This window comes from Herbaspirillum sp. Her3, from assembly GCF_057961275.1.
This window is the reverse complement of record NZ_CM176328.1, coordinates 3,243,180-4,147,137: the sequence shown is the minus strand read 5'-3', so window position 1 is coordinate 4,147,137 and position 903,958 is coordinate 3,243,180. Positions and strand designations below refer to the sequence as shown.

Annotated in this window: 831 protein-coding genes, 18 tRNA genes, 2 pseudogenes and 1 riboswitch (2 of these 852 only partly in view); of the genes and pseudogenes, 500 read left to right on the top strand and 351 right to left on the bottom strand. The window is 62.6% G+C overall.

Annotation, left to right across the window (positions count from 1 at the left end):
- Positions 1-1,583: the 5' portion of a sensor domain-containing diguanylate cyclase gene (locus ACVC5H_RS18960; RefSeq protein ID WP_489619314.1), read on the bottom strand. Its footprint begins 16 nt before the window's first position; 1,583 of the gene's 1,599 nt are visible here — the first part of the coding sequence; the start codon lies at positions 1,581-1,583; the stop codon falls past the left edge of the window.
- A 430-nt stretch (positions 1,584-2,013) separates the two neighbouring features.
- Between ACVC5H_RS18960 and ACVC5H_RS18955 the strand changes: the two genes are divergently transcribed.
- Positions 2,014-3,753, top strand: a complete 1,740-nt coding sequence (locus ACVC5H_RS18955) for a methyl-accepting chemotaxis protein (RefSeq protein WP_489619313.1) — start codon at positions 2,014-2,016, stop codon at positions 3,751-3,753.
- Between the two features lie 93 nt (positions 3,754-3,846).
- Here the strand turns inward: ACVC5H_RS18955 and ACVC5H_RS18950 are convergent, their stop codons facing one another.
- Positions 3,847-4,866, bottom strand: coding sequence for a MerR family transcriptional regulator (locus tag ACVC5H_RS18950; RefSeq protein ID WP_489619312.1), 1,020 nt, complete (start codon positions 4,864-4,866; stop codon positions 3,847-3,849).
- Between the two features lie 252 nt (positions 4,867-5,118).
- On the opposite strand from ACVC5H_RS18950, the gene ACVC5H_RS18945 reads away from it, so the two are divergent.
- Together ACVC5H_RS18945 and ACVC5H_RS18940 are read left to right on the top strand one after the other, a co-directional pair.
- A complete protein-coding gene (locus ACVC5H_RS18945; protein ID WP_489619311.1) occupies positions 5,119-6,855 on the top strand; it encodes a methyl-accepting chemotaxis protein in 1,737 nt (578 codons plus the stop codon).
- A 13-nt stretch (positions 6,856-6,868) separates the two neighbouring features.
- Positions 6,869-8,662 carry a putative bifunctional diguanylate cyclase/phosphodiesterase gene (locus ACVC5H_RS18940; RefSeq protein WP_489619310.1) on the top strand — a complete coding sequence of 598 codons (1,794 nt, stop codon included), beginning with the start codon at positions 6,869-6,871 and terminating at the stop codon, positions 8,660-8,662.
- 10 nt (positions 8,663-8,672) lie between these two features.
- Here ACVC5H_RS18940 and ACVC5H_RS18935 read toward each other — a convergent pair whose 3' ends face one another.
- Complete coding sequence (locus ACVC5H_RS18935) at positions 8,673-9,575, bottom strand: LysR family transcriptional regulator (RefSeq protein ID WP_489619309.1); 903 nt, start codon at positions 9,573-9,575, stop codon at positions 8,673-8,675.
- Positions 9,576-9,701: 126 nt separating this feature from the next.
- Between ACVC5H_RS18935 and ACVC5H_RS18930 the strand changes: the two genes are divergently transcribed.
- Together ACVC5H_RS18930 and ACVC5H_RS18925 are read left to right on the top strand one after the other, a co-directional pair.
- The gene (locus ACVC5H_RS18930; protein ID WP_489619308.1) at positions 9,702-10,106 is read left to right on the top strand and encodes a DUF4260 domain-containing protein; all 405 of its coding nucleotides are present in this window, start codon (positions 9,702-9,704) and stop codon (positions 10,104-10,106) included.
- Positions 10,107-10,192: 86 nt separating this feature from the next.
- Positions 10,193-10,420: a hypothetical protein gene (locus tag ACVC5H_RS18925; protein WP_489619307.1), complete on the top strand. Its 228-nt coding sequence runs from the start codon at positions 10,193-10,195 to the stop codon at positions 10,418-10,420.
- 18 nt (positions 10,421-10,438) lie between these two features.
- Here ACVC5H_RS18925 and ACVC5H_RS18920 read toward each other — a convergent pair whose 3' ends face one another.
- The 4 genes from ACVC5H_RS18920 to ACVC5H_RS18905 all read right to left on the bottom strand — a co-directional run bounded on the left by ACVC5H_RS18920 (position 10,439) and on the right by ACVC5H_RS18905 (position 14,618).
- Positions 10,439-10,756 carry a type II toxin-antitoxin system HicB family antitoxin gene (locus ACVC5H_RS18920; RefSeq protein WP_489619306.1) on the bottom strand — a complete coding sequence of 106 codons (318 nt, stop codon included), beginning with the start codon at positions 10,754-10,756 and terminating at the stop codon, positions 10,439-10,441.
- Positions 10,753-11,034: a type II toxin-antitoxin system HicA family toxin gene (locus ACVC5H_RS18915; protein WP_489619305.1), complete on the bottom strand. Its 282-nt coding sequence runs from the start codon at positions 11,032-11,034 to the stop codon at positions 10,753-10,755. Before ACVC5H_RS18915 ends, ACVC5H_RS18920 begins: the two co-directional genes overlap by 4 nt.
- Before the next feature lie 83 nt (positions 11,035-11,117).
- Entirely contained in the window at positions 11,118-13,823 is a 2,706-nt protein-coding gene (locus tag ACVC5H_RS18910; protein ID WP_489619304.1) for a hybrid sensor histidine kinase/response regulator, read from the bottom strand.
- A 9-nt stretch (positions 13,824-13,832) separates the two neighbouring features.
- Positions 13,833-14,618, bottom strand: coding sequence for a response regulator transcription factor (locus tag ACVC5H_RS18905; RefSeq protein ID WP_489619303.1), 786 nt, complete (start codon positions 14,616-14,618; stop codon positions 13,833-13,835).
- 703 nt (positions 14,619-15,321) lie between these two features.
- Between ACVC5H_RS18905 and ACVC5H_RS18900 the strand changes: the two genes are divergently transcribed.
- Positions 15,322-15,966 carry a response regulator transcription factor gene (locus tag ACVC5H_RS18900; protein WP_489619302.1) on the top strand — a complete coding sequence of 215 codons (645 nt, stop codon included), beginning with the start codon at positions 15,322-15,324 and terminating at the stop codon, positions 15,964-15,966.
- Between the two features lie 29 nt (positions 15,967-15,995).
- Here ACVC5H_RS18900 and ACVC5H_RS18895 read toward each other — a convergent pair whose 3' ends face one another.
- Positions 15,996-16,580 carry a flavin reductase family protein gene (locus ACVC5H_RS18895; RefSeq protein ID WP_489619301.1) on the bottom strand — a complete coding sequence of 195 codons (585 nt, stop codon included), beginning with the start codon at positions 16,578-16,580 and terminating at the stop codon, positions 15,996-15,998.
- 115 nt (positions 16,581-16,695) lie between these two features.
- Positions 16,696-17,616 (bottom strand): dihydrodipicolinate synthase family protein, encoded by a 921-nt coding sequence (locus tag ACVC5H_RS18890; protein WP_489619300.1) that lies wholly within the window; start codon positions 17,614-17,616, stop codon positions 16,696-16,698.
- A gap of 129 nt (positions 17,617-17,745) precedes the next feature.
- Here ACVC5H_RS18890 and ACVC5H_RS18885 point away from each other — a divergent pair, with 129 nt between their 5' ends.
- Both ACVC5H_RS18885 and ACVC5H_RS18880 read left to right on the top strand, forming a co-directional pair.
- Positions 17,746-18,696 (top strand): LysR family transcriptional regulator, encoded by a 951-nt coding sequence (locus ACVC5H_RS18885; RefSeq protein ID WP_489619299.1) that lies wholly within the window; start codon positions 17,746-17,748, stop codon positions 18,694-18,696.
- A 154-nt stretch (positions 18,697-18,850) separates the two neighbouring features.
- Complete coding sequence (locus ACVC5H_RS18880) at positions 18,851-19,558, top strand: transcriptional regulator NanR (RefSeq protein ID WP_489619298.1); 708 nt, start codon at positions 18,851-18,853, stop codon at positions 19,556-19,558.
- A 21-nt stretch (positions 19,559-19,579) separates the two neighbouring features.
- Here ACVC5H_RS18880 and ACVC5H_RS18875 read toward each other — a convergent pair whose 3' ends face one another.
- Positions 19,580-20,437: a hypothetical protein gene (locus tag ACVC5H_RS18875; RefSeq protein WP_489619297.1), complete on the bottom strand. Its 858-nt coding sequence runs from the start codon at positions 20,435-20,437 to the stop codon at positions 19,580-19,582.
- Positions 20,438-20,541: 104 nt separating this feature from the next.
- Positions 20,542-21,210, bottom strand: coding sequence for a helix-turn-helix transcriptional regulator (locus tag ACVC5H_RS18870; protein WP_489619296.1), 669 nt, complete (start codon positions 21,208-21,210; stop codon positions 20,542-20,544).
- Positions 21,211-21,366: 156 nt separating this feature from the next.
- On the opposite strand from ACVC5H_RS18870, the gene ACVC5H_RS18865 reads away from it, so the two are divergent.
- Complete coding sequence (locus ACVC5H_RS18865) at positions 21,367-22,815, top strand: MFS transporter (RefSeq protein WP_489619295.1); 1,449 nt, start codon at positions 21,367-21,369, stop codon at positions 22,813-22,815.
- A gap of 114 nt (positions 22,816-22,929) precedes the next feature.
- Here ACVC5H_RS18865 and ACVC5H_RS18860 read toward each other — a convergent pair whose 3' ends face one another.
- The gene (locus ACVC5H_RS18860) at positions 22,930-23,520 is read right to left on the bottom strand and encodes an IMPACT family protein (RefSeq protein WP_489619294.1); all 591 of its coding nucleotides are present in this window, start codon (positions 23,518-23,520) and stop codon (positions 22,930-22,932) included.
- Between the two features lie 13 nt (positions 23,521-23,533).
- Positions 23,534-24,433: a hypothetical protein gene (locus tag ACVC5H_RS18855; protein WP_489619293.1), complete on the bottom strand. Its 900-nt coding sequence runs from the start codon at positions 24,431-24,433 to the stop codon at positions 23,534-23,536.
- Between the two features lie 135 nt (positions 24,434-24,568).
- On the opposite strand from ACVC5H_RS18855, the gene ACVC5H_RS18850 reads away from it, so the two are divergent.
- On the top strand, positions 24,569-25,546 hold the full coding sequence (locus ACVC5H_RS18850) for a patatin-like phospholipase family protein (RefSeq protein WP_489619292.1): 978 nt from the start codon (positions 24,569-24,571) through the stop codon (positions 25,544-25,546).
- A gap of 91 nt (positions 25,547-25,637) precedes the next feature.
- On the opposite strand, the gene ACVC5H_RS18845 is transcribed toward ACVC5H_RS18850, so the two are convergent.
- A complete protein-coding gene (locus ACVC5H_RS18845; protein ID WP_489619291.1) occupies positions 25,638-26,243 on the bottom strand; it encodes a C40 family peptidase in 606 nt (201 codons plus the stop codon).
- Positions 26,244-26,594: 351 nt separating this feature from the next.
- Here ACVC5H_RS18845 and ACVC5H_RS18840 point away from each other — a divergent pair, with 351 nt between their 5' ends.
- From ACVC5H_RS18840 to greA, 4 genes are all read left to right on the top strand, one after another.
- Positions 26,595-27,002: a GlcG/HbpS family heme-binding protein gene (locus ACVC5H_RS18840; protein ID WP_008326828.1), complete on the top strand. Its 408-nt coding sequence runs from the start codon at positions 26,595-26,597 to the stop codon at positions 27,000-27,002.
- 299 nt (positions 27,003-27,301) lie between these two features.
- Entirely contained in the window at positions 27,302-28,465 is a 1,164-nt protein-coding gene (carA, locus tag ACVC5H_RS18835; protein ID WP_489619290.1) for a glutamine-hydrolyzing carbamoyl-phosphate synthase small subunit, read from the top strand.
- Positions 28,458-31,691: a carbamoyl-phosphate synthase large subunit gene (carB, locus tag ACVC5H_RS18830; RefSeq protein ID WP_489619289.1), complete on the top strand. Its 3,234-nt coding sequence runs from the start codon at positions 28,458-28,460 to the stop codon at positions 31,689-31,691. The genes carA and carB overlap by 8 nt, the downstream gene beginning before the upstream one ends.
- Positions 31,692-32,092: 401 nt before the next feature.
- On the top strand, positions 32,093-32,569 hold the full coding sequence (gene greA / locus ACVC5H_RS18825; protein ID WP_013233401.1) for a transcription elongation factor GreA: 477 nt from the start codon (positions 32,093-32,095) through the stop codon (positions 32,567-32,569).
- A gap of 142 nt (positions 32,570-32,711) precedes the next feature.
- Here the strand turns inward: greA and yhbY are convergent, their stop codons facing one another.
- Positions 32,712-33,170 carry a ribosome assembly RNA-binding protein YhbY gene (yhbY, locus tag ACVC5H_RS18820; RefSeq protein WP_489619288.1) on the bottom strand — a complete coding sequence of 153 codons (459 nt, stop codon included), beginning with the start codon at positions 33,168-33,170 and terminating at the stop codon, positions 32,712-32,714.
- Positions 33,171-33,246: 76 nt separating this feature from the next.
- Here yhbY and ACVC5H_RS18815 point away from each other — a divergent pair, with 76 nt between their 5' ends.
- Positions 33,247-33,894: an RlmE family RNA methyltransferase gene (locus ACVC5H_RS18815; protein WP_013233403.1), complete on the top strand. Its 648-nt coding sequence runs from the start codon at positions 33,247-33,249 to the stop codon at positions 33,892-33,894.
- Between the two features lie 5 nt (positions 33,895-33,899).
- On the opposite strand, the gene ACVC5H_RS18810 is transcribed toward ACVC5H_RS18815, so the two are convergent.
- On the bottom strand, positions 33,900-34,100 hold the full coding sequence (locus ACVC5H_RS18810; RefSeq protein WP_489619287.1) for a hypothetical protein: 201 nt from the start codon (positions 34,098-34,100) through the stop codon (positions 33,900-33,902).
- A gap of 163 nt (positions 34,101-34,263) precedes the next feature.
- Here ACVC5H_RS18810 and ftsH point away from each other — a divergent pair, with 163 nt between their 5' ends.
- The 4 genes from ftsH (at position 34,264) to ACVC5H_RS18790 (ending at position 39,432) form a co-directional block, all read left to right on the top strand.
- The gene (gene ftsH / locus ACVC5H_RS18805) at positions 34,264-36,153 is read left to right on the top strand and encodes an ATP-dependent zinc metalloprotease FtsH (protein ID WP_489619286.1); all 1,890 of its coding nucleotides are present in this window, start codon (positions 34,264-34,266) and stop codon (positions 36,151-36,153) included.
- 253 nt (positions 36,154-36,406) lie between these two features.
- Entirely contained in the window at positions 36,407-37,255 is an 849-nt protein-coding gene (folP, locus tag ACVC5H_RS18800) for a dihydropteroate synthase (RefSeq protein WP_489619285.1), read from the top strand.
- 122 nt (positions 37,256-37,377) lie between these two features.
- Positions 37,378-38,712: a phosphoglucosamine mutase gene (glmM, locus tag ACVC5H_RS18795; RefSeq protein WP_489619284.1), complete on the top strand. Its 1,335-nt coding sequence runs from the start codon at positions 37,378-37,380 to the stop codon at positions 38,710-38,712.
- A 27-nt stretch (positions 38,713-38,739) separates the two neighbouring features.
- Complete coding sequence (locus ACVC5H_RS18790; protein WP_338718603.1) at positions 38,740-39,432, top strand: response regulator; 693 nt, start codon at positions 38,740-38,742, stop codon at positions 39,430-39,432.
- A 75-nt stretch (positions 39,433-39,507) separates the two neighbouring features.
- Here ACVC5H_RS18790 and ACVC5H_RS18785 read toward each other — a convergent pair whose 3' ends face one another.
- The 3 genes from ACVC5H_RS18785 to ACVC5H_RS18775 form a co-directional block, all read right to left on the bottom strand.
- Positions 39,508-40,809, bottom strand: a complete 1,302-nt coding sequence (locus tag ACVC5H_RS18785; protein ID WP_489619283.1) for a c-type cytochrome — start codon at positions 40,807-40,809, stop codon at positions 39,508-39,510.
- A complete protein-coding gene (locus ACVC5H_RS18780; protein WP_489619282.1) occupies positions 40,806-41,510 on the bottom strand; it encodes a c-type cytochrome in 705 nt (234 codons plus the stop codon). The genes ACVC5H_RS18785 and ACVC5H_RS18780 overlap by 4 nt, the downstream gene beginning before the upstream one ends.
- A gap of 527 nt (positions 41,511-42,037) precedes the next feature.
- Positions 42,038-44,503: a penicillin-binding protein 1A gene (locus tag ACVC5H_RS18775; RefSeq protein ID WP_489619281.1), complete on the bottom strand. Its 2,466-nt coding sequence runs from the start codon at positions 44,501-44,503 to the stop codon at positions 42,038-42,040.
- 326 nt (positions 44,504-44,829) lie between these two features.
- Here ACVC5H_RS18775 and ACVC5H_RS18770 point away from each other — a divergent pair, with 326 nt between their 5' ends.
- Entirely contained in the window at positions 44,830-46,758 is a 1,929-nt protein-coding gene (locus ACVC5H_RS18770) for an ATP-binding cassette domain-containing protein (protein ID WP_489619280.1), read from the top strand.
- A gap of 15 nt (positions 46,759-46,773) precedes the next feature.
- Here ACVC5H_RS18770 and ACVC5H_RS18765 read toward each other — a convergent pair whose 3' ends face one another.
- Entirely contained in the window at positions 46,774-47,622 is an 849-nt protein-coding gene (locus ACVC5H_RS18765; protein ID WP_489619279.1) for a SirB1 family protein, read from the bottom strand.
- 122 nt (positions 47,623-47,744) lie between these two features.
- On the bottom strand, positions 47,745-49,298 hold the full coding sequence (gene murJ, locus ACVC5H_RS18760; RefSeq protein ID WP_489619278.1) for a murein biosynthesis integral membrane protein MurJ: 1,554 nt from the start codon (positions 49,296-49,298) through the stop codon (positions 47,745-47,747).
- Between the two features lie 364 nt (positions 49,299-49,662).
- Between murJ and rpsT the strand changes: the two genes are divergently transcribed.
- On the top strand, positions 49,663-49,929 hold the full coding sequence (rpsT, locus tag ACVC5H_RS18755) for a 30S ribosomal protein S20 (protein ID WP_006463174.1): 267 nt from the start codon (positions 49,663-49,665) through the stop codon (positions 49,927-49,929).
- 158 nt (positions 49,930-50,087) lie between these two features.
- Here rpsT and ACVC5H_RS18750 read toward each other — a convergent pair whose 3' ends face one another.
- The 3 genes from ACVC5H_RS18750 to ACVC5H_RS18740 all read right to left on the bottom strand — a co-directional run bounded on the left by ACVC5H_RS18750 (position 50,088) and on the right by ACVC5H_RS18740 (position 51,645).
- A complete protein-coding gene (locus ACVC5H_RS18750) occupies positions 50,088-50,570 on the bottom strand; it encodes a DUF192 domain-containing protein (protein ID WP_489622724.1) in 483 nt (160 codons plus the stop codon).
- A gap of 158 nt (positions 50,571-50,728) precedes the next feature.
- Positions 50,729-50,899, bottom strand: a complete 171-nt coding sequence (locus ACVC5H_RS18745) for a hypothetical protein (protein WP_006463172.1) — start codon at positions 50,897-50,899, stop codon at positions 50,729-50,731.
- A gap of 185 nt (positions 50,900-51,084) precedes the next feature.
- Entirely contained in the window at positions 51,085-51,645 is a 561-nt protein-coding gene (locus ACVC5H_RS18740; protein ID WP_489619277.1) for a pseudouridine synthase, read from the bottom strand.
- Between the two features lie 238 nt (positions 51,646-51,883).
- Between ACVC5H_RS18740 and icd the strand changes: the two genes are divergently transcribed.
- A complete protein-coding gene (gene icd, locus ACVC5H_RS18735; RefSeq protein WP_489619276.1) occupies positions 51,884-53,140 on the top strand; it encodes an NADP-dependent isocitrate dehydrogenase in 1,257 nt (418 codons plus the stop codon).
- 176 nt (positions 53,141-53,316) lie between these two features.
- Here icd and cspE read toward each other — a convergent pair whose 3' ends face one another.
- Entirely contained in the window at positions 53,317-53,523 is a 207-nt protein-coding gene (gene cspE, locus ACVC5H_RS18730; protein ID WP_006463169.1) for a transcription antiterminator/RNA stability regulator CspE, read from the bottom strand.
- Positions 53,524-53,862: 339 nt separating this feature from the next.
- Between cspE and clpS the strand changes: the two genes are divergently transcribed.
- Together clpS and clpA are read left to right on the top strand one after the other, a co-directional pair.
- Complete coding sequence (gene clpS / locus ACVC5H_RS18725; protein ID WP_034330154.1) at positions 53,863-54,177, top strand: ATP-dependent Clp protease adapter ClpS; 315 nt, start codon at positions 53,863-53,865, stop codon at positions 54,175-54,177.
- On the top strand, positions 54,174-56,477 hold the full coding sequence (gene clpA, locus ACVC5H_RS18720) for an ATP-dependent Clp protease ATP-binding subunit ClpA (protein ID WP_017453644.1): 2,304 nt from the start codon (positions 54,174-54,176) through the stop codon (positions 56,475-56,477). Before clpS ends, clpA begins: the two co-directional genes overlap by 4 nt.
- Positions 56,478-56,629: 152 nt before the next feature.
- On the opposite strand, the gene ACVC5H_RS18715 is transcribed toward clpA, so the two are convergent.
- The 19 genes from ACVC5H_RS18715 to ACVC5H_RS18625 form a co-directional block, all read right to left on the bottom strand.
- Entirely contained in the window at positions 56,630-57,721 is a 1,092-nt protein-coding gene (locus ACVC5H_RS18715; RefSeq protein WP_489619275.1) for a M48 family metallopeptidase, read from the bottom strand.
- An 11-nt stretch (positions 57,722-57,732) separates the two neighbouring features.
- Positions 57,733-58,182 carry a dUTP diphosphatase gene (dut, locus tag ACVC5H_RS18710; protein ID WP_034330145.1) on the bottom strand — a complete coding sequence of 150 codons (450 nt, stop codon included), beginning with the start codon at positions 58,180-58,182 and terminating at the stop codon, positions 57,733-57,735.
- Positions 58,183-58,262: 80 nt separating this feature from the next.
- A complete protein-coding gene (gene coaBC, locus ACVC5H_RS18705) occupies positions 58,263-59,459 on the bottom strand; it encodes a bifunctional phosphopantothenoylcysteine decarboxylase/phosphopantothenate--cysteine ligase CoaBC (protein WP_489619274.1) in 1,197 nt (398 codons plus the stop codon).
- A gap of 47 nt (positions 59,460-59,506) precedes the next feature.
- The gene (lspA, locus tag ACVC5H_RS18700) at positions 59,507-60,022 is read right to left on the bottom strand and encodes a signal peptidase II (RefSeq protein WP_489619273.1); all 516 of its coding nucleotides are present in this window, start codon (positions 60,020-60,022) and stop codon (positions 59,507-59,509) included.
- A gap of 74 nt (positions 60,023-60,096) precedes the next feature.
- Positions 60,097-62,991: an isoleucine--tRNA ligase gene (gene ileS, locus ACVC5H_RS18695; RefSeq protein WP_489619272.1), complete on the bottom strand. Its 2,895-nt coding sequence runs from the start codon at positions 62,989-62,991 to the stop codon at positions 60,097-60,099.
- A gap of 120 nt (positions 62,992-63,111) precedes the next feature.
- The gene (locus tag ACVC5H_RS18690; protein ID WP_489619271.1) at positions 63,112-64,089 is read right to left on the bottom strand and encodes a bifunctional riboflavin kinase/FAD synthetase; all 978 of its coding nucleotides are present in this window, start codon (positions 64,087-64,089) and stop codon (positions 63,112-63,114) included.
- A gap of 184 nt (positions 64,090-64,273) precedes the next feature.
- A complete protein-coding gene (locus tag ACVC5H_RS18685) occupies positions 64,274-64,975 on the bottom strand; it encodes a GntR family transcriptional regulator (protein ID WP_489619270.1) in 702 nt (233 codons plus the stop codon).
- A gap of 35 nt (positions 64,976-65,010) precedes the next feature.
- Entirely contained in the window at positions 65,011-65,388 is a 378-nt protein-coding gene (gene hpxZ / locus ACVC5H_RS18680) for an oxalurate catabolism protein HpxZ (protein ID WP_489619269.1), read from the bottom strand.
- Positions 65,385-66,068 (bottom strand): cysteine hydrolase family protein, encoded by a 684-nt coding sequence (locus ACVC5H_RS18675; RefSeq protein ID WP_489619268.1) that lies wholly within the window; start codon positions 66,066-66,068, stop codon positions 65,385-65,387. Before ACVC5H_RS18675 ends, hpxZ begins: the two co-directional genes overlap by 4 nt.
- A complete protein-coding gene (locus ACVC5H_RS18670) occupies positions 66,065-67,633 on the bottom strand; it encodes an ABC transporter ATP-binding protein (protein WP_489619267.1) in 1,569 nt (522 codons plus the stop codon). Before ACVC5H_RS18670 ends, ACVC5H_RS18675 begins: the two co-directional genes overlap by 4 nt.
- A 2-nt stretch (positions 67,634-67,635) precedes the next feature.
- Positions 67,636-68,331: a biuret amidohydrolase gene (gene biuH / locus ACVC5H_RS18665; RefSeq protein ID WP_489619266.1), complete on the bottom strand. Its 696-nt coding sequence runs from the start codon at positions 68,329-68,331 to the stop codon at positions 67,636-67,638.
- A 25-nt stretch (positions 68,332-68,356) separates the two neighbouring features.
- Entirely contained in the window at positions 68,357-69,277 is a 921-nt protein-coding gene (locus ACVC5H_RS18660; protein WP_489619265.1) for an ABC transporter permease, read from the bottom strand.
- Entirely contained in the window at positions 69,270-70,418 is a 1,149-nt protein-coding gene (locus ACVC5H_RS18655) for an ABC transporter permease (protein ID WP_489619264.1), read from the bottom strand. The genes ACVC5H_RS18660 and ACVC5H_RS18655 overlap by 8 nt, the downstream gene beginning before the upstream one ends.
- A gap of 21 nt (positions 70,419-70,439) precedes the next feature.
- Positions 70,440-71,537, bottom strand: a complete 1,098-nt coding sequence (locus tag ACVC5H_RS18650) for a BMP family ABC transporter substrate-binding protein (RefSeq protein ID WP_489619263.1) — start codon at positions 71,535-71,537, stop codon at positions 70,440-70,442.
- 62 nt (positions 71,538-71,599) lie between these two features.
- Complete coding sequence (locus tag ACVC5H_RS18645) at positions 71,600-72,457, bottom strand: ABC transporter ATP-binding protein (protein WP_489619262.1); 858 nt, start codon at positions 72,455-72,457, stop codon at positions 71,600-71,602.
- On the bottom strand, positions 72,454-73,296 hold the full coding sequence (locus ACVC5H_RS18640; protein ID WP_489619261.1) for an ABC transporter permease: 843 nt from the start codon (positions 73,294-73,296) through the stop codon (positions 72,454-72,456). The genes ACVC5H_RS18645 and ACVC5H_RS18640 overlap by 4 nt, the downstream gene beginning before the upstream one ends.
- A 7-nt stretch (positions 73,297-73,303) precedes the next feature.
- The gene (locus ACVC5H_RS18635; RefSeq protein WP_489619260.1) at positions 73,304-74,323 is read right to left on the bottom strand and encodes an ABC transporter substrate-binding protein; all 1,020 of its coding nucleotides are present in this window, start codon (positions 74,321-74,323) and stop codon (positions 73,304-73,306) included.
- 22 nt (positions 74,324-74,345) lie between these two features.
- Entirely contained in the window at positions 74,346-76,175 is a 1,830-nt protein-coding gene (atzF, locus tag ACVC5H_RS18630) for an allophanate hydrolase (RefSeq protein ID WP_489619259.1), read from the bottom strand.
- 266 nt (positions 76,176-76,441) lie between these two features.
- Positions 76,442-77,167 (bottom strand): 16S rRNA (uracil(1498)-N(3))-methyltransferase, encoded by a 726-nt coding sequence (locus ACVC5H_RS18625; protein WP_489619258.1) that lies wholly within the window; start codon positions 77,165-77,167, stop codon positions 76,442-76,444.
- A 207-nt stretch (positions 77,168-77,374) separates the two neighbouring features.
- On the opposite strand from ACVC5H_RS18625, the gene tkt reads away from it, so the two are divergent.
- From tkt to ACVC5H_RS18600, 5 genes are all read left to right on the top strand, one after another.
- Positions 77,375-79,369 (top strand): transketolase, encoded by a 1,995-nt coding sequence (gene tkt / locus ACVC5H_RS18620; protein ID WP_489619257.1) that lies wholly within the window; start codon positions 77,375-77,377, stop codon positions 79,367-79,369.
- 14 nt (positions 79,370-79,383) lie between these two features.
- A complete protein-coding gene (locus ACVC5H_RS18615) occupies positions 79,384-79,911 on the top strand; it encodes a GNAT family N-acetyltransferase (protein ID WP_489619256.1) in 528 nt (175 codons plus the stop codon).
- A gap of 192 nt (positions 79,912-80,103) precedes the next feature.
- Positions 80,104-81,117, top strand: a complete 1,014-nt coding sequence (gap, locus tag ACVC5H_RS18610) for a type I glyceraldehyde-3-phosphate dehydrogenase (RefSeq protein WP_489619255.1) — start codon at positions 80,104-80,106, stop codon at positions 81,115-81,117.
- Positions 81,118-81,342: 225 nt separating this feature from the next.
- Positions 81,343-81,852, top strand: coding sequence for a hypothetical protein (locus tag ACVC5H_RS18605; protein ID WP_489619254.1), 510 nt, complete (start codon positions 81,343-81,345; stop codon positions 81,850-81,852).
- Between the two features lie 165 nt (positions 81,853-82,017).
- Positions 82,018-82,746, top strand: a complete 729-nt coding sequence (locus ACVC5H_RS18600) for a class I SAM-dependent methyltransferase (protein WP_489619253.1) — start codon at positions 82,018-82,020, stop codon at positions 82,744-82,746.
- Positions 82,747-82,847: 101 nt separating this feature from the next.
- Here ACVC5H_RS18600 and glnE read toward each other — a convergent pair whose 3' ends face one another.
- Positions 82,848-85,562 (bottom strand): bifunctional [glutamate--ammonia ligase]-adenylyl-L-tyrosine phosphorylase/[glutamate--ammonia-ligase] adenylyltransferase, encoded by a 2,715-nt coding sequence (gene glnE / locus ACVC5H_RS18595; RefSeq protein ID WP_489619252.1) that lies wholly within the window; start codon positions 85,560-85,562, stop codon positions 82,848-82,850.
- A gap of 290 nt (positions 85,563-85,852) precedes the next feature.
- Here glnE and ACVC5H_RS18590 point away from each other — a divergent pair, with 290 nt between their 5' ends.
- The 4 genes from ACVC5H_RS18590 (at position 85,853) to aroG (ending at position 94,160) form a co-directional block, all read left to right on the top strand.
- A complete protein-coding gene (locus tag ACVC5H_RS18590) occupies positions 85,853-90,160 on the top strand; it encodes a YhdP family protein (protein WP_489619251.1) in 4,308 nt (1,435 codons plus the stop codon).
- A gap of 79 nt (positions 90,161-90,239) precedes the next feature.
- Positions 90,240-91,046 carry a carbon-nitrogen hydrolase family protein gene (locus ACVC5H_RS18585; RefSeq protein ID WP_489619250.1) on the top strand — a complete coding sequence of 269 codons (807 nt, stop codon included), beginning with the start codon at positions 90,240-90,242 and terminating at the stop codon, positions 91,044-91,046.
- 25 nt (positions 91,047-91,071) lie between these two features.
- Entirely contained in the window at positions 91,072-92,532 is a 1,461-nt protein-coding gene (gene tldD / locus ACVC5H_RS18580; RefSeq protein WP_338718641.1) for a metalloprotease TldD, read from the top strand.
- 554 nt (positions 92,533-93,086) lie between these two features.
- Positions 93,087-94,160 (top strand): 3-deoxy-7-phosphoheptulonate synthase AroG, encoded by a 1,074-nt coding sequence (gene aroG, locus ACVC5H_RS18575; protein WP_013233443.1) that lies wholly within the window; start codon positions 93,087-93,089, stop codon positions 94,158-94,160.
- A 184-nt stretch (positions 94,161-94,344) separates the two neighbouring features.
- Here the strand turns inward: aroG and ACVC5H_RS18570 are convergent, their stop codons facing one another.
- The 4 genes from ACVC5H_RS18570 to ACVC5H_RS18555 form a co-directional block, all read right to left on the bottom strand.
- Positions 94,345-94,680 (bottom strand): hypothetical protein, encoded by a 336-nt coding sequence (locus ACVC5H_RS18570; RefSeq protein ID WP_489619249.1) that lies wholly within the window; start codon positions 94,678-94,680, stop codon positions 94,345-94,347.
- Positions 94,677-95,324, bottom strand: a complete 648-nt coding sequence (locus ACVC5H_RS18565) for a type VI secretion system amidase effector protein Tae4 (RefSeq protein ID WP_489619248.1) — start codon at positions 95,322-95,324, stop codon at positions 94,677-94,679. Before ACVC5H_RS18565 ends, ACVC5H_RS18570 begins: the two co-directional genes overlap by 4 nt.
- Positions 95,321-95,872: a PAAR domain-containing protein gene (locus tag ACVC5H_RS18560; protein ID WP_489619247.1), complete on the bottom strand. Its 552-nt coding sequence runs from the start codon at positions 95,870-95,872 to the stop codon at positions 95,321-95,323. The genes ACVC5H_RS18565 and ACVC5H_RS18560 overlap by 4 nt, the downstream gene beginning before the upstream one ends.
- Positions 95,873-96,254: 382 nt before the next feature.
- Positions 96,255-96,740 (bottom strand): YajQ family cyclic di-GMP-binding protein, encoded by a 486-nt coding sequence (locus ACVC5H_RS18555; protein WP_489619246.1) that lies wholly within the window; start codon positions 96,738-96,740, stop codon positions 96,255-96,257.
- Between the two features lie 135 nt (positions 96,741-96,875).
- Between ACVC5H_RS18555 and murB the strand changes: the two genes are divergently transcribed.
- Positions 96,876-97,907 (top strand): UDP-N-acetylmuramate dehydrogenase, encoded by a 1,032-nt coding sequence (murB, locus tag ACVC5H_RS18550; protein ID WP_489619245.1) that lies wholly within the window; start codon positions 96,876-96,878, stop codon positions 97,905-97,907.
- 78 nt (positions 97,908-97,985) lie between these two features.
- Here murB and ppnP read toward each other — a convergent pair whose 3' ends face one another.
- The 3 genes from ppnP to argF form a co-directional block, all read right to left on the bottom strand.
- Entirely contained in the window at positions 97,986-98,300 is a 315-nt protein-coding gene (gene ppnP, locus ACVC5H_RS18545; protein WP_489619244.1) for a pyrimidine/purine nucleoside phosphorylase, read from the bottom strand.
- Between the two features lie 42 nt (positions 98,301-98,342).
- A complete protein-coding gene (argG, locus tag ACVC5H_RS18540) occupies positions 98,343-99,677 on the bottom strand; it encodes an argininosuccinate synthase (RefSeq protein WP_489619243.1) in 1,335 nt (444 codons plus the stop codon).
- 70 nt (positions 99,678-99,747) lie between these two features.
- Positions 99,748-100,662 carry an ornithine carbamoyltransferase gene (gene argF, locus ACVC5H_RS18535; RefSeq protein ID WP_489619242.1) on the bottom strand — a complete coding sequence of 305 codons (915 nt, stop codon included), beginning with the start codon at positions 100,660-100,662 and terminating at the stop codon, positions 99,748-99,750.
- Between the two features lie 341 nt (positions 100,663-101,003).
- On the opposite strand from argF, the gene ACVC5H_RS18530 reads away from it, so the two are divergent.
- Positions 101,004-103,208, top strand: a complete 2,205-nt coding sequence (locus ACVC5H_RS18530; RefSeq protein ID WP_489619241.1) for a TonB-dependent receptor — start codon at positions 101,004-101,006, stop codon at positions 103,206-103,208.
- Between the two features lie 12 nt (positions 103,209-103,220).
- On the opposite strand, the gene rsgA is transcribed toward ACVC5H_RS18530, so the two are convergent.
- Genes rsgA through ACVC5H_RS18515 form a run of 3 tightly spaced genes read right to left on the bottom strand, consistent with a single transcriptional unit; the run spans position 103,221 to position 105,876 of the window.
- Complete coding sequence (rsgA, locus tag ACVC5H_RS18525) at positions 103,221-104,168, bottom strand: ribosome small subunit-dependent GTPase A (RefSeq protein WP_489619240.1); 948 nt, start codon at positions 104,166-104,168, stop codon at positions 103,221-103,223.
- Positions 104,168-104,524 (bottom strand): 4a-hydroxytetrahydrobiopterin dehydratase, encoded by a 357-nt coding sequence (locus tag ACVC5H_RS18520; RefSeq protein ID WP_489619239.1) that lies wholly within the window; start codon positions 104,522-104,524, stop codon positions 104,168-104,170. The genes rsgA and ACVC5H_RS18520 overlap by 1 nt, the downstream gene beginning before the upstream one ends.
- Before the next feature lie 59 nt (positions 104,525-104,583).
- Positions 104,584-105,876: a M48 family metallopeptidase gene (locus ACVC5H_RS18515; RefSeq protein ID WP_489619238.1), complete on the bottom strand. Its 1,293-nt coding sequence runs from the start codon at positions 105,874-105,876 to the stop codon at positions 104,584-104,586.
- Positions 105,877-106,049: 173 nt separating this feature from the next.
- On the opposite strand from ACVC5H_RS18515, the gene orn reads away from it, so the two are divergent.
- Positions 106,050-106,619 (top strand): oligoribonuclease, encoded by a 570-nt coding sequence (gene orn / locus ACVC5H_RS18510; RefSeq protein WP_489619237.1) that lies wholly within the window; start codon positions 106,050-106,052, stop codon positions 106,617-106,619.
- Positions 106,620-106,716: 97 nt separating this feature from the next.
- On the opposite strand, the gene ACVC5H_RS18505 is transcribed toward orn, so the two are convergent.
- Positions 106,717-107,412, bottom strand: a complete 696-nt coding sequence (locus ACVC5H_RS18505; protein WP_489619236.1) for a UPF0149 family protein — start codon at positions 107,410-107,412, stop codon at positions 106,717-106,719.
- A gap of 125 nt (positions 107,413-107,537) precedes the next feature.
- Between ACVC5H_RS18505 and ACVC5H_RS18500 the strand changes: the two genes are divergently transcribed.
- The 3 genes from ACVC5H_RS18500 to ACVC5H_RS18490 all read left to right on the top strand — a co-directional run bounded on the left by ACVC5H_RS18500 (position 107,538) and on the right by ACVC5H_RS18490 (position 112,247).
- Positions 107,538-108,551, top strand: a complete 1,014-nt coding sequence (locus ACVC5H_RS18500) for a serine/threonine protein kinase (RefSeq protein WP_489619235.1) — start codon at positions 107,538-107,540, stop codon at positions 108,549-108,551.
- Between the two features lie 30 nt (positions 108,552-108,581).
- On the top strand, positions 108,582-109,151 hold the full coding sequence (locus ACVC5H_RS18495; RefSeq protein ID WP_489619234.1) for a DNA-3-methyladenine glycosylase I: 570 nt from the start codon (positions 108,582-108,584) through the stop codon (positions 109,149-109,151).
- A 156-nt stretch (positions 109,152-109,307) separates the two neighbouring features.
- Complete coding sequence (locus ACVC5H_RS18490; protein WP_489619233.1) at positions 109,308-112,247, top strand: DNA translocase FtsK; 2,940 nt, start codon at positions 109,308-109,310, stop codon at positions 112,245-112,247.
- 227 nt (positions 112,248-112,474) lie between these two features.
- Here the strand turns inward: ACVC5H_RS18490 and ACVC5H_RS18485 are convergent, their stop codons facing one another.
- On the bottom strand, positions 112,475-113,908 hold the full coding sequence (locus ACVC5H_RS18485) for an NAD-dependent succinate-semialdehyde dehydrogenase (protein ID WP_489619232.1): 1,434 nt from the start codon (positions 113,906-113,908) through the stop codon (positions 112,475-112,477).
- 315 nt (positions 113,909-114,223) lie between these two features.
- Here ACVC5H_RS18485 and ACVC5H_RS18480 point away from each other — a divergent pair, with 315 nt between their 5' ends.
- Positions 114,224-115,615, top strand: a complete 1,392-nt coding sequence (locus ACVC5H_RS18480; protein ID WP_489619231.1) for a YihY/virulence factor BrkB family protein — start codon at positions 114,224-114,226, stop codon at positions 115,613-115,615.
- Here the strand turns inward: ACVC5H_RS18480 and ACVC5H_RS18475 are convergent.
- Genes ACVC5H_RS18475 through ACVC5H_RS18460 form a run of 4 tightly spaced genes read right to left on the bottom strand, consistent with a single transcriptional unit; the run spans position 115,579 to position 118,744 of the window.
- Positions 115,579-116,289, bottom strand: coding sequence for a glycosyltransferase family 2 protein (locus tag ACVC5H_RS18475; RefSeq protein WP_489619230.1), 711 nt, complete (start codon positions 116,287-116,289; stop codon positions 115,579-115,581). The genes ACVC5H_RS18480 and ACVC5H_RS18475 overlap by 37 nt on opposite strands.
- 33 nt (positions 116,290-116,322) lie before the next feature.
- Positions 116,323-116,916 (bottom strand): SAM-dependent methyltransferase, encoded by a 594-nt coding sequence (locus ACVC5H_RS18470; protein ID WP_489619229.1) that lies wholly within the window; start codon positions 116,914-116,916, stop codon positions 116,323-116,325.
- Positions 116,913-117,698 (bottom strand): PIG-L deacetylase family protein, encoded by a 786-nt coding sequence (locus ACVC5H_RS18465; protein WP_489619228.1) that lies wholly within the window; start codon positions 117,696-117,698, stop codon positions 116,913-116,915. The genes ACVC5H_RS18470 and ACVC5H_RS18465 overlap by 4 nt, the downstream gene beginning before the upstream one ends.
- On the bottom strand, positions 117,686-118,744 hold the full coding sequence (locus ACVC5H_RS18460; protein ID WP_489619227.1) for an acyl-CoA dehydrogenase family protein: 1,059 nt from the start codon (positions 118,742-118,744) through the stop codon (positions 117,686-117,688). Before ACVC5H_RS18460 ends, ACVC5H_RS18465 begins: the two co-directional genes overlap by 13 nt.
- Positions 118,745-119,135: 391 nt before the next feature.
- Between ACVC5H_RS18460 and ACVC5H_RS18455 the strand changes: the two genes are divergently transcribed.
- Positions 119,136-121,457 carry an FdhF/YdeP family oxidoreductase gene (locus ACVC5H_RS18455; protein ID WP_489619226.1) on the top strand — a complete coding sequence of 774 codons (2,322 nt, stop codon included), beginning with the start codon at positions 119,136-119,138 and terminating at the stop codon, positions 121,455-121,457.
- Positions 121,458-121,569: 112 nt separating this feature from the next.
- Positions 121,570-121,818 carry a helix-turn-helix domain-containing protein gene (locus ACVC5H_RS18450; protein ID WP_489619225.1) on the top strand — a complete coding sequence of 83 codons (249 nt, stop codon included), beginning with the start codon at positions 121,570-121,572 and terminating at the stop codon, positions 121,816-121,818.
- A gap of 256 nt (positions 121,819-122,074) precedes the next feature.
- On the opposite strand, the gene ACVC5H_RS18445 is transcribed toward ACVC5H_RS18450, so the two are convergent.
- The 5 genes from ACVC5H_RS18445 to ACVC5H_RS18425 all read right to left on the bottom strand — a co-directional run bounded on the left by ACVC5H_RS18445 (position 122,075) and on the right by ACVC5H_RS18425 (position 127,317).
- Positions 122,075-123,142: a GGDEF domain-containing protein gene (locus tag ACVC5H_RS18445; RefSeq protein ID WP_489619224.1), complete on the bottom strand. Its 1,068-nt coding sequence runs from the start codon at positions 123,140-123,142 to the stop codon at positions 122,075-122,077.
- 558 nt (positions 123,143-123,700) lie between these two features.
- On the bottom strand, positions 123,701-124,600 hold the full coding sequence (gene lpxO, locus ACVC5H_RS18440; RefSeq protein ID WP_489619223.1) for a lipid A hydroxylase LpxO: 900 nt from the start codon (positions 124,598-124,600) through the stop codon (positions 123,701-123,703).
- A gap of 352 nt (positions 124,601-124,952) precedes the next feature.
- Positions 124,953-126,263, bottom strand: coding sequence for a D-amino acid dehydrogenase (locus ACVC5H_RS18435; protein ID WP_489619222.1), 1,311 nt, complete (start codon positions 126,261-126,263; stop codon positions 124,953-124,955).
- Positions 126,264-126,455: 192 nt separating this feature from the next.
- Entirely contained in the window at positions 126,456-126,875 is a 420-nt protein-coding gene (locus tag ACVC5H_RS18430) for a hypothetical protein (protein WP_489619221.1), read from the bottom strand.
- Positions 126,876-126,897: 22 nt separating this feature from the next.
- The gene (locus tag ACVC5H_RS18425) at positions 126,898-127,317 is read right to left on the bottom strand and encodes a DNA polymerase III subunit chi (protein WP_489619220.1); all 420 of its coding nucleotides are present in this window, start codon (positions 127,315-127,317) and stop codon (positions 126,898-126,900) included.
- Between the two features lie 565 nt (positions 127,318-127,882).
- Here ACVC5H_RS18425 and ACVC5H_RS18420 point away from each other — a divergent pair.
- The 5 genes from ACVC5H_RS18420 to ACVC5H_RS18400 all read left to right on the top strand — a co-directional run bounded on the left by ACVC5H_RS18420 (position 127,883) and on the right by ACVC5H_RS18400 (position 134,979).
- Entirely contained in the window at positions 127,883-130,480 is a 2,598-nt protein-coding gene (locus ACVC5H_RS18420; RefSeq protein WP_489619219.1) for a two-partner secretion domain-containing protein, read from the top strand.
- A complete protein-coding gene (locus ACVC5H_RS18415) occupies positions 130,474-132,261 on the top strand; it encodes a ShlB/FhaC/HecB family hemolysin secretion/activation protein (RefSeq protein WP_489619218.1) in 1,788 nt (595 codons plus the stop codon). The genes ACVC5H_RS18420 and ACVC5H_RS18415 overlap by 7 nt, the downstream gene beginning before the upstream one ends.
- 50 nt (positions 132,262-132,311) lie before the next feature.
- Positions 132,312-133,160, top strand: coding sequence for a peptidyl-prolyl cis-trans isomerase (locus ACVC5H_RS18410; protein ID WP_489619217.1), 849 nt, complete (start codon positions 132,312-132,314; stop codon positions 133,158-133,160).
- Between the two features lie 233 nt (positions 133,161-133,393).
- A complete protein-coding gene (locus tag ACVC5H_RS18405; protein ID WP_489619216.1) occupies positions 133,394-133,756 on the top strand; it encodes a hypothetical protein in 363 nt (120 codons plus the stop codon).
- Entirely contained in the window at positions 133,753-134,979 is a 1,227-nt protein-coding gene (locus ACVC5H_RS18400; RefSeq protein WP_209585377.1) for an IS256 family transposase, read from the top strand. The genes ACVC5H_RS18405 and ACVC5H_RS18400 overlap by 4 nt, the downstream gene beginning before the upstream one ends.
- Positions 134,980-135,664: 685 nt before the next feature.
- On the opposite strand, the gene ACVC5H_RS18395 is transcribed toward ACVC5H_RS18400, so the two are convergent.
- Positions 135,665-137,740, bottom strand: a complete 2,076-nt coding sequence (locus ACVC5H_RS18395; RefSeq protein WP_489619215.1) for a M3 family metallopeptidase — start codon at positions 137,738-137,740, stop codon at positions 135,665-135,667.
- 69 nt (positions 137,741-137,809) lie between these two features.
- Complete coding sequence (gene folD / locus ACVC5H_RS18390; RefSeq protein WP_489619214.1) at positions 137,810-138,655, bottom strand: bifunctional methylenetetrahydrofolate dehydrogenase/methenyltetrahydrofolate cyclohydrolase FolD; 846 nt, start codon at positions 138,653-138,655, stop codon at positions 137,810-137,812.
- A gap of 284 nt (positions 138,656-138,939) precedes the next feature.
- Here folD and gshA point away from each other — a divergent pair, with 284 nt between their 5' ends.
- From gshA to lpdA, 4 genes are all read left to right on the top strand, one after another.
- Positions 138,940-140,535 (top strand): glutamate--cysteine ligase, encoded by a 1,596-nt coding sequence (gene gshA / locus ACVC5H_RS18385; RefSeq protein ID WP_489619213.1) that lies wholly within the window; start codon positions 138,940-138,942, stop codon positions 140,533-140,535.
- Positions 140,536-141,071: 536 nt separating this feature from the next.
- The gene (gene aceE, locus ACVC5H_RS18380; protein WP_489619212.1) at positions 141,072-143,768 is read left to right on the top strand and encodes a pyruvate dehydrogenase (acetyl-transferring), homodimeric type; all 2,697 of its coding nucleotides are present in this window, start codon (positions 141,072-141,074) and stop codon (positions 143,766-143,768) included.
- 53 nt (positions 143,769-143,821) lie between these two features.
- Entirely contained in the window at positions 143,822-145,591 is a 1,770-nt protein-coding gene (aceF, locus tag ACVC5H_RS18375) for a dihydrolipoyllysine-residue acetyltransferase (RefSeq protein WP_489619211.1), read from the top strand.
- A gap of 30 nt (positions 145,592-145,621) precedes the next feature.
- Positions 145,622-147,394 (top strand): dihydrolipoyl dehydrogenase, encoded by a 1,773-nt coding sequence (gene lpdA / locus ACVC5H_RS18370; protein WP_489619210.1) that lies wholly within the window; start codon positions 145,622-145,624, stop codon positions 147,392-147,394.
- A gap of 81 nt (positions 147,395-147,475) precedes the next feature.
- On the opposite strand, the gene ACVC5H_RS18365 is transcribed toward lpdA, so the two are convergent.
- Positions 147,476-148,891 (bottom strand): FAD-binding oxidoreductase, encoded by a 1,416-nt coding sequence (locus tag ACVC5H_RS18365; protein WP_241821013.1) that lies wholly within the window; start codon positions 148,889-148,891, stop codon positions 147,476-147,478.
- 8 nt (positions 148,892-148,899) lie between these two features.
- Positions 148,900-149,586 carry an aspartate/glutamate racemase family protein gene (locus ACVC5H_RS18360; RefSeq protein ID WP_489619209.1) on the bottom strand — a complete coding sequence of 229 codons (687 nt, stop codon included), beginning with the start codon at positions 149,584-149,586 and terminating at the stop codon, positions 148,900-148,902.
- Between the two features lie 118 nt (positions 149,587-149,704).
- On the opposite strand from ACVC5H_RS18360, the gene ACVC5H_RS18355 reads away from it, so the two are divergent.
- The 9 genes from ACVC5H_RS18355 (at position 149,705) to ACVC5H_RS18315 (ending at position 158,039) form a co-directional block, all read left to right on the top strand.
- Positions 149,705-150,649 (top strand): LysR substrate-binding domain-containing protein, encoded by a 945-nt coding sequence (locus ACVC5H_RS18355; protein WP_489619208.1) that lies wholly within the window; start codon positions 149,705-149,707, stop codon positions 150,647-150,649.
- 131 nt (positions 150,650-150,780) lie between these two features.
- Positions 150,781-151,722: a dihydrodipicolinate synthase family protein gene (locus ACVC5H_RS18350; RefSeq protein WP_488926826.1), complete on the top strand. Its 942-nt coding sequence runs from the start codon at positions 150,781-150,783 to the stop codon at positions 151,720-151,722.
- A gap of 10 nt (positions 151,723-151,732) precedes the next feature.
- Positions 151,733-152,512: an SDR family oxidoreductase gene (locus ACVC5H_RS18345; protein ID WP_489619207.1), complete on the top strand. Its 780-nt coding sequence runs from the start codon at positions 151,733-151,735 to the stop codon at positions 152,510-152,512.
- A 15-nt stretch (positions 152,513-152,527) separates the two neighbouring features.
- Positions 152,528-154,000: a dihydropyrimidinase gene (hydA, locus tag ACVC5H_RS18340; RefSeq protein ID WP_489619206.1), complete on the top strand. Its 1,473-nt coding sequence runs from the start codon at positions 152,528-152,530 to the stop codon at positions 153,998-154,000.
- Positions 153,997-154,956 (top strand): N-carbamoyl-D-amino-acid hydrolase, encoded by a 960-nt coding sequence (locus tag ACVC5H_RS18335; RefSeq protein ID WP_489619205.1) that lies wholly within the window; start codon positions 153,997-153,999, stop codon positions 154,954-154,956. The genes hydA and ACVC5H_RS18335 overlap by 4 nt, the downstream gene beginning before the upstream one ends.
- Before the next feature lie 38 nt (positions 154,957-154,994).
- A complete protein-coding gene (locus tag ACVC5H_RS18330) occupies positions 154,995-155,867 on the top strand; it encodes a transporter substrate-binding domain-containing protein (protein ID WP_489619204.1) in 873 nt (290 codons plus the stop codon).
- 60 nt (positions 155,868-155,927) lie between these two features.
- On the top strand, positions 155,928-156,677 hold the full coding sequence (locus tag ACVC5H_RS18325; protein ID WP_241821008.1) for an amino acid ABC transporter ATP-binding protein: 750 nt from the start codon (positions 155,928-155,930) through the stop codon (positions 156,675-156,677).
- A 3-nt stretch (positions 156,678-156,680) separates the two neighbouring features.
- A complete protein-coding gene (locus ACVC5H_RS18320; protein WP_489619203.1) occupies positions 156,681-157,352 on the top strand; it encodes an amino acid ABC transporter permease in 672 nt (223 codons plus the stop codon).
- A 12-nt stretch (positions 157,353-157,364) separates the two neighbouring features.
- Positions 157,365-158,039 carry an amino acid ABC transporter permease gene (locus ACVC5H_RS18315; protein ID WP_489619202.1) on the top strand — a complete coding sequence of 225 codons (675 nt, stop codon included), beginning with the start codon at positions 157,365-157,367 and terminating at the stop codon, positions 158,037-158,039.
- Between the two features lie 23 nt (positions 158,040-158,062).
- Here the strand turns inward: ACVC5H_RS18315 and ACVC5H_RS18310 are convergent, their stop codons facing one another.
- Positions 158,063-159,691, bottom strand: a complete 1,629-nt coding sequence (locus ACVC5H_RS18310; RefSeq protein WP_489619201.1) for a methyl-accepting chemotaxis protein — start codon at positions 159,689-159,691, stop codon at positions 158,063-158,065.
- 711 nt (positions 159,692-160,402) lie between these two features.
- Here ACVC5H_RS18310 and ACVC5H_RS18305 point away from each other — a divergent pair.
- From ACVC5H_RS18305 to ACVC5H_RS18220, 18 genes are all read left to right on the top strand, one after another.
- Complete coding sequence (locus tag ACVC5H_RS18305) at positions 160,403-161,188, top strand: ABC transporter ATP-binding protein (protein WP_489619200.1); 786 nt, start codon at positions 160,403-160,405, stop codon at positions 161,186-161,188.
- Positions 161,189-161,254: 66 nt separating this feature from the next.
- Positions 161,255-162,250, top strand: coding sequence for an ABC transporter substrate-binding protein (locus ACVC5H_RS18300; protein WP_489619199.1), 996 nt, complete (start codon positions 161,255-161,257; stop codon positions 162,248-162,250).
- A gap of 2 nt (positions 162,251-162,252) precedes the next feature.
- Complete coding sequence (locus tag ACVC5H_RS18295; RefSeq protein ID WP_489619198.1) at positions 162,253-163,116, top strand: ABC transporter permease; 864 nt, start codon at positions 162,253-162,255, stop codon at positions 163,114-163,116.
- Positions 163,117-163,156: 40 nt separating this feature from the next.
- Positions 163,157-163,927, top strand: coding sequence for an SDR family oxidoreductase (locus ACVC5H_RS18290; protein ID WP_489619197.1), 771 nt, complete (start codon positions 163,157-163,159; stop codon positions 163,925-163,927).
- Positions 163,928-163,988: 61 nt separating this feature from the next.
- A complete protein-coding gene (locus ACVC5H_RS18285; protein ID WP_489619196.1) occupies positions 163,989-164,525 on the top strand; it encodes a cupin domain-containing protein in 537 nt (178 codons plus the stop codon).
- Positions 164,526-164,542: 17 nt separating this feature from the next.
- Complete coding sequence (locus ACVC5H_RS18280; RefSeq protein WP_489619195.1) at positions 164,543-165,415, top strand: alpha/beta fold hydrolase; 873 nt, start codon at positions 164,543-164,545, stop codon at positions 165,413-165,415.
- 14 nt (positions 165,416-165,429) lie between these two features.
- Positions 165,430-166,263 carry an IclR family transcriptional regulator gene (locus tag ACVC5H_RS18275; protein WP_489619194.1) on the top strand — a complete coding sequence of 278 codons (834 nt, stop codon included), beginning with the start codon at positions 165,430-165,432 and terminating at the stop codon, positions 166,261-166,263.
- Between the two features lies 1 nt (position 166,264).
- Positions 166,265-167,089: an SDR family oxidoreductase gene (locus ACVC5H_RS18270; RefSeq protein WP_489619193.1), complete on the top strand. Its 825-nt coding sequence runs from the start codon at positions 166,265-166,267 to the stop codon at positions 167,087-167,089.
- Positions 167,082-168,800, top strand: a complete 1,719-nt coding sequence (locus ACVC5H_RS18265; protein ID WP_489619192.1) for a thiamine pyrophosphate-binding protein — start codon at positions 167,082-167,084, stop codon at positions 168,798-168,800. Before ACVC5H_RS18270 ends, ACVC5H_RS18265 begins: the two co-directional genes overlap by 8 nt.
- Before the next feature lie 10 nt (positions 168,801-168,810).
- On the top strand, positions 168,811-169,611 hold the full coding sequence (locus ACVC5H_RS18260; protein ID WP_489619191.1) for an aspartate dehydrogenase: 801 nt from the start codon (positions 168,811-168,813) through the stop codon (positions 169,609-169,611).
- Between the two features lie 25 nt (positions 169,612-169,636).
- Positions 169,637-171,112, top strand: coding sequence for an aldehyde dehydrogenase (locus ACVC5H_RS18255; protein WP_489622723.1), 1,476 nt, complete (start codon positions 169,637-169,639; stop codon positions 171,110-171,112).
- A gap of 20 nt (positions 171,113-171,132) precedes the next feature.
- Positions 171,133-172,104: a VOC family protein gene (locus ACVC5H_RS18250; RefSeq protein ID WP_489619190.1), complete on the top strand. Its 972-nt coding sequence runs from the start codon at positions 171,133-171,135 to the stop codon at positions 172,102-172,104.
- A gap of 82 nt (positions 172,105-172,186) precedes the next feature.
- Positions 172,187-172,519, top strand: coding sequence for a hypothetical protein (locus ACVC5H_RS18245; RefSeq protein WP_489619189.1), 333 nt, complete (start codon positions 172,187-172,189; stop codon positions 172,517-172,519).
- Entirely contained in the window at positions 172,519-172,752 is a 234-nt protein-coding gene (locus tag ACVC5H_RS18240) for a recombinase-like helix-turn-helix domain-containing protein (RefSeq protein ID WP_034338512.1), read from the top strand. The genes ACVC5H_RS18245 and ACVC5H_RS18240 overlap by 1 nt, the downstream gene beginning before the upstream one ends.
- A 38-nt stretch (positions 172,753-172,790) precedes the next feature.
- Positions 172,791-173,840: a Rieske 2Fe-2S domain-containing protein gene (locus tag ACVC5H_RS18235; RefSeq protein WP_489619188.1), complete on the top strand. Its 1,050-nt coding sequence runs from the start codon at positions 172,791-172,793 to the stop codon at positions 173,838-173,840.
- Positions 173,837-174,280 (top strand): RidA family protein, encoded by a 444-nt coding sequence (locus tag ACVC5H_RS18230; RefSeq protein ID WP_489619187.1) that lies wholly within the window; start codon positions 173,837-173,839, stop codon positions 174,278-174,280. The genes ACVC5H_RS18235 and ACVC5H_RS18230 overlap by 4 nt, the downstream gene beginning before the upstream one ends.
- A 38-nt stretch (positions 174,281-174,318) precedes the next feature.
- Positions 174,319-175,266 (top strand): PDR/VanB family oxidoreductase, encoded by a 948-nt coding sequence (locus ACVC5H_RS18225; RefSeq protein ID WP_489619186.1) that lies wholly within the window; start codon positions 174,319-174,321, stop codon positions 175,264-175,266.
- A 258-nt stretch (positions 175,267-175,524) separates the two neighbouring features.
- On the top strand, positions 175,525-176,610 hold the full coding sequence (locus tag ACVC5H_RS18220; RefSeq protein WP_489619185.1) for a porin: 1,086 nt from the start codon (positions 175,525-175,527) through the stop codon (positions 176,608-176,610).
- A 37-nt stretch (positions 176,611-176,647) separates the two neighbouring features.
- Here the strand turns inward: ACVC5H_RS18220 and ACVC5H_RS18215 are convergent, their stop codons facing one another.
- Positions 176,648-176,824 (bottom strand): hypothetical protein, encoded by a 177-nt coding sequence (locus tag ACVC5H_RS18215; protein WP_489619184.1) that lies wholly within the window; start codon positions 176,822-176,824, stop codon positions 176,648-176,650.
- Here ACVC5H_RS18215 and ACVC5H_RS18210 point away from each other — a divergent pair.
- Positions 176,823-178,454 carry a methyl-accepting chemotaxis protein gene (locus ACVC5H_RS18210; protein WP_489619183.1) on the top strand — a complete coding sequence of 544 codons (1,632 nt, stop codon included), beginning with the start codon at positions 176,823-176,825 and terminating at the stop codon, positions 178,452-178,454. The two genes, ACVC5H_RS18215 and ACVC5H_RS18210, sit on opposite strands and share 2 nt — an antisense overlap.
- Before the next feature lie 99 nt (positions 178,455-178,553).
- Here the strand turns inward: ACVC5H_RS18210 and ACVC5H_RS18205 are convergent, their stop codons facing one another.
- Positions 178,554-179,360, bottom strand: a complete 807-nt coding sequence (locus ACVC5H_RS18205) for a substrate-binding domain-containing protein (protein WP_489619182.1) — start codon at positions 179,358-179,360, stop codon at positions 178,554-178,556.
- A gap of 108 nt (positions 179,361-179,468) precedes the next feature.
- Here ACVC5H_RS18205 and ACVC5H_RS18200 point away from each other — a divergent pair, with 108 nt between their 5' ends.
- Entirely contained in the window at positions 179,469-180,377 is a 909-nt protein-coding gene (locus ACVC5H_RS18200; RefSeq protein ID WP_489619181.1) for a LysR family transcriptional regulator, read from the top strand.
- A 535-nt stretch (positions 180,378-180,912) separates the two neighbouring features.
- On the opposite strand, the gene ACVC5H_RS18195 is transcribed toward ACVC5H_RS18200, so the two are convergent.
- Complete coding sequence (locus ACVC5H_RS18195; RefSeq protein ID WP_489619180.1) at positions 180,913-182,070, bottom strand: porin; 1,158 nt, start codon at positions 182,068-182,070, stop codon at positions 180,913-180,915.
- 274 nt (positions 182,071-182,344) lie between these two features.
- Complete coding sequence (locus tag ACVC5H_RS18190) at positions 182,345-183,289, bottom strand: LysR substrate-binding domain-containing protein (protein WP_489619179.1); 945 nt, start codon at positions 183,287-183,289, stop codon at positions 182,345-182,347.
- Positions 183,290-183,538: 249 nt separating this feature from the next.
- Between ACVC5H_RS18190 and ACVC5H_RS18185 the strand changes: the two genes are divergently transcribed.
- The 6 genes from ACVC5H_RS18185 (at position 183,539) to ACVC5H_RS18160 (ending at position 189,794) form a co-directional block, all read left to right on the top strand.
- Positions 183,539-184,303 (top strand): ABC transporter permease, encoded by a 765-nt coding sequence (locus tag ACVC5H_RS18185; protein ID WP_489619178.1) that lies wholly within the window; start codon positions 183,539-183,541, stop codon positions 184,301-184,303.
- A complete protein-coding gene (locus tag ACVC5H_RS18180; protein ID WP_489619177.1) occupies positions 184,303-185,331 on the top strand; it encodes an ABC transporter ATP-binding protein in 1,029 nt (342 codons plus the stop codon). The genes ACVC5H_RS18185 and ACVC5H_RS18180 overlap by 1 nt, the downstream gene beginning before the upstream one ends.
- Positions 185,332-185,365: 34 nt before the next feature.
- Complete coding sequence (locus ACVC5H_RS18175) at positions 185,366-186,433, top strand: extracellular solute-binding protein (protein WP_489619176.1); 1,068 nt, start codon at positions 185,366-185,368, stop codon at positions 186,431-186,433.
- A 60-nt stretch (positions 186,434-186,493) separates the two neighbouring features.
- A complete protein-coding gene (locus ACVC5H_RS18170) occupies positions 186,494-187,297 on the top strand; it encodes an ABC transporter permease (protein WP_489619175.1) in 804 nt (267 codons plus the stop codon).
- Positions 187,266-187,811, top strand: coding sequence for a TIGR00725 family protein (locus ACVC5H_RS18165; RefSeq protein WP_489619174.1), 546 nt, complete (start codon positions 187,266-187,268; stop codon positions 187,809-187,811). The genes ACVC5H_RS18170 and ACVC5H_RS18165 overlap by 32 nt, the downstream gene beginning before the upstream one ends.
- A gap of 756 nt (positions 187,812-188,567) precedes the next feature.
- The gene (locus ACVC5H_RS18160) at positions 188,568-189,794 is read left to right on the top strand and encodes an IS256 family transposase (protein ID WP_209585377.1); all 1,227 of its coding nucleotides are present in this window, start codon (positions 188,568-188,570) and stop codon (positions 189,792-189,794) included.
- 509 nt (positions 189,795-190,303) lie between these two features.
- Here ACVC5H_RS18160 and ACVC5H_RS18155 read toward each other — a convergent pair.
- The 5 genes from ACVC5H_RS18155 to ACVC5H_RS18135 all read right to left on the bottom strand — a co-directional run bounded on the left by ACVC5H_RS18155 (position 190,304) and on the right by ACVC5H_RS18135 (position 193,763).
- Entirely contained in the window at positions 190,304-190,627 is a 324-nt protein-coding gene (locus tag ACVC5H_RS18155; RefSeq protein WP_489619173.1) for an Arm DNA-binding domain-containing protein, read from the bottom strand.
- Positions 190,628-190,668: 41 nt separating this feature from the next.
- Positions 190,669-190,753, bottom strand: a tRNA-Leu gene (locus ACVC5H_RS18150).
- A gap of 77 nt (positions 190,754-190,830) precedes the next feature.
- Complete coding sequence (locus ACVC5H_RS18145) at positions 190,831-191,271, bottom strand: surface-adhesin E family protein (RefSeq protein ID WP_489619172.1); 441 nt, start codon at positions 191,269-191,271, stop codon at positions 190,831-190,833.
- Positions 191,272-191,544: 273 nt separating this feature from the next.
- Complete coding sequence (locus ACVC5H_RS18140; RefSeq protein WP_489619171.1) at positions 191,545-192,624, bottom strand: tartrate dehydrogenase; 1,080 nt, start codon at positions 192,622-192,624, stop codon at positions 191,545-191,547.
- A 200-nt stretch (positions 192,625-192,824) separates the two neighbouring features.
- Complete coding sequence (locus ACVC5H_RS18135; protein ID WP_489619170.1) at positions 192,825-193,763, bottom strand: D-hexose-6-phosphate mutarotase; 939 nt, start codon at positions 193,761-193,763, stop codon at positions 192,825-192,827.
- On the opposite strand from ACVC5H_RS18135, the gene ACVC5H_RS18130 reads away from it, so the two are divergent.
- Together ACVC5H_RS18130 and ACVC5H_RS18125 are read left to right on the top strand one after the other, a co-directional pair.
- Complete coding sequence (locus ACVC5H_RS18130) at positions 193,762-193,941, top strand: hypothetical protein (RefSeq protein WP_489619169.1); 180 nt, start codon at positions 193,762-193,764, stop codon at positions 193,939-193,941. The genes ACVC5H_RS18135 and ACVC5H_RS18130 overlap by 2 nt on opposite strands.
- Positions 193,938-194,852: a LysR family transcriptional regulator gene (locus ACVC5H_RS18125; protein ID WP_489619168.1), complete on the top strand. Its 915-nt coding sequence runs from the start codon at positions 193,938-193,940 to the stop codon at positions 194,850-194,852. The genes ACVC5H_RS18130 and ACVC5H_RS18125 overlap by 4 nt, the downstream gene beginning before the upstream one ends.
- 161 nt (positions 194,853-195,013) lie before the next feature.
- On the opposite strand, the gene ACVC5H_RS18120 is transcribed toward ACVC5H_RS18125, so the two are convergent.
- Both ACVC5H_RS18120 and ACVC5H_RS18115 read right to left on the bottom strand, forming a co-directional pair.
- On the bottom strand, positions 195,014-195,982 hold the full coding sequence (locus ACVC5H_RS18120) for a LysR family transcriptional regulator (RefSeq protein WP_489619167.1): 969 nt from the start codon (positions 195,980-195,982) through the stop codon (positions 195,014-195,016).
- Between the two features lie 137 nt (positions 195,983-196,119).
- The gene (locus tag ACVC5H_RS18115; RefSeq protein WP_489619166.1) at positions 196,120-197,187 is read right to left on the bottom strand and encodes a substrate-binding domain-containing protein; all 1,068 of its coding nucleotides are present in this window, start codon (positions 197,185-197,187) and stop codon (positions 196,120-196,122) included.
- Between the two features lie 219 nt (positions 197,188-197,406).
- Between ACVC5H_RS18115 and ACVC5H_RS18110 the strand changes: the two genes are divergently transcribed.
- From ACVC5H_RS18110 to ACVC5H_RS18085, 6 genes are all read left to right on the top strand, one after another.
- Complete coding sequence (locus tag ACVC5H_RS18110) at positions 197,407-199,053, top strand: OFA family MFS transporter (protein ID WP_489619165.1); 1,647 nt, start codon at positions 197,407-197,409, stop codon at positions 199,051-199,053.
- A gap of 410 nt (positions 199,054-199,463) precedes the next feature.
- Positions 199,464-199,940, top strand: coding sequence for a formate dehydrogenase subunit gamma (locus ACVC5H_RS18105; protein ID WP_489619164.1), 477 nt, complete (start codon positions 199,464-199,466; stop codon positions 199,938-199,940).
- The gene (locus tag ACVC5H_RS18100; RefSeq protein ID WP_489619163.1) at positions 199,940-201,502 is read left to right on the top strand and encodes a formate dehydrogenase beta subunit; all 1,563 of its coding nucleotides are present in this window, start codon (positions 199,940-199,942) and stop codon (positions 201,500-201,502) included. The genes ACVC5H_RS18105 and ACVC5H_RS18100 overlap by 1 nt, the downstream gene beginning before the upstream one ends.
- A gap of 53 nt (positions 201,503-201,555) precedes the next feature.
- Positions 201,556-204,429, top strand: coding sequence for a formate dehydrogenase subunit alpha (gene fdhF / locus ACVC5H_RS18095; protein WP_489619162.1), 2,874 nt, complete (start codon positions 201,556-201,558; stop codon positions 204,427-204,429).
- 73 nt (positions 204,430-204,502) lie between these two features.
- The gene (gene fdhD, locus ACVC5H_RS18090; protein ID WP_489619161.1) at positions 204,503-205,345 is read left to right on the top strand and encodes a formate dehydrogenase accessory sulfurtransferase FdhD; all 843 of its coding nucleotides are present in this window, start codon (positions 204,503-204,505) and stop codon (positions 205,343-205,345) included.
- A gap of 51 nt (positions 205,346-205,396) precedes the next feature.
- Positions 205,397-205,624, top strand: coding sequence for a formate dehydrogenase subunit delta (locus ACVC5H_RS18085; RefSeq protein ID WP_489619160.1), 228 nt, complete (start codon positions 205,397-205,399; stop codon positions 205,622-205,624).
- A gap of 85 nt (positions 205,625-205,709) precedes the next feature.
- On the opposite strand, the gene ACVC5H_RS18080 is transcribed toward ACVC5H_RS18085, so the two are convergent.
- Entirely contained in the window at positions 205,710-206,210 is a 501-nt protein-coding gene (locus ACVC5H_RS18080; RefSeq protein WP_489619159.1) for a flavin reductase, read from the bottom strand.
- A 204-nt stretch (positions 206,211-206,414) separates the two neighbouring features.
- On the opposite strand from ACVC5H_RS18080, the gene ACVC5H_RS18075 reads away from it, so the two are divergent.
- Entirely contained in the window at positions 206,415-207,341 is a 927-nt protein-coding gene (locus ACVC5H_RS18075) for a LysR family transcriptional regulator (protein WP_489619158.1), read from the top strand.
- A gap of 44 nt (positions 207,342-207,385) precedes the next feature.
- A complete protein-coding gene (locus ACVC5H_RS18070; protein ID WP_489619157.1) occupies positions 207,386-207,709 on the top strand; it encodes an antibiotic biosynthesis monooxygenase family protein in 324 nt (107 codons plus the stop codon).
- 33 nt (positions 207,710-207,742) lie between these two features.
- On the opposite strand, the gene ACVC5H_RS18065 is transcribed toward ACVC5H_RS18070, so the two are convergent.
- The 8 genes from ACVC5H_RS18065 to ACVC5H_RS18030 all read right to left on the bottom strand — a co-directional run bounded on the left by ACVC5H_RS18065 (position 207,743) and on the right by ACVC5H_RS18030 (position 216,332).
- Positions 207,743-208,555 (bottom strand): alpha/beta fold hydrolase, encoded by an 813-nt coding sequence (locus tag ACVC5H_RS18065; protein ID WP_489619156.1) that lies wholly within the window; start codon positions 208,553-208,555, stop codon positions 207,743-207,745.
- Between the two features lie 51 nt (positions 208,556-208,606).
- Positions 208,607-209,170, bottom strand: coding sequence for a nuclear transport factor 2 family protein (locus tag ACVC5H_RS18060; protein ID WP_489619155.1), 564 nt, complete (start codon positions 209,168-209,170; stop codon positions 208,607-208,609).
- An 83-nt stretch (positions 209,171-209,253) separates the two neighbouring features.
- Positions 209,254-210,072: an ABC transporter permease gene (locus ACVC5H_RS18055; RefSeq protein ID WP_489619154.1), complete on the bottom strand. Its 819-nt coding sequence runs from the start codon at positions 210,070-210,072 to the stop codon at positions 209,254-209,256.
- Positions 210,069-210,866 carry an ABC transporter ATP-binding protein gene (locus tag ACVC5H_RS18050; protein WP_489619153.1) on the bottom strand — a complete coding sequence of 266 codons (798 nt, stop codon included), beginning with the start codon at positions 210,864-210,866 and terminating at the stop codon, positions 210,069-210,071. The genes ACVC5H_RS18055 and ACVC5H_RS18050 overlap by 4 nt, the downstream gene beginning before the upstream one ends.
- A gap of 3 nt (positions 210,867-210,869) precedes the next feature.
- Entirely contained in the window at positions 210,870-211,829 is a 960-nt protein-coding gene (locus ACVC5H_RS18045; RefSeq protein ID WP_489619152.1) for an ABC transporter substrate-binding protein, read from the bottom strand.
- 130 nt (positions 211,830-211,959) lie between these two features.
- On the bottom strand, positions 211,960-213,147 hold the full coding sequence (locus ACVC5H_RS18040; RefSeq protein ID WP_489619151.1) for an acyl-CoA dehydrogenase family protein: 1,188 nt from the start codon (positions 213,145-213,147) through the stop codon (positions 211,960-211,962).
- A 452-nt stretch (positions 213,148-213,599) separates the two neighbouring features.
- Positions 213,600-214,046, bottom strand: coding sequence for an MchS3 family protein (gene mchS3, locus ACVC5H_RS18035; RefSeq protein ID WP_489619150.1), 447 nt, complete (start codon positions 214,044-214,046; stop codon positions 213,600-213,602).
- Between the two features lie 174 nt (positions 214,047-214,220).
- The gene (locus ACVC5H_RS18030) at positions 214,221-216,332 is read right to left on the bottom strand and encodes a TonB-dependent siderophore receptor (RefSeq protein WP_489619149.1); all 2,112 of its coding nucleotides are present in this window, start codon (positions 216,330-216,332) and stop codon (positions 214,221-214,223) included.
- 392 nt (positions 216,333-216,724) lie between these two features.
- Here ACVC5H_RS18030 and ACVC5H_RS18025 point away from each other — a divergent pair, with 392 nt between their 5' ends.
- From ACVC5H_RS18025 to ACVC5H_RS17975, 11 genes are all read left to right on the top strand, one after another.
- Positions 216,725-217,852, top strand: coding sequence for a LacI family DNA-binding transcriptional regulator (locus tag ACVC5H_RS18025; protein ID WP_489619148.1), 1,128 nt, complete (start codon positions 216,725-216,727; stop codon positions 217,850-217,852).
- 256 nt (positions 217,853-218,108) lie between these two features.
- Positions 218,109-218,912 (top strand): transporter substrate-binding domain-containing protein, encoded by an 804-nt coding sequence (locus ACVC5H_RS18020; protein ID WP_489619147.1) that lies wholly within the window; start codon positions 218,109-218,111, stop codon positions 218,910-218,912.
- Positions 218,913-219,041: 129 nt separating this feature from the next.
- Positions 219,042-219,737 carry an amino acid ABC transporter permease gene (locus ACVC5H_RS18015; RefSeq protein WP_489619146.1) on the top strand — a complete coding sequence of 232 codons (696 nt, stop codon included), beginning with the start codon at positions 219,042-219,044 and terminating at the stop codon, positions 219,735-219,737.
- The gene (locus tag ACVC5H_RS18010) at positions 219,737-220,387 is read left to right on the top strand and encodes an amino acid ABC transporter permease (RefSeq protein ID WP_489619145.1); all 651 of its coding nucleotides are present in this window, start codon (positions 219,737-219,739) and stop codon (positions 220,385-220,387) included. Before ACVC5H_RS18015 ends, ACVC5H_RS18010 begins: the two co-directional genes overlap by 1 nt.
- Positions 220,374-221,108: an amino acid ABC transporter ATP-binding protein gene (locus ACVC5H_RS18005; protein WP_489619144.1), complete on the top strand. Its 735-nt coding sequence runs from the start codon at positions 220,374-220,376 to the stop codon at positions 221,106-221,108. The genes ACVC5H_RS18010 and ACVC5H_RS18005 overlap by 14 nt, the downstream gene beginning before the upstream one ends.
- Entirely contained in the window at positions 221,105-221,848 is a 744-nt protein-coding gene (locus ACVC5H_RS18000; protein WP_489619143.1) for a sugar phosphate isomerase/epimerase family protein, read from the top strand. Before ACVC5H_RS18005 ends, ACVC5H_RS18000 begins: the two co-directional genes overlap by 4 nt.
- A gap of 11 nt (positions 221,849-221,859) precedes the next feature.
- Complete coding sequence (locus ACVC5H_RS17995; RefSeq protein ID WP_489619142.1) at positions 221,860-222,804, top strand: sugar kinase; 945 nt, start codon at positions 221,860-221,862, stop codon at positions 222,802-222,804.
- A gap of 22 nt (positions 222,805-222,826) precedes the next feature.
- The gene (locus ACVC5H_RS17990) at positions 222,827-223,786 is read left to right on the top strand and encodes a 2-hydroxyacid dehydrogenase (RefSeq protein WP_489619141.1); all 960 of its coding nucleotides are present in this window, start codon (positions 222,827-222,829) and stop codon (positions 223,784-223,786) included.
- A 217-nt stretch (positions 223,787-224,003) separates the two neighbouring features.
- On the top strand, positions 224,004-224,759 hold the full coding sequence (locus ACVC5H_RS17985; protein WP_338718729.1) for an electron transfer flavoprotein subunit beta/FixA family protein: 756 nt from the start codon (positions 224,004-224,006) through the stop codon (positions 224,757-224,759).
- A 2-nt stretch (positions 224,760-224,761) separates the two neighbouring features.
- On the top strand, positions 224,762-225,691 hold the full coding sequence (locus ACVC5H_RS17980) for an electron transfer flavoprotein subunit alpha/FixB family protein (protein ID WP_008327189.1): 930 nt from the start codon (positions 224,762-224,764) through the stop codon (positions 225,689-225,691).
- Positions 225,692-225,785: 94 nt separating this feature from the next.
- Positions 225,786-227,570 carry an acyl-CoA dehydrogenase gene (locus tag ACVC5H_RS17975; RefSeq protein WP_489619140.1) on the top strand — a complete coding sequence of 595 codons (1,785 nt, stop codon included), beginning with the start codon at positions 225,786-225,788 and terminating at the stop codon, positions 227,568-227,570.
- Between the two features lie 72 nt (positions 227,571-227,642).
- Here the strand turns inward: ACVC5H_RS17975 and ACVC5H_RS17970 are convergent, their stop codons facing one another.
- Complete coding sequence (locus ACVC5H_RS17970) at positions 227,643-228,065, bottom strand: TM2 domain-containing protein (RefSeq protein WP_489619139.1); 423 nt, start codon at positions 228,063-228,065, stop codon at positions 227,643-227,645.
- Positions 228,066-228,378: 313 nt separating this feature from the next.
- Here ACVC5H_RS17970 and rpsP point away from each other — a divergent pair, with 313 nt between their 5' ends.
- The 11 genes from rpsP (at position 228,379) to trpS (ending at position 237,603) form a co-directional block, all read left to right on the top strand.
- On the top strand, positions 228,379-228,633 hold the full coding sequence (rpsP, locus tag ACVC5H_RS17965; RefSeq protein WP_008327198.1) for a 30S ribosomal protein S16: 255 nt from the start codon (positions 228,379-228,381) through the stop codon (positions 228,631-228,633).
- A gap of 70 nt (positions 228,634-228,703) precedes the next feature.
- On the top strand, positions 228,704-229,318 hold the full coding sequence (gene rimM / locus ACVC5H_RS17960; protein ID WP_489619138.1) for a ribosome maturation factor RimM: 615 nt from the start codon (positions 228,704-228,706) through the stop codon (positions 229,316-229,318).
- A gap of 75 nt (positions 229,319-229,393) precedes the next feature.
- Positions 229,394-230,167, top strand: a complete 774-nt coding sequence (gene trmD, locus ACVC5H_RS17955; protein ID WP_489619137.1) for a tRNA (guanosine(37)-N1)-methyltransferase TrmD — start codon at positions 229,394-229,396, stop codon at positions 230,165-230,167.
- A 154-nt stretch (positions 230,168-230,321) separates the two neighbouring features.
- On the top strand, positions 230,322-230,705 hold the full coding sequence (rplS, locus tag ACVC5H_RS17950; protein WP_008327243.1) for a 50S ribosomal protein L19: 384 nt from the start codon (positions 230,322-230,324) through the stop codon (positions 230,703-230,705).
- A 113-nt stretch (positions 230,706-230,818) separates the two neighbouring features.
- On the top strand, positions 230,819-231,490 hold the full coding sequence (locus ACVC5H_RS17945; RefSeq protein ID WP_489619136.1) for a CoA pyrophosphatase: 672 nt from the start codon (positions 230,819-230,821) through the stop codon (positions 231,488-231,490).
- Positions 231,491-231,653: 163 nt separating this feature from the next.
- Positions 231,654-232,613: a CobD/CbiB family protein gene (locus ACVC5H_RS17940; RefSeq protein WP_489619135.1), complete on the top strand. Its 960-nt coding sequence runs from the start codon at positions 231,654-231,656 to the stop codon at positions 232,611-232,613.
- Between the two features lie 336 nt (positions 232,614-232,949).
- Complete coding sequence (locus tag ACVC5H_RS17935; protein WP_489619134.1) at positions 232,950-233,297, top strand: DUF3579 domain-containing protein; 348 nt, start codon at positions 232,950-232,952, stop codon at positions 233,295-233,297.
- A 242-nt stretch (positions 233,298-233,539) separates the two neighbouring features.
- Positions 233,540-234,928 (top strand): class II fumarate hydratase, encoded by a 1,389-nt coding sequence (fumC, locus tag ACVC5H_RS17930; RefSeq protein WP_489619133.1) that lies wholly within the window; start codon positions 233,540-233,542, stop codon positions 234,926-234,928.
- A gap of 369 nt (positions 234,929-235,297) precedes the next feature.
- Positions 235,298-235,642 carry a hypothetical protein gene (locus tag ACVC5H_RS17925; protein ID WP_489619132.1) on the top strand — a complete coding sequence of 115 codons (345 nt, stop codon included), beginning with the start codon at positions 235,298-235,300 and terminating at the stop codon, positions 235,640-235,642.
- A 106-nt stretch (positions 235,643-235,748) separates the two neighbouring features.
- The gene (locus ACVC5H_RS17920; protein WP_489619131.1) at positions 235,749-236,309 is read left to right on the top strand and encodes a glycine zipper family protein; all 561 of its coding nucleotides are present in this window, start codon (positions 235,749-235,751) and stop codon (positions 236,307-236,309) included.
- A 259-nt stretch (positions 236,310-236,568) separates the two neighbouring features.
- Positions 236,569-237,603 carry a tryptophan--tRNA ligase gene (gene trpS / locus ACVC5H_RS17915; protein WP_489619130.1) on the top strand — a complete coding sequence of 345 codons (1,035 nt, stop codon included), beginning with the start codon at positions 236,569-236,571 and terminating at the stop codon, positions 237,601-237,603.
- Positions 237,604-237,682: 79 nt separating this feature from the next.
- Here trpS and ACVC5H_RS17910 read toward each other — a convergent pair whose 3' ends face one another.
- Both ACVC5H_RS17910 and ACVC5H_RS17905 read right to left on the bottom strand, forming a co-directional pair.
- On the bottom strand, positions 237,683-239,071 hold the full coding sequence (locus ACVC5H_RS17910; protein WP_489619129.1) for an ATP-binding protein: 1,389 nt from the start codon (positions 239,069-239,071) through the stop codon (positions 237,683-237,685).
- A complete protein-coding gene (locus ACVC5H_RS17905) occupies positions 239,068-239,805 on the bottom strand; it encodes a response regulator (RefSeq protein ID WP_489619128.1) in 738 nt (245 codons plus the stop codon). The genes ACVC5H_RS17910 and ACVC5H_RS17905 overlap by 4 nt, the downstream gene beginning before the upstream one ends.
- Positions 239,806-240,044: 239 nt before the next feature.
- Between ACVC5H_RS17905 and ACVC5H_RS17900 the strand changes: the two genes are divergently transcribed.
- The 5 genes from ACVC5H_RS17900 to ACVC5H_RS17880 all read left to right on the top strand — a co-directional run bounded on the left by ACVC5H_RS17900 (position 240,045) and on the right by ACVC5H_RS17880 (position 250,476).
- Positions 240,045-240,584, top strand: coding sequence for a Spy/CpxP family protein refolding chaperone (locus tag ACVC5H_RS17900; protein ID WP_489619127.1), 540 nt, complete (start codon positions 240,045-240,047; stop codon positions 240,582-240,584).
- Positions 240,585-240,962: 378 nt separating this feature from the next.
- A complete protein-coding gene (locus ACVC5H_RS17895; RefSeq protein WP_489619126.1) occupies positions 240,963-242,498 on the top strand; it encodes an MdtA/MuxA family multidrug efflux RND transporter periplasmic adaptor subunit in 1,536 nt (511 codons plus the stop codon).
- A 24-nt stretch (positions 242,499-242,522) separates the two neighbouring features.
- Positions 242,523-245,675 carry an MdtB/MuxB family multidrug efflux RND transporter permease subunit gene (locus ACVC5H_RS17890; RefSeq protein ID WP_489619125.1) on the top strand — a complete coding sequence of 1,051 codons (3,153 nt, stop codon included), beginning with the start codon at positions 242,523-242,525 and terminating at the stop codon, positions 245,673-245,675.
- 12 nt (positions 245,676-245,687) lie between these two features.
- Positions 245,688-248,924 (top strand): efflux RND transporter permease subunit, encoded by a 3,237-nt coding sequence (locus ACVC5H_RS17885; RefSeq protein ID WP_489619124.1) that lies wholly within the window; start codon positions 245,688-245,690, stop codon positions 248,922-248,924.
- Between the two features lie 22 nt (positions 248,925-248,946).
- Positions 248,947-250,476 (top strand): efflux transporter outer membrane subunit, encoded by a 1,530-nt coding sequence (locus ACVC5H_RS17880; protein WP_489619123.1) that lies wholly within the window; start codon positions 248,947-248,949, stop codon positions 250,474-250,476.
- 29 nt (positions 250,477-250,505) lie between these two features.
- Here the strand turns inward: ACVC5H_RS17880 and ACVC5H_RS17875 are convergent, their stop codons facing one another.
- Both ACVC5H_RS17875 and ACVC5H_RS17870 read right to left on the bottom strand, forming a co-directional pair.
- A complete protein-coding gene (locus ACVC5H_RS17875) occupies positions 250,506-251,537 on the bottom strand; it encodes a nuclease-related domain-containing protein (protein ID WP_489619122.1) in 1,032 nt (343 codons plus the stop codon).
- A gap of 174 nt (positions 251,538-251,711) precedes the next feature.
- Complete coding sequence (locus ACVC5H_RS17870) at positions 251,712-253,541, bottom strand: chorismate-binding protein (RefSeq protein ID WP_489619121.1); 1,830 nt, start codon at positions 253,539-253,541, stop codon at positions 251,712-251,714.
- Between the two features lie 181 nt (positions 253,542-253,722).
- On the opposite strand from ACVC5H_RS17870, the gene ACVC5H_RS17865 reads away from it, so the two are divergent.
- The 8 genes from ACVC5H_RS17865 (at position 253,723) to ACVC5H_RS17830 (ending at position 264,342) form a co-directional block, all read left to right on the top strand.
- Complete coding sequence (locus ACVC5H_RS17865) at positions 253,723-255,126, top strand: MFS transporter (RefSeq protein ID WP_489619120.1); 1,404 nt, start codon at positions 253,723-253,725, stop codon at positions 255,124-255,126.
- A gap of 46 nt (positions 255,127-255,172) precedes the next feature.
- Positions 255,173-256,069 (top strand): DMT family transporter, encoded by an 897-nt coding sequence (locus ACVC5H_RS17860; RefSeq protein ID WP_489622722.1) that lies wholly within the window; start codon positions 255,173-255,175, stop codon positions 256,067-256,069.
- A 32-nt stretch (positions 256,070-256,101) separates the two neighbouring features.
- Positions 256,102-257,088 (top strand): magnesium and cobalt transport protein CorA, encoded by a 987-nt coding sequence (locus ACVC5H_RS17855; RefSeq protein WP_489619119.1) that lies wholly within the window; start codon positions 256,102-256,104, stop codon positions 257,086-257,088.
- A 277-nt stretch (positions 257,089-257,365) separates the two neighbouring features.
- A complete protein-coding gene (locus ACVC5H_RS17850; protein WP_489619118.1) occupies positions 257,366-259,483 on the top strand; it encodes a TonB-dependent siderophore receptor in 2,118 nt (705 codons plus the stop codon).
- 11 nt (positions 259,484-259,494) lie between these two features.
- Positions 259,495-261,081 (top strand): ABC transporter substrate-binding protein, encoded by a 1,587-nt coding sequence (locus tag ACVC5H_RS17845; RefSeq protein WP_489619117.1) that lies wholly within the window; start codon positions 259,495-259,497, stop codon positions 261,079-261,081.
- Positions 261,072-262,052, top strand: a complete 981-nt coding sequence (locus ACVC5H_RS17840) for an ABC transporter permease (protein ID WP_489619116.1) — start codon at positions 261,072-261,074, stop codon at positions 262,050-262,052. The genes ACVC5H_RS17845 and ACVC5H_RS17840 overlap by 10 nt, the downstream gene beginning before the upstream one ends.
- Positions 262,049-262,879 (top strand): ABC transporter permease, encoded by an 831-nt coding sequence (locus ACVC5H_RS17835; protein WP_489619115.1) that lies wholly within the window; start codon positions 262,049-262,051, stop codon positions 262,877-262,879. The genes ACVC5H_RS17840 and ACVC5H_RS17835 overlap by 4 nt, the downstream gene beginning before the upstream one ends.
- Positions 262,876-264,342, top strand: coding sequence for an ABC transporter ATP-binding protein (locus ACVC5H_RS17830; protein WP_489619114.1), 1,467 nt, complete (start codon positions 262,876-262,878; stop codon positions 264,340-264,342). The genes ACVC5H_RS17835 and ACVC5H_RS17830 overlap by 4 nt, the downstream gene beginning before the upstream one ends.
- 30 nt (positions 264,343-264,372) lie before the next feature.
- Here the strand turns inward: ACVC5H_RS17830 and ACVC5H_RS17825 are convergent, their stop codons facing one another.
- The 4 genes from ACVC5H_RS17825 to ACVC5H_RS17810 all read right to left on the bottom strand — a co-directional run bounded on the left by ACVC5H_RS17825 (position 264,373) and on the right by ACVC5H_RS17810 (position 272,310).
- Positions 264,373-264,741 (bottom strand): hypothetical protein, encoded by a 369-nt coding sequence (locus tag ACVC5H_RS17825; protein WP_489619113.1) that lies wholly within the window; start codon positions 264,739-264,741, stop codon positions 264,373-264,375.
- A 3-nt stretch (positions 264,742-264,744) separates the two neighbouring features.
- On the bottom strand, positions 264,745-266,304 hold the full coding sequence (locus ACVC5H_RS17820) for a sensor domain-containing diguanylate cyclase (RefSeq protein ID WP_489619112.1): 1,560 nt from the start codon (positions 266,302-266,304) through the stop codon (positions 264,745-264,747).
- A gap of 160 nt (positions 266,305-266,464) precedes the next feature.
- Positions 266,465-270,478 carry a translocation/assembly module TamB domain-containing protein gene (locus ACVC5H_RS17815; protein WP_489619111.1) on the bottom strand — a complete coding sequence of 1,338 codons (4,014 nt, stop codon included), beginning with the start codon at positions 270,476-270,478 and terminating at the stop codon, positions 266,465-266,467.
- Between the two features lie 56 nt (positions 270,479-270,534).
- A complete protein-coding gene (locus ACVC5H_RS17810; protein WP_489619110.1) occupies positions 270,535-272,310 on the bottom strand; it encodes an autotransporter assembly complex protein TamA in 1,776 nt (591 codons plus the stop codon).
- 316 nt (positions 272,311-272,626) lie between these two features.
- Between ACVC5H_RS17810 and ACVC5H_RS17805 the strand changes: the two genes are divergently transcribed.
- The gene (locus ACVC5H_RS17805; RefSeq protein ID WP_489619109.1) at positions 272,627-273,436 is read left to right on the top strand and encodes a ferredoxin--NADP reductase; all 810 of its coding nucleotides are present in this window, start codon (positions 272,627-272,629) and stop codon (positions 273,434-273,436) included.
- Positions 273,437-273,814: 378 nt separating this feature from the next.
- Positions 273,815-274,480 carry a response regulator gene (locus tag ACVC5H_RS17800; RefSeq protein WP_338718765.1) on the top strand — a complete coding sequence of 222 codons (666 nt, stop codon included), beginning with the start codon at positions 273,815-273,817 and terminating at the stop codon, positions 274,478-274,480.
- Between the two features lie 138 nt (positions 274,481-274,618).
- Here ACVC5H_RS17800 and ACVC5H_RS17795 read toward each other — a convergent pair.
- From ACVC5H_RS17795 to ACVC5H_RS17780, 4 genes are all read right to left on the bottom strand, one after another.
- Positions 274,619-274,694: transfer RNA gene (locus tag ACVC5H_RS17795), tRNA-His, on the bottom strand.
- A gap of 138 nt (positions 274,695-274,832) precedes the next feature.
- The gene (murI, locus tag ACVC5H_RS17790; RefSeq protein WP_489619108.1) at positions 274,833-275,726 is read right to left on the bottom strand and encodes a glutamate racemase; all 894 of its coding nucleotides are present in this window, start codon (positions 275,724-275,726) and stop codon (positions 274,833-274,835) included.
- Between the two features lie 42 nt (positions 275,727-275,768).
- Positions 275,769-277,310: a fumarate hydratase gene (locus ACVC5H_RS17785; RefSeq protein WP_489619107.1), complete on the bottom strand. Its 1,542-nt coding sequence runs from the start codon at positions 277,308-277,310 to the stop codon at positions 275,769-275,771.
- Between the two features lie 31 nt (positions 277,311-277,341).
- Positions 277,342-277,953, bottom strand: coding sequence for a YqhA family protein (locus ACVC5H_RS17780; RefSeq protein ID WP_489619106.1), 612 nt, complete (start codon positions 277,951-277,953; stop codon positions 277,342-277,344).
- A gap of 408 nt (positions 277,954-278,361) precedes the next feature.
- Between ACVC5H_RS17780 and acs the strand changes: the two genes are divergently transcribed.
- The 3 genes from acs (at position 278,362) to ACVC5H_RS17765 (ending at position 281,759) form a co-directional block, all read left to right on the top strand.
- Positions 278,362-280,344, top strand: coding sequence for an acetate--CoA ligase (gene acs / locus ACVC5H_RS17775; protein ID WP_489619105.1), 1,983 nt, complete (start codon positions 278,362-278,364; stop codon positions 280,342-280,344).
- Positions 280,345-280,504: 160 nt separating this feature from the next.
- Positions 280,505-280,595: transfer RNA gene (locus tag ACVC5H_RS17770), tRNA-Ser, on the top strand.
- Positions 280,596-281,132: 537 nt separating this feature from the next.
- Positions 281,133-281,759, top strand: coding sequence for a LysE family translocator (locus ACVC5H_RS17765; protein WP_489619104.1), 627 nt, complete (start codon positions 281,133-281,135; stop codon positions 281,757-281,759).
- Positions 281,760-282,050: 291 nt separating this feature from the next.
- Here ACVC5H_RS17765 and ACVC5H_RS17760 read toward each other — a convergent pair whose 3' ends face one another.
- From ACVC5H_RS17760 to ACVC5H_RS17690, 15 genes are all read right to left on the bottom strand, one after another.
- A complete protein-coding gene (locus ACVC5H_RS17760; protein ID WP_489619103.1) occupies positions 282,051-283,124 on the bottom strand; it encodes a threonine aldolase family protein in 1,074 nt (357 codons plus the stop codon).
- Complete coding sequence (locus ACVC5H_RS17755) at positions 283,121-284,398, bottom strand: dicarboxylate/amino acid:cation symporter (protein WP_489619102.1); 1,278 nt, start codon at positions 284,396-284,398, stop codon at positions 283,121-283,123. Before ACVC5H_RS17755 ends, ACVC5H_RS17760 begins: the two co-directional genes overlap by 4 nt.
- A gap of 34 nt (positions 284,399-284,432) precedes the next feature.
- Positions 284,433-284,864 (bottom strand): GntR family transcriptional regulator, encoded by a 432-nt coding sequence (locus tag ACVC5H_RS17750; protein ID WP_489619101.1) that lies wholly within the window; start codon positions 284,862-284,864, stop codon positions 284,433-284,435.
- Positions 284,865-284,871: 7 nt separating this feature from the next.
- The gene (locus tag ACVC5H_RS17745) at positions 284,872-285,030 is read right to left on the bottom strand and encodes a GntR family transcriptional regulator (protein WP_489619100.1); all 159 of its coding nucleotides are present in this window, start codon (positions 285,028-285,030) and stop codon (positions 284,872-284,874) included.
- A gap of 185 nt (positions 285,031-285,215) precedes the next feature.
- Positions 285,216-286,460, bottom strand: coding sequence for an aspartate aminotransferase family protein (locus tag ACVC5H_RS17740; RefSeq protein WP_489619099.1), 1,245 nt, complete (start codon positions 286,458-286,460; stop codon positions 285,216-285,218).
- Entirely contained in the window at positions 286,453-287,553 is a 1,101-nt protein-coding gene (locus tag ACVC5H_RS17735) for a phosphotransferase (protein WP_489619098.1), read from the bottom strand. The genes ACVC5H_RS17740 and ACVC5H_RS17735 overlap by 8 nt, the downstream gene beginning before the upstream one ends.
- Before the next feature lie 2 nt (positions 287,554-287,555).
- Entirely contained in the window at positions 287,556-288,584 is a 1,029-nt protein-coding gene (locus ACVC5H_RS17730) for a histone deacetylase family protein (protein ID WP_489619097.1), read from the bottom strand.
- A 120-nt stretch (positions 288,585-288,704) separates the two neighbouring features.
- Positions 288,705-289,394 carry a GntR family transcriptional regulator gene (locus ACVC5H_RS17725; protein WP_489619096.1) on the bottom strand — a complete coding sequence of 230 codons (690 nt, stop codon included), beginning with the start codon at positions 289,392-289,394 and terminating at the stop codon, positions 288,705-288,707.
- A 75-nt stretch (positions 289,395-289,469) separates the two neighbouring features.
- Entirely contained in the window at positions 289,470-290,849 is a 1,380-nt protein-coding gene (locus ACVC5H_RS17720) for an aspartate aminotransferase family protein (RefSeq protein WP_489619095.1), read from the bottom strand.
- On the bottom strand, positions 290,846-291,787 hold the full coding sequence (locus ACVC5H_RS17715) for a 2-hydroxyacid dehydrogenase (protein ID WP_489619094.1): 942 nt from the start codon (positions 291,785-291,787) through the stop codon (positions 290,846-290,848). The genes ACVC5H_RS17720 and ACVC5H_RS17715 overlap by 4 nt, the downstream gene beginning before the upstream one ends.
- Positions 291,784-293,412: an ABC transporter ATP-binding protein gene (locus tag ACVC5H_RS17710; protein ID WP_489622721.1), complete on the bottom strand. Its 1,629-nt coding sequence runs from the start codon at positions 293,410-293,412 to the stop codon at positions 291,784-291,786. Before ACVC5H_RS17710 ends, ACVC5H_RS17715 begins: the two co-directional genes overlap by 4 nt.
- Positions 293,413-293,414: 2 nt before the next feature.
- The gene (locus ACVC5H_RS17705) at positions 293,415-294,257 is read right to left on the bottom strand and encodes an ABC transporter permease (RefSeq protein WP_489619093.1); all 843 of its coding nucleotides are present in this window, start codon (positions 294,255-294,257) and stop codon (positions 293,415-293,417) included.
- A gap of 14 nt (positions 294,258-294,271) precedes the next feature.
- The gene (locus ACVC5H_RS17700; protein WP_489619092.1) at positions 294,272-295,246 is read right to left on the bottom strand and encodes an ABC transporter permease; all 975 of its coding nucleotides are present in this window, start codon (positions 295,244-295,246) and stop codon (positions 294,272-294,274) included.
- A gap of 101 nt (positions 295,247-295,347) precedes the next feature.
- Entirely contained in the window at positions 295,348-296,910 is a 1,563-nt protein-coding gene (locus ACVC5H_RS17695) for an ABC transporter substrate-binding protein (protein WP_489619091.1), read from the bottom strand.
- Between the two features lie 37 nt (positions 296,911-296,947).
- The gene (locus ACVC5H_RS17690) at positions 296,948-297,757 is read right to left on the bottom strand and encodes a class II aldolase/adducin family protein (protein WP_489619090.1); all 810 of its coding nucleotides are present in this window, start codon (positions 297,755-297,757) and stop codon (positions 296,948-296,950) included.
- A gap of 566 nt (positions 297,758-298,323) precedes the next feature.
- Between ACVC5H_RS17690 and ACVC5H_RS17685 the strand changes: the two genes are divergently transcribed.
- A complete protein-coding gene (locus ACVC5H_RS17685; protein ID WP_489619089.1) occupies positions 298,324-299,673 on the top strand; it encodes a glycoside hydrolase family 28 protein in 1,350 nt (449 codons plus the stop codon).
- Between the two features lie 878 nt (positions 299,674-300,551).
- Positions 300,552-302,285 carry a methyl-accepting chemotaxis protein gene (locus ACVC5H_RS17680; RefSeq protein ID WP_489619088.1) on the top strand — a complete coding sequence of 578 codons (1,734 nt, stop codon included), beginning with the start codon at positions 300,552-300,554 and terminating at the stop codon, positions 302,283-302,285.
- 67 nt (positions 302,286-302,352) lie between these two features.
- On the opposite strand, the gene ACVC5H_RS17675 is transcribed toward ACVC5H_RS17680, so the two are convergent.
- Positions 302,353-302,700, bottom strand: coding sequence for a hypothetical protein (locus ACVC5H_RS17675; RefSeq protein WP_489619087.1), 348 nt, complete (start codon positions 302,698-302,700; stop codon positions 302,353-302,355).
- Between the two features lie 178 nt (positions 302,701-302,878).
- Between ACVC5H_RS17675 and ACVC5H_RS17670 the strand changes: the two genes are divergently transcribed.
- Positions 302,879-304,438, top strand: a complete 1,560-nt coding sequence (locus ACVC5H_RS17670) for a sensor domain-containing diguanylate cyclase (protein WP_489619086.1) — start codon at positions 302,879-302,881, stop codon at positions 304,436-304,438.
- Positions 304,439-304,524: 86 nt separating this feature from the next.
- Here the strand turns inward: ACVC5H_RS17670 and ACVC5H_RS17665 are convergent, their stop codons facing one another.
- Together ACVC5H_RS17665 and ACVC5H_RS17660 are read right to left on the bottom strand one after the other, a co-directional pair.
- Complete coding sequence (locus ACVC5H_RS17665; RefSeq protein ID WP_489619085.1) at positions 304,525-304,770, bottom strand: hypothetical protein; 246 nt, start codon at positions 304,768-304,770, stop codon at positions 304,525-304,527.
- Between the two features lie 107 nt (positions 304,771-304,877).
- On the bottom strand, positions 304,878-305,321 hold the full coding sequence (locus tag ACVC5H_RS17660; RefSeq protein WP_489619084.1) for a MarR family winged helix-turn-helix transcriptional regulator: 444 nt from the start codon (positions 305,319-305,321) through the stop codon (positions 304,878-304,880).
- 175 nt (positions 305,322-305,496) lie between these two features.
- Here ACVC5H_RS17660 and ACVC5H_RS17655 point away from each other — a divergent pair, with 175 nt between their 5' ends.
- A complete protein-coding gene (locus tag ACVC5H_RS17655) occupies positions 305,497-306,042 on the top strand; it encodes a VOC family protein (RefSeq protein WP_489619083.1) in 546 nt (181 codons plus the stop codon).
- 22 nt (positions 306,043-306,064) lie between these two features.
- Here the strand turns inward: ACVC5H_RS17655 and ACVC5H_RS17650 are convergent, their stop codons facing one another.
- From ACVC5H_RS17650 to ACVC5H_RS17630, 5 genes are all read right to left on the bottom strand, one after another.
- Complete coding sequence (locus tag ACVC5H_RS17650) at positions 306,065-306,718, bottom strand: diguanylate cyclase domain-containing protein (protein WP_489619082.1); 654 nt, start codon at positions 306,716-306,718, stop codon at positions 306,065-306,067.
- A gap of 25 nt (positions 306,719-306,743) precedes the next feature.
- Positions 306,744-307,244 (bottom strand): response regulator transcription factor, encoded by a 501-nt coding sequence (locus ACVC5H_RS17645; protein ID WP_489619081.1) that lies wholly within the window; start codon positions 307,242-307,244, stop codon positions 306,744-306,746.
- Positions 307,245-307,734: 490 nt separating this feature from the next.
- Positions 307,735-307,965, bottom strand: coding sequence for a hypothetical protein (locus ACVC5H_RS17640; protein ID WP_489619080.1), 231 nt, complete (start codon positions 307,963-307,965; stop codon positions 307,735-307,737).
- A gap of 8 nt (positions 307,966-307,973) precedes the next feature.
- Entirely contained in the window at positions 307,974-308,375 is a 402-nt protein-coding gene (locus ACVC5H_RS17635; RefSeq protein WP_338718786.1) for a response regulator, read from the bottom strand.
- A 186-nt stretch (positions 308,376-308,561) separates the two neighbouring features.
- Positions 308,562-308,696: a hypothetical protein gene (locus tag ACVC5H_RS17630; RefSeq protein WP_489619079.1), complete on the bottom strand. Its 135-nt coding sequence runs from the start codon at positions 308,694-308,696 to the stop codon at positions 308,562-308,564.
- A gap of 379 nt (positions 308,697-309,075) precedes the next feature.
- Here ACVC5H_RS17630 and ACVC5H_RS17625 point away from each other — a divergent pair, with 379 nt between their 5' ends.
- On the top strand, positions 309,076-310,644 hold the full coding sequence (locus tag ACVC5H_RS17625; RefSeq protein WP_489619078.1) for a methyl-accepting chemotaxis protein: 1,569 nt from the start codon (positions 309,076-309,078) through the stop codon (positions 310,642-310,644).
- Positions 310,645-310,781: 137 nt separating this feature from the next.
- On the opposite strand, the gene ACVC5H_RS17620 is transcribed toward ACVC5H_RS17625, so the two are convergent.
- The gene (locus ACVC5H_RS17620; RefSeq protein ID WP_338718788.1) at positions 310,782-311,009 is read right to left on the bottom strand and encodes a hypothetical protein; all 228 of its coding nucleotides are present in this window, start codon (positions 311,007-311,009) and stop codon (positions 310,782-310,784) included.
- 640 nt (positions 311,010-311,649) lie between these two features.
- Between ACVC5H_RS17620 and ACVC5H_RS17615 the strand changes: the two genes are divergently transcribed.
- Entirely contained in the window at positions 311,650-312,456 is an 807-nt protein-coding gene (locus tag ACVC5H_RS17615) for a transporter substrate-binding domain-containing protein (RefSeq protein WP_489619077.1), read from the top strand.
- 64 nt (positions 312,457-312,520) lie between these two features.
- On the opposite strand, the gene ACVC5H_RS17610 is transcribed toward ACVC5H_RS17615, so the two are convergent.
- Positions 312,521-313,318: a transporter substrate-binding domain-containing protein gene (locus ACVC5H_RS17610; protein ID WP_489619076.1), complete on the bottom strand. Its 798-nt coding sequence runs from the start codon at positions 313,316-313,318 to the stop codon at positions 312,521-312,523.
- A gap of 422 nt (positions 313,319-313,740) precedes the next feature.
- Here ACVC5H_RS17610 and ACVC5H_RS17605 point away from each other — a divergent pair, with 422 nt between their 5' ends.
- Positions 313,741-314,046: a HigA family addiction module antitoxin gene (locus tag ACVC5H_RS17605; RefSeq protein WP_489619075.1), complete on the top strand. Its 306-nt coding sequence runs from the start codon at positions 313,741-313,743 to the stop codon at positions 314,044-314,046.
- 124 nt (positions 314,047-314,170) lie between these two features.
- Here the strand turns inward: ACVC5H_RS17605 and ACVC5H_RS17600 are convergent, their stop codons facing one another.
- Positions 314,171-315,376, bottom strand: coding sequence for an aminotransferase class V-fold PLP-dependent enzyme (locus ACVC5H_RS17600; RefSeq protein WP_489619074.1), 1,206 nt, complete (start codon positions 315,374-315,376; stop codon positions 314,171-314,173).
- A 303-nt stretch (positions 315,377-315,679) separates the two neighbouring features.
- Here ACVC5H_RS17600 and ACVC5H_RS17595 point away from each other — a divergent pair, with 303 nt between their 5' ends.
- The 11 genes from ACVC5H_RS17595 to gcvH all read left to right on the top strand — a co-directional run bounded on the left by ACVC5H_RS17595 (position 315,680) and on the right by gcvH (position 326,825).
- Positions 315,680-316,618, top strand: a complete 939-nt coding sequence (locus tag ACVC5H_RS17595; RefSeq protein WP_489619073.1) for a LysR family transcriptional regulator — start codon at positions 315,680-315,682, stop codon at positions 316,616-316,618.
- A gap of 144 nt (positions 316,619-316,762) precedes the next feature.
- On the top strand, positions 316,763-318,244 hold the full coding sequence (locus ACVC5H_RS17590; RefSeq protein WP_489619072.1) for an NAD(P)-binding domain-containing protein: 1,482 nt from the start codon (positions 316,763-316,765) through the stop codon (positions 318,242-318,244).
- Positions 318,241-319,215: an ABC transporter permease gene (locus tag ACVC5H_RS17585; protein WP_489619071.1), complete on the top strand. Its 975-nt coding sequence runs from the start codon at positions 318,241-318,243 to the stop codon at positions 319,213-319,215. The genes ACVC5H_RS17590 and ACVC5H_RS17585 overlap by 4 nt, the downstream gene beginning before the upstream one ends.
- Entirely contained in the window at positions 319,212-320,174 is a 963-nt protein-coding gene (locus ACVC5H_RS17580; RefSeq protein WP_489619070.1) for an ABC transporter permease, read from the top strand. The genes ACVC5H_RS17585 and ACVC5H_RS17580 overlap by 4 nt, the downstream gene beginning before the upstream one ends.
- Complete coding sequence (locus tag ACVC5H_RS17575) at positions 320,171-321,163, top strand: ABC transporter ATP-binding protein (RefSeq protein ID WP_489619069.1); 993 nt, start codon at positions 320,171-320,173, stop codon at positions 321,161-321,163. The genes ACVC5H_RS17580 and ACVC5H_RS17575 overlap by 4 nt, the downstream gene beginning before the upstream one ends.
- Entirely contained in the window at positions 321,156-322,163 is a 1,008-nt protein-coding gene (locus ACVC5H_RS17570; protein ID WP_489619068.1) for an ABC transporter ATP-binding protein, read from the top strand. Before ACVC5H_RS17575 ends, ACVC5H_RS17570 begins: the two co-directional genes overlap by 8 nt.
- Before the next feature lie 204 nt (positions 322,164-322,367).
- On the top strand, positions 322,368-323,954 hold the full coding sequence (locus tag ACVC5H_RS17565) for an ABC transporter substrate-binding protein (protein ID WP_489619067.1): 1,587 nt from the start codon (positions 322,368-322,370) through the stop codon (positions 323,952-323,954).
- Between the two features lie 4 nt (positions 323,955-323,958).
- Positions 323,959-325,290: an acyl-CoA thioesterase/bile acid-CoA:amino acid N-acyltransferase family protein gene (locus tag ACVC5H_RS17560; protein ID WP_489619066.1), complete on the top strand. Its 1,332-nt coding sequence runs from the start codon at positions 323,959-323,961 to the stop codon at positions 325,288-325,290.
- Positions 325,287-325,808 carry a CMD domain protein gene (locus ACVC5H_RS17555; protein WP_489619065.1) on the top strand — a complete coding sequence of 174 codons (522 nt, stop codon included), beginning with the start codon at positions 325,287-325,289 and terminating at the stop codon, positions 325,806-325,808. Before ACVC5H_RS17560 ends, ACVC5H_RS17555 begins: the two co-directional genes overlap by 4 nt.
- A gap of 11 nt (positions 325,809-325,819) precedes the next feature.
- Positions 325,820-326,425 carry a peroxidase-related enzyme gene (locus tag ACVC5H_RS17550; RefSeq protein ID WP_489619064.1) on the top strand — a complete coding sequence of 202 codons (606 nt, stop codon included), beginning with the start codon at positions 325,820-325,822 and terminating at the stop codon, positions 326,423-326,425.
- 22 nt (positions 326,426-326,447) lie between these two features.
- Positions 326,448-326,825 carry a glycine cleavage system protein GcvH gene (gcvH, locus tag ACVC5H_RS17545; protein WP_489619063.1) on the top strand — a complete coding sequence of 126 codons (378 nt, stop codon included), beginning with the start codon at positions 326,448-326,450 and terminating at the stop codon, positions 326,823-326,825.
- Positions 326,826-326,838: 13 nt separating this feature from the next.
- Here the strand turns inward: gcvH and ssuD (ACVC5H_RS17540) are convergent, their stop codons facing one another.
- A complete protein-coding gene (gene ssuD, locus ACVC5H_RS17540; RefSeq protein WP_489619062.1) occupies positions 326,839-327,966 on the bottom strand; it encodes an FMNH2-dependent alkanesulfonate monooxygenase in 1,128 nt (375 codons plus the stop codon).
- A 986-nt stretch (positions 327,967-328,952) separates the two neighbouring features.
- The gene (gene gcvA, locus ACVC5H_RS17535; protein WP_489619061.1) at positions 328,953-329,849 is read right to left on the bottom strand and encodes a transcriptional regulator GcvA; all 897 of its coding nucleotides are present in this window, start codon (positions 329,847-329,849) and stop codon (positions 328,953-328,955) included.
- A 76-nt stretch (positions 329,850-329,925) separates the two neighbouring features.
- Between gcvA and ACVC5H_RS17530 the strand changes: the two genes are divergently transcribed.
- Positions 329,926-331,056 carry an MFS transporter gene (locus ACVC5H_RS17530; protein ID WP_489619060.1) on the top strand — a complete coding sequence of 377 codons (1,131 nt, stop codon included), beginning with the start codon at positions 329,926-329,928 and terminating at the stop codon, positions 331,054-331,056.
- Between the two features lie 3 nt (positions 331,057-331,059).
- Here the strand turns inward: ACVC5H_RS17530 and epsC are convergent, their stop codons facing one another.
- A complete protein-coding gene (gene epsC, locus ACVC5H_RS17525; RefSeq protein WP_489619059.1) occupies positions 331,060-332,004 on the bottom strand; it encodes a serine O-acetyltransferase EpsC in 945 nt (314 codons plus the stop codon).
- Between the two features lie 586 nt (positions 332,005-332,590).
- On the opposite strand from epsC, the gene ACVC5H_RS17520 reads away from it, so the two are divergent.
- Both ACVC5H_RS17520 and ACVC5H_RS17515 read left to right on the top strand, forming a co-directional pair.
- A complete protein-coding gene (locus ACVC5H_RS17520; protein WP_489619058.1) occupies positions 332,591-332,932 on the top strand; it encodes a hypothetical protein in 342 nt (113 codons plus the stop codon).
- Positions 332,933-333,366: 434 nt separating this feature from the next.
- A pseudogene (locus ACVC5H_RS17515) lies at positions 333,367-334,371 on the top strand (aliphatic sulfonate ABC transporter substrate-binding protein).
- 90 nt (positions 334,372-334,461) lie between these two features.
- Here the strand turns inward: ACVC5H_RS17515 and ACVC5H_RS17510 are convergent.
- Both ACVC5H_RS17510 and ACVC5H_RS17505 read right to left on the bottom strand, forming a co-directional pair.
- Positions 334,462-336,174, bottom strand: a complete 1,713-nt coding sequence (locus tag ACVC5H_RS17510; protein WP_489619057.1) for an acid phosphatase — start codon at positions 336,172-336,174, stop codon at positions 334,462-334,464.
- Positions 336,175-336,641: 467 nt separating this feature from the next.
- Positions 336,642-337,358: a Pr6Pr family membrane protein gene (locus tag ACVC5H_RS17505; protein ID WP_489619056.1), complete on the bottom strand. Its 717-nt coding sequence runs from the start codon at positions 337,356-337,358 to the stop codon at positions 336,642-336,644.
- A 684-nt stretch (positions 337,359-338,042) separates the two neighbouring features.
- Between ACVC5H_RS17505 and ACVC5H_RS17500 the strand changes: the two genes are divergently transcribed.
- Complete coding sequence (locus ACVC5H_RS17500) at positions 338,043-338,573, top strand: bactofilin family protein (protein WP_489619055.1); 531 nt, start codon at positions 338,043-338,045, stop codon at positions 338,571-338,573.
- A 353-nt stretch (positions 338,574-338,926) separates the two neighbouring features.
- A complete protein-coding gene (purU, locus tag ACVC5H_RS17495) occupies positions 338,927-339,796 on the top strand; it encodes a formyltetrahydrofolate deformylase (RefSeq protein WP_489619054.1) in 870 nt (289 codons plus the stop codon).
- Positions 339,797-340,756: 960 nt separating this feature from the next.
- Here the strand turns inward: purU and ACVC5H_RS17490 are convergent.
- From ACVC5H_RS17490 to ACVC5H_RS17465, 6 genes are all read right to left on the bottom strand, one after another.
- Positions 340,757-342,397 carry a fatty acid--CoA ligase gene (locus ACVC5H_RS17490; protein WP_489619053.1) on the bottom strand — a complete coding sequence of 547 codons (1,641 nt, stop codon included), beginning with the start codon at positions 342,395-342,397 and terminating at the stop codon, positions 340,757-340,759.
- Between the two features lie 138 nt (positions 342,398-342,535).
- Positions 342,536-342,826 carry a copper-binding protein gene (locus tag ACVC5H_RS17485; protein WP_489619052.1) on the bottom strand — a complete coding sequence of 97 codons (291 nt, stop codon included), beginning with the start codon at positions 342,824-342,826 and terminating at the stop codon, positions 342,536-342,538.
- Positions 342,827-342,925: 99 nt separating this feature from the next.
- Positions 342,926-344,311, bottom strand: coding sequence for a multicopper oxidase family protein (locus tag ACVC5H_RS17480; protein ID WP_489619051.1), 1,386 nt, complete (start codon positions 344,309-344,311; stop codon positions 342,926-342,928).
- Positions 344,308-345,693 (bottom strand): TolC family protein, encoded by a 1,386-nt coding sequence (locus ACVC5H_RS17475; RefSeq protein ID WP_489619050.1) that lies wholly within the window; start codon positions 345,691-345,693, stop codon positions 344,308-344,310. The genes ACVC5H_RS17480 and ACVC5H_RS17475 overlap by 4 nt, the downstream gene beginning before the upstream one ends.
- A 91-nt stretch (positions 345,694-345,784) precedes the next feature.
- Positions 345,785-346,204 carry a hypothetical protein gene (locus ACVC5H_RS17470; protein WP_489619049.1) on the bottom strand — a complete coding sequence of 140 codons (420 nt, stop codon included), beginning with the start codon at positions 346,202-346,204 and terminating at the stop codon, positions 345,785-345,787.
- Positions 346,205-346,256: 52 nt separating this feature from the next.
- Complete coding sequence (locus ACVC5H_RS17465) at positions 346,257-348,575, bottom strand: heavy metal translocating P-type ATPase (RefSeq protein WP_489619048.1); 2,319 nt, start codon at positions 348,573-348,575, stop codon at positions 346,257-346,259.
- A gap of 81 nt (positions 348,576-348,656) precedes the next feature.
- On the opposite strand from ACVC5H_RS17465, the gene cadR reads away from it, so the two are divergent.
- Positions 348,657-349,109 (top strand): Cd(II)/Pb(II)-responsive transcriptional regulator, encoded by a 453-nt coding sequence (gene cadR, locus ACVC5H_RS17460; protein WP_489619047.1) that lies wholly within the window; start codon positions 348,657-348,659, stop codon positions 349,107-349,109.
- Positions 349,110-349,119: 10 nt separating this feature from the next.
- On the opposite strand, the gene ACVC5H_RS17455 is transcribed toward cadR, so the two are convergent.
- The 4 genes from ACVC5H_RS17455 to ACVC5H_RS17440 all read right to left on the bottom strand — a co-directional run bounded on the left by ACVC5H_RS17455 (position 349,120) and on the right by ACVC5H_RS17440 (position 353,804).
- Entirely contained in the window at positions 349,120-350,022 is a 903-nt protein-coding gene (locus ACVC5H_RS17455) for an alpha/beta fold hydrolase (protein WP_489619046.1), read from the bottom strand.
- Positions 350,023-350,161: 139 nt separating this feature from the next.
- On the bottom strand, positions 350,162-351,133 hold the full coding sequence (locus ACVC5H_RS17450; protein ID WP_489619045.1) for a Gfo/Idh/MocA family protein: 972 nt from the start codon (positions 351,131-351,133) through the stop codon (positions 350,162-350,164).
- On the bottom strand, positions 351,130-351,552 hold the full coding sequence (gene cueR, locus ACVC5H_RS17445) for a Cu(I)-responsive transcriptional regulator (RefSeq protein ID WP_489619044.1): 423 nt from the start codon (positions 351,550-351,552) through the stop codon (positions 351,130-351,132). The genes ACVC5H_RS17450 and cueR overlap by 4 nt, the downstream gene beginning before the upstream one ends.
- A gap of 2 nt (positions 351,553-351,554) precedes the next feature.
- Positions 351,555-353,804: a heavy metal translocating P-type ATPase gene (locus ACVC5H_RS17440; RefSeq protein WP_489619043.1), complete on the bottom strand. Its 2,250-nt coding sequence runs from the start codon at positions 353,802-353,804 to the stop codon at positions 351,555-351,557.
- A 164-nt stretch (positions 353,805-353,968) separates the two neighbouring features.
- Here ACVC5H_RS17440 and ACVC5H_RS17435 point away from each other — a divergent pair, with 164 nt between their 5' ends.
- Positions 353,969-354,169: a heavy-metal-associated domain-containing protein gene (locus tag ACVC5H_RS17435; protein ID WP_008327390.1), complete on the top strand. Its 201-nt coding sequence runs from the start codon at positions 353,969-353,971 to the stop codon at positions 354,167-354,169.
- A gap of 16 nt (positions 354,170-354,185) precedes the next feature.
- On the opposite strand, the gene ACVC5H_RS17430 is transcribed toward ACVC5H_RS17435, so the two are convergent.
- Genes ACVC5H_RS17430 through ACVC5H_RS17420 form a run of 3 tightly spaced genes read right to left on the bottom strand, consistent with a single transcriptional unit; the run spans position 354,186 to position 356,866 of the window.
- Positions 354,186-355,355, bottom strand: coding sequence for a vWA domain-containing protein (locus ACVC5H_RS17430; protein WP_489619042.1), 1,170 nt, complete (start codon positions 355,353-355,355; stop codon positions 354,186-354,188).
- 21 nt (positions 355,356-355,376) lie between these two features.
- Positions 355,377-355,964: a GNAT family N-acetyltransferase gene (locus tag ACVC5H_RS17425; protein ID WP_338718830.1), complete on the bottom strand. Its 588-nt coding sequence runs from the start codon at positions 355,962-355,964 to the stop codon at positions 355,377-355,379.
- A gap of 26 nt (positions 355,965-355,990) precedes the next feature.
- Positions 355,991-356,866, bottom strand: a complete 876-nt coding sequence (locus ACVC5H_RS17420; RefSeq protein ID WP_489619041.1) for an AAA family ATPase — start codon at positions 356,864-356,866, stop codon at positions 355,991-355,993.
- Between the two features lie 193 nt (positions 356,867-357,059).
- Between ACVC5H_RS17420 and ACVC5H_RS17415 the strand changes: the two genes are divergently transcribed.
- The 3 genes from ACVC5H_RS17415 (at position 357,060) to ACVC5H_RS17405 (ending at position 360,360) form a co-directional block, all read left to right on the top strand.
- A complete protein-coding gene (locus ACVC5H_RS17415; RefSeq protein ID WP_489619040.1) occupies positions 357,060-359,309 on the top strand; it encodes a preprotein translocase subunit TatB in 2,250 nt (749 codons plus the stop codon).
- Positions 359,310-359,671: 362 nt separating this feature from the next.
- Positions 359,672-359,992: a c-type cytochrome gene (locus tag ACVC5H_RS17410; protein WP_338718833.1), complete on the top strand. Its 321-nt coding sequence runs from the start codon at positions 359,672-359,674 to the stop codon at positions 359,990-359,992.
- Between the two features lie 14 nt (positions 359,993-360,006).
- Positions 360,007-360,360 (top strand): c-type cytochrome, encoded by a 354-nt coding sequence (locus ACVC5H_RS17405; protein ID WP_489619039.1) that lies wholly within the window; start codon positions 360,007-360,009, stop codon positions 360,358-360,360.
- A 69-nt stretch (positions 360,361-360,429) separates the two neighbouring features.
- Here the strand turns inward: ACVC5H_RS17405 and ACVC5H_RS17400 are convergent, their stop codons facing one another.
- Positions 360,430-360,861 (bottom strand): DUF1841 family protein, encoded by a 432-nt coding sequence (locus tag ACVC5H_RS17400; RefSeq protein WP_338718837.1) that lies wholly within the window; start codon positions 360,859-360,861, stop codon positions 360,430-360,432.
- Between the two features lie 272 nt (positions 360,862-361,133).
- Between ACVC5H_RS17400 and ACVC5H_RS17395 the strand changes: the two genes are divergently transcribed.
- On the top strand, positions 361,134-362,291 hold the full coding sequence (locus ACVC5H_RS17395) for a branched-chain amino acid ABC transporter substrate-binding protein (RefSeq protein ID WP_489619038.1): 1,158 nt from the start codon (positions 361,134-361,136) through the stop codon (positions 362,289-362,291).
- A 6-nt stretch (positions 362,292-362,297) separates the two neighbouring features.
- Here the strand turns inward: ACVC5H_RS17395 and nth are convergent, their stop codons facing one another.
- From nth to fdxA (ACVC5H_RS17370), 5 genes are all read right to left on the bottom strand, one after another.
- On the bottom strand, positions 362,298-362,948 hold the full coding sequence (nth, locus tag ACVC5H_RS17390) for an endonuclease III (protein WP_489619037.1): 651 nt from the start codon (positions 362,946-362,948) through the stop codon (positions 362,298-362,300).
- Positions 362,945-363,661, bottom strand: a complete 717-nt coding sequence (gene rsxB / locus ACVC5H_RS17385) for an electron transport complex subunit RsxB (RefSeq protein WP_489619036.1) — start codon at positions 363,659-363,661, stop codon at positions 362,945-362,947. The genes nth and rsxB overlap by 4 nt, the downstream gene beginning before the upstream one ends.
- A gap of 130 nt (positions 363,662-363,791) precedes the next feature.
- Positions 363,792-365,027: a polyhydroxyalkanoate depolymerase gene (locus ACVC5H_RS17380; protein ID WP_489619035.1), complete on the bottom strand. Its 1,236-nt coding sequence runs from the start codon at positions 365,025-365,027 to the stop codon at positions 363,792-363,794.
- Positions 365,028-365,342: 315 nt separating this feature from the next.
- The gene (locus ACVC5H_RS17375) at positions 365,343-366,416 is read right to left on the bottom strand and encodes an NAD(P)/FAD-dependent oxidoreductase (protein ID WP_489619034.1); all 1,074 of its coding nucleotides are present in this window, start codon (positions 366,414-366,416) and stop codon (positions 365,343-365,345) included.
- 291 nt (positions 366,417-366,707) lie between these two features.
- Positions 366,708-367,031 carry a ferredoxin FdxA gene (fdxA, locus tag ACVC5H_RS17370; protein WP_013233640.1) on the bottom strand — a complete coding sequence of 108 codons (324 nt, stop codon included), beginning with the start codon at positions 367,029-367,031 and terminating at the stop codon, positions 366,708-366,710.
- A 384-nt stretch (positions 367,032-367,415) separates the two neighbouring features.
- Between fdxA (ACVC5H_RS17370) and ACVC5H_RS17365 the strand changes: the two genes are divergently transcribed.
- The 4 genes from ACVC5H_RS17365 (at position 367,416) to ACVC5H_RS17350 (ending at position 372,628) form a co-directional block, all read left to right on the top strand.
- Positions 367,416-368,669, top strand: coding sequence for an ABC transporter substrate-binding protein (locus ACVC5H_RS17365; RefSeq protein WP_489619033.1), 1,254 nt, complete (start codon positions 367,416-367,418; stop codon positions 368,667-368,669).
- A 195-nt stretch (positions 368,670-368,864) separates the two neighbouring features.
- Positions 368,865-370,040 (top strand): nicotinate phosphoribosyltransferase, encoded by a 1,176-nt coding sequence (gene pncB / locus ACVC5H_RS17360; RefSeq protein WP_489619032.1) that lies wholly within the window; start codon positions 368,865-368,867, stop codon positions 370,038-370,040.
- Between the two features lie 149 nt (positions 370,041-370,189).
- The gene (locus ACVC5H_RS17355) at positions 370,190-371,602 is read left to right on the top strand and encodes a sodium:proton antiporter (protein WP_489619031.1); all 1,413 of its coding nucleotides are present in this window, start codon (positions 370,190-370,192) and stop codon (positions 371,600-371,602) included.
- Between the two features lie 45 nt (positions 371,603-371,647).
- Positions 371,648-372,628, top strand: coding sequence for a 2-hydroxyacid dehydrogenase (locus ACVC5H_RS17350; RefSeq protein WP_489619030.1), 981 nt, complete (start codon positions 371,648-371,650; stop codon positions 372,626-372,628).
- Positions 372,629-372,736: 108 nt separating this feature from the next.
- Here ACVC5H_RS17350 and ACVC5H_RS17345 read toward each other — a convergent pair whose 3' ends face one another.
- Both ACVC5H_RS17345 and ACVC5H_RS17340 read right to left on the bottom strand, forming a co-directional pair.
- Positions 372,737-372,994: an acyl-CoA-binding protein gene (locus ACVC5H_RS17345; RefSeq protein ID WP_489619029.1), complete on the bottom strand. Its 258-nt coding sequence runs from the start codon at positions 372,992-372,994 to the stop codon at positions 372,737-372,739.
- An 18-nt stretch (positions 372,995-373,012) separates the two neighbouring features.
- Positions 373,013-373,369, bottom strand: coding sequence for an FKBP-type peptidyl-prolyl cis-trans isomerase (locus tag ACVC5H_RS17340; RefSeq protein ID WP_489619028.1), 357 nt, complete (start codon positions 373,367-373,369; stop codon positions 373,013-373,015).
- A gap of 311 nt (positions 373,370-373,680) precedes the next feature.
- Here ACVC5H_RS17340 and ACVC5H_RS17335 point away from each other — a divergent pair, with 311 nt between their 5' ends.
- The 5 genes from ACVC5H_RS17335 (at position 373,681) to ACVC5H_RS17315 (ending at position 378,346) form a co-directional block, all read left to right on the top strand.
- On the top strand, positions 373,681-374,673 hold the full coding sequence (locus ACVC5H_RS17335) for a YVTN family beta-propeller repeat protein (RefSeq protein WP_489619027.1): 993 nt from the start codon (positions 373,681-373,683) through the stop codon (positions 374,671-374,673).
- Positions 374,674-374,703: 30 nt separating this feature from the next.
- Positions 374,704-375,522, top strand: a complete 819-nt coding sequence (locus tag ACVC5H_RS17330) for a polysaccharide deacetylase family protein (protein ID WP_489619026.1) — start codon at positions 374,704-374,706, stop codon at positions 375,520-375,522.
- Between the two features lie 81 nt (positions 375,523-375,603).
- Positions 375,604-376,590 (top strand): sterol desaturase family protein, encoded by a 987-nt coding sequence (locus ACVC5H_RS17325; RefSeq protein ID WP_489619025.1) that lies wholly within the window; start codon positions 375,604-375,606, stop codon positions 376,588-376,590.
- A complete protein-coding gene (locus ACVC5H_RS17320; RefSeq protein ID WP_489619024.1) occupies positions 376,590-377,435 on the top strand; it encodes an EI24 domain-containing protein in 846 nt (281 codons plus the stop codon). The genes ACVC5H_RS17325 and ACVC5H_RS17320 overlap by 1 nt, the downstream gene beginning before the upstream one ends.
- A 104-nt stretch (positions 377,436-377,539) precedes the next feature.
- Positions 377,540-378,346, top strand: coding sequence for a competence/damage-inducible protein A (locus tag ACVC5H_RS17315; protein ID WP_489619023.1), 807 nt, complete (start codon positions 377,540-377,542; stop codon positions 378,344-378,346).
- A gap of 77 nt (positions 378,347-378,423) precedes the next feature.
- On the opposite strand, the gene ACVC5H_RS17310 is transcribed toward ACVC5H_RS17315, so the two are convergent.
- Entirely contained in the window at positions 378,424-378,987 is a 564-nt protein-coding gene (locus tag ACVC5H_RS17310; protein WP_489619022.1) for a phasin family protein, read from the bottom strand.
- Positions 378,988-379,432: 445 nt separating this feature from the next.
- Here ACVC5H_RS17310 and ACVC5H_RS17305 point away from each other — a divergent pair, with 445 nt between their 5' ends.
- Both ACVC5H_RS17305 and ACVC5H_RS17300 read left to right on the top strand, forming a co-directional pair.
- Positions 379,433-380,278, top strand: a complete 846-nt coding sequence (locus tag ACVC5H_RS17305) for a histone deacetylase family protein (RefSeq protein WP_489622720.1) — start codon at positions 379,433-379,435, stop codon at positions 380,276-380,278.
- A gap of 44 nt (positions 380,279-380,322) precedes the next feature.
- Positions 380,323-381,222, top strand: a complete 900-nt coding sequence (locus ACVC5H_RS17300; RefSeq protein ID WP_489619021.1) for a DMT family transporter — start codon at positions 380,323-380,325, stop codon at positions 381,220-381,222.
- Positions 381,223-381,237: 15 nt separating this feature from the next.
- On the opposite strand, the gene ACVC5H_RS17295 is transcribed toward ACVC5H_RS17300, so the two are convergent.
- A complete protein-coding gene (locus tag ACVC5H_RS17295) occupies positions 381,238-382,044 on the bottom strand; it encodes a helix-turn-helix transcriptional regulator (protein ID WP_489622719.1) in 807 nt (268 codons plus the stop codon).
- Positions 382,045-382,173: 129 nt separating this feature from the next.
- On the opposite strand from ACVC5H_RS17295, the gene ACVC5H_RS17290 reads away from it, so the two are divergent.
- Both ACVC5H_RS17290 and pbpG read left to right on the top strand, forming a co-directional pair.
- Positions 382,174-382,935: a class I SAM-dependent methyltransferase gene (locus tag ACVC5H_RS17290; RefSeq protein WP_489619020.1), complete on the top strand. Its 762-nt coding sequence runs from the start codon at positions 382,174-382,176 to the stop codon at positions 382,933-382,935.
- Positions 382,936-383,357: 422 nt separating this feature from the next.
- Positions 383,358-384,458, top strand: a complete 1,101-nt coding sequence (pbpG, locus tag ACVC5H_RS17285; protein ID WP_489619019.1) for a D-alanyl-D-alanine endopeptidase — start codon at positions 383,358-383,360, stop codon at positions 384,456-384,458.
- An 82-nt stretch (positions 384,459-384,540) separates the two neighbouring features.
- On the opposite strand, the gene ACVC5H_RS17280 is transcribed toward pbpG, so the two are convergent.
- Complete coding sequence (locus tag ACVC5H_RS17280) at positions 384,541-385,326, bottom strand: IclR family transcriptional regulator (protein WP_489619018.1); 786 nt, start codon at positions 385,324-385,326, stop codon at positions 384,541-384,543.
- 337 nt (positions 385,327-385,663) lie between these two features.
- On the opposite strand from ACVC5H_RS17280, the gene ACVC5H_RS17275 reads away from it, so the two are divergent.
- From ACVC5H_RS17275 to ACVC5H_RS17215, 13 genes are all read left to right on the top strand, one after another.
- Positions 385,664-386,677 (top strand): sulfate ABC transporter substrate-binding protein, encoded by a 1,014-nt coding sequence (locus ACVC5H_RS17275; RefSeq protein ID WP_489619017.1) that lies wholly within the window; start codon positions 385,664-385,666, stop codon positions 386,675-386,677.
- A 63-nt stretch (positions 386,678-386,740) separates the two neighbouring features.
- Entirely contained in the window at positions 386,741-387,337 is a 597-nt protein-coding gene (gene ssuE, locus ACVC5H_RS17270) for an NADPH-dependent FMN reductase (protein WP_489619016.1), read from the top strand.
- 106 nt (positions 387,338-387,443) lie between these two features.
- Entirely contained in the window at positions 387,444-388,427 is a 984-nt protein-coding gene (locus ACVC5H_RS17265) for a sulfonate ABC transporter substrate-binding protein (RefSeq protein ID WP_489619015.1), read from the top strand.
- Positions 388,428-388,470: 43 nt separating this feature from the next.
- The gene (gene ssuD / locus ACVC5H_RS17260; protein ID WP_489619014.1) at positions 388,471-389,637 is read left to right on the top strand and encodes an FMNH2-dependent alkanesulfonate monooxygenase; all 1,167 of its coding nucleotides are present in this window, start codon (positions 388,471-388,473) and stop codon (positions 389,635-389,637) included.
- 7 nt (positions 389,638-389,644) lie between these two features.
- A complete protein-coding gene (ssuC, locus tag ACVC5H_RS17255) occupies positions 389,645-390,490 on the top strand; it encodes an aliphatic sulfonate ABC transporter permease SsuC (RefSeq protein WP_489619013.1) in 846 nt (281 codons plus the stop codon).
- 29 nt (positions 390,491-390,519) lie between these two features.
- Positions 390,520-391,353, top strand: coding sequence for an ATP-binding cassette domain-containing protein (locus ACVC5H_RS17250; RefSeq protein WP_489619012.1), 834 nt, complete (start codon positions 390,520-390,522; stop codon positions 391,351-391,353).
- A 106-nt stretch (positions 391,354-391,459) separates the two neighbouring features.
- A complete protein-coding gene (locus ACVC5H_RS17245; RefSeq protein ID WP_006464491.1) occupies positions 391,460-391,675 on the top strand; it encodes a TOBE domain-containing protein in 216 nt (71 codons plus the stop codon).
- Between the two features lie 63 nt (positions 391,676-391,738).
- Positions 391,739-392,575 carry an EAL domain-containing protein gene (locus ACVC5H_RS17240; RefSeq protein WP_489619011.1) on the top strand — a complete coding sequence of 279 codons (837 nt, stop codon included), beginning with the start codon at positions 391,739-391,741 and terminating at the stop codon, positions 392,573-392,575.
- Positions 392,576-392,614: 39 nt separating this feature from the next.
- Complete coding sequence (locus ACVC5H_RS17235) at positions 392,615-393,199, top strand: RBBP9/YdeN family alpha/beta hydrolase (protein ID WP_489619010.1); 585 nt, start codon at positions 392,615-392,617, stop codon at positions 393,197-393,199.
- 170 nt (positions 393,200-393,369) lie between these two features.
- Positions 393,370-394,260, top strand: coding sequence for a sulfate ABC transporter permease subunit CysT (gene cysT, locus ACVC5H_RS17230; RefSeq protein ID WP_489619009.1), 891 nt, complete (start codon positions 393,370-393,372; stop codon positions 394,258-394,260).
- 1 nt (position 394,261) lies between these two features.
- Positions 394,262-395,161 (top strand): sulfate ABC transporter permease subunit CysW, encoded by a 900-nt coding sequence (cysW, locus tag ACVC5H_RS17225; protein ID WP_489619008.1) that lies wholly within the window; start codon positions 394,262-394,264, stop codon positions 395,159-395,161.
- Between the two features lie 9 nt (positions 395,162-395,170).
- Complete coding sequence (locus ACVC5H_RS17220) at positions 395,171-396,250, top strand: sulfate/molybdate ABC transporter ATP-binding protein (protein ID WP_489619007.1); 1,080 nt, start codon at positions 395,171-395,173, stop codon at positions 396,248-396,250.
- Entirely contained in the window at positions 396,247-397,182 is a 936-nt protein-coding gene (locus tag ACVC5H_RS17215) for a CysB family HTH-type transcriptional regulator (RefSeq protein WP_489619006.1), read from the top strand. Before ACVC5H_RS17220 ends, ACVC5H_RS17215 begins: the two co-directional genes overlap by 4 nt.
- Positions 397,183-397,194: 12 nt before the next feature.
- Here ACVC5H_RS17215 and ACVC5H_RS17210 read toward each other — a convergent pair whose 3' ends face one another.
- From ACVC5H_RS17210 to ACVC5H_RS17200, 3 genes are all read right to left on the bottom strand, one after another.
- Positions 397,195-397,671: a GNAT family N-acetyltransferase gene (locus ACVC5H_RS17210; protein ID WP_489619005.1), complete on the bottom strand. Its 477-nt coding sequence runs from the start codon at positions 397,669-397,671 to the stop codon at positions 397,195-397,197.
- 126 nt (positions 397,672-397,797) lie between these two features.
- Positions 397,798-398,004: a hypothetical protein gene (locus ACVC5H_RS17205; protein ID WP_489619004.1), complete on the bottom strand. Its 207-nt coding sequence runs from the start codon at positions 398,002-398,004 to the stop codon at positions 397,798-397,800.
- 160 nt (positions 398,005-398,164) lie between these two features.
- Complete coding sequence (locus tag ACVC5H_RS17200; RefSeq protein WP_489619003.1) at positions 398,165-399,004, bottom strand: M15 family metallopeptidase; 840 nt, start codon at positions 399,002-399,004, stop codon at positions 398,165-398,167.
- Between the two features lie 219 nt (positions 399,005-399,223).
- Here ACVC5H_RS17200 and ACVC5H_RS17195 point away from each other — a divergent pair, with 219 nt between their 5' ends.
- Entirely contained in the window at positions 399,224-399,514 is a 291-nt protein-coding gene (locus ACVC5H_RS17195) for a hypothetical protein (protein WP_489619002.1), read from the top strand.
- 340 nt (positions 399,515-399,854) lie between these two features.
- On the opposite strand, the gene ACVC5H_RS17190 is transcribed toward ACVC5H_RS17195, so the two are convergent.
- Positions 399,855-400,661 carry a phosphodiester glycosidase family protein gene (locus ACVC5H_RS17190; protein WP_489619001.1) on the bottom strand — a complete coding sequence of 269 codons (807 nt, stop codon included), beginning with the start codon at positions 400,659-400,661 and terminating at the stop codon, positions 399,855-399,857.
- A gap of 422 nt (positions 400,662-401,083) precedes the next feature.
- On the opposite strand from ACVC5H_RS17190, the gene ACVC5H_RS17185 reads away from it, so the two are divergent.
- The 9 genes from ACVC5H_RS17185 to ACVC5H_RS17145 all read left to right on the top strand — a co-directional run bounded on the left by ACVC5H_RS17185 (position 401,084) and on the right by ACVC5H_RS17145 (position 410,688).
- On the top strand, positions 401,084-402,205 hold the full coding sequence (locus ACVC5H_RS17185; RefSeq protein ID WP_489619000.1) for a branched-chain amino acid ABC transporter substrate-binding protein: 1,122 nt from the start codon (positions 401,084-401,086) through the stop codon (positions 402,203-402,205).
- A 99-nt stretch (positions 402,206-402,304) separates the two neighbouring features.
- On the top strand, positions 402,305-403,231 hold the full coding sequence (gene livH / locus ACVC5H_RS17180) for a high-affinity branched-chain amino acid ABC transporter permease LivH (protein ID WP_034350126.1): 927 nt from the start codon (positions 402,305-402,307) through the stop codon (positions 403,229-403,231).
- Between the two features lie 43 nt (positions 403,232-403,274).
- A complete protein-coding gene (locus tag ACVC5H_RS17175; RefSeq protein WP_489618999.1) occupies positions 403,275-404,501 on the top strand; it encodes a high-affinity branched-chain amino acid ABC transporter permease LivM in 1,227 nt (408 codons plus the stop codon).
- The gene (gene livG, locus ACVC5H_RS17170; protein ID WP_489618998.1) at positions 404,498-405,274 is read left to right on the top strand and encodes a high-affinity branched-chain amino acid ABC transporter ATP-binding protein LivG; all 777 of its coding nucleotides are present in this window, start codon (positions 404,498-404,500) and stop codon (positions 405,272-405,274) included. Before ACVC5H_RS17175 ends, livG begins: the two co-directional genes overlap by 4 nt.
- Entirely contained in the window at positions 405,274-405,978 is a 705-nt protein-coding gene (locus ACVC5H_RS17165) for an ABC transporter ATP-binding protein (RefSeq protein WP_489622718.1), read from the top strand. The genes livG and ACVC5H_RS17165 overlap by 1 nt, the downstream gene beginning before the upstream one ends.
- A gap of 204 nt (positions 405,979-406,182) precedes the next feature.
- Complete coding sequence (locus ACVC5H_RS17160; protein WP_489618997.1) at positions 406,183-406,686, top strand: sugar dehydrogenase complex small subunit; 504 nt, start codon at positions 406,183-406,185, stop codon at positions 406,684-406,686.
- A gap of 23 nt (positions 406,687-406,709) precedes the next feature.
- Positions 406,710-408,314 (top strand): GMC family oxidoreductase, encoded by a 1,605-nt coding sequence (locus ACVC5H_RS17155; RefSeq protein ID WP_489618996.1) that lies wholly within the window; start codon positions 406,710-406,712, stop codon positions 408,312-408,314.
- The gene (locus ACVC5H_RS17150; RefSeq protein ID WP_489618995.1) at positions 408,307-409,671 is read left to right on the top strand and encodes a cytochrome c; all 1,365 of its coding nucleotides are present in this window, start codon (positions 408,307-408,309) and stop codon (positions 409,669-409,671) included. Before ACVC5H_RS17155 ends, ACVC5H_RS17150 begins: the two co-directional genes overlap by 8 nt.
- 177 nt (positions 409,672-409,848) lie before the next feature.
- The gene (locus tag ACVC5H_RS17145; protein WP_489618994.1) at positions 409,849-410,688 is read left to right on the top strand and encodes an ABC transporter substrate-binding protein; all 840 of its coding nucleotides are present in this window, start codon (positions 409,849-409,851) and stop codon (positions 410,686-410,688) included.
- Positions 410,689-410,782: 94 nt separating this feature from the next.
- On the opposite strand, the gene ACVC5H_RS17140 is transcribed toward ACVC5H_RS17145, so the two are convergent.
- Entirely contained in the window at positions 410,783-411,568 is a 786-nt protein-coding gene (locus ACVC5H_RS17140) for an IclR family transcriptional regulator (RefSeq protein WP_489618993.1), read from the bottom strand.
- A gap of 290 nt (positions 411,569-411,858) precedes the next feature.
- On the opposite strand from ACVC5H_RS17140, the gene ACVC5H_RS17135 reads away from it, so the two are divergent.
- The 8 genes from ACVC5H_RS17135 to ACVC5H_RS17100 all read left to right on the top strand — a co-directional run bounded on the left by ACVC5H_RS17135 (position 411,859) and on the right by ACVC5H_RS17100 (position 419,349).
- Positions 411,859-412,662: an ABC transporter substrate-binding protein gene (locus ACVC5H_RS17135; protein WP_489618992.1), complete on the top strand. Its 804-nt coding sequence runs from the start codon at positions 411,859-411,861 to the stop codon at positions 412,660-412,662.
- Between the two features lie 118 nt (positions 412,663-412,780).
- Positions 412,781-413,479: an amino acid ABC transporter permease gene (locus ACVC5H_RS17130; protein ID WP_489618991.1), complete on the top strand. Its 699-nt coding sequence runs from the start codon at positions 412,781-412,783 to the stop codon at positions 413,477-413,479.
- A 10-nt stretch (positions 413,480-413,489) separates the two neighbouring features.
- Positions 413,490-414,185 carry an amino acid ABC transporter permease gene (locus tag ACVC5H_RS17125; RefSeq protein WP_489622717.1) on the top strand — a complete coding sequence of 232 codons (696 nt, stop codon included), beginning with the start codon at positions 413,490-413,492 and terminating at the stop codon, positions 414,183-414,185.
- Positions 414,185-414,913, top strand: coding sequence for an amino acid ABC transporter ATP-binding protein (locus ACVC5H_RS17120; RefSeq protein WP_489618990.1), 729 nt, complete (start codon positions 414,185-414,187; stop codon positions 414,911-414,913). Before ACVC5H_RS17125 ends, ACVC5H_RS17120 begins: the two co-directional genes overlap by 1 nt.
- 38 nt (positions 414,914-414,951) lie before the next feature.
- Positions 414,952-416,154 (top strand): pyridoxal phosphate-dependent aminotransferase, encoded by a 1,203-nt coding sequence (locus ACVC5H_RS17115; RefSeq protein ID WP_489618989.1) that lies wholly within the window; start codon positions 414,952-414,954, stop codon positions 416,152-416,154.
- Between the two features lie 26 nt (positions 416,155-416,180).
- A complete protein-coding gene (locus tag ACVC5H_RS17110; protein ID WP_489618988.1) occupies positions 416,181-416,879 on the top strand; it encodes an RraA family protein in 699 nt (232 codons plus the stop codon).
- Entirely contained in the window at positions 416,872-417,915 is a 1,044-nt protein-coding gene (locus tag ACVC5H_RS17105; protein ID WP_489618987.1) for an amidohydrolase family protein, read from the top strand. Before ACVC5H_RS17110 ends, ACVC5H_RS17105 begins: the two co-directional genes overlap by 8 nt.
- Positions 417,916-417,981: 66 nt before the next feature.
- Positions 417,982-419,349 (top strand): MFS transporter, encoded by a 1,368-nt coding sequence (locus ACVC5H_RS17100; protein ID WP_489618986.1) that lies wholly within the window; start codon positions 417,982-417,984, stop codon positions 419,347-419,349.
- A gap of 36 nt (positions 419,350-419,385) precedes the next feature.
- On the opposite strand, the gene ACVC5H_RS17095 is transcribed toward ACVC5H_RS17100, so the two are convergent.
- Together ACVC5H_RS17095 and hppD are read right to left on the bottom strand one after the other, a co-directional pair.
- Positions 419,386-419,733 (bottom strand): hypothetical protein, encoded by a 348-nt coding sequence (locus ACVC5H_RS17095; RefSeq protein WP_489618985.1) that lies wholly within the window; start codon positions 419,731-419,733, stop codon positions 419,386-419,388.
- A gap of 182 nt (positions 419,734-419,915) precedes the next feature.
- On the bottom strand, positions 419,916-421,022 hold the full coding sequence (gene hppD, locus ACVC5H_RS17090) for a 4-hydroxyphenylpyruvate dioxygenase (protein WP_489618984.1): 1,107 nt from the start codon (positions 421,020-421,022) through the stop codon (positions 419,916-419,918).
- A gap of 147 nt (positions 421,023-421,169) precedes the next feature.
- Here hppD and ACVC5H_RS17085 point away from each other — a divergent pair, with 147 nt between their 5' ends.
- The 4 genes from ACVC5H_RS17085 to alkB all read left to right on the top strand — a co-directional run bounded on the left by ACVC5H_RS17085 (position 421,170) and on the right by alkB (position 424,579).
- Entirely contained in the window at positions 421,170-421,688 is a 519-nt protein-coding gene (locus ACVC5H_RS17085; protein WP_017454267.1) for an Lrp/AsnC family transcriptional regulator, read from the top strand.
- A 166-nt stretch (positions 421,689-421,854) separates the two neighbouring features.
- On the top strand, positions 421,855-422,967 hold the full coding sequence (gene ada, locus ACVC5H_RS17080) for a bifunctional DNA-binding transcriptional regulator/O6-methylguanine-DNA methyltransferase Ada (protein ID WP_489618983.1): 1,113 nt from the start codon (positions 421,855-421,857) through the stop codon (positions 422,965-422,967).
- Positions 422,968-423,020: 53 nt separating this feature from the next.
- Positions 423,021-423,929 carry an alpha/beta hydrolase gene (locus ACVC5H_RS17075; protein ID WP_489618982.1) on the top strand — a complete coding sequence of 303 codons (909 nt, stop codon included), beginning with the start codon at positions 423,021-423,023 and terminating at the stop codon, positions 423,927-423,929.
- The gene (gene alkB, locus ACVC5H_RS17070) at positions 423,926-424,579 is read left to right on the top strand and encodes a DNA oxidative demethylase AlkB (protein WP_489618981.1); all 654 of its coding nucleotides are present in this window, start codon (positions 423,926-423,928) and stop codon (positions 424,577-424,579) included. The genes ACVC5H_RS17075 and alkB overlap by 4 nt, the downstream gene beginning before the upstream one ends.
- A gap of 13 nt (positions 424,580-424,592) precedes the next feature.
- Here the strand turns inward: alkB and ACVC5H_RS17065 are convergent, their stop codons facing one another.
- A complete protein-coding gene (locus ACVC5H_RS17065; protein ID WP_489618980.1) occupies positions 424,593-425,873 on the bottom strand; it encodes a DNA topoisomerase IB in 1,281 nt (426 codons plus the stop codon).
- A 90-nt stretch (positions 425,874-425,963) separates the two neighbouring features.
- Positions 425,964-427,616, bottom strand: coding sequence for a ShlB/FhaC/HecB family hemolysin secretion/activation protein (locus tag ACVC5H_RS17060; protein WP_489618979.1), 1,653 nt, complete (start codon positions 427,614-427,616; stop codon positions 425,964-425,966).
- 280 nt (positions 427,617-427,896) lie between these two features.
- Between ACVC5H_RS17060 and ACVC5H_RS17055 the strand changes: the two genes are divergently transcribed.
- From ACVC5H_RS17055 to ACVC5H_RS17045, 3 genes and pseudogenes are all read left to right on the top strand, one after another.
- Complete coding sequence (locus ACVC5H_RS17055; RefSeq protein WP_489618978.1) at positions 427,897-429,933, top strand: two-partner secretion domain-containing protein; 2,037 nt, start codon at positions 427,897-427,899, stop codon at positions 429,931-429,933.
- The gene (locus ACVC5H_RS17050) at positions 429,906-429,995 is read left to right on the top strand and encodes a hemagglutinin repeat-containing protein (RefSeq protein ID WP_489622716.1); all 90 of its coding nucleotides are present in this window, start codon (positions 429,906-429,908) and stop codon (positions 429,993-429,995) included. The genes ACVC5H_RS17055 and ACVC5H_RS17050 overlap by 28 nt, the downstream gene beginning before the upstream one ends.
- A pseudogene (locus ACVC5H_RS17045) lies at positions 429,968-430,621 on the top strand (SMP-30/gluconolactonase/LRE family protein); the annotation flags it as partial. The gene ACVC5H_RS17050 and the pseudogene ACVC5H_RS17045, both read left to right, overlap by 28 nt.
- A gap of 25 nt (positions 430,622-430,646) precedes the next feature.
- Here ACVC5H_RS17045 and ACVC5H_RS17040 read toward each other — a convergent pair.
- Complete coding sequence (locus ACVC5H_RS17040; RefSeq protein ID WP_489618977.1) at positions 430,647-431,537, bottom strand: DMT family transporter; 891 nt, start codon at positions 431,535-431,537, stop codon at positions 430,647-430,649.
- A gap of 172 nt (positions 431,538-431,709) precedes the next feature.
- On the opposite strand from ACVC5H_RS17040, the gene ACVC5H_RS17035 reads away from it, so the two are divergent.
- Positions 431,710-432,528 carry an AraC family transcriptional regulator gene (locus tag ACVC5H_RS17035; protein WP_489618976.1) on the top strand — a complete coding sequence of 273 codons (819 nt, stop codon included), beginning with the start codon at positions 431,710-431,712 and terminating at the stop codon, positions 432,526-432,528.
- 174 nt (positions 432,529-432,702) lie between these two features.
- Entirely contained in the window at positions 432,703-434,340 is a 1,638-nt protein-coding gene (locus tag ACVC5H_RS17030; protein WP_489618975.1) for a methyl-accepting chemotaxis protein, read from the top strand.
- Between the two features lie 78 nt (positions 434,341-434,418).
- Here ACVC5H_RS17030 and ACVC5H_RS17025 read toward each other — a convergent pair whose 3' ends face one another.
- On the bottom strand, positions 434,419-435,720 hold the full coding sequence (locus tag ACVC5H_RS17025) for a D-amino acid dehydrogenase (RefSeq protein ID WP_489618974.1): 1,302 nt from the start codon (positions 435,718-435,720) through the stop codon (positions 434,419-434,421).
- Positions 435,721-435,870: 150 nt separating this feature from the next.
- Here ACVC5H_RS17025 and ACVC5H_RS17020 point away from each other — a divergent pair, with 150 nt between their 5' ends.
- The 3 genes from ACVC5H_RS17020 to ACVC5H_RS17010 all read left to right on the top strand — a co-directional run bounded on the left by ACVC5H_RS17020 (position 435,871) and on the right by ACVC5H_RS17010 (position 439,163).
- Positions 435,871-436,359 (top strand): Lrp/AsnC ligand binding domain-containing protein, encoded by a 489-nt coding sequence (locus tag ACVC5H_RS17020; protein ID WP_026051927.1) that lies wholly within the window; start codon positions 435,871-435,873, stop codon positions 436,357-436,359.
- Between the two features lie 180 nt (positions 436,360-436,539).
- Positions 436,540-438,867 (top strand): FdhF/YdeP family oxidoreductase, encoded by a 2,328-nt coding sequence (locus ACVC5H_RS17015; RefSeq protein ID WP_489618973.1) that lies wholly within the window; start codon positions 436,540-436,542, stop codon positions 438,865-438,867.
- Between the two features lie 11 nt (positions 438,868-438,878).
- Positions 438,879-439,163 carry a helix-turn-helix domain-containing protein gene (locus ACVC5H_RS17010; protein ID WP_489618972.1) on the top strand — a complete coding sequence of 95 codons (285 nt, stop codon included), beginning with the start codon at positions 438,879-438,881 and terminating at the stop codon, positions 439,161-439,163.
- A 161-nt stretch (positions 439,164-439,324) separates the two neighbouring features.
- Here the strand turns inward: ACVC5H_RS17010 and ACVC5H_RS17005 are convergent, their stop codons facing one another.
- Positions 439,325-440,767 (bottom strand): aminotransferase-like domain-containing protein, encoded by a 1,443-nt coding sequence (locus ACVC5H_RS17005; protein ID WP_489618971.1) that lies wholly within the window; start codon positions 440,765-440,767, stop codon positions 439,325-439,327.
- A 58-nt stretch (positions 440,768-440,825) separates the two neighbouring features.
- On the opposite strand from ACVC5H_RS17005, the gene ACVC5H_RS17000 reads away from it, so the two are divergent.
- The 8 genes from ACVC5H_RS17000 (at position 440,826) to ACVC5H_RS16965 (ending at position 448,442) form a co-directional block, all read left to right on the top strand.
- The gene (locus tag ACVC5H_RS17000; protein ID WP_489618970.1) at positions 440,826-441,497 is read left to right on the top strand and encodes a glutathione S-transferase family protein; all 672 of its coding nucleotides are present in this window, start codon (positions 440,826-440,828) and stop codon (positions 441,495-441,497) included.
- A 197-nt stretch (positions 441,498-441,694) separates the two neighbouring features.
- A complete protein-coding gene (locus ACVC5H_RS16995) occupies positions 441,695-442,363 on the top strand; it encodes a PepSY-associated TM helix domain-containing protein (RefSeq protein WP_489618969.1) in 669 nt (222 codons plus the stop codon).
- A gap of 72 nt (positions 442,364-442,435) precedes the next feature.
- Complete coding sequence (locus ACVC5H_RS16990; RefSeq protein ID WP_489618968.1) at positions 442,436-442,981, top strand: DUF2271 domain-containing protein; 546 nt, start codon at positions 442,436-442,438, stop codon at positions 442,979-442,981.
- A 47-nt stretch (positions 442,982-443,028) separates the two neighbouring features.
- Entirely contained in the window at positions 443,029-443,859 is an 831-nt protein-coding gene (locus ACVC5H_RS16985; protein WP_489618967.1) for a DUF4198 domain-containing protein, read from the top strand.
- A gap of 84 nt (positions 443,860-443,943) precedes the next feature.
- Positions 443,944-444,951, top strand: coding sequence for an FAD:protein FMN transferase (locus tag ACVC5H_RS16980; protein ID WP_489618966.1), 1,008 nt, complete (start codon positions 443,944-443,946; stop codon positions 444,949-444,951).
- 5 nt (positions 444,952-444,956) lie between these two features.
- A complete protein-coding gene (locus ACVC5H_RS16975) occupies positions 444,957-446,465 on the top strand; it encodes a sulfite reductase subunit alpha (protein ID WP_489618965.1) in 1,509 nt (502 codons plus the stop codon).
- A 140-nt stretch (positions 446,466-446,605) separates the two neighbouring features.
- Positions 446,606-447,952: a polyamine export protein PaeA gene (gene paeA, locus ACVC5H_RS16970; RefSeq protein ID WP_489618964.1), complete on the top strand. Its 1,347-nt coding sequence runs from the start codon at positions 446,606-446,608 to the stop codon at positions 447,950-447,952.
- Between the two features lie 298 nt (positions 447,953-448,250).
- Positions 448,251-448,442 (top strand): DUF1289 domain-containing protein, encoded by a 192-nt coding sequence (locus ACVC5H_RS16965; protein WP_338718905.1) that lies wholly within the window; start codon positions 448,251-448,253, stop codon positions 448,440-448,442.
- Between the two features lie 9 nt (positions 448,443-448,451).
- Here the strand turns inward: ACVC5H_RS16965 and ACVC5H_RS16960 are convergent, their stop codons facing one another.
- Complete coding sequence (locus ACVC5H_RS16960; protein ID WP_489618963.1) at positions 448,452-448,850, bottom strand: NINE protein; 399 nt, start codon at positions 448,848-448,850, stop codon at positions 448,452-448,454.
- 340 nt (positions 448,851-449,190) lie between these two features.
- Between ACVC5H_RS16960 and ACVC5H_RS16955 the strand changes: the two genes are divergently transcribed.
- The 6 genes from ACVC5H_RS16955 (at position 449,191) to ACVC5H_RS16930 (ending at position 455,346) form a co-directional block, all read left to right on the top strand.
- Entirely contained in the window at positions 449,191-450,516 is a 1,326-nt protein-coding gene (locus tag ACVC5H_RS16955) for an MFS transporter (RefSeq protein WP_489622715.1), read from the top strand.
- A gap of 57 nt (positions 450,517-450,573) precedes the next feature.
- The gene (locus tag ACVC5H_RS16950) at positions 450,574-451,275 is read left to right on the top strand and encodes a DUF4197 domain-containing protein (protein WP_489618962.1); all 702 of its coding nucleotides are present in this window, start codon (positions 450,574-450,576) and stop codon (positions 451,273-451,275) included.
- Between the two features lie 588 nt (positions 451,276-451,863).
- Positions 451,864-452,577, top strand: coding sequence for an ABC transporter permease (locus ACVC5H_RS16945; protein WP_489618961.1), 714 nt, complete (start codon positions 451,864-451,866; stop codon positions 452,575-452,577).
- A 69-nt stretch (positions 452,578-452,646) separates the two neighbouring features.
- Complete coding sequence (locus ACVC5H_RS16940; protein ID WP_489618960.1) at positions 452,647-453,555, top strand: glycine betaine ABC transporter substrate-binding protein; 909 nt, start codon at positions 452,647-452,649, stop codon at positions 453,553-453,555.
- 10 nt (positions 453,556-453,565) lie between these two features.
- Positions 453,566-454,216: an ABC transporter permease gene (locus ACVC5H_RS16935; protein ID WP_489618959.1), complete on the top strand. Its 651-nt coding sequence runs from the start codon at positions 453,566-453,568 to the stop codon at positions 454,214-454,216.
- Positions 454,213-455,346: an ABC transporter ATP-binding protein gene (locus ACVC5H_RS16930; RefSeq protein WP_489618958.1), complete on the top strand. Its 1,134-nt coding sequence runs from the start codon at positions 454,213-454,215 to the stop codon at positions 455,344-455,346. The genes ACVC5H_RS16935 and ACVC5H_RS16930 overlap by 4 nt, the downstream gene beginning before the upstream one ends.
- Before the next feature lie 194 nt (positions 455,347-455,540).
- On the opposite strand, the gene ACVC5H_RS16925 is transcribed toward ACVC5H_RS16930, so the two are convergent.
- From ACVC5H_RS16925 to ACVC5H_RS16905, 5 genes are all read right to left on the bottom strand, one after another.
- Positions 455,541-456,026, bottom strand: a complete 486-nt coding sequence (locus ACVC5H_RS16925) for a GNAT family N-acetyltransferase (RefSeq protein ID WP_489618957.1) — start codon at positions 456,024-456,026, stop codon at positions 455,541-455,543.
- A 39-nt stretch (positions 456,027-456,065) separates the two neighbouring features.
- Positions 456,066-457,598 carry a DEAD/DEAH box helicase gene (locus tag ACVC5H_RS16920; RefSeq protein ID WP_489618956.1) on the bottom strand — a complete coding sequence of 511 codons (1,533 nt, stop codon included), beginning with the start codon at positions 457,596-457,598 and terminating at the stop codon, positions 456,066-456,068.
- 172 nt (positions 457,599-457,770) lie between these two features.
- Positions 457,771-458,526 (bottom strand): alpha/beta fold hydrolase, encoded by a 756-nt coding sequence (locus ACVC5H_RS16915; RefSeq protein ID WP_489618955.1) that lies wholly within the window; start codon positions 458,524-458,526, stop codon positions 457,771-457,773.
- Between the two features lie 32 nt (positions 458,527-458,558).
- Positions 458,559-459,083 carry a VOC family protein gene (locus tag ACVC5H_RS16910; protein ID WP_489618954.1) on the bottom strand — a complete coding sequence of 175 codons (525 nt, stop codon included), beginning with the start codon at positions 459,081-459,083 and terminating at the stop codon, positions 458,559-458,561.
- An 86-nt stretch (positions 459,084-459,169) separates the two neighbouring features.
- Positions 459,170-459,967, bottom strand: a complete 798-nt coding sequence (locus tag ACVC5H_RS16905) for an inositol monophosphatase family protein (RefSeq protein ID WP_489618953.1) — start codon at positions 459,965-459,967, stop codon at positions 459,170-459,172.
- A gap of 300 nt (positions 459,968-460,267) precedes the next feature.
- On the opposite strand from ACVC5H_RS16905, the gene ACVC5H_RS16900 reads away from it, so the two are divergent.
- Together ACVC5H_RS16900 and ACVC5H_RS16895 are read left to right on the top strand one after the other, a co-directional pair.
- A complete protein-coding gene (locus ACVC5H_RS16900; protein WP_489618952.1) occupies positions 460,268-461,095 on the top strand; it encodes an RNA methyltransferase in 828 nt (275 codons plus the stop codon).
- A gap of 1 nt (position 461,096) precedes the next feature.
- Positions 461,097-461,819 carry a pseudouridine synthase gene (locus ACVC5H_RS16895; RefSeq protein ID WP_489618951.1) on the top strand — a complete coding sequence of 241 codons (723 nt, stop codon included), beginning with the start codon at positions 461,097-461,099 and terminating at the stop codon, positions 461,817-461,819.
- Between the two features lie 8 nt (positions 461,820-461,827).
- Here the strand turns inward: ACVC5H_RS16895 and ACVC5H_RS16890 are convergent, their stop codons facing one another.
- The 4 genes from ACVC5H_RS16890 to ACVC5H_RS16875 are packed head-to-tail and all read right to left on the bottom strand — an operon-like array spanning position 461,828 to position 463,931.
- Positions 461,828-462,136: a type II toxin-antitoxin system RelE/ParE family toxin gene (locus ACVC5H_RS16890; RefSeq protein ID WP_489618950.1), complete on the bottom strand. Its 309-nt coding sequence runs from the start codon at positions 462,134-462,136 to the stop codon at positions 461,828-461,830.
- Positions 462,137-462,145: 9 nt separating this feature from the next.
- Entirely contained in the window at positions 462,146-462,442 is a 297-nt protein-coding gene (locus ACVC5H_RS16885; RefSeq protein WP_489618949.1) for a hypothetical protein, read from the bottom strand.
- 14 nt (positions 462,443-462,456) lie between these two features.
- Positions 462,457-463,386: an Hsp33 family molecular chaperone HslO gene (gene hslO, locus ACVC5H_RS16880; protein WP_489618948.1), complete on the bottom strand. Its 930-nt coding sequence runs from the start codon at positions 463,384-463,386 to the stop codon at positions 462,457-462,459.
- Between the two features lie 20 nt (positions 463,387-463,406).
- Positions 463,407-463,931 (bottom strand): gamma carbonic anhydrase family protein, encoded by a 525-nt coding sequence (locus ACVC5H_RS16875; protein ID WP_489618947.1) that lies wholly within the window; start codon positions 463,929-463,931, stop codon positions 463,407-463,409.
- A gap of 126 nt (positions 463,932-464,057) precedes the next feature.
- Here ACVC5H_RS16875 and ACVC5H_RS16870 point away from each other — a divergent pair, with 126 nt between their 5' ends.
- Complete coding sequence (locus tag ACVC5H_RS16870) at positions 464,058-464,903, top strand: ferritin-like domain-containing protein (protein ID WP_489618946.1); 846 nt, start codon at positions 464,058-464,060, stop codon at positions 464,901-464,903.
- 124 nt (positions 464,904-465,027) lie between these two features.
- Positions 465,028-465,375, top strand: coding sequence for a hypothetical protein (locus tag ACVC5H_RS16865; protein WP_489618945.1), 348 nt, complete (start codon positions 465,028-465,030; stop codon positions 465,373-465,375).
- 100 nt (positions 465,376-465,475) lie between these two features.
- Here ACVC5H_RS16865 and ACVC5H_RS16860 read toward each other — a convergent pair whose 3' ends face one another.
- From ACVC5H_RS16860 to ACVC5H_RS16840, 5 genes are all read right to left on the bottom strand, one after another.
- On the bottom strand, positions 465,476-466,405 hold the full coding sequence (locus ACVC5H_RS16860) for an esterase/lipase family protein (RefSeq protein WP_489618944.1): 930 nt from the start codon (positions 466,403-466,405) through the stop codon (positions 465,476-465,478).
- 95 nt (positions 466,406-466,500) lie between these two features.
- Entirely contained in the window at positions 466,501-467,022 is a 522-nt protein-coding gene (locus tag ACVC5H_RS16855) for an RDD family protein (protein ID WP_489618943.1), read from the bottom strand.
- 248 nt (positions 467,023-467,270) lie between these two features.
- Positions 467,271-468,164: a DUF3106 domain-containing protein gene (locus tag ACVC5H_RS16850; protein ID WP_489618942.1), complete on the bottom strand. Its 894-nt coding sequence runs from the start codon at positions 468,162-468,164 to the stop codon at positions 467,271-467,273.
- A gap of 4 nt (positions 468,165-468,168) precedes the next feature.
- Entirely contained in the window at positions 468,169-468,576 is a 408-nt protein-coding gene (locus ACVC5H_RS16845; RefSeq protein WP_489618941.1) for a DUF3619 family protein, read from the bottom strand.
- Complete coding sequence (locus tag ACVC5H_RS16840) at positions 468,573-469,151, bottom strand: RNA polymerase sigma factor (protein WP_013233746.1); 579 nt, start codon at positions 469,149-469,151, stop codon at positions 468,573-468,575. The genes ACVC5H_RS16845 and ACVC5H_RS16840 overlap by 4 nt, the downstream gene beginning before the upstream one ends.
- Positions 469,152-469,698: 547 nt before the next feature.
- Between ACVC5H_RS16840 and ACVC5H_RS16835 the strand changes: the two genes are divergently transcribed.
- From ACVC5H_RS16835 to ACVC5H_RS16800, 8 genes are all read left to right on the top strand, one after another.
- Positions 469,699-471,417 (top strand): acetolactate synthase 3 catalytic subunit, encoded by a 1,719-nt coding sequence (locus tag ACVC5H_RS16835; protein WP_489618940.1) that lies wholly within the window; start codon positions 469,699-469,701, stop codon positions 471,415-471,417.
- Between the two features lies 1 nt (position 471,418).
- The gene (ilvN, locus tag ACVC5H_RS16830; RefSeq protein ID WP_008327594.1) at positions 471,419-471,910 is read left to right on the top strand and encodes an acetolactate synthase small subunit; all 492 of its coding nucleotides are present in this window, start codon (positions 471,419-471,421) and stop codon (positions 471,908-471,910) included.
- 80 nt (positions 471,911-471,990) lie between these two features.
- Positions 471,991-473,007 (top strand): ketol-acid reductoisomerase, encoded by a 1,017-nt coding sequence (gene ilvC / locus ACVC5H_RS16825; protein ID WP_489618939.1) that lies wholly within the window; start codon positions 471,991-471,993, stop codon positions 473,005-473,007.
- Positions 473,008-473,210: 203 nt separating this feature from the next.
- Positions 473,211-474,008 (top strand): SIMPL domain-containing protein, encoded by a 798-nt coding sequence (locus ACVC5H_RS16820; RefSeq protein ID WP_489618938.1) that lies wholly within the window; start codon positions 473,211-473,213, stop codon positions 474,006-474,008.
- Between the two features lie 110 nt (positions 474,009-474,118).
- Positions 474,119-474,649, top strand: a complete 531-nt coding sequence (locus ACVC5H_RS16815; RefSeq protein WP_489618937.1) for a vesicle formation protein — start codon at positions 474,119-474,121, stop codon at positions 474,647-474,649.
- 199 nt (positions 474,650-474,848) lie between these two features.
- Positions 474,849-475,493, top strand: a complete 645-nt coding sequence (locus tag ACVC5H_RS16810) for a phosphatidylserine decarboxylase (protein ID WP_013233751.1) — start codon at positions 474,849-474,851, stop codon at positions 475,491-475,493.
- 92 nt (positions 475,494-475,585) lie between these two features.
- Positions 475,586-476,446: a CDP-diacylglycerol--serine O-phosphatidyltransferase gene (gene pssA, locus ACVC5H_RS16805; RefSeq protein ID WP_489618936.1), complete on the top strand. Its 861-nt coding sequence runs from the start codon at positions 475,586-475,588 to the stop codon at positions 476,444-476,446.
- 160 nt (positions 476,447-476,606) lie between these two features.
- Positions 476,607-477,101 (top strand): hypothetical protein, encoded by a 495-nt coding sequence (locus ACVC5H_RS16800; RefSeq protein WP_489618935.1) that lies wholly within the window; start codon positions 476,607-476,609, stop codon positions 477,099-477,101.
- 27 nt (positions 477,102-477,128) lie between these two features.
- Here the strand turns inward: ACVC5H_RS16800 and ACVC5H_RS16795 are convergent, their stop codons facing one another.
- The 3 genes from ACVC5H_RS16795 to ACVC5H_RS16785 all read right to left on the bottom strand — a co-directional run bounded on the left by ACVC5H_RS16795 (position 477,129) and on the right by ACVC5H_RS16785 (position 479,876).
- On the bottom strand, positions 477,129-477,839 hold the full coding sequence (locus ACVC5H_RS16795; protein WP_489618934.1) for an alpha/beta fold hydrolase: 711 nt from the start codon (positions 477,837-477,839) through the stop codon (positions 477,129-477,131).
- Between the two features lie 4 nt (positions 477,840-477,843).
- Positions 477,844-479,343 (bottom strand): sensor domain-containing diguanylate cyclase, encoded by a 1,500-nt coding sequence (locus ACVC5H_RS16790; protein WP_489618933.1) that lies wholly within the window; start codon positions 479,341-479,343, stop codon positions 477,844-477,846.
- Positions 479,344-479,522: 179 nt separating this feature from the next.
- Positions 479,523-479,876: a hypothetical protein gene (locus ACVC5H_RS16785; protein WP_489618932.1), complete on the bottom strand. Its 354-nt coding sequence runs from the start codon at positions 479,874-479,876 to the stop codon at positions 479,523-479,525.
- Positions 479,877-480,054: 178 nt separating this feature from the next.
- Here ACVC5H_RS16785 and ACVC5H_RS16780 point away from each other — a divergent pair, with 178 nt between their 5' ends.
- Together ACVC5H_RS16780 and ACVC5H_RS16775 are read left to right on the top strand one after the other, a co-directional pair.
- A complete protein-coding gene (locus ACVC5H_RS16780; protein ID WP_489618931.1) occupies positions 480,055-481,563 on the top strand; it encodes an aminotransferase-like domain-containing protein in 1,509 nt (502 codons plus the stop codon).
- 128 nt (positions 481,564-481,691) lie between these two features.
- Complete coding sequence (locus ACVC5H_RS16775) at positions 481,692-483,029, top strand: tetratricopeptide repeat protein (protein WP_489618930.1); 1,338 nt, start codon at positions 481,692-481,694, stop codon at positions 483,027-483,029.
- A 27-nt stretch (positions 483,030-483,056) separates the two neighbouring features.
- Here the strand turns inward: ACVC5H_RS16775 and ACVC5H_RS16770 are convergent, their stop codons facing one another.
- Both ACVC5H_RS16770 and ACVC5H_RS16765 read right to left on the bottom strand, forming a co-directional pair.
- Positions 483,057-483,980: a sugar kinase gene (locus ACVC5H_RS16770; protein ID WP_489618929.1), complete on the bottom strand. Its 924-nt coding sequence runs from the start codon at positions 483,978-483,980 to the stop codon at positions 483,057-483,059.
- Between the two features lie 22 nt (positions 483,981-484,002).
- On the bottom strand, positions 484,003-485,295 hold the full coding sequence (locus tag ACVC5H_RS16765; protein ID WP_489618928.1) for an amino acid deaminase: 1,293 nt from the start codon (positions 485,293-485,295) through the stop codon (positions 484,003-484,005).
- 159 nt (positions 485,296-485,454) lie between these two features.
- On the opposite strand from ACVC5H_RS16765, the gene ACVC5H_RS16760 reads away from it, so the two are divergent.
- From ACVC5H_RS16760 to ACVC5H_RS16745, 4 genes are all read left to right on the top strand, one after another.
- Positions 485,455-486,339, top strand: a complete 885-nt coding sequence (locus ACVC5H_RS16760; RefSeq protein WP_489618927.1) for a MurR/RpiR family transcriptional regulator — start codon at positions 485,455-485,457, stop codon at positions 486,337-486,339.
- Position 486,340: 1 nt separating this feature from the next.
- A complete protein-coding gene (locus ACVC5H_RS16755) occupies positions 486,341-487,831 on the top strand; it encodes an N-acyl-D-amino-acid deacylase family protein (protein WP_489618926.1) in 1,491 nt (496 codons plus the stop codon).
- Between the two features lie 82 nt (positions 487,832-487,913).
- Positions 487,914-488,297, top strand: a complete 384-nt coding sequence (locus ACVC5H_RS16750; protein WP_017450656.1) for a RidA family protein — start codon at positions 487,914-487,916, stop codon at positions 488,295-488,297.
- Positions 488,298-488,479: 182 nt separating this feature from the next.
- Complete coding sequence (locus tag ACVC5H_RS16745) at positions 488,480-489,832, top strand: GntP family permease (protein ID WP_489618925.1); 1,353 nt, start codon at positions 488,480-488,482, stop codon at positions 489,830-489,832.
- Positions 489,833-489,928: 96 nt separating this feature from the next.
- On the opposite strand, the gene ACVC5H_RS16740 is transcribed toward ACVC5H_RS16745, so the two are convergent.
- Entirely contained in the window at positions 489,929-490,453 is a 525-nt protein-coding gene (locus tag ACVC5H_RS16740; protein ID WP_489618924.1) for a hypothetical protein, read from the bottom strand.
- 219 nt (positions 490,454-490,672) lie between these two features.
- Here ACVC5H_RS16740 and rpsO point away from each other — a divergent pair, with 219 nt between their 5' ends.
- The 3 genes from rpsO (at position 490,673) to ACVC5H_RS16725 (ending at position 494,999) form a co-directional block, all read left to right on the top strand.
- Positions 490,673-490,942 carry a 30S ribosomal protein S15 gene (gene rpsO / locus ACVC5H_RS16735; protein WP_006712917.1) on the top strand — a complete coding sequence of 90 codons (270 nt, stop codon included), beginning with the start codon at positions 490,673-490,675 and terminating at the stop codon, positions 490,940-490,942.
- 320 nt (positions 490,943-491,262) lie between these two features.
- Positions 491,263-493,398, top strand: a complete 2,136-nt coding sequence (gene pnp, locus ACVC5H_RS16730; protein ID WP_489618923.1) for a polyribonucleotide nucleotidyltransferase — start codon at positions 491,263-491,265, stop codon at positions 493,396-493,398.
- A gap of 308 nt (positions 493,399-493,706) precedes the next feature.
- A complete protein-coding gene (locus ACVC5H_RS16725; protein ID WP_489618922.1) occupies positions 493,707-494,999 on the top strand; it encodes an NAD(P)/FAD-dependent oxidoreductase in 1,293 nt (430 codons plus the stop codon).
- 85 nt (positions 495,000-495,084) lie between these two features.
- On the opposite strand, the gene ACVC5H_RS16720 is transcribed toward ACVC5H_RS16725, so the two are convergent.
- From ACVC5H_RS16720 to pxpB, 6 genes are all read right to left on the bottom strand, one after another.
- A complete protein-coding gene (locus tag ACVC5H_RS16720; protein ID WP_489618921.1) occupies positions 495,085-496,089 on the bottom strand; it encodes a DUF2891 domain-containing protein in 1,005 nt (334 codons plus the stop codon).
- Between the two features lie 73 nt (positions 496,090-496,162).
- Entirely contained in the window at positions 496,163-497,149 is a 987-nt protein-coding gene (locus ACVC5H_RS16715; protein ID WP_489618920.1) for a DUF979 domain-containing protein, read from the bottom strand.
- Positions 497,146-497,871, bottom strand: a complete 726-nt coding sequence (locus ACVC5H_RS16710; RefSeq protein WP_489618919.1) for a DUF969 domain-containing protein — start codon at positions 497,869-497,871, stop codon at positions 497,146-497,148. The genes ACVC5H_RS16715 and ACVC5H_RS16710 overlap by 4 nt, the downstream gene beginning before the upstream one ends.
- 260 nt (positions 497,872-498,131) lie before the next feature.
- Positions 498,132-498,872: a 5-oxoprolinase subunit PxpA gene (gene pxpA / locus ACVC5H_RS16705; RefSeq protein WP_489618918.1), complete on the bottom strand. Its 741-nt coding sequence runs from the start codon at positions 498,870-498,872 to the stop codon at positions 498,132-498,134.
- Between the two features lie 9 nt (positions 498,873-498,881).
- Positions 498,882-499,916, bottom strand: coding sequence for a 5-oxoprolinase subunit C family protein (locus tag ACVC5H_RS16700; protein ID WP_489618917.1), 1,035 nt, complete (start codon positions 499,914-499,916; stop codon positions 498,882-498,884).
- Positions 499,913-500,566 (bottom strand): 5-oxoprolinase subunit PxpB, encoded by a 654-nt coding sequence (gene pxpB / locus ACVC5H_RS16695; RefSeq protein WP_489618916.1) that lies wholly within the window; start codon positions 500,564-500,566, stop codon positions 499,913-499,915. The genes ACVC5H_RS16700 and pxpB overlap by 4 nt, the downstream gene beginning before the upstream one ends.
- A gap of 198 nt (positions 500,567-500,764) precedes the next feature.
- Here pxpB and ACVC5H_RS16690 point away from each other — a divergent pair, with 198 nt between their 5' ends.
- The 21 genes from ACVC5H_RS16690 (at position 500,765) to ACVC5H_RS16590 (ending at position 520,072) form a co-directional block, all read left to right on the top strand.
- Complete coding sequence (locus ACVC5H_RS16690) at positions 500,765-501,337, top strand: winged helix DNA-binding protein (RefSeq protein ID WP_489618915.1); 573 nt, start codon at positions 500,765-500,767, stop codon at positions 501,335-501,337.
- Positions 501,338-501,374: 37 nt separating this feature from the next.
- A complete protein-coding gene (locus ACVC5H_RS16685; RefSeq protein WP_489618914.1) occupies positions 501,375-502,352 on the top strand; it encodes an NAD(P)H-quinone oxidoreductase in 978 nt (325 codons plus the stop codon).
- 110 nt (positions 502,353-502,462) lie between these two features.
- On the top strand, positions 502,463-503,209 hold the full coding sequence (gene tpiA / locus ACVC5H_RS16680; protein WP_489618913.1) for a triose-phosphate isomerase: 747 nt from the start codon (positions 502,463-502,465) through the stop codon (positions 503,207-503,209).
- Positions 503,210-503,297: 88 nt separating this feature from the next.
- Positions 503,298-503,672: a preprotein translocase subunit SecG gene (gene secG / locus ACVC5H_RS16675; RefSeq protein WP_489618912.1), complete on the top strand. Its 375-nt coding sequence runs from the start codon at positions 503,298-503,300 to the stop codon at positions 503,670-503,672.
- A 109-nt stretch (positions 503,673-503,781) separates the two neighbouring features.
- Positions 503,782-503,866, top strand: a tRNA-Leu gene (locus tag ACVC5H_RS16670).
- A gap of 119 nt (positions 503,867-503,985) precedes the next feature.
- Complete coding sequence (locus tag ACVC5H_RS16665) at positions 503,986-504,345, top strand: NADH-quinone oxidoreductase subunit A (protein WP_006712939.1); 360 nt, start codon at positions 503,986-503,988, stop codon at positions 504,343-504,345.
- Positions 504,346-504,348: 3 nt separating this feature from the next.
- A complete protein-coding gene (locus ACVC5H_RS16660; protein WP_006712940.1) occupies positions 504,349-504,825 on the top strand; it encodes a NuoB/complex I 20 kDa subunit family protein in 477 nt (158 codons plus the stop codon).
- A gap of 9 nt (positions 504,826-504,834) precedes the next feature.
- Entirely contained in the window at positions 504,835-505,431 is a 597-nt protein-coding gene (locus ACVC5H_RS16655) for an NADH-quinone oxidoreductase subunit C (protein ID WP_008327656.1), read from the top strand.
- Positions 505,431-506,684, top strand: a complete 1,254-nt coding sequence (locus ACVC5H_RS16650) for an NADH-quinone oxidoreductase subunit D (RefSeq protein WP_338718955.1) — start codon at positions 505,431-505,433, stop codon at positions 506,682-506,684. The genes ACVC5H_RS16655 and ACVC5H_RS16650 overlap by 1 nt, the downstream gene beginning before the upstream one ends.
- An 88-nt stretch (positions 506,685-506,772) precedes the next feature.
- Entirely contained in the window at positions 506,773-507,264 is a 492-nt protein-coding gene (nuoE, locus tag ACVC5H_RS16645; RefSeq protein ID WP_006712943.1) for an NADH-quinone oxidoreductase subunit NuoE, read from the top strand.
- Positions 507,261-508,556, top strand: coding sequence for an NADH-quinone oxidoreductase subunit NuoF (nuoF, locus tag ACVC5H_RS16640; RefSeq protein ID WP_489618911.1), 1,296 nt, complete (start codon positions 507,261-507,263; stop codon positions 508,554-508,556). The genes nuoE and nuoF overlap by 4 nt, the downstream gene beginning before the upstream one ends.
- Positions 508,557-508,639: 83 nt before the next feature.
- A complete protein-coding gene (nuoG, locus tag ACVC5H_RS16635; protein WP_489618910.1) occupies positions 508,640-510,967 on the top strand; it encodes an NADH-quinone oxidoreductase subunit NuoG in 2,328 nt (775 codons plus the stop codon).
- 2 nt (positions 510,968-510,969) lie between these two features.
- Positions 510,970-512,040, top strand: coding sequence for an NADH-quinone oxidoreductase subunit NuoH (gene nuoH, locus ACVC5H_RS16630; RefSeq protein WP_489618909.1), 1,071 nt, complete (start codon positions 510,970-510,972; stop codon positions 512,038-512,040).
- A gap of 21 nt (positions 512,041-512,061) precedes the next feature.
- Positions 512,062-512,550 (top strand): NADH-quinone oxidoreductase subunit NuoI, encoded by a 489-nt coding sequence (gene nuoI, locus ACVC5H_RS16625; protein WP_006712947.1) that lies wholly within the window; start codon positions 512,062-512,064, stop codon positions 512,548-512,550.
- A gap of 140 nt (positions 512,551-512,690) precedes the next feature.
- Complete coding sequence (locus tag ACVC5H_RS16620; RefSeq protein WP_489618908.1) at positions 512,691-513,347, top strand: NADH-quinone oxidoreductase subunit J; 657 nt, start codon at positions 512,691-512,693, stop codon at positions 513,345-513,347.
- A gap of 18 nt (positions 513,348-513,365) precedes the next feature.
- Complete coding sequence (nuoK, locus tag ACVC5H_RS16615) at positions 513,366-513,674, top strand: NADH-quinone oxidoreductase subunit NuoK (protein ID WP_013233782.1); 309 nt, start codon at positions 513,366-513,368, stop codon at positions 513,672-513,674.
- 115 nt (positions 513,675-513,789) lie between these two features.
- Positions 513,790-515,880, top strand: a complete 2,091-nt coding sequence (gene nuoL, locus ACVC5H_RS16610) for an NADH-quinone oxidoreductase subunit L (protein ID WP_489618907.1) — start codon at positions 513,790-513,792, stop codon at positions 515,878-515,880.
- 22 nt (positions 515,881-515,902) lie between these two features.
- Positions 515,903-517,393 carry an NADH-quinone oxidoreductase subunit M gene (locus ACVC5H_RS16605; RefSeq protein ID WP_489618906.1) on the top strand — a complete coding sequence of 497 codons (1,491 nt, stop codon included), beginning with the start codon at positions 515,903-515,905 and terminating at the stop codon, positions 517,391-517,393.
- Positions 517,394-517,552: 159 nt separating this feature from the next.
- Entirely contained in the window at positions 517,553-519,061 is a 1,509-nt protein-coding gene (gene nuoN, locus ACVC5H_RS16600; RefSeq protein ID WP_489618905.1) for an NADH-quinone oxidoreductase subunit NuoN, read from the top strand.
- Between the two features lie 12 nt (positions 519,062-519,073).
- Entirely contained in the window at positions 519,074-519,388 is a 315-nt protein-coding gene (locus tag ACVC5H_RS16595) for a DUF2818 family protein (RefSeq protein ID WP_489618904.1), read from the top strand.
- Positions 519,389-519,496: 108 nt separating this feature from the next.
- Positions 519,497-520,072 carry an NUDIX domain-containing protein gene (locus tag ACVC5H_RS16590; RefSeq protein ID WP_489618903.1) on the top strand — a complete coding sequence of 192 codons (576 nt, stop codon included), beginning with the start codon at positions 519,497-519,499 and terminating at the stop codon, positions 520,070-520,072.
- A gap of 69 nt (positions 520,073-520,141) precedes the next feature.
- On the opposite strand, the gene ACVC5H_RS16585 is transcribed toward ACVC5H_RS16590, so the two are convergent.
- Positions 520,142-521,818 carry an electron transfer flavoprotein-ubiquinone oxidoreductase gene (locus ACVC5H_RS16585; protein WP_489618902.1) on the bottom strand — a complete coding sequence of 559 codons (1,677 nt, stop codon included), beginning with the start codon at positions 521,816-521,818 and terminating at the stop codon, positions 520,142-520,144.
- A gap of 432 nt (positions 521,819-522,250) precedes the next feature.
- Here ACVC5H_RS16585 and ACVC5H_RS16580 point away from each other — a divergent pair, with 432 nt between their 5' ends.
- The 6 genes from ACVC5H_RS16580 to ACVC5H_RS16555 all read left to right on the top strand — a co-directional run bounded on the left by ACVC5H_RS16580 (position 522,251) and on the right by ACVC5H_RS16555 (position 528,768).
- On the top strand, positions 522,251-522,676 hold the full coding sequence (locus tag ACVC5H_RS16580; RefSeq protein WP_489618901.1) for an acyl-CoA thioesterase: 426 nt from the start codon (positions 522,251-522,253) through the stop codon (positions 522,674-522,676).
- A gap of 157 nt (positions 522,677-522,833) precedes the next feature.
- Entirely contained in the window at positions 522,834-523,985 is a 1,152-nt protein-coding gene (locus tag ACVC5H_RS16575; protein WP_489618900.1) for an ABC transporter substrate-binding protein, read from the top strand.
- Positions 523,986-524,156: 171 nt separating this feature from the next.
- Entirely contained in the window at positions 524,157-525,047 is an 891-nt protein-coding gene (locus tag ACVC5H_RS16570) for a branched-chain amino acid ABC transporter permease (protein ID WP_489618899.1), read from the top strand.
- A 4-nt stretch (positions 525,048-525,051) separates the two neighbouring features.
- Complete coding sequence (locus tag ACVC5H_RS16565; RefSeq protein WP_489618898.1) at positions 525,052-527,019, top strand: branched-chain amino acid ABC transporter ATP-binding protein/permease; 1,968 nt, start codon at positions 525,052-525,054, stop codon at positions 527,017-527,019.
- Positions 527,020-527,021: 2 nt separating this feature from the next.
- Complete coding sequence (locus ACVC5H_RS16560) at positions 527,022-527,750, top strand: ABC transporter ATP-binding protein (protein WP_489618897.1); 729 nt, start codon at positions 527,022-527,024, stop codon at positions 527,748-527,750.
- Between the two features lie 208 nt (positions 527,751-527,958).
- A complete protein-coding gene (locus ACVC5H_RS16555) occupies positions 527,959-528,768 on the top strand; it encodes an alpha/beta fold hydrolase (RefSeq protein WP_489618896.1) in 810 nt (269 codons plus the stop codon).
- A 56-nt stretch (positions 528,769-528,824) separates the two neighbouring features.
- Here the strand turns inward: ACVC5H_RS16555 and ACVC5H_RS16550 are convergent, their stop codons facing one another.
- Entirely contained in the window at positions 528,825-529,019 is a 195-nt protein-coding gene (locus ACVC5H_RS16550; protein WP_489618895.1) for a hypothetical protein, read from the bottom strand.
- An 80-nt stretch (positions 529,020-529,099) separates the two neighbouring features.
- Between ACVC5H_RS16550 and ACVC5H_RS16545 the strand changes: the two genes are divergently transcribed.
- On the top strand, positions 529,100-529,555 hold the full coding sequence (locus tag ACVC5H_RS16545; protein WP_489618894.1) for a helix-turn-helix domain-containing protein: 456 nt from the start codon (positions 529,100-529,102) through the stop codon (positions 529,553-529,555).
- A 172-nt stretch (positions 529,556-529,727) separates the two neighbouring features.
- Here the strand turns inward: ACVC5H_RS16545 and ACVC5H_RS16540 are convergent.
- From ACVC5H_RS16540 to ACVC5H_RS16530, 3 genes are all read right to left on the bottom strand, one after another.
- Positions 529,728-529,803, bottom strand: a tRNA-Lys gene (locus tag ACVC5H_RS16540).
- A 71-nt stretch (positions 529,804-529,874) separates the two neighbouring features.
- Positions 529,875-529,950: transfer RNA gene (locus ACVC5H_RS16535), tRNA-Lys, on the bottom strand.
- A 146-nt stretch (positions 529,951-530,096) separates the two neighbouring features.
- On the bottom strand, positions 530,097-530,930 hold the full coding sequence (locus tag ACVC5H_RS16530; RefSeq protein WP_489618893.1) for a methyltransferase domain-containing protein: 834 nt from the start codon (positions 530,928-530,930) through the stop codon (positions 530,097-530,099).
- A 181-nt stretch (positions 530,931-531,111) separates the two neighbouring features.
- On the opposite strand from ACVC5H_RS16530, the gene ACVC5H_RS16525 reads away from it, so the two are divergent.
- The 3 genes from ACVC5H_RS16525 (at position 531,112) to ACVC5H_RS16515 (ending at position 532,842) form a co-directional block, all read left to right on the top strand.
- A complete protein-coding gene (locus ACVC5H_RS16525) occupies positions 531,112-531,927 on the top strand; it encodes a MetQ/NlpA family ABC transporter substrate-binding protein (protein WP_489618892.1) in 816 nt (271 codons plus the stop codon).
- Between the two features lie 331 nt (positions 531,928-532,258).
- A complete protein-coding gene (locus ACVC5H_RS16520; protein ID WP_489618891.1) occupies positions 532,259-532,462 on the top strand; it encodes a type II toxin-antitoxin system VapB family antitoxin in 204 nt (67 codons plus the stop codon).
- Positions 532,459-532,842: a type II toxin-antitoxin system VapC family toxin gene (locus ACVC5H_RS16515; protein ID WP_489618890.1), complete on the top strand. Its 384-nt coding sequence runs from the start codon at positions 532,459-532,461 to the stop codon at positions 532,840-532,842. The genes ACVC5H_RS16520 and ACVC5H_RS16515 overlap by 4 nt, the downstream gene beginning before the upstream one ends.
- Here the strand turns inward: ACVC5H_RS16515 and ACVC5H_RS16510 are convergent.
- Positions 532,839-533,378 (bottom strand): DNA-deoxyinosine glycosylase, encoded by a 540-nt coding sequence (locus tag ACVC5H_RS16510; RefSeq protein WP_489622714.1) that lies wholly within the window; start codon positions 533,376-533,378, stop codon positions 532,839-532,841. The genes ACVC5H_RS16515 and ACVC5H_RS16510 overlap by 4 nt on opposite strands.
- A 174-nt stretch (positions 533,379-533,552) precedes the next feature.
- On the opposite strand from ACVC5H_RS16510, the gene ACVC5H_RS16505 reads away from it, so the two are divergent.
- From ACVC5H_RS16505 to ACVC5H_RS16495, 3 genes are all read left to right on the top strand, one after another.
- Positions 533,553-534,302, top strand: coding sequence for an SDR family oxidoreductase (locus ACVC5H_RS16505; RefSeq protein ID WP_489618889.1), 750 nt, complete (start codon positions 533,553-533,555; stop codon positions 534,300-534,302).
- 44 nt (positions 534,303-534,346) lie between these two features.
- Complete coding sequence (locus tag ACVC5H_RS16500) at positions 534,347-534,793, top strand: Mpo1 family 2-hydroxy fatty acid dioxygenase (protein ID WP_489618888.1); 447 nt, start codon at positions 534,347-534,349, stop codon at positions 534,791-534,793.
- A 165-nt stretch (positions 534,794-534,958) separates the two neighbouring features.
- Complete coding sequence (locus ACVC5H_RS16495) at positions 534,959-535,411, top strand: outer membrane lipoprotein (RefSeq protein ID WP_489618887.1); 453 nt, start codon at positions 534,959-534,961, stop codon at positions 535,409-535,411.
- Positions 535,412-535,510: 99 nt separating this feature from the next.
- Here the strand turns inward: ACVC5H_RS16495 and ACVC5H_RS16490 are convergent, their stop codons facing one another.
- The 3 genes from ACVC5H_RS16490 to ACVC5H_RS16480 all read right to left on the bottom strand — a co-directional run bounded on the left by ACVC5H_RS16490 (position 535,511) and on the right by ACVC5H_RS16480 (position 539,742).
- On the bottom strand, positions 535,511-536,038 hold the full coding sequence (locus ACVC5H_RS16490; protein ID WP_489618886.1) for an FUSC family protein: 528 nt from the start codon (positions 536,036-536,038) through the stop codon (positions 535,511-535,513).
- A 136-nt stretch (positions 536,039-536,174) separates the two neighbouring features.
- Positions 536,175-538,085, bottom strand: a complete 1,911-nt coding sequence (gene htpG, locus ACVC5H_RS16485; protein WP_489618885.1) for a molecular chaperone HtpG — start codon at positions 538,083-538,085, stop codon at positions 536,175-536,177.
- A 160-nt stretch (positions 538,086-538,245) separates the two neighbouring features.
- Positions 538,246-539,742: an aminotransferase-like domain-containing protein gene (locus ACVC5H_RS16480; RefSeq protein WP_489618884.1), complete on the bottom strand. Its 1,497-nt coding sequence runs from the start codon at positions 539,740-539,742 to the stop codon at positions 538,246-538,248.
- Between the two features lie 166 nt (positions 539,743-539,908).
- Here ACVC5H_RS16480 and ACVC5H_RS16475 point away from each other — a divergent pair, with 166 nt between their 5' ends.
- The 5 genes from ACVC5H_RS16475 (at position 539,909) to ACVC5H_RS16455 (ending at position 544,539) form a co-directional block, all read left to right on the top strand.
- Positions 539,909-541,003, top strand: coding sequence for a threonine dehydratase (locus tag ACVC5H_RS16475; RefSeq protein WP_489618883.1), 1,095 nt, complete (start codon positions 539,909-539,911; stop codon positions 541,001-541,003).
- On the top strand, positions 541,000-541,599 hold the full coding sequence (locus tag ACVC5H_RS16470; RefSeq protein WP_489618882.1) for a LysE family translocator: 600 nt from the start codon (positions 541,000-541,002) through the stop codon (positions 541,597-541,599). The genes ACVC5H_RS16475 and ACVC5H_RS16470 overlap by 4 nt, the downstream gene beginning before the upstream one ends.
- 79 nt (positions 541,600-541,678) lie before the next feature.
- Complete coding sequence (locus ACVC5H_RS16465; RefSeq protein ID WP_489618881.1) at positions 541,679-542,605, top strand: DMT family transporter; 927 nt, start codon at positions 541,679-541,681, stop codon at positions 542,603-542,605.
- A gap of 195 nt (positions 542,606-542,800) precedes the next feature.
- Entirely contained in the window at positions 542,801-543,259 is a 459-nt protein-coding gene (locus ACVC5H_RS16460) for a RidA family protein (RefSeq protein WP_013233815.1), read from the top strand.
- 83 nt (positions 543,260-543,342) lie between these two features.
- Positions 543,343-544,539, top strand: coding sequence for an aminotransferase-like domain-containing protein (locus ACVC5H_RS16455; RefSeq protein ID WP_489618880.1), 1,197 nt, complete (start codon positions 543,343-543,345; stop codon positions 544,537-544,539).
- A 91-nt stretch (positions 544,540-544,630) separates the two neighbouring features.
- On the opposite strand, the gene ACVC5H_RS16450 is transcribed toward ACVC5H_RS16455, so the two are convergent.
- The 4 genes from ACVC5H_RS16450 to ACVC5H_RS16435 form a co-directional block, all read right to left on the bottom strand.
- Positions 544,631-545,128, bottom strand: coding sequence for a GNAT family N-acetyltransferase (locus ACVC5H_RS16450; protein ID WP_489618879.1), 498 nt, complete (start codon positions 545,126-545,128; stop codon positions 544,631-544,633).
- Positions 545,079-545,399, bottom strand: coding sequence for a type II toxin-antitoxin system TacA family antitoxin (locus ACVC5H_RS16445; protein WP_489618878.1), 321 nt, complete (start codon positions 545,397-545,399; stop codon positions 545,079-545,081). Before ACVC5H_RS16445 ends, ACVC5H_RS16450 begins: the two co-directional genes overlap by 50 nt.
- A 217-nt stretch (positions 545,400-545,616) precedes the next feature.
- Positions 545,617-546,747 carry an MBL fold metallo-hydrolase gene (locus ACVC5H_RS16440; protein WP_489618877.1) on the bottom strand — a complete coding sequence of 377 codons (1,131 nt, stop codon included), beginning with the start codon at positions 546,745-546,747 and terminating at the stop codon, positions 545,617-545,619.
- A 96-nt stretch (positions 546,748-546,843) separates the two neighbouring features.
- Complete coding sequence (locus ACVC5H_RS16435) at positions 546,844-547,227, bottom strand: tautomerase family protein (RefSeq protein WP_489618876.1); 384 nt, start codon at positions 547,225-547,227, stop codon at positions 546,844-546,846.
- Positions 547,228-547,389: 162 nt separating this feature from the next.
- Between ACVC5H_RS16435 and ACVC5H_RS16430 the strand changes: the two genes are divergently transcribed.
- Positions 547,390-548,235: a LysR family transcriptional regulator gene (locus ACVC5H_RS16430; protein WP_489618875.1), complete on the top strand. Its 846-nt coding sequence runs from the start codon at positions 547,390-547,392 to the stop codon at positions 548,233-548,235.
- A 10-nt stretch (positions 548,236-548,245) separates the two neighbouring features.
- Here the strand turns inward: ACVC5H_RS16430 and ACVC5H_RS16425 are convergent, their stop codons facing one another.
- Positions 548,246-548,698: a carboxymuconolactone decarboxylase family protein gene (locus tag ACVC5H_RS16425; RefSeq protein ID WP_489618874.1), complete on the bottom strand. Its 453-nt coding sequence runs from the start codon at positions 548,696-548,698 to the stop codon at positions 548,246-548,248.
- 99 nt (positions 548,699-548,797) lie between these two features.
- A complete protein-coding gene (gene pdxR / locus ACVC5H_RS16420) occupies positions 548,798-550,270 on the bottom strand; it encodes a MocR-like pyridoxine biosynthesis transcription factor PdxR (RefSeq protein WP_489618873.1) in 1,473 nt (490 codons plus the stop codon).
- A gap of 96 nt (positions 550,271-550,366) precedes the next feature.
- On the opposite strand from pdxR, the gene ACVC5H_RS16415 reads away from it, so the two are divergent.
- The 8 genes from ACVC5H_RS16415 to ACVC5H_RS16380 all read left to right on the top strand — a co-directional run bounded on the left by ACVC5H_RS16415 (position 550,367) and on the right by ACVC5H_RS16380 (position 559,051).
- Complete coding sequence (locus ACVC5H_RS16415) at positions 550,367-550,852, top strand: GNAT family N-acetyltransferase (protein WP_489618872.1); 486 nt, start codon at positions 550,367-550,369, stop codon at positions 550,850-550,852.
- Between the two features lie 218 nt (positions 550,853-551,070).
- Positions 551,071-551,526 (top strand): Hsp20 family protein, encoded by a 456-nt coding sequence (locus tag ACVC5H_RS16410; RefSeq protein ID WP_489618871.1) that lies wholly within the window; start codon positions 551,071-551,073, stop codon positions 551,524-551,526.
- A 257-nt stretch (positions 551,527-551,783) separates the two neighbouring features.
- Positions 551,784-552,152, top strand: coding sequence for an Hpt domain-containing protein (locus ACVC5H_RS16405; protein ID WP_489618870.1), 369 nt, complete (start codon positions 551,784-551,786; stop codon positions 552,150-552,152).
- Between the two features lie 238 nt (positions 552,153-552,390).
- Positions 552,391-553,842, top strand: coding sequence for an efflux transporter outer membrane subunit (locus ACVC5H_RS16400; protein WP_489618869.1), 1,452 nt, complete (start codon positions 552,391-552,393; stop codon positions 553,840-553,842).
- Positions 553,839-554,915: an HlyD family secretion protein gene (locus tag ACVC5H_RS16395; protein ID WP_489618868.1), complete on the top strand. Its 1,077-nt coding sequence runs from the start codon at positions 553,839-553,841 to the stop codon at positions 554,913-554,915. The genes ACVC5H_RS16400 and ACVC5H_RS16395 overlap by 4 nt, the downstream gene beginning before the upstream one ends.
- Positions 554,912-557,671, top strand: a complete 2,760-nt coding sequence (rbbA, locus tag ACVC5H_RS16390) for a ribosome-associated ATPase/putative transporter RbbA (protein ID WP_489618867.1) — start codon at positions 554,912-554,914, stop codon at positions 557,669-557,671. The genes ACVC5H_RS16395 and rbbA overlap by 4 nt, the downstream gene beginning before the upstream one ends.
- On the top strand, positions 557,671-558,807 hold the full coding sequence (locus ACVC5H_RS16385; RefSeq protein WP_489618866.1) for an ABC transporter permease: 1,137 nt from the start codon (positions 557,671-557,673) through the stop codon (positions 558,805-558,807). Before rbbA ends, ACVC5H_RS16385 begins: the two co-directional genes overlap by 1 nt.
- 79 nt (positions 558,808-558,886) lie before the next feature.
- On the top strand, positions 558,887-559,051 hold the full coding sequence (locus ACVC5H_RS16380; protein ID WP_489618865.1) for a hypothetical protein: 165 nt from the start codon (positions 558,887-558,889) through the stop codon (positions 559,049-559,051).
- Positions 559,052-559,059: 8 nt separating this feature from the next.
- On the opposite strand, the gene ACVC5H_RS16375 is transcribed toward ACVC5H_RS16380, so the two are convergent.
- The 12 genes from ACVC5H_RS16375 to ACVC5H_RS16320 form a co-directional block, all read right to left on the bottom strand.
- Complete coding sequence (locus tag ACVC5H_RS16375; protein WP_489618864.1) at positions 559,060-559,245, bottom strand: hypothetical protein; 186 nt, start codon at positions 559,243-559,245, stop codon at positions 559,060-559,062.
- Between the two features lie 20 nt (positions 559,246-559,265).
- Complete coding sequence (locus tag ACVC5H_RS16370; protein ID WP_489618863.1) at positions 559,266-559,847, bottom strand: hypothetical protein; 582 nt, start codon at positions 559,845-559,847, stop codon at positions 559,266-559,268.
- A gap of 2 nt (positions 559,848-559,849) precedes the next feature.
- Positions 559,850-560,377 carry a hypothetical protein gene (locus ACVC5H_RS16365; RefSeq protein WP_489618862.1) on the bottom strand — a complete coding sequence of 176 codons (528 nt, stop codon included), beginning with the start codon at positions 560,375-560,377 and terminating at the stop codon, positions 559,850-559,852.
- Positions 560,377-561,399: a DUF6402 family protein gene (locus ACVC5H_RS16360; RefSeq protein WP_489618861.1), complete on the bottom strand. Its 1,023-nt coding sequence runs from the start codon at positions 561,397-561,399 to the stop codon at positions 560,377-560,379. The genes ACVC5H_RS16365 and ACVC5H_RS16360 overlap by 1 nt, the downstream gene beginning before the upstream one ends.
- Positions 561,389-561,940, bottom strand: coding sequence for a PAAR domain-containing protein (locus tag ACVC5H_RS16355; RefSeq protein ID WP_489618860.1), 552 nt, complete (start codon positions 561,938-561,940; stop codon positions 561,389-561,391). The genes ACVC5H_RS16360 and ACVC5H_RS16355 overlap by 11 nt, the downstream gene beginning before the upstream one ends.
- A gap of 206 nt (positions 561,941-562,146) precedes the next feature.
- Positions 562,147-564,462 carry a DNA topoisomerase IV subunit A gene (gene parC / locus ACVC5H_RS16350; protein ID WP_489618859.1) on the bottom strand — a complete coding sequence of 772 codons (2,316 nt, stop codon included), beginning with the start codon at positions 564,460-564,462 and terminating at the stop codon, positions 562,147-562,149.
- Between the two features lie 33 nt (positions 564,463-564,495).
- Entirely contained in the window at positions 564,496-565,398 is a 903-nt protein-coding gene (locus tag ACVC5H_RS16345) for a lytic transglycosylase domain-containing protein (protein ID WP_489618858.1), read from the bottom strand.
- A 1-nt stretch (position 565,399) separates the two neighbouring features.
- Positions 565,400-567,388, bottom strand: coding sequence for a DNA topoisomerase IV subunit B (locus ACVC5H_RS16340; RefSeq protein ID WP_489618857.1), 1,989 nt, complete (start codon positions 567,386-567,388; stop codon positions 565,400-565,402).
- A gap of 247 nt (positions 567,389-567,635) precedes the next feature.
- A complete protein-coding gene (locus tag ACVC5H_RS16335) occupies positions 567,636-568,988 on the bottom strand; it encodes an amidase (protein WP_489618856.1) in 1,353 nt (450 codons plus the stop codon).
- Positions 568,989-569,106: 118 nt separating this feature from the next.
- Positions 569,107-569,784: a DUF2848 domain-containing protein gene (locus tag ACVC5H_RS16330; RefSeq protein WP_489618855.1), complete on the bottom strand. Its 678-nt coding sequence runs from the start codon at positions 569,782-569,784 to the stop codon at positions 569,107-569,109.
- Between the two features lie 66 nt (positions 569,785-569,850).
- Positions 569,851-571,164 (bottom strand): MFS transporter, encoded by a 1,314-nt coding sequence (locus ACVC5H_RS16325; RefSeq protein ID WP_489618854.1) that lies wholly within the window; start codon positions 571,162-571,164, stop codon positions 569,851-569,853.
- A gap of 309 nt (positions 571,165-571,473) precedes the next feature.
- Positions 571,474-572,409, bottom strand: coding sequence for a LysR family transcriptional regulator (locus ACVC5H_RS16320; protein WP_489618853.1), 936 nt, complete (start codon positions 572,407-572,409; stop codon positions 571,474-571,476).
- A 361-nt stretch (positions 572,410-572,770) separates the two neighbouring features.
- On the opposite strand from ACVC5H_RS16320, the gene ACVC5H_RS16315 reads away from it, so the two are divergent.
- The 10 genes from ACVC5H_RS16315 (at position 572,771) to ACVC5H_RS16270 (ending at position 583,205) form a co-directional block, all read left to right on the top strand.
- Entirely contained in the window at positions 572,771-573,748 is a 978-nt protein-coding gene (locus ACVC5H_RS16315) for a MurR/RpiR family transcriptional regulator (RefSeq protein WP_489618852.1), read from the top strand.
- Positions 573,745-574,731 carry an isoaspartyl peptidase/L-asparaginase family protein gene (locus ACVC5H_RS16310; protein ID WP_489618851.1) on the top strand — a complete coding sequence of 329 codons (987 nt, stop codon included), beginning with the start codon at positions 573,745-573,747 and terminating at the stop codon, positions 574,729-574,731. The genes ACVC5H_RS16315 and ACVC5H_RS16310 overlap by 4 nt, the downstream gene beginning before the upstream one ends.
- Before the next feature lie 25 nt (positions 574,732-574,756).
- Complete coding sequence (locus ACVC5H_RS16305) at positions 574,757-576,610, top strand: dipeptide ABC transporter ATP-binding protein (RefSeq protein ID WP_489618850.1); 1,854 nt, start codon at positions 574,757-574,759, stop codon at positions 576,608-576,610.
- 96 nt (positions 576,611-576,706) lie between these two features.
- Positions 576,707-578,278, top strand: coding sequence for a glutathione ABC transporter substrate-binding protein GsiB (gene gsiB, locus ACVC5H_RS16300; RefSeq protein WP_489618849.1), 1,572 nt, complete (start codon positions 576,707-576,709; stop codon positions 578,276-578,278).
- A gap of 130 nt (positions 578,279-578,408) precedes the next feature.
- The gene (gsiC, locus tag ACVC5H_RS16295; protein ID WP_489618848.1) at positions 578,409-579,329 is read left to right on the top strand and encodes a glutathione ABC transporter permease GsiC; all 921 of its coding nucleotides are present in this window, start codon (positions 578,409-578,411) and stop codon (positions 579,327-579,329) included.
- A gap of 8 nt (positions 579,330-579,337) precedes the next feature.
- Positions 579,338-580,282, top strand: coding sequence for a glutathione ABC transporter permease GsiD (gsiD, locus tag ACVC5H_RS16290; RefSeq protein WP_489618847.1), 945 nt, complete (start codon positions 579,338-579,340; stop codon positions 580,280-580,282).
- A complete protein-coding gene (locus ACVC5H_RS16285) occupies positions 580,282-581,340 on the top strand; it encodes a DmpA family aminopeptidase (RefSeq protein ID WP_489618846.1) in 1,059 nt (352 codons plus the stop codon). Before gsiD ends, ACVC5H_RS16285 begins: the two co-directional genes overlap by 1 nt.
- Positions 581,337-582,179, top strand: coding sequence for a M55 family metallopeptidase (locus ACVC5H_RS16280; protein ID WP_489618845.1), 843 nt, complete (start codon positions 581,337-581,339; stop codon positions 582,177-582,179). Before ACVC5H_RS16285 ends, ACVC5H_RS16280 begins: the two co-directional genes overlap by 4 nt.
- A gap of 91 nt (positions 582,180-582,270) precedes the next feature.
- Positions 582,271-582,738, top strand: a complete 468-nt coding sequence (locus ACVC5H_RS16275; protein WP_489618844.1) for an Xre family toxin-antitoxin system antitoxin — start codon at positions 582,271-582,273, stop codon at positions 582,736-582,738.
- Entirely contained in the window at positions 582,735-583,205 is a 471-nt protein-coding gene (locus tag ACVC5H_RS16270) for an RES family NAD+ phosphorylase (RefSeq protein WP_489618843.1), read from the top strand. Before ACVC5H_RS16275 ends, ACVC5H_RS16270 begins: the two co-directional genes overlap by 4 nt.
- Before the next feature lie 21 nt (positions 583,206-583,226).
- Here the strand turns inward: ACVC5H_RS16270 and ACVC5H_RS16265 are convergent, their stop codons facing one another.
- Complete coding sequence (locus ACVC5H_RS16265) at positions 583,227-584,120, bottom strand: ketopantoate reductase family protein (RefSeq protein WP_489618842.1); 894 nt, start codon at positions 584,118-584,120, stop codon at positions 583,227-583,229.
- Between the two features lie 867 nt (positions 584,121-584,987).
- Between ACVC5H_RS16265 and ACVC5H_RS16260 the strand changes: the two genes are divergently transcribed.
- Positions 584,988-585,584, top strand: a complete 597-nt coding sequence (locus ACVC5H_RS16260) for a hypothetical protein (protein WP_489618841.1) — start codon at positions 584,988-584,990, stop codon at positions 585,582-585,584.
- A gap of 28 nt (positions 585,585-585,612) precedes the next feature.
- On the opposite strand, the gene ACVC5H_RS16255 is transcribed toward ACVC5H_RS16260, so the two are convergent.
- The 8 genes from ACVC5H_RS16255 to ACVC5H_RS16220 all read right to left on the bottom strand — a co-directional run bounded on the left by ACVC5H_RS16255 (position 585,613) and on the right by ACVC5H_RS16220 (position 594,695).
- Positions 585,613-586,587 carry a DUF2971 domain-containing protein gene (locus ACVC5H_RS16255; protein ID WP_489618840.1) on the bottom strand — a complete coding sequence of 325 codons (975 nt, stop codon included), beginning with the start codon at positions 586,585-586,587 and terminating at the stop codon, positions 585,613-585,615.
- Positions 586,588-586,932: 345 nt separating this feature from the next.
- On the bottom strand, positions 586,933-587,721 hold the full coding sequence (locus tag ACVC5H_RS16250; protein ID WP_489618839.1) for a GntR family transcriptional regulator: 789 nt from the start codon (positions 587,719-587,721) through the stop codon (positions 586,933-586,935).
- A 12-nt stretch (positions 587,722-587,733) separates the two neighbouring features.
- Positions 587,734-589,353: a gamma-glutamyltransferase family protein gene (locus ACVC5H_RS16245; RefSeq protein ID WP_489618838.1), complete on the bottom strand. Its 1,620-nt coding sequence runs from the start codon at positions 589,351-589,353 to the stop codon at positions 587,734-587,736.
- Between the two features lie 33 nt (positions 589,354-589,386).
- Positions 589,387-590,367 carry an ABC transporter ATP-binding protein gene (locus tag ACVC5H_RS16240; protein WP_489618837.1) on the bottom strand — a complete coding sequence of 327 codons (981 nt, stop codon included), beginning with the start codon at positions 590,365-590,367 and terminating at the stop codon, positions 589,387-589,389.
- Positions 590,368-590,377: 10 nt separating this feature from the next.
- Entirely contained in the window at positions 590,378-591,337 is a 960-nt protein-coding gene (locus ACVC5H_RS16235; protein WP_489618836.1) for an ABC transporter ATP-binding protein, read from the bottom strand.
- A gap of 9 nt (positions 591,338-591,346) precedes the next feature.
- Positions 591,347-592,222 carry an ABC transporter permease gene (locus ACVC5H_RS16230; RefSeq protein WP_489618835.1) on the bottom strand — a complete coding sequence of 292 codons (876 nt, stop codon included), beginning with the start codon at positions 592,220-592,222 and terminating at the stop codon, positions 591,347-591,349.
- Between the two features lie 30 nt (positions 592,223-592,252).
- A complete protein-coding gene (locus ACVC5H_RS16225) occupies positions 592,253-593,191 on the bottom strand; it encodes an ABC transporter permease (protein ID WP_058895078.1) in 939 nt (312 codons plus the stop codon).
- Between the two features lie 4 nt (positions 593,192-593,195).
- Entirely contained in the window at positions 593,196-594,695 is a 1,500-nt protein-coding gene (locus tag ACVC5H_RS16220; protein ID WP_489618834.1) for an ABC transporter substrate-binding protein, read from the bottom strand.
- Between the two features lie 438 nt (positions 594,696-595,133).
- Here ACVC5H_RS16220 and ACVC5H_RS16215 point away from each other — a divergent pair, with 438 nt between their 5' ends.
- Both ACVC5H_RS16215 and ACVC5H_RS16210 read left to right on the top strand, forming a co-directional pair.
- Complete coding sequence (locus ACVC5H_RS16215; protein ID WP_489618833.1) at positions 595,134-595,595, top strand: MarR family winged helix-turn-helix transcriptional regulator; 462 nt, start codon at positions 595,134-595,136, stop codon at positions 595,593-595,595.
- Between the two features lie 358 nt (positions 595,596-595,953).
- Positions 595,954-596,973 carry an alpha/beta hydrolase gene (locus ACVC5H_RS16210; protein WP_489618832.1) on the top strand — a complete coding sequence of 340 codons (1,020 nt, stop codon included), beginning with the start codon at positions 595,954-595,956 and terminating at the stop codon, positions 596,971-596,973.
- Positions 596,974-597,225: 252 nt separating this feature from the next.
- On the opposite strand, the gene ACVC5H_RS16205 is transcribed toward ACVC5H_RS16210, so the two are convergent.
- Positions 597,226-597,894 carry an alpha/beta hydrolase gene (locus tag ACVC5H_RS16205; RefSeq protein ID WP_489618831.1) on the bottom strand — a complete coding sequence of 223 codons (669 nt, stop codon included), beginning with the start codon at positions 597,892-597,894 and terminating at the stop codon, positions 597,226-597,228.
- Between the two features lie 177 nt (positions 597,895-598,071).
- On the opposite strand from ACVC5H_RS16205, the gene ACVC5H_RS16200 reads away from it, so the two are divergent.
- Positions 598,072-598,746, top strand: a complete 675-nt coding sequence (locus ACVC5H_RS16200) for a hypothetical protein (RefSeq protein ID WP_489618830.1) — start codon at positions 598,072-598,074, stop codon at positions 598,744-598,746.
- Between the two features lie 42 nt (positions 598,747-598,788).
- Here the strand turns inward: ACVC5H_RS16200 and mog are convergent, their stop codons facing one another.
- Both mog and yjgA read right to left on the bottom strand, forming a co-directional pair.
- Complete coding sequence (gene mog, locus ACVC5H_RS16195) at positions 598,789-599,418, bottom strand: molybdopterin adenylyltransferase (RefSeq protein ID WP_489618829.1); 630 nt, start codon at positions 599,416-599,418, stop codon at positions 598,789-598,791.
- Positions 599,408-600,013, bottom strand: a complete 606-nt coding sequence (gene yjgA, locus ACVC5H_RS16190; RefSeq protein WP_489618828.1) for a ribosome biogenesis factor YjgA — start codon at positions 600,011-600,013, stop codon at positions 599,408-599,410. Before yjgA ends, mog begins: the two co-directional genes overlap by 11 nt.
- A gap of 75 nt (positions 600,014-600,088) precedes the next feature.
- Here yjgA and pmbA point away from each other — a divergent pair, with 75 nt between their 5' ends.
- The 3 genes from pmbA to ACVC5H_RS16175 all read left to right on the top strand — a co-directional run bounded on the left by pmbA (position 600,089) and on the right by ACVC5H_RS16175 (position 603,705).
- Positions 600,089-601,453: a metalloprotease PmbA gene (pmbA, locus tag ACVC5H_RS16185; RefSeq protein WP_489618827.1), complete on the top strand. Its 1,365-nt coding sequence runs from the start codon at positions 600,089-600,091 to the stop codon at positions 601,451-601,453.
- Positions 601,454-601,532: 79 nt separating this feature from the next.
- Positions 601,533-602,024, top strand: a complete 492-nt coding sequence (locus tag ACVC5H_RS16180) for a GNAT family N-acetyltransferase (protein ID WP_489618826.1) — start codon at positions 601,533-601,535, stop codon at positions 602,022-602,024.
- An 82-nt stretch (positions 602,025-602,106) separates the two neighbouring features.
- Positions 602,107-603,705, top strand: a complete 1,599-nt coding sequence (locus tag ACVC5H_RS16175; RefSeq protein ID WP_489618825.1) for an MDR family MFS transporter — start codon at positions 602,107-602,109, stop codon at positions 603,703-603,705.
- Positions 603,706-603,760: 55 nt separating this feature from the next.
- On the opposite strand, the gene ACVC5H_RS16170 is transcribed toward ACVC5H_RS16175, so the two are convergent.
- Together ACVC5H_RS16170 and ACVC5H_RS16165 are read right to left on the bottom strand one after the other, a co-directional pair.
- A complete protein-coding gene (locus tag ACVC5H_RS16170; protein WP_489618824.1) occupies positions 603,761-605,254 on the bottom strand; it encodes a cryptochrome/photolyase family protein in 1,494 nt (497 codons plus the stop codon).
- A 192-nt stretch (positions 605,255-605,446) separates the two neighbouring features.
- Positions 605,447-605,531 (bottom strand) — tRNA-Leu (locus tag ACVC5H_RS16165).
- 221 nt (positions 605,532-605,752) lie between these two features.
- Between ACVC5H_RS16165 and rnr the strand changes: the two genes are divergently transcribed.
- The 3 genes from rnr (at position 605,753) to cysE (ending at position 609,956) form a co-directional block, all read left to right on the top strand.
- Positions 605,753-608,257, top strand: a complete 2,505-nt coding sequence (gene rnr, locus ACVC5H_RS16160; RefSeq protein WP_489618823.1) for a ribonuclease R — start codon at positions 605,753-605,755, stop codon at positions 608,255-608,257.
- A 92-nt stretch (positions 608,258-608,349) separates the two neighbouring features.
- On the top strand, positions 608,350-609,087 hold the full coding sequence (gene rlmB, locus ACVC5H_RS16155; RefSeq protein WP_121039396.1) for a 23S rRNA (guanosine(2251)-2'-O)-methyltransferase RlmB: 738 nt from the start codon (positions 608,350-608,352) through the stop codon (positions 609,085-609,087).
- 116 nt (positions 609,088-609,203) lie between these two features.
- Entirely contained in the window at positions 609,204-609,956 is a 753-nt protein-coding gene (gene cysE, locus ACVC5H_RS16150; protein WP_489618822.1) for a serine O-acetyltransferase, read from the top strand.
- Positions 609,957-610,007: 51 nt separating this feature from the next.
- On the opposite strand, the gene ACVC5H_RS16145 is transcribed toward cysE, so the two are convergent.
- From ACVC5H_RS16145 to ACVC5H_RS16125, 5 genes are all read right to left on the bottom strand, one after another.
- Entirely contained in the window at positions 610,008-610,790 is a 783-nt protein-coding gene (locus tag ACVC5H_RS16145) for a UDP-2,3-diacylglucosamine diphosphatase (protein ID WP_489618821.1), read from the bottom strand.
- A gap of 30 nt (positions 610,791-610,820) precedes the next feature.
- Positions 610,821-611,309, bottom strand: coding sequence for a peptidylprolyl isomerase (locus ACVC5H_RS16140; RefSeq protein ID WP_489618820.1), 489 nt, complete (start codon positions 611,307-611,309; stop codon positions 610,821-610,823).
- Positions 611,310-611,391: 82 nt separating this feature from the next.
- On the bottom strand, positions 611,392-611,961 hold the full coding sequence (locus tag ACVC5H_RS16135) for a peptidylprolyl isomerase (protein ID WP_338719037.1): 570 nt from the start codon (positions 611,959-611,961) through the stop codon (positions 611,392-611,394).
- Complete coding sequence (locus tag ACVC5H_RS16130) at positions 611,958-613,175, bottom strand: L,D-transpeptidase family protein (protein WP_489618819.1); 1,218 nt, start codon at positions 613,173-613,175, stop codon at positions 611,958-611,960. Before ACVC5H_RS16130 ends, ACVC5H_RS16135 begins: the two co-directional genes overlap by 4 nt.
- A gap of 36 nt (positions 613,176-613,211) precedes the next feature.
- Positions 613,212-614,756: a YybH family protein gene (locus ACVC5H_RS16125; RefSeq protein WP_489618818.1), complete on the bottom strand. Its 1,545-nt coding sequence runs from the start codon at positions 614,754-614,756 to the stop codon at positions 613,212-613,214.
- Between the two features lie 232 nt (positions 614,757-614,988).
- Between ACVC5H_RS16125 and cysS the strand changes: the two genes are divergently transcribed.
- The 4 genes from cysS to tilS all read left to right on the top strand — a co-directional run bounded on the left by cysS (position 614,989) and on the right by tilS (position 619,676).
- Positions 614,989-616,380, top strand: a complete 1,392-nt coding sequence (gene cysS / locus ACVC5H_RS16120; protein WP_489618817.1) for a cysteine--tRNA ligase — start codon at positions 614,989-614,991, stop codon at positions 616,378-616,380.
- 1 nt (position 616,381) lies between these two features.
- Positions 616,382-617,041, top strand: a complete 660-nt coding sequence (locus ACVC5H_RS16115) for a DNA-3-methyladenine glycosylase family protein (RefSeq protein WP_338719041.1) — start codon at positions 616,382-616,384, stop codon at positions 617,039-617,041.
- Positions 617,042-617,203: 162 nt separating this feature from the next.
- Positions 617,204-618,184, top strand: a complete 981-nt coding sequence (locus ACVC5H_RS16110; RefSeq protein ID WP_008327848.1) for an acetyl-CoA carboxylase carboxyltransferase subunit alpha — start codon at positions 617,204-617,206, stop codon at positions 618,182-618,184.
- 79 nt (positions 618,185-618,263) lie between these two features.
- Positions 618,264-619,676: a tRNA lysidine(34) synthetase TilS gene (gene tilS / locus ACVC5H_RS16105; protein ID WP_489618816.1), complete on the top strand. Its 1,413-nt coding sequence runs from the start codon at positions 618,264-618,266 to the stop codon at positions 619,674-619,676.
- 154 nt (positions 619,677-619,830) lie between these two features.
- On the opposite strand, the gene ACVC5H_RS16100 is transcribed toward tilS, so the two are convergent.
- The 3 genes from ACVC5H_RS16100 to ACVC5H_RS16090 all read right to left on the bottom strand — a co-directional run bounded on the left by ACVC5H_RS16100 (position 619,831) and on the right by ACVC5H_RS16090 (position 620,836).
- Complete coding sequence (locus ACVC5H_RS16100) at positions 619,831-620,094, bottom strand: hypothetical protein (protein WP_489618815.1); 264 nt, start codon at positions 620,092-620,094, stop codon at positions 619,831-619,833.
- A gap of 106 nt (positions 620,095-620,200) precedes the next feature.
- Positions 620,201-620,446: a hypothetical protein gene (locus ACVC5H_RS16095; protein ID WP_489618814.1), complete on the bottom strand. Its 246-nt coding sequence runs from the start codon at positions 620,444-620,446 to the stop codon at positions 620,201-620,203.
- Positions 620,447-620,551: 105 nt separating this feature from the next.
- Positions 620,552-620,836: a hypothetical protein gene (locus tag ACVC5H_RS16090; protein ID WP_489618813.1), complete on the bottom strand. Its 285-nt coding sequence runs from the start codon at positions 620,834-620,836 to the stop codon at positions 620,552-620,554.
- 213 nt (positions 620,837-621,049) lie between these two features.
- On the opposite strand from ACVC5H_RS16090, the gene ACVC5H_RS16085 reads away from it, so the two are divergent.
- Entirely contained in the window at positions 621,050-621,709 is a 660-nt protein-coding gene (locus tag ACVC5H_RS16085) for a LysE family transporter (protein ID WP_489618812.1), read from the top strand.
- A gap of 114 nt (positions 621,710-621,823) precedes the next feature.
- Here the strand turns inward: ACVC5H_RS16085 and ACVC5H_RS16080 are convergent, their stop codons facing one another.
- Both ACVC5H_RS16080 and ACVC5H_RS16075 read right to left on the bottom strand, forming a co-directional pair.
- Positions 621,824-622,117 carry a PsiF family protein gene (locus tag ACVC5H_RS16080; RefSeq protein WP_489618811.1) on the bottom strand — a complete coding sequence of 98 codons (294 nt, stop codon included), beginning with the start codon at positions 622,115-622,117 and terminating at the stop codon, positions 621,824-621,826.
- 90 nt (positions 622,118-622,207) lie between these two features.
- Positions 622,208-622,597 carry a lysozyme inhibitor LprI family protein gene (locus ACVC5H_RS16075; protein WP_489618810.1) on the bottom strand — a complete coding sequence of 130 codons (390 nt, stop codon included), beginning with the start codon at positions 622,595-622,597 and terminating at the stop codon, positions 622,208-622,210.
- A gap of 191 nt (positions 622,598-622,788) precedes the next feature.
- Here ACVC5H_RS16075 and ACVC5H_RS16070 point away from each other — a divergent pair, with 191 nt between their 5' ends.
- From ACVC5H_RS16070 to ACVC5H_RS16050, 5 genes are all read left to right on the top strand, one after another.
- Positions 622,789-623,139 carry a hypothetical protein gene (locus ACVC5H_RS16070; RefSeq protein WP_489618809.1) on the top strand — a complete coding sequence of 117 codons (351 nt, stop codon included), beginning with the start codon at positions 622,789-622,791 and terminating at the stop codon, positions 623,137-623,139.
- A 44-nt stretch (positions 623,140-623,183) separates the two neighbouring features.
- A complete protein-coding gene (locus ACVC5H_RS16065; protein WP_489618808.1) occupies positions 623,184-625,682 on the top strand; it encodes an ABC transporter permease in 2,499 nt (832 codons plus the stop codon).
- An 81-nt stretch (positions 625,683-625,763) separates the two neighbouring features.
- Entirely contained in the window at positions 625,764-626,165 is a 402-nt protein-coding gene (locus ACVC5H_RS16060) for a group II truncated hemoglobin (protein ID WP_034339751.1), read from the top strand.
- A gap of 34 nt (positions 626,166-626,199) precedes the next feature.
- The gene (locus ACVC5H_RS16055; protein ID WP_489622713.1) at positions 626,200-627,672 is read left to right on the top strand and encodes a DNA recombination protein RmuC; all 1,473 of its coding nucleotides are present in this window, start codon (positions 626,200-626,202) and stop codon (positions 627,670-627,672) included.
- Between the two features lie 119 nt (positions 627,673-627,791).
- On the top strand, positions 627,792-627,974 hold the full coding sequence (locus ACVC5H_RS16050) for a hypothetical protein (RefSeq protein WP_489618807.1): 183 nt from the start codon (positions 627,792-627,794) through the stop codon (positions 627,972-627,974).
- Between the two features lie 331 nt (positions 627,975-628,305).
- Here ACVC5H_RS16050 and moeA read toward each other — a convergent pair whose 3' ends face one another.
- The 4 genes from moeA to ACVC5H_RS16030 form a co-directional block, all read right to left on the bottom strand.
- The gene (gene moeA / locus ACVC5H_RS16045) at positions 628,306-629,607 is read right to left on the bottom strand and encodes a molybdopterin molybdotransferase MoeA (protein WP_489618806.1); all 1,302 of its coding nucleotides are present in this window, start codon (positions 629,605-629,607) and stop codon (positions 628,306-628,308) included.
- A complete protein-coding gene (gene mobA / locus ACVC5H_RS16040; RefSeq protein WP_489618805.1) occupies positions 629,604-630,221 on the bottom strand; it encodes a molybdenum cofactor guanylyltransferase MobA in 618 nt (205 codons plus the stop codon). Before mobA ends, moeA begins: the two co-directional genes overlap by 4 nt.
- A gap of 30 nt (positions 630,222-630,251) precedes the next feature.
- Positions 630,252-631,370 carry a GTP 3',8-cyclase MoaA gene (gene moaA / locus ACVC5H_RS16035; RefSeq protein ID WP_489618804.1) on the bottom strand — a complete coding sequence of 373 codons (1,119 nt, stop codon included), beginning with the start codon at positions 631,368-631,370 and terminating at the stop codon, positions 630,252-630,254.
- 349 nt (positions 631,371-631,719) lie between these two features.
- Entirely contained in the window at positions 631,720-634,908 is a 3,189-nt protein-coding gene (locus tag ACVC5H_RS16030; RefSeq protein ID WP_489618803.1) for an Rne/Rng family ribonuclease, read from the bottom strand.
- 809 nt (positions 634,909-635,717) lie between these two features.
- On the opposite strand from ACVC5H_RS16030, the gene rluC reads away from it, so the two are divergent.
- The 4 genes from rluC (at position 635,718) to ACVC5H_RS16010 (ending at position 639,051) form a co-directional block, all read left to right on the top strand.
- A complete protein-coding gene (rluC, locus tag ACVC5H_RS16025; RefSeq protein ID WP_489618802.1) occupies positions 635,718-636,785 on the top strand; it encodes a 23S rRNA pseudouridine(955/2504/2580) synthase RluC in 1,068 nt (355 codons plus the stop codon).
- A 123-nt stretch (positions 636,786-636,908) separates the two neighbouring features.
- The gene (locus tag ACVC5H_RS16020) at positions 636,909-637,568 is read left to right on the top strand and encodes an HAD-IIIA family hydrolase (protein ID WP_489618801.1); all 660 of its coding nucleotides are present in this window, start codon (positions 636,909-636,911) and stop codon (positions 637,566-637,568) included.
- 11 nt (positions 637,569-637,579) lie between these two features.
- Positions 637,580-637,954 (top strand): Rieske (2Fe-2S) protein, encoded by a 375-nt coding sequence (locus ACVC5H_RS16015; protein ID WP_489618800.1) that lies wholly within the window; start codon positions 637,580-637,582, stop codon positions 637,952-637,954.
- 50 nt (positions 637,955-638,004) lie between these two features.
- Positions 638,005-639,051, top strand: a complete 1,047-nt coding sequence (locus tag ACVC5H_RS16010; protein ID WP_489618799.1) for a S49 family peptidase — start codon at positions 638,005-638,007, stop codon at positions 639,049-639,051.
- Between the two features lie 75 nt (positions 639,052-639,126).
- On the opposite strand, the gene ACVC5H_RS16005 is transcribed toward ACVC5H_RS16010, so the two are convergent.
- On the bottom strand, positions 639,127-639,891 hold the full coding sequence (locus ACVC5H_RS16005; protein ID WP_489618798.1) for an SAM-dependent methyltransferase: 765 nt from the start codon (positions 639,889-639,891) through the stop codon (positions 639,127-639,129).
- 200 nt (positions 639,892-640,091) lie between these two features.
- On the opposite strand from ACVC5H_RS16005, the gene ACVC5H_RS16000 reads away from it, so the two are divergent.
- Together ACVC5H_RS16000 and ACVC5H_RS15995 are read left to right on the top strand one after the other, a co-directional pair.
- A complete protein-coding gene (locus ACVC5H_RS16000) occupies positions 640,092-641,549 on the top strand; it encodes a Ppx/GppA phosphatase family protein (RefSeq protein WP_489618797.1) in 1,458 nt (485 codons plus the stop codon).
- A gap of 288 nt (positions 641,550-641,837) precedes the next feature.
- On the top strand, positions 641,838-642,872 hold the full coding sequence (locus tag ACVC5H_RS15995) for an extracellular solute-binding protein (RefSeq protein WP_489618796.1): 1,035 nt from the start codon (positions 641,838-641,840) through the stop codon (positions 642,870-642,872).
- 83 nt (positions 642,873-642,955) lie between these two features.
- Here the strand turns inward: ACVC5H_RS15995 and ACVC5H_RS15990 are convergent, their stop codons facing one another.
- Entirely contained in the window at positions 642,956-644,110 is a 1,155-nt protein-coding gene (locus ACVC5H_RS15990) for a GNAT family N-acetyltransferase (protein WP_489618795.1), read from the bottom strand.
- Positions 644,111-644,229: 119 nt separating this feature from the next.
- Between ACVC5H_RS15990 and ACVC5H_RS15985 the strand changes: the two genes are divergently transcribed.
- The 4 genes from ACVC5H_RS15985 to ACVC5H_RS15970 all read left to right on the top strand — a co-directional run bounded on the left by ACVC5H_RS15985 (position 644,230) and on the right by ACVC5H_RS15970 (position 649,064).
- Positions 644,230-646,287, top strand: coding sequence for an NAD(+) synthase (locus ACVC5H_RS15985; RefSeq protein WP_489618794.1), 2,058 nt, complete (start codon positions 644,230-644,232; stop codon positions 646,285-646,287).
- 170 nt (positions 646,288-646,457) lie between these two features.
- Entirely contained in the window at positions 646,458-646,796 is a 339-nt protein-coding gene (locus ACVC5H_RS15980) for a P-II family nitrogen regulator (protein ID WP_145602603.1), read from the top strand.
- Between the two features lie 263 nt (positions 646,797-647,059).
- The gene (adh, locus tag ACVC5H_RS15975) at positions 647,060-648,580 is read left to right on the top strand and encodes an aldehyde dehydrogenase (protein WP_489618793.1); all 1,521 of its coding nucleotides are present in this window, start codon (positions 647,060-647,062) and stop codon (positions 648,578-648,580) included.
- A 103-nt stretch (positions 648,581-648,683) separates the two neighbouring features.
- On the top strand, positions 648,684-649,064 hold the full coding sequence (locus tag ACVC5H_RS15970) for a DUF779 domain-containing protein (RefSeq protein WP_489618792.1): 381 nt from the start codon (positions 648,684-648,686) through the stop codon (positions 649,062-649,064).
- Here ACVC5H_RS15970 and ACVC5H_RS15965 read toward each other — a convergent pair.
- Positions 649,045-651,060 (bottom strand): sigma-54-dependent Fis family transcriptional regulator, encoded by a 2,016-nt coding sequence (locus ACVC5H_RS15965; RefSeq protein WP_489618791.1) that lies wholly within the window; start codon positions 651,058-651,060, stop codon positions 649,045-649,047. The two genes, ACVC5H_RS15970 and ACVC5H_RS15965, sit on opposite strands and share 20 nt — an antisense overlap.
- Before the next feature lie 189 nt (positions 651,061-651,249).
- On the opposite strand from ACVC5H_RS15965, the gene ACVC5H_RS15960 reads away from it, so the two are divergent.
- Positions 651,250-652,497 carry a PA0069 family radical SAM protein gene (locus ACVC5H_RS15960; RefSeq protein WP_489622712.1) on the top strand — a complete coding sequence of 416 codons (1,248 nt, stop codon included), beginning with the start codon at positions 651,250-651,252 and terminating at the stop codon, positions 652,495-652,497.
- Positions 652,498-652,555: 58 nt separating this feature from the next.
- The gene (locus ACVC5H_RS15955; protein WP_489618790.1) at positions 652,556-653,881 is read left to right on the top strand and encodes a leucine-rich repeat-containing protein kinase family protein; all 1,326 of its coding nucleotides are present in this window, start codon (positions 652,556-652,558) and stop codon (positions 653,879-653,881) included.
- Positions 653,882-653,893: 12 nt separating this feature from the next.
- Here ACVC5H_RS15955 and ACVC5H_RS15950 read toward each other — a convergent pair whose 3' ends face one another.
- The 3 genes from ACVC5H_RS15950 to trxB form a co-directional block, all read right to left on the bottom strand.
- A complete protein-coding gene (locus ACVC5H_RS15950; RefSeq protein WP_489618789.1) occupies positions 653,894-654,547 on the bottom strand; it encodes a Smr/MutS family protein in 654 nt (217 codons plus the stop codon).
- 68 nt (positions 654,548-654,615) lie between these two features.
- Positions 654,616-654,957, bottom strand: coding sequence for an I78 family peptidase inhibitor (locus tag ACVC5H_RS15945; protein ID WP_489618788.1), 342 nt, complete (start codon positions 654,955-654,957; stop codon positions 654,616-654,618).
- 142 nt (positions 654,958-655,099) lie between these two features.
- Positions 655,100-656,053, bottom strand: coding sequence for a thioredoxin-disulfide reductase (gene trxB, locus ACVC5H_RS15940; RefSeq protein WP_489618787.1), 954 nt, complete (start codon positions 656,051-656,053; stop codon positions 655,100-655,102).
- Positions 656,054-656,445: 392 nt separating this feature from the next.
- Here trxB and ACVC5H_RS15935 point away from each other — a divergent pair, with 392 nt between their 5' ends.
- Positions 656,446-658,788 carry a DNA translocase FtsK gene (locus tag ACVC5H_RS15935; protein WP_489618786.1) on the top strand — a complete coding sequence of 781 codons (2,343 nt, stop codon included), beginning with the start codon at positions 656,446-656,448 and terminating at the stop codon, positions 658,786-658,788.
- 98 nt (positions 658,789-658,886) lie between these two features.
- Entirely contained in the window at positions 658,887-659,600 is a 714-nt protein-coding gene (gene lolA / locus ACVC5H_RS15930) for an outer membrane lipoprotein chaperone LolA (protein WP_489618785.1), read from the top strand.
- A 66-nt stretch (positions 659,601-659,666) separates the two neighbouring features.
- On the opposite strand, the gene fdxA (ACVC5H_RS15925) is transcribed toward lolA, so the two are convergent.
- Entirely contained in the window at positions 659,667-660,005 is a 339-nt protein-coding gene (fdxA, locus tag ACVC5H_RS15925) for a ferredoxin FdxA (RefSeq protein WP_489618784.1), read from the bottom strand.
- 247 nt (positions 660,006-660,252) lie between these two features.
- On the opposite strand from fdxA (ACVC5H_RS15925), the gene ACVC5H_RS15920 reads away from it, so the two are divergent.
- Positions 660,253-661,557, top strand: a complete 1,305-nt coding sequence (locus ACVC5H_RS15920) for a replication-associated recombination protein A (RefSeq protein WP_489618783.1) — start codon at positions 660,253-660,255, stop codon at positions 661,555-661,557.
- An 83-nt stretch (positions 661,558-661,640) separates the two neighbouring features.
- Here the strand turns inward: ACVC5H_RS15920 and ACVC5H_RS15915 are convergent, their stop codons facing one another.
- The 5 genes from ACVC5H_RS15915 to ACVC5H_RS15895 form a co-directional block, all read right to left on the bottom strand.
- Positions 661,641-661,970, bottom strand: coding sequence for an H-NS histone family protein (locus tag ACVC5H_RS15915; protein WP_489618782.1), 330 nt, complete (start codon positions 661,968-661,970; stop codon positions 661,641-661,643).
- A gap of 85 nt (positions 661,971-662,055) precedes the next feature.
- Positions 662,056-662,745, bottom strand: a complete 690-nt coding sequence (locus tag ACVC5H_RS15910; RefSeq protein ID WP_489618781.1) for a hypothetical protein — start codon at positions 662,743-662,745, stop codon at positions 662,056-662,058.
- 57 nt (positions 662,746-662,802) lie between these two features.
- A complete protein-coding gene (locus tag ACVC5H_RS15905; protein ID WP_209585377.1) occupies positions 662,803-664,029 on the bottom strand; it encodes an IS256 family transposase in 1,227 nt (408 codons plus the stop codon).
- A gap of 144 nt (positions 664,030-664,173) precedes the next feature.
- Entirely contained in the window at positions 664,174-664,821 is a 648-nt protein-coding gene (locus ACVC5H_RS15900; protein WP_489618780.1) for a hypothetical protein, read from the bottom strand.
- Between the two features lie 132 nt (positions 664,822-664,953).
- A complete protein-coding gene (locus ACVC5H_RS15895) occupies positions 664,954-665,595 on the bottom strand; it encodes an alanyl-tRNA editing protein (protein ID WP_489618779.1) in 642 nt (213 codons plus the stop codon).
- 97 nt (positions 665,596-665,692) lie between these two features.
- Here ACVC5H_RS15895 and ACVC5H_RS15890 point away from each other — a divergent pair, with 97 nt between their 5' ends.
- Entirely contained in the window at positions 665,693-666,640 is a 948-nt protein-coding gene (locus ACVC5H_RS15890; RefSeq protein WP_489618778.1) for a LysR family transcriptional regulator, read from the top strand.
- A gap of 8 nt (positions 666,641-666,648) precedes the next feature.
- Here ACVC5H_RS15890 and ACVC5H_RS15885 read toward each other — a convergent pair whose 3' ends face one another.
- Positions 666,649-667,272: an anaphase-promoting protein gene (locus ACVC5H_RS15885; protein ID WP_489618777.1), complete on the bottom strand. Its 624-nt coding sequence runs from the start codon at positions 667,270-667,272 to the stop codon at positions 666,649-666,651.
- Between the two features lie 173 nt (positions 667,273-667,445).
- Between ACVC5H_RS15885 and serS the strand changes: the two genes are divergently transcribed.
- The gene (serS, locus tag ACVC5H_RS15880; protein WP_489618776.1) at positions 667,446-668,747 is read left to right on the top strand and encodes a serine--tRNA ligase; all 1,302 of its coding nucleotides are present in this window, start codon (positions 667,446-667,448) and stop codon (positions 668,745-668,747) included.
- A 111-nt stretch (positions 668,748-668,858) separates the two neighbouring features.
- On the opposite strand, the gene ACVC5H_RS15875 is transcribed toward serS, so the two are convergent.
- On the bottom strand, positions 668,859-670,739 hold the full coding sequence (locus tag ACVC5H_RS15875) for a GGDEF domain-containing protein (protein ID WP_489618775.1): 1,881 nt from the start codon (positions 670,737-670,739) through the stop codon (positions 668,859-668,861).
- Positions 670,740-671,014: 275 nt separating this feature from the next.
- Here ACVC5H_RS15875 and ACVC5H_RS15870 point away from each other — a divergent pair.
- Positions 671,015-671,104, top strand: a tRNA-Ser gene (locus ACVC5H_RS15870).
- A gap of 329 nt (positions 671,105-671,433) precedes the next feature.
- Positions 671,434-673,179, top strand: a complete 1,746-nt coding sequence (locus tag ACVC5H_RS15865; RefSeq protein WP_489618774.1) for a diguanylate cyclase — start codon at positions 671,434-671,436, stop codon at positions 673,177-673,179.
- Between the two features lie 15 nt (positions 673,180-673,194).
- Here ACVC5H_RS15865 and ACVC5H_RS15860 read toward each other — a convergent pair whose 3' ends face one another.
- Both ACVC5H_RS15860 and ACVC5H_RS15855 read right to left on the bottom strand, forming a co-directional pair.
- Positions 673,195-674,217 (bottom strand): LacI family DNA-binding transcriptional regulator, encoded by a 1,023-nt coding sequence (locus ACVC5H_RS15860; RefSeq protein WP_489618773.1) that lies wholly within the window; start codon positions 674,215-674,217, stop codon positions 673,195-673,197.
- 100 nt (positions 674,218-674,317) lie between these two features.
- Positions 674,318-674,743, bottom strand: a complete 426-nt coding sequence (locus tag ACVC5H_RS15855) for a MarR family winged helix-turn-helix transcriptional regulator (RefSeq protein ID WP_489618772.1) — start codon at positions 674,741-674,743, stop codon at positions 674,318-674,320.
- 108 nt (positions 674,744-674,851) lie between these two features.
- Between ACVC5H_RS15855 and ACVC5H_RS15850 the strand changes: the two genes are divergently transcribed.
- The 3 genes from ACVC5H_RS15850 to ACVC5H_RS15840 all read left to right on the top strand — a co-directional run bounded on the left by ACVC5H_RS15850 (position 674,852) and on the right by ACVC5H_RS15840 (position 676,856).
- Positions 674,852-676,066 (top strand): HPP family protein, encoded by a 1,215-nt coding sequence (locus tag ACVC5H_RS15850; RefSeq protein ID WP_489618771.1) that lies wholly within the window; start codon positions 674,852-674,854, stop codon positions 676,064-676,066.
- Between the two features lie 42 nt (positions 676,067-676,108).
- Positions 676,109-676,264, top strand: a complete 156-nt coding sequence (locus tag ACVC5H_RS15845) for a hypothetical protein (RefSeq protein ID WP_489618770.1) — start codon at positions 676,109-676,111, stop codon at positions 676,262-676,264.
- Positions 676,265-676,637: 373 nt separating this feature from the next.
- On the top strand, positions 676,638-676,856 hold the full coding sequence (locus ACVC5H_RS15840; RefSeq protein WP_489618769.1) for a DUF1289 domain-containing protein: 219 nt from the start codon (positions 676,638-676,640) through the stop codon (positions 676,854-676,856).
- On the opposite strand, the gene ACVC5H_RS15835 is transcribed toward ACVC5H_RS15840, so the two are convergent.
- The gene (locus tag ACVC5H_RS15835; RefSeq protein WP_489618768.1) at positions 676,850-677,488 is read right to left on the bottom strand and encodes a Maf family nucleotide pyrophosphatase; all 639 of its coding nucleotides are present in this window, start codon (positions 677,486-677,488) and stop codon (positions 676,850-676,852) included. The genes ACVC5H_RS15840 and ACVC5H_RS15835 overlap by 7 nt on opposite strands.
- 157 nt (positions 677,489-677,645) lie before the next feature.
- On the opposite strand from ACVC5H_RS15835, the gene ACVC5H_RS15830 reads away from it, so the two are divergent.
- Positions 677,646-678,176, top strand: a complete 531-nt coding sequence (locus ACVC5H_RS15830; protein ID WP_489618767.1) for a YceD family protein — start codon at positions 677,646-677,648, stop codon at positions 678,174-678,176.
- A 114-nt stretch (positions 678,177-678,290) separates the two neighbouring features.
- Positions 678,291-678,473, top strand: a complete 183-nt coding sequence (rpmF, locus tag ACVC5H_RS15825; protein WP_006463510.1) for a 50S ribosomal protein L32 — start codon at positions 678,291-678,293, stop codon at positions 678,471-678,473.
- Between the two features lie 2 nt (positions 678,474-678,475).
- On the opposite strand, the gene ACVC5H_RS15820 is transcribed toward rpmF, so the two are convergent.
- Positions 678,476-678,610: a hypothetical protein gene (locus ACVC5H_RS15820; RefSeq protein WP_489618766.1), complete on the bottom strand. Its 135-nt coding sequence runs from the start codon at positions 678,608-678,610 to the stop codon at positions 678,476-678,478.
- Between the two features lie 83 nt (positions 678,611-678,693).
- Here ACVC5H_RS15820 and plsX point away from each other — a divergent pair, with 83 nt between their 5' ends.
- The 31 genes from plsX to ACVC5H_RS15665 all read left to right on the top strand — a co-directional run bounded on the left by plsX (position 678,694) and on the right by ACVC5H_RS15665 (position 704,696).
- Entirely contained in the window at positions 678,694-679,791 is a 1,098-nt protein-coding gene (gene plsX, locus ACVC5H_RS15815) for a phosphate acyltransferase PlsX (RefSeq protein ID WP_489618765.1), read from the top strand.
- 17 nt (positions 679,792-679,808) lie between these two features.
- Positions 679,809-680,795 carry a beta-ketoacyl-ACP synthase III gene (locus ACVC5H_RS15810; RefSeq protein ID WP_489618764.1) on the top strand — a complete coding sequence of 329 codons (987 nt, stop codon included), beginning with the start codon at positions 679,809-679,811 and terminating at the stop codon, positions 680,793-680,795.
- Positions 680,796-680,882: 87 nt separating this feature from the next.
- Positions 680,883-681,815, top strand: a complete 933-nt coding sequence (gene fabD / locus ACVC5H_RS15805; protein ID WP_489618763.1) for an ACP S-malonyltransferase — start codon at positions 680,883-680,885, stop codon at positions 681,813-681,815.
- On the top strand, positions 681,812-682,567 hold the full coding sequence (gene fabG, locus ACVC5H_RS15800; RefSeq protein WP_489618762.1) for a 3-oxoacyl-ACP reductase FabG: 756 nt from the start codon (positions 681,812-681,814) through the stop codon (positions 682,565-682,567). The genes fabD and fabG overlap by 4 nt, the downstream gene beginning before the upstream one ends.
- Before the next feature lie 163 nt (positions 682,568-682,730).
- The gene (gene acpP / locus ACVC5H_RS15795) at positions 682,731-682,970 is read left to right on the top strand and encodes an acyl carrier protein (RefSeq protein ID WP_006463505.1); all 240 of its coding nucleotides are present in this window, start codon (positions 682,731-682,733) and stop codon (positions 682,968-682,970) included.
- Between the two features lie 33 nt (positions 682,971-683,003).
- On the top strand, positions 683,004-684,245 hold the full coding sequence (gene fabF / locus ACVC5H_RS15790) for a beta-ketoacyl-ACP synthase II (protein WP_489618761.1): 1,242 nt from the start codon (positions 683,004-683,006) through the stop codon (positions 684,243-684,245).
- Between the two features lie 81 nt (positions 684,246-684,326).
- Positions 684,327-684,824 (top strand): protein YgfX, encoded by a 498-nt coding sequence (locus ACVC5H_RS15785; RefSeq protein WP_489618760.1) that lies wholly within the window; start codon positions 684,327-684,329, stop codon positions 684,822-684,824.
- Between the two features lie 91 nt (positions 684,825-684,915).
- Positions 684,916-685,518 carry an RNA polymerase sigma factor RpoE gene (rpoE, locus tag ACVC5H_RS15780; RefSeq protein WP_006463502.1) on the top strand — a complete coding sequence of 201 codons (603 nt, stop codon included), beginning with the start codon at positions 684,916-684,918 and terminating at the stop codon, positions 685,516-685,518.
- Between the two features lie 76 nt (positions 685,519-685,594).
- Positions 685,595-686,287 (top strand): sigma-E factor negative regulatory protein, encoded by a 693-nt coding sequence (locus ACVC5H_RS15775; protein ID WP_489618759.1) that lies wholly within the window; start codon positions 685,595-685,597, stop codon positions 686,285-686,287.
- 1 nt (position 686,288) lies between these two features.
- Positions 686,289-687,335, top strand: coding sequence for a MucB/RseB C-terminal domain-containing protein (locus ACVC5H_RS15770; RefSeq protein ID WP_489618758.1), 1,047 nt, complete (start codon positions 686,289-686,291; stop codon positions 687,333-687,335).
- A gap of 14 nt (positions 687,336-687,349) precedes the next feature.
- Positions 687,350-688,825: a DegQ family serine endoprotease gene (locus ACVC5H_RS15765; RefSeq protein ID WP_489618757.1), complete on the top strand. Its 1,476-nt coding sequence runs from the start codon at positions 687,350-687,352 to the stop codon at positions 688,823-688,825.
- A gap of 121 nt (positions 688,826-688,946) precedes the next feature.
- Positions 688,947-689,240 carry a glutaredoxin family protein gene (locus tag ACVC5H_RS15760; RefSeq protein ID WP_489618756.1) on the top strand — a complete coding sequence of 98 codons (294 nt, stop codon included), beginning with the start codon at positions 688,947-688,949 and terminating at the stop codon, positions 689,238-689,240.
- A gap of 164 nt (positions 689,241-689,404) precedes the next feature.
- A complete protein-coding gene (lepA, locus tag ACVC5H_RS15755) occupies positions 689,405-691,198 on the top strand; it encodes a translation elongation factor 4 (RefSeq protein ID WP_489618755.1) in 1,794 nt (597 codons plus the stop codon).
- A gap of 1 nt (position 691,199) precedes the next feature.
- Positions 691,200-692,114 (top strand): signal peptidase I, encoded by a 915-nt coding sequence (gene lepB / locus ACVC5H_RS15750; RefSeq protein WP_489618754.1) that lies wholly within the window; start codon positions 691,200-691,202, stop codon positions 692,112-692,114.
- 195 nt (positions 692,115-692,309) lie between these two features.
- Complete coding sequence (gene rnc, locus ACVC5H_RS15745; RefSeq protein WP_489618753.1) at positions 692,310-693,278, top strand: ribonuclease III; 969 nt, start codon at positions 692,310-692,312, stop codon at positions 693,276-693,278.
- Positions 693,275-694,204, top strand: a complete 930-nt coding sequence (gene era, locus ACVC5H_RS15740) for a GTPase Era (protein WP_489618752.1) — start codon at positions 693,275-693,277, stop codon at positions 694,202-694,204. Before rnc ends, era begins: the two co-directional genes overlap by 4 nt.
- A gap of 101 nt (positions 694,205-694,305) precedes the next feature.
- The gene (recO, locus tag ACVC5H_RS15735; protein WP_489618751.1) at positions 694,306-695,157 is read left to right on the top strand and encodes a DNA repair protein RecO; all 852 of its coding nucleotides are present in this window, start codon (positions 694,306-694,308) and stop codon (positions 695,155-695,157) included.
- 142 nt (positions 695,158-695,299) lie between these two features.
- Entirely contained in the window at positions 695,300-696,073 is a 774-nt protein-coding gene (gene pdxJ / locus ACVC5H_RS15730; RefSeq protein WP_489618750.1) for a pyridoxine 5'-phosphate synthase, read from the top strand.
- Positions 696,074-696,083: 10 nt separating this feature from the next.
- Complete coding sequence (gene acpS, locus ACVC5H_RS15725) at positions 696,084-696,476, top strand: holo-ACP synthase (RefSeq protein WP_489618749.1); 393 nt, start codon at positions 696,084-696,086, stop codon at positions 696,474-696,476.
- Positions 696,473-697,501, top strand: a complete 1,029-nt coding sequence (nagZ, locus tag ACVC5H_RS15720; RefSeq protein WP_489618748.1) for a beta-N-acetylhexosaminidase — start codon at positions 696,473-696,475, stop codon at positions 697,499-697,501. The genes acpS and nagZ overlap by 4 nt, the downstream gene beginning before the upstream one ends.
- A gap of 18 nt (positions 697,502-697,519) precedes the next feature.
- On the top strand, positions 697,520-699,385 hold the full coding sequence (gene uvrC, locus ACVC5H_RS15715) for an excinuclease ABC subunit UvrC (RefSeq protein WP_489618747.1): 1,866 nt from the start codon (positions 697,520-697,522) through the stop codon (positions 699,383-699,385).
- Positions 699,386-699,507: 122 nt separating this feature from the next.
- The gene (gene pgsA / locus ACVC5H_RS15710; RefSeq protein ID WP_489618746.1) at positions 699,508-700,110 is read left to right on the top strand and encodes a CDP-diacylglycerol--glycerol-3-phosphate 3-phosphatidyltransferase; all 603 of its coding nucleotides are present in this window, start codon (positions 699,508-699,510) and stop codon (positions 700,108-700,110) included.
- 66 nt (positions 700,111-700,176) lie between these two features.
- Positions 700,177-700,252: transfer RNA gene (locus tag ACVC5H_RS15705), tRNA-Gly, on the top strand.
- 152 nt (positions 700,253-700,404) lie between these two features.
- Positions 700,405-700,478, top strand: a tRNA-Cys gene (locus tag ACVC5H_RS15700).
- Between the two features lie 11 nt (positions 700,479-700,489).
- A tRNA-Gly gene (locus ACVC5H_RS15695) sits at positions 700,490-700,565 on the top strand.
- A 52-nt stretch (positions 700,566-700,617) separates the two neighbouring features.
- Positions 700,618-700,693: transfer RNA gene (locus tag ACVC5H_RS15690), tRNA-Gly, on the top strand.
- A 51-nt stretch (positions 700,694-700,744) separates the two neighbouring features.
- A tRNA-Gly gene (locus ACVC5H_RS15685) sits at positions 700,745-700,820 on the top strand.
- A gap of 284 nt (positions 700,821-701,104) precedes the next feature.
- Positions 701,105-702,079: a chemotaxis protein gene (locus tag ACVC5H_RS15680; RefSeq protein WP_489618745.1), complete on the top strand. Its 975-nt coding sequence runs from the start codon at positions 701,105-701,107 to the stop codon at positions 702,077-702,079.
- 150 nt (positions 702,080-702,229) lie between these two features.
- Positions 702,230-703,264 carry a nicotinate-nucleotide--dimethylbenzimidazole phosphoribosyltransferase gene (gene cobT, locus ACVC5H_RS15675; RefSeq protein ID WP_489618744.1) on the top strand — a complete coding sequence of 345 codons (1,035 nt, stop codon included), beginning with the start codon at positions 702,230-702,232 and terminating at the stop codon, positions 703,262-703,264.
- Positions 703,257-704,084, top strand: coding sequence for an adenosylcobinamide-GDP ribazoletransferase (locus ACVC5H_RS15670; protein ID WP_489618743.1), 828 nt, complete (start codon positions 703,257-703,259; stop codon positions 704,082-704,084). Before cobT ends, ACVC5H_RS15670 begins: the two co-directional genes overlap by 8 nt.
- 3 nt (positions 704,085-704,087) lie before the next feature.
- Positions 704,088-704,696, top strand: a complete 609-nt coding sequence (locus tag ACVC5H_RS15665; protein WP_489618742.1) for a histidine phosphatase family protein — start codon at positions 704,088-704,090, stop codon at positions 704,694-704,696.
- On the opposite strand, the gene ACVC5H_RS15660 is transcribed toward ACVC5H_RS15665, so the two are convergent.
- Positions 704,693-705,328 (bottom strand): response regulator, encoded by a 636-nt coding sequence (locus ACVC5H_RS15660; RefSeq protein ID WP_489618741.1) that lies wholly within the window; start codon positions 705,326-705,328, stop codon positions 704,693-704,695. The genes ACVC5H_RS15665 and ACVC5H_RS15660 overlap by 4 nt on opposite strands.
- The gene (locus ACVC5H_RS15655; RefSeq protein ID WP_489618740.1) at positions 705,321-706,712 is read right to left on the bottom strand and encodes a cache domain-containing protein; all 1,392 of its coding nucleotides are present in this window, start codon (positions 706,710-706,712) and stop codon (positions 705,321-705,323) included. Before ACVC5H_RS15655 ends, ACVC5H_RS15660 begins: the two co-directional genes overlap by 8 nt.
- A 226-nt stretch (positions 706,713-706,938) precedes the next feature.
- Between ACVC5H_RS15655 and ACVC5H_RS15650 the strand changes: the two genes are divergently transcribed.
- From ACVC5H_RS15650 to ACVC5H_RS15620, 7 genes are all read left to right on the top strand, one after another.
- Complete coding sequence (locus ACVC5H_RS15650) at positions 706,939-709,008, top strand: carbon starvation CstA family protein (RefSeq protein WP_489618739.1); 2,070 nt, start codon at positions 706,939-706,941, stop codon at positions 709,006-709,008.
- 55 nt (positions 709,009-709,063) lie between these two features.
- Entirely contained in the window at positions 709,064-709,249 is a 186-nt protein-coding gene (locus ACVC5H_RS15645; protein ID WP_489622711.1) for a YbdD/YjiX family protein, read from the top strand.
- Positions 709,250-709,634: 385 nt separating this feature from the next.
- Entirely contained in the window at positions 709,635-710,036 is a 402-nt protein-coding gene (locus ACVC5H_RS15640) for a hypothetical protein (RefSeq protein WP_489618738.1), read from the top strand.
- Positions 710,037-710,185: 149 nt separating this feature from the next.
- Positions 710,186-711,064 (top strand): protease HtpX, encoded by an 879-nt coding sequence (gene htpX, locus ACVC5H_RS15635; RefSeq protein ID WP_489618737.1) that lies wholly within the window; start codon positions 710,186-710,188, stop codon positions 711,062-711,064.
- A gap of 190 nt (positions 711,065-711,254) precedes the next feature.
- On the top strand, positions 711,255-712,895 hold the full coding sequence (gene ybaL / locus ACVC5H_RS15630) for a YbaL family putative K(+) efflux transporter (RefSeq protein WP_489618736.1): 1,641 nt from the start codon (positions 711,255-711,257) through the stop codon (positions 712,893-712,895).
- A gap of 90 nt (positions 712,896-712,985) precedes the next feature.
- Positions 712,986-713,153, top strand: a riboswitch (FMN riboswitch).
- Between the two features lie 86 nt (positions 713,154-713,239).
- Positions 713,240-713,755: a 6,7-dimethyl-8-ribityllumazine synthase gene (locus ACVC5H_RS15625; RefSeq protein ID WP_489618735.1), complete on the top strand. Its 516-nt coding sequence runs from the start codon at positions 713,240-713,242 to the stop codon at positions 713,753-713,755.
- A 193-nt stretch (positions 713,756-713,948) separates the two neighbouring features.
- Entirely contained in the window at positions 713,949-714,263 is a 315-nt protein-coding gene (locus ACVC5H_RS15620) for a hypothetical protein (protein WP_489618734.1), read from the top strand.
- A gap of 92 nt (positions 714,264-714,355) precedes the next feature.
- Here ACVC5H_RS15620 and ACVC5H_RS15615 read toward each other — a convergent pair whose 3' ends face one another.
- Positions 714,356-714,916 carry a DUF2242 domain-containing protein gene (locus tag ACVC5H_RS15615; protein WP_489618733.1) on the bottom strand — a complete coding sequence of 187 codons (561 nt, stop codon included), beginning with the start codon at positions 714,914-714,916 and terminating at the stop codon, positions 714,356-714,358.
- A gap of 337 nt (positions 714,917-715,253) precedes the next feature.
- On the opposite strand from ACVC5H_RS15615, the gene ACVC5H_RS15610 reads away from it, so the two are divergent.
- Positions 715,254-715,427, top strand: a complete 174-nt coding sequence (locus ACVC5H_RS15610; protein WP_227022621.1) for a hypothetical protein — start codon at positions 715,254-715,256, stop codon at positions 715,425-715,427.
- A gap of 121 nt (positions 715,428-715,548) precedes the next feature.
- On the opposite strand, the gene ACVC5H_RS15605 is transcribed toward ACVC5H_RS15610, so the two are convergent.
- Positions 715,549-715,635 (bottom strand) — tRNA-Leu (locus ACVC5H_RS15605).
- Positions 715,636-715,939: 304 nt separating this feature from the next.
- On the opposite strand from ACVC5H_RS15605, the gene ACVC5H_RS15600 reads away from it, so the two are divergent.
- From ACVC5H_RS15600 to ACVC5H_RS15530, 15 genes are all read left to right on the top strand, one after another.
- Positions 715,940-716,806 carry an alpha/beta fold hydrolase gene (locus ACVC5H_RS15600; protein WP_489618732.1) on the top strand — a complete coding sequence of 289 codons (867 nt, stop codon included), beginning with the start codon at positions 715,940-715,942 and terminating at the stop codon, positions 716,804-716,806.
- A 74-nt stretch (positions 716,807-716,880) separates the two neighbouring features.
- On the top strand, positions 716,881-717,231 hold the full coding sequence (locus ACVC5H_RS15595) for a RidA family protein (RefSeq protein WP_338719132.1): 351 nt from the start codon (positions 716,881-716,883) through the stop codon (positions 717,229-717,231).
- 5 nt (positions 717,232-717,236) lie between these two features.
- Complete coding sequence (locus tag ACVC5H_RS15590; RefSeq protein ID WP_489618731.1) at positions 717,237-719,489, top strand: RelA/SpoT family protein; 2,253 nt, start codon at positions 717,237-717,239, stop codon at positions 719,487-719,489.
- 123 nt (positions 719,490-719,612) lie between these two features.
- Positions 719,613-719,689 (top strand) — tRNA-Val (locus ACVC5H_RS15585).
- A 102-nt stretch (positions 719,690-719,791) separates the two neighbouring features.
- Positions 719,792-719,868: transfer RNA gene (locus ACVC5H_RS15580), tRNA-Val, on the top strand.
- Positions 719,869-720,210: 342 nt separating this feature from the next.
- Positions 720,211-720,618, top strand: a complete 408-nt coding sequence (locus ACVC5H_RS15575; RefSeq protein WP_338719135.1) for a response regulator — start codon at positions 720,211-720,213, stop codon at positions 720,616-720,618.
- Positions 720,619-721,092: 474 nt separating this feature from the next.
- Positions 721,093-723,000, top strand: a complete 1,908-nt coding sequence (gene thrS, locus ACVC5H_RS15570) for a threonine--tRNA ligase (RefSeq protein ID WP_489618730.1) — start codon at positions 721,093-721,095, stop codon at positions 722,998-723,000.
- Positions 723,001-723,073: 73 nt separating this feature from the next.
- Complete coding sequence (infC, locus tag ACVC5H_RS15565; RefSeq protein ID WP_088753697.1) at positions 723,074-723,595, top strand: translation initiation factor IF-3; 522 nt, start codon at positions 723,074-723,076, stop codon at positions 723,593-723,595.
- 257 nt (positions 723,596-723,852) lie between these two features.
- Positions 723,853-724,050, top strand: coding sequence for a 50S ribosomal protein L35 (gene rpmI, locus ACVC5H_RS15560; protein WP_006712688.1), 198 nt, complete (start codon positions 723,853-723,855; stop codon positions 724,048-724,050).
- A 25-nt stretch (positions 724,051-724,075) separates the two neighbouring features.
- Positions 724,076-724,438 carry a 50S ribosomal protein L20 gene (gene rplT, locus ACVC5H_RS15555; RefSeq protein ID WP_006712690.1) on the top strand — a complete coding sequence of 121 codons (363 nt, stop codon included), beginning with the start codon at positions 724,076-724,078 and terminating at the stop codon, positions 724,436-724,438.
- Between the two features lie 209 nt (positions 724,439-724,647).
- Positions 724,648-725,676 carry a phenylalanine--tRNA ligase subunit alpha gene (gene pheS / locus ACVC5H_RS15550; RefSeq protein ID WP_008328031.1) on the top strand — a complete coding sequence of 343 codons (1,029 nt, stop codon included), beginning with the start codon at positions 724,648-724,650 and terminating at the stop codon, positions 725,674-725,676.
- A 71-nt stretch (positions 725,677-725,747) separates the two neighbouring features.
- Positions 725,748-728,174, top strand: a complete 2,427-nt coding sequence (pheT, locus tag ACVC5H_RS15545; RefSeq protein ID WP_489618729.1) for a phenylalanine--tRNA ligase subunit beta — start codon at positions 725,748-725,750, stop codon at positions 728,172-728,174.
- A gap of 64 nt (positions 728,175-728,238) precedes the next feature.
- Entirely contained in the window at positions 728,239-728,652 is a 414-nt protein-coding gene (locus ACVC5H_RS15540; protein WP_026051953.1) for an integration host factor subunit alpha, read from the top strand.
- A 3-nt stretch (positions 728,653-728,655) separates the two neighbouring features.
- Complete coding sequence (locus tag ACVC5H_RS15535; RefSeq protein ID WP_489618728.1) at positions 728,656-729,060, top strand: MerR family transcriptional regulator; 405 nt, start codon at positions 728,656-728,658, stop codon at positions 729,058-729,060.
- A 175-nt stretch (positions 729,061-729,235) separates the two neighbouring features.
- Entirely contained in the window at positions 729,236-729,760 is a 525-nt protein-coding gene (locus ACVC5H_RS15530) for a GNAT family N-acetyltransferase (RefSeq protein ID WP_489618727.1), read from the top strand.
- Positions 729,761-729,992: 232 nt separating this feature from the next.
- Here the strand turns inward: ACVC5H_RS15530 and ACVC5H_RS15525 are convergent, their stop codons facing one another.
- Positions 729,993-730,595: a phosphatase PAP2 family protein gene (locus tag ACVC5H_RS15525; RefSeq protein WP_489618726.1), complete on the bottom strand. Its 603-nt coding sequence runs from the start codon at positions 730,593-730,595 to the stop codon at positions 729,993-729,995.
- A gap of 468 nt (positions 730,596-731,063) precedes the next feature.
- Here ACVC5H_RS15525 and epsL point away from each other — a divergent pair, with 468 nt between their 5' ends.
- From epsL to ACVC5H_RS15485, 8 genes are all read left to right on the top strand, one after another.
- Positions 731,064-732,242 carry an XrtB/PEP-CTERM-associated polysaccharide biosynthesis outer membrane protein EpsL gene (gene epsL / locus ACVC5H_RS15520; protein WP_489618725.1) on the top strand — a complete coding sequence of 393 codons (1,179 nt, stop codon included), beginning with the start codon at positions 731,064-731,066 and terminating at the stop codon, positions 732,240-732,242.
- A 10-nt stretch (positions 732,243-732,252) separates the two neighbouring features.
- Positions 732,253-733,662, top strand: coding sequence for an undecaprenyl-phosphate glucose phosphotransferase (locus ACVC5H_RS15515; protein WP_489618724.1), 1,410 nt, complete (start codon positions 732,253-732,255; stop codon positions 733,660-733,662).
- A gap of 92 nt (positions 733,663-733,754) precedes the next feature.
- Positions 733,755-734,711, top strand: coding sequence for an EpsD family peptidyl-prolyl cis-trans isomerase (locus ACVC5H_RS15510; protein ID WP_489618723.1), 957 nt, complete (start codon positions 733,755-733,757; stop codon positions 734,709-734,711).
- Between the two features lie 70 nt (positions 734,712-734,781).
- Entirely contained in the window at positions 734,782-735,573 is a 792-nt protein-coding gene (gene epsE, locus ACVC5H_RS15505; protein ID WP_489618722.1) for a polysaccharide export protein EpsE, read from the top strand.
- A 75-nt stretch (positions 735,574-735,648) separates the two neighbouring features.
- A complete protein-coding gene (epsF, locus tag ACVC5H_RS15500; RefSeq protein ID WP_489618721.1) occupies positions 735,649-737,046 on the top strand; it encodes a chain length determinant protein EpsF in 1,398 nt (465 codons plus the stop codon).
- 48 nt (positions 737,047-737,094) lie between these two features.
- Positions 737,095-737,973: a chain length determinant protein tyrosine kinase EpsG gene (gene epsG, locus ACVC5H_RS15495; protein WP_489618720.1), complete on the top strand. Its 879-nt coding sequence runs from the start codon at positions 737,095-737,097 to the stop codon at positions 737,971-737,973.
- A 26-nt stretch (positions 737,974-737,999) separates the two neighbouring features.
- The gene (gene xrtB / locus ACVC5H_RS15490; RefSeq protein WP_489618719.1) at positions 738,000-739,649 is read left to right on the top strand and encodes an exosortase B; all 1,650 of its coding nucleotides are present in this window, start codon (positions 738,000-738,002) and stop codon (positions 739,647-739,649) included.
- Positions 739,650-739,732: 83 nt separating this feature from the next.
- Entirely contained in the window at positions 739,733-741,127 is a 1,395-nt protein-coding gene (locus ACVC5H_RS15485) for an O-antigen ligase family protein (protein WP_489618718.1), read from the top strand.
- Between the two features lie 89 nt (positions 741,128-741,216).
- On the opposite strand, the gene ACVC5H_RS15480 is transcribed toward ACVC5H_RS15485, so the two are convergent.
- Positions 741,217-742,620 carry an Atrophin-1 multi-domain protein gene (locus ACVC5H_RS15480; RefSeq protein ID WP_489618717.1) on the bottom strand — a complete coding sequence of 468 codons (1,404 nt, stop codon included), beginning with the start codon at positions 742,618-742,620 and terminating at the stop codon, positions 741,217-741,219.
- A 499-nt stretch (positions 742,621-743,119) separates the two neighbouring features.
- On the opposite strand from ACVC5H_RS15480, the gene ACVC5H_RS15475 reads away from it, so the two are divergent.
- The 4 genes from ACVC5H_RS15475 to ACVC5H_RS15460 all read left to right on the top strand — a co-directional run bounded on the left by ACVC5H_RS15475 (position 743,120) and on the right by ACVC5H_RS15460 (position 748,166).
- Positions 743,120-744,310, top strand: coding sequence for a glycosyltransferase family 2 protein (locus ACVC5H_RS15475; RefSeq protein ID WP_489622710.1), 1,191 nt, complete (start codon positions 743,120-743,122; stop codon positions 744,308-744,310).
- A 46-nt stretch (positions 744,311-744,356) separates the two neighbouring features.
- The gene (locus tag ACVC5H_RS15470; RefSeq protein ID WP_489618716.1) at positions 744,357-745,481 is read left to right on the top strand and encodes a WecB/TagA/CpsF family glycosyltransferase; all 1,125 of its coding nucleotides are present in this window, start codon (positions 744,357-744,359) and stop codon (positions 745,479-745,481) included.
- Positions 745,482-745,602: 121 nt separating this feature from the next.
- Entirely contained in the window at positions 745,603-746,739 is a 1,137-nt protein-coding gene (locus ACVC5H_RS15465; protein WP_489622709.1) for a nucleotidyltransferase family protein, read from the top strand.
- Positions 746,739-748,166 (top strand): mannose-1-phosphate guanylyltransferase/mannose-6-phosphate isomerase, encoded by a 1,428-nt coding sequence (locus ACVC5H_RS15460; protein WP_489618715.1) that lies wholly within the window; start codon positions 746,739-746,741, stop codon positions 748,164-748,166. The genes ACVC5H_RS15465 and ACVC5H_RS15460 overlap by 1 nt, the downstream gene beginning before the upstream one ends.
- 71 nt (positions 748,167-748,237) lie before the next feature.
- Here the strand turns inward: ACVC5H_RS15460 and ACVC5H_RS15455 are convergent, their stop codons facing one another.
- From ACVC5H_RS15455 to kdsB, 5 genes are all read right to left on the bottom strand, one after another.
- The gene (locus tag ACVC5H_RS15455; protein WP_489618714.1) at positions 748,238-749,587 is read right to left on the bottom strand and encodes a capsular polysaccharide export protein, LipB/KpsS family; all 1,350 of its coding nucleotides are present in this window, start codon (positions 749,585-749,587) and stop codon (positions 748,238-748,240) included.
- 25 nt (positions 749,588-749,612) lie between these two features.
- Entirely contained in the window at positions 749,613-751,043 is a 1,431-nt protein-coding gene (locus ACVC5H_RS15450; RefSeq protein ID WP_489618713.1) for a lipopolysaccharide biosynthesis protein, read from the bottom strand.
- 121 nt (positions 751,044-751,164) lie between these two features.
- A complete protein-coding gene (gene kdsA / locus ACVC5H_RS15445) occupies positions 751,165-752,004 on the bottom strand; it encodes a 3-deoxy-8-phosphooctulonate synthase (RefSeq protein WP_489618712.1) in 840 nt (279 codons plus the stop codon).
- Between the two features lie 91 nt (positions 752,005-752,095).
- The gene (locus ACVC5H_RS15440; RefSeq protein WP_489618711.1) at positions 752,096-753,043 is read right to left on the bottom strand and encodes a KpsF/GutQ family sugar-phosphate isomerase; all 948 of its coding nucleotides are present in this window, start codon (positions 753,041-753,043) and stop codon (positions 752,096-752,098) included.
- Positions 753,044-753,081: 38 nt separating this feature from the next.
- A complete protein-coding gene (gene kdsB / locus ACVC5H_RS15435; RefSeq protein ID WP_489618710.1) occupies positions 753,082-754,362 on the bottom strand; it encodes a 3-deoxy-manno-octulosonate cytidylyltransferase in 1,281 nt (426 codons plus the stop codon).
- Positions 754,363-754,398: 36 nt separating this feature from the next.
- Here kdsB and ACVC5H_RS15430 point away from each other — a divergent pair, with 36 nt between their 5' ends.
- Positions 754,399-754,761: a hypothetical protein gene (locus ACVC5H_RS15430; RefSeq protein WP_489618709.1), complete on the top strand. Its 363-nt coding sequence runs from the start codon at positions 754,399-754,401 to the stop codon at positions 754,759-754,761.
- 298 nt (positions 754,762-755,059) lie between these two features.
- A complete protein-coding gene (locus tag ACVC5H_RS15425) occupies positions 755,060-755,587 on the top strand; it encodes a serine acetyltransferase (RefSeq protein ID WP_489618708.1) in 528 nt (175 codons plus the stop codon).
- A gap of 131 nt (positions 755,588-755,718) precedes the next feature.
- Here the strand turns inward: ACVC5H_RS15425 and ACVC5H_RS15420 are convergent, their stop codons facing one another.
- Positions 755,719-756,264: an FxDxF family PEP-CTERM protein gene (locus ACVC5H_RS15420; protein WP_489618707.1), complete on the bottom strand. Its 546-nt coding sequence runs from the start codon at positions 756,262-756,264 to the stop codon at positions 755,719-755,721.
- Positions 756,265-757,461: 1,197 nt separating this feature from the next.
- Between ACVC5H_RS15420 and ACVC5H_RS15415 the strand changes: the two genes are divergently transcribed.
- Positions 757,462-758,508, top strand: coding sequence for an acyltransferase family protein (locus tag ACVC5H_RS15415; RefSeq protein WP_489618706.1), 1,047 nt, complete (start codon positions 757,462-757,464; stop codon positions 758,506-758,508).
- A gap of 99 nt (positions 758,509-758,607) precedes the next feature.
- On the opposite strand, the gene ACVC5H_RS15410 is transcribed toward ACVC5H_RS15415, so the two are convergent.
- Positions 758,608-759,768, bottom strand: a complete 1,161-nt coding sequence (locus ACVC5H_RS15410; protein WP_489618705.1) for a glycerate kinase — start codon at positions 759,766-759,768, stop codon at positions 758,608-758,610.
- Between the two features lie 295 nt (positions 759,769-760,063).
- Between ACVC5H_RS15410 and ACVC5H_RS15405 the strand changes: the two genes are divergently transcribed.
- From ACVC5H_RS15405 to ACVC5H_RS15395, 3 genes are all read left to right on the top strand, one after another.
- Complete coding sequence (locus ACVC5H_RS15405; RefSeq protein ID WP_489618704.1) at positions 760,064-760,306, top strand: hypothetical protein; 243 nt, start codon at positions 760,064-760,066, stop codon at positions 760,304-760,306.
- 591 nt (positions 760,307-760,897) lie between these two features.
- Positions 760,898-761,347, top strand: coding sequence for a hypothetical protein (locus ACVC5H_RS15400; RefSeq protein WP_489618703.1), 450 nt, complete (start codon positions 760,898-760,900; stop codon positions 761,345-761,347).
- Between the two features lie 115 nt (positions 761,348-761,462).
- Positions 761,463-761,539: transfer RNA gene (locus ACVC5H_RS15395), tRNA-Pro, on the top strand.
- 199 nt (positions 761,540-761,738) lie between these two features.
- Here the strand turns inward: ACVC5H_RS15395 and ACVC5H_RS15390 are convergent.
- The 3 genes from ACVC5H_RS15390 to ACVC5H_RS15380 form a co-directional block, all read right to left on the bottom strand.
- The gene (locus ACVC5H_RS15390) at positions 761,739-762,824 is read right to left on the bottom strand and encodes an acyltransferase family protein (RefSeq protein WP_489618702.1); all 1,086 of its coding nucleotides are present in this window, start codon (positions 762,822-762,824) and stop codon (positions 761,739-761,741) included.
- 293 nt (positions 762,825-763,117) lie between these two features.
- On the bottom strand, positions 763,118-763,717 hold the full coding sequence (locus ACVC5H_RS15385; RefSeq protein ID WP_489618701.1) for a sialate O-acetylesterase: 600 nt from the start codon (positions 763,715-763,717) through the stop codon (positions 763,118-763,120).
- A 3-nt stretch (positions 763,718-763,720) separates the two neighbouring features.
- Positions 763,721-764,068 carry a hypothetical protein gene (locus ACVC5H_RS15380; RefSeq protein WP_489618700.1) on the bottom strand — a complete coding sequence of 116 codons (348 nt, stop codon included), beginning with the start codon at positions 764,066-764,068 and terminating at the stop codon, positions 763,721-763,723.
- Positions 764,069-764,720: 652 nt separating this feature from the next.
- On the opposite strand from ACVC5H_RS15380, the gene ACVC5H_RS15375 reads away from it, so the two are divergent.
- The 5 genes from ACVC5H_RS15375 to ACVC5H_RS15355 all read left to right on the top strand — a co-directional run bounded on the left by ACVC5H_RS15375 (position 764,721) and on the right by ACVC5H_RS15355 (position 770,288).
- Entirely contained in the window at positions 764,721-765,734 is a 1,014-nt protein-coding gene (locus tag ACVC5H_RS15375) for an NAD-dependent epimerase/dehydratase family protein (protein WP_489618699.1), read from the top strand.
- 64 nt (positions 765,735-765,798) lie between these two features.
- Positions 765,799-767,016 (top strand): glycosyltransferase, encoded by a 1,218-nt coding sequence (locus ACVC5H_RS15370; RefSeq protein WP_489618698.1) that lies wholly within the window; start codon positions 765,799-765,801, stop codon positions 767,014-767,016.
- Positions 767,017-767,033: 17 nt separating this feature from the next.
- Positions 767,034-768,668: a GMC oxidoreductase gene (locus ACVC5H_RS15365; RefSeq protein WP_489618697.1), complete on the top strand. Its 1,635-nt coding sequence runs from the start codon at positions 767,034-767,036 to the stop codon at positions 768,666-768,668.
- A 103-nt stretch (positions 768,669-768,771) separates the two neighbouring features.
- Positions 768,772-769,893, top strand: a complete 1,122-nt coding sequence (locus tag ACVC5H_RS15360) for an acyltransferase family protein (protein WP_489618696.1) — start codon at positions 768,772-768,774, stop codon at positions 769,891-769,893.
- 152 nt (positions 769,894-770,045) lie between these two features.
- Positions 770,046-770,288, top strand: coding sequence for a hypothetical protein (locus ACVC5H_RS15355; protein WP_338719238.1), 243 nt, complete (start codon positions 770,046-770,048; stop codon positions 770,286-770,288).
- An 81-nt stretch (positions 770,289-770,369) separates the two neighbouring features.
- On the opposite strand, the gene dmeF is transcribed toward ACVC5H_RS15355, so the two are convergent.
- Both dmeF and ACVC5H_RS15345 read right to left on the bottom strand, forming a co-directional pair.
- Entirely contained in the window at positions 770,370-771,341 is a 972-nt protein-coding gene (dmeF, locus tag ACVC5H_RS15350) for a CDF family Co(II)/Ni(II) efflux transporter DmeF (protein WP_489618695.1), read from the bottom strand.
- 16 nt (positions 771,342-771,357) lie between these two features.
- Positions 771,358-771,633: a metal/formaldehyde-sensitive transcriptional repressor gene (locus ACVC5H_RS15345; protein ID WP_489618694.1), complete on the bottom strand. Its 276-nt coding sequence runs from the start codon at positions 771,631-771,633 to the stop codon at positions 771,358-771,360.
- A 245-nt stretch (positions 771,634-771,878) separates the two neighbouring features.
- On the opposite strand from ACVC5H_RS15345, the gene ACVC5H_RS15340 reads away from it, so the two are divergent.
- From ACVC5H_RS15340 to ACVC5H_RS15290, 11 genes are all read left to right on the top strand, one after another.
- Positions 771,879-773,573 (top strand): methyl-accepting chemotaxis protein, encoded by a 1,695-nt coding sequence (locus ACVC5H_RS15340; protein ID WP_489618693.1) that lies wholly within the window; start codon positions 771,879-771,881, stop codon positions 773,571-773,573.
- 193 nt (positions 773,574-773,766) lie between these two features.
- The gene (locus tag ACVC5H_RS15335; RefSeq protein ID WP_489618692.1) at positions 773,767-774,639 is read left to right on the top strand and encodes a CheR family methyltransferase; all 873 of its coding nucleotides are present in this window, start codon (positions 773,767-773,769) and stop codon (positions 774,637-774,639) included.
- A complete protein-coding gene (gene cheD / locus ACVC5H_RS15330) occupies positions 774,636-775,241 on the top strand; it encodes a chemoreceptor glutamine deamidase CheD (protein ID WP_489618691.1) in 606 nt (201 codons plus the stop codon). Before ACVC5H_RS15335 ends, cheD begins: the two co-directional genes overlap by 4 nt.
- 70 nt (positions 775,242-775,311) lie before the next feature.
- Positions 775,312-776,388 (top strand): protein-glutamate methylesterase/protein-glutamine glutaminase, encoded by a 1,077-nt coding sequence (locus tag ACVC5H_RS15325; protein WP_489618690.1) that lies wholly within the window; start codon positions 775,312-775,314, stop codon positions 776,386-776,388.
- Positions 776,389-776,565: 177 nt separating this feature from the next.
- Complete coding sequence (cheY, locus tag ACVC5H_RS15320; protein WP_489618689.1) at positions 776,566-776,961, top strand: chemotaxis response regulator CheY; 396 nt, start codon at positions 776,566-776,568, stop codon at positions 776,959-776,961.
- A complete protein-coding gene (gene cheZ, locus ACVC5H_RS15315; RefSeq protein ID WP_489618688.1) occupies positions 776,954-777,613 on the top strand; it encodes a protein phosphatase CheZ in 660 nt (219 codons plus the stop codon). The genes cheY and cheZ overlap by 8 nt, the downstream gene beginning before the upstream one ends.
- Positions 777,614-777,977: 364 nt before the next feature.
- Positions 777,978-779,153 (top strand): flagellar biosynthesis protein FlhB, encoded by a 1,176-nt coding sequence (flhB, locus tag ACVC5H_RS15310; protein WP_489618687.1) that lies wholly within the window; start codon positions 777,978-777,980, stop codon positions 779,151-779,153.
- 2 nt (positions 779,154-779,155) lie between these two features.
- On the top strand, positions 779,156-781,264 hold the full coding sequence (gene flhA, locus ACVC5H_RS15305) for a flagellar biosynthesis protein FlhA (protein WP_489618686.1): 2,109 nt from the start codon (positions 779,156-779,158) through the stop codon (positions 781,262-781,264).
- A complete protein-coding gene (gene flhF / locus ACVC5H_RS15300) occupies positions 781,261-782,739 on the top strand; it encodes a flagellar biosynthesis GTPase FlhF (RefSeq protein WP_489618685.1) in 1,479 nt (492 codons plus the stop codon). The genes flhA and flhF overlap by 4 nt, the downstream gene beginning before the upstream one ends.
- A 34-nt stretch (positions 782,740-782,773) precedes the next feature.
- Positions 782,774-783,577 (top strand): MinD/ParA family ATP-binding protein, encoded by an 804-nt coding sequence (locus ACVC5H_RS15295; RefSeq protein ID WP_489622708.1) that lies wholly within the window; start codon positions 782,774-782,776, stop codon positions 783,575-783,577.
- 5 nt (positions 783,578-783,582) lie between these two features.
- Positions 783,583-784,320 carry an RNA polymerase sigma factor FliA gene (locus ACVC5H_RS15290; RefSeq protein WP_489618684.1) on the top strand — a complete coding sequence of 246 codons (738 nt, stop codon included), beginning with the start codon at positions 783,583-783,585 and terminating at the stop codon, positions 784,318-784,320.
- A gap of 100 nt (positions 784,321-784,420) precedes the next feature.
- Here the strand turns inward: ACVC5H_RS15290 and ACVC5H_RS15285 are convergent, their stop codons facing one another.
- From ACVC5H_RS15285 to flgA, 3 genes are all read right to left on the bottom strand, one after another.
- Positions 784,421-784,879 (bottom strand): flagella synthesis protein FlgN, encoded by a 459-nt coding sequence (locus ACVC5H_RS15285; protein ID WP_489618683.1) that lies wholly within the window; start codon positions 784,877-784,879, stop codon positions 784,421-784,423.
- A gap of 28 nt (positions 784,880-784,907) precedes the next feature.
- Positions 784,908-785,219 (bottom strand): flagellar biosynthesis anti-sigma factor FlgM, encoded by a 312-nt coding sequence (gene flgM, locus ACVC5H_RS15280; protein ID WP_489618682.1) that lies wholly within the window; start codon positions 785,217-785,219, stop codon positions 784,908-784,910.
- Between the two features lie 229 nt (positions 785,220-785,448).
- Positions 785,449-786,186: a flagellar basal body P-ring formation chaperone FlgA gene (gene flgA, locus ACVC5H_RS15275; RefSeq protein ID WP_489618681.1), complete on the bottom strand. Its 738-nt coding sequence runs from the start codon at positions 786,184-786,186 to the stop codon at positions 785,449-785,451.
- Positions 786,187-786,415: 229 nt separating this feature from the next.
- On the opposite strand from flgA, the gene flgB reads away from it, so the two are divergent.
- The 11 genes from flgB (at position 786,416) to flgL (ending at position 797,582) form a co-directional block, all read left to right on the top strand.
- Positions 786,416-786,844, top strand: a complete 429-nt coding sequence (gene flgB, locus ACVC5H_RS15270) for a flagellar basal body rod protein FlgB (RefSeq protein WP_489618680.1) — start codon at positions 786,416-786,418, stop codon at positions 786,842-786,844.
- 6 nt (positions 786,845-786,850) lie between these two features.
- Positions 786,851-787,255 carry a flagellar basal body rod protein FlgC gene (gene flgC / locus ACVC5H_RS15265; RefSeq protein ID WP_489618679.1) on the top strand — a complete coding sequence of 135 codons (405 nt, stop codon included), beginning with the start codon at positions 786,851-786,853 and terminating at the stop codon, positions 787,253-787,255.
- Between the two features lie 14 nt (positions 787,256-787,269).
- The gene (locus tag ACVC5H_RS15260; RefSeq protein ID WP_489618678.1) at positions 787,270-787,998 is read left to right on the top strand and encodes a flagellar hook assembly protein FlgD; all 729 of its coding nucleotides are present in this window, start codon (positions 787,270-787,272) and stop codon (positions 787,996-787,998) included.
- A gap of 39 nt (positions 787,999-788,037) precedes the next feature.
- On the top strand, positions 788,038-789,318 hold the full coding sequence (gene flgE, locus ACVC5H_RS15255) for a flagellar hook protein FlgE (RefSeq protein WP_489618677.1): 1,281 nt from the start codon (positions 788,038-788,040) through the stop codon (positions 789,316-789,318).
- Between the two features lie 111 nt (positions 789,319-789,429).
- The gene (gene flgF, locus ACVC5H_RS15250; RefSeq protein WP_489618676.1) at positions 789,430-790,167 is read left to right on the top strand and encodes a flagellar basal-body rod protein FlgF; all 738 of its coding nucleotides are present in this window, start codon (positions 789,430-789,432) and stop codon (positions 790,165-790,167) included.
- Positions 790,168-790,231: 64 nt separating this feature from the next.
- The gene (gene flgG, locus ACVC5H_RS15245; RefSeq protein ID WP_489618675.1) at positions 790,232-791,014 is read left to right on the top strand and encodes a flagellar basal-body rod protein FlgG; all 783 of its coding nucleotides are present in this window, start codon (positions 790,232-790,234) and stop codon (positions 791,012-791,014) included.
- Between the two features lie 59 nt (positions 791,015-791,073).
- Entirely contained in the window at positions 791,074-791,733 is a 660-nt protein-coding gene (locus ACVC5H_RS15240) for a flagellar basal body L-ring protein FlgH (RefSeq protein ID WP_489618674.1), read from the top strand.
- A 38-nt stretch (positions 791,734-791,771) separates the two neighbouring features.
- Positions 791,772-792,902, top strand: a complete 1,131-nt coding sequence (locus ACVC5H_RS15235) for a flagellar basal body P-ring protein FlgI (RefSeq protein WP_489618673.1) — start codon at positions 791,772-791,774, stop codon at positions 792,900-792,902.
- Positions 792,903-792,978: 76 nt separating this feature from the next.
- Positions 792,979-793,953, top strand: a complete 975-nt coding sequence (flgJ, locus tag ACVC5H_RS15230) for a flagellar assembly peptidoglycan hydrolase FlgJ (RefSeq protein WP_489618672.1) — start codon at positions 792,979-792,981, stop codon at positions 793,951-793,953.
- A 144-nt stretch (positions 793,954-794,097) separates the two neighbouring features.
- Positions 794,098-796,428 (top strand): flagellar hook-associated protein FlgK, encoded by a 2,331-nt coding sequence (gene flgK, locus ACVC5H_RS15225; RefSeq protein WP_489618671.1) that lies wholly within the window; start codon positions 794,098-794,100, stop codon positions 796,426-796,428.
- 20 nt (positions 796,429-796,448) lie between these two features.
- Positions 796,449-797,582 carry a flagellar hook-associated protein FlgL gene (gene flgL / locus ACVC5H_RS15220; protein ID WP_489618670.1) on the top strand — a complete coding sequence of 378 codons (1,134 nt, stop codon included), beginning with the start codon at positions 796,449-796,451 and terminating at the stop codon, positions 797,580-797,582.
- 113 nt (positions 797,583-797,695) lie between these two features.
- Here the strand turns inward: flgL and ACVC5H_RS15215 are convergent, their stop codons facing one another.
- From ACVC5H_RS15215 to fliF, 16 genes are all read right to left on the bottom strand, one after another.
- Positions 797,696-799,105 (bottom strand): efflux transporter outer membrane subunit, encoded by a 1,410-nt coding sequence (locus ACVC5H_RS15215; protein WP_489618669.1) that lies wholly within the window; start codon positions 799,103-799,105, stop codon positions 797,696-797,698.
- 11 nt (positions 799,106-799,116) lie between these two features.
- On the bottom strand, positions 799,117-801,081 hold the full coding sequence (locus tag ACVC5H_RS15210) for a MacB family efflux pump subunit (RefSeq protein ID WP_489618668.1): 1,965 nt from the start codon (positions 801,079-801,081) through the stop codon (positions 799,117-799,119).
- 8 nt (positions 801,082-801,089) lie between these two features.
- Positions 801,090-802,304, bottom strand: coding sequence for an efflux RND transporter periplasmic adaptor subunit (locus ACVC5H_RS15205; protein WP_489618667.1), 1,215 nt, complete (start codon positions 802,302-802,304; stop codon positions 801,090-801,092).
- Positions 802,305-802,437: 133 nt separating this feature from the next.
- Positions 802,438-803,241 (bottom strand): flagellar biosynthetic protein FliR, encoded by an 804-nt coding sequence (gene fliR, locus ACVC5H_RS15200; RefSeq protein WP_489618666.1) that lies wholly within the window; start codon positions 803,239-803,241, stop codon positions 802,438-802,440.
- A 45-nt stretch (positions 803,242-803,286) separates the two neighbouring features.
- Positions 803,287-803,556, bottom strand: coding sequence for a flagellar biosynthesis protein FliQ (gene fliQ, locus ACVC5H_RS15195; RefSeq protein WP_017450940.1), 270 nt, complete (start codon positions 803,554-803,556; stop codon positions 803,287-803,289).
- Between the two features lie 19 nt (positions 803,557-803,575).
- Positions 803,576-804,373, bottom strand: a complete 798-nt coding sequence (gene fliP / locus ACVC5H_RS15190) for a flagellar type III secretion system pore protein FliP (RefSeq protein WP_445236613.1) — start codon at positions 804,371-804,373, stop codon at positions 803,576-803,578.
- A complete protein-coding gene (gene fliO, locus ACVC5H_RS15185; RefSeq protein WP_489618665.1) occupies positions 804,357-804,953 on the bottom strand; it encodes a flagellar biosynthetic protein FliO in 597 nt (198 codons plus the stop codon). Before fliO ends, fliP begins: the two co-directional genes overlap by 17 nt.
- Before the next feature lie 19 nt (positions 804,954-804,972).
- Entirely contained in the window at positions 804,973-805,428 is a 456-nt protein-coding gene (gene fliN, locus ACVC5H_RS15180) for a flagellar motor switch protein FliN (protein ID WP_489618664.1), read from the bottom strand.
- 2 nt (positions 805,429-805,430) lie between these two features.
- Complete coding sequence (gene fliM, locus ACVC5H_RS15175; protein ID WP_489618663.1) at positions 805,431-806,435, bottom strand: flagellar motor switch protein FliM; 1,005 nt, start codon at positions 806,433-806,435, stop codon at positions 805,431-805,433.
- A 29-nt stretch (positions 806,436-806,464) separates the two neighbouring features.
- Entirely contained in the window at positions 806,465-806,980 is a 516-nt protein-coding gene (fliL, locus tag ACVC5H_RS15170) for a flagellar basal body-associated protein FliL (protein WP_338719281.1), read from the bottom strand.
- 124 nt (positions 806,981-807,104) lie between these two features.
- A complete protein-coding gene (locus ACVC5H_RS15165; protein ID WP_489618662.1) occupies positions 807,105-808,460 on the bottom strand; it encodes a flagellar hook-length control protein FliK in 1,356 nt (451 codons plus the stop codon).
- Between the two features lie 101 nt (positions 808,461-808,561).
- Positions 808,562-809,002 carry a flagellar export protein FliJ gene (fliJ, locus tag ACVC5H_RS15160; RefSeq protein WP_489618661.1) on the bottom strand — a complete coding sequence of 147 codons (441 nt, stop codon included), beginning with the start codon at positions 809,000-809,002 and terminating at the stop codon, positions 808,562-808,564.
- A 37-nt stretch (positions 809,003-809,039) separates the two neighbouring features.
- A complete protein-coding gene (gene fliI, locus ACVC5H_RS15155; protein ID WP_489618660.1) occupies positions 809,040-810,446 on the bottom strand; it encodes a flagellar protein export ATPase FliI in 1,407 nt (468 codons plus the stop codon).
- 38 nt (positions 810,447-810,484) lie between these two features.
- Positions 810,485-811,186: a flagellar assembly protein FliH gene (fliH, locus tag ACVC5H_RS15150; protein ID WP_489618659.1), complete on the bottom strand. Its 702-nt coding sequence runs from the start codon at positions 811,184-811,186 to the stop codon at positions 810,485-810,487.
- Positions 811,187-811,248: 62 nt separating this feature from the next.
- Positions 811,249-812,244, bottom strand: coding sequence for a flagellar motor switch protein FliG (fliG, locus tag ACVC5H_RS15145; protein WP_006462657.1), 996 nt, complete (start codon positions 812,242-812,244; stop codon positions 811,249-811,251).
- A complete protein-coding gene (gene fliF / locus ACVC5H_RS15140; RefSeq protein WP_489618658.1) occupies positions 812,237-814,018 on the bottom strand; it encodes a flagellar basal-body MS-ring/collar protein FliF in 1,782 nt (593 codons plus the stop codon). The genes fliG and fliF overlap by 8 nt, the downstream gene beginning before the upstream one ends.
- Before the next feature lie 249 nt (positions 814,019-814,267).
- Here fliF and fliE point away from each other — a divergent pair, with 249 nt between their 5' ends.
- Positions 814,268-814,624 (top strand): flagellar hook-basal body complex protein FliE, encoded by a 357-nt coding sequence (gene fliE, locus ACVC5H_RS15135; protein ID WP_008328197.1) that lies wholly within the window; start codon positions 814,268-814,270, stop codon positions 814,622-814,624.
- Positions 814,625-814,747: 123 nt separating this feature from the next.
- On the opposite strand, the gene ACVC5H_RS15130 is transcribed toward fliE, so the two are convergent.
- The 10 genes from ACVC5H_RS15130 to lexA all read right to left on the bottom strand — a co-directional run bounded on the left by ACVC5H_RS15130 (position 814,748) and on the right by lexA (position 824,849).
- Positions 814,748-815,503, bottom strand: coding sequence for a flagellar brake protein (locus ACVC5H_RS15130; RefSeq protein ID WP_489618657.1), 756 nt, complete (start codon positions 815,501-815,503; stop codon positions 814,748-814,750).
- Between the two features lie 27 nt (positions 815,504-815,530).
- Positions 815,531-815,875 (bottom strand): EscU/YscU/HrcU family type III secretion system export apparatus switch protein, encoded by a 345-nt coding sequence (locus ACVC5H_RS15125; protein WP_489618656.1) that lies wholly within the window; start codon positions 815,873-815,875, stop codon positions 815,531-815,533.
- Positions 815,862-817,049: a flagellar hook-length control protein FliK gene (gene fliK, locus ACVC5H_RS15120; protein ID WP_489622707.1), complete on the bottom strand. Its 1,188-nt coding sequence runs from the start codon at positions 817,047-817,049 to the stop codon at positions 815,862-815,864. The genes ACVC5H_RS15125 and fliK overlap by 14 nt, the downstream gene beginning before the upstream one ends.
- 2 nt (positions 817,050-817,051) lie before the next feature.
- Positions 817,052-817,381 (bottom strand): flagellar protein FliT, encoded by a 330-nt coding sequence (locus ACVC5H_RS15115; RefSeq protein ID WP_489618655.1) that lies wholly within the window; start codon positions 817,379-817,381, stop codon positions 817,052-817,054.
- Between the two features lie 5 nt (positions 817,382-817,386).
- The gene (fliS, locus tag ACVC5H_RS15110) at positions 817,387-817,845 is read right to left on the bottom strand and encodes a flagellar export chaperone FliS (RefSeq protein ID WP_489618654.1); all 459 of its coding nucleotides are present in this window, start codon (positions 817,843-817,845) and stop codon (positions 817,387-817,389) included.
- 28 nt (positions 817,846-817,873) lie between these two features.
- Positions 817,874-819,943, bottom strand: coding sequence for a flagellar filament capping protein FliD (gene fliD, locus ACVC5H_RS15105; RefSeq protein ID WP_489618653.1), 2,070 nt, complete (start codon positions 819,941-819,943; stop codon positions 817,874-817,876).
- A 229-nt stretch (positions 819,944-820,172) separates the two neighbouring features.
- Positions 820,173-820,532, bottom strand: a complete 360-nt coding sequence (locus ACVC5H_RS15100; protein WP_338719299.1) for a flagellar protein FlaG — start codon at positions 820,530-820,532, stop codon at positions 820,173-820,175.
- 78 nt (positions 820,533-820,610) lie between these two features.
- The gene (locus ACVC5H_RS15095; RefSeq protein ID WP_489618652.1) at positions 820,611-821,699 is read right to left on the bottom strand and encodes a flagellin N-terminal helical domain-containing protein; all 1,089 of its coding nucleotides are present in this window, start codon (positions 821,697-821,699) and stop codon (positions 820,611-820,613) included.
- 322 nt (positions 821,700-822,021) lie between these two features.
- Positions 822,022-824,004, bottom strand: a complete 1,983-nt coding sequence (locus ACVC5H_RS15090; protein ID WP_489618651.1) for a tetratricopeptide repeat protein — start codon at positions 824,002-824,004, stop codon at positions 822,022-822,024.
- Between the two features lie 185 nt (positions 824,005-824,189).
- A complete protein-coding gene (gene lexA, locus ACVC5H_RS15085) occupies positions 824,190-824,849 on the bottom strand; it encodes a transcriptional repressor LexA (RefSeq protein WP_489618650.1) in 660 nt (219 codons plus the stop codon).
- Positions 824,850-825,177: 328 nt separating this feature from the next.
- Here lexA and rpsF point away from each other — a divergent pair, with 328 nt between their 5' ends.
- The 7 genes from rpsF to ACVC5H_RS15050 all read left to right on the top strand — a co-directional run bounded on the left by rpsF (position 825,178) and on the right by ACVC5H_RS15050 (position 830,261).
- The gene (gene rpsF / locus ACVC5H_RS15080) at positions 825,178-825,543 is read left to right on the top strand and encodes a 30S ribosomal protein S6 (RefSeq protein ID WP_006462645.1); all 366 of its coding nucleotides are present in this window, start codon (positions 825,178-825,180) and stop codon (positions 825,541-825,543) included.
- 21 nt (positions 825,544-825,564) lie between these two features.
- Positions 825,565-825,864, top strand: a complete 300-nt coding sequence (priB, locus tag ACVC5H_RS15075) for a primosomal replication protein N (protein ID WP_489618649.1) — start codon at positions 825,565-825,567, stop codon at positions 825,862-825,864.
- A 55-nt stretch (positions 825,865-825,919) separates the two neighbouring features.
- Positions 825,920-826,204, top strand: coding sequence for a 30S ribosomal protein S18 (gene rpsR / locus ACVC5H_RS15070; protein ID WP_006462643.1), 285 nt, complete (start codon positions 825,920-825,922; stop codon positions 826,202-826,204).
- Between the two features lie 26 nt (positions 826,205-826,230).
- Positions 826,231-826,683 carry a 50S ribosomal protein L9 gene (gene rplI, locus ACVC5H_RS15065; RefSeq protein ID WP_489618648.1) on the top strand — a complete coding sequence of 151 codons (453 nt, stop codon included), beginning with the start codon at positions 826,231-826,233 and terminating at the stop codon, positions 826,681-826,683.
- A gap of 224 nt (positions 826,684-826,907) precedes the next feature.
- On the top strand, positions 826,908-828,353 hold the full coding sequence (locus ACVC5H_RS15060) for a replicative DNA helicase (RefSeq protein WP_489618647.1): 1,446 nt from the start codon (positions 826,908-826,910) through the stop codon (positions 828,351-828,353).
- A 203-nt stretch (positions 828,354-828,556) separates the two neighbouring features.
- Positions 828,557-829,183 (top strand): DUF47 domain-containing protein, encoded by a 627-nt coding sequence (locus ACVC5H_RS15055; RefSeq protein WP_017450965.1) that lies wholly within the window; start codon positions 828,557-828,559, stop codon positions 829,181-829,183.
- 70 nt (positions 829,184-829,253) lie between these two features.
- Positions 829,254-830,261 (top strand): inorganic phosphate transporter, encoded by a 1,008-nt coding sequence (locus ACVC5H_RS15050; protein ID WP_489618646.1) that lies wholly within the window; start codon positions 829,254-829,256, stop codon positions 830,259-830,261.
- A 105-nt stretch (positions 830,262-830,366) separates the two neighbouring features.
- On the opposite strand, the gene ACVC5H_RS15045 is transcribed toward ACVC5H_RS15050, so the two are convergent.
- The 10 genes from ACVC5H_RS15045 to ACVC5H_RS15000 form a co-directional block, all read right to left on the bottom strand.
- A complete protein-coding gene (locus ACVC5H_RS15045; protein WP_489618645.1) occupies positions 830,367-832,034 on the bottom strand; it encodes a PhoH family protein in 1,668 nt (555 codons plus the stop codon).
- Positions 832,035-832,552: 518 nt separating this feature from the next.
- Positions 832,553-832,975 (bottom strand): peroxiredoxin, encoded by a 423-nt coding sequence (locus ACVC5H_RS15040; protein WP_489622706.1) that lies wholly within the window; start codon positions 832,973-832,975, stop codon positions 832,553-832,555.
- Between the two features lie 104 nt (positions 832,976-833,079).
- The gene (locus tag ACVC5H_RS15035) at positions 833,080-834,021 is read right to left on the bottom strand and encodes a polysaccharide deacetylase family protein (RefSeq protein ID WP_489618644.1); all 942 of its coding nucleotides are present in this window, start codon (positions 834,019-834,021) and stop codon (positions 833,080-833,082) included.
- Between the two features lie 264 nt (positions 834,022-834,285).
- The gene (locus ACVC5H_RS15030) at positions 834,286-835,341 is read right to left on the bottom strand and encodes a bifunctional UDP-4-keto-pentose/UDP-xylose synthase (RefSeq protein ID WP_489618643.1); all 1,056 of its coding nucleotides are present in this window, start codon (positions 835,339-835,341) and stop codon (positions 834,286-834,288) included.
- Between the two features lie 29 nt (positions 835,342-835,370).
- Positions 835,371-836,288, bottom strand: coding sequence for a formyltransferase (locus ACVC5H_RS15025; protein WP_489618642.1), 918 nt, complete (start codon positions 836,286-836,288; stop codon positions 835,371-835,373).
- Entirely contained in the window at positions 836,285-837,241 is a 957-nt protein-coding gene (locus ACVC5H_RS15020; protein WP_489618641.1) for a glycosyltransferase, read from the bottom strand. Before ACVC5H_RS15020 ends, ACVC5H_RS15025 begins: the two co-directional genes overlap by 4 nt.
- 191 nt (positions 837,242-837,432) lie before the next feature.
- Positions 837,433-838,554, bottom strand: a complete 1,122-nt coding sequence (locus ACVC5H_RS15015; RefSeq protein WP_489618640.1) for a DegT/DnrJ/EryC1/StrS family aminotransferase — start codon at positions 838,552-838,554, stop codon at positions 837,433-837,435.
- 97 nt (positions 838,555-838,651) lie between these two features.
- Positions 838,652-839,023 carry a DMT family transporter gene (locus tag ACVC5H_RS15010; RefSeq protein WP_489618639.1) on the bottom strand — a complete coding sequence of 124 codons (372 nt, stop codon included), beginning with the start codon at positions 839,021-839,023 and terminating at the stop codon, positions 838,652-838,654.
- Positions 839,020-840,747 carry a glycosyltransferase family 39 protein gene (locus ACVC5H_RS15005; RefSeq protein WP_489618638.1) on the bottom strand — a complete coding sequence of 576 codons (1,728 nt, stop codon included), beginning with the start codon at positions 840,745-840,747 and terminating at the stop codon, positions 839,020-839,022. The genes ACVC5H_RS15010 and ACVC5H_RS15005 overlap by 4 nt, the downstream gene beginning before the upstream one ends.
- 56 nt (positions 840,748-840,803) lie before the next feature.
- Complete coding sequence (locus tag ACVC5H_RS15000; RefSeq protein ID WP_489618637.1) at positions 840,804-841,184, bottom strand: Mth938-like domain-containing protein; 381 nt, start codon at positions 841,182-841,184, stop codon at positions 840,804-840,806.
- Positions 841,185-841,576: 392 nt separating this feature from the next.
- On the opposite strand from ACVC5H_RS15000, the gene ACVC5H_RS14995 reads away from it, so the two are divergent.
- Both ACVC5H_RS14995 and ACVC5H_RS14990 read left to right on the top strand, forming a co-directional pair.
- The gene (locus ACVC5H_RS14995; protein WP_489618636.1) at positions 841,577-842,806 is read left to right on the top strand and encodes a pyridoxal phosphate-dependent aminotransferase; all 1,230 of its coding nucleotides are present in this window, start codon (positions 841,577-841,579) and stop codon (positions 842,804-842,806) included.
- Positions 842,807-842,878: 72 nt separating this feature from the next.
- On the top strand, positions 842,879-844,189 hold the full coding sequence (locus ACVC5H_RS14990; protein WP_489618635.1) for a homoserine dehydrogenase: 1,311 nt from the start codon (positions 842,879-842,881) through the stop codon (positions 844,187-844,189).
- A gap of 89 nt (positions 844,190-844,278) precedes the next feature.
- Here the strand turns inward: ACVC5H_RS14990 and ACVC5H_RS14985 are convergent, their stop codons facing one another.
- Positions 844,279-844,716 (bottom strand): surface-adhesin E family protein, encoded by a 438-nt coding sequence (locus ACVC5H_RS14985; RefSeq protein ID WP_489618634.1) that lies wholly within the window; start codon positions 844,714-844,716, stop codon positions 844,279-844,281.
- A gap of 310 nt (positions 844,717-845,026) precedes the next feature.
- Here ACVC5H_RS14985 and thrC point away from each other — a divergent pair, with 310 nt between their 5' ends.
- From thrC to ACVC5H_RS14940, 9 genes are all read left to right on the top strand, one after another.
- Positions 845,027-846,487, top strand: a complete 1,461-nt coding sequence (gene thrC, locus ACVC5H_RS14980; protein ID WP_489618633.1) for a threonine synthase — start codon at positions 845,027-845,029, stop codon at positions 846,485-846,487.
- Between the two features lie 217 nt (positions 846,488-846,704).
- Positions 846,705-847,934 (top strand): molybdopterin molybdotransferase MoeA, encoded by a 1,230-nt coding sequence (locus tag ACVC5H_RS14975; protein ID WP_489622705.1) that lies wholly within the window; start codon positions 846,705-846,707, stop codon positions 847,932-847,934.
- A gap of 18 nt (positions 847,935-847,952) precedes the next feature.
- Entirely contained in the window at positions 847,953-848,210 is a 258-nt protein-coding gene (gene moaD, locus ACVC5H_RS14970) for a molybdopterin converting factor subunit 1 (RefSeq protein ID WP_489618632.1), read from the top strand.
- Position 848,211: 1 nt separating this feature from the next.
- Entirely contained in the window at positions 848,212-848,856 is a 645-nt protein-coding gene (locus ACVC5H_RS14965; RefSeq protein WP_489618631.1) for a class I SAM-dependent methyltransferase, read from the top strand.
- A 143-nt stretch (positions 848,857-848,999) separates the two neighbouring features.
- Positions 849,000-850,370 (top strand): GntT/GntP/DsdX family permease, encoded by a 1,371-nt coding sequence (locus ACVC5H_RS14960; RefSeq protein WP_489618630.1) that lies wholly within the window; start codon positions 849,000-849,002, stop codon positions 850,368-850,370.
- Between the two features lie 68 nt (positions 850,371-850,438).
- Positions 850,439-850,891: a molybdopterin synthase catalytic subunit MoaE gene (gene moaE / locus ACVC5H_RS14955; protein WP_489618629.1), complete on the top strand. Its 453-nt coding sequence runs from the start codon at positions 850,439-850,441 to the stop codon at positions 850,889-850,891.
- A gap of 64 nt (positions 850,892-850,955) precedes the next feature.
- Positions 850,956-852,302 carry an Nramp family divalent metal transporter gene (locus ACVC5H_RS14950; RefSeq protein ID WP_489618628.1) on the top strand — a complete coding sequence of 449 codons (1,347 nt, stop codon included), beginning with the start codon at positions 850,956-850,958 and terminating at the stop codon, positions 852,300-852,302.
- 75 nt (positions 852,303-852,377) lie between these two features.
- On the top strand, positions 852,378-853,667 hold the full coding sequence (locus ACVC5H_RS14945) for a type II toxin-antitoxin system HipA family toxin (protein ID WP_489618627.1): 1,290 nt from the start codon (positions 852,378-852,380) through the stop codon (positions 853,665-853,667).
- Complete coding sequence (locus ACVC5H_RS14940) at positions 853,668-853,955, top strand: helix-turn-helix transcriptional regulator (RefSeq protein ID WP_489618626.1); 288 nt, start codon at positions 853,668-853,670, stop codon at positions 853,953-853,955.
- A 55-nt stretch (positions 853,956-854,010) separates the two neighbouring features.
- Here the strand turns inward: ACVC5H_RS14940 and ACVC5H_RS14935 are convergent, their stop codons facing one another.
- The 4 genes from ACVC5H_RS14935 to ACVC5H_RS14920 form a co-directional block, all read right to left on the bottom strand.
- Complete coding sequence (locus ACVC5H_RS14935; RefSeq protein WP_489618625.1) at positions 854,011-854,985, bottom strand: HlyD family secretion protein; 975 nt, start codon at positions 854,983-854,985, stop codon at positions 854,011-854,013.
- A 65-nt stretch (positions 854,986-855,050) separates the two neighbouring features.
- Positions 855,051-855,251, bottom strand: coding sequence for a DUF1656 domain-containing protein (locus tag ACVC5H_RS14930; protein WP_489618624.1), 201 nt, complete (start codon positions 855,249-855,251; stop codon positions 855,051-855,053).
- The gene (locus ACVC5H_RS14925; protein ID WP_489618623.1) at positions 855,241-857,445 is read right to left on the bottom strand and encodes an FUSC family protein; all 2,205 of its coding nucleotides are present in this window, start codon (positions 857,443-857,445) and stop codon (positions 855,241-855,243) included. Before ACVC5H_RS14925 ends, ACVC5H_RS14930 begins: the two co-directional genes overlap by 11 nt.
- A complete protein-coding gene (locus ACVC5H_RS14920; RefSeq protein WP_489618622.1) occupies positions 857,442-858,911 on the bottom strand; it encodes an efflux transporter outer membrane subunit in 1,470 nt (489 codons plus the stop codon). Before ACVC5H_RS14920 ends, ACVC5H_RS14925 begins: the two co-directional genes overlap by 4 nt.
- A gap of 211 nt (positions 858,912-859,122) precedes the next feature.
- Here ACVC5H_RS14920 and ACVC5H_RS14915 point away from each other — a divergent pair, with 211 nt between their 5' ends.
- The 5 genes from ACVC5H_RS14915 to rraA all read left to right on the top strand — a co-directional run bounded on the left by ACVC5H_RS14915 (position 859,123) and on the right by rraA (position 865,929).
- The gene (locus tag ACVC5H_RS14915) at positions 859,123-860,103 is read left to right on the top strand and encodes a LysR family transcriptional regulator (protein ID WP_489618621.1); all 981 of its coding nucleotides are present in this window, start codon (positions 859,123-859,125) and stop codon (positions 860,101-860,103) included.
- Between the two features lie 18 nt (positions 860,104-860,121).
- Entirely contained in the window at positions 860,122-860,496 is a 375-nt protein-coding gene (gene crcB, locus ACVC5H_RS14910) for a fluoride efflux transporter CrcB (protein ID WP_489618620.1), read from the top strand.
- Between the two features lie 105 nt (positions 860,497-860,601).
- On the top strand, positions 860,602-863,190 hold the full coding sequence (clpB, locus tag ACVC5H_RS14905) for an ATP-dependent chaperone ClpB (RefSeq protein ID WP_489618619.1): 2,589 nt from the start codon (positions 860,602-860,604) through the stop codon (positions 863,188-863,190).
- Between the two features lie 442 nt (positions 863,191-863,632).
- Entirely contained in the window at positions 863,633-865,390 is a 1,758-nt protein-coding gene (locus ACVC5H_RS14900) for a diguanylate cyclase (protein WP_489618618.1), read from the top strand.
- 38 nt (positions 865,391-865,428) lie between these two features.
- Positions 865,429-865,929 carry a ribonuclease E activity regulator RraA gene (gene rraA / locus ACVC5H_RS14895; RefSeq protein WP_489618617.1) on the top strand — a complete coding sequence of 167 codons (501 nt, stop codon included), beginning with the start codon at positions 865,429-865,431 and terminating at the stop codon, positions 865,927-865,929.
- A gap of 75 nt (positions 865,930-866,004) precedes the next feature.
- Here rraA and ACVC5H_RS14890 read toward each other — a convergent pair whose 3' ends face one another.
- Entirely contained in the window at positions 866,005-868,236 is a 2,232-nt protein-coding gene (locus tag ACVC5H_RS14890; protein WP_489622704.1) for an FUSC family membrane protein, read from the bottom strand.
- Between the two features lie 472 nt (positions 868,237-868,708).
- Here ACVC5H_RS14890 and aceA point away from each other — a divergent pair, with 472 nt between their 5' ends.
- The gene (gene aceA / locus ACVC5H_RS14885) at positions 868,709-870,013 is read left to right on the top strand and encodes an isocitrate lyase (RefSeq protein WP_489618616.1); all 1,305 of its coding nucleotides are present in this window, start codon (positions 868,709-868,711) and stop codon (positions 870,011-870,013) included.
- 124 nt (positions 870,014-870,137) lie between these two features.
- On the opposite strand, the gene ACVC5H_RS14880 is transcribed toward aceA, so the two are convergent.
- The 3 genes from ACVC5H_RS14880 to modA are packed head-to-tail and all read right to left on the bottom strand — an operon-like array spanning position 870,138 to position 872,291.
- The gene (locus ACVC5H_RS14880; RefSeq protein ID WP_489618615.1) at positions 870,138-870,806 is read right to left on the bottom strand and encodes a sulfate/molybdate ABC transporter ATP-binding protein; all 669 of its coding nucleotides are present in this window, start codon (positions 870,804-870,806) and stop codon (positions 870,138-870,140) included.
- A 40-nt stretch (positions 870,807-870,846) separates the two neighbouring features.
- Positions 870,847-871,521, bottom strand: coding sequence for a molybdate ABC transporter permease subunit (gene modB / locus ACVC5H_RS14875; RefSeq protein ID WP_489618614.1), 675 nt, complete (start codon positions 871,519-871,521; stop codon positions 870,847-870,849).
- Positions 871,521-872,291 carry a molybdate ABC transporter substrate-binding protein gene (modA, locus tag ACVC5H_RS14870; protein WP_489618613.1) on the bottom strand — a complete coding sequence of 257 codons (771 nt, stop codon included), beginning with the start codon at positions 872,289-872,291 and terminating at the stop codon, positions 871,521-871,523. The genes modB and modA overlap by 1 nt, the downstream gene beginning before the upstream one ends.
- Positions 872,292-872,405: 114 nt before the next feature.
- Here modA and ACVC5H_RS14865 point away from each other — a divergent pair, with 114 nt between their 5' ends.
- The 4 genes from ACVC5H_RS14865 to ACVC5H_RS14850 all read left to right on the top strand — a co-directional run bounded on the left by ACVC5H_RS14865 (position 872,406) and on the right by ACVC5H_RS14850 (position 877,110).
- The gene (locus ACVC5H_RS14865; protein WP_489618612.1) at positions 872,406-872,783 is read left to right on the top strand and encodes a winged helix-turn-helix domain-containing protein; all 378 of its coding nucleotides are present in this window, start codon (positions 872,406-872,408) and stop codon (positions 872,781-872,783) included.
- Positions 872,776-874,512: a ClcB-like voltage-gated chloride channel protein gene (locus ACVC5H_RS14860; RefSeq protein WP_489618611.1), complete on the top strand. Its 1,737-nt coding sequence runs from the start codon at positions 872,776-872,778 to the stop codon at positions 874,510-874,512. The genes ACVC5H_RS14865 and ACVC5H_RS14860 overlap by 8 nt, the downstream gene beginning before the upstream one ends.
- Positions 874,513-874,710: 198 nt before the next feature.
- Entirely contained in the window at positions 874,711-875,598 is an 888-nt protein-coding gene (locus ACVC5H_RS14855) for a 23S rRNA (adenine(2030)-N(6))-methyltransferase RlmJ (protein WP_489618610.1), read from the top strand.
- 150 nt (positions 875,599-875,748) lie between these two features.
- Complete coding sequence (locus tag ACVC5H_RS14850; RefSeq protein ID WP_489618609.1) at positions 875,749-877,110, top strand: EAL and HDOD domain-containing protein; 1,362 nt, start codon at positions 875,749-875,751, stop codon at positions 877,108-877,110.
- A gap of 89 nt (positions 877,111-877,199) precedes the next feature.
- Here ACVC5H_RS14850 and ACVC5H_RS14845 read toward each other — a convergent pair whose 3' ends face one another.
- The gene (locus ACVC5H_RS14845) at positions 877,200-877,817 is read right to left on the bottom strand and encodes a hypothetical protein (RefSeq protein ID WP_489618608.1); all 618 of its coding nucleotides are present in this window, start codon (positions 877,815-877,817) and stop codon (positions 877,200-877,202) included.
- A gap of 7 nt (positions 877,818-877,824) precedes the next feature.
- Positions 877,825-878,712, bottom strand: coding sequence for a methylglyoxal synthase (locus tag ACVC5H_RS14840; protein WP_489618607.1), 888 nt, complete (start codon positions 878,710-878,712; stop codon positions 877,825-877,827).
- A gap of 201 nt (positions 878,713-878,913) precedes the next feature.
- Here ACVC5H_RS14840 and greB point away from each other — a divergent pair, with 201 nt between their 5' ends.
- Both greB and ACVC5H_RS14830 read left to right on the top strand, forming a co-directional pair.
- Complete coding sequence (gene greB, locus ACVC5H_RS14835; RefSeq protein WP_489618606.1) at positions 878,914-879,471, top strand: transcription elongation factor GreB; 558 nt, start codon at positions 878,914-878,916, stop codon at positions 879,469-879,471.
- A 102-nt stretch (positions 879,472-879,573) separates the two neighbouring features.
- Positions 879,574-880,914 (top strand): DUF3422 family protein, encoded by a 1,341-nt coding sequence (locus ACVC5H_RS14830; RefSeq protein ID WP_489618605.1) that lies wholly within the window; start codon positions 879,574-879,576, stop codon positions 880,912-880,914.
- A 79-nt stretch (positions 880,915-880,993) separates the two neighbouring features.
- Here the strand turns inward: ACVC5H_RS14830 and ACVC5H_RS14825 are convergent, their stop codons facing one another.
- Positions 880,994-881,602, bottom strand: a complete 609-nt coding sequence (locus tag ACVC5H_RS14825; RefSeq protein WP_489618604.1) for an FMN-dependent NADH-azoreductase — start codon at positions 881,600-881,602, stop codon at positions 880,994-880,996.
- 143 nt (positions 881,603-881,745) lie between these two features.
- Here ACVC5H_RS14825 and ACVC5H_RS14820 point away from each other — a divergent pair, with 143 nt between their 5' ends.
- On the top strand, positions 881,746-882,717 hold the full coding sequence (locus ACVC5H_RS14820) for a LysR family transcriptional regulator (RefSeq protein ID WP_489618603.1): 972 nt from the start codon (positions 881,746-881,748) through the stop codon (positions 882,715-882,717).
- Between the two features lie 81 nt (positions 882,718-882,798).
- Here the strand turns inward: ACVC5H_RS14820 and ACVC5H_RS14815 are convergent, their stop codons facing one another.
- The 4 genes from ACVC5H_RS14815 to ACVC5H_RS14800 form a co-directional block, all read right to left on the bottom strand.
- The gene (locus ACVC5H_RS14815) at positions 882,799-885,060 is read right to left on the bottom strand and encodes a RelA/SpoT family protein (protein WP_489618602.1); all 2,262 of its coding nucleotides are present in this window, start codon (positions 885,058-885,060) and stop codon (positions 882,799-882,801) included.
- Between the two features lie 35 nt (positions 885,061-885,095).
- Positions 885,096-885,299 (bottom strand): DNA-directed RNA polymerase subunit omega, encoded by a 204-nt coding sequence (gene rpoZ, locus ACVC5H_RS14810; protein ID WP_338719369.1) that lies wholly within the window; start codon positions 885,297-885,299, stop codon positions 885,096-885,098.
- Between the two features lie 77 nt (positions 885,300-885,376).
- Positions 885,377-886,015, bottom strand: a complete 639-nt coding sequence (gene gmk, locus ACVC5H_RS14805) for a guanylate kinase (protein WP_489618601.1) — start codon at positions 886,013-886,015, stop codon at positions 885,377-885,379.
- 64 nt (positions 886,016-886,079) lie between these two features.
- Positions 886,080-886,994 carry a YicC/YloC family endoribonuclease gene (locus ACVC5H_RS14800; protein WP_489618600.1) on the bottom strand — a complete coding sequence of 305 codons (915 nt, stop codon included), beginning with the start codon at positions 886,992-886,994 and terminating at the stop codon, positions 886,080-886,082.
- Between the two features lie 347 nt (positions 886,995-887,341).
- Here ACVC5H_RS14800 and rph point away from each other — a divergent pair, with 347 nt between their 5' ends.
- From rph to sodC, 6 genes are all read left to right on the top strand, one after another.
- The gene (gene rph / locus ACVC5H_RS14795; RefSeq protein ID WP_489618599.1) at positions 887,342-888,070 is read left to right on the top strand and encodes a ribonuclease PH; all 729 of its coding nucleotides are present in this window, start codon (positions 887,342-887,344) and stop codon (positions 888,068-888,070) included.
- 154 nt (positions 888,071-888,224) lie between these two features.
- The gene (rdgB, locus tag ACVC5H_RS14790) at positions 888,225-888,815 is read left to right on the top strand and encodes an RdgB/HAM1 family non-canonical purine NTP pyrophosphatase (RefSeq protein WP_489618598.1); all 591 of its coding nucleotides are present in this window, start codon (positions 888,225-888,227) and stop codon (positions 888,813-888,815) included.
- Positions 888,812-890,056, top strand: coding sequence for a radical SAM family heme chaperone HemW (gene hemW, locus ACVC5H_RS14785; RefSeq protein ID WP_489618597.1), 1,245 nt, complete (start codon positions 888,812-888,814; stop codon positions 890,054-890,056). Before rdgB ends, hemW begins: the two co-directional genes overlap by 4 nt.
- Positions 890,057-890,198: 142 nt before the next feature.
- Positions 890,199-891,398 carry an EAL and HDOD domain-containing protein gene (locus ACVC5H_RS14780; protein WP_489618596.1) on the top strand — a complete coding sequence of 400 codons (1,200 nt, stop codon included), beginning with the start codon at positions 890,199-890,201 and terminating at the stop codon, positions 891,396-891,398.
- 5 nt (positions 891,399-891,403) lie between these two features.
- Positions 891,404-893,485, top strand: coding sequence for a putative bifunctional diguanylate cyclase/phosphodiesterase (locus ACVC5H_RS14775; protein ID WP_489622703.1), 2,082 nt, complete (start codon positions 891,404-891,406; stop codon positions 893,483-893,485).
- A 255-nt stretch (positions 893,486-893,740) separates the two neighbouring features.
- Positions 893,741-894,277: a superoxide dismutase [Cu-Zn] SodC gene (sodC, locus tag ACVC5H_RS14770; protein WP_489618595.1), complete on the top strand. Its 537-nt coding sequence runs from the start codon at positions 893,741-893,743 to the stop codon at positions 894,275-894,277.
- A gap of 215 nt (positions 894,278-894,492) precedes the next feature.
- Here sodC and ACVC5H_RS14765 read toward each other — a convergent pair whose 3' ends face one another.
- The 5 genes from ACVC5H_RS14765 to ACVC5H_RS14745 form a co-directional block, all read right to left on the bottom strand.
- Complete coding sequence (locus tag ACVC5H_RS14765; RefSeq protein ID WP_489618594.1) at positions 894,493-895,182, bottom strand: hypothetical protein; 690 nt, start codon at positions 895,180-895,182, stop codon at positions 894,493-894,495.
- Between the two features lie 4 nt (positions 895,183-895,186).
- Entirely contained in the window at positions 895,187-895,552 is a 366-nt protein-coding gene (locus ACVC5H_RS14760) for a winged helix-turn-helix transcriptional regulator (protein WP_489622702.1), read from the bottom strand.
- Positions 895,553-895,845: 293 nt separating this feature from the next.
- Positions 895,846-895,939: transfer RNA gene (locus tag ACVC5H_RS14755), tRNA-Ser, on the bottom strand.
- A gap of 144 nt (positions 895,940-896,083) precedes the next feature.
- On the bottom strand, positions 896,084-897,337 hold the full coding sequence (locus ACVC5H_RS14750; protein ID WP_338719381.1) for an aspartate kinase: 1,254 nt from the start codon (positions 897,335-897,337) through the stop codon (positions 896,084-896,086).
- Positions 897,338-897,861: 524 nt separating this feature from the next.
- Positions 897,862-898,140 (bottom strand): DUF4148 domain-containing protein, encoded by a 279-nt coding sequence (locus ACVC5H_RS14745; RefSeq protein WP_489618593.1) that lies wholly within the window; start codon positions 898,138-898,140, stop codon positions 897,862-897,864.
- 246 nt (positions 898,141-898,386) lie between these two features.
- Here ACVC5H_RS14745 and ACVC5H_RS14740 point away from each other — a divergent pair, with 246 nt between their 5' ends.
- Positions 898,387-899,298 (top strand): LysR family transcriptional regulator, encoded by a 912-nt coding sequence (locus ACVC5H_RS14740; RefSeq protein WP_489618592.1) that lies wholly within the window; start codon positions 898,387-898,389, stop codon positions 899,296-899,298.
- Between the two features lie 24 nt (positions 899,299-899,322).
- Here ACVC5H_RS14740 and ACVC5H_RS14735 read toward each other — a convergent pair whose 3' ends face one another.
- The gene (locus tag ACVC5H_RS14735; RefSeq protein WP_489618591.1) at positions 899,323-899,751 is read right to left on the bottom strand and encodes a thioredoxin family protein; all 429 of its coding nucleotides are present in this window, start codon (positions 899,749-899,751) and stop codon (positions 899,323-899,325) included.
- A 111-nt stretch (positions 899,752-899,862) separates the two neighbouring features.
- Here ACVC5H_RS14735 and tsaB point away from each other — a divergent pair, with 111 nt between their 5' ends.
- From tsaB to ACVC5H_RS14715, 4 genes are read left to right on the top strand one after another with little or no spacing between them, the layout of a single operon-like run.
- Positions 899,863-900,582, top strand: coding sequence for a tRNA (adenosine(37)-N6)-threonylcarbamoyltransferase complex dimerization subunit type 1 TsaB (tsaB, locus tag ACVC5H_RS14730; protein ID WP_489618590.1), 720 nt, complete (start codon positions 899,863-899,865; stop codon positions 900,580-900,582).
- A gap of 2 nt (positions 900,583-900,584) precedes the next feature.
- Positions 900,585-901,079 carry a ribosomal protein S18-alanine N-acetyltransferase gene (gene rimI, locus ACVC5H_RS14725; protein ID WP_489622701.1) on the top strand — a complete coding sequence of 165 codons (495 nt, stop codon included), beginning with the start codon at positions 900,585-900,587 and terminating at the stop codon, positions 901,077-901,079.
- Positions 901,076-902,086: a uracil-DNA glycosylase gene (locus ACVC5H_RS14720; protein WP_489618589.1), complete on the top strand. Its 1,011-nt coding sequence runs from the start codon at positions 901,076-901,078 to the stop codon at positions 902,084-902,086. Before rimI ends, ACVC5H_RS14720 begins: the two co-directional genes overlap by 4 nt.
- A gap of 13 nt (positions 902,087-902,099) precedes the next feature.
- The gene (locus ACVC5H_RS14715; protein WP_489618588.1) at positions 902,100-903,110 is read left to right on the top strand and encodes a DUF1853 family protein; all 1,011 of its coding nucleotides are present in this window, start codon (positions 902,100-902,102) and stop codon (positions 903,108-903,110) included.
- Between the two features lie 32 nt (positions 903,111-903,142).
- Here the strand turns inward: ACVC5H_RS14715 and lplT are convergent, their stop codons facing one another.
- Positions 903,143-903,958, bottom strand: the 3' portion of a protein-coding gene (lplT, locus tag ACVC5H_RS14710) for a lysophospholipid transporter LplT (protein WP_489618587.1). Its footprint extends 456 nt past the window's final position; only the last 816 of its 1,272 coding nucleotides appear in the window; the start codon falls outside the window, past its right edge — the gene reads right to left on this strand; it ends in the stop codon at positions 903,143-903,145.

Sequence of the window (903,958 nt, the reverse complement as noted above, 5' to 3'; positions counted from 1 at the left end):
GCAGAGGCATCGGGCTCGTGCGGTGCCGATGTCCTTACCGCGCGCGGCAGCTGGCAATCTTCCACCCGGTCGCGGCCATTCTCTTTGGCACGATACAGGGCCCGGTCGGCGCCGCCGAAGAGATCTTCGATACGCATGCCATTGCGCGGCACGCAGCTCATCACGCCGGCACTGATGGTAACCACGCCGACAGCGTTGCCCTGGTGCGGGATGGCCAGGGCGCGCACGCCATCGAGCACCTTCTGGGCGATGCGATGGGCCGCGTCCAGGTCGGTGTCGGGCAGCAGCAGCGCGAATTCCTCGCCGCCGTAGCGCGCGGCCAGGTCACCATGGCGCCGCTGTGCGCCACGCAGGACGCGGGCGATGTCCTGCAGGCAGTAGTCGCCCTGGATGTGGCCATACAGGTCGTTGTATTTCTTGAAGTCATCCACGTCGAACATCACCAGCGACAGCGGGCTCTTGCTGCGGCTGGCGTTCTGCATGGCCAGTTGCAGCTGTTCATCCAGGTAGCGCCGGTTGGGGATGCCGGTCATGCCATCGAGCATGGCTTGCGCCCGCAGGTTTTCGGTGAGCAGTTTCAGGGACAGGTTCTTCTTTTCGATTTCTTCTTCGGCACGGTCACGCATGCGCACCGCACGCAGCAGGTAGGCCGTCAACAGGCTCACCAGCAGCACGGCCGAGACGATCAGCAGCAATTGCGCGCGCTGCGCCTCGTGCCAGTCGGCCAGTATTTCCTCATGCGCCAGGGCCGCCGTCACGAACAGCGGATAGTCAGGCACGCGGGTGAAGTAGTTCAGGCGCAGTACGCCATCCTGGGCCGACTGGATCATGGCCCAGCCGGACTGGCGCTGCTGGGCATGGTCGCGGTACAGCGGCAGCGCGGCCATGCTCTGGCCGAGGGAGCCGGGGTTGTAGGGCCGGCGCAGCAACATGGTGCCATCGGTGCTGGCCAGCACCAGCGAGCCCTGCTTGCCGATGTTGATTTCATTGAACAGGCGCATGAAATGATCCAGGCTCACGCCCACCCGGATGATGCCGGCCGGCTGGCCGTGGTCCAGGCGCGGACGCGTGAGCGGAATGATCCAGCGGCCGGTGACGCTGCTGATGACGGGCGTGCCGATCTGCAGGCCGGTGGCGCTGCCCTCGCTGTGGGGCTGCATGCGCGCCATGGCCGTGGCCGGCTCCGCGCCGGGCATGCCGGACGGTTCAGGTTTGTCAGGCCAGCGCTGCAGCGTGCGGCCTTGTTCATCGATGACCAGGAGGCTGTCCAGTTCCGGAAAAAGCTGACTCTGCCGCGTGAGCATGTCCTGCATCATGCGCTGGCGCTCGGCGGACGGCAGGCCCCTGTTGCCGTCGAGTTCGGCGATTTCCTGCAGCAGCAGGTCGGCGGCGCGAAAGCTCAGATTGACCTGGATCGACAGGCCCGTGGCGATGTTGAGGGTGGCCGTTTCGCCGCTCTTGAGTGCCGCTTCACGGCTGCTGAGACTGCCATTGAGCAGCGCATAGCCGAACAGCGCGCCACCGAGGATGACCAGGACCAGTGAGGTGATCCTCACCTTGTTGTTGAGATGTTTGAGGGGCATGACCTACTCCGGGGTGACTTCTGGCGAGTCGTGTTAACCTGAAATCAAATTAATCAGATTCACCATTTGAATTTTAATGTAAATCGGATTTAATTTCCTTTTTTGCAATGTAAATCGCCAGGGAAAGCACAAGATGTTTGATGTGTGTTAATCCCGTTGTTGCTTTTGGGGGAGTGCCGGATGATTGCTTCGCACAGTTTTTTCTTTGTGGGACCGCTATTTCCGGGCATCAATCCTCACCATTGCTCCCGGTTTACTGATGGCCTTGCCAACTCTGGCGCAGAAATACGACGGTAAACCGATTAAAAAATCATTTTTATCGATTACGTTAAATAAATCGTTTATAGTCAATTCGTTCCTGTGCCAGAGGGTGTGTCAGGACGAGGGGTTTCTTGGGATGACTCAGGTATAAATCGATCAAGGGGGCAGTATGAAAATCACGGATATCAAAATCAGCGTTCGGCTCGGCGCGTGCTTCGCGGCACTCATTGCAGTCATGTGTGTGATCGCGGCGGTCGCGGTCAACAGTCTCTGGACGGTCAGCGCCATCACCGATGAAATCGTCCGTGACCGCTATGTCAAGGTGGCGCTGGTCAATCAGATCAACGAGAAGGTGAATACCGCAGCCCGGTCTCTGCGCAATGCAATCATCACCGCCGAACCCGCAACACTGGACAAGTACCTGGAGCGCTCCCTGAGCAACACGCGTGAGGTCACCGAGCATATGGCCGATCTGGAGAAGCGTACCAATACCCCGCGCGGCAAGGAATTGATGGAAAAACTCAAGGAAGCGCGGGCCGGGTATGCCAAGCCGCGCGACAAGATCTTCGAGTTGCTGCGCCAGCAGAAAAGGGCCGAGGCATCCGATTTCCTGTTCAAGGAAGTGATTCCGGCGCAGGACAAATATTTCGCGGCACTCAAGGAGATGGTCGAATTCCAGGTGTCGCTGATGGACAAGGCAGTCGCCAGAGGGGATGACGCTTCTTCCAACGCGATCAACGTGGTGATCCTGCTGTCTTGTGTCGCCATCCTGCTTTCGGTGCTGGCTGCCGTGTTGATCACGCGTTCCATCACCCGCCCGCTCAACCAGGCCGTGCAAGTGGCCACGGCTGTGGCAGAGGGCGACCTGACGGTGCAGATCGACGCCTCGTCCAAGGATGAAACCGGCGCGCTGCTGGCTTCGCTCAAGACCATGAATGACAACCTGCATCGCATCGTGACTGAAGTGCGCCAGGGCAGCGATACCATCAACACCGCCTCCGGCGAGATCGCCACCGGCAACCTGGACCTGTCCTCGCGCACCGAGCAGCAGGCCGGCGCGCTGGAAGAAACCGCATCGGCCATGGAAGAACTGACCTCCACCGTCAAGCAGAATGCCGACAATGCCCGCCAGGCCAACACCCTGGCCGAGAGTGCCTCGCAGGTGGCGATCCAGGGTGGCAGCGTGGTCGGTGAAGTGGTGCAGACCATGAGCCAGATCAACGATGCTTCCCGCAAGATCGTCGACATCATCAGCGTCATCGATGGCATCGCCTTCCAGACCAACATCCTGGCCTTGAATGCTGCCGTGGAAGCGGCGCGGGCTGGCGAACAGGGGCGTGGCTTTGCCGTGGTGGCTTCCGAGGTGCGTACCCTGGCCCAGCGCAGTGCCGCCGCCGCCAAGGAAATCAAGACCTTGATCGATGCCTCGGTGGAGCGTGTGGAAAACGGCAGCCGCCTGGTGGCGCAGGCCGGCAGCACCATGGATGAAGTGGTGGCCAGCGTCAAGCGCGTGACCGACGTGGTGGCCGAGATCACTGCAGCCAGCGGCGAACAGAGCGATGGCATCGAACAGATCAACCAGGCCATCGTGCAGATGGATGAAGTGACCCAGCAGAATGCCGCGCTGGTGGAAGAGGCCGCTGCTGCCGCAGGATCGCTGCAGGAGCAATCGGGCCGCCTGGTGGAGACGGTCAGCATCTTCAAGCTCAATCGCCATGAGTCACGTCCGGCCGTGGCCAGCGCCGCGCCGCGTACCGTGGACGTCACGCCGCGTGCAGCAGCCCTGCCGCGCAAGCCGGCGCCCAAGGCCAGCGCGCCGGTCAAGGCCAGTTCGTCGTCCCATGTTTTGCCGCCCGCTCAGCCGGCCTTGAAGCCGGCGGCGGCCGACGGCGATTGGGAGCAGTTCTGAGAGGGTTGATGTCCCCGCAAGGGGCAGCGTGAGCAAGCAGCGCGTCCACTGGGCGCGCTGTTTTTTTGGGGGCCTCGAAGGAAGATGGCAGGCTCAGGTCAGCGTGATCCCTTTGACGCGCGCCAGCTTTTGCAAGGCCTCTTCCAGCGGCAGGCGCGCTTGTCCGGCGGCGATGCGCAATGCGCGGTGCAGCCCGGCTTCTTCCTCGGAGTCGTCCTCGCACTGGCGACTGTAGCGCTCGAAGCCGGCCAGTGCCGTCAGCAGTTCGGCCAGGTGGCGCGGGCATTCGCATTGCACGCGATCAGACTGGTCCGATACCGAAGCCAGGGCACTGTCGCTGAAGCGCGGTGCCGGTAGCCACTCTTGCTCGCTGGCGCTCTGGCTGGCTGCGGGCTCCATGCGTCTGACCAGTTCGCACAGCCATTCCACGTCGATTCCCTCCACCGTCTTGCGCACCACGCGGTGCCCGGCCTCTGTCAGGCGCGCCACCATGTCCGGCGCGCCGAAGCGATACAGGATCAGCACCGGCACCTGGATGAGGGCACTGCGCAGATGCTCCAGCCGGACGTCGAGGTCGCTCTCCAGCACGGTGCTCTCCAGCACCAGCAGGTCGCCTTCGAAGTGGTTCGGATCGAGTTCGTCCAGCGTTTCCACCGCAGTGGTGACGCGCAGTTGCCGCTCGGCCAGCGCCTGGCCGAGCGCCTTGGTGGCGATCCACGGTCCGGCCAGGGCTAGCCGCGCGGGCGGTGCGGGATGGCGCTCCATTGCGCTGGCGCCTGCTGCAGCGGCCGCGCCGCCCTCTGCCCAGAGGCCCTGCGCCAGGGCCTGCAAGTCCTGCGGAGCGAGTGCCGCCAGTTTGCCGATGCGGTGGCCGGCATCGACCAGGGACTTGATCCACGCCAGCCGCTGCAGGTCTTCCTGCGAATACAGGCGTTGGCCGCCGCCGCTGTGCTGCGACGAGGTGATGCCGTAACGATGCTCCCAGGCGCGCAGCGTTTCAACCGACATCCCCAGCTGGCGGGCTACCGCACCGGGCCGCAGCAGCGGCAGGTCGGAGAGTTCCGCCGGCTCGGTGGAGACCACGGTGGAAGAGGGAGCTTGTTTGTTTGTCATTGTTCTGTTTCCAATGAAAAATTTTTTGTAATGTACGGATATTTTTTGAATATACCTGCTCAGAGCCGTTGCAAAGTGAATTTTTACGTGCTGTACGTAAAATATCGCCGTTTGTTTTGGTGATTTTTGTCAGTATGTCACGCTTTTGCGTAAATGTGAAAACTACTTATGAAAACAAGAATCGGCGCGATCCGTGCAGGAAAGCGCCGACCCTCCCGAGAAACCTTGCAGCCTCCTCCGGAAAGAATCGTCATGAAAATATCGGACCTGAAAATCGGCACCCGCCTGTATATCGGCTTCGGATTGGTCTCCGCCATCCTCGTCATCCTGGTCAGTGTGGCCTATGCCAATTTTGCGCGGCTGGGAGTCGCCAACGACATGAACGACCACAGCTACCAGGTGCGCGCGGAGATGCAGGCCATGCTGGAGAGCCTGGTCAACATGGAGACCGGCGCACGCGGCTTCGCCCTGACCGGCAATGAGGCATCGCTTGAACCCATGCAGCAGGGCCTGGTCAGTTTCAAGGCGCACCTGGACAAAGTCCGACAGCTGACCCTCGACAACCCGGCCCAGCAGCAGCGCCTGCAGCAGGTGGCCGAGGTCGAGCAGCGCTGGCTGAGCAGCGCCATCGAACCGACCCTGGCCCTGCGCCGCGCCGTGCGCGATGGCCGTGAAGACATGGGCAAGCTGGTGGCGTTTATCCAGGCCGGCCGTGGCAAGGTGGAGATGGACAACATGCGGGCCATCTTCGCCGAGATGGATCGCACCGAAAGGGTATTGCTGCAACAGCGCAGCGAAGAGGCCGATGCGCTCGAAGCACTGACCGGCAAGATACTCATCCTGGGCGGCATCGTCTCGGTGCTGTTGTCCCTGCTGCTGGCCTGGTGGCTGGCCAACAACATCACCCGTCCGCTGGCGGTGGCCGTGAAGTTGGCGCTTCAGGTGGCCGGGGGCGACCTGAGTGCGCGCATCGAGGTGCGCTCGCGCGATGAGACCGGCGAGCTGCTGAGCGCGCTCAAGGACATGAATGCCAGCCTGGTACGCATCGTGGCCGGCGTGCGCCGGGGCACCGACATGATCGCCACGGCCTCTTCGCAGATCGCCAGCGGCAACCTGGACTTGTCCTCGCGCACCGAGCAGCAGGCCAGTTCGCTCGAAGAAACGGCCTCCTCGATGGAAGAACTGACCTCCACCGTGCAGCAGAACAGCGCCAATGCGCGCGAGGCCAACCGCATGGCGCAGGCGGCCTCCGACATCGCCAGCAGCGGCGGCGGTGTGGTCAGCCGCGTGGTCGACACGATGGAGGAGATCAACACCTCCTCGCGCAAGATCGTGGACATCATCAGCGTCATCGACGGTATCGCCTTCCAGACCAACATCCTGGCCTTGAATGCCGCCGTGGAGGCGGCCCGCGCCGGTGAGCAGGGACGCGGCTTTGCGGTGGTGGCCACCGAGGTGCGCAGCCTGGCACAGCGCTCGGCGGCCGCCGCCAAGGAAATCAAGACCTTGATCAGTGACTCGGTAGCGAAGGTCGAATCCGGTAGCGTGCTGGTCAACGAAGCCGGCGCCACCATGCGCGAGATCGTCGAGAGCGTGCAACGGGTGACCGGCATGATCAACGAGATCAGCGCCGCCGGAGAAGAACAGCGCTCCGGCATCGAGCAGGTCAGCCAGGCGGTAGGCCAGATGGACCAGGTAACGCAGCAGAATGCGGCCCTGGTGGAACAAGCCGCTGCGGCCTCGCAGGCGCTGCAGGAACAGGCGCAGGAGCTGGCGCAGGCGGTCAGCGTATTCCGCCTCGACGCCCAGGCCGCACAGGATGCGGCCATCGAGGTCGCCGCTGCGGTGCCACTGGCCAAACCAATCCTGCCCGTTCCCGTTGCACCAGCCTCCGTCAAGCCGCGCCTGGCGCCCCGCGAACCGCGTCTGGCTGCCCCTCTGTCCAGCCGGACCATGGCGGGCGCCTCCGATGAATGGGTTACTTTCTGAACGCTACCACGCCATGCATGCAGACCTCCTCCGATTGACCGCCCCGCTGGCTGAACAGGAGCACCAGCGCCTGGCCACGCTCGATACCTATTGCGTGCTCGATACCCAGCCCGACGTGCTGTGCGATCTGGTGACCGAACTCGCCGCCACACTCTTCGATACCGAGATTGCGCTGGTGTCGCTGGTGGCCGAGAACCGCCAGTGGTTCAAATCCCGGCGCGGGCTGGAGGCGGCCGGCACGCCCCGTTCGCAATCCTTCTGCAGCCACGTGATCGAGCAGGAGCGGGTCATGGTGGTGCTCGATGCCACGCAGGACGAGCGCTTCGCCGGCAACCCCCTGGTCACCGGTGAACCGGGCATCCGCTTCTACGCCGGTGCGCCGCTGCAGGCGGCCGATGGCGTGCGGCTGGGAACGCTGTGCGTGATCGGCAAGTCGCCGCGCGCGCAGTTCAGCGTGGCGGACCGCGCCACGTTGGCGCAGCTGGCCGCCATCGTGATGGCGCGGCTGGAGATCCTGCGTGTTTCCAGCTACGTCGACAGCCTGACGTCCTTGCCCAACCGCAGCCGCCTGCTGGCTGACCTGCAGGCCTTGCAGGCCGTGGGATGCGGTGCCGAATCCCTGCCGCAGCGGCTCACGGCAGTGGTGGTCGATGTCTGTGACCGGGTCTATCTGGCCGACATGATCAAGGCACTGGGATGGGATTACGCCGAGGGTTTCCTGCTGCAGGCCAAGGAGCGCCTGCGCCAGGCGCTGGGCGAGATCGCGCTCTATCGCATTGGTACCACGGCCTTCGCCTACCTGGAGCGGCGCGACCTCTGGCAGCAGCAGGCGGAGCAGGTCGAGCGCAGCTTTGCAGAGACGCTGGAGTACCAGGGCATCCCGCACCGTCTGGAAATCTCCGTGGGCATCGTGCCGCTGGCGCAATGCGCCGATCTCGACGAACTGGTGCCGTCCCTGCTGACGGCGGCCGACATGGCGCGCGAGTCCGGGGCTCTGCAATGCTGCTATGAGCAGCCGCTGGGACGCCTGCAGAAGCATTCCTTCGAACTGCTCTCGGCCATTCCGGCCGCATTGCAGTCGGCGGACCAATTGTGGCTGGAGTACCAGCCCAAGGTGGCGCTGGCCTCGGGCCAGTGCGCCGGGGTGGAGGCTTTGTTGCGCTGGCGCCATCCGGTGCATGGCGTGATTTCGCCGGCACTCTTCATTCCCCTGGCCGAGAAGACGGCGCTGATCCGCCAGGTGAGCCTGTGGGTGCTGCAGCATGGTATCGAACAAGCGGCCGCCTGGGCACGCCAGGGACGGGCCATTCCGGTGGCCATCAACGTATCGGCACGCGACTTCGACAACGACGATCTGGTGCAGACGCTGGCGGCGCAGTTGCGGCGGCATCGCATTCCGGCCAGCCTGATCGAGATCGAGTTCACCGAAAGCGCGATGAGCAAGAATCCCGAGAAACTCTACGGCAAGATCCAGGAGATCAAGCGCCTGGGTGTGAGGGTGGCCATCGATGACTTCGGGGCGGGATTCAGCAATCTCAGCTATCTCAAGAACATTCCGGCCGATTACCTGAAGATCGACCAATCCTTCATCCGCACCATGGAAAGCAATTATTCCGACCAGCAGATCGTGCCCTCGATGATCCATCTCGGCCAGAAGCTGGGATTTGCGGTGGTGGCAGAAGGCGTGGAAACCGAGAAGTGCCGACGCATCCTGCATCACCTCGGTTGCGAGTACGGCCAGGGTTATGGCATTGCACGGCCGATGTCGGCGGCCGATACCTGGGACTGGATCGCGGCACGCGACTGAGCCGCGTTCATCAACAAGCCCGTGGCGGTGTGCCCAGATAGCCGGACAGGCCGCGCGCCAGCGCTTCGAATACCTTGCTGCAGCGGGAATGGTGGCGCAGGTCTTCGTGCATCACCACCCAGGTTTCCAGCGGTACGCTGAACTGGCGCGGCAGCAGGCGGGTGAGCTGCGGCGTGCGCGCTGCCAGCGGCGCCTGGCAGATGCCGATGCCGGCGCCTGCGCGGATCAGGTTCAGCTGGGCCAGGTCGCTATCGGTGCGCAGGGATAGCCTTGCCGGATCCAGTTGCGGCCAGCGCTGCACCAGGGACCGCAGTGCCGGGCTCATGCTGTCCGGGCCGATCAGGGCGTGATGCTGCAGGTCTTCCAGCGAGCGCGGCAGGCCATAGCGCTTGAGGTAATCGCGCGAGGCATGCAGGCCGCACTCGACCGTGCCGATGCGGCGCGCGATCAGCCGCTCCTGGCGTGGCCGCACCATGCGCACGGCGATGTCGGCCTGGCGGTGCAGCAGGTCCTGCAGAGTGTTGCTGAGCACCAGTTCGATCTTCAGTTCGGGATGGCGATGCCGCAAGCCGGTCAGCATGGCCGGCAATACTTCCATGCCCATCACTTCACTGGCGGTGAGCCGGACGGTGCCGCTGATTTCCTTGCCATGATCCTGCGCACTGCGCTGTGCCGCCGCGGCGATGCTGGCCATGGCCTGGGCATGCGGCAGCAGTTCCCGCGCGGCATCGGTGGGCAACAAGCCGGTCTGCGAGCGCGTGAACAGGCGAGTTCCCAGCGAGGCTTCCAGCGCCTGGATTTGCCGTCCCAGCGTCGGCTGGGCCAGATCCAGCACCCGCGCCGCCGCCGAGAGCGAGCCTTCGTTCATGACGTGGAGGAAGGAGCGCAGGAGTGTCCAGTCGAGATTTTCCATCTTGTCGCCTTATGCGTTTTTGCATGGCTGCCAGACAGATCCATGCAATTTTCTTTGTCCGGATATTACCCGATGATGGCGCTACGTCAATCGCATTGGAGCACGGACATGATGAAAGCAGATCCCATGGCACACCGCCCCGACACCGGCGCCGTCACCGGCGGCGTGCGCTGGCTGCTCAGAGCGGAGGGCGCGCTGCTGCTGGTGGTGGCGGTGCTGGCCTATGCCCGCTGGGGCGAGGGATGGTCGTGGTTCTGCGCCGCCTTCCTGCTGCCGGACCTGGCCCTGCTCGGCTACCTGGCCGGACCCCGCACCGGGGCGCTGGCCTACAACGCCTCGCACAGCACGCTAGGCCCATTGGGGTGCCTGTTGCTGGCGGGCGCGGGTGGACCGGCACTGCTGCTGCCGCTGGCCTTGATCTGGCTGGCGCATATCGGGTTTGACCGGGCCTTGGGATATGGCCTCAAGCGCGCCGAAGGCTTTGGCGCAACCCATCTGGGGCGCGTCGGCCGGCCCGGCAAGCCCCGCTGAGCGGCCTGCAGATTGGGTGAGAGGCTTGCAGTGAGGATTGGTGAGGCGTATATTGCCGGATAGAAATATAGTTTTGGAGACTATCCGTGACAACCCGACCGGCCCCCCTCCCGTTGGCTTCGATCGCCCTGCTGGCCCTGGCGGCCTTGCTGCCCCTGGCGCTGGGGGCGTGCAGCCGCTCGCCCAAGGAGCAACTGGCGTTCCGGCATGCCGAGGAGCAGTACCAGATCAACCAGCGCAATGCCGAACTGGAACGCAACCGGCCTGAAGGTGAGGCGGCGCGGGACGATGAGCGTAGCCGGGAGCGGGACTGATCCCGAACAGGAAGTTCATCAGCGATAGAGCGCGAGGGCTTGCGCTGCCCATGCGTTCAGGCTCATGCCGCGTGCCTCTGCCATCGTCGCTGCATGAGCATGGATTTCGGGCGAGACGCGCAGCATGAACTTGCCTGAAAACGGCTTTTGCGGTGCCCGGCCTACCTTGGCGCAGGCCTCCAGATAATCATCGACCGCTTCTTCGAAAGCGGCCTTCAGCGCAGCAACGGAATCGCCGTGGAATCCGACGACATCCTGGATGCCGGCGATGCGACCGATGAAGCTTTCATCTTCGTCGCTGTATTCGATACGGGCTGCATAGCCCTTGTAGGTCATTGTTCCCATTCCCTCATTCCTTTCTCGGGGCCATATCCTGCGTTGAGCAGGAAGGTACGTGCATCGCGGATCTGATACGGTTTTGCATCCTTGGCGGGGTGCGGTCGGTGAAATGTTCCCACGACCTCTCCGATCATGAAGCGGACACGGGATCCGCGACCCTCGATAAGCTGCGCGCCAACTGCCACGAAAAGCGCTTCGATCTGACGCCACTCAAGCGAACGCGGAAGCGGGTCGCTGAAGATGGCCAGAAGCGTTCTCCGGTGCGTGCTTTTCATGGCGCGTGTTGATATCAAAAAATGATATCATAGCCGCGTCGTGTTTCCAAACAGAGCAGGCAGCGCAACTCATCATCCAGCCTTCAACTTTTTCGATGAGCAGGCTGGCACAAGGCTTCCAGTCCAGATAGATCCGCCGTCAGCACCAGTTGCCTGGCGATCGCCTCAAAGCCTGCGCATTGCGGGTGCCGCTGCAACAGGCTCTCGCACCAATCCAGCAAATCCGACACCGCGCCGATCTCGATGAGCGCCAGCGCCTGCTGCAGATCGTCTGGCGGCGGGCGCTGCAGCGGTGGTGCGGCATCATCGCTGCCTGCGACCGGCTGTTTCTCCAGCTCCAGCAGCCGACCGATGGTCTCCTGCAGTTCCAGGAAATTGACCGGCTTGAGCAGGCAGGCATCGAATTGTTCTCCTTGCTCCTCGCCCGGTTCCGGCTGCAGCGTGGCCGACAGCAGCAGCACCGGTACGCCCGGCAGATGCTGGCGCGCTGCCTGCAGCACGGCATCGCCATGCAGGCCCGGCAACTGGTAATCGGTCAGCACCAGCGCCACCGCCGGCGCATCCTGCGCGGCGATGCGGGCGATGGCACTCTCGCCGTCGGCATACAGTTCCACCGCGAAGCCGACGCTGCCGAGCTGGTCGCCCAGCAACTGGGCGATGTCGGCATGGTCTTCCACCACCAGTACCAGACGGCCCTCGCCGTCGATCAGGAGGCGTCCGCTGGCGTCTTCCGGGGCGTCGTGGCGGGCGATGTCGTGCTCGCTGCCGATGGCGGCCGGCAGGCGCAGCGTCATCGTGGTGCCCTGGCCGGGCTGGCTGGACAGGGCGACCTGGCCGCCCATCTGCTGGATCCACTGGCGCACGATGGCCAGCCCCATGCCGATGCCCGGCTGCGAGCGATCCGCATGGGCGCGCTCGAAGGGCTCGAACACGCGTTTCTGGAAATGCAGCGGGATGCCGCAGCCGGTATCGCGCACCTGCATTTCCATCACGCCCATGCCGGACTGTGCCGAGGCAGGATGCCACAGCACCTGCAGCACGATGCGGCCATCACGGGTGTACTTGGCAGCGTTGTCGAGCAGGTTGCCGAGGATGCGCCGCACGCGCCGGGCATCGAGCGTGAGCACCGGCGGCAGCGTGGGTGTGACCTGCAGGCGGAAGCCATTGTGCTGGCGTTGCGCCAGCAGCGCGGCTTCCTGGCCGATCTCCTGCAGCAGCGCGTGGACATAGACCGGTGCCGGTTGCGGCAGATCGGGACGATCACCGCGTGCGTAGTCGATCAGGTCGTTGACCATGGCCAGCATGTGGCGCGCACTGCGCACGATGATGCGGCCATGGCGCGCGCGCTCGTCGCCACCGGTCTGCAACATGTCGGCAAAGCCGAGGATGGACGTCAGCGGGGTGCGCAGGTCATGGCTGATGCGGGTCAGGAAACCGGTCTTGGCACGGTTGGCCTGATCGGCCGCTTCCAGCGCTTCGCGCAGCTCGCGCGTGCGGGCCGCCACGGCCTGTTCCAGCTTCAGTTGCTCGCGCACACGCAGGTAGAGCATGGCCCATTGCATCTGGTCATGCTTGCGGTGCAGCTCCAGCGCGCGGCCGATGATGACCACCGTGGTCAGGCACAGCAGCCCCATCTGGAACAGCGCCGCAAAATGCCAGTCCGGCAGCAGGCTGCGATCCACCAGCCCGTTGAGTTCCAACAACTTGAGCGACATGCCCAGCCAGGCCAGCGCGAAGGAGAGCGTCAGCAGCCGTGCATTTGCCAGTCCACGGTGCCAGCCATGCAGCATCGACGCCAGCCAGACCAGATAGGCCAGCCCGCCCGTCGCATTGGCCAGCGGTGCGGTGACGCGGTAATCGCCCAGCGCCGTCCAGACGATCACTGCCAGCAGCAGCGCCTGCATCACGGTATAGACGATTTTCCAGAGACGCAGCCGGTGCAGCCCGACCAGCACGTAACTCATGCGCACGTAGAGCAGGGTGGCCAGGCAGCCCAGGGTGGCCGGGGTGCGCACGATCCATGCAGCGCCCTGCGGAAACAGGTACAGCTGGAGATATCCCTGGAATGCCCAGATATACGCCAGCGCCGTCACGATCCACGCGGCCATCAACACGAAGCCGCGGTCGCGCCAGGCGATGCCCTGGATCAGCGCATAGGCCACCAGCAACAGCGACACGCCCAGCACGAAGGACTGGATTGCCAGTTCACGTCCTTCTTCCTGGCGCAATGCGGCCGGTTCCCACAGGGTGACGTTGAGGTCGATGGCCGAGTCGCCGGCGATGCGCAGCACCCACTGGCGCTGCTCGCCCGGTGCCAGCGTCAGCGGGAACAGCGGGGTGCGGCTGGTGATCTCGCGTTGCGAGAGTGGATGCAGCGTACCGGCGTAGCGCGGCGTGATTTGCTCCCATTGTCTGGAAGACTGTTCGGGTGCAAGCCAATACAGATGCACATCCTGCAGCCGCGCCGAGCCCAGTGCCAGCCAGCGCGTAACGTGCTCGCTGCCGTCATTGCGGACCTGTCCGCGCAGCCAGAAGGCGCCGGTGCTGTAGCCCTCCTGCAGCATGGGGACGTCGACGTCCTGCCACTGCCTGCTCTGCAGGGCGGTGGCCAGCCGCTCGCTGCCGCTGGCGTCGCGCAGGACCTGCAATTGTGGCGTGATGACCAGGCGGGTGGAGATGCCCGCCAGCTCGGTGGCCGCAGCCGCAGGCACGGCCAGGACCGGCGCGCTCAGCAGAGCGCACAGCAACAGCCAAGGACACAGCAGTGCTGCTGCACGCAGACATGCCATCGCAACGGGTCAGCGGCGGAACTGACTGGGCGGCATCCCGAAGCGATCACGGAAGGCCGTGGAAAAATTGGCCGTATTGCTGTAACCCAGGGCCAGCGCGATGGCGCCGATGTCGAGGGTGCTTTCGGAGAGCAGGCGGCGCGCTTCCTTCATCCGTTCTTCGCGCAGGAAGTCGAACACGGTCACCCCGGCGCAATGCTTGAAGGCACTCGACAGGCGGCGTGCATTGGTGCCCACGGCGGCGGCCAGGGCATTGAGGCCCAGCGGCTGGTCCAGCTTGTCCAGCATGAGCCGGCGTGCAGCCTGGAACAGCACCATGTCGAATGTGCTGGAACCGCCGTGTATGCCGGGCGACTGGTTGATCGGCGGCAGATCCGCATGCACGGGCGAACGCAGATGCACGCACAGGCGCAACCGTACTTCCTCGAAATCGAAGGGTTTGGTGATGTAGTCCACGGCACCGACGGTGAGGCCGTTGACTTTTTCCTCGGTGGACGCGGCGGCCGAGAGGAAGATCAGCGGAATGTTGCGCGTGGTGGAATTGGCCTTGAGCAGGCGGCAGCTGGTGAGTCCGTCGTAGACCGGCATGCGGATGTCCATCAGGATCAGGTCCGGCCGCACGGTCTGCGCCTTGCGATAACCGTCTTGACCATCCCTTGCCACATACAGCCGCGCGCCATGGCGCAGCAGGAAATCCGACAGCAGCATGCGATCTTCCTCGGCGTCGTCGACGACCAGGATGCGCTGCCCCGCCAAAGGCCCGGCGTAGGCCGGGTGTATCGATTTGTAGACCATGTTTGCCTCATCAGGAATGTGCGCGACGTTACCGCGAAATGGTGATGAGACGAAGCGAAAATAGCCGGGTGGAAAATATTTTTCCGGCCATCAAAACTATGCGGTGGAGAGGCAAAACATTGACGAGTAAATCGTCGAAAAATTTCTATAACCCAATGGGATGGACTGCTTGTGTGCTACGAATTTTTTTGCCACTGGACGCCAGGATGAGGCAAGCGCTCCGGGCGATGAGAATTTGTTTTCGTTAAAGAATGTGAGGTATGGAACTCCTCCGGGTATTGCTCCAGTGCCTGTGGGAAGGGGCTCTCTCCAGGCGCCCACAAGCGGATTCTCCGTTCTCCTACGCCAAACGTTTTTTTCTCCCGATCGGGTGCGGTGCAATGAGCTACCTTGTACAAGAGCCTGTTCACATGTGAACGCGTGTTGGACCTGCTGTGGCGCCCGATCTTGGCGCTGTGAAATATTTTTCCCTATCCCAGAAACATGCATCCGAGATGCAAAACCAGACCGGACCGGCGCCAGGATTCTTGGGCTAAATTTCTTCTCCGTCACGAGGCCATCGCACGCCCGAGTGCCAGCGCGATGCCCTGCCACGACACAACCAGAACGGACCGTCAGGGGACGGTCCACCAGGGAACAAGAACCGCTACAAGATCAGGGGAGGTCAGTCCGTATGGCCAGCATTTTGTTGATAGAAGATGTCTTGAAAAACTATCGCAACAGCAGCTTGTGCAGATTTTTGGAAGACCAGGGGCATGAAGTCTGCCGCGTGGTAGCCGATGGCGAGGAATTGCTGATGCCCGCCCAGTTGGGCGACATCGCCATCATCCACGTGGGGCAGGCCAGCGCGGCCGGTTATGCGCTGACCAGGCAGTTGCGTGCGGCCAATGCGCGCATGGGCATCCTGCTGGTGGCCGCAGAGCATGAGAGCAAGGTGGTGCGCATCGCCGGCCTGGAGCGCGGCGCCGATTTCTGCGAAGCCATGCCGCACCGGCTGGAATTGCTCAACGCCTACATCGAGGTCATGCTGCGCCGGGTGGCACCGCAAGCCTGGTCGCTCGACCTGGCCGCGCGGACCTTGCGCGCGCCCCAGCACGATGCGGTGGAAATCAATTCCCGCGAAGCGGCCTTGCTCAAGCTGCTGGCCGAGAACACGCGTCACGCGGCGGACCGCATGGCCATTGCCCATGCGTTTGGCGCCGATTGGGTCGGTTTCGACGAACGCGTGCTGGAGAAGACCGTCAGCCGCCTGCGCCGCAAATGGCGTGACAGCACCATGTACGAGCTGCCACTGCGGACCCTGCACGGCGTGGGTTACTGCTTCACGGAATCGATCCAGACCTGCTGAGACTGACCGTGCCTGCGCGGCTGGCGGCCTCAGTCCAGGCGCGCCTGGACCTGGTTGCCGGCCACCACGAACTTGCCCGCGCCCAGGTGGTGCAGGGTGTGCAGGTCGGCATTGGCGGCGGTGAAGTTCCAGTGGCCGTTCTCGAAGATGCGTACGTCGGCCGCCGCGCTGACGACTTCGCCGAACAAGGTGTCGTAGGCATCTTCGGTCTGGCCCTGCGGCAGCCAGCGGCATTCCAGCCAGGCGGCGCAGCCTTGCTCCAGGACCGGCATGCCGAGAACCGGACCGGCCGTCGCGGCGATCCGGTGCCGGGCGAACTTGTCCTCGTCGCGTCCGCTCGCGCTGCCCACTGCATAGGTCAGGTCCATCTGCGCAGCACCGGGGACGATGATGCCGAAGCTGCCCGATTGCGTGATCAGCTCGCGCGTGTAGGTGCTCTTGTCGATCACCACGGCAATGCGCGGGGGCGTGAATTCCACCGGCATCGACCAGGCCGCCGCCATGATGTTGCGGCGTGCGCCATGGGCGCTGCTGACGAGCACGGTGGGACCGTGATTGATGAGGCGGCTGGCGTGTTCCAGCGCGACAGGACGGAAATGGCTGGGGTGGGACATGGGGCCTCCTGCGGCAAAAAGGCCAAGGATGACACAGAACCCCACACCACGCGTTCCCATGAAAAACGGGAGCCGCAGCTCCCGTTGTGGATGGTATCCGGCGCTGCCGGCAGGCTTACTTGCCCCAGCTCAGGACCAGCGGGTCCAGGCGGCGCGCCACGCGCAGCAGGCCTTCGCGCACCTTGGGGTGCATCGGGGCTTGCGGATGGCGCAGCATGTCGGACTTGATCACGCCGCCTTCGAGCATGAGTGCCTTGCAGGCAGCCAGGCCGCATTGGCGGTTCTCGTAGTTGATCAGCGGCAGCCATTGCATGTAGAGCTCGGCGGCCTTTTCGGTGTCGCCGGCGAAATAGGCATCGACGATCTTGCGGATACCGTCCGGATAACCGCCGCCCGTCATGGCGCCGGTCGCACCGCCGTCCAGGTCGGGGATCAGGGTGATGGCTTCTTCGCCATCCCACGGGCCGACCACGGCGTCGCCGCCCAGTTCGATCAGCTCGCGCAGCTTGGAGGCGGCACCGGCGGTCTCGATCTTGAAGTAGGAGACGTTCTCGATCTCCTTGGCCATGCGCGCCAGGAAAGGCGCCGACAGGGGCGTGCCGGCCACCGGCGCATCCTGGATCATGATGGGGATGTCGATGGCGTCGGAGACGCGGCCATAGAATTCGTAGATCTGTTTTTCGGAGACGCGGAAGGTGGCGCCATGGTAGGGCGGCATCACCATGACCATGGCAGCACCGGCATCCTGCGCGGCACGGCTGCGCTCGGCACAGATCTGGCTGCCGAAGTGGGTGGTGGTGACGATCACCGGCACGCGGCCGGCCACGTGCTTGAGCACCGTGTCCTGCACCAGCACGCGCTCTTCGTCGGAGAGCACGAACTGTTCGGAGAAGTTGGCCAGGATGCAGATGCCATTGGAGCCGGCATCGATCATGAAGTCGATGGCGCGCTTCTGGCCTTCCAGGTCCAGCTTGCCGTCCTGGTCGAAGATGGTCGGGGCGACCGGGAATACGCCGCGGTAAATGGGGGTGCTCATGGGAGTCTCCGTGTTGGTTGTCGTGGGCCATCATGGGATGGCGGCTTGCAATGGGGCTCAATATACGTGCGGGCCGATGGGCTGTATAGTGAAGACTTTCCATCATGTGATCGCTTTTTGGAATCACCCATGAAACCCGCGCCCAGCCAGCAAAGCTTCAATAGCCTCCTGTCCCGCCTGCGCATGAAGCAGCTGCAATTGCTCATCGCCCTGGACGATCACCAGTCCCTGCACAAGGCCTCCAGCGCCCTGGCCATGACGCAATCGGCGGCCAGCAAGTCGCTGGCCGAGCTGGAATCGATGCTGGATGCGCAATTGTTCGAGCGCACCAAATCCGGCCTGATCCCCAATCAGTTCGGCCATTGCGTGATCCGCTATGCGCGGCTGATGGCCACCGACCTCGGTTCGCTGTGCGAGGAGATGGCGCAGATCCGCTCCGGACGCGGCGGACGGCTGGCCATCGGCGCGGTCATGGGGGCGCTGCCGGAACTGGTGGTGCCGGCGGTGGATGCGATGCAGCGGCGCCATCCGGCGCTGTCCATCGAGATCGTCGAAGAAACCAGCATGCAATTGCTGAGCCTGCTGGACGAAGGGCATCTGGATCTGCTGGTGGCCCGCGCCAGTGTCTCGGACAATCCCGGCAAGTACCACTACCAGCCGCTCTCGGAAGAACCGCTCTCGGTGGTGGTGTCGGCCGACCATGCGCGCCCGCGCGCCAGGCAGATGAGTCTGGCGGCGCTGGCCGGCTATCGCTGGGTCACCTATCCCAGCCACATGCCCTTGCACGCAGTGCTGGAGCGGGAGATGGACCTGGCCGGGGTGAGCATGCCGGGCAATGCGATTTCCACCGCCTCGACCTTCGTGACGGTGGCGCTGTTGCAGCAGGGCACCGACATGGTGTCGATCCTGCCCACGGCGGTGGCGGAGATGTTCGTCAAGCGCGGCATGCTCCGCATCCTGCCGGTGAAGCTGCGCTCGATGTCGCAGACCATTGGCATCGTCACGCGCAAGGGTGGGCAGTTGTCGAGCGCGGGGGAGGCGTTTGTGCGCTTGTTGCGGGAGCGGCCGATGCGCTGCTGACGCGAAGGGCGGGGCAGTATTTCTGGTGAAATCCAGTAGTGCGCATCACTGCTGCGCAACCGTGGCTCAACGGCCGCAATCACAGTCCTGGCGCGGGATTGTGGTAGAGTGCGCGTCCAACGAAACCTACAATCTGAGACGAGACAAGCCAGCCATGCCGGAACCGATACAGCGACGCAAGCTATACCAGGAAGTACTGGAGCGCCTCATGGCGCGCATCCACCAGGGCGAATTTCCGCCCGGTTCCCAGTTGCCCTCCGAACGTGACCTGATGGAGCAGTACGGGGTGGGTCGCCCGGCCGTGCGCGAAGCGCTGCAGGCCATGGAGCGCTCCGGCTTCGTGGAAATTGCCCATGGTGAACGGGCGCGCGTGGTCGATCCGACGGCCGAGCGCCTGATCGCACAGATCGCGGCAGGCGCACAGCATCTGCTGCGTACCAAGCCGGACATGTTGAAACATATGAAGGAAGCGCGCGTTTTCCTGGAAACCAGTACCGCCCGCATGGCCGCCGAGCGCGCCACCGAAGAGCAGATCGCACGCCTGCGCCAGGCCATCGCCGCGCACCGGGCCTCGATGGTCAACCTGGACGACTTCATTGAGCGCGATATGGCCTTCCATCGCGAGATTGCCGACATCAGCGGCAATCCCATCTTTCCCTCCATCGTGGAATCGATGTTCCGCTGGGCCAGCGAGTTCTACATCACGCTGGTGCGTGCCCCGGGCGCGGAGGAACTGACCCTGACCGAACACCAGCGCATCGTCGATGCGATTGCCGCGCATGATGGCGACGCCGCTGCCGAAGCGATGCGTGCGCACCTCATGCGCGCCAACGATCTGTATCGGGAGCTGGGCCAGCAGTGAGCCGGCCCGCGCCGCTCGGCCCTAGCGCAACATGCCGTGCCAGGTAGGTTGTTTTTCTTCGTGATAGTAAGGACGGGTCAGCGGCGCCGACATCACCTGTTCATCACCCAGCACCGTGACCGTCAACAGGCCGGGCGGACCGTCGTAGCGGCGGCAGGCCTGGGCTGAATTGCGGTTGTTGTGCATGTCCACCACCAGCAGGCGCTTCTCTTCTTCGCTCATGCCCGGGGTGGGCGGCGGCGCCATGCGCTTGGGCGGGATCACCAGGGCGTCGCCCGGTTCGATCCACAGGTCGGCCAGGCTGATTTCATTGACGTAGGGCCGCCAGCGCGCCACCGTGATCACCAGTGGTTCGGGCCCGCGTGAAAAGAAGATGTGGGCGAAGTCGTGATACTCGAGGTCGGTGGCATTCCAGGTCAGCAGCTCGCGACTGCGGCCATCGCCCAGGTAGGGCGATTCATAGCCGGCCCATTTGCCATAGGTGTACTCGGCCATGACCAGGCCGTCATAGGCAAAGCGCAGGCACTGGCCGCTGCGCAGCAGGGTGGCGCCGAAGGCCTGGGCGTTCTCCGGCGTGGCAGGCAGCGGCTCGTAGCGTACCTCGGGGACGCGAAAATCAAATTCGGTAATCTCGTAGGCGGGCCAGTCCTTGGGCGTGACCGTGCGTTGCCAATGCGCAATGTCGCGATAGGTCACGCCGCGTTGCAGCGCCGGTGCTTCCGGTGCCAGCGCGATGAGTTCGCCGCTGGCGGTCGCGCTTTGGCGGCCTGTCCCGCGCTCGTTGAGCATGTACGGATACTGCGTAGTGTCGAGCAAGGGCGTTGACGGGCCGTCCTTGATGAAGAGAACGGGATCGAAATCACTCTGGTCTGGTGGCATGGCTTCCCCTGATTGGTGGCGTGGTGGTGGCCGCCAGGCCTCCCCCGAGGCTGCGCGGCGCACGCGATCTTCGCACAGTTCGGCTGCGCGGGGCAGCCCGCGATTCAGTGCGCGGCCATGCGTTGGATGCGATAGACACAGCGCCTGCCCCCGGTGGGCAGGTGTTCCTCCCGGCTGACGCACACCTCCGGTCCCAGCACGTCGACAAAGAGCTGCAGCTCGGAGCGGCAGAAGCCTTGGCAACTGTTGGCAGCGGCGCAGATCGGGCAGTGGTCCTCGATGAGCAGCCAATCCTTTCCGTCCTTTTCCACCCGGGCCATGTAACCCTCGGCGCTGCGCAATTCGGCCAGCCTTTGCAGCCGTTTGGCCAGCGCGGTAATGCCCTGGCACTGCAGCAGGTAGTCGGCGCGCATGTCCTTTTCGCGCTGCTCAATGAGCTTGTGCAGGCCGGGTTCGCCAAAGAGTTGTCGGATCGAGCCGATCAATTGCACCGTCAACTGCGCATGGGTATCGGGAAAGCGGCGATGGCCGTTGCCGCTCAGTTCCCAATCCTGGCGCGGACGGCCCGCACGGACCGGGCTGATGGCCTGGCGCGGGCTGATCAAGCCTTCGGCCGCCAGCTTCTGTAATTGCTGGCGCGCCGCTTCCGGGGTGATCTGCAATTCTCCTGCCAGCTCCGCAGTGGAGGCCGGCCCGCGTGTCTTGAGCCTGAGCAGGATGCGCTCGGCAGTGCTGGGGGCGGTGTCTGCCGCGGGGCGATCATCGGTCGTCATATTTTCCAAGTGTTTACTTGTTTAATTAAAAAAAAGCTTTTACCATGGGCGGTAATTAAGCAAGAAATTACTTGCATATTATCCTGGTGGCCGGTCCTTGTCGATCCGGCCCCTGGCAGTTCATCGCTCATGCTGCATAGAGAAAGGCCCGTTGCCATGACCCATTCTTCTCCTTCCTCCCTTTCCCCCAGTCCCGCCTCCGTGCCGACAGCGGCAGCCAGCTGGGGTGAACTGCTTGGGCCGCAGCATCGCTGGCGCGCCGTGGCGCTGACCGGCGGGGTGGCTCTTCATGCGATCAATGTGCATATCGTCACCACTATCCTGCCTTCGGTTGTGCGCGACATTGGCGGGTTGGACTATTACGCCTGGAACGTGACCTTGTTCGTGGCGGCCTCCATCGTCGGTTCCGCGCTGACCGGCAAGTTGATGACGGCACTGGGCGCGCGCCTGACCTATCTGCTGGCGCTGGGGGTATTCGGCACGGGTGCAATGCTGTGCGCCAGCGCCGGCGAAATGGGGGGGATGCTGGCGGGGCGTGCCGTGCAGGGCCTGGGCGGCGGCCTGCTGGCGGCATTGGGCTATGCGCTCATTGCCCTGGTATTTGAAGCGCGGATGTGGCCGCGTGCCATTGCACTGGTCTCGGGCATGTGGGGCCTTTCGACCCTGCTGGGGCCGGCCGTGGGCGGCTTGTTTGCGGCCAGCGGGTATTGGCGTCTGGCCTTTTTTGCCTTGTTGCCGCTGCTGGCAGCCCAGGCCCTGCTGGTATGGCGGCAACTGGGTAAAGGAGTGGTGCGGGCAGCGCAAGGGACGCAGCAGACGGCGCCGTTCGGGCGCATCCTGCTACTGGCAGGATCGGTGCTGCTGGTGGCCCTGGCGGCACAGACCGAGGGGGGCTGGCTGGCCTTGGCCTGCGTGCTGGGTGGTGTAGTGCTGGCGTTGTGGATGGCGCGCATCGATCTGCGGTATCGTCGCAACCTCTTGCCGCGCGAGGCCTATCGGCCGCGCACCGTGATGGGCGCGGTGATGGCCTGCATCGCCTTGCTGGTGATCGGCAGTTGCGTGGAAATCTTCCTGCCTTACTTCCTGCAGACCTTGCATGGCTATACCCCGCTGGCCGCCGGTTATGCGACGGCCGCCATGGCGGCGGGCTGGAGCCTGGGTTCGCTGGGCGGCTCGGGGCTGGGCGGGCAGGCCGCCTTGCGCATGATCCGTCTCGGGCCCTGCCTGATGGCGCTGTCAATGGCGGCTCTGGCGCTGTTGATGCCGGCGCAGCTGTTGCCCTCCGGCCTGCTGGCCGATGGCTTGATCGTGCTGGCGCTGGGGGCGAGCGGACTGGGTATCGGCATGGGATGGCCGCATCTGGTGGCGCGGGCGCTGCATGCGGCGCGGCCAGGCGAGGAGAATCTCACCTCGGCGGCCATCACCACCGTGCAGCTCTTTGCCATGGCCCTGGGGGCGGCGCTGGCTGGGCTTATTGCCAACCAGTGCGGGCTGGGCGAGGGGGGCGACACGACTGCCCGCACAGCCTGGGTGCTCCTGGCGCTGTTCACATTGGCGCCGGGGGCCGCGATAGGCTTGGCGCACAGCTTGACCCGCCATCGTTGAGGCGGTCATGGATGAGTCAGCCTCGTTGAGTGAAATCGACTATCACCTGCTGGTGGCCGAGTTCGACATGCTGTGGTCGCGTGCGCCAGCGCCGGGTTTGCGTGCACGCATGGATCAGATGATGCGTTTGATCTCAGCGTTCGAAGAGAGCCGGCGGATGGCTTCTTCTGCCTGCGACAGCGCCGCCTCGGGCAGGCGCAGATGAAGGTGGGCCAGGGTGTCGTGGCGGCTGGCCAGCAGTTCGTATTTCTGCTGGGCCAGCCAGTGGCGCAGCTGCGGTTCGGCTGAATAGACTACGCCGATCTCGATCTCGGCCTGGGCCACGCGTTCGGTGCGTTCCGTACTCTTGAGCGCAGTGGCGATGGCATCGGTGTAGGCCCGCACCAGGCCGCCTGCGCCCAGCTTCACGCCACCGTAATAGCGCACCACCATGGCCAGCACGCCATCGAGTTCGTGATGGCGCAGCACTTCCAGCATCGGGCGTCCGGCCGTGCCGGACGGTTCGCCATCGTCGGACATGCCCGACTGGCCACCGGCCATCAGCGCCCAGCAGACGTGGGTGGCGCTGCGATGGGCATCACGCATCTTTGCGATCTCCTGCATGGCCGCCTCGCGGCCGGGCACCGGCATGACGATGCCGATGAAGCGGCTCTTGCGGATCTCCAGTTCGATTTCGGCGCGCTGGGCGAGGGTGAAGGTGGCCATGAGGGTGAGTGCTTCAGTCCTGCTGCGAGGCTGTGTTCTTGAGCAGGGCCAGCTCGGCACGCAGGCCCTGGTTTTCTTCGGACAGGCGCGCCACGCGGGCCTGTAGCGTAGCGATCTCGCGGCGCAGGGTGGCCGTCAGTTCGTTTTCCTGGCCTTCCACCAGCGGGATGGCTGTTTCGCTTGCGCCATCCTCGGCCTTGGGCGTGCGCGGGGTGCGGGTGGCGGCTTTCTGTTCGCGTACCTTCTTGGCGGCTTCGCGCAATTCCTTCTTGCCGCCCGCCACGGCGCTGACCTGCGCTTGGCTGGGCAGGGTCGCCACGGCCGCGGCGGCATTGATGGAGATGGCACCGCTGCGCACGGCCTCCACCAGCTCGGGCGCGGCGGTCTTGCGGATGCGGTCGATCTGGCCGATGGTGGCGCTGCTGATGCCAGCGGCACGGGCGATGTCTTCGCGGGTCTTGATGCGGCCGGTGTTGTCGTCGGCATGCCAGGGATCGTCGCCGGACTCGCTGGGTTCGCTTGCGGCCGCACCTTCGGTGGCGGCGCTCTCGTCGTCGGCGTTCCTGGCCGGCTTGGCCTCGGCCTTGGTGCGGGCGGCGATGATGTCACGCTTGCGCAGGGCCAGCATGCCGCGCTGGAAGTCGGAGACGCTGCGGCGGCCGAGCTGGTTATCGATCATCCACAGCAGCACGTCTTCCAGCGATTGGAAACTGTCGTTCTGGATAGTCTTGAAGGACAGATCGTACTTGCTGCAGATTTCGTAACGGTTGTGACCATCGATGAGCACGTCGCCCCACAGTACCAGCGCATCGCGGCAGCCTTCGGCCAGCAGGCTGCGCTCCAGCGCGGCGTATTCGTTGGGGGTGAGGGGATCGATGTACTGCTTCAGTTCTTCGTTGATGACGATATTCATGGGACTGTGACGCGGGGGCGCCTGGACTGAATCGAAAAGCCGGGGGTCGCATTCTACACCACCCCCTGCCGCGCTCTGCGGGCGACCATGGCGCTTGCAGTACAATGTCGGGCTTCGTCACTGACTCTTCGTGTCATGCGCTTCTCCTTCCGTTTGATGGCTGCGGCCATCGCCTCTGCCTTGCTCCTGTCTGCCTGCGGTACCTCGTCCCTGTTGCCGGGGAGCACGGCCTCCAAGCCGGTGGAGACCGGTGCCAACGCCACCAGCGGCGCGATGGCTCCGGTGGCGCCCAGCGCGACGGCCGCGCCCACGTCGCGCAAGATCAAGATCGGCCTAGCCTTGGGCGGCGGGGCGGCGCGTGGCTTTGCGCATATCGGCGTGATCAAGGCGCTGGAAGCCCAGGGCATCACCGTGGATGTGGTGGCCGGGACCAGCGCCGGCAGCCTGGTGGGGGCGCTCTATGCGGCCGGCAACGATGGCTTCGCCTTGCAGAAGCTGGCCCTGGCCATGGATGAAGCGGCCATCTCGGACTGGTCGGTGCCGCTGTTCGCCAAGGTCAGTGGCGTGATCAAGGGGGAGGGCGTGCAGAACTACGTCAACAAGGCGGTGCACAACGTCCCCATCGAGAAATTCAAGATTCCCTTCGGCGCGGTGGCCACTGACCTGCGCACCGGCCAGCCCATCCTGTTCCAGCGCGGCAATGCGGGCACGGCGGTGCGGGCGTCCTCGGCGGTGCCCGGGGTGTTCCAGTCGGTCAGGATCGGGGACCACACCTATGTCGATGGCGGGCTGGTGTCGCCGGTGCCGGTGCGCTTTGCGCGGCAGATGGGGGCGGATTTCGTGATTGCGGTCAACATCTCGTCCAATCCGGAGGCGCAGGCGGCTTCCAGCAGCTCCATTGACGTGCTGCTGCAGACCTTCGCCATCATGGGCCAGACCATCAACCAGTATGAGTTGAAGAATGCCGACATCGTACTGCAGCCGGCACTGGGCGCAATGAAGGGCAGCGACTTCGCCAGCCGCAACATGGCTATCCTGGCCGGCGAGCAGGCGGCCACGGCGGCCATGCCCGAGATCAAGCGCAAGCTGAAGCTGATGACCACCGGGAATTGATGGTTCAGCCGTTTTTCGCGGGAATATGAAGGAAATAAAAAGGCCGCTGATCCAGCGGCCTTTTGCTATGCGGTGTGCACCGTGATGGTGATCATTTCTGCTCGTCGTCGTCACCGGCGATGATGCGGCGTGCACCATTGAAGCGCTTCTTCCAGTAGGACTCGTCCATGCTCTCGATGCGCACCTGGCCACCGGCCGAGGGGGAGTGGATGAACTTGCCATCGCCCAGGTAGATGCCCACGTGCGAGAAGCCACGGCGCAGCGTGTTGTAGAACACCAGGTCGCCCGGCTGCAGGTTGTCGCTGCCGATCTTTTCACCCACACGGCTGATTTCCAGCGAGGTGCGCGGCAGGTCGGTGCCCCATGCTTCCTTGAAGACGTAACGGACCAGGCCGCTGCAATCCAGGCCCGTATCGGGCGAATTGCCGCCGTAGCGGTAATTGATGCCCAGCATGGCCAGGGCCTGGGTGGCCAGTTCGGAAGCGCGGTTGGTGATGTCTTGCAGGCGGGCGATCGCCAGATTGGTCTTGCTGATGAGCTGCTGGGCTTGGGGCGATGTTGCCTGGGGAGGGGGAAGATCCTGCGCTGCCAGGGAAAGGTCAGCGGAACAAGCCGATGCACTGATCCAGAGGCCGGCCGCCAGCGCGCATGCGCGAGCGGTTTGTCGTCGGATTCGGTCAGATCGGCGTAGGGTCATCGGGATCCTCTCAAAATAGGATTGCGGGACTGTAAGGTAAATCTTACGGCTTGTCAAAAGCTGGATTCGTGCCAGCTTGCCGGGCCGGGCGTATTTCCGGGGCAAAAGCGGTGTTTTCGACGGCTTCTTCCCGTAAGGGTTCCTCCTACGCAGGGCAGGAAAATAATTCGGGTAAAAGATTTACGTTTTGGGAAAAAGTTTCCTTGCCGCACGAAAAAGTCCGCAGGCAGGGCAGATGTCATGCAAGAAACTTCATCTTTGGCCTAAAGATGAGTTTGCCGGGCAGGATGTCAAAAAAGACTTTCTGGCCGTACAATCAGCGTTCATTTTTTTCTGCCTATCGGAGCAAACATGCAAACCAAACCGTTCCTGTCGCTGGATGACGTCAAGAAGATCGCTGCCGGCGCTGAAGCCGAAGCCCGTGCCAACAACTGGAACGTGGCCATCTCGGTGGTCGATGATGGCGGCCACCTGCTGTGGCTGCAGCGCATGGACGGCGCCGCGCCGATCTCGTCCCAGATCGCTCCGGCCAAGGCCCGCACCGCCGCGCTGGGCCGCCGCGAAAGCAAGATCTATGAAGACATGATCAACAACGGCCGCGTGTCCTTCCTGAGCGCCCCTGGCCTGGATGGCCTGCTCGAAGGCGGCGTGCCGGTGGTGGTCGATGGCCACTACGTCGGCGCCGTGGGCGTTTCGGGCGTGAAGTCCTCGGAAGACGTGCAGATCGCCAAGGCCGGTATCGCTGCCCTGGGCCTGTAATTCCCGCCACGCCGGCAGCCCTGCCTGCCGGCGTTTCCCTTCTTGTTGCACCCCATTTCGGTGCATCTTTACGCCAACTTTCGGCAATCTACGATTTGCCGGAGGGTAGCTTTTGCGCTATAATCGAGCGGTTTAGCCAATTTTATCCGCCGTAGCGCATACCCATTCCTCTTCCTCGTTCCCAACAGGCCCTGCCACGCTTCCGTACTGAATGAGTCGGGGTGTTCGCGCGGGTCGGTTTGGCGCGCAAAGGTCTTCCGGTCATCCAGCCGCGGCGGTAACAATCTCAGGAGTTACCCTTGCTGCCTCTTCTTTCCGGTCCCGCGATTCCGGCCGTCCTCGCGCTCGCAGACGGGTCTGTCTTCCAAGGTTTTTCCATCGGCGCCGCAGGCAATACCACCGGTGAGGTGGTCTTCAATACCGCGATGACCGGCTACCAGGAAATCCTGACCGATCCCAGCTACAGCCGCCAGATCGTCACCCTCACTTATCCGCACATCGGCAACACGGGCGTGAACCGTGAAGACGTCGAAGCCGCGCAGATCCACGCCGCCGGCCTCATCATCAAGGACCTGCCGCGCCTGCTGTCGAACTTCCGCAGCCAGCAATCCCTGTCGGATTACCTGAAGGAAGGCAACATCGTCTCCATCGCCGGCATCGATACCCGCAAGCTGACCCGCATCCTGCGCGAGAAGGGCGCGCAGAACGGCGCCATCGTGGCAGGTGAAGCCGATATCGCTGCGGCTACCGCCAAGGCACTGGAACTGGCGCGCGCCTTCCCCGGCCTGGCCGGCATGGACCTGGCCAAGGTGGTCTCCACCCGGAAAGCCTACAACTGGACCGAGACCGAATGGCGCCTGGGTCGCGGCTATGGCCAGCAGATCACGCCGAAATTCCACGTGGTCGCCTTCGATTACGGCGTCAAGTACAACATCCTGCGCATGCTGGCCGAGCGCGGCTGCAAGGTCACCGTGCTGCCGGCGCAAGCCACCGCGGCCGAAGCACTGGCCCTCAATCCCGACGGCATCTTCCTCTCCAACGGTCCTGGCGATCCGGAACCCTGTGATTACGCCATCGCCGCTTCCAAGGAGCTGATCGAGCGCGGTATCCCGACCTTCGGCATCTGCCTGGGTCACCAGATCATGGCCCTGGCCTCCGGTGCCAAGACCCTCAAGATGAAGTTCGGCCACCACGGCGCCAACCACCCGGTGCAGGATCTGGACAGCAAGCAGGTGATGATCACCTCGCAGAACCACGGTTTCGCCGTGGACCAGGCGACCCTGCCGGCCAACTGCCGCGTGACCCATGTGTCGCTCTTCGATGGCTCGCTGCAAGGCTTCGAGCGTACCGACAAACCTGCTTTCTGCTTCCAGGGCCACCCCGAAGCATCCCCTGGACCGCATGACATCGCTCCCCTGTTCGACAAGTTCGTGGCGATGATGGAGAAGAAACAAAATGCCTAAGCGTACTGACATCAAAAGCATCCTGATCATTGGCGCTGGCCCGATCATCATCGGCCAGGCCTGCGAATTCGACTATTCCGGCGCCCAGGCCTGCAAGGCCCTGCGTGAAGAAGGTTTCAAGGTCATCCTGGTCAACAGCAACCCGGCCACCATCATGACCGACCCGGAAATGGCCGATGCCACCTACATCGAGCCGATCACCTGGCAAGCTGTCGAGCGCATCATCGCCAAGGAAAAGCCTGACGCCATCCTGCCGACCATGGGCGGCCAGACCGCGCTGAACTGCGCGCTGGACCTGCACCGCCACGGCGTGCTGGAAAAGTACAAGGTCGAACTGATCGGCGCCACCCCGGAAGCCATCGACAAGGCCGAGGACCGCTCCAAGTTCAAGGAAGCGATGACCAAGATCGGCCTGGGTTCGGCCCGTTCGGGCGTGTCGCACACGATGGAAGAATCGTGGGCAGTGCAGAAGACCATCGGTTTCCCGGTCATCATCCGTCCGTCCTTCACCATGGGCGGCACCGGTGGCGGCATCGCCTACAACGCCGAGGAATTCGAAACCATCTGCAAGCGCGGCCTGGAAGCCTCGCCGACGTCCGAATTGCTGATCGAGGAATCGCTGATCGGCTGGAAGGAATACGAAATGGAAGTGGTCCGCGACAAGGCGGACAACTGCATCATCGTCTGCTCCATCGAAAACCTGGATCCGATGGGCGTGCACACCGGTGACTCCATCACGGTCGCACCGGCACAGACGCTGACCGACAAGGAATACCAGATCATGCGTAACGCCTCGCTGGCGGTGCTGCGTGAAATCGGTGTGGATACGGGCGGCTCCAACGTGCAGTTCTCGGTCAACCCGGCTGATGGCCGCATGATCGTCATCGAAATGAACCCGCGCGTCTCGCGCTCCTCGGCGCTGGCTTCCAAGGCCACGGGCTTTCCGATCGCCAAGATCGCCGCCAAGCTGGCCGTGGGCTTCACGCTCGACGAACTGCGCAACGAGATCACCGGTGGCGCGACCCCGGCGTCCTTCGAGCCGTCCATCGACTACGTGGTGACCAAGATCCCGCGTTTCACCTTCGAGAAATTCCCGCAGGCCGACAAGCACCTGACCACCCAGATGAAGTCCGTGGGTGAAGTCATGGCCATCGGCCGTACCTTCCAGGAATCCTTCCAGAAAGCCCTGCGCGGCCTGGAGGTGGGTGTGGACGGTATGAACGAAAAGACCACCGACCGCGAAATCATCGAGAAGGAACTCGGTGAACCCGGTCCGGACCGCATCTGGTACGTGGGCGATGCCTTCGCCCAAGGCTTCTCGCTGGAAGAAGTGCACAATCTGACCCACATTGACCCGTGGTTCCTGTCGCAGATCAAGGAGATCGTCGACATCGAACTGTGGCTGGAAAAGGATGTGGCGCTGGAGTCGCTGGACAAGGCGACCCTGTTCCAGCTGAAGCAGAAGGGCTTCTCGGATCGCCGCCTGGCCAAGCTGTTGAAGACCACCGACACCGCCGTGCGCGAACAGCGCAAGAAGCTGGGTGTGCGTCCGGTCTTCAAGCGCGTCGATACCTGTGCGGGCGAGTTCTCGACCGATACCGCCTACATGTATTCGACCTATGACGAAGAGTGCGAATCCAACCCGACCGACAAGAAGAAGATCATGGTGCTGGGCGGTGGCCCGAACCGTATCGGCCAGGGCATCGAGTTCGACTACTGCTGCGTGCACGCGGCACTGGCGATGCGCGATGACGGTTACGAAACCATCATGGTCAACTGCAACCCGGAAACCGTCTCGACCGACTACGACACTTCCGACCGCCTGTACTTCGAGCCGGTGACGCTGGAAGACGTGCTGGAAATCGTCGACAAGGAAAAGCCGGTCGGCGTGATCGTCCAGTACGGCGGCCAGACCCCGCTGAAGCTGGCGCTGGATCTGGAAGCCAATGGCGTGCCCATCGTCGGCACCTCGCCCGACATGATCGACGCCGCCGAAGACCGCGAGCGCTTCCAGAAGCTGCTGCAGGACCTCGGCCTGCGCCAGCCGCCCAACCGTACCGCCCGTACCGAAGCCGATGCGCTGCAACTGGCGCAGGAAATCGGTTACCCGCTGGTGGTGCGCCCGTCCTACGTGCTGGGTGGCCGCGCCATGGAAATCGTCCACGAGCAGCGTGACCTGGAGCGCTACATGCGCGAAGCCGTCAAGGTCTCGCATGATTCGCCGGTGTTGCTGGACCGTTTCCTGAATGATGCCATCGAAGTGGACGTGGATTGCCTCTCCGACGGTGAACGTACCTTCATCGGCGGCGTGATGGAACACATCGAACAGGCCGGCGTGCACTCGGGCGACTCGGCCTGCTCGCTGCCGCCGTATTCGCTGTCCAAGGACACCATCGAGGAACTGAAGCGCCAGACCGCACTGATGGCCAAGGGCCTGAACGTGGTCGGCCTGATGAACGTGCAGTTCGCCATCCAGCAAAATGAAGTCGATGGCAAGACCGTCGATACTGTCTTCGTGCTGGAAGTGAACCCGCGTGCATCGCGCACCGTGCCCTTCGTCTCCAAGGCCACCGGCCTGCAACTGGCCAAGATCGCCGCGCGCTGCATGGTCGGCCAGTCGCTGGACAGCCAGGGCATCAAGAACGAAGTGGTGCCACCTTACTACAGCGTCAAGGAAGCCGTTTTCCCCTTCGTGAAGTTCCCGGGCGTGGATACCATCCTCGGCCCCGAGATGAAGTCCACCGGCGAAGTCATGGGTGTGGGCAAGACCTTCGGCGAAGCCTTCGTGAAGTCGCAGATGGGTGCCGGCGTGAAGCTGCCGAAGTCGGGCAAGGTCTTCCTGTCGGTGAAGAACAGCGACAAGCCGCGTGCCGTGCAAGTGGCGCGCGACCTGGTGGCGCTGGGCTTCTCGATTGTCGCCACCAAGGGTACGGCTGCTTCCATCAGTGCGGCCGGCATCCCGGTGGCCACCGTCAACAAGGTGGTGGAAGGCCGTCCGCACGTCGTGGATATGGTCAAGAACAACGAGATCGCCCTGGTGGTGAATACCGTTGAAGAAAAGCGCAACGCCATTGCCGACTCCGGAGCGATCCGTACCTCGGCCCTGGCCGCCCGCGTGACCACCTTCACCACCATCGCCGGTGCCGAAGCCGCAGTGGAAGGCATGCGCCATCTGGACGCCCTGGACGTCTACGATTTACAAGGCCTGCATAAAGCTATACACTAAACCCACAACACGTGATTTTTGCTGGCTTTAGTTGACGCCAGCAGGCAAAGAGGGCATCTGAGCAATCGATGCCCTCTCTGACTTTTGGACGACACCCTGCGGCCACAACACTCCAATGTTGCAGGGCAGATGCGTCCGGGGACGCTAAGGACATGACGCCGCCATGCCACGCCATCGTGCAGTCTGGCGTGGTGTCATGTCCTTAGCGGCTCTGGGTCAGAGCGCGTGTTGTTGAAGAGCTGACGGAATCCTGCAGCAACGGTCCGTTCACCAGCCAGACTGTTCCCGTAATGACGATGCTTGTCCGCCAGGTTGGCGGCGAGGTTCTCCTTTTGCGTGTTCACCGGCCGGCGGACCTTGGATGCGTCTTCCGTGTAACCCTAACCTTGAGCAAGAGACTTATGAGCACAGTTCCCCTTACCAAGCGTGGCGCCGAACTTCTGAAGGAAGAATTGCACCGTTTGAAAACCAAAGACCGCCCGGAAGTCATCAATGCGATCGCCGAAGCGCGCGCACAGGGCGACTTGTCCGAAAACGCCGAATACGAGTCGGCCAAGGAGCGCCAGGCCTTCATCGAAGGCCGCATCGCTGACCTGGAAGGCAAGCTGGGCGCGGCCCAGATCGTCGACCCGGCCGAACTGAACGCGGAGGGCCGCGTGGTCTTCGCCTCCACCGTGGACCTGGAAAACCTGGACAGCGGCGAGAAGGTGACCTACCAGATCGTCGGGCTGGACGAAGCCGACATCAAGGAATCCAAGGTCTCCGTGACCTCGCCCATCGCCCGTGCCCTGATCGGCAAGAGCGCCGGTGACGTCGTGGCCGTGGAAGCCCCGTCGGGCCTGAAGGAATACGAAATCCTGGAAGTGCGCTACGTCTGACGTGGCCTGCAGCGGCCGCCCGTGCAGGATGCAGGGCGGCCGCTGCGGTGAACAGGCCCTAGCTGCAACACCGACGAGCCGGAAATGAAAATGCCCGCATCAGCGGGCATTCTGTTTTATGGGCCGTAGCCCCAGGCGGTGATCAGCCGGCGCTCTTCTTGGTGCTGCGTTGGCGCGGCTTGGCCTTCTTGACCAGGCCACCGGCGGTGATGCGTTCGTTGCCCTTGAGCATGACCTTGCTCACGGAAGGGCGCTTGGTGGCGTGCGACTTGACGATGGTCACTTCGCGCAGGCCGCCCTTGGCGCCGGCAGCGGCTTTCTTGCCTTCGTCCTTTTGCGGGCGGTACAGCACCAGCAGCTTGCCGATGTGTTGTACCGGCGCGGCCTTGAGCTCGGCGCAGATGGTTTCGTAGATCGCGATGCGGGCTTCGCGGTCATCGCCGAAGACGCGGACCTTGATCAGGCCGTGGGCGTTGAGGCTCTTGTCGATTTCCTTCATCACGGATTCGGACAGGCCACTTTCGCCAACCATCACGACAGGGTTCAAGGCATGGGCCTGGGCGCGCAGTTCGCTGCGCTCGGCGGGAGTCAAATTCAACATGGGAGTGCAGGTTCGGGACGATGTCTCGGCGGCGCCAAGTTGTCCCTCAATGAGATAAAACCAGTATTCTACGCGAATGGCAAAGAACAAACTGAACAAAAACTGGTTGCATGACCATATCAATGACCCTTATGTGAAGCTGGCACAGAAGGAGGGCTATCGTGCGCGCGCCGCCTACAAGCTCAAGGAAATCGACGAGGAAGAGCGCCTGATCAAGCCCGGGCAGGTCATCGTCGACCTCGGCTGCACTCCCGGCAGCTGGTGCCAGTACGTGCGCAACAAGCTGGCCGGCGCCGAGGGCGGCGGCATCCACGGCACCATCATCGGGCTGGATATCCTGCCCATGGACCCGATTGCGGATGTCCACTACATCCAGGGCGACTTCCGCGAAGACGAGCCGGTGCGCCAGCTGGAAGCGGTGCTGGACGGCCGCAAGGCCGACCTGGTGCTGTCGGACATGGCGCCCAACCTGTCGGGCGTGGCCATTGCCGATGCCGCGCGGGTGGAGTACCTGATCGATCTGGCCATCGATTTTGCGCAACTGCACATGAAACCCGGCGGCTCTTTGCTGGTCAAGTGTTTCAACGGGACCGGCTACAACGAACTGGTGCACAAATTCCGGGCGGAATTCAAGACGGTGATGTCCAAGAAGCCCAAGGCCAGCCGCGACAAGTCCTCCGAAATCTTTCTGCTAGGGAAAATCCTGAAAAATCCTCGCAGTTAATTCGGTTAAAGTTGACGCAGAGCCGTTCCATTCCCCGCAATCAGGCGCAAAATCTGCTGGAAACCCGGCAATTTAGTGAATTTTCCTGCCTTGTTTTGCTCGATTTCAGCCTTATATCGATTTTTGTAAATCGGTAGATTGCCTGAATCGTCAAACAAGAATGTCTTCTCCGCCAGCCGCACTGCTGATGTCGGATTGGCAAGCAAGTCCGGCTGCAGCCGACGTGACGCGCTGTTGTGCGTTGCGCCGCGGCACAGAGCGGCAGGGCGAGGCGGGACGGACGGCGGTTTTCCGTGTAAGGGTGGTTGAATCCGGGTAAAATCGGGCAATACAAAGGCAACGTGGCGCCCAGGCGTCGGAGGAGTTCCAGTGAACAATATGTTTTCCAAGGCTGCCATCTGGGTAGTCATCGCGCTCGTGCTGTTTATGGTGTTTAAACAGTTCGACAACCGCAGCCTGGCGACCAACGCCAAGCCGATCGCGTATTCGGACTTCATCTCCGAGGTCAAGGCCGGACACATCAAGGATGCGACCATCGAGGATCGCAACATCATCGCGACCACCCAGGACGGCACCAAGGTCAAGACCGCGACCACCATCCTGGACCGCGGCCTGGTGGGCGACCTGCTCAACAATGGCGTGAAGTTCGACGTGCGCCAGCCGGAAGAACAATCCTTCCTGTCGCAAATCTTCATTTCCTGGTTCCCGATGCTGCTGCTGATCGGCGTCTGGATCTTCTTCATGCGCCAGATGCAGGGCGGTGGCAAGGGCGGCGCGTTCTCCTTCGGCAAGTCGAAGGCGCGCATGCTGGATGAAAACAGCAATTCGGTCACCTTCGCCGACGTCGCCGGTTGCGACGAAGCCAAGGAAGAAGTGCAGGAGCTGGTCGAGTTCCTGCGTGATCCGACCAAGTTCCAGAAGCTGGGCGGCCGCATTCCCCACGGCGTGCTGATGGTCGGCCCCCCGGGTACCGGCAAGACCCTGCTGGCCCGCGCCATCGCTGGCGAAGCCAAGGTGCCGTTCTTCACCATTTCGGGTTCGGACTTCGTGGAAATGTTCGTCGGTGTCGGTGCCTCCCGTGTGCGCGACATGTTCGAGAACGCCAAGAAGCACGCTCCCTGCATCATCTTCATCGACGAAATCGACGCCGTTGGCCGCCATCGTGGTGCCGGCATGGGCGGCGGCAACGATGAACGTGAACAGACCCTGAACCAGATGCTGGTGGAGATGGATGGCTTCGAAGCCAACTCCGGCGTCATCGTGATCGCCGCCACCAACCGCGCCGACGTGCTGGACAAGGCGCTGCTGCGTCCGGGCCGCTTCGACCGCCAGGTGATGGTCGGCCTGCCCGACATCCGCGGCCGCGAACAGATCCTGTACGTCCACATGCGCAAGGTGCCCATCGCGCCTGACGTCAAGGCCGACATCCTGGCCCGTGGCACCCCCGGTTTCTCCGGTGCCGACCTGGCCAACCTGGTCAACGAAGCCGCCCTGTTCGCTGCGCGCCGCAACAAGCGCCTGGTGGAAATGCAGGACTTCGAAGATGCCAAGGACAAGATCGTCATGGGTCCGGAACGCAAGTCGGCCGTGATGCGCGAAGAAGAACGCCGCAACACCGCCTACCACGAGTCCGGCCACGCCGTGGTCGCCAAGCTGCTGCCCAAGGCCGATCCGGTCCACAAGGTCACCATCATGCCGCGTGGCTATGCCCTGGGCCTGACCTGGCAGCTGCCGGAACATGACCGCGTGAACATGTACAAGGACAAGATGCTGGAAGAGATCTCGATCCTCTTCGGTGGTCGTATCGCTGAAGAAATCTTCATGCACCAGATGTCCACCGGCGCTTCCAACGATTTCGAGCGCGCCACCAAGCTGGCCCGCGCCATGGTCACCCGCTACGGCATGTCCGTGACCCTGGGCACCATGGTGTATGAAGATTCGGAACAGGACGCCTACTTCGGCCGCATGTCTTCCAAGACCGTTTCCGAAGCCACCCAGCAAAAGGTGGATGCTGAAATCCGCAGCATCCTGGACGAGCAATACGCCCTGGCCCGCCGCCTGCTGGAAGAAAACCGCGAGAAGGTCGACGTCATGGCCAAGGCCCTGCTGGAATGGGAAACCCTGGACGCCGATCAGGTCAACGACATCATGAACGGCGACGAGCCGCGTCCGCCGCGCAACGGTACGCCGGTCAAGAAGTCGCCCTCGGACGGCAATCGTTCCGGCGACGTTTCGCCCAACGCCACCGCCCCGGCTTGAGGGCGCCAGAGCAAGAGGCGAGGCTTGAACGCCTGATGTAGCAGTCCCGATGAAGGTGAGGAGCGATCCTCACCTTTTTCTTTGGGTGCGGCGAAAATGCCGCAGAGCCCTGCAGAATGTGAAAAACCTTGCAGGGAAGGGCGTTCTTGCTGGACAAAAGTGTAAGAGTGGCCAATCGGCGGTGTATCATGCTGCCGCCACCCGGCGGTGCGCTTGCCGTGACCGCCGCAGCCATCTCACCCACAGAAGCAAGATGACGCAAGCTTTCCTCAAATGCGGCAGGTTCCGCCTGCCGGTCCAGCCTGGCCGCCGGCCGCTGGTCATGGGCATCCTCAACGTGACGCCCGATTCCTTCTCCGATGGCGGCCGCCATCATTCGCTCGAACTGGCACTCACCCACGCTGAACAGATGATCGCCGATGGCGTGGACATCATCGACATCGGCGGCGAATCCACCCGTCCCGGCATTGCCCCGCTGTCGCTGCAGGAAGAGCTGGAGCGCGTCATGCCCATGATCTACGCCCTGCGCGACTGCGGCAAGCCGCTTTCGCTGGACACCTACAAGCCCGCCGTCATGCGCGAAGCCCTGGCAGCCGAGGTGGACATGATCAATGACATCAACGGTTTTCGCGCCGAGGGCGCCATCGATGCCGTCAAGGACAGCGAAGCCGGCCTGTGCGTGATGCACATGCAAGGCCAGCCGCAGACCATGCAGCAAGAACCCCTATATGAAGATGTAGTGACAGAGGTCGCGCAATTCCTGCAGACCCAGGTCGATCTGATGCGCGCGGCCGGCATCGGACGTGAACGCATCTGCATTGATCCAGGTTTTGGTTTTGGCAAGACTGTGGAGCATAATCTGGCTTTGCTCAAAAGCACGCGCCGCCTGATCGACACGCTGGACCTGCCGCTGCTGGCGGGCATGTCGCGCAAGTCCATGATCGGCGCAGTCACCGGCAAGCCGCTGGAGCGCCGCATGGCCGGCAGCATCGGCGCGGCGCTGGCGGCTGCGCAGCAGGGCGCAATGATCATCCGGGTGCACGACGTGGCCGAGACGGTCGATGCGCTGGCCATGTGGCAGGCCGGGCGCGGCGACATTTGATGGATGCGGCGATGTGCGCGGGGACGTGACAGAAAATCAAGCATCAACACATCATTTCATGGGAGACAGGCCGGGGCGCTCGCGCTGGCCTGCACGACACCGATAAGCGATAAAGGATCAACATGGCAGGAAAATACTTCGGCACCGATGGCGTGCGCGGCCGCGTCGGCGTGGCACCCATTACGCCTGATTTCGTCATGCGCCTGGGCTATGCGGCCGGCAAGGTGCTGGCCAAGTCCAAGGATGGCGTGGCCCGTCCGACGGTGCTGATCGGCAAGGACACCCGTATTTCCGGCTACATGCTGGAAGCCGCGCTGGAAGCCGGTTTCGCCGCTGCCGGCGTGGACGTCTGGCTGGCCGGCCCCCTGCCGACTCCGGCCGTGGCCTACCTGACGCGGGCGCAGCGCCTGTCGGCCGGTGTGGTGATCTCGGCCTCGCACAATCCCTACCAGGACAATGGCATCAAGTTCTTCTCGGCCAAGGGCAACAAGCTGCCGGATCAGGTCGAGGCCGACATCGAAGCGGCCCTGGAGCAGCCCATGGAGTGCGTGCCTTCCGAAAAGTTGGGCAAGGCCCGCCGCCTGTCGGATGCCGCCGGCCGCTACATCGAATTCTGCAAGAGCACCTTCCCCAGCGCCATGGACCTGCGCGGCATGCGCCTGGTGGTGGACTGTGCCAACGGCGCCGCCTACAACATTGCCCCGCACGTGTTCCACGAACTGGGCGCGGAAGTCATCACCATCGGCAACCAGCCCGATGGCCTGAACATCAACGAAGATTGCGGCGCCACCGCCCCCAAGGCGCTGGTGGCGTCGGTGCGCGAATACCGTGCCGACCTGGGCATTGCGCTGGACGGCGATGCCGACCGTCTCATCATGGTCGATGGCAGCGGCCGCATCTACAACGGCGATGAGTTGCTTTACCTGATGGTCAAGGATCGCCTGGCCACCGGCCCGGTCGATGGTGCCGTGGGTACGCTGATGACCAACATGGCCCTCGAAGTGGCCTTCAAGAAGCTGGGGGTGCCCTTTGCGCGCGCCAAGGTGGGCGACCGCTACGTGCTGGAAGTTCTGCTGGAAAAGGGCTGGCTGCTCGGCGGCGAAGGCTCCGGCCACCTGCTGGCGCTGGACAAGCACACCACCGGCGATGGCATCGTCTCGGCGTTGCAGGTCCTGTGCGCCCTCAAGCGCGCTGACAAGACCCTGGCGCAGATGACCGGCGACATCACGCTGTATCCGCAGTCGCTCATCAATGTGAAGATTCCTGCCGGCTATGACTGGAAATCCAACACCGCCCTGCAAGCCGAACAGGCTGCCGTGGAAGAAGAGCTGGGCGAGCGTGGCCGCGTATTGCTGCGCCCGTCCGGGACCGAACCGCTGATCCGCGTGATGGTGGAGGCCGAAGACGCCGAACTGGCGCGCACCATGGCCCAGCGCATCGCGGCCAGGGTGCTCTGAGTTCAGCCTGTTGCGGATCCCAGCACAATGTCAAAAGAGCTAGCCCACATCCTGATGGTCGAAGACGAACCCAGCATCGCGGAGCTGTTGCGCTTCACGATGCAAGGGGCCGGCTTTGCCACCACGATTGCCACCGACGTGGCCCAGGCCCGCAAGCTGATCGCCGAATCACTGCCCCATGTGGTACTGCTGGACTGGATGCTGCCCGACAGCTCCGGACTGGTGCTGCTGTCGGAGCTGCGGCGCGACCAGCGTACCGCCGCGCTGCCGGTCATCATGCTGACCGCCAAGGGCATGGAAGAGGACAAGGTCAAGGGGCTCAACGAGGGCGCGGACGACTACGTGACCAAGCCGTTCTCCCCCAAGGAACTGGTGGCGCGGGTGCAGGCCCTGCTGCGCCGCAAGGCCCCGGAGATCGGCAGCCAGGCACTCCGCTACGGTGACATCAGCATCGACGTCGAACGCCGCCAGGTGGCCGTGGCGGGTCGGTCGGTGACGCTGGACCAGGCCGAGTTCAAGCTCTTGCGTTACCTGGTCGCCCATCCCGAACGCATCTTTTCTCGCGCCCAGCTGCTCGACAAGGTATGGGGTGACCATACTTTCATCGAGGAGCGCACCGTGGATGTCCACATCATGCGGCTGCGCAAGTCGCTGGGCGATCTGGCGCACTACGTGCAGACGGTGCGCGGCATGGGCTACAAGCTCAGTACCGAGCAGTGATGTTTACCCATCCGTGATGTGAATGAAAAAGGCGATCCGCGGATCGCCTTTTTTTCTGGTCTTTGCCACGCAGGATCAGTCCAGCGGCACGCTGCGATAGCGGTTCACCTCCGAAGCCGAAACGAAGCCGCCCTGGTTGCCCCAGCTGTTGCGCACGTAGGAGACCAGCGCCGCCACTTCCTGGTCGCTCAGTTGCGGACCGAAGGGTGGCATGCCGAAGGGGTAGGGGTTGCCCGCCGTGGAAGGCGGGAAGCCGCCATTGAGCACGGCGCGGATGGCATTGACCGCCTGCGGCCCGGCAATGGCGTGGTTGCCCGCCAGCGGCGGATAATCCGGCGCGCTGCCCTGGCCCTTCCCGCCGTGGCAGTCCACGCACAGTTCTCCATAGAGCTTCTTGCCCTGCTTGAGGATGCGTTCGGCCTCGGCAGGCTCGGGTTGTGCGGCGGGAGTCGTGCTGGCCAGCGGCTGCGCGGGCAGCGATTTCAGGTAGACCGCCATGGCGCTGATGTCGCCCTCGTTCAGATATTGCAGGCTGCGTCCGACCACTTCCGACATCGGTCCCAGCGAGGTGCCGCGCGGCGAGACGCCGGTCTTGAGCAGGGCGGCGATCTCGGCTTCGCTCCAGCTGCCCAGTCCATGCTCGCCGCCGTGCAGCGGTGGCGCATACCAGTCCAGTCCGGCGATCATGCCGCCTTCCAGCGCCAGCGGCGCAATGCTGCTGCCCAGGCGGTTGCGCGCGCTGTGGCAGGCGCTGCAATGCCCGGCCCCCTGGACCAGGTAGGCGCCCCGGTTCCATTGCGCGGAGCGGCCCGACTCAGGCTGGTATACGGCCCGTGTGAAGAAAAATGCACGCCATAAGCCCAGCAGCGGGCGCTGGTCGTAAGGAAAGCGCAAATCGTGTGAACGATTTTGCTGAAAAACGGGAGGCAGGCTGCGCAGGTAGGCGAACAGCGCATCGCTGTCCTCGCGCTGGAGCAGGGTGTAGCTGGGATAGGGGAAGGCCGGATAGAGGAAGCGGCCATCGCGTCCGCGTCCGTGGTGCAGGGCGCGCCAGAAGTCATCGGTGCTCCAGTCGCCGATGCCGCTGGCCTTGTCGGGGGTGATGTTGGTGGTGTAGAGCGTGCCGAAGGGCGTGGCGATGGCGCGTCCACCGGCATAGGCCGCACCGCCGCGTACCGTATGGCAGGCCATGCAGTTGCCGGCGCGGGCCAGGTATTGACCCTTGATGCGCTGGGCCTGGGGATCGTTGGCCGGGGCGCTCACGCCAGCATCTTCGCTACGCAGGCTCTGCCAGGCGATGATTGCGCCTGCCAGCACCGCTACCGCCAGCAGTGCGCCCAGCAGAATCGCCAGTCCCAGGCGCACGGTCTTGTTCATCGCGCCGCTCCCGTGCCCGGCATGCTGCCGCACGCCACCGGCAGCGGTTTGGACGGGGCGCTCGCCGGCGCATAATCCGCCGGCACCGGCTGGGAGGAGAGCCAGCTGCTGGCCGCATTGATTTCTTCAGGACTGAGCACCCTGGCGATCTCGCCCATGCAATCCGGGGCCCTGGCCGTGCGCTCGCCATTGCGCCAGGCACCCAGCTGCGCATTGAGGTAGTCACGTGGCAGGCCCAGCAATCCCGGAATGCCGGGTTGCACACCCGCCAGTCCGACGCCATGGCAACTGGCACAGGCCGGGATGGCTTGCGCCGGCTTGCCCTGGCTGACCAGCAGGCGGCCGCGTTCCAGCACCGCCGCGCCGGTGTCCGACGGGACCGGAGGCGGGTAGGGCGGATGCTGGTCGGCGAAGAAGGTGGCGATCTGCTGGAGATAATCGTCCGAGAGATTGGCCAGCAGGTAATTCATCATCGGATAGCGGCGCCGGCCATCGCGAAAGCTCTGCAGCTGGTTCAGCAGATAGCCTGCCGGCTTGCCGGCGATACGCGGATAGTAGCCATCGGCGGTGGCGCGGCCTTCCTTGCCATGGCAGGCGATGCAGGCGGCTACGCGTTCGGTCATGCCCGGCACGGTCTGCTGGGCCATGGCCATGCCGGCTGCCATCAAGCTCCCCAAGGCAGCGGCTGCAAGCTTCTTCATCGTTGTTGTCGGCAAGCGCATCGGCCTATTGTAGTCCATGCGGCTGCCCAGGGCGGCTTTGCAAGGCCGGGCACAGCGGATACAATAGCGGCCTTGTTGCCCCCGTAGCTCAGTGGATAGAGCGATCCCCTCCTAAGTCAAATTGGGCAGCGGATGCCGAAAGGCGCCGCCTGAATGGAGTCAAAGTCGGTGAACCCTGACAGTGCCTGCATGCATCCATGCAAAGCGGCTGCTGGCAATACCGAGCCAAGCCGGTTTCCTCGGAAGCCGGAAGGTGTAGAGACTAGACGGCTCCGGCCTTCCGACCTGCCCCAGAGGCAGTGTCCATGGCCAAGGTATAGTCCAGACTACAAACATCCGGTCACACGTATCTGATGGTGGCGAAAGCCATAGTGGTATGAAGGGATAGGTCACACGTTCGATCCGTGTCGGGGGCGCCAGACAAAAGGAAACGGGCACTTCTTCGGAAGTGCCCGTTTTTTTTCGTGCCGGCCGTGGCGCACTGCGCCCGGCCTTGACGTCCCGCCTCAGTGACCTTGGTTGGTATTGTCCATGAAGCGTCTTGCACTCTCGCTCTGCGGACGCGTCCCGGTGGCAGCAGGGGCCGCGCCCTGGGACGTGCCCGGCACGTTCGGCGCCGGCTGCCCGTTGCCCGGCGCGGCCGGGGTCTGGTTATTGGTCCAGCCGAAGAAATTCGCCAGCGCATCGCCCGCCGTCACGCCCACATTGGTCACCAGCCCGTTGTTGGGTGTGAAGTTGTCGTAATACGGCTCGCCATCGATGAAGCGGATGCCGTCCGGCACCGGCACGTCGAATTGCGGCACGCCCTTCAAGGCCTTGGCCATGTAATCGACCCAGATCGGCAGCGCCAGCTGTGCACCGAATTCCTTGCTGCCCAGGCTCTTGGGCTGGTCGTAACCCATCCAGGCGACGGTGGCCAGGGTACGCTGGTAACCGGCGAACCAGCCATCGACGGCATCATTGGTGGTACCGGTCTTGCCGGCCAGGTCGGTGCGGCCGATGCTGTTGCTGCGTGCACCGGTACCGGCCTGGGCCACCGACTTGAGCAGGCTGGTCATCATGTAGCTGTTGCGCTCGGCCACCACGCGCGGCGCGCCATTGCCCACGATCAGCGGGTCCGCCTTGGAGAGCACCTTGCCGCGCGCATCGGTGATCTGCGAGATCAGGTAGGGCTGGATCTTGTAGCCGCCGTTGGCAAACACCGAATAGGCCGCCGAGAGCTGCAGCGGATTGGTCTGGCCCGCACCCAGCGCCATGGGCAGGTAGGGCGGTACCTTGTCGGTATCGAAGCCATAGGTGCCGGTGATGAAGTCGCGCGCATAGGGCACGCCAATGTAATCCAGCGTGCGGATGGCCACCAGGTTCACCGACTTCTGCAGGGCCGTGCGCACGGTCATGGGACCGGCCGGGGTTTCGTCATCCTTGGGTTCCCAGTTCGGCTGGCCGGGGCCGGCCGGATACGAGACGGGGGCATCGTTGACGATGGAGGCCGGTGCAAAACCCTTCTCCAATGCAGCCGAATAGATGAAGGGTTTGAAGGTCGAACCCGGCTGGCGCCAGGCTTGCGTGACGTGGTTGAAATTGTTCTGGGTGAAGTCGAAACCACCCACCAGGGCGCGGATGGCGCCATCCTGCGGCACCACCGAGACCAGCGCCGCTTCCACCTGCGGCAACTGCACCACCTGCCAGTTCTGCTTGGCGTCCTGCATCACGCGGATCAGTGCGCCGGGGGCGATGCGGATCTCCTTTTTGGCCTTCTCCGACAGGGCCGCAGCGACGAAGCGCAAGGCTTCGCCCTTGATGCTGATCTTGTCGCCGCTGCGCAGCACCGCATCGATCTGTTTGGGGCTGGCGGCCACCACTACGGCGGCCAGGATGTCGTCGTTGTCGGGATGGTCGTCCATCACGTCGTCGATGGCCGAGGCGCGGTCATCGGCATTGGCGGGCAGTTCGATGGTTTCTTCCGGGCCGCGATAGCCGTGGCGGCGGTCGTAATCCATCACGCCCTTGCGCACGGCGTCATAGGCGGCCTGCTGGTCGGCCGCGTTGACGGTGGTGTAGACGTTGAAGCCCTGCGTATAGGTATCTTCCTTGTACTGTGCATACACCATCTGGCGCACCATTTCATTCACGTATTCAGCGTGGACGGTGTACTGGCTGCCCGGTGCGCGCACCTTCAGTTCTTCCTTGGAAGCCTTGTCGTACTGCGCCTGGGTGATGAAGCCCACGTCCAGCATGCGCTGCAGGATGTACTGCTGGCGGATGTGCGCGCGTTTGGGGTTGACGATGGGGTTGTAGGCCGAAGGGGCCTTGGGCAGGCCGGCCAGCATGGCGGCTTCGGCCAGGGTGATGTCCTTAAGGTCCTTGCCGAAGTAGGTGCGGGCGGCGGCGGCGAAGCCGAAGGCGCGCTGGCCCAGGTAGATCTGGTTCATGTAGACCTCCAGGATCTGGTCCTTGGTCAGGGCATGTTCGATCTTGTTGGCCAGCAGCACTTCGTAGAGCTTGCGGGAGAAGGTCTTTTCCTTGGTCAGGAAGACGTTGCGCGCCACCTGCATGGTGATGGTGCTGGCACCCTGCGAGGCGCTGCCGCGCAGCACGTCGGTGACCAGCGCGCGGGCGATGCCGATCCAGTCGATGCCGCCGTGTTCATAGAAGCGATAGTCTTCGATGGCCAGCACTGCATTCTTCATGTCGGCCGGGATGTCGTCCAGCTTGACCAGGCTGCGTTTTTCTTCACCAAACTCGCCCAGCAGCACCTTGTCCGCGGACCAGATGCGCAGCGGCACCTTGGGGCGGTAGTCGGTGATCAGGTCCAGCGAGGGCAGGCGCGGGTTGATGAAAATCAGGGCATACACCACCAGCAACCCGGCGGCGACGCCGAGACCGAGGATGGACAGACCGATGAACTTGGCAACGTTGAAAGTGAGGAAGCCGCGCTGGCGGCGCAGGTTCGGCAAGGAGGGAAAAGGCATGGGATGAGCACGAATCGGAATGCGCTATCTTACCGCATCGCGCTGCCGGGCCGGCGCGCCGGGCGCGGGCAATGGTTAACGAGTTGTAACATGGCTCCCGGACGACGAGGAAATTCGAATTTTTGTCGTTATTTTTCATCAATCCCGTTGCCAAAGTGCAAGCCGGAGCAGTGCGACATGGCCGCGACTGGCCGGGACTGCGCTTAAATCAGCATTTCGGCGGCGCAGTCGGTACAATGCCGCTCTTGCGCTTTTTCCTGCATCAAGCGCCTCCGCATTCATCCTGCGCGGCCCTGGCCGTCGCATTCACGCAGATCACGCACGCTATGGCAGTCATTTCCCTTTCCGACGCACAACTGGCCTTCGGCCACGTTGCCCTCCTGGATCACGCCGAATTCTCGCTGGAGACCGGCGAACGCATCGGCCTGATCGGCCGCAACGGCACCGGCAAGTCCTCGCTGCTGAAGATCATCGCCGGGCGCTCCAAGCTCGACGATGGCCTTTTGGTGATGCAGCAGAACCTCAAGATTGCCTACGTCGACCAGGAGCCGCACTTCCCGGAAGAGATGACCGTCTTCGACGCCGTGGCCTCGGGCCTGGGCGAACTGCCGGCGCTGCTGGCCGAATATGAAGCCATCACCGGCCAGTTCGGCGGCGACAACGACGATGCCCTGCTGGAGCGCATGCACCAGATCCAGACCGTGCTGGATGCGGCCGATGCCTGGTCCATCGGCAACAAGGTCGAGACCACGCTGGACAAGCTGAACCTGAACCGCGAAGCCCGCATCGGCGAGCTCTCCGGCGGCATGAAGAAGCGCGTGGCGCTGGCCTGCGGGCTGGTGGGCAACCCTGACGTGCTGCTGCTGGACGAACCGACCAACCACCTCGATTTCGGCTCCATCCTGTGGCTGGAAGGACTGCTGCGCGACTTCAAGGGCAGCATCCTCTTCATCACCCACGACCGCAGCTTCCTCGATAACGTCTCCACCCGCATCATCGAACTGGATCGCGGCAAGATTCTGTCCTTCCCCGGCAACTTCACGACCTACCAGACCCGCAAGGCCGAGCTGCTGGCCAATGAGGAAGTGGAAAACGCCAAGTTCGACAAATTCCTGGCCCAGGAAGAAGTCTGGATCCGCAAGGGCGTGCAAGCCCGCCGCACCCGCGACGAAGGCCGCGTGCGCCGTCTGGAAGCCCTGCGCGTGCAGCGCAGCGAGCGGCGTGAACGGCAGGGCCAGGTCAAGCTGGAAGTGGGCACGGGTGAGCGTTCCGGCAAGATCGTGGCGGAACTGGAAAACGTCAACAAGGCCTACGGTCCCAAGACCATCGTGCGCGACTTCAGCACCATCCTCATGCGGGGCGACAAGGTGGGCCTGATCGGCCAGAACGGCGCCGGCAAGACCACCTTGCTCAAGCTCATCCTCGGCGAAGAAGCCCCCGACAGCGGCACCGTCAAGCAGGGCACCAAGATGCAGGTGGCGTATTTCGACCAGATGCGCGCGCAGTTGAATGAAGAAACCACCCTGGCCGATACCATCGCGCCGGGCAGCGACTGGGTGGAAGTCAACGGCCAGCGCAAGCACGTGATGACCTATTTGTCGGACTTCCTGTTCGCGCCCGAACGCGCCCGCTCGCCGGTGCGCACGCTTTCCGGGGGCGAGCGCAACCGCCTGCTGCTGGCACGCCTGTTCGCCAAGCCGGCCAACGTGCTGGTGCTGGACGAACCGACCAACGACCTCGACATCGATACGCTCGAACTGCTGGAAGAATTGCTGGAAGAGTATGAAGGCACGGTCTTCCTGGTCAGCCACGACCGCATGTTCCTGGACAACGTGGTCACGCAGGTGATCGCCTCCGAAGGCAATGGCCTCTGGCGTGAATACGTGGGCGGTTACTCCGATTGGGAGCGCCAGCGTCCGGCCCAGTCCGCCGCTGCTTCGAAGGCTGCGGCCAAGGCGGCCGACAAGAACGAGGTCAAGGCTGAATCGACCATGGCCGCACCCGCACCCGCAGCAGCACCGGCGCCGGCCAAGAAGAAGCTGAGCTACAAGGAACAGCGCGAGCTGGAAGAACTGCCCAAGCGCATCGCCGCGCTGGAAGCGGAACAGAAGGAATTGTCGGCGAAACTGGCTGATCCGGACCTGTACAAGAAGGGTGCTGATGAAGCCGTCAAGCTGAACCAGCGCTTCGCCGAGATCGACGAAGAACTGCTGGTGAGCCTGGAGCGCTGGGAAGAAATCGAAGGCAGGCAGTAAGCCCGGCCGGGCAGGTCAGCTCGGCTTGCGCAAGGCTTCGCGCAGGTCGGGCAGCATCTCGCGCAGGTTGGGAGCGTCCTCGGCATGGGGGCGCAGGGCCAGGTAGGTTTCCAGGTCTTCCAGCGCCGCCTGGGCCTGGCCCAGGTTGGCGTAGGCGAGGCCACGGTCGCGCTTTTCGGTGATTTCCTCGGGCAGCAGGATCACCAGGCGCTCCTGCACGTCCAGCACCTGTTGCCAGCGCTGGCTTTCCATGAAGATGGCCTTGAGGTTGCGCAGCATGCGCGCCAGGATCTCGCGCGGATGGGCCGCGCGCAGGTAGGCCGCCAATGGCAGCTCATCACCGAAATCTTCTTCCGGCTGGTGCGCCAGATAGGGCTCCAGCCGCTCTTCCAGTTCCTGCCGCGACAGGCTGGCGCCATTCATGGGGTCCAGCACGATCTCGCCCGATTGCACCGACAGCTTCATCAGGAAATGGCCGGGGAATGAAACCCCCTTCATGTCCAGCCCGATGTGCTGGGCCAGTTCGATGTAGACCACCGCCAGCGAAATGGGAATGCCGCGCCGCGTCGAGATGACGCGGTGGATGTAGCTGTTGTCGGGATCGTAGTAATTGTTGACGTTGCCGGCGAAGGCCATTTCCTGGAAGAAGAAATGGTTCAGCATGCGCAGCTTCTGGATCTGCGAGGCATCCGAGGGCAGGCGCTGCCTGAGCTTGAGCGCCAGCGTATCGAGCGCCATCTCTTCCTCGGCGAAATCCATTTCGGGATAGAAATCCTGTCCCAGCGTCAAGGCGGATTCGAACAGTGGAATCGAATCGTCCTGGCGCACCAGCGAAGCGAAATAATCGAGGGAGGTCAGCGTCATGACACCCATGCTATCAAAATATTGCGCGCTGCGTCAGTCCTGCTTGGCACGGAATGAAATTTCTTGCTTCAGGCCACCCCGGCTGGAAGTGAAGCGGCCTGTAAAGCGGGCCTGCAAGCGGCTCAGCGGCGGGCGATACGCTTGAATTCCCGCACGCGCAAGCCCATGGCGAACATGGGGCCGAAATACGCCACCGCGCACACCGTCAGCACCAGCAGCAGTGCGCCGATGCGCAAGACCGGATGGGCGCGCAGGCCCACCCAGTCGAACTGGCCGGCGATCCACAGCGCCACGCCCGCCATCACCAGCAGCGCGCCGGTCAGGCGCATCAGGAACAGGCCCCAGCCCGGACGCGGTACGTAGATCTGGCGGCGGCGCAGGCCGATGAAGAGGCACAGGGCGTTCAGGCAGGCGCCCAGGCCGATGGACAGCGCCAGCCCGGCGTGCGAGAACATTGGCACGAAGACGCTGTTCATCAGCTGGGTGGCGATGAGCACGCCCACGGCGATCATGACGGGCGTGCGGATATCCTGCTTGGCGTAGAAGCCGGGGGCCAGGATCTTCACCACGATCAGCCCGATCAGGCCGACCCCGTAGGCCACCAGGGCATGGCCGACCATGGTTACCGAGAGCGCGTCGAAGCGGCCATAGTGGAACAGGGTGGCCGTCAGCGGCTCGGACAGGGTGGCTAGCCCGACGGCGGCCGGCATGGCCAGCATGAAGGTCAGGCGCAGGCCCCAGTCCAGCAGGGCGGAATATTCTTCCATGTCGTCGGCGGCGTGGGCATTGGCCAGGCTGGGCAGCAGGATGGTGCCCAGCGCCACGCCCAGCAGTGCCGTCGGGAATTCCATCAGGCGATCCGCATAGCTGAGCCAGGAAACGCTGCCGTGTTCCAGGCGCGAGGCGATGTTGGTATTGATCATCAGGCTGATCTGCGCGGCCGAGACCGCGAAGACGGCCGGGCCCATCTTCTTCAGCACCCGTTTGACGCCTTCGTCGCGCAGGCCCAGCATGGGGTTCCAGTACAGGCGCGGCAGCATGCCGATCTTGATGAGGGCCGGGATCTGGATGGCCACCTGCAGCACGCCGCCCACCAGCACGGCGAAAGCCATCGCATAGATCGGCTGCGCCATGAACGGCGCCACGAACAGTGAGGCGACGATGAAGGAGAGGTTCAGCAGCACCGAGGTGACCGCCGGGATCTTGAATTCCTTCCAGGTGTTCAGGATGCCCCCGGCCAGCGCCACGAAGGCCATGAAGCCGATGTAGGGGAACATGATGCGCGTCATCAGCACCGAGGCGTTGAAGGCTTCCGGGTTGTATTGCAGGCCGGTGGCGATGAAATAGACCACGAAGGGCGTGGCGACGATGCCCGCCACGCAGGTGATGAGCATGACCCACATCAGCGCCGTGGCCACGTGGTCTACCAGATGTTTGGTTTCCTCCTCGCCGCGCCGGTTCTTGTATTCGGCCAGGATGGGCACGAAGGCCTGCGAGAAGGCGCCCTCGGCAAACAGCCGGCGCAGCAGGTTGGGAATGCGGAAGGCGATGTTGAAGGCGTCGGTGTAGGCGGAGGCGCCGAAGGCGCGGGCGAACAGGATTTCCCGGACCAGCCCGGTGATGCGCGAGAGCATCGTCATGCCCGAGATGGCGGCGAGGGTTTTATGCAGATTCATGGAGCGGCATTATAGCGGTGGGCAGCGGTGCTTTTGTGGCAACGGTTGTGATTGGCGAGCGGTGGCCGGCGTGAGCCCGGGAATGGGTGGTCTGGGGCCGATATGAAGGAAAAGACAAACCTCGGCCGTCAGGCGCAATAGAGTCGGCCGTCTGGGTGCAGGTTCGGCAGCAGGCATGAATTTCTTTGCGGAAATTCAAGATCTGCGGTGGCATCGCAACGGATGGCGTCGTGTTTACGGTAGAAGCGGACAAGTTGATTGCCTTGTCACGGGAATCTGGTTATAATCCGATGCTTTACAGAATTTGGCATCGCGAGTCCTCGGGGTTTGCGGCGCAAACGACTCTCGATTTAGGATAATTTTCATGGCAAATACCGCACAGGCACGTAAGCGTGCTCGTCAAGCAGTCAAGCAAAACGCTCACAACTCGAGCCAGCGCTCGACCCTGCGCACCGCAATCAAGGCAGTTCGCAAGGCCATCGCCGCCGGCGACAAGGCTGCAGCAACCTCCGTGTTCCAATCTTCCGTGTCGACCATCGACAGCATCGCCGACAAGAAGATCATCCACAAGAACAAGGCTGCTCGCCACAAGAGCCGCCTGGCTGCTGCCCTGAAGGCCCTGGCTGCTTAATTGCATCCGGGCTTGAGCTGAAGCGCGGCACTGCCGGCTTCAGACTGCAGTACAAGAAAACCGCTTGTTGCCAAGCGGTTTTTTGCGTTTCTACGGCCTTTCTGCGAGGCCGGTTCTCCCAATGGCAGGCCGCAGCGACTGCTGCGGCCCGGCTTGCCTTACTGCGGCAAGCCTTCGATCCTGGTGCCGGGCTTGATGTTCTTCTGCTTGAACCAGCCCTTGTTCATTTCCAGCGCATAGACCGCCGGGCGCTTGGCGCAGTGTGAATCCAGGGTCTGTTCCTTCATTTCCTCGATGTTGATGATGACGCCCTTTTCATCCATGAAGGCCACCGACAGCGGGATCAGCGTATTTTTCATCCACATGCACACTCCGGCCGGCTGGCCGAAGAGGAACACCATGCCTTCGTTGTCGGCCATCTTTTCGCGGAACATCAGGCCTTGCTCACGCTGGGCTTCGGTCTGGGCCACTTCGGCCTTGATCAGGTGGATGCCGATATTGAGCTGGATGGTCGGAAACTTGCTCACCTGGGGCGTCTGGGCGCCGGCGCTGGAGAGGCAGCCAAGCGCCAGCAGGGCGGCCGCGCTGCGCAGGAAGAGGCGGGAAACCGGGGAAAGTGAAGAAAGTGAAGATTGGCGCATGGTCATTATCAATCGTGATTCGGATCGGGCGGGGACGGCGAAAGCCTAGCAGGATAGCAGCAGCGGGGCAGGGCGTGGATGGCCTTTGCATGGTCCGCAAACCGTGCGGACATGAAAAAAGGCAGGACTAGCCTGCCTTTTCTGAGTGCGGACGCTAATTACTTAGCTTCAGCTGCCTTCTTTGCCTTCTTGGCCTTCTTTGCCTTCTTGGCCTTCTTTGCCTTCGGAGCAGCGGCTTCAGCCTTCGGCGCTTCCGGAGCGGCCGGAGCTTGTGCGAAAGCAGCAGTTGCGAACAGACCAGCGATCAGAGCGGCGATCAATTTTTTCATTTTGCGTCCTTCAATTCAACATGTTAGGGATGTGAGGCAAACGATGATTCGTGCGAATCAATGCCAATAACGGCGTGCGCGTATGAAGGTTGACACCTTTTTTGATCTTTTTTAAGGGGAGTCTGCAAGAAATGGGCAGCTGCCTTCAGGTAATAGTTTCCGGCAATCAAGAGCGGCGCCCCGGCTCAGCGTTCCATTTCCTGCGGATCGACTTCGCGCCATTCCCCCGGCATCACCGGATGGGTCGCCAGCGCATACGGCCCAATGGCGATGCGTACCAGGCGCAGGGTCGGCAAGCCGACAGCGGCGGTCATGCGGCGCACCTGGCGGTTCTTGCCTTCGCTGATGGTGAGCGCCACCCAGCTGGTCGGCTGGTTGGCGCGCTGGCGGATCGGCGGCGTGCGCGGCCACAGCCAGGCGGGTTCGTGGATCAGCCGGGCGTCGCTCGGCTGGGTCACGAAGTCGCCCAGGTCCAGCGGATTGCGCAGGCGCTGCAGGGCCTCGGGCGAGGCCAGGCCTTCGACCTGCGCCAGATAGGTCTTGGCCTGCTTGCGGCGCGGATGGGCAATGGCGTGCTGCAGCTTGCCGTCATCGGTGAGCAGCAGCAGGCCCTCGCTGTCGGCATCGAGACGGCCGGCAGGGTAGATGTTCGGGATGTCGAGGTAATCGGCCAGCGTCTGGCGCTCAGGATGGGCCGAGAACTGGCTCATCACGCCGAAGGGTTTGTTGAATAGGATCAGAGGCATGCGCTAGTGTCGCAAAAAGATGGCCTTGCGTAAAATCCTGATGCATAATCGATTGCGAATGTCCTATGTCTTATATAAGACTTGCTGATTGCCATTCGGAATTTCCCCGGCTCAAAAGCCGGAAATCTCTTAAAATTCCCGGCTTGGTTGGCAATTCATGCAAGGCCGTCCCAGGCTTCGCATGCGCATTGCCGCTGATTGCTTTCTAACGTCACTGCCTCAACCGTCGGAGACCACGATGTCGTACCAACATATCCAAGTGCCTGCAGAAGGGCGCAAGATCACCGCCAATGCCGATGACACCCTCAATGTTCCCAACAATCCCATCATTCCCTTCATCATGGGCGATGGCGTGGGCGTGGACGTCACGCCGGTGATGCTCAAGGTGGTCGATGCCGCGGTGGAAAAGGCCTACGGCGGTGCGCGCAAGATCCACTGGATGGAAATCTATGCGGGCGAAAAGTCGACCAGGCTCTACGGCCCGGACGTCTGGCTGCCCGAGGAAACCCTGGCTGTGCTCAAGGAATACCTGGTCTCGATCAAGGGCCCGTTGTCCACGCCGGTAGGCGGCGGCATCCGTTCGCTCAACGTGGCCATGCGCCAGCAGCTGGACTTGTACGTGTGCCTGCGTCCGGTGCGCTACTTCAAGGGCGTGCCCTCGCCGCTGCGCGAGCCGGAGAAGACCGACATGGTGATCTTCCGGGAGAACTCCGAAGACATCTATGCCGGCATCGAATGGCAGGCCGGTTCGCCCGAAGTGAAGAAACTGATCGAGCTGCTGACGCGCGAGATGGGCGTCAAGAAGCTGCGCTTCCCCGAGACCTCGGCGCTGGGCATCAAGCCGGTCTCGCGCGAAGGCACCGAGCGCCTGGTGCGCAAGGCCATCCAGTACGCCATCGACCATGACAAGCCGTCGGTGACGCTGGTCCACAAGGGCAACATCATGAAGTACACCGAAGGTGCCTTCCGTGACTGGGGCTATGCCCTGGCCGGCCGCGAGTTCGGCGCCGAGCTGATCGACGATGGTCCGTGGATGCGCCTGAAGAATCCCAAGACCGGCCGCCAGATCGTCATCAAGGATGCCATCACCGATGCCTTCTTCCAGCAGGTGCTGATGCGTCCGGCCGAATATAGCGTGATCGCCACCATGAACCTGAACGGCGACTACATCTCCGACGCCGTGGCTGCGCAGGTCGGCGGCATTGGCATCGCGCCGGGGGCCAACATGTCCGACTCGGTGGCGGTCTTCGAAGCCACCCACGGCACCGCCCCCAAGTATGCCGGCAAGGATTACGTGAACCCCGGTTCCAGCATTCTCTCGGCCGAAATGATGCTGCGCCACATGGGCTGGATCGAGGCCGCTGACCTGATCGTGACGGCCATGCAGAAGTCGGTTTCGGCCAAGCGCGTGACCTATGATTTTGCTCGCTTGCTGGAAGGGGCGACCCAGGTGTCCTGCTCCGGCTTCGGTGAAGTGATGATTGAAAACATGTAAGCCGAACTGACTGCTTCAGCATCTTCATTGTCGAAGAGCAATGACGAAAAAACAACACTCAGCCGGGTTTTTACCCGGCTGTTTGATTTTTGGTTACGTGGGATTCCGGGCGCATCAATTGCCGTGCGCCAATGAAAAAAGCCCCGCATCAGCGGGGCTTTTAGAGAAACCGGGGTTTAGGCGGCGTTCTGGATGTTCGAAGCTTGCTTGCCTTTGGGGCCTTGCGTAACGTCAAACTGGACTTTTTGACCTTCTTTCAGGGTCTTGAAGCCGTTCATCTGGATTGCGGAGAAGTGAGCGAACAGATCTTCGCCGCCATCATCCGGAGTGATAAAGCCAAAGCCTTTGGAATCATTGAACCACTTGACAGTACCTGTTGCCATAAAAGCATCTTTCAAAATTTAAGTATCACACGAGCCGACAAAGCAAGAAGCATCGCGCGTCACGCAGCCCCCCTTACACCGTGCCCCCTATCGTATCGACGAGCTGTTACATTTCGTAACTACTAGTCAATGAATTCCATTGTTCTCGGTCGAAATCCAAAAGTCAAGCAGTTTTCATCTTTGGCTTTGTGGTCCTGTTTGAGCGATGGGGAAAGAAACCCTTGATTTAGGATAAATCATCGTCATCTGCGCAAGGTCCGGAAAACAAGTAATATCTATCTCATCTAGAGGTTACGAGATCATTGTGCGTTGCACAGCTTTTGATGGTCCAATAAACGCATGGCAACCAAGCACGAAAATGATGGCGGTACAGTCCTGGAACGGCAAGAGGCCAAACTCAAGCCGCCCCCGATGTACCAGGTTTTATTGTTGAACGATGACTATACGCCGATGGAGTTCGTCGTCGCCGTCATCCAGCAGTACTTCAACAAGGACCGTGAAACCGCGACGCAGATCATGCTCAAGGTTCACCGCGATGGGAAGGGAATGTGTGGTGTGTATCCCAAAGATATCGCATCCACAAAAGTGGAACTCGTTTTAACCCACGCTCGAAAAGCAGGGCACCCCCTGCAATGCGTGATGGAGGAAGCATGATTGCGCAGGAACTCGAAGTCAGTTTGCACATGGCCTTTGTCGAAGCCAGACAATCCCGTCATGAATTCATTACCGTGGAACACTTGCTGCTGGCGCTGCTGGATAATCCCTCCGCCGCCGAAGTGCTGCGCGCCTGCTCGGTGAACATTGACGATCTGCGCAAGACGCTGACCAATTTCATCACCGACAACACGCCCACGGTGCCCGGCACCAATGAGGTGGATACCCAGCCCACGCTGGGCTTCCAGCGCGTGATCCAGCGCGCCATCATGCACGTGCAGTCGGCCTCCAACGGCAAGAAGGAAGTCACCGGCGCCAACGTGCTGGTGGCCATCTTCGGCGAGAAGGATTCGCACGCGGTCTACTACCTGCACCAGCAGGGCGTGACCCGCCTGGACGTGGTCAACTTCATCTCGCACGGCGTACGCAAGGATCAGCAGACCGATCCGCAGAAGGCCCCGGAAGGCGCCGAAGACGTGCAAGCCGAAGGCCAGCAGAAGGAAAGCCCGCTGGACCAGTTCACCCAGAACCTGAACAAGGCCGCCGCCGAAGGCAAGATCGATCCGCTGATCGGCCGCGAGTCCGAAGTCGAGCGCGTCATCCAGACCCTGTGCCGCCGCCGCAAGAACAACCCGCTGCTGGTGGGCGAAGCCGGTGTGGGCAAGACCGCCATCGCCGAAGGCCTGGCCTGGCGCGTGACGCAAGGCGACGTGCCCGAGATCCTGAAGAATGCCGTCGTGTATTCGCTGGACATGGGCGCGCTGCTGGCCGGTACCAAGTACCGCGGCGACTTCGAGCAGCGCCTGAAGGCCGTGCTGAAGCAATTGAAGGACAGCCCCAACGGCATCCTCTTCATCGACGAAATCCATACCATCATCGGTGCGGGTTCGGCTTCGGGCGGCACGCTGGATGCGTCCAACCTGTTGAAGCCTGCGCTGTCGAGCGGACAGCTGAAGTGCATCGGCGCGACCACCTACACCGAATTCCGTGGCGTCTTCGAGAAGGACCACGCGCTGTCGCGTCGCTTCCAGAAGATCGATGTGAACGAACCGACGGTGGAGCAGACCGTGCAGATCCTGCGTGGCCTCAAGTCCAAGTTCGAGGAACACCACGGTGTGAAGTATTCTGCTTCGGCGCTCACTTCGGCCGCTGAACTGGCTGCCCGCTTCATCAACGACCGTCACCTGCCCGACAAGGCCATCGACGTGATCGACGAAGCCGGTGCCGCCCAGCGCATCCTGCCCAAGTCCAAGCAGAAGAAGACCATCGGCAAGCCGGAAATCGAGGAAATCATTTCCAAGATCGCCCGCATCCCGCCGCAGTCTGTCAACCAGGACGATCGTGCCAAGCTGCAGACCATCGAGCGCGACCTGAAGAACGTGGTGTTCGGCCAGGATCCTGCCATCGAAGCACTGGCCTCGGCCATCAAGATGGCCCGTGCCGGCCTGGGCAAGACCGACAAGCCGATCGGCTCCTTCCTGTTCTCCGGTCCGACCGGTGTGGGCAAGACCGAAGTGGCCAAGCAGCTGGCCTTCATCCTCGGCATCGAGCTGGTGCGTTTCGACATGTCCGAGTACATGGAGCGCCACGCCGTGAGCCGCCTGATCGGCGCGCCCCCGGGCTATGTCGGGTTCGACCAGGGTGGCCTGTTGACCGAAGCCGTCAACAAGAAGCCGCACGCCGTGCTGCTGCTGGATGAGATCGAGAAGGCGCATCCCGACATCTTCAACATCCTGTTGCAGGTGATGGACCATGGCACGTTGACCGACAACAACGGCCGCAAGACCGACTTCCGCAACGTGATCATCATCATGACCACCAACGCGGGGGCCGAGAGCCTGCAGAAGCGCACCATCGGCTTCACCGAGAAGAAGGAAGCCGGCGACGAAATGGCGGACATCAAGCGCATGTTCACCCCGGAGTTCCGCAACCGTCTGGATGCCATCATCAGCTTCCGCCCGCTGGACGAGGAAATCATCCTGCGCGTGGTCGACAAGTTCCTCATGCAGCTGGAAGAGCAGCTGCACGAGAAGAAGGTGGAAGCCGTCTTCTCCGACAGCCTGCGCAAGTTCCTGGGCAAGAAGGGCTTCGATCCGTTGATGGGTGCACGTCCGATGTCACGCCTGATCCAGGACCTGATCCGCAAGGCGCTGGCCGACGAACTGCTGTTCGGCAAGCTGGTCAGCGGTGGCCGGGTGACGGTGGAGATGGACGACAAGGACCAGATCAAGCTGGACTTCCCCGAGGGCGACGATTCCTCCCCGCCGGAAGAACCGCAAGAGAAGCTCGAAGTCGAATAAGTCTCAACAGGCAGACCAGCAAGGCCACTCCGGGAGACCGGAGTGGCCTTTTGTTTTACAGATTGGCGCGCCTTAGTAAGCGATCAACAAAAACAAAAACGGCGCGGTCTTCACCGCGCCGTCTTCACGTCAATGGCTTCATCTCACCGCATTCACGGCACCAGCGGCTTGCCCGCCTCCTGCTTGGCCTTCACGATCTGCGTCACCTTCTCGATCATCGCCAGGCGATAAGCAGTGGAGGGATGCAGTGCCGTATAGCCATTGGGCACGCTGGCCGGATACTGATCCGCCAGGCGCTTCCAGAAGGCCGGCACGTTGTCGATGTTGTAGCCGGCGCGCGCCAGCAGGTACAGCGAGAGCGTATCGGCAGCTGCATCGAGATCCTGCGGATAGACGCGGATACCGGCCGTGCCGGCCGTGGTGGTCGGGTCCGGATGCGGCAGCAGCAGGTTGTCGATCACTTCGGCGATGGTCGAGACCATGCGCTGGCGGATGGCGTGACCGAGGATGTTGTGCGCCATGTCCTTGGCGATCAGGTAGGCCAGTTCATCGTCGGACTGGGTGAACTTGAGCATGCCCCGGGTAATGAGCACGCGGCGCCCATCGGCATAGGTGTTGACGTTATCGGCATTGCCCAGCTCGATGCTGAAGGCGCAGGCGTAGGTCAGCGGGACGTTGACGGTGGAGTTCTGGCCGTTGCGCTGCACGCCCAGCGCAATCGGCGCCTTCTTGATCACCAGCGGGCTCAGCAGCACGGCGGCCTGGCGTTCGGCATCGGTACCTTGCGGCATGGGCTTGCCTGCCACCGACATCAGGATGTCGCCACGCTGGATGCCGGCTTGCTCGGCGCCGCTGCCGGGCAGCACGCCGGTCACCTGCAGGCGATCGTCATAGCCCAGGCTGCGCGCGGTGTCGGCAAATTCGATGGGGAAGGAGTAGCGGTTCTTGGCGGTAAAGCCCAGCAGGTTGCGGGCATTGCCCCGGCACAGCTGGGCGTTGCTGGTCAACAGCGGCGCGGCCACGCGGTAGAGACGGTCTTGCTGGTCGATCAGCTCGCGCAATTGCTGCTGCTGGGGATTGGCCACGACCGGGCGCGGTGCCGGAGGCGCGACCGTCACCGGTTTGGTCGGCGTGGCCGGCACGGGGCCGGGTTCCTGGGTGGCGCAGGCGGCCAGGAAGGCCAGCGGCGCCAGGACTGCGAGGGTTTTCAGCTTCTGCCACGCGGGCAGGGGGGATACGAGCATGCGATTCTCCATCAGTGTTTGCCTGTGCTGCCGAAACCGCCAGCGCCGCGTTCGCTGCTGTCGAATTCATCCACCACATTGAACCCGACCTGCAGTACCGGCACGATCACCAGCTGCGCCAGGCGTTCCATGGGGTTTAGGACAAACTCGGTACTGCCGCGGTTCCACGTAGAAATCATCAACTGGCCCTGGTAATCGGAATCGATCAGCCCCACCAGGTTGCCCAGCACGATACCGTGCTTGTGGCCCATGCCACTGCGCGGCAGGATCACGGCCGCATAATTGGGATCGGCCAGGTGGATCGCCAGGCCGGTCGGGATCAGATGCGTGGAACCCGGCGCCAGGGTCAGCGGCGCATCGATGCAGGCCCGCAGGTCCAGGCCGGCGCTGCCGGGGGTGGCGTAGGCGGGCAGCTGGTCTTTCATGCGGGGGTCGAGGATCTTGATGTCGATGGTCTTCATGGATGCGTAATCGGATACGAAAAAACAAAAGGGTACAACGTGTACAAAAGACACGGCCCGCAGAGGCGGGCCGTGTAGCGTCAGGCCGCCATGCGGCGCGCGATCTCGCGCACCAGCTGGCGGGCCAGGGTCTGCTTGTCCGCGCGGGGCAGGGCCGTATGGCCGTCGGCGTCGAACAGCATGAGGGCATTGTCATCGCGGCCAAAGGTCTGGTGGCCGATATTGCCCACCAGTAGCGGAATGTTCTTCCTGATCCGCTTGGCCGCACCGTATTGCTCCAGGTTTTCCGATTCGGCGGCAAAGCCGACGCAGTACGGACGCTGCGGCAAGGCGGCCACGGCCGCCAGGATGTCGGGGTTCTGCACGAACTCCAGGTGCGGGGTATCGTTTTCGTCCTGTTTCTTCAGTTTCTGCGAACTGGCATTGGCCACGCGCCAGTCAGCGACAGCCGCAACGGCCACGAACAGGTCTTTTTCCTTCACATCGGCCAAAACCGCCTCGTACATCTGCCGGGCCGTCTGCACGTCCACCCGGCGCACGCCATAGGGCGTCTCCAGGGCCGTCGGGCCGGAGACCAGGGTGACTTCGGCACCGGCTTCGCGCGCAGCACGGGCAATCGCATAGCCCATCTTGCCCGAGGAGAGATTGGTGATGCCGCGCACCGGGTCGATGGGTTCGAAGGTCGGGCCGGCCGTGAGCAGCACGCGGCGGCCTGCCAGCAGCTTGGGCTGGAAGGCGGCGATGATGTCTTCCAGCAGTTGCGCCGGCTCCAGCATGCGGCCTTCGCCGACCTCGCCGCAGGCTTGCGCGCCCGCATCCGGGCCCAGCAGCAAGATGCCGTCTTCCTTGATCTGGCGGACGTTGCGCTGGGTCGCCGGGTTCTGCCACATCTCCACGTTCATGGCCGGTGCCACCAGCAGCGGCACGCGTGCCGGACGGGCTACGCACAGGGTCGAGAGCAGATCGTCGCAGGTCCCGTGGGCCAGCTTGGCGATGAAGTCGGTGGAACAGGGCACGATTACCACCGCATCGGCATCGCGGGTGAGGTTGATGTGCGGCATGTTGTTGTCCATGCGCGCATCCCATTGGTCGGTGTAGACCGGATTGCCGGTCAGCGCCTGCATGGTGACGGCGGTCATGAAGTGCGTGGCCCCTTCGGTCATCACCACGTGCACCGAGGCACCGGCGCGGCCCAGTTCGCGCGCCAGCATGGCGGCCTTGTAGCAGGCCACGCCGCCGGTCAGGCCCAGTACGATTTTCTTGCCAGCCAGATCCATTGTTTGCTCCCGGAATGCGGCGCGCCGCAGGCGTGTTGGATGTTGCCTTACTTCTTCGAGACGCGGCGCAGTTCGTCCACGACGAACAATACCGCACCCAGGCAGATCGCACTATCGGCCAGGTTGAAGGCCGGCCAGTGCCAGTTGCCCACATAGACGTCCAGGAAGTCGATCACGTGGCCATAGACCACGCGGTCCAGCACGTTGCCGATTGCACCGCCCAGGATCAGCGCCAGCGCCCAGCAGAACATGCGCTGGCCGGGATGCTTGCGCAGCAGATGGATGATGAACACCGCTGCGCCGATACCGATCGCAGTGAACAGGTAACGCTGCCAGCCGCCGCTGGCGGCCAGGAAGCTGAAGGCCGCGCCCTTGTTGTAGACCAGCACCAGGTTGAAGAAACCGGTCACCGGCAGCGATTCGCCGTAGTGGAACAGTTTGAGGATGGTGATCTTGGAGAGCTGGTCCAGCAGCAGCACGATGGTGGCGATGCCCAGCCAGGGCAGCAGCCCTTGCGTGGAGGACGAAGAACCGGAAGAAGAGGAGCGCTTTTTGGTTGCCATGGATGTTCTTGTTGGAGTGGGCGCCCCGCTGCCGGAATGGGCAGCGGGGCGCTTGCAAGGCCGTCCCGCCCGGATCAGGCGAACTGACGCTTTTCGCCCTGGCCGAACAGATTGCTGTAGCAGCGGCCGCACAGGCCGGGATGCTCGGCATGAGACCCGACGTCGGCGCGATAGTGCCAGCAGCGTTCACATTTCTGATGCGCCGAGGGCGTGACCACCACCGTTTCCTCTTCCACCGTGGCCACCGGGGTGACGCGGGCCGCCGAGGTGATGAGGACGAACTTCAGGTCATCCCCCAGGCTCTCCAGCAGGGCCGCCTTCTCGCCCGACACCTTCAGTTCCACCTCGGCCTGCAGGGACGAACCGATACTGCCGGCGATACGCACTTCTTCCAGCTGCTTGGTCACGGCTGCGCGCACTTCATGCAGCACCGCGAACTTGGACAGCAGGGCATCGGCATCGGCCACTTCGGGCAGGGTGTAATAGACCTGCGAGAAGATGGTTTCGCCGCTGGCCTCGAAGGCTTCCTTGCTGGCGAAGTAGCGCCAGGCTTCTTCGGCGGTGAAGGAGAGAATCGGTGCCATCAGGCGCAGCAGCGATTGCGTGATGTGCCACACGGCGGTCTGGGCCGAGCGGCGTGCAGCCGACTCCACGCCGCTGGTGTAGAGGCGGTCCTTGAGGATGTCCAGGTAGAAGCCGCCCAGGTCTTCCGAGCAGTACATCTGCAGCTTGGCCACCACCGGGTGGAATTCGTAGGTCTCGAAGTGCGCCAGCACCTCCGCTTGCAGGCGTGCCATGTTGGCGATGGCATAGCGGTCGATTTCCAGCATCTCCGCCACCGGCACGGCGTGCTGCGCCGGATCGAAGTCGGAAGTGTTGGCCAGCAGGAAGCGCAGGGTGTTGCGGATGCGGCGGTAGGCTTCCACCACGCGTTTCAAGATTTCATCCGAGATCGACAACTCGCCCGAGTAATCAGTCGAGGCCACCCACAGCCGCAGGATTTCCGCGCCCAGCGAGTCCGAGACCTTCTGCGGGGCCACCACGTTGCCCTTGGACTTGGACATCTTCTTGCCCTCGCCATCGACCACGAAGCCGTGCGTGAGCAGGGCCTTGTAGGGCGCGCGGCCATTGAGCATCGAGGAAGTCAAGAGCGACGAGTGGAACCAGCCACGATGCTGGTCCGAACCTTCCAGGTAGAGGTCAGCCGGGAACTGCGACTGCTGTGCGTGCGAGCCGCGCAGCACGGTCTGGTGGGTGGTGCCGGAATCGAACCAGACGTCCAGCGTGTCGCGGTTCTTGACGTAGTGCTCGGCGTCTTCGCCCAGCAATTCCTTGGGGTCCAGTGCCTGCCAGGCTTCGATGCCGCTCTTCTCGATGCGCTGGGCGACCTGTTCGATCAGCTCCGGCGTGCGCGGGTGCAATTCACCCGTTTCCTTGTGCACGAAGAAGGCCATCGGCACGCCCCACTGGCGCTGGCGCGAGAGGGTCCAGTCCGGACGGTTGGCGATCATGCCGTGCAGGCGCGCCTTGCCCCAGCCGGGGAAGAAGGCGGTGTCCTCGATGCCTTGCAGCGCGGTCTGGCGCAGGCTGGGACCGCCATCCTTGGGGGTGTTGTCCATGCTGGCGAACCACTGCGAGGTGGCGCGATAGATGATGGGGCTCTTGTGGCGCCAGCAGTGCATGTAGCTGTGGCTGAACATGACCAGCTTGAACAGCGAACCCACTTCATCGAGCTTGTCGCAGACGGGCTTGGAGGCTTCCCAGATGGTGAGCCCCGCAAACAGCGGCAGCCAGGAGGCATAGCGGCCGTCGCCCATGACCGGGTTGAGGATATCGTCATCCTTCATTCCATGCGCCTTGCAGGAGATGAAGTCTTCGATACCGTAGGCCGGCGAGGAGTGCACGATGCCGGTGCCGCTGTCGGCCGTCACGTACTCGCCCAGATAGACCGGCGAGAGACGGTCATAACCGGCATCGGCCTTGGCCAGCGGGTGGTGGAAGCGGATCAGCGAGAGCTTCTCGCCGGTGGTGGTGGCGATGATCTTGCCTTCCAGGCCGAAGCGTTCCAGGCAGGAGGCCACCAGGTCCTTGGCCAGGATCAGCAGGGTGGCTTCGCCATTGCGGGTGGTCTCGACCAGCGCGTATTCGAATTCCGGATGCACGTTCAGCGCCTGGTTGGCCGGGATGGTCCAGGGCGTGGTGGTCCAGATGACGATGTAGCCGTTGCGGGTCGGCAGCTCGGTCAGGCCGAAGGCGGTGGCTACCTTGTCGTGTTCGGCGAACGGGAAACCGACGTCGATGGCCGGGTCGCGCTTGTCCTGGTATTCCACCTCGGCTTCGGCCAGGGCGGAGCCGCAGTCGAAGCACCAGTTCACGGGCTTGAGGCCGCGATAGACGTAACCCTTCTCCAGGATCTTGCCGAGGGCGCGCAGCTCGTCGGCTTCGTTGGAGAAGTTCATGGTCTTGTAGGGGTTGTCCCACTCGCCCAGCACGCCCAGGCGGATGAAGTCGGCCTTCTGGCGCTCGATCTGTTCGCCCGCATAGGTACGTGCCTTGGCCTGCACCTCGGCCACCGGCAGGTTCTTGCCGAACTGTTTTTCGATCTGGATCTCGATGGGCATGCCGTGGCAATCCCAGCCCGGCACGTATTGCGCGTCGAAGCCGGCCATGTTGCGGGCCTTGACGATGGTGTCCTTCAGGATCTTGTTGACGGCGTGGCCGATGTGGATGTCGCCGTTGGCATACGGCGGGCCGTCATGCAGGATGAACTTGGGCCGGCCGGCCGAGGCCTTGCGGATGCGCTGGTAGACCTTCTTTTCCTGCCACTCCTTGACCCATTGCGGCTCGCGCTTGGCGAGGTCGCCGCGCATGGGAAACGCCGTCTCGGTCATGTTGACCGGGTACTTGGAGGGCGCCTTGCCGGCTTTTTCCGGTTTGCCGGGTTTGGCGGAGGATTCGTTGTTGGACATGACAGGACTTTCGTTGAATGCGGGTTGATTCAGGAGCCGCGCGGCAAGATGCACGCTGGCGAAATGCAGGATGGGGCGGCTGGACGGCTGCGGGAGCGGGCTCCGGCAACCGCCCAGCGTTCAAATTCGGTCGGTGGCCGAGACGGCGAAGCCGGCGTTTTCGCGGAACCAGGCGCGGGCGTGGTCGACGTCGCGGGCGATGGCCGTGGTCAGCGTGGGCAGGTCCACGTACTTTTCTTCATCGCGCAGCTTCTTGAGGAATTCCACCCGCACCAGCTTGCCGTAGCAATCACCCTGGAAATCCAGCAGATGGGTTTCCAGCAACACCCGGCCGCTGTTGTCCACCGTCGGGCGCACGCCCAGGCTGGCCACGGCCGGCAAGGGCTGCCCGGCCAGTCCATGCACCTGCACCACGAAGATGCCGGAGAGCGCCGGACGCTTGTGGCCCACGCGCATGTTCAGCGTCGGGAATCCGATGGTGCGGCCCAGCTTCTTGCCGTGCACGACGCGGCCGCTGATGGCGTAGGGATGGCCCAGCAACTGTTGCGACAAGCTGAAGTCTGCGTCGGCCAGCGCCGCGCGCACAGCCGAAGAAGAGATGCGCACACCGGCATTGGTGACCGTGGGCAGGGCGTGCACCTCGAAGCCATACTGCTTGCCGGCCGCGATCAGGGTGTCGAGCGTGCCGGCGCGGCGGGCGCCGAAGCAGAAGTCGTCACCGACCATCAGCCAGCGCACGTGCAGGCCCTGGACCAGGATCTTCTCGATGAAATCCTGCGGGGAGAGGGCCGCGAAATGGCTGCCGAAATGCTCCACCACCACCCGGTCGATGCCGGAGTTGGAGAGTGCTTCGAGCTTGTCACGCAGGTTGGCGATGCGCGCCGGGGCGCGTTCGGGGGTGCCGGCCAGTTGGGCGAAGAACTCGCGCGGATGCGGCTCGAAGGTCATCACCGCCGCGTCCAGCCCCAGCTTGGCGGCGGCCTCGCGCACGCGCGCCAAGAGGGCCTGATGGCCCAGATGCACGCCGTCGAAATTGCCGATGGTCAGCGCGCACGGGGCGCGCGATTCGGCTGTGGGAAGTCCGCGAAATACCTTCATTGAGCCGCTGGAAAGATGCGCTGTTGCAAAAGCCTTCCATTATAAATGGTTTCGGAGGCTTTCCTTGATTTGGTGGCGGCTCGGCGCCGATCAAGCTGCCTGATGCGGCTATCGGCCGCAGTTTTTCATATTTCCGGCAGGAAAAGTTGATAATCTTTCATGTGAAAGATTGTTCCATGCCCCTTCAGCGGGCCAGCGCCGCTTCCGGCACCTGGAGCTGACGCGCCTCGGCCAGCATCCAGATGGTGATCTTCCTGACCTCCAGCTTGCTCTGCGTAATATGGGCGCGCAGCAGGATCTGGGCTTCGGTGGCCTTGCGCTTGGCGATCAGTTGCAGGATCTTGCCGTGTTCCTCGTAGGTGGCGTCAATCCGCTTCTTTTTGAGGAAGTCCAGCCGGCGCACGATGCGGATCTTTTCCGTGACCTCGGTATGCACCCGCGTCATCTCGACGTTGCCGGCTGCAGCTACCAGGTTGGTGTGGAAGGCCTCGTCCAGGGCGGCCACCTTGACCGCATCGGTATGGCGCGCCTCGGGCTCGGCCAGCCAGATGGCGTTCAACTGCTCCAGTTCGGCGGTCGGTTCATGCTGGCTGCAGAGTTTGTCCAGCGCGGCCATTTCCAGCACGATGCGCAGGTCGTAGAGATTGTCGAGCCGGTCGAAGTCGATCGGGCAGACCTTCCAGCCGCGCCGGAAGCCCACTTCCAGGTAGCCCTCGCGCTGCAGGCGGAACAGGGCATCGCGCAAGGGCGTGCGCGAAACACCCTGGCGTTGGGCCATCTCGGTCTCGGTGAAATTGTCGCCTGGCAGCAGGCGGAAGCTGAAGATGTCGTCCTTGATCCGGTGGTAGACCTGTTCGGCGAGCGGGTTGGCGACGGTGGCGGTCATGGTGCGGGCATTCGTGTTCGAGGGGGGCGGCGGACTCATGCCATCAGGCTGACATGGGCGGCGACGATGCGCCAGCCTTCGTCCATGCGCACCCAGGTCTGCATCTGGCGGCCGATACGATCAGACGTATGGTCGGTGAATTCGGTGGAGACCGTAGCATAGTCGCTGCCGAAGGTGGTGACAACGGTACGATGCAGCTTGCGCGAGGCCGGCACCGGCGTGCAGGTCTTGCGGTACTGGCGGATCGCCTCGCCGCCCAGCAGCACTTCGCCCACGCCGTAGCGTACGGTCTCGGGCGCATACCAGAACCAGCGGTCCAGCGCGGGGATGTCATTGATGAGCAGGGCATATTCGTAATCGGCAAAGGCTTGTTCGACCTCGGCCACGATGTGGGGCAGGTTTACGTGCATCATGGGTTTTCTCCGGCGCAGGCGGCCATGGCGCTCTGCAATTGCGCCAGCGGCGCACGCCAGCCGACGATGCCGCCCTGGGCGGTCAGCATCTCCAGCGTGGTGCGATGGAATTGCGGAAAATAGCTGGCGCAGGCATCTTCCACCACCAGGCACTCATAGCCACGGTCATTGGCTTCGCGCATCGAGGTCTGCACGCAGACTTCGGTGGTGACGCCAGCGATCAGCAGATGCGTGATGCCGCGCTCCTGCAATTGCGCGTGCAGGTCGGTGGCGTAGAAGGCGCCCTTGCCGGGTTTGTCGATGACGATCTCACCTTCGGTGGGCGCCAGCTGCGGCAGGATCTGGTTGCCCGGTTCGCCGCGCACCAGGATGCGGCCCATCGGACCGACATCGCCAATGCCCAGCGTCGGATTGCCGCGCAGGCGCTTGGCGCGCGGGCAGTCGGAGAGGTCCGGCAGGTGCGATTCACGGGTATGCACCACCAGCATCTGATGTTCGCGTGCCACTGCCAGCAGTGCGGCCACGGTCGGCACGATGGCGCCCAGGGGCCGCACGTCATTGCCCAGCGCACTGCCGAACCCGCCTTCTTCCACGAAGTCGCGCTGCATGTCGATGACCACCAGCGCCGTGCTGCGTGGGTGGAACTGATAGGGATAGGGGAATGCGTCGATACGGATCATGCGGCCTCGGCGTGAGCAGGTTGATCGGGATGTCCGGCCATCCAGCGGCCCAGGGCGGCGCGGTCGGCCCCTTGCGTGGCCACGTCCTGCGCCACGTGGACGATGCGGCCTTCGGTCATCACCAGGATGCGGTCGGACAGTTCCAGCAGTTCATCCAGGTCTTCGCTCACCAGCAGCACGGCCGCACCACGTGCGCGGGCTTGCAGCAGGCGGGCGTGGATGTCGGCCACTGAGGCGAAGTCCAGCCCGAAGACCGGATTGGCGACGATGAGCACGTTGGCTGCACCGTCCTGGCCTTCCTCGCCCAGTTCGCGCGCCAGCACGGCGCGCTGCACGTTGCCGCCGGAGAGCGTGCCGATGGGACGTTCCGGCACGGGCGGCTTGACGTTGAAGGCGGCGATCAGCGCCTGCGCCTGACGTTTCATGGCGCTGCGGTCGACCCGCCAGCCGCCGCGCTTGAAGGGGGCGACGTCGAAATGGCGCAAGGCCATGTTCTCGGCCACGCTCATGCCGGCGATGCAGGCATTGCGCAGTGGTTCTTCGGGCAGTGCGAAGACACGCAGGCGGCGCATCTCCTCGCGCGTGGCGGCATAGGGGGCGCCTTCCACGCGGATCTCTCCCAGCAAATGGCGGCGCTGGCCCAGCAGGGCTTCCACCAGTTCCTTCTGACCATTGCCGGAGATGCCGGCCAGGCCCACGATTTCACCCCGCTTCACTTGCAGCGACAGTGCCCGCACGGCGGCCACGCCGCGATCATTGTTGACGGTCAGGTCCTTCACTTCCAGCCCGACGCGCGCCTCCACAGGCACTGCGGCGCGCGCCACCTGGGTCTTTTCTGCGCGGGCGTGGCCCATCATCCAGTGCGCCAGTTCATCCGGCGTGGTGTCGGCCACCAGCGCACTGCCGACCAGCCGCCCCTTGCGCAGCACGGTCACGTCGTCGGCATAGGCGGTCACTTCGTGGAACTTGTGCGTGATCATCAGCACCGTCAGTTCCTGCTGGCGCGTGAGCGCATGCATCAGGCCCAGCACCTCATCGGCTTCTTGCGGTGTGAGCACGGAGGTCGGTTCGTCGAGGATCAGGAAACGGCGGCGCAGATAAAGCTGCTTCAAGATTTCCAGCTTCTGCTTTTCGCCGGCGGAGAGACTGCTCACCGTCCGCTCCGTGGCCAGCTTGAAGGGCATGCGCGCTATGAATTCTTCCAGCGCTGCTCGCTCGCTGCCCCAGCGGATGCGCCAGGGCAGGTCGCCGCGCGCCAGCAGCAGGTTCTCGGCCACGGTGAGGCTGGGGGCCAGCGTGAAGTGCTGGTAGACCATGCCGATGCCGAGCTGGTTGGGTACGCGCGCACTGCGGATCTCCACCTCGCGGCGGTCGGCCATGATGCTGCCCTGGTCCAGCGGGCTATAGCCGACCAGGCCCTTGACCAGCGTACTCTTGCCCGCGCCGTTCTCGCCCAGCAGTGCGTGGATGGTACCGGCGCGGATCTTCAGCGACACGTCATCGAGCGCACGAAAGCTGCCGAAGGACTTGCCGGCATTGAGGATTTCCAGCTCGAGCGCATGCATGGTCAGGCCCCGATCACGTCGATCAGCGCGGCCGAATCCGAGACCGCGCCAAAGACGCCGCCCTGCATCTTGATCATCGACAGCGCCGCCAGATGGTTGCTGTAGTCGGTCGCACCACAGCAGTCCGAGAGCATCACGCATTCAAAGCCGCGGTCATTGGCTTCACGCATGGTGGTGTGGACGCAGACGTCGGTGGTGATGCCGGTCAGCACGATGTTGCGGATGCCGCGCGTGTGCAAAATCATTTCCAGGTCGGTAGCGCAAAAGGAGCCCTTGCCGGGTTTGTCGATGATGATCTCACCCTCGACGGGCGCCAGTTCCGGAATGATTTCCCAGCCCGGTTCGCCGCGCACCAGGATGCGTCCGCACGGACCGGCATCCCCGATGCCCACGCCATTGGTGCCGATCTGGCGCGAGCGCCAGCGCTTGTTGGCAGGCAGGTCGGAGAGATCGGGGCGATGGCCTTCGCGGGTATGGATGATGGTGTAGCCCCCGGCGCGCATGGCGGCCAGCACTTTCTTGATCGGTTCGATGGGCGCGCGCGTGAGCGAGAGGTCGTAGCCCATCTTGTCCACGTAGCCGCCGATGCCGCAGAAGTCGGTCTGCATGTCGATGACGACGAGCGCGGTATTGGCCGGGGTCAGGGCGCCGTCATAGGGCCAGGGATAGGGATCGGCCTGGATGAAGCGTTCGGACATGGTTTCTCCTTGGGGACGAAGTGGTTTATCGGGTCAGGCTCAGTTCGCCCGGCGCGCTGGAGAGCGTGCGGTCAGGGCGGCAGGTCAGGATCATGATGAACAGCGTCAGTGCATACGGCGCAGCATTGAAGAGGTAGTAGCCGGAAGTCACACCTACCGCCTGCAGGGCCGGGCCGAGCGCCCCGGCCGCACCGAACAGCAGCGCCGCCAGCAGGCAGCGCCACGGCTGCCAGCGCGCGAAGATCACCAGGGCCACGGCCATCAGGCCCTGGCCGCTGGAGAGTCCTTCGTTCCAGCTACCCGGGTAGTAGAGCGACAGGTAGGCACCGCCGATGGCCGCCAGGAAACCGCCCGCAGCGGTGGCCGCGATGCGCGTGGCGGTGATGCGATAACCGAGCGCACGCGCCGTTTCGGCATGATCGCCCACCAGTCGCAAGACCAGCCCCCAGCGCGTGGTGGACAGGCCCCATTGCAGCACCAGCGCCAGTACCACGCCGACAAAGAACAAGGCATTGATTTGCAGCGCATGGTGCAGGCGGTCATTGCTGCTCCAGGCGCCCAGGTCTATCGAGGGCAGCATCGGCGCCTGCGGCTGGATGAAGGGTTTGCCGAGGAAGAAGGCCAGTCCCGTACCCAGCAGCATCAGGGCGATGCCGAAGGCGATGTCGTTGACGCGCGGCAGCGAACACACCACGCCGTGCAGCACGCCCAGCAAGAGGCCCGCGCAGCCGGCCGCGAGCACGCCCAGCCAGGCCGAGCCGGTATAGAAGGAGGCCGCGTAGCCCGTCATGGCGCCGCAGACCAGGATGCCTTCCAGCCCCAGGTTCACGCGGCCGCCTTTTTCGGTCAGGCACTCGCCCAGGCTGACGAAGAGAAAGGGCGTACCGACCCGGATCGCACCGGCAAAGAGTGCCAGCAGCAGGGTGGTCAGATCGATGTCATGCATGGCCGGCCTCCTTGGCGGGAATGGCTTGCGCCTGGGTCTGCCAGCGCAGTTTCAATGCCGCCAGGCGGCCGGTGATGGCTTCCCAGGCCAGCAGGTTGCAGAACAGCAGGCCCTGCAGCACCAGGGTGGTGGCGTCGGGCAGGTCCAGTCGCCGTTGCAGCAGGCTGCCGCTGGCTTCCACGCCGCCGATGACGATGGCGCAGACGATGATGGCCAGCGGATTCTGGCGCGCCGCAAAGGCCACCAGGATGCCCGAGAATCCATACCCCGCCAGCAAGGCACTGGTGGCGCTACCTTGCACGGCGCTGACTTCGAACATGCCCGCCAGTCCGGCCGCAGCACCTCCCAGCGCGCAGGCGGTGAGGATGAGGCGATTGACCGGCAAGCCGACCAGCCGCGCGGTGCGGATATTGCCACCCACCACGCCCATGGCGAAACCGGCCACGCTGTGGCGCAGGAAGACCCACGCCGCCACGCAGGCCACGGCCCCCCATACCAGTCCCCAATGCACTTCCATGCCTGGCAGCGAACCGACCAGGTAGGCATCGGGCAACGGCAAGGTAGAGGGTTTGTTGAGGCTGGCCGGATCACGCAGCGGGCCTTCCACCAGATGCTTGAAGACCGCCACGGCCAGGTAGGAAAGCAGCAGGCTGGAGATGGTCTCGTTGACCCCGCGCCACTGGCGCAGGCCCCCGCACAGCGCGATCCACAGGCCACCGGCCAGCATCGCGGCCAAGGCCATGACCACCAGCATCACCAGTGAAGGCAGGACCGGCAGCAACTGCGGCATCACCGCTGCTGCCAGCCCGCCCAGCGCCAGTGCGCCTTCCCCGCCGATGACGATCAGCCCCACCCGCGCCGGCAGGGCCACGCAGAGTGCCGTCAACAGCAGCGGCGCGGCGCGCTGCAAGGTGTTCTGCCAGGCGAACAGCGTGCCGAACGCCCCCTGGAAGATCAGCAGGCAAGCCTCACCCGCCGGCTTGCCCTGCACCAGCAGGAACAGCACGAACAAGAGCAGCGTGCCCGCCAGTGCGCACAGCGTGGGCAAGGCCGGTGCGGCGCCATTGAGCAGGGCCGCACGCGCGCGCAGCAAGGGAGGGCTGGCGGCAGCGGCCACGCCGGGAGCGGGGAGGGAAGTCATGAGGCCATCCTGCAGCGTGGGTCAGACCTGGCCGACCACGCCGGCCACCAGGTAATTCATCTTCTCCAGCACCACGTCGGTCTGGACCTGTGTGGTACCGGCCGGGATCACGGTATTGCCCTTGTTGTCCTTGATCGGGCCCTTGAAGATCTGGAACTTGCCGGCCAGCATCTGCGCCTTGATCTCGTCGGCCTTCTTTTTGGCCGGTGCGCTGACGGCTGCGCCATAGGGTGACATCTTGACGAAATCATCCTTCAGGCCACCGCGCAGGAAGTTGATCATCGGCTTGCCTTCCAGCGTGGCCTTGACGATCTCGGTGTAGGGCGTGGCCCAGTTCCACTCGGCGCCGGTCAGATAGCCCTTGGGGGCCAGCGAAGCCTGGCTGGCGTGGTAGCCGGTGGTCATGATGCCGCGCTTCTCGGCGGTCTCGACGATCACCTTGGGGCCATCGACGTGGCAGGTGATGACGTCGCAGCCCTGGTCGATCAGGCTGTTGGCGGCTTCGGCTTCCTTGACCGGCAGCGACCAGTCGCCGGTGAAGATGACGTGGCAGGTGATCGAGGGATCGACCGACTGCGCGCCCAGGGTGAAGGCGTTGATGTTGCGCAGCACCTGCGGGATGGGCTTGGCGGCGATGAAGGCCAGCTTCTTGCTCTTGCTCATGTAGCCGGCGACGACGCCGGAGAGGTATTCGCACTCTTCGATGTAGCCGAAGAAGCTGCCCACGTTCATGGGATGCTTGCCGGCCGTCCACAGGCCGCCACAGTGGGCGATGCGCACCTTGGGATATTTCTCGGCGATCTTGAGCACGTGCGGATCGAAGTAGCCGAAGGAGGTGGGGAAGAGCAGGGTGGCACCATCCTGCTGGATCATGGCTTCCATGGTCTTTTGTACGGCCACGGTTTCGGGCACTTTTTCTTCCTCGATCACCTTCACCCCCGGCATCTTCTTGATGATGGCCGCCGCCTGTGCATGCGACTGGTTGTAGCCGAAATCATCGCGCGCACCGACGTAGATGAAGCCCACGGTCAAGGGCCCTGCGGCCAGCAGTTCCAGCGGGAAGGCAGCGCCCAGGGCGGCGGCTCCGGACAGTTTCAGAAAATCGCGGCGGTTTTTCATGTTGTTGCGCTCCAATGAGAACGTGGGTGGTGGGATAGATCAGATCACTGATTCGTTACGGTTCAGGACAGCGCCAGCGACCCCGGCGCCTGCATGCGCGCCGGTTTGCGTACTTCGCGCTGGAAGATTTCCATGGACAGCTTCTTGGCCGCGATGAAGCCCGCCTGCGACAGCGTTTCCACCGTGCGCGGCCGCGGATCCTGGTAATGCAAGATGTCTGCCACCGCCGTCGGGCGTTTGGTCAGCAGCAGGATCTGGTCAGCCAGATAGACCGCCTCTTCCAGATCGTGCGACACCAGCACCATCGTGGTGCCGGTCTGCAGGAAGACCTGTTGCAGCTTTTCGCGGATGAAGAGCGTCATCTCGAAGTCCAGCGCCGAGAAGGGTTCATCGAGGAACAGCACCTCTGGTCCCGGCGCCAGGGCGCGCATGATGGAGGCGGTCTGCTGCTGGCCGCCCGAGAGTTCATAGGGATAGCGCATCAGGTCGAACTTGACGTCGAAGGACGCCACCAGTTCATCGACGCGGCGCTTGATCTCGGCCTTGGACTTGCCTTCCAGCTTCAGCGGATAGGCGATGTTGTCGATGGTGCGCAGCCACGGGAACATGGCGTCACGGTAGTTCTGGAAGACGTAGCCGATCTTGGTCTGGGCCAGCGATTTTCCGTCGAACAGGATCTGTCCGGCGTCAATCGGAATGAGGCCCGCGATCATGTTGATCAGCGTGGACTTGCCGCAGCCATTGGGGCCGAAGACCGAGACGATCTGCTGCTTTGGGATGTCCAGGTCGAAGTTTTCGTACAGCGGCCAACCGGCGAAATACTTGGTCAAGCCGCGAATGGTGATGTGTGTGCCTGGTGGCCCGGGAAGGAAGGGCGTTTCCGGGGGCAGGTCCACTCTTGGGCTGATCACGACGCTCATCTTCCGCTCCAGTGCACGATCCGTTTTTCGATGATGATGAAGACCACGTTCAGGGCATAGCCGAGTGCGCCCGCCGACAGGATGGCGGCATACATCTCGCGTACGTTGAGCACCTGCTGGGTGTCGATGATGCGGTGGCCCAGGCCGTTTTCGGAACCGATGAACATCTCGGCGACGATCACGATCACCAGCGCCATCGAGACCGCGCTGCGCAGGCCCACGAAGCTGGCCTGCAGGCTTTCCCAGATCAGCACGTCGCAGAAGATGCGCCAGCGCGATGCACCCATCACCTTCGCCGCCATCACCCGCTGCTTGCGCGCATTGAGCACGCCGTAGGCGCTGTTGAAGAGCACGATCAGGAAGGCGCCGAAGGCAGCGATGGCGACCTTGTTGATGTCGGACACACCGAAGATCAGCAGGAACAGCGGGATCAGTGCCGAAGAAGGTGTCGAGCGGAAGAAGTCGATCAGGAATTCCACGCTGCGGTAGGCGCGCTCGTTGCTCCCCAGTAGCACCCCGATGGGCAGGCCCAGTAAGGCGGCGATGGCAAAGGCTTCCAGCGTGCGCACCACGGTCACGCTGAAATCCAGCAGCAGCGGGCCGCCCGCCAGTCCTTTCAACATGGCCATGAGAGTGGCTTCAGGCGGCGGCAGCAGGATCGCCTTGATCCAGCCGGCGCGCACCACCAGGTCCCACACCACGAACAGCACGATGGGGCCGACGACGGGCAACAGGCGGCCCAGCGCGGGACGCTTGCGAGGCGTAACGGTAGCCGTAGTAGCCGCTGTAGTCGTGGGCTTGGGCGCTACGGATACGACAGGTGCGATGGTCTCGTTCATGATGGCCTCAGCCCTTGTAGATCAGGGTGTCGACCACGATGCGTTGCGAGAACACCCCCTTCTCGACGAACAGGTCATAGAACTTCTGGAAGTAGGCGATATCGCTGGGCTTGAATTCGTTGTAGAGCATGTAGGCCGCCAGCGGTACTTCATTGGTGAGCGAACCTTCGATGGCGGTATAGCCCTTGAGGTAGGTGCGTGCCTCGTCCGGCCTGGTGCGTACCAGCGCGATGCCGCGGGCATAGGCGGCGATGTACTTGCGGGCCAGCTCGGGGTTGTTCTTGATGAACTCGGTGGTCAGCGCGGCGGCGCCGCCGTGCCAGGGTGCCATCGGATCGCCCAGGATGTATCTGGCGATCACGCCCGCTTCCAGCACGCGCGTGCTGTTGTTCATGCGGCCCACGGTGCCGGTGGGTTCCAGCGTGTAGGCCGCATCCACCTGGCCGGCCGCCAGCGAAGCCACGTGCTGACCGATGGGCAGTTCCACCACGGTGGCACCGGTAGCGCCGGCGCGTTCCAGCACGGTCTTGGCCAGGGTCACGTTCTGGATGCCGGGACCGGAGGCGACCTTCTTGCCCTTGAGATCGGCGATCGATTTGACCGGGCTGTCCTTGGGCACCAGGAATTCATCGAGCACGTACTTGGCATTGCTGGGATTGGTGGCAAAGATCTTGAACAGACCGGGCTGCGCAATCTCGCCGATGGCCAGGTTGCCCGCGCCCGTGCCATTGGCCGAACCATCGGCGCGGCCCGAGAGCATGGCTTCCATCACCTGCTGGGCACCGGCAAACTTGATGGCTTGTACCTCCAGCCCGGCCTGCTTGAAATAGCCCGCTTCCACGGCGGCATAGAAGGGCAGGCCTGCTGCCACCGGCCAGTAGCCGATGCGGATGGGAACGCCTTGCGCGCGCAGGATGGCAGGCGCACCAGTGATGGCAGCGGTGGCGGCGACCGCACCGGCCCTGGCCATGAAGCGGCGGCGGGAGGCATCGTGCGCGGCGGATAAGGTGGTCTTCTTCTTCATCATGAGCAGCTCCGTGGTGAGGGTGTCAGTTCAGCGAATTCAGGTAATTGACCCAGCCGCCGTGGTGGGTGATGTCGGTGGCGCCGGCAATGCCGGCCGGCTCGCAGATGAAGCCCTTGACGCTGCTGCCATCGGCCAGCTCCACCGTGCCGATGCCCAGCGGCGCCGGGATGGACGCGACGAAACCGCCGAACTGGCGCAGCGGCATCTCCCAGACTTCCACCGCGATGGCCGCACCCTCGCCGTCGGTGCGCGCCAGACCAGGCTTGGGCGGCGTGGTGCCGGCCAGCGCATACAGGCGGTAGTGCGGCGCGGTGCGGGTGATGGCCACGCGGCGGGCACCGGCTTCCAGCAATTGCCAGTTCAGGGGCTGGCCGGCCAGATGCGCGCCGACCACGCAGACCTTGATGGTGCTTTCGTTGAAGGGCAGCGGTGCGGCGGCAATCGCATCGGCTTGCGCCGGGCCGCCCAGTTGCTGCAGCAGGCGCGCTCCGGCTTCGGCCAGCAGGTGGTCGGCACCGGCCGGGCCGATCAGCGTGACGCCGGCCGGCAGGCCATCGCGGCGCCACACGGCGGGGATGGCCAGGGCCGACATATCCATCAGGTTGACGAAGTTGGTGTAGTGGCCCAGCTGCGCATTGCGCACCACCGGATCGGCCTCGACCTCGGCGATGGTGGGGAAGGTCGTGGTGGTGGGCACCAGCATCAGGTCGCAGCCTTCCAGCAGGTTCTCGGCCTGGCGGCGCAGGTCGGCCAGGCGGTATTGGGCGTTGAAACTGTCGACCGCATCGTAGTCATCGGCTTGCGCAGTGATCTGGCGCACCACCGGATGGATGGCTTCCGGGTTCTCCAGGAAGAAGTCGCCCAGCGCGGCGCGGCGTTCGGCCACCCAGGGCCCCTGGTACAGCATGCGGGCGGCATCGCTGAAGGGTGCGAAGGGAATCTTCGCCAGGCTCACGCCGGGCAGGGCGGCGATCTGCGCCAGGCTGCGTTCCCAGGCTTCCTGCGCGATGCTGTCGCCAAAGAATTCACATTGCTCGGGAATGGCGATGCGATAGCCCCGGCGCTTCACGCCCAGCATGGCGGGACGGCGCGAATAGCCATCCTCGGCATCGAAGCCGGCCGCGCTGTGCAGCACGCGCCAGGCATCGGCCACGTCATGGGCGAAGATGGAGATGCAATCCAGGGTGCGGCAGGCCGGTACCAGGCCGCGTGCGCTGATGAGGCCCTTGGTCGGTTTCAAGCCGACCAGGTGGTTGAAGGCAGCCGGTACACGGCCCGAGCCGGCGGTATCCGTTCCCAGCGAGAACAGGACTTGACCCAGTGCCACGGCCACCGCCGAGCCCGAACTGGAACCCCCGGAGACATATTCCGGCTTGATCGCATTGCGCACCGCCCCATAGGGTGAGCGCACGCCCACCAGCCCGGTGGCGAACTGGTCCAGGTTGGTCTTGCCCACCAGCAGCGCGCCGGCCGCCTGCAGGCGCTGCACCACGGTGGCGCTCTCGCTGGCCAGTCGCCCGAACTCGGGGCAAGCACCGGTGGTGGACATCTCGGCCACGTCGATGTTGTCCTTCACCGCAAAGGGGATGCCGAACAGCGGCATGCTCTCCAGCACCGCCTCGCCCTTGATCTGCAGCATCAGGTCCAGCGCGGCCGCCTGTTGCTTGAGCTGCTTGGCCGGTACCCGGCTGATCCAGACTTCATCGCGCCCGGCGCCGTCGATGCGCGCCAACAGCTCGGCCACGAGCTTGCCGGGCGTGCTGCGGCCTTCGCGGTAGGCTGCCAGGGTGGCGGCAATGGTGGTCGGGGCGGCCTCGGGGGCGGCTTGCTGCAGGGCGTGGGTGGCAGTCATTTTGGATATTCAAACTTGAATACAAGATTGAATATCTTTAAGCAGGAGGCGTGCCAGCTGGTCCGTCAAGCGGCTGAAAAACGGGAAATGGCTTCACCACGCGGGTTTGCGAGGTGAAGTGCCGAAAGGCAAGCTATCCGAGGGGAAATGAAGGGTTTTGTCAGCGAGACAAAATGGTGAGCCGTGCGCCGAACTTGGACGTCAGCAGGAACGGGGATGCACGGGAATCAGGCAGGCCGCAGGAAATCAGGCGGGTGAAGTTTCCTTCAAAGCTCCCCCCACACCGCATTCAAGGCGGCCAGTGCCGCCAGCCCCGCAGTCTCGGTCCGCAGCACCCGGCTGCCCATGGACAGCATCAGCGCACCCTGGGTGCAGGCCAGGTCTTCCTCTTCCTCGCTGAAGCCACCTTCCGGACCGACGATGACCGTCACCGCCTGGGGCGGATGATGGCGCGCCCAGCCCGACAGCGGCTCGCTGCCGCGCGGGGAGAGCAGGATGCGGCGGTGCAGGTCGCTCTGGGTGATCCAGCGTTTGAAGTCGGTCACCTCGCCCAGATGCGGCAGACGGTTGCGGCCACATTGCTCCGCGGCGGCATGCACGATGCCTTGCCAGTGCGCCTGCTTCTTCTCGGCCCGTTCGCCCGACAGGCGCACCACGCAGCGCTGTGCAGCCAGCGGCTGCAGGGCGGTGGCGCCCAGTTCCACGGCCTTCTCGACGATCCAGTCCATCTTCGATCCTTCAGGCAGGGCCTGGGCCAGGGTCAGCGCATAGGGCAGTTCGGCCTCGCGGGGTGAAAATGCCTTCACTTCGGCGTGGGCGCGCTTCTTTTCCATGGCCGTCAGACTGGCGGTGTACTCGCCGCCTTCGCCATTGAAGAGGGTCACGGTATCGCCCGGCTGCAGGCGCAGCACCTGGATGTGATGGGCAATCTGCTCGGGCAGGACCAGGGCCGAACCGATGCCGAGGGGTTGCGGAAAGTAAAAGCGGGGCATGAGGCGGATCCTGGGCGATTGAGATCAAAAAAGCATGAAAAATGTTGTCAGCCGGGTCAGGGACTGGACCCGAATTTTAATCCCCCCGGCGCACTCTGGTAAAATACGGCCCCGCGCTGCACTTGGCCTTCCGGGGCGGCGCTTTGGCTTCAAAACCCGATTGGTGCGCCTGACAGCGCCTCCCGCACAGCAAACTCAGACCTCGACATGATTTCCACTCTCCCCACCGACAAGATGGCCAACGCGATCCGCGCGCTGGCGATGGATGCAGTTCAAAAAGCCAATTCCGGACACCCGGGCATGCCGATGGGGATGGCCGAAATCGCAGTGGCCCTGTGGGCCAAGCACTACCGTCACAACCCGTCCAACCCGCAGTGGGCCAACCGTGACCGCTTCGTGCTCTCCAACGGCCACGGCTCCATGCTGCAGTACGCGCTGCTGCACCTGACCGGCTACGACCTGTCGATGGACGACATCAAGGCCTTCCGCCAGCTGCATTCCAAGACTGCCGGCCACCCCGAAGTGCACGTCACCCCGGGCGTGGAAACCACCACCGGCCCGCTGGGCCAGGGCATCACCAATGCGGTGGGCATGGCACTGGCTGAAAAGCTGCTGGCCGCCGAATTCAACAAGCCCGGCCTGTCCGTGGTCGATCACTATACTTATGCCTTCGTCGGCGACGGTTGCCTGATGGAAGGCATCTCGCACGAAGCCTGCTCGCTGGCGGGCGTGCTGAACCTGTCCAAGCTGATCGTGCTGTATGACGACAACGGCATCTCCATCGACGGCCACGTCGAAGGCTGGTTCAAGGACGACACCCCGAAGCGCTTCGAAGCCTACGGCTGGAACGTCATTCCGGCCGTCGATGGCCACAACGTCGAAGCCGTCAGTGCGGCGATCCACCAGGCCAAGCTGGCCGACAAGCCGACCCTGATCTGCTGCCGCACCGTCATCGGCAAGGGTTCGCCCAACCTGGCCGGCACCGACAAGGTGCACGGCGCTGCCCTGGGCGACAAGGAAATCGCCGCCGTGCGCGAAGCGCTGGGCTGGACTTCCGCGCCCTTCGAGATTCCCGCTGACGTCTACGCCGCCTGGGATGCCAAGGCCACCGGCGCCGACTTCGAAGCCAGCTGGAAGCAGACATTCGACACCTATGCCGCGCAATACCCGGCCGAAGCCGCCGAACTGCTGCGTCGCCTCAAGGGCGAGCTGCCGGCGGTGTTCGCCTCGACCGTGACCGCCTACATCAATTCCACGCTGGAAAAGAAGGAAACCATCGCCACCCGCAAGGCCAGCCAGAACGCCATCCAGGCTTATGCGCAGGCGCTGCCGGAATTCCTGGGCGGATCGGCCGACCTGACCGGCTCGAACCTGACCAACTGGAAGGAATCGGTGGCCGTGCGCGCCGATCAGCGCGGCAACCACATCAACTACGGTGTGCGCGAATTCGGCATGAGCGCCATCATGAACGGTATCGCCCTGCATGGCGGCTATCTGCCCTTCGGCGCGACCTTCCTGACCTTCTCCGACTACAGCCGCAATGCCCTGCGTATGGCTGCGCTGATGAAGATCCGTTCGCTGTTCGTGTTCACCCACGACTCCATCGGCCTGGGCGAAGATGGCCCCACCCACCAGTCGGTGGAACACGTCTCCAGCCTGCGCCTGATCCCCAACCTGGACAACTGGCGTCCGTGCGACACCACCGAAACCGCGGTGGCCTGGGCTGAATCGATCAAGCGTCACGATGGTCCGAGCACCCTGATCTTCTCGCGCCAGAACCTGCCCTTCCAGGAGCGGTCCGACGCCCAGGTTAAGGACATCGCCCGTGGCGGCTACGTGCTGCGCGATGCGGCCAACGCCAAGGTAGTGCTGATCGCTACCGGTTCCGAAATCGAACTGGCCACCAAGGCCGCAGATGCGCTGACCGCCGAAGGCATCGCCGTGCGCGTGGTGTCGATGCCCTCGACCGACGTGTTCGATCGCCAGGATTCGGCCTACAAGGCCTCGGTGTTGCCGCGCGGCATCCCGCGCGTGGCCATCGAAGCCGGCGTGACCGCCTTCTGGCACAAGTACGTGGGCCTGGAAGGCGCCGTGGTCGGTATCGATACCTTCGGCGAATCGGCCCCGGCCGGCGTGCTGTTCAAGCACTTCGGCTTCACCGTCGAGAACGTGGTGGCCAAGGCCAAGGCAGTGCTGGCTTGAGCAGTGTGTCGTCCATGACTGAAGAAGTCCTGTTCCGTCGCGCCAGAAAGGGTGACGCCGCGTCGATCGCGGGAGTGCGCATCGACGCCTGGCGCGCCGCCTATCGCGGCCTGGTACCCGACAGCTATCTCGATCACATCAAGCCCGAGGAAAGCGTCAAGCTGTGGGAGCAGGTGCTGGAAGCGTCCTCGGACGCCGCCTGCACCTTCGTGGCCGAGAGCGGCGGCGAGATCATCGGCTTTGCTTCCGGCATGACGCTGGCCGAGTCGCGCTTCGGCTGCGATGCCGAGCTCACCGCCATCTGCGTGCTGCCCGATGAGCAGCGCAAGGGATTGGGCAAGCGCCTCTTGGCCAACGTCGCCGCCACCCTCATCAGTGCCGGCGCGACTGGCCTGATGGCCTGGGTGTTGAGCAAGAACGAAGGCGCCGGGGAATTTTTCGAGTCACTCGGGGCCGAAAGGCTTTATGAACAAACGTTCACCTGGGATGATGGCAGTGAACTCGACGAGATCGGTTTCGTCTGGCGCAAGCTCCACTCCTGAGCGGGTGAGAGCGGTAAGCCACGGATAGGCAGGATCAGCAGGGCAGGCAGGGACGGCAAGAACAACTGAACAAAAAGGCCGGAAAAGAAGGATTCATGTCCGACCAGCGGCGCCGCAAGGGTGCAAGCTGTCGGGCAGGTCGCTTTCCCGACTACCGGTTTGCATTGATTTTTACTACTTGAGGAGAAGAGCATGGCAATTCGCGTAGCAATCAACGGTTATGGCCGCATCGGCCGCAATATCCTGCGCGCTCACTACGAAGGCGGCAAGAAGCACGACATCGAGATCGTCGCCATCAACGACCTGGGCGATCCGAAGACCAATGCCCACCTGACCCAATACGACACCGCCCACGGCAAGTTCCCGGGCACCGTGACCGTGGATGGCGATTCCATCGTCGTCAACGGCGACCGCATCAAGGTGCTGGCCCAGCGCAATCCGGCCGAGCTGCCGTGGGGCGAGCTGGGTGTGGACGTCGTGCTGGAATGCACCGGCTTCTTCACCACCAAGGAAAAGGCCAGCGCCCACATCAAGGGCGGTGCCAAGAAGGTCATCATCTCCGCTCCGGGCGGCAAGGACGTGGACGCCACCGTCGTGTTCGGCGTCAACCACGGCGTGCTGAAGGCTTCGGATACCGTGATCTCCAACGCATCGTGCACCACCAACTGCCTGGCCCCGCTGGTGCAGCCGCTGAACGACAAGATCGGTCTGGAAAACGGCCTGATGACCACCGTCCACGCCTACACCAACGACCAGGTGCTGACCGACGTCTATCACGAAGACCTGCGCCGCGCCCGTTCGGCCACCCAGTCCATGATCCCGACCAAGACCGGCGCTGCTGCCGCGGTCGGCCTGGTGCTGCCGGAACTGAACGGCAAGCTGGACGGCTACGCCATCCGCGTGCCGACGATCAACGTGTCCATCGTCGACCTGTCCTTCGTGGCCTCGCGCGACACCACCGTGGATGAAGTCAACGCCATCCTGAAGGCCGCTTCCGAATCCGGTCCGTTGAAGGGCATCCTGACCTACAACACCGATCCGCTGGTTTCGGTGGACTTCAATCACAACCCGGCATCGTCCAACTTCGACGCTACCCTGACCAAGGTCTCCGGCCGTCTGGTGAAGGTTTCGTCCTGGTACGACAACGAGTGGGGCTTCTCCAACCGCATGCTGGACACCACCGTCGCCCTGGCCAACGCCAAGTAAGACGCGTGAGCTTGGCGCACCGGCCGGAGTTCCCGGCCGGGAGCGTCAATTTCAGGGCTGTTTCGGCTTCTTTTCATCGTATGCAAGCCTGCTTGCCGCGGTGAAAATACACGGATCAGCCTGCAAAAGGATCAGAAGGCTGTTGCGAGCCCCGCTTGCAATGGCCTTTTGTCCATTGTGCATGGCCTGTCAACAACAAGAGCAACCGACCCAACGAGGGAACGCATGTCAGCAAGCTCATCCCAGGCTCGTCGCCTGTTGGCCAACCTGGCCCTGATTTCCGCCGTCAGCTTCTCGCTGTCCGCGTGCGACTACATCAGCAGCTTTTCCAAGCCCAAGCAGACCCCGGAAGAGGCCAAGGCCGAAGGCATCGCCCTGGGTGCCGGCTGCCGCCAGGCCGGCCAGAGCCTGGAAGACTGCTACCAGCGCAATCCTGATGCCCTGAAGGCCGGCATCTTCACCGGCTGGAAGGACATGCACGAATACATGGCCGCCAAGGGTATCCAGACCGTGGCACCGCCTGCGCCGACGCCCGACGCCGCCAAGGATGATGCCAAGGCCAAGGATGGCAAGGACAAGGACAGCAAGGACAGCGACCGCAGCAGCCGCACCCGCGACCGCGATTCCAACCGCGACAACGCCCGTTCGCGCGACCGCGAAAGCTCCTCGTCTTCGCGCGACAGCAGCAGCGACCGCCGCGCCAGCCGCGACGAGAAGACCCCGCCCAAATACTGAGCGCGGCAACTGGCGCAGGACGGTTGCAGTCCTGCTTGCCACCCGGTAACATCCTGATGCCCCGCTTGCGGGGCATTTTTCCATCGGCCGGCAGGGGGAACCGCCGGCGACCCGGATGTCAGCATCCACGCCGTGACATCCGGCCAGTACAACAAACATAACGACATGAAATCACATTCACAGCCCTTGCCTCCGGCCATGCCGGAGCACGTCCCCGAGACCGCTTTCGGCCTCTGGTTCTTGCGCACGCCGACCTGGACCCTGCACGTGCTGGAACGTGCCATGCTGGACCTGGAACGTCTGATTCCGGCACGCCGCAGCAGCTATCCCGTGGTGGCCGACGTCGGCTGCGGCTGGGGCCGTTCGCTCAAGAAGCTGCACCAGCGCTTTGCCCCGCAGCGCCTGATCGGCATGGACATCGACCCGGCCATGATCGCCGCCGCCCGCAGCGAAGCCGAAACCGAAGGCCTGCGCGCCGAATTCATCCAGTGCTCCAGTTCGCGCATGCGCTTGGAGGACAACAGTGTGGACCTGCTGTTCTGCCACCAGACCTTCCATCACCTGATCGACCAGGAAGAGGCAATCCGTGAGTTCTACCGGGTGCTCAAGCCGGGTGGCATCCTGCTGTTTGCCGAATCGACCAAGCGTTACATCCATTCGTGGATCATCCGCCTGCTGTTCCGCCACCCCATGGAAGTGCAGAAGACTGCGGGCGAATACCTGGCCCTGGTGCGCAGCGCCGGGTTCGAGGTGGCCCCGCAGTCGATTTCCTATCCCTACCTGTGGTGGAGCCGGGAAGACCTGGGCATCCTGGAGCGTGTCTTCGGCATCAAGCCCAAAGCCGAACGTGAAGAAACGCTGATCAACCTGGTGGCCGTGAAGCCGGAAAATTGAGATAACTTCATCTTCATAGCGATTAGTATGAAGAAATGGGAAAAAAACGGGAGGCACCATCAGGCGCCTCCGGTTTTTTTCTTCACCTCACCGGCAGGGCATCAGCCGAACACCTGCTGCCACAGCCGGATCACGCAAGCCCGTTCATGTTCCACCCGGATCGCATCGATATGGGCACGTTCCGAGCCCTGCAGGCGGATCTGGTGCTGCAGCTTGCGGAAGATGCGGTAGGCATTGGCCGCTTCGGCCGCCAGCAGGCCATCGATCAGGCCCAACTGGGCTGCCAGCTTGAGCAAGGCGATGTTGCCGATGTCACCGGTCAGTTGCGGATGGTCGCAGGCATGTCGCAGCACCAGGTATTGCACTATGAACTCGATGTCGATCATGCCGCCTTCGTCGTGCTTGAGGTCGAACATCTGGCTGCGGTTGGGGTGAGCATCGCGCATGCGGCGGCGCATGGACATGACTTCCTCTTCCAGTTTGGCCACGTCGCGCGGCTGGCGCAGCACACGCTCGCGTAGCGCCTCGAAGCGCTCGCCGATGGCGGTGTCGCCGGCGCAGAAGCGGGCGCGGGTGAGCGCCTGGTGTTCCCAGATCCAGGCGGCATTCAACTGGTATTTTTCGAAGGAGGAGACCGGCGAGACCAGCAGGCCGCTGGCGCCATCCGGGCGCAGGGCGACGTCGATGTCGAACAGGGTGCCGGCCGGGGTATGGCTGGTCATCCAGGTGATGAAGCGCTGGGCCAGCTTGGCGTAGAGGGCGGGGGCTTCCTGGTCGTCGTCATCGTAGAGGAAGACCACATCCAGGTCCGAGGCATAGCCCAGTTCCTTGCCGCCCAGCTTGCCGTAGGCGATCACGGCAAAGCGCGGCACCTCGCGGTGGCGCTGGGCGATGGTTTGCCAGACCGCCTCGATGGTGACCTGCACCAGCACGTCGGCCAGGGCGGAGAGTTCGTCGGCCAGGGTTTCCACCGACAGTTCGCCCTCCAGATCCTGCGCCAGCAGGCGGAACAGTTCGGCATGGTGCAGTTCGCGCAGGATGTCGAGCTGGCGCTCGGTATCGCCTTCGGCCGTGGCCAGCTGGCGGCGGCAGGTGTCGGCAAAGGCGTTCCAGTCGGAGGCGACCTTGAGGTTGCGGTCGTCCAGCAATTCATCCAGCAGCAGCGGATGGCGCGTGAGGTAGGTGGCGGCCCAGCCGCTGGCCCCGATCATGCGCACCAGGCGCTGCAGGGCATAGGGATATTCGGTGAGCAGGGCCAGATACGCCGCGCGCCGGGCGATTGCTTCGAGGAAGTCGAGCAGCCGGCCCAGCGCCGGCAACTGGTCGTAATGCAGCGCTGCCAGCAGCGGCAGGCCATTGTTGATGACCGTATTGAGGCGGTTGCGGCTGGCCTCGGGCAGGCTTTGCATGCGCGGTGACTGCCAGGTCAGGTGCAGGCGGCGTGCGCCATCCTCGATGTCTTCCTCAGGGAAACCCACCAGGCGCAAGGCATCGGCCAGGCCTTCGAGGTTGTCGTTGTCGCTGACCATCACCGTGGGACCATCGCCGTCGCCCTCGGATTGCTTGTCGGCAAAGATGGCATCGAACTGCGTGGCCACGATGGCGCGCTGGCGTTCCAGTTCATGCAGCAGGGCCGCGCTGTCGGCATAGCCCATCATGTTGGCCACCAGCAGCAGGTCGTCGGGATTGACGGGCAGGGTGTGGGTTTGCGCGTCCTCCAGGTATTGCAGGCGATGCTCCAGGTCGCGCAGGAAGGTATAGGCGTCCAGCAACTGGTCCACCACGTCGGGGGCCAGCAGGTCCTTGGCGGCCAGGGTGCGCAGGGTGGTGCGGGTGGAGCGGTCGCGCAGGTCGGGGTCGCGGCCGCCGCGAATGAGCTGGAATACCTGGCTGGTGAATTCGATCTCGCGGATGCCGCCGCGTCCCAGCTTGACGTTGTTGCTGCGGTCCGGATGCAGAGCTTCCTGGCGCTTGACCTCGGCGCGGATCTGGCCGTGCATGGAGCGCAGCGCATCGATGGAGCCGAAGTCCAGATAGCGGCGGAAGATGAAGGGCCGGCTGATCGCTTCCAGCGTGGCGATGTCCTCGGCCGTGCCGGTCAGGGCGCGCGCCTTGGTCCAGGCATAGCGCTCCCATTCGCGGCCCTGGCGCACCAGGTATTCCTCGACCATGTTGAAGCTGGCCACCAGCGGGCCGGAGTTGCCATTGGGGCGCAGCGCCATGTCGACGCGGAAGGTGAAGCCATCTTCGGTGATCTCGGCCAATGCGCCGATGAGCTTCTTGCCCAGGCGCACGAAGAATTCATGGTTGGACAGTGACTTCTGGCCGGCCTCGGCCTGGGTGTCGCCATCTTCCGGGTAGACGAAGATGAGGTCGATGTCGGAAGACACATTCAGTTCGCCCCCGCCCAGCTTGCCCATGCCCAGCACGATCATCTCTTGCGGGCGTGCGGATTCTTCTCCCAGCGGCGTGCCATACAGGGCGACCTGCTCCTGCATCAGGGCGGCCAGATGGGTTTGCACGGCGAAGTCGGCAAAGCCGGTCATGGTGGCCACCACCTCGGCCAGGTCGGCGCGGCCATCGAGGTCACGCGTGATGAGGCTGCAGATGATGAGGTTGCGCAGGCGCCGCATGGCCGCCGGCAGGGACAGGCCGGCCTCCAGGCTGCGCGCCAGGTAATGCTGCATGGCCGGGCGGTCCATGGGCTGCGCGGCAGCCTCGGCCACCAGGGCCGGACGGGCCGGATCGGCCTGGGTCCAGCGGGTGTAATAGCGGGAAGTGGAGGCGTCGACCAGGGAAGGATGATGAACAGGCATAAGAGACCGCAATGCTCCACGACAAGGTGTAAAAGGAAGAAAACCGCCGTTCCCCCTGCTTCAGACCGGCCCGGGCGCTGCCGACAAAGGAGGCAAGGCTGACTTGCAGCTGACGATGGGCCGGCGATCTGCGGGAAGAGAGGCGAATCAGGCGATTCTAGCCTCCCTTTTTAAACTTATCGCCGGTTTTGCCCCTCATAGCCCCTTTGCCAAGATGGCATGGGCTGGTTTTCCATGCGATCATGTTACCTGCCCGATTCCATTTTTCCGCCGAGCCGCCTTGCAACCTGATGTCCCAAGAACAACATAACGCCGCACCCAAGCCTGGCCGTTGGGCGCTGTGCTGGCGACTTGCACGGGGCAGCTATCGGCGCCTGAACCGGGCCACCCACCACGTACTGGGCTTTACCCTGAAGCTGCTGCTGGCAGCTTACTTCGTCTTTTGCGCGCTGTTCCTGGTGCTGCGCTATGCGGTGCTGCCCGAGATCGGCCACTACAAACCGCGTATCGAAGCGCTGGTTTCGCACCAGATCGGGCGCGCCGTCAGCATCGAGGCCATCGATGCTTCCTGGAGCGGCCTGCGTCCACAACTCTCGCTGACCAACCTCACCGTCCACGACCAGCAGGGCCAGCCGGCCCTGAGCCTGCCGCACGTCTCTGCCACCTTGTCCTGGAGCAGTGTGCTGGTGGCCGGCCTGCAGGTGCAAAACCTCAGCATCGAAGGCGCCGATCTGGCGATCCGGCGCGATGCGGCGGGCAAGTTCTTCGTGGCCGGTATTCCCGTTCCGTCCGGCGGCGATGGCAGCAGCCTCGATTGGCTGCTGTCCCAGCGCGAGATCGTGATCCGTCATAGCAAGCTGCGCTGGGATGACCAATCGCGCAGTGCCCCCGAGCTGGTGCTGGAAGACGTCAACCTGGTGCTGTACAACCGCTGGCTGCATCATCGCCTGTCGCTGCGCGCCATCCCGCCGCAGGACATGGCCGCGCCCCTGGACGTGCGGGCCGACTTCAGCCATCCGGCCTTCTCGCGCAGTTCCGATATCACCCGCTGGAAGGGTGTGCTCTATGCCGACCTGCGCAACACCGACCTGTCGGTCTGGCGCGCCTGGTTCGACACGCCCATCGCCATCAACAGCGGCCGCGGTTCGGTGCGCGCCTGGCTGACGCTGGACCATGCCAAGGTCGCCAACTTCACTGCGGACCTCAGCCTGACCGATTTCAATGCCCGCCTGTCGCGCCAGCTTGAGCCGCTTTCGCTCAAACGGGTCAATGGCCGCATCGCCGCCAGCGAGGCCCTGGGCACCAATCCCGAGGATGGCGTGCCCACCTTTGGCACCAATGGCCATCAGGTGACCCTGACCGATTTCTCCATTGAAACCCCGGACGGCTTCGTGCTGCCGCCGACCTCGGTGGCCGAGAGCTATGAACCGGCCACGCCATTGAAGGCCGAACGCACCAGCGTCAAGGCCACCTACCTGAACCTGCAAACCTTGTCGCAATTGGCAGCCCGCCTGCCGCTGGCACCTTCGCAGCGCAAGCTGCTGGACGACCTGGCCCCACGCGGGGAATTGCGCGATTTCACCGTGCAGTGGCAGGGCACCTATCCGGAACTGAGTTCCTATCGGGTCAGCGGGCAGTTCACGGGCCTGGGCCTGAAGGGCTTGCCGGCCCATGTCGAAGCGCGCAAGAACGGCGCCCAGTGGGCCGCCTTCCCCGGTTTCAGCAACCTTTCCGGCGAGATCGATGCGACCGAGAAGGGCGGTTCGGTCAAGGTCGACTCCCGCCAAATGGCGGTGGAGCTGCCTGCCCGCCTTTTCCGCGAGCCCAGCCTGCCTTTTGACAGCCTCAAGCTGCAGGCGCGCTGGCAGTACCTGAAGGACCAGACCCTGCAGGTGGATCTGGACCAGATGGAGTTCGCCCAGCCCGGCGTGGCCGGCAGCCTGAGCGGCCGTCATCTCATGCCGCTGCAGGGCAGCTCGGCCGGCAGCGTGGACGTGCGCGGCGAGCTTACCAGCTTCGATGTGAAGGCGATCCGCCGCTATCTGCCGCAGCACATGAGTGAACCGCTGCATCGTTGGCTCACCGAGGGCCTGCTGGCGGGCGATCTCAGGGACGTGCATTTCAAGCTCAAGGGGGCGCTGGCCGATTTCCCCTTCCATACGTCCAAGCCGGGCGAGCAGCCCAAGGGGCAATTCCAGTTCGCGGGCGACTTCGAGGGCCTCAAGCTGAACTACACGCCCGGCCATGTCGGTCGCGACGGCAAGGAACCCGAATGGCCGTTGCTGGAAGAGGGCCGCGGACACATCAGCGTGGACCGCACCCGGCTGGAGATCAAGGCCGACAGCGCTCGCACGCTGGGCGCGCGGCTGGGGCCGGTGACAGCGCGGGTGGCCGATGTCGATTCCCATGACGCAGTGTTGGAAATTGATGGCGCGGCCAGCGGCCCCATGCCGGTGTTCCTGCAATACGTGAACCAGAGCCCGGTGGCGCGCTGGACCGGCAACATCATGGAACACAGCATGGCCACCGGCGAAGCGCGCCTGGACCTGAAGTTCCAGATGCCCTTGCATCACGCCATCGATGTCCGCGCGCAGGGTGCCGTCCACTTCGCCAACAATGACGTGGACCTGCTGCCGGAACTGCCTCCGCTCTATCGCACCAGCGGCAAGGTCGAATTCAACGAGCGCGGATTCACGCTCGACGGTGTGCGCGGCCAGTTCCTGGGCGACACCCTGACCATCAGCGGCGGCACCCAGAAGGATGGCAGCAGCCAGGTGCGCCTTGAAGGCGCCATCAACATCGAGAATCTGCGCAAGCAATACCCGGACCCCGCGCTGCAGCGCCTGCTGGCGCGCTTCTCGGGCGGTACGCGCTACACCGCCAATGTGCTGGTGCGCCAGCGCCAGCCCGAGATCAGCGTCGAATCCAGCCTCACCGGCCTGGGCGTGGACCTGCCGGTGCCGCTGCGCAAGGGCGTGCAGGACAGCCTGCCGCTGCGCTTCGACGTGCTGCCGGTGGCTTCTTCGGACCCCTTGATCGAACGCGAAGAAATGCGCCTGGCGCTGGGCTCGAATGTATCTTCGCGCTACCTGCGCGAACGGGTGATAGCCAAGGGCAATGAGTGGCGGGTCATCAGCGGCGGCATCGGCTGGAACCAGCCGGCGCCGATCCCGGCCAGCGGTCTCAAGCTGGCCCTGGCCACCGATAGCCTGGATGCGGATGCCTGGCTGGCACTGAAGAAGGAGCTGGCCGGCAAGGACGCGGGCACCGATACGGGTGCAGCGGCCGCCGGCAACCGGCTGGGCGGCAGTGACGTGACTCCCTACCTGGAGCCGGACAGCGTATCGGCGCGCGTGGGCCAGCTAACCCTGATGGGCAAGACGCTCGACAAGCTGATCCTGGAAGCGAGCCATCGCCGCAATGCCTGGCAGATCAACCTGGAGTCGCAGCAAGCGTCCGGCACCGTGACCTGGGACGAACCCGGCAGCGGGCGGGGCGCAGGCAAGGTGACGGCGCGCCTGTCCTCGCTGGTCATCCCCAAGACCAGCCCGGGGGCGGACAATGCCCAGCCGGCCAGTCCCGACAAGAGTGACGACGACGTGCAGATGCCGGCTTTGGACATCCGTGCCGAGGACTTCGAACTGGGCGGCAAGAAGCTGGGTCGGCTGGAACTGGACGCCAACAACATCCTCACCTCGGTGGGCCGCGAATGGCGCATCAGCCGCCTGCTGCTGGCCAATCCCGATGCGCAGTTCCGGGCTGCCGGCAACTGGCTGGCCTTTGGCCGCAATCACACTTCCAACTTCACCTACGCCCTCGATATCGAGGATGCCGGCAAGCTGCTGGAGCGCTTCGGCTATCCCGGTACCATCCGGGGCGGACGCGGCAAGCTCGATGGCGATCTCAGCTGGAAGGCGCCGCCCTATGCCATGGATATGGCCAGCCTGGCCGGACAGGTGCACATGGACGTGCATTCGGGACAGTTCCTGAAGGTCGATCCGGGCGCGGCCAAGCTGCTGGGCGTGCTCAACCTGCAGGCGCTGCCGCGCCGGCTGACGCTGGACTTCCGCGACGTGTTCTCGGAAGGTTTTGCCTTCGACACCGTGGCGGGCACGGCCAGTATCGCCAAGGGCATCGCCAGTACCGACAACCTCAAGATGACGGGCGTCACCGCCTCGGTGCTCATGAGCGGTTCGGCTGACATCGCCCGCGAAACCCAGGACCTGCACGTGGTGGTAATCCCCGAGATCAACCTGGGCACCGCCTCGGTGGTGGCCATGGCGGTCAATCCGGTGGTGGGCGTGAGTACCTTGCTGGCACAGCTGTTCCTGCGCAATCCGGTGATGAAGTCGCTCAGTTTCGAGTACAAGGTGACAGGCCCCTGGAGCGATCCCATCGTGGTCAAGCAGGGCCAGGTCTCGCCAGTGGATGCCGAGCGCGCGAAGGAAGTGCTGCAGAAGGGCAAGGGCGACAATGGCGACAATGGGGATAAGGGCGACAACAAGCCGGCCGATGAGCTGGCCCCGCCCCCTGCGGTCGCTCCTGTACAGCGGCGCCGCACGCCCGAACCGGGACCGGCCGTCAATTCGGGCGCCTGAGCCAGCCCTGCGCGACTGGCCCGGATGGGCCATACTGGCGGCATTCTTTCCTTCTTCCCGACCCTTGCGAGAGGCAGACATGAGCGATTCCTTCAAGGTGGCGGCGATCCAGATGGTCTCCACCCCCGAGCTGCAAGAGAACTTCGATGCGGCCGCGCGCCTGGTGGCGCAGGCAGCCCGGCAGGGCGCGCAACTGGCACTGCTGCCCGAATACTGGCCCATCCTCGGCCGCCACGAGCGCGACAAGCTGGCCCATGCCGAAGCCGATGGCAGCGGCCCGATCCAGGAACACATGAGCGCCCTGGCGCGCGCGCACCGGCTGTGGCTGGTGGGTGGCACGTTGCCGCTACAGTCGGCGGTTTCCGGCAAGGTGCTCAATACTTCACTGGTCTATGGACCGGATGGCCAGCGGGTGGCGCGTTACGACAAGATCCATTTGTTCAACTTCGTGCGAGGTGAAGAAAATTACGACGAAGCCCGCACCATCGAATACGGCAGCGAGGTACGCAGCTTCGAGGCGCCGTTCGGGAGAGTGGGGCTGTCGGTGTGCTACGACCTGCGCTTTCCGGAGCTCTACCGCGCCATGGGTGAGTGCGCCCTGATCGTCATGCCCGCTGCCTTCACCTACACCACCGGCCGTGCCCACTGGGAACTGCTGCTGCGCGCCCGTGCCGTCGAAAACCAGTGCTATGTGCTGGCCTCGGCCCAGGGCGGGCAGCACGTCAATGGCCGCCGTACCTGGGGCCACAGCATGCTGGTCGATCCCTGGGGCGAGATCGTCTCGGTGCTGCCGGAGGGAGAAGGGCTTGTGATCGGCGACATTGATCCCCATCGTCTACAATACGTGCGAGAAAGTTTGCCGGCGCTACGCCATCGCAAGCTTTGACCTTTTTGCCTTCCGACAAGACGCTATGAAATTATTTGAACCCAACATGGGCGCCCTGCAAGTGGCGCGCGACGTGCTGCTGACTCCCTTCGGCCTGGACGAATCCAAGCTGCTCAAGGCCCTGGGCAGCATGTTCACGCACAAGGTGGATTACGCCGACCTCTATTTCCAGTTCACCAAGAGCGAAGGCTGGAGCCTGGAAGAGGGCATCGTCAAGACCGGCAGTTTTTCCATCGACCAAGGTGTGGGCGTGCGCGCCGTGTCGGGTGACAAGACCGCGTTTTCCTACTCGGACGAGATTTCCGAATCGGCGCTGCTGGACGCCGCCGCTGCCACCCGCACCATCGCCCGCCAGGGCAGCGGCAAGATCAAGGTGGCCGGTGCCATGACCCCGGCCGGTGGCCGCGCGCTGTACCTGCCGCATGATCCGCTGACGTCGCTGGATGCCACGGCCAAGGTGCAGTTGCTGGAACGCATCGAGCGCATCGCCCGCGCCAAGGACCCGCGCGTCAAGCAGGTCATGGCCAGCCTCTCCGGTGAATATGACGTGGTGCTGGTGGCGCGCGCCGATGGCGTGTTGGCGGCTGACATCCGTCCGCTGGTGCGCGTCTCGGTGACCGTGATCGCTGAACAGAATGGCCGTCGCGAGATGGGCAGCAGCGGTGGCGGTGGACGTTATGACTACGGCTATTTCTCCGAGACGCTGCTGGAAAAGTATGCTTCCGAGGCGGTCGCCACGGCCCTGGTGAACCTGGATTCGCGCCCGGCCCCGGCGGGCCCGATGACCGTGGTGCTCGGCCCCGGCTGGCCCGGCATCCTGCTGCACGAAGCCATCGGCCACGGCCTGGAAGGCGACTTCAACCGCAAGGGCTCCTCCACCTTCTCCGGCCGCATCGGCGAGCGCGTCGCCGCCAAGGGCGTGACCGTGGTCGATGACGGCACCATCGCCGACCGCCGCGGTTCGCTCAACATCGATGACGAGGGCAATCCGACCCAGTGCACCACGCTGATCGAAGACGGCATCCTCAAGGGCTACATCCAGGACACCATGAATGCGCGCCTGATGAAGATGGACGTCACCGGCAACGCCCGCCGCGAATCCTTCGCCCACCTGCCCATGCCGCGCATGACCAATACCTACATGCTGGGTGGCGACAAGGATCCGGGCGAGATCCTGGCGTCGGTCAAGAATGGCCTGTATGCCGTGAACTTCGGCGGCGGCCAGGTGGACATCACCAATGGCAAGTTCGTCTTCTCGGCCAGCGAAGCCTACATGATCGAGGATGGCAAGATCACCTATCCGGTCAAGGGCGCTACGCTGATCGGCAATGGTCCGGATGTGCTCAATCGCGTTTCCATGATCGGCAACGACATGCGCCTGGATTCGGGCGTGGGCGTGTGCGGCAAGGAAGGCCAGAGTGTCCCGGTGGGAGTGGGCCAGCCGACCTTGCGCCTGGATGGTGTGACCGTGGGTGGAACTGCCTGATCAATCATCGCAGCCATTTCCAAGTTCTGTAAAACCGCCGGTCTCAACACCGGCGGTTTTTTCATTTGGAGGCTGCCCAAGTGGCCTCAAGAAGCAGGAAAAAAGGACGTCGCCGGATCAAATACTCACTTTTTTTGCAGGAATGCCACAGGCGGAAAGGGGAGGGTGGCTGGGCAGGGCTTGCATGGTGGTCGATTTATTATTGTGTTCTCGGGATTAACTTTCTTGTTTTAAACAAGAAATATTCATTTTCTTGGTTATTTGTGAGTTAAATGTGCATTTAAGGTGCCTTATCCCATTTTCTCGTTGAAGCTTGCCAAAGCCTCTCATTTGTAGCACTATGAATGCCTGCTTCGTTTAACCCATGACGCCAGACATGTCTTTCGCCCGCGCTTACTTTTATTTTTACTTTAGCTATTCCAGCCCCACGGCGGTGAAAAGCGGTAAGCGTTCGTAAAAAGACAAAACCGAATTTCCTAAAAAACCGCCAGTGATGGCGGTTTTTTTTTGGTCAAGTTCCCAGCTGAATAATTGCAGCACTCCAGGAGAAAAAAATGCCGCGCACTGACGATCTTCGCATCCGAGAAATGAAAGAACTGGTCCCCCCCTCCCATCTCATCCGCGAATTCGCCTGCACTGAAAAGGTCGAGCGCACTACCGCTGAAGCCCGCACTGCGCTGCATCGCATCCTGCACGGCCAGGATGACCGCCTCATGGTGGTCATCGGCCCGTGTTCCATCCACGATACCAAGGCTGCCATGGAATATGCGCGCCGCCTGGTGGTGGAGCGCGAGCGCCACAAGAACGAGCTGGAAATCGTCATGCGCGTCTACTTCGAGAAGCCACGCACCACGGTCGGCTGGAAGGGCTTGATCAACGACCCCTACATGGACAACAGCTTCCGCATCAACGACGGCCTGCGCGCGGCCCGTGAGTTGCTGTTGAACATCAACGAACTGGGCCTGCCGGCTGGTACCGAATTCCTGGACGTGATCAGCCCCCAATACATCGCCGACCTGATCAGCTGGGGCGCCATCGGTGCCCGCACCACGGAATCGCAGGTGCACCGCGAGCTGGCCTCCGGCCTGTCCTGCCCGGTGGGCTTCAAGAACGGCACCGATGGCAACGTCAAGATCGCCGTGGACGCCATCAAGGCCGCTTCGCAGCCGCACCATTTCCTGTCGGTCACCAAGGGCGGCCACTCGGCCATCGTCTCCACGGCCGGCAACGAGGATTGCCACATCATCCTGCGCGGCGGCAAGCAGCCCAACTATGATGCCCCCAGCGTGGAAGCCGCCTGCCAGGACATCGCCAAGAGCGGCCTGGCCGCGCGCCTGATGATCGACGCGTCGCACGCCAACAGCTCCAAGAAGCCGGAAAACCAGATCCCGGTCTGCGCCGACATCGGCCGCCAGATTGCCGGTGGCGACACCCGCATCGTCGGCGTGATGGTGGAATCGCATCTGGTGGCTGGCCGCCAGGATCTGGTGCCGGGCAAGGAACTGACTTATGGCCAGTCCATTACCGATGGCTGCATCAACTGGGAAGAGAGCCTGCAGGTGTTGCAGGGCCTGGCGGATTCGGTCAAGCAGCGTCGCCTGGTGGGGGATGAGCGGGATGCGGCTTGATGGTTGTCGTTGGTGATGAAAAGCGCCGGAGTTTGGCGGTGTGAGGTCAGTGACAAAGCCTTGGTGTTAGCCGAGGTTTTGTTGTTTTTGGCTCCTGATAGTTTTTACAAGCAGAGCGCACTCCCCTGAAAATCCGCTCCAAGTTTTAGCGTTGCCTTATCACGTTGTTGCCGAATTGAATCAATCAGCGGCCGACGACGTAGCTTGCGATATAGAACAAGGCGGTCATCAACATTAGTGCCAGAAGCCTGGCAAACATCCGGGACGTCGAAATACAAGCACCCGCGCTTATCCATCCTGTCACCGCGAAAATAAGTGATGGTGCAAGCAAATAGGCAATCAACAGCGCCGATATCCACCACGGAACCGAGCATAGGTCTATTTCATGGCAACTACCAGAGACAGGTAGCGACAGGTTGAACTTGATATGTTCAGGCAAGTGGCTACCCGCGAATAACGCCGCCCACGTTGTCAGAAGTCCAGCGATGAAGAATGCAAACGACAGGCCAAGACGTTTCATTTGACTTCCCAGAACAGGATTACTCTTGCCTTGCTTAGATCCGAATAGCCATAGGAGGTGCCGGGGATATGAAAGCTTGAAATGCCAATTCCTCGGCCGAGCATAGCGAGGAGACTCTCAGTCCCTGCAACTGTCATCCGACTGCCATTCCACAGATCGATATGTCCTCCGCTTGCATTGGCGGCAGTTTGTCCATCATGTGTCCAATACGCGTGAAACATGATGATTCCTGTACGCCCTTTCACCTTCGACGCCCAATCTTTTCCTGTGACGTCTTCGGGCTGCTTGGGCAAACCACAGAACGGTTGCAATTTGAGCCATTCGCCCAGCTCATAGGCCCGCACCGCAGCCGGCTTGCCATCCATCATGACACGCCCTAACGCTTTGGCCCCAGGCATCGGTTTGACGCTCTTCTGCGAGAAGGAGCGCATCTGAATGCCGACCTTGTGAAACGTGGCACTGATGCGCAAGGCGCATTGGTTGCTGTAGTCCCCTTTGTCATCAGGCCCTGGCTTGAAGGGGGAGCCGCTTACGTAGTTGTCCCACAGGTCCGAAAATTTCACGACAGGTACATCGATCCTGCACACCGAGTCCTTGACGGTGTTCGTTCGTACCTTCGCTTGTTGCACCAGGGTCTTGCTCATGGTTGTGCCTCTTCGATCTTGATGAGAGCGTCATCCCCCCAATAGACGACGTATTCGTCTTCGCCATAGGTATCAATGCGCGGTAGCCGACCATCGTGTCCTGTCCGGCCAGAGAATGTACGTCCATCCATCGTCTGAACGTACCAAGGTAGGCCTTCGATCGGCGGCGCCACAAGCTTGGGTTGTTCATCGTAGGGTGCGTCGTGAGGCTCAGGTTCTTGGATCGGCGCCCAGTCGCCGTCGGCGTTGAGATAGTGCTTTTCTGCGATGGTTTCACCGCTTTCATTGCCCACCCCATCAATATCATTGAGGGTAGATACCAAAGGACATCCAGCACTGCTCTTCATTCCATGAATCACCTGAGCCCGCCCATTGGTAAGCGTGGAACGTGGAAATCCATCGGCAATGACGCAGTTCTTGCGGCAGGCTACGCGAGCGCCCTGAAAGGCATAAGCACGTCCATGGCTGATGCAAGTCTGGTCGCCTTCGATCACCATGCCGCCGCAGGCGGCTTTATCGCCGTAGCGAATCCAACCGATGATCTTCATGCCTGATCCCCCGTCGGAGCCCGGTAGCCAGCTCCGAGCAGGCCAGGAATGCCAGCATCGTCGGCGTATTCCCGGATCTGTGCCGATCTTTGGAGACTCCAGGTCTTCGTGTCACTGTTGTCTGCCCAGCGCAGCCCATCAGATTCCGTATGTTCCATTTTTTGCTCCTTCCATCAGGCGATAGCGGTTGCCCAAACGTCCCATCTGCGCTCACCGAAGAGGCGCTGAAGTTTTTGGGTGGAAGGAGTCTAAATTTGGCAACCGGCAAACCTGCTTGTCCTCAGGCAATCAGCCGCCGTTTCTCGAATAACTTCGGGTGGCCCAAAAAACAAAACGCCGGCAAAAGCCGGCGTTGCAGGTACCGCAAAGGCAAGCGCCCAGATCAGTCGCGGAAGTTGTTGAACTCCAGCGGAATCTCCTTGATCTCCTTGCGCAGCAGCGCAATGGCTGCCTGCAGGTCATCACGCTTGGCGCCGGTGATGCGCACGGCGTCACCCTGGATGCTGGCTTGTACCTTCATCTTGCTGTCCTTGATGACGCGTACGATCTTCTTGGCATCGTCACTTTCGATGCCGTTCTTCACCTTGATCACCTGCTTGACCTTGTCGCCGCCGATCTTCTCGATCTTGCCTTCGTCGAGGAAACGGACGTCAACGTTCCGCTTGGTCATCTTGTTGGTCAGTACGTCGCGCACCTGGCTGAGCTGGAAGTCGGAGTCCGCATAGGCGGTCAGTTCGCGCTCCTTTTGCTCGACGCGGGCGTCGGTACCCTTGAAGTCGAAGCGGGTGGAGATTTCCTTGTTGGCCTGGTCCACGGCGTTCTTGACTTCCACCAGATTGGCTTCGCAGACGGTATCGAATGAGGGCATGGCTTGTTCCTTATGTTCTTGCAGCCGGCGAAGGCCGGCGTCTGACCCGTGATTTTAACGGACTGGCGCCCCCGCCGCCATCGCCGCTGCACTGACAGCGGATCGGCCGCGCGCGGGCGCTATAATCCCAGCCCTATGAGCACTTCTTCACTTCCCGTCCAGTACGACGTTTCCCTGCGCGCCCTCAATACCTTCGGGATCGAGGCGCTGGCCCATGCTTACTTGCCCGTCGAGGGCATCGGGTCCCTCCACGCGCTGCGCCAGGACGCCGCCCTGATGGCCCTGCCGCGCCTGGTGCTGGGCGGCGGCAGCAACCTGCTGCTGACGCAAGACTTCAGCGGACTGGTGCTGCATATGCAGGGCAGGGGGAGAGAGATCACCGGCGAGGACGATCACTTCATCTACGTGCGCGCCGCCGCTGGCGAGAACTGGCACGCTTTCGTCCAGTGGACGCTGCAACAGGGCCTGGGCGGACTGGAGAATCTTTCACTCATCCCCGGCAGCGTCGGTGCCGCGCCGATCCAGAACATCGGCGCCTACGGCATCGAAATCAAGGACCGCTTCCACAGCCTGCGCGCCTTCGACCTGATCAGCGGCGAACTGCTGACGCTGAACCGGGATGCCTGCCGCTTCGGCTACCGCGACAGCGTCTTCAAGCAGGAATTGCGCGACCGCGCCGTGGTGCTGGACGTCAGCTTCGCCCTGCCCAAGCACTGGCAAGCCAATGCCAACTACGCCGACGTGGCCCAGGCCCTGCAGGAACGCGGCATTAGCGAGCCGACTCCCACTGAAATCGCCGAGGCCGTCATCGCCATCCGCACCCGCAAGCTGCCCGATCCCGCCAAGATCGGCAACGCCGGCAGCTTCTTCAAGAACCCCATCGTGCCGGCCCGCCTGCGCGACACGCTCCTGGCGCAATACGCCAACCTGGTCAGCTATCGCGTCGATGACGGCCACTACAAGCTCGCCGCCGGCTGGCTGATCGACCGCTGCGGGTGGAAGGGCAAGAGCATCGGGCGTGCAGGGGTATATGAACAACAGGCACTGGTGCTGGTCAACCGGGGCGGTGCGACCGGGGCGGAGGTGGCCAGGCTGGCCAGGGCGATCCAGGAGGATGTGAAGGAAAAGTTCGGCGTGCAGCTGGAGCCGGAACCGGTCTTCATCTAGGAAGTCTCCCGGATGAAGATGCAAAAAAGCCGTCCAGTATCGCTACCGGACGGCTTTTTCCTTGAGGCGCAGGTCAGATCAGCCGAAGTGGCAGACGTAATCCAGCGTCTCGGTGACTTCGATATCGAAGCTGGAATTGCCCGGCACGCTGAAGGTGGTGCCTGCAGCATAGGTGTTCCAGGCTTCTTCGCCCTTCAAGCGCACGCGGCAGCTGCCGCCGTTGATTTCCATGATTTCCGGCGCGCCGGTATTGAAGGTCAGGCTGGCGGGCAGGATCACGCCCAGGGTCTTCCTGGTGCCATCGGCCAACAGCACGGTGTGCGAGACACACTTGCCGTCGAAGTAGACGTTGCCCTTCTTGAGGACGGTAACGTTGTCGAATTGGGTGCTCATCGAATCGCTTCCATTAAACAGTGAATGTGAATCCAGCGGAGATTACTTCTCGTCCTTGCCCAGGAGCGGCAGCGACACCGCAGTGCTGGTGTCCAGCAGGCCGGTGTTCTGGTAAATGGACAGCTTCTGGCGGGTGTCGGCGATGTCCAGATTGCGCATGGTCAGCTGGCCGATACGGTCGATGGCCGAGAAGCTGCCTTCGCCCTTTTCCATGGTCAGGCGTTCCGGGTGGTAGGTCAGGTTGGGCGACTCGGTGTTGAGGATCGAGTAGTCGTTGCCGCGACGCAGTTCCACGGTCACTTCGCCGGTGATGGCGCGCGCCACCCAGCGCTGGGCGGTTTCGCGCAGCATGATGGCTTGCGAATCGAACCAGCGGCCCTGATACAGCAGGCGGCCCAGCTTGCGGCCGTTGTCGCGGTACTGTTCGATGGTGTCTTCGTTGTGGATACCGGTGACCAGGCGCTCGTAGGCGATGAACAGCAGGGCCAGGCCCGGGGCTTCGTAGATGCCGCGGCTCTTGGCTTCGATGATGCGGTTTTCGATCTGGTCACTCATGCCCAGGCCGTGGCGGCCACCGATGCGGTTGGCTTCCAGGATCAGCTCGGTCATGCTGGCGAAGGTCTTGCCGTTGAGTGCCACCGGACGGCCTTCTTCGAAGCGCACGGTAACCGTCTCGGCCTTCACTTCCACGTCATCGCGCCAGAACGCCACGCCCATGATGGGCTGCACGATCTTGATGCCGCTGTTGAGGTATTCCAGGTCCTTGGCTTCGTGGGTCGCGCCCAGCATGTTGGAGTCGGTCGAGTAGGCCTTTTCCACCGACATCTTGTAGTCGAAGCCGGACTTGATCATGAACTCGGACATTTCCTTGCGGCCGCCCAGTTCGTCGATGAAGGTGCTGTCCAGCCAGGGCTTGTAGATCTTCAGGTTGGGGTTCACCAGCAGGCCGTAGCGATAGAAGCGCTCGATGTCGTTGCCCTTGTAGGTGCTGCCGTCGCCCCAGATGTCGACGTTGTCTTCACGCATGGCCGACACCAGCATGGTGCCGGTCACGGCGCGGCCCAGCGGGGTGGTGTTGAAGTAGGTGATGCCGGCGGTGGAGATGTGGAAAGCGCCGCTTTGCAGGGCAGCGATGCCTTCGTTGGCCAGCTGTTCGCGGCAGTCGATCAGGCGCGCCAGTTCGGCACCATATTGCATGGCCTTCTTGGGGATGGCGTCATAGTCCGGTTCATCCGGCTGGCCCAGGTTGGCGGTGTAGGCGTAGGGGATGGCGCCCTTCTGGCGCATCCAGGTCAGCGCGGCGCTGGTATCGAGGCCGCCGGAGAAGGCGATGCCGACTTTTTGGTTGACCGGGACGGATTGCAGGATGTTGGACATGATCTTGACGTTGCGGTGAAGTGAAGTGTTGAGCGTGATTCTTTCGGTACGACGATGGGGCAGGGCGGTCTTAATCGAAGCGGCCGTGCACCAGGTATTCGAGCAGGGCCTTCTGCACGTGCAGGCGGTTTTCCGCTTCTTCCCAGACCACCGATTGCGGGCCGTCGATCACCTCGGCGGCCACTTCCTCGCCGCGGTGGGCGGGCAGGCAGTGCATGAAGAGCGCATCCTTCTTGGCGCGCGCCATCTTGGCCTGGTCCACGATCCAGCCGTCGAAGGCTTTCAGGCGGGCATTGTTCTCGGCCTCGTAGCCCATGCTGGTCCACACGTCGGTGGTGACCAGATCGGCATCCTGGCAGGCATCGGCCGGATCGGCGAAGAAGGTGTAGTTCTTGTTGCCCGGCGAGACCTGCGCCGGATCGATGTCGTAGCCCTTGGGGGTGGAGACGTTGACGTGGAAGCCAAACACCTCGGCCGCCTGCAGCCACGAATAGAGCATGTTGTTGGCGTCACCGACCCAGGCCACGATCTTGCCCCCGATGCTGCCGCGATGCTCGATGTAGGTGAACACATCAGCCAGCACCTGGCAGGGATGCTGCTCGTTGGTCAGACCGTTGATGACCGGCACGCGCGAATGCTTGGCAAAGCGCTCGATGATCTCCTGGCCGTAGGTGCGGATCATGATGACATCGCACATGCGCGACATCACCTGGGCTGCATCCTCCACCGGTTCGCCGCGGCCGAGCTGGCTGTCGCGGGTGTTGAGGTAGATCGCCGCACCGCCCATCTGGTGCATGCCGGCCTCGAAGGAGAGGCGGGTACGGGTCGAGTTCTTTTCGAACACCATCACCAGGGTACGATCGGCCAGCGTGTGATGGGGCTCGTAATTCTTGAACTTACGTTTGATCACACGGGAACGTTCGATCACGTACTCGTATTCATCAAGCGTAAAGTCGGAAAACTGAAGGTAGTGTTTGATTGCCATAAATAAAAACGGCGGCCAGTGTGGCGCCTGCCGCCGATAGTCGTTAACTCCTTAGATTATAAGGGATTCGGCTTAAAAAGATACCCGCAGTACTTGCTCTGGGGAAACCCCTTCGGTACGGCTGCCTTTTGCCCAAATATGAAGACCGGCGCAAGCGGCCGGGTGTTCATTTCGAATTCATTCGAATCACGTGAAGAAATATTTCGAAACTCGGCTCGACCTTTATCGAGAAATGCTGACTAACTTGGGCAGGTCAGCCAATGTCACGATATAAATGAGAATTATTGTTATTTGCGCGACTAGAATCGGCGCCTTTCTGTTGCCTGAAAGGAATGGTCGTCATGTCGTATTCGTCCTCATTTTTGCGCCAGTCGTACGGTTGGCGTTCTCAAACCTTCACTTCCTCTCCCAGGCTGCGCACACTGCCGGCGGCCCTGGTCGCCGCCATGTTCTCGCTGCCGGTGCCCGCCTCAGCAGCCGATGCTGCAGGCGAGCGTGAGGAGAGCGAAGCCACACGCCTGCCGGCCATCGAAGTGCGCAGCCAGCGCAGCACGCACGATCCCCGTCCCGGCCCGCTGGGCAGCGCTACCCGTACCGCTACCGATGTGCGCGAGGTGCCGCAGACGGTACAGGCGGTCGATGCCGAACAGGTCAGGGCATATGGCGGACGTGGCCTGGCGGCGGCGCTCTCGGGCGTGCCGGGCATTTCCAATGTCTCCGATACGCGCTTCGATGCGTTCCGGATTCGTGGCTTCTCCAATGCCGGCGACACGCTGCTGGATGGCATGCGCGACGATGCGCAATACGTGCGCAGCCTGGGCAATATCGATCGCATCGAAATCCTCAAGGGACCGGCCGCCGTGCTGTATGGACGCGGCAGTGGCGGCGGCGTCATCAACCGCATCAGCAAGCAGCCCACGCGCGAAGCCTTCGGCCAGGCATCGGCCACCTGGGGCAGCCGGGGCCAGCAGGGCGCGGCGGTGGACTGGAACCGGCCGCTGGGCGAGCAATGGGCCCTGCGTATCAATGCCGGACGTGAACATGAGCCGCACTTCCGCGAGGAAGTCCGGGGTACGCGCCAATATTTCGCGCCTGCGCTGAAGTGGGAATCGGGCCGCGACAGCTGGTTGCTGCAAGCCGATTACGATGAATACGAACGCGTCCCCGATCGCGGCGTGCCGGCGCGGGTGACGGCCCTCACGCGCAACGGCACGGCCAGCGGCTATGCCTTGCCGGTGGCTTCGGATCGCACCTTCTTCGGCGCGGCGGGACGCGACTTCATCCGTGACGCCAGCCTCAGTTTGCGCTCCACACTCACGCGCGCCATTGCGCCCGACTGGAGCCTGCGCCAGATGGTCAGCGCGTTCGACCTCAACAGCGACTTCGACAATACCTTCGTCAGCCAGCCCTTCGTGAGCGCCGGGCGCGATCTGCGCAGCGTGCAGCGTAGCCGCTTCCAGCAGAACCTGCAGCAGCGCAACGTGCAGGCCAACCTGGAAGTGCTGGGCAGGCTCGCCACGGGCGCAATACGGCACCAGTTGTTGATCGGCGCCGAATACGGCTGGCAAAAGCGCGAGCCGCGCCTGTGGATGGGGTCGGCGCGGCCGGTCTCCTTGACTGAACCTGACCAGCACGACAATGCCGGCTCCCGGCCCGAGCCCTGGCAGATGAACCATCACAAGGTCAAGACCACCGGTCTCTATGCGCAAGACCAGATCGACCTGGGCGCGCACGTGAAAGGGCTGGTGGGATTGCGTTGGGATCACTTCGAGGTGGATTCGCGCAACCGCCTGCAGAAGCTGCACAGCGAGCGCTCTACCAATGCCCTGAGCCCGCGCATCGGTGCGGTGTGGGAAGCACTGCCGGATCATCACCTCTATGCGTCATGGAGCAAGAACTACGCGCCGGTCGGCGGCGACGTGATCGGTATCACGCCTGGGGCAAAGGGCAACCTCAACGACCTGGGCCCGCAGTTCAGCCGCCAGCTGGAAGCCGGCCTCAAGAGCGACTGGTTCCAGCGCAGGATCAGCACCACGCTGGCCTGGTTCGAACTGGAACTCTACAACCGCCTCGTGCGCGATCCGGTGCAGCCGGACGTATTCACCCAGACCGGGCTGGAACGCAACCGCGGCATCGAGTTCAGCGTGGCAGGCGAGCTGGCGCGTGACTGGTTCGTGCGCGGTGGATGGACCCAGCAGAACTCCCGGGTGGTTCAGGCAGAGCCGCAATTTTCAGGCAAGCGCCCCTCGGGTGTTTCGGCGCGCAACGGCAGCCTGTTCATCTCCTATGCGCCCCCGCAAGGCTGGTTCGGCGAGGCCGGTGTGGTCTATGAAGGCGCGCGCTTCGCTGATCGCGAGAACCTGCTCGAACTGCCCGGCTACGCCCGCTGGGACGCCTTGCTGGGCTATCGTCTGGCGCGTGCCGAATATACGCTGGCGGCGACCAACCTGGCCAACCGCCGCTACTATGCCAGCGCCACCGGCGTGTCGCAGATCGTGCCGGGCGCGCCGCGTGCGGTGGTGTTGACAGCGGCCTACAAGTTCTGAGCGAGAGCGGGGTCAGTACAAGGTCTGCGAAGACTCATGCACCAGCTGCGCATACAGCTGGTGCCGCATTGCCGCAATCGCGCCGGCCTGCACCGCCTCCAGCACCGCGCAGCCAGGCTCGTTGAGATGGTGGCAGTTGTAGAAGCGGCATTTGCCGAGATACGGCGTGAAATCCCGGAAGGCACGTTCCAGCATGCCTTCGGAGAGCTGGTACAGGCCGAACTCCTGGAAGCCCGGCGAATCGATGATGCTGGCGTCCTGCTCCATCTGATATAGCCGGGTGAAGGTAGTGGTGTGCTTGCCGGTATCGAGCGCGGCCGAGATCTCGCGGGTGGCGATGTCGGCATCCGGCACGATCAGGTTGATGATGGACGACTTGCCCATGCCCGACTGGCCGATCAGGATGGTGCTCTTGCCGGCCAGCAGGGGCATGAAGGCGGCGCGCGTTTCGTCCGGCTGGGCCTTGGCCGAGACTTCGTGTACCGGATACCCCAGGCGCGCATAGACCTGCAGGCGCTCGCGCGTCTTCGGCAGGGCTTCGGTGATGTCGGTCTTGTTCAGGATCAGGTGGGCCGCCACGCCGGCCGACTCCGCCGCCACCAGCGAGCGCGAGACCAGATCATCCGAAAAGCTCGGTTCGGTTGCCACCACGATGAAGAGTTGATCCACATTGGCCGCCAGCAGCTTGGACTTGTACTGGTCCGAGCGATAGAGCAGGGTCTTGCGCTCATCGATGGATTCGATCACGCCCTGGTCGGCCGAGGTGCGTGCCAGACGGATCTGGTCGCCCACGGCCACGTCGCTCTTCTTGCCCCGGGTGACGCAATTGAGTTTTTGTTCACCTGCCTGCACCAGATAGTGACGTCCGTGGGCGGCAATCACCAGGCCTTGTTCCAGCGCGGCCTTGCTGGCCGCCGACCCTGCCGCCGCGCCGCGCGCGCCTTGCTTGCGGACTCCCATCAGCCTTGGGCGCGCTGGGCGAAGAGAGCGTCGACCTTGGCCGCGCAGATGAAGTCATTGGCCGACAAACCGCCACGCCCCGCATTGACGCTGTGGGTGTCGAACTTGACGCCGCAACGGTTGTAGGTCACTACCAGTTCCGGATGATGGTCTTCGGCGTGGATGATCCAGGCGATCGCGTTGACGAAGGCCAGGGTTTCGTAATAGTCGGCGAAGGCGAACGTGCGCGCCAGCTTGCCGCCGTCGATCTTCCAGTCGGGCAGGGCGGCCAGGTGGCCGGCGATGGCGGCCTCATCCAGGGCCTCGACGGGCTGGATGCAGCGGGCAGCGGCGAGAGTGCTTGCGGTGATGCTCATGGGGTTCTCCTGGGAGGCGGGATACTTCATGTATCCCGCCCTGAATGCGATGAAAAATATCAGTGAGTGCCGGCAGCTGCCGGCGTTGCCGCCATCGCACCCTGCAGGTGCTGGATGCGCAGCGAAGCCGGCGGATGCGAATCGTAGAAGGCCGAGTGCAGCGGATCAGGCGTCAGGGTGGAGGCATTGTCTTCATACAGCTTGACCAGCGCCGAGACCAGATCCTGGGCATGGGTATGCTGGGCGGCAAAGGCGTCGGCCTCGAACTCGTGCTTGCGCGAGGACAGCGAGGACAGCGGCGAGAACAGGAAGGTGAATATCGGCAGCACCAGCATGAACAGGATCAGCGCCATCGCATCGTTGCTGCCCATGAGCAGCGGCTCCACGCCCAGGCCGGTATAGAACCAGGCCTGGCCCTTCAGATAGCCCAGCAGCGCCAGGAAGGCCAGCGACAGGCCAAACATCACCACCACCCGCTTGACGATGTGCTTGAGCTTGAAGTGGCCCAGCTCGTGGGCCAGCACCGCTTCGATTTCATGCGGTGCCAGGCGCGCCAGCAGGGTGTCGAAGAAGACGATGCGCTTGCCCGCGCCGAAGCCCGAGAAATAGGCATTGCCGTGCGCGCTGCGCTTGGAGCCATCCATTACGAACAAGCCCTTGGAAGCGAAGCCGACGCGTTGCATCAGGCCCTCGATGCGGCTGCGCAGGCTGTCATCCTCCAGCGCGGTGAACTTGTTGAACAGCGGCGCGATGAAGCTGGGATAGATCACCAGCATCAGCAGCTGGAAGGCGCACAGCACGATCCAGGTGTAGAGCCACCAGAGCGCACCGGCCTTGTCCATCAGCGTCAGCACCACCCACAGCAGCGGCAGGCCGATCACCGCACCCAGCAGGGTTTGCTTGATCATGTCGGTGAAGAATAGCGCGCGGGTCATCTTGTTGAAGCCGAAACCGGCTTCCAGCCTGAACTGGCGGTAATAGTCCAAAGGCAGATCGACCGCCCCCGAGATGATCCCGAAGCCCGCCACCAGCGCGATCTGGTAGATCATGCCGGGCCCACCAGTCCAGCCCAGCAGCACGCTGGAGAGCCAGTGCAGGCCACCCAGCAGGGTAAAGCCGATCAGGACCACGGCATTGATCAGCAGCGTCACCAGGCCGAACTTGGTGCGCGCCACGGTGTAATCGGCCGCCTTCTGGTGGGCCGACAGCGGGATCTTCTCGGCGAACTCGGCCGGTACGGCGGCGCGATGGGCGATCACGTGGCGGATGTGGCGCGAGGCCAGCCAGAAGCGTACCCCCAGGCTGATGGCCAGGAAGACGACGAACAAAACCGAAAACGAAAGTGAAGACATGCTTTCCCTGTGCGAAAATGGCGGACGTTCACGGCTCAAGTCCGCTGCCGCCCCGGTGGGTGCCGCTGGCAGGACTGAAGGCCATGCCGCCCGGCCTCCACCGGGCGCGCGAACCCGGCAATGAACCCTGCAGTAGATGGAGCCATGCCCCATCCCGTCAATAAGGAAGAATTATGTCACAAGCCCCCGCCGTCCCTGTCCGGCCCAATGAAATGAACCTGGTCTGGGTCGATATGGAAATGACCGGCCTGGATCCGGACAAGGATCGCATCATCGAAGTGGCCGTGGTGGTTACCGATGCTGAACTGAACGTGCTGGGCGAAGGCCCGGTGCTGGCCATCCACCAGTCCGACGAGCTGCTGGACGGCATGGATGCCTGGAACAAGGGCACCCACGGCCGTTCCGGCCTGATCGATCGCGTCAAGGCCTCCACCGTCACCGAAGCCGATGCCGAACAGCAGATCATCGCCTTCCTGAAGCAATACGTCCCGGCCGGCAAGTCGCCCATGTGCGGCAATTCCATCTGCCAGGACCGCCGCTTCATGGTGCGCGGCATGCCCAAGCTGGAAGAATTCTTCCACTATCGCAACCTGGATGTGTCGACCCTGAAGGAACTGTGCAAGCGCTGGAAGCCCGAAATCGCCACCGGTTTCAAGAAGCGCCAGATGCACACCGCCCTGGCCGACATCCTGGAGTCCATCGAGGAATTGAAGTACTACCGCGAGCACTTCATCAAGGAGTGATCCCCGCCAGCAGGGCGGTTGGCAGCAAAATCGGCCCTATATGAACGAAAAAAGCGCGCCCGGCTTCTGGCGCGCTTTTTTCATGGGGCGTTTTACCTCATTCTTCCGAATCTGCGCCGCAGCATTTCTTGTATTTCTTGCCGCTACCGCACGGGCAGGGATCGTTGCGGCCGGTCTTGGGCGCATCGCGCTGCACCTGTTCCACCGCCGACTTGCGCTTGGGCGCCCAGTAGCGGTGGATGTGCGGGATGGCCGCTTCGATCTCGACGGCCAGCTTGTGGGTCTTGACGGGATCGTCGATGAGCCTGGTTTCTTCCTCTTCCAGTTCTTCCGAGCCCAGCAGGTAGATCGGGCGCATCAGCGGTGCCAGGTTGGAGTGGAAGATTTCATCCCACTGCGCCGCGCGCAGCTGGATGCCTTCCCAGAAACCCCAGGCCCAGGCTTCGGCATCCAGCAGGGGCTTGCCTTCGTGCTCGCGCTCGCAGAACAAGGGTTCATATTCCTTGGGGGCGACCTCGAAGGTGATGGCGATTTCATTCATGGTGCGCGCAATCAGGCTGGTGATGCGCTCGGCTTCCTTGCCATTCTTGAACTTGGGCGTGTCTTCCGGACGGCTGCCCCAGACGCGCGGCAGCCATTCGGCCATCAGCACTTCCTGTGGACCGATGGCCAGGGCCGTCAGGTAGCCGTGCAGGGTGTCCATGGTCATCACATCGTCGGCGCAGCGATCGGAGAGGAGAAAGTCGTCGAGTTCGTCGAATTCGGCGTCGGAAAGGGGCTGGTCGAGATGCATGATGGGTCCAATGACAAATACTAAAGGCAGGAGTGTAAAGGCATTGCGCCGGGGGCGCGAGTGTTGCCGGCGGCAAGGCTGCAATCTGATGGGGCGCCGGGGCTGGCGGACAGTACAATAGACGGATGAATTCTCCCGCCCAATCTGCTGATCTTCCCGACGCCACTTCCTTCGCCACGCTCTCGCCCGATACGGTGCTCGACGCCCTCGACGCGCTGGGCCTGTACGGCGACGGACGCCTGCTGGCCCTGAACAGCTACGAAAACCGCGTCTACCAGGTCGGCATGGAGGACGGCCCGCCGCTGGTGGCCAAATTCTATCGTCCCTTGCGCTGGAGTGATGAGCAGATCCTCGAAGAACACGCTTTTTCGCAGGAGTTGGCTGACGAAGAGGTGCCGGTGGTGCCGGCGATGCGTCTGGGGAACGGTGCCACGCTGCATCGCCATGCAGGTTTCCGCTTCGCCGTCTTTCGCCGCCACGGCGGCCGCGCCCCCGAACTGGATGATGCCGACACGCTGGAACGCCTGGGCCGCTTCATCGGCCGTATCCATGCGGTCGGCATGCGCAGCCCCTTCAGCGCGCGTCCGGCGCTGGACATCGCCAGTTTTGGCGAAGAACCACGCGACTGGCTGCTGGCCCATGATTTCATCCCGATGGACGTGGCCACGGCCTGGCGCACCACGGTCGAGCAGGCACTGGAGGGCGTGCGGCGCTGCTATGAGCGGGCAGGAGAGGTGCGCACGTTGCGCCTGCATGGTGATTGCCACGTCGGCAACATCTTGTGGACCGATGCCGGCCCGCACTTCGTCGACTTCGATGACAGCCGCAGCGGCCCGGCCGTGCAGGATCTGTGGATGCTGCTGTCCGGCGAACGCCGCGAGATGGTCGGGCAGCTGGCCGACCTGTTGGCAGGATATGAAAGTTTCTGCGAATTCGAGCCGCGCGAACTGTACCTGATCGAAGCGCTGCGCACCCTGCGCCTGATCCATTATTCCGCCTGGCTGGCGCGGCGCTGGGATGACCCGGCGTTCCCGGTGGCCTTTCCCTGGTTCAATACCCAACGTTACTGGCAAGACCGCATCCTGGAGTTGCGCGAGCAGATCGCGCTGATGGATGAGCCGCCGCTATGGCCCGTCTGATTCCGGCGATATGAAAGAAAACACCGCACCATGACGCAAACACCTGTCCGCTGTGGCTGGGTCAACCTGGCCAATCCCCGTTACGTGCACTATCACGACCATGAATGGGGCGTGCCCTGCCACGATGAAACCCGCCTGTTCGAGATGCTGAACCTGGAAGGGGCCCAGGCCGGTCTGTCGTGGGAGACCGTGCTCAACAAGCGCGACAGCTACCGCGAGGCCTTCGACGGCTGGGATGCCGAGAAGATCGCCCGCTACGACGAGCGCAAGGTGGCACAATTGCTGGCCAATCCGGGCATCGTGCGCAATCGCCTGAAGGTGGCGGCCACCATCGGCAATGCCCGTGCCTATCTCACGCTGCGCGAGCAAGTGGGCGGGCTCGATGCCTACCTGTGGGGCCAGGTCGATGGCCAGCCCATCGTCAATCGCTGGGCCTCGCTGGCAGATTGTCCGGCCAAGACGCCCTTGTCGGATGCCATTTCCAAGGACCTGGCCAAACGCGGGTTCAAGTTCGTCGGTTCCACCATCATCTATGCCTATCTGCAGGGTGTGGGCGTGATCAACGACCACGTAGCCGATTGTCATTGCCACGGCCGCTGAGGCGCGGGTGGCTCTGCACCAAAAGACGGACCATCGTCAGGCGGCAGGGAGCAGGTTTGGTTTACACTCGCAGCCTGCGGTGCAGCATCGCGTTGCACCGCATGAAGTCACGAGGCCGGCTGGCGTCTTGCCAGGCCGGTGAAGTTTGGGAGTAGCATGATTTTCGTCAAATGGTTTGGCTGGTCGGTCCTCTGGCTGCTGCCGCTGCTGCTGCGCACGGTAGCGCGCGCGCTCGGCCGCAAGTCCATCTTCGGCGGGCGCGGCGCCATCCGCTTGTGGTGTGGCAGCCTGTTGCTGCTGGGGGCCAGCAGTGCGGTCGAGTCGCTGGTGCGTGCGCAACTGGTGTCGGGCGATGAGGGGCCGGGCGCGGCCCTGGTCGGCGCTGCCCTGATGGATGCCTTGGGCGGCAAGATCAGCCGGGGCATCGCCGCCGTGCTGATGCTGGGTTTGCTGGCGCTGGGGCTGAAATGGCTGCTGGGTGCCATGTTCGGGCGCAGCGCCCCGGCTGCGCGCGATGACCATCCGGAACTGGAGCTGGGCCCGCCGCGCCGGGGCAGCATCGAAAGTGAACGGGTGCGCATGAGCAGCCATCACGGCAGTGCCGGTGCCGCCCGCAGCAGTTTCCCCACGGGCGCCGAACGCCGCGCGCCGATGCCGCGCGCTTCTTCCGTTACCTCCGCCAATTCTGCCGGCCGTGTGCCGGCCGCCTCACCCTTCGCCCCGCGTCCCCGCCCGGCGCGACTGACGCCAGCGCCCGCACCGGCACCCGAGCGCCCGGCCGAAGGCGCGCCGCGCGACGACTGGAAAGTGCCCCTGTCGGCCCTGACCGGCGGCCACCGTAACAGCCATGCCGCCACCCCCGGTACGGGGCAGGGCGGCAAGTGGCCTTCGCTCAATCCGCGCCCGACCGGCCCCGCCGCCAAGCCGCGTCCGGAATCCGAATGGGCCGCCTTCGAAAGCCTGCGCCCGACCGAAGCCATGCTGGCCCGCGCAGCTGCCAGCCGCGCCATCTCTGCTGCCAGTGCGGCGGCCGATGCCAGCCTCTCGCGCGCGGCCACGCCGACGCCGCCGATTCGCCCGATTCCGCCTTCCATTGCGCGCGGCACTCCGGCGCCAGCGGCGCAAGCCACCCGCAGCATCCGCATCAGCAGCGTAGGCCGTGCCGCCGCACCCGGAACCGCCCCCAGCAAGCCGGCCGAGCGCGCCGACGTGGTACCGACGCGCTTGATGCGTTCCCTGCAGCAGAACGGCACTTCCGACGAGATTGCGCCCATCGCACCGCCGCAGCCCATCATGCCGCTGGCACCACAGGCGCAGCAGCCGGATACCTCGGCCCCGCTGCCGTCGCCCGTGATGCCGCCCGCCGCAACGCCCTTCGTCCCGCCGATGGCCGCACCTGAGCCTGTTCCTGTGGCCCAGGAGCCGGTACAGGAACCCATCGACCTCGGCACCTTCAACGCGCCCTGGTTTGACATGCTGCCCGATCCTGAGCCTGCGCAGCCGGCCCCGGCCTTCACGGTACGCATGCCCGAGGCTGCGCCGGCCTACGTGCCACCGGTGACGATGGCCCCCGAGGCCTACTACGACGAGCCGCGCGTGGACATTCCGTTGCCGTCGCTGGATCTGCTCGATGAAGTGCCCGAATCGCGCATCGAGGTCGACCCTGAACAATTGCAGGAAACCGGTCGCCTGATCGAGCAGCGCCTGCGCGAATTCAAGGTGCCGGTCACGGTGCTGGGCGCCGAGGCCGGTCCGGTGATTACCCGATTCGAAGTGGAGCCGGCGCAAGGCGTGCGCGGCGCCCAGGTGGTCAACCTGATGAAGGATCTGTCGCGTGCCCTGGGCCTGACTTCCATCCGCGTGGTCGAGACCATCCCCGGCAAGACCTGCATGGGCCTGGAACTGCCCAACGCGCGCCGGCAGATGATCAAGCTCTCCGAGATCGTGCATTCGCAGGCCTATCGCAAATCGTCTTCCCGTCTGACCATTGCCATGGGCAAGGACATCACCGGCACGCCCGTGGTGACCGACCTGGCGCGTGCGCCGCACATGCTGGTGGCCGGTACGACCGGTTCGGGCAAGTCGGTGGCCATCAATGCCATGATCCTCTCGCTGCTCTACAAGGCCACGCCCGAGGAAGTGCGCCTGATCATGATCGACCCCAAGATGCTGGAACTGTCGATCTACGAAGGCATCCCGCACCTGCTGGCCCCGGTGGTGACCGACATGCGCGAAGCGGCCCATGCACTGAACTGGGCGGTGGAAGAGATGGAGCGCCGCTACAAGAAGATGTCCAAGCTGGGCGTGCGCAACCTGGCCGGCTACAACCAGAAGCTGGACGAAGCCGCCGCCCGTGGCGAGAAGATCCCCAATCCTTTCAGCCTCACGCCTGATGCGCCCGAGCCGCTGGAAAAACTGCCCACCATCGTCATCGTCATCGACGAACTGGCCGACCTGATGATGGTGGTCGGCAAGAAGGTGGAAGAACTGATTGCGCGTCTGGCGCAGAAGGCACGCGCGGCCGGCATCCACCTGATCCTGGCCACCCAGCGTCCTTCGGTGGACGTGATCACCGGCCTGATCAAGGCCAACATCCCGACCCGCGTGGCTTTCCAGGTCTCTTCCAAGATCGACTCGCGCACCGTGCTGGACCAGATGGGCGCCGAATCCCTGCTGGGCCATGGCGACATGCTGTTCCTGCCGCCGGGCTCGGGTTATCCGCAGCGGGTGCATGGCGCCTTCGTGTCGGACGAGGAAGTGCACCGCGTGGTGGAGTACCTGAAGTCCTTCGGTGAGCCGCGCTACATCGAAGAAATCCTGGCCCCGCCGGTCTCCGAAGATACGGCCCAGGCCGACATGTTCGCCGGGGGCGAGGGGGGCGATGCGGAATCCGATCCGCTCTACGATGAGGCGGTGGCCTTCGTGCTCAAGACGCGCCGTGCCTCCATCTCCTCGGTGCAGCGGCAATTGCGCATCGGCTACAACCGCGCGGCGCGGCTGGTGGAGCAGATGGAAACGGCTGGCGTGCTCTCGGCCATGTCGCGCAATGGCAGCCGCGATATCCTGGTGCCGCCGTCGGGTGGTGGCGAGGAATAGTTCTAACTACGCTCCCGTTCGGACTGAGTAGCAGCGCAGTTGCGTATCGAAGCCTGTCCTGAGCCCGCCGAAGGGGCGCGGATACCGCAGCGCCTTCGATACGGCCCTGGCGGGCCTACTCAGTCCGAACGGGCGGTGAATAAAAATCGGCGGACCCTTGCAGGTCCGCCGATTGTTTTTGATCACGCAAAGCGATCAGTCCAGCAGGTCAAGCGACCTGCCCGGCATCAGACATCCAGCTGAGTCACCAGCTTGGTGTTGATGTAAGCCTCGATGGCCTCGGTACCGCCTTCGGAACCGTAGCCGCTGTCCTTGATGCCGCCAAAGGGCAGTTCCGGCAGCGCCAGGCCCAGGTGGTTGATGGTCAGCATGCCGCTTTCCACGCGCGCCGCCAAAGCGTGCTTGGTGTGCGCCGATTTGGCAAAGGCATAGGCGGCCAGGCCGAAGGGCAGGCGGTTGGCTTCGGCGATCACTTCATCGAGAGACTCGAAGGAATTGATCAGGGCCAGCGGGCCGAAGGGCTCTTCGTTCATCACGCGCGCGTTCAGCGGAATGTTGGTCAGCACGGTCGGCTGGAAGAAGTAACCCTTGTTACCAATGCGCTTGCCACCGGTGCGCAGTTGCGCGCCTTGCGAAACGGCATCGTCGATCAGCGCTTCCAGCGCCGGGATGCGGCGCTTGTTGGCCACCGGGCCCATGTTCACGCCGGCTTCCAGCCCATTACCGACCTTCAGTTGTTCGGCATAGGTGACGAACTTGTCGACGAAGGCATTGAACACGCCCTTCTGCACCAGGAAGCGGGTCGGCGAGACGCACACCTGGCCCGCATTGCGGAACTTGGCAGTGGCCAGGGTCTTGGCGGCCAGTTCCACATCCACATCGTCGAATACCATGGCCGGTGCGTGGCCGCCCAGTTCCATGGTGGCGCGCTTCATGTACTGGCCGGCCAGCGCGGCCAGTTGCTTGCCCACCGGGGTGGAACCGGTGAAGGAAATCTTCTTGATCACCGGATGCGGGATCAGGTATTCCGAGATTTCGGCGGGCACGCCATAGACCAGGTTGATCACGCCCGCCGGCACGCCTGCATCGGCATAGGCGCGGATCAGTTCAGCCGGGGAAGCCGGGGTTTCTTCCGGTGCCTTGACGATGATGGAGCAGCCCGCAGCCAATGCGGCCGACAGCTTGCGCACCACCTGGTTGATCGGGAAATTCCACGGAGTGAAGGCGGCCACCGGACCAACCGGCTCCTTGATCACCATCTGATAGGCGCCCGGCACGCGGGCCGGCACCAGGCGGCCATAGGTGCGGCGGGCTTCTTCGGCGAACCAGTCGATGGTGTCGGCCGCGCCCAGGGTTTCCATCTTGGCTTCGGCCAGCGGCTTGCCTTGTTCCTGGGTCATCAGGCGGGCAACGTCATCGGCACGTTCACGCAGCAGGTCGGCCGCGCGGCGCATGATCTTGGAACGCTCGAAGGCGGACATGTTGCGCCAGGTCTCGAATCCCTTTTTGGCCGCGTCCAGCGCGCGATCCAGGTCACTGCGGTCAGCGTGGGCGATCTTGCCGATGACTTCCTCGGTCGCCGGGTTGACGACATCGATGGTGCGGCCGGAGGCGCTGGCGGTCCATTCGCCGTTGATGAAAAGCTGTACGTCCTTATACATGGGCAATCCTCGTTCGTCAGGTTGGGGAAGGGCCGGTGCCACCGGTTGGGCCAGGTGTGCCACTCACACCGGGCAGGCGCATCGGCCAGGGAGAATTCCGACAGACCGGCTTGCGCCGCTCTGGTTCATGCGCATTCGGCACCTTCGAAGGCTGCTGCGCAAAGATTCACTTTATACCATGCGTACGCATTTCCCGCCGACCACTGAAGCGCCGACAGCGGCTTCCTACAAGGCTGGACGGGCAGGCTGGAACAGGAACAATCGTTCATGCACAGCGGTCACACCGCCACAACAATATCCCCAGGCGAGGTCTCCATGAGCAGCTCTTCCGACCCGATCCATTCCACCCGCCATGTTGCGGGCAAGCATCCCGACGGAGATGATCGCGCCACATCGGCCGGAGGGCTCATCGCAGGCGCGCTGCTCAGCGCCGGCCTGGGGGTGTGGTTGGGTCGAAAGCGCCGCCAGCAGCGAGCGGCGGCACAGCGTGCACCCCGCGGCAGCAAGGCGCCCCAGACGGAGGGCACCCATCATGCGCTGCAGCCCGGACTGGAACGCGTCTTGCGCGTCGTCACGCTGGCCATGCCGCTCGTTGCGGCGTGGCGCAAAGGCACGGCACGTGCCAAGGCCGCTGCCGCCAAGGCCGCGAGCGAACCCCCCTTGCCGCCGGATGCGCCGGCCCGCATCGATATCGTCAAGGCCAAGCTGGAGCCGGCGCCGTCGGACTACCTGGACCCGGCCGCCGAGGTCAAGATGCTCAAGGGCGGCACGCGCGCCCAGCAGGCCTGGCAGATGACGGTGGCCGCCATCAATGCCTGGATGGATGACTTTGCTCCCAGCATGGGAGCGGCCATCGCCTACTACACCATCTTCTCCATCGCTCCCATGCTGGTGATCGCCATTGCGGTGGCCGGCATGCTGTTCGGGCAGGATGCCGCGCAGGGCGAGATCGTCAACCAGATCCGCGACATCGTGGGCACCGAAGGCGCGTTCGCCATCCAGGGCTTGCTCAAGTCGGTGAGCCATCCGCGCGAAGGCATGATTGCGGCGGGCATCTCGGTGGTGACGCTGGTCATCGGTGCGACTGCCGTGTTTTCCGAATTGCAGAGTGCGCTGGACCGGATCTGGCGCATTCCCGTCGTCAAGCGCAAGAGTGGTGTATGGCAACTGGCGCGCACGCGGCTGCTGTCCTTCGGGCTGATCCTGGGGCTGGGCTTCCTGCTGATCATCTCGCTGGTGGTCAGTGCCGCGCTGGCGGCGCTGGGACGGTGGTGGGGCGGCTGGTTCGAGGGCTGGCAGCTGATGCTGCAGATCCTCAACTTCGCGCTGTCCTTCGTGGTGTTTTCCACGCTCTTCTCGATGATCTACAAATTCATGCCGCGCGTCACGCTGTCCTGGCACGACGTCTGGATCGGCGCGGTGACTACCACGGTGCTTTTCATCATCGGCAAGTACCTCATCGGGCTCTACCTCGGCAGTACCGGCATGACCTCCGGCTTCGGCGCGGCCGGTTCGTTCGCCTTGCTGCTGCTGTGGATCTACTACTCGGCGCAGATCTTCCTGCTGGGGGCCGAGTTCACCTGGATCTACGCCAACAACTTCGGTTCACGCGCCAGGCGTCAGCGGCTGGTCAATACCGTCGAAGACCATCACGTGAGCATCGAACAGGCTCAACAGGTCGTGCGCGCCGGCGACAACGCCCGCTGAACCGGTACGATGGCCGCACACTCCTGACTGGCCCACTGGCGCAGCGTATCGCCAAAGCCGCCGCGCGCCTTGCTGTGCGTGCGGGTGCTGGTGACCACGCGCACGCGCGCGCTCCAGGCGATGCGCACCTCTGCAGCCTGCAAGGCCCGCACCAGTTCTACATCCTCATGACAGGCCAGCGGTGGAAAGCCGCCTGCGCGCAGATACGCTTGCGCAGAGACCCCGAAATTGGCGCCGTGGATATGCCGGTGACCATCGCGATCCTGATACTCACGCGCGAAGCGCTGCTGCACTTCCCGTGGATGACCTTGCCAGTGCCCGGGCGTCACTGTGCCGCACACCGCCTCGGCCTGCAGGTCCAGTTGCGCCGCCAGCCAGTCGGGCGCCACCAGCGTATCGGCATCGGTGAAGGCCAGCCAGCGTGCGCCCTGCGCGATCAGTGCCTGGGCGCCGTGATGGCGCGCCAGTCCGACGTTACGCGCCTGTAGCGGCAGCACATCCACCGGATGACGCCGCGCGATGGCTTCGGAGGCATCGCTGCAGCTGTCGAGCACCACCGCGATGCGCACCGCCTCGCCATCCAGCTGCGGATGCCTGGCGGCCTTGCGGGCGGCACGCAGGCAGGCATGCAGCGTGGCTTCTTCATCGTGGGCAGGAATGACGATGCCGATCATGCTTTCTCCTTCCGTGGTGAGGTGCCGCGCTCCTCAACGCTGGCACCAGAGATCGATCAGGACGTCCTCATCCTCATAACAGGCATGGCGCTGCAGGCGCGCATGCGCATCGATGCACTGGTGGATGGCGTGCGTGTCCAGCAGGCGATCATTGAAATCCTTTTTCCAGTGGCAGGCCAGCACATGCCCTTGCGGCATCAGGCTGGCGACGGCCAGAGCCGCCATCGCGGCCATGTCAGCCGCGTCGAAGTAGTAGCACAGCTCGGAAAACACGATCAGATCGAAATGCGCTCCATCGTGCGCGGGCTGGGGCCATTGCTCGGGCAGCGCCTGCCGGTGCACCTGGACGTGCGGCAGATGTGCGGTCTTTTCCTGCGTGATTCGCACCGCTTCTTCACAGAAATCGGAGGCCACCAGCCGCTGGCAACGTAGCGCCAGTTGCAGCGTCAGTTCGCCGCTGCCGCAGCCGGGCTCGAAGATGGCCTTGCACTGCCTGTGCGGGAGCATGGCCTCGACGATGGCGCGCTTGCGCTGCTCGTACCAGCGGTCGCGGGTGTTCCAGGGATCATCGCTGGCGGCGTAGAGCCGGTCGAAATGGCCGCCGGATGGGCGCTGCACGGAGCTCATAGGAAGAACACTTCGTAGGGGCGCACGAAATGCGCCAGCACGCCGGCCGGCAGCACCGGATCGCGCTCGCCGTCGCGGCCGATCTGACTGTGGTAGCAGCGCATGGCGCGGCGCTTGAGCATGCCGGTCTGGGCATCGAAGGCGAGCTTGCGCGCCCGCCCCCAGGGAAACTCGCCACCCAGCGGCTGCGCCCAATGCCAGCCCCAGATCGGCACTTCCACCAGCTTGCAGCCCAATTCCTGTTCCAGCTCGGCCGCCACTTCGCCCACGGTCTCGTGATCGGGGTGGCCGTCCAGGCGCCAGGGCGCGAAGAGGATGTCGGTATGGCGTAATTGCGCAATCAGCCAGGCTTTCAGTTCCAGCCGATGCTGGCCGATCTGGCCATCGGGAATGTGCGCCCGCAGGACCTGCGCCTGCCCCGCGCCGAGGCATTGCAGCGCAGCCGCGCTCTCGGCTGCACGCACCAGCGGCAGGCGCGCGGCCAGCGGCGAGGAGGGCGGATGGCTGCGCTCACCATCGCTCACCGCCACCACCGCGATTTCCCGCATCATGCCGGCCAGTTGCGCGATCAGTCCGCCGCAGCCCAGCGTCTCATCATCCGGATGCGGTGCCAGGATCACCGCGCGCGACCGGGCCGGCACCAGGTGACCCAGTTCCAGTTCAGGCAGCGCGTGCAGGCGCTGGCAGGATTGCCATTCCCCTTCGACCGTGCCGTGGGCGATGTCGATATGCCGTGCAGGCAGCGCTGCGTTGGCAGCCGGTGGCGTCTTCACAATAAGCATGGGGAAGCTTCCTCTTCAAGACTGGCCTTAGCCAGGGCGGCCAGATCGCGTTCGGCGTGGCTCTGGCGCAGCCATACCGGCAGGTCGGCCAGCAGGCGCGCACTGCGCCGGCTGCCGCAATAGGGATGGGGGCCGAGCGCGGCCCCCAGGTCGTCGATGATGCGCAGGCAGGCGCGTTCCACAATCAGGCGCGTGCGCAGCGCGTCCTGCAGGGCAGGGAGGTGTGGTTGCGCATCCATGCGGGAGGCGCTCTCGCGCAGGCAGGCCGCCGCACCGTGCAGGGCGCATAGCGCACTGCCCAGCCGTGCCAGTGCGTGACTGTCGGCACGCTGCGCCAGCGCCTGGCGCAGCTGCGCTACCAGGGCGGTAGCGGCGCCGTACCAGCAGGCGGCAATACCGATGCCGCCGTGCCAGAAGCCGGGACGCTCCAGATAAAAGCCGGGCGGTCCCACCACGCGCGCTGCAACCCCGCGCAATTGCAGGCGCGCGGTGCGCGTGGCGGCCATGCCGATGGCGGCCCAGTCGTCTTCGGCGATGGTCACGCCGCGCTGGTCCAGTTGCAGCGCCAGCAGCCAGGTGCGGCCCTGCTCGTCGAGATGGCTCAGCAGCGCGTGGGTGACGCAGGCCGCGCCCGAGCACCAGGGTTTTTCACCGTTGAGAATCACCCCGTCCGGTGCAGCCTGCATGCGCAGGCTGCCGGGCTGGCCCTGGGCGCACCATACGCCCCAGACCGAATGCGCCGGTACGGATTCACCAGCCTCGGCCAGGATGGCCAGCGCATCGGTATGGGCTTCATAGAGCTTGGCCAGTGACAGGTCGTGGGCTGCCACCGCTGCCAGCGCTTGCCAGCGAGCCAGCGTCTCGCCCTGACCAGGCAGGGGCAAACGGTCCAGTCCCGCTTGTGCCAGCTGGCGCAACAGGCGCGCGGCTACCTCCGCCACTTGCGCATGGCTGGCCTGCTGCAGTGCTGGTGCGATGAAATCTTCCAGCGCTGCAGGCAGTGAAGGGGGCGGCGGTGCGTAGCGATGGGCGGCGTTGTTCGTCATGATGGGCTGGAGAGGAACGCAAGAGCACAGGCTGCGTAACGAGGAAGAGTATGCGCGCCCGCCTCGCGGCAGGCTGTCGGCGCGCTGCTGTGTTTGCCGTAGGACTTCGTTAGGGCCTGTTCACATTCAATCTGCACTCGCAGATTGAATGTGAACAGGCCCTAGGCACGGCATTGGCGTTGCGGCCGAGCTTGTCCATGGCAAGAGCTGCTGTAGGAATCCGGCGCGCTGTAAATCCGTGGGCGGCCTACAGCCAAATCCTGCTGCAGATTTCATGATGGCGACCTGGACGCAGGAAGCCTGCAGCAAGTCCTCCTGTGCCGCGCCAAAGGCGGCCCGCGTGACTACGCAGGGCGCCCTCCCACGAATGCATCACGCTCGGAGAAGCGACATGAAAACCAAGGACATCCCCGAAGAAGCCCACTTCGACGAATACAACAACGCCGCCGGCGGCTGGGGTTCGGTCAAGGCACTGGGCGCCATCCTGCAGCAGGAACACGTCATCGCCACCGGTACGCGCATCCTGATGAAGCAGAACAAGCCCGACGGCTTTGCCTGCGTGAGCTGTTCCTGGGCCAAGCCGGCTGATCCGCATCTGTTCGAGTTCTGCGAGAACGGCGCCAAGGCCACCGCCTGGGAAATCACCGGCAAGCGTGCCACCCCGGAGTTCTTCGCGCAGCACACCGTCACGGAGATGGAGCGCTGGAACGACCTCGAACTGGAATCCACCGGCCGCGTCACCGAGCCAATGAAATACGATGCCGCCAGCGACCGCTACCTGCCGGTCTCGTGGAGCGAGGCCTTCGATGACATCGCAGCGCAGCTGCGCGCCATGGATCCGCAGAAGGTGGTCTTCTATGCATCGGGCCGCGCCTCTCTGGAGACTTCCTACCTGTACCAGCTGATGGCGCGCATGTACGGCACCAACAACCTGCCCGACAGTTCCAACATGTGCCACGAATCCACCTCGGTAGCGCTGCCGCAGACCATCGGCGTGCCGGTCGGCACGGTGACGCTGGAAGATTTCGAGCAGACCGAATGTATCCTCTTCTTCGGCCACAACACCGGCACCAACGCGCCGCGCATGCTGCATCCGCTGGAAGACGCCCGCAAGCGCGGCGTGCCGGTGATCACCTTCAATCCCTTGCGCGAACGCGGGCTGGAACGCTTCGTCAATCCGCAATCGCCCAAGGAAATGATCACGCCGGCGCACACCGACATCAGTTCTCAATACCTGCAGATCAGGATCGGTGGTGATACGGCCGCTGCCCTGGGCATGGCCAAGCGCATACTGGAGCGCGATGAGCGGGCTCGCGCCGAAGGCTTGCCGCGCTTGCTGGATCAGGCCTTCATCGATGAGCACACCAGCGGTTTCGAGGAGTTCGCCGCTGCGGCGCGTGCGGCCGAGTGGAGCGAGCTGGAACGCCATGCCGGCGTCTCGCGTGCGGAACTGGAACTGGCCGCCGACACCTATGCCGCTGCGGGCCGCGCCATGCTCATGTACGGCATGGGCGTGACCCAGCATCGTGAAGCTGTACGCACCATCCACATGCTGACCAATCTGCTGCTCATGCGCGGCAACATCGGCAAGCCGGGCGCCGGCATCTGCCCGATCCGCGGACACTCCAACGTGCAGGGCCAGCGCACCGTGGGCATTACCGAAAAGCCGGAGATGGTGCCCAACGACAAACTGCGCGCGCTCTACCATTTCGAACCGCCGATGGAGAAGGGCCTCAACACGGTGGAAGCCTGCGAGAAGATCCGCGACGGCGAACTCTCCGCCTTCTTCATGCTGGGCGGTAATTTCGTGCGGGCCATTCCCGATCATGGCGTGATGGAGCCAGCCTGGCGCAACTTGCCCCTGACCGTGCAGGTGGTCACGCACTTCAATCGTTCCTGCGTGATCCATGGCAAGACCTCCTACGTGTTGCCCTGCCTGGGCCGCATCGAGACCGACCGCCAGCGCAGCGGCGAACAGGCGGTGTCAGTGGAAGACAGCACCGGCTGCATGCATGGCTCGCGCGGCCGCGTCAAGCCGGCCTCGCCGCACCTGCTCTCGGAACCGGCCATCGTGGCCGAACTGGCCAAGCGTTTGCTGCCCTTCAATCCCCACGTGGACTGGGACGCCTGGGTCGGCGATTACGCCCGCATTCGCGACGCCATCGAAGCCACCTACCCCGACATCTTCCGCGACTTCAATGCGCGCATGTGGACGCCCGGTGGTTTTGCGCGTCCGCTGGCTGCACGCGAGCGGCAATGGAAAACCCCCAACGGCAAGGCCAACTTCAAGACGCCGGAGGGATTCGATCCCGATCCCGACATGCCCGGCGATGGTCCCAACGTGCTGCGCCTCATGACCACACGGGGCGACAGCCAGTTCAACACCACCGTCTATTCGCTCGATGACCGCTTCCGAGGGGTCTGGGGTACGCGCCGGGTGCTGCTGATGAACCTGCGCGATCTGCAGGCGCACGGCCTGGCGGCTGGCGATTTCGTCACTGCCGAGACGGTCTCGGGGGACGGCGTGGAGCGCCGCGTCGCTCATCTGCGGGTGGAACCCTTCGATATTCCCGTGGGCTGCGTGATGGGTTACTTCCCCGAACTCAATCGTCTCATCCCGCTGTTCCACCACGCGCGCGGCAGCAAGGTGCCGGCGGCCAAGTCGGTTCCGATCCGATTGATTCCGGAGGTGAGTGAGCCGGTGTTGTCGTGATTTGATACATGCGCGGCCATTCGAAATATCTCGGAAACGGACTGTGCAAGCGCAGCTCCGCTTGCATCGATCCGGCGCGACGGGCAAGCTCGCCGATCTTGAGGAAACAGCCATGCATCAGCGATCCCAACATCACGGGTATGTGCCCAATGAAGTCGTCCGGTTGATGATCGATCATCAGTGGACTGCCATCCGTAGCTGGCGTGAGCATCTGCGCCTGACCCAGCAGGAAGTGGCAGCACGCATCGGCATCTCGCAGTCCGCCTATGCGCAGCAGGAGAGCAGCACCCGCTTGCGCCCGCTGTCTCTGGAAAGGATTGCCGCAGCGCTGGGCGTGAGTATTGAGCAGCTGGACTTCTAAAGAGGACTGGCAAGACGAAAAAAGCCCCGCCGAAGCGGGGCCAAGAGGGAACTGAGGAAACCTCAGTGTTACAACACAAAAACGTTGGCGATCATACGAAAGCGGCGCGCTGCTGTCCCATGCTTTTAAAACATGAATGAATGCACGGCGTGCATGGGCCAGCACGCGCCCGGTGCGGCGCAAGGCCGATCCGGAAAAGCGCAGGTGAAAAAAATGACCGCACGCGCGGCCATGGGGAGCAGACGAGGGAAATCGCCTAGAAGAATTCCACCGTATCGTTGGTCGTGATCCCCGAACTCAGCACGCCCGAATTGACCAGTTCCTGGTAGTAGCAGATGCGGTTGCGGCCGCTCTTCTTGGCGTGATACAGCGCCTGGTCAGCATGGCCCAGGATCACCACCGGCGTCTCGCGCGCGATGTTGACGAAGCCCAGGCTCACGGTGACCTTGCCGACCTGCGGGAAATCGTATTCCTGGACGTTCTGGCGGAAGCGGTCGAAGATCTTGCGCGCATCGGTGAGCGTGGTCGAGCGCAGCAGGATCACGAATTCCTCGCCGCCGAAGCGGAAGATGCGGTCATGCGCGCGGAAGGACGCACGCAGGATGTTGGCCACCAGGATCAGCACTTCATCGCCATAGAGATGGCCATAGCGGTCGTTGACCTGCTTGAAGTGATCGATGTCGACCACGCCCAGCCAATGGCCCTTGGGCTCGTCATGGCTGCCGTGGCGGCGGTCGTCGCGGTCCAGCGAATGCGCTTCGTGCGGGGCGATGGCAAAGGCATAGCGGGTGAACTGCTCGTCGAAGGTCTTGCGGTTGAACAGGCCCGTGAGCGCATCGCGCTCGCTGTAGTCCAGCAGGCTCTGGTAGTTGCAGTAGACGTGGAAGATGCCGTGGATCACGTCCAGCATGGCCTGCTCGAAAGGCCTCTGGCTGCGGATCTCCAGGCAGGAATTCATCTTGCCGTGCAGCCAGACCGGCAGCCACAGCACGTGTTCGCCAGCGGCGGTGGTCTCGTGGAATTCGTTGAGGTGGTTGCGGATACAGGCCAGCATGGCCGGATAGGCCGACAGCGGTTCCTTGGGATCATCGCTGGTCAGTTCGGCGATGGTGTGCACGGTGCCATCGCGGATCACCATCTTTTCCTGCACGAAGTATTCGTCGCGCAGGGTGAAGATATCCAGCATGCGGATGGACTGCACGTCGGTGAGCTGGTACAGCGCGGAGATGACGGAGATGGCCAGGCGGGAATGCTCCCGGTGGGCCGTGATTTCTACCAGATGCTTGAGCAGCGGTTGTTTCATCTCGTGGTCGATGTCCTGCATGAGCCCATGTTCTATGTATGGTCGGTACTCGGCTGTGCTTGCCCGGTATCCTCCGCCACGGGCCGGCTCACATGCCATCACCGAGTACCCGGCCAGTGGCCGGCACGCAGTCAGGAGCGAGGCATGCCGCAGCGGAACGAAGACGATCCCGATGCAAGATTCACGCCATCAAGCTGGCACGGAAGCCAAAGGATTTTACAGGCGGCGAGCATGGGAAAGAAGCAGTTTCTACATTTCACTACAGAAAATTTCAGCTTTCATTGCCGTGCGGAAATTTTAAGTCTCACGTGACTTTTACTTACGTGCAGCTTCGTGAGTTTTTCTGTCAGCGGGCCTCTCCGCGAACCACCGGGCACCCCTGCAAGCCAGCCGTGTCACGGTATTGAGGCGGATAGGGCTTCTTCTTTCAATTTCCGCCTTGGTTCTCATGGCGCGGAAATGGTTTTCCCGATTTTGCAAATTACTTACAAAAATCGCCGATTCGAGAACCGGCGATTTTTTGTTTATATCATTTACACTGCGTTCGTTTTTCCGCCTGTCGGCGCATCGTCAGCCAGGTCAGGCGTAGATGATCAGCAAGGCCACGGCGATGATGAGGCCGAACTTGGTGATCTTGTAGACGGTCTTGTTCCAGTTCTTGAAGCGGCGGCGATACTGGCCGGCCAGCCAGACGAAGCGGAACAGCTTGTTGACGCGTCCGGTCTGGTCGCCGGTCTCGTTGGGCGAGGACGCTGCCGTCATCATGGTGCGGCCGAGGAAGCCATTGATGGCTTCGGCCCAGCGGTAGCGCAGCGGACGCTCGACGTCGCAGAAAAGGATGATACGGTTCGTCTCGGTGCCATTCTGGGCCCAGTGGATGAAGGTCTCATCGAACACCACGCTCTGGCCATCGCGCCAGCTGTAGCGCTGGCCGTCGACTTCGATGAAGCAGCGGTCATCGTTGGGCGTGACCAGGCCCAGGTGATAGCGCAGCGAACCGGCGAACGGGTCGCGGTGGCGATTGAGCGTGCCGCCCGGAGCCAGTTCGGCGAACATGGCGGCCTTCACGGAAGGGATGCGCTTGAGGATTTCGACGGTCTTGGGGCAGAACTTCTCGGCCGACGGATGGCTGGCGTTGTACCACTTCAGGTAGAAACGCTTCCAGCCTGCCTTGAAGAAGGAGTTGAAACCGGCATCGTCATTCTTTTCGGCCGCCTTGATCTTGGCCATCTCGCGCAGGGCCACGGCTTCATCGCGGATCACTTCCCAGTTCTGGTCGATGAGGGCCAGGTCCTGGAATTCCTTCACGGCCGGATAGGGCACCGCCGGTACGCGCGAAAAGGCGTACATGAACAGATTGATCGGTGACATGATCGACGAATGGTCGAAGAACTGCCGCAGGAAGGGCAGGCGCACGCGTCCACGGAAGTGGATGAAGAGGATGGAAAACAGGTATATGAAGACAATAGCCCACTTCATGGCAGGATCCTTTGATGTTGCGGGCCTTTCCATGTGAAGCAAAAGGCCGGGACGGATATTCGTCCATATGGGGTTGGAGCCGGTGAGATCAATGCTGATATCAGGTAAAGGCGGCCGTAAGGCGCAAGATGCGTGATGATGAGCTTGAATTCCCGGCCGCTGCGCAGCCCCGGCAAGGTGCCGGCAACGCAGAGCAAGCGGCGATTCTACACCAAGGGGGTGTCAGTGTTTGTAAGCGGTGCTTATTGTCCTATGTGAATGTTCTTGCAATAGGGGGCGCGCTGATCCAGATCAAACGGGCAAAAAAAAGGACCGGGCATCCCGGTCCTTGATTTTTACTGAAGCAAAAGGCTCAGGCGGCCTGGGTCACCACTTGGCGCGCCCGGTTCCAGCGCGGCAGGCCGGTGAAGGCGAAATCGATTTCCGGCACGTGGCCGGCCACGATCTCGGCAATCGCGCGGCCCGAACCGCAGCCCATGGTCCAGCCCAGGGTGCCGTGACCGGTGTTCAGGTACAGGTTGGCGAACTTGGTCTTGCCCACGTAAGGCACGTTGGAGGGCGTCAGCGGACGCAGGCCGGTCCAGTAGGTCGGGTTCTCGTAGTCGCAGCCATCGGGGAACAGTTCACGGGTGCGGCGGGTGATGGCTTCGCAGCGGGTGGTGTTCAGTTCGCGGGTGTAGCCGTTCAGTTCGCAGGTACCGGCCACGCGCAGGCGGTCGCCCAGGCGCGAGACCACCAGCTTGTAGCCATCGTCGGTGAGCGAGACGGTGGGGGCGGCATCGGGGTTGGTGACCTTGTAGGTGGCCGAATAGCCCTTGCCCGGGTAGAGCAGCAGGTCAATGCCCAGCGGCTTGACCAGTTGTTGCGAGAAGCTGCCCATGGCGACCACGAAGATATCGGCGGTCAGGACTTCATGGCGGCCGTCCGGGTTGATGATTTCCACGCCGGTCACGCGGGCCGATGCGCCAGCGCCTTCGGTGATGAGACGGGTGATGGTGGTGGAGTAGCGGAATTGGACGCCGGCTTCCTCGCTCTTTTTGGCCAGGCCGGTGGTGAGCTTGAAGACGTCACCAGATTCATCGGTGGCGGTGAAGTCGCCGCCGACGATCTTGTTGCGGATCGACGCCAGCGCCGGTTCGATGCGCACCACTTCATCGGCGCCGATGGATTCGCGCGGGCAGCCCAGGTCGCGCATCAGCTTGGCGGCGGGCAGGGAGTCCTGGAATTCCTTTTCTTCGGTATAGAAGTGCAGGATGCCGCGGGTCAGGTGGTCGTACTGCACGCCCGTCTCGGCACGCACGGCTTGCAGGGTCTGGCGGCTGTATTCGCACAGGGCGACGATGTTGCGGATGTTTTCGTCGGTGCGGGCGGCGGTGCATTCGCGCAGGAAGGCTACGGCCCACTTCCATTGCAGCCATTCCGGGCGGAAGCGGTAAAGCAGCGGGGCGTCTTCCTTGCCCAGCCACTTCAGGATCTTCATCGGGGCGGCCGGATTGGCCCAGGGTTCGGCGTGCGAGACGGAGATCTGGCAGCCGTTGGCGAAGCTGGTTTCCTGCGCTGCGCCGGGCTGGCGGTCGATGACGGTGACGTCGTAGCCCTGCTTCTTCAGGAACCAGGCGGAAGCGGTTCCGATAATGCCTGCGCCCAATACGATCACTTTCATCTTGCTCTCCCGGTTTTGCATGAACTTGCGGTGGTTGTTCGAACGTTCGCATGCGTAAATTCAAATGCGAACAATGCAAGCATTGTAAGAAAAGCGTGATTGCCGATGTGATCAATACTGGATCAAATTTTTATGAATAAAAAGGCTGTTGCAGTATTTTTATTCAAAATAAAAAGAAAAATCCAGTCGGATTTACATTTTTGAAGATGTGAAGCGCGCCATCTCTTCGGCCACTGCGCGCTCGACCGTTTCGGTCAGGGCATCGCGCAGGCCTTCCCTGACGCGCTGCATCACGATATCGGAAAGATGATCCAGCGCCAGCGCCATCTGGTCCTGCAGGTGTTGGTGCAGCACGGTATCGACGCGTTCGAGCAGGCTTTGCAGGACGTTTTCGCGGATTTCCTGCTCCCATTGGCGGTATTGCTCGGCGGCCGGCGTAACCGCAGGCATGGCGGCCATCATGGGCGCTGCAGCGGCAGGTGCCTGATAGCTGGCCGCTGCTGGCTGGGTGTGGAAGGCGCCGGGTTGCGCCGGAGCGGTGTAATCCGGGGCGGCCGGCGCCAGCGGGATGATCTCGGTGAGGAGGGGAATGCTGTTGTCGTCGTGGTTCATGGCATGAGCGGGTGGGGCGGGCTCAGGCGGCCACATGGTGCGAGAGGGGGTAGCCGCGTTCTTTATAGAAGCGGTAGCGGTCGCGGCCGGCGGCCTTGTCGGCGTCGTCGGCGGAAATGATTTCCAGCAGGCGTTCGAAGCGGGCGAAGTGCGCGGGCGTGTCGCTGCCCAGATTGATGAGGATCTGGTGGTGCGGCAGTTCGGTATTGTCGTCGGCGGTCAGGATGATGGGCGTCTGCGCGGCCAGCGGGTCGCCGGCCATCACGTGGGGCAGGAAATCCTGCTCGGAAAAGCTCCAGAGCGCCTGGTCCAGTTGCTGCAATGCGGCCCGGTCGGGCGTGCGCAGCACCAGATTGGCGCCGGAAGCACGCGCCTTGCGCACCAGGCGGCAGACGTAGGCGATCTTTTGCGGGACGTTGCTGTGAAAGTCGATTCGGGTCATCCCGTCAGTATAGTGGGTCGCGGTGCAGCATGCTATCGCGAGGGCTGCAATGCAGCTCCGTCTACCCCCACACGTCGTCATCCGGTTGGGGATTTTTCGAGCAGGCCCGACAAGATTTCACTTCATCCACGGCCTTGGTCCAGCCAGGGCAGAAGGTCCCAGTGAGACATCAACTGAAGTTTGCAATAAGGTAATTGTTGTTACAAAAAAGTCTCGCAAAATGAGAAAAAGTTGTCACTTCAGGTATTTCCATGCGGAAATTCATGCTCTATAACTGCACCCTGAAAATGTAAATAGTTGTAATCAGGGAGCAGGCGGCAGGAACGCTGACAAAAAGATTGGCTTCGTGTCACTGCAGTCGACATCAAAACAATTAGAACCCATTTCATCAATAGGCGTGAGTGCGAGCGAGTCCCGTTTGGGATGAAGTGCAAGGCGCGAATTTGGGTCAAGACTGGACGTCTTGACCCAAATTCGTAACGCAGCAATTCGCCCAAACGGGCCGCTCCCTCTGGGCAGAACGCATCTCACGCCTATTGATGAAATGGGTTCTAGAAAGTACTTCATGGGGATCATCCACAATGCCCCCATCGGGAAGGTATTGGCCGTGCTGATCAGTAGCACGGTATTACCCGCCTATGGCGCAGGAATTACGCCTGATGGGACTACCGCCACCAGTGTAAGTACGACGGCCGGCCGCGCGACCATCAATATCGCCCCGGCAGTATCGGGCGTCTCGCACAATACCTATACCGACTTCAATGTCAGCAAGGCCGGGGCGGTGTTGAACAACGTCGGCGTCAATGCCCGCAACATCGTCAATCAGGTCACCAGCACGAATCCCAGCCTGATACAAGGCGACATTACCGTTCTCGGCTCGCGCGCCAATGTCGTCATCGCCAACCCGAACGGTATTACGGTCAATGGCGGCAGTTTCGTCAACACGGGCAATGTGGCCTTGAGCACCGGCCAGGTCAGTTTCAACGACATCACACTTTCGCCGGGCAACGTTCAGCGCAACATCATTCTCAATACCAACGCAGGCCAGATCACCATCGGGCCCGATGGTTTGAGCGGTGCAATGCTCGATCTGGAATTGATCGCCAAGCAGATATCGATCAATGGCCCCGTGCTCAATACCGTCGCCAATAGTGCCTCGCGCATCAGGACCGCCACAGGATCAACGCATTCGGAGATTGATGGCAGCGTCTCTCCAACGGATCTGTTGAGTACGTGGATCGGACATTCCTCCACTGGAGCAAGCGGGACCGGCGTGACGGTCCTGGATATCACTGCGCTGGGGAGCTTGAGCGCAGGCAAGGTTGAACTGATCATTACGGATCAAGGCGCCGGTGTACGTCACGCGGGTTCGATCTTCGCAAACGTGGGTGACTTCAGCATCGCGGGCAATGGTGATCTCCACATTACAGGCGGCCATATCAAGGCGGCCAATGACGTGATCGTCGCCAGTACGAGCCTGGAGAGTTCCTCCAATGGCACAGGATCATCGCTACAGGCAGGCCGCACGGTGGACATCCGAAGCCAGCGTATATCGTTTGCGGACACGACGGTGACGGCTGGTACAAGAGGGATCGACGCGAACGGCAATGTCATCGTTTCTCAACGCGGAAATATTCTCATCGGCAGCGATGGTGTCGCGGGTACCGCCGCGATCACCGCCGAGCGTAGCCAGTTGGACGCGACCGGAGGCCTCGCGATCTATAACCAGGGCCAGGATTTACAACTGGCTGCTACTCAGCTTGGCGCGGATCAGGACCTGATCATCAAGGCGAATAACCTGTCGCTCTGGTCTTCACAAAGCGGCCTGATTGGTTCCAGTGCAACCTCGCGTACTGGCACGTTCACCGCCAACCTGAGCGGTGCGATGACGCTGGCCGGCGCGACAGTCGACGCAATGGCCGGCGTCTCTATTGCTGCAGCAGGATTCTCTTCGACCAACGACGTGCAGAGCGGCGTCTCCGTCAAAGGTCTGCTCCGCTCCCAGGCCGGGGATGTCGGCATTACCACTACCGGTGCCACCAGCCTGCTCGCAACGGATCTGCTCGCTGCCCGCAACGTCGTGTTGCAGGATTCGGGTTTTTCCGCGAATAACGTGGGCCAGCAAGGAAGTTCTGTCGTTGCCTCTGCGGGCGGATTGTTGATCAATAGCAGCGGTGACCTTATCAATGTCGGTAGCCTGCTGCAGGGGAGCTCGCGCATCAGCGGCAATAGCGGATCTGTTGGCGCGGTCACTTTGCGCGCAGCCGGTAGCGTGCTGAATCAGTCTCCTTCCTCTTCAATGCTGGGTGCTATTTTCGGCACTGCCGATGACGTGCTTGTTCAAGCGGGCGCTGACATCTCCAACCGTAACGCCCGCATCATCAGTAACGGCGCCTTGACTCTCATTGCGGGTGGCACGATCGCCAATGCCATCGACAAGACCGCTGGTGCGAACGGTGAACAACCGACCAGCTATACCAATAGCACCAAACGGTGGGTGTTCTTTACCGAGCGCAATTCCGGTTTCGACGTCGACTATGGCAAGGTCGCCATGCCGGACCAACTGGCCTATCTGGTGGCTGAGACAGGGTTAAGTGCGACGGCATCCAATTTTGTGAATCAGGGGGGCATCGCGCTGGTCAACAACGGCGACGTGAACATTGCCGTCAGCGACCGCTTTCATAACGAGGCACTCTTTGATGGTAGCGCCCATCTTCAGCGCAGCTGCGTGATCTTTTGCCATGCGACGGCCTCCAGCAATATCACCAGTCATGGCGGTACGCTTTCTGCGAGCGGCAACATCACCATTCGCGCTGGAACGGAAGCGGTCAATATTGGCGGCGATGTGACCGCGCTGGGTAACCTGAGTATCACGGCCCCCAGCATCTATGCTCAAGGAATACTGGGCTACCGGGCGTATTCCCAGAGTGGCATGAAGAGCTGGTTTGGCAGCAGTTGGGCGCGGCTCTATGCAACGGATATTGGAGGGTCGTGGCTGGCCGCCAATCAACTCATCCTGAACGGGCAAGGAGTCATCAGCGGCGGTAGTTTTACCGGGATGAGTCAACTCATCGCGACCAATGGCATCTTGACCATTCGCGCGGCGCGTCGCGATCCCGTCGCTATTGACAGCAGCTTGGGACTGGGAAGCGGTCTATGGTGACCGGCAATCGACTCGGCATGGCGCGCGGTAGTAAAGAAGTCCGAGCAAAGACAATGATGCTGACTGCATCTATCGCATCACTCACGCTCAGTTTATCTGCCGCCGCTCAAGTGCCGCGTGTAGAACAGGATCCGGCACAACGCCTTTTACAGGAACAACGGGAGCGTGATCGGCAGCGCGAGATCGAACAGCCGCCCGCTCAGATCCTGGCGCCCGGGCGCGATCTGCCCGCAGCGGACGCCAGTGATATCGAGCAGATTCCTGAAACTGGACCGACCTTCCTCATTGAACATATTGATTTCGCCGGTGACGCGGTATTGTCTTCATCCGACCTTCAAAAAATTGCTCAGCCTTTCTTGAAAAAAAGCTTGGGAAGCGCCCGCATCAATCAATTATTGCGCCGTCTGACTGAGCGCTTCGTCAATGAAGGTTTGATTACCAGTCGTGCTTATTTGGGCGAACAGAACCTGCGATCAGGAACACTGGTCATCACGCTGGTCTCAGGAAAGATCGAATCCATTCAACTGAACGGACAGCAGATTTCACCGAGCGATTACGCCGCGCAGCCCGACAGTGGAGGCTGGCTCACGGATTTCGGGGTGCGGATGGCGATTCCGGCAGCGCCGGACGACGTGCTTCATCTCGCCGATCTGGAGCAGGGCGTTGAGCAAATCAACCGCATGCGGCGTAACAAGGCCGAAATGCAGATATTGCCCGGCAGTTCGCCAGGTGGGTCCATCATCGGTATCAAGAATACGATCGGTGACCGGTTGTGGTTCAGCGCGGGCATGGATAATTACGGCAGTCAGCAGACCGGATTGAATCGCACGCGGGTTGGCGTAGAGGCAGACAACCTGCTCGGATTCCAGGAGATCGTCTCGTTCAACTACAGCGGCAGCCGTGAAACCAATGCTCTGGTGGGATCGGCTTCTGTGCCGCTTGGGTACAACACCTTCAGCTATACGACGTCGCTGTCGGAATATCAGGCACTCATCAGCGATACTGCTCTGTTATATGGCAAGACCCTGGCCAGTACCTGGGGCTGGAATCGCGTGATTTCCCGGAGTCAGGCCTCCAAACTGGCATTGGATGTCACCCTGTCATTACGTCGCTCGGAACGCGATATCAACAATCTGCCGTTGGCACCGCAGAAGCTTTCGGTGCTGCGTGTGGCAATCAATAAGCTATGGCGCTTTCTCATCGAAAAACGACCGGCAAGCCTGACGCTGGAGGGCGGCGTATCGCGCGGCTTGTCCGCCTTCGGCGCCGACAAGGATAGTGCGCAGATCCAGGATAGCGAAGCGCATGGCCAGTTCACGAAACTGGATGTCAATGGCGCATTTTCTTTTGCGCTGCCGTCTCCCGACGCGACCCAATTCATGATGCGTATGCAGGTAAACGGCCAATGGACACGGCAGGCATTGTTCGGGTCCGAGCAAATCTTCGTCGGTGGCATGTCGTCTGTTCGAGGATTTCGCGAGAGCGGAGTGAGTGGCGACCGGGGAGCCTATTCAAGAAACGAAATCGTGTGGAGCAATACGCCCGCCGTGGCCGACGTCCGTATCGAACCTTACGTATTTTTTGATACGGGCATCACCGAACTGATTGCAGAGGGCCAGACACGCAGGCTGTCCGGTCTGGGGCTGGGCACACGCCTGCAGTACCAAAGCGCAAAGCATGCCTGGACCAGTGAGCTCACACTCGGCCGGCCTGTGCAACAACCCAATTTCCTGCCGAGAAGGGAAACCTTGTTGCTGGCTACATTGAACTGGTCGTACTAGCGCCATGGACCCAATCTGATCAAAGACCATTTTTAAAAAGGATATGAAAAATGATGAATAGCCTTTCTCTCCGTCATACGCTTTGTACCAGCTTGTTGATCGTACCCGCCTTGCTGTTTGCTCAGACGATCGACAAGTCTTCGCCTCCGGCCGGTGTGGCCGCCGTCGTCAATGGCAAGAACATTCCTGAAAGCCAGGTCCAGGAGGCCATCAAGCTCACGGGATTGCCTGACTCTGCACAGCTACGCAATGCAGTCAAATCGCAACTCATCGCACGGGAGCTATTCCGTCAGCAGGCCATCAAGAGTCCGGCGCTGGAAAATCGTCCTGAAGTCAAGAAGGCCATGCAGGAGGCCAAGGATGCCGCGATGATCCAGCTCTATTTGCGTGATGCGATCAAGCCATCGCCCGTTACCGAGGATATGGTACGCGAGCAGTTCAACGCCATTGTTGGAAGTCTCGGGCCTAATGAGTACAAGGCTCGGCTGATTCAGGTTGAAGACGAAGCCAGCGCCCAGAAAGTCCTGGAACAAGTCAAGGCCGGGGCAGACTTTGCGAAGCTCGCAGCGCAATACAGCACCGCTGCCAACAAGAATCGAGGCGGCGAGCTTGAATGGGTGAGTTTCAAGTTGCCGGCTACTGAAGGCAAGACGCAAAACCTTCCCCTGCCGGTAGCGCAGGCGATTTCTGAACTGGTCCCTGGTGGTGTGACGCAGGCGCCGGTGGTCTGGAACAACGAGCGATACGTCATCCGGCTGGATCAGCTGCGGCCAACTCAAGTGCCGCAATACGACGACGTAAAGGCCGCGTTGCGCCAGACCATGGAACGCAAGGCGCTCGAGCAAGCCACCCTGAAACTGGTTGGCGAACTGACCTCTTCGGCAAAAATCCAGCAATAAACATCGTTGTCACCGCATCGGTGACGCAAGACCGGAGTGTCGTTTGATCGCGCGCCGGTCCGGGAATACGCATACAAGAAAAATCGGGGAATCTCATGCAACGCGCCACCTCATCCAATGCCATGTCGAGAAGGTTTTTGCGGCAGGGGCCGCCGTTAGCTGGTTCTTCGCTGATGCTCTCTGTTGGTACATGACCGAAACCCCGCGCGCTCTGGCAGCGAATGTTGGCGGCTATGCTGGCCTTCCTCCTCTGGTTGGGACCACTGGAAATTGTCTGGCAGGATGCACAGCGTTCTGCACAGCAGATGGGGGCGGGCGCGGAGCGCACTTATGCATTCAATGACGCAATCGCGTGGCAGGTCTTTTCCATGCGTTTGCAAGAGGAGGTCAAGAAGGCAGAGCAAGATGGAAACTGGTTCCGCGTTGTCGCAACTTTTGAGGAAAAGCTGCCGGGCATTCTGCCGGCAGTGTCAGCGGAGTTGAGGAGCAAGCTTCCTTCCTTGCGTCTTGGTGGCAGTGCCCAGGCGGGCCTGTACATAATTTTGTGTAAACGGACTATTGGCAGGAAACTGTCGCCTTGTCCGGAGCCACAATGAGTAAAAAGAAACACGACGTACCCGAAGAATTACTGGCTGGATTGCTAGCCAATTACAAGAATCCCGAAGATTTAATAGGTGAAGAAGGCCTGTTGAAGCATCTCACCAAGCTGGTGGTGGAACGAGCCCTGGAAGCCGAGCTGAGCGAGCACCTGGGCCATGAGAAGCACGGGAGCGTAGCCAATGAGTCGGGCAACACCCGAAACGGCAAGAGTCGCAAGACGCTAAAGGGCGAATTCGGCGAGTTGCCAATTGAAGTTCCTCGAGACCGTCATGGCAGCTTCGAACCGAAGCTGGTAACCAAGCATCAGACGCGCTGGGCCGGCTTCGACGACAAGATTATTTCGCTGTATGCCCGTGGCATGACAGTAAGAGAGATTCAGGCGCACCTGGAAGAGATGTATGGAACCGAGGTGTCACCCAGCCTGATTTCATCGGTCACTGACGCCGTTGTCGATGAAGTCAAAGCCTGGCAAGCTAGGCCATTGAATCCAATTTATCCCATCGTTTATCTCGACTGTATCCATGTCAAAGTGCGTGAAGGAACGGTGCGAGTAAAAGCCGTCTACCTAGCCATCGGCATCACCATGGACGGTGAGAAGGAGGTGTTGGGACTGTGGCTAGCGCAAACGGAAGGCGCCAAGTTCTGGCTGCAGGTTGTCACTGAGCTGCGTAATCGCGGCGTGCAAGATATCTTCATCGCTTGCGTTGACGGCTTGAAGGGCTTCCCGGATGCCATCGAAGCTGTGTTCCCGAAGACCACGGTGCAGCTGTGTATCGTCCACATGGTCCGGCACAGCTTGAATTACGTCTCATGGAAACGACGTCCGGAGGTGGCGGCTGACCTACGATTGATTTACCAGTCGGCAACCGCCGAAGAAGCCGAACTCCGACTCGGTGAATTCGAAGAGAAATGGGATGCAGAGTATCTGCCTATCGGCCAATCCTGGCGGCGCAACTGGCCCCGTCTGATTCCGTTCTTCGACTTCCCACCAGAGATTCGAAAGGTCATCTATACGACCAATGCCATCGAGTCGGTCAACATGAGTTTGCGCAAGCTGACTAAGAACCGGGGCTCGTTCCCCAGCGATGAGGCGCTGATTAAACTCTTCTTCCTGGCCCTGCGCAACATCAGTAAAAAGTGGACGCTGCCCATCCGAGATTGGAAAGCTGCACTGACTCGGTTTACTATCCAGTTCGGTGAACGTATCTCTATGAATTAAACGAAATCCCGTTTACACAAAAAATCGGACACGCCCAAGCAATGGGTTTATTGGCTGAACTTGGTAAAAGTACGATACTTGGTACATGCGCCAAAGTGTTTTGTATGCATCAGGGGTATGAGATAAATTATTTTCTTTCCGAAGAAGAAGATCCCCCGATATTTCAATTTTTTGAGGGGCAAGAGAGCCCGACGAAAGCATGGAACACTTTTTCCCAATTTCTCGATTCTGCAATTGATAGTCATCTTAAACAGTGGAAAAATCTCCATAGTTAGGTTGAAATGAATCGCTTCTCGCTGACTGAAAACTCCCCCCACTTCCTCGGAAATTTATATCCTAAGTTGTCCGCGTTTAGACCACAAACCTGCTCATTGTTGATTTGCTCGCAGAATTGACCCTCTCCATCTGATCCGCTTTCCACTGCCTTCCGAAGGCCGCCACGCGGTCATACGACCCCTCATAGCCCAAGTCCCTAAGGTCCAAGAACATCTGTTTCAAGGTTCGTAAAGCTTGCACCGGTCACCGGTTTTAGCAAGGCCGTACTAACAAATTCCGCGCCGTTGCGCTGCTTAGATGTTGCTCTAAAAATTAAAAAAGCCTTGACTCTCGCCAAGGCTTCATTGTCCATCTGGCGAACTGTCTACACTGACAGTCCATTCTGCTCCTTCATTGAGCCGACTACTACTCAGGCCGCCATCCCACTATGCCGCAGCAGCGCATCAATGCTCGGCTCCCGCCCACGGAACGCCTTGAATGACTCGATAGCCGGACGCGAACCGCCCACAGCCAGGATTTCCTGCTGGAAGCGGCGGCCGGTTTCCAGCGAGATCACATTGCCGCTGCTGGCAGCCGCCTCTTCAAAGGCGCTGTAAGCGTCAGCCGACAGCACTTCCGCCCACTTGTAGCTGTAGTAACCCGCCGCATACCCACCCGCAAAGATGTGCGAGAACGAATGCTGGAAGCGGTTGAACTCCGGCGGACGGATCACGGCGATGCGGTCGCGCACGCTGTCGAGCAGTTGCTGCACGGTCTGGTTGCCACCCACTTCATATTCATGGTGGATCAGCATGTCGAACAGTGAGAACTCCACCTGGCGCAGCATCTGCAAGCCGGACTGGAAGTTCTTGGCGGCGATCATCTTGTCGTAGAGCGCACGCGGCAGCGGCTCGCCGGTTTCTGCATGCGAGGTCAGCTGCTGCAGCACATCCCATTCCCAGCAGAAGTTTTCCATGAACTGCGAAGGCAGTTCCACCGCATCCCATTCCACACCGGAAATACCCGATACGCCCACTTCATCGACTTGCGTCAGCATGTGGTGCAGACCATGGCCAAACTCATGGAACAGGGTGATGACTTCATCATGGGTGAACAGAGCCGGCTTGGTCACGCCATCGACCACGGCAGGTTCGGTGAAGTTGCAGACCAGGTAGGCAATCGGGGTTTGCACGCCCTGCGCGGTCAGGCGGCGGGCGCGGGCGTCATCCATCCAGGCGCCGCCACGCTTGCCGGAGCGGGCATACAGGTCCAGGTAGAACTGGCCGACCAGCTGGCCGTCGCGCTCGATGCGGAAGAACTTCACATCCTTGTGCCAGACCGGGGCGGTATCGGGCTTGATCTGCACGCCGAAGAGCTGCTGCGCCACCTGGAACAGGCCGCCGACCACCTTGGGCTCGGGGAAATATTGCTTCACTTCCTGTTCCGAGAAGGCGTAGCGCTGCTCGCGCAGTTTTTCGGAGGCATAGGTGCTGTCCCACGCCTTGAGCTCATCCAGGCCCAGCTTTTCGCGGGCGAAGGTCTTCAGTTCTTCATAGTCTTTCTGACCGAAGGGGCGGGCGCGCTGGCCCAGGTCTTCCAGGAAGGCGATCACTTCGCTGGGTGACTTGGCCATCTTGGCCACCAGCGAGACTTCGGCGAAGTTGGCATAGCCCAGCAGTTGCGCTTCTTCCTTGCGCAATTGCAGGATCTGGTCGATGTTGGCGCTGTTGTCCCATTCCGGCTTGACGCCCAGCTCCGACGCCTTGGTGGCGTTGGCGCGGTAGATTTTCTCGCGCAGCGCGCGATTATCTGCATATTGCAGAACGGGGAAATAAGAGGGGAAGTGCAGGGTGAACTTGTAGCCGGGCTTGCCGTCCTTCTCGGCGGCGGCACGTGCAGCTTGCTTCACATCGGCCGGAATCCCCGACAATTCGGCCTCGTCCTCGACGAAGAGGGCGAAATCATTGGTGGCATCCAGCACGTTTTCGGAGAAACGGGTGGTCAGCATGGCCTGCTTTTCCTGGATCTCGGCGAAGCGTTCCTTCTTGTCGTCGGCCAGTTCGGCACCGGACAGGCGGAAGTCGCGCACGGCATTGTCCACCACCTTGCGGCGCGCCGCCGACAGGGAAGCGAAGGCCGGGCTGGCCTGCAGCGCCTTGTACTTCTCGAACAAGGCCAGGTTCTGGCCCAGCGAGGTCCAGAATTCCACCAGGCGCGGCTGGTTCTCGTTGTAGGTGGCACGCAGGGCCGGGGTGTCCATCACCGAATTCAGGTGGCCGACCACGCTCCAGGCGCGGCCCAGCTTTTCGGTGGCCGACTCCAGCGGTTCGACGAAGTTGTCCCAGGTGACCTCGGCCATCGGCGCTTCCAGTTCGGTCACCAAGCGGCTGGCGTCGGCCAGCAGCTTGTCCAGCGCCGGGGTGACGTGTTCGGGCTTGATCGCATCGAACTGGGCATAGCCCGAGAAGTCGAGCAGGGGATTGGCGGCGATGTCGGTGGTGGTCATGGGCTCTCGTTTCTCAGTAAACATCCGGCAGCCAGGCTGCCGGAGGGGATTGCGCTAAAGGCGTGCCGATCAGCTGCGTTCGGCGGCTTCGATGGTGTTGACCAGCAGCATGGTGATGGTCATCGGACCCACGCCACCCGGCACCGGGGTGATCCAGCCGGCAACTTCCTTGGCATTGGCAAAATCGACGTCGCCGCACAGCTTGCCGTTGTCATCGCGGTTCATGCCGACGTCGATGACGACCGCGCCAGGCTTGACCATATCCGCAGTGACGATGTTGCGCTTGCCGGTAGCGACCACCAGGATGTCGGCCTGGCGGGTGTGGTGGCCGAGGTCACGGGTCTTGGAATTGCAGATGGTGACGGTGGCGCCGGCTTGCAAGAGCAACATCGCCTGCGGCTTGCCGACGATGTTGGAAGCACCGACCACCACGGCATTGGCGCCGCGCACCGGGTAATTGATCGATTCCAGCATCTTCATGACGCCATAGGGCGTGCAGGGGCGGAACAGCGGCTGGCCGGTCATCAACAGGCCGGCGTTGCTGACGTGGAAGCCGTCCACGTCCTTTTCCGGGGCGATGGCTTCGATTACCTTGTGGGCGTCGATATGCGCCGGCAGCGGCAGCTGGACCAGGATGCCGTTGATCTTGGGATCGCTGTTGAGGGCATCGATGCGGGCCAGCAGCTCGGCTTCCGTCATCGAGGCTTCATATTTCTCAAGAACGGAATGAAGGCCATTGTCCTGGCAGGCCTTGACCTTGTTGCGCACGTAGACCTGGGAAGCCGGGCTGTCGCCCACCAGGATCACGGCCAGGCCGGGTTGCTTGCCCTGGGCGGTGAGGGCGGCGGCGCGTTGGGCGACCTCGGCGCGCAGTTGTTGGGAGAGCAGGTTTCCGTCGATCAGTTGGGCAGACATGGCAGATAAGGCAAATAAAAGGCAGGGCTGGGAGGAAGGCGCCGGACAGGCCGGGCCACTGAAGGGCGCAAGGCGCCAGAACCCGTGATTATAAAGCCAGGCGGCAGGACGGACGACATGCAGGGGCGGCGAGAGCTTGTTGCCTGATTGAAAACATTCGTCCGGCCTTTCCTTGCTGTCGGCTTTTGGGGCAGCGCACGACGGCGATTTGCAATTTCGGTTATGCTCCCGCATCCAGAGGACCCCGCTCCTGACAGAGAGCACCCAGATACAAGGACTACCGCATGACCGATCTCCTGACCCGCCGCCTGCAACAGCTTTCCCAGCCGCACCATCTTGCGCTGCTGGGCCAGGGCCTGCGCGGCGTGGAGCGGGAGACGCTGCGCGTGGATGCCCACGGCCATCTGGCCCGCACGCCCCATCCGCCGGCGCTGGGTTCGGCCCTGACCAATGACCTGATCACCACCGATTACTCCGAAGCGTTGCTGGAATTCATCACCCCGGCCATGCCCGACATCGCCGATGCCCTGCAGCGCCTGGACGAGATCCATCGCTTTGCCTATGCCAAGCTCGATGGCGAATTCCTGTGGAATGCCTCCATGCCCTGCGTACTGCCGCCGGAAGACGAGATTCCCATCGCCTGGTATGGCAGCTCGCACATCGGCATGTTGAAGCACGTCTATCGCCGTGGCCTGGCGCTGCGCTATGGCCGCACCATGCAATGCATCGCCGGGATTCACTACAACTTCTCATTAAGTGAAGACCTGTGGGAAGTCCTGCGCGACGAGGACGATACCGTCGATCCCTCGCTGTCGCGCCGCGATTACCAGTCCGAGCGCTACATCGCCCTGATCCGCAACTTCCGCCGCTACAGCTGGCTGCTGATGTACCTCTTCGGTGCATCGCCGGCCGTGGCGACCAACTTCCTGCGCGGCCGCCCGCATCAGCTGGAGACGCTCTCGGAAGACACGCTCTACCTGCCCTACGGCACCAGCCTGCGCATGAGCGACCTGGGTTACCAGAACCACGCCCAGGCCAACATCACGCCGCACTACAACAACCTGCCGGCCTACATCCGCAGCCTGTCGCATGCGGTCAGCCAGCCGTATCCGCCCTATGAAGCCATCGGTACCAAGCGCGACGGCGAATGGGTACAGATCAATACCAACATCCTGCAGATCGAAAACGAGTTCTACTCCTCGATCCGCCCCAAGCGCGTCATCAACAGCGGCGAGCGTCCGGTACAGGCGCTCTCGGCGCGCGGCGTGCAGTATGTGGAAGTGCGCTGCATGGACATCGATCCCTTCAATCCGTTGGGCATCGGGCTGGAAGCCGCCCGCTTCCTGGATGTCTTCCTGCACTTCCTGGCGCTGGAGTCGAGCTGCCTGACCTCGGACGAGGAGGGCGCGGAAAACCGTGCCAACTTCCTGGCCACCGTCAAGGAAGGTCGCCGTCCCGGCCTGCAACTGCACTCCAAGGGTGAATCCATCCTGCTGACCGACTGGGGCCATCAGTTGCTGGACCGCATGGCGCCGGTCGCCGAACTGCTGGACCGCCATCTGGGCGGCAGCCAGCACCAAGACAGCCTGGCCGCCCAGCGCGCCAAGCTGGCCGATCCCGACAGTACGCCCTCGGCGCGGGTGCTGCGCGAGATCCGTGCGTCTGGTAACTCCTTCCCGGCCTATACCCTGGCCAACAGCCAGCGCCAGGCCGCAGAACTGATCGCCCGTCCGCTGCCGCCGTCCAAGACGGCCGACTTCGTGGTCATCGCCCAGGCCTCGCTGGATGCCCAGCGCGACATCGAGCGCACCCAGGTGGGAGACTTCGATACCTTCGTCGCGGCTTATCGCGCTAGCACCCTGGGCAACATCGCCATCTAATTTGTCTTCATTTATATAGAGCAATAGTTGAAGAAGTAACCAACAGGCAACGCCTCGTCCCTGGACGAGGCGTTTTTGTTGATCGCGTGGAAATGCCCTTCGTTGCTGGATTGGCAATTATTTTCGTTCACTTTTGCCGCGTCAAAAATGCTCTTTAAGGCGCTCCAGCAGGCCTTTGCCGCATTGCAAACAGGGCAAGAAAACCGCGCCCACAAGCCGATATAGTAAAAATACGAGGCCCTGGAAGCCGCTATCCATGCCGCTTTGCAGCATATTTTCGCATTATGAAATTGATTATCGTAATTTGAAAATCAAAAATTCCCTGATAAAATTCGTCGTCCACACGGCTGGAAGACCGTACATTTAAGCCTGCTGCGCCACCCAGGCCTTGCCCCACGGGCCGGGAAGGGTTGTGGCACAGTCAACACATGACGGCTTTTCCTGCATCACCTGCCGGCGGCATTGCTACCGAATGAACCGACCGACCCGCTGGTCCACCTGACCGGACGGATCTCTCAACAACCAGGAGACATGACATGTCAGCCCAAATCGATCAAGTTCTGGCGCAGGCCGCCAACGATCCCGATGTGATGGAAACCCAGGAGTGGCTCGATGCCCTCGAAGCCGTGATCGAAAAGGAAGGCCCGGATCGCGCCCACTACCTGATGGAACGCATGGTCGATCTGGCCCGCCGCCGTGGCGCCCATATCCCCTTCTCCAGCAACACCGCCTACGTCAACACCATTCCCGCCGACCAGGGCGAGCACTGCCCGGGCAACCTGGAATATGAAGAGCGCCTGCGCTCCTGGATGCGCTGGAACGCCATGGCCATGGTGGTCAAGGCCAACCGCGTGGATGGCGACCTGGGTGGTCACCTGTCTTCCTTCGCCTCGCTGGCCAACATGCTGGGCATCGGCTTCAACCACTTCTGGCACGCCCCGACCGAAGACCACGGCGGCGACCTGCTGTATATCCAGGGCCACTCCTCGCCCGGCATCTACGCACGCGCCTTCCTGGAAGGCCGCCTGACCGAAGACCAACTGATCCACTTCCGCCGCGAAGCCGATGGTCACGGTCTGTCGTCCTACCCGCACCCCAAGCTGATGCCGGAATTCTGGCAGTTCCCGACCGTCTCGATGGGCCTGGGCCCCTTGATGGCGATCTACCAGGCCCGCTTCCTGAAGTACCTGCACGCCCGTGGCATCGCCAAGACCGACAACCGCAAGGTCTGGGCCTTCTGCGGCGACGGCGAGATGGACGAGCCGGAATCGATGGGCGCCATCGGCATGGCCGGCCGTGAAAAGCTGAACAACCTGGTCATCGTGGTCAACTGCAACCTGCAGCGCCTGGACGGCCCGGTGCGCGGCAACGGCAAGATCATCCAGGAACTGGAGTCCGACTTCCGCGGCGCCGGCTGGAACGTGGTCAAGGTCATCTGGGGCAGCGGCTGGGACGAGCTGCTGGCCAAGGACAAGGACGGCATCCTGCAGAAGGTCATGATGGAAACCGTCGACGGCGAGTACCAGAACTACAAGGCCAAGGATGGCGCCTACGTGCGCAAGCACTTCTTCGGCAAGCATCCCAAGCTGCTGGAAATGGTCTCCAAGATGTCGGATGACGACATCTGGCGCCTGACCCGTGGCGGCCACGACCCGCACAAGATCTACGCCGCCTTCAAGGTCGCGCAGGAATCCAAGGACCAGCCCACCGTGATCCTGGCCAAGTCCATCAAGGGCTATGGCTTCGGCAAGGCCGGCGAAGCGCGCAACACCGCGCACAACACCAAGAAACTGGACGACGAAGCCATCCGCGCCATGCGCGACCGCTTCCAGCTGCCGATCTCGGATGCTGAACTGCCGAACATCCCGTTCTTCAAGCCCGCTGACGACGCACCGGAAATGCAGTACCTGCACGAGCGCCGCAAGGCCCTGGGCGGTTACCTGCCGCAACGCCGCGTGCACGCTGACGAAAAGCTGCCGGTGCCGGAACTGTCGGCCTTCCAGGCCATGCTGGAACCCACTGCCGAAGGCCGTGAGATCTCCACCACCGCCGCTTATTCGCGCGTGCTGACCGCACTGCTGCGCGACCCCAACCTGGGCCCGCGCGTGGTGCCCATCATGGTCGACGAGTCCCGTACCTTCGGTATGGAAGGCCTGTTCCGCCAGATCGGCATCTTCAGCCAGGTCGGCCAGCTGTACGAACCGGTCGACAAGGACCAGGTGATGTACTACCGCGAAGACAAGGCCGGCCAGATCCTGCAGGAAGGCATCAACGAAGCGGGCGGCATGAGCTCGTGGATCGCTGCGGCGACCTCGTACTCGACCAACAACCGCGTGATGATTCCGTTCTACACCTACTACTCCATGTTCGGTCTGCAGCGTATCGGCGACCTGGCCTGGGCAGCCGGTGACATGCGCGCACGCGGTTTCCTGATCGGCGGCACCGCCGGCCGTACCACCCTGAACGGTGAAGGCCTGCAGCACGAAGACGGGCACAGCCACGTGTTCGCTTCGGCGATTCCGAACTGCATCCCCTACGACCCGACCTTCGCGCACGAAGTCGCGGTGATCATCCATGACGGCCTGCGCCGCATGGTGGCCAACCAGGAAGACGTGTTCTACTACATCACCGTGATGAACGAGAACTACGGCCACCCTGGCATCAAGCCGGGCCAGGAAGAGGGCATCATCAAGGGCCTGTACCTGCTCAACGAAGGCGGCAAGGAAAACAAGCTGCGCGTGCAACTGCTGGGTTCGGGCACCATCCTGCGCGAAGTCATCGCCGCCGCCGACCTGCTGCGTGATGACTGGAAGGTTGACGCCGACGTCTGGTCCGCACCGTCCTTCACCCTGCTGGCGCGCGATGGCCAGGACGTGGAACGCTGGAACATGCTGCACCCGGCCGAGGCCCCGAAGAAGAGCTACTTCGAGCAATCGCTGGAAGGCAGCGAAGGCCCGATCGTGGTCTCCACCGACTACATGCGCACCTACGCCGAGCAGGTCCGCGCCTTCGTGCCGAAGGGCCGTTCCTACAAGGTGCTGGGCACCGACGGCTACGGCCGTTCGGACACCCGCGCCAAGCTGCGTGAGTTCTTCGAAGTGAACCGTTACTTCGTGACCGTGGCCGCCCTGAAGTCGCTGGCCGATGAAGGCAAGATCAAGCCGGAAGTGGTGGCGCAAGCCATCGCCAAGTACGGCATCGATCCCAACAAGCCCAACCCGGTGACCGTGTAAGGACTGCCTGACCGACCATCCCCGCCTCAGCCTGCTGATCGCGGGGATGTGTCGTGTCTGGAACTGCCACCCCAACGGGGAGGTCCGCTGCCCCGGCAGCACCTTCCCCAAGCGAATACTTCTCCCGGCACAGCGCCAGGGAACAGAACAACGGAGCGCATCAGATGAGTCAAGTCGAAGTAAAAGTCCCGGACATCGGCGATTTCAAGGAAGTCGAAGTCATTGAGGTGATGGTCAAGGTCGGCGATACGATCAAGGTCGACCAGTCGCTGATCACGGTCGAATCCGACAAGGCCAGCATGGAAATCCCGTCCAGCCAGGCGGGCGTGGTCAAGGAAATCAAGGTCAAGGTCGGCGACAAGGTGGCCGAAGGCTCGCTGCTGGTGATCGTCGAAGGCGAGGGCGCTGCTGCTCCCGCCGCCGCACCGCAAGCCGCCGCTGCCGCTCCTGCGGCCGCGCAGGCCTCCGCCCCGGCACCGGCCCCTGCTGCTGCACCGGCAGCCGCTGCTGGCGGCACCGTCGAGATCGAAGTCCCGGACATCGGCGACTTCAAGGAAGTGGAAGTCATCGAAGTGATGGTCAAGGTGGGTGATACCGTCAAGGCCGAGCAGTCGCTGTTGACCGTGGAATCCGACAAGGCCAGCATGGAGATCCCCTCCAGCCACGCTGGCGTGATCAAGGAACTGAAGGTCAAGCTGGGTGACAAGGTGTCCAAGGGCAGCATCATCGCCACCATCGAAGTCGCGGGCGGTGCGCCTGCCGCTGCTCCCGCTGCTGCGCCTGCAGCCGCGCCCGCCCCTGCGGCTGCACCTGCGCCTGCCGCAGCCCCCGCACCGGCTGCCGCCGCCGTGCCGGCCATCGCTACCGCTTCGGCCACCAGCACCGGTGGCAAGGCCCACGCTTCGCCATCCGTGCGCAAGTTCGCCCGCGAGCTGGGTGTGGACCTGTCGCGCGTGCCGGCTACCGGTCCCAAGGGCCGCATCCTGCAATTGGACGTGCAGAACTTCGTCAAGGGCGTCATGGCCGGTTCCACCTCGGTGGCGGCTTCTGCACCTGCCACCAATGGCAGCGGCACGGGCATGAACCTGCTGCCGTGGCCGTCGCTGGACTTCAGCAAGTTCGGTGAAACCGAACTGCAACCGCTGTCACGCATCAAGAAGATCAGCGGCCCCAACCTGCATCGCAACTGGGTGATGATCCCCCACGTGACGCAGTTCGACGAAGCCGACGTGACCGAGCTGGAAGAATTCCGCAAGACCTCCAACGATGCCTTCGCCAAGGCCAAGTCGCCGGTCAAGCTGACCATGCTGGCCTTCGTCATCAAGGCCAGCGTCTCGGCGCTGAAGAAGTTCCCGGCCTTCAATGCGTCCTTGGACGAGAAGGGCGAGAACCTGATCCTGAAGAAGTACTACAACATCGGCTTCGCCGCCGATACCCCGAATGGCCTGGTGGTCCCGGTCATCAAGAACGCCGACCAGAAGAGCATCGGCCAGATCGCTACCGAAATGGGCGAACTGTCCGCGCAGGCCCGTGACGGCAAGCTGAAGCCTGCCGACATGCAAGGCGCCACCTTCACCATCTCCTCGCTGGGTGGCATTGGCGGCACTGCCTTCACGCCCATCATCAATGCGCCGGAAGTGGCGATCCTGGGCCTGTCCAAGTCGATCACCAAGCCGGTGTGGGATGGCAAGCAATTCGTGCCGCGCCTGATGCTGCCGACCTCGCTGTCCTATGACCACCGTGTCATCGACGGCGCCATGGGCGCGCGCTTCTCGGCGTATCTCGCCGACGTGCTGGGCGACCTGCGCAAGTCGCTCCTCTAAGCCACCACCGAACATTACGGAGTCAGGACAATGAGTCTCTCTGAAGTCAAGGTCCCCGATATCGGGGATTTCAAGGAAGTCGAAGTCATCGAGGTGATGGTCAAGGTCGGCGACACCATCAAGGTGGACCAGTCGCTGATCACCGTCGAATCCGACAAGGCCAGCATGGAAATCCCGTCCAGCCAGGCGGGCGTGGTCAAGGAAGTCAAGGTCAAGGTCGGCGACAAGGTCGCCGAAGGTTCGCTGCTGTTGCTGGTGGAAGCGGCCGGCGAAGCCGCTGCAGCCCCGGCTCCGGCTGCTGCACCTGCCCCGGCTGCAGCGCCTGCTCCGGCAGCCGCTCCCGCTGCCGCACCGACGGCGGCCAGCTTCGGCGGCAGCGCTGACGTGCAGTGCGACGTGATGGTGCTGGGCGGTGGCCCCGGTGGTTACTCGGCGGCCTTCCGCGCTGCCGACCTGGGCCTGAACACCGTCATCGTCGAGCGTGAATCCACGCTCGGCGGCGTCTGCCTCAATGTCGGTTGCATCCCCTCCAAGGCACTGCTGCACGTGGCCGCCGTGATCGACGAGACTGCGGCAATGGCTTCGCACGGTGTCACCTTCGGCAAGCCCGAGATCGACATCGACAAGCTGCGCGCCTACAAGGACAAGGTGATCGGCACCATGACCGGTGGCCTCGCCGGCATGGCCAAGGCCCGCAAGGTGGCGGTGGTCAATGGCGAAGGCCAGTTCGCCGGCCCCAACCATATCGAAGTCACCGCTGCGGATGGCAGCAAGAAGGTAGTGCAGTTCAAGCACGCCATCATCGCGGCCGGTTCCTCGGTGGTGAACCTGCCTTTCGTGCCGCAGGATCCGCGCATCGTCGATTCGACCGGCGCGCTGGAACTGCGCCAGGTGCCCAAGCGTATGCTGGTCATCGGCGGCGGCATCATCGGCCTGGAAATGGCCACCGTCTATTCCACCCTGGGTGCACGCATCGATGTGGTCGAGATGATGGATGGCCTGATGCAGGGCGCCGACCGCGATATGGTCAAGGTCTGGCAGAAGTTCAACGAGAAGCGCTTCGATAACGTCATGGTCAAGACCAAGACCGTGGCCGTGGAAGCGCTGCCGGAAGGCATCAAGGTCACTTTCGAAGCCGCTGAAGCTGGTGCCACCGCACCCGAGCCGCAGCTGTACGACCTGGTGCTGGTGGCGGTGGGTCGCAGCCCGAACGGCAAGAAGCTGTCGGCCGACAAGGCTGGCGTGATCGTCTCGGATCGCGGCTTCATTGCCGTGGACAAGCAGATGCGCACCAACGTCCCGCACATCTTCGCCATCGGCGACCTGGTGGGCCAGCCCATGCTGGCGCACAAGGCGGTGCATGAAGGCCACGTGGCGGCCGAAGCGATTGCCGGCGAGAAGAGCTTCTTCGACGCCAGCGTCATTCCTTCGGTGGCTTATACCGATCCGGAAGTGGCATGGGTCGGCGTGACCGAAGACGAAGCCAAGGCCAAGGGCATCAAGATCGAGAAGGGTCACTTCCCGTGGGCCGCATCCGGTCGCGCCGTGGCCAATGGCCGTTCGGAAGGCTTCACCAAGCTGCTCTTCGATGCCGAGACCCATCGCATCATCGGTGGCGGCATCGTTGGTACCCATGCAGGCGACATGATCGGCGAAGTGGCCCTGGCCATCGAGATGGGCGCCGATGCGGTCGATATCGGCAAGACCATCCACCCGCACCCGACTCTGGGCGAGTCCCTGGGCATGGCAGCGGAAGTGGCAGAAGGGCATTGCACGGACTTGCCGCCGCAGCGCAAGAAGTAAGCGCAGCGTCATGCATGAAAAAATGGCGGACCCTCGGGGCCGCCATTTTTTTCATGGGGTCACGCCTGCGTGGTTCATCCTCTAGAGCAGCTTCCCCGGATTCATGATCAGGTTCGGATCAAACGCCTGCTTGATGCGCAACATCAGTTCCATCTCCAGCGGCGACTTGTAGTGTCGCAGTTCGTCGCGCCGCAATTGGCCCACGCCGTGTTCGGCGCTGATGCTGCCTAGTTTCTCCGTTACGAGGTCGTGCACCAGCCGGTTCAGTTGCAGCGTGGCCTGCTTGACCTCTTCATACGAGGAGGACAGCGGGATCATTACATTGAAGTGCAGGTTGCCATCGCCCAGGTGGCCGAAGTTGATGATCTCTGCCTGCAACCCGCACGCAGAGATGAGCGCTTCAGCCTCGTCCACGAAACCGGCAATGGCCGAGATCGGTAGCGCGATGTCGTGCTTGATGACCTTGCCGGCCCGCACCTGCGCCTGTGAAATCCCCTCCCGGATTTTCCACAGCGCCGCGGCCTGCGTGCCGCTGGTGCAGAGCATGGCGTCGCTTACCAGCCCATCCTCCATGGCCTGCCCGAGCAGCTCTTCCAGCATGGCCTGCAAGCCCACGTCCTCGGTATCGGCCAGTTCAATCAGGGCGTTGTAGCGGGCCGGTTGCGCCAGCGGCGCACGGGTGTCGCTGACGTGCTGCAGGACCAGCGCCAGCGAGGCGGCCGACATCATCTCGAAGGCCACCAGCCGGTCACCGCAGCGTGCCCGGGTGCGCGCCAGCAGCTCGGCCAGTTGTTGCAGGCTGTCGCTGCCGACCCAGGCCGTGGCACGGGCGTGCGGTTGCGAGAACAGTTTCAGTACGGCCCCGGTGATCACGCCCAGCGTGCCTTCCGAACCGATGAACAGATCACGCAGGTCGTAGCCGGTATTGTCCTTGCGCAGGCCGCGCAAGCCATTCCAGATGCGCCCATCCGGCAGCACCACTTCCAGCCCCAGGGCCAGCTCGCGCATGTTGCCAAAGCGCAGCACCGCAATCCCGCCGGCATTGGTGGCCAGGTTGCCGCCGACCGTGCAACTGCCTTCGGCACCCAGGCTGAGCGGAAAATAGCGTCCCGCCGCACGCGCCGCTTCCTGCGCATGCGCCAGGATCACGCCGGCGTCGACCGTCATGGTGTTGTTGATCGGATCCACCGCGCGGATGCGGTTCATGCGGGTGGTCGAGAGGATCACCTGGGCGCCGCTGTCGTCAGGCGTGGCTCCCCCGCTCATGCCGGTATTGCCGCCCTGGGTGACGATGGGGGTGTGGGTGAGGTGGCACAGGCGGACCACCTCGGCGGTCTGCGCCGTGTCGGCCGGGCGCACCACCACGGCGACGCGACCCTGCCATTTATTGAGCCAATCCTTCACATAGAAAGACTGCTCCTCGGCTGCCGTGACCAGGCCCGCGTCGCCGACGATGCTGCGCAGCTGCGCTATCAGTTGCTGGGTATTTTCATTCATATCGGCCCTCACGCACCATGCCAGTTCATCTTGATGCGGCCGATCGCCATGGCCGCCGCCGCCTGGCTGGGTTCGACCACCGGTATGCCCAGGGCTTCCTGCAAGGCGTCGCGATAGACCGCCATGCCGGCACATCCCATGACGATCACGTCGGCGCCATGGGTATCGCGCAGGCGCAGGCCGACATCACACATGCGCGCCAGCGTGCGGTCGTAATCGGCCAGTTCGGTCACGTTCAGGCCGATGGCCAGTTCGCCCGCCAGCCGCGCTTGCACGCCCATCGCCCCGTAGGCACGCAGATGGCGCGGGATCGAGCCCGGCAGGATGGCGATGACGCCGAAGCGCTGGCCCAGTGTCAGGGCCGTCAGCACACCACTTTCCATGATGCCCAGCACGGGCACGTCGACCGCCTCGCGCACCGCATGCAGGCCAGGATCGGAGTAGCAGGCGATGACGAACGCACCGGCACGGGCACGCAAGGAGCGCGCCAGCGATACCAGCTGTGGCGCCACGCTGTCCACGTCCTGCTGGGTCTGGATGCCAGGCGGGCCGGAGGGCAGCGACAGGCATTCGATGACCGGCCCCCCGGCCATGCGCAGCGGCGCCATCGCTGCATCGATGCCGCGCGTGACGGCGGCCGTACTATTGGGATTGATGACGAACAGGGCAGGGCCGTCGGCCGCGACATTGGACATGATGGTTTCTCGCAAAACAGGAGTCAGCACAGGCAACGACTGTACCCCAGGCTGACGGGCATGCTCCTTGCTCATTTGTCGGTTCCCCTTAACATGCTGTTATGCGCGATGAGGATCCATGGCACTGAACCTGCGCCAGATCGAGGTGTTCCGGGCGGTCATGACGACCGGCTCCATCAGCGGCGCCTCGCAATTGCTGTTCGTCTCGCAGCCGGCGGTGAGCCGTCTGCTGTCCCACACCGAGCAACGGGTCGGCTTCGCCCTGTTCGAACGCATCAAGGGCCGGCTGTATGCCACGCCCGAGGCCAAGAAGCTGTTCCATGAAGTGGAACACGTGTACCAGGCCGTGCAGCGCGTCAATGAGCTGGCCACCGACCTGTCGGAAAACCGCAGCGGTATCCTCAACATCGTCTCCAGCCCGAGCATCGGGCAGATGCTGATCCCGCAGGCCATCGCGCTGTTCCGCAATCGCCATCCGGACGTCAAGCTGACCTTCCACTGCCTCAACTATGGCTACCTGAAAGATCGCCTGCTGGCGCGCCAGGCCGACCTGGGCATCATCATCCTGCCGATGGAGCATCCCAGCCTGCAGGTCACGCCCCTGTGCAGCAATCGCCTGGTCTGCGTGCTGCCCTACAACCATGAGCTGACGCGGCGCGGCACCCTGAGCCTGGCCGACCTGCGGCCCTTCCCGCTGATCTCGTACAACCGCGAGTCGCCCTTCGGCGGCATCGTCGGGCGCTTCTACCAGTCCGAAGAAGAAGCCTTGCGGCCCATCATGGAAGTGGGCTCGCCACAGAACGCCTGTTCGCTGGTGCAGATGGGCGCGGGCGTGGCGCTGGTGGATGAATTCTCGGTGCGCAGCTGGGCCGGGACCAGCCAGATGGTGGTGCGGCCGGTGGCGCGGGCGCCCATCCTGCGGGCCAACCTGGTGCACGTGCGCACCGAGCCGCTGTCGCAATTGACCCAGGCCTTCATTGCCGAACTGCAGCAACTGGTGCGCGCCCAGGGTTACGGCCTGCCCCATGAAGAAGCATGCATATCGGCCGCAAGCGGCGATTAACACGACGTTAAGGCGTGCGCACAAAAAGGCATGCGACAAGCGCGGGTGACTCCACGACAATCGTTTCCAACTTCTCCGGTCCGGCCCCTTGGCGGGCCGCCGCTCCACACTCTCTTCATGGAACGTCGCGCATGTCTTCTTCTCTTGCCCCTGCTTCCGCGCTGGCCACTGCGCGCGGTGTCTATACCATCTGCCCCACGCCGTTCCACGCCGATGGCGCACTCGACCTGGGCAGCATCGCCAGCCTGGTCGAATTTCAGATCGCAGCCGGCGTGTCCGGCCTGGCCATCCTCGGTTTCCTCGGCGAAGCCCACAAGCTCTCCAACGCCGAGCGCCGTGCGGTGACGTCCACGTTCGTCAAGTGCGCAGCCGGACGGGTGCCGGTGTGGGTCGGTGTGCGCGCACTGGGCCTGGCCGGTGCCATCGAGCAAGCGACCGAGGCAGCCGAGGCGGGTGCGGCGGCCGTCTTCGCGGCACCGCTGGACATGGCCTCCGATGCGGTGCAGTTCGACTACTACAAATCGCTGGCGGCGGCGCTCTCCATCCCCGTGGTGATCCATGATTTCCCGGATTCCTTCGGCACCGAGATCAAGGCCGAGGTGATTGCCCGCCTGGGACGCGAAGGCGGCGTCAACTTCATCAAGATGGAAGAGCCGCCGGTAGGCCAGAAGATCAGCCGTATCCGCGACCTCGCCGGGGAATCGATGCGCATCTTCGGTGGCCTGGGCGGTGTGTATTTCCTGGAAGAGTTGCAGCGCGGTGCGGTCGGCACCATGACCGGGTTTGCCTTCCCGGAGATCCTGGTGCGCATCTATGACCAGTTCGCGGCCGGTGACCTGGCCGGTGCGGCGGCCACTTTCGACAAGTATTGCCCGCTGATCCGCTATGAATTCCAGCCCAAGATCGGGCTCTCGTTGCGCAAGTACGTCTATCGCAAGCGCGGTGTCATCAGCAGCGACGCCATCCGCTCGCCCGGCATGCGTATCGATCCCGAGACCGAGCGCGAACTGGAAGCCGTGATCGCCCGCGTGGGCCTGGACCTGGATCAGCGCGGTGCGCTGGTGATCCGCTGAGGAGCCGCCGATGGATCTGGGAATCGCCGGACGACGCGCACTGGTTTGCGCTTCCAGCAAAGGCCTGGGACTGGCCTGCGCCATCTCGCTGGCGCGCGAGGGCGTGGCCGTGACCATGACCGCACGGGGTGCAGAGGTGCTTGAGGCAGCGGCGCAGCAGGTACGGGACGCCACCGGCGCCACCGTCATCACCGTGGCCGGTGACATCACCACCCCCGAGGGCCGTGCCCTGGCGCTGGCCGCCTGTCCCGCGCCGGACATCCTGGTGACCAATGCCGGTGGCCCCAAGCCGGGCGACTTCCGCGAGTGGTCGCGCGAAGACTGGATCGCCGCCATTGACGCCAACATGCTCACCCCCATCGAACTGATCAAGGCCACCGTGGACGGCATGATGAAGCGAGGCTTCGGTCGCATCGTCAACATCACCTCCGGGGCGGTGCGGGCACCCATCGACATCCTTGGTCTGTCCAATGGCGCGCGTTCCGGCCTGACCGGATTCGTTGCCGGTCTGGCGAGAAAGACCGTGGCCCACAACGTGACGATCAACAATCTCTTGCCCGGTCCCTTCGAGACCGAGCGCCTTCTCACCACGGCGGCGGCCAGCGCACGCGGCACCGGCAAGACGGCCGAGGAAGTATTGGCCGCGCGCCGTGCCGCCAACCCGGCCGGCCGCTTCGGCCAGCCGGCCGAATTCGGCGATGCCTGCGCCTGGCTGTGCAGCGCCCAGGCCGGTTTTGTCACCGGACAAAACCTGCTCATGGATGGCGGCGCCTATCCCGGAACCTTCTGACCCTGAGACCACCGCATGGACTTCGACCTGACCATCCGCAACGGCCGCATCAGTACTGATCGCGAGACCTTCCTGGCCGATATTGGCGTCAAGGATGGCGTGATCGTGCGCATCGCGGCGGATCTGCCGCCCGGCCGCGACGACATTGATGCCGCAGGCCGCTGGGTCCTGCCCGGTGGCATCGACAGCCATTGCCACATCGAACAGCTCTCCGGCATGGGCATGATGTGTGCCGATGATTTCTATTCAGGCACGGTCTCGGCCGCCTTCGGCGGCACTACCACCATCATTCCCTTTGCGGCCCAGCATCGCGGCAAGCGCATTCCCGACGTGATCGCCGATTATGCGCAACGCGCCCGCGAGAAGGCGGTGATCGACTATGGCTTCCACCTGATCCTGGCTGATCCGGACGAGCAGGCCCTGCAGCACGATTTGCCGCAGGCCATCCGCGATGGCATCACTTCGCTGAAGGTCTACATGACCTACAACGCGCTCAAGCTGGACGATTACCAGCTGCTGGACGTGATGGCGCTGGCCGGCCGCGAAGGGGCGCTGGTGATGATCCATGCCGAGAACCACGACATGATCCGCTGGCTCGCCTCGCGCCTGCTGGACCAGGGGCATACGGCTCCCAAGTTCCACGCGGTGGCCCACGATCCACTGGCCGAGGCCGAAGCCAGTCATCGTGCCATCGCCCTGTCGCGCCTGATCGGCGTGCCGGTCCTGATCGTGCACGTGGCTGGTGCCGAGACCGTGCAGACCATCCGCAACGCCCGGCTGCTGGGCGCGCAGATCTACGCCGAGAGCTGCCCGCAATACCTCTTCCTCACCGCCGAGGACATCGACCTGCCCGGCGTGGAAGGCGCCAAGTATTGCTGCAGTCCGCCGCCGCGCGATGCCAATGCGCAGGAGGCGGTCTGGGCCGGGCTCAAGGATGGCACGCTGGGGATGTATTCCTCGGACCATGCACCTTATCGTTTTGATGAAAGCGGCAAGCTGCCGCGCGGCGAGGACACCACCTTCAAGGAAATGGCCAATGGCGTGCCGGGGATCGAACTGCGCCTGCCGCTGCTGTTTTCCGAGGGCGTACAGAAGGGCCGCATCGACATTCACGAATTCGTGCGCCTCACCGCCACCAATCACGCCCACATGTATGGGCTGTCGCACTGCAAGGGCAACATCGCCGAGGGACTCGACGCCGACCTGGTGATCTGGAACCCGGAGCGCGAGACCACCATCACTGCCGCTCTCCTGCACGACAACGTGGGTTATACGCCCTACGAAGGACGGCAGATCAAGGGCTGGCCGGAAGTGGTCATCAGCCGCGGCCGCGTGGTGGTCAGTGAGGGCGAGCTGAAAGCGGCGCGCGGCTCGGGCCGCTACATCGCGCGCCAGTGTCCGGAGCCGGCCAGCATTGCGCAACGGCCGACACGCAGCCATCTGCCGGGTCTGCTCGGCCTCAAGGGAAAGGCATGGGAATCGCAATGAGCAACCAGCACAATCGCTTTGGACTGGCCGTGGCCCAGATGGGGCCGGTGCAACTGGCCGAGGACCGGACCACGGTAGTGCGCCGCCTGCTGGAGATGATGCGCGAGGCCGCCGCCCGTGGCGCGAAGATGGTGGTGTTTCCCGAACTGGCACTGACCACCTTCTTTCCGCGCTACTGGATGGAAGATCAGGCCGAGGTCGATGCCCGTTTCTTCGAGTCCGAAATGCCCGGCCCGCAGACCCGGCCGCTGTTCGAGCTGGCCGCGCAGTTGGGGATCGGCTTCTACCTGGGCTATGGTGAACTTACACCCGATGGCCATCACTACAACACTGCCATCCTGGTGGATGACCAGGCCAGGATCGTGGCGCGCTATCGCAAGATCCACCTGCCCGGACACAGCGACCACAAGCCCGATGCGCCTTTCCAGCATCTGGAAAAGAAGTACTTCGAAGTCGGCAACGATGGCTTCGGTGTCACCGACATGCTGGGCACCCGCATCGGCCAGTGCCTGTGCAATGACCGTCGCTGGCCGGAGACCTATCGCGTCATGAGCCTGCAGAGCGCGCGCATCGTCACGCTGGGCTACAACACGCCATCCTGGAACATCCACTGGAACGAACCGCCGCACCTGCGCATGTTCCATCACCTGCTGTCGCTGCAGGCCAATGCCTACCAGAACGGATTGTGGGTGGCCGCCGCTGCCAAGTGCGGATTCGAGGATGGCTTCCACATGATCGGCGGCTCGGCCATCGTCGCGCCTTCCGGCGAGATCGTGGCGCAGGCGCAGGGTGAAGAGGATGAGGTGATCTTCGCCAGTTGCGATCTGCAACTGGGTGAAACATTTCTGCAGCATGTCTTCAACTTCGCCAAGCATCGCCGTCCGGAACATTACCGCCTCATCGTCGAGCGCACCGGGGCCGGCGAGCCGCTGTCGCCGGCCGAGCTGTCTACCTGAATCACTGTCCACCTTCCACCCAATCGAGGAGTGTTGCGATGTTCCCGTTCCTGGCCCTGCCTTCCAAGTCTTCCCTGAAGTGTTCCCTGCTGGCCGTACTTTCTGCCAGTGCGCTGTTGTCGGCCGGCGCGATGGCGCAGAGTGGTCCGCTGCGTACCGGTGTGGATGCCACCTTTGCGCCGCATGCCATGGTCAAGCTGGGCGGTGGCCTGCAAGGCTTCAACATCGACCTGGGCGAAGAACTGGCGCACCGCCTGGGCCGCAAGATCGAGATCGAAGGCACCGAATTTTCCGGCCTGGTACCGGGGCTCAATGCCAAGAAATATGACTTCGTGCTGGCACCCGTGACGGCCACCCCCGAGCGCGCCAAGTCCATGCTCTTCACCGAAGGTTATCTGGATACCGACTACACCTTCGTCATTAAGAAGGGCGCCGCCCCCATCCATGCGCTGGAAGACCTGAAGGGCAAGACCATCTCGGTCAACAAGGGCTCGGCCTATGAGCTTTGGGCACGCGACAACGCACCCAAGTACGGCTTCAAGTACGACGTCTATGGCAACAACGCCGATGCGGTGCAGGCCGTGCAATCCGGCCGTGCCGATGCCAACCTGGCCGGCAGCACCGTGGCAGCCTGGGCCGCCAAGCAGAATCCGGCCGTGCAGACCACCTATACCGTCAAGACGGGGCTGGTGTGGGCGCTGGCTTTCCGCCTGGATGACAAGGCCGGCCGCGACGCCGCCGGCATGGCGCTCAAATGCATGAAGCAAGACGGCACGCTGGGCAAGATTGCCCAGAAGTGGTTCGGCTATACCCCGGCGCCGGATGCCACCGTGGTCAAGGTCGGCGTGGGCCAGGGCGTGCCGGGCCTGGATGGCTACGACCCGACCCCCGTGACGCTCAAGTGCAAGTGAGCCCGCAGCACCGCGCCCGAATTGCCCGAGTCGCCTGAATGAACCGAGACTGATGCCGCCATGAACCTTGCCGCACCCATCCTTGAAATCGTCGGCCTGCACAAGTCCTATGAGGGCAATACGGTCCTGCGCGGGATCGACCTGCGCGTGCGGCCGGGCCAGCTGATCTGCGTGATCGGCCCGTCCGGTTCGGGCAAGAGCACCATGCTGCGTTGCTGCAACCGGCTCGAAGAACCCAGCGCGGGCCAGATCGTGGTGGACGGCGTGGACATCATGCATGCCCGCGCCGACCTCAATGCGATCCGCCAGAAGGTCGGCATGGTGTTCCAGCAGTTCAACCTCTATCCGCACATGAGCGTGCTGGGCAACGTGATGCTGGCCCTGAAGAAGGTGCAGAAGCATTCCCATGCCGAGGCCGAGCGGCGCGCGCGGCGGGCCCTGGAGCAGGTGGGGATGCTGGAGAAGGCATCAGCCTTTCCCGGCCAGCTTTCCGGCGGCCAGCAGCAGCGCGTGGGCATCGCCCGCGGCATCGCACTGGAACCCAAGGTGATGCTGTTCGATGAACCGACCAGCGCCCTCGATCCCGAACTGGTCGGCAGCGTGCTGCAGGTGATGCGTCAACTGCGCGAAGCCGGCATGACCATGCTGGTGGTCACGCACGAAATGGCCTTTGCCCGCGCGGCGGCGGATCGCGTGGTCTTCATGGACGGTGGCGTGATCGTCGAGGAAGGACCGCCCGAGCAGATCTTCGGCGATCCGCAGCAAGCCCGCACCAAGGCCTTCGTGGCGCGCTTTGCACAGCACGGCTGAACCATGGAGCAATTCCTCTTCACCTTCTTCAACGCCGAGATCGCCGCCCGCTACTGGCCCGACATCCTGCGCGGCATGGGCGTGACCGTGCTGCTGAGCCTGGCAGTGATCGTCTCCGGCCTGCTGCTGGGCCTGCTGCTGGCGGTGCTGCGCGCTACCGGCAAGCGCGGCCTGGTGTGGCTGGTGGTGGCCTTTGCCGACGTGATGCGGGCCTTGCCGCCGCTGATTCTCATCATCGTGCTCTTCTTTGCGTTTCCGTATATCGACCTGGCCATGTCGTCCTTCACCGCGACCTGGCTGGCGTTGACGCTTGTATTGGCCGCCTATGCCGAAGAGAGCATCTGGGCCGGCATCGCTTCCTTGCCGCGCGGGCAGAGCGAGGCGGCCCGCTCGACCGGGCTGTCCTGGGGGCAGACCATGGCTGCGGTGATCCTGCCGCAGTCCTTGCGCATGGCCGTGCCGCCGCTGACCAACCGCGTCATCTCGATCACCAAGAATACGGCGCTGGGCTCGGTGGTCGCCTTGTCCGAAATTCTTAACACGGCCCAGGCCGCCAGCAGCAATGCCGGCAACCCGACCCCGCTGATGCTGGGGGCGGCAGCCTACCTGCTGATTTTCATTCCGGTGGTCTTGTTGGCGCGCTGGCTGGAAACGCGCTGGCGCTGGAAACGATAGGAGAGGGCCATCATGGATGCCTTGCTGCAGAATTTCTTCAACCTGGAGGTGTACCGCCAGGTCCTGCCTTTCCTGCTGGGAGGCCTGTGGACCACGGTGTGGCTGTCGCTGCTGGTCATTCCGATCGGTGTGATCTCGGGTTTGCTGCTGGCCTTGCTGGCGACCCAGAGCCGTTCGCGCACGGTGCGCATTGCCGTGGCGGTGTATGTGGACTTTTTCCGTTCCTTCCCGCCGCTGGTGCTGCTGATCCTGATCTATTTCGGCGCGCCATTCCTGGGGCTGGAACTGCCCAAGCTGCTGGCGGTGGCGCTGGGCTTCATGTTCAACAATTCCAGTTATTTCGCCGAGGTGCTGCGCGCCGGCATCGAGAGCGTTCCCGGCGGACAGATGGAAGCGGCGCGCTCCACCGGTCTCTCGCGCGCCCAGGCGCTGGCGTACGTGGTGGTTCCCCAGGCGGTGCGCAACGCCTTGCCGGACCTGGTGGGAAATGGCATCGAAGTCATCAAGCTCACCACCATTGCCAGCGTGGTGGCGCTGCCCGAACTGCTGCGCGTGGCGCGCGATGCCCAGTCGCTGGTCTACAATCCTTCGCCCATCGTGCTGGCAGCCTTGCTTTACCTGGCGCTGTTGCTGCCGCTGGTGCGCTGGCTGTCGCGGCTGGAGCACCGCGGCCGCGCCCTGCATTGAGGAGGCGGCCGGCGGCCGCGCCTTCAGGCCGGGCTCAGCAGGGCAGTCGTGCTGCCGAAGCCGGGTTCACGAGAAACAAGCGGCGCCAGCGCTGGCGGCTCGATACGAAATACCGACACGGCCTGTCGCAGGCTGTCGGCCTGATGCGCCATCGATTGCGCTGCGCTGGCCGATTCTTCCACCAGCGCTGCATTCTGCTGCGTCACTTCATCCATCTGCGAGATGGCGATGTTGATCTGGCTGATGCCGGAACTCTGTTCGCTGGAGGCCGCCGTGATTTCACTCATCAGGTCATTGACCTGCTGGATCGACTGCACCACCTGGCTCATGGTCTGGCCGGCCTCGTCGACCAGTTTCTGCCCGGTTTCCACGTGCTGTACGGAGGATTCGATCAAGCCGCGGATTTCCTTGGCGGCTGATGCGCTGCGCTGGGCCAGTGAACGCACCTCGGTCGCCACCACCGCAAAGCCACGTCCCTGTTCGCCTGCGCGTGCCGCCTCTACTGCGGCATTCAGGGCCAGGATGTTGGTCTGGAAGGCGATGCCTTCGACGGTGGAAATGATTTCGGTGATCTTGTAGGCGCTCTCCGAAATGTCTTTCATCGTATCCACGACGCGTTCCACCACTTCGCCTCCCTTTTGCGCATGCAGCGAAGCCGAGTGGGCCAGCTGGTTGCCCTGGCTGGCGTTCTGCGTGTTCTGTTCTACCGTGGAGGTGATTTCTTCCATGCTGGAGGCCGTCTCTTCCAGAGAGGCCGCCTGCTCTTCGGTACGGCGCGACAGATCCAGATTGCCCACCGCGATCTGGCTGGCGGCGGTGGAAATCGATTCCGCCGAGCGCTTGATACCATCCACGATGCCGGTCAGCTGGGCGCGCATGTTGTCCAGCGAGGCCATCAGGCTGTGCCGGTCCCCTTTGGCCAGTGGAATGCTCACCGCCAGATTGCCCTGGGCGATCTGGGCGGCCAGCTCCTGGGCGTGGGCAGGTTCCCCGCCCAGCTGGCGCAGCACGCTGCGCACGATCAGCACTGCGGCTGCCAGGGCCAGCAGCACCGAGGCCGCCACCAGAGTCCAGGTCGTCGTCAGGATGCCATGGTAGGTGGTCTCGGACTCGGCGGCTGCCTGGTTGTTGAGTTCGTCCTCGAAACGTCCCAGCTCATCGAGGTTGTCCAGCCATTTGGCCTGGACCGGACGGATCTTCTGCACCAGCAGATTGTTCAGTTCGGCGGTCTTGTTCTCCTGGGCCAGCGTCACCGCCTGGTTCATCAGCGGCTCGGTCTCGGCGGCGTTTTGCGCGATCTGGTCGAACAGTTCACGTTCCTTGCGTGTGGTGGCAGGCAGTTCGAATAGCTTGGCCAGTTTGGTCCGGGCTTCCTGGTATGCCTTGTCCTGCACCTTCATACGCTCGATTTCGCGGGCAATCAGCGAAGGTTCCTGGAACAGCGCGATATTGCGGATGGCCAGTGCGCGGATGCGCACGCTGTTGTTCATCACATCGGCCAGCGCGCCTTGCTGGTTGTTGACGAGGATGTCGGACAGATTGCCCTTCACTGTGGAAACGCCCCACATGCCGACCAGCGAAATGATGACCAGCAGAACCACGACGCTGGCAAAGCCCAAGGTCAGGCGGGTGGATACCTTCAATTTGTTCATGGAAAAGCCCCTGTAGATGAGTGTGCTGCCGATTGGGTTGCATGCCCCCCTTGGCCTGTCACCGCTGTTCTCGCGACGTACAGGTTCTTGAGAATTATTTGCGTATATAAACGTCGCAAGAAAGTTGGATTAGCCTGCTTTCACAGGATTTTTAAAAAAATATCCAAAATTGCAACGGTATTGTCGGAAAAATTTATTCTTTTGTTTGTTGCTTGTAACGTTATTGATCGAGCTCAGCAAGAAAAGATCCATCACGACGTGAATATTTTTTCCCGCAGCGGGACTTTGTTGCTCAACACTGATTCCGAACGGGACGGGGGCGGGGCACGGCGGTTCGTCGCATCAGCGCGACATGATTCGTTCCGGTGCATCCCTGCACTCCCCTCGGCCTGGAAGGCTGCATTTTTGGGAGAACGTCTGCCTGGAAAGCCTGGAACAGGCATCGAACCAAGGGTTTCGGCCCTGGCACACACTTTGCATAACTCTGCGGAAACGGTTTTTATATAAATCATCAGTTTATATACGGAACAAAATAAGTTATTCCGTTCCGAGATATCTGCTATATTGGCGTTGAATATCTCTCATATATAAATTAACGTTTCATATATGGAACAGTTCGGTGCCCGGCAAGAGGCATCCGTTTGCAATAGACGGTAGCCGGGAAGACTAGCTGAGGCGCGACAAGGCGCACTGGCAATGAGCAGAGGCAACATGATCGAAATCGAATTTCGCAAGGTCGGCAAACGCTTTGTCGATCGTCAGACGGCGCAGGCGCGCGCTGCCGTGACCAATGTCAATCTCTCCATCAAGAGCGGGGAGGTGGTCTCCATCATCGGTCCTTCGGGCTGCGGCAAGAGCACCTTGCTCAATATGGGCGCCGGCCTTTACCTGCCCAGCGAAGGCGAAGTCTTCGTGGGTGGTGAAAAGGTGATCAAGCCGGTACGCAAGGTGGCCTTCATGCTGCAGAAGGACTTGCTCATGCCCTGGCGCAATATCCGCGCCAACGTCACCCTGGGTCTCGAAATCGACGGCATGCGCGAGGCCGAGCGTCGCCGCGTCGCCGACGAGTTGCTGGCCAAGTGCCACCTCAAGGGGTTCGAAGAACACTACCCCTACCAGCTTTCCGGCGGCATGCGCCAGCGCGCCGCCCTGGCCCGCACGCTGGCGGTCGATCCGCAGGTGCTGCTGCTGGACGAACCTTTCTCGGCCCTGGATGCGCAGACCAAGATGGTGCTGCAGCAAGACCTGGCCAAGATGCTCTACGAAAAGAAGAAGACCGCGCTCTTCATCACCCACGATCTGGTGGAAGCCATCGCCTTGTCGGACCGCCTGCTGGTCATGAGCGAGCGTCCCGGCACCATCGTCGAGGAAATCGAAGTCAACCTGCCGTTCCGCGACAACCCGCTGGAACGCCGCAAGCTGCCCGAGATCGGCCCGCTGCAAGGCCGCCTGATGGAGCTGCTCAAGGTGGGCAAGGAAACCGCCGAGCTGCATTGATTTCACGCTGCATCTTCACCCGTCTTCACCCCGTCAACAGAGAGACCCCAAGGGAGAGCCAGAACCATGAAGAAACTGTTTGCATCCGCCGGTAGCGCACTTGTCCTGGTGGCCGCCATCGGCGCGGCCGTCGTGCCGGCGGTGGCCCATGCGGCCCCGGAAGAAGTGACCTACCTGCTGCCCGCACCCCCCAATTCGCCTGCCTTTGCCCCCTGGGTACTGGCCCAGCACAAGGGTTACTACGCGGACGAAAACCTGAAGGTCAGTTTCATCGTCGCCAAGGGCGGCGTGGACGTGGCCAAGCAGATCGGTGCCGGCAATGCCGTCATCGGCGGTGCCATCGGTGATACGCCCATCGTGGTGCGCGCCAATGGGATTCCCGTCAAGGCCATCGCCGTGCTGGGTGCGGGGTCGGTCACGATGGTGGCGGCCAATCCGGCCGATGGCATCAAGAGCCTCAAGGATCTGAAGGGCAAGACCGTCACCGTCATGTCCTATACCGATACCACCTATTACGCCTTCCTGGGTAGCCTCAAGACCGCCGGCCTGTCCAAGACCGACGTGCAGATCCAGGCGGCCGGCCCGTCCGGCGTGTGGCAGCTGTACACCTCCGGCAAGTCGCAGGGCTTCGCCGGCGTGCCGGACTGGGTGGTCAATGCGACCGATGCCGGCGCCAAGCTGGAGCTGCTGGACAACGGTGGCTTCAAGAGCATGGCGCAAGCCATCCTGGCATCCGATGACACCATCAAGAAAAATCCCGAATTGTTGAAGCGCCTGGTGCGCGCCACCCTGCGCGGCATGCAGGACATCATGAAGGACCCCAAGGCAGCCGCCGACGACTATGTGGCTGCACTGCCCAGCTACAAGGGCAAGGAAGCCAGCATCCAGGCCACTTTCGAGATGTACAACAAGTATGTCTATGCCAGCCAGAAGACGCTGGGCCAGATCGATCCCGCGCGCATGGAAGCGGTACAGAAGTTCTATGTCAGCGAAGGCATCGTGAGCAAAGCCACACCGGTCAATGATCTCTTCACCAACCAGTTCGTCGGAGTAGCCAGGTAATCATGAATACCACGACCGTCAAAGACCTGACCATGCCTAGTTCCCAGCCATCGGGTGCCGCTGCGCCCACCCCGGCCCGCCGTGCTGCACTGAGCGAAAAGGCCCGCACCGTGTGCGGCAGCCTGTTGCTGCTGGTGCTGTTCATCGCCGCCTGGCAGTGGGGGCCAGGCATGCTGGGCATGCCGGAATACATCCTGCCCAATTTCATGCAGGTGGTGCGTGAAGGTGTGGTGATGTGGAACAACGCGCAATTGCTGCAGCATTTCGGCGTGACCGCCATGGAAGTGGTGTTCGGCTTCCTCTTCGGGGCGCTGCTGGGACTGGCCGTGGGGGTGGCGCTGGGTTTGTCGCCGCGTGCCGAAGCCATGCTCTCGCCCTACATCCTGGCGCTGCAGATTGCACCCAAGGTGGCCTTTGCGCCGCTGTTCGTGATGTGGCTGGGCTACACCATCTATCCCAAGATCATCGTCGCGGTGCTGATCGTGTTCTTTCCCATCATGATCAACGTGCTCTCGGCCATCCGCACCGTCGATCCCGACATGGTCAACCTGGTGCGTACCCTCAATGCCGGCCGTTGGCAGATCTTCCACCTGGTCGAGTTCCGTTCGGCACTGCCAGCGCTGTTCTCGGGCTTGCGTATCGCTTCCACGCTGTCGGTCATCGGTGTGACCGTCGGGGAACTGGTCGGTGGCAACCAGGGGCTGGGTTACCTGTTGGTCGATGGTGAAGGGCAGGGCAATACCGCCGCCGTGTTCGTCTCCATCGTCGCGTTGACATTGATCGGCGTGGTCACCTACGGCGTGGTGGTGTGGGCCGAACGCAAGGTGCTGCACTACCTGCCCAAGGCCAATACCAGCACGGTGTGATTCCCACGGCGATTTCCCGACACGCAACAGGAGCAAGAACATGTCAGCAGCAAGTACGGCGACTCTTTTGGCAGGGCGGCGCATTCTGGTCACTGGCGCCGCACGCGGCCTCGGCCTGGCGTTCGTCGAGGCCATCGCCAACGCCGGTGCCCGGGTCGCCATGGCCGATGTCTTGCAGGACACGCTGGCGGCCTCGGTATCGGCCCAGCAGCAGCGCGGCCTGGCGGTCGAAGGCTTTGCGCTGGACCTGGCCGATCCGGCATCGGTGAAGTCCTGTGCACAGGCCGCCATCGCATGGCTGGGCGGTCTGGATGGCCTGGTCAACAATGCGGCCATCACCAATTCCGGCGGCAAGAGCAGCGAGCAGCTGGACGTCGAGATGTGGGATCGCGTGATGGACGTCAACGTGCGTGGCACCTGGCTCATGACCAATGCCTGCCTGCCGGCCCTGCGTGATGGCGGGCGCGGGGCGGTGGTCAACCTGTCTTCGGATACGCCGTTGTGGGGCGCGCCCAATCTGCTGGCCTACGTGGCCAGCAAGAGTGCGGTCATCGGCATGACCCGCTCGCTGGCGCGCGAGCTGGGGGCCGACAACATCACGGTCAATGCCGTAGCGCCCGGCCTGACCCTGGTGGAAGCCACCGAGTATGTGCCGCAGGCGCGTCATCAGCATTACCTCGACGGCCGCGCCATCCGGCGTGACCAGTTGCCCGAGGACGTCTGCGGTGCCGTGGTGTTCGCGTTGTCGGACCTGGCCCGTTTCTTTACCGGCCAGGTGATGGCGGTCAATGGCGGCTTCGTGATGCATTGAGGCCGCAGCAGCAGGTGCAGATCAATTCCGCTCACTTCAGGATCAATTCAAGGAGAAAAGCATGACCGATATGTCCGAACAGGAAAACATGGGCCGTAGCTGGGACCGTCCCGCCGGCGCCAGCTTTGCCGACTGGATGGAGTCGCGCGTGGCGCGCCTGTCGACCCGCAAGTACGACTGGAATGCGCTGAAGTTCCAGGCCGACTACGACCCCAAGTACCGCCGCGCCCAGATGCGCTACATCGGCACCGGCGGCACTGGCGTGGCCCATGACGCCAACGTGATTCCCTCGGAACACTTCACCTTCTCGACCATGATCATTCCGGCCGGTCACGAAGGTCCGTCGCATCTGCACGTGGATGTCGAGGAAGTCTTCTTCGTGCTGCGCGGCAAGCTCAAGCTGGTGCTGGAAAAAGATGGCGAGCGCTTCGAAACCATCCTGACCGACCGCGATGTGGTCTCGGTGCCCCCGGGCGTCTATCGCGAGGAAATCAACGTCGGTGACGAAGACGCGCTCATGTGCGTGATGCTGGGTGCCAAGAAGCCAATCACGCCGACCTATCCGCCAGAACATCCGCTGGCCTCCATCAAGCGTTGATGTCCCGAGGACCGAGCATGCCCGCCACCCTGTCCACCCCTGACGACGCTATCCTGCGCGCGCCGCTGGCGCTGCTCGACAGCGACTTCGCCGAGCACAGCATTGCGGTGCCCGGCGGACAGGTCAGCTACCGCAGCAGCGGCCATGGCGATACGGTCGTGGTGCTGCTGCATGGCATCAGCTCGGGCGCGGCGTCGTGGCTGCACTGCGCGCTGGTGCTGGCGTCCGAGGCGCGCGTCATCGCCTGGAATGCGCCTGGCTACGGCGCCTCCACGCCCTTGACGATGGACTCGCCCAAGGCCAGCGATTATGCGCAGCGCCTGCAGCAGATGCTGCAGGCGCTGGAGATCACGCAATGCGTGCTGGTCGGCCATTCGCTGGGTGCCCTGATGGCAGCGGCCTATCTGGCCGCTGGCGATGGCCGCGCCCGCCAAACCTTGCTGGCAGATCCGGCCCAGGGCTATGGTGCGCCTGGCCTGGCACAACGCGCCCGGCAGGTGCGCGACGAACGCCTGGGCGCCTTGCAGCGGCTGGGTGTGACAGGGCTGGCGCAGCAGCGTACGCGCCTGCTGTCGGCCCGAGCCAGCGAAGAACAGCACGCCTGGGTGCGCTGGAACATGCACCGGCTCGATGCGGCCGGTTATACCCAGGCCGTACACATGCTGTGCGGTGATGATATCGCGGCCTATCTGCGCGCAGTGCCACGGCGGGGGCTGTCGGTAGCCTGCGGCGCAGAAGATATCGTGACCACCCCGCAGGCCAGTGAAGGGCTGGCCAGGCAATTCGAACTTCCCTTCCATCTGGTGGACGCCGCCGGCCATGCCTGTTATATCGAGCAGCCGTCGCAATTTGCCGCGCTGGTGCGTGCGCAATTCACCTCAACCCATTAAAAAAGACAATCATCATGAACAAACCAGTGATGCCAGAAGAAGAGCCGCAAGACAAATACTCCGTCCCCGGCCTGGAACGCGGCCTGCGCCTGCTGTGCGAATTCAGCCGTCAGGACAAGACCCTTTCCGCGCCCGAACTGGCGCGCCGTCTGGATATTCCGCGTTCCACCGTGTTTCGCTTGTTGGCTACGCTCGAACGCATGGGCTTCGTCGAGCGCGCCGATGGCGGGCGTGACTACCGCCTGGGCATGTCGGTGCTGCGCCTGGGCTTTGAATACCTGGCCTCGCTGGAACTGACCGAGATCGGCCGCCCGCTGCTGGAGCGCCTGCGCGACGAGATCGGTTATTCCTGCAACCTGGTGGTGCGCGATGGCCGCTCCATCGTCTACGTCGCCAAGTCGGTCACGCAGACCGCCTTCACCAGCCACGTCAACGTCGGCACCCGCCTGCCGGCGCATGCCACCGTGCTGGGCCGCGTGCTGCTGGAAGACCTGAGCCTGCCGCAGCTGCGTGCCCTGTATCCGGAAGAACACCTGGAAGTCTTCTCCAGCAACACACCCAAGACCGTGGTCGAGCTGTTCGACATGGTGCAGGCTGACAAGGAACGCGGCTTCGTCTTGCAGGAAGGCTTCTTCGAAACCAGCATCTCTACCGTGGCCGCCCCGGTGCGCGATCACTCCGGCAATGTGGTGGCCGCCCTGGGCGCGACCATCCCTTCGCCGCACATCGATGCCAGCCAGCTCGACGTGATCGTGGCACGGGTGCGCGAGACCGCGGCCGAACTCTCGCGCCTGCTGGACCACGCCCCCGAGCGTGGCGGCAAGGTCGTCAACATGTGGCGAGGCTGAGATGGCCATGACTTCTCTCCAGGGCAAGGTGGCCGTGGTGACCGGGGGCTCGTCGGGCATCGGACTGGCCACCGTCGAGCTGTTGCTGGAAGCCGGCGCGGCCGTGGCCTTCTGCGGCCGCGATGCGGCCCGGCTCAAGGAGGCCGAGGCCGCACTGCGCGAGCGTCATCCACAGGCGCAGCTCTACAGCGCGTCCTGCGACGTGCTCTCGCAGGAGCAGGTGCAGTCCTTTGCGGCCTCGGTGGAAAACACCCTTGGCCCGGTCTCCATGCTGGTCAACAACGCCGGGCAGGGGCGCGTGTCGACCTTTGCCGATACGGCTGACGATGCCTGGAGCGAAGAGCTGCGCCTGAAATTCTTTTCAGTGATCTACCCGACCCGCGCCTTCCTGCCGCAATTGCAGGCCATGAGCGCAGAGCATGGCGATGCCGCCATCGTCTGCGTCAATTCGTTGCTGGCCACGCAGCCCGAGCCGCACATGGTGGCGACCTCGGCTGCCCGCGCAGGCGTGCACAACCTGGTGCGCTCGCTGGCCACCGAACTGGCCACCGGCGAGGCTGCGCGGGTGCGCGTGAACGGCATCCTGATCGGGCTGGTGGAGTCAGGCCAATGGCGCCGCCGCTATGCGGCCCGGCCCCCCGAACAGCAGGATCAGAGCTGGGCCCAGTGGACCGCCGCCCTGGCGGCCAGGAAACAGATCCAGCTTGGCCGTCTCGGCCTTCCCCGGGAAGCCGCACAGGCGATCGTATTCCTCGCCACGCCGCTTTCCTCGTACACCACAGGCAGCCATATCGATGTTTCAGGAGGACTTTCCCGCCATGCCTAATACCCAACCCCAAGTCACCGTCGGCTGCGCCATTGCGGCTTTTCTCGAACAGTGCGGCGTGAAGGCTGCGTTCGGCGTGATCTCGATCCACAACATGCCCATCCTCGACGCCTTCGGCGAGCGCGGCAAGATCCGTTTCATCCCGGCACGCGGCGAAGCGGGCGGGGCCAACATGGCCGATGCGTATGCCCGTACCACGGGCGGCTTGGGTGTGTGCCTGACCTCGACCGGCACGGCGGCGGGCAACGCTGCCGGCGCCATGGTCGAAGCCCTGACCGCAGGTACGCCCCTGCTGCATCTGACCGGACAGATCGAGACTCCGTATCTGGACCAGAGCCTGGCCTACATCCATGAAGCGCCGGACCAGCTGAGCATGCTCAAGGCCATCTCCAAGGCAGCCTTCCGCATCCGCAGCGTCGAGACCGCCATCAGCACCATCAAGCTGGCGGTGCAGACCGCGCTGACGCCGCCCATGGGCCCGGTCTCGGTCGAGATTCCCATCGACATCCAGGCCGCCATGATCCCCATGCCGAGCAACCTGCAACCGCTGGCCATTCCGCAGAGCGTGCCTCCGGCGCGCGCGCTGGATGAACTGGCCGAGCGCCTGATGAAGGCCCGGCGTCCGCTGCTGTGGCTGGGAGGCGGCGCGCGCCATGCGGGCGCGCAAGTGCAGCGCCTGCTCGATCTGGGCTTTGGCGTGGTCACCAGTACCCAGGGCCGGGGCATCGTGCCCGAGGATGATCCCCGCTCGCTGGGCGCGTTCAACCTGCATAAGCCGGTGGAGCAGTTCTATCAAAGCTGCGATGCGATGCTGGTGGTCGGCTCGCGCTTGCGTGGCAATGAAACCCTGAAGTACGAACTCAAGCTGCCGCGTCCGTTGTACCGCGTCGATGCCGATCCGGCCGCTGAAGGCCGCTGCTACACCAGCGACTACTTCGTGTGCGGCGATTCGGCCCTGGTACTGGCCGGGCTGGCCGACCGTCTGGCGGCATTGAAAGTCGATCCGTGCTTCATGGCCGATCTGAAGAAGGCGCGCGACACCGCCGTGCATGGACTGGTCGATGGCCTGGGGCCCTATGGCGCGCTGGTGGAGCAATTGCAGCAGGCCGCAGGCCGCCAGTTCAACTGGGTGCGCGATGTGACCGTCTCCAACAGCACCTGGGGCAACCGCTATCTTCGCATCTTCGATCCGCGTGCCGGCGTGCATGCACTGGGCGGTGGCATCGGCCAGGGCCTGGCCATGGGCATCGGTGCGGCCATCGGTGCAGCGGTCACGCAATCGGGCAAGAAGACCTTCACCCTGGCCGGTGACGGCGGTTTCATCCTCAACCTTGGGGAGCTTGCCACGGCCGTGCAGGAACAGGCCGACATGGTGATCGTGCTGATGAACGACAAGGGCTATGGCGTCATCAAGAATATCCAGGATGCGCAATACGGTGGTCGCCGCCACTACGTGGACCTGCATACGCCGGATTATGCCGCGCTGTCCTCGTCGCTCCAGTTGCGTCACCGGCGCGTGGGCAACCTGGCCGAGGTAGCGGCAGTCCTGGATGAGGCGCTGTCCCAGCCGGGCCCCTTCCTGCTGGAGATCGACATGCTGGCCATCGGCAGCTTCAAGACCGCCTTTGCCGGTCCGCCGGTCAATGAAAAGGAAAAGGCAGCCGCCGCTGCCGCCGCCGTGGTCGCCGCCGCAACGGCAGCGACCGCCTGAGGAGCCGCGCATGCTTCACGTATCGATGATCGGATGCGGCGCCATCGGCATGGGCGTCATGGAGATCCTCAAAAGCGATCCCGAGGTCGCCTTCGACATGGTGGTGGTGCCCGAGGCCCACATGGAGCGCGCCCGCAGTGCCGTCTCCACGCTGGCACCATCGGCACGGGTGGTATCGCGCCTGGGCCAGGAGCGTCCTGACCTGCTGATCGAATGTGCCGGCCACCAGGCCATCGGTGAACACATCATCCCGGCGCTGGAGCGCGGCATCCCCTGCATGGTGGTGTCCATTGGCGCCTTGTCCGAACACGGCCTGGTCGACAAACTGGAAGCGGCCGCCCGTACCGGTCACACCCAGGTGCAATTGCTCTCCGGAGCGATCGGCGCCATCGATGCGCTCTCCGCAGCCAGGGTCGGCGGTCTGGACGCCGTGGTCTACACCGGCCGCAAGCCGCCGCAAGCCTGGAAGGACACGCCGGCAGAGGAGGTCTTCGATCTGGAGACCTTGCAGGAAGCCACCGTGATCTTCGAAGGCAGTGCCCGCGAGGCGGCGCGTCTGTATCCGAAGAATGCCAACGTCGCGGCCACCCTGTCGCTGGCCGGCCTGGGCCTGGATGCGACGCGCGTGCGGCTCTATGCCGATCCCGGCGTGACAGAGAACGTCCACCACGTGGAAGCGCGCGGCGCCTTTGGCGGCTTCGAGCTGACCATGCGCGGCAGGCCACTGGCCGCCAATCCCAAGACCTCGGCGCTGACGGTCTACAGCGTCGTGCGCGCCTTGGGCAATCGCGCCCATGCGCTGTCGATCTGAGCATCGCAAGGAGAGACCGACCATGATGAACCTCAATGAGACCCTGCCCATCTGCATCGCCGGCCAATGGCGCCTGGGTGGCGGTGACCGCTATGCCACGCTCTATCCGGCCACCGGCGAGGCGGTCGCGACCCTGCGCGCGGCCAGCGTGGCCGACGTGGAAGAAGCCATCGCCGGCGCCGACCGGGCTTTCCGTAGCAGCGGCTGGGCGCAGAAGAAACCGCATGAACGCGCCGCCGTGCTCTATCGCGTCGCGCAACTGATCCGCGAAAACAGCGAAGCGTTGGCGCAACTGCAGCGGGTGGACAATGGCAAGCCCATCAGCGAGACCCGCAATCTGGTAGCCAGTGCGGCCGCCACCTTCCAGTTCTTCGCCGCCGCCTGCGAGACCCTGGAAGAAACGCTTACCCCCATGCGCGGCGACAACCTCACCATGAGCGTGCATGAGCCCATGGGCGTGGTGGCCGCCATCACGCCCTGGAATTCGCCCATCGCCAGCGAGGCGCAGAAGATGGCGCCCGCGCTGGCAGCCGGCAACGCGGTGGTGGTCAAACCGGCCGAAGTCACGCCACTGGCTGCACTGGCGCTGGCTCGCCTCTGTATCGACGCGGGCGTGCCGGCGGGCCTCATCAGTGTGTTGCCCGGCAAGGGTTCGGTCATCGGCGACGCCATCACGCTGCATCCGCTGGTCAAGCGTGTTTCCTTTACCGGCGGGACGACTACCGGCAAGCACATCGCCCACATCGCCGCCGACAAGATGATGCCGGTCTCGCTGGAACTGGGAGGCAAATCGCCGACCATGGTGTTCGAGGATGCCGACATCGACCACGCCGTCGCGGGGGTGCTCTACGGGATCTTCAGCAGTTCCGGGGAATCCTGCATCGCCGGTTCGCGCCTGTTCGTGGCTCGCTCCTTGCATGAGCCGTTCATGGAACGACTGGCGGCTGGCGCCGCTGCGCTGCGCGTGGGCGATCCGGCCGACGAGCGTACCCAGATGGGGCCGCTCATCACTGCGCGCCATCGCGAAGGCATCGAGCGCTACGTCGACATGGGTGTCACCGATGGCGGCCGCATCCGTACCGGTGGTGTGCGTCCCAAGGGAACGCAGTTCGAACGCGGCTACTACTACACGCCGACCATCATCGAAGGCCTGCGCAATGACCAGCGCATCTGCCAGGAAGAGATCTTCGGACCGGTGCTGGTGGCCATGCCCTTCGATGACGAAGACGACCTGATCCGGCAAGCCAACGACAGCATCTATGCCCTGGCGGCCGGTATCTGGACGCGCGATTACAAACGCGCCTGGCGCGTGGGGCGCGCGGTGCAGGCCGGCAATGTCTGGATCAACACCTACAAGCAGTTCTCGATCTCGACCCCCTTCGGTGGCTGGCGCGACAGCGGCCTCGGACGCGAGAAGGGCCGGCTGGGCATCCTGCAATACATGGAGCAGAAAGCCATGTACTGGGGACTGAACGAACAGCCGCTGCCCTGGGCCGGCTGAACATGGATTTGGAGAATCACATGGACGTATTGGGTATCGACGAAATCATCTACGGCGCCGACGATCTGCCTACCTGCCGCCGCTTCTTCCTCGACTGGGGCATGCTGCTGGTGCAGGAGAGCGCAGCCGGGCTGGTCTTCGAATCGCAGAATGGCTGCCGCGTCATCGTGCGCGACAGCGCCGATCCCAGCCTGCCGCCAGCCATCGAGGCCGGACCGACCTTGCGTGAAGTGGTCTGGGGCGTGTCCTCGGCAGCGGTGCTGGACAAGTTCGCCAGCCGCATCGGTGGCTTGCCGGGCTTCATCAACGATGGCCAGCGGGTGGGCTGTACGGATCCCAATGGGCTGGCCGTGCGTTTCCAGGTCTCGCTCAAGCGCGATGTGGAGGTGCAATGCGCTCAGATGAACACCTGGAACGAAAAAAACCGCATCAACCAGCGCAGTCCCATCTACGAACGCGCTGCACCCATCGAAGTGGGGCACGTGGTGTTCTTCGTCAAGGATGTGAAGGCTTGTGAAAAATTCTATTGCGAGCATTTCGGCTTCGTTCCCTCGGACCGTTATCCGGAGCGCGGTGCCTTCCTGCGCTGTGCTGACATCGGCGGTCATCACGACATCTTCCTGCTGCAACCGCCCGAGGCACGCGCGGGCCTGAATCATGTGGCCTTCACCGTGCGTGACATCCACGAAGTCTTCGGCGGCGGCATGCACATGTCGCGCCAGGGCTGGGATACGCAACTCGGGCCGGGCCGCCATCCGATTTCCTCGGCCTACTTCTGGTACTTCAAGAATCCGGCCGGTGGCCTCATCGAGTACTACTCCGACGAAGACCAGCTCGACGCCCAATGGGAGCCGCGCGACTTCGAACCCGGTCCGACGGTGTTTGCCGAATGGGCCATCGATGGCGGCATCGACGGCCATACGCGGCGCCAGAAAAATGCGAAGGGGCCCAGCGGCAAGTTCCTGACCGACCGCGCACCGGCCGACAAGTAAATCATTGACGAAAGGAAATCCAGATGGCCTTCAAGATGCCTCCGCGCGCCGACCTTGCCATGGCACCAGGTACGGAGCCGAGATGAACCAAGAGATCCAAGCCGACGTCATGCTGCTGACCGTCGTCCTGAAGCATGACCAGTCGAAGAACCTGGATGAGATCCAGGCCCATATGAAGACGATGGACTGGTGGGAGCGTTTTCCGGTCGAGGGCACGCACGTGGTGTCATGGACCGTGGCCATGGGCCTGGGCCAGATCGTCACGCTGGCGCTGCCGCCGGCGCTGCTGCCGCAAGTCAATGTCGAACTTGAGCGCTCGGCCTGGGGGGTGTTCCGGACCGAGTGCTATCCCACTTACGATTTTGTTCCCGTGCGCGAACGCATCCGCGAGCGCGTCAGAAATGGAGGCCAATGATGGTTGCAACTGTTACCGATGTCTATCTCAACCCCCACCAGGCGCGCCGCCGCCCGCCGACCCAGTTCGAGGACCTGCTGGGTGATTCCATCGAGCGCGCCTATGCCGCCGGTATCCATGAGTTGAGTGCGCTGGTGGCGCATCTCAATCGTACCGGACCCAGCTGCCCCTATAACGCAGGTGTCTGGACCGAAGCCAACTACCAGGAAGAAATCGCCCGCCTGGCCGCCTGAGGCCGCACGCCAGCCCGCCCTTACAGGAGAGTACCGAAATGAGAACTGCCGCCCATGATCCCGTCGATGCCGTCCTGGCCGTCGGCCTGAAAGACCTGTGGTATCCGATCTGCCCCTCCGAGTTCGTGGCTGAAAAGCCGGTCTCGCTGCGCCGCCTGGGCAAGAAATTCGTCTTCTGGCGCGAGCCTTCCGGCAAGCTGCATGCGCTGGAAGACCACTGCCCGCATCGCGGTGCACCGTTGTCCATGGGCATTCCCATGGGTGACCGCATCGCCTGTGGCTACCACGGCGTGCAGGTCCGCTTCGATGGCGTGGTCACCAGCGTGCCCGGCAGCCCCGGCTGCAAACTCGAAGGCGCCAAGGCCACCCGACGTTTCCACGTCACTGAAGCAGCCGGCGCCATCTTCCTCTACAACAGCCTGGAAGACGTCGACACACCGCCGCCGCTGCGCCTGCCGGAAGAGCTGACCAGCCCCGAGTATTCCAACTTCCTGTGCTACACCGAATGGAAGGGTGATTATCGCTACGTGCTGGACAATGTGATGGACCCGATGCACGGCACCTTCCTGCACAAGCAGTCACACTCCATGGCCGAGGGAGACAACACGGCCAGCTTCGGCATCCGCGAAACCGACATTGGCTTCATCTTTGAAAAGGAAGGCCAGCGCGACGTCAATTTCGACTGGACCGAATGGGGCGATACCGGCCTGCACTGGATGCGCCTGGCCATTCCCTATCCCAAGACCGGTGGCCCCGGCGGCAGCTTCGTCATCATCGGCAGCTATACGCCCATCGTCGACAACATCGCGGCAGTCTTCCACTGGCGCTGCCGCAAGCTCTCCGGCTGGCAGCGCGATACCTGGCGCTTCCTCTACCGCAACCGTCTGGAGGCACGCCACTGGAACGTGCTGGAACAGGATCGCGTGGTGCTGGAGCTGATGGAACCTGATGCCAACCAGCGCGAGATGCTGTACCAGCACGACATGGGCATCGTGCGCCTGCGCCGCCATCTGCGCGGGCTGGCCAAGGCCCAACTGGTGCGCGAGGAAGAACTGGCTGCGGCCAAGGCGCCGGTGCGGGCAGCATGAGCCACGCCGCCCCGGCTGGCGCGGTGCGCCACGTGCAGAGCACCAAGGTGCCGGAGCTGGAGACCGCCACCTGGTCCAATTGTCTGGTCATCGGCGAGGACATCGTGATGTCCGGCATGACGGCGCATCCAGCCTCACGCCAGCAGGCGCTGGATACCTACCGGCAGACGCTGGTGGTGCTGCGCAAGATCGCGGATCTGGTTGAGGCGGCCGGGGGCACCGTGGGCAGCATCACCAAGCTGGTGATCTACGTCACCGACATCGCGCACAAGGATGAGGTGGGGCGTGCGCGGCGTGATTTCTTCGGTAGCGGCGCACCTTACCCCTGTTCCACGCTGGTGGCGGTGAGCGCGCTGGTGTTTCCCGAACTGACAGTGGAGATTGACGCCTTCGCGCGCTTGGGCGTGGATCTGCGGCAGGCGGTGCGCGTGAGCGCATGAACTGGTTTGAACGAATCTGATTTGATGGTGGTGCATTCATGAGCAGTCCTTTACTTTCCGTACGTGTGCAGGCCATGCGTTTCGAGGCGCAAGGCGTGGTCAGCGTCGAGCTGTGCCTGCCTGAAGGCGGCGAGCTGCCGCCCTTCGAGGCCGGTGCGCATATCGACCTGCATCTCGGTAATGGCCTGGTGCGCAGCTATTCGCTGTCGAACTCGCCATCGGAGCGGCATCGCTATGTGGTCGGCGTACTCAACGATCGCGCCAGCCGGGGCGGTTCGCGCTATGTGCACGAACAGTTGCGGGTCGGCACCACGCTTACCATCTCGGCACCGCGCAACAATTTTCCGCTGGAGGAAGCGGCGCCCTTGTCGGTGCTGATTGCGGGCGGTATCGGCATCACACCGATTTCCTGCATGTATCACCACCTGCGTGCGCAGGGCAGGGAAGCGGTGCTGCACTACTGCGCCCGCTCGCGCAAGGAAGCCGCCTTCACCGCGCAATTGCTGGGGCAGCCGGGTGTGAGCAGCCACTTCGATGACGAGGCCGGCGCACCACCTGATCTGCGCGCACTGTTGGCGGCCTATCCCAAGGATGCGCATTTCTATTGCTGCGGCCCCACGCCCATGCTCAACGCCTTTGAAACCCTGTGCGAGGAACTGGGCCTGCCGCACGTCCATATCGAACGCTTCGCCGCCGAGAAGGTGGCACCGGTGCAGCGCGGCAGCTATGTGGCCGAACTGGCGCGCAGCAAGGCCAGCCTCACCGTCCCGGCCGGCAAGTCGCTGCTGGATGCCTTGCTCGATGCCGGTATCGCGGTGGATCACAGCTGCCGTGAAGGCGTCTGCGGCGCTTGCGAGACCCGCGTCCTGGACGGCGACCTGGATCACCGCGATGGCGTACTCAGCAAGGCCGAGCGCGCAGCCGGCAAGACCATGATGGTGTGCGTGTCCGGCTGCAAGGGGCAGCGCCTGGTGCTGGATCTCTAGCCGTTTTCGCTCAAGCCCATGCCCGTGCCCAGGCACCGGGCATTTTTTTGAGCCTGTTGAATTTTGTGGAACGTCGATCCATAGGTGGAACAAATATCACCGGATCCCGGACCACCCGGCAAGCCTGTGCCGCCCGCTGACCATGCAGCGGCGGCCTTGCCGGCAGAAGTCACCTCTCCTGCGCACGGGGCACAGGAGAGCAGTGAGTGAATGCGGCCTGGCCGCGCGTTTGGACTTTATTCGTTGAAGGGGAGTTTGATGAAGAAGTTAATGATGGCCGCAGCGGTATCCTGCCTGTCGGCGGGTGCCTTTGCGCAGAGCAGCGTCACCATCTACGGCAGCCTTGATGCTGGTGTAGCCTATATCAACAACCTCAATGGCGGCTCGGTGGCACGCGTCGACCAGGGCACCATGCAGCCGGACCGCATCGGCTTTCGGGGTATCGAAGACCTGGGCGGCAACCTGAAGGCGGTCTTCCAGCTCGAAGGGGGCTTTTACACCGATACCGGCGCCAGCACCAATTCGTCCAAGCTGTTCAACCGCTACAGCACCATTGGCCTGGCTGGCGATTTCGGTGCCGTGACCTTGGGCCACATGCCTGACGTAGTGTTTGACTACGTGGGCAAGCTTTCAAACGGTTTTCAGCTGACCAACTGGTACCTGTTCCACCCGGGTAACCTGGACAGCCTGGCCAACACCTACCAGTTCGACAATTCGGTGCGCTATACCTCGCCGACTCTGGGTGGTTTCCAGGGCAGCCTGATGTACGGCTTCGGCGAAGTGGCGGGGGATAGCAGCAATGGGCGCAACGTCAGTGCCGGCGGTACTTACACCGATGGTCCCTTCCGTGCCGCGCTGGCATATTCCAAGCTGAACAACCGCGCTGCGGGCTTTGCCGGCACCTTCCTCTCCAGCGTCGGCCTGGGCAGTTCGTCCACGGTCTTCAACAGCCTGACCACTACGGCAGGCGGCCTGGGCTACACCATCGGCAACGTGCGCCTCAATACCGTCTATACCCAGGTCAAGCTGGGTCTGCCCAGCGGTGCCACCCCCAAGCAGAAGAACCTGGACCTGGGTGCGGCCTGGCGCTATGCGACGCTCGATACCCTCAACTTCGGCTATGGGCTCTCCAAGCTGGAAGGCGCACGCTGGAATACCTTCAGCCTGTCGCATGTGCATGAGTTCTCCAAGCGGACCCAGTGGTACGCGCAGGTCGCCTACCAGCGTGCCGGCGGTGACGCACGCTATGCCGTCATGAACGGCACCGGTGCCTCGGGCGCTACCGGGGTTTCCGGTGGAACAAGCCAGTTGGTGACCACGATAGGCGTGCACCACTCGTTCTGACCTTCTGCATCTGACGCCCTCCTGGCGAGGGCGGGCTTTACCTTCTGTGAATAGTCTTGTCTTGCGTGCGGCAGTCCTGGAGCGGACTGGCGCTTTGCAGTGCCTTGGGCGGGGAAGCGTTTTTCTCCGCCATTTTTTTATCCAGACCGGATTCATTGCCGGACGGCATTTCGTTGGCGTCCTCCGGCATTCTTGCGTTGCGGAGAACATTCATGATTGCACACCTCAAACTGGGCACCCGTCTTGCGCTGGGCTTCGGCCTGGTGCTGGCGCTGCTGGCCGGCATCACGGCCCTGGCCATCGCCAGCCTGTTCACGCTGCACCAGGGCACGCGCCAGATCGTCGAGGACCGTTACCCCCAGGTCCTGCTGGCCAATGACGTACTCCTGAACATCAGCGAAAACGCCAGCGCCATGCGCAACCTGCTATTGCTGGACGACCACCAGAAACTGGCCGAAGAGATCGCCCGCATCGCCCGGGGCGAGGCGGCCATCAGCGCAACGCTGGGCCAGTTGCAGGCGCGCCTGTCCAGCGAGCAGGGCCGCAAGTCCTTCGCCGAGATACTGGCCTTGCGCGAAAAGTATCGGCAAGGCCAGCAGCGTTTCCTGCAACTGGCTTCCACTGGTGCCACCATGGAGGCTTCCGAACTCCTGCTCACCACCTTGCGCCAGGACCAGGAGAACACCATTGCGCGCCTGAAGGCTTACATTGCCGTCGGCACCTGGATGATGGAGCGCAGCAGCGAGGACGCCAGCGCGCAGTTTCACGAGAAGACCCTCATCATGCTGGCCATCGCCGCGCTGGCAGTGCTCGCCGGCGGCGGCTGCGCCTGGTGGATCACGCGCTCCATCACGCGCCCGGTACGCCACGCCGTGAACGTTGCGCAGCAGGTCGCCGCCGGCAACCTGTGCAGCCAGATCGAGCAGGGGACGCGTGACGAGCTTGGGCAACTGCTGGATGCACTGCGCCAGATGAATGGCAGCTTGAGCGGCATCGTGGCCGATGTGCGCAGCGGGGCCGACACCATCGCCACCGCCTCGGCCGAGATCGCCGGCGGCAACCTCGATCTGTCGGCCCGCACCGAGCAGCAAGCAGGCTCGCTGGAAGAGACTGCGGCGGCGATGGAAGAACTCACCTCCACCGTGCGCCAGAACGCCGATCATGCCCACGCGGCCAACCAGCTCGCTGCCGAGGCTTCGGCGGTGGCTGCACGCAGCGGCGCGGTCGTGCAGCAGGTGGTGGCCACCATGGAGGGGATCAGCCAGGCCTCGGGCCGTATCGTGGACATCATCGGCGTCATCGATGGCATTGCCTTCCAGACCAATATCCTGGCCTTGAATGCGGCAGTGGAAGCGGCGCGTGCGGGCGAGCAGGGCAGGGGCTTTGCGGTAGTGGCCTCCGAAGTACGCTCGCTGGCACAACGTTCGGCCGGCGCGGCCAAGGAGATCAAGGCGCTCATCGATGATTCGGTGGCGCAGGTGGATGCCGGTGGACGCCTGGTGGAGCAGGCCGGATCGACGATGGAAGAAGTGGTGGGCAGCGTGCAGCGCGTTTCGCACATCGTTGGCGAGATCAGTGCGGCCACGCAGGAGCAGCGCAGCGGCATCGAGCAGGTCAACCAGGCCATCACGCAGATGGACGGAACCACCCAGCAGAATGCTGCGCTGGTGGAGCAGGCCGCCGCCGCCGCGCGATCCTTGCAGGATCAATCACAGCGGTTGCGCGAGCTGGTCGGGGTGTTCCAGCTGCCGCAGGAGCAACTGGCTATCCCCCTTCAGGCTGAAGAACGGGAGCCCGCTGCCGTCTTGTCTCGCTACGGCGCGCGTGTAGTGATCGGTCCGTAGCGGGCTGCCGGCATGTTCCCGTTTTTTTGCAGTTTTGTTCATGCCGTTTTTTCCCGTTCGCTCGCTAATGCAATAGTTCAGCGCACTTCTTCACTTTTTTCACTTTGACGCCGGATCCAGGCCCGATGCCTTGATGGCCGCGTCTGCTTCGGGCGAGGCCAGGAAATCCAGCAATTGCCTGGCGGCCTCGGGGTGATGACTGCCGACCACGACGCCGGCAGAGTAGGGCGTGATCTGCTGGGCGCTCTCGGGGATGGGGCCGATGATGTCGATGCCCTTGACCGCCTTGAGCTCGGAGATCTGTTGCAAGCCGACTTCGGCGTCGCCGCGGGCGACCACTTCGCCGACCGGCTCGGCAGGAATCATGTGGCCCTTGACCGCCATCTGCTGATCGATGCCCAGGCGCTTGAAGAGCTTGGTGGAGAGGAACACGCCGCTGGCGCTATCCGAATAGGCCACCGAGTGCGCGGTGAGGAGGGTGCGCTTGAAGGCGTCGACGCTGGAGATGTCCGGCTTGGATGCGCCCGCCTTGACGGCCAGGCCGATGCGCGAGAGTGCCAGCAGCTTGTGGTCGGCCTTGGAAACCTTGCCTTCGGCGACCAGCTTGTCCAGCGAATCGCCGACCATGATGACCACGTCGATGGCTTCGCCGCGCTGCAGGCGCTTGGGAATGGCCTGTGGCGTTTCGCCCATGGACGGACCCCAACCGGAGATGAGTTTGTTGCCGGTCTTCTTTTCAAAGGCGGGCGCCAGCGCCTTGTAGGCGGCCGCGAAGCCGCCCGAGCTGACCACGTGGATGTCGGCTGCGGCAGCCAGGGAGGTGGCGGCGGAGAGGGCCAGGGCGAGCAGGCTGCCCTGGAAAATCGAGGTGCGCAGGGACCGCGCAGTGTGCTTGGAACGGATCATGAGGATCTCCTGTTGGCGATTTATTTCGCTGTTGTAGGGGTGAGACCCGGCAGTTTGCGTAGAATCCATTGAAAAGTTAATTGCAATTAATCTTGGGATTGATAAAAAATGCGCATCAATATCGAGACCGCCGAATTGCAGGCTTTCATTGCCGTCGCGCGCCAGTCGAGCTTCCGTGCCGCAGCCGAGGGTCTGTTCATCACGGCACCGGCGCTGAGCCGCCGCATCGAGAACCTGGAAGAGGCCCTGCAGGAAAGACTGTTTGACCGCACCACCCGGCGCGTCTCGCTCACGCCGGCGGGCGAGCTGTTCCTGGTGCATGCCCAGGCGGTCATGGACGAGCTGGAACTGGCCGTCAAGAGTGTGGAGCAGGGCATGGCCCATCGGCGCCATCATGTGACGGTGGCCTGCGTGCCCTCGGTGGCCAACAATCTGCTGCCGCTGGTGTTGAAGCCTTATGCGCGCACGCATGCCAATGTGCGGGTGCGCATCATCGACGAGAGTGCGGCCCACGTGCTGGAGAGCGTGCGCAAGGGCGAGGCCGATTTCGGCGTGAACTTCATCGGTGCGCAGGAAGCCGAGATCGATTTCGAGGAACTGGCGCGCGAGCGCTACCTGGCCGTGATGCCGGCGCATCATCCGCTGGCCGCGCACAGCACCTTGCACTGGAAAGCGCTGGCGGGCGAGAAGCTGGTCTCGCTTTCTTCCAGCAGCGGCAACCGCAGCCTGATCGATAACGCCTTCTCGCGGGTACCGCAACGGCCGGTGATCCAGTACGAGACCAATCACGTGGCCAGCGCCATCAGCCTGGTCGCGGCCGGGCTGGGAGTGGCGCTGTTGCCGGAACTGGCCCTGCGCAATGCTCCCTACAAGGGCATCGTCGCACGGCCATTGACCAGCCCGGCCTTGAGTCGTGCCATGGGCTTGATCACCTTGAAGGGGCGGGTGTTGAAACCGGCCGCAGCGACCCTGGCGCAAGCCTTGCGCGATGCCATGGCCAGCAAGACAAGAAAATGATTTTCTGTTGTGCCAGGCTGCCTAAATTTTGTGCGGTTTATTGGGAGGGCAGGCGGGGACGGCGCTTGCGTCGGGCGAAAATGGCTTATCCACAAGTTTATGCACATAAAACGGGGATAAGTTTCTAGCTGTGAAGCGGGTTCTGGCGGGATTGCGCAAATTATTTGCAAAACGCAAGGCCATAAAAAAAGGCCCTCGCATGCGAGAGCCTTTTTTGATGTGTTCTTTGCAGTCCGGGCCGTTTTTTTGCTGGCGCCGGGTCTCGCATTCTCCTCCAGGAAACCCGTTTTGGCAGGCGCCGATGGGCGGTTTTACACACGTGTTTTTTCGAAGAGGGGGCGATTATATAGCCATGAACGGAAAAATGATACTGCTTGCCTCAGAAAATTATTTTCCCGTGGGAATGCTCTCGGTTTCATGGATGAAGCGCTCTCTCTCGCTCGCTTGACGATGTTGACTGATCGAGCAGGTGCATGAAGAGATCAGACCGCCCATTCTCTGAATGCAGGGCGGTCTGTCCCCTTGAATGCAGCAATCAGAAGTCGTGCTTGATCCCTGCCGCAATCGCCCGGATGTTACGTCCCGCCAGCCCGTTGCCTCCCGTACTGCCCGCGCCGCCGATGTCGTATTTTGCATTGCTGCCGTTGCGCAGTTGCACCAGTTGCGACCACAGTTCGGTGCGCTTGGAGAGTGCGTAGCGGTAACCCAGCATGATGATGTTGGAGGCGCTGCCGTTGCCGACATAGATGCCGGAGAACACCGGCGTCTGGTCGCCATGCCCTTGGTCTGCGTGGTACCAGGACAGCTCCAGCGTATGCGGTCCCTCCTTCTTGCGCGCGGTCAGGCCAAAGCCGTTCTGGCGCAGGTCCCGCAATCCGGGGTTGCTGTATTTCAGCGCCTGGAAGTAGCCGCCGAGATAGAGCGAAGGCGTCACCGAATACCCGGCCGCCAGCATCAGGAGCTGGTCATTCAAGCCAGTGCCGCGCACGTTGTGATGCAGATCGTAGTCCAGTGCCACGATGGCGGCATCGCGCTGATACTGCACCTTGCTGGACCAGGCCATGCCGTTGCAGCCGGTGACTTCGCCCAGCGACAGATGCGTGGCGGCACTGAAGCCATTGATCACCGGTGAGTCATAGCGGATGGAATTGCCGAAGCGGCTGTCAAAGGCAAAGCTGTTGGTCGAGCCGCCATTGCCGGCGACCTGGGTGCAGGCCGTGCTGCCGGCGTTGCCGCTGGCGCCGGTGAAGGTGTTGCTGTAGCCATTGGCCCAGAAGCCGTTGAGATTGTCGTTCATCATGCTGGTCCCGTAGCCCGGGCCGGCGATTCCATGCAGATCGTCGAGCGGATTGAGCATGTAACCGACCTTCACCGATCCGAAGGAACCTTGCAGTCCGACCGAACTTTCCCGGCTGCCGAGGGCGCCCGCACCGGTATCGGGACTGAAACCGGACTCCAGCATGAAGGTGGCTGCCAGCCCGTCGCCCAGGTCTTCGCGGCCCTTGAAGCCGATCCGGCTGGAGAGGTTGTTCTCCTGCGTGACCGCACCGCGGCCTTGACCATAGCCGGAATAATTGACGAAGCCGACGTTAAGCCGGCCATACACCGTCACGTTGCTCTGCGCATGAACAGGCGAGGCCAGAACGATCATGGCGATCGCCGAGCCGGCCAGCGCATTTGCTTTGAAAGACATGTTGATTTCCCCTGTTGTCATAAAGAAGTGGCTTGTCGTTTGCCACATCCATCCAATGGGATTTGCGCCTGTCTTCAACAAGCGCCCGCAAAAGGAGGCGATGTAGCGGCTCAATTCTATGAAGCCGAAGCAGGGTGAAAATTGAGTTTTTCGCACACTACGATGAGCGGCGAACGCATCACGGACGGCGGTTGCGAGAAAGTGCGGGAGGGGAAAAAACTAACAGATGCGCAGATGGACTGCGCGCGACGAAGAGCAATTCGAGGTGCACTTGTCAGGCCGGAGTATTGGCCTGAACACGCAGTGGTGCAACCGTGTGCGCATCACGCGGATCGGCACAGGCCGTCTGCAACCAAGTGCGGAAAGCTTTGAAAACGGGCAGGTTCAGCTGCTCCTTCGGATAGCAGAGATAGTGCCCCTGATTGATTTCCACACTGGTGGAAAAAGGCTTGACCAGCAATCCCTTCTTGAGCTCCTGCCCCACCAGGAATTCGGGAACGAGGCCGATGCCCATGCCGTTGACCACGGCTGAAATGAGCACCGAGTATTGCTCGAATCTCGGCCCCAGCAGGGCGCGCGACTTGTCGATCTTCACGTGGTCGCACCACCGTTCCCAGCTGCCCGGTGCCTCGATGTGCTGCAGCAAGGTGTGGCGATGGATATCGTTCACGCCCCGGATCGCACGCTCGCCTTTCAAATCTTCCGGCCGGCAGATCACTACGAAACGGTTGCCGATCAGGTATTCGGAGACCACGTTGGGCCAGGTCCCTTTTCCAAAACGCACTGCCGCGGTGACGTCCGGGGGAAACATCTCATCGGATGAAACGTGTGCCTTGAAATTGAGCTTGGCATCCGGATAGATCTGCTGGAACAGCGGCCAGTGCGGAATCAGCCAGTTGGTGGTGAAGGTCGGTACGCTGGAGAGCGTCAATGAGCTGTCGCAGGACCGGACGGCCAGCATGTCCAGCGAGGCGGCTTTGATGATGTTGAGCCCCGGCGCCACCTTGGAGAGATACATCTTGCCGTTGCCGCTCAACACCAGCTTCTTGCCGCTGCGGCGAAACAGCGCCACGCCCAGAAATTCTTCCAGGCTGGAGACCTGCCGGCTGACCGCGCTGGGCGTGATGCAGAGCTCATCGGCGGCATCCGTGAAACTCAGATGGCGCGCCGATGCCTCGAAGGCCAGCAGCTCATGGATCGTGGGACAGATTCTCTTCATTGGGAGGTGCGCGGGGAGCGTCTTGCGCCCGGGCGGAAGCCAGACGGGGCGCCAGTTTGACAAGCGGATATGACAGGAACATGACGCTGCTTGGCAGGTGTGGCTTTCTGTTGTTTTCGATGAGCGGTCCTCACCGTTGCATGCAGAATGCGCAAAATGCGGCCCGGAAAGCTGCCATAGAATCTCGTTCGATTCGATACACCGCCGTGCATAGCCGTAGCCGGTTCCATTCCGGACAGAGTAAAAAAGATGCTACTCAGACTGATCTCAATTTCGTATGGCCTTTATCTGCTGCTCCCCATCGTGCTGGTCTGCGTGGGTTCGGTGGGCCAGAGCTGGACCAATACCCTGCTGCCGGAAGGATTCACGCTGTCCTGGTTCGTCGCGCTGTGGCAGGACGTGTCCATGCGCCGCGCGTTCTTTTCCAGTCTGACGCTGGCCTTGTGTACCTGCGTGTTGTCGACGCTGCTGTCGGTGCCGCTGTCCTACTATCTGTACAAGAACGACCGTGGTGCCAGGGCAGTGGCCACCGGCCTGATCGCCTCGATGCCCATCGCCGTACCGACCATCACCCTGGCCTTCGGCTACCTGCTGGTCTTCAATTCGGACTGGCTGCCCTTGCAAGGTTCGTTCGGGTTGCTGATCGCTGCGCACACCATGCAGACCATGCCCTATCTCACCAACACGCTGCTGAGCGATCTGCGCCATCTGAAGCTGGATCAACTGGAGCAGGCGGCAGCGACCCTCGGTGCGAATGGTGCCCGGCGCTTTTTCGGCATCGTGCTGCCCAATCTCGGCCACAGCCTGATCTCCGGACTGGCCATGGTCTCGGCGCTGTCCATCGGTGAATTCGGACTGTCGAACCTGCTCTCCAGTTTTTCCAATCGCACTTATCCGGTGGTCTTGCTGCAAGCCTTCTACGGCGCTACCGGCCTGGCCTGTGCGGCCACGGTGGTTCTGCTGCTGCTGGCTGCGATGGCCTCCCTCATCTCCACTTATTTTGCCAAACGATAATGGGCCTGCATTTCAACGATGTCGTTTTTCACTATGGCCAGAGCCGGCATGGTATCGATCAGCTCAGTCTCAACATTGCCAAGGGCGAACTGCTGGCCGTCATCGGCGCCAGCGGTTCCGGCAAATCGACCTTGCTGCGCCTGGTGGCCGGATTGCTGCGCCAGCAAAGCGGGCACATCGTCCTGGATGGACATGACCTGACCGGCGTGGAAGTCCACAAGCGCAATATCGGCATGGTGTTCCAGCATTACGCGCTGTTCCCGCATCTGAGCCTGCAAGACAACGTGGCCTATGGACTCAAGATGCGCGGCATCTCCCGTGACGAATCGGTCCGCCGGGCCGGCGACATGCTGGCGATGGTGGATCTGGCCGAGATGGCACAACGCCTGCCGCACCAGATCTCGGGCGGACAGCAGCAGCGTGTGGCACTGGCGCGCGCACTGGCCTACCGCCCCAGCGCCTTGCTGCTCGATGAACCGCTGTCGGCGCTGGACGTCAACATCCGCGGCTATCTGCGCGATCAGATCAAGGTCCTGCAGCGCGAGTTTGGCGCTACCACCCTGATGGTCACGCATGACCAGGAAGAGGCGCTGGCCATCGCCGACCGCATCGCCGTCATGGAAGGCGGGCGCCTGCTGCAGGTGGCTACACCGCAGGAGCTCTACGAGCGCCCGGTCAATCGTGCCGTGGCCGGTTTCGTCGGCCATTCCACGATACTGCCCGGCCGTGTTGTCTCCGATGGCATCGTGGATGTCGGCTTCCAGCTGCTGCTCACATACACCGGCAAGCTTGCCGTGGGCACGCAGGTGTGGCTGCTGATCCGCCCGGAATGCGTCAGTGTCGTCGCCGATCCACGCGCGCCGAACTGCATCGAGGGAGAGCTGAGCACCGTGCGCTATCTCGGTGCCACCAAACGTTACGACTTCTTCCCCAGGGGCGGCACTGCCGCGATTCTGGGAGAGGGCGCGGACTTGCCCGCGCATCGCATTTCCATCAAACCGGAAGATATTTATCTTCTGCAATCCTGATCCTGTCCAGCCATTTCATTCTCGGGGAAACACCATGATCAAGTACCTTCGCATCGCCGGCCTCGTGGCCGCATTCATGTCCACTGCCACCAGCATGGCGGCCGATTTCAAGGAGCTCTATCCGGGCGAGGCCGCGCTGTATGAAAAGGCCAAGTCCGAAGGCATGGCCGTCTCGTTCGACACCGGCCCGGAATGGGCCAACTGGAAGGCGCTGTTTTCTGCCTTCAAGCAGCGCTATCCCGAAGTGGAGCTGACCTATAACGATCTCGGTTCAGCCGCCACCGTCGTCGCGCTCGACAAGACCCGCCGCCGCCCGCAGGCCGATACGGCCTACTACTTTGCCGCGTCGGCACTGGATGCGGTGAAGAAGGATGTGGTGGCGCCCTACAAGCCGGTCAACTTCGACAAGCTGCCGCCGGTATTCCGCGAAGCCGATGGCAAATGGTTTGCCGTGCATTCGCTCAACATTGCTTTCCTGGTCAACAAGAAGCTGGTCAAGGAAGTACCGCAATCCTGGGCCGACCTGCTCAAGCCGCAATACAAGAGCAGCGTCGTCTATCTGGACCCGCGCTCAGCCGGCGTGGGCCAGGTGACCGTGCTGGCGGCTGCCTACGGCAATGGTGGCAGCGTGGACCAGATCAAGCCCGGCCTGGACTACCTGTCCACGCTGCACAAGTCGGGCAACGTCCTGCGCGTGGAAGCCACGACGCCCTATGCCAAGTTCCTCAAGGGTGAAATCCCCATCTGGATCGGCTACGAGAGCGATGGTCTGAAGGCCAAATATACCGATGGCATGGGTGATGCCATTGCGGTCGTCATTCCCCGCGAAGCCAGCGTCTCCGCGCCCTATGCCATGAGCCTGGTGAAGAACGCCCCCAATCCGAATGCCGGCAAGCTGTGGCTCAACTTCGTGATGAGCGATATCGGCCAGTCGCTGTTCGTGAAGGGCTATGTGCGTCCGGCCATCGCCGTCAAACCGGTGGGCGACGGCGCCGTCCAGCTCCCCGATGCACCGCAGATCCACGCCCTGGATATCGAGAAGGCCGCCGCGAAGAAGGACGAGATCGACCGTCAATGGACCAGCGCCGTGCTGTTGAAGTAAGGCCGCCATGCGTGCGCCCTGGCATGCCAGGGCGGCGAGGCCTTTTGGAGAGTACTTCGTATGCAACGATTTGGATCGTGGCCGGCCTGCATTGCGCTGGCCCTGTTTTTCTTCCTGCCGCTATTGTCCTTGCTGCCCGAGGCCTGGGGCGATGGCGGGCACAGCTTCGCTCATCTGTTTGGTGATCGGTTGTTCTGGCAGGGCCTGGTCAACACCGTCCTGTTGGGCCTGCTCTCGGGTGGCATGTCGGTGGTGGTGGGTAGCCTGATCGCCATCCAGCTGGCACGGCAGCCGCAACAGCGGCGCGGCTGGATGATCATGTTATTGGGCTTGCCGCTGGCGTTCTCGGGCCTGGTGATTGCCTATGGCTTCATCCTCGCCTTCGGCCGCTCGGGCTTCGTCACGCAAAGCCTGGAGGTGTTTGGTATTGATCCGGCCAGCTCTGGCAGTCTGCTCTATTCCTTGTGGGGTCTGGCTTTGGCGTATGCCTACTACCTTATTCCGCGCGTGGCGCTGACGCTTTATCCGGTCTTCGCCAATTTCGACGTGCGGTCCTTGCATGCGGCGCGGACCATGGGTGCTTCGCCGCTACGTGCTGCTGTTGAGATTGCGCTGCCGCAGGTCTATCCCGCCATCATCCAGTCGGGCTGTGTCGTGGCGGCCATTGCCATGGGCACCTATGGCACGGCGCTGGCGATGGTGGGTTCGCAAATCAATATCCTGCCGCTGCAGCTGTACCAGAAGGTCAGCGACGGTGGCAGCGATCTTTCCGAGGCTGCGGCGCTGTCGCTGGTGCTGCTGGTCTGCTGTTCAACTTTTATTGGAATCGGTGATGCAGTTGCAAGACGTCGACAATCAACTTAAGCAGGAAACACAAGAGGTGCTGGCCCAGCTGGCACAGCGGCAAACGGGCGCCAATGCGATCCGCCAGCCGGTGGCGATCATCGGCCCGGGCGAGGCTACGGACGTACAGAAGGCCAATGCTTTTCGTATTGCGCGTGCATTGGCGGGAGCGGGGGTTCCCATCATTTGCGGTGGCAAGGGCGGGGTGATGGAGGCGGCGGCGCACGGTGCGCGGGATGCTGGTGGGTTGGTGATTGGCATTCTTCCTGATGCGGATGCGGCGAGCGGGAATGCTTATCTGAGTGTGGTGTTGCCTACCGGACTGGGAGAGGCGCGTAACGCGGTCATCGCGAGCAGTGCGATTTGCCTGATTGCGGTTGGGGGAGGGTGGGGGACTATCTCGGAAATGGCCTTGGGGCTGAAATGGAACAAGCCGGTTTTTGCGACCTGTGATGCTGAGAAGATTCCTGGGATTCAGCAATTTGATAGTGTGGAGATGCTGATTTTTCGGGCTGCGGGTTGGTTGTGTGGGTGATGTTCAAGCCGGTTGATGGATGCCGCCAGAAATGACGGTGTTCATCGTGGATGTCATGTTGCATCAACGATGAAGACCGACAAGATGGGCATGGCGAAGGCTTGCGCGCTAGCGAAAATCGACATGGAAGGACAACATCACCGAGGTCTCGATGACGAGGTTAATGTCGCCAAGTTGATGCCCCATGCACTTCAATTCTCGAAGTACCATACACCAAGGTTACTCTGATTAGCTTGGTTTTGAGGTAAGTGCAATAAATGAACAACTCCCTTGAGCAGATCAAGCATGAGGCTGCAGCGTGTAAAGCCGCAGAACTTGAAGAGTGCGTGTTCGAAGATTCTATGATTGGATTGGACTATCTGATAGAGAGTGGGCGCGTAATTGAGTGCTATATCGATGTTCCGGTCAAATCGATCGTGGCGTTGGGTCGAGGTGATTTTTGGGATGAAGGTGGTACCTGGAGAGATGCACTTCACGGTCTCCATGGAAGAGGGTGGGATGACGCGATCTTTCGCTATTTCGAAGGAGATCTATTCGAACAGTCATTTCCTGTTCCAGGAAATATGACCGAACTGCGCTTGGCATGCATAGGTGGAGCTTGTGAGGTCAGAAACGGAAACCACAGGGTAGTCGCAGGGAAGGCGTGGCTAATAAGTCGATGTGGTAACCATGCTATTTTTCGCAAAGCGAGGGCCTGTACATAATTTTGTGTAAACGGACTATTGGCAGGAAACTGTCGCCTTGTCCGGAGCCACAATGAGTAAAAAGAAACACGACGTACCCGAAGAATTACTGGCTGGATTGCTAGCCAATTACAAGAATCCCGAAGATTTAATAGGTGAAGAAGGCCTGTTGAAGCATCTCACCAAGCTGGTGGTGGAACGAGCCCTGGAAGCCGAGCTGAGCGAGCACCTGGGCCATGAGAAGCACGGGAGCGTAGCCAATGAGTCGGGCAACACCCGAAACGGCAAGAGTCGCAAGACGCTAAAGGGCGAATTCGGCGAGTTGCCAATTGAAGTTCCTCGAGACCGTCATGGCAGCTTCGAACCGAAGCTGGTAACCAAGCATCAGACGCGCTGGGCCGGCTTCGACGACAAGATTATTTCGCTGTATGCCCGTGGCATGACAGTAAGAGAGATTCAGGCGCACCTGGAAGAGATGTATGGAACCGAGGTGTCACCCAGCCTGATTTCATCGGTCACTGACGCCGTTGTCGATGAAGTCAAAGCCTGGCAAGCTAGGCCATTGAATCCAATTTATCCCATCGTTTATCTCGACTGTATCCATGTCAAAGTGCGTGAAGGAACGGTGCGAGTAAAAGCCGTCTACCTAGCCATCGGCATCACCATGGACGGTGAGAAGGAGGTGTTGGGACTGTGGCTAGCGCAAACGGAAGGCGCCAAGTTCTGGCTGCAGGTTGTCACTGAGCTGCGTAATCGCGGCGTGCAAGATATCTTCATCGCTTGCGTTGACGGCTTGAAGGGCTTCCCGGATGCCATCGAAGCTGTGTTCCCGAAGACCACGGTGCAGCTGTGTATCGTCCACATGGTCCGGCACAGCTTGAATTACGTCTCATGGAAACGACGTCCGGAGGTGGCGGCTGACCTACGATTGATTTACCAGTCGGCAACCGCCGAAGAAGCCGAACTCCGACTCGGTGAATTCGAAGAGAAATGGGATGCAGAGTATCTGCCTATCGGCCAATCCTGGCGGCGCAACTGGCCCCGTCTGATTCCGTTCTTCGACTTCCCACCAGAGATTCGAAAGGTCATCTATACGACCAATGCCATCGAGTCGGTCAACATGAGTTTGCGCAAGCTGACTAAGAACCGGGGCTCGTTCCCCAGCGATGAGGCGCTGATTAAACTCTTCTTCCTGGCCCTGCGCAACATCAGTAAAAAGTGGACGCTGCCCATCCGAGATTGGAAAGCTGCACTGACTCGGTTTACTATCCAGTTCGGTGAACGTATCTCTATGAATTAAACGAAATCCCGTTTACACAAAAAATCGGACACGCCCCAAAGCGAAGACCTTTTACTATCCAATTCACGATCGCATCAAAGCTTTGCTTTCTCGTGCATATCGAAATCGACTGAATGTGTTCATTGGTACTCCATTTGTCGACAGTTTTTCTAAGTGGTATTTGTACCTCTCGAACGACAATGTGCATGAACTATGGGGTTGGAGCGGAGATGACTTTGTGCTTGTCAAAAGATTCGGTTGGATTAAGTCTCGGATTTTCGATTGGAAAGAGGCTCAGCTCATACTAGGGCACAGCTGGAAGCCGCTGCCGAAGAAGGTGCTTGGCCACTTACTTGATGATGCATGGATAGAGAACCAGCTTTTGTATGATCGGAGAGTAGAGCACAGAAAAACTGATAAGCGGTACGGACGAACAGGTCATGAGTGAATTGTTGCCCAACATGAGAGTTGGGCTGTTCTGAAGCGAGCCCCAGAAATTCGATCAGAATTTAGGGAACGCTGAGCGCTTACTAGGTGAACTGTGCTAAGACGCGGGCAGATTTGCAGAGAGCCAAGGTCTTACGTTTATCCAAATATCGATAATCCATGCGCCAGTATTTCCCCGTTGCCTTTACGAGAAGATACATGCCGCCGCCATCGGCATATTTGTCGCCATTGGGCTTGATGGGCTTTACTTGCTTCACAAAGGTATCAGTCAGGGACATAGCGTGTTTGACGGTATCTGGAATTGGTCGGTGGAGAGATGCCGTCAAAAATGACGGTATTAATCTTGGATGTAATGCCACGTCCTTGAACGGACGCGCACAACAAAAAGCCCGCATGTCATCAGACACGCGGGCTTCAAAACATCTATCTACTACATCGAGTAATCATCTGGTGCCGGGAGCCGGAATCGAACCGGCACGCCTTGCGGCGCGGGATTTTGAGTCCCGTGCGTCTACCTATTCCGCCATCCCGGCGACGCAAGCCAGCGATTATTACCGATTTCGCTTTTCGGAGCAAGCCCTCAACGCCCCCGAATAAAGCAAAGAGAAAATTATTTACCGCACACCGCCTCAATGGCCCGCTCCCCGGTCGAGCCGGGAATGGGATCCTGCAGCTTCACGTCCGAATAAGCCAGCTGCGGCGACAGCAGCAGTTGCCCCTTGCCATCGGCCTGCGCATACATCTTGCGGCTGCCAAAGCCGAGTTGCCGGCTGCTGCAGTCGAAGTAGGCAGTAGAGACTTCGGAGAGGTAATAAGTCTTGCTGCCCTGGCCCATCAGCAGTTGCGGACGGTTCCAGTTCAGCAGGATCTGCGCCTGCCGCACGCCGCGCGTGGTGACGATGCTGCTCTTGTCGATGAAGAAGCTGCCGATGTTGTTCTCTCCCAGCGGTTGCCATTCGGCATGCGCCGGCAGGCAGAGCGCGGCCAGTGCAGTGGCCAGCAGCAGGGACAGGCAGCGGGTAGGGGAAAGCGAAAAAGGGCGGAAATCCATGTCGGGCTGGGCGTCGCGTCAGGTCAGCATCATGGCCAGCATGGCGACATCGTCTTCCAGCAGCAGCATCAGCGTGATGCTCCAGAAGAGCAGTTCCGCCATCAAGCGGTGTCCTGTCATGCGCAGGCTTGCAGCCATGTCCAACTCATCAATCGCGAAAAATGAAAGTGCGGCCATCCTAACATGCCCTTTACGATTGAACACCGCAGCCCATCATGAAAATGGCCCGCACCAGGCGAGCCATTGCTTGCTACCACAAGAGGATGCCAGCGATCAGATGGCCGCTGCAATCGCCTTGCCCACTTCCGTGGTGTTGCTCTTGCCGCCCAGGTCGGGGGTGGTGGGGCCATTGACCAGCACTTCTTCGATGGCCGCCAGCATGGCGTCATGAGCCTGGCGGTACTTGCCTTCGCCATTGCCGAGGAAGTCCAGCATCATCGCGCCAGACCAGATGGTGGCCACCGGGTTGGCGATGTTCTTGCCGAAGATGTCAGGCGCCGAACCATGCACCGGCTCAAACAGCGAGGGCAGTTCGCGCGTGGGATTGATGTTGGCCGAGGGCGCAATGCCGATGGTGCCGGCGCAGGCCGGGCCGAGGTCGGAGAGGATGTCGCCGAACAGGTTGGAAGCCACCACCACGTCGAAACGGTCCGGGTTCAGCACGAAGTGCGCGGTCAGGATGTCGATGTGGTACTTGTCGCGGCGCACGTCGGGGTACTTGGCGCCCATGGCTTCGACCCGCTCATCCCAGTAAGGCATGGTGATGGCGATGCCGTTGGACTTGGTGGCCGAGGTCAGGTGCTTCTTGGGACGGCTCTGCGCCAGGTCGAAGGCGAACTTGAGGATGCGGTCGGTACCCTTGCGGCTGAACACCGATTCCTGGATCACGGTCTCGCGCTCGGTGCCTTCGAACATGCGCCCGCCGATGGCGGAGTATTCGCCTTCGGTGTTCTCGCGTACCACGTAGAAGTCGATGTCGCCCGGCTTGCGGTTGGCCAGCGGGCAGGGCACGCCCGGCATCAGGCGCACCGGGCGCAGGTTGACGTAGAGGTCGAAGTCGCGGCGGAACTTCAGCAGCGAACCCCACAGCGAGACGTGGTCCGGCACCGTGGCCGGCCAGCCGACGGCGCCAAAGAAGATGGCTTCGAAGCCCTTCAACTGCTCGAACCAGTCATCGGGCATCATCTGGCCATGCTTGGCGTAGTAGCCGCAATGGGCCCAGTCGAAATGGGTGAACTCGATATCGATGCCGAACTTCTTGCTGGCGGCCTCGACCGCGCGCAAGCCTTCGGGCATGACTTCCTGGCCGATGCCGTCGCCGGCGATGACGGCGATTCTGTGGGTCTTGCTCATCGTTGCTGCTCCTCTGGGGTAAAGGGATGACCGTTCAATGGATAAGTGCGGCCATCATAAATCGCTTCGCGTGGAGGATCATCCACGAACTGGTGATTTTATAAAACACGATCCGTGAACAGTGCAGAAAACGTCAGGGCATGAAAAAAGGCAGTGCCCTCGTTACGGCACTGCCTTTGCTGACGGGGGAGCGATCCGGCTCAGCCGACCAGCGCCTCGCTCCACAGGCTCACGCCCATGGTGTGCTCGGCACCCGGTTCCAGCTCCACCAGGTCTTCCATGACGTTGGCGGTTTCGATGCACAGCATGCGCTGCCAGGCGTCATCGGCAAACTGCGACAGGCGGCGCGCCTTGCTGACCCAGGGGTTCCAGACCACGGCCGAGGTCGAGCCGCTGGCTTCGATATGGATGCGGCGGTTCCAGCCCTCGTCGCGGATGGACAGCTGCGGCGGCAGGTCGAGGTAGATGCGGTCGGTTTCGCTGCTGACCACCAGGTCGCGCTTCTGCTCGCGCTCGGCCCAGCCTTCCAGCGTTTCGATATAGCGGTGGCCTTCCAGGCCTTCGACGGTGACGTTGTGGATACTGCTGACGGCAAAGTAGCTGTGCAGCGCCTGGGTGATGGCGATGTGCTGCTCGCTGCCGTTGCGGGTGGTCAGTTGCAGGTGCAGGCGATCATCCAGCAGGATTTCCAGGCGCAGCTCGATGCCCGGCGGCAGGTGGCGCAGGGCGGGCGATTCGGTCGTGGGCGGGATGGCCAGCACCAGGCGCACGGTGTCGCCTTCGATGGCGTTTTCCATCAGGAGCCAGGGGATGCCGCGTACCAGGCCGTGCGCCGGCAGGCGGCCTCCGGCGTGCAGGGCTTGTACTTGCGGGGGATTGCGCATGAGGTCGCCGAACCAGGGCCAGCACACCGGGATGCCGCCGCGCACCGAGTTGCCGGCCTCGAAGGCGGCTTCCTCGCTCATCCAGATCACCGGCTCCTGGCCGTGCACCTGGTAGCGCAGCACCTGGGCGCCTTGCTCGGCAATGAGCAATTCGGCGCGCTCGGTCTGCACGCGCAGGCATTGCAGCTGATTGACTTCGATACGCTGGATATGGGGAAGATCGGGGGGGACTTCCTGCTCGTCGATGAGGCTCATGCCGGTCACTCCAAAGGAATACATTGCGATTGCGCAAGACTGCCACAATTCGGGCGGTTGCGGGGAGAGTTGCGCGGTCTGGCAGGCGATGCGCAGCGTCTCGCCAGCGCTGGAGGGGGGCGGCTGTGGCCGGCGCTATAATCTACACATCGTGGATTTCAATGGCTACGTATCGTGAACAATTCTCCCCTGCTGGAAGACCTGCGCCTGTTCTGCGTGGTGGCGCGCCACAGCAACTTTGCCGAATCGGCGCGCGAGGTCGGTGCCTCGCCGGCCTACATCAGCAAGCGCATTGCCCTGCTGGAGCAGGCGCTGGGCGTGCGGCTGTTCCACCGCACCACGCGCAGCGTGGTCATGACGGAGGACGGCGGCAACGTCCACGAATGGGCGCGCAAGATCCTCGACGACGTGGAGCAGATGATGGAAACCGTCAGCAGCGCCAAGCGGGTGCCGCGCGGGCTGCTCAAGATCAGTACCAGCTTCGGGCTGGGGCGCAAGTTTGTCTCTCCTTTGTTGTCGCGCTTTGCCAGCGAACATCCGGAACTGAAGATACAGCTGGAGCTGGTGGACCGGCAGATCGATCTGGTCAACGAGGGGATCGATTTAGATATCCGCGTGGGGGCGGGGCATGAGCCGCATCTCTTTTCCAAGCGCATCCTGCCCAGCCAGCGGGTGCTGTGCGCCAGTCCCGCCTATCTCAAGAAGCACGGCGCACCGGCCGACCTGGCCGCGCTGCGCCAGCACCAGTGCCTGGTGATCCGCGAGCGCAATCAGTCCTTCGGCATCTGGCGCATGATGGGGCCCAAGGGGCAGGAGACGGTGAAGGTGTCGGGCGGGCTGGCGTCGAACCATGGCGAGATCATCCACCAGTGGGCCGTGGACGGCCACGGCATCATCCTGCGTTCGATCTGGGACGTGGCCGACAGTCTCAAGCGCGGGCGGCTGGTGCGGGTGTTGCCGCAGTATGCGCAGGAGGCCGACCTGTGTGCGGTCTATCCCATGCAGTTGAAGAATTCGGCCAAGGTGCGGGAATGCGTGCGCTTCCTGCAGAAGCATCTGGATGTGACGGCATCCTCGGGCACGGTTTGAACGGTGTGCGGACGGTCTTGAGTTGCGTGTTCCCGTTCGGACTGAGTAGCGCCGCAGGCGCGTATCGAAGGCGCTGCACACGGTGCGCCTTCGATACGCCGCTTTGCGCCTACTCAGTCCGAACGGGGAAATGTTGCGCTGCACAGAGGCGAGGCTTGCGTTCAGCGCCCGTCGAAGCGCTGGCGCACGATGCGTTCCAGCACCTGCGCCACCAGCGCCACGGCCGCATCGTCCGCATGGCGGCGATGCTGCAGCAGGCGCAGCGGCGGCGCTTCCAGCGGCAGGGGCGGGCGCAGGCAAGCCAGCGCCACCGGATGCGCCGCGGTAGCCGCAGGCACGCAATGCATGGGCATGACGGCGATCAGGTCCGAGCCTTGCAGCAGCGCCGGGGCCATCAGGAAATTGGGGATCACCATGCCGATACGGCGGCGCAGTCCCTGCATGGCGACCTGTTCGTCGATCATGCGGTTGAGCGTATCGTGGCAGGCGATCTGCAGGTGCGGATAGGACAGCCAGCGCGCCAGCGTCAGTTGATGCGCAGCCGGGTGGTCACGCCGCATCACGGCCACGCAGCGCTCCTGCAGCACTTCACGTCCGCGCAACTGGCCAGCCGGTGCAGCCGCTCCCAAGACCAGATCGGTCTGGCCGCGTTCCAGGCGGGCGGCGGCATCGGCATCGCCCAGCCAGGTCTGGAATTCCAGATCCAGCTGCGGCGCCTCGGCGGTCAGTTCCTGATGCAGCGCATGGGCCACCACCTGGGCCGGATAGTCCGGCATCAGGATGCGCACGCGCTTTGCTGCGGCTGCATGCGCGGGCGACTGCGATGAGGACGCCTGTTCATTCCCTTCGCCGGCCAGCGCCAGGCGTAGCGGTTCGCGCAGGGCTTGGGCGGTGGCTGTCAGGCGCATCTGGGTGCCGCCATCTTCCAGCAGCGGATCGCGCAGCAACTGGCGGCAACGCTCCAGGGCATTGGCCGCGGCCGGCAGCGGCAGGCCCACACGCGCGGCTGCACGGGCCAGATGGGCTTCATCGAGGACGGCATCGAGCAGGCGCAGCAGGCGCGCATCCATCCCGGCGAGTGCGGAGAAGGCAGGAGGGAAGAGGGCAGAAAAGCGTGCAGCGGAATTCATGGCGCAATGAGGCGGTGGCAGCGAAGAGGAAACGGCCCGCCGCCAGGACGGCAGCAGGCCAGGGGCGCGAGTGTAGCCTCTTCGAAGGGCGCCTACAAGCGGCGTTTGGGGCAGTGTGCTGCGGGCGCTGCGGTGGCTTAGCCGAAGGCTTCCTTGATGGTCTGGATCTTGCCCATGTCGTTGGCATCGTAGCCGGCAAGATTGTTGACGACCTTGCGGAAGCCATCCGATTGCAGGATGTCGATCACCGAGCGGATCAGCGGGTCCTGCAGCGATCCGGCCGGCAGTGCGAAGAAGTAGCGCTCGCGCACCAGCGGGATGAAGCCCAGGCCGAAGCGATGCGCCGCCGTCTGCACGCCGAAGCCGACGTCGGCCATGCCGCTGGCGATGAAGGCGGCTACCGCCGAGTGGGTGAATTCGGTGTTCTCGAAGCCGTTGATCTTCTTGTGGGCGATGCCGGCGCCGGCCAGCATCAGCTCCAGCAGCATGCGCGTGCCCGAACCGGCTTCGCGGTTGACGAAGCGCAGGTCGGTGCGGGTGAGGTCGGCCAGTCCGCGCAAGCCTTTGGGGTTGCCCGGTTCGACGAACAGGCCCTGGTTGCGGATGGCCAGGTGGATCAGGCAGTCGCTGCGCTTGTTGAGCCACTTGGCATAGGCGGCGATGGCCGGTTTCTCGAATTCGCCCAGCGGTACGTGAAAGCCCGCCAGGTCACATTCCTGGCGCGACAGCGCGGCCACGGCATCGGTGCTGTGGCGGTAGCGCACTTCCACCGGCAGGCGCGCTTCGTTGATCTTGTCCAGCAGCGCCGCTACCGCAAAGCCGTGGCTGGCGTTCAGGCGCACCTTCTCGGATTTGCCTTCGACCGTCTTGCCCAGTTCCACTTCCAGTTCCGAGGCCAGGCTGTCGAGGGTGGGCGACAGGCGCGCCGTCACCAGGCGGTCCGCCCACAGCAGCTTGCTGGCAAAATCGGTGAGTGTGGTGCCGCGGCCACGTCCGCTTTCGATCAGGGCATTGCCGAACAGGCGCTCGGCCTCGCGCAACAGGCCCCAGGCATGGCGATAGGAATAGCGCGTCAATTGCGCGGCACGCGCGATGGAACCGCTTTGCTGGATCGCCGTGAGCAGGGTCAAGAGGTTGGCCGTGTCCAGTGCCGCCTCGTTGTCATAGGCGATTTCCCAGTGAGGTTTGATGTGGACTTTGAACATTTATGTGAAAGAAAGCATATTGAAACGGCCGGTTAACGGTGATAACTTCGCGTCACTCCGCATAGATGATAGGAAATATATGCGGTGTTGTACATAAATAAATTAAAAGAGAAGGATATCGCCGCAAAGAGGGGCCGGTTTCACGATCCGGCCCTACCGGCTTTGCGATGCAATCCTTCCTTCGATTTACCCACACACACATAAAACTTCGGAGGAATAATGGCTTTCGATTTCCTGAACAAGGAACACACAGTCGCCAAGCCTGGCTTCAACCGCTGGCTGGTTCCGCCAGCAGCGCTCGCAATCCACCTGTGCATCGGCATGGCCTACGGTTTCTCCGTATTCTGGCTGCCCCTGTCCAAGGCCCTGGGCATCACCGCGCCCATCGCCTGTGGTGCCGATGTGGGCTTCTTCGCCCAGGTCTTCTCGTCCTCCTGTGACTGGAAGATCTCCATGCTGGGCTGGATGTACACCATGTTCTTCGTCCTGCTGGGCATCTCTGCAGCATTGTGGGGCGGCTGGCTGGAACACGCCGGCCCCCGCAAGGCCGGCGTGGTCGCTGCCATCTGCTGGTGCGGTGGCCTCTTGATCTCGGCCCTGGGCGTGAAGACGCACCAGATCTGGCTGATGTGGCTGGGCTCCGGCGTCATCGGTGGCGTGGGCCTGGGCCTGGGCTACATCTCGCCGGTGTCCACGCTCATCAAGTGGTTCCCTGACCGTCGCGGCATGGCCACCGGTATGGCCATCATGGGCTTCGGCGGCGGTGCGCTGGTGGGTACCCCGCTGGCCGATGCGCTGATGAAGAAGTTTGCCTCCCCCACCTCGGTGGGCGTGTGGGAAACCTTCGTGGTCATGGCCATCATCTACTTCGTCTTCATGATGGCGGGTGCCTTCGGCTACCGCGTGCCGCCGACCGGCTGGAAGCCGGCTGGCTGGACCCCGCCGGTGGCCAAGTCCTCGGCGACCATGATCACCCAGAACCACGTGCACGTCTCCAAGGTCTGGGGCATCCCCCAGTTCTGGCTGGTGTGGCTGGTGCTCTGCCTGAACGTGTCGGCCGGTATCGGCGTCATCGGTATCGCTTCGCCGATGCTGCAGGAAGTCTTCGGCGGCAAGCTCCTGGGCGTGAACATCGGTTTCAATGACCTGTCGGTCGAGCAGAAGGCGGCCATCGCGGCGCTGGCAGCCGGCTTCACGGGCCTGATCTCGCTCTTCAACATCGGTGGCCGTTTCGCCTGGGCCTCGTGCTCGGACTTCTTCGGCCGCAAGATGACCTACGCCATCTTCTTCGTGTTGGGCTTCGTGCTGTACGTGAGCCTGCCGTGGTCGGCCAAGGCGGGCAACATCCCGCTGTTCGTCGGTGCCGTTTGCATCATCCTGTCGATGTATGGTGGCGGCTTCGCCACCGTGCCGGCTTACCTGGCCGACCTGTTCGGCACCCAGATGGTGGGCGCCATCCACGGCCGCCTGCTGACCGCGTGGGCGACCGCCGGCATCCTGGGCCCGGTGGTGGTGAACTACATGCGTGAGTACCAGCTGGCCCAGGGCATGCCCAAGAACGAGGTCTACAACACCACCATGTACATCCTGGCCGGCATGCTGATCCTGGGCCTGATCTGCAACCTGCTGATCCGCCCGGTGGCCGCCAAGCACTTCATGACGCCCGAAGAACTGGCCCGTGAAAAGCAGCTGGCCCACGAAAAGTCGGCGGCCGATGCAGTGGCGACGGCCGGTTCGGGCGACATGTCGCAGATCGGCACCGGCGGCAATCCGGTGATGATCGGCCTGGCATGGGCCGCCGTCGGCATTCCGCTGATCTGGGGTATTACCCTGGTGTTGCAGAAGTCGGCCGTGCTGTTCCGCTGATCGCACAAGTCAGTCGTTTCGTTTCACCCGCAGGCCGGCTCCACCCGGCCTGCGCGCAAGACCCCAGCGGCGAAAGCCGCTGACACAAGCTGCCATGGCCACGTGAACCAGGGCAGCTTGTGTCAGCGACTATCAACAAATCAGGAGCATGGCCCGTCCACCCGGTAGGGGCGGGCCAGCATCCGCAGTGTTCACCCCAACCCGCAAGGCAGGCAGAACATGCAACAACGGAGACTAGCTGGTTCACCACGCACGGCCGTGCGCGCCCTTCACCGGGGCAGCGTCATGCCGCCGCATTGTTCTTCCCCTCCCTTGATGTGTTCCCGGCAGGCTGCGCCTCCCAAGGCGCGGTCTGTTTCCTTTCGTTCGTCATGTGCGCGGTCCGCATCACAGCAACACAGGAGGCAACAATGAAGAGGCAACAGGTTTTCGACGTGGCGGCGGTGCGCGGCATCATCGCCGAGCGCAAGGAGATGGCCGGTGCCATGCTCCCCATCCTGCACGGCATCCAGGAAAAAGTCGGCTACATCCCGGCCGATGCGGTCCCGATGATCGCGGACGAGTTGAACGTCTCGCGCGCCGAAGTCCATGGGGTGATCTCGTTCTATCACTTCTTCCGCCAGGAACCGGCCGGCCGCCACGTGGTGCAGGTCTGCCGCGCCGAAGCCTGCCAGGCGCGCGGCAGCGAGGCCCTGGCCGAACATGCGCAGAACGTGCTGGGCTGCGGTTTCCATGAGACCAGCGCCGATGGCCAGTTCACGCTGGAGCCGGTGTATTGCCTGGGCCAGTGCGCCATCGGTCCCAATCTCACCCTCGACGACCAGTTGCACGCCCGCGTCGATGCCGACAAATTCAAGCGCCTGATCCAGGCCAAGCGGGAGGCATGATGAGCACCCACGAAGCTGTGACCATCTACGTCCCGCGCGACTCCACCGCGCTGGCCCTGGGCGCCAATGAAGTGGCCGCCGCCATCGCTGCGGAGGCGCAACAGCGCGGCCAGTCCATCAGGCTGGTGCGCAATGGTTCGCGCGGCATGTTCTGGCTGGAGCCGCTGGTGGAAGTGGCCACTGCGGCCGGGCGCGTGGCCTATGGGCCGGTGGCCCCCGAAGATGTCCCCAGCCTCTTCGATGCCGGCTTGCTCGGGGGAGGCCAGCACACGCTGCATCTGGGCCTGACTGAAGACATTGACTTCCTCAAGAACCAGGAGCGCCTGACCTTCGCCCGCGTGGGCATCATCGATCCGCTCTCGCTGGAAGATTATCTGGCGTATGAAGGTTTTGTCGGTTTGAAGAATGCCCTGGCCAAGACGCCCGAGGCCATCGTCCAGCAGATGATCGATTCCGGTCTGCGTGGCCGGGGCGGTGCTGCCTTCCCGACCGGCATCAAATGGCAGACCGTATTGCGTGCGCAGTCGGCGCAGAAGTACGTGGTCTGCAATGCCGACGAGGGTGACTCTGGCACTTTCTCGGACCGCATGATCATGGAAGATGATCCCTTCACGCTCATCGAAGGCATGACCATTGCGGGTCTGGCCGTGGGTGCGACCGCAGGCTACATCTACGTGCGCTCCGAATATCCGCATGCGATTGCGACCATGAACGAGGCCATCGCCATTGCCAATGCACGCGGCTACCTGGGCGACAACATCCTGGGCTCCGGCAAATCCTTCCATCTGGAAGTGCGCAAGGGCGCAGGCGCCTACATCTGCGGCGAAGAAACCGCCATGCTCGAAAGCCTGGAAGGCAAGCGCGGCGTGGTGCGCGCCAAGCCGCCGCTGCCGGCGCTGGAAGGCTTGTTCGGCAAGCCCACCGTGATCAACAACCTGATCTCGCTGGCGTCGGTGCCGGTGATCCTGGCGCGCGGGGCGGAGTTCTACAAGAACTATGGCGTGGGCCGCTCGCATGGCACGCTGCCATTCCAGCTGGCCGGCAACATCAAACAGGGCGGACTGGTAGAGAAGGCCTTCGGCCTCACGCTGCGCCAGTTGCTGGAAGATTTCGGTGGCGGCAGCGCCACGGGCCGGCCGATCCGCGCGGTGCAGATGGGTGGACCGCTGGGCGCGTATCTGCCGCCCTCGCAATTCGATACGCCGCTCGATTATGAAGCCTTCGCCGCAATAGGCGCCATGATCGGGCACGGTGGGCTGGTGGCCTTTGACGATCGTGTCGATATGGCCCGCCAGGCGCGCTATGCCATGCAATTCTGTGCAGTCGAATCCTGCGGCAAGTGCACCCCTTGCCGCATCGGCTCCACGCGCGGCGTGGAAGTGATCGACAAGATCATTGCCAACCAGGAGCGTCCGCAGCAGATCCATCTGTTGAAGAGCCTGTGCGACACCATGGTCAACGGCTCGCTCTGCGCCATGGGCGGCATGACGCCGTTCCCGGTGCTGTCGGCCCTGAATCATTTCCCCGAAGACTTCGGCGCGCCCGGCCAACAGGCGGCCTGATCCCATCAGCGAATTAGCGCAACAGCGCCATAGCGAATGCAAGGAGTTGCACCATGAACCAGCTCAATGAAACGGACTACGGCACCCCCGCACGTGCCTCGGAACAGATGGTCACGCTGGAGATCGACGGCGTGGCCGTGACGGTCCCGGCCGGTACCTCGGTCATGCGCGCCTCGGTCGAGGCCGGCATCAACGTGCCCAAGCTGTGCGCCACCGACAGCCTGGAACCCTTCGGCTCTTGCCGCCTGTGCCTGGTGGAAATCGAAAAGGACGGTCGCAAGATGAAGGGCTATCCGGCCTCCTGCACCACGCCCTGCGAGCCGGGCATGAAGGTGCAGACGCAGACGCCCAAGCTGGCCGAGATCCGGCGCGGCGTGATGGAGCTCTACATCTCGGACCACCCGCTCGATTGCCTGACCTGCCCGACCAACGGCAACTGCGAACTGCAGGACATGGCCGGTGTGGTCGGCCTGCGTGAAGTGCGCTACGGCTACGAAGGCGAGAACCACACCAAGATGAAGAAGGACGAGTCCAATCCCTACTTCACCTATGACCCTTCCAAGTGCATCGTCTGCAATCGCTGCGTGCGCGCCTGTGAAGAAACCCAGGGCACCTTCGCGCTGACCATCAACGGGCGCGGTTTCGAATCGCGTGTCTCGGCCGGGCAGATGGAAGCCTTCATGGAATCCGAATGCGTTTCCTGCGGTGCCTGCGTGGAGGCCTGCCCGACCGCTACCCTGACTGAAAAGACCGTCATCATGCTGGGCCAGGCCGAGCACAGCAAGGTCACCACCTGCGCCTATTGCGGCGTGGGCTGCTCCTTCAAGGCCGAGATGAAGGGCAATGAAGTGGTGCGCATGGTGCCGTACAAGGACGGCAAGGCGAACCAGGGCCACTCCTGCGTCAAGGGCCGTTTCGCCTGGGGCTATGCGACCCACAAGGACCGCATCCTGAACCCCATGATCCGCAAGAGCATCAACGATCCCTGGCGCGAAGTGTCGTGGGACGAAGCGCTGTCCTATGCGGCCAGCGAGTTCCGCCGCATCCAGGCCAGGCATGGCAAGGATTCCATCGGCGGCATCACCTCGTCGCGCTGCACCAACGAAGAAACCTACCTGGTGCAAAAGCTGGTGCGCGCCGCCTTCGGCAACAATAACGTCGATACCTGTGCGCGCGTGTGCCATTCGCCGACCGGCTATGGCTTGAAGCAGACCCTGGGCGAATCGGCCGGCACGCAGACCTTTGAATCGGTGATGAAGTCCGACGTCATCCTCATCATGGGTGCCAATCCGGCAGCGGGCCATCCGGTCTTCGCTTCGCAGATCAAGCGTCGCGTGCGCCAGGGAGCCAAGCTGATCGTGATCGATCCGCGCACCACCGAGATGGTCAAGTCGCCGCACCTGAAGGCCGACTATCACCTGAAGCTGCGTCCCGGCACCAACACCGCCATCATCACCGCGCTGGCCCACGTGATCCTCTCCGAAGGCTTGCAGAACGAAGCCTACATTCAAGAACGCTGCGACCTGCAGTCGTACAAGGACTGGAAGCAATTCGTCCTGCGCGAGGACAATTCCCCCGAAGCCATGGCCGCCATCACCGGCGTGCCTGCCGAGACTATCCGTGGTGCCGCGCGCCTGTACGCCACCGGTGGCAATGCCGCGATCTACTACGGCCTGGGCGTGACCGAACATGCGCAAGGTTCGACCACCGTGATGGGCATCGCCAACCTGGCCATGTGCACCGGCAACGTCGGCCGCGAAGGCGTGGGTGTGAACCCGCTGCGCGGACAGAACAACGTGCAGGGTTCCTGCGACATGGGTTCCTTCCCGCATGAGCTGCCGGGTTATCGCCACATTTCCGATTCCACCGTGCGCGGCCAGTTCGAACAGGCCTGGGGCGTGACGCTGAACCCGGAACCGGGCCTGCGCATTCCCAACATGTTCGATGCCGCGCTCGATGGCAGCTTCAAGGGCCTGTATTGCGAGGGCGAGGACATCGTGCAATCGGACCCGAATACCCAGCACGTGGCGGCCGCCCTGCAGGCCATGGAATGCATCGTGGTGCAGGACCTGTTCCTGAACGAAACGGCCAAGTATGCGCACGTGTTCCTGCCCGGTTCGTCCTTCCTGGAAAAGGATGGCACCTTCACCAATGCCGAGCGCCGCATCTCGCGCGTGCGCAAGGTGATGCCGCCCAAGGCCGGCAAGTCCGACTGGGAAGTCACGGTGGCGCTGGCCGAAGCGCTGGGTTACCCGATGCCGTACAATCACCCCTCGGAAATCATGGACGAGATCGCCGCCCTGACGCCCAGCTTCCATGGCGTGAGCTACGACAAGCTGGAAAAACTCGGCAGCATCCAGTGGCCCTGCAACGATGCAGCGCCGGAAGGCACGCCCATCATGCACGTGGGCAGCTTCATCCGTGGCAAGGGCAAGTTCATCAACACGCAATACTTCGCCACCGACGAAAAGGTGACGCAGCGCTACCCGCTGATCCTGACCACCGGCCGCATCCTGTCGCAGTACAACGTGGGTGCGCAGACACGCCGTACCGAGAACTCGCAATGGCATAGCGAAGACCGGCTGGAGATCCACCCGCACGATGCCGAGGACCGTGGCATCCGCGAGGGCGACTGGGTGGGCGTGGAGTCGCGTGCAGGCCAGACCGTGCTGCGCGCCACCGTCACCGAGAAGGTGCAGCCGGGCGTGGTCTATACCACCTTCCACTTCCCGGAATCGGGTGCCAACGTGATCACCACCGACAACTCCGACTGGGCCACCAACTGCCCCGAGTACAAGGTGACGGCGGTGCAGGTGATGCCGGTGACGCAGCCTTCGCAATGGCAGCAACATTACGAGCGCTTCAACCGTGCGCAGCTCGATCTGCTCAAGGGCGAGGTGCCGGCTGAACCGCTGGTGACGAAGTAAGCGGCATGAGCGTAGCGGGCTCGTGCTGCCATGATTTCCGCAGACACGAGCCCAACCTACCACGCAGGACAGCATGAACACGAGCAAGCGCAGCAGCCCCCTCATCGACGACGCCACCGGTGACTACGCCACCTTCACCCGTGTGCAGGTGGACCGCTGGCGCGACGGCCGGCGCGAGACCGTGGACGACGTGGTGGCTGAGGAAGTGCCGATTGCGTTGGAATACAACGGCATCTCGCACGCCGTCATGATGGCCACGCCCGCCGACCTGGAAGATTTTGCGCTGGGCTTCTCGCTCACCGAAGGCATTTTAGCCTCCCCCGGCGAGCTGTATGAATGCGAGATTGTGCCCGGCTGTGAAGGCGTGCAGGTACAGATGCGCATTGCCACCGAGCGCTTCGTCGCCCTGAAGGAAAAGCGCCGCAACCTGACCGGCCGCACCGGCTGCGGCCTGTGTGGTGCCGAGACACTGGAACAGGCGGTACGCCATCCGCAGGCGGTGCCGGGTGGTGCATCGTTCTCGGTGGAGCAGGTGCATGCGGCCTTCGAGCAGATGCAGGCGGGGCAGCAATTGCAGCAGGCCACGGGCGCGACGCACGCGGCGGCGTGGATGGATGCCTCCGGGCGCATCGTGCTGGTACGTGAAGACGTGGGCCGTCACAATGCGCTGGACAAGCTCATTGGTGCACTGGCCGAAGAGGATGCGGATTTTGCGCAGGGCGCGGCCATCATCACCAGCCGTGCCAGTTACGAGATGGTGCAGAAGGCGGCCACCGTCGGCATCGGCTTCATCGCTGCGGTCTCGGCGCCGACTGCGCTGGCGATCCGGCTGGCCGAAGAGACGGATGTGACGCTGCTGGGCTTCGTGCGCAAGCAGGGCCACGTGGTGTATGCGCGCCCGCATCGCTTGCGGTGATACGCTGGCTTGAACCGAACGATAGACGAACCGAGCAGGAGGAGACGACCCATGAATACCGAACACCTGGTCAAGATGGCCAACCAGATTGGCAGTTTCTTTTCCACCATGCCCGACCGCGACCAGGCCATCGCCGATCTGGCGACGCACCTGAAGCGCTTCTGGGAGCCGCGCATGCGCAAGGCCTTCCTGGAACATATCGAGAAGACGCAAGGGGAGGGCGTGGATGCCATCGTGCTGGAGGCGGTGAACCGGCATGTGCAGCAGTTGGCGGTGTAGGGCTCCAGCCTGCTTGTGATTTCGATGAAACCGCTCAGCTTGCTGGGCGGTTTTTTCATGGCGTACCGGGCTTGCGTCGCTCGCCTCACGCCGCCAACCCCACCTCCGCCGCAATCCGGTGAAAACGCCGTGCAAAATAAGCCAGCCCATCGGCCTGCGACGCCGCCAGGCGGATGTGCCGGATCTCCACGAACAGCACACTATGTGTCCCTGCTTGCTGCTGCAAAACGATATCGCCCTCCAGCACGGCCAGTGCATCCGGCAGCGCGGGCTGCCCATACTCGCCGGTCTCCCACTGTACCTGCGCCATACGTTCTTCGGCCGCCAGCCCGGTCATGCCGGCAATCATGCGCGCCACTTCTTCGTGATGTCCGGCCAGGATGTTGATGCACAGGCGCCCGTTGCCAACCAGGATGGGATGGGCTGCGCTCTTGACGTTGATGCACACCAGTACCGTGGCCGGGTGGTCGGAGACCGAACTGACGGCGCTCACCGTCATCGCCGCACTCCCTGCAGGGCCATCGGTGGTGATGATGTTGACCGCCGCCGAGAGACGCGCCATGGCGTCGCGAAAGTCTTGCTTCATGGTAGATCCATCCAGAAAAGAGATGACATCCGCGACAAGGCTTCGTATCCTTTGCGCCATCTGCAGGGTTCTCTGCAGCGCCGCCAGGCGAATGTCGATCAGCAGGTGAGAGGGAGAACGCATCGCTGGCAACAGTCTGCGTCCTGGGATGAACAATAGACCCTGAGCAAATCACGGGTCAAATGATAGTCTGGAATGTTCCGCATGAAGCAAATGAATATTGGCGCAGTGGACCTGAACCTGCTCAAGACCTTCATCGTCATCTGGGAGCTGCGCAGCCTCACCGCCGCCGCCGACCGCCTGCATCTCACCCAGCCCGCCGTGAGTCACGCGCTGCGCCGCCTGCGCGAGATGTTCGACGATCCGCTCTTCGTGCGCAGCACCAGCGCCATGGTGCCCACCGAAACCGCGATCCGCCTACACGAGCCCATCGCCCGCGCCCTGGGCATCATCAACGAGGCCCTGCATAGCCATGCCAGTTTCGATCCGGCCACGGCCACCCGCACTTTCCACCTGGTGATGTCGGACATGTCCTGCAGTCACGTGCTGCCGCTGCTGATGGAAGAGCTGGCCCATGCCGCACCGCATGTGTCCCTGGAAGTCCAGCAGATGGCCATGGAAAACCTCGGCGCGGCCATGCGCAATGGCGACATCGATCTGGCTTTCGGCTACCTGCCCGGCCTGCCCGAGGATTGCCAGAGCCAGCTGGTGCTCTACGATGATTACGTCTGCATGCTGCGCAAGACCCATCCGCTGGCCGGCCAGCCGCTGACCATGGACAAGCTCCTGCAGCTGCGCTACGTCTATGCCAGCACCAACACCACCGGCCACCAGCTGGCCGAAGACGTGTTGCGCAATGCCGGCGTGAAGCGCGATTTCGCCCTGCGCATGCCGCACTTCACGGTGGCGCCGCAGATCGTGCGCAATACCGATCTGGCCCTGTTCCTGCCGCGTAGCATCGCCGAGCGGCACAACCTGGATGATGCCTGCGTGCTGCTGGACCTGCCGATGGAGATGCCGCGCATTCCGGTGAGCCTTTATACGCATGCGCGCTTTGCGGCAGATTCGGGCATACAGTGGCTGCGCAGCCTGTTGATCGAGATGTTCGGACGCGAGGCGGAGATGGCCTGATCCCGGGCGCGACTGATTTTTATTTTTTTGACTGGAGCTACACCATGAGCATTGCCGCCACCGGAGACGTTCCCTACTACGCCGTCATTTTCACTTCCCTGCGCACCGAGGGCGATCATGGCTATGGCCAGATGGCCGATACCATGGTGGAAGCAGCGTCCCGCCAGCCCGGTTTCCTGGGCGTGGAATCGGCGCGCGAAGAGGTGGGTATCACGGTGTCCTACTGGTCCAGTCTGGAAGCCATCGCTGCCTGGAAACGCGATCTCGACCACCAGATGGCCCAGCGCCTGGGCCGCGAGCAGTGGTACCAGGCCTACAAGACACGTATCTGCAAGGTAGAGCGGGATTACGCCTTCACCCGCGACTGAATCCCCGACGCGCCGCGAGACGGGGCATCGACTTCAGCAAGTACACTGCAGGAAATCCATCACCGCCTGTGCAAACTGCGCGGGAATCTGATCGGGCATCGGCACCATGCCTTCCTCCAGCGTCCGTAACTGGCTGCCGGTAATCGCAGCGGCGATGCGTTCCGCAGAAGGTGCCGCATGCGGATCGCGCCCGGCGCGCAGCACCAGCGTGGGGGCACGCACCAGCCCGATGCGTTCTTCCATCACGTAGTGGCGCACCACCACATGGCCATGCGCAGCCATCTCGCCCGCCTTGAGGGCATCCATCATGAAGCGCGAAAGCAGTTCGGTATCCCCCGGCGGATAGTAGGGCTGGCGGCGTTGCCACATTTCTTGCAGATGGCTGCCGTCGGCGCGTACTTGCACCTCGTCGATGGCACGCTTGCCCGCGTGGGCGCTGCGGCGAGCGGCATCGTTGAAGGAGCAGGAGGACAGCACCAGCGCCGCCACCCGTTCGGGCGCGGCAGCTGCGATTTCCATGGCTGTGACCGCACCGGTATGGTGGCCGACCACGGCGGCCCTGGCGATGTCCAGCCTATCCATTACTTCCAGCACCAGTTGTGCCCAACGCTCGATGCTGTGCGTGGACAAGGGCGGCTTGCAGGAGTCACCGAAGCCGGGGGTGTCGATGGCGATGGCGCGGTAATGCTGCCCCAGCAAGGGCAGCACGTCGCGGTATTCATCCCAGGAGCGCGGTGTCTGGTGCAGCAGCAGTACCGGAAAGCCGTCCCCCATGCTGGCCACGTGCAGCGCGCCCGCAGTGGTGTCGATGAATTGCCGACGCAATGCGCACTGTTCAGGATGCATGAGGGTCTCCGGAGAGGCAGGCGGGGCGGCGGTTACAGACGATATGAAAAATCATTCCTTCATCAGCACCGAATAGCTCGGCACATTGTTGGCCCAGCCCGCTGCAAGCGGCGCCACGAAGACGTTTTCGGTGCGGGTGCGGGCGATCTTCCAGACGCCATCCACCCTGGTGAAGAGATTGTTCAAACGGCTGGAGCGCAGCAGCGACGAACCATCTCCGAAAATCCACGGCTGGCAATGGACCCACTGGCCATCGGCACGGGTGCAGTCGGCATTGACGTGGATCTGTTCCGAGGTCAGGTAGTGCACGTTCAAGAGCAGCTCCGGATCCTTCTTCTGCCCCCAGAAAGCCTGGAAGTGCTTGCGAATGGCGTCCTTGCCGACGGCCTGGCCGAACTGGCCTTCGTAGTAGGCGCCCACGCCTTCCCAGATGGCATCCTCGGCGTAGAGCTCGAGGATCTTCTCGATGCGTTCGGCATCATCGGCCACCGGTTCGGGGCAGGGCGTGTCGCACAGGAACATGTAGCGCGCCTGCAGGCGGCGGATGTCGGCTTCGGCTTCGAGTACGTCGAGGCGGCGCTTGAGTTGCAGGATTTCCTGGGTGAGGTCGGTCATGGTGAGTTGTCTCGTGGGGTCTTTTGTGGATGAGGAAAAACCAACCGCGCGCAGGCACACGGTTGGCCAGGGCAAAGCAACGCTTACAGGTAGCGCGCCAGCAGCTTGCGGGTGGCGATGCGCAGGATGCGGTCGAACAGGTAGCCCAAGAGGCCCAGCGCGATGATGCCCACGAAGACCCATTCGGTACGGCTGAAGTTGCGCGCTGTCCAGATCAGGGCGCCCAGGCCTTCGCGGGCCGAAACGATTTCCGCCGACACCACCGTCAGGAAGGAATTGCCCATCGCGATGCGCGCGCCGGTGACCATGTAAGGCACGGTCGAGGGCAGGATCACGGTAGTCAGGATCTTCCATTGCCCGGCCCCCAGCGAGGCCGCCGCACGCAGGCGCAGCGGGTTCACCGACTGCACGCCGGCAATCGTGTTGAGCGTGACGATGAAGACGGTGGTGTAGAAGATCAGCGCGATCTTGGACAGCTCGCCCGGGCCCAGCCAGATCACCGCCAGGGTGACGAAGGCAATCGGCGGGATGAAGCGGAAGAACTCGATGTAGGGATCGAGCAGCTGCCGCACCAGGTCAAAACGCCCCATGAAGATGCCCAGCGGCACGCCGATGGCCACGCCCGCGCCCCAGCCGGCCAGGATGCGTCCGGACGAGGCCAGTATCGATTGCTGCAGGGTACCGTCACCGATCAGTTCGAGTGCGGCGGCCCAGGTCATGGGCACCGACGGCAGGAATAGCGGCGAGGTCGTCATCGACACCAGTTGCCACAGCACCAGGCCGCCGACGATGGCGATGACCGAGATCAGGAAGGGGCGGGCAGCTTTCATACGGCGTCTGACGCTGGAGGGTATGGCCGACGCTGGCGCGGTCGGGGTGGCTGTCTGGGTGAGCTGGCTCATGATAGGGATTCCTCTTCGATCAGGCCTTGCGCACGCAGCACGCGCGTGACTTCGGCGCCGATGTCATCGCGGATGCGTGCATACAGGGCCATGCAGGCAGGGTCGGCCGGATCGCGCGGATGCGGCAGGTCGACTGCTTCGATGGTCTTGATGTGGGCACGCGGGCCGGCCGTCATGGTCACCACGCGGTCGGCCAGCAGGATGGCTTCCCAGATGTCGTGGGTGACGAAGACGATGGTACAGCCGGTGCTTTTCCAGATGCGGTCCAGTTCGCTTTGCAGCACTTCGCGGGTCTGCGCATCGAGGGCGCCGAAGGGCTCGTCCATCAGCACCACCGAGGGTTCATTGACCAGCACCCGGGCGATCTGCGCACGCTGGCGCATGCCGCCCGAGAGCTCGGCGGGGAACTTGTCGATGGCATGCTTCAGGCCCACCAGCGAGACGTAGCGCTCGGCCGCCGCACGGCGTTCGGCAGCGGGAATGCCGCGCAACCTGAGGCCGTATTCGACGTTCTCGCGCACGGACAGCCAGGGAAACAGCGCCTCCGATGACTGGAACACCACCCCGCGATCCAGCCCCGGAGCGGTGACGCGCTTGCCTGCCACGCTGATCTCTCCCGCCACTTCCTGGAAGCCGGCAATGGCATTGAGCAGCGTGGATTTGCCGCAGCCGGAGGGGCCGAGCAGGCAGATGAATTCGCCTGCACGGATGTCGAGGTCGATGCCCGCCATGATCTCGTTGTTGCCGATGGTCAGGCCGACGCGCTTGATGGAAACTGAAGATCCATGTCCCATGGCCTACCCCTTGTAGAAGCCGCGCTGCAGGATCTTGCCCATGTCCACCGGCGCCTTGATGGCCTGCCTGGAGAGCAGGAAGTCGCCAATCGCATTGGCGGTCTTGATGTCGGTGTCGGTGAAGTCGCGCACGATCGGTTCCATGTCCTTGAGCGAATTCAAGGTCTGCGGTACCGGAATGCGGGTGATGGCCTGCACCGATTGGGCCGCGCGCGGCGGGTCCTTGCGGGTGATCTCGGAGGCCTCGGCGAGCGCCTTGAGGATGTTGCCGGCCACTTCCTTGTTGGCGGCCAGCCAGGGCGCGGTGGCCGAGAGCCAGAGGGTGCTGGTGTAGCCGACGTCGCCGGCCGTCATCAGGAGATGGCCGCCTTGCTGCACGCCCAGCGTGGGCCACGGTTCCCAGACGAAGTAGGCATCGATGTCGCCGCGTGCCAGCAGGGCCGGCAGTTCGGGCGGGCCGGAGCGCACCATCTCTACCTTGGAGGCATCGATGTTGAGGGTCTTCAAGGTCAGGCCGGTGACGTATTCCGAGACCGAGCCGGCGACGATGCCGAACTTCCTGATCTTGTCGACCGAGGCAATGCCCTTGCGCGCGACCAGCTTGACGTAGGTCTTGGACTGATAGGTCACGGCCAGCGGACGCAGCTCGGCGCGCGAGAGGCGCACGATGTGCGTGGGTTCGCCGGCACAGCCCATCTGAACCTGGTTGGCCACCAGCGCATTGAGCGCTTCGCCGCCATCGGTATAGGACTGCACGGTGACGTTGGGTGCGCCATGCTTGGCGAAGAGCTTTTCATTGGCGGCCACGAAGAAGGCCGTGAAGACGGGATCGGCGCCGACACCGATGATGACGGGGGCGCCCTGGGCCAGGGCTGGCAGGGCAGGCGCAGCGCCTGCAGCGAGCATGGAGGCGGCGCCGAGCAGCAGCTTGCGGCGTTGTGGCGAGACGGTGGGGTGGGTCACGGGCTGGGTCCTCTTTGTAAAGTTGGTGAAGCGCCAGTGGAGTTGGCAGGCACGGCAGTAACAAAGGCAAACTTCGGAAGGTACGCGCCTGCGGCATGGGCGCAGGCAAGACGTCAGCGGGGCAGGCGCATCAGCGCTTGATCCCCAGCTTTGCAAAAAGCGCGCCAGCGCTTTCGTAGTTCAGTTCCGACAGCGCGGCGTGCTGCGTGACTACCATGGCATCGCGCACGATGCGCTGCAGGCGGTGGGTGCGCTGGATGGCCGCCATGCCGGCCGCCTGGTAGGCGTCGTTGACCACTTCCATCGAGACCCGTGCCGCGTAGGTGGCCGAGAGCTTGAGCATCATGTCGATCTCTTCGGTGACGGGGTTGCCGGCCACGATCTGTTCCCATGCCTGTTCGCAGGCGTCATAGAAGAACATGCGGGCGCTGCGCCACTTGGCTTCGGACAGGCCGAGCTTGATCCTGTAGTAGGCGCGATCAGCCAGGCGCAGCGCCCCCGGCATGATCTTGGCGCCACCGGCCATGTCGGTGACGATATCGAGCGCCGCGCGCGCCAGGCCGACGTTGACGGCGGCGTGTACTTCGGCCTGATAGGCCAGTGCGGGATAGCGATACAGCGGTTCGTCGATGAGGCCGGCAGCGCCACGCGCGCAGGTCCATTCGTGGGCGACGAACTTGTCTTTCAGGCGCGTATCGTGGCTGCCCGTGCCTTGCATGCCGACCACGTTCCAGTTGTCGATGATCTCCACTTCGGCGGCGGGCATCACGGCCATGAGGGCGGGCTTTTGCGTGCCATCGTCGGGGCCGCTGCTGTCCTTGATGCCGACACCGATCCAGTCCGCGCCCTTGCAGCCGCTGGCGAAGTGCCAGCGCCCGGTGATTTCCCAGCCACCGCTTACAGCCCTGGCTTCCTGCAGCGGATAGAGACCGCCTGCATAGACCTGATCGGGACCGTCGGCGTAGATCTGGCGTTGCGTGTCGATGGGCAGTGCCGCAAGGTAAGTGTTGGCCGAGCCGAAGGCGGCAACCCAGCCGGCCGAGCCATCGGCCATGGAGATGCGCTCGACCATCGCCAGGAAGGCCGCCGGTGCCAGGGCCTCGCCACCGAATTTGCGTGGCGTGCCGCTGCGGAAGATGCCGGCTTTCTTCATGGTGGCGACGAGATCGCGCGGCACGTGGCCCAGCTGATCGAACTCATCGCGGCGCGCGCTCACCTCGGCGATGAGGGCATCCATCTCGGGAGAGTGCGCGTGCGGCGGGGTGGCGGTGACGACTTTTTTCTGGACGGGATAAACATCGAGCGTGATCGAATTCATGGCACACCACTTTGGTTGAAAGAAGGTAGCTGAGTGTCGTCCGTGGGGCAAAGCAGGGTCAAATTCTATTTAGGAATCCGCCGGATGAATATTAGTAATAATGATTAGGCCGCTCCGTGATTGCGCGCAGCCTTGTGCGTGGTGCACCTGCATGATGCGTGAAAGCCGCACGGGACGGGCGTTTGGCGCCGTCCTGCACTAAACGCGAGAGGGCCGGTGCACTGTGTGGAGGAGTATTTGCAGTATTGATGGGGCTAATCGGCGGGGCGGATTTGCCATGGGCGGCAGGGACTGACTACCATGAAGGCCGGAACTGACAGGACCACCTGTTCAGTTTCTTCACAGGCTCCTTCTGGCCTTCATTTCGGGCGGACTTCTTCGGGAGTCCGCCACTTTTCTTTTTCTTCTTGTTTGCGCTGACCTGATTGCGATGGTGGCGGTGCGGGTGATCCCTATCGCCAATACGCCTCGGCGCAGCCGTGTTGCGCGATGCGCTGCAACTGATCTTGTATGGATTCGCGCTGGAGGATGTCTGACCGCAGTACCGATACATCGCCGCCGCCGGCACGCAATGAACGGGTGAGTTGTTCGAAGCGTGTTGCGTCCAGGGTGCGGATGGCGCAGGCGGCATACAGGCGTGCTTCCTTGGTGGCGGACGCGTCCTCGATCAGTTGCGTGAACAGATCCAGTGCGGCGGGGCCTTGGAGCAGGCGGCGATAGCGTTGTTCGCTGTCGCTGATGTGGCCGATGAAGCCGACCTGGCCGAGGGCGAAGGTGGGTGTCTGGCGCAGGCGGGCGAGATCCTCCGATGCCTTCTCTGCGGCGTGAATGTATGGATGTGCGCCAAGCAGTAACACGGACAACGAAAGCGACGGAAAAAATAAGCTTTTCGATTGCATGGCGATTTCTCGTGGGCTTGTAGGGAGGGAGCCGGCATTATGCCCGGACAAGAATGCAGTGTTGCGGTCGTTCCCCTGCACCTTGAAATGAATCGATGTACGTCGAATCATTTGGATAAAAAAACCGGCCGCATGAGGCGGCCGATCTCGATGCGCACCAATCTCGATGCGGGATCAGTAACGATACCCCAGCGTCAGCAAAATGGTCCGGTCATCCCCCAGCGCCACGGCCTTGGCCAGACCGCCCGCATAGTAATGCGTGTTGAAGATGTTCTTCACGTTCAGCGCGGCGCGCCAGCGCTCGGCGTTGTAGGCCACGCCGGTATCGGCCAGCACGTAGCCCGGCAGGGTATAGCCATTGGTGCGCATCATGCTCTGGCCATGCACGCCGCCATTCCATTCCCATCCGGCCAGCTCGCCCTTGAAGCGGTAGCGCGCGCTGGTGGTGAAGTTGTGGCGCGGCACGTTGTCCAGCCACTGGCCCACGGTGGTGGTGCGCTGGCCACCGTCATCGGTGACGATGGCCGCCGTGTAGGAATAGCCGGCATTGAGGCTCAGGCCATTGCGCAGGTCCGAGGTCACGCTGATCTCGCCACCTTGGGAACGCTGCTCGCCCACGGCAATGTTGAAGCCGGTATTGTTGGGATCGGTCACCAGCACGTTGCGGCGGCGCAGGTCGAAGACCGCCACGTTCAGGCTGGTACGGCCTTCGTCCAGGTCGAACTTCACGCCCGCTTCCCACTGCTTGCCGGTCTCGGGCTTGAAGGTGCCGCCATTGGCATCGGTACCGCTGTTCGGATAGAACGAGGTGGCATAGCTGATGTATGGACGCACCCCTAGGAACAACTCATACATCAACGCCGCCGAGCCCGTCGTGGCGCTGGAGGGGGTGTTGGTGTGCGTACCCGTGTTCAGGTTGGTGGAGTAGGTGGATGCGTTGTCGTAGCGCAGGCCGGTCAGCAACTGCCAGCGTTCGCCGAAGCTGATCTGGTCGCGTGCATACAGGCCGGTATCGCGGATGCTGGTCGAGGTGGCGGTGTTGGGTTTGGTCGGGCACTTCAGCGTCGCTCCATACACCGGGTTATAGGCGTTGAGCGCGGCGACCGTACAGGTATAGGACGTCGCGTCTTCGCGCGAATTGAGATAGTCCGTCCCCAGCGTGATCGCGTGTTTGCCCAGCGCCGTGTTGAAAGTGCGCTGGACGTTGGTATCCATGCTGAAGGTCTGGCCTTCGTAGGTCTGGTCCGTGCCGGTGCGGGTGAGGCTGGTGCCGGTACTGCTGAGAGCATTGTTGGCGACCAGCTGCCCGCTCATTTCGAACTGCTGGTAACGCACGTTGTTGTTGAGTGTCCAGCCATCATCGAAACGGTGCGTCAGCGCGTAGCCGATGCGGGTCTCGTTGGCGGCATAAGGCCGCGCGCCCGGTTCGCCGGTGAAGAGGCTGCGCGGCAGTGCGCCGTTGACGTTGCTGTTGATGGAACCGGTCAGCGGCAGGCCTTGCTGGCGCACGTAGTTGCGCTCCTGGTAGCTGGTCAGGATGGTGAAGTCGGTGCGCGCACCGAGGTCCAGCGACAGCGAGGGGGCGATGTAGCGGTTCTTGAACCATACGTGGTCGGTGGCATCGTCCGAATTGGAAATCAGGCCATTGATGCGGAAGGCCTGCTTGCCGTTTTCCGACAGCGATTTGTTGAGATCCACCGTGGTCTGGTAGAAGTTGTGGCTGCCTGCGGTCACGTCGACGTTGGCAAAATCCGTCCCTTGCGGACGCTTGCTGACCATGTTCACCAGGCCGCCCGGCAGCACCAGTCCATACAGCAGCGAGCCCGGCCCCTTGAGCACTTCCACCTGCTGCAAGCCGGACAACTGCTCGGCCACGCGCGAGCTGGCCGTGGTGCGCAAGCCATCCAGATACAGCGAATCGGAGGCCACCTGGCCGCGGATGATCAGGTCATCCCAGCCGCGCCGGCCGTATTGCTGCGCGACCACGCCGGGGACGTTTTCCAGGGCGTCGGCCAGGGAGACGGCTTGCTGGCTGTCCAGCATGGCCCGGGTCACCACCGACACCGATTGCGGCGTCTGCGACAGCGGTGTGCCGGATTTGTTGACCTGGCTCTGGGTGGCCTTGAACTGGGTGTCGTTGACCCCATCGGCGACCACATCGACCGTGGGCAACTGGGTGGCGGCGGTGCTGCTGTCGGTCGCGGCAGTCTGGGCCAGCACGGACGAAGCCGGCAGGACGGAAAAAGCGAGCAGGATGGCGAGGGCGCCGGGAGAGAGCGAGGGCATGAATCAATTAATAATGAGAATAATTACTATTTATGATATCGCATTCTTGTGCTGAGCAACAATTTTTTACGGATAGCTTGCATCTTGTCGCATCAAATTGGCCGATTTCATCTGATGCGGCGCATCAGCCTTGAGCCCCGGTTGGGGGAAGGGCAGGCGGGGGAAAAGCGTCAGGCAGAAACCCTGTCTTGCGAGCTGATTCATTCATATCGGCACATGAGAACCTGACAGTTCCTCTCATCGCTGCCGTTCAAATATTTCATCTGAAATAAGTTTGACCCGCCCCAATCCCGCTGCTATCTTGGAACCGGTTCCAAAAGATTCATATAAATGAGCAGCCCGGAACTGGAAGCACAAATCACCGACGCAGTTCAACGATTTGGCGGGCAATAGTGAGACAAAGCACCAAGACCGGCACCGACCGGGTCACCATCGCGCAGGTCGCGCGGGAGGCCGGGGTGTCCAAGACCAGCGTATCGCGTTACCTGGGCGGCGATTTCGACGCGCTCTCGGCACGCCTGCGCGATCAGATCGGCAAGACCATTGCGCGCCTGGGCTATCAGCCCAGCCAGATGGCGCGCGGGCTCAAGGGCGGACGGACGCGGCTCATCGGCATGCTGGTGGCCGACATTCTCAATCCCTATTCGGTGGCCGTGCTGCATGGCGCGGAGGCGGCCTGCCAGAAGCATGGCTATACGCTCATGCTGTGCAATACCGGCAATGACGAGGCGCGCGAGAAGCAGTCGCTGGCGGCCCTGCATTCCTACAGCGTGGAAGGCCTGCTGTTCAATACCCAGGGCCGCAACGTGACGCCGCTGCGCGAGCTGGGGCAGGCGGCCTTTCCGGTGGTGCTGCTGGACCGCCACGTGGAAGGCTGTGATTTCGATCTGGTCGGGCTGGATAACGTCAAGGCCGCGCAGCTGGGCACACGCCACCTGCTGGCCCAGGGCTATACCGACATCGCCCTGGTGGTGCAGCCGCTTCATGGCGTGAGTTCGCGCCAGGGCCGGCAGGCCGGTTTCCTGCAGGCGATGGCGGAGCGCCCCGATTGCCACGGCGAGACGCTGGAAGTGGATGTGCGCCAGCCCGGCCATGTCGCCACGGCACTGCGCGAATTCTTCCTGCGCCGCGCGGCTGCGGGCAGCAAGGGGCGGCTGGCCCTGCTGGCGGGAAACGGCATGGTGTCCCTGCAGATCGCGCTGGCCTTGCAGGGCATGCAGCTACGCTTTCCGGATGACGTGGGTTTGCTGTGCTTCGATGAACTGGCCTGGTCGCCGCTGGTAGGCAGCGGCATCAGCACCATCGAACAACCGACCTATGACATCGGCTTTACGGCCATCGAGCGCCTGCTGGTGCGCATCCACGGCGAACGCTCGGTGCGCATGGAAATCCTGCTGGATCCCCGGCTGATCTGCCGTGGATCGAGTGCCAGTGTCGAGGGGGAACCCGCACGGGCCCTGGTGGCGCAGACTGCCGCCAGGATCAGTCCGGCAGCGGCAGAGCGGCTCACCCCTGCCTGAGCAGAACTGAAACCGTTACCACAACCCCAGGCCCTGCCACACGTCAGTGGTAAGACCTTGGAACAGGACGGAAGAGTTGCACGAATCAGCATCAAGGGCCCACGGGCCGCATACAGACCTGCAAGCGGGAAGCACAAGCAGGCAGCAACAAGGAGGGGCAAAGGAAGCCGCGCGGCGACATTCACCATGCTGCAGGATCCGGCGCCTGTCTTACTTAACGGACTGCCGTCCACACGGCAATGATCAGGAGACCAGGATGAGCATCAAGAACATTTTCAACGCAAAATTCGTCGCACTGACGCTGGCCGCCGCCTGCGCAGTGGCCACCACCGCCAGTGCCAGCGCGCAGAGCATCGCCGAGCTGACCAAGAAGGGCAAGATCACCATCGGCGTGGTCAGCGGCACCCCGCCGTTCGGTTCGGTCGATGCCAAGGGCACGCCCATCGGCTATGACGTCGATGTGGCCAACCTGATCGGCAAGTATCTCGGCCTGCCGGTGGAGATCGTCCCGCTGGTGCCGCCGGCGCGCATCCCGGCGCTGGAGTCGGGCAAGGTCGACATGCTGGCCGCCACGCTGGCGCCCACGCCCGAGCGTGCCAAGTCGGTGCTGTTCACGATTCCCTACAGCGGCTTCGAGCTCTCCATCGTCGGCCCGGTCGGCGCCAACTACAAGAAGCTGGACGACCTGGTGAAGAAGAAAGTGGGCGTCTCGCGCGGCTCCACCAATGACACCGCTCTGACCCGCCTGGCCCCGGCCGGCACGGTGCTGGTGCGTTTCGAGGATGACTCCACGGTGACCCAGGCGCTGCTGTCGAACCAGGTCGATGCCATCTCCATCCCCAACACCATGGCCAACGAGATCGTCAAGAGCCGTGGCCAGGGCAAGATCGAAGTCAAGTTCCCGTACTCGGTGCAGCCCAATTCGATGACCGTGCGCAAGGGCTCCTATGAGCTGCAGCAGTGGCTCAACAACTTCATCTACTACGTCAAGCTCAACGGCGAACTGGATGCGATCTCGCGCAAGTGGGCCGGTCCGCTGCCCAACCTGCCGGTGTTCTGATCCACGGAAACTGTCTTGCAGAAGTGGCTGCGCATGCGCGTGATGTACCTCATGCGCAGCCTGGGTAGAACAGATCACGCGCCGTTCATGGCATGAACGGACGGCGCGGGTTTGTCGGAGGAGCACACGATGCAATACGATTTTCAGTTCGCGTTCATCTTCCAGCATCTGGATCAGTTGCTGGTCGGGGCGCTGCTCACCATACGGCTGAGCGCGCTGTCGATGATCTGCGGTTTGGCCGTCGGTATTTTCGGCGCCATCATTTCCATTCACGGCAGCAGGCCGGCGCGTCTGGTGGTCACCTCCTATGTGGAGCTGATCCGCAGCACGCCTTTCCTGGTGCAGTTGTTCATCATCTTCTTCGGCCTGCCTTCCATCGGGGTGCAGGTCAATGCCAACGTCGCAGCGCTGGTGGCGATGACGGTCAACCTCGGGGCCTATTCCACCGAGATCGTGCGGGCCGGCATGATGGCCATCCACCCTTCGCAGATCGAAGCGGCGCAGGCGCTGGCGATGACGCGGGGACAGGTGATCCGGCACGTGGTCCTGACGCCCGCGCTGGAAAAGGTCTATCCGGCGCTGGCCAGCCAGTTCACGCTGATGATGCTGGCCTCCAGCATCGTCTCGGCGATCTCGGCTGAGGAGTTGACTGCCACGGCCAACCTGCTGGATGCCGAAACCTTCCGCAGCTTCGAGATCTACCTGGTGGTGATGGTGCTCTACATCCTGCTGGCCCTGCTGTTCCGCCTGGCCTTCTGGCTGATCGGGCTGGTGGTCTTCAAACGCCGTCGCCGCTTGGGCGTGGCTCGTCCGAGGAGGATGTGATGCTCGCTGAATTTTCCTGGGACAACTTCCTCTTCCTGCTGGAAGCGGCGCGCTGGACGCTCTTGCTGTCGGCGCTGGCCTTCGTCGGTGGCGGTATCGCCGGCTTCATCGTGGCCCTGATGCGGACCTCGCACATCGCGCCGCTGCGGCTGCTCTCGGCGGTGTATATACAGATCATCCAGGGCACGCCGGTGCTGATCATCCTGTTCCTGTCCTTCTACGGACTGGCGATCTTTGGTTACAAGCTCCCGCCCATGGTGGCCGCGACCATTGCCATGACGATCTATTCCAGCGCCTATCTGGGCGAGATCTGGCGCGGTTGTATTGAGGCCGTGCCGGTGCCGCAGTGGGAAGCCTCGACCGCCCTGGCCATGACGCGCTGGCAGCAGTTGCGCTACGTGATCCTGCCGCAGGCGGTGCGTATTTCGCTGCCGCCCACCGTGGGCTTCCTGGTGCAGATCGTCAAGAACACCTCGATCGCTTCCATCATCGGCCTGGTGGAACTGGCGCAGGCCGGCAAGCTGGTCAGCAATGCGACCTTCCAGCCTTTCCTGGTCTTCCCCATCGTGGCCGGTATCTACTTCGTTTTCTGCTATCCGCTGTCGCGCTTCGCCTTTGCCTTAGAGAGGAAATTCCATGCCCATCGTTGAGATTGACAACATCACCAAGCGCTTCGGCAGCAACCAGGTGTTGAACGGCATTTCGCTGTCGGTCGAGCGCGGCCAGGTGGTGGCCGTCATCGGCCGCTCCGGTTCGGGCAAGAGCACCATGCTGCGTTGCATCAACGGCCTGGAGACCATCGATGGCGGCAGCATCACCGTGGCCGGGCACAAGTTGACCAACAAACACGAACACCTGATCGAATTGCGCAAGGATGTCGGCATGGTGTTCCAGCATTACAATCTCTTTCCGCACCTGACCGTGGAGGAGAACATCATGCTGTCGCCCCGCATCGTCAAGAAAACCGCCACCGAGACTGCGCGCGCGACTGCGCTCAAGGTCTTGAAGCAGGTCGGCCTGGATCACAAGGCCGACGCCTATCCCGAGCAGTTGTCCGGCGGCCAGCAGCAACGCGTGGCGATTGCCCGCTCGCTGGCGATGGAGCCGCAGGTGATGCTGTTCGATGAGGTGACCTCGGCGCTGGATCCGGAGCTGACCGCCGAAGTGCTCAAGGTAATGGAAGAGCTGGCGCGCGGCGGCATGACCATGCTGCTGGTGACGCACGAGATGGAGTTTGCGCGCCGGGTGGCGGATATCACCGTTTTCATGCACCAGGGCAAGGTGTGGGAAGCACGGCCCTCGGAGGAATTCTTCGCCGATCCGCAGACGCCGGAAGCCAGGCAGTTCATCGGCGCGGGGGCCATCAAATGAGCCCGGTCCTGGTCGCCGCCTCGGCCTATGGGGCGGATCTGGTGCGGCGGGTCGGCCATGCCGACCTGATCCCGATGGTGGCGGCGGCCGGGGCAGCGGGGCTGGAGATACGGCGCGAACTCTTCGATGGTCCCAAGGACTTGGGCGGGCTGCGGGATTTGCTGGGTCAGCACAAGCTGTTCTCGGTCTATTCCGCGCCCCTGGAGTTGTTTGCGGCCAATGGACGCTTTGACCGCGACCAGATGAGCCAGGTGATGGAAGAGGCCGAAGAAGTGGGCGCGCGTTTCCTGAAAGTGTCCCTCGGTCATTTCTCGGCGGGCAGTGATCTGCAGTCGCTGCTGCGCTTCCTCTCGCATTCTCCCATCGAAGTCCTGCTGGAAAACGACCAGACCCCGCAAGGCGGGCGGCTGGAGCCCATCGTCAGTTTCCTGGCGCTGTGCACCGGCAATGGCTATGCCTTCGGCATGACCTTCGACATGGGCAACTGGCGCTGGCAGGGTGTCGATCCCGAGACGGCCGCGCGTTCGCTGGCGCCGCACGTGCGCTATGTGCATTGCAAGGGCGTGCAGGAAAGCCAGGGCAAACTGAAGGCCGTGCCGCTGCAGGCGCAGGACAGCCACTGGCAGGACATGCTGGGGCATTTCCCGTCGGGCATCCTGCGTGCCATCGAATTCCCGCTGATCGGCAGCGATCTTGAAGAGACCACACGCCGCCACGTGGCGATGCTGGCGGCAGTCTGAGGACAAGCACAATGACGATGCAACTGGACGTGGTGACCTGGGGCGAAGCCCTGGCGCTGCTGGTGGCCGATGAAGTGGGGCCTTTCGAGGAAGTGGAAAAATACACGCGTCGCCTGGCCGGTGCCGAGACCAACGTGGCCATCGGCCTGGCGCGATTGGGTGTGAAAGTGGGCTGGGCCAGCCGGGTGGGCAATGATGCCTTCGGCCGCTTCATCCGCAAGCGGGTGGCGCAGGAGGGTGTGGATGTCAGCCGCGTGCTGACCGACATGGAATTTCGCACCGCCATCCAGCTGAAGGCCAAGGCGGTCGATGGCGCTGATCCGGCCATCGAGTATTACCGCAAGGGCTCGGCGGCGAGTCATCTGTCGCTGGACGATTTCGATACCGCCTACTTCGGCGCGGCGCGTCACCTGCACGCCACCGGCATCGCCCCGGCCCTGTCGCCCACGACCATGGCCTTTGCCCATCACGCGATGGATTTCATGCGCGGTGCGGGCAAGACGATTTCCTTCGACCCCAACCTGCGGCCGATGCTGTGGCCGTCCAGGGAGGTGATGGCGCAGCAGTTGAATGCGCTGGCCTGCAAGGCTGACTGGGTGCTGCCGGGCTGGTCGGAAGGGACGGTTTTGACCGGATATGAAGATCCGCGCGAGATCGCCGGCTTCTACCTGGAGCGCGGTGTGAAGATGGTGGTCATCAAGCTGGGCGCCGAGGGCGCTTACTGGCGCAATGGTGAAGGCGAGGGCAGGGTGGCTGGGGTGCCAGTGAAGGAAGTGGTCGATACCGTGGGGGCCGGTGATGGCTTCGCGGTGGGCGTCATCAGCGGGATGCTGGAAGGCTTGCCGGTGGCGCAGGCCGTCATGCGCGGCAACCGCATCGGGGCGCTGGCCATCCAGGTGGTGGGCGACATGGAGGGCTTGCCTACGCGCGCCGAGCTGGATGCGGTCTCGGCTTGACTTGACTCTGACAGGAACACCGATGAAGCAGCATGTTGTGGTCTACAAGACATTGCCCGGGCACCTGGTGCAGCGATTGCAGGCCGAATTCGACCTCACCCTGTTTGACCGCATTACCGATGACAATCGCGCGGATTTCCTCGCGGCCTTGAAGACGGCCGATGGCATGATCGGTGCCAGCCTGCCCATTACCCATGCCATGCTGGATGGCGCGCCCCGGCTGAAGATCGCTTCCACCATCTCGGTGGGCGTGGACAATTTCGATCTCGCTTACTTCCGCCAGCGCGGCCTGATGCTGGCGCATACGCCCGGCGTGCTGACTGAAGCGACCGCCGACACCATCTTTGCGCTCATCCTCGCCACCGCGCGCCGGGTGGTGGAGCTGGCCGGATACGTCAAGGCCGGACGCTGGAAGGGCAGTATCGGAGAAGCCCAGTTCGGCGTGAACGTGCACGGCAAGACGCTCGGCCTGATCGGCATGGGCCGCATCGGCAGTGCCGTGGCGCGGCGGGCGCATCATGGTTTCGGCATGTCCATCCTGTATCACAACCGGCGTCCTGATCCCGAAGCCGAGCGCGAACTGGATGCGCGCTACGTCAGTCAGGACGAACTGCTGACCCAGGCTGACTTCGTGTGCGTGATGTTGCCTCTCACCGTCGAGACCGAACGCCTCATCGGTGCGCGCGAATTTGCGCTGATGAAGCGTAGCGCCATCTTCATCAACGCCTCGCGCGGCCGCATCGTCGATGAGGCTGCGCTGGTTGCGGCCTTGCAGGACAAGACCATCTACGGGGCCGGCCTGGATGTGTTCGAGGTCGAACCGCTGCCGGTGGATTCCCCCTTGCTGCAACTGCCCAACGTGGTGGCCTTGCCCCATATCGGCTCGGCCACCCATGAAACCCGCCTGGCCATGGCCGAGCTGGCGGTAAGCAATCTCATCGCCGGGCTGCGCGGCGAACCGGTGCCGCACCTGGCGGTGTAAACAGCCCGGTGTTGCCTGCGGGCAGGCTGCTGTCGTTCCGCTACGCGGAATTTTTGCGCCTTCCCTTCATTTCCCCTTCCGCTCATGTGAATCTTTGGTGTATGCTTCGAACATCAAAAAGAACGATCGTGCTAAAAACCGGTAGGCACCCCGTTTTGCTTTTATAATCCTGCGGAAGTTTACGTTTACGTCAATTCCTTTTTGCAAGGGCCATGCGATGAAAGTATTAGTACCAGTCAAGCGCGTCGTGGATTACAACGTCAAGGTGCGTGTCAAGAGTGACGGCAGCGGCGTCGATATCGCCAACGTCAAGATGTCGATGAACCCGTTTGACGAAATCGCGGTGGAAGAAGCCGTGCGCCTCAAAGAAGGCGGCAAGGTCACCGAGGTGATCGCCGTCTCCGCCGGCGTGACCCAGTGCCAGGAAACCCTGCGCACCGCCATGGCCATCGGCGCTGACCGTGGCATCCTGGCTGAAGTGGGCGCCGATGTCGAACTGCAGCCGCTGGCCGTGGCCAAGATCCTCAAGGCGCTGGCCGAAAAGGAACAGCCGCAGCTGATCATCCTGGGCAAGCAGGCCATCGATGACGACTGCAACCAGACCGGCCAGATGCTGGCGGCGCTGCTGGGCTGGCCGCAAGCCACCTTCGCCTCCAAGGTGGTGCTGGAAGATGGCAAGGTCACCGTGACCCGTGAAGTGGACGGCGGCCTGGAAACCCTGGCCCTGACCCTGCCGGCCATCATCACCACCGACCTGCGCTTGAACGAGCCGCGTTACGTCACGCTGCCCAACATCATGAAGGCCAAGAAGAAGCAGCTCGATACCGTCAAGCCCGAAGAACTGGGCGTGGACGTCGCCCCGCGCGTGAAGACGCTCAAGGTCGCCGAGCCGGCCAAGCGCAGCGCCGGCGTGAAGGTGCCGGATGTCGCGACCCTGGTCGCCAAACTGAAAAATGAAGCCAAGGTGATCTGATCATGACCGCACTCGTTATTGCTGAACACGACAACGCCAGCCTCAAGGGCAGCACCCTCAACACCATCACCGCTGCGGCACAAGCCGGTGGCGACGTACACGTCCTGGTCGCCGGTTCCAACGCCAAGGCCGCCGCTGACGCTGCTGCGCAAGTGGCAGGCGTGGCCAAGGTACTGCTGGCCGATGCCCCGCAATTCGCCGATGGCCTGGCCGAGAACGTGGCCGAACAAGTCCTGGCCATCGCCAAGGATTACAGCCACATCCTGGCGCCCGCCACCGCCTACGGCAAGAACATCCTGCCGCGCGTGGCGGCCAAGCTGGACGTGGGCCAGATTTCCGACATCACCAAGGTGGAGTCGGCCGATACCTTCGAGCGGCCCATCTACGCCGGCAACGCGATTGCGACCGTGCAGTCGATCGACCCGATCAAGGTCATCACCGTGCGCACCACCGGTTTCGATCCGGCGGCGCAGGGTGGCTCGGCCGCCGTGGAAAGCATCCCGGCCGTGGCCGATTCGGGCAAGTCCAGCTTCGTGGGCCGTGAAGTGGCCAAGTCGGACCGTCCGGAACTGACCGCTGCCAAGATCATCGTTTCCGGTGGCCGTGGCATGGGCTCGGCCGAAAGCTTCAAGATCCTGGAACCGCTGGCCGACAAGCTCAACGCCGCCATGGGTGCTTCCCGCGCCGCCGTCGACGCTGGCTACGTGCCCAACGACTGGCAGGTCGGCCAGACCGGCAAGATCGTCGCGCCGCAGCTCTACATCGCCGTCGGTATCTCCGGCGCGATCCAGCACCTGGCCGGCATGAAGGACTCCAAGGTCATCGTCGCCATCAACAAGGACGAGGAAGCGCCGATCTTCTCGGTGGCTGACTACGGCCTGGTGGGCGACCTCTTCGAGGTCGTGCCGGAGCTGGTCAAGCAGCTCGGTTGATCCGCAGCACACAGCAATACCCGCCCCGGCTCAGGCCGGGGTATTTTCGTGTACCCAAGGAACGCCGGCAGAGCGTTCCCAATGGAGGTTGGAGATGAGTTACACCGCGCCTGTGAAGGATATGTTGTTCGTCATGAACGAGCTGGCCGGTCTGGCCGCCGTGAACGCGCTGCCCGGCTGCGAAGATGCCACGCCGGAAACCGCCGAGGCCATCCTCGAGGAAAAAGCCCGGTTCTGCAGCGAAGTGATCGCCCCGCTGAATCATCCTGCCGACAAGGAGCCCAGCAGCTGGGCCGATGGCAAGGTCACTACCAGCCCCGGTTTCAAGCAGGCCTTCCGGCAGTTCGGCGAGGCCGGCTGGCAAGGCGTGCAGCATCCGGTGGAGTTCGGCGGACAAGGCCTGCCCAAGCTGCTGGCCACGCCCTGCATCGAGATGCTGAACTCGGCCAATCTGTCCTTCGCGCTGTGCCCGCTGCTCACGGACGGCACCATTGAAGCCCTGATGACCGCTGGCACCCAGCAGCAGAAGGAAACCTTCATCGCCAACTTCATCTCCGGCAAGTGGACCGGTACCATGAACCTGACCGAGCCGCAGGCCGGCTCCGACCTGGCCCTGGTGCGCACGCGCGCGGTGCCGGAAGGTGATAGTACCTACAAGCTCTTTGGCACCAAGATCTTCATCACCTATGGCGAGCACGACATGGCCGAGAACATCGTCCATCTTGTGCTGGCCCGCACGCCCAATGCGCCCGAGGGCGTGAAGGGCATTTCGCTCTTCATCGTGCCCAAGTTCCTGGTCAATGCCGATGGCTCGCTGGGCGCGCGCAACGATGTGCATTGCGTGTCCATCGAGCACAAGCTGGGCATCAAGGCCAGCCCGACCGCCGTGCTGCAGTTCGGCGACCAGGGCGGCGCCATCGGTACCCTGGTCGGCGAAGAGAACCGCGGCCTGGAATACATGTTCATCATGATGAATGCGGCGCGCTTTGCGGTCGGCATCCAGGGCTTGTCGGTGTCGGAACGTGCATATCAGAAGGCCGTGGCCTATGCCCGGGACCGCATCCAGTCGCGTGACCTGGCCGGTTCACCCGGTCCGGTGGCCATCATCCACCAGCCCGACGTGCGTCGCATGCTGATGTCCATGCGCGCCCAGATCGAGGCGGCGCGTGCGCTGGCCTATGTGGCGGCGGCTACCTCGGATGCGGCGCACTTCAGCGATGACGAGGCCACCCGCAAGTCCAACCAGGCTTTCTATGAATTCCTGGTGCCCATCGTCAAGGGCTGGATCACCGAGATGTCCGTCGACGTCACCTCCACCGGCGTGCAGGTGCATGGCGGCATGGGCTTCATCGAGGAAACCGGGGCGGCGCAGTATTACCGCGATGCCCGCATCCTGCCGATCTACGAAGGCACTACCGCCATCCAGGCCAATGACCTGGTAGGCCGCAAGACCGCCCGCGATGGCGGCGCCGTGGCCAAGGGCATCATCGCCCAGGTGCGCCGGACGGTCTCGGAACTGCAGGGCGACGCGCAGTTGCAGCCCATCGCCGCGCGTCTGGCAGAAGCGGCCGATGCGCTGGAGCAGGTGGTGGATTACGTGGTGGCCAACGTCAAGAGCGACATCAAGGCGGTCTTTGCGGGCAGCGTGCCTTACCTGAAGATGGCCGGCATCGTGCTGGGTGGCTGGCAGATGGCACGTGCTGCAGCCATTGCAGCGGCCAGGCTGAAGGGCGGGGAGGGCGACGGCAAGTTCTATGCCGCCAAGGTAGCGACAGCGCGCTTCTATGCTGACCAGATCCTGCCGCAGGCGCTGGCTTATCGCACGGCCATCGTCGAGGGTGGCCAGGCGGTGATGGCGCTGGCTGAAGAGCAGTTCTGAGCGTTGCTTGAAAAATAGCCCGGAAGGCCGTTGCGGCGGCTTTCCGGGCTTGTCTTTTGGGCGGCGCAGGAATCAGCCGAACGCGCCGCCGGTGAAGAGCAGGTCGAAGCTGCGGGCCAGCAGGGCGATCACCCCCATGGCACCCAATCCAACGGTCAGCACCAGGATCAGCGCCAGGATCCAGTGGGATTCGGAAGTCTTGCCGCTGCCGGCGTTGTGGCGGGCATCCCATTTCTCGTCTGGCGTGAGGCCGATGACCAGCGCTTCCAGGCAGGCGACCAGGGCCGACAGCACCAAGGGCAGTCCCGTGAAGAGCTTGGGGGTTTCCGGGCGCGCCGCCATCAGGGCCAGCGACAGCGGAATGGCGAGGATGTGCAGCCAGCCGAAGCGGTCACGGCTACCGTAGAGATAAAAACGGTGCAGGCCGATGCTGCCGAAGAGGGCGGCCAGGAAGGTCGTCAGGGTCTTGTTCTTGTGGCGGGGCGATTGGGGCATGCTGCTTGTCTCTTTATTCTGTTGTGCGTCGCCGGAAGTGAAGCTGGCGGTCATTTCGTCGTCATGGGTCGGAGCAGTATAGCCGAGCCCGTGATGTGCAGGCATTTCCGGCAGGACGGTCGGCAACCCCGCTGTCTTGCCCGGATGGGGGTAGAAGTGATGTCTTTTGGCATCACTTTTGCCGTGTTTTTGGGAGTTCTCGGGGCTTTATGCGTTGGTCTATGGCACAAAAGCACCAAGCAACTTGCCCGGGTGGGCGGAAGTCCGTTATAATCTGCGGCTTTTCCGTGTCCGTATTCTTACTGGAACCATTATGGTCGTTATTCGTTTAGCTCGTGGCGGCGCCAAGAAGCGCCCCTTCTACAACATCGTTGCAACCGACTCGCGCAATCGTCGCGATGGCCGTTTCATCGAGCGCATCGGCTTCTACAACCCGGTCGCTTCCGGCAAGGAAGAAACCGTGCGTATCGCTGCTGACCGTCTGGCCCACTGGCAAGGCGTTGGCGCACAACTGTCGCCGACCGTTGCTCGCCTGGTCGCTGAAGCCGGTTCCAAGGCTGCTGCTTAATACAGGTTTTCCTGTCTGATTCCGCGTCAGGTTTCCTGGCGCAAGGATGAAGAACAGGTCTGGTGTACTCATGACTCATCCAGCCCAGGCGGGGTTCTCCGCACCCGACGATCTCGTGACCGTCGGCCATGTGACCGGAGCCTACGGAATCCAGGGCTGGATTCGCGTGCGTCCTTATTCTTCCGAGGCAGATGCCTTGTTGAATGCCAAGACCTGGTGGCTGGAGAAATCCGGCCAGCCCAAGCAGGACGTCGATGTCATGCAGTCCAAGGGGCACAGCGGCGATGTCGTTGCGCGCCTGACCGGGGTAGCGGACCGCAATGCGGCCGAAGCGATGAAGGGAACGGTGGTTTCCATCTCCCGCAAGCACTTCCCGGCGCTGGATGACAATGAATTCTACTGGGTCGATCTGATCGGTTCGGCAGTGGAAAATCTCCAGGGTGAACACCTGGGCGTGGTGTCCGACATGATGGACAATGGCGCCCATCCCATCCTGATGGTGACGGCCCCGGTGCAGGAAACTGCGCCCGAGCCTCTTTCCGATGCCGATGCAAAGCCGAAGAAGGGTGCCAGGGAGAAATCCCCGGCAGCATCCGAGATGCTGATTCCGTTTGTCGACCAGTTCGTCAAGACGGTGCAGCAGAGCGAAAAAAAGATCATCGTCGACTGGCACAAGGATTACTGACCTCTGCGGTCAGTTTTTTCTTTTCCGGCGTGCTGATGGCAAGAGATTCACGAGATACCAGGAAATGGAGGCGTGATGCAGTTTGATGTCGTCACTCTGTTTCCCGAGATGTTCGCCGCGCTGACGCAATCCGGCATTACCCGCCGGGCGCTGGAGCAGCAGCGCTGGGGCTTGCAGTTGTGGAATCCGCGTGAATTCACCACTGACAATCACCGCACCGTGGATGACCGCCCCTATGGCGGCGGCCCCGGCATGGTGATGCTGGCCAAGCCGCTGCAGGCTGCCATCGAGGCGGCGCAGCAGCGACAGCAGGCGCTGGGCCTGGTCAAGCCGCGGGTGATTTATCTTTCACCGCAAGGCGCACCGCTGACGCATGAGCGCGTGGTGCGGCTGTCGCAGGACAGTGGGGCGGTGCTGCTGTGCGGACGCTATGAAGCGATCGACCAGCGCCTGCTCGACAAGTGCGTGGATGAAGAAATCAGCATCGGCGATTTCGTCCTCTCCGGCGGTGAATTGCCGGCGATGGCGCTGATGGATGCGGTGATCCGGCTGTTGCCGGGTGCGCTCAACGACAGTGCTTCGGCGGTGGAAGACAGCTTCGTCAATGGATTGCTGGATTCGCCGCACTACACGCGTCCGGAAGTCTATGAAGGTGAGCCGGTGCCCTCCATCCTCCTGGGTGGACACCATGCCGAGATCCAGAAATGGCGCCGGCAACGGGCGCTGGAGGCCACGCAGGCCAAGCGCCCCGACCTGATCGTCAGGGCACGCGAGCAGGGCCTGCTGAGCAAGGCCGATGAAAAGTTTCTGGGCAGTCTGCCGCAGCAGGCTGCCAACCCTAAGTTTTAGTAGCAAATAGCAGCAAATGCAGTGCCGCAGGCCCGGCAACGGACCTGCACCGTGCGGTGGCCCAGGCTGCCGTGTTTGAAACCCCATCCTCTACCGGGCTACACAATCAGCCCTCGTGGCAACGGCGCCGGCAAGATGGTTACAGGAGCAAAAAATGGATCTGATCCAGCAACTCGAGCAAGAAGAGATCGCGCGTCTCGCCAAGAACATTCCCGACTTCGCCCCCGGCGACACCGTGATTGTCAACGTGAACGTGGTTGAAGGTACCCGCAAGCGCGCCCAGGCTTACGAAGGCGTGGTCATCGCCCGCCGTAACCGTGGCCTGAATTCCAACTTCATCGTCCGCAAGATTTCTTCGGGCGAAGGCGTTGAGCGTACCTTCCAGCTGTACTCGCCGCTGATCGCCTCGATCGAAGTCAAGCGTCGTGGTGACGTGCGTCGTGCCAAGCTGTACTACCTGCGCGAACGTTCGGGCAAGTCGGCACGTATCAAGGAAAAGCTGCCCAGCCGTGCTGCAAAGGCTGCTGCTGCCGAGTAATCGGTCGCCTGTTGATGCGTCAGGAAAAGGGGTGTCTCGCGACGCCCCTTTTTCGTTTCCGGCGCTGTATTGAAGTTGAAGTCCTGCCAACTTAACGAGCTAGCGAGCACAACGTGGCCAGTTTCGATCCCGTCAATCTGCCTGTGGATGCCGTCGCCGGCGAAAGCGCACTGGACGCGGCGCGCCTGAATGCCGACTGGCTGCGCCAGCGCTTCGCCGATCCGCCGCGCTGGGAGCCTGAGCACAGCGGCGACCAGATGGCGCGCATGGCCGAGTCCAAGGGACGCTTCCGGCTGGCCTCGGTGCTGATCCCGATCGTGCTGCGGGACGAAGGTATGACGGTTCTCTTCACTCAGCGCACCGCTGACCTGAAGGATCATGCGGGTCAGATCAGCTTCCCCGGTGGCCGCCGCGAAGACTACGACGGCTCGGCCATCGAGACCGCCCTGCGCGAGACCGAAGAAGAGATCGGTCTGGCGCGCCAGCACATCGAGGTCATCGGTTCGCTGCCCGATTACTTCACCGGCACCGGCTATCGCGTCACCCCCGTGGCCGGATTGATCCAGCCACCCTTCGAGGCCGTGGGCGATCCGCGCGAAGTGGCCGAGATCTTCGAGGTGCCGCTGGCTTTCCTGATGGATGGCGTGAACCACCAGCGCCGCTCCGTGGAGCTGCCCGCGCCGGTCGGCCGGCGCAGCTTCTACACCATGCCCTATGAACGTTATTTCATCTGGGGCGCTACCGCCGGCATGCTGCGCAACCTGTTCCACTTCCTGCGTAGCTGACAGGACAATATGTCGCGCGACAGCGACGCAATGTCGCTGCTAGTGTTCAAATAAGTAAAAATCAGTGACATGGCGTGCTTGATGTTGGTCAACGAATCATTTGTTTGATTCCCCTCTTGCACTGCGCTATCGTACGGGCTACAGAGACCCCTAAGGCTGCTTGATGACATTTCTTTCCATTCTCTTTGCGCTATTAATCGAACAACTCAAACCCCTGCGCGCAGACAATCCGGTGTATGCGTCGATCAAGTCTTTCGCGGCAACGATTGAGGGCTGGTTCAATGCCGGGCAGGTGCATCATGGCCGCCTCGGCTGGGTGGTGATGGTGGGCGCATTGACGGTGCCGGTGGCGCTGGTCTACTGGATCCTGCTGCACGTGAGCCTGGTGGCCGCCTTTGCCTGGAACGTGCTGGTGGTCTACATGACCCTGGGCTTCCGCCATTACAGCCATTACTTCACTTCCATCCAGCTGGCTCTGAACAGTGGTGACGAGATGACCGCCCGTACCCTGCTGGCCGAATGGACCCGCCAGGATACGGCCGGCATGGATGTGAGCGAAATCTCGCGCATTGCCTCCGAGCGCGCGCTCATCACCACGCATCGCCACGTGTTTGGCGTGTTCTTCTGGTTCCTGATGCCGGTCGGCCCGGCGCTGGCGGTGATGTACCGCGTCGCCGAATATCTGGCGCGCGCCTGGAACGAGCCGGACCATATGAAGTTCGAAGCCTTCGGCCGCTTCGCCGCCCAGGCCTTCTACTGGATCGACTGGATTCCGGCCCGCCTGACCGGTGCCGCCTTTGCCGTGGTGGGCAACTTCGAGGACGCCATCTACGCCTGGCGCAACTTCGCCGATCGCTGGGAAGACGAAGCCGCAGGCATCATCCTGGCCGCCGGTGGCGGTGCCATGGGCGTACGCTTCGGCACCGAGAAGGAAGCCGCTGCCGGCATCATCCTGCCAGCCGACGCTGCCACGGTGGACTCCATGCCCGAGGAAACCGATGGCCTGCCCGGCGACACGCCCTCGCCACGCACCCTGCAAAGCACCGTGGGCCTGGTCTGGCGCGCCTTGCTGCTGTGGATGTTCCTGTTGCTGCTGCTGTCGGTGGCAGTGTGGATGGGCTAGACGTAGCGGTGTATCAAAAAGCGGGCTCAGGCCCGCTTTGTTTTTGGGAACGCATTTCTCGCCAACCCGGTATACTTCCGGCTTTACCTGACAAGACCACCACGTTCCCGGACGCAATGGGCACCGGCAACATCATCGGCGGCACGCGGGGCAGGGCAGCAATGCCCGCCAAGGCAGGAAGCGGGGAGACCGGTAGAAGCCAAGTCTTCTATAAGATATAATACTCAGTACCGCAGGCACCCAGGCAGGACATCGCCGAGGCACCGCGGACTCCAGGGCTCCGGTCCCACCAGGACAAGGGCATTCGGTTGCAAGCGCTTTAGAAGAACTGCATGTATGGCTGATCCCATCAAACCCGCAAACGCCCCGGCCAAAGAATTCATCATCCTGGGCAAGACCTCGGATGGCCGGCAGTTTCGCCCCAGCGACTGGGCGGAGCGCCTGTGCGGCGTGATGTCGTGCTTCCGTCCTGAAGGCAGTGGCGGTCGCAATGCACACCTGAAATATTCCCCTTACGTGCTGCCCACCCACATCGATGGGGTGCGCTCGGTGGTGGTCAACGAAGCCTTGCGCGAGCTGGAGCCGCTGGCCTATCACTTCGTGGTCAACTTCGCCAAGGACAACGACCTGCAGGTGATCGAGGCCTGTGTGCTGCCCGATCCGCCCAAGGACAACAAGGGCTGAGGCCGCACTGTCGGCCATGGACGGCAGCATGCCGTCCTGGTTCGCTGGACTCATTGCCGCGCTCATCCGCATCATCCCGCCAGCTCCACTGCACCGCCCCTGCGGTCAGCCCCGCCAGCAGTTACACTAGACGTTTCATTTCCGGTCTCGTCGGTGACTCAGCCGCCAGTTTCCGCCAGAGTCTCACGGGATCATCGGGTCGCTTGCGGCCCTCAGTCCTCATCTCACGGAGAACCAGCATCATGAACCACCGCATGGAGCGCGATACCTTTGGCCTGATCGAAGTCCCGGCCGACCGCCTGTGGGGCGCGCAGACCGAACGTTCGCTGCACCACTTCCATATTTCCACCGAACGCATGCCGGCCGAGCTGATCGTGGCCCTGGCGGCGGTCAAGCGTGCCTGTGCGGCGGTCAACCGCGACCTCGGCAAGCTGGACGGCAAGAAGGCCGAGGCCATCATCGCTGCAGCCGATGAGGTCGTCGCCGGCAAGCATCCGCTGGAGTTCCCGCTGTCGGTCTGGCAGACCGGTTCCGGTACCCAGAGCAACATGAACATGAACGAGGTGCTGGCCAACCGCGCCTCGGAATTGCTGGGTGGCGTGCGTGGCGAGGACCGCCTGATCCACCCCAATGATGACGTCAACCGCGGCCAGTCTTCCAACGACATCTTCCCCACCGCCATGCACGTGGCGGCCTGCATGGCCGTGGCCACGCACCTGATCCCCTCGCTGCACACCCTGCGCGCCACGCTGGCCGACAAGTCCGCTCAGTTTGCCGATATCGTCAAGATTGGCCGCACCCACCTGCAGGACGCCACCCCGCTGACGCTGGGCCAGGAGTTCTCCGGCTATGTGGCCCAGCTGGACCATGCCGAATCGGCCATCATCGCCACCTTGAACGCCATTTCCGAACTGGCTGCGGGCGGTACGGCAGTGGGCACGGGCCTGAACGCCCATCCCGAATTCGGCGAACGCGTCGCTGCCGAGCTGACCAAGTATTTCGGATTCCCCTTCAAGACCGCCCCCAACAAGTTCGCTGCGCTGGCCGGGCATGATGCCCTGGTCGCTGCGCACGGCGGCCTGAAGACCCTGGCGGCGGCCATGATGAAGATCGCCAATGACGTGCGCTGGCTGGCTTCCGGTCCGCGCTCCGGCCTTGGCGAGATCACCATCCCCGAAAATGAACCGGGCAGCTCCATCATGCCTGGCAAGGTCAACCCGACCCAGTGCGAAGCCATGACCATGCTGTGTGCCCAGGTGTTCGGCAACGACGTCGCGCTCAACATCGGCGGCGCCAGCGGCAACTTCGAGCTCAACGTTTTCAAGCCGGTGATCATCCACAACTTCCTGCAGAGCGTGCGCCTCTTGGGCGATGGCATGGCCAGCTTCGAGGAGCACTGCGCACGCGGCATCGAAGCTAACCACAGCCGCATCGGCGAACTGATGGAAAAGTCGCTCATGCTGGTGACCGCCCTGGCCCCGCACATCGGCTATGACAAGGCTGCCAAGATTGCCAAGCAGGCGCATCATGACGGCACCACGCTGAAGCAGGCAGCGCTGTCCCTGGGCTATGTCACCGAAGCGCAATTTGCCGAGTGGATCAAGCCGGAGCAGATGACGCGGCCGGGTTGAACCCGTGGTGTCGTTTGCCGGTTGCAGGGGCGCAGGAGGCCTTGCGTTACCCGGGACTGCAACAGGAACGGCCTTGAAAAAGGCCGTTTTTTGTTTGTTGGGCGCGCCGGCGAGACGCCCCGGATAGCGCCGTAAGCCCCTGGCTGCAAAGCCTTTTCAACCCCATGTATATCTCTATTGATTAGGGTTACGAATTGAAACATCCCAAGATTTCAACGCGGCCCGCGCGTATATTGTTTTCATGCGCCAGATGCGTCCAAGCCGCACCGGGCAAGGATTTGCGGCTAATGTGATCCGCCTGGGGAAGGCGGCGACACGGCGCACGGAAAAGCATTCCAGACCTATTGAGACATACCCAAAGGCAACAACATGAAAAAACTAGCGGCAATCGGCCTCTGCGGCATGCTGGCAATCGCCGGCCTGGTGGCCAGCGCATCGGCCTATGCGCATGGACGCTTCTATGGCGGCGTGGTCATCGGTGGCCCCCTGTGGGTACCGCCCCCGGTCTACTATCCGCCGCCGGTCTATTACCCGCCGCCGGTCTATGTGGAGAGCGTGCCGGCGCCGGTCTATGTCGAACCGCAGCGCCAGGATTACTGGTACTACTGCCCCGACACCAAGTCCTATTACCCCTACGTCCATAACTGCCCCAGCCCGTGGATGAAGGTGCTGCCCAATACGCCAGGCGTGCCGGGTGGTGCCCCGCCGCAGTAAGACCCTTCCGGGCCTGCGGGCAAGCCGGCCGCAGCGCCAGGCTTGCCGCGCAGCTCCCGCTTGACCTGACCTGTCAGTATCGATATCAGCCGATAAAGGAAACATCGTGAAACCCCTCTACAAGACCGCAGCCACTGTCTCTGCCCTGGGCGCCATGCTGGCGCTGGGCGGATGCGTGAGCGTGCCGACCGGCCCGTCGGTCATGGCCATGCCGGGCAAGGACAAGACCTATGAACAGTTCCGCGCCGATCAGCAGCAATGCCAGCAATATGCCCAGGAAGCCATCGGCGGCCAGGCGGCGCAGACCCAGAACAATGCCACCAACAGCGCAGCCGTCGGCACTGCCGTCGGTGCCGTGGCCGGCGCCCTGATCGGTGCCGCTTCGGGCAATGCCGGAGCGGGTGCGGCCATCGGTGCCGGGGGTGGCTTGCTGGTGGGCAGTGCCGCCGGCAGCAACGCGGCAGCGGGCGGCAACTATTCGATGCAGCAGCGCTATGACATGACCTACACCCAGTGCATGGTCAGCAAGGGCAACCAGGTCCAGCAGCCGGTGGTGGAGACCACGACCGTCTATACCTACCGCCCGCGCTACTATGCACCGCCGCCGCCCCCGGGTTACTACGGCCCGCCGCCGACGTATTACGGTCCGCCACCGGGCGCCTATTGAGCGCGTGCGCAAAAACCGTCTCTGTGGAGGCGGTTTTTTATTATGCGACGCAACATGGCGGGCTCCCGGTGCTATACTCGCCGCCATGCTTTTCCGAAAAGATCAACTTGCGAAAACCCAGCATTGGTGGCGCGCCTGAACGAGGCGGCCCGTTTTCACACAGCTTGACCATGTGACCATGATGCCGCCGGTTCCGGCGGCATTGTTTCTTCAGCGTCGGGACCGGCAGCATTCCAGAGATTAACGATCAGGAATGACCATGCCTTCGAACGCATCGAGCAACACCACCTCCACCTTGCCCGTCGTCCTCACCGGCGACCGTCCTACCGGCCCGCTGCATCTGGGCCATTACATCGGCTCGCTCAAGTCGCGCGTGGCGCTGCAGGAAACCTCGCGCCAGTTCCTGCTGCTGGCCGATACCCAGGCCATGACCGACAACGTGGGCCGCCATCAGAAGGTCACCGACAACGTTCTCGAAGTGGCGTTGGACTACCTGGCCGTAGGCATCGATCCCGAGAAGTCGACCATCTTCATCCAGTCCCAGGTACGCGAGCTGTATGAGCTGTCGATGGTGCTGCTGAACCTGGTGACGGTCTCGCGCCTGGAGCGCAACCCCACCATCAAGGAAGAAATCCGCCTGCGCGGCTTCGAGCGCGACATTCCGGCCGGCTTCCTGACCTATCCGGTCAGCCAGGCCGCCGACATCACCGCCTTCAAGGGCCAACTGGTGCCGGTGGGCAGCGATCAGCTGCCGATGATCGAGCAGACCAATGAGCTGGTGCGCAAATTCAACGCCGTGGTGGATCGCGAAGTGCTGGTCGAATGCAAGGAAGTGCTCTCCGAAACCGGCCGCCTGCCCGGCATCGACGGCAAGGCCAAGATGAGCAAGTCGCTGGGCAACTCCATCGCCCTGGGCGCCACGCCTGCCGAGATCAAACAGGCCGTGCACCGCATGTACACCGACCCCAACCACCTGCGTGTGGATGACCCGGGCCAGGTCGAGGGCAACGTGGTCTTCACCTTCCTGGACGCCTTCGATCCCGACCGCGATGCCGTGGCCGAACTGAAGGCCCACTACACCCGGGGCGGCCTGGGCGACAGCGTGGTCAAGCGCCGCCTGGAAGGCATCCTGCAAGAGCTGCTGGAACCCATCCGCACCCGCCGCGAAGAGTTCGCCAGGGATCGCGGCGAAGTGATGGCCATCTTGAAGCGTGGCACCGAGCGCGCCAGCGCCGTGGCGGCGCAGACCATGGCTGAAGTCAATGCCGCGCTGGGCCTGAACTACTTCGGTTAAGGCACATTTGCCAAATAAATGAAGACCGCCGCATCCCACAAGGGTTTGCGGCGGTTTTTTTATGCCTGAGTGAAGGATTTCACCGATTTTTGGGAGGCGTCATCGGCGGCAGTTCCAGCAGGACTTCCAGTCCGCCCTCGGGCAGGTTGCGCAGGCGCAGCTGGCCATGGTGGTTCTCGGCGATGTTGAGCGCAATGGTCAGGCCCAGCCCGGTACCGCCGGTATCGCGCGAGCGCGAGGCTTCGAGGCGGTAGAAGGGCTCGAAGACGGCCTCCAGTTCCGCCTCCGGAATACCCGGCCCCTGGTCACGGATGCGGATGGCGATCTTCTGCTGTTCCAGCGCGATGGACACGCGCGCCGCCTTGCCGTACTTACAGGCATTGTCGATCAGGTTGGTCAGGCAGCGCCGCAGCGCGCCCGGCTGGGCCAGCACGAAGGCGCGGGTACTGCCTTCCAGGGCGACGTCCTGGCCGCCGTCGGCGGCATCGGCGCACACGCTGTCGAGCAGGGAATCGATGTCCAGCGCCTGGATCTTCTCGGATGAATCCATGCTGCGCGCCAGGTCCAGCCCCTCGCGCACCATGCCGTGCATCACGCCCAGGTCATCGATGAGTTTCTGCTGCAGGGCAGCATCGCTGACCTTTTCCAGCCGCAGCCGCATGCGCGTCAACGGCGTCTGCAGGTCATGCGTGATGGCCGCCAGCATGTGGGTACGATGCTGGATCTGGCGGCGGATACGCGCCTGCATGGCATTGAAGGCGTGGGCGGCCTGGCGGATCTCGGTGGGACCGGCCTCGGCCAGCGGGGCGTGGTCGATGTCGCTGCCCAGGCGCGAGGCCGCCTGCGCCAGCTGGCGGATGGGACGGGTGGCCATGCGTGCCACCAGCCAGGCCAGCATGGCGATCAAGACCAGGAACAGCAGGATGTACTGGAAGCCGAACAGATTGCCCGGCCCGCTCGGCCCGCCGCGTCCGCGCAGCACCGGCGGCTCGCCCGGCTGGTGCAGGCGCAGGCGCATGAGTGCCTGGTCGTGCAGGCTGATGTAGATGACCCGGCAGGTTTCACGGCGCTGCACAGGGGGATCGCCGGCCCGTGGTGGCGGCGGGCATTCGCTCTCGCGCTGCACGGCGACCTTGCGCTCCTCGCCCAGGCGCGCCTGCAGCATGTCGATGAGCGGACTGTTGCTGGCGTTGGGGCCGATGGCGTCGTTCATGTCATCCACCATGCGCGCCTCGAAACCGAAGTTGGCGGCCGCTTGCAGCACGATGGGACGCTGCGCGGGCGGGATGTCGTCCACTGCCCGCACGATCTGTTCCACGCGGTCGGCCAGATGCTGGAAGCGTAGTTCGCGCAGGGTGTTGCGGCGTTCATTGCCGGCCAGCCAGTTGGTGGCCAGCACCGCCACCAGGATGCCGCCCAGCAGCAGGAAGAAGATGCGGTTGCCGATGGAGCCAAGGAAATTCTTCATGCCGGACGACCCATGCCTTCCGCGGTAACGGCCGTGGCCAGCACGTAACCTTCGTTGCGCACGGTCTTGATGATGGTCGGCGTGCGCGCATCATCGCCCAGCTTCTGGCGCAGGCGGCTGATCTGGATATCCACCGAACGGTCGAATGGATCGGACTCGCGGCCCTGGGTCAGCTCCAGCAGCTGGTCGCGGTTGAGCACGCGATTGGGATGGTCGAGGAAGACCTTGAGCAGCCGGAACTCCGCCCCCGAGAGGGCCACCACCACGCCATCCTTGTTCACCAGGTGGCGTGCGGTCAGGTCCAGGGTCCAGCCGGCAAAGCGCATGGCCGCCACTTCCGGCTGGGCCATGTTGGGCGGCAGCGCCTGGGTGCGGCGCAGGACGCTGCGGATGCGGGCAAACAGTTCGCGCGGCTCGAAGGGCTTGGCCAGGTAATCGTCGGCGCCCATCTCCAGGCCCAGGATGCGATCCAGCGGCTCGCCGCGTGCGGTCAGCATGATCACCGGCACCGCAGAGGTGGCGCGCAGGTTGCGGCAGAGGGTGAGGCCGTCCTCGCCCGGCAGGGTCAGGTCCAGCACGATCAGGTCTACCCGCGACTCTTCCAGCACGCGGCGCATCTCGCTGCCGTTGGTGGCGGTCAGGGTGCGCAGGCCGTTGCTGTCCAGGTATTCGGCCAGCAGGGTGCGGATGTCGCGGTCGTCGTCGACGACGAGGATGTGAGTATTTGTATCCATGCTGCGCATTATGCCGAACTTGTCCGGCCGTGCAGCGCGGATTTGTATCGGGCCTTTACAAGGAGCGGGGCAGAAATAAAACGATACCTGCGCCCCTGGCGACTATACAAAACGATACAAATGGCGCCACAGCAGAAAAACCGTGGATACACGCCGCCGGTTTAATGGGAACCGTGCCAGGGCAGCACGTCGCTGCCCGGAAGCATCACAGAGCATCACCCCCCTGAAAGGAGCAAGACATGTTGACTATCAAGAACCGTATCCTGGCCGGCATCGCCGCCGTGAGCATCAGCGCCGTGACCCTCTCGGCCTTCGCCCAGATGCCTCCGGGTGGCCCCATGGGCCATCCGCCGAGCCCGGAACAGATCGCCAAGTTCGAGCAGATGCGCGCCAAGCACCAGGCCGAGCTGCACGACAAGCTCAAGATCACCGCCTCCCAGGAAGCCGCCTGGAAGCTCTTCCTGGACAAGACCAAGCCGGTGCCGTTCGACCAGGCCGGTCGTCCCAACAAGGAGGAATGGGCCAAGCTGTCCACCCCGGAACGCCTGGACAAGCAGCTCGACATGATGCGCAAGCGTGAAGCCTTCGCCGAGCAGCGCATCGCCGCCACCAAGGAGTTCTACGCCACCCTGTCGCCGGAACAGCAGAAGATCTTTGACGCCGAGCACGCCAAGATGGAACGCCATCGCCATGAAATGATGGAACACATGCGCCACGGCGGCCGCAAGGGCGCCCCGCATGACGGCAAGCCCGCCCCGGACGCTCCTCCGGCCGAGTAAGCCAGGCCAGGCAGGATCTGCCTGTGCGCCGGCAGGTGTCTGGTGCCGGCGCATCGGACAGTCCCACCCGACAGCCTTGCGCACTTCGCGCAAGGCTGTTCTTGTTTGTCCTTCGGCTACTTTGAACACGCGTGCACGGAGGGCAATAGCTGGGTACACTGCGTGCCAGCCCGGATTCGGGCCGGACAATAACGATGTTGTAAAAATGTAAGCCTGGTCGGAGACAATAGCGCCCGGCCCATCTCGATAGCAGGGCCACCTTGCTTAGGCAAGGCAAGTTGCGCCCAAGCACGCTGCAAGCAGAAAAATTCCGGCGCGGCCGCCATGGTGGCGGCCCGCCTTACGTGATGATGTGATCGGTCCACTGATTTTCCTGACATGACAAATACACCCAATCCCCACCAGCCTTCTTCCTCCAACGCATCCTCCCGTGGCAGCATCCTGCGCCGCTGGTGGTTCTGGGTACTGGTGGCGGCACTGGTGGCCGGGGGCGGCTACCAATGGTGGTCCAAGAAGAAGGCCGAACAGGAGCAGATGGCGGCCATGGGCGGCCCGGGCGGACGCCCCGGCCCTGGCGGTCCCGGTGCACGTCGTCCGGGCCCGGGCGCCTTCGCTGGCCAGACCATGCCGGTGGGCGTGGCCAAGGCCCAGGTGCAGAACGTGGACGTGTTCCTCAACGGTCTGGGGTCGGTGACTCCGACGGCCACGGCGACCGTGCGTGCCCGCGTGGATGGGCAACTGATGAAGCTGCATTACAAGGAAGGCCAGGTGGTCAAGGCCGGCGATCTGCTGGCCGAGCTCGATCCGCGCTCGCTGCAGGCCGCGCTGACCCAGGCCGAGGGGCAACTGGCGCGCGACCGCGCCTTGCTCGCTTCGGCCCGCCTGGACTTGAAGCGCTACCAGACCCTGCTGTCGCAGGACTCGATTGCCAGCCAGCAGGTCGATACCCAGGCCGCCCTGGTCAAGCAGTACGAAGGCACCGTCAAGGCCGATGAAGGCAGCGTCGACAGCGCCCGCCTGCAACTGTCGTTCACCCGCGTGACCGCGCCCATCAGCGGCCGCCTGGGCCTGCGCCAGGCCGACGTGGGCAACAACGTCACCACCAGCGATACCAACGGCCTGGTCATCATCACCCAGCTGCAGCCGATCACGGCCGTCTTCAGCATCCCCGAAGACAATATCCCCAAGGTCTTGCAGCAATTGCAGAGCGGCCGCAAACTGCCGGCCCAGGCCTGGGACCGCGAACAGAAAACCAAGCTGGCCGATGGCGTACTGCTGACCATCGACAACGTGGTCGATTCCACCACCGGCACGGTCAAGCTCAAGGCCCAGTTCCCCAATACCGATTACGCACTCTTCCCCAGCCAGTTCGTCAACATCCGCCTGCAGCTCAAGACCGACGAGGGCGCTACCGTCATCCCGACGGCCGCCATCCAGCGCGGTGCCAAGGGCTTGTTCGTGTATGTGGTCAAGGAAGACAACACCGTCACCGTGCGTCCGGTCAAGACCGGTACGGTGCAGGATGACGTGACCGTCATCACCGACGGTATCTCGGCCGGCGAGACCGTGGTCATCGATGGCATCGACCGCCTGCGCGAGGGCGCCAAGGTGGAAGCGGTGACCCGTGGCGGCGCCGATGATCCGGCCAACAAGCTCACCACCGAGAATCCTGAGGCGCGCCGCCATGGCAAGCGCGGCCAGGGTGGCGAGGCAGGGCAGGGCGGCCAGGGCAACATGAGCCCGGAAGAACGCCAGAAGCGCTGGGCCGAGATCAACAAGCGCATCGACGCCGGTGAATTCGGCGAAGAGATCAAGAAGCTGCCCGAAGACCAGCGCCGCCAGAAGATGATGGAACTGCGCCGCCAGCGCGAAGCCGGCGCCAACAATGCAGGCAACGCCAACGGCGCCAAGTAAGCGCAATCAGCACAAGGCTCACGCATGAATCCCTCGCGCCAGTTCATCCTGCGGCCGGTCGCCACATCCTTGCTGATGCTGGCGATCCTGCTGGTGGGCATCGTCGCCTACCGGCTCTTGCCGCTGTCGGCCCTGCCCGAAGTCGATTACCCGACCATCCAGGTGGTCACCCTCTATCCCGGTGCCAGCCCGGATGTGATGACCTCTTCCGTCACCGCCCCGCTGGAACGCCAGTTCGGCCAGATGCCGGGCTTGAAGCAGATGTCCTCCACCAGCTCCGGCGGGGCCTCGGTGATCACGCTGCAGTTCAACCTCGACCTGAGCCTGGACGTGGCCGAACAGGAAGTGCAGGCCGCCATCAATGCCGGCAGCAACCTGCTGCCTTCGGACCTGCCGATGCCGCCGGTGTACAGCAAGGTCAATCCGGCCGATACGCCCATCATCACGCTCGCGGTCACGTCAAAGACCATGCCCCTGCCCAAGGTGCAGGACCTGATCGATACCCGCCTGGCGCAAAAGATTTCGCAATTGTCCGGGGTGGGCCTGGTGAGCCTGTCAGGCGGCCAGCGTCCGGCCGTGCGCATGCAGTTGAATCCGCGTGCCGTGGCAGCGCTCGGTCTGAACCTGGATGACGTGCGCACGGCCATTGGCAACGCCAACGTCAACCAGGCCAAGGGCAGTTTCGACGGCCCCACGCGCGCGGCCACCATCGATGCCAACGACCAGCTGCGTTCGGCCGATGAATACCGCAACCTCGTCATCGCCTACAAGAATGGCGCGCCCATCCGTGTCTCGGATGTGGCCGACGTGATCGATGGTGCAGAAAACGTGCGCCTGGGCGCCTGGGCCAACCAGCAGCCGGCCGTGATCGTGAACATCCAGCGCCAGCCGGGGGCCAACGTGATTGCGGTGGTCGACAGCATCAAGAAGATCCTGCCGCAACTGCAGGCCAGCCTGCCCGGCGCCATCGACGTCCACATCCTGACCGACCGCACCACCACCATCCGCGCCTCGGTGGCGGATGTGAAATTTGAGCTGCTGCTGTCGGTGGCACTGGTGGTGATGGTGATCTTCGTCTTCCTGCGCAACGTGCCGGCCACCATCATTCCCAGCGTGGCGGTGCCGCTGTCGCTGGTGGGCACCTTTGCGGTGATGTACCTGGCCGGCTTCTCCATCAACAACCTCACGCTCATGGCGCTGACCATTGCCACCGGCTTCGTGGTGGATGACGCCATCGTGATGATCGAGAACATCTCGCGCTACATCGAAGAGGGCATGAAGCCCATGCAGGCGGCCCTGAAGGGCGCCGAGCAGATCGGCTTCACCATCATCTCGCTGACCTTCTCGCTCATTGCCGTGCTGATCCCGCTGCTCTTCATGGGCGACGTGGTGGGCCGGCTCTTCCATGAATTCGCGGTCACGCTGGCGGTGTCCATCCTGATCTCGGCAGTGGTGTCGCTGACGCTCACGCCGATGATGTGTGCCCGTCTCTTGCGCCATCAGCCGGAGGAGCAGCAGGGCTGGTTCTATCACAAAAGCCAGGTCTTCTTCGACCGCATCATTGCGCGCTATGGCGTGATGCTGGAATGGGTGCTGCATCGCCAGAAGCTGACCCTGCTGGTGGCGGTGGCCACGCTGGGCCTGACCGTGCTGCTCTACGTGTTCGTGCCCAAGGGCTTCTTCCCGCTGCAGGATACCGGCGTGATCCAGGGTATTTCCGAAGCCACGCAATCGATCTCCTTCGGCGCCATGGGCGAGAAGCAGCAGCAACTGGCCAAGGTAGTGCTGGAAGATCCTGCCGTGGAAAGCCTGTCCTCCTTCATCGGCGTGGATGGCACCAATGCCACCCTGAACAGCGGCCGCATGCTCATCAACTTGAAGCCGCACGAAGAGCGCGACGTCTCGGCTTCCGACGTGATCCGCCGCCTGCAGCCAAAACTGGCGCAGCAGGTGCCGGGCGTGACGCTCTACATGCAGCCGGTGCAGGATCTGACCATCGAGGATAGCGTCTCGCGCACGCAATACCAGTTCACCCTGGAAGACGCCGATCCGGCCACCCTGAGCACCTGGGTGCCCAAGCTGATCGCGCGCCTGCAGCAGGTGCCGCAACTGGCCGATGTGGCCACCAACCTGCAGGACCAGGGTTTGCAGGCCTACATCGAGATCGACCGCAATGCCGCCTCGCGCCTGGGCATCACCACGGCGGCCATCGACAATGCCCTCTACAACGCCTTCGGCCAGCGCCTCATCTCTACCATCTACACGCAATCGAACCTGTACCGCGTGGTGATGGAGGTCAAGCCGGAATTCCAGCGCGGCCCGCAGGCACTGGACAGCATCTACCTGGTGACCTCGGCCAGCGGCAAGGTACCGCTGTCCTCGATTGCCACCGTGACCGAACGCACTGCCCCGCTGGTGGTGAACCACATCGGCCAGTTCCCGGCCGCCACCGTCTCCTTCAACCTGGCCAAGGGGGCCTCGCTGGGCGAGGCGGTCAAGGCCATCAAGGCCGCTGAAGACGAGATCGGCATGCCCGACTCCACCGTCACCAACTTCCAGGGGGCGGCACTGGCCTTCCAGGCTTCGCTGTCCAATACCCTGTGGCTGATCCTGGCGGCCGTCGTCACCATGTACATCGTGCTGGGCGTGCTCTACGAGAGCTACATCCATCCCATCACCATCCTCTCCACCTTGCCTTCGGCGGGCGTGGGGGCGCTGCTGTCGCTGATGATCTCGGGCACGGACCTGGGCATCATCGGCATCATCGGCATCATCCTCTTGATCGGCATCGTCAAGAAGAACGCCATCATGATGATCGACTTCGCCCTCGAAGCCGAACGGCACCAGGGCAAGAGCCCGCGCGAGGCGATCTACCAGGCTTGCCTGCTGCGCTTCCGTCCCATCCTGATGACCACCATGGCGGCGCTCCTGGGTGCGCTGCCGCTGATGCTGGGCACCGGGGTCGGTTCGGAACTGCGCCAGCCGCTGGGCATCACCATGGTCGGCGGCTTGCTGGTGTCGCAGGTGCTGACGCTGTTCACCACGCCGGTGATCTATCTCGCCTTCGACAGCCTGGGCCGTCGCCTGCGCGCACGCCTGGGCCAGCGCGCGCCAGGCCATGGCGAGGATGACGACGGCGAAGACGGCAAGCCGGCCACGCTGCCGCCAGCGGTGTAAGCGGATGCGCGCATGAATATCTCGCTTCCCTTCATCCAGCGGCCCATTGCCACCACGCTCCTGACCATCGGCATCGCTCTGGCCGGGATGGTGGCCTTCCGGCTGCTGCCGGTCTCGCCGCTGCCGCAGGTGGATTATCCGACCATCTCGATCTCGGCTTCGCTGCCCGGTGCCAGCCCGGAAACCATGGCTGCGACCGTGGCTACGCCGCTGGAACGCGCCATGGGTGCCATTGCGGGCGTGACCGAGATGACCTCGACCAGCTCGCAGAACTCCACCCGCATCACCTTGCAGTTCGATCTGAACCGCGATATCGATGGTGCCGCCCGCGACGTGCAGGCCGCGCTCAATGCTGCGCGCAACCTGTTGCCCACTGGCATGCCGAGCAACCCGACCTATCGCAAGGTCAACCCGGCGGATGCGCCCATCCTGATCCTGGCCATGACCTCCGACACCATGACCCAGGGCCAGATGTACGATGCCGCTGACAGCATCGTGGCGCAGAAGCTCTCGCAGGTACGCGGTGTGGGGCAGGTGAGCGTGGGCGGCAGCTCGCAGCCGGCAGTGCGCATCGAGTTGAACCCCACGGCCCTGAACAAGTACGGCATCGGCAGCGCTGACGTGCGCACGGCGGTGGCCGCCACCAATGCCAATCGTCCCAAGGGCTTGCTGGAAGATGATGGCCGCAACTGGCAGATCTATGCCAACGACCAGGCCAAGACCGCCGAAGAATATGCGCCGCTGATCGTTGCTTACCGCAACGGTACGCCGGTGCGGGTGCAGGACGTGGCCGAGGTGCGCGACTCGGTGGCCGATGTGCGCAATGCCGGCTCTTCCAATGGCAAGCCCTCGGTGCTCATCATCATCAACCGCCAGCCCGGCGCCAACATCATCGAAACGGTGGACAGCGTGCGCGCACTGCTGCCGCAGTTGCAGGCCTCGATTCCGGCCGCCATCGACATGAAGGTGGTGCTGGATCGCACCCCGACCATCCGCGCTTCCCTGAAGGAAACCGAGTTCACCCTGATGCTCTCGGTGGCGCTGGTGATCATGGTGGTGTTCCTGTTCCTGCGCAATGCGCGGGCGACGCTCATCCCCGCAGTGGCCGTGCCGGTCTCGCTGATCGGCACCTTCGGCATCATGTACCTGGCCGGTTTCAGCCTCGACAATCTCTCGCTGATGGCGCTGACCATCGCCACCGGTTTCGTGGTCGATGATGCCATCGTGGTGCTGGAAAACATCTCGCGCCACATGGAGGCCGGCATGAAGCCCTACAAGGCCGCGCTGCTGGGCGCGCGCGAAGTGGGCTTCACGGTGCTGTCGATGAGCATCTCGCTGATCGCCGTCTTCATTCCCATCCTGATGATGGAGGGCATCGTCGGGCGGCTCTTCCGCGAGTTCGCCATCACCTTGTCGGTGGCCATCCTGGTGTCGCTGGTGGTGTCGCTGACCACCACGCCGATGATGTGTGCGCAACTGCTGCGCCATGATCCCGAAGCCGATGAGAAGCGCCGCCAGCGCCGCCATCCCTGGCTGCAGAAGATCGCCGACCAGAGCGCGGCGATCTTCGATGACATGCTGCTGGCCTATGAACGCACGCTGGCCTGGGCGCTGCGCGCCGCACCGCTGATGATGCTAATCCTCGTGGCCACCATCGCCCTGAACGTGTACCTCTACAAGGCCATCCCCAAGGGCTTCTTCCCGCAGCAGGATACCGGGCGGCTGGTGGGTGGCATCCGTGGCGACCAGGCGATCTCCTTCCAGGCCATGCGCACCAAGCTCAATGAGTTCATCGATATCGTCAAGGCCGATCCGGCCGTCTCCGATGTGGTGGCCTTCACGGGCGGGCAGCGGCGCAATGGCGGCTTCATGTATGTGACGCTGAAACCCCTGACTGAACGAAAAGACAGCGCCGACAAGGTAGTGGCGCGGCTGCGCATCAAGACCGCCAAAGTCGCCGGTGCACGGGTGTTCCTGGTGCCGGTGCAGGACATCCGCATCGGCGCGCGCCAGAGCGATTCGCAATATGAATACTCGCTCAAATCCGACGACGTGGGCCTGCTGCGCATCTGGGAACCCAAGATCCGCCTGGCGCTGACCAATCTCAAGGAACTCGAAGACATCAGCACCGACCAGCAGGACAACGGCCTGCAGACTACGCTGACCATTGACCGCGATACCGCCATGCGCGCCGGGGTGACGCCGCAGCTGATCGATTCCACCTTGTCGGACCTGTTCGGCCAGCGCCAGATTTCCACCATCTACAGCGGCATGAACCAGTACCACGTGGTGATGGAAGCCGCGCCGAAATACTGGCAGAGCCCGGAAATCCTGCGTGATACGTATGTGAGCCTGGCCGGTTCGTCCAATCTCTCGCCGACCACCTCCAGCCTCTCGACGCCCCCGGCGCTGACCGCCTCGGGCAAGCTGAACGCCAATACCAGCCTGGCGCAGACCATCTCCACGGCGGCCTCACGCCAGATTCCGCTGGCGGCGTTCTCGCGCTTCGAGCCGACCACGACGGCCTTGTCGGTCAGCCATGAAGGGCAGTTCGTGGCCTCCACGCTGTCCTTCAACCTGGCCGAGGGCGTGTCGCTGTCGCAGGCCACTGCGGCCATCGACCGCGCCATGGCGCAGCTGGGCGTGCCCACCAGCGTGCTGGGCACGTTTGCGGGTACGGCCAATGCGTTCCAGTCCTCCAGCTCCAGCCAGCCCATCCTGATCCTCACGGCCTTGCTGGCGGTCTACATCGTGCTGGGCATTCTCTACGAGAGCCTGATCCATCCCATCACCATCATCTCCACGCTGCCCTCGGCGGGTGTGGGTGCGCTGCTGGCGCTGATGGTGACGGGCACTGACTTCAGCTTGATTGCGTTGATCGGCGTGATCCTGCTGATCGGCATCGTCAAGAAGAACGCCATCATGATGGTGGACTTCGCCATCGATGCCGAGCGCAATCGCGGGCTGTCGCCGCGTGACGCCATCTTCGAGGCCTGCAAGCTGCGCTTCCGCCCGATCATGATGACCACCATGGCGGCCTTGCTGGGCGCGATCCCGCTGGCCATCGGCCATGGCGATGGGGCCGAGCTGCGCCAGCCGCTGGGCATTTCCATCGTCGGCGGGCTGGTGGTGAGCCAGTTGCTCACGCTCTACACGACCCCGGTGGTGTACCTGTACATGGAACGCCTGAGTGCCTGGGGCAAGCGCCGCTTCGGCCGCAAGAACAAGACAGAAACCTCGGCGGCCTGAGGCTGCCGCCATGGAGAAACGCATGACGCAACAAGACATGTTCAAACTCAAGCCCCTCTTGGCCATGCTGGCGGCCAGCTTCGCCCTGGCAGCCTGCTCGGTGGGGCCCGACTACGTGCGTCCGCAGATGGACATCGGCCCGGCCGTGTTCAAGGAAGGCCAGAACTGGAAGCCGGCCCAGCCGCGCGACCTGGCCGCCGATGGCAAGTGGTGGGAGATGTTCGGCGATCCGCAATTGAATGCGCTGGTGGCTCAGGTGGATATCTCCAACCAGAACCTGGCGCTGGCCGAAGCCAATTTCCGCAGCGCCGTGGCGCTGGTGCAAAGCTCGCGCTCGGCCTATTCGCCCACGCTGTCGGCCTCGGCCGATGCCTCGCGGGGGCGCTCTGGCTCGGCTGGCTCTTCTTCCGGCAGTTCCAGTTCGTCCAGCAGCAGTTCCAGCTCGGGCGTGCGCAATTCCTATACTTTCTCGCTGACGGCCTCGTGGGAAGCGGACATCTGGGGCAAGGTGCGGCGCGACGTCGAAGCCAGCCAGGCCAGCGCCCAGGCCAGTGCGGCCGATCTCGCCGCAGCGCGCCTGTCGGCCCAGGCGCAGCTGGCGCAGGATTACCTGCAACTGCGCGTGCTGGACGCCCAGCAGCAAGTGCTGGAAGACACGGTGCAGGCTTATCAGCGTTCGCTGCAGGTGACCCAGAATCAATACGCCGCCGGGCTGGTGGCCAAGTCCGATGTCATCCAGGCGCAGACCCAGCTGAAATCGGCCCAGGCTTCGGCGCTGGACAATGGCGTCACGCGCGCCCAGGTCGAGCACGCCATTGCGCTGCTGGTGGGCAAGACCCCGGCCGAATTCTCGCTGCCGCGCGCACCCTTGACGGCGGTGGCGCCCCCGGTGCCGCAGGGCCTGCCCTCGATGCTGCTGGAGCGCCGGCCTGACGTGGCCGCCGCCGAGCGCCGCGTGGCCTCGGCCAATGCCAAGATCGGCGTGGCCAAGGCGGCGTATTTCCCCAGCCTCACCTTGTCGGCCTCGGGTGGCTATCAAAGTTCGACCTTTGCCGACTGGTTCACGCTGCCGGGCCGCGTCTGGTCGCTGGGGCCGCAGCTGGCGCAGACCATCTTCGATGGCGGTGCGCGCGATGCCGCCACCGACCAGGCCATTGCCACCTATGACGGCACCGTGGCCACCTACAAACAGACCGTGCTGACCGCCTTCCAGGACGTGGAAGACAACCTGGCCGCACTGCGCATCCTGGAACAGGAAGCGGCCGTCCAGGGCGAGGCGCTGCAGGCGGCGCGCCAGGCGGTCACGCTGGTGCTCAATCAGTACAAGGCAGGCACGGTGAGCTACGTCAACGTCATCACGGCCCAGGCGACGGCGCTGTCGGCGGAGATCAGTGCCTTGAACATCCTCAATCGCCGCATGGCGGCCAGCGTGTTGCTGGCCAAGGCCTTGGGCGGCGGCTGGGATGGACATAGCCTGGACAACTTGGAGCCACTGCAGCAGCAGACTGCCGAGAAGGCCAAGGCGCTGAAAGAGAACGCGGCCCTGCGCTGAGTAGGTGGGCCGCCTGTGCGATGCCTGGCTCAGCCAGGTGCGCAGCTTTCGCCATCGATATGGAATCCTGCCGGGCATTGCGGGGCATCGAAGATGCCGACCCGACCGTTGCAGCCGAGCCGGTCCACGTTGGCCGGGCAATTGATCGGGGCGGCTGGCCTTGCTGCGGGGTGTTCGGAGGGTGCGGCTAGCGGGGCACCAGGTCTGGCCGAAGCGGGTTCGATCGACTTGGCATGCCGCATTTTCTGCGACACCGCCTTGGTCGTCGCGGGTGTGCCGGTATCAGCCCGCGTGACGGGGAGCGCTGGGGGCTTCTCATCGTTGGCGAACCATTTGTAGAACGGTAAAAACGCCAGCAGTGCCAGAATGGCCGCCAGGGCCAGCAATCTCAGCTTGCCACGGGTCGAGCGACCCTGGTGTACTGAGGTCGGGGAACGGGTCTCCTGGTCGGCATCCAGATGATCATCGTCGGCATCCTCCATGCCGCTCTTGCTAGCCATCTCGTCGATGCTGGCACAGCGTGTGAGGTTGGCGTCCAGTGCCAGTTTTCGAACGTCCTCCAGAGACCAGACGGAGCGGCGCACCCCGTTGAGCAATTTACCGATGTCGTTTTGTCCGATGATGGACACGTGCGGGTGTTTCCGCAGGGCCTCCGAAAATACCGAGCCAGCAGGGATGACTGGCGAGAACACTACGGCGCCGCGAGGGTAGGGGCTTTCACGCCGAAGCAATTTGTTCATGGCATCGCGCATGGCCCAGTTGTTCTCCCGAGCCTGGCCAAAGGCGTTTCTGCGGTCAATCTTCATGCCATTGCGATCGGTGGCTTGCCATTTGCCATTGACGTCGCCTTCTATGCGGTTTCTGTAGCCTTTCACCTCGATCTGCAGCGTTGTCGTTGCAGTAGCCACAAACAGGTCAATCTGTCTGTGACCCATCGTGAAGTTGCTGAAGATGATGGCATCTTCGCCGCGTAGCGAAAGCTGGCGAATCAACTCGGTGAGGACTGCTTTCTCCGAAGGATAGAGTCCGGCCTCGCCGCAAAATAATTCAATTCCACGCATGGTTCCCCCGTATGTCCAGTTGGCCTGGCGTCATGGTTTGTTTTCCGGCAAACAGGAGACGTAACTTATCTTTTTGGAATAACGTTTTATGTTTGCTGGAAAGTTAAGTTTTGCCCCGGATTTTAGCAAAGGAATGTTTGCTTGGTGGAAATGAATTGCTTCTGTGGCGAGGGATTACTGCTGCTTCAGCACCGCCGGCAGCGCACCGCGCAAGGCATTGCAGACCACGATCTCCTGTGCATCCAGCAGGTCGGCGCGGGTGATGACGGTTTCCACCGCATCCCATTGCGGATCGGCCAGCAGCACGCGCCGCATCACGCCCGGCAGGACGCCGCAGGCCAGCGGCGGCGTGCACCAGCGGCCGGCGATCTTGACGAAGACGTTGCTGCGGCCGCCTTCGGTCAGTTCATCGCGTTCATTGAAGAAGAGCAGATCGAAGCCGCCGCGTTGTTCGGCCGCTTGCCAGGCGGCGTCGTAGCGCGCGCGCTGGCTGCTCTTGTGGCGAAGGAAGAGATCGCTGCTGTCGGTGGCGGTGTCAGCCAGGAAGACCTTGACCGGGCCGGACAGCGCACTCAGCGGCGCATGCTGCACCGTGATGCCGCCCCGGGCATCGAGCGCCAGGCGCAGGCGGTAGGCGGTCTGGTCAGAAAGTTCAGTACAGGCTTGTGCGACCTTGTTCTGGATCGCCAGAATATCGAAGGGAAAGCCCAGCTGTGAAGCAGAATCCTTCAGCCGCTCCAGATGCAGCGCCAGATGGCGGCAGCCGGTGCGGCTGGCGTACATGGTTTCGAAGAGCGTGAAGCTTTGTGCCAAATCCGTGAGAAATCCTGACTTCAGCTGGCATTCCGCAAATTCGGAAGCGGCCTCGCTGTCGTAGACGATACCCGCGCCCACACCCATCACGCCGCTGCGCACGCCCTGTTGCGGGGCTTGCAGTTCCAGCGTGCGGATCGGCACCGAGAGGCAGAAGTCACCGATGGCATGGCCGCCCTCGCGCGGCGCCTCGAACCAGCCGATGGCGCCGGTATAGAGTCCACGCGGCTCAGTCTCCAGCTCGTGGATGATTTCCATGGTGCGGCGCTTGGGCGCCCCGGTGATCGAACCGCAGGGGTAGAGCGCATGGAGTGCATCGGCCAGCTTTGCATCCTCGCGCAGTCGGGCGCGGATGGTGGAGGTCATCTGCAGCACTTGTCCATAGCGGCGCACGTCGAACAGATGCGGCACCTGCACGGAACCTGGCACGGCCACACGGCCCAGGTCATTGCGCAGCAGGTCGACGATCATGAGGTTTTCGGCGCGGTTCTTTTCATCGGCGGCCAGTGCCAGGGCGCGCCGGGCGTTGAGCGTTTCCGCGCCTTCCTGCTGGGGCGGCACGGCACGCGCGGTGCCCTTCATGGGCTTGGCTTTGAGGATGCCCTGCTGGTGCGCCACGAACAGTTCCGGTGAACACGACAGCACCATGCCGCCCAGTGCATCCCTGACCAGCGCGCCATAGGGCACCGGCTGGCGCGCGCGCAGGCGGCGATACAGGGTGATGGCATCGCCAAGGACGTCGAAGTGCAGGCGATAGGTGTAGTTGACCTGGTAGGTGTCGCCAGCGGCGATGTAGTCGCGGATGCGGTGGATGGCCGCGCTGAAGGCGGCTTCATCGACGCTGCTGTGCAAGCGGGCGATCCCGGTCGTATCGGCCTGCGATTGCGCAGCCAGCCAGGCATCCACATCGGCAGCGGCCAGACGCTCGCAGCGGGCAAACAGCAGCACGCGTGCCAGCGGCCCGGGCAGCGGACGATGCGGCAAGCCTTGCAGCGCCGCGCCCAGTTCATAGCTCCACAGCGCCACCGCGTGATGGCCCTCGGCCAGGGCCGCCTGCATCTCGTCCAGCAAGACCGGGAAGGCCGCCGCCTCATGGCAGGCCAGGGTGCGCACGTGGCCGGTATAAAGGCGCGAGCGCGGTTCGGCCGGGCTGGCCTGGTGGTCGTCGAGGAGGGCGAAGCAGTCGTTCATGCGGGACAGGTGGATGGCAACGGCGGGCGGTGGGCAGGCAGGGCAGGGCGCTCATCCGGATCGGGGCGCCGCCGGCAGCATGATAGCGTAAAAGGTATACTTGAAGGCTTGCCGGGCGGCGCGCGATGCCGGTCATTCGCGCTGCATCCTGCCGTCGCATTTTCATCCATCACTCTTGCCGATGCCCATTCCACGCACCTTCATCATTCCCCTGATCGTCGCCTGTGCGCTGTTCATGGAACAGATGGATTCGACCGTCATCTCGACTTCCCTGCCCGCGCTGGCGCTGGACATGCACGTTGACCCGATTTCGCTGAAGCTGGCACTGACGTCTTACCTGGTCAGCCTGGCCGTCTTCATTCCCATCTCCGGCTGGATGGCCGACCGCTTCGGCTCGCTCACCATCTTCCGTACCGCCATCTGCGTCTTCATGCTGGGCTCCATCCTCTGCGGGATGTCCTCGACCTTGCCGGAATTCGTGGCCGCGCGCTTCCTGCAAGGCATCGGCGGGGCCATGATGGTGCCGGTCGGGCGCCTGGTGATCCTGCGCAGCGTGGAGAAGGTCAACCTGGTCAAGGCGCTGTCCTATCTGACCATTCCGGCCTTGTTCGGTCCGGTGCTGGGGCCGCCGCTGGGCGGCTTCATCACCACCTATTTCCACTGGCGCTGGATCTTCTTCATCAATATTCCCATCAGCATCCTGGGGCTCTATCTCGCCACGCGTTTCATTCCTGACCTCAAGGCCGAGCAGGTGGCACCGCTTGATCTCATGGGCTTCCTGCTCTCGGCCCTGGGCTGCTCGCTGCTGATGATGGGCCTGGCCACGGCGGGGCGGCATCTCATCTCGGGCGAGATTTCGCTGGCCTGCGTGGTGGCGGGCGTGCTGTTCCTGGGCGGCTACGTCTGGCATGCGCGCCGCGCCACCGCGCCCTTGATCGACCTGGCGCTGCTGAAGATCCCGACCTTGCGTGCCGGCGTCTTCGGCGGCTCGCTCTACCGCGTGGGCATCGGCGCCATTCCCTTCCTGCTGCCGCTGATGCTTCAGTTGGGCTTTGGCTATACGCCTTTCCATTCGGGCCTCTTGACCTGCGCCTCGGCGGCGGGGGCGATGTTCATGAAGACCATTGCCGCGCGCTTCCTGCGCCGCCACGGGTTCCGCCGGGTGCTGCTGGTCAATGGCGCGCTGGGCGTGCTGGGCCTGTGCGCCATCGGTGCCTTCACGCCGCAGACGCCGTATCTGGTGATGTTCATCGTCCTGCTCATCGGTGGCTGCTTCCGTTCGCTGCAGTTCACCAGCCTCAATGCGATTTCCTATGCCGACGTCGACAAGCTGCGCCTGAGCCAGGCCACCAGCATGGCCAGCGTGGCCCAGCAATTGTCCATCGGCATGGGCGTGGTGCTGGCCGGGTTTGCGCTGCAGATGTCCAATGAGATCCAGGGCCATGCCACGCTGGTGGCGCAGGACTTCTGGCCGGCCTTCCTGGTGGTGGGCGCGGTGGCCTCGCTGGCCCTGCTGATGCTGCGCCAGCTGCCGCCCAACGCCGGTGCCGAAATGGCCGGGCAGCAAGAGAACAAGCCCGCCTGACGCCAGGACGTCGGGCCAGGGCACAACGAGGAGAACCATGCAGCCCATGACGTACAAGTCCCTGTGGTTTCCACTGGGCGCGGTCCTGATCTGGGCCGGCAATACCGTCATCAGCAAGATGTCGGCCGGGGTCATCGCGCCGGAAGATATTTCCTTCTATCGCTGGGTGCTGGCCGCGCTGCTGATGTCGCCCTTCCTGGCGCGTCCGGCCTGGGCGGCGCGCGCGCAGATCCGCCCGCACCTGGGCAAGATCCTGGTGCTGGCGCTCCTCGGCATGGTGCTCTTCCAGAGCCTGGCGTATTTCGCTGCGGCCACGGCCTCGGCCACCAGCATGGGCATCATCGCTTCGCTGATGCCCTTGCTCACGCTGATATTGAGCATCAAGCTGCTTTCTGAGCCGCCCACGGTGGGCACGCTGGCTGGTGGCATTCTCTCGCTGGTCGGACTGGCGGTGCTTATCGGGCGCGGCCATCCGCTGGCGCTCTTTGACCAGGGCGTGGTCACGGGCGATGTACTCATGCTGCTGGCCACCATCGCCTATGGCCTGTATGGCGTCATGCTGCGGCGCTGGGCGCTGCCGCTGCGTACCTGGCAGCTGCTGTATATACAGGTGCTGATGGCGGTGCTGCTGCTCTTTCCGGGCTTCCTGCTGGGCCATCATTCGCCGATCACGCGTGATAACCTGCCGATCCTGCTCTATGCGGGCATTGCCGCGTCCATCCTGTCGCAGTTCCTGTGGATGCGTGGCGTGGCGCACCTGGGTGCGAGCCGCTGTGCCATTTTCGTGAACCTGATGCCGGTCTTCACGGTCATCATTGCGGTGGCGGCGCTGGGCGAGCCATTGCACGGCTATCACGCCATCGGCGGCATCATCACGCTGGCCGGCGTGATCATGGCCCAGGTCTTCAGGCAGCGCCTGCGCTGGCGCGTGCGTACCGGCTGATTCCACCAGATCCACAAGAACAGGAAAGAGACATGATCGACCCCGCCATGATCGTCAACTGCACGGTCTACAAGAAGGGCAAGAAACTGCGCGACATCAGCCTTGATGAGATCAGCGACGTGCTGGAAGAGGAGGGCACCTTCGTCTGGCTGGGCCTCTTGGAACCCAACGTCGAGCTGATGAACAAGATCAAGGAAGAATTCTGCCTGCACGAGCTGGCCGTGGAAGACGCCTATGCCGCGCACCAGCGCCCCAAGATCGAGGAATATGGCGACACCCTTTTCGTGGTGCTGCACACGGCCCAACTGGCCGGTGGCGAAGTGCTGTTCGGCGAGACCCACATCCTGACCGGCCCGCGCTTCGTGGTCACGGTGCGGCATGGTGCCTCGCGCAGCTATGCCAAGGTGCGCGAGCATTGCGAGATGCTGCCCGAGCGCCTGGTGCGCGGGCCCAGCTTCGTGCTGTATTCCATCATGGACTTCGTGGTGGACAACTACCGCCCCATCATGGACGACCTCGAAGCCAAGTTCAGCCAGTACGAGGAACAGCTCTTCAACCCCGGTGCCTTGAGCGGCAAGGCCTATCTGCAGGAGCTGTACCAGTTGAAGCGCCAGCTGATCCGCCTGCGTTCGGCGGCTACGCCGCTGCTGGACGTCTGTACGCAATTGCTGCGCTTCCATGAAGGGCTCATCACCAAGGACGGCAAGGCCTACTTCCGCGACATCTATGACCACGTGGTGCGCTTCATCGATACCGGCGACCGCCTGCGTGAAATGGTGGAGTCGGCCGTGCAGATCAACCTGGCCCAGGTCACCATCCACCAGAACGAGATCGTCCAGACCTTGGCCGGCTGGGGTGCCATCCTGGCCATCCCGACCATGATCTTCAGCCTCTACGGCATGAACTTCGCGCACATGCCGGGGCTGTCGTGGGAGTGGAGTTTCCCGCTGGTGCTGGGCGGTATCGTCACCGCCTGCACCTTGCTGTGGCGGCGGCTGCGCAAGGCGGGGTGGCTCTAGCCAGCCACTGTACTTTCCCTCATTTGTAAGGAAAACCGGCGGGTGCGGCAATATGTCGCACCCGCCGGCTCGTTTGCGCCCTTACACTGCGCACGCCTTGATAAGGAGTGTGCATTGCGCCGCCAAACGTTGAACTCGCGTTCTGGATGCGATGCATTTCTCTTGATAATTGCAACAGTGTTGCATAAAATCCGGCGCTGACCGCCATGACGGTCATTCGATAGCGGCAAGGCAGCCACGCACCCAGCCGTCATACAACAACATCACAAGGGAAAAAATGAAAATGACCGCACTGCGGGCGGCCGTGCTGGGCGCGCTTGCCATGGGCCAGGGCCAGCCACTGGCTTGGGGCGCCGATACCACCACCGCTGCCGATACCGGCCTGGGCCAGATCGTCGTCACCGGCGCTGGCGAGCGCCAGCAATACCGCCAGAGCACCACCTCCAGCGCCACCCGCACCGAAACCCCCTTGCAGGAACTGCCGCAGTCGGTGCAGGTGGTCTCGCGCCAGCTGATGGACGACCTGGGTGCTACGCGCCTGGATGACGTCCTTCTCTATGTCAGCGGCGTGGCCAAGCAAAACAATTTCGGCGGGCTGTGGGACAACTATTCGATCCGCGGTTTTTCCGGCAGCGAGAATGGTGGCATGAACATCCTCTGGAACGGCTTCGCTTCCAATCGCGGCTATGCGCCCCCGCGCGACACCGCCAACGTGGAAAGCATCGATTTCCTCAAGGGCCCGGCGGCTGCGCTCTACGGCAACAGCGAGCCGGGCGGCACCATCAACGTGGTCACCAAGAAACCGCAGTTCAAGAGCGCCAACAGCCTGGACCTGTCAGTGGACAGCCGTGGCAGCTACCGCAGCGCGGTGGACTCCACCGGTGCGCTCAACAGCGAGGTGGCGTACCGCCTCAATGCGGCCTTTGAACACAAGAACAGCTTCCGCGACAACGTGAGCAGCGACCGTGAATTCCTGGCGCCGGCCTTCACCTGGGTGCTCAGCGACAGCACCGTGCTGAACTACGAAGGCGAATACCTGCGCCAGAAGGCGCCGCTGGATCGCGGCATCGTGGCCGTCAACGGCAATCTCGGCGTACTGCCGGTCTCGCGCTTCCTGGGCGAACCGCGCGATGGCGACATCAAGATGCAGAACACCAATCACCTGCTGACACTGGAGCATCGCCTCGACGAGAACTGGCACCTGCGCACTGGCCTGTTCCACAAGGATGGCACGCTGGATGGCTACTCCACCGAAGCCTCGGCCCTGCAGGCCGACAACACCACGCTGCGCCGCCAGCGCCGCTACCGCGATTACAGCTGGCACGATACCTCGCTGCAGGCCGAACTGGGCGGCAAGCTGCAGACTGGTGGCATCCAGCATGAGGTGCTGGTCGGGACCGAGGTGGACTGGTTGACGCTGGATCAGCGCATGCTGCGCGTGAATCCGACCGCTGCGTCTCCTTACGCCGTCAACATCTACGACCCGGTCTACGGCCAGGCGCAGCCCACGTTGGCTGCCAATACCGATACCAGCGAACGCCAGATCAGCACCGCCCTCTATCTGCAGGATCAGCTCAGCCTGAGCGAACGGTGGAAGCTGCTGGCCGGCATTCGTGCCGATGGCTTCCGGTCCACCTTGAACAACTGGCGCACCGGCGCCACCACGCGCCAGGACAAGAGCGCCTACTCCCCGCGTCTGGGCCTGACTTACCTGTTCACGCCGTCGTGGTCGGCCTATGCCAGCGCAAGCAAATCCTTCCGTCCCAACAGCGGCAGCGACGCCAGCGGCAATGCCTTCAGCCCCGAGACCTCGCGTGCGGCCGAAGTGGGCCTGAAGTTCCAGAGCGAAGACCAGCGCAGCGGCGCCACCCTGGCCGTGTTCGACATCACCAAGCAGAACGTGCTGACCACCGACCCGGCCAATACATCCTTCTCGATTGCTGCCGGAGAAGTGCGCAGCAAGGGGGTGGAGCTCGATGCCAATGCACGCCTGGGCCATCACTGGCGCCTGACAGGCAACCTGGCCTACACCGATGCCTACGTCAGCAAGGACAACACCCTGGCCGTCGGTTCGCGGCTCATCAACGTGCCACGTGTATCGGGAAGTGTACTGGCAGTGTTTGAAGATGCGTCCGCAACTGGCTCGCCCTACGGTATCGGTGGTGGCCTGAACTATGTGGGCGAGCGTACCGGTGACCAGGCCGGCAGTTTCAAGTTGCCCGGCTACGTGACCGCACGTGCGCTGGCTTACTGGCAGTTCACGCCCAAGATGAAGTTGTCGCTGGATGTGAACAATTTCTTCAACAAGCGCTACTACAGCAGTTCCTACAGCACGGTGTGGATCATGCCGGGCGAGGAACGCACTGCCACGCTGGCGCTCAACGTCAAGTTCTGAAGGAGCTTTCCTTGGCCGCTTCTCCCCCTGCGCCACGCCGGCGCGCCTTGCTGGCCCTGCTGGCGGCCGCTCCCTGGCCGCTGGCCCGGGCGCATGGCGACGATTCCGACGCCCATGCGCACGCCATCACCCGCGCTGGGAGCGATGTCCTGACCGTGGTCGGGCCATGGGAACTGACCGGGCTGGACCCTTCACGCGCAGGCTACATGTTCACCCGCATGGAAGTCACGCAGACCCTGCTGGAGGTGGACGATGCCGGCCAGTTGCAGCCGGGCCTGGCCACTGCCTGGGCGGTCAGCGGCGATGGACTGCAGTGGCGCTTCGCCTTGCCGGCAGCACGCCGCTACCACGATGGGAGCGAGGTCTCGCCCGGGAGCATTCTGGCCTGCCTGCAGCGCGCCGCTGTCCGGCCAGGTGTACTGCAACTGGCAGGGATCAGGGACATGACTGTACAGGGAAGTGAGCTGGTACTGTCTTTGCGCCAGCCCTTCGGTCCGCTGCCTTACTTGCTGACGCATTACTCCACGCAGATCCTGGCCCCGGCCAGTTTTGATGCGCAGGGCAAGGTGGTGGCCATCATCGGCAGCGGGCCGTTGCGCATCCGGTCCATCAGCCTGCCGCAGCAGTTCGATGTCGAGCGGGTAGAGACCGGGCCTGGCAGGGCGGTGCAGCGGGCGCGCTACATCAGTGTCTCTCGTGCGGAAACGCGTACGCTGCTGGTCCAGAGCGGCCAGGCCGATTTGGCCTTCTCGCTCGATCCGCCCAGCATCCGCGCCCTGCAGGACAGTCCGCGCGCCGTCCTGCTATCGGCCATGCTGCCGCGCACGACCATTCTCAAGCTCAACTCTGGTCATCCTTTCCTGGCTGATGTGCGGGTACGGCGCGCCATTGCGCTGTGCATCGAGCGCGCGGGGATTGCGCGCGCCCTGTTGCGCGACCCTGACCTGGGCGCGACGCAGCTGTTGCCGCCTTCGCTGGCGCGCTGGCATGACCGCCGCCTGGCGCCACTGCATACCGATCTCAAGCAGGCCCGCCGCCTGCTGGAAGAAGCCGGCTGGCGCCAGAGCGCCGATGGCACGCGCTGGCAGGGTGGCCAGCAGTTGCAACTGAGCCTGACCACTTTCGTCGACCGTCCCGAACTGCCCCTCATCGCCACGGCCCTGCAGGAAGAAATGCGCCAGATCGGCATGGCCGTGCGCGTCATCATCGGCAACTCCAGCGACATTCCGGCCGGCCATCGCAGCGGCCAGTTGCAGATGGCGCTGGCCGCGCGCAACTATGGCAACCTGCCCGATCCGGTGGCCAGCCTCTTGCAGGACTTCGGTCCGCAAGGCGGCGACTGGGGCGCCATGGGCTGGCGCAATGAGGAAGTGCCAGCCTTGCTGGCACGGCTGGCGGCCATTCCTGCCACCGCCGCTGGCCAGGACGAACGCGGCCGCGCCGAGCGCGAACGCATCGTGGCGATATTGCAGGAACAGTTGCCGGTGATCCCGGTGGTCTGGTATCGCCAGACCTGTGCGGTGAGCCGCCGCCTGCGTGGCGCCAGCATCGATCCTTTTGAACGCAGTTACCGGATAGCTTCCCTGCAATGGACCTGACCCGACTCCTGCCGCTGCCACCGGCCACGCGCCGGCAACTGGCCGCCGCCCTCAGCCAGCGCCTGCTGCAAGCCGCCCTGGTGGCGCTGCTGGTCGGCACGCTCTGCTTCTTCATGACGCGCCTGCTGCCGGGTGATATGGCCTATCGCATCGCAGCCGGCCGCTATGGCTACGACATGGTGAGCACCGAAGCGGCTCAGGCCGTTCGCGCCGAACTGGGCCTGGACCAGCCCTGGTACATGGCCCTCGCCCAATGGTGGAGCTGCCTGCTGCATCTGGACCTGGGTGTGTCGCAGGTCACGGCGCTGCCGGTGCTGGTGGAAATCCGTCATCAGCTGGGCCCTACGCTGCGCCTGTCCTGGCTGGCGCTGGCCTTGTCCTTGCTGATCGGCCCGACGCTGGGCGTGCTGGCCGGCCTGCATCCCGGTGGCTGGGTTGATCGCGCCACGCTGGCGCTGTCGGTGCTGCTGCGGGCCTTGCCGTCTTTCCTGCTGGGGCTGGTCCTGGTGCTGCTGTTTTCGGTGCAGCTCGGGGCCTTGCCGGCGGCCGGTCACGGTGACCATGGCGGCATCCTGTTGCCGGCGCTGACCCTGGCGCTGGGGCTGGCGGCGGTCTCCTGCCGGGTGGCGCGCGATGCCATGGTGCAGGTGCGCGGCACCGCGTATTTCGCCTTCGCCCTGACCAAGGGCCTCACCCCCGCGCAGGCCCTGCTGCGCCATGGCGTGCGCAACGTGGCCGCGCCGGTGACGGCTTATCTGGGCGTGCAACTGGTGATGCTGGTGGAGGGGGTGGTGCTGGTCGAGACCATCTTCGCCTGGCCCGGCATCGGCCATGCGCTGGTGCATGCCATCTTCGGGCGCGACGTGCCGATGATCCAGGGCACGGCGCTGGTGCTGGGGCTGTTGTTCGTTCTCTTCAACGCGCTGGTCGATGCGGCCTGCGCCTTCATTGATCCACGCCGCCGACCATGAGCCTGTCCTCTTCCGATTACCTGGCTGAACCGGCTGTCTCACGCTGGACACCGGCGCAGGCTGTGGGCCTGTTGCTGCTGGTATTGATCGTCCTGTTCGCCTGGCTGGGCCCGCTGTGGATCGATGCCGATCCGGCCCGCCAGCAACTGGCCCGCTTTCTCGAAGCGCCCAGCCTGGCGCACCCGCTGGGCTATGACCAGTTGGGCCGCAACATGCTGGCGCGGCTGGCGCATGGCACGCGCCTGTCGTTGTCACTTGCGCTGGTGAGCGTGCTCTCGGCCGCCATTCCGGGTGTCGTGATCGGCTTGCTGGCCGCCTGGTGCGGCGGCTGGGTCGAGCGCGTGCTGGCGGCCCTGGCCGATGCGGTACTGGCCTTGCCGGGCCTGCTGCTGGTGCTGTTGCTGGCGGCCTTTGCACCGGGCGGTTTCTGGCCGCTCTATGTGGGTATCTCGCTGGCCTTGTGGGTGGAGTATTTCCGTGTGGTGCGCGCTGCCAGCCGCATCCTGCTGGCTAGTGCCCAGGTGGAGGCGTCGCGGCTACTGGGCTTCGGCCCGCTCTACATCGTGCGCTGCCACCTGCTGCCGGCGCTCTTGCCGCGCCTGTTCACACTGATGCGCTTCGGCCTGGCGGGGGCGGTGCTGGCGATGTCGGCGCTGGGTTTCGTCGGCGTCGGCCTGCAGCCGCCCACGCCGGAACTGGGCGTGATGATGATCGAACTGCTGCCTTACTACCGCGAGGCGCCCTGGCTGGTCGGCGCGCCCGTGCTGGTGCTGTTCGTCACCCTGCTGGCCTTGCTGCTGCTGTCGCCGGGCAAGGAGCCTGCATGAATACAGCATCTTGCGTAGCGGCGCTGCAGGTCGAGAACCTGGCTGTATTCCATGGCCAGCAAGTCCTGGTGCAGGACGTTCATTTTTCCATTCCCGCTGGTGGCGTCCTCACGCTGCTGGGTGAAAGCGGCTCCGGCAAATCCCTGCTGGCCCAGGCCATCATGGGCAATCTGCCGGCCGGCTTGCGTTGTAGCGGGCGTATCGGCATTGCCGGCGAGGTGAGCGACGCCGCCGATGCCGCCAGCCGCCAGCGCGGCTGGGGCCGGCGCATCGCGCTGCTGCCGCAGGAGCCCTGGCTGGCGCTGGATCCGACCATGACGGTGCTGCGCCAGGTGGCCGAGACCTACGAACTGGTCAGCCATCCTGCTGCCGATGGCCAGAACGACAGCTTGCGCGCGGCCCGCAGCGGTGCCCGCCTGCTGGCGCAGAAGGCATTGGCCAGTCTTGGGCTGCAAGGCGCAGCCAGGCACTATCCCTTCATGATCTCCGGTGGCATGGCCCAGCGCGTGGCGTTTCTGGCCACGCATGCGGCCGGTGCTCCGCTGTTGATCATCGATGAACCCACCAAGGGGCTCGATGCCGATCGCCGCAGCGAGGTGCTGGCCTTGTTGCAGGCCGCCCGGCAGCAGGGCATGAGCCTGCTGTGCATCACCCACGACGTGTGGCTGGCGCGCGCTCTCGGTGGGGAGCTGGCAGTGATGCAGGAGGGGCGCATGGTGGAGCGGGGGCAGGCCGATGCACTGCTGTCTCATCCGCAGCATGCCTATACGTGCCGTCTGCTGAAGGCGGACCCGGCCTGCTGGACGCAGCCGGTAGTGCCGCTGGCGGCCACACCGCGCACCGTGGTGGCCGAACTCAGCGGAGTGGCCAAGTCCTTCGGCCAGCAGCAGTTGTTCAGCGGCTTGAATGCCCGCATCCATGCCGGCGAGATCGTGGCCATCAGCGGCGCCAGCGGGGCCGGCAAGACCACTCTGGGCAACATCGTGCTGGGCCTGTTGCGGCCCGATGCGGGACAGGTCACGCGTGCGGCCGGTCTTGCGCGCACGGCCTTTCAGAAGATCTATCAGGACCCGGCAGCAGCCTTCGCGCCCACCCTGTCGCTGCGCCAGTCGCTGAACGATCTGGTGCGCCTGCATGGGCTGGACTGGCGGCGCCTGGACGATCTGCTGGCACGCATGCGCGTCTGGCCCACGTTGCTGGATCGCCGGCCCGGGCAGGTCTCGGGCGGCGAGCTGCAGCGCATCGCGCTGGCGCGCGTGCTGCTCATGCGTCCGGCTCTCATCTTTGCGGATGAACCGACCTCGCGCCTGGATCCGCTGACCCAGCAGGAAGTCATGGCGCTGTTGGTCGAAGAGGCCCGGCAAGCGGGCAGCGCGGTGCTGCTGGTGACGCATGATGCCGATATCGTCCGTTGCGTGGCGGACCGGCGTTTGCCCCTGGGGCAGCTGGAGGAGCCCGCCTGAGGATGGCGGTGTCCGGTTGCCGCTGGCGGTTCAGGCGTCGTCTTGTGTGCCGTCCCCAGGGCTGGAAGGCGAGGGCGAAGCGGGCATCTGGCTGCTCAGCAGCACGGTGGTCCATTTCCCCTGCGCCGAGCTGGCACCCTCCGGCAAGAGCATGTACGACAGGCTACGCAGGCCGCAATACTGCTCCAGGTAATCGCGCGCATGCGCCATGCGATCGCGCAGCTGCGCGATGCTGTCCGCGCCCCCGGGCTGTACGGGCAGGAATTCGAAGATCACTTCCGGATGCAGGAATTCGGTGAGGTGCAGGATGACCTGTTCGGTGTCGGCGGCGTCGGTGCTGAATTCGTGGTGGGCTGGCGTCTGTTCTTCGCGCAGCTGGTAGCGGATCAGGCAGCGCATCGTTCACCTCAGGCTCGGGTAATCGGAGATCACCGCCAGGCGCGGGTAGTCATGCTGGATGGCCTGGTCCCGGCCTTGCGCCTTGGCACGGTAGAGGGCGGCGTCGGCGGTGTCGATCAGTTCGCGGGCCTCCACCTGTCCACCCTTGCCACTGGCCAGGCTGGCGGCACCCACACTGATTGTGACGTGGCCCACCGAGCTGCCTTCATGCGGGATCTGTAGTGCCCGCACGGCCTGCACCAGGCGGTTCGAAATGGCGGCCGCGCTGGCGGCGTTGCAGTTGGGCAGGATCAGCGCAAATTCCTCGCCGCCGTAGCGCGCCACGATGTCGCCCTGGCGGCGTGCCACACTGTTCAAGGCCGTGGCGACCTGCCTCAGGCAGACGTCGCCGGCAGCATGTCCATAGGTATCGTTGTAGCGCTTGAAGTGATCCACATCCACCATGATCAGCGAGAGCGACTCGCCCGAGCGGTTCAGGCGCACCAGCTCGGCCGTGAGGGCCGCGTCGAAATAGCGGCGGTTGAAGACGTCGGTCAGGCCATCCTTCTGCGACTGGGCTTCCAGCGTGCGATAGAGACGCTCCAGTTCGGTACGGGCGGTGATGGCTTCGAGCTCGGCATTTTCCCTCCCGGCCACCTGGGCCACCAGGCGATTGCCGCCGTAGCCGATGATGGTGAGCAACAGCAGCACGGCGATGCCACGGATCCAGACGCGCCGGGTCCAGTCTTCCAGCACGTCATCCTTGGCCAGCGCCACCGCCACGAACAAGGGGTACAGACTGCAATGCTGGAAGCTGGTCAGGCGCACGATGTCGTCGCGCGGGGAGCGCAGCTCGAAACTGCCTTGTTCGGCCTGGCTGAGGTATTTCGTCAGCAGTACCGACTTGGAGATATCCAGCCCGATCGAATAGCTCAGCAGCGGCTGGCGGTAGATCACGGTGCCTTCGTTGAGGCCAAACAGGATGGCACCGTCGCGGCCGATGGCGAACTGTTCGTAGTAGCGCTGGAAGTGGTTCAGGTCGATATCGGCCACCACCACCCCGGCAAAGCTGCCGTCGGCATGGTTCACGCGCCGGCTCATGGTCACTACCCATTGGCCGTTGATACGGCTGCGCATGGGCTTGCCGATGTAGGCGCGGTCGGTCCGCACGCGCTGGTGGTGCAGGAAATAATCATCCTGGATGTAGCGGTGTTCCAGGGCGGCTTGCGAGGTGCCGATGGCCAGGCCGGTTTCGTCATACACCATCAGACTGGCCAGTTGCGGGACGGCGGCCACCGATCCCTCCATGAAATCATGGGTACGTTGGCGCCCGGCCACGCCGGGGCCGTCATATTCCATGTGCTCCTGGATTCCCCGCAGCACCACGTCGACTTCCTTGAAGGTCTGGTCGGCATGCTGGGTCAATGCCAGCGCCATGTTGGAGGCATTGCGGATGGCTTCGTCGGCGGCCACCTCGTAGGCACGCCAGGCTGACCATGCCTCCAGCACTACGATGATGAGGCAGACCACCACCACGAACAGCTTGGCTGTCCGCGATGCGCGCTGGATTCTGTGTTCTGGCATGTCGTCGCTTTCCCCCGAAACGGCTTTCCCCCGCGCCATTGTTGTGAAACTTGTCGGGCGCGTCTATCAGGGATGTCCTGAACTTGTATGAAGATTAACAGATTCCTCCATGTCAGTGGCAAGCCTTGTGGACCAGCAAGGCCTGCTGGTCCACAGCTTTTCAGTCGTAACGCCGGCTGAACTGGATGTTCAAGCCATTGATGGTGCCCGCCCGCGCCACCACCGCCCAGCGTCGCGAGATCTGCCAGGTGGCCTTGGCCACGCTGGCCGCGCCTTGCAGGCTCTGCTCGTAGCCCAGCGTGATCTTCTCGGTGATGGCCTTGCCCAGGTTGACCACCTGGTCGTCGGTCAGCCCCGATTCGCTGGAACCGATGCTGAACTGGTCCAGCCCGAAGTCCTTGGCAATGCGCTTGCCGCCCATATTGCCCACCAGCGCCAGGGCCTGGCTGCTGGCGGTACGCTGGCCGATGCTGGAACTGTCCGTGCCGTGGCCGAACATCATCCAGGACAGCTTTTCATCGTCCGGCACGGTCGGTTCGGAGACCAGCTGCACCCGTGGCTGGTTGGCGTTGCCGGTGACCGAGACCCCGGCTTCGACGTCCTGGTTGCGGCGCATGGCCAGGATGTTGATGTTGGGGGTGGCGATGGGGCCCTGGAAGTTGATGATGCCGCGTTCGATATTGAGTTTTGTACCAAAAGCTTCATAACTGCCCTCGGCCACGTTGATGGTGCCGGTGGCGCGCAACGGCAGGAGCGGTTCGCTGCGAACGTTCATATCGCCCTGCAAGCGCACATCCGCGCCGCTGCCATGGAAGCGGAAATTGTTGCCCAGGTCGACCGCCAGGTTGATGATGGGCGCGAACTTGCTGGCCGGTTTTTCGGTGGCCGCTTCCAGCTTCTCTTGCGAGGACGCTGCCGCACCCACGCGGTTCCTGCCGCTGCGGCTGACGATGACCACATCCTCGCCCAGCTTGGGGGCGCTGCTCTTGGGCAGGTCGAACAGGGCGCGGTCCACGGTGAACTTGCCATCCACGTGCAACTGCTCGTTGACGTTGCTGATCTTGCCTGTGCCGGAGAGCATCAACTGGCGGTCCGGCGTGGCGAACAGTTCCAGATGGTCGGCCGTGAGGGTGGCATTGAGGTCGGGGTTGTCCGCGCCCAGCTGGATCTTGCCGCCCGCGCGCAGGGTGCCGCTGCCACCGTGGAATTCGATCTTGCGCAGATCGATCACGTTGCTGTCCATGACGATGCGTACGGTGCCGTCCTTCAACTGGATACCCTGGTCGAATTCGGTCACGGCCAGGCTGTCGCCATTGATGGCGCCCGACAGCCGCGGCTGGGCCAGGGTGCCACCGGCGCTGAGGGTGGCCGCCAGCTTGCCGCTGAGGCTTACTTGCGGACCGATCAGGTCACCCACGCGCTTGAGTGCGGGGATGTCGAGGCTGGCCTTCAGACTCAGGGGCGACTCGGCATTGAGCGCCAGCAAGGCATCCACACGGCGCAGGCCGATCTCGCCGCCCAGGTCCAGGGTGCCGATGCGCGCGGCGTTGAGGCGCCCGGTCACGTTCATGCGTTCGCCCTGGAACTGGCTGCGCAGCTGCAGTTCGGACAGCCCCAGCGCGGCTTCGCCCACGCTGGTGGTGACCCGCACGTCGCCCGACTTGCGTGCCACCTGCAGGTAGCCGCTGGCGGTCTCGCCCAAGGTGAAGTCCCAGTCGCTGTCCAGCACCAGGTCGGTCTTGACCGGTGGCGGCGTGCCGGTGAATTGCTGCACCAGTTCCAGCACCCGGCCCACCTCCAGCGCGCGCACCTGGCCGGCTGAGGCCAGCCGGCCCTGGCGGTAGGACAGGCGCTTGAGATCGAGGGCAGTGCGGTCGATCTCGATGCGGGTACTGCCCGCTTCGATGCCGTCGGCCGAGGCATCGAGCATGAGCGGGCTGGCCATGGCGATGCGTGGCAAGCCCTGGTTGCTGAACTGGTCGAGGCTGCCGGCCCAGCCGTAATGGCCTTTGGTCTTTTCGGTGACCTTGCCGTGGGCGGCCAGGTTCAGGTCCAGCACCTGACCGGCCAGCTTGCCCTTGGCTTGCAGGGCCAACGTGTGGCTGGCATAGGTGCCGTCCAGCTTGACCACCAGGCGGGCCAGCTCGGCTTGCGGGCCGCTGTAGCCATCGCCATCCAGCGTCAGGGCCAGGCGGTTGTCGGGCGAGGCCACGCCCGCAGCCAGGTTGCTGTGCAACTCGCTCTGGCCGGACAGGTGATGCAGCTTGTGCGGGCCGAAGGCCAGTTGCTCGGCCTGGAAGCTGGCCAGCAGGTTGGGGCGTTCGCGCGTGCCGCTGAGGATGCCGTCCACGCGCAGCAGGCCCGCCAATCCATAGCCCAGCCTGGCCAGTTGCGGTGCATCGACCTTGAGCTTGAGCTTGTCGCGTGCGCTGCCGAAGCTGCCGTCGAGATCCACCATATTGCCGGCGATCTGCACGTTGGCGCGGCTGGGCAAGAGCCGCAGGCCGGCCAGGTTGATGTCACCCTGGCCGCTCATGGGCAGGGCACCATAGCTGCTGTCATGGATGCGGAAACCGAGCTTGAGCCTGAGCTCGGGAGAGAGCGCACCGGCTGCGTCGAAATCCATATTGATGCGCGCGGCCACCGGCGTGGAGGTGGCCTTGTTCGCGCCGCTCTTGCGGCCCTTGCTTGCGGGCGCGGGGTTCACCGCCTGCAGTACGGCGGTCGGATCGAAATCGACCAGCCGGCCTTTGATGGCATAGTCCATGGCCCCGGCGGTCTGCAGCGTGCCGGAGGTTTCCAGGCGCGATTTGCCTGCGGTGAGCGAGGCTTCGCGCAGTTGTACGCGGTCCGCGCCGATGAGGCTGTCCACGTGCAGTTTCAGGGTACTGTCCTGCAGGGTCAGCAGGACTTGCTGGGTATCGGGTGCCAGGGTCAGTTCCACCGGACCCGACAGCCGGGTCGGACGCACCTGGCGATGCACCTGGCTCAAGTCCAGATCGCTCACGCGCAGCTTGAACCGGCCAGCCAGCGGCTCTTCCTTGCCGGGCTCGGTACTGCCGGGGCGGAACTGGCCGCTGCCGTCGATGCGCGCCTGATGCGGCAGGCGGATCTCCAGCCGCGAGAGGGTTTGCTGCTGCAGGTCCAGCTGCAGGTCGGCACTGGCCGAGAGCAGTGGCAGCAGTTGCTGGTCCAGGTTGCCGGGGCGGGCATTGTCGAGTTCGATGCGACCGGCCACCTGCAGTGGTGCATCGGCGGCCAGACCGGCAGGCGGGGCGAGGTCGGCGCGCAGGGTCAGGTCGGCGGCCGGGGCGGCGGCGTTGAAGGCTTGCGGATTGATGTGCTGCAGGTCGATTCGCGCGCGCTTGAGCGGCACGCTGGCAAAGGGCGTGGCCAGGATGTCGGCGTTACCCTTGAGCTTGTCGCCGCCGGCAGTCAGGGCGATGCCCAGCTCCTGCAGCGAACCCGACAATTGCGCAGCCAGCTGGTATTGCTCCTTGTTCTGGCCCTGCTGATAGCTGCCTGCCAGTTCCAGACCGCCGCCGATGGCGAAGGGCTGCTTGCCGTTCAGATGCAGCAGGGCGGTGGCGTCGCCATAAGGCGTGGTCAGGCTGTCGAGCACCAGGGTGTGTTGCACGCCGTCGGAGTTGCCGTGCAATTTGAGCCGCGAGAGTTCGGTGGTGGAGGTGCCCTGCGTCAGGCTCAGGCTGGCTATGCTGATCTCGTTGATCTGCAGCGCCAGCGGGATCTCCAGCGAGGCCGGCAGGCTGCTCGGTTCGGACGGCGAAGGCTGCTGGTTCAGCCGCACCTTGCCCACGCGCAGATGGTCGATGCTGAACTGGCGGCGCAGCAGCGCCAGGTGCCAGCGGGCGTCGATGCTGTCGATGTCGAGGATGCGCTTTTCATCCTGGTAATGCAGGTCGCGCAGGCGCAGGCCGTCGGCTACGGTGCCGCCCAGCAGTTGGCCGGAGAGCTTGCCGTCCAGGGTCTTGATGGCAGTATTCCAGAGCAGGCGGGCGCCGCTTTCGGTATGGGTGGCGTAGAGGGCGGTGCCGGCAGCGGCCAGCACCAGCACGGCCACGGTCGCGCCGCTCCAGGCGGCGATGTGCCTGGCGTGGCGGCGCGGTGGCGGGGCCGAAGGGGGCTGCTGTTGATCGGTGTGCAGGTCGCTCATGCTTGGTGGTGATTCGGATTCAGGTCAACGAGAGGCTGGCGGGCGTGCATGACTTGCTAGAAGGCGATGCCCAGCGAAATGTGCGGCCGGATCTGGTGCTTCTGGATGCCATAGGCCAGGTCCAGGTTGAGCGTGCCCACCGGACTGCGCCAGCGCGCCCCGCTGCCCACGCCGTGATAGAAGGTCTTGTTGCTCCAGTTGTCGGCGGCGGCACCGACGTCGTAGAACACCGCTGCGCCCCAGTTTTCGCTGAACCAGCGCTGGTATTCGGAACTGCCCACGGCCAGGTACTTGGTCGGGTAGACGGTGCCATTCTGCTCGTTGCCGATGCTCTGGTAGCTGTAGCCGCGCACCGAATCATTGCCGCCGGTGCGAAACAGCAGCGAGGGCGGCACCGCACCGGCGCTGCCGGCCGTGAAGACCCCGCCCAGTTCGGCCCGCAGCACCACGACGTCGCGCTTGCCGACCGGTACGAACTGCTTGAAGCGGCCATACAGGCGCGAGAAGGTCTGGTCGGTCAGCAATCCCTTGAGGGCGAATCCCGCTTCCAGGGTCAGCAGATTGCCCCGGCGCGGGAAGATCGGATCATCCACATTGCGGCGCGACCAGGCAAAACCCGGCACCAGTGCACGGTGCTTGCCGGGCGTGACGATGGTGTCGGCAGGCAGGGTGGCGCCGTTTTCCTGGCTCAGTTCATCGCGGTAATAGGTCAGCGAATAGGTGGTGTCGTAGTTCTCGCTGTTGCGCGCGCGCTTGAATCCGACCTGCTGGCTGCGCAGGTCGACGCCTTCGAGCTTGGTGCGGTCGTAGGTGGTGTTGAGGCTGTTGACGAAGGCTTTGTCATCCGGCGGCATGGCCAGCGACAGCACGCCATACTGGCGTTTCTGCTCCAGCCGCAACTGGCTGTCGAAGACGTAGGCCTTGTCGAACACGTTGTAATGCGAATAGCGGCCCTCGACCTGGGCGCCGGTGTCGGTGCTGTAACCGACGCCGGCACGGATGCGCTGGGCCGGAAACTCGGTGACCTGCACCTTTACCGGGGTCTGGTCGGGATGCTCGGGATCATCATCGATGGCCACGATGGCATTGGAAAAATAAGACGTGTTCTGGATCTGCCGCTGCAGCGCCAGCAGGCGATTGACGTCATAGGGCTCGCCGACCACGAGCGGATTGACGTTGCGGATGATGGATTCGGGATAGCGCCGGGTCCCGGTGATTTGCAGCGGTCCCAACGTGAAGGCCGGACCGCTGTCATAGCGTACGGCCAGGTCGGCCTGGTGTTCATCCGGATCGACGCGCGCCTCGGAACTGGCGATGCGGGCGGCGGCATATTTCTTTTGCTGCAGCTTGTCCAGGCCGGCATTCTTTGCGCGGTTCCAGTCTTCCTGGCGGAAGGGCTGTCCCACCGGCAGCGACCAGTCCGCACGCAGGCGCTCTATGGTCGCCTGGTCCTCGCGCGCAGCCACGCCCGTTACGCTGATATCGGTGGAACTGATCTCGGTGCGCGGGCCGGGGTCCACGCTGATGGTGATGTGGCGCAGCGCCTCCTTGCCGTCGGCAGCCACGCCGTCCTGCTCGCTGACCTTGGTGACGGGCGTGAAATAGCCCTCGGTGGAGGTCAGTTCGCGCACCTGGTCGCCGGCGGTATCCATCATGAACTTGAGCTGTTCATCGCTGATGTCGTCACGATCCTGGTAGCGCGAGATATCGAGGAAATCCTTGAGCAGCGACTGCACCGGCTTGGGGGCGTCGATCTGCACCTTGTAGGCGGCATGGGCGGTGTCGGCGGCGCACCAGAGGAAGGCGATGGCCAGGCTGCGGGTCCAAGTCATTGATTCACTGCATCATCGGTTGTCGGTTGAGGCGGCCGCCCTGACGCGCCGCGCGGCAAGTCGGGTAGGATGAGGGCTGGCGGCGCACGCTACCCAGGCCTGACCCGCGCGCGGCGTGGATAGTTCCTGGCCGGGGCCGGCGGCGGGCGGTTCATTTCCGGGTCGTCCCGGGTGTCGTCCTGCGACATTTGTTCGGCGCCCCGCCACTTGCGTCATGGCGTCATGGAGAGCCCAACGGGCACTCCACCCTGTTCATCCCGCTATTGTAATGCCCCGGCACCGTCTGCCGGGCGGCAGACTATCGAAGGAGATTCATGTGAGCAGTACCAGCAGTGTGAGTACGGAAACCTATTCTGAAAAAGCCACCTGCGAGCGCCTGTTGTGGGTGCATCGCTGGACCGACAAGCTGTTGAGCTTTCGCACCACGCGCCCGGCCGGTTATCGCTTCACCGCCGGCCAGTTTGCCCGCCTGGGGCTGGAGATCGGCGGCGAGGTCGTCTCGCGTGCCTATTCGATCACTTCCGCAGAAGGTGACGACTACCTGGAGTACTACGCCATCATCGTTCCTGAAGGAAAGTTCACATCAGCCCTGAACCAGCTCCAGCCGGGCGATTCCGTCTGGGTGGAAAAGCTCAGTTATGGCTTCATGACCGCCGACCGTTTCAGCGATGGCCAGCAGTTGTGGATGCTGGCCACCGGCACCGGGCTGGGGCCTTACGTCTCCATCCTGCAGCAGCCCGAGGTGTGGCAACGCTTCGCCGACCTGATCGTGGTACACGGCGTGCGCCAGCGTGAGGAGCTGGCCTATGCCGAGACCTTCGCCCGCCTGCAGCAGCAGGCCAGTGAGCAGGGCTGGCCGGCGCGCCTGCATCTGCTGCGCTGCGTGACGCGCGAGCCTGATCTGCCGGCCGAGCCTGGCTGGCTGGCCGGACGCATCACGACCCTGCTCAAGGAGGGTGTGCTGGAGCAGGCGGCCGGTCTGAGCCTGAGCCCGGAACACAGCCGTGTCATGGCCTGCGGCAATCCGGACATGGTGACCGAGGTGCGCGAGCTGCTGCGCGAACGCGGTATGACTCCCTTGCGACGCACCGGTGGCGGACAGTTCGTGACCGAGGATTATTGGTGAGGATGGTGGCGCCGACAGCGCAGATGAGGGAGCCAGCGAGAAATTCGAGGGAACTTCGCAGGATATCGAACTATAGTGCAAATAATTTTCTGATATCTGCACTAAAAGCTGTGGACCAAATATTTTCTATTGACACCTCGAATTAATTCGAAATTTTGGCGGTAAAACGCAGTTTTCTTTCTATTTTCTCCAGATTTTCTCTATCTCCTAGGGATGGAAGTTTTCGCGATGCCGTTGCGGCATCGCCCGAGACGGGGAGCCGACATCGATGCAGACAAATCGGGGGCCGAAAGCCGAGGCAAACCATAGGGAGCAGGATCCGGGCCATGAAGTTGCGGAGTCGCCACCTGTCAGTCAATTGAACCATTTGGGGGTAGCATGAATTTGAAGAAAGTCCTGCACGTTGCCATTGCCGATGATCATCCCATCGTGCTGGGTGCGCTCAGGGGTGAGCTGGCGCGCCTGCCGGAAATCCGTATCGACCTTGAGGTCGAGAATGGCGAGGCCTTGATCAGTGCGCTCAAGCGCGCGCCCTGCGAGATCGTCATCACCGACTTCGCCATGCCGGCCGATGACAGCGACGAGTCAGATGGTTTCGCGCTGGTCAAGCGGCTCAAGACCGAGCATCCCTCCACCAAGGTGATCGTCTATACCGCCATGAACAATGGCGCCGTGATCCGCCGCCTGTACCGCATGGGTGTCTTCGCCGTCATCAACAAGCGCGAAAAGACCGATGAGCTGATCAATGCCTGCCTGGCCACGCAGAGCAGCAAGCAGCTGTACTTCCCGGTATCGCTGCGGGGCGAGCTGGAGATGAGCTGGGCGCAAGGTGAAGGTTTCGGCCTGGTGCGCGAGCTGACCCAGAGCGAGCTGGAGGTGGTGCGCCTGTTCGTGGAGGGACAGACCCTGGGGGAAATCTGCGAGCGCCTCTCCCGCACGCCCAGCACCATCAGCACCCACAAGAACAATGCCATGCGCAAGCTGGGCTTGAGTACGGATGCGGAGTTGATCAAGTATGCGTATTCGACCGGGATGATCAACTGAGCGGCCTGTCCCCGGCGCCGCGAAAGAGGGGCCGGGGCGGCTGTATGCTGAAGCTTCAGGAGGATTTGGAGCTGTAGATGTACGGGGCACCAAAACAAAAAGCCCGGTCACCAGGACCGGGCTTTTTGTTTGAATCTTTGGGGTGGCTGATGGGACTCGAACCCACGACGACAGGAATCACAATCCTGGACTCTACCAACTGAGCTACAGCCACCGTCGACTGTCAGACAGACTTGCGTCCGTCATCAAGTAAGCAAAAGATTATACAAACACTTGAGGGGAATGGCAACATAAATTCAATGCAAATTGGCAATTCCCCTGAAATTTCTTTCCCATCAGCCCCGCAACTCCCTCATCGGCCGGCTTGCGGCTGCAAGGTCTGCACTGGTGGATCGAGCTTGAGCAGTCCTCTGAACGCCTGTTCCAGCGTCGAGCGGCTGGCCGTGGTGAAGCCGGCCAGCGAACCGGTGGCAGCCTGGGTGGACAGGCCCTGGGTCTCCAGCAGGCGCTGCAGTTGCCGGGTCACCGCCTGGCCGGTGTCGATGATGTCCGGCACTGCCCCCGCCAGGCGCCGGCAGACGCTTTCGATGGCCGGGCGCACGAAGGGGTAGTGGGTGCAGCCCAGCACCAGCGTGTCGGCGCCTTGTTCCAGGAGCGGCGCCAGATAGCGTTCCAGCAGTTGCACCGTGGCCGGGGAGTGCAGTTCGCCTTTTTCGATCAGGTTCACCAGTCCCACGCAGGCCTGGGGCAGGTAGCGCACCTGGTATTGCGCCTCCATCTGCGCTTGCAGCACGGCAAAGCGCTGGCTGGCCAGCGTGCTGCGCGTGGCCAGTACGCCCACGATGCCGCTGCGGGTTTGCTGGGCAGCCGGCTTGAGGCCGGGCTCGATGCCCACCACCACCAGCTGCGGCCAGTGGCTGCGGATGGCCTGGATGGCCGCTGCAGTGGCGGTATTGCAGGCCACTACCAGGGCCTTCACGCCTTGCTCAAGCAAGAAAGAGGCGATGATCAGCGAGCGCTCTACGATCTGCACCTCGGTCTTGTCGCCATAGGGCGCATAGCCGGAGTCGGCAAAGTAGACCAGCTGTTCACGGGGCAGGGCGGCGTGAATATGCCGCAGCACCGACAGGCCGCCGATGCCGGAATCGAAAATGCCGACCGCGGCATCAGCTGCGGTCGGCATCGGGGTGGTGCTGTCAGTCTCTGCGGCAGAAGGCACGTTGACCTGCTTGACGGCTTCATTCATGGTGCTGCGCGCGCTCCTGCTGCAAGGTTTGCCTGAGGGAAATCAGGCCGTGGTGACGGGGATCTTGGACAGGGACACGCTCTGCGCGATCTTTTCCTTCCATTCGGCCGGCCCGGTGTTATGCACCGAAATGCCGTTGGAGTCCACCGCCACGGTCACCGGCATGTCCTTGACCTCGAACTCATAGATCGCTTCCATGCCCAGGTCGGCAAAGCCCAGCACCTTGGCCGACTTGATCGCCTTGGAGACCAGGTAAGCCGAGCCACCCACGGCCATCAGGTAGGCCGACTTGTGCTTCTTGATCGCCTCGATGGCGGCGGGACCGCGCTCGGACTTGCCGATCATGGAGATCAGGCCGGTCTGCTCCAGCATCATGTCGGTGAACTTGTCCATACGGGTGGCGGTGGTCGGGCCAGCCGGACCCACCACCTCGTCGCGCACCGGATCGACCGGGCCGACGTAGTAGATCACGCGGTTGGTGAAGTCCACCGGCAGCTTCTCGCCCTTGGCCAGCATGTCCTGGATGCGCTTGTGGGCGGCATCGCGGCCGGTCAGCATCTTGCCGTTCAAGAGCAGGGTCTGGCCCGGCTTCCAGGAGGCGACTTCCTCCTTGGTCAGCGTATCCAGATCGACGCGCTTGGACTTCTCGGTGTCGGCCACCCACTGCACTTGCGGCCAGTCCGACAGCGACGGCGGTTCCATGTAGGCCGGGCCCGAACCATCCAGCACGAAGTGGCCGTGGCGGGTGGCGGCACAGTTGGGGATCATCGCCACCGGCTTGGAGGCCGCATGGGTCGGGTGCATCATGATCTTCACATCCAGCACGGTGGTCAGGCCGCCCAGGCCCTGTGCACCGATGCCCAGTGCATTGACCTTCTCATAGAGCTCGATACGCAGTTCTTCGGTCTTGTTCTGCGGACCGCGCTTCAAGAGTTCGTACATGTCGATGTCTTCCATTAGCACTTCCTTGGCCATCAGCATGGCCTTCTCGGCAGTGCCGCCGATACCGATGCCCAGCATGCCCGGCGGGCACCAGCCGGCACCCATGGTGGGCACGGTCTTCAACACCCAATCCACCAGGTTGTCGGACGGGTTGAGCATGACGAACTTGGTCTTGTTCTCGGAGCCGCCGCCCTTGGCCGCGATCTGCACGTCCACGGTATTGCCCGGCACCAGTTCCATGTGGATCACGGCCGGGGTGTTGTCCTTGGTGTTCTTGCGCTCGAACTGCGGGTCGGCCACGATGGAGGCGCGCAGGACGTTGTCCGGGTGCGAGTAGCCACGGCGCACGCCCTCGTTGACGGCATCGGCGATCGAGCCCGAGAAGCCCTCGAAGCGCACGCCCATGCCGATCTTCAGGAAGACGTTCACGATGCCGGTATCCTGGCAGATCGGGCGCTTGCCCTCGGCGCACATGCGCGAGTTGGTCAGGATCTGCGCAATCGCATCCTTGGCGGCCGGGCTTTGCTCGGTCTCATAGGCGCGGGCCAGGTGTTGAATATAGTCGGCCGGATGGTAGTAGCTGATGTACTGCAGCGCGGCGGCGACGGATTCGATGAGATCGTCTTGCTTGATGATGGTCATGGCTGGTTCTCTCGGTTTGGATGAAGCAAAGTCAGTGCGGCTTGTCGGACGATTCGGAAGGATGCACCATCAGCCGGTCGCAATACGCGATGGCCATGGCCGACAAGAGGAAGGCGATATGGATGCCGGTCTGGGCGATGAGCGTCTTGGCGTCATACAGATTGGCATTGATGAAGGTTTTGAGCAGGTGGATCGACGAGATCCCGATGATGGCCGTGGCCAGCTTGACCTTGAGGACAGAAGCGTTCACATGCGAAAGCCACTCCGGCTGGTCCGGGTGGCCTTCCAGGTTCATGCGGGAGACGAAAGTTTCATATCCCCCCACGATCACCATGATCAGCAGGTTGGAAATCATCACCACGTCGATCAGCGCCAGTACCACCAGCATGATGGTTTGTTCATTGAGCTTTTCGGGGCGGATGGCACCGGGGATGGCGACCGCATCGAGGATATGGTCCAGCGAACTGGCGCTGCCCATGGCCGCGCCGATCAGGTCCACCAGCTCGACCCAGAAGTGATAGACATAGACGCACTGCGCCAGGATCAGGCCCAGGTAGAGCGGCAGCTGCAGCCAGCGGCTCATGAAAATCAGGTTGGGCAGGATGCCGATCTTGCGAGGAGGTTGGGGCGACGAGTTTTTCATGTGTCTGGGCTACGCTTGATGCTGGCGGATGGTGGCGATATCCGGTGGTGCCGACCTTGCTGTGGCAGCACGGCGTCGGATTTGGGGCCGTATTCTACACGCCCTTGGGCCATTTCCGGAGACCCGCCCCGCAAGCGCCATGTGCAGTGCCTGCGGGAAACATCGTCCTGTGCCAGAATGCCAATATGTTGTCTTGAACATCAGAGAACATCGCAGCGATATGAAGGTCTGTGTCAATGAAGCCAGCATGGCGCGGTGCCGCCCCGCTGGCGCAGGGGCGCGGCCATCGTCGGCCAGTCCTGATGCAAGCGGCCTGCCGCGCCGGATGGGCGCTGCTTGTGTAAGGACTGAGTAAGTGAAACGGCCTATGTTTTGCGGAAAGCAAAAACAAACCTAGTGGAGACTACCGTGGCAGACATCGAAACTTTCAAGCAAGAGAACCGCGTATTCGCACCCCCGGCCGAGCTGGCCAGGCACGCCGCCATTTCGGGCATGGACGCCTACCATGCCCTGAACGCCGAATTCGCCAAGGACTACGAAGGCACCTGGGCCAGGCTGGCCAAGGACAACCTGCAGTGGCACAAGCCCTTCACCCAGACCCTGGATGAATCCAATGCGCCGTTCTACAAGTGGTTCGCCGATGGTCAGGTGAACGTCTCGTACAACTGCCTGGACGTCAACCTGGAAAACGGCAATGCCGACAAGACCGCCATCATCTTCGAATCCGACGATGGCAAGGTCACCCCCGTGACCTACCGCGAACTGCACCGCAAGGTCTGCCAGTTCGCCAATGGCCTCAAGTCCCTGGGCATCAGGAAGGGTGATCGTGTGGTCATCTACATGCCGATGTCGGTCGAAGGCGTGGCCGCCATGCAGGCCTGCGCGCGTATCGGTGCGACCCACTCGGTGGTCTTCGGCGGCTTTTCCGCCAAGTCCCTGCACGAGCGCGTCATCGACGCCGGTGCCGTGGCCGTGCTGACCTCGGACTACCAGGTGCGCGGCGGCAAGCAACTGCCCCTGAAATCCATCGTCGACGAAGCCCTGGCCATGGGTGGCTGCGACACGCTGAAGCATGTGGTCGTCTACAAGCGTGCCGGTGCCGAGATCAACTGGGTCGAAGGCCGCGACCTGTGGCTCTCCGACGTGGTGGCCAACCAGCCCGAGACCTGCGAGCCGGAATGGGTCGATGCCGAGCATCCGCTGTTCATCCTCTACACCTCCGGTTCCACCGGCAAGCCCAAGGGTGTGCAGCACGCTTCGGCGGGCTACCTGCTGTGGGCCGTGCTGACCATGAAGTGGACCTTCGACATCAAGCCCGATGATGTCTACTGGTGTACCGCCGACATCGGCTGGATCACCGGCCACACTTACATCGCCTATGGCCCGCTGGCCGTGGGTGCGACCCAGATCGTCTTCGAAGGCATCCCGACCTATCCCAACGCCGGCCGCTTCTGGGACATGGTGGCGCGCCACAAGGCCACCATTTTCTACACCGCGCCCACCGCGATCCGTTCGCTGATCAAGGCGGCCGATGCGGATGAGAAGGTCCATCCCAAGCAATACGACCTGTCGTCGCTGCGCATCCTCGGTTCGGTGGGTGAGCCCATCAATCCGGAAGCCTGGATGTGGTACTACAAGAACGTCGGCCGCGAGAACTGCCCCATCGTCGATACCTTCTGGCAGACCGAGACCGGCGGCCACATGATTTCCCCGCTGCCGGGCGCCACGCCGCAGGTGCCGGGCTCCTGCACGCTGCCGCTGCCGGGCATCACGGCGGCCATCGTTGACGAGACCGGCAATGACATTCCCAACGGCAATGGCGGCATCCTGGTGGTCAAGCGTCCGTGGCCGTCGATGATCCGCACCATCTGGAACGATCCGGAACGCTTCAAGAAGAGTTACTTCCCCGAGGAGCTGGGCGGCCATATCTACCTGGCCGGCGACGGCGCGGTGCGCAACAAGGAGACCGGCTACTTCACCATCACCGGCCGTATCGATGATGTGCTCAACGTCTCCGGCCACCGCATGGGTACCATGGAAATCGAATCGGCGCTGGTCGCCAACAGCATCGTGGCCGAGGCCGCCGTGGTGGGCAAGCCGGATGAAACGACCGGTGAATCAATCTGCGCCTTCGTGGTACTGAAGCGCCCGCGCCCGACCGGCGAGGAAGCCAAGCAGATCGCCAAGGAGTTGCGCGACTGGGTGGCCAAGGAAATCGGCCCGATCGCCAAGCCCAAGGAAATCCGCTTTGGCGACAACCTGCCCAAGACGCGTTCCGGCAAGATTATGCGCCGCCTGCTGCGCGTGCTGGCCAAGGGCGAGGCGATCACGCAGGATGTGTCCACGCTGGAAAACCCGGCCATCCTGGATCAGTTGAAGGAAGCGCAGTAAGCCAGGCGTTTGCAGGCGAGCCGGCAGGGCAGGGCGTTGCAGGACGGACGCTGGCCCTGCCGGTTTTTTATGGTCTTTTTGAAAAATATGCAGAAAAGACTTGGCTTCGCCGAGAAGCTTGCTATAATGCATGGCTTCGCTGAACGCGAACCCGAATCCAGGAGAGGTGGATGAGTGGTTTAAGTCGCACGCCTGGAAAGCGTGTATAGGTTCATAGCCTATCGGGGGTTCGAATCCCCCCCTCTCCGCCAGTAAAAAAGTCTTCTAGTCAAAGACTTGGACGGTAGAAATAGAGTGGTTTTGCCATCTGTTTTTGCCACATCAAAAAAGCCTCCAGATCGGAGGCTTTTTTGTTTTGCAAGGTACCGATTTGTCCACGCAGTGCCGCTGCCCTACCCGTACCTCCATAAAATCCTGGTGCCGTATCGAAGCCGGGCCTCTAGGGCATGCCCTTCCTGATCCGGCGTAGGCCCTAGTAACGCGGGCCATTTCTTTAATGTCTGGACTACTCAGCATAATTTCCTGGCGGCTTATCCAGGTTTCGAGTGTGTTCGTTCCCGCGAGATTCTTCTTCGGGCTAAGATGTCCGCTATCGGCCAGAACAAGGCTGGCCCGAGCATCGTCAACCGGAGCTGGTAGATTTCTTCGAGCAACTTTGTATCCCCGTGACCTGCTACCCGAGCTGTAGTATCGAAAGGAGGCTCGCAACTCTACGTCGTTGCGACCTTCGCATCCTCCAGCAGCATATCGTCAGTACATTTCCAAGCAATTTTCTTCATGGTGAAGCTATGCCTTTAGATACCTTACTGCTATTTGTCCCAACCTGTTTCGCGCTGAATATGGCATTTGGCCCGAACAACATGCTATCGGTCACCATCGGTGCGAGATTCGGCTTAAAGGACGCTGTATTCGCAGCAGCCGGTCGTCTTGCCGCCTTCGCAATGATGATTGCCATTACCGCATTCGGTATGGGCGCGCTTCTAACGGCATCAGAGATTGCATTCACGGTGGTTAAGTATCTTGGTGCGGCCTATTTGGTCTGGCTGGGGGCAAAAATTCTGCTGTCAAAGGCAGAAGTCCCGACAGAAAATCTAGAGTTGGGTAAGGGCGGCTTAAATGAGTTTATGAGGAAGGAGTTTTTGGTGGCCATCGGAAACCCCAAAGCCATCCTGATCTTTACAGCATTTTTCCCGCAGTTCGTGGCTCCCGGGAATTACTGGGCTAGTTTCCTTATCCTCGGCGCGATTTTCCTGACTCTAGAAGTGGTGGCAATCGCCATCTACGCCTATGCTGGAACCCGCCTCTCCGGACTCATGCGTAGCGTTCGAGGTATTCGCTGGATCAATCGCGTCAGCGGTACTACGATGATCGCCTTCGGGACTGTCCTTGCATTGGCCAAGCGTCCCGTCAACTGATCTTGGTTCATATGGTTGGAGAGCATATTTTCATACTCCTCTTGTTATTGTCCCCATGATCTGCTGTCAAAAAAGCCCCGCACTGCGGGGCTTTTTTTGGGGAAATTGATGTCGCATGGGCCTCTCATTAAGGAGGCTTTCGATGAAATTGCTGATTTGCCCGCAGAATTCAACCTCTCCATTCTGGCCTCTTTCCATTGCCTTCCGAAGGCCGCTACGTGGTCATACGAACCTTCATATCGACGCAATTCAACAGGCAACGCTCTATGCCGCCGAAGATCCGATGAAAATTTACGTCCGAGGACATTGGGTCGGCGTATCGCCGTGATCGTGCTTCTTTTCAGATTGATGAAACTCGACCAGCGTCTTGTGCACGACCGCGATATCTGCATCGCTGATATGCCTGTGACTGACCAGGCGCAGCGAATTTTCATTGGCCGCTCGCGTCAGAATGCCGGTGCTCTCCAGCTTCTTCTCCCAACGTGCGGCCTGCCCGGGAGCAACGTGAATCTGCAGTATGTTGGTATGAGGAGGCGTCCCGTCCACGAGCCCCGGTGCATCGTTACGCAGAAGAGTCCATAAGGATGCGATACGGCGATGATCGTCGGCCAATCGATCGACCATGGTGTCGAGGGCGACCAATCCAGCCGCAGCCATCATCCCGGCCTGGCGCAGGCCGCCTCCTACCATGCGCCGGAAGGTCTTGGCGCGCTCGATGAAACTCGACGAGCCGATCAGGACCGCCCCCATGGGTGCGCTTAATCCCTTGGATAGACACAAACTGACACTTTGCGCATGCGTGCAGATCGCCGACAAGGGAACGCCGAGGGCGACCGCCGCATTGAATGCGCGTGCCCCATCGATGTGAATAGGCACCGCTCCATGAAGTGCGATATCGGCCACGGCCTCCATGTATTCCAGTCTTGGTACATAACCGCCGGAATGATTGTGACTCGTCTCCAAACCGATCATGGCGGTAGGCAAGCCATATCGGCTGAAGGCGGGACGAACGAGCTTCTTGAGGTGTTCAAGGCACATCTCCCCCCGTTGGGAGGGAATGCGCTGACAATACAATCCCGCTAGATGGGAGATGCCGCCAGCCTCAGACTTGGCGATGTGCGAATGCTCGTCAACGATGGCTTCGCCGCGTTCACGTCCATGCGTCAGCGCCGCAATGACATTGCCCATGGTGCCGCTGACGACAAACAATCCATCCTCTTTTCCGCCAAGTTCCGCTGCCAGCATTTCCAGGCGGCGCACCGTGGGGTCGCCTTCCAGGGTGTTGTCGCTCAGCGTCGCGGAGGTGATGCTTTCGATCATCTCGGCAGTCGGGCGTGTGACGGTGTCGCTGCGTAAGTCAATCATGTCGATTCCTTGGCACCCAGCGCAATGTCGAGGGATGTATCGCTGGTGCTCTCATGCGTGTTTTTTTCGGATGAAACGTGAGCCCATTTCATCACCAGCTTGATGGCCACCGTATTGCTGAACACGTTGATGGCAGTGCGTCCCATGTCGAGGAAGGCGTCAATTCCGGCGATCAGCGCCAAGGCTTCGACAGGTATCCCGATGGTGGTCAGCACCATGGCGATGGCGACCAGTCCCCCGGATGGCACGTTGGCGCTGCCCTTGCTGGCGAGCGTGGTGACGATAATGATCGACAGCAGCGAATGCCAATCCAGCGGGACCTTGTATGCATCGGCCAGATATCCGACGGCCAGCGCGAAGTACATGATGGAGCCGTCGCGATTGAAGGCGTAGCCCAGGGGCAGCACGACGGAGGCAATGGCCTTGGGCACGCCCATGGCCACCAGCTTTTCCATATGCAAGGGCAAGGTGGCCTCGGAAGAGCGCGTGCTGAAAGCCAGAATCACCGGCTCGCTGATGTCGCGGGTCACTTTCAGCGGGTTTTCTCCGATCATCTTCAACATGGCCCAGAAGATCGACAGCAACAAGGCCAGGCCCAGATACATGACGCCGACCAGCTTGATCAACGAGAGGATCGTATGCCAGCCCTGGGTTGCAAAGAGCCACGAGATGATGGCGAAGATGGCGATCGGGGACAGGGCAATGATCCATTGCGTGAGTTTGAAGACAGCCGCCATCAAGGCATCAAGGGTGTCGATAAGCGGCTTTGCTCGCGCACCCACTGATGCCAGCGCCATTCCAAGCAATACCGCAAATACCAGCACGGGCAGCAGGTTGCTGCCGGCCATCGCCGCCACGATGTTCGAGGGGATCAGGTCAAGGAAGAATTTGCTCCAGTCGATGGACACGCCCAGATTCTTGGGAAGGCTGCCGGTCTGGGCCAGATCGGCATTGAGGCCAGGGCGGAACAGGTAATTGAGCGCCAGGCCAATGCCGATGGAAACCAGCGTGGCGGCGAAAAAATAGAACATGCTGATGGCAGATATCTTTCCAAGCTGCCTGGCCTGGCTACCCATCTGATAAATGCCCAGCGTGATGGCGGTGAACACGATGGGCACGACAATCATCTTGATCGCTTGTACGAAGGCCGTTCCCACTGGCTGCAAAGATTGCGAAAAATGGGGCAGGAACATGCCGCACAATATCCCTAACGCCAAGCCAAGCAACATCTGGAGGGGAAGAGGAATGATGCGTTTGGGAGCAGGCTGGGACATGGTGCGAAAACTCCAGGTTAGAGAGAAGGAGCGATCACCGAGTGGAATGATCGCCAAGAAGAGTGCCGCTTGAGGTCAGCATCTGGAGCCGTATCTGCAAGGCCTGCGTGAGATGCTCCCAGATCAACCGCTGGGCATCGAGCGCATTGCCGGCTTCGATGGCCTGATAGATTTCAATATGCTCCTGGATGGCTTTGCGGGTACGCTGCACGTCATAGCCCTCCACCTTTTGCAAAGCCAGGCCGCTTTGGGCGCGCAAGTTCTTGTAGATGTCGTGCAGGCGCTGATTCTGGGCTGCCTCGAACATCGCCTCATGGAATTCCCAGCCGAGTTTCTGCGCGTCAACCCCATCGAGTGCCGCTTTCGACCTGCCCAGCAGTTTCTTCAGAGAGGTGGCAGATGCGGCCAATTGCTTTGTAGGGCCGCGCTGAGCGGCCAGGAATGCCGCCATCCCTTCGAGTGCCATGCGCGTCTCATGAATCTCGCGTAGATCGTGCATCGAGATTTGGCGGACAAAGGTTCCTCGCATCGGGGGATATATCGAGCAGGCCGTCCTGTGCCAAGGTCTTGATGGCCTCCCGCACAGGAGTCCGTCCGATGCCCAGCGTTTCGGACAGGCCGCGCTCGGACAATGGAACTCCTGGACTGAGAGCCCCCCGAAATAATCAGATGACGGATCTGTTGATAGGCAGCGTCTCGATTGGAGAGCCGCGAGTCTGCTGTATTCATGAGATCACACTACTGGTATACCAGTGGTGTGTCAAATTGTTTTATGCGAAGCAGGGGCGCCGCTCTACCCCTCAAATCAAAGGCTGGCTCAGCGCTGAGCCAGCACTGTGTCCAGACGCTCGACCAGAAAATCCGCATGCTCACGCCGAAATACCAGCGGAGGCCTTATCTTGAGGACGTTGCCCTGCGGGCCGGTAGCGCTGAGCAGCACCTGGCGATGGCGCAGCCCATTGACCACGCGGGCCGCTAATGCAGTTGCGGCGGCCTGTCCATCCAGCAATTCCAGGCCGATGAACAAGCCCGCACCCCGTACCTCGCCCACGCAGGCGTGGCGTTCCCGCAAGGCAGACAGGCGACTGCGCAGATAATCGCCCACCAGCAGTGCTTGCTGCTGCAGCTGCTCCTGTTGCAGGACATCCAGCACGGCCGAGGCTGCTGCCATTGACACCGGATTGCCTCCAAACGTATTGAAGTAGCGGCTGGCGCGGGCGAAGGCCTGCATGATCTCAGGACGCACCGCCAGGCCCGCCACCGGGTGGCCATTGCCCATGGGCTTGCCCATGGTGACGATATCGGGCACCACGCCATGCCGCGCAAAGCCCCAGAACGCTTCGCCGGTCCGGCCAAAACCGGGCTGCACTTCATCGGCGATGAACAGGCCACCGGCCTCATGGACGGCGGTGACCGCCTCTTGCAGGAAACCAGCCGGCGCGGTGAACACGCCATCACTGGAAAACACGGTATCGACCAGCAACGCGGCCGGCCGCATTGACTGTGCGCGTAGATCGGCAATGGCGGCGCGCACGCTGGCGGCAAAGGCCGGGCCGGGATCATCGCCTGCGGGGGCATCGACCAGCCGTACGTGATCGCCCAGCCGCACATACTGGCCCAGCGATGGCGAAGCACAGGCCAATGCGGAGGTGACGCCATGGTAGGCGTTGCGGGTGACGATGAGGCCGCTGGCGCCGGTGTGCGCGGTGGCGATACGCATGGCCAGATCATTGGCTTCGCTGCCGGTGCAGGTGAAGCTGGCGTGGCCCAGCTCGGGCGGCATGGTCGCCAGCAAGCGCTCGGCGTAGTCGACGATGCCCTCATGCAGATAGCGGGTATGCGTGTTGAGCGTGGCCGCCTGTCGCGCAATGGCTTCCACCACGCGAGGATGGGCATGGCCTACGCAGGCGACGTTGTTGTATGCGTCCAGCCAAGGCTGGCCGGCTGCGTCATACAGCCAGACACCCTCGCCGCGCACGGGATGGAAGGGTTCATCATAGAACAGGCGATAGGCCGGGCCCAATGCGCGGGCACGGCGTTCCAGCAACGTGGCGTCAGACATTGATCGGTTCTCCTTCCCGGCAGGCTTCGTCAATCGCCTGTTGCACCTGTTCCGGCGTGAGCGTGGCGCAGCCTTGCAAACGTGCCCAGGAAACGGCGTTGTTACGCATCAGATAAGCGGCATTGTCGGGCTGACGGGCGGCGCGCCAGCCGCTGATGGCCACCACCATGGCCAGCCGCGCACGCACCAGATCGAGCAGCACCAGCGTTTCAGATGCAGTCAGCGGCAAGAGGGCGTGATAGTCGGCAGCAAAGCGGGCAATGGTGGCCAGCGCGTCGCCCTGTTCATCGATGTGATAAGACACCGCTACCGCCAGATCATCGACCAATGGCGCATGCACCATATCGCCAAAGTCCAGGATGCCCGCCACGCGCTGCGGTGCTTGCGGATCCACCAGCAGGTTGTAGAGATTGAAATCGTTATGAATGGCCTGACGGCGCAGTCCGGCCAGACGTGGCCTGGTGCGCTGCTCGAAACCGTCGAGTGCGGCTTCGGCCAGCGCGCGCCGGCCGGTGTCCTTCACGTGCACCAGCAAGGGCCGCACCCGCTCGGCCCGTTGGATATCCCACGGCAGTTCGCACGCGGCAGCGGGATGCTCAAATCCGGACAAGGCCAGGTCGAGCTGCGCCAGCGTGCGCGCCACGTTGCTGCGCTGCGCCGCCGAACGGGGCGCCTGCGGCATCGGCAGGCCTTCCAGATAACTGAACACACGCGCCACCCGCATGCGTCCCTCGGCATCTTCCACCGTCACCGAGGGGGCTCCCTGCCTGGCTGGCAACAGGCGCTGTACTGGCAAACCGGGCGCGGCCTGCTGGATATGCAGCAGCGCCTGGGTCTGGAAATCGGCGACCAGCGGATCTTCATCCGGGTGCGAGAGCTTGAGCATGTAGCGCGTGCGGCCATCCCCGGTCGTGATCAGGAAATTGGCGTCGCGCTCGCCGCTCAAGGGTGAGAGCTGTCCCCGCAAACCATATACCTGCTGCAGCAGCGCGGCCGCCCAATCGGACTGCACCGGGGCCGGCGGCGCCGTCAGGACGGCCGCCTCGGGCAAGGCGGCGCGAATGGCGGTATCGAGATCGTTCAGATCGTCCATGCTCAGGCCGCTTTTTCAAAACCGGCCAGCGCGCTCGACAGATTGCGGCCCAGGTCGTCCGACAGATAGCCGCCTTCCTGCACCAGCACCGTGGGCAACCCCAGCCGGGCGATTTCGCCGAGAATCCTGCCGAAACCTTCGGTGGTGACCGCGAGCGCCTGATACGGATCGTTCTCGTGTGCATCCAGACCCAGCGCCACTACCAGCGCTCCCGGCGCATAGGCACGGATGGTGGCCAGTGCGATGGCTAGCGCCGCCAGGAAGCCCTCATCCTGAGTGCCGCGCGCCAAGGGAAGGTTGAGGTTGTAGCCCAGCCCTTCGCCTTCGCCGATCTCATGTGCGTGGCCGGTGAAGAAGGGCGTGCAGAAATGCGGATCGCCGTGCAGCGAGATGGTCAGCACATCCTTGCGGCGCCAGAAGATGCCTTGCGTGCCGTTGCCATGGTGCACGTCGATGTCGAGGATCGCCACCCGATCATGCTTCTGGCGCAGGTGCTGTGCTGCGATGGCGGCGTTGTTCAGATAAGTGAACCCGTTGGCGCGATCGGCATAGGCGTGATGGCCCGGCGGACGGCACAGCGCGTAGGCGGCACGTTCGCCATCGAGCACGAGTTGCGCCGCGTGCGTGGCCACGTGCGCCGACCAGGTGGCGGCATGCCAGGTATGGCGGCCGATGGAGCAAGCCATGTCGCCCATATGATAGCCAGCCTGGCCGACCAGACTGTCGGGATAGGTGAAGGGCTGTCCGGGGAAGGGATGAACATTGGGCATCACCTCTTCGGAGGCGCCATCGAGCAGTTGCCAGCGTTCCCATGCCGTTTCCAGAAAGCGCAGGTATTGGGGGGTATGGATGGCCGCGCGCGGGCCGCTGCCGTGGTCTTGCGGGGTGACGATTTCATGGCCCTGGGCACGCGCTGCACTGAGCAGCAGCAGGCCGCGCTCCGGTTGTTCATTGCTGCGCTTCATGCGGCCGCGCACGATGAATTGCTGCGGGTCGTGGCCGGCGTGCTGGTCGCTGTAGATGACTTTCATGTGAGCTCTCGCTTGGTAAGTAGGCGTTCAATGCAAGGTCGGTCCGGCCCGGTGCGGTTCAGTATTGCGACGCCACGGTCCAACTGACGGCAATCTCGGCCATGCGTGCCGGCTGCTCCATCAGCTTTTAGAGAACAGGCTGCAAGCGTGCTCCTTGGCATCCTTCAGGTGATAACGCAAGGCATCCTGTACGGCGGTCACATCGCGCTCGGCCAGCGCACGCACGATCGGCCGGTGGGTTTCGGCCAGCGCCTTCAGGTCGCCGTAGCTGCCTTCGCTCAGTGCCAGGAACATGCGCACCTCGGTCTGCAGATTGTCGAACAGGCGATGCAGGTAATCATTGCCCGAGAGCGCGCTGATGGCGAAGTGAAAATCCAGATCCAGCGCCACCCGTTCCACCGTGGACAACTGCTCGGCGCGTGCCACCATGTCATCCACCCGGGCATCAAGCTGTGCCAGTTCTGCCTCGCTGGCATGCTCACAGGCCAGCGCTGCACCCAGCAGTTCCAGCTGGATACGCACGTCATAGATGTCGTTGACCTGCTTGAAGGTGACCGTGCGCACCGCAAAGCCATGGCGTGGCCGCGACACCAGCAGGCCCAGGCTTTCCAGCCGTCGTGCGGCTTCCCGTACCGGTGCGCGGCTCACGCCCATCTGCCTTGCCAGTTCGGCTTCGACGATGCGCTCGCCGGGTCCGATGCGACCCGACAGGATGGCTTCCTGCAACTGCGCCTCCACCACTCCCACCAGGTCTGGCATCTGGATCGACGAAAATGCGGGAGAGGGCACTTCGGCCCGGCTGCTTGTCATGATGTGCTCCTTCAATCTTTTTTCGGTAGCGGCGGATCATACCAGCCGTCCACTCCGCCACTGCTGCTGCAGGCCCTAGGCCCTGAACTCCTCCTCGAAGCGGCCCATGGCGCGCTCCAGGCGCGCAAACAAGTCCTTCAGCTGTACCTCGGTGATGATCAGCGGGGGGCAGAAACCAATGCTGTCGCCCATCGGACGTACGATCAATCCTTCTTCCAGCGCCAGCGCAGCGAAGCGGCTGCCGGCCTTGCGTTCAGCCGCGAAGGGTGTGCGTGCCGTCTTGTCGGCCATGAGTTCAATGGCGCCGATCAGGCCCATGCCGCGCACCTGGCCCACCCACGGCCGTTGGGCAAATGCACGCAGGCCGCTCTGGAAGGCCGGGGTGATCTCGCGCACGTGGGCCAGGATGTTTTCGTCCTGATAGATTTGCAGCGTCTCCAGCGCGACTGCGCACGACACCGGATGGCCGGAATACGTGTAGCCGTGACCGAAGCTGCCCAGTTTGCCGCTGTGCGCGGCGATGGCGCTGTGCACCTTGTCGTTGACTAGCACCGCCGAGATCGGTACATAGCCCGACGACAGCCCCTTGGCACAGGTGAGAATGTCGGGTGTGATACCCAGCGTGGTGGAGCCGAACATGTTGCCGGTGCGCCCAAAACCGCAGATGACTTCATCGGCGATCATCAGCACATCGTATCTGCGCAGCACCGCCTGTACCTTCTCGAAATAGCCGGCCGGCGGCACCAGCACGCCGCCGGCACCCATGATCGGTTCGGCGATGAAGGCTGCCACCGTTTCCGGACCCTCGGCCAGAATGGTCTGTTCCAGTTGCGTCGCCAGGCGGGTGGAGAAATCCTGTTCGGTTTCGCCGGGCTGGGCATAACGATAATGATGCGGACAATCCACGTGCAGGAAGCGCGCCGGGTCCATGGCCACGGGCAGGTCGAAATCCTTGTGGTTCCCTTCCAGGCCGCCCATGCTGGCGGCGGCCACGGTCACGCCGTGATAGGCATTGCGCCGGGCGATGATTTTCTTCTTGTCGCGCTTGCCGATGGCGTTGTGGTAATACCAGACCATCTTGACAGCGCTGTCGTTGGCTTCCGAACCGGAGTTGGCAAAGAAGACGCGCGCCATCGGTACAGGTGCAATGGCCAGCAGGCGTTCGGCCAGCTCGGCCACCGCTACGTTGGAGCGCTGGTTGAAAGTGTGATAGTTGGGCAAGGTCGCCAATGCACGTGCACCGGCCTCGGCCAGACGCTGGTTCGAAAAGCCCAGCGAAGCGCACCACAGACCGGACATGGCTTCCAGATAGCGCTTGCCCTGATCGTCGATCACATGCACGCCGTCGCCCTGCACGATCACCAGCGGCGGCGTCTGCGGCAGCGCGGCCAGATTGGTATAGGAATGCAGGTGGGTGGCGACGTCCTTTTCGCCGGTGCTCAATGCAGCGCTCATGGGTTCCTCTTTCTCTCGGTATGGATCAGTGAGGCGCACAGGCGCGCCAGGTTGTCGTCAGTCTGCCGTGCGATGGCTTCCGGTTCGGTGCGCGTGGCGATGTGCGGCGTCACGGTGATCTGCGGATGGCGCCAGAACGGATGTGCGCAGGGCAAGGGCTCTTCGGTGAAGGCATCCAGCACCGCAGACGCAATCTGGCCGCTGGCCAGCGCCACCAACAGATCCTCCTGTACCAGATGAGCACCGCGCCCGGTATTGATCAGGCGAGCAGCCTGTGGCAACTGGGAAAACAGGCGGGCGTCCAGAATGCCGCGGGTATCATCGGTCAGCGGCAACAGATTGACCAGCGTGTCGCAGCCGGCCAGGAATTGGGCACGTTGCGCATCGCCATGGAAATAGTCGATGCCGGGCGGCAGATCATGCTGCGGGCTGCGGCTCCAGCCGCGTACCCGATAGCCGATGGCCATCAGGGCGCCGGCGACGGATTTTCCCAGCACACCCAGTCCTGCAATTCCCACCCGATGACGGCCGGGCGGCACGACCGCAGCCTCTTCCCAGGCGGCGCGGCGCTGGCTGTCCAGATAAGCACCCATATGGCGCTGGCCATGTACCACTGCCCAGGCGACATAGGCGTTCATGCCGGCAGCCATGTCGGGATCGATGATGCGGCACACCGGTACGTCCGGCAGCGCCGGATCGCGCGTGATGTGATCGATGCCGGCCCCCACCGATTGCACCAGCCGCAGACGCGGCATGCGTGCCAGCAAACCGGGCGGCGGCGACCAGCAGACCGCTGCATCGATGCAGTCCAGCGCATCCAGCGCCTGCTCCTCGATATCGATACGATGAAGGACGGCCGTCGGAAAGCGTGCAGCAAAGGCAGGGCGCAGATAGTCCATGGCGATCTGATCCGACACCAGGGCAATGTTCAACGTCATGCCATCATCCCCTGCGGCGCCTGCAGGCGCGGCTGCGCCTCGATCAGGGTGCGCGTATAAGGGTGCTGCGGGTTGGTCAGCACTTTGGCCGTCTCGCCGTATTCGACGATCTGGCCACGCTGCATCACGGCAATGTGGTCGCACATCTGGCCGGCCACACGCAAATCATGGGTGATGAACACCATGGCCAACTGGAATCGCTCGCGCACTTCGGCAAACAGCTTGAGCACCTGCGCCTGCACCGAGACGTCCAGCGCCGACACCGGTTCATCGGCCACCAGCAGTTCCGGTTCCATGGCCAGCGCGCGGGCGATGCCGATGCGCTGGCGTTGGCCGCCGGAGAACTCATGCGGGAAACGCTCCAGCGCTTCCGGTCCCAGCCCGACCAACTGCAGCAGCTCGGCTGCGCGCGCCATGGCTTGCTGGCGCGACATACCCTGTGCGATGGGGCCTTGTGCGATAGCAGCGCCGATGCGATGGCGCGGGTTCAGCGAGGCGTAGGGGTCTTGAAACACCATCTGGATCTTGCCCTGCGTCTGGGCGCGGAATTGCGCGCCTGATTGCAGCACCTTGCCCTTGAACAGCACGCGCCCGCTGTCGAACGGAGCCAGGCCGACGATGCAACGGCCTACGGTCGACTTGCCCGACCCCGATTCGCCTACCAGCCCCAGCGTTTCACCACGGCGCAGGTCGAACGACAGGTCCTTGGCCGCCTCCACCCGGCGTCCACGCTTGAACAGGCTGCCGCCGGTGACATAAGTCTTGCGCAGATCCTGTACCTGCAGTACGTGATCCACCGGGCGCGCTTTGGACGACTGGCGCACTTCGCCGTTGGGAATGGCGGTGATCAGTTTGCGGGTATAGGGATGGCTGGGATGCGCCAGCACGACATCGGCGGGGCCTGCTTCAACCACCTGACCGGTCTGCATCACCACCACCTGATCCGCGATCTCCGACACCACGCCGAAGTCGTGGGTGATGAACAGTACGGCGGTGCCACGCCGCTGCTGCAGCTCGGCGACCAGCTTGAGAATCTGCGCCTGCGTGGTAACGTCCAGCGCCGTAGTGGGCTCGTCGCAGATCAGCAAGGCTGGTTCCAGCACCAGGGCACAGGCAATCATGACGCGCTGGCGCTGTCCGCCGGACAGCCGGAAAGGGTAACTGTCGATCAGCACTTCAGGCTCGGGCAGGCCAACGTCGGCCAATGCGGCGATGATGCGCTGGCGCTTTTCGGCGGCCGACATTTTTACGTGGGCCTCGAATACTTCGGCGATCTGCTCACCGATGCGCATGACCGGGTTGAGCGCCGTCATCGGTTCCTGAAACACCATGCCGATGCGACGTCCGCGCAGCGCGCGCATTCCTGCCTCGTTCAGTTGCAGCAGATCGAGACCATCGAACAGGATGCGGCCAGCCACCGGTTCCACATGAGGGCGCGGCAGCAGACCCATGATGGCATTGGCAATCATCGACTTTCCCGATCCCGATTCGCCCACCACGCACAGCGTCTGGCCAGGCATCAGCTTGAACGAAACCTGGCGTACCGCAAGCTCGCGGTCGCCGCCGGCCGGCAGGCGGATATCGAGGTCCTGTACTTGCAGCACGGGTACCGTGATCTGTTCCATTTTCATTTCCCCCTCCCGTCAGCACGTGCGTTGAGGCCGTCGTTGAGGCCTTCGCCCACCAGATTTAGCGCCAGTACCGTCAGCAGGATCGCCATCCCGGGGAACACCGCCATCCACCAGGCCTGGCGCAGCACGGTGCGAGCCGAGCCGACCATGTAGCCCCAACTCATCTGACTGGGGTCACCCAGTCCCATGAAACTCAATGAAGATTCCAGCAGGATCGCAGTGGCCACCATCAGCGAGGCCATCACGATGATGGGCGAAGCCGCATTGGGCAATATCTGCGTCAGGATGATGCGCGGTGTGGACTGGCCCGCCAGTTGGGCGGCGGCCACGAAGTCCCGCTGGCGCAGGGTGAGGAATTCACTGCGCACCAGCCGCGCCACTGGCGGCCACGACACCACGGCGATGGCCGCCACGATGGATTGCACCGAGGGCGAAAAGATCGCAACCAGCACGATGGCCAGCGCAAAGCTGGGCACGGCTTGGAACATTTCGGTGAAGCGCATCAGGGCGGCATCGATCCAGCCGCCGAAGTAGCCCGAGATGGCACCCAGGCCCACGCCGATAAGCAACGAGACCACCGTCGACACTACCCCGATGAGCAGCGAGACGCGGGCACCCGAGACCACGCCCGACAGAATGTCGCGGCCCATCGTGTCGGTGCCCAGCGGCAAGCCCTGTTCTGCCAGCGGCGCAGCGAAGGGCATGCCAACCATGTCCCAGGGGCTGCTCTGCACCAGCCATGGGCCAAAGGCCGTGACCAGCACCACCAGCACCAGTACGATCAGACCGAACACCGCGCCCTTGTTGCGGCAGAAGCGCCGCCAGAAATTGCTCTTCATGACGTCTCCTTGGCTTAGCCCAGTTCGATGCGTGGATCGACGATGGTGTAGACGAAATCGGTAATCAGGTTGAACAGCACGGCCATGGCAGCGCTGAACAGAAAACATCCCAGCAGCAGGTTGTAGTCGCGCTGCAGCAGCGCATCAAACATCAGGCGGCCGATGCCCGGCCAGGCGAACACGGTCTCTGTCAGCACGGCACCGCCGATCATGCCGCCGGCCTGAATGCCGGCCAGGGTGACGACTGGCAGCAGCGCATTGCGCAAGATGTGACGACGCTGGATGCGCCCTGGCGATACACCCTTGGCGCGCGCGGTCTTGACGAAATCCATCTGCGCCACTTCCAGCATGGAGGCACGCGTCATGCGTGCATACACCGCCATGTAGAACAGCGCCAGTGTCAGCGCCGGCAGAATCAGGTGCTTGCCGATATCGATGGCCTTGCCCAGTCCTGACAGCTCCGCACCCACGGTGAAAAAGCCGAATGCGGGCAGCAGTTCAAAGCGCACCGAGAACAGCAGCACGGCCATCATCGCCAGCCAGTACAGCGGCGTGGCATAGAACACCAGCGAGACAACCGTGCCGAGACTGTCCTGCCACTTGCCCGCATGCCGCGCCGACCACGCACCCAAGACGATGCCGAAGAGCAGCGACAGCCCGAAGGCAGCACCGGTCAGCAGCAGCGTGGCCGGCAGGCGGTCCATGATCAGGCTCGCCACCGATTGCTGCTGGCGATAGGAGAAACCCAGATCGAGTCGGATGGTATGTTCCAGATAATTGACCAGTTGCACCGGCAGCGGCTGATCAAGGCCGAATTGCTGGCGCAGCTGAGCCACGAACTGGGCGTCGGAAGCGCCGGCTTCGCCGGCCATCACGGACACCGGATCGCCCGGTGCGGCACGCACCAGCATGAAATTGACGGTAGCGATCACCAGCAGGGCGAACAGGCCTTGCAGCAGACGCACGGACATGAATTGAAGTCGTTTCATCGCAGGCTCGGGTTCGGGCATGCAGCGGCCCGTCCAGCCTCGGCCGGACCAGCGCATGCGGGATCAAAAAAACGCAGATCGGATTGGTCGTCCGGCCGGTTTCAGGCCAGCTTGGCCCGTCCCAGACTGTCATTGAGGCCGATGCCGGAACTGATGACGTTCTGGATCCTGGTGCGATACAAGGTGGGAAAATTGATTTCATGCAGCCATGCCACCGGCACCTCGTCCACCAGGATCTTCTGCACTTCCTGATAGATGGCGCGACGCTTGTTCTGGTCACCTTCGCGTGCGCCGGCGGCAAACAACTCGTCCACCTTGGGATTGACATAGCCGGCCGCATTGTTGAACGGCGAACCCTTGGCGATGTTGTCGCTGGTGTAGTTGCGTGAAACCCCGAGCGCCGGGTCGCCGTACTGATAGACATAGGTAAAGGCCAGGTCGAAATCCCATTCGCTGCAGCGCTGGTTCCAGCCAGCTACGTCGGTGGCGACCATCTCGATCTTGACGCCGGCCTGGCTCAGGTTCTGGCGCACGATCTCGGCCTGACGCTGCCATGATTCCCCATAGGGCAGCGGCAGCAGGCGCAGGGTCTGGCCCTTGTAGCCGGCTTCGGCCAGCAAGGCCTTGGCCTTGGCCGTATCGTGCGGATACCTGGCAACGTCTTCGCTGGCGAAGGCGATGTGGCTGTTGAACGGGCCGGTGGCCGGCTTGGCATAGCCATACCAGGCGATCTTGGCGATGGCGTCGCGGTCGATCGCAGTCCAGATGGCCTGACGGAATTTGATGTTGTCCATCGGCGCGGTCCGGTTGTTCATCCATAGCCAGCTTTGTGGCGCGAAAAATTCCCAGCCCTTGGTGGTGACGGCGGCGCCCGGCAATTTGGACAGGCGCGCCACGTCGAAGTACTCGATCGTACCGCCCGGTGCGATGTCGACCTTGCCCGACTCAAAGGCTGCGGCGCGCGCGGCGGCGTCGGGAATCACGTGGAAGTAGATGCTGTCGATGCTGACGACGCCGGCCTGGTGGTAGTTCTCATTGGCGACCAGGTGGATGTAGGAGCCCTTGGACCATTCCTTGAACTTGAGCGGGCCGGTGCCGATGGGCGTGGCGTTGGCCGGATTGGTCAGGAAGTCAGTGTTTTCGTAGAGATGCTTGGGCACCATCGGCATGGTGCCGTTTTCGAAGATGCCCAGGAAGGGACCGAAGGGCTGTTTCAGCTTGAACTCGACCGTCAGCGGATCAATGGCCCTGATCGACTCGACCTGCGCCAGACTGGCGCGCAAGCGCGCATGGGTCTTGCGCAGGAACACGTCACAGGAAAACACCACGTCGGCAGCGCTGAAGGGCTTGCCGTCGTGCCATTTGACGTTGGGCTTGAGCTTGAATGTATAGGTTTTCTTGTCGGCGCTGACGGTCCACGACGTGGCCAACTGCGGCTGCGGCTCAAGCTTTTCGTTATAGCGCAGCAAGCCTTCGTAGATATTGCCGGCGATCATCTGGGCGGGCGCGTTTTGTACGATCCCGATCATGAGGCCCGGCGGTTCGGGCTGGACCAGCACGTTGACGATGCCCTTCCTGGCCTGGGACAGACTGGCCAGCGGTACGCCGGCGATGGACAGGCCGACGGCGGCAGGAATGGCTTTGATCAGATGGCGGCGTTTCATCGATGCAAACCTTTCAGGGTGGGAGAGGGAGGGAGTCTCAGTCGCGGTAAGAACTGGTGGAGGGCGGCTCCAGACGTTGCAGCAGGGCACGCCATTCGCGTGCGTAAAGGTCGGCCGGCGCGCTGGCCAGGCGATTGGTGTCGCCACTCTCGTACTGGCTGGCGGTCAGCTCGCAAATCTCTTCCGGCACCGGGTTGGTGGCCTGGCCGGAACTCTGTATGGCCACCTGCACGCGGCAAGCGCGCTCCAGGTTGTGCATCAGGATGAAGGCTTCGGCCACGCTGCGGCCTAGTGTCACCAGGCCATGGTTGCGCAAGATCAGGGCGCGCAGGCTGGGCCCCAGGTCAGCCACCAGGCGCTCGCGTTCGGCGTGGTTGAGCGCGATGCCTTCGAATTGGTGATACGCCACTCTCTTGTGGAATTGCAGGGACCACTGGTTGCAGGGTTGCAAGCCATCGGCCATCGACGACACCGCCACGCCGGCCACGGTATGGGTGTGCAGCACACACACCGCATCGTGGCGCGCCGCGTGCACCGCGCTATGGATGGTAAAACCGGCCGGGTTGACGTCGTACTCACTGGGTTCGACGATGTTGCCGGCCAGATCGATTTTTACCAGTGAGGACGCGGTGATATCGCGAAAAAGCATGCCGAAGGGGTTGATCAGGAACTGGTCATCCGTGCCGGGTACGCGCGCTGAAATGTGGGTATAGATACTGTCTTCCATACCGTATAGGGCTACCAGGCGATAGGCGGCGGCCAGTTCCTGGCGGATCTGCCACTCCGCCGGCGACCTGGAGGAGTGGGAGTTGCGGACATCCAGCGCACTGCGTTCGAGTGTTTCCATGCGATCTCCGTGTGAGTTCTGGCGGACGACTGTCGGCTGTCGACAGATAGCATGAGCATGAAATGTGCCAGGCAGTTTTCGCTACAAATAGAGGTATAAACCGGGGCTTGGATGCTATTGGCGCACTTGCTGCGCACTATGGCGGTGCTTCTCTACTTTTTGTCCGCATCTAAACAGACCGTTGGTGCACACCTGTGGTCCATACCATCCGCACCCAGGGCACAGGTGCTGCCATCGGCCAGCGCGGCAAGAACGTAGAAGATAAAACGGTGTAGTCAGCATGGCGGCTGTTGAGCAATATCTGCTCTATCTTGTCGAGTGAATGCTGATTATTGATGGGGGACAGCGACCGGCGGCTACGGTATGGAGCAAGAGGGTGTCGCAGGAGATTGGACGGTAATGGAGGTTTGTCATTGCTTGAGTCAAAGGACTAGCATTCCCTCCGACCATCGGAATTTTCTATCAGCGCTCCCCCAAGCGCGCTTCGTTACGCATCTTAAGGCCGAAGAGAGTACCATCGCATCCCATCGCATCCCATCGCTTCCCTGCATTTGATGATCCGCACGATGCTCACCCGCCCCCCTGCACTGAGTCTGCCTTTTCGCCTGATCTTCGCAGCTCTGCTTCTGGCTCTCTCGATGATGGCCGGCGTCGCTGTGCATGCCCAGGATCGCCGCCTGGTGGTCGAGCCATCGCTTCCGCCGCAGTCGGCTATCTGTACGACACTCGTTCCGGTGCAGCCCAGTTCGGTGATACAGGAAACCCGACGCTTGCAGCAGGCCATCGATGCCTGTGCTGCCGGCCAGGCGGTCAGGCTGATGGCAAGTGTTGCGGGTGGTCGCTTTGTCAGCGGCCCTCTGGTGATGAAGTCAGGCGTTACGCTCTGGATCGACGAGGGCGCTACCCTCGTAGCGGCCGCCGATCCTGCCTTGTTTGATCGCAATGGCCACTGCGGCACCATTGACGAGAAGGGCGCAGGATGCCGCCCCTTCATTCTCTTTGAAGGTGCGCGCGGCGGCGGCATCGTCGGCACCGGCCGCATTGACGGGCAGGGCGGTGAGGTCATGGCGGGCAGCAAGGAATCCTGGTGGCAACTGGCGCGGCGCGCGCAGCGGGAGCGCGGCAAACAAAATGTGCCGCGCCTGATTCAGGTGGTGCATGCGCGTGACATCACGTTCTATCGGATCACCCTCGTCAACTCGCCCAACTTCCACGTCGCCCTGAGCCAGACCGAGGGCGCGACCATCTGGGGAATACGCATCGATACCCCGGCCGATGCCCGCAACACGGATGGCATCGATCCTGCCGACGCGCAGGATGTCACCATCGCCCACAGCTTCATCCGCACCGGTGATGACCATATCGCCATCAAGGGCGGTCATGGCGGCGCCCACCATGTTTCTATCGTGGACGATCATCTGTATTGGGGGCATGGCCTGTCCATCGGTAGCGAGACATCCGGTGGCGTGAGCGATATCCTGGTCCGCGATGTCAGCATCGATGGCGCCGTCTCCGGCCTGCGGATCAAGAGCGATGCCAGCCGCGGTGGCCTGGTCAGCGCGGTGCGCTACGAGAATGTGTGCCTGCGCAATAACCGCCGTCCGCTGGAGTTTGATACCCGTTATGATGCGCACGCCACGGGCGACGCCATTCCCGTCTACCGCGATATCCTGCTGCACCATGTCAGCGGAGAGGGCGGCACCCTGGTCGTGCGAGGCCATGATGCGGATCATCTCCTGGAACTGACGCTCGATGGTGTCACCTTTGCCGAAGAGGCCGCCTGGCAAGTGGAATATGCGCATTTGAGTTCCGGGCCGGGTGGCGTATCCCCTCTGCCTGCCGGCCTGGCCGCCCCGGTGGCCGGCGTGGAACAGATGCAGTGTGCTGCGCGCTGGACGCCGTTTCCAGCCGGTTGATGGCCGGTGTCTGCTTGCCCGTCAGTCATCCAACGCGCTGGATGACTGTTGTTTGTTTTCTCGACGTCACCGCAATCGCCCTACACAGCACCAGCTGGCGGGGCCGAGCGTCCTTCATTCTTCCTGACTTTTCCAACATCACGCTGAGCGCGCCGAAGAAAAGTACGGCTGGAGCAACCGGGAGGTCTATATCGGCACGCTGACCAGTCCCAGGCCCGCGCGCCAGGCCGTGCTGATCAGGGTATTCAGAATCCTGCCCTGAATAAGCCGTGGGGGGCGTTTTTACTTCCTTATGGTTCTACCGCCTGATTCTGCCTTTCCTCCTCGCATCAACGTTAATCACACTCAGTGGCCTTCCCGTCAGGAAGCCATGTGTTCCTGATGTTTCTCCACTCCAAGGTGGAATCTGTGGTCTTTTAGGCAACTGACAAGATTACAAGCTTTTCGCGATCTCGCGGGTAATTTACAGCTATTTAACGTCAGTCACGCTCAGCTTGTTGTGTGCGCGGAGAATTCGCCAAGGCTGATGCCGTAACTCAACTACCTCAGGAGGAAAGTCAAATGCGCACTGGAAGCGCAGAAACCCGGTGTCGGATAGCGACGTCCACCTGCTGTTGAGTCAGTTGAAGTGTCTCGGCAGCATGTTGGAAAGCTTGCCCGAGAGGCTTGAAGAGGCGGCATCGATGGTCAGGCAGGACCGCTCCTGATCGCCAGGTCTGGCGCCGGTTTTGCTCTGAGCAAGGCCTGTCAGTCAACGTAGGTTCGGTTGCTGGTGATGTGTCGACAAGAGGGGGCTCTTTCGTCGGCGCGTCCGAGGCAAAGAAATACAAAAACTCAAATACACAATCGCCAAATACGGCTTCAGAAAGGGGAACAGCATGTTTTCATCACTTACCGTCGGTAAAAAATTAGGTCTGGCATTTCTTGCACTGGTCGTGGTCTCGTTGATTGGCAGCAGCGTGTCCTTGTTCAATTTCTCCAGGCTCGAAGGGGCCAGTGCCATGAACATCCATACCTATGAAGTGATGGGGGCGGCCGACGACATGCTGCTCAACATGGTCAATATCGAAACCGGCATTCGCGGCTACGTGGCGTCGGGCAATGAAGCTTTTCTTGATCCGTACAAGGATGGCCGCAAGAATTTCCGCACGGCCTTCGAGAAGGCCAGGTCGCTCACGGCTGACAATCCCGCCCAGCAGAAGCGTCTGGTGGAAATGCTCGATCTGACCGACAAGATCGAGGAAGTCGATCAAAAGCTGATGAAGCTGAGAAAAGAGGCCAATGCCAGCGCATCCACCCAGGAATTGCAAACCTATTTCGCTGCCACCCACGACAAGATCTTCATGGATCGCTTTCGTGTCGTACAGCAAGAATTCGTGCAGGCCGAGGAGTCGCTCTTGTCCGTGCGCAGCGAGCAGGTGCATACCTTGAGCAAGTCCACGTTGTGGACTCTCATCGCCGCCGGTTCGATCACGATCCTGCTGGCCATCGGTGCGGGGCTGACCATCACCCGCAGCATCCTCCACGCCCTGGGCGGCGAGCCGGCTGATGCCGCTGCAGTGGCGCAGTCCATTGCGGCGGGGGACCTGACCGTGGCCGTGGCGCTCAAGCCGAACGACCGTACCAGCCTGATGGCATCGCTGATCAGCATGAAAGATCAGTTGACCAATATCGTGCGCGGCATCCAGGCTTCAGGTGAATCGATCACCGTGGCAGCCGGCGAGATTGCCACCGGCAATACCGACCTGTCCCAGCGCACCGAAGAGCAGGCCGCTTCGCTCGAAGAGACCGCCTCCAGCATGGAGGAACTGACCTCCACCGTGCGGCAGAACTCCGATAATGCCAAGCAGGCCAACGTGCTGGCCGAGAACGCGTCGAGCCTCGCGGTCAAGGGCGGGGAGGTGGTCAGTCGTGTCGTTGACACCATGAACGAGATTTCGGATAGTTCCAGCAAGGTGTCCGACATCATCACGGTGATCGAAGGTATCGCCTTCCAGACCAACATTCTTGCGCTCAATGCGGCAGTTGAGGCTGCCCGCGCCGGCGAGCAGGGACGCGGTTTCGCGGTAGTTGCCAGCGAAGTGCGCTCTCTGGCACAACGCAGTGCGGCAGCGGCCAAGGACGTCAAGGATCTCATTACGCTGTCGGCCGAACGGGTTGGACGGGGCACGCAACTGGTAGGCGAGGCCGGCGTGACGATTGGCGAAGTGGTGCAGGCCGTGCGCAACGTAACCGACATCATGAACGAGATCAGCGCCGCCTCGTCGGAGCAGACCGCAGGCATCGAGCAGGTCAACCAGGCGCTGGCCCAGATGGATCAGGTCACCCAGCAAAATGCGGCACTGGTGGAGCAGGCCGCTGCAGCGGCACAAGCGATGTCGGAGCAGGCCACCGAACTGCGCTCGGCGGTCGGAGTGTTCAAGGTGGCAGGTGCTGCACAAGCCGGAGTGGCTCCCGCACCTGCTCGTGCTGCGCCTCGCCCGGCCCCGGCAGCAAAGACCGTCGTGCGTGAAACCGCCACGCTGCCCTTGCCCAAGAAGAATGAAGCGGTCAAGGAGAGTGTGGCGACGTCCAAGCACAATAAGGCTGATTCGGAGTGGGAGACCTTTTGAAAGGCGCCGTGATACCAGACGGCACGCATGAGCTGGCGATGCGCGCCGTCTTCCCAGGGCCGCTGGTTCAGTGAAACATCGCGCCGGCCCCGGCTGCAACGCCGGGGCAGCGTGCCAAATCTTCCTGTTCCTCGATGAACAGCAAAAATTCCATATGGTTCCTGGCGTGCACCCACGCCGCCAGCGACCGCCCGCCTTGTGCGCGCGCAGCGCCGATATGCCGGGCAATCAGTGCGCCCAGGCATTGCCTGATTTCGGCGGACTCAGCGCCAGCCGCATGCATGGCCACCAGACAATTGCGCGTCGCACTGCGGATCAGGTCCCCGACGATGAGATTGGCGCCGGCCTTATCGGCCAGTTCGGTGACGATCGCAAGGTATCGGTCGGCGATGTTCTCTGCAAAACTATTTATCATTATTTCTCCCGGCCGTTACCTTATATCGTCTTGATTACGCCGCGCCATCAGGAGAATCCTGAGGACCGTGCTTCCTTGCGATGGCCCGAGCGTCTTTGTCTCAGGCAATTTCTGATGGCGGAGCCTGGTTGCCCAAACGATAATGGCGCCATGAGACGTCACCGTGCAGGAGATAGCAATGGAAGTGTGTTCGATCAAGGTGGCGTCCCGGGCGGCCAAGAGATTCGTGGCCGCCGTATGCGTCATCATCGTCATGCTGGAGGCATGGACCAGCTGGCATGAACATGCCGCCGAGATGGAGGAATCGTTTCGCTCCACGGCCAACATGGCGCTGGCCCTGTCGCAGCATGCGGACCAGGCGCTGGATGAAGTGGATATCGTGCTCAAGGAGGTCCTGGAGCAGGTGCAGGGCAATTCGCTCCCGTCGATGGGCAACGAGCGCCTGCACAACTTCCTGGTCCGCAATGTCGGGGAGGTGGTGCAACTGGCGGGCCTGTTCGTCTACGATGAAAAAGGGGCATGGATCGCCTCATCCCAGCCTGTGCTGGAAACGCGTTTCAACAACAGCGACCGCGATTATTTTCAGCATCACAAGGCACATCGTCTTAATACCCCCTTCATCGGCAAGCCCGTGCGCAGCAAGTCGACCGGCCAGTGGGTGCTCACGATGAGCCGGCGCATCAACAAGCCCGATGGTTCTTTCGGCGGGGTCGTGCTGGCCACGCTGGATATCCAGTTCTTCGAGCGCTTCTATCGCCAGTTCGATATCGGCCGGGAAGGTGCCATCATGCTGGCTTCCGACGATGCCCCCGTCCTGTATCGCAGGCCCCTGCTTGCCGACTCGATGGGAAAATCGCTGGAGCAATCAGTCCTGTTCCAGCAGCACGTCAGGTTCGCCGAGGCAGGGCAGGTTGAAGTGCGCTCGATACAGGACGGTGTGCTGCGCATCTACGGCTTCAGGCACCTGGCCAATTACCCGCTCTTCGTCAACGTCGGCGTCTCCAAGGAAGAGATCCTCCAGACCTGGCGGCGGCGTGCCCTCTGGCGTGCTGCCGGCATCATCCTGCTGCTGCTGGCCATCGGCTACGGTGGCAACAAGATGGTCGCCCAGGTATCGCTGAGGGAGCGCGCGCAGACCGAGGCGGTGCAGGCACAGGCTGAGCTCGAGACGATGTTCCAGCTGCTGCAGAGCCAATCGCGGCGCGACGGATTGACCGGTGTCGTCAATCGCCGTCACTTTGATGAACTGCTGGAATCGGAAGCCGCGCGCTTCGCCCGGGCGGGCGGGGCTTTTTCGCTGCTCATGATCGACGTCGATTACTTCAAACAATACAACGACAGGTATGGCCATGCGGCAGGCGATGTCTGCCTGAAGATGATCGCCTCAGCCATCGCGGCGGCCGCCCAGCGTGAAACCGATACGGTGGCGAGATACGGCGGCGAAGAATTCTCGGTATTGCTGCGTGAATGCGGCCGTGACGGCGCAGTCATCGTCGCCGAGCGGATAGACGCGGCAGTCCGGGCTCTCGCCATTGAGCACGCCGCCGGTACAGACGGCCGGGCCAGCGTGAGCATCGGCATCACCTCCGTCGAATCGAGGGCAGGCTTCCCCTACCTTCCGCGCGAGCTCGTCGATAGTGCTGACAAGGCGCTCTACCAGGCCAAGGCGCAGGGCCGCGGCCGATGGGTATTCCGTGAATTCAGCGGCAGCAGGCCGACGACGGCCTGGTCTGCCTAGAACGCATCTCACGCCTATTTATGAAATGGGTTCTAGAATGCATCTCACGCCTGTTGAGGAAATGAGTTCGGTCGCCCCGGGGAGCCTCAGGCAGAGCCGTGTGCAGGCGCCTCGTCGTCCGCAGCGTTCGGGCTTTTCTCCACCAGCACGCCGCCGCGCCCGATGCGCTGGATACCGGCCGGCGCATTGAGCGGAGGTTGGCCGCCCAAGGTCCCTTCGTGGCCTTGAGGCTCTTTCTCGAAGTGGGTCCGGGTCGGTCCTTCCTTGGGACGGCGGGCTTGCTCCTCTTCACGGTTGATGTCGTGCTGATGGTTGCGGTCGGGGGCGGTCATGGCAGTCTCCTTGGAAAACTCACAAGGTAGTCCCGTCTGCCCAAGCGCGTTATCAGAAGCGCCCGCAGAATCAAGTCAGCCAGGCACCGACACGTCTTGCGCCAGCCTCAATCGGTGTCGTTCGAGGGGCGCAATGCGCGCTCCCTGATCTTCTCCATGGCCCGCATCAAGGCCTCGCGCTCGCTGCAGCTCAGCGTCTGCAAGAGGTGGGCTTCACGCTCTTGCACCATCGGCACGATCTTGCGGTACAGCTTGCGGCCTTGCGCCGTGGGCTTGACGAGGCGGGCACGCGCATCCTCCGGGCTGGGCTGGCGCACCACCAGTCCATCCTGTTCCATGCGTGCCAGGGCGCGGCTGACCTGCATCTTGTCCAGCGAAGTGTGCGGGACAAGATCACTGGCCTGCATCTGGCCCTCTTCGGCCAGCGCGGCGAGGATGCGCCACTCGTCACGGCTCAGGCCGAAGCGGTCCGCATAGACGCTGGCGACCGATCGGCTCACAGCCTCGGCCAGCTGAGCCAGCTGATAAGGGAAGAAGGTTTGCAGTTTCATTTCGCTATGGTAACAGACGTTACCAATCCGGCATGGCAACCGGACATTTGATCCACATCAAGAACCGTGCATGCACGGCCGCACTTGGCCTTTTTCGGCGTTGACCCTGGCCGTGCGTCCTCCATATAGTAACAATTGTTACTAATTACAGGATTGCCATCCGAGGAGACGCCCCATGAAGATCGACCGCATCCATCACGTTGCCTACCGCTGCAAGGACGCCCGGCAGACCGTGACCTGGTACCAGAAATATCTCAATATGGATTTCATCCTGGCCATTGCCGAAGACCAGGTGCCCTCCACCAAGGCGCCCGATCCGTATATGCACGTCTTCCTCGATGCCGGGCAGGGCAACGTGCTGGCCTTCTTCGAGATCCCCAACTCGCCGCCCATGGGGCGCGACACCAATACGCCTGCCTGGGTGCAGCACATCGCCTTCAAGGTGGACAGCGAAGCCACGCTCAGGGAGGTCATGCAGCGCCTGCAGGCCGATGGCATCGATGTGGTCGGCATCACCGATCACACCATCTTCAAGTCCATTTACTTCTTCGATCCCAGCGGCCATCGCGTCGAGCTGGCCGCCGATTGCGCCAGCCCGGAGCAGCTGCGGCGCCTGGATGAGGTCAAGTGGGAGATGCTCGACGAGTGGGCAAGTACGCGCCGCGCCCCGAAGCACGCTGCCTGGATGCATGCGCAGGAATTCACGGCGACTGCCCAATAAAGAATCGCCACTACCGCGCCCATCATTGCGCGGTAGTAGCCGCCTGTGCCTGGCGAATGCGCTTGAGGTGATACATGCCCTGGTCGGCGCAGGCCAGCAGTTCTTCCATCGACCGCCCATCCTCGGGATAGTGTGCATGGCCCAGACTGGCCCTGACCGACAATGCTGCAGGGCCGATCTGGAAGGGCGTCTCCAGCGACTGGGTGAGCTTGTCGCGGATGACGTGGATGTCACCGGTGGCAACGATCTCGGTGAGTACCACGAATTCATCACCGCCGATGCGTGCAATCGTGTCGGCGTGCCGCAGGCTGGCGCTGAGCCGCTCGCCGATCTGCATCAGCAGCAGGTCGCCGGCCGCATGGCCGTGGCGGTCGTTGACCGACTTGAAGCCATCCAGATCGAGGAACAGCAGCGCAAAGCTGCCCTGTTCGCGCTGAGCGCGGGCAATGGCCGCGGTGATGCGCTGCGCCAGCAGGCAACGGTTGGGCAGACCGGTCAGACCGTCGTAGAGCGCTTGCTGGCGCAGTCTGTCATTGGCGGAGCGCGCTTCGTGCAACTGCCGGTGCAACTGGCGGCAGCGCACGCGCGCCGACGCCAGCAGGGCACCCAGTGCACCCATCACGCCCAGTGCGCCAACGGCACCCAGGGTGCCGGACGAGACATGTTTCCACACCATCTGGCTGAGCCTGGCCAATTCGCTGTTATCCATCCCAAACATAAAAGGCCGCACCTTCTTTCATTGCCACGCAGATGAATCCTCTGCCATAGATGTTCCGGATCTCGAAGCGGGTGTGGGCCAGCTGGGCCAGCTTCTTCCGGATGCGATAGATGATGGTATCGATGCGATGCGGATCGATGATCTCGGCCGTGATATTGAGCGCATGCATCAGGTGTTCCGTACTGACCGGGAAATGCGGGTTCAGGAAGAGCGTGGTGAGCACTGCGCATTCCCTCTCACTGAGCGCGACGCGTTCATTGTGGGGACTGACCAGGGTGCCGTGGCGACGATAGAGGGTCCAGGCTTCGGTCGTGCCGGCAGCAGGCAGATGCAGGATGCGCAGGCGCCGCAGGAAGGAGCGAATGGTGGCCAGCAGCAAACCTTCCCTGATCGGCTTGGGGAGGAAGTAGTCAGCGCCGTCGTGCAAAGTGTCTTCCTGCACCGCCTCGCTGACGTTCTCGCCGATGACGACGATGCCCAGCATGGGAAACTTTTGCCGCAGATCCGCTACCAATGGCCGCAAGCCCGGCACGAGCCGATGCGTCTCGATGATCAGGATGGCAGGCTTTTTTTTTGAATCTCGTCCTCCAGCGCTGACAGTGCCGTCACAGTCCTTACCGGTAATCCACTCGCATGCAAGGCCTTCAGCACAACCCCTGGCCCTTCGCCTGGATGCTCTACGATTAACACTGCCACGTCGATTCACATCCCCAAAATGAAACAGCCCTGATAGTCCGCTCGTAACGGATCAGTATCATTGTCGGTTACGTTATACCTGCTTTTACCTGCACGGAGTTTCACAGAAAATCTCGATTGTGTTGCATTTTGGAAATGCGGCGCGCGATGATGCCATGCTTTTCACCTGATCGCAAATGCATGCTGTACGGGGCTGTATGGCCCCAAAAAAAAGACGGCAACCCGCAGGTTGCCGTCTTTTTTTGACACACAGTGGCCGCAAGATACGGCCGCCAGGATCAGTAGATGTCCAGTCCGAAATACTGGGCTACGTCACCTTCGGTCCAGTCCTTGATGACATCGCGTTCCAGCAGGACACGATATTCCGAGCGCTGCACGCCCGCTTCCTGCTGGATGATGCGGCTCTCCAGGGTATAGATGGTCTGGTGGATGCGGGTAGTCATCGAGGCCTGCTTGATGATGCTGCCCACTTGCGGTTCCTGCTGGTCGTCGTTGGCGGGGATATCCATGGAGCCTCTTATTTCATCTGTGCGCGGCGCGCCAGGATCTTCTCGAGCTTTTCCTTGAGCGTGGCGGCGTTGAAGGGTTTGACGATGTAGCCATCGGCGCCTTCCTGGGCCGCCATGACGATGTTTTCCTTTTTGGCTTCGGCCGTGATCATCAGCACGGGCAGATGTGACAGGGCCGGCGTGGCGCGGATCTTCTTGAGCAGCGTCAGGCCATCCATGACCGGCATGTTCCAGTCGGTCAAGACGAAGGTGATGCCGGAGGCGCCTGATTCCAGGATCTTCAGCGCCGTGGAGCCATCATCGGCTTCCACGATCTTGGTGTATTCGAGCTCCTTGAGCAAACCGCTGACGATGCGGCGCATCGTCGAGAAATCATCGACGACGAGAAAATGTTGGTCTGTATCAGCCATGGTGGTGATGTCCTTGAGGGGGGGCAATGTTGCGGAAAGCCAATGCGATGCCGACCCTTGGCATGGCGACGGTGCCCGGCCAAAGCGGACGGCAGCATGCCGCCGGATCGTGCCGGATCAGTCGACGCGTAGGTCGTGCGTGTTGCCTGGCGAACCAGTGGAACGTGCTGGCAAGCGATCAGCGGCTCAGGGCCCGCTTGCCGGCGCGAAGAAGAAGTTCAGGGTGGTCTGCACGTGCAGCGGATGGCTCACTGCAGCGGCATGGGGCAAGCTAGCCGGAGGGGGCAGCTTGACGAAGCGGGAGAGGGGGCGCTTGTTCATGGCTTGCTCGTTTCACTTATCGGGATGGGATGTCAAAGGCGCCGTCCGCGATCGGGGGGAGGCGGGCAACGTACCGTGGTTATACCAGAAGTCGCGGGGCGGCCAAACTTGCGCTTGCGCAGTAAAGTTCCCTCTTTTCCTCTCTTTGCGATCCGTATCGTCTCGTCATGGGCCGCAAGCGGGTAGTGCTGTCGGTGCCGTGAATGGGGTGCGCAGGCTCTGGGGGCAAGCGCGGCAGTGCTGTCCGGCGGTGTGTCCCAAAGACCGATCAGACCTGTCTCTGCCCCTCTGTTCCGGCCTGATGCCGCAGCCCATCCAGCTTACTATCCAACAACCGGTACCCCCGCCGGTCTCGTTCCCTCTCCACTTCGCGATCCACATGAATCCTCTCCGTCGTCTTCGCCTGGGCGCACGCCTGGCTGCCGGCTTTGCCGTGCTCCTGCTGTTGCTGGTGATCATCACCGTCATCGGCATCACCCGTATGTCCTCCCTGGACAGAACTTCTTCCGAACTCAGCGGCTTTATTTATCCCAAGGTCAATGCGACCCAGAAGATGCAATATCTGATGATGAACGTGGCGCGTTCAGCGCGTAACATCATCATCTTGTCGGATGAAGCGCAGATGGCCAGTAACAAGCAGTCCATCGACAAGGACCTGGCCGAATATCAGAAGGCGCTGGACTATTTGCGCTCCAACGCATTGAGCGAGGAAGCGCGCAGCCTGGTGGCGCGCGCCGATGAGCAGAGCAAGGCCTATTTCGCCTTCACCAACGATGTCGTTGCACTCGGCCTGAAGAACCAGAACGAAGAAGGGCAACGCCTGCTCTTCGGCCCCCGCTACAAGACCCAGGGCGAACTGCTGACCACGCTGCAGCAGATGGTGGCTCGCTATGAGGGACAGATGCGCGAGGCCAGCGAAGCCGCGCATGCGACTTACGTGACCTCGGCCACCATTCTGGGCGTCTCGGCAGCGGTGGCGATCCTGCTCGGCCTGATCGCCGCGATGGCCATCAGCCGCTCCATCACGGTACCCATGGCCGATGCGCTCGATACCGCCCGCAAGGTGGCCAATGGCGACCTCACCAAGACCATTACCGACCATGCGCCCGACGAAACCGGCGAACTGCTGGGCGCACTGCGCGAGATGAATGCCGCGCTGGTCGATATCGTCTCCAACGTGCGGACCGGCACCGACACCATTGCCACGGCTTCGCAGCAAATCGCCGCCGGCAACCAGGACCTCTCGGCCCGTACCGAGCATCAGGCCAGCTCGCTTGAAGAAACCGCCTCCTCGATGGAAGAGCTGACCTCCGCGGTCCAGCAGAACAGTGCCAATGCACGCCAGGCTGCGGAGATGGCACAGGCCGCCTCTCACATCGCCGGACAGGGCGGCGAGATCGTCGGCAACGTGGTCTCCACCATGGATGCCATCGATGCGTCGGCGCGCAAGATCGTGGACATCATCGGCGTGATCGACGGTATCGCTTTCCAGACCAACATCCTGGCCCTGAACGCGGCGGTGGAAGCTGCGCGTGCCGGCGAGCAGGGACGCGGCTTTGCCGTGGTGGCCACCGAAGTGCGCAGCCTGGCCCAGCGCTCGGCCGCCGCCGCCAAGGAAATCAAGGTCTTGATCGGCGACTCGGTGGAGAAGGTCGATTCCGGCGCCCAGCTGGTCAAGAAGGCCGGTCAGACCATGCAGGAAATCGTGCACAGCGTGGCCCAGGTCAATACCATCATCGGCCAGATCAGCGCTGCCGGCGACGAACAGCGTGCCGGCATCGAACAGGTGCATCAGGCGGTGGCGCAGATGGATGAAGTCACGCAGCAGAACGCCGCGCTGGTGGAACAAGCCGCTGCCGCTTCGCGTTCCATGCAGGGACAGGCCGCAGAGCTGGCCAGCAAGGTGGCGATCTTCCGGCTGCCGCAGCAGGTGCGTGCGATGATGTAACCGGAGAATCTGTCGGTGTGAAAGGCTGTCTTCGGACAGCCTTTTTTATGGCCGACGCATTGCTGCGCACGGGGCAAAACGGCGGGAGCAGAACAGAGGGAGAGGCCGCAACCGGAACCGGTTGCGGCGAGGATGTATCAGTTTTCGGGCAGTTCACCCTTGGCGGCCAGGTCGATGGCACGGACGATGGCCACGGCCTTTTCGATCACCTCGGCCTGGCTGGAGACGCGCATGCTCTTCTTCAGGTGGTGGATGTGGTCGCGCGTCTTGCGGCTCACCGGGACATTCAGAAAGCCATCCGGCTCGGTCAGGAATTGCGGCGGAACTACCACGACTGGCTCGGGTGTCTTGGAACGCTTGGGCATGGAGGTATCTCCCTATTGATTGGTCTGGAACGACATTGGTAGAGTGCCTGCGGCAATATAACTTCGATCGTAAAAACAAAAGCACAAATTTCTATGATTTTACGATTTTTATCTGGCCGCTCTTATGTGGCGGGAATGCTGTTGCAAATGTTAAGCGGGATCGCAACAGCGAACGTGCCCCCGCTTTTTATTCCTGCTTTGCTGTCGTGTCAAGCGAATTCCCGGTAACTCGCCTCTCAGGACAGGTATTGCAATCATTTAGATTTCTTTGCGATACGGTCGCTTTCAAGGATGGCGTCCGCGTCCCGTTTTCCCTCTGTGGCGCGCTATTGACGCGGGCAGCGGAATCGGAGCCGGCCTCGACAAACCTTAGAACTTCGAGATCCGGCGCTTCTTTGCGTGGTCGATATCCACAGCGATATCGACTGCGGGATGGCAACGCCGCCAAGCCTGTCGGTACGGAAACTGTTTATACCATCCTTGCTGCGCTGGCATGCTCCTTGCAGAGCTTTGGGCGGCATGCTGCCGGTGATTCCATAAGGTCGCCGGGCAGGGTGCAGGCGGCGAGCATTCGGGACTTTCTTAAGGTTTTTGCCCCGCTGCACCATTATTCACATTCAACGACCACAAGGGAAACACCATGAAGTTCATCAAGACCGCAACCGCTGCATCGCTGGGCCTGATGGCCGCACTGTCCGTCACGTCAGGTCTTGCCCAGGCTGACAACCTGGCCGACATCCAGAAGGCCGGCGTGGTCAAGATCGGGGTGCCGCAGGACTTTGCGCCTTATGGCTCGGTTACCTCGGACCTGCAACTGCAGGGCCTGGACATCGACGTGGCCAAGCTGGTCGCCAAGGGCCTGGGTGTGAAGGCCGAGCTGGTGCCGGTGCCCATCTCCAGCCGCATGGCCTTCCTGCAGACGCACAAGATCGACCTCATCATCTCCACCCTGGGCAAGAATGCCGAACGCGAAAAGGTGATCGATTTCTCGCAGGGCTATGCGCCCTACAACAACAGCGTCTTTGGCGTGGCCGCCATCAAGGTCGCCGGCCCCGCTGACCTGGCCAACCAGACCGTGGGCGTGGCGCGTTCAACCTTCGAGGACCTGATGCTCACCGACAGCGTTCCCAAGAGCACCACCATCAAGCGCTACGAAGACAACAATGGCCTGATCGCGGCCTATGTCTCGGGCCAGGTGCAGATCGTGGGTACGGGCGACTTCGTGGCCTATGCGCTGGCGGACAAGACCCCCAACAACAAGCCTGTGCTGAAATACATCATCAACGTCTCGACCTGCTACGTGGGCATGAACAAGGGCGAGCCGGCGCTCATGGCCAAAGTCAACGATGCGCTTACGGCATCGAAGAAGAGCGGTGAACTCAATGGCATCGTCAAGAAGTGGCTCAACGTGCCGCTGCCGGAAAAGATGGCGACCACTTACCAGTAAGCCGCCCTCAGACAACATTTGGCCCGCCTTGGCGGGCCATTTTCATTTTTACTCTCTGGATTGCTTACTGGAATGTCGTGGCCATCTTCACGGGCAGGGGAACGTTGAGCCATTTCTGCACGATCGCGTTGAGTTCGCCACTCTTCTTGGCCGCGGTCAGCACATCATTGACCTTGGCCAGCAGGGCTGCTTCGCCCTTGTTCAGGCCGACGCTGCAGCTCGATTCATTGATGATGTACTTGAGCACGGGCTTGTTGTTGGGCGCTTTCTCTGCCAGCGCATAAGCGACGAAGTCGCCGGTGCCGACCAGTTGCACCTGTCCGGAGACGTAGGCCGCGATCATGGCATTGTTGTCTTCGTAGCGCTTGATGGTGGCGCTCTTGGGCGCGGTGTCGGTCAGCTGCAGATCCTGGAAGGTGCCGCGTGCCACGCCCACGGTCTTGTCGGCCAGGTCGGCCGGACCGCTCACCTTGACCGAGGCTACGCCGAAGACGCTGTTGTTGTAGGGCGCATAGGATTGCGAGAAGTCGATCACCTTTTCGCGCTCGGCATTCTTGCCCAGAGTGGAAATCACCAGGTCGGCCTTGTGCGTCTGCAGGTAGGCGATGCGGTTGGCGCTGGCCACCGGGACCAGTTGCACCTTCACCCCCATCTTCTGGGCGATCAGTCTGGCCACGTCGATATCCAGCCCCTGCAGTTGCAGCTCTGCATTGACCGAGCCGAAGGGCGCAAAATCCTGCGGCACGGCGATGCGCACCGTGCCCGCCTTCTGGATATCGGCCAGTGCATCGGCATGCGCGAGTTGGGTGGACATGCCCAGCAGGGCCAGCGAGACGGCCAGCGCCGGTTTGGCAAACTTCATGGAACCCCCTTTGGTTGAGATCTTGAAATGGATGTGTCGTGCCGGGGCGGGCCTGCAATGACCATGCCAGGCTGGCTGCAGTGTGTCCGCAGGGACTTGCGACGCGCTGGCAGGCATGGGTGCATCGGGGCGCGCCATGATGATCCGGCATCCCAGTATGCCGAATTGCAGTGGCCGATGGAAGGGCAGTGAGGGCGATCTTGGGGCGGGGGGCACCAAGTTTGCGCCTGTCCCGGTGTCCGATAATTTCGGGATATGGTCGAAAGTTTGCGACGAGTGGACATCTTCGGCATCTGAGTGTCTTAGGATGAGGCGTTCTATCTCACGGTTTCTGTTTAGAAGAACCTGCAGAGAAGAAATCTAGATGCAGAGACGAAGCCGCCCACGATGTTGAAATCGTGGACTATCACCAGGAAGTCATCATGAGCAAGAAATTGGAAGAGATTCACCCAGGTGAAATTCTGCTGGAGGAGTTCATCAAGCCGATGGGAATAACGGCCGCCCGTGTCGCCTCCGATATCGACGTACCGGTCTCGCGCATCAGCGAAATCATCAACGCCAAGCGGCCGGTGACGGTCGATACGGCCATGCGTCTGGGCGTCTATTTCAAGATGGACCCGCTGTTCTGGCTCAACCTCCAGGCGCAATACGATGTCCGTGTAGCTCGTCGGGAGCTGCTGCCCGTGATCAAGTCGCGGATTCGCCCCTTGGTGTTGGTGCATGGTTGAGGCCAGGGTCCACGCGCGGTAACAAGGCATAAAAAAGCCACGGATCACTCCGTGGCATGCGGTGAGTCATACGGGCCTGGCTCTGCGCGTCCTCCGTGAAACCAGATCAGCCGCCCGGTAGGTGTCAGTGGTCAGCCAGCAGCGCCGTCTCGACCTCATGCGCCAGCACTTGCCGCACCGTGGCGATCACGTAGTCGATCTCGGCCTCGGTGGTGCCGCGTCCCAGCGAGAAGCGCACGGCATTGCGCGCCACTTCCGGCGAGCGGCCGATGGCCAGCAGTACGAAAGAGGGCGCGGATGCCGCCGAATTGCAGGCCGACCCGGCCGATACCGCAATGCCGAGCAACTGGCTGCCCAGCGTGCCATAGCGCGTCGGCGGGAAACTCACGTTGAGGTTGTGCGGCACGCGCGCCTCTGCACTGCCATTCAACTGCACCCCCGGCAGCGTCGCCAGCCCCGACCACAGGCGGTCGCGCAGGGCGCGGATGCGTCGCCCTTCTTCTTCCAGCAAGTCGCCCGCCAGCGCGAAGGCCTCGCCCATGCCCACGATCTGATGCGTGGCCAGGGTGCCGGAGCGCATGCCGTTTTCATGGCCGCCACCGTCGATCTGGGCTTCCAGCTTCAGGTCGGGATTGTGGCGTACATACAGAGCACCGATGCCCTTGGGACCGTAGACCTTGTGCGCCGAGAAGGACATCAGGTCCACCTTCAGCTGCGCGAGGTCGATGGCGATCTTGCCGGCAGCCTGCACGGCATCCACGTGGAAGACCACGCCATGCCCGGCACAGAGTTCGCCCAGTTCGGCAATCGGCTGGATCACGCCGATCTCGTTGTTCACGTACATCACCGACGCCAGCAGCGTATCCGGCCGCAGCGCCGCGCGGAACTGGGCCAGGGTGATCAGGCCATCCGCACCGGGTTGCAGGTAGGTTACCTCGAAGCCAGCCTTTTCCAGCGTGTGCATGGTGTCCAGCACGGCCTTGTGTTCGGTCGCCACCGTGATGAGGTGCTTGCCGCGACCCTGCGCCCGCAGGGCATGGGCTGTTCCCTTCAGGGCCAGGTTGTTGGATTCGGTCGCGCCCGAGGTCCAGATGATTTCATCGGGCCGGGCGCCCACCAGGCCGGCCACCTGCGCACGTGCCTTGTCCACCGCGCGCCGCGCTTCCCAGCCGAAGGGATGGGAACTGCTGGCGGCATTGCCGAACTTGTCGGTCAGGAAGTCGCACATGACGCGGGCCACGTGCGGATCGACCGGCGTGGTGGCGCCATAGTCCAGGTAGATGGGGAAGCGAAGATCGGCTGGCGGGCGACAGGGGGCAGGGGCGTTCATGACGGTGTTCCGGAGAGTCCAGGGTGTTGCAGTTGAGCAGGATGGCCTGAGGCCGTACATACACAGTAACGCCGCCGCCCCTGTTCGGAATACGACTTTGCGCGCATTTGTATATACGTATATCGAAAATTGATGTAAAGCATTTCGCCCGGCCCGGCCGCAAGGCAGGAGGGCAGCGGGATTCCCGGTTCCCGGACGCCTCATGCATTTGCTTATACAAAATTATTATACTGAAATAGAATACAAGCAAACCTATAATTCGAAAATCATATGCAAGCACTTTGATCAAGGAATGCGATTTCGATGGACCTGAATCAGCTGGAGGCATTTGCTGCCGTAATGACCCTGGGGAGCGTGACCGGTGCCGGCCGCAGCCTGGGCCGTTCGCAGCCGGCCGTCAGCAAGGCCATCGGCGAGCTTGAAGCCGAGCTGGGCTATGCCCTGTTCGACCGCAACGGCCCGCGCGTTACCCCCACGGCCAAGGCTTTCCTGCTCTATGAGGAAGTGGAGCGCTCGCTGGTGGGCCTGCGCAGCATCCGCGAGCGGGCCCAGGAAATCGCCCGCGAAGAAGTCCATCCGGTCCACCTGATCGCCACGCCCGCACTGGCTTCCACCATTGCCCCGTCGGCGCTGCAATTGCTGGCCGCCGATTCCCGTTGCACCTTCCCGGAGCACGTCCACCTGCGCAGCGCTTCGGCCGAGCAGGTGGTGCATGCGGTCTTGCATCGCACCGTCAGCCTGGGGCTGACGTCGCTGCCGGTGGCCCATCGCGGGCTGGATCTGCACTGGATTGGTGAGGCGCCCTGTGTGGCGGTGGTGCGCGCCGACCATCCGCTGGCGCGCAAGGACAAGCTCACACGGGCGGCCCTGCGCGGCCAGCGCGTCATCACCATGTCCAACCGCTATCGCCTGCGCCAGCGTGTGGAAACGGCGCTGGGCGAGGACAGCCAGCTCGACGTGGCCATCGATACCAATACCTCCTTCAACGCCATCATGGCCGCCCGTGCCGGGCTGGGCGTGGCGCTGGTGGAGCCGGCCACGGCCTATGGCATGCCCATCGAGGGGATGGTGGTCAAGCGCCTGGCGGTGGAGATTCCGTTTTACTTTGGCGTGGTCACGCCCTATGGCAAGCCGGTCGAGGGCGTGACGCAACGCCTGATCGATGCCGTGGAAAAGGCCGCGCGCACCACCTTGCAGGGCTTCGTCAAACGCGACGCCAGCCTGCACGATGAATTGTTGTAAATGATTTTGCAGCAAGCAGTCCGTAGTGCCGCAGCAACACAGCAGCAGCGTCAACCGGGAAGGGCGTTGCATCACAAAACCCGAATCGAGACGATCACGGGCCATCTGGCCTGTGGCGTCTTTTCATGCTTTTGACGAGGCGATATGCAAGAGACCGAACCGACCCTGAGCCATTCTGACCACGCTGCTCCCCCGCAAGGATTGGCCGCACTGGAGGCGCGCCTGCGCCAGGACCTGCAATGGCTGGCGCTGCCCGGCAAGTCGTGGACCCCGGCCACCCTGCGCGATGGCGTGCCGGTGATCGACGTGGCCATCATCGGCGGTGGCCAGGCCGGCATGGCGGCCTCGGTGGCGCTGTCGCACCTGGGCATTCCCAATGTGATCTATGACCAGTCGCCCAAGGACTTCGAAGGCCCCTGGGCCACCACGGCGCGCATGGAAACGCTGCGTTCGCCCAAGACCCTGACCGGTCCTGCCCTGGGCTTCCCGGCGCTGACCTTCCGTGCCTGGTTCGAGGCGCAGTTCGGCCTGGCCGCCTGGGAGGCGCTGGACAAGATCCCGCGCCTGCAATGGATGGATTACCTGCGCTGGTTCCGCCGCGTGATGCAGCTGGACATTCGTAACGAACACCGCGTGCTGGCCGTGCAGCCGCGCGCCGATGGCATCGTGGCACTGCAACTGCAATCGCCGGCCGGTACCTCGACAGTACTGGCGCGCCGTGTGGTGGTCGCCACCGGCCGCGACGGCCTGGGTGGCGCCTACCTGCCGCCGCTGGCCGATCAGTTGCCGCGCGATCGCTGGGCGCATTCCTCGGATCTGTTCGACTATGCCAGCCTCAAGGGCAAGCGCGTGGGCGTGATCGGTGGCGGGGCCTCCGCCATGGACAGCGCGGCCACCGCACTGGAAGAGGGCGCGGCGCGCGTCGACATGCTGATCCGCCGCAAGGACCTGCCGCGCATCAACAAGGGCAAGGGTTCGGGCAGCCCCGGCCTGGTTAACGGCCACCTGCACCTGCCGGACGAATGGAAGTGGCGCATCCGCCACTACGTCAATGCGCAGCAGGTGCCGCCACCCTCGGGCAGCACCCGTCGCGTCTCGCGCTTTGCCAATGCACGCTTCCTGCTGGGCACCGCCATCGAATCAGTCGAGGTCAACCCGGACGGCACGCTGCTGCTGCAGACCAATCGCGGCCCGCTGGAACTGGATTTCCTGTTCTTCTCCACCGGCTTCAAGATCGACTGGAGCCTGCGTAGCGAATTCAAGGACATCGCCCCGCACATCCTCAACTGGAGCGACCGCTACAATCCGCCGGTCGGCGAAGAAGACCAGGAGCTGGCCGATTCGCCTTACCTGGGGCCGGTGTTCGAATTCCAGCAGAAGACCCCGGGCAGCCTGCCGGGGCTGGAGCGCGTGCATTGCTTCTGCTATCCGGCTGCGGCCAGCCATGGCACGGTCTCCGGCGACATCCCCGCCATCAGCGATGGCGCCTATCGCCTGGCGCAGGGCATTGCCGCGCTGATGTACGGCGAGGACGTCGAGTATCACTACCGCAACATCCAGGCCTACGAAGAACCGGAACTGGAAGGCGACGAGTGGACCGAAGCGCCCTGGGAGCTGCCCGCATGAGTGCGGCCATTGCAAAGAGCGTGCTGCAGGCCCTGATGGTGGTGCTGTTGATGACGGTGATCGTCTTCTTCGGCCTGCACATGATCGGCAACCCGGTCGATATCCTGATCGGCCAGGATGTCGACCAGGTGGACCGCCTGCGCATCATCAAGGAACTGGGGCTGGACCAGCCGGTGTGGCGCCAGTACCTGGCCTTCCTCAATGGCGCGCTGCACGGCAACCTGGGCAACAGTTTCGTCTACAACACCCCGGCCATCCTGCTGATTTTCCAGCGCCTGCCGGCCACGCTGGAGCTGGCTTTCGCGGCCTTGTTGCTGGCCTTGCTGGTGGGCGTGCCGCTGGGGCTGTTTGCGGGCATGAAGCCGGATCATCCCTTCTCGCGCCTGGTGATGACTTCCAGCATCTTCGGTTTTTCGCTGCCGACCTTCTGGATCGGCCTGATGTTGATCATGGCCTTCTCGGTCACGCTGGGGTGGCTGCCCTCGGGCGGACGCGGCCAGACTGCCGAGCTGTTTGGCGTGCAGTGGTCGTGGCTCACCGCCGACGGCTGGCGCCACATGATCCTGCCGGCCATCAACCTGTCGCTGTTCAAGATTTCACTGGTGATCCGTCTCACCCGCGCCAACGTGCGCGAGGTGCTGCCGATGGATTTCGTCAAGTTCGCCCGCGCCAAGGGCCTGTCGCCGGCGCGCGTGGTGCTGATGTACGTGCTGCGCAATACCCTCATTCCGCTGGTGACGGTGGTCGGGCTGGAGTTCGGCTCCACCATTGCCTTTGCGGTGGTCACTGAAAGCATCTTCGCCTGGCCCGGTGCCGGCAAGCTGATCCTGGACAGCATCAATGCGCTGGATCGCCCGGTGATCGTGGCCTACCTGATGGTGATCGTCTGCATGTTCGTCACCATCAACCTGGTGGTGGACGTGCTCTACAAGCTACTGGACCCGCGCGTGCGGGTGGAGGCCAAGGCATGAGCGTGCCACAGACCGAAGTCACGATGACGCAAGAACAGGTGCGCGCCCGCGTGGCCGAGCTGTCGGCCTTCCAGGCCCCGCGCCGAGAATCGCCGTGGCGGCGCGTGATACGCCATTTCGTGGCCTCGCGCTCGGCCATGCTGGGGCTGGTGATCGTGCTGTTGCTGATCGTCGGTGCCATTGCCGCCCCGTGGATTACACCGCAGAACCCCTATGACCTGATGCAGTTGGACGTGCTCGATGCGCGCCTGCATCCGGGCAGCCCCAATGGTGCGGGGACGTTCACCTATTGGCTCGGTACCGATGGCCAGGGCCGCGATCTGGTCTCGGCCATCCTCTACGGCCTGCGCATCAGCGTGGGCATCGGCGTGGGTTCGGCCCTCATTGCCGGCGTGATCGGCACCCTGATCGGCCTGCTGGCGGCCTATGCAGGCGGCAAGCTCGATACGCTGCTCATGCGCTTTGCCGACCTGGTGCTGTCCTTCCCGTCCATCCTGGTGGCGATGCTGATCCTGGCCTATGTGGGCAAGGGCATCTTCAACGTGATGGCCACGCTGGTGGTGCTGGAGTGGGCGTATTACGCCCGCACCGCGCGCGGCCAGGCGCTGGTCGAGCGGCGCAAGGAATACGTGGAAGCCGCACGCGGTCTGAACCTGTCTTCCTGGCGCATCATGGTGCGCCACATCCTGCCGAACTGCCTGCCGCCGCTGATCGTCATCGGTACCTTGCAGGTGGCGCGCGCCATCACGCTGGAAGCGACCTTGTCCTTCCTCGGCCTGGGCGTGCCCATTACCGAACCCTCGCTGGGCCTGCTCATTTCCAATGGTTACCAATACATGCTCTCGGGCGAATACTGGATCAGCTTCTATCCCGGCATCACGCTGCTGGTGGTGATCGTGGCCATCAACCTGGTCGGCGACCGCCTGCGCGACATCCTCAACCCACGGTGGCAGAAATGAGCGCACCCACTCTGGAAGTGCGCAATCTGCGCACGCATTTCTTTACCCCCGAAGGCATCTTGCCGGCCGTCGATGACGTGTCGCTGTCGGTCGCCCGTGGCCGCATTCTCGGGCTGGTGGGCGAGTCCGGTTCGGGCAAGAGCGTGACCGGTTTTTCCATTCTCGGCATGGTCGATGCGCCGGGCCGCATCGTCGGTGGCGAGATCCTGTTCCAGGGCCGCGATCTGGTTGGCATGGACAAGACCTCCCTGCGCGAATTGCAGGGCAACCGCATCGCCATGATCTTCCAGGACCCGATGATGACGCTCAACCCGGTCCTCAAGGTCGAGGCGCAGATGGTCGATGCCGTGCTGGCGCACAGCAAGGTGAGCCGCCAGCAGGCGCGCGAACTGGCCCGCGACACCCTGGGCATGATGGGCATCGCCAGCCCCGAGGAACGCCTGCAGGCTTATCCGCACCAGCTGTCAGGCGGCATGCGCCAGCGCGTGGCCATTGCCATTGCGATGCTGCACAAGCCCGACCTCATCATTGCCGATGAACCGACTACCGCGCTGGATGTGACCATCCAGGCGCAGATCCTGTCGGAAGTACAGAAACTGGCGCGCCAGCACGGCACGGCGCTGATCTGGATCACGCACGACCTCTCGGTGGTGGCGGGCCTGGCCGATGAGGTGGCGGTGATGTATGCCGGGCGCATCGTCGAGCAGGGCAGTGTGGACGCCGTGCTGGATGCGCCGCTGCACCCCTACACGCAGGGCCTGATCGGCAGCCTGCCCAGCAACAACCGGCGCGGTGCGCGCCTGCGCCAGATTCCCGGCATGACGCCCAACCTGCTGCACCTGCCGCCGACCTGTGCCTTCGCGGCCCGCTGCGAACGTCTCTCCCAGCAATGCCTGGTGGTGCCCGCCATCAGCGAGCCGCTGCCGGCGCACCGGGTGCGCTGCTATCACCCGACCCCCCGCCCACAGAGCAACGAGCACCATGGATAAGGCCGTCATTCCCCTCATCGAAACCCGCGCCGTCAGCCGCCGCTTCGGCGAACGCCGCCAGGGCTGGCTGGCGCGCCAGCTGCAGGCGCGCGGCTGGGGCCATGCGCCGGCCGTCACCCATGCGCTGGACCAGGTGGACCTGAAGGTCTTGCCCGGCGAAGTGGTCGGGCTGGTCGGCGAGTCCGGCTGCGGCAAGTCCACGCTGGGCCGGGTGGCCTGCGGCCTGCTCGATCCCTCGGATGGCCAGGTGCTGGTCAATGGCCGCGACCGTGCCGGCTTGAGCCGCAAGGAAGAGGCCGAGGCCCGCCTGCAGGTGCAGATGATTTTCCAGAATCCCTATGCCAGCCTGAACCCGCGCCTGCGTATCGACCAGATCGTCGGCGAGGCGGCCCAGGTCAATGGCAAGGTCGAGGGCGACCTCGATGAATACGTGTGCCGCCAGTTGCTGCGTGCCGGTCTCGATCCCGCCTTGCGCGACCGTTATCCGCACCAGTTCTCGGGCGGCCAGCGCCAGCGCATCGGCATCGCCCGCGCGCTGGCGGTGCAGCCGCAGATGCTGGTCTGCGATGAAGCGGTGGCGGCGCTGGACGTGTCGATCCAGGCGCAGATCCTGAACCTGTTCATGGACCTGCGCGAAGAGCTGGGCCTGACCTATCTCTTCATCAGCCATGACCTGGGCGTGGTGGAGCACGTGTCGGACCGCGTGGTCATCATGTACCTGGGACGTGTGGTGGAGAGCGCGCCGGTGGGCGAACTGTTCGGCCAGCCCAACCATCCCTACACGCAGGCGCTGCTGGCCGAAGTGCCGCGCATGGCCGCGCGCAAGAAGGAATTCACCGCCATCAGGGGCGAGATCCCCAGTCCGCTGAACCCGCCATCGGGCTGCCACTTCAACCCGCGCTGCCCGCATGCCACGCAGCGCTGCCGTGAAGAGCAGCCGCTGTTGCGCGAGATCGCACCGGGGCATATGAGTGCCTGTCATCTCAATGATGGCCGCTGACAAGGATTGTTGAAATGTTTTACCTGCCGTTCGGACTGAGTAGGCCCCGTGGGGCCGTATCGAAGGCGCTGATGCTGCGGCAAGTGCGCCTTCGATACGCAACTGCGTTGCTACTCAGTCCGAACGGGAAGAGGGGCCGCATACAGAAAACCCCAAACTGATGTATCCGCAGTGCTTCCACCCTGACCACAGAGGAACCCGACCATGAAGAAAACTCTCCTGACCCGCCTGCTGGCCATCGCCCTGACCGGCGCGGCCCTGGCTGCCGGCGCCGATGCGGCGCGTGCGCAGAACCTGAACATCGGCTTTGCCGATCCGCTCTCGTCGCTGGATCCGCAACTGAACAACCACGCCGGCGACCGCTCGGTGGACCTGCATTTCTGGGACCTGCTGGTCCAGAACGACTACAACAAGCTGGTGCCGGGCCTGGCCGTGAGCTGGAAGAACATCGACCCCAAGACCTGGGAATTCAAGCTGCGTCCCAACGTCAAGTGGCAGGATGGCAAGCCCTTCACCGCCGACGACGTGATCTTCTCCTACCAGCGTGCCCGCGCGGTGCCGGGCAGCGTGGCCACCTTCGCCGGCTACCTGCGCACGGTGGAATCGGTCACCGCCAAGGACCCGCTGACCCTGGTCATCAAGACCAACATCCCCAACCCGGACCTGCCGCTGAACCTGGCCTCGGTGCACATCGTCAGCAAGCACGTGGGTGAGAAGTCCACCACCGAGAACTACAACAGCGGTGCCGCCATGATCGGCACCGGCCCCTACAAGTTCGTTTCCTACACGCCGGGCGACCGCGTGGTGATGCAGCGTAACGATGACTACTGGAACGGCAAGGCCCTCTGGGAAAAGGTCAACTACCGCTACATCAACAATGGCGCGGCACGTACTGCGGCGCTGCTGTCGGGCGACGTGGACGTGATCGACAAGGTGTCGGTATCCGACCTGGCCAAGCTGAAGCAGTCGCCCAACGTCAAGGTCTATCCGTACAACGGCCTGCGCGTGCTGCTGATCCAGCCGAGCTTCCATGAAGGTCCGAGTCCCTTCATCACCGACAACAACGGCAAGCCGCTGGAGAAGAACCCGCTGCTGGACGTGCGCGTGCGCCGTGCCATGTCGCTGGCCATCAACCGCAAGGCCCTGATCGACCGCATCCTGCAGGGTGCGGCCACCGAGGCCAACCAGTGGATGCCGGCCGATACCTTCGGCTACAACCCGGAGATCAAGAACATTCCCTTTGACGCCGCACAGGCCAAGAAGCTCTTGGCCGACGCCGGTTTCCCGGAAGGTTTCAAGCTGACCATCCACGTGCCCAACGACCGCTATCCGCAAGCACCGGAAACCATGCAGGCCGTGGCCCAGTTCTGGACCCGCATCGGCATCAAGACCCAGGTCGAGGTGCTGCCGTGGGCATCTTATTCCTCGCGCGCCAACAAGAACGAGTTTGCGGTCTCGGTGCTGGCCTGGGGTAACGGTACCGGCGAAGCCAGCTATGCGCTGGTCAACGTGCTGGGCACGGTCGATCCCAAGAAGGGCATCGGCGCCTCCAACTGGAACCACTACAGCAGCCCGGCCGTGGACAAGGCCCTGGCCGATTCGACTGCCGAGTTCGATGCCGCCAAGCGGGAAGCCATCCTGCGCGGCGCTGCCAAGACGGTCTCCGATGAAGTGGGCGTGATTCCGCTGTATCACTACCAGAACATCTGGGCTGCCAAGAAGGGCCTGAAGGTCACCCCCATCAGCAGCGACCGCACCACGGCCATGATGGTGACCCAGGACAAGAAGTAAGGCCATGCCCAACTTCTCCATCGAGGTCAGCCCGGCCGACGACCTGATCGACGTACCCCGCCGCATCATCGTGCGGGGTGCGCATCCGGGCGAGCCGGTGCGCATTTCCTCGTCCACCTTGCGCAATGCTGCGCAGTGGGGCAGCACCGCCTGCTACATCGCCGATGCCCATGGCAATGTCGACGTGAGCATGAACCCGGCCATTGATGGTGATTACTGCGGCATCGATCCCATGGGGCTGCTGTGGTCGCAAAAGCCGATGCAGGCTGGCCGCCGCGACAACTTCCACGCCGACGCCATGGCCCCGCTGGTGACCATCCTGACGGTCTCGTCGCTGGATCAGCCCGGCCTGGTGCCTTGCGCACCGGCCAGTACCGAGCTGGTACAGCGGCTGGCCGGTGCCGGGGTGACCCGGCGCGAGGTGCGCGAGCAGGGACTGGTGGGCACGCTGTTCCTGCCGGCCACCCCTGGGCCGCATCCGGCGGTGATGATCCTCAACGGTTCCGGTGGCGGCATCAATGAACCGCGTGCGGCGCTGTATGCCTCGCGCGGCTACGCTGCCTTTGCGCTGGCCTATTTCAAGGCGCCGGGCCTGTCGGCTTACATCTCCAATACGCCGCTGGAATATTTCGAACGCGGGCTGGACTGGCTGCGTGCCGAGGTGCAGCCGTTGCATGATTTCGTCGCCATCAGCGGCCAGTCCCGTGGCGGCGAGCTGGTGCTGCTGCTGGGCGCGACCTTCCCGCAGAAGGTTTCGGCGGTGCTGGCCTATGTGCCCAGCGCGCTGGTGCACAGTGGCCAGAACGCGGCTGACCCGGCAGTAGGGCGGGAAGGTCCGACCTGGCTGCTGCGCGGCGAGCCCTTGCCGCATCAATGGCAGGGTAACCGCACAGCTAGCTGGACGCCGTTTGACGAGGGCCCGTCACCGCATCGCCATGAACTGGCGATGCTGACGGCGCTGCAAGATCCGGAGGCAGTGGCGCGCGCCCGCATTCCGGTGGAGAGGATTGCCGCGCCGGTGCTGCTGCTGTCGGCCACTGACGATGGCTCCTGGCCATCCAGCCTGTATTGCGCCATGGTGCGGGACAAGCTGGCCGAGGTGGCGCATCCCTGGCCGGTGGTGTGGCGCAACTATGCGCACGCCGGCCATTCGATCCTGTTCCCGTTTGTCCCGACCACGCAGACCACGTATGCGCATCCGGTGTCGGGGCGCATCAGTACCGGCGGTGGCGAACCCGCCGCCAATGCCCGCGCCGATCTCGACGCCTGGCAGCAGGCGCAGCACTTCCTGCGCGACGCGCTGGCCAGGCACACATCCACAAAGGAAATTTCATGAGTACCCCTGTCTACGACATCAGCAAGGATGTCATCGACCAGCTGGCCGGCCTGGCCGCTGGCACTCCTCTGCACGGCCTGCGCCATCAGCGCGACAAGGTGGCCGTGGCTTCGCAGGGCAGCTATGACACGCTGTTCGATCCGGCGCTGGAGGGCATCGGTCTGGACGAGCGCCTGCTGGTGGCGTTGTACGCCTGCCGTCTGGCGGGCGCGTCCGATCTGGCTGCGCACTACCGCGAACGTGCGCAGGCCGTGCCGGCTGATGCGGCGCAACTGGCGGTGGCCGACAGTGGCGAGCCTGAGCAGTTGCCGGAGGGCCGTTTGCGCGCCATGCTGGTCTTTACCCGCGCGCTGACGCAGCGGCCGGTGGAAGGCGACAAGGCGGCCATCGAAAAACTGCCGGCCGCTGGCATCAGTACGCCTGCGGTGGTGGCGCTGTCGCAGCTGATCGCTTTCGTGTCCTATCAATTGCGTGTGGTCGCGGGCCTGAAGGCCATGCGTGCTGCCGCTGCCCAGTAAGGAGAGTCGACATGAGCGACATCATCAAGGCCAACGGCTTTACCAACGAGACCCTGGAATGGGATGCCTGGCTGGACGTGATCCAGCTGGAAGCGGCCAGCGAGGACCAGATCAAGGTGCTGGAAGAGAGCCATCCCAAGGCAAAGACGTCGGATTACTACCTGTTCCTGGCGCACCAGCCGGAGATTCTGCGTCAGCGGTCGGCGGCCTTCAATGCCATCATGTACGCCCCTGGCGGATTGTCGCGTGCCGAGCGCGAGCTGGGTTCGCTGGTGGTCTCGCGCATCAATGGCTGCGTGTATTGCGCATCGGTGCATGCACAGCGTTTTGAGCAGCTGGCCAAGCGTAACGATACGGTTCGGCAGGTGTTTGATACGCCTTATGGGGCCGGTGTGGATGCGCGCGAGCAGGCCATTGCCAGGTTCTCGGCGGAGCTGACCGAGACGCCAGGCGAACTCAGTGCCGGGCAGATCAAGGCGCTGTATGACGTGGGCTTGAACGAGCTGGAAGTGCTGGACCTGATCCATTCGGTGGCCATCTTTGCCTGGGCCAACCGCTTGATGCTCAACCTGGGTGAGCCGGTGTTTGCCGATGGCAGCAAGGCTGAGGCCAAATAATCATTTGCATGAGGAGACTGTGATGCACATTCCGGATCATCTGGTCTATGCCCAGACCCATGAGTGGGTCAAGCTCGAGGACGACGGCACGCTGACCATTGGCATTACCGATTTCGGCCAGGAGCAGTTGGGGCCGCTGGTGTATGTGGACATGCCGGCCGTGGGCAAGGTGTTGGCGCGCGGTGCTGAATCGGGCATCGTCGAATCCAACAAGACCGCCTCGGACTTGCATGCGCCTGTGGATGGCGAGGTGATCGCCATCAACGAGGCATTGTCCGAGACGCCTGATGCCATCAATGGTGCGCCGTATGAGCAATGGATCTTCAAGCTCAAGCCGGCTGCACCGTTTTCGGCCGAGGGCTTCCTGGATGCGGCGGGTTACATCAAGCTGATTTCCTGAGGCGCTGTTGCGCTCAGGAAGCCGAGGCGGCGGCGCGGATATCGAAGGCGCCGCCGGTCTGTGCGCGGTCACGCAAGGTGACGGCATTCTTGCCCAGCAAGGGGAAGACCAGTTCGGCGAAGCGGATCGCTTCTTCCAGATGCGGGTAGCCGGACAGCACGAAGGTATCCACGCCCAGATCCGCGTATTCCTGCAGGCGTTCGGTCACGGTGGCCGCATCGCCGACCAGCGAGGTGCCGGCGCCGCCGCGCACCAGTCCCACGCCGGCCCACAGGTTGGGAGCGATTTCCAGCTTGTCGCGGCGACCGCCGTGGAGGGCGGCCATTCTTTGTTGGCCGACTGAATCCATTTTTGCGTAGTTTTGCTGGGCGCGGGCGATGTCGTCGTCGGTGAGTTTGCTGATGAGGCGTTGGGCATCGGCCCAGGCTTCGGCGGTGGTTTCGCGCACGATGGCGTGCAGGCGAACGCCGAAGCGCACCGTACGACCTTGTTTTGCGGCGCGTTCGCGCACGTCTTCGATCTTCTGTTTGACGGCGGCTGGTGGTTCGCCCCAGGTGAGGTAGGCGTCGACGTGTTTGGCGGCGAGGTCGTGGGCAGCGGGGGACGATCCGCCGAAGTAGAGGGGCGGGTAGGGTTGCTGCACTGCCGGGTGGAACAATTGGCCGTTGCGGATGCGGAAGTGTTTGCCTTCGTAGTTGACGGTGTCGCCTTGGAGCAGTTTGCGCCAGATGGTGAGGTATTCGTCGGCTGCTTCGTAGCGTTCGTCGTGTTTGAGGAAGACGCCGTCGGCTTCCAGTTCGGTGGCGTCGCCGCCGGGGACGACATTGAGGAGCAGGCGGCCTTTCAGGGCCTGGTCCAGGGTGGCGGCTTGTCTTGCAGAGGGGCCGGGGCCGCCCAGTGATGTTCTCAGCGCGACCAGCAGCTTGATGCGCTGGGTGACCGGGACCAGGCTGGCGGCCACTACCCACGGGTCGAGGCAGGAGGCGCCCGTGGGAATCAACAGGCCGTCATAGCCCAGGGTTTCGCTGGTGACGGCGATCTGGCGCATGTACTCCAGCGTGGGGGCGCGGCCGAAGTCGGATTTGCCCAGGTAGCGGGTGTCGCCTGATGTTGGTAGGAACCAGAAGAGTTCTAATGACATGCCGGGGTTTCCTTTTGCATTTTTCACTTTGGCGTTATTAGAACGCTCTGCTGTTGTTGTGGCTAAGAATGTTTTCTTCTTTCCTTAGTTGTTTTTTGGTTTTTGGTTTTTTGTCTTGGCGTGGTGTTTTTCTGGTTGTTCGGTTTGGCGTAGTCTGCACGGATTGCTTTCCTGCGCTCTAGCTTAATTCTTATCATTCTCCGGTCGGGAGGACGCGCCGGGGGGCGGCCCGGCAGCCGCTCACTTTTCTTGTCTCGCCAAGAAAAGTAAGCAAAAGAAGGCGACCCCAGAGAGCCAGCCCTCCTTCGGAGGGTCCCCGCCGCAGCGGAGCGAAAAGTGGGAAGAATAGAGTCGCTTCGCTCCGGCTATTCTTCTGATCCACTTTTCGCTCCGCTGCGGCGGCTGGCTCTATGGGGAAAAGCCAAACGGGCTCGCCTGCGGCCTCGCACTTCTCCGACTCGCCTTCGGCTTTGGGTTGGCTCGTCTGCGACATCGATTTTTCTTCGATCCGACGGTGGTTGTGGTTTTGATTTTTATATAAATAATTTACTGTCCGTTCGACCTGAGTAGTCGCGCAGCGACGTATCGAAGGTTAAAGAACGCCAAGGCAAAGCCGAAGGCGAGTCGGAGGTCTCACGATGCCGAAGGCGAGGCAGTAAGGCCGTCCGCATCTGCGCCGCCGCTTCAGAGGCCAACAAAACGGATCAGAAAAATAGTCGGAGCGAAGCGACTCTATTTTTCCCGTTTTGTTGGCCTCTGAAGCGGGGGACCCTCCGAAGGAGGGCGGCGCAGCTGCGGTCGCCTTCTTTTGCTTACTTTTCTTGGCGAGACAAGAAAAGTGAGCGGCTGCCGGGCCGCTCCCGGCGCGTTTCTCCCGACCGGAGAAAGTTAAGAATTAAGCTAGAGCGCAGAAAAGAATTCCGTGCAGACTACGCCAAACCTAAAAAACAAAGAGCAAGCCTGTCAAGGCAAGAAACCAAGCAATATCAACCAGCAAAAACCAACGACCCACGATATTCAGCCAACCATTTCACAAACAACTGCGCCTCAGCCCCAGCCTGAGCATTGACCCCAAGATAGTAAGGCGCCAGCGTCATGCGCAAGTCAGGAAAGGGGCACACCAATCGCCCCGAGCGCAAATCATTGTCAGCCAGCGACACAGGCGACAAGGCTACCCCCAGCCCATCCACCACCGCCTGCAATACAAAATGCACATGATCGAAATGCAGCATCGCCTGAGTGCGAGAGCGTTTCAATCCCGCCATCTTGCGCCAGTCCTCCCAATCATTGCGCCGACTGCGCGACACCAGCACGGTATGCCGCGCCAACCCTGACACATCCTCCAGCGGCATGGACTGCAACAGCGCAGGAGAAGCCACCAGCACCAGCTCATCCTCCATGAACCGCTGCACCTTGAGCGTCTCAGGCCAGTTGGTCTCACCCCGCCGGATTGCAATATCAAACGAAGAACCCGCCTTGCCCACCGTCGCCGTACTGGTTACCACCTGCGGTGCAATCCCCGGATAACGCTCCACGAAATCGGCAAGATGCGGAATCAGCCAGCGCACCGCAAAGGACGGCCGCACATTGATCACTACCGTCCGCGTAGGCGCATCGCGCATCACCCGCCGCGCCGCATTGGCCAGAATCCCCAGCGCCGGACTGGCTTCCTCGAAGAATTGCCGCCCCCGTTCCGTCAGCAACACCTGCCGCGTACGCCGCTCGAACAGCGGCATACCGAGATAGTCCTCAAGATTCTTGATCTGGCGGCTGACGGCGCCATGCGTGACATTGAGCTCGTGCGCCGCAAGCGTGAAACTCTGATGACGGGCCGCTGCCAGAAAGGCGCGGATGGCGTTGAGCGGAAGAGTGAGATCGGCCATGCGTCAGATATTATCACGCATGCCCGGAATTAATATCGGTTGTCAGCCCGCGCGCGTAGCGCGCATCATCGGCTCCATGACCACCCCAGACCTCCGCCAGGCCGACCTCGATTCGCGCCACGCCGCCATGTCGCTCTCGGCCGCCTTGCCCTGCGATATCGTTCTTTACCTGCTTTTGCCGATGTATGCCGACCAGTTCCACGTCAGCCTGGCCGAGGCCGGCGTGCTGCTGGCAGCCAACCGGCTGGTGCGCATCGCCGGCTATCGCTGGGTCGCCAGCTTCTATGCACAACGCGGCGACCGGCCCACCTGCACCCTGGCCGTCTGCGCCGCCATCCTGTGCGCCCTCGGCTATACGGCGGCCAGCGGCTTCTGGGCGCTGCTGCCGCTGCGGCTGCTGTGGGGCATGGCCTTCGCCGGTCTCAACCTGTCCACTCAGGCCATGTCCACTTCCACTCCGCAAGGCGCAGCACGCCGCTCCGGACGCTCGCGCGGCGTCATCGCCATCGGCCCCATGCTGTGGCTGCCGACGGCGGCGCTGCTGGCGCCGCACATCGGGCCGCGCATGGTGTTCGCCCTGGTCGCCACGACGGCGCTGCTGGGCCTGCTGGCCGCGCGCCGCCTGCCGCAGCACGCCTACGCACCGCCGCAGCCGCGACGCTGGAAGCTGCCCAATGCACTGGACTGGTGGTCCTTCCTGGAAGGGCTCACCCTCGATGGCCTCTTCATCGTCGGCCTGGCCTACATGAGCAAGCAATCCTTCGGGGCCGACGGCGAACTGGTGGCAGGGGTGCTGATGGCCATGCGCTATGCCGGCGAAATCATCCTGAGTCCGCTGGGCGGCTGGCTGGCCGAGCGCTTCGGTGCGGTCAAGGTATTGGTGATCCTGTCACTGGCCACTTGTGCGGCGCTGGTCGGTTTCGGAGGCGGGCTGCTGTGGCTGTTTGCGGGGCTGATCGTGATCCTGCGTGCCTTGCAGTTGCCGCTGCTGGCGCCCATCGTCGCGGCCCGCACGCCACCGGCGCAGCGCGTGCATGCCCTGGCCGGACGCGCAATCTGGCGCGATATCGGGGCCGGCATGGGGCCGATGCTGGCGGGCTTGCTGCTGCCGGTGATGTCATCGCTGTGGCTCTACGGACTGGCTGCCTCGGCACTGGCGTTGGCGGCCATCGCCTGTGGACGCGCGCCGGTGCCACGCAGGCCCTAAGGATCAGGGCTGGCGACAGTCGCTGAGCATCTCCGCCTGGGAGATGTTGCTGCCCGGCGGGACGCTGTGCGTGAGCCAGACATTGCCGCCGATGACCGATCCCTGGCCGATGGTGATGCGGCCCAGCAGGGTCGCGCCGGCATAGACCACCACGTCATCCTCGACGATGGGATGGCGCGCAATGCCCTTGACCAGTGACCCGTCGGCCTCCTGCGGGAAACGCTTGGCGCCCAGCGTCACGGCCTGGTACAGGCGCACGTTGCGGCCGATGATGGTGGTCTCGCCGATCACTACGCCCGTGCCGTGGTCGATGAAGAAGCTGGGGCCGATCTGCGCGGCCGGGTGGATGTCGATACCGGTGGCCGAATGCGCAATGTCGGCGATCAGGCGTGCCAGCAGCGGCGCTCCCAGTTGATGCAGGGCATGCGCCAGGCGATGGTAGATGATTGCGGTGGTGCCGGGATAGCACAGCAGGATTTCGGAAATGCTGGAAGCTGCCGGGTCACCGTGATAAGCCGCCTGGATATCGCTGACCAGAATGTCCCGCACGGCCGGCAACTGATGGGCGAACTCGCGCGTGATGGCCGTGGCGCGCTCCCTCAGTAATGCATCCTCTTCCACATCACTGCTGAAATACAGGCTGCGGCGCACCTGCTCGCGCAGGATGGCCAGCGCTGCATTCAACTGGCTGCCAACGAAATAATCGATGGTCTCATCGGATAAATCGGTATGGCCATAATGCGTCGGGAACAAGGCCGCCTGCAGATGCTGCAAGAGCTTCTGCATGGCTTCCCGCGAGGGGATCTCGCGGATCTCGCCACGGTAGCGGATCTTGTTGGTCACTTCGCGCGAGGTGCGCAGGCCGGCGACGACGGCCGACAGGCCCAGGCTGGCTGACTCGGCCGAGTCTGCCAGCGCGCTCAATTCGGGGGTGTGAGAGGTATCCATGCCCGCATGCTATCAAAAATGCGCGGCGCGCGTCGGCAGGGGCAAGGGGACGGGAATCCGGAGGAAGAGCGATTCGCGGCACCCAGTTCTATCTGAAAAGTGGCGCCGCATTTGAATCTGCCCTGGGAATGCACTGTAACGGGGAATTCGCTTTCCTGCAAAGGATCATTGCGCATATCCATATGCCAATTTGATCTGCCGCAAATCCTTGCCTCCAAGGGGTGGTGGCGGTGGCCGCCGGGATGAGGCATCAGGAAATTCCTGATGTATTTCGTGGCGTTCTCAGGAAGCTCCCGATACAGGGCAGCACAACAAAAACGTAAAGTCTCACCCATACCAGCTGCAGTACGCAGGACCAGCCGATCAGCAAGCGGGGATGTTTTCTCATGGCAACTTGCAGCGCGAGTCTGGATGACTTGTTTTGCCGATGTCCGGCCTTTGCCGTTGCGGGACATCTTCACAGGATTACCGGGAAGCCCTGAGGGGGGCTTACTTTTGGACGCGCTTTCGCAAGAAGGTGCGTCTTTTTTTTGTTTGTGATGCAATAGCCCCCGATTCCATCCATCCAGAGAAAAGGGGAACATCCATGCCTGCGCTCCGTCTGCGCTCGTCCACCTTGCCAGCCTTGCCGTTGCTGTCGGTCCTGCTCTTTTCGTATAACTTCGCGCAAGCCCAGGTGGCGGCTGCGGTGCCCGTCCCGGTTCCTGCCAGCGTTGCCGCACCCACGCCGGTGGCCAGCGACATCACCCGCACTTGCGCGGCCGGCAGTGGTTGCGTGCTGACCTGCCTGAACATGGCGGCGGAAACCGTGATGACCGAAACGGCCACGCGGGCCGTGCGCATCATCTCGCTGTCCAACGGCAATAGTGAATTCCGCATGGACAACGGCAACGCCGGCATCAACGTGATTCTAGAACCCATTTCATAAATAGGCGTGAGTGCGAGCGAGTCCCGTTTGGGATGAAGTGCAAGGCGCGAATTTGGGTCAAGACTGGACGTCTTGACCCAAATTCGTAACGCAGCAATTCGCCCAAACGGGCCGCTCCCTCCGGGTTCTGCCCAGAAAGGGCGCTGGCCGCGTTGCGCTCCTTGCGTGTGGCACCGCCACACGACGCGTCGCGCGCCTTGCCAGCGCCCTTTCTGGGCAGAACGCATCTCACGCCTATTTATGAAATGGGTTCTAGTTTCTCACGACAACCTGATGTGCAAGCTCAGCGGCGGCATCTGAGGCCACGGCACGCGTCTGACATATGCATGGCGCGACTTATCCGCTTTTCTTCTATGCACTGGCGGAATGATTCGTTCGCAGTTTGAGGACGGCTGGCTAAGCTGTGCGCCTCAACCATGAAAGACGGAGCCCTCATGCCGCAGCAAGAAGACAAACGCCAACCTGCCCTGGCCGCAGTGGAACTGAGCCGCAAGCGCCGCCGCCTTATCGCGGCCGGGCTGGCGCTGGGCGCAGCCGGTGCGGCGGCGCTCCTGAGCCCGCGTGCGGCGCACGCCGCCACGCGGCAATTGCGAGTGGGTTACCAGAAGGGGGCGCTGAGCATCATCCGTGCCCATGGCACGCTGGAGCAGCGTTTGGCCGCGCTGGGCGCGACCGTGAAGTGGGTGGAATTCAGTGCCGGACCGGTGCAGCTCGAAGCGCTGGGTGCGGGATCCATCGATTTCGGCGATGTGGGAGAGGCCCCGCCCATCTTCTCGCAGGCGGCCGGCACGCCGCTGGTCTATGTGGGTGCGACGGTACCGCGTCCCTATGTGGAAGCGGTCCTGGTCAAGGATGACAGCCTGCAGAATCCGGCGCAGTTGAAGGGCAGGCGCATCGCCCTGAACAAGGGTTCCAACGTGCATTACTTCCTGGTCAAGCTGCTGGAGAAGCACGGTCTCCAATATGGCGACGTCACCCCGGTGTGGCTGGCCCCGGCCGATGCGCGGGCGGCCTTCGAACGCGGCGCGGTGGATGCCTGGGCCATCTGGGAGCCTTACCTGGCGGCGGCCCAGCAGACCCTGAAGGCGCGCATCCTGGCCGATGCCGATGGGGTGGTCAAGAACCGCGCCTATTATTTTTCGACGCGCGAGTATGCCCGCGAGAATGGCGACCTGATCCGCATCGCGCTGGAATAGCTGGCCAAGGTGGATGAGTTCGCCCGGACCCGCCCGGACGATTACGCCAGCGAACTGGCCGGCATTCTCGGATTGCCCAAGAACGTGCTGGACGTGGTGGTACGCCGCTACAGCTACGGCACGCTGCCCATCACCCATGCCATCCTGGACGAACAACAGCAGATTGCCGATACCTTCCTGGAGCTCAAGCTGATTCCGAAGAAGATCAACCTGCGCGAGACGGCGCCGCCCTGGCTGGCCTGAGGCCCTACACGATTGCTGGAAGCACCATGAACAACGCCGCCGCAGGAAAGTCCTGCGGCGGCGTTGTCGTTGCTGCGCAAGGAAGGCGAATCAGGCCTTGAACTGCAGCGCGTTGGTCAGATCCCCCATGGGCTGCTGGCCGCGCGCGATCATGGCGTCATCACGCTCCTTGAGACCATCCAGCTTTTCCAGGCCGAAGGTGCGGGTGATCAGGCGCAGGATGGACGCGGTGTCATACACGGTGTGGTCCACCGTTCCCTTGCGGGCGAAGGGCGAGATCACCAGCGCCGGTACGCGTGTGCCCGGACCCCAGCGGTCGCCCTTGGGCGGCGCCACGTGATCCCACCAGCCGCCGTTTTCGTCGAAGGTGATGACCACCACCATGTTCTTCCACTGCGGGCTGGCTTGCAGGCTCTTGACCACGTGGGCAATGTGGCGGTCACCCGAGGCTACGTCGGCGTAACCGGCGTGCAGGTTGAGGTTGCCCTGCGGCTTGTAGAAGGTCACCGGCGGCAGGCGGCCTGCCTCGACGTCAGCCAGGAAGCGGTTGGTACGCGACTCGTCGCCCAGGCCGCCGTCACGCAGGCGCTTGTTGCGCTCGGCGGGATTTTCCGGACCCAGGTTCTTGAAGTAGTTGAAGGGCTGGTGGTGATACTGGAAATTGGGGATCTTGGGGATGCCCTTGGAATCCTTGAACTCATCCAGCGTGGCCTGCCAGGCGCCGGCATACCAGGCCCAGTCAACCCCCTTCTTGTTGAGCTTGTCGCCGATGTGCTCGTGCGTCTGCGGCACCAGCACGCTGGGCTGGTTGGGTTCGGCATAGGCTGGGTTGTTGCGATCGCGGCTCCAGGTCGGCCAGTAGGGCGGGGCCATGGTGTTGACGGCATAGCCATCCGGTGTGAGCGCGCTCGGGCCGAACTTCGGCGGGCCGTCCATGGCGCTGGCCGGGCTGCCTTCGGCGGGGACCAGTTCCGTGGAGAGCGGATCATTGTTTTTGGTCTTGGCCACCTGCGTGCGCGAGACCGAATTCATCACGTCCGGATAGTAGGGCGCTTTGGCGCAGATCAGGTACTGGTGATTCAGGAAGGAGCCGCCGAATGCGCCCTGGAAGAAGTTGTCGCACAGCACGAACTCGCGTGCCACATCCCACAGGCGCAGGTTGTAGCGGGTGTCGGCATAGTGCCCCATGGTCAGGCCACCGGAGTCTGCCCAGGCCACGAAGCCATCGTTCTTGCCGCCGTTGATCTGCATCTGGTTCTGGTAGAACACGTGCCACAGGTCGCGCGTGACCAGGCCCAGCGGCAGCGCTTCGCCTTGCGGTCCCTTCAGGGCGAAGGGGGCGTTGGGCAGGTTGGTCTGGTATTGCTTGCCGGCCTCGTAGGTCACGCCTTCGACGGTCTGCTGCTGATTCACCACGCCGCTCCAGGCCGGGGGCAGTTGCTTCAACAGGCTGCCGTCACGGTCGCGCTGCTGGTACTCCGAGGGCTTGACCGAGGACAGCGGTTTTTCCAGGCCGGGGAAGTCGGCAAAGAGGTTGTTGAAGCTGCGGTTCTCGGCGTAGATCACCACGATGGTCTTGACGTTCTCGCGCAGGGCACCGTCCAGCGCGGCGGAGTCGGCCGGGTTGCCGCTGGGATAGGCGCCCGGACCCTGGCCTTCGGTGGCGCAGGCGCCCAGCGCGCTACCGGCGCCCAGCGCGGCCATGCCACCCAGGAAGCGGCGGCGGCCGGGTTGTTGCGGGATCAGGGGAGTATCGCTGGATGCAGGCTGGCTGCCGGCGATGTCGTCGTCGTGCTTGCTCATGGATGGGTTTCCTGTCGGATATTGTTGTCGGGGTTTGGCGCGTAGCGGGCAAGAGCATAGCGCGGCCGTATGACAAGGATGTGTCTTTTCTATCATACTTGCTGTCAGGAAAATGATGTAGCCTGCACCAAGAGACAGTGAAAGATTGGGTAAAAGACGGGCTAGGATGCTATCGAGGCGCTGTGATCGGCCTAAAATTCGGCGACCGCCCCGGTTTAGCCGGGTTTCTCGGCCCTTGGGAGGGCCAGGCGGGCGGGCCATGCCAGGGGATGGCAGGCTGTGCCGACGTCTTCGCGGTCTTGTTTGTCGAGGGATTCATCATGCTCAAAACTCTCCAATACCTGCTCATCGGTGCCGGCTTCAGTGCCTGCATGCTGTTCGTGCTGGCCCTGGCCATTACCGAACCGCTGACCTGAGCTTCGGCCGGACGCAGTTCCGGCCTTCATCATCCTGCAGCCTGCAGCGCGCTACTTGCGCTGCAGGACCGGTTTGCCCGAGCGGTTGACCGCGATGAACAATCCCATCAATCCCACGAAGGCGGCCAGCAACAGGCTGGCGTTGAGGAGCACGCGCGGATAGCCGAGCGCGTTGACGTCGATGAAGGGATACGGGTAAAAGCCCGACAGCGCTCCCCGCCACAGGGTCAGCAGCAGGTATCCCAAGGGGTAGATCAGCCACAGCAGCGACTTCCGTAGCGACGCCTGAAACACCGGCACGAAAAAAATCCAGTACACGATGGCCAGCAGCGGCACTACCGTATGCAGGCTCTCATTGACCAGCGCCCGGAATCCGGTCGGGGTCCACAGGTGGCGCAGCAAGAGGTTGTAGGCAATGCCTACGAAGGCCAGGTAGGTCACCACGGCCGAGATGACCGACGGCTGCCTGAAGAAGCGGCTCATCGGCGAATTCAGTGACAGCGCCAGCGAGGTAAAGCACAAGGCACTCATCAGGATGGTGAGGTTGGTCAGGTACATGGTCAGCCGGTCCAGTCCGTCGAGCACGCCACCTCCGCGCGCCAGCAAACGGGTGATGGTGATGTCGGTCTGCGCCACGAAGGCAAACCAGCTGATGCTGGCGATCAGGGCCGCTACCGTGCGGGCGGCGGCCGGGTGGCGGCGCGCAGGGAAGAGATGCGCGCCAAAGGAATCCAGCGATTCCGGCGAGGGGATCCTATCGTTGCTCATGGTGTGGTCAGGGAAGGGGAGAGGGCCGCTGGCCGCAGTACGGAAGTATGTGCTGTGCCAGCCGGGCAATGTGCCACATCATAAATCGGCGGGCGCTGTTGTGCTGGCCGGATGACATTCATTTTCAACGCTTACATCAGGACACATCGTGCGCGGCACTTTGGTCGAGGCTCATCCATGTGGTCATCGGAGAGGGAATCTGGCCTTGTTTTATGAGAAATTGAGCGGGCTTCAATTCTAAGTTTTTGGCCCGTCTGGATCGCTGGAAACTGGTCGTGCAAAACAAGCGATGCTGTCTGGAAAGCTGCATCCAGAGCGGACTTTAAAAAAGCGTGTGTCGCCGTCAGGCGACGCCTGTGCTCCGCCAACTGTTACATTTTTTTTAGTTACAAGGCGCTTCAAAATATAAATAATTTGCCTTGTCTTCACTGCAGAAAAACAGTGCTTTTACTGTTACAAATTTGCGGTGAACTTTGCAAAAGGCATCCTGCCGAATCGCACAGGTTTCCTTCGAGGCAATGCTTGCAGGCATCGCATCCGGATTGTTCAGTCCTCCCTCGCGAACGCCCGGAGGAACCGCTCTCGTCGCTCGTTGTGCGCGTCATTCGTGCGCACCGTGCCGCACGCTTATTTTTTTCGCGCGTAGATTTTTACGCATCAGGCACTACCATTTCAGGAGATCACATGCTTCGCTCGGAATCCCTCTTCGGCAAACGCGAAACCAGTTCGACCAATTCCCCGTTCAGCAGTGCGGGCAACGTCTCTTCTTCTACAGGGGGCAATGTGACCAGTGTCAACAAACCTACCCAATATCCGTCTTCCGTTTCTTCCGTTTCCAGCACCGCGCCGGCGGCCACTGAAGAGACCGGCAGCAAGCTCACCGTCGGTCCCAACATCAAGGTCAAGGGCGAGATCGAGGATTGCGACACGCTGGTGGTGGAAGGCAAGGTGCAGGCCACCATCAATTGCCGCGTGGTGCAGATTGCCGAACGTGGCGCGTTCAAGGGTTCGGCCGAGATCGATCTGGCGGAGATCCGTGGCGAGTTCGATGGCGACCTGACGGTGCGCCAGAAGCTGGTGATCTATTCCAGCGGCAAGGTCACCGGCAAGATCCGTTATGGCAAGCTGGTGATCGAGGAAGGTGGCCAGCTGGCGGGCGACCTGCAGGTCGGCGGCGGTCACGAGCAGAAGGACTTGCTGCAGAAGACGGCCTGAGCTCTCCTGCGGGTGGTGCCGGCTGTGCAGCGCCGGCTGCCATCCGATGAGGATGTTGGCTGAGGTAGGCCAGGCGGATTTCTGGTTGGATTTCCTTTTGGAAATAATTTCCGGTCGTGGGCGCGATTTGTTGTCAAGTCGCGCCGATCTGCGGTGATTTCTGGTGGAATGACCACGCTTTGACGCGTACGGGCGGGCTTTTGCTGTGGCGGATTTGTCCGCGTGGCCGGGCCGTGCGACAATAGCGCCTTTCGTCCCTTTTGTCCTTTTACCCGGCCTGCCGGGCCGGTGGCTGCCGCTGCGTGGCGGTGCCGGTAGGACGCTGGCGTTTGGTTTCATTGCTCAGTTCATTCATGGCTCACCCGGAATACATTCTTACCTTGTCCTGCCTGGACCAGCGCGGCATCGTGCATCGCGTCTCGGGCTTCCTGGCCGATCACGGCTGCAACATCATCGATTCGGCGCAGTTTGGCGATGCGCAGTCCAAGCTGTTCTTCATGCGGGTGCATTTTTCGGCGGAGGATGCCGGGGTGTCGGATGCGGCGCTGCGGGCGGATTTCGGGGTGCTGGGCGATTCCTTGCAGATGAACTGGCAATTGCATGATGCGGGCAAGAAGCCGCGTGTGATGTTGATGGTGTCGAAGATCGGTCATTGCCTGAACGATCTGTTGTTCCGTTACAAGAGCGGATTGCTGCCGGTGGAGATTCCGGCGATTGTTTCCAACCATACTGATTTTTATCAGCTGGCTGCGAGCTATAACATTCCTTTCCATCATCTGCCGTTGGCGACGGGGGCGTCTGTCGAGGTCAAGCGCGCTCAGGAGCAGCGGATCATGGAGATCGTTGATGCCAATCAGATCGATCTGGTGGTGTTGGCGCGCTACATGCAGATTCTGTCGCCTGAGATGTGCGATGCCTTGCGCGGACGGGCGATCAATATTCATCACTCCTTCCTGCCTAGCTTCAAGGGCGCCAAGCCTTATTATCAGGCGCATGATCGTGGGGTCAAGCTGATCGGGGCTACTGCGCACTTTGTGACCGGTGATCTGGATGAAGGTCCTATCATCGAGCAAGGTGTTGAACGCGTTGACCATTCCATGGGGCCGGATACCCTCACTGCGATTGGGCGGGATATCGAATGCGTGGTGCTGGCGCGGGCTGTCAAATGGTTTACCGAGCATCGGATTTTGCTCAATGGGCATAAGACTGTGATCTTTAACTGATCCTTTGTTTTTGGTTTTATCGGGACGCCGCCTGGTTTTTTTGGGGCGGCGTTTTTGTTTTTGTGGTTTTGGTTGATGTTGTCTTGGCGTGGTGTTTTTCTGGTTGTTAGGTCTGGCGTAGTCTGCACGGATTGCTGTTCTGCGCTCTAGCTTAATTATTTTCTTTCTCCGGTCGGGAGAACGCGCCGGGAGCGGCCCGGCTGCCGCTCACTTTTCTTGTCTCGCCAAGAAAAGTAAGCAAAAGAAGGCGACCCCAGAGAGCCAGCCCTCCTTCGGAGGGTCCCCGCCGCAGCGGAGCGAAAAGTGGGAAGAATAGAGTCGCTTCGCTCCGACTATTCTTCTGATCCACTTTTCGCTCCGCTGCGGCGGCTGGCTCTATGGGGAAAGTCCAAACGGGCTCGCCTTCGGCCTCGCACTTCTCCGACTCGCCTTCGGCTTTGGGTTGGCTCGTCTGCGACATCGATTTTTCTTCGATCCGACGGTGGTTGTGGTTTTGGTTTTTATATAAATAATTTACTGTCCGTTCGACCTGAGTAGTCGCGCAGCGACGTATCGAAGGCTAAAGAACGTCAATGCAAAGCCGAAGGCGAGTAGGAGACGTCACGATGCCGAAGGCGAGGCAGTAAGGCCGTCCGCATCTGCGCCGCCGCTTCAGAGGCCAACAAAACGGATCAGAAAAATAGTCGGAGCGAAGCGACTCTATTTTTCCCGTTTTGTTGGCCTCTGAAGCGGGGACCCTCCGAAGGAGGGCGGCGCAGCTGCGGTCGCCTTCTTTTGCTTACTTTTCTTGGCGAGACAAGAAAAGTGAGCGGCTGCCGGGCCGCCCCCGGCGCGTTCTCCCGACCGGAGAATGATAAGAATTAAGCTAGAGCGCAGGAAAGCAATCCGTGCAGACTGCCCAAAACCTAACAACCAGAAAACCACCCAGCCGAGACAAGATTAACCAAAACAAAAAGAAGATCAATCAGCAACAGGATACTGCTCCCGCATCACCCGCTTGTTAAGCTTCCCAACGCTGGTCCGAGCCAACTCAGAAACAAACCGCACCCGATCCGGCACCCCATACCGAGAAATAATCCCGGCATCAGCCGCAGCCCTGACATGCTGCCGGATATCCTCCTCACCGACATCGCCAGCATCCTTCTTCAGCACAACCAGCGCCACAGGCCGCTCCCCCCATTTCGCATCCTTCACCCCGATGACCGCCGTCTCCGCCACAGCCGGATGCCGCGCAATGATGTCCTCGATCTGCAAGGAAGACACCCACTCGCCCCCCGTCTTGATCACATCCTTGATCCGATCCGTCACCTGCAGATAGCCCTCGCCATCCAGATGCCCGATATCCTGCGTATGCAACCACCCACCCCGCCACAATTCTTCCGAAGCTTCAGGTTGATGCAGATACCCCTGCGTTAACCAGGGCGCGCGCACCACCACTTCCCCGGTGCTCTTGCCATCGCGCGGACAATCATTCATATCGCCATCCACCGTGCGCAAGGCCACCAGCGGCAAGGGCCGCCCGGTCTTCACGCGCAGGCTGGCATCACGCTCACCCCCCAGCTCCTCCGTCGGTACCTGGGCCAGCGTCAGCACCGGACAAGTCTCCGACATCCCATATCCGGTGAACACATCAATCCCCCGATCACGCGCCATCCTGGCCAGGCTGCCCGTCATCGCCGAGCCACCGATGATCATCTTCCAGCCCGACAAATCCACATCCCGCGCCTGCTCCGACGTCAGCACCATCTGCAGAATGGTCGGCACGCAATGCGAAAACGTCACCTTCTCCTCACGGATCAGCTTGCAAATGGTGTCCGGCACATAGCGCCCCGGATAAACCTGCTTGACCCCCGCCATCGTCGCCACATAGGGCAGACCCCAGGCATGGACATGGAACATCGGCGTCAAGGGCATGTAGACGTCATCCCGATGCAGACGCCCCTGCTGCGGTGCCAGTGCCAGCCCGGCCGTAGTGCCCAGCGTGTGTAACACCAGTTGCCGGTGGCTGAAATAAACCCCCTTGGGCAAACCCGTGGTGCCGGTCGTATAGAAAGTGGTGGCGCGGGCGTTTTCGTCAAAGTCGGGGAAGTCGTAACGGTCAGCAGCCTCGGCCAGCAAGGCTTCGTATTCGCCCGCAAAGCCCGGTCCGCGCGGGCAGGGACTGCCATCGTCGGTCAGCAGCACGCAACGCGTCAGCGTATTGAGCTCACCCCGGATCTGCTTCAACACCGGCATGAAATCCGAATTCACCAGCAATACATCGGCCTGGGCATGATTGAGCGTGTAGGCAATCTGCTCCGGCGACAACCGCACGTTGACCGTCTGCAAGACGCAACCCATCATCGGCACCGCGAAGAAACATTCCAGATAGCGATTGCTGTCCCAGTCCATCACCGCCACCGTATTGCCACGCTGCAGCCCCATTTCCTTGAGGACGTTGGCCAGCCGCTGTACCCGCTGGTAGAAACCGGTATAGCTCAGGCGGCGCTCGCCGTAAATGATTTCCTGCCCGGCAGCGGTGGCCAGGGCGCTGTGCAGCAACTGCTTGATCAGCAGTGGATAGCCATAGGCCGATGGGGTTTGCTCGATCGCTTGGGGCATGCCGGAGTCTCCTCTGTTGTGTGGCGGGATGACCGCCTGTTCTGGATGGAGCCTCGATGATACCGCCAAGTTTCCCGCAGGATGGTCGCCGGGACGACGAAATTTGACACAGGTCGCGTCGTCCCGGCCCCGCGTGCGTCAGCGCTTTTCTTCCAGCGACGTGACGGTCAGCGCTCCGTCCACGCGGTCGGCCGTGAAGCTGATCTTCTCGCCTTCACGTACCCGCGCCAGGATCTCGGGATTGGCCTTGAACACCATCGCCATCCCGCTCATCTGCAGGTTGGGGATGTCGCCATGACGGATGGTGAGCTTGCCATTGCTGGCGTCAACCTTGCGGATTTCGCCCTCGACCCGGGGCGCATCGCCCTGGGCATGGGCGGCCAGCGCGGGCAGGCAAAGGGCAGTGCTGAGGAGGAGAGTACGCAACATGGAGATTCCTTTCATGAAGTCTTCAGCGAAGGGGATTCGCCGGGTCAAAAATCGATGATTCAATAATGTGATGATGAAGCCGCTCAATGATTCGAGAATTCAATGATGGCCTTGATGACCACCCGGCTTGACCACCTCCAGCGTGGCCGGTCCCGGCTGGCTGGAGCTGGTCGCGGCGCGCCGCGCTTCGGGCATCTCGCCTTGCCATTCGCGCGCCACCGTGCCGGCCGGTGCGCGATACCAGCCCGGATCGCGGTAATCGTCCCGCGCCAGGTTGCGCCTGACCTTGACGGTGCTGAACATGCCGCCCATCTCGATGGCCCCATACGGGCCGCGCCCGGTCATCATGGGCAGCGTGTTGTCGGGCAGGGGCATTTCCATCTCGCCCATCGAGCCGCCCTTGTCGCCCATGGCCATGTAGTCGGGAATGAGCCGGCTGATCTTGTTGACCACCTTGGACTGGTCTACCCCGATCATGGTCGGCACGTCATGGCCCATGGCATTCATGGTGTGATGCGCCTTGTGGCAATGCAGGGCCCAGTCGCCTTCTTCGGTGGCGTCGAATTCGATGGCGCGCATCTGGCCCACCGCAATGTCGGTGGTGACCTCGGGCCAGCGTGCCGCAGGCGGAATCCAGCCGCCATCGGTGCCGGTGACGGCAAATTCGTGGCCGTGCAGGTGCAGCGGATGATTGGTCATGGTGAGATTGCCCACGCGGATGCGCACGCGGTCGTTCTGCCGCACCACCAGCGGGTCAATGCCGGGGAAGGCGCGGCTGTTCCAGGTCCACAAGTTGAAGTCCAGCATCGTGCTGACCTTGGGCACGGCCGCACCCGGCGCGATGTCGTAGGCATTCATCAGGAACACGAAATCACGATCCACGCGCATGACGCCCGGATCCTTGGGATGCGTCACCCAGAAGCCCATCATGCCCATGGCCATCTGCACCATCTCGTCGGCGTGGGGGTGATACATGAAGGTACCGGCGCGTCTGGCGGTGAATTCGTAGACGTAGGTCTTGCCCGGGGGAATGGCCGGCTGCGTCAGGCCCGATACGCCATCCATGCCATTGGGCAGGCGCTGGCCATGCCAGTGCACCGAGGTCGCTTCGGGCAGCTTGTTGGTGACGAAGATGCGCACCCGGTCGCCTTCCACCACTTCGATGGTGGGACCGGGACTCTGGCCGTTGTAGCCCCATAGTCTGGCCTTCATGCCGGGGGCGATCTCGCGCTCGACCGCTTCAGCCACCAGATGGAATTCCTTGACGCCATTCTTCATGCGCCAGGGCAGGGTCCAGCCATTGAGGGTGACGACCGGCTGATAGGGGCGTCCGCTGGACGGTTGCAGTGGCGGCTGGGTGGCCGCGCTGGATTGCAGCGGGGCTTCGGGCAGGGAAGCCGCACCGGCACGACTGACGGCGCCGGTCGTCACGGCCAGGGCGGCGCCTTGCAGGAAATGTCTGCGCATTTTGTCGGTCGGGTTCATGGTTGCTTTCCTTGTTGGGGACGGCCGCCCAGCGCCTGTTGCAGGCTGGCGTCGGCGATCCAGAAGTCGCGCTGGGCCTCGATGGCGGCGTTGACGGTGGCGGCCTGTTCGCGGGCATCGGCCAGCAGGGCGAAGACACTGATGAGCATGCCGTTGTAGCGCAGCAGGTTTTCTTCGGCGATGCGCTGGCGCAGCGGCAGCCATTCGTCCTGGTAACGCCGCGCGAGGGAGTAGGCATCCTGCCGCTCACGCCAGGCCTGGCGCGCCTGTGCGCGTGCATCGAGGATGGCAGCGGCGAGCTTGTGCGCGCCTTGCAGATAGATCGCCTCGGCCTTGGCCACCCGCGCCTCGCCCCAGTCGAACAGGGGAATCTCCAGCGAGATTTCATAACCGATCTCGGGTGGCTTGCCGCTCTCGGAAGTACGCAGCGCACCCAGGTCCAGCACGTTGATGAAGCGCGTGGCGCGGGTCAGGCCCAGCGAGGCTTGCAGGCCCTCCAGTTCGGTGCGGGCGGCTTGCACGTCGAGGCGCTGTTGCAGGGCTTGCTGCTCGATGTCGCCGGGCTCATCCAGTTGCCGGGGCAGCGCAGGCAATTGGCCGGGCAAGGCGAACTCCGGCGCCAGCCCCAGCAGGCGCGCCAGCGTCTCCTTGTGCTGCGCAGCCTGGCGGCGTGCCTGTTGCAGGCTGGCCTGCGCCTGGCCATAGAAGAACTGCTCGCGCGCGCCATCGAGCTGGCTGAGGTTGCCCAGCCGGGTCATCTGTGCGGCCAGCTCATGCGCGGCGCCTGCCGCGTCGGCGACCTGCTCCTGATACTGCAAGCCCTGCTGCGCGGCCACCGCCTGGTAATAGGCCTGGCGCGTCTGTGCCGCCATGGCCAGCACGCGCGCTGCCAGCGACAGGCGCACCTGCTCGAAGCGCCGCTGTTCGAGGCGCGAAGCGGCCGGCAGGGTGATGAGGCGCATCAGGCCCAGCGACAGGCTGCGCTCGATCTTGATGTCATCGCCGGCATGGGTGCGCGCGAAGGAGAAGCCCGGATTGGGCAGGCGGCCGGCCTGCACCAGATCGGCCTCGGCCACACCGAGCGCGGCGAAATCTCCCTGCAGGTCAGGATTGTTGATGAGTGCGATCTGCACCGCATCGTCGGCGCTGGCCAGGCGAAGCGCGCCGCCGGAGGGGGCTTGCAGCAGCTGGCGCACGCGCTCGCTGCTGGCCCGGGCTTGTTCTGGCGTGCGGTTCCAGGCGGGCGTCTGGCCCAGACGCTGGTGGCTGGTTTGCTCGACCTGGCCGAAACCGCCGTCGGGCGAGAGTTGCGCGCAGCCGGCCAGCAAGGCGCAGGCGGCCACGGCAGCGGCCCGCCAGGGACGTGAAACGTGGGGGATCATGGAATCCTCGTCTGATGATGATCGTCATGCGCTGCACGTGCAGGGCACGCGCAGGGGCTAGGCGCACGGGACTGTGCGCAAGGCGGCGGGATCAGGCGAGGGCAGGGGGCCGGTCGGGGTTTTCCGGCAGATAGCCGACGAAGCCGGAAGCCGGCAGCGCGATGAATTCACGCGAGGGAAGATCAGGGGCAGGCGGCGCACTCAGGGCCAGCGGCAGCAGGCCGCCGACGGTGCAGGCGGCGCAGAAGCTGCAGGTGGCGTTGGCATGGTGTTGCTGATGTTGGGTATCCGGGGTATCGGCGGTGGCGATCTGCATGGCCGCAACGTGACCGGCGTGATGTTCATGCTGTGCCAGATGAGCATGATGCGCATGCGGCATCTGCGTGCTCTGTGCTACAGGAGCGTGATGTTGCATGGCCGGCGCGCACGCCTGCAGGACGGCGGCGACACCTTGGACAGGAATCGCCAGCGCCAGCAGCCAGAGCAGGAGGAGTTTTGCGCGCAGCATCATGGGCGGCAGTATAGACGCTCCGCTCGGCGCCGGGCAACCTGTACGGCCGGACTCAGGCGACGGCCTTGCGCTGGCGCAAACCGCGCACCAGCCGCAGGCCGTTGAAGACCACGATCAGGCTGGCCCCCATGTCGGCAAACACCGCCATCCACAGCGAACTCATGCCCGCCAGCGCCAGCGCCAGGAACACCGCCTTGATGCCCAGCGCGATGCTGATGTTCTGCACCAGCACGGCATGGGCCTTGCGGCTCAGGCGGATGAAGTCGGGGATCTTGCGCAGGTCGTCATCCATCAGGGCTACATCGGCGGTTTCCAACGCCGTGTCGGTGCCGGCCGCGCCCATGGCGAAACCGATGTCGGCGCGCGCCAGTGCGGGTGCATCGTTGATGCCGTCGCCGACCATGCCCACGCCGCGTACGCCATGGCGCGCGCTGAGCTGTTCGATGGCCTTGAGCTTGTCCTCCGGCAACTGGTCGCCACGGGCATCGGCAATGCCGGTCTCGTCGGCAATGGCTTGCGCGGTGTGGCTGTTGTCGCCGGTCAGCATGATGACGTCCACGCCCAGCGCCCGCAGTTCGGCCACCGCTTCCTTGCTGCTCGGACGCACGGTATCGGCTACCGCGATCAGCAATTGCGGCTGGCCTTCGCGGCACAGCAGGGTGGTGGTCTTGCCTTGCTTCTCGAAGGCTTGCAGGCGTTCTTCCAGTGCCGGGCTGCACTGGCCCAGCTCGTGGATCAGGCGGTGATTGCCCAGGTGAAGCGATTGACCGGCGATGCGCCCCTGCACGCCGCGTCCGGCCAGTGCAGCGAATTCGCTGACCTCCAGCGTGACGATATTTTCCTGATCGGCGATGGCGCGCGAGACCGGGTGGTCCGAGCGCGCGGCCAGCGAGACGGCCAGTTGCAGCAGGGCTGGCTGGTCCGCATCTGCTTGCAGCGACACCACGTCGGTCACGCGCGGCTTGCCGAAGGTGAGGGTGCCGGTCTTGTCCAGCGCCAGCGCACGCAGCAGGCGGCCTTGTTCCAGATAGACACCGCCCTTGACCAGGATGCCATGGCGGGCCGCCGAGGCCAGGCCGCTGACGATGGTCACAGGCGTGGAGATCACCAGTGCGCAAGGGCAGGCGATCACCAGCAGGACCAGTGCCTTGTACAGCCAGGGCTGGAAGGGCGCGCCGGCCAGCAGGGGCGGCAGCACCGCCACCAGTACGGCCATCAGCACCACCGCCGGGATGTAGTAGCGCGCGAAGTTGTCCACGAAACGCTGGGTCGGGGCGCGCTGGCCTTGCGCCTGCTGCACGCTCTTGACGATGCGCGCCAGCGTGGAGTCGCCCTGCGCAGCGGTCACGCGCATCTCGAAGGCACCCTGTTCATTGATGGTGCCGGCAAACACCGGGTCACCGGCCTCTTTCTGTACCGGTATGCTTTCTCCGGTGATGGGGGCCTGGTTGATGCTGGTGCTACCTGACAGTACCAGGCCATCCAGCGGTACACGTTCCCCAGGGGCGACCCGTACAGTGTCGTCCACTGTCACGGTACGGACCGGTACAGTTGACCAGACACCATCCTCACCGCGCAGGGTGGCCATGTCGGGCGTCATCGCCATCAGGCCGGCAATGGCATGGCGGGCGCGGTCCAGCGAGAGCGCCTCGATCATCTCGGCCAGGGTGAACAGCACGATCACCACGGCGGCTTCCGGCCACTGGCCGATGACGGCGGCGCCGATCACCGCCAGGGACATGAGGAAGTTCATGTTCAGCGAGAAGTTGCGCAGCGCGATCCAGCCCTTCTTGAGCGTGCCCAGGCCGCCCAGCAGGATGGCGACCAGCGCCAGCGCGATCACCGGCAGCGAGCGATCATCACCGCTGGTCCAGGCCAGCACTTCGGCGCCCAGCGCAGCGATACCGGCCAGGCCCAGCAGCGCCCAGCGGCGCGCCGGGATGCGGTAGGCGGCGGCCTGGTCGGGGGCGTCGCGGCCGGCCTCGGCATCGAGGGAATCGGATTTGACGGCGGGCAGCATGTCCAGCGCCTTGAGGGTATCGACCAGCGGGGCGATGGAGGGCAACTGGTGTTGCACCGTCAGTTCGCGCTGGATCAGGTTGAAGGCCAGCGCGCCCACACCGGGCATCTGCGCGAGACGTTCGCGGATCAGCTTTTCTTCGGTGGGGCAATCCATTTTCTGGATGAAGAAGACCGCCTCTTCGGTGGCGCCCTCCAGGCGCGCAGCCGCAATCGGTACAGGCGCGGCCTCGTTGCCGGCGCACGCATGGCCACTGCAGCAGCCGTGCGCCTGGTGGGCGTGATGATGGGCATGACCGTGGTCATGATCATGCGAATGTTCGTGATCGTGCGTGTGGGTATGTGCAGCCATCCGGTGCTCCTTGTGCAGCCAACAGGTTTCAGGGGTATATTAAAAACCCTGAAGTAACTACAAGGTCAAGCGAGGATCACCATGGATACGCTCAAGATCGGCGAGCTGGCCACCCAGGCTGATTGCCCGGTGGAAACCATCCGTTATTACGAGAAGGAAGCGCTGCTGCCCGAGCCCACGCGTTCGCAGTCGAACTACCGGCTGTATGGCCCGCGCCACGTGGAGCGGCTGCAATTCATCCGCCATTGCCGTTCGCTGGACATGACGCTCGATGAGGTGCGTGAGCTGCTGCGCCTGCGCGATGCACCCGAGCAGAATTGTGGCGAGGTCAACGCGCTGCTGGACAAGCACATCGGCCACGTGGCCCAGCGCATCGCGCAACTGCAGGCGCTGCAGCAACAGTTGCACCAGTTGCGCGCCCAGTGCGAGATGGAACAGCCGGCGCGCGACTGCGGCATCCTGCAGGGCCTGGCCAGCCTGCCGGACGACATGAAACCGGCCAACCTCGGCAGCCACGGCGGCGGCTGCCACTGAAGCTGAACATTCAGGCCGGGCGGCCCAGCCAGGCCAGGACTTCCGCAATCACTTCGTCCGGCTTTTCGCGCTGGGGGAAGTGGCCGGCGCCGGGGATGAGCACACGGCGGTAGTCACTGCCGAAGTAGCGCTCCTTGTCTTCGGAGCTGGCCGGATGATTGGCGCCATCCTCGGTGCCATGCAGCATCAGGGTCGGCACCATGATGCGCGGCGTCTCCTGCAGCCTGGCTTCCAGTGCCGTATAGGCAGGATCGCCCTCAACGAAGCCCCAGCGATGGCGGTAGGAATGCACGCAGATATCGACCCAGTCGGGATTGTCAAAGGAAGCGGCGGTGTTGGCGAATTCGCTGTCGGCAAATTTCCAGGAGGGCGACCAGGTATTCCACATGAAGCGGGCGAAGGCGCGGCGGTCGGCGCGTAGCTCGGCTTCACCGCGCGGCGTGGCGAAGTACCAGTGATACCAGTAGCTGCGCGATTGCTGCAGGGACAGTTTCTGGTCCGGTGTATTGGTGCCCCAGCCTACCGACAGCGTGATGCAGCCGGTGATGCGCTCCGGTGTCTGCGACGCCGCGATATAGGCCGCCCGCGCGCCCCAGTCGTGGCCGATGACCGAATAGCGCTCCAGCCCGAGGGCGTCGGCAAAGGCCATCAGGTCCGTGGCCAGCGCGGACAGCTGGCCGCTGCGCGGGGTCGATTCGGACAGGAACCGGGTCGGCCCGTAGCCGCGCAGGTAGGGCCGGATCACCCGGTAGCCGGCCGCGCGCAGCGGACGCAGGAAGGCGTCCCAGGTGCGTACGTCATCCGGCCAGCCATGCACCAGGATTACGGCGGGGTCTTCCGGCGGGCCGCTGGTTTCAAAGCCGATGCGCAGCTTGTCAGTCTCGATGAAACTCAGGTGATTGGTCTGTGGCATGACGGCGTTCCCCTCGTTTGTATTGGTCTTGTCTGATGTGCCCGGATAAGCTGTTTTTGATTGAGATATGAAGTTTTATTATCGCCTCAAGTCCGGACGCGGGCTGCAAGCCTGCAAGATTTTCAGCAGGTGAATCTTTTTACCATTTTTGCAGGATCGCATCCATCATCCACGCCGTGTGCGCAGCACTGGCACCACAGGAAGGATGCGCAGCACCACCGCTGAGGTGGCGTTGCAGGTTGGCCACGTGGTATTGCTGGATGTGCTCGGGATTGGGGATGGCCAGTTCCAGGCGTTGCCCGGGCGTAGTCAAGACCAGCGGCTGTTCTTCGAACATCGCAAACGTCAGCTTGCCCGCACTACCCGTGATCTCTACCCGGTCGGCCCGCTCGAAGCTGCCGAAGTGCCAGCTGCCGCTGCCGGTCACGCCGCTGTGATAGCGCCAGCTGGCCGTGACGGCATCCCTGGCCGAATAGATCCCTTGCTGATTCGCGCTGGCTCCGGCCACCTGCGCCACCTCGCCAAAGAAGTGCGAGAACAGGTTCAAGCCATGGCTGGCGAGGTCATCGAAATAGCCGCCCGGGGCAATGCTGGCATCGGTGCGCCAGCGGTAGTGGCCTTGCAGGTCATCCGGATGGGGCGTGCGCGCCAGTTGCCAGTGCACGTGGCGCGGCGTGCCGATGCGGCCTTCGAGCAGCCATTGCCGGACCTGCTCGAAGCGCGGTAGCGAACGGCGGTAATAGGCCACGAAGAGTGGCTGTCGCGCCTGCTCGAAGGCGGCCAGCATCTGCAGGCAGTCGGCATGGCTGGGCGCCATCGGTTTTTCAACGCAGCAGGGTTTGCCGGCGGCGGCGACCTTCAGCGCGTAGTGCAGGTGCGTGTCGGGCGGCGTGGCGATGTAGACGGCATCAATGCCGGGGTCGAGGATCAGCGCATCGGCATCGTCGAACCAGCGCGGCACGCCATGGCGGCGCGCATAGTCGGCGGCCAGCATGGCATCGCGCCGCATCATCGCCGCCAGCGTGAAGCCGGGCGTGTCGCGGTAGGCCGGGCCGCTTTTCTTTTCGGTGACGTTGCCGCAGCCGATGATGCCCCAGCGCAGCGGGTTCATGCGGGTGCCGCCTGGCTGGCACAGCAATCTTCCCCGGCCCCCAGGGCATCGAGGATGGGGCAGTCGGGCCGGTTGTCGCCGTGGCAGTCGTGGGCCAGCCGTTCCAGCGTGTTCTTCATGGTCTGCAGTTCGCGGATGCGCTGGTCCAGTTCGCCGATATGGGTTTGCGCCAGTTGCTTGACCTTGCGGCTGGAGCGCGATTGATCCAGCCACAGCCCGATCAGGTCGCTCACCTGGGCCATCGAGAAGCCCAGCTGGCGCGCCTGGCGGATGAAGCGCAGCAGGTGGACGTCGCGTTGGCCATAGACGCGGTAGCCGGCGTCGGTGCGGCCGGCCTTGGGGATCAGTCCCGTTTCTTCATAGTGGCGGATCATCTTGGCCGAGACACCCGAGGCGCTGGCGGCTTCTCCGATATTCATGTTCACTCCTGTGGGTTGGCGGGCACATGCGGCCGCCAGCGGCGCAGCAGCAGGGCATTGCTGACCACGCTGACGCTGGAAAAGGCCATCGCCGCGCCGGCCAGCATGGGGTTGAGCAACCCGAAGGCGGCCAGCGGGATACCGACCAGGTTGTAGATGAAGGCCCAGAACAGGTTCTGGCGGATCTTGCCGTAGGTGCGGCGGGAGATGTCGATGGCATCGGCTACCAGGCCGGGGTCGCCATGCATCAGCGTCACGCCGGCCGCCTGCATGGCCACGTCGGTGCCGGTGGACATGGCGATGCCCACGTCAGCCGCCGCCAGCGCGGGCGCATCGTTGACGCCATCGCCGACCATGGCCACCACGTGGGCAGCGTTTCCGCGCAGGGCAGCGACCGTTTCGGCCTTGTCGCCCGGCAGCACTTCGGCGTGGACTTCCTGGATGCCCAGGGCAGTGGCCACTTGCTGCGCGGCACCCCGGTTGTCGCCACTGAGCATGGCGGTGCGTATGCCCAGCGCATGCAGGGTGGCGATGGCCTGTTGCGCTCCGGGCTTGATTTCGTCGCCGAAGGCCAGCAGGCCCAGGATCTGCACGCCTTCTGCACGGCGCTCTGCCAGCCAGGACAGTGTGCGGCCCTGCGCCTGCAACTGTTCGGCGCGTGCCTGCAGGGCGGGGGCGCTGGCCTGCCACTGCTGCATCCAGCGGCTGCTGCCCAGGCAGAGCGCGCGGCCCGCGACTTCCCCTTCGATGCCCAGCCCGGCGACGCTGCGCACCTGGCTGGCCGGCGGCACGGACAAGCCCTGGTGCGCCGCTGCGGCTTCCAGGACGGCGCGCGCCAGCGGATGTTCGCTGCGGGCTTGCAGGGCGGCTGCCAGGGCCAGCAATGGCGCCTCCTGATCGGTGGCGCTGGTATCGGCCGCTTCCAGTTCAGTCAGGCGCGGACGGCCGATGGTCAAGGTGCCGGTCTTGTCGAAGGCGATCACGTCGACCCGATGCGCAATCTCCAGCGCCTGCGCATCCTTGATCAGAATGCCGTGGCGCGCGGCCACGCCGGTCCCGGCCATGATGGCCGTGGGCGTCGCCAGACCCAGCGCGCAGGGGCAGGCGATGACCATCACGGCCACGGCATTGAGCAGGGCCTGTTGCCAGTCGCCGGCCACCAGGCCCCAGGCCAGGAGGGTCAGCGCCGAGAGCAGCAGCACGGCCGGCACGAAGACGGCGCTTACCTTGTCCACCAGGCGCTGGATCGGCGCCTTGGCCGCCTGCGCCTGTTCCACCATGCGCACGATGCGCGCCAGCATGGTTTCGGCGCCGATGGCGGTGGTTTCGAAGAGCAGTACGCCCTCGACATTGATGGCACCGGCCGCCAGCCGGTCGCCCACCTCCTTGGCTTGCGGCCGGCTCTCGCCGGTCAGCAGCGCTTCGTCCACATGGCTGCGTCCTTCGCGCACCACGCCATCGACCGGCACCCGTTCGCCGGGGCGCAGCACCACCAGATCACCCACGCGCACCTGCGCCAGCGGCACTTCGATGTCTTGTCCGTCACGGCGCACGCGGGCGCGGTCCGGGCGCAGGGCATTGAGCGCGGCGATGGCGTCGGCGGTCTGGCGCTTGGCGCGGCCTTCCAGCCACTTGCCCAGCAGCACCAGAGTGATGACCACGGCCGCGCTTTCAAAGTAGAGATGGGGCATTGCCGTGGTGTGCTCATCCATGGCCGGCGTGCTCAGCCATTGCCAGAGCGACAGCCCGTAGGCCGCGCTGGTGCCCAGGGCTACCAGCAGGTCCATGTTGCCCGAACGGGCCCGCAGCGCGCCCCAGCCAGCGTGATAGAAGCGCCAGCCCAGCCAGAACTGCACCGGGGTGGCCAGCAGCCATTGCCACAGCGGCGGCAGGCTCCAGGTGATCCCCAGCGGGGCCAGCAGCATCGGCAGCACCAGCGGCAGCGAGAGGGCGGCCGACAGCGCGACCGGCCACCAGCTGGGCAAGCGGGGCTGGGCAGTCGGCTTCGCTGTTTCTTCGGGGATATGCTGGTGGGCCTGATAGCCGGCCTTTTCGATGGCGGCAATCAGCGTGTCGGGGGCGATGGGATCGGCGGTGGCGATGCTGGCGCGTTCGGTGGCGAGGTTCACGCTGACCTCGGTCACGCCGGGCACTTTCTTGAGCGCCTTTTCCACGCGCATCGCGCAGGAGGCACAGCTCATGCCTTCGATGTCGAGGCTGATCTCGGCGGCAGCAGGGGAAGAGGATCGCATGGCAACAACTCCGGAAGGATGAATCGAAGCTTGCATCATCATCCTTCCCATGATGGTAAGGTCAAGCCCGATTCTCGCATGGATGTCCATTCCTGCGCTTGACCTTGCCATGGCAGGAAGGTTTAAGCTTCTGCCATTGTCCTCATTTCATGAAAGGAAACGCCATGAGCACCACCTTCACCGTCAATGACATGACCTGCAACCACTGTGCTGGCGTCATCACCAAGGCCGTCAAGGAGGTCGATGCCAATGCCAGGGTCGATATCGCAGTGGCCGACAAGCGTGTGGTCATCGACAGCAGCCTGCCGGCACAGCAGTTTGCCGAGGCGATCGAGGAAGCGGGCTATACGCCGGTGGCTGCTTGATCCACCGGTAGTTTGCTCACTTGCTGAGCAATCGCATCGCCCCTTCCAGCCCGTTCATGGTCAGCGGGAACATGCGCCCGTTCATGAGCTGGCGGATCAGGGTGATCGATTGCCGGTATTGCCACACGCCTTCCGGTTCGGGATTGAGCCAGACGAAATGGCCGAAGGTGCTGGTAAAGCGTTGCAGCCACTCGGCACCCGCTTCGGCATTGTTGTATTCCACCGCGCCGCCCGGCTGCATGATCTCGTAGGGGCTCATGGTGGCGTCGCCCACGAAGATGAGCTTGGTGTCCGGCGTGTACTTGCGCAGCACGTCCCAGGTCGGGAAGCGCTCGGCATGGCGGCGGCGGTTGTTCTTCCACAGGTAGTCATAGACGCAGTTGTGGAAGTAGAAGAACTCCATGTTCTTGAACTCGGTACGCGCCGCCGAGAACAGTTCCTCGGTGCGGGCGATGTGGTCATCCATCGAGCCACCCACGTCAAAGAGCATCAGCACCTTGATCTTGTTCTTGCGCTCGGGCTGCATGCGGATGTCCAGGTAACCGGCATTGCTGGCGGTGGCCCGGATGGTGTCGTCCAGGGCCAGTTCTTCGTCCACCCCTTCACGTGCAAAGCGGCGCAGGCGGCGCAGCGCCACCTTGATGTTGCGCGTGCCCAGTTCGCGCTCGCCGTCGTAGTCCTGGTATTCGCGTTCTTCCCACACCTTCACTGCACTGCGCTGACCACCCTTGCCGCCGATGCGGATGCCCTCCGGATTGAAGCCGCCATGGCCGAAGGGGGAAACGCCACCGGTGCCGATCCATTTGCTGCCGCCTTCGTGGCGTTCCTTCTGTTCTTCCAGCAATTGCTTCAGGCGATCCATCAGCTTGTCATAGCCGAACTTTTCTATCGCGGCCTTCTGCTCGGGCGTGAGCTCGCGCTGCAATTGCCTGACCAGCCATTCCAAGGGAATCTCCGGCCGCTTCTCGAAGATCGTCTCGATGCCCTTGAAGTAGGCGCCAAAGGCACGGTCGAACTTGTCGAAATGCGCCTCGTCCTTCACCAGGGTCAGGCGCGACAGATAGTAGAACTCATCCAGTGAAGGCGTGATGACCTGCTTTTCCATCGCCTCCAGCAGGGTCAGGAATTCCTTGATCGAGGCCGGCACGCCAGCCTGTTTCACGGTGTAGAAGAAATCGATCAGCATGGGTCTGGCCTGTGAGCGGCCTCAGCGGCCCAGCTTGAACTGGAGATGGCGGCGCACCGTCGGCCATTCCGATTCGATGATGGAAAACACCACCGTATCGCGGTAGGAACCGTCCGGCATGCGCTGGTGATTGCGCAGCACGCCATCCTGCTTGGCTCCCAGCCGCGCAATGGCTGCGCGTGATTGCTGGTTCATCCAGTGGGTGCGGAATTCCACGGCGATGCAGTGCATGTCCTCGAAGGCGTGGGTCAGCAGCATCAGCTTGCATTCGGTATTGATGCCGGTGCGCTGGGCGCTGGCGGCGTACCAGGTGGAACCGATTTCCACGCGGCGGTGGGTGACGTCGGCATTCATGTAGGTGGTCATGCCGCACAGCGCACCGGTATCGTTGCGGCGGATCACGAAGGGCAGCATGCTCCCCTGCTGCTGCAGATGCAGGCGGCGTTCGATCTCGGCGCGCATGTTCTCCGGCTTGGGGATGGCGGTGTACCAGAGCTTCCACAGCTTGCCGTCCGAGACGGCGGCAATGAGCGCATCGTGGTGCTCGGGATGCAGCGGCTCGACGGTGGCGAACTGGCCCTTGAGGGTGATCGGCGAGAGGAATTGCATGACGGCTCCGGTGGAGGACGAAAGGCTCAACGGTGGTTGCGTGACATGAAGACCAGGCGCTCGAACAGGTGTACGTCCTGCTCGTTCTTGAGCAGCGCACCGTGCAGCGGCGGCACCACGGCCTTGTTGTCGGGGTTGTGCAGGGCCTCGGGCGGGATGTCTTCAGCCATCAGCAGCTTGAGCCAGTCGATCAGTTCCGAGGTCGAGGGCTTCTTCTTGATGCCGGGTACGTCGCGCACCTGGTAGAAAGCGTCCAGCGCCCTTGCCAGCAGGTCGCGCTTGATGTGCGGGAAGTGCACGTCGACGATGCGCTGCATGGTCTCCTTGTCCGGGAACTTGATGTAGTGGAAGAAGCAGCGGCGCAAGAAGGCATCCGGCAGCTCCTTCTCGTTGTTGGAGGTGATGACCACCAGCGGACGGTGCTTTGCGCGCACCAGCTCGCGCGTCTCGTAGACGTAGAACTCCATGCGGTCGATCTCGCGCAGCAGATCGTTGGGGAATTCGATGTCGGCCTTGTCGATCTCGTCGATCAGCAGCACCACCGGTTCCTCGGCGGTGAAAGCCTGCCACAGCACACCCTTGACGATGTAGTTGTGAATGTCCTTGACGCGCTCGTCGCCCAGCTGGGAATCGCGCAGGCGCGAGACGGCATCGTATTCATACAGACCCTGCTGGGCCTTGGTGGTGGATTTGATGTGCCACTGCAGCAGCGGGCGCCCGAGTGCGGCCGCCACCTCTTCTGCCAGCATGGTCTTGCCCGTGCCGGGCTCGCCCTTGATGAGCAGCGGGCGTTGCAGGGTGAGGGCGGCGTTCACGGCCAGCTTGAGGTCATCGGTGGCGACGTAGTGGTCACTGCCGGAAAATTTGATCGGGGTGGCGGGCGCGGCGGAATGATCTGGCATGGATGCTGTCCTTGTCAGGTTGCAGTGGTCGGGGTGCCGGGAGGATGCGGCATTGCAGCAGCCATGCCGGACATTTCTCTGAGTATAAGGGAAAAGTTGCACACTCCAGCGAGCGCTTGAAATTGGCGCAATCGTTCTTATATCAGGGGCTACGCATGCAACAAACTGACAGCGCCCCAAGCGCTCACTGCCTATGAAATTTCTTTTCTTCAAGATGCTGGTGGTGTGGAGACGAATGCGTCACGGCATGCAGGCGCGTTACATGGACCGTCATGATGTGGGCCGGCAGATCGAGGTCTTGATGCGTCGCATCGACCCCGCCGCCAGCTGGCACGAACGGGCCAACTGGATGATCGACGTGGCCGAGTGGCTGCGCCACCGGCCGGCGGTGTCGCTGCTGGACCGCCAGGCCTGGCACCAGGTGCGGCGCCAGCGGCTGGCCATCATGCTGGACTGGCTGGACCAGCACCGCGACGTGCGCCGCATGGTGCAGAACGCGCTGCAAAAGACTTTGCGCGAAGCCAGCGGCCCCGAACTCTTTTCCACCACCGGCCTGCCGCACGAACCTGGCTTTTTCGGTGAACTCTCCGAACGCCTGGCGCGGCTGATCCTGCCGCGCCACCTGTCGCCGACCGACCTGTCTTCGCTCTTTACGGCGATGTTTCCCGATCCGGACGATGCCGCCTGGCTGCTGGAGCTGGACAATGCACTGCTGCAGAGGCTGTGGAAGCTGATGGCCGACGACGGCATCTCCCACATGTACTGGCAGCAGATCGAGGAGGCCATCACCTATCTCACCACTACCGTGGTGGCCGATGGCATCAGCCCGGCCTTCCGCCAGCGGCTGGAACCCAAGATGCCGATGCGTGCCACACCTTTCCTGGCGCTGCGGCGCGAGATGGAGGCCTGGCTGCGCGCGCAGCCGGGCGATCTGGGCGCCTTGCGCAGCGTGCGCATGCTGGTGGCGGTGTGCCATGCGCAGACCGACCGTATCTATGCGCATCTGGATGAGTATGGCGTGTCGGTCAGCCTGGTCTATCGCGTCGAACGCATGCGGGCGCATCTGCAGCGCATCGGCCGCCTGATCGACGTGCGCTCGGGTGTGCCGGGGCCGGTCATCAGCCCGGCCGTACCCGGCATGGCGGCCAGGCCTGCAGCGCTGGCCGGGGCAGGGCGCATGCAGTTGCTGCTGTGCGACCTGATTTCGGCGCATCACCACCGCGATTCGGTGCGCGGCCTGATGCGGCGCAGCTTTGCGCTGTTGGCGCGCAAGATGGTCGAGCGCAATGCCGACCACCGGGAACAGGCCATCGCCCGCGATGGCGCCGGTTATCGCCGGGTGATGCGTGCCGGCCTGCTGGGTGGGGCGGTCATCGCCGCCACGGCGCTGGTCAAGCAGAGCCTGTCCACGCTGGGCGTGGTGCACTTCGTCGATGGCGCGCTGGCCTCGCTCAACTATGCCGCCAGTTTCCTGCTCATTGCCGCGCTGGGCGGTGTGCTGGCTACGCGCCAGCCTGCCGTGACTGCACCGGCGTTGGCTTCGCGCATGGGCGACCTGGATGCCGAAGGCATGCGCGACCTGATCGGCGAATCCGGACAATTGCTGCGCTCGCAGTCGGCCGGCATCTTTGGCAACCTGCTGGCGGTGATCCCGGTCACGGCCGCCTTGTGCGCGCTGGGTTGGTTTGCGCTGGGTGGCAAGCCCATGCCGCCGGACGCGGCGCGCCAGGCCATTGCCTCGCTCTCGCTGGTCGGCCCTACGCCCCTGTATGCCGCGCTGACCGGTGTGCTGCTGTGGCTGGCCAGTCTGGCGGCGGGGTTCGCGGACAACTGGTTCGCCCTGCGCCGGGTACGCGAAGTGGTCTCCAATCACCGCCGCCTGGTGCATGGCCTGGGCGCTTTGCGCGCCCAGCGTTGCGCCGCCTGGCTGGAGCGCAATGTCGCCACCATCGCCGGCAGCGTGGCGCTGGCCCTGCTGCTGGGGTTGGCGCCGGTGGTGGCTGCTTTCTTCAGCCTGCCGCTGGATATCCGCCATGTCACGCTGGCGGCGGGCACCTTGACCGCGGCCGTCTTCAGCCTGGGCTGGGAAAGCCTGCTGACGCCGGCCTTCTGGCTGGCTGCGGGCGGGGTTGCCGTCACGGCCCTGCTGTCGGTGGCCGTGGCCTTCGCCTGTGCCCTGGCGCTGGCACTGCGCTCGCGTGACCTGCCGCGCCGTGCTCGCAATATCGCCATGCGGGCAGTGTTGCGCCGTTTCGTCGCGCGGCCCTTGTTCTTCATCCTTCCGCAAAAAAATGATGCGGCAGTGCAGGATGAGTCCGGCGACAGCGAAGACGACGATGATGAGGGTGAAGGCGGCCCGCCCCAGGATGACCCGCAACCGCGCCTGGCTTCACTTGGACACGGGCAAGATATGCATGTCCAGGCGACGCGGCATGTTGCTTAGCGTTGGCATCGGCTTGATGGCAAGCCGCTGATGTTGCAGTGCAAATAACTTCTCCATCGCCCGCCCGGCCTTGCCTGGCGGGCGATTTCGTTGGATCGGCCGGGTTTGCGGGCAGGGATGACGCTGCCGGTTTTATTGGTTAGAATCGAAAGCGTTTTTTGCGCAAGGCAGGGGGAGTGGAGAGACACGCTTGAGCCGAAACACCGGTTGAGCCACAGCAGAACAGCCAAACCTGCAACACCAGGGCAATCGAACAAGCACGATAAAGTTTGCCGCTGGCAGCAAAAGATGCGTTTCGTCGGGTGTCCGTCGCGCATGTCGGTGCGGGGCGGATGGGAAGTCCAATCACTTACCCTGCTCACATGAAAAAACACATCGTGTTTCTTGCCTTGTCTGGCGTGCTTGCCAGTGCGTCCGCGGCGGACATCGTTGGCAATGCCAAGGCTGCCGAAAACAAGATCTCCAACTGCATCGGTTGCCATGGCATCCCTGGCTACAAGGCCAGCTATCCCGAGGTCTATCAGGTGCCGATGCTGGGTGGCCAGTCCGCCAGGTACATCGAAAACGCGCTGCGTGCCTACCAGAAGGGGGAGCGCAAGCATCCTTCCATGATGGGCGTGGCTGCCACGCTGTCGGATCAGGATATTGCCGACCTGGCCGCCTACTATTCGCAGCAGAAGTAAGGGGGAGCCACGAGATGAAGAACAAGCTGATTGCCCTGTCGCTGCTGGCCGCCACGGCCCTGCTGTCGCAAGCGGCCGACGCCGCCGACGTGGCCAATGGCCGCGCGCTGGTGGAGAAGTACAACTGCGCCTCCTGCCACGGCAAGGACTACAACTCGCCCATCGACCCGGGCTATCCCAAGCTGGCCGGCCAGCACGCCGACTACCTCAAGCACGCCCTGACCGCTTACCGCCGTGGCGACACCGCCATGAACGGGCGCAACAACGCCATCATGTCAGCCCAGGCCAAGCCCCTGACCGACCGCGACATCAACGATATCGCCGCTTATCTGCACAGCCTGCCGGGGAGTTTGGTGCTGCGCAAGTAAGGGCGCTCTGCAGCAACAAAGCCACGTCGACAGGGTGTCGCGGCGTGGCTTTTTGTTGTTGTGCGCGCGTTATCCCTGCGCCCGCCGCTTGATATTCTCGATATAAGCCGCCCCATCCGGCGGCAAGCCATTGCGCTGGGCATTCCAGATCATCTCGCCCAGCGCTTCCATGATCTCGTGATGGGCCTCATGCTCCGAGCCACGGCGCTGGGCCAGTAGCTGGAAGGCGCCACGGATGCCGGGAGGCTGGTCGATGGAAATCTGTTCCGTGATCGACAGGTGCATCGACAGATGCAAAAAGGGATTGCTCTGGCCGCGTTCGACCGAATAGTCGGCCGCCAGCGCTTCTTCCACATCGCGCAGGGCATCGTGGTATTCAGGATGCTGCAGGATCCAGTCGCGGGCGATGGCTTCCAGGGGCGTGAGCACCTGGTTGCCCTGGTGCTTGCGGTAGGCTTCACAGAAGAAGCGGCGGACATCGTGCTGGGACGGCGTGAACATGGCGGTGCGTCAATCGGGGACAAAGCGCTATTCTACGCCGGTCTGCGCCCCGCTTCAGAAGCCGCTCCGCAGCCTGCGGCAGGGGATGCGCAGATGAAGTAATATTCTTTCCCAAAGACAAGCATCAGAATAATCCATCCAAGAGAGGACCCGGCCGCATCGCCATGGCGCGATGGGGGAACGCCAGGCCGGGCAGCGAGAAGGAATAATGCATGCGTTTTGGTGGAAGCCCGATCCGGCCTGCGCGCCGCGCGTATCCATGGACGTGGCCCTTGGCGTGCCTCGCCCTGGCGATGTCGTGCTGGTTCTCCCAGGGTGCCAAGGCGGCACCGGCCACCGATGCGTTGGCTGCCGGTGAGGAAACACTGGCTATCGGCTTTGCCGGCCCCTTGAGCGGTCCGTCGATGAGCGTGGGTCGCAGCATGCGCAATGGCGTGCAACTGGCGCTGGACGAAGCCAACCGGCGCGGGCTCATCATCGGCGGCAAGCATTACCGGCTCAAGCTGGTCTCCCAGGATGACCGCGCCGATCCCGGCACGGCAGAGTACGTGGCGCGCTATCTGGTCGGCCAGCGCGTCATCGGCGTGGTGGGCCATTGGACCAGCGGCACCAGCCTGGTGGCCGCTCCGGTCTACCATGCCGCTGGCGTGATCCAGGTCACCCCCTCGGCGATGAGCCGCAAGCTGACGGCGCTCTCGTATCCGCGCATTTTTCGCACCATTCCCAATAACGAAAGCATAGGCCGCTGGTCGGCGCGCTATGTCGTGGGCAAGCTGGCCGTACGCACGGTCGCGACCATCGATGACCGCACGCCCTTTGGCCAGGGCCTGGCCGAGCAGTTCGCCCGCGAAGTGGAAGCGCAGGGCGGCAAGGTGCTGGCGCGCTACAACGTCAGCGACAAGACCTCCGATTTCAACGCGCCGCTGCTGCAGGCCCGCCAACTCAAGCCTGACCTGATCTTCTTTGGTGGCCTGGATTGGCAGGCGGCTGTGCTGGCCAAGTCCATCCGGCGCCTGCAGCTCGATGCCCGGCTGATGACCTCGCCAGGCACCTTGGGACTGACCTTCCTGATGGGGGCCGGGCCGGATGCCAATGGCGCCCTGGTGCTGGAGCCGGGGCCGCCGCAGGACAAGATGCCGGGCTGGAGGACTTTCCGCCAGCGTTACAGCGAAAGCTTCGATTCGGACATGGACCTCTATGCCGTCTTCGCGTATGAAGCGGCGCAATCCATCATCCTCGGCCTGCGCCAGGCTGGCACTACCGATCCGGATGCCGTTGCCCGCGCCATGCACCGGCTGCGTTTCGAGGGCGTAAGCGGACCGGTGGCCTTCAATGAGGAAGGCGACCTGCTCAACCCGACTTTTACCCTATATGAAGTTCAGGACCAACGCTGGGTGCCGATAGCGCGCATGCACGGCCTTCCGCGCTAGCGCGGCTCAGACGCCCTTGGCCGGAAGTGGCGTTTTCTGCTTGAATTCGCACAGGTCGGCAATGATGCAGTTCCAGCACTGCGGCTTGCGCGCGACGCAGGTATAGCGCCCGTGCAGGATCAGCCAGTGGTGCGCATCCTGGCGGAATTCCGGCGCGACGAACTTGATCAGCTTGCGCTCGACCTCATCGACGTCCTTGCCTGGTGCAATGCCGGTCCGGTTCGAGACCCGGAAGATGTGCGTATCCACCGCGATGGTGGGATGGCCGAAAGCCGTATTCAAGACCACATTGGCGGTTTTGCGGCCCACGCCGGGCAAGGCTTCCAGCGCCTCGCGCGACTCCGGCACTTCGCCGCCGTGCTGCTCGATCAGGATGCGGCAGGTCTCGATGACGTTCTTGGCCTTGGTGCGGTACAGCCCGATGGTCTGGATGTAGGGCATGAGCTGGTCCACCCCCAGGCGGTAGATCGCCTCGGGCGTGTTGGCCACCGGGTAGAGCTTGCGCGTGGCCTTGTTGACCGAGACGTCGGTGGCCTGGGCCGAGAGCAGCACGGCGATCAGCAGCTCGAACGGGGTGGTGTATTCCAGCTCGGTGGTGGGGGTGGGATTGGCCTGGCGCAGGCGCTCGAAGATCTCGCGGCGTTTGGTCGGATTCATGGCTGTTGGCTGTCGGTCGGGGCGCTGGCTTGTTCGGCCTGCAGTTTTTTCAGGCGCGCGCGTTCCATGGCGGCCTGGATGATGGCTTTCTTGCGGGCCAGTTCGGCTTGCTCCTCGGGGGTGCCCGCTGCTGCGGCCTCCACTTCCTTCAGTTTGGCGGCTGCCTTGGCGGCCAGGCGGGCATCGTTTTCTTCCTTGTCACGGCGCAGGCGCAGGGTGCGCCAGTGGTGGCGTGCGCGGGCGGCGTCGGCTTGCTCCTGGCTCCAGGCCTGCCAGCCGGTGCGGCCCGGCGTGGCCTCGACCATGCTGATGCAATCGACCGGGCAGGGCGCCACGCACAGGTCGCAGCCGGTGCACAGCGACTCGATCACGGTATGCATCTGCTTGGCCGCCCCGGCAATGGCATCGACCGGGCATGCCTGGATGCACAGCGTGCAGCCGATGCAGATGGCTTCATCGATCACCGCCAGGCGGCGCGGCTGTTCGCTGCCGTTGGCGGGATTGAGCGGAATCACCGGCTGCCCCAGCGCCTGCGCCAGCCGCGCCACGCCTTCGGCACCGCCGGGCGGGCACTGGTTGTAGGCGGCGCGGCCTTCGGCCATCGCTTCGGCATAGGGACGACAAGCCGGATAGCCGCACTTGGTGCATTGGGTTTGCGGCAGCAGGTCTTCGAGGCGGTCGGCCAGGGTGGCGGTGGTGGCGGATGGCGGCACGGCGGTCAGGCAGTTCAACGGAATAAGGGCGCTATTATCCGGCCAAACCGCTGCCAAGTCATGCCGGCCGGTCAAAGCAAAACGGCGCCACCGTCGGGACGGGGCGCCGTTCTTGCCGTGATGGCGGTACTTACGCGTTGGCGCGGATGAATTCGCCGATCTTGGGGCAGACGATCTCGCGCCAGCGGCGGCCCGAGAAGATGCCGTAGTGGCCCGCTTTGGGCACGGTGAAGTGCTGCTTGCGTGTCTTCGGAATGTTGCTGCACAGCTCCTGCGCCGCCTGCGTCTGGCCGGAGCCGGAGATGTCGTCGAGTTCGCCTTCGATGGTGAAGAGGGCGACCGACTTGATGTCCTGCGGGCGCACCAGCTTGCCTTCGATTTCCCAGGTACCACGGGCCAGGTTGAAGTCCTGGAAGACTACCTTGATGGTCTCCAGGTAGAACTCGGCCGGCATGTCCAGCACCGCGTTGTACTCGTCGTAGAACTTGCGGTGTTCTTCGGCGGAGGCGTCGTCGCCGTTGCGCAGGTGCATGTAGAAGTCCCAGTGGCTCTGGGCGTGGCGGCGCGGGTTCATGGCCACGAAGCCGGCATGTTGCAGGAAGCCTGGATAGACCTTGCGGCCGAAACCGGGGTAGTTGGCCGGCACGCTGTAGATCACCGTGTTCTCGAACCAGGAATAAGGCTTTTCGGTCGCCAGGTCGTTGACGGACGTGGGCGACTTCCGGGCATCGATGGGGCCGCCCATCATGGTCATGCTCTTGGGCAGCTTGGGATCGTTGGCGCTGGCCATGAGCGAAATGGCCGCCAGCACCGGCACGGTGGGCTGGCAGACCGAGATCACGTGGACGTCCGGGCCCAGGGTGCGGATGAAGTCCTGCACGTAATAGACATAATCGTGCAGGTGGAAGTCACCTTGCTCGACCGGCACCATGCGTGCATCGGTCCAGTCGGTGATGAAAACGTCATGTTCCTGCAACAGCGCCCGTACGGTCTCGCGCAGCAGGGTGGAATGGTGGCCGGACAGGGGCGCTACCACCAGCACGGTGGGCTGCCTGAGCGCGGCGCTCTGGCGGGCCGGCAGGTCTTTCTTGAAATGGATCAGGCGGCAGAAGGGCTTGGTCTCGACCACTTCCTCGGTGATACCGACCGGCTTGCCCTCGACCGGGACTTCGCCGATGTTGAACTGCGGCTTTTCATATTCCTTGGAAAGGCGGTACAGCAGCTCATAGCCAGCGGCAATACGTTGCGAAAAAGGCGTGTGGGCGAGCGGGGAAACCGGGTCCGAGAACAGTTTGGCCGAGGTTTCGGCCCATTGCATCATGGGGTTCAGGAACGCGCGATTGAGTTCATGCAGTTGATAAAGCATAGCTGACCTTTATACAAGCACCGGCTGGCTTGCCCGTCCAGGCGGGGGAACCTGGTCAGGCGCGCAGCAAGCATGTGCCACAAACGTTGGGCGACGATCATCGGCTGACAAATTCAGAATATTTCTAATTTGTCAACTTTTTCCTTGTTGCGACGCAGTAGCATAGCACGCTTTGCCTTACGCCCTGCTTGCTGGTCAGACCAGTGGTGCCGGACCCACACGTTTTTGCAAAAACCTTCATAAAAAAAAGCCCCCGTACCGGACGGGGGCTCTGCAAGCCGCTTGCAGCGGGCTGCCGTATCTTGCGGCCAGTTTTTAGTCGAAGACCGGGCTTTCCACGCCCAGGATCTTGTGCAGCTTGGGCGAGGTGGTGGTGTACTGCATGTGGATCTTCTTTTCCGGGAAGATGTAGGGCGCGGCGCCAAAGGCGGCCAGCGCGGCTTCGTGGAAGCCCGACAGGATCAGCTTCTTCTTGCCCGGATAGGTGTTGATGTCGCCCACGGCGAAGATGCCCGGGACATTGGTCTCGAACTTCTCGGTATCCATCACCTTCAGCTGCTTGCGCTCGATCTCCAGGCCCCACTCGGCGATCGGGCCCAGCTTGGGCGACAGGCCGAAGAAGACCAGCAGCATATCCAGCGGCAGGCGGCGGGTGACGCCATCGGCACCGGTGACCTTGACTTCGGCCAGCTTGCCATCCTTGATCTCGGTGCCGGTGACCTGGCCGATCAGGAGCTGCATTTCATACTGTTCGCACAGTTCCTTCATCTTGGCCACCGAGGCCGGGGCCGCGCGGAATTCTTCACGGCGGTGCAGCAGGATCACCGATTCAGCCTTGCCCACGAAGTTCAGCGCCCAGTCCAGCGCGGAGTCGCCGCCGCCGCAGATGACGATGTTCTTGCCTTCGAACAGGGCCGGGTCCTTGACACGGTAGAACACCTGCGAGCCTTCGAACTGCTCGATGCCTTCGACCTTCAGGGTGCGCGGCTGGAACGAGCCCACGCCGGCAGCGATGAAGATGGTCTTGGTGATGAACCTGGTGCCGGTGGAGGTCTCGACGTCGAAACGGCCGTCTTCACGCTTGTTCACCACGGTCACTTCCTGACCCAGGTGGAAGGTGGGCGAGAAGGGCTCGATCTGCTTCAACAGGTTGTCGGTCAGTTCCTGGCCGGTGCAGACGGGCACGGCCGGGATGTCATAGATGGGCTTGTCCGGATACAGCTCCACGCACTGGCCGCCGACGACCGGCAGGGAATCGATCACGTGCGCCTTGATTTCCAAGAGGCCAAGCTCGAACACCTGGAACAGGCCGACCGGGCCGGCGCCGATGATGACGGCATCGGCGTCGATGACGCCGTTGACTGCCGCAGTCTGGACATTGTTTTCCATGATTTCTTGATATTCCTGTTTCAGTAGATCAGATCAATAGAGCGGCTCTTCCCTTGCGCGGCGCGCGGGCTGGCGGCGGGGCCGCTGGCGGTGGGAGAGACCAGGTAAAAGAAGTGCAGCAGGCCGGGATGCGCATCGGTGCAGACATCTGGCCATGAGGCTGTCAGGGTTGTTGCTGGCGGCCAAATACAAACGGCTGCGCATCTGGCGTGGCGAAGATGCCGCCGGGCTGGATGCGCAACCGCCATTGTGGACCGGGCCAGGCCCGGTCCGTTTGATTCTCCGCAGGAATCAGCGCTGCAGGTATTGCAGCTTGTCGGTCTTGTCCTTCCACTCTTCGGCTTCGGGCAGGGGTGCCTTGGTCTTGGTGATGGAGGGCCAGCTGCGGGACAGTTCGGCGTTCAGGGCGATATATTGCTGCTGGTCGGCCGGCACGTCTTCTTCCGCGTAGATCGCATTGACCGGGCACTCGGCCACGCACACGGCGCAGTCGATGCACTCGTCCGGGTCAATCGCGAGGAAATTGGGGCCTTCGCGGAAACAATCCACCGGGCAAACATCCACGCAATCCGTATAGCGGCAACGGACGCAGGAATCGGTGACAACGTGGGTCATAACTGTCCTATCTGTAAAATTTCTTCAAACCGATGGCTAACTGCGCCGCAATTGATGGCAATATGGCACGGTTAAAATCATGTTGCGGCTGGTCAACCTGTGGTTGAGGTGCATCTGCCGGCTTCCGGTGTCTTGTGGACGCCCCGTGGAGGCCTGTTGAAGGCTCTCATGATGCCGCTGCGCAACCCGCCGCAAAGCCTTGTATTTTAAGGTAATTCGATTTTTCCCACAAATGAGGCTTATACAGATTACGTATAAGTAAATAAACAAGCTCGCGATAAGCCCAGCCGCCGCCAGGGTCTTGTGGCCTGCCGCTCCAGTGCATGGGGCCGGGCTCGCCGGCATGGCGCCGCTTGTCGCGCATCAAGAAAAGGAAGTCCCGGCGTGAACGCTGCAGGCCCCCAGTCCTCCCCCCGATTCCGTCTTTCGCTGCTGCCGGCCCTGCTGGGCGCGCTGGCAGCCGCTGTTTCCCTGGCGCTACCGCTGGCGGCTCACGCTGCCGAGGCCATCCGCATTGGCGAGATCAACAGCCAGGGCCGCTCCTCCACCGCCGGGCAAGCCTACCGCAATGGCCTGGCGCTGGCGCTGGAACAGATCAACGAGTCAGGCGGCGTCAGCGGCCGTCCTCTGCAACTGGTCACGCGCGACGACGAGGGCGATGCCGACCAGGCCGCCCGCAATGCGCGGGAACTGGTCAGCAAGGAACACGTGCAAGTGCTGACCGGCACCATGCTTTCCGACGTGGCCCTGGCGGTGGCGCGCGAAGCCGCCCGCGCCAAGACTGTGCTGGTGGTGGGCGATGCCCTCTCTGATGCCGTCACCCTGGACAAGGGCAATCGCTACACCTTCCGGGTGCGTCCTTCGACCTACATGCTGGCGGCCATGCTGGCCGAACAGGCCGCCCGCATGCCGGGCCGGCGCTGGGCCATGGTGGCGCCCAACTACGAATATGGCCAGAGTGCCGTGGCCAGTTTCAAGATGCTGTTGAAGCAGGCACGCCCGGACGTGGAATTCGTCAGCGACCAATGGCCGGCCTTGGGCAAGATCAAGGCCGATGACGTGGTGCGGGCCATCGGCCAGGCGCGTCCGGATGCCATCTTCAATGCCACCTTTGGCGAGGACCTGCAGAAGTTCGTGCAGGCCGGCAATCGCCAGCAACTGTTCAATGGCGTGCGGGTGGTGTCGATGACCTCGCCCGGTCCGCAAAGCCTGGATGCCAGCCAGAGCCAAGCCATCCTCGACTGGCTGGCCGTCGGCTACCCCTGGGAGCAGATCAACATGCCCGAGCATCAGCGCTTCCTGGAAGCCTATCTGAAGAAATTCAGCGTGCGCCCGCAACTGCAGGCGGTCCTCGGCTACAGCACCATGATGGCCATCGCTGCCGGCCTGAAGAAAAGCGATGGTGTGGAAGGCGAGGCCCTGCTGGAAGCCCTGCGCGGCCTGCACTGGTCGTCGCCGCTGGGGGAGCTCAGCTTCCGTGCACTGGACCAGCAATCCACCATGGGCGCCTTCGTCGGCCTGGTCTCGCAGAAGGACGGTCGCAGCACCATGCACGACTGGCACTATCTGGATGGCACCGCTTACCTGCCGCCGCCCACCTACGTACGCGGACGCCGCCCGGCCTCGGCGGCCAGGTAATCCCGCCTCGCGCTCCGGGCCGGAGCCTCAAAGCCCCTCATGACAGGGGGCTTTGCCTTGGTCGATCTCGGTTAAGATAGCGGTCGCGACGCCCCAGGGCGTGGCCAGCGCATCGTGCGGACCGCTCCGGGGCGGCCCCGCCGTGCACGTGGACCATCAACATGGCAGCATGCGGCACGTCCGCATCCGGACTTCATGATCATCACCTCCTTACTCGATACCGACCTGTACAAATTCACGATGATGCAGGTGGTCCTGCACCACTTCCCCGGCGCCCAGGTCGAATACAAATTCAAATGCCGCAACGAGAACATCGATCTCACGCCCTACGTCGATGAGATCCGCGCCGAGATCGCTGCGCTGTGCCGCCTGCGTTTCAAGGAAGACGAACTGAACTACCTGCGCGGCCTGCGCTTCATCAAGAGTGATTTCGTCGATTTCCTGGACCTGTTCCACCTGAACGAAAAGTACATCACCGTCCAGCCCGACCCGGCCGGCAATGGCGAGATCGAGATCAAGGTGAAGGGGCCGTGGCTGCACACCATCATGTTCGAGGTGCCGGTACTGGCCATCGTCAATGAAGTGTATTTCCGCGCCACCCAGCGCTCGCCGGACCTGGAAGAGGGCAGGGCGCGCCTGCGCAAGAAGATGTCGGTCATCACCGATGATGCCGAACTGGTCGGCTGCAAGATCGCCGACTACGGCACGCGCCGCCGCTTCTCGCGCAGCTGGCATGCCGAAGTCATCGACGAGATGAAGCAGCACATGGGCGAGCACTTCGCCGGGACTTCCAACGTGATGTACGCCATGCAGCACGACCTGACCCCGCTGGGCACCATGGCCCACGAATACCTGCAGGCCTGCCAGGCGCTGGGCCCGCGCCTGCGCGATTCGCAGACCTTCGCCTTCGAGATGTGGGCGCGCGAGTATCGCGGCGACCTCGGTATCACGCTCTCGGACGTCTATGGCATGGATGCCTTCCTGCGCGACTACGACATGTATTTCTGCAAGCTCTTCGATGGCGCGCGCCACGATTCGGGCGATCCCTTCGAATGGGGCGAGCGCCTGATCCAGCACTACCGCGACAATCGCGTCGATCCTTCCAGCAAGGTGCTGGTGTTCTCCGACAGCCTGGACTTCGACAAGGTGCGCGCGCTTTACCTGCGTTTCAAGGACCGCGCCAAGGTGGCCTTCGGTGTCGGCACCAATCTCACCAATGACCTCGGTTATACGCCCTTGCAGGTGGTCATGAAGATGGTCCGCTGCAACGGCCAGCCGGTGGCCAAGCTGTCCGATACGCCCTCCAAGAACATGTGCGATGACCCGGCCTATGTGAATTATTTGCGCCAGGTGTTCCAGATCAAGGCTTGACCGGATTTGAACCATACCTGAAAGTTTTTCCACTCGGGCGTTTTTGCGCGCGGGCGGCATGTCGGCTGCTATAGTGTGACTCCCCGTAAGGGCCTGCGCTGCAGGTGCTGGCGGGGAGTTTCTCCTTCTGCCTTCCCTCAGGACGACATTTGCTGACCCGATTCACACCCCTCGCTTTATTTGCCCCGTTCGCTTCGCTCTTGCCCTTGCCGGGCTGGAGTGCCGAGCTGGACGGTGCCGGCCTCTCGCTGTTCTGGGCCTTGCCCTTTGCCGGCGTTCTCCTGTCCATTGCCGTGCTGCCGCTGGTGGCGCCGGTCCTGTGGCATCACCATTTCGGCAAGATCGCGGCCGCCTGGGCACTGGCCTTCCTGGTCCCGTTTGCGGTCTTGCAGGGAGCCCATGCCGCCCTGGCCATCAGCGTGCATGCGCTGGTGGCGGAATACCTGCCCTTCATCATCCTGCTGACCGCGCTCTTCACCGTGGCAGGCGGCATCTGCGTGTGCGGCAACCTGCATGGCACGCCGGCGCTCAATACCGGACTGCTGGCGCTGGGCACGCTGCTGGCCAGCCTCATGGGCACTACCGGGGCGGCCATGCTGCTGATCCGTCCGCTGATCCGTGCCAATGATGACCGCAAGCACACGGTGCACGTGGTAGTGTTCTTCATCTTCCTGGTCGCCAATGCGGGCGGCTCCTTGACGCCGCTGGGCGATCCGCCGTTGTTCCTGGGTTTCCTGAAGGGCGTGGACTTCTTCTGGACCGCGCGCCATCTGCTGGGGCCGATGCTTTTCCTCTGCGGTGCGCTGCTGCTGATCTTCTATCTGCTGGACCGTCACTTCTACCTCAACCGTGAAGAGCGTCGGCCGGTCGATCCGACGCCGGACTCGGCGCTGTGGCTGGAAGGAAGGTTCAACTTCGTGCTGCTGGGCGCGGTGATCGGGCTGGTACTGATGAGCGGCCTGTGGAAGCCGGGCGTGGCCACCGAGCTGCTGGGCACGCCGCTGGAGTGGCAGAACCTGCTGCGCGATGGCGCCTTGCTGCTGGTGATCCTGCTGTCGCTGTGGCTCACGCCGAAGTCGGCGCGCGCCGGCAATGAATTCAGCTGGGGACCGATGCTGGAAGTGGGCAAGCTCTTTGCTGCCATTTTCCTCACCATCGCCCCGGTGATCGCCATGCTGCGCGCGGGTGAAGAGGGCGCTTTCGCCGCCGTGGTGCACGCCGTGACCGGGCCGGATGGCAAGCCCGACGACGTGATGTATTTCTGGATGACGGGGCTGCTGTCATCCTTCCTGGACAATGCGCCGACCTACCTGGTGTTCTTCAATACCGCCTCGGGCGAGGCGCGCGAGCTGATGGGGCCGCTGGCCTCGACGCTGGCGGCCATCTCGGCCGGCGCCGTCTTCATGGGGGCCAACAGTTACATCGGCAATGCGCCCAACATGATGGTCAAGGCCATCGCCGAGGAGCGTGGCATCCGCATGCCCAGCTTCTTCGGCTATCTGGCCTGGTCAGGGGCGATCCTGGTGCCGCTGTTCATCGTCATGAGCTTCCTGTTCTTCTGAGTGTTCCACCCCTTCCGATAACGAAACCGAGACAACGAGACCCGCATGAAATCCAAGATTTTCGTCGCCCGCGCCGTCTTCCCTGAAGTCCTGGCCCGCCTGGAGCAGCATTTCGAGGTCGAATCCAACCAGGATGACCGTATTTACAGTGCCGGCGAGCTGCAGGCCAAAGCCCAGGGCAAGGATGGCCTCTTCACCACGCCCAGCGAGCCGGTGACGGCCGCGCTCTTCGCCGCCAATCCGCAATTGAAGGCGGTCTGCAACATGGCCGTGGGCTACAACAACATCGACGTGGCCGCCGCCACCCAGGCCGGCGTGATGGCCACCAATACGCCCGATGTGTTGAACGAGACCACCGCCGACTTCGGCTGGGCGCTGATGATGGCCGCCGCACGCCGCATCACCGAATCCGAACACTTCCTGCGGGCGGGGAAGTGGAAGAAGTGGAGCTATGACAGCTTCGTCGGCCCCGACATCCATGGGGCCACGCTGGGCATCATCGGCATGGGCCGCATCGGCCAGGCCATTGCGCGCCGTTCGCTGGGCTTCGACATGCAGGTGCTGTACCACAACCGTTCACGCCTGACCCCCGAACTGGAAGCGCGCGCCAACAACGCCCGCTACGTCAGCAAGGAAGAACTGCTGCAACAGGCCGATCACGTAGTGCTGGTGCTGCCCTATTCGAAAGATACCCATCACACCATCGGCGCTGCCGAGCTGGCGCTGATGAAGCCCACAGCCACCCTGACCAATATCGCCCGTGGCGGCATCGTCGATGATGCAGCGCTCATCGACGCGCTGCGTGAAGGGCGCATCGCGGCAGCCGGGGTGGACGTGTTCGAGAATGAGCCGGCCTTCAAGCCGGAATTCCTGGGTTTGAGCAATGTGGTGCTCACGCCCCACATCGCCAGCGCGTCTACGCCAACGCGCCTGGCCATGGCCAATTGCGCAGCTGACAACCTGATCGCCGCGCTGTCGGGCCAGCGTCCGCCCAATCTGCTCAATGCGGACGTGTTCAAGGGCTGACCCGGGGCGACCGCAATCAAGCAAAACGGGCGCACCTGCCTGGCAGGTGCGCCCGTTGCATTTCCGGCTGGCGGCGGGCATCCGCAAGACGCCGCCGTCGTTGCCGCATCAACCCTTCAGTTCATTGAAGAGGTCGATGTATTCCTGCTGCGCTTCGGCTTGCGGCTTGCCCTTCAACGCAGCCCAGGCGTCAAACTTGGCGCGGGCCACGAAGTCGGTCATGCCGGGGCGTTCGCCCTGGACGTCGCCGTTGCTGCCCTGCTTGTAGAGGCCATACATCTTCAGCAGGGTCATGTTGTCGGGACGCTCGGGCAGGCTCTTGGATTCTGCGACGGCGGCTTCGAACTGTTCTTGCAGGGTGCTCATGTCTCTCCTCCCGCGGGCTCAGACGGCCAGCAGTTCGACTTCGAAGATCAGGGTGGCATTCGGGGGAATCACGCCGCCCGCGCCACGGGCGCCATAGCCCAGGCCAGCGGGGATGATCAGCTTGCGGATGCCGCCGACCTTCATGCCCTGCACGCCTTCGTCCCAGCCCCTGATGACGTGGCCGGCGCCCAGCGGGAAGGCGAACGGGTCATTGCGGTCCTTGCTGGAATCGAACTTGCTGCCGGCGGTGCCGTCGGTATTCTGCAGCCAGCCGGTGTAGTGCACGGTGACATGGCTGCCGGCCTTGGCTTCGTCGCCTGCGCCAACGTTGATTTCTTCATATTGCAGCCCGGAAGCTGTCGTGATGGTGGACATCGGTTTCCTTTCGGTGAGGGGATGGATTGGCGGCCGGTACTGCAGGCTTGCTGACCGATGCTGACGATGCGGGATGCTTGCCGGCAACATCCTTGCGTTGGTCTTCATATCGGGCTCCAGGCCCGCTGCAGCTGGCCTTTCGGCCGCCCCGGTGGCGTCATGCGACCGGATCGGCAGGCAGTGTAAACCAAAAATCTAGAAATTTTTCATATTGCGTCGGAGGGCTGTCAGCGGGATCCTCCTGGCAAGCGTTAAGACGCAAGGACGTGCTCCTTGCACGATAGATCAGGCATTTTTGAGTAAAGTTCGTCATGTTGCGTCGATTCAGCCAACTTTTATCCCTTTCTCTCCGCGCAGCATGTGCCTCGGCCGTGCTGGCCTTGGTGGCCGCCCCGGCCCATGCCAACGTGGTGGTGGTGCTCAATTCCGGCGACGCGTCCGTGTCGCTGCTGGACGAAACCGGCGAGAAGGAGCTCTCGACCTTCTCGGTGGGCAAGGAACCGCACCACCTGATGGCCACCCCGGACAACAAGTCCCTGATCGTGGCCAGCGCTACCGGCAACCAGCTGCTGTTCCTCGATCCGAAGACCGGTGCGGTGCAACGCAAGCTGCGCGACATCATCGACCCTTACCAGATCGGCTTCACCCCTGACCAGAAATGGTTCGTCGCCACCGGCCTGCGCCTGGACCGGGTTGACGTCTACGCCTATGACGGCCAGGACCTGAAGCTGTCCAAGCGCATCCCGCTGGCCAAGACGCCCAGCCACATCGCCTTCGACACTGACAGCACTACCGCCTTCATCACCCAGCAGGGCAGTGATGAAGTCAGCGCCATCGACCTGGCCACCCAGCAGGTCAAATGGACCATGCCAGTGGGCAAGCTGCCGGCCGGGATCATCATGACCCCGGACAACAAGTACCTGCTGGTCGGTATCATGGGCGCGGATTACGTCGCCGTGATCGACTGGCGCACCCAGAAGGTGGTCAAGAAGATCAAGACCGGCATCGGCGCCCACAATTTCCGTGCCCAGGGTGACAAGCGTTTCGTCTACGTTTCCAACCGCGTGGCCAATACCATCAGCGTGCTCGACATGCATACCCTGGAAAACGTCGGCACCATCAAGGTACCGGGTGGTCCCGATTGCATGGAAGTGACCTCCGATGGCAAGACCATGTGGGCCACGCTGCGCTGGGTCAAGAAGGTCGCCGTGATCGACCTGGCCAGCCGCTCGGTGACCAAGGTGATCCCGGTGGGACGCTCGCCGCACGGTATCTACCTGTACAACCGTGCTCCTGATATCTGATGATCGCTCACCGCTGACGGCTTATCGACGATGCAGTTTCTCTCCCAGCATTCCCTGCGCGGCCTGTGCCTGTTCGCCATCCTGGCGGCCGGCCAGGCCGTTGCGCAACCGGTGGCCCCCGAGGCTGCAGCCTGCAAGGGCCACATCTATCTTACCTTCGATACCGGCAGCCAGTCCCAGGCCGAGCTGATCGAGCAGACCCTGCAGCGCCACCATATCAAGGCCACCTTCTTCCTCGCCAACGAGAAGACCATCCACGGCGACTACTCCCTCGATCCCGCCTGGGCGCCGCTGTGGAAGCGGCTGGTGGCGGAGGGCAACGCGTTCGGTACGCACACCTTCGATCACGTCTACGTTGTGCGGGACCTGCCCGAGGGCAAGATCGAGGTGCGTCCCCAATTTGGCGCGCAAGCCGGCAAGAAACTGCAGTGGACCCCGGCCCAGTATTGCGAGGAAATGAAACGGGTCGATGAACGCTTCCAGCAACTGACCGGCCACAAGCTTGATCCGCTTTGGCGCGCGCCCGGTGGCAGGCTCACCCCCAACCTGCTCAAGGCTGGCCAGGCGTGCGGGTATGCCCACGTGGCCTGGGCACCGGCCGGTTTCTCGGGCGATGAACTGCCCAGCGACAAATTCCCCAACGCGATGCTGTTGAAGAAAGCGCTCGCCGGGCTCAAGGATGGTGATATCTTCCTCGCCCATATGGGCATCTGGTCGCGCCAGGATCCGTGGGCGCCGGCCGTGCTGGAACCGCTCATCAGCGGGTTGGAGCAGAAGGGGTTCTGCTTTGCCACGCTGCGGGAGCATCCGGCCTACCGCCATCTGTTCGCTGCCGCCAAGGAACGCTGAGCGCCACCACCAGTCCAAGCCGGCGCCGGCCCAGGGGAGGGGAGCGGGCGCCGCCATCGTCACACCGAAGCCACGTTATCCATGATCCAGACCATTTCCGACCTTTTCGCCGCCGTCCAGGGCTGGCTGTTCCAGACCCTGGTGCAACCGCTGGTATTTTTCATCGGCATGGGGGAATTCGTCGAAGAAGCCTTCACCGGCACCGAATTCGTCCTGGTGGGCATCTGCGAACTGGTGATCCTGTTCCTGATCCTGCGTCCGCTGGAGTCGGCCATTCCGGTCCATCCCATCACCGACCCATACGCCCGCTGGAACGATTTCATCTACACCGTGCTGCAGCGCCTGGGCATCATCCCCATCCTCTCCTTCATGCTGCTGGACCCGGCGCTGTCCTATGTGCTGGAGGCCCTGCACCTGGAAGGCTGGGGTACCTTCAATCTCGACCAGATCTGGCCCGGCGTGACCGATCGCGCGCTGGTCAGCTTCCTGCTCTACATGGTGGTGCTGGACCTGTGTGAATACGCCTACCACTGGGCCCAGCACAATGTGCGCTGGATGTGGGCGCTGCACAGCCTGCACCACAGCCAGCAGAACATGAACCTGTGGAGCGATGACCGCGACCACGTGCTGGACAACCTGGTGCACGACATCATCTTCGGCCTGATCGCCGTACTGATCGGCGTGGAGCCTTCGCAATACATCCTGCTGGTCTCGCTCTCGCGCATGCTGCAAAGCCTGCAGCATGCCAACGTGCGCATCCACTTCGGGCGCATCGGCGAGTACCTGCTGGTGTCGCCGCGCTTCCACCGCACCCATCACGCCATCGGCCTGGGCCATGAAAGCCGGGGCCGCAATTCCCTGGGCGGGCACAACTTCGCGGTGCTGTTTCCGATCTGGGACGTGATCTTCCGCACCGCCCACTTCAGCAAGGGCTTCGCCATGACCGGGATACGCGACCAACTGCCGCCGCCGGCCGGCAAGGGCCGCGATTACGGCAGCGGCTTCTGGGCGCAGCAGTGGCTGGGCGTCAAGCGCCTGGTTGAATTGACCCGACGCAAGCCCCGCTGATGCGCCTCTTCATTGCTTCCTTCGGACGCGCCTTGCTGGCGCAACTGCACATCCGCATGCTGTGGCTGACGGTGCTGCCCTTCGTCGTCTCGCTGGGATTGTGGGCCGTGTGCCTGTGGCTGGGACTGCAACCCATCATCGACTGGCTGCAAGACTACTTCGTCTCGCACGGCATGTTCGGCGAGATCGGCGGCATGCTGGCCTGGTTCGGCATGGGCGCCCTGAAGACGGTGCTGGTGCCGCTCCTGGCCATGTGGACGCTGCTGCCGCTGATGATTCTCACCGCGCTGGTGTTCGTGGGCCTGTTCACCGTCCCGGCCATCGCCCGCCACATCGGCAACCGCCACTATCCCATGCTGGACAAGCGCCACGGCGGCAGCGTAGCCGGCAGCCTCTGGACTTCGCTGTGGTGCTTTGCCGTCTTCACCGTGTTGTGGCTGGCCACGCTGTGGGCCTTCCTGATCCCGCCGCTGGCCTTCGTGATCCACTCGCTGCTGTGGGGCTGGCTGACCTATCGCGTCATGGCCTACGACACTCTGGCCGACTACGCCAGTGCCGACGAACGGCGCGCCGTGCTGCATCTGCATCGCTGGCCGTTGCTGGCGGTGGGCACCATCGCTGGTGCACTGGGGGCTGCGCCCACGCTGCTGTGGTTGGGCGGGGTGCTGTCGGTGATCCTGCTGCCGGCGCTGGCGGGGGTGGCGATCTGGCTGTATGTGCTGGTGTTCGTCTTCACCGCCCTGTGGTTCCAGTTCTACTGCCTGGAAGCGCTGCTGCGATATCGCCGTGGCCAGGCGCCCGATGGTCCGCCCGATGCCGGCACCATCGACGTGACGCCACGTTGACGCCAATTGCAGCAGCGCGGCAAGCAGGGGCAGGCCGATCCGTCTGCCGCCTGAATCGGGCATAATCGCCGCAGTGTTTCATCAACTTTCGGGCAGACAGACTCATGGCATTCGGACTCATCATCATCGGCGACGAGATCCTCTCGGGGCGCCGCATCGACAAGCATTTTCCCAAGGTCCTGGAGCTGTTGAGCCAGCGCGGACTGCAACTCTCCTGGGCCGAGTATCTCGGCGACGATCCCGAACGCATCACCGCCACCTTGAAGCGCACGCTGGCCACCGGCGACGTGGTGTTCTGCACCGGCGGCATCGGCGCCACGCCTGACGACCACACCCGCCAGTGCGCCGCCGCCGCGCTGGGCGTTCCGCTGGTGCTGCATCCCGAAGCCAGGGAAAAGATCCAGGAGCGCATCGCCGACATGGGCCGTGAAGCCGGCACCACGCCCGACTTCAACGCGCCGGACAACCTGCACCGCCTGAAGATGGGGGAGTTCCCGCAGGGCGCCTCCATCATCCCCAATCCTTACAACAAGATTCCCGGCTTCTGGCTCAACAACACCAGCGGCAGCGGGGCGCATTACTTTGCGCCCGGCTTCCCGGTGATGGCCTGGCCGATGTTCGAATGGGTACTGGAAACGTATTACGCCGACCAGTTCCACCGCCAGGCCTGGGCCGAGCGCTCCATGCTGGTGTTCGAGGCGATGGAATCGACCCTGACCCCGCTGATGGAAGCCATCGAGGCGCAGTTCCCGCTGGTGAAGGTATTCAGCCTGCCGCACGTGGGTGACGACAAGACCCGCCGCCACATCGACCTGGGCGTCAAGGGCGATCCGGCGCAGGTCGAGCCGGCCTTCGAGAAGATGCAGGAAGGTCTGCGCGCCCTGCACGCCGAGTTCCAGATCAGCAACTGAGGCGCCGCACGCTGGCGCAGGACAAAAAAATGCCCCGGCCAGACCGGGGCATTTGCATCCGCAAGCGACGCTTGGGATTACTTCTTGGCAGCGCGGGTCACCTTGGCGCCGGCCTGGGAAATCTGGTCCACGGCGTTGGTCACGTTGGCTTCCAGCACTTCGGCAGCTTGCTTGGCGTTCTTGGTGAACTGCTCGTAGCCGGCGCTCAGGTTGCCGATGGTCGACTTCAGGATCGAGATGGCTTGCTCGGAACCGGCCGGGGCGTTCTTGGCGGCTTCATCGATCAGTGCCACCACCTTGCGGTTGACTTCGGCGATCTGGGCTTCGGCCGCCTTGGTCAGTTCAGCCTGGGTGCTGGAGAAGATGCCGCTCAGGTGACGGCCATAGGCCACCGACTTTTCCAGCGTCGGCTGGGCGTGCGAGCTGGTCAGGGTGAAGAATTCCTGCGGATCCTTGGCCGAGAACAGCTTTTGCGCGGCGGCCTGGGATTCTTCGAGCGAGGACTTGGCGGCCTTCAGGTTCAGGTCCACCAGTTTTTCCACGCCTTCAAAGGTCTTGCTGGCCAACTGGTTGAAGAGGGCGATTTGCGCTTCGGCGTTGGCTTTGGCTGCAGCGGAAAATTGCTCGGTGTAGGTCGTCATGTTGAAACATCCTTCTCGTTGATGGGTTGATGAACAAGGCAGCGACAGTGATTGCTTACGGACCGATCAGTTGTGAAAGGGTGGATCTCCGATGTAATTTCTTCTTTGAATATGATGCGATGCACAAGGCGATTCTAGTTCAATCGTGCATAAAGTCAAACGTTTCATTGCACGGGAATGTTGAAAAGCGCTTCAAAGTTGATCCAAGTCTAATCAATGACTTAGCGAGGATTAGAGGATATTCATTGGCAACGATGCCATTAAAGATGAGCTTCCGCGCTGCAGCATCAAAACCGGTTATCACTGCAGGGTGCGCAATCGTTTGCGCGACGCAGCAAGGCGTTTTGTTGCGGTGCAATATATATTGAGAACTGGATGAGAAAAATTGAAGGCCTTTTATAGTGACCACTTCGTCTTGCCGCTGCCACCGGGACACCGCTTCCCGATGGTGAAATACCGGATGATCCGTGAAGGTGCGGCTGCGGCCGTGCCCGGGCTGGATTTTCATGAAGCCCGGCCGGCCAGCGATGGCGAGCTGGCGCTGGCACATCACCCCGATTACATCGCCCGCGCCAGTGCCGGTGAACTGACGGCGGCCGAGCAGCGCGAGATCGGTTTTCCCTGGTCGCCGCAGATGGTGGAGCGTTCGCGCCGTTCCTCTGGCGCCACCATCGCGGCTTGCCGCGCTGCCTTCAGCGAGGGGGTGGCGGTCAATCTGGCGGGCGGTACCCATCACGCCTATGCGGACCACGGTGCAGGTTTTTGCGTCTTCAACGATGCCGCCATCGCCGCCCGGCTGATGCAGGCCGAACGCCGCGCCGCCCGGGTGGCCATCGTCGATCTGGACGTGCACCAGGGCAACGGCACCGCCTCCATCCTGGCGCGCGATGAATCGGTGTTCACCTTGTCGCTGCATGGAGAGAACAACTATCCCTTCGAGAAGGAACAGAGCGACCTCGACGTCGCCTTGCCCGATGGCGTGGGCGATGCCGATTACCTGCAAGCCCTGCGCGCGGCCCTGCAGACGCTGCAGCAGCGCTTCGCCCCACAGTTGCTGATCTACCTGGCCGGCGCCGACCCCCACGAAGGCGACCGCCTGGGCAAGATGAAGCTGACCCTGGCCGGCCTGGCCGCGCGGGATGAAGCCGTCTTCGCGTATGCCCGCGAGCACAAAATCCCGGTTGCGGTTACGATGGCGGGCGGTTACGGCAGAGATATCGAACAAACCGTGGCCGTCCATATACAAACGATAAGACTTGCCAGCCTCCACGCGGCCCGCTGGAGCGCCTGACGAGATGACCCGGGCGCCTCCCCGCACCCGCTGATGGAAAAGAAATGATGCAATCCGCCGCCGGCCCCCGCCGGCCTCGCCAGCTCCTGATGAGCCTGGTGCCTTTGTTGTTCGTGCTGATTTGGAGTACTGGCTTCATCGTGGCCAAGTTCGGCCTGCCGTATGCGCCGCCCCTGACTTTCCTGCTGTTGCGCTTTACTGGCGTGCTGGTGGTGCTGCTGCCGCTGGTGGTGCTGTTTCGCGCACCCTGGCCGCATGGCCGCATCCGCCACGTGGCCGTGGCCGGCGTGCTGCTGCAGGCCGGCTACCTGGCCGGCGTCTGGTGCGCCATCAAGATCGGCATGCCGGCCGGCTTGTCGGCCCTGATCGTCGGGCTGCAACCCATCCTCACCGCCTTTGCGGCACCGCTCCTGGGGGAATCGGTACGCGGGCGCCAATGGATCGGCCTGGCGCTGGGGCTGTGCGGGGTGGGGCTGGTGGTGGCCAACAAGATTTCCTTGATTGGTCTCTCCACCGCCAGCATCGCACTGTGCGTGTTCGCCTTGCTGTGCATCACTGCCGGCACGCTCTACCAGAAGCGCTACTGCGCCCACTTCGACTTGCGCACCGGCACCGCCATCCAGTTCATGGCGTCCATCGTCGTGGTACTGCCCTTTGCAGTGGCGCTGGAAGGGCTGGACCGGCATTTCAGCAACGTCCACTGGACGCCGCAATTCATCGGTGCGCTGCTGTGGTCGGTGCTGGCGCTGTCGATTGGCGCGATTTTCCTGCTCTTTGCGCTGATCCGCCGCAGCGCCGCCACCAGCGTCACCAGCCTGCTCTACCTCACACCGCCGACCACGGCCGTGATGGCCTGGCTGATGTTTGGCGAAGCCTTCAGCCTCATCGGTGCGCTGGGCATGCTCGTGGGCGTGATCGGCGTGGCTTTCGTGGTGCGCAAGTAATCAGATCAGGCAGCTTCAGCCAGGCGCGAGGGCGCCCGGCATCAGCGTCACCAGCTTCAGGTCGGGCCGGTTGGCCACGCGGAAATTGACCTGCCGGTACAGCAACTCTCCCAACTGCGGATGCCGGAAGCGGCGCTCGCCGCCTTCGCGCTCCACCACATCCTGCAGATGCCAGGCCCGCTGGAAGTGCGGGCTGGCAGCCGACAATTCCTCCACCAGCGCCAGCAGTTCCGGATCATCCAGGAGGCTCGCGCTATCGGCCCGGAATTCTGCGACCAGGCGCCGCGCCCGCTGTTCCCATTGCACCGTCAGCGCCTGGGCAGCCGTGCCGGCGAACATGAAGCGCAGCAGATTGGGCGGCTTCTCCTTGCCATCCAGCCATCCCGTAAAGAGCTTGCGTGCGGCCGGATTCCAGGCCACCGCATTCCAGTAGCGATCCAGCAGATACGCCGGGGCACGGAACTGGCTGACCACTTCCAGGATTTCCGGCGCCACCGCCGTGGTGGCCTGCTGTTCCGGCAACACCGGATCCTTCTTGCCCGCCAGTTCGAACAGATAGGCCCGCTTGGCGCGCGGCAGGTGCAGCGCATCGGCGATGCGCGCCAGCGCCTGGGGCGAGACCGAATCGGTGCGTCCCTGCTCGATCCAGGTGTACCAGGTCACGCTGATGCCACACAGCTGCGCCACCTCCTCGCGCCGCAAGCCGGGCGTGCGGCGCCGGCCGTGGGCCAGGTGCGGCAGTCCGGCCTGGGCGGGCGCGGTCTGTTCGCGCTGGGATTTGAGGAAGTCGCCAAGGGCGCGGCGGGCCAGATCGGGTTCCATGGTCAGGGCAGGGTGGTGGTCGGGGTAATAGTATAAATGCTTCACTTGTAACAGGATAATAACTCGCTAGACTGGCGGTTCATCCACTGCACTACTGTCTTTTCTTTCATATCGCCCAGGAGCCCCGCCATGCGCAGCCATCAGCAAGTCGTCACCGAACAGTTCGGCAGCACCGCCGCCGCCTATCTCACCAGCGCCGTCCACGCCCAGGGCGCCGACCTGCAGGAGCTGGCGCAGATCGCCGCTGCCATACCGGACGCGCGCGTGCTGGACCTGGGCTGCGGTGGCGGCCATGCCAGTTTCGCGGTGGCGCCGGTGGTGGAGAAGGTAATTGCCTATGACTTGTCCAGCGAGATGCTGGCTGTGGTGTCCAAGGCTGCGGCAGAACGTGGCCTGGACAATCTGGCCGTGCGCCAGGGCAGCGCCGACCGGCTGGCGTTTCCCGATGCCAGCTTCGATCTGGTTTGCACGCGCTTCTCGGCTCACCATTGGCGTCACTTGCCGCAGGCATTGCGTGAAGTGTTCCGCGTGCTCAAGCCGGGTGGACGCTTCCTCGTCATCGACACGGCCGCCCCCGCCGACGTGCTGGCCGATACCTATGTGCAAGCCATCGAATTGCTGCGCGATACGTCACATGTGCGCAATATCAGCCTGAACTCCTGGCGCAAGCTGCTGCGCCAGGCCGGTTTTGCCATCGCCAGCGACAAGACCTGGAAGCTGCGCCTGGAATTCGATTCCTGGGTAGCCCGCATGCGCACGCCGCAAGACCATATCACCGCCATCCGCGCGCTCTGGCAGGCCGCGCCCGGGGAGGTGAAAGCCTATTTCGAGCTGGATGACGCCTGTTCCTTCTCCATCGACGTGGCAATGCTGGAGGCGCGCAAGCCCTGAGCGGCGACGGCCAGACTGTTGGTGCCTGGTTCCCGCCCTTCGGGGCAGGAGACAAGGCGTCAACGATATGTGACACTCCCTCGTTATCCGTTCACTCCAGAACCTCGTAAAGCGAACATCTGGAGCCAGTATTGCCGTCTGTTATCGCTATTGTGACCGATTGCTGACAGCTAAACTGGATATCATGTCGTCTCGTTGGCCCGGGTTTTGCTAGATAAAAATCGAAAAATTTCGAGCAACAACCCAGCAAAATTGCAGGAAAATCCCGAAAAAGTGTGGGGCACCTGATCGGGGCGAGAGATAGAAACGCGTTTAAAAAAATGCGCTAACGTCTTAATTCTCTTGCGAAAAATCTGCTTTTTGCTACACTGCCAACGTTTCTCTTGTGTACTTTCAGGGTAAATTCGGGGGGAGTTCCACCTATGATCAAAACAGCGCTGGCCATTTTCACATCCGTACTGTTCATCCACGCTGGTTTGGCACCTGCCGCAGCCCAGACGGTCAACAACGCCGCCAAGAAAGCACCGGCCAAAAAAGTCGTGGCCAAGCGCCCGGCCCAGGCCGTCAGCAAGACGGTCGCCAAAGGCTCCCTGAACAACCGCGAAAAGCTGGTGCGCAAGGTCAGCGTGGTCAAGGGCAAGCGCCATGTCAGCTACCAGCGCGTCTCGGCAGCGCCCTCGGTGCCGGTAGTGCCGCCGGTGATGACGGCGGGCGACCTGGCCGGCCTGAACCTCACGCCTGATCCGCTGGCGCTGCGTTCCAACGTGGCCCTGGTGATCGACCAGGCCAGTTCGCAAGTCCTGTTTGAGAAGAATTCTTCAGTTGCCCTGCCCATCGCCTCGGTCACCAAGCTGATGACCGCGCTGGTGGTGGTCGAAGCGCACCTGAACATGGAAGAAGTGCTCACCGTCACCGATGACGATGTGGACCGCGAAAAGCACAGCAGTTCGCGCCTGCGCGTGGGCTCGACCCTGAGCCGCGACGACATGCTGCACATCGCCCTGATGAGCTCCGAGAACCGCGCCGCCTCCGCGCTGGGCCGCAACTATCCGGGCGGCCTGCCGGCCTTCGTGGCGGCCATGAATGCCAAGGCCCGCTCGCTGGGCATGATGGATACCCACTACGTCGATTCGACCGGCCTGTCCAGCCAGAACGTGGCCAGCGCCCGCGACCTGGCCAAGCTGGTGGTGGCGGCCTACAACTACCCCATCATCCGCCAGTACTCCACCGATCCCAAGTACATGGTCGAACCCAGTGGCCATGCCATGCAGTACAACAGCTCCAACCGCCTGACTTCCAGCAAGGATTGGGACATCGGCCTGCAGAAGACCGGTTTCATCAACGAAGCCGGCCACTGCCTGGTGATGTACACCCGCATCGAAGGCCGTCCCATCGTGATGGTGTTCCTCGATTCCAAGGGCCGCCTCTCGCACGTGGGCGATGCCACCCGCATGCGCAAGTGGCTGGTGGAAGACCAGCCCAACCTGACCCGCATGAAGATGGTGCGGGCTGACGAGGGCTGATTCTTTCTTCCCTTTATCCAATAAAAAAGCGAACCTTCGGGTTCGCTTTTTTATTACCTGTACCGGGGTGCTGTATGAAGCTTCAGCCGCGATCCTTGCGATACCCCAGCGCCGAGGAAATCTGGCTGGCCGTGCTCACCAGGTCATCCACCCAGTCATCCTGCAGGCGGTCGGCCGGGGCCGAGATCGACAGGCCTGCCACCAGCTTGCCGCTGTCGTCGCAGATCCCGGCGGCCATGCAGCGCACGCCCAGTTCCAGTTCCTCGTTGTCGCGTGCATAGCCCAGCGCGCGCACCATCGACAGTTCGCGCTCCAGCTTGGCCAGATCGGTGATGGAATTCTTGTTGTGGCCGGCCAGCCCCGTGCGGGTGGCATAGGCGCGCACGTTCTTGGGATCGTCCACCGACAGGAACAGCTTGCCCGTGGACGTCAGGTGCAGCGGCGCCCGGCCACCAATGGCGCGCACCACCTGCATGCCGGAACGTTCAGAAAAGGAGCGGTCGATATAAACGATTTCATCGGCCTGGCGCACCGACAGGTTGATCGTCTGGTGCGTCTTGCGGTGCAGCGCACGCATGAAGTCCAGCGCCGCCTCGCGCACCGACAGCCGGCTCTTGACGATATTGCCCAGCTCCAGGAGGCGCATGCCCAGGCGGTAGGTGCCCGGCTCCACGCGGTCGACGAAACGCTTGACCACCAGATCATTGAGGATGCGGTGCGCGGTCGAGGGATGCAGGTCGGTTGCCGCCGACAATTCCTTCAGGCTCACCGGATCGGGATACTCCGCCAGGGCGTCGAGCAGCGACACCATCCGCTCGATGACCTGGATCGAAATATGTTCTGTGTCGCCTGCAGCTTCTTTTTTCATGGCGCGGCCTGGTGCGTTGCAATATGAATATCAAGGTTATACCACAATGTGAAAAGAACAAAAAGTTCGTACGTGCTTTTCCTGGGTGATGAGAGCTTCATCCGGCAGCGCAGGCGGGTCGCAAAGTGGCGCCGGGCGGGCAGGGCAGGGTGCCAGGATTTCCGCACGGCCGTCTTCTCAACCAAGGCTTTGGTTATATAGATCGCCGTCCTTATTCCGGCGTGCCGTTCTTTCATATCTGTTTTACGCATATCGAGAGAAGAAAGTATTCGTTCTTTTTGGTCAGCAGGCTTATTAACCTGTGCGCTCCAAAACAACAGAACATTCGGGAACGGATATGCTGAAGAAGATCATCAAATCGGTCGCTGCCGCGCTGGTGCTGGCGCAAGCCGCCTCGCTGGCGCATGCGGCCGATATTTCGCTGCTCAACGTCTCTTATGACCCCACGCGCGAGCTCTACGCCGACTACAACAAGGCCTTCGCCAAGTACTGGAAGGAAAAGACGGGCGACAACGTGACCATCAAGGCATCCCACGGCGGTTCGGGCAAGCAGGGCCGTTCGGTGATCGACGGCATCGATGCCGACGTGGTGACCCTGGCCCTGGCCTACGACATCGACGAAATCTCCGAAAAGGCCAAGCTGCTGCCGGCCGACTGGCAAAAGCGCCTGCCGCACAACAGCTCGCCCTATACCTCCACCATCGTGTTCCTGGTGCGCAAGGGCAACCCCAAGGGCATCAAGGACTGGGGCGACCTGATCAAGCCGGGCGTATCCGTCATCACCCCCAACCCCAAGACCTCGGGCGGCGCCCGCTGGAACTACCTGGCCGCCTGGGCCTATGCCAAGCAGAAGGGCGGTAGCGACGACGCTGCCCGCGATTACATCGCCAAGCTCTTCAAGAACGTGCCGGTGCTGGATTCGGGCGCACGCGGCGCCACCATCACCTTCGTCGAGCGCGGTATCGGCGACGTGCTGCTGGCCTGGGAAAACGAAGCCCTGATCTCGCTGAAGGAATGGGGCCCGGACAAGTTCGACATCGTGGTGCCCTCGATTTCCATCCTGACCGAGCCGCCCGTGGCGGTGGTAGACAAGGTGGCCGACCGTCGCGGTACCCGCAAGGTGGCCGAGGAATACCTGAAGTACCTCTACACCGAGCCGGGCCAGGAGATCATCGCCAAGAACTACTACCGCCCCATCGATCCCAAGATCGCCGCCAAGTACGCTGCGCAATTCCCGAAGCTGAACCTGGTGACCATCGACAAGGATTTCGGCGGCTGGCAGAAGGCCCAGAAGACTCACTTTGCCGATGGCGGCACCTTCGACCAGCTCTACGCCCCCAACAAGAAGTGACCTGACCCTGCAAGAGGAACCGGCCCGGCCGGTTCCATCCACCCCCCAGCACAAGCACACGACATGACCATCCTGTTACTGGCCGGCAGCCCTTCGGCACCTTCCCGCTCCACCCGTCTGTTGCACCACGTCGGCGACAAGCTGGCCCAGCTCGGACACCGTTATGCGCGCCTGGACGTGCGCGACCTGCCGGGCCAGGCCATCCTGCGCGCCGACTGGAACGATGCCGACATCAAGGCCGCACTGGCCACCGTCGAGGAAGCCTCGGCCGTGGTGGTGGCCACCCCCGTCTACAAGGCGGCCTACAGCGGCATCCTGAAGGCCTTCCTGGACCTGCTGCCGCAGTTCGGCCTGACCAACAAGCTGGTGCTGCCCCTGGCCACCGGTGGCAGCCAGTCGCACATGCTGGCGCTGGATTACGCGCTGCGCCCGGTCTTGTCGTCGCTCAACCCCAAGCACGTGCTGCCCAGCATCTACGCCACCGAGGCGCAGGTGACCTGGAGTGAAGAAACAGGCCTGGTCCTGGATGCGCCCATCGAAGCCCGCGTCAATGAAGGCGTGGAGCAGCTCTCGGCCAGCCTGCTGGCGCTGCACAAGGCGGCGCCTGAAGAATTCCGCGAGATTCCCTTCTCGCAACTGCAATACAGCGTGTCTTATTGAATCTGGCCGGACTGGTTCCGGCATCGAATCCGACTTGAAAAAACACCGGCTGGGACAGCGGAAGGCCCGCTGCACGCCCGAATTTTTGGAATCTGGAGAAAACATCGTGTCCGCCAACAAGAACAAGACTGCCCGCCAACCACGCCGCCGCGCCCTGCAGCGCCTCTCGGCCATCGCCCTGGGCGCCCTGGCCCTGAGCTTCGGTGCTGCCCCGGCCCAGGCGCAGGAAACCAAGCTGCTGCGCATCGGCTATCAGAAGGCCGCCAATACCCTGGTGCTGTTGAAAGCCCACGGCGCGCTGGAAAAACGCCTGCAGCCGCTGGGCGTGGAAGTGAAGTGGGCCGAGTTCGCCGCGGGTCCGCAATTGCTGGAAGCGCTGAACGTGGGTTCGGTCGATTTCGGTTACGTCGGTGAAGCACCGCCCGTGTTTGCGCAGGCAGCCGGTGCCGATTTTGTTTACACCGCCTATGAAATTCCCACACCCGATGCCGAAGGCCTGCTGGTGCAAAAGAACTCGCCCATCAAGAGCGTGGCCGAGCTGAAGGGCAAGAAGATCGCCTTCAACAAGGGTTCCGACGTGCACTGGCTGGTGGTGGCCCTGCTCAAGAAAGCCGGCCTGCAATACAGCGACATCCAGCCGGTCTACCTGGCCCCGGCCGATGCCCGCGCCGCTTTTGAGCGCGGTGCGGTCGATGCCTGGGCCATCTGGGATCCGTTCCAGGCGGCCGCCGAAAAACAGGTCGGCGCACGCCGCCTGGCCACGGGCGTGGGCGCGGTCAATCACCACCAGTTCTTCCTGAGTGCGCGTCCCTTTGCGACCAGGAATCCGCAAGTGGAGAAGATCCTGCTGGAAGAAATCACCCGCGAAGGCGAGTGGGTGCGCACGCACACCGCCGAAGCGGCCGCCCAGCTGGCGCCCATCCAGGGCCTGGATGCCGACATCATCGAGACCGGCCTGAAGCGCTATGCCCACGTCTACAAGCCGGTCGATGCCAAGGTGCTGGCCGAGCAGCAGAAGATCGCCGACGCCTTTTACGAACTGAAGCTCATTCCCAAGCCGCTCAAGGTCAGCGACGCGGTTCTCAAGTGACATTTTTCCCAAACACCCCAGTCCAGCAGCACAGGAGTCAAGCATGAACGTTTTCTGGTTTATTCCTACCCATGGTGACAGCCGTTATCTGGGCACCTCCGAGGGCGCACGCCCGGTCAGCCACGATTACATGAAGCAGGTCGCCGTGGCCGCCGACACGCTGGGCTACGACGGCGTGCTGCTGCCCACCGGCCGTTCCTGCGAAGATGCCTGGGTCGCCGCCGCCAGCCTGATCGATGCCACCCAACGCCTGAAATTCCTGGTGGCGGTGCGTCCCGGCCTGACCGCGCCGACGCTCTCGGCACGCATGGCCGCCACCTTCGATCGCCTCTCCAATGGCCGCCTGCTCATCAACGTGGTCACCGGTGGCGATCCGGTGGAGCAGGAGAGCGATGGCATCTTCGGCAGCCATGCCGAACGCTACGAAGTCTCCGACGAATTCCTCAAGATCTGGCGCGACGTACTGGCAAAAACCCATACAGGTGAAGAGACCAACTTCGAAGGCAAGCACCTGCGCGTCAAGGGGGCCAAGGCGCTCTATCCGCCGGTGCAGACACCGTATCCGCCGCTGTACTTCGGTGGTTCCTCGGACGAAGCCATCGACCTGGCCGCCGAGCAGGTCGACGTCTACCTGACCTGGGGCGAACCGCCCGCCGCCGTGGCCGAGAAGATCGCCCGCGTGCGCGAGCGCGCCGCCAAGGCTGGCCGCACGCTGCGCTTCGGCATCCGCCTGCACGTGATCGTGCGCGAGACCAATGAAGCCGCCTGGCGCGCCGCCGACGAACTCATCAGCCGCCTTGACGACGAGACCATCGCCAAGGCCCAGGCCAACTTCGCCCGCATGGATTCGGAAGGGCAGCGCCGCATGTCGGCCCTGCACGGCGGCCGCCGCGACAAGCTGGAAGTGAGCCCCAACCTGTGGGCCGGCGTGGGCCTGGTGCGCGGCGGCGCGGGCACTGCGCTGGTGGGCGATGGCCCGACGGTGGCCGCACGCATCAAGGAGTATGCGGACCTGGGCATCGATACCTTCATCCTCTCCGGCTATCCGCACCTGGAAGAATCCTATCGCTTCGCCGAACTGGTGTTCCCGCTGCTGCCGCGTGCCCGGCGCGAAGGCCTGGCCGGGCACAACCTGACCGGCCCCTTCGGCGAGATCGTCGGCAATACCGAACTGCCCAAGGCCGCGCCGGTGCGCGTGTCGGCCAGCTGAGGACGCCATGACCAGCGCTTCCAATCCCGTCCTCGCCGATACCGGCACCGGCCTGCAGGAGCAGGCGCGCCCCAAGGCCGCCGCCAAGCGTGCGCGCAAGGCGCGCGGCGCCTGGGTCGGCTGGGTGCTGCCCGTGCTGCTGCTGGTGTGGTGGGAGATCGCCGCCCAGGCCGGCTGGCTCTCCAGCCGCATCCTGCCCGAACCGTTCGCGGTGCTCAAAGCCGCCTGGAATCTCTCGGCTTCCGGCGAACTGTGGCATCACCTTGCGGTCTCCAGCGGGCGTGCGGCGGCCGGGTTTGCGGTCGGCGCCGGGCTGGGCCTGATCCTGGGGCTGCTCTCGGGCAGCCTGCGCTCGGCGGAACTGCTGCTCGACACCACCCTGCAGATGGTGCGCAACATTCCGGCGCTGGCGCTCATTCCCCTGGTGATCCTGTGGTTCGGCATCGACGAGACGGCCAAGCTGTTCCTGGTGTCGGTGGGCGTGTTCTTTCCGGTCTACCTCAATACCTTCCACGGCATCCGCTCGGTCGACCAGGGCTTGATCGAGATGGCGCGCAGCTATGGCTTGTCCGGCTGGCCGTTGTACCGCGACGTGATCCTGCCGGGCGCCTTGCCGTCCATCCTGGTCGGCCTGCGCTTTGCGCTGGGCCTGGTGTGGGTGCTGCTGATCGTGGCCGAGACCATCTCGGCCCAGGCCGGCATCGGCTACATGACCATGAATGCCCGCGAATTCCTGCAGACCGACGTGGTGCTGGTGGGCATCCTGCTCTACGCCCTGCTGGGCAAGCTGGCCGATACCGCAGCGCGGGCGCTGGAACGCTTCTGGCTGCGCTGGCACCCCGGCTACCAATGACGAGCAACCAGACTGCATCAGGAACCATCATGCGCAATGACACCCAGGAACACCAACAACTGAGCCGCGCCGCCGGCCGGGGCGTAGGCATCAGGCTGCGCGCCTTGTCCAAGGCCTTCAGCGGCCGCACCGTGCTGCACGACATCGATCTGGACATCGCACCCGGCGAATTCGTCGCCATCGTCGGCCGCAGCGGCTGCGGCAAGAGCACCTTGCTGCGCCTGGTGGCCCAGCTGGATCAGGCCAGCGGCGGTGAAGTCCTCTATGAACACGAAGGCAGTGGCGAGTCCGAGATCCGCATCATGTTCCAGGATGCGCGCCTGCTGCCCTGGAAGCGGGTGCAGGCCAACGTGGCGCTGGGCCTGCCCAAGCAGGCAGCAGCGCAGGCGCTCAATGCATTGCGCCAGGTCGGCCTGGACCAGCGCGCCGGCGAATGGCCGGCCGTGCTCTCCGGTGGCCAGCGCCAGCGCGTGGCCCTGGCGCGCGCGCTGGTGCACGATCCGCAATTGCTGCTGCTGGACGAACCACTGGGCGCGCTCGATGCCCTGACCCGCATCGAGATGCAGACCCTCATCGAATCGCTCTGGCGCGAACGCGGCTTCACCGCCTTGCTGGTGACCCACGACGTGCAGGAAGCCATCGCCCTGGCCGACCGCGTGCTGCTGATCGAGGATGGCCACGTGGCGCTGGACCAGCGCATCGAACTGGCCCGTCCGCGTTCACGCGGGCAGGCGCAGTTTGCCGCGCTGGAGGAAGCCATCCTGGCGCGGGTGCTGCGGCACCCCGGTAGCGAGGCGGTTTCAGAGCCATCTGAAGAATTATTCACGCCACGTGGCGTACAGCAGGTGCAGTGGGCGGTGTGAGCGCAATCCTGTGAAGGGTTGCGCCGATTTTCAGGATTTTTAGTTTTTCTCATTTCAACCCATGCGGCGCGGCAGGTGCCGACGCCGTTTCATCAAGGAGCAGAGCATGACCATTCAAGCAATCAACGTCCGTAACCAGTTCAAGGGCAAGGTCAAGGCCATCATCGAAGGTTCGGTGGTGTCCGAAGTGGATGTGGAAACCCCGGCCGGCATCGTGACCTCGGTCATTACCACCCGCTCCGTCAAGGACCTGGGCCTGACCATCGGCAGCGAAGTGGTGGCCCTGGTCAAGGCCACCGAAGTCTCGATCGCCAAGCTGTGATCGTCTGGCCGTCCCGGCCGGTCATCCCGGGCGGGCGGCATCATTTTTTCAGGAGCAGGCCCGATGGCATATCAGGCACTGAAGGCTTATCTGGCCCGCCTCGATGCGCAGCAACCCGGCGGCGCAACGTCCTCCAAGGTCTGGCTGGATGAGCAGGGGCGCGCCGCAGGGCGTTTCTTCAATACGTCGCTGACCTCGGCTTTCCAGCCGGTGCGCAGCTTTGACGATGGCCACATCGTCGCCTGCGAGGCCTTTGCCCGCAGCCATTCGGCCGTCGATGACGGCCTGCATCTGTGGAAGCTGCTGGACCAGGCCGCCAGTGACGACGAGTCGGTGGAACTGGACCGGTTGTGCCGCATGCTGCACGCCATCAATTATTACCGCCAGGCCGGCGAGGACGCCCCCGAGCTGCACCTGTCGGTGCATGCGCGCCTGCTGGCCGCCGTCAACAACAATCACGGCGTGGCCTACCGGCGCATCCTGGCGGCGCTGGAGCTGCCGCATGAGCGCATCGTGCTGCAACTGCCGGTGGTCACGCCCAACCAGCGCTGGCTGCTCAACTACGTGCTGGACAATTACCGCCGCAACGGTTTCCGCCTGGGCGTCTCGGCCAATAGCCCTCTGGAAGCGCTGGGCCTGCTCGACAAGGTCAAGCCCGACCTGATCAAGGTCGATGCGCGCGAGCTGGCCGATCCCGACAGCGTGGCCTTGTTGCTGCTGCGGGCGGCCGAGCAGGGCGTACGCATCTTCTTCAAGCGCGTCGAAAGCCGGGAAGTGTTCGATAAACTGGCCTGGTACTGTCAGGCACTGGCCCAGTCCACTTTGGCGCAAGGGTATTTGTGGGATGTCCCGGCCGCGCGCCTGCCTGACACGTTGCTCGGCCTCAAGGACGCGGCCTGAGGCATACTGCATGACTTCTTCCCTTGCTGCGAGGCTTGCATGAGTCTGTCGTCTCCCTCTTCTTCGGCTACCCCGGCGCGGCTGGCCGATTTTCGCGTGCTGGTGGCCCCGGGCCTGTCCGACAGCGGTCCGGACCATTGGCAATCGCGCTGGCAGCGGCTGTATCCGGCCTTTGAACGGGTGCAGCAGGACGACTGGGAGACGCCCGACCTGCCGCGCTGGTCGGCCCGCTTGGGCGAAGTGCTGGCCAGGGATGGCCGGCCCACGGTGATCGTCGCCCACAGCTTCGGCTGCCTGACCACGGTGCATCGCACGGCCGCCTTGCAAGCCGCAGCGGAGGGATCGGCCCATCCCATCGTGGCGGCCTTGCTGGTGGCGCCGGCCGATCCGGTCAAGTTCAGCCTGAGTTCGGCAGTGCGCCACCGGTTACCGTATCCCGCGCTGGTCGTGGGCAGCGACAACGATCCCTGGATGAGCGCCGAGCGCGCCCGCCACTGGGCAGAGGCGTGGGGCGCGCAGTTCCGTTCGGTGGGCGCGCGCGGGCACATCAATTCCGAATCGGGCCTGGGCGACTGGACCGAAGGGCAGCAATGGCTGCTGGAATTGCTGGAACGCATAGCCTGAAGCTTTTTCCTTCACCTCATTTCCCTGCATCTTGAGCGCATAAAGTCGGTTTCTTGCCGTGCTTTATGCGCTTTTCTTCTAAGGACATGCAAAAAGCTTCGTTCTCTTTATAACTAGCGGGTGCGAATATCGCTCACCTATAGTCGCATTTGTAATAATAAGAGAACGACATGTCTGCTTCCCCTGTATCCCTTGCTGCGCCCGTGGCTGCGCCAGCGAAGGCTGGTAGTGGCACCAGCCGGCGCGTGCTGCCCGGCTTCCGGCTGTCGCTGGGTTTCACCATTTTCTATCTGGCGCTGATCGTGCTGATTCCGCTGTCGGCACTGTTCCTGAAGACCTTCACCCTGACCTGGGGCGGCTTCATCGAGGCGGTGACTTCGCCACGCGTGATGGCCTCCTATCGTCTCAGCTTCGGGGCCTCGCTGATCGGCGCCTTCCTCAACGTGATCTTCGGCGGCATCGTGGCCTGGGTACTGGTGCGCTATCGCTTCCCCGGCAAGCGCATCATCGATGCCCTGGTGGACCTGCCCTTTGCCCTGCCCACGGCCGTGGCCGGCATTGCGCTCACTACGCTGTATTCGCAGAACGGCTGGCTGGGCAAGCTGCTGGCGCCGCTGGGCATCAAGGTTGCCTTTACTCCGCTGGGCGTGCTGGTGGCGCTGACCTTCATTGGCTTGCCCTTCGTGGTGCGCACCGTGCAACCGGTGCTGGAAGAAGCCGAGCGCGAACTGGAAGAAGCCGCCGCCAGCCTGGGTGCGAGCCGCTGGCAGACGTTTACCCGGGTGATTTTCCCCACCGTGCTGCCGGCACTGCTGACCGGGTTTGCGCTGGCCTTTGCGCGCGCTTCGGGGGAATACGGCTCGGTGGTCTTCATCGCCGGCAACATGCCGATGGTCTCGGAAATCACCCCTTTGTTCATCGTCACCAAGCTGGAGCAATACGACTATGCCGGTGCGACGGCCATTGCGATGGTCATGCTGCTGGTTTCCTTCATCCTGCTGCTGACCATCAACCTGCTGCAAGCCTGGACCCGCAAGCGCGGCCAGCCGGAAAGGATCTGAGATGAGTGCTGCCCCCGTTTCCGCCGCCCACCAGGCGATTGCCCGTGGCGAGCCGCCGCTGACCCCTGGTGCCACCACCGAACCGTTCTGGGTGCGTGCGCTCCTGATCGGCATCGCGCTGGTGTTCCTGACGCTGTTCCTGTTCGTGCCGCTGGTGTCGGTGTTCTACGAGGCGCTGCGCAAGGGCTGGGATGTCTATGTCGCCTCCATCACCGAGGACGATGCCTGGTCCGCCATCAAGCTGACCGTCATCACTGCCGCCATCGCCGTGCCGTTGAACCTGGTCTTCGGCGTGGCCGCCGCCTGGGCCATTGCCAAGTTCGAGTTCCGTGGCAAGAACCTGCTGCTGACCCTGATCGACCTGCCGTTCTCGGTCTCGCCGGTGATCTCGGGCCTGATCTACGTGCTGCTGTTCGGCCTGCAAGGCTATTTCGGCCCCTGGCTGCGCGAGCACGACATCAAGATCCTCTTCGCCGTGCCGGGCATCGTGCTGGCGACCATCTTCGTGACCTTCCCGTTCGTGGCGCGCGAGCTGATCCCGCTGATGCAGTCGCAGGGCAGCGAGGAAGAAGAAGCCGCGCTGGTGCTGGGCGCCTCCGGCTGGCGCACCTTCTGGCACGTCACGCTGCCCAACATCAAGTGGGGCCTGCTGTATGGCGTGATCCTCTGCAATGCGCGCGCCATGGGCGAGTTTGGTGCCGTCTCGGTGGTGTCCGGCCACATTCGCGGCGAGACCAATACCATCCCGCTGCAGGTCGAGATCCTCTACAACGAATTCAACATCACCGGCGCCTTCGCCGTGGCCTCGCTGCTGGCCTTCCTGGCCCTGGTCACGCTGGCCGTCAAGAGCGTCATCGAGTGGCGGCTGCACCAGCAGCACAGCGCCAGCGAACAAGCTTAAGGAGTCATCATGAGCATCGAAGTCCATCACATCCAGAAGCGTTTCGGCAGCTTCACCGCGCTCAACGACGTCTCGCTCAATTTCCCGGCGGGCGAACTGACGGCCCTGCTGGGGCCGTCCGGCTGCGGCAAGACCACGCTCTTGCGCATCATCGCCGGTCTCGAATCGCCCGATTCCGGCCAGGTGCTGCTCGATGGCGAAGACGCCTCGGCGCGCCACGTGCGCGAGCGCCAGGTTGGTTTCGTCTTCCAGCACTATGCGCTGTTCAAGCACATGACCGTGTTCGAGAACATCGCCTTCGGCCTGCGCGTCAAGCCGCGGGCGCAGCGACCCTCGGAAGCGGTCATCCGCGAGAAGGTCAAGCGCCTGCTGGAGCTGGTGCAGCTGGACTGGCTGGCCGACCGCTATCCGCCGCAACTCTCGGGCGGCCAGCGCCAGCGCATCGCGCTGGCCCGTGCGCTGGCCGTGGAGCCGCGCGTACTGCTGCTGGACGAACCCTTTGGCGCCCTCGATGCCAAGGTGCGCAAGGAACTGCGCCGCTGGCTGCGCCGCCTGCACGATGAACTGCACGTGACCAGCATCTTCGTCACCCACGACCAGGAAGAGGCGCTGGAAGTGGCCGACCAGGTGGTGCTGATGAACAAGGGCCAGGTCGAGCAGATCGGCACGCCCGAGTCGGTCTACAACCATCCCGCTTCGCCCTTCGTCTACGGCTTCCTGGGCAACGTGAACCTGTTCCATGGCCGTCTGCATGAAGGTGTATTGGATGCCGGTGGCGCGCGCTTTGAAGCGCCCGGCCACGATGATATCCGCGATGCGGCCGGCGTCGGTTTCGTGCGTCCGCATGATCTCGACGTGGAGCGCTATTCCCCCGGCGCCGAAGGCATCGTGGTGCAACTGCGCCGCGCTCATGCCATCGGCCCGCTGGCGCAGCTGGAACTGGAGCGCGATGACAATGCCGAGCTCATCGAGGCCGTCATCCCCAATGAACGCTTCACGCAACTGGGCTTGAAGAATGGCGAAACCCTGGTGGTGCGTCCGCGCCGCCTGCAGGTCTTCGCGCAGCAACAAGGAGGGCCGGGACGATGAATTTCCAGCAACTGCGTTCCATCCGTGAAGCCGCGCGCTGTGGCTTCAACCTGACTGAAGTGGCCAATGTGCTGTTCACCTCGCAACCCGGCGTGAGCCGCCAGATCCGCGAGCTGGAAGAAGAGCTGGGCGTGGAAATCTTCGAACGCAACGGCAAGCGCCTGACCGGCCTGACCGAACCAGGCAAGGGCATCCTCGGCATCGTCGAGCGGCTCTTGCTGGAGGCCGAGAACCTGCGCCGCGCCAGCAAGGAATACGCCGGCGAGCAGAGCGGTACGCTCTCCATTGCCACCACCCACACCCAGGCACGCTACGTGCTGCCGCGCGTGGTGCAGGCCTTCCGTGACGCCTTCCCGCAGGTGCGCATCGCCCTGCAGCAGAGCGCGCCGGAACACATCGCCGAATGGGTCATCTCGGGCAAGGCCGACATCGGCATCGCCACCGAGGGGCTGTCGCAATTCAAGGAACTGGTGTCCTTCCCCTGTTATACCTGGAGCCACGTGATCGTGGTGCCCAAGGGCCATCCCTTGCTGGGACTGGAGCAGGTCGCGCTGGAAGATCTGGGCACCTGGCCGCTCATCACCTATGACGTCGGCTTTACCGGCCGGGGACACATCGACGAAGCCTTCCGCCAGGCCGGCATCGAACCGGACATCGTACTGACCGCCATGGATTCGGACGTGATCCAGCAATACGTCTCGCTGGGCATGGGCGTGGGGCTGGTGGCCTCGATGGCGGTGGACCAGGGCAAGCACCAGGACATGGTGGCCATCAATGCCTCGCACCTCTTCAAGGCCAACATCGCCCGTCTGGCGGTGCGGCGCGGCGCCTACCTGCGTGGCTATGCCTTCGATTTCATCCAGCAGTTCGCCCCTGATCTCAAGCGTGCCGATATCGTCAATGCGCTCAATGAGGCCAATGCCCAGCCGTGAGCGCGGCGCGCATCAGAGATTCTTGCGATAGACGATGAAGCCCGAATCGATGGCCAGCGTGTCATAAAGCCGGCGCGCCTGGGCATTGGTGTGATGGGTGTGCCAGTACACGCGCTCGGCACCATCGGCGGCAGCGCACCGGTACAGTTCTTCGACCAGTGCACGGCCTACACCCTGGCCGCGTGCGGCTTCGGTGGTGAACAGGTCCTGCAGGTAGCAGGCCGGGCCGATCAGGATGGTATTGCGGTGATAGAGGTAATGCGCCAGTCCCAACAGTTTTCCGCCAGCCTCGGCGACCAGCGCATGCACGGGTTCATCGGCATCATGGATGCGTGACCAGGTGGCCTGGGTGATGGCCAGGGGCAGGGCGGTGGCGCCGCTGCGGCCATAGAAGGCATTGTAGTCATCCCACAGAATCTTCCATTGCGGGTAGTCGTCCTGACGGGCGCGACGGATCTGCGGTGCGTCTGGATGCAACGGATCGGGCATGGCGGCTCCTTGCGGCTGACGTCGCAGTATAACTGTACCGGGCCACTTTTCCCGACTGTCATGACAAAGGCCGGACAGTGTCTGCACACTGTCCGGCCTTTGTCTTTGCAACCAGCGTCGTTACGCTCAGACCGTACGGGTCGGTGTCGTGGTGATGGTGCTGGAATCTGTACTGCTGGGTTGCGAGGCAGTGGACTGGGCCACTTGCGCGGACTGTCCGGTGGCCTTCAGGACGTCGTTGAAATTGACACCCTGTTTCTTCGGTGCCTGCTGGGCGCCGGCAGTGTTGGTGGTGTTGGTGTGATGGACGTTGGAAACGGAATTGATCGACATGCGTGCACTCCTCAAGTAAGGCTGTCACCCGGGCCTGCGCCCAGACCGGTATTGCCGTCGCAGTATAGGCGCGCACCAGGGGCTTGCTGCACCTGCTTACTTAAACTTGCGGATCTTTACCTGTCTTGCGTGGACTGCGGGTGCGCCTCTTTACGCCTGCTTATTTGCGCAGGCGTGCAGCGCATTGATCGCGCAGGCGGGTGTCTTCGGGGGCGTCGTCGTCGCTCTGGGCTGCCGTGGCGGCGGCTGCAGCGGGATGCGCGCATTGCCGGTAGCGCGCGGCATAGCGCGCGAATTCGGCGCGCGCCTGCGCCTTGGGCAGGCTGGCCAGGGTCTGGATGAAGCTGCGGCTGCCGATCTCGAAGTGCTGGTAATCGATGGGCTGCTTCCACTGGCCGCCCCAGACCAGGAAACCATGGTCATAAAACACGCTGATGACCTCCTCGGCCATGCCTGGCTGCGGCGGCGTACGCTGCAGCCAGGCCGCACCCTGCGGTGGCAGGACTTCCTGCTGTGGGCTGCCGGCCTGGCTGACGTAGGGATTCTGCAGGGGATTGATGTCGATGGCCGCGCCATAGGCATGCTTGGACCAGCCGCCGCCCCCGGTCATCGGGCGGCCATTGAATGCAGAGCTGTTGTTGTCGGCCATGGAGCGCTGGTCATCGCCCTCGTAGGCTTCCAGCGCACGGGCGCCGGCCAGCGGGAAGGAGCGCAGCAGCAGTTCGCCGAACAGCGACTCCACTTGCGGCGCCACCGCATCCAATACCACCACTGCGCCTTGATGGGTCGCCCCGTCAAAGTCCGTGTAATCGAAACTGACCGTGGCCAGCCGCGAGCAGGGCACGGGATTGGCGGCGGTGATGACCTTGCTGGCCTGCATGCGGGCGCATTGCGCAGGCGATAGCGGAGTGATGTCGGCATGGGCAGTGGTGGGCAGCGCCATGGCCAGGGCCAGCATGGCGGCGGCGAGGGCAGGGAAGCGGGCGGTGAAGGTCATCATGGGAGGGGATGATACGGGTTTTCAGGGTGAAGAAGTGTTGTCGGTGAGACCATATTGCCTGCGATGGCTGACATCAAGATGCGCCATTTTCTGACAGCCTGAGACCGCCAGAGCGGGAATAATCGGTGTCCAGAAGCTGTCGAATCCAGGCAAGCACGCAGGCCGTGCTTGGTTCAGTGCATTTCGGCAAATCCGATCAACAACCTTTGGAGGCAAAATATGCAGATTCGCCACACCCTCTTGGCTGCCGCCGTATTCACCGCTGTCCTGGCCGGTTGCAACAAGCGCGACGAAGCGCCGGCAACCCCGGCCGCCAACCCGCCGGCCGCATCCGAATCGGCTCCGGCAAGCAGCACCCCGACCACTCCGGCACCGGCTGACTCCGGTACCGCTGGCGGCTCCACCGCCACCCCGGCCACCCCGACCCCGACCACGCCTTCGGACTCCTCGGCCACCAGCCCGAGCACGCCGGCGGGCTCCACGGGTGACAGCGCCGGTACGCAAAAGTAACTGCAGCCCCGATCACAATAAGAGACAAGCAGAACGGCAAGAGCCGCACCCATCTCCCGCAGTGGGAACAGCACTGCAATGCGCCGCGACAGGTAACTGTTGCGGCGCTTTCTTTTGGGCTGGCGGACCGCGCACTGGCCGATCTGGCGCAGTATGGGAAGCTTCTTTCCAGGCACCTGGCCGCCCGGCGGGAACAGGCAATGCGCGCGAAAAATCTTTCCGAACTTTTTTTTGCGGCCTGCAGTCGTACAGGTGGTTGAACTGTTCCTTCAACCTCCCTCTTGATAGGGAACTTGCCCGCAGTTCATTGGCTGCGGGCTTTTTTTTGCCCGGCTTTCTGCTACTTCCCCGCATGCGGCTTCACCACCGCAATCATGGCCCCGAATGCCGGACCCATATTGGCTTCCAGCGTGGGATACATGCGCGAGATGCTGCCATCCAGGTACAAAGCGTCACTGCACTTGAGTTCATCACGAAGGAAACTGGCGAAATCGTAGAAGCTGATCGGATTGCGCGCGATGGCCAGCGTGACGATGCCCGCCGCATCCAGGCACACCGCATTGCGCACCACCGTATTGGCCGAAGCCGGGTCGAAGCGCGGATTGATCTTGCCGTCCACGATCATCAACGGACCTGACTGCGTGGCATAGCGCGTCACGCCATTCCACAGGCCCAGCTCGGCCTCGTAATCGGAGGTCTCGACGATGTAGGCCTGGCGCTCGCTGATCACGAACACGCCATTGGGTTGCAGATAGAAATTGCCATAGGCGTTCTTGCGCGTGTTGAGCTTGCGCAGCTGGTTACCTCCTTCCACGTACAGCCCCAGCGGCTGCAACTGCTTGTCGTAGATGCCGGCATTGGTGGCACACACCATCTCCAGCCCCTGGCTGCGCAGATGCGCGTCAAGCCGGCTGAAGTTGCCCAGTGGCGTGCCGCTGGCATCCTTCCAGTACATGCGCAGGGTGTCGCTGCGCGGATCGGCGCGGCAGGTGCTGATGAAGACCTGGTGATACTGGTATTGGCGGATCTCGGCGGCGCCGGCCCGGGTGCAGCCCAGCACCAGAACTATCAGCGCCAGCAGGCGCAGCAAGGGAAGGCAAAGGTCGGTGCGGGTGTCTGTGCTGTTGCGGAAAGGGGAGTGAAGCATCGAAACCAGGTCTTGTTCTGCGGGAAGGCATGGGGTGGCGGGGTGAGGCGGTATTGTAAATGGCGCAAGCCGGGCTTGCCACGGGAAAATCCCTGGTTTGGCCGCAAAGCCAGTCTGGTCAAGGCTCTTTGGGTGATGCACCGAATTTGGTCGTGCTGCACCGCAGTTCTGCACCGAACATGGGAAAATGAAGAAAAACAGCATGAAATGTGTGCAAAATCGAATCTGGCAGCACGTAAATGACGCGCGATGACGAAATTCCAAAAATAATTTGCCCCATTTCGATGCAGTGTTACACTCTGCCCCCATGTTGCGGCCAGCCTCCCGTAAAACGGGGTCAGGTATCCACAACCCTACGCGCGCCGGCCTGCTGGCCAGGTAACGGCGCCTCTTGAATCCGTTCCATCCTGGAGGAAACGACAATGAAGTTTGCAAGCCGTCTGACCAAGATCGCCCTGGCCGCCGCCACCTTTGCCGCCTTCGCCGGCGTGGCCCACGCCGAAACCGTCAAGATCGCCATCGCCGGTCCCCTGACCGGTGCCGTGGCCCAGTACGGCGACATGGTCAAGGCCGGTGCCCTCACCGCCATCGAACAGATCAACGCCGCCGGCGGCGCCAACGGCAACAAGTTCGAAGCCGTCATGATGGATGACGCCTGCGAACCCAAGCAGGCCGTGGCCGTGGCCAACAAGATCGTCAGCCAGGGCATCAAGTACGTGATCGGTCACGTCTGCTCCGGCTCCACCATCCCCGCCTCGGACATCTACGAGAACGAAGGCGTGGTCATGATCACCCCGTCGGCGACCGCACCGCAGCTGACCGAAGCCAAGCCGCACAAGTTCATCTTCCGCACCATCGGCCGCGACGACCAGCAAGGTCCTGCCGCCGCCCGCTACGTCATCGAGAAGCTCAAGCCCAAGAAGGTCGCCGTGCTGCACGACAAGCAGTCCTACGGCCAGGGCGTGGCCTCGTCGGTGAAGTCTGCGCTGGATGCGGCCAAGGTGCCGGTGGTGGTGTTCGAAGGCATCAACGCCGGTGACAGCGATTACTCGGCCATCGTCACCAAGTTGAAGTCGCAGGGCGTGGACTTCGTCTACTTCGGCGGCTACCACCCGGAAATGGGCCTGATCATGCGCCAGGCGCGTGAGCAGGGCGTCAAGGCCGTCTTCATGGGCCCTGAAGGCGTGGGCAACAAGGACATCACCGCCATCGCCGGCCCGGCCTCCGAAGGCATGCTGGTGACCCTGCCGGCCGACTTCGCCGCCGATCCGGCCAACGCCGCCCTGGTCAAGGCCTTCGCTGCAGCCAAGCGTGATGCCAACGGTCCGTTCCAGATGCCGGCCTACTCGGCCGTGAAGATCATTGCCGACGCCATCACCGGTGCCAAGTCCACCGATCCGGACAAGGTCGCTGCCTACATCCACGGCAACAGCTTCAAGGCCCCCATCGGCAACGTCGAATACGACAAGAAGGGCGACCTCAAGGCCTTCCGTTTCGTCGTCTTCACCTGGCACAAGGACGCCACCAAGACCGAAGCCAAGTGATTCGCCCCGAATCGCTGGCGTGACTGTCTGACCTGACGTCAAACCGCGAAATGCCCCATTGCAGTCGGAATGGGGCATTTCCACTTTATGGGTTCCCTCATGAATGAATTGCTCCCTCAACTGACCCAGCAGCTCGTCAACGGGCTCTCGCTGGGTGCGATCTATGCCTTGATTGCCATCGGCTACACCATGGTCTACGGCATCATCGGCATGATCAACTTCGCCCACGGCGAGATCTACATGATCGCCTCCTACGTCGGCCTGGTGACGCTCACAGCCATCGGCGTGCAGTCCGGCTATCCCTTGCCGCTGCTCTTGGGCGGTGCGCTCATCGTCTCGGTATTGGTCACGGGCCTCTATGGCTGGACCGTCGAACGCGTGGCCTATCGGCCCTTGCGCGGCGGCCCGCGCCTGGTGCCGCTGATCTCGGCCATCGGCATGTCCATCTTCCTGCAGAACTACGTGCAGATCGGCCAGGGCGCACGCGACATGTCGGTGCCGGTGCTGATCTCGGGCGCGCTGGAATTCCAGATGGGCAGTGACTTCACCGTCACCGTGCCGTATTCGCGCATGGTCATCGTGGGCGTGACGCTGGTGCTGATGGTGGCCCTGACGCTGTTCATCGCGCGCTCGCGCATGGGCCGCGCCTGCCGCGCCTGCGCCGAAGACATGGGCATGGCCAATCTCTTGGGCATCGATACCAACAAGGTGATTTCCTTCACCTTCGTCCTGGGCGCGATGCTGGCGGCGGTGGGCGGCGTGTTGATTGCGCTGACCATCGGCAAGCTCAATCCCTACATCGGCTTCATCGCCGGCATCAAGGCCTTTACGGCGGCGGTGCTGGGCGGCATCGGCAGCATTCCCGGCGCCATGCTGGGCGGCGTGCTGCTGGGGCTGGCCGAGACCTTCGCGGCCGGCTACCTGCCTTCCGAATACAAGGACGTGGTGTCCTTCGGCCTGCTGGTGCTGATCCTGCTGTTCCGTCCCACGGGCCTGTTGGGCAAGCCCGACATTGAAAAGGTCTGAGCCCGTACGGCTCGACGGACAACGACATATTCAAGGAGGCGTGATGCCTGAGACTTTCAAGAATGCCGTGGCGGCGGCGCTGGTGACCGCCGTACTGACCTTCCCGCTGCTGGGCATGCAGTTGCAGCTGGAGGGCTACCGCGTGGTCCTCAACACCCACTGGCCCCCGGTGCTGGTGGCGGTGCTGGCCGTGTTCCTGTTCCAGCTGGCCCGGCCTGCGCTCTCGCGCACCACGGCCGGCATCAGGCTGCCGGCGCTGCCGCGCATGCAGCCGGGCCAGCAGCGTGCGGCCGTGCTGATCCTGCTGATGGCCGCGCTGGTGTGGCCCTTCTTCGGTTCACGCGGCTATGTGGACGTGATGACCCTGGCGCTGATCTACGTGGTGCTGGGCCTGGGCCTGAACATCGTGGTCGGCTTTGCCGGCCTGCTGGACCTGGGCTACGTGGGCTTCTACGCGGTGGGTGCCTATACCTATGCGCTGTGCAACCAGTACTTCGGCCTGTCGTTCTGGGAATGCGTGCCGTCGTCGGCGGCGGCGTCCGCGCTGTTCGGTTTCTTGCTGGGCTTCCCGGTGCTGCGACTGCGCGGTGACTACCTGGCCATCGTCACGCTGGGCTTCGGCGAGATCATCCGCCTGCTGCTCAACAACATGACCAGCCTCACCGGTGGTCCGGATGGCATCTCGGGCATCCCCAAGCCGACCGTGTTCGGCGTGGTGATGGCGCGCAATCCGCTGACCGAAGGCGGGACCACCTTCCACCAGCTGTTCGGCCTGTCGTACCAGGGTGGTCACATGGTGATCTTCCTGTACTTCCTGGCCTTGCTGATGGTGCTCTTTACTTATTTCGTCACCAGCCGCCTGCTGCGCATGCCCATGGGCCGCGCCTGGGAAGCCCTGCGTGAAGACGAGATCGCCTGCCGCTCGCTGGGCATCAACCCGACCCGCGTGAAGCTCTCGGCCTTTACGCTCGGTGCGGCCTTCGCCGGCCTGGCCGGTTCCTTCTTCGCCGCCCGCCAGGGCCTGGTGACGCCGGAATCCTTCACCTTCATCGAGTCCGCCCTGATCCTGGCCATCGTCGTGCTGGGTGGCATGGGTTCGCAGCTGGGCGTGATCCTGGCGGCGATCCTGCTGACCGTATTGCCGGAACTGGCGCGCAGCTTTGCCGAGTACCGCATGCTGATCTTCGGCCTGGTGATGGTGCTGATGATGATGTGGCGTCCGCAAGGATTGCTTCCCGCAACCCGTCCGCACGTGGAGCTGCCGCAATGAATTCGCCCATGAAAACCATGCTGGAAGTCTCGAACCTGGCGATGCGCTTCGGCGGCCTGCTGGCCGTGGATGGCGTTTCGCTGGCCGTGCAGGAACGTGAAGTCTTCGCCATCATCGGCCCCAATGGTGCCGGCAAGACCACCGTCTTCAACTGCATCAGCGGCTTCTACCAGCCGACCTCGGGCGAGATCGTCCTCGATGGCGTGTCGATTGCCCGCCAGCCCAGCCACCAGGTGGCGCAGCAGGGGCTGGTGCGGACCTTCCAGAACATCCGCCTCTTCAAGTCCATGACCGTGGTGGAAAACCTGCTGGTGGCGCAACACCAGCAGGTCAATACCAACCTGCTGTCGGGACTCCTGAAGACGCCGGCCTATCGCAAGTCCGAGCAGGAAGCCTTGCAGCGCGCCGCCTACTGGCTGGATCAGCTCGGCCTGACCGCGCTGGCCAACCGCGAGGCGGGCACGCTCTCGTATGGCCTGCAACGCCGCGTGGAAATCGCCCGCTGCATGATCACCAAGCCGCGCCTGCTGCTGCTGGATGAACCGGCGGCCGGCCTGAATCCGCAGGAGAAGCAGGAACTGTCGCAACTGATCGACCGCCTGCGCCGCGAGCACGGCGTGGCCGTGCTGCTGATCGAACATGACATGAGCCTCATCATGGGCATCTCCGATCGCATCCTGGTCATGGAGCACGGCAAGCCCATCGTCACCGGCACCCCCGAAGAGGTGCGCAGCGACGAGCGCGTGATCAAGGCTTACCTGGGAGAAGAATGATGCTGCAGTTTGACAAGGTGCATACCCACTATGGCGCCATCGAGGCGCTGCACGGCGTGTCGCTGAAGGTGGAAAAAGGCGAGATCGTTACCTTGATCGGTGCCAACGGTGCCGGCAAGACCACGCTCCTGATGACGCTGTGCGGCCGTCCGCGCGCCTCCAGCGGCCGCGTGATCTTCGAGGGGCAGGACATCACGCAGCTGCCGACCCACGAGATCATGCGCCGGGGACTGGCGATCTCGCCGGAAGGCCGGCGCGTCTTCCCCAGCCTGACCGTGCTGGAAAACCTCAAAATGGGCGCCTTCTTCGCCCGCAATGACGAGATCGAGCAGGGCATCGACTACGTCTTCGGCCTCTTCCCGCGCCTCAAGGAACGCGCTGCCCAGCGCGCCGGCACCATGTCCGGCGGCGAGCAGCAGATGCTGGCCATCGGCCGCGCCCTGATGAGCAAGCCGCGCCTGCTGTTGCTGGACGAGCCCACGCTGGGCCTGGCCCCGCTGGTGATCGCGCAGATCTTCGAGATCATCCGCACCATCCGCGACAGCGGCGTGACCGTGTTCCTGGTCGAGCAGAACGCCAACAAGGCCCTGGGCGTGGCCGACCGTGGCTACGTGCTGGAAAACGGCCACGTGGTCATGTCCGATACCGGTGCCAACCTGCTGGCCAACAGCGAGGTGCGCAAGGCTTACCTCGGCCACGGCTGATTCTTCCTGTCACCTGTCAGTCCTGCGCCACGGCCCGGTCATGAAAATGACCGGGCCGTGTTGTTTTAGGCCAGTGAATATCCGGTTGCACAAGCTCTGCTGCAGATCAAAGCGAAAGTGCGTAAAATGTGCGCCCATTCTGGCCCCGGCGCGACGGCGCGGCACGCTCTGCATGCCTGCGGGCCATTTTTCCTGGAAGACATAATGATGCACACCTCACGCCGCCGGGTACTCAAAGTGGTGGGCCTGATGACGGGTGCCGGTGCGGCCGGCCTGTACGGGGCACTGCCTAGACTGGTCACCGCGCAAAACAATGCGACGACGGCCCCGCTGGATGATTTCATTCAGGTTTCCCAACAACTGACTGAGCGCAAGGATCTGAGCCCCGGACTGGGCGCGGCTTTGCTACTGGCCCTGGGCAAGACCGAAAAAGACCTGGCCAATCGCCTGTCAGCCTTGAATGCGCTGCTGCAAGCCCAGCCCGCGCTGTTGCAGGCCGAGCGTCTGGCGTTTCCCGCCGAGCATGGCGACAGCGAAAAGCTGGCCCGCGTGATCCTCGGTGCCTGGTACGAGGGCGTGGTGGGCAAGGGCAAGCAAGCCCAATACGTTACCTACATCAATGCGCTTTCCAATGGACTGGTGAGCGGCAAGGTGGTGCCGCCCAGTTTTTCCTATGGCCCCTGCGGCAGCTGGTCGCGCCAGCCCTGATTTTGCGAAAGTGATTGTTTGTGATGAGTAATGTCAATGCCGCCGATGTGGTGGTGATCGGTGCCGGCGTAACCGGTGCCTTGCTGGCCACGCGCCTGGCCCGTACCGGCAAGTCGGTGCTGCTGCTGGAAGCCGGCCCCCGCATGCGCCGCGACCAACTGGTCGAGCGCTTCCGCAGTTCGGCCTTCAAGTCCGACTTCATGGCGCCGTATCCGTACTCGCCGCTGGCCCCGCATCCACGCTATACCCCGGAGCCCAACGGCTACCTGCAGCAGAAGGGGCCGCATGCCTTCAATGCCCAGTACATCCGCATGTTCGGCGGTACCAGCTGGCACTGGGCGGCGCAATTGTGGCGCTTCGTGCCCAATGACTTCCGCCAGCACAGCCTCTATGGCGTGGGCAAGGACTGGCCCATCAGCTACGACGAGCTGGAAGATTACTACTACCAGGCCGAGGTCATCGCCGGGGTCGGCGGCTCGCCTGACAACGGTTCGCCACGCAAGCACCCTTACCCCATGGAGCGGGTGCCGGCCTCCTGGCTGCAGCAACGCGTGACGGCCCGCCTGGCGCCTGACTTCACGGTGCTCGACGACAGCACCGGGCGCAACAGCCGCAACTACGACGGCCGTCCGGCCTGCTGCGGCAACAACAACTGCATGCCGCTGTGTCCCATCGATGCGCAGTACCACGGCGGACTGGCCGCGCAGCAGGCCGAAGACAGCGGCGTGCAGGTCATCACCGAGGCGGTGGTCTATCGCCTCGAACACGACGAAAAGGGCCGCATCGCCGCCGTTCACTACTACGACTGGAACAAGGTCAGCCACCGCGTCACGGCGCAGACCTTCGTGCTGGCCGCCAATGCCGTTGAGACGCCCAAGCTGCTGCTCATGTCGGTGAGTGACAAGTTCCCGCAAGGCATCGCCAACGCACGCGACAACGTAGGCCGCAACCTGTGCGATCACCCGGCCATCGGGGTGACCTTCGACGTCGATGAAGAAATCTGGCCCGGCCGCGGTCCGGTCAGTCCTTGCTCCATCGGCCAGTTCCGCGATGGGCAGTTCCGCGCCGAGCATGCGCCGTTTCGTATCGATATTTCCAATGCCTCCCAGGTCGCCGCCGTCACCAAGGAAGCGGTGGCCGAGGGCTATTTCGGCAAGCGCCTGGAAGAGCAGATCCTGTTCCGCGCGGCGCGCCGCCTGAGCATCAAGAACGCGCTGGAACAACTGCCCGACCGCGACAACCGCGTCACCCTGGGCGACAAGAAGGATGAACTCGGCTTGCCGGTTCCGGCCCTGTACTGGAACGTGGACGACTATGTGGTCAAGGGTACCGAAAAGACCCGTGCCTGCTACGACGCCATCGCCGCCAAGCTGGGTGCGACCAACATCAAGCACAGCAAGAGCGGGGCATTCTCCAATCGCCAGCACATCACCGGCACGCTCTCCATGGGGCTGGACCCGGCCACCAGCGTCACCGACGCCTGGGGCCGTGCGCACGACCACGAGAACCTGTTCATGGTCGGCACCGGCGTCATGCCCACGGTAGGCACCTGCAACGTCACGCTCACTGCCATGGCACTGGCGCTGCGCACGGCCGACAAGATCATCGAGGAGAGCCGTCATGCGTAAGCCGTTCAAGCGCCTGCTGGCGGTGCTTTCCTTGCTGGGACTGAGTGGCATGGCCCACCTGGCCCATGCGGCCGACGATGCACAACTGATCAAGCGCGGCGAGTACCTGGCCACGGCCGGTGACTGCGCCGCCTGCCACAGCGAGAAGGGAAGGGCGCCCTTCAGCGGTGGCCATCCGATCAGCAGCCCGCTGGGCACCATTTACAGCACCAACATCACGCCCTCCAAGACCCATGGCATTGGCCAGTACAGCCGCGAGCAGTTCGCCGCCGCCCTGCGCCAGGGCGTGCGCGCTGATGGCAGCCAGCTGTATCCGGCCATGCCCTATACCGCCTACGCTCGTCTTACCGATGAGGACGTGACGGCGCTGTATGCCTATTTCATGCAAGGTGTGCAGCCGGTAGACCAGTCGCCGCCAGCGACGGCACTGCCGTTCCCGTTCAACATCCGCCTGTCGATGAAGGCATGGAACTGGCTGTTCCTCGACAAGAAACCTTTTGAACCCGATCCGGCGCAATCGGCGCAGTGGAACCGTGGCGCCTACCTGGTACAGGGCCTGGCCCATTGCAGCACCTGCCACACGCCACGCAATGCCCTGATGGCCGAGCAACTGGACCGGCGCTTGCAGGGCGCTTCCCTGGGCACCTGGTATGCGCCCGACATCAGCCCCGCCGCCTTGCAGGCCAATCCGGCCTGGACCCGCGACATGCTGGCCGATTACCTGGCCAGCGGCCATGCCGGCAACGGCGCCACGGCCGCTGGTCCGATGCTGGAAGCCATCGAAAAGAGTTTCTCCCGCATGACCCGCGAAGACCTGGACGCCATGGCGACCTATCTGCTGCCCGCCGCAGCCCAGGCTGCACCCCCCGTGGCACCTGCACCCGCTGCCGCGCCCGTGCGTGCGCTGACGCCGGTGCAGGGAGACGATACGCCGCAGGCACTGGCAGCCCTGGGTGCAGGGGCGCGCATCTATCTCAACAACTGCGCCTCCTGTCACAACACCGGTGGCCAGGGACTCAATGGCTTGCCGTCCTTGCAGCAACATCCGCTGCTGCGCCAGCCCAATGCCGACAACGTGGCCATGGCCATCCTGGAAGGCGTGTTGCCGGAGCATGGGCAGGGCATGATCGGTTTTGCCCATACGCTCAACGACGGCGAGATCGCTGCGGTGACCAACTACCTGATGCAGGATCTGGGCGGCAGCAAGGTCAGCATCAGCGTGCAGCGCGTCAAGGCGCTGCGCGCCGGGGGCGAGCCCTCGCCGCTGTTGTGGCTGGCTCGCGCCGGCATGGGACTATTGCTGCTGGCCCTGCTGGGTGCAGCGTTTTGGTGGCGTCGCCGTCGTACGCCGCGCTGATGCAGATCAGGGGCAGCTGCGCGGCCCCGACTTGTCATACCAGAGGCCGCCCGGCTCACGCTGGGCGGCTTTTTTATGCGTGGTGATTTTTTTGTTGGCAATGGCGCTGCGAAGTGTTTGCTGCGAGTGACATCGGGGATTGTTTCGGGCTATCCTCGACACTCGACGAGGAGAAGCATGAAAAAGATTTCGCAGCACCTGAAACAACTGGGCATGGGCAGCTTGCTGGTGGCCAGTGCCTGGCTTGTTCCCGCTGCGGCGCACGCCGATCGCCTGGATGAGATCCGGGCGCGTGGTTCGCTGATCTGCGCCACGCTGGGCAACAATGAGCCGCTGGCCTTCGCGGATCCGCAGAGCGGCCAGATCGTCGGTTTTGACGTCGACATGTGCAGTGCCATCGCCGACAAGCTGGGCGTAAAGATGCGGCAGCGAAGCCTGACCGTGGAGCAGCGGCTGCCGGCGCTGATACAGGGCGATGTGGATCTGGTGTCGGCGGCGCTGGGCTATACCCGCGAACGGGCTCGCCAGATCGATTTCACCGCCTCGCATTACCAGAACCCCCTCAAGCTGATCGTCTACAGTGACTCTGGCCTGAACCTGTTGGCGGACCTGGATGGCAAGCGTATCAGCGCCAATCGTGGCTCCACCCCCGAACAGGCGGCGCGCCGCGTGCTGCGCAAGGCGACAGTGCTGACTTTCCCCGATACTGCGCAAGCTTTCCTGGCGCTGGCCCAAGGCCGTGCCGACGCCCTGGCCATTTCGATGCCGGCGGGCATCCGGTTCGTCAATGAGTCGGGCGGACGCTTCCGCTTCGTCGAGGGCGCGCTGGCCTGGGAGCCCACCGCGCTGGGCGTCAAGAAAGGCGAGCGCAGGTTGCTTGATACCGTCAACCAGGCCCTGGCCGAGATGGAAAAAGCCGGCGAGATCGATGCCTTGTGGACCAAGTGGTTCGGCCCCAAGACCAAGTTCAACATCGCCCGCGACAAGAAACTCACGCCCATTGCCAGCCTGCGCTAGCACGCTCGGTACCAAGAGCTTCAGTTCCGGTTTCAGTTCCTGCTATTGGCAAGGGTGATGTCCTGGCAGAGTGCCGCTGCCAGGACATCACCCTTTATCCATCTCCGGCAACCGCTTGCGCGGCAGCCTCATCGAAGATCTCGGCCGTGGGTGAACAATAGACCTGGGGCGAGGCCCCCAGCCTGGTCGACAATTCCTGCGCCAACTGCAACAGAGTAGCCCGCATGGCCTCGCTGGCGGCCGGATCGAAGCGCAGGCTCAAGCCAAAAATGGTCAGCGCGCCGACCAACGCGTTGCCGGCGCCGAACACCGGGGCCGACATCGATGAGGACAGCGGATTGTTGATCCCCACCGAAATGCAGACATAGCGGCCGCCCGAGCGCGCCGCATTCCCCGGCACGGAAAAGAAACGCAATACCTGTGCGCTGGAGGTCTGGTCCATGGCAAAGAGGCTGCCGGCCTTGACCGTGGCCTTCACCGAGGCCGGGGTCTCGGCGGCATACAGGCAAAGCCGTTGCTCTTGCTGGCGGATATAGAAGGCAGTGCTTTCGCCGGTCGCCAGGACCAGCTTCTCCAGCGTGGGCATGATGAAGTCGGCATAGTCGAACCTGGCTTCGAAGGCCTTGCCCAACTGATAGGCGCGCGGACCCAACTGATAGGAGTTGTCTGCCCGTTGCACGACATATCCCGCTTTGATGAACGACATCATGTAGCGGTGGATCACGCTCTTGAACAGCCCCGTACGCGCTTCCAGTTCGGTCAGTCCAAACGGCTCGGGCGCATCAATGAAGGCGCTCAGGATCGCCAGGCTGCGTTCGGCTCCCAGTACGGTGCGGTCGGGCGCTGCATCCTTGTTCTCGGGCTCATTCTTTTTTTTCATAAATCCGTTTCGCATTTTTCGATGGGGCGAGGTTATCACACCTTTTTCGGTTGGCGCGGTGCACCAAAAGATGCCGGCGACCTGCTTTTCCTGCACCGCATGCGGGAGTCCGCGTGCCCCTTTCCGGGTTTTTTGCACCGCCGCGATACACGCTCTAAGTTACTGAAAAATAAGGATAAATCACGCTTGTTTAAAAATCATAATGCAATTATGATTTGTTGAACCGAGTTTCGTTGTTCAACCAGGGAAAGGGAAAGAAAATGAATTTGGGGCGCTTTCACAAGAGCTGTATGGCAATCGCGGCTGCGGCCGTTTCGCTGATGTTCGCCACGTCGGCGCACGCTGACCGGCTGGCCGACATCAAGGCGCGCGGCACCTTGGTGTGCGCCACCTTGACCAGCAGTGAGCCACTGGGCTTTCCCGATCCGGCCACCCGCCAGGTGGTGGGCTTCGATGTCGACATGTGCGCGGCAGTGGCCAAGGAATTGGGTGTCAAGCTGGAGCACAAGGGCGTCTCGGTGGAGGCGCGCATTCCCGAGCTGACGCTGGGACGGGTGGACCTGGTGGTCGCTGCGCTGGGCTATACGAAGGAGCGGGCACAGCAGATCGATTTCACGGCGGCGCATTACCAGACACCGATCAAGCTGATCGTCCACAGCAACGGCGGTTTCAGCAAGATCGAGGATCTGGCGGACAAGCGCATCAGTGCCAACAAGGGCTCCACGCCGGAACTGTATGCGCGCCGCACACTGCCCAAGGCCACCATCCTGACCTTCCAGGACACGCCGGCAGCCTTCCTGGCGCTGGCGCAGAACAAGGTGCAGGCGCTGGCGCTGTCGCAGCCCTCGGGTATCCGCTTCGTCAATGAATCGGAAGGGAAGTACAAGTTCCTCGACGGTGCACTGGCCTGGGAGCCCACCGCCATGGGCGTCAAGAAGGACGAGCCGGCCTTGCTGGCGGCAGTCAACGATGCCCTGGAGAAGCTGGAGAAGAGCGGCCAGACCGACGCCCTGTGGAACAAGTGGTTCGGCCCCAACACCAAGTTCAACATCCCGCGCGAGAAAAAGCTCACGCCCATTTCCGCCTTCCAGTAAGCCTATCGTTCCCGCCGCCATGATCCCGCGCACCGCTTGTCCCGGTGCGCGCGGGAGCGGCTTGCCCTTTGCCCGGCGATATTCACGCGCCAGGCACGCCTAGCAAGAAAGCGATGACATGCTCAATCTCGATTTCGGTGCAGTATTGCAGGGCCAGTATCTGGACTGGCTCATCGGTGGCGCCGTCACCACGCTGTGGCTGTTCGCTGCCGCCTGGGTCTGTGCCTTCCTCCTGGCCGTGGTGCTGGTGGCACTGCGTACCCTGGCCCTGCCGCCACTGGAGTGGGCCATTGCGGCCTACGTCAACTATCACCGCAACGTGCCGGGGCTGGTACAGATCTTCGTCTGGTACTTCGGTATCCCCGAGCTGCTGCCGGCGAGCATCACCGGTTTCATCAATGACCACAACGGTGAATTCATCTTTGCCTTGATCGCGCTGTCCCTCAACAGTGCGGCCTATATGTCCGAAGACCTGCGCAGCGGTATGCGCTCGGTGGCCGAGACGCAGATGGAAGCAGCGCGCGCGCTGGGCCTGTCGTATCTCCAATCGATGCGCGACGTGCTGCTGCCGCAGGCCATCCGCATCTCGGTGCCGCCGCTGGTGAACCAGTCGCTTTCGCTGTTCAAGTCCACCAGCCTGGCCATGGCCATCGGTGTGGCGGAGATGACCTACGCCAGTCGCCAGATCGAAAACGAAACCTACCGCACCTTCGAGACCTTCATCCTGGCCTCGGCCTTCTACCTGCTCATGTCGTGGTCGATCATGATCCTGGGTGCCTGGTACAACGCGCGGCATCTGGCCGTGAAGGGGCGCTGACATGCTCGATATGCTCGATATCCTCCGTACCTACGGCCTGCAACTGCTGATCGGGGAATTTCCGCACGGTCCCCTGGGCGGTCTCGCATTGACCCTGATCCTGGCGGTGACGGGGCTGGTCTGCGCCTTTCCCCTGGCAGTGCTCTTCGGTATCGCCCGTACCAGTCGCATCGGCTGGGTGGCCTGGCCGGCCGCCGGCATCGTGCACACCTTGCGCGGCCTGCCGGTGCTCATGCTGATCTTCTGGGCTTACTTCATCGTGCCGCTGTTGACCGGCAAGTCGATCTCCGGCACCACCACGGTGATCTGCGCCCTGGTGGCTTACGAGACGGCCTTCCTGGGCGAGGTCATCAAGGCCGGCATCCTGGCCATCCCGCAAGGGCAGGTCGAGGCGGCACGTTCGCTGGGCATGGGTTACTTCACCACGTTGCGCGAGGTGGTACTGCCGCAGGCCTTGTTCAACATGATCCCGAGCATCCTCAATCAGCTGATTTCGCTGATCAAGAATACCTCGCTGGCCTACATCATCAGCGTCAATGAACTCACCTATGCGGCCTACCAGGTCAACGCACAGCTGCTGACCAAGCCCTTCCAGGTGTACTTCCTCCTGGCCATGACCTACTTCGTCCTGTGCTATCTGCTCAGTTCCATGGTGGGACTGGCCGAGCGCCGCATCAAACAAAAACGTCAATTCAGGAGTCTCTGATGATCCGATTCAATCATGTGAACAAGTGGTACGGCCCCTACCACGCCCTGCGCGACATCAACGAGGAAATCAAGCGCGGCGAAGTGGTCATCGTCTGCGGTCCGTCAGGCTCGGGCAAGTCGACCCTGATTCGCACCATCAACCGTCTCGAGCCCATCGACGACGGACAGATCTATGTGGATGGCCAGGACGTGCGTGGCAATGGCGTGGACATCAACAAGCTGCGTAGCCGCATTGGTTTCGTGTTCCAGTCCTTCAACCTGTTTCCCCACATGAGCGTGGAGCGCAACGTGATGCTGGCCACCATGCGTGTGCTCAAGCTCTCGGAGAAAGCCGCTCGCGAAACGGCCATGAACCTGCTGGACAAGGTGGGCCTGGCTGCCAAGGCGCAGTCCTACCCCGGCCAGCTCTCGGGCGGCCAGCAGCAGCGTGTGGCCATCGCCCGCGCGCTGGCCATGAAGCCGCCGGTGATGCTCTTCGATGAACCGACCTCGGCGCTGGACCCGGAGATGGTGGGCGAGGTCTTGCAGGTCATGAAGCAGCTTGCCGCCGAGGGCATGACCATGGTCTGCGTCACGCACGAGATGGGCTTTGCCCGCGAGGTAGCCGACCGTCTGCTGTTCATGGCCGATGGCCAGGTGCTGGAGCGCGCCACGCCCCAAGACTTCTTCGAGCGCCCGCAACATGAGCGCGCCCGCAAGTTCGTGGCCGATATCCGCCACGCCTGATTCCACGATTTCACCGTACTTCCAAGACGAGACCCCCTATGGCATTCATTTCCGATTCACTGTCGCGCATCAAGGCTTCGGCCACCATCGCCATTACCCAGAAGGCGCGCGAGCTGGCCGCCCAGGGCCGCAACGTGATCGCCCTGAGTTCGGGCCAGCCCGACTTCGATACCCCCGAGAACATCAAGGAGGCCGCCTACGCTGCCATCGCCCGGGGCGAGACCCGCTATACCGCCGTGGCGGGCATCACCGAGTTGCGCCAGGCCGTGGTGGCCAAGTTCAAGCGTGAGAACCAGCTCGACTACAGCGTGGCCCAGACCATCGTTTCCAACGGCGGCAAGCAGGTCATCGCCAACGCCCTGATGGCTACCGTCAACGCTGGCGATGAAGTGATCGTGCCGGCGCCTTACTGGGTTTCCTACCCTGAACTGGTGGCCTTGTGCGGCGGGCGTGTCGTGTACGCGCAGACCACGCGCGCAGCCGGTTACAAACTGCGTCCGGAAGCGCTGGAAGCCGCCATTACCCCGCGCACCAAATGGCTGATGTTCAATTCGCCCTGCAATCCCAGCGGCGCCGCCTATACCCGCGCCGAGCTGGAGGCGCTGGCCGGGGTGCTCAAACGCCATCCGCATGTATGGATTCTCTCGGACGATATCTATGAACACCTGACCTATGGCGATTTCGAGTTCACCACGCCAGCCCAGATCGCGCCCGAACTCTACGAACGCACGCTGACCATGAACGGCGTCTCCAAGGCCTATGCCATGACGGGTTGGCGCATCGGCTATGCCGCCGGTCCGCTGCCGCTGATCAAGGCCATGGAAAAAATCCAGGGCCAGCTCACCTCCGGCGCCAGTTCCGTGTCGCAATGGGCGGCGCTGGAAGCCTTGAACGGCCCGCAGGATTACATCCATGAAAGCCGCAAGGTATTCCAGGCGCGGCGCGATCTGGTGGTGTCGATGCTGAACCAGGCCGAGGGGCTGGATTGCCCGGTACCGGAAGGGGCGTTCTATGTCTTCCCGTCGTGCGAGCGGCTGATCGGCAAGCGTACCGAGGATGGCCAGACCATCGCCAGCGACGAGGATTTCGTTTCGCTGCTGCTGCAGGCCGAGGGCGTGGCGCTGGTGCATGGCAGCGCCTTCGGGCAGGGACCGAACTTCCGTCTGTCCTATGCCGATTCGACCGAGCGGCTGCGCCAGGCCTGCCTGCGTATCCAGAATTTCTGCGCGAGCCTGCGTTAAGCCTTTTCGTCAACAAGGAGAACATCATGTCTGCAGGATTCCGTATTCTCGAGCGCACGCGCAAGGTCAGCGAGCAGGACGTGAAGAATTTTGCCGCCATCCCGGTGGCCAACATCAGTGATTCGATGGCCCGCATGAGCGCGGCCGGTGCGCGGCTGCGGCCGCTGCATCGCGGCGGCAGGCTGGCGGGGCCGGCCTTGACGGTGAAGTCGCGCCCGGGTGACAACCTGATGGTGCACAAGGCACTGGACCTGGCCGAGCCGGGCGATATCGTGGTGGTCGATGCCGGTGGCGACCTGTCCAATGCCATCATTGGCGAGCTCATGGTGGCGCACGCGATACAGCGCGGCCTGGGGGGCATCGTCATCCACGGCGCGGTGCGCGATGTGGATGCGATCCAGTCGGGCAGCTTCCCGGTGTTCGCTGCCGGCGTGACGCACCGCGGTCCCTACAAGGACGGGCCGGGCGAGATCAACGTCCCCATCGCCATCGACGGCATGGTCATCGCGCCAGGCGACCTGATGGTGGGTGACAGCGATGGCCTGCTGTGCGTGGCCTATGAGGACGTGGCGGCCGTCTATGCCGCGGCCAAGGCAAAGAATGACGCCGAGGCCGCCCAGATGGCCGCCATCCGGGCCGGCAGCACTGACCGTGGCTGGATAGATGCCGCCCTCCAGCGCCTGGGTTGCGAAGGGGCCGCTCAGGCGCGCTTGCGCCATGGCTGACGCCGCCGCCTCGCCGCACCTGCCGGTGCGTACGGCATGGCTGGCGCTGACGCAGGAAGCGGTGCTGGAGCCGGAGTTGCCCATCGTGGATGCCCATCACCACCTGTGGGACCGCGCCGGGAGCCGCTACCTGTTCGATGAATGGATGGCCGACCTCAACAGTGGTCATCGCATCACCGATACGGTCTTCGTGCAATGCCGCTCGATGTACCGGCAGGACGGGCCGCAGGGCATGAAGCCGGTGGGCGAAGTGGAATTCGCCAACGGCGTGGCCGCGCAGTCGGCCAGCGGCCGGTATGGAGCGGTGCGGGCCTGCTCGGCCATCGTCGGCTTTGCCGACCTGATGCTGGGCGCAGAGCTGCCGGTCGTGCTGGATGCATTGCTGCAAGCGGGCAATGGCCGCCTGCGCGGTATCCGCAACACCACCGCCTGGCATCCCGATGCGGCCATCCGCAGCAATCCCCAGCCACCGCCGCCCGGTCTGCTGGCGCAGGAAGCGTTTCGCGCAGGTGCGCGCCTGCTGGCCCGCTACGATCTGTCGCTCGATGTCTGGGCCTATCACACCCAGCTCGATGAAGTGCTTGCGCTCGCGCGCGCTTGCCCGGAGACACGCATCGTGCTCGATCACTGCGGCGGTCCGCTCGGTGCCGGCCCCTATGCCGGCCGGCGCGAGGTGGTACGGCGGGAGTGGCAGCAAGGCATGCAGGCCATCGCGGCCTTGCCCAATGTCTGGCTCAAGCTGGGCGGGCTGGGCATGCCGGTGGGCGGCTGGGATTTCCAGTTGCAGGCGGCACCGCCCGATTCGCTACAGTTGGCGCAGGCCTGGCGGCCCTGCATCGAGACCTGCATCGACCTGTTCGGCCCGCAACGCTGCATGTTCGAGAGCAATTTCCCGGTGGACAAGGGCATGTTCGGCTACGTCAGCCTGTGGAATGCCTTCAAGCGCCTGACCTCGGCCTTCTCCGCAGCTGAACGCGCGGCGCTCTTCAGTGGCACGGCCCGGGAAGTTTATCGCTTGCAGCCGGCAGGGCAGTGATAGCATATCGCCCTCATTCGGGCGCCACCTTCGTCCATTGTCATTTCCAAGCTTTGAAGGCAGACAGTGCAAGTATCCCCCATCAGCGGCGTCCCGCATGACGCCGACGGCCTGCCAGCCAGGCAGCGCCTGCTGGCCATCGCCACCGTCGTCCTGGGCCTGAGCATCGCGGTGCTCGATGGCTCCATCGCCAACCTGGCCCTGCCGGTCATGGCCGCCGACCTGAAGGCCAGCAATGCCGACGCCATCTGGGTCATCAACAGCTACCAGATCGCCATGGCGGTGTGCCTGCTGCCGCTGGCGTCGCTGGGGGAGGTGATCGGTTACCGGCGGGTCTACCTGGGCGGACTGTTCCTCTTCACGCTGGCCTCGCTGGCCTGTGCGGCCAGCGGCGACATGTTGCAGCTGAGCCTGGCGCGGGTGCTGCAGGGGCTGGGCGCGGCCGGCATCCTGTCGGTCAACACCGCCCTGATCCGCTTCATCTATCCGGCGCGCATGCTGGGCCGGGCCATCGGCTACAACGCCCTGGTGGCCGGGGCCGGCAATGCCCTGGGGCCGACCGTGGCCGGACTCATCTTGCACGTGGCGTCCTGGCACTGGCTGTTCCTCATCAACATCCCGCTGGGCCTGGCCGCACTGGCCGTGGGGGTGCGTGCCTTGCCCGCCAATCCGCTCTCGGCACGCCCCTTTGATCGCCGCAGTGCCTTGCTGTGCATGGGGTTCATCGGCCTGCTGCTGGCCACCATCGATAGCGCCGGCCATCTGCAAGGCGGCTGGGTCGTGGCGGGCTGCGCGGTACTGACGGCCATCAGCCTGGCGCTGCTGTTGAAGCTGCAGTCGCACAGTGCCCCCATGCTGCCGCTGGACCTGCTGCGCATTGCGCAGTTCGGGCTTTCCATCGGCACCTCGTTCTGTTCCTTTGCGGCGCAGATGGCAGTGCTCGTGATGCTGCCCTTCATGCTGCAGAACCACCTGGGCATGAGCGTCGCGCGCGCCGGCCTGCTGATGACCGCCTGGCCGATTGCGGTGGCGCTCATGGGCACGGTGGCAGGCAAGCTCTCGGACCGCATCTCGGCAGGCATCCTGGGCGGGATCGGGCTGGCGGTGATGTGCCTGGGGCTGCTGGCCCTGCTGACGGTGGACCGGGGTACCCCGGATGGGGTGATGGTGGCCATGTTTGCGGTGTGCGGTGCTGGCTTCGGACTGTTCCAGTCGCCCAACAACCGCGCCATGATCAGTGCCGCGCCACGCGAGCGCAGTGGCGGTGCCAGCGGCATGCTGGGCACGGCGCGCCTGACCGGGCAGAGCGTGGGTGCCTCGGTGGTGGCGATGCTGCTGGGGGTGTCCGGTGAGCCCTATGCACTGGTGCTCTGGTGTGCTGCCGCTCTGGCAGGCGCAGCTTGCCTGATCAGCCTGTCGCGGCTGCGCTATTGAACAGGAAATGAAGCTTCTTGCGCGCGCAGGCCGGGCTTAGAAAGCCGGCTCCGGCGCCTGGCCGTGGGCGTGCTGGTGCGCGGCATGGGCGGCGACCGAAAGCGCCATGCTGAGATAGTTCTCGCTGCGCTTGCGCATCTGCGCCTGCTGCTGTTCCAGGGCGAACAGTTGCTGGTAGAGGGTGCGGATCTGCTGCTGCAGCAACTGGCGCTGCTGCTTGCCGTCCCGGTTGCCGGGGAAGCGCGCCAGCGATTGCGCCTGCTGTTGCAGGATCAGGATGCGATGGCTCAGTTGCGCCACCAGTTCGGCAGGATCATGGTCCAGCGTGTCTGCCACTGCACTTGTGGCGTGGGCAGCTTGTTCTTGTTCATACGCGACGTTCATGCGAACTCCAGCCCGTTGGGGCGCAAGGGATTGCAAGGCTAATGCTGTGCTGCATGCCTTGATTTACGGCAGCTTGCGGTAAAGCTTGAGGCGCGAAAAGCAAGGAAATGAAAAGGCGCAGGCCCCACGAGGGCGCTGCGCCTTTTGTTTGTCGCCCGCAAGAGGGGGGGCTGGATGGAGAGTCAGATCACGCCGCGGCGCATCTGGTCCAGCTCGATGGATTCGAACAGGGCCTTGAAATTGCCCTCGCCAAAGCCGTCATTGCCCTTGCGCTGGATGATTTCATAGAACACCGGCCCGATCAGGTTCTGGGTGAAGATTTGCAGCAGCAAGCCCTGGCCTGCCGTGGGTGCGCCGTCGATGAGGATCTTCAGCTCGCGCAGCGCGGCCAGGTCTTCGCCATGGCCGGGGATGCGGCGCTCCACCAGGTCATAGTAGGTGGCGATGGTGTCCTGCAGCGGCACCCCGCGAGCGTACAGCGCGCGCACGGTCTGGTAGATGTCGTCGGTGCCCAGGGCGATGTGCTGGATGCCTTCGCCGTTGTACTGCTTGATGAATTCCTCGATCTGCGACTTGTCGTCGGCACTCTCGTTGATGGGGATGCGGATCTTGCCGCAGGGGCTGGTCATGGCGCGCGAACGCAGGCCGGTCACCTTGCCCTCGATGTCGAAATACTTGATCTCGCGGAAATTGAACAGGCGTGTATAGAACGATGACCAGGTATCCATCGCCCCGCGCATCACGTTGTGGGTCAGGTGGTCGATGTAGGTCAGGCCCACGCCCTTGGGATTGCGCTCCACGCCGGGGAAGAACTGGAAATCGACGTCGTAGATGGAGCCATTGTCGCCATAGCGGTCCACCAGATAGAGCAGCGAGCCGCCGATGCCGCGAATGGCGGGAATGTTCAGTTCCATCGGACCCAGCTTGGCTTCCACGCCTTCAGCACCCAGTTCAAGTGCACGTTTGTACACATGGGCCGCATCCTTGACGCGGAAGGCCATGGCGTTCACCGAGGCCCCGTGCACTTGCGCAAAGGCGGCGGCATTGCTGCCCGGTTCACCGTTGAGGATGAAGTTGATCTGGCCCTGGCGGTACAGGGTGACGTTCTTGGAACGGTGGCGCGCCACCGCCGTGAAGCCCATCAGCTCCAGCACGCCGGCAATGGCGGCCGGGTCGGCGGCGGTGTACTCGACGAACTCGAAGCCGTCGGTGCCCATGGGGTTGTCGAACAGGTCGCGGCTACCGGTGTCGGTGGCGGCGCTGGCGAGCTGAGAGTCTGAATGGCCCATCTGGTGTCTCCTCGTGTAGGGAAGGCCGGCAAGCGCGGCCTATGCGAGGAGTTTATTGCGCAAGGAGTGCAATTTGTGATTGTTTTTTGCGCGATATATTAGATAATATGCACAAATAATTCTTAAATACCCATTTTGGAGAGATAAATGAGCATCATCAACGTGGATCGCTACGACCTGGCATTGCTGACTGAGCTGCAGCGAGACGGCCATATTACCAATAGCGCCCTGGGCTTGAAAGTCCATCTGTCCACCTCGCAGATCAGCCGCCGCGTGCAGCGCCTGGAAGAAGCCCACGTCATCGAGCGCTACACCGCCGTGCTGGACCCGGCCGTGGTCGGCCTGGGCGTGACCGCCTTCACCACCGTGACCCTGGACCGCCAGGGCGAAACCCGCGGCGAACTCTTCGAGAAAGCCGTGGAGGCGATGCCGGAAGTGACCGAGTGTTTCTCCGTCACGGGGGAGGGGGATTATATCCTGCGCATCGTCGCGCCCGACCTGGCGGCGTTTTCCGAATTCATGATGACGCGGCTGCTGCGCCTGCCGGGCGTGACCAACGTCAAGTCCAACATCACCTTGAAGAAGGTCAAGCAATCGCATGAACTGCCGCTGGAACACGTGATGCAGCCGGTGAAGTCACGCCAGCGCATCCGCTTCTCCCAGTGAGGGCAAAAAGCGATGATGCGATTATTCAATGATTCAGTGCTTCAATCATTGAATAATCGTATGCAGCATTTGCCCAGGCCAGTTCAAGAATTCAAAAGCAATCAGCGGAGTGCGGCCCGGGTATCACGCGCCTAGAATCACTGGCATCCGATCTGAGGAGCGCCGCATGCTGACCCTGACTTCTTCCCATCCGTTAACAGGACTCGACCCCGAAGCCTGCTGGCAAGCCGTGCAACAGCGCGATGCCACCGCCGATGGCCGGTTCTGGTATTCGGTCCGCAGTACCGGCGTCTACTGCAAACCTTCCTGCGGCGCGCGCACGCCCTTGCGCAAGAACGTGGCCTTTCACGCCAGCTGCGCCGCTGCCGAGGCTGCCGGTTTTCGGCCCTGCCAGCGCTGCAAGCCTGACCAGCCTCCCTTGCAGGAGCGACAGGCCCGCGCCATCGCGCAGGCCTGTCATCTGATCGATCAGGCCGAGCACGCACCCGATACCGCCACCCTGGCCGAGGCTGTGGGGTTGAGCCGCTACCACTTTCATCGCCTCTTCAAGCTGCACACGGGCGTCACGCCCAAGGCCTATGCCGATGCATGCCGCGCGGCCCGCCTGCGCGCGCAACTGGGTGAGCGTGCCAGCGTGACCGAGGCGCTCTACGAAGCCGGCTTCCACTCCAGTGGACGTTTCTATGCGCACAGCGCGGCGCAGCTGGGCATGAAGCCGTCCACCTACCGGCGCGGCGGCGAGGGCGAGAAGATCCGCTTCGCCGTCGCACAATGCTGGCTCGGCGCCTTGCTGGTAGCGGCCACCGGGCAGGGCATCTGCGCGCTCACCTTGGGCAGCGATCCCGAGACCCTGGTACGGCAACTGCAGGACCGCTTCCCCCAGGCCGATCTCGCCCCCGGCGATGCCGCTTTCGAACAGACGCTGGCGCAGGTGCTGGCGGCGCTGGACGATCCGCAACAGGGCGCGTCCCTGCCCTTGGACGTGCGCGGCACGGCCTTCCAGCAGCGCGTCTGGCAAGCCCTGCGCGCCGTGCCGCCGGGCGTCACGCTGACCTATGCCGAACTGGCCGCGCGCATCGGGCAGCCGGATGCCGTGCGGGCGGTCGCCAATGCCTGTGCACGTAACGAGATCGCCTTGCTCATTCCCTGCCATCGCATCGTGCGCCTGGATGGAGCCCCGTCCGGATATCGCTGGGGCGTGGAACGCAAGGCCGCGCTGCTGGCACGCGAAGCGGCGGGCAGGGCAGCGCTGGCTTCACTGGAGGATGAGGACGCCTGAAGGCTTCTGCTCGCGCGGCTACAATAGGTCTTCGTTCATTGCTGGAGTTGCGCATGCATGTTCTTGGCAAGGCCGGTCTCGCCCTCGCGGGTGCCGTGCTGGTCTTGGGAGGGGTCGCCGCCTGTTCGCCACTGTCGGCCATCAATGCCGTCACGCCCGCCTCCAGCTACGTCAAGACCGAAGGCGTGGCCTACGGCAACAGCGACAACCCGCGTCAAAAACTCGACATCTACCGCCCCGCCACCACGACGTCCGCCTCCGCGCAGGGCTTGCCGGTGGTGATCTTCTTCTACGGCGGCAGCTGGAACGAGGGCAGTCGCAAGGACTATGCCTTCGTCGGCGAGGCCCTGAGTTCGCGCGGCTTCATCGCGGTGCTGCCGGATTACCGCGTCTATCCTGAAGTGCGTTATCCGGAGTTCCTGGAAGACAGCGCCCAGGCCGTCGCCTGGACCTTGCGCTCGGTGCGCGCTCTGGGCGGCGATCCGCAGCGCGTTTTCGTCATGGGACACAGCGCCGGCGCCTACAACGCCGCCATGGTGGCGCTGGACGCCCGCTGGCTGCACGAGGCCGGTGCCTCGCCCGCAGAGCTGCGCGGATGGATCGGCCTGGCCGGTCCCTATGACTTCCTGCCCATCGAAAACGCGGACGTCAAGCCGGTCTTCTTCGCCCCCGATTCGCCCCCGGATTCACAGCCGGTGCGCCACGTCGAAGCCGGCGCGCCACCCGCGCTGCTCATTGCCTCGCACCAGGACAAGCTGGTCTCGGCAGAACGCAATACGGCCGGCCTGGCCCGCTTGTTGCGGGCGCAGCAGGTGCCGGTGGTGGAACGCTACTTCGACAATACCTCGCATGCCTCGCTGGTGGCCAGCCTGGCGCGGCCACTGCGCTTCATCGCACCGACGCTGGACGAAGTGAGCCAGTTCATCGAGAACCCGCCACCGCGCACGGAGCACACGCCATGACCGGCGACCTCTTCGCCGGGCTCGCACGTGCACCTTCCGTGGAACGCATCACGGAAGGAGCGCTGCTATTGCGCGCCTTCGTCAGCGAGGAGGAGGCTGCGCAGCTGATGGCGGGGATCGAGACCGTGCTGGCCGCCTCACCGCTGCGCCACATGCAGACGCCGGGCGGTTTTCGCATGTCGGTGGCGATGAGCAATTGCGGCCGCTTCGGCTGGGTCACGGACCGGCGCGGCTATCGCTACCAGTCGCTCGATCCGCTGGCCGAACGTGACTGGCCGCCCATGCCCGACGCCTTCATGGCGCTGGCCGTGCGTGCTGCAGAAGCGGCCGGATTTGCCGGATTCGATCCGGACGCCTGCCTCGTCAATCGTTATGAACCCGGTGCGCGCATGTCCCTGCATCAGGACAAGAATGAGCAGGACATGGCCCAACCCATCGTCTCCGTCTCGCTGGGTTTGCCCGCCACCTTTCTCTTCGGCGGCATGGCCCGTACCGACAAGCCGCAACGCATGCGGCTGGAAAGCGGCGACGTGGCAGTGTGGGGCGGACCGGCCCGGCTGGCCTTCCACGGCATCGATACCTTGCGCGACGGTGAGCATGCGCTGACCGGACGCAGCCGCTACAACCTGACCTTCCGCCGCGCACGCTGAGCGCGGCGCGCATTCAAGCGCTGGCGGCCGGGCGCGCTGTGCCCGTATGCCCGGCCGCGGCAGAGGTACGATGCACTACCGCCTTGCGCTTGCTCTTGCGGTCCGGTTTTTCTTCGGACTCATGCAGGCGTTGCTGCAGCAGGGCCAGCACGGCCGCTTCTTCCGGCGAGAGGTCGGGCAGGTCTTGCACCAGCTCGGCTTGTACCCGTTCCTCCAGCAGCCCGGCAAAACTGCCGTCCAGATAACTCTCGATCACGGCCGGATGCACGTAACACTTGCGGCAGATGGAGGGCGTATTGCCCAGTCGCCGGGCCACGTTCTCGATGGCACGCACCACGTTCTGCTTGGCCTGGGCCTGGGAGTCCACGCGTTCGAAGGCCTGCAGCGCCAGCGTGGCCAGCACGGTGCCGGCCCATGTGCGGAAATCCTTGGCACTGAAATCTTCCCCCGCCGCCTCGCGCAGGTAGGCATTGACGTCGCCCGAATCGATACAGTGGCGCTGGCCCTCGTCATCCACGTACTGGAACAGTTCCTGTCCCGGCAAGTCGCGCATCTTGCGGATGATGCGCGCCACGTAGGGATCATGCAGCTTGATGTCATGCTGCACGCCGCTTTTGCCGCGAAAGCGGAACAGCACGTCGCTGCCATCCACGCGCACGTGGCGATGGCGCAGCGTGGTCAGGCCGAAGGAGCGGTTCTGCCGGGCGTATTCATCATTGCCCACGCGCATGAAGGTGGTCTGCAAGAGATGCACCACGGCGGCCAGCACCTTCTGACGATGCAGGCCGGGACGCTTGAGATCCTCCTCGACCACGCGGCGGATGGTGGGCAGGGCGCGCGCAAAACTGATCATGCGCAGATACTTGGCATCGTCGCGCACCAGCCGCCAGCGTGCGTGATAACGATACTGCTTGCGCCCGCGCGCATCACGTCCGGTGGCCTGGATGTGGCCGTTGGCATGCGGGCTGATCCACACCTCCTCCCAGGCAGGGGGAATGGCCAGGGCCTTCAGGCGCGCCAACACATCCTCGTCGTGGATCAGATGGCCATCGGCATCGTGATACGCGAAGCCCTTGCCGCGCCGGCTGCGGCGGATGCCCGGCATGGTGTCGTTGACGTAGCGCAGCTGGTTGGCGCGGGCGATATCGATGGCCTCTTCGTGATGGCGGGCATCGTCCGGTGGAGTCGATGACGATGATGCGGTCGAAGAACTCGACGCGTCGGGCGCAGTGGTGATGCGGTCCATGGTGGTCTCCTCGGACACTGCCTGCCGGGGGAAGCGGCGGCCGTCCATGTGGGCTCATTATTGAGCAATCGCCATGGCCCGGCAGTCAGCCATTGACAGGGGATGGTGTGGGATTTTTCCGGCACCGCATGCCGTGCTTCAGAAGGTCCACTGCAAGTTGAATCCTCCGGTCACCGCTGCCGTCTGGAAGCCTTGCGGTTTGGCCAGCGGCGTAGCCACGAACATCTCATAACTCAGCTTGAACAGGCTGCCGCGCAAGCCCAGCGCCGCTCCGGTCAGCCGCTGGCCGGTGAGGAACTGCGCCGTCGGTCCTGCTACCGCACCGGTATCGACACCGGCAAACAATTCCTGCCCGCTCTCGCCCAGGCCCAGCGCCACTTCATTGCGCAGGAACCAGCCGCGCTCGGCCTGCAGGCTCAGTTCGCCATCGAAGCCGCGCACGGTATAGCGTCCGCCGATGGAGAACTGATCCTGCGGCGGCAGGCTGCCGCGGTTCCACTGCGCGCGCAGTGTCGCGGCATAGCGCAGCCTGGCATCGGCCAGCTGGAAGGGCGCATTGAGCGAGGCATCCAGCAGCCACAGCCCATAGTGCGTGCCGATCTGCGGCAGGTCGAAAGGTGTATTCGGTTCACTGCCTTGGGTGTCGAGTGAACGGCGATAGCCCAGCGTGGCGTCGGCCACGGCCTCACCCAGGTACTGGTGCTGGTTCAGTCCCGCTTCCCAGGCCGTGGTGCGACGCTGCTGGGCCCCGACCTCGAGATCGTCGATGGCGTTGTAGGCCTTGCGCAGCAAGCCTTTGCCGAACACCGTGGTCTTGCTCGCGGCATCGCGATAGAGCAGCCGTGACAGCTTGAATTCGGTGGTTTCCGAACGGCCGCTGTAGACGAAGTTTTCAAAGGCTCCAGCCACGGTTTGGTGATACTGGTTGCCCGACATCGTGATGGCCGCCATCCAGTTGCCCCAGGGCAGCGAGTAATGCAGCGTATAGGCCCGGCTGCCGTGGTCGCCGTAATGATTCAGGCTGCGGCTCATGCTGACGTAGAAGAGGTCATTGAGGGTCCACCAGTTGTCGTAGGCCAGGGTCAGTCCGGCCTGGTACTTGCCGGTGGCCTGCGCGCCGCCATCGTCCAGCGTTGCCGTGAGGCGGAACGGAAAGGCTTGCTGGTACTGGATTACCAGGTCGCTGTCGCCCGCTTCGGCACCCGCATCTTCGGAGGGCGTGATCTTGATGTCGGCCTGCACGGTCGGCAGGCGCTTGAAGTTTTCCAGTCCTTGTTCGATATCGCGCAGGTTGAGGATGTCGCCCGCTTTGACCGGCAGGGCATTGAAGGCGGTACCGCGTGGATCGGCATCGGGCGCAAAGCGGATGTGGCGCACGCGTCCCGGCACCACCGACAGCACCAGTTGCCCGCTCGACAGATCCTGCGCACGCGCCAGCACGCGGGTGGTGGTGTAGCCGCGCGCGACGATGGCGCTCTCCACCCGTGCCAGCACCAGATTGACCCCTTTCGAGCCGAGGCAGCGCCCGATGGCGCCCTGCGGCCCGGTCACGCTGTCGAGCGCAAAGTCAAAACGTTCGGCCTGATCGCCCTCCAGCCTGATCGACGCAATCGTGCGGCAGGGTTGCTCCTGCTCCGGAAAATCCTGCGCCATCGCAGGCGCCGCTGGCCTGCCCAGGTTGACGTCCGGCCGTTGCTCCTGCTGCTGGCGCAGGGCGCGTTCACGTTCACGCTGCAATTGCTCGGGATTGACGGCGGTTTGCGCCAGGACGAGAGGAGTGAGCAGATTCAAGCCAAGGATCAGGGCAAGTCTGGAGGGAGGAAAACGGCAAGCTGAAAACATGGTGAGCACGGCCCCAAGCCGCACCGGCCAAGGCATCAAAAGAAAATGTAATGAAATAAAAACAACTGTTGGGTTTTGCCTACAAGAAACCTTCTCGCGTACTGAAAAATCACCCTTCCTCGTTAACCTAAATTAACATCCTGCACCTGGCAAGCAAAATCTTGCCAACCGGCAACGACAAACAACGAATCGACGGCCGGTCATAACGACAACAAAACCCGGGGTGTTCATGAATCGTCAGCGTTACAAGCTGGTTTTCAACCGGCATCGCGGCCACCTGATGGCCGTTGCAGAAATCGCCTTCAGCATCCAGCACCCTGGCCGGTCCTCGGCCGGTGCTGCAGGGATGCCGGACCTGTTACCGTCGGCCCTGCGCTTTTCGCTGCTGTCCGTGGCGCTGGCCCTGGCCATGAACACGGTGGCGCATGCGCAGATCCTGGGCGACCGCAACGCCCCGCGCACCCAGCAGCCCACCGTGCTGGTCACGCCCAATGGCGTACCGGTGATCAACATCCAGACGCCCAGTGCAGCCGGCGTATCGCTCAACCGCTACCGGCAATTCGACGTCGGTGCCAACGGCGCCATCCTCAACAATGCCCAGGGCACCACGGCCACCCAGCTGGGTGGCTACGTGGCCGGCAATCCCTGGCTGGCCACGGGGGCGGCCAGGGTGATCGTCAACCAGGTCAATTCGGCCAACCCCAGCTACCTGCGCGGCTACCTCGAAGTGGCCGGGGCGCGGGCGCAGGTGGTGGTGGCCAATCCGGCCGGCATCACCTGCTCGGGCTGCGGCTTCATCAATGCCAGTCGCGCCACGCTCACCACGGGCGTGCCGCAACTCGTCAACGGCAACCTGGAGAGCTATCGCGTGGCCAGCGGTGCGGTCAGCATCGAGGGCAACGGCATGGACGCCAGCCGCACCGACTACGCCGAGATCATCGCGCGTGCGGTGCAGGTCAATGCCGGCCTCTGGGCGCCGGAACTGAAGCTCAGTGCGGGCCTGAACACGGTGAGTGCGGATCACGCCAGCGTGGTCCCCGGCGTGGCCCCTACCGACGCTGCACCGGCCGTGGCCATCGACGTGGCGCAACTGGGCGGCATGTATGCCGGCCACATCTACCTGACCTCCACCGAGCACGGGGTGGGCGTGCGCAATGCCGGCAGCATCGGCGCCTCGGTGGGGCAGGCCGTGGTGACCGCCGATGGCCGCCTGGAGAACAGCGGCAGCATCACGGCCAATGGCCTGCTGGCGGTGCAGACCACGGGCGGCCTCAGCAATACCGGCGAGCTGGGCAGCAACAGCGCCGCCACGCTCAACACCACCACCGTGGACAACAGCGGCAGCATCGCCAGCGCCGGCACGCTGGCCGTGCAAGCCAGCGGAGCGGTGCAGAACAACGGCAGCATCGGTGGCGAGGGTGGTGTACAGATCGCTGCGGGCAGCCTCGACAACCGCAACAACATCGGCAGCAGCACCACCCTGGCGGTGCAGGCTGCCAATGGCATCCGCAACAGCGGCACGCTGCAGGCCACGGGCGAGGCCAGCATCAACGCCGCCACCCTGGACAACAGCGGCACCTTGCGAGCGAGCCAAGGCGCATTGAACGTCGCCACCAGCGCCGGCACGAACAACAGCGGCCGCATCGAAGCCGCGCAGTCCGTCGGCCTCAAGGTGGGCAGCCTGGACAACAGCGGCGGCCTCAATGCCGGTGACCGCCTGCGCATCGACGCCGCACAGGGCGTGACCAACAGCGGCACGGTAGGTGCCAATGGCAGTGTGGAGGTGCAGGCCGCGAACCTCTCCAACCGGGGCACGCTGGCGTCCAGCCGCGATGCCGTCAGCGTCGCGGCCAGCGGGACGGTCAGCAACCAGGGCCAGGTCAGCGCGGCGCAATCGCTCACCCTGAAGGCCGCCGGCATCGATAACCACAATGGCAGCCTCAGCGGCAATGAGCTGCGCATCGACAGCCAACAGCAGGCGCTCGACAACCGCCAGGGCCAGATCAGTGCGCAGGGTGACCTGCACGTGGCCAGCGGCACTCTCGACAACGGTGGCGGCAACATCGTTGCGCAAGGCAAGCTGGACATTCGCAGCGGCGAGCTCGGCAATGACGGCGGCCTGCTGCAAGCGGGCGATGCACTGAGCATCGACGCCGGCAGCAGCACCGTGCGCAACACCCATTCCGGCAGCACGCGCGGCATCGTCGCGCAAGGGCCGTTGCGGGCAACAAGCTCACGATCAGCTCGGGGACGGACACCACATTGAGTGGCGCAGTGGTCAGCGGCAAGCAGGTGGTGATGGATGCCTGCACGGGAGCCGCTCGGTAGTGCGCACCGAGCACGATGGCAGCGTCACCACGCTGGCTTCCCACTGGCAGGGCAAGCGCCTTAACTCACCCAATGACGTGGTGGTCAAGTCCGATGGCTCGATCTGGTTTACCGATCCGGACTACGGCATCAACAGCGACTACGAGGGCTACAAGGCCGACAGCGAGATCGGCGCCTGCAACGTCTATCGCATCGATGGTGCGAGTGGAGAAATCAGCGTAGTCAGCAATGACCTCGAACGCCCCAACGGCCTGGCGTTCTCCCCCGATGAAAGCCGGCTCTACATTGCCGACACCGGTCTCACGCACCGTGCAGGCGGGCCGCATCACATCCGTGTGTTCGATGTGGTGGACGGCACCACCCTCAAGGGCGGCGAAGTGTTCGCCACCATCGATCCGGGCCTGGCTGACGGTTTCCGGCTGGATGACCACGGCAACATCTGGACCTCGGCGGGGGATGGCGTGCATTGCTATGCATCCGATGGCACGCTGCTGGGCAAGATCCTCGTTCCGGAAGTGGTCTCCAATGTGGCCTTTGGCGGGCCGCGCAGGAATCGTCTCTTCATCACGGCCACGACCTCGCTCTACGCGGTTTACCTGGCTGTCAATGGGGCCGTGCGCCCCTGAGCGCTTCCGGTCAGGGCAGCCAGCGCTAGTCGGCCGGCGATGGCGCGCGGCGCGGACTCCTCAGCGCCACCGCCAGGCCGGCCACAATCGCTGCCGCCCCCGCCATCATCGATACCGAGAGCGCCTCGCCCAGTAACCAGGCCGAGGCCAACACGCCAAACATCGGCGAGAGCGCATTGAGCATCAGCGCCTTCACGCCCAGCCGCGCAACCACCCAGTTGAACAAAGCCACACTCACGATGCTCACCAGCACGCCGTGATAAGCGCTCTGCACCAGCAAGGCGGAGATGGGCTTGCTGAAGGTCTGCATTCCGAACCACGGCAATGCCAGTAGCATGCAGGCCAGGGAGAGCACCTGCGTCAGCGCTACCGCATCGAGCGGGGCAATCTTCCAGGTGCGATTGAGCACCAGGTAGCTCGACCACATCAGGGCCGACAGCACGAACAGCAGGTCGCCACGCCAGGCCCCGTCAGGCGCGAGGCCGCCGCTGGCGAGGATGCCGTTCAGGCCCACCAGTGCCAGTCCCGCCAGCAACAGCATCACGCCCCACGGCGAGAGCCGTTCGCGCTGCCCCAGTGCGAAGCGGCTGATGGCCATGCCGAACAGCGGCGTCAGCGCAGGATGGATCAGCGCGCCATGCGAGGCCGGCGCATAGTTGACCCCGGCCACCAGCACCAGGCTGAACAAGGGGCCGGAAAGCAGGAACAGCACCAGCCCGCGCCGCCAGCCTACGCCGCATGCACGCACCACGCCACGGCGCCAGGCAAAGGGCAGGATCAGCAAACCGCTGGTGAGAAAGCGCATCAGCGTGGCGTCCAGGGGCGTGAGCCCTTGCTGGAAGCCGTAGCGCGAGATCACGGGCTGGATGCCCCAGATCAGCGCGACCAGGATGCCGGAGAGGATGGGAGGGTTCATTGCGGAACAGGTCAGTCAAAGCCCGTACGGTAGAGCAGGGCGGGTTGGCTGTCTTTCGAGGATGGGACAAGAAAGTTTGAATTTGCGCCAACGCGATTTCTGCCACTTTGCTTTGACGGACTTTCGATTCTGAAGCAATAATCCACGAATTTACGCCAACCGGGGTCAGAGCATGCGCAAGCCTTCGTCTCGTTCTCCGCTGCCCATCGATCGGGTGGATGGCATCGCGCGGCCGGTGGTGGCGGCCGGGGCCGATTATGCGAGCGGCTCGGTGCAGGCATGGCACAGCCATCGCAGGGCGCAGTTGCTGTTCGGGCTGGGCGGGCTGATGCAGGTGGTCACGCAAGATGGGGCCTGGGTGGTGCCGCCGCAGCACGCGGTGTGGATTCCGTCCGGGCGCGAACATCAGAGCCGCATGCTCTTGCCGGTGACCACCTTCAGCGCTTTCGTCGAGCCGGAATGCGCCCCGCGCTCAGCGCCTACCTGCCAGGTACTGGAGGTGCATCCTCTGCTGCGCGAACTGCTCATCGAAGCCACCCGCATCGATCCGCACTATGCCTCCGGTAGCCGCGAAGAAACGTTGATGCATCTGCTGCTACAGGAGATCGGGCGCGCTCGCGAAATCCCCATGCATGTGCCCTTGCCGCAGGAAGACAAACTGGCCGGGCTTTGCCGCAGCTTCATGCGCGCGCCTACGATCCGCTCCCGCCCGGCTGAGTGGGCCGGGCAACTGCACATGAGCGAGCGCAGCTTCAACCGCAAATTCCTGGCGCAGACGGGAATGGGTTTCCAGCAATGGCGCCTGCGTGCCTGCATCGTCAATGCCATCTCGCGGCTGGCGCTGGGGCATTCGGTGACAGCTATTGCCTATGACCTGGGCTACGAACGGCCGGCGGCCTTTTCGACGATGTTCAAAAAGATGACCGGGCAGGTCCCGTCCGCCCATCCGGCGGCGCTCGGGGCGGTGCGCAACGGCCGCCAAGCTGGATAATTGGCAATTTTCTTCATGTTTTGGCTCACTCTGATATAAATTAGACCGACATCGTATAACGAGGCCGAACACAGGCCAGGCGATGTATCCGCAGTACTGGCGGGTCGGGCGGGAGCCGGGCTGTCAGGGGGGGCTGCAGATCAATAACGATTACGCCACTTCGGGAGGTTTCACATGTCATTTCTGCAAACGCTGCGCGTTTCTGCGCGGCTTGCCTGGTTGTCTGCACTTTTTCTGCTGGCCATGCTGGTGATGGTCAGCTGGAGCATTCTCAGTCTGCGCAGCATCAGTGCCCAGGAGCGCCAGATGTACCAGGAGCGGCTGGCACCGATGCAAACACTCAACACCGCAGCCCTGGCCATGGCGATTCACTTCCGGCGCGGCTATTCCTACATTTATCCGAACGTAGGCGATCCCAATTCGCGGGCCGCTACACGCACCTTCAATCAAAAGGCCGAAGCGCAGATCCAGGAAGCCTTCGACTATCTGCAGCGCGCCGACAAGACTCCCGAACTGGAGCCGCTGGTGGCCGCCTTGAACCAGGCCTGGCCGGTCTATCGGCAATCTTTCCAGAGTCTCATGGAGAAGGCTGACCAGGGCGATGTCGCCGGTGCGCTGGCCGAGTTGCAGAAAAATACCGATCCCGCCCACGTCAAGCTGCGCGACGTGTTCCTCAAGATCGTGAAGCAGTACGACCAGGCCGTGCAGGAGCACATCGACCGTTCGGCGGCCAGCGTCGAGCACACCGCCTGGACCCTGGTGGCCCTGCTGGGCGTGATGGTGGTGCTGGGCCTGGCCTTCAGTGCAGTGGTCCAGCGTTCCATCACACGCCAGCTGGGCGGCGAACCGCTGTATGCAATGGAGGTGGCACAGGCGATTGCGCAGGGTGACCTGGCCAGTCCGGTGCGCTTGCGCAGCGGGGACCAGCACAGCCTGCTGGCAGCCATGGAAGGGATGCGCCTGCGCCTGTCGCATCTGGTGCAGGAGGTCTACAAGAGCTGCCACGCTATCGATACCGGCGCGGCCGAGATCGCGGACGGCAACCTGAACCTGAGCCAGCGCACCGAGGAGCAGGCCTCCAACCTCGAAGAGACTGCCGCCTCCATGGAAGAGCTGACCGGCTCGGTCAGGAACAACTCGCAGACCGTGACCGAGGCCGTCAAGCGGGCGGAGTCCGTGAGCCAGGCGGCCAGCCATGGCGGTGAAGCGGTCTCGGGGGTGGTGGCGCTGATGGGAGAGATCGCCTCCAGCTCGGAACGCATCAAGGAAATCATCGTGGTGATCGATGGCATCGCCTTCCAGACCAATATCCTGGCCCTCAATGCGGCGGTGGAGGCTGCGCGCGCGGGCGAGCAGGGGCGCGGCTTTGCGGTGGTGGCTTCGGAGGTGCGTACGCTGGCCCATCGTTCGGCCCAGGCCGCGCGTGAAATCAAGACCCTTATCGAAGAGAGCGTGGCCAAGGCCGATAGCGGCTATGCCAAGGTGCAGGAGGCTTCGCAGGCGATTGGCGGCGTGGTCACGCAGGTGCGCCAGGTGGCCGCGCTGGTGGGCGAGATCGGCGTATCGACCCAGGAGCAGAGCCAGGGCATCGCGCAGGTCGGCACCGCCGTCGAGCAGCTCGATAACGTGACTCAGCAGAACGCCGCACTGGTGGAGGAATCGGCGGCTGCTGCAGAGAGCCTGAGCGCCCAGGCCAGCAAGCTGGTCACGCTGATGCAGGCCTTCAAGCTGCCATCGGAGGCGGGCGTAGCGCCTACCGTGGCTACTGCGCCGGCCGTGGTGCGTGGGTCGCCCACGCTGTCGCTGGCCTGACAGTGGACGTAAAAAAGGCCGGAGCAATTCACTCCGGCCAACCATTCTGCGAGGGATGCAGAAGAGACTATTGCAGGATCAGGCCTCCGCCAGACGCGGCGTGCGCACCTCGCCCGCCGAGGACAGGTAGCGCGCTACCGACAGGTCTTCATGGGCGATGGCGGGACGGCGGCCGGAGATCAGGTCGGCCAGCAATTGGCCCGAGCCGCAGGACATGGTCCAGCCCAGCGTGCCATGGCCGGTGTTGATGTACAGGTTGGAGACCGGGGTGGCGCCCACCACCGGCGTGCCGTCCGGGGTCATGGGACGCAGGCCGGTCCAGAAGCTGGCCTGCTTTGTATCGCCCGCGCCGGGGAAGAGGTCATTGACCACCAGCTCCAGCGTGGCGCGGCGCTTGGCTTTGAGGGCCGTGTCATAGCCGACGATCTCGGCCATGCCGCCCACGCGGATGCGGTCGTCGAAACGGGTCACGGCGATCTTGTAGGTTTCATCGAGGATGGTCGAGACCGGCGCGGCCGAGGCGTCGGTGATGGGTACGGTGATCGAATACCCCTTGAGCGGATAGACCGGAATGGCCGGCAGGCCCGGTACCTCGCGCAGCAGTTGCGGCGAGTAGGAGCCCAGGGCCACCACGTAGCTGTCGGCCTGTACCAGTTCCTTGCCGCAGACCACGCCGGCGATCTTGCCGCCGGCCATGGTGAGGGCGTCGATGGAGACGCCATAGCGGAATTTCACGCCCAGTTGCTCGGCCATCTCGGCCAGGCGGGTGGTGAAGAGCTGGCAATCGCCGGTTTCATCGTTGGGCAGGCGCAGGCCGCCGGTCAGCTTGCCGCGCACCTTCTCCAGCGCCGGTTCGGCACCGCCCAGTTGTTCCGGGGTGAGCAGTTCGAAGGGCACGCCGGCTTCCTGCAGCACGGCGATGTCCTTGGCGGCGCCATCGAGTTGTTCTTGCGAACGGAACAGTTGCAGCGTGCCTTGCTGGCGGCCTTCATAGGGGATGCCGACGTCGGCACGCAGGTCGCGCAGGCAGTCGCGGCTGTATTCGGCCAGGCGCACCATGCGTTCCTTGTTGACGGCGTAGCTCTGTGCATTGCAGTTGCGCAGCATCTGCCACATCCAGCGCAGTTGATTGAGGGTGCCGTCCGGGCGGATGGCCAGCGGGGCGTGTTCCTGGAACATCCACTTGATGGCCTTGAGCGGAATGCCGGGTGCCGCCCACGGTGAAGCGTAGCCGGGGGAGATCTGGCCGGCATTGCCGAACGAGGTTTCCAGCGCGGGGCCGGGCTGGCGGTCCAGTACGGTTACCTCGTGGCCGGCCCTGGCCAGATACCAGGCGCTGGTGACCCCGATGACACCGCTTCCAAGAATGACGACGCGCATGCTGAACTCCCCGTGTTGATGATGCCGCTGCAAAGGTTATTGGATTAGAAGATTCAGCTATGATATTGGCGAATAAGCAGTGTTTGTTCGCGTATTTATTGATGATTTCATGAACGGTTCATGAAAATCGCGCTGAAACGGGAAAATTTCATGAGAACTCAGCAACAGTCCATCCGCACCCTCGACAAGCTCGATCACCGCATCCTGGCGGTGCTGCAAAAAGATGGCCGCATCTCCATGAAGGAGCTGGGCGAGCAGGTCGGCCTGTCGGTTACGCCTTGCATCGAACGGGTCAGGCGCATGGAGCGCGATGGCGTCATCAGCGGTTATTACGCGCGCGTCAATCCCGAGTCATTGGGGGCGACCTTGCTGGTGTTCGTGGAAATCACGCTCAATCACAAGTCCGGCAACATGTTCGAGCAGTTCCGCCGCGAGGTGCTGCGCATTCCCGAGGTGCAGGAGTGTCACCTGGTCTCGGGCGACTTCGACTACCTCATCAAGGCGCGCATCCGCGGCATGGCCGAATATCGCAAGCTGCTGGGCGATATCTTGCTGCAGCTGCCGGGCGCGGCGCAGTCCAAGAGCTATGTGGTGATGGAAGAGATCAAGGAAACCCTGGCCTTGCCGCTGGATGACTGAGCGATCCCGTGATCGTGCGCAAGAGGTGGGAAGATAAGCAGGCAGAGGTGGCGGGCGCGTTTGACCGCGCTGATGGACGGGCACTGTACTTGAATCCGGCGGGGCTTCCTGTGCATTCCGGCATGGGCTGGCGTGGCCTAGACTTGGCCTACACTGGACTCCACTCCATCCCGAGACATCATGCCTTCCAAACCAAGAATCGAGCAATACAATCAACCCGCAGGCGGCTGGGGCGCGCTGAAATACGTCGCGCTGAACCTGGTCAAGGAACACGTGGCCGATGGCAAGGGCTTGCGTACCCTGCTGTCGCAAAACCAGCCCGACGGCTTTGATTGTCCCGGATGCGCATGGCCGGACCGCGAGCATACCTCCACCTTCGAATTCTGCGAAAACGGCGTCAAGGCCGTGGCCGCCGAGGCGACCAAGAAGCGCGTCACCCCCGAGTTCTTCGAGAAGCACACCGTGGCCGAGCTGATGCAGCAATCGGATTACGAACTGGAAGAACACGGCCGCCTGACCCATCCCATGGTCTACGACGCCGCCACCGACAAGTACAAGAAGATCGAATGGTCCGCCGCCTTCGAACTGATGGCCCGGCACCTGAACGCCTTGCCCGATCCGGACATGGCGGACTTCTATGTCTCCGGGCGCGCCAGCAATGAGGCGGCCTTCCTGTTCCAGCTGTTCGTGCGCCAGTACGGCACCAACAATTTCCCCGATTGCTCCAACATGTGCCACGAACCCACCAGCGTGGGCTTGCCCGGCACGGTCGGCATCGGCAAGGGCACGGTGCTGCTGGAAGATTTCGATCACTGCGACACGCTGCTGCTGTTCGGCCAGAACCCGGCCACCAATCACCCGCGCATGATGGGCGAGCTGCGCCATGCCTCCAAGCGCGGTGCCACCATCGTTGCCATCAACCCGCTGAAGGAACGCGGCCTGGAACGCTTTGCCGATCCGCAGAGCAAGGTCGAGATGCTGACCATGGGCAGCACCCGCATCAGTTCCATGTTCATCCACCCCACGCTGGGTGGTGACCTGGCGCTGATCAAGGGCGTCATCAAGCGCACCATCGAACTGGATGATGCCGCCAGGGCCGCTGGTACCGAGCGCGTCATCGACGTGAAGTTCATCGAGGAACACACGGCCGGCTTCGAGGAATTCGCCGCCCAGGCGCGTGCGGAAAGCTGGGACGACATCATCGCCGAGTCCGGCGTCTCGCGTGAGGACATCGAGAAACTGGCCCAGGTCTACGTCAAGGGCCGTGCAGTGATTGCCACCTGGGGCATGGGCCTGACCCAGCACAAGCATGCGGTGGCCACCATCCAGTTGCTGTCGAACATGATGATGCTGCGCGGGAACATCGGCCGCCAGGGCGCGGGCCTGTGCCCGGTGCGCGGCCACTCCAACGTGCAAGGCGACCGCACCGTGGGCATCGATGAAAAACCGACCCCGGCCTTTCTCGATCGCCTGGAACAGGTGTTCGGCTTCAAGGCCCCGCGCCATCACGGCAACGACACCGTGGGGTCGGTCATGGCCATGCTGGAAGGCCGCACCAAGGTCTTCATCGGCCTGGGTGGCAACTTCGCCATGGCCACGCCCGATACACCGCGCACCTTCGAGGCCATGCGTTCCTGCAACCTGACGGTGCACATCACCACCAAGCTCAACCGCAGCCACCTGGTGCATGGCAAGGATGCGCTGATCCTGCCGACCATGGGGCGCACCGAGATCGACCTGCAGAAGTCCGGTCCGCAAGGCGTGACGGTGGAAGATTCGATGAGCATGGTGCACGTCTCCTACGGCATCAACAAGCCGGCTTCGGAGCACCTGATGTCGGAGACGGCCATCGTGGCGCATCTGGCTGAAGCCACCATGAAGTCGCGCAACAATGGCCCGAAGATCGACTGGCTGTGGTACGCCGAAGATTACTCGCGCATCCGTGACGCCATCGAGAAGGTGTATGACGCCTTCAAGGGCTACAACGAACGCATCGCCAATCCGGGCGGCTTCCATCTCGGCGTGGCCTCGCGCGATCGCGTGTGGAAGACCGCCAGCGGCAAGGCCAACTTCATCGTCCATGAGATCCCCAAGGACACGCCCATCCATCGCGCCCGCGCGATCCATGGCGAGAAGCTCTTGACCCTGATGACCACGCGTTCGCACGACCAGTACAACACCACCATCTATGGCATGGATGATCGCTATCGCGGCGTGTTCGGCCAGCGCCGGGTGGTCTTCATCAACCCGGCGGACCTGCAGATGCTGGGTTTGAAGGATGGTGAATGGGTCGACATCACCAGTGTCTGGGATGACGGCGTGGAGCGCCGTGCCGAAGGTTTCCTGCTGGTGGAATATGACATTCCGCGCGGTTGTATCGGTAGTTACTATCCCGAGACCAATCCGCTGGTGCCGCTGGAAAGCTTTGCCGACAAGGCACGCACGCCGACCTCCAAATCCATTCCGGTGCTGCTGTCGCGTTCGGCGGTGCAGCGTTCGGCAGCGTGATGGAGGCGGACATGAGCGTGATCGAGATGTCCACCCAGCCGGATGCCGACCTGCAGGCCCGCGCGCAGCAGATGGGCGTGCCGCCGGAGGTGCTGCTGATCGTCGATACCCTGCAGGCCGATGCCGAAGAGAAGGCGGGCGCGGCACTGTCGCTGGCGCGTTTGTCCAAGCGGACGCAATTGCGCATGAGTACCTTGCGGCGGTTTTTGTCGGCGCTGGAAGAGGCTGGTGTGGTAAGGGTCGAGATGAATGAGGATGGGACGGGCAGCGTCAGTTTGTTGGTGTCACCTCAGTAAGGGTTGCTGACGGAGCGTCTTCGATACGGCGCGCTGCGCCTACTCAGTCCGAACGGTTGTATGAATGCAGCCAAAAACAAAAAGACCGTTCGGACTGAGTAGGCGCGACAGCGCCGTATCGAAGCCTGTCCTGAGCTCGTCGAAGGGGCGCTCCGACAAACTCACCCCGCCAGTTCTTCCACCAGTTTCCCCACCAGCTTCAAGGCCTGCTCGGTCTCCTTCGACCAGGCATAGCTGTAATTGAGCCGGATGAAATGGCTGTACCGGTTGGTGGCCGCAAAGATGCGCCCCGGCGCCACCGTGATCCCCAGCGCCAGGCTGCGGCGATACAACTCCATCGCATCGACCCGATGCGGCAACTCCACCCACAGCACATACCCGCCCTGCGGTTCGGACACCTGCGTGCCGGCCGGGAAGAAGCGCAGCACGAAGTGCCGCATCATGTCGCGCTGCTGGGCGAAGGCGCGGCGCACGCGCCGCAGATGACGCTCGTAGCCGCCCTGGGTGAGGTATTCGGCAATCGCGCGCTGCGGGGCCGTGGGGGTGGCCAGGGTGTTGAGGAACTTGAGTTTCTCGACCTGCGCCCGATAGCGGCCCGGCATGGCCCAGCCGATGCGATGCGCTGAGGTCAGGCTCTTGGAGAAGGACGAGCAGTGCAGTACCAGCCCTTCACGGTCATAGTTCTTCAGCGAGGAGGGGTGGGCATTGCCGTAATACAGTTCGCTATAGACGGCGTTCTCGATCACCGGCATCTGGTGTTGCCCGGCCAGGCGCACCAGTCTTTCCTTTTCGCTGTCCGGCATCTGGAAGCCCAGCGGGTTCTGGAAGTTGGGCATCACCATGCAGGCCGCCACCGGCTGCGTCTTCATCCGTTCTTCCAGCACCCCCACGTCGATGCCGCGCTGCGGATTGGTCGGGATCTCCAGTGCCCGCATGCCCAGGCGTTCGATGGCATGCAGCATGGCATAGAAGGTCGGGGTTTCCACCGCGATGGTGTCGCCCGGACGGGCCACCGCCTGCAGGCACAGATTGATGGCTTCGGTCGCACCGACGGTGACGACGATTTCCTCGGGATCGACCTTGAGACCGTTTTCCAGATAGCGCCGGGCGATCTGGCGCAGCAGGTCCGGATGGCCGGGCGGCAAATCGTCGAACACGCTGGACTGGCTGGCGTGGCGGGCGATGCGGCCGGCGTATTGCGCCAGCCGGTGCGAGGGAAACAGCGCCGGATTGGGATAGGGCGAGCCGAGCGGCACGGTGCCGTCCTGCTGGATGGTCTTGAGCGTGGCCAGTACCAGGCGACTGACGTCGACCTCGGTCGATTCCTGCCAGGCCGGATGGTCGGCCCGGGAGGGCGGTTTCACCACGGGGCGTGCAATGGCATCGGCCTGCTCGCGTACGAAGTAGCCGGATTGCGGCTGGCTTTCGATGATGCCGCGGCTTTCCAGCAGTTCGTAGGCGCGCACCACGGTAGTGACGCTGACCTTGTGCTGCTGGCTGGCGATGCGCACCGAAGCGATGCGCTCGCCCGGACGCAGTACGCCGTCGCGGATGGAGGCCGCGAGCTGGTCGGCAAATTGTTTGTAAAGAGGCGTGACGGCCATGGAGCGGGTTCGTGGTGGATGTTAGAGTTGTCGCCTCGCATTTTACAAGGACCGTGCCATGATCACCGTGCATCACCTGAACAACTCCCGTTCCCAGCGCGTACTGTGGCTGCTGGAGGAGCTGGGCCTGACCTACGAGATCAAGTTCTACCAGCGCGACCCCAAGACCATGCTGGCCCCGCCGGAGCTGCTGAAGGTGCATCCGCTGGGCAAATCCCCGGTCATCACCGATGGCGATCTGACGATTGCGGAATCGGGCAACATCGTCGAATACCTGCTGGAACGCTATGGTGCCGACAGCGGCCTGCTGCCGGCTGCCGGCACCCCCGAGCGCCTGCGCTACCGCTACTGGCTGCATTTTGCCGAGGGTTCGGCCATGCCCTGGCTGTTGCTGGGGCTGATCTTCAACAAGATGCCCAAGGCGGTGCCGGCGCTGATCCGGCCGATTGCCAACATGCTGGCCGAAGGCATGCGCAGCCGCCTGGTGGCGCCGCAGATCGAGCGCCAGATGCGCTACATGGAAGACGAGCTGGGCAAGGATGGCTGGTTCGCCGGCAAGACCCTGACCGGTGCGGACATCCAGATGAGTTTCGTGGTGGAAGGCATGCGGGCGCGCGGTGGACTGGATGGACGCTTTCCCAACCTGCTCAAGTTCCTTGAGGCCATCCACGCGCGGCCGGCTTACCAGCGGGCGCTGGAAAAGGGCGGACCTTACGAGCTGTTGCGCTGAATCACTCTTGGCAGTGCAACCCTGACGGCATCTCGCTCCACCGCGGTGGGGCAGGATGCCGTTTTTGTATCGTCATGTATCGCAAAGTAAAAGAGCTTGGGACGCTAGCGATGTGCGGATGAGTCCAGATATAATTGAGAATTATTATTATTTGGTGCGAGGGCGCTGACCCTCGCTCACGCTCCCGCCGCCGTACCATGAAGCCCGCTGCCGCTCCTTCCCAGCCTGCCGTTCCGGATCAGAAACGCCGGGCCTTCTGGCTCAAGCATCTGCATCAGTGGCACTGGATCAGTTCGGGCATCTGCCTGGTGGCCATGCTGGTCTTCGCGGCCACCGGCCTGACGCTGAACCACGCCGCCCGGATCGAGGCCAGGCCGCAGGTCACGCACCGCACCGGCACGCTGCCGGCCGCCTTGCTGGCACCGCTGCGCCAGCAGGCCGCAGCCGCAGAGTCCAAGGACGGCAGCAAGGCAGCACTGCCACCGGCCGTGCGCGACTGGATCATCCGCGATCTGGCGGTGACGGTGGACCAGCAGAGCGCCGAGTGGTCGGCCGATGAAGTCTACGTGGCGCTGCCGCGTCCGGGTGGGGATGCCTGGCTGCGGGTGGCGCTGGAGGATGGCCAGGTCGAATACGAAAAGACCGACCGTGGCTGGATTTCCTACTTCAACGACCTGCACAAGGGCCGCAACACGGGCGCGGCCTGGAGCTGGTTCATCGACGTGTTTGCGGTGGCTTGCCTGGTGTTCTGCATCACCGGCCTGTTCCTGCTGCAGATGCATGCCGGCAAGCGCCCGGCGACCTGGCCGCTGGTGGCGCTGGGGCTGGTGGCGCCGTTGCTGCTGGCCCTGATCTTCATTCACTGAATTCGTCGTTTCCCTCAGCCAGACAAGCCTTCGCGGCTTGCAGCCAGTCATCCTGTTTTTTAGCGAGGTCCCATGAAGCGTAGCAACTCTGCCCTGTTGAAACCGACTGCCCTGGCACTGGCCGTGGCGGCGCTGTTTGCCTCGGCCGCCCCGGCGGGCGCCGCCGAGATGAACGTCAAGATCGAGATCCCGACCCTGAACGTGGCCGAATACCACCGTCCCTACCTGGCCGCCTGGATCGAGCGCGCCGACCAGAGCGTGGCCGCCAACCTGGCGGTTTGGTACGACGTGAAGAAAAGGGACAAGGAAGGCGAGAAGTGGTTGAAGGACATGCGCCAGTGGTGGCGCCGCAGCGGCCGTGAGCAGCAGATGCCCATCGATGGCGTCAGCGGTGCTACCCGCGCTCCTGGTGAGCAAAAACTCAATTTTGGCGCGGGCAAGGGCCCCATCGCCAACCTGGCACCGGGCGACTATGTGCTGATGGTGGAAGCCGCACGTGAAGTCGGTGGCCGCGAGCTGGTCAAGGTGCCGTTCCAGTGGCCACCCAAGTCGGCCCAGAGCGCCAAGGCGCAAGGCAGCAGCGAGCTGGGTGCCGTGGCGCTGGAATTGAAGCCCTGAACCGTCCCGAATCCACTCCAAGATCAACCAGAAAAAAGGAAGCTGCCATGTCGTATTCCCTCAAGCATTTCGCTGCCCGCTCCATGAAGATCGCCGCGCTGGCCCTGGCCATCAGCCTGCCGCTGTCGGCCCACGCCCACCGCCAGTGGCTGCTGCCCTCGGCCACCGTGCTCTCCGGCAATGATCCCTGGGTCACGGTGGATGCGGCCGTGTCCAATGACCTGTTCTACTTCGAACACTTCCCGCTGCGCCTGGACGGTCTGGTCGTGACCGGCCCCGATGGCAAGCCGGTGCAAGCCGTCAACGCCGCCACCGGCAAGTACCGCAGCACCTTTGACGTGCAGCTGAGCCAGCCCGGCACCTACAAGATCGCCGTGGTCAACAATGGCGTCTTCGCCAGCTACAAGGTGGATGGCCAGCAAAAACGCTGGCGCGGCACCGCCGAGGCCCTGGCCAAGGAAGTCCCGGCCAATGCCACCGAGCTGAAGGTGACCCAGGTGAACAGCCGCGTGGAAACCTTCGTCACCGCCGGCAAGCCGAGCAAGGCGGCCCTGGCGCCGACCGGCGTGGGCCTGGAGTTGCAGCCGGTCACCCATCCCACCGATCTGGTCGCGGGCGATACCGCCACCTTCCAGCTCCTGCTCGATGGCAAGCCGGCCTCGGACGTGGAAGTGGAACTGGTGCCGGGCGGTATCCGCTATCGCGACAAGCTGCAGGACAGCAAGCTCAAGACCGATGCCGAGGGCAAATTCAGCGTGAAGTGGGCGGGCCCCGGCATGTACTGGATGGAAGCTACGGTTTCGGATAACAAGACCTCGCTGCCGCAGGCCAAAGAGCGCCGTGCGATGTACATCGCCACTTTCGAAGTGCTGCCCTGAGACCGTTATCCCTTGATTGACCGACGTTGACTGATCCCGATGGCGCCTGCAATGCAGGCGCCGTTTTCTTTGATGAAGATGCCGATGTCCCACCGCGTACTGATCCCCGTCGACCTGCAAGCCCCACCCATATTGCCTGCTGGCGTCGTGGCGCACAGCCTGTCCGGCCGCACCATGGGCACGACCTGGAGCGTGCAGGCACTGGCGCCGAAGACCGTAGCCACAGACGCCATCGCCGCCGCAGTCGAGGCCCAATTGCAGCGGGTCATCGATGAGATGAGTACCTGGGAGCCCGGCTCGCACATCAGCCGTTTCAATCGCGCGCCTGCCGGCAGCTGGCATGGATTGCCGGAGGGTTTCTTCACGGTACTGGATGCAGCCCTGACCATGGCCGTGGATAGCGAAGGTGCCTTCGATCCGACCGTGGGCCCGCTGGTGGACCTGTGGGGATTCGGTGCCGGCAGCGTGCAGCAGGGTGCCTTGCGACTGCCCGATGCGGCGCTGCTGGAGGCCACCCGCCAGCGTTGCGGCTGGCAGCGCATCGTGCTTGATCGCGCGCAGCGCAAGGTGCAGCAGGCGGGCGGGGTGCATCTGGATTTTTCCGGCATTGCCAAGGGGTATGCGGTGGATCGGGTGGCGCAGGCGCTGCAGCAATGCGGTTGCGTGAGCTGGCTGGCAGAGGTTGGTGGTGAGTTGTCCGGCCAGGGCGTCAAGGCCGATGGCCAGCCCTGGTGGGTGGCGCTGGAGCGTCCGCCGCAAGACGATGGGGCCGCCATGGTGGTGGCGCTGCATGGCCTGGCGATTGCCACCTCGGGGGACTATCGCCGCTATGTCGATCATGATGGCCAGCGTTATGCCCACACCATCGATCCCCGTACCGGTACACCTGTGCGCACTGCACTGGCCTCTGTCACGGTACTGCACCGGCAATGCATGGTGGCCGATGCCTTGGCGACAGTGTTGACTGTACTGGGCGAGGAAGCCGGACTGTCCTTTGCCCGACCGCGCGGCATTGCCGCCTTGTTCATCACGCGCGAGGCGGCGGGCTTCCGCGAAAGCTTTACCCCGGCCCTGGCCGCCATGCTGGAGTGAGCGGCATGCTGCAGACCCGTTACCTGATGGCCGCGCTGGTGGCGCTGACTTACCTGGTGTTCTGCGTGATGACGGCGCTGCGATACCGCCGTGCGCAGCAGCGCCAGCAAGCTGCCTGGGGCACTGTACCGGTCACTGGCCCGGATACTGTACTGGTCGTCTTTGCCAGCCAGACCGGTACAGCTGAGCGACTGGCCTGGCAGACGGCGCAAAGTTTGCGTTCAGGTGGCCTGGAGGTGCGCGTCCTGCCGGCCGGACAGTTGAGCGACACCGATCTGGCGGCAACCCGGCTGGCGCTCTTCGTGGCCAGCACTACCGGCGAAGGCGATGCCCCCGACGATGCTGCCGCACTGGCCCAGCGCCTGGGCAGCAGCGCAGGAGTGGCGCTGCCGGACCTGCGCTTTGGCGTGTTGGCGCTGGGGGATCGCAGCTATCAGCAGTACTGCGCCTTTGGCCATGCACTGCACGCCTGGCTGTGCCGCCGCCATGCGCAGCCGCTGTTCGATGCCATCGAGGTGGACACCGGCGATGAAGGTGCGCTGCGCCATTGGCAGCATCAACTGGGCGTCTTGAGCGGGCACAGTGATGAGGCCGACTGGAGCGCACCAGCCTATGGCCGCTGGCGCCTGGAAGAGCGCCACGTGCTCAATCCGGGCAGCGTGGGCGAGCCGGTCTTCCATGTGCGCCTCACGCCCCTGGATCTGCCTGCACCTGACTGGCAGGCCGGGGATATCGCCGAGATCGGCCCGCACAACAGTGCGGCGGCCGTCGATGCCTTCCTGCAGGCCATTGGCCGCCAGGACCAGACCCTGCGCAGCGCATTGGCCACCCGGCTGTTGCCGCAAGAGGCCGCCCCCCTGGCGCAACTGCGCACGCTACCGGACGCCGAGCTGCTGGCCGCCTTGCCGGCACTGCCGCATCGCGCCTATTCGATTGCCTCGCTGCCCGCTGATGGCGCGCTGGAACTGATGGTGCGCCTGATGCACCTGCCCGATGGGCGCGCCGGACTGGGTTCCGGCTGGCTGGGTTTGCATGCGCAGCCGGGGCAGGAGATTGCGCTGCGGGTGCGCAGCAACAGCAGTTTCCATGGTCCGGCCGATGACCGTCCGCTGATCCTGATCGGCAACGGTACCGGCCTGGCGGGGTTGCGCGCGCATCTGCGCCAGCGCGTAGCGGCCGGGCAGCGGCGCAACTGGCTGCTGTTTGGCGAACGTTCGCGCCAGTACGATTTCTTCCACCAGCAGGAGCTGGAGGGCTGGCAGGCCCAGGGCTGGCTGCAACGGCTGGACCTGGCCTTCTCGCGCGATCAGGAGCGCCGCATCTACGTGCAGGACAAGCTGCACGAAGCCGCCGATACAGTGCGGCAGTGGGTGGAAGAGGGCGCCAGCCTGTACGTCTGCGGTAGCCTGCAGGGTATGGCCGGTGGCGTGGCCCGGGCGCTGCAGGACATCCTCGGCGAAGACACCCTGCAGGCACTGGCCGGGCAAGGGCGTTACCGGCGCGACGTGTATTGAGGTAGCGGCCGGGGTTTCTGCCGGATTGATCTCATGCGGGGCAGGCGCAAGGCTTCATGCGCCCCGCGATTGGCGTGAATTTGCTTTTTCTCCCCGTTGCGCGAGAGAATGTCACGTCAAATCAATGAGATAAGAACAACATGAGCATATTCACCAGTCTGCTGCTGATCCTGCTCCTGGTCGTGGTCAGCGCCTTTCTTTCCTGCGCCGAGATTTCCATCGCCGCCTCGCGCAAGATCCGTCTTGAGATGATGTCCAAGGAAGGCGTCCACAACGCCGACCGCGTGCTGTCGCTGCAAGCCCAGCCGGGCAACTTCTTCACGGTGGTGCAAATCGGCCTCAATGCCGTGGCCATCCTGGGCGGCGTGGTGGGCGAACCGGCCCTGACACCCCACATGCGCGAGCTCGTCAGCACCTTCTACACCGGCCCCATGCTGGAAAACGTCAGCTTTGCGATGTCCTTCCTGGTGGTGACGGCTTTCTTCATCCTCTTTGCCGACCTCATGCCCAAGCGGCTGGCGATGGTGGCGCCCGAGCGCGCGGCGGTGGCGCTGGTCAAGCCCATGCTGCTGCTGGAAACCCTGTTCAAGCCGCTGGTGTGGTTCTTCAACAGTCTGTCGAAGTGGATCTTTACGCTGTTCGGTTTGCCGCAGGTGCGCCAGGAAGTCATCACGCCCAACGAGATCCATGCCATGGTCGATGCCGGTGCCCAGGCCGGCGTGCTGCTCACGCAAGAGCATCACCTGATCGAAAACGTGTTCGAGCTGGAAAGCCGCTACGTGCCCTCGGCCATGACGCCGCGCGACAGCATCGTCTATTTCCTGCTGACCGACAGCGAAGACATGATCCGCCAGAAGATCATCGACCATCCGCATTCGCGCTTCCTGGTCTGCGAGGGCAACATCGATGCGGTGCTGGGCTACATCGACAGCAAGGATGTATTGAAGCGCCTGCTCAAGGGTGAACAATTCTCCCTGGCCGACAAGGGGCTGGTGCATACGCCGCTGTCCATTCCCGACAGCCTGAACCTGTGGGAAGTGCTGGAACGCATGAAGGCCATGGATGAAGACCTGGCCATCGTGGTCAATGAATATGCGCTGGTGGTGGGCATCATCAGCATTACCGACGTGACCGGGGTGCTGATGGGCAATCTGCTGGCCATCACCGAGGAAGAGCAGCAGATCGTGCGGCGGGATGAAAACTCCTGGCTCATGGATGGCCTGACGCCCTTGAACGACGTGATGAACGAACTGGACATCGAGGAATATCCCAATCCGGTCGGCTATGAAACCTTGTCCGGCTTCATCATGTACATGCTGCGCAAGATTCCGAAGAAGACCGATTTCGTACTCTTTTCGGATTTCAAGTTCGAGGTGGTGGACATCGAGGGCAATCGCATCAACCAGTTGCTGGTGACGCGTTTCAAGCAGGACAAACAGGACAAGCCAGAAAAATCCGGAAAATCGGATAATTCCGATAAGGAATGACAATCTGGCAAAACAGATTGGCAGTCCAGCACAACTTAATTCTGATTTTTCAGACTTTTCCTATCCTCACGGCCCGTCTAAATCCGGATACTCCCGTTCAGTCGCTTGCTTGAAAGACTGGTACTCGGGGAAAGCAGGCGGCTGTTCCAACCGTAGCAAGTAGTAAAGGTAGTCGTGGGCTGGCCCGCATTCGCAAGGATGCGGGCCTTTTTATTGGCCTGTGCCGGTCGGTTTCCCTTTGCTTCACCAAGCCGCCAGCAGCCTTCGCCGCATTGCAGTACAGTCGGGTCTGTCATGAATGAAGTGGAAGACGGAATTGGGAAAAGACGTCAAGAGCCCCTGTGTATCACTCTGCAAGCTCAAGCACGAAATCTGTACCGGCTGCGGCCGCACCCGGGATGAAATCAAGGACTGGAAATCGATGAAGCGCAAGCAGCAGCTCCACACCGTGGAGCTGGCCGCCAGGCGCATGAAGGCGATGAAGAAGTAGGGCCGCGGCTCAGCTGCGGGCGCCGTGATTGCGTTCGGATATCTGGGCGTTCAAGGTCCAGAAGTCGTAGAGCACGCCCAGCAGGAAGAAGCCGCCCGTGAAGAAATACACGATGCCGCTGATCCACTTGCCCATGTACATGCGATGGGCGCCGAAGAGGCCCAGGAAGGTCAGCAGCAGCCAGGCCACCGAATAGTTGATGTCGCCGGCCACGAAACGGCGATCGGCCTCGCGGTCCATCGAGGGGATCAGGAACAGGTCCACCAGCCAGCCGATGCCGAACAGGCCCAGCGTGAAGAACCAGATCGTGCCGGTGACCGGCTTGCCATAGTAGAAACGGTGTGCTCCAAGGAATCCGAAGATCCAGAGCAGATAGCCCAGGGTTTTGCTGTGGGTGTCGTTGTTCATCCAGGCTCCAAATGAGGGTGAGGCAGGTAACAGGGTGATATGAAGATTGCTTCGCACTGGGCGTCGCGCTGCATTGTGACACGGGCTCATCCGTAAAGTGCCCTGTTTGCAAGGTGAAGAAACTTCCCATCCAGCGGCAATCTGTCTTCTAAAGGCTTCATATCGTTGCACCGATCCGACGGCTTGCCCGCAAGAAAAGGCCAACTGGGTTAAACTCTTGGACTTCCGGAGGGGCAAGAACCTCCCGGGAATTCCGTCACTGTCCTCCGCCCTGTTGCCAATCGTGCGACCTTCGCTGCTCATTCCGCTCATTGTCGGCTGTGCGCTGTTCATGGAAAACATGGACGCCACCGTGCTGGCCACCTCGCTCCCCGCCCTGGCGCGGGACCTCAACCAAGACCCGATCACCCTGAAGCTGGCCATGACGGCCTACGTCGCGGCGCTGGGCGTGTTCATCCCGATCTCGGGCTGGATGGCCGACAAGCTGGGCGCACGCAAGGTCTTCAGCGCGGCCATGATCGTCTTCATGACCGGCTCCATCCTCTGCGCCATCTCCGGTTCGCTGGTGACCTTCGTGGCCGCGCGCTTCCTGCAGGGCATCGGCGGGGCCATGATGGTGCCGGTGGGGCGGGTCATCATCGCCCGTTCGGTCGATAAATCCGAGCTGGTCAAGGCAGTCAGCTACCTCACCTTGCCGGCGCTCCTGGGCCCGGTGGTCGGGCCGCTTTTGGGTGGCTTCATCACGACTTACTTCCACTGGCGCTGGGTGTTCCTGATCAACATCCCGTTCTGCTTCCTGGGTTTGTACCTGGCCAATCGCTTCATCCAGAACTTCAAGGAAGAGGATCCCGCCCCCTTGGATGTGAAGGGTTTTGTGCTCACCTCGGTGGGCGCGGCCATGATCATGCTGGGCCTGTCGCTCTTCGGCAGCCATCTCGTCGATGGCGCTACGCCGGTGGCCATGTGTTCCATCGGCGCCATTGCGCTGGTGATGTATTACCGCCATTCCACCCAGATCCCGTATCCGCTGCTGGACTTCCGCCTGCTGCGCATCCCCACGCTGCATGCCAGCGTGGTGGGCGGCTCGCTGTTTCGCATCGGCCTGGGTGCAGTGCCTTTCCTGTTGCCGCTGGCCTTGCAGGAAGGGCTGGGCATGACCGCTTTCCAGGCTGGCAGCATCACCTGTGCCTCGGCCTTCGGCTCGCTCTTCATTCGCCTGCTGGCCAGCCGGGTGCTGCGTCGCTATGGTTTCCGTACCGTGCTGATGGTCAATGCGGTGTTTGCCGGCATTGCGCTGGCGGCCTATGGCATCTTCAGCATGCATACGCCTTATCTGCTCATCGTCACCATCGTGTTGATGGGCGGGGTGTTCCCGGCGCTGCAGTTCACTTGCCTGAATTCCATCGCCTACGCCGACATCGACAACCGCGACGCTGGCCGCGTTACCAGCCTGGCCAGCGTGATCCAGCAACTGTCGCTGGGCCTGGGCGTGACGGTGGCGGGCATCGTGCTGCAATTGTCGAACCACCTGCAGGGCCATGCCACCATCGTGGAGACCGACTTCTGGCCGGCCTTCCTGGTCATCGGCCTGTTCTCGGTGGCCTCCGTGCCGATCAGCGGCAAGCTGCCGCGCAATGCCGGGCTGGAGCTGTCGCGCGGCAAATGAAGGCGAGGGCAGGGCCGGGCTGTTATCATCCCGGCATCCTGAACCCTGGAGTCGCGCATGTCCCTTTCTCCCATTTCTGCAGTGCGCCGTACGCTGGCGGCCAGCCTCTTGCTGGCCTGCTGCGGCGCTTTCGCCTTTTCCCTTTCCGATCTGAGCAACCAGGACGCTACCGCCGGCCTGAAAGCCGCGCTGGAGAAGGGCGCCAGCACGGCTGTCGCCAATCTCGGCCGGCCCGATGGCTTCCTCGGCAATGACAAGGTGAAGATCCAGCTGCCCGGCGCCCTGGAACAAGCCATGCCGCTCTTGCGCATGACCGGCATGGGTGGCCAGGTCGATGGCCTGGTAGCCGACATGAACCACGCCGCCGAAGCCGCCGTGCCGCTGGCCAAGCCGCTGCTGATCAATGCGGTCAAGTCGATGTCGGTGGCCGATGCCAAGAACATCCTGGCCGGGGGCGATACCTCGGTCACCGATTTCTTCCGTCAGAAAACCTCGGGCGAACTGGCCGTGAAGTTCCTGCCCATCGTCAAGCAGATCACCGACAAGAACGGCCTCTCCGGCCGCTACAACGCCGTCATGGGCCAGGTCGCCAGGTCCGGGCTGGTCAGCGCCGAGCAGAGCACGGTGGAAGGCTACGTCACCCAGCGCGCGCTGGATGGCCTGTTCCTGATGATCGGTGAAGAAGAAAAAGCCATCCGCAAGGATCCTGTGGGGACCGGCAGCGCCATCATCGGCAAGGTGTTTGGTGCCCTGCGCTGATCGTGCATCATCGAAGGGGCGCAGCCTCTCAAGAAAAAAAATCGCCGGCCCTTGAACAAGGGGCGGCGATTTTTTTTGCCCATGTTGCTCAACCGTCAAGCTCGGCCGGAGCCCCCATGGGGCAAGGGATAGCGCCGAACTGGCGGTTTTCACGATGACTACTTTTGACAGCATATTGACTGCCGTTGGGAACTTTTAAAAGTGCTTCAGATCTGTAAGTTATCGATTTACATTGCTACATTGCTGGACAGCATTAAGCGATTGCATTAAACTATCGTTTGTCTTCGCGACATCACTTGTTCAACAACGACCCTTTAGCAGCGTCCGATCCGCAGAGTGCGGGTTGTCCAAATTTCCGGCTGGCAGCGCGAATGCTCTCCCGTTCTCCACGGTGACCCGTTCCCATCCCTGTCCGGTATGCATCATGCCGAGGCTGGCTTCGTCGCTTCGGTTTCATCGCTGCCTTTGCAGCTTTCGGTTCGCATCCAAACGATACGCCCAGCAGGGCAAGCGAACCCTTTAAAACTTGATCCCAGAAACCCGTCGTAGCGGCGTCATGTCGCCTCGGCTATACCAACAGGGGGTAACATGACACGTGTTCGTCACGTCTTCGCCGGCGCGTTCGGTTTTGCGCTGGTCCTTGCAGGCCTGGTCTGGTGGATAGGCCCGGACGTCATCCAGAAATATCGCGGTGACCTGGTGTACTACACCGGCAAGCATCTGGAACTGGTCTTCAGTTCGATGGTGCTGGCCCTGATCACCGGCATTCCGGCCGGTATCGCGCTGTCCCGCCCGGGCGCGCAGCGCAGTGCAGAGAAGTTCATCCAGATCTTCAACATCGGCAACACCATTCCTTCCATCGCCGTGCTGGCGCTGGCATTGGCCGCCTTCGGCATCGGCAATGGCCCGACCATCCTGGCCTTGTGGCTGGCGTCGCTGCTGCCCATCGTGCGCAATACCTACGAGGGCTTGAAGAACGTGCCGGCCGCCATGAAGGAAGCCGCGCGCGGCATCGGCATGAAGCCGCACCAGATCCTGTTGCGGGTGGAGCTGCCCAATGCGCTGCCCATCATCGTCGGTGGCGTACGCACGGCGCTGGCGATCAATGTCGGGACCGCACCGCTGTCGATGCTGATCGGCGGCGAGAGCCTGGGTGGCCTGATCTTCCCTGGCATCTACCTGAACAATCACGGCCAGTTGCTGCTGGGTGCGGCGGCTACTGCCTTGCTGGCGCTGGTGCTGGATGCCCTGGTGACGTCGCTCTCCGGTTTCTATCTGGCCCGTCGCGGCTTGCGGACCTGAGCACGCACATTGCCATCACAAGAACGACCGCATGCCGGCAGCATCGGGCACAGCGGTAGAGAGGAAAGCATGACAAAAAAGACCATCGCAAAATATGCCCTGTGCGCCCTGGCGCTGACCCTGTTCAGCGCGACGCGTGCGCAGGCACAGAACCTGGTCATCGGCGGCAAGAACTTCACCGAGCAATTGCTGCTCTCGGACATGACCGCGCAATATCTGCGCGCCAAGGGTTACGACACCGAACTGAAGAACGGTCTCGGCACCACCCTGATGCGCTCGGCCTTGGAAAGCGGCCAGCTCGATATCGTCTGGGACTACACCGGCACCGCCCTGATCGTCTACAACCACATCGAGGACAAGCTCGATTCCGAGCAGATCTACCAGAAGGTCAAGGCACTGGACGCGCCACGCGGCCTGACCTGGCTCAATGAGTCCGAACTGAACAACACCTACGCCTTCGCCATGCCGCGCGAGCTGGCCGAGAAGTACCACATCCGCTCGCTGCAGGACCTGGCCAACCGCATCAACGAAGATGAGAAGGAGGGCGGCAAGCCGCACCTCATGGGCGTGGACTACGAGTTCGCCTCGCGTCCCGATGGCCTGGGGCCGATGCAGGATCTGTACGGCTTCAAGCTGGACCGCAGCGAGGTCAAGCAGATGGACCCGGGACTGGTCTACACGGCGCTGAAGAATGAACAATTGTTCGTCGGCCTGACCTATGCCTCCGATGGCCGCATCAAGGGCTTCGACCTGCAATTGCTGGAGGATGACAAGGGTTACTTTGCCGCCTACAAGGCCACCCCGGTGGTGCGCCAGGAGGTGCTGGAGAAGAACCCCAAGCTGGCCGATCAATTGAACGAACTGGCCGCCAAGATCGACACGGCCACCATGACCGAGCTGAACAAGCGCGTCGACATCGACCAGGAGCCCGTGGCCAAGGTGGCGTCGGATTTCCTGAAGCAAGCCGGCCTGATCTGAGGAGGGAACCATGAACATCTTCCAATACCTGCACTCGGACTGGCGCAACATCCTCGACCTGACCCTGCAGCATCTTGAACTGGTGGGCATCGCGGTGAGCCTGGCCATTGCCATCGGGGTGCCGCTGGGCATCCTGATCGTGCGGGTGCGCTGGCTGGCCGGTCCCTTGATGGGACTGGCGACCATCGTGCTGACGCTGCCCTCGATTGCGCTGTTCGGCCTGATGATCCCGGTGTTCTCACACTTCGGTGCCGGCATCGGGCCCTTGCCGGCCATCACGGCCGTGTTCCTGTATTCGCTGCTGCCGATCATGCGCAACACCTATCTGGCGCTGGAGAACATCGAAGCCGGCATCAAGGAAGCCGGCATCGGCATCGGCATGACCTTCTGGCAGCGCCTGCGCATGGTGGATCTGCCGCTGGCCGTTCCGGTGATCCTGGGCGGCGTGCGCACGGCGGTAGTGATGAACATTGGCGTGATGGCCATTGCCGCCGTCATTGGCGCGGGCGGGCTGGGCGTGCTGATCCTGCATGCCATCAGCCAGAGCAACATGCAAAAACTCGTGGTGGGCGCGGTGATGATCAGCGTGCTGGCCATCATCGCGGACACCTTGCTGCAACGTCTGCAGAAAATCCTGACACCGAAAGGAGTACAAAAATGATCGAACTGGACCAACTAAGTAAGACCTACACCCAAAAGGATGGCACCCAGGTCAAGGCGGTGGATGCCGTCAGCCTGAAGGTGGCCGAAGGCGAGATCTGCGTCTTCCTCGGCCCCTCGGGATGCGGCAAGACCACTACGCTGAAGATGATCAATCGCTTGATCAACCCGACCTCGGGCCGCGTGCTGCTGAACGGCCAGGACACCTCCGGCATCGATGAAGTGGAACTGCGCCGTCACATCGGTTATGTGATCCAGCAGATCGGCCTGTTCCCCAACATGACCATCGAGGAAAACATCACCATCGTCCCGCGCCTCTTGGGCTGGGACAAGAGGCGCTGCCAGGAACGTGCGACCGAGCTGATGGCCATGGTGGCACTGGATCCGAAGAAATTCCTGAAGCGCTATCCGCGTGAATTGTCCGGCGGGCAGCAGCAGCGTATCGGCGTCATCCGCGCGCTGGCCGCTGACGCGCCGGTACTGCTCATGGATGAACCCTTTGGCGCGGTCGATCCGATCAACCGCGAATCGATCCAGAATGAGTTCTTCCAGATGCAACGGCAGTTGAACAAGACCGTCATCATGGTCAGCCACGACATCGACGAAGCCATCAAGCTGGGCGACAAGGTGGCGGTCTTTCGCGCCGGCAAGCTGGTGCAGTTCGACAATCCCGATACCTTGCTGGCGCGCCCGAAGGATGATTTCGTCAGCGCCTTCGTGGGCCAGGATCACACCCTGAAGCGCCTGTTGCTGGTGCGTGCCGGCGAAGCCGCGACCACCCCGGCGACGGCCCAGCCGGACGTGTCCTGCGACCAGGCCCTGGCGCTGATGGATGACCAGGATGCGCGCTACCTGACCATCATCGATGCCGACAACCGTGCCCTGGGCTACCTCACCCGCCGTGACGTGCGCGGCAACACGGGCGTGGCCGAGGACAAGGTGCGTCCCTTCACCATGAATGCCGATCCGGACGAGAACCTGCGCGTGGTGCTCTCCAAGATGTACAAGCACAGCACCAGCTGGATGCCGGTCATCGCCAACGATGGCAGCTATGTGGGCGAAGTGACGCAGGATTCCATCGCCAGCTATCTCAGCTCCGGGAAGTCGCGCGGGATGGCGATGGCGGCTTGATGGTACGCATCCTGGGGCCAGGCTGGAACCCGCGCCGGGCGTGGCTAAACGGCCGTATGAAAGTTTGTGCATGCGGCCCGGTGTGATATCCGGGGCCTGGCGCACAGGGGCTGATGCGGCGTGAAGGATCAGGCCTAAAAACGAAAAATGCCCGCATCGCCAGATGCGGGCATTTCCGTTCAGGCAGGCAGTCCTCAGGCCAGTGGCTTTTGCATGAACATGGCCTTGCCAGTTTCCGCTTTGAGTTCGTAACCCTCGAAGCCGCAGGAACGGTACAGCGACCGCGCCACTGCATTGCCTTCCAGGACTTCCAGGGTGAGCTTGCAGCAGCCCAGCTTGCGGGCTTCTTCCTCGACCGCCGCCAGCAGCAGCCTGGCCACGCCCTGGCCGCGATAGGCCGGCATCACGGCCAGGTCATGCAGGTTCAGCAGCGGCTTGCAGGCGAAGGTGGAAAAACCTTCAATGCAGGTCGCCAGACCGGCCGGAGTCTCGCCATCGAAGGCCAGGAAGACGTGCGCAGTGGGACGTTTCTTCAGCTCGGCGGCCAGGTTCTCGCGCACGTAGCCGGAGAGCGGCTTGCCCCCGCCCATGGCGTCGCAAGCGTAGGCATTGAGGGTCTCGAACAGCGCTGCCGCGTGGGCGGCGTTGCCGAGGTCGGCCTTGATGACGGTCACACTCATGTCTTCCCTTGATCGTGATGGGGGATGAACGAAGCGGTCTTATTTGCCCGCTGCGCGCTGTCCGCCATGGGTCAGCGCCGACGGACGCGGACCGCCCTGGCGTTGCTGCTGGCCGGCATTGCGCGGCTGGCTGTTGGCATTGGCCGGCTTGGGCGCACGGTTGGCGTTGTTGCTGCCATTGCCGCCTCCATTGCCACGTCCACCCTGGCCACGTGCGGCATTGCCATTGGCATTGCCGTTACCGCCACCCGCAGCGCGCGGCTTGGCCGCCTGGCCGCCATGGCCGGCGTTGCCGCTGGCCGGCTTGGGTGCCGATGCATTGCCATTGCCCGCAGGCTTGCGCGGTGCGCTGCGCTGGCCGCCACGTCCGCCGCCGTTCTGGTGACGGCCCTGGCCGCTGCGCAGCTGGATCGGCTGCGGCTTGGCGGTCGGGTCGGGTTCGAATCCGGCAATGACTTCCACCGGGATTTCGCGCTTGATGAAACGCTCGATGTCGTGCAGCAGGTCGCGTTCATCCACGCAGACCAGCGACACGGCTTCGCCGGTAGCGCCGGCACGGCCGGTACGGCCGATGCGGTGGACGTAGTCTTCGGGCACGTTGGGCAGGTCATAGTTGACCACGTGCGGCAACTGGTCGATGTCGATGCCGCGTGCGGCGATGTCGGTGGCGATCAGGGCGGTCAGCTTGCCGTCCTTGAATTCGGCCAGCGCCTTGGTGCGGGCCGACTGGCTCTTGTTGCCGTGGATCGCCATGGCGGTGATGCCGTCGCGGGCCAGCTGTTCGACCAGCTTGTTGGCGCCGTGCTTGGTGCGGGTGAAGACCAACACCTGCTTCCATTGGTGGGTCTTGATCAGGTGCGCCAGCATGGGGTGCTTCTTGTCGCGGTCGACCGGGTGGATCTTCTGGGCGATCACTTCCACGGTGGAGTTGCGGCGCGCCACTTCGATCAGGGCCGGATTGTTCAGGAGGCTGTCGGCCAGCTTCTTGATTTCATCGGCGAAGGTGGCCGAGAACAGCAGGTTCTGGCGCTTGGGCGGCAGGGCGGCCAGCACCTTGCGGATGTCGCGGATGAAACCCATGTCCAGCATGCGGTCGGCTTCGTCCAGCACCAGGATCTGGATGTGCTGCAGGTTCACGGTGCCTTGCTGCATGTGGTCCAGCAAGCGGCCGGGAGTGGCGACCAGGATGTCCACGCCGCGCTTCAACAGCGTGATCTGCGGGTTGATGCCGACGCCGCCGAAGATGCAGGCGGAAGTCAGCGGCAGGTACTTGCCGTACTGGCGCACGCTTTCTTCAACCTGGGCCGCCAGTTCGCGGGTAGGCGCCAGGATCAGCGCGCGGATGGGCAGGTGGCCGTTGATCTTCTGGCGCGGCATGGTGGACAAGCGTTGCAGCAGCGGCAGGGTGAAACCGGCGGTCTTGCCGGTGCCGGTCTGGGCGCCGGCCAGCAGGTCACCACCGGAGAGCACGGCGGGGACGGCTTGGGCCTGAATCGGGGTCGGGGAGGTATAGCCTTGTTCGGAAACGGCACGAACGATTTCGTCGGACAAGCCGAGCGCGGAAAATGACATGAGACTCTGAAATTGGGTTTGGCCTGTGGCCCCGTGAGGGCGCCAGTCGCAGGCAAACGGGTTGGAACTTGAGGAGGGCGCGGACTTGACTGGCTATACGCCGCGCAGGCCGCAGTATAACAGCGCAACCCGCGCATCACGTGATTTATTTTGAGAAGCTGCGGGCTTCAGCTCATCCTTGCTGGCGCGCCAAAAAGCTGAGCACCGGTGGCAAAACCAGCGCGCTTTGCATCAGTCCGCCGAAGTGCGTGACGCCCGGCAAGCTGACGAATTCTCCCTGCGGCAGCAAGGCCGCCGTGCGCTGGACCGCCGTATGGCGGGCATCGGCATCGCCGCAGAAGAGCAGGCAGGGCAGTTCCATGCGGGCCAGCAGGTCTTCCTGCGAAGGGCGCGGCTGCTGCGCGGCAGCGGCCAGCGCCACCAGGTCATTGGCGCGGATGAGCATCTTCACCTGCGGTGAAATCTGTTCGTCGAGCAAGCCTTCGAAGGTGGCGATGAAGGCTTCCGGGTCGCGTCCGTCGATGCCGTGGAAGCCGTCCCAGCTGCGATCTTCATACGGGTGCGCTGCGCCCAGGATGAGGCTGTGCAGCCGTTCGGGCGCATGGCGCACCAGGCCGTAACCGACCCAGCCGCCCAGCGAATAGCCGAAGAAATGGGCGCGCTCGATGCCCGCCGCATCGAGTACGGCCAGCGCATCGCGGCAGCGCTGCAGTTGGGTGTAGGCGGCGGGATCATGCGGCTTGTCGCTCTGGCCGTGGCCCAGGGCATCGAACAGGATGACCTGGTAGTGCTCGCGCAGCGCGGCGGTGAAACCGAAGAAGCGCCAGGCTTCCAGGCTGCTGGTAAAGCCGTGGTGCAGCAGCAGGGGCGGGCCGATGCCCTCGACCTGATAGTGGATCTTGCGGTTGTCACTGAGGGCAAAGGGCATGGTGCTTTCGTGCGTATTCTGGTGGGGGTGGTTCAGTTCTTTTCGTCGGCCAGCTTCTTGCAGCGGCGCGCCAGCATCTCGCGCGAACGCGCGCAGATTTCTTCATTGCTGAGGTCTTCGACGTGGGTGGCAATGGACCACACATGGCCGAAGGGATCGCGCAGGGTGCCGGAGCGGTCGCCGTAGAACTGGTTCTGCACCGGGCGCAGCTGCACGGCGCCAGCGGCGATGGCCTGGGCAAAGACCGCATCGACATCGGCCACATAGATCAACAGGCTCACGCCGGCGCCGCCCAGGGTCTGGGGGCTGAGGAAACCGAGTTCGGGATGTTCGTCGGCCAGCATCACGCGGGCGTTGCCGATCTGGATCTCGGCATGCCAGACCTTGCCGTGCGGGCCGTCCAGCCGCATGATCTCGGCCGCGTCGAAGGCGCGCCGGTAGAAGGCGATGGCTTCAGCCGAGGCCTTGACGATCAGGTAGGGAGTGACGCTGTGGTAGCCGGGCGGCAACGCGCAATGGGTCTGCTCGTTGCTGGCTTGCTGGGATGGGATGCTCATGTCGTCTCCTCGGTCTGCGCCGGTAGCCGCACTATAGCAGCAATGCCGGACGCAATGAGGAGACGGTGTTATTGCAGAAGCGCCGTTCAGGCGAATTCGGACAGCAGATTGACCTGCTGCGCGAAGATCTTCGGGCTGCCGGCGATGACGTCGCCCTTGTAGAGGTAGTCGGAGTCACCCTTGAAGGTGCCCACGATACCGCCTGCTTCGGTCACCAGCAGGGAGCCGGCGGCGATGTCCCAGGGCTTTAAGCCCTTCTCGAAGAAGCCATCCAGACGGCCGGCGGCCACATAGGCCAGGTCCAGGGCGGCAGCCCCCGGGCGGCGCAGGCCGGCGCTGTGCTCGGTCATGACCTTGAACATGGTGACGTATTCGTTCAGGCCATCGAGGTCACGGAAGGGGAAACCGGTACCGATCAGGGCGTCGGCGATCTTGTCGCGCTTGCCCACGCGGATGCGCTTTTCGTTCAGGTAGGCGCCAGCACCCTTGGAGGCGGTGAACAGATCGTTGCGGGTTGGGTCGTAGACCACGGCTTGCGTGATGATGCCGCGCTGTTGCAGGGCGATCGAGACGCAGTATTGCGGGAAACCGTGGATGAAGTTGGTGGTGCCGTCCAGCGGATCGATGATCCAGACGTTTTCGTTTTCATCGTGCAGGTTGTCGGAAGCACCGGATTCCTCGGCCAGGATGGCGTGGTCGGGGTAGGCGTTCTTGAGCACGTCGATGATGGCATCCTCGGCAGCCTTGTCGACTTCGGTGACGAAATCGTTGTGGGCCTTCTTCGACACTTTCAGCAGCGACACGTCGAAGGACGCGCGGTTGATGATGGTAGCGGCGCGGCGGGCTGCCTTGATCGCCGTATTGAGCATGGGTGGGATGATCATTCCGATGGTTCCGTTAAAATTGCGGCCATCGAAGACGATGGCTGCGTTGCTCATCGTCGCCATGGCCGACCGGCCGGCCCTCCGCGACAAGCATGCGGAACAGCTGGCCAGGCGAAACCCGGCAGTCAAACCAGTGCGGCGATGAAATTAATGAGCGTTGCGCCACCCGCGGCTGTTATGCTTGCGGGTTTGCCATGCAGTCCAGGGGCAGCAACAACGGTCGACCTGGGTTGACCTCGTTGCTGCAATATTGACGTTTTGCCAATGTCTGATCCTGGGGCGCGAATCCCGCTATTTTAAATGAACAAGCAAGTGTCAGGACAATCTCTTTTTAGCCGTTTGCGTTTCGTGCTGGTCAATACCAGCAGTCCCGGCAACATCGGCTCGGCCGCACGGGCCATCAAGACCATGGGCTTTTCGGAGCTGGTGCTGGTCAATCCGCGCTTTCCGGATGCGGTGAAGGAAGATGAAGCCATTGCCTTCGCCAGCGGTGCCATCGATGTGTTGCAAAATGCACGCATCGTCGGCAGCGTGGAAGAAGCGTTGCAGGGATGCAACTTCGCCGCCGCCGTCAGCGCCCGTTTGCGCGAATTCTCGCCGCCGGTAGTCTCGCCGCGCGAACTGGCGGGGCAGCTGTCGCGCGAAACCGGGCTGAACGCCGCGCTGCTGTTCGGCAATGAGCGCTTCGGGCTGCCCAATGAGGTGGTGCAAAAGTGCAATGCCTTGCTCAATATCCCGGCCAATCCCGAGTATTCCTCGCTGAACCTGTCGCAGGCGGTGCAGGTGCTGGCCTATGAATGCCGCATGACCGAGCTGGAAGTGCAGGGTGGTCCGATGCAGACCAGCGGTGATGCGCGGGCGCCGGGCGAGGTGGGCTTTCACGGGCAGAGTGCCAGCGTGGCGGAGATCGAGGGCATGTTTGCGCATCTGGAGCAGGCGTTGGTGGCCATCGATTTCCTCAACCCGGACAATCCCAAGAAGCTGATGCCGCGCTTGAAGCGCATGTTTTCGCGCGCCCAGCTGGAGACCGAAGAGGTCAACATCCTGCGCGGCATCGCCCGCCAGATTCTGGAACCGAAGCAGGCCAAGGCCGGCAAGCAAGAACAAAACGAACGAGGAGAAGGCTGACATGGCCAAGCTGACCCTGGACCGCATCCTGCAATCGCAGGGTTTCGGTTCGCGCAAATATTGCCGTGAACTGATCGACGATGGTGAAGTGTCGATCAATGGCGAAGTGGTGGATGATTACCGCGCCACGCCTGACACCAACGGCCTGGTGCTGACCATCTTCGAGGAAGAGTGGGAATACCGCGAGCACGTCTACATCGCCATCCACAAGCCGCCCAACATCGAGTGTTCGCGCAAGCCCAGCCATCATCCGGGGGTGTTGACGCTGCTGCCGGAACAGTTCGCCTGGCGCGACGTGCAGCCGGTCGGCCGGCTGGATCACGATACGACCGGCTTGCTGCTGATGTCGGACGATGGCGCTTTCATTCACGCCCAATCCTCGCCCAAGCGCCACGTGCCCAAGGTGTATGCGGCCACCACGGCCGAGCCGGTGACTGACGCACTGATTGCCCAACTGAAGGCGGGCGTGCAACTGCATGACGAACCGGCGCCGCTGGCCGCCACCCGTTGCCGCCAGTTGGGCGAGAACCTGCTCGAAATCGTGCTGGAGCAAGGCAAGTATCACCAGGTCAAGCGCATGCTGGCAGCGGCCGGCAACCATTGCAGCGCCTTGCAGCGCACCGCCATTGGTGGCTTGCAACTGGCGGCGCTGGAACTGGAAGAGGGGGAGTGGACTTATCTGGATGCAGAGCAGATGGCCTTGCTGGTGCCGGATGCGGAGTAAGCCCGGCTTCAGTAATCCAGGGCATCCGCTGGCAGGGTATGGCGCTCGTGCAGCACGCGCAGCAGACTGAAGGTTTCTTCCGGCGCGCGATAAAACAGAAGGTAAGGGAAGTGATCCAGTTGCCACATCCGCAGCGAGCGATCCGGCAGGAGATGGGCGTAGCGCCGTGATCCCATGCCGGGTTGCCTTGTCAGGCTGCGTAAGGTGGCGGTGAGTTCTTCCGTGAAGCGTTCGCCCAGGCGGGGCGAAAGTTCAGTGTAATAGTGGGTGATGTCGAGGATGTCGCGTTGCGCGACCGGAGATAAACGGATGCGCATGCGCACCGCTCATGCTGTCTTGTTGCGGATGCGCTCGCGCAGTTGACTGGCGAGCTCGTCAATGGTGATGTCGATCGCGGGGCCGGATTGCTGGCCCTCGTCGATCAGTGCCAGAAGCTTTTGCTCTTCCTCTGTCCGCGGGCCGATGGCGGACGGGCCGGCGTCGCGGGCCACAGGGTATTTGTCGGCGAGGAGATGGGTGGCGGAAGTCATTCGGCGATTATAGACCTGGCCATTTGAAAGAGGGCTGCCGGTGTCGGCAGGAACCTTGTTCTTTCCGATTTTCCCGAAATTCTTCTGCTCCACCCACGCGCGCCCGCTCAATGTCGCGCGTCTCCGGCCTCGCTCGCGCCACCCACATCAGCCACGAACAACTGGGCGCAATCCACCGCATCGAACTCGTAATGCTGGCCGCAGAAATCGCAGTCGATGGCCAGTTTTTCCATCTGTGACAGCGCTTCAGCGACTTCTTCCTGGCCCAGCATCTTGAGCATGTTGCCGACCTTCTCGCGCGAGCAGGAGCAGTGGAATTGCGGATGCACCGGATCGAAGACGCGGATGGTCTGTTCCCAGAACAGGCGATGCATCAGCGTGGCGATGTCGGTGCAGAGCAATTCCTCGCGCTTCAACGTATCGCCCAGCATGACCATGTGGTTCCAGGCTTCCAGTTCGCCTTCCGGCTTGGCGGTCGGGGCTGCGGTGCCGCCGATGGAAGGCAGCTTCTGCAGCAACAGGCCGCGCGAGACGTTTTCGTCGGCGGCCAGCCAGAGCTTGGTATCGAGCTGTTCGGAACGCAGCATGTAGTTCTCGATCACGGTGGCCACGCTCTGGCCATCCAGCGGCACCACGCCCTGGTAGGCCTGCTGGCCGGGCAGCTTGTCCTTGGGATCGAGGGTGATGACGAAGCGGCCATGGCCGTTGGCATTGACCAGATCGGTCAGGGTGGCGTCGTCGGCGATCTCCGCGCCATCGGCCAGCTTGGCGGTGGCGCGCAGTTGCAGCTCGGAGTCGCATTCGACCACCAGCAGCTTGACCGGGCCGTCGCCATGGATCTGCATGACGATCATGCCGTTGAACTTCAGATTGGCCGACAGCAGGGCCGAGGCGGCCAGCATTTCGCCCAGGAGCGTACGGACCGCAACGGGATAGTCGCGGCGCGCTTGCACCTGGCGCCAGGTATCGGAAATCTCGACCAGTTCGCCTCGCACGGGCGCGTTGTCGACCAGGAATTTTTGCAGCGTGTCTTTCATCGTTTCCTTTGCTTGACCGCTCAGGCTATGCGCTTGAGCTGGGTCTTGAACTGTTGCGCGCGCTGGACATAGCTGTCGGTGCCCGCCCGCATGCGCGCGATATCTTCTTCACTCAACTGGCGCACCGCCTTGGCGGGCGCGCCGATGATCAGGGAGTTGTCGGGAAACTCCTTGCCTTCAGTCACCAGGGCGCCGGCGCCGACCAGGCAGTTCTTGCCGATCCTGGCGCCATTGAGCACCACCGCCTGGATGCCGATCAGGGCACCTTCGCCGATGGTGCAGCCATGCAGCATGGCCTGGTGGCCCACCGTGACGTTCTTGCCGATCACCATGGGATAGCCGACGTCGGTATGCAGTACCGCGCCTTCCTGCACATTGCTGTTCTCGCCGAGGGTGATGAGTTCATTGTCGCCACGGATGGCCACGTTGAACCAGACGCTGGAATGCGCCTCCATCTTGACCTTGCCCACCACCGTGGACGACTCGGCCACGAAGGCCGTGTCGTGGATCTCGGGAATGTCCTGCGCCAATTGGTAGATTGCCATAATAAAATTGTCTCCTCGTTACCTGCCGGTCGGTGGTGGATGCCTTGTCTTGGCGGACATTTGTCTTCATATGGAGACAAAGCCATCATCCTCAACCGTATTTTACCTTCCCTGAAAGTCTGTTCCTTGGATCACGTCCCGTCCCCAGATGAAGTCTTTTCATTCACCAGCCTGCGTAGCGCCGCGCTGTCTTGCCTGAAGGAAACGCGCCCCGCCGCCAAGTGCAGGTTTGTGCGTGACTTGCGCGCGGCCTGGCTGCAGGGCCACTTGCCTCTGGAAACCGAAGACCTGGCCGCCAGCGAGTCCGGCAGTGGCATTCCTGGCCGCCCGGCGCGTCCTGAGCTGGTCTCGCCCTTGCAGGTGAAGCATCGCTCCATGGGCACGCCCGAGGGCAGGGCGGCGCTGATCCACGCCTTGGCGCATATCGAATTCAATGCCATCAACCTGGCGCTGGATGCGGTCTGGCGCTTTGCCGGCATGCCGCGCGATTTCTACGACGACTGGCTGCGGGTGGCCGACGAGGAGGCCTATCACTTCACCCTGCTGGCCGATCACCTGGCCACGCTGGGCCATGCCTATGGCGACTTCACCGCCCACAACGCCTTGTGGGACATGGCCGAGTCGACCAAGGGCGATGTGCTGGCCCGTATCGCCCTGGTGCCGCGCACGCTGGAGGCGCGCGGCCTGGACGCGGCACCGCCGGTGCGGGCCAAGCTGGCCCAGGCGGGCGACTTGGCGGCCGCCGAGATCCTGGACATCATCATGCGCGATGAGGTCGGGCATGTGCTGATCGGCAATCGCTGGTTCAACTGGCTCTGCGAGCAGCGCCAGCTTGATCCGGTGACCACCTTCGCGGAATTGTGCCAGCGCCATCGCGCGCCGCCCTTGCGTGGTCCCTTCAATATCGAGGCGCGCCGCGCGGCCGGGTTCTCGGACGAGGAAATGCTGATGTTTGCCGACGTTTCCCGATGATCGATGGATTTGCAAGAAATGTAAGCAATTTTCGCAGCAGCGGGCAGGGGCTTGCCCTTGTGCTATCGTCACGCCCAATCCCGTCACGACGGGATCGCCAACCATGAATGGAAAGGATGAGAACATGAACAAGATGTCCAAACTGCTGGCCGGTGCGGCCTTGAGTCTGGCCGCCATCTCGCTGCTGGCGGCCTGCCAGAAGAAGGAAGAACCGGGCCCGGCCGAAACGCTGGGCAAGAAGATCGATGGCGCCGTGCAGGATGCCGGCAAGAAGCTCGACGAAGTGACCGGCCAGTCCAAGGACCAGGCGGCCGACTCCGGCTCCAAGCTCGACAGTGCCCTGGACCAGGCCAAGGCCGATGCCAAGGAAGCCTACAAGAAGACCAAGGAAGGCGCCAAGGATCTGGCCCAGAAGACCGGTGAAAAGATGGAAGAAGCAGGCAAGAAGATTCAGGACGCTTCCAAGAAATAAGCTGTTCCCCGTTCACGCAGGCAGCCGCTGGCTGTACAGCGTTTCCCAGGATGCCGTCCCGCGCTTGCCGGACGGCATCTTGCTTTGGGGCCAGCGCTGCTCAGTCGCGGGCGTTGTGGATCAGATCGATCACCAGCTTCTGGATGGACGGTTCCAGCGCCAGCGCCACGTGGCCGATGCCGATGACCGGGATGTTCCAGGCGCCTTCCAGGTGGGCCGAGCTTTGCGGCGAAATGATGTTGTCGTGATGGGAGTAGATGGACACGATGTGGCTCAACGCATCGGCCTCTTCGGTGGCGGCCAGCTTCTGCAGCCATTCGCTGCTACGTCCTTCTTCATAGCGGCCCAGCCAGTTCATCTCGCCGCAGTTGATGCCGATGCCGAAGTTGGCGATGGCTGTGCCGTGATGCGGTGTGCCCAGCGTGATCACGCGCGCCACGCGGTCGCAACCATGGTCGCGCAGGTAGGCGCGGGCGGCCAGTCCGCCCATGCTGTGGGCGACGATGACGAGCTTCTTTTGCCCGGTCTCGGCCAGCACGCGCTGGACGGCGGCATGGACCAGCGGAGCGTAGTCGTCGATGCTGCCGAAGACCGGCTCCATGTCCAGCGCGTAATGGGTGATGTGGGCTTCGCGCAGTTCCAGGCTCATCCAGCGCCAGTAGCCGCTATTGCAGCCGTAGCCATGGATGAGCAGCACCGGCAGCGAGGTGGTGTCGGGATAGCTGAACTGGTCGAAACGCAGGAAGGGCATGGCCCAGGAAGAGCACAGCATGGTGGCGCGGTATTCGCGCAGGAACAGGGTGGCCATTTGCAGCCAGCTGATCTCGACCGGATTGGAGGTGCGGCCGCGATAGGGCCAGGTCAGGAAGAAGCTGTTGGCGGTGATCTGGGCGCGCAGCATGAGCACGATCAACAGGCCGCCCGCTGCGGCGGCCAGGATAGGCCAGTCGAAATGCCGCAGCAGGAAGTAAAACAGGATCGCAATGACGAACTGGATGAGGAGCAGCGTTCTGGAGATGCGTGAAATCATGCGGGCGTCAGTCCGGGGCGATCAGGTACGGGGCATGCGGCTGCATGCGTTCGCCCCAGAGCATAACAGAGCGCAGCGGAGCGCTCATGTCGGCTTCATGACTTGGGGCGAGCAGCCGCTGCAGCCTTGGCAACCGGAACGGCATCGACCAGGCGGGTGCCGGCCAGACGGTCATGCAGGAACTGGCCTTGCGGATCCAGGCGCGCGGTCATGGCCCAGAGCAGCAGATTGGCCGCCGGGATCAGTACCAGCAGCCAGGCCTGGCCGCGTGCCAGCGAGGCTAGCGCCAGTCCTGGCAGGATCCACAGCCAGGCCAGCAGGAAGCGCAAGCCGGCGCGCCACGCGCGCAGCGGCTGGCCGTTGCGGTCCACCACGCGGAAACGCCAGGTCTTCATGGCCAGGGTCTGGCCGCCGTGGGTCCAGAACCAGATGAAGTACACCGCCAGCACCAGGAACAGCCAGCCTTCCAGCGCATGGCGCAGGTAAAGGGCATGGCGCTGCTGCAATAGCGTGGAAAACAGCCAGCCCGACATGAACAGGACCCCAAACAGCAGCATGGATTCATAGAGCATGCTGCTCATGCGGCGGCGCAGGGAGGGCGTGGTGAGTTCCGGCATGGTTCCTGTTTGTTCCATTCTGGCTTGGGTGATGTGAAGAATGTGCGCAGGCAGCGTGCGCGCTGCGGCCGGCAGATGGTAATGCAATCGGGAGCGCTTGCCTATGCGTGGGCTTGAGGCAAAGCAAGGATGGACTCAACGCGGAGAGGGCGGTGAGTATGTCCCATGTGATGTGGCGCGCAGGTTTGGGTCCACGCGCGCTTGGATGCGGATGCCGGATCCGGAAAGTGGATGCAGGGAAGGGCGGCTTACTTGCTATCGCTTGCGGTGGTGGCCACGGCTGAGGCCGGGGCTGCCGGCGCCGAGCTCAATGCCACGGTTGTGGCTGCGGCAGCCGTCGGTGCAATCGCCGGTACCGGCGTGGCTTGCGAGCCCGGAACCACGGCGGGCACAGGGGCTGCCGCAGGGGCGGGTGCCGGTACCAGTGCCGGTGCCTGTGCCGGTGCGACCGGCAGCACGCGCTCCAGTGCCTCAGCCGGCAGCTGGATGGTCGGCGCCGCCGCAGACGGCGAGGTCGGCAGCTTGGTTACGCGCTTGGGCAGCTTGGATTCGGCCAGCTTCTTTTTCTGTTCTTCGGAAAGCTGCTGGTACTTGGCCCACTGCTCGTGCTTTTCTTCCGCATCCAGCCTCTTGGCGCGGGCGTAATTGGTGCGCGCGGCACTGCGCTCGGCCGGGGTCAGCTTCACCCAGTCGCGCATGCGTTCATGCAGGCGCTGCTGTTCTTCCGGCTTCATCTTGGCGTAACGCCTGCCGATCTCCAGCCATTTTTCCTTCTGCAGTTCGCTCATGCGCGGCCATTCACCGGTCAGCGGCTCCAGCGCCTGGCGCTGGGCGGCAGACAGATTGGCCCAGGCCAGCCGGTTTTCGGATTTGCGTGGCAGCAGCTTGCCGGCTGATTTGTTGGCGTGAGCGGCAGCCGGCTGGGCTGTGGTCGCCGACGTGCTGGTGGCATTGCTGGCCGGGGCTGCAGCCGGTGCAGAGGCCGCTGGTGCGGCAGCCGGGGCAGAGGTCGGCGCGGTGGCCGGTGCATTCTGCGCGACCGTCCAGGCGCAGCTCAATCCACCGGCCAGCACCGCCAGCGCCAGCGCAATGCGCGAGAAGCGGGCGGAAGCCTTTACAGCAGTGCCGGTGGTTTTTTGCATCGTCTTATTGTCCCTTTTCAGCCAGGAAAGCGTTGAAACCATGATCCAGATAGGCCGACAGCGGCAGCTCGTCGGACAGCACGGCCGCGTCGATGTCAGCCAGGTAGCTGACGCGCTTGGCGGTTTCGTGCTGGTAGATGCCAGCGAAGAGAATGATGCCCACCAGCAGCGGGGCAGCCACGCCCAGGCGGCTCCACCACGACGGTTTTTCAGGCGACGTCATGCCACCGCCAAAGGCGCCGGCCAGCGCGGGCTGTTCCACGCGCTTGTGGATCGGCGCCTGCTTCTTGCGCGCCAGCGCAACGCGGCGAGCGGCCGCCAGGCTTTGCACGGTGTCGTCGGACAGCGTGTCGAGGTTGGCGTCAAGCGCCAGCTTCACCTTGTAGGCGAATTGCATTTCCTTGTTGGTCATAATGAGATTCCTTTGGCTCTGAGAGCTTGAGCCAGCGCGTGTGTTGCGCGGGAGCAATGGGTTTTGACGCTACCTTCGGAGCAACCCATGGCGGCGGCTGTTTCCGCCACGTCCATGTCCTGCCAATAACGCATCAAGAATGCTTCCCGTTGACGCGTTGGCAGCTTTTGTATTTCGGCATCGATGAGATTCAAGGTTTGCTGACGCTCTACCTTGTCTGCGCTGGATTCGGCGGCTTCGGAGCCGTCTTCCGATTCCAGGCTCTCGAGCAGGTCGAAATCCTCGCCGCCCTCGCCGTCGCCGCCATTGCCGCCAAAGCTGGAGAACAGGCTCACCCAGGTGTTGCGCACCTTTTCGCGACGGAAGAAATCATGGATGGTGTTCTGCAGGATGCGCTGGAACAGCATCGGCAGTTCATCCACCGGCTTGTCGCCGTACTTCTCGGCCAGCTTGATCATTGCATCCTGAACGATGTCCAACGCGGCTTCATCCTTGCGCACGGCATACACCGCCTGTTTGAAGGCGCGGCGTTCGACACTTTCAAGAAAATCGGAGAGTTCTTTGTCAGTTGCCATGCAATACGGTGTGCCGGATGGGTATGGCCGATCAAATCAGGTAAAAACCTTCATGTTGGTCGGCTTAGATGCGAAAAATGCAATAAATCGTCAAAAAGCAGACCGAATCCTAGCAAAAATGGCCCTCTTTGTCCTGAAGTTTATCCGTGCGGGCAGGCGGGAACGCGAGTATTGGCGACGATTTCACCGGAATTTGCTTGACCAAAATGATGCAACACATTACTGTCCTGTTCTCCGCCTCCCACATCTGGGGCGTTTTTATTTCTCGCCGGTGCTTCACATAAGGTCGTGCCGGTTCGAGGAAACGCTTTATAGGTTTAAAGCTTGTTTGTTCTAACCCGCGCCACAAGCGCGAGGAATCAGTAAAAGTCGAACTTGATCCAAGGCTGAACGAGTCGCGTTGAGCGGCGTTTCAAACTCCACTACGGTTGGAGCGCAGAAACGGCGTGACCGCACAATAAAGGGATGCTGCCGGCAAGACGACGAATGCGATTCCGTCAGGAGAGAACATCCGATCAATTTCCAATGGACCTTGAAAGGAAGCAGCATGAGTGCTGAGCAACTCACCGGCGCGGACATACTCGTCCGATGCCTGGCTGAAGAGGGTGTTGAACACGTCTTCGGCTATCCTGGTGGCGCCGTCCTCTACATCTACGACGCAATCTTCAAGCAAGACAAATTCCAGCACATCCTGGTTCGTCACGAACAGGCCGCCGTGCACGCTGCGGACGCGTATTCGCGCAGTTCCCAGAAGGTCGGCGTGGCCATCGTCACCTCCGGCCCCGGCGTGACCAATGCGGTCACCGGCCTGGCTACGGCCTACATGGATTCGATTCCGATGGTGGTGATCTCCGGCCAGGTGCCCTCGACCGCCATCGGCCAGGACGCGTTCCAGGAGTGCGATACCGTCGGTATCACCCGCCCGTGCGTGAAGCACAACTTCCTCGTGAAGGATGTGAAGGACCTGGCGGAAACCGTCAAGAAAGCCTTCTATATCGCCACCACCGGCCGTCCCGGCCCGGTCCTGGTCGATATCCCGAAGGACATCACCATGCATACCTGCGCCTACGAGTATCCGAAGGCGGTGGAAATGCGTTCCTACAAGCCGGTCGACAAGGGTCACTCGGGCCAGATCCGCAAGGCGCTGCAGCTGTTGCTGTCGGCCGAGCGTCCGATGATCTATACCGGCGGCGGCATCATCCTGGCCAATGCCGCGCCGGAGCTGAACAAGCTGGTCGATCGCCTGGGCTATCCCTGTACCAACACCCTGATGGGCCTGGGTGCCTATCGCGCCTCCAGCGACAAGTTCGTGGGCATGCCCGGCATGCACGGCACCTACGAAGCCAACATGTCCATGCAGCACTGTGACGTGTTGATCGCCATCGGCGCGCGCTTCGATGACCGCGTGATCGGCAATCCGAAGCACTTCGCTTCGCATGCCCGCAAGATCATTCATATCGATATCGACCCCTCGTCGATTTCCAAGCGCGTCAAGGTCGACATCCCCATCGTGGGCAACGTCAAGGACGTGCTGCAGGAACTGCTGACGCAACTGGATTCGGCCGAAACCCGCCAGAACGGCGCGGCGCTGGATGCGTGGTGGAAGCAGATCAACGAATGGCGCAAGCGCGATTGCCTCAAGTTCGCCACGTCTGACGAATTCATCAAGCCGCAATCGGTGGTGCAGAAGGTGTGGGAAGTGACCAAGGGCGATGCCTTCATCACCTCCGACGTCGGCCAGCACCAGATGTGGGCCGCGCAATACTACGGGTTCGACAAGCCGCGCCGCTGGATCAATTCCGGTGGCCTGGGCACCATGGGCGTGGGCCTGCCGTACGCCATGGGCGTGCAGATGGCCAACCCCGACGCGACCGTGGCCTGCATCACCGGTGAAGCCTCGATCCAGATGTGCATCCAGGAACTGGCGACCTGCAAGCAGTATCACCTGACGCCCAAGATCATCCTGCTGAACAACCGCTTCCTGGGTATGGTTCGCCAGTGGCAGCAGATCGACTATGGTTCGCGCTATTCCGAGTCCTACATGGATTCGCTGCCGGACTTCAACAAGCTGGCGGAGTCCTACGGCCACGTCGGCATGAAAATCGAGAAACCGGGCGATGTCGATGGCGCGCTGCGCGAAGCCTTCGCCATGAAGGACAGGCTGGTCTTCATGAACTTCATCACGGATCAAACCGAGAACGTCTGGCCGATGGTCAAGGCGGGCAAGGGTTTGACTGAAATGTTGCTGGGTTCGGAGGATCTCTAACATGCGCCATATCATTTCTGTGCTGCTGGAAAACGAAGCCGGCGCATTGTCCCGTGTCGTGGGTCTGTTCTCCGCACGCGGCTACAACATCGAAACGCTCACCGTTGCACCCACCGAAGATTCGACCCTCTCACGCATGACCATCGTGACCTCGGGTTCGGATGACGTGATCGAACAGATCACCAAACACCTGAACCGCCTGATCGAGGTGGTGAAGGTCGTCGATCTGACCGAAGGCGCGCACATCGAGCGCGAACTGATGCTGATCAAGGTGCGCGCAGTGGGCAAGGAACGGGAAGAGATGAAGCGCACTGCGGATATCTTCCGTGGCCGCATCATCGACGTCACCGAAAAGACCTACACGATCGAGCTGACCGGCGCCAAGAGCAAGCTGGATGCCTTCATCGACGCCCTGGATCGCACCGCGATCCTGGAAACGGTCCGTACCGGCGGCTCCGGCATCGGCCGTGGCGAACGGATCCTGAAGATCTGATCGACCGCGCCAGGTAGTACGCATCACACACACATATTCAAATATTCAAATTCGAGTTACTCGGAACATAGGAAAAAATCATGAAAGTTTTCTACGACAAAGACGCAGACCTGTCCCTGATCAAGAACAAGAACGTGACCATCATCGGTTACGGTTCGCAAGGCCACGCCCACGCCCTGAACCTGAAGGATTCCGGCGTCAAGGTGACCGTGGGTCTGCGCAAGGGTGGCGCATCGTGGAACAAGGCTGAACAAGCCGGCCTGAAGGTCGCTGAAGTCAACGAAGCGGTCAAGGATGCCGACGTCATCATGATCCTGCTGCCGGACGAAAACATCGGCCAGGTCTATGCCGAAAACGTCGCACCGTTCGCCAAGCAAGGCGCCACCGTGGCCTTCGCGCACGGCTTCAACATCCACTATGGCCAGGTCGTGCCGCGCGCTGACCTGGACGTCATCATGATCGCCCCCAAGGCCCCCGGCCACACCGTGCGTTCGACCTACAGCCAGGGTGGCGGCGTGCCGCACCTGATCGCCGTGCACCAGGACAAGTCCGGCAGCGCCCGTGACCTGGCCCTGTCGTACGCGACCGCCAACGGCGGCGGCCGTGCCGGCATCATCGAAACCAACTTCCGCGAAGAAACCGAAACCGACCTGTTCGGCGAACAAGCCGTGCTGTGCGGCGGTACCGTGGAACTGATCAAGGCCGGTTTCGAAACCCTGGTCGAAGCTGGCTACGCTCCGGAAATGGCTTACTTCGAGTGCCTGCACGAACTCAAGCTGATCGTCGACCTGATCTATGAAGGCGGCATCGCCAACATGAACTACTCGATCTCCAACAACGCCGAATACGGCGAGTACGTGACCGGCCCGCGCGTGATCAACGCCGAGAGCAAGGCTGCCATGAAGAAGGTGCTGGAAGACATCCAGACCGGCGAATACGCCAAGAGCTTCATCCTGGAAAACAAGGCCGGTGCACCGACCCTGATGTCGCGTCGTCGTATCAACGCCGAACACCAGATCGAAATCGTGGGCGAGAAGCTGCGCGCCATGATGCCCTGGATCAAGGCCAACAAGCTGGTCGACCAAAGCAAGAACTGATCGATCTCTTGATGAGAAAAACGCCACGGTTTGCCGTGGCGTTTTTTTTCGTCCGCAGACAGGGGCAGGGCGTTGCCTCGTCGTTACGGCTTGTTGCACTTGGCCAAGAACCAATTCTTTACACTTGTCGTCGAAGTGGCGGGTAGATGCTTCCATATGAAGCTATCTTCACCCGTCACCGATCAAGAATAAAGAGGATTCCTATGACACCTTCCCGCAAACTGATGCTGGGCGCTGCCCTGGCCGCTGCCTGCATCGCTGCGCAAGCCCAGACCCAGATGTCCGCCAGCGCCCCGGCCCCCGTGCCGACCACCGGCACCCTGGTCGTAGTGCCGGCCAATGGCGAGATCAGCGTGCCCAATGACCAGGCGCGCGTCACGCTGCAAGTCGAGGAGCAGGACAAGGACAAGACCGCGGCCGCCTCGCGCGTGAACCAGAAGATGAAGCAGGGCATCGAGCTGCTCAAGCGCCAGGACCCGCAAGCGACCTTGAAGAGCTACGGCTATTACACCTACGCCGTCTATGCCGAGCCGCCGCAGGTGAGCCCGCAGCCGCCGCGCCAGCCGGCCAAGCCGCGCCAGGTGGTGGGGTGGCGCGTCGGCCAGTATCTGGAGATGACCACCGAGAACCTGGCCGCACTGCCCAAGACCGTCTCGTCCGCGCAAGCGCTGATGAGCCTGAACGGCCTGCAATTCGGCCTCAGCCCGGCCGCTGCCAAGAAGCTGGATGCGACCCTGGTCAATGCCACCTATCGCAATCTGGAAGAGCGTATCGGTTTCATCGCCAACGCCATGCATCGCGCCCCGTCGGATGCCGTGATTGATACCGTGGACTTCGAGGGTTCCGGCAATTATGCGGCGCCGGCCGCCGCACCCATGGCCAAGGCCGCGATGATGCGCGCCGATATGGCTCAGGAAAGCAGTAGCGTGGCCGAGCCCAGCTTCGAACCGGGCGAATCCACCGTCACCATGCGCCTGGTGGGCAAGGTGCGCTTCAAGTAATCCCGCTGGCCGCCCTCGGTGGCCATGTCAAGAATCGTCAACCGCCTCGGGTTGGCAGGGAGGGAGGCTATAATCGGCCTCCCTTTCCGTTTCAAGAAGATCATCTCATCATGCGGACCTTCACCAAGCTGCTCTTGCCGCTCTTTACTGCCCTGGTGGCCAGTACCGCCCACGCCGACATCTGCGCCGACCTGCGCGCCATCCACCAGCAGTCGCAATCGCATTTCGATGGCTGGAAGAAGGATGGGCCCGATTCGGTGATGAAGGAAGACAAGCGCGGCCCGATCTACCTCTCCAACTTCATGCTCGATGGCGCCGAGAGCTGCGCCATTACCGGCAATTCCTCGGTCTACACCTGCATCTGGCGCTATCCCACGCCCGCCGACATGGGGCGCGCCTATCAGCGCCTGGTGAACGATGTGAAGGCTTGCGCACCGCTGGCCAAGGAGCCGCCCGGCATCATCGCCGACGAGCCCCAGGAGCGGCGCCAGGGCGACCTGCGCCAGATCACCGAAGTGACCGGCCTGGACTATGCCGATGCCGAAGTGACGATCCTGATCGGCCAGATGCAACTGACCGGTCCGCGCGGTCTGGCGCGCAATGAACTCAAACTGAGCTTCTCGCGTCCGCAGCCGCGCTGAGGCCGCGCTGCAGTCATCCTGAGCCGCCGCGCAGGGCGGTGCAGCTTCCTTCATCTAAAACAACGCAGCACCGGCCCGCAATGCACCGCCACAGGCTTTCTGGCGGTGCATTTCATTGCATTTAACGGGCGCTGGACTAGAATAGGCACGCTTTTACTTTTGAACTTTCCGCGAGTACCGCGCGATCCCTGGAGCAACATTGAACAATAACCACTATCCCCATCCCATCATCGCCCGCGAAGGCTGGCCCTTCCTGACCATCGCCGTGGTCGTGGCAGCGCTGGCAACCTATTTCTGCGGCGCCTGGTCCTTCCCGCTGTGGATCATCGCGCTGTTCGTGCTGCAATTCTTCCGCGATCCGCCGCGCGTGATTCCGCAAGCCGCCAATGCCGTGCTGTCGCCGGCCGATGGCCGCATCGTCGTGGTGGCCCGTGCCCATGACCCCTACACCGACCGCGAAGCCCTGAAGATCAGTGTCTTCATGAACGTCTTCAACGTCCACTCCAACCGTGCGCCGGTAGATGGCAAGATCGAGAAGGTGCAGTACTTCCCCGGCAAGTTCGTCAATGCCGACCTCGACAAGGCCTCGCTGGAAAACGAGCGCAATGCCCTGGCCATCACCACTACCAGCGGCCACAGCGTGACCTGCGTGCAGGTGGCCGGCCTGATCGCCCGCCGCATCCTCTGTTACGTGAAGGCCGGCGACACCCTGGCCCGCGGCCAGCGCTACGGTTTCATCCGTTTCGGTTCGCGCGTGGACGTCTACCTGCCGCTGACGGCTACCCCCAAGGTCACGGTCGGCGAAAAGGTCTCGGCCACCGAAACCATTCTGGCCGAACTCTGATCACACCTTGATGGCCTCACCGTGCCGCCACGGATGAGGCCCGCACGCAGACTGCATGCTGCGATTTCCGTCCTCCTCACTGATAGACATCGATGCCCACATTAAGACGACGCAAGGCCAAGGCCGGCATTCCCTTCCCGAAATCCCTGCGCAAGCCCAAGGCTGTGCAACTGGACGAGGCCGGGCAGGTCGTGGCGCGGCGGCGCTCGCGCGGCATCTACCTGTTGCCCAATGCCTTCACGACGGCCGCGCTCTTCTGCGGTTTCTATGCCATCGTCATGGCCATGAACCTGAAGTTCGACTTCGCCGCCATCGCCATCTTCGTGGCCATGGTGCTGGACAGCCTGGATGGCCGCGTGGCCCGCATGACCAACACGCAAAGCGAATTCGGCGCCCAGTACGACAGCCTCTCCGATATGGTTTCCTTCGGCGCGGCACCGGCGCTGGTGGTCTATGAATGGTCGCTGCGCGGCATGGGCAAGCTGGGCTGGCTGGCGGCCTTCGTGTACTGCGCGGGCGGGGCGCTGCGCCTGGCCCGTTTCAATACCAACATCGCCGTGGTCGACAAGCGCTACTTCCAGGGCTTGCCCAGCCCGGCGGCAGCCGCCCTGGTGGCCGGTTTCGTCTGGCTGATGGATGACCTGCGCTTTGCCGGCACTGACCTGAGCTGGTACGGCTGGGTCATCACCCTGTACGCCGGTATCACCATGGTCACCAATGTGCCGTTCTACAGTTTCAAGGATGTCAACTTCCGCAAGCCGGTGCCCTTCATTGCGGCGCTGCTGGTGGTGGTGGCGCTGGTGCTCATTTCCAGCGATCCGTCCAAGGTGTTGTTCGGGCTGTTCGTGCTCTATGGCCTGTCCGGCTATGGCGTCTACATCTGGCGCCGGCTCAAGGGCAAGCCGGTCAGCATCGTGCAGACCAAGGATGAACATGGCGATGCACCGCACTGAGCTCGCCTGAGTTCCGTCCTGCAGGACAAGAAACACCCGGCCCTCTGCCGGGTGTTTTTCATCCCCGTCTGTCACCGCCGTCCGTTCTGCCTTGCCGAGCAGGCAGGAGTCTCCTAGAATCCCTATGTAGACCAGTTACTGCATATCCCGCATTGTCGGTATGAACATGGTGATCGATTCTTCCTCCTTGAGCTCGCTGGGCAGCCCGGACCCTTACAGTCTGGGCAGTCTCCCCTCGACCGCCAATCCGGTGAGCGCCGGCAGCAATCCTGCCGCCGTGGCGCAGGCCGTCGAGCTGTCTTCGGAGGCGTCAGTGGTCGTCACCCTGGGCGGAGGATCCTCCGGCAGTTCGGGGCAGACCTACAATGCGGCCGGGCTGTTCAATTCCATCGTCAATGCCGGCTCATCGGCGGGCACTTCCTCCGATCTCACCCAGAACCAGGCCACGCAGTCCTACTACCAGGGCGTGCTGGGCAGCATCGTCATGCCGGGCAGCACCTCGGGCGTCTATGACGGCTCGGGCATCTTTGCCGGGCAGGGGCTCAGCTCGCAGCTGTCCCTGCTGCTCAAGTCCGAACCTGACCTGACAGGCTCCATCGTCGAAGATATCGTCAACCAGAACGTGGTGGGCGGGCTGATCTCGACCACGGCCTGAGCAACTTCCCTTTTCGTTCAGATCGATTCAGTCGTCAATGAAGGCGGCCAGCTGTGCGCACAGCGTGGCATCCTGCGCGCTGCGTTCGCTGATGCGGTGATCCACGCCCGGCAGGTCGATGATGTGGCAGGCGCTGGCGGCGGTGGCCTGCTGCCGGATCAGTTCGGCAATCTCGGCCGGAATCACTGCATCCTCGCTGGCCCGCACTAGGGTGATGCGTCCGCGATAGTGGCGGATCATGTCCAGTGAGTCGGCCTCGCGCCAGCTTTGCGGGCGCCGCAGGGCCGCGCTGAAGGCCGGGCCGAAGGGCAGCGCAAAGGCCGCGCCATCGTAGATGGCGCCAACCAGGGTGACCAGATGGGTGATCTGGTTATCCGGGCGGCAGGCCAGGCGCAGGGCGATCTCGCCGCTCATGCTCACGCCCACGACGGTGCGCGGCGCGACGGTGAAGCGATCCAGCGCGGCTTGGGCTTCATCCAGCCGTTTGGCCAGTGAATTGGGCAGCAGGGCGCTGCTTTGCCCATGGCCGGAAAAGTCGATGGCTGCACTGGCCCGGCCGCGTGCCGCCAGGGCCTCGCGCAGCGGCCACTGGCGCTGGCGGTCGGCCTGGCCGGCGCCGTGCAGCACCAGCGTGTGGACCTGCTGGCCGGGCCTGCTGTGCAAGAGATCGGCCGCCAGCGTTTCCGCTCCCACTGCCAGGGCCAGTTCTTCGCGCAGGCCGGCCTCGGGTGCGGACATCGTGTCAGTCGTCCGGGTGACGGCGTTCAAGGCCGGGAGTGGTGGCGTAATAATGGCGTTTTGCTTCATACATCAGGGTGTCGGCCCGTTGCACCACGTGTTCCAGACGCTCGCCCGGCATCGCGGTGGCTGCGCCCATGGACAGGCTCAGGGCATGGCCCGAGTAGTACTGATTGTTCACTTCGACCAGTTTCTGGATCTGGTCCATCAGCAACTGGCTGCCACGCTCGTCGGTGGCCGGCAGCAGGATGGCGAATTCATCGCCTCCGGTGCGCGCCACGCTGCCGGGGCGTTCCACCGCCTTGCCCAGCACCTCGCCGGCACGGCGCAACAAGGCGTCCCCGGCGGCATGGCCCAGCTCGTCGTTGACTTCCTTCAAGCCATTGAGGTCGGCCACGATCACGCTGACCGGGAAGGGGCCCTTGCGCTCCAGGCGGTTCAGCTCATCCACCATGTAGGCGCGGTTGTACAGCTTGGTCAGTTCGTCATGCTTGCCCAGGAATTCCAGATAGGCTTCGGCCTTCTTGCGGGCGGTGATGTCGGTCAGCGCCACCAGGACCAGGTCCCAGTTGTCTTCGTGGCCGGGGAAGACCGAGAACTGCAGGTGCACGTGCAGGGTTTCGCCGCTGAGCGAATAGTTGATCACTTCCCGTTGATGTAACAGGTTGCCGTTCCACAGCTCGATCAGCTGTTCGTTGAAGTGCGGGCGCATGTCGTCGCGGAACACGTCGGACAGGCGCGAGAACAAGGTCGCCTTGTCCGGCGCACCGAACATGGACAGGGTCTGCAGGTTGACGTCGATGACGCGGATTTCCTGCATGCAGCGCTCCACGAATTCAGGATGCACGTCCGTGAAGGTGCGAAAGTCCGTGATGCCGATGCGGTGCAGGTCGTCGAAGAGGCGCTTGACCGCGCTGAAATCTTCCACCCACAGCGAAATGGGTGAATATTCAAACAGCCCGCGCGCATAGTTTTCGCTGCGCGAGAGCTTCTTGCGCGCGGTCTCGCGTTCGGTGACGTTCTCGATGGCCAGCAGCACGTAGTCCCAGTTCTCTTCGCTGCCGGGCATGATGCGGCCGGACAGCTGGATGTCCAGCCGCTTGCCGCCCAGGGTGTAGTTGACGGTATAGCTGGAGAAAGTGGTGCTGCCGTTCCACAGCTGCACCATTTCTTCGATGAAGGTCTCGATCATGTCATCCCGGAACACCTTGTCCAGGTTCGCCACCAGGTGCGCCAGGTCGCGCGCTTCATACCATTCCAGGGTGCGGCGGTTCACGTCGACCACGCGGATCTGCATGGCGCAGGCCTGGGCGCGGCGGTGGTCCTGGGTGAGGTAGCTGCGCAGGTCGGTGACGCCTTCGGCGCGCCACTGGTCGAACAGGCACTTCAAGCCGCTGTAATCCTCTTTCCAGAGCGACACAGGGGTCAGATCGAACGTCTCTTGTTCAGAAAGGGCCGGGATGGCGACCGGGGCAACGCTGGCGAGGGAAGGTTGGTTCGGCATGACATTTCATCTTCTACGGATGATCAAGTGTAATGTTTTACCGAAATTGCCGCACCACTTCCCGCGCGTCCTCCTCACTTTTTGTGCAAGTTTCTTGCTGAAATATCAGTTAAGTTGCAGATTCATCGACGCAAGCCGGTGTCTGCGTCGACTAATCCGCATTCCTGCGACAAAGCCGGTCAGCGCCCTTGTCCCCAATCCAGGCGGGGGCGCGAACGCTGCAGGCGGCGCAGCAGCGCTGCCACCGGCGCCAGCCAGGGGCGGGGCACCGGACGCAGGCACAGCAGTTCGCCCCCTTGCGGCGAGAGCACGCCGATCCAGCCCTCCTGCGACAACACCAGCCGTTCGCCATCGGTGAGGCGGGTCTGCCGGCTGACCAGCCGGTCCAGTTGCCATTGTGCCGGTTCGGTCACCCGCAATTCGGCGGCATGGCAGATCAACTGGGTGCCGGCGGGCAGCCACAGTTGCAGATGCTGGCCCGGCAGCAGGGGCAGCGCTTGCGTGGTGGTCTTGGCGGGGAGCGGGCTGGGCATGGTGTTCTCCTTTTTTTGATGGGGTCAGCCTGCAGTCTAGGGACAGCCGCCCGGGCCAAACAGGCACAGGAAAATGCACTCTGCTGCGCAACAGGCGGCGCTTTTTTGTTCTGTTATCCCTGCATTTGGCCTACTCTGTATCTGTTCTGGTCTCGGCCTCAATAAGATGATGACTGTTATGGATACCAGCCTGCACCTCCCTGATCTCGCGCCTGCGGCACCGCTGCCCGGCACCACTCCGGAAACCGCCCGCCAGCCGTTGTATCGGCGCCTGGCCGAGCATTACCAGGGAGCCATCCAGTCCGGCACGCTGGTGGCCGGTGATCGTATGCCCTCAGTCCGCGACCTGATGCGCCAGCACCAGGTCAGCCTGTCGACTTCGCTGCAGACGCTGCGCCATATGGAAGAGGGCGGCTGGCTGGAGGCGCGGCCACGCTCCGGTTATTTCGTGCGACAGCCGCGCCGCTCGGCGATCCGCCCGGTGCAGGAACCCAAGAGCCTGATGGCCATCGATCCCGAGCAATACGCGGGCATCCATGAAAAGGTCTCCAAGTACATCGCCTTGCGCCAGAGCGGCGCGCCCCGCATCGACCTCTCCGGCATGACCTGTGCGCCCGAACTGTATGCGGTAGAAACCCTGAAGCAGGCCGCCATGCGCGCCCTGCGCGAGCGGCCCGAACTGCTCACCAGCGCCATGCCGCACAACGGCAATGCCACCTTCCGCCAGGCGGTGGCGCGGCGCGCGCTGCATCATGGGATGCGCATCGATCATGAAGAAGTGGTGGTCACCCACGGCTGCATCGAAGCGCTCAACCTGGCCTTGCGCGCCGTGGCCGGGCCGGGCGACACCATTGCGGTGGAGTCGCCCACTTATTTCGGTTTGCTGCAGGCGCTGGAAAACCTGGGCATGAAGGCGCTGGAAATCCCGACCAGCCCGCACACCGGCATCTCGGTGGAAGCGCTGGAACTGGCGGTGCGCACCTACGGCAACATCAAGGGCGTGGTGGTGGTGCCCAATCTGCAGAATCCGCTGGGCTGCATCATGCCCGACGAGCACAAGGACAAGCTGGTACGCCTGTGTGAAGAATTGCGCCTGCCACTGATCGAAGACGACGCCTACGCCGAGCTGGCCGACGGCAGCGCCGCCCCGTCCAGCCTCAAGAGCCGCGACCGCAGCGGCAATGTGATCTATTGCGCGTCCCTGAACAAGGTGTTGGCGCCGGGTATGCGGCTGGGCTGGATGAATGGCGGACGCTGGCATGAACGGGTCAAGATGCTCAAGTTCACCCATACCCGCGCCAACGAAGAGTGGACCCAGGTCACCGCCGCCGATTTCATCGCCAGCCCCGCCTATGACCGCCACCTGCGCCGCCTGCGCCAGTTGCTCAAGGAGCAGCGCGAACGCATGGCCGAGTCGATTGCGGCCTATTTCCCCGAGGGCACGCGCCTGAACGTTCCCAATGGCGGGGTGGGGCTGTGGGTGGAGCTGCCGGTGCAGGTCTGTTCCCAGCAGTTGTTCGAACGCGCCCTGGCTGAGGGCGTGGGCGTCTCGCCGGGAGCGATCTTCTCCAATTCCAACCGCTATGGCCATTTCCTGCGCATCTGCTGCGGCCATCCCTTCACCCGGGAACTGGACCAGGCGCTGCGCCGGCTGGGCAGCATCGGCCACAGTCTGGCGGCACTGTAGCGCTGGACAAACAGCCCGGCGAATCAGGCATTGCCCGAAAGGGCAGTCTGCTGCAGAATTGTAAAGAAAATGTAAAGAGCGCGGGGTGCTATCCTGCGCCGCATGCGCTTTACGAGGGAGAGCCGGCCATGCCTGAGCCGCTGCACAGTTTGGAAATCCGGCCGCCCCCCATGGCACGCCTGCACGCGGCCATTGATGCCCACATGGCCGGCCGCCTGGAAGAGGCCCGCGCCGTCTATGAAGCTGTCCTTGAAGAAGATCCCATCGAACCGGTGGCGCTGCACTTCTACGGCATCTGGCTGCATCAGACCGGACGCCACGCCGAGGCGCTCGACAAGCTGGAACTGGCCAGCGCCCTCGAACCCGGCCATGCGGCCTGGCACAACGACCTGGGCAATGTGTTGTTTGCGCTGGGCGAGCCGGAAGCTGCAGCCCAGGCTTACGTTGCCGCGCTGGAGATCACGCCGGAAGATCACACGGTCTGGAACAACCTGGGCGCGGCGCGCCTGCAGCAGAACCGCAATGACGAGGCCATTGCCGCTTTCCAGCGCGCCGTGGCCATCGCGCCCGACTTCGTGCCGTCGCTGCTGCACCTGGGCAGCCTCTTCGAAGCGGTCGTTGACAAGATGCAGGCCTCGTACTACCAGTGCCGCGCCTACGTGCTGCCGCCCATGGAGGGCAAGTCCTGGCAGATGGTCGGGATTTCCTTCTACTTCCTGGGCCGGCCGGAAGAGGCGGCACAAGCCTATCGCCACTGGCTGGCCAGCGAACCCGACAATCCGATCGCGGCCCACATGCTGGCCGCCTGCTCGCAGCGCGACGTGCCGGCGCGCGCCTCGGACCGCTACATCGAAGCGCATTTTGACCGCTACGCCGAAACCTTCGAATCCCATCTCCTGCACGGCCTCGGCTATCGCGGCCCCAAGCTGATCGGGCAGGGCGTGGCACTGGTGGCGCAGCCGGCGCGCCAGTTCATCACGGTGGACATCGGTTGCGGCACCGGCCTGTGCGGCCTCGGGCTGCGGGCTTATTCCCACCATCTGACCGGGATCGACCTGGCCGGCAAGATGCTGGAAAAAGCCATCGCCACCGGCCACTACGACCAGCTGGAGAAAGCAGAGATCAGCGACTACCTGAGTCGCCATCCGCGGTCGTGGGACCTGATGACGGCCGCTGATGCGATGATCTACTTCGGGGATCTGAAGGGCGTGCTGAAGGCGGTGGCGACCGCCTTGAAGCCGGGTGGCTACTTCATCTTCACGGTGGAGGTGCTGACGCCGCAGGATGCGGCCGGGGAGGGGTATTGCCTGCATGCCAGCGGACGCTACCGCCACGGCCGTGATTACGTGCGCACCTGCTTGCAGGCCGAGGGTCTGGAGATCCTCCATGACAGCGACCAGGTCCTGCGCGAAGAAGTACGCCAGCCGGTGGCCGGCATGCTCTTCGTGGCACGCCGGCGGCAGTAAGCCGGCGGCCCCGCTGCATGCCGTCGATCAGGCGGCGGCCTGGAGCGCCGCTTCCACCTGGGTGCGGCTGGGGATGGGTTCCACCGCACCGTAGCCGGTAGTGGAGAGCGCGGCGGCGACGTTGGCGTAGCGCGCCGCACGGAAGGGATCGCTCCCCGCCATCAGCTCGGCCATGAAGGCCCCGCCGAAGCAATCGCCCGCGCCCGTGGCATCCAGCGCCAGCACCGGATGGGGGGCCACCATGCGGCGCTCTTGCGGCGTGGCCACGTAGCAGCCTTCGTGGCCCAGCTTGAAGGCCACCAGCCTGACGCCATAGTCCAGCAACTGATCGACGATGGCATCGCGCTCATCCAGCCCGGTCAGCATCGACACGTCTTCCCAGCTCGGCAGGCAGACATCGCACAGCCGGAAGGCCGCGGCCATCTTCTCGCGTGCACGTTCCAGCGGCCACAGGCGCAGGCGCAGGTTGGTGTCCAGCGAGGTGGTCACGCCCGCCGCGCGGGCATGGGCCATGGCCGCCAGGCCGGCCTCGCAGGCGCTCTCGCTGATGGCCAGGCTGATGCCGGAGAGGTGCAGTGCGCCTGCAGACGCAATGGCCTGCAACGGCAGGTCCGCCGCGCGATAGCAGCTGGCCGCCGAGCCGGCACGGCGATAGTGGAAGTGGTGGCCCTCCTGGTCATGCGTGACGAAATACAGGCCCGTGCTGCCACCGGCTTGCACCGCCACGTGCTGCGCATCGACGTTCTCGCGCCGCCACAGGTCCAGCAGGTCCTGGCCGAAATGATCGTCACCCACTGCGCTGAGGTAGGCGCAGGCCGCGCCCTGGCGGGCTGCGGCGATGGCGAAGTTGGAGGTGTCGCCGCCAAAGCCCTGCAGGTACTGGCGCGGCGACGCGATGCGCTGGTTGAATTCCACCATGGCTTCGCCGTAGGCGAGGATGGGTTTGCTCATGTTCTTGGCGCCCATCGCTGCATCAGAAGAAGGTCTGCACGATGTCGGTCACATCGAAGCGCTGATCCACCACCACCAGGTGACGCCACTTGTCGAAGGTCAGGCAGGGATGCGAGATGTCGAAGGCGATCATGTCGCCGACCTGGATATCGTCGCCCTCGGCAATCTTCAGGTAAGCGTGCTGGTCCATCATGCCGGTCACTTCCCAGTGCGCCGGGGTGGCTTGCGGTTGCGTGTCCTGGCCCGGGCGGAAGCGCGTGACTGGCGCCGGCAGCCCGGCGTCAAACGCGGCATCGCGCTTGCCCAGGGCGATGATGGCCTTGTCGCGTTCCGGGATCGATTGCACATACGCCCACAGTTGCAAGGCCGGCTGCAACTGGCTGCGCATGCTGTGCGCCACCGGATTGCGCACCTGGATCTGCGACTGCGCGGCACGGTAGATGCCCACATCATGGGTGAGATAGCAGCCCGGACGCAGTACCACCTCCAGCGGCGCACCGATGTCGGCCTGGCCGAATTCTTCGGCCACCACGTCGTACCAGGCCGAGCCGGCGCCGGTCAGCACTGCCGGGCCCTTTGCCAGGCGGCGTGCCAGATGGCCTTGCGCGGCGAGCTCCTTGAGGCAGGCCACTGCGCGTTGCAGGAAACGGCGGATCTCGGCCTCTTCCTTGAGTACGCCTTCATACACTTCCACACCGGCCAGCGCGATGCTGTCCCAGCGCGCCACGGCCTCCAGCACGGCCTGCTGTTGCACCTCGTCGCGCACGCCGGTGCGGCCGCCGGCCGGGCCCAGTTCCAGCAGCACGTTCAGGGTTTGCTTGCGCTCGGCGAAGAAACGGCCGAGCTGATCGACCAGCGCGGCCGAATCGACCAGGCAGAAAAACTCGAAAGAGGGATCGGCCAGCATTTCCGAGATGATCGCCATGTTGCGCTTGCCCACCAGCTGGTTGGCCATGATGACCCGGCGCACGCCGTGGTGATAGCCGGCCAGGGTCTGATGGGCGGTGGCCAGGGTGATGCCCCAGGCGCCCGTGTCGAGCTGGCGCGCGAACAGCTTGGGCGCCATGGTGGTCTTGCCGTGCGGTGCCAGCTTGACCTGGTATTGGCCGACGAAATCCTGCATCCACTTCAGGTTGTGGGCGATCTTTTCCTCATACAGGACGGCAGCCGGCAGGCTGATGTCCTCATTGAGCAGGTTCCAGCGCACGCTGCCGGCCTGATGCGGCGCGAGCGGTTGAGCCAGCGCGCCCAATCCCTTGTTGAGCGGGTCGATCATGCCGGCCTGAAACGGCGTTTGGTAATTTGTATCACTCATCGCTTTAATTCCTGTGAAATTAGGATTGACGTAATAATAGCCTTGAATTTACTATGTTTGCGCCGTGTTAGTAAATAACATAAATTGTTTGCATGGCACCCTCCGGGGCTGGTCTCTTTCCTCGCAGGCGCATTCCCGCAGACTGATTCTTTCCTTCCCATGGCACAGACATTGGACATCATTTCCCGCATCACCGAGCGCAGCAGCAGCTTGCGTTTTGCCGAACAGAAGGTGGCCGAAGCGATCCTGGGCGATCTCTCTGCGGCCGCCAGCGCCAGCATCGGCGAACTGGCCGAGAAGGCCGGGGTGTCGGTGGCTAGCGTGACGCGCTTTGCCAAGGCCATGGGCTGCCGCGACGTGCGCGAGTTCAAGTTCCTGCTGGCGCAGGCGGTGGCCGTGGGACAGCGCTTCTTCGATGGTGCCAAGACGGTGCCCTCGGACCAGCCGCCGGAACTGGCCGATGTGGTCTATCGCGACATCCATGCGGTGCTGGAACTGAACCGCGCCATGCTCAACCCCGACATGCTCATGCAAGCCGCGTACCTGCTGCTGGGTGCGCGCATGATCTACTGCTTCGGCATGGGCGGCGGTTCCACCATGATGTCCGACGAGGCGCGCTATCGGCTGGTGCGCCTGGGCCGGCCGGTAGCGACCTATCACGATGCGGTGCTGCAGAAGATGGTGGCGGCCACCCTCGACAAGGACGACGTGTTGCTGGTCTTCTCGACCACCGGCAGCGTGCCCGAGCTCCTGGCCAGCTGCGAAGTGGCGCGCGAATACGGCGTCAAGCTCATCGCCATCACCGCGCTGGGTTCGCCGCTGGCGAAGATGGCCGATGTGCTGCTGCCCATCAAGACGCTGGAAACCGACCTGATTTTCAAACCGTCCTCGTCGCGCTACGCCATGATGGCGACGCTGGACATGCTGGTGCTGGAGCTGGCCTTGCTGCACAAGGAAAGCAGCCAGGAACGCCTGCGCCGCCTCAAGTACGTGCTCGACGCGCACCGTGGCGGCGGTGACCTGCACCAGCCACTGGGAGACTGACATGACATCCACCCCGCATGTTGCAGGTGGCGACAAGCACTGCGACACCCTGATCCGCCATGCCCTGGTCATCGATGGCAGCGGCGCCGAGCCGGTGCAGGCCGACGTGGCGATCCGCAATGGACGCATCGCCGCCATCGGCCAGCTCGGCGGCTGGCACGCCGCACAGGAAATCGATGGCCGTGAACGCGTGCTCTCGCCGGGCTTCATCGACGTGCATACGCATGACGATACCAACGTCATCCGCACGCCCGAGATGTTCCCCAAGCTGTCGCAGGGCGTGACCACGGTAGTGGTCGGCAACTGCGGCATCAGCGCCGCACCGGTCACGCTCAAGGGCGATCCGCCGGACCCGATGAATCTGCTGGGCAAGTCCGAGGCCTTCCACTATCCCAGCTTTGCCAGCTACGTTGAGGCCGTCAATGCGGCGCAGCCCTCGATCAACGTGGCCGCGCTGGTGGGGCACACGGCGCTGCGCAACAACCACATGGACCGCCTTGATCGCGCCGCTACTGACGATGAGATCGCCGGCATGCGCGCGCAATTGTGCGAGGCGCTCGAACATGGTGCACTGGGACTGTCCACGGGCCTGGCCTATGGCAATGCCATCAATGCGCCCACTGAAGAGGTGCTGGCCCTGGCCGAGCCGCTGGCGCAATTCGGCGGCCTGTATGCCACCCACCTGCGCAGCGAATTCGCCGACATCCTCGATGCGATGGAAGAAGCCTTCCGCATCGGCAAGCATGCGCGGGTGCCGGTGGTGATTTCGCACCTCAAGTGTGCCGGCGTGGAAAACTGGGGGCGCAGCAGCGAAGTGCTGCAAGCGCTGGAAGCGGCCTCGCGCCACCAGCACGTGGGCTGCGACTGCTACCCCTATACCGCCAGCTCGTCCACGCTGGACCTCAAACAGGTGACGTCCGACTACGACATCCAGGTCACCTGGTCGGAACCGCACCCGGAGCAGGGCGGCAAGATGTTGAAGCAGATCGCCGCCGACTGGGGTGTCGACCTGCATGCGGCGGCCGCGCGCCTGATGCCGGCCGGGGCGGTATATCACTGCATGGCTGACGATGACGTCAATCGCATCCTCTCGCATCCGGCCTCCGTGGTCGGTTCTGATGGGCTGCCCAACGATCCCTTGCCGCACCCGCGCCTGTGGGGCGCCTTCCCGCGCGTGCTGGGCTATTACAGCCGCGAGCAGAAACTGTTTTCGCTGGCCACGGCGGTCCACAAGATGACCGGCCTGTCGGCGCAGCGCTTCGGCCTGGATCAGCGCGGCTTCGTGCGCGAAGGTCATTACGCCGACCTGGTGCTGTTCGATCCCGAGACCATCCGCGATGCCGCCAGCTTCACCGATCCGATGCAGCCGGCGCATGGCATCGAGGCGGTCTGGGTCAATGGGCAACTGGCCTATCGCGGCCAGGACAAGCAGGCCACCAGCGCCCGTGCCGGACGCTTCCTGGCGCGCACGGTGCAGAAAACGCCAGCCTGAGTTGCAGGAAACGTCAGGCCTGGATTGTTAACTTCAAGTTTCAAATCGATTTTTCAGATTCAAGTTCAACAGAGGAGCAGCAATGAGCATTCAACGATTTGGTGTGGAAGGCGGCAGTGGCACCGGTGGTCAGCATCTGCCGTTCGCGCGTGCGGTCGCGGCCGATGGCTGGCTGTATGTGTCGGGCCAGGTGCCCATGGAAAACGGCGAAGTGATCGACGGCGGCATCGTGGCGCAGTCGCACAAGGCCATCCAGAACGTGCTGGCCATTTTGAAGGAAGCCGGCTACGGCCCCGAGCACGTGGTGCGCTGTGGCGTGTGGCTCGATGATGCACGCGACTTCCCGTCCTTCAACAAGGTCTTCAAGGAATACTTCGGCGCCAATCCGCCGGCCCGCGCCTGCGTGGTCTCCAGCATGGTGGTGGACTGCAAGGTCGAGGTGGATTGCGTGGCCTTCAAGCGTTGAGGCTTGCCGTGGAAAGGCGGCACCTTGCTGTGGCCTTTCCACGCGCGGTGGTGAATTCGAAATAAAAATATCTAAATGATATAAACGATTTAAAAGATTGATGGATTTTTTGCGGTGCATATTTGCCGGCAGGGGTGCCGTATCGCCGGTGGTGTCTTTTACCTTCTGAAGAGGAGCAACAGATGGAGGCTGTACAAGGAACTGCGCTACTGGTCTATGCACTGGTAGCGGTGATCGCACTGATCGTGCTGATCGCCAAATTCAAGATGAATCCCTTCATCGTGCTGGTTGTGGTCTCGCTCTTGCTGGGCCTGGCCGTGGGCATGCCCATGGGTAATATCGTCAAGGCCTTCGAAACCGGTGTGGGCGGCGCCTTGGGTCACATCGCACTGGTGGTGGCCCTGGGCACCATGCTGGGCAAGATGATGGCCGAGTCGGGCGGTGCCGAGCGGATCGCCAATACGATGATCGGGGCCTTCGGTGAAAAGAACGTGCACTGGGCCATGATGACGGTGGCCTTCATCGTCGGCCTGCCGGTGTTCTTCGAAGTCGGCTTCGTGCTGCTGGTGCCGATTGCCTTCAACGTCGCCAAGCGCACCGGGACCAACATGGTGCTGGTGGGCATTCCCATGGTGGCCGGCCTGTCGGTGGTGCATGGCCTCATTCCGCCGCACCCGGCCGCGCTGCTGGCGGTGACCGCCTACAATGCCGATATCGGTCGCACCATCCTCTTTGCGCTGATCGTGGGCATTCCGACGGCCATCATCGCCGGCCCGATTTTTGGCAAGCTGATCTCCAAGGTGGTGATCCCCAATCCGGACAATCCGCTGCTCTCGCAGTTCGTCGATGAACGCAAGAAGGAGCGGGAACTGCCGGGCTTCGGCATCACGCTCTTCACCATCCTCTTGCCGGTGGCGCTGATGTTGATCGGCAGCTGGGCCGACCTGTTCTTCGCCCCCAAGACCTTTGCCAATGATTTCCTGCGCCTGATCGGCAACTCGGTGATCGCGCTGTTGATCGCCACCCTGGTGAGCTTCTGGACCTTCGGTCGTGCCCGTGGTTTCGGACGCGAACAGATCCTGAAGTTCACCAACGAATGCCTGGCCCCGACCGCCAACATCACCCTGTTGGTCGGCGCAGGGGCCGGCTTCGGGCGCATTCTGATGGATGGCGGCATCTCCAAGGTCATCGTCGGCCTCGCCACCGATGCGCACCTCTCGCCACTGCTGCTCGGCTGGCTGGTGGCCGTGCTCATCCGCGTGGCGACCGGTTCGGCGACCGTGGCCATGACCACCGCCTGTGGCATCGTCGCGCCCATCGTCGCCAACGTCAGCGGCGTGCGTCCGGAACTGATGGTGCTGGCCACCGGCGCCGGTTCGGTGATCCTGTCGCACGTCAATGATGGCGGCTTCTGGCTGGTCAAGGAATACTTCAACATGACCGTGCCGCAGACCTTCAAGACCTGGACCGTGATGGAAACCCTGATCTCGGTGCTGGCGCTGCTGTTCACGCTGGCATTGGCGACCGTGATCTGAGTTTTGCGCAATACGGCTTGCGGCAAAAGGAAAGGCTGCCCGGAGTGATCCGGGCAGCCTTTTGTTTGTGTGGCGCGGAGGCTGCGCGCCGCGTTTTCAGTTGCGCAAACGCGAATCGTCGAAGCGCGGATCCGGTCCGTTTTCGACCTTTTCCACGATGTCCTGGTCGTTGAAATACACCGTCATCTGCGAATTCCAGACGCCGCTTTCCTTGAAGCCGTAGTTCCAGGCCTCGAAGGGGATGCGGGCATAGCGCGTCACTTCGGTGGGGCGGCCGACCCGGCGCAGGACGTCGAGCTTTGTGTCCACCTTGGGACGGATGGCGTGGAAATTCTGCAGGGTCCAGACTTGCTCATAGGAAATGAGACGATGGTCGGGGCCGATGCGGGCCATGTACTGGTACTGGCCGAAGGCACCTGCCGCGTATTCGAAGACCCGGCCGTTGCCATCCGGATACACGTTGGTGGGCGCACCGAGACGGGCCACCACCTGCTCTTCGGGTTCGCCCGGCTGGACCGGCGGCTGCAGCAGCGAGGCGCAGCCCGCCAGCGCGGCAGCGGCCAGCAGCGCGGCGGCCAGCCTGGGGCGGGCGGCTTGCATGAGGGAAGCGGGGGATTGCATGTCGACTCCTGGTTGAATTGTCATTCCGGCATTCTGTGGCAAGGGCGCCTCGTGATTGGCCAGTTGGCGCACGCGGTCACTTGCCGATGTTGGTTGGAATGATTTTTTGCTATATAATTTCGCGTCCGGTCGGTTTGACCGGATTCTCATTTTTTGTTCACGGTATGCAGGGCAGGGATTTTCCGACGCTCCGCACACCGCTTGTGAAAGGTAAAAGCAATGTCCATCGAAAAAGCAGCCAAGGCTGCCATTATCTCCGAAAACGCCCGCGGCACGAACGACACCGGTTCTCCGGAAGTCCAAGTGGCGCTGCTGACCGCACGCATCAACGACCTGAACGGCCACTTCAAGGCCCACGTCAAGGATCACCACTCCCGTCGTGGCCTGATCAAGATGGTCAACCGTCGCAAGAGCCTGCTGTCCTACCTGAAGAACAAGGACGCTGACCGTTACCGCGCCCTGATCGAGAAACTCGGTCTGCGCAAGTAATTTGACTCCGCGTCTGGGTCCCGGGGTTTGCGCCCCGGACCACCACGAAATGCCTGCGTCACTCGTTGACGCGGGCATTTTGTTTTTTGCGATTCCGCGAGCTCAGGCGTAAGCCTGGTCGCGCCAGGCGCAAACGCCCCTCGGGCAAGAATGCATCATTGTTTCATCGCGGCGGCTTGTATTGCCGCGTTCGTCGTGAGTGACCGGTCTCGCCGGCCACTGTGGTGAGGTGAACGACAGCGCCTGAAAATCTGTCGGCAAAAGGAAGCCGTGCACCGCGGACACAGTCGGGGCCGGCTCCATAAAAGAAAGGAAATACCGTGTTCAATAAAGTAACCAAGACCTTCCAGTACGGTCAGCATCAAGTGACCCTGGAAACCGGCGAAATCGCTCGCCAGGCTTCTGGCGCCGTGATGGTGTCGGTGGAAGACACCGTCATCCTGGCCACCGTCGTGGCCCGCAAGGAAGCCAAGCCCGGCCAGGACTTCTTTCCCCTGACCGTCGACTACATCGAAAAGACCTATGCAGCCGGCCGTATCCCCGGCGGTTTCTTCAAGCGTGAAGGCAAGCCTTCCGAAAAGGAAACCCTGACCTCGCGCCTGATCGATCGTCCGATCCGCCCGCTGTTCCCGGAAGGCTACTTGAACGAAGTGCAGGTGATCATCCACGTGCTGTCGGTGAACCCTGAAATCGATCCGGACATCCCCGCCATGATCGGCGCTTCGGCTGCCCTGTCGCTGGCCGGCATCCCCTTCAACGGCCCCGTGGGCGCCGCTCGCGTCGGTTACATCGACGGCCAGTACGTCCTGAACCCGACCACTTCGCAACTGAAGTCCTCGCAGCTGGACCTGGTGGTGGCCGGTACCGAAACCGCCGTGCTGATGGTGGAATCCGAAGCCGATCAACTGTCCGAAGAAGTGATGCTGGGCGCCGTCGTGTTCGGTCACGACCAGTCCAAGGCCGTCATCGAAGCCATCCACGCCCTGGTGCGTGACGGTGGCAAGCCGGAAGTGCAATGGACCGCCCCGGCCAAGAACGAAGCCCTGATCGCCCGCGTGGCGCAACTGGCCGAAGGCCCGCTGCGCGAAGCCTACCAGACCAAGGACAAGCAGGCCCGTACCGAAAAGCTGAAGGCTGTCTCGGCCCAGGTCAACGAAGCCCTGGTCGCTGAAGCTGCTGCCAACAACGGCGTGGCCGCTGACGCTGCCGAAGTCGGTTCCATCCTCTTCGACCTGGAAGCCAAGATCGTGCGTTCGCAGATCCTGGAAGGCGAACCCCGCATCGACGGTCGCGACACCCGCACCGTGCGTCCGATCTCGATCCGTACCGGCGTGCTGCCGCGTACCCACGGTTCGGCCCTGTTCACCCGTGGCGAAACGCAAGCCCTGGTCATCGCGACCCTGGGTACCGCTCGTGACGAACAGAAGATCGATGGCCTCCTGGGCGAGTACTCCGACCGCTTCATGCTCCACTACAACATGCCTCCGTTCGCCACCGGCGAAACCGGCCGCGTGGGCACTCCGAAGCGCCGCGAAATCGGCCACGGCCGCCTGGCCAAGCGCGCGCTGATCGCCGCGCTGCCGGCCGCTGACGAGTTCAGCTACTCGGTGCGCCTGGTCTCGGAAATCACCGAGTCCAACGGTTCCTCCTCGATGGCCTCGGTGTGCGGCGGCTGCCTGGCACTGATGGACGCTGGCGTGCCGATGAAGTCGCACGTGGCCGGCATCGCCATGGGCCTGATCAAGGAAGGCAACAAGTTTGCCGTGCTGACCGACATCCTGGGCGATGAAGATCACCTGGGCGACATGGACTTCAAGGTGGCCGGTACTGCCAATGGCATCACCGCCCTGCAGATGGACATCAAGATCCAGGGCATCACCAAGGAAATCATGCAGGTCGCGCTGGAGCAGGCCAAGGAAGGCCGCCACCACATCCTGGGCAAGATGCAGGAAGCCGTCCCGGCCGGCCGTGCCGAGCTGTCCGACTTCGCGCCGCGCCTGATCACCATCAAGATCAACCCGGAAAAGATCCGTGACGTGATCGGCAAGGGCGGCGCCGTCATTCGCGCGCTGACCGAAGAAACCGGCACCCAGATCGACATCAGCGACGAAGGCGTGGTCACCATCGCCTCCGTGGATGCCTCGGCTGGCCAGGAAGCCAAGCGCCGTATCGAAGAGCTGACCGCTTCCGTGGAAGTGGGCAAGGTCTACGAAGGTACCGTCCTGAAGCTGCTGGACTTCGGCGCCATCGTCCAGGTCCTGCCGGGCAAGGATGGTCTGCTGCACATCAGCCAGATCGCCAACGAGCGCGTCAATGCCGTGGCCGACTACCTCAAGGAAGGCCAGCAAGTGCGCGTCAAGGTTCTGGAAACCGATGACCGCGGCCGCCTGAAGCTGTCGATGAAGGCTGCCCAGGCTGAAGAAGGCGACGCTGCCGCTCCGCAAGAAGCGCAGTAATCCCTTCTGCCTGCACAGGCAACAAGGAAATCCCCCGTGCCGCAAGGCCGGGGGATTTTTTTGTGCGCGCAAGATGATGCGGACAATCTGCCCAAGTGATTTCGAACCAAAAGTATGCGATTCTGTCGGTCTGCTTTGAGGGACATCAAGGTTCCGGTGTGTCGCGCTCATCAGGGGAGGCGCGGTCATGCCAGCAGGTAGATCTGCAGATCCGAATAGAGAGTAGGGGACAGCTGTGCAGCCAGGTCACGGCTCCAAGTGACCGGCCTGCGCGGACAGAACAACACGTTACTTTTGAAAGGAAGGCAATGCCCCACGTCATCATCATCGGTTGCGGCTTCGGCGGTCTGGCCGCTGCGCGTGAACTGGCCCACGCCGATGTGCGCATCACCATGATCGATCGCAGCAATCACCACCTGTTCCAGCCCTTGCTCTACCAGGTGGCCACGGCCGGGCTGTCGGCCCCGGCCATCAGTGCACCGATCCGCGCCATCCTGGCGCAGCAGCGCAATCTCACCACCCTGATGGCCGCCGTGACCGGGATCGATACCGCCGGCAAATCCGTCACGCTCGAAGACGGCAGCGTGCTCGGCTATGACTATCTGATCGTGGCCGCCGGCTCCACCCACAGCTATTTCGGCCACGATGAGTGGAGCGAGCTGGCCCCCGGTTTGAAGACCCTGGAAGACGCCTTCGAGATCCGCAAGCGCATCCTGATGGCCTTCGAGCGTGCCGAGCGCGAGACCGATGCGCGGCGCCGCCAGGAATGGCTGACCTTCACCGTCATCGGCGGTGGTGCCACCGGCGTCGAGATGGCCGGCACGCTGGTGGAAATCGCGCGGCATACCTTGTCGGGCGAATTCCGCAACATCGATCCGCATTCGGCGCGGGTGGTACTGGTGGAAGGTTCTGACCGCGTGCTGGGAGCGTATCCGGAGGATCTGTCCGAGAAGGCGCGCGAACAGTTGCACAAGCTCGGCGTGGACGTACGCACCGGTTGCCGTGTGGTGCACATCGACGAGACCTGCGTGCGCTATGCCAATTTCGATGGCGAGCAGAGCCTGGCTACGCGTACGGTGATCTGGTCGGCAGGTGTAGCGGCTTCGCCGCTGGGCAAGAAGCTGGGTGTACCGGTAGACCGTGCTGGTCGTGTACCGGTCACGCCGACGCTCTGTATTGGTGGTCACGAGGAAGTGTTCGTGATCGGCGACCTGGCGGCCGCACAGTCGGAAGGCAAGCCGGTGCCGGGCGTGTCACCGGCGGCCAAGCAGATGGGGCGGGTGGCGGCGCGCAATATCAAGCATCACATTGCCGGCCAGGCAGCAGAAACCTTCGTCTACAAGGATTACGGATCGCTGGCCACCATCGGGCGCCGGGCTGCCATCGCCATGGTGGGCAAGCTCAAGTTCTCGGGTTATCCGGCGTGGCTGTTCTGGCTGTTCGTGCACGTGTATTTCCTGATCGGATTCCGTAACCGCATCATGGTGATGGCGGACTGGGCCTGGGCGTATTTCACCTTCAAGCGCAGTGCGCGGGTGATCTCGTCCACTGTACCGGTACAGTCCGAGCAGCCGGCCTTGCGCAAGGAAGTGGCTGAGTAGGAGCGCTGTACGCATCAGCAAAAAGCCCTCGCTTCCGTCACCGGGAGCGAGGGCTTTTTCTTTTTGCTTTGCTGCGAGGTGTGGCTCAGTCTTCCAGGGCCAGCATGGCGAAGGTGGCCAGCCAGTGTCCGCCACTGTAGTGGCTGCCGACCACCTGATCGATGGAGGCGGCGATGTGGCGCTGGATGGCGGCCTCGATGGCGCTGCGCGCGGTATGTGTTGCGGGCAGGTGGCGCAGCACGTTTTTCATGCACCAGGCGCGGGAGAGGTTCAGGCCGTCGAGGTGAGCCACCTTCGGATCGGTCGGATCGGACACATGGGCAGGATGCATGAGTTGCGATACCTCAGTCACACGCGGCAGATAGAGATCGAACCATGCGGCGAATGCATCGGGTGCGAGCACCTTGCTCATCAACAGGGCTTCGGTCAGCGCGCCGGAGATGAATTCATCTCCGCCCGGTTCATAGTGGGCCGGATAATCGGTGTCTTTGCCGTAGTGTTGCTGCGACCAGTCGACGATCACCGTTTCCAGTTCTGCGTCGTTGACATGACGTGCATAGTCCAGCGCCAGTGCCAGCGAGAACGCGGTGTTGAAGTGCGCGCCTACCCGGATCGGATAGCTCAGCTTGGAGAGGTAGTCGAGCAGACGGCGGCGAATTTCGGTCGTCAGCGGTTTCATCGCGGCATGCCATTCGGCAGCACGTGGATGGGCCGACATCAGCAGTTCCTGATCCAGTGCCAGCAGCCAGCCAAAGCCGTAAGGACGTTCGAACGGAGCGCGATTGGGCGCGCGGAAATAATCCGTCTCGCGTTCCATCAACTCGGGGGTGAAATGCTCGTCGAAGATCGCCGTGATCTGGTCTGCCCCTGCCAGGGATGGATACTGGTGCAAGCAGCGAAGCAGCAGCCAGAATCCATGCACGGCCGAGTGCCAGTCATAGCAGCCATAGAAGACCGGATGCATCGCGCGCGGCGAGAGCACGTCACCATCGTCGTTGAGCAGATGCATGATGTGGTTCGGATATTCCTGGCGCAGATAGGCCAGCGGCATGCGGGCAAATTCTTCGGCCCGTTCGAGGGTGAGTTGCATGGGGACTCCTTGAAGCAGTGTAAGGCGACCTGACCAGACGCCATGCCCGGTCAGGTCCGGCCTCCGGTGTGGATCAGCGGAAGGCGAGGAAGTACATCAGGAACACGTTCACCGTCAGCAGCGTCAGTGCGGTCGGGATCTGCACCTTGATGACCTGGTACTTGTTCTTCAGTTCCAGCAGCGCAGCGGGCACGATGTTGTAGTTGGCCGCCATCGGCGTCATCAGCGTACCGCAGTAGCCCGAGTACATGCCGATGGCCACCAGCGGCGCCGGATCAGCATGGTGTCCCATGATCAGGAAGGGCAGGGCGATGCCTGCACTCATGACCGGGAAGGCCGCGAAGGCATTGCCCATCACCATCGTGAACAGCGCCATGCCCACGCAGTAGATCACCACCACCAGGAAGCGATTGTCGGGATTGACGAACAGGCTCACCACGTGCTGCACCGAGGTACCGGTCTTGGCCGCGACGAAGACGCCGCCCAGCATGGCCAGCATCAGCGGCAGGATGGCGGCCCAGCCGATGGAATCCACCAGGCGGCGCGACTGGCGCACTGCCTGCAGCGGTGTGCCACGGGTCAGCACGCAACCGGCGATGAGCGCGCAGATGCACGCCACGCAGAGTGCGGCCAGCGTCAGCTGCTTCTGGTCCAGCAGCATCAGGCCACCCACCGAGACACCCTTGAGCAGCACGGTACAGGCCACCGTGATCACCGGGATCAGCACCGCCGGGAAGAACAGCCAGTTGCCCAGCTTCCTCGAAGAGGCCACGCGCTCGTCATGCGAGGAGGTCGCATAGCTGCCCATGGAGAGCATGCCGGTGCCGGCGATGAGCGAGATGATGATGACGGTGCCGCCGATGATGCGGTGGGCCATGGACTTGCCCAGGTTCTCCACCATCAGGTCGCCGAACAGGAACACGGCGCCGAATAGGAACCAGAACAGCGCCGTGGTGAAGCGCTTTGGGTTGCCCTTGTCGCGCAGGGTCATCACGGTCAGCATCATGACGATGATGCCGATGAGGTAGTAGATGCGGTTGATCGAAATGAGCGTGTTCATGCGGACACCTTGGCGGCGGATTGAGTGGCCTTCCACGCCTCGACATCGCGGCGGATGGAGGCGTCGAGGCGGGTCAGGCGGAACATGTGGATCACCAGCGCCGACAGCGCGGTGGGGATGGCCCACAGGCCGATGTGCAGCGGCTCGATATTGGTGATGCCGTTTTCCTTGAGGAATGCATCCATCAGCAGCACCGCGCCGAAGGCGATGAAGATGTCTTCGCCGAAGAATACGGCCACGTTGTCGCAGGCCGCAGCGTGGGCCTTGATCTTGTCGCGGATGTGTTGCGGCAGGTCGTCGCCGTAGGCGTTCACGGCAGCGCCTTCGGCCATCGGTGCCAGCAACGGACGCACCGTCTGCGCCTGGCCGCCGAGGTAGATCAGGCCCAGCGCGGCGGTGCCTTCACGCAGGATGAAGTAGAGCATCAGGATGCGCGCCGAGGTGGCACTGGCTATGCTGGAGATCCACGCCTGGGCGCGTTCCTTCAGTCCGTAATGTTCGAGCAGGCCGATGATCGGCAGGATCAGCAGGAAGGTCGCCAGCGAACGGCTGTTGACGAACTTCTCGCCGAAGGTTTCCAGCAGCATGCCGAAATCCATGCCCACCGACAGGCCGGTGGTGAGACCCGCAACCGTGACCACCAGCAGCGGGTTGAAACGCAAGGCAAAACCGGCCACGACGATCGGTATCCCGATCAGAGGCAGCAGTGTCGAACTCTCCATGAAAAACTCCCTATGTGAATGAGGAAAAATCCATTCGCCAGTGTGCAAGGTCCGTGCCAGCCGTGGCGCGGAAAACCGCGCCCAGTCTGCCTTTGCGGGGAATGCTCAGGCGTAGGGGCGTGACTTTTCCTGCGACCTCATGGGCCTCGGATTGGCGACTTTTCTTGTGGTTTTTGGAACGGAACTACAGCTTGCGACGACCTTGAATCAGGAGCGGGGGCCGTCCTTCCCGCCTGCTGCGACGATACGGGAAAAAGGCTTCATACAGCCGCGCGCACGGCGATCTGCTCGGCGTGCAGGCGTGCCCGAATCTGGCGCGCAAAATCCAGGGCATGCGCGCCATCTCCGTGCAGGCACACGGTCTGTGCATTGACTTCGACGATGCTGCCATCGATGGCCTTGACCTTCTTTTGCTTGACCAGCATCAGGGTCTGGGCGATGGCATCGGCATCGTTGGTTATCATGGCTCCCGGTTTGCTGCGCGCGACCAGGCTGCCATCAGCTTCATAGGCGCGATCGGCGAAGACTTCTTCCACCGCATTGAGATCGGCATGGCGGGCGGCGGCGATCAGTTCGCTGCCGGCCAGGCCATACAGGCTCAGTTCGGGATTGAAGGTGCGGATGGCAGCGCAGATGGCATTGGCCAGCACGGCATCTTTGGCGGCCTGGTTGTAGAGCGCGCCGTGTGGCTTGACGTGGGTCATGCGGCCACCTTCGGCCCGCACGATGGCCTCGAGGGCGCCGAGCTGGTAGAGCATGCCGCTGACGATTTCCTCGGGCGGCAATTGCATGGCGCTGCGGCCGAAGTTCTCGCGGTCGGGGAAGCTGGGGTGGGCGCCGATGGCCACGTGATTCTGGATCGCCCAGCGCACGCTGCGGCGCATGGTGCCAGCATCACCCGCATGCCAGCCGCAGGCGATGTTGGCAGAGCTGACCAGGGTCAGCAGTTGTTCGTCGGTGTCGCAGCCTTCGCCGAGGTCGGCATTGAGATCGATATGCATGGCGTTCCCTTATTTCTTGTAGAGCGTGGCGCGCGACCAGTCCAGTGCGGCGACCGTGGCGCGGATGGAATCGAGATAGCGTTGCTGTTCTTCGGCGGCGGCCAGGGCATCGGCCATCTCGCAGGGCTCCAGCCGCAGCGTGGCGTTCAGCGGCGCCTGTGCCAGCTTCCACAGGTCGGCGCCGATGATTACGCCGATCTTGGGATAGCCGCCGGTGGTTTGCGCATCGCCCATCAGGATGATTGGCTGGCCCGAAGGTGGTACCTGGATCACGCCCGGCACCACGCCATGCGAGAGCATGTCGCGGCCTTGCTTGCGCTTGAGTTCCGGACCTTCGAGGCGATAGCCCATGCGGTTGCTGTTGGGCGTGACGCGCCAGGTGTCGGACCACAGCGCCTCGCGCGCGCTCTTGCTGAACTGCTCGAATTCGGGGCCGGGCAAGACACGCAGGGTGACGTGCTGGCTGTGTTCGTCGGCACGCCGCGCCAGGCCGCTCCAGCGCGGCGAACGCACGCCGAAGGCCGGACCGTGTACTGCTGCAGAAGCGCTTTGCGCATCACCGATGGGGAGTTTGTCGCCGCGCTTCAAGGCGCGTCCGTGGTGGCCGCCGAATCCGGCTTTCAGGTCGGTGCTGCGCGAACCCAGCACCACCGGTACATCGATGCCGCCAGCCACGGCCAGGTAGGTGCGCATGCTGTGGCGCGGCGCCTGCTCGGGCGAATCGGCAGGGGCCAGGCTGAGTTTGAGGACGCTGCCAGCCCGCACCGGCATGCTCCAGCAGGCCGCGATGGGCTTGCCATCGAGCGTGGCGCCGATGTCGTCACCGCCCAGGGCGATGCGGGTGTTGCGGGTGAAGCGCAGCTCGGCCACGCCCATGGTGATTTCGAGTCCGGCTGCCTCGACCGGATTGCCGACCAGCAGGTTGGCGCTGGCCAGGGCCAGGGTATTGAGGGCACCACCGGGATGAATGCCAAGGCTGCGATGGCCGAAGCGGCCCATGTCCTGCACTGAGGCCAGCATGCCGGGTTGGATGATTTCTATCATGAGGCCACGCGCTCCACGGTAAAGCGTACACGGTCGCCGGGACGCAGCAGCGTCGGCGGTTGCTGGGCGGGATCGAACAATTGCAGGGAGGTGCGGCCGATGAGTTGCCAGCCGCCGGGTGAGGCCATGGGATAGATGCCGGTCTGCTCGCCACCGATGCCCACCGAGCCGGCCGGGATGCTCACGCGCGGGGTGGTGTGGCGCGGGGTGGCCAGGCTGGTATCGAGGCCGCCCATGTAGGCAAAGCCGGGCAGGAAACCGAGGAAGTAGACCACGTACTCGGCGCCGCTGTGGCGCGCGATCACTTCGTCCACCGACAGGCCGGTGTGACGGGCCACGTTGTCCAGGTCGGGGCCGGCGCTGCCGCCGTAGACCACCGGAATCTCGACCGTGCGCCCGGCGCTGCGTTCGCCGCTGAGCTTGGGCCAGGTTTTCTCAATGCGTTGTGCCAGGGTGTCGAGGTCGGCGACGGGGCGCTTGGCGATGAGGGTCAGGTTGTTCATGCCGGGCACGACTTCGCTGACTTCTTCCCATGCGCTGGCCAGTTCGGCCAGGGCCCAGATGCGTTGCTGCTGGGGCAGGGTGGCAGGGGCCGGCAAACTGCATAGCAGTGCGCGGTCGCCCAAGGGGTGGAGCTGGGGTGGCTGCATGTGTCTCTCGCCTGGCCGGTGATTGTGTTGAGAGCCCGCCGATGCCGCCGGCGGGGTCCAGGTGCGTCTGCTGGTGATGCCCTGCTTTTTTGCGGATATTACATTTCAAAGAAAATATAAACAATATGTCGATAAATTATTTATTTAATGTTTGCGCTATAGTGTTGCCATTCCGTCGTCCAGACCTGCCCGCTTCCCATGAGCCAAGAGAAAAACGAGACGTCCACCTCCATCCAGCCTGATGCGCAAGAGGTCGCTCAGCCGTCGCGCCCGACCAAGATCGTGTCTTCCCAGCACCTGGTGTCCGAACGCAGTGCCGAGCTATCCGAGCTCGAATATGCACTCATCATGGCCAGCAATGCCTTCAACCGCTGGATGGTGCGCTGCATGGCGGCGGCCGGTGCCAAGGACATGACGGCCATCGAGGTATCGCTGTTGCATCACGTCAATCACCGTGACCGCAAGAAAAAGCTGGCCGATATCTGTTTCGTATTGAACGTCGAGGACACCCACGTGGTCACCTATGCCTTGAAGAAGCTGGTGAAGGCCGGTTACGTCAAGAGCGAGAAGGCCGGCAAGGAACTGCTGTTCTCCACCACCCCGGCCGGGCAGGCGCTGTGCATGAAATACCGCGAGGTCCGCGAGCGCTGCCTGATCGAGGTGCAGGCCGAGAGCGGCATTCCCAACCAGGCCATCGGCGAGGCGGCGCAATTGCTGCGCAATGCGTCCGGGCTGTATGACACGGCAGCGCGGGCGGCGGCTTCGCTTTGAGACCCCTCACACTCCATTGAACTGAAGGATAGGACACATGCGCGCAATCGAGATCAAGGAATTCGGCGGCCCCGAGGTATTGCAGGCCTGCGAACGGCCCGTGCCGGAGCTGAAGGCGGGTGAGGTGCTCATCAAGGTGCATGCGGCGGGCGTGAACCGTCCGGACGTGTTCCAGCGCACCGGCAACTACCCGGTGCCGCCGGGCGCTTCCGACCTGCCGGGCCTGGAGGTGGCAGGCGAGATCGTGGCGGGCGACCTGGGCGACAGCGGTTTCAAGCTGGGCGATCTGGTCTGTGCCCTGGTGCAGGGTGGCGGCTACGCCGAGTTCTGTGCTGCCCCGCTGGCGCAGTGCCTGCCGGTCCCCAAGGGGTTGAGCGCCTTGGAGGCAGCGGCCCTGCCGGAAAATTACTTCACCGTCTGGAGCAACGTCTTCGACCGCGGACAACTGTCAGGCGAAGAAACCTTGCTGGTGCAGGGAGGTTCCTCCGGCATCGGCGTGACTGCCATCCAGATCGCCCGTGCGCTGGGCCATCGTGTCTTTGCCACCGCAGGCAGTGCCGAGAAGTGCCGCGCCTGTGAAGAATTGGGTGCCGAGCGTGCCATCAACTACAAGACCGAGGATTTCGAGGCGGTGGTCAAGGAATTGACCGGTGGCCGTGGCGTGGACGTGATCCTGGACATGGTGGGCGGTGACTACCTGCCGCGCGAGATCAAGGCGCTGGCTGATGATGGCCGGCTGGTCTTCATTGCCCAGCTGGGTGGCAGCAAAGGGCAGCTGGACATGGGCCAGGTCATGCGCCGCCGCCTGACCATCACCGGCTCGACCTTGCGTCCGCGCCCGGTGGCGTTCAAGGCGGCGATTGCGGCCAAGCTGCGCGCGCAGGTGTGGCCGCTCATCGAGGCGGGCAAGATCAAGCCGGTCATTCACCAGCGCTTCCCGCTGGAACAGGCCGCGCAGGCACACGCCATGATGGAATCGAGCGCGCACATCGGCAAGATCATGCTGGAATTGTGATCCGGCGAGCGGGAGTGCGCGGTCTGGACAGCGCGGCTTTGCGCCAAGCGCCTAGTCCGGCTACAATACGAGGTTATCCAAATTGACACCCATCTCGTAGAACTCAGCCTATGCGTCGCAAACTCGTAGCCGGTAACTGGAAAATGAATGGCAGCCTGGCTGCCAATGCGGCCCTGGTGGCTGGTATCAAGGAAGGCCTGCCGGCCGAGGTGTGCGACGTGGCCGTGTGCGTGCCGGCGCCTTATCTGGCCCAGGTGCAGGGTGCGGTGGCCGGTTCGGCCGTGGCACTGGGTGCGCAGGACATGTCGGCGCACGCTTCAGGTGCCTATACCGGTGAAGTGTCGGCTGCAATGCTGCAGGAATTCGGTGTGCAATACGTCATCCTGGGTCACTCCGAGCGTCGCGCCTATCATGGCGAGACCGATGCGGCGGTGGCGGCCAAGACGGTGGCGGCATTGAAAGCCGGCCTGGTGCCGGTGGTTTGCGTGGGTGAAACGCTGGAGCAGCGCGAAGCCGGCCAGACCAATGAGATCGTGGGCGGTCAGCTCGACATCGTGCTGGCGGCCCTGGCGGCCGAGGATGCAGCACGCATCGTCGTGGCCTACGAGCCGGTTTGGGCTATCGGCACGGGCAAGACCGCCACGCCGGAAATGGCGCAGGAAGTGCATGCGATGCTGCGTGCGCGTCTGGCGGACAAGAGTGCGGAAGCGGCCGCCAAGGTGCGCATCCTGTATGGTGGCAGCATGAAGCCGGACAATGCCGGGCAACTGCTGGCCATGGCCGACATCGATGGCGGCCTGATTGGTGGTGCAGCGTTGAAGGCGGCGGATTTCCTGGCCATCATCAAGGCGGCCTGAAGTAGGGTAAGGGGTTTGTCAGTTGCGGGGGCGATAATTCGATGCTTCAGCAGTTGGCGATTGAAACATCAAGAGTGGACTTGTTTAAATGAATACTTTGTTTTTTGTTGTGGTTGTAGTTCAGGTGCTGGCAGCGCTGGCGATCATCGGTCTGGTGTTGCTGCAGCACGGCAAGGGGGCTGACATGGGTGCCGCTTTCGGCTCCGGTGCGTCGGGCAGCCTCTTTGGTGCGACCGGCTCGTCGAACTTCCTGTCGAAGTCCACTGCGGTAGCCGCCGGTATCTTCTTCGTGGCAACCCTGGGCCTGACCTTCATCGGCAATCATCACGTGACGCAAAGCGGCAGCGTGATGGATAATCTGCAGGTTCCGGCTGCTCCGGCCCAGCAAGCAGCACCTGCCGCGCCCGCTGCGCCGGCCGAGGCTGCCAAGCCGGGCGACCAGTCGAATCAGATTCCGAAATAAGCCTTTGCAGATTCAGAAATAATCGCAGAATAAAGTAGTAAGAATCTTTCTTTTTCGCTGATTGTGCATTGAACAAGAGTAACAAATGAAGGTACAATAGCAGCCTCAGGCCGACGTGGTGAAATTGGTAGACACGCTATCTTGAGGGGGTAGTGGCGAAAGCTGTACGAGTTCGAGTCTCGTCGTCGGCACCATAGAAATGAAATGAAAAGCCAGCGAAGGTCCTAGTGCCTGAGCTGGCTTTTTGTCGAGGAAGTTTCTGATTGATATTGAGAATCATTCCCATCGATAAACCAACGCATAGCGGCCAATCGTGAACCTCGAAAATTACTTCCCAGTCCTTCTCTTCATTCTTGTCGGCATCGGTGTTGGTGTCGCTCCCCAGCTCCTCGGTCGTCTTCTTGGTCCGCACAAGCCGGACGCTCAAAAAACTTCTCCTTACGAATGCGGCTTTGAAGCATTCGAAGATGCGCGCATGAAATTCGATGTGCGCTACTACCTGATCGCCATCCTGTTCATCCTGTTTGATCTGGAAACCGCCTTCTTCTTCCCTTGGGGCGTGTCCATGCGTGAGCTGGGCTGGCAAGGTTTCGTCACGATGATGGTCTTCATCGCTGAATTTGTTGTCGGATTTTGGTACATCTGGAAAAAGGGTGCCCTGGATTGGGAGTAAGCCATGTCTATTGAAGGCGTATTGAATGAGGGGTTTGTTACCACCTCGCTGGATAAGGTAATCAACTGGACCCGTACCGGATCCCTGTGGCCCATGACCTTCGGTCTGGCCTGCTGCGCAGTTGAGATGATGCACGTCGGTGCTTCGCGTTACGACCTGGACCGCTTCGGTGCGGTGTTCCGTCCGTCGCCGCGCCAGTCCGACCTGATGATCGTGGCCGGCACCCTGTGCAACAAGATGGCACCGGCACTGCGCAAGGTCTACGACCAGATGCCGGAACCGCGCTGGGTGATCTCCATGGGCTCCTGTGCCAATGGCGGTGGCTACTATCACTATTCGTACTCGGTGGTGCGCGGTTGCGACCGCATCGTGCCGGTGGACGTCTATGTGCCGGGTTGCCCGCCGACGGCTGAAGCGCTGCTGTACGGCGTGATCCAGCTGCAGAACAAGATCAAGCGCACCAACACCATCGCGCGCTAAGAGGGCAGTATGACGACAAAATTGGAAACTCTCGAAGCCGCCCTGCGTAATGCGCTTGGAGGGTATCTTCAGAATCTGACCGTGGCCCTCGGTGAAGTCACCGTGGTGGTCAAGGCCGCTGACTACCTGTCGGCCATGCGCGTGCTGCGCGATCATGCCGACACCCGTTTCGAACAACTGATCGACCTGTGCGGCGTGGACTACTCCACCTACGGCGACGGCGCGTGGGAAGGTCCGCGCTTTGCCGTGGTGTCGCACCTGATGTCGATCTCGCACAACTGGCGTGTGCGCGTGCGCGTGTTCGCGCCGGATGATGACCTGCCCATCGTGGCTTCGGTCGATCCGATCTGGAACTCGGCTGGCTGGTATGAGCGTGAAGCGTTTGACTTCTACGGCATCCTCTTCGACGGCCACCCCGACCTGCGCCGCATCCTGACCGACTATGGCTTCATCGGCCACCCGTTCCGCAAGGACTTCCCGGTGTCCGGCTACGTCGAAATGCGTTACGACGCCGAACAGAAACGCGTCATCTATCAACCCGTAACGATCGAGCCGCGCGAAATCACGCCGCGCATCATTCGTGAAGAAAACTACGGGATCAAATAATGGCAGAGATCAAAAACTACACGCTGAACTTCGGTCCCCAGCACCCGGCCGCGCACGGCGTGCTGCGCCTGGTGCTGGAGCTGGACGGTGAAGTCATCCAGCGTGCCGACCCCCATATCGGCCTGTTGCACCGCGCCACCGAAAAGCTGGCCGAGCAGAAGACCTTCCTGCAGTCCGTGCCCTACATGGATCGCCTGGATTACGTCTCGATGATGTGCAACGAGCACGGTTACGTGCTGGCCATCGAGCGCCTGCTGGGCATCGAAGTGCCGCTGCGCGCGCAGTACATCCGCGTGATGTTCGACGAAATCACCCGCCTGCTGAACCACCTGATGTGGATCGGCGCGCACGCGCTGGACGTGGGTGCGATGGGCGTGCTGCTGTATGCCTTCCGTGAGCGCGAAGACCTGTTCGACTGCTACGAAGCCGTCTCCGGCGCCCGCATGCACGCAGCCTACTATCGTCCGGGCGGCGTCTACCGCGACCTGCCGGACAGCATGCCGCAATACAAGGCTTCCATCGTGCGCAACGAGAAGGCCATCCGCGAACTGAACGAAAATCGCCAGGGCTCGCTGCTGGACTTCATCGAAGACTTCACCAATCGTTTCCCGACCTATGTCGACGAATATGAAACCCTGCTGACCGACAACCGTATCTGGAAGCAGCGTCTGGTGGGTGTCGGTGTGGTCTCGCCGGAACGAGCACTGCAGATGGGCTTCACCGGCCCCATGCTGCGCGGCTCGGGCATCGCCTGGGACCTGCGCAAGAAGCAGCCGTATGAAGTGTATGACCTGTTGGACTTCGACATCCCCATCGGCAAGAACGGCGACTGCTACGACCGTTACCTGGTGCGCGTGGCCGAGATGCGCCAGTCCAACCGCATCATCAAGCAGTGCGTGGAATGGCTGCGCAACAATCCGGGTCCGGTCATCACCGACAACCACAAGATTGCGCCTCCCAAGCGTGCGGACATGAAGTCCAACATGGAAGACCTGATCCACCACTTCAAGCTGTTCACCGAAGGCTTCCGCGTGCCTGCCGGCGAAGCGTATGCCGCCGTCGAGCATCCGAAGGGCGAGTTCGGTATCTACCTGGTCTCGGATGGTGCCAACAAGCCGTACCGCCTGAAGATCCGCGCCCCCGGCTTTGCCCACCTGCAAGCCCTGAACGAAATGGCCAAGGGTCACATGATTGCCGATGCGGTCACCATCATTGGTACGCAAGACATCGTGTTCGGGGAAATCGACCGGTAAGTCGAAGAGTAAGAGTCAAGGCGGGCTTCTCAGGAAGCCCGTCAGGTTTGGGGAATATCCAATAACCGCGCAGCACTGATGCGCATGGATGGCCAACGATATGCTGTTAAGTCAAGAAGCCCTTAAGAAAATCGATCGCGAACTCGCGAAATACCCGGCGGACCAGCGCCAGTCTGCGGTCATGTCCGCACTGCGCATCGCCCAGGTGGAACATGGCTGGCTGCCCGCCGAGCTGCAGCAGGAAATTGCCGACTACATCGGCATGCCCGCCGTGGCCGTGCAGGAAGTCGCGACCTTCTACAACATGTTCAACACCAGCCCGGTAGGCAAGCACAAGATCACCGTGTGCACCAACCTGCCGTGTCTGCTGTCGGGTGGCGAGCGCGCCGCCCATCACCTGAAGCACAAGCTGGGCATCGATTATCGCGAAACCACGGCCGACGGCCAGTTCACGCTGATGGAAGGCGAATGCATGGGGGCTTGCGGCGACGCACCGGTCATGCTGGTCAACAACCATCAAATGTGCAGCTGGATGTCCAACGAAAAGATCGACGCGCTGCTGGAGGAACTGAAGAAATGACCTGCCTGCACGACCGCCACATCAAACCGCTGATCCTCGCCGACCTGAATGGCGAGAACTGGCACCTCGAGGATTACGTCAAGCGCGGCGGCTACGAGTCGCTCAAGCGCATCCTCAACGAAAAGATCACTCCGGAACAAGTCATCGCCGACCTCAAGGCCTCGGGCCTGCGCGGCCGCGGCGGTGCGGGTTTCCCGACGGGCCTGAAGTGGAGCTTCATGCCGCGCCAGTTCCCGGGCCAGAAGTACCTCGTCTGCAACACAGATGAAGGTGAGCCGGGCACGTTCAAGGACCGCGACATCATTCGTTACAATCCGCACGCGCTGATCGAAGGCATGATCATCGGCGGCTACGCGATGGGCATCACGGTCGGCTACAACTACATCCACGGTGAAATCTTCGCCGAGTACGAGCGTTTCGAAGCAGCGCTGGAAGAAGCACGTGCGGCCGGCTTCCTGGGCGACAACATCCTGGGCACCGGTTTCAGCTTCCAGCTGCACGCGCACCACGGTTACGGCGCCTACATCTGTGGCGAAGAAACGGCCCTGCTGGAATCGCTGGAAGGCAAGAAGGGCCAGCCGCGCTTCAAGCCGCCGTTCCCGGCCAGCTTCGGCCTGTACGGCAAGCCGACCACCATCAACAACACCGAGACCTTCGCGGCCGTGCCCTTCATCTTCAAGGTGGGCCCGCAGGCCTACGCCGAGATGGGCAAGCCCAACAACGGCGGCACCAAGATCTTCTCGATCTCGGGCGACGTCGAGCGTCCGGGCAACTACGAGATCCCGCTGGGCACGCCGTTCTCCACCTTGCTGGAACTGGCCGGTGGCATGCGCGGCGGCAAGAAGATCAAGGCTGTCATCCCGGGTGGCTCGTCCGCACCGGTGATCCGTGGTGACGTCATGATGGACACCACCATGGACTACGACGCCATCGCCAAGGCCGGCTCGATGCTGGGTTCGGGCGCGGTGATCGTGATGGACGAGACCCGTTGCATGGTCAAGTCGCTGCTGCGCCTGTCCTACTTCTACTATGAAGAATCCTGCGGTCAGTGCACGCCGTGCCGCGAAGGCACCGGCTGGATGTACCGCATGGTGGAGCGTATCGAGAATGGTCACGGCAAGATGGAAGATCTGGACGTGTTGAACTCGGTGGCCGACAACATCCAGGGCCGCACCATCTGTGCGCTGGGTGACGCAGCGGCCATGCCGGTACGCGCGTTCGTGAAGAATTTCCGCGAAGAGTTCGAATACCACATCGAGCACAAACACTGCCTGGTTCCGGCATACATCTGAACAGGGCAGGGGATGCCGGGCGGGATGCGATGAGCCTTCCGCCGGTATCGTTGGCAAAGAAAATTTAGCTTGGGCAAACAGCCATGGTTGAAATCGAAATAGACGGCAAGAAGGTTGAAGTGCAGGAAGGCAGCATGGTCATGGACGCTGCCAACAAGATCGGCACGTACATCCCTCACTTCTGCTATCACAAGAAACTGTCCATCGCGGCCAACTGCCGCATGTGCCTGGTCGAGGTCGAAAAGGCCCCGAAGCCGCTGCCTGCCTGCGCCACGCCGGTGAACAACGGCATGATCGTGCGCACCGCCAGCGACAAGGCGGTCAAGGCCCAGAAGGGCGTGATGGAATTCCTCCTGATCAACCACCCGCTGGATTGCCCCATCTGCGACCAGGGCGGTGAGTGCCAGCTGCAGGATCTGGCCGTCGGTTACGGCGGTTCGACCTCGCGCTATCAGGAAGAAAAGCGTGTCGTGGAGCCCAAGGACGTCGGTCCGCTGATCTCCATGAAGGAAATGAACCGATGCATCCACTGCACCCGCTGCGTGCGCTTCGGCCAGGAAGTGGCCGGCGTGATGGAACTGGGCATGCTGGGCCGCGGTGAACATTCCGAGATCACCACTTTCGTCGGCAAGACCGTGGATTCCGAACTGTCGGGCAACATGATCGACCTGTGCCCGGTGGGTGCGCTGACCTCCAAGCCGTTCCGCTACAGCGCCCGTACCTGGGAACTGTCGCGCCGCAAGTCGGTGAGCCCGCACGATAGCGTTGGCGCCAACCTGATCGTCCAGGTCAAGAATGGCAAGGTCATGCGCGTGTTGCCCTTCGAGAACGAAGAAGTCAACGAGTGCTGGATCTCCGACAAGGACCGTTTCGCCTACGAAGCGCTGGACAGCGCCGAGCGCCTGACCAAGCCGATGTTGAAGCAAGACGGCAAGTGGCAGGAAGTGGACTGGCAGACCGCGCTGGAATACGTCGCCCACGGCCTGCGCAACATCCGTCACGAACATGGTGCCGACTCCATCGCCGCGCTGGGTACCCCGTACTCCACGCTGGAAGAACTGAGCCTGCTGCAGAAGGTCGTGCGCGGCGTTGGTTCGGATAACGTCGACTTCCGCCTGCGTCAGTCGGACTTCGGTCTGGATGGCCAGATCAAGCCGTGGCTGGGCATGTCCATCGTCGAATTCTCGCAGCTGAACCGTGTCTTCGTGATCGGCTCCTTCCTGCGCAAGGATCATCCGCTGCTGTCGGCCCGCCTGCGCCAGTCCGCCAAGAGCGGCGCCAAGGTCAGCGTGCTGCACGCTACCGACGACGATCTGCTGATGCCGGTCGCCAACAAGATCATCGCCACGCCCTCTGCATGGCTGTCCGCGCTGGCCGAAGTGGCCGTGGCCGTGGCTGAAGCCAAGGGTGTGGCTGCTCCCGCCGCCTACGCTGGCGTGGTGGCATCGGACGCTGCCAAGGCGACCGCTGCCAGCCTGCTGTCTGGCGAAGGCCGTGGCGTGTTCCTGGGCAATGCTGCTGTCCAGCATCCGCAAGCTGCGCAGCTGCATGCCGCCGCACAGTGGATCGCTGAACAAACCGGTGCCAAGCTGGGCGTGCTGACCGAAGGCGGCAACGCCGTCGGTGGCTACCTGGCCAATGCCGTGCCGACCCCGGGCAAGGGCGCCAACGCCGCAGCCGTGTTCGCACAGCCGCGCAAGGCTTACCTGCTGTTGAACGCCGAGCCGGAACTGGACAGCTACGATCCGCAAACCGCCCGTGCCGCCCTGAACCAGGCCGAGATGGTCGTGGTGATGTCCGCTTTCAAGCACGGTGCCGACTACGCCGACGTGCTGCTGCCGATCGCACCCTTCACCGAAACCGCCGGTACCTTCGTCAATGCCGAAGGCCGTGCGCAGAGCTTCAATGGCACCGTCAAGCCGGCCGGCGATGCGCGTCCGGGCTGGAAGGTCCTGCGCGTGCTGGGCAACCTGCTGGAACTGGAAAACTTCGAGTACGAAACCGCCGAGTCCATCCGCGACGAGCTGCTGGGCAAGGAAACCGACCTGTCGGCCCGCCTGAACAACATCGCCACCGTGCAAGCGCAGGCCGTACAGGCCGCCCCCGTCGGCGTGGAGCGCGTGGCCGATGTGCCCATCTACTTCGGCGATGCGATCGCACGCCGCTCGCCGCCGCTGCTGGAAACCCGCGACGGCCAGGCACCCAAGGCATGGCTGTCGGCCGCACTGGCTGCCAAGCTGGGCGTGGCTGAAGGCGACAAGGTGAATGTCAAGCAAGGCTCGGGCAGCGCTGCGCTGACCGCCGCCATCGATAAGAAACTGCCGGAAAACGTGGTTCGCGTCGCTGCTGCGCACGCCTCCACTGCTGCACTGGGCGGCATGTTTGGCGCAATCGTCGTGGAGAAAGCGTAAAAATGGATCACCTGATCGCCCAAATCAATACGGTAGGCCCGGCCTATCTGGGTCCGACCCTGTTCACCCTGGTGTGGACCCTGGTCAAGATCCTGGTGGTGATGGTGCCGCTGCTGCTGTGCGTGGCCTACATGACCTACTGGGAGCGCAAGCTGATCGGCTGGATGCACGTGCGTCTGGGCCCCAACCGCGTCGGTCCGGCCGGCCTGCTGCAGCCCATCGCCGATGCCGTCAAGCTGATCTTCAAGGAAATCTCCACGCCGTCCAAGGCCAACAAGGCGCTGTTCTACCTGGCGCCCGTGATGACCATCATGCCGGCGCTGGCCGCCTGGGCCGTGGTGCCGTTCTCGCCGGAACACGTGCTGGCCAACGTCAACGCCGGCCTCTTGTACCTGATGGCGATCACCTCGATGGAAGTCTACGGCATCATCATCGCCGGCTGGGCCTCCAACTCGAAGTACGCCTTCCTGGGCGCCATGCGCGCCTCGGCACAGATGGTGTCCTACGAAATCTCCATGGGCTTCTGCCTGGTGGTGGTGCTGATGGTCACCGGCAGCCTGAACATGACCGACATCGTGCTGGCCCAGACCAAGGGTCAATTTGCCGGCATGGGCCTGAACTTCCTGTCCTGGAACTGGCTGCCGCTGCTGCCGATCTTCGTGATCTACTTCGTCTCCGGCGTGGCTGAAACCAACCGTCACCCGTTCGACGTCGTGGAAGGCGAATCCGAAATCGTGGCCGGCCACATGATCGAATACTCGGGCATGTCCTTCGCCATGTTCTTCCTGGCGGAATACGCCGCGATGATCCTGATCTCGATCCTGACCGCACTGCTGTTCTTCGGCGGCTGGTCGGCACCGCTGGCAGCGTTGGACTTCATCCCGGGCTGGATCTGGCTGGGCTTGAAGACCTTCTTCTTCCTGTCGCTGTATGTGTGGATCCGCGCATCGTTCCCGCGCTATCGCTATGACCAGATCATGCGTCTGGGCTGGAAAGTGTTCATCCCGCTGACCCTGGTGTGGCTGGTGGTCGTGGCGATCTGGATCCAGTCGCCCTGGAATATCTGGAAATAAGTTGGAAGGCTGAGGCTAAAAATGGAAGCTATTAAGGATTTTTTCGGCAGCCTGATGCTCCGCGAGCTGTTCAAGGGCCTGGCCCTGACCGGTCGCTACCTGTTCAAGCGCAAGATCACGGTGCAGTTCCCCGAGGAAAAGACGCCGATGTCCCCGCGTTTCCGCGGTCTGCATGCGCTGCGCCGTTATCCCAACGGTGAAGAACGCTGCATCGCCTGCAAGCTGTGCGAAGCGGTCTGCCCGGCGATGGCCATCACCATCGAATCCGAGCAGCGTGCCGACGGCACCCGTCGCACCAGCCGCTACGACATCGACCTGACCAAGTGCATCTTCTGCGGTTTCTGCGAAGAGTCCTGCCCGGTCGACTCGATTGTCGAAACGCACATCCTGGAATACCACGGTGAGAAGCGGGGCGACCTGTACTACACCAAGGAAATGCTGCTGGCCGTGGGCGACCGCTACGAAAACGAAATTGCTGCGGCCCGTGCGGCCGACGCTGCCTACCGTTGACCGGTGCTGCCGGGCGGCCCTCTTGCCAGGGCGGCCGGGCAGGGCAGTGCAAGTCGTGCTGCAAGGTGTGGGATGGATTGCGATGGGATGGCGCACTTGCGGTCCCCGTGCTGATTGAATGAACCAACTTCTGGTTGATTATGGAATTTAAAACTGTCTTGTTCTACGTGTTCGCGGTGCTGGTGGTAATCGCCGCCGTACGCGTCATCACGGCCCGCAACCCGGTGCATGCGGCGCTCTTCCTGGTCCTGTCGTTCTTCTCGGCGGCCGGTCTCTGGATGCTGCTCAAGGCCGAGTTCCTGGCCATCGTGCTGGTGCTGGTCTATGTCGGGGCGGTGATGGTGCTGTTCCTGTTCGTGGTCATGATGCTCGACATCAACATGGACAAGCTGCGCGAAGGCTTCTGGGGCTACTTCCCGCTGGCCGCCACCATCGGCGTGATCATCGTGCTGGAAATGGCGGCGGTGCTGCTCAACAGCTTCTGGGTCTACGAGTCCCAGGTGCCGGCTGCCTCTGACACGCTGGGCCAGACCAAGCCGCTGGGCAAGCTGATCTTCACCGAATACGTGTACGGATTCGAAATCGCAGCCGTGATCCTGCTGGTGGCCATCGTCGCCGCCGTCGCCCTGACCCTGCGTAAGCGCAAGGACAGCAAGTACTTCGACCCGGCCCAGGCCGTCAAGGTCAAGGCATCGGATCGCGTGCGCCTGGTCAGCATGAAGGCCGAATCCACCCGCAATGAACCCGCTGCCGACGCCGCCGCTGCTGCGACCGACAAGCCGGCTCAACAATCTTAAGAAGGGCGCACAAGAATCATGGCAATCACGCTCTCCCACTACCTGATCATCGGCGCGATCCTGTTCGCGATCTCGATCGTCGGCATTTTCCTGAACCGCAAGAACGTCATCGTCCTGCTGATGGCCATCGAACTGATGCTGCTTGCGGTCAACATGAACTTCATTGCTTTCTCGCATTACCTTGGTGACGCGGGCGGACAGATCTTCGTGTTCTTCATCCTGACCGTGGCTGCGGCTGAGTCCGCCATCGGTCTGGCGATTCTGGTGGTGCTGTTCCGTAACCTGGATACCATCAACGTGGAAGACCTCGACAGCCTCAAGGGCTGAGTCGGCATCCGCAGCGTCCTGTTTTTGCGTTCTGGTTTGAATTTCATTTAAAGATGGGAGGCCCCCTTGCAGCAGATGGTGCAGGCGGGGCAGCCAATAAGCGATAAGGTTCATCATGGCTGGGCAACTTAACCCACATCTTCTTCTTGCTGTACCCCTGGCGCCGCTGGCAGGCTCGGCTATTGCCGGCCTGCTGGGTACCAAATTCTTCGGCAACGTGGTTGGCCGCAAGGTGTCGCATACCGCGACCATCTTGGGCGTGCTGATCGCCGCCATCATCTCCATCCAGACCCTGCTTGCAGTGCTGGACGGCGCCACCTACAACGGTACGCTGTACAACTGGATGACGGTGGCAGGCCTGAAGCTGGAGATCGGCTTCATGGTCGACAGCCTGACCGCGATGATGATGTGCGTGGTGACCTTCGTGTCCCTGATGGTGCACATCTACACCATCGGCTACATGGCCGAAGATGAGGGTTACAACCGCTTCTTCTCCTACATCTCGCTGTTCACCTTCTCCATGCTCATGCTGGTCATGAGCAACAACTTCCTGCAGCTGTTCTTCGGCTGGGAAGCAGTGGGCCTGGTGTCCTATCTGCTGATCGGTTTCTGGTACACCCGTCCGACCGCCATCAAGGCCAACATGAAGGCCTTCCTGGTCAACCGCGTCGGCGACTTCGGCTTCATCCTGGGGATCGGCCTGCTGCTGGCCTACGCCGGTTCGATGAACTACACCGAAGTCTTCGCCAAGCGCGCTGAACTGGCCCAGCTGACCCTGCCGGGCACTGATTGGATGCTGCTGACCGTGGCCTGCATCTGCCTGTTCGTGGGTGCCATGGGCAAGTCGGCCCAGTTCCCGCTGCACGTCTGGCTGCCGGACTCGATGGAAGGCCCGACCCCGATCTCCGCGCTGATTCACGCCGCCACCATGGTGACGGCCGGTATCTTCATGGTCACTCGCATGTCGCCGCTGTTCGAACTGTCCGACACCGCGCTGTCGTTCATCCTGGTGATCGGTGCCATCACGGCGCTGTTCATGGGCTTCCTGGGCACCATGCAGAACGACATCAAGCGCGTGGTCGCATACTCCACACTGTCGCAGCTGGGTTACATGACCGTGGCACTGGGTGCCTCGGCTTACTCGGTGGCCGTGTTCCACCTGATGACCCACGCCTTCTTCAAGGCGCTGCTGTTCCTGGGCGCCGGCTCGGTCATCATTGGCATGCACCACGACCAGGACATGCGCAACATGGGCGGCCTGCGCAAGTACATGCCCATCACCTGGATCACCTCGCTCTTGGGTTCGCTGGCGCTGATCGGTACACCGTTCTTCTCGGGCTTCTACTCCAAGGATTCGATCATCGAAGCCGCGGCCGAGTCGCACCTGCCGGGTTCTGGCTTTGCCTACTTCGCCGTGCTGGCCAGCGTGTTCGTGACGGCCTTCTACTCCTTCCGCATGTACTTCATGGTCTTCCATGGCAAGGAGCGTTTCGGCCAGGCCCACGGCCATGACGATCATCACGCCCCGGCTGCGGCCCACGGCGTGCATGACGACCATGCCCACGATGCGCATGATGACCACGGCCATGACGAGCACCATCACGGTCTGGCTCCGGGCCAGAAGCCTCACGAGTCGCCGCTGGTGGTGACCCTGCCGCTGATCCTGCTGGCCATTCCTTCGGTCATCGTCGGTTTCTTCGCGATCTCGCCGATGCTGTATGGCGACTTCTTCAAGGGCGTGATCTTCTTCGGCGAAAACCACAAGGTCATGGAAGAGCTGGCCAACGAATACCACGGTCCGGTGGCCATGGTGCTGCACGCCTTCACCAGCGCGCCGCTGTGGCTGGCCATTGCCGGTGTGGTCGTGGCGTACTACTGCTACATGATCAACCCGCGCGTTCCGGCCTGGTTCAAGGAAAAGTTCAGCATCATCTACACCATCCTGGACAACAAGTACTACATGGACAAGTTCAATGAAGTCGTCTTCGCCGGCGGTGCACGCCTGCTGGGCAATGGACTGTCCATTGTGGGTGACCGTGGCCTGATCGACGGTCTGTTCGTCAACGGCAGCGCCAAGGTCGTCGGCTGGTTCTCGAAATTCACGCGTCTCTGGCAGTCCGGTTACATCTATCACTATGCGTTCGTGATGATCATCGGGGTGCTGGGTTTCCTGGTGTGGTTCATGCCGCTCCCGTTCGCCAAATAAGCTGTCCGAGTACATAACAACCATGATGCAGTCAACATTTCCCATCCTGAGCCTTGCGATCTGGGTACCGATCGTCTTCGGCATCCTCGTCCTGGCACTGGGCCGCGACAGCAATCCGGGCCTGGCCCGCTGGCTCGCACTGTTCGGTTCGCTGGTCGGTCTGGTCGCCACTTTCCCGCTGATCCAGCATTTCGATCCGCTGGCACACGGTTACCAGTTCGTCGAAAAGACGCCCTGGATCGACCGCTTCAGCATCAGCTACTTCCTGGGCCTGGACGGCATCTCGCTGTGGTTCGTGCCGCTGACCGCCTTCATCACGGTCATCGTGGTGCTGGCCGGCTGGGTAGTGATCCAGAAGCGCGTGGCCCAATACATGGGTGCCTTCCTGATCCTCTCGGGCATCATGATCGGCGTCTTCTCGGCGCTGGATGCGATGCTGTTCTACGCCTTCTTCGAAGCGACCCTGATCCCGATGTTCATCATCGTGGGTGTCTGGGGCGGCGACAACCGCGTGTATGCAGCCTTCAAGCTGTTCCTGTACACGCTGCTGGGCTCGCTCCTGATGCTGATCGCCCTGATCTACCTGTACTACGTGTCCGGTGGCAGCTTCGAGATCCCGACCTGGCACCAGGTGCCGCTGTCGATGATCGAGCAGAAGGTCCTGTTCTTCGCCTTCCTGGCCGCCTTCGCGGTGAAGGTGCCGATGTGGCCGGTGCACACCTGGCTGCCTGACGCTCACGTGCAGGCACCGACCGGTGGTTCCATCGTGCTGGCGGCGATCATGCTCAAGCTGGGTGCCTACGGTTTCCTGCGCTTCTCGCTGCCGATCCTGCCGGACGCCAGCCATGCGCTGTCGGGCTTCATGATCTTCCTGTCACTGGTGGCCGTGATCTACATCGGTCTGGTGGCCCTGGTCCAGCAGGATATGAAGAAACTGGTCGCTTATTCGTCGATCGCCCACATGGGCTTCGTCACCCTGGGCTTCTTCATGTTCAACGACATGGCCCTGCAGGGCGGCATCGTGCAGATGATCTCGCACGGTTTCGTCTCCGGCGCGATGTTCATGTGTATCGGCGTGCTGTATGACCAGATGCACACCCGTGAAATCGCCCAGTATGGCGGTGTGGTGAACAAGATGCCGCGCTTCGCCTTCTTCTTCATCCTGTTCTCGCTGGCCAACTGCGGCCTGCCGGCCACTTCCGGTTTCGTCGGCGAATTCATGGTGATCCTGGGCGCGGTGAAGTTCAATTTCTGGATTGGCCTGCTGGCTGCTACTGCACTGATCCTGGGCGCAGCGTATTCGCTGTGGCTGGCCAAGCGCGTCATCTTCGGTGCCGTGGCCAATCACCACGTGGCCGAGCTGGTGGATGTGAATGCCCGCGAGTTCCTGATCCTGGGCCTGCTGGCGATTGCTACCCTGGTCATGGGTATCTATCCCGGCATCATCACCGACAGCATCCAGACCTCGGTGACCGACCTCCTGAAGCACGTGGCGGTCTCCAAGATCAACTGATCTGCGCAGTCATGAAGTGAAGGGCGGGGCGCTCGCGCCCCGCCGGCAAACAAGCTGGGCAACAACGAGTAACGAGACGAGCCGGTGTGGCATGACCGGTCGGGCGGCGCGGCCAAGGTCGCGACACACAAGCGGGCGAACACAAGCGGTAGTAACTAAATGAATAACATGAATCTGATCCCTGTCTATCCGGAAATATTTCTGCTGATTGCGACCTCCGCGATCCTGCTGATCGATATGTTCCTGCCGGAAAGCAAGCGCGTCATCACCTATCTGCTGTCCCTGGCAGCGCTGGTGGTGTGTGCGGTACTGAGCTTTGTTGACCTCAACGCGGGGGCGACGGTCTACACGTTCAACAACATGTTCGTGTCCGATCCGCTGGCCAACCTGTTGAAGCTGTTCACCTACCTGGGTGTGGGTGTCACGCTGATCTACTCGCGCCAGTACAACACCGCGCGCGGCATCACCGGCGGTGCCCTGGGCGGCGAGTACTACGCCCTGGCACTGTTCGCTCTGCTGGGCCAGATGGTCATGATCTCCGGCAACAGCTTCCTGTCCATCTACCTGGGCCTGGAACTGATGTCGCTGTCGCTGTATGCGCTGGTGGCCCTGCGCCGCGACAACGCGGCTTCCACCGAAGCCGGCATGAAGTACTTCATCCTGGGCGCGCTGGCGTCGGGCTTCCTGCTGTATGGCATGTCCATGCTGTACGGTGCGACCGGTGGCGCGCTGGAGTTGAACGAAGTGTTCCGCGCCGTCGTCTCCGGCACCGTCGAGCAGACCCCGCTGGTGTTCGGCCTGGTCTTCGTGGTGGCTGGCCTGGCCTTCAAGCTGGGTGCCGTGCCCTTCCACATGTGGGTGCCGGACGTCTACCAGGGTTCGCCGACGCCCGTGACCCTGCTGCTGGGCGCAGCGCCGAAGCTGGCGACCTTCGCCATCACCTTCCGTCTGCTGGTCGAAGGCCTGCTGCCGCTGGCTGAGCACTGGCAGCAGATGCTGATGGTGCTGGCTGTCCTGTCCATCATCCTGGGTAACGTCACCGCGATTGCGCAGACCAACATCAAGCGCATGCTGGCCTACTCGACCATCTCGCACATGGGCTTCATGCTGCTGGGTATGCTGGCCGGCGTCGTGGATGGCAACCTGTACTCGGCCGTCAATGCCTACAGCTCCTCGCTGTTCTATGCCGTGACCTACGTGATCACCACGCTGGGTTCCTTCGGCATGATCATCCTGCTGTCGCGTTCGGGCTTCGAAGCCGACACCCTGGAGGACTTCAAGGGCCTGAACCAGCGCAGCCCCTGGTTTGCTGCCGTGATGATGATCATGATGTTCTCGCTGGCCGGCATTCCGCCGCTGGTGGGCTTCTACGCCAAGCTGTCCGTGCTGCAGGCCGCCATGGCTACCGGCCAGATCTGGCTGCTGGTGCTGGCTGTGGTGTTCTCGCTCATCGGTGCGTTCTACTACATCCGCGTGGTCAAGGTCATGTACTTCGACGAGCCTGCCGATTCCAGCAAGATCGTCGCCACGCCGGAAATGCGGCTGGTGCTGAGCCTCAACGGTATCGCCGCACTGGCCATCGGCCTGTGGCCCAACCATCTGATGGATCTCTGCACCCGTGCCCTGAGCAGCACGCTGGCGAATTACATCAGCAAGTTCCTGGCGTAAGGGAGAGGGGAAATGAACGTTTCCCTCTTCAGCTGGATCGTGATCCTGTTGGCCGCCCTGGCGGCCAATCTGCCTTTCTTCAACCAGCAGTTGTTTGGATTGATTCCGCTGAAGAAGGACGCGGCCTGGGTCAAGCCGGTCTGGTTGCGTCTGCTGGAGCTGGTGGTACTGTATTTCGCCGTCGGCGTGGTTGCTCATCTGCTGGAAGTCGGCATCGGCAACGTGTTTTCGCAGGGCTGGGAATTCTATGCCATCACCGGTTGTCTGTTCCTGGTGCTGGCCTATCCGGGCTATGTGATGCGCTACCTGCGCAAGCAACATGCCTGAAGCAGCCCCATGAGGCGCCGGTCGGAGATCGGCGCCTTTTTACTTGGTGCGTGCTGAATGCACCGCCATGCGCTTTCACTCCTCCACCCTCACTCCCTCGCTCATATCATGGACGCCCATCTCAAAGAGACGCAGAAAGACAGCCGCCAGGTCTACGACGGCCATTTCCTCAAGGTTCAGAAGGACACCATCGTGCTCCCCGATGGCAAGGAAAGTACCCGCGAATACATCAAGCACCCCGGCGCGGTCACCGTGCTGCCCTTGTTCGATGACGGCAGCGTGCTGATGGAGCGCCAGTTCCGCTATCCGCTGGACCGCGTGTTCATCGAAGTCCCCGCAGGGAAGCTCGATCCGGGCGAGGACACGCTGGAATGCGCCAAGCGCGAACTGAAGGAAGAAACCGGCTATACCGCCACTGACTGGCAATACGTCTGCACCATCCACAATGCCATCGCTTACTCGGATGAGCATCTGGTGCTGTACCTGGCCCGCGGATTGAAGGAAGGGGAGCGCGCCCTGGACGAAGGTGAATTCCTCGACATCTACAAGGCGCCGCTGACCGAGCTGCTGGAGCAGGTGCGCAATGGACAGATCACCGATGTGAAGACCGTGATTGGTTTGTTCTGGCTGGAGAAGATCGTCAATGGCAGCTGGACGCCACCGGAGCGCCCGGCGGGCATCTGAGGCCTGCGCCCATGAAAAAGCCGCATCCGGGGATGCGGCTTTCTTTTTTTCAGCGGCCGGGCAGAGTGCTTACATGCCCGAATAATTCGGCCCACCGCCGCCTTCCGGGGTGACCCAGACGATATTTTGCGTCGGGTCCTTGATGTCACAGGTCTTGCAATGCACGCAGTTCTGCGCATTGATCTGCAGGCGATCCGAATTGTCCTCGTTCTTCACGAACTCATAGACCCCCGCCGGGCAGTAGCGCGATTCCGGGCCGGCATACTTGGCCAGGTTCACTTGCACCGGCACGTTCTTGTCCTTGAGTGTCAGATGTGCGGGCTGATCTTCACCATGGTTGGTGTTGGAGATGAACACCGAGGACAGTCGATCGAAGGTCAGCTTGCCATCCGGCTTGGGATAGGCGATCGGCGCGAAGTCCGAGGCCGGACGCAGGCATTCGTGGTCGGCGTGGGCATGGCGCATCGTCCATGGTGCCTTGCCACCGAAGAGTACCTGGTCGATACCCACCAGCAGGGTGCCCGTCACCAGGCCCTTGCTCATCGAGGGCTTGAAGTTGCGTGCCTTGTGCAGTTCTTCCTTCAGCCAGGAAGCCTCGAAGGCAGCAGGATAGGCCGCCAGTTCGTCGGCCTGGCGGTTTTCGCCCAGCGCGTTGAAGGCTGCCTCTGCCGCCAGCATGCCGCTCTTGATGGCAGCATGGCTGCCCTTGATGCGCGAGGCGTTCAGGAAGCCGGCATCGCATCCCAGCAGCACGCCGCCAGGGAAGACCAGCTTGGGCAGCGACTGCACGCCACCTGCCGTGATTGCGCGCGCGCCGTAGGAGATGCGCTTGCCGCCCTCGAAGAACTTGCGGATCTCGGGATGGGTCTTGTAGCGCTGGAATTCCTCGAAGGGCGAGAGATAGGGATTCTGGTACGCCAGGCCGACCACGTAACCGACCGCCACCTGGTTGTTTTCCAGGTGATACAGGAAGGAACCGCCATAGGTGTCATTGGCCAGCGGCCAGCCGGCGGTGTGGACCACCAGGCCGGGCTGGTGCACTTCCGGCTTCACTTCCCACAGTTCCTTGATGCCGATGGCATAGGTCTGCGGATCGCGACCGGCATCCAGCTTGTATTTGGCGATGAGCTGCTTGCCCAGATGGCCGCGCGCCCCTTCGGCGAAGAAGGTGTATTTCGCATGCAGCTCCATGCCCAGCTGGAACTCGGCAGTGGGTTGGCCTTCCTTGTTGATGCCCATGTTGCCGGTGGCCACGCCCTTGACCGAACCATCCTCGTGGTAGAGCACTTCGGCAGCCGGGAAACCGGGGAAGATTTCCACACCCAGCGCCTCGGCCTGCTGGCCCAGCCAGCGGGTGACGTTGGAGAGCGAAATGACGTAGTTGCCATGGTTCTGGAAACAGGTTGGCAAGAGCCAGTGCGGTGTCTTGTAGGCCTTGGTGGCCGAGAGGAACAGGAAACGGTCTTCAGTGACCGGCGTATTCAGGGGGGCGCCTTGCTCCTTCCAGTCGGGAATCAGCTCGGTCAGTGCACGCGGGTCCATCACCGCGCCCGAGAGGATGTGGGCGCCGACTTCGCTGCCTTTTTCCAGCACGCAGACCGAGACTTCACGGTTCTGTTGCGCGGCCAGCTGCTTGAGGCGGATTGCCGCCGACAGGCCAGCAGGGCCGCCGCCGACGATAACCACGTCGTATTCCATCGATTCGCGTGGACCGTATTGTGCGAGCAAGTCTTGAGATGAAGTCATGGGTGTCCCGTGTTATGTGAACTGCCTGTTTTCGAACGACCGTGCTATTGTTAAGTATTTTTCGAAAGAACGCTAGAGGGAAGGGCGATTTTTCTGTCCTTTTTATTCAGCATCCGTCACCCACATCTGAAACAATGCACGCAAGCGGACTGCTCCGCCGGGAAATCGTGCCGCTCCGGAAGGGTTTTCCGGAGGTGCCGTATTTTATGGGATTTTCCGAGCAGGCCTCATACCGTATTGGCTTGACCTGATAACCCGGTGTTATGCGCGGTCCGGCTCCTGCGGCGAGCGGGCGAGCCAGACGAAGCGATGATGACTCGGAAAATCCATCGGGATGTGGCTCACCATTGCGTCGTAAATGCGACAGCTCAAGCGTCTCGCGCATGAAAAAAATTACATTCATTGATGAACCAAACCGGGAAAGGACCCACGATGAGCAGTCACGAAGAAGCGGCAAAAAGAACCCTGTATCGATCGCAGCAACGTATCCGCTGGGGTGACATGGATGCCTTCGGCCACGTCAACAACACGCTCTATTTCCGCTTCATGGAGCAGTGCCGCATCGAGTGGCTGGAAGAGGTGTTCGGCCCCACCATTGCTGGCGAAGAGGGGCCGGTGATCGTCAATGCGCACTGCAATTTCCGCCGCCAGATGAAGTATCCCGCCAGTATCGTCGTGGAGATGGCGGCGGGCCACGTGGGGCGCACGAGTGTGGAAACTACTTATGTCATCCGCGACGCCGCCGATGAACAGATCATCTATGCTGACGGTGCTGCAAAAATCGTCTGGGTCGATTTCAAGAAAGAGAAGTCCACCGCACTGCCTGACAAGCTGCGACAGCTCCTGACAAGCTTGTAAGTTTGGCGCAAGGAAACTGCGACAGAATCGGCCCGACACTCCCGCAAGGATTCGCCACAGAGCGAAGGGGAGCGGAGAATTCGTTCACACGGAGCGGGTTCCACAAGTGCTATGCCCGTCTCGCGTGCTAGCCAACAACTACATTCTGGAGGATGACATGAGCTACAAGACCCAAGCCTTTGTTGCCGCTGCCCTGATGAGCCTGGCGCTCACTTCGCAGGCTGCGGATCCGATCAAGATCGGCGTTTCCGGCCCCTATACCGGCGGCTCTGCCCCGATGGGCGTGTCCATGCGCGATGGCGTCAAGCTGGCGGTGGCCGAGATCAATGCGGCCGGCGGCCTGCTGGGTCGCCAGATCCAGCTGATCGAGCGCGATGACGAAGCCAAGAACGAACGCGGCGTGCAGATCGCCCAGGAACTGATCAACAAGGAAAAGGTGGTCGCCACCGTCGGCTTCATCAACACCGGCGTGGCCCTGGCCTCGCAGCGCTTCTACCAGGAAGCCAAGATCCCCGTGATCAACAACGTGGCCACCGGCACCGTGATCACCAAGCAGTTCGAGAAGGAAAAGGACAACTACATCTTCCGCACCTCGGCCGCCGACAAGATCCAGGCCAAGATGATCGCCGATGAAGCGGTGGACAAGCAGAAGTTCAGCAAGGTCGCCATCCTGGCCGACTCCACCAACTACGGCCAGCTCGGCCGCGAAGACCTGGAGAAGGTGCTGGCTGACAAGAAGGTCACCCCGGTGGCCGTCGAAAAGTACAACATCAAGGACGTCGACATGACGGCCCAGCTGCTCAAGTCCAAGCAGGGCGGTGCCCAGGCCGTGCTGACCTACGGCATCGGCCCCGAACTGGCGCAGATCGCCAACGGCATGGAAAAGCTGAACTGGCACGTGCCCATCATTGGCAGCTGGCCGCTGTCGATGGGCAACTTCATCGACAACTCCGGCAAGAACGGCAATGGTGCCCGCATGCCGCAGACCTTCATCCAGGACGGCAACACCCCCAAGCGCAAGGCTTTCATCGAGGCTTACCAGAAGGCCTACAAGGTTGACCGCATGCCCTCGGCCGTCTCGGCTGCCCAGGGCTACGACTCCATCCTGCTGCTGGCCGCTGCCATCAAGCAGGCTGGCAGCACCGATGGCGACAAGGTGCGCGCTGCGCTGGAAAACCTCAATACCAAGGTCGAAGGCGTGGTCACCACCTACGACAAGCCGTTCACCCACGACGATCACGAAGCCATCAAGCCGGCCATGGTCGTGATGGGCGAGGTCAAGAACGGCCGCGTCATCCTCGGCAAATAAGACCCGACTCGCTTCACGCAACGTAGTCAAACAGGCCAGTCCTTGCGATCCGGGGGCTGGCCTTTTTTACACGATCTGTTGACGAATTTCTAACGACACCGGCTGCGGTCGCCGTGAGATCGTCGCAGCTCTACGCCGCCACCCGGCGGTAGCCGCTTCTTGGGAAACACAATGGACATCCTCTTACAACTGGTCTTCTCCGGGATCGCGCTCGGCATGATCTATGCCGTGATCGCCTTCGGTTACCAACTGACCTTTGCCACTTCCGGCACGCTCAACTTCGGGCAGGGCGAAGCCCTGATGCTGGGCGCGCTGGTCGGGCTCTCCGTGGTCGGCAACATCCACGGCGGACCTTATCTCAACTACTGGCTGATGATCCCCATCGTGCTGGTCTTTGGCGCCTTGCAAGGCATGTTCGTCGAATGGATAGGCGTGCGTCCGGCCATCAAGATCAAGTCCGAATTCGGCTGGATCATGTCCACCATCGCCCTGGCCATCATCTTCAAGAACGTCGCCGAGAACATCTGGGGCAAGGACGACCTGCCTTTCCCTTCGCCGATTTCCGGTACGCCCTTCCAGATCTTTGGCGCCAACGTGCAGCCCATGCAAGTGCTGGTCGTGATCGGCGCCTTGCTGATCATGGCGGCGGTCGAATTGTTCAATCGCAAGTCCATCTACGGCAAGGCCGTGGTGGCCACCTCCAACGACCGCGATGCAGCGGGGCTGATGGGCATCAATACCAGCATGGTGATCACTTTTTCATATGCGCTCTCATCGGCCACTGCCGCCTTTGCCGGCGTGCTGGTGGCGCCGCTGACGCTGACCGGCGCCACCATGGGCGCGGCCCTCGGCCTGAAAGCCTTTGCGGTAGCCATCATCGGCGGCCTGACCTCGGGCATGGGTGCCATCGTCGGCGGCCTGATCCTGGGCGTGGCCGAGACCGTGACCGGCTTCTACATCTCGACCGGCTACAAGGAAGTTCCGGGACTGGTGCTGCTGCTGCTGGTCCTGGCGGTGAAACCTGCAGGCCTCTTCGGCAAAACTGCGATCAAGAAGGTCTGATGCGATGAACAAGAAAATCCTGCTGCTGTCCTTGCTGGGCATTGTCGCGCTGGGCGGCATTCCCCTGGTGGTGCACAACCCGTATTACCTGCACCTGATCGAAACCATCCTCATCTACGCCATCCTGCTGTTCGGGCTGGACATCGTGGTCGGCTATACCGGCCAGGTCTCGCTGGGCCATGCGGGCCTCTTCGGTATCGGCTCCTATGCGGCCGGTGTGCTGTTCTTCAAGCTGGGCATGCCGATCTTCGTGACCGTGCCGGCGGCCATCGCCGTGACCGCCGTGTTCGGTGCCATCCTGGCGCTGCCTGCTCTGCGCGTGACCGGGCCTTACCTGGCCATGGTGACGCTGGCCTTTGGCACCATCATTCAGATCCTGATCAACGAGATGACCTTCCTTACCGAAGGTCCGCTGGGCATCAAGCTGCACAAGCCCATGATCGGTGGCGAGAAGATGAATGAAGTGCAGTTCTTCTACCTGGTGGCGGTCCTGATGGTCTTCTCCATGCTGGTAGTGCATCGCATCCTCAAGTCCAACCTCGGCCGTGCTTTCCAGGCGCTGCGCGACAGCCCCATCGCCTCGGACTGCATGGGCGTTTCGGTCTATCGCTACAAGGTGTATGCCTTCATCATCAGCGCGGCACTGGCCGGTCTCTCGGGTGCCCTGTATGCGTATTCGGAAGAGTACATCTCGCCCAATACCTACAACTTCGAACTGACCATCCTGTTCCTGCTGGCGGTGATCATGGGTGGCCGCAAGTCACGCATCGGCTCCCTGATTGGCGCGCTGATCGTGGTGATGCTGCCCAGCCTGCTCTCGGACATCGAACTGTTCCGCCAGATCGCCACCGTGCTGGCCGTGATCGTGGTGATCGGTGCCGGCGTGCAGGTTGCGCGCAAGACCAAGACCGCGCGCGGTGTGGCCGTGCCGGTGGTGGCCACCATCGCCATGGCGGGCTTCTCCTACAAGCTGGAAAACATCACTGACTGGCGCCTGACCATCTTTGGCCTGATGACCCTGTTCGTGGTGTATTACCTGCAGGACGGTATCGTCGGCTTCTGCCGCAGCCTGTTTGGCCGCGCGCTCACCAGGCACGTGCCGGTGGCGCAGCAGATCGCGGGCGACAAGGAACGTGCCGTCATCACCACTGACTCGGTGAAGGAAGAGGGCGCCACGCTGTTGAAGGTGAACCAGATCCTGATGCAGTTCGGTGGCCTGAAGGCCTTGAACCGCGTCGATCTGGATGTGCGCAAGGGAACCGTGCACGGCCTGATCGGCCCCAACGGCTCGGGCAAGAGCACCATGATGAACGTGCTGACCGGCATCTATCGTCCCACCGATGGCGTGGTGGAATACGATGGTCGCCCGATCTCCGGCAATGTGCCCTCGGCCATTGCCCTGGGTGGCGTGGCGCGGACTTTCCAGAACGTGCAGCTGTTCGGTGAAATGACCGCCACCGAAAACGTGCTGGTGGGCCTGCATCACACCTTCGACAGCAACGTGGTGGACGTCATGGTCAATACGCCCCGTTACGTCCGGGAAGAACAGGCTGCACGCGAACGCGCTGCGGCCATCCTGGAGTTCGTGGGCCTGGCCAACCTGGCCAACGAGGAGGCGCGCAACCTGCCTTACGGCAAGCAGCGCCTGCTGGAAATCGGCCGCGCACTGGGCCTGAACCCCAGCCTCTTGCTGCTGGATGAACCGGCCGCCGGCCTGACCGCGCCCGACATCAAGGAGCTCGCCGCCATCATCCGCAAGATCCGCGAAGCCGGCATCACCATCATCCTGATCGAACACCACATGGATGTGGTCATGTCGATCTGCGATACCGTCACCGTGCTCGACTTCGGCCAGAAGATCGCCGAAGGCAAGCCGGCCCAGGTCCAGGCTGACCCCAAGGTCATCGAAGCCTACCTCGGCAGTGGCGCAGGCGATGCCCATGACAACACATCCAGCCCCGCGGGAGCCTGAACATGCTGACCATTTCCAATCTGCACGCCGCTTACGGCAAGGTCGAGGTGCTGCATGGCATTTCGATGGACGTCCCCAAAGGCAAGGTGGTGACCCTGATCGGTTCCAACGGCGCCGGCAAGACCACCACCATGCGCGCCATCTCCGGCATGATCAAGCCCAAGGGGGGCGAGGTCACCCTGGGCGGCAAGAACATCACTGGCCTGGATTCGCACCGGATCGCCCGTTTCGGGCTGGCGCATTCACCCGAAGGGCGGCGCGTCTTCGCCACCATGAGCGTGATCGACAACCTGCTGCTGGGCGCCTTCCCGCGCTTTACCCGGGCACGTCCCAAGGGCGATATCGCGCATGACCTGGAACGCGCACTGGAACTGTTCCCGCGCCTGAAGGAGAGGCAGACGCAGCTGGCCGGTACGCTCTCGGGCGGCGAGCAGCAGATGCTGGCCATGGCGCGGGCGGTGATGTTGAATCCTGAAGTGATCCTGCTGGACGAGCCTTCAATGGGGCTGGCGCCGATCTTGGTGGACGAGGTGTTTCGCATCATCTCGCGCCTGAAGGAGCAGGGCGTGACCATGCTGCTGGTGGAGCAGTTTGCCGCCGCTGCCCTCAATGTTGCGGACTACGGCTATGTGTTGGAGAATGGCAAGATCTCCGTGCACGGACCCGCCGACAAGCTGCGGAACGACCCGGCGGTCAAGGCCGCTTATCTGGGCGGTGGTGCGCATCACTGATGGGCCGTGGCCAACGTATCACCAGCCATGCGCCTGCATGATACTGGGGCTCGCACGTCGCGCAAGCTGATAGCGTGTCCGGTATATTGAGGGGGAGGTATACCCCCTTGAAGGCTGATTCAGGCGCACCCCCCCCCGGTGCGCCTTTTTATTTGCGCGGGCAGTTCACCTTGCGCCTGGCCCGAGCCGCATGAGACGAGGAGCGAGCATGTCCAACCGGCAGCAGGATGAGACCATCGAGGTCGCTGGCGCTGTCCTGTACACGAGCCTGTGGGGCGGGCCGCTGGCGGGGCGTCCCCCCATCGTGCTGTTGCACGATTCCTTGGGGGCCGTGGCCTTGTGGCGTGATTTTCCGGCCCGGCTGGCTGCCTGCACGGGGCTTCCCGTGATCGCCTATGACCGTCCCGGCTTCGGGCAGTCCGCCGCGCGTAGCGATGCCTTGCCACCAGATTTCATTGCTGCCGAAGCCAATGCTTCGCTGAAGACGGTATTGCAGCATTTCGCGGTACCCAAGGCCATCCTGTTTGGCCACAGCGTAGGGGGCGGCATGGCCATATCTGCCGCCGCGCAGATGCCGCAGCGGGTGTTGGCCGTGATAAGCGAATCGGCGCAGGCTTTCGTCGAAGAGCGTACCTTGCAAGGCATCCGCGATGCCCGGGCCAGCTTTGCCGACCCGGTGCAACTGGCCCGCCTGGCAAAATATCACGGCAACGACCTGCAGCAAGCCCGCTGGGTGCTCTCGGCCTGGATCGACACCTGGCTCTCGCCTTCTTTTGCGGACTGGTCGCTGGCACCCATGCTGGCACGACTGTCCTGTCCGGTGCTGGCCCTGCATGGCGATCTGGATGAATTCGGCAGCCTGGCGCATCCCCGCATGATCGCCAGCCTGCCATCGGCGTTCCCGGGGCAGGGCCGGTATCAGGTGCTGACGCAGTGCGGCCATGTCCCTCACCGGGAGCAGCCGGAACAGGTCCTGCAGGCGGCCAGGGATTTCCTGCTGCAGCTCGGCATCCTCTGACGCAGGCGGCAGCCCCTTTTTCTTCCTGTTGATGCGCGCGCGCCTGGCGCACGGATTCACTCGACCGGATGCGCGCGACGATAAGCCCGCAATCCCAGCAGGTACATCGTGCGGATAAACAGGGCACGCGAGCGGTAAGTTTGTCTCGCCAACAAGGCAGCTTCCTCGAATTCCGCCTCATTTAATCGAAAATTCACCAGACGCGTCGCTCCTTTTGCGGGCTTGCGTTCGCTTTGTTGCTTGTGTGCCATAAGATGTCTTCTCGCTGTTGGACTGAAAGCAACATTCTAGGAGAGGTCCTTTTCATATGTCATCGAATAAAACTGAATTTTTGACAATACTTGGTGATCGCCTGGCTGAAGAGCGAGGCCGCTGCGGCCATACCCAGAAATCGGTAGCGGACCAGCTCGACATCACCGCGCGCACGCAAATCAAGTACGAGATCGGCGAGACTGCGCCGGACGCCTATTATCTGCATGGCCTGGAGGAGATCGGCATTGATCTCACCTATGTGCTGACCGGCGTACGCGGCGCCAGGCCCAGCCCCGAGGAGAGTGAACTGATTGCCTGCTATCGCGCGGTTGATGCGACCATGCGCAGCTCGCTGGTGCAGTTGCTGTCGGGCTTGTCGCAGATGTCCAAGGGCGCGAAGAAGAAGCGCGATTTGCCCACGGCCACCGAGAACAAGCGAACCCGGCCGGGACGGCAGCGCAAGGTGCCGGTGGGGCTGCCGGAGAGCGGGGAGGCTGAAGCAGCCAGCCCGATGGACATCTCGCAGGAAAAGTAGTGCGCTCCCGGCAGTGAGACATCGCGCGCAATAAGCGGGAGTGGCAGCAGGGAGTGCAAGAGGACAGAACAGGGGGCGAGGGGGCGCGGGGGCGCGGCCCGTGGACTGACAAGTCTGCAAGGCACGCAGACACAAAAAAAGCACCACGATCACTCGTGGTGCTTTTCGTTGTTGGTGGGGCGTCACAGATTCGAACTGTGGACCTACGGATTAAGAGTCCGCTGCTCTACCAGCTGAGCTAACGCCCCGTGGTGTTCCTGAAACGATCAGGTCGACCTGGAAGTGAAAAAGGCCTCGGGTGGGGAGGCCTTTTGAAATTTGGTGGGGCGTCACAGATTCGAACTGTGGACCTACGGATTAAGAGTCCGCTGCTCTACCAGCTGAGCTAACGCCCCTTTGCTGCACTTCGTTGTTGCCTCAGTGCTGCAAGAGAGAGCGCATTATAGGAGGGAGGTCAGGGTCGTGCAAGCCTTTTTTGGAAAAAAGATAAAAATATTTTATCTTTTCGTCTCCAATGCCACGCCTGGCCTCATTTTCCTGCTCAATCGGCCGACAAGCCCGCCTTGATCCCGTTGACCCAGGACTTGGCCGGGAGCTTGGTCTGGCTCTCGATCAGGGCCGCGCGCGCATACAGTTCAGGGAAATCGAATTCCACCGCCCCCTTGAAGGCCAGCGCGACAACATTGCCATCATGGACTTCCGGCAACGAGACCACGGTGTCGAAAGCATATTCCATTGCCCGCAGGTTCTTGGCATAGCTGGGATGGTCGCCAAAGAGATTGACCGTCATCACCCCGCCCGGCGCCAGGCTGTCATAGCAGGCCTGGTAAAACTCCGGGCTGTCGAGCACCGGCCCGCGCGCGGTCGCATCGTAGAGATCCACCTGGAGGGCATCGATGATGCCATGGCTGGCCGCATGGACGATGAAGTCCATGGCATCGCTTTCGATGATCATCAGCCTGTCGTCCGGCTCGGGCAGCTTGAACATGCTGTGGCAGATGGCGATGACGGCCGGATTCAGCTCCACCGCCGTCACCTGTGCCTGCGGGAATTGCCGGTAGGCGAACTTGGTCAGTGCCCCGGTCCCCAGGCCGAGCTGCACGATGTGACGTGGCGTGCGGTTGAAGAGCATCCACGCCATCATCTGTTGCGCGTATTCCAGCTCGATCCAGTCAGGCTTGCGAATGCGCATCGCCCCTTGCACCCACTCGGTACCGAAATGCAGGTAGCGCACGCCTTCCAGCTCGGACAGCGTGACCGGTGCATATTTCGGCTTGCGGGGTTTGCTGGCGTCGGCTTCCAGCTGTTGACGGCGGCGATTGGGGCCAGCCTTGGTGTTGGCCTGGGCTTCGATGGATTTTCTTCGGATGAGCATGGTGTGAACGAAACGGACGCGGCAGCCGGGGAGAGGCCGCCTGCGGATGCCGAATGATACCTTGCCTTGGCGGCCGGCCAGCGGCTTGCGCGCGCTTTGTGCATATCGACATGCGAATTCATTCCTTCTGCCTGGCGTGATGGCATGTGAGGATGCGGTCCTCACTATTTCCGGAGTTCCCATGCCATTGGCTGCAATCATCAAGCGTATCGCCTCCGTTGCTGCGCTGGCCCTGGTCCTGGCCCCGCTGGGTGCCAGCGCGCAGGACAAGAACAAGATCAAGGTCGGCATCTCGGTCGGCAGTGCCGAGGCCATCTTCGAGGTCGTCAAGAAGGTCGCCGCGCGAGACGGTCTGGAAATACAGACCGTGGTCTTCAGCGACTACCTCCAGCCCAACGCCGCGCTGGCCGCTGGCGACCTCGATGCCAATGCTTTCCAGCACCGTCCCTATCTGGAAAGCCAGATCGCCGCCCGTGGCTACAAGATCGTGCCGGTGGGGCTGACCATTACCGCCCCGCTGGGCATCTACTCGCGCAAGTTCAAGTCGGTGGAGCAGTTGCCCAACGGCGCCCAGGTCGGCATCCAGAATGATCCCTCCAACGGCAACCGTGCGCTCCTGCTGCTGCAGAAGGCGGGCCTCATCAAGCTCAAGCCGGGTGTGGGCGAGAATGGCGTCAACGCCACCCCGCTGGACATCATCGACAATCCCCGCAAGCTCAAGCTGATCGAGCTGGATGCCGCGCAGCTGCCGCGTTCCCTGGACGACCTGGCGGCGGCCTCGATCAACAATGACTATGCCTACAAGGCTGGCCTGTCCCTGCAGAAGGACACCATCGCCGTGGAGGATCCACGTGGCCGTTACGCCAACATCATCGCCACCCGTGTCGAGGACAAGGACAAGCCCTGGGTGAAGAAGCTGGTGCAGGCCTACCAGTCGGAAGAAGTGCGCAAATTCATCGAGACCGAATTCAAGGGCTCGCTGGTGCCAGCCTTCTAAGCCCGACTCGCAGGCGTCTCTCCGCTGCCACCGCCCGCCCCCTGGCCGGGCGGTTTTTTTGCGTCCGTTTCTCGGAAGAGAAGTGCGCAGGCGCGCGCAGCTCCATTACACTGCTGCCATGCTCAAGAACCTCATCCTCTGCCTCAAGCTGGCCGTCGTCTTCTGCGCCATCGTGTTTTTCGCGAAGGCATTGCAGTATTTGATCTTCAATGGCGGGTTTTCGGGAGAGTTTTATGACTATTTGTTCTTACGGAAGTAATGAAAAGGCCAGCCTGCGATGATGCTATTATTGATGCGATAAAGTCTCAATAATGATGCGAAGGAGATTGCGATGCGCACCACTGTCACGATCGAAGATGAATTGTACGAACGCGCCTTGGAGATGGCAGACCCCTCCATGGAGAAGGGCGAGTTGTTCCGCGAAGCGATCAAGACCTTTGTCCGCGTCCAGGCCGCCAAGCGCCTGGCCGCTTTGGGCGGAAGCATGCCAGATATGGCCGACGTTCCCCGGCGCAAGGATGGACCCGCTCAATGAGTGGCGTGTTGGTTGACACATCGGTATGGGTGGATCATTTCCGGCGCCATAACGAGGTATTGAGCATGCTTCTGGTCTCGGACTCGGTCTTGATGCATCCCATGATCGTGCTTGAACTTGCCTGTGGCACGCCGCCCGCGGCACGTGGCCGTACTTTGGATAGCCTTGCTTCGTTGCGCAAAGCAGAGCAGGCCACCCACCATGAGGTACTTGCCTTGATAGAGCGGGAGCAGCTCTATGGCCTTGGATGCGGCCTGGTCGACGTGACGCTGTTGGCCTCAGCGCGAATGACACCCGGAGCACTCTTGTGGACGCTGGACCGGCGTCTGGCGAACCTGGCGGATCGGCTCGGCATTCTCTACCGGCCGGTGTGGAATTAGCGGCGTTCCGATATCAAGGTCTTCCACCGGGCAAGCTTGTCTTCATATGCCAACGCCGCATGCGCCGGACTGCTCGACGGCAGCACCAGCACCCGATATTTTTCCGCCAGCGCTCCCAAGGCCTTCATCCCGATCTTGCCTGCCGTTGCACCATTGAAGGCGATGGTCTGCAGCGCCGGCAGCGTAGCGATCAAGGCCAGCAGGTCATTGCCGCTGTGATCCCGGATGTCGCTGTCGAGGCTGCCGATCCGCCTGGCCTGGGCGATCACGTCCCACAGGCCGATCTGGTGCTGCAGCAGCGTGGACAGGCGTGTGGCGTAGTCCATCCCGTAGAGATCGACACCGATGACGTCGCCCACCAGGCGCCAGAACCCATTGCGCGGATGCCCATAATACTGCCGGATCGCCAGCGAAGCCGACCCCGGCAGGCTGCCCAGGATCAGGATGCGGGTATCCGGCGCCACCACCGGCGCAAAGCTTGCCAACAAGGGATCAGCAGATGAGGATAACGGCGTAGAGGTCACACGAGCAGGCATGGCAAACGGCTGGGATGAAAAGAATTTCAGCAAGCCACATCCGCATTGCTGCCCGTGCACAATGGTGCGTCTGCAGAGACGGTGGGCTTGCGGCAAAATGCGCAAGGTTTCACATCTTAGCTTAACCCCGCCCAGGCGCCACATGCCGGGCCATTCATTCAAGGGAGACTGAACATGACAGATAAAGTCATCATCGTCACAGGCGGCAGCCGTGGCATCGGCGCGGCGACCGCACTGCTGGCAGCCCAGCGCGGCTACGCCGTTTGCGTCAATTATGTCTCCAACCGCGAGGCCGCCGAGTCGGTCGCAGGCCAGATCCGCGCCGCAGGCGGCCGGGCCATTACGGTGGCAGGGGATGTCTCCAAGGAAGAAGACGTGCTGCGCCTCTTCACCACCACCGATCAGGAACTGGGGCGCGTGACCGCCCTGGTCAACAACGCCGGCATCCTCGAACACCAGTCGCGCCTGGAAGCCATGAGCGCCGAGCGCATCACCCGCGTGCTGGTGGCCAACGTCACCGGTAGCCTGCTGTGCGCCCGCGAGGCGGTCAAGCGCATGTCCACCCGGCACGGCGGGCAGGGCGGGGTCATCGTCAACCTGTCGTCGATGGCCGCCAAACTGGGCGGTCCGGGCGAATACGTGGACTATGCCGCCTCCAAGGGCGCCATCGATGCCTTCACTATCGGCCTGGCCAAGGAAGTGGCCGCCGAAGGCATTCGCGTCAATGCCGTGCGTCCGGGCCTGATCTATACCGACATCCACGCCAGCGGTGGCGAGGCCGGCCGGGTGGACCGGCTCAAGGATGCCGTACCGATGAAGCGCGGCGGCACCGCCGAGGAAGTCGCCCACGCCATCCTGTGGCTGTTGTCGGACGAATCCTCCTATGCCACCGGCACCTTCATCGACGTTTCCGGTGGCCGCTGAGGCCCTGGCCAGCCATTTAATAGCCACCGAGCAGGGAGCCCCGCATGGACAGCACGAATTCCCCCCGCCGCATCGATGCACTGCTGGACCACTATGCAGAAAGCCATCGTCATCCGATGAATGAACTGATCCACTGCGTCTGCGTGCCGGCCATCGTGTTTTCGCTGCTGGGGCTGTGCTGGATCGTTTCCCCGGCCGTAGCCCTGCTGGTGGCCGCTGCTGCGCTGGCGTGGTATCTGCGCCTGTCGCCGCCCTTTGCCGTAGGCATGCTGGCCATGTCGGCGGTGATGCTGGTGGTGCTGGCGCGGCTACCTGCCGCCGCGGTGCTGCCGGTGTCGGCCGTGGTCTTCGTGCTGGCCTGGATCGGCCAGTTCATCGGCCACCGTATCGAGGGCAAGAAGCCGTCCTTTTTCGAGGATCTGCGTTTTTTGCTGGTCGGGCCGCTGTTCGTGCTGGCCTTCCTGTATCGCCGCTGGCACATCGCTTATTGATGTCCCGCGCTGCGGTGGATTTCCGGCTCGGGACGTCTTTGTATTAAGATGTAAAGGATTATGTGCCCCGGCGCCAAACGCGCGATCATGTCGCGTTCGCGCGGACGCACGAATTCCCCCGCCGCCCGGAGACGGGCCAAACAGTTATCAGTCGGAGTTTTTTGTATGAAGAAATTGCTTGTGATCGCAGCCCTGGGCTCCCTGGTGGCCGGCTGCGCAGTGACCCCCAACTCGGCCAGCGTCTACAGCTCCCACCAGGCCCAAGGTGAACAGACCGTGCGCATGGGCGTGGTCGAATCGATCCGCAACGTGACCATCGACAAGGGTTCGACCGGCATCGGCACCCTGGGCGGCGCGGCGCTGGGCGGCATCGCTGCCGGCTCCAACATCGGCGGCGGCAACGGTGCCCTGGCGGTCGGCATCGTCGGTGCCCTGGCCGGTGGCGTGCTGGGCAACCAGGCCGAAGCCCACCTGAACAACCGTCCGGGCCTGGAAATCACCGTGCGCCTGGATAACGGCGAACTGCGTGCCATCACCCAGGATGCAGATGAACCTTTCCGCATCGGCGAACGTGTGCGTCTGCTGTCCAACGGCCGTACCACCCGCGTGACCCACTGATCGGTCACCGCCATATGAAGAAGCAGGACTGCGGTCCTGCTTTTTTTCGCCCATATCTTCAGTTGTGCGGCTACAGGTCTGTCGATTTTCTTCCTGATTTCAGGAATTGCCCGTCGCATCGCCACCTGCCGGCTTGCGCATCCTCAGCCACCACATGTAGACCACCGTCTGCAACAGCGCCACCGTACTGCCGACGAGCACTTCCCCCACGCGCATGAAGGCCAGGTGCAGTTCCTCGTGCAGTCCGTTACCGGTAAAGGCCGCCGACAGCAGGATCACCACCGTGGCCGGTCCCAGGCGCCAGTTGCTGGGATAGTTCTGCAGCAGCATGGCCACCACCACCGCCGCCGTCAGCGCGGCCAGCATGGCGATGAAGGTCGGGCCGAATATCACCAGCGCAATGCAGGAGACGATGCAGCCCGAAATCGTATTGATCACCCGCGCGCGGAAATTGGCCTTGGCCACCGTCATGTCCGGCTCGGTCACGATGATGAGCGAAATCATGGCCCAGTAGGGCTCCGCGATCCCCAGCGAGCGCAAGCCGTACCACAGGATCAGGCAGCCGGAGAGAATCTTGACCAGGTAGGCCAGCGCATTCTTGCGCGGATTGATGAAGTGCAATTCCATAGGTCGATGTTAACCAGCCAGCATCATGGCTGCAAGCCGATATGAATGAAAACGCCGCCTGCGGACTCCCGGCAGGCGGCGCTCCTGCCCGCCAGGCCATCGAGGCCGGCGGGCATGCTGCAATACATGAAGAAACTTACTTCGCAGCCATGGCCAGCAGCATGTCGTTGAGACGCTTGACGAAGCTGGCCGGGTCCGCCAGGGCACCGCCTTCGGCCAGCAGGGCCTGGTCGTAGAGGATGTGCGACCAGTCGTCGAAGCGCGCTTCTTCGTACTTCAGGCGCTGCACCAGCGGGTGGTCCGGGTTGATTTCCAGGGTCGGCTTGGATTCCGGCGCAGCCTGGCCGGCGGCCTTCAACATGCGCACCAGATTGCCCGACAGCTCGTTCTCGTCGGCCACCAGGCAAGCCGGGGAATCGGTCAGGCGGAAGGTCACGCGCACCTCCTTGGCCTTGTCGCCCAGGGCGGTCTTCATCTTCTCGACCAGATCCTTGTACTCGGCCTGGGTTTCTTCGTGCTGCTTCTTTTCAGCCTCGTTTTCCAGCTTGCCCAGGTCCAGTCCGCCCTTGGCGACGGACGCCAGTTCCTTGCCCTCGAACTCGGTCAGGAAGGACAGCATCCACTCATCCACGCGGTCGGTCAGCAAGAGCACTTCCACCCCCTTCTTGCGGAAGATTTCCAGATGCGGGCTGTTCTTGGCGGCCTGCCAGGTCTCGGCGGTGACGTAGTAGATCTTGTCCTGGCCTTCCTTCATGCGGCCCACGTAATCGGTCAGCGACACGTTCTGCACGTCGCTGTCATTGTGGGTGGAAGCAAAGCGCAGCAGCTTGGCGATGCGTTCCTTGTTGGCCGCATCCTCGCCGATGCCTTCCTTCAACACCTGGCCGAACTCGGTCCAGAAGGTGGTGTACTTGTCCTTCTGCGCCTGTTCTTCGCTGTTGGCCAGCTCTTCCAGCAGGCTCAGCACGCGCTTGGCCGAACCGTCGCGGATGGCGCGCACGTCGCGGGACTCCTGCAGGATCTCGCGCGAGACGTTCAGCGGCAGGTCGGCCGAATCGATCACGCCCTTGACGAAGCGCAGGTAGACCGGCATCAGCTGCTCGGCATCGTCCATGATGAACACGCGCTTGACGTAGAGCTTGATGCCGCCGCGCTTGTTGCGGTCCCACAGGTCGAACGGGGCGCGCGCCGGGATGTAGAGCAACTGGGTATATTCGCTGCGGCCCTCCACGCGGTTGTGGGTATAGGCCAGGGGCGCGCCGAAGTCGTGCGAGACGTGCTTGTAGAACTCTTCATATTGCTCGGGCGTGATGTCCGACTTGCTGCGGGTCCACAGGGCGCTGGCCTGGTTGACCGTTTCCAGCTCGTCCTTCTGCACGGTTTCCTTCTTTTCCTCATCCCATTCTTCCTTGTTCATCAGGATGGGCAGGGAGATGTGGTCGGAATACTTGCGGATGATGGACTTGAGCTGCCACGAGGAGAGGAATTCATCTTCGCCTTCGCGCAGGTGAAGAATGATGTCGGTGCCGCGATTGGGTTTGTCGATCTGCTCGATGGAGAAATCGCCCGCGCCTTCGGATTCCCAGCGCACGCCTTCGGAAGCGGGCGTGCCGGCACGGCGCGTCTCGACCGTGATGCGGTCGGCGATGATGAAACCGGAATAGAAGCCCACGCCGAACTGGCCGATCAGGGCGGCATCCTTCTGCTGGTCGCCCGACAGGCGCGAGAAGAATTCCTTGGTGCCCGACTTGGCGATGGTGCCCAGGTGCGAGATGGCCTCGTCACGGTTCATGCCGATGCCGTTGTCGGAGATGGTGATGGTGCGCGCCGCCTTGTCGAAGCTGATCTTGATCTTCAGTTCCGGATCGTCCTCGAACAGGCTGCCATTGTTGATGGCCTCGAAGCGCAGCTTGTCGGCCGCGTCCGAGGCGTTGGAGACCAGCTCGCGCAGGAAGATTTCCTTGTTCGAATACAGCGAGTGGATCATCAATTGCAGCAGTTGCTTGACTTCGGCCTGGAAGCCCATGGTCTGTTTTTCGGATGCCATGTGGTTGTCCTTATTGAAGAAATGGATGAGTGAAATAGGCAGAGTTAATCGTCTGTGGGCAGGATATAGGGAGAGACTTGCGGTTTTTCAACCGCAATTTTTGGCGTTTTTCTTCACTTTGTGAGTTTTTTTTGAATTTGCCTGTCGCCGGGCGACGGCTTCAACCGGCCATTGCCCGTTCCAGGAAGCGCCAGATGCCGGGGTCCGACATCCCGGCCACGTTGATGCGCATGCGGGTGGAGGGCAGCTGGGCGGGGGAGAACAAGCTGCCCGGTGCCAGCAGGAAACCCTGTTCCATGGCCTCTTCGGTGAGCACGTTGGTATCGCGCCCGGTATCGACCCACAGGAACATGCCGCACGGCGGCGGATCGCCCACGTCCATGCCCAGCCGTTCGAGCTGGCGCATCACCTTGTCGCGCGCGCCGTTGAGGCGTGCACGCAGGCGCTCCGCATGCTTGCGGTAGTGCCCTTCGGAGAGCACCCGGTAAGCCACCCGTTCGCCGATCTCGCCGGTGGTCAGGGTCGAGAGCAGCTTGCGATCGGCCAGGCTGCGCGCCAGTTCGGCCGAGGTGGCGATGAAGCCCACGCGCAGGTTGGCCGAGAGCGTCTTGGAAAATCCGCCCAGGTAGATCACCCGCTGCAACTGGTCCAGCGCCGCAATGCGCGTGGCGGCCTGCACGGCGGTGCCGGGGTGCATGTCGCAATAGATGTCGTCCTCGACGATGATGAAGTCGTGCTCCTCGGCAATGCGCAGCACCTGGAAAGCCTTGGCGGCCGACAGCGAGGTCGAGGTCGGGTTGTGCAGCACCGAGTTGATCACGTACAGCTTGGGTTTGTGGATGGCTGCCAGCTCGCGCAACTGGGCGATGTCCGGGCCGTCGGCCAGGCGCGGGATGCCGACGATCTTGGCGCCCAGCGCGGCAAAGGAGCCGAACATCAGGAACCAGGCCGGATCATCCACGAAGATCACGTCGCCCGGCCGCAGGAAATGCCGCGCTACCGTATCGATGGCTTGCGTCACGCCCGTGGTCAGCACGAACTGCTCGGGAGCGGCGGCGATTTCCAGCTCGGCCAGCTTCAGCTGCAACTGCTGGCGCAGCGGCAGGAAGCCCAAGGGCGTGCCATAGCCCAGCAGCAGCGAAGGATTGTCACGGCTGATGGCGCGCAGGGCGTTGGCGATCAGTTCGCCGTCGAGCCAGTCCGGCGGCAGCAGGCCGCCACCGGGCATCTTGTGCGGCGGCATCTGGCGGAACATGTTGCGCACCAGCCAGACCACATCCAGCCCGCGCTCGGCTTCGGCCACTGCCTCGGCCTGTGCGGCCAGGTTGCCGTAGCCGTTGGCGATGGCCACCCGTTCCTTGACGTAGAAGCCCGAGCCCCGGCGCGACTCCAGATAGCCCTGGGCCACCAGCCGGTCAAAGGCTTCCACCACGGTAAAGCGCGAAATCTCGTGGGCCTCGGCAAACTGCCGGATCGAGGGCATGCGCGCACCGCCGCGCAGGAGCTTGTCGTCGATGCGCGCCCGTACGCCGCGCACGATCTGGTCCACCAGCGATTCGCCACTCTCCCGTATCAGCAGCGGCCAGCCGGGCAGGGCACTGTCGCTGGCAAGTGTCTGGGACGGGATGCTGCGCAGATGCTTGACTGTATTGGTCATTTTACCGTGACAATGTTCAAAACTATTTGGAAAAGTGTACAGGTACTGTACCGGTATTGTCGGCTAGGATGTCAGCCAGTGCAAGAATAAGTGGCCTGGCAGAAATGCGCCGGGCTGCGTCGCGATCAACGCTCTTGTTTCGCATCTTTTCGAGGAGACCACCGTCATGACCAGCCTGTCCGCCCATGCTCACCAAGCCACTCAAGCCAACTGTACTGGCCGCGATCTGCTGCCCGGCATGGACGAGATCGAACAGGCGGCCGGCATCGTCTATGCCGGCATGGCGCCGACGCCGCAACTGTGCTGGCCGCTGCTGAACCAGGCGCTGGGTGCCGAGCTCTGGGTCAAGCATGAGAACCACGCGCCGACGGGCGCCTTCAAGGTGCGCGGTGGCATGGTCTACCTGCATCATCTGGCCCGGCAGCAGCCGCAACTGTCCGGTGTGATCTCGGCCACGCGCGGCAATCATGGCCAGTCGGTCGGCCTGTCGGCGCGGCGCTTCGGCATTGCCGCCACCATCGTGGTGCCCGAAGGCAACAGCCGCGAAAAGAATGCCGCCATGCGCGCGCTGGGCGTGGAGCTGATCGAGCACGGTAGCGAATTCCAGGACAGCCGCGAACACGCACAGCGCCTGGCCGCCGAGCGGCAACTGCACATGATTCCCTCGTTCCACCGCGATCTGGTGGCCGGTGTCTCGACCTACTGGATGGAACTCTTCGCGGCCCAGCCCGGGCTGGACCTGGTGCTGGTGCCCATCGGCCAGGGCTCGGGCATGTGCGGCGCGGTCGCGGCCCGCAATGCGCTGGGCCTGAAGACCCGCATCATCGGGGTGGTCTCGGCCCATGCGCTGGCCTACAAGCTGTCCTTTGAGGCCGGCTGCAAGATCGAGGCGCCGGTCTCGACCTGCATCGCCGATGGCGTGGCCTGTCGCGTGCCGGACCAGGCTTCGCTGGAGGTGATGCTGTCCGAGGTCGATGAAGTCGTGGCCGTTACCGATGATGAAGTGATGGATGCCATGAAGCTGGCCTTCATCGCCACCCACAACGTTGCCGAAGGCGCGGGCGCCTGCGCCCTGGCGGCAGCACTGCAACTGCGGACGCGGCTGCGCGGCAAGAAGATCGGCATCACGCTCTCCGGCGGCAACGTCGATCACGACGTGTTTGCCCGCGTGCTGGCGCGCGACAGTGCCACCGCCGATGCCCTGCTGGCGCCGGCCCAGGTGCTCTCGCTGACGCCGGCGGCGCAGAGGAGAACCGCATGATCGAAGCCTTGCTGCCATTGATGTCGTTTGCCTTCGTCTCCTCCATCACGCCAGGGCCGAACAACATCATGCTGACGTCCTCGGGCATCTGGTTCGGGTTTCGCCGTTCCCTGCCGCACATGCTGGGCATCACCTTCGGCTTCGGCGTGCTGCTGGCCGTATGCGCATTCGGTATAGGCGAGCTGGTGGTGGCGGTGCCGGCCGTGGTGGTGCTGTTGAAGGCACTGGGCTGTGCCTATCTGCTCTACCTGGCCTGGCAGTTGCGCCGCATGGCCGTCGCCGGCGCGGGCGAGCGGGCGGTGCGGCCGATGTCCTTTGGGGCTGCGGCGCTGTTCCAGTTTGCCAATCCCAAGGCCTGGGTGATGGCCATTACCGGCGCCTCGGCCTTCATGCCGTTGTTGCATAAGCAGTCCGGATGGCTGGCCATCCTGATCTACTGTGCGGTGTTCTGCGCCATCAACCTGCCTTGCGTCTCGGTGTGGGCCGGTGCCGGTGCGGTCTTGCGGCGCTATCTCGAACAGCCGCGCTGGCGCCTGCTCTTTGCGGCCACCATGATCCTGCTGACGCTCTATTCGGCGCTGGCGATCTGGCTGTAAGAGAGACGAGGGCAGGGCAGGTAGCAGGAACGTATAAATCATTTATATCAATCCATCGTTTCGACGACAGGGGGCACTCATGCAGGCAGGCAGTCCACCAGGCAACTCCACGGCGCCATCCCCGGCAATCAGTCCGGTCCGCCACGAAAGCCGCGGCATGTGGCTGGGCCTGATCGGCGTGGCCGTGTTCAGCCTCACGCTGCCCTTTACCCGCATCGCCGTGGCCGAACTGAACCCGGCCTTCGTCGCCTTCGGCCGCGCGGTGGTGGCCGGGGTCTGTGCGCTGGTGCTGCTGGCCTGGATCAAGGCGCCGCGCCCGACCCGGCCACAACTGCGCGGCCTGGTCATCACGGCGCTGGGCGTGGTGGTGGGCTTCCCGCTGTTTTCCTCGATTGCGATGCGCTACGTACCGGCGGCCCATGGCGCCGTCGTGGTCGGCCTGTTGCCACTGGCGACCGCCTTGTTCGGCGCGCTGCGTTTCGGTGAGCGTCCTTCGCGGGGCTTCTGGCTGGCGGCGCTGGCCGGCTCCGGCATTGTGATCGCCTTCGCCTTGCGTGAAGGGGGCGGCAGTTTTCATCTGGCTGACTTCGCGCTCTTTGCCGCCGTCATCACCGCTGCCATGGGCTATGCCGAAGGTGGGCGGCTGGCGCAGAGCATGGGCGGGCAGAACGTGATCGCCTGGGCGCTGGTCGTGGCCTTGCCGGTCATGCTGCCGGTGTCGGTGTGGCTGGGCTGGCAGTACGGCGTGAGCGCCTCGGGCCCGGCCTGGCTGGCCTTTGGCTATGTGTCGCTGTTCTCGATGTTCATCGGCTTCTTCTTCTGGTACAAGGGGCTGGCCCTGGGCGGTATCGCCCGCGTCGGCCAGGTGCAATTGTTGCAACCCTTCATGAGCCTGCTGGGCGCCGCCGTGATCGCCCATGAAGCGCTGGATGCGAGCAACATGCTCTTCGCGCTGGCCGTGATCGTGGTGGTCGCCATTGGCCGCCGCATGGCAGTGCGCCGCTGAGCCGGGCCCGGGGAGGGGCGAAAAAGGGCGCTGACGCAGCGCTGAACGGGTTTGCGAGCCGAAATAGTTCAGCCGGCGCGGGCTAAAGCGCTGGTTTTTTGAGATAATCGAACACTTGTTTTTTCACATTTTGTCAACGCGCAACGCCCCTGCCTTCTGGCGCGCAAGCGGGCGTTGTCCAACAGGGAGTACCGCATGTCCGTCTATGAAAAGCTGAAAGCACTGAACATCGAACTGCCCGCCGTGGCCACCCCGGCAGCAGCCTATGTGATGTACGCACAAACCGGCAATACCGTCTTCCTCTCCGGCCACCTGGCCAAGAAGGATGGCAAGGTATGGGTCGGCCAGCTCGGACGCGACATCGGCACCGACGACGCCAAGCTGGCCGCACGCGCCGTGGCCGTGGACCTGATCGCCACCCTGCAGGCGGCCTGTGGCGGCGACCTGACGCGCGTCAAGCGCATCGTCAAGCTGATGAGCCTGGTCAATTCGACCGGCGAATTCACCGAGCACCACCTGGTCACCAATGGTGCCTCCGAACTGATCGGCGAAGTCTTCGGCGAGGCCGGCAAGCATGCCCGTTCCGCCTTTGGCGTGGCGCAGCTGCCCATGGGCGCCTGCGTGGAAATCGAAATGATTGCCGAGATCGCCTGATCCCTCGCCTTGCCGGCTGTTGCGGCCACAGAAGCCGCACGGCCCGAAGCACACTCACACCGAACACAGACTGAACGACCCGTATGAAACTCGAAAATCCCGCACCGCTGCAGTGGCAGTTTTCCCAGCGCGCCGAAGCCATGAAGAGCTCGGCCATCCGTGAAATCCTGAAGGTGACGATGCGTCCCGACATCACCTCCTTCGCCGGTGGCCTGCCTTCGCCGCTGACCTTCCCGGTTGAGCACATGAAGACCGCCTTCGACCGCGTGCTGAGCCAGCAAGGCAAGATGGCCCTGCAATACGGCCCCACCGATGGCTACCTGCCGCTGCGTGAATGGATCGCCGCATCGCTGTCCACCAATGGCGCACAGATCACCGCCGAACAGGTACTGATGGTGTCCGGTTCGCAGCAAGGTCTGGACCTGCTGGGCAAGGTGCTCATCGACGAAGGCAGCAAGGTGCTGGTCGAGACCCCGAGCTACCTGGGTGCGCTGCAAGCCTTCGCGCTCTATGGCGCCCAGTTCGAGTCCGTGCCCAGCGACGAGTCCGGCCTGCAACCCGAGACCATCGAAGCCATCGCCGGTGGTGCGCGCATGCTGTATTCGCTGCCCAACTTCCAGAACCCGACCGGCCGCACCCTGCCCGTCGAGCGCCGCTTCAAGCTGGTGGAAACCTGTGCCCGCCTGGGCCTGCCGCTGATCGAGGATGATCCGTATGGCGCCCTGAGCTACCAGAACGCACCGCTGCCCAAGATGCTGTCGATGAATCCTTCGGGCGTGATCTACATGGGTTCCTTCTCCAAGGTCCTGACTCCTGGCATCCGCCTGGGCTACGTGGTCGCGCCGCGTCCGCTGATCCTGAAGATGGAACAGGCCAAGCAGGCCACCGACCTGCACACGGCGCAACTGACCCAGATGGTGGTGTACGAAGCCATCAAGGACGGTTTCCTGGACCAGCACGTGCCGACCATCCGCAAGCTCTACGGCGACCAGTGCCAGGCCATGCTGGACGCGCTGCAACAGTACTTCCCGGCCAGCTGCAGCTGGAGCAAGCCGGAAGGCGGCATGTTCATCTGGGTGACCCTGCCCGAACATCTGGATGCGAGCGCGCTGTTGAACGAAGCCGTGGAACAGGAGAAGGTCGCCTTCGTTCCGGGCGCACCGTTCTACGCCAACGTGGCGCAGAAGAACACGCTGCGCCTGTCCTTCGTGACGGTGCCGCCGGAGCAGATCCGCGCCGGGGTGGAACGCCTGGGCAAGCTGATTGCGTCCAAGCTGTAATCAGGCCGGATTGGTCCACGCATGAAGTAAAGGCTGGAATCTGCAAAGCAGATCCAGCCTTTTACTTTTTGGAGATCCCGATGGGGGCGTCTCAAGTGATTTTTGACAAGGAGATGGCCAGCGTCAATGGAGAGTCCAGCATGGGTTTGAATCCGTACTGCGCATAAAAACTGGCGGCGTTGCCATCCTTGGCATCCACGAAGAGCAGCGTTCCACCGACCTGCTTGCTCGCTTCCTTGGCGCGCCATAGTGCGTCATAAAGGAGAAACTCGCCGAGCCCTCGGCCCTTCAGGGTCTGGCATATCGCCAATCGCGCCAAGGTCAATGCAGGGACTTCACGCGGCAGGCGCTTTGAAAATGCGGCGGGCAGGCCGGCAGTGGCGACCATCTGGCGGATGGCCAGTGCATAGTAGCCGTCGACGACATGAGGTGTGTGCTCCGAAGCGAGGACGAACGAACGGGAAATCCCCTTGTCCTGATGCTGCCCTGCCGTCGTGCGCAACCATTGGTTCAGCGCAGGCGTGCCGCAATCAAAGTGCTCAGTCTGATGGTGCGTCTTGTTCAGCGGTGCTACGAAGTACTCGTTCATGTCGGGCCCGATGATAACGCTCGCGCGCGCGCATCAGCTTGGCATTGGCAGGCGATGGGTCGTCAAGCAGGTTCAACAAAAATTCAGCATCTCGCGGGGTCACTGCGATGAAGCGCTCGCGGTCGATGATTTCGTTGGCCTTTTCCAGTGCGGCTTGTACCAGAAACTGGTTCATCGTCGCACCGACCAGATCGGCAGCTTCCCTCAACCTTTCTTCAACGGCCAGTGGTACCCGGGCCGTGATCCGGCCCCTTTCAACGATATCGGTCATGGTGATCTCGCTTTCTTGCGGAGAATATCCCGAGCAATATTCCCTGCCGGTGCAGGGGGGGGAAATTGCCGCCATTTTCTCGAAACAAATTTGTTCCGTTTGAAGCGGCGATGTACAGCATCATAGCACGTGGTGCCAAATTGGCACTTCGATGGTGTCAGTTTGGCGCCACTTCTTCTGCGACGCTTGAAGAGCATTGGATGCGGCCGCCCGAGTGTCACTGATCCAGCTTCAGCGTCTCCCCATGCTTGAGCGTAACGAACTGCTCCTGCGGCAACCCGGCCTCGCGCAGGGCCTTGGCCAGTTCTTTGGGAGGCTCGTCGAGCGCCTCGTCGGCCAGTTCGAACGTGCCCCAGTGGATGGCCACCGAACGCTTGGCCCGCACGTCCTCATGGATCAGCACCGCCTGGGCCGGATCGACATGCCGGTTCTGCATGAACCAGCGCGGCGCATAGGCGCCGATGGGAATGAGCGCCAGGTCGAAGCGGCCGAAGCGCTCGCCAATGTCGCGGAAGTCCTTCGAATAACCGGTGTCACCGGCGAAGTAGACCGAGAAGGGTTCGGCTTGCCCATGGGTAGCGGCCCCGGCTGCAGGCGCCTGCGCTGCCGTCTGCACCACCCAGCCACCCCAGAGCGTTTCGGAACGGTCGAAGATGCCGCGCGCCGACCAATGCACGGCCGGGACGAAATAGATGTCCAGGTTGTCCAGCACGGTCTTGTCCCACCAGTCCATTTCCTTCACGTTGGTAATGCCCAGCGCCAGGAACCAGTCGCGCACCCCCAGCGGCACCAAGAACAGCGGCGGCCCGCCTGCCTGGAGATTGAGTTGCTCCACACTGGCCTGGTCCAGGTGGTCGTAGTGGTTGTGCGAGATCACCACCACGTCGATGTGCGGCAATTCGCTGATCTGCATCGGCAGCGGCACCTTGCGCGCCGGGCCGATGAAGGAGAATGGCGAAGCCCGCTGCGAGAACATGGGATCGGTCAGCACGTTCTTGCCCCCGAGTTGCAGCAAGGCCGTGGCATGGCCGATCCAGGTCACGCTGGGTGTGTCATGGTTGGCCTTGAGCCAGGCCAGGTCGGGCTTGACGACGGGAAACCGGTAGTTGTTTTCAGGGGGCTTGGGCAAGCCCTGGGTCAGGCGCTCCCACTGCCACTTCCAGAAGGAGCCTCGCTCGGGCTGCGCATAGTTGTTGCGAAAGCCCGTCTCGGTGCGGTTGGGCTTGTTGGGATCGTAGTACTTGCCGGAGGAAGAGCAGGCGCCCAGGCCGGCCGCCAGCAGCAGAATGGCAAGGCAACGGGACAGGCGGCGCGCGTGCGGCCCGGGGCAGGATGTCGCAGGTGGCATGGAAGAGGCGCGGCAGCCGCGCAATCATTGGAATGCGCAACATCCTAGCAGTTGAGCGCACGGCATGCAGAGCAGGGCGCATGCCGGCGCCCCGGTTTAGATCACGTATTGCGCCAGCCCGCGCCCGAATGACCAGTTGCCCTTGTCGCCCTCGACCAGGCTGATCATCACGTCATCGGGGCCGATGCCGGGGTTCTGCTGCAGGCGCTCGACGATGCGCGCATAGAGCGCGTTCTTCTGCGCCTGCGTGCGCGTATTGCTGACCGTCAGCTGGATCAGCACGAAGTCATCCGTGCGCGCCATGCCCATGTAGCTGCGGCTGAAGACCAGCTCTTCCGGATCATGCTCGGTGATGACCATGAAGCGGTCATCCTCGGGCACGTTGAAACTTTCATGCAGGGCTTCATAGACGTTCTCGGCGATGGCGCTGAGATAGGCGCGGGTCTTGCCGCGCAACAGGGAAATGCGGACCAGGGGCATGAGGTTCTCCTTGCGAGGTGGATGAGGGCAGATGCGAGGAAGCGCGAAGCCTCCATGCCGTGCATGCTATGCTGGAGTGATGATTTGAAAAACCGCTGATTGATGATTTCAATGATTGAAATTCATCATCATGGATTCCTGACCGCAAGGGAGCCTCACACCATGGAAAAACCCCTGGATCTGGACACCGTTCAAGCCTTCGTGCTGGCGGCCGACCTGCAGAGTTTCACGCGCGCCGCCGAGGCGCTGGACAGCACGCAGTCCGCCGTCAGCTTCAAGCTCAAGAAACTGGAGCACCGCCTGGGCCGTCGCCTGCTGGAACGCACGCCGCGCCAAGTGCGCCTGTCGGCCGAAGGGCAGCAGTTCCTGCCGGCCGCGCGCAATCTGCTGGCCGCGCATGAACGCGCGCTGGAGCAACTGGACCAGGGGCCGGTACGGTTTTCGGTGGGCATCAGCGACCACGTGGCCGGTGCCAGTCTGCCGCGTGCGCTGGGACAGGTGCATGCGGTCGATCCTGGCGTGGTGGTGGAGGTGCGGGTGGGGTCCTCGCACGACCTGATGCCGGCCTATGAACGTGGAGAGCTGGATGCCGTCATCGTGCGCCGAGAACCCCAGGACCGGGGCGGCAAATTGGTGATGGAAGAACGCATCGGCTGGTTCGCCCATCCCGATGCGCAATGCTGGGCGGGGCCGGCCTTGCGTGTGGCGACGTTTTCCTCGGCCTGCCGCATCCGGGAACTATCCTTGCGCAGGCTTGATGCGGCCGGTATCCCCTGGGTGGAAGTGTTCGTCGGCGGCGGCATCCTGGCCGTGGGTGCGGCGGTCAGTGCCGGGCTGGCGGTATCGGCACTGCTCCATCGCAGCGCCCCGCCCGGTGCCGTGGAAGTCGGCGAACGCCTGGGCTTGCCGAGCCTGCCGCTGGCGCAGGTGAGGCTGCATTCACGGCTCAAGGAGCCGCGCATGCAGATGGCCTTGCGTACGCTGGTGGCGGCCCTGAAATCGGCCTAGGGCCTCTCGCTCAGGAACGCACAGCCTGCGGCCGCATACGGCCCGGGATGGCCAGCCGGTTCATGGCATTCATCAGGGCGATGGCCACCGTCAGTTCGCTGTATTCCTGCGCGGTGAAATGCTGGATCACGGCCTGGTAATCGGCGTCCGGCGCGGCCGTCTGTTCGATGCGCGTCACCACTTCGGCCCAGGCCAGCGCGGCCTTTTCGCGCGGCGTGAAGAGATCGCCAGCTTCCTGCCAGACCGGGACCAGCACCAGCTTGTCGACCGTCATGCCGCTGCTGAGCAGGTCGCGCGAATGCTTGTCGATGCAATAGGCGCAGCCATTGATCAGCGACACCCGCAAGAACACCAGTTCCACCAGGTCGGCAGGCAGGCTGCATTGCTTGAGATGACGGTTGACGGCCAGCAAGCCGTCGTAGGCGAGGGTGGCATTCTGGTAGAGATCGATACGGTCTGACATGGTGGCATGCTCCTGGTTCATGAGGGAAAGAAGCCACCATCATGCGTGTTCATGGACCAGTCGGTAAGTGCCAAGAATGATGATTTGTACTAGGCCATGTCAGGAAGGTGCCAGCAGTGCCAGGATACGCCGCCCCAGGTCGGCGGCACGGCGGCGGCTGTCGATGTTGGTGAAACTGAGCATGATCATGGGAGGCACCCCTGCGCGCGGCGCCAGCAGGCACTCCGACAGGGCGCGGCTGAACATGCCGTGCTGGCGCATTTTCTCGGCCAGCACCCGGTCCGAGCGGCGCCCCTGCAGGCGCAGCAGCAGATGCATGCCGCCGGGCGGCGAATCGATCTGTACATGGGGATGCAATACTGCCTCCAGGCCAGCGATGGTCATCGTGCGGCGCTGCGCATAGAGGCGCCGCATGCGCTGGATGTGGCGGGCGAAATGTCCTTCGGCCATGAAGTCGGCGACGATATGTTGCGTCAGCGCCGGGGCGGCACCGGAGAAGAGCCGGGCACTGTGCCCGAAACGCTCCACCTGCGCATGCGGCACCACCAGATAGCCCAGGCGGATGGCCGGGAACAGCACCTTGCTGAAGGTGCCGGCATAGAGGACACGGTCATCCCTGTCCAGGCTCTTGAGTGCCGGCAGGGGACGGCTGACGTAGCGGTATTCGCCGTCGTAGTCGTCTTCCACGATCCAGGCCTGCTCGCGTGCGGCCCATTCCAGCAGTGCCAGGCGGCGTGGCAGCGACAGGGCCACGCAGCACGGGCTGTGATGGGCCGGTGTGACCACGGCCGCCCGCGCTCGCGCTGCATGCTGCAGTCCGTGCGCTACCTGCATGCCGTCAGCATCCACCGGTACACCGACCAGTTGCATGCCGGCCTCGCGCAGCAGGGCGGCGGTGGGCGCATAGCCGGGGTCTTCCACCCATACCTTGTCACCGGGCTTGAACAGGGTGCGCGTGATCAGGTTGAGACTGTCGCGATAACCGGAGGTGATGAAGACCTGTTCGGCCCGGCAATCGATGCCGCGTGACAATTGCAGATAGCGCGCAATTTCCGTCCTCAGTGCCATCAGCCCGGCCGGTGCGGGATAGAGCATGTCGGCCACCTGCGTGGCCCGTGCCGCCCGTGCTGCCAGGCGCGCCCATATCTTGCGCGGGAAGGCGTCCAGCGCCGGGATACCCATCTGGAACGGGCGCGGTCCCTGGCGTGCGGCGTGGCCTTCGTCAGGCAGGCCGGGGTAGGGCGTGGCGGCTGCGGATGTTCGCGCTGGTGCGGCAGCTGGCTTGCTCGCCGGGGCCGGGGCCCGCGAGCGCACCCCGGCGGCAATGACGGTGCCGGCCTGCCCGCGTGCCTCCACGTAGCCTTCGGCCGCCAGCAAGGAATAAGCCGCTTCCACCGTGCCGCGTGCCAATCCCAGTTCGGCCGCCAGTGCCCTTGCCGAGGGAATCCGGTCGCCAGGCCGCAACATGCCATCGGCGACTGCGCCACGCAGGCGTCCATAGATCTGGCGGTAATAGGGTTCGCCGGTGGTGCTGTCGAGGCTGATCAGGGAGGCGGGAGGCTGGGTATTCATGGACCAGTCAACATGTCATTTCTTGGATCTGTTGATTATGCCATCGGCTCAGTAGGATGAGGCTCTTTCCACCTTGATCGTATCGATTCTCCGACCATGCATACCGTTTCCAAGAGCGCCGCAGCGGGCGATTGGCACATTGCCGATGGCGCGCTACGCCACGCTGATACCGAGTCCGACCGTCTGGCCTGCTTTGCCGTGATGCACGAACTGCGCCCGCACCTGCGCGATGCCGACGAGTTCATGCAGCGCATCGGCCGTCAGGCGGATCAGCGCTACCGTATCCTGGCGGCGTGGGAGGAGGACGTGGTGGTCGCCCTGGCGGGCTACCGTTTCCAGGAAAACCTGGTCTACGGGCCCTTTCTCTATGTCGATGATCTGGTGGTCACCAGCACGCAGCGCGGCAAGCGCTGGGGTGAACGGCTGTTGGCCGCGCTGGAGCAGGTGGCCGCCCAGGCTGGTTGCGCCCGCCTGGTGCTCGATACCGGCATGGCCAATGCGCTGGCGCAGCGCTTCTATTTCCGTCAGGGCATGCTGACTGGCTCACTGCGCTTCGGCAAGGCTATCGGCGTGGGTGCCTAGGGCCTGTGTGATTTCCGTGCCCGGCGGATGGAGCTGGATTGGCAGTTTTCAAGGGGTAGACAGGACGTTTCCAGAAGAAAAACCGGGTGCCGTGGTCGCTCGATTTTTTTCGAAAAAAATCCCTTGAAAACCAAAATCCCCATCCCTAGATCGGTACCAGCAGATGCTCGACGTTGAGGTCTGCGACGAAAACATCGCTTACTTGAAAGGAGTTTTTTATGCGTACCTTCGATCTCTCCCCCCTGTACCGTACTGCTATCGGCTTTGATCGCCTGGCCCAGATGTTCGACAACGCCCAGCGCACCGATCAGCCCAGCTATCCGCCGTACAACATCGAACTGGTGGCCGAGGACAAATACCGGATCACCATGGCCGTGGCCGGTTTCGCCCGCAGCGAAATCGACATCGAGACCGAAAACGAAACCCTCAAAATCACCGGCCGCAAGCAGAAGGAAGACAAGCAGGTCAACTTCCTGCACCGTGGCATCGCCGCCCGTGACTTCGAACAGCGCTTCCAGCTGGCCAACCACATCAAGGTGGTCGGCGCCAACCTGGAAAACGGCTTGCTCAACATCGAGCTGGTCCGTGAAATCCCCGAAGCACTGAAGCCGCGCAAGATCGAAATCGGCACCGCCGAAGACGGCAACGTCCAGCGCCTCGAACGCGCTGCCTGATCCTCGCGCTTGCACTGAACGGCGGCCATCACGGATGGCCGCTGCGTACCCGCCGCCCTTCTCATGGGGCGGTTTTTTGCGTCTGTCGCAGCGGTTGTGATTGACGCCTGCAACCTGCTTGGTTACGTTACCACTTCTGCACCGTATTACACCGCTCACGACCCGGCCTGAAGGCCACACCGCCGGACCCGCTGTCAAAAAGAAATTGGTAAGAAGCAATATCTTGCGTATATTGCGTCGGCCCCAGGGAGAAACGCGTGAACGACTACCGATACCAGCACATCAACCCCGAGCCCCTGCTCGATGCCATGGGCGGCGACGTCGCCGCCTGCCGCCACATGTTCGGCACCTTCGCCCAGAGCGCCCCGGCCACCTTCGCCCGGCTGGAGCAGGCCATCCGCGCCGACGACGCTGCCCAGGTCAAACGCGAAGCACACAGCCTCAAGAGCATGACCGCCCTGGTCGGCGCCGGCGTGCTGACCGAACTGCTCAAGAGCGTGGAAACCCAATCCCGCGCCGAGCCCCCGCAAAGCGCACAGCCCCGCCTGGCCGAGCTGCAGTCGCTGTTTGCCGCCGTGGCCACCGAGGTGCGCCATTACATCGATCAGGTCGGCGTGGCACAGTAGGCCAGTCCGCTTCATCGCATTTCCCTTCGCCATTGCCCCCCCGCAGTTCCCCATCGTTGGCGCCGCATGCCGCCTGTGGGCCGTCACGCCTTCCCCAAATTACCGACTCATCAGTCAGTAACCTGACGTACATCAATCAGGTTTTCAGCACGGATCTTCATAATGTGGACACACAAGACGAAGCATTTTGTCGCCACATTGTTTGGCGCCACCTATCCTGCCGATGCCGAGAATCACGATGTGCGAGCCCTCATTGCGAGTCCGTCCTTTACGAGCCTTGTTGGCGGCCTTGCCCTTCGTGCTGGCAGCCTGCCAGTCGATGGCACCGGACTACCAGCGTCCCGCCGCGCCGGTCGCCGCGCACTACCCGCAGCAGGCCGACGCCACTGATGCGCTTCTACCGGCACTGGCCTGGCAAGCGTTTTTCCGCGATCCGCAACTGCAAGCGCTCATCACCCAGGCACTGGCCAACAACCGCGACCTGCGTGCGGCCGCCCTGCGGGTCGAGGAGGCGAGGGCGCTTTATGGTATCCAGCGCGCCGATCTGTTCCCCACCGTTGGGGTTCAGGCCGGCGTGGACCGCTCGCGCACCCCGGCCGATCTCAACCTGACCGGCCGACCGCTGGTCGGTAGCGCCTATCAGGCCGGACTGGGTTTGAGCACCTGGGAACTGGACCTGTGGGGCCGCTTGCGCAGCCTCGACGACGCTGCCCTGCAAAGTGCCCTGGCCAGCGAAGCCACGCGCCGCGCCGCTGCCCTGAGCCTGGTGGCCCAGGTGGCCGATGCCTGGCTGGAGCTGGCCGAGATCGATGAACGCCTGACCATCGCCCGCGATACCATCGCCAGCCGCCAGGAGAGCTATCGCATCTTTGCGCGCCGGGTCGAGGTCGGGGCCACCTCGCGCCTGAACCTGACCCAGATCGAAACCCTGCTGACCCAGGCCCAGGCGCTGGGCGCACAACTGGAACAGCAGCGCGCGCAGCGCCTGAATGCCTTGACGCTGCTGGTCGGTGCTCCGGTGGATCTGCCAGTCGGCCAGGCGCGCTCTGCGCTGGATACCGTCTTCCCCGATATTGCACCGGGCACGCCTTCGCTCTTGCTCACGCGCCGCCCGGATGTCGCCGCCGCCGAGCATCGCCTGCAGGCCGCCAATGCCAATATCGGTGCCGCCCGCGCGGCCTTCTTTCCCAGCATTTCGCTGACCGGCAACCTTGGCACAGCCAGCGCCGAACTGAACGGACTGTTCCGCGACGGCAGCCATGCCTGGAGCTTCTCGCCCAGCATCTCCCTGCCGATCTTCACGGCCGGCCGCTTGCGCAACAACCTGGACCTGGCCGAGGTGCGGCGCGATCTGGCCGTGGCCAGTTACGAGAAAACCGTGCAAGCCGCCTTCCGCGACGTCGCCGATGCCCTGGCCGCACGCCAGTGGCTGGCCCGCCAGCTGGCGATTGCCGAGACGGCCGAGCAGGTCCAGGCCGAGCGGGCACGCCTGTCCACGCTGCGCTATGACAACGGCGCCGCGCCTTTCCTCGACGTGCTGGATGCCCAGCGCGACCTGCTGAGCGCACGCCAGCAGCGCGTGCAGATCCGGCGCGCCTTGCTGTCTTCGGCCGTGGCGCTGTATGCGGCGCTGGGTGGCGACAGCAATGCGGCCACGGCCTTCCCCCTTTCTTCCGGACCTCGACCATGACGCTCCCTCACGCCAAGAAACCTTTGCTGGCCGCTGCCCTGGCCGTCATCCTTGCAGGCGGTGCCGCCTATGCCTGGCTGCGCCTGCATCAGGGTGGCCCCGGCGAGGGCTTTGCCAGCGGCAATGGCCGCATCGAAGCCACCGAGGTGGACGTGGCCACCAAGCTGGGTGGGCGGGTCGATGCCATCCTCGTCAACGAAGGCGATTTCGTCAGCGCCGGCCAGCCGCTGGCGCGCATGCAGGTGCTGTCGCTGGAAGCCCAGCGTGACGAAGCCCAGGCCCGCCAACAGCAATCGGTCTCGGCCGTGGCCAGTGCAGAAGCCCAGGTGGCCGTGCGCGAGAGCGACCATCAGGCCGCCCTGGCCCAGGCCGCCCAGCGCGAGAGTGAGCTCGATGCTGCCCGGCGCCGGCTGGCGCGCTCCGAGGTGCTGGTCAAGGAGGGCGCATCGTCCTTGCAGGAAGTGGACGATGACCGCGCCCGCGTGGCGGGCATGCAAGCCGCCGTAACCGCCGCTCGCGCCCAGGTGACCGCCGCCGAGGCCGCCGTGGCCGCAGCGCGCACCCAGGTCAGCGGTGCGCGCGCCACGGTGACTGCCGCCGTGGCCACGGTCCAGCGCATCAAGGTCGACATCGACGACAGCACGCTCACCGCGCCGCGCGCCGGCCGCGTGCAATATCGCATCGTCCAGCCGGGCGAAGTGCTGGGCAGTGGCGGCAAGCTGCTCAACCTGGTGGACCTGAGCGACGTCTACATGACTTTCTTTGTGCCCGAGGCCGTGGCCGGCCGGCTGGCGCTGGGCGGCGAGGCCCGCATCGTGCTCGATGCAGCACCGCAGTACGTGATCCCGGCCCGGATTTCGTTTGTCGCCAGCACCGCCCAGTTCACCCCCAAGACGGTGGAAACGGCCAGCGAGCGGCAGAAGCTGATGTTTCGCGTCAAGGCGCAGATCGATCCGGCCCTGCTGCGCCAGCACCTGACGCTGGTCAAGACCGGCCTGCCGGGCGTGGCCTGGGTGCGCACCGATGAGGCGCGCGACTGGCCGGCCACGCTGGCGGTGAAGGTCCCGCGATGAAGGAGCCGCTCGGCCAGGGCCCGGTGGCGCGCCTGTCGGGCGTGTCGCTGCACTATGGCAGCAAGCCGGCCTTGCAGGCGGTATCGCTGGAGATTCCGGCCGCCTGCATGGTCGGCCTGATCGGTCCCGATGGCGTGGGCAAATCCAGCCTCCTGTCGCTGGTGGCCGGTGCGCGCGCCTTGCAGCAGGGCAGCGTGGAGGTGCTGGGCGGCGACATGCGCCGCGCCGGCCACCGCGAACAGGTCTGCCCGCGCATCGCCTACATGCCCCAGGGGCTCGGCAAGAATCTCTATCCCACGCTCTCCGTGGAAGAAAACTTGCAATTCTTCGGCCGCCTGTTCGGCCAGTCCGCACAGGAGCGCCGCAGCCGCATCGATACCCTCACTACAGGTACCGGCCTGGCGCCTTTCCTGGCACGGCCAGCGGGCAAGCTCTCGGGCGGCATGAAGCAGAAGCTGGGACTGTGCTGTTCGCTGATCCACGACCCCGATCTGCTGATCCTGGACGAGCCCACCACCGGCGTCGATCCGCTCTCTCGCGCGCAGTTCTGGGAGCTGATCGCGCACATCCGCCAGCAGCGTCCCGGCATGAGCGTCATCGTCGCCACCGCCTACATGGAAGAAGCCGACCGCTTCGATTTCCTGGTGGCGATGGACGATGGCCAGGTGCTGGCCACCGGCACCCCCGCCGAACTGCATGCCCGCACCGGCACCGCGGCGTTGGAAGAGGCCTTCATCGCCTTGCTGCCTGCGGACAAGCGGCGCGGCCACCAGCCGGTGCAGGTGACCCCGCTGGACCCGGCACGCGAGGCCGACATCGCCATCGAAGCACGCGGCCTGACCATGCGCTTTGGCGACTTCATGGCGGTGGACCACGTGGACTTTCGCATCCGGCGCGGCGAGATCTTCGGCTTTCTCGGCTCCAACGGTTGCGGCAAGTCCACCACCATGAAGATGCTGACCGGCCTCTTGCCCGCCAGTGAAGGCCAGGCCTGGCTGTTCGGCCAGACCGTCGATCCGCGCGACATGGCCACGCGTGCCCGCGTGGGCTACATGTCGCAGGCCTTTTCGCTGTATGGCGAACTGAGCGTGCGCCAGAACCTGGTCCTGCATGCGCGGCTGTACCGCGTACCGCCCGAGCAGATCGATGGGCGCACCGAGGAGATGGCGCAGCGCTTTGGCCTTCTGGAGGTGATGGACAGCCTGCCCGAGAGCCTGCCCCTGGGCATCCGCCAGCGGCTCTCGCTGGCCGTGGCCATGGTGCACAAGCCCGAACTGCTGATCCTGGATGAACCGACCTCGGGCGTGGACCCGATTGCGCGCGACCTGTTCTGGCAACTGATGATCGACCTGGCGCGGCGCGACCAGGTGACCATCTTCATCTCCACCCATTTCATGAACGAGGCCCAGCGCTGCGACCGCATCTCGCTCATGCATGCCGGCCGCGTGCTGGTCAGCGCCACGCCCGAAGAGCTGATCCGCCAGCGCGGTGCCTCCAATCTGGAACAAGCCTTCATCGCGTATCTGGAAGAAGCGGCGGCGAAGGGCGCTCCTGCGTCCGCACCTGAAGCAAACGTCACATCGGTCCAAAACCACCCCCCCTTGCGGCCTCAGCCGCGCCTCGGGCGCCTGCGCACCAGCCTGGGCCGGGCGCTGAGCTACAGCCAGCGCGAGAGCCTGGAGTTGCGGCGCGACCCGGTGCGCGCCACGCTGGCCTTGCTGGGCACGGTGATCCTGATGTTCATCATCGGCTATGGCATCAACCTGGACGTGGAAAACCTCAGCTACGCCGTACTCGACCGCGACCAGACCGGCCTGAGCCAGAACTATGCGCTGAACCTGTCCGGCTCGCGCTACTTCATCGAGCAGCCGCCCATCAGCGATTACCAGGACCTGGACCGCCGCATGCGCAGCGGCGAGATTTCGCTGGCCATTGAAATCCCGCCCGGCTTTGCCCGCGACATTGCGCGCGGCAAGCCGGTGGAAGTGGGGGCCTGGGTCGATGGCGCCATGCCCACGCGTGCCGAGACCGTGCGCGGCTACGTGCAGGGCATGCATCAACTGTGGCTGGCCGACATGGCCACGCACCGGCTCGGTCAGCGTGTGGGCCAGGCCGCCACCATCGAGACGCGCTACCGCTACAACCCGGACGTGAAGAGCCTGCCCGCCATGGTGCCGGCCATCATTCCGCTGCTGCTGATGATGATCCCGGCCATGCTGACGGCCTTGTCGGTGGTGCGCGAGAAGGAGCTGGGCTCCATCCTCAATCTCTACGTCACGCCCGTCACGCGCACCGAATTCCTGCTGGGCAAGCAGTTGCCCTATCTGCTGCTGGGCATGCTCAATTTCGCCATGCTCACGGTGTTGGCGGTGACCGTGTTCGGCGTGCCGGTCAAGGGCAGTCTCTTCACGCTCACGCTGGCCGCGCTGGTCTTCGTGATCTGCTCCACCGGTTTCGGCCTGTTGGCCTCGACCTTTACCCGCAGCCAGATCGCGGCGCTCTTCGTGACCATGATCGGCACCATCATTCCCTGCGTGCAGTTTGCCGGACTCTTGAATCCGGTCTCGTCGCTCGAAGGCATGGGCGCGTTGATCGGGCAGGTCTATCCGGCCACGCATTTCCTCACCATCAGCCGTGGCGTGTTCAGCAAGGCGCTTGCGGTGGGTGACCTGGGCGCTTCGTTCTGGCCGCTGGTGGTGGCCGCGCCCGTGATCCTGGGTCTGTCGGTGCTGCTGTTGAAGAAGCAGGAGCAATGATGCGCCGCGCACCCGCCAGCCTGTCCAACATTTTCCGCCTCGGCATCAAGGAGCTGTGGAGCCTGTTGCGCGATCCGGCCATGCTGGTGTTGATCGCCTACACCTTTACGCTGTCGATTTATGTCGCCGCCACCGCCATGCCGGAGAGCCTGCACAACGCCGCCATCGCCATCGTCGACAATGATGGCTCGCCGCTGTCGGCGCGCATTGCCTCGCTGTTCTATCCGCCGCATTTCAAGGTGGCCAGGCTGGTCACCGCGCGCGAAGCGGATGCGGGGCTCGATGCGGGCGACTATACCTTCGTGCTCGACATCCCGGCCGACTTCCAGCGCGACGTGCTGGCCGGGCGTGCCCCGGCGGTGCAGTTGAACGTGGACGCCACGCGCATGAGCCAGGCCTTCACCGGCAACACCTACATCCAGCAGATGGTCACCAGCGAGGTGACGCAATTCGTGCGCCGTAGCGAAGCCGCCAGCGAGACGCCGGTCGGGCTGGCCTTGCGCATGCGCTTCAATCCCAACCTGGAGCAATCCTGGTTCGGTTCGCTCATGGAGATCATCAACAACGTCACCATGCTCTCCATCATCCTGACCGGTGCTGCGCTCATCCGCGAGCGCGAGCACGGCACCATCGAACACCTGCTGGTGATGCCGGTCAGCCCAGCCGAGATCATGCTGGCCAAGGTGTGGGCGATGGGGTCGGTGGTCGCGCTGGCGGCGCTGGCTTCGCTGCTGCTGATCGTGCGCTGGGCGCTGCAGGTGCCGATTGAAGGTTCGCTGGCGTTGTTCATGCTGGTGACAGTGCTGCACCTGTTTGCCACCACATCGATGGGCATCTTCATGGCCACGCTGGCGCGCTCGATGCCGCAGTTCGGCATGCTCACTGTACTGGTGCTGCTGCCGCTGCAATTGCTGTCGGGCGGCTCCACGCCGCGCGAGAGCATGCCTGTACCGGTACAGGACATCATGCTGGCCGCCCCGACCACGCATTTTGTCGCGGCGGGGCAGGCCATACTGTACCGGGGTGCTGGCCTGGAAGTGATCTGGCCGCAACTGCTGACTATCCTGGCAATTGGCCTGGTCCTGTTTGTAGCTGCACTGGGCCGGTTCAGGAAGACCATCAGCCAGATGGCGTGATGGAGAAACGGGCGTGCAGCGGCAGCGTCCGTGTACGGAGATGGTTGATTAGCGACGTCATCGACAAGGAGCAAGCATCATGGATTTCAAGAGCCCGTCCACCTGGATACCCGCCATCGGCATTGCGCTGCTCCTGATCGGCTATGGCATGCGCGCCCGCGCGTGGGCGCCGTATTGCATGCTGGCGGGGGCGTTTGGTTTGCTGGGGGTGTTGGTGTATCGGGTGTCGGTGGCGATTGGGTGAGGGCGGCTTCAGGCGCCCGTGCCACCATACGCTTCGCACACGGCGCGCAATGCCAGCAACGCGGCAGGGCGGTCATCTGGCTTGTCGAGCAATTCTGCGGCCGCTTTCAGGTATTCGGCTGCCAAAGCAGGATCAGAGCGCAGTTCGGTGATTTCACGCTCATGATGAGAAACCGCAGCGTTGATGTTATTCATATTTGAGTCACTGATGCCTGCTATTGTCGGCATAAATCATTTAAAAAATATTGTTGGCCGTCATCGTCAGGTGCGAGGCCTTGTAGATCTTCTTTCGGCAGCCGCTTGAAAGAGGGCCAATGCTTTCGTGGTAGTGACACGAATCCGCTTTGGCACAGGGCTGGAAATACTTGCGGGTCTTCGTCACAACGCAGGTCATTGTTGATGACACAGCGTTCAGCCTCGGCGATGCCCAGTGTGGGGAGTGGTACCTCTGAAATCACCATGAGGCTGTATTCGATATCTGGGTAAACCTGATTTCCACGCAGTCTCCAATATTTCTCGTGAAGGCTGTAGGCATACATCGTGAGGGCCGGTAGTAGAACGGTGGCTGCCAGTGCCGCAGCAACCAACATAGTGTTGGCGACCGTTTGCCGCGTCTTGTTGCACAGGAAATGGCCGATGGCGGGAAATGCGATGGAACATCCCAGTGCCCATAGAAGCGGGCCATCCGGGCAACTTTCTCCGCAGTTCGTGATGAAGGCAGTATTGAGCGCTCCCGCTGCAGCTCCGCATGCAATGCCCACTGTGCTCAGAAACGGAGTTGCAATGCAACTTTTCATTTTTAAAGCGCGTCTCTTAAAGCCGTACAGCGCGGCGAGACAGTGTCGACGTCGCAGGTCAGGTTGGCATAATCTGATTCAGCTCTTTCGCCGGCGCACTCCTTGATATCAGTCCATTCGTGAAAATAATCCTCGGCCCTGCCGCCCGGGAAATTTGCTTTCGTGCCATCGGGAGACCAATAGAACACGTCGTTTCCCATGGCCACTGCCCCCAGTGAGTTGGCTTCCAGGCCGGGGACGATTTGGGTGGTTGAGTCCCGGATGATCTTGCCTGTACGCAGATCGGTAATCGTATAAAACGCGTCCCCTGAAGCCAGCAAGAACCAGCGATAGGGATCCGCCCAGTACCCACGCTCGCCTCCGCGGAAATTGTATTCAGTCAGAGCACACGTGCCTGCAGGATTAAGGGCGATGGAGATAGGTGGATAGTGTGGGCGTATCAGCGTGCTGTTCTTTCTGACGAAGACGTAAATAGAGGAAATGATGATCGCGACCGTCAGTAAGCATTTGGAAAATCTGGAGAGATGCATTATTCAGCTCGCGAGATATTTGCAATTTCTTGTGGAGTGACCCGGAATTTGAAAGGTTTTTTCAGCGTCGTCGCCAGTACGTCGCTCAATACAATCAAATCGCCGCCGTAGCCTGTCACTTGTCTGTGGCTGTCAAACCGCTCGTTGGTGACAGCCACAAAATCGTCCGGGCAGCTTCCTTTTTCGCCTCTCCCCCCGACGACATAGGAAAGTTGATATACCCGTACATGGGGGGGCGAGTTTTTGCTCCAATGTCCGAGATATTGATCTCCATTGAAGTCGTAAGTATCTCGGATATAAACACCAATTCTCGATACGTTAATCTCGTAGTGTTCGACCTGTACTGAATGCTCTCCGCCAGATTTAATAACTTTTGTTTTTGGTGTAACGGTTCCTTCCCCAGCTATCTTGAAAACAAACCTTGCCAAGGCTCCCCACATATCATCCAGATCTGGATCACCTTTAGTGCTGTCTTTCCACCAAGCGTTGACATATTCGCGGTTGTCGTCAACGGTATATCGTTGAAATTGCCATTTTTCATCCTGCACCAATGCGGAGCTGGTGAGATCGCCAAATCTCTCAGGTAAATCGGTGAACTTCTTTGCCCTAAAAAGACGTCTGACGAGTAGCTGTTTGGCCTGGGGACTTTCGTATAGAGGGGGAATGGATTTATACAGATTTCGGCTTCCAAACATGCTGTCATATTCTCTCTTGATTCGAGGAAAAGATAAGGCCCACTCCATCGTGATCAATGAGGTTTCAAGCAAATGACTCGGATACTGGCTAGCCGGGATAATTCCTTTTTTCTGTCCCGAAGTCATCGTGTAGCCCGGATTGTCGAACCATTTTTTCATCAATGCGGCTGAATTTTTCCATCCCATTTTCTCCATGATTTCGGGAAGATCTGTCAGTCGGAAGACGTCGGCGTAGCAAATCTTGCCCTGTTTATTTTCCTTCGGGCTAGTCCTCGATTCGCCCACCAGACGGAACTGTGTGGAGTTGGTCGGCGTCTCAGTTACCAATTTGAATCTCCCCCTGCGGTGCCAGCTCCAGTTTTAATGCAGTGCGCTTATCTGAGGTCGCATATTTTGTTCGTCCCTCATCGTCGGTCTGGCCTTCTATGATCTCTCCAGAATCGAGAGTGATGCGATACATGCGGTTGCGCGCTGGTACCTGAGTCTCTTTGTCAACGATGATGAAGTACTCATCGTGAACTGCCTCGTGGCCCCCCTCCGGTGGAGAGATTCCTCTCCATCCACCGTCTGCATCGGGCGCGAAGGCGGCATGCACCTCTCCTTCGCTTCCAACGCCATCAATGTCGTTGAGTGTGGATACCAGCGGACATCCTCTGCTGGTTTTCATGCCATGAATAACCTGTGCACGTCCATTGGTCAGCGTCGAGCGTACGAACCCTTGCGCAATGACGCAATTCTTGGGGCAGGCCATTCGTGCACCGACGAACGCATAAGCTCGTCCATGGCTGCGACAGGTAGGGTCGCCCTCCATGACCGTTGCGCCGCAAGCGGCCCGGTCGCCTTCACGAATCCATCCGATGATTTTCATCTTGCGCGCTCCTCGCTTTCAACAATGAGCGCGCATTCTCCCCAGCTGGCGTTGGCTCTTCCACGCCAACACCCAAAACTCCAACCCGCATTCGAAATGCTTCGAACGCCCCTTGCCCACTAAGCAATGAGTTGTGCCAGCCATCAAAAAAATCGCCCCCTGCCAAACTGCACAGGGGGCGAATTCATCGCAGAAGAAAACAGGGATCAGCCTTGCGAGCGCAACCCCACCGCCTTGATCCGCGACTCCAGCACACGTCCCTTGCGCGCACGCTTGCCCACATGCGCCAGCAGCTTCTCGCCGCTCAAGGCAATCTCCTTGGGCTTGCTCATGTTGCCGGTGCCATGGACCACCACACCCTTCTGGCTGATGGCCTGGGCGGCGACCAGCTTCTCGTTCTTTTCCAGTTCCATCAGGTTCACGCCACGACCACCGGAGGACAGCGTTTTCATCTCGTCCAGGCCAAACACCAGCAGACGGCCATTGGCCGAGACGCAGGCCACGGCGCTGGCATCAGCGGCCACCACGCTGGGCGCCAGCGGCAGGGCGCCTTCGTCCAGCGTGAAGAAGCTCTTGCCGCCCTTGACCCGGCCAAACATGTCCGAGGCCTTGGCGATGAAACCGGCCGCCGCATCCGAGGCCAGCAGCAAGGTGGTATCGGCCGGGCCGGCAAAGTAATGCTGGATGCTGCTGCCGCTGGCCAGCTCGATCAGCGTAGTGACAGGCACACCATCGCCGCGCGCATTGGGCAGCGCATTGACGGCAATCGTGTAGACCCGGCCATTGGAGCCAAAGGCCAGCAGGTTGTCCACGGTGCGGCACTCGAAGGCGCCATACAGGCTGTCGCCGGCCTTGAAGGTGAATTGCGTCGCATCGTGGCCGTGGCCGGTACGCGCACGCACCCAGCCCTTTTGCGAAATGATCACCGTCACCGGTTCATCGATCACCTTCTGCTCGAAGGTGGCGCGCTCGGCTTCTTTGATGATGGTGCGGCGGGCATCGCCATAGGTCTTGGCGTCGCCTTCGATTTCCTTGATGACCAGCTTCTTCATCGAAGAGGGATTGTCCAGCAGGTCCTGCAGGGTGGTCTTCTCGCTGCGCAGCTCGGCCAGTTCCTGCTGGATCTTGATGGCTTCCAGTCGAGCCAGCTGGCGCAGGCGGATTTCCAGGATGTCTTCTGCCTGGCGGTCCGAGAGCTTGAAGGCGGCGATCAGGGCCGGCTTCGGTTCGTCGGATTCGCGGATGATCCGGATCACCTTGTCGATGTTCAACAGCACCGCTTCCCGGCCTTCCAGGATGTGGATGCGGTCGTTGACCTTCTGCATGCGGAACTGCGTGCGGCGGGTCACCGTCTCGAAGCGGAAGCTGATCCATTCGCCCAGGATGTCGGTCAGGTTCTTCTGGCGCGGGCGGCCATCGCCGCCGATCATCACCAGGTTCAGCGAGGCACTGGTCTCCAGCGAGGTCTGCGCCAAGAGCGTGTTCATGAACTCGGTCTGGTCCTGGTTCTTGGACTTGGGCTCGAACACCAGGCGCACCGGCGCTTCGCGGCCGGACTCGTCGCGCACGGCGTCGAGCAGGCCGAGGATGGCGGTTTTCTGCGCCTGCTGCTCGGGCGTGAGCGACTTCTTGCCGAGTTTGAGCTTGGGGTTGGTCAGTTCTTCGATTTCTTCCAGCACGCGCTGTGAGGACACGCCCGGCGGCAGTTCGGTAATGACCGCCTGCCACTGGCCGCGCGCCAGGTCTTCGATCTTCCAGCGGGCGCGCACCTTCAGGCTGCCACGGCCGCTCTGGTACATCTCGGCGATGGTCGATTGCGGCGTGATGATCTGGCCGCCACCGGGGAAGTCCGGGCCGGGGATCAGTTCCATCAGCTCGGCATGCGTGATCTTGGGATTGCGGATCATCGCCACGGCCGCCCTGGCCACTTCGGTGAGATTGTGCGAAGGAATCTCGGTGGCCATGCCCACGGCAATGCCGGAGGCGCCGTTCAAGAGCAGGAAGGGCAGGCGCGCCGGCAGCAGGCGCGGCTCTTGCGTGGAGCCATCGTAGTTGGGCTGGAACTCCACCGTGCCCATGTCGATTTCATCGAGCAGCAACTTGCTGATGGGCGTCAGGCGCGCTTCGGTGTAACGCATCGCCGCTGCACCGTCGCCATCGCGCGAACCGAAGTTGCCGTGGCCATCGATTAGGGGATAGCGCAGCGAAAAGTCCTGCGCCATGCGCACCAGCGCGTCATACACCGACTGGTCGCCGTGCGGGTGCAACTTGCCCAGCACGTCGCCGACCACGGCGGCGGACTTGCGCGGCTTGGCTGCGGCGTTGAGCGCCAGTTCATTCATCGCGTAGAGGATGCGGCGCTGCACCGGCTTCTGGCCATCGGCCACGTCGGGCAGGGCGCGGCCCTTGACCACCGAGATCGCGTAATCGAGATAGGCGCGTTCGGCGAAGGTGGAGAGCGTCAGCGATTCGCCATCGGGCGCCGCCGGAGCTTGGTCAAACAGGGTCGGTTGATCGGTCATGGAGCTTGTCTTGTTGTGTTCGTATTGACTGGGTTAATCGTTGATGGCCGACTCGCGCGGGGGCAGCGTCACCTTCAGGCGCGCATTGCCGCCGTTGCCGGCAGCGGCGGCGCGCTCACCGGAAGCCAGGCGCAGCGCACCGGCCGGGCGATACAGCTCATAGAAGCGCGACACCAGCCGCACATAGCCCTGGGTCTCGGGATAGGGCGGAATCTTGTTGCCGTATTTCTGTACCGTGCCTTCGCCCGCGTTGTAGGAGGCAATGGCCAGTTCCACGTGCTGCGGGAACATCGCCATCAGGTCGCGCAGGTAGCGCGCGGCCAGGCGGATGTTGATCTTCGGGTCGGTCAGCTTCTGGTGCAGGGTCTTGCGGCGGTCGCCTTGCAGGCCATAGCGTTCGGCCGTGTCAGGCAGGATCTGCATCAGGCCCACCGCGCCCTTGCTGGAGACGGCCGTGGCATTGAAGCCGGATTCGGCCGTCATCACGGCCTTGAGCAGCGCCGCATCCAGTCCGAATTCGCTGGCCGCCTCGCTCAAGAGGCTGTCGTACTTGCGGGCATCGCGATGGGCCAGCATGGTGCGCACGAAGGGCGGATCGGCCGGGGTCACCGCTTCCTTGCTGCCCGGATGATTGAGCAGCGCGGCGCTGCTGGCCATGAGCTTGTCCGGGTCGTCCAGGTTCTGCGCGTAGAAGTGGACTGCGCCATCGGCATCGGTGTACCGGTACACAATGGTCCTGGGCTTCTTGCTGCCGCTGTCCTTGCTACTGCCATCCTTGCCACTGTCCGCCGCTTCCACCCGCATGTGCGATACACCATCGGCATCAGTGTACCGGACCAGTTGTTGCGACTGTACCGGTCCAGTGCACAGCAGTGTCACCCCGCCCAGGAGGGTGGTGGCGAACACGCTGGTGGACAGGAACGCGGCGCGGGGCATGTCAGATGTCCGCTTCGGCTTCGTTGCCGTGCTCTTCGATCCAGGCGCGGCGGGAGGCCGCTTCACCCTTGCCCATGAGCATGTTGAAGCGCTCTTCGGAAGTCTGCACCCCGGGTTCTCCGAAGCTGATCGGCAACAGGCGCCGGGTGTCCGGGTTCATGGTGGTTTCCCACAGCTGTTCGGCATTCATCTCGCCCAGGCCCTTGAAGCGGGAAATGCTCCAGGCGCCTTCCTTCAGGCCATCCTTGCGCAGCTTGTCTTCGATGGCTTCGAGTTCGCCATCGTCCAGGGCGTAGAGCTTCTGCACCGGCTTCTTGCCGCGTGCGGGCGCGTCCACGCGATACAACGGCGGGCGCGCCACGCAGATGTTGCCGTTCTCGATCAGCTTGGGGAAGTGGCGGAAGAACAGCGTCAAGAGCAGCACCTGGATGTGCGAGCCGTCCACGTCCGCATCCGACAGGATGCAGATCTTGCCGTAGCGCAGGCCGGACAGGTCCGGTGTGTCGTTGATGCCATGCGGATCGACGCCGATGGCGACCGCGATGTCGTGGATTTCATTGTTGGCGAAGAGGCGGTCGCGCTCGGTTTCCCAGGCGTTCAAGACCTTGCCGCGCAGCGGCAGGATGGCCTGGAATTCCTTGTCGCGGCCCATCTTGGCGGAGCCGCCGGCGGAGTCGCCCTCGACCAGGAAAAGTTCGTTACGCGTCACATCCGAGGATTCGCAATCGGTCAGCTTGCCCGGCAGCACGGCCACACCTGAAGATTTCTTCTTCTCGACCTTTTGCGCCGAGCGCAGGCGGCTCTGGGCCTGCTTGATGACCAGCTCGGCCAGCTTCTTGCCGTATTCCACGTGCTGGTTCAGCCACAGTTCCAGCGCCGGACGCGAGAAGCCGGCCACCAGGCGCACCGCATCGCGGGAGTTCAGGCGTTCCTTGATCTGGCCCTGGAATTGCGGGTCCAGCACCTTGGCCGAGAGCACGAAGGAAACGCGCGCAAAGACGTCTTCAGCCAGCAGTTTCACGCCCTTGGGCAGCAGCGAATGCATTTCTGCAAAGCTCTTGACCGCCGAGAACAGGCCCTCGCGCAGGCCCGATTCGTGGGTGCCGCCGTTGGAGGTCGGGATCAGGTTGACGTAGGACTCGCGCACCACCGCGCCTTCCTCGGTCCAGGCCACCACCCAGGAGGCGCCTTCGCCCTCGGCGAAGCCTTCGGCATCCTTGCCGGCGAACTGTTCGCCTTCGAACAGCGGGATCAATGTTTCGCCGCTGCCGCTCTGGGCCAGTTGTTCCATCAGGTAGCCGCGCAGGCCCTGGTCGTATTGCCAGCTCTGGGTGTCGCCGGTTTTGGCGTTGATCAGCGTGACCTTCACGCCCGGCAGCAGCACTGCCTTGGAGCGCAGCAGGCGCTGCAGCTCGCCCAGCGGAATGGTGGCCGAGTCGAAATACTTGGCGTCGGGCCAGACGGTCACGCGGGTGCCGGACTTCTTGTCCTCGCGGGTGGCGGGGCGCGACTTGAGTTTCTCGATGACGTCGCCGCCCGAGAAGGCCAGCGTATGCACGCCACCTTCGCGCCAGACCGTGATTTCCAGGCGCGTGGCCAGGGCATTGGTGACTGACACGCCCACGCCGTGCAGGCCGCCCGAGAAGGCATAGGCGCCGCCGGAACCCTTGTCGAACTTGCCGCCCGCGTGCAGGCGGGTGAAGACGATCTCGACGGTCGGGACTTTTTCTTCCGGGTGCAGGCCGACCGGGATGCCGCGTCCATCGTCTTCCACGCTGACGCTGCCGTCGGCGTTGATGGTGACGATGATGCTCTTGCCGTAGCCGCCCAGCGCTTCGTCGGAGGCGTTGTCGATCACTTCCTGGAGGATGTGCAGCGGGTTCTCGGTGCGGGTGTACATGCCCGGACGCTGCTTGACCGGCTCCAGTCCCTTGAGGACGCGGATCGATGATTCACTGTAATCGGACGGGGTTGTTTTTTTGGTTGCCATGCAGATGAGTGGTCGTGGCTGATGCCGGAGGGTTGTTGTCTGTTCATCCAGCGCGGCGGCCCGGTTCAGGGCCATCTTGCGCTGCAAAAGCGCATTCTAATGAAAATTCCGTGGATTCGGCGTCCGGCGCGCCGGAATGTTCCCTAGCGGACAATACTTGTCGGTAACAGCGTGTAAATGCGGCTAAAAACGCGCACAAAAAAGGCTTGCGCGTACGCAAGCCTTGTCAGAGGGGCAAATTGGCGCGTCAGGCAGCCAGCAGCCCTTCCACTGCCAGGGCAATCGACAGCAGTCGCTTGTCCTCGCCACCGGCCGCGGCCAGCGACAAGCCGACCGGCGCACTGCCCGCCGCATGGCAGGGCAGCGAGACTGCGCAGCCATCGAGGAAGTTGATCAGCGTGGGATTGCGCAGCATCTTGCCATTGGCGGCGTAGTAGGCATCGTCGCTGGCTTGCAGCTCGGCAATGCGCGGTGCCACGATGGGCACCGTGGGCATGACCAGCGCATCGTAGCCGGCCAGTTGGGCGTTGACCTCGGCGATCCAGCGTGGGCGGGCATGCAGCACGTCCAGCAGGTCGGCCGCGCTCATGTCCTTGCCGCGCAGGATGCGCGAAACCACACGCTGGTCGTAGCCGGCAGCATTCTCGGCGATCAGGGCGCGGTGCCAGGTGTAGGCCTCGGCGGCGGTGAAGCCGCCCTTGGCATTGATGGCGGCCAGGGCATTGAAGGCCGGTACTTCTTCCTCGACGATCACCGCGCCCGCCGCAGCGAGCTTGTCCAGCGCTGCGCGGTAAGCCTGGCCGACAGTCTCGTCCATGCCGTCCCGGACGATGTTGGTGGGGGCCAGCAGACGCAGGCCGCGCAGGGGATGCGCGACGACGGACACATAGTCTTCACCGGCCAGTACAGCATCCATGATCGCACAGCATTCTACCGATACAGCCAGCGGGCCAATCGAGTCCAGATAAGCGGACAGTGGCAGTACACCTTGCATGGACACCCGCGCTGCGGTGGGTTTGAAACCGGTCAGGCCGTTCAGCGCCGAGGGGATGCGCACCGAGCCGCCGGTGTCCGAGCCCACGGCCGCAAAGGCCATGCCATCGGTGACCGAGATGGCCGCGCCGGAGGAAGAGCCACCGGGGATGCGGCCGCCTTCGACGTTGCGTTCCCAGGTGTTTTGCGGGGTGCCGTAATGCGGGTTGATGCCCAGGCCGGAGTAGGCGAACTCGGTCATGTTGGTCTTGCCGATGACGATGGCACCGGCCTTGAGCAGGTTCTGCACCACGGCGGCATGTGCGGTGGCGGCGGGCTTGCCACGCAGCACGACAGAGCCGGCGAGGGTGGTCTCGCCCGCGACGTCAAACAGATCCTTGACCGACACCGGTACACCTTCCAGCGGCGAGCGGCACAGTTTGGCCGCGCGCAAGGTGTCGGAGGCACGGGCGGCCGCGCGCGCCTGTTCCGCATAGACGCTGGTGAAGACGCGCGCGCCTTCGCCCGCAGGGTCGGCGATGCGCGCCAGGGCTTGTTCGGTCAGTTGCAGGGAAGTGATGCGGCCGGCATCGAGATCGGCGGCCAGTTGGGAAAGTGTACTGGGCATGATGGGGAAACTCGGGTTGATCGGGCGAAGACAGGTTCGGGGATGCGCAAGTATCGCATTGCCGGGCGCATCCCACAAAGGTACGCAGGCGGCCCGCAATCGGGCCGCCCTCGGAAGATCAGGCCACTTCGGCCAGCGACTCGGACACGTAGTGGTGCCGCAGCGCACGTTCGCGGCGCGGATCGAACAGTTCCATCGTGAAGCAAGCCGCAGGACGGATACCGCCGATGGCACCCACCGTGCCGCAGGTCATGCCGCAACCCTCGGGCAGGGTGGCGCTGCCGTCGGTGAAGCGCGCGATCAGGTCGGCCGGGGTGCGCAGCGAAGCCAGCGTGCCCTCCTGGTAAAGCTTGGTGGCACCGTCTTCCTCGATCCAGGAGCGGATCACCAGTTCATCCCAATACTCGGCCACCTCGGAAAGCTTCCATGCAGTCGTGCCGACCGGCTTGACGCAGGCCTGCTTGGAAAAGGCCACGCTGTGGGCTTCGAGCTTGCGGTCGGTGTGGTCGGAGGCAATGGAGACATACAGCTCGCCACCGGAGTGGAAGACGAAGGTCTCCACTTCACCGGAGGAGGCCTCGCCCAGCACCTGCACCTGGTTGGCCTGGGACAGCTGGTTGGCCGAGACGCGGTAGAACAGCGGCACCGCGCTCGGACGCGAAATGCCCAGCGCTTCCAGTTCTTCGATGTGGTGCTCGATGGCCGCCATGTCGCGGCCGGCCCAGCCGGCGATGACCAGGGTGTGGATGTCGGCCTGGAGGGTGGATTGGTCGGGGAGGGTAAAGGTCAGCTTCATGAGTATTTATTCCAACACGGTGAATCAGGAGAGGCTGGCCGGGGGAGGGCGGCCAGCCAGGGGAAATCAATGTTTCTTGACGAACACCACCACCAGGAAGCTGGCGAGGAATTCCAACGCGGCCACGAAGTACAGGCCCGAGGACAGCGACCCGGTGCTGGTCTTCAAGGCCCCGATCATGTAGGGCGCGACGAAGCCGGCCAGGTTGCCGATGGAGTTGATGAGGGCGATGCCGCCGGCCGCTGCGGTGCCAGCCAGGAAGGCGGCGGGAATCGACCAGAACACCGGGAACGCCGCCAGGATGCCGATGGCCGCCAGCGTCAGCGAGCACAGCGCCAGGGTGGCATTGCCCAGCGTCATGCCGGTGGCCACCAGGCCGATGCAGGCGATCAGGGTGGCGATGGCACTGTGCAGGCGGCGCTCGCCGGTCTTGTCGGAGTGGAAGCCGTTCCAGATCATGGCCAGCGTGCCAGCCACGAAGGGGATGGCCGAGATCAGGCCGATCTGCAGGTTACCCTTCACGCCGATTTCCTTGATGATGGAAGGCGCCCAGAAAGCGATGGTGGCATTGCCGCTGACCACGCAGAAATACACGGCCGCGCAGATCCAGACGCGATAGTTGGCACAGGCATCCTTGAAGGAGACATGCTTGCCCGCTGCGCTGTTCTCGGCGGCCAGGGATTGGGTGACGGCGGTCTTTTCAGCCTCGGTGAGCCAGCTGGCATTGGCCGGCTTTTCCGGCAGCCAGGCCAGCACGGCCAGGCCGGCCAGGATGGAGGGGATGCCTTCGATGATGAAGAGCCACTGCCAGTTGGCCAGATGGCCCACGCCTTCCATGCTGCTCATGATGAGTCCGGCAATGGGACCACCGACCGCACCGGCAATGGCAAACGAGGTCATGAAAAGACCGTTGACGCGGGCACGGCGCTGGGCCGGGAACCAGTAGGTCAGGTAGAGCACCACGCCGGGGAAGAAGCCGGCCTCGAAGATGCCCAGCAAAAAACGCAGCACGTAGAAACTCGTCGGCGTGGTGACGTAGGCCATGGCCATCGAGGCCAGGCCCCAGAGGATGGTGATGCGCGCCAGCGTCTTGCGGGCGCCGATCTTTTCCAGCAGGAGATTGCTGGGCACTTCGAAGAGGAAATAACCGATGAAGAAGATGCCCGCTCCCAGGCCATACACCGCTTCGGAGAATTGCAGGTCCTGCAGCATCTGCAGCTTGGCGAAGCCGACGTTGACGCGATCGATCCAGGCCAGCACGAACAGGAAGACCAGGAAGGGAATCAGGCGCCAGGCGATCTTGCCATAGGTGGCGTCCAGGCTGGCAGCAGCGTTGGCAGGTGGCGCTGCGGTGGCCGCAGCGGATGGGGAATACGACATGGAAAACCTCCTCAGGTGTGGCCGGCGTCCGCGTGACGGCGCCGTGTTGTGTTCTGCATGGATGGGACGGCAGCGGCTGCAAGGACAAGCGCTGCAGGACCGGTCAGGTTCTGCTTGCTGCCCGAAGGCGCCGGTCTGAATTCAGTATGGGGAGGCAGGGCGGGCGCTGTCCAACAAGAAAATCTGAGCAGCGTTGATTGAAAAATCTTATGAGCAAAAGCGGGGCGCAGTTTGCTTCAGGATGGTGCTGGCCTGGCGCAGCATCTCATCGGTGCGCAGGGCAGCAGGCAGGCGGCATTGCAGGCAATGTCAGCCCAGCGGCGCAGGCAGCCGCGCGATCTCCTGGCCCCAATTGAGTGCGAAGTCGGAAGCGGTTTCCTGGGCGATGCGCGCCACGGTTTCGGTCAGCGGATTCTCGTGGTCCGAGCGGAAGCAGGCGATCAGCGCCAGCGCCGGGAATTCGGTATCCACGCGCAGCAGGTGCAGGCTTTCTTCGTTGAGCTCGCGCTGGATGATGGCCGGCGGCACGGCCGTGATGCCGAAGCCATCGGTGGCCAGCCGGATCATGGTGGCTACCGAGGCGATGCAATTGATGTGCAGCGTGCGTTCGGCCCGCTCGCTACCCGAGAACAGGCGCTCGATCACCGCGTGCGGTCCGGAATTGCGGGCGAAGCTGATGATGGGGAAGGCCGCCAGGTCCGTCAGCGAGAGCGTCTCGCTGCCGATGTCGAGCTTGGGACTGCCGACCCAGCGCATCGGGAATTCGCACAGCGCGATATTGCTGACCTGCGGCCCGATCACCGGTTCGGCCTGCAGCACCAGGTCGAGGTTGCTCTTGCTGAACTGCTCGTGCAGATGGATGGTGGTGTCGCTGACGATCTCGATCTGCAGGCGCGGGAACGCCTTATGCAAGCGCCCGAGGAAATCCGGAAACCAGCTGTGCACGATGGACTCGATCACGCCGATGCGGATGACGCCGGCAAAGACTTCGCGGTCGGACATGTCGTCCTTCATCTCGCGCATGAGCTTGACCATGCGCTCGGCATACACCAGCGCCTTGCTGCCATCGACCGTCAACGCCACCTCGCGCGCGCTGCGGTCGAACAGGCGCACGCCGAAGTCCTGTTCGAGCGAGGCGATGCGGCTGGAGACGGCGGCCTGGGTGGTGTGCAGGCGCTCGGCCGTGAGGCGGAAATTGCGCAGCCGGGCCAGCCAGACGAAGGTTTCAAGAAAGCGGATATTCATGTACGGGTAGGGCGGTATGAAGAAGCGTATTTTATCGTCTTCGCGTGTCGGTTCACCCCGTCATTTTTGGTGCGCCGCGCAATGAATCTTCCTTCATCTGGCGCATATCTGGTGCATTTCGTGCTGGTAATCGCGTGCTTCTGGTGCGTTATATCGATATTTGTTTTTTGAAAGTATTTTTTCTTTACTCGCCGCGAAAATGAAAATATATTTACATTTTTTCGGCGGGACGAAGTGGGAATGATCAGTCTCGCGAGGTGATAAAGAGGGTGGTCGCGGCAGCGGATGAGATAAATGATTTAAACGATTTATCTCTTTTTGCGAAGTGCGGCAGAGTTCAATGAAGACGGGGTAGCGGGCGGTGAAACAACAACCGAAGAACATCAGTTTGCAAGGGGCCGGTGCGGTAGCGCAGGCCGTGGGCAAGCTGTATCCGCAATTGTCCAAGTCGCACCGCAAGACGGCGGACTACGTGCTGGGCAATCCCTTCCGCGCTGCCACCATGACCATCGATGAACTCTCGGAAGCAGCCGGTATCTCGGTGGCCACCGCCAACCGCTTCGCCCACGCGTTGGGCTTCGACGGTTATGCCTCCTTCCGTGCGGCGCTGGTCTCGGATTTTGCGACCACCCTGGCCCCCGTGGAAAAGCTGCGCGAGCAGGTGCAGCGCACCGCCACCAGTGCCGAGATCATGGCCGCCGCCTTCGACAGCGACATCGCCAACATCGAAGCCACGCGCCGCATGCTCACGCCCGAGCACTGCGAGCAGGCGGTCGACATGATCCTCTCGGCGCAGCGCGTCTTCATCACCGGCTTTGGCGCTTCGGCTTATCTCTCGGGGCTGATGGCCCATACGCTGGAACCCTACGTGCGCAGCGTCAATTCGGTGGCCATGGCCGGTGGCCCTTCGCAGGCGGCGCGCCAGTTCTTCAAGCTCGACAGCGATGACCTGGTGATCTCGATGGTATTTCCGCGCTATGCCGCCGACACCGTATGGCTGACCCAGCGCGCGGTGGAGAAGGGCGCGCGGGTGCTCGCCCTGACCGATACGCCGGGCTCGCCCCTGGTACCGCTGGCCGACGTCACCCTGTATGCCCAGACCGATGGCCGGCTGTCGCCGACCTCGGATGCCGCTGCGCTGATCCTGATCCAGGCGCTGTGCGACGCGGTGGCGCACCGTGCGCGCCGCTCGGTGCAGGCTGCCACGCAGATGGCCGAATTCGTGCTGCCCTGGCTGTACCTGGCCCAGCAGCAACAGCGTGCAGGCACCACGCCGGTCGGCCAGCCCGTCCGCACTGCCCCCAAGCGCGCATCAACCAAAGGAAAGACCAACGCATGACCACTCCGGTAATTGCCATCCACGGCGGCGCAGGCACCATCACGCGCGCATCGCTCACGGCCGAGGACGAGGCCCGCTATCACCAGGCGCTGGCCGAGATCGTGGCCGCCGGCCAGGCCGTGCTCAACGCCGGTGGCTCGGCCCTGGAAGCCGTCACCGAAGCGGTGCGCCTGCTGGAAGACTGTCCGCTCTTCAACGCCGGCCATGGCGCCGTCTACACCAGCGAAGGCAAGCATGAGCTCGATGCCTGCGTCATGAACGGTGCCGACCTGAGCTCGGGCGCGGTCGCCTGTGTGACCAGCCTGCGCAATCCCATCCTGGCCGCGCGCAAGGTGATGGAACACAGTGAGCACGTGCTGCTGGTCGGCCCCGCCGCCGAAGCCTTCGCCGCGCGCCATGGGGCGGTGACCGTCGAGCCGGATTATTTCCATACCGATGCCCGGCACGAGCAATGGCTGCGTGTGCGCGGCCAGTCGGGTGCCATGCTCGACCACGATGCCTCCTCGTTCGCCTTCGCGGAAAAAAACGCCGAACCCAAGGAACCCATCGACCCCGATCACAAGTTCGGCACCGTCGGCGCCGTCGCGCTGGACCAGTTCGGCAACCTGGCGGCGGCGACCTCGACCGGCGGCATCACCAACAAGCAACCCGGCCGCGTGGGTGATTCGCCCATCATCGGTGCCGGCTGCTACGCCAACAATGCCACCGTGGCGGTCTCCGCCACCGGCACCGGCGAAGCCTTCATGCGCACCGTGGCCTGCTACGACATCGGCGCGCGCATGGCCTATGCCGGCCAGTCGCTGGAAGAAGCCAGCCGCGCCGTGGTCTTCGAGACCCTGCCCAAGGTCGGCGGACGCGGCGGCGTGATCGCCATCGACGCCCACGGCAACCTGGCCTTGCCCTTCAATACCGAAGGCATGTACCGCGCCTATGGCCGTGGCGAACTGGCCCCGGTCACCGCCATTTACGCAGCACCGGCCTGAAGCGGCCGAGCAGGAGAGAATCAAGATGCAACAGTCCCAACGCGTGCTCGACGTCAGTCACCTCAACGTGCGCTTTGCCACTTCCGAGCGCACCGTCGATGCGGTGCGCGACCTGTCCTTCCACGTCAACCAGGGCGAGACCCTGGCCATCGTGGGTGAATCGGGCTCGGGCAAGTCGGTCTCGTCGCTTGCCATCATGCGCCTGATCGAACACGGCGGCGGCAAGATCGCCAGCGGCAGCCTGCAGTTCCAGCGTCGCAGCGGCCAGACCCTGGACCTGGCCCAGGCCGACAACGCCACCATGCGCAGCATCCGGGGCGCGGAGATCGCCATGATCTTCCAGGAACCGATGACGTCGCTCAACCCGGTCTTTACCGTCGGTGAACAGATCGCCGAATCGATCCGCCTGCACCAGGGCATGAGCCGCGCTGCTGCGCAGGCTGAAGCGCTGCGCATGCTGGAGATGGTGCGCATTCCCGAAGCCAGGCGCGTGCTGGGACGCCACCCGCACCAGCTGTCCGGCGGCATGCGCCAGCGTGTGATGATCGCCATGGCGCTGTCCTGCAAGCCCTCGCTGCTGATCGCGGATGAACCGACCACCGCTCTGGATGTGACCATCCAGGCGCAAATCCTGCAACTGATCCGCTCGCTGCAGCAGGAGATGCAGATGGGCGTGATCTTCATCACCCACGACATGGGCGTGGTGGCCGAAGTGGCCGACCGCGTGGTGGTCATGTGCCGTGGCGAGAAGGTGGAAGAGAACGAGGTCAGGCAACTCTTTGCCGCTCCAGCGCATCCCTATACCCAATCCCTGCTGGCCGCCGTGCCGCGCCTGGGTTCCATGCGCGGCACCGACAAGCCGCTGCGCTTTGGCATCGCGCCCCAGGCCGAGGTGCGTCCCGACCTGATCGCCAGCGAATTGCAGGCCCAGGCGGAAATTGCCGCCCAGCGCCAGCCCATCCTCAAGGTACGCGACCTGACCACGCGCTTCGACGTCAAGAGCGGCATCTTCGGCCGCGTCAAGCAGCGCGTGCATGCGGTCGAGAAGGTGAATTTCGATCTGTATGCCGGCGAGACCCTGGCCATCGTCGGCGAGTCCGGCTGCGGCAAGTCCACCACGGGCCGCTCGCTGTTGCGCCTGGTCGACATCGCCGGTGGTCACGTCGAATTCGGCGGGCGCGACCTGGCGCAATTGCCGCATTCGGAACTGCGCCAGTTGCGGCGCGACATCCAGTTCATCTTCCAGGACCCGTTCGCCTCGCTGGACCCGCGCATGACGGTCGGCTATTCCATCATGGAACCGATGCTGGTGCACGGCATGAAGGAGGGCGCACAGGAGCGCGTCGATGCGCTGCTGACCCGCGTGGGCCTCACGCCCGAACACGGCCAGCGCTATCCGCACGAATTCTCCGGTGGACAGCGCCAGCGCATCTGCATCGCGCGTGCCCTGGCCCTGAATCCCAAGATCGTCATCGCCGATGAATCGGTATCGGCGCTGGACGTGTCGATCCAGGCCCAGATCGTCAACCTGATGCTGGACCTGCAGGCCGAGCTGGGCATCTCCTTCATTTTCATCTCGCACGACATGGCCGTGGTGGAACGCATCAGCCATCGCGTGGCGGTGATGTACCTGGGCCAGATCGTGGAGATCGGTCCGCGCCGGGCGATTTTCGAGAATCCGCAGCACCCCTATACGCGCAAGCTGATGGCGGCCGTGCCGGTGGCCGATCCGACCCTGCGCCAGCCGGGCAAGAAGCTGATGACCGATGAAATTCCCAGCCCGATCCGGCTGGTGGGCGATGAGCCCAAGGTGGAGCCTTTGCGGGAAGTGGCTCCGGGGCATTTCGTGGCCCAGCACCATATTGCCGGCGCTTTCTGAGCGGCGGTCCGTGTTCATGTCGTACCAAAAAGCAGTCAGCGCAGTAAAACTCAACTACGTCGTACCAACCTCGCTTTACTGATCAGGAGAGACCACATGTCTACAACAGCAACTCAAAAGGGTGTATCGGCTGCCAAATGGCTGGCTGTCGCTGCCCTGGGTACCACGCTGCAGTTCGCCGCAGCGCATGCATTCGCGGCCAAGACCGTGACACTGGCGGTGTATTCGACCTTTACCACCATGGATCCCTATGACGCCAACGACACGCTCTCGCTGTCCATGGCCAAGTCCTTCTATCAGGGCCTGTTCGGTTTCGACAAGGACATGAAACTGGTACCGGTGCTGGCCGAAGGCTACCTGGTCAGCAAGGATGGCCTGGAATACACCATCCGCTTAAAGCAAGGCGTGAAGTTCCAGGATGGCACCGACTTCAAGGCTGATGCCGTCAAGGCCGTCTTCGACCGCGTGACCAACCCGGACAACAAGCTCAAACGCTACAACCTCTTCAACCGCATCGCCAAGACCGAGATCCTGAACGACTACACCGTCAAGATCGTCCTGAAGGAACCGTTCTCGGCCTTCATCAACGTGCTGGCCCACCCCTCGGCGGTCATGATTTCGCCCACCGCCCTGAAGCAATACGGCAACAAGGACATCGCCTTCCACCCGGTCGGCACCGGTCCCTTCAAGTTCGTGGAATGGAAGCAGACCGATTACGTGAAGGTCGAGAAATTCGACGGTTACTGGAAGAAGGGCTATCCCAAGGTCGATGAAATCATCTGGAAACCGGTGGTCGACAACAACGCCCGCTCGGCCATGATGCAGACCGGCGAGGCGCAGTTCACCTATCCGCTGCCCTACGAACAGGCCGACCTGTTGAAGAGCAAGTCCAACCTGGATGTGATCTCGGCACCCTCGATCATCCAGCGCTACATGTCGATGAACACCAAGCAGAAGCCCTTCGACAATCCGAAGGTGCGCGAAGCCATCAACTACGCCATCAACAAGCAGGCGCTGGTGAAGGTGGCCTTCAACGGCTATGCCACCCCGATGGATGGCGTGGTGCCGCAAGGCGTGGATTACGCCTTCAAGACCGGCCCGTGGCCGTATGACCCCAAGAAGGCCAAGGCCCTGCTGGCCGAAGCCGGCTATCCCAACGGCTTTGAAACCGAACTGTGGTCGGCCTACACCCACAGTACCGCCGTGAAGATCATCCAGTTCCTGCAGCAGCAGCTGGCGCAGGTCGGCATCAAGGCCAAGATCCAGGCCCTGGAAGCCGGCCAGCGCGTGGAACGCGTGGAAAGCTGGCAAGACCCGGCCACCGCCCCGGTGCGCCTGCTCTACATCGGCTGGTCGTCCTCCACCGGTGAAGCCGACTGGGCCCTGCGTCCGCTGCTGGCTTCCGAAGCCATGCCGCCGCGCCTGTACAACACCGCCTACTACAAGAACGACAAGGTGGATGCCGACATCGCCAAGGCCCTGACCCTGACCGACCGCAAGGAAAAGGAAGCGCTCTACAAGGACGCCCAGCAGGAAATCTGGAAGGACGCACCGTGGGCCTTCCTGGTCACCGAAAAGCTGCTCTATGCTCGCAACAAGAACCTCAAGGGTGTCTACGTGATGCCTGACCAGGCCATCGAGTTCGAGAACATCGAGCTGACCAAGTAAGGCGGCAGTACCAGGCCGGCGGCGCGGCTATGCGCGTCGCCGGCAGCATTCCTGCGACGGGCCTGCGCCCGTCGCGGCAACAAGCAAGGCGTCGATCCGCCAGGGCGAGCGGCCTTCTTCAGAGAGCATCATGTTTTCCTTTGTCATCAAACGCCTGTTAGGCCTGATCCCCACGCTGCTGCTGGTGGCGGTGCTGGTTTTCCTGTTCGTGCACCTGCTGCCCGGTGATCCGGCGCGGCTGGCGGCCGGTCCCGAAGCCGACGACAAGACGGTCGCGCTGGTGCGCGCCGACCTCGGCCTGGACAAGCCCCTGCCCGAGCAATTCGTGAGTTTCTTCGTCAAGGCCGCCCAGGGCGACTTTGGCAAATCCATCCGCAGCAAGCGCCCGGTCTCCGAAGAGATCGCCGCGCGCTTCTGGCCGACCCTGTGGCTGACCATCGTGGCGATGATCTGGGCCGTGATCTTCGGCCTGGTCATCGGCATCTCCTCGGCCGTCTGGCGCAACAAGTGGCCGGACCGCGTGGGCATGACGCTGGCGGTGTCGGGCATTTCCTTCCCGGCTTTTTCGCTGGGTATCCTGCTGGTGCAGATCTTCTCGGTCAAGCTGGGCTGGCTGCCCACCGTGGGTGACGACACCTGGCGCCACTACATCCTGCCTTCGATCACGCTGGGCGCCGCCGTGGCGGCGGTGATGGCGCGCTTTACGCGTTCCTCCTTCATCGAGATCCTGCAGGAGGACTTCGTGCGCACCGCGCGCGCCAAGGGCCTGACCGAAACCGTGGTGGTCATCAAGCACTGCCTGCGCAATGCCTTGATTCCCGTGGTGACGATGATGGGGCTGCAGTTCGGCTTCCTGCTGGGCGGCTCCATCCTGGTCGAGGTGGTGTTCAACTGGCCGGGCATGGGACGCCTCCTGGTCGATGCCGTCGAGATGCGTGACTACCCCATCATCCAGGCCGAGATCCTGCTGTTCTCGCTGGAATTCATTTTCATCAACCTGGTGGTGGACGTGCTCTATGCCGTGATCAACCCCAGTATCCGTTTCAAGTGAGGGGAATCATGTCGCTCTCCAATTCGCCTCTGGCAACTACCTCTGAAACCGGCGCGCCGCTGCCGCCGCCCGATCCGGCTGCAGTGGCCGCCTCCGGCCAGAAGATCCGTACCCCCTGGCGCGAATTCTGGCGCAAGTTCAAGAAGCAGCGCCTGGCCGTCTATGCGGGCGTGTTCATCCTGCTGCTGATCGTCATCGCCATCATCGCGCCCTGGATCGTGCCCTTCGATGCCGAGAATTTCTTTGACTACGATGCGCTGAACTCGCCGCCCACCTGGGTCCACTGGTTCGGCGTGGATTCGCTGGGCCGCGACATCTTCAGCCGCACCCTGATGGGCGCACGCATCTCGCTGGCCTCGGGCTTCTTCTCGGTAGCCATCGGTGCCGTGATCGGTACCGTCTTCGGTTTGCTGGCCGGTTACTACGAAGGCTGGTGGGACCGCATCACCATGCGCATCTGCGACGTGCTGTTCGCCTTCCCCGGCATCCTGCTGGCTATCGGCATCGTCGCCATCCTGGGTGGCGGCATGATCAACGTCATCATCTCGGTATCGGTCTTCAGCATTCCGGCCTTCGCGCGCCTGGTGCGCGGCAATACGCTGCAACTGAAGAACCTGACCTACATCGAGGCCACCCGCAGCATCGGTGCCTCGGACACCACGATCATGTGGAAGCACATCTTCCCCGGCACCATCTCGGCCATCGTGGTGTATTTCACCATGCGCATCGGCACCTCCATCATCACCGCCGCCGGCCTGTCCTTCCTCGGCCTGGGTGCGCAGTCGCCCACGCCGGAGTGGGGCCTGATGTTGAACGAAGCCCGCGCCGACATGGTGACCTCGCCGCACGTGGCGCTGGTGCCCAGCATTGCCATCTTCCTGACCGTGCTGGCCTTCAACCTGCTGGGCGATGGCTTGCGTGACGCGCTCGACCCCAAGATCGACCAGCGTTGATGATGAACGTGCAGGTGCCGCATATCGGCCGGCTGCAGGCCGGTCCGCGCAACAGCATTACCGATGTGGAGGGTGTCAGCGTCGGCCACTGCACCCTCGCTGCCGGTGCGGTGCAGACCGGCGTGACCGTGATTGCGCCGCATGGCGGCAATCTCTTCACCCACAAGCTGCCGGCTGCCGCCACCGTCATCAATGGCTTCGGCAAGAGCGCCGGGCTGGTGCAGCTGGAGGAGCTGGGTTTGCTGGAAACGCCCATTGCGCTCTCCAACACCTTTGCCGTGGGCACGCTGCTGACGGCGCAGATTCTCCATACCTTGCGCGCCAACCCGGAATGCGGCCGCAGCCTGCCCACGGTCAATCCGCTGGTGCTGGAATGCAATGACGGCCATCTCAATGACATGCAGGCCATGGCCGTGCAGCCCGCGCATTTCGAGGCAGCGATGCAGGCCTTGTCGGCAGAGGTGGCACAGGGTTCGGTGGGCGCCGGGCGCGGCATGTCCAGCTTCGGGCTCAAGGGCGGCATCGGTACGGCCTCGCGTATCGCCGAGGTGGGTGCGTCGGGCCAGGCCTATACGCTCGGTGCGCTGGTGCTGTCCAACTTCGGCCGGTTACCGGAACTGATCCTGGCCGGCGACCTGCTGGGGGCGAAGCTGGCGGCTACCGAAACGCCCGATACGGCTCCCGAGAAGGGCTCCATCATCATCATCCTCGCCACCGATGCGCCACTGGATGCGCGGCAGCTGAAACGCCTGGCCACCCGTGCCGGTGCCGGACTGGCGCGGACCGGATCGGCCTATGGCCATGGCAGCGGCGATATCGCACTGGCCTTCTCGACCGCCCGGCGCATCGAGGCAGACGCCGACTACCTGCAAATGACCCTGCTGGCCGATCACCTGCTGGACCCGCTGTTTCATGCCGCCGCCGACAGCGTGGAGCAAGCCATCGTGCATGCGCTCTTCGCGGCCGAGACGGTGCGCGGGCGCGATGGCAACGTGCGGATCAGCCTGCGTGAACGGCTGGCTGAGCACCCCGATTTACCTGGAAAAACCTCTCTATGAACAAACGCGCCAACATCCTGGTTTCCGTCGACATCGAAGGCGTGGCAGGGGTCTTCCATCCCGAGCAGACCCGCGCCGGCAATGGCGAATATGAACGCGCACGCCGCTGGATGACCGAGGAAGCCAATGCCGTCATCCGTGGTGCGCTGGCTGCCGGCGCCACGACCATCAAGGTCAACGACGCGCACGGTGGCTATCGCAATCTCTTGCCCGACCTGCTGCACCCGCAGGCGCGCCTGGTGCTGGGCAAGCCGCGCGTGCTGGGCATGATGGGCGGTGTGGATCAGGAGATCGATGCCGTCATGCTGGTGGGCTACCATTCGCGCGCCCAGGGACGTGGCATCCTGGCGCACACCACCAACAGCTTCGCCTTTGCCCGCGTCTGGCTGGACGGGCAGGAGATGGGCGAGGCCGGTCTCTACGGCGCCCTGGCCGCCGAACATGGCGTGCCGGTGATCTTTGGCAGCGGCGATGATGCCTTCATCGAAGAGAACCAGCCCCTGTTCCCGCATGCGGTGTTTGCCCAGACCAAGAAGGCCTATGGCGCCAACAGTGGCGACTCGCTCACGCCGCAGCAATCCTGCGTGCTGCTGGAAGAGCGAGCCCGCCAGGCCGTGGCCGCACTGGTGGCCAACCCGGCTGCCATGCCGGTGCTGCCCCTGCGCGGCCCGCTGCGCTGCCGCCTGCAGGCGCAGACGGTGGCGCAGGCTGATCTCTTCAGCCAGTTGCCGATCCTGGAGCGCAGCGATAACGTCACCGTCGAATTCGATGCCCCGACTGCGGAATATGCGGTGCGTGTGCTCAACAGTTTGTCGGCGATGTCGGCCATGCTGCGCTGATCACGTTCAACTCTCATTTGATGGGACGTTGACGCTCATTTGGGAAGCTTCTAAGATGAGAGTCTGAACCTGACCAAATGAGAGGTTGACCATGGCAACACGCGCCGCTGTCGGATCCGCTGCCAGCAAGCGTTCCGCCGGCCTGGGGGCCAAGCCGCGCGACTTCGAGCGTTTCGCCCGGATGGACCCGATCAGCCAGGGCCGCACCATCCGCGACGGCATGGACGCCATCATCGCCGAGCGCGTGGCGCGGGAGCTGTTGCAGATTCCTTTGCAGACCCTGCTGGCTGGCCTGGGCCTGCCCAGTTCCACCATCCTGCGCAAGATTTCCCGCAAGGAACGATTGTCCGGTTCGGAATCGGACCGCATCGCCCGCGTGCTCTACATCCGCGAGCAGGCGGCCGATGTGTTCGAGGATGAGGGCCTGGCTGCAGAATGGATGCGCCGCGCCAATGCCGCGCTCGGTGGACTGACGCCGCTGGAAGTGCTCGATACCCAGCCGGGTTATGACCGGGTGCGTGACATCCTGTCGCGCATTGCCTTCGGGATCGCCGCTTGAAAGTCTACCGCCTGGCCAAGGAGAAGCCGGGGCATTATGCCGCCGATGACCTGTCCGGCAATGGCGCTGCCTTGAGCGGCGGGCGCTGGAATCCGCGCGGATTGCGCGTGCTCTACACCTGCTGCAGCGCGTCGACGGCCTTGCTGGAATCGCTGGTGCACATGGCCGGGCTGATGCCTCGGGCGCATTACTACCTGGTCGTGCTGGAAGTCCCGGATGCCGAGGTGCGCAAGGCCTGCGTGCCAGGCCTGCCGCCGGACTGGGCCGACATCGCGCGCGATCCGGCCAGTACGGCCGCCCTCGGCCAGCACTGGATCGAACAGGGCAAGCACCTGGTGATGAAGGTGCCTTCGGTGGTCAGCCCGACCGATTTCAATCTCTTGCTCAATCCCTTGCATCCACAGATGGCGAGCGTCAAGGTGCTGGAAAAGAAGCCGTTCCGGTTTGACGCCCGGCTGTTCGGCTGAGCTGTCTTCCCGTTTCTGTCGTCAGCGCGCCTTGCTCTCGATGAGCTTGACCAGCGCATGCACGGTCAGGTTGACGGGGGTAGCGATGCCATGCGCCTGTGCGCGCCGCACGATGTAGCCGTTGAGGTGATCGATCTCGCTGGGCTTGCCGCGCGCCACGTCCTGGGCCGTGGAAGAAAACTGCGTGGGCATGGTCTCGATGATCTTGCGTACGGCCACGTCCACATCGCCCGCCAGGGTCACGCCTTCGGCCGCTGCCACGGCCTTGCATTCGGCCACCAGGTAGCCCATCACCTCCGGCACGCCCACGCCTTCGACCAGCTTGCCATAAGGCAGCTGGGTGATGGCCGAGAGAGCGTTGTAGGCGCAGTTGATGATGAGCTTCAACCACAGCGCGCCGCGCACGTTGTCGGAAATCTCGGTGGGCACGCCAGCGGCGATGAGCGCATCGGCTGCCTGCTGGCTGCGTGCAGCGGGCTCGATCACCAGCTCGCCACGTCCATGATGCTTGACGTGGCCGGGGCCGGCCATCTCGGTGGCAACGTAGACCACGGCGGCCGACACGGGCTGCGGGATCACGGTGCGCAGGCGCTCCGCATTGTCGGTGCCGTTCTGCAGCGTCAGCACCAGCGTATCGGGCGCAAGGTGAGGGCGCAGTTGCGCGCCGGCCGTTTCGGTATCGGGGGATTTGACGCAGAACAGGACCAGATCGGCCCCGGCTGCGATGGCCGGATCGGTGCTGGCCTTGACGGGGATGGTCTCGTCGAAGGTCTTGGCTTCCAGTCGCAAGCCCTGGGTGTTGAAGGCGTCCACGTGCTGCGGACGGCCTACCAGCACGACTTCATGTCCGGCGCGCGCCAGCATCCCGGCGAAATAACAGCCCACGGCGCCTGCGCCCATCACGGCTACTTTCATGTGTGTCTCCCGCTTGGCAAAGTGAAATCAGGGGCCAAGCCTAACACAGCACCAGGGTGATTTCAGGGGGGAGTCAGTATTGGTCAGGATAGGTCAGGAGGGCTTGGCCGGCGCTGGTTTGCTCGCAGTGGGCGGCCGACTGTCACGTACATATCGGATGGGTGGCGGAGGCGGCGGGGGCGGCGGGTTCTTCTTGGCTTCGCTCATTTACTTCTCCAGTGAGATGGGCGCTGTTATCAAGACACGCAGGGGGGAATCCTTTGCTTGCTTGTCCAATCCGGAAAAGTGAAACACCAGAAAAGCAAACGTGGCGTACATTCCGTGACCGTGGTATCGAGCACGTGATGGATTCGAAGCGACGCCATCTCTTTCGTACGCAGCCCTAGCCCGAACGAGCAATACAGGAGAGCGATGTTTCGTTTCGGGTGTGCTTCTTTCTCGATGGTGTTGACGACGCGACGGAACTCCGATTCCGTTACACCTTCGCCTGACCTTCCCGCATAGGCCACTCCAGAATGTTTATAAAGTGTTCGATTGATGAACTTTATAAACATACTATCCAGCCCTTTGGGCCTCGTACACTGGCAGGATGGCTCAGGCGTTCGAAATGTTTGCCTTTTTGTAATTCGTAATCATTCCCGCAATGGTGCCGATATACATTTATGTCAACCATGTCAACCTCGAAGATTAACCAGAAATTAGTCGAAAGCATTTATGTGGAAAAATAAATCGCGCAACAATAATTCACTGAAGCTGAGGGTGTTTAGATCCAGACTAACGACGCGCAACACGCAACGGGATCGGTCAGCCGCCTCAAAATCGAATCTCGTCGGTAGGGTGACATCGGTGGCCGCGTTCGTGAGTCTAATGATTTCCGTCCCGCTAGGATTGAAATCACTTTACGACGGATTCAAAACCAAATCTGACGCGCTATCAATCCGCATCACCTCATATGAACCCGATGGAAAGTATGTCAACATCGGCGTCGTGTATGACAATACCGGAGATTACGCAGAGGTAATCAACGGCGTGACGTCATCAATAGGTGTCGCCGTACATAACTATGCGGAACCAATGACGTTCGAACAAGGACGCTGCATTAAACCGATATTGCTGAAACCGAACGAAACTGCCATGGTTCGATATCGCGTCAGATTCGATACGAACGATGACAAGATACCGAACCTTCCAGAAATTGATAAATCGAAATTTTCGGCCGCATTGAATTTCGACATAGTTAATAGAAAGAGGGGGGTTATGCACACACCCATTTACATCGGTAAATTGACTCCTTGGCGCGAAGGTCCATTCAAAGGCGATGTCAACTATGAATTCGAAACCATCGACTTTTCGGTGGATTTTTCGGTAGGTGCGCCTCGAATCACTCTCGGAACATATCCACAGTCGCCCGAATTCATTCTGCCCAACACTTGTAGCGACCAAACATCGTCAGCATCGAGCTAGATTTCGAAAAAATCACCGGGGCGGACAGTCAATTCGAGCGGAACGGTATGGTCGATGCAACGAGCTTCGATACCAAGGCTTCGCGACCGATACTGTTCAGCATACGCACAACCGAAAGTCGATGGATATCAGCGGACACCGTTGGTCCGAGGATAATGCTATGAACAACGGTATCTATGGACGTCGAGGTATCGGTTGCTCCCTTGAGGGGCTGAATCTTAAATTTGAGCTTTGGTTCGACGCCTCGCGGTCCGATGTGGTAGCCAAGCATGTCAGTCAGCAGCCCAAGATAATCGCGATGTTTCAGGTAGGTAAGCCGCCACTCTTGCTCTTCGCGAAAGCCGTGATGCTTTGTATAGAGCGAAAAAACTAGAAGGCGTTCAAACAACACCCGTGCAGATAATTTCAACTCATCGTCGTTCCATTGCTCCTGTTTGACGAGATCACAGAATGCATCGATGATCTGATCAATCCAGCCAATACGGGTATCCCGGTCGGCGTATTCTACCTTCGCGATGATGAGCGGTGACTCTGGTACTTCATTGAGATTACCGGTATCGAAAACGATACACGCTCCGTTGCCGTTCGCCCCGTACCCACGCCACATGGACAGCAATCCGTCTCGGTCGCCGGATTGATGTTGTGCGAAACATGCGATGTAAACGTCGAACGCACCCTTCCGAGCAAAGTCATCGAAACAATGCTCAAGGACGTTTCTGAAAACGTCGTCCTGCTGACGACAGCCGAATGCACTCGCTAACGCGGCATGGCGACGACATCGATCGAGGCTGGCCCCCATCCCCCAACGGAGTTCTTCGAGATCGTTCATCATCAGCGGATTCGAGAACCAGATCTGCTCATGATTGAGAATCGCTTCCAGCGTGACAGTGGAGCAGTAGTGCGCGATAAGCGGCTTTACGTTCGGAAAATTTTCTGCAGCCTTCGTAGTCCGCGTGTACAACTGCGCTTGAAGTGCATCAACTGCCAATGAAGCTGTGTTCATGGTCTTCCCCGTTATCGTTGGTTGTTCTGGAATGTTCGCATACGAGAGCCTATTTCGCACGAAATTGAGTGCTGGCTGCGTGATCATGCGCCTCAGATATCGCCAGGAACAAGGCCAGCCGCCTAGGTCGGCGTCAGGGACGGCAGGGCGGCTGGCCGGATAGGTCAATTTAGGCCGTCCCCAGCCGCCGCTCTGAATGGGCCGCCCACGGTGTACATTTTTGCAGCCAGCCCCAGTAGGTTGATATAGGTGGGTGTTACTACAATTTCACTGAAAAGCTCGACATTTTTGTACAGCATCCTGCCCTACTGCCACTTGCAGTCGCAGAGCGAATCTGCAAGTTCTTCAGAACGAACGCCGCACCCGTACCGACACATACGCAGGCGGCTTGGTGGTAGCCGTTGCCCGCGCACTGTGCAGCCGATGCAGCGTGATCTGGTTGACCTCGGCATGGCTGCCATCGATGTGCTCATCCATCAGGCGCTGCGCTGCATCGGCGTCTCCTGCGGCGATGCAGTCGAGGATGGCGGCGTGTTCCTCGTAGGTCGAGTGCAGGCAGTCGCCATAAAGAAAATCCAGCCGCCGCACGATGCGGATGCGGTCGGTGAGACGGTCGAAGGTTTCGGCCATCTCCTGGTTGCCTGCCGCACGCACCAGGGTCTGGTGGAAGATCTCGTCGAGCTGCGCCGCCTTGGGGCCATCCGGTTCGCGCGCCTCGGCCGGCACGCACCAGGTGGCGCGCAGGCCGGCCAGCACCGACTGGTCACCGCCCCTGGTGCAGAGGCGCCGCACGGCGTGGGTCTCGATGAGCTTGCGCATTTCGTAGAGATCGGCAAAACGCTTGAAGTCGATCGGCACCACCTCCCACCCACCGCGCACGTAGCCCTGCATCAAACCATCGTTCTGCAGGCGTTGCAGCGCCTGCCGCACCGGCGTACGCGAGACCTTGAAATATGCCGCAATCTCGGTCTCGGTGATCTGGTCGCCGGGCAACAGGCGCATGTCGAAGATGTCCTGGCGCAGTTGCGCATAGACATATTCGGGCAGCGAGCCACTGCGCACCAGCGCCTCCTCGCTGTCGATATCAGGTGCGAGCGCGTCAGCGGCAGGGAAGGGGGCGGCCAGGCTTTTCACGATGGCGCTTTCTTACCAGGCCGCCACGCAGCCATCGGTGCGCGGCTCGGTCCCGCCGCACAGTACGCCTTCGTCATTGCGCCAGATGATCTGGCCCCGGCCGAAGCCGAGCTGGTTGCCCGACCAGGCCACTTCATGGCCCAGCCCGGCCAGGCCACGGAAGAGATGTTCGGCGGTGCTGTGTTCGATGGAAACCTTGTTGCCCTTTTCCCATTCCCAGCGCGGCGCATCCAGCGCGGCTTGCGGGTTCAGGCCAAAGTCCACCGTGTTCATCACCATCTGCACGTGGCCCTGCGGCTGCATGAATCCGCCCATCACGCCAAAGGGGCCGACGGCCTGGCCATTGCGCGTCATGAAGCCGGGGATGATGGTGTGATACGGACGCTTGCCGGGAGCCAGCACGTTGGGATGGCCGGCCTCCAGCGTGAAGTTGTTGCCGCGATTGTGGAGTGCAATGCCGGTGCCCGGCACCACCAGGCCCGAGCCGAAGCCCATGTAGTTGCTCTGGATGAAGGACACCATGTTGCCCTCGGCATCGGCCGTGGACAAATAGACGGTACCGCCGCGCGAAGGATCACCGGCCACCGGGAGTGTGGCGCGCGGGCCGATCAGCTTGCGGCGTTCGTCGGCATAGGCATCCGACAGCAATTGCTCCACCGTCACCTTCATGTGCGCCGGATCGGCGATGTGGGCCAGGCCATCGGCATAGGCCAGCTTGATGGCTTCGATCTGGCGGTGGTAGGTGGCCAGCGTATCGCGCTCGCTGAAATCGTAGGCCTTCAGCAGGTTCAGTGCCATCAGGGCCACCATGCCGTGGCCATTGGGCGGGATCTCCCAGACGTCATAGCCGCGATAGTTCACGCCGATGGGGTCCACCCATTCCGGCTGGAAGGCGGCCAGGTCGGAGGCTTGCATGTAGCCACCGGCCTGCTGCAGGAAGGCGGCGATCTTGTCGGCCAGGGCGCCGCGATAGAAGCTCTCGGCGCCATCTTCGGCAATCGCCTGCAGGGTGGCGGCGTGGCCGGCCGAGCGCCACAGCTGGCCAGCCTGCGGGGCCTGGCCATCGATGCAGAAGGTGTCGAACCAGGGTTGGAAATGGGCTTCCTTGAGTTCGCGCCTGAAGTTCTGCTGTGCCACCTGCCAGGCATGCGCCACCATCGGCGAGACCGGGAAACCCTCGCGCGCCAGCGTGATCGCACCGGCCATGGAATCGGTCAGCGCCAGCTTGCCGAAGCGTTTGGCCATGGCCGCCCAGGCGCTGGGCGTGCCGGGTACGGTGACGGGCAGGGCGCCGTATTTGGGCATCTCCTTCAAGCCTGCGCTGGTGAGCTGGTCGGCCGACATCGATTGCGGGGCGGGGCCGCTGGCGTTGAGGCCATGCAGCTTGCCGCCATGCCAGACCAGCGCGAAGGCGTCGCCGCCGATGCCGTTGGCGGTGGGTTCCACCACCGTCAGTGCCGCAGCGGCGGCGATGGCGGCATCGATGGCATTGCCGCCGCGCTGCAGGACTTCCAGCCCGGCCTGGGCGGCCAGCGGCTGCGAGGTGGCCACCATGCCGCGCCGGGCATAGACGGCGCTACGGCGCGACAGGTAGGGATAGTGGTTGCTGCTGAAGTCGGGGAATGCGGGCATGGCGGTCTCTCGTTCTTGGTTCAGGGGCGTATTTTATCGGGTCGGACGTGGCGCCAACTCGGGGCTGCTCAGGTGGCAAGCCACCGTATGGGCAGGACTGATCTTGATGGCAGGCGGCGCCTTGGTCTTGCAGATCTCCATGCAGGACGGGCAGCGCGGGTGGAAATGGCAGCCCGTGGGCGGGGCGGCCGGATTGGGGATGCTTCCCTGCAGCACGATGCGTTCCCGTTTTTGGCGCGGATGTTCACGCGGGATGGCCGAGAGCAGCGCCTGCGTGTAGGGATGGCGCGGATTCGTGTACACCTCTTCACATGTGCCCAATTCCACCATGCGTCCGAGGTACATCACGCCAATGTGGTCGCTGACGTGGCGGATCACGGCCAGGTCGTGCGAGACGAACAGGTAGGTCAGCCCCAGTTCCTGCTGCAGCTCGCGCAGCAGGTTCAGGATCTGGGCCTGGATCGACACGTCCAGCGCCGACACGGCTTCATCGGCCACCACCAGCTTGGGCCGCGTGATGATGGCACGGGCGATGCCCACGCGCTGGCGCTGGCCGCCGGAGAATTCATGCGGATGGCGCGCCGCGTAGGCCGGGTTCAGGCCGACCATCTCCAGTGCCTCGGCCACCTTGCGCTTGCGGGTGGCGCGGTCGTGCAGCTTGTGCACGATCAGCGGTTCTTCCAGCACTTCGCCGATGGTCATGCGCGGGTTCAGCGAGGCATACGGATCCTGGAACACCATCTGCATGTGGCGCCGCATGGCGCGCAGCTGGCTTTCCGGCAGGAGCGTCAGTTCCTGGCCCATGAAGCGCACGCTGCCTTCGCTGGGTTCGATCAGGCGCAACACGCTGCGCCCGGTGGTGGACTTGCCGCAGCCGGATTCGCCGACCAGGCCCAGGGTCTGCCCTTGGGCAATGCTGAAGGAGACGTCATCGACCGCCTTGACGGTGCTGCCGCCGGCGGCAAAATGTTTTTTCAGTCCGTGGACGTCGAGCAGGGGAGGAAGTGTCGTCATGGTCTGGCCTTCAATGCGGATACCAGCAGCGCACGCTGTGGCCATCGCCCAGGTTTTCCAGCGTGGGCATCTCCTGGCGGCAGATGTCCTGGGCGCGGGCGCAGCGGGCGGCGAAGCGGCAGCCTTGGGTAATGGTGCCGGGCGGCGGCACGCTGCCGGGAATGGCCGTCAGGGGCGCGCCGGGCGTGGCGTCCAGCGCCGGCCGTGCGCGCATGAGGGCGTGCGTGTAGGGATGGGCGGGGCGGTCGAAGAGATCCTCCACGCTGCTTTGCTCCACCACCTGGCCGGCATACATCACCACCACGCGCTGGCACATCTCGGCCACCACGCCCAGGTCGTGGGTAATCATGAGGATGGAGGTCTGCTGCTCGCGCTTCAGGTCGCGCATCAGGTCGAGGATCTGCGCCTGGATGGTCACGTCCAGCGCCGTGGTGGGCTCGTCGCAGACCAGCAGGCGAGGCTGGCACAGCAGAGCCATGGCAATCATGACGCGCTGGCGCATGCCGCCGGAGAGGCTGTGCGGGTATTCGTGCACCAGCTGTGCCGCACGCGAGAGGCCCACGCGCTCCAGCATGGCGATGACTTTGGCCTCGATCTCCTGGCGCGGCAGGGCGGTGTGGATGCGCAGCATCTCGCTCAATTGCTCGCCGATGCGGTGCAGCGGGTTCAGTGAAGTCATCGGCTCCTGGAAGATCATGGCGATCTCCTTGCCGCGGATGCGGCGCAGGGTGGCGTCGTCGGCCTGCAGCAGTTCACGTTCGCCAAAGCGGATGCTGCCCGACAGCCGGGCCTGGCTGGCCATGGGGAACAGGCGCAGGATGGACAGCGCGGTGACACTCTTGCCGCAGCCGGATTCACCCAAGAGGCCCACGGTTTCATCCTGGCCCAGTGAGAAGGAGACGCCATCGACCGGCGCAACGCGGCGGCCGTGGCTGAGAAATTCGATCTTGAGATTCTCGATGGCGAGCATGGATGTTCCTCAGCGGCTCAGTTTGGGGTCGAACACTTCGCGGATGCCATCGCCCAACAGGTTGAAGCCCAGCACCACCAGGAAGATCGCCAGCCCCGGCCACATGGCCAGCATCGGCGTGGTGTTCAGGTAGCCCTGGGCGATGTGCAGCATGGAGCCCCAGCTCGGGTCTTCCGGCTTGGCGCCTAGTCCCAGATAGGAGAGTCCCGCCTCGGCGATGATGGCCGTGCCCATCGCAAAGGTGGCCTGGATCACCAGCGGCGCCAGCGCATTGGGCAGGATGTAGCGCCACATGATGCGCAGGTGGCCGGCGCCGATGGAGCGCGCCGCCATCACGTAGTCGAGGTTGCGGATGGTCATGGCCTGCCCGCGCGCCAGCCGTACGAACGAAGAGGTGAAACCGATGCCCACGGCCACCATCGCATTGTAGAAACCGCCGCCCAGCGCGGCCGCCAGGGCCAGTGCCAGGATCAGCGAGGGAAAGGCCTGCAGCGCATCGACCACGCGCATGACGATGGCGTCCACCGCGCCGCGATAGTAGCCGCTGACGATGCCGATGGGCACGCCCAGCGAGAAGGCCAGCCCGACCGAGATCAGCGCGGCCTGCAGCGAGATGCGCGAGCCGTACAGCATGCGGGTGTAGATGTCGCGGCCCAGGTCATCCGTACCGAGCCAGTGCTCGGCACTCGGACCAGACAGCAGATTGCCGTAGTCCTGATCAAAAATCGGATCGTACCGGGCCAGTACCGGTGCACTTATCGCCAACAGTACCAGTACAGTGATGATCACTGCACCGATCACCGCCAGACGGTTGCGGCTGAAGCGGCGCAGGGTGCGCCAGCGGGGCTGCGCAGGCAGGGCGGGGGCAGCGGAGGGGGTGTTCATGTCGGGAGGCGTCATCTTGGAATTGAACGTTCAGCGGGCAATGCGCGGGTCGATCACGCTGTAGAGCAGGTCCACGCACAGATTGACGATGACCACCATGACCGTGGCAGCCAGTACACCTGCCTGTACGGTCACGTAGTCGCGCTGGAAGATGGCGTCGACGATCATCTTGCCCATGCCGGGAATGCCGAAGATGCTCTCGGTAATGACCAGTCCGCCCAGCATGCCCGAGACCATCAGGCCACTGGCCGTGACCACCGGGATCATGGCGTTGCGCAGCGCATGGCCCAGCACCACCTGCCAGTCGCGCAGGCCCTTGGAGAAGGCGGTGCGGATGTAATCCTCGTTGAGGACTTCCAACAGGCTGCTGCGCACCATGCGCATCAGGATGGCCGATTCGCGCAGGCCGGTCACGACCATGGGCATCACCATGGCGATCAGGTTGGCGTGCCAGTCCACCGACAGCGGCACGAAACCCGAGGCCGGCAGCCAGCCCAGCTTGACCGCGAACAGGATGATGAACAGCATGCCCAGCCAGAAGTGCGGCACCGACATGCCGAACAGTGCGATCAGGGTACCGATGGCATTGGCCCAGCCGCGTGGCCGTGCGGCCGAGAGGATGCCGGCCGGGACCGCAATGATGACGGCCACCAGGAAGCTGCCGATGGCCAGCTCGATGGTGACCGGCAGGCGCTGCCACAGGGCCTCGGCCACCGGGGTGTTGTCGATGAAGGAGCGTCCCAGGTCGCCGTGCAGCACGGCCCACAGCCAGCGCCCGTACTGCACCAGCAGCGGATCATCCAGCCCCAGTTTGAGACGCAGTGCAGCGGCGGCTTCGGGCGTGGCTTCCATGCCGAGGATGGCGGCTACCGGATCGCCCGGCAGCACCGCCAGCAGGGAAAACACCACCATGCTCACCAGCAGCAGGGTAGGGAGCGACAGCAGCAGTCGTTTTACCAGCTTGGGCATGGGCTTACTTGGAGACGGTAGCGGTGCGGATCACGCCATCGGGCACGTACTGGAATCCCTTGACCGACTTGGCGATGCCGAAGAGCACGTTGTCATGCACCAGGTAGATGTAGGGCACTTCCTTGACCAGGATGGTCATGGCCTGGTCGTAGAGCGTCTTGCGCTTGGCCTGGTCGCTTTCCACCCGGGCCTGCTGCAGCAGGTCATCCACTTCCTTGGCGCCGAAGTGGGGATAGTTCAGCGAGCCATTGGTGGTCACGAAGTCATAGATGTTCTGGTCCGGATCGGGACGTCCGCTCCAGCCCACGAAGAGGCCTTCGTAGTTGCCGGTCTTGCCGGCCTCGATCTGGCTGGCCAGCTCGGTTTTTTCCAGCGTGACGGTGATGCCGGCCGGACGCAGCATGCCCTGGATCATCTGGCCGGCCTGCAATTCATCGGGGGTGGTCGGCAGGGTCAGCTTGAAGCTGAACCCGCCTTCCTTGCCGGCCGCCTTGAGCAGGGCCTTGGCGCGCGCCACGTCGACCTTGGGCGGCACGTCGCTGGGACCATTGGCGAACTGTGCCTTGGAGAAGGGCGAGTGGCCGGGCGCTACCGCATTGTTGTAGACCACCTTGGCGATGGCGTTGCGGTCGATGAGGATGTCGACGGCTTCACGTACCTCCTTCTTGTCGAAGGGGGGCTTGGTGGTATTCAGGTAGAAGCCGCGAAAGCCCAGCGAGGGCTTGTTCAGTACCGTGTAACTGGCGTTGGCCGGGACGTTGGTGATTTCCTTGTAGGGGAAGCGGTTGCTGATGTCGACCTGGCCGCTGCGCAGGTTGTTGAAGGCGACATTGACGTCCGGCATGATCTTGTAGACCACTTCGTCGACCTTGGGCAGGCCGGCGCGCCAGTAGTCGGGATTCTTCTTCAGCGTGAGGGTGGCGCCCTTGAGGCGCCCTTCGTAGATGAAGGGGCCGGTGCCGACCGGATGGTTGACGTAATCCTCGCCGTATTTCTTGACGGCGGCCGGCGACGACATCATGCCGGCGCGGTCGGTGAGGATGGAGAGGAAGGGCGCGAAGGGCGTGGACAGTTCCAGCTTGATGGTGTGATCGTCCACCACCGTGATCTTGCTGACGTATTTCAGTTCGTTGCGGCGCAGGGAAGTTTTCTCCTGGCCGCGCAGCAGGTTGAACTCCACCGCCTTGGCGTCGAAGGGCGTGCCGTCCTGGAACTTGACCCCACGGCGCAGGTAGAGCGTGTAGGTCTTCTGATCGTCGGAAACGGTCCAGCGCTCGGCCAGCATGGGAACGATCTTGCCTTCGCCATCCAGGTCCACCAGCTTGTCGAAGATGCTCTGGTAGACGATGCGCTCGTTCAACATCGACGATTGCGTCGGATCGAGCTTGCCGGGATCGGCATCCAGGGAGATGTTGAGCGTGACCGCCAGCGCGGGCAGGGAGCAGGCGGCCAGCACGGCCGAGGACATTGCGGACAGCAGGAAACGGGAGACACGCTGGTTCATTCGTTGTTCCTTTCAGAAGTCATCACGGATCGAGCGCAACCGGCCTGGGCGGCGAGCCCGACTGCCCTGGCCATCGGGCCAGATTAGGCGACGGACACGGCGAAGGCAAGGACGGATACGTCAATGTATACAACGACGAAGACATGCATGAAGCGTGCCATCCCGTCAGGATTGCGTCAGTTGGTAACGCGCTATCGATGGCTGGGAATGCGGACGGGGTGGGCTTCCCGGCGGATGGCTGGCGGGACTTGGCCTGCTTGTGGATGGGGCGGAGTGCCTGACTGTGGCGTGCAGGCATGCGCAGTGACGGTGCGCGATCACGGCCAGTCATGCGCGTTCATGCGTGTGGACAGTGCGCGGTGAGGCCGCCACGCCTGACGGTAAATATTTTGATTAAATAGCTTGCTATTTAATTTTGGCCTCGCTAAACTGCGCTGCATGAATTCGAAAACGGACAAACGCAAGGCGGCCCCGCTACTGGATGCCCAGTTGTGTTTTGCGCTGTATTCGACTTCGCTGTCGATGAGCAAGCTCTACCGCAAGCTCTTGCGCGACCTGGGCATCACCTACTCGCAGTATCTGGTGCTGATGGTGTTGTGGGAGCAGGACCAGCTGACCGTCTCCGAGATCGGTGAGCGCCTGGTACTGGACTCGGCCACGCTGACCCCGCTGCTCAAGCGCATGGAAGCGCAGGGCCTGGTGACCCGGGAACGTGCAGCCAGCGATGAACGGCAGGTGGTCATCTCGCTCACCGCCGAGGGCGACAAGCTGCGCGAGCAGGCAGCCGATCTGCCGCGCGAAGTGTTGCGCGCCACCGAGTCGAGCGCCGCCGAGCTGACGGCGATGAAGGAAGAACTGATGGCCTTGCGTGCCCGCCTGCACAAGAATACGGGCGAGTGAGCAGGGTGGTTTGAAGGGATGAGGTGGCCAAGCCGAGTCCCTTTTTGAAAATTTAATATATAGCGCGCTATTAAGTAGCTTATTAAATTATTGTGACGGGAGCGATGCGGTAAAACCTTCGCTCCCGGCATGCAGGTCAGGCGGCATCGCCTGAATGCACCGTTATACGCAGAGCCAATAGCATCAAATAAGTAGTTTGCTATTTAATAGTGTTTTATGTTTATTGCCGCAAGGCGCGATTTTCTGGCGTCGTACGCCAGGGCAGTACCGCAGTACCACGCAATACGAAAGCAGTTCCCTCGCAGCACCTACCCGGTGAACTTCACCGATCCGATCATCAGAGAAAAGGAAGAAGATCATGACCTCGTTCAAGCAACTCGCCGCCGTCGCCGCCATCGGCCTGGTTTTTGGTAACGCCTACGCTGCCGGTGGCCCCGGCGTGGAACCGACCACCCAATCTTTCCTGCAAGCGCTGGAAGCCGGTGGCGGCAAGCCCCTGGAACAGCTCTCGCCGCAGGATGCGCGCGCCGTGCTGGTGGGTGCGCAAGCCAGCGTGAAGCTGGACCTGCCCAAGGCCGACGTGTCGGAAAAGACCATCACCGCCGACGGCCAGCAGATCAAGCTGACCATCGTGCGTCCGGCTGGCGTGACCAAGACCTTGCCGGCCTTCATGTTCTTCCACGGTGGTGGCTGGGTGCTGGGCGACTTCCCGACCCACGAGCGCCTGGTGCGTGACCTGGTGGCCAACTCGGGTGCGGTGGCCGTGTTCGTGAACTACACGCCGTCGCCGGAAGCCGGCTATGGCGTGGCGATCAACCAGGCCTATGCCGCCACCAAGTGGGTGGCCGAGCACGGCAAGGACATCAAGGTCGACGGCAAGCGCCTGGCAGTGGCCGGCAACAGCGTCGGCGGCAACATGGCCGCAGTCGTGGCCCTGATGGCCAAGGAAAAGGGCGGCCCTGCCCTGCGTTCGGAAGTGCTGCTGTGGCCGGTGACCGATGCCAACTTCGAGACCGGTTCCTACAACCAGTTCGCCAATGGCTACTTCCTCACCAAGAACATGATGAAGTGGTTCTGGGACAGCTACACCACCGACGCCGCCAAGCGCAAGGAAATCACCGCCTCGCCGCTCAACGCCACTACCGAGCAACTGGCCGGCCTGCCGCCGACCCTGATCCAGACCGCCGAAAACGACGTGCTGCGGGATGAAGGCGAAGCCTATGGCCGCAAGCTGCAGGCCGCGGGCGTGGCCGTGACCAGCGTGCGCTACAACGGCATGATCCACGACTTCGGCCTGTTGAACGTGCTGGCCAAGGTGCCGGCCGTGCAGACCGCGATGCGCCAGGCTGGCGAGGAACTGAAGTTCCGCCTGAAGTAATCTCTGCAGTTTGACCTGCGCCTGAAGTCGCGCAGGAGGCGGTTATCCAAACGCACAAGGCCCTGGACGATGCATGCGTCCAGGGCCTTGTGCCTTGTCTTGTTGATTACCGTTCGTCCTGAGTAGCGGCAGCGCCGCGTATCGAAGGCGCTACTGTCTGTGCGCCTTCGATACGGCCCTCGCGGGCCTGCTCAGGAAGAACGGGCAGCGGGGCGCAAATGATCCGTTGCATCGTCAGCGGCCGCAATACTTTTAAGCCAGCACGCGCGTCAGCCACGCACCGATGTCCTCGACTTCCTCGCCGCACACCGAATGCTGCATCGGATAGTCATGCCACTCAACCTGGTGTCCCAGTTGCGTGAGCAGTTCGCGCGACTTCACTGCACGCTCCAGCACCACCACCGGGTCCATGGTGCCGTGGGCCATGAAGATGGGCGTGTCGTGGTTGGCCGCATGACGCTCGGCGGCGATGGTGGCCGCCATCGGCAGGTAGCCCGACAGGCACATCAGGCCGGCCAGCCGCTCAGGATGGCGCAGGCCGGTCTGCAACGTCATCGCGCAGCCCTGCGAGAAGCCGGCCAGCACGATGCGTTCGGCCGGAATGCCGCGTGCACGTTCCTGGGCGATCAGCACTTCGATGGCGGCCTGCGAGGCACGCAGGCCGGGTTCGTCTTCGCGGCGTACCAGGTCGGGGGCGAAGATGTCGTACCAGGCGCGCATCACGTAGCCGCCGTTGATGGTCACCGGCATGGTCGGTGCGGTGGGGAAGATGAAGCGGATCGGCGGGCAGCCGGACAGGTCCAGCTCGCGCACGATGGGCACGAAGTCCGAACCATCGGCACCCAGGCCGTGCAGCCAGATGACGGAGGCAGTGGGATTGGGGGCGGTATCGATCTGGATCGTATCGAGGGGAGCGGACATGGGAGGGCGGTTCCTGTTGCGGTCTGTGAATGGAAGGGGCAGGGCGCCGCATTTGTCTGCGCTCTTGCGCTGGAGCACAATACGGCCTTGCCCGTTGTCATGCGCAGCATCTGCTGCAATGGGCTGACATCATACGATGAACGCCGCCCTCATGGCGGCGCCGAACAAGGAAATCCCATGAAGTGCATCCCATCGCGCCGCCTGCTGGCCTCGCTGTCGTTCCCCTTTCTGGCCGCGAGCCTGGCGCTGGCGCCGCTGTCCGGCCATGCCGCAGCCGAGGGCCGGCTGTTCCAGCCCAAGGGCGAAAACCTGATGATCTCGCCGCCGCCGGGCTGGCGCCTGGCCTACATGGATGGCGATCCGACCGGGGATTACATGGTGGACTTCCTGCCGCCCAACGAAGCCCACGACTCCTGGCGCGAAGGTTACATGGGCGTGCAGCGTCGCAGTTTTCCCGAGGCCGGCCTGCTGGCCAATATCGAGGCGCGCAAGCTGACCGTGGCACAGGTGGCCTTGAGCGAGGTGATGCAGGGAGCGCAGCGCAATTGTCCGGGCCGCTTCGTGGCCATGGCGCAGAAGAACGGCAGTACCAACAACATCCCGGTATCTGTCAGCGGCGGCTTCTGCGACCGTACCGGTCCAGTTGCGCCTTATGGCGAGGGAACTGTACTGGCGGTGTATCAGGGAAAACAGCAACTGTTCGTGGTGCAGTTCAGCTGGCGTCCGGCCACTGACGCGGCCTACAAGCAATATCCCTACCGGATTTCGCCGGCCGGGCTGCAACAGTATCTGGATCTGATCAATGCGGCCACGCTGTGCGGCGGGCCGGAGGAAGGGAAGTGTCCGAACTGAAGGAAAGGGTGGCCCGCAGCGGTGTGTGGGCCGGTACCTGTCTTACTTGCTGGCCGGCCTGATCGCCGACTTGGGGCGGAAGGCCTTGCAGACGGCCTCCACGGTCTCGATGTACGGACCGCCGATGAGGTCGATGCAATAGGGGATGGCGGCGAAAATGCCCGGCACCTTGACCTTGCCGTCCTGGTCCTTCAAGCCTTCCAGCGTCTCGCGGATGGACTTGGGCTGGCCGGGCAGGTTCAGCACCAGCGCGGCGTGGCCTTCGGTCTCGCGGATCACGGCCACCTGGCGCGAGAGGATCGCGGTCGGCACGAACTGCAGGCTGATCTGGCGCATCTGCTCGCCAAAGCCCGGCATTTCCTTGGTGCCGATGGCCAGCGTGGCTTCGGGCGTGAGGTCGCGCCGCGAAGGGCCGGTACCGCCCGTGGTCAGCACCAGGTCGCAGCGCACGGCGTCGACCAGTTCCACCAGGGTCTGTTCGATACGGGCACGTTCATCGGGGATCAGACGGGTTTCGACTTCGAACGGGCTGGACAGGGCGCTGCCCAGCCATTCCTGCAGGGCAGGGATGCCCTGATCCTGATAGACGCCACCGGAGGCGCGGTCGGAAACGGAGACCAGGCCCACTCGCAGTACCTCACGCGTGATGGGGGCGGCCACTTCAACGCTCATCGTCGTCCTGCTCGTCGTCCTGTTCCTCGGCCGCTTCGCCCTTGGCCAGTGCGGCCTGGGTCTGCAACTGCTTGAGGATCTGGAAGATTTCGCGGTAGGCCTTGGGCGGCTTGTTTTCCGCCTGCTCCTTGCGGGCATTGCGGATCAGCGTGCGCATGTGCTGCACGTCCACTTCAGGATGGCGGTTCAGCAGTTCGGTCAGTGCCTGGTCGTCGGCCAGCAGCTTTTCACGGCGGCGCTCCAGCGCGTGCATGGCGGCGGTTTCGGCCTTGGAGGCGCCGTGCCAGCTGTCGATGGTCTTCTGGATGATGGCGATCTCGTCGGGTTCCAGCGTGCGCATCTTCTTGCCCACGTATTGCATCTGGCGGCGGCGGCCTTCGTGATCCTTGATCTGCTGGCATTCGAGGATGGCGTCGCGCACATCTTCGGGCATGGGGACGCGTTTTACGCGGTCGCGCGGCTCGTTGACCAGCGATTCGCCCAGCTTTTGCAGGGCATCCATCTCGCGCTTGAGCTGGGACTTGGAGGGGCGGTCATATTCCTGTTCGAATTCGCTGGATTGGAATCCGACAGCACCGCGGTTGGCATTGGGCATATCGTGACTTCGAGAAATAAAGCTTAACGACTGCTATGATAACCGTTTTACCCGCATTTCAGAGAAAACAGGCTCATGAGCGATACCCCATTCACGCACAGTCAGGACCAGTTGAAGCAGTTGGCGCAGGATGTCCTGCGTTATGCCCGGGACAAGGGCGCCTCGGACGCCGCCGTCGACATCAGCGAAGGCAGTGGCCTCTCGGTAGCGGTGCGCAAGGGCAAGATCGAGACCATCGAGCAGAACAAGGACAAGGGCATCGGAGTGACGGTGTTCCTCGGAGAAGGCCGCCAGGTGCGGCGCGGCAACGCCAGCACCTCGGACTTTTCGCAGCAGGCGTTGAAGGAAACCGTCGAGGCCGCCCACAACATCGCCCGCTTCACCGCCATCGATGACTGTGCCGGCCTGCCCGACGCCGAGATGCTGGAAATGGCCCCGCGCGACCTGAAACTGTTTTCGCCATGGAACATTTCCGCCGAAGAAGCCGTTGCGCTGGCCCAACGCTGCGAAACCGCCGCGCTCGAGACCGACCCGCGCATCAGCAACAGCGAAGGTGCCGGCGTCTACGTACAACACTCGCATTTCATCGCGGCCAACAGCCGTGGCTTCATGGGCGGCTATCCGTTCTCGCGCCATACCATCTCGGTGGCGCCGATTGCCGGCAAGGGCGCGAGCATGCAGCGCGATGACTGGTATTCGTCCAAGCGCGATCCCAAGAAACTGGCCAAGCCCGAAGCTATCGGCCGCTATGCCGCCGAGCGTGCGCTGGCGCGCCTGAATGCGCGCAAGCTGACCACCCGCAAGTGCCCGGTGCTGTTCGAAGCACCGCTGGCCGCAGGTCTGCTGGGCGCCTTCGTGCAGGCCGTGTCGGGCGGTGCGCTGTACCGCAAGTCGAGTTTCCTGCTCGATTCGCTGGGCCAGCAGGTGTTTCCCGAGCACATCCAGATACTGGAAGATCCGCACGTCATCGGCGGTGTCGGTTCCGCTCCCTTCGACGAAGAAGGCGTGCGCACCGTGCGCCGCGAAGTGGTCAAGGATGGCGTGGTGCAGGGCTACTTCCTCTCGACCTATTCGGCGCGCAAGCTGGGCATGCAGACCACCGGCAACTCCGGCGGCTCGCACAACCTCACCCTGCGTTCCGATCTGACCACCAAGGCTGATACCTTCAAGGGCATGTTGAAGAAGATGGGCACCGGCCTCTTGGTGACCGAGCTGATGGGGCAGGGCGTGAACTACGTGACGGGCGACTATTCGCGTGGTGCCTCGGGCTACTGGGTGGAGAATGGCGTGATCCAGTATCCGGTGGAAGAAATCACCATCGCCGGCAACATGAAGGAGATGCTGCGCCAGATCGTGGCCGTGGGTAACGACACGCTCATTCGCGGCTCCAAGGAAACGGGTTCCATCCTGCTGGACAACATGACCATCGCCGGCGACTGAGCCTGAAGCACGCCGTCCGGGCGCCTGCGGCGCGCCTGGCGGCACCACGGCCAGCGCCGCCCGTTGGGGGAGGCAAGCCATGGACGACATCCACATCCGGCGCGGCTATCTGCCAGGCGCCATCGGGCGTGTAGCCGAACTGCACGCCGCCTATTACACCGAGAACTGGAGCTTCGGGGTCTACTTCGAAGCCCGCATCGCCACCGAGTTGGCAGCCTTCATGAGTCGCTACGACGACAGCCGCGACGGTTTCTGGACGGCCACCGTACACGGCCGCGTCGAAGGTTCGCTGACCATCGACGGCCAGCTTGCGCAAGAGCGGGGCGCGTGGTTGCGCTGGTTCATCGCCTCCGAAAAATTGCGCGGCCGTGGTGTGGGCGATGCCCTGCTGACCGAAGCGATACGCTTCTGCGCCGAATGCGATTATCCCTCGATCTACCTGTGGACCTTCGAAGGCTTGCACGCTGCGCACAGCCTCTGCCAGCGCCACGGTTTCGTGCTCGCAGAAGAGCGCATCGGCTCGCATTGGGGCGTGAAGCTCAACGAGCAGCGCTACGAACTCCTGCTGTGATGCGCCCTGCGTGCCGCGCCGTGCGACGCTAAAATGGCGGATTGGCGCAAGCGCGCAACTTCGGATATCCATTCCCCGCAACATGGCCCTACATACCGACGCCGCCCACTCCAGCGGCCAAGTCCTGCCGTTCCGCGAATCCCTGCTGGCCACCCTGGGCATCTGCTTCGTCATCATGCTGGTGGCGCTGGACCAGACCATCGTCGGTACTGCGCTGCCGACCATCGTGGCTGAGTTGAAGGGTTTTGAACTCTACGCCTGGGTGGCGACGGCCTACCTGCTGAGCTCGGTGATCACCGTGCCCATCTTCGGACGGCTGGGCGATTACTTCGGCCGCAAGCCCTTCGTGATCGCGTCCATCATCGTCTTCGTCGGTGCCTCCGCCTTGTGCGGGATGGCCAACAGCATGCTCTTCCTGGTGCTCGCGCGCGGCCTGCAGGGCATCGGCGGCGGCATGCTGGTGGGCACCTGTTTCGCTTCCATTGCCGACCTGTTCCCTGATCCGCGCGTGCGGCTGCGCTGGCAGATCATCCTGTCGGCCTCTTTCGGCATCGCCACGGCGGTCGGTCCTTCGCTGGGCGGTTTCCTCACGCAAGGTCTGGGCTGGCGCTGGGTGTTCTACTGCAACCTGCCCATTGGCGTGCTGTCGCTGTTTTTCGTCTGGCGATTCGTGCCGCACATCCGCCACATGCAGCACGCCGGCAAGATGCGGCTGGACTGGCCGGGGGCACTGCTGATCTCGCTCTCGCTGGGCAGCCTGCAATTGCTGGTGGAGCTCCTGCCCAAGCGCGGCATCACCAGCGGCATGCTGGTCTTGCTGGCGGTGTCGGTGGCGGCGTTCTATGCGCTGTGGAAGTGGGAGCAGCGTGCGGCGCAACCCATCCTCCCCTTCGAGATGCTGCGCGACCGCGCGCTGGCCAGCCTGTTCCTGCTGTCGGTGCTGGCGGGATTCTCCATGTTCTCGCTGCTGATGTATGCGCCGCTGCTGTTCCAGGGCGGCTTCGGCTTGACCCCGCGCGAGGCCGGCCTGCTGATCACGCCGCTGGTGGCCTGTATCACCGTGGCCAGCATCGTCAATGGCCGCATCATCACGCGCATTCCCAATCCCAACCTGATGATGAACCTGGGCTTTGCCCTCATCGCCGCTTCTTGCCTGGGTGTGGTGCTGAGCGATCGGACCACCGGCAATGGCTTCCTGTTGACGGTGATGCTGGCCGGCGGTTTCGGGCTCGGCCTGGTGCTGCCCAACCTCACCGTGTTTGCCCAGCAGGCGGCCGCGCGCGAGCACCTCGGCATTGCCACCGCCTTGCTGCAATCGCTGCGCATGATCGGCGGCATGCTGGGCACGGCCATCACCGGTACGCTGGTCAGCCAGATGTATGGCGCGGGCGTGCAGAAGGCCCTGGAAGGGGATCACGCCGCGCAATGGCTCAAGGACTTCAGCGACCCGGAAGTGCTGGTCAATCATGACATCCAGTCGGTGCTGCTGGCGCAACTGATGCAGGCCGGACATGATGGCTCGGCCTTGCTGGAGGCCGCGCGCGAAGCGCTGGTCGGGGCCATCCACATGGGCATCGCCATTGCCATCGTGGCCGCGCTGGTGGGGCTGTGGATGGTGCGGCGGGTGCCGCCGATCCGCTTTGACCAGGACAAGAAGGTGGAGCCGGTGATGTCGGAATAAGTGGCAGGAATGTGGAAAAAACGGGCTGCATGCAGTCCGTTTTTTTGTGTTCGCCTTACTCTGTTTTTTCCGTCTTCTTGACCACCGCATAGCGCGCCAGCGTGCGTTCACGCGCCTCTGCATGATCGACGACGGGACGCGGATAGTTCTGCCCCAGCGTCACCCCGGCGGACAGCCGTTCATCAGGTGCTGCGGTCCATGGCGCATGGATGCGCTTGTCGGACAGCTTGGCCAGTTGCGGCAGATAGCGGCGGATGAACTTGCCTTCGGGGTCGAACTTCTCCGACTGCGTGACCGGATTGAAGATGCGGAAGTAGGGCTGGGCATCGCAGCCCGATGACGAGGCCCACTGCCAGCCGCCGTTGTTGGCGGCCAGGTCGAAGTCGTTGAGATGGATCGCAAAATATTTTTCACCCCAGCGCCAGTCGATGCCCAGGTCCTTGGTCAGGAAGCTGGCCACCACCATGCGCAGGCGGTTGTGCATGTAGCCGGTCTGGTTGATCTGGGCCATGGCGGCGTCCACCAGCGGATAGCCGGTGCGTCCCTCGCACCAGGCGGCGAAGAGTTCTTCGGCATGCTTGCCTTGCTCCCACCGGATGGCGTCGTATTCGGGCTTGAAGGCCTTGCCGGTCACGCGCGGATGATGGTGCAGGATCATGAAATAGAAATCGCGCCAGGTCAGTTCCGACAGCCAGACGGAAGCCCCGGCGGCACCGTGCCCCGCACGCATGGCCTGCATGGCCGCGCGCGCGAGCGTGCGGATGGAGACGGTGCCGAAGCGCAGGTGGATCGACAGATAGGACGGACCCTTCACTGCCGGAAAATCGCGCGCCGTTCCATAGGCACCGATACGGCCCAGGAAGTCCGCCAGCAGGGCATGCGCGCCGGACATGCCGACAGGAATCTTCAGTTCGTCCAGATTGCTGGGCTGGAATCCTAGTGCGACATGCGAGGGAATGGCGTGATGCGTCTTGCCGGGCGGCTTGGCCAACGCGTGGAAATATTTTTCGACGGGATAGGGCTTGAGGTAGAAGTCGCCGCCCGCTGCTGCCAGTTTGGCCATCCAGGCATTCTTGTAGGGCGTGAAGACCGAGAAGGGCTTGGCCGATTGGGTCAGCACTTCATCCTTTTCAAAGATCACCTGGTCCTTGTAGCTCAGCAGTTGCGCGCCGGTCTTCTGCAGGGCCTGGGCGACGGCCGCATCGCGTTCCACTGCGGCGGGCTCATAGTCAGTGTTGGCAAAGACCGCTTGCACTCCCAGCTCGGCGGCGAGTTCGGGGATGCATGTCGCGGCGGATCCATGCAGCACGATCAATCCGCCGCCGGCCTTGCGCAAGGCCTGGTCCAGCTCGGCCACGCTGGCCAGCAGGAAATCGACGCGGCGATCCTGCTGTACGCCCTCGGCCTTGAGTGCATCGAGGATATCGGTATCGAAGACGAACACGCACCAGACCGCGCGGCTCTGCGAGAGCGCGTAGTAGAGGGCGGCGTGATCGGTGTGGCGCAGGTCGCGGCGGAACCAGACCAGGGACTTGTCGAAGTGGGGCATGCGTCGTGATGAAAGATTGGGGAGCCGCTGGGTAGCAGGCTTGGCGCATGATAAAAGATTTCGCCTGTGCCAATCCGGGTGAGGCTGCCGTGACACGGCTTTGACGCGGAGTGCGTGAATTTGACAGGGGCATGTTTCGTCGCCCCAAACGCAAAAGGCCGATTGATTTTCATCAATCGACCTTTTTTGTTTTGGTGCCCACGGAGGGACTCGAACCCCCACACCTCGCGGCACATGGACCTGAACCATGCGCGTCTACCAATTCCGCCACGTGGGCTGCGCTGTAAAGCGAAGACCATGATTATAGACGGTCTGGGCTCGCTGTCAACAACTTTTTCATCCCCATGAAGCAAATTTCGTTGCAATACGATGCCCAACCCGCTTTTCATCCCCGTATTGCGGTTAGGTAAATGGCCGCAACTCCGTTACACTAGGCACATCCGTCGCCCTGGGCACACCTCGCCTTGGCATTTATAACAATTGCGCGAAACGAAACTTTTGAGCCAATTTCCCTATTCCATTCCCAGCCGGGAAGAGATCCTCGGCATCCTGCGTACTTCTTCCGGCGCGCAAAATGCTGCCGCACTGGCCGCCGCGCTCGGCGTCAAGCCCGAAGAAATGGATGGCCTGACGCGCCGCCTCAACGCCATGGAACGCGACGGCCAGATCAAGCCGGATCGCGCCGGAAACTACAAGCTGACCCATTCACCCGATTTCATCCTCGGCCGCGTCTCGGCCCATCGCGATGGCTTCGGTTTCCTCTTGCCCGATGACGGGACCGATGACCTGTTCCTGCCCGAGAAGGAAATGCAGAAGGTCATGCACGGCGACCGCGTGCAGGCACGCATCACCGGCACCGACCGCCGCGGCCGTCCCGAGGGCACCATCGTCGAAGTGGTGGAGCGCGCCAATACCCACGTGATCGGCCGCCTGTTGAATGAAAACGGCGTCTGGGTGGTGGCCCCCGAAGACAAGCGCATCGGCCACGACGTGCTGCTGGCCGGACCTCCGGGCAAGGCCAAGGCAGGGCAGGTGGTGAGCGTGGAGCTGACCGAGCATCCGTCCCGCTATACGCAACCGGTGGGCAAGATCGTCGAGATCCTGGGTGACATCGACGACCCCGGCATGGAAATCGAAATCGCCGTGCGCAAGTACGGCGTGCCGCACGAATTCTCGGATGCCGCCAAGAAGCTCTCATCCAAGCTGCCCAGCGAAGTCAAGGCGGCCGACCTGAAGGACCGCGTGGACCTGCGCGACGTACCGCTGGTCACCATCGACGGCGAAGACGCACGCGACTTCGACGATGCGGTCTACTGCGAACCGGTCAAGATCGGCCGCGCCAAGGGCTATCGCCTGATCGTGGCGATTGCCGATGTGAGCCACTACGTCAAGCCCAACGACGCTCTCGACGTGGATGCGCTGGAGCGCAGCACCTCGGTGTATTTCCCGCGCCGGGTCATCCCGATGCTGCCGGAAAAACTCTCCAACGGCCTGTGCTCGCTGAACCCGGACGTGGACCGCCTGACCCTGGTGTGCGACGCCGTCATCACGGCCAAGGGCGAGATCAAGGCCTACCAGTTCTATCCGGCCGTGATCCACTCGGCCGCGCGCCTGACCTATACCGAAGTCGCCTCCATCCTGGCCAATACCAAGGGCCCGGAAGCGGCGCGCCGCATCGGCCTGGTGCCGCACCTGACCCATCTGTACGAAGTCTTCCAGGCGCTGCTGACGGCCCGCCAGGCGCGCGGTGCCATCGACTTCGAGACCACCGAGACCTACATCGTCTGCAACGCCGCCGGCAAGATCGAGAAGATCCTGCCGCGCACCCGCAACGATGCACACCGCCTGATCGAGGAATGCATGCTGGCCGCCAACGTCTGTGCGGCCGACCTGTTGAAGCGCCACGATCATCCGGCGCTCTATCGCATCCACGCCGGCCCGACCAAGGAAAAGCTGACGCAGCTGCGCACCTTCCTGAAGCAGGTCGGCCTGAGCCTCGGCGGTGGCGACACCCCCAGCGCCTCTGACTATGCCGAGCTGATGCCCAAGGTCAAGGCGCGCCCGGATGGCGTGCTGATCCAGACCATGCTGCTGCGCTCGATGCAGCAGGCCGTCTACAGCCCGGACAACATCGGCCACTTCGGCCTGTCGTACGAGTCCTACGCCCACTTCACCAGCCCGATCCGCCGCTACCCCGACCTGCTGACGCACCGTGCCATCAAGGCCGTGCTGCAAGGCAAACGCTACGAACCCAAGGGCATCGACAGCAGCGCACTCAATACCTCGATTTCCCCGGCCGCGCGCAAGGCGCAGGCGCTGCAGCGTGCCACCGACAAGGCGGCCGGCAAGAAGCCGCGTGGCGAAAGCGCGCTGGCGATCTGGGAAGCGCTGGGCCTGCACTGCTCGGCCAACGAGCGCCGTGCCGACGAGGCTTCGCGTGACGTGGAAGCCTGGCTGAAGTGCTACTTCATCCGCGACAAGCTGGGCGAGGAATTCACCGGCACCATCGCCGGCGTGGCGACCTTCGGTATCTTCGTGCAGCTTGACGCGCTCTACATCGAAGGCCTGGTGCACGTCACCGAACTGGGTGCCGATTACTTCCAGTACGACGAAGCGCGCCATGAGCTGCGCGGTGAGCGTACCGGCATCCGCTACCAGCTGACCGACCGCGTGACCGTGCAGGTCAGCCGGGTGGACCTGGATGCACGCAAGATCGACCTGTCGCTGGTCAACGAGCCGGGCATCCGCACTCTCATCAAGAACGAAGCCAAGCGCGCCGAAAGCGCTGCGCGCGGCAAGTCCGGTGGCAGCAAGCAGGCCGCCGCCAGCCAGCCCGCCGCACGCGGCAAGAAGGGTGCGCCGGCCAAGCCGGCAGCCGCTGCCAGCAAGGCCAAGGGCGGCGCCAAGACCGGTACCGCCCGTGCCGGCACGGCGCGTCCTGGCGAGGCCGACCGCAAGCGCGCTGCCGCCAAGGGCTTCAGCAAGGGCAAGAAGAAGCGATGAGCATGTCCCCGGTCTGGCCTCAAGCGGCTGGCCGGGTTTGATGGAACGAGGGACGCCTGTCCCAAGCAAGACGAAAGACACAAGCAGGATCTATGAAGAGCAAAATGATTTTCGGCTTCCATGCCGTGACCTCCCGCATCCGCCACGAGGCTTCCTCGGTGGAAGAGATTTACGTGGATGCCGAGCGCCGCGACCGCCGCATGCTGGATTTGCTGCATGCGGCCAAGGAAGCCAACGTGCGCATCATCCAGGCCGACGACCAGCGCCTGGCGGCCATGGTCGGCACGCGCCGCCACCAGGGCGTGGTGGCCAAGGCCGCCGCGCTGTCGCTGGCGCGCACCCTCGATGAACTGCTGGATGCCGTGGTCGGCCCGCCGCTGCTGCTGATCCTCGATGGCATCACCGATCCGCACAACCTGGGCGCCTGCCTGCGGGTGGCCGATGGTGCCGGCGCACACGCGGTGATCGCGCCCAAGGACCGCGCCGTGGGCCTGAATGCGACCGCCATGAAGGTTTCCAGCGGTGCCTCCGACACCGTGCCCTACATCACCGTCACCAACCTGGCGCGCACCATGCGCGACCTGAAGGAACGTGGCGTATGGATCATCGGCACCTCGGACGATGCCGAGAAGGGCCTCTACGAAGGCGACTTTACCGGTCCCACCGCGCTGGTGATGGGCTCCGAAGGCGAAGGCATGCGCCGTCTCACCCGCGAGACCTGCGATGTGCTGGTCAACATCCCCATGTTCGGATCGGTCGAGAGCCTCAACGTCTCCGTGGCCTCCGGCGTCTGTCTGTACGAGGCGCGACGCCAGCGCTTGCCCAAGTAAGTCCGGTCATTTCGCATGACACCCTCGCCGGACTTCGCGTCCGGCGATTTTTTTTGCCGTTCCATATCTGGATCACTTTGCAGCATTTTTTCGTTCAACGTCTCAGGAAACACACCATGTTCAGCCGACTCAGAGAAGACATCGCCAGCATCCGCGAGCGCGACCCCGCCGCGCGCAACAGCTGGGAGGTGCTGACCTGTTATCCCGGCCTGCATGTGGTGATCCTGCATCGCTGGGCCAAGGCTTGCTGGACGGCCGATCTGAAATGGCTGGGCCGCTTCATTTCCCAGCTGGGGCGCACGCTGACCGGCATCGAAATCCACCCCGGCGCTACCATCGGCCGCCGCGTCTTCATCGATCACGGCATGGGCGTGGTAATCGGCGAGACCGCCATCGTCGGCGACGATTCCACCATCTACCAGGGCGTGACCCTGGGTGGCACCTCGCTGGCCAAGGGCGCCAAGCGCCATCCCACGCTGGGGCGCGGCGTCATCATCGGTGCCGGGGCCAAGGTGCTGGGCGGCTTTACGGTGGGCGATGGCGCCAAGGTCGGCTCCAATGCGGTGGTGACCAAGGAAGTGCCGGCCGGTGCCACGGCGGTGGGCAATCCGGCCCGCATCGTCGAGCGCAATGCCGCACCGGGCGGGCGCGATCAGGCGGCAGCGCGGCTCTTTGCCGCTTATGGGGTCATGCCCAACGGCGATGATCCGTTGTCGAAGGCCTTGCATGGGCTCATCAATCAGGTGGCCGCGCAGGAGCAGCAACTGGAAGCCGTGCTGGCCGCCTTGCAGGGAGCGGGGATAGGGTGTCGGCGCCTGGAAGAGGCCGGACAATTCGACGCAGCACAACTGAACCGGCTGGTCGATTGAAGAGAAAACCGCAGCCGGGACAATCCGGCTGCGGTGAAGTCAAACGCGGGATCAGGCGATCTCGTGTCCGTCCACGCCATGCCGATGCAGCACGCCATCGGCCGTCAGGCTGATCCAGCCGCCACGCGGCGTCTCTACGTCATATTCCCAATCCGGCAGGACATAGCGCAGCTTGCCATCAGCGAGGCGATGCAGGGCAGGGCGGTGCGTGTGTCCGTGGATCAGCACGTCGCTGCCGGTCTGCGCGAAGAGCGCATCGATGGCGCCGGCATTCACATCCATGATCGCCATGTCCTTGCTCTGGTTGGCATCCTGGCTGTTCTTGCGGATACCCTCGATGATGGCCTTGCGCTGTGCCAGCGGCATGGCCAGGAACTGCTGCTGGTAAGCCGGCTGGCGCACCTGCGCGCGAAAGGCCATGTAGGCATGGTCATCGGTGCATTGCGCGTCGCCATGCGCCAGTGCCAGCTTGCGGCCAGCCAGGGTGACGACGTGCGGATCGTCGAGCAGCGTCAGTCCTGCGGCATCGGCAAAACCCTGGCCGACCAGGAAATCGCGGTTTCCGGCCATCCAGTACAGTTGCACGTCGTGGCCCTGTACAGTTCGCAGCGCATCAGCAATCAGTTGGTTGTAGGGAGCAGTACAGTCGTCGTCACCGGCCCAGTACTCGAACACGTCACCCAGCAGGTACAGTTGCTGCGTCTGTACCGCATGGCTTTGCAGGAAGGCCAGGAAAGCCGCGGTGGTGCGGGGCAGGGCGGCCTGCAAATGCAGGTCGGAAACAAAAAGCGCAACCGTCGGTTGCGCTTTCTGCATGAACTGGAAATCAGTCATGGTCGATGAGGGAAATGATCCAGGCCGGGCTCAGACCACTTCTGCCTTCTCGATCACCACGTCTTCCGCAGGCACGTCGGCGAACATGCCGGCGCGGGTGGTCTTCACACCCTTGATCTTGTCGACCACTTCGGTGCCTTCGACGACCTTGCCGAAGACGCAGTAGCCCCAGCCGTCCTGGCCCGGGTAGTCGAGGAAGCTGTTGTTCTTGACGTTGATGAAGAACTGCGCCGAGGCCGAGTGCGGGGCAGCGGTGCGGGCCATGGCCAGGGTGTAGGGCTCGTTCTTCAAGCCATTCTTGGCTTCGTTCTCGATCGGTTCGTTGGTCTCTTTTTGCTTCATGCCGGGTTCGAAGCCGCCGCCCTGGATCATGAAACCGTCGATGACGCGGTGGAAGATGGTGCCGTTGTAATGACCGGCGTTGACGTAGGCCAGGAAGTTCTCAACGGTCTTGGGAGCCTTCTCTGCATCCAGTTCGATCTTGATGGTGCCGTGGTTGGTGGTGAGCAGAACTGCCATGATGAATCCTTTGCTTGTGGGGGAATGAAAAAAACCGGCGGGCGACTTGGGCCCGCCTTGGCTGCGCTACGGGACGCCTGCCTTACTTGACCAGGGTGGCCGATTCGATCACCACCGGCGTGGCCGGCACATCGCCGGCTCCAGTGCGCACCTGCTTGATCTTGTCGACCACATCGGCACCGGCGATGACCTTGCCGAAGACCGCATAGCCCCAGCCATCCTGGCCGGGGTAATTCAGGAAGCGGTTGTCCGCCACGTTGATGAAGAACTGGGCGGTGGCCGAGTGCGGTGCCGAGGTGCGCGCCATCGCCACAGTATAAACCTCGTTCTTCAAACCGTTATTGGCCTCGTTCTTGATGGGCGCGTCGGTGGGCTTTTCGCGCATGTTCTGGTCGTAGCCGCCACCCTGGATCATGAAGCCATTGATGACGCGGTGAAATACGGTGCCGTTGTACTGGCCCTTCTTGACGTACTTGAGGAAATTGTCGACCGAGACCGGGGCCTTTTCGGGATTCAGTTCCAGGGTGATGTCACCCATGCTGGTCTTGAGCAGCACGCGCGGCGCGTCGGCGGCCAGGACGGGAGCGGCCAGGGTGGCCGACAGGGAAAACGCTGCTGCCATGCGCAGCAGGTGACGACGGGAGAGGATCATGCGTTGCCTTCGTAAATGATTTTCCATTGCGATCCTTCACGCACCCAGTACTGGCGCTTGCGGATCGCGTTCTTGCTCTTGCCGACCGCACTTTCCTGGGTGAAAGTGCTGACGATCATGTCTTCTTGTGCGCCGGGATAGCGGAACAGGCTGACATCGCGCAGTTTGACACTGGTGTAGCGCGCCCCGTTCAGGCTTTTCTGCTGGCGGCCGAACCAGGTCGCCAGGTTTTCGCCCTGGGCCGAGCGGAATTCCGGCGAGTAATACGACAGCACCTGGTCGGCGTCCGCATTCTCCAGCGACTGGCCCCACTGTTCCAGCATGGCCGAAGCAGCGTCGCGATCCTTGGCCAGGGCGTCCTTGTTGACGAATTGCACGTTCTGGCTGATCACCACCACCGTCTTGCCGACCTCGGCGGTGGAATACAGGCTCTGCAGATCCGGATTGGCCAGCACCACGCAACCGTCGGAAGACAGCGGCGGGCGGCTGAAGTTGTCCGAGGGCGTGCCGTGCAGCCAGATGCCATAGCCGCTGCGGCCGTTGCGCTTGTCCCATTCATTGGGATAGGACAGCGGCAGGGCGCCGGTGCCATAGAAGTCGGGCAGCTTGGGGCCGGGGATGCGGTTGTTGACGTAATACACGCCGATGGGCGTGCGCTGGTCGCCGGACTTGGTCTTGTTGGCGCCGAAGCGGCCCTGCGAGATGTAGTAGTCGGTCATGTACTTCAGATCGCCACCCTGGTTCTCGTAGACGTACATGCGCGAGCGCGTGGTGTCGACCACCAGCACGTTCTTCTGGTCGTCGCCTACCTGCAGCACGGCCTTGGGGATCAGATTGGGGTCGGGTTTTTCTTGCAGGGAACGGATGCGCACCATGGCTTCATCGCGCAGTTCCTTGAGCTTGTCGCTGGGGCCATCGGCCATGGCGCCGAAGTTGCGCACTGGTCGCGCATGCATCAGCAGCAGGTCGCCGCGCACCAGGTGGCCGAGACGGAAGGTGGGGTAGGCCGCCACCAGGGCATCGGCCTTGGCCTGGGCTTCGCGCAGGCGGTTGGCGCCCAGGTCCTTGTAGATCTCGATGAGCAGGGCTTCCGGATCCGGCTTGGCGGCCGGTGCGCCAGCCGTATTGCCTTGCGGCGGAATGGAAGAAGAGGATGCCTCGCTGCCCATCACAGGCAGCCCTGCCAGGCACAACATCAGAAGGCGTCCGAGCATGCGCGCGGGACGCCCTTGCAAAGCGCTAGCCACCAATTACCCTCCCGATCGTTCCTGTTTGATCAGCCATCGATTGCCCTGTTTGACGAAGATCAGGGTCTTGCGGCTGTCCACCGTCAGCCGATCCGAATTATATATCTGACGATAGCGCACGGTCGCAATGTTGCCGTTGATGCTGACCGTGGCATTGCTGACCTTGACGCTGATGCGGCCCTTGTCCTCGATGCGGGCGCGGCGCTCTTCGGCCCATTCCTTGCGGGAGGCGCCGCGAGGTGTCTCGAAGTCGCTGGCGTAATGGCCCAGGTAGCCGCGCACGTCCTTGTCGCTCCAGGCCTTGGCCCAGCCGTTCAAGGCCGCCAGCACGGTGGCCTTGTCCTGTTCGGCGCCGGCTTCGGCCTTGGCCTTTTCCTTGTCGGCGCGGGCCTTGTCAGCCTTGGCCTTTTCGGCAGCGGCCAGCTTCTCGGCACGGGCCTTCTCGGCTGCGGCCAGCTTGTCAGCCTTGGCTTTCTCGGCGGCCGCCTGGGCAGTTTTTTCCTTCTCGGCGCGGGCGGCTTGCTCGCGGGCCAGCTTGTCGGCCTGGTCCTTTTCCTTCTGGGCCAGCAGTTCCTTCTGCTTCTGCTCGGCGGCGGCCTTGTCGGCAGCAGCCTTCTGGGCGCGCGCCTGTTCGGCCGCCAGCTGCTCGGCGCGGGCCTTCTCGGCCTTGGCGCGCTCGGCGGCCGCCTTGTCTGCCGCTGCCTTTTCAGCTGCAGCCTTGTCGGCGGCGGCTTTCTCGGCCGCTGCCTTGTCGGCCGCAGCCTTGTCCGCAGCCGCCTTTTCCTTGTCGCTGGTGGCCTTGGCAATGGCCGTCTTCTCGGCTTCGGCCTTGTCGGCGGCGGCCTGCTGCGCCAGTTTCTCGGCGGCCAGGGCGCGGTTGCGTTCCTGCTGCTCGGCGGCAGCCGCTTCGGCCTTGGCCTTGGCCTCGCGCTGGGCGGAGGCGGCCGAGGCCAGGCGCGGCACGGTGCCGCCGGTGGTGTTGCCGTTGAGCGAGCGCAACAGCGTCAGCTTGGGCTGCGGCACGTTGGCGCCCGGATCGATCTGCAAAGCCTTGTCATAGGCCTGGCTGGCCAGCTTGGCATAGACGTCGCCCAGGTTCTCCAGCGCCGTCGCATAGGTCGGATTGGTGCGCATGGCCATGTCCAGCGCAGCCCTGGCCTTGTCGTACTGGCCGTCGGCCGCATACAGCACGGCCAGGTTGTTGTACGGCTCGGGCAGGTCGGGGAAGTCTTCGGTCAGCTTGGTGAACACGGCAATGGCCTCGGCAGAACGGTTTTGTTCTGCTAAGATCAGGCCCTTCGTGAAACGCAGTTGCGCATCGCGCGGGTGTTTCGCCAGTACGGCATCGGTCTTGGTCAGTGCTTCGGCATACTGTCCGGCCCGCATCAGCTTGTTGATGTCAGACATTTCGCTGGCATGCGCAGTGCTGGCGGGCACCGCAAACAGGGCGGCCACCAGGCTGGACAATACTGCCGTCTTGTGAGCAGTTTTGCTGATCAAACCGCGCAAACCATGAATGGATGTCTGTTCTTGTGATTCTGGGGGCATGGTTTTATCGATGCTATACTCGAAGAAATTCGAAGAAAGCTGGCATTTTATATCAAACAAGTAAGACAAAAAGAGGTTTGGCTACCGTGACCCGTTCATGTTGCAATTGCTGCTAGAACAATGAAACCCAGGCAGGGGCCTGCCAGCGCCACGCTTCCTACGGTGCCGGCCCCAGGCAGATTGCATGAACCAGGCGTCCTCACCGGTCCCGCCAACCCAGAATTCCCATCCCATGAGCGAGCTCAAGATTTACAACACGCTGGCGCGTGATAAGCAGACCTTTACCCCGATCGAACCCGGCAAGGTGCGCTTGTACGTGTGCGGCATGACCGTCTATGACTATTGCCATATCGGCCATGCGCGCGTGCTGGTGGTGTTCGACATGGTGCAGCGCTGGCTGCGCGCGTCCGGCTACGCCGTGACCTACGTGCGCAACATCACCGATATCGACGACAAGATCATCAAACGCGCTGTCGAAAACGGCGAAACCATCGCCCAGCTGACCAACCGCTTCATCGATGCCATGAACGAGGATGCCGCCGCCCTGGGCGTGCAGCGTCCCGACCATGAGCCGCGCGCGACCCGGTACGTGCCGCAGATGCTGGACCTGATCGGCAAGCTGGAAAAGAACGGCCTGGCCTACAAGGCCAGCGATGGCGACGTCAATTACTCGGTGCGCGATTTCCCCCGCTACGGCAAGCTCTCCGGCAAGTCGCTGGACGACCTGCGTGCCGGCGAGCGGGTGGATGTGAATACCGGCAAGCGCGATCCGCTGGACTTCGTGCTCTGGAAGGCCGCCAAGCCCAGCGAGCCGGACGAGGCCAAGTGGGACTCGCCCTGGGGCTGCGGCCGTCCGGGCTGGCACATCGAGTGCTCGGCCATGTCCGGCGACTTGCTGGGCGAGCATTTCGACATCCACGGCGGCGGCCAGGATCTTCAGTTCCCGCACCATGAAAATGAAATCGCCCAGTCCGAAGGCGCGCATCAGCACACCTTCGTGAATTACTGGATGCACAACGGTTTCGTGCGCATCGACAACGAGAAGATGTCCAAGTCCCTGGGCAACTTCTTTACCATCCGCGACGTGCTCAAGAAGTACGACCCGGAAGTGTTGCGTTTCTTCATCTTGCGTGCGCACTACCGTAGCCCCTTGAACTATTCCGATGCCCACCTGGACGATGCCCGCCAGGCGCTCACCCGCCTGTATACGGCCTTGAAGGACGTGCCGCCGGAAGCAGGCGGCCTGCAGGCCGATGAGGCGCATGCACAAAGGTTCACAGAGGCCCTGAACGATGACTTCAACACCCCGGTCGCCATCGCCGTGCTCTTCGAGCTGGCCAACGAAGTCAACCGCAGCCGTTCGGCGGCTCAGGCGCGCCAGCTGAAGGCGCTGGCCGGCATCCTGGGGATCTTGCAGCGCGAGCCGTCCGACTACCTCAAGGGGGGCGTGGTCGCCGCCGATGGCCTGGGCGAAACCGAGATCGAAGCGCTGATCGCAGCGCGCAAGGCGGCCAAGGCGGGCAAGAACTTCGCCGAAGCCGACCGCCTGCGTGCCGAGCTGACCGCGGCCGGCATCATTCTGGAAGACAAACCGGGCGGCCTGACCGAATGGCGGAGAGCTTGATTTGAATACCAACCGAAAAGCCAGCGAGGCCGATCCCAGCCTGATCGTCCCGGCCTACTGGGAAGAGGCCAAGGCCGAGCTGATGAAGCGCGACCGCATCATGCGCAAGATCATCCCGCAGTTCGGGGATCTGCAACTGACGGTGCGCGGCGACGCCTTCACCACGCTGGCGCGCTCGGTGATCGGCCAGCAGATCTCGACCAAGGCCGCCAATGCGGTCTGGCAGCGCTTCCTGGAAGCCTGTCCGCGCTGCACGCCGGCCCAGGTGATGCGCACCGGGCCCGAAGGGCTGGCCGCCTGCGGCTTGTCCAAGCGCAAGGCCGAATACATCCTCGATCTGGCTGCGCACTTCAAGGCCAAGACGGTGCATCCCGACAAATGGGCGGAGATGGAAGACGAAGCCGTCATTGCCGAGATGATCCAGATCCGCGGGATTGGCCGCTGGACAGCCGAGATGTTTTTGATATTTAATCTGCTGCGCCCGAACGTGCTGCCGCTGGATGACCTGGGATTGCTCAAGGGCATCAGCATCAGCTACTTCTCGGGTGAGCCGGTCTCGCGCAGCGATGCGCGGGAAGTCGCCGCGAACTGGGAACCGTGGCGCACCGTGGCCACCTGGTATCTGTGGCGCAGCCTGGATCCGCTGCCCTCCGATTATTGATCCAAGAGGAAGAGGGCGCGGGCAGCGCTGGTGTATACTCCCGTCCTCCCAAGATTTGAAGGCAAACCGATGCAGCCGGGGATCATCGCGCCGCAACCCGCACCGGGCCGGCATTTCCAGCGATTCTCACCGCACCATCGGACTTGTTGAAAAAGGAACACAATGAGTAAATCGACAACGACTTTTCTGGGCTTCGAGCAGGCCATCGCCGAGCTGGATGCCAAGATCGAAGAGTTGCGTTTTGTACAGGATGACTCGGCCGTCGACATCTCCGAAGAGATCGAGCGCCTGGTCAAGAAGAGCCAGCAGCTGACCAAGGACATCTACGCCAAGCTCACGCCCTGGCAGGTCTCGCAGATCGCGCGCCATCCGCAACGTCCCTACACCATGGACTACGTGCGCGAGATCTTCACCGATTTCCACGAACTGCACGGCGACCGCACCTTTGCGGACGACCAGTCCATCGTCGGCGGCCTGGCCCGTTTCAATGGCCAGGCCTGCATGGTGATCGGCCACCAGAAGGGGCGCGACACCAAGGAACGCGCCATGCGCAACTTCGGCATGCCCAAGCCGGAAGGCTATCGCAAGGCCATGCGCCTGATGAAAGTGGCCGAAAAGTTCGGTTTACCGATTTTTACCTTCGTGGACACCCCCGGCGCTTTTCCCGGCATCGATGCCGAAGAGCGCGGCCAGTCCGAAGCCATCGGCCACAACCTCTACGTGATGGCCGAGCTGAAGGTGCCGCTCATTGCCACCATCATCGGTGAAGGCGGTTCCGGCGGTGCGCTGGCCATCGCCGTGGGTGACTCGGTGCTGATGCTGCAATACGCGACCTACTCGGTGATCTCGCCGGAAGGCTGCGCTTCCATCCTCTGGAAGACCGCCGACCGCGCCGCCGATGCCGCCGAAGCACTGGGCCTGACCGCTCATCGTCTCAAGGCCATTGGTTTGATCGACAAGATCGTCAACGAGCCGCTGGGCGGCGCCCATCGCGATCCCAAGCAGATGGCCGGCCTGCTCAAGCGCGCGCTGTCGGATTCGCTGCGCCAGTTCCAGGGCATGAAGACCAAGGACCTGCTGGCCGCCCGTCACGAAAAGCTGATGGCCTATGGCAAGTTCAAGGAACTGAATTCGGCCGAGTAATCTGTCGGTCGTTCTTTCCGTCCTACCAGGCGCCAGCGATTGCTTCGCTGGCGTTTGTCTTTTCCGGCACCGTTTTTTCATGTCCGAACATTCTTCCCCTTCCTCCGGCAAGTCCACCGGCGCACTCCGGCAGGCGTTGCAGGCCACGCTGGCGGCCACCGCTTTCGATACCGCCAGCGACACGCTGGCCGTGGCCTACAGCGGCGGGCTCGATTCCTCCGTGTTGCTGCAGGTGGCCGCACAGTGGCAGCAGGAGAGCGGTGGACGGCTGGTGGCGCTGCACGTGCATCATGGACTCTCCGTCAATGCGGATGCCTGGCTGGCCCATGCGCAGGATTTTTGCGCGCAGCGAGGCATCGCCTGCGCCTTCGAGCGCGTCCGGCTGGAGCGCGTGGCCGACACCGGTATCGAAGAGGCGGCGCGTCTGGCGCGTTATGCGGCGCTCGGGCGGCTGTGCCGCCAGCACGGCGCGCGCCTGCTGCTGAGCGCGCATCATCTGGATGACCAGGCTGAAACCGTGCTGCTGCAACTGCTGCGCGGAAGCGGCCTGGCGGGCATGTCCGGCATGGATCAATGGAATGCCGCGCCGGGCTTGCTGGGCGATGCGCAGACCTTGATCGCGCGGCCCTTCCTGGGCGTGACCCGCGCACAGCTGGAAGAGGCTGCACGCAGCTGGTCGCTCACATGGATCGAGGATGAATCCAACAGCGATCCGCGCTACACACGCAATGCTTTGCGCCACCAGGTCATGCCCGCGCTGGGCCAGGTCTTCCCGGGCTACCAGCAGCGCCTGGCGCGTGCGGCCGGCCATGCGCAAGGGGCGCAGGAACTGCTGCGCGAAGTGGCCGAACAGGACCTGGCGCAATGCCGCCATGAAGATCACCTGCGCATGCCGGCGCTGCGTGCCTTGAGCGAGCAGCGCTTCTTGAACCTGATGCGTCACTGGTTTGCGCTGCGCGGCATGCGCATGCCCTCCGCGGCGTGGATGCAGGAGATGCGCACGCAATTGCTGCAGGCCGATATGGAGGCGCAGGTATGCGTCTCCCATCCCGATGGCGAGGTGCATCGCTATCGCGAGCGCGTGTTCCTGGCGCCGCGCCGCAGCTTGCCGGATGAGGGGGAGTCCGTATCGCTGCGCTGGACCGGGCAGGAACAGGTACACGTTCCTGCCTTCTACGGCACGCTGGTGTTCGAACGCCTCCCCGAGGGCGATGCGCGGCCCGGTTTCGATGCCGACTGGCTGCGTGCACAGGCGCTGCTGGTGTGTGGTCGCAGCGGCGGCGAACGCATCAGGCTGGCGGCCAACCGTCCTGCACGCAGTCTCAAGCAGCAATACCAGAGCGCCGATGTGCCCGCCTGGGAACGCCCGTATCTGCCGCTGGTATGGGCGGGCGAGGCCTTGCTGTTCGCGGCGGGGATCGGTATGGATTGCGCGCAGTTCGCCGCGTCTTCTGCGGGCGAGCGCATTGCGCTGCGCTGGCAGCAGGACTGAGCTGCTCAGGCCATTCAAACAATTCAAATGATCGAAATGATTTAAACGATATAAAAAATATCGCCCCCGAACCTGATGGTGCGGAGGCGATATCCCTGTCATCCCTGACATGTCCGGGCGTCAGACGCCCGGTGTACTGCTCCTTGCGGACGGCTTACTTGGCGGCGCCGTCAGCAGCCGGCTTGGCTTCGGTGCCGGCTGCGTCCTTCTTTTCAGCCTTCTTTTCCGACTTCTTGTGCTTGGCGTGATGGGCCTTCTTGGCCTTCGGTGCGGTCTCGGTCTTGGCGGCGTCAGCCTTGGCCGGGGCGGCGGTGGTGGCAGCCGGAGCAGCGGTGGTGGCGGCTGCGCCCGTCTGGGCGAACACCGGCAGGGTCAGGGCCGACAGCAGGGAGGCAACGATGATGGTCTTGGTTTTCATGGTGATGTCCTTTCAGAGACAAGTGTCTGGTTTGCGTCAGTAGTACTGTGTGTACGGTGTGTGCTGCGTGTCTGCAATGTGTACCGGGACTGGCCCGGTACAGTTCTTACTTGGTCTTGGCGGCTGTGTCGGTAGCGGCCTTGGTATCGGTGCCGGCTGCGTCCTTCTTTTCAGCCTTCTTTTCCGACTTCTTGTGCTTGGCGTGATGGACCTTGGCCTTCGGTGCGGCTTCGGTCTTGGCGGCGTCAGCCTTGGCCGGGGCGGCGGGGGTGGCGGCTGCGCCCGTCTGGGCGAACACCGGCAGGGTCAGGGCCGACAGCAGGGAGGCAACGATGATGGTCTTGGTTTTCATGATGATGTCCTTTCGGAGACAAGTGTCTGGTTTGCGTCAGTAGTACTGTGTGTACGGTGTGTGCTGCGTATCTGCAATCTGTATCGGGAGTGGCCCGGTACGGTCTTACTTGGTCTTGGTGGCCGAATCGGTGGCCGCCTTGGTGTCGGTCTTGGCTTCGCTCTTGGCGTCAGCCTTCTTTTCCGACTTCTCAGACTTCTCCGACTTTTCGGACTTCTTGTGCTTGGCGTGATGCGCGGTCTTGGCCTTGGGCGCAGTGTCGGTCTTGCCGGCTTCCGCCTTGGCCGTGGCTGCTGCAGGCGCGGCCGGCGCAGCGCTGCCGGTCTGTGCGAACACCGGCAGGGCCAGTGCGGTCAGCAGGGAAGCGACGATGACGGATTTGGTTTTCATGGCAATTTCCTTTAGAAAGTGGTTGTTACGCTCGGCGCTTGATTTTGCGTAATCGCTTCATCGTTTGTGTCGCCTTGCTTCCTATAACGACCCGTCGACGTGAAAGACGACGCGAAAGTGTTTCAATTCATCATGCATTTGTAAGCATTCGTTGCAGCTTTGCTTATAATGGGTGACTCGACATTCCACGCGGCTTCCCCGACCGAGTTCTTCATGGCTTATCAAACCTGGATCACCTTCTTCTTCGCTGCCTGCCTCATTGCGATCTCGCCCGGTTCGGGCGCGGTCCTCTCCATGAGCCACGGCCTCAATTACGGCCTGCGCCGCACCAGTGCCACCATCCTCGGTCTGGAAATCGCCCTGGTGATGGTGTTGATCATTGCCGGTGCCGGGGTGGGCTCGCTGCTGGTGGCTTCCGAAACCGCCTTCAACGTGGTCAAGATCTGCGGAGCCTTGTACCTGATCTATCTGGGCTTTTCGCAATGGCGCGCCCCGGTGCCTTCCGAGCAGGAAGGCGAAGCCATCGACGTGGCCAATGCCGCCGCCCGCGCCCAGCGTGGCCAGCACTGGTGGCAGCGCTGCATGACCGGTTTCCTCACCAACGCCACCAATCCCAAGGGCATCGTCTTCATGGTGGCGGTGCTGCCGCAGTTCATCGACCACGAGCGTCCGCTGTGGCTGCAACTGCTGGTGCTGGCCGTGACCATGGTGGTGGTGGACCTGGTGGTGATGCATGGCTATGCCTTCGCGGCCAGCCGCTTGCAGCGCTTTTTCCGCAGCCAGAAGGCGATCAAGACGCAGAACCGCTTCTTCGGCGGCATGCTCATGCTGGTGGGGGCAGGTCTGTTCTTCTTCAAGCGCACTCCCCACTGAGCGCACCGCCGCTTCATCTCGTTGCGCCGTACAGGCAATAAAAAACCCGCAAGGCGACTTGCGGGTTTTTTTCTTGGGTGGCCCGGCGCTGTCGGGCGGGTCGGAAGAACCGGTTTATTTGTTCTTCTTCAGGCAGGAAGACATGAAGGCCTTGCGCTCGTCGCCCTTCTTGCCGGCGGCGTCGGCGTTACATTGCTTCATCTTGTCCTGCTGGGTGGCCGGCTTGGGTTGTTCCTTCTTCAGACAGGAGGACATGAAGGCCTTGCGTTCATCGCCTTTCTTGCCGGCGGCGTCGGCGTTGCATTGCTTCATCTTGTCCTGTTGCGCATTCTGCGCCATGGCAGGGGAGCTGAGCAGCAGCGGGGCGGCCAGCGCGAAGGTGGTCATGGCGAAGAGCAGTTTTTTCATAGGGACTCCCTGGGGCAAGTGGATTCGTGTGTCTGTAATGTGTCTGCTTATTCAGACGCGAGCATTACAGCATGAAAGTTTGTGTCCTGACTAGCGCACGCAGTTCAAGTCGCCCTCCTTGCAGCCTGCAAGATTCTTCAGTTCGTCCGCACGCTGGCGGGTCTTGTCGGCCAGGCAGGTCTGCAGCGCCAGCGAGGCCGCGGATCCCCCGGCACTGGCCGCGCTCTCGAAATGGCAGGACAGGTCGCGGTACTTCAGCCAGGCCAGCTGCACCTCGCGCAGTTGGTTCTGTTTGGCTTTGTTCAGCTTGTCGCGATAGGCCATGTAGGTGGCGTTGAGATCGGCATCGTTCTGGGTCAGCGTCTCGGAGGCGCAGGCATTCATCTCGGCCTGGGTGGCGGCCTTGGTGCAATCGGCGGCCAGGGCGCTGCCGGCACACAGCAGCAGCGCGGCCGCCAGCAGGGACAGGGGGGCTTTCATGATGGGAACTCCGGTTTCTCAGAAGACGAGGCTGCAGGGCATCGCGGCGCGTTTGCAGCTTGTCGGGATAAAATCACATTTTGCCTGTCTTAGAAGAAGGATGAGCTTCCCGGTTCGTCCGCTTCTGCCACGAAATTGCAACAAGTCGTATCCGACTTGCCCCTATCCAACCCGCTTGAGGAGACCTGCAGATGGGCTTGAGCTGGCTATCCGCCATCAAACTGATTCCCTGGGGCGATGTCGTCCAGGCCACCCCCGGCATCGTCAAGGGCGCGCGTGATCTCTGGTCACGCACGCGCAAGGCCAAGACGGCGGTGGAGGCCGCGCCTGCCGCACCGGTCGCGGGCGACGTGGGCCAGCTGGCGCAGCGCATCGCCCAGCTGGAAGCCGAGCAACTCGACGCCAGCCAGCTGATCAACACCCTGGCCGAGCAGAATGCGCAACTGGTGGCGACCATGGATGCCATGCGCCGCCGCCTGCGCATGCTGACTGCCTTCTGCGTGCTGCTGGCCGTGGGCGTGGCGGCGGTGTGGCTGCGCTGAATGTTGTCCGCCATTTTTCCTGATTTCCTTTCCTTGGCTCCTGCATGTTCCAACAAGCATTGCGCATGACCCTGCGCGACTGGCGTACTGGTGAACTCCGTTTCCTCCTGATCGCGCTGATCGTGGCGGTGGCGGCCCTGTCCTCGGTCGGTTTCTTCGTCGATCGCATGCGTGCCGGCATGACGCGCGATGCGCATCAGTTGCTGGGGGCCGACCTGCTGATCGCCGCCGACCAGCCGCTGCCGCCGCAATGGCTGCAGCAGGCCGGCGCACAAGGCTTGCTGCAGGCGCAGACCCAGGTCTTCCCCAGCATGGCCCAGGCCGGCGAGGGCGATGCGGCGCGTTCGGTGCTGTCCTCCATCAAGGCCGTCAGCGCAGGCTATCCGCTGCGCGGCCAGGTGCGGTTGCAGGGGAGCGATGGCACGGATCGTCCCGCCGAAGGCATTCCCCGGCCGGGCACGGTGTGGGTGGACCCGCAGATCCTCTCTCAGCTCGATATGAAGGTAGGCCAGACCATCAAGCTGGGCGACCTGCCCCTGACGATCGCCGCCGTCATCTCGGTGGAACCGGATCGCGGCAGCGCCTTCGTCAACTTCGCGCCGCGCGTGATGCTCAGTGAAACCGACCTCGCCGCCACGCACCTGGTACAGGTCGGTTCTCGCGTGACCTACCGGCTCTTGATCGCCGGTCCGGCCGAGGCGGTGCAGCGCTACCAGAAGCAGGTCGAAAGCCAGATCGATACCGAGAAATTGCGCGGCGTGCGTGTGGAATCGCTGGAAAACGGCCGCCCCGAAATGCGCGCCACGCTGGACCGCGCCGAGCAGTTCCTGTCCCTGGTCGGGCTGTTGTCCGCCATGCTGGCCGCGCTGGCCGTGGCCATGGCGGCGCGCCGCTTCATGCTGCGTCATCTGGATGCCTGCGCCATGCTGCGCTGTTTCGGCATGACGCAATCGCAGGTGACCACGCTCTATCTGACCGAATTCGTCCTCATCGGCCTGGCCGCCAGCGTCATCGGCATGCTGGTCGGCTTTGCCGCGCACTTCGCGCTGCTGCAATGGCTGGGCAGTTTCATGCCGACCGCCTTGCCGCCGCCCGGCTGGGCGCCGGCGCTGCAGGGCGTGGCCACCGGCTTGCTGCTGCTGGTCGGGTTTGCCTTGCCGCCCATCCTGCAGCTGCGCAACGTGCCGCACAACCGCGTGATCCGGCGCGAGCAGGGCGCACCGCAGGCGCTCACCGTGGCTACCTACGGATTGGGCACGCTGGTGTTTTCGGGCCTGTTGCTGTGGCAGGCGGGCGATCTCAAGCTGGGGTTGCTGACCATTGCCGGTTTCTTGGGCGGCTTCGGGCTGTTCGCGCTGGTGGCGTGGCTGTGCCTTCGTGCGCTGCGTTCCTTGCGCGGCTTGGTGGACCGCCAGAGCTGGCGTTTTGCCATCGACGGCCTGCAACGCCGTCCGGCGGCGGCCGTCATGCAGGTGGTGGCGCTGGGGCTGGGACTGATGGCGCTGTTGCTGCTGACCGTCATCCGTGGCGATCTGGTCGGTGCGTGGCAGCAGGCGACCCCGCCCGACGCGCCCAACCGCTTCATCATCAACATCCAGCCCGACCAGCGCCAGGCCGTGCAGCAGGCACTGCGCCAGGGTGGGGTGCAGGATGCGGCGCTGTATCCGATGATTCGCGGACGGCTGGTGCAGATCAATGGCCGTGCCGTCAATCCGGACGATTACAAGGAGGACCGCGCCAAGCGCCTGGTGGACCGTGAATTCAATCTCTCGACCATGGCCGATATCCCGCCCGGCAATGGCATCGTGGCCGGCCGCTGGTACGACGACAGCCGTCCTGAAGCTTCGGTGGAACGCGGACTGGCGCAGACCCTGGGCATCAAGCTGGGCGACCGCCTGCAATTCGACATCGCCGGGCAACTGGTGGAGGCGCCGGTGACCAGTCTGCGCAAGCTGGAGTGGGGTTCGCTGCGGGTGAATTTCTTCGTGATCCTCAACCCGACATTGATGCGCGATACGCCGCAAAGCTGGATCACTGCCGTCCACCTGACGCCGCAGCAGGAGACGCTGGGCAATACACTGGCGCGCGATTTTCCCAATCTGACCGTAGTGGACATAGGAAGTGTACTGAGACAGATTCAGGAAGTGGTCGGTCAAGTGATTGCAGCTGTAGAGTTCCTGTTCCTGTTCACTCTGTGTTCAGGTGTACTGGTACTGTACGCTGCACTGGCAGGGTCCCAGGATGAACGTGTACGGGAAGCTGGCCTGTTGCGCGCCCTCGGGGCGACCCGCCAGGAACTGTCCCGCGCCCAGCGCATCGAGGTGCTGCTGGTGGGTTCGCTGGCTGGCCTGCTGGCCGCCAGCGGGGCGGCGGGCATCGGTTGGGCGCTGGCGCATTACGTCTTCAATTTCGACTGGAGCTTCAGTCCCCTGGTGTGGGTGGCTGGCATGGGCCTCGGTGCGGGTTGTTCGGCACTGGGCGGCTGGGCCGGATTGCGCCACGTGCTGCGCCGTCCACCCTTGCAGACCTTGCGCGAGGCCTGATCCGAAGCAGATCAAGAAAGCAGGAACGGGTAGCCGGACTGCGCCGACGGGGCAGTCCGGCTGCGGTATCATGGCGGTCTTATGCAAATCGAAGATCCCAACCAACCGACCACGTTCGAACTCATCGGCGGCGCTGAGAAGCTGCGCGAGATGGTCGACCGTTTCTATGACCTGATGGACCTGGAGCCGGAGTTCGCCGGCATCCGCGCACTGCATCCGCCTTCGCTGGACGGCTCGCGCGAGAAGACCTATATGTTCCTCTCCGGCTGGACCGGCGGCCCGAGCCTGTACATGGAAAAATTCGGCCATCCGCGTCTGCGGGCGCGCCATCTGCCTTTCCCCATCGGCATCTCGGAGCGCGACCAGTGGCTGCGCTGCATGACCTGGGCCATGCAGGACGTGGGCCTGCCGGAAGACCTGATGAAACGCCTGCTGGCGGCGCTCTACCAGACGGCCGACTGGATGCGCAACAAGCCTGAGTAAATCGCACTGGATTGGCTACATGTCTCTTTTCGAAATGATCCTTGCCGGCCTGGTCGTGGCCGGTCTCGTCCTGCAGATACTGATCCTGCTGCGTTCCGGTCAGCGGCAGGACGACGACACTGCCTTGGTGATCGAAGATGCGCTGCTGCAGGTCAAGCAGGACCTGCAGCGCCACCAGCAGGACACGGGCGAACGCATCGAGCGCGAGCTGCGTGCGCAGGTGCAGGCCAGCGCCCAGAGCACGCGCCAGGAGCTGGGTGCCAACTTCGCCCAGTTGCAGCAGACGCTGGCCACGCAAATGTCCAGCGTGGCCGGGCTGCAGAACCAGCAGATCGATGGCTTCGCGCAGCAACTGGTCAAGTTGAACGAGAGCAATGCCCAGCAACTGGAGAGCATGCGCCAGTCCATCACGCTGCAGGCGCAGGTGAACCGCGAAGAGCAGGCGATCTCGCTCAAGCGTTTCGGCGATACGCTGAACCAGCAACTGTCGGCGCTGACCGAATCGAACGCCCAGCGGATGGCCGAGGTGCGCGCTACGCTCGAAGCCAAGATCAAGGACCTGCAGAACGACAACGCGCAAAAGCTGGAAGAGATGCGCAAGACCGTGGATGAAAAACTGCATGCCACGCTGGAGCAGCGCCTGGGTGAATCCTTCAAGCTGGTCTCGGACCGGCTGGACAAGGTGCACCAGGGCCTGGGCGAGATGCAGCAACTGGCCACCGGCGTGGGCGATTTGAAGCGCGTGCTGACCAACGTGAAGACGCGCGGTACCTGGGGCGAAGTGCAGCTGGAAATCCTGCTGGAACAGATGCTCACGCCCGACCAGTACGCCAAGAACGTCGAGACCGTACCGGCCAGCGGCGAGCGCGTGGAATTTGCCATCCGCCTGCCGGGCGCCAAGGAAGACGCAGGCCAGGTCTGGATGCCCATCGATGCCAAATTCCCCAAGGAACAGTACGAACGCCTGGTCGATGCCGCCGAGCGCGCCGATGCTGAGGGTGTCGCCTCGGCCGGCCGCGAGCTGGAACGCGCGGTGCGCGGGGAGGCGAAGACGATTGCCGAGAAATACCTGTCGCCGCCGTTGACGACCGACTTTGCCATCCTCTTCCTGCCTACCGAAGGGCTGTATGCGGAGGTGATGCGCCGGCCGGGATTGTCGGACGAATTGCAGCGCACCTGCCGGGTGACCATCGCGGGTCCATCCACCTTGTCGGCGCTGCTCAACAGCTTGCAGATGGGTTTCCGCACGCTGGCGCTGGAGAAACGTTCCTCGGAAGTGTGGCAGGTGCTGGGCGCGGTCAAGACCGAATTCGGCAAGTTCGGCGAAGTGCTGGCCTCCACCAAGAGTGCGCTGGAACGCGTGGCCAAGAACATCGACCAGGCCGAGACGCGGACTCGCCAGATGACGCGCAAGCTCAAGTCGGTGGAAGCATTGCCGGTGGAGAATGCGCAGAAGCTGCTCGGTACCGGCGAGCTGGATCCGGGCGAGGATACGGACGGCCTTTGATGCGCCACATGCGGACCGTAGATAGTCTGAGGGGGCTAAGGTCTGGCTAAGTCTTGAGTCATATGCTCCAACTGCCAGAATTGTTTTCTGGTATTACCCATCAACTAAAGGAGCCCTCTATGACTTCAGCGATCAGCAGTTTCTCCAGCAGCTTCCACAACAATGTGGTGGCGGCCAACCCGCGTCAGAACGCAAGCCAGGTTGACAGTGACGGGGATCATGACAACAGCCGGCCCGGTGAAGTCGAAAAGACCAGGCCGATGTCGGGAACCCTTGGCACGATGATTGATACGCAGGCCTAAGTAGCTAGAACCCATTTCATCCATAGGCGTGAGATGCGTTCTGCCCAGAAAGGGCGCTGGCAAGGCGCGCGACGCGTCGTGTGGCGGTGCCACACGCAAGGAGCGCAACGCGGCCAGCGCCCTTTCTGGGCAGAACCCGGAGGGAGCGGCCCGTTTGGGCGAATTGCTGCGTTACGAATTTGGGTCAAGACGTCCAGTCTTGACCCAAATTCGCGCCTTGCACTTCATCCCAAACGGGACTCGCTCGCACTCGCGCCTATGGATGAAATGGGTTCTAGCCGGTCATTTGAAATCAGAATGGCCGGTGTGGCGCCATCTTGGTGCTCTGAATTCAGACCAGCCCGTCGAACAGCACCACCGCCACCTCTTCTCCAGCGGCCACGTCGCCGCGTTCATGTTCCAGCTCGATGATGCAATTGGCATCCGACATCGAGCGCAGGATGCCGGAACCCTGCATGCCGGTCAGGCGCACGCTCCAGCGGCCATCTTCGTCAGGGGCCAGGATGCCGCGCTGATATTCGGTGCGGCCAGCCTTCTTGCGGATTGCTGTTGCAGTCGGCACGCGCAGGCGCGGCAGCGGATTGGCCTCGGCGCCGGCCAGGCGCAGCAGGGCGTCACGCACGAAGAAGGAAAAACTCACCGTCACCGCCACCGGATTACCCGGCAAGCCGAACAGGTAGGCATCGCGCCCGCGTGATCTGATGCGGCCGAAGGCCAGCGGTCGGCCTGGGCGCATGGCGATCTTCCAGAACGCCATCTCGCCCAGCCTGGCCATGATCTGCTTGGTGTAGTCCGCTGCGCCGACCGAGACGCCGCCCGAGGTGATGACGGCATCGGCTTCTTCGCAGGCACTGCGGAAGGCTGCTTCCAGGGCGGCCGGATCGTCCGGCACCACGCCCAGGTCCAGCACGTCACAGCCCAGGCGGGTCAGCATGCCGTGCAGCGTGTAACGGTTGGAGTCATACACGCAGCCGGCGTCGAGCGGCTCGCCCACCGAACGCAACTCGTCGCCGGTGGAGAAGAAGGCCACGCGCAGGCGGCGCTGTACCGGCACTTCGGCGATGCCCAGCGAAGCCAGCAGGCCGATGTCGGAAGGGCGCAGCACCCGGCCGCGCGGCAGGGCCACGCTGCCCAGGGCCAGGTCTTCACCACGCAGGCGGCGGTTGTCGCCGGGGCGCACGCGGCCAGCGGGCAGGGTCACGCCTTGCGCATCGGCGTCCGTGGTCAGTTCCTGCGGGATCACGGTATCGCAGCCTTCGGGCATCGGGGCGCCGGTCATGATGCGCACGCACTGGCCGGGGCCGACGCTGCCCGCAAAGCGTTCGCCAGCATGCACCGCGCCGACGATCTGCAGGCGCACTTGCTTGCCCTCGGCCACGTCCGCGCCGCGCAGGGCATAGCCATCCATGGCTGAATTGTCGTGGGCCGGCACGTCGATGCGGGAAATGATGTCCTGCGCCAGCACGCGCGAGAGGGCGCTGCGGATGGCCAGTTTCTCGACGGCTTCGATGGGCGTGATGAAGTCCCGGATCACGGCTTGCGCGCGCGCTACCGTCATGGCGTTGGGGTCATAGCCGCTGATGCAGCTGACGATCTCTTGCAGCGTGGGCGTTGGAATGTGGGTCTGAGTCATTGTTCTGATTCGAGCTGTTGCAGTTGCAGCCCGGTATTGATGTTGCAGAAGGCGCGCTCGTCAGGGAAATCCACTTCGACGCAATCGAGGCTGGCAAACCAGCGGTCCATCTTGCGTTCGCCAGCGGCCAGGAAGGCATCCAGCGAGGCGCGTGTGTTGGTGTGCAGCAGCGAGCATACAGGATGGCGCTGGCGGCCGTGCGCGCCGCTGGTGACGGCCACGGCGGCTTGCGCACCGCTGGCGGCCATGGCATCGCACAGGTGTGCCACCAGGTCATAGGGGATCAGCGGCGAATCGCATGGGGCGGTGGCCAGCAGCGGCGTGGTGCAATGGGCCAGGCCGCATTGCAGGCCGGCCAGCGGGCCGGGGAAGTCGGCCTGCAAATCGTGCCAGACCGGATAGCCGAAGCGTGCGTAATGCAGCTGCGAGCGATTGGCGTTGACCGCCAGGGTGCCGACCTGCGGTGCCAGGCGTTCCAGCACGTGCTGTACCAGCGGCTTGCCGTGCAGGACTTGCAGGCCCTTGTCGACCCCGCCCATGCGCGTGCCCCGGCCACCGGCCAGGACCAGGCCGGTGATGTGGCTGGCGCAGTAGAGATTGGCGGAGGAAGGCATGATGCGGACCGGGAGGGCAGGCACGCGGCACTAGCCGCCGATATAGGACATCTCGACCTTGCGCACGGGCGCGTCCTGCATGGCACTGCGCAGTTCGGAATAGCGGTCGCCGCGCTGCCCCCAGAGGGCCGAGATGGCACCGGCGATTTCGGCATCGCTGCTGCCATTGCGCACGATGCTGCGCAGGTCGTGGCCTTCGCTGGCGAACAGGCAGGTGTAGACCTTGCCCTCGGTGGACAGGCGCGCACGCGAGCAATCCTGGCAGAAGGCCTGGGTCACGCTGGAGATCACACCGATCTCGCCGCTGCCATCGGCATAGCGCCAGCGTTCGGCGGTCTCGCCGGTGTAGTTGGGGTCGGCCACTTCCAGCGGCATTTCGGCGGCGATGCGGCGTACCACCTCGCTGGAGGGCAGCACTTCGTCCATGCGCCAGCCGTTGGAGGAACCCACGTCCATGTATTCGATGAAGCGCAGGATGGCCGGGCTGCCCTTGAAGTAGCGTGCCATGGGCAGGATCTGGTCGTCGTTGACGCCCTTCTTGACCACCATGTTGATCTTGACCGGCCCCAGGCCGGCTGCGTGGGCGGCTTCGATGCCTTCCAGCACCCGGGCCACCGGGAAATCGACGTCGTTCATGCGGCGAAAGCTCGCGTCATCCAGCGAATCCAGCGAGACCGTCACGCGCTTGAGCCCGGCTGCCTTGAGCGCCACTGCCTTTTGCTTGAGCAGGGTGCCGTTGGTGGTCAGGGTGAGGTCGATTTCTTCACCGTCCGGGGTGTGCAGGGCGGCCAGCATGCCGATCAGGGTTTCGATGTTCTTGCGCAGCAGCGGCTCGCCCCCGGTCAGGCGGATCTTGCGCACGCCATGGGCCACGAACTGGGCCGCCACGCGGGTCAGTTCCTCGAAGGTCAGCAGGTCGGAATGCGGCAGGAACTGGTATTGCTTGTCGAAGACATCCTTGGGCATGCAATAGACACAGCGGAAATTGCAGCGGTCGGTGACCGAAATGCGCAGGTCATGCAGCGGGCGTCCCAGGCTGTCGGCGAGCCAGCCGGTAGGCTGGACGGCCACCGGCGGCGCGCCCATCCCTGACGGGCTGGCGGACGAGGCTTGCCGGTGATCGACGATGGGAATGACGCGCTTGTTCATACGTTCTGGCGGTAACAGGTGTGTAAAGATAGCACGGCTGGCGCAGCGGCGTAGATGCACGATCATGCATATAGCGCATGCCTGCGGCTGACGTTGAGCGCCTGTCGCCGCCAAACGCCCGGCCCAGGCGGGGTCTGGCTTGCAGGGGCATCAATGGGCGCCGCAACTGTATCGTTGCCAGCGGGCAGCAACTGTCAGCAAATAGGAGTTCCGTTGCCGATGAGCCTGGGTGTCGAAGACCTCATCTCAGCATGGGTAGACATGAAAAAGGGAGCCGAAGCTCCCTTGTTCATTGCCCTGGTTCAGGCCATCAGGGGCGCCCGCTGGCGGGCACACCCCGAGGTCCATCTCAACGGCGGGTTTCCACCTGGACCAGCGGCTCGGTCGACTGCGGCGGCAGCGGCTTGCGCTCGCGCGGCACGTGCGGTGCCGGCACGAAGGCCGCAGCGGCTTCCTGGGCTGCACGCAGCTTGACCGGATCGGTAGTGGCCAGGGTCAGGCCGGCTTGCGACAGCATCTGCTGCAGCGAGTCCCACTGCGCACCGTTGCCGGTGCTGGCAGCGGCTGCGGGAGCCGGGACCGGTGCAGCTTCAGCCACCACGGGAGCCGGTTCGGCGGCCACCGGAGCCGGACTGGCTTCGACGGCATCCAGCAGGCTGATCTGTTGCGGCACGACCGGAGCCACCGCAGCAGGAGCCGCCACCTGCACCTCGACCGGAGCTTCCGATGCCGCCGGGGTGGCAGCGGGGGCTTGCACCGGCTCGAAGGCCGGGGGCGGGGCGAAGCTGGCGTCGATGGACGGTGCAGCCGGTTCGATGGCAGGCTGATTCGCGAACACGGCCTGGGTCGCTTCGGCAGCTGCAGCGGCCACGGCTTCCACCGAGTTCACACCGCTTTCGACCTGGACAGCGGCTTCGGACTGGGCTTGTTCCGGCACCGGCGAGGCGGCGAAGGAAGCCTGGGCTACGGCAGCCTGGGCAACTTCCACGGGCGCAGCCGAGGAGTCGGCCGCTACGGTCTCGAGGTTCACATTGACGGCTGCAGCGCTGGCCACGACCACCGATTCCACGCCTTCAGCGGCATCGGACTGGTCAGCAGCTTCACCTTCGCCGTTTTCGATCACGTTGCCGTTTTCATCACGTTCGCGACGATGACGGTTGCGGCCACCACGGCGGCGGCGGCGACGCGGTTCGGTGCCGCCTTCGGCAGCTTCCGCTCCTTCGACACCTTCCACGCCTTCGGTAGCTTCCACTTGCGCCACTTCCAGCTGGGCGGCCTGCTCGTCATTGGACAGGGCGACGGCACCTGCGGCCACGGCCACGCCTGCAGTAGCGGCGCCGGCAGCCAGTGCTGCTTCCAGCGGCAGGCCTTCCTCGGACTTGGGGTCCTTGCGTTCGCCACGCGGTGCGCGCGGTTCACGGGGCTGGCGCGGTTCACGCGGCTCGCGGCCTTCACGACCCTCACGTGGTTCGCGGGGCTCATTGCGGCGGGCTTCCTTCGGCTCCTGGCCTTCACGGGCCTCGCGCGGTTCACGGCCTTCACGCGGCTCGCGGCCTTCCTTCGGTTCGCGCGGGCCACGCGGTGCACGGGCCTGCTTGGCTTCGGTGGCGTCGCCGGTCTTCAGTTCGACCGCGGCCGGACCGCGTGCTGCACGCTGCTCGGCATTGCGTTCGCCACGTTCGGCGCGCTCGCCACCGCGTTCACCACGATTGCGGTTGCGGCCATTGCGTTCGCCACCACGGCCGTTGCGCTCGCCTTCGCGCTTGGCCGGGGCCTTGGCTTCGACCGGTGCCGGGGCTTCCACCGGAGCGACCGGTTTCTTGCGGAAGAAGGCGAAGATCTTGCCCAGGAGGCCCGATTCGGGGGCCAGGGTCGGCGGCGGCACGGGCGCTGCGACCGGTTCCGGGGCCTTGCGTTCGACGATGGGAGCGGGCTGGTCGGGGGTGATGCCCTTGACCACGGCTTCCTGGCGCGGACGCACTTCTTCCTTCTGGCGCTTGCTGTAGCCGATGTCGGTATCGGCCTGCTCGGCCATGGCGTAGCTGGCTTGGGCGTCGTCCAGGCGCGGATCGTCGTGCTTGATCCGTTCCATCTTGTAGTGCGGGGTTTCCAGGTGCTTGTTGGGGATCATGATGACGGTGACGCGATGGCGCGTCTCGATCTTCAGGATTTCGCCCCGTTTTTCATTGAGCAGGAAGGCAGCCACGTCCACGGGCGCTTGCACGTGGATGGCAGCTGAATTTTCCTTCATGGCCTCTTCCTGGATGATGCGCAGCACCTGCAGGGCGGAGGATTCGGTATCGCGGATGTGGCCGGTGCCGTTGCAGCGCGGGCAGGTCACGTGGCTGCCTTCGGACAGCGACGGGCGCAGGCGCTGGCGCGACAGTTCCATCAGGCCAAAGCGGGAGATCTTGCCCATCTGAACGCGGGCGCGGTCGTAGTGCAGGGCGTCCTTGAGACGGCCTTCGACTTCGCGCTGGTTCTTGGAATTCTCCATGTCGATGAAGTCGATCACGATCAGGCCGCCCAGGTCGCGCAGGCGCAACTGGCGGGCCACTTCATCAGCCGCTTCGAGGTTGGTGTTGAAAGCAGTGGTCTCGATGTCGCTGCCACGGGTGGCGCGCGCCGAGTTGACGTCCACCGACACCAGCGCTTCGGTGTGGTCGATCACGATGGCGCCGCCCGAGGGCAGCGGGACCGTACGCGAGTAGGCGGTCTCGATCTGGTGTTCGATCTGGAAGCGGGAGAACAGCGGCACGTCGTCGCGGTAGCGCTTGACGCGGTGCACCATGTCCGGCATCACATGGGCCATGAACTGCTGGGCCTGGTCGTGGATGTCGTCGGTATCGATCAGGATTTCGCCGATGTCGGGCTGGAAGTAGTCGCGGATGGCGCGGATGACCAGCGAGGATTCCTGGTAGATCAGGAAGGCGCCCGAGCCGGACTGGCCGGCGCCTTCGATGGCGCGCCAGAGTTGCATCAGGTAGTTCAGGTCCCACTGCAGTTCATCGACGTTGCGGCCGATGCCGGCGGTACGGGCGATGACGGACATGCCGCTGGGCAGGTCCAGCTTGTCCATGGTTTCGCGCAGTTCCTGGCGGTCTTCGCCTTCGACACGGCGGGAGACGCCACCGCCGCGCGGGTTGTTGGGCATGAGCACCAGGTAGCGGCCGGCCAGGGAGATGAACGAGGTCAGGGCAGCGCCCTTGTTGCCGCGTTCTTCCTTCTCGACCTGGACGATGATTTCCTGGCCTTCGCGCAGCGCTTCCTTGATGCTGGCGTTACGGACGTCGATGCCTTCCTTGAAGTAGGTGCGGGCCACTTCCTTGAAGGGCAGGAAGCCGTGGCGTTCTTCGCCATAGTTGACGAAGCAGGCTTCCAGCGAGGGCTCGATGCGGGTGATGACGCCCTTGTAGATGTTGGACTTGCGCTGCTCGCGTCCGGTGGTTTCGATGTCGATGTCGATCAGTTTCTGACCGTCAACGATCGCTACGCGCAGTTCTTCCTGCTGCGTGGCGTTGAACAACATACGTTTCATGTTTTCACTCCGGGATCCGAAGATCCTTCAAATGGCCCGTCCGTATGTGGTAGCGGGCCAAAAGTACAGGGGATGTACGCGAGAACGAAGTGATTGGGGAGGGAATTGCCTTGATTGTGTGAGTGCGCCTTAGAAGGCGCTCCAGCACAAGGGGGCGCGGATGCGGCAGACGGGAACGCCGGGCAGCACCGTATCCGCGCCGCGCGCTCCGCCATAGGCGGTCGCGCAGGCAACTGCGGACGGTAAGCTGGTCTGTGGAGCCAAACGTAACATGGTGATGGGTTGGCGACGGCGATCGGGTTCTGTTGCATCAACCGGCAAGCTTCGCGGTGCTTCGGCCAGGACTGCGGCAGGGCCCGGGCAATGCGCTGCAAGAGGGGCAGGCGGATGAGCCTGCTGCCGGTTGCGCTGCAAGATACTGCTTTGCCGGGGGCTGTGCGCTGCGGACCTGAACCGGAACACCGGATGCGAGTCTTGCCAGACTTTTATCCTGATGATCCAAACAATTCTGTTCCACTTCCAGGCGCGCTGTCCGATTGCAACTGCGGTGCAAACTGAACTCGCGCAGGGAAGGTGCGTACTCGTTTCGAGGCCTTTACGTGGACCAGGCAAGCGGCATGATCGGCTGTATTGTCAACCGTTGCAGCGCTTTTATTGCGTCTGCGATGCCGCGCGTCGTGGTTTTCGGGGCCCCCTTCGTCTATTTTGCAAATGAGCGAGGCTGACGAAGACTCCTCTTGTGTAGAATGTTCCTTTTTTATTCTACTGACGCCGTTTTTTGATCGGCGTCAATCGATTATATATTCAAAATGAAGGACTTAGCGAGATTTTCTAGGGGGGCTTCTGAAAGCGCCGCAGCCGCGCCCGCCTCCCGGAGTGCAGCAGCCTCGCAGAACCTTCCCCAGGTGCAGTTGCTGACCATTTCCGACGAAGAAGCCGGGCAGAGGATCGACAATTTCCTGCTGCGGGTCTGCAAGGGTGTGCCCAAGAGCCATATCTACCGTGTCCTGCGCTCGGGCGAGGTACGCGTCAACAAGGGCCGCATCGACCAGACCTACCGCCTGGCCGAAGGCGACGTGGTGCGCGTGCCGCCAATACGAGTTGCAGAGAAGCAAGAGCAGGTGGTGCCCGGCGCCGAATTCCGCATCCTGCTGGAAGACAGCCACCTGCTGGTCATCGACAAGCCCGCCGGTGTGGCCGTGCACGGCGGCTCGGGCGTGAGTTATGGCGTGATCGAGCAGTTGCGCGCCGCGCGGCCCCAGGCCAAGTTCCTGGAACTGGTGCACCGCCTGGACCGCGATACTTCGGGCGTTCTGCTGATCGCCAAGAAGCGCTCGGCCCTGACCAACCTGCATGACCAGATGCGCGAAGGCACCACCGACAAGCGCTATTTCACGCTGGTACAGGGCGACTGGAAGAATGCCCGCCAGCACGTGAAGTTGCCGCTCTTCAAGTACAGCACCCCGGATGGCGAGCGCCGCGTGCGCGTGCAGGCCGATGGCCAGCCCTCGCACACGATCTTTTCGCTGCTGCGCCGCTTCGGTGAATTCGCCCTGCTGGAAGCTGAACTGAAGACCGGCCGCACCCATCAGATCCGGGTACACCTCTCTTCCAGCGGTTTCCCCATCGTGGGCGACGACAAGTACGGCGATTTCACCCTCAACAAGGCCTTGCAGAAAGCCGATGGCAGTCGCATCGCCTTCAAGCGCATGTTCCTGCATGCCTGGCGCATCAGCTTCCGCCATCCCGAGAGCGGCGAGACGGTGACCCTGAAGGCCGGTCTGCCCGATGAATGCGCGCGTTTCCTGCGCAGTCTCGAAGGCGGTGCCGAGGGCGACCTGGTACCGCACAACATGCTGGCCGGGACAGAACAGTGAAGGGGTGCACGCAGTGGGCCGGGATGTGATACTTTCTGCCCGGCATTAACACAATCGCATGTCCATCTGCTAATTGCCGATCCGGCAATCCGCGGAGACATGCCAGCGGAAAGAGCTCGACACATGGCAAGAAAGCAATTTGACCTGATCGTCTTCGACTGGGACGGCACCCTGATGGACAGCACCTCCACCATCGTGCGCTGCATCCAGGCGGCCGCACGCGACCTGGGCCTGCCCATCCCCGACAAGAGCGCCGCGTCCTACGTGATCGGCCTGGGCTTGCAGGACGCCATGCAGGCCGCCATTCCGGATGTGGACCCGAAGTACTATCCGCGCATCGTGGAGCGTTATCGCCATCACTATCTCGGCCAGGACAAGGACCTGACCCTGTTCCAAGGCGTGCCCGAGATGCTGGCCGACCTGTCGCAGCAGGGTTACTTCCTGGCCGTGGCCACCGGCAAGAGCCGGGTCGGGCTGAACCGGGCCATGAATACCACCGGTCTGCTCTCCAAGTTCGACGCCACCCGCTGTGCCGATGAAACCTTCTCCAAGCCGCATCCGGCCATGCTGCAGGAACTGACCCGCGAACTGGGCCAGGACATGCACCGCACCCTGATGATCGGCGACACCACCCACGACCTGCAGATGGCCCTCAATGCCGGTGCCAAGGGCGTGGCGGTGGAGTTCGGCGCGCATCCGCCGGAGCAATTGCAGACCTTGGCGCCTCTTTATTCAGCCCGTTCCATCCGCGAGCTGCATCAATGGCTCAATGACCACGCCTGAGGCGGCTGCCCGTGACGACACCTGAAGATATCTTCATCTGCCCCTCAAGCGCCCTCCTGGAGGGCGGTCTGGGCAAGCGCTTTCCGGTGCGGGTGCATGGGAAAGCGACCACGGGCTTCGTGGTGCGTTATGGCGGGGTGGTCTATGGCTACCTGAACCGCTGTGCGCACGTGCCCATCGAACTGGATTGGGCCGAGGGAGAATTCTTTGAATCCAGCGGCCTTTATCTCATGTGCGCAACACACGGCGCGGTTTATGCGCCCGATACCGGAAAATGCAAAGGCGGACCTTGTACCGGCGCGCATTTGCGTAAGATCATGACGATGGAGCGCGACGGCCAGGTGGTCTGGCGTCCGGATGACATCGTTCAGCCCGCCGAGGCATGAGCTTCGCGGAAAAACCAGTGCAGTGCGATTGCGCTGCCTAGAGTGAGCCTATGAGCAACAACGAATCTGAAAACCCGCAAGACCGTCCCCCTCAGTCTTCCTCTTCTCCGGCTTCCGTGCCGCCTTCTTCGTCCATCCCCGCCAGCGTGCGCGAGGACAAGAAAAGCGGCTGGGAGCGCGACGTCCTGGAAAAACTGGCGCTGTTCGCCGTCAAGGAGCAGCGCGCCCGTCGCCGCTGGGGCGTGTTCTTCCGCATTGCCCTGCTGGCGGTGATCGTCCTGGGCGGCTGGATGGCCTTTGCCTACAACAAGATCGAGAGCGAGCCGCTGGGTCCGCATACCGCCCTGGTCGAGATCCGCGGCACCATCGAATCCGAAGGCCAGGGGTCGGCGGCCGTGGTCATCCCGGCGCTGGACAAGGCCTTTGCCGCCAGCGATTCGGTGGGCGTGATCCTGAAGATCAACAGCCCAGGCGGCAGCCCCGTGCAGGCCGGCATGATCAACGACGAGATCACCCGCCTGCGCAAGGAATATCCCAAGAAGCCGATCTACGTGGTGGTCGAGGAGATGTGCGCCTCCGGTGGCTATTACATCGCCGTGGCGGCCGACAAGATCTTCGTCAACAAGGCCAGCCTGATCGGTTCGGTGGGCGTGTTGATGGATGGCTTCGGCTTCACCGGCCTGATGGACAAGCTGGGCGTGGAGCGTCGTCTGCTGACGGCCGGCGAGAACAAGAGCTTCCTCGATCCCTTCAGTCCGCAAAGCCCCAAGCAGCGTGACTATGCGCTGTCGATGCTGGAGGAAATCCACCAGCAGTTCATCGAAGTGGTGCGCCAGGGCCGGGGTACGCGTCTGAAGGAAACGCCGGATACCTTCTCCGGCCTGGTCTGGACCGGCGCCAAGGCGGTCGAGCTGGGCCTGGCCGATGGCTATGGCACGGTCGACAGCGTGGCGCGTGACGTGATCAAGGCCGAGGACGTGGTGGACTACACCCAGACCGAGAATCTCTCCGAACGCGTGTTGAAGAAATTTGGCGTGGCCTTCGGTGCCGGTTTTGCCAAGACCATGATGTCGGCACCGCTGTCGCAGTTGCGATAAGCCGATCTGCAGCCCCCATGCAAAAGGCCGGTTGCTGATGCAACCGGCCTTTGTCGTTGTGGCGGGGGCGAGCGCTTATTCGGCCAGCAGCAGGAACACCGTGGGCTTCTTGTGGAAGTCCGGCGCCTTCTTCGCTGCCAGCGCCGCTTTCCATTGCGCAGCGGTCTGCGTGCGCACCGCTTCGGTAGGCAGCGACAGATCGGTGGCCACGCAGATCAGCGTGCCCGGCTGGCAGGACTGCGCCAGGGCCTCCAGCATGGCGCCGTTGCGATAGGGCGTTTCGATCAGCAGCTGGGTCTGCTTCTCCTTGCGGGAACGATCTTCCAGCTGGCGGATACGCTTGGTGCGAGCTTCGGCATCGGTGGGCAGATAGCCATTGAAGGCGAAGCTCTGCCCGTTCAATCCGCTGGCCATCACCGCCAGCAGGAGCGAAGAGGGGCCGACCAGCGGGCGCACCTGGATGCCATGCTGATGCGCCAGCCGCACCAGGTTGGCGCCGGGGTCGGCTACGGCAGGCACGCCGGCTTCGGAGATCAGGCCGCCGTCACGGCCCGCCAGCAGCGGGGCCAGCAGGGCGGGCAGGGCGGTTGCGGGTGTGTTGACGTTGAGCTCGCTGATCTGGATTTCCTGGATGGGCTTGGCCAGCGGGGTATTGCTCCCCAATAGTTTGAGGAAGGCGCGCGTGGTCTTGGCGTTCTCGGCCACGAAATAATCCAGGCGCGCCGCGATGGCCTGCACCTGGCGCGGGATGATGGCCTCCAGCGGATGCGCTGCGCCGGATTCGGCAGGAAGTTCGGGGCTTCCCAGCGTGTTGGGAACCAGGTAAAGAATGCCGGGCATGGAAGGGAAATGGGATAAATTGTATAAAATAATATGTGCAACGCAGCACGACGTCGCTGAGCCGCCATTCTACAGGGTGCAGGCTGTCATCAAAGTGTAATGCGCGCCCATTATCTTGTCGGAGTGGAGACAGGATGCGGTTTAAATTATTTAGCAATTGTTCGGGGCCATCCGCCCGGAGCCCTTGCGAAAGGAAATGCATGTTTGCTGCGGTAGATCTCGGTTCCAACAGTTTTCGCTTGCACATCGGCAAGTATGAGGACGACAGCATACGCGTCATCAAGAGCGCGCGTGACCCCATCCGCCTGGCAGCGGGTATCGACAAGAGCGGCAACCTGACGCCGCAGGCCTGCCAGAGCGCCATCGATTCGCTCACGCGCTTTCGCGCCATCCTGCGCGACTATCCGCTGACCGCCGTACGGGTGGTCGCCACCAATACCTTGCGCGTGGCCAGGAATGCCACCGAGCTGCTGCCCGAACTGGAGCGCGCCATCGGTTATCCGGTCGAGATCATTTCCGGCGAGGAAGAAGGGCGGCTGATCTACATGGGTGTGGCTGGCGTGCTCTCGGACGCCGGCGAAGAACGCATGGTCATCGACATCGGTGGCGGTTCCACCGAAGTCATCCGTGGCCTGGGCGAACATATCCGCCACGTCGAATCCTTCGGCATCGGTACCGTCAACCAGAGCCTGGCCTTCTTCCCTGATGGTGCGATCACGGCGGCGGCTTTCGAGCGTGCCATCATTTCCGCGCGCTCGCATGTGGAAGATGCGGTGCATCTGTTCAGCTTCGATGCGGCCAGTGTCAATGTCTATGGGTCTTCCGGCACCATGCGTGCCATTGCCGATACCATCGGCCGCAACAACATGGGCGACGGCCGCATCAGCCTGCCCAGCCTGGCCGACCTGATGCAGCGCCTGATCGATTTCGGCCATGTCAGCCAGATTTCGCTCGATGGCATGAAGCCGGACCGCGCCGGCGTCATCATGGGAGGGCTGGCGGTGCTGATCGGTTTCATGCAGGAGTTCGGCATCGAGGTCATCACGCCGGTGGAAGCCGGCCTGCGAATGGGCGTGATGTGGGACCTGCAGTTGCGCGCCACCAAGGCTGACCGCCGCGACCGTTCGGTGGAGGAATTCGCCCGCCGCTTCCATGTCGATGCCGCGCGCGCCCATGGCGTGGCCGATACCGCGCTGGGCTTCTTCCAGATCCTGAAGCCGGCCACCGATTCCTATGCCCGCTATCTCTTCTGGAGCGCACTGTTGCATGAGACCGGGCTGGTGGTCTCGCCCACCGGCTATCACAAGCATTCGGCCTACATGATCGCCAATGCCGACCTGCCAGGTTTCACTACGCGCGAGCAGCGGCTGATGAGTACCTTGATCCTCGGGCAGAAGGGCAACCTCAAGAAGATCAGCGAGATGCTGGCCGACGTCGATTTCGCCAAGGCGGTGCTGGCCTTGCGGCTGGCGGTGATGTTCCGCCATGCGCACATCACGCTGGATCTGGACAAGGTGCGGGTCAAGCTCAAGAGCCGCATCGACCTGGAGATCCGCCGCGACTACATCAAGGAACATCCGAGCATATCCTTCTGGTTCCAGAAGGAGCAGGAATGGTGGGCCGGCATCGGTGTGGACTTTGCGGTCAAGCTCATCTGACTGCTTCATATCGCTTCAACACGCCCTTGTCGCGCAGCTGCCGGCAAGGGCGTTTTTGTATCGTGCTGCGCCGGATGGATTCGCGTAGATGATAATGCTTCTTGTTTGTGATATAGTCGCCAGCGGTCCATGAACCGCTCGGGCATCACGCCCTGAATCCACAACGAGGCGATCCCGAGATCGCCCACTGCGACAGCCAAGTCCCACATCCCCGGACCGCCTTCCGCGCCAAAAGAAAACGCCGTTGCTGTGACGGCGGTTGTTCACTCTTTTTGAAAAGGATGGTCCATGTTCCACCGTCAACTCGCCGTCGGCGCCGTGCTGGCTGCCATTGCCGCTTCCAGCTTCGCGCAGGAGAAGGTCATCAATCTCTACTCGGCGCGTCACTACCAGACTGACGAAGCCCTCTACGCCGATTTCACCAAGGCCACCGGCATCAAGATCAACCGTGTCGATGGCGATGATGCCGGCATCCTGGCGCGCCTGAAGAGCGAAGGTGCCTCCAGCCCGGCCGACGTGATCCTGCTGGTCGATGCCGCGCGCCTGTGGAAGGCCCAGAGCGAAGGGCTGTTCCAGCCGGTCAAATCGAAGCTGCTCGACGAGCGCATTCCCGCCAACCTGCACAGCAAGGAAGGCAGCGAAGGCACGCAGTGGTTCGGCTTCTCCACGCGCGCCCGCGTGATCGTCTACAACAAGGCCAGCGTCAAGCCGGAAGACGTCGATACCTACGAAGCCCTGGGCGACCCCAAGAACAAGGGCAAGCTGTGCACCCGCAGCGGTTCGCATCCCTACAACGTGTCGCTGTTCGGCGCGCTGCTGGAACATGACGGCGCGGCCAGGACCGAAGCGGTGTTGAAGGGCATGGTCGCCAACCAGGCGCGCCAGCCGGTCGGTGGCGATACTGATCAGATCAAGGCGGTGGGTTCGGGTGAATGTGGCGTGGCCATTTCCAACTCGTACTACGTGGCGCGCCTGCTGCGTTCCACCAAGCCGGAAGACGTGGCGCTGATGGAGAAGGTCGGCATCGTCTGGCCCAACCAGAAGAGCTACGGTGCGCACGTCAACATCGCCGGTGGCGGTGTCGCCAGGCATGCCCCGCACAAGGCCGAAGCGGTGCAGTTCCTCGAATACCTGGCCAGCGATTCGGCCCAGCGTTACTTCGCTGAAGGCAACAATGAATGGCCTGCCGTGCAGAGCGTGAAGACGGAGAACCCGGCGCTGGTGAAGATGGGGCCGTTCAAGGCAGAAGTCATCAACGTGGGTGCGGTGGGGGCCAACCAGCAGAAGGTGTTGCAGATGCTGGATCGGGTTGGTTATAAATAATTAAAGGATTTAAATGATTTAAATCGTTTATATTTTTTTATGAGACCGGTCCGTGCGATGCGCGGGCCGGTTTTTTTGCGCCTTCAGCTCGGCGTATCCCGGAAGGGATTATGTTCGTTCAGCTCGGAAATATAGCCATCGATGCCATTGCTTTCCCGCGACAGGAAGTGCTCCACCGCATCATAGAACCCCGGATGCGCCAGCCAGTGCGCCGACCAGGTCTTCTGTGGCAGGAATCCACGTGCCATCTTGTGCTCGCCCTGGGCGCCGCCTTCGAACCAGGTGATCTTCTCGGCGATGCAGAATTCCAGCGGCTGGTAATACGCGGTCTCGAAATGCAAGCAGGGTACGTGTTCCAGCGCGCCCCAGTAACGGCCATAGAGCGTGTCGTCATCATGCACGGTCAGCGAGGAAGCAATCGGCTCATCGCCGCGCAGGGCCACCGTCAGCAGCAGGTGCTGCGGCATGGTGTCACCGATGCGGCCGAAGAAATCCAGGTTCAGGTAAGGCGTGGAGTAGTGCGCTGCATATGTGTGCCGGTAGCAGCGATTGAAGAAGCGCCAGTGCGCCTCGGTGATCTCGGCACCGCGCAGCCAGACGAAGCGCACGCCTTGCTCGGCCACCTTGCGCCGTTCGGCCAGGATGTTCTTGCGCTTCTTGCGGTCCAGCGTGTCGACGAATTCCGCAAAATCGCCATAACCTTCATTGTGCCAGTGGAACTGCACGCCACTGCGCAGCAGGAAACCGTCGTCAGCCAGTTGCTGCGCCTGTTCCGGCGGGGGATACAGGATGTGCGTGGAGGAAACTTCACTTCGCTCCTGGAGCGCCCGTAATGCGGCCACCAGGCCGGCACGGGCGGTCTCGTCGATGGCCATCAGGCGCGCGCCCCGGACCGGCGTGAAGGGGATGGCCGAGAGCAGCTTGGGGTAGTAGTCCACGCTATGGCGCTGATAAGCCTCGGCCCAGGCCCAGTCGAAGACGTATTCGCCGTAGGAGTGGAACTTGCGGTACAGGGGCAGGGCGGCCACCAATTGCTCTTCTTGGGCATCGCCCTGCCACAGCGTCAGGTAATGCGGCTCCCAGCCGGACTCCGGACTGGCGCTGCCGCTCTCGTGCAGGGCATGCAGGAAGGCGTAGGAGAGGAAGGGATTGCCCTCGGCCTGGGCCGCTACCAGTGCATCCCAGCGCTGTTGGCCGATCTCGGCCAGAGAAGAAACGATTCGCGTGCGATAATCCATGGACTGCGAGTGACCTGCGGAAGTTGGCGCGGCCCACGGCCCGCTCGAACAGGCATTCTACGCAAAATGAACAGAACGCGTCGCCGCGCCGGCGATCTGCACGGAGTCCCGAACACGCTATGCAAAGCCCCTTCTTCAATCTCTACAGCCACGGTTTCGCCCGCGTCGCAGTGGCGGTGCCGGACTGCAAGGTGGCCGATCCCGGCTTCAACGCCGAGCGCACCATCGCCCTGGCCGAACAGGCCGCCGCCCGTGGTGCCGCCCTGGTGTCTTTCCCCGAACTGGGCCTGTCGGCCTACAGCTGCGAAGACCTGTTCCAGCAGCGCGCCTTGCTGGAAGCCTCCCTGCAGGCCCTGCAATCGGTGCTGGAAGCGTCCATGCGCATCTCCGCCGCGCTCATCGTGGGCATGCCGCTGAAGGTCGATCACCAGCTTTACAACTGCGCCGTGGTGGTCCATAACGGCCGCATCATGGGCGTGGTGCCCAAGAGCTACCTGCCCAACTACAGCGAATTCTACGAAGCGCGCCAGTTCAGCAGCGCCGATTGTGCCGTCACCCGCCGCACGCGTCTCTTGGGGCAGGACGTGGACTTCGGCAGCCATCTGCTGTTCGAGATCGGCAATATCCCCGACTTCCGTTTCCATATCGAGATCTGCGAAGACGTCTGGGTGCCGATCCCGCCGTCGTCCTTCGCGGCGCTGGCCGGGGCCACCGTGCTGGTGAACCTGTCGGCTTCCAACGTCGTGGTGGGCAAGTCGGGTTATCGCCATCAGCTAGTGTCGCAGCAATCGGCGCGCTGCCTGGCGGCCTACCTGTATTCCTCGGCCGGCAATGGCGAATCGACCACCGACCTGGCCTGGGATGGCCAGGCACTCATCTGCGAGAACGGCGAACTGCTGGCCGAGTCCGAGCGCTTCGCCGACGGCGGCCACGTGATCTATGCCGACATCGACCTGGAACGCCTCTCGCGTGAACGCATCCACCAGACCACCTTCGGCCAGTCGGTGCGCCGTCATGCGGACGAAGTGCGCCGCTTCGAGGTAGTGCGCTTCGATGTGCAGATTGCGCAGGAACAGGCATTGCCGCTGCAGCGCCGGGTGGCGCGTTTCCCGTATGTGCCGGCCAATGCCGAACAGCGCGAACTGCGCTGCCGCGAGGTCTACAACATCCAGGTGCAGGCGCTGGTGCAGCGGCTGTCCTCGTCGGGGTTGAAGAAGGTGGTCATCGGTGTGTCGGGCGGGCTTGATTCGACGCACGCGCTGCTGGTCTGCGCCAAGGCCATGGACAAGCTGGGCCTGCCCCGTTCCAACATCCTGGCCTATACCATGCCCGGCTTTGCCACCAGCAGCCGCACGCTGGTGCAGGCGCATCAACTGATGGCACAGGTCGGCTGCTCGGCGCAGGAAATCGATATTCGCCCCAGCTGCGAACAGATGCTGAGGGATCTGGGCCACCCGTATTCGCGCGGCGAGCCGGTCTATGACATCACCTTCGAAAACGTGCAGGCCGGTGAACGCACCAATCACCTGTTCCGCCTGGCCAACCATCATGGCGCCATCGTGATCGGTACCGGCGATCTGTCCGAACTGGCGCTGGGATGGTGCACCTATGGCGTGGGCGACCACATGTCGCACTACAACGTCAATGCCAGCGTACCCAAGACCCTCATCACCCACCTGGTGCGCTGGGTGGCCGAATCCGGTTCGCTGGAACTGAAGCAGCCGGAAGTGCTGATCCACATCCTGGAAACCGAGATCAGCCCGGAGCTGGTGCCGGGCGCATCGGACGGCGAACCGGGTCAGCGCACCCAGGACTTCATCGGTCCCTACGAGCTGCAGGATTTCAACCTGTACTACATCCTGCGCTATGGTTTCACTCCGGCCAAGGTGGCTTTCCTGGCCCACAGCGCCTGGCAGGACCGCACGCTCGGCCACTGGCCGGAGGGTTTGTACGGCGCGCGCAACCAGTACAGCTTGTCGCAGATCAAGAAGAACCTGGGCATCTTCGTCTATCGCTTTTTCAAGACCAGCCAGTTCAAGCGCTCCTGTGTGCCCAATGCACCCAAGGTCGGCACCGGTGGCTCGCTCTCGCCGCGCGGGGATTGGCGTGCGCCCAGTGATGGCGAGGCCACCGTGTGGCTCAAGGATCTGGAGCGTATTCCCGATCTGGACGGCTGAAAGCGGCTTTTTATGGTCCAGCTTGTCCAATAAGGTTGAAAGCTGTCCAAGCCTGATTGACAATGTGCAAGTGGGCAAGGCGCCGCGGCCCTGCCAGTAAAATAACAACAATTGCTTTATCCGCTATTCAACAGATCGTTTCTTTACGACATACCAAGAGAGGAATTGCCATGAAACAAGTGACCGCCATCATCAAACCGTTCAAGCTGGACGAGGTGCGTGAATCCCTCGCCGAAGTCGGCGTCACGGGCCTGACGGTCACCGAAGTGAAAGGCTTCGGTCGCCAGAAGGGCCACACCGAACTCTATCGCGGTGCCGAATACGTGGTCGACTTCCTGCCCAAGGTCAAGATCGAGGTCGTGGTGGATGACAATGTGGTCGAGCAGGCCGTGGATGCCATCATCAAGGCCGCCCGCACCGGCAAGATCGGCGACGGCAAGATCTTCGTGCAGGAAGTGGAGCAGGTGATCCGTATCCGTACCGGCGAAACCGGCCCGGATGCCGTCTGATCCAGACCTGCTGAGCGCATTGCGAGAAACCGGCCGCTGGCCGGTTTTTTTACGTCCATTGTCCGCTGCAGAGGTGTTGCAAGGTGTTGCCCGGCACTGTCCCAGGCTGCGCCAGACTGACACAGCGTGACAATGTGGTCGCCCCGGGATCCGCGTCAGGCGGGCCTTTCCCGGCTGGCATGCGATTTGCCACCTGAAGGGATGAACGTCCGCTGCGGCCAAGATCGCGGCGGGATTTCAACCATAACCCGAACGGAGACGACATGAACCTGGCAGACATCAGCAAACTCGGCGTACGCGACCCCTTCAAGCAACGCTACGACAACTTCATCGGTGGCAAATTCGTGCCGCCGGTCAAGGGGGAATACTTCGAGAACATCAGCCCGGTGATCGGACGCGCCTTCTGTGAAGTGGCCCGTTCCAGCGCCGAAGACGTGGAACTGGCACTGGATGCCGCGCACGCCGCCAAGAAGAGCTGGGGCAAGACGTCCCCCACCGAGCGCGCCAATATGCTGTTGAAGATCGCCGACCGCATGGAAGCCAACCTGGAGCTGCTGGCCACCGCCGAAACCCTGGACAATGGCAAGCCCATCCGCGAGACCATGGCCGCCGACATCCCGCTGGCCATCGATCACTTCCGCTATTTCGCCGCCGCCGTGCGCACCCAGGAAGGCAGCATCTGCCCCATCGACAACGACACCTACGCCTACCACTTCCATGAGCCGCTGGGCGTGGTTGGCCAGATCATTCCCTGGAACTTCCCCATCCTGATGGCGGTGTGGAAGCTGGCCCCGGCGCTGGCCGCAGGCAACTGCGTAGTGTTGAAGCCTGCTGAACAGACCCCGGCGTCCATCATGGTGCTCATCGAACTCATCGCCGACCTGATCCCGCCCGGCGTGATCAACATCGTACAGGGCTTCGGCGTGGAAGCCGGCAAGCCGCTGGCCTCCAACAAGCGCATCGCCAAGATCGCCTTCACCGGCGAGACCACCACTGGCCGCCTGATCATGCAATACGCTTCGCAGAACCTGATCCCGGTGACCCTGGAGCTGGGCGGCAAGTCGCCCAACATCTTCTTTGCCGACGTGCTGGACAAGGATGACGAGTTCTTCGACAAGGCCCTGGAAGGCTTCGCCATGTTCGCGCTGAACCAGGGTGAAGTCTGCACCTGCCCCTCGCGCGTGCTGGTGCAGGAATCGATCTATGACCGCTTCATCGAGCGTGCCTTGAAGCGCGTGGCCGCCATCAAGCAGGGCAACCCGCTGGACAAGAGCACCATGATCGGCGCGCAAGCCTCCCAAGAACAGCTGGAAAAGATCCTCTCCTACATCGACATCGGCAAGCAGGAGGGCGCCAAGGTACTGGCCGGCGGCGGACGCGAAGAACTCGGCGGTGACCTGGCCTCGGGCTACTACGTCAAGCCGACGGTCTTCCAGGGCAACAACAAGATGCGCATCTTCCAGGAAGAAATCTTCGGCCCCGTGGTCTCGGTGACCACCTTCAAGGATGAGGAAGAAGCCCTGGCCATCGCCAATGACACCCTGTACGGCCTGGGCGCTGGTCTCTGGACCCGCGAGGGCACCCGTGCCTTCCGCATGGGCCGCGAAATCCAGGCCGGCCGCGTGTGGACCAACTGCTATCACCTGTATCCGGCGCATGCAGCCTTCGGCGGCTACAAGCAATCCGGCATCGGCCGCGAGAACCACAAGATGATGCTGGACCACTACCAGCAGACCAAGAACCTGCTGGTCAGCTACAGCCCCAAGGCGCTGGGCTTCTTCTGATCGCGTGATCCTTGTTTGACTCCTTGCAGCAAGGCAGCTTCGGCGCCGGTCCGCTTCCCGCGGCCGGCGCCGCTTTTATGGCAGATCCAACAGGAGAGCGGCGATGAATGCATTGCCCAGGGTGACGGCCACCGAGGCCACGGTGGACTTGCTGCGCCAGTTGAAGGCGCGGCATGGCGAATTGATCTTCTTCCAGTCCGGTGGCTGCTGCGATGGCAGTGCGCCGATGTGCTATCCGGCCGGCGACTTCACGCTGGGCGATACCGACGTGCATCTCGGCGAGATCGATGGCGTGCCGTTCTACATCGGTGCCGACCAGTTCGACTACTGGAAGCACACGCAACTGATCATCGATGTGGTCAATGGCAACGGCGGCATGTTCTCGCTGGAAAACGGCAGCGGCAAGCGCTTCCTGACGCGCTCGCGGCTGTTCACCGATGAGGAATATGACAGCCTGGCCCCGCTCAGTGCCCGCGTGACTTGAAGCGGCGATAGAGCGTATTGCGCGACACCCCCAGCGCCTTGGCGGCGGCACTGACGTTGCCGTCATGGCTGCGCAGGGCGCGCTCGATGGCGGCCCATTCGCTGTCGTGCATGGACAGCGATTTTTCGCGTTTTTCTTCATAGGCCGTTTGGGCAGGCATCGCGCAAGCCGCCTGCACCGGCGCTGCCTCTTCCAAAAAGTCATCTGGCAGGTGTTCGACGCCAATCCAGGCCTCACCCTCGGCCATGGCCAGCGCCGTGCGGATCAGGTTGGACAGTTGCCGCAGGTTGCCCGGCCAGCGGCTGGCCTGCAGCAGCGCCTGGGCCTGGGCATCAAAACGCGGCGCATCGGGGCCGCCTTCCTGCTCCAGGATGCGTTCGATCAGGCGGGCCAGGTCGCTGCGCTCGCGCAAGGCAGGCAGCTTCACCTGCAGGCCATTGATGCGGTAGTACAGGTCTTCGCGGAAGGTATGGCGCGCGGCCATTTCGCGTAGTGGCTGGTTGGTCGCGCAGACCAGCGCAAAGTCCACCGGGATGACGCGCTGGCTGCCCAGCGGCGTCACGGCGCGTTCCTGCAAGACGCGCAGCAGCCGGCCCTGCAGGGCCAGGGGCATGTCGCCGATCTCATCGAGGAAGAGGGTGCCACCCTGGGCCTGTGCGATCTTGCCCAGCGCACCCTTGCGGCGTGCGCCGGTGAAGGCGCCGTCTTCATAGCCGAACAGTTCGGCTTCGATCAGGTTCTCGGGAATGGCTGAACAATTGACGGCCACGAAGGGCGCTGCGCCACCACGGGTTTGCGTGGCCCGGAAGCGCGCACTCTCACGGTGGATGGCCTGGGCCAGCCATTCCTTGCCGGTGCCGGTTTCGCCGGTGATGAGGACCGGAATGTCGCGGTCGATCACCTTGCGCAACTTGGCGATGATGGCGCTCATGCGGGCATCGCCCGTGTCCAGCGCCTGCAGGCCCGCACGCGCCTGGCCGGGATGGGGGCGTGCGGCCGGTGCAGGGCGGGGAGCGGGGATCGTGTGCGGTGTGTCGATGACGGCTTCGCGCGCATTCTGGAAATGCTGGTCGCGCAACCGCAGTTCGGCCCGCCCATGGATGCGGATGCCATTGTGCAGGCACAGCTCCAGCAAGCCTGACGCGGCCTTGCGATGGTGCTCGAACAGCAGCGACAGCGGCACCCCGAAGAGGGAGGCGAAGGTATGCGATTGCAGCGCCGCCAGCGTCAGCCCGAGCTGGAACTGCGCACTGCGGTTGGCCGCCAGGAAGCGCCCGCCGGGCGTGAAGCTGACGATGCCCTCGACCAGCGTGCCGACGAATTCGGCGCGGCTGTGGAAGTGCAGGGTGATGCAATCGGGGAAGCTGCCGGCCAGCAGGTGGTTCTCGATCATCTGGGCCGACATGCGCACCAGTGCCATGGTGTGCTTGTGGAAGCTGCCGCATTCGCCGGAGACATCCAGCACGCCCAGCACCTGGCCGCGATGGTCGAAGATGGGCGCGGCCGAGCAGGTCAAAAAGCGGTTGGCGTCCAGATAGTGCTGCTGGGCATGCACGGTGGTCGGCTTCTGTTCGAACAGGGCCGTGCCGATGGCATTGGTGCCGCGCAATTGTTCGGACCAGCGACTGCCCGCACCCAGCGCCACGCGGTCGGCCTTGGCGAGGAAATCGCTGTCGCCCAGGGTGTGCAGGATGGTGCCTTCGGCGTCCGACAGGATCACCATGCTGTGGGTATTGCGGATCTGGTCGTAGAGGGTTTCCATGACCGGGCGGGCGTGGCCGGAGAGGGCCTGGTTGGCTTCCAGCGTCTGCGCCAGGTCGGCGCGCGAGAGCGAGTCCAGATCGGGCCGCTGGCCGCGCGTGATGCCGTAGGACGAGCTGCGCTGGTGCGAGCGCTCGATGGCCTGCAGATCCGGCATGCCCTCGGCACTGGCCTGCACCAGCGGCGAGGCGCCCAGCAATGCGCCGGCACCGGGCCGGTTTGCCTGGTATTGCATCCTTGTCTCCTTGGGACCTCTGGCGGTCCTTGTTCCCCCTTTATGGTCGCTTTCTTCTCTGTCAGGAAGCTGAGGGTGAACAAGCATAACCGATTAATGCGGCAGCCGGACAAATTGAAACAGCATTTGCAGCGGCCTCAAAGTGAAGGCAAAATACTGTTCATATATACAGTATTGTTGAGCTTGCCTTTGGCCTCCTTCCCCAAATTTCCGCAGGGCATTGCCCGGCCTTTTCCGGACCAGCCGGTGCCTTCCGGCGAGGATGACGCAACGCTTACGCCGGAAGCCTTCGTCCATCGCAGCCAGGTCGCCCGGAAGGGCCGGGGTGCGGTCACCAACCTGCGCGGGCGCTACGAATCGGTGGCGCGGGAAGAGTTCGACGATGGCTGGCAGGCCGTCAGCTTTCCTGCGGCGGCGGAGCTTGTGGAAGAGCTTGGAGAGGAAGACGAAGCCCCGCGCCTGAAGACCATCGTCACCGAGGAAGACGCCAGGTCCATCATCAGCCGCAACAGTTCGCCGGACTTGCCGTTTTCGCTTTCCCTCAATCCTTACCGGGGTTGTGAGCATGGCTGCATCTATTGCTTCGCGCGGCCATCACATAGCTACCTCGGCCTCTCGCCGGGGCTGGATTTCGAAAGCCGGCTGGTCGCCAAGCGCAATGCGCCCCAAGTGTTGCTGCGTGAACTCGCCAAACCGTCGTATCAGTCCGACACCATCACGGTAGGCATCAATACCGATGCCTACCAGCCCATCGAGCGCGAACGCCAACTGACCCGGCGCATCCTGCAGATCCTGCACGATTGCGAGAACCCGGTGGCGATGATTACCAAATCCTCCCTGATCGAGCGCGACATCGACCTGCTGGCGCCCATGGCTGCCAAGGGACAGGCCATCGTCGCCGTCACCATCACCACGCTCGATCCCGCCATTGCCCGCACGCTGGAGCCGCGTGCGGCCAGTCCGGCGCGGCGGCTGCGGGTGATCCGTACGTTGGCCGAGGCGGGCATCCCGGTGAGCGTATCGATTGCACCGGTGATCCCCTTCGTGACCGAGCCGGATCTGGAGCGCGTGATGGAAGCCGCCGTCGAAGCCGGCGCTCGGCAAGCGGGCTATATCGTGCTGCGCCTGCCGTGGGAAGTGAGCCCGCTGTTTCGGCAATGGTTGCAGGCGCATTTCCCCGATCGCGCGGCGCGGGTGATGAACCGCATCCAGGACATGCGCGGCGGCAAGGATTACGACGCCGATTTCGCTACCCGCATGCGCGGCACGGGTGTCTGGGCGGACCTGCTGCATCAGCGTTTCGAGAAGGCCAGCCGGCGCCTGGGGATCGATCATCGCAACCGGGCTTTTGCTACGCTGGATGCCAGTCGTTTTCGGCGGCCTGTGCTTGTACCGGCCCGAGCCACCGGCAATGATGCGCAACTCGATTTGTTCTGAATGCCTGGGGCTGTGGCTGCTAAACTCCGCGTTTTCGTCTGTTTCTTCACTTCTCTGCATGCACACCTTGGAACAACTGCGCAGCGGCGCCCTGCAAGGCATTACCCGCCTGTCTCTGTCGTGCGGCCTGCGCGAATTCCCGCGAGAAATCTTCACCCTGGCTGAAACCCTCGAGATTCTGGACTTGAGCGGCAACGAACTGAGCGCCTTGCCGGAAGACCTGCCGCGCCTGGGCAAGCTGCGCATCATTTTCTGTTCCGACAATCCCTTCACCGAACTGCCTGCCGTGCTGGGCCGCTGTCCCGCGCTGGAGATGATCGGCTTCAAAGCCAACCGCATCGAACATGTGCCCGCCGAGGCGCTGCCGCCCGCGCTGCGCTGGCTGGTGCTGACCGACAACCGTATCGAGCAGTTGCCTTCCAGCATCGGGCAGTGTCCGCGCCTGCAGAAGCTGATGCTGGCCGGTAACCGGCTGCGGACGTTGCCGCCCGAACTGGCGGCCTGCCGCAACCTGGAACTGCTGCGCCTGTCGGCCAATGCATTGGAAGCGTTTCCGCACTGGTTGCTGACGCTGCCGCGTCTGAGCTGGCTGGCCATGGCGGGCAATCCCTGGTGCCAGGCGGTGGAGGAAGCGGCGGATCGCAATGCCCAGGTGGCGGGCATAGACTGGAACGATTTGCAGCTGGGTGAGAAGCTGGGCGAGGGCGCTTCCGGCCTGATCCACGCGGCGCGCTGGACAGTGCAGGACAAGAGCCAGCCCGTGGCGGTCAAGCTCTTCAAGGGGGCCGTCACCAGCGACGGCCTGCCCGAGCGTGAAATGGCCGCTTGCATCATGGCCGGTAGCCATCGCGGGTTGATTCCGGTGCTGGGCCGCTTGCAAGGACATCCGCAGGCAGCGCAAGGCCTGGTGATGCCCCTGATCGATCCGGATTTCAAGACCCTGGCCGGCCCGCCCAGCCTGCAGTCCTGCACGCGCGACGTCTATGCACAAGACTTCATCCCGGCCTGGACCCAGGTGCTGGCCATTGCACGCGATATCGCCTCGGCAGCGGCACATCTGCATGCGCAGGGCATCGTGCATGGCGACCTGTATGGCCACAATATCCTGCATCGGGAAGGGGAAGCCTTGTTGGGGGATTTTGGCGCGGCATGGTTCTACGATGCAGGAGAGCCCCATGCCTGGGGCGTGCAGGCCATGGAAGTGCGGGCTTATGGATGTCTGCTGGAAGAATTGCTGGCGCACGGCCAGCCGCTCGATGAAGCGGGACAGAAGCAGCGCGCCACCCTGGCGGGTTTGCGCCAGGCCTGCCTGTCGGCGGATGCAGCGGCACGGCCGCATTTCGAGGCCATCGTGGCCATGCTCGATACGCTGGCCACGGCCTGACGCCGTGGCGGCCTAGGCCCGTTCGCTGGAGCGCAGCAGCACCACCAGCGCGCCCGCGCCACCATCGGCTGCGCGGGCCTGGCAAAAGGCCATCACTTCGTCCTTCTGGGCCAGCCAGTTGCGTACCTTGTGCTTGAGAACGGGCTCCTTGTTCACCGAACCGAGCCCCTTGCCATGGATCACCCGCACGCAGCGCAGGCCACGGCGGCGCGATTGACGCAAGAATTCACCTAATGCTTCCCGCGCCTGGTCGCGGCGATAGCCGTGCAGGTCGAGCTGGGCCTGGATCACCCAGTTGCCACGGCGCAGCTTGCTCAAGACATCCACGCCCACGCCGGGACGGGCGAAACTGAGGTTTTCGTCGCTGTCCATCAAGGTGTCGATGGTGAACTCATCCGAGAGCGACTCCAGCAGCGCGGCCTGTTCATCGGCCAGGTGCTGGCGGGGAATGGGCAGAGGGGGTTCGGGCGGGTAATGGGCCTTGTCGACCACCGTGGGGCGCAAGGGCGCGACCGCGCCGATGCTGTTGCGGAAGAGATTGGCTTCCTCGCGGGCTGCCGCTTCCTGACGCTGGCGCTCGGCCAAGGCCAGTGCGCGCGCTTTTTCCTGTTCCTGCAAATCGCGGCGCAATCCCTTGAGCGCCGAGAAATCCTTCATTGTCGCCATGACAGCCACCCAACCCCTGTAGCGAATAGTTCCCTGAGTGGCTACTTTAGCAGAAGCGGGCTCAGCCTTCAGCCGCAGGCGACCTGGATGATGACCAGGCCCGGATCGACTTGCAGAGTCAGGCGGCGCGGATTGAAGTCCATGGTGGCGGCGTCGTCCGGCTTGAGCACGCGGATGTCGGTGGCGCCCGATTCGGCCAGGGCCTGGCGTTCAATGTAGCCGCTGTAGTTTTCGCCGATCAGGTGGTCGGCCCGCGACGCATCGCATTGGCCGCCGCCGGCGCGTGCTACCGGCGTTTCGCGCGAAGCGCTGCAGGCGATCAGTACGGCGCCCAGGCTCACGGTGGCCAGTGCTGCCTTGAACGCGGGCGAGTGGCCACGCGCGGGAGAGGGGGTTGGATAATAGGGCACGATGCTTTCCTCGGTCTTGATGATTCTTCTGGTTGGATTGCTCGAGTGAAACAAAAAAGCCGGGACGACAACTCGTCACCGGCTTTTGGAGTGCCCGTTGCGCTGCGAGTTCTCGCAGTGCAGCATTTTACATCAATTTACTTTATTCGAGGCCTTCCAGATAGCGCTGTGCATCCAGTGCTGCCATGCAACCTGTGCCGGCGCTGGTGATGGCCTGGCGGTAGATATGGTCCTGCACGTCGCCGGCCGCGAAGACGCCATCGATGCTGGTGGCGGTGGCAAAGCCTTCGGTGCCGGTGCGGGTCTTGAGGTAGCCGTTCTGCATCTCCAGCTGGCCTTCGAAGATGCTGGTATTGGGCTTGTGGCCGATGGCGATGAACAGGCCATGCACCGGGATCTCGGTAATGGCGCCATCCTGGGTCGACTTGATCTTGATGCCGGTCACGCCGCTGTCGTCGCCGACCACTTCATCCAGGGTGGAGTGCCACTGGATGGCGATCTTGCCCTCGGTGAGCTTGTGCAGCAGCCGGTCGATCAGGATGGGTTCGGCGCGGAACTTGTCGCGGCGGTGCACGATGGTGACCTTGCTGGCGATGTTGGAGAGGTACAGCGCTTCTTCCACGGCGGTGTTGCCGCCGCCGACCACGGCCACTTCCTTGCCACGATAGAAGAAACCGTCACAGGTGGCGCAGGCCGACACGCCACGGCCCATGAAGGCTTGCTCCGAAGGCAGGCCGAGATACTGGGCCGAAGCGCCGGTGGCGATGATGAGCGCGTCGGCAGTGTATTCGCCGCTGTCGCCGATGAGGCGGAACGGACGCTCGGAGAGCTTGGTGGTGTGGATGTGATCGAAGATGATCTCGGTGTTGAAGCGCTCGGCGTGCTGCAGCAGGCGCTGCATCAGTTCCGGGCCTTGCACGCCCAGCGGATCGCCGGGCCAGTTCTCGACGTCGGTGGTGGTCATCAGCTGGCCGCCTTGCTCCACGCCGGTGATCAGCACCGGGTTCAGGTTGGCGCGGGCGGCATAGACGGCGGCGCTATAGCCGGCGGGGCCGGAGCCGAGAATCAGGACCTTGGCATGTTTGGGCGTGCTCATAAGCTACTCATCAAAAAATGTTGCGGGATTGCCTCTGCAGCTTGAGGCGACCCGCGGGATTTCAATTCCCGGCCGGCGTGGACACCAGCGCAGCCAGGGCAGGGGAAGCGGTTGCGAGCGTGCAAGTTTGCGGTTTGCCGCGCTGCAAAACGGGTAAGATTATAGTCCATGCCTTCATTGGGGCTCATGGAATTACGCTATGTCGGCGATAGCCGGAAGGGACGGGGGAATCAAGAGTATTGCTGTTCAGAATATGAACAAAAAGACAGCACAACCAGAACGATAGCGGCCGATGACGGTCAGTGCAGCGGGTTTCCCGCCGCCCTGCGCAAAACCGCGAAGCGCCAATGCAATGCCGTTACAATGACGGCGTATTTTTTTGTACGGAAGTTATGTCCAAGACGAGTCAAGCCCACATCCGCACCACCAAGACACCGGCACCTCCCATGCCCAACCGTCTAGTGCGGCTGTTATCGGAGGCGCGCTGGCTGGCGCTGGCGGCCTTGCTGGCCTATCTGGCGCTGATCCTGCTGAGCTATGCCAAGACCGATCCCGGCTGGTCCGTGGCCAGTTCGGTGCCGCGCGTGGGCAACTGGGGCGGCCGCGTCGGCGCCTGGACGGCCGACCTGCTGCTCTACATCTTCGGCCTGTCGGCCTGGTGGTGGTGCGTGTTGCTGGGCCGCTCGGTGTGGACCGGCTATCGGCGCCTGTCCAACCGTTTCCTGGTGGCCCAGCCGGTGGAACCGGAACACCAGCAGGAACCGCTGATTCGTGCCGTCGGCTTCATCTTCATGCTCACCGGCAGCATGGGCATCGAATTCACCCGCATGCATCGCTTCGCGCCCAAGCTGCCGCATTCTTCCGGCGGCGTGCTGGGCGAGATGATCGGCTCGGCCATGCAGCCGACCTTTGGATTCACGGGTTCCACGCTGTTGCTGTTGCTGCTCTTCGGGCTGGGGTTCTCGCTGCTGTTCCAGGTGTCGTGGCTGGCGGCGGTGGAGCGCATTGGCGGCCTGATCGAGGATGGCCTCTTCGCCGTGCGCGACTTCTTCGCCGCCCGTGCCGACCGCCGCGCCGGCCAGGAAGCCGCCGTCAAGCGCGAGGAAACCGTGGTGCAGGAACGCGCCAAGATCGTCGAAGCCCCGCCGATCCGCATCGAACCGCAGATCGTGGAGGTGCAGAAATCGGACCGCGTGCAGAAGGAGAAGCAGACCAGCCTCTTCGATGACCTCAACAGCGAACTGCCGCCGCTGTCGCTGCTCGATGAGGCCCCGCCTGCGCAGCAGACGGTCTCGGTGGAAACCCTGGAATTCACCAGCCGCCTGATCGAAAAGAAGCTGGCCGACTTCGGTGTCGAGGTCAAGGTGGTGGCAGCCTATCCCGGCCCGGTGATCACCCGCTACGAGATCGAACCGGCCACGGGCGTCAAGGGCAGCCAGATCGTCAACCTGGCGCGCGACCTGGCGCGTTCGCTGTCGCTGACGTCGATCCGCGTGGTGGAAGTCATCCAGGGCAAGAATTTCATGGGCCTGGAACTGCCCAACCCCAAGCGCCAGATCGTGCGCCTGACCGAGATCCTCGGTTCCAAGGTCTACAACGACAGCCATTCCAGCCTGACGGTGGCGCTGGGCAAGGACATCGCCGGCAACCCGGTGGTGGCCGACCTGGCCAAGATGCCGCACTTGCTGGTGGCCGGTACCACCGGTTCGGGCAAGTCGGTGGGCATCAACGCCACCATTCTCTCGCTGCTGTACAAATCCTCGCCGCGCCAGGTGCGCCTGATCCTGATCGATCCCAAGATGCTGGAACTGTCGATCTATGAAGGCATTCCGCACCTGCTGGCGCCGGTGGTGACCGACATGCGCCAGGCCGGTCACGCCCTGAACTGGGCGGTGGAAGAGATGGAGCGCCGCTACAAGAAGATGTCCAAGCTGGGCGTGCGCAACCTGGCCGGCTACAACCAGAAGATCATCGACGCCGAAAAACGCGGCGAGAAGATCCCCAATCCCTTCAGCCTCACCCCGGATGCCCCGGAACCGCTGGAGCAGCTGGAAACCATCGTCATCATCATCGACGAACTGGCCGACCTGATGATGGTGGTGGGCAAGAAGGTCGAAGAACTGATCGCCCGTATCGCCCAGAAGGCGCGCGCGGCCGGCATCCACCTGATCCTGGCCACGCAGCGTCCGTCGGTGGACGTGATCACGGGCCTGATCAAGGCCAACGTGCCCACGCGCATTGCCTTCCAGGTGTCTTCCAAGATCGACTCGCGCACCATCCTTGACCAGATGGGCGCCGAAACCCTGCTGGGCATGGGCGACATGCTCTACAACCCGCCCGGCACGGGCTTGCCGGTGCGGGTCCACGGCGCCTTCGTGTCGGACGACGAAGTGCACCGCGTGGTGGAACACCTGAAATCCCAGGGGGAACCGAATTACATCGAGGGCATCCTAGAGGGAGGCGTGCTGGAGGACGCCGATGGCGGTGGCGGCGGTGCTGCAGCCGGTGCCGGCGGCAGCGGCGAAGGCGACGAGATGTACGACCAGGCCGTGGCCGTGGTGCTGAAACATCGCCGGGCCTCGATCTCGCTGGTGCAGCGTCACCTGCGCATCGGCTACAACCGCGCGGCGCGCTTGCTGGAGCAGATGGAGCAAAGCGGCCTGGTCTCCACCATGCAATCCAACGGCAACCGTGAAATCCTGGTGCCGGCAGGTGCCGGCGATGCGGCTGAATAAGCGGTCTTCCCTCCTCATCAACCTGCCCTGAAGGCCGGCCACCAACGTGCCGGCCGCCACCTTGCAGGTGGCGCCAAGTCAAGAAGGAATCAAACAACATGGACAATTCCAGAAACGCTTTCCGCTCGCGCCCTGCGCAAGCCCGTACGTTCAAGCTGCGCCGCCTGATGATGGCAGCAGGTCTTTCCGCGCTGGCCGTGGCCGGCGCCATCGCCATCACCGCGCTGACCCCGGGCCGCGCCTCGGCTGCCGCGCTGGACCAGTTCAAGCAATTCGTCAGCAGCACGCAGTCGGCCAAGGGCGCGTTCACCCAGCGCATGGTGCGGGTGGAGAATGGCACGTCCAAGGTGGTCAACACGTCCAGCGGCAGCTTCGTGTTTTCGCGTCCCGGCAAATTCATCTGGACCTACCAGAAGCCTTATGAGCAGGTGATCCAGGCCGATGGGGAAAAACTCTTCATCTACGACAAGGACCTCAACCAGGTCACCACCAAGAAACTCGGCAATGCGCTGGGCTCTTCGCCGGCCGCCATCCTCTTCGGCAGCAACGATCTGGAAAAAAACTTCACCTTGACCGAAGCCGGCACCAAGGACGGCCTGGAATGGCTGCAAGCCGTGCCCAAGAGCAAGGATACGACCTTCGACACCATCGGCATCGGCCTGAAGAATGGCACCCCGGTGGCGATGGAATTGCATGATTCCTTCGGCCAGGTCTCGGTGCTGAGCTTCGACAGTTTCGAGAAGAATCCGCCGCTGAAGGTCAACAGCTTCAATTTCACCATTCCCAAGGGTGCGGACGTGTTCAACAACTGAGCGTCTCCGCCTCCACGTCAAACAGCCCCGCAGGCTTGCGCTTGCGGGGCTGTTTTGCTGGGTGCTTCAGAGTTCGGGCATCTTGAGCAGGGGCAGCTTGTCGGGCACGTCCTTCCACTGCTCATGGCCGGGCAGGGGCGCTTTGGCTTGCGTGATGGGCTTCCATCCGGGCAGCTTGGCCAGTCTGGCGTTGAGGTCTTCGAAGTGGGCCAGGGCCGCGGGCAGGTCGGTGGCGTTGTAGATGGCGCCGACCGGGCATTCCGGCACGCACATGGAGCAATCGATGCAGCCGTCCGGATCGATGGCCAGGAAGTTCGGGCCTTCGACGAAGCAGTCCATCGGACAGACGCTGACGCAATCGGTGTATTTGCACTGGATACAGGAATCGGTGACGACGAAGGGCATGGAGAAGGCAGGAAAATGGGCGTTGTGAAGGAAAACGCAGAGGCCGCATTCTAACGCCTGCGCCCGATGCCTGCAGGCCGGCGTCTTCGCCCCTTATCCGGGCCTGCTGCGTTAGACTACGGCCTTTGGTGAATGCGCCTTGCAATCCGGCGCTGCGCCCGCATCCTGATGAATATGAACTTTATTTCCCTGGCCGCCATGCGGCGCTCCTTCTTCTCCGATCTTGCTGGTGTGCAGGGGGCGGCGCATGGCTGACCTGTTCGCGCAAGAACCCGCCGCGCCGCTGGCTGAAGCGCTGCGCCCCAAGACGCTCGATGAGGTCATCGGGCAGTCGCATCTGTTGGGCGAAGGCAAGCCCTTGCGGCTGGCTTTCCAGTCCGGCAAGCCGCATTCGATGATCTTCTGGGGGCCGCCTGGCGTGGGCAAGACTACGCTGGCGCGCCTGACCGCGACGGCCTTCCAGTGCGAATTCATTGCCCTGTCGGCGGTGTTTTCGGGGGTGAAGGATATCCGGGCGGCCATGGAGCAGGCCGAGCAGAATCTATCGATGGGCAAGCACACGATACTGTTCGTGGATGAAATCCATCGCTTCAACAAGTCCCAGCAGGATGCCTTGTTGCCCTATGCGGAAAGCGGCCTGGTGACCTTTATCGGTGCCACCACCGAGAATCCTTCCTTCGAGGTCAATTCGGCGCTGTTGTCGCGTGCGCAGGTGTACGTGTTGAAGTCGCTCACCGATGAGGAGCTCAAGCAACTGCTCAAGCGCGCGCAGGACAAGGCGCTGGGGGATCTGCAATTCGACGCGCAGGCTACCGATACCATCATTGGCTACGCCGATGGCGACGCCCGGCGCTTCCTCAATCTGCTGGAGCAGACCCAGACGGCCGCCCGCACTACCGGTACGCAGCTGGTCACGGCCGAGTTCCTGCAGAATGCGCTGACGCTCAACAGCCGCCGTTTCGACAAGGGCGGCGACAACTTCTACGACCAGATTTCGGCCTTGCACAAGTCGGTGCGCGGCTCACACCCGGATGCGGCGCTGTACTGGCTGACCCGCATGCTCGATGGTGGCGCCGATCCGCGCTACCTGTCGCGGCGCATCGTGCGCATGGCCTGGGAAGACATCGGCCTGGCCGACCCGCGCGCCATGCAGATCGCCAACGATGCCGCACTGACCTATGAGCGGCTGGGCAGCCCCGAGGGTGAACTGGCGCTGGGGCAGGCGGTGATCTACCTGGCGGTGGCGGCCAAGAGCAATGCCGGCTACAACGCGTACAACGCGGCGCGCGCTTTCGTGAAGCAGGACAAGAGCCGGGAAGTGCCGGTGCATCTGCGCAATGCACCGACCAAGCTGATGAAGGAATTGGGGTATGGGCATGCGTATCGCTATGCGCATGACGAGCCCAATGCCTATGCGGCGGGGGAGACTTATCTGCCGGAGGGGATTGCCGAGCCTGGGTGGTATCAGCCGGTGCCGCGGGGGTTGGAAATCAAGATTGGCGAGAAGCTGGCGACCTTGCGGCAGTGGGATGAAGAGGCCCGGAAAGAATGAACCGATTGGCGAAAGGGGCCAGTCTTGTTGTCTGGGTGCTTTCGCCAATATGATATCAAGGTGGTCTGGCGCTTGGTCGGTACTTAGCGTGCAGATTTCCCCTTCACGCGATATTTCTCGATATCGCCGCCCGCATCAATAATCTCCTTGACCCATCCAGGCTTGCGGCCACGGGCAGCACCTGACCAGGTGAGATCGCCATTTCGATACATCACCACGGCTTCTTTGGCTGCAGCTTTTCTGACGGTTTTCTTTCTGGAAGAAGAGAATCCAAGCTGTTCCGCAGTCAGACCGTATTCATAGATTTTCTGCTTGATGCCGATGATGACGGTTTCTAATTCTTTCGCCTTCAACTTGTCAGCCTGGTCTTGAAGTTTCTTGATTTGCGCTTGCAGGTCCGCGTAGGTCGTCATGGTTTTCCTTTGAATAGAGGTCGGCCAAGCTGAAGCTCATGGCCAATTATCGGAAGGCGTTTGAAAAATTGATGTCGCCTGATTTCTAGAACAGATATTTAGCTTTCAGTCTCTCAAATAAAGAGGGCGGCATAGCGATGGTGTAATCTTTCTGCTCGTCATCGTCTTGGTAAGTGATGCTATCACTTCCAATGATCAACGGCTCATGCCCAGGTTTGGCATCCCATTCGATGACATAGTGTCGTTTTACCAGTAATTCTCCCTGTTCATTTTTAATGGTAAGTTCGGCTAAATCTGGCTCGTCATCGGACAGTATTCCTCCGTGACTTGTTCCACTTCCACAAATCTTGATGGAGTATTTTTGGTCCTGAAATTCCTTGACTCCGCCATTTAATTTCTCGGTGTAGTCATACTTATCGCAGTCGAAATTTCTGCCGTTTGCAGAAAAGTAGCTGTCAAGTATAAACGCGGAAACGCAAAAAAGCGTGAGCCAGAAAATAATGGCTGGCGTCATTTTGAAAAATTCTTTTTTGAATGGCTTTTCTCTTTTTTTGAGGAGATAGGCTTTATATCCAAAGAAAATCAGGATCAAGAAAATAATGCCGGTACGTGTGTGTTCGTGGAAACGGAAAAGGATATAGAAAATCTTTCCAAATAAATGAAACTCCTCTAACAGAGCGAGCGCCAACAATCCTGAGACAGCCGTAGTGATCAAGCCTAGAATGACCGCGAGATTCTTTATTGACCAGAGAAAGTAAGTGCGGACAGAAGGCATATCGATTTAATTCATGCGGTGGGGCGTGTCCGATTTTTTGTGTAAACGGGATTTCGTTTAATTCATAGAGATACGTTCACCGAACTGGATAGTAAACCGAGTCAGTGCAGCTTTCCAATCTCGGATGGGCAGCGTCCACTTTTTACTGATGTTACGCAGGGCCAGGAAGAAGAGTTTAATCAGCGCCTCATCGCTGGGGAACGAGCCCCGGTTCTTAGTCAGCTTGCGCAAACTCATGTTGACCGACTCGATGGCATTGGTCGTATAGATGACCTTTCGAATCTCTGGTGGGAAGTCGAAGAACGGAATCAGACGGGGCCAGTTGCGCCGCCAGGATTGGCCGATAGGCAGATACTCTGCATCCCATTTCTCTTCGAATTCACCGAGTCGGAGTTCGGCTTCTTCGGCGGTTGCCGACTGGTAAATCAATCGTAGGTCAGCCGCCACCTCCGGACGTCGTTTCCATGAGACGTAATTCAAGCTGTGCCGGACCATGTGGACGATACACAGCTGCACCGTGGTCTTCGGGAACACAGCTTCGATGGCATCCGGGAAGCCCTTCAAGCCGTCAACGCAAGCGATGAAGATATCTTGCACGCCGCGATTACGCAGCTCAGTGACAACCTGCAGCCAGAACTTGGCGCCTTCCGTTTGCGCTAGCCACAGTCCCAACACCTCCTTCTCACCGTCCATGGTGATGCCGATGGCTAGGTAGACGGCTTTTACTCGCACCGTTCCTTCACGCACTTTGACATGGATACAGTCGAGATAAACGATGGGATAAATTGGATTCAATGGCCTAGCTTGCCAGGCTTTGACTTCATCGACAACGGCGTCAGTGACCGATGAAATCAGGCTGGGTGACACCTCGGTTCCATACATCTCTTCCAGGTGCGCCTGAATCTCTCTTACTGTCATGCCACGGGCATACAGCGAAATAATCTTGTCGTCGAAGCCGGCCCAGCGCGTCTGATGCTTGGTTACCAGCTTCGGTTCGAAGCTGCCATGACGGTCTCGAGGAACTTCAATTGGCAACTCGCCGAATTCGCCCTTTAGCGTCTTGCGACTCTTGCCGTTTCGGGTGTTGCCCGACTCATTGGCTACGCTCCCGTGCTTCTCATGGCCCAGGTGCTCGCTCAGCTCGGCTTCCAGGGCTCGTTCCACCACCAGCTTGGTGAGATGCTTCAACAGGCCTTCTTCACCTATTAAATCTTCGGGATTCTTGTAATTGGCTAGCAATCCAGCCAGTAATTCTTCGGGTACGTCGTGTTTCTTTTTACTCATTGTGGCTCCGGACAAGGCGACAGTTTCCTGCCAATAGTCCGTTTACACAAAATTATGTACAGGCCCTGCGGTGCTTTTTTATGGAACTTCGGCTAGTGACATTTGCAATAAATGAATTTCATATCCTGGTCACTTTTTATCTATTTAATTGATAAGTGGAATTCTGGCCCTTATCCATTCCATCCAGCCAGGCGGCATCTTGATTGCGCGTTCCGTCTGTGATTCATCGTCTTGATAGATGATGCTTTCTTTGCCGATGGCAATCGGCGCATGTCCTGGCTGACCGTCCCAGAAGACTTTGTAATGGCGCTTGGCCCGAAGCCGTCCTTGTTCGTCAGTGATGGAAAGTGCTACAGAATCATAGGCGCTGCCAAAGAAATGACTTTGATTCACTCCGCTCCCGCAGATATTTAATAAGTAGTTTTCGCCGCTGAATTCTTTTATTCCGCCATTGAGATTTTCGTTGTAATTATATTTTCCGCAATCCGTACTATCGAATAATTGTTCGAAGCTATAAGTCAAAAAGAAGACGGACGTTAGCCAGATGAAAATGGCGGGGCCCATTTTCAGGAGTTCTTTTCCGAAGGAATTTTTTGTCCTGTTGGCTCTGTAAAATTTGAATAACAAGAAGAACAAAGGCAGCGTGATGGCAACAAGAAAAATTGTGTTGAATTTTTCTATTGTTATTATCAGCAATCCGTTGGCGATGGGAGGCGGAAGAATCCAGCCAAGAGCAAAGAAGATCAGGAAACAGGCCGGAGCAATAAGAAGAGCTTTGAGGGCTAACTTCATGGAGCGGTAGAGGCGGCTGACATTAAAAAAAGCTCACACTGTAGATGGATGAGCTATTGTCGGAAATTGCCTAAAGGGGATGGGCGCACACCCGGCTCCAACGGATGAAGATGCCTGCGAAGGGGAAAACGCTTAACCAACCACGTCATACCGCACCGATATCTCCCCCTTCTTGATCCGCACGGAGTCAATGCGAATCTGCCCGATCTCGCCCAATGACGCCACATGCGTCCCGCCGCAAGGATAGGCCGGCAGTTCGCCAAAGCCGATCTGCCGCAGTCCACCCTCCATCGCCATGACGCAGGGCAGGTCCCGCGCCAGCAAAGCATTGCAGCGGCGCTCCAGTTCTGCCGGTACCAGTTCCTGCGCCGTACCCTCAGCCGCAGCAGCCACGCCCACCACGCGCGCCTCTCCCGGCCAGTGATGGGCCTTGGTCGGCTTCCATCCCAGTTCCGTCATCACCTGTCCAATCACATGCCCCGCCGAATGCAGCCGCGCATGCAACTGGCGTGGCTCGGCATCGACCAGGGCCACGGCCGGGCCCGGTGCGACCGGTGCGGCGGTGTAATGGACGATGCCCTCGCTTTCGCTCGCCACCCGCAACACCGCGACCTCATCGATCCAGCCAGTATCGCTGGGCTGGCCGCCGCCCTGCGGATGAAACGGCGTGGCCGACAGGCGCAGGGCGTAGCGGCCATCGTCCTGCGCAGTGCAGTCCAGCACGTGGATGTCGGCGCGCAAGGCGCGGTCGGTCAGGTAGAGGCGTTCAGTCATGGCTGGGCTTTCTGATGTTCTGGCAGCAAGAGCCCTGCATTGTATCGAGCAGCCAGACTTGCGATAATCCGGCACGCAAGCAAATAATCTTTGCCCCATGAGCACAAATCAAAGCATCGCCCTGCTGAATGAAATGGCCGTTTTCGCCAAGGTGGTCGAGACCGGCAGCTTCTCGGAAGCCGCCCGCCAACTGGGTGCCACGCCCTCGGCCATCAGCCGTGCCATCGCCCGCCTGGAAAAAGCCCTCGGCACGCAACTGCTGCAGCGGACCACCCGCAAGCTGCGCCTGAGCGAAAGCGGCCAGGAGATCCATGCCCGCTGCCGCGACATGCTCAGCGCCGCCCAGGCCGTGCTGGCCGTCTCCGGCGCCTTCGATGCCGAGCCGCAGGGGCAGGTGCGCGTGAGTGTGCCCAAGGCGGTCGGGCATGCACTGGTCCACCCGCACATGCCCGATTTCCTGGCCGCGCATCCCAAGGTGGACGTGCTGCTGCGGCTGGAGGACCGCTATATGGACCTCATCGACGACCAGGTTGACCTGGCTATCCGCATCACCGATCAACCGCCGCCGGGCCTGATGGGGCGGCGCCTGATGCGCATCGATCACCTGCTGTGCGCCACGCCGCATTACCTGGCCCGCCACGGTACACCTGCCCATCCCCAGGCCTTGAAGGAACACAGCTGTATCTACCTGGGCGAATCGCCGGCAGATGCACGCTGGCGTTTTCGTCGCCAGGGAAAATCGGTCAACGTCGAGGTGCGGGGAAGGTATGCGGCCAACCATACCGGCGTGCGGCTGGATGCGGTGCTGCGGCACCTGGGCATTGCCAGCCTGCCGTATTTCATCGCCAGGCCGGCGCTGGAGCAGGGGAGTCTCGTGCAGGTGCTGCCGCAGTGGAGTTTCAGGACGCACTATTGCGGCGAGCTGTGGGCGCTGTATCCGGCCACGCGCCACCTGCCGCCGCGCCTGAGTGCCTTCGTCCAGTTCCTGGCACAGCAGCTGGCGCAGGAACCGGCCTTGGCAGGAAGCGGCAAGGCGCCGCGCTGAGGCTGGCTTCAGGCTGCCGGGCGGTGCCAGACGTGGAAGCTGCCTTCCATGGCCGACATGGCGGCGATCACGGTCTCGTAGTTCTTGTCGTCGTCATAGCCGGGCAGGCGTGTCTTCATGGCTTCCATCAGGGCTTCCAGGCCATCGGCATCGTTGGGGATCAACACACCCTTGCTGTCTTCTCCACGCTTGCCCGCCAGAATCCATTGCGGCTGCGGCAGGGCATCCTCGCTGATGCGGATGGTCACGTCGTCCACTTCACGCCAGGCAATGCCCTCGCGCTTGGCGCCGCGCACCATGGTGCGGATTTCTTCTTCATCGAATTCGACGCTGATCTTGCGTGCCTGCTGCGCCGCCACCCTGGCGGGGGACAGCTCGGCGGCACCCGGTGCCTGTACCTTCCAGCCGGTCTTGCGCTCCTTGGGCGGGACCACGCGATTCTTGATCTGCTGGCCGAAGGCGAAGGCGGCGCCGAAAGAGAGGCCGGCGATCAGTCCATAGAACAGGCTGGCGTCGTCGGACATGTAGTGGATGCCGGCCCACAGCCCGATGGCAAGGGCGGCCACCAGGCCCAGCAGGGAAAACAGGACAGGGACTTCGCGCGGCGGACGGGGATCGGGCTGGACGGACATGGGCAAACGGGTCTCAAGAGGGATGCAATGGGCGGCATGGTAACCCGCATGGACGGTGGCCGCTACCGCTGCCGTGGCATTTTATTGCGGCGCGGCCGCACGGGAAGCCCGTGGCGGGCGCGCGACTTGGTACAATCGCGGTTTCGAGCATCAACCTATCGTAATTTCTTCCCATGATCGACATTCAACTCCTCCGTAAAGACATCGAGAACGTCGCAGCCCGCCTGGCGGCCCGCAAGTTCGTCCTGGACGTGGCCGGCTTCAATGCGCTGGAAGCCGAGCGCAAGCAGATCCAGACCCGTACCGAAGAACTGCAGGGCAAGCGCAATACGCTGTCCAAGCAGATCGGCATGCTCAAGGGCAAAGGTGAGGACGCTTCGGCCGTCATGGCCGAGGTCAACGGCATCGGCGACGAGTTGAAGGCCTCCGCTACCCGTCTGGAAGAAGTGCAGCAACAGATGACCCTGTTCCTGCAAGCCGTGCCCAACCTGCCGCATGAATCGGTTCCCGCTGGCAATGACGAGAGCGGCAACGTCGAACTGCGCAAGGTCGGTACGCCCCGCCAGTTCGATTTCGAGATCAAGGATCATGTCGACGTGGGTGCGCCGCTGGGCCTGGACTTCGATACCGCGACCAAGCTGACCGGCTCGCGCTTCGCCGTCTTGAAGGGCGGCATCGCGCGCCTGCATCGCGCGCTGGCGCAGTTCATGCTCAACACCCACACGATGGAGCATGGATACACCGAGTGCTACACCCCCTACATCGTCAACGCCGACAGCCTGCGCGGTACCGGCCAGTTGCCCAAGTTCGAGGCCGACCTGTTCGCGGCCAGGAAGGGCGGCCAGGAAGGCGAGGCCGAGAATGCCGCGCTGTACCTGATCCCCACGGCCGAAGTGCCGCTGACCAACTTCGTACGCGATGAAATCGTCACCGGCGACGCGCTGCCGATGAAGTTTACCGCCCATTCGCCATGCTTCCGCTCGGAAGCCGGTTCCTATGGCCGCGACACCCGCGGCATGATCCGGCAGCACCAGTTCGACAAGGTGGAAATGGTGCAGATCGTGCATCCCGAGAAGTCCTACGAAGCCCTGGAGGAGATGCTGGGCCATGCCGAGACCATCTTGAAGAAGCTCGGCCTGCCGTATCGCGTCATCACCCTGTGCACCGGCGACATGGGCTTTGGCGCGGCCAAGACTTATGACATCGAAGTCTGGCTGCCGGCGCAGAATACCTATCGCGAAATCTCGTCGGTCTCCAACTGCGAAGCCTTCCAGGCGCGCCGCATGCAGGCCCGCTTCCGCAATGCCCAGGGCAAGCCGGAACTGCTGCATACCCTGAACGGTTCGGGCCTGGCCGTGGGCCGCACCCTGGTGGCCGTGCTGGAAAACTACCAGCAGGCCGATGGCAGCGTGGACATCCCCGCAGTGCTGCAGCCCTACATGGGCGGTGTGACCAAACTGGTGCCGGGCACCTGATTCGTTTTTCGGGCTTCTGATATGAAGACGGCTGTCTCGCAAGAGGCAGCCGTTTTTTTATCGTCGCCGCAAGGAGGGAAGGGCGCGAAAACGTTTTCTTGAGGGGGCTGGCTAAACGTCCTTGAGCGCCCAGGAGAAGGTGGTCGGGATGCGGCGCTCGATGAAGAGGCTGTTGCCCTGGATCTTCTTGGCTTCCTTCTTGGCGCGGGTGGCGGCGGAGGCGATCTGGTGCGGCGACGAGTATTGCGAAGGTTCGATCCTGACCGAGCCCAGCGACAGCGACACCAGCGGATGAAACACGCGATTGCCCTGGCGGTCCTCGGTGTGGTAGCCGCCCCGCTGGACGTCTTCGTCATAGAAGAAGGCGCGCGTTTCCGCCTCGAACTGGTCGAGGATGGTACGGCAGCGTTTTTCCCAGTCTTCGCTCTGGAACATGATGAGGAAATCGTCTCCGCCGATGTGGCCGATGAAGTCCAGGTTGGGATCGCAGGCCTGCTGCAGCACGCGGCCGGTGGCCTGGATCATGTCATCGCCCTTGCGGTAGCCGTAGACGTCGTTGAAGGGCTTGAAGTTGTCCAGGTCGCAATAGCAGATGCAGAATTCCACGCCGCTTTGCAGCAGGTATTCGATGTGATCGTTGATGGGCACGTTGCCCGGCAACTGCGTCAGCGGATTGGCGTGGCGGGCGGCGTCGATCTGCATCTGCGTGATTTCGCGCAGCAGATCGTGGCCGGTACCCAGTCCCATGTACTGGCCACGGTCGGTGATGATGAAACCGTTGGACAGGTGATGCGACTCGGCATGCACCAGCAGGTTGGAGAGATCCTGCAGGCTGGTGTCCTGTTCGGTCAGGATGGGATTGGGGTCCATGAAGAAGGCGCAGGACTTCTTGCCATACAGCTCGCGTCCATACAGGCGGGCGAAGCGCTCCACCATGCTGTAGCGGTTGATGAGCCCGATCGGCAAGCCGTTGCTGACCACCGGCAGGGCCTGCAACTGCGGATCATTGACGAACATGTCGTAGGCCGTGTCATTGGTCACTTCCGGACTGACGTACTGGGTCTCGCGCAGCAGCTTGGCGACGGTGGCACTGCGCTTGCCCGGACCATACTTGTTGGAAGACAGCGGTACCTTGTCGCGTCGCAGGGTCTTGCTGACATCCTCCGAGATCGATACCGGAGGCTCCGGCAGCGGGCGCGAGATGTGGTAGCCCTGGCCGCAGGCGATGCCGAGGTCGCGGATGGTCAGCAGCTCCGCTTGCGATTCGATGCCTTCGGCGATGACGATGGAGCCGGATTTCTCGGCGATCTCCTGGATCGAGCGCACGAACTGCAGCTTCATCGGGTCATGGTTGATCCCTTGTACGAAGTGCATGTCCACCTTGACGTATTCCGGCTGCAGCTCCGACCACAGGCGCAGGCTGGAGAAGCCTTCGCCCAGGTCGTCGATGGCGATCTGGAAACCCATGTCGCGGTAATGCATGGCGGCATTGCGCAGCTGGGCATAGTCGTAGGTGGGCTCGTTCTCGGTCAGTTCGATGATGATGCGCTGCGGATTGACGCCCAGCTTTTCCAGATAGCGCAGGGTCTCTCCCTGGATCGCCTCGGGCTGCATGAGCGCACCCGGCGAGACGTTCAGGAACAGGTTGCCCTGCAGGCCCAGCTGCGCAAAGCGGGTCAGCACGATGTGGCGGCACAGGTATTCCATCTGCACCGACAGGTTGTGCGCGCGCGCCACCTTGAACAGCGCCAGCGGCGAATGCAGCGGGGTATTGGAGGGGCCGCGGATCAAACCTTCATATCCCAGGATTTCCCCGTTGCGCATGCGCACGATGGGCTGGAACAGCGCCGACAGCTTGCGTTGGGCAATGATCTCATGCAGCAATGACAACATCGGATCGTCGGCACCGCGCAGGGCCGCTCCGGACGCGCGGGCGATCAGGTCGACGACTTCGGCGCCGAGCGGGAAGGAAGTGCTGGAGAGGGGAGCCATCTGGCTGAATCCGGGGTTGAAAGGTCCAAGGGACGGCAAATCATCAGAAAATAGTTTACGGATGCTAGAAGTGATTTATGACAAGATGATGATAAGCAATTCAGCTTTTCGATTTTATACGTGAACGATGCTTCTGCTAGTACGTCTGCTGGCAGATGCAATGGCGATCAGATAATTTTTTTGAAGATTTTTCAAAAAATAGTTCCCCTCTGAAAATAGTTCTGCTATAGTCGCTGTCTTTGCTGCACCACGCAGTGAAACGACCGAAGTTAACCGGAGAGGTGGCAGAGTGGTCGAATGTACCTGACTCGAAATCAGGCGTACGGTTTCCCGTACCGTGGGTTCGAATCCCACCCTCTCCGCCAGTTGGCTCACATGTTGTAGAAGTTGTAGAGATAAGGCTCTGATTTTTTCAGGGCCTTATTTTTTTGTCCGTCGGTTCCGCGCTGGAGGGAGTGCGATCCGAGGGTAGCCAGTGGTTGGCCGCCGGGTGTTTTTCGAGGGGGAGAACACCGGGTCCGCGCCAGGCCCGTCCCGCACCGTGGGAGGGACTCTTCCCGTATCGTGGCGGCGCTGCGATGCCTGGGACAAATTTCTTCCCGCTCAAGAAGTCGTACGTGCTGTGCTCGACTGCGGCTTGTTATATTCGTCTCATGCATGTGCATTTGCGTTTGATTTCCTTGGCGGGCTCGTCATGTCCTTGAATCGTCTGTTCCGGCTCATCTCCATTGCCTTGCTGATGCTGTTTCTGGCATTTGCGGTGGCATTGGTCTGGACGGAATGGAATACATATCACCACGGCGCCAACAGCGTGCCGGCCTTGCGCAAGTTGCGCCTGGCCCTGGTGGCCATGGAAAAGATTTCCGCCGAGCGCGGCCCGGCCAATGCGGCCATGTCTGCTGGCGCACCACTGCCGCCTGAGCTGCAGGCCAAATTGACCGCTGCCCGTAGCGAAAGCGATGCAGCACTGGCGCAACTGCATGCGGCGTTGGAAGCCGATACGCAGCAGCGCCAGTCATGGGCCATGGACAAGGTGCGTCTGGTCGAGCAGGGCCTGGGCCCGGCGCGCGTCAACCTGGATCGGGTGGCAGGCCTGGCACCGGAGGACCGTAGCGACGTGCTGGTGGCGGCGGCAGTGTGCCGCATGGTGGATCTGATACCCCCGATGCTGCGGGTGATGAACGAGCTGACCAACGAGGTGGACCGCGCCGATCCCTTGCTGCGGGATGGCTTGTCGGCGTTGCGCGCCGCAGCCACGCTGCGCGAATATGCCGGCCAGCTCGGCTCGCGCTTCGTGGCGCCCATGATCGCGCATCGCCAGCTGGCCCAGGATGAGGTGATCGAAATCGGCCGCCTCTACGGCCGCATCGAGCTGCTGCGCATTTTCATCAATACGCAGCTGGCCAGCTACAGCAGCCGGCCGGAAATTGCAGCAGCCCAGGAGCGGATGGGGAAGGAGTACTTCGATGGAGGCTTCCAGTTCCTGGATTTTCTTCTGCAGATGGGCTTGAAGTCGGGCAACTATGGCGCCACGCCCAATGATCTCTTCAAGTTTTACGTGCCTCAGATGGCGCCCATCACCGACCTGCGCGACCTCTTGTTGAGCGATCTGCAAAACCAGGCCGAGCGCCACAATACCCGCGCGCGCAATCTGCTGATCCTGGTGGTCAGCCTGACCGTGTTGGCCTGCCTGTTCTTCCAGTTGCTGGTGGTGTTGATCGGCCGGCGCGTGGTCCGTCCGCTGGTGCAGGCGACCGATCTGGTCGCGGGGCTGGTGGAGGGCAAGCTGGAGCAGGAGATCCCCGAGGCGCGCCATCAGGATGAAATCGGTGCCATGATGCGCGCACTGCACGTGCTCAAGCAGCGCATGGTCGAGCGCAACAGCCTGGCCAGGGAGCGCGAAGCCTTGATCACGCAGCTTCAGGCTTCCTCCAATACGGATTTCCTGACGGGCGTGCTGAACCGGCGCGCCTTCTATGCCCATGCCGAGCAGCAGTTGGGCATGGCGCAGCGCTATGGGCGGCGGGTGTCGGTCGTGCTGTTCGACATCGATCATTTCAAGCGCATCAACGACGGCCATGGCCACCAGGCCGGTGACGCCATCCTGATCGGCGTGGCGCAGTGCGTGTCGCAACTGCTGCGCAAGGTGGATGTGCTGGCGCGCTATGGTGGCGAGGAATTCGTCATCCTGCTGCCCGAGTCCGACCTGGCGCAAGCCGGCGCGGTGGCCGACAAGCTTCGTGCCGCCCTGGCACAGGGTGTCTTCGAGATCGAGGGTGATCGCCAGATCAAGGTCACGGCCAGTTTCGGTGTGGCCACCCACGTGGCAGGCGAGGCGCTGGACAAGCTGACCCGGCGCGTCGACGTGGCGCTCTATCGCGCCAAGCGGCTGGGGCGCAATCGTGTCGAACTGGCCGAGGATGAGCTGGAAGAGCCCTGAGCCGGGGCAGCGGGTTCAGGCGCTGTCGCGTTCCAGGATGCAATAGCCGAGGTCACACAGGGGCTCGGACACTATCTGGCCATCGAAGCGGGTGAGCAGCATCTCGGCTGCCGTCAGGCCGATCTGGTGCGCGCTGATCTGCACCGTGGTCAGGGCGGGCAGGACTTCGGTGGCAATTTCCAGATTGGCGAAACCGGCCAGTGCCATGCGTTGCGGCACGGCGATGCCGCGTCGCGCGCATTCCAGGGCGGCCCCCGCGGCCATGACGTCATTGCTGAAGAAGGCGGCCTCGATGGCCGGTTGCAGCGCCAGCAGGCGGCACAGGGTCTCGCGCCCGGCCTGCAGGAAGCTGCCCACCGGGACCACCAGATGCACCGGCTCGGGCGCGCCCTGCGCCAGCAAGGCATCGCGCATGCCGGCAAAGCGCGCCAGGGCGCGCGGGTCCTCGCCGCCCACGAAGGCCATGCGGCGATAGCCCTTGCGCACCAGATAATCTCCCATGGCGCGCCCGGCGGCGTGGTTGTCGAAGCCGACCAGCATGTCGATGGGCTGCGTGCTCAAGTCCCAGGTTTCCACCACCGGAATGCCGGCTGCTTTCAGGCGCTGGCGCGTGCGTGCCGAGTGCTGCACGCCGGTCAATACCAGACCATCCACACGGCGGCCGATGAAGGCTTCCACCAGGCCGGTTTCCGCCTCTTCCGAATAATTGGTCTGCCCCAGCAGCAACTGGTAGCCCTGCAGGCTCAACTGCTCGGACAGGCCGCGCACGGTCTCGGCGAAGATCGAATGGCTGATGGTGGGGACGATGGCGGCCACGATGCGCGTGCGGCGCGAAGCCAGGCCACCGGCCAGCATGTTGGGGATGTAGCCCATGCTGCTGATGAAGGCTTCCACCCGTTCGCGGGTGGCGGGCGCGACTTTTTCGGGCGTATTGATGACCCGTGAGACCGTGATGTGCGATACCCCGGCGGCACGTGCCACGTCTTCCTTGGTGATGGCCCGGGCGAGCGGGGCGGCGGGATCGGTTTTGCGGGTCATGGCTGCGGGTGATGGGGAGTTGTCGCGAGCATAACAGCAGCTTGCCCTGGCGGGGCTTGCGGACATCCACAAGCCCGGTGCCGGCAGCGGCGCGCCGGCTTCAGTCGCGGTCGTTGAAGGCCGAGATGTTCGAGACCTGGAAGACGCCCGACAGCGAGTGCAATTCATTGCGGTGCAATTGCGCCAGGCGGTGCAGGTATTGCTCGCCCAGTTCGGTCAGGCGCACCTGGACCAGGCGCTTGTCGCGGTCATCCGGCGTGCGAATGACCAGGCCGGCCTTCACGCAGCGCGTCACCAGCGCCACCACGCCGTGATGCTGGGCTTGCAGGCGTTCGGCCAGTTCGCTGATGCTGGCCCAGTCGCGGCCGGGATAGCCCTTGATGTGCAGCATGAGCAGGTATTGCAGGGGTGTGAGACCTTCGCTCTGGGCTGCCTCTTCCGAAAAACGCAGGAAACGGCGCAACTGGTAGCGAAATTCCGACAAAGCTTCGAAATCGTCCTTTTGCAGGCGGGGCGCGGCGTTCATTGGAATGAGCCTGCGCGATGAAAGGAAGGGGAAAGCGGCAAACGGGACATATGTATCATCTTGTGATGTAATTGTGGCTTTGGTGAGAACCGTCTTCTCGGAACGGATATGCCCGATTCTATCTTGCTGTGGTTGAAAAGTTTTATTCCCGCCAAGGCCAATGTTGATCGTTTCGAGCGCATGCGCGCCTGTGCCGGGAGTCTGTTCGGCATTCTGCTGGTGGGGCTGGTCAGTTACGCGCTGCTGCCGCACGAGGCCCGCACCATCTGGCTGATCGCGCCCATGGGCGCCTCGGCGGTGCTGCTGTTTGCGGTGCCGTCCAGCCCTTTGGCCCAACCCTGGTCCATCATGGGCGGCAACCTGTGCGCGGCCTTGATTGGAGTGAGTTGCGCGAAGCTGGTGCAGGAGCCCGCCCTGGCGGCGGCGCTGGCCATTGCGCTGGCCATCGGTGCCATGTTCCTGCTGCGCTGCATTCATCCCCCCAGCGGAGCGGTGGCCCTGACGGCGGTGCTGGGCGGGCCGGTGGTGCATGAGATGGGCTATGCCTTCGTGCTCTCGCCGGTGCTGCTCAATTCGCTGCTGTTGCTGGCGGCCGCGCTGTTCTACAACAATGCCACCGGGCGCCGCTATCCGCACGCCCAGCAAAGCGCCTCGCCGCATCCGCACCAGACGCGGGATGAATTGCCGATCACGCGGTTGGGTTTTTCGCATGACGATCTGGATGAGGTCCTGAAAAATTTCAACCAGGTGCTCGACATCGGCCGCGACGACCTGGAGGAAATCTTCCTGCAGACCGAAATGCGGGCCTATCACCGCCGCTTCGGCCAGACGCTCTGTGTGGCCGTGATGTCGCGCGACGTAGTGGCGGTGGAATTCGCCACCGGCCTGGACGAGGCCTGGCGCCTGCTCCTGCAGCACCGGCTGCGGGCCTTGCCGGTGCTCGATCGCGGCCGGCACGTCATCGGCATCGTCAGCCGCAGCGATTTTCTGGCGCATGCCGGGGTGCAGGTGCACACCGGCTTGGCAGCGCAGTTGCGGCGCCTGTTGCACCGGGTGCCTTTCACGCATTCGGACAAGCCCGAAGTGGTCGGCCAGATCATGAGCCGGCCCGTCATTACCGCCCAGGTCGATACGCCGGTGCTGGCGCTGGTGCCGCGCATGGCCGACGGGCTGCACCAGATTCCCGTGGTGCAGGCCGACGGCAAGCTGGCCGGCATGTTGACGCAATCGGACATGATTGCCGCACTCTATGAGAAGAACCTTGCTGCCGCACGCGCCGTCCCGGCAATGGTGGCGCAACAGGGCCTGCGTAGCGCCGCCTGATGGGCTTGACAGCCGGGCAGGCCGGGCGGAAGGTGGCATTTTATGCAAGACAATTCATTCATGGAGGCGGGGATGAGAACGAATGCGCTGATTTTGCTGATGTCTGCACTGCTGCTGTTGCAAGCCTGCGAGCGCAAGGGCGGCAATCCACCCAAGCCGGTGACCTCGGCGCTGCAGACGGATATGCGGATGGGATGAATGTGGGGAGAGGGAAGGGGAAAAAGAGGGAGAAGAGGAGAGGCTGAGCAGGCCTGTGGCGCCGTTCGGACAAAAGATATGAATGGCGTGAATATCTGCTATTGCCACAATAAAGCAGACTCAGCCGGAGTGCATCGCTATAGTTGCACCTGTCTCCTCCAATCTCCTCCTTAAGAAATTGGATTCAAGCCCGCACCTCATGGTCGCGGGCTTTTTTTTGTTTGTCGTTTCCTTAACCCTTTAGTTTGTAGGGAAAGACCTGCTCCGGTTCTTGGTAAGATGTGAAGCATTGCAGCCCCGTCCAAGTGGGTTTTACCTGGTTGCGGGGCAAGCGCCTGCGCGCTGCTTCACCTTCCTCATGCAGATTCACTCAATGTCTTCCAGTCTCCCTTTGCCGTCCGTCCCCCAGCCTGCACCCGAGCGCCCCGACACGCCTTGCGTGGCCGTGTGCTCCACGACCTTCGATGACGTCTGCCGTGGTTGCGGCCGTACCGTGGATGAGGTGGCGCAATGGGTCTTCATGGACCAGGCGCAGCGCGAAGTGGTGTGGCAGCGCATCCTGGCCGAAGGTTATCCGCGCCGCAATTACTGATTCGCGGCACCGGCCGCAAAGAAAGCCACGCCAGCCTGGCGCAGCATGCCGGTCAGGGCGATCAGCGGCAGTCCGGTGAGGGCAGTCGGGTCGTCGCTGCGGATGCTCTCGAGGATGGCGATGCCCAGGCCCTCGTTCTTGGCGCTGCCGGCGCAGTCATAGGGCTGCTCGATGCGCAGGTAGGCATCCAGTTCGGCGTCGTCCAGGTCACGCAAGCGCACCAGGGTTTGCACGTTGCAGACCTGTGCCGCTGCGGCGGCATCCTCGCGACGGCCATCCCACAGGCACAGTGCCGTGTGGAAGATCACTTCGCGCCCGCGCATCAGTTGCAATTGTTTCAATGCATTGGCGTGATTGCCGGGCTTGCCGATTTGCAGTCCGTCCAGCGTGGCGACCTGATCCGAGCCAATCACCAAGGCCGGGCCGACGCGTGCGGCGATGGCGGCGGCCTTGTCGCGCGCCAGGCGCAGGGCGGTGGCTTCGGCTGTCTCGCCGGGGTGCGGGGTTTCGTCGATGTCCGGCGCCATGGTCTCGAAGGGCAGGCCGAGGCGACTCAGCAATTGCTTGCGATACACGGAGCTGGAGCCGAGGATGAGGCGTGCTGGTACGGGATTGGGGTGATTTTGCGACATATCGGAAGCGATCAATGTGATGCTGTTGGCAATTAACACCCGGATTTTGGCCGAAAAACCTCGCAAAAGCGGCTTCGTTGTCCCCAGCAGCGTATTTTTTTGCGCGCAGACCGCAAGCGGCGCGCTAAGGCTTTGACTGGTAAGGAAATTTTCTGTTATGATCGCAGGTTTTCCGGATTCTGCTTTAGCTATGAATGCATTTGTCATTGACGCGTTCGAATTCTGCAGGCTGAAACAGCAGGCGCAGGGTGAGATTCCGGTTGCTGAATTAGGTCGTCTGGCGCAAGAGACGGTTGACCGTTCCGGTGCGATTCGTTGGGCTCTGTCCGGCGATATCGACAAGCTGGGGCATGCTCAACTCAGTCTGGCAGTGTCGGGTGCAGTTAATCTGATCTGTCAGCGTTGCCTGACGGCATTGAATTTCGAGATTGATTCGAAGTCGCTGCTGGTATTGGCAAAAGATGAGGCGCAAGCCGACACCATCGAAGAACTGCTGGATGATGACGAGATTGATGTCATCGTCGGATCAGCGGCCTTCGACGTGAACTACCTGATCGAAGACGAAGCGTTGCTGGCCCTGCCGGTGGCGCCCAAGCATGAAGTCTGTCCTGACGGTAGCGTGGCGGACCAGGCCAAAGGTGCTGAACGGGCTTCCCCGTTTGAGGTACTGAAGAAGTTGAAGCAGTAACAAGTATTGTTGGGGAATGTCTGGCAAAGGCCGGGCAGCGGCACAGCGGGTTTACCTAAAACAGGAATCCGGTGTGTTAAAATTTTCAATCTTAAGTAAGGTTTAGGAGTAATCATGGCCGTTCAACAGAACAAAAAGACCCCGTCCAAGCGCGGTATGCATCGTGCACACGACTTTCTGACTGCACCCCCGCTGGCTGTGGAGCCGACGACTGGTGAGACCCACCTGCGTCACCACATCAGCCCCAACGGTTTCTACCGTGGTCGCAAGGTGTTGAAGACCAAGAACGACGAGTAATCTCATTCATTGAGCTTGCTGTTTTTGGAGAAAAGCGGCGCAATGAGCTTCTGTTTCAAGAGGTTCATTTTGCGCCGCTTTTTTATGTCCGCGGCATCCGTCAGCGGACCCGCCTGCCTGCTTGCGTGAAGCTTCATCTGGCGCGCTGACCTAGTGTGCGATTTTGAAGGCTCTCCAATCTGCCTCATAATGTGGGCTGGCAAGGCTCAGAATCAAATCGATGACCATCAAAATTTCAATCGACTGCATGGGTGGCGATCATGGCCCGTCAGTCACGCTCCCGGCCGCTGCCTCCTTCCTCAAGCGCCAACCTGATGCAGAGCTCATCCTGGTCGGTCAGGAAGCCGTGCTGCAGCCGCTGCTGAAGAAATACAAGCTGGCCGGCGAAGCCCGCATCCGCATCCAGAACGCTACCGAAGTGGTGACCATGGACGATCCCATCGAGGTCGCCCTGCGCCGCAAGAAGGATTCATCCCTGCGCGTGGCCGTGACCCTGGTCAAGGATGGCCAGGCCCACGCTGCCGTGTCGGCCGGCAACACCGGCGCGCTCATGGCGGTCTCGCGCTATGTGCTCAAGACCCTGCCGGGCGTGGACCGTCCGGCCATCTGCACCATCCTGCCCAACCAGAAGGATGGCCCCACCTACATGCTCGACCTCGGCGCCAACGTCGATTGCGAGCCACAGCATTTACATCAATTTGCACTCATGGGCTCGGCCCTGGTGGCGGTCATGGAAGGCAAGGCCAAGCCGACCGTGGGCCTGTTGAACGTGGGTGAGGAAGACATGAAGGGCAACGAGCTGGTCAAGGCGACTGCCGGCCTGCTACGTGCCGATCATGAAAAAGGCATCCTCAACTTCTATGGCAACGTGGAAGGCAACGACATCTTCGAAGGCACCACCGACCTGGTGGTGTGTGACGGCTTCGTGGGCAACGTGACCCTGAAGGCTTCCGAAGGCCTGGGGCGCTTCGTCAAGCAGGTGCTCACCAGCGAATTCAAGAAGGGCTTCATCAACAAGCTCGGCGCCCTGATCGCCTATGGTGCCATCAAGGCGCTGTCGCGCCGCCTCAATCCTTCCCGCTACAATGGCGCCAGCTTGCTGGGCCTGAAGGGCCTGGTCTTCAAGAGCCATGGCGGGGCGGATGTGTATGCATTCGAATGGGCCATCCGCCGCGCCTATGATGCGGCCAAGTATGATGTGCTCGCCCGTATTGCCGCCAGCATGGCGGAGCTCATGCCCCAGGAGCAGGGGCGCACGGCCGAGGCCGCTGCCGTGGCTTTCGAGCCGGCACCGGTCTCGCTGGATCAACCGAACTAACAGAGCAAGAAGACGGCATGACCACTTACAGCAAAATCGTCGGCACCGGCAGCTACCTGCCGGCCAAGCGCGTCACCAATCACGAACTGGCCGCGCAGCTGGCCGGGCAGGGTATCGAGACTTCGGACGAATGGATCGTCACCCGCAGCGGCATTTCCGCGCGCCACTATGCCGAGCCGACCCAGCTCTCCAGCGACCTCGCCCTGGAAGCGGCGCAGCGTGCACTGGAAGCGGCGGGCATGCAGCCCAATGACATCGACCTGATCATCATGGCCACCTCCACCCCGGACCACCTGGGTGGCTTCCCCAGCACCGCCTGTGTGGTCCAGCGCAAGCTGGGCATCACCAACGGTGCGCCGGCCATGGACGTGCAGGCGGTTTGCAGCGGCTTCGTGTACGCCATGTCGGTAGCCGACAGCTTCATCAAATCCGGTGCGCACAAGAACGTTCTGGTGATTGGTGCGGAAGTGTTCTCGCGCATTCTTGATTTCAAGGACCGCACCACCTGCGTGCTCTTCGGCGACGGCGCCGGCGCCATCGTCATGAGCGCCTCGCAGGAGCCGGGCGTGCTGGCTACCAAGCTGCACGCCGATGGCAGCCACGGCCACATCCTCTGCGTGCCGGGCAGCGTCAACAACGGCGCCGTTGCTGGCAGTGCCTACCTGTACATGGATGGTCCGGCGGTGTTCAAGCTGGCCGTGTCCCTGCTGGACAAGGTGGCGCGCGAAGCATTGGAAGCGGCTCAGATGCAATCCACCGACGTCGACTGGCTGGTGCCGCACCAGGCCAATATCCGCATCATGCAGGGCACGGCCAAGAAGATGGGCCTGCCGCTGGAAAAGATGGTGGTCACCGTAGCCGAACATGGCAATACCTCGGCTGCCTCCATTCCGCTGGCGCTGGACCAGGCAGTGCGCGATGGCCGCATCCAGCCGGGCCACACCGTCATGATGGAAGGCGTGGGCGGCGGCTTCACCTGGGGTGCCGTGCTGGTGCGCATGTAAGGCAGGGACGGGCCGCCGTGGCGGTCCCTTGCTTCACATTGCTCGCTGATCTCCTGCATTTTTATCCAACTTCACACACATCCAAGCATGACAACATTTGCTTTCGTTTTCCCCGGTCAGGGTTCTCAGGCGATCGGGATGCTCAATGGTTTCGCCGACAATGACGTCGTGCGCCAGACCGTCGCCGAAGCCTCCGATGCCCTGCAGTTCGACCTCGGCAAGCTCATCGCCGAAGGTCCCAAGGAAGACCTGGACCTGACCACCAACACCCAGCCGGTCATGCTGACGGCTGCCGTAGCCTTCTACCGCGCCTGGCTGGCTGCTGGCGGCAAGGCACCGGCGCTGGTCGCCGGCCACAGCCTGGGCGAATACTCGGCGCTGGTCGCTGCTGGCGTGATCGCCTTCAAGGATGCGGTGCCGCTGGTACGTTTCCGTGCCCAGGCCATGCAGGAAGCCGTGCCGGTCGGGCAGGGCGGTATGGCGGCCATTCTCGGTCTGTCCGATGATGACGTGCGCGCTGCCTGCGCCGAAGCCGCACAAGGCGAAGTGGTCGAAGCCGTCAACTTCAACGCCCCGGCCCAGGTCGTGATCGCCGGCCACAAGGCTGCGGTCGGCCGCGCCTGCGAGATCGCCAAGGCCAAGGGCGCCAAGCGCGCGCTGCCGCTGCCGGTGTCGGCACCGTTCCACTCTTCGCTGCTGAAGCCCGCTTCGGATCGCCTGCAAGCCTACCTGGCCAACGTGGCGTTTTCTGCTCCGCAGATCCCCCTGATCAACAACGTCGACGTGGCCGTGGTCAATGATCCGGTTGCCATCAAGGATGCCCTGGTGCGCCAGGCTGCAGCGCCCGTGCGCTGGGTCGAGACGGTGCAGAAGATGGCTGCCGATGGCGTCACGCATCTGGTTGAATGCGGTCCGGGCAAAGTGCTGACCGGCCTGGCCAAGCGCATCAATGGCGAACTGGTGGGTGAGGCCATCGTCGACCAGGAATCCCTGAACAAAGTATTGGAGTTGCTGAAATGAGTGCACAGAATCTGCAAGGCCAGGTCGCCCTGGTGACCGGCGCCTCGCGCGGTATCGGCCGTGCCATCGCCACCGAGCTGGCACGGCAGGGCGCAAAGGTGGTTGGTACGGCGACCTCGGAATCGGGTGCCGCCGCCATCACCGAGTACCTGGCAGCGCTGGGTCCGGAAACCGGCCGTGGCACGGTCCTCAACGTCAACGACGCAGAGGCCAGCGTGGCCCTGGTGGAGCAGGTGCAGAAGGAATTCGGTACGCTCTCCATCCTGGTCAACAACGCCGGCATCACCCAGGACCAACTGGCCATGCGCATGAAGGACGAGGAGTGGGATAGCGTCATCGCCACCAACCTCACCGCCGTCGGCCGCCTCTCGCGCGCCGTGCTGCGCGGCATGATGAAGGCCCGTACCGGCCGCATCATCAACATCACCTCGGTGGTGGGCGAGGCCGGCAACCCCGGCCAGATGAACTATGCCGCCGCCAAGGCTGGTGTGGCCGGCATGAGCCGCGCCCTGGCCCGCGAGATCGGGAGCCGCAACATCACCGTGAACTGCGTGGCCCCCGGCTTCATCGATACCGACATGACCAAGGCGTTGAATGAACAGCAGTCTGCCGCCATCCTGCAGCAGATCCCGCTGGGCCGCCTGGGTGCGGCCGAGGAAATCGCCTATGCCGTGGCCTTCCTGGCTTCGCCCCAGGCCGCCTACATCACCGGTACCACGCTCAACGTGAACGGCGGCATGTACATGGGTTAAGCAAGTCTTTCGGGCTTGATGCAAGTCCTTTTGACGACTTTTGTTTGCAGTTAAGCTGGACTTGGCACAATCTTGCCAGGAATAGTTAAAAGTAAATTTTCCGCGCGCAAACCTGCTAAAATGCGCGCACTTTTGTAACCTATCATCCCTCTGGAGGAACACTATGTCCGATATCGAACAACGCGTGAAGAAGATCGTCGCTGAGCAACTGGGCGTCGCCGAAGCCGACATCAAGAACGAATCGTCGTTCGTGGACGACCTGGGCGCCGACTCGCTGGACACCGTCGAGCTGGTCATGGCACTGGAAGATGAGTTCGAAATGGAAATCCCCGACGAACAAGCCGAAAAGATCACCACCGTGCAACAGGCGATCGACTACGCAAAGTCGCAAGTCAAGGCCTGATAAGGGCTTTGGTCAAAGTATCAGGAGAATTGCTTGAGCCGCACTCGTGAACGTCGTGTAGTCATTACCGGCCTGGGATGCATCTCGCCTGTCGGCAACAACGTCGCCGATACGTGGAGTGCCATCAAGGAAGGCAAGTCCGGCATCGCTACCGTCACCAAGTTCGACGCAACCCCCTTCACCACGCACTTCGCCGGTGAAGTCAAGGGCTTCAATATCGAGGATTACATCCCCGCCAAGGAAGCGCGTCATATGGATACCTTCATCCACTTCGGCATGGCCGCCGGTATTCAGGCCATGCAGGACAGTGGCCTGACGGTAACGGATGAAAATGCCGAGCGCATTGGCGTCATGATCGGTTCGGGCATCGGCGGCTTGCCGCTGATCGAAGAAACCCACGCCGAACTGACCAACCGTGGTCCGCGCCGCATCAGTCCTTTCTTTATCCCTGCCTCGATCATCAACATGATCTCGGGCAACTTGTCCATCAAGTTCGGTCTGAAGGGGCCGAACCTGGCCATCGTCACCGCCTGCACCACCGGCCTGCATTGCATCGGCTCTGCCGCACGCATGATCATGTACGGCGATGCGGATGTGATGGTTGCCGGCGGCGCCGAATCCAGCGTTTCGCCGCTGGGCATCGGTGGTTTCGCTTCGGCCCGCGCCTTGTCGACCCGCAACGATGATCCCGCGACCGCCTCCCGTCCCTGGGACAAGGATCGCGACGGCTTCGTGCTGGGCGAGGGTGCCGGCGTGATGGTGCTCGAAGAGTACGAGCACGCCAAGGCCCGTGGCGCCAAGATCTATGCAGAACTGCTCGGCTTCGGCATGAGCGGCGATGCTTACCACATGACTGCGCCCAACCTGGATGGTCCGCGCCGCTGCGTGCTCAATGCACTGCGCGATGCGGGCGTCAATGCAGATGAAGTGCAGTACCTGAACGCGCACGGTACGTCGACCCCCCTGGGCGACAAGAACGAATCCGACGCGATCAAGGCCGCATTCGGTGACCATGCTTACAAGATGGTTGTCAATTCGACCAAATCCATGACCGGTCACCTGCTGGGTGGCGCTGGCGGTCTGGAAACGGTGTTGACCGTGCTGGCGGTACACAATCAGGTGTCGCCGCCGACGATGAACATCTTCAATCAGGATCCGGAGTGCGATCTGGATTACTGCGCCAACCAGGCGCGGGACATGAAGATCGACATTGCTGTCAAGAACTCTTTCGGGTTCGGCGGCACCAACGGTACCCTGGTCATCGGCAAGATGTAAAATGCATGGCCCGGCTTCCCTTCGGAAGCCGGGTTTGTCGTTTTAATGGCGCATATTGCGCACCTTCCGCCCGGGCAGCTTATGTCGATAGCAGTTTCTGCGGATATCAAACCTTCCCGCTTGCTCCTCCTGGTCTCTGCCTTCGCCTCGCTGTGCGTGGCGCTGACCGGTGTATTGCTGGCGTTCGGGATGCCGGGAGCGCTGTCCTGGACTGTGCGCAGTCTTCTCGCCATGGCCTGCATACTGGCTGCCGCACTCGCTCTGGCGCTGGTGCTGCGCGGCCGCAAGGTAATCTGGCTGCACATTTCCGGCACCGGCCAGATTCGCGTGGTCGAACACCTGCTGCCCTCGGCGCGCGCCAAGCCCCAGGTGATGAAAGCCGGGCTGGCCCAGCTGCTGGCGGGTAGCACCATCTGGCCGGGCATGCTGTTTCTGCGCTTGCGGCTGGAAAATGGCAAGACCCGTACCATTCCCATTCTCACGGATTCCGTCTCCGAAGATACATTCCGTGCACTTTCCGTGGCGTGCCGCTGGTTGATCAGTCACAATACGGCCAAGGCGAAGATGCTGGAAAAATAAGCCCGGCAGCCTTGAAAATTGCCGAGCTGGAGGCATCTGCCATAGGCAATGACGATAAAACAACACGGCTATAAAAAACAAGGAACCCGGTTTGACGACAGAACGCGAAATTGACCAGCAGCTTGTTGAGCGCGTCCAGCGTGGCGACAAGAAGGCGTTCGAGCTATTGGTAGTCAAGTATCAACGCAAGCTGATGCGCTTGGTGTCGCGCCTGGTGCGCGACCAGGCCGAAGCCGAGGACGTGGTGCAGGAAGCCTTCATCAAGGCTTATCGTGCGCTGCCGCAATTCCGCGGCGATTCTGCCTTCTATACTTGGCTTTACCGCATCGGCATCAACACTGCAAAGAACTATCTGGTTACTATGGGCCGCAGGGCGCCAACTTCGACAGAAGCAGATGCAGAAGAAGCTGAAACTTTTGACGATGCAGACCATCTGAGGGACATCAACACTCCAGAGTCGATGTTGGCCACCAAGCAGATTGCTCAAACGGTCAACGTGGCAATGGAGGCATTGCCGGAAGAATTACGTACTGCCATCACGTTGCGCGAGATCGAGGGGTTGAGCTACGACGAGATTGCAGATGCGATGAATTGTCCGATCGGCACCGTGCGCAGCCGTATTTTCCGCGCCCGGGAAGCAATTGCCGAGAAGTTGCGTCCACTGCTGGATACGGCGGCGGACAAGCGCTGGTGATGAGGCCACAAGCCTGTTGTTAAAAAGAAAATAATAAAGCGGGTATGGAACTAAGATATTTGCCGGGTGACTGCACATGGATACCAAAGTAACGACCAAAGAGCAGATCTCAGCCCTCGCCGATGGCGAGCTGGGCTCTGAAGAAATGACCCTTGCCCTGGCGGCCTTGCGTTCTTCCAAGGACGCTCAGGACGCCTGGGAGGATTACCATCGCATCGGCGAGGTGCTGCGTTCGGAGGAGATGGATGTCTCCCTGAGCGCCGGCTTCTCGGCCAAGATGAGCGCGTGGCTCGATGCCGAGCCGGCCATCGTCGCGCCGCAGCCCCAGGTTGCGCCTGTAGCGCCTGCCGCGCCAGCCGTGGGGGCGGCAACCGCAGCGGCTGCAGCCAATGGCGACCATCGTGCGCGCCGTCCGGGCCGCCTGGTGCGTTTGCTCATGCCCAGCGCCGCAGCGGCTGCCGCTGCCGTGGCAGCAGTCTTCGTGGCCATGCCGCAGCAGGCCGTGGTGACGGCTGATTCCAAGGCGGTGGTGCCGATGGCACAAGTGGCGTCGGCCCCGGTCAATGTGCCCTCGGCCATTGCGACCGTAGCCGAGACCAACGGCAATCCGCAAAACGTGAACCAGCTGAGCTCGCTGGCCCAGCAGGGCGAAGTCAAGCGCGATCCGCGCATCGACGACTACCTGTTTGCCCATCAGCGCTTCTCGCCTTCCTACAGTTCGGCGCAATACGCCCGTTCCGCAGCCTTCTCCTCGGACGCAGACAAGTAAGATGCATCTGACCGGGCGTCTGTACGGCGTACTGTGCTTGCTGTCCACGTTGTTAGGGTCATCCTTGGCGCCATCCGCTCTAGCGGCGGATGGCGTTTCTACAACTACGGCCAGTGAAGCCTCCGCTTCTTCCGCACTGTTGGCGCAATTGCAGAAGATGCAATCTGCCGCCCAGCATCTCAATTATTCCGGCAGTTTTGTCTACCAGCAGGCCGCGTTGATGCGCAGCTCGCGGGTCACCCACGTGGTGGCCGGCAAGAGCGAACTGGAAAAGCTGGAACTGCTCGACGGCAAGCCGCGCGAATTCGTGCGTGACAACGACGACGTGGCCAGTTACGAGCCCGACCTGCGCATCGTGCGCATGGAAAAGCGGGTCACCCGCGACGTCTTCCCGGCCATCGTCGATGCCCGTCCGAAGGATCTGGCGAGCCACTATCGCATCCAGGCCGATGCCGACGAGCGTGTGGCCGGGCGTGCCTGCCAGTCCATCGTCCTGGCGCCGCGCGACAAGCTGCGCTACGGCTACCGTTTCTGTGCCGACCAGGCCACCGGCCTGCTGCTGCGCGCGCAGACGCTGGATGCCAAGGGCGAGGTGATCGAGCAGATTGCCTTCACCCAGATCCAGATCGGCGGTATTGATCGTGCCCGGGTCAACCCCACTTACAAGGACACGCGCGGCTGGCGCATCGAAAAGGCGGCCATGGTGCAAGTCGATCTGTCGGCCTGGCAGGTGACGCCGCCTCCGGGTTTCCGCAAGATCCAGCAGGTGCGCCGCATGATTACCGACAGCGGTCCGGCTGGTGCTGCACCGGCCCAGAACCGCCCGGCCGAGCGCGAGGTCTTGCAGATCGTGTTTTCCGACGGGTTGGCCGCCATCTCGGTTTTCATCGAGCCAGGCAGCCAGGGCCGGGAAGAAGGTACGATACAGCAGGGCGCCATGAATATCCTCGGCCGTCGCCAGGGTGATTATTGGCTCACCGTGGTGGGGGAAGTGCCTGCCACGGCGATCCGGCAGGTCGCCAATTCCATTGAACTGAAATCCAAATAAAAGAGACCGTTGCAATGACTCCCTTGAAGAATACCCTGGCCGGCGCCTTGCTCGCCGCTTCCGTGTTTGCTGCTGGGCCGGCCGTGCTGGCCGCGCCTCCGGTGGCTGCCCCTGCGGTGGCGCTGCCTGATTTTGCCGATATCGTCGAGCGTACCGGCCCGGCCGTGGTGAACATTCGTACCACCGAGCGTGTGCGCCAGAATGCCCAAGGGCAGGGCGGCATGGACGATCCGGAAATGCAGGAATTCTTCCGTCGCTTCTTCGGCATTCCCATCCCGCGCCAGCAGCAGCCCGGCACGCCGCGCGGCAATGGCAAGCAGGGTGGCCAGGGCCAGCAGGAAGAAGTGCCGCGTGGCGTGGGTTCGGGCTTCATCATCTCGGCAGATGGCTTCATCATGACCAATGCCCACGTGATCGATGGTGCCAGCGAGGTTTACGTGACCCTGACCGACAAGCGTGAATTCAAGGCCAAGATCGTGGGTTCCGATACGCGTACTGACGTGGCCGTGCTCAAGATTGATGGCAGCAACCTGCCGCGCCTGAACATGGGCGATTCCGACAAGATCCGTGTGGGTGAATGGGTACTGGCCATCGGCTCGCCCTTCGGCCTGGAAAACACCGTGACTGCGGGCATCGTCTCGGCCAAGGCGCGCGATACCGGCGACTACCTGCCGCTGATCCAGACTGACGTGGCGGTCAATCCCGGCAACTCGGGCGGTCCGCTGATCAATCTGAAGGGCGAAGTGGTCGGCATCAATTCGCAGATCTACAGCCGTTCCGGTGGATTCATGGGGATTTCCTTTGCGGTGCCCATCGATGAAGCGCTGCGCGTGGCCGACCAGTTGAAGGCCAGCGGACGCGTTACGCGCGGCCGTATCGGCGTGCAGATCGGTGAAGTGACCAAGGACGTGGCTGAGTCGCTGGGCCTGGCGCGTGCCCAGGGTGCCCTGGTGCAGCGCGTGGAAGCCGGCGGTCCGGCCGAAAAGGCAGGACTGGAAGCCGGGGACATCATCCTGAAGTACAACGGCGCCGCCATCGAGCGCCCGAGCGACCTGCCGCGCATGGTCGGCTCCACCAAGCCGGGCGTGAAGGCCACCGTCAACATCTGGCGCAAGGGCAGTGCCCGCGACGTCACCCTGACCGTGGTCGAGATGGAAGCCGACAAGCCCAAGCAGGCCGAAGAAAAGAAGACCAAGCCCGACAACACGCCCAATTCCCTGGGCCTGGTGGTGAGCGACCTGAGCGATGCGCAGAAGAAGGACTTGAAGGTCGACAACGGCGTGCTGGTGGAAGCCGTCAGCGGCGCTGCCGCAGCGGCCGGCATTCGTCCGGGCGACGTCATCCAGCGGCTCAACGAAGTGGACGTCAACGACGCCAAGCAGTTCGGCCAGTTGGTGGCCAAGCTGGATGCCAAGAAGCGCGCGGCCGTCCTGGTGCGCCGTGGCGACTCTTCGCAGTTCGTGCCGCTGCGCCCGAACGGCGGCAACTGACGCGGGAAATTTTCCCGAAAAATTGCCAGAAACTTCAGCATGAAGGCTGCGGCTCCCACGGGCCGCAGCCTTTTTCCTTGCCTCTCGGCCGTGCTGAGGGAAAAAACCTTCATATGAGCCTATGACCACCCCCGATCCGCATGTGGCGCCCGCCAGTTCGTTGCAATTCATCATCTATTCGCGCAGCTACTGCCATCTGTGCGAAGACCTGCGTGACGCCTTGCGCCAGGCGTTGGGCGAGGTGCCAGCCGTCATCGAGATGGTCGACGTCGACGCCGATGAGGCCCTGGTGGCGCGCTATGACGAGCTGGTCCCGGTGCTGATGGGGCAGGGTGCCGACGGGCAATGGCAGGAGCTGTGCCATTACCATCTGGACCCGGTGCGACTGCAGGCATTCATTGCTGAAATGCAATAAAGCTCACTGTCGCAGCCAGGCGCCGTTGTATGGCGGGGTACCGGAAAGTCGGGCTTGTCCCTGTGAATTCCGGTAAAATGCCGGGTCGAATAAGCTGTTGCAAAGGCGCTCGGCTGGGCACTGCCCGCTTCGGAGCGCCTTTTTTCATCGTTTCCAGTCTGTTAATGAACAATATCCGTAATTTCTCGATCATCGCCCACATCGATCACGGCAAGTCCACGCTCGCCGACCGCATCATCCAGTTGTGCGGGGGCTTGTCCAACCGCGAGATGGAAGCCCAGGTGCTGGATTCGATGGATATCGAGCGCGAGCGCGGCATCACCATCAAGGCCCAGACCGCAGCCCTGTCCTACAAGGCCAAGGATGGCCAGATCTACAACCTCAACCTGATCGATACCCCCGGCCACGTCGACTTCAGCTATGAAGTCTCGCGTTCGCTGTCGGCCTGCGAAGGCGCACTGCTGGTGGTGGACGCTTCGCAAGGCGTGGAAGCGCAGACGGTGGCCAACTGCTACACCGCCCTGGACCTGGGCGTGGAAGTGGTGCCGGTCCTGAACAAGATCGACCTGCCGTCCGCTGATCCCGACAACGCCAAGAGCGAGATCGAGGACGTCATCGGCATCGACGCGTCCGACGCCACTCCCTGCTCGGCCAAGACCGGCCTGGGCGTGGAAGACGTGCTGGAAGCCATCGTCGCCAAGGTGCCGGCGCCCAAGGGGGACCCGGACGCGCCGCTGCAGGCACTGATCATCGACTCCTGGTTCGACAACTACGTCGGCGTGGTCATGCTGGTGCGCATCGTCAATGGCACGTTGCGTCCCAAGGACAAGATCCTGCTGATGGCCACCGAAACCCAGTACCTGACCGAAAGCATTGGCGTGTTCACGCCCAAGTCGCAATCGCGCGAAGCCTTGACGGCAGGGCAGGTCGGTTTCGTCATCGCCGGCATCAAGGAACTGAAGTCTGCGCGCGTGGGCGACACCATCACCCTGGCCGGCAAGCCGGCTCCGGCGCCGCTGCCTGGCTTCAAGGAAGTGCAGCCGCAGGTGTTTGCGGGCCTCTTCCCGGTGGAAGCCAACCAGTACGACGCCCTGCGCGACTCGCTGGAAAAATTGAAGCTCAACGACGCCGCCCTGATGTATGAACCGGAAGTGTCGCAGGCGCTGGGCTTCGGCTTCCGCTGCGGCTTCCTGGGTCTGTTGCACATGGAAATCGTGCAGGAGCGCCTGGAGCGCGAGTTCGACATGGACCTCATCACCACCGCGCCGACGGTGGTGTATGAAGTGCAGCAGCGCGACGGTACCCTGCTGATGGTGGACAACCCGTCCAAGATGCCGGAAGTGTCCAAGATCGACGAGATCCGCGAACCCATCGTCACCGTCAACCTGTACATGCCGCAGGAATACGTAGGCTCGGTCATCACCCTGTGCACGCAGAAGCGCGGCATCCAGATGAACATGAGCTACCACGGCAAGCAGGTGCAACTGACCTATGAAATGCCGATGGCCGAGATCGTGCTGGACTTCTTCGACCGCCTGAAATCCACTTCGCGCGGCTATGCCTCCATGGACTACGAGTTCAAGGAATACCGTGCCGCCGACGTGGTGAAGGTGGACATGCTGATCAACAGCGAAAAGGTCGATGCGCTGGCCATCATTGTGCACCGTGCCGCCGCGCAGATCCGCGGCCGCCAGGTGGCGGCCAAGATGCGCGAACTGATCCCGCGCCAGATGTTCGACGTGGCGATTCAAGCGGCCATCGGCGCCACCATCATCTCGCGTGAAAACGTCAAGGCCATGCGCAAGAACGTGCTGGCCAAGTGCTACGGCGGCGACATCTCGCGCAAGCGCAAGCTGCTCGAAAAGCAGAAAGCCGGCAAGAAGCGCATGAAGCAGGTGGGCTCGGTCGAAATTCCGCAGGAAGCATTCCTGGCAATCTTACAAGTGGAAGATAAATAACATGCAGGCTTTGTTGGGCAACTTCGCACTCATTCTGTTCGTCCTGATGCTGGTGACCGGCGTCATCTGGTTCGCAGACACCTTCTTCCTCTCCAAGCAGCGCCGCGCCCGTGCCGATGCCGCCCTGGCCGAGTTCGACGCCCGCGTGGCGCGCGACGAGGCCCAGGGCATCAAGCGTGACGGCGCCGTGGCCAGCAGCCGCGTCGAACTGCAGGCGCGCCACCTGAAGCAGCCGGCCTGGATCGAGTATTCAGGCAGCTTCTTCCCGGTGATCGCACTGGTGTTCTGCCTGCGCTCCTTCCTGTACGAGCCGTTCAAGATCCCGTCGAGCTCGATGGTGCCGACCCTGCTGGTGGGTGACCTGATCCTGGTGAACAAATTCACCTACGGTATCCGCCTGCCCATCATCAACAAGAAGATCATCGAAGTGGGCGAGCCGCAGCGCGGCGACGTCATGGTCTTCAAGTACCCCAAGGATACGTCGGTGGACTACATCAAGCGCGTGGTAGGTGTGCCTGGTGATAAAATAGTCTATAAAAACAAGCGCTTAACGGTTAATGGTGAAGAAATTTCTTATAAAGCGCTGCCGGATTATCTGGATGATGAAAATCTGACGTACTATAAGCAATGGCAGGAAAACCTGACCGGCGTGGAGCACAAGATCCTGACCGATGAGCGTGCCCCCAACTTCGTGCCCAATCCCGATGCCTTCCCGCATCACGAACTGTGCACCTACAACGCCGAAGGTTTCGCCTGCACGGTGCCGCCGGGTGAGTATTTCATGATGGGAGACAACCGGGACAACAGCCTCGACAGTCGTTACTGGGGCTTCGTACCGGACCAGAACATCGTCGGCAAGGCCTTCTTTGTCTGGATGAACCTGGGCGATATCAAGCGGATCGGCAGCTTCCACTAAAAGCGCGCCGCATCCTGGTCCAGCAGCTTTCGTAGTTTCCGCAGTTTCCAACTGGCAACTTCGCATTGTGGAGGCAGACCCGGAGCAGTTTTCAGCTTTGCTTTGAACCGATCCCGCTGACTGGTCAGGCTGGTAATCCCCGATCCACGCGCCGCTGCGCGTATCGGGGCGGCAGACTGAATGACGGATGAAAAAATGGATCCTCAACTCTTGCAACAACGGCTAGGCCACACTTTCAAGGACGCCTCGCTCCTGCAGCAGGCCTTGACTCATCGTAGCCATAGCGCCTTGCATAACGAGCGGCTGGAATTCCTCGGCGATTCGGTGCTGAACTGCGTGGTGGCCTCGCTGCTCTTCGAACGTTACGACAAGATCGACGAAGGCGACCTCTCGCGCCTGCGTGCCAATCTGGTCAAGCAGCAATCCCTGTATGAAATCGCCCAGCGGCTGGAACTGTCGCAGTTCCTGCGCCTGGGCGAGGGCGAGCTGAAGTCAGGCGGTTTCCGTCGTCCTTCGATCCTGGCCGATACGCTCGAAGCGCTCTTCGGCGCCATCTTCCTCGATTCCGGCTTCGAGGCGGCGCGTGCGGTGATCCGCTCGCTCTACGTCCCGGTGCTGGAACACGTCGACCCCAAGACCTTGGGCAAGGATGCCAAGACCCTGTTGCAGGAATTCCTGCAGGGCAAGAAGATCCCGCTGCCGCAGTACAACGTCATCGCCACCCATGGTGCCGCTCACAGCCAGGAATTCGAGATCGAGTGCCTGGTGCCCAAGCTGGACATCCAGGTCTTCGGGACCGGTGGCAGCCGACGCGCCGGTGAACAGGCGGCGGCCAAGCTGGCGCTGGAAGCGGTGCAGCTGGCCCTGGCCAAGACCCCTTCGGCCGGCCGCAAGCCGCGCACCCGCACCACCCAGCTGAAACTGGCCGGCATCGCCACCATCCAGCCGGATGCACCGGAGCATGAGGCGGGCAAGGGTAATCGTCCCGAGACTTCCACGGCCAATGGCGGCAAGCCCGCCAAGCCGCCGAAGGAATCCAGGGAGCAGAAGAGCGCGCCGGCCACGGCTCGCAGCGAAGGCAAGAACACCGGCGACCGCGCTGAAACGGTCGCAGCAGAACCCATTTCGGCGGCTTCATCCGCCACGCAATCCAGAACAGCATGACAGATTCCCCCATGGCCGGCGACGCGTCGGCGCAGACCCCCGATGACGATTACCGTTGCGGTTACATCGCCATCGTCGGTCGTCCCAACGTCGGCAAGTCGACCCTGATGAACGTACTGGTCGGCGCCAAGGTCAGCATCACCTCGCGCAAGGCCCAGACCACGCGCCATCGCATCACCGGCATCCAGACCATCGAGAATACCCAGTACGTCTATGTCGACACGCCGGGTTTCCAGACCCGTCACAGCAACGCGCTCAACAAGACCCTGAACCGCACCGTCACCAATACCCTGACGGCGGCCGACGTGATCCTGTTCGTGATCGAAGCCGGTACCTTCGGCCCGGCCGACAAGCAGGTGCTGGATCTCTTGCCGGCCAACGTGCCCTGCATCCTGGTCTTGAACAAGGCCGATCGCAACAAGGACAAGACCACGCTCATGCCCTTCGCCCGCGAAGTGGCTTCCCATCATGATTTCGCCGCCGTGGTACCGGTCTCGGCCAAGCAGCGCTTCCAGCTGGACCGCTTGCAGGAGGAAGTGCGCAAGCTGCTGCCGCAGAATCCGCCGATGTTCGACGAAGACGACATCACCGACCGCAGCGAGAAATTCCTGGCTTCCGAAATCGTGCGTGAAAAGGTGTTCCGCTTCGTCGGCGAAGAACTGCCCTACACCAGCACGGTGCTGATAGAGAAGTTCGAACAGGAAGGCAACCTGCGCCGCATCTTCGCGGCCATCCTGGTCGAACGCGACAACCACAAGGCCATGGTGATCGGCCAGAAGGGTGCGCGCCTGAAGGAAATTTCCACTCAGTCGCGGCTGGACATGGAGCGCCTCTTCGGTGGTCCGGTCTATCTGGAGATCTGGGTCAAGGTCAAATCGGGCTGGGCCGACAACGAGGCTGGCCTGCGCGCCTACGGCTACGAATGAACCCGCGCGCGGCCCTCTGCGGGCCGCGCGACATTCCGGCATCATCATGGCATTACGCCGCGCCCCAACGACGTGGCTTCACGCATTCAGGACGGATATCCATGACTACCATGCTCACCGATTCCAAGCTCGACGGCCAGGTCGCCGGGGGGGCCACTGCGGCCGAGCAGCAGGCGCCCGCCAAGGCCCCCGCGCGCAAGCCGGCCACGCCGCGCGCGCGCAGCCGCGCCGTGCCGGAGAAGGAGCACAAGGTACTGGCGCAGCCGGGCTTCGTGCTGCACAGCTATCCCTACAAGGAAACCAGCCTCATCATCGACGTCTTCTCGCGTGACCATGGCCGTGTGGCGCTGGTGGCCAAGGGCGCCAAGCGTCCGCATTCCAAGCTGCGCGGGGCTTTGCAGACCTTCCAGCCGCTGGCGCTGTCGTGGAGCGGCAAGTCCGAGGTGCGCACGCTGACCGATGCGGAATGGGTGGGCGGCATGCTGCCGCTGGAAAAATCGGCGCTGCTGTGCGGCTTCTATCTGAACGAATTGCTGGTCAAGCTGCTGGCCCGAGAAGACGCGCATCCGGCGCTCTTCGACCATTACGTGGCCACGCTGAACAAGCTGGCCCACGGCGAGAATGCGCCCATCGTGCTGCGCCAGTTCGAGCGCATCCTCCTGAAGCAGACCGGCGTGGCCGGCAACTGGAGCCATTGCGTGGCCAGCGGCAAGACCGTGCAGCCCGATGGTATCTACGTCGTCGATCCGGAGCAGGGCACGCGTCCGGAGCGCATTTCCGACCGTGCGCCCAAGGTGTCCGGCAAGACCTTGCTGGATATGGAGCGCGAAGACTACAGCGATCCCACCACGCAATTGCAGAGCAAGTTCCTGATGCGCTACCTGCTGTCGCATCACCTGGGCGGTGCGCAGTTGAACACGCGCCAGATCCTGATCGACCTCATGCAACTTTGACGAGATGGCGGCCTGCGTGTCGCCGGCCCCGACTGCTCCCGCATGCGATCCCGAGCCGCTACAATCCAGATCTGGCTGCACATTCCTTCACGTGCAGCGCTGAGCATATCCGAACATCATTCAACCGAAGCTTCCTGACGCCATGAGTTTCCTGCAGCCTGCCGGCCCGGTCATTGACCTGGGCATCAACATCGATCACGTCGCCACCCTGCGCAATGCGCGCGGCACGCGCTATCCCGACCCCATCCGCGCGGCGCTGGAAGCCGAGGAAGCTGGCGCCGATGCCATCACCCTGCACCTGCGCGAAGACCGCCGCCATATCCGCGACGATGACGTCAAGGCCATCCGTCCACTGCTGCAGACGCGCATGAACCTGGAAGCCGCCGTGACCAAGGAAATGATCGATTTTGCCTGTGCCATCCAGCCCCAGGATGTCTGCCTGGTGCCGGAAAAGCGTACCGAAGTGACTACCGAAGGCGGCCTGGACGTGCGTGGCCATTTTGCCGAGGTACAGGCTGCGATTGCCCAGTTGCAGCAGGAGCGCATTCGCGTCTCTTTGTTCATCGATCCGGATGTCGAGCAGATCCAGGCCGCCGCAGAATCGGGCGCCCCTGTCATCGAACTTCATACCGGCCGTTATGCGGACGCCACCAGCGAACAGGAGCAGCAGGAAGAACTGCAACGCATCCGCCTGGCCGTGCAGGCCGGCGTCAAGCTGGGCCTGAAGGTCAACGCCGGCCACGGCCTGCACTACACCAACGTCCAGGCCATCGCCGCCATCCCCGAGATCGCCGAGCTCAACATCGGCCATGCCGTGGTGGCCCATGCGGTCTTCGCCGGCTGGCGCAATGCGGTTTCCGAGATGAAGGCCATCATGGTCAAGGCCCGCCTGGACGCCCTCAAGGCCCGGGGTTGAGGCACGCCGCATGATCTACGGCATCGGTACCGACATCCTCCAGATCTCGCGGGTAGAGGCCGCGTTGCAACGTCACGGCGACCGCTTCGCCGGCAAGATCCTGGGCCCGCAGGAGATGGAAAAATACCTGCGCCGCAAAGCCAAAGTGGAAGCCCGCGGCATCCGTTTCCTGGCCACTCGCTTCGCCGCCAAGGAAGCCTTTTCCAAGGCCATCGGCATGGGCATGCGCATGCCCATGACCTGGCGCGCCATGCAGGTGCTCAATGCGCCCAGCGGCAAGCCGGTGGCGGTTTGTAGCGGCAGCTTGCAACAATGGATGGAAGAGCAGGGCCTGAGCGCCCAGGTCTCCATCACCGACGAAGCGGAATACGCCGTCGCCTTTGTCATCGTGGAGAAGTCATGAATCAAGCCGTCAAGCCGCTCGGTCCGGTGATGCTGGATGTGGTCGGCACCCGACTGGATGCGGCCGACATCGCACGTATCCAGCACCCGCTGACCGGCGGGGTGATCCTGTTTGCCCGCAATTACGAAAACCGTGCGCAACTGGTCGCGTTGACCAGCGCGATCCGCCAGGCTCGCCCAGGCATCCTGATCGCGGTCGACCACGAAGGCGGACGCGTGCAGCGCTTCCGCACCGATGGCTTCACGCGCCTGCCGGCCATGGGCCAGCTTGGCCAGCTGTGGGACCGTGACGTGCTGCAAGCCACCAAGGTGGCCACGGCCACCGGCTTCGTGCTGGCGGCCGAGCTGCGCGCCTGTGGCATCGACCTGTCGTTTACGCCCGTGCTCGATCTGGATTACGGGGTGTCCAGCGTCATCGGCGACCGTTCCTTCCATCGTGATCCGCGCGTGGTCACGCTGATGGCCAAGAGCCTCAATCACGGCCTGGCGCTGGCCGGGATGGCCAATTGCGGCAAGCATTTCCCCGGCCACGGTTTCGTCACGGCCGATTCGCACGTGGCCATTCCGGTTGACGAGCGCGCGCTCGATGAGATCCTGGGTGACGATGCCACACCGTATGACTGGCTGGGCATGAGCCTGGCGGCGGTGATGCCGGCCCACGTCATCTATCCCAAGGTGGATGCGCAGCCGGCCGGTTTTTCCAGGGTCTGGCTGTCCATGCTGCGCGAGCGCTTCGGCTTCCAGGGCGTGATCTTCAGCGACGACCTCAGCATGCATGGCGCCAGTGTCGCCGGTGGTCCGCTGGAGGCTGCACAAGCCGCGCTGGATGCCGGTTGCGACGTGGCCCTGATCTGCAATTCGCCCGACAAGGCCGATGCCATCCTGGTCGGCTTGCAGGGCGGTACGGATGCGGCTTCTGCCGCGCGCCGCGCCACCTTGCTGCCCTGGGGCGAGGCGCTGCAATGGGATGCGCTGCAAGCCGATCCGCGCTATCTGGCCGCGCGCGCGCTGGTGCAGTCGCTGTAAGTCTTTCGCTTTTCGCTCATGTCCGAACTTCCTGCTTCCCCGCTTCCCGATCCGCGCGAGGCCGTGCTGGAGACGGTCGCCCGGCTGCCGCACCTGCCGGGCGTCTATCGCTACTTCGATGCTGAAGACAACGTGCTCTACGTGGGCAAGGCGCGCGACCTCAAGAAGCGCGTCTCCAGCTATTTCCAGAAGACCCTGACCAGCCCGCGCATCGCCATGATGGTCGAGCGCATCGCGCGCCTCGAAACCACGGTCACCCGCAGCGAGGCCGAAGCGCTGCTGCTGGAAAACAACCTCATCAAGACGCTGCGTCCGCGCTTCAACATCCTCTTCCGCGACGACAAGTCCTATCCCTATCTGAAAATCACCGGCCACGCCTTCCCGCGCATGGCCTACTATCGCGGTGCGGTGGACAAGCGCAGCCAGTATTTCGGTCCGTTCCCCAATGCCGGCGCGGTCAAGGAATCGATCCAGATTTTGCAGAAGGTGTTCCAGCTGCGCACCTGCGAAGATACCGTCTTCACCAATCGCACGCGGCCTTGCCTGCTGCACCAGATCCACCGCTGCAGCGGTCCTTGCGTCAACCTGGTCAGCCCCGAGGATTACGCCATCGACGTCGAGAACGCTTCGAAATTCCTGCGCGGCCGCCAGAGCGAAGTGATGGAAGCGCTGGAACAGAAGATGCACGCCTTCGCCGCCGACCTCAAGTTCGAGCAGGCTGCCGCCGTGCGCGACCAGATCGGTTCGCTCTCCAGCGTGCTGCACCAGCAGAGCATGGAAACGGTGAACGACGCCGACATCGACATCATCGCCGTGGTGGTGCAGGGGGGGCGTGCCTGCGTGAACCTGGCGATGGTGCGCGGCGGCCGTCACCTGGGCGACCGCGCCTATTTCCCCACGCACGTGGATGATGCGATGGACACCGCCGAGGACAGCATCGAGGTCGAAGTCCTGAAGGCCTTCCTGGCCCAGCACTACATCGACAAGTTCATTCCCGGCTCGCTCATCGTCGGCACCGAATTCGATGATCCGGCGCTGATGATGGCGCTGATGGAGCAGTGCGGTCATCGCATCACGCTGACCTTCCAGCCGCAAGGCCAGCGCCGTCAATGGCTGGAGATGGCCGCCAAGGGCGCCGGGATCGCGCTGGCGCGGCTGCTCTCCGAACAGGGCTCGCAGCAGGCGCGCACGCGTGCACTGGCCGAGGTGCTGGAGCTGGAACGGGAAGACCTCGACGAACTGCGCGCCGAATGTTTCGACATCAGCCATACGCAAGGCGAGGCCACGCAGGCGTCCTGCGTGGTGTTCCATCACCACGCGATGCAGAACGGCGAATACCGCCGCTACAACATCAATGACATCACGCCGGGCGACGATTACGCCGCCATGCGCCAGGTGCTCACGCGGCGCTATGAGAAGGTCGCCAACGGCGAGGGCGTCATGCCGGACATCGTGCTCATCGACGGTGGCAAAGGCCAGGTCGAGATGGCGCGCCAGGTGCTCACCGAACTGGGCCTGGACATCAGTCTCATCGTCGGCGTGGCCAAGGGAGAAGGGCGCAAGGTCGGCCTGGAAACCCTGGTCTTCGCCGATGGCCGTGCGCCCAAGGAGCTGGGCAAGGAGTCGGCCGCCCTGATGTTGATCGCGCAGATCCGCGACGAAGCGCACCGCTTTGCCATCACCGGCATGCGCGCCAAGCGCGCCAAGGCGCGCCAGACCTCGCGCCTGGAAGAGATCGAAGGTATTGGCGCCAAGCGCCGCCAGCGCCTGCTGGTGCGCTTTGGCGGCCTGCGCGGCGTGGTCGATGCCAGCGTGGATGACCTGGCCTCGGTGGAAGGAATTTCACGTCAGCTGGCCGAAGAAATCTATCGGCAATTGCATTGAGTCCGCCCGTCCTGCCGTCCATTCATGCCACCGCCGACATAAAGGCGGGCGCAGCAGAGGGTGACTCTGCTACTATTCGTTAAAATTTTTTTCGTGTACGCCGCTCCAACCCACCAAGACGTATGCCTTTCAATATTCCGATTCTGCTGACCTGGTTGCGGGTGGCGCTTATTCCTCTGGTCGTCGGGGTCTACTACCTGCCTGAGATTGGCTTGAACCGCTACGAACAGGGGATCGCCGCCACGGCCATCTTCGTGGTCGCGGCCGCCACCGACTGGTTTGATGGTTTCCTGGCGCGCCGCTGGAACCAGACCTCTGCCTTTGGCGCCTTCCTCGATCCGGTCGCCGACAAGCTCATGGTGACCGGCGCCTTGCTGGTGCTGGTGCACCTGGACCGCGTGCATCCGGTGATCGCCTTCATCATCATCGGCCGCGAGATCGCCATCTCCGCACTGCGCGAATGGATGGCCCAGATCGGCGCTTCCAAGTCCGTGGCCGTCAGTTCGCTGGGCAAGATCAAGACCACTGCGCAGATGATCGCCATCCCCATGCTGCTCTACTACGACACCCTGTTCGGCCTGGTCGATACCCGCCTGTGGGGCAGCCTGCTGCTGCTGGTGGCGGCGGTGCTGACGGTCTGGTCGATGCTGTACTACCTCAGAAAAGCGCTGCCGATGATCAAGGAAGCCGACGCCGGGAACAAGAAAAAATCAGGAAAAAAATAATTAAATAATTAAGATCGATAGTTGACAAATACCAACGGTGCCTTATAATAGCGTTCTGTTTTCGATGCGGGAGTAGCTCAGTTGGTAGAGCGATACCTTGCCAAGGTATAGGTCGAGAGTTCGAGACTCTTCTCCCGCTCCAGGTTACTTGGAAAAAAGGAAGCCTAACAAAGCTTCCTTTTTTTATTGTGATAGGTGAGCATGCATTGAAATTTTGGCTGCGGCGCAAGTCGAAAAAAGTCAAAAAAGATGTTTGCAAACAACACGCGTTTTAGGTAGTATGCGTGTCCCCAAGGCGGGGTAGCAAAGTGGTTATGCAGCGGCCTGCAAAGCCGTCTACGCCGGTTCGATCCCGACCCCCGCCTCCAAAACGCTCCATGCGGGAGTAGCTCAGTTGGTAGAGCGATACCTTGCCAAGGTATAGGTCGAGAGTTCGAGACTCTTCTCCCGCTCCAGATTCAAGGCAGGCAGCTTCGGCTTTCTGTTGCAGTAGATGTAAGTTCCCATGCGGGAGTAGCTCAGTTGGTAGAGCGATACCTTGCCAAGGTATAGGTCGAGAGTTCGAGACTCTTCTCCCGCTCCAGTTTCAAGGCAGGCGGCTTCGGCTCCTGTTGCAGTAGATGTAAGTTCCCATGCGGGAGTAGCTCAGTTGGTAGAGCGATACCTTGCCAAGGTATAGGTCGAGAGTTCGAGACTCTTCTCCCGCTCCAGATTGAAAGAGGAAGCCTTCTGGCTTCCTCTTTTCATTTCTGCGCTGCATTTCTTTCCTTCTTTGTCTGATTTCCTTGCGCGTGCGACGCCTCGTTTTTGGCTGCTGGCGGCACGGTACGTCTTGTCTCCGGTGCCGGCGTGGTATTTCGGTACATGGCCACTTGCCCAAAGTCAAAAAAAAATCGGCTATCGGTGATTGCCCGATTGCCACGGCCATTTTTCCCCACTACATTGCTGGGGCAGGGGTTTGCCTGTCTAATCATTTGCATCCTGGGGAGGGGGCATGGACAATTTTCAAAAAGAGATTGATGAAAGAACCAATCTCACCGCATCCAACAAGTTCGAGCTGTTGCTGTTCCGCTTGGGGGCGGATCCGCATGGCGAGCGCTCCGAACTGTTCGGCATCAACGTTTTCAAGATCCGCGAAATCGTCCCCATGCCGCCGGTGACCAAGGCCGCAGGTACGCAGTCGCCGATGCTGGGCATGGTCAACATCCGTGGCCAGATCATCTCGGTGATCGACCTGCCCGCCGTGGTGGGCTGTGTGCCCAAGACCGGCCTGAACATCCTGCTGGTCACCGAATACGCGCGCAGCACCCAGGCCTTTGCGGTCGAATCGGTGGACGAGATCGTGCGCCTGGAATGGAGCCAGGTGCTCTCGGCCGAGACCAGCAGCGGCGGCGCCTTCGTCACCAGCATCGCCCGTCTGGATCACGACAAGGACACCAGCCGCCTGGCCCAGGTGCTGGACGTGGAGCAGATCCTGCACGAGATCATGCCCAGTGACCGCGATCTGAAGATGGAACGCCTGCAAAAGAGCAGCGGCCATTCCATGCGCCCTGGCGCCATCGCCATCGCCGCCGATGATTCCAAGGTGGCGCGCTCGCTCATCGAGCAGGGCTTGCGGGCCATGGAGATTCCCTACGAGATGCACGTCACCGGCAAGGATGCCTGGGACAAGATCCAGAAGCTGGCAGCCGAAGCCCGTGCCGAGGGCAAGCCGATTGCCGACAAGATATCCTTTGTGCTGACCGATCTGGAAATGCCGGAAATGGACGGCTTTACGCTCACCCGCAACATCAAGCGCGAGGATTTCCTGAAGAATATTCCGGTCATCATTCACTCGTCGCTGTCCGGTTCGGCCAACGAGGACCACGTGAAAAGCGTGGGCGGCGACGCCTATGTCGCCAAGTTCGAAGCCAACGAGCTGGCCTCGACCATCTTCGGCGTACTCGACAGGACTGCGGCCAGGGTCTGACGCCGGGCTGTCGGAATCAAGAGCAAGGGAGCCTGCGGGCTCCCTTTCTTTTTGCCGCCAGGCCAGCGCCACCATCCCGCGGACGGCGGCGATCTCGTATACTGACGCTCCCTTGATCCTGCCGCACCCGGCGGCGCAAAGCGTTCTTTCATGCAGATTCCCGCCATTGTTTCCCCGTTCGACGCCACACTGGCCTCGCGTCTCGACGCCCGCATCAACGACAAGACCAAGCCCCTGGGCAGCCTCGGCGCGCTGGAGCGCCTGGCGCACCAGATCGGCCTGATCCAGGCCACCGACCACCCGGTGCTGCGCCAGTGCGCCATCGTGGTCTGTGCCGGCGACCATGGGGTGACCGCGGAGGGCGTCTCGGCCTACCCGCAAAGTGTGACCTGGCAAATGGTCGAGAACTTCCTCGCCGGTGGCGCGGCGATCAATGTCTTCGCGCGGCAGAACGAGTGCGCGCTGTACATCGTCGATACCGGCGTCAATCACGATTTCGGCACCCGCAGCGGGTTGCTGGACCGCAAGGTCGCACCCGGCACCGCCAATTTCTGCCTGGGTCCCGCCATGACGGCGCAGCAGTGCGAGTCGGCCATGCAGGCCGGGATGCAATTTGCCGAGTCACTGCAAGCCGACGTGCTGGGCTTTGGCGAAATGGGCATCGGCAATACCACTGCTGCTGCCGCACTGATGGCCGCTTTCACCGGCGTGCCCGTGCAAGAGTGCGTGGGTGCCGGCACCGGCCTGGATGCCCAGGGCATCGCGCGCAAGGCCGATGCCATTACGCGCGCACTGCGCCTGCATGCCGGGGCTACTGCGCCGCTGGACCTTCTGGCCGCCCTGGGCGGCTTCGAGATCGCCTTCATGACCGGCGCCATGCTGCGTGCCGCACAGCGGCGCAAGGTGCTGCTGATCGATGGGTTCATCGTCACCTCGGCGCTGCTGGTCGCTGCCGCCCTGCAGCCGGCCGTGCTGGAGTATTGCGTGTTCTCGCATTGCTCGGACGAAGCCGGCCATCGCCGCATGCTGCAATACCTGAGCGCTACGCCGCTGATGCAGCTGGACCTGCGCCTGGGCGAGGGGACTGGTGCGGCACTGGCCTTGCCCTTGCTGCGTGCGGCTGTCAATTTCCTGGCGCGCATGGCTACCTTCTCGTCGGCGAGCGTCAGCGAAAAGCATGTCTGACCAGGAGTTCAGACCACCGGCACCGCGCAGCCGAGGGGCGCTGTATCAGCTGCGCCTGTTCTTCACGGCGCTGCAATTCTTCACACGGCTGCCCATCCCGCGCTGGGTCGGCTTCCAGCCACACTGGCTGCAACATGCCACGCGCTACTTTCCGCTGGTGGGCTGGATCGTGGCCTGGGCCTGCGCTCTTGTGTATCTGGTGGCCGTGCAGTTCTGGCCGCAGCCGCTGGCGGTGCTGCTCTCCACGGCGGCCGGCATCTGGCTGACCGGTGCCTTTCACGAGGATGGCTTTGCCGACGTCTGCGATGGCCTGGGTGGTGCGGTCAGCCGCGAGCGGGCGCTGGAGATCATGCGCGATTCGCGCCTGGGCAGTTACGGCGTGATCGGCATCGTCCTGCTGTTGCTGGCCAAGCTGGCGGCATTGCAGGCGCTGCTGCCGTTCCAGGTGCTGGCGGCGCTGGGCATGGCCCATCCGCTCTCGCGCTGGCTTGCTACCTGCCTGATCTGGCGCATGGATTACGTGCGCGAAGAAGGCAAGGCCAAGCCGCTGGCGCAGCAGATGGGCCATGGGGAATTCCTGTTGGCCTCGCTCTTCGCAGTGCTGCCGGTGATCGGAGTGATCGCGCTGGGCATGATGGCATGGCAGCGCATCGCCGCCGGCGTGCTGCTGGCGGTGCTCGCGGCGGCCTGGCTGGCGTGGCGCTTCCAGCGGCGCCTGGGCGGCTATACCGGAGATTGCCTGGGCGCGGTCCAGCAATTGAGCGAGACCGCGTTTTATCTTGGTGCGCTGGTCACGCTGCCTGGCTGGTGGCGTCACTGAACCATGCAACTGCAACTGATCCGCCATCCCCAGCCCGTGCTGGACAAGCGCACGTGTTATGGCTGCAGCGACATCGCCGTTGCGCCCGAGCATCTGGCGCAGAGCGTAGCGCAATTGCTGCCGCAGTTGCAGGCGCTGCCGCGTGACTGGCCCCTGGTGAGCAGTCCGCTGCAGCGCTGCGCCACGCTGGCCGGCGCGCTGGCCAGGTCATTGGGGAAGCCCGGGCCGAGGCTCGATTCGCGCCTGCAGGAAATGGATTTCGGCCACTGGGAGCTGCGTCTGTGGGATGACATCCCTTGGGCCGAGGTCGAGGCCTGGAATGCCGATCTGCCCGGCTATGCGCCAGGCGGTGGCGAGACCTTGTGCGCCGTGGCGCAGCGCATGTGGCGTGCGTTCGCGGATCTGCTGTCGGAACCGGCAGAGGGCACCATCGTTGTATGTCACGCCGGTTCTATCCGCATGTTGCACGCCTGTGCTCAATGGCGCACTGAGCAGGGCACTTCCGCCGAGCCAGATGAAGCTGCTTTCGCCGATATCGCCTTGCGTGCCGTAGCCCTGCGCAGCGAAATCCCTTATGCCCGCCTGGTCACGCTGGACGTGAGCTCCCGCTAGCCTGCGCCGCGCGACTCCACCGCAAACTTGATCAGCTCCGCCTGGCCATCGATATTGAGCTTGCGCTTGATGTTGAGGCGATGCGTTTCCACCGTACGCACGCTCAGGTCCAGTTCGCGGGCGATCTGCTTGTTCGATTCTCCATTGGCAATATGCTGCAGCACCTCACGCTCGCGCTGGGTCAGCAGCTCGCGCACCGGCAGCGGCTGGGTCAGCTGGCGCGCCAGCGCGGCACTGTAGTAGATGCCGCCCGAGCGTACCGTTTCGATGGCATGCACGATGTCCTGGCTGGGCGCATCCTTGAGCACATAGCCGCGGGCGCCGGCCTGGATGGCCTGCATCACGTATTCGGCCTTGTCATGCATGCTCAGGATCAGCACTGCGATCTCGGGATGCAGCGCATGAAAGCGTGCGGTCAGCTCGATGCCATTGACGCCGCGCATGTTGATGTCCATCAGCGTCAGGTCGATCTGGTGCTGTGCGGCGGCGGCGAGGGCTTCGTCGGCATTGCCGGCCTCGGCTGCCACCTCCAGTCCGGGCACGGTTTCCAGGCGTGCGCGCAAGCCGTCGCGCACCAGCGGATGATCGTCGATGAGCATGATGCGTGTGGTGGCGGGAGCGGTGTCAGACATGGGGCGAAGGGAAGAGAGCAGAACGGGGAATGATGGCGCTGATGCTGGTGCCGGCGGCCGACGAATCGATGGCCAGCTCACCGCCCACGGCCTCCATGCGTTCGCGCATGTTGCGCAGGCCGATGCCGTGGCGCGAGTGATCGTCGACGTGACCGGGATCGAAGCCGCCGCCGTTGTCCTGCACCTGCAGCATCAGCAGGTTGTGGCCGTCATACAGACGCATGCGGATCTGGCTTGCGTTGGCATGGCGGGCGATGTTGGTGAGCGCTTCCTGGGCCACGCGAAAGAGCACCGTGTTGACCACATCGGAGAGGGCAGCGTCATCCTCGCGCAGACCCTCATGCTCGAAGACGATCTGTGTCTGCGGGCTGCTCTCGCGCCATTCGCCGCACAGGTGCTCAAGGGCGGCTGCCAGCCCGAGGTCATCGAGGATGGCCGGGCGCAGGTCGTGCGAGATGCGGCGCACTTCGGCCAGCACGCCGTTGATTTGTGTCGCAGTCTTCTCGAAGCCCACGCGCGCCGCTGCTGCCTGTTCGGGCGTGCCACGCAATCGTTCCAGCGCTGCCTCGATCTGCAGCTTGATGGACACCAGCCACTGGCTGATGCCGTCATGCAGGTCGCGCGACAGGCGTGCGCGTTCTTCTTCCTGCGAGCGCACCACGCGCTGGGCCAGCTGGCGCAGCTTGGCATCGGCCACGCGATGCTCGCTCAGATTCAACAGCAGCCCGGCCAGGCCCACCGCCAAAGCGCTGGCCAGGGCGATGGCGGCAATCAACAGCATGGTCTGGTGCAGATAGCCGGAATTCTGGTGATCCACCTGGGCCAGCGCCGCTTCCACGTCATCCAGATAAATGCCGGTGCCGATCACCCAGCCCCAGCGCGGTAGCGCAATCACGTAGCCCAGCTTGGGCGCTACCGTCTTGCTGGACGGCTTGCGCCACAGGTAGCGCTCATAGCCGCCACCCTGATGGGCAAGTTCGATCAGGTGCTGGATGGTCGGGCTGCCGGAGGCATCGCGCCAGTCCCACATCTCGCGCCCGACCAGTTCCGGCTGGCGCGGGTGCATGATGCTGCGGCCCTGGTCGTCGTAGACGAAGAAATAGCCATCGTCGCCAAACTCCAGATCGGCCAGGATGCGCCGCGCCTCTTCCTTGATGGCCTGGTCGGTGCGCCCGGTGTCGTACAAGTGGGTCAGGGCATGCTGGGCCAGGTCGACGTAATGGCGCAGTTCCGTATTCTTGCTGGCCAGGTAGGCGGCCTCGATGGTGGAGCGCTGCTGGCGCGCCAGCTCCACCGCCTGGTAACGCACCACCAGTGCGATGGCCGCAAAGGCCAGGCACAGTGGAACGATGGCGAGGAAGATGATTTTCTGGCGCAGTTTCATGCCCGCGATTCTACCCAAAGCCACCTGCGGACCGCGTAAATCTTCACCTTGAGCGGCGACCCTGCGTAGTTCTACGTAGTGGCCCTGCGTAGTGCTGCGCTTGTGGGGTGGGGAAGCGATGCCGATACTGGCGGACATCCTGCGCGGTGCGTCCAAGGTCTTCATCTCTCGACGCACTGACGACAACAAGATTCCCACAACAACCATATCCGCAAGGAGGAGAACAATGAACCGCTTGGTTTCCAGACTGGGCTGGCTGGCCGTCGCCCTGGGCGGCGCCGGGGCCTGCGCCTACGTCGCATTGCAGCGGGGCGAATCGATCAATGCCGTCTGGCTGGTCGTGGCCTCGGTGTGTGTCTACCTGATCGCCTATCGCTTCTACAGCAAATTCATCGCCGACCGTGTGCTGGGCCTGGATGGTGCCCGCATGACACCGGCCTACAAATTCAATGATGGCCTGGACTACGTGCCGACCAATAAATACGTGCTCTTCGGCCACCACTTCGCCGCCATCGCCGGTGCCGGTCCGCTGGTGGGGCCGGTGCTGGCCGCGCAGATGGGCTATCTGCCGGGCATGCTGTGGATCCTGGCCGGGGTGGTCTTTGCCGGTGCCGTGCAGGACTTCATGGTGCTGTTCATCTCCACCCGCCGCGACGGCCGCTCGCTGGGCGACCTGATCAAGTCCGAGCTGGGCCAGGTGCCGGGCGTGATTGCGCTGTTCGGTGCCTTCATGATCATGGTCATCATCCTGGCGGTGCTGGCGCTGATCGTGGTCAAGGCCCTGGCCGAGTCGCCGTGGGGCACCTTCACGGTGGCCGCGACGATTCCGATTGCGCTCTTCATGGGGGTCTATTCGCGCTACATTCGTCCGGGCCGCATCGGTGAAGTGTCCTGGATCGGCTTCGTGCTGCTGATGCTGGCCATTGTCGGCGGCCAGTACGTGCAGGAACATGCCGTGCTGGGCCAGCTGTTCACCTTCAACGGCAAGCAGCTGACCTGGATGCTGATCGGCTATGGCTTCGTCGCTTCGGTGCTGCCGGTTTGGCTGCTGCTGGCGCCGCGCGATTATCTGTCCACCTTCCTGAAGATCGGTACCATCGCAGCGCTGGCGCTGGGCATCGTCTTCATCGCCCCGCACCTGAAGATGCATGCGGTGACCCGCTTCATCGACGGCAGTGGTCCGGTGTGGTCAGGATCGCTGTTCCCCTTCCTGTTCATCACCATCGCCTGCGGTGCCGTCTCGGGCTTCCATGCGCTGATCTCGTCGGGCACCACGCCCAAGCTGCTGGAAAACGAGAAGCACGCGCGCTTCATCGGTTATGGCGCCATGCTGATGGAATCCTTCGTGGCCATCATGGCGCTGATCGCGGCTTCCTGCATCGAGCCAGGCATCTACTTCGCCATGAACAGTCCCGCCGCGCTGATCGGTACCACGCCCGAGAACGTGGCCCAGGTGATCTCGCAGTGGGGCTTCCACATCACGCCCGAGATGCTGACCCATACCGCCCAGGCGGTGGGTGAACATACCATCATCTCGCGTGCCGGCGGGGCGCCTACCCTGGCCGTGGGCATGGCCCAGATTCTCTCCGGTGTGACGGGGGAGGCGATGATGGCCTTCTGGTACCACTTTGCCATTCTGTTCGAGGCACTGTTCATCCTCACCGCCGTGGACGCCGGTACCCGCGCCGGCCGCTTCATGCTGCAGGACTTGCTGGGCGCCTTCATCCCGCCCATGAAGCGCACCGACTCCTGGGCCGCCAGCCTGACCGCCACCGGCCTGTGCGTGACCGGCTGGGGCTACTTCCTGTACCAGGGCGTGGTCGATCCGCTGGGCGGCATCAATACCTTGTGGCCGCTGTTCGGCATCTCCAACCAGATGCTGGCCGGTATCGCCCTGATCCTGGCGACCTGCGTGCTGTTCAAGATGAAGCGCGACCGCTTCGCCTGGGTCACGGTGGTGCCCACTGCATGGCTCCTGATCTGCACCCTGACCGCCGGCTGGCAGAAGGTCTTTGATGCCAACCCGCGCGTGGGCTTCCTGGCGCACGCCAGCAAGTACCAGGCGGCGCTGGACGAAGGCAAGCTGCTGGCCCCGGCCAAGTCCATCGAGCAGATGCGCCAGGTGATCTTCAACGACTACGTGGATGCCGGTCTGGCGGCGATGTTCATGCTGGTGGTGGTGAGCGTGCTGGTGTTTGGCATCCGTACCGTCTTGAAGGCGCGCGCTGCCCACAAGCCCAGCGTCAAGGAATCGGCCTACGAAGCGCTGCCGGCCAGTGCAGTGGCGCCGCAGTGAAGTTTTTTGCATCGAGGAGCACACCATGAGCAAACCTGGCGCACTGGCGCAACTGATGGCCTGGCGGCGCCAGGTCGGCCGCACGCTGAACTTGATGGTGGGCATGCCGGAATATGACACTTACGTGGCCCATATGAAGGCCGTCCACCCGGATCATTGCGTGATGACCTATGAAGAATTCTTCCGGGAACGGCAAGAAGCGCGCTACGGCGGCAAGGGGCGGGTGGGGCGTTGCTGTTGAAGGCCGTCTCCTGCCGGCTGGCTACTGTGCCGGGATTGGTGAGCAAGAAGCCGAAAGAGACCTGCGGGTCTCTTTTTTTCGGGCAGTCCGCATGCCTGCGGGAAAATTTCTTCATATTTGTGTAAAACAAGGGCAATTTATAGGAAACCCTTGCTGAGCAAGCATGTCAGAAACTGCGAGGGTGCTTATCAACAGGCTTGTTCACAGCTTTTGTGGATAACTTGCCGGGCAGCTTGATTTCCGGGGGGAACGGGCTGGCGCGGCGGGACATCGATTTTGCGTATAATGCGCATCCGTTCATGCTGACAATAGCCTGACAAACTTGAGATGCCTGCCGGATACCGGTACCCGCGTTTTCTTCACATTTTCGTTCGCCAAGGGTTTGATGCGCCGACTGCTGCTCCTGCTGCTGACTCTGCTGATCCCGCTGCACCTGCTCGCAGCCACGGGGGAGGTGCAGCTGCGTGAACGGTTGCGCGAGCAGTTGCCGGCCGCCGGCCAGGTGTCGTCGCCTGCCCATGAACAGGCCTGTCTGGCCGCCGATGCGCAATTCCCTCATGCCTTGGTTGATCTTCCCGGCCAGGAAAGCCTGTCCGGCGATGAACAATCGTCCGGTAGCGAAGACGATGACCAGCCGACCGCCCAGGGCGAGCTGGAAGATCCGGCCCTGCCGGTGGCCATCGCCACGCCCGGATTGCACTGGCTGCCGTTTCCTCACGCCTTTCCGGCAAGTCTGAGCTGGTCGTCCTTCCTGCGCGACCAGTTGCGTCCTCCTCCATTGGCATAAACCGGCCGGGATGTGCGCCTCTGCCTTGAAGGGCAGGGCGCGCATTCGTGGTTGCCTGCGTGCGCTCTTGCGCCTGCATTTTCCATTCCATCGTGTTCCCTGCCGTACCGCCTTGCCCGTACGGCCCCCTTTGTTCTACAGGAAAAACCATGAAACGCATTGTTCTGTTCCTCGTCACCAACCTGGCCGTGATGCTGGTCTTGAGCTTCACCGCCAGCCTGCTCGGTGTGAACCGCTACCTCACCGCCAACGGCCTCAACTTCGGCATGCTGCTGGTGTTCTGCGGCCTGATGGGGTTTGGCGGTTCCTTCATTTCGCTGTTCATGTCCAAGACCATCGCCAAGTGGTCCACCGGCGCGCGCGTGATCGAGCAGCCGCAGAATTCCACCGAACTGTGGCTGCTGCAGACCGTCCAGACCCTGGCTACCCGCGCCCAGCTGCCCATGCCGGAAGTGGCGGTCTATGACGGCGAGCCCAACGCCTTCGCCACCGGTGCCAGCAAGAACAGTTCGCTGGTGGCGGTGTCCACCGGCCTGCTGCAAAGCATGACCAAGGAAGAAGTGGAGGCGGTACTGGCCCACGAAATGGCGCACATCGCCAATGGCGATATGGTCACGCTGACTCTGATCCAGGGCGTGGTCAATACCTTCGTGATGTTCTTCGCGCGCATTGTCGGCTACTTCGTCGATTCCTTCCTGCGCCGGAACAACGAAGAGAACAGCGGCCCCGGCATCGGCTACATGGTCACCGTGTTCGTCTGCGAAATCGTCTTCGGCATCCTGGCCAGCATCATCGTGATGTACTTCTCGCGCCAGCGTGAATACCGCGCCGATGCCGGTGCGGCTGCCCTGATGGGCAGCAAGGTGCCGATGATGAACGCGCTGCGCCGCCTGGGTGGTCTGCAGTCGGATGGCTTGCCGCAGAACCTGCAGGCTTCCGGTATCTCCGGCCGTAACTCCTGGCTGGGCCTGTTCTCCAGCCACCCGCCGCTGGAGTCGCGCATCGCCGCCTTGCAGTCGGCACGCTGATGCGCTGAGCGGTTCTCCCCATGGCAGACGGCGCCGCGCCAAGCGCCGTCTGCCGTTGGCGCGCTCTCCTGATTGTGCTTGTCATGCCTGCGACTTCATACGCGTGTTAGTCTTTATGAAGGTCCGGGCATGAGCCAGTGCTCCAGTCATCTCCAATAAATTCATCCACTTTAGAAAGGATCCCTGACTGATGCCCCACCACACCCCTCTGATCGCTACCATCGTCGCCGGCCTGGTCCTGGCCTTCATCTTCGGTACGCTGGCCCACCGCCTGAAAATGCCACCCCTGATCGGCTATCTGGTGGCCGGTATTGCCATCGGCCCATTCACGCCCGGATTCGTCGGCGATGCCGACCTGGCCCAGGAACTGGCAGAGATCGGGGTGATCCTGCTGATGTTCGGGGTCGGGCTGCACTTTTCCCTCAAGGATCTGCTGTCGGTCAAGAACATCGCCATTCCCGGCGCCGTCGCCCAGATCACCATCGCCACCTTGCTCGGCATGGGCCTTGGCTGGCTGCTGGGCTGGCCGTTCGGCGAGGGTTTCCTGTTTGGCCTGGCGCTCTCCGTGGCCAGTACCGTGGTGCTGTTGAAGGCGTTGCAGGAACGCCGCCTGGTGGAAACCCAGCGCGGCCGCATCGCGGTGGGCTGGCTGATCGTCGAGGATATCGCCATGGTGCTGGCGCTGGTGCTGATTCCGGCGCTTTCCGGCATTCTCGGCGGCAAGGGCGAGGCGCTCTCCGGCAACGCCGTGCTGCTGACCCTGGGACTGACGCTGGGCAAGGTGGTGGCCTTCGTGGCCGTGATGCTCATCGTCGGGCGCCGCGTCATTCCCTGGATCCTGGAGCGCATCGCCGATACCGGCTCGCGTGAACTGTTCCGCCTGGCGGTACTGGCCATCGCGCTGGGTTTTGCGCTGGGCTCGGCCTATGTGTTCGGCGTGTCCTTTGCGCTGGGGGCCTTCTTTGCCGGGATGATCCTGTCCGAGTCCGAACTGAGCCACCGCGCCGCTGAAGAATCATTGCCGCTGCGGGATGCCTTCTCGGTGCTGTTCTTCGTCTCGGTGGGCATGCTCTTCGATCCCTCCATCCTGGTGCGCGAACCCTTGCTGGTGCTGGCAACGGTGCTCATCATCGTGGTCGGCAAGTCGCTGGCGGCCTGGCTGATCGTGCGCGCATTTGGTCACCCGAATTCTACGGCGCTGACGATTTCGGCCAGCCTGGCGCAGATTGGTGAATTTTCGTTCATCCTGGCTACACTCGGCCTGTCTCTGGACCTGCTCTCGCCGATGGCGCGCGACCTGATCCTGGGCGGGGCCATCCTGTCGATCCTGCTCAATCCGCTGCTGTTTTCGCTGCTGGACCGCTACGAGGCGCGCCAGCCAAAGCCTGCCGACGTGCTTGACGTGCCGCCCACGGTCGATCTGCAGGATCACGTGGTGCTGGTCGGTTATGGCCGGGTCGGCCGTGGTATCGGCGAGCAGTTGCGCGCGCAGGGCAAGCCCTTCGTGGTGATCGAGGCGCAGCGCGAGAATCTCGATGCGCTGCGCCAGGATGGCGTGCCGGCGCTGTACGGCAATGCCGCCCAGAGCGAGCTGCTCAAGGCCGCGGCCGTGGAGCGCGCACGCTGGCTCCTGGTGGCGATTCCGGAAGTCTTCGAAGCCGGACAGGTGATCGAAAATGCACTGGAACTGAATGCCGGCCTGAAGGTAGTGGCGCGCGCGCATTCCGACGCCGAGATCGAGCACCTGGAAAAGCACGGTGCCCAGCGCGTCATCATGGGCGAGCGAGAGATTGCGCGCGGCATGCTGGCCTCGGTGGGGCAGGGCACCTGAGCCAAGAAACGGTGCGCGCCTGCAGCATTTTGCTTCACATGCTAAAGTCGCGGCTGCTGTCGCAGCGGATCAACGGTCCGCTGCACGGCAACAAGTTCTCGGGGCGGGGTGAAATTCCCCACCGGCGGTAATCAGGCGGCGCCTTGGGTGCCGCGTGTAGCCCGCGAGCGCCCGGCCTGTCGCCACGACGAGCCGGGGTCAGCAGACCTGGTGCGATTCCGGGGCCGACGGTCACAGTCCGGATGAAAGAGAACGGGATGTCCGGTGTCGCGCAGCTGCTCGGGCTGCGCGCGCGGCCGCGCATTCCCACGCCCTGTTTATTCATCGAACAGGAGTCCTGAACCATGTCGCAAGCGCATCTCTCTGCAGTCCCTTCCCACCACGGTCAACGCATCGCCTTCGTCCAGGCCAGCTGGCACAAGGATATCGTCGACCAGTGCCGCATCGCCTTCACCGAGGAAATGGCCAAGCTGGGCTGGCCCACCTCCAGCATCGATTTCTTCGAACTGCCGGGCGCCTTCGAAATCCCCCTGCACGCCAAGGTCCTGGCCAAGACCGGTAAATATGCCGGCATCGTCGCCAGCGGCCTGGTGGTTGACGGAGGCATCTATCGCCATGACTTCGTGGCGCAATCGGTCATCTCGGCGCTGATGCAAGTGCAGCTGGACACCGAGGTGCCGGTCTTCTCGGCCGTGCTCACGCCGCATCATTTCCACTCGCATGGCGAGCATCACGACTACTTCCATCAGCATTTCCTGGTCAAGGGCCGGGAAGTTGCACAGGCTTGCGCTACCACCGTGGCCAAGCTGGCCGACGTGCGGGCGGCCGAGGCGGCGCAGCGGGCTCTGAACGCGGCCTGATGCCCGCCTGAAGTACGCAAACGGGCCAGTCGGCCTGAAAAGCCCGCAGGAGGCGAAAGTGGCGTAAATTTGCGTCGCTTTTGCCTCAGAAATTGTGAAGCATTTGCTTACAAACCTTACGGCTTTCGCCTAGAGTTGTCAGGAATCGGGGGATATAGTCACGCTACGTCATTCAGAACAACGAGGAGCTATCGTGAACAAGTCGATTCCCATGATTGCCGGCATGGCCGTCTTTGCTGCCGTGGCCGGTCTGTCCGCAGCGCCGGCCATGGCTGGGCATGTCTCGATCGGTGTGAACATCGGCGTGCCGGCCTACGTGGCTCCCCCGCCTGTGTACGTGGCCCCGGCCCCGGTGTATGTGCCCCCGCCGCCGGTGTATGTGCGTCCGGCTCCGGTCTATTACGTCAACCCGCCGCCGCCCGTCTATGTGGAACGGGATTACTACTATCGCGGCCATCATCGTCACTGGCACCGTCCGCCGCCGCCTCCGGGCTACTGGGGGCGTTGAGCCGATGGTATTGGACAAGAAAAATGGCGGCCTCGGCCGCCATTGTCACGTTCATTCCCGGGAAGTGCTGACCGGGTGAATTCCCTAAATCTTCATTTCTTGGCAGGTGCGGTGTCGTCATCGACGTCCACCAGCAGGTAACGCTCGGCCGCCCCGAAGAAACGGTCATAGAAGTCCGCCGAACGGATGGTTTCACTGGAAACGCGCACCATGGAATCGTCGCTGGCGGCAAAGGGCATCGACACCGAGCCCAGCACGCTCACGCCCAGGCTGGCCGAGCTGTTGCTCTTCTTGATGCCATAGCCATCCTGGGTGGCGCTGGCGAACATGGTCGAGCTCTTGCCGTTGCCATTGGAGGCACAGACCACGTGGAAGGCGATTTCCATGTGCTTGTCGCTGTCGGGCTGGAAGCTCTTGTTGCCATCCAGGGTATTGTCCGTCGACTTGCTGATCACGTAGCCCTGGCCCAGCAGCGCGCGCCGGGCGGCTTCGCAGACGGCTTTTTCGCTACCGGGGAAGCTGCGCGAGAAGGCGCTGGTATCGCTGAATTCCTCCTGATGATAGAAAGCGGTCTTGCCTGTGCTGCAGGCAGTCAGGCCCAGGCTGAGGGCGGTGATGAAGAAAAACGGAACAGAAAAACGCGAGCGCGGCATGCGGCGGATCTCCAGCGGCAGAAGGACAGAAGAGGATGGCGTGAATTGTAAAGGATTCACGAAGTGCAGGGTTTGGACGGATGGTAAAGAACCGTAACAGAGTGCTTATCAGTGCTTGAGAATGCAGGTGAGGCGGCTCCCGCAGTTTGCTGACATGAAGGTAAAATCACTTGTCGAATTGCCTGACTGAAAGTAATGTTAGGGAGTTCAAGGGAGTGGTCTTCCATCGGGACGATCACGAATCTGCGCAGCATGCTGGGCAAATTCGCACACGGCCTCGTCAAGGATAATGGATAAAAATCAGAAAGCGGAATTGGAGCGCATCCAGAAGGAACTGGTGGACGCACACAATAAGGCTGCGTGGCAGATGGCTGCGACGATCATCAAGGCCTCGCTGGTCAAGAACGGCATGGACCAGCCGCCCACGCCGGCCGAACTGGCTGATCTCAATGCCACCATTACCAATCTGCGCAGCGTGGCGGAGGATGCGCTGGAGTTGCTCAAGCGCTGAAGGCGAATTTTTGGCGCTGGTGCCGTTGGTCGCCTGCTTCTGGTTTGTACAGTCAACGCAAAAAAGGACACCGAAGTGTCCGTTTGCTCCATTGCCTGTTGCCTGCATTAGCTTGAAATACTGGTGGGGGTAGTCGGAATCGAACCGACACGGCCTTGCGGCCGAGGGATTTTAAGTCCCTTGTGTCTACCAATTTCACCATACCCCCGATACTGCAGTGGCCCATGCCGCAGCGTCTGCGGTGGCTGAACTATCCTGGTCATCGCGTCTGCTGCAGCGATGCCGGCGAGGGCCGCCGGAAAAGGGACGCATTATAGCAGCGACTTGCGCCACATCATCCGTTTTTTCCTGCGGAAAACTCCGGTTTTTTGATGCCCTTGGTTCATGCGCCCCGGACGGCCAGTTTGCACGCGACGGACAGCATTCCATTCCGTCCAAGGGTGTCATTTCCGGCCGACAAGCTGTCGTGAGAGGGTAGAATGACGTCTTCTTTCATCAGGAAGGCCCTCACCATGACTGAAGCCGTAGTCAAGACAGTGCAGTGCATTTCGCCCGCCGGCCTGCATACCATGGCCTACAAGGAGTGGGGCGATGCGCGCAATCCCAATGTGCTGGTGTGCGTGCACGGCGTCACGCGGGTCTCCGACGATTTCGACCGCATGGCGCGCGAGCTGTGCGATACCTACCGGGTAATCTGCCCCGACGTGGTGGGCCGCGGCCGTTCCGGACGCCTGGCCAATCCGCAGTTCTATACCGTGCCGCAGTACGTGAGCGACATGGTGACCCTGCTGGCGCGCGCCGATGCCGAGATTGTCGACTGGTTCGGCACTTCCATGGGGGGGCTGATCGGCATGGCGCTGGCCTCGCTGCCGGGCAACCCGATCCGCCGCCTGGTGCTCAACGACATCGGCCCCTCCCTCAACGGTGCTGCACTGGCGCGCATCGGTGAATACATCGGCCAGGACGTGCGCTTCGATACCTTCGAGGAAGCGGCCCAGTACATCCGCACCATTTCGGCCAGCTTCGGTCAACACAGTGATGAAGAGTGGCACAAGCTGGCCAAGGATGTGCTGCGCCAGAATGAAGAGGGCAAGTGGGTGCGCCATTACGATCTGGGCCTGGCCGTGCCGTTCAAGCTGACCACGCCGGAAGCGGCCAGCGCGGCCGAGCAGATGTTGTGGGCGGCCTACGATGCCATCGGCTGTCCGACGCTGCTGGTGCGCGGCGCCCAGTCCGACCTGCTGCTGCCGGAAGTGGCGCAGGAAATGACGCGCCGTGGCCCCAAGGCCAAACTGGTCGAGCTGCCCGACGTGGGCCATGCGCCGACCTTCATGCATGTACCGCAGATCGAGGTGGCGCGCCAGTTCCTGCTGGGCTGAGCGGTTCCCGGCCTCATCCATTTTTGTCATCACCGGCGCTCACTCGCGCCGGGTTTCACCACGAAGGAAATTTCATGTCAGTACAACGTCTGCACGTCGGCAAGCGCCTCTCCGAAGTCGCCATTCATAACGGCACCATCTACCTGGCCGGCCAGATCGCCGAAGACGCCACCCAGAACATCGAAGGCCAGACCCGCGAAGTGCTGGGTCACATCGACCGCCTGCTGGCCGAGGCCGGCAGTGACAAGACCAAGATCCTGTCGTGCCAGATATTCCTGTCCGACGTTAAGGATTTTGCCGGCATGAACGCGGTCTGGGATGAGTGGGTCGCTCCCGGCAACGCGCCGCCGCGCGCCACCGTCGAAGCCAAGCTGGCCCGTCCTGAACTGCTGGTGGAAATCATCATCGTCGCCGCCCAGAAGTAAGCAGTATGGTTTCGGTAGCAAGTACCCCGGGCGAAGGCCTGGCGGCCATCACTGCAGGTCTCGGTCCTGAGGATGTGATACGGGTTGAGCAGGCGCTGGCCGAACTCGAACCGCTGTATGCCGACAGGCAGATCCTGTCCGGGCAGAACGCGCTGCAATTCGCCGTCTCGGTGGCCACCGTGCTGACGGCCCTGAACGTGGATGCCGACACCCGCATTGCCGGGCTGGCCTTCGAGGTCCAGATGCTCCATCCCGAGCTGGACGAAAAGCTCGAAGAACGCTTCGGCAAGGAAATCGCCGAGCTGGTGGGCAATGTGCGCCAGCTGATGCGCTTTCACAGTCTCAGCTTCCAGCCCCAGAACCAGGAAGTCCTGCGCGGCAAGAACGCCGCCCAGCAGGCCGCCGCCCAGGTGGAAACACTGCGCAAGATGCTGCTGGCCATGGCCACCGACATGCGTGCAGTGCTGGTGCGCCTGGCCTCGCGCGTGGCCACCTTGCGCTACTTCGCCGAGACCAAGCAGGAGAACGAGGCCAGCGCGCAGTACGCGCGCCAGACTTTCGACCTCTACGCGCCACTGGCCAACCGGCTGGGGATCTGGCAGCTGAAGTGGGAACTGGAGGACCTGTCGTTCCGCTTCCTGGAGCCGGTGACCTACAAGCGCATCGCCAAGATGCTCGAAGAAAAACGCCTGGAGCGCGAAGCCTTCGTGGCCAATGCGATCGCGCGCCTGCGCGCGGAGATGGCGGCCCAGGACATCCGCGCGGAGGTTAGCGGGCGGCCCAAGCACATCTACAGCATCTGGAACAAGATGCGCGGCAAGTCCATCGATTTTTCCGAGCTCTACGATGTGCGTGCCTTCCGTGTCATCGTCGATGATGTGAAGACTTGTTATTCGGTGCTGGGCATCGTGCACAACATCTGGACGCCGATTCCCGAAGAGTTCGACGACTACATCTCCCGTCCCAAGCAGAATGGTTACCAGTCGCTGCACACGGTGGTGATGGCCGAGGATGGCCGGGCGCTGGAAGTGCAGATCCGTACGCACGAGATGCACCACTTCGCCGAATACGGCGTGGCGGCGCACTGGCGCTACAAGGAAAGCGGCGGATCGAATTTCTCGGCGCAGAAATATGACGAGAAAATCGCCTGGCTGCGCCAGCTGCTGGCCTGGAAGAATGAAGTCACCGATGCCGTGGTGGACCAGGAAGAAGTGCGCCGCGACTGGGTGCAAAAGCTCAAGTCGGCCACGCTGGATGAGCGCATCTATGTGCTCACGCCACAGGCGCGCGTGATCGAACTGCCCAGCGGCGCCACACCCATCGACTTCGCCTATCACCTGCACAGCGATGTCGGCCACCGCTGCCGTGGTGCGCGTGTGGATGGGGTGATGGTGCCGTTGAACACCACGCTCAAGAATGGCCAGACGGTAGAAATCATCACCGCCAAGAGTGGCCCCGGCGTGGGCCCGTCGCGCGACTGGCTCAGTCCCGGTTATGCGGCCAGCTCGCGCACGCGTTCCAAGATCCGTGCCTGGTTCAATGCCATCGAGCAGCAAGAAACGCTCTCCGTCGGCCGTGGCTTGCTGGAAAAGACCCTGCAGCGCGAAGGCAAGACCGCCGTCAACCTGGAAGAGCTGGCCCAGAAACTGGGCTTTGCCAAGGTCGATGACCTGTGCCTGTCGCTGGCCAAGGAAGAATTCAGTCTGCGGCACGTGGAGCAGGCGCTGCACGTGGGCGAGGAAAAGAAACCCGAGATCGACGACGAGGCCCTGATCACCCGCAAGAGCCGGGCCTCGAGCATCGTGCAGGGCGCCAAGTCGGGCGTGCTGGTGGTCGGCACGGATGGTCTGCTGACCCAGCTGGCGCGCTGCTGCAAGCCGGCACCACCGGATGTGATCGCCGGCTTCGTCACGCGCGGCAAGGGCGTTTCCATCCATCGGGTGAGCTGCAAGAACTTCGCCGAGATGAGCTCGCACGCGCCGGAACGGGTTATCCAGACGACCTGGGGAGCGCCGGCGCGCGATACGGTGTATCCGGTCGATATCTTCGTGCTGGCCAGCGACCGGCAGGGCTTGCTGCGCGATATCTCCGATATCTTCCTGCGCGACAAGATCAACGTGATCGGCGTCAGTACGCAAAGCGTGAAGGGGCAGGCGCGCATGGCCTTCACGGCCGAGATCGGTTCGACCGAGCAGTTGCAGAAGGCCTTGACGGTGATCCGCGAAGTCAAGGGCGTCATCGACGCCAAGCGCCAATAGGAGAGCGGGCAGGGGAGGCGGGATGCCTGGTGAAAGACGAGAATTATTTTTACTTTTTCATCATTTTCAGCATTTACCCCTTGGCAAATTTTGAAAAGTCTCCTATACTCTCGCTTCTTCGTTAGGCGCGTAGCTCAGCTGGTTAGAGCACTACCTTGACATGGTAGGGGTCGTTGGTTCGAGTCCAATCGTGCCTACCAATTCTTCTGGTCCCGTGCGGGATGGTCGGGTTGGGGCGGAGCGATAAAAAGGAGGCGCGTTCTCGGCTTCCTTTTTTATTTTAAGTAGCAGCATTCTTCGATAGGCGCGTAGCTCAGCTGGTTAGAGCACTACCTTGACATGGTAGGGGTCGTTGGTTCGAGTCCAATCGTGCCTACCAATTCTTTTGCTTCCGGATGAAGCTGAAGGGTTGGGTGAAGAAATATGCGACACATGCAGGAATCCACAAAAGGAAGCGCGCTGGCGGCTTCCTTTTTGTTTTTCTGCGCCATCCTTCATTTCCATTCATTTCCCCGTGAATCCTGACCACTGCTGATGCCAATGGCGTGGCAGCGGCCTCCATGGCTTTGCGGCGGGTCAATGGCAGGTGAGAAAAAGTGAATTTTATGAAGGAATGCGCGAGATGTTTCGCGGAAGCATCTCAAAATGCTTTACACTTGCCCCGAATTTTTTCGCGGATAACATCTCCAATCCTCATTTTCACGGTTCAACGAATTTTCCTATGGCAGCAGATGATCAGTATTTCCTCGTGGTTGATGACTTTTCGACAATGCGTCGCATTGTCAGCGGCCTGCTGAAGGAACTCGAATACACCAAGATGGTGGAGGCCGACGACGGCTCTTCGGCCTTGAAAATCCTGGAGGCGGGCGCCTTGCCGGTGACCTTCGTGTTGACCGACTGGAACATGCCGGGCATGGATGGCTTGACGCTGCTCAAGAAAATCCGCGCCACGCCCTCGCTGGCCCATCTGCCGGTGCTGATGATCACGGCCGAGGCCAAGAAGGAAAACATCGTCGTGGCGGCGCAGTCGGGTGCCGATGGCTACATCGTCAAGCCCTTCACGGCGGCTACCCTCAAGGAAAAGATCGAGAAGATACTGGCTCGCCGCGCCGCGATGGCCAACGCTTGATGAGCGGCTTGATTCGCTTCGCTTGAGACGGCAAACGGCAGACGGCATCTTCGGATGCCGTTTCGTTTTTTGGCGTGAGGCGTCATTTCTGATCGATGGAAGTGAAGAAGCTTGCCGGTTATCGCCGTTTCCGCCGGGCCCGGGTAGCCCGACAGCGCCGTATTGTCCGGGGTATGGGCTGATGCTGTGCGGCAAGCGTGCCGATGTTCGTGCAAAGTTTGCTATAATGCTGCGCTTCGGTCTGTTCTGCCCCTGCTGGCAGCTGCCCAGAGATTCCATACCCCCTCATCTGTAAGAGCGAGAAAGGCAAACCGGTTATGACACCGCGAACTACCACCGAGGTTTTCACGCGACGCTAGTCGGGTTCTTTTTCGTCCTTTGAAAAAGCGCGGCTGGTCCGCGTTTTTTTTCGTCCGTCTTTTCGACATTACCCTCAACAGGCAAGGCAGCAAGGCTGCCGACATGGAGTGCACAATGGTTTCAGTTCGTCTTCCCGATGGTTCGCAACGCCAGTTCGACAACCCGGTCACGGTGGCGCAGGTCGCCGCCAACATCGGCACCGGCCTGGCCAAGGCGGCCCTGGCGGGCCGCGTCGATGGCAAGCTGGTCGATACGTCCTATCTGATCGACAAGGATGCGGACCTGGCCATCATCACCGACAAGGATGCCGATGGCCTGGAAGTGATTCGCCACTCCACTGCCCACTTGCTGGCCTATGCGGTCAAGGAGCTGTTCCCCGACGCCCAGGTCACCATCGGCCCGGTCATCGACAATGGCTTCTATTACGACTTCTCGTACAAGCGTCCCTTCACTCCGGAAGACCTGCAAGCCATCGAAAAGAAGATGGCCGAGCTGGCCAAGAAGGATGAGCCGGTCACCCGCAAGGTGCTGCCGCGTGACGAGGCCGTGGCTTACTTCAAGTCCATCGGCGAAGACTACAAGGCCGAGATCATCGCCTCCATTCCGCAGAACGAGGACGTCTCGCTCTACACCGAAGGCAACTTCACCGACCTGTGCCGCGGCCCGCACGTGCCGTCCACCGGCAAGCTGAAGGTATTCAAGCTGATGAAGCTGGCCGGTGCCTACTGGCGTGGCGATTCCAACAACGAGATGCTGCAGCGTGTCTACGGCACTGCCTGGGCCAAGAAGGAAGATCAGGAAGCCTACCTGCACATGCTGGAAGAGGCCGAAAAGCGCGACCACCGCAAGCTGGGTCGCGCGCTGGACCTGTTCCACTTCCAGGACGAGGCGCCGGGCCTGATCTTCTGGCATCCCAAGGGCTGGACCATCTGGCAGCAGGTGGAGCAATACATGCGCCGCGTCTATCAGGACAACGGTTACCAGGAAGTGAAGGCGCCGCAGATCCTGGACCGCTCGCTGTGGGAAAAGACCGGCCACTGGGAAAACTATCGTGAAAACATGTTCACGACCGAGTCGGAAAACCGCGCCTATGCGTTGAAGCCCATGAACTGCCCGGGCCACATCCAGATCTTCAATTCCGGCCTGCACAGCTACCGCGACCTGCCGCTGCGCTATGGCGAATTCGGCCAGTGCCACCGCAATGAGCCCTCGGGTGCGCTGCACGGCATGATGCGCGTGCGCGGCTTTACCCAGGATGATGGTCACATCTTCTGTACCGAAGACCAGATCCAGGAAGAAGTGGCTGCCTTCAACCGCGTGGTGCGTGAAGTCTATGACTGCTTCGGTTTCAAGGAAGTGGCGGTGAAGCTGGCGCTGCGTCCGGAAAAGCGCATCGGCGCAGAAGAGGTCTGGGACAAGGCCGAGAATGCCCTGCGTGAAGCCATCCGCGCCTCCGGTTCGGAGTGGGAGGAACTGCCGGGCGAGGGCGCCTTCTATGGCCCGAAGATCGAATACCACCTGAAGGATTCCATCGGCCGTTCCTGGCAGTGCGGCACCATGCAGGTGGACTTCTCCATGCCGGCGCGCCTGGGTGCGGAATATGTCACGGAAGACAACAACCGCAAGGTGCCCGTGATGTTGCACCGGGCCATCGTCGGCTCGCTGGAGCGCTTCATCGCCATCCTGATCGAAAACCACGCCGGTGCCATGCCCTTGTGGCTGGCGCCAACGCAAGTTGTCATCCTGAATATTTCCGATGCGCAGGCCGATTATGTGCAGAACGTTGCACAAACGCTGAAAAAACAAGGGTTTAGGGTCGAGACCGATTTGCGCAACGAGAAGATTACCTATAAAATACGGCAGCATTCTATTCAGAAGCCGCCCTATATCTTGGTTGTCGGCGATAAAGAACGGGATGCCAACACTGTGGCCGTGCGTGCGCGGGGCAATGTCGATCTGGGCGTCATGTCCATCGACACCTTGGTGGAACGCCTCAAGGATGAGGTAGCCGCCAAAGCCTGAGACGGGGAAGCCTAGGGCTTCCTCCCAGCGCAAGAGCACGGCTTAATTCATTGGATTTTAAAAGGAAACTGCAATAGCTACTGACAAGTCGCATCGCCTCAACCGCGAGATCACTGCGCCGGAAGTGCGCCTTTCGGGTGTCGACAACGAGCCTCTGGGCATCGTCAGCCTGGCTGAAGCCTTACGGCTTTCCGAAGAGGCTGAAGTCGATCTGGTCGAGATTGCGCCCACTGCGCAACCTCCGGTCTGCCGTCTGATGGACTACGGCAAGTTCAAGTACCAGGAGCAGAAGAAGGCACACGAGGCCAAGCTCAAGCAGAAGGTCATCCAGGTCAAGGAAGTCAAGTTCCGCCCGGGTACCGATGATGGCGATTACAACATCAAGCTGCGCAACCTCACCAAGTTCCTGGAAGACGGCGACAAGACCAAGATCACGCTGCGTTTCCGCGGTCGTGAAATGGCTCACCAGGAAATCGGCATGCGCGTGCTGGAGCGCCTGAAGGCTGATCTGGAACCGTATGGCCAGGTCGAGCAGTTTCCCAAGATGGAAGGTCGCCAGATGATCATGGTGCTGGCGCCCAAGAAAAAGAAATAAATCGTTTATATCTTTTTCAGTTTTCCTGGTTTCAAGCAGTTAGCCGTATCAGGACGACATCTCCCCGGTGTCGTCCATGCCGCAGACCTTGCGGCGCTAAGGCCGACAAAGGATTTGCAGGGCGCAGGCGACTGCGCCAGGCAAAAGCAGCGGGTTCTCCCGCTGTCAAATAAGTGAGAGCAGGCATCCAAGAGCAGCGAGCGTGCTGCCACCTGCAATCATCAAAAAATGGAGCTGTCCGAAAGGACAGAGTTGCTATGCCTAAGATGAAATCGAAGAGCAGCGCGAAGAAGCGTTTTCGCGTCCGCCCGGGCGGTACCGTCAAGCGCGGTCAAGCCTTCAAGCGTCACATCCTGACCAAGAAGACCACCAAGAACAAGCGTCAACTGCGCGGTACCGAGGGCGTCCATGAGACGAACCTGAATTCCGTTCGCGCGATGCTGCCGTTCGCTTAACCTCACCATACACTAAGGAGCTACTATGCCTAGAGTCAAACGTGGGGTAACAGCACGTGCCCGCCACAAGAAAGTCCTCGCACTCGCCAAGGGTTACCGCGGCCGTCGTAAAAACGTCTACCGTATTGCCAAGCAAGCAGTCATGCGCGCTGGTCAGTACGCGTACCGTGACCGTCGTAACAAGAAGCGCGTGTTCCGCGCCCTGTGGATCGCCCGTATCAACGCCGCTGCGCGTTCGCACGGCGTGACCTACAGCGTGTTCATGAACGGCCTGAAGAAGGCTGCGATTGAACTGGACCGCAAGGTTCTGGCCGACATGGCTGTCACCGACAAGGCTGCTTTCGCTGCCATCGTCAACCAGGTGAAGGCCAACATCGCTGCCGCCTAAATCGACAGCGTGTTTGCGGTAGCCGGCCGCAACATCCGACGCAAGTCAGACGAGCAGCCGGCGCTGCAAAATCCTGCGGGGCAAAGGTGTTACACCGATGCCCCGTATGTTTTTGATCCACGGTTTCGTGGATTTTTTTGATTCACCTTCCGTGAATCCCTTCTTTTCGACTTCGTCGTCGGATTTTCGATTGGAGCGAGACTTACCGCATGAATCCCCTAGACCAACTCCTGGGCCAACTGGTCACGCAGGCGCAGGCTGATTTCGCCGCCGCGCCCGACGCCGCCGCACTGGAAAATGCCAAGGCCAAGTACCTCGGCAAGACCGGCCAGATCACCGAGCAGATGAAGGGACTGGGCAAGCTGGCGCCGGAAGAGCGCAAGGTACAAGGGGCGATCATCAACGTCGCCAAGGAACAGATCGAAACCGCGCTGACCGCACGCCGCGATGCTTTGGCCCACGCCCAGATGCAGGCGCGCCTGAATGCCGAAGCCATCGACGTCACCTTGCCGGGCCGCGGCCGTGGCGTGGGCGGCATTCACCCTGTGATGCGCTCGTGGCAGCGCGTCGAGGAAATCTTCCGCTCCATCGGCTTTGACGTCGCCGACGGTCCCGAAATCGAGACCGACTGGACCAATTTCACCGCATTGAACAGCCCCGAGAATCACCCGGCGCGCTCGATGCAGGACACCTTCTATATCGAAGGCAACGACACCCAGGGCAAGCCCCTGCTGCTGCGTACCCACACCAGCCCGATGCAGGTGCGCTACGCTCGCATGAACAAGCCGCCCATCAAGGTCATCGCACCGGGCCGCACCTATCGCGTCGACAGCGATGCCACTCACTCGCCGATGTTCCACCAGGTCGAAGGCCTGTGGATCGCCGAGGACATCAGCTTTGCCGACCTCAAGGGCGTGTACCTCAACTTCGTCAAGGCCTTCTTCGAGACCGACGATCTGCAGGTGCGTTTCCGTCCGTCCTACTTCCCCTTCACCGAACCTTCGGCCGAGATCGACATCGCCTTCGGCAGCGGTCCCCTGAAAGGCCGCTGGCTGGAAGTCTCCGGCGCTGGCCAGGTGCATCCGACCGTGGTGCGCAACATGGGCCTCGATCCCGAGCAGTACATCGGTTTCGCATTCGGCTCGGGCCTTGAGCGCCTGACCATGCTGCGCTACGGGATCAACGACCTGCGCCTGTTCTACGAAGGCGACCTGCGCTTCCTGAAGCAATTCAATTAATTCGATCACGCAGGGCGCCGCGCCGTCGCGGCGCGCCTCTGGCTCATAGCCGATAGCTGAAAGTCTGAATCATGCAATTCTCTGAAAAATGGCTGCGTACCATGGTCAATCCGACCATGACCTCGGATGAACTGTCGCACTTGCTGACCATGTCCGGTCTGGAAGTCGAGGAAGTCGAACCGGTCGCGCCTCCCTTCACCAACGTGGTGGTGGGTGAGGTGCTGGAAGTGACCAAGCATCCGGATGCGGACCGCCTGAACGTCTGCCGCGTGAATGTTCATACCGGCACCATCCTCAACATCGTCTGCGGCGCGCCCAATGTGCGCGCGGGCCTGAAGGTGCCTTGCGCCATGGTCGGTGCCGTGCTGCCGCCGGGTGCCGATGGCAAGCCCTTCGAGATCAAGGTCGGAAAGCTGCGCGGCGTGGAATCGCAGGGCATGTTGTGCTCGGCACGCGAACTGAAGCTGTCGGAAGATCATGGCGGCCTGCTGGAGCTGCCCGACGATGCGCCGGTAGGCCAGAATTTCCGCGACTACCTGCAATTGAATGACCTGAAGTTCACCATCAAGCTCACTCCCAACAAGGCCGACTGCCTGTCGGTGCTGGGCGTGGCGCGCGAAGTCTCGGCGCTGACCGGTGCACTGCTGAAGGCTCCGGTCTATCAAGCCGCTGCCGTCAACCTGGACGAGAAACTGCCCGTACGCATTTCCGCGCCTGATCTGTGCGGCCGCTTTGCCGGCCGCGTGATCCGTGGCCTCAACGCCAAGGCCGCCACGCCGCAATGGATGAAGCAGCGCCTGGAGCGCAGCGGCCAGCGCTCGATCTCGGCCCTGGTGGACATCTCCAACTATGTGATGCTGGAGCTGGGCCGTCCCTCGCACGTGTTCGACCTGGACAAGATCCACGGCGGCCTCGACGTGCGCTGGGGCCGCAAGGGTGAATCCCTGAAGCTCCTCAACGGCAATACCGTGGAAGTCGATGAATGGGTCGGCGTGATTTCCGACGACAAGGAAATCGAATCGCTGGCCGGCATCATGGGCGGTGACGCGACTGCGGTCTCGCTGGAGACCACCAACATCTACCTGGAAGCCGCTTTCTGGTTCCCGCAGGCGATCCAGGGGCGTGCGCGCCGCTACAACTTCTCGACCGATGCCGCGCATCGTTTCGAGCGTGGTGTGGACTTCGCCACCGTGGTCGATCACATCGAACGCATCACCGCGCTGCTGCTGGAAATCTGCGGCACGCCCGAGACCCGCGTCGGTCCCGTGGACGACCAGATCGTCAACCTGCCCAAGCGCGAACCGGTCTCGCTGCGCACCGCCCGCGCAGCCAAGGTGATCGGCGTGGAGATCACCGACGAGATGGTGTCGGACATCTTCAAGCGCCTGGGCCTCTCGTTCGACTACCAGCCTGGACTGTTCTCGGTGACACCGCCGTCCTATCGCTTCGACATCGAGATCGAGGAAGACCTGATCGAGGAAGTTGCGCGCGTCTACGGCTTCGAGAACATCCCGGCGCTGCCCCCGGTGGCCGCCAATGCGATGCGCATCGCGCCCGAGAATACCCGTTCGCTGTTCGCCATCCGCCGCCTGCTGGCTGATCAGGACTACCAGGAAGTGGTCAACTTCAGCTTCGTGGAGAGCGCCTGGGAAGCCGACTTCGCCGGCAATGCCGATCCCATCAAGCTGTTGAACCCCATTGCCAGCCAGATGAGCGTGATGCGCTCCTCGCTGATCGCCGGCCTGGTGGCCAATGCCCGCTACAACGTCAACCGCAAGGCGGCGCGCATTCGCGTCTTCGAGGTGGGTGCCGTGTTCAGCAAGAATGCTGCCATCGCCGATGGTCCGCTGGCTGTCGCCGGTTTCGAGCAGCCCAAGCGCGTGGCCGCGCTGGCCTATGGCCCGGTGGCTGACGAGCAATGGGGCCAGCCGACCCGCAACGTCGATTACTTCGACGTCAAGGCCGACCTGGAAGCACTGTTTGCCCCGCGCGCGCTGCGCTTCGTCAAGGCGGAACATCCGGCCCTGCATCCGGGGCGCACCGCCCACGTGCTGGTGGGTGACAAGGTAGTCGGCGTGATCGGCGAACTGCATCCCAAGTGGCAGCAGAAGTACGACCTGCCGCTGGCGCCCGTGGTGTTCGAGGTGGATGCGCAAGCCTTGCAGCAGCGCGACCTGCCGTCCTACGTCGAAATCTCCAAGTTCCCGGCGGTCAGCCGCGACATCGCTCTGGTGGTCAAGCAGTCGGTCGGCGCCCAGCAATTGCTGGACGTCTTTGCCGCTGAAAAGCAGAGCAATGCGGATTGCGCTATCTTGCAAGCCCTTGTTTTATTTGATGAATATCAAGGCAAGGGACTCGAAGCGGACGAAAAAAGCCTTGCGTTCCGCTGCACCTTGCAAGATACTCAAAACACCCTTCAGGATGACAAGGTTGACCTTGCGGTGAATGCACTGGTGGCCGCTGCGAGCGCCAAGCTCGGCGCCAGGTTGCGTGCCTGATGTGATGTCCGAGAGCGAAAATAATTACAGACCGGAATCGGTTGAGGCCCAGTCATTCATCGCCATGAACAACGTGAATTCGAACGAATTTCAATCCGTGCTGGACGCCGACCTGCATCGTGCCGTACTGGAATCTCAGGCACGTTCGCAGGCTGACAAGAACCTGCCGACGCTGACCAAGGCCGAGCTGGCCGAACTTTTGTTCGAGCAGGTCGGTCTGAACAAGCGCGAAGCCAAGGACATGGTGGAAACCTTCTTCGACGAGATTCGCAACGCACTCGAACGTGGCGAGGCCGTCAAGCTGTCCGGCTTCGGTAATTTCCAGCTGCGCGACAAGCCGCAACGGCCTGGTCGCAATCCCAAGACTGGCGAGGAAATCCCGATCACGGCGCGACGTGTCGTGACCTTCCATGCCAGCCAGAAATTGAAGGAAATGGTGGAACTCTCCAGCGGCAGCCCCGTTGAAATGTCCGTCTAATCTATGAATGATCGTGTCAACAAACCGGCGGCCATCGTCTTGCCGCCCATCCCGGCCAAGCGTTATTTCACGATAGGCGAGGTCAGCGAACTGTGTGGCGTCAAGCCGCACGTGCTGCGCTACTGGGAACAGGAATTCACCCAGCTGAAACCCGTGAAGCGTCGCGGCAACCGGCGTTATTACCAGCACCATGAAGTGCTGCTGATCCGCCGCATCCGCGAGCTGCTTTACGAACAAGGCTTCACCATCAGCGGGGCACGCAACAAGCTCGATGGCACCCACGAGGCGGAGCTGCCGCAAGAGCCGCAACGTCCGGTCATCAGCCTGGATGAGGCTGCCATCGACGCGCTGCGTGCGGAGTTGCAGGCCGTGCTGGAGACCTTGAAGCCGGGCGCAGCAGCCACCTGAGCAGTTCTGATGGTCCCGCTTGGCGCAGCTGCGTCGGGCACGGCGACCTTGGTCGTATCCGTGGCGGAGGCCACCATTGAAACGCCGCAGGCGGGTCTTCTATGACCATCCTGCGGCGTTTTTCTTTTTCAAATCGGTGCTGGCGCCGAGCCCGTCGCTCACAAGGAGAACATCCATGACCCACTACCAATGGCGCCCGATGCGGGCCGACGATTTGCCGCAAGTGATGCATATCGCGGCACAGGTACATGAAGCTTATTTCGAGGCGCAGGAAGTCTTCGCCGAGCGGCTGGACTTGTTTCCTCAAGGCTGCCGGATTGCGATTGCCCAAGAGGTGATGGAAGAGGTCATCGGCTACGCCTTCATGCATCCAGCCAGGCATCGCCATCCGCCGGCGTTGAATACCTTGCTCGGCAGTCTGGATGGCTCCGACTGCCTGCACCTGCATGACGTGGCCTTGCTGCCGCGGGCGCGCGGTTCAGGACTGGGCCGCGCGCTGGTGGAGGACTTGCTGCGTCTTTGCGTATTGGCTGCTTTGCCGCGTGCCACGCTGGTGGCGGTTCATGCATCGAGTGCATATTGGCAGGCGGCTGGATTCACTATCGATGCGATGGCCGACCTGCCAGAGGATGGGGGCTTGGAGAGCTATGGGGCAGGGGCGTGTTACATGTCCAGGTGGGTGCAGAGCGAGGGGTGTTAAGCACTGCGGCCGCAGATGAAGTAGTCAAGTGGATTATTTTTACTGTGGTAAATATTTCCTAAATTGTTACAACCTTCGGTTTTTGCTTGATCGATTGACAACTTAACTCGTAGAATCAATAAAAAAGTTACAACATTTTGGGTGAGTTCAAGCAGTTAGCCGCAGGCGATTTCTGCCTGGCTGCCGTTGAGTTTTCAGTTGAGCGGCAGTTTTCATGAAGAGATTAACCGCCTCAGAGCGGTTCGTGGCGCATGTAGGGCTCGGGCCGGCCGGACAGATTCTTGGCCAGTTCCTGCAGGAAGCTCTGGGTAGGGGCGGGTTTATCGAAGCCGGTCATCATCAGCACGGCAGCAAGGCCCACCGGCAGCAACAGGTGGCGTAACGGCGGAGCCGACTGTCGCAGCGACAGGCCGAATCCCCAAGCCGCAGCGGCGCCCACCAGCAGGCCGAGCAGTACTTCGGATTCAGAATGAACTTTGATCATCAGTCGTGACAGCCCTACCGCGGTGACCAGCACCGCCGTCAGTGCCAGGACCAGTGCGCGCCGGGCGCGGCTGCCATTCTGTGTCAGCAGCAGTGCGATCGACAGGTAAAGCGCGCTGGAAGAGGCCGTATGGCCACTGAAGCCGGTGAAGTTGAGCCTGGGTAGGGTGATGTCCCAGCCCATGAACAGCAGCTTGCTGATGACGACGATGGACATGGCCATGCCGAAGGCGAGCAGCCAGGCGAACATCGGACGCCACATCCGGTTGGCGCCCAGCCAAAGTGCGAGGATGCAGGCGCCTGGAATGGTCATGGTGCTGTCGCCGAGGAAGGTGATGGTGTGCCAGTTCATTAAGAAATCAGTGGTGTCGGGAAGGGGGGATGCGATTTCGCCAAGGCATCTTAGCGGCTTGTGCAGCGCATATAAAGTGCCGGGACTCTTGTCGCAAGATAAACGTTCAGTTTTGTTGCATCGCGATATAAATAGTTTATGTGATTTGATGCGTTTGTTGCTAAATCACAAATTTTCCGATTCTCCTACAAGGCCATGCGTCCTTGTCTGATAGCCGCGATTTTACTGGCGCGTATCATTATTGGATCGTTTTTCCACGGGGCAATTCCTATCATATTTTTTTGCCTAAATTTCAAAAATGATGCATGATTACTCCTAAATTTTGCGTGTTGCAACGCAGCAATTTAAACGCTTAATGTTGCCATTGTTTCAAAAGTAAAACTATAAAAGAAAGGGCGCTGATTCGTGATGCCACGGCAGTTTCGCAATAGCAGCAAGCGCAAGACCCAGGTGCGAGTGTGTGCTCTGATGGTGTCGCTGACTTGCCCTTTTGTATTCGCGGCAGACCCCGGTCAGGTGGTTGTCCCGTATGTGCAGTATACGTATTTGCATGACGACAACTTGTTGCGGTTAAGCAGTCCGGAGGCGGCCGAGGCAGCGCTGGGTACCTCCAAGCTGTCGGATAACGTTCAAAGCAAGGTGGGTGGTATCCGTATTGATCGGATGGTTGGTCGCCAGCACATCTTGGTGGATGCAAGCGCCACCAAGAACACTTTTGATTTTTTCAAGCAGTTTGATAATGATGCGCGGGACCTCAAGGCGGATTGGGCGTGGGTGTTGGGCGAGCGATTCTCGGGCAACGTCGGCTATGTCTATTCTCGCTCCTTGACCCCTTTTCAGAACTTGCGGGTGTTTGTGCCGAATATCCGAACGATGGACACCAAATACGCCAGTGCGGCATGGCAACTACATCCAGACTGGACAGTGCGCGCTCAAGCCTCGCAATTTGGTTTGGCTTATGACTTGAGTAGCCAACAGGCTAACAACTTCACGCAGAATCTGGCGGAAGTGGGTCTGGATTACACGGCGCGAAGTGGAAGTGTGGCGGGCGTGCAAGCGCGCAAGACGGTCGGGAATTATCCTTTCGATACGGTGGTGGGGACGAGCACGCTTAATAACTCCTTCACCCAAGAGGATTACAAGGCCAAAATCGTATGGTTGTACAGCGGTGAGACAAAGTTGCAGTTTCTTGGGGGATTGACCCGCCGCGAGCGCAACTCAGCCGCTAGCGGCAATGGCTATCGCGGTTTCAATGCAAGATTGATTGGCGAGTGGCAAGCCACAGGAAAGACCGGCTTCAAGGCCAACCTTTGGCGCGAGATTGGCGGAGTCAACGATGTTGACGCTAACTTTGCACTGACCACTGGTGTCAACTTGGCGGCAGTGTATTTGCCCACCGCCAAGCTTCGCGTGGATGGTGTGATCGATCACGAACGTCGCAATTACAACGGCGCGTCGATCATTACAGGGATCACGCCATCCAATCGTCGCGACACTTACGACAAGGCCAGCCTGAGCCTGACCTACGCGCCTACGAATTCGCTGTCTCTGGTGCTGGCGGTATACCGCGAAAAACTGCAGTCCAACATCACCAGTTTCAGTTATCTCTCCAACGGCATCTCTTTGACTTCGCGCTATGAATTCTGAGGCCCCCAAAATGACCGACCTGCATGATGGCCTGCCGTTGGTCAACGTCAAGCCCAATACCATCACCATGGTATTCAAGCGCTTCGTCGAACCGGCGCTGATTGTCGCGTATCTGTGGGTGCTGGTGCGTATGCATGGGCATCCCTTCGTCGGTGACTACTGGGTGCTCGCCATCATGGCCTTCTTCCTGTCATCCTATTTCTTTACCGAGTTTCACCAGCGCCGACTGCGGCGCAATCCCAAAGGGCCGTCGTCGTTCGCGCCCGTCATGGATTGGATTGCCGTGGCAGCGGTACTGGTGCTGGTGGCGTACATCTGCGACTTCTACCAGAACCTGTCGATGCGGGCGATCTTCTTCTGGGTGGTCACTACGCCTGTCGGCCTGGTCGTCTCCCAGCATTTGCAGTCGCGCGTCATGCGCGACCTGCACACCAAAGGGGAAGTGCGCAAGGCGATCATCATCGGCGTCAATCCGGCCGCGCTGAAGCTGGCCGACCGCATGGAAAAGTATCCCTCCCTGATGATCAGACTGATGGGATTCTTTGACGACCGTGAGCTCAATCGTCAGCCCGCCGGCACCTATACACCCCTGCACGGCAAGATGACCGACGTGGCCGCCTACGTGCGCGAGAACAACATCAACATGGTCTACATCAGCATGCCGATCTCTGCACAACCGCGCGTGCTGCAGATGATCGACGAGCTGCAGGACACCACGGCGTCGATCTACTTCATCCCGGATATCTACATTTTCAACCTGATCCAGGCGCGCTTCGACTACGTGGGCGGTATGGCCGTGATGGCCATCTGCGAGACGCCCTTTACCGGCACCAACAACGTCGTCAAGCGCTTGAGTGACCTGGTACTGGCTTCCGGCATCCTGCTGATGCTGCTGCCGGTGATGATGGTCATCGCCATCTGCGTCAAGCTGACCTCTCCTGGTCCGATCATCTTCAAGCAACGACGCTACGGGCTGGACGGGGAAGAAATCGTGGTCTACAAATTCCGCTCCATGACGGTCATGGAAGATGGCGGCAAGGTCACGCAGGCCACCAAGGGCGACATGCGTCTGACCAAGATCGGTGGCTTCCTGCGCTCCAGCTCGCTGGACGAATTGCCGCAGTTCTTCAACGTCCTGCAGGGACGCATGAGTATCGTCGGTCCGCGTCCGCACGCGGTGGCCCATAACGAACTTTATCGCAAGCAGATCAAGGGCTACATGCTGCGCCACAAGGTCAAGCCGGGCATCACCGGCTGGGCCCAGGTCAACGGCCTGCGCGGCGAGACCGAAACGCTGGACAAGATGAAGGCACGCATTGAATTCGATCTGGAATATTTGCGCCGCTGGTCGCTGATGTTTGATCTGTGGATCATCTTCCAGACCGTGCGCATGGTGATCAAACGCGACAACGCTTACTGATGGACCACGCCTCCTCGCAGGGGAGGGGGGCGACATGCACCGGCCGAGACTGCCGGCAACAAGTGACAGAGAGAAGAAGAGAGCTTGCGCAAATGAAAAATGGGAAGGCAGCGGTTTCACTGCATCACGGTCTCGCCACGAAGGCGCTGGTCTCGGCCATGCTCTTGATGGCATTGGTCGCTTGCAGTGAAAAGAAGGCATCGTCCGGTTCCAGTCAGGTGGTGGCCAATGTGGATGGTCAGGAGATCACGATCCACCAGGTCAACAACGAACTGGCCAAGACTGGGGGTACGCAGGTCACCAAGCAGTTGCTCGATGGTTTGGTGGCACGGCAATTGCTCGTCAATGCAGCCAAAAAGGACAAGCTCGATATCGATCCAGCGGTGCTGGCCGATATGGAGCGGGCGCGTAATCTGGTGCTCGCGCAGAGCTACGTCGCAAGGAAACTGAAGGCCCCGGCGCGTCCGTCGGAGCAGGACATCGAAGACTTGTATCGCAAGAACCCCGACTGGTTCGCTCAGCGCAGGCAGTATGAGTTCTCTCAATTGATCATTGCCGGTACGAATCTGACGCCCGAGCTCAACAGCTTGATGGAGCAGCCGGGCAAACGGCTGGAAGATATCGTTTCGTGGCTTGATGGGCATCGCGTCCAGTACGCCCGTCAACAGGTCGTCAAGACCTCGGCCGACCTGCCGCCGCAGATGAATGCCAGCCTCAAGAACATGGAGCGCGGTGCACTGTTTGTGGTGATCGAAGGCCCGACCGCGATCCTGACGTCGTTGCAGGACATCAAGAGTGTGCCGGTCTCGCTGGCCGTGGCGACTCCGCAGATCCAGCAATATCTGATGGCCCAGAGGCAGAGTCAGGATTCCGAGCAACTGGTGGACCGACTCAAGAAGGATGCCAAGATCGAATATTCGGAACAGGCCAAGTCATTCAAGGATATGAGTGCTGCGCCTGCCGATTCCGTGCCGGCCGAACGGGCCGCGCAGGAGGAGCCGAGCGTGAACAAGGACGCGATTTCACGTGGCGTGGCCGGTTTCAAGTAAGGAAGTGTTGATCAACATCCGGGCGCATGACGCCTGAATCAAGAACCTGACGTACTGCGGAGTAATGACAATGATGAGAAAAGTGGTGTTCCTGTTGGTTGGCCTGATGCTTGCCAGTTGGAGTTTGTTTGCCCAGGCCGACGACATTCTGCTGGGCGCCGGCGATGTCATCCGGGTGAAGGTCTACGGCAGCGACGATCTCTCGCTGGAAACCAGAATCAGCGAGGCTGGGGTGATCAGCTATCCGCTGGTGGGCGAGGTCAAGATCGGCGGATTGTCGACAGCTCAGGCTGAGACCAAGATTGCCGGCTTGCTGAAGAAGGGCGGTTATCTGCTCAATCCTCAGGTCAATATTCTGGTGACCGTTCCCCAAAGCCAAATGGTCTCGGTGCTGGGACAGGTCAACAAGCCCGGGCGCTACTCGCTGGACGGCAAGCGTAACGTGGCTGACGTCATTGCGCTTGCAGGAGGTGTAACGCCCGATGGCGGTGATGCTCTGACCATCGTGCGCAATGATGGCAAGACCGTGACCAAGCAGCTGGTCGATATCTATGCGATTACCCACAGCGGCGACACGAGCGAATTGCCGGAGGTCAAGGCAAACGATGTGGTCTATGTGGAGCGTGCCTTGCGCTTCTATATTTACGGCGAAGTGCAGCATCCCGGCATGTACAGGTTGGAACGCGGTACGACGGTCTTGCAGGCCTTGTCGGTCGGCGGCGGCTTGACACAGCGAGGAACCGAGCGGGGCCTGATGGTCAAGCGCCGGGATCCGCAAGGTAACCTGCAAGAAATTGATGTGAGGAAGGACGACTTGTTACAGGCAGATGACATCGTCTACGTCAAGGAAAGCTGGTTCTAAGCGCGGTAGCGCCTACGCAGCAGCAAGTGTTTTTTCGTTTAGCTATCGAAGACGCCAACCAGGAGGCGTAACCCCATGAATCTATCTCAATTTCTTTTGATCCTTCAGGCCTACCGCAAGGTAATCCTGCTCATCGTCTCGATCACGGTGCTCGTAGCCCTGGTGGTCAGCTTGGTGTTGCCCAAGCAGTACAAGGCAACTTCCTCTGTGGTGCTGAACTACAAGGCATCTGATCCTGTGACCGGCCTTGTGGTCGCGCCGCAGGCATTGCCGGGTTTCATGCCGACACAGGTGGCCATCATCAACAGCCCGTCGGTGGCGCTGGGCGTGGTGGATAGCCTGAAGCTCGTCGACCAGCAGGAAGTCAAGGATGCCTATGCCGATGATGACCACGGCGATTTGGACATCCGCAATTGGCTGGCCGGGCTGCTGCTCAAGAAGATGGATGCGGTAGCTTCCAAGGAAAGCAGCGTCATTGACATTACCTTCAAGGCACAGGATCCTCAGTTTGCCGCCCTGGTGGCCAACGCTTTCGCGGCCTCGTATCAGAAGGTAAGCATGCAGCTCAAGCTGGATCCCACCCGCAAGGCTTCGTCTTATTTCAATGATCAGGTCAAGGTCTTGCGCGATGCCTATGAGCAGGCCCAGGCAAAGCTTTCGAAGTACCAGGAAGAGCACGGTATTACGAACATCGACAACCGTACCGATGTAGAGACCAACCGCCTCAATGATCTGTCCACGCAACTTGTGATGGCTCAGGCGGCTTTGTCAGAAGCCGAGTCGCGCCGTCGTCAGGCTGCGGCAGGCGGCACGACGGAGTCGCCGGACGTCAACGCCAATCCGCTGGTGCAAACACTCAAGACCAATCTGGCAGCATCGGAGGCGCGTTTTGAGCAGGCATCCAAGCGTCTGGGCGTCAATCACCCCGACTATCTGGCGGCCAAGGCGGAACGAGACGGTCTGCGCTCACAGTTGAGTGCGGCCACGGCGTCGATTTCTTCCTCGGTGGGCACCAATGCCACCATCCTGGCCAAGCGCGAAGCCGAAATCCGTGCGGAGTTCGAGGCCCAGAAGCGCAAGGTGCTGGAGATGAACCGTACCCGTGACGAACTATCCGTGCTCAGCCGAGAACTCGATAGCGCACAGCGTGCCTATGAGCTGACCTCGCAACGTTTCGCGCAGACCAATCTGGAAGGCCAGTCGAATCAGTCGGATATTTCCCTGCTGTCGGCCGCAGTACCGCCCCCTCAGCCGTCCAGTCCGCGTATTTTCCTCAACCTGATCCTGGCCATCTTCGTCGGCGGCATCCTCGGGGTCATCGCGGCTGTGGGTCTGGAACTGGCCAATCGTCGAGTGCGTTCCGAGCATGATCTGGTGGAAGAACTCGGCTTGCCGGTACTGGGTTTGATCTCGCGCCCGCCGACTGTGCAACGCCGTCGCCGCTTCTGGTTTGGGCGTGCCAAGGCAGCCTGAGGCTGGGCTATTTCTTCGCTAATAAAAAAACGATTCTCCGGGAATAACATGACTACAGCAACCTTGACACTCACCGAAGGCACGGCGCTGCCAAATCGCTCGATCGGCGCCATCCTGGTCGATAGCGGCAAGCTTTCCCCAGAGAACGCTGAGCGTATTCTGCGTCTGCAGCGCGAGCGTGGTCTGCGTTTCGGGGACGCGGCGGTTCAGTTGGGATTGCTGACCCAATCCGACATCGAGCAGGCCCTCTCGCGCCAGTTCGACTACCCTTATTTGCTCAAGGGCGAAAGCAAGGTCAGCGAAAAAGTGGTGGCGGCCTACAACCCCTTCAGCAAGCAGGTGGAAGCGTTGCGCGCGCTGCGCAGCCAGTTGATGGTGCGCTGGTTCGATGTCGATGCAAAGCATAAGTCGCTCTCCATCGTCAGCCCTGAAAGCGGGGAAGGGCGCAGCTTCATTGCCTCCAATTTGGCCGTCGTTTTCTCTCAGCTTGGCGAACGCACTTTGCTCATCGATGCCGACATGCGCAGTCCTTGTCAGCACGAGTTGTTCGGCCTGGATAATCGCAATGGCTTGTCTGGCGTGATCGCAGGTCGCTGCAGTGCCGCTGATGCGTTACAGCGCGTGCCCGATCTGCTGGACCTGTCGGTGCTGCCGGCCGGCCCGACGCCGCCCAACCCGCAGGAGTTGCTGGGACGTCCCAACTTCACACAATTGTTGAATGATCTGGCTCAAGACTATGACGTCATCCTGGTGGATACGCCTTCGGGCATTCACTATGCCGACGGCAACATGATCTCAGCCCGTACGGGAGCCAGTCTGGTCGTGGTAAAGACCAACGCGACCCATATCTCGGCCGTACGCGCACTGACTGAGAAACTTACCAGCGCCCACGTTGCGGTGGTCGGCAGCGTGGTCAACGAGTTCTGAGAATCGTCCTTCGTGCGAGTGACGAGATGACTGCCGAGACCCTACGCCCGACCATGCCTGAACGGCGCTTTTCTGGCCTGCCCTGGCTGCTGCTGGTGGCGGGACTGGCGGCGATGTACATTCCCAGCTTCGTCGACCTGTTCCGTGGCGTATGGGGGACCGAGCGCAATGCGCATGGCCCCATCGTGCTTGCGGTGGCTTGCTGTTATATGTTCGTGCGAGTAAGGCAGTTGCGGGAGGAAGGTCTGATCGAGCGCAAGCCGGCTCCGGTCCTCGGCAGTCTCTTCCTGTTGCTGGGCCTGGTGTGCTTCGTGCTGGGTCGGTCACAGACGGTTCTGTTCATGGAAGCGGGTTCGCTGATCCCCATCCTGATCGGTATCGTGCTGCTGCAGTTCGGATTGCGTACCTGCCGCCGGCTGTGGTTTGCATTTTTCTTCATGATGTTCATGGTGCCATTGCCGGCTTCGGTGGTGGACCTGCTGACTCAGCCGTTGAAGATTGGTGTGTCGTATGCCTCCGAACTGATTCTGCGCGAGTTTGGTTATCCGATTGCGCGTAGCGGGGTGATCCTCTACATCGGGCCTTACCAACTGCTGGTGGCAGATGCCTGCGCTGGTCTGAACTCGCTGTTTACGCTGGAAGCGCTGGGATTGCTGTACATGAACCTGGTGCGTCACCAATCCTTGTTCCGCAACCTGGTGCTGGCCGTGTTGATCGTGCCGATCTCCTTTACTGCCAACACCGTGCGGGTGATGGTGCTGGCGCTCATCACGTTTTATATGGGAGATGCAGCCGGGCAGGGCTTCTTGCACGGGTTCGCAGGGATGTTGCTGTTCCTGGTGGCCTTGGGCCTGATCATGGCGCTCGATGGATTGCTGCGCTGGATAGCCGTACGGTATGCCCTATGGCGCGGTGTTGCCGTACCTGAAGCTTTGCAGCGCCAGCGTACGGGCGGCGCCCGAGCTGACGACCGGGCCAAGTTCATCATGAATCCAGGGCTGGCGGCAGTCGTCGCGCTGCTCATGGTGGCGTCCGTCGGTGCGGTGCAGTTGCTCATTCCGCACGAGGTCAACGTCGTCAAGAAGGCCAAGTTCAACGACATCATTCCCTCCCGTTTTGGGGACTGGCATGAGGTCCCTTCTCCCTTCCTGCAGGTTACCGTCAACATTGAAGATGGAACGGATCGCAGTTCGGACCAGCCCTATGACGACGTACTCGCCCGTACTTACGTCAACGGCGAGGGGCAGATGGTGATGCTGGCCTTGGCTTATGCCAGCGAGCAGACGCAGGACGTGAAGATCCATCTGCCGGAAGTGTGTTACGTCGCACAGGGCTTCAACCTGAAAGGCCAGAAACGACTGGCCTTGGGGATGCCGGGAGTAAAGAAAAACGTGATGGGTTCGCAATTCATCGCGGCACACCAGAACCGCGTGGAGGCGGTGACCTATTGGGTGCGGATCGGAGACGGCTTCCCCAACGGCGGGCTCGCCGCGCGGCTGAAAATCTTTGAAGACGGCATGGCCGGACGTGTATCGGACGGCATTCTGGTCCGCGCCTCCAGCTTGCTGGAGGAAAACGACAATCAAGCGAATGCTTTCGCGTTACAGCACCGTTTCCTGGAAGACTTGCAGACAGCAGTGGGCAGAAGCAGTCCAGGTTTGCTTGTGCCGGTGTGATGGCTCAATGAAGGCGGTGCAGGTTCTTCCCGGTACGTGGGCATGCGCCAGGCAAAGGTCGGCGAAAAGCCGAGGACAATGATATGAAAAAAAGTAATCTGGACTCATCACAGATGCTGGTGCTTGGGGCAGCGGTGATGGTGGCTGTGCTCATTGGCATGGTCTTGCCTTTGGTGACGGGCTTGCTGGGCGACAGCTATGCACGCTTGGCCGCCGTGCCAGTCTTGTTCCTGCTGGCGGGCGTCTTCCTCTTCAACAAGCGGCTGCTACTGCTCGTGGTGCTGTTGCTGCGGTCTTCGGGTGACATCGTACTTGAATCCACCCGGGTGGGCTCCACCGGGACCTCGGCAGGCTTGGGAGGTGCCATCAACGGGTTGATCGTCCTCATCGCACTGCTTTATTTCATTGAAAAGCCCAAGCTGTTGCCGCCCAAAGCGGCACTGGTCTGGCTCATCTTGCTGGTAGTGGAAATCGCAGGCCTGGTGGTATCACCTAACGTGGCCAGCGGTATCAAGACCGTGCTGCCGATGTGTTCCTATTTTGCGGTGTTCGTTTGCGCATTTTATGTCGTGCGCACACCAGAGGACTTCCGCTTCATGGTCCGCGTGATCATTGCTTCGTCAATTATTCCGGTCATTTATGGTGTGATCAGTACGGGGCTCAACGCCGGCGGCGGTTTCAGCAATTTCCGTCTGCAAAGCACGTTTACGCATGCGAACATTTTTGCATTTTATCTGACGCTGGTAATTTCCTTGGGCTTGTATGTGCTCAAAAGCCCGACATTCAGCTTGAGTCCGCTGGAGCGGTATTGCTTCACGGGCTACGTGGGACTGCTGTTCGTGATGCTGCTCTTGACGCAGACGCGTAGCGCATGGGTAGCATGTTTGGTTTTATTCGTGTTGTACGGTGCTCTGTTTGAACGTCGCTATCTCATCTACATCCTTGTCCTGTGCGTGCTTGCCTTGCTGGTGCCGAGTGTGCAGCAGCGCCTGCTTGATCTGGACGCAGGTAATACGGTCAGTGGCTACGGCCGCCTGAATTCATTTGCATGGCGAGTTTATTTGTGGCAATCCGCGCTGGACTGGATGGCTGCTACCCACTATCTCATGGGCTACGGAGTTGAGTCATTCGGGTATTACGCCAACGTGTTCTTTCCCTTGGCAGGCAACATCGAGTGGAAGGCGCATAACGTGTTTGTGCAACTGTTCTTCGACGTCGGATTCGTTGGCCTGGTGGCGTATCTGGCTGTGTTCTACCAATGTTTCCGCGCGCTGTTGAAGCTCTATCCTAAAGATCGGCTGGCTGGCGGCATTCTGATCTGCGCGTTGGTGGAGTACCTGATCGTTTCGGCTTCGGACAATATGTTGAGTTATCTGGCCTTCAACTGGTATTTCTGGATCGCGATGGGAATGGGCTGGTCGCTGTATCTCAATATGGATGCTGGCTCCCAAAAACAGGCTGCGGGCAGCGCGCGCTGACGAGCTTGCGTGCCCGAGAGAAAACGGGCTGACTTGTATTGATGCCTCCACCTGGAGGTGGAGGCATGAAGCGGTAGTCCTTCCAGCCGTTAATCGGCCTTGATAAGTTCGGCGCCAGCAGAAGAGTTTGCGCCGCCACTTTGGGCATAAATAATCAGCTGTGGCGTATTCGCGGTCCAGGAAAACACGGTGCTTTGACCATCGCCAAGATAGCCGCTGTCGGTGACGACCTTGCCGATTAGCTTGTCGTAGATGGTCAACCGCAGTTTTGCACCTCCCTTGGTCCGGGCAGTCAGCTTGTAATTCTTGCCGATGACCGGCTTGGCCCAGTTGACGGTTTGCATGCCCCGATTTGAGTAGTTGACCGCAACCGTATTGGAACTGCTGTCGCTGAAGACTACAGCTTGGTCCCATGAGCTGAATTTGGCTTGGCCGCTACCTGACTGTATTGTCCAGGCCCCCCGCATCGATAGCAGGTTGAGGTTCTGGTTGGGTGTGAAAGGTTTGCCGTTGCCATCCACCCAGCCACTGGCACCGGTCACGCGACGCAGGGCAGCGCGGATAGTTTGCAATTCATTTCCCACGACGGCATTCCATCCGTTGGGGGCGGGATTGGCGACAGATCCAATCTCGGCGTAGATGGCAAAGGGTGTGCCGCGATTGGCATCGACAACGTAGGCGCCGTAGCGCTTGAGCGTTTCTGCGATGCGGCGCAACTCCTCGTTCGTGATCTTGCTGGTGTCGAATGAGGGTGGGAGCATCATCAACGCCCCCTCAGGGATTGTGCCGGTATTGAGTGCTTTGGCATGGGCGTCGGCCGACGTGGACGGGAATACGTATGCCGGATCGGCAGCCAGGGCATTGAAGGTCAGCGACATGCCCAGCGCATGCGGGTAATAGGCAGGCTTTGCAGCGGCTTCGTGGATGCGGATCAGGCCTGCACCAGCTGGAATGCCGGTCGCCCGTGCGCCCTGATAGTAGTGGGCCGGGTCTGGCCAGCCGCTGCCATTGAGCTTGGTCCAGGCATAAAGCCGTGCGGTCCATTTGCCGTCCTGTTGAGCCAGGCCCCAGAAGGAATGAATGATTCCGGTGGTTGGATCAACGATGTCAGCATGAGCATCGCCGCCCGGGGCGGGTGTAGTCGCAGCAGGCCAATGCGGGATAGTGATGTCGTGGAATGCTTCCTCGTCGGCGATTTTCAAACTGTTGCTGCCGGTGGGACCGGTGACGGTGACCGGTGGATCGTTCGGACTCGCCAGAAAAATACCGGTTGAATAGGCACCGTTGGTGACGAGTGGATAGTAGTCCGAAGTCGGGACTACATCATCTGAGAAAGTCGGATTGATGGGCCTGCTGTTCCATAGTGAATCCGCTGCAAAAGGTTTGAGGTAGGTACCCCATTCCTGCGCCCAGCTCGGCATGCATGTCAAGGCAGAGCAACCCAAGAGCAAGCAAAGCTTGGCGTGGCGGATCGTGAGAGATTTTCGTTGCATGAGCAATTTCCTGTGACGGTGAAGGATGGTTCGACTGGAAACCGTAGAAACCAGGCGAACCATGAGTCAGATAGAGGACATGGTTTTCGGTTCGCTATAGCGTTGAAGTATAGCGAGCTTTTATGAAGAAAAGAGGGGCGAAAAAGCCGTTTGGACGGACCTGCTACGCGATGATTTTTGCCTTGCGACAAGGTTTTAAAGGAGTGTAATAAATATTGTGCGAATGCAGCAAAAAATAGCAATGGGTTGTCGCATAATGCCAAAGTGCATAGTTTTGACGGAAAACTATCTAAGTTTCCAAGATGCTGCAAAGCAATATTAATTGCTAAGTATTGTTATGTACTCCGCTTGGGTCGAGATGCTGGAAATTCGATTGAATTACGCGCCGAAAGAGGGGCGCGAAAGAATGCGAGCTGCAGGCTCCATCTGACTTCGCTGAAAGCCGTCACGATGGCTAACGATAAAAATCCTTGATCCGAAAAGGGAAACAGAAACGATGATGTTCACGTTGCTACTGCAAACAATCTTGATCCTGGCGCTTCTGGTGCTGGCCATTCCGGTGGCAGTCCTGTTGCTGCAGGTAACGGCTGCGCGCTTTGCCCGGACACGTGCCACCGCATTGAGTGCTGCGCGTCCCCGCGTGGCAGTGCTCATGCCGGCGCATAACGAAGCCAGCGGCATTGTCGAGGTGATCGCCGGGGTGAAGGCGCAACTGCTTGCAGGTGATCGTCTTCTGGTGGTCGCCGACAACTGTTCTGACGCCACGGCCAAGCTGGCGCGAGAAGCCGGCGCGGAAGTCACCGAACGGTTCCATGAACAACTGCGCGGAAAAGGATACGCGCTCGACCATGGCGTGCGAGAGCTTGCGCTGGATCCACCGGAGGTCCTCATCATCGTTGATGCGGACTGCTACCTTGGTCCCGATGCGCTCGACAAGGTAAGCCGCGCTTGCCTGGAGTCGGGTCGTCCGGTGCAGGCGCTGTACTTGATGCATGCGCCAGAGCAATCCAGTCCGATGCGCAGAATCGCCGAGTTTGCCTGGCTGGTGAAGAACCACGTCCGGCCCTTGGGCTTCCAGCGCCTGGCCCAGCCTTGTCAGCTCATGGGCACCGGGATGGCTTTCCGCTGGGAACAGATTCGTCAGGTTGATCTGGCGACTGGTCACATCGTGGAAGACATGAAGCTCGGCGTGGATTCAGCCACGGGCGGTCAACCACCGCAATTCTGTCCTGAAGCGCTGGTCTACAGTTTCTTTCCAACCAGTGACAGTGGCGTCACCACACAGCGCACCCGCTGGGAGCATGGCCATCTGAGCGTGATCCAGAGTTACGTGCCGCGCCTGCTGTTGCTTTCGCTGAAGCTGCGCAACGCGGCCCTTGCCGCGATGGCGCTGGACTTGTGCGTTCCACCGTTGGCCTTGCTGGTGATGCTCACGGGCGCTGCCTGGGTGGTGACGCTGCTGACCGCCGTGGCCCTCGGTTTGTCGCTGCCGTTTGTCCTGGCTACGCTGCTGGTGATTGCGCTGGCTTCAGCAGTCTTGCTGGCCTGGGCTGGATTTGCCCGTGACGTGATCAACCTGGGCCAACTGCTTGGCGCATTCGGCTATGTTGCGCGCAAGATTCCGCTGTATTTCAAATTCCTTTTCAATCGCCAGGTAGAGTGGGTGAGGTCCAAACGTGACTCCGAATGACAATATCCTAGTGGAACCAGCTTCGGCTGCCGTGAGCCGTCCAGCCTTGACCAACCCGGGTCCCGATTTTTCTCGCGACGTGTACTGCATCCTTGGCCTGCCGTTTGACCTGGTGAACTTGCAGCAGGCCACCGCCCGTATGCACCAGGCCGCCAAGGAACGTCGGCGCTGTTTCCTTTCCACCCCCAATCTGAATTTCGTCATTGCCTGTCTGAAGGATCGTCAATTCCGTTCTACCGTCATCCAGAGCAATCTGTCCGTGATCGATGGCATGCCTATCGTGTGGATCGCACGTGCGCTTGGTTTGCCATTTACCGAACGGGTCTCGGGTTCGACCTTGTTCGATTCGCTGCGGATGACGGCGGGCAAGAATGGTGTTGACCCCATGCGCATCTATTTCTTTGGCGGCTTGCCAGGCGTGGGTCAGCAAGCCTGCGAAAAGATCAATGCAGACAACGGAGGTATGCTGGCCGTAGGGTACGAGACTCCTGGGTTCGGCAGTGTCGAGGAAATGAGCACGCCCGAGACCATCAGGCGCATCAACGACAGCCAACCCGATCTCCTCGTGGTGGCGCTCAACGCCAAGAAAGGCCAGGAATGGGTCCAGCGCAATCGTGATGATCTCGATGTGGCGCTGATGGGGCATCTTGGTGCGGTGATCAATTTCGTGGCCGGTACTGTTTCGCGTGCCCCGCGCTGGGTGCAGAAGTCGGGCCTCGAATGGGCCTGGCGGATCAAGGAAGAGCCCGCCCTGTGGCGGCGTTACTGGAACGATGGACGTACCCTGCTGCAATTGCTGGCTAAGGTGGTGTTGCCTGGCGCATTGGCGGCCCGCCGTCATTCAGTCAGCGCTGCCCAGTACGATGCAGCGCAGGTGGACGTCCGTCTTGAAACGGACCGCGCGCAACTCGTCCTTGGCGGCGCCATCGGCAAGCCCAACATTGATCGCTTGCGATCCGCATTGGCGCAGGTGTGGGCAAACCGCGCTCCCGTCGTGGTGGACTGTAGTGCACTCGGCCATGTGGACAGTGCTGCCTTGGGAGCGCTGATCCTGCTTTACGGCGCTTGTGCTGCCGCCCAGCGTCCGTGGACCATGGCCGGTGTATCGCCCGTCGTGCGCCGGCAGTTCGAGCTGCATTGCGCACAGTATTTGCTTGAGCCTTTGCAGTAAGGAAAACAAGTGGCATCGGCAGGCAGGACGCGGATGGCGATCCGAACAGCCGGTCATTGATCAGCGTCCCGGACGGGTTTCGTACCTCTTCGTATGACAAGAAAGGCATAACATGAAAGCGATGATTCTGGCAGCGGGCAAGGGGACCCGCGTTCGTCCCCTGACCTATGCGCTGCCCAAACCGATGATTCCCATCTTGGGCAAGCCGGTGATGGAGTATCTCATTGAGCACCTGGTGAAGTTCGGCATCCAGGACATCATGGTCAACGTCAGCTATCTGCATGACCGCATCGAGAATTATTTTGGTGAAGGCCAGCGCTTCGGCGCGCGCATTGGTTATTCCTTCGAAGGCTACGTGGACGATGATGGCCAGGTCTTTCCTGATCCGATCGGCTCGGCCGGCGGCATGAAGAAGATCCAGGAATTTGGCGGCTTCTTTGATGAAACCACGCTGGTCATCTGCGGCGATGCCCTGATCGATCTGGACATCCATTCCGCTTTGTTCGAGCACCGCCGCAAGGGAGCCCTGGTGAGCGTCATCACCAAGGAAGTCCCGATGGAGCAGGTCTCCAGCTACGGCATCGTGGTGGCCGAGAAAGATGGCAAGGTCAAATCCTTCCAGGAAAAGCCCAAGCAGGAAGAAGCCCTCTCCAATCTGGCCAGTACCGGCATCTACATCATGGAGCCGGCGGCGCTGGACCTCATTCCCAAGGACAAGTTCTTCGACATCGGCGCGGACCTGTTCCCGCTGCTGGTGGAAAAGCAATTGCCGTTCTATGCGCAGAAGCGGTTCTTCAACTGGATCGATATCGGTAACGTCACCGATTTCTGGTCGGTATTGCAAAGCGTGCTCAAGGGCGAGGTGGCGCAGATGTACGTGCCGGGCACGCAAATTCAGGAAGGCGTCTGGGTCGGGTTGAATACGCGTATCGAGTGGGAGGGCACGACCATCGAAGGGCCCGTCTACATCGGTGCGGGTTCACACGTAGAAGCGGGGGCAACCATTGTCGGCCCGGCTTGGATAGGGCATGGCAGCCATATCTGCAGCGGTGCAAAAATCATCCGAAGCGTGCTGTTCGAGTATACTCGCGTGGCTAAAGAAACCGTCTTTGAAAACAGCGTCGTCTATGGGGCTTACAGCGTCACCCATGACGGCGCGATGAAACATACATCCGAGCAAACGGACGCGCAATGGAACGATGCACGTGATCGCCGTCTCAAACCGCGCGGGACCAATCAGGAAATCAGGAGTGCTTAATGTCTAATACCAAAATCTATCCCGTCATCTTGTCCGGCGGTTCGGGAACCCGCCTGTGGCCGCTTTCACGCGCCGCGTATCCCAAGCAGTTCCTGCCTCTGGTGAGCGAGCAGACCATGCTGCAGGAGACGGTAGCCCGCGTAGGCTCTTGGGCAGAAATCCAGGCACCCGTCATCGTGTGCGGCAACGAGCACCGCTTCATGATCGCCGAGCAGTTGCGCGAGATCGGTGTGCGTCCGCTGAGCATCATGCTCGAACCACAGGGCCGCAATACCGCGCCTGCCGTGGCTGCTGCCGCGTTGCACCTGCAGCGCCTGGACCCGGAAGCGGTCATGCTGGTGCTTCCCGCGGATCACGTCATCAAGGATGTGCTGTCCTTCCATGAGGCTGTGCGCCGGGCGCTGGCGTCTGTACAGAACGGCGCGCTGGCCACCTTCGGTATCGAACCCACCCAGCCCGAGACGGGTTATGGCTACATCCTGCGCGGCGCTGCCGATACCGCGGGCACCGGTAACTACCTCGTCGACAGCTTCGTCGAAAAGCCGGACCTGGCTACTGCTACCGAATTCCTGCAGAAGGGCGGTTACTACTGGAACAGCGGGATGTTCCTCTTCAAGGCACGCGATTATCTGGCTGAGCTCGATGCACATCGTCCGCTGATTGGCGCAGCTGTCAAGGAAGCCGTGGCCAAGGCCTACACCGACCTCGATTTCTGCCGCCTTGACGAGGCCGCTTTTGCGGCTTCCCCTTCCGAGTCGATCGATTACGCCGTGATGGAAAACACCTCGCGCGCCGTCGTCGTGCCCGCCAACATCGGCTGGAGTGATGTCGGGTCCTGGAGCGCACTGCATGAAGTTCTGCCGGGCGATGCCGATGGCAACGTGGTGCGCGGCGACGTGCACCTGAATCAGGTCAAGAACACCTTGGTACGCGCCGAAAGCCGCATGGTGGCCGTGCTTGGCGTAGAAGATCTGGTGGTGGTGGAAACCGACGATGCGGTGCTGGTTGCCAACCGGGAAAAAGTCCAGGAGGTCAAGGCCTTCGTCGACAAGCTCAAGAATGCCAAGCGTACCGAACACGTGCACCACAAGCGCGTCTTCCGCCCTTGGGGTAGCTACGAGAGCGTCGACTCCGGTGAGCGTTTCCAGGTCAAGCGCATCATCGTCAAGCCGGGCGAGAAGCTCTCGCTGCAAATGCATTACCACCGTGCCGAGCATTGGGTGGTGGTCAGCGGTTCGGCCCTGGTCACGCGCGGTGAAGAGGTGACACTGCTGAGCGAGAACGAGTCGATCTACCTGCCTATCGGCGTGACCCATCGTCTGGAGAATCCGGGCAAGCTGCCGCTGCATCTGATCGAGGTGCAGTCGGGAAGCTATCTGGGGGAAGATGACATTGTGCGCTTTGATGACGTCTACAAGCGCGCCTGAGGCTGCGTAGTCCCATGAAAAAAGGAGAGCGTCGTGCTCTCCTTTTTCATTGCGCCTGCGCTGTAGCAGCCTTAGCCGTTGACCATGGCCTGGTGTGATGCCGCGACAGCGGCATTGCGCGCATACAGGGCCAGCAGCCGCTCCGCCAGCGCCGGCGCCGCCTGAATGCAGGCAGGATGCTTCCACGTGCCCTTGACGAAGAGGGTGTGGTCCAGCGCATCAAGGAACCGATCGATGCGTGCGGACATCATCTCATCCACACCAGCGGTGGCGCGCTGTACGGTGGCATCGAGCTGCGCCAGATCCTTGACCACGAAGGCGATCTCGGGTTTGGAGTAGAACGATTCACCCAGCACGACTGTCGGCTTCTTGCGGCGGACCGCCTGCAGACCCACTGAGGAATTGATGACAAAGACCATGGTGGCGCGATCCAGCAAGAGCTCGATATCGAACTTGCGCAGCCAGATGACCTCCGGGTACTTCTGACGTAGCGCGCTATAGTCGTAGCGCCCGAGGTCTTCCGGGTGTTCCTTGACGATGATGGGATAGTCAGGACCGCAGGTGCGGCGGATGGCGGCATGCACGGTCTCGAAGAATTCTTCCACCGAATGCACGAGTTTTGAATTGAGCAGCACCTGAGTATCGTCATGCACCTGCAGCGGGACGAAGGCGAATTGCTCCGGCAGCCTCACGTGGTCATTGGGTATGGCGGCGCGCTGGCGCTTGATCTTCCAGGTCTTGATGCGGCTGAAACCGCGCTGTTCCGGATACTGGGTGTAATAGGCCAGGTTGGCGCGATGGGCCAGTGCAATGCTGGCCAGTTGCGTACGCGTGAGCGGACGCAGCAGGAAGGACGGGGCGGCGGTTTCGGACTCGACCGGACCCGTCTGTGCTTGGGCCAGAACGGCGTCATAGTCCAGCGACGCCAGCGTGGCCGAGGCGTTCACTCCGGACAGGTCGGCTTGCAGCGTGTTGGCGAAATAACCGTTCTCCAGATAGACCACGGGAATGCCGTAACGCCCGGACAGCGAGGTGATGACCTGGCCGATATGGTCCTGTCCGTTCCAGACCACGAACAGATCCGGCTGCTCGTTCTCGATGAAACGACGCATGTAGCGCGCCACGGTGTTGACGCGGCCATGCCATTCGGTGAGGCTGCCACCGTGCTTGGTCTGCATGAATCCGACCATGGCCTGCACTTCATCTTGCGTAAAGACGGTCTCGACCAACTGGGTCGTGCCATCAAGCGTCTCCAGGTTGCGCGGATAAAGCTGGTCGGTATTCTTGGCCAGCAACTTGTGATCGTGCGGCAGGAAATTCAGGTAGCGCACTTGGTGGCCGTGGCGCTTTTCCAGGCAATTACCGGTGCTGAGCATGAGCGGCACGAACATGTCGGCCAGGACAAAGATGGCGATTTTCATGGTGGGCATCCGTTCGCAGTAGAGGTCATTTCTTGATTCGTTTGAAAGCCAGACGGAAGAATTCCTTGGCTGCAGCGCGCTGGAAGAGCGCCACCGTCATCAGCCAGAAGAGCAGGCCGATACCCGCCAGCAGCACGAAGAGCAAGGTTCCCGTGGCCGCTATGCGGTCGCGGCAGAGCAGGATGCAGAGCATCATGCCGACACTGGAAAGCAGCGAGGGCAACAGCGCCGACAGAAATTGCTTCAGTCCCACGCCGATGAGCCGACAGGCAAAATGGAAGGTCGGGAAGGCCATGATGATCGACACGGCCAGATAAGCCATGGCCAGCCCCTGTGCGCCGCCCTGTCGTGCGCCCAGCACATAGGCCAGAACATAAAGCGGGGTGCCGACCAGCGACAGGCGCAGCATCCATCCGGTCTTGCCCAAAGCCATGAAGACCGGTGCAGCCACGCTGGTGATGACTTGCAGATAGCCCACCAATCCCAGGAACAGCAGGATGTCCCCGACCAGCGACCACTTCGGTCCGAGGAAGACCGCCACAAACAGATCCGACAGGCTGGCCACTCCGAACATCATCGGTGCCGCTACAAAGGAGATCAGGCTCAGCGAGCGAAGTGTCAGGCTGGAGAGGTAGGGCTGGTCATCCTGGCGGCGGCTCATCACCGGAAACAGCGAGCGCACGGCGACCCACGAGATGTTCTGTACCGGGAACAGCATCAGCTTGTAGGCCAGCGAATAATTGCCGAGGATGCTGGCGCCCAGCATCTTGCCGACGACGAAGCTGTCGGCATTGCGGAAGACATAGGCGGCCATCTGGTTGCCCGCCATGGCGCCACTGAAGGAGAAGACGCTGCGCACCGAAGCCCGGTCGAAGATCATCTTTGGCCGCCAAGGAGAATAGCGCCACAGCAGCAGCGTAGTACAAGCTGCCGTCATGACTGCCTGCGCCGTCAGGCTCCACACACCGGCACCACGAAACGCCATGACCAGCGCGACGGCCAAGGAGAGCAAGGAAGCCGCCGATTCGATGCCGGCGATGAGGCGAAAGCGCGATACCCGCTCTATCAGCGCCTGGTGCACCATGGAACTGGCGGCAATCGGGAATGTAATCGCCAGTACCCACAGCACGTGTGTCAGGCGCGGCTCATGGAAGGTGGCCGCCATGAAGGGCGCGGCCAGCCAGAGCATGAGCATCAGCACCAGGCCGCCGATCATGTTGAGCCAGAAGACCGAGGAGCTGTCGTTCTCGTGCAGCTCGGCCTTCTGGATGATGGCAGCGGCCGTGCCCATGTCACGCAGGATGAAGGCAAGGTTGGTAGCAATGCCGGCCATGGCCATCAGGCCGTATTCGGACGGCGGGATCAGACGCGTCAACACGAACATGTTGACGAGCTGCGAACCGATCTTGACGAACTGGGTGACCGCAATCCAGCGGACGTTGGATGCTGCGCTCATGCCGACGCTTGCTTGAGGTCACGGCAGGACGCAGCAGCTCCGGCCTGCGGTGCCTGACGGGCGCACAGCGAGTGCACTGCGCCCGGCTCAGGATGGCTGGCGTTGATGTGCGCCCCCATGCTTAGTGCGTATCCAGTTCAGGCAGGCTCTTGACCAGATCATCCACCGCCTTGACCTGTTCCAGGAAGGCGTTGAGCTGCGACAGGCGCAGTGCGCTCGGGCCGTCGCACAGCGCCTTGGAAGGATCCGGGTGGGCTTCCAGGAACAGGCCCGCGATGCCCAGCGCCATGCCGGCACGCGCCAGCTCGGTCACCTGGCCACGGCGGCCGCCCGATGCGGCGGCACCGGATTCACGCTGCTGCAGAGCGTGGGTCACGTCGAAGATCACCGGCTTGTTGCCGCTGACCTGCTTCATCACGCCAAAGCCCAGCATGTCGACCACCAGGTTGTCATAGCCGAATTGCGCGCCACGGTCGCACAGCATGACGTTGGTATTGCCGCCTTCTTCGAACTTCTCGACGATGTTCTTCATCTGCGGCGGGCTGACGAATTGCGGCTTCTTGATGTTGATGACCTTGCCGGTCTTGGCCAGCGCGATCACCAGGTCGGTCTGGCGTGCCAGGAAGGCGGGCAGTTGCAGGACGTCGCAGACGCTGGCCACTTCGGCGGCCTGGTAGGGTTCGTGCACGTCGGTCAGCACCGGCACGCCGTGGGCCTTCTTGACCGCTTCAAAGATCTTCAGGCCGGCTTCCAGGCCCGGGCCACGGTAACTCTTGATGGAAGAGCGGTTGGCCTTGTCGAAGGAAGCCTTGAAGACGTAGGGGATGCCCAATTCCTTGGTGATGCGCACATATTCACCGCAGACGTCGACGGCGAATTGTTCGGATTCCAGCACATTGATGCCGCCGAACAGCACGAAGGGCAGTTCGTTTCCAACCTGAATCTCATTGATCTTGATCATGTTCCATTTCCTCATGCAGGAGGTTATTTTCAAATTCCGGCGCCATTGCGTTCGCGCCCGGAGAGGGAGAATACGTTGATTTGCGCCGTAATTACAGTCGCTTTGCATCCAGCAGCTTGAGCACGCCCACCACATGCTGCTGCTCATTGAGCGCCACCAGGGCGGTGATGTTCAATTCCAGCATCTTGGCTTCGGCGTCAACGAACATTTCGTTGTCGGCGACGGTCTTGGGCGAGGTGTTCATCAGGTCAGCTGCGGTGATGTGATAGATGTCCTTGCGGGCGGCCAGGGCGCGGCGCAGGTCGCCGTCAGTGATCACGCCGCACAGCTTCTGCCGGTTGCCATCGGCGCTGACCAGGGCCATGCCCAGCCCGCCTTCGGTCATCTGGCCGATGACGTCGATGATCGGGGTATCGCGCATCACCCAGGGTACCTGGGTATGCATCACATCCTTGACGCGGGTAAGCAGGCGCTTGCCCAGGCTGCCGCCGGGGTGGAAGCGGGCGAAGTCGTTGGGCTTGAAGTCGCGCTTTTCAATCAGCGCCACCGCCAGCGCATCGCCCATGACCAGGGTGGCGGTGGTAGAGGTGGTGGGCGCCAGGTTGTTCGGGCAGGCTTCGCGCGTCACCGACACGTCCAGCACCACGTCGGCATTCTTGCCCAGCGTGGAATTGCGCTTGCCGACCAGGGCGATGATGCGCAGACCGAAGTGGCGCAGCGAGGGAATCAGGCGGATCACTTCTTCGGTTTCGCCGCTGTAGGAGATCAGGATGGCCGTATCGGCTTCAGTGAACATGCCGAGGTCGCCATGATAGGCCTCGCCCGGATGCACGAAGAACGAGGAGGTACCGGTGGAGGCGAGGGTGGCGGCGATCTTGCTGCCGATGATGCCGGACTTGCCCATGCCGGAGACGATCACGCGGCCACGGGTGGCGTACATCAGTTCGACCGCCTGCTCGAATTCCTCGGCCAGGCGTTCGGCGATCATGTTCAAGGCTTGCGCCTGTTCCCGGAAGACCCGGATACCGGTTGTTCTCATGCTGTTCTCACTTGAGTCACTTTATTGGATGAGGGAGGTTACTGCGTCATGCGGCTCATGGCCTGGGCATAACCGGCAACGCTGTCATAGATGGCAGAACGGTTCTGTGCGTTCAATACGCTATCGGAAAATTCGCGGAAGGCGCCATGCCCACCGGCCTTGGCCAGCACCACCCGAGCGTGGCGCTTGACGTAATCCGGCGCGTCCCCTACGGCGACCGGCCAGCCGCAGGCGGCAAAGCCGGGCAGGTCGATGCTGTCGTCACCGATCATGGCGGTGGCCTCGGGAGTGACTTCGTAATGCGCCATGATGGCGCGGCAGGCGGCCGCCTTGTCCTTGGCGCCCAGATGGAAGACGGTGATGCCCAGGTCGGCCAGACGGCGGCGCAGCGTGGCCGAGTCGCGTCCGGAAATGACGGCCACGTTCACGCCGGCTTCCTGCAGCATCTTGATGCCCATGCCGTCGCGCACATGGAAGCGCTTCAGGCACTCACCGCTGTCGTCGTACCAGATGCCGCCATCGGTGAGCACGCCATCGATGTCGGTAATGACCAGTTTGACGTCGGCCAGGCTGCCGGCACCGAGCGCCGGGTCGGGCAGGCCGGACATCAATGCGCGTACGCGTTCCAGGCAAGCCGGGGTATCGACGCCAGGTGCGGCGTGATCGACCTCAATCACGCGGATCTGCCAGCCGGCATCCATGATGCGCAGCTGTTCCAGCATTTCGGCGCCCTCCAGTTCGCTCGGCGGTAGTCCGGGGAAGGCGGCCAGCAGATCTGCGCGGTAGGCATAGACGCCGATGTGCTTGAAATAGCGGGTCTTGCCGGTGGATTCGCGCTCGAAGGGAATGCGCGCGCGGCTGAAGTACAGGGCGTCAGCGGCGCGGTTGCGTACCACTTTGACGGTATTGGGATTGTCCGCCTCACTTGCGGTGATTGGATGGCACAGCGTGCCCGCCTGGACCTGGGGCGCAGCCAGCATGGCCTGCAGCAGCTTGCGCAGGTGCTCCGGATTGACCAGTGGTTCGTCGCCCTGCACATTGAGATAGAGGTCAGCCGGGTGATGTTGCATCACTTCGCGCAGACGGTCGGTCCCGGAAGGGTGGTCCGGCGAGGTCAGCATGGCCTTGCCGCCGAAAGCGGTCACAGCGGCAACGATGCGTTCATCGTCGGTAGCGACCACCACGTCGGCGAGCTCCTCCAGGCCTTTTACGCGTTCGTAGACATGCTGGATCATGGGTTTGCCCAGGATGTCGGCCAGCGGCTTGCCTGGCAGGCGGCTGGAGCCGAAACGTGCGGGAATGACAGCGATACAGCGCATGCCGGGCCTCATGCACGAATGGCGGCGGGGAAGGATTTGCCTTCCTCCATCGCGGCAAGGGCGTTGCTGTTGGCTTGCTGCGTGCAAGAGCGGCAAGACAAGTTTCGGAAGCTGGAAGTCTCGGGCCTGCTCGATACCGTGGTCATGGAAGCGCTTTCAGATGAGAGGGATAGATCCATTCAGAAGCATCGCCGCGCTGGCGCCGACATGCCACCCGGCTGGCCAACGCCCGGCCTCGATTCCATTGTTCAGGTCCCTGCCACCACGGCGGCCGCACTGACAGAAGCGTCGGGTTCCCCCTGCATCGTTCTTCTGGTCCGGCATGATGGCATTTGCTTTTATCATGAATCGAAGTCGGATCCGCTTCCTCCCGACCCCGCCGAACTGGCGCAGACGTGAGGAAGTGTGAGGCTTCTTGCGCCAGCTGGACTGGATCGGACGCTGAGCGAAAAGTTCCGGGCTGTTTTGCTGGTCGGAAATTTTTCGCAGCAATTAATCGCAGTTGCTGGCTTGTTCGGCAAATTTATCATATTGTTGCGCTGCACAGTCGCCTTTTTCACGGAAAACATCTGCTGAAACATGGCAAACTTTTTGTTATCAAGATGTGAAGTTTTCTTCGGCTTTGATGACAAGACGGCAAGATCGCAGCGGATGCTGAGAGAAGGTTCATGAATGACCGATTTTGAAAGGAAAACTGATGTCGCGGGACCCTGACTGGCTGGCTGACCTGGAGCGCTACAACCTGCGCCGTCCGTTCTTGAAGGAGCAATCGATCTGGGCCATCTGGGTCTATCGCTGGGGGCGACGCATCGAGGCGCGTCCGGCGGGGCTGGTGCGCAAGCTCCAGAACGCGGTGTATTGGCCTGTTTTTCGCCTCACTGAGACGGCATTCGGGATCAGCCTGCCGCGCGGCGCCAGGATTGGTCCCGGGCTGCGGATCTGGCACTTCGGCAATATCTTCGTCAACGACCAGGCGGTCATCGGCGCGCGCTGCACGCTTCGCCAAGGCGTGACCATCGGCAACCGGCATCCGGACGGCCCTTCGCCAGTCATCGGGGATGATGTCGAATTCGGTGCTTATGCTCAGGTGCTGGGTGGTGTACGCCTTGGGGATGGTTGCAAGGTCGGCGCCATGTCGGTGGTGCTGCACGATGTGCCGGCAGGGGCTACCGTCGTGGGCGCGCCTGCGCGGGTTGTCTCTGCCAGCGTAGCTGCTCCGCACTAGGCGTTATGCACTCTCCCAAGGCATCAGGGGGCGCTGCGGCGCCCCTGATGCTTTTCTAATCCCGCTTTTCGAAAAAAAACGCCCGACAAGTCGGGCGTTCTTCATGAAGGGATTGCTCCCGTGCAGGCTGATCAGGCTGCAGCCATGCCGGTCGGCAGAGCCGACTCGTTCTTTTCGTTGCGGCGACGGCGCAGGGCCATCATGCCCACAAAGGCCAGGCCGCCCAGCATCATGGCGGTGGTGGAGGCTTCCGGTACCGAAGAGGTCAGGGTCAGCAGGCCGCTGTAGGGGCCCTTGCCGGTGACCAGCAGCTCATAGTTGCCAACGGTGAGGCGGCTGGCGTCGATGACATAGGTGGTGTAGGTCTTGCCGTTTAACTGGCTGGAGAGCAGGGTGCTGCCGATGGTGCTGCCCGTCGTCGTGTTCTTGAGCACGAACGTCTGCACGCCACCATTGGTTGAAGTCACGAAGCTGGCATTGATCGTGGCAGACAGATCGCTCAGGTTTGAGATGGCGAACGTATAGACATCACTAAAGCTGTGGCTCGCAGTATAGGTCGCCACGCCAATGGTGGCGCCGCCGCCGCTGACGTCCAGGTTGAAGGTGGTTGCGTGGGCAGCACCGCCCGCCAGGGCCAGTGCCAAAGTGATAGCAGAAGTCGCGAGAAGCTTTTTCATGGGATCAATCCTTAAAGTTTAAGACTATTTATGAAGAGGATTGCGCGTGGCGCTTTCCATTCAAAAACCAAATCAACTCACTTTGATGCTGGATTGCCCTGTGACTTATTTGTGTCGCAGTCAATCTTCTTATTGTCAGAAGTGCAAAAAAAATGCCACCGCCTCCTGGTTTCCCTTACATCTGTAACAAATCATGTGTTGATGTCGGAACTATAACATTTGAATTCATGTGGAAGCAAGAAAAAATGAAGAAAAAAAGTCAACTTTGTCTTTTTTATAACTCAGCGGAAAGCCAGTACAGTAAAGGGATTCAACAATTTCTGCGAGGCACCACTGATGAGTAATGCAGTGTGGAAATGAACTGATCCGTACGGAAATAAAATTATCTTCTTTATAAGAATCGGGCTCGTTTTTTATTATATGAAAATCAATGATTTAGCGTTATTTTTCTCGAGTGTCTGCGGGTGCGGATACGTGCTTTACATCTCCACCTAGGGGAAATTAATTTCTACATTGGAAGTTTTTACAACGCAACTCGCTTATTCTTTGCGCCGTTGAAGTCATCTGATTAGACGGATATGCGAAATAAGTTTCATAAAATTACCCCGTAGAATGGGAAAAGTTGCTGCGAAAGTGGAAAAAGCTAGGCAGCGGCGGTACGTGGGGCGCTTGGTGAAAAGAAAATTCTGCTGCGGCGCACTCCGGGGGTTTTATTTTGTTGAATATTTATTATGATGTGCTTGATAAAAGGCTGCGGGAAAAAGAGATTTTAGGCAACAGATGATGAGAGTTAATTGATTTTGGCTGCGTTATATTGCGATTTAGATATATTTCTAAAAATCAAAATGTGAGGCCGCAATGGGGTAGGGAAGTCTGATGCAGTGCGGTTTGAGTAGGGAGGCCTGAACGCGCTGGTTCATCTTGGGTGAATGAATGCATGGCAGACGGACGTGCTCTCCTACCTGATAGAAATTCCGTTTCGTTTTCTTGCAATGGCTGCGTGATATGCCGTTGCGGCCGTCCCGCCGGGTGAAGGTGTCGGGGTAGGGAGGGGCTTGGGGCTGGTGCAATTTCAGTTGGCAGAGCAATGCGTTCTTTTGGTCGGCGTTTGCACAGAACGGTCTTCGCGAGCGCCAATACGGGGTATCAAATGGGGGAATAACAATGCTAACTACGTCGGGGAATCATCTTTTAACCGTGCAATTCCTGCGCTGTGTCGCGGCGGCGCTGGTGGTCTCGCAGCACGCGGCGCTTGAGCTACGGGCGCGTACAGGGGAGGCGGACCTGCTGTCCTATTGGCACGATCATGGTGGCGTGGGAGTGGACATCTTTTTTGTCATCAGCGGCCTGGTCATGTACCTCTCCACCCGCCGAAAGCCGGCGCCGGCTGACGCCGGGGCGACGGCCGCCTTGTTCTTCCGCCGGCGCCTGATCCGTATCGTGCCCATGTACTGGTTTTACACCTTGTCCAAGGTGGTCATCGTGCTGGTACTGGGATCGAAGGCGTTCGCTGCTGGCCTGCCGTTCTTTTATGTACTTGGATCGCTGTGTTTTTATCCCATGGTTTCCCCCGCTAGCGGCGATATCCTGCCATTGGTGGAATCGGGCTGGACGCTGGGTTTCGAGATGCTGTTCTACGCCGTGCTGGCCACCGTGATCGCCTTGCGCTTGCCGCGCCTGAAAACCGCCACGTTGGTGCTGGCGCTCATCTATCTTGTTGCGCAACTCTTTCCGGACGCAGTCTTGTCCCAGTTTTTCGGCCGTACGGTGCTCTTTGAGTTCCTGCTGGGAATGGGTGTTGCGCGGCTGTGGATGCAATACAAACAGCCGCCAGCCTGGCTTCCGGTCTTGCTGGTCGCGTTCGCAATGGTTGCGCTATTCGTTCATCGGCCGGCGCTTGATCGCTTCGTCGGGCTGGGCATTCCTTCAGCCATGCTGGTGCTTGGCATGGCGTGGATGGAGCGCTTTGCGTGGGTGCGGGCGGCCGCAAGCAAGCTGACTTTGCTGGGCGATGCCTCCTATTCCACCTATCTTGCGCACGGCTTCATCATGCCGGCTGCGGTGATCGGTGGTCTGAAGCTGATGCCGCATTCGTACGGCTTCATTTGCCTTGCCGCCGTGATGGTGGCCACTGCCGCCGGTTGTGTCTCTTATCTGTTACTGGAGAAACCCCTAACCCGCGTCCTTAATGCACGTTTCGGCGGTGCCCAAGTGGTGGCTTCCGGAAGTACCGCGCCAGTGTGATTGCCGCTGATCTCCAGGAGGCGTAGTCGAACAGAATCGGCGCTGCATCGGATTGCAGCGCCGCTTTTTTGCTGTCCGAACGGAACAAAATAACGCGGTTCAGCGGCCCGCAGCCGTTTGCCATAAGCGTGCCAGCTGCTCGCCGCTGTCCTTGAGCAAGCCGGGCGCCTGTGCAATGGCCTCCTGCAGGTTCATCGGTCCAAAGGTGATGGAAAAGCAGCCCGAGAAGCTGGCCTGCAGCTTCTCCAGCGATTTGCGATCGATCCCGCCGGAAAGCAGGGTAGTGGGCACACCTGCGCGGCGCGCACGCTGGCTGGCGATGAAGGGGGCCTTGCCATGCAGGGTCTGGGCATCGCTGCGGCCTTCCCCCGTAATGAGCCAGTCTGCGCCGGCCAGTGCCTCATCCAGCCCGATATGGTCGGCCACGGTTTCGGCGCCGGAGCGGAACTGCGCACCCAGCATCAGCAGCGCATACCCCAGTCCGCCTGCCGCGCCCGCACCAGGCTGGTTGGAAGCGTGATGGCCCAGCGCCTGCTCCAGCACGCCAGCAAAATGTCCCAGGGCCTCATCCAGCAGCGCCACCTGGTCCGGCGTAACACCTTTCTGCGGACCGAACACGGCGGTGGCACCCTCGTCGCCGCACAGAGGATTGTCGACGTCCGACATGGCCACGAAATGCGCCTCCTTGATCCGCGCATCCAGTCCTGATGCATCCACGCGCGTGACACGCTGCAGTTGGGCCGGCACCGGCGCCACGATCTCGCCCGAGGCGTCGAGCAACTTCACGCCCAACGCTGCCAGCAGTCCGGCGCCCCCATCGTTGGTGCTGCTGCCACCGAGCGCGACCAGGAAGCGGCGGGCACCCCGATCGAGGAGCTGCCGGATGGCGTCGCCCACGCCCAGCGTCGTGCGCTCTTCGACGGCCACAGCCGTACCCGCCGCGTCGGTCAGGCCGACGATGGCGGCCGATTCCACCACGGCGCTGCCATCCTTGAGGATGCCCACTGGCGCGGTGCTTTGCTGTCCGGCTGCATTGCGGCAGTCGACCGTCAGGCGTTCGCCGCCTGCATGCATGAGTGCGTCGAGCGTACCTTCGCCGCCATCGGCAATCGGGCAGAGCCGCACCTGGGCATCGGGGAGCGCGGCCTGAATGCCGGCACCAATGGCCGCGGCCACTTCTTCGGCGGAGAGGGAGCCTTTGAATGAATCGGGAGCGATGACAACGACGGGAGCGCGGGGTGCGGAGGCAAGGGTGGTCATGATGAACTGGTTGGGCTGACACCGCGCGCATTGCGGGGCAGGGCGCGCAGAAGGGTCTCGTTTTGTTGTGGTGCCGGAAGATGGTCCGGTTCGGGCTGTTGCCGCGCCATTATATAAGCACTGCCCGGCTCCATTACGGCTGCGCCGGTAGAAGCAGTAGTAACTGCAGGTGAAGATTGGCTCACTTGAATTTGATCGTGAATGAAGCGCGTAACAAAAAGTAAGGGGATTGGATGGCAGAGCGCACACGGGTCATAGTGTCATGTTAGCGTTGTCGCGCCTGAGGAACCCTATCATGAAGCCTCGTCTGCATTTGGCTCTGCTGCTCACTGTATTGCCTGCTTCGTTGCTGCTGGGCGGCTGTGTGGCCGTGCCTGCCAATCCCTACAATGGCGCAGCGGTCTATCCGGCGCAGCCGGTGTATGCGCCGTATTACGCCTATCCCGCTTATCCGGCCTATCCGGCGTATGGATATCCATCGTCCTCCTTCTATTTTGGTTATAGCAGCGGCTGGGGCGGTCATGGACGCTGGCGCTGAATGATGGCGGGTAGTGCAGGGCATGGTTGCGCCTGTATACGGCTCAAAACCGGCTAAAATGGCGCCTTTGTTGATGGGTATGCATGGCAGGGCTGGAGCGGATGGGGCGTATGGGGTGCTCAATCCGGCGCACTGCGGTATTGATCGCAAGCCTCCCACGCGCCGCTGTCTTCACACCGTATGAGCTTTTTCGTTTCTTCGATCCGAACAGATGTCATTTCCCGCTCCCGGCGCCGTACTGCGCTGGGTATTGCTGCGTCCGTGTTGGTGCATGCGGCCTTGTTCATGTTCGTGCGGGACAAGCTGAATCAAGCGCCTCCTCGTCTGGAGTCTCAAGGCCGTCCGGACGCGCCTTTGCAGGTCAGTTTCATCCGTCCGGCTGCACCGGTGGTCAAGCCGGAGCCCCCAAAGCCGGCGCCTGAACCGAAAAAGCATGAACCAGTCCAGAAGAAGCCTGTCGCCAAGCAGGCTCCTCATCACAGTTCGGCCCCGGCGCGCCGGTCCGTACCGCAACGTACGCCGCTTCCGCTAGCACAGGCGCCCAGCAGCAATGCAGCGGCCGCCGCTCCGGCTGCGCCTGCTGAAGATTTCATGGCGTCCATCAACCGCAAGCGCCAGCAGCGGGAAGAGGCCGAGCAGGCCGCCGCCGAAGAAAACGCCGCCGCGCGTGCTGCAGAGAACCCCTCCGCCAATGACATCGCCCGTGCCAACATTGCCTTCCAGGACAGGCGCGGACGCGGTACCAATGGCGTCTTCCAGATCGTGAGCATGGGGCCGCGCGTGGCGCAGTACAGCTTCCGCGGCTGGACCACCGACCAGCGCCGCAGCCAGAGCCAGTTGATCGAAGTGGATGCCGGCTTTGGCGGCAACGTACAACTGGCTGTTGTCAACAGCATGATCGCGTTGATTCGTCGCTACTATCAGGGGGATTTCAATTTCGATTCACAGAAGCTGGGCAGGGTGGTTACCTTGTCGGCGCGGCTGGAAGATACCAAGGGGCTGCAGCATTTCCTGCTTAATGAATTCTTTGGTGGGCGGTGAGTAGTTGGGAGGGCGGTGCGAATGCTTCGGCAGCGCATGCCTCTAAATGATTAAAAATGTTTTGCAGAAACAGTTGATTTAATGGCATAGGCGCTCTATAATCTTTGTCTTCAGTCGGGGCGTAGCGCAGCCTGGTAGCGTACTTGCATGGGGTGCAAGGGGTCGTGTGTTCGAATCACACCGTCCCGACCAATCGAAATACCCACAGGGTAAAGCCTGCGGAAAAACACCGAATCCAGCGATGGGTTCGGTGTTTTTTTTCGTCTGGGCAGTTGTCAGTTGTTGGCTTGCCCGGAAGGCTTGCATCAGGCTCACGCACGCGCGGGCGCATTGCGTAACGTGAGCGCTATCCTCGCGGAGGCCGGGCGTGGACGCAAGAAGGTGGCTTGATTCAGGGTGCCGGACGCGCCTTGGTTCTGGACTTGGACGCAGAACGTCTGGCCAGCCACGCCGAGGCCGCCTTGCGCACCGGTTCGTCATAGAAATGATGCAGCAGCCAAGCCAGCGCTACGAGCAAGCTCAGAATGACAAAGCCGCCCAGTGGTGCATAGGCATCCACCGCGCGTCCCGTCACCGACGCGAAACCGTGCTGGGCGAGCTCGGACAACGGACTGTGCACGATATAGAGCGGATAGGACACGATCCCCAGCACCTTGCAGAGTTTGGCCAGCATGCCGGTGGGCTGAAAACGCATGCCCGCATAGACCAGCAGCGGGAATGCAATAGCAACGGCCAATGTGTCGTACACCTGCAGGATCGATTTGGAGGGGGAGGCGGTCAGCACCAGGCTCATGCCGATAATGGCCAGAATGGCGTGGCGATTGCTGAACGCCATCACTACGCCTTTGCGAAGATACCAGCGGTATAGCACTACCCCGGCGGCAAAGGAGAAGCCCACCCGCAAGAAACTGACGTAATACGTGCGTTGGTAGAATCCTGCGTCGAAGTTGTGGGCGGGCCAGTAAATCGTGAAAGAGACCAGTCCCAGCAGGCAGAACGCCATGATCCCGAGCAACACGCGGTTGCTGAGAGCCTTCGTTTTCCAGCCATAGAGCAGATTGATGATCAGCTCGGAGGATAGCGACCAGGCCGGACCATTCAGAGGAAACAGCGTATTGGTGTACAAGGCGGGCAGCAACAGTAGCCCGAACGTAGCAGCCACCAGGGTATGGCCCTTGTAGGGCATGGCGTCGGCCAGTGAGGCAATGATGCCCACGCACATCCCGAGGAAGTACAGGGGATAGAGCCGCAGAAGCCGGATCTTGATGAAAGTGGCAAGAGGCATGCCGTTCTGCAGCTTGGCTTCATAGGAGCGGGCCAGGACTGCGCCACTCAGGAGGAAAAAAAGATCCACCGAGAGATAGCTGGAGAAGAAGGGATTGCCGCCAAAATAGGGAAGCGTATGTCGCAACACGACGAGGATCGCGGCAATACCCCTGAATCCGTCGAGCGTGAGGAAGTGATCTTTGTTGTTCATGCGCTTCCCAAGAAGATGAGAGTTAACTTTTGGATAAGATCGAGAATAACCCATAACGGCCGCTTGTTGCAGCGTATCATTCCAAATATTCCGGGTAAATCATGAGGCTCGCCCTGTGTGGACGTCAGGCCCAAGGGCGGCACGTAGCGCATGAACAAAAAAGCATCGGATACATTTCGATATCCGGTGCTTTTTCCAACGTGTTACGTTGCATGTTGTCGGTGGTCGGGAGGGGGGGACTCGTCCAGCGGAGGTGGCGTTAGGCAATCGAAATGCTTAACTGCGCTCATCGCCTAACGATCTGCCCCATTTCCTGCCGCCTTCTGCGGATTGCGGATCAGCTTCACCCATTCCGAGGCAGCTTTCTCTGCACCCCTCCCCGATAAATGGCAGCCATCCGATCTGTCCTCTGGTCCGATCAGGTCGGTATTGGGGCCCAGGTACACATTCTTGAGCCGGGTGACCGCCCGCTGGCTGTCCAGAATCTCACGGGAGGAAGGGAGTGGACAGTAGGCGGACGCCTGTGCCACGAAGAAGCGTGCATTCGGGAAATAGCGCTGGGTCAGCTGGATGATCTCGGTCAGGCCGGCCTCGTAATCACGATAGGCATTATTGTTGTCGATCTCGCCCTGGTGCCAGAAGAAATGGGTCACGTTCAGACCCTGTTTCTGTGCGTCCTGCAGTCGCATTTCCAGCATGCTGTTAAGTGCGCCGCCATTACGCCACTGTTGCACGGAGCTGCCGCCTACGCCTGCTGAGATCAGGATGACCTGATCTGCGAGGCTCTGGCTGATGATCTTGTTGGCCATGGTCGTCCATTGGCTGCCGCCGTTGCCGGTGGCGCCCAACAGCGGATCAGCGGCCTTGTAATAGCGGCCGTTGAAATAGTTCACTACCTACCCGGTGGCGGCCTGGTTGCGCTCGCCGGTACTGTTGGCTGAATTGCTCTGTCCAAAGGTGAACACGACCATGCTCTTGTCCGTGAGGACCGGAGCCGGCACGGTTACCTTGGACGAATCGCTGACCAGCTGGTCCAGTTCGTTGTTCTGCGTGTGGACGTAGCCGTAAGACAGGGTTGATGGCGGTATGAAGTGGCGCTTTATCTTGACCACGAAGCCGAAGAGCTGATTCTGGCTCAGGGCGGACTGAATACCGGCGACCAGCATGATCATGCAAACCAGCCCGAACAAGCCGACCAGAAATGCATATTTGAGCGCCTGCGCGCCCGCTTGTTTTTTGTCCATCCTCTCCCCCCGGAGTTGCGTGGATACGGCAGTTCGTCCAGCCACGGGCTTGCCATTTCCTTCATCAAGCATCTTCTGGTGTTGTTGCAAATGCATCGCTTAGAAGATGTCGAAACTTTAACATTCAGTCTGTGCATCCGCAATAAAAAGAGTCGGGATTTGGTCCCTGCGTCGACATGTGGAAGTGCTTAAGGACTGGCCAGCACGGCGTGGCGAGTAAGTGATGCATGAGCCGATCTTGCATTGTTGCAATGCCGCAAAGAAAATCTGCCGCTGTGAGTGGAGTTGGCAACTACACAATCAAATGCGGTACATCAGATTGCTTCGCGTCCAATATTGCCCACAGATGGTCGGCCGTGTAAGATTGGCAACTCTAATGATGCGGCGCAAAAAAAATCGTGCTGCTTGACCGTAGGATCTCTCCTGCTAGAGGGGGGGCAGGTCAGCGGCGACAAGTGGCCACAGTACGGCAGATCGAGAGAAGAAAGAGCAAGCGTCACGACCCTGTGCGGCATGAACCAAGCGGACCTGGCCTGGCGGATACATCGAAGACACCGCAGGCAACGGACACCGCTGGCGTGCATGATCTGCAGCGCCGGTCACCACGACGCTTCAAACTCTCCACCATTTGAAAATGTCAACGGGAGCCTATGTGAAAGTGCTAGTGCTGGGAGCAACCGGATTCATCGGACAGAGGCTGGTAGCGCGCTTGCGCGACAGCGGCTGGGCTACACCGGTATTGGCTGGCCGCCGTGCCCCCGTGGCCCGTAGCGACGGCCTGGAATTCCGCCACGTCGATACTCTGGATGCCGGCAGCCTGCGCCAGGCACTTGGCGATGTCGATGCCGTGGTCAACTGCGTGGCGGGCGAGGGCGATGCGATCGCCAGAGGCGCGCAACTGCTGGTCGAGGCCGCCTTGCAGACTTCCCGTCCGCGCATCGTGCACATGAGTTCCATGGCGGTCTATGGCCGCCAGGAGGGCAGCCTGGACGAAAACAGTCCGCTCGATCCCGGCGCCAGCTGGTACGCCCAGGCCAAATGCCAGGCCGAGGTGCATATGAGCGCCTATGCCGAGGCAGGCCAGTCGCTGGTGATGCTGCGTCCGGGTTGCGTGCATGGCCCCGGCAGCGACATGTGGGTGGGACAGATGGCCCGCCTGCTGGTGGCCGGCAGAGTGGGCGACCTCGGCGCGATGGGGCAGGGCTGGTCCAATCTGGTCCACGTCGATGATGTCTGCGCAGCCGTGCTGCTGGCCCTGCAATATGCGCCCCAGGCGAATGTTGCGGCTGGTGCTGCAGCGGTCTTCAACCTGGCCGGCGAGGACAGTCCGCGCTGGAATCAGTATTTCGCCGATCTGGCCCAGGCTATCGGGGCGGGGCCGGCGGCCAAGATATCGCCCCTTCGTCTCAAGCTCGATGCCCAGCTCGGCACGGTGCTGATCCGCGTGCTGCAGCGGCTGGCGCACAAGGCCGGCGCATCGGGCAAGCGCCTGCCGGTGGCGCTGTCGCCGTCTTTCCTGCGGCTGTGGCAACAGGATTTGCGCATCGATGGTCAGCGTGCGCGCACCGTGCTGAAATTTGCGCCCCGTCCTTATGCACAAGGCCTGGCTGAATCGGCCCAGTGGGCCCTGGATCAAGGAATTGGAACCGCGCGGGCCGCTGCATGATCAATGCCTGCGTCGCCCGTTGGCATCCCCTCACGTCCCCCTCAACCCTGCTTGCCACCATTCAATGAGAATAGCCTACCTGACCAGTATCTACGCGCGTGCCAGCGATACCTTCATCCGCAACGAAGTTCTGGAATTGCGTCGCCGCGGTCATGAAGTGCATACCTTTTCGATCCGGCGTGAAGCGGGTGACGCCGCCGTCAGTGCGGACGTCAAGAGCGAGCAAGCCAGCACCGATTACATCCTCGAAAACGGCCTGCCGCGTCTGCTGCTCGCAGCCTTTGCGACCTTGCTGCGTTCGCCCGGACGCGTGCTGGAGGTGCTGAAGCTGGCGCGCCGTACCCGTGCATCCGGCCTGCGGCCCGCCTTGCTGCATGTCCTGTACCTGATCGAGGCCTGCTACCTGGCGCGCCGCCTGCAGGAGCAGAACATCCAGATCCTGCACAACCACATCGCCGAAAACTCGGCCACCGTGGCCATGTATGCCTCCATGCTTTCCGGCATTCCCTACAGCATGACGGTGCACGGGCCGGGCATCTTCTTTCATCCGGTGGCCTGGGCGCTGGGCGAGAAGGTGCAGCGCTCGGCTTTCACGGCCACCATCACGCATTTCTGCAAGAGCCAGTGCATGCTGTTTTCCGAGGTGGAGGCATGGCCGCGCCTGAACGTGGTGCGTTGTGGCGTGGGGCCCGCCTTTGAAGATGCGCCGGCCTTGCCGATTCCGGAGGTGCCGCGCCTGGTGTTCGTCGGGCGCCTGTGCGCAGAAAAGGGTGTGCCGCTGCTGATCGAAGCGGTCACCCGCCACGTCAATGCCGGCAAGCCCTGCGAACTGGTACTGGTGGGCGATGGCCCCTTGCGTCCCTTCATCGAGAAAGCCATGGCCGGCGGGCCACTGGCCAACGTGATCCGCATCCTCGGCTGGAAGAGCAGCGCGGAAGTGCGTGCCGAAATCGAGCGCAGCCGCGCGCTGGTGTTGCCCAGTTTTGCAGAGGGTTTGCCGGTGGTGGTGATGGAAGCGCTGGCCTTGTCGCGTCCGGTCATCAGCACACGCATTGCCGGTATTCCCGAACTGGTGGAGAACGGCGTCAACGGCTGGGTGGTCGCGCCTGGCTCGGTGGATGAACTGGTCACGGCCATCGATGAGGTGACCTCGGCGTCCGTCGAACGCTTGCAGGAGATGGGCCAGCACGGTGCACAGGCCGTCCGCCAGAAGCATCACCTGGGGACCGAAGTCAGCAAGTTGGAGCAGCTGTTTGCGGCCCACGGCCGCCAGCAGGCTTGAGAACGAGGAGTGACAGATTGATCCGATATCTTTCTGATTGCGAATCTGCCAGCCTGCAGGATTATCCGGTTTGCGTGGTCGGCAGTGGCCCTGGCGGTCTCAGTCTGGCGGTGGCGCTGGCGCGCAAAGGCCAGCGGGTGTTGCTGGTCGATGGCGGCGACTGGCGGGAGGAGCAGGTCGACGATGACGCCTACCAGGGCAGCGCCGCTGCGCCGCATCCGGCAACGACTGAATACCGCCGCCAGCGTTTCGGCGGCACCACCCACCTTTGGGGGGGGCGCTGCGTGCCGCTGGACCCGGCCGACTTCGCCGCGCGCAGCCACGTGCCGCTCAGCGGCTGGCCGATTTCCTATGAAGAATATGCCCGCTACCTGCCAGCCGCGATGGAGTACTGCGACGCCGGCGCAGCGGACTTTTCGCCGGCCAGCTTGGCCGGAGGCAATGGGCCGATGTTTTCGGAGCTGCCGCAGCTGGGTGAGGCGCTCACCGAATACATCGAGCGCTACAGCCTGCCCACCGACTTCGCTGCCAAGTTCGCCGAGGAACTGAAAGCCTCGGATCGTGTGACGGTGCTGCTGCGTGCGCGGTGCACGCGGCTGGTGGCCAATGCGGACGGTTCGCGCATCGAATCCATCGTGCTTCACGACGGCCAGCAAGAGGTGATGGTGCGGGCGGGCCAGATCGTCCTGGCCGGCGGCGCCATCGAGGCCACGCGCCTGCTGCTGTGTACCCGTGAGCAGGTGCCCGCCTGGCAGCGTTTCGATGGCAGCCTGGGCCGCTATTACGCGTGCCACTTCGATCTGATCTTCGGGGAGATGCGCCTGAAGGGCGAGAAGCCGCGCTTCCGTTTCCAGAAGACCCAGGATGGCGTCTATGCCCGCCGCAAATTGCAGTTCACCCCGCAATGGCAAAACCAGCTGGGCTTGCTCAACTCCACCTTGCGGCTGCATTTTCCTTCCTATGCCGATCCGGGGCATGGCAGCGGTGTGCTCTCGGCGATTTATCTCGCCAAGTCGGTCCTGCCTTCGGAGCACCAGGACATTCTCAATCACGGCAGCCAGAGTCCGGTTAACGATCCGCGCCGGCTGGCGCACCTGCGCAACGTGATGCTCGATGCTGGTTCGGTGTTCGGGTTTGCCTACGACATGCTGGTCAAGCGCAAGCTGGCCAAGCGCAAGCTGCCTTATACGCTCATCCCCAACCGCAATGGCAGCTACCCGCTGGAATTCAACAGCGAGCAGGTGAGCGATGCCGGCAATCGCATCTGCCTGCTCGACGCCACTGATCGTTACGGCATGCGCCGTGTGGATGTGCAGTGGCGTCTTACGGCGCAGGACATCGAATCGGGCATCCAATCCTTCATGACCATGCAATCGCTGCTGGCCAAGACCCGCAATTGCCGCCTGGACTTCGATCCGGGGGAACTGAGGGAGCAGGTCACGCGCGCCTTGCCGGTGGGCGGGCACCATATCGGCAGCACGCGCATGGGGAAGTCTGCACACGACAGCGTGGTCGATACCGACTGCCGGTTGCACGGCGTGGAGAACCTGCTGGTACTCAGTTCCTCGGTGTTTCCGACCAACGGTCACGCCAATCCGACCTTGAGCATCGTGGCCATGGCCTTGCGGATGGCAGAGCATTTGCACAGATGATCCGCGTGGTGCACGGCCAGGAGGCAGCAGCAACAGCAGGGTTCATCCATTCATTTCAAACAGGCGCTCATCTGGGGGCGCTGGACTAAACCGGGGGTAGGTGATGAGTGCAACGATCCAAACGCAGTACCAGAACCAGCCAAAGATAGAAGAGCTGGAGAGTATCCGCGGCATGGCCGCGTTATTGGTGGTCTTCTACCATATTCCGAACTGGAATCCGCTGTTTGACCTGGGCATCGTGCGCAGTGGCTATCTGATGGTCCACCTGTTCTTCGTGCTGTCGGGTTTCGTGATCTACAGCGCCTATGCCGCCAGGATCGGCAGCGCGAAGGATCTGGCGAGGTTCCAGTTCCTGCGCTTCGGACGGCTTTATCCGGTGCATCTGGTGTTCCTGCTGGTGTATGTGTTGTTCGAAGTCGCCAAGTACATCAGCCAGGCCAAGCTGGGCATCGTCAGTCCGAACTCGCAGCCTTTCCGCGAAAACAGTCTGACTGCTCTGGTGCAGCAGATCTTCCTGGTCCAGGCCATTGGTCCCGCCGGACATCCGACCACCTTCAATACGCCGGCCTGGTCCATCAGCGTTGAGTTCTATACGTATCTGATCTTCGGCGCTATCGTGCTGTTGCTGCCCAGGATGAAGAACGTGCTGTTTTCCTTGCTGGCACTGGCGGCCTTGCTGATGCTCGCCACCAATGCTACGTTTGGTTTCAGCGATATGCTCAAGTGCCTGGCAGGGTTCTTCATCGGCTGCCTGACCGCTTATACCGTCCCTCGCATGCGACTGGCGTTGCCGCGTGCACTGTCCCTGATCGTGTTTGCCGCTATTATCGCGTTTCTTCAGGTGAAGACGTCAGAACAGTATGATCTGGTGATCTACTTGTTGAGTGCCGTCCTCATCGCCAGCATCGTCACGGTGAAGGACGGTTACCTCAATCGCCTGCTCAACCTCAAGGCGCTCACCTGGCTGGGCTCCGTCTCCTATGCCGTCTACATGTCGCACGTCTCGGTGATCTGGATCCTGAGCCAGGTCATGCGTGTGATCCTGAAAAAGCCGGAGGTCATGATGGGCGGCAGAAGCACGCCCCAGCTTTCGACTGTGGAAGTCATCGTTGCGTGGGTGGTTTTGGTGGCGATCGTGCTCGCCATTTCCGCATTGGTCTATCGTTTCATTGAAACCCCAATGCGTGCCCGGTCACGCCGATTTGCGGAACAACGGCTGAAATAGTACGGAAAAGACGGCCTTGAAGCAGGTTACATAAACACACAATTTCACGTCCGCCCACCCATGGCCGAGCTCGTTATCTGATCACCACCTCGGTGGCTACCGGCATTCACCCGCGCCGGCACATCCCGCCAAACAAGATCAGGAGCACTAGCATGAAATCCCTCGTATTGATACCGGCGCTGGCCGCAGCCTTTGGCCTGAGCGGCTGCGTGGTCACCCCGCCCACGGTGCGGCCGGCCTATGTGGCCCAGCCGGCCTACGTCGCGCCGCCGGGCGTGGTGTACGTGCAGCCGACCTATGCCTCGCCCGGTCCGGGCTGGGTCTGGGAATATCACTCCTACTATGGCTGGGGCTGGCACCACCCTCACTACGGCTGGCATCGCGGCTGGCGGTAATCCTGCCCGTGCGGCATGCGCAGAGGCAAAAACAGCGGCTTGGCCGCTGTTTTTATTTCGCTGTGACAATGCTCTGTCAGGTCATCCCGGCTGGCGCAACTCCAGCGTCAGGTGGCGCAGTTCGCTTACGGTGGCGAGTTTTTCACGTAGTTGCGCTTCCTGGATGGCAGGGCCGGCTGACACGCTGACGATAGCCGCCCGCGCCGCCGGGCCGATGCGCCAGACATGCAAATCCTCGATCTGCACCGGCTCATCCTCGAGCGCCTGCTCGATGCGCGCCGCCACTTGCGCATCGGTCACATCCAGCAGCACGACCGCGCTGGCGCGCAACAGGCTGTAGGACCAGCGTGAGATCACCACCGCGCCGACCACGCCCGTGAGCGGGTCCAGCCAGGTCCAGCCGAGGTAGAGCCCTGCCAGCAGCGCGGCAATGGCCAGCACCGAGGTGAGGGCATCGGCCACCACATGCAGGTAAGCCGAGCGCAGGTTGTTGTCGTGGCCGTCATGGTGATGGCCGTGGTGGTCATGCCCATGCCCGTGGTCTTCATGGCCATGATGCGCATGCGCAGCCTCATGGGCGTGCCCGTGTTCATGGCCATGATGCCCCTCCATCAGCAGCAAGGCACTGGCGATGTTGACGATCAGCCCGACCACCGCAATCGGAATGGCCTCGCCAAAATCCACTGCGGTGGGGCTGGCCAGGCGCCACAGGGATTCGCCGCCGATGCCCACGGCAATCACCGCCAGCACCAGCGCCGAGGCAAAGCCGGCCAGGTCGCCGACCTTGCCGGTACCAAAGCTGAAACGGCCATCCTGCGCGTGGCGGCGCGCGAAGACGTAGGCGCCGGCCGCAATGGCCAGGGCACCCGTGTGCGTGGCCATATGGAAGCCATCGGCCAGCAGGGCCATGGATCCGGTGAGTGTGCCGACCGCGATCTCGGCCACCATCATTATCGCCGTCAAGGCCACTACCCACAGCGTGCGGCGGGTGTTACGGTCATGGTTGGCGCCCAGGTAGATGTGCTCGTGGCGGTAGCTGGCGGGACTGTTCATGAGGACTCCTTCTGTCTTATTTGGCATAGCGGCGGATCGCTTCCAGGACTTCTTCCAGTCCTTGCTGGCGCGCTTCATCGGTCAGGCCGGGGCGGGCCACGTGTTCGCGGGCGTGTGCTTCGATCAGTTCATCCATCAGGCCATGCACGGCCCCCCGGATCGCCGCCGCCAGATGCAAGGTCTTGGCGCAGTCGGCTTCGCCCTCCAGGGCGCGCTCCAGTGCCTGCAGCTGTCCGCCGATGCGGCGTACACGCTTGAGCAGGGCATCCGTGTCCTGTGTCAGGTGTGCCATATACCATACCCCCCTATCCTATAAAGAGGGGATTATAGCGGTTCGTTTCGTCAAAGTGCAGGGCACCTGCGCCTGAGGGGCGCTCAGGGCTCTTGTGCTGTGGCAATATGGCTATATGAAGGTTTGTTCATTCAGTTAGGCGTAAGCTGGCCGCTATAGCCTCTGGACAATGCGCGAGATATTTGCCGCAAGCAAGCCTGACACTGAGCAGGTGAACGAAAACGAAAAATTTGCAGGAGACTAGAATGGCCAAGATCAATCAGGCAGGCAGCTCTGCACAGGCAGGAGCGGCCATCGTGCCGTGGGTCGCCGGACTGGTGTTGGGTGCAGCTTCATCCCTGGCCTTGCATGCGGCAGGCGCCGAGCAATGGCTGGGTGTGCCTGGCAGCAGCGGCGTGGCGGTCCTGCTGGCCCTGGCCGGGTTTGCCTTGGCACAGCGGCGCGCGCCCGCGCGGGAAGGGCAGCTGGTGGACAAGATCAGCGGCGAAATCGATCACATCATGATTGGTGCGGCTGAAACCTCCTTCTTTGTGGACACCATCAAGAACAAGATCAGCAAGGACGTGGTGGCGGCCGACCGCATCGCCGCCAGCGCCGAGCAGAACGCCGCCACCACCGAACAGATCGCGGCCAATGCCGAGCGCGCCTCGGCCATTGCGGCCGAAGTGCGCACCGAGAGCGTCAGCGGCCGCTCGGAAGTCGACCGCGGCCTGCAGCAGATCGGCCAGGCGCGCACGGACGCCTTGTCGGCTTCGTCGATGATGGCGCAGCTGCAGGAAAAGTCGCGCCGCATCCACGGCATCACCGAAGTCATCAGCGAAATCGCCGCCCGTACCAACCTGTTGGCCCTGAATGCGGCCATCGAAGCGGCGCGCGCCGGCGAGCAGGGGCGCGGCTTTGCGGTGGTGGCTGGGGAGGTGCGCCAGCTGGCCCAGCGTACCAAGGAAGCCACCGACGACATCGGCGTGATGGTGCGCGCCATCACCGAAGAAGCCGAGCGCGCGGCCACGGGCATGAATTCGCTCAGCAGCCGGGTGCTGGAGGCGGCGCAGAACGTCGAAAAGGTGCACGGTCTGTTGAACAGCATCGAGCGTTCCGCCAGTCAGTCGCAGGAACAGATCGAGGAAATCGCGGTGGCCTCGCGCGAACACGTGCAGACCACCCAGGAGATCGCCGAGGCCATCACCGACATCCGCAACGGCATGCTGCAGACCGATGGCGAACTGCCGCGCGTGGCGGCCTCTGCCATGCTGCTCTCCGAACGCGCCGAGGCGGTGTTCGAGGCCATCATCGATGGGGGTGCGCGCAGCGGGCACGATACCATCCGGATCGCTGCCGCCGGGGCAGCCCAGGCAGTGGGCAAGCTGTTCGAGACCTCGATCCGCGCCGGCCAGATCAGCGAGGCGGCCTTGTTCGACCGGACCTACAAGCCCATCGCCAATACCTCGCCACAAAAGCATTCGAGCCAGTTCGACGGCTTTACCGACCGGGTGCTGCCGGCCATCCAGGAGGCGCTGCTGGAGGCCATGCCGCAACTGGCCTATGCGGGCGCGGTGGACAACAACGGATATTTCCCGACCCATAACAAGAAGTTCTCGCAGCCCCTCACGGGCGACTACGACACCGATCTGGTCAACAACCGCACCAAACGCATCTTCAGTGACCGCACCGGCAAGCGCTGCGGGGCCAATACCAAGCCTTTCCTGTTGCAAACCTATAGACGCGATACCGGCGAGGTGATGCACGACCTGTCGGTGCCCATCTACGTCAACGGCAAGCACTGGGGCGGTTTCCGGGTGGGTTACCGGTCCAGCCACGCGCCGGCGCAGGCGTCGGCACCGGCAGCGTCCGCCGTGGTCAACGTCCCGGTGTCGCCGGGGTCGGCACGATTGCCGGGGGCGGCCCGCCCGGCGCGGCCTGTGAGGATTTCAAAGATTTGACGGGCCTATGCACGCCGGGCCCGGATTGACTTGTCGCAATAGGGGGGTAAAACCGTTTCATTTCCAAGGCTGATTCGCTTGACCCCGCCTGGCGGCTGATAGATTATGCGCCAAGGGGATGTCCGCCCAGACGGGACGGACGATAGACAGCAAGCGGCGCCCAGACATGCGCTGCGCCAGGGAAGGAAAGACATTGAAGCCGACGGTACCAGGCAAAGGCGAATCATCCGGCAAGGAGTTCGATTTCAACAGCCGTGATTTCGAGCGAGTGCGTGGCCTGATCTACCAGCGGGCCGGCATTGCGCTGGCCGACAGCAAACAGGAAATGGTTTACAGCCGCCTGGCGCGGCGCCTGCGGGCGACCGGCATCACCTCGTTCCAGCAATACCTGGACATGCTGGAGCGTACCCACGACTCCGAAGAGTGGGAAGCCTTCACCAATGCGCTGACCACCAACCTGACCTCGTTCTTCCGGGAAGCGCACCATTTCCCGATCCTGGCCGATTTCCTCAAGGAGTTGAAGGAGCCCGCCACCATCTGGTGTTCGGCTGCCTCCACCGGGGAAGAGCCCTATACCATCGCCATGACAGCCTGCGAGGCCTATGGCTCGATGACGCCGCCGGTGCAGATCGTGGCCACCGACATCGATACCAATGTCCTGGCCACCGGCGCCAATGGCGTCTACCCCATGGAGCGCATCGAGAAGATGTCGCCCGAGCGGGTCAAGAAGTTTTTCCTGCGCGGCAAAGGCAGCCATGAAGGCTACGTGCGCGTGCGTCCCGAATTGCGCAAGCTGATCACCTTCAAGCAGTTGAATCTGCTGGCCGACGGCTGGCCCATCAGCGGCCAGTTCGACGTGATCTTCTGCCGCAACGTGATGATCTATTTCGATAAACCTACCCAGAGCAAGATCCTGTCCCGATTCGTGCCCTTGATGAAACCCCATGCCTTGCTGTTCGCCGGCCATTCGGAGAACTTCCTGTATGTCTCCGACGCCCTCAAGCTCAAGGGCAAGACTGTCTATGAACTCAATGCCACGCAGCGCGGCACAAGGACCAAGCCATGAGCCACGCTGCGGAACAGATCGCCACCAATCTTTACTATGACCGCACCTTCGATTGCGATGCGGCCAAGATCCTGCCGGGCGAGTTTTACTTCACCACCAAGGACATGATGATCGTCACCGTCCTCGGCTCGTGCGTGTCGGCCTGCATCCGGGATCGCGTCTCCGGTATCGGCGGCATGAACCACTTCATGCTGCCCGACGGTGGCGGTGATGACGGCAGTCCGATTTCGGCCTCGGCACGCTACGGCACCTATGCGATGGAAGTGCTGATCAACGAAGTGCTCAAGTCGGGCGCGCGGCGCGAGAACCTGGAAGCCAAGGTGTTTGGCGGCGGCAACGTGCTGCGTGGTTTCTCGGCCATCAACGTGGGTGAGCGCAATGCCGAATTCGTGCGGCGCTTCCTGAAGGCGGAAAACATCCGCGTGGTCGCTGAGGATCTCAACGACATCTATCCGCGCAAGGTGTATTTCTTTCCGCGCACCGGCAAGGTGCTGGTCAAGAAGCTGAAACAGATGCACAACAATACGCTGGTGGACCGCGAAAAAGCCTACGCCAGCACGCTGGTCACCAAGCCGGTGGGCGGCGAGGTGGATCTGTTCTGACAGGGGTGTCACCGGCGGCCTCGCCTCTACGGCGGGGCTCCCTGCAACATTGAGTTTGAGTGATTGAGTGATGAAAATTAAAGTTCTTATCGTCGACGATTCGGCACTGATCCGCAGTGTCATGCGCGAGATCATCAGTAGCCAGCCGGACATGGAAGTGGTTGGCGTGGCACCGGACCCGATCATTGCGCGCGAGCTGATCAAGCAGACCAATCCTGACGTGCTGACGCTGGACGTGGAAATGCCGCGCATGGATGGCCTCGATTTCCTCGAAAAGCTCATGCGCCTGCGGCCCATGCCGGTGGTGATGGTGTCCTCGCTGACCGAGCGCGGCTCCGAAATCACCCTGCGCGCGCTGGAGCTGGGTGCGATCGACTTCGTGACCAAGCCCAAGATCTCGATCCAGAGCGGCATGCAGGAATATGCCGACATGATCGCCGACAAGATCCGCGCCGCTGCCAAGGCGCGCGTGCGCGCCCGCCCGTCGCGCTCGGCCGAGCAGGCCGCTGCGCCTGGCGAGGTCTTGCCGCAGATCCGCAATCCCCTCACCAGTAGCGAAAAGCTCATCATCATCGGTGCTTCCACCGGCGGCACCGAGGCCATCAAGGAATTCCTGATCCGCATGCCCTCGGACTGCCCGGGCATCCTGATCACCCAGCACATGCCGGAAGGCTTTACCCGTTCCTTCGCCCAGCGCCTCAACAACCTGTGCAAGATCTCGGTGGTGGAGTCGGCCGGCAACGAGCGCGTGCTGCCGGGCCATGCCTATATCGCCCCCGGCCATTCGCACCTGCGGCTGGTGCGCAGCGGCGCCAACTACATGACCCAGCTTGACCAGGGGCCCCCGGTGAACCGCCATCGCCCCTCGGTGGACGTGCTGTTCCAGTCGGCTGCCACCTGTGCCGGCAAGAACGCGGTGGGCGTGATCCTGACCGGCATGGGCAAGGATGGCGCCCAGGGCATGCTGGACATGCGCAATGCCGGTGCCTACAACTTTGCACAGGATGAAGCCTCGTGCGTGGTCTTCGGCATGCCGCGCGAAGCCATCGCCATTGGTGCTGCGCACGAAGTCTTGTCCCTGCAAGCCATGCCGGGCAGGGTGCTGGCGTGGCTGGCAGAACACGGAAGCCGCGCATTGCGCGTCTGAAGCGGCTTTCAGCGCTTATTGTTCTGCCAATTTCGTTTTGCTGCACTACAATGCGTTGCAGATGAGGGGCAGCATGGGTCATCAGCCCATGCTGGAGTGATAAAAGGGGTATCGGTTCAAGTTAGCTCGCGCACTGGCCGATAACCAAGAATTCAATTGTTCAGATGGAGTCTTAGCATGTCGGGTCCCAATACCAAGTTCTTAGTCGTCGATGATTTCTCGACCATGCGCCGTATCGTGCGCAACCTGCTCAAGGAATTGGGCTATACCAACGTGGATGAGGCCGAAGATGGCGTTCAGGCGTTGCAGAAGCTGCGCAGCGACCAGTTTGACTTCGTGGTCTCCGACTGGAACATGCCCAATATGGACGGCTTGACCATGCTGCAGGAAATCCGCAAGGATCCGGCCTTGTCCAAGCTGCCGGTGCTGATGGTCACCGCCGAAGCCAAGAAGGAAAACATCGTCGCCGCCGCCCAGGCCGGTGCCAATGGCTATGTGGTCAAGCCCTTCACCGCGGCGACGCTGGATGAGAAGCTGGGCAAGATCTTCGAAAAAATCGCCGCAGGTGGCTGAGGTGGACAGCGCCTCCAATCCCGCCCGTACTCCGTCCGCCGAGGGCGCTCTGGTCAACGACGAGGTGCTGGTCCGCATCGGCCACATGACGCGCAACCTGCACGACAGCTTGCGCGGCCTGGGGTTCGACCGGCTGCTGGAAAGAGCCGCCAGCGACATGCCGGACGCCCGCGACCGCCTGGAATACGTGGCGCGCATGACCGAGCAGGCCGCCCAGCGCGTGCTCAATGCCACCGAACTGGCCAGCCCGCTGCAGGAACGCATCAATGAAGGTGCCAACGAGCTCAAGGCCCAGTGGGATGCCGCCGCCGCCGGCAGTTTCGCCGAAGCCGACTACCGCGCCCTGGCCGCCAGGACCTCCGCCTTCCTGGCGCAGACCAGCGAAGACAGCAGCGCGACCAAGCAGCAACTGCTGGACATCATGATGGCCCAGGACTTCCAGGACCTGACCGGCCAGGTCATCAAGCGCGTCACCAAGCTGGCGCACGACCTGGAGTCGCAACTGGTGCAATTGCTGGTGGACTACTCGCCATCGGACGTCAAGCGCGAAGATACGGGCCTGCTCAACGGTCCGCAGATCGATCCCACCGGCAAGGACGTCATCGCCGACCAGGGGCAGGTGGATGACCTGCTGGAGAGCCTGGGCTTCTGAGGCCGGCCTCTGGTCATTTCCCGTCCCCGTAAAACGCTTCGGAGATTGCCAATCCGGCAACTCGGAAGCGTTTTGTTTTGAGGGCGGCCGTACGCGACGACAGGGTGCGGCTTCCAGGCCGGGGCAGGTGGCCGCAAGTGCCCGTCCGGCGTGACTTTCTTCACATGTTGCAGGTTCGATACGAAGCGTTTTGTCACAGGCAGACCCTTGCGGTTTTGCCTAGTCCGAAATGGGGGACCTTTTCGCCCCTATTCCCCTGATGATCCGGGCGGCCGCTCGCCAATAATCCTAGCCTATTGTTCTAGAAATCCGTCCAGTGCCTTCGGTACCGGGCGGGCAGTGGTTTAGCAGGGGGATACGGCGGATGGCCGAAGACAGCGATATGGAGCGGACCGAACCCGCCACGGGCAAACGCATTGAGCGTGCCCGTGAGCAGGGGGATGTGCCGCGTTCGCGCGAATTGGCCACGACCTTGATGCTGCTGGTCGGCGGCAGCTGTGTCTGGCTCTTCAGCGGCCCCGTGGTGACCAGCCTGGACCGCGTTCTGGTGGCGACCATGAGCTTTGAGCGGGCAGCTGCCTTCGATCCGGCGGTAATGTTCGACATGCTCAGCGCCCACCTGCTGGATGTGGTCGTGTCCCTGATTCCGATTGCCTTCCTGATGATCCTGGCCACCGTGGCTGCGCCGCTGATGCTGGGCGGTTGGCTGTTCAACGTGGAATCGCTGGCGCCCAAGTTCAGCAAGCTCAATCCCATCAGCGGTTTTGCCAACATGTTTTCGGTCAATTCGCTGGTCGAGCTGGGCAAGGCTGTGCTCAAGACCCTGCTGGTCGGGACGGTGGCCTGGATAGCCATCCGCAGCCAGATCGATGCCGTGCTGGGCCTGGGCGTAGAGTCCCTCAAGACCGCCGGGGCGCATTCGGCCCAGCTGCTGTGGACCAGCTTCATCACCATGGTGTCGGCGCTGATCCTCATCGCTGCGGTGGACGTGCCTTACCAGCTCTGGAACTACGGCCGCAAGCTGCGCATGACGCGCGAAGAGGTCAAGCAGGAACACAAGGAATCCGAAGGCGACCCGCACATCAAGGGCAAGATCCGCGCGATGCAGCGCGCCATGGCCCGCCGCCGCATGATGGCCGAAGTGCCCACCGCCGACGTGGTGGTGACCAACCCGACCCACTATGCCGTGGCCTTGAAGTACACCGAAGGCAAGATGGGCGCGCCCAAGGTGGTGGCCAAGGGCGCCGATGACGTCGCCGCCAAGATCCGCGAACTGGCGCGCGAGCACAAGGTGCCGCTGCTGGAAGCGCCGCCCCTGGCGCGTGCGCTGCACACCCATACCGAGATCGGCGACGAAATCCCTGAAGCGCTCTACACCGCAGTGGCCGAGGTATTGGCCTATGTGTTCCAGTTGCGTACCTACGGCCAGTTCGGCGGCAACCGTCCGGTGCAGCCTACCGATCTGAACGTGCCCAAGGAACTCGATCCGGCCACCGCGCCCCAGAAACCCCGCGGGCGCAAGAATAGAAGCAGGCAGTAACCATGGCGACCAAACTCAATACCATGAAAATCCCGGCCTGGGTGCCGGTCAAGAGCGGCAAGGCGCTGGCGGCCCCCATCCTCATCATCATGATGCTGGCGATGATGGTGCTGCCGCTGCCGGCCTTCATGCTGGATCTGCTGTTCAGCTTCAACATCTCGCTGTCGGTGATCGTGCTGATGACCGCGCTCTACACGGTCAAACCGCTGGACTTCATCGCCTTCCCGGCGGTGCTGCTGGTGTCGACCATGCTGCGGCTGTCGCTCAACGTGGCCTCTACCCGTATCGTGCTGACCGAAGGCCATACCGGCCCGGACGCGGCCGGCAAGGTGATCGAGGCTTTCGGCCACTTCCTGATCGGCGGCAACTACACGGTCGGTATCGTGGTGTTCGTGATCCTGACCATCATCAACTTCATGGTGGTGACCAAGGGTGCCGGCCGTATCGCCGAAGTGGGCGCGCGGTTCACCCTGGACGCCATGCCCGGCAAGCAGATGGCCATCGACGCCGACCTCAACGCCGGCCTCATCGGTGAGCCCGAAGCCCGCGCCCGCCGCAAGGAAGTGGCGCAGGAATCCGAGTTCTACGGCGCCATGGACGGTGCCTCCAAGTACGTGCGCGGCGACGCCGTGGCCGGCATCATCGTCACCGTGGTCAACATCGTCGGCGGCCTGGTGGTGGGCATGGTGCAGCACGACCTGGCCTTCGACGCGGCGCTGAAGAACTACACGCTGTTGGCCATCGGTGACGGCCTGGTGGCGCAGATTCCTTCGCTGATCATCTCGACGGCTGCCGGTGTGGTGGTCTCGCGCGTGGCCAACGACCAGGACGTGGGCGGGCAGCTGATCAACCAGCTCTTCGCCAAGCCGGAAGTGCTCTACATCACCGCCGTCATCATCGGCGGCATGGGCCTGATCCCCGGCATGCCGCATATCGCCTTCATCCTGCTGGCAGCCGCCATGGGCGGGGGCGCCTACGCCATCAGCAAGCGCGTCGAAAAGATCAAGGCCACGGCTGCCGCGGCCACACCGCAGGCTGCTGCAGCGGCGGCCGCGCCTTCCGAGGCGGAAGAGGCCACCTGGAACGACGTCATGCCGGTCGATACCCTGGGCCTGGAAGTGGGCTATCGGCTCATTCCGCTGGTGGACAAGGGGCAGGGCGGCGAACTGCTCAAGCGCATCAAGGGCATCCGCAAGAAGTTTGCCCAGGAAGTGGGTTTCCTGTCGCCGCCCATCCATATCCGCGACAACCTGGAACTGAAGCCCTCGGCCTACCGCATCACCTTGAAGGGCGTGGAAGTGGGCAATGGCGAAGCCCATGCCGGCCAGTACCTGGCCATCAACCCCGGCATGGTCACCGGTCCGCTGCCGGGCATGATGACCTCGGACCCGGCCTTCGGCCTGCCGGCCGTCTGGATCGACAGCAGCCTGCGCGAACAGGCTTCCACCATGGGCTATACCGTGGTCGATGCCGGCACCGTGGTGGCCACCCACCTCAACCACCTCATCACCACCCATGCGGCCGAGCTGCTGGGCCGCCAGGAAGTGCAAAGCCTGCTGGACCACCTGGCCAAGGAAGCGCCCAAGCTGGTGGAAGACCTGGTGCCCAAGATGCTGCCGCTGGGTACGCTGCAGAAGGTGTTGCAGAACCTCCTGCTGGAGGGCGTGCATATCCGCGATATGCGAACTATCATCGAAACATTGGCCGAGCACGCCGCGCGCATCCAGGATGCCACCGACCTCACGGCGATTGTGCGCATTGCATTGGGCCGTGCCATCGTGCAACAGATTTTCCCGGGCGAGAGCGAGCTGGCCGTCATGGCGCTCGATTCCAAGCTCGAACGCCTGCTCATGCAGGCACTGCAGGCCAGCGGCGACAGCGGCGGCATCGAGCCGGGCCTGGCCGATTCGCTGGTGCAGCAGACCGAGATGGCGGCGCAGCGCCAGGAGCAGATGGGCCTGTCGCCCGTGCTGCTGGTCGGCGCACCGCTGCGGACCTTGCTGGCGCGCTTCTTGCGCCGTGCCATGCCGCAGCTGCGCGTGCTGTCGCACGCTGAAGTACCCGAGTCGAAAACGATTAAAGTTACCAGCCTAGTTGGAGGGCAAGCATGAACGTCAAGAAATTTATCGCCAATTCTTCTCGCGAGGCCTGGCGCCAGGTTCGCGAGGCGCTTGGGCCGGATGCCGTCATTCTCTCCAACCGCAACATTCCTGACGGGGTGGAGATCCTGGCCATGGCCAACGAGGACATGACCACCCTGGTGGCGCCTACCGGTGCACGCGACCCGAGCGGTCGTGCCCAGGCCCAGTCCGGCGTGGCGGGCCCGCAGCCATCCAAGCGTCCGGCGCTGCTGTCCTCGCCGGTGGCGCAGCAGACGGCCCGCGCCGCGCACCCCGTGCACCCCGATTCCGTGCCGCTGCTGGACCAGCCGGCCCATGGCCGCACTCCCGCGCGTGCGGCCGACCCCGCTCCGGCCGGCGACGCCCGCGTCTGGCGCAGCCGCCGTGCCGAGCAGGCCGCTGGCCGCCCCTCGGCGCAGCACGGGCAAGATTCCGGCGAGCAGGAAATGCGCCCGCGTTCGGCCTTGCCCGAATTCGATGGCAAGGACTACGACGAGATCCTCTCCGAAGTCATGAGCGAGATCCGCTCCATGCGCGGCGTGCTGGAAACCCAGCTGGCCGAGATTTCCTGGGGCGGCACGCAAAAGCGCGATCCGCTCAAGGGCGTGGTCTTGAAGGAAATGCTGGCTGCCGGTTTCTCGGCCAGCCTGTCGCGATTGATTACCGAAAACCTGCCCGCCAATTCCAAGTCGCAGGACATCATGTTCTGGGTCAAGTCGGTGCTGGCGCGCAACCTCAACACCCTGGCCAACGAAAACGAGCTGCTGGAAAACGGCGGCGTCTTCGCCCTGGTCGGCCCCACCGGCGTGGGCAAGACCACCACCACCGCCAAGCTGGCGGCACGCTGCGTGATGCGCCACGGCTCCGGCAAGCTGGCCCTGATCACCACCGACGGCTACCGCATTGGCGGATATGAACAATTGCGCATCTACGGCAAGATCCTGGGCGTGATGGTGCATTCGGTGAAGGACGAAACCGACCTGCGCATTGCACTGGAGGAGCTCAAAGGCAAGCACACCGTGCTGATCGACACCGCCGGCGTGGGCCAGCGCGACCAGATGGTGGCCGAGCAGGACGCCATGCTGGCTGGCGCCGGGGTGGACATCAAGCGCTTGCTGTGCCTGAATGCCACCGCCACCGGCGGCACCTTGAATGAAGTGGTGCATGCCTATTCCAGCTCCGGCCTGGCCGGCTGCATCATCACCAAGCTCGATGAAGCCGCCACCATCGGCAATGTGCTGGACGTGGTGATCCGCCACAAGCTCAACCTGCATTACGTGGCCAACGGCCAGCGCGTGCCCGAAGACCTGCACGTGGCCAACAAGCTCTACCTGGCTGACCGCGCCTTCAAGCAGAAGCGCGAAACCGCTCCCTTCGAATTCCAGGAGGGCGAGTTACCGGGGGTCATCGGGCCCACCGCCATGTCCATGAATGACCGCGGACTGCGTGAGGTGAGCTTTGGCTAGTTACGATATCGACCAGGCAGCAGGTCTGCGCCGGATGCTGGAGCGTCCGGTGCCCAGGCTCTTTACTTTCTTTTCGGTGCTGGGCGAGGAAGAGAAGAGTGCCATGCTCATCAATCTGGCAGCCTCCCTGTCGCAAGCCAAGCATAGTGTGTTGGTGGTGGATGGCGACGTGGCCAGCACGGGTCTGTTGACCCGGATCGGCCTGCGCCACGATGTGGCCACCCTGCAGGAAGTGGCGCGCATGGAGCGGCCCCTGATCGAAGCCAAGCGGCTCTTGCCGGAAGGCTTTTCGATGGCGCGCATCGCTCGCCGCAGCGTGCCCTCGGCCACCGATCCCCATGCCGGCCGGCTGGCCGAGATCTTCGACAGCCTCATCGAGCAGGCCGAGATCACCCTGGTCAATGGCGTCCTGGCGAGCGACCTGTCGCTGCCGGTGCCGACCATGGAGATGGGTGAAATCGTGATCCAGGTGTCGACCACGGCGTCCTCGATCAAATCGGCCTATGCGCTCCTGAAGAGCCTGAGCGACCGCATTGGCCGCCGTCCCTTCAGTCTCATCGTCAACGATGCCACCGAGGCCGAAGCCCGGACCGTCTACGCCAACATGGCCCAGGCCGCCAGCCGCTACCTGGCTGCACAGTTGAATTTCATGGGTGCCATTCCGGCCGACGATCATATCCGCCGCGCTACCGGCCAGGGCCGGGCGGTGCGGGACGTGTTTCCGTTTGCCGGGGCGGCGCTGGCGTTCCAGCGCTTGTCCAAGCGCTTCACGGCCGGTTCGGATGCGGCCCGCAGTACGTATGGCATGGCCACCGACGGTGCCAGCCTGGGAGTGTGACGTGCATGTATAACGTCAAGGGAAAGAAGGGCAAGAATGACGTGCTCGAGCAGCATGCGCCGCTGGTCAAGAAACTGGCGCATCAGCTCAAGGCCAAGCTGCCCCCTAGCGTCGAGGTGGACGACCTGATTCAGGCCGGCATGATGGGCCTGCTCGATGCCGTGAACCGCTATGAGGAAACCCACGGCGCCCAGTTCGAGACCTATGCGGTACAGCGTATCCGTGGTGCCATGCTGGACGAGCTGCGCAGCAGCGACTGGCTGCCGCGCAGCATCCGCCAGAACGCGCGCAAGGTGGAAGAGGCGATGCAGACGCTGTTGCAGCAACTGGGCCGCCAGCCACAGGAGGCGGAAGTGGCCCAGCACATGAAGATCAGCCTGGCCGAATACCAGGCGCTGTTGACCGACTGCGGCGGCCATCAGCTGATCTATTACGAGGATTTCCACGACGATGATGGCGGTCACGAGCATTTCCTGGACCGTTACCAGACCGGCGAGGGCGATGATGATCCGCTGCAGAGCCTGATCGACGGTGGTTTCCGGGAAGCCGTGGTGGATTCCATCAAGGCCTTGCCCGAGCGCGAGCAAATCCTGATGGCGCTGTACTACGAGCAGGAAATGAACCTGAAGGAAATTGGCGCGGTCATGGGGGTCTCCGAGTCGCGCGTGTGCCAGCTGCACAGCCAGGCCATTTCGCGCATGCGCTCCTATCTGCGCGAGCATGCCTGGAGCGGGGTGGCCTGACAGTGCCTCGCCCGCAAGGCGCCACAATCCGATGCCCCAACGAAAAGCCCGGCAACTGCCGGGCTTTTCGTTGGTTCCGCCGCCGTACTGGCAGGAGGGCTTACACCACGCCCAGCCTGCGGCCGGAGGACTTGATGCTGTTCTGGCCGTCCGGCCCGTAGAAATTGCCGGTGCCGGTCTTGCCTTGCAGGATGGTCAGCGCGCTCTGGTTGATGGAGAGCTTCTTGCCGATCAGCAGGCCGTTGACACGGTTCAGTTCCTTGGCATCCTGCGCCAGCTCGAACAAGCTGGCCCAGATATCACGGTCGGCCTCGCTGGCCTGTTCATTCATCCACTTCTGCATGCCGCTTTCATCTGCGCTGTAGCCCAGGCTACCCAGCAGGGCATGGCGGTTGCCGGCCAGGGTGGACATCTCGGCGACGATGGCGGCCTTTTCGGAAATGATGTCGGTCAGGCCTTCGGCCGTGGTTTCGGCCAGCAGGGCCTGTTCCTGCTTCAGTTTCTCCACCAGGCGCGACAGGGCGCCGTGTTCCAGGGGAAGTTTGCTGGCCGGGTTCATGCGAAGCAATCCTGTAGGCGGATGGCGATCAAGCCTGGCGGGCGTTGACGAGGTTCTGGGCGGTACTGATCACGCCGCTGGCGACCTTGTCCGGATTGACCTGGAAGGTGCCGTTGGCGATGGCCGCCTTGATGTCGGCCACTTTCTTGGCGTCGAAGCTGGAGTTGTTGTTGCCCTTGACGTCCATCGCCTGGTAGGTGCTGGACAGACGCACGCTGTCGGAAGCGGCGGGAGTGGGCGTCGCGCCATTGCCTGCAGTAGCGCCGGCCGAAGTATTGGTGCGAGCTTGCGTCTGCTCGGTATTGAGGGTCGTGGATTTGAGTGCGTCGTTAACGTTCACGGCAGTATTCCTTGTAGGGTGGGGGCGCTGCGCACCCGCCTGTCGTATTGAGTATCGACCAGTTCTGGGCAAACTTTAACATCCGGAGCTGCAAAATGCAGAAATTCAGGCAATTTTCTTCACATCTATCGCCAGGCAAGCCGCTGCGTTCCGCCTCCCGCTTGCCTGCCGGGAAATTGCTTCATATAAATAGTCACAGCGTCCTGTCCGGGCCAACCCGGTGGTTGGCTCAGTAGTTGATTTCCAGAATCCCGCCTGCCTTGGCGATACCGCTGACCACCTGCCCGTTGGCAGTACGGGCCTGGGCCATCTGGCCTTCGTCGGCATTGGTCATGGCACGCGCTTCGGTGGAAATCTGGAATCCCGGGCCCGTCGAGACCACCCGTACCGCCTGGCCTTGCTGTACCACGCGCTGGTTGCGCACGGCATCCATGCGCAGCGGCATGCCGGCGCGCAGGGACATGTTGGCCACCCGGCCGATGACCTGGGATTCCTCGGTGAATACGCCGCTGGGCAGGGCCGACATGTCGCCGCGGATGCGGGTAATGTCGCTGGCGCTGATGGTCTGGCCCTGGGCCAGCGGGACGGCGGCGACCAGATAATCCGAGATCACCTGGATGTTGGCGCGCAGATAGACGGTCCAGGGTGAGGGGGCCACGCACTTGATGCCGACCGTGGTACGGCCGAACAACCGTCCGCCATTGGGCGTGAAGGCTTGCGGCTCCACACAGGCGGCCAGGATCAGGCGTGGATCAACCGGGTCGATGGTGACGGTGACGCTGCCCGGCAGGCTGGCCGTCTGGCCTTTGAGGAATTGCTCAGCCACTTGTTGCAAGGCTTGCAAATCCTGTTTGGGCGGCGTGTTGGGGTTGTTCTGGGCGGGGGCAGGCGCAACAGCGCCCAGGCCGGCCACCAGCAAGGCGAGGGCGGCGAAGGTGCGGCGCAGGGCGCGGAAAGGGTGTTTCATTTTGTGCAACTTGCCGGGAGGGCATAGGCGAATCTTGGCAGCCATGTTACTTCGCGCGCGCGAGGTCAAAAGCGCAAACAGGGGAGGCTTTTCTCTCTTTATCGCCCCTTAGAGTCCGGGGTACGAACGTATGATCAAGCCTACGTAATTCCATCATCGGTGCAGTCCGCAAGCAGCCAGGCAAGAGCCCGGCAGTGGCGGCGGGGCGCTGGTATTTCCGGAGGACCTGATGGTCTCTAAGCTCGACGACTACTTCCGATTCAACGAATTGGCGCTGAACCTGCGGGCCCAGCGCCAGCAGGTGCTGGCCTCCAATATCGCCAATGCGGATACGCCCAACTACAAGGCGCGTGACGTCAACTTTGCCGATGCACTCCAGAATGCGCTGGAGAACAAGTCCAACACCATGCCGCCGCTGCAGCTGGAGCGTACTGCCGCCAGCCACGTGGCCGGCACCGCGCCTGACAACGGTCCGGGCAGCATCGGTGGTACGGCCCTGCAATACCGCACGCCGGCCCAGGGCAGCGTGGACGGCAATACCGTCGACCTCGATGTGGAACGCAATGAATTCGTCGACAACGGCATTCGCTACGAAGCCGGCGTCACCGCCGTGAACGGCCAGATCAAGGCCATGCTCAACGCCATCCAACCGGGTTGATAAACCATGTCCCTCTCCAACATCTTCAACGTCGCCGGTTCGGCCATGAGTGCGCAGTCCCAGCGCCTCAATGCCACGGCCAGCAACATCGCCAACGCCGACAGTGCCACCAGTCCGGACGGCACGCCCTACAAGGCCAAGCAGGTGGTGTTCGAGGCCGTTCCGGTGGGCGGCATCAAGGACAGCGGCGTCAAGGTCGCGGCGGTGGTCGAGGACCAGGCACCGCCCAAGCTGGTCTATGACCCCAAGAGCCCGCTGGCCGATGGCAATGGCTACGTGGCCATGCCCAACGTCAATCCGGTCGAGGAAATGGTCAACATGATCTCGGCTTCCCGTTCTTACCAGACCAATGTGGAAACGATGAACACGGCCAAGGCCATGCTCGTCAAGACCCTTACCATCGGCCAATAACCAGGACCTGAATCATGGCAATCGTCTCCAGTGACCTGCTCAACTCCATGAATGGCACGAGCAGCAGCTCGTCCACCACCAGCACCAGTTCTTCCAGCCTGGACAACAACAGCCCGGATGCGATCCAGAATCGCTTCCTGACGCTGTTGATCGCGCAGATGAAGAACCAGGATCCCAGCAACCCGATGGACAATTCGCAGATGACCACGCAGATGGCGCAGCTGTCGACCGTCTCGGGCATTGCCCAGCTCAACGATACACTGTCCACGCTGATGGGCAATCTCAGTTCCTCGCAGGCGCTGTCGACGGCCGACATGATCGGTCATAGCGTGCTGGCCCCGGGCAACAGCATCCAGCTCACCAGCGATACCACCAAGGATTCCAGCGGCAACGACGTCACCAGCCAGAAGGCCGTGTTTGGCGTGAACCTGTCCGGTACGGCCTCCTCGGTGGTCGTGACCATCAAGGATTCCAGCGGCGCCGTGGTGCACACCGTCGATCTGGGCACCCAGGCCGCCGGTGTCGTGCCGGTGATCTGGGATGGTTCCAATGATGCGGGCGGCAAGGTGGCCGATGGCAATTACACCTTCACCGTCAATGCCTCCAACAACGGCACCGCCGTCAACACCACCGCACTGTCCTTCGGCACCGTGTCCAGCGTCTCTACAGCGTCGGATGGCGTCAAGCTCAATGTCACCAACGTCGGCACCATCAAGCCGACCGACGTTGTGCAAATTCTTTAATCGTCATTACCGACAACTTTCGGAACAAGGGGATATCTCATGAGTTTTCAACAAGGTCTGAGCGGACTGAACGGCGCAGCCAAGAGCCTGGACGTCATCGGTAATAACGTGGCCAACGCCAGCACGGTCGGCTTCAAGCAGTCGCAGACGCAATTTGCCGACATGTATGCCAATTCGATGAACCGTTCGGGCAACTCTCCCGTCGGTATCGGCGTGACCGTGGCCGATGTGTCGCAACAGTTCACCCAGGGCAACATCAGCTCGTCCAACAACCCGCTGGATATCGCCATCAATGGTGACGGTTTCTTCCAGCTGTCGTCCTCGCTGACCAACCAGTCGCCGATGTATGGCCGCAATGGTCAGTTCCAGCTGGACAAGAACGGCTACATCGTCAACCCCAGCATGAACGGTGCCTACCTGATGGGTTGGGCGGCCGGTACCTCGGGCGGCGATCCGGTTCCGCTGCAGATCGATACCTCGGCCATTGCAGCGACCCCGACGACTTCCATCAGCACCAAGGTCAATCTGGATTCGCGCCTGAGCACGCCGACCACCACGCCCTTCAATGCGTCCGATCCAACCACCTACAACAACTCGACCGGCGTCACCATCTATGACAGCCTCGGGAATCCGTACAGCGTGCAGACCTATTACGTCAAGCACGACCCGGACACCACGGTGACCCCGCCGACGACGAGCTGGGACGTTTACGCCAAGGTCGGTAACACCACCCTGGTGGACGCCAGCTCCAACCCCTTGTCCCTGGGTACGCTCAAATTCGACTCGACCGGTGCGCTCATCAGCGGCGGCACGATGAGCATCGACCTGACCTCGACCGGGACGAACTCCGGCGTGGCCGCCGGCGGCGGCAACTTTGCCAGTGCCATCACCTTGAGCTACACCGGCTCGACCCAGACAGGTTCGGCCTTCGTCAACCTGGCGCAGAGCCAGAACGGCATGCCGCCGGGCACTCTGTCGAGCTTCTCGATCGACAAGGACGGCGCCATCATCGGTTCCTACAGCAACCAGCAGACCAAGAACCTGGGCAACGTGGTGCTGGTCAACTTCGCCAACCCCAACGGCCTGCAGCCGCTGGGCAACAACCTGTACTCGGCCTCGGCCGCCGCAGGCAGCCCGCTGGTGGGCAAGCCGACCACCGGCACCTTCGGCACCCTGCAGGCACGTGCGGTGGAAGACTCCAACGTCGACCTGACCGCCGAGCTGGTCAACATGATTGTGGCCCAGCGTGTCTACCAGGCCAACTCGCAGACCATCAAGGTGCAGGACACCGTGCTGCAGACCCTGGTCAGCCTGCGCTGATAAGCAGTACCTGGCGCGTCTTGCGGCGCGCCTGCAGCAAGGCTGCCGGCGTCGCCGGTGGCCGGTTTCAACCGGAGGCGCCGGGGATGGGCGTCACCACTAAGGGGTTTTATGGATCGTCTGGTCTATACAGCGATGTCGGGCGCCAAGCACACGCTTGAGCAACAAGCCAGCGCCAGCAACAACCTGGCCAACGCCACGACCACGGGTTTTCGCGCCCAATTGAATACCTTCCGTTCGGCGCCGGTGGTGGGGGAAGGCCTGGCCACGCGCGCCTTCGTGGTGGACTCGACGTCCGGCAGCGATTTTTCGCAGGGTCCGATCCAGGATACCGGCCGCGCGCTGGACGTGGCGGTGCAGGGCCGCGGCTGGATCGCGGTGCAGACCGCCGACGGTGGCGAAGCCTATACCCGCAACGGCAGCTTGAAGATCAACGCCAACGGCATCCTGCAGACCCAGAACGGCCAGACCGTGCTGGGCGACGGCGGGCCGATCACCATTGCGCCTGATACCACGGTGGCCATTGCCGCCGATGGTACGGTCTCCACGATTCCGACCAACGGCATCCCCAATGCGGTCAACGTGCTGGGCCGCATCAAGCTGGTCAATCCGGACGAGAAGAACCTCAAACGTGGCGACGATGGCCTGTTTCGCACCATCACCGGTGCGGCCCAGCCCGATGCCAACGTGCGCCTGGCCAGCGGTGCGCTGGAAGGCAGCAACGTGAATGTGGTGGAGGCGATGGTCAACATGATCAACCTGTCGCGCCAGTTTGAAATGAACATGAAAGCGATCCAGACCGCCGAAAGCGATTCGACCAAGGCGACCTCGATCCTGTCGCTGTCCTGATGCTGGCACGCACTTGACCTCACCGATGCACCCGCAGCGCAAGCGCTGATTACCGGAGAAACAAATGATTCGTTCCCTGTGGATTTCCAAGACCGGCCTGGATGCGCAACAGACGCAACTGGACGTGATCTCCAACAACCTGGCCAACGTCAGCACCAACGGTTTCAAGCGTTCGCGCGCCGTCTTCGAAGACCTGCTGTACCAGACCGTGCGCCAGCCCGGCGCCCAGTCCTCGCAGCAGACGCAATTGCCTTCGGGCTTGCAGATCGGTACCGGCGTACGTCCGGTGGCCACCGAGCGCATCTTCTCGCAGGGCAACGTCAACCAGACCAACAATGACAAGGACCTGGCGATCCAGGGCAATGGCTTCTTCCAGATCCTGCTGCCCGACGGCACCACCGCTTACACCCGCGACGGTTCCTTCCAGACCGACAACCAGGGACAGCTGGTGACTTCCAGCGGCTACACCCTGCAGCCGCCGATCACGATCCCGCTCAACACCACCAAGCTGACCGTGGGCCGCGACGGTACCGTCTCGATCATGCAGGCCGGTTCGACCGCCACCACCCAGATCGGTACCATCCAGGTCGCCACCTTCATCAACCCGGCTGGCCTGGAAAGCCGCGGCGAGAACCTGTACGTGGAAACCTCCGCCTCCGGTACGCCCAACCCCCTCACCCCGGGCACCAACGGTGCCGGTTCCTTGTGGCAGGGTTACGTGGAAACCTCCAACGTCAACGTGGTGGAAGAACTGGTCAACATGATCCAGACCCAGCGCGCCTACGAAATCAACAGCAAGGCCATCACCACCTCCGACCAGATGCTGGCCAAGCTGTCGCAGCTGTAATGCAGTCGAGCAGTGGATTTGAACAAGGTAGTCGGTAGCAGAGCAAGGACGAGGCAGAGATGATGAACATACTGAAATTGGCCACCATTGCGGGTGTATTGGGTCTCACCGCTTGCTCCACCGTGCCCGACAGTATCGTGACCGGTCCCAAGACGGCGCGTCCGCAGCCGGCCTCCTATGCGCCACCGACCTCCGGGGCGATCTTCCAGTCGGCGGTGTACCGCCCCTTGCTGGAAGACCGCCGTGCGCGCCTGGTGGGTGACACCATCACCATCGTCATCAACGAGAAGACCAGTGCCGTCAAGTCGGCCGGCAGCTCGGCCAGCAAGACAGGTTCTGTGACCTCGCCGGCGCCGACCATCTTTGGCACCTCCATCAAGGAATTGTCGGCCTCCGGCAGTTCCTCTTCCAAGTTCGAGGACAAGGGCGCTACCAGCTCCAGCAATACCTTTACCGGCACCATCGGCGTGACCGTGATCGAAGTGCTGCCCAATGGCAACTTGGTGGTCTCGGGTGAAAAACAGGTGGCACTGGACAAGGGCGTCGAATACGTGCGCTTCTCCGGTACCGTCAGCCCCGACAACATCCAGACCGGCAACACCGTTTCCTCGACTCTGGTGGCCGACGCCAAGGTCGAATACCGTACCAATACCCATGTGGACATGGCTGACTTCATGTCGTCGCTGGGCCGATTCTTCTTCAGTGTTGCTCCTTTCTGATGTGGAGTAGTGCAATGACCCGGAAAGGATTCTTCGCCATGGACATCTTCAGCAGGGGCCGCCGGCTCTTGTCGGTGGCCGCCCTGGCAGCGCTGTGCGTGGCCGCGGCCGTGCCGGTGCATGCCGAGCGCCTCAAGGACCTGGCCACCATCCAGGGCGTGCGCCAGAACCAGCTGGTCGGTTACGGCCTGGTGGTGGGCCTGGACGGCAGCGGTGACCAGACCACCCAGACGCCGTTCACCGTGCAGAGCGTGGTGAGCATGCTGCAGCAACTGGGGGTGAACATTCCCAGCAGTTCCAGCAGCAACATGCAGTTGAAGAACGTGGCGGCGGCCATGGTCACTGCCACGCTGCCGGCCTTCGCCCAGCCCGGCCAGTTGATCGACGTGACCGTCTCCTCCATCGGCAACGCCAAGAGCATCCGCGGCGGCACGCTGCTGATGGCGCCCCTGAAGGGTGCTGACGGCCAGATCTATGCCATCGCCCAGGGCAACATCGTGGTCGGTGGCGCCGGCGGTTCGTCCGCCGGCAGCAGCACCGTCATCAACCAGCTGTCGGCCGGCCGTATCTCCGGTGGCGCCACCGTGGAACGCGCAGTGCCCAGCGTGCTGGGCGGTGGCGACATGGTGGTGCTGGAACTGAACGACAACGATTTCTCCACCGCCAGCCGGGTGGTCGATGCCCTGAACAAGCGCTTCGGCAACGATACTGCAGTGGCGCAGGACGGCCGCGTGATCCGCGTGCGTGCACCGATTTCCAGTGGCGACCGGGTGTCCTTCCTGGGCGCGCTGGAAAATGTGGACGTGACCCCCGGCAAGCTGGCTGCCAAGGTCATCCTCAATGCGCGCACCGGCTCGGTGGTGATGAACCAGAGCGTGATGCTCGATACCTGCGCGGTGTCGCACGGCAACCTGTCGGTGGTGATCCAGGCCGACAATGCGGTCAGCCAGCCCAATGCCCTGGCCGGTGGCCAGACGGCAGGCGTGCAGAATGCCCAGGTGTCGATCAACAAGGAGCCGGGCAAGGTCATGCTGTTGAAGGGCGGCGCGTCGCTGTCCGATGTGGTCAAGGCGCTCAATGCCATCGGTGCCACGCCCCAGGACTTGCTGGCGATCCTGCAAGCCATGAAGGCGGCCGGTTCCTTGCGCGCCGAACTCGAAGTGATCTGACGGTCCGGGCGGATCCGGCCGGCCGTGCTGCGGCGGCCGGACCGATCCAACAAACAACGCTCATCCAAGGTAACCCATGCTCAACAAGATCAACCCATCCAATCCGACCGAGGGTCTTGCCGTCGATGCGAATGGGCTGAACGGCCTGCGCGAGGCTGCCAAGCAGAACTCGCCGGAGTCCATCAAGGGAGCGGCCAAGCAGTTCGAGGCATTGTTCCTGAACATGGTCATGAAGAGCATGCGCGATGCCACCCCGCAGAACGGGCCCTTCGACAACGAGCAGACCAAGATGTTTACCTCCATGCTGGACCAGCAACTGAGCCAGAGCCTGGCCCAGCGCGGGGTCGGCCTGGCCGACGTCCTGACGCGCCAGCTGTCGGCCTCGCTGCCCAAGAAGCTGCCGGATGCCCAGGATCTGGAAGGCAATTCCACGCTCGGTGACGACGGCCTGCCAATGGCCATTCCGCTGGTCAAGGACATGAGCGACGCCGATCGCGCCAAGTTCATCCAGAGCTTCGCCAGCCAGCAGGCGGCCGATGGCACGGACCAGGATGGCCGCAACAAGCAGCGCCGCAGTTCTTCCGGCAAGCCGGCGCACGTGGAGGCGTTCCAGAACCGTCTGCAGGCCGATGCCGAAATGGCCAGCAAGATGACCGGCATTCCGGCCAAGTTCATGCTGGCGCAGGCAGCCCTGGAAACTGGCTGGGGCAAGAAGGAAATCGTCACCCGCGACGGCCGCGCGTCGCACAACCTGTTCGGTATCAAGGCCACGGGCAACTGGACCGGCAAGGTGGTCGAGGCCACCACCATCGAATACATCAACGGCAGACCGCAGAAGCGCCTGGAAAAATTCCGCGCCTACGATTCCTATGCGGACGCCTTCAAGGATTACGCCAACTTGCTGCGCAGCAATCCGCGCTACGAGAAGGTACTGGCCAGCGCCCAGGATGCCCACGGTTTCGCCTACGGGCTGCAGCGCGCCGGCTACGCCACCGACCCGCACTACGCGGAGAAGCTCTCGCGCATCATCCGCCAGTCGCTGTCGGCCTGATTCCGGGCCGTTGCGCAGGTGAGCAGAGACCAGGCTCATCAGTGCCCGCCGGAAACGAATTTGGACACGAGCGTCTAAAGTTTTGGTCAATCTTGCCGTTGACTTGGTTATTCCGCTAAAAGCTTTCAGGGACGACAACCTAGCATGGCAACTAACATTTTCAGTATCGGGCAAAGCGCGTTGCAGGCGGCCATGGCGGCGCAGTCCACCACCAGCCACAACATCTCCAACGCCACCACTCCCGGTTACAACCGCCAGGAAGTCGTGCAGAGCTCGGCCGGTGGCATCAACTACGGCTACGGCTTCGTCGGGCAGGGCACGCAGGTTACCGAAATCAAGCGTATCTACAACGACTTCCTGACCAAGCAGTCGCTGGCCTCGCAGACCTCGGCCAGTTCGCTGGATTCGTACTATTCGCAGATCTCGCAGATCAACAACATGGTGGCCGACACCAAGGCCGGTCTGTCGCCTGCGCTGCAGGATTTCTTCGCGGCCGTCCAGAATCTGGCCTCCAACCCGAATACCCAGGCCTCGCGCCAGTCGGTGCTCTCGCAAGCCTCCACGCTGGTGGCGCGCGTCTCCAGCATCAATGACCAGCTCGCGCAGAGCAGTGCCAGCGTCAACAGCCAGATCACCTCGACGGTGACCACCATCAATTCCTATGCGCAGCAGATCGCCCAGCTGAACCAGGCCATCGTCAATGCCGTGGGTACCGGTGGCGGCCAGCAGCCCAACGATCTGCTGGACCAGCGCGACCAGCTGGTGGCCGAACTGAACAAGTACGTCAAGATCACCACGGTGCCGCAGGATACCGGCGCGGTCAGCGTCTTCATCGGCACCGGCCAGTCGCTGGTGGCGGGTGACCAGGTGACCAAACTGGCGGTGACCAATTCGCCCACCGACGTCTCCCGTCTGCAGATCGGCCAGGTGATGCCCAGCGGCACCACGGTGACCATTCCCGACAGCTTCTTCTATGACGGTGGCAGCCTGGGCGGCTTGTTGAAGTACCGCACCGAAACGCTGGATCCGACCCAGAATGCCCTGGGCCGCATCGCCATCGCCATGGGCACGGCCTTCAACCAGCAGCAGAAGCTGGGCTTGGACCAGAATGGCAATGCTGGTACCGACATGTTCAACGTCAGTTCGCCCAACCTGATCGGTTATCCGACCAATACCGGCACGACCAACCTGACCACCACCATCAGCGACCCGTCCGCGCTGAGCACCAGCGACTACACGCTCAGCTTCGACGGCACCAACTACACCTTTACGCGCCTGTCTGACAATACCAAGACCGTCAAGGTGGCGACCGACTTCCCGGTGACGCTCGATGGCGTGACCTACTCCGACGGTGGCAGCCCGGCCGGTGCGCCGACCATGGCCAGCGGCAATATCTACAAGATCCAGCCGACGGCCAACGGTGCCGCCGCGTTCTCGCTGCTGCTGAGCAATACCCAGCTGTTGGCCACGGCTGCACCGATCTCGACCTCGATCAACGCGACCAACAACGTCAACGCCAGCACGGGCGCCAGCAATACCGGCAACGCCATCATTTCCAACACCTCGCTGGATCCGACCAACTTTACGCAGGGTTCGTCGGTATCGTTCAACACCACGCTCGATACCACGGTGACGCCGAACCAGCTCAAGCTGGCGGCAACCTGGAGCGGCGTGACGCCCGCGCCGGACGTCACCTATACCAACCCGGACGGAAGTACCGGCACCGCCACGGGCGGGGCGACCTTCAATTACACGCCGGGCATGACCATCACCAGCGGTGGTGTGACCTACACGCTGACCGGTACGCCGTCGGCCGGTGACCAGTTCAATTTTGCCCCGGTGGCGGCCAACAAGGGAACGGCGACCATCAGTACCGGTTCGGTGACGGCAGCCTACCTGACCACGACCACACCGCTGACCAAGCCCACCACGCTGAGCTACAACAGCACGGCCACGCCACCGGTGTTCGTCATGTCGCCGGCAGCGCCAGGTGCAGGTACCATTACCCATCTGGATGGGACTACCACCACGATCAATGCGGGGGACACCAATATCCCGTACAAGGCCGGCGATACCTACGAGATCAGCGGCGTCAAGTTCCAGATCTCGGGCCAGCCCTCCAATGGCGACCAGTTCACCATTTCCGCCAATACCAATGCCACCTCGGACAACCGCAACGCATTGGCCATGGCCGGCCTGCAGACGGCCAACACCATCAACGGCACCAACTTGCAGGGTTCGTATTCGCAGCTGGTCGCCACCATCGGCAACAAGACCAATGAGATCAACGTCACCAATACGGCCGAGAAATCGCGCCTGACGGCGATCCAGAACCAGCAGCAGTCCGAGTCCGGGGTCAACCAGGATGAGGAGCTGGCGCAGATGATCAAGAACCAGCAGCAGTACCAGGCGGCGGCCAAGATCATCCAGGCCGCCAGCGACATGATCAATGTCCTGCTCACCCTGGGCAACTAATCAGTTAAAGGAAGACGACCATGCGTATCAGCACCCAGATGCTCTACCAGTCGAGCAACAATGACCTGACCGGCATGCAAAGCCAGATCCTGAAGCTGACGCAGCAGGTGTCGTCACAGCAGAAGGTGCTGCTGCCGTCGGACGATCCGGTGGCCGCCGCCCGCGCCCTGGACATGACCCAGACCTCGGCCCTGAACGACCAGTACAAAACCAATCGCCAGAACGCCAACAGCGCCCTGTCGACCGTGCAGGGCACACTGGACAGCCTGACCAACATGCTGACCAAGCTGAAGTCCAACGTCATCACGGCCGGCAATGCCTCGTATTCGAACGCCGAGCGCATCAACATGGCCTCCGAGATCAAGGGCAACCTCAACGAAGTGCTGGGCTATGCCAATGCCCAGGACGGGCAGGGCAACTACATCTTCGCCGGTTTCAAGAGCACCACCCAGCCGTTCACCCTCGACGGTACCGGTGGCGTGGTCTACAACGGCGATCAGGGCGCCATGACGCTGCAGGTCGACTCGACCCGCCAGATGGACATCAGCGCTTCGGGCCAGACGGTGTTCCAGGGCAACGGGCAGGACATCTTCAAGACCATGAACAACATGATCAACGTCTTGTCGGTGCCGGTGACCGAAGCGGCCAACAAGGCCGATGACGCTGCGGCTGAGGCCTACGTCTATCCGGCCGGCAGTGGCCAGACGCCGATTGCCGACTACAAGACCGCGCAGGCTCAGCTCGACGCCCTGAAGCCGGATGATCCGACCTACCAGGCCAAGTTTACCGCCACCGCAGCCTTGAAGCTGCAGGCCGATGCGGCCGAGGCGGCGCGCACGCCGGTGGCGGGCAGCCAGGCGGCACTGGCACGCAACCTGGCCCAGTTCAATACCCAGATCGATGCCATCTCCAGCAGCGTTTCCACCGTGAAGGCCTCCATCGGCGCGCGCCAGAACGAACTGGACAATCTGGACGCCGCCGGCGAGGTCAACAAGGAAAACTACACCCAGACCCTCAACAACCTGCTGGGCCGCAATCCGTCCGACACCACCGAGCTGATCAGCGACCTCACGCTCAAGCAGACCTATCTGTCGGCGGCGCAGAAGGTCTTCGTCACCACCAGTGGCCTGACTTTGCTGAACTACCTCAAATAACGAACTTCGCTTCACAGCGACGGCCGTGCAGGCCGACGGACGTGAACGAAAAGGTAAAAAAGGCGAACTTTCGGGTTCGCCTTTTTGCTTTGGCCCAGCCGGTGCCGAGGGTCTCAGCGCGGTGGATTCATCTGTGCGTCGCCGCCCAGCGCCTGGTACAGCGTCATCTGGTTCTTCAACTGGTTCAGGCGGACCTGGGCCAGCGTGTTTTCGGCGATGCGCCGTTTGTCCTGCTGGTCCAGCCAGGCCTGCAGGGTGGCCGAGCCGGCCCGGTAGCGCAGCTCGTAGAGCTGTTCGGCGGCCCGCGCCACTTCGACGTTGCGGGCCTGCAGCACCTGCTGGCGGGCATATTGCTGGCGTGCCGAGAGGGCATTTTCCACCTCGCTGAACGCGGCATACAGGGTCTGGCGGAATTGCGCGACGGCGCTGTCATAGTCGGCCTGGGAGACACCGACCTTGAGCTTCATCTGGGTCTGCTGGAGGAACGGCAGGCTCAGTTGCGCGGCCAGCGAGGCCACCGGATTCTGCACCAGGCGCAGCAAGGCATCGCTGCTGGTGCCAAGGGAACCGGTCAGGTTCAGTTGCGGGTAGAAGCCCGTGCGCGTCAGGTCGACATTGGCCAGCGCTGCGCGCAGCCGCAATTCGGCCGCCTGCAGATCCGGACGGCGCCCCAGCAGGTCGGCCGGCAGGCCCGCTTCCAGCGCCGGCAAGGGTTGCTGCGGCAGGGCCGGCGGCAAGCTGCGGCGCTGGTCGGGCGGGCTGTCGAAGAGGATCGCCAGGGCATTGTCATTTTCCACCCGCTGCTGCACCAGTTCGGTGTAGCCGGATTGCTGGCTCAAGAGGTTCTGCCGGGCCGTCAGCACATCCAAGGAGGAGACGGCACCGGCGCGGTATTGGGTCTGGATCAGGTCCAGGGTCTTCTGTGCGTAGGCGATGCTTTGTTCGGCGCTTTGGATGCGCTGGTTGAGGTAGGCGCCGGTCCAGTACAGGTTGGCCGTGGTGCCGACCAGGGAAAGTGCGGTGGCCGCGCGGTCCTGCGCGGTGGCCAGGGCCTCCCAGCGTGCCGCGTCATAGTTGGCACCCAGACGGCCCCACAGGTCGATTTCATAGGACAGGCTCAGCGAGTTCTGGCTGCCGCGGGTGGTCTGGCGAAGTCCGTCCAGGGCCTTGGTGCCGCTGCTGCCCAACTGGCCGTTGAGCGCCGGGATGAAAGCATCGCTGGCGATCCCCGCCTGCAACTGGGCACGCCTGACCTTGATGGTGGCTGCCGCGAGGTCATTGTTCTTGCGCAGGGCTTCATCGATCAGCGCGGTGAGCGCGTCGTCGCCGAAGCCTTGCCACCAGCGGCTGGCATGGGCGGTAGCAGCCTGGCCGTCCTGCTCGCCTTGCTGCCAGGCTGGCGGGGTCTGGGTAGCGGGGGCGGTGTAGGGCGTGCGCACCAGGGCGCCACAGCCGCCCAGCAGGACCAGTGCCAGCAGCAGCGGCAGGCGGCAAGAGAGAGGAGAAGACAGGTGCTTGGACATGGTGGGCAATTTCATTCGCGGGCAAGGGCATCCACCGGATTGAGCCGTGCGGCATTGCGCGCCGGCAGGAAGCCGAACACCACGCCAATCAACGTGGAGCAGGCGAAGGCACTGACGATGGAGGCAGTGGAATAGATCAGGTGGAAGCTGCTGACAAAGTGCGCGAATACGGCCCCGAAGGACAGCGCCAGCAGCACGCCCAGCAAGCCGCCGGCCAGGCAGACCAGCACGGCCTCGATGAGGAACTGTTGCATGATGTCACCCTGGCGCGCACCCACGGCCATGCGCACGCCAATCTCGCCGGTGCGCTCGGTGACTGAGACCAGCATGATGTTCATCACGCCGATGCCGCCCACCACCAGCGAGATCAGCGCAATCATCGACACCAGCAGCGTCAGCGTGGCCGTGGCTTTCTCGATGGTCTGGCGGATGCTGTCGGTATTGAAGATGTAGAAATCCTTGGTGCGATGGCGCAGCGTCATGAGCTGCGTGATGCCTTGCTCGGCCGCCGCGCTGGGTACCTGGTCGCTGACCCGCACGGTGATGCCGCTCAGGTAGCGCTGGCCGATCACGCGGCTCATGGCGGTGGTGTAGGGTACCCAGACGTTGAGCGCGCTGTTGTTGCCAAAGCCGTTCTCGCGCTTTTGCGTCACGCCGATCACGCGGCACGGGACGCTGCCCAGGAAGATCACTTCACCCAGGGCATTGCCGCCATTGGGGAAGAGCTTCTTGTAGGTGTTGGCATCGATGACCACTTCCTGCGCCTGGCGGCCGATGCCGTCGCCATCGAAGCTCATGCCCTGTGCCATCTTCAGCCCGCGCACGCGGAAATACTGTTCGCCCACGCCATTGATGGTGGCGTTCACCGAGATGTTGCCGTAGCGTGCGGAGGACATGGTGCTCACGCTGGGCGTGACGCTATCCACGTAATTCTGTTCGGCCAGGGCGGCGGCGTCAGCCGGCGTGAGGGTACGGATGGCGGCCGATTTCATGTCGCCGAAATCGGTGCCGGGGAAGATGTCGATGGTGTTGGTGCCCATGGCGCTGATGTCGGAGAGGATCTGCGCGCGCGAGCCGCTGCCCAGTGCGACCACCGAGACCACCGAGGCAATGCCGATGATGATGCCCAGCATGGTCAGGAAGCTGCGCAGCCGGTGCGCATTCATGGCCAACAGCGACATGCGCAGCGCTTCCTTGAAGCGGTCCAGCGCGGCACGCCAGGCGCTGGCCTGCTGGCGGCGCTGGCGCTGCTGCCTGGCTGCGCCGGAACGCTGCACGGCCTCGGCGCCGTCATGGCGGTGGTCGGCGATGATCACCCCATCCTTGATCTCGATGATGCGCTGGGCATGGCTGGCCACCTGCATGTCGTGCGTGACGATGATGATGGTATGGCCCTCGGCATGCAGTTCCTTGAGGATGTTCATCACTTCCTGGCCGCTGTGGCTGTCCAGCGCCCCGGTGGGTTCGTCGGCCAGGATCACGTCGCCGCCATTCATCAGTGCACGCGCAATCGAAACCCGCTGCTGCTGGCCGCCCGAGAGCTGGCCGGGCTTGTGGTGGCCGCGGTCGGCCAGGCCCAGCCGCGCCAGCAATTGCGTGGCGCGCTGGTGGCGCTGTGCTGCATCCTGGCCTGCATAGACCGCGGGCACTTCGACGTTGGCCGTGGCATCCAGGTCGGGCAGCAGGTGATAGCGCTGGAAGATGAAGCCGAAATGCTCGCGCCGCAATTGCGCCAGCGCGTCAGCGTCCAACTGGCCGGTCTCGCGCCCGGCCACCAGGTAAGTACCGGCACTGGGCTTGTCCAGGCAACCGAGGATATTCATCAAGGTCGACTTGCCCGAGCCGGAGGCACCGACGATGGCCACCATCTCGCCGGCAGCGATGTCGAGGTTGACGTCGCTGAGCACGGTGATGGTCTCGTCCCCCGCCGGAAAATCGCGGCGCAGGCCGCGCAGTTGCAGCAATGGCGTACCCATGGCCAGGCTCACATGCGGGGCGGCGGGCCGCGGTGTTCGTTGCTGCTGTCGGCCGTTCCCGGCAGGGCCATGCCGGTCACCACGCGCTCGCCCGCCGCGAGTCCGTCGATGATCTGTACCCGTGCATTGGTATTGATGCCGATGCGTACCGCTCGCTCCTGCGCCTGGCCTTGCGCATCCAGCACGCGCACGATGTGGCGGCCCTGTGCATCCCTGGCGCCCAGCGCGGTAGAGGGCACCACCAGCGCCGCCTTGGCTTCGGAGAGCACGATGTTGACCTGGGTGGTCATCGAGATGCGCAGCTTGCCCTCCGGGTTGGGTAGGTCCAGCAAGCCGTTGTAGTAGATCGCAGCGGAGTTGGAATTGCCGCTGGCGTTGTTGGCGGTGTTGCCGGCGGTATCGTCCTGCAGGATGGAGTCGGGCGCCGGCTCGATGGCGCGCAGCGTGGTGCGATAGCGGTGGTCGGGGTCGCCCAGGATGGTGAAGTACACCGGCAGACCGGGCTTTACCCGTACCACGTCAGCTTCCGAGATCTGTGCCTTGATCGTCACCGTATCCATGCGCGCCACCTTGATGATGGTCGGTGTGGACTGGTTGGCGTTCACGGTCTGGCCTTCCTGCGCCACGATGGCCACCACTTCGCCATCGATGGGCGCGGTAATGCGCGTATAGCCCAGGTTCAGGCGCGCCGTATCGACCCGGATGGCACCATCCTTGATCTGTGCTTGCAGGCCGGCGATGTCGGCCCGGGTGGCGTTGAGGTTGGCCTCGGCACTTTCGAAGTTCTCGCGCGAGCTGGCGTCACCGGCCAGCATCATCTGCTGCCGTGCGTAGGCCAGTTCGGCTTGCTTGAGGGTGGCTTGCTTGGCGCGCAGTTGCGCTTGCAGGCCCTGCAGCGCGTATTCGGCGCTGGCCAGGGCATTGGCCTGGGGCAGGGAATCGATCTCGGCCACCAGCTGGCCCTTTTTCACGTGGTCGCCCAAGGCCACCTTGAGCGACTTGATCTGGCCCGAGACCTGGGCGCCGACGCTGACCTGCTTGTAGGCCTTGACCGTGCCGCTGGCCAGCACCACGTCCTGGATGTCGGCCACGGCGGCGATGGCACTCAGGTAGCTGGGCGGGGGCGGCGGGGTGAGCGCACGGTGGACGAGGTAGCCGCCGGCCAGCAGGACGGCAAGGCTCAGGAAGAGGATCTTGGGGCGGCGGAAGTAAGCAATATTCATGCGGGAAGATGATGTGCAGCCAGATCTGCGGCTTGATGCACGGCCGTATTTACGCAAAGGTGATAGTGTGCAGGTGTCCGACCCCGCCTGATGTCAGGATGTGTAAATATTTTTTGCCAAGGGAACCTGCCGCCTACGGTTTGATCTGTGCGCCTACCGGCGGGACGCTCCCCAGCAGGCGGACCATTTCGATGCCATCGGCGAGGAAGCGCTGCAAGGGCGTGAGCATGTAGGGCAGGGTGAAGCCGATCAGGATGAAACCCGCCAGCATCGTAATTGAAAAGCCGATGCCGAAAAGATTGAGCTGGGGCGCAGCGCGGGTGAGGATGCCCAGGGCAAAGTTGGTGATGAGCAGGGCGATCAGGAGCGGCAGCGAGAGCTGCACGCCCATGCTGAACACCTTGGCCCCCCACAGCGCCAGCTGGTGAAAGCCCTCGGTAGTGATCGGCACGCCCGTGATGGGCAGGGTATGGAAGCTCTCGGCCATGGCTTGCAGCAGCAGCAGGTGGCCGTTCAGGCTGAGGAACACCATGGTGGCCAGCAGCGAGAAGATCTGGCTGATGACGGCCGTGCGGCCTTGGGTCTGGGGATCGAAGAAGGCGGCAAAGGACAGGCCCATGGTCGAGCTGGTCAGCTCGCCCGCAGTTTCTACGGCGGCGAAGACCACGCGCATGGCAAAGCCCATGGACAAGCCGATGAGCAACTGCTGCAGCAGGATCAGCAAGCCCGTCATCGACATCGGATCAATCGCCGGCGGCACCGGCACGTCCGGCGCCAGCACCACGCCGATGGCGATGCCCAGCAGCACCTTCACCAGCATGGGCACGCTGGCGCTGCCGAAGGGCGGGGCGATGGACAGCAGCCCGAGGATACGCGTGGTCGGCCAGATGAACATGGCGACCCAGGCATAGAGTTGCTGGCTGGAGAAGGTGAGCATGGGGCGGGAACGGGACCGGCAGGGCCGAAGCCCGGCGCGAGGCTCTTACTGGACCATCGCGGGAATGCCGCTGAACATGGTGCGCATGTAGTCCAGGATGATGGTCAGCATCCACGGCCCGGCGATGATGAGTGCCAGGAACACGCCCACCAGCTTGGGAATGAAGGCCAGGGTCTGCTCGTTGATCTGGGTCGCGGCCTGGAAGATGCTCACCACCAGCCCGATGAGCAGGGCCGTGATCAGCATCGGGGCGGCGATGAGGAGGGTGACTTCCATGGCCTGGCGGCCCATGGTCATGACGCTTTCGGGAGTCATACGTATTCCTTGCCGTGGGCTAGTAGAAACTCTGGGCCAGGGAGCCGATCAGCAACTGCCATCCATCCACCAGCACGAACAGCATCAGCTTGAAGGGCAGCGAGACGATGGCCGGCGACATCATCATCATGCCCATCGACATCAGGATACTGGCCACCACCATGTCGATGATGAGGAAGGGGATGAAGATGGCAAAGCCGATCTGGAAAGAAGTCTTCAGTTCGCTGGTCACGAAGGCCGGCACCAGCAGTCGCAAGGGCACATCCTCCGGACCTTGCAGCGCCGGGCCCCGAGAAAGCTTCACATACAGCGCCAGGTCCGACTGGCGGGTCTGCTTGAGCATGAATTCCTTGAGCGGTGCGGCACCTTTGTCGAGGGCCTCCATCATCTGGATCTTGTTTTCCGAGAAGGGCTGGTAGGCCTCGGTATAGATGCGGTCGAACACCGGGCTCATGACGAAGAAGGTCAGGAACAGCGACAGTCCCACCAGCACCTGGGTAGGCGGCGTGGATTGCGTGCCCAGCGCCTGGCGCAGCAGGGAGAGCACGATCACGATGCGGGTGAAACAGGTCATCATCAGCAACGCCGCCGGAATGAACGACAGCGAAGTGAGGAACAGCATGGTCTGGATCGGCAGCGAATAATTCGTGCCGCCGCCCGGTGCGGGCATGCTGTTCAGGGCGGGCAGGCCTTGCTGGGCCGAGGCGGCCAGCGGCAGGCACAGCAGCGCCAGCCACCAGTAGCGGCTGCGCAGCAGCGCGGCCGTGCGGTGGAGCAGGAAAGAAAGTGTGCCTTGCGGCTTAGCGTGTGCTGCCATCATTACCCGGACGGTCGCCGTTGCCGGCGCCGCCATTTCGTTTATCCATGGTGTGCTTGAGCCAGCTGGCAAAGGCCGGCCCGGCGGCGGCCGGCTGTGTCGCCACTCCTTCCTGGCGCGGCAGGGTGGCCAGGGCATTGACCCGGCCAGGGGCCACACCGACCACGATCCACTGCTCACCCACTTCGACCACGATCACCCGCTCGCGTGTACCCACCGATACGCCGCCGACCACCTTGGCCACGCCATTGCCGCCCATGCTGTTGGCCAGGCCAAAGCGCTTGACCAGCCAGGCGACCCCGGCCATCACGGCCAATACGGCCACCAGCCCGAAGAGCATGGTGAAGGCGCTGCCGCTGGATGAAGGAAGGGAAGTGCCGGCCGCTGCCGGCGCGGCTGCGGGTACCGTTGCCGCTGCGGGGGATGCTGCGGTGGCAGTGCTGCTGCCTGCCGGGGCGTTGTCGGCCCAGGCCTGGGCCGCCGCGATCAGGCTGCCGCCCAGCAGGAGCAGGGCGGACGTCAGCGCCGGGCGGGTCCGGCGCAAGCCCTGCAACAGCGATACTGCGTAAAAACGTGTCATCAAACCAGGGCCGTTCCGCTCAGCGGTTGAGCTTGCGAATGCGTTCGGCGGGCGTGATGATGTCCGTCAGGCGAATACCGAACTTGTCGTTGACCACCACCACTTCGCCCTGGGCGATCAGGCAGCCGTTGACCAGCACGTCCATCGGCTCACCGGCCATGCCGTCCAGTTCCACCACCGAGCCCTGGGCCAGTTGCAGCAGGTTCTTGATGGCGATCTTGGTGCGGCCCAGTTCCACGGTCAGCTGCACCGGGATGTCGAGGATGAAGTCGATGTCGTTGGGGGTGTTGGTCTTGATATCGGCCGCGCTCAGGTCCTTGAAGACGGTGGCCATCGCGGGGGCAGCCGTGATGCCTTTCTCGTCTTCCATCTCGCCTTTTTTCAGCGACTGTTCGGCTTCGCTTTGTTCGGCCATGGCCGCGCCCCACGGATCGTCCTCCGCCGCGCCTGCGCCCTCTACGTTCTCATCAGCCATTACTAATCTCCTTGAAAGCTTTCCGGTGTTTCTTGATGGGTGATGGACAGCAGTTTTTCAACGCGCAGGGCGTATTGGCCATTGGACTGGCCGTAGCTGCATTCCATCACCGGCACGCCGTCAACCTGTGCCTCGACGGTTGCATTGGTCTGCAGCGGAATGACGTCGCCGACCTTCATATGGAGCAGGTCGGTGAAGTTGACGCGGGCGGTGCCAAAATTGACGATCAGTTCGACCTCGGCAGTCTGGATCTGCTGCTTCATCAGGCGGATCCAGCGCTTGTCCACTTCCAGCGCCTCGCCCTGCATGCTGCTGGTGAGGCGGTCACGCACCGGCTCGATCATCGAGTAGGGCGTGCAGACGTGGATTTCGCCCGACACCGGCCCCAGCTCAACGGTGAAGGTGGTCGAGACCACCACTTCGTTGGGCGTGGCGATGTTGGCGAACTGGGTATTCATTTCCGAGCGGATGAATTCGAATTCGATCGGATAGATCGGTTCCCACGACTTGGCATAGGTTTCGAAGGTGATCTCCAGCACGCGCATGATGATGCGCTGCTCGGTGGGCGTGAATTCGCGGCCTTCGATGCGGGTATGGAAGCGGCCATCGCCGCCGAACATGTTGTCCACCAGCATGAACACGAATTGCGGGTCGAACACCACCAGCCCGATGCCGCGGAAGGGCTTGATGTGGACCAGGTTCAGGTTGGTCGGCACCACCAGGTTACGGATGAATTCACTGTACTTGGACACCTTCACCGGACCGACCGAAATCTCGGCGGTACGGTGAATGAAGTTGAACAAGCCGATGCGGAACAGACGCGCGAAACGCTCGTTGATGATTTCCAGCGTGGGCATACGCCCGCGCACGATGCGTTCCTGCGTGGCCAGGTTGTAGGTACGTACCGTACCAGGAGCTTCTTCGACGATTTTTTCTTCGTCTTCATCTCCCGTCACGCCCTTCAAAAGGGCATCGACTTCTTCCTGTGATAGAAAATGCTCGGCCATGGTCGACGATCTCTGACTTCGATGCGGTGTTACTGCTGTTGGATCACGAACGAGGTGTAGAACACGTCGGTGATCTGCGGTCCCTTGCCCTTGCCCGAGAACGGCTCGCCCAATTGGTCGATGATCTCGTCGGTGAGCCTGCGCTTGCCTTCACTGGTGAGCAGCTCCGACGCCTTCTTGCTGGACAGCACCATGAGCAGGCGACTGCGCACCTGGGGCATGTACAGTTTCAGGGCTTCGGCGGTCTGGCCGTCCGGCACCTGCAGGGTCATCGCCACTTGCAGGTACTGGTCGCCGTTTTCCTGCTGCAGGTTCACCACGAAGGGTTCGATCACCACGAAGGTCGGTGCCTTGGCTTCGGCCTTCTCGTCGCCATGATCCTCACCCTTCTTGCCCTTGCCACCCATCATCATGAAGGCTGCCGCACCGCCGATGACCAGCACCAGCACTGCACCGACGATGATGAACAGCATCTTCTTGCTCGACTTGGCCGGCGCAGCCTCTGCTTCAGCTCCCTTGGCAGGGGCTTTTCCTTTTGTTGCCATCTACTATTCCTTTCAGTTCGTCAGCGCGGGTTGCAGGGATATCTGCTTATCGGCAGGAAAATCACATTGTTGAGTCCTGCGCGGACGAAAATTGCTTATCTTATAAGTTTTCGGTGCCGGCTGCTTACACGAAGGTATCGACCAGGCCGAGTCCGCTGGAGCTCGCGGTCGCGGTGATCGTGCCACTCAGGGCGGCATCGCCTTCCTGCTCCTTGCCGAAGTTGCCGGAGCCGCCACTGCGCGCCTGCTGCTGGCCGTTGCCGGCGCCTTGCTGCTGGTTGGGCATGCCGGTCTGGACATTGGCCTGGCCAAGCTGGATGCCGGCCTGGTCCATCATTTCGCGCAGCTTGGGCATGGCCGCTTCCAGCGCCTGCTTCACTTCGGGCTGGGCGGTGATGAAAGTGGCGTCGGCCTGCTGGTTGTGCACGTTCAGCACCACCTGCATCGGACCGAGGTCGGGGGGATTCAGGCTCAGCGAGGCGCTTTGCATGCCGGCCGTGGCCATCCAGGTGATCTTGGTACCCAGCGCCTGGTTCCAGCCGGCACTGCCGACGTTGGACTGGATCTTGTCGCTGTAGGCCGGGGCAAAGACGGCTTGCGGCGAATTCAGTGCCGCAGTCTGCTGCATGACCGGCAGCACCACCGGGGTCGGGGTGGCTTGCGCGGACTCCTGCCTGGCCGCAGCAGGGGCGATGATCTCGGGGGCGGTCTTGCTCAGGTGGGCACGGGTGGCCAGGGCAGTCGCATCTTCCTTGGGTTCGGCCTTGACGGCGGCGGACAGGTCGATGGCCGGCTTGGCTTCTTTGCCGTTGCTGGCGTGCGGTTCCGGATTGGCTTCTTCGCCGGTCTTGTGGGCTAAGGCGTTGGCGGCAGCGTCTTGCTTGCCGCGCGCGGTGGCCAGGGCGTCCTGCAGGGCGGCCGGGTCGATCTTGCCTTCCTTGCCGGTGCCGGCCAGGGCTTGCTGCTGGTCGGCCAGGGACAGCTTGCCGCTGCCGCGCTTGGCCTGGGCCAGCAGGTCGGCCTCGCTGCTGTCGCCCTTGGCCTTGGCGTCGACGGGCTTGACCGCGTTCTGGGCGATGTTGGCCACCAGCGCCAGCAATTCGGCCGAGGCCTGGGTGGTGGTATCGCTGCTGTCCTGATCCTCGTCCTTGTCGCTGACCTGGCTGCTCTTGTCGCTGCTGTCGCTGGCACTGCTCTTGTTGGCGCTGCTGGCCGTATTCTGGGCGGGCTGGTTGTTTGCCGACTGGTTGGCGGCGGCCTGTCTGGCCGCAGCCTGGGCATCGGCGGCCTGGTCGTCGGCGTTCTGCTGGGCCTGGCGCGCCTGCGCCTGGTTGTCTTGCGCGCGCGTGCTGACCTGGCTGTTGAGCACCTGGTTGAACGGCACATCGGCCGAGAAGCTGTCGGCCGTGTTGCCAGAGCGCGCGCCGGTGGCGGCCTGGGAGCCGGTAATCACGTTCAGTAGCGGCAGGGAAGTGTTCATGATGGTGGCCTGTCGGTAAATGCGATGTGCTGCTCTAGGATGCTCTTTGCGGTTCTCTGCTTGCGCGGTATCGGTATTGCCTGGCTGGCCGGAGTCAGCGGTCAGCGCTTGTAGAAGCTGATGCGGGCAGCATGCTCGTCCATGGACTTCTGGTCGCGTTTGTTTTCCTTGCGCATCTCCTGATCCCGCGCGCGCGTGGCCAGGGTGTCGTAGGACATGCGCTTGCGCTCGCACGCCTGCCACGCAGCACGGGCTTCGGCCACACGCTGCTGGCTGGTGCGCACCACGTCGACCTGGCCATCGATGGCGGTATCGATCTTTTCCAGGAACAACTGGAAATTGCGATAGGCCAAGGCCGTCAAGCCGTTGGTGAGCGTGTCCTGGAAGCGCGCGGCGTAATCGTCGCGGTATTGCTGCAGGATACCCAGCTTCTGCTGCGCTTCTTCACTCACGCGAATAGCCCGCCCGAGGCGTTTGGTCGCTTCGTCGGTCTCTTTGGTCGCCAATTCAATCAGCGTATCAAGTGCGGAGGGAGTAGCCATGATCACTCTGATTATATTTTTGAGGATGCGCGCTCAATCAACCGAATAGAGCGGTAAGTTGCCTCAAGCTCTCTGATACATCGGCTTGTTCGTGGATGCCTTGCTGCAAAAAGGCCTCCATTCTTGGCAACAGGGCAATAGCTTCATCCAGGATCGGATCGCTGCCGGCGGCGTAGGCGCCCACGCTGATCAGATCGCGGTTGCGCTGGAAACGTGAATACAATTGCTTCAGATGGCGCGAACGGCGCTGATGGTCGGCATCGGTGATGCTGTGCATGGCGCGGCTGATGGATTGTTCGATATCGATGGCCGGATAGTGGCCGGCCTCGGCCAACTGGCGGTTGAGCACGATGTGGCCGTCCAGGATGGCCCGCGCCGCGTCGGCAATGGGATCCTGCTGATCGTCGCCTTCGGTGAGCACGGTGTAGAAGGCGGTAATGGAGCCGCCGCCTTCATCGCCATTGCCGGCGCGTTCCACCAGCGCCGGCAGCTTGGCGAAGACCGAAGGCGGGTAGCCTTTGGTGGCCGGCGGTTCACCGATGGCCAGGGCGATTTCACGCTGGGCCATGGCATAGCGGGTCAGCGAATCCATGATCAGCAGCACGTCCTTGCCCTGGTCGCGGAAATACTCGGCAATGGAGGTGCAATAGGCCGCGCCCTGCAGGCGCATCAGCGGCGGCGTATCGGCCGGCGCGGCCACCACCACCGAGCGCGCCAGGCCTTCGGTGCCGAGGATCTGTTCGATGAATTCCTTCACTTCGCGGCCGCGCTCACCGATGAGCCCGACCACGATCACGTCGGCGCTGGTATAGCGCGCCATCATGCCCAGCAGCACGCTCTTGCCCACGCCCGAGCCGGCGAAGAGGCCCATGCGCTGGCCGCGTCCTACGGTGAGCATGGTGTTGATGGCGCGAATGCCGGTGTCCAGAATATCGCGAATCGGCGCACGCCCCAGCGGGTTGGCGGCCCGTACGGCCAGCGGGGCCGAGCGTTCGGTGTGCAGGGGGCCGAGATTGTCGAGCGGACGGCCGGCGCCATCGAGCACGCGGCCCAGCAATTCGTCGCCTACCGGCAGGCGACGGCTGTGCTCGTCGGCACGGCGCGGGGTGAAGCTGATGGGACCGGTGCGCGGCGGCGGACGTACCGGTTCGACCGGATAGACGCGGGTGCCGGGGACGATGCCTTCGACGTCGCTCTGCGGCATCAGGAACAACCGTTCATCCTGGAAGCCCACGACTTCGGCTTCGATCATCATGCCGTTGGGCAAGGGGACGTTGCAGGGGCTGCCCACCGGCAGCTTCAGTCCGACCGCTTCCATCACCAGGCCGGCCACGCGCGTGATGCGCCCGGCCGTGCGGGTAGGCTCGGCCATGGCCACCAGGCTGCGACAGTTGTGCAAGTAGGCTTGCCACAGGCTGCTATGGGAAGGCATCGGGGAGTTCATGCGGGTCTCCCGTTCAGGTCGGTATCACGTCGGGTAAATCATTCCAGCCAGTCGAGCTGCTTGGACAGCGACTCGCCCAGGCGCTGCCAGCGCGTCTGGGTGGTGGCATCGATCTGGTTGGTGCGGGTTTCGACACGGCAGCCGCCGCGATCGAGCTGGGCGTCCTCCTCGATCTTCCAGCCTTGCTGGGCCAGTTCTTCGCCCAGGTGTTCGCGCACCAGCGCGGCATCTTCCGGGTGCAGCGCCAGGCTGGCCGGCAGTTGCAGCACGGGCAGGGCGTGAATGGCGGCGCTCACGGTGGGCAGGATGAGCTCTGGGCGCACGTTGAGGGCCGTCTTGAGCATGGACTTGGCCAGGTCCAGCGCCAGGTCCAGCATTTCCGGCGCCATCTTTTCGCTGCACTGCGAAACCTCAGTGCTGAAATTGACCGCGATCTGGCGGAAGTGCTGGATGATTTCGTTGACTTCCTGCTGGCCTTGCTGGAGTCCGGCCACGTAGCCTTCGGAACGGCCGGCCTGCAGGCCATGTTCGCGGCCTTCGGCAAAGCCTTCCTGGCGGGCGGCTTCGCGGATAGCGTCGAGCTGTTCGGCCGTCAGCTGGGGCACCGGGGGCGGTTCCTCGAGGAATTCCTCCTCTTCAGGCAGCGGTTCGGGCTCCGGCTCGGGCTCCTCGTTGAAAGACGCCAGCTCCCAGCGCTGGTAGGGCGTCATTTCTTCCTTGGGAATGATCTTTGCACGCATGGCTTCTTTGACTCCTCAGGCCGGCATGCCGACGGCATCCTGCATGGACCGCTTCAAACGCATCAGATGAACGCGTCCTCGCCCTTGGCGCCGAGCACGATCTGGCCTTCGTCGGCCAGGCGGCGCACGATCTGCAGGATGGCCTTCTGTTGGGCATCCACTTCGGACAGGCGCACCGGTCCTTTGGATTCCAGGTCTTCCTTCATCATCTCGGCCGCACGCTGCGACATGTTGGCGAAGATCTTGTCGCGCAGGCCTTGCGAGGCACCCTTGAGGGCCACGATGAGCGACTCGGACTGGACTTCGCGCAGCAGCAGCTGGATGCCGCGGCCGTCGATGTCGATGATGTTCTCGAAGACGAACATCTCGTCCATGATCTTCTGCGCCATGTCCTCGTCGTAGGAACGCAGGTTGTTCATCACCGAGGTCTCGTTCTCGCCGGACATGAAGTTGAGGATCTCGGCTGCGGTACGGATACCGCCCATCTGTTGCTTCTTGAGGCTTTCGTTGCCGGTCAGCAGCTTGGTCAACACATCATTGAGTTCGCGCAACGCGGCCGGCTGCACGCCGTCCAGGGTTGCAATACGAAGGATGACGTCGTTGCGCAAACGTTCCGTGAAATTGTTGATGATGCCGCAGGCATGGTCGCGCTCCAGGTGGACCAGGATGGTGGCGATGATCTGCGGGTGTTCGTTGCGGATGAGCTCGGCCACCGACTGTGCGTCCATCCACTTGAGGCTTTCAATGCCGGAGGCATCGCGTCCGCCCAGGATGCGGTTGAGCAGGGAGGTGGCCTTGTCGTCGCCCAGCGCCTTGGTCAGGACACTACGGATGTATTCATCCGAATCCAGGCCCAACGAAGAGGCCTGGCCGGTCTCGGCGACGAAGGCTTCCAGCACTTCGTTGATTTCTTCGAAGCTGACGTTGCGCAGCGCCGACATGGCCGCGCCCAGCTTCTGAACCTCTTTGGGGCCCAGGTATTTCATGACTTCGGCGGCCTCGTCCTCGCCCAGGGCGAGCATGAGGATGGCACCTTTCTGAACGCCGTCGTTACTCATTGTTCACCCATGACTTGATGATGCTTGCCACCAGCTTCGGATCATTCTTGGCCCACTGCTTGGCGGTTTCCAGATTGGCCTTGTACTGGGCACGTTCGTCCACTGCCGGTTCGCCGGAGAGGTTGACGATGGCGTCCGGATCGTCCGGATCGAAGCCGGCGGCGACCGCTGCGGCAGCGGCGGCGGCTTCGGCCTCGGCCTTTTCCTTGGCCAGGCGTTCGCGTTCTTCGCGGCCCGACAGCTTCCAGACGATGGGGCGCAGGACACGGAAGTAGAGGAACAGCAGGACCGCACCTACCAGGATGTACTTGCCGATTTCCTTGGCCAGCTCGATCATGCCCGGCTGCTTCCAGAGCGGCACTTCCGGTTCCATGTCGGTGCTGAACTGGGTATTGACCACGTTGAGCGAGTCGCCGCGATCCTTGTTGTAGCCCATTGCTTCCTTGACCAGATCGGTGATCTGGTTGCGCTCGGCCTCGGTCAGCGGGCGCATCACGATCTTGCCCGTATTGTCCAGCGTGCGCTTGTAGTTCACCACCACGGCCACCGTCAGGCGGCGCACGCCGCCCATGGGTTGCTGGGTGTAGCGGACCGTCTTGTCGACCTCGTAGTTGATGGTCTCGTCCTTGCGCGAATTGCCGCTGGCTGCAGGCGTCGGGGCTGCTCCATTGGGCGTGGCCGCGCCGGTCTGGTTGGCTGCGCCATTGGCGGCGGCCGGATTGACGATCTGGGCGGTGGCCGGGGCAGGGGGCTGGTTGGTCAATGCGCCGGGCACGCCAGAGGTGCCGGAGCTGGCGCTATTGGCCTCGCTGCTCTGCTTGCTGCGAACGGCGGCGGTGTCTTTGGTCTGGTTGGGCTTGTAGGCTTCGGAGGCCTGTTCCGAACGCGAGAAATCGACATCTGCCGTGGCCTCCGCGCGCACGTTGCCGTTGCCGACGATGGGGGCGATGATGGATTCGACGCGCTTGACGATATCCTGCTGCATGTCCTGGACATACTTCAGCTGGGTGGGGTCAAGCGTGTTGGTCTGGGCTTGCTTGGTGGTGTCGGAGAGCAGGTTGCCGTTCTGGTCGACAATGGTCACCGCCTTGGGCGAGAGCTCGGGCACGCTGCTGGCGACCAGGTGCACGATGGCGCTGACTTGCTGCTGGTCCAGGTAGCGGCCGGGATAGAGGCTCAGGATCACCGAGGCGGTGGGTTTTTGCTGGTCGCGCACGAACACCGATGCTTTGGGCAGGGCCAGGTGCACGCGGGCGGTCTGTACCGAGGAGAGCGACTGCACCGAGCGCGCCAGTTCGCCTTCGAGGGCGCGCTGGAAGTTGACCTGTTCCAGGAACTGGGAAATGCCCAGCTTCTGGTTTTCCATCAGCTCGAAGCCGACGTTGCCGCCCTTGGGCAAGCCTTGAGCGGCCAGTTTCAGGCGCGCGTCATGCACCATGTTCTCGGGAACCAGGATGGCCGTGCCGCCTTCCGAATACTTGTAGGGCACGTTCATCTGCTGCAGCGAGGCCACGATGGCGCCGCCGTCACGGTCATTGAAATTGGAAAACAGGACGCGATACTCGACCTTCTGGCTCCACAGCCAGATGCCAGCCATCAGCGCCAGGGTGGCGGCGGCGGCGATGATGAGCAGGATACGCTTGCCCTGCGGCGAACGGGCGTAACCCAGCATGCCGCCCTGGGCGGACTGCCCCTGGGGCATGCCCTCGATATTGCCGAGTTCGCCCGGATTGTTGGTTTCGCCGGTCATCGTGCCGTCGGCTGCTACCGCCATGATTTCCCCTCTGGCGTTCCCTCGATTGCCAGCTTGATAAAGACTTTGATCACTGCCTACCTTTGTGAGGTTTTTTGCTCAGTCTGGATTGTCCGTTGGCAGCGGGAATTTGATCGTCCGAACAGAATGGCAAATTCCCCGCTTATTGGTGCGTTTTGTCAATGCGCCAGTGTTAATGTGCTGCTGTAGATGGCGGAGGTGCGTATTGCGCCCTTGCCAAGGCGGCAAAATGAACTCATGAGGTGGGAAATGGCGATCGACAGCGTGATTGATACCAGCAAGATCGAGGCAATGGTGGCCCAGTTGAAGGCGGCCGCAGCGCGCGCCCAAGGCGGCGTGGACCCGGTCCAGAGCAGCGTGGCGGCAGAAAAGCCGGCCCAGCGGGTGGACTTTGCGGACGTCCTCAAGGGGGCGATCGATCAGGTCAATGATTCCCAGCAGAAAGCCGCCAAGATGTCGCAGGCCTTTGCGATGGGTGATGATAACGTGAATTTGTCGGATGTGATGATTGCTTCACAGAAGGCCAACATCTCCTTCCAGACCAGCATCCAGGTGCGCAACAAGCTGGTCTCGGCGTACCGGGACATCATGACCATGCAGGTGTGACGTTTCCTCTTCTTGGCGGACCCTGGTCACGGGTCGGCAAGGTATGAAAAAACACCCCGGCAACCGGTTATCCGGTTGCCGGGGTGTTTTGTTTTCGGTACGCCGTTGAGCCAGGGTGCCGGCTTACAGCATGCCCGAGGCCTTGGCGTTCTGTTCGCGTTCCAGCTTGGTGATGAAGCGCTGGATCGCTGCCAGTACGGTGCGCGGGATATCGATGAATTGCAGGCCGAAGCGGTTGACCACCTTGCCGTTGGTCATCTTGAATTCCTTGCAGTCGCGCACCTGCAGCTTGACCGACACCAAGGTGTTGTCGCCCAGTTCCAGCTGGCAGTCTTCATAAGTGGTGCCGATGGCGGTGGGGAGCAGTTTCTTTTCGTCGGTAATGCCGACACCGCCGGCGCTGATGTTGTTGAGCAGCGTGATCACCGTGATGAACGAGCCGTCCGCCTGGGTGATGCGGAAGGTGCAGCGCAGGGGCTTGGCGATCGGGGTCGGAATGCGGAAGTACTCGCGCCGCTGCAGGCGCACCAGGCTTTCCGGGATCTCCACCTTCAGTGCCGGGCGGTTCTGGTACTCGACCTGGCGCGCGCCGTCCACGGCGAAGGTGATACGAATGCTGTTGTAGAGCGCTTCGAAGTTGATGCGCTTGCTGCTCACGATGCTCTCGTTGAGCATGGCGCTGGGCGCTGCGTCGATGATGAGCGAGTCGTCATCGGCATCAACTTCCAGAATGGAAGTGATCACGGATTCGGATCCGCCCTTGATCAGCAGGCTCAGGAGCTGGTTCTTCTCCATCATGCTGGTCAGCAGGGCAATGATCTCCCGCCGTGAATGAACCCGGTATGGGCTGTCGTCGTCGATCTCGTCGTGGTTGGCCATCTGTGAGTGCGTCTGGTACGTCGGAATTCAGCGAGTTGGATCGCTTTCCCCTGAGGACTTATTTGAATAGTTTGACCCTGTATCATACATCACTGACCCGCTTAATTGCATATTTTCAATACGATATAGCCAGGCCAGCAATTCGGCTACGGTGCGATACAGCGCGGGGGGGATTTGCTGGTCCAGTTCGACCTGCATCAGCAGCGAGACCAGCTCCTTGGACTCATGAACGTAGACACCCGCATCGCGCGCCCGCGCGATGATGGCCTCAGCCACCAGGCCGCGGCCCTTGGCCACCACCTGGGGTGCTGCCTGGCTGGCGTTGTAGGCCAGGGCCACGGCATTTTGCAGCGGAATGTTAGGTTTCTCCATCAGCTTGCTTGACGATCAGGGAGTCGAGGGAGGTGCCGGCGGCGGCCATGGCATTGGCAAAGAGGCTGCTGTTGCCGCGCAGGGCGGAGGTGGCAGCTTCGCTATCGGCTTTCACCTGCACGTGGACCTGCTGGCCGATCAGGCGGATCGAGGCCGACACGCTTCCCAGATGGGCGAAGTTGAAGCGCACCACACTGTGCCAGGAGGGCGGGCTTTGTTCCTCGTTGGTGCCAGAGGAGGGGGAATCCTGGCCATGTTCCTGGTTGATTTCCCATTCCATCTTCTGGCCGGGCCACACCTCGCCATGCCAGACCACCCGTTGCTGTTCCAGCGCGTTGAGCTGCAGGTTGATGATCTGCCCCAGCTGGTTTTGCGTCGGATCGCTGTCGCTGAGCAGGTTGATTTCGCCGCCGTTCTGTGCAGCCACCTGGGCTTGCGGTTCCTTCATCAGTTCTTCGGCGGGACGCTGGCCGGCCGCCCAGGCGGCGACGTGGGATTCGTAGAAGACACCGCTGTGGCTGATTCCATCCTTGAGCGCCGCAGCCATCTGATCCACCGGGAGCCCGGCCTTGGGCAGCAGCGGGGCGGGGGCGCTGATGTGATCGGCCACGTCGCCTTGTTGAGAAGCGTGCAGCAAGGTATCGATCAGGCGAGCGGCGTTGCTCAGCGTAGTAGTCGTGCTGGCGGGCGCCCCCGACTGGCCCTGGTCCGCGCCTTTGGCCTGGGTGTTGACGGCGACGTCCTCGTGCTGGGCGATCTGGCCGGCACCGCTCTCGTCACGCGTGACGAACTGGAGCGACTTCAGATCCTTCTGCATGGCGCGTCCGGCCGTGCTCAGGGCGACCGAGGCGCTTTCCTCGTCGGGGCGGATACTGTTTTCGTGGACGGAGAAGGTCGGGCGCGGGTCTTTGGAGACCAGTGTCAGGGTCAGCGTATCGCCGACCTTGGCGCTGTTGGGCAGCACCATGCGCGCGGCCGTATTGGCGATGCGCACCAGAAAGGTGCCGTCATTGAAGTTGGAGAGGATGCGGCCCGCCATTTGCTGGCCCACCGCAATCTGGGCCAGGCGGCTGAAGGCTTCCTGCCGCGCGTCGGCAACCGAAACGACGGCGGTGGCCGCTTCGACGGGATTGACGGGCTGGACGGCGCTGGCGATATCGGCCCGCGGCAACATGGTCAACTACCCATGCCGTAGGTATTGAGCAGCTTCTGTTCGGTCTGGTTGCTTTGGATCAGCGCCGACAGCTTGCGCAAGCCGGGTTCGGTGAGGTTGCGGATGTCGCGGTCGTCTTCCAGGATCTTCTTGATGATGTCGACCTTGCGATGGCGCAGCGGCTCGGGCAGGGTAACGTTATCCTCGCTGTCGCGCAGGCTGGCAATGTGCTTGCCGCACTGGGCTTCCAGCGCCGCCAGCAAGTCCCAGTCGCCGGCGCGGGCGGCCGAACGCATCTCATCGGTCAGTTGCGAGATGGACTCGTAGATGGCGATGATCTCGTCACCGTTCATGTCAGTCAAGCCTTTGCAAAGCTGGTGTGGGAGGAGTCCTGCAACATGGTCATCTGCGGCACCGCCTGGGCGGTATTCGGGCCGATCTGTTCCCAGGCCGAGCGGATGTCGTCCAGCAGTCCGTGGATCTCGTCCAGGATGGCCGGATTGTTGGTGGCGTTGGCCTCGAACAGGCGGCGGCTCATGTATTCATACAGCGAATCCAGGTTGAGCGCCAGTTCGCCGCCGACCTCCTTGTTCAGGCTGGCGCGCAGGCCATTGTCAATGATCAGGATGGCCTTGGTGATGGATTCGCCCTTGTCCTTGATGTTGCCCTCGCCCATGGACTTCTTGCCCAAGGCTATGGCCACCAATGCGCCGTCGAAGAGCATGGTGATGAGCTTGTGCGGGCTGGCGGCGATCACGCCGGTTTCCACCCCGATGTTGGCGTAGGCATTGGCCCCGCGTTTCATGCTTCCGAACATGCCGTTCTCCTATGTTCGCGGTAACGCTTCAACTGCTCTTGGCCAGGCTGGCCAATTGCTGGGTCAGGTAGCTTTGCGTTGACTGCATGCTGGCCAGGGTCGTGTTGAGCCGGTTGAACTGATTGGTGTAGTCATCCTTCAGATTGGACAAACGCTTCTGCACCGTGGTCTGGCGATCCTGGTTGATCTTCAGACTGGCCTGCAGGCCGTTGGTCTTGGAGGCGATGATGCCGCTATCGCTCAGCAGACTCGTCATCAGGGTCTGCAACTTGGTGACGATACCATTTTTGGAGGATGTAGTGTTGGTCGTATCCGGATCGGTGCCAGTGAAGAGATTGGCAATGCCGGCGAAATTGTTGGTGGTCGCCGTGGTCAGCTTGGCAGAGTCCAGTGCCAAAGTGCCGTCCTTCTGGAAGCTGATGCCGATGTCGGACAGGCTGCTGATGCCATTGCCACCGTCCACGCTGGAGAACAAGGTGTTGCGCAGCTGGTTCATGATGGTCTGCACCGAGGACTCACTGGCCAGCGGGGCCGAGGTGTTGGCCTGGCCCAGGGTGGTGGAGGGCGTCTGCGCAGTCATGCCGGCTACCGCCTTGGCCAGCGTGTTGTAGGCCGTCACGAAACTGTTGGCGGCGGTGCTGATGCCGGAGGTATCGTTGCTGATGTCCAGGGTGAAATTGTCGGACGAAGTGGTGACCTTGGAGAGGTTCAGCGTCACGCCGGAAATGACGTTTTCAACCTTGTTGCTGGTGCTGGTCACGGTCACGCCGTCGATGGACAGCTTGGCATCCTGGGCCTTGAGCAATTGGCCCATGCCACTCATGGTCAGGCCGGAATAGTCACCCGTGCCGGTCAGCGACACGGCGGCCGTGGCGCTGCTGCCGGTGGGCGTGAGAACCAGGTGGTCGTTGGTGCCATCGTTGCTGATGGAAGCGGTCACGCCGGCGCTGGCGCTGTTGATGGCGCTCATGACCTGGTTCAGGTCGATGTTGCCGCTGCCGTTGGCGGTCGGGTTGATGGCCACTGTGGTGTCGCCCACCTTCAGGCTCAGCGCGCCGGAGCTGTAGGTCTGGCCGGTGGTGACGTTGGACGAGATGACCGTACCGCTGGTGTCGGCGTTGAAAACCGAATAATTGCCGGTGCCGGTAATCTTGATGGTATTGGCCGCGCCGCTGTCCTTGGCCGTAATGACCAGGTGGTCGTTGGTGCCGTCGCTGACGATGGAGGCGTTCACGCCCGCATCGCTGCTGTTGATGGCGTCACGCACGCCGGCCAGGGTGTTGGAGGCGGGCTGGATGATGGCGGTGGAGCCGGTGCCGGTCTTGATGGCCAGGATGCCGTTGTCGAAGGTGGTGCCTGGCGCGATGGCGCCCGAGCTCAGTTTTTCCGTCTGCGCCAGTTGCGACACGGCCACCGAGTAGGTTCCCGAGGCCGCTTTGGTGGCGTCACGCGGGGCCTGGATCTGGGTCATGGTGCTCGACGTCGAGCTGGACGGATCGTAGGCGAACGCGGACAGGCTGTTGTTGGCGCTCACCTTGATGGTGTTGGCAGTGCCACCGGTGTTCGACTCCAGCACCAGGTGGTCGCCGTTGCTGTCGGTGGTGATGGAAGCGGTGACGCCGGCCTTGGAGGCATTGATCGCATCGCGCACGCCGGCCAGGGTGGAATTGGCTTGCAGGGTGATGAAGGTGGGCGAATTGGTACCGATCTTGATGGCGATCGAATCGCCGGCGTTATAGGTCGTGCCGCTGCTGACCCCGGCCGACTGAATCTTCTGCGCCAGGATCTTGGTCGAGTCGTCGCTGTTGACGTCGGCTGTGAATGGATCGGTTGTCAGGTTGCTGCCGGTACCGGCATTGGTTACCGAGCTCTTCTGGGAGCTGAAGCTTGCAGTTGTCATCGCCTTGAGCGCCGTCTGATAGGTCGACAACGCGCCTTTGAGGCTGCCGTAGGCGGAGATGAGGGTGTTGTAGCTGCTGGCCTGGGTGGTCAGCGGTGTGAGCTGTGACTGGCTTTCAGCCGAAATCAGCTGGCTGACGAGGGTGGAAACATCGAGCGGGCCTGCCGATGTGGAAATGGTGCCGGTGGAAGTCGCCACGGTTCAACTCCTGAATCTTTGCGTGAGGCACAGCGCTGTGCAATGGTCCAGCGCGGTCAAGAGGAGATGGGCTCTCAAGTACGGCGTCGGGGCAGAGGAGGGACGCTGTGCGGGATAACTATGTGAATCCGTTATGAACTGGGGTAGCCGAATCCGTCATGCGCAATGAGCGAGCACTGACGCATGCGGTTTTCGAGCCACTGCAGTTCGTACCAGACTCGAGGGAAACTCAAGCCTTTTCCTTGATCAGCAAGCCTTGCATCTTGTCGATCGATTTGGCGATGGCGATCGCTTCTTCGCTGGGAATCTGGCGAATCACGGTATCGGTTGCCGTATCTACCACCTTGATGATGGTCTTGCCGGTATCCTGGTCTTTGGAGAAATTCAGCGCGGCAGCATTGGCGGCAGCAAAATCGTTCAACTTGCCCACGGCGTCGTTGACTTCGCTTTCGGTTGCGCGGCGGGCCTCCGGGGTGGCCGCCGGTGCGACCGTCGATACCACGGGATCGGGCTTGTCAGCCGCCTTCGGTGCTGCGTATGCAGTACCGGAGTCGCCAGCAGCGGTGATATTAAGTGGGGCAATTGACATGGTACTACTCCCTTCCTTAAAGGAACGTGCGGAGAATAAGGACTATCCCCCGCACGTCATCCTACCTAGCTATCTGGCTTATTTCAACAGCGAGAGGACTTGCTGCGGCGCCGAGTTGGCCTGCGACAGCATCGCCGTACCAGCTTGTTGCAGGATCTGCGCACGGGTCAGGTTCGCGGTTTCCTGCGCGTAGTCGGTATCCATGATACGGCTGCGCGACGCGGTGATGTTCTCGCTCGACACCTGCAAGTTGCTGATGACCGCGCTGAAGCGGTTCTGCACGGCACCGAACTCGGCACGCTTGGAGGAGATCAGGCTGATGGCCTTGTCCAGGTTCTGGATCGCCTTCTGTGCGTCGCTCTGTGCGGACGGAGCAGCAACTGCCTGATCCAGGGACAGCTTGGCGCTGTCGACGGCGGCCTGCAGGGTCACTGCCGAAGAAGCCAGTGCGCTGGAGGACAGCGAAGAGCCGGTAGCGAACAGGTTGTCCAGGGCAGCCTTGGCCGAGGTGTAGGTCGCTTGTGCGGTGCTCACGCCGGAGGTGTTGCCCAGGCCGATCAGGCCGCTGGCGCTGGTGCCGATGACGGTAGCGATGGTGGCGTTGTTCGACAGGTCATCCAGGGTGATGGTGATCTGGTCGTTCAGCTTGTTGTCTTGCACGTTGGCGCCGACCTGGAAGGACAGGGTCAGGGAAGCCGAGACGTTGGCCGAATCCGAGCCGGTACCAGCCGAAGCGCCTTGGCCCACGCCGGTGAACAGGTTCTGGCCGTTGAAGCTGGTGCCGTTCAGGACGCGGAACACTTCCTGCGACAGCTGGGTGTATTCGTCGTTGAGGGTCTTGCGGTCTTGTGCGCTGTTGGTGCCGTTGGCAGCCTGCACAGCCAGTTCACGCATACGTTGCAGGTTATCGCCGACGGTCGACAGAGCGCCTTCAGCGGTTTGCGCCATCGAGATACCGTCGTTGGCGTTACGTTGAGCAACTGCCAGACCCTTGATCTGGGAGTTCATGCGGTCGGCGATGGCCAGGCCGGCGGCGTCGTCCTTGGCGCTGTTGACGCGCAGGCCGGAAGACAAACGTTGGATCGAGGTATTGAGCGACGACTGCGAGGAATTCAGGTTCCGCTGCGTATTGAGCGACGGAATGTTGGTATTGATGACTGATGCCATGTTAATTCTCCTAAGATTTGAGACCGATGATCCGAGTTTCAGTGCCTAACGTTGGTCTTCTACCCATGAGCCCCAGGCGTTTCAACCTCTGTTGATTGCTTTATCGGGCAGTCTTGGAAAAAGTTTAGGGCTTGCGCGAAAAAAATCTTTTTCAAGGCTTTCCGAACTAAAACTGCGTGCTTTGAAACTCCAAGCATCTCCTTTTTCGACGGCAATTCGAAAAACTTTAGGAAAATCGCTGTTGCGGTAAAGAAAAAGCTGCCAAAAAGCAAAAACCGCCCGGACAGGGCGGTTTTGGGGTTCGGCAGTGCATTCCGTCAGCTCAGCCTTGGGCCTTTTTCTGTTGCATGACGGTCAATTCTTCGCCTACCTTCTTCAGTACCGAGTCCCAGTCATTGATGGCGGGTTGCCGGAACAGGCGCATGCTGGGATACCAAGGCGAGTCCTCGCGGTCGTTCAGCCAGCGCCAGTCGGGGACGTGGGGCAGCAGGACCCAGGTCGGATGGCTCATGGCGCCGGCCAGGTGGACCACGGAGGTGTCCACGCTGATGACCAGATCCAGATTGCTGATGGCCGCGGCCGTATCGGCAAAGTCCTGGCAGTCGTCGCCCAGGTTGAAGACGGGCAAGCCGGCAGGCAGAGTCTTCAATGCCTCCAGCGGCTTGCCTTTCTGCAGGGAATAGAATTCCATGTTGGGCAGGTCAAACAGCTGCTTGAAGGTGTCCAGCGGGATGGAGCGGTGGCGGTCATTGCCGTGCTCAGGATTGCCGCCCCAGACGATGCCCACCCGCAGGTTGCGTTCGGACCTTGACATTCCATTAATTTTTTCGCACCAGGTGGCCGCCAGAATGGTGTCAGCCGCCAGATAGCCTTCGGGGTAGCGAGGAATGTCGTCCACCGTATGCGTGTGCATGGCGTACGGCAGGCTCATGAGCACGTAAGCGCAGTCGCAGGGCGGCAGAGGGTCGCTTTCGCGCACCAGTGTGACTTGCGGGGTGAAGGATTGAAACAGGCGGTACAAAGGATTCTTCACATGCACCGCCACGCGCGCGCCTTGGTCCAAGACCAGGCGCACGTAGCGCAGGAACTGGATGCTGTCACCGAAGCCTTGTTCATGCATCAGCAGGATGGACTTGCCCGCCAGCGATGACTTGCCATCCCATTTGGGGATGAGTTCGAACAACTTGTGGATCAGGCGGTAGACGTGAGCGCGCTCCTTGGTCACCAGCCGGCTCTCATGGCATTCCCAGCCCTCTTCGAATTGCCCTTTTAGCAACAGTGTCAGCGCCAGGTTGTGCTTGGCGGTCGGGTAATTGGGGCGTATTGCCAGGGCCTTGCGGAAGTTTTTGATGGCTTCTTCGTCGTCGCCATGGTCGTGCAGGATCGCACCGATGTTGTTGTAGGTCAGCGCGTGCTTCGGGTCCAGTGCCAGCGCCTGGTTGAACATGCGCATGGCATCGTCGAAGCGGTCGCCGGTGCTGAAATAGCTGGAGCCCAGCTTCACATAGCTGTTCGGGTCCTTGGGGGCGATCTCGATGACGCGCAGCAGGTGCTCGTGGGCTTCCTCGATGCGGTTCAGTTTCAGGTAGGTATCGGCGATCTTGTTGTGCGCATAGGTATCCTGCGGATCAAGCAGGATGGCGGTTTTATGGGACTCCACCGCTTCCTTGTACATTTCCATGGCGTGCAGCGCTTCGCCCAGAGCGGTATGCGAAGGCGCGAAACTGATCTGCAATTCCAGCGACTTGAGAATGGTGGCGACCGCCTCGTTGAGGCGGTTTGCCTCAATCAGCGCGCGCCCCAGGTGGGAGAGCGGGCCGGGTGCATTCGGTTCGCGCTTGACGGCATCTTCGAAATACGCGACCGAGGCTTCTGGATCGGCCTTTTCATGCAGGGCGTTGGCCAGGCCGATGCGCGCTGCCCGATTCTCGGTGTCGATCGAGATCGCCCGCTCATAGAGGGCGATCGCTTCATCTATCCGGTCCTGGTTCAGGATGGTGCCGGCCAGGTTGCTCAGGTATTCGGCATTGCCGGGGTCGGCGTCGACAGCTTTGCGCAGGTAGATTTCCGCTTCAGCGAACTGGCCCTCCTGCATGGCCACCAGGCCTCGTGCATGGTTGGCAAAGACCAGCTTGGGTGCCCGCGCGAGTACGGCCGTGCAGAGGTTCTTGGCTTCCTCGGTCTTGCGGTTGTCCAGCAGATCCAGGGATTTGCGGACATCCAGCAGATCCTGCAGGTTGGACTTGGCGGCGGCCGGGGCCGGAATGTGTTTGCCGTGCTTGTTGCTGCTCTTGCGCGTCGACATCGAAAGGGGTCCTCTTGGTTGGGCGCATCGCTGGCGCCGGGCATAGCTATCCAGCAAGGATGATATGCGCAACGCGTCACGGGCGAAGAGGTGAATAGAAAGCAAAAAACCTCCGTTTTAGACGGAGGTTCATGCAGCAACACGCAGTCGCAGGCGCCCGGTGCGGGTGGGGCGCCGGCCTGTGCTCAGTTCCAGCTGCGCAACAGTCCGACCGCCAGGCCTTCCAGTGCAAACTGATCTTCTTCCGGCTTGACGATGATGGGTTCGAATTCCGGGTTTTCGGGGAAGAGGGTGATGACGCTGCCGGTCTTCTGGTAGCGCTTGACCGTGACCTCATCGGCCAGGCGCGCCACCACGATCTGGCCATTGCGCGCCTGGTCGGCGCGGCGCACCGCCAGCAGGTCGCCATCCAGGATGCCGGCGTCGCGCATGGACATGCCGCGCACCTTGAGCAGGTAATCGGGCTTGGCCGGGAACATGGCCGGGTCGACCTGGTAGGTCTTCTCCACGTGCTCCTGGGCCAGAATGGGCGAGCCCGCTGCCACCCGGCCGATCAGTGGCAGGCTCAGCTGCATCAGGGCGGGATGGGGCAGGGCCATCTGGCGCCCCGTGCTGATGCTCGCGCCAGCGCCGGACTCGCGCAGGCGGATGCCGCGTGACGTGCCGGGAGAAATCTCGATGGCGCCCTTGCGCGCCAGTGCCTGCAGATGCTCCTCGGCGGCGTTGGCGGAGCGAAAGCCCAGCTCGGCTGCGATTTCGGCGCGCGTGGGAGGGAAGCCGGTGTTCTCGATGGCGTTCTTGATCAGGTTCAGGATCTGTTCCTGGCGCGCGGTCAGTTTGAGCATGGGGGTGGCCTTTCTCGAAGGGAAGGCTGTCTGGATGAACAGTCTGTATTTTTATACAGGTGCAATCCTTGTGTCAACGGCAACATGCATATTCCAGCGTGGAAAAGGCAAGTTTTCTTCTCTATATATAAGAGGAGGTAGATGAAGTTTCTGCCGCTTTGCCAACAATGTGCCGCTCATGGGCGGCTGGCTGTGGTCTTCTGGCCGCGCCGTAGGCTCGCCGCGATTGCTGTCGGGGCGGAAACCTAGTATGATCTCGGGTTTTCCTCTTCCCACACCCGTCTTGACGCCGGGGTGGGCGTCTTCAATAAGTCCATAAGGAGTCTACATGCGTCATTATGAAATCGTATTTATCGTCCACCCGGACCAAAGCGAGCAAGTGCCGGCGATGATCGAGCGTTACAAGGGCATTGTCACCACCCGCGGCGGCAAGGTCCACCGTGTCGAAGATTGGGGCCGTCGCCAACTGGCTTACCAGATCCAGAAGCTGGCCAAGGCTCACTACGTCTGCCTGAACATCGAAGTCGACAGCGAAACGCTGGCTGAAATCGAAACCGGCTTCAAGTTCAACGACGCCGTCCTGCGCCACCTGACCGTCAAGATGAAGAAGGCCGAAACCGGTCCTTCCCCCATCCTGAAGGCAGTGCAGAAGGAAGACGCGGCCAAGAGCCGTACCGAAGCTCCGGCAGCTTAAGCGCTGCGAACATCGCGGAGAGTGAACCAGCTTCAAGTCATCGCCAGCCTGGCAGAACGTGACGTTTTACGTTACACGCCGGCCGGTATCCCGATTGTCACTGCCAGGTTGCAGCATCAGTCGGAACAGATGGAAGCTGGGCTGAAGCGCCAGGTCGAATTCGAGATCGCGGCGCTGGCAGCAGGGGAAATCTCCGGTGCCCTCAACAGGGCGGCACTGGGTGAAGTCTTCCGGTTCACCGGCTTTTTGGCCCGCAGGAATCGCAACAGCAAGAGCGTCGTGTTTCATATCGTTGATTTTGGCCCGGTCGCGCCGGATTGAGCGGCGCAAGGTAGCCAAACAGACCTTACCCAATTTTTAGATACAGGAGCCAACCATGGCATTCGGTAAAAAGTTCGATAAAAGCAAGCTGAAAAACAAGCGTCAACAGCAAAACCCGCTGTTCAAGCGCAAGAAATTCTGCCGTTTCACCGCCGCTGGCGTTGAACAGGTCGATTACAAGGACGTGGACACCCTGAAGGACTTCGTCCAGGAAAACGGCAAGATCATGCCGGCACGCCTGACCGGTACCAAGGCCCACTACCAGCGTCAAGTTGACACCGCCATCAAGCGCGCGCGTTACCTGGCCCTGCTGCCGTACACCGATCTGCACAACGCGTAATCAGCGTCGAGAAATAGGAGAAAAACATGCAAGTCATTCTGTTGGAAAAAATCGTGAATCTCGGCGGTCTGGGTGATGTCGTGCGCGTCAAGGACGGTTTCGCACGCAACTTCCTGATCCCGCAACGCAAGGCCCGCCGCGCTACCGATGCAGCCATCGCTGAATTCGAAGCCAAGCGCGCCGAGCTGGAAAAGGCTGCTGCCGAGAAGCTGGCCGCTGCCCAAGCCCAAGGCGAAAAGCTGGCTGGCGCCACCGTGGAAATCGCTCAGAAGGCTGGCGTTGACGGCCGTCTGTTCGGTTCCGTGACCAACTTCGACATCGCTGAAGCCCTGGGCAAGAAGGGCTTCGCCGTGGAAAAGGCGCAAGTGCGCCTGCCCAACGGCCCGCTGAAGATCGTTGGCGAACACCCGGTGTCGGTTGCTCTGCACACCGACGTGGTGGTCGACGTCACTATCGCAGTCAAGGGCGAGCAAGCGTAATACGCCTGTTTGCTGCAATTCGTTTTGCAATAGAAAAGCCGGGTTCGCCTGGCTTTTTTATTGCCCGTCGCTTATTTGTTTGTTTATTCGCTTTTGGTTTTTAGATTCACTTTCTCGCCAGATGAGGTGAGGAAGATGCCGTGCCTGTCGCACCTGTTCGCCTCTGTAGGGTGGTTGTGCAAAAACGTCCAGGCAGCCCAACGGCTTTACATCAGCAGGTTATAATGCGCGCCATGAAAGAATCGTCACGCGGCAATCCAGAATTTTTCCGCGGCCAGAGGGAGTCTTCCGATCCGCAGATCGATGCGCTCCGCGTGCCGCCCCACTCCATCGAGGCCGAGCAATCGGTGCTGGGCGGCCTGCTGCTGGATAACGCGGCCTGGGACCGTATCGCCGATTTCGTCAGTGCCGACGACTTCTACCGCTACGACCACCGCATCATCTTCGAGCACATCGTCAAGCTCATCAACAGCACCAAGCCGGCTGACGTCATCACCGTCTATGAAGCCATGTCCACCAGCGGCAAGGCCGAAGAGGTGGGCGGGCTGGTCTACCTGAACGCGCTGGCGCAGAATACCCCCTCGGCCGCCAACATCCGCCGCTACGCCGAGATCGTGCGCGACCGTGGCATCCTGCGCAAGCTGATCACGGTGGCCGACGAGATTTCCGGCAATGCCTTCAATCCACAAGGCAAGGATGTGAAGTCCATGCTGGACGAGGCCGAATCCAAGATCTTTGCCATCGCCGAAGAGGGCTCGCGCGGCTCGCAGGGCTTCATGGAAATCCAGCCGCTGCTGACCCAGGTGGTGGAGCGTATCGATGAGCTCTACAACCGCGACAATACCAGTGACATCACCGGCGTGCCGACTGGCTTCATCGACCTCGACAAGATGACCTCCGGGCTGCAGCCCGGTGACCTGATCATCGTGGCCGGCCGTCCCTCGATGGGTAAAACCGCTTTCTCGATCAACATCGGTGAGCACGTGGCCATCGAATCGGGCTTGCCAGTGGCCGTGTTCTCCATGGAAATGGGCGGCGCCCAACTGGCCATGCGTATGCTGGGTTCGGTCGGACGCCTGGACCAGCACCGCCTGCGTACGGGCCGCCTGCTGGACGAAGACTGGCCGCGCCTGACGCACGCCATTCAGAAGATGAACGACGCCCAGTTCTACATCGACGAGACCCCGGCGCTGTCACCCATCGAATTGCGTGCGCGGTCGCGGCGCCTGGCGCGCCAGTGCGGCAAGCTGGGCCTGATCATCATCGACTACCTGCAGCTGATGTCGGGTAACGGTGGCAGTTCTTCCGAAAACCGCGCTTCCGAAATCTCGGAAATCTCGCGTAGCTTGAAGGGCCTGGCCAAGGAACTCAATTGCCCGGTCATTGCGCTGTCGCAGTTGAACCGCTCGCTGGAACAGCGTCCCAACAAGCGTCCCGTGATGTCCGACTTGCGCGAATCGGGCGCCATCGAGCAGGATGCTGACGTTATTTTGTTCATTTACCGTGATGAAGTTTACAATCCGGACTCGCCCGACAAGGGGACGGCGGAAATCATCATCGGCAAGCAGCGTAATGGCCCCATCGGCAGCATTCGCCTGTCCTTCCTGGGGATGTATACCAAGTACGACAACTATATCGGCAATCTGGCGCAGCCTTACGGCGGCGATTGATGGCCATGGGCGGCGTGCCGGCTGGTGCGCCGCTGCACAAGGATCACGGGCGGCGCGGGCCGCCCGTGTCACGCAAGGCGGACGGCTCCCGAGGCCGTCCGTGCAGGACGGGCAGGGCGGGTTCCCGGCTTCCATGGAGGCTGGCCGCATGCCGGTTCGAAACGGCGCTCCAACCGGGCGCTAACCATTGATGAGAGAGAAAAATGTTTGGACGATTGATGCCGACTGAAGGCAAATTCTTTGACCTTTTCAATCAGCATGCAGAGCTGGCGGTCAAGTGCGCAAAAGAAATGGTGGCGCTGATGACCAATTTCGATGACCTTGAAATTCGCGTGCACGCCATTGAAGCCGTCGAGAAGGAAGCCGACAAGGTGACGCACAATGCCATCGAATTGCTGCACAAGACCTTCATCACCCCGCTGGACCGCGACGACATCCACCAGCTGATCACCCGCATGGATGACATCCTGGACCTGCTCGAAGACGCCGCCCAGACCATCTCGCTCTACGACATCAAGTCCATCACGCCTGAAGCCAAGCGCCTGGCCGAGCTGTGCCTGTCCTGTGCCGAGAAGGTGCAAGCCGCCGTGGGCCTGCTGTCGAACATGGACAATTCCCGCCAGATCCTGTCGATCTGCCAGGAAATCGACCGCCTCGAGTCCGATGCCGATCACGTCATGCGCGCGGCGATGTCCAAGCTGTTCCGCGATGAGCCGGACGTGCGGACCCTCATCAAGCTCAAAGCCATCTATGAAATCCTGGAAACCGTGACTGACCGCTGCGAAGACGTGGCCAACATCATCGAAGGCATCATCGTCGAAAACGCCTGATCGGTCGGCATCGCGGCGATTCCCTCGATTTCCGACGGGGACGCCGCAGGCTTCACACAACGGTTTCCCCATGCAAACAATCCAAATCAGCTTACATATCCTCGCGTTGTTGATCGCCCTGGCACTGCTGTTCGACTTCATGAACGGTTTCCATGACGCCGCCAACGCGATTGCCACCGTGGTCTCCACGGGTGTGCTGCGTCCGCAGACCGCCGTGGCCATGGCGGCCTTCTTCAACCTGGCCGCCGTCTTCGTGTTCCATCAGCTGCACGTGGCGGCTTCGGTCGGCAAGGGCACCATCGAGCCGGCCATCGTGGACCAGTACGTCATCTTCGGTGCGCTCATCGGCGCCATCTTCTGGAACCTGGTGACGTGGTACTACGGCATCCCGTCCTCGTCCTCGCATGCCTTGATCGGTGGCCTGGTAGGCTCGGCCGTGGCCAAGGCCGGTACCGGCGCGCTGATCTCGGCGGGCCTGTTGAAGACGATTCTCTTCATCGTGCTGTCTCCCTTGCTGGGCCTGGTGTTCGGCTCGCTGATGATGCTCGCGGTATCGTGGATCTTCTATCGGTCCACGCCACGCAAGATCGACGGCTGGTTCCGGCGGCTGCAGTTGCTGTCGGCGTCCATGTACAGCCTTGGCCACGGCGGCAACGACGCGCAGAAGACCATCGGCATCATCTGGATGTTGCTCATCGCCTCCGGCTATTCCTCACCGGAAGCGCCGCCGATGTGGGTCATCATCTGCTGCTACTGCGCCATCAGCCTGGGCACGCTCTTTGGTGGCTGGCGCATCGTCAAGACCATGGGCCAGAAGATCACCAAGTTGAAGCCCGTCGGCGGCTTCTGTGCCGAAACCGGTGGCGCTATCACCTTGTTCATCGCGACCGCCCTGGGTATCCCGGTCTCGACCACCCATACCATCACCGGTGCCATCGTCGGCGTGGGCGCGGCGCAGAAGATGTCGGCGGTGCGCTGGGGCGTGGCCAGCAACATCGTCTGGGCCTGGATCTTCACCATCCCGGCATCGGCCTTCGTGGCGGCCATTGGCTGGTGGATCGGCGTACACGTGCTGTAATCCATTCCCTCTGGCCGCCGCGCCAGCAGCGGCCACCCAAAAGCAAAAAGCCACGTTCTCACGTGGCTTTTTGCTTTGAGGCTGAAGAAAACTACATGAAAGTGCTTACAGCACGTCGCTGGCGTGATCGGCCAGGCGCGAGCGTTCACCACGCGCCAGTGTGACATGCCCGCTGTGCGCCCAGCCCTTGAAGCGGTCGACCACATAGGTCAGGCCGCTGGAGCCTTCGGTCAGGTAGGGCGTGTCGATCTGGGCGATGTTGCCCAGGCAGACGATCTTGGTGCCGGGACCGGCGCGCGTGACCAGGGTCTTCATCTGCTTGGGCGTCAGGTTCTGGGCCTCGTCGATGATCAAGAACTTGTTCACGAAAGTACGGCCGCGCATGAAGTTGAGCGACTTAATCTTGATGCGCGAGCGGATCAGGTCCTGGGTCGCCGCACGGCCCCATTCACCGGCATCGCCATCGGACTTGTTGAGCACTTCGAGGTTGTCGTCGAAGGCGCCCATCCAGGGGCCCATCTTCTCTTCTTCCGTCCCTGGCAGGAAACCGATGTCTTCACCGACCGGCACCGTCACGCGGGTGACGATGATTTCGTTGTAGAGCTTGGTCTCCAGCACCTGCGCCAGGCCCGAGGCCAGCGCCAGCAGGGTCTTGCCGGTACCGGCCTGGCCCAGCAGGGTCACGAAGTCGCATTCCGGGTTCATCAGCAGGTTCAGCGCGAAATTCTGCTCGCGGTTGCGCGCGGTGATGCCCCAGACGCTGTTCTTGGCATGGCCGAAGTCGCGCAAGGTCTGCAGCACGGCAGTCTTGCCGTTGATCTGCGTGACCTGGCCGTAGAAGGCCGGCTCGCCATTCTTGGGCTCGATGAAGACGAACTGGTTGACCAAGAGGGAGGGCACGTAGGGGCCGGTGACACGGTAGTAGGTATAGCTGCTGCCGTGGCGGCTTTCCTGCCAGGACTCCATGCCCTTGCCATGCTTGTTCCAGAAGTCATCGGGCAACTGCTGGATGCCCGAATACAGCAGGTCGGTATCTTCCAGTACATGGTCGTTGAAGTAATCTTCAGCGGGCAGGCCGATGGCACGCGCCTTCAGGCGCATGTTGATGTCCTTGGAGACCAGCACCACCGGACGTTCCGGATACTGCTGGTCCAGCGCGCGCACCACGCCCAGGATCTGGTTGTCGGCCTTGCCCTCGGGCAGGCCTTCGGGCAGGGCGGCGTTCTGCAGCTTGGTCTGGAAGTACAGGCGTCCCTTGGCATCCTTGTTGCCCAGCTTGGACAGGGGAATGCCCAGGTCGATCGAGTCCTCGGCCACGTCGGATACCAGCGCATCCAGGGAACGCGAGATCTGGCGCGCGTTGCGGGCCACTTCGGACATGCCCTTCTTGTGGTTGTCCAGCTCTTCCAGCGTGACCATGGGCAGGTAGATGTCATGCTCCTCGAAGCGGAACAGCGAGGTCGGATCATGCATCAGCACGTTGGTATCCAGCACGAACAGCTTGGACTTGCCCAGCTTGTCGGCCACCCGGCTGGTGGGCGACTTGGGCCGGACTTCGGCACTCTTGGGAGCGGCTTTGGGTTTCTCGGCCACGGCGGCGGTCTTGCCGGTGATGCGCGCGCGCGGCGCGGTGACCTTGGTGTCGGAGACGTCGGCAACGGCAACTGCAACTTCTTGTGGTGCAACTACGGGAGCGGAGGTTTCAACGAGAGTGATGTTCGGTTTGACGGGCTTGTTGCGATCGGCCTTGGGATAGTCCTCGGGAGACAGCATCGAAGCTGGTTTGCTCGGCATTTTGGGCAGGGGCATCAGGACCTCGGAAGTGGATGAAGAAAACACCGCTTTGTCAGAGCGAACAGGTAAAGCAATACATCAGACAGCAAAGGGAGGGATCTTGCTGTGGGGCCGGGCATGCCAATGAAATCCTTGCAACTGCCGTGCAACGTACCGGAGGGGCCCGGACGGGGTGCAGACAGGGGAAAAGCGAGGGCTTGATTGGCCTGGACGGCAGGGAAAACCACTGCGCAAGCAGCGGGGGTGGCAAAGTAAAAAGTAAAAAAGCCGTTTCGGCAGGCCTCGGGCCTTAACCTGAAACGGCTTCCAGCAAACGTTTTTCTCTTTGAATTCAATGGCTTGTATCGTTTGACCGCATCTTTGGAACGCGTCGCAAGCACTTGCCAGGTGTCTGCGCCGCGGCCTGAATCGATGCCTGCCGTCTGGACCCGCGCAGCAGCCTGGTGGGCCATTGCGCTGCAGCAATCGGACAGCCTGTCTCAGGTATCGAACTTCATTCAGGCCAGGGTTTTGATGAAGGCCAGCACCTCATCCACGTGTGCAGGAACCTTCACTCCACGCCATTCTTTCACCACTTTGCCTGCGGCGTCAATCACAAACGTGCTGCGCTCCACGCCGCGTACCTGCTTGCCGTACATGTTTTTCATCTTCATGACGTCGAACATGGTGCACAGGCTTTCATCGGGGTCGGAGATCAGCTCGAAAGGCATGCCCAGCTTGGCCTTGAAGTTTTCATGGGACTTCAGGCTGTCGCGGCTGATACCGAAGATCTCGGTATTGGTGGCCTGGAACTGCGGATGCAGGTCGCGGAACTGCATGCCCTCGGTGGTACAGCCGGGCGTGTTGTCCTTGGGATAGAAATACAGGACCAGGTTCTTGCCACGGTAGTCGGCGAGGTTGAAGGTCTTGCCACTGGTCATGGCGGCCGAGAAGTCCGGCACGGTCTTGTTCAGGAGGGATGGTCGGTCTGTCAAAGTGGCGCCCCGTAGGTGAAATCTTGTTGGTGGAAGGTTGGCTGGCCAGCCTACATGGCCTGCACGATCATCTCGCCCGAACGGCCCGGCAACTCGCCCCAGGCGATCGGCAGGATGGGCAGGACGTCATTCTTGATGCTCTCGTAGTAGTCACCCATGGATACCAGTTCATAGCCTTGGGCGCGCCAGCCTGTGAGCAATCGTTCGAAAATGGGGCCGAGTTTCTGTCCTTCAAGTTCCGCGTGCAGAGTGAAGACGTGATCACGTGGTTCTTTGGTCAACTGAAGCAAAAACTCAGCGGCATTGCCCGCATCGATCATCTTGCCACCGATCTCGCGGCCCAGGATTTCATCCAGCGTGGGCAGGGTGGTCGGCAATTGCACGCAGGACAGCGGTTTGCCGAAGGCCGAGAGGCGGTGCGGACCGGCATCGGCATCGGCCAGGCGGCCATCCTCGCGCAATTGCGCGCGGCCGTCCGAAGAATAGGCCATGCCGAACTGGTCCAGCTGGACGAAGGCATGATCGTTCATCTGCCAGCCGGCCGCACCGTGCGTGCGCGGTGCTTCGCCGAAGATTTCGCGGTAGCGGGCATGGGCCTGGTGCATGGTTTCTACCGTCCATTGGGCCTCGGCGGTGCGTACGTCGTCCTGCCAGACGCGATGGTCCCAGGTATGGATGCCGCATTCAAAGCCCGCTTCTTTGGCGGCGCGCATGAATCCGGCGCAGGTTTTGCCGATGTCGGGCGCGGGCAGCAGGGTGCCGTACATCAGGGTCTTCAAGCCGTAGTGTTCCACCACCGAGGTGCGCGAGACCTTGCTGAAGAAGCCGGGCCGGAAGATCTGCTTCAGGGCCCATCCGGTGTGGTCGGGGCCAAGCGAGAAGAGGAACGTGGCACCGGCATGGTGGCGGCGCAACTGCTGGATCAGGTTGGGGACGCCCACGCGGGTGCCGCGGTAAGTGTCGGCGTCGATCTTGAGAGTGAGTTTGGGCAATTCGCTGGACCGGGAAAGAGGGTAATCGGCGGTGGTCCGCCATGTTCTGGGCGCTGCGCCGGGCATTGTTCTGCGGCGGCGGACGACAAGTTGCGAGACTAGCATCCTGCGCGGGATAGAACAATATGCAGCGGCGCAGCATCGAGGGGCAATACAGTGTCAGCAAACGGATCTGTTCTGCATTCAAGCCGGCCGGCAAATGAACAAAAAAGCAAAACCGCGCCGAAGCGCGGTTTTGCGGTGGACTAACTGACTAGCAAGCTATCAGTCCATCAGCGCACGGGCCTGGGCCACCTGGCTGCGGTAGGCATCGAAGATGTTGCGCAGGGTGTCTGCCATGGTGGTCTTGGGCGCCCAGTTCAGTTCTTCGCAGGTATTGGTGATCTTGGGCACGCGGTTCTGCACGTCCTGGTAACCCTTGCCGTAGTAGGCGGCGGAGGTGGTCTCGACCAGTTGGACCTGCTTGGCGGTCTCGGCGTACTCCGGATACTCGGCGGCCAGCGTCAGCATCATGCCGGCCAGGTCCTTGATGGAGTAGTTGTTGGTCGGGTTGCCGATGTTGTAGATCTTGCCGGAAGCCACGCCGCCTTCGTTGGCGATGATCTTCATCAGGGCGTCGATGCCGTCATCGATGTAGGTGAAGGCGCGCTTCTGCTGGCCGCCGTCGACCAGGGAGATGTTCTCGCCACGGACGATGTGGCCGAAGAACTGGGTCACCACCCGCGAGGAGCCTTCCTTGGGGGTGTGGATCGAGTCCAGGCCGGCACCGATCCAGTTGAACGGACGGAACAGGGTGAAGTTCAGGCCAGATTCCATGCCGTAGCCCCAGATCACGCGGTCCATCAGCTGCTTGGCGCAGGAGTAGATCCAGCGCGGCTTGTTGATGGGGCCGCAGATCAGTTCGGATTCTTCCGGATCGAATTCCTCGTCATGGCACATGCCGTAGACTTCCGAGGTCGAGGGAAAGACCAGGTGCTTCTTGTACTTGGCTGCCGAACGCACGATCGGCAGGTTGGCTTCGAAGTCCAGCTCGAACACGCGCAGCGGGGCGTTCACGTAGGTCGACGGGGTGGCAATGGCCACCAGCGGCAGGATCACGTCACACTTCTTGACGTGGTACTCCACCCATTCCTGGTTGATGGTGATGTCGCCCTCGAAGAAGTGCATGCGCGACTTGTAGGCCTCGTTTTCCAGAATGTCGGTGATACGGTCGGTCATCATGTCCATGCCATAGACGTGCCAGTCCGTGGTTTCCAGGATGCGCTTGGACAGGTGGTGACCGATGAAGCCGTTGACGCCGAGAATGAGGACTTTTTTCATAGTGTAGAGAGCTAGTGAATGGCCGGACTTCAGGAGGCCATGTATTTCAGGTAATTGTTGAGAGAAGCATCCTGATCGTTGATCTGGATGTCCAGGATTTGCAGGAAGTTGCCATCGCCACAACGGGCGTACAACTTGCCGCCTTCGAAGAACTTGTCTTGCGTACCATGGGCCCGCTGCAGCGCAGGATGGGCCGCTGGCGGAACCAGCCGGGTTCTCGTGACCGTAATTTTATCACCCGCGATTTCCTCGAAGGCGCCCGGATAGGGCGGAGCGACCGCGCGCACCAGATTATGGACTTCGCCGGCGGTGCGGCGCCAGTCGATGCGGCCATCTTCGGGCTTGCGGCCGCTGAAGTAGCTGCCCTGCGACAAGTCGTTGGGCAACTGGGGCGTATTGCCTGCCAGCATGGCCGGCAACACGTTCCAGAGCGTCATTTCGGCGGCCACGACGACCTTGCCGAATACTTCATGCGCGGTATCGTCAGGCAGAATCGGCACGGCCGTCTGAGCGACGATGGCGCCGGCGTCCGGCTTGACCGTCATTTCATGCAGGGTGGCACCGGTTTCGGTTTCGCCATGCAGCACCGCCCAGTTGATCGGCACGCGACCACGGTACTTGGGCAGCAGCGAGCCGTGCATGTTGTAGGCGCCGCGCCTGGCGCAGGCCAGGATCTCCGCCGGCAGCATATGGCGGTAATAAAAACTGAAGATAAAGTCCGGCTGTGCGGCCTGCAGTTGCGCCAGCAACTGCGGAGAACGCGCATCCGCCGGGGTGATGCAGGTGATGCCATGCTCGCGGCACAGGCCCGCCACCGAACCGAACCAGATGTTCTCGGTAGCGCTGTCTTCGTGGGTCACCACCAGCGAAACCTGCACGCCACGGGCGAGCAAGACCTTCAGGCAGCGGACACCCACATCATGGTAGGCAAAGACGACGGCGTTCATAAGGCTTGCTTGTCTTCTGAAGAGGATTGCTCAAGGATGGCCTGCACCACATAGCGCGGGCGAGCCCGAACCTGCATGTAGATGCGGCCGATGTATTCGCCCAGAAGGCCGATGGAGAACAGGATCACGCCCATCAGGAAGAAGGTGATCGCAAAGAGCGTAAACACGCCGCCGACTTCGGCGCCGATCAGCAGGCGGCGCAGCACGATCAGGATGAACAGCGCGGCCGACGCGAACGACAGGCCAATCCCCAGCAGCGAGAAGAATTGCAGTGGCACCAGCGAGAAGCCGGTCACCAGGTCGAAATTGAGGCGGATCAGGCTGTAGAAGGAATACTTCGATTCCCCGGCCGAACGCTCTTCATGCTCCACCACGATCTCGGTGGGATTGCGCGAGAAGGTGTAGGCCAGGGCTGGCACGAAGGTATTGACTTCGCGGCAGCGGTTGACCAGATCGATGACGTTGCGGCCATAGGCGCGCAGCATGTTGCCCTGGTCGGTCATCTTGATGCGGGTGATCTTTTCGCGCAGGCGGTTCATGGCCTTGGAGGCATAGGTGCGCCAGGCCGAATCCTGGCGCTTGCGGCGGATCGAGCCAACGTAGTCGTAGCCCTCGCGCATCTTGGCCACCAGGTTGCCGATTTCTTCGGGCGGATTTTGCAGGTCGGCGTCCAGGGTCACCACGACTTCGCCGCGGGTGGCTTCGAAGCCGGCCATGATGGCCATGTGCTGGCCGTAGTTGCCATTGAAGAGCACCACGCGCGTCACATCGGGACGAATGCGGTATTGCTCGGCCAGGATGCCGGCAGAGCGGTCACGGCTGCCATCGTTGACGAAGATGACTTCGTAGCTGTAGCCCAGGGCGTCCAGCGCCGGGTAGAGGCGCTCGAACAGTTTGGAGAGCCCGGATTCCTCGTTGTATACCGGGATGACGACGGACAGTTCTGGTTTCATCAAATATCGAAAATTGCTGGAATTACGCGGTGCCGAGGCGGGCGGACCCACCTCGGCGGCCATAAATCAAAGGCCCGATGCGCCGCGATCAGCTTCATCGCGGCGTTCAGGCCAGGGAGTGCATTGCTGCGGAATTGCGAAAATGCAAATAAATCGAATTATGCCGAATTTCTTCACATAATCCGCAAAAATCAGCCGAGCACCGATTTTACCGTTTCAACCGAACGTTCAACGTCTTCTTTACTCATTGCATTGAACATGGGGAGCGACACAATGCGCTGGCCGACGCGTTCGGCCACCGGGAACATGCCTTCCTTGAAGCCGCGTTCACGATAGAGCTTGAGCAAATGAATGGCCGGGTAGTGGTAGCCGATGCCGATCTGCTTTTCCATCATCTTTTCCATGAAGGCGGCGCGGGTGATGCGCTCCGGCAGGACCAACTGGAACATGTGCCAGTTGGAGTTCTCGAAGTCGGCCACGGGCAGCTGGGCGCCGTAGTTGGCTTCGAAGTCGCTGCCGAAGCAGGCGAAATAGTGGCGCGCCAGTTCCTTGCGGTGGGCGGTGACGGCATCCACGTGGGCGAACTGGCCCAGGCCGATGGCGGCGGCCACGTCGGTCATGTTGAACTTGCCACCCAGCACGTCCACTTCCAGGCCGTCGAAGCCGCTGCGGGTGACGCCTTGCAGGCGGTATTTCTCGGCCAGGCGGGCTTCTTCGGCGTTGTTGAGGACCAGGAAACCGCCCTCGGAACTGGTGATGTTCTTGTTGGCCTGCAGGCTGAAGGAGACGAAATCGCCGAAGGCGCCGATGCGCTTGCCGTTCCAGGTCGAACCCAGCGCCTGGGCGGCGTCTTCCACCACGCGCAACTGGTGCTTGGCGGCGATGGCGTAGAGACGGTCCATGTCCACCGGCAGGCCCGACAGGTAGACCGGGATGACGGCCTTGGTGCGCGGGGTGATGGCAGCTTCCAGTTGGTCCAGGTCGATGTTGCGGGTGACCGGATCGATGTCGGCAAAGACCGGCGTGGCACCGGTTTCCAGGATCACGTTGGCAGTGGCTACCCAAGAGATCGGGGTGGTGATGACTTCATCGCCCGGGCCGATGCCGGCGATGCGCAGGGCGATTTCCATCGTGCAGGTGCCGGAATTGAAGGTGCGCACGATGCGCCCGCCCAGGTAGTCCGACAAGGCCTTTTCGAACGCCTGTACCTTGGGGCCGCTGGTGATCCAGCCCGAACGCAGCACCTCGCCGACGGCGGTGATGGTGGCTTCATCGATGGTGGGTTTGGCAAATGGCAGGAAAGGCAGGCTCATGTTGGAATCCGGTCAGACGAGGTTCAGGGGGAAGGCAGCGCCGGGCAAGCGCGGCCGTTGCCGGCGCGCCGGGCGCACGGCAACTCGCTATTGTAAATCAGCTTCGGGTCAGCAAGACCACGCCGACGATGATCACGCCGATGGCCAGCAGGCGTTGCAGGGAGATCGCCTCGCCCAGGAAGTACCAGGCGCCGATGGCGTTGATGATGTAGCCCAGCGAGAGCAGCGGATAGGCGATGGTCACGTCGACCCGCGACAGGCCGATGATCCACACGCCCACCGAGATCACGTAGCAGGACAGGCCGCCGATGATGGGCAGCTGGGTGGCCAGTTTCAGGCCGGTGGCAAACCAGTTGTCGGCCGTCAGGTGGATCGCCCCGACGGCATTGGTGCCGGCCTTGAGCAGCAGTTGTGCAACGGCGTTCAGGCAGATGCCGACGAAGATGAAGCCAAAGGTCGTCAGGTTCATTTGGCTTCCTTCTTTTCGCCTGCCACGGCTGTCGCTGGCGCGGGATCATTGGCCACGATCACGCGGCGCGGGTCCTGGCCGATCAGGCGCATGGGCAGTTTGCGTTCCACCAGCTGCTTGTAGATGGTCGGATCGATGATGGCGATGTCCTTCTTTCCAGCCCCGTGGTCGGCCACCCACTGCGCGACGAAGGCATCGATGGTCGGCAGCCACAGCTGCGGCTCTTGCTTGAGGCCGAATTCCATCTCGTCGGCGTGCTCCACCAGGGTCATGGTGCGGCGCAGGTAGAAGGGCAGGGCCTGTTCGTAGCGGCCGACCAGGTAGATCGGGGTTTCCGGCTTCAATTCGGCCTGCAGGGCCGGTACGTAGTCCACGCCGGCCGAATAGCGGCCTTGCGGGTCATGGCCCAGCATCAGCAACTGACCAGCGAGGAAGGCGGTGGCTGCCAGCGAGGTTACGGCCCAGTCCTTGTGCTGGCGCGCCAGGCGGATGGCGGCGATGCCACCGACGAAGAAGATCAGGGCACCCGCATACAGATAGGGCACGTGGGCCTGGATCAGCGGCAGCGAATAGGCATCCTTGGCCAGCGAGGGCACGCGCGGGATGAAGGCCAGCGCCACCGCCGAGGGCAGCGCCACCAGCGAACCGGCCCAGGCCAGCGCCTTGTAGTCGGCTTCTTCCAGGTAGCAGGCGATCAGCAGCGCCAGCGCCGGGAAGATCGGCAGGATATAGGAGGGCAGCTTGGAGTCCGAGATGCTGAAGAACACGAAGATGAACACCGCCCACACCAGCAGCAGCCGCTTGGGCTGGAAGCGGCCACCGTTCAAGCTGTTGTAGCCAGCGGTGTCGCGCTGTTCGCGGGTACCTTTCCAGAGGCTCTGGAAGAACACGCCCAGCCAGGGAATGATGCCCAGCACCAGGATGGGGATGAAGTAATACCACGGGCCGGTGCGGCTATGAATCTTGGTGGTGAAGCGCTGGAAATGCTCGTGGATGAAGAAGAACTGCGGGAATTCGGGATTGTGCAGCGACACCGCCACGAACCAGGGCGTACAGATCGCAAAGAACAGCAGCAGGCCCTTGACCAGGTGCAGCCGCTTCCAGATCGCCCAGTCGCGCGCGAAGATGCAATAGAGCACCAGCACCGCGCCCGGCAGGACGATGCCGATGAGCCCCTTGGACAGCACCGCCAGCGCCATGCCGGCCCAGCACAGCAGCATCCAGTTGCGCTGGCCCTCGCGCGAGACGCCGTTGCGCTGCGCCATCAGCAGCGCGCACAGGGCGATGGTCATCATGCCCGACAAGCCCATGTCCAGCGTATTGATGTGGCCCATGCCCGCCCAGAAGAAGCTGGAGGCCAGCACCAGCGCGGCATAGAATCCGACGCGGCCGTTGAAGACGCGGGTGCCGGTGTAGGCCGCCAGGCCGATGCCCAACAGGCCGCACAGGCCCGTCCACAGGCGTGCCTGCCATTCACCCAGGCCAAACAGCTCGAAGGTGATGGCATTCATCCAGGTTTGCAGGGGCGGCTTCTCGAAGTACTTGATGCCGTTCAGGCGGGTGGTGATCCAGTCCTGCGTGGCCACCATCTCGCGCGCCATTTCGGCGTAGCGGCCTTCATCGGTGGGCACCAGCACGCGGGCGCCCAGCATCCAGAACCAGACCAGCAGGAAAAGAATGATCAGCGTCCAGATGAACGCTTTGGATTTGTACAGTTCGCGCATTGACAGCGGTTCCTTGTTGCGTGTTCTTGGGTTTCTTGTCGCGGCAGGTGCCGGCGTCAGGCCTGGGGCGGGATGATCAGCGCCAGTGCCACCTTGCGCCCTTCGGCCATGAGAATGTTGTAGGTACGGCAGGCGGCCTGGTTGTCCATGCATTCCACGCCGATGCGGCGCGCGGTCAGCACCGTGGTCAGCTTGGGATGGACGAAGCGCTGGCGCTCGCCCGTGCCCAGGATCACCACGTCGGGCGCGGTGGCATCGATCTGGGCGAAATGCTCGGCGGTGAGTGCCTCGAAGCTGGTCACCGGCCAGGCCACTGGCTCGCTTTCGGGCAGGACCAGCAGACTGTCGGTGAAACGGATGGCATTGAGCTCGACACCGTCCTCATCATAGGCAGTGACGGTCTGGTATTGCTTGGTTTCGGTCGAATGGAGCTTCATCGCAGATGGGCAGGATGGGTTGCAGGCGGCCCCGCGGGGCAAACGGCCGGGTCATGATGTCATCTAGACATGCATTGCAGCAACGCGGTCGTAAAGTGCGCCATTGTAGCCGTTTCCGACCCCGGCGCACGCCTATTTGATTGATAAAATGCTTAGCTTTGGGCAAAATGGCCGGTTCCCGGCAAGCCAGTGGGGCGCCGCCGCCAGCCTCTTTGAAGTGCTTTACATTGCACTGCAAGAGGCGCGGCGATGCAGGGAAATGACGGCTGGCGTGGTAATGGAGAGAACCGCAGACCAAAGGTTCCGGTCCGGCGCATGCAGGCCGATGAAGCACGGTGGGCATTCGCCGAGATGGAGATTGCGCCCGCCGCGAAACGATTAGAGGAAGAGCTGTGCGACCGATTCAGAAATCCAAGAAGCTGGCAGATGTGTGTTACGACATTCGTGGTCCCGTGCTGGAAAAAGCGCGTCAGATGGAGGAAGAGGGCCACAAGATCATCAAGCTCAACATCGGCAACCTGGCCGCCTTCGGCTTCGATGCCCCCGACGAGATCGTGCAGGACATGATCCGCAACATGGGCAATGCTTCCGGCTATACCGATTCCAAGGGCCTGTTCGCACCGCGCAAGTCGGTCATGCACTACACCCAGCAAAAGAAGATCGAGGGTGTCACCATCGATGACATCTACCTGGGCAATGGCGCCTCCGAACTCATCGTCATGAGCGTGAACGCCTTGCTCAACACCGGCGACGAAGTGCTGGTCCCGTCGCCCGACTATCCGCTGTGGACGGCGGCCGTGAGCCTGTCCGGCGGCACCCCGGTGCACTACATCTGCGACGAGCAGCAAGGCTGGCAGCCCGATATCGCCGACATCAAGAAGAAGATCACGCCCAATACCAAGGCCATCGTCGTCATCAACCCCAACAACCCGACCGGGGCGCTGTATTCGGTGGACGTGCTCAAGGAAATCATCGAACTGGCGCGCCAGCACCAGCTGATCATCCTGGCTGACGAGATCTACGACAAGGTGCTCTATGACGGCAATACCCACACTTCGCTGGCTTCGCTGGCCGATGATGTGCTGTTCATCACCTTCAATGGCCTGTCCAAGAACTATCGTTCCTGCGGCTACCGTGCCGGCTGGATGGTGGTCTCCGGCGAGAAGAAGCATGCCCGCGACTACATCGAGGGCCTGAACATGCTGGCCTCGATGCGCCTGTGCGCCAATGCGCCCGGCCAGTTCGCCATCCAGACCGCGCTGGGCGGCTACCAGAGCATCAACGACCTGGTGGGCCCGAATGGCCGCCTGACCAAGCAGCGCGATCTGGCGCACAAGCTGCTGACCGATATCCCCGGCGTGACGTGCGTGAAGCCCAAGTCGGCGCTGTACATGTTCCCGCGCCTGGATCCCGAGATTTATCCGATCAAGGATGACCAGGAATTCGCCTACGAGCTGCTGGCCGAGGAAAAGGTGCTGATCGTGCAGGGTACTGGCTTCAATTGCCCCACGCCGGACCACTTCCGCGTGGTGTTCCTGCCCAATACCGACGACCTGACCGAATCCATGGGCCGCATCGCCCACTTCCTGGAAGGCTATCGTCGCCGCCACGGCACCGCCTGATCCGTTTTGCAGTACCCGTCACGCACGCCCCCTCGCGGCGTGGCGGTCTTTTTCACCAACCACGAAGACAATATGAAATCCATCAAAGTAGGTTTGCTCGGCATCGGCACCGTGGGTTCCGGTACTTTCAATGTTCTCCAGCGCAACCAGGAAGAGATTGCGCGCCGTGCAGGCCGGGGCATTGAAATTACCATGGTCGCCGCTCGCAACACTGCCCGCGCGACCGAACTGACCCAGGGAAAAGTCAAGGTCGTCAACGACGGCAATCTGGTGGTGAGCAATCCCGAGATCGATATCGTCGTGGAGCTGATCGGTGGCGACGACATTGCCCGCGACCTGGTGATGAAAGCCATCGCCAACGGCAAGCACGTGGTCACGGCCAACAAGGCCCTGATCGCCAAGCACGGCAACGAAATCTTCAAGGCGGCGCGCGAAAAGGGCGTCATCGTGGCCTTCGAGGCGGCCGTGGCCGGTGGCATCCCCATCATCAAGGCCCTGCGCGAAGGCCTGACCGCCAACCGCATCCAGTGGGTGGCCGGCATCATCAACGGCACCACCAACTTCATCCTTTCCGAGATGCGCGACAAGGGCCTGGACTTTGACGTGGTGCTCAAGGAAGCGCAACGCCTGGGCTACGCCGAAGCCGACCCGACCTTCGACATCGAAGGCGTGGACGCGGCCCACAAGCTGACCATCATGGCCTCCATCGCCTTCGGCATCCCGGTGCAGTTCGACAAGGCCTACGTGGAAGGCATCACCAGGCTGCAGGCCAGCGACATCACCTATGCCGAGCAGCTGGGCTATCGCATCAAGCTGCTGGGCATCACCCGCCAGAGCGCCAAGGGCATCGAACTGCGCGTGCACCCGACGCTGATCCCGGCAGCGCGCTTGATCGCCAACGTCGAGGGCGCGATGAACGCGGTGGTGGTGCGCGGCGACGCCGTGGGCGAGGCGCTGTACTACGGCAAGGGCGCCGGTTCCGAGCCGACCGCCTCGGCCGTGATCGCCGACCTGGTGGACATCACCCGCCTGGCCACCGCCGATCCGGAACACCATGTGCCGTCGCTGGCCTTCCAGCTCAACGCCATGGCCGACACCCCGGTGCTGCCGATGAGCGAAGTGGTGACCAGCTACTACCTGCGCATCCGCGTGGCCGACCAGGCCGGCGTGCTGGCCGACGTGACGCGCATCCTGGCGGACTCGACCATTTCCATCGATGCCATGCTGCAGAAGGAGCCGGCCGAAGGCGAGCAGCAGACCGACATCATCATGCTGACCCACCAGACCCAGGAAAAGAACATCGAGGCGGCCATTGCCAAGATCGAGGGACTGTCCACGGTGGTGGGTTCGGTCACCAAGATCCGCCTGGAAGAGCTGAGCTGATTGAGGCTCCTCCGCGTTCGTCGGACCCAGTAAAAACGGAGCCCGCGGGCTCCGTTTTTCGTATCAAGGGCGGCTGGAGCCGCCTATGATCATTTCTTCAGTTCGAAATTGCAGACCGCCTGCAGCATGGCGTCGCCCACCGACATCGGCTTGGGCTTGATGAACTCTTGTCCCTTCAGGGCATCGCTGTGGTCACGCTTGTCGCCCTTGCCATCGTTCTCGGCAAAGATGATTTCGCGCACCAGCTTCATGCTGCCAGCCTTGCAGTTGTACTGGTGCAGGTCCTTGTAGGACTTCAGGGCCGGGAAGCTCTTGTCGCCAGTGTTGGGGCGCGCTTCCTTGAAGTTCCACAGCGACCAGGCTTCGCGGATGCCACCGGATTCGACGATGGAGTCGGTATCGATCAGCAGCTCGGAGGTATCACTGCCGCCCAGCGATTGCCAGTTCTCGGCGTGCGCCGGCAGGCTCGCCAGTACGGCGCCGAACAGGCCGGCCGTGGCCAGCAGGGTCTTGATCTTGTGGTTCATGCCGTTTTCCATCCTTTTGAGTGTGAAATGCGTCTTTGATGTAGCCAGCGTGCAAACATTCCCGCCATCCCGGCGGCATTGCACGAAGTGGCGCAGCATAGCCCGGCCATGCGCGGCTTTCAAGGGCGGTAACGTTTTATTTCAGCTTGGGCCGCCAGCGTGATGATCCAGTGCAACAAGCGGTCCGGCCGCCATGGCTACCGGGGTGCTTTCTTCCATGCCGCGCTTTTGTGCAGCGCCCGCTGGCCGTATAATCGATGACTTTCCTCTGACTCCACGCTCCCGCCGCCTGCCGGCGCATCCTATCGACATGCACTACGTTTCCACCCGCGGTCACGCTGCAACCCCTTCCTTTTCCGACATCCTGCTGGGCGGCCTGGCCCCTGACGGCGGCCTGTACCTGCCGGCGGCGTATCCGCAGGTCAGCGGCGCCGAGCTGGACCAGTGGCGCACGCTGTCGTATGCCGAGCTGGCCTTCGAAGTGCTCAAGAAGTTCGCTACCGACATTCCTGACGCGGACCTGAAGGCGCTGGCCCACAAGACCTATACCGCCGACGTCTACCGCAACACCCGCGCCGGTGAGGATGCCAGCCAGATCACGCCGCTGCGCACCCTGCAGGAGCAGGATGGCAAGAAGCTGGTGCTGCAAAGCCTGTCCAACGGCCCCACGCTGGCCTTCAAGGACATGGCCATGCAACTGCTGGGCAACCTGTTCGAATATGCGCTGGCCAAGAAGGGGGCCGAGCTCAATATCGTCGGCGCCACCTCGGGGGATACCGGCAGCGCCGCCGAATACGCCATGCGCGGCAAGAAGGGCATCCGCGTCTTCATGCTGTCGCCGCACAAGAAGATGAGCGCCTTCCAGACGGCGCAGATGTTCAGCCTGCAAGACCCCAACATCTTCAACCTGGCGGTCGAAGGCGTCTTCGACGACTGCCAGGATATCGTCAAGGCCATCTCCAATGATCTGGAGTACAAGGCGGCCAAGAAGATCGGTACCGTCAACTCGATCAACTGGGCGCGCGTGGTGGCCCAGGTGGTGTATTACTTCCGTGGCTATCTGGCCGCGACCACCAGCAACGACCAGAAGGTGTCCTTCACCGTCCCCTCGGGCAACTTCGGCAACATCTGCGCCGGCCACATCGCGCGCATGATGGGCCTGCCCATCGACAAGCTGGTGGTGGCTACCAACGAAAACGACGTCCTGGACGAGTTCTTCCGCACCGGCATCTACCGCGTGCGCAAGTCGGCCGAGACCTACCACACCAGCAGCCCCAGCATGGACATCAGCAAGGCCTCCAACTTCGAGCGCTTCGTCTATGACCTGCTGGGCCGTGACAGCGCTCGCGTCAAAGCCCTGTTCAACAAGGTCGAAACCGAAGGCGGCTTTGACCTGAGCGGCCAGGCCGGCAGCGACGGCAATGAATTCGCCAGCGTGATCCGGTATGGCTTTGCCTCCGGCAAGTCCACCCATGCCGACCGCCTGGAGACCATCCGCTTCGCTGAAAAGACCTACGGCATCACGGTCGATACCCACACCGCCGACGGCATCAAGGTGGCGCGCGAGCATCTGGCGCCGGGCGTGACCATGATCGTGCTGGAGACCGCCTTGCCGGCCAAGTTCAACGAAACCATCCGCGAAGCCCTGGGCCGCGATGCCGATCGTCCTGCCGGTTTCGAGAACATCGAGGCGCTGCCGCAGCGCTTCGAGGTGATGCCGGCCGATGCCGCACGGGTGAAGGCCTACGTGGCCGAACACACCGGGCTGTAAGCGCTGCTGCAATGGTTCTGCACGCCGTCCGCGCCATTGGCCCGGACGGCGTTTTTCATGGGGCGCAGGGGAGGGCCGATTGCATTAGAATGTCGGGTCGCTGTATCGACCAGAAAACAGCGCTGACCCGTTATCCGATCTCCACGTCAAGCCTGCCATGTCTTCCTCTTCCCATTCTTCTGCCCCCGCGTCCTCTGACAAGCCGGCCCGCGCCCCCATGCAAAGCGTCAGCCAGGCGCTCGACACCTTGCTGGCCGCCGCCGTGCCGGTCCGGGAGAGCGAGACCATCGATACCCTCGACGCTTGCGGTCGCGTGCTGGCCGAGCCGGTGACGGCCACCATCAACGTGCCGGGCATGGACAATTCGCAGATGGATGGCTACGCCGTGTGCGCTGCGGATTGTGCTTCGGGCGAAGCACGCTTGCGCGTCTCCCAGCGCATCCCGGCCGGCCACGTTGGCCAGCCGCTGGAACCCGGCACGGCAGCCCGCATCTTCACCGGCGCCATGATGCCCGAGGGGGCCGATGCCGTGGTCATGCAGGAAGCCTGCGAAGCCGATGGCGAGCACGTGGTGATCCGCCATGTGCCCAAGGCCGGCGAGTGGGTCCGTACCATTGGTGAAGACATCCGCCAGGGCAGCACCATCCTCGCCGCCGGCACCCGCTTGCGGGCGCAGGCGCTGGGCCTGGCCGCTTCCATCGGCCAGGCGCAACTGCGGGTGGTGCGGCCGGTGCGCGTGGCGGTCTTCTTCACCGGCGATGAACTGACCATGCCGGGCCAGCCGCTGAAACCGGGTGGCATCTACAACTCCAACCGTTTCCTGCTGCGCGGCCTGCTGCAGAAACTGGGCTGCCACGTCGGCGATTTCGGCATCGTGCCGGACAGCCTGGAAGCCACCCGCCAGACCTTGCGCCAGGCTGCGCGCGAGCATGACCTCATCATCACCAGCGGCGGCGTCTCGGTGGGGGAAGAGGACCATGTGAAGCCTGCTGTCCAAGCCGAAGGGCGCCTCAACATGTGGCAGATCGCCATGAAGCCAGGGAAGCCGCTGGCCTTCGGCCAGGTACGGCGCGGGCAAGGGGTGGGGGAGCAGGGAAGTGAAGCTTTCTTCCTGGGATTGCCCGGCAATCCGGTTGCCTCCTTTGTGACCTTCCTGCTCTTCGTGCGGCCCTTCCTGTTGCGTCTGCAAGGCCTGCCGCGTGATGCGGTGCTGCCCCAGCCGGTGGCCATGCGCGCCGACTTCGACTGGCCCCGCGCGGACCGCCGCCAGGAATTCCTGCGCGTGCGCCGCAATGCCCGTGGGGGGCTGGATCTGTTCCCCAGCCAGGGCTCGGCGGTGCTGACCTCGACCGTCTGGGCCGACGGCCTGATCGACAATCCGCCAGGGCAGACCATCGCCGCTGGCGACACCGTTCAGTTCCTGCCCTTCGACCATCTGTTGAACTGACTCAAGGAATATTCCTTCATGAAAATCGAACTCCGTTTCTTCGCCAGCGTACGCGAAGCCCTCCAGACCGCGCAGGAAGTGGTCGAGCTGCCGGCCAGCGTCAAGACCGTCGGCGACGTGCGCGCCTTCCTGATGGGCCGGGGCGGGCACTGGGCCGAGGTGCTGGGACCGGAAAAGAACCTGCGCATGGCCTATGACCACGAGATGACCGAAGCCGATACCGAAATCGCCGATGGCGGTGAAGTGGCCTTCTTCCCGCCGGTCACCGGAGGCTGAGATGGGCCTTCGCCGCGATCCCGCAGCCGGCACGATTGCGCATTACAGCAGCAATGCCGAGAGCTTCCGCGAGGGCACCTGGGATCATGACGTCAGCCAGAACATGGCGGCGCTGCTGGATGCCTTGAGCGCTAGGCCTGGCGCAGCCGGGCAGGGACCGTTCACGGTGCTCGATCTGGGCTGTGGTCCCGGCCGCGACCTGATTGAATTCACCCGGCGTGGCCATGTCGCCGTGGGACTGGACGGCACCGCCGAATTCGTCGAGATGGCGCGCGCGGCCAGCGGCTGCGAGGTCCTGCACCAGGACTTCCTGCAACTGGATCTGCCACGGCAGCGCTTTGACGGCATCTTCGCCAATGCGTCCTTGTTCCACGTGCCTTCGGCCGAGCTGCCGCGTGTGCTGGGGCAATTGCGCGCCAGCCTGAAGCCGGGCGGCATCCTCTTCAGTTCCAATCCGCGCGGTGAGGATCTGGAGGGCTGGAGCGGGCCCCGCTATGGCGTCTGGCATAGCTTGGAAGGCTGGCGGCGGTATCTGGAGCCAGCAGGATTCGTTGAATTGCGGCATTATTACCGCCCTGACGGCTTGCCGCGCGAGCAGCAGCCGTGGCTGGCCAGCGTCTGGCAGAAAACAGAAGACGAGAACTGAAGCAGCCTCATCACAGATTCGCACATCCGGATTCTTTGGGAGGAGACCAGGCCTGCGCCAAACAGGCCTGCGGAGGGGATGTACAAGACGTCGCTCATCAATGAAGCGATGCGCATTCATCCACACCTGAAGAAGGAACCATCTTGATTTCAACCCATCTGGCCGTCTGGGCGGCTCAGGACACGCAGTTGCTGCTGGTGACGCTGGCCGCACTGGTCACCATCGTGGTGCTGATCAGTTTCTTGTCGATCGCACCTTTCCTGTCCATTCTCATCGGCACCTTCGTGGCCGGCATCGGTGCCGGCCTGCCGCTGGAAGACATCGCCAAGGCCTTCAGCAAGGGCGCCGGCAGCCTGCTCGGCGAAGCCGGCATCATCATCGCCCTGGGTGCCATGCTGGGTGCACTCATGGCCGAATCCGGCGCGGCCGACCGCATCGTCAACACCCTGCTGCGCTATGCACGCGGCAGCCTCATCCCCTGGATGATGGCGCTGGTGGCACTGGTGGTGGGCCTGCCGCTGTTCTTTGAAGTCGGGCTGGTGATGATGGCACCGATCATCTTCGTGATGGCGCGCCGCTCCGAGTTGCCCATCATGCGTGTGGCCATTCCTGCCCTGGCCGGCATGACCACGCTGCACGCGCTGCTGCCGCCGCATCCGGGTCCGCTGATCGCCGTCTCGGCGCTGCATGCGGACCTGGGCACGACCATGCTGCTGGGCTTCGTCGTCGCCATTCCTGCGGTCATCATTGCCGGTCCCCTGTATGGCAACTTCCTCGCGCCGCGCCTGAACCTGGCCGAGCCTGACCAGATCGGCAAGCTTTTCACTGCCCGTGAAGGCCAGTCGCAACCCAGTTTCCTGGCTGCGCTGGTGACCATCCTGCTGCCGGTGGTACTGATGCTGGGCCGCACCGTGGCGCGCATCTGGGTCACTCCCAAGACCGAGCTCTTCGAGATGCTCAATTTCTTTGGCGAACCGATCATCGCGCTGACCGTGACGGTGCTCTTCGCCGTGGTCGTGCTGGGCTGGGGCCAGGGCAGCAGCCGCTTCGAGGTCGGTGCCACGCTGCGCCGCGCCTTGCCGCCCATTGCCGGCCTGCTGCTGACCATCGGTGCGGGGGGCGGCCTGAAGCAGACCCTGCTGTCGGCCGGCATCAGCGACACCATCACCAAGATCGCCGATGGCACCCACATGCCGCTGATCCTGCTGGCCTGGATCATCGCCGTGGCACTGCGCCAGGCTACCGGGTCGGCCACCGTGGCCACCACGGCCACGGCGGGCATCGTCGCGCCGCTGGTGGCGGGCCTGTCGGCCACGCACAATTCGCTCATGGCGCTGGCCATCGGTGCGGGCTCGGTGTTCTTCTGCCACGTCAACGACGCCGGCTTCTGGATGGTCAAGGAATACTTCGGCCTGAACCTCAAGCAGACCCTGGCCACCTGGTCGGTGATCCAGACCCTGGTGTCGGTGATCGGCCTGGGCATGACACTGCTGCTGTGGGGCTTGCTGGTCTGATCCGGACCCGCTCGCGGATGGGCCTGCGCTGGTAGAATCGCAGGCTGCAATTCACTTCCTGTCCAGCCATGCCTGTCCGCGTCCAGACTGCCGATTTCGATATTTCCACTGAAGTGGCGCAGTTGCGCCTGTCCAATCCGCGTGTCGGGGCGGTGGTCAGTTTCGTGGGCACCGTGCGCGATCTCAACGACGGTACGGCGGTCTCCGAAATGGAACTGGAACACTATCCGGCCATGACCGAGCGCGCCTTGGAACAGATCGTCGGACAGGCCAAGGCACGCTGGCCCATCTTCGATGCGCTGGTGATCCACCGCGTGGGGCCGCTGCAGCCGCGCGAGCAGATCGTGCTGGTGGCGGTGACCTCGCCCCATCGCGGCGAAGCCTTTGCAGCCTGCGAATTCATCATGGATTACCTCAAGACCCAGGCGCCGTTCTGGAAGAAAGAGCAGACGCCCGAGGGCGAGCGCTGGGTCGACGCCCGCGAGAGCGACGACACGGCGCTGGCCAAGTGGGCGCAATAAGCCACGACTGCCCGCAACGCCGGTTCCGGCGCGGCGCCATCCACGGCACATAGGGGATACCGTCTTGCCATTCACTTTCCGCTTTCCCCGCATCCCGGGTTTGCCCACCACGGCCACGGCGCCGTTCTGTCCTTCCGAAGTGGCGGGTACGGTCAACGTGCCACGCGGCGCTTCAGTGTGGCAGAAGCTGCGTATTTATGTGGGACCGGGTTTGCTGGTCTCGATCGGCTACATGGATCCCGGCAACTGGGCCACTTCCATCCAGGCCGGTTCCCAGTTCGGCTACCGGCTGCTGTTCGTGGTGATGCTCTCCAGCCTGGCCGCCATCGTGCTGCAATGCCTGTGTGCGCGGCTGGGCATCGCCACCGGCAAGGATCTGGCGGTGCATTCGCGCGAGCATTATCCGCCGGCGGTGGGCAAGGGTATGTGGGTGCTGGCCGAACTGTCCATCATCGCCTGCGATCTGGCCGAGGTGCTGGGCTGCGCGCTGGCCTTCAATCTCCTCTTGGGCGTGTCGCTGCCGGTGGGGGTCTTGCTGACCGCGCTCGATACCCTGATCGTGCTGGGCTTGAAGGGCAGGGGATTCCGCCAGGTGGAGGCCATCATCCTCGGGCTGGTCATCACCATTGCCGCTTGCCTGCTGGCGCAACTGGCCTTCGTCAAGGCCGACTGGCACGAAGTGATGCAAGGCTTCGTTCCCTCGCTGCAGGCCATCTCCAGCCGCGAACCGCTGTATCTGGCCATCGGGATCATCGGCGCGACCGTGATGCCGCACAACCTCTACCTGCATTCCTCCATCGTCCAGACGCGCAGCGTGCAGCGTGATCCGGCTTCGCTGCTGGAGGCGGTGCGCTATACGCGGGTCGATACCACGGTCTCGCTGTTGATCGCCATGGTCATCAACGCCACCATCCTGATCCTGGCGGCGGCGGCCTTCCACAAGAGCGGCAATACCCAGGTGGCCGAGCTGGATGAGGCCTATCACCTGCTGGATCCGATCACCGGGTCGGCCATGGCAGCCATCCTGTTCGGGGTGGGCCTGTTCGCTTCGGGCCAGAGTTCGACCTTTACCGGCACGATTGCCGGGCAGGTCATCATGGAAGGTTTCCTCAAGCTGAAGATTCCCTGCTGGCAGCGCCGCGTCATCACCCGTGCCCTGGCCCTGGTGCCGGCGCTGATCGGCGTGCTCACGCTGGGGCCGCACTCGGTAGGCAAGCTGCTGGTGGCCAGCCAGGTGGTGCTGTCGCTGCAATTGCCCTTTGCCATGTATCCGCTGATCCGGCTGACCAGCCGGCGCGATCTGATGGGCGATCTGGTCAATCGCTGGTGGGTCAGTGCCTTGGCCTGGGGCTTGTTCGTGGCCATTTCGGCGGCCAATGTGTGGTTGGTGTGGCAGGTGTTTGCGGATTAGTACGAAATTACTTATGTACTAAACTATCATGATTGATCTGTCTTTGCGGATTAATAATGATAGTATGGTGTGTATATGAAGACTTCCTGCACACTTCAAGTTTATATCGATGGGGCCTGGCGGCAGGCCGGTGCGTTGTCGTTGACTGCGCCGGTCGAGCTTGGCATGGCGGCCTCGACTTATTTCATTTATGACGCCGTGCACTCCATCGATTACATGGACAGGCGTGATGCCGCCGCCTTGTCGGTGAACCTGCCGGTGAGTTTTGAGAGCCTCAGTGAAGCGCGCTGGCCGGCTTGCCTGATCGACCTGCTGCCGCAAGGTTATGGCCGTGGCGAGCTGTTGCGTCAGCTGGGTCTGGATGAACGCGCCGAAGCCAGCGCCGATTGGCCGCTGCTGTGTGCCGGCGCGGGCAACCCGATCGGCAACCTGCGCGTGCAGGAAGCCTGGGAGTGGGCGCAGGCGCGCAGCGGACCGCAGTTGCGCGGCTTCGCGATGGAAGAAATCACTGCGCGCTCGGAAGACTTCAACGAATATCTGGCGCAGCACGGCCTGTTCCTGGCGGGCTCGTCGGGGGTACAGGGCGAGTGGCCCAAGATCTTGCTGACCCGCGCCCGTGACGGCTTGTTCTACCTGGACCATGCTTTGCCCGATGAACTGGCTGAGCGCCATTACATCGTCAAGTTCGGGCGCGGGCCTGATCCCGACCTGGCCGACATTCTGCGGCTGGAAGCTCCCTACATGCAGCTGGCCGCTCACCTGGGCCTGAACGTCCATGCTCCCTTGGAACTGCACGGCAAGGCCTTGTTCATTCCCCGTTTCGACCGCGAAGTGCGGGGCACACAGGTACTGCGCCATGCCCAGGAAAGCATCGCCTCCCTGTGCGGTGTCACCGGCTTTGCGGCCACGCCCACGCACAATGCCGTCTGTGCCCGGCTAGCAGAGGTCGCCACCGAGCCTGTGACCGAGATCATCGAATATCTGAAGCGCGACATCGCCAACATCGTCCTGCGCAACAAGGACAATCACGCCCGCAATACCGCCATCCGGCGCGACGCGCTGGGACAGATCGGCCTGACGCCGCTGTTCGACTTCGCCCCGATGTGGCTGCATCCGGACGGCATTGCGCGCCGCATGCGCTGGGAGCGCGATGACGGCGGTTCCCCGCAATGGGCCAGCGCCATCGAGCAGGCGTGCGAGGCTGCGCAGATCGACCAGGGGCCGGTGAAGTCGTCCGTGCGTGAGATGGCATCGCCCCTGGCCGACCTGTTGGACTATGGCCGCAGCCTGGGGATCGAGTCCACCTTCCTCGATCCGCTCGCCGCGACGGTGGTACAGGTACGGGCACAACTGGAGGCGCTCTGAATGGACAAGCGCTTCAAGCCCCTGAGCGCCATCGAGCAAATGGAAGAGCGGCGTGCGCTCTTCGATGAGCTGGCGGCCAATCCGACCTTGCCGGTCCCGGCCGTGGTCCGCAAGATCCGCACCACCTTGCGTCTGACCATCGCCGAATACGCCAAGCTGTGCGGCGTCTCCGCCCGCACGCTGCAAGACATCGAACGGGGCGAATCCAGCCCCACGCTGGCGACCGCTGACAAGCTGCTCAAGCCGGTCGGCATGAGCGTGGGTGCCGTCGTACGCAAGCGCTCATGAAAAAGGCGACCTGTTGCCAGGTCGCCTCTTCCTCTCATCTCGCTTCACCAGTCCATCAGTTCTTGGCCACAGCCTGCTGCTTGCCGCTGCCCGGTTCCAAGACCACCGTGCAGGTCAGCCCCGAGGCCAGCAGCACGTTCTCCGGCACCTTGTCGAGGTGGATACGCACCGGAATGCGCTGGGCCAGGCGCACCCAGTTGAAGGTCGGGTTCACGTCTGCGGTCAGCTCGCGGCTTTGCGGATTGTCGCGGTCATAGATGCCGCGTGCGATGCTGTCCACGTGGCCTTCCATCGAGGCCCCATTGATCAGCTGGATCTTGGCATGGTCGCCGATAGACAGAAGCGGCAGCTTGGTTTCTTCGAAGTAGGCATAGACCCAGAAGGAATGGCTGTCGATCACCGCGATCTTGGCCGCACCCGCAGCCGCATAGTCGCCACGGCGCACGCTCAGGTTGGTGATGTAGCCATCCACGGGCGAGAACACCTTGGTGCGCTCCAGGTTCAGCTTGGCCGTATCACGCTGCGACAGGGCTGCCTGGTATTGCGCCTGGGCACCTTGCAACTGGGCCTGGGCGGCTTCCAGCTGGGCTTGCGAAGTGGTGACCTGGCTGCCGGCGTCCTCACGGGCTTCACGCGAGACCACCAGGGCATCAACGTCGGCACGGCGGCGGGCCTGGGCGCGGCGCATGTTCAGGTCGGCGCGGCGGGCCTCGACTTCAGCGCGGCGCACGTCCAGATCGGCCTTGCGGGCGGTCACGGCGGCGTCGGCCTGTTGCAGCGCCAGCGTGTAGCGGGCCGGGTCGATTTCCATGAGCAGGTCGCCTTTCTTGACCAGCTGGTTGTCGTGCACCGGCAGGGCCACTACCTGGCCGGAGACATCCGGGGCGACGTTGACCACATCGGCACGCACGCGGCCGTCGCGGGTCCAGGGCGAGTGCATGTAGTGCTGCCACAGGCTCCAGGCCAGCAGGATGGCCAGCAGGAAGATGGCCGTGGTGATGAGAACGCGGAAGATCGATTTGACCGACATGATGAACTACTCCTGATGTGTTTCTTTATCTTTTCGTAAGGGATGGGCGGGAAGAGGCAAGCGCACTAGCGATACACCGCCAGCCCCAGCAAGGCCGCCAGGCAGATGAACAGGCTCACCCGGAACAGCGCCGGATGCCAGGTCAGCTCGTAGAAGCCCAGGCGCACCAGTACGCGGTCTGCAGCCATGGCCAGCACGGCGGCCACCACGGCCAGCAGCAGGACGGTCGGAATATAGGCGTCGAAGAAGGAAATCTCACGTGGCATGGCGTGCTCCCGTTGTGGTTGCCGTGGCCCCGGCGCGCATGGTGTGCAGCGGTGACTGCTCATCGAGCAGGGCGGTACGGATGAAATGCAGATAGCTCAAGGTACGTTGCAGGCGATGGCGTTCGCTGCGTTCGCGGTAATGCGGACCGATGGCGCTCTGGACCTCGGCGATGGTGGCGTCATTGGCTTCCAGTGCGGCGGCCAGGGTCGCGGCCGAGGGTTGCGCGAACAGGGCCGGGATGGTCTCGCGCAGCCGGTTCAGGGCCGCGTAAGCCGAGGCGGGCAGCAGATCCGGTGTTTCGGTACGGATGCCGTGCAGTTCGTTGCGCAGCTCGATGATGGCGTGGCCCACTTCCAGCGTGGCGAACATCCAGCCCAGCGCCTTCTGGCGCAGCAGCGGGCGGCTGGTGGTGATCATCGTGATCTGGTGCATCAGGTCGCGGGTACCGCTCTCGAACTTCAGGGCCAGATGCGCCAGCTTGCCGAAGCAGGCATCGACCACCTGCTTGCGCAACTGCTTCTCCAGGACACGAACGGTCCAGTCAGTGGTCGGTGGCAAGAGCAGCATGAAGCCGATGGCGGTCACCAGCAGCGAGATCACCAGCGCCACCGATTCGTTCAGATAGTCGGCGGCGTTGAAGTGCGCGAAATTGTCCGGGACCGCCAGGAAGGGGAAGAAGATGCAGATCCCCAGGCCATAACCGGCCCACTTGGGCTTGGTGGTCAGGAACACCGCCAGCATCAGCACCGGCATGAGGGCGCTGGCCAGCATCCAGTAGCCATCCAGGCGCGGCAGGATGTGGAAGGTGTAGACGTAGCCGGCCACGGCCGCGAAGAGCACACCGATGGCCACCGTGCGGGTTGCCCTGGCCGGATCGGGAGCGGCCGAGGTGATGGCGCAGAAGGCGGCGGCATTGAGCACGGCCACGTCGCCGCTGGGCCAGCCGCTGGCGATCCAGAACGCCGCCAGGGACAGCATGACGATGGCCGCGCGGGCGCCGGCGATGAGGGCGGTGGTCATGCTGGTCTTGGGCGCATAGGAATGCTCCCATTGCTCACGCTCATGGCGGCGCTGGGTCAGCGAGGCATAGGTGAGGGTATAGGCGTGCAGTTCCTCGATGACGCGATAGAGCAGTTCGGATGCTGTATCGAAGTCCAGCATGGCACTGTCGCTCTGGCACTGTTCGGACAGCGTGTTGCGGGTGGCGCGCACGCGGCGAGGCAATTCGCGCTTGTAGGCGTCCAGCTTCAGGGCCGCGTCGGCGGCATCCAGCGCACTCATGACGGGTTCGCCGCTGGCGCGGGTGAGCAGCGGCTGCACTTCGCGGAAGTAGGGCGAGATCGCCTCGATGACCACCTTGGCACTCGCTGCCGGGTTGGCATGCAGGCGGTTCATCAGCTGGTGCAGCGCGTGCATGCGGGTGGACAGGGCCATGAACTCGCTGTTCATGCGGGTCAGGCGGCCGCTGCGCAGGCGCACTTCGGGGTCTTCGAAGATGGCCGAGCTGCGCATGGCTTCCAGACCGATGATGTCGCCCACGAAGCGGGCATTGGTGGCTTCGAGCTGCTTGCGGTCCGCAGTGCCGCCCAGGGTGGCGCTGATGAGATCGACGAAGGCCGTGAAGCGGCCACGGATGATGCGCACCAGCCCCGGTGCGCTGGCCTGCGGAAACACCAGCGCACTGACCAGCCCGACGCAGACGATGCCGACCATGATCTCGCTGACCCGCGTCATCACCGAATCAAAGGTGATGGCCGGGTGCAGAGCGGCCGGCAGGCCGATCAGGGCCACCGTATAGCCCGAGAGCACGAAGCCGTATGAACGAAAATTCCGGTTATGCGCCGATCCTACGGTACACAGTCCGATCCACAGCGCCGAGGCCAGCAGGAACAGTTCCGGCGTCTGGGCAAACAGATCGACGAAGACCACGATGGCGGCCGAACCAACCAGGGTACCGATGACCCGGTAGAAGCTCTTGGCCAGGATCATCCCGCTTTGCGGCTGCATGACGATGAACACCGTGATGAGCGCCGAGCGCGGCGATTCCAGGTCTAGCCCATAGCCGATGCCCAGCGCCAGCAGGCCGGCGAAGACCATCTTGAAGACGTAGACCCAGGTCGGTGCGTCGCTGCGCCACCAGTCGGCGGCGGCCTCGCGCAATTGCGCCTTGAGGGAAAGGGCCTGAGTATTCATTGCGCGGCCACTTCGGCAGGGGCGGGGCTGCCGTCCTGCATGCCGCCACCCAGGGCGGTCTGCAGGGCGGCATAGGAGGCCAGGCGCTGCGCCTGCAATTGCTGCACGATCTGCTGCTGGCGCAGCCATTGGGTCTGCGCTTGCAGGACGTTGAGGTAATCGGTCAGGCCGCGCTGGTAGGCGCGGGTGGCGATGTCCACGTTCTTCTGGGCGGCTTGCACCGACTCCTGTGCCTGCTGTTGCTGGCGCACCACCGATTGCAGGGTCACCACCTGGTCCGAGATGCCTTTCAGGGCTTGCGAGAGCAGGGCGTTGTACTGCTCGACCTCGATGTCGTAACCGGCACTGGCCGCGCCCAGCTGGCCGCGCAGGCGTCCGCCCTCGAAGATGGGCAGCGAGATCGCCGGGCCATAGGTGGTCTGCAGGTTGGGCCCGGAGAGGAAGGAGAACAGCCCGCCACCGGCGGCCGCCGGGCCGATGCCGGCCAGCAGGTTGATGTTGGGATAGAAGGCTGCCTTGGCCACCGAAATGCCCTTGGCTGCTGCTTCCACGCGCCAGCGTGCGGCACTGATGTCAGGACGGCGGCCCACCAGGTCGGCCGGCAGTGCGCTGGGCAGGCCGATGGCGGTTTGCAGCTGCATGGTCGGCCGGGTGATGCCATCGGCGGCGCCAGGGCCTGCGCCCAGCAGCGCGGCCAGCTGGTTGCGTACCAGGGCAATGTTTTCGTGCAGGGCTTCGATCTGGCGGCGGGTTTCCGGCAGCGGCGACTCGGCTTGGGTGATCTCCAGCTGGGTGCCGAGGCCGCCCTTGAAGCGGCGATGGGCCAGGTCGAGGATCTTCTGTTCTTCCTTGAGCAGGGCTTCGGTGTTGTCCAGCAAGCCGTATTGCAGTGCCAGTTGCACGTAGGCACGGACCACGTTGCCTTCCAGGTCCAGCTGGGCGGCGCGCGCGTCGGCGGCGACCGCGTGCATTTCGTCCTCCGCGCGCAGGGTGGCGTTCTTGTTGCGGTCCCACAGGTCGACGTTGTAGGACAGGCCCAGGGTCGCCGTGTTGTTCCAGGTCAGCTTGTCGCGGTATGCGGCGCCGTAATACACGTTGTCGGACCAATCCTTGCGGCCCATCGACACATCCAGTTGGGCGCTCGGCAATTCACCGGCATGCGTGGCCACGGCCATCGAGCGGGCCTGGCGCACCCGGGCTGCAGCCACGGCCATGCTGGGGTTGCCGGCCACGGCACGGGTGACCAGCTGATTCAATTGCGCATCGCCATATGCTTCCCACCAGGCCCGTTGTGGCCAGCCCGCTTCGCTGGCGGCCTGGCGGATGGCCTGGCCGGCGTCGAGCGCGGCCACGTCGCGTACCTGGGCCTGCGGCTTTATGCCGCCCTGGTCAGCGCAGCCGACGATTGTCAGCGAAAGCGCAATGACGGTCAGGGCTGGCAACTTCGAGAAGGCGATACGTGTCATGGAATTATCCAAAAATATGCAAATATCAGAAGTTACGTATTCTATTTTGTAAATATCTCAGAAAAAATGCGCTATTTGGCAAAGGTTTATATCATTTGTAGCAATAATGATTGCGCCATTATGGGTAACAATGCTGTCCTGGCGCGGTGCGTCCATGGCGGACGGTTTCTTGCTCGTGGGCGCCTGCTCCCTGCACAGTGATAGGAAAACGATGGATACCTTGCAAAACATGCGCGTCTTCACGCGCGTGGTCGAGGCCGGCAGCTTCACCCAGGCGGCCCAGCAGATGGGCTTGACGACCGCCCATGTCTCGCGTGCCGTGGCCGATCTGGAGCGGCATCTGCATGCCCGTCTGATGAACCGTACCACGCGCCGCATCGCCCTGACCGAGGCGGGCGAGCGATATCTGCTGCGTTGCCAGCAGATCATGGCGTATGTGGATGAGGCCGAGGCCGAAGCCAGCGCCGCCTATGTCAAGCCTTCGGGCCGCTTGCGCATCCATGCCATGACCAGTTTTGGCCAGCGCTACGTGATTCCGTCGATTTCGGGCTACCACAAGCGCTATCCGGATGTGGCGGTAGAGCTGACGCTGGCCCAGCGCATCCCCGACATGCTGGAAGAGGGCTATGACGTCTCGCTCGTGCTGGCGCGGGAACTGCCCGATTCAGGTCTGATCTACCGCCAGCTCGGCACCACCTTCAGCATGTTGTGCGCTTCCCCGGCCTATCTGGATAAATACGGCGTGCCGCAGCAGCCGGCCGACCTGCTCAAGCATGTCTGCCTGCAATTGGTGAGCCCCATTTCGCCGCTGGACGAGTGGGCCCTGGAAGGCCCAGAGGGCGCTACCGTCATGGCCATCAAGAGCAATTTCCAGGTCAATGTGGCCGAGGCCATGCTCACCGCCATCCGCGAGGGCATGGGCATCGGCGTGCTGCCGATCTATTCCGCCATGGAGGCGTTGCGGGCTGGATCCATCGTGCGGGTGCTGCCACAGCATCGCCTGCAGAACATGGGCGTCTATGCGCTGTATCCTTCACGCCAGTACCTGGATGCCAAAATCAGCACCTGGGTAGACTGGATGCATGAGACGGTGGACAAGTCCTTGCAGGAAGACCACCAGGCCCTGGAGCGCATGGGCAGCCTGCGCGAGGAAATGCAGAGCCTGGCCTTGCGCAGCGGTCCGCTGGCCTGATCGATCAAGGAGGGCATCATGGGATGGCTGGCAGTAGGGATGGGAGCGGCACTGGGCGCCTGGCTGCGCTGGCGTATTTCAGTGGTGTGGAATCTGGAGGGACACTTCGTGCCGCTGGGTACGCTGGGGGCCAACTGGATCGGCGCTTGCGTGATCGGCTTCCTGGTGGCGTATTTCGAGCAGCATCCGGCACTGCCGCCGGAATGGCGGCTCTTTGCGGTGACCGGTTTCCTGGGTGGACTGACCACCTTCTCGACCTTCTCCGCCGAGGCCATGATCCTCTTGCAGCGGGGCGATTACCTCTGGGCCATCGGCCACTCAGCCTTGCACCTGCTGGGTTCCATCGTGCTCTGCGTTGCCGGGTTTGCAAGCTATCGTGCCTTGGCGGGATGAGCACTGCGGGCGACCTGATGCAGATCAAACCCGACGGCACGATCATTGCTTGAAAATCGCAGGCGCTGGCCCAACTTTCATCTCATTGAAAAATTGGAGCGAACCATGCGTCTCGACAAACTCACCACCAAATTGCAGGAAGCGCTGGCCGATGCGCAATCCCAGGCCGTCGGCCACGACAATCAATACATCGAACCCGTTCACCTCATCCTGGCGCTGCTGAACCAGGACGACGGCGGCGCCCGCTCGCTGCTGCAGCGCGCCGGGGTGAACGTCAATGGCCTCACCACCGCCCTGCAGGCCGCCGTCAAGCGCCTGCCGCAGGTTTCCGGCAATGGCGGCGAAGTGCAGGTCGGCCGCGAGCTGGTAGCCTTGCTCAACCTGGCCGACAAGGAAGCGCAAAAGCATGGCGACCAGTTCGTCGCCAGTGAAATGGTGCTGCTGGGCCTGGTGGACGACAAGTCCGATGCCGGCCGTGCCGCCCGTGACAATGGCCTGACCCGCAAATCGCTGGAAGCGGCCATCACCGCCGTGCGCGGTGGCGCCTCGGTGTCCTCGCAGCAGGATGAGGGCCAGCGCGAAGCTCTCAAGAAATACACCCTGGACCTGACCGAGCGCGCCCGCGCCGGCAAGCTCGACCCGGTGATCGGCCGCGACGATGAAATCCGCCGCGCCATCCAGGTGCTGCAACGGCGCAGCAAGAACAACCCGGTCTTGATCGGCGAACCCGGCGTGGGCAAGACCGCCATCGTCGAAGGACTGGCCCAGCGTATCGTCAATGGCGAAGTGCCGGACAGCCTCAAATCCAAGCGCGTGCTGTCGCTGGACATGGCAGCGCTGCTGGCCGGTGCCAAATACCGCGGCGAATTCGAGGAGCGCCTCAAAGCCGTCCTGAAGGAAATTGCCCAGGACGAAGGCCAGACCATTGTCTTCATTGATGAGCTGCATACCATGGTCGGTGCCGGCAAGGCCGAAGGCGCCATGGATGCCGGCAACATGTTGAAGCCCGCCCTGGCGCGCGGCGAGCTGCATTGCGTGGGCGCTACCACGCTGGACGAATACCGCCAGTACATCGAGAAGGATGCGGCTCTTGAGCGCCGCTTCCAGAAGATCCTGGTCGACGAACCCAGCGTGGAAGCCACCATCGCCATCCTGCGCGGCCTGCAGGAAAAGTACGAAGTGCACCACGGCGTGGACATCACCGACCCGGCCATCGTGGCCGCCGCCGAGCTGTCGCATCGCTACATTACCGACCGCTTCCTGCCGGACAAGGCCATCGACCTGATCGACGAAGCTGCTTCGAAGATCAAGATCGAGATCGATTCCAAGCCGGAAGTGATGGACAAGCTCGACCGTCGCCTGATCCAGCTGAAGATCGAACGCGAAGCCGTCAAGCGTGAGAAGGACGAAGCCTCGCAAAAGCGGCTGCAACTGATCGAGGAAGAAATCGAGAAGCTCGAGCGTGAATATGCCGACCTGGAAGAAATCTGGAAGGCCGAGAAATCGACCGCCCAGGGCGGCCAGCAATTGAAGGAAGAGATCGAGAAGGTGCGTCTGCAGATGGAAGAGGCCACCCGCAAGAGCGACTGGCAGAAGGTCTCGGAGCTGAAGTACGGCAAGCTGGCCGAGCTGGAAGCCGCCCTGGAAGTGCAGAACAAGAAGGATGCCGCAGGCGTCAAGAACGAGAAGCCCAAGCTGGTCCGCACGCAAGTGGGTGCCGAGGAAATCGCCGAGATCGTCGCACGCGCCACCGGCATCCCGGTCTCGCGCATGATGCAGGGCGAACGCGAAAAATTGCTGCATATGGAAGACGTGCTGCATGAACGTGTGGTCGGCCAGGACGAAGCCATTGTTGCCGTGTCGGACGCCATCCGCCGCTCGCGCGCCGGCCTGGGCGACCCCAGCAAGCCGTATGGTTCCTTCATGTTCCTGGGCCCCACCGGCGTGGGCAAGACCGAGCTGTGCAAGGCGCTGGCGTCCTATCTCTTCGATACCGAAGAAGCCATGATCCGCATCGACATGAGCGAATTCATGGAGAAGCATTCGGTGGCCCGCCTCATCGGCGCCCCCCCAGGCTATGTCGGCTATGAAGAGGGCGGCTACCTGACCGAGGCCGTGCGGCGCAAGCCCTACAGCGTGATCCTGCTCGACGAGATCGAAAAGGCGCACCCGGATGTCTTCAACGTGCTGCTGCAGGTGCTCGATGATGGCCGCATGACCGATGGGCAGGGCCGCACCGTCGACTTCAAGAATACGGTGATCGTGATGACCTCCAACCTGGGTTCGCACAAGATCCAGAGCATGGAAGACAGCGACCCTGCGCTGGTCAAGCTGGCGGTGATGGCCGAGGTCCGTACGCACTTCCGCCCGGAATTCATCAACCGGGTCGATGAGATCGTGGTCTTCCACGCGCTGGACGCCAAGAACATCGGCGCCATCGCCAAGATCCAGCTGCGTATCCTGGAACAGCGCCTGGCCAAGCTGGATATCGGCTTGCAGGTCAGCGAGGCCGGCTTGCAGAAGATCGCCGAGGCCGGTTTCGATCCGGTCTATGGTGCCCGGCCGCTCAAGCGCGCCATCCAGCAGGAGATCGAAAACCCGCTGTCCAAGCAGATCCTGGCCGGCAAGTTCGGCCCCAAGGATGTGGTGCATGTCGAGGTGGAGAACGGGCAACTGGCCTTCAGCAAGGCATGAGCAGGTAACTGAGCCGGCAGGTCCGGCAAGATGGACGAAAGCGGCGGGAACATGTGTTCATGTCCCGCCGCTTTTTCATGTCTTTTGCGCCGATAAAACACAGGCAGCTGCAAGCCATGTGACTATTTGTTTGAAAAAGTTGCGCTACATTAAAAATAGTTAACCGGGTCTCGGTCAGTCGCGCCCAGAGCCGCTCTCGGCGGGGTGGCCGGTTGCGGCTGGTTACGCCGCATTGCAAAAAACCTTCCCCAAGAGAGAGCGGATGTGATATTTACTTCATACAAGGGGGACGCGCCACGACCACAGAAGACCGGTGCGCCATCAATAAAGGGCGCGGGCCCGCGCAGCAACCGCCAGGCTGCATCGAATTGCCTGGCAGCAAGGAATTCATGGTCAACTCGGTAACAGGACGTCAGTGCGCAGCGCGTGGCAGCAGGGGTCAATGGCACGAAAGGGGGCGATTCTGAAGCAATCGTCCCTGCAGCGGCTATTCATTTTGCCGTTCGTTTTCCTGATGGTCTGCCTGGTGCTGACCATCGGCTGGTTTTTGTATCGGGCCGGCGATGACGCCACCGAGGTGCTGGCACGCAATGCCCTGACCGAAGTGATGGGCCGCGTGAGCCAGGCTATCCTGCGGCAGACCATGGGCGCACGTGAAACCCTCAACGTCGTGGCGCCCCAGCCGGTGCCCCCGGCCGAGGCGGGCCAACTGCCCGCCAATCTGCCTTTCCCCAAGACCCGCAAGGAACTGGAAGACCGTTTGTGGTTGGCCAATTCGCTCTTCGATGAGCCCAGCTACGTCTACTTCGGCGGCGCCGATGGCAGCTTCCTGGGGATCAAGCAGGAACAGCCCACTGTCTTCATGTACAGCGTACGCGAGCCGGGGCAAAAGAACTTCGTCTATTACCTGCGCGGGCCGGGCACCGAGATGAAGCTGGTCGCCGTCCAGGATTACGAACCGCGCAAGCGCCCCTGGTACGTGCAGGCCGTGCAGCAGGGCCGCGAAACCTGGTCGCCGGTTTATATCGACTTCCGCGTCAAGAACATCGTCGGCATCAACCTCTCCAAGCCCATCTTCGATGCCGACGGTACCCTGCTGGGCGTGGCCAACAGCAGCATCGGCCTGCAGCAGTTGAGCACCATGCTGCACCAGGTGCCGCTGCCTGCCCATGGCGTGGCCTTCGTCACCGAACTGCAGGGCGACGTCGTGGCGACCTCCCTGGACGAGCCCGTCTATCTGCCCGCCCAGCCGGGGCAGGAACCGTTGCGGCTCAATGCCCGCCAGAGCAAGTCACCGATGGTGCAGCAGGCCTTCGAGGAGGTGCGGCGCTATCTCGATACCCATGACGCCGAGCCGGACAAGCTGGTGCTGATCGGCGCACGCAGCGAGGGCAGCAAGATCGAGGTGGCCTTCCGCCTGCATCGCGACCCGGCCGGGCTGGAATGGCTGGCCATCAGCACGGCGCCACGCTCGGACTTCCTGGGCTCGGTCACCAGCGGCGTCTACCAGACCCTGATATTGGGCTTGCTGGCCGTGTGCCTGACCTTCGTGATCGGTTTCCTGCTGCTGCGCTGGGTGCTGCGCGATATCCGCAAGCTCACGCTGGCGGCCAAGAGCATCGGCAACGGTAGCCCCTTCCCGGCGCTCAACATCGACCGCAACGATGAAATCGGCCAGCTGGCACAAAGCTTCGTGGAGATGGAGCGCAATCTGCGGACCGACCGCCTGACCAATGTCCTGAACCGCGATTCGCTGATCGCGCAGATCGATTTCCGCCGCCGCAACAGTTCGCAGGCCAATCCGCTGCAGTTCGCCTTGCTCTTTATCGATCTCGACCGCTTCAAGGCGGTCAATGACGAATATGGCCACGACGAGGGCGACAAGGTCTTGATCGCCGTTGCCGAACGCCTGCAGCATAGCCTGCGCCATGATGATTCGGTGGCCCGCTTCGGCGGCGACGAGTTCGTGGTCTACCTGCACGGCGTGACCGAGATGGAGGTCGCACGCAGCATTGCCGACAAGATCCGCCACGCCGTCAACAAGCCCATCGACGGGCGCGATGGCCAGTACTACACGGTAGATGCTTCGGTGGGGGTATCGCTCTATCCGGACGACGGGCTGGATGTGGAAACCTTGCTGCGGGTGGCCGATTCACGTATGTTCGACCAGAAGCGCCTGCATCGCATCCTGTCGGTGTGAGTGCAAGACCAGCCTATCCAATCCCCCTGGAGGAATCCATGACATCAGCCAGCTTTGCCACCTGTGACCTGTGCGACGCCAACGAAGACAAGCTGGCCGCCGGTACGCTGCACGTACTGCCGCCCATCTTCGCTTCCTTCGGCCGCAAGCAGGCCTTCGCCGGACCGGCCAGGACGCTCAAGGTCTTCGAGGACAACGTGCTGGTGCGCGCCACCCTGGAGACGCCCGGCAACGGCCATGTGCTGGTGGTCGATGGCGGCGGCAGCCTGCGTTGCGCCCTGGTGGGCGGCAATCTGGCGCAACTGGCCCAGGACAATGGCTGGGCCGGCATCCTGGTCAATGGCTGCGTGCGCGATACGGTGGAATTGAATGCCTGCGAAGTCGGCATCCGCGCCCTGGCGACGCATCCGCAACGCAGTTTCCGCAAGGGAGCAGGGGATGCCGACATCAAGGTCGGCATTGCCGGCGTGGCGGTGCATCCGGGCGACTGGATCTATGCCGACGTGGATGGGGTGCTGGTGTCGCGCACCCGGCTTTGAGCGTTTTTCTTCATCTCCATTGACTGCCTTTGCAGCCCGCCGCGTGCGGGCTTTTGTTTGCGCCCGCGCAGCCGCTCAGTCCGGGCTTTTGCGCAGCACCTGGTCGATGGCCGCGGTCTGGCTGACAATTTCCTTCAAATCCTGGTTAAGCAGGCTGGTGCGGCGGCGCAGACTGTCCCAGCCCGACCAGGCGCTGGCTTCGGCCGGCACGGGTTCGGGCGTCACCGGGCCGATCAGTTCGATCTTGCCTGACAGGGCCTTCTCGGCCGGCGCCTCCGGAGAGACCACCACGGCGCCGTCGCGCTTTCTCGGCTTGGGTGCCAGCAGGCGCTGGGCTTCGGCCAGGTGCTGGCTGGCTTCCAGATAGGTTTCCTCGATCAGTTTGGCCACCGCGCCCTGGGGCAGGTTGTCCTGATGGCGCCGCAGCATCAGGCGCAAGGCGGCGATGTGGGCGGCCACCAGGTAGTTCTGCACGATGAAGCGGTTCAGTTCGCGCACCGCGCGCTGCTTGGTGGCCGGTTCGTCCATCATGCGTACCAGCGCCGAGATGAGCGCGGCCAGGCTGTCCATGAAGCCCTTGCGGCAGACCCGGTAGAAGAAATCGTCCTTGACCTTGCCTTCGAGCATGTCGCGGCTGGCGGTGAGATAGCGCTGGCTGGCCTTGAGCACGTTGCGCAGCAGCTTGGGCAGGTCGCGGTATTCCCAGGCCGGCAGCACGTAGCTGAAGACGGTGGCGATGAGTACGCCGATGATGGTATCGATGAGCCGCTCGCCGATGACGGTCTGGTGACCGGCTGGCATGAGCAGGTTCAGCAGCATGAGGATCTGGACCGAGGCGGCAATGGCCGTGTAGCGGTACTTGATGTAGGTGAAGGCCGGTGCGGCCACGCTGGCGGCGAAGAGCACGGCCAGCTCGCCCAGCGGATTGTGCACGAAGCGCAGGATCAGCAAGGTGATCACGCAGCCGATGACGGTGCCGATGAGGCGGTCGGCCATGCGTTGCTTGGTGGCGCTGAAATTGGGTTTCAGGATGATGACGATGGTCAGCACGATCCAGTACCCGTGCGACATGTAGGGCAGCAGCCCGGCAATCCACAGGCCCGTGGTCACTGCCAGCGCCACGCGGATGGCAAAGCGGAAGATCGGCGACTGCCAGCGCAGGTTCACCAGCAGCATGTTGAACTTGAACTTCTGCTGGGTCAGGAAAGGCGTCATGTCCGAGCCCGGCAGGATGGGCAGCGGATCGACCGGATTGCGCGTAGCCTGGTGCAGCTGGCCGATGAATTCGATGATGTCGCCGATCTTGTTGTAGGTCACGCGCAGCAGCGTCAGGGCTTCTGGCGAGGCCTGGCGCGGGCCGGGCAGGGCCAGTTCCTGGATCTCGAATTGCACGGCGCGCAGCTCGGCCTTGTAGTTCACGCTGGGTTCGGAAGCCTTCTTGCGGGTGATGGCATAGGCGATCGATTCGATGTCCTGGGCCGCCTTGGTGGCCAGGTCGCGCAGGAAGATCATCACGTCGGAACCGCCGAAGTGCTGGCGCAGGAAGGCGTAATCGGCGTGGGTGGACAGCACCTGCTCATAGAGCTCCAGCATCGACAGGTGCACCTGCACCAAGAGGCCATCTTGCTTGGTATGCAGGTCACGCAGGATCAGGTCGCGCGAGGCCTGCTGCTTGTCGGCCACCACGATCTGCTGGCGCACCAGCTGGTTGAACTGGCTGGCCAGGTCGTGCTTGACGTCATAGAAATCGGCCTTGATGCGCAGATAGCGCGCCAGCTCGAAGAGGGCTTCAGCCAGCACCTGCTGCTTGATGCGCCGGCGCAGGAACCACGATACCGCCATCGAATACGCCAGATAGCCCAGCCCGCCGCCCAGAAACAGCACCGCATGCACGAAGGCATCGGCCATCGGCAACTGGTTTTCCATCGAGAGGGTCATCACCATGAGCGCGGCGAATTGAAGCGGCATGGTCTTCTTGCCGTAGACCACCATCATGCTGGCGAAGAAACTCACCACCACCATCATGGCGCTGACCAGCCAGGGCACCGGGGCACACAGGCTGATGATCAGCATGACCGCCGTACAGAGCAGCACTCCGGCCAGCATCTCGTTGAACTTGTGGCGCAAGGGGCTGGGCAAGTCCATCAGGCTGGTACAGAGCGCGCCGAGGAAGACCGTCATCGTGGTCGGCATGTCGGCCACGTTGAACACCAGCAGGGTCAGGCCGACTACCCCGATCGCAATCCGTACACCTGTATAGAAATAATGACTGAAGAGGAAAGTACGAATGTCCAGGGCGTAATGCATGTAGACAGGGCGGCGTTGCATCACCGCTTTGGAATGAGTTAGGGGCTTATTCTCTGCCTTCTTTTGCAATTAGACAACCCGAGGGTTTCGCGGCAGAGAAGACATTCCGGTGAGCGGAAAGATGAACGGAAAAGCGAATTTCACAACACTGGTCCGTCATTACCGGCAGCGTTCATATGAACGATGGATACGCAAGAGGTTTCATTTACGCGATTTTTTACGATACGAAATCTTCATTTCGTATGATGAAAAACGTCAGTGCGCCGCATCAAAACTCTTTTTCATTCTCCGGATTTTCGTTTCGTATCGCAAAATCAGGCTTATAAGTGGCTGATTTTATTCATATAAAAATTTTACAGATATCTTATATAAGACGTTGTTGCTCCGCGAAGGCAGGCCTACCATGAAGTCATGGAATCAACGATTTCATCCGGTTTCAAGCCACTTCATATTGACCAACAAGGAGATCCACATGAGCACACGTGAACAGCAAATCCAGGCCCTGGAACGCGACTGGGCAGAGAACCCGCGCTGGAAGGGCATCAAGCGCAACTACAGCGCGGCCGACGTGGTTCGTCTGCGCGGCTCGCTGGAGATCGAGCATACCCTGGCCAAGCGCGGCGCCGAGAAGCTCTGGAATCTGGTCAACAACGAACCCTTCGTCAACGCCTTGGGTGCGCTGACCGGCAACCAGGCCATGCAGCAGGTCAAGGCCGGCCTGAAGGCGATCTACCTGTCCGGCTGGCAGGTGGCCGGCGACGCCAACCTGGCCGGTGAAATGTATCCCGACCAGTCGCTGTACCCGGCCAATTCGGTGCCGATGGTGGTCAAGCGCATCAACAATACCTTCGCCCGCGCCGACCAGATCCAGTGGTCCGAAGGCCGTGACGACATCGACTTCTTCGCGCCCATCGTGGCCGATGCCGAAGCCGGTTTCGGTGGCGTGCTCAATGCCTTCGAACTGATGAAGTCGATGATCGAAGCCGGCGCTGCTGGCGTGCACTTCGAAGACCAGCTGGCCTCGGTCAAGAAGTGCGGCCACATGGGCGGCAAGGTGCTGGTGCCGACCCGCGAAGCCTGCGAAAAGCTCAACGCTGCCCGTCTGGCCGCTGACGTCATGGGGACCAGGACCCTGGTGATCGCCCGTACCGATGCCGAAGCCGCTGACTTGCTGACCTCCGACGTGGATGCCAACGACAAGCCCTTCCTGTCCGGCGAGCGTACCGTCGAAGGCTTCTTCAAGACCCATCCGGGCATCGACCAGGCGATCTCGCGCGGCCTGGCCTATGCCGAGTATGCGGACATGGTCTGGTGTGAAACCGGCAAGCCCGACCTGGCCTTTGCCAAGACCTTCGCCGAAGCCATCCACGCCAAGTTCCCCGGCAAGCTGCTGGCCTACAACTGCTCGCCGTCCTTCAACTGGAAGAAGAATCTGGATGACGCCACCATCGCCAAGTTCCAGCGCGAGCTGGGCGCCATGGGCTACAAGTTCCAGTTCATCACGCTGGCTGGTTTCCATGCGCTGAACTACTCGATGTTCAACCTGGCGCACGGCTATGCCCGCAACCAGATGTCGGCCTTCGTGGAACTGCAGGAAGCCGAATTCGCCGCCGCTGCCAAGGGCTTCACGGCCGTCAAGCACCAGCGCGAAGTCGGTACCGGCTACTTCGACGCCGTGACCCAGGCCATCCAGCAAGGCCAGTCGTCGACCACGGCGCTGCACGGTTCGACCGAAGATGAACAATTCTTCGATGACAAGGCCAAGAAGGCGGCCTGAGGCAAGAGAGTTCCGAGTCTTGAGTGAATGTGTGTGAAGAAAACCGGCCCGCATCCTTGCGCGGGCCGGTGGGGCGATCCCCGAACTTGATGCCGTACTCCACAAGAGTGCGGCTTTTTTTTGTTCAGCCGGGATGCAGGCGCCCGTCGCGCAGTTCGAAGACGGTCTGCCCCAGCGCTTCCACATCGGCCGGATCGTGGGTGATGAGCAGCATCGGCACCTGCAGGCGGGTTTGCAGCTCGGCCAGTTCTGAGCGCATACGCTCGCGCAAGTACAGGTCCAGGGCAGAGAAGGGTTCATCCAGCAGGAGCATGGCCGGTTCGGCTACCAGCGCCCGTGCCAGCGCCACGCGCTGCCGCTGGCCACCGGAAATCTGGGCCGGGCGGCTGTGGGCGATGGCCTGCAAGTCGAAGGCCTGCAGCCATTGCCGCACGGCCGGATGTTCGGCCGGACCGCGGATACCGAGGCTGCCGCGCGAGAGGCCAAAGGCGATGTTCTGCGCCACCGTCAGGTGCGGGAAGAGGGCGTAGTCCTGGAACAGATAAGCGACATTGCGCTCCTGCACACGCACATCGATGCCCTCGGCGCTATCGAAAAGCGTGCGTCCCTGCACGCGGATATGGCCACGGTCAGGCCGCATCAGCCCGGCGATGGCCTTCAGGGTCAGGCTCTTGCCCGAACCGGAAGGGCCATAGAGCACGATACGCTGGCTCTCGGAGGCCAGGGCGATGTCGAGATCGAAGACGCGATCACCGGCGCGCAGTTGTTTCTGGATCTGGAGGTCGACGCTCACGAAGGTGAATGGAATAAAAGATATAAACGATTTGCAGGATTCAGCGAATCTGCAGTTGCGAGCGATCCGGTACCAGGCGCCCGGCCACCATCAGCAGCACGATACAGGTGATCGAGGTAATGAGCACCAGGAAGGTGGCAGCACCATCGTCGCCCGCCTGGACGGCCTCGTAGATGGCGACCGACAGGGTTTGCGTGCGTCCCGGCAGGTTGCCGGCCACCATCAGGGTGGCGCCGAATTCCCCGAGCGCGCGGGCGAAGGCCAGCAGCACGCCGGCCGTGATGCCGCGCGTGGCCAGCGGCAGGCTGACACGGAAAAAGACGCCGGCTTCGGACACGCCCAGCACGCGGGCGGCATTTTCCAGTTGATGATCGACGCTTTCAAACGCGGCGCGCGCCGCCTTCAACACCAGCGGGAAGGCCACTACGGTGGAGGCCAGCACCGCTCCCTGCCACGTGAAGACCAGCTGGATGCCCCAGCTTTCCAGCCAGGCGCCCAGCGCGCCACGGCGGCCGAACAGCACCAGCAGGTAATAGCCCAGCACGGTCGGCGGCAGCACCAGTGGCAGGGTCAGTACCGAATCGATGAAGTCGCGCAACGGCGAGCGCCAGCGCGACAAGCCATAGGCCGCCGCCACGCCCAGCACCAGGTTGAGCAGGGTGGCCAGTCCTGCGACCTTGAGCGAAAGCAGCAGGGGTGTCCAGACCGGATGCATCAAGGTTTCTGGAAGCCGTAACGCGCCAGCACCGCCTGGCCGCTGGCCGACATTACGTGCGCCACGAACTGTGCGGCCAGCGCCTGCTGCCGGCTGGCCGCAGTGACCGCGATGGGATAGGTGGCGGGGGTGGTGGAGGGGATGCGCAGGGCGACCTTGACCTTCTCCGGCATGACCGCCGCATCGGTGGCGAAGACGAAGCCGGCATCGACCTCGCCGCGCGCCACGTAATCCAGGCTAGTGCGCACGTTTTCGGCCATCACGCCCTTGGCTTGTACCTGGGGCCAGAGTCCGGCCTGTTCCAGCGCCGCCTTGGTGTAGCGGCCGAAGGGCACCGAGGCCGGATTGCCCAGGGCGATGCGCTGGTAGGCCGCGCCGGTGAGGTCGGCCAGCGTGGCCGGTTGCTGCCTGGCGTCGTGCGGCACGATCACCACGATCTGGTTGGCGGCGAAGTTCTTGCGGGTGGCCGGGTCCACGGCTTTTTCGGCGACCGCCTTGTCCATCGCGGTCTGGTCGGCCGAGGCGAAGACATCGGCCGGAGCACCGCGCACGATCTGCTGCATGAGGATGTCGGAGGCGCCGAAGTTGGTAATGACCTTCACACCGGGGTGCTGCTGTTCGAAGCTTTGTGCCAGATCCTTGAAGGCATTGGTCAGGCTGGCCGCCGCCGAGACCACCAGGTCGGTGGCCTGGGCGGTCGTGCTGGCCAGCATCAGCGTGGCGGCGCAGGCGGCGCCCAGGGCGGCTTTGAGACGGAAGGTCTTGAACATGGGGCTCCTTGATCGGCGGGAAACGAGGAAAGCGGCGTGGGCGAAATATACGCAAGGATATAACGAACGTCAATTGCATGCTCGCGTCTGGCCGGCGCTAGTACAATCACGCGCATGAATGATTCCAAGACCCTAAGAGTGCGCGTGATGCAGGGCGACACCATCGCCTTCGGCCCGGGGAAGGCCGATCTGCTGCAGGCCATCGTCCGGACCGGATCGATTTCCGGGGCAGCGCGCGAGATGCAGATGTCCTATCGCCGCGCCTGGCTGCTGGTGGAAGAGATGAACCGCTGCTTCGCCAGTCCCTTGGTGGCCACGGCCACGGGCGGCGCGCGCGGAGGTGGCGCGGCGGTGACCGAACTGGGGCAGGAGGTGCTGGCCCGTTACCGACGCATGCAGAAAAAGGCGGCGGCCAGCATTGCCGCCGATCTCAGGCATCTGCAAGGACTCATGAACGAAACGGACGAAGAGGGCGGCGGCAACCATGCATGAACTGTGGATCAAGTACCGCCTGCGGGTACTGAACGCCTGCCGCGTTTCCGAAAACCATTCCATGCTGCTGTGGGGCGCGCTGGCCGGCTTCGTGGGTGCGCTGGCCACGATTGCCTTCCGTGACTGCATTGCACTGCTGCAGACCTGGCTGACCGGCCATGACGGCAGTTTCGTCGATATCGCCAAGGGCTTGTCCTGGCCGGTACGGGTGCTGCTGCCGACCTGCGGCGGCGTGATTGCCGGCGTGATCCTGGTGTTGGCCAAGCGCACTCCTGCCGGCAATGGGGGCGACTACATGGAAGCGGTGGCCATCGGCGATGGTGCCATTCCGGTGCGCAATACGCTTTTGCGCAGCCTGTCCTCGCTGGCCTCGATTGCCTCGGGCGGCTCCATCGGGCGCGAAGGGCCGATGGTGCAGCTGTCGGCGCTATGTGCCTCGCTGGTGGGCAAATTTTCGCATTTTCCTTCATCCCGCCTGCGGCTGCTGGTGGCCTGCGGGGCTGCAGCGGGCATTACTTCGGCCTACAACGCGCCCATCGCGGGCGCTTTCTTCATTACCGAGATTGTGCTCGGTTCGCTGGTGATGGAGAGCTTCGGCCCGGTGGTGGTGGCCTCGGTGGTCGCCAACATCACCATGCGCGAGCTGCCGGGTTACCGCGCTGCCTACGAGATGCCTTACTTCCCCGAGATCGGCGGCTGGGAAGTGCTGCTGTTCCTGGTGTTGGGCGTGCTGGCAGGCATTCTGGCACCGCAATTCCTGCGCGTGCTGGAACTGGGCAAGCATGGCTTCGGCAAGCTCAAGCTGCCGCTGCCGGTGCGCCTGGGCGTGGGCGGGCTGCTGGTGGGGCTCATTTCCATCCAGGTGCCCGAGGTCTGGGGCAATGGCTACAGCCTGGTCAATTCGCTGCTGCATACCACCTGGCTGTGGCAGGCCGTGCTGACGGTGCTGGTCATCAAGGTGCTGGCCACGGCCATTACCGTCGGCTCGGGCGCGGTCGGAGGGATCTTCACGCCCACGCTCTTCGTCGGCGCGGCGGTCGGCTATCTGTTTGGCGATACGGCCGCGGCCCTGTTGCCCTTCCACATGTCGCAACCCTTCGCCTATGCGATGGTGGGCATGGGCGCCTTCCTGGCAGCGGCATCCTATGCGCCGCTGATGGCGATCCTGATGATCTTCGAGATGACGCTCAGCTACCAGGTGGTGCTGCCGCTGATGCTGTCCTGCGTGGTGGCCTATGTGGTGGCGCGCAGCGTGGACGGGCGCTCGATGTACGAGATCACCCTGAAGCGCCATCGCGACAACGAAGAACGGCTGCGCCTGCGCGGCACCCACATGAGCGAACTGATCCGCCCGGCCGAAACGGTCCTGGCGGAGACGGCCAGCCTGGAAGAGGTCAGCGCCCTGTTCCTGAAGTATCCGGTCAAGTACGTCTACATCGTCGATGCCCGGCAGCGCTACCAGGGCGTGGTGGCCTTGCAGGACATCACTTCCTGGCTGCTGGACAAGAAGGAACCGGGCGGGCGGCTGGCGCGCGACTTCCTGCGGCCGCATTTCCTGCATGAGGTCACGCCCGACATGTCATTGGGCGAGGCGCTGCAGTTGTTCCTCGATCACCAGGGCGAACGCCTGCCCGTGATCGCCAGTGCGGAAGACCCGCGCCTGCTGGGGGTGGTCTTCAAGACCTCCTTGCTGGATGCGTATTTCCGCCTGGATCGGGCCGGCAATTGAGGGTAGGGGAGTCTTCCGCAAGCCAGCTGTGGCCGGCGTTGTTTGTAACAATGCGGGACTGGTCCGACAACGGCTCACTTATCCTTGATAAAATGTGAAACGTTTCCGCCTCAACGGTGGTCGTGGCCGCGGCCTGTTCGGGCCTGTTCGGACCGACCCGCCACCCGATTTCAACCCCATCCTAGAAGTGAATTTTCCATGCTGAGTTATCGCCACGCTTTTCACGCCGGCAACCATGCCGATGTCCTGAAGCATATGGTGATCATCCAGTTGATGAACTATCTCGGGCAGAAAGACACTGCCTACATGGTCATCGACACCCATGCCGGCGCGGGCGTCTACGCGCTCGATGGAGATTACGCCAGCAAGAATGCCGAATACGAAACCGGTATCGCCAAGCTGTGGGACCGCAAGGACCTGCCCGCGGCGGTGAAGGAATACGTCGATGTGGTCAAGTCGCTCAACCCCAGCGGCAAGATGCGTTACTACCCCGGCTCGCCCTATTGCGCCGAGAAGACCATGCGCGAGCAGGACCGCCTGCGCCTGTTCGAGCTGCATCCCAGCGAAGTGAAGGTGTTGGAAGACAACTTCCGCAAGCTCGAAGCCCACGCCGCTGCCCAGGGCCAGCGCCCGACCACGCGCGGCAAGCGGGTGATGGTGCACCGGGGCGATGGCTTCCAGGGCCTCAAGGCCTTGCTGCCGCCACCCTCGCGCCGTGGCCTGGTACTCATCGACCCGCCTTATGAAGACAAGCGCGACTACAGCCATGTGGCCCAGGTGCTCACCGATGCGCTCACGCGCTTTCCGACCGGTACCTATGCGGTCTGGTATCCGGTCCTGCAACGCAATGAATCGCGCCAGCTGCCCGAGCGCCTGAAGCGCCTGGGCGCCAAGAGCTGGCTCAACGTCACCCTGGCCATCCATGGGCCGGCGCCGGATGGTTTCGGTCTGCACAACAGCGGCATGTTCATCCTCAACCCGCCCTGGACGCTGGAAGCCACCTTGAAAGAGGTCATGCCCTACCTGATCGAGGTGCTGGGCGTGGACGACAGTGCCGAATATGTCTTGGAGTCGGGCGAAAACTGAGCGGGCTGAGGCCTGGCTTGTGAATATTTGTGAGTTTTTTCGCTTGTAGTGGTCGTAATGTCACCGAAATCATGCCAAAAAGGCATACAATAAGAGTATTGCTTTAAGTCAACATTTACCGCAACGCCAGGGGCCCGTAGAAAAACAACCATGTCTGACCAGTCCGCCGACCCAACCGCTTCGCCCCCGCCCGCGCACCAGGCCCTGGATTTCTTCCTGGCGCGCCAGCCTATCCTGAGCCGCGAGCAAGACCTGATTGGCTATGAATTGCTGTTTCGCAGCGCCGCCTTCGGTCCGGCCAATGTGAAGGATGACGTCACGGCCACGGCGGCGGTGATCGCCCATGCTTCCGAGCTGGGCCTGTCCAACGTGATCGGCAACCTGCAGGGCTTCATCAATGTTGATGCGGCCGTGCTGATGAGCGACTTCATTTATTTCCTGCCGGCCGACAAGGTGGTGCTGGAGATCCTGGAGACGGTGCGTGTCACGCCCGAATTGGTGGTGCGGGTACGCGAACTGGTGGCTGCCGGCTACGTCTTCGCGCTGGACGACGTGGTGGCCGAGTCGCAGGAAATCGAAGAACTGCTGCCGCTGGTGAAGATCATCAAGATCGACGTGATGGAAGTCGATCCGAGCAAGCTGCTCAAGCTGTCGGTGCATTTCAAGCGGGCCCGCAAAGAGCTGCTGGCCGAGAAGGTCGAAACGCTGCAGCAATTCAATGACTGCATGACCTTCGGCTTCGATTTCTTCCAGGGCTATTATTTTGCCAAGCCGATGATCCTCCAGGGCAAGAAGCTGGAGGCATCGAAGATGATCATCATGCACCTGTTGACGCTCCTGGTGCGCAACGTCGACAACGCCGAGATCGTGCGCTACATCAAGCGCGACGTGGCCCTGTCGTTGACGCTGCTGCGGCTGGTCAACACGCCCGTCTACGGTTTCCAGAAGTTCATCGATTCGCTGGGCCAGGCGCTGATCGTGCTGGGTCGCCGCCAGCTCAAGCGCTGGCTGCAGATCCTGCTGTTTGCCAATACCGACAAGGATCGCGCCGACACCATGTCGCCGCTGATGATCCTGGCGGCCACGCGCGGCAAGATGCTGGAACTGGTCACATCCAGGATCCGTCCTGGCCGGCGCAAGATGTCGGAGATGGCCTTCACGGTCGGCATCATGTCGCTGGTGGACGCGCTCTTTGGCATGAGCATGGAAACCGTGCTGCGCCAGATCACCGTCAGCACCGAGATCCGCGAAGCCCTGCTGCGCCGCACCGGCTTCTATGGCACCGTGCTCAAGCTGGTGGAATGCACCGAGTTGCGCGCGCCCGACCAGGCCGAGATGCAGCGTCTGCTGGACGAGCTGCAACTGTCGGCAGACGATTTCTTCGCCGCTGAAAAGCAGGCCTTCGAATGGGGCAACAGCATCGCCAACAACAACATCGGCCAGCACGCCAGCATGCAGATGTCGGCGCCACCGGAAGGCTATATCGATGACGATGATGACGACGATGACTGAACGCGTCGACACTGAGGGCGGACAGGACTGCCTGTGAAAAAGGCTGCTTTTTGGCAGCCTTCTTCATTTTTACGTCCTTAAATCTGAATCTACTTGCTCCGCATGCGGCTCACCAGCCGACGCACCAGCCGCAACAGCCGAGCCCACGGCGCTCCCGGCCGGGGGGCGGCGATGCGGGCTGCCAGCGCGTGCCTGAGGTGGACGATGGAGGATTTTACGGCCTTGAGCAGGCGCTGCACCTGCTGCCAGCCGGCCGTGGCTTGCAGTTGCGCCGTGAGCCGGGCCTTCAGGGCCAGCAGGCGGTCGTGATAGCGCTGGAACCAGTCCAGCGAGAGCAGGCTGCGCCGCGTCAGGGCATAGATGCGCGCGACCAGGGCCGTGCCCAGCACTTTGGCGGTCAGGACGATGAACAGGCCCAGGGTAGGGTGGCCGTGCGTGATCGACAGCAGGGCCAGGATTTTGACCGGCAAGAGCAGCAAGGTCGGCGCCAGGAAGATCAGCAGCGCCGCATAGGGCGACAGTCGCTCCACCCAGCGCTGCAGCCGCACCAGCCAAGGCCAGTCGGGGATGCGGGCCAGCGCGGCCTGGGTGGTATCCCACAGCCATTCTTCCAGCATCAGCAGCAGGGCGGCGGTGTAGATCAGCGGCGCCAGCAGGCGTCGGCGCCAGCGGGGCGGCCGGCGCGGCGGCGGAGCGGAAGCAGTCATCCAGCGATCAGACGGCGCGCGCCTTGATGAGCGACAGCCAGCGGTCGCCCCACTTTACGTCGCTCATGCAGGAGGCATAGCCGGTCACGGTGCGGGCGGCGCGCTCGAGCAACTGGATGTCGGCTTCGTGCTGGCGCGCTACGTGTGGATCTTCCAGGAACAGGACGCGGCGGCACTGACGCTCCAGGATCAGTTCGGCAATCTGGGCGTCGCCCCCCAAGGGGCCGGAGAGGTAGGGCTTGACCCAGTTGCGTCCGGCTTCGCCCTTCATCTTCATGGCCAGCTGGTTGAGCAGGCCGCCGGTGGTGCCGGTGGCGCAGCGGAAGGCAAACTGGTCCAGCACCTCGAAATGCTTTTCGGCCAGTTCCAGCATGCGCGACTTCATGGCGTCGTGGGCGATGAGGGCAATGCCTTCGTCCTTCAGGTGGAAACGGTCATCGAGGAAACTGTCGGGCGCTGCGCCATTGGCGAGGTCTTCCAGCTCGAACCATTCCTGGGCGCCGGCCAGGGTCGAGAGGAAGGGCTTGCCGTGGATGACGCACTGGCGCTTGAGCGCCACCGCTTCCGGGAAGGTGGACGAGGGATCGACCGGATCGATCAGGTAGATCACCGCATCCAGGGTGCGCTCGGGATCGGGATCGACGGTGCGCGAGACCAGCTTCATCAGCCCGCCATGCCGGCCATAGGGGAAGCGCACCAGATGCGCATAGCCGGGCAAAAGGTTCATCTGGCTGATCGCATCCAGGGTGCGGCCGACCACGATCAGTTCGGGTTGCAGGCTTTCGATGCGATAGCGCGAACCGGTCAGCAACTGGACCAGGGCGGAATCCGAAGCGTCCTGATGGGCGCGGTTGGCGATGAGACCGATGCGATAGCGGGGAGCGATGGAAGACATGGGCGCAGGCAGGCGAGTGGGTGAAACCTGGCATGGCAGCCCATGCGCAGGCGCGAGTGCAGATTATCGCCGAGTGCGCGCCAAAGGGCGAGCCCGGCACAGTGCCACGCGCATTATTCGGCGCAACTGTACCGTTGCACGGCCCCGCATGCGGCTACAATCTACAATAAGCGTGAACCTGCATACCAACCCCACTCCAGCATGAACAAGGCTTTTGTAAAAGAATCCGACGGCGCCGACGACGATGACGAGATCGCCTTGCCGGCCATCCCGCCCGGCAGCAAGAATTACATGACCCCCCAGGGGCATCAGCGCATCAAGGATGAATTGCTGCACCTGATCGATGAAGAGCGGCCGGAGGTGGTGCGCGTGGTGTCCTGGGCCGCCTCCAATGGCGACCGCTCCGAAAACGGCGACTACCTCTACGGCAAGAAGCGCCTGCGCGAGATCGACCGCCGTATCCGCTTCCTGACCAAGCGGCTGGACAATGCCGAGGTGGTCGATCCTTCGGTGCATCATGGCAGCGACCAGATATTCTTCGGTGCCACCGTCACTTACGAAAACCAGCGCGGCGAAGAGCACACGGTGACCATCGTTGGAATCGATGAACTCGATCCCCTGAAGGGTCGCATCAGCTGGATTTCACCCGTGGCGCGGGCGCTGACCAAGGCGCGCGAGGGCGACGAAGTGGTGCTGCAGACGCCTTCCGGCGTGGAACAACTGACCATCCTGGAAGTAACCTATCCGGCGCCGCAGTAGCGGCCGTTGAGTCTGCTCAAGCCTGACCAACCCATGCCGTCGCCGCGCGCGCTTTCCGATGCGCCCGGCCTACCGAATTTCAATCCTCCACGAGAACGCTCCATGTCCATCGTTTTTGCCAGCCTGAACCACCCGCAGCGTGTCGTCCTGGCTGCCGAGGTGCATTCGCGCCCCTTTCTGCAGCTCACGCGCTCGGAAACCCTCACGCACCTGGCCGTCTACGTGCGCGAAGACGGCAACAGCGGCCGTCACGCCAGTGCCCAGCATGCCTTGCTCGATGAGCTGTGCACCCATTTCGGCGTGGTTGCGCCGGGCGGCGAGGCCAAGCACTTCTATCACGATTTCGGTCGTTTCCGCCTCAAGTGGGAATGCCACACCGAGTTCGCCACCTATACCTTCGCCCAGGCCCATGAAGAGGAGCTGTCCACCGAGCAGGCCTTCGCCCGCGCGCCGCTGGCGCATATCCCGCAGCAATGGCTGGTGAGCCTGAAGGGCAAGCTGATGGTGGCCGCGCATGTGGTGGTGGAGCCCGGTGCCGACGATCCGGCCGCGACGGCGCGCCAGATGCAGCGCATCTTCGAAGGCAAGCTGATGAGTTCCAGCAAGGTCTTGCAGGGCGGCGAGATCTGGACCGATTTCCAGATCCAGTCGGATGGCTTCTCGCGCTTCGTGGTGCGCGACATCGACTTGCGCGAGCTGCAGGGCGGGCGCCTGGCGCAGCGCATCCTGGAAATCGAGACCTACCGCATGATGGCGCTCTTGGGCCTGCCGCACGCCCAGCAGTCCGGCCCCTTGCTCAACGAGATCGAAGGCGATCTGGCGGCGCTGACGGCGGCCATGGTGCAGTCCGAGCAATCCACCACGGGTACGCCCGAAGAGATGGCCGAGGATGAGCGCATCCTGCGCAAGATCACCGGCCTGGCCGCACGTATCGAGAAACTGTCGCTGGAGAACAGCTACCGCTTTTCTGCCTCGCAAGCCTATTTCCGGCTGGTGCAGGCGCGCATCGAGGAATTGCGCGAGCAGCGCATCGAAGGCGTGCCGACCATCGGCGAATTCATGGAACGCCGGCTGGCACCGGCCATGAACACCTGCCAGGCCATCGCCCGCCGCCAGGAAGCGTTGGCCGAGCGCATCGCCCATACCAACGACCTGCTGCGCACCCGCATCGGCATCGTGCAGGAGCGCCAGAACCGCCAGATCCTGGAATCCATGAATGCCCGCGCTGCCCAGCAACTGAAGCTGCAACAGGCAGTGGAAGGCTTGTCTGTCGCGGCTATCTCCTACTACGTGATCGGCCTGCTGGGCTATGCCGGCAAGGCCGCCAAGGCGGCGGGCCTGCCCATCAATCCGGACCTGGCCACAGGTCTGGCCATGCCGGTGGTGGCCGCCTGCGTCTGGCTGGGCTTGCGGCGCATGCACAAGGGCCTGGGCAACCACTGAGCCGCAGCGCAAAGTACAACGGGGCGCACCGCCTGATGCGGTGCGCCCCGTTTGCAGGGAGCGTGGATGCAACCCGGGATCAGACGGTCGCGTTGATCTTGGCTTCGGCGCCGGCGACGGCCGCCTTGGCAGCTTCTTCGCCCATAGCCACGCCTTCAGCGACCACCAGCTCGACGTCGGTGATGCCGATGAAGCCGAGGGCGCTCTTGAGGTACTTGCCCTGGAAGTCCAGCGCTTCCATCGGGCCTTCGGAATACTTGCCGCCGCGCGAGAGGATGATGACGGCCTTCTTGCCGCTCACCAGGCCGACCGGACCGGTTTCGGTGTACTTGAAGGTGCGTCCGGCGCGGAACACGTGATCGATCCAGGCCTTCAGGGTCGAGGGCGGGGCGAAGTTGTACATCGGCACGCCGATGACGATGGTGTCGGCAGCCAGCAGTTCGTCCACCAAGGCGTCAGATTGCTTGATGACTTCTGCCTGCTCGGGGCTGCGCGCATCGGCCGGGGTGAAGAAAGCGCCCAGCAGCGCTTCGCTCAGGTGTGGCAGGGCATTGCTGGCCAGGTCACGGTGAGCGATCTTGCCGCCGGGGTTCTTGGCTTGCCATTGCTGGGCAAAGGAAGCGGTCAGTTGACGCGAGATGGAGCCGCCGGTACGGGCGCTGGAGTCGATGTGCAGCAGGGTGCTCATGGTGTGTCCTTTCGTTGTTCGGTGGGCAATGCACTCTGGTGAGGGTGCTTGCATTGGGTCAACGATACCCAGTTTTCATTTGTTGCAATAGATGCGAGAATCGCATTTCACTGATCCATTTTTGGTTGTAATCGAGACTGGCCATGCTAGACCTGAACGACATCTGGCTCTTCGTACACGTAGTGCGGGCCGGCAGCTTTGCCGCTGCCGGGCGCAGGCTGTCCATGCCGCCCAATACCATCAGCCGCCGCCTGCAGGCGCTGGAAGCGGCCATGGGCGTGCGTCTGCTGCAGCGCTCCACGCGCCAGCTCAACATGACGGCGGCCGGGCGCGAATTCTTCGAGCGCTGCGCACCGGGCCTGGAAGACATCGAACACGCCAGCGCCAGCCTGACCGACAGCCAGCGCGAGCCCTCCGGCAGCCTGCGGGTAGCGGCGCCCGTGGATTTCTTCGACAATTTCTCCATTGAGTGGATGCATGAGTTCATGCATCTCTATCCGAAGGTGCAGCTGGAGTTCGTGCTCAACGATGGCCGTGCCGACTTGATTGCCGAGGGCATCGACCTGGCCTTCCGTGGTGGCGTGCTGCCCGATTCCAGCCTGGTGGCACGCAAGCTGGTGCAGAGCCACATGGCCCTGATCGCCAGTCCGCGTTATCTGGAGCGCCAGGGCACGCCGCAGGCCCTGGCCGATCTGGTCGGCCATGCCTGCCTGGCGACCTCGCAGGCGTCACAGCATACGGTGTGGAAGCTGGAAGGGCCACACGGTCCGGAAAGCGTGCGGGTGGTACCGCGCCTGTGCATCAACACGGCGCAGGGGCAATTGCGTGCGGCCCGGGCCGGACTGGGCATTGCGCTGCTGCCGACCATGCTGGCCTCCGAAGATTTGCGCAACGGCAGCCTGGTCAACATCCTGCCGGATTACCAGCGCGACACCATGGGCTTTTATGCGGTGTACGTGCATCGGCGCCAGTTGCCCAGCGCGGTCAGCGCCCTCATCGAATTCTTCGCCGACAAGCTTGAGCGCGGCATTGCCGACAAGGGCGCGCAGGCCTGCCAGAAGCATCTGGAAGACGAGGCCAAGAGCGCAGCGGCGCAGGTCAAAGCGGCGGCCTGAAAAGCCGCATTATCCAACCCAATGACAAACGCCCGCATTGAGCGGGCGTTTGTCATGGCGGGCAAGCAAGGCTGAATTGAATCAGCCGCGTTCGCGCAGGATGCGGGCCACGCTGTCGATCTTGCGGATACCACGCATGAGGCGCGCCAGGTGGACGCGATCCTCGACCTGGATGGTAAAGCGCAGATACTTCATCGAGCCATTGCCGCCTTCGTCATCCATGGCTACCGAGACGATGTTGGCATCCGATTCGCCGATCTCGGCGGCGATGCGGGCCAGCGTGCCGCGCTCATTGTGGATCAGGATGGTGATGCGGCAATCGAAGCGGCGGTTCAGGTCGTGGCCCCAGACCAGATCGATCCAGCGGTCCGGCTCCTTCTCGTGCAGGCGCTTGGCGGTGTCGCACTCCTGGGTATGCACGATCAGGGTCTGGTCCGGCTTGAGGTAGCCGGTCAGGCGGTCGCCCGGGATCGGCATGCAACAGGGCGACAATTGCGCCGACGCGCCTTCGCTGCCGGTGATGACCACCGGGTCGGGCTTGTTGGGCAGCATGTGGCCTTCCGGATCGAGCTGCGGCACGCTCGCGCCGGTATCCATCATGGTCATGATGTGGCGCGCCACCAGCGGTGCCATGCGGGTGCCGATGCCGATCTCGGCATACAGGTCATCCATGGTCTTGGCGCTGGATTCGTTGAGCAGACGCTCTACGATATGGGAAGGAAGTTCAGGTTCAATGCCAAGCGTATGAAGAGCGTTGCCCAATAAGCGGCGTCCGACGGCTTGCGACTCGACGCGGTTGGCCGTGCGCAGGCGGTGGCGGATGGCCGAACGCGCCTTGCCGGTGCGCACGTAGCCCAGCCAGTTGGGGCTGGGGCGCGAGGTCGGCGAGGTGATGATCTCGACGATATCGCCATTGTGCAGCTCCGAACGCAGCGCGGCCGGTTCATGATTGATGATGGCCGAGGTGGTCTGGTCGCCGATGTCGGTGTGGATGCTGTAGGCGAAATCGAGCGCCGTGGCACCACGGGGCAGGGCGATGATCTTGGACTTGGGCGTGAAGACGTAGACCGAATCGGGGAACAGGTCGACCTTGACGTGTTCCAGGAACTCGGCCGAATCGCCGGTCTGCTTCTGGATGTCCAAGAGCGACTGCAGCCAGGCATGGGTGCGCTGCTGCAGGTCGGTGAGGCTGCCTTCGTCGTCCTTGTACAGCCAGTGCGCCGCCACGCCGGACTCGGCCACGCGGTGCATGTCGGTGGTGCGGATCTGGAACTCGACCGGCGTGCCGTAGGGGCCGATCAGGGTGGTGTGCAGCGACTGGTAGCCGTTCAGCTTGGGAATGGCGATGTAATCCTTGAACTTGCCCGGCATCGGCTTGAACAGCGAGTGCAGCGTACCCAGCGCCACGTAGCAGTTGGCAAAGCTGTCCACCACCACGCGGAAGCCGTACACGTCCAGCACCTGCGAGAAGCTCAGGTGCTTGTTGCGCATCTTGCGGTAGATGCCGTAGAGCGTTTTTTCGCGGCCATCGACCTGGGCCGGGATGCCGGCGGCGATCAGGGTGCTGGTGACGGACTCCATGATCTTGGTCACCACTTCGCGGCGGTTGCCGCGCGCGGCCTTGACGGCCTTGAGCAGGGTGCGATGGCGCAGCGGGTACAGGTGCGAGAAGGACAGCTCCTGCAGTTCGCGATAGATGTTGTTCAGGCCCAGGCGGTGCGCGATGGGCACGTAGACTTCCATGGTCTCGCGCGAGATGCGGCGCTTTTTCTCGGGCGGCATCGAGCCCAGCGTGCGCATGTTGTGCAGGCGGTCGGCCAGTTTGACCAGGATCACCCGCACGTCGCGTGCCATGGCCAAGAGCATCTTGCGGAAATTTTCCGCCTGCGCTTCGACCTGGCTCTGGAATTCGATCTTGTCCAGCTTGGATAAGCCATCCACCAGCGAGGCCACCGAGGCGCCGAAGCGCTCGATCAGCTCTTCCTTCTTGACGCCCTGGTCTTCCATCACGTCGTGCAGGAAGGCCGCCATCATGGCCTGGGCATCCAGTTTCCACTCGGCGCAGATCTCGGCCACCGCCAGCGGATGCGAGATGTAGGGCTCGCCCGACTTGCGCATCTGGCCCAGGTGCATTTCGTCGGCGAAGCGATAGGCTTCCTTGACCTTCTTCAGTTCGGAAGGGGTCAGGTACTCTTCGAGCTTGGGGATCAGATGGGCGAAGGTCGCCACGCCGCTGTGGGCGGCCGGGGCGACTTCGAGGGGAGTGGCGGTGCGGCCGGAACCGGCGGCACGTTTGGAGCTAGCAGCGGCTGATAAGGTGGAGTCGGTAGTGGTGAGGCTCATACTTGTCCGTTATCAGCTTCATGGACGGACCAGGATCAGGCCGGAACCTTCTTCAGCATTTCGATACCGACCTTGCCGGCGGCGATTTCGCGCAGGGCGGTCACGGTGGGCTTGTCGCGGGCTTCCACCTTGGGGGTGTGGCCTTGCAGCAGCTGGCGGGCGCGATAGGTCGCCGAGAGGGTCAGCTGGAAGCGGTTGGGGATCTGCTTGAGGCAATCTTCAATGGTAATGCGGGCCATGTGACACTCCTGAATGACGGTGTTGCGTGTGGATTGATGAGTCCGGCGCGGGGTTGCCCGTGCGCTGCTTGTGCGGCTCAGCTCGCGTGGATGCCCAATTGGGTGAACAAGTAGGCATTGCGGGCGGCTTGTTGCGGGAAGCGGCAGCGGGCGGCCTGGACGATTGCCGTCAGTTCGGACAAAGCGACGGCAAACTCTTGATTGATAATAACATATTCGAACTCCGGAGAGTGCGCGATTTCGCCGCCCGCAGCCAGGATGCGACGGGTGATGACGTGCGGTTCGTCCTGTCCGCGCTTCTTCAGGCGCTCTTCCAGGGCGCCAATGGAGGGCGGCAGGATGAAGATGCCAATCGCATTGGAGAACTGTTTCTTCACCTGCTGGGCGCCTTGCCAGTCGATTTCCAGCAGCACGTCGGTGCCGTTGGCGATCTGGTCGGCGATCATCAGGCGCGAGGTGCCGTAGTAGTTGCCGTGGACTTCGGCCCATTCAAGGAATTCGCCTTCGGCCTGGCGCTTCAGGAAGTCCTCCACATCAGTGAAATAATATTCACGTCCATGTTCTTCGCCCGGGCGCGGTGCGCGGGTGGTGTAGGAGATCGACAGCTTGATGGCCGGCTCCTGCTTGAGCAGGGCGTTGACCAGGGTGGATTTGCCGGCGCCGGACGGGGCGACCACCATGAAGAGGCTACCGGAAGTGGGTTTTTGGACAGGCATGGAGTCCTCGCTGAAAATGTCTTTTAACTAATCAATGTCTGGGTGGAATGGGGCGGTGGCCGCGTCATTCCAGATTCTGCACCTGCTCGCGCATCTGGTCGATCAGCAGCTTCAGCTCCATGGACGCATCGGCCAGCTCCTTGACGGCGGCTTTCGATCCGACCGTGTTGGCCTCGCGGTTCAGTTCCTGCATCATGAAATCGAGGCGCTTGCCGACCTGGCCGCCCTTTTTGAGGATGTGGCGGGTCTCGGCCAGGTGGGCCGACAGGCGCGCCAGTTCTTCGGCGATGTCGATGCGGATGCCGTAGAGGGTCACTTCCTGGCGGATGCGTTCCAGCGATTCTTCACGGGTGGCAACAGGAGCGGCGCCGTTCTGGGTCTGCAGGGCCAGGCCCAGGGCTTCGGTCATGCGTTCGGTGGCTTTTTGCTGGAATTGCTCGACCAGTTGCGGCACCAGCGGGGTGATGCGCGCCACGATGGCTTCCATGGCGTCCACCCGTGCCAGGATCACGGCTTGCAGGGCCGCGCCTTCACGGGCACGCGATTCGACGAAGGCGTCCAGGGTCTGCTGCATGGTGGCTAGGATGTCGGCCTGCAGGGTTTCCTGGCTGATTTCGGCTTCTTCCATTACGCCGGGCCAGCGCAGCAGTTCGTTGATCGACAGCGGTGCAGCATCCGGGAATTGCGCGCGCAACTGGTCTTGCAGGCCGGCCAGCTGGGCCACCAGGGTGTGGTTCAAGGCCTGGCTGTTGCCGCTGGCGACCTTGCGGCCGAAGGACAGGCGGCATTCCACCTTGCCGCGCACCAGGCGGCCCATGATGGCTTCGCGCAGCATCGGTTCGACCGCGCGCAGGTCATCGTTGATGCGGAATTGCAGGTCGAGGAAACGCGAATTGACGCTCTTCATTTCCAGGGTGACCGTGCCGGCAGTGGTTTCACGGGTGGTGACGGCATAGCCGGTCATGCTGTAGATGGTCAAGGTCGGGACTCCATAAAGCGGGCGGGCGACGCAGCAGGGCTGCGCCAGCGCATCGGGTTGCGGGCGGGGGCGGGCAGGGAAGGCAAATGGCCGATGCCGCGACGGCGGGCATCGTGTTCCTTTACAATGCCGGACTTGAACGTTCCGGCACCGCCTGTGCGGTCTGCCCGGGTGCCACCCGGTCGGAGCCCGCATTTTAATGAAGATTGGCGGCGCCGCGCTATCAAAAACATCAATCCGGCGGTTTTTGGCGGCGATTGGCCGTCGGCAAGCTGCATTTCGCTGCTGCCGGCCTTTCGTCGACCCGTTACCTGCCCAGCTTCGCTCAGCAAAAGACAAGGATCACCATGACAGCTTCCCATCGCCCCAGCGGCCGCAGTGTTTCGCAATTGCGCGACGTGCGCCTGACCCGCCAGTACACCAAGCATGCCGAAGGCTCGGTGCTCGTGGAATTTGGCGATACCCGGGTGCTCTGCACCGCCTCCATGGAGGAAAAGGTCCCCGGCTTTCTCAAGGGTAAAGGACAAGGCTGGCTGACCGCCGAATATGGCATGCTGCCGCGCTCCACCCACACCCGTATGGACCGTGAAGCCGCCAAGGGCAAGCAGTCCGGCCGCACCCAGGAAATCCAGCGCCTGATCGGCCGCGCCCTGCGCGCCGCTTTTGACCTGGAAGCCTTCGGCGAGCGCACCCTGCAGCTGGACTGCGACGTGCTGCAAGCTGATGGCGGCACCCGTACCGCCGCCATTACCGGCGCCATGGTGGCCGCTTATGACGCGTTCACCGTGCTGCAGTCGCGTGGCCTGATCGAGGCTATCCCAGTCAAGCAATTCGTGGCGGCGATCTCGGTGGGCGTCTACCAGGGCGTGCCGGTGCTGGACCTGGACTACCTGGAAGACTCGGATTGCGATACCGACATGAACGTGGTCATGACCGACGCCGGCCACTTCGTCGAAGTGCAGGGCACGGCCGAAGGTGCGGCGTTCGACCGCGCGACTCTGAACAGCCTGCTGGACCTGGCCCAGCAGGGCATCGCCACGCTCAACGGTTTGCAGAAGCAGGCCCTGGGCCTGTAAGCCGCGGCGACGCGCCGGCGCAAATGGCCGTACAATGCGGCTCAGAAGCGATATGAACAAAAACGCCATGTGCCGCACCGACATGGCGTTTTTCATTGTGGCGCCGCGCTCGCTCTCCCGCGCCCGGCGCGCCCCAGCAAGGATCAGGACAGACATGCAACCCAAGCAAAAGATCGTGATGGCGTCCAACAACGCCGGCAAACTGAAGGAATTCGCCAGTCTTCTCGGCGACATCGGACTGGACGTCCGCCCCCAGGGTGAGTTCGACGTGCCCGAGGCGGAGGAGCCCTTCGGCACCTTCGTCGAGAACGCCCTCGCCAAGGCGCGTCACGCCGCCCGCCTGACCGGGCTGCCGGCGCTGGCCGATGATTCCGGCGTCTGCGTCAATGCCCTGGGCGGTGCGCCGGGCGTTCATTCCGCCCGCTATGCCGGCGAGCCCAAATCCGACGCCAACAACAACGCCAGGCTCATCGCCGACCTGGCGGCGCACGCCGACAAGTCCGCCTATTACTACTGCGTGCTGGTCTACGTGCGCCATGCCGATGACCCGCAGCCGGTCATCGCCGATGGCCTCTGGAAGGGTGAAATCATCGACCAGCCGCGCGGGCAGGGTGGTTTTGGCTACGATTCGTACTTCCTGCTGCCAGCGCTGGGCAAGACCGCAGCCGAACTGACGGCAGCCGAGAAGAATGCCGTTTCGCACCGTGGCCAGGCCCTGCGTGCGCTGGTCGAGAAGCTGGCATGATCCGGATCAAGCCGGTCCCGTCCGACATCCCCGCCACTCACGCGGCCAGCGGCCCGGCGCAGGCAGCGCTGGCCTTCCTGAAGCCGGGCAGCCTGCAACTGACGGCTTTGCCGCCCTTGTCGCTGTACGTGCATTTTCCGTGGTGCGTGCGCAAGTGCCCGTATTGCGACTTCAATTCGCATGAAGTGAAGGGCAGTTTCCCCGAAGAAGCTTACCTGGATGCCCTGCGCAGCGATCTGGAACAGTCCCTGCCGCTGATCTGGGGCCGCAAGATCCACACGATCTTCATCGGTGGCGGCACACCCAGCCTGCTTTCGGCGGCGGGACTGGATCGCCTGCTGTCGGATCTGCGCACCCTGCTGCCGTTCGATGGCGACATCGAAATCACCATGGAAGCCAATCCCGGCACCTTCGAGGCTGACAAATTCCGCTCCTACCGGGAGAGCGGCATCAACCGCCTCTCCATCGGCATCCAGAGCTTCAACAGCCAGCATCTGCATGCCTTGGGACGCATCCATGACGGCGACCAGGCGCGCAAGGCGGTGGAGATTGCGCACGCCAATTTCGACAATTTCAACCTCGACCTGATGTACGCGCTGCCGCAGCAGACGCTGGACGAGGCGCGCGCCGACATCGCCACGGCCATCGGCTTTGCGCCGCCGCACCTGTCCCTGTACCACCTGACGTTGGAACCCAATACGCTCTTCGCCAAATATCCGCCGCCGGTGCCCGATGACGATACCAGCGCCGACATGCAGGACATGATCGCAGAGCTGACCAATGCTGCCGGCTACGTCAACTATGAAGTCTCGGCCTACGCCCAGCCCAAGCGCCGCGCCCGGCACAACCTGAACTACTGGCAATTCGGCGATTACCTGGGCATTGGTGCCGGGGCACATTCCAAGTTGTCGTTCCCGCACCGCATCGTGCGGCAGATGCGCTACAAGCATCCCCAGGCCTATCTGGAGCATGCCAAGGCAGGCACGCCCATCCAGGAAGAGGCCGAAATCGGCCGCGATGCGCTGGGCTTCGAGTTCATGCTCAATGCCTTGCGCCTGACCGAAGGCTTCTCGCCCAATCTGTTTGCCGAGCGTACCGGGATGGGCCTGAACCAGATCGAAAAAGCGCTCAACCTGGCCGAGCAAAAAGGCATGTTGTATCGCGATCACGCTTTGATCCGGCCGACCGATCTTGGCCGCCGTTTTCTCAATGATTTGCAGGAAATTTTCTTGTCAGAGTAAAGCCTTGTTGCAAGCCAGCTTTTATCAGGTATATTTAGAAAAAATTTAATTTTAATTAAGTATTCTGCTGGGAAACTTATTTATAGTTTTTCAACATGACCGAGCGTCTCGGCAGGCTAACGGGGCGCGCCACGATAAAAATATGGCTGTTCAGGATAAAAGCGTTCCATTCCCACTCGTGTTTTTGCAGCCCGTTGCGGACGTCCATCACGTCTGGACCGCGCTGTCTCTGCATATTTCGCCAGCGGTCGAGGATGGCAGTGCCTTGCTGTCCCGCCTGTTCAATGAATTCGACCTGCACGATGCGCTGGGTGGACTGAACTGCATCATCCCGGTGCGCGACCCCGCCGTCTTCGCGCCCGAGTTCCAGAAAGAGGTCCCGCCTGGCCAGCTCGCCTTGCGCGTACCGGTGGAGCACTGCGTGGATCCCGGCAAGATCGATGCGCTGGACTGGCTGCACAGCCGCGGCTTTGCCATCATCGCTGATGGCTTGCCGGCGCAAGGCGCGAGTGTCTTCCCCTTCGTCGAATCGATGGCGCTGGATGCCGGCATGGGCCACCTTCCGGAAACCCGGCAATGGCTGCAGCGCCTGCGCGGCCCGCATCTGGCCGAGAACGTAGGCGATCCGGTTCAGTTCGATGCTTGCCGGGTGGAAGGTTTCCGCTGGTTCTCGGGTGACTATGCCCTGCATCCGGATAGCCGCCTGTCGCAAAAGAATTCGATTTCCCGTGCGCGCCTGTTGAAGCTGCTGGAGCTGGTGGCGCGCGATGCCGACGCCAACGAACTGGAATCCCTGCTCAAGCAGGACCCGGCCTTGTCCTACCAGCTCTTCAAGCTGGTCAGCTCGGCCGCATTCGGCTTCTCGGCGCATATCACCAATTTCACCCAGGCCATCAACCTGCTGGGTCGCCGCCAGTTGCAGCGCTGGCTGCAACTGCTGTTGTATGCACGTTTCCCCGGCGACGAGTCGGCCAATCCGCTCCTGCCGCGCGCCGCTGCCCGCGCCGCGATGATGGAAGCCATGGCGCTGAAGGTGGAATGCAGCCAGGAAGAACTGGACCGCGCCTTCATCACCGGCATGTTCTCGCTGCTGGACATTCTCTTGGGCATGCCCCTGAACGACATCATCGAGCCGCTCAAGCTGCCGGTCGATATCGTCAACGCGCTGGTCTATCGCAGCGGCACGCTGGGCAAGCTGCTGGACGTGGTGGAACGCTCCGAGGATGGCCGCATCCCGCTGCGCCATTCCGACCTGGATGCTGCGGGTCTGGATGCCGAGGTTTATTGCCGCTGTCTCATCCAGGCCTTCAATTGGGCCACACGGGTCAGTACTGAGGCGTGATGACGATGATTTCCTCCGTGGGCAATGACGATCTGGCATGCTGTTCGGCACTGCTGGACGCCATGCAGAACCTGCAGGGCATGGCCCTGCACGCGGCGCTCGGAGGGATTGCGTCCGGTTTCCTGAAGCGTCCTGGCGGGCGTTATGTGGTCAGCCCGCCGCCGGAGGTCGCCAATGGGCTATGCCAGGCGGTGCAGTACGAGGGGGCGCAGTTCGGCTACTTCGTCTTTCCGCCGCTGACCCGCCCTTACACCGAGCATGAGCGCACTCGCCTGGGGCTGCTGGCGTCCTTCCTCGGACGCCTGATGCAGCGCCGCGCCGAGACTGACAAGCGCGCCCGTTCACTGGACCAGATCGAGGCCAAGCTGGAACAGCAGGCGCAGATCCTGAACCAGATGCATGAGTCGGTCATCACCATGGACCCGGCCGGTTTCATCACCAGCTGGAACCGCGGGGCCGAGCAACTGTTCGGCTACAGTGCGCAGGAAGCCATCGGCCGCAACGTGCTCTTCCTCTACGAGAACGAGGAGGAAGAAGACTCCCTGCGCGACCTGTTCCTGGAGCAGGGTGGCCGCGAGATGGAAGTGCGCCGCCGCAAGAAGTCCGGCGAGGTGTTCTGGGCCAGTTTGTCGCTGTCGGTCATGCGCGACCAGAGCGGCCACGCCATTGGCCTGATCGGCTATCTCAACGACATCACCGAGCGCAAGAACGCCGAAAAGCTGATCCATCATCTGGCCTACTATGACGCCCTGACTGGCCTGCCCAACCGCACCTTGCTCACCCGTACCGTGGATCAGGCGCTCACCGAAGCCCGCCATGAGGACATGCATGGCTGCGTGATGTTCGTCGACCTGAACCGTTTCAAACCCATCAATGACACGCTGGGCCATGTGGCCGGCGACATGCTGCTGGTGGAAGTGGCCATCCGCCTGCGCCGCGCATTGCGCGAGCAGGATCTGGTGGCGCGACTGGGCGCGGATGAATTCGCGGTGGCGCTGTTCGACATCGACAAGGATTACCATCCCGGCTTCGTCGCCCAGAAGCTGCTGGGCGTGTTTGATGAACCCTTCTTCATCGACGGCCATGAGCTGCGCGTGGGCGCCAGCATCGGCGTGAGCATGTATCCGGAAGACGCCAGCGACACTGAAACCCTGCTGCGCCTGGCCGACATCGCCATGTACCGGGCCAAGCAGGGCGGTGACAACAATGAAGGCGGCTACGTTTATTACAGCGAAGAGATGAACCGCAACACGCTGGACGTGCTGCGCATCGAAACGGGCCTGCTGCACGCCTTCGAATACGACGAGTTGCTGCTGTACTACCAGCCCAAGGTGGATATGAACACCCTGGCCATCACCGGCGGCGAAGCCCTGGTGCGCTGGCAGCATCCGGAGCGCGGCCTGCTGCTGCCGGGCGAGTTCATCCCCATTGCGGAAGAAACTGGCCTGATCGTGCAACTGAGCGATTGGGTGCTGGATGCCGTGTGCCGCCAGGCGCGCTCTTGGAGGGATGCCGGCTTGCCGCCGATTCGCATCGCCTTGAACGTGACGGCCCGTGAATTCACCCGCTCGCTGCCTGATCGCGTACGTGCCGCCTTGAACCGTCATTCCCTCAGCGGCGACTGGCTGGAACTGGAAATCACCGAGAGCATGCTGATGCATAGCACGGACCGGGTCATTTCCATCATGGAAAAGATCTGCAGCCTGGGCATCACGATTTCGCTGGATGACTTTGGTACTGGTTATTCCAGCCTGTCGTACCTGAAGCGTTTCCCCATCAACACGCTCAAGATCGACCGTTCCTTCACCATGGGTATTCCCGACGATACCAATGATTGCGCCATTGCCAGCGCCATCATTGGTATCGCCAAGCAATTGCGTCACAAGGTCATTGCCGAAGGGGTAGAGACCGAAAAGCAGTTCAACTTCCTGCGCGAAGCCGGCTGCAACGAACTGCAGGGCTTCCTGTTCTCGCGCCCGGTCCCGGCCGCCGACTTCCATGCCATGCTACTGGAAGGGCGCAAGCTCAATGTGATTCCGGAGGCCGCTGCATCGGCTGCATCCGATCCCATCTCTCCTGACCAGTGATACCTTTTGCCGGGCGGCCTGCGCTGCCCGGCTTGTTGCTGTCTTTCCTTGAATTTGCGTGTTGTCCTCTGCCGCGTCCGCTCCTGTGCGGCAGCGCAGGGGACGAGAAATTGAATACTCTTGGGGCATTCTCCCGAATCTTTTCGGTCTGATGGGGGAATGTTGTCCAGATTTCATGGCGGATTTCGCCGGTTTCCTGCGGGTCGCCGTGCCAGTGTCTATTCTTCACCCTTCGTTCAACCAAGGAGAATGATCATGAAACGACATATTGCATTGCTGGCCCTGGTGGCTGGCGCATCTGCGGCCTCAGCCGCCATGGCTGCGGAGGCGCCGATCAAGGTGGCGCTGAACCTGGTCAATGCCCAGGGCGTGGCCTCCCCGGCAGGGGAGGTCACCATCAGCGAGACGCCGTATGGATTGCTGTTCCAGCCAGCGCTGACAGGATTGCCGGCGGGTGTGCATGGTTTCCATGTGCATCAGAATCCTTCGTGCGCGCCACTGGAGAAGGATGGCAAGATGGAACCGGCGCTGGCGGCAGGAGGGCATTGGGATCCGCAGAAGACTGGCAAGCATGAAGGCCCGTATGGCGAGGGCCACCTGGGCGATTTGCCGGCCCTCTACGTGACGGCGGACGGCAAGGCCGATTATCCCGTGCTGGCGCCGCGCCTGAAGACCTTGGCCGAAGTACGCGGGCATGCGCTGATGGTGCATGTGGGCGGTGACAACCACTCGGATCATCCGGCGGCGCTGGGTGGTGGGGGTGTGCGGTTGGCTTGTGGGGTGATTCAGTAAGGAGCGTCTGCCTTATACGGCCAAGGCCAGAGGGATTGGCCCATCGTAGCAGGGGATTTTTCGAGAGAGGGATAAAGCAGAAGGGAAATGAAAAATGGGTCCATCAGGACCCGTTTTTCATTTGAAGCTTTGGCGGAGATGGAGCGAGGTCTTATTCGTCCCAAGAAGAATACTCTTTGGTCTTTGATCTACCTTTTCGCTTGGCTCTCCACTTTTCAGGCAGCCTTCTCAACTGAATCGTTTTTGGGTGAATGAATCGCGTACTTGTATTTCTCGTCGCCACCGAAATAGACCACACGCGGGTCGGAAGGTAAGGTCGAATCCTTGTAAAAGTCGGCCAGGGACTCATGCACATAAAATTCGAAGAATGAAAAAATACGCTCGTCCTTCAAGCCCTTATCGCGCACGAATTCACTCTCATACGCATCGAGCAGTACCTTGTAGTGCGGGCGCAATTGTTTGCGTTTCTCCGGATTCTTCCGGCAAACCTGATAAATATCTTGAGCATCTGACATGAGTTGATTATCGAGCTCTGCCATGTTTTTGGACAAGCTGCCGACGGTGGGCATGGTATTCAATTGGGCCTTGGCCGACAGGTAAGCATTCAGCGCCTCATCACGCGAATACTTTGCCTGATTGAGCTTTTCCAGGTATTCGGACTGGCGCGTATCGGGCGCGGAGTAGCTGCTGCGACTCAACAGATAATTCTGGTATTGCTGTTCAGCCTGGGAAACCTTGACGTTTTCCGCATGGTACTTGCTGCGCAGTGTTGTCACCTGACTTTCCAAGTTCTTGGATTCGCCTTTAAACACCTTCTCGTTGCGGGTAACACGCTGTTCTTCGCTCTCGTCGCCGGTGCGTTTGCGCCGGATTTTAGCGAAGCGCCAGGCAAAGTAGAGCGCCATGTGCTTATTGTGTTGATTTGCTCGCAGAATTGACCCTCTCCATTTGACCCACCTTCCATTGCCTTCCAAAGGCTGCCACGCGGTCATAAGACCCTTCATATCCCAGCTCTCGTAAGTCCAGGAACATCTGTTTCAGGGTTCGTCTCTGCTTGCGCGATTTGACTGCCTCAGCGCTGAGCCAGGCTGAAAGTCGAGGCGCGAATTCATCTAGGGCACTGGATGAATGCCTTGAGGGGTAGGAAGGCTCGATCGCTCCGGATCGGATATAGCGACGAACCGTGTTTCGAGAGATGTCCAGCCGGCGGGAGATTTCCCTGATCGAGATGTGATCGCGGATGTACCAGCGTCGAATAATTCCAAGTAGGGCCACGTCTATCACTCCGTTCTCCTGCTCGCTGTGATGAGCAGGATTGTGGTCTAAACATGGGTCAACTTAGGATGCAAATTTCCGGGGAAAGTGGGTCAGTTTTCGATGCAACTCAACACATCAACGGGTTCGGAGCGGGGGGGATTCTTTAACCTGATTTGATTGTGTGAGAGAAAGGCTGCCCGGAAAACAAAAAAGCCTCCGATCTGGAGGCTCCTTTGAGGTGGTAAAAACAGGTGGTAAAGCTACCAACTTTTCACCGTCTAAGTCTTTGATTTAAAAGACTTTCTATTCATTGGCGGAGACGGAGGGATTCGAACCCTCGATACAGGTTTAAGCCCGTATGCTTCCTTAGCAGGGAAGTGCCTTCGACCACTCGGCCACGTCTCCACACTGAAGGCTGTTGTCGCATTGCTGCGTTGCCTCAGCGAAGACCGAGATAATATCTTCTCATTTGCATCCGGTCAACAGTGGTCTTGCAAAAAATCACCGTTTTTTCACCGACGCGGTCTTCGCCTTGAATCAGCGCGCAATTTACTTGGCGCTGTCCAGATCAAAGGCCTTATGCAGGGCGCGCACGGCCAGTTCCATGTACTTCTCGTCGATCAGCACGGAGATCTTGATTTCCGAAGTGGAGATCATCTGGATGTTCACGCCTTCTTCCGACAGGGTGCGGAACATCTGCGAAGCGATGCCCACGTGGCTGCGCATGCCCACGCCCACCACCGAGACCTTGGAGACCTTGGTGTCGCCGTTGATGGCAGCCGCACCGATGTGCGCCTTCACGCTGCTGTTCAACACTTCCACGGCCTTGGCATATTCGCCGCGCGGCACCGTGAAGGTGAAGTCAGTCTTGCCTTCCACCGACTGGTTCTGGATGATCATGTCCACTTCGATGTTGGCGTCGGCCACCGGGCCCAGGATCTGGTAGGCGATGCCCGGACGGTCGGGCACGCCCAGCACGGTGATCTTGGCTTCGTCGCGGCTGAAGGCGATGCCGGTGATGGTTGCTTGTTCCATGTTCTTGTCTTCCTCAAACGAAATCAGGGTGCCGGAGGCGGCTTCTTCGGCCAGCGGCGTGAGCGGGTCGGTCAGCGACGACAGCACGCGGGTCGGCATCTTGTAGTTGCCGGCGAATTCCACGGAGCGGATCTGCAGGACCTTGGAACCCAGGGAGGCCATTTCCAGCATCTCCTCGAAGGTCACGGTCTTCAGGCGGCGGGCATCGCTCACCACGCGCGGGTCGGTGGTGTAGACGCCATCCACGTCGGTGTAGATCAGGCATTCGGCAGCCTTCATGGCCGCGGCCACGGCCACGGCCGAGGTGTCCGAGCCGCCACGACCCAGGGTGGTGATGTTGCCGTCGGCGTCCACACCTTGGAAGCCGGTGATGATGACGATCTTGCCGGCATTCAGATCCTTGCGGACCTTGGCATCATCGATAGAGCGGATGCGCGCCTTGGTGAAGGCCGAGTCGGTCTTGATGGGAACCTGCCAGCCAGCGTAGGACACGGCCTGCTTGCCCAGCGCCTGCAGGGCAATGGCCAAGAGCGCCACCGAGACCTGTTCGCCAGTGGAGGCCAGCATGTCCAGCTCACGGCCATCGGGCTGGGCCATGATTTCCTTGGCCATGCCCAGGAGGCGGTTGGTTTCACCAGACATCGCCGAAGGCACGACAACGATCTGATGGCCGGCGTCGTGCCATTTGGCAACGCGCTTTGCGACATTCTGGATGCGCTCGATTGAGCCCATCGAGGTGCCGCCGTATTTGTGAACGTATAAAGCCATAGGGATAAAAATAGGTGGCCCGACTTTGACAAGAAACCCTTAGCTAGGCCGGAAGGAACAAACCCTTGACTTTACATGCGGTGCGCCAAAATCTCAAGGGAAAGCTTGATCTGGCACGACTTTGCGGGGAATTTTGCATGTGGCAACGCAGCAAAAATGAGCGTCGGCAAGCGCTTGCCTGCACGATTTGCCAGGCTCAGGCGGTGAGAATGCGCGGGCCGTGCACACCAGGCTGGATAAGTGAAGAAAAAGGGAAGGCAAGAAGAGGCGGGGTGAAGGCTGGGGCACCAGCTGTCATGCGCCCGGTCATTCATGGCGGCATGGCAGTTGGTGCTGCGGTACGTGGAACTGCGGTACTGCTGGTGAAGCTGCTACGGTATTGCAAGATCCCGGCAAGCCGGTTCAGACGCAGGCGGCGGGCATTCGTTCGCGCTCATTTCAGTTCAGCGCGGGGCATGCTCCGGTGCGGAACACGGCCGTGAGGGAATCGGTCCATCCGTCATTCGGATGCAAATCGGTTCCGATCAGGCGCCGGTGTACAGGCTTTGCGAGGCGCCGTTGGCTTGTTGCACTTGCTTTTCGACATCCTGGCGGCTCAGTTGCGAGGGAGCCTGGCGAATGAAAGGATATTCATTGCGCGAGACGATCTCGTGATTGGTTTGGGCGCGTTGCAGTTCAGCCTTCACGTCGGCGCGGGTCTGGGTCGAGTGGAACGGGGTTTCCGGGGGATACGGTGCTTCGGCCATGGCGGCGCCGGCAGCGGCCAGCAGGGAGGCGGCAACGACGATATTCTTGATGTTCATGATAGTGTCCTCTGTTCAGGTAAGTGGGGGGTGTTCTTCTCCAGAGGCCGGCAAGCCGGTGCTCTCCTCGTGGAAAGCCCACTCGCGGGCATGCTGGCGAAGCCGGCTGGCGTCTTCTGTATTGCTGTGTTGCTGTGCTGCATCGCGCCAACCGATAACTGAAGTGTAAATATTGCGAAGACGAAGAAAAATAGGTTTAATCGGAATTGACTATTTCTCTTTGTGGAACAATCGAGGGCTTGAAAAATGGATCGTCTGCAATCAATGCGGGTGTTTGCCAAGGTGGTGGAGCAGGGCAGTTTCGTGCGCGCAGCCGAGTTGCTGGAGATTTCCAATGCCGTGGCCACCCGGTTCATTGCCGATCTGGAAGCCCATCTGGGCACGCGCCTGCTCAATCGCTCGACCCGCCGTCTTTCCCTCACCGAGGCCGGGCAGGCTTATCTGGAGCGGGTGCGCATGATCCTGGCCGAGGTCGATGATGCCGAGGCCTTGGTGTCCATGGAGACCAAACGCCCGGCCGGCACCCTGGCGATCTATTCCAATGCCGGTTTCGGCCAGTCCCAGCTGGGCGAGATGCTGGCCACCTATGCCGAGGCTTACCCCGAAGTGGCGCTGGACATCCACCTTTCCGACCGCTCCATCGACCTGGTGGAGGAGGGCATCGATATCGGATTCTTCAGTAGCATGCAAAAGTTCGATGCCAGCATGATCGTGCGACAGCTGGGTGTAGCCAAGGTGATCCTTTGTGCTTCACCTGCCTACGTGGCCCGCGCCGGTGCGCCTGAACAGCCCGAAGACCTGTCCCGGCACAGCTGCCTGAACTTCTCGCATGAATATTTGCGCCATCACTGGCATGTCAATACCGAGGCCGGCGTGATGGATGTGCCCATCGTCAGCAAGGTGGTTTCCAATAGCGGGGTACTGTTGCGCGACCTGGCGCTGGCCGGCATGGGGATCGTGCTGCGGCCTTCCTATTCGCTCGGGGATGACCTGCGCTGTGGCAAGCTGGTGCAGGTGTTGCCGGGCTTCGATATGGGCCAGGTGGTCATTTCAATGGTGTATCCGAGCCGACGGCTGTTGTCGGCCAAGGTGCGCAGCTTTGCCGATTTCGTCAGCGCGCGCTTTCCGCATCCGGAAACCGATCCCTGGCTGGGCTGAAACCCGCTGCAAGCCTGGGGAGCTTCAGCCGATCACGTCGGCCAGCTTGTCCAGCAGCGCGCATTCCTGCTGCCAGGTGCGGCGTTCCGGCGTACTGGCGGCTTCGCGCTGCAGCTCGGCGTCGCTCTTGTCCAACTGGGCCAGCAGGATGCGCTCGGCCAGCCGGGTATCCGGTTCCATGGGGCCGAAGAAGGCCACGGTGGCGCCGCGTTCGATCAGGAGGGTGGGGAAATTGTCGATGTCGAGATCGCCGACCAGATCGGCCTGGTCTTCGATGTCGATCCAGACGAAATGGTGTTGCGGATAGCGTGCCGCCCAGGCCTGGAAGGCAGCTTCATATTCACGGCAGCTGCCGCACCAGTTCGCGCACAGGCAGGCCACGACCCAGGTGTCGTTGCGAAGCGCCTCGGCAAGGTGGCGGCGGTTGGTTTGGTCTAGTTTCTGGTAGGACATGGCGTGCTTATTTTACCCCCTTCGCGGCGCATGGTTTTGCGCTGCCGCACAAAGGCTCACGATAGACGCGAACGAACCGAACAATTGCGCGCCGCACGGTAAAATAGCGGGATGTCCACGATTCTTGCCATTGAAACCTCCACCGAGCTGGCCTCGGCGGCCTTGCTCTACCGGGGCGAACTGATTGCGCGCCAGTCCGCTGGCACCCAGACCCACTCCGATGCCATTCTCCCCATGATCCAGCAATTGCTGGCCGATGCCGGCCTGGCGCTGTCCCAATGCGACGCGCTGGCCTTTGGTGTCGGGCCCGGCTCCTTCACTGGCGTGCGCACGGCCTGCGGCGTGGTGCAGGGTCTTGCCTTCGGGGCCGACCGGCCCGTAGTTCCTGTCATCACCTTGGAAGCCGCAGCCCAGGCTTGCCGCGACGAGGCGCCCGAGGCCGATGAAGTCCTGGCCATCCTCGACGCCCGCATGGGTGAAGTCTACTGGGCCCGTTACCGGGCCCGCGCCCAGGGCGGCTGGGATGTGCTGGCCGAACCGGCCCTGTCGTCCGCTGCCGATGTGCCGGTGGATCACCGTCCCCACGCTTGCGGCAACGGCCTGTCGGTGTATGCCGAGCACTTCAGTACTGACTTCTGCGCCAGCGCCTTTGCCTCCATCCATCCGCTGGCCATGCCCCATGCGCGCCAGGTGGCTACGCTGGGCCAGGTGCATTTCAACGAGGGCCTTGCCTTGCCCGCGCAGCAGGCCCAACCGCTTTACCTGCGCAACAAGGTCGCCCTGACCACTGCCGAACGCGAAGTGCGCGATGCCGCCAAAGGTGCTGCATGAGCATGGATGAACTGGCGCTGCCTCAGCCGGTCTTGCATCCGCGTTATGGCCGTCTGCATTTCGCGGCCATGGGCGCGGGCGACCTGGATGCGGTGGTGCGGATCGAAGAGGCCGTCTATTCCCATCCCTGGACCCGGGGCAATTTCCAGGATTCGCTCTACAGCGGCTACCAGGCGCAGACGCTGCGTGACGGCCACGGCGAATTGCTGGGCTATTTCCTGGTCATGCTGGCTGTCGATGAAGCGCATCTGCTCAACATCAGCGTGGCCGCGCTGCATCAGCATCAAGGGCTGGGCCGCCTGCTGCTGGACCAGGCCACGGCGCTGGCGCGCCAGCACCGCATGCGCACCATGCTGCTGGAAGTGCGCGAATCGAACCTGCATGCGGCCAAGGTCTACCGCCAGTACGGCTTTGCCGAAATCGGCCGGCGCAAGAACTACTATCCCGCCGCCAACCAGACCCGAGAAGGGGCTATCGTCATGAGCCTGCCCTTATGAATGAAGAATTGAAACAAGAACCGGACTTCGGGTCCTCCCTGGCCTTGCTGGATGCCCTGGGCATCGGCCCGGTGTGGGTGCGGCGCGAACTGGCGGTGGAAGAAATGCAGGCGGCACAGGTCGAAGCACCTGCGCAGGAAAACGTCGCGGCCGCTCCGGCAGCACCTGCGGAACTGCAAGAAGCCATCCTGCCCGAGCCCGTTGTCGCACAATCCAGAGCACCCGTCGCGGCCCCTGCAGTGCGGCCGCAATCACCGGCGGCCCCCGCTGCGCCGGTTCGCCCGCGCGCCCCGGCCGAGGAAGTGGGCGGCCCGCCGTCCTGGCTGGACGAGATGGACTTCGCCACCTCGTTGGAGCCCATGCTCATTCCTGACGGCGATGAGGACGAAGACGCTCCTGCCGTCGATCCCGTGTTGGCCCGCATCAAGGCCATGGACTGGCCGCAGCTGAAGCAGCAGGTATCCGACTGCCGCCACTGCGGCCTGTGCCAGGGACGCAAGAACACCGTCTTCGGCGTGGGCGACGAAAAGGCCAAATGGCTCTTCATCGGCGAAGGCCCGGGCCGCAACGAGGACCAGCAGGGCGAACCCTTCGTCGGTCCGGCCGGCAAGCTGCTGGACAACATGCTGCAGGCCATGGGCGTCAAGCGGGGCGAAAACGCCTACATCGCCAACATCGTCAAATGCCGTCCCACTGACGACAACGGCCGCGACCGCCCGCCCTCGCCGCAGGAGGTGGCCTCCTGCCTGCCGTATCTGCAACGCCAGATCGAACTGATCCAGCCCACCGTGCTGGTGGCGCTGGGCAAGACTGCCGCCATTTCGCTTTTGGGCATGGACCCGGCTACACCCGTCTCGCGCCTGCGCGGCACGGTGCATCGCTATCAGGACCGGCCGCTGGTTGTGACCTATCACCCGGCCTACCTGCTACGCACGCTCACCGACAAGAGCAAGGCCTGGGCCGACCTGTGCCTGGCGATGAGCACCTACCAGGCACAACCGCGCTGAGGCCATGCCGGGCATGGACTTGACCACGCATCAGGCGCGCTTCCACCAGCGCTGGCCGGCGTTGCGCGATCCGCACGTGCGCGCGCTGGCCTGGTTGCTGTATGCGCCTGACCTGCTGGCTGCGGATGCGGCCTGCTGGGAAGGGCGCATCGCCACGCTGGGCCAGCTCTCGCCCGAGGTGGCCGGCTGGCTGCATGACCTGCAATACGATCCCGTCCTCAACGCGGCGCTGCACGCCCACATGGCGCAGCAGCCTTCGGGGCGCCTCGGGCGGTATGCCGAAAAACTCCTCGGCTTCTATCTGCGCCAGCAGGACTGCCTGGTCGCCGCCAACCTGCAGGTGCGCAACCAGGGAGCGACGCGGGAGACGCTGGGAGAATTCGATTTCCTGGTGCGCTCGCCCGATGCGGAGAATGATGCAGGCGTCGTGCATTGGGAATTCGCCACCAAGTTCTACCTCCTGCAGGCGCGAGAAGCTTCCATGCAAGCGCAGGCCGACGCCTTCGTCGGTCCCAACCTGGCCGACTCACTGGGCCGCAAGATGCGCAAGATCATGCAGCAGCAACTGCGGCTTTCCGAACATCCGGCCGCCCAGGCGGTGTTGCCCGCGCCAGTAGTGGCGGCGCGTGCCCTGGTCAAGGGGTGGCTGTTCTATCCGCTGGGTGTGGAGCTGGTCTTGCCACCGACAATGGGCATCAACGCTGACCATTGCCGGGGATTCTGGTGCGATGCGCCGTCCTTGCAGGCCATCGACGATGGCGCGGCGTGCTATGCCTTGCTGCCGCGCCTGTCCTGGCTGGCACCGGCATGCTTGCCGGTCGGGCCGGGGATGTCGCTGGCGCAATTGCTTGGGAAGCTGGAGGAGATGTTCCAGGCCGACGACAGCCCGGTCATGGTTGCGCAATGCCGCGTGAAGGAAGGTGCCGAACCAGAACTGCTGGAGGTGGCGCGCGGCTTCGTCGTGCCGCCGCAGTGGGAAGCGCGTGCTGCGACTACCGTGCAGCACGCGATCGTTCAGGTCTGAGCCGTCGGCCCTGACCTTTTATTCATCTGAAATCAGTGGTGGGGATGCTTGTCCTCGCCGATCAGCGCCAGCGAATCGTGCTCGCGCTGGTTGGCGGTATGGCGGCGCATGATCAGGTACATCACGCCCGCCACGAAGCAGCCGAAGATGATGATGACGGTATTGACGTCCAGGTTCATGCGCACCATGAAGGCATACAGCACCAGCATGGTCAGCACCGAGAGGTTCTCGTTGAAGTTTTGCACGGCAATCGAATGGCCGGCACTCATGAGTACGTGGCCGCGATGTTGCAGCAGGGCGTTCATCGGCACCACGAAATAGCCCGACAGCGCGCCCACGATCACCAGCAGCGGATAGGCGATCCACACCGAGGTGGTGGTGGTCATCAGCATCACCACGATGCCCATGATGATGCCCAGGGGCATGACGGTCAGCGATTTCTTCAGCGGCACGAAGCGGGCTGCGGCCACCGCGCCCAGCGCCACGCCCACGGCGACGATGCCCTGCAGGATGGCGGCCCGGTCCAGCGGCATGTGCAGGGACTTCTCGGCCCACTTCAGCACGATGAACTGCAGCGTCGCACCGGCGCCCCAGAAGAGCGTGGTCACGGCCAGCGAAATCTGGCCCAGCTTGTCCTTCCACAGGGTGGTGAAGCAGCCGGCGAAATCGACGATGAGGCGGATGGGATTGCGTTCCTGGTGCTCGTAGCGGGCACCGGTATCGGGGATGTAGAAATTGAACAGCGCGGCGATGATGTAGATGCAGGAGATGATGCACAGCGCCGCTTCAGTGGGGGTGTCGACGGGCAGGTCGAAGAACGGGAAATCGAAGCTGAGGATCACGGCGGA

What these genes read in the sequence shown, in the direction of transcription:
- ACVC5H_RS18955 (WP_489619313.1), top strand. Translation starts at nt 2,014, where the DNA reads ATGAAAATCACGGATATCAAAATCAGCGTTCGGCTCGGCGCGTGCTTC.
- ACVC5H_RS18950 (WP_489619312.1), bottom strand. Translation starts at nt 4,866, where the DNA reads ATGACAAACAAACAAGCTCCCTCTTCCACCGTGGTCTCCACCGAGCCG.
- ACVC5H_RS18945 (WP_489619311.1), top strand. Translation starts at nt 5,119, where the DNA reads ATGAAAATATCGGACCTGAAAATCGGCACCCGCCTGTATATCGGCTTC.
- ACVC5H_RS18940 (WP_489619310.1), top strand. Translation starts at nt 6,869, where the DNA reads ATGCATGCAGACCTCCTCCGATTGACCGCCCCGCTGGCTGAACAGGAG.
- ACVC5H_RS18935 (WP_489619309.1), bottom strand. Translation starts at nt 9,575, where the DNA reads ATGGAAAATCTCGACTGGACACTCCTGCGCTCCTTCCTCCACGTCATG.
- ACVC5H_RS18930 (WP_489619308.1), top strand. Translation starts at nt 9,702, where the DNA reads ATGGCACACCGCCCCGACACCGGCGCCGTCACCGGCGGCGTGCGCTGG.
- ACVC5H_RS18920 (WP_489619306.1), bottom strand. Translation starts at nt 10,756, where the DNA reads ATGACCTACAAGGGCTATGCAGCCCGTATCGAATACAGCGACGAAGAT.
- ACVC5H_RS18915 (WP_489619305.1), bottom strand. Translation starts at nt 11,034, where the DNA reads ATGAAAAGCACGCACCGGAGAACGCTTCTGGCCATCTTCAGCGACCCG.
- ACVC5H_RS18910 (WP_489619304.1), bottom strand. Translation starts at nt 13,823, where the DNA reads ATGGCATGTCTGCGTGCAGCAGCACTGCTGTGTCCTTGGCTGTTGCTG.
- ACVC5H_RS18905 (WP_489619303.1), bottom strand. Translation starts at nt 14,618, where the DNA reads ATGGTCTACAAATCGATACACCCGGCCTACGCCGGGCCTTTGGCGGGG.
- ACVC5H_RS18895 (WP_489619301.1), bottom strand. Translation starts at nt 16,580, where the DNA reads ATGTCCCACCCCAGCCATTTCCGTCCTGTCGCGCTGGAACACGCCAGC.
- ACVC5H_RS18890 (WP_489619300.1), bottom strand. Translation starts at nt 17,616, where the DNA reads ATGAGCACCCCCATTTACCGCGGCGTATTCCCGGTCGCCCCGACCATC.
- ACVC5H_RS18885 (WP_489619299.1), top strand. Translation starts at nt 17,746, where the DNA reads ATGAAACCCGCGCCCAGCCAGCAAAGCTTCAATAGCCTCCTGTCCCGC.
- ACVC5H_RS18880 (WP_489619298.1), top strand. Translation starts at nt 18,851, where the DNA reads ATGCCGGAACCGATACAGCGACGCAAGCTATACCAGGAAGTACTGGAG.
- ACVC5H_RS18875 (WP_489619297.1), bottom strand. Translation starts at nt 20,437, where the DNA reads ATGCCACCAGACCAGAGTGATTTCGATCCCGTTCTCTTCATCAAGGAC.
- ACVC5H_RS18870 (WP_489619296.1), bottom strand. Translation starts at nt 21,210, where the DNA reads ATGACGACCGATGATCGCCCCGCGGCAGACACCGCCCCCAGCACTGCC.
- ACVC5H_RS18865 (WP_489619295.1), top strand. Translation starts at nt 21,367, where the DNA reads ATGACCCATTCTTCTCCTTCCTCCCTTTCCCCCAGTCCCGCCTCCGTG.
- ACVC5H_RS18860 (WP_489619294.1), bottom strand. Translation starts at nt 23,520, where the DNA reads ATGGCCACCTTCACCCTCGCCCAGCGCGCCGAAATCGAACTGGAGATC.
- ACVC5H_RS18855 (WP_489619293.1), bottom strand. Translation starts at nt 24,433, where the DNA reads ATGAATATCGTCATCAACGAAGAACTGAAGCAGTACATCGATCCCCTC.
- ACVC5H_RS18850 (WP_489619292.1), top strand. Translation starts at nt 24,569, where the DNA reads ATGCGCTTCTCCTTCCGTTTGATGGCTGCGGCCATCGCCTCTGCCTTG.
- ACVC5H_RS18845 (WP_489619291.1), bottom strand. Translation starts at nt 26,243, where the DNA reads ATGACCCTACGCCGATCTGACCGAATCCGACGACAAACCGCTCGCGCA.
- ACVC5H_RS18840 (WP_008326828.1), top strand. Translation starts at nt 26,595, where the DNA reads ATGCAAACCAAACCGTTCCTGTCGCTGGATGACGTCAAGAAGATCGCT.
- carB (WP_489619289.1), top strand. Translation starts at nt 28,458, where the DNA reads ATGCCTAAGCGTACTGACATCAAAAGCATCCTGATCATTGGCGCTGGC.
- greA (WP_013233401.1), top strand. Translation starts at nt 32,093, where the DNA reads ATGAGCACAGTTCCCCTTACCAAGCGTGGCGCCGAACTTCTGAAGGAA.
- yhbY (WP_489619288.1), bottom strand. Translation starts at nt 33,170, where the DNA reads ATGTTGAATTTGACTCCCGCCGAGCGCAGCGAACTGCGCGCCCAGGCC.
- ACVC5H_RS18815 (WP_013233403.1), top strand. Translation starts at nt 33,247, where the DNA reads ATGGCAAAGAACAAACTGAACAAAAACTGGTTGCATGACCATATCAAT.
- folP (WP_489619285.1), top strand. Translation starts at nt 36,407, where the DNA reads ATGACGCAAGCTTTCCTCAAATGCGGCAGGTTCCGCCTGCCGGTCCAG.
- glmM (WP_489619284.1), top strand. Translation starts at nt 37,378, where the DNA reads ATGGCAGGAAAATACTTCGGCACCGATGGCGTGCGCGGCCGCGTCGGC.
- ACVC5H_RS18790 (WP_338718603.1), top strand. Translation starts at nt 38,740, where the DNA reads ATGTCAAAAGAGCTAGCCCACATCCTGATGGTCGAAGACGAACCCAGC.
- ACVC5H_RS18785 (WP_489619283.1), bottom strand. Translation starts at nt 40,809, where the DNA reads ATGAACAAGACCGTGCGCCTGGGACTGGCGATTCTGCTGGGCGCACTG.
- ACVC5H_RS18780 (WP_489619282.1), bottom strand. Translation starts at nt 41,510, where the DNA reads ATGAAGAAGCTTGCAGCCGCTGCCTTGGGGAGCTTGATGGCAGCCGGC.
- ACVC5H_RS18775 (WP_489619281.1), bottom strand. Translation starts at nt 44,503, where the DNA reads ATGCCTTTTCCCTCCTTGCCGAACCTGCGCCGCCAGCGCGGCTTCCTC.
- ACVC5H_RS18770 (WP_489619280.1), top strand. Translation starts at nt 44,830, where the DNA reads ATGGCAGTCATTTCCCTTTCCGACGCACAACTGGCCTTCGGCCACGTT.
- ACVC5H_RS18765 (WP_489619279.1), bottom strand. Translation starts at nt 47,622, where the DNA reads ATGACGCTGACCTCCCTCGATTATTTCGCTTCGCTGGTGCGCCAGGAC.
- murJ (WP_489619278.1), bottom strand. Translation starts at nt 49,298, where the DNA reads ATGAATCTGCATAAAACCCTCGCCGCCATCTCGGGCATGACGATGCTC.
- rpsT (WP_006463174.1), top strand. Translation starts at nt 49,663, where the DNA reads ATGGCAAATACCGCACAGGCACGTAAGCGTGCTCGTCAAGCAGTCAAG.
- ACVC5H_RS18750 (WP_489622724.1), bottom strand. Translation starts at nt 50,570, where the DNA reads ATGCGCCAATCTTCACTTTCTTCACTTTCCCCGGTTTCCCGCCTCTTC.
- ACVC5H_RS18745 (WP_006463172.1), bottom strand. Translation starts at nt 50,899, where the DNA reads ATGAAAAAATTGATCGCCGCTCTGATCGCTGGTCTGTTCGCAACTGCT.
- ACVC5H_RS18740 (WP_489619277.1), bottom strand. Translation starts at nt 51,645, where the DNA reads ATGCCTCTGATCCTATTCAACAAACCCTTCGGCGTGATGAGCCAGTTC.
- icd (WP_489619276.1), top strand. Translation starts at nt 51,884, where the DNA reads ATGTCGTACCAACATATCCAAGTGCCTGCAGAAGGGCGCAAGATCACC.
- cspE (WP_006463169.1), bottom strand. Translation starts at nt 53,523, where the DNA reads ATGGCAACAGGTACTGTCAAGTGGTTCAATGATTCCAAAGGCTTTGGC.
- clpS (WP_034330154.1), top strand. Translation starts at nt 53,863, where the DNA reads ATGGCAACCAAGCACGAAAATGATGGCGGTACAGTCCTGGAACGGCAA.
- clpA (WP_017453644.1), top strand. Translation starts at nt 54,174, where the DNA reads ATGATTGCGCAGGAACTCGAAGTCAGTTTGCACATGGCCTTTGTCGAA.
- ACVC5H_RS18715 (WP_489619275.1), bottom strand. Translation starts at nt 57,721, where the DNA reads ATGCTCGTATCCCCCCTGCCCGCGTGGCAGAAGCTGAAAACCCTCGCA.
- dut (WP_034330145.1), bottom strand. Translation starts at nt 58,182, where the DNA reads ATGAAGACCATCGACATCAAGATCCTCGACCCCCGCATGAAAGACCAG.
- coaBC (WP_489619274.1), bottom strand. Translation starts at nt 59,459, where the DNA reads ATGGATCTGGCTGGCAAGAAAATCGTACTGGGCCTGACCGGCGGCGTG.
- lspA (WP_489619273.1), bottom strand. Translation starts at nt 60,022, where the DNA reads ATGGCAACCAAAAAGCGCTCCTCTTCTTCCGGTTCTTCGTCCTCCACG.
- ileS (WP_489619272.1), bottom strand. Translation starts at nt 62,991, where the DNA reads ATGTCCAACAACGAATCCTCCGCCAAACCCGGCAAACCGGAAAAAGCC.
- ACVC5H_RS18690 (WP_489619271.1), bottom strand. Translation starts at nt 64,089, where the DNA reads ATGAAGGTATTTCGCGGACTTCCCACAGCCGAATCGCGCGCCCCGTGC.
- ACVC5H_RS18685 (WP_489619270.1), bottom strand. Translation starts at nt 64,975, where the DNA reads ATGACCGCCACCGTCGCCAACCCGCTCGCCGAACAGGTCTACCACCGG.
- hpxZ (WP_489619269.1), bottom strand. Translation starts at nt 65,388, where the DNA reads ATGATGCACGTAAACCTGCCCCACATCGTGGCCGAGGTCGAACAAGCC.
- ACVC5H_RS18675 (WP_489619268.1), bottom strand. Translation starts at nt 66,068, where the DNA reads ATGATCCGTATCGACGCATTCCCCTATCCCTATCAGTTCCACCCACGC.
- ACVC5H_RS18670 (WP_489619267.1), bottom strand. Translation starts at nt 67,633, where the DNA reads ATGCATGCGCTCGAGCTGGAAATCCTCAATGCCGGCAAGTCCTTCGGC.
- biuH (WP_489619266.1), bottom strand. Translation starts at nt 68,331, where the DNA reads ATGTCCGAACGCTTCATCCAGGCCGATCCCTATCCCTGGCCCTATGAC.
- ACVC5H_RS18660 (WP_489619265.1), bottom strand. Translation starts at nt 69,277, where the DNA reads ATGCATGACATCGATCTGACCACCCTGCTGCTGGCACTCTTTGCCGGT.
- ACVC5H_RS18655 (WP_489619264.1), bottom strand. Translation starts at nt 70,418, where the DNA reads ATGACTTCCCTCCCCGCTCCCGGCGTGGCCGCTGCCGCCAGCCCTCCC.
- ACVC5H_RS18650 (WP_489619263.1), bottom strand. Translation starts at nt 71,537, where the DNA reads ATGAAAAACCGCCGCGATTTTCTGAAACTGTCCGGAGCCGCCGCCCTG.
- ACVC5H_RS18645 (WP_489619262.1), bottom strand. Translation starts at nt 72,457, where the DNA reads ATGAGCGTCGTGATCAGCCCAAGAGTGGACCTGCCCCCGGAAACGCCC.
- ACVC5H_RS18640 (WP_489619261.1), bottom strand. Translation starts at nt 73,296, where the DNA reads ATGAACGAGACCATCGCACCTGTCGTATCCGTAGCGCCCAAGCCCACG.
- ACVC5H_RS18635 (WP_489619260.1), bottom strand. Translation starts at nt 74,323, where the DNA reads ATGATGAAGAAGAAGACCACCTTATCCGCCGCGCACGATGCCTCCCGC.
- atzF (WP_489619259.1), bottom strand. Translation starts at nt 76,175, where the DNA reads ATGACTGCCACCCACGCCCTGCAGCAAGCCGCCCCCGAGGCCGCCCCG.
- ACVC5H_RS18625 (WP_489619258.1), bottom strand. Translation starts at nt 77,167, where the DNA reads ATGCCCCGCTTTTACTTTCCGCAACCCCTCGGCATCGGTTCGGCCCTG.
- tkt (WP_489619257.1), top strand. Translation starts at nt 77,375, where the DNA reads ATGATTTCCACTCTCCCCACCGACAAGATGGCCAACGCGATCCGCGCG.
- ACVC5H_RS18615 (WP_489619256.1), top strand. Translation starts at nt 79,384, where the DNA reads ATGACTGAAGAAGTCCTGTTCCGTCGCGCCAGAAAGGGTGACGCCGCG.
- gap (WP_489619255.1), top strand. Translation starts at nt 80,104, where the DNA reads ATGGCAATTCGCGTAGCAATCAACGGTTATGGCCGCATCGGCCGCAAT.
- ACVC5H_RS18605 (WP_489619254.1), top strand. Translation starts at nt 81,343, where the DNA reads ATGTCAGCAAGCTCATCCCAGGCTCGTCGCCTGTTGGCCAACCTGGCC.
- ACVC5H_RS18600 (WP_489619253.1), top strand. Translation starts at nt 82,018, where the DNA reads ATGAAATCACATTCACAGCCCTTGCCTCCGGCCATGCCGGAGCACGTC.
- glnE (WP_489619252.1), bottom strand. Translation starts at nt 85,562, where the DNA reads ATGCCTGTTCATCATCCTTCCCTGGTCGACGCCTCCACTTCCCGCTAT.
- ACVC5H_RS18590 (WP_489619251.1), top strand. Translation starts at nt 85,853, where the DNA reads ATGTCCCAAGAACAACATAACGCCGCACCCAAGCCTGGCCGTTGGGCG.
- ACVC5H_RS18585 (WP_489619250.1), top strand. Translation starts at nt 90,240, where the DNA reads ATGAGCGATTCCTTCAAGGTGGCGGCGATCCAGATGGTCTCCACCCCC.
- tldD (WP_338718641.1), top strand. Translation starts at nt 91,072, where the DNA reads ATGAAATTATTTGAACCCAACATGGGCGCCCTGCAAGTGGCGCGCGAC.
- aroG (WP_013233443.1), top strand. Translation starts at nt 93,087, where the DNA reads ATGCCGCGCACTGACGATCTTCGCATCCGAGAAATGAAAGAACTGGTC.
- ACVC5H_RS18570 (WP_489619249.1), bottom strand. Translation starts at nt 94,680, where the DNA reads ATGAAACGTCTTGGCCTGTCGTTTGCATTCTTCATCGCTGGACTTCTG.
- ACVC5H_RS18565 (WP_489619248.1), bottom strand. Translation starts at nt 95,324, where the DNA reads ATGAGCAAGACCCTGGTGCAACAAGCGAAGGTACGAACGAACACCGTC.
- ACVC5H_RS18560 (WP_489619247.1), bottom strand. Translation starts at nt 95,872, where the DNA reads ATGAAGATCATCGGTTGGATTCGCTACGGCGATAAAGCCGCCTGCGGC.
- ACVC5H_RS18555 (WP_489619246.1), bottom strand. Translation starts at nt 96,740, where the DNA reads ATGCCCTCATTCGATACCGTCTGCGAAGCCAATCTGGTGGAAGTCAAG.
- murB (WP_489619245.1), top strand. Translation starts at nt 96,876, where the DNA reads ATGAGCACTTCTTCACTTCCCGTCCAGTACGACGTTTCCCTGCGCGCC.
- ppnP (WP_489619244.1), bottom strand. Translation starts at nt 98,300, where the DNA reads ATGAGCACCCAATTCGACAACGTTACCGTCCTCAAGAAGGGCAACGTC.
- argG (WP_489619243.1), bottom strand. Translation starts at nt 99,677, where the DNA reads ATGTCCAACATCCTGCAATCCGTCCCGGTCAACCAAAAAGTCGGCATC.
- argF (WP_489619242.1), bottom strand. Translation starts at nt 100,662, where the DNA reads ATGGCAATCAAACACTACCTTCAGTTTTCCGACTTTACGCTTGATGAA.
- ACVC5H_RS18530 (WP_489619241.1), top strand. Translation starts at nt 101,004, where the DNA reads ATGTCGTATTCGTCCTCATTTTTGCGCCAGTCGTACGGTTGGCGTTCT.
- rsgA (WP_489619240.1), bottom strand. Translation starts at nt 104,168, where the DNA reads ATGGGAGTCCGCAAGCAAGGCGCGCGCGGCGCGGCGGCAGGGTCGGCG.
- ACVC5H_RS18520 (WP_489619239.1), bottom strand. Translation starts at nt 104,524, where the DNA reads ATGAGCATCACCGCAAGCACTCTCGCCGCTGCCCGCTGCATCCAGCCC.
- ACVC5H_RS18515 (WP_489619238.1), bottom strand. Translation starts at nt 105,876, where the DNA reads ATGTCTTCACTTTCGTTTTCGGTTTTGTTCGTCGTCTTCCTGGCCATC.
- orn (WP_489619237.1), top strand. Translation starts at nt 106,050, where the DNA reads ATGTCACAAGCCCCCGCCGTCCCTGTCCGGCCCAATGAAATGAACCTG.
- ACVC5H_RS18505 (WP_489619236.1), bottom strand. Translation starts at nt 107,412, where the DNA reads ATGCATCTCGACCAGCCCCTTTCCGACGCCGAATTCGACGAACTCGAC.
- ACVC5H_RS18500 (WP_489619235.1), top strand. Translation starts at nt 107,538, where the DNA reads ATGAATTCTCCCGCCCAATCTGCTGATCTTCCCGACGCCACTTCCTTC.
- ACVC5H_RS18495 (WP_489619234.1), top strand. Translation starts at nt 108,582, where the DNA reads ATGACGCAAACACCTGTCCGCTGTGGCTGGGTCAACCTGGCCAATCCC.
- ACVC5H_RS18490 (WP_489619233.1), top strand. Translation starts at nt 109,308, where the DNA reads ATGATTTTCGTCAAATGGTTTGGCTGGTCGGTCCTCTGGCTGCTGCCG.
- ACVC5H_RS18485 (WP_489619232.1), bottom strand. Translation starts at nt 113,908, where the DNA reads ATGTATAAGGACGTACAGCTTTTCATCAACGGCGAATGGACCGCCAGC.
- ACVC5H_RS18480 (WP_489619231.1), top strand. Translation starts at nt 114,224, where the DNA reads ATGAGCAGCTCTTCCGACCCGATCCATTCCACCCGCCATGTTGCGGGC.
- ACVC5H_RS18475 (WP_489619230.1), bottom strand. Translation starts at nt 116,289, where the DNA reads ATGATCGGCATCGTCATTCCTGCCCACGATGAAGAAGCCACGCTGCAT.
- ACVC5H_RS18470 (WP_489619229.1), bottom strand. Translation starts at nt 116,916, where the DNA reads ATGAGCTCCGTGCAGCGCCCATCCGGCGGCCATTTCGACCGGCTCTAC.
- ACVC5H_RS18465 (WP_489619228.1), bottom strand. Translation starts at nt 117,698, where the DNA reads ATGCTTATTGTGAAGACGCCACCGGCTGCCAACGCAGCGCTGCCTGCA.
- ACVC5H_RS18460 (WP_489619227.1), bottom strand. Translation starts at nt 118,744, where the DNA reads ATGACGAACAACGCCGCCCATCGCTACGCACCGCCGCCCCCTTCACTG.
- ACVC5H_RS18455 (WP_489619226.1), top strand. Translation starts at nt 119,136, where the DNA reads ATGAAAACCAAGGACATCCCCGAAGAAGCCCACTTCGACGAATACAAC.
- ACVC5H_RS18450 (WP_489619225.1), top strand. Translation starts at nt 121,570, where the DNA reads ATGCATCAGCGATCCCAACATCACGGGTATGTGCCCAATGAAGTCGTC.
- ACVC5H_RS18445 (WP_489619224.1), bottom strand. Translation starts at nt 123,142, where the DNA reads ATGCAGGACATCGACCACGAGATGAAACAACCGCTGCTCAAGCATCTG.
- lpxO (WP_489619223.1), bottom strand. Translation starts at nt 124,600, where the DNA reads ATGAAGTGGGCTATTGTCTTCATATACCTGTTTTCCATCCTCTTCATC.
- ACVC5H_RS18435 (WP_489619222.1), bottom strand. Translation starts at nt 126,263, where the DNA reads ATGAAAGTGATCGTATTGGGCGCAGGCATTATCGGAACCGCTTCCGCC.
- ACVC5H_RS18430 (WP_489619221.1), bottom strand. Translation starts at nt 126,875, where the DNA reads ATGAACCACGACGACAACAGCATTCCCCTCCTCACCGAGATCATCCCG.
- ACVC5H_RS18425 (WP_489619220.1), bottom strand. Translation starts at nt 127,317, where the DNA reads ATGACCCGAATCGACTTTCACAGCAACGTCCCGCAAAAGATCGCCTAC.
- ACVC5H_RS18420 (WP_489619219.1), top strand. Translation starts at nt 127,883, where the DNA reads ATGGGGATCATCCACAATGCCCCCATCGGGAAGGTATTGGCCGTGCTG.
- ACVC5H_RS18415 (WP_489619218.1), top strand. Translation starts at nt 130,474, where the DNA reads ATGGTGACCGGCAATCGACTCGGCATGGCGCGCGGTAGTAAAGAAGTC.
- ACVC5H_RS18410 (WP_489619217.1), top strand. Translation starts at nt 132,312, where the DNA reads ATGATGAATAGCCTTTCTCTCCGTCATACGCTTTGTACCAGCTTGTTG.
- ACVC5H_RS18405 (WP_489619216.1), top strand. Translation starts at nt 133,394, where the DNA reads ATGCTGGCCTTCCTCCTCTGGTTGGGACCACTGGAAATTGTCTGGCAG.
- ACVC5H_RS18400 (WP_209585377.1), top strand. Translation starts at nt 133,753, where the DNA reads ATGAGTAAAAAGAAACACGACGTACCCGAAGAATTACTGGCTGGATTG.
- ACVC5H_RS18395 (WP_489619215.1), bottom strand. Translation starts at nt 137,740, where the DNA reads ATGACCACCACCGACATCGCCGCCAATCCCCTGCTCGACTTCTCGGGC.
- folD (WP_489619214.1), bottom strand. Translation starts at nt 138,655, where the DNA reads ATGTCTGCCCAACTGATCGACGGAAACCTGCTCTCCCAACAACTGCGC.
- gshA (WP_489619213.1), top strand. Translation starts at nt 138,940, where the DNA reads ATGACCGATCTCCTGACCCGCCGCCTGCAACAGCTTTCCCAGCCGCAC.
- aceE (WP_489619212.1), top strand. Translation starts at nt 141,072, where the DNA reads ATGTCAGCCCAAATCGATCAAGTTCTGGCGCAGGCCGCCAACGATCCC.
- lpdA (WP_489619210.1), top strand. Translation starts at nt 145,622, where the DNA reads ATGAGTCTCTCTGAAGTCAAGGTCCCCGATATCGGGGATTTCAAGGAA.
- ACVC5H_RS18365 (WP_241821013.1), bottom strand. Translation starts at nt 148,891, where the DNA reads ATGAATGAAAATACCCAGCAACTGATAGCGCAGCTGCGCAGCATCGTC.
- ACVC5H_RS18360 (WP_489619209.1), bottom strand. Translation starts at nt 149,586, where the DNA reads ATGTCCAATGTCGCGGCCGACGGCCCTGCCCTGTTCGTCATCAATCCC.
- ACVC5H_RS18355 (WP_489619208.1), top strand. Translation starts at nt 149,705, where the DNA reads ATGGCACTGAACCTGCGCCAGATCGAGGTGTTCCGGGCGGTCATGACG.
- ACVC5H_RS18350 (WP_488926826.1), top strand. Translation starts at nt 150,781, where the DNA reads ATGTCTTCTTCTCTTGCCCCTGCTTCCGCGCTGGCCACTGCGCGCGGT.
- ACVC5H_RS18345 (WP_489619207.1), top strand. Translation starts at nt 151,733, where the DNA reads ATGGATCTGGGAATCGCCGGACGACGCGCACTGGTTTGCGCTTCCAGC.
- hydA (WP_489619206.1), top strand. Translation starts at nt 152,528, where the DNA reads ATGGACTTCGACCTGACCATCCGCAACGGCCGCATCAGTACTGATCGC.
- ACVC5H_RS18335 (WP_489619205.1), top strand. Translation starts at nt 153,997, where the DNA reads ATGAGCAACCAGCACAATCGCTTTGGACTGGCCGTGGCCCAGATGGGG.
- ACVC5H_RS18330 (WP_489619204.1), top strand. Translation starts at nt 154,995, where the DNA reads ATGTTCCCGTTCCTGGCCCTGCCTTCCAAGTCTTCCCTGAAGTGTTCC.
- ACVC5H_RS18325 (WP_241821008.1), top strand. Translation starts at nt 155,928, where the DNA reads ATGAACCTTGCCGCACCCATCCTTGAAATCGTCGGCCTGCACAAGTCC.
- ACVC5H_RS18320 (WP_489619203.1), top strand. Translation starts at nt 156,681, where the DNA reads ATGGAGCAATTCCTCTTCACCTTCTTCAACGCCGAGATCGCCGCCCGC.
- ACVC5H_RS18315 (WP_489619202.1), top strand. Translation starts at nt 157,365, where the DNA reads ATGGATGCCTTGCTGCAGAATTTCTTCAACCTGGAGGTGTACCGCCAG.
- ACVC5H_RS18310 (WP_489619201.1), bottom strand. Translation starts at nt 159,691, where the DNA reads ATGAACAAATTGAAGGTATCCACCCGCCTGACCTTGGGCTTTGCCAGC.
- ACVC5H_RS18305 (WP_489619200.1), top strand. Translation starts at nt 160,403, where the DNA reads ATGATCGAAATCGAATTTCGCAAGGTCGGCAAACGCTTTGTCGATCGT.
- ACVC5H_RS18300 (WP_489619199.1), top strand. Translation starts at nt 161,255, where the DNA reads ATGAAGAAACTGTTTGCATCCGCCGGTAGCGCACTTGTCCTGGTGGCC.
- ACVC5H_RS18295 (WP_489619198.1), top strand. Translation starts at nt 162,253, where the DNA reads ATGAATACCACGACCGTCAAAGACCTGACCATGCCTAGTTCCCAGCCA.
- ACVC5H_RS18290 (WP_489619197.1), top strand. Translation starts at nt 163,157, where the DNA reads ATGTCAGCAGCAAGTACGGCGACTCTTTTGGCAGGGCGGCGCATTCTG.
- ACVC5H_RS18285 (WP_489619196.1), top strand. Translation starts at nt 163,989, where the DNA reads ATGACCGATATGTCCGAACAGGAAAACATGGGCCGTAGCTGGGACCGT.
- ACVC5H_RS18280 (WP_489619195.1), top strand. Translation starts at nt 164,543, where the DNA reads ATGCCCGCCACCCTGTCCACCCCTGACGACGCTATCCTGCGCGCGCCG.
- ACVC5H_RS18275 (WP_489619194.1), top strand. Translation starts at nt 165,430, where the DNA reads ATGAACAAACCAGTGATGCCAGAAGAAGAGCCGCAAGACAAATACTCC.
- ACVC5H_RS18270 (WP_489619193.1), top strand. Translation starts at nt 166,265, where the DNA reads ATGGCCATGACTTCTCTCCAGGGCAAGGTGGCCGTGGTGACCGGGGGC.
- ACVC5H_RS18265 (WP_489619192.1), top strand. Translation starts at nt 167,082, where the DNA reads ATGCCTAATACCCAACCCCAAGTCACCGTCGGCTGCGCCATTGCGGCT.
- ACVC5H_RS18260 (WP_489619191.1), top strand. Translation starts at nt 168,811, where the DNA reads ATGCTTCACGTATCGATGATCGGATGCGGCGCCATCGGCATGGGCGTC.
- ACVC5H_RS18255 (WP_489622723.1), top strand. Translation starts at nt 169,637, where the DNA reads ATGAACCTCAATGAGACCCTGCCCATCTGCATCGCCGGCCAATGGCGC.
- ACVC5H_RS18250 (WP_489619190.1), top strand. Translation starts at nt 171,133, where the DNA reads ATGGACGTATTGGGTATCGACGAAATCATCTACGGCGCCGACGATCTG.
- ACVC5H_RS18245 (WP_489619189.1), top strand. Translation starts at nt 172,187, where the DNA reads ATGAACCAAGAGATCCAAGCCGACGTCATGCTGCTGACCGTCGTCCTG.
- ACVC5H_RS18240 (WP_034338512.1), top strand. Translation starts at nt 172,519, where the DNA reads ATGGTTGCAACTGTTACCGATGTCTATCTCAACCCCCACCAGGCGCGC.
- ACVC5H_RS18235 (WP_489619188.1), top strand. Translation starts at nt 172,791, where the DNA reads ATGAGAACTGCCGCCCATGATCCCGTCGATGCCGTCCTGGCCGTCGGC.
- ACVC5H_RS18230 (WP_489619187.1), top strand. Translation starts at nt 173,837, where the DNA reads ATGAGCCACGCCGCCCCGGCTGGCGCGGTGCGCCACGTGCAGAGCACC.
- ACVC5H_RS18225 (WP_489619186.1), top strand. Translation starts at nt 174,319, where the DNA reads ATGAGCAGTCCTTTACTTTCCGTACGTGTGCAGGCCATGCGTTTCGAG.
- ACVC5H_RS18220 (WP_489619185.1), top strand. Translation starts at nt 175,525, where the DNA reads ATGAAGAAGTTAATGATGGCCGCAGCGGTATCCTGCCTGTCGGCGGGT.
- ACVC5H_RS18210 (WP_489619183.1), top strand. Translation starts at nt 176,823, where the DNA reads ATGATTGCACACCTCAAACTGGGCACCCGTCTTGCGCTGGGCTTCGGC.
- ACVC5H_RS18215 (WP_489619184.1), bottom strand. Translation starts at nt 176,824, where the DNA reads ATGAATGTTCTCCGCAACGCAAGAATGCCGGAGGACGCCAACGAAATG.
- ACVC5H_RS18205 (WP_489619182.1), bottom strand. Translation starts at nt 179,360, where the DNA reads ATGATCCGTTCCAAGCACACTGCGCGGTCCCTGCGCACCTCGATTTTC.
- ACVC5H_RS18200 (WP_489619181.1), top strand. Translation starts at nt 179,469, where the DNA reads ATGCGCATCAATATCGAGACCGCCGAATTGCAGGCTTTCATTGCCGTC.
- ACVC5H_RS18195 (WP_489619180.1), bottom strand. Translation starts at nt 182,070, where the DNA reads ATGTCTTTCAAAGCAAATGCGCTGGCCGGCTCGGCGATCGCCATGATC.
- ACVC5H_RS18190 (WP_489619179.1), bottom strand. Translation starts at nt 183,289, where the DNA reads ATGAAGAGAATCTGTCCCACGATCCATGAGCTGCTGGCCTTCGAGGCA.
- ACVC5H_RS18185 (WP_489619178.1), top strand. Translation starts at nt 183,539, where the DNA reads ATGCTACTCAGACTGATCTCAATTTCGTATGGCCTTTATCTGCTGCTC.
- ACVC5H_RS18180 (WP_489619177.1), top strand. Translation starts at nt 184,303, where the DNA reads ATGGGCCTGCATTTCAACGATGTCGTTTTTCACTATGGCCAGAGCCGG.
- ACVC5H_RS18175 (WP_489619176.1), top strand. Translation starts at nt 185,366, where the DNA reads ATGATCAAGTACCTTCGCATCGCCGGCCTCGTGGCCGCATTCATGTCC.
- ACVC5H_RS18170 (WP_489619175.1), top strand. Translation starts at nt 186,494, where the DNA reads ATGCAACGATTTGGATCGTGGCCGGCCTGCATTGCGCTGGCCCTGTTT.
- ACVC5H_RS18165 (WP_489619174.1), top strand. Translation starts at nt 187,266, where the DNA reads ATGCAGTTGCAAGACGTCGACAATCAACTTAAGCAGGAAACACAAGAG.
- ACVC5H_RS18160 (WP_209585377.1), top strand. Translation starts at nt 188,568, where the DNA reads ATGAGTAAAAAGAAACACGACGTACCCGAAGAATTACTGGCTGGATTG.
- ACVC5H_RS18145 (WP_489619172.1), bottom strand. Translation starts at nt 191,271, where the DNA reads ATGGATTTCCGCCCTTTTTCGCTTTCCCCTACCCGCTGCCTGTCCCTG.
- ACVC5H_RS18140 (WP_489619171.1), bottom strand. Translation starts at nt 192,624, where the DNA reads ATGAGCAAGACCCACAGAATCGCCGTCATCGCCGGCGACGGCATCGGC.
- ACVC5H_RS18130 (WP_489619169.1), top strand. Translation starts at nt 193,762, where the DNA reads ATGCCGGTCACTCCAAAGGAATACATTGCGATTGCGCAAGACTGCCAC.
- ACVC5H_RS18135 (WP_489619170.1), bottom strand. Translation starts at nt 193,763, where the DNA reads ATGAGCCTCATCGACGAGCAGGAAGTCCCCCCCGATCTTCCCCATATC.
- ACVC5H_RS18120 (WP_489619167.1), bottom strand. Translation starts at nt 195,982, where the DNA reads ATGAATTCCGCTGCACGCTTTTCTGCCCTCTTCCCTCCTGCCTTCTCC.
- ACVC5H_RS18115 (WP_489619166.1), bottom strand. Translation starts at nt 197,187, where the DNA reads ATGTTCAAAGTCCACATCAAACCTCACTGGGAAATCGCCTATGACAAC.
- ACVC5H_RS18110 (WP_489619165.1), top strand. Translation starts at nt 197,407, where the DNA reads ATGGCTTTCGATTTCCTGAACAAGGAACACACAGTCGCCAAGCCTGGC.
- ACVC5H_RS18105 (WP_489619164.1), top strand. Translation starts at nt 199,464, where the DNA reads ATGAAGAGGCAACAGGTTTTCGACGTGGCGGCGGTGCGCGGCATCATC.
- ACVC5H_RS18100 (WP_489619163.1), top strand. Translation starts at nt 199,940, where the DNA reads ATGAGCACCCACGAAGCTGTGACCATCTACGTCCCGCGCGACTCCACC.
- fdhF (WP_489619162.1), top strand. Translation starts at nt 201,556, where the DNA reads ATGAACCAGCTCAATGAAACGGACTACGGCACCCCCGCACGTGCCTCG.
- fdhD (WP_489619161.1), top strand. Translation starts at nt 204,503, where the DNA reads ATGAACACGAGCAAGCGCAGCAGCCCCCTCATCGACGACGCCACCGGT.
- ACVC5H_RS18085 (WP_489619160.1), top strand. Translation starts at nt 205,397, where the DNA reads ATGAATACCGAACACCTGGTCAAGATGGCCAACCAGATTGGCAGTTTC.
- ACVC5H_RS18080 (WP_489619159.1), bottom strand. Translation starts at nt 206,210, where the DNA reads ATGAAGCAAGACTTTCGCGACGCCATGGCGCGTCTCTCGGCGGCGGTC.
- ACVC5H_RS18075 (WP_489619158.1), top strand. Translation starts at nt 206,415, where the DNA reads ATGAAGCAAATGAATATTGGCGCAGTGGACCTGAACCTGCTCAAGACC.
- ACVC5H_RS18070 (WP_489619157.1), top strand. Translation starts at nt 207,386, where the DNA reads ATGAGCATTGCCGCCACCGGAGACGTTCCCTACTACGCCGTCATTTTC.
- ACVC5H_RS18065 (WP_489619156.1), bottom strand. Translation starts at nt 208,555, where the DNA reads ATGCATCCTGAACAGTGCGCATTGCGTCGGCAATTCATCGACACCACT.
- ACVC5H_RS18060 (WP_489619155.1), bottom strand. Translation starts at nt 209,170, where the DNA reads ATGACCGACCTCACCCAGGAAATCCTGCAACTCAAGCGCCGCCTCGAC.
- ACVC5H_RS18055 (WP_489619154.1), bottom strand. Translation starts at nt 210,072, where the DNA reads ATGAGCCAGCTCACCCAGACAGCCACCCCGACCGCGCCAGCGTCGGCC.
- ACVC5H_RS18050 (WP_489619153.1), bottom strand. Translation starts at nt 210,866, where the DNA reads ATGGGACATGGATCTTCAGTTTCCATCAAGCGCGTCGGCCTGACCATC.
- ACVC5H_RS18040 (WP_489619151.1), bottom strand. Translation starts at nt 213,147, where the DNA reads ATGAATTCGATCACGCTCGATGTTTATCCCGTCCAGAAAAAAGTCGTC.
- mchS3 (WP_489619150.1), bottom strand. Translation starts at nt 214,046, where the DNA reads ATGCAATCGAAAAGCTTATTTTTTCCGTCGCTTTCGTTGTCCGTGTTA.
- ACVC5H_RS18030 (WP_489619149.1), bottom strand. Translation starts at nt 216,332, where the DNA reads ATGCCCTCGCTCTCTCCCGGCGCCCTCGCCATCCTGCTCGCTTTTTCC.
- ACVC5H_RS18020 (WP_489619147.1), top strand. Translation starts at nt 218,109, where the DNA reads ATGAGCATCAAGAACATTTTCAACGCAAAATTCGTCGCACTGACGCTG.
- ACVC5H_RS18015 (WP_489619146.1), top strand. Translation starts at nt 219,042, where the DNA reads ATGCAATACGATTTTCAGTTCGCGTTCATCTTCCAGCATCTGGATCAG.
- ACVC5H_RS18010 (WP_489619145.1), top strand. Translation starts at nt 219,737, where the DNA reads ATGCTCGCTGAATTTTCCTGGGACAACTTCCTCTTCCTGCTGGAAGCG.
- ACVC5H_RS18005 (WP_489619144.1), top strand. Translation starts at nt 220,374, where the DNA reads ATGCCCATCGTTGAGATTGACAACATCACCAAGCGCTTCGGCAGCAAC.
- ACVC5H_RS18000 (WP_489619143.1), top strand. Translation starts at nt 221,105, where the DNA reads ATGAGCCCGGTCCTGGTCGCCGCCTCGGCCTATGGGGCGGATCTGGTG.
- ACVC5H_RS17995 (WP_489619142.1), top strand. Translation starts at nt 221,860, where the DNA reads ATGACGATGCAACTGGACGTGGTGACCTGGGGCGAAGCCCTGGCGCTG.
- ACVC5H_RS17990 (WP_489619141.1), top strand. Translation starts at nt 222,827, where the DNA reads ATGAAGCAGCATGTTGTGGTCTACAAGACATTGCCCGGGCACCTGGTG.
- ACVC5H_RS17985 (WP_338718729.1), top strand. Translation starts at nt 224,004, where the DNA reads ATGAAAGTATTAGTACCAGTCAAGCGCGTCGTGGATTACAACGTCAAG.
- ACVC5H_RS17980 (WP_008327189.1), top strand. Translation starts at nt 224,762, where the DNA reads ATGACCGCACTCGTTATTGCTGAACACGACAACGCCAGCCTCAAGGGC.
- ACVC5H_RS17975 (WP_489619140.1), top strand. Translation starts at nt 225,786, where the DNA reads ATGAGTTACACCGCGCCTGTGAAGGATATGTTGTTCGTCATGAACGAG.
- ACVC5H_RS17970 (WP_489619139.1), bottom strand. Translation starts at nt 228,065, where the DNA reads ATGCCCCAATCGCCCCGCCACAAGAACAAGACCCTGACGACCTTCCTG.
- rpsP (WP_008327198.1), top strand. Translation starts at nt 228,379, where the DNA reads ATGGTCGTTATTCGTTTAGCTCGTGGCGGCGCCAAGAAGCGCCCCTTC.
- rimM (WP_489619138.1), top strand. Translation starts at nt 228,704, where the DNA reads ATGACTCATCCAGCCCAGGCGGGGTTCTCCGCACCCGACGATCTCGTG.
- trmD (WP_489619137.1), top strand. Translation starts at nt 229,394, where the DNA reads ATGCAGTTTGATGTCGTCACTCTGTTTCCCGAGATGTTCGCCGCGCTG.
- rplS (WP_008327243.1), top strand. Translation starts at nt 230,322, where the DNA reads ATGGATCTGATCCAGCAACTCGAGCAAGAAGAGATCGCGCGTCTCGCC.
- ACVC5H_RS17940 (WP_489619135.1), top strand. Translation starts at nt 231,654, where the DNA reads ATGACATTTCTTTCCATTCTCTTTGCGCTATTAATCGAACAACTCAAA.
- ACVC5H_RS17935 (WP_489619134.1), top strand. Translation starts at nt 232,950, where the DNA reads ATGGCTGATCCCATCAAACCCGCAAACGCCCCGGCCAAAGAATTCATC.
- fumC (WP_489619133.1), top strand. Translation starts at nt 233,540, where the DNA reads ATGAACCACCGCATGGAGCGCGATACCTTTGGCCTGATCGAAGTCCCG.
- ACVC5H_RS17925 (WP_489619132.1), top strand. Translation starts at nt 235,298, where the DNA reads ATGAAAAAACTAGCGGCAATCGGCCTCTGCGGCATGCTGGCAATCGCC.
- trpS (WP_489619130.1), top strand. Translation starts at nt 236,569, where the DNA reads ATGCCTTCGAACGCATCGAGCAACACCACCTCCACCTTGCCCGTCGTC.
- ACVC5H_RS17910 (WP_489619129.1), bottom strand. Translation starts at nt 239,071, where the DNA reads ATGAAGAATTTCCTTGGCTCCATCGGCAACCGCATCTTCTTCCTGCTG.
- ACVC5H_RS17905 (WP_489619128.1), bottom strand. Translation starts at nt 239,805, where the DNA reads ATGGATACAAATACTCACATCCTCGTCGTCGACGACGACCGCGACATC.
- ACVC5H_RS17900 (WP_489619127.1), top strand. Translation starts at nt 240,045, where the DNA reads ATGTTGACTATCAAGAACCGTATCCTGGCCGGCATCGCCGCCGTGAGC.
- ACVC5H_RS17895 (WP_489619126.1), top strand. Translation starts at nt 240,963, where the DNA reads ATGACAAATACACCCAATCCCCACCAGCCTTCTTCCTCCAACGCATCC.
- ACVC5H_RS17890 (WP_489619125.1), top strand. Translation starts at nt 242,523, where the DNA reads ATGAATCCCTCGCGCCAGTTCATCCTGCGGCCGGTCGCCACATCCTTG.
- ACVC5H_RS17885 (WP_489619124.1), top strand. Translation starts at nt 245,688, where the DNA reads ATGAATATCTCGCTTCCCTTCATCCAGCGGCCCATTGCCACCACGCTC.
- ACVC5H_RS17880 (WP_489619123.1), top strand. Translation starts at nt 248,947, where the DNA reads ATGACGCAACAAGACATGTTCAAACTCAAGCCCCTCTTGGCCATGCTG.
- ACVC5H_RS17875 (WP_489619122.1), bottom strand. Translation starts at nt 251,537, where the DNA reads ATGCGTGGAATTGAATTATTTTGCGGCGAGGCCGGACTCTATCCTTCG.
- ACVC5H_RS17870 (WP_489619121.1), bottom strand. Translation starts at nt 253,541, where the DNA reads ATGAACGACTGCTTCGCCCTCCTCGACGACCACCAGGCCAGCCCGGCC.
- ACVC5H_RS17865 (WP_489619120.1), top strand. Translation starts at nt 253,723, where the DNA reads ATGCCCATTCCACGCACCTTCATCATTCCCCTGATCGTCGCCTGTGCG.
- ACVC5H_RS17860 (WP_489622722.1), top strand. Translation starts at nt 255,173, where the DNA reads ATGACGTACAAGTCCCTGTGGTTTCCACTGGGCGCGGTCCTGATCTGG.
- ACVC5H_RS17855 (WP_489619119.1), top strand. Translation starts at nt 256,102, where the DNA reads ATGATCGACCCCGCCATGATCGTCAACTGCACGGTCTACAAGAAGGGC.
- ACVC5H_RS17850 (WP_489619118.1), top strand. Translation starts at nt 257,366, where the DNA reads ATGAAAATGACCGCACTGCGGGCGGCCGTGCTGGGCGCGCTTGCCATG.
- ACVC5H_RS17840 (WP_489619116.1), top strand. Translation starts at nt 261,072, where the DNA reads ATGGACCTGACCCGACTCCTGCCGCTGCCACCGGCCACGCGCCGGCAA.
- ACVC5H_RS17835 (WP_489619115.1), top strand. Translation starts at nt 262,049, where the DNA reads ATGAGCCTGTCCTCTTCCGATTACCTGGCTGAACCGGCTGTCTCACGC.
- ACVC5H_RS17830 (WP_489619114.1), top strand. Translation starts at nt 262,876, where the DNA reads ATGAATACAGCATCTTGCGTAGCGGCGCTGCAGGTCGAGAACCTGGCT.
- ACVC5H_RS17825 (WP_489619113.1), bottom strand. Translation starts at nt 264,741, where the DNA reads ATGCGCTGCCTGATCCGCTACCAGCTGCGCGAAGAACAGACGCCAGCC.
- ACVC5H_RS17820 (WP_489619112.1), bottom strand. Translation starts at nt 266,304, where the DNA reads ATGCCAGAACACAGAATCCAGCGCGCATCGCGGACAGCCAAGCTGTTC.
- ACVC5H_RS17815 (WP_489619111.1), bottom strand. Translation starts at nt 270,478, where the DNA reads ATGAGCGACCTGCACACCGATCAACAGCAGCCCCCTTCGGCCCCGCCA.
- ACVC5H_RS17810 (WP_489619110.1), bottom strand. Translation starts at nt 272,310, where the DNA reads ATGACTTGGACCCGCAGCCTGGCCATCGCCTTCCTCTGGTGCGCCGCC.
- ACVC5H_RS17800 (WP_338718765.1), top strand. Translation starts at nt 273,815, where the DNA reads ATGAATTTGAAGAAAGTCCTGCACGTTGCCATTGCCGATGATCATCCC.
- murI (WP_489619108.1), bottom strand. Translation starts at nt 275,726, where the DNA reads ATGAATGAAGCCGTCAAGCAGGTCAACGTGCCTTCTGCCGCAGAGACT.
- ACVC5H_RS17785 (WP_489619107.1), bottom strand. Translation starts at nt 277,310, where the DNA reads ATGACCATCATCAAGCAAGACGATCTCATCGAATCCGTCGCCGCCGCG.
- ACVC5H_RS17780 (WP_489619106.1), bottom strand. Translation starts at nt 277,953, where the DNA reads ATGAAAAACTCGTCGCCCCAACCTCCTCGCAAGATCGGCATCCTGCCC.
- ACVC5H_RS17765 (WP_489619104.1), top strand. Translation starts at nt 281,133, where the DNA reads ATGCCTTTAGATACCTTACTGCTATTTGTCCCAACCTGTTTCGCGCTG.
- ACVC5H_RS17760 (WP_489619103.1), bottom strand. Translation starts at nt 283,124, where the DNA reads ATGATTGACTTACGCAGCGACACCGTCACACGCCCGACTGCCGAGATG.
- ACVC5H_RS17755 (WP_489619102.1), bottom strand. Translation starts at nt 284,398, where the DNA reads ATGTCCCAGCCTGCTCCCAAACGCATCATTCCTCTTCCCCTCCAGATG.
- ACVC5H_RS17750 (WP_489619101.1), bottom strand. Translation starts at nt 284,864, where the DNA reads ATGGCACTCGAAGGGATGGCGGCATTCCTGGCCGCTCAGCGCGGCCCT.
- ACVC5H_RS17740 (WP_489619099.1), bottom strand. Translation starts at nt 286,460, where the DNA reads ATGTCTGACGCCACGTTGCTGGAACGCCGTGCCCGCGCATTGGGCCCG.
- ACVC5H_RS17735 (WP_489619098.1), bottom strand. Translation starts at nt 287,553, where the DNA reads ATGGACGATCTGAACGATCTCGATACCGCCATTCGCGCCGCCTTGCCC.
- ACVC5H_RS17730 (WP_489619097.1), bottom strand. Translation starts at nt 288,584, where the DNA reads ATGAAAGTCATCTACAGCGACCAGCACGCCGGCCACGACCCGCAGCAA.
- ACVC5H_RS17725 (WP_489619096.1), bottom strand. Translation starts at nt 289,394, where the DNA reads ATGACAAGCAGCCGGGCCGAAGTGCCCTCTCCCGCATTTTCGTCGATC.
- ACVC5H_RS17720 (WP_489619095.1), bottom strand. Translation starts at nt 290,849, where the DNA reads ATGAGCGCTGCATTGAGCACCGGCGAAAAGGACGTCGCCACCCACCTG.
- ACVC5H_RS17715 (WP_489619094.1), bottom strand. Translation starts at nt 291,787, where the DNA reads ATGACGTTGAACATTGCCCTGGTGTCGGATCAGATCGCCATGGACTAT.
- ACVC5H_RS17710 (WP_489622721.1), bottom strand. Translation starts at nt 293,412, where the DNA reads ATGGAACAGATCACGGTACCCGTGCTGCAAGTACAGGACCTCGATATC.
- ACVC5H_RS17705 (WP_489619093.1), bottom strand. Translation starts at nt 294,257, where the DNA reads ATGAAGAGCAATTTCTGGCGGCGCTTCTGCCGCAACAAGGGCGCGGTG.
- ACVC5H_RS17700 (WP_489619092.1), bottom strand. Translation starts at nt 295,246, where the DNA reads ATGAAACGACTTCAATTCATGTCCGTGCGTCTGCTGCAAGGCCTGTTC.
- ACVC5H_RS17695 (WP_489619091.1), bottom strand. Translation starts at nt 296,910, where the DNA reads ATGAAACGCCGCCATCTGATCAAAGCCATTCCTGCCGCCGTCGGCCTG.
- ACVC5H_RS17690 (WP_489619090.1), bottom strand. Translation starts at nt 297,757, where the DNA reads ATGGAAACACTCGAACGCAGTGCGCTGGATGTCCGCAACTCCCACTCC.
- ACVC5H_RS17685 (WP_489619089.1), top strand. Translation starts at nt 298,324, where the DNA reads ATGCTCACCCGCCCCCCTGCACTGAGTCTGCCTTTTCGCCTGATCTTC.
- ACVC5H_RS17680 (WP_489619088.1), top strand. Translation starts at nt 300,552, where the DNA reads ATGTTTTCATCACTTACCGTCGGTAAAAAATTAGGTCTGGCATTTCTT.
- ACVC5H_RS17675 (WP_489619087.1), bottom strand. Translation starts at nt 302,700, where the DNA reads ATGATAAATAGTTTTGCAGAGAACATCGCCGACCGATACCTTGCGATC.
- ACVC5H_RS17670 (WP_489619086.1), top strand. Translation starts at nt 302,879, where the DNA reads ATGGAAGTGTGTTCGATCAAGGTGGCGTCCCGGGCGGCCAAGAGATTC.
- ACVC5H_RS17665 (WP_489619085.1), bottom strand. Translation starts at nt 304,770, where the DNA reads ATGACCGCCCCCGACCGCAACCATCAGCACGACATCAACCGTGAAGAG.
- ACVC5H_RS17660 (WP_489619084.1), bottom strand. Translation starts at nt 305,321, where the DNA reads ATGAAACTGCAAACCTTCTTCCCTTATCAGCTGGCTCAGCTGGCCGAG.
- ACVC5H_RS17655 (WP_489619083.1), top strand. Translation starts at nt 305,497, where the DNA reads ATGAAGATCGACCGCATCCATCACGTTGCCTACCGCTGCAAGGACGCC.
- ACVC5H_RS17650 (WP_489619082.1), bottom strand. Translation starts at nt 306,718, where the DNA reads ATGGTGTGGAAACATGTCTCGTCCGGCACCCTGGGTGCCGTTGGCGCA.
- ACVC5H_RS17645 (WP_489619081.1), bottom strand. Translation starts at nt 307,244, where the DNA reads ATGCTGGGCATCGTCGTCATCGGCGAGAACGTCAGCGAGGCGGTGCAG.
- ACVC5H_RS17640 (WP_489619080.1), bottom strand. Translation starts at nt 307,965, where the DNA reads ATGGATATCCCCGCCAACGACGACCAGCAGGAACCGCAAGTGGGCAGC.
- ACVC5H_RS17635 (WP_338718786.1), bottom strand. Translation starts at nt 308,375, where the DNA reads ATGGCTGATACAGACCAACATTTTCTCGTCGTCGATGATTTCTCGACG.
- ACVC5H_RS17630 (WP_489619079.1), bottom strand. Translation starts at nt 308,696, where the DNA reads ATGAACAAGCGCCCCCTCTCCCGCTTCGTCAAGCTGCCCCCTCCGGCT.
- ACVC5H_RS17625 (WP_489619078.1), top strand. Translation starts at nt 309,076, where the DNA reads ATGAATCCTCTCCGTCGTCTTCGCCTGGGCGCACGCCTGGCTGCCGGC.
- ACVC5H_RS17620 (WP_338718788.1), bottom strand. Translation starts at nt 311,009, where the DNA reads ATGCCCAAGCGTTCCAAGACACCCGAGCCAGTCGTGGTAGTTCCGCCG.
- ACVC5H_RS17615 (WP_489619077.1), top strand. Translation starts at nt 311,650, where the DNA reads ATGAAGTTCATCAAGACCGCAACCGCTGCATCGCTGGGCCTGATGGCC.
- ACVC5H_RS17610 (WP_489619076.1), bottom strand. Translation starts at nt 313,318, where the DNA reads ATGAAGTTTGCCAAACCGGCGCTGGCCGTCTCGCTGGCCCTGCTGGGC.
- ACVC5H_RS17605 (WP_489619075.1), top strand. Translation starts at nt 313,741, where the DNA reads ATGAGCAAGAAATTGGAAGAGATTCACCCAGGTGAAATTCTGCTGGAG.
- ACVC5H_RS17600 (WP_489619074.1), bottom strand. Translation starts at nt 315,376, where the DNA reads ATGAACGCCCCTGCCCCCTGTCGCCCGCCAGCCGATCTTCGCTTCCCC.
- ACVC5H_RS17595 (WP_489619073.1), top strand. Translation starts at nt 315,680, where the DNA reads ATGGACCTGAATCAGCTGGAGGCATTTGCTGCCGTAATGACCCTGGGG.
- ACVC5H_RS17590 (WP_489619072.1), top strand. Translation starts at nt 316,763, where the DNA reads ATGCAAGAGACCGAACCGACCCTGAGCCATTCTGACCACGCTGCTCCC.
- ACVC5H_RS17585 (WP_489619071.1), top strand. Translation starts at nt 318,241, where the DNA reads ATGAGTGCGGCCATTGCAAAGAGCGTGCTGCAGGCCCTGATGGTGGTG.
- ACVC5H_RS17580 (WP_489619070.1), top strand. Translation starts at nt 319,212, where the DNA reads ATGAGCGTGCCACAGACCGAAGTCACGATGACGCAAGAACAGGTGCGC.
- ACVC5H_RS17575 (WP_489619069.1), top strand. Translation starts at nt 320,171, where the DNA reads ATGAGCGCACCCACTCTGGAAGTGCGCAATCTGCGCACGCATTTCTTT.
- ACVC5H_RS17570 (WP_489619068.1), top strand. Translation starts at nt 321,156, where the DNA reads ATGGATAAGGCCGTCATTCCCCTCATCGAAACCCGCGCCGTCAGCCGC.
- ACVC5H_RS17565 (WP_489619067.1), top strand. Translation starts at nt 322,368, where the DNA reads ATGAAGAAAACTCTCCTGACCCGCCTGCTGGCCATCGCCCTGACCGGC.
- ACVC5H_RS17560 (WP_489619066.1), top strand. Translation starts at nt 323,959, where the DNA reads ATGCCCAACTTCTCCATCGAGGTCAGCCCGGCCGACGACCTGATCGAC.
- ACVC5H_RS17555 (WP_489619065.1), top strand. Translation starts at nt 325,287, where the DNA reads ATGAGTACCCCTGTCTACGACATCAGCAAGGATGTCATCGACCAGCTG.
- ACVC5H_RS17550 (WP_489619064.1), top strand. Translation starts at nt 325,820, where the DNA reads ATGAGCGACATCATCAAGGCCAACGGCTTTACCAACGAGACCCTGGAA.
- gcvH (WP_489619063.1), top strand. Translation starts at nt 326,448, where the DNA reads ATGCACATTCCGGATCATCTGGTCTATGCCCAGACCCATGAGTGGGTC.
- ssuD (WP_489619062.1), bottom strand. Translation starts at nt 327,966, where the DNA reads ATGTCATTAGAACTCTTCTGGTTCCTACCAACATCAGGCGACACCCGC.
- gcvA (WP_489619061.1), bottom strand. Translation starts at nt 329,849, where the DNA reads ATGGCCGATCTCACTCTTCCGCTCAACGCCATCCGCGCCTTTCTGGCA.
- ACVC5H_RS17530 (WP_489619060.1), top strand. Translation starts at nt 329,926, where the DNA reads ATGACCACCCCAGACCTCCGCCAGGCCGACCTCGATTCGCGCCACGCC.
- epsC (WP_489619059.1), bottom strand. Translation starts at nt 332,004, where the DNA reads ATGGATACCTCTCACACCCCCGAATTGAGCGCGCTGGCAGACTCGGCC.
- ACVC5H_RS17520 (WP_489619058.1), top strand. Translation starts at nt 332,591, where the DNA reads ATGCCTGCGCTCCGTCTGCGCTCGTCCACCTTGCCAGCCTTGCCGTTG.
- ACVC5H_RS17510 (WP_489619057.1), bottom strand. Translation starts at nt 336,174, where the DNA reads ATGAGCAAGCACGACGACGACATCGCCGGCAGCCAGCCTGCATCCAGC.
- ACVC5H_RS17505 (WP_489619056.1), bottom strand. Translation starts at nt 337,358, where the DNA reads ATGAGCAACGATAGGATCCCCTCGCCGGAATCGCTGGATTCCTTTGGC.
- ACVC5H_RS17500 (WP_489619055.1), top strand. Translation starts at nt 338,043, where the DNA reads ATGCTTCGCTCGGAATCCCTCTTCGGCAAACGCGAAACCAGTTCGACC.
- purU (WP_489619054.1), top strand. Translation starts at nt 338,927, where the DNA reads ATGGCTCACCCGGAATACATTCTTACCTTGTCCTGCCTGGACCAGCGC.
- ACVC5H_RS17490 (WP_489619053.1), bottom strand. Translation starts at nt 342,397, where the DNA reads ATGCCCCAAGCGATCGAGCAAACCCCATCGGCCTATGGCTATCCACTG.
- ACVC5H_RS17485 (WP_489619052.1), bottom strand. Translation starts at nt 342,826, where the DNA reads ATGTTGCGTACTCTCCTCCTCAGCACTGCCCTTTGCCTGCCCGCGCTG.
- ACVC5H_RS17480 (WP_489619051.1), bottom strand. Translation starts at nt 344,311, where the DNA reads ATGAACCCGACCGACAAAATGCGCAGACATTTCCTGCAAGGCGCCGCC.
- ACVC5H_RS17475 (WP_489619050.1), bottom strand. Translation starts at nt 345,693, where the DNA reads ATGATCCCCCACGTTTCACGTCCCTGGCGGGCCGCTGCCGTGGCCGCC.
- ACVC5H_RS17470 (WP_489619049.1), bottom strand. Translation starts at nt 346,204, where the DNA reads ATGATGCTGCGCGCAAAACTCCTCCTGCTCTGGCTGCTGGCGCTGGCG.
- ACVC5H_RS17465 (WP_489619048.1), bottom strand. Translation starts at nt 348,575, where the DNA reads ATGGCTGCACATACCCACACGCACGATCACGAACATTCGCATGATCAT.
- cadR (WP_489619047.1), top strand. Translation starts at nt 348,657, where the DNA reads ATGGATACGCTCAAGATCGGCGAGCTGGCCACCCAGGCTGATTGCCCG.
- ACVC5H_RS17455 (WP_489619046.1), bottom strand. Translation starts at nt 350,022, where the DNA reads ATGCCACAGACCAATCACCTGAGTTTCATCGAGACTGACAAGCTGCGC.
- ACVC5H_RS17450 (WP_489619045.1), bottom strand. Translation starts at nt 351,133, where the DNA reads ATGAACCCGCTGCGCTGGGGCATCATCGGCTGCGGCAACGTCACCGAA.
- cueR (WP_489619044.1), bottom strand. Translation starts at nt 351,552, where the DNA reads ATGAATATCGGAGAAGCCGCCAGCGCCTCGGGTGTCTCGGCCAAGATG.
- ACVC5H_RS17440 (WP_489619043.1), bottom strand. Translation starts at nt 353,804, where the DNA reads ATGCGATCCTCTTCCCCTGCTGCCGCCGAGATCAGCCTCGACATCGAA.
- ACVC5H_RS17435 (WP_008327390.1), top strand. Translation starts at nt 353,969, where the DNA reads ATGAGCACCACCTTCACCGTCAATGACATGACCTGCAACCACTGTGCT.
- ACVC5H_RS17430 (WP_489619042.1), bottom strand. Translation starts at nt 355,355, where the DNA reads ATGCTGATCGATTTCTTCTACACCGTGAAACAGGCTGGCGTGCCGGCC.
- ACVC5H_RS17425 (WP_338718830.1), bottom strand. Translation starts at nt 355,964, where the DNA reads ATGCAATTCCTCTCGCCGATCACCCTCAAGGGCCAGTTCGCCACCGTC.
- ACVC5H_RS17420 (WP_489619041.1), bottom strand. Translation starts at nt 356,866, where the DNA reads ATGCCAGATCATTCCGCCGCGCCCGCCACCCCGATCAAATTTTCCGGC.
- ACVC5H_RS17415 (WP_489619040.1), top strand. Translation starts at nt 357,060, where the DNA reads ATGAAATTTCTTTTCTTCAAGATGCTGGTGGTGTGGAGACGAATGCGT.
- ACVC5H_RS17410 (WP_338718833.1), top strand. Translation starts at nt 359,672, where the DNA reads ATGAAAAAACACATCGTGTTTCTTGCCTTGTCTGGCGTGCTTGCCAGT.
- ACVC5H_RS17405 (WP_489619039.1), top strand. Translation starts at nt 360,007, where the DNA reads ATGAAGAACAAGCTGATTGCCCTGTCGCTGCTGGCCGCCACGGCCCTG.
- ACVC5H_RS17400 (WP_338718837.1), bottom strand. Translation starts at nt 360,861, where the DNA reads ATGTTCACGCCGTCCCAGCACGATGTCCGCCGCTTCTTCTGTGAAGCC.
- nth (WP_489619037.1), bottom strand. Translation starts at nt 362,948, where the DNA reads ATGAATCCGACCAAACGCCGCGAGATCTTCGAGCGCCTGCGCCAGGCC.
- ACVC5H_RS17380 (WP_489619035.1), bottom strand. Translation starts at nt 365,027, where the DNA reads ATGCTTTATCAACTGCATGAACTCAATCGCGCGTTCCTGAACCCCATG.
- ACVC5H_RS17375 (WP_489619034.1), bottom strand. Translation starts at nt 366,416, where the DNA reads ATGGAAAACAATGTCCAGACTGCGGCAGTCAACGGCGTCATCGACGCC.
- fdxA (WP_013233640.1), bottom strand. Translation starts at nt 367,031, where the DNA reads ATGACCCACGTTGTCACCGATTCCTGCGTCCGTTGCCGCTATACGGAT.
- pncB (WP_489619032.1), top strand. Translation starts at nt 368,865, where the DNA reads ATGATCATCACCTCCTTACTCGATACCGACCTGTACAAATTCACGATG.
- ACVC5H_RS17350 (WP_489619030.1), top strand. Translation starts at nt 371,648, where the DNA reads ATGAAATCCAAGATTTTCGTCGCCCGCGCCGTCTTCCCTGAAGTCCTG.
- ACVC5H_RS17345 (WP_489619029.1), bottom strand. Translation starts at nt 372,994, where the DNA reads ATGAGCACCCTGCAAGAACAGTTCGAAGCCGCCGTCGCAGAATCCAAG.
- ACVC5H_RS17340 (WP_489619028.1), bottom strand. Translation starts at nt 373,369, where the DNA reads ATGTCCACCATCACGACAGCTTCCGGGCTGCAATATGAAGAAATCAAC.
- ACVC5H_RS17335 (WP_489619027.1), top strand. Translation starts at nt 373,681, where the DNA reads ATGTTGCGTCGATTCAGCCAACTTTTATCCCTTTCTCTCCGCGCAGCA.
- ACVC5H_RS17330 (WP_489619026.1), top strand. Translation starts at nt 374,704, where the DNA reads ATGCAGTTTCTCTCCCAGCATTCCCTGCGCGGCCTGTGCCTGTTCGCC.
- ACVC5H_RS17325 (WP_489619025.1), top strand. Translation starts at nt 375,604, where the DNA reads ATGATCCAGACCATTTCCGACCTTTTCGCCGCCGTCCAGGGCTGGCTG.
- ACVC5H_RS17320 (WP_489619024.1), top strand. Translation starts at nt 376,590, where the DNA reads ATGCGCCTCTTCATTGCTTCCTTCGGACGCGCCTTGCTGGCGCAACTG.
- ACVC5H_RS17315 (WP_489619023.1), top strand. Translation starts at nt 377,540, where the DNA reads ATGGCATTCGGACTCATCATCATCGGCGACGAGATCCTCTCGGGGCGC.
- ACVC5H_RS17310 (WP_489619022.1), bottom strand. Translation starts at nt 378,987, where the DNA reads ATGACGACCTACACCGAGCAATTTTCCGCTGCAGCCAAAGCCAACGCC.
- ACVC5H_RS17305 (WP_489622720.1), top strand. Translation starts at nt 379,433, where the DNA reads ATGGTGAAATACCGGATGATCCGTGAAGGTGCGGCTGCGGCCGTGCCC.
- ACVC5H_RS17300 (WP_489619021.1), top strand. Translation starts at nt 380,323, where the DNA reads ATGATGCAATCCGCCGCCGGCCCCCGCCGGCCTCGCCAGCTCCTGATG.
- ACVC5H_RS17295 (WP_489622719.1), bottom strand. Translation starts at nt 382,044, where the DNA reads ATGGAACCCGATCTGGCCCGCCGCGCCCTTGGCGACTTCCTCAAATCC.
- ACVC5H_RS17290 (WP_489619020.1), top strand. Translation starts at nt 382,174, where the DNA reads ATGCGCAGCCATCAGCAAGTCGTCACCGAACAGTTCGGCAGCACCGCC.
- pbpG (WP_489619019.1), top strand. Translation starts at nt 383,358, where the DNA reads ATGATCAAAACAGCGCTGGCCATTTTCACATCCGTACTGTTCATCCAC.
- ACVC5H_RS17280 (WP_489619018.1), bottom strand. Translation starts at nt 385,326, where the DNA reads ATGAAAAAAGAAGCTGCAGGCGACACAGAACATATTTCGATCCAGGTC.
- ACVC5H_RS17275 (WP_489619017.1), top strand. Translation starts at nt 385,664, where the DNA reads ATGCTGAAGAAGATCATCAAATCGGTCGCTGCCGCGCTGGTGCTGGCG.
- ssuE (WP_489619016.1), top strand. Translation starts at nt 386,741, where the DNA reads ATGACCATCCTGTTACTGGCCGGCAGCCCTTCGGCACCTTCCCGCTCC.
- ssuD (WP_489619014.1), top strand. Translation starts at nt 388,471, where the DNA reads ATGAACGTTTTCTGGTTTATTCCTACCCATGGTGACAGCCGTTATCTG.
- ssuC (WP_489619013.1), top strand. Translation starts at nt 389,645, where the DNA reads ATGACCAGCGCTTCCAATCCCGTCCTCGCCGATACCGGCACCGGCCTG.
- ACVC5H_RS17250 (WP_489619012.1), top strand. Translation starts at nt 390,520, where the DNA reads ATGCGCAATGACACCCAGGAACACCAACAACTGAGCCGCGCCGCCGGC.
- ACVC5H_RS17245 (WP_006464491.1), top strand. Translation starts at nt 391,460, where the DNA reads ATGACCATTCAAGCAATCAACGTCCGTAACCAGTTCAAGGGCAAGGTC.
- ACVC5H_RS17240 (WP_489619011.1), top strand. Translation starts at nt 391,739, where the DNA reads ATGGCATATCAGGCACTGAAGGCTTATCTGGCCCGCCTCGATGCGCAG.
- ACVC5H_RS17235 (WP_489619010.1), top strand. Translation starts at nt 392,615, where the DNA reads ATGAGTCTGTCGTCTCCCTCTTCTTCGGCTACCCCGGCGCGGCTGGCC.
- cysT (WP_489619009.1), top strand. Translation starts at nt 393,370, where the DNA reads ATGTCTGCTTCCCCTGTATCCCTTGCTGCGCCCGTGGCTGCGCCAGCG.
- cysW (WP_489619008.1), top strand. Translation starts at nt 394,262, where the DNA reads ATGAGTGCTGCCCCCGTTTCCGCCGCCCACCAGGCGATTGCCCGTGGC.
- ACVC5H_RS17220 (WP_489619007.1), top strand. Translation starts at nt 395,171, where the DNA reads ATGAGCATCGAAGTCCATCACATCCAGAAGCGTTTCGGCAGCTTCACC.
- ACVC5H_RS17215 (WP_489619006.1), top strand. Translation starts at nt 396,247, where the DNA reads ATGAATTTCCAGCAACTGCGTTCCATCCGTGAAGCCGCGCGCTGTGGC.
- ACVC5H_RS17210 (WP_489619005.1), bottom strand. Translation starts at nt 397,671, where the DNA reads ATGCCCGATCCGTTGCATCCAGACGCACCGCAGATCCGTCGCGCCCGT.
- ACVC5H_RS17205 (WP_489619004.1), bottom strand. Translation starts at nt 398,004, where the DNA reads ATGTCGATCAATTCCGTTTCCAACGTCCATCACACCAACACCACCAAC.
- ACVC5H_RS17200 (WP_489619003.1), bottom strand. Translation starts at nt 399,004, where the DNA reads ATGATGACCTTCACCGCCCGCTTCCCTGCCCTCGCCGCCGCCATGCTG.
- ACVC5H_RS17195 (WP_489619002.1), top strand. Translation starts at nt 399,224, where the DNA reads ATGCAGATTCGCCACACCCTCTTGGCTGCCGCCGTATTCACCGCTGTC.
- ACVC5H_RS17190 (WP_489619001.1), bottom strand. Translation starts at nt 400,661, where the DNA reads ATGCTTCACTCCCCTTTCCGCAACAGCACAGACACCCGCACCGACCTT.
- ACVC5H_RS17185 (WP_489619000.1), top strand. Translation starts at nt 401,084, where the DNA reads ATGAAGTTTGCAAGCCGTCTGACCAAGATCGCCCTGGCCGCCGCCACC.
- livH (WP_034350126.1), top strand. Translation starts at nt 402,305, where the DNA reads ATGAATGAATTGCTCCCTCAACTGACCCAGCAGCTCGTCAACGGGCTC.
- ACVC5H_RS17175 (WP_489618999.1), top strand. Translation starts at nt 403,275, where the DNA reads ATGCCTGAGACTTTCAAGAATGCCGTGGCGGCGGCGCTGGTGACCGCC.
- livG (WP_489618998.1), top strand. Translation starts at nt 404,498, where the DNA reads ATGAATTCGCCCATGAAAACCATGCTGGAAGTCTCGAACCTGGCGATG.
- ACVC5H_RS17165 (WP_489622718.1), top strand. Translation starts at nt 405,274, where the DNA reads ATGCTGCAGTTTGACAAGGTGCATACCCACTATGGCGCCATCGAGGCG.
- ACVC5H_RS17160 (WP_489618997.1), top strand. Translation starts at nt 406,183, where the DNA reads ATGATGCACACCTCACGCCGCCGGGTACTCAAAGTGGTGGGCCTGATG.
- ACVC5H_RS17155 (WP_489618996.1), top strand. Translation starts at nt 406,710, where the DNA reads ATGAGTAATGTCAATGCCGCCGATGTGGTGGTGATCGGTGCCGGCGTA.
- ACVC5H_RS17150 (WP_489618995.1), top strand. Translation starts at nt 408,307, where the DNA reads ATGCGTAAGCCGTTCAAGCGCCTGCTGGCGGTGCTTTCCTTGCTGGGA.
- ACVC5H_RS17145 (WP_489618994.1), top strand. Translation starts at nt 409,849, where the DNA reads ATGAAAAAGATTTCGCAGCACCTGAAACAACTGGGCATGGGCAGCTTG.
- ACVC5H_RS17140 (WP_489618993.1), bottom strand. Translation starts at nt 411,568, where the DNA reads ATGAAAAAAAAGAATGAGCCCGAGAACAAGGATGCAGCGCCCGACCGC.
- ACVC5H_RS17135 (WP_489618992.1), top strand. Translation starts at nt 411,859, where the DNA reads ATGGCAATCGCGGCTGCGGCCGTTTCGCTGATGTTCGCCACGTCGGCG.
- ACVC5H_RS17130 (WP_489618991.1), top strand. Translation starts at nt 412,781, where the DNA reads ATGCTCAATCTCGATTTCGGTGCAGTATTGCAGGGCCAGTATCTGGAC.
- ACVC5H_RS17125 (WP_489622717.1), top strand. Translation starts at nt 413,490, where the DNA reads ATGCTCGATATCCTCCGTACCTACGGCCTGCAACTGCTGATCGGGGAA.
- ACVC5H_RS17120 (WP_489618990.1), top strand. Translation starts at nt 414,185, where the DNA reads ATGATCCGATTCAATCATGTGAACAAGTGGTACGGCCCCTACCACGCC.
- ACVC5H_RS17115 (WP_489618989.1), top strand. Translation starts at nt 414,952, where the DNA reads ATGGCATTCATTTCCGATTCACTGTCGCGCATCAAGGCTTCGGCCACC.
- ACVC5H_RS17110 (WP_489618988.1), top strand. Translation starts at nt 416,181, where the DNA reads ATGTCTGCAGGATTCCGTATTCTCGAGCGCACGCGCAAGGTCAGCGAG.
- ACVC5H_RS17105 (WP_489618987.1), top strand. Translation starts at nt 416,872, where the DNA reads ATGGCTGACGCCGCCGCCTCGCCGCACCTGCCGGTGCGTACGGCATGG.
- ACVC5H_RS17095 (WP_489618985.1), bottom strand. Translation starts at nt 419,733, where the DNA reads ATGAACGTCGCGTATGAACAAGAACAAGCTGCCCACGCCACAAGTGCA.
- hppD (WP_489618984.1), bottom strand. Translation starts at nt 421,022, where the DNA reads ATGGGCCATTCAGACTCTCAGCTCGCCAGCGCCGCCACCGACACCGGT.
- ACVC5H_RS17085 (WP_017454267.1), top strand. Translation starts at nt 421,170, where the DNA reads ATGAGCATCATCAACGTGGATCGCTACGACCTGGCATTGCTGACTGAG.
- ada (WP_489618983.1), top strand. Translation starts at nt 421,855, where the DNA reads ATGCTGACCCTGACTTCTTCCCATCCGTTAACAGGACTCGACCCCGAA.
- ACVC5H_RS17075 (WP_489618982.1), top strand. Translation starts at nt 423,021, where the DNA reads ATGCATGTTCTTGGCAAGGCCGGTCTCGCCCTCGCGGGTGCCGTGCTG.
- alkB (WP_489618981.1), top strand. Translation starts at nt 423,926, where the DNA reads ATGACCGGCGACCTCTTCGCCGGGCTCGCACGTGCACCTTCCGTGGAA.
- ACVC5H_RS17065 (WP_489618980.1), bottom strand. Translation starts at nt 425,873, where the DNA reads ATGGACGGCCGCCGCTTCCCCCGGCAGGCAGTGTCCGAGGAGACCACC.
- ACVC5H_RS17055 (WP_489618978.1), top strand. Translation starts at nt 427,897, where the DNA reads ATGAATCGTCAGCGTTACAAGCTGGTTTTCAACCGGCATCGCGGCCAC.
- ACVC5H_RS17040 (WP_489618977.1), bottom strand. Translation starts at nt 431,537, where the DNA reads ATGAACCCTCCCATCCTCTCCGGCATCCTGGTCGCGCTGATCTGGGGC.
- ACVC5H_RS17035 (WP_489618976.1), top strand. Translation starts at nt 431,710, where the DNA reads ATGCGCAAGCCTTCGTCTCGTTCTCCGCTGCCCATCGATCGGGTGGAT.
- ACVC5H_RS17030 (WP_489618975.1), top strand. Translation starts at nt 432,703, where the DNA reads ATGTCATTTCTGCAAACGCTGCGCGTTTCTGCGCGGCTTGCCTGGTTG.
- ACVC5H_RS17025 (WP_489618974.1), bottom strand. Translation starts at nt 435,720, where the DNA reads ATGCGCGTCGTCATTCTTGGAAGCGGTGTCATCGGGGTCACCAGCGCC.
- ACVC5H_RS17020 (WP_026051927.1), top strand. Translation starts at nt 435,871, where the DNA reads ATGAGAACTCAGCAACAGTCCATCCGCACCCTCGACAAGCTCGATCAC.
- ACVC5H_RS17015 (WP_489618973.1), top strand. Translation starts at nt 436,540, where the DNA reads ATGCCTTCCAAACCAAGAATCGAGCAATACAATCAACCCGCAGGCGGC.
- ACVC5H_RS17010 (WP_489618972.1), top strand. Translation starts at nt 438,879, where the DNA reads ATGAGCGTGATCGAGATGTCCACCCAGCCGGATGCCGACCTGCAGGCC.
- ACVC5H_RS17005 (WP_489618971.1), bottom strand. Translation starts at nt 440,767, where the DNA reads ATGGCCGTCACGCCTCTTTACAAACAATTTGCCGACCAGCTCGCGGCC.
- ACVC5H_RS17000 (WP_489618970.1), top strand. Translation starts at nt 440,826, where the DNA reads ATGATCACCGTGCATCACCTGAACAACTCCCGTTCCCAGCGCGTACTG.
- ACVC5H_RS16995 (WP_489618969.1), top strand. Translation starts at nt 441,695, where the DNA reads ATGAAGCCCGCTGCCGCTCCTTCCCAGCCTGCCGTTCCGGATCAGAAA.
- ACVC5H_RS16990 (WP_489618968.1), top strand. Translation starts at nt 442,436, where the DNA reads ATGAAGCGTAGCAACTCTGCCCTGTTGAAACCGACTGCCCTGGCACTG.
- ACVC5H_RS16985 (WP_489618967.1), top strand. Translation starts at nt 443,029, where the DNA reads ATGTCGTATTCCCTCAAGCATTTCGCTGCCCGCTCCATGAAGATCGCC.
- ACVC5H_RS16980 (WP_489618966.1), top strand. Translation starts at nt 443,944, where the DNA reads ATGTCCCACCGCGTACTGATCCCCGTCGACCTGCAAGCCCCACCCATA.
- ACVC5H_RS16975 (WP_489618965.1), top strand. Translation starts at nt 444,957, where the DNA reads ATGCTGCAGACCCGTTACCTGATGGCCGCGCTGGTGGCGCTGACTTAC.
- paeA (WP_489618964.1), top strand. Translation starts at nt 446,606, where the DNA reads ATGAGCATATTCACCAGTCTGCTGCTGATCCTGCTCCTGGTCGTGGTC.
- ACVC5H_RS16965 (WP_338718905.1), top strand. Translation starts at nt 448,251, where the DNA reads ATGAAGTGGAAGACGGAATTGGGAAAAGACGTCAAGAGCCCCTGTGTA.
- ACVC5H_RS16960 (WP_489618963.1), bottom strand. Translation starts at nt 448,850, where the DNA reads ATGAACAACGACACCCACAGCAAAACCCTGGGCTATCTGCTCTGGATC.
- ACVC5H_RS16955 (WP_489622715.1), top strand. Translation starts at nt 449,191, where the DNA reads ATGGACGCCACCGTGCTGGCCACCTCGCTCCCCGCCCTGGCGCGGGAC.
- ACVC5H_RS16950 (WP_489618962.1), top strand. Translation starts at nt 450,574, where the DNA reads ATGTCCCTTTCTCCCATTTCTGCAGTGCGCCGTACGCTGGCGGCCAGC.
- ACVC5H_RS16945 (WP_489618961.1), top strand. Translation starts at nt 451,864, where the DNA reads ATGACACGTGTTCGTCACGTCTTCGCCGGCGCGTTCGGTTTTGCGCTG.
- ACVC5H_RS16940 (WP_489618960.1), top strand. Translation starts at nt 452,647, where the DNA reads ATGACAAAAAAGACCATCGCAAAATATGCCCTGTGCGCCCTGGCGCTG.
- ACVC5H_RS16935 (WP_489618959.1), top strand. Translation starts at nt 453,566, where the DNA reads ATGAACATCTTCCAATACCTGCACTCGGACTGGCGCAACATCCTCGAC.
- ACVC5H_RS16930 (WP_489618958.1), top strand. Translation starts at nt 454,213, where the DNA reads ATGATCGAACTGGACCAACTAAGTAAGACCTACACCCAAAAGGATGGC.
- ACVC5H_RS16925 (WP_489618957.1), bottom strand. Translation starts at nt 456,026, where the DNA reads ATGAGTGTGACCGTCATCAAGGCCGACCTCGGCAACGCCGCCCACGCG.
- ACVC5H_RS16920 (WP_489618956.1), bottom strand. Translation starts at nt 457,598, where the DNA reads ATGTCATTTTCCGCGCTCGGCTTGTCCGACGAAATCGTTCGTGCCGTT.
- ACVC5H_RS16915 (WP_489618955.1), bottom strand. Translation starts at nt 458,526, where the DNA reads ATGCCCTTTGCCCTCAGTGACAACCGCAAGATCCACTATCAGGTCGAG.
- ACVC5H_RS16910 (WP_489618954.1), bottom strand. Translation starts at nt 459,083, where the DNA reads ATGAGCATCCCATCCCAGCAAGCCAGCAACGAGCAGACCCATTGCGCG.
- ACVC5H_RS16905 (WP_489618953.1), bottom strand. Translation starts at nt 459,967, where the DNA reads ATGATCATCCCACCCATGCTCAATACGGCGATCAAGGCAGCCCGCCGC.
- ACVC5H_RS16900 (WP_489618952.1), top strand. Translation starts at nt 460,268, where the DNA reads ATGAACAAGCAAGTGTCAGGACAATCTCTTTTTAGCCGTTTGCGTTTC.
- ACVC5H_RS16895 (WP_489618951.1), top strand. Translation starts at nt 461,097, where the DNA reads ATGGCCAAGCTGACCCTGGACCGCATCCTGCAATCGCAGGGTTTCGGT.
- ACVC5H_RS16890 (WP_489618950.1), bottom strand. Translation starts at nt 462,136, where the DNA reads ATGCGCATCCGTTTATCTCCGGTCGCGCAACGCGACATCCTCGACATC.
- hslO (WP_489618948.1), bottom strand. Translation starts at nt 463,386, where the DNA reads ATGAAAGACACGCTGCAAAAATTCCTGGTCGACAACGCGCCCGTGCGA.
- ACVC5H_RS16875 (WP_489618947.1), bottom strand. Translation starts at nt 463,931, where the DNA reads ATGGCAATCTACCAATTGGCGCAGGACATTCCCGAGATCCACGACACG.
- ACVC5H_RS16865 (WP_489618945.1), top strand. Translation starts at nt 465,028, where the DNA reads ATGAACAAGATGTCCAAACTGCTGGCCGGTGCGGCCTTGAGTCTGGCC.
- ACVC5H_RS16860 (WP_489618944.1), bottom strand. Translation starts at nt 466,405, where the DNA reads ATGATTTCACGCATCTCCAGAACGCTGCTCCTCATCCAGTTCGTCATT.
- ACVC5H_RS16855 (WP_489618943.1), bottom strand. Translation starts at nt 467,022, where the DNA reads ATGCCGGAACTCACCACGCCCTCCCTGCGCCGCCGCATGAGCAGCATG.
- ACVC5H_RS16850 (WP_489618942.1), bottom strand. Translation starts at nt 468,164, where the DNA reads ATGCAAAAAACCACCGGCACTGCTGTAAAGGCTTCCGCCCGCTTCTCG.
- ACVC5H_RS16845 (WP_489618941.1), bottom strand. Translation starts at nt 468,576, where the DNA reads ATGACCAACAAGGAAATGCAATTCGCCTACAAGGTGAAGCTGGCGCTT.
- ACVC5H_RS16840 (WP_013233746.1), bottom strand. Translation starts at nt 469,151, where the DNA reads ATGGCAACTGACAAAGAACTCTCCGATTTTCTTGAAAGTGTCGAACGC.
- ACVC5H_RS16835 (WP_489618940.1), top strand. Translation starts at nt 469,699, where the DNA reads ATGAGTGCTGAGCAACTCACCGGCGCGGACATACTCGTCCGATGCCTG.
- ilvN (WP_008327594.1), top strand. Translation starts at nt 471,419, where the DNA reads ATGCGCCATATCATTTCTGTGCTGCTGGAAAACGAAGCCGGCGCATTG.
- ilvC (WP_489618939.1), top strand. Translation starts at nt 471,991, where the DNA reads ATGAAAGTTTTCTACGACAAAGACGCAGACCTGTCCCTGATCAAGAAC.
- ACVC5H_RS16820 (WP_489618938.1), top strand. Translation starts at nt 473,211, where the DNA reads ATGACACCTTCCCGCAAACTGATGCTGGGCGCTGCCCTGGCCGCTGCC.
- ACVC5H_RS16815 (WP_489618937.1), top strand. Translation starts at nt 474,119, where the DNA reads ATGCGGACCTTCACCAAGCTGCTCTTGCCGCTCTTTACTGCCCTGGTG.
- pssA (WP_489618936.1), top strand. Translation starts at nt 475,586, where the DNA reads ATGCCCACATTAAGACGACGCAAGGCCAAGGCCGGCATTCCCTTCCCG.
- ACVC5H_RS16800 (WP_489618935.1), top strand. Translation starts at nt 476,607, where the DNA reads ATGAACATGGTGATCGATTCTTCCTCCTTGAGCTCGCTGGGCAGCCCG.
- ACVC5H_RS16795 (WP_489618934.1), bottom strand. Translation starts at nt 477,839, where the DNA reads ATGTCCGCACCCGAGGCCGGCCTGCGCGAAGAACTGGCCCTGGCAGTG.
- ACVC5H_RS16790 (WP_489618933.1), bottom strand. Translation starts at nt 479,343, where the DNA reads ATGCCGAACCAACCTTCCCTCGCCAGCGTTGCCCCGGTCGCCATCCCG.
- ACVC5H_RS16785 (WP_489618932.1), bottom strand. Translation starts at nt 479,876, where the DNA reads ATGCCCAGCCCGCTCCCCGCCAAGACCACCACGCAAGCGCTGCCCCTG.
- ACVC5H_RS16780 (WP_489618931.1), top strand. Translation starts at nt 480,055, where the DNA reads ATGGATACCAGCCTGCACCTCCCTGATCTCGCGCCTGCGGCACCGCTG.
- ACVC5H_RS16775 (WP_489618930.1), top strand. Translation starts at nt 481,692, where the DNA reads ATGCCTGAGCCGCTGCACAGTTTGGAAATCCGGCCGCCCCCCATGGCA.
- ACVC5H_RS16770 (WP_489618929.1), bottom strand. Translation starts at nt 483,980, where the DNA reads ATGAGCAAACCCATCCTCGCCTACGGCGAAGCCATGGTGGAATTCAAC.
- ACVC5H_RS16765 (WP_489618928.1), bottom strand. Translation starts at nt 485,295, where the DNA reads ATGAGTGATACAAATTACCAAACGCCGTTTCAGGCCGGCATGATCGAC.
- ACVC5H_RS16760 (WP_489618927.1), top strand. Translation starts at nt 485,455, where the DNA reads ATGGCACAGACATTGGACATCATTTCCCGCATCACCGAGCGCAGCAGC.
- ACVC5H_RS16755 (WP_489618926.1), top strand. Translation starts at nt 486,341, where the DNA reads ATGACATCCACCCCGCATGTTGCAGGTGGCGACAAGCACTGCGACACC.
- ACVC5H_RS16750 (WP_017450656.1), top strand. Translation starts at nt 487,914, where the DNA reads ATGAGCATTCAACGATTTGGTGTGGAAGGCGGCAGTGGCACCGGTGGT.
- ACVC5H_RS16745 (WP_489618925.1), top strand. Translation starts at nt 488,480, where the DNA reads ATGGAGGCTGTACAAGGAACTGCGCTACTGGTCTATGCACTGGTAGCG.
- ACVC5H_RS16740 (WP_489618924.1), bottom strand. Translation starts at nt 490,453, where the DNA reads ATGCAATCCCCCGCTTCCCTCATGCAAGCCGCCCGCCCCAGGCTGGCC.
- rpsO (WP_006712917.1), top strand. Translation starts at nt 490,673, where the DNA reads ATGTCCATCGAAAAAGCAGCCAAGGCTGCCATTATCTCCGAAAACGCC.
- ACVC5H_RS16725 (WP_489618922.1), top strand. Translation starts at nt 493,707, where the DNA reads ATGCCCCACGTCATCATCATCGGTTGCGGCTTCGGCGGTCTGGCCGCT.
- ACVC5H_RS16720 (WP_489618921.1), bottom strand. Translation starts at nt 496,089, where the DNA reads ATGCAACTCACCCTCGAACGGGCCGAAGAATTTGCCCGCATGCCGCTG.
- ACVC5H_RS16715 (WP_489618920.1), bottom strand. Translation starts at nt 497,149, where the DNA reads ATGAACACGCTCATTTCGATCAACCGCATCTACTACCTCATCGGCATC.
- ACVC5H_RS16710 (WP_489618919.1), bottom strand. Translation starts at nt 497,871, where the DNA reads ATGGAGAGTTCGACACTGCTGCCTCTGATCGGGATACCGATCGTCGTG.
- pxpA (WP_489618918.1), bottom strand. Translation starts at nt 498,872, where the DNA reads ATGCATATCGATCTCAATGCCGACCTCGGCGAAGGCTGCGACACCGAC.
- ACVC5H_RS16700 (WP_489618917.1), bottom strand. Translation starts at nt 499,916, where the DNA reads ATGATAGAAATCATCCAACCCGGCATGCTGGCCTCAGTGCAGGACATG.
- pxpB (WP_489618916.1), bottom strand. Translation starts at nt 500,566, where the DNA reads ATGCAGCCACCCCAGCTCCACCCCTTGGGCGACCGCGCACTGCTATGC.
- ACVC5H_RS16690 (WP_489618915.1), top strand. Translation starts at nt 500,765, where the DNA reads ATGAGCCAAGAGAAAAACGAGACGTCCACCTCCATCCAGCCTGATGCG.
- ACVC5H_RS16685 (WP_489618914.1), top strand. Translation starts at nt 501,375, where the DNA reads ATGCGCGCAATCGAGATCAAGGAATTCGGCGGCCCCGAGGTATTGCAG.
- tpiA (WP_489618913.1), top strand. Translation starts at nt 502,463, where the DNA reads ATGCGTCGCAAACTCGTAGCCGGTAACTGGAAAATGAATGGCAGCCTG.
- secG (WP_489618912.1), top strand. Translation starts at nt 503,298, where the DNA reads ATGAATACTTTGTTTTTTGTTGTGGTTGTAGTTCAGGTGCTGGCAGCG.
- ACVC5H_RS16660 (WP_006712940.1), top strand. Translation starts at nt 504,349, where the DNA reads ATGTCTATTGAAGGCGTATTGAATGAGGGGTTTGTTACCACCTCGCTG.
- ACVC5H_RS16655 (WP_008327656.1), top strand. Translation starts at nt 504,835, where the DNA reads ATGACGACAAAATTGGAAACTCTCGAAGCCGCCCTGCGTAATGCGCTT.
- ACVC5H_RS16650 (WP_338718955.1), top strand. Translation starts at nt 505,431, where the DNA reads ATGGCAGAGATCAAAAACTACACGCTGAACTTCGGTCCCCAGCACCCG.
- nuoE (WP_006712943.1), top strand. Translation starts at nt 506,773, where the DNA reads ATGGCCAACGATATGCTGTTAAGTCAAGAAGCCCTTAAGAAAATCGAT.
- nuoF (WP_489618911.1), top strand. Translation starts at nt 507,261, where the DNA reads ATGACCTGCCTGCACGACCGCCACATCAAACCGCTGATCCTCGCCGAC.
- nuoG (WP_489618910.1), top strand. Translation starts at nt 508,640, where the DNA reads ATGGTTGAAATCGAAATAGACGGCAAGAAGGTTGAAGTGCAGGAAGGC.
- nuoH (WP_489618909.1), top strand. Translation starts at nt 510,970, where the DNA reads ATGGATCACCTGATCGCCCAAATCAATACGGTAGGCCCGGCCTATCTG.
- nuoI (WP_006712947.1), top strand. Translation starts at nt 512,062, where the DNA reads ATGGAAGCTATTAAGGATTTTTTCGGCAGCCTGATGCTCCGCGAGCTG.
- ACVC5H_RS16620 (WP_489618908.1), top strand. Translation starts at nt 512,691, where the DNA reads ATGGAATTTAAAACTGTCTTGTTCTACGTGTTCGCGGTGCTGGTGGTA.
- nuoK (WP_013233782.1), top strand. Translation starts at nt 513,366, where the DNA reads ATGGCAATCACGCTCTCCCACTACCTGATCATCGGCGCGATCCTGTTC.
- nuoL (WP_489618907.1), top strand. Translation starts at nt 513,790, where the DNA reads ATGGCTGGGCAACTTAACCCACATCTTCTTCTTGCTGTACCCCTGGCG.
- ACVC5H_RS16605 (WP_489618906.1), top strand. Translation starts at nt 515,903, where the DNA reads ATGATGCAGTCAACATTTCCCATCCTGAGCCTTGCGATCTGGGTACCG.
- nuoN (WP_489618905.1), top strand. Translation starts at nt 517,553, where the DNA reads ATGAATAACATGAATCTGATCCCTGTCTATCCGGAAATATTTCTGCTG.
- ACVC5H_RS16595 (WP_489618904.1), top strand. Translation starts at nt 519,074, where the DNA reads ATGAACGTTTCCCTCTTCAGCTGGATCGTGATCCTGTTGGCCGCCCTG.
- ACVC5H_RS16590 (WP_489618903.1), top strand. Translation starts at nt 519,497, where the DNA reads ATGGACGCCCATCTCAAAGAGACGCAGAAAGACAGCCGCCAGGTCTAC.
- ACVC5H_RS16585 (WP_489618902.1), bottom strand. Translation starts at nt 521,818, where the DNA reads ATGACTTCATCTCAAGACTTGCTCGCACAATACGGTCCACGCGAATCG.
- ACVC5H_RS16580 (WP_489618901.1), top strand. Translation starts at nt 522,251, where the DNA reads ATGAGCAGTCACGAAGAAGCGGCAAAAAGAACCCTGTATCGATCGCAG.
- ACVC5H_RS16575 (WP_489618900.1), top strand. Translation starts at nt 522,834, where the DNA reads ATGAGCTACAAGACCCAAGCCTTTGTTGCCGCTGCCCTGATGAGCCTG.
- ACVC5H_RS16570 (WP_489618899.1), top strand. Translation starts at nt 524,157, where the DNA reads ATGGACATCCTCTTACAACTGGTCTTCTCCGGGATCGCGCTCGGCATG.
- ACVC5H_RS16565 (WP_489618898.1), top strand. Translation starts at nt 525,052, where the DNA reads ATGAACAAGAAAATCCTGCTGCTGTCCTTGCTGGGCATTGTCGCGCTG.
- ACVC5H_RS16560 (WP_489618897.1), top strand. Translation starts at nt 527,022, where the DNA reads ATGCTGACCATTTCCAATCTGCACGCCGCTTACGGCAAGGTCGAGGTG.
- ACVC5H_RS16555 (WP_489618896.1), top strand. Translation starts at nt 527,959, where the DNA reads ATGTCCAACCGGCAGCAGGATGAGACCATCGAGGTCGCTGGCGCTGTC.
- ACVC5H_RS16550 (WP_489618895.1), bottom strand. Translation starts at nt 529,019, where the DNA reads ATGGCACACAAGCAACAAAGCGAACGCAAGCCCGCAAAAGGAGCGACG.
- ACVC5H_RS16530 (WP_489618893.1), bottom strand. Translation starts at nt 530,930, where the DNA reads ATGCTCATCCGAAGAAAATCCATCGAAGCCCAGGCCAACACCAAGGCT.
- ACVC5H_RS16525 (WP_489618892.1), top strand. Translation starts at nt 531,112, where the DNA reads ATGCCATTGGCTGCAATCATCAAGCGTATCGCCTCCGTTGCTGCGCTG.
- ACVC5H_RS16520 (WP_489618891.1), top strand. Translation starts at nt 532,259, where the DNA reads ATGCGCACCACTGTCACGATCGAAGATGAATTGTACGAACGCGCCTTG.
- ACVC5H_RS16515 (WP_489618890.1), top strand. Translation starts at nt 532,459, where the DNA reads ATGAGTGGCGTGTTGGTTGACACATCGGTATGGGTGGATCATTTCCGG.
- ACVC5H_RS16510 (WP_489622714.1), bottom strand. Translation starts at nt 533,378, where the DNA reads ATGCCTGCTCGTGTGACCTCTACGCCGTTATCCTCATCTGCTGATCCC.
- ACVC5H_RS16505 (WP_489618889.1), top strand. Translation starts at nt 533,553, where the DNA reads ATGACAGATAAAGTCATCATCGTCACAGGCGGCAGCCGTGGCATCGGC.
- ACVC5H_RS16500 (WP_489618888.1), top strand. Translation starts at nt 534,347, where the DNA reads ATGGACAGCACGAATTCCCCCCGCCGCATCGATGCACTGCTGGACCAC.
- ACVC5H_RS16495 (WP_489618887.1), top strand. Translation starts at nt 534,959, where the DNA reads ATGAAGAAATTGCTTGTGATCGCAGCCCTGGGCTCCCTGGTGGCCGGC.
- ACVC5H_RS16490 (WP_489618886.1), bottom strand. Translation starts at nt 536,038, where the DNA reads ATGGAATTGCACTTCATCAATCCGCGCAAGAATGCGCTGGCCTACCTG.
- htpG (WP_489618885.1), bottom strand. Translation starts at nt 538,085, where the DNA reads ATGGCATCCGAAAAACAGACCATGGGCTTCCAGGCCGAAGTCAAGCAA.
- ACVC5H_RS16480 (WP_489618884.1), bottom strand. Translation starts at nt 539,742, where the DNA reads ATGACCAATACAGTCAAGCATCTGCGCAGCATCCCGTCCCAGACACTT.
- ACVC5H_RS16475 (WP_489618883.1), top strand. Translation starts at nt 539,909, where the DNA reads ATGACCAGCCTGTCCGCCCATGCTCACCAAGCCACTCAAGCCAACTGT.
- ACVC5H_RS16470 (WP_489618882.1), top strand. Translation starts at nt 541,000, where the DNA reads ATGATCGAAGCCTTGCTGCCATTGATGTCGTTTGCCTTCGTCTCCTCC.
- ACVC5H_RS16465 (WP_489618881.1), top strand. Translation starts at nt 541,679, where the DNA reads ATGCAGGCAGGCAGTCCACCAGGCAACTCCACGGCGCCATCCCCGGCA.
- ACVC5H_RS16460 (WP_013233815.1), top strand. Translation starts at nt 542,801, where the DNA reads ATGTCCGTCTATGAAAAGCTGAAAGCACTGAACATCGAACTGCCCGCC.
- ACVC5H_RS16455 (WP_489618880.1), top strand. Translation starts at nt 543,343, where the DNA reads ATGAAACTCGAAAATCCCGCACCGCTGCAGTGGCAGTTTTCCCAGCGC.
- ACVC5H_RS16450 (WP_489618879.1), bottom strand. Translation starts at nt 545,128, where the DNA reads ATGAACGAGTACTTCGTAGCACCGCTGAACAAGACGCACCATCAGACT.
- ACVC5H_RS16445 (WP_489618878.1), bottom strand. Translation starts at nt 545,399, where the DNA reads ATGACCGATATCGTTGAAAGGGGCCGGATCACGGCCCGGGTACCACTG.
- ACVC5H_RS16440 (WP_489618877.1), bottom strand. Translation starts at nt 546,747, where the DNA reads ATGCCACCTGCGACATCCTGCCCCGGGCCGCACGCGCGCCGCCTGTCC.
- ACVC5H_RS16435 (WP_489618876.1), bottom strand. Translation starts at nt 547,227, where the DNA reads ATGCCCCTGGTCCGCATTTCCCTGTTGCGCGGCAAGACCCGCGCCTAT.
- ACVC5H_RS16430 (WP_489618875.1), top strand. Translation starts at nt 547,390, where the DNA reads ATGGAAAAACCCCTGGATCTGGACACCGTTCAAGCCTTCGTGCTGGCG.
- ACVC5H_RS16425 (WP_489618874.1), bottom strand. Translation starts at nt 548,698, where the DNA reads ATGTCAGACCGTATCGATCTCTACCAGAATGCCACCCTCGCCTACGAC.
- pdxR (WP_489618873.1), bottom strand. Translation starts at nt 550,270, where the DNA reads ATGAATACCCAGCCTCCCGCCTCCCTGATCAGCCTCGACAGCACCACC.
- ACVC5H_RS16415 (WP_489618872.1), top strand. Translation starts at nt 550,367, where the DNA reads ATGCATACCGTTTCCAAGAGCGCCGCAGCGGGCGATTGGCACATTGCC.
- ACVC5H_RS16410 (WP_489618871.1), top strand. Translation starts at nt 551,071, where the DNA reads ATGCGTACCTTCGATCTCTCCCCCCTGTACCGTACTGCTATCGGCTTT.
- ACVC5H_RS16400 (WP_489618869.1), top strand. Translation starts at nt 552,391, where the DNA reads ATGTGCGAGCCCTCATTGCGAGTCCGTCCTTTACGAGCCTTGTTGGCG.
- ACVC5H_RS16395 (WP_489618868.1), top strand. Translation starts at nt 553,839, where the DNA reads ATGACGCTCCCTCACGCCAAGAAACCTTTGCTGGCCGCTGCCCTGGCC.
- rbbA (WP_489618867.1), top strand. Translation starts at nt 554,912, where the DNA reads ATGAAGGAGCCGCTCGGCCAGGGCCCGGTGGCGCGCCTGTCGGGCGTG.
- ACVC5H_RS16385 (WP_489618866.1), top strand. Translation starts at nt 557,671, where the DNA reads ATGCGCCGCGCACCCGCCAGCCTGTCCAACATTTTCCGCCTCGGCATC.
- ACVC5H_RS16380 (WP_489618865.1), top strand. Translation starts at nt 558,887, where the DNA reads ATGGATTTCAAGAGCCCGTCCACCTGGATACCCGCCATCGGCATTGCG.
- ACVC5H_RS16375 (WP_489618864.1), bottom strand. Translation starts at nt 559,245, where the DNA reads ATGAATAACATCAACGCTGCGGTTTCTCATCATGAGCGTGAAATCACC.
- ACVC5H_RS16370 (WP_489618863.1), bottom strand. Translation starts at nt 559,847, where the DNA reads ATGAAAAGTTGCATTGCAACTCCGTTTCTGAGCACAGTGGGCATTGCA.
- ACVC5H_RS16365 (WP_489618862.1), bottom strand. Translation starts at nt 560,377, where the DNA reads ATGCATCTCTCCAGATTTTCCAAATGCTTACTGACGGTCGCGATCATC.
- ACVC5H_RS16355 (WP_489618860.1), bottom strand. Translation starts at nt 561,940, where the DNA reads ATGAAAATCATCGGATGGATTCGTGAAGGCGACCGGGCCGCTTGCGGC.
- parC (WP_489618859.1), bottom strand. Translation starts at nt 564,462, where the DNA reads ATGACCGATCAACCGACCCTGTTTGACCAAGCTCCGGCGGCGCCCGAT.
- ACVC5H_RS16345 (WP_489618858.1), bottom strand. Translation starts at nt 565,398, where the DNA reads ATGCCCCGCGCCGCGTTCCTGTCCACCAGCGTGTTCGCCACCACCCTC.
- ACVC5H_RS16340 (WP_489618857.1), bottom strand. Translation starts at nt 567,388, where the DNA reads ATGGCAACCAAAAAAACAACCCCGTCCGATTACAGTGAATCATCGATC.
- ACVC5H_RS16335 (WP_489618856.1), bottom strand. Translation starts at nt 568,988, where the DNA reads ATGCCCAGTACACTTTCCCAACTGGCCGCCGATCTCGATGCCGGCCGC.
- ACVC5H_RS16330 (WP_489618855.1), bottom strand. Translation starts at nt 569,784, where the DNA reads ATGAAGCTGACCTTTACCCTCCCCGACCAATCCACCCTCCAGGCCGAC.
- ACVC5H_RS16325 (WP_489618854.1), bottom strand. Translation starts at nt 571,164, where the DNA reads ATGTCGTATTCCCCATCCGCTGCGGCCACCGCAGCGCCACCTGCCAAC.
- ACVC5H_RS16320 (WP_489618853.1), bottom strand. Translation starts at nt 572,409, where the DNA reads ATGAATATCCGCTTTCTTGAAACCTTCGTCTGGCTGGCCCGGCTGCGC.
- ACVC5H_RS16310 (WP_489618851.1), top strand. Translation starts at nt 573,745, where the DNA reads ATGACCACTCCGGTAATTGCCATCCACGGCGGCGCAGGCACCATCACG.
- ACVC5H_RS16305 (WP_489618850.1), top strand. Translation starts at nt 574,757, where the DNA reads ATGCAACAGTCCCAACGCGTGCTCGACGTCAGTCACCTCAACGTGCGC.
- gsiB (WP_489618849.1), top strand. Translation starts at nt 576,707, where the DNA reads ATGTCTACAACAGCAACTCAAAAGGGTGTATCGGCTGCCAAATGGCTG.
- gsiC (WP_489618848.1), top strand. Translation starts at nt 578,409, where the DNA reads ATGTTTTCCTTTGTCATCAAACGCCTGTTAGGCCTGATCCCCACGCTG.
- gsiD (WP_489618847.1), top strand. Translation starts at nt 579,338, where the DNA reads ATGTCGCTCTCCAATTCGCCTCTGGCAACTACCTCTGAAACCGGCGCG.
- ACVC5H_RS16285 (WP_489618846.1), top strand. Translation starts at nt 580,282, where the DNA reads ATGATGAACGTGCAGGTGCCGCATATCGGCCGGCTGCAGGCCGGTCCG.
- ACVC5H_RS16280 (WP_489618845.1), top strand. Translation starts at nt 581,337, where the DNA reads ATGAACAAACGCGCCAACATCCTGGTTTCCGTCGACATCGAAGGCGTG.
- ACVC5H_RS16275 (WP_489618844.1), top strand. Translation starts at nt 582,271, where the DNA reads ATGGCAACACGCGCCGCTGTCGGATCCGCTGCCAGCAAGCGTTCCGCC.
- ACVC5H_RS16265 (WP_489618842.1), bottom strand. Translation starts at nt 584,120, where the DNA reads ATGAAAGTAGCCGTGATGGGCGCAGGCGCCGTGGGCTGTTATTTCGCC.
- ACVC5H_RS16260 (WP_489618841.1), top strand. Translation starts at nt 584,988, where the DNA reads ATGATTTCCGTCCCGCTAGGATTGAAATCACTTTACGACGGATTCAAA.
- ACVC5H_RS16255 (WP_489618840.1), bottom strand. Translation starts at nt 586,587, where the DNA reads ATGAACACAGCTTCATTGGCAGTTGATGCACTTCAAGCGCAGTTGTAC.
- ACVC5H_RS16245 (WP_489618838.1), bottom strand. Translation starts at nt 589,353, where the DNA reads ATGCCCGCATTCCCCGACTTCAGCAGCAACCACTATCCCTACCTGTCG.
- ACVC5H_RS16240 (WP_489618837.1), bottom strand. Translation starts at nt 590,367, where the DNA reads ATGACGACACTTCCTCCCCTGCTCGACGTCCACGGACTGAAAAAACAT.
- ACVC5H_RS16235 (WP_489618836.1), bottom strand. Translation starts at nt 591,337, where the DNA reads ATGCTCGCCATCGAGAATCTCAAGATCGAATTTCTCAGCCACGGCCGC.
- ACVC5H_RS16230 (WP_489618835.1), bottom strand. Translation starts at nt 592,222, where the DNA reads ATGAACACCCCCTCCGCTGCCCCCGCCCTGCCTGCGCAGCCCCGCTGG.
- ACVC5H_RS16225 (WP_058895078.1), bottom strand. Translation starts at nt 593,191, where the DNA reads ATGCCCAAGCTGGTAAAACGACTGCTGCTGTCGCTCCCTACCCTGCTG.
- ACVC5H_RS16220 (WP_489618834.1), bottom strand. Translation starts at nt 594,695, where the DNA reads ATGAACCAGCGTGTCTCCCGTTTCCTGCTGTCCGCAATGTCCTCGGCC.
- ACVC5H_RS16215 (WP_489618833.1), top strand. Translation starts at nt 595,134, where the DNA reads ATGAATTCGAAAACGGACAAACGCAAGGCGGCCCCGCTACTGGATGCC.
- ACVC5H_RS16210 (WP_489618832.1), top strand. Translation starts at nt 595,954, where the DNA reads ATGACCTCGTTCAAGCAACTCGCCGCCGTCGCCGCCATCGGCCTGGTT.
- ACVC5H_RS16205 (WP_489618831.1), bottom strand. Translation starts at nt 597,894, where the DNA reads ATGTCCGCTCCCCTCGATACGATCCAGATCGATACCGCCCCCAATCCC.
- ACVC5H_RS16200 (WP_489618830.1), top strand. Translation starts at nt 598,072, where the DNA reads ATGAAGTGCATCCCATCGCGCCGCCTGCTGGCCTCGCTGTCGTTCCCC.
- mog (WP_489618829.1), bottom strand. Translation starts at nt 599,418, where the DNA reads ATGAGCGTTGAAGTGGCCGCCCCCATCACGCGTGAGGTACTGCGAGTG.
- yjgA (WP_489618828.1), bottom strand. Translation starts at nt 600,013, where the DNA reads ATGCCCAATGCCAACCGCGGTGCTGTCGGATTCCAATCCAGCGAATTC.
- pmbA (WP_489618827.1), top strand. Translation starts at nt 600,089, where the DNA reads ATGAGCGATACCCCATTCACGCACAGTCAGGACCAGTTGAAGCAGTTG.
- ACVC5H_RS16180 (WP_489618826.1), top strand. Translation starts at nt 601,533, where the DNA reads ATGGACGACATCCACATCCGGCGCGGCTATCTGCCAGGCGCCATCGGG.
- ACVC5H_RS16175 (WP_489618825.1), top strand. Translation starts at nt 602,107, where the DNA reads ATGGCCCTACATACCGACGCCGCCCACTCCAGCGGCCAAGTCCTGCCG.
- ACVC5H_RS16170 (WP_489618824.1), bottom strand. Translation starts at nt 605,254, where the DNA reads ATGCCCCACTTCGACAAGTCCCTGGTCTGGTTCCGCCGCGACCTGCGC.
- rlmB (WP_121039396.1), top strand. Translation starts at nt 608,350, where the DNA reads ATGAAGAGCAAAATGATTTTCGGCTTCCATGCCGTGACCTCCCGCATC.
- cysE (WP_489618822.1), top strand. Translation starts at nt 609,204, where the DNA reads ATGTTCAGCCGACTCAGAGAAGACATCGCCAGCATCCGCGAGCGCGAC.
- ACVC5H_RS16145 (WP_489618821.1), bottom strand. Translation starts at nt 610,790, where the DNA reads ATGACTGATTTCCAGTTCATGCAGAAAGCGCAACCGACGGTTGCGCTT.
- ACVC5H_RS16140 (WP_489618820.1), bottom strand. Translation starts at nt 611,309, where the DNA reads ATGGCAGTTCTGCTCACCACCAACCACGGCACCATCAAGATCGAACTG.
- ACVC5H_RS16135 (WP_338719037.1), bottom strand. Translation starts at nt 611,961, where the DNA reads ATGATCCTCTCCCGTCGTCACCTGCTGCGCATGGCAGCAGCGTTTTCC.
- ACVC5H_RS16130 (WP_489618819.1), bottom strand. Translation starts at nt 613,175, where the DNA reads ATGCTCGGACGCCTTCTGATGTTGTGCCTGGCAGGGCTGCCTGTGATG.
- ACVC5H_RS16125 (WP_489618818.1), bottom strand. Translation starts at nt 614,756, where the DNA reads ATGCCCCCAGAATCACAAGAACAGACATCCATTCATGGTTTGCGCGGT.
- cysS (WP_489618817.1), top strand. Translation starts at nt 614,989, where the DNA reads ATGAGCGAGCTCAAGATTTACAACACGCTGGCGCGTGATAAGCAGACC.
- ACVC5H_RS16110 (WP_008327848.1), top strand. Translation starts at nt 617,204, where the DNA reads ATGAGTAAATCGACAACGACTTTTCTGGGCTTCGAGCAGGCCATCGCC.
- tilS (WP_489618816.1), top strand. Translation starts at nt 618,264, where the DNA reads ATGTCCGAACATTCTTCCCCTTCCTCCGGCAAGTCCACCGGCGCACTC.
- ACVC5H_RS16100 (WP_489618815.1), bottom strand. Translation starts at nt 620,094, where the DNA reads ATGAAAACCAAGACCATCATCGTTGCCTCCCTGCTGTCGGCCCTGACC.
- ACVC5H_RS16095 (WP_489618814.1), bottom strand. Translation starts at nt 620,446, where the DNA reads ATGAAAACCAAGACCATCATCGTTGCCTCCCTGCTGTCGGCCCTGACC.
- ACVC5H_RS16090 (WP_489618813.1), bottom strand. Translation starts at nt 620,836, where the DNA reads ATGAAAACCAAATCCGTCATCGTCGCTTCCCTGCTGACCGCACTGGCC.
- ACVC5H_RS16085 (WP_489618812.1), top strand. Translation starts at nt 621,050, where the DNA reads ATGGCTTATCAAACCTGGATCACCTTCTTCTTCGCTGCCTGCCTCATT.
- ACVC5H_RS16080 (WP_489618811.1), bottom strand. Translation starts at nt 622,117, where the DNA reads ATGAAAAAACTGCTCTTCGCCATGACCACCTTCGCGCTGGCCGCCCCG.
- ACVC5H_RS16075 (WP_489618810.1), bottom strand. Translation starts at nt 622,597, where the DNA reads ATGAAAGCCCCCCTGTCCCTGCTGGCGGCCGCGCTGCTGCTGTGTGCC.
- ACVC5H_RS16070 (WP_489618809.1), top strand. Translation starts at nt 622,789, where the DNA reads ATGGGCTTGAGCTGGCTATCCGCCATCAAACTGATTCCCTGGGGCGAT.
- ACVC5H_RS16065 (WP_489618808.1), top strand. Translation starts at nt 623,184, where the DNA reads ATGTTCCAACAAGCATTGCGCATGACCCTGCGCGACTGGCGTACTGGT.
- ACVC5H_RS16060 (WP_034339751.1), top strand. Translation starts at nt 625,764, where the DNA reads ATGCAAATCGAAGATCCCAACCAACCGACCACGTTCGAACTCATCGGC.
- ACVC5H_RS16055 (WP_489622713.1), top strand. Translation starts at nt 626,200, where the DNA reads ATGATCCTTGCCGGCCTGGTCGTGGCCGGTCTCGTCCTGCAGATACTG.
- ACVC5H_RS16050 (WP_489618807.1), top strand. Translation starts at nt 627,792, where the DNA reads ATGACTTCAGCGATCAGCAGTTTCTCCAGCAGCTTCCACAACAATGTG.
- moeA (WP_489618806.1), bottom strand. Translation starts at nt 629,607, where the DNA reads ATGACTCAGACCCACATTCCAACGCCCACGCTGCAAGAGATCGTCAGC.
- mobA (WP_489618805.1), bottom strand. Translation starts at nt 630,221, where the DNA reads ATGCCTTCCTCCGCCAATCTCTACTGCGCCAGCCACATCACCGGCCTG.
- moaA (WP_489618804.1), bottom strand. Translation starts at nt 631,370, where the DNA reads ATGAACAAGCGCGTCATTCCCATCGTCGATCACCGGCAAGCCTCGTCC.
- ACVC5H_RS16030 (WP_489618803.1), bottom strand. Translation starts at nt 634,908, where the DNA reads ATGAAACGTATGTTGTTCAACGCCACGCAGCAGGAAGAACTGCGCGTA.
- rluC (WP_489618802.1), top strand. Translation starts at nt 635,718, where the DNA reads ATGAAGGACTTAGCGAGATTTTCTAGGGGGGCTTCTGAAAGCGCCGCA.
- ACVC5H_RS16020 (WP_489618801.1), top strand. Translation starts at nt 636,909, where the DNA reads ATGGCAAGAAAGCAATTTGACCTGATCGTCTTCGACTGGGACGGCACC.
- ACVC5H_RS16010 (WP_489618799.1), top strand. Translation starts at nt 638,005, where the DNA reads ATGAGCAACAACGAATCTGAAAACCCGCAAGACCGTCCCCCTCAGTCT.
- ACVC5H_RS16005 (WP_489618798.1), bottom strand. Translation starts at nt 639,891, where the DNA reads ATGCCCGGCATTCTTTACCTGGTTCCCAACACGCTGGGAAGCCCCGAA.
- ACVC5H_RS16000 (WP_489618797.1), top strand. Translation starts at nt 640,092, where the DNA reads ATGTTTGCTGCGGTAGATCTCGGTTCCAACAGTTTTCGCTTGCACATC.
- ACVC5H_RS15995 (WP_489618796.1), top strand. Translation starts at nt 641,838, where the DNA reads ATGTTCCACCGTCAACTCGCCGTCGGCGCCGTGCTGGCTGCCATTGCC.
- ACVC5H_RS15990 (WP_489618795.1), bottom strand. Translation starts at nt 644,110, where the DNA reads ATGGATTATCGCACGCGAATCGTTTCTTCTCTGGCCGAGATCGGCCAA.
- ACVC5H_RS15985 (WP_489618794.1), top strand. Translation starts at nt 644,230, where the DNA reads ATGCAAAGCCCCTTCTTCAATCTCTACAGCCACGGTTTCGCCCGCGTC.
- ACVC5H_RS15980 (WP_145602603.1), top strand. Translation starts at nt 646,458, where the DNA reads ATGAAACAAGTGACCGCCATCATCAAACCGTTCAAGCTGGACGAGGTG.
- adh (WP_489618793.1), top strand. Translation starts at nt 647,060, where the DNA reads ATGAACCTGGCAGACATCAGCAAACTCGGCGTACGCGACCCCTTCAAG.
- ACVC5H_RS15970 (WP_489618792.1), top strand. Translation starts at nt 648,684, where the DNA reads ATGAATGCATTGCCCAGGGTGACGGCCACCGAGGCCACGGTGGACTTG.
- ACVC5H_RS15965 (WP_489618791.1), bottom strand. Translation starts at nt 651,060, where the DNA reads ATGCAATACCAGGCAAACCGGCCCGGTGCCGGCGCATTGCTGGGCGCC.
- ACVC5H_RS15955 (WP_489618790.1), top strand. Translation starts at nt 652,556, where the DNA reads ATGCACACCTTGGAACAACTGCGCAGCGGCGCCCTGCAAGGCATTACC.
- ACVC5H_RS15950 (WP_489618789.1), bottom strand. Translation starts at nt 654,547, where the DNA reads ATGGCGACAATGAAGGATTTCTCGGCGCTCAAGGGATTGCGCCGCGAT.
- trxB (WP_489618787.1), bottom strand. Translation starts at nt 656,053, where the DNA reads ATGAGCACGCCCAAACATGCCAAGGTCCTGATTCTCGGCTCCGGCCCC.
- ACVC5H_RS15935 (WP_489618786.1), top strand. Translation starts at nt 656,446, where the DNA reads ATGTCCAAGACGAGTCAAGCCCACATCCGCACCACCAAGACACCGGCA.
- lolA (WP_489618785.1), top strand. Translation starts at nt 658,887, where the DNA reads ATGGACAATTCCAGAAACGCTTTCCGCTCGCGCCCTGCGCAAGCCCGT.
- fdxA (WP_489618784.1), bottom strand. Translation starts at nt 660,005, where the DNA reads ATGCCCTTCGTCGTCACCGATTCCTGTATCCAGTGCAAATACACCGAT.
- ACVC5H_RS15920 (WP_489618783.1), top strand. Translation starts at nt 660,253, where the DNA reads ATGGCTGACCTGTTCGCGCAAGAACCCGCCGCGCCGCTGGCTGAAGCG.
- ACVC5H_RS15915 (WP_489618782.1), bottom strand. Translation starts at nt 661,970, where the DNA reads ATGACGACCTACGCGGACCTGCAAGCGCAAATCAAGAAACTTCAAGAC.
- ACVC5H_RS15910 (WP_489618781.1), bottom strand. Translation starts at nt 662,745, where the DNA reads ATGCCTTCTGTCCGCACTTACTTTCTCTGGTCAATAAAGAATCTCGCG.
- ACVC5H_RS15905 (WP_209585377.1), bottom strand. Translation starts at nt 664,029, where the DNA reads ATGAGTAAAAAGAAACACGACGTACCCGAAGAATTACTGGCTGGATTG.
- ACVC5H_RS15900 (WP_489618780.1), bottom strand. Translation starts at nt 664,821, where the DNA reads ATGAAGTTAGCCCTCAAAGCTCTTCTTATTGCTCCGGCCTGTTTCCTG.
- ACVC5H_RS15895 (WP_489618779.1), bottom strand. Translation starts at nt 665,595, where the DNA reads ATGACTGAACGCCTCTACCTGACCGACCGCGCCTTGCGCGCCGACATC.
- ACVC5H_RS15890 (WP_489618778.1), top strand. Translation starts at nt 665,693, where the DNA reads ATGAGCACAAATCAAAGCATCGCCCTGCTGAATGAAATGGCCGTTTTC.
- ACVC5H_RS15885 (WP_489618777.1), bottom strand. Translation starts at nt 667,272, where the DNA reads ATGTCCGTCCAGCCCGATCCCCGTCCGCCGCGCGAAGTCCCTGTCCTG.
- serS (WP_489618776.1), top strand. Translation starts at nt 667,446, where the DNA reads ATGATCGACATTCAACTCCTCCGTAAAGACATCGAGAACGTCGCAGCC.
- ACVC5H_RS15875 (WP_489618775.1), bottom strand. Translation starts at nt 670,739, where the DNA reads ATGGCTCCCCTCTCCAGCACTTCCTTCCCGCTCGGCGCCGAAGTCGTC.
- ACVC5H_RS15865 (WP_489618774.1), top strand. Translation starts at nt 671,434, where the DNA reads ATGTCCTTGAATCGTCTGTTCCGGCTCATCTCCATTGCCTTGCTGATG.
- ACVC5H_RS15860 (WP_489618773.1), bottom strand. Translation starts at nt 674,217, where the DNA reads ATGACCCGCAAAACCGATCCCGCCGCCCCGCTCGCCCGGGCCATCACC.
- ACVC5H_RS15855 (WP_489618772.1), bottom strand. Translation starts at nt 674,743, where the DNA reads ATGAACGCCGCGCCCCGCCTGCAAAAGGACGATTTCGAAGCTTTGTCG.
- ACVC5H_RS15850 (WP_489618771.1), top strand. Translation starts at nt 674,852, where the DNA reads ATGCCCGATTCTATCTTGCTGTGGTTGAAAAGTTTTATTCCCGCCAAG.
- ACVC5H_RS15845 (WP_489618770.1), top strand. Translation starts at nt 676,109, where the DNA reads ATGCAAGACAATTCATTCATGGAGGCGGGGATGAGAACGAATGCGCTG.
- ACVC5H_RS15840 (WP_489618769.1), top strand. Translation starts at nt 676,638, where the DNA reads ATGTCTTCCAGTCTCCCTTTGCCGTCCGTCCCCCAGCCTGCACCCGAG.
- ACVC5H_RS15835 (WP_489618768.1), bottom strand. Translation starts at nt 677,488, where the DNA reads ATGTCGCAAAATCACCCCAATCCCGTACCAGCACGCCTCATCCTCGGC.
- ACVC5H_RS15830 (WP_489618767.1), top strand. Translation starts at nt 677,646, where the DNA reads ATGATCGCAGGTTTTCCGGATTCTGCTTTAGCTATGAATGCATTTGTC.
- rpmF (WP_006463510.1), top strand. Translation starts at nt 678,291, where the DNA reads ATGGCCGTTCAACAGAACAAAAAGACCCCGTCCAAGCGCGGTATGCAT.
- ACVC5H_RS15820 (WP_489618766.1), bottom strand. Translation starts at nt 678,610, where the DNA reads ATGAAGCTTCACGCAAGCAGGCAGGCGGGTCCGCTGACGGATGCCGCG.
- plsX (WP_489618765.1), top strand. Translation starts at nt 678,694, where the DNA reads ATGACCATCAAAATTTCAATCGACTGCATGGGTGGCGATCATGGCCCG.
- ACVC5H_RS15810 (WP_489618764.1), top strand. Translation starts at nt 679,809, where the DNA reads ATGACCACTTACAGCAAAATCGTCGGCACCGGCAGCTACCTGCCGGCC.
- fabD (WP_489618763.1), top strand. Translation starts at nt 680,883, where the DNA reads ATGACAACATTTGCTTTCGTTTTCCCCGGTCAGGGTTCTCAGGCGATC.
- fabG (WP_489618762.1), top strand. Translation starts at nt 681,812, where the DNA reads ATGAGTGCACAGAATCTGCAAGGCCAGGTCGCCCTGGTGACCGGCGCC.
- acpP (WP_006463505.1), top strand. Translation starts at nt 682,731, where the DNA reads ATGTCCGATATCGAACAACGCGTGAAGAAGATCGTCGCTGAGCAACTG.
- ACVC5H_RS15785 (WP_489618760.1), top strand. Translation starts at nt 684,327, where the DNA reads ATGTCGATAGCAGTTTCTGCGGATATCAAACCTTCCCGCTTGCTCCTC.
- ACVC5H_RS15775 (WP_489618759.1), top strand. Translation starts at nt 685,595, where the DNA reads ATGGATACCAAAGTAACGACCAAAGAGCAGATCTCAGCCCTCGCCGAT.
- ACVC5H_RS15770 (WP_489618758.1), top strand. Translation starts at nt 686,289, where the DNA reads ATGCATCTGACCGGGCGTCTGTACGGCGTACTGTGCTTGCTGTCCACG.
- ACVC5H_RS15765 (WP_489618757.1), top strand. Translation starts at nt 687,350, where the DNA reads ATGACTCCCTTGAAGAATACCCTGGCCGGCGCCTTGCTCGCCGCTTCC.
- ACVC5H_RS15760 (WP_489618756.1), top strand. Translation starts at nt 688,947, where the DNA reads ATGACCACCCCCGATCCGCATGTGGCGCCCGCCAGTTCGTTGCAATTC.
- lepA (WP_489618755.1), top strand. Translation starts at nt 689,405, where the DNA reads ATGAACAATATCCGTAATTTCTCGATCATCGCCCACATCGATCACGGC.
- lepB (WP_489618754.1), top strand. Translation starts at nt 691,200, where the DNA reads ATGCAGGCTTTGTTGGGCAACTTCGCACTCATTCTGTTCGTCCTGATG.
- rnc (WP_489618753.1), top strand. Translation starts at nt 692,310, where the DNA reads ATGGATCCTCAACTCTTGCAACAACGGCTAGGCCACACTTTCAAGGAC.
- era (WP_489618752.1), top strand. Translation starts at nt 693,275, where the DNA reads ATGACAGATTCCCCCATGGCCGGCGACGCGTCGGCGCAGACCCCCGAT.
- recO (WP_489618751.1), top strand. Translation starts at nt 694,306, where the DNA reads ATGACTACCATGCTCACCGATTCCAAGCTCGACGGCCAGGTCGCCGGG.
- pdxJ (WP_489618750.1), top strand. Translation starts at nt 695,300, where the DNA reads ATGAGTTTCCTGCAGCCTGCCGGCCCGGTCATTGACCTGGGCATCAAC.
- acpS (WP_489618749.1), top strand. Translation starts at nt 696,084, where the DNA reads ATGATCTACGGCATCGGTACCGACATCCTCCAGATCTCGCGGGTAGAG.
- nagZ (WP_489618748.1), top strand. Translation starts at nt 696,473, where the DNA reads ATGAATCAAGCCGTCAAGCCGCTCGGTCCGGTGATGCTGGATGTGGTC.
- uvrC (WP_489618747.1), top strand. Translation starts at nt 697,520, where the DNA reads ATGTCCGAACTTCCTGCTTCCCCGCTTCCCGATCCGCGCGAGGCCGTG.
- pgsA (WP_489618746.1), top strand. Translation starts at nt 699,508, where the DNA reads ATGCCTTTCAATATTCCGATTCTGCTGACCTGGTTGCGGGTGGCGCTT.
- ACVC5H_RS15680 (WP_489618745.1), top strand. Translation starts at nt 701,105, where the DNA reads ATGGACAATTTTCAAAAAGAGATTGATGAAAGAACCAATCTCACCGCA.
- cobT (WP_489618744.1), top strand. Translation starts at nt 702,230, where the DNA reads ATGCAGATTCCCGCCATTGTTTCCCCGTTCGACGCCACACTGGCCTCG.
- ACVC5H_RS15670 (WP_489618743.1), top strand. Translation starts at nt 703,257, where the DNA reads ATGTCTGACCAGGAGTTCAGACCACCGGCACCGCGCAGCCGAGGGGCG.
- ACVC5H_RS15665 (WP_489618742.1), top strand. Translation starts at nt 704,088, where the DNA reads ATGCAACTGCAACTGATCCGCCATCCCCAGCCCGTGCTGGACAAGCGC.
- ACVC5H_RS15660 (WP_489618741.1), bottom strand. Translation starts at nt 705,328, where the DNA reads ATGTCTGACACCGCTCCCGCCACCACACGCATCATGCTCATCGACGAT.
- ACVC5H_RS15655 (WP_489618740.1), bottom strand. Translation starts at nt 706,712, where the DNA reads ATGAAACTGCGCCAGAAAATCATCTTCCTCGCCATCGTTCCACTGTGC.
- ACVC5H_RS15650 (WP_489618739.1), top strand. Translation starts at nt 706,939, where the DNA reads ATGAACCGCTTGGTTTCCAGACTGGGCTGGCTGGCCGTCGCCCTGGGC.
- ACVC5H_RS15645 (WP_489622711.1), top strand. Translation starts at nt 709,064, where the DNA reads ATGGCCTGGCGGCGCCAGGTCGGCCGCACGCTGAACTTGATGGTGGGC.
- ACVC5H_RS15640 (WP_489618738.1), top strand. Translation starts at nt 709,635, where the DNA reads ATGCGCCGACTGCTGCTCCTGCTGCTGACTCTGCTGATCCCGCTGCAC.
- htpX (WP_489618737.1), top strand. Translation starts at nt 710,186, where the DNA reads ATGAAACGCATTGTTCTGTTCCTCGTCACCAACCTGGCCGTGATGCTG.
- ybaL (WP_489618736.1), top strand. Translation starts at nt 711,255, where the DNA reads ATGCCCCACCACACCCCTCTGATCGCTACCATCGTCGCCGGCCTGGTC.
- ACVC5H_RS15625 (WP_489618735.1), top strand. Translation starts at nt 713,240, where the DNA reads ATGTCGCAAGCGCATCTCTCTGCAGTCCCTTCCCACCACGGTCAACGC.
- ACVC5H_RS15615 (WP_489618733.1), bottom strand. Translation starts at nt 714,916, where the DNA reads ATGCCGCGCTCGCGTTTTTCTGTTCCGTTTTTCTTCATCACCGCCCTC.
- ACVC5H_RS15600 (WP_489618732.1), top strand. Translation starts at nt 715,940, where the DNA reads ATGACTGAAGCCGTAGTCAAGACAGTGCAGTGCATTTCGCCCGCCGGC.
- ACVC5H_RS15595 (WP_338719132.1), top strand. Translation starts at nt 716,881, where the DNA reads ATGTCAGTACAACGTCTGCACGTCGGCAAGCGCCTCTCCGAAGTCGCC.
- ACVC5H_RS15590 (WP_489618731.1), top strand. Translation starts at nt 717,237, where the DNA reads ATGGTTTCGGTAGCAAGTACCCCGGGCGAAGGCCTGGCGGCCATCACT.
- ACVC5H_RS15575 (WP_338719135.1), top strand. Translation starts at nt 720,211, where the DNA reads ATGGCAGCAGATGATCAGTATTTCCTCGTGGTTGATGACTTTTCGACA.
- thrS (WP_489618730.1), top strand. Translation starts at nt 721,093, where the DNA reads ATGGTTTCAGTTCGTCTTCCCGATGGTTCGCAACGCCAGTTCGACAAC.
- rpmI (WP_006712688.1), top strand. Translation starts at nt 723,853, where the DNA reads ATGCCTAAGATGAAATCGAAGAGCAGCGCGAAGAAGCGTTTTCGCGTC.
- rplT (WP_006712690.1), top strand. Translation starts at nt 724,076, where the DNA reads ATGCCTAGAGTCAAACGTGGGGTAACAGCACGTGCCCGCCACAAGAAA.
- pheS (WP_008328031.1), top strand. Translation starts at nt 724,648, where the DNA reads ATGAATCCCCTAGACCAACTCCTGGGCCAACTGGTCACGCAGGCGCAG.
- pheT (WP_489618729.1), top strand. Translation starts at nt 725,748, where the DNA reads ATGCAATTCTCTGAAAAATGGCTGCGTACCATGGTCAATCCGACCATG.
- ACVC5H_RS15540 (WP_026051953.1), top strand. Translation starts at nt 728,239, where the DNA reads ATGAACAACGTGAATTCGAACGAATTTCAATCCGTGCTGGACGCCGAC.
- ACVC5H_RS15535 (WP_489618728.1), top strand. Translation starts at nt 728,656, where the DNA reads ATGAATGATCGTGTCAACAAACCGGCGGCCATCGTCTTGCCGCCCATC.
- ACVC5H_RS15530 (WP_489618727.1), top strand. Translation starts at nt 729,236, where the DNA reads ATGACCCACTACCAATGGCGCCCGATGCGGGCCGACGATTTGCCGCAA.
- ACVC5H_RS15525 (WP_489618726.1), bottom strand. Translation starts at nt 730,595, where the DNA reads ATGAACTGGCACACCATCACCTTCCTCGGCGACAGCACCATGACCATT.
- epsL (WP_489618725.1), top strand. Translation starts at nt 731,064, where the DNA reads ATGGTGTCGCTGACTTGCCCTTTTGTATTCGCGGCAGACCCCGGTCAG.
- ACVC5H_RS15515 (WP_489618724.1), top strand. Translation starts at nt 732,253, where the DNA reads ATGACCGACCTGCATGATGGCCTGCCGTTGGTCAACGTCAAGCCCAAT.
- ACVC5H_RS15510 (WP_489618723.1), top strand. Translation starts at nt 733,755, where the DNA reads ATGAAAAATGGGAAGGCAGCGGTTTCACTGCATCACGGTCTCGCCACG.
- epsE (WP_489618722.1), top strand. Translation starts at nt 734,782, where the DNA reads ATGATGAGAAAAGTGGTGTTCCTGTTGGTTGGCCTGATGCTTGCCAGT.
- epsF (WP_489618721.1), top strand. Translation starts at nt 735,649, where the DNA reads ATGAATCTATCTCAATTTCTTTTGATCCTTCAGGCCTACCGCAAGGTA.
- epsG (WP_489618720.1), top strand. Translation starts at nt 737,095, where the DNA reads ATGACTACAGCAACCTTGACACTCACCGAAGGCACGGCGCTGCCAAAT.
- xrtB (WP_489618719.1), top strand. Translation starts at nt 738,000, where the DNA reads ATGACTGCCGAGACCCTACGCCCGACCATGCCTGAACGGCGCTTTTCT.
- ACVC5H_RS15485 (WP_489618718.1), top strand. Translation starts at nt 739,733, where the DNA reads ATGAAAAAAAGTAATCTGGACTCATCACAGATGCTGGTGCTTGGGGCA.
- ACVC5H_RS15480 (WP_489618717.1), bottom strand. Translation starts at nt 742,620, where the DNA reads ATGCAACGAAAATCTCTCACGATCCGCCACGCCAAGCTTTGCTTGCTC.
- ACVC5H_RS15475 (WP_489622710.1), top strand. Translation starts at nt 743,120, where the DNA reads ATGTTCACGTTGCTACTGCAAACAATCTTGATCCTGGCGCTTCTGGTG.
- ACVC5H_RS15465 (WP_489622709.1), top strand. Translation starts at nt 745,603, where the DNA reads ATGATTCTGGCAGCGGGCAAGGGGACCCGCGTTCGTCCCCTGACCTAT.
- ACVC5H_RS15460 (WP_489618715.1), top strand. Translation starts at nt 746,739, where the DNA reads ATGTCTAATACCAAAATCTATCCCGTCATCTTGTCCGGCGGTTCGGGA.
- ACVC5H_RS15455 (WP_489618714.1), bottom strand. Translation starts at nt 749,587, where the DNA reads ATGAAAATCGCCATCTTTGTCCTGGCCGACATGTTCGTGCCGCTCATG.
- ACVC5H_RS15450 (WP_489618713.1), bottom strand. Translation starts at nt 751,043, where the DNA reads ATGAGCGCAGCATCCAACGTCCGCTGGATTGCGGTCACCCAGTTCGTC.
- kdsA (WP_489618712.1), bottom strand. Translation starts at nt 752,004, where the DNA reads ATGATCAAGATCAATGAGATTCAGGTTGGAAACGAACTGCCCTTCGTG.
- ACVC5H_RS15440 (WP_489618711.1), bottom strand. Translation starts at nt 753,043, where the DNA reads ATGAGAACAACCGGTATCCGGGTCTTCCGGGAACAGGCGCAAGCCTTG.
- kdsB (WP_489618710.1), bottom strand. Translation starts at nt 754,362, where the DNA reads ATGCGCTGTATCGCTGTCATTCCCGCACGTTTCGGCTCCAGCCGCCTG.
- ACVC5H_RS15425 (WP_489618708.1), top strand. Translation starts at nt 755,060, where the DNA reads ATGTCGCGGGACCCTGACTGGCTGGCTGACCTGGAGCGCTACAACCTG.
- ACVC5H_RS15420 (WP_489618707.1), bottom strand. Translation starts at nt 756,264, where the DNA reads ATGAAAAAGCTTCTCGCGACTTCTGCTATCACTTTGGCACTGGCCCTG.
- ACVC5H_RS15410 (WP_489618705.1), bottom strand. Translation starts at nt 759,768, where the DNA reads ATGACCACCCTTGCCTCCGCACCCCGCGCTCCCGTCGTTGTCATCGCT.
- ACVC5H_RS15405 (WP_489618704.1), top strand. Translation starts at nt 760,064, where the DNA reads ATGAAGCCTCGTCTGCATTTGGCTCTGCTGCTCACTGTATTGCCTGCT.
- ACVC5H_RS15400 (WP_489618703.1), top strand. Translation starts at nt 760,898, where the DNA reads ATGGCGTCCATCAACCGCAAGCGCCAGCAGCGGGAAGAGGCCGAGCAG.
- ACVC5H_RS15390 (WP_489618702.1), bottom strand. Translation starts at nt 762,824, where the DNA reads ATGAACAACAAAGATCACTTCCTCACGCTCGACGGATTCAGGGGTATT.
- ACVC5H_RS15380 (WP_489618700.1), bottom strand. Translation starts at nt 764,068, where the DNA reads ATGGACAAAAAACAAGCGGGCGCGCAGGCGCTCAAATATGCATTTCTG.
- ACVC5H_RS15370 (WP_489618698.1), top strand. Translation starts at nt 765,799, where the DNA reads ATGAGAATAGCCTACCTGACCAGTATCTACGCGCGTGCCAGCGATACC.
- ACVC5H_RS15360 (WP_489618696.1), top strand. Translation starts at nt 768,772, where the DNA reads ATGAGTGCAACGATCCAAACGCAGTACCAGAACCAGCCAAAGATAGAA.
- ACVC5H_RS15355 (WP_338719238.1), top strand. Translation starts at nt 770,046, where the DNA reads ATGAAATCCCTCGTATTGATACCGGCGCTGGCCGCAGCCTTTGGCCTG.
- dmeF (WP_489618695.1), bottom strand. Translation starts at nt 771,341, where the DNA reads ATGAACAGTCCCGCCAGCTACCGCCACGAGCACATCTACCTGGGCGCC.
- ACVC5H_RS15345 (WP_489618694.1), bottom strand. Translation starts at nt 771,633, where the DNA reads ATGGCACACCTGACACAGGACACGGATGCCCTGCTCAAGCGTGTACGC.
- ACVC5H_RS15340 (WP_489618693.1), top strand. Translation starts at nt 771,879, where the DNA reads ATGGCCAAGATCAATCAGGCAGGCAGCTCTGCACAGGCAGGAGCGGCC.
- cheD (WP_489618691.1), top strand. Translation starts at nt 774,636, where the DNA reads ATGAGCCACGCTGCGGAACAGATCGCCACCAATCTTTACTATGACCGC.
- ACVC5H_RS15325 (WP_489618690.1), top strand. Translation starts at nt 775,312, where the DNA reads ATGAAAATTAAAGTTCTTATCGTCGACGATTCGGCACTGATCCGCAGT.
- cheY (WP_489618689.1), top strand. Translation starts at nt 776,566, where the DNA reads ATGTCGGGTCCCAATACCAAGTTCTTAGTCGTCGATGATTTCTCGACC.
- flhB (WP_489618687.1), top strand. Translation starts at nt 777,978, where the DNA reads ATGGCCGAAGACAGCGATATGGAGCGGACCGAACCCGCCACGGGCAAA.
- flhA (WP_489618686.1), top strand. Translation starts at nt 779,156, where the DNA reads ATGGCGACCAAACTCAATACCATGAAAATCCCGGCCTGGGTGCCGGTC.
- flhF (WP_489618685.1), top strand. Translation starts at nt 781,261, where the DNA reads ATGAACGTCAAGAAATTTATCGCCAATTCTTCTCGCGAGGCCTGGCGC.
- ACVC5H_RS15295 (WP_489622708.1), top strand. Translation starts at nt 782,774, where the DNA reads ATGCTGGAGCGTCCGGTGCCCAGGCTCTTTACTTTCTTTTCGGTGCTG.
- ACVC5H_RS15290 (WP_489618684.1), top strand. Translation starts at nt 783,583, where the DNA reads ATGTATAACGTCAAGGGAAAGAAGGGCAAGAATGACGTGCTCGAGCAG.
- ACVC5H_RS15285 (WP_489618683.1), bottom strand. Translation starts at nt 784,879, where the DNA reads ATGAACCCGGCCAGCAAACTTCCCCTGGAACACGGCGCCCTGTCGCGC.
- flgA (WP_489618681.1), bottom strand. Translation starts at nt 786,186, where the DNA reads ATGAAACACCCTTTCCGCGCCCTGCGCCGCACCTTCGCCGCCCTCGCC.
- flgB (WP_489618680.1), top strand. Translation starts at nt 786,416, where the DNA reads ATGGTCTCTAAGCTCGACGACTACTTCCGATTCAACGAATTGGCGCTG.
- flgC (WP_489618679.1), top strand. Translation starts at nt 786,851, where the DNA reads ATGTCCCTCTCCAACATCTTCAACGTCGCCGGTTCGGCCATGAGTGCG.
- ACVC5H_RS15260 (WP_489618678.1), top strand. Translation starts at nt 787,270, where the DNA reads ATGGCAATCGTCTCCAGTGACCTGCTCAACTCCATGAATGGCACGAGC.
- flgE (WP_489618677.1), top strand. Translation starts at nt 788,038, where the DNA reads ATGAGTTTTCAACAAGGTCTGAGCGGACTGAACGGCGCAGCCAAGAGC.
- flgF (WP_489618676.1), top strand. Translation starts at nt 789,430, where the DNA reads ATGGATCGTCTGGTCTATACAGCGATGTCGGGCGCCAAGCACACGCTT.
- flgG (WP_489618675.1), top strand. Translation starts at nt 790,232, where the DNA reads ATGATTCGTTCCCTGTGGATTTCCAAGACCGGCCTGGATGCGCAACAG.
- ACVC5H_RS15240 (WP_489618674.1), top strand. Translation starts at nt 791,074, where the DNA reads ATGATGAACATACTGAAATTGGCCACCATTGCGGGTGTATTGGGTCTC.
- ACVC5H_RS15235 (WP_489618673.1), top strand. Translation starts at nt 791,772, where the DNA reads ATGGACATCTTCAGCAGGGGCCGCCGGCTCTTGTCGGTGGCCGCCCTG.
- flgJ (WP_489618672.1), top strand. Translation starts at nt 792,979, where the DNA reads ATGCTCAACAAGATCAACCCATCCAATCCGACCGAGGGTCTTGCCGTC.
- flgK (WP_489618671.1), top strand. Translation starts at nt 794,098, where the DNA reads ATGGCAACTAACATTTTCAGTATCGGGCAAAGCGCGTTGCAGGCGGCC.
- flgL (WP_489618670.1), top strand. Translation starts at nt 796,449, where the DNA reads ATGCGTATCAGCACCCAGATGCTCTACCAGTCGAGCAACAATGACCTG.
- ACVC5H_RS15215 (WP_489618669.1), bottom strand. Translation starts at nt 799,105, where the DNA reads ATGTCCAAGCACCTGTCTTCTCCTCTCTCTTGCCGCCTGCCGCTGCTG.
- ACVC5H_RS15210 (WP_489618668.1), bottom strand. Translation starts at nt 801,081, where the DNA reads ATGGGTACGCCATTGCTGCAACTGCGCGGCCTGCGCCGCGATTTTCCG.
- ACVC5H_RS15205 (WP_489618667.1), bottom strand. Translation starts at nt 802,304, where the DNA reads ATGAATATTGCTTACTTCCGCCGCCCCAAGATCCTCTTCCTGAGCCTT.
- fliR (WP_489618666.1), bottom strand. Translation starts at nt 803,241, where the DNA reads ATGCTCACCTTCTCCAGCCAGCAACTCTATGCCTGGGTCGCCATGTTC.
- fliQ (WP_017450940.1), bottom strand. Translation starts at nt 803,556, where the DNA reads ATGACTCCCGAAAGCGTCATGACCATGGGCCGCCAGGCCATGGAAGTC.
- fliP (WP_445236613.1), bottom strand. Translation starts at nt 804,373, where the DNA reads ATGGCAGCACACGCTAAGCCGCAAGGCACACTTTCTTTCCTGCTCCAC.
- fliO (WP_489618665.1), bottom strand. Translation starts at nt 804,953, where the DNA reads ATGACACGTTTTTACGCAGTATCGCTGTTGCAGGGCTTGCGCCGGACC.
- fliN (WP_489618664.1), bottom strand. Translation starts at nt 805,428, where the DNA reads ATGGCTGATGAGAACGTAGAGGGCGCAGGCGCGGCGGAGGACGATCCG.
- fliM (WP_489618663.1), bottom strand. Translation starts at nt 806,435, where the DNA reads ATGGCCGAGCATTTTCTATCACAGGAAGAAGTCGATGCCCTTTTGAAG.
- fliL (WP_338719281.1), bottom strand. Translation starts at nt 806,980, where the DNA reads ATGGCAACAAAAGGAAAAGCCCCTGCCAAGGGAGCTGAAGCAGAGGCT.
- ACVC5H_RS15165 (WP_489618662.1), bottom strand. Translation starts at nt 808,460, where the DNA reads ATGAACACTTCCCTGCCGCTACTGAACGTGATTACCGGCTCCCAGGCC.
- fliJ (WP_489618661.1), bottom strand. Translation starts at nt 809,002, where the DNA reads ATGGCTACTCCCTCCGCACTTGATACGCTGATTGAATTGGCGACCAAA.
- fliI (WP_489618660.1), bottom strand. Translation starts at nt 810,446, where the DNA reads ATGAACTCCCCGATGCCTTCCCATAGCAGCCTGTGGCAAGCCTACTTG.
- fliH (WP_489618659.1), bottom strand. Translation starts at nt 811,186, where the DNA reads ATGCGTGCAAAGATCATTCCCAAGGAAGAAATGACGCCCTACCAGCGC.
- fliG (WP_006462657.1), bottom strand. Translation starts at nt 812,244, where the DNA reads ATGAGTAACGACGGCGTTCAGAAAGGTGCCATCCTCATGCTCGCCCTG.
- fliF (WP_489618658.1), bottom strand. Translation starts at nt 814,018, where the DNA reads ATGGCGGTAGCAGCCGACGGCACGATGACCGGCGAAACCAACAATCCG.
- fliE (WP_008328197.1), top strand. Translation starts at nt 814,268, where the DNA reads ATGGCGATCGACAGCGTGATTGATACCAGCAAGATCGAGGCAATGGTG.
- ACVC5H_RS15130 (WP_489618657.1), bottom strand. Translation starts at nt 815,503, where the DNA reads ATGGCCAACCACGACGAGATCGACGACGACAGCCCATACCGGGTTCAT.
- ACVC5H_RS15125 (WP_489618656.1), bottom strand. Translation starts at nt 815,875, where the DNA reads ATGGAGAAACCTAACATTCCGCTGCAAAATGCCGTGGCCCTGGCCTAC.
- fliK (WP_489622707.1), bottom strand. Translation starts at nt 817,049, where the DNA reads ATGTTGCCGCGGGCCGATATCGCCAGCGCCGTCCAGCCCGTCAATCCC.
- ACVC5H_RS15115 (WP_489618655.1), bottom strand. Translation starts at nt 817,381, where the DNA reads ATGAACGGTGACGAGATCATCGCCATCTACGAGTCCATCTCGCAACTG.
- fliS (WP_489618654.1), bottom strand. Translation starts at nt 817,845, where the DNA reads ATGTTCGGAAGCATGAAACGCGGGGCCAATGCCTACGCCAACATCGGG.
- ACVC5H_RS15100 (WP_338719299.1), bottom strand. Translation starts at nt 820,532, where the DNA reads ATGTCAATTGCCCCACTTAATATCACCGCTGCTGGCGACTCCGGTACT.
- ACVC5H_RS15095 (WP_489618652.1), bottom strand. Translation starts at nt 821,699, where the DNA reads ATGGCATCAGTCATCAATACCAACATTCCGTCGCTCAATACGCAGCGG.
- ACVC5H_RS15090 (WP_489618651.1), bottom strand. Translation starts at nt 824,004, where the DNA reads ATGTCGACGCGCAAGAGCAGCAACAAGCACGGCAAACACATTCCGGCC.
- lexA (WP_489618650.1), bottom strand. Translation starts at nt 824,849, where the DNA reads ATGCTCAAACTGACCGCGCGCCAGGAACAGATCCTGAACCTGATCAAG.
- rpsF (WP_006462645.1), top strand. Translation starts at nt 825,178, where the DNA reads ATGCGTCATTATGAAATCGTATTTATCGTCCACCCGGACCAAAGCGAG.
- rpsR (WP_006462643.1), top strand. Translation starts at nt 825,920, where the DNA reads ATGGCATTCGGTAAAAAGTTCGATAAAAGCAAGCTGAAAAACAAGCGT.
- rplI (WP_489618648.1), top strand. Translation starts at nt 826,231, where the DNA reads ATGCAAGTCATTCTGTTGGAAAAAATCGTGAATCTCGGCGGTCTGGGT.
- ACVC5H_RS15060 (WP_489618647.1), top strand. Translation starts at nt 826,908, where the DNA reads ATGCGCGCCATGAAAGAATCGTCACGCGGCAATCCAGAATTTTTCCGC.
- ACVC5H_RS15055 (WP_017450965.1), top strand. Translation starts at nt 828,557, where the DNA reads ATGTTTGGACGATTGATGCCGACTGAAGGCAAATTCTTTGACCTTTTC.
- ACVC5H_RS15050 (WP_489618646.1), top strand. Translation starts at nt 829,254, where the DNA reads ATGCAAACAATCCAAATCAGCTTACATATCCTCGCGTTGTTGATCGCC.
- ACVC5H_RS15045 (WP_489618645.1), bottom strand. Translation starts at nt 832,034, where the DNA reads ATGCTGTCTCCCGAGGACTATCCCAAGGCCGATCGCAACAAGCCCGTC.
- ACVC5H_RS15040 (WP_489622706.1), bottom strand. Translation starts at nt 832,975, where the DNA reads ATGACCAGTGGCAAGACCTTCAACCTCGCCGACTACCGTGGCAAGAAC.
- ACVC5H_RS15030 (WP_489618643.1), bottom strand. Translation starts at nt 835,341, where the DNA reads ATGAAAAAAGTCCTCATTCTCGGCGTCAACGGCTTCATCGGTCACCAC.
- ACVC5H_RS15025 (WP_489618642.1), bottom strand. Translation starts at nt 836,288, where the DNA reads ATGAACGCCGTCGTCTTTGCCTACCATGATGTGGGTGTCCGCTGCCTG.
- ACVC5H_RS15020 (WP_489618641.1), bottom strand. Translation starts at nt 837,241, where the DNA reads ATGAAACCAGAACTGTCCGTCGTCATCCCGGTATACAACGAGGAATCC.
- ACVC5H_RS15015 (WP_489618640.1), bottom strand. Translation starts at nt 838,554, where the DNA reads ATGAGCCTGCCTTTCCTGCCATTTGCCAAACCCACCATCGATGAAGCC.
- ACVC5H_RS15010 (WP_489618639.1), bottom strand. Translation starts at nt 839,023, where the DNA reads ATGAACCTGACGACCTTTGGCTTCATCTTCGTCGGCATCTGCCTGAAC.
- ACVC5H_RS15005 (WP_489618638.1), bottom strand. Translation starts at nt 840,747, where the DNA reads ATGCGCGAACTGTACAAATCCAAAGCGTTCATCTGGACGCTGATCATT.
- ACVC5H_RS15000 (WP_489618637.1), bottom strand. Translation starts at nt 841,184, where the DNA reads ATGAAGCTCCATTCGACCGAAACCAAGCAATACCAGACCGTCACTGCC.
- ACVC5H_RS14990 (WP_489618635.1), top strand. Translation starts at nt 842,879, where the DNA reads ATGAAATCCATCAAAGTAGGTTTGCTCGGCATCGGCACCGTGGGTTCC.
- ACVC5H_RS14985 (WP_489618634.1), bottom strand. Translation starts at nt 844,716, where the DNA reads ATGAACCACAAGATCAAGACCCTGCTGGCCACGGCCGGCCTGTTCGGC.
- thrC (WP_489618633.1), top strand. Translation starts at nt 845,027, where the DNA reads ATGCACTACGTTTCCACCCGCGGTCACGCTGCAACCCCTTCCTTTTCC.
- ACVC5H_RS14975 (WP_489622705.1), top strand. Translation starts at nt 846,705, where the DNA reads ATGCAAAGCGTCAGCCAGGCGCTCGACACCTTGCTGGCCGCCGCCGTG.
- moaD (WP_489618632.1), top strand. Translation starts at nt 847,953, where the DNA reads ATGAAAATCGAACTCCGTTTCTTCGCCAGCGTACGCGAAGCCCTCCAG.
- ACVC5H_RS14965 (WP_489618631.1), top strand. Translation starts at nt 848,212, where the DNA reads ATGGGCCTTCGCCGCGATCCCGCAGCCGGCACGATTGCGCATTACAGC.
- moaE (WP_489618629.1), top strand. Translation starts at nt 850,439, where the DNA reads ATGCCTGTCCGCGTCCAGACTGCCGATTTCGATATTTCCACTGAAGTG.
- ACVC5H_RS14945 (WP_489618627.1), top strand. Translation starts at nt 852,378, where the DNA reads ATGAAGACTTCCTGCACACTTCAAGTTTATATCGATGGGGCCTGGCGG.
- ACVC5H_RS14940 (WP_489618626.1), top strand. Translation starts at nt 853,668, where the DNA reads ATGGACAAGCGCTTCAAGCCCCTGAGCGCCATCGAGCAAATGGAAGAG.
- ACVC5H_RS14935 (WP_489618625.1), bottom strand. Translation starts at nt 854,985, where the DNA reads ATGTCGGTCAAATCGATCTTCCGCGTTCTCATCACCACGGCCATCTTC.
- ACVC5H_RS14930 (WP_489618624.1), bottom strand. Translation starts at nt 855,251, where the DNA reads ATGCCACGTGAGATTTCCTTCTTCGACGCCTATATTCCGACCGTCCTG.
- ACVC5H_RS14925 (WP_489618623.1), bottom strand. Translation starts at nt 857,445, where the DNA reads ATGAATACTCAGGCCCTTTCCCTCAAGGCGCAATTGCGCGAGGCCGCC.
- ACVC5H_RS14920 (WP_489618622.1), bottom strand. Translation starts at nt 858,911, where the DNA reads ATGACACGTATCGCCTTCTCGAAGTTGCCAGCCCTGACCGTCATTGCG.
- ACVC5H_RS14915 (WP_489618621.1), top strand. Translation starts at nt 859,123, where the DNA reads ATGGATACCTTGCAAAACATGCGCGTCTTCACGCGCGTGGTCGAGGCC.
- crcB (WP_489618620.1), top strand. Translation starts at nt 860,122, where the DNA reads ATGGGATGGCTGGCAGTAGGGATGGGAGCGGCACTGGGCGCCTGGCTG.
- clpB (WP_489618619.1), top strand. Translation starts at nt 860,602, where the DNA reads ATGCGTCTCGACAAACTCACCACCAAATTGCAGGAAGCGCTGGCCGAT.
- ACVC5H_RS14900 (WP_489618618.1), top strand. Translation starts at nt 863,633, where the DNA reads ATGGCACGAAAGGGGGCGATTCTGAAGCAATCGTCCCTGCAGCGGCTA.
- rraA (WP_489618617.1), top strand. Translation starts at nt 865,429, where the DNA reads ATGACATCAGCCAGCTTTGCCACCTGTGACCTGTGCGACGCCAACGAA.
- ACVC5H_RS14890 (WP_489622704.1), bottom strand. Translation starts at nt 868,236, where the DNA reads ATGCATTACGCCCTGGACATTCGTACTTTCCTCTTCAGTCATTATTTC.
- aceA (WP_489618616.1), top strand. Translation starts at nt 868,709, where the DNA reads ATGAGCACACGTGAACAGCAAATCCAGGCCCTGGAACGCGACTGGGCA.
- modB (WP_489618614.1), bottom strand. Translation starts at nt 871,521, where the DNA reads ATGCATCCGGTCTGGACACCCCTGCTGCTTTCGCTCAAGGTCGCAGGA.
- modA (WP_489618613.1), bottom strand. Translation starts at nt 872,291, where the DNA reads ATGTTCAAGACCTTCCGTCTCAAAGCCGCCCTGGGCGCCGCCTGCGCC.
- ACVC5H_RS14865 (WP_489618612.1), top strand. Translation starts at nt 872,406, where the DNA reads ATGAATGATTCCAAGACCCTAAGAGTGCGCGTGATGCAGGGCGACACC.
- ACVC5H_RS14860 (WP_489618611.1), top strand. Translation starts at nt 872,776, where the DNA reads ATGCATGAACTGTGGATCAAGTACCGCCTGCGGGTACTGAACGCCTGC.
- ACVC5H_RS14855 (WP_489618610.1), top strand. Translation starts at nt 874,711, where the DNA reads ATGCTGAGTTATCGCCACGCTTTTCACGCCGGCAACCATGCCGATGTC.
- ACVC5H_RS14850 (WP_489618609.1), top strand. Translation starts at nt 875,749, where the DNA reads ATGTCTGACCAGTCCGCCGACCCAACCGCTTCGCCCCCGCCCGCGCAC.
- ACVC5H_RS14845 (WP_489618608.1), bottom strand. Translation starts at nt 877,817, where the DNA reads ATGACTGCTTCCGCTCCGCCGCCGCGCCGGCCGCCCCGCTGGCGCCGA.
- ACVC5H_RS14840 (WP_489618607.1), bottom strand. Translation starts at nt 878,712, where the DNA reads ATGTCTTCCATCGCTCCCCGCTATCGCATCGGTCTCATCGCCAACCGC.
- greB (WP_489618606.1), top strand. Translation starts at nt 878,914, where the DNA reads ATGAACAAGGCTTTTGTAAAAGAATCCGACGGCGCCGACGACGATGAC.
- ACVC5H_RS14830 (WP_489618605.1), top strand. Translation starts at nt 879,574, where the DNA reads ATGTCCATCGTTTTTGCCAGCCTGAACCACCCGCAGCGTGTCGTCCTG.
- ACVC5H_RS14825 (WP_489618604.1), bottom strand. Translation starts at nt 881,602, where the DNA reads ATGAGCACCCTGCTGCACATCGACTCCAGCGCCCGTACCGGCGGCTCC.
- ACVC5H_RS14820 (WP_489618603.1), top strand. Translation starts at nt 881,746, where the DNA reads ATGCTAGACCTGAACGACATCTGGCTCTTCGTACACGTAGTGCGGGCC.
- ACVC5H_RS14815 (WP_489618602.1), bottom strand. Translation starts at nt 885,060, where the DNA reads ATGAGCCTCACCACTACCGACTCCACCTTATCAGCCGCTGCTAGCTCC.
- rpoZ (WP_338719369.1), bottom strand. Translation starts at nt 885,299, where the DNA reads ATGGCCCGCATTACCATTGAAGATTGCCTCAAGCAGATCCCCAACCGC.
- gmk (WP_489618601.1), bottom strand. Translation starts at nt 886,015, where the DNA reads ATGCCTGTCCAAAAACCCACTTCCGGTAGCCTCTTCATGGTGGTCGCC.
- rph (WP_489618599.1), top strand. Translation starts at nt 887,342, where the DNA reads ATGACAGCTTCCCATCGCCCCAGCGGCCGCAGTGTTTCGCAATTGCGC.
- rdgB (WP_489618598.1), top strand. Translation starts at nt 888,225, where the DNA reads ATGCAACCCAAGCAAAAGATCGTGATGGCGTCCAACAACGCCGGCAAA.
- hemW (WP_489618597.1), top strand. Translation starts at nt 888,812, where the DNA reads ATGATCCGGATCAAGCCGGTCCCGTCCGACATCCCCGCCACTCACGCG.
- ACVC5H_RS14780 (WP_489618596.1), top strand. Translation starts at nt 890,199, where the DNA reads ATGGCTGTTCAGGATAAAAGCGTTCCATTCCCACTCGTGTTTTTGCAG.
- ACVC5H_RS14775 (WP_489622703.1), top strand. Translation starts at nt 891,404, where the DNA reads ATGATTTCCTCCGTGGGCAATGACGATCTGGCATGCTGTTCGGCACTG.
- sodC (WP_489618595.1), top strand. Translation starts at nt 893,741, where the DNA reads ATGAAACGACATATTGCATTGCTGGCCCTGGTGGCTGGCGCATCTGCG.
- ACVC5H_RS14765 (WP_489618594.1), bottom strand. Translation starts at nt 895,182, where the DNA reads ATGGCGCTCTACTTTGCCTGGCGCTTCGCTAAAATCCGGCGCAAACGC.
- ACVC5H_RS14750 (WP_338719381.1), bottom strand. Translation starts at nt 897,337, where the DNA reads ATGGCTTTATACGTTCACAAATACGGCGGCACCTCGATGGGCTCAATC.
- ACVC5H_RS14745 (WP_489618593.1), bottom strand. Translation starts at nt 898,140, where the DNA reads ATGAACATCAAGAATATCGTCGTTGCCGCCTCCCTGCTGGCCGCTGCC.
- ACVC5H_RS14740 (WP_489618592.1), top strand. Translation starts at nt 898,387, where the DNA reads ATGGATCGTCTGCAATCAATGCGGGTGTTTGCCAAGGTGGTGGAGCAG.
- ACVC5H_RS14735 (WP_489618591.1), bottom strand. Translation starts at nt 899,751, where the DNA reads ATGTCCTACCAGAAACTAGACCAAACCAACCGCCGCCACCTTGCCGAG.
- tsaB (WP_489618590.1), top strand. Translation starts at nt 899,863, where the DNA reads ATGTCCACGATTCTTGCCATTGAAACCTCCACCGAGCTGGCCTCGGCG.
- rimI (WP_489622701.1), top strand. Translation starts at nt 900,585, where the DNA reads ATGGATGAACTGGCGCTGCCTCAGCCGGTCTTGCATCCGCGTTATGGC.
- ACVC5H_RS14720 (WP_489618589.1), top strand. Translation starts at nt 901,076, where the DNA reads ATGAATGAAGAATTGAAACAAGAACCGGACTTCGGGTCCTCCCTGGCC.
- ACVC5H_RS14715 (WP_489618588.1), top strand. Translation starts at nt 902,100, where the DNA reads ATGGACTTGACCACGCATCAGGCGCGCTTCCACCAGCGCTGGCCGGCG.